Below are 809,314 nucleotides of genomic sequence, written 5' to 3' on the forward strand. Positions count from 1 at the left end.
ACCGCACATAAGGAATCGGTTCCCCTGGTACCTCAGGCATCGTCGCAACAATGATACCACCAAACATCGAAGCACCCGCATTATCCGGATGACCTTCCAGGCGTGTTGCCTTTTCAAACAATTGCTCACGAGTAAATGGTTCGCCAGCGAGATGGTTAGCCGCTACGAGTGCACCTACAATCGCAGCGGCACTGCTCCCCAATCCTCTCGTCAGGGGAGCGTCACTGGAAGCACGGATCGCGAGCTCAGGAATGGCGAGCCCTGCTTCTTGAAACAATCCCGCCGCAACCTTGTACAGAAGATTGTTTTTGTCCGTCGGTGTTCCTTGCAGCTCCTTGCCCATCATCTCTACTGTCGTATGATCACTGATTTCCATTTCTACGACAGAATACAACTGGAAAGCCATTCCCAGCGCATCGAATCCCGGTCCCAGATTCGCTGTCGTTGCCGGTATGGTTACTTTTACACGTCGTCCATTCATGATACAAATTCTCTCCCACTTTGACGAACCAACTCCATCACAGCTTCATGTGTCGCCGGAACAGAACGCGGCTCCTCACCTACCAGCTTCAAAGCGATATTTGGATCTTTTAGTCCGTTTCCTGTCAATACGCACACGATCTGGCTGCCAGGTTGAAGCCTTCCAGCCTCATGCAGCTTGATAATACCAGCCAGCGATGCTGCCGAGGCAGGCTCACAAAACACACCTTCGCTCTTTGCCAGCAAATGATAGGCATGCAAAATTTCTTCGTCCGTTACACTATCGACAAGACCGCTTGATTTCGAAATGGCATTCAAAGCGCCATCCTTGCTCGCTGGATTGCCAATTCGAATAGCTGTCGCAATCGTTTCAGGGTTGGCTACTGGTTCGCCGTGCACCAACGGCGCTGCTCCCGCTGCCTGGAATCCATACATCTTAGGCAACCGACTCGACTTTTTAGCCGCAAAATATTCCTCGAAGCCCTTCCAATATGCTGTAATGTTACCGGCGTTGCCAACTGGAATGGCCAAAATGTCAGGTGCGTCCGTCAGCGCATCGCACACTTCAAATGCCGCAGTCTTTTGTCCTTCAATCCGGTAAGGGTTCACGGAATTCACCAGTGTAATCGGCTCTTTCGCTGTGATTTCACGAACGATATCCAGCGCTTCATCAAAATTGCCGTCAATCGCGATGACTTCTGCACCATATGCGATAGCCTGTGCCAGCTTGCCCAGTGCGATATTGCCGTTCGGGATCAGGACGATGCAACGCAATCCTGAACGTGCCGCATACGCCGCAGCCGCTGCTGATGTATTCCCTGTCGAAGCGCACATGATTGTGTTGCTGCCCTCTTCTACCGCTTTGGCTACAGCCATGACCATGCCTCTATCTTTAAAAGAGCCTGTCGGATTGAGCCCCTCGTATTTGACGTGTAGCTCCACCCCCAATTGTTTGGAAAGGTTCGGAGCATGGATCAGCGGAGTGTTTCCCTCATGCAAGCTGACCAGCGGAGTTTTTTCTGTAATCGGGAGAAATTCCCGGTAACGTGCCAGAATTCCAGACTGTCGATAAGAAGCCATTATTTGTCTCCTCCTTCTACGCGGTAGCAGCTCTGCACAGTTGATACGATATCCATCTGCTCCATATAAGCCAGTACCGCATCCATGTCACTTTTTGAGGACAGGTGGGTAATCATGATAATTTCCGCTTCACGTCCGTTGTTGAACGGTTGCTGGATGACCTGCTCAAGGGAAATATTTTTGTCTGCCAACAGCTGCGTAATTTGAGCAAGAACACCGCGTTCATCTGCAACTACAATGCGCAGGAAGTATTTAGAGAATTTTTCGCTGTCTTCTTTCAATACTTTCTCTTTGTAAGGAGCAACCATTCCACGTCCATTTACTCCTAGCTTTCTATTTTTGACGACAGTGACCAGGTCAGACACAACGGCGGTAGCAGTCGGCAATTCACCTGCACCTGGCCCGTAAAACATGGTTTCTCCTACCGCTTCCCCATGTACGTACACGGCATTAAAGACACCATTTACAGAAGCGAGTGGATGAGATTTCGGAACCAGAGTCGGCTGCACACTTACCTCAATCGCCTCTTCGTCACGACGAGCCAGTCCGAGCAGCTTGATTTCATAGCCTAGTTGTTTGCCATAGGCGATATCTTCCCTGCTCACGGAACTGATCCCTTTTACATCCACATCTTCCAGCTTCATCGGTACACGGAAGCCCAGCGTTGCCAGAATCGCCATTTTGCGGGCGGCATCAAAGCCTTCCACATCGGAGGTTGGGTCCTGCTCCGCGTAACCCAGTGCTTGCGCTTCTTTCAATACCTCGCTGTATTCTGCGCCCTCTTGACTCATTTTGGTCATGATGTAATTGGTCGTCCCGTTGACGATCCCCATCATTTTCGCGATACGGTCTGAAGAGAACCCTTCTACTAACGCGCGCAGGATCGGTATTCCACCTGCCACGCTTGCCTCGTAGAAAACGTCACAGCCCTTTTCTTGCGCCTTCGCTAAAATTTCTGCTCCGTGCAACGCCATCAGATCCTTGTTGGCTGTTACTACGTGCTTGCCTCGTTCGAGTGCACCCAAAATGTATTCCTTTGCTGGGTGAATGCCACCAATTACTTCTACGATGACTTCAATTTCTGGATCATCCAAAAGATTAGCAGGGTCAGTGGTCAGTGCCCCCTCCATGGATGAAAGATTACGAGATTTTTCCGCATCCTGAACAAGAATACGGGAAACCTCAATACTGAGGCCGGTTTGCTTTTGCAAATCCTCTTGATGTGCTTGAATAATGCGTACGACACCAGTCCCCACTGTCCCAAAACCCATTAATCCCAATTTAATGCTCTGCTTCTCCATGTCTCTCTCCCCTGCCTTTTCTTTGATTGTTTTTTTGCTTAGCCTCTACCGACGATCATCGCTTTGCGAACACCTGGGATCTGCTGCAAGCTATCCAAAAACTCCGTGCTAGATACGCGAAGATTAGCCATATCGACTGACATGGATATGGTAGCAATCCCTTGAAGTGGAATCGTCTGATTGATGGTCAATACGTTTCCACCTTGATCTGCTACATATGTGAGCACTTTGGACAAGTAACCTGACATGTGATCCAAAGAGAACGTAAACGTCATAATTTTTTCGCTCATCATCGCATTGAACGGAAAAATGCCATCTTTGTACTTATAAAAAGCACTACGACTCAATCCCACCCGTTCAACCGCTTCATTCACGGTATCCACCTCGCCGGATTCCAGCATCTTCTTGGCATCAATCGTTTTGGCAATCGATTCTGGCAAGATGTCAGATCGAATCAAGTAGAATTTTTCTTCCTTTTTCATGCGTTGTGTCCTCCTGAGAAAAACAGTTGTTTCTTCATAGGGGACATTATAACGGAAAGCATGGAATGTGACAATCCTTATCCGTCACTTTTTTTCATCGGCTCCCTATTTGGTTTACTTTGATTACATGAGAGGAAGCTTCTTCGCGCACAATAATGCGTATCGTATAGAGGAGGTGAAAGACAAATGGCCGGACGTGGAAAGTCAGATAAATCGGAGCGCCGTAACAATCACCCAGCGGGTAAGCCAAGCAGTCTCGAACAATTTGGCAATGACATGCGGGGTAAAAAAATGGCACAATCCCCAAACGTGATTGAAGATCCAAGCGGAAACGGATAAACAAGCACAAAAAACCCCGGGACATCATGATCCCGGGGTTTCCTGATTCGATTAGTATGCCAAAGAGGACAGACCGTTAATATGAGTCAAATAGCGAACGTTACTCGCTTCTTTCATCAAGGTTGCTGGCAAGCCTTTCAGCTTCAATTGGCTTGCACCAATAGTTCCGATCGCGTCTTTACGGCCCAGGCTACCTAGTGTTCCGGAGAATACCGGTTTGAAGGTATCCATTTTGGTGCCGTTGAAGTGTGCGAAGAGATTGTGACCTACTACTTCGCCCATTTGCCATGCCAGTTGCGCAGTCGGAGGGAATGGACGACCTTCTGGCCCCATTACGACCGCACTGTCACCTGCAAGGAATACATCAGGGTGAGAAGTGGATTGCAGGAATTCTGTAACAGTTGCACGTCCGCGGTTTACTTCCACGCCGCACTCTGCTACTACGCGATTTCCTTGTACACCACCTGTCCATACCATTGTTTTGGTTTCAATGGTACCGCCATCTTTCAGGAAAACCGTGGTTTCTTTCATTTCCGTTACTGGTACACCTGTCAGGAATTGAACGCCGCGTTTTTCCAAGCTTGTTTTCGCACGCTCAACCAGGTCAGGAGCAAAACCAGCCAAAATGGACGGACCTGCTTCTACGCAGTAGATGGATACGTCTGCAAAGTCTACACCGTGTTTATGGCACAGATTTGGCAGCATATCAGCGAATTCCCCAACCAGCTCGATACCTGTCAGACCGCCACCGCCTACAACGAAGGTAGCATCTGCTTTATTTTTGCTCGTCTTGTATTCAATCACGCGCTCTTCGAGGTGTGCGCGCAGACGATTTGCTTCTTCTACAGACTTCAGTGTAAAGCTGTACTCTTGCAGACCTGGGATTCCAAAGAATGCGGTTTCACTACCCAACGCAACTACCAAAGCATCGTATTTGATGGACTCGCCGCTCGCCAGTGTTACGCGTTGGGAATCAAGACCAATGTTTTCCACCGTGTCAACTACGAGGTTAATCTCTTTGCCACGCAGCAATCTTTCTAGAGGAAGCGCCACGTTTTGTTCAGACAGGTTTCCTACTGCTAAGCGGTGCAGTTCCGTAATGATTTGGTGAGTAGGAAAACGGTTTACCACCGTGATCGACGCTTCTTCAGCCGTCATGTATTTACGTGCAGTCAATGCGCTGAGCAAACCGCCATAACCGCCGCCTAGAATCAGAATATGCTTCGCCATGCCCAATCCTCCGTCCTTGTCTTCCATTCCATAATAAAAAAACTAGCGTTTTTGTTGTTGACGCTCTGCTGATACTTCGAGGAATGCTTGTGCGAAACGCAAAGTTTTTTGTACTTGCGGATCTTTGAGCATTTTGAGAATACCGAATAAACCGATAGTAGACTCTTCTACGTGAACACGGTCATTGGCTTCAATGGCTGCTTGCGCAATACCTTTCGCTTTATCAGAGATCGGTTTTACGAACTCTTCCATTCCGCCTTTGATGTCATCGATCAATACATGATCATTTGCTACCGTTTGTACCAAATCGTAGGTTTTGGTCAAAAGAGTTGTCAGTTCTGCCAATTTAGGCAGGTTCGCCACCAAAACGTTCAGTGACTCTTGGATTTCTGGTTTCATCAACTGATCGAGTACATCTTGTTGCTGTGCTGGTGCCAGAGTAGCAGTGCTTGCTACTTCAGCAGCAGCTTGAGCTTGTTGCGTAGTTGTTTGAGACATAAAAAAAACGTCCTCCTTTGCTTTGGAATAGAGGCCTTTCATTCTCGATGCCTGTTCATACGAGTAACGGCCGCTATTCTCCCTGAAAACCGGGTTAAAAATTGTTTGTAACGTTTTTCACAAAGTAAAGCAGACAACCGATTCGAATAATCAAAAGTGAATGATTTCACAAATATTTATTCAAGAAAGCGCACACAACAAATCCATCAAGTGAACAGGCTCGATGTAGAACTCTATGTACTCTACTATATACCTTCTTCACAGGAACATCAAAGGAAAAAAACCGCTTCCTTAGGAAGAAGCGGTAGTTGAGAGCTTTTTATAGTAATCTTTGATGAGTTCATGGTGCTTTTCATTGATATCTGTAAAGATTAATTCAATCATTGATTGCTTGTCTTGGAACGTTTTTTCCACGATTTTTGCCATCATGACGATCTCCTGCGCTTGCTTCGGTATCTTGAAAGACAAATGGAGAAAATCGCCCTTTGACACATAACCGTCCGTTCCCAAAACAAGACGGGTAGGAGAGAATTTCAGCAACACTGCTTCGCCTTTTTCTTCGATCGGTCTAGCTCCCATCACCTTGTAAGGGACAGAAATACCGAGATCTGGGGAGATGGGATCCTGCTTGCGCTTTTGTGTAATTTCTACCCCAACACTAATCGGAATCATCCCTAATAGCTTGATCGGCCAAAGCGTTTGCTCCGAAACTACTTCCAAATCAATGGTGTTCACTGCCGCATCCGTTTCCCAACGAATGCGTACAGTTGATCCGAGAAGCTCTGCTTTCGTTTCAGGCTTCATCTCATAGGAAACGACGAGATAATTGCCCTTTGCATGTTCAACCAAAACTTGGACAGGCGTCTTCACCTGCTTGGAGATGATAAGCGGTAGCGTCGCACCGCGTTGGAGTCGTTTATCCCCCATAAATGGGTTCAGTGATGGGATATCAATCATGGTTTTTGTCACTCCACAAAGTCAAACTCTAATTTGCCGATCCGAACGGTATCCCCGTCTTTTGCTCCCAGCTTGCGCAGAGCATCATCTACACCCATAAAGCGCATTTGTCTTGCAAAACGCTGGGCTGCATCATAGCTGGTCAGATTGGTCATGCGTACGAGCTTCTCGATCTTTTCACCGCTAACAACAAATACATCGTCATCACGCGTAATCTCGAATTCGTCTGGTTCTTTTTCTGCTCGGAATACCACGCGCTCTTCCACTTCCGCAACTTCCTCGACAGCAGGCTTGTCCGGAATCGTCGCCAAGGCGTCCCCGATCGCATACATCAATTCTTGTACGCCTTGACGGGTTGCAGCAGAGATCTCGTACACCTTCACACCTGGAACCTTTTCCTTGAAAATACGCAGGTTTTCCTCTGCTTCGGGCAGTTCCATTTTGTTCGCGACTACAATTTGCGGACGATCTTCGAGCTTCAGGTTATACATCGTCAGCTCTCGGTTGATCTGCAAATAATCCTCGTATGGATCGCGTCCATCTACCGCTGCCATGTCAATCACATGAACGATCAAGCGCGTACGCTCTACGTGACGCAAGAATTGGTGACCAAGACCCACACCTTCATGCGCGCCTTCAATCAAACCTGGCAAGTCAGCCATTACGAAGCTCTGCTCGCCCAAGTCCACAACACCCAGATTCGGTGTCAGCGTCGTAAAGTGGTACGCCGCAATTTTTGGCTTCGCCGCTGTTACACTGGACAGCAAGGTGGATTTTCCTACACTCGGATAGCCAACCAAGCCCACATCTGCAATCAGCTTGAGCTCCATGACAATATAACGCTCTTGACCTGGTTCTCCGTTTTCCGAGATGTGTGGGGCTGGATTCGAAGAGTTGGCAAAACGAATATTGCCTCGTCCACCACGTCCACCTTTTGCGATCACAGCACGTTGACCCTGCTCCACGAGATCGACAATCACTTCTTTGGTATCATCATCAATAACAGTTGTTCCCGGTGGCACGCGCACGACCATATCTTCCGCGCCTGCTCCGTGCTGAGATTTGTTGCGGCCATGCTCTCCACGAGGAGCTTTGAAATGTCGTTGATAGCGGAAATCTACCAGTGTACGCAGACCTTCATCCACGACAAATATGACATCTCCACCTTGACCGCCATCTCCACCTGCTGGACCACCCAGCGGTACGTACTTTTCCCGTCGAAAGGAGACGGCTCCGTTGCCACCGTCCCCGCCTTTTACATATACTTTTACCTGATCGACAAACATGGTGTCACCTCTTTCATTCCGCGAATGGAACCACCAAATTCAGGACCCATTCTTCTTCCGTATGTATCCACTCGGTGACCTCCACCGTACTCTGTTCGCTTTTACGTATCAGCTTTTCCAATTCTTCCATTCCGGATGCATGAAGTACACCGGCCAGGTCAAAACGAAAATGAACGCCACGCTCATCCATCTGCAAGCTTACCTGCATGCTGGCTGGTTCGTACCCGCTCTGGTCTACATGATCGTTCACTGTGCATAATATCTCTGACACCAACTGAAACAAGTCTTGCTCGCTCAAAACTACTCGCGTGAGATCCACATGATTGCACACGTCTACTTCTAAAAGCAATTCGTTGTTCAATGCGTTAAATGTCAAGAAGAAGACGGACAACAAGGAGCTATTCAATCGGGCAACCATCGATTCCTGCATCGCCATCTGTGCGATGCGCTTCAAGTGGGCCTCCCCTTGTTCAGTACGGTTCAAATGCAAATAGCCGAGCAGAACCTGAACGTGGTTCAACCAGTCATGCCGCTGCCTGTTCAGAACGGTCAGCAGTTGGTCTGTCTGATGCGTAAACAGCCTCCGCTCGTCCCCCATCACATTCACCCAAGTCGATAAGAATATCTTTCCCATCTATTGTACCATAAAAAAACCTCTTTCGAGGCAAAATCATAGAAGAGCGACCGCGTTTTACTGGAAGTTTTTATACGCTCCGGAATTTTTAAATTCCTGCTCGTTAAAAAAGAGCCGGACAAAAAGAAAACCCAGCTATATCGCTGGGTTTTTCTTAACAAATATTTACGCTTCGGAAGCAACTGGCTCGATCACAACTTGTTTGCGATCACGGCCCAGACGCTTGAAACGAACAACACCATCTGCAGTTGCAAACAGAGTGTCGTCTCCGCCTTTCATTACGTTCGCACCTGGGTAAATCTTTGTTCCGCGTTGACGAACGAGAATGTTACCAGCAGTAACGAATTGCCCGTCGCCACGTTTCACGCCCAGACGTTTGGAAATGGAATCGCGACCGTTCTTTGTGGAACCTACCCCTTTTTTCGATGCGAAAAACTGAAGGTCCAAGTTAAACAGCATGTTCATATCAGACACCTCCCTGCCATTTACGATCATTTACTTTTACGTATTTACCGTAATTCGCCTCAACTGACAAAAGAGCAATTACCATGCTCTCTGCCAAAAGCTGTTGTTTCTCGCGTGCAGTCTCCTCTCCCGAAGAAGAAAGACTCCACTTCAAGAACCCACCGCCTTCTTGTGCGACAGCGACATCAGGAGTGATGCCCGTCAAAGGTTGGATGGCGTTTAATATACCAAAGCTGATGCCTGATACAGCAGAACAAACGATGTCTGCTCCATAGGCACCCGCATTGGCATGTCCGGAAATACTAATTTCATGGATACCGTGCTGCGCACGGCTCACGATCACTTCAATCATAACAAGTCACCAATTAAGCGTTGATCTTCTCGATCACAACTTTGGTGAATGGTTGACGGTGACCTTGCTTGCGACGGTAGTTTTTCTTGGCTTTGTATTTGTACACGATAATCTTTGCAGATTTACCGTGTTTTTCTACTTTACCAGTTACCGTTGCACCAGCTACTGTAGGAGCTCCTGCAGTAACTTTTCCGTCTTTGCTTACGAAGAGAACTTTGTCAAAAGTAACAACGTCTCCTTCGTTGCCAGCCAATTTCTCGATGAAGAGAACTGCTCCCTCTTCAACTTTGTATTGCTTTCCACCGGTTTCGATAATTGCGTACACTGTGTGCACCTCCTATACTCAGACTCGCCTTTACAGGTGCGTCGACGAGCGACGACTTATGTACCTGATTCGTGCGGTTACAGTATGCACGAGGCATATCTGCATGACAACCATTAGGTTATCATAGCTACAATAGCCCAGTCAAGTTATTTCGATTGTAAACGCTCCGCCTCTGCCCGATTTCCGACGTATCCAATTCGAAACTCGTCTGGGCTCATAGACGGGACAAGCCGCTTATAGACATGGAGAGGCCATGTAATAGCTCCTGCTTTTTCCCACTCCTCTATCATGTCCAACAATCTTGGCGGCATGTCCACGAGAACAACCTCTGCATCTTGGCTCTTTGCCAAAGCGGTGACTTCGGTGTACAAGTGCTGGAACAGCTCGTCTACTCGCCAAACTCTCCCTCGGCCCTTGCATGCCTCACACGGTTCCGTCAACCGCTCCATCAGGCTCGCACGCACTCTTTTTCGCGTCATCTCGACTAATCCAAGCGAAGTCATCCCGAGAACAGTCGAAGGCACAGGGTCCTTCGCCAGCTCTTGTTTCAATCGCGAGATCACTCGCTCCTTATTGACCTCTTCTTTCATGTCGATGAAATCAATGATCACGATGCCACCGATGTCTCGCAACCGAAGTTGCCGGGCAATTTCAGCTACCGCCTCCAGATTGGTCGCTGTCACTGCCTGTTCCCGCTGTTGCCCTCCCCTACCTGTGAACGAACCGGTATTTACATCGATGACCGTCATCGCTTCAGTCCTGTCGATGACCAAGGATCCTCCACTCTTGAGCGGCACTTGTCGATCACGAGCACGAATCAACTCCACCTCGACACCCAAGAAGTCAAAGAGCGGCTGTTTCCCCTGATACCAGCGAAGCTTCTCTTGTACTTCTGGAGCAACAGCTGCCAACGCCGCTTTTACCTGCTGATAAGTCGTCGCACCTTCTACCAACAACTCATCCATTCCCATCGCCAAGCCATCTCGGAGTGCCACCTCGATCAACTCTGCATCCTGAAAAATCCGCCCGGTCGAGCGCAGTCCCTCCGCTGTTCGCAGCATGTCCCGCCAGCGATTGCGCAAATAGGTCAGTTCACTAATGAGTGTCTGCTCTTCTGCTTCTGCTGCTTCCGTGCGCAGAATACAGCCTTCCCCTTGCTCCACTGTCGAAGAGATCACCTGTTGCAGTCTTTTTCGTTTGGTATCATCCGATATTTTACGCGAAAGCGAAATGCCCTCTTCAGTCGGAAGGTACACCAGGTAACGCCCCTGCAAGCTGATTCGCATCGTGATTTTTGGCGCCTTCATTTCCATCGCCTCTTTACTCACTTGAACCAATATCTTTTGCCCTACTTGAACACGTTCCGCAATACTTGGTTTCGCTGCTCCACCCGACTCCACACCGACCGTGTCATCTACGTACAAATAAGCATTTTGGCCTGTACCAATATCAACAAAGGCGGATTGGATGCTAGGCTTCACATCTGCGATCCGTCCTTGATAAATGTCACCAACGCTTGCTTGTGCCTCCGCATCCTGTGTACGCCATTCCTCCAATTTTCCATTTTCCATAAATGCGATGCGGATGCTGCCACCTTGTGCACTGATCGCTACTTGCTTCACTGCCTTCACTCCTTATTCCCCGTGCAAACGTTGCCCAAAAGCAGGATAACCGGGCTCATAGGATGTAATCTATCATAGCTACCAAGTCGAGGTAAAGGAGATCATCTATGATTCATGCTGGTAATTTAAAAATAAGAGCCTTGTCCCCCAATGATGCCGTTCACTTAGTCAAATAGGAGCGCCTGCTTACTCGAATCGTGGAATCGGTACTCAGCTCGTTAAAGCCATCCTCCACTATCTCCGCACAGAAAAACGAGCACAAAAAGTAGCGATTGACCCGCAAGCCTGGAATGAACGAGCCCTCCGTTGCTACGAAAAATGTGGCTTTCGAAAAGTAAAAGAGCTTCCTCTGCACGAATGGCACGAAGGAAGCATGCGTGATTGCTGGCTAATGGAATGGATCGATCCTGTTGATTAAGGATGACAGACTAAAGGAGCTTGCCCACTGCGGCGTCGTGCTTTTGCTCAAACAAAAGGGCATACAAAAGCTGTTCCTCTGCCAAGAGACCCGCCCCTTGCACATAAAAAAGATGGGAGCATCCCCGCCGCAGCCTGTGCGAGACAGCCAGTACCGTTTCCTCGGGATGCACGCGAATCGCTTGAACGGCAGCTTCTTCTTGCGTCCGTTCGTATTTTTCCACCAGGAAGCGAAAAAATTGATAAGGGAACCGCAAAAATGCCTGAATGTTCAACGTCAATAAATAAATTCCGATCACTGCTAAGTTGTACTTCAACTCCAAGCTGGACATCCCCACCATGATCCCCGCAAACAACGTACTCCCGGTCATCGATATCCTCGTCGCCTGCCTATACGACATAAACCAGCATAGAACCGCCAACAAGATTCTCCCGCCATCCAAGGGCCAGATTGGCACCAGGTTAAACAGCGCAATCGTCAAATTGCTTACCAAGAAAAAGCGAGCCCACTCTTCCGTCCATATCCCCATAAACCAAAACAAGTACGAAGCAGCCATCATCACCATATTTAGGAAGGGCCCTGCGAGTGCCACGACAATCTCATCCATTGGGTCCGTGGCGTACGAGTCTTCCATCGTCGCTACTCCACCAAAAGGCAGAAGCAGCACCTCTTTTACAGTCCATCCGAGCTCACGCGCCATCGCTACATGCCCCAGTTCATGGATCAGCACGATGACAAACAAGGTAATGACCTCCAAAAAATGGCCTGTCACCACAGACAAGCCAATCACCGCCCAAAATAGCAGGTGAATGCGAAACCGAATGTCGAGCCACCCTCCCTTATTCAAACGGAATCACTTCCAGGGGATTGACAAATTTCTCATTCACTTTCGCCCCTACATACAGATGACGTGATGTCTGATCCATTACCCGAGCGGTTCCGATGACTTTACCAGGTGTAAGGACCTCGTCCTTCGTCACCCCTATACTATCGAGATTGCCCAGCCATATTTCCCGCCCTTTTGTTAAACGAACAATCACTGTCGTCCCATAATCAGGCTTTTCACCGACAAAAGCAACCCAGCCAGCTTCTCCGATCGTGATTTGATCGCTCATTCCCGTATTCAGGATTACATTTTCGCTCTCTGGATCATAGGATTTTACGATTTTCCAGCTACTGGGGAGCTTCCACACAGTAGCTGTGTCCTTTGTTGTACTCGTGGCTGGCACGGCAAGGGGATTGATGGGGATTGAAGGAAGCATCGTTGGAATCGGTCCAAATCTCGCTTCATACCAGTCCGCTACTCCTGAAAAATTAAAGTCTCGTGTCATGACTTCCCTCGCGGAGCTTTTCCACGAGGCAGGAATCAGCGTTGTTTGAAACAATACATAAGCAGCACCAATCAACAAGACAGATGCTAAAATTTGTACGCCCCACTTTTCATGGGACGGTGGCTGGTCCATCATATCGTTCTCACGCGGCGAGTAACTGAATGGGTTTGGCGCTTCTTCGATCGGATCTTTCCAATCATCGACGTAGGGAGTATAGCTGTCTCGTGACTGTGTTCGGATTCGCTCTAAACGCTCCCTCCGTCTTTCCTTTACGCGATCTGCTCTTTCAAACATGTCCATCCCTCCGCTGACCAAGCCTTTAGTATCATCCTATGACTTGTCTACCTGCTTTATGACGACCGTCCCCTCTCTCCAAAGCCCCAGCGTCTCGGGTGAAAACACGCAAAAAAGACAGTCTCCCCATTGAGAGACTGCCTTTGAATCTGTTAATTTTACAGTTTAGTTACACTAGCAGCTTGTGGTCCACGGCTACCTTGAACGATTTCGAATTCAACCTTTTGACCTTCGTCAAGAGATTTGAAACCTTCTGACTGGATTGCGCTGTAGTGTACGAATACGTCGTCGCCACCCTCAATTTGGATGAACCCGTATCCTTTTTCTGCGTTAAACCATTTTACGATACCTTGTTGCATGAAACAAAACCTCCCTGAACATTACGCCCCACGAGGCGAAAGAGTTGCGTTAACCTCTTTTTTACAGATAAGCCTTTTGCGTCAAGGAAAAAAAGTCATACGAATTGCGATTGACAATTGGTGACGTCACTCACAATAGTACGACTCCATACCAATCAATCAAACACTATAACTTGTAAAAATGGTTAACTTAGGATGATTTTAGCATAAGTATTTGCATTTGTCACGCATTTCGTGAGTGCTCAAAAAGCCTTCTATTCAGCACCGAGAAAGCGGCGAGAACAGAAGACTTTTTGCATAACTCCTTTAATCAAAACGCAACTTGTCCTTACGCATCCCAATATTGAGCACCACACCAATGATCAGGAAGTTGGTTATAAGCGAGCTCCCGCCGTAGCTAATGAACGGAAGCGGAATACCCGTAATCGGCATCAACTGAATCGTCATCCCGATGTTCTCAAAGATCTGGAAGGTAAGCATTCCTACGACACCCGCGACAACGTAGGAGCCGAACGGATCTTTTGCCTCCATAGCGATTCGGATCATTCGGTAAATCAAGACGAAAAACAAAATCATTAGCAATCCCGCTCCGACAAAGCCCAGCTTTTCTGCAATGACGGTAAAGATAAAATCACTCTCTCCTACCGGCACCCATCCAAAGCTCGCTTGTGTCGGCGTATCAATCCCTTTTCCGAACAATTGCCCTGAGCCGATAGCAATCAATGCTTGCTTGAGCTGGAACCCTCGTCCCATCGGTTCAAGATCCGGGTTCATCCAAAAGACGATCCGATCCCATTGATACGGCTTGATAATCTTGAAAAAGATATCCTGCTTGTATTGATACAACAGTGTCATGGCCGCAAAAAAGCTGCCGACCAGCCCGCCCATATACAATACATGCTTCATCCGTATACCACCAACGATTAGCATAGTGGCAAGCATACCTGTATAAACCATTGCGGTACCCAAATCGGGCTGCATCAAAATCAGTAGCAACGGAAAGCCAACCAAGGACATTACCGGGATCAGTTTGTAAAAGTAGTAAAAGCGGTCTTGATCGTTTGCCCTCTTGGACAAGAAGCGTGCAACGGTCAATATCGTGAACAGCTTCATTGGTTCAGAAGGCTGAAACAACACAGGACCAAGGTTGTACCAACTCGTGGCATTGTTAATCGCTTTTGTCTGAAATACCCCGATCAAAAGAATCACACCGACCGCATACAAAACATAGGCCATGTTGTGAAAGAGCCGGTAGTCAAATAGCAATGTAACACCCAGTACAATAAAGCCGATGACATACCAAAGGACCTGCTGATGCGCCTTATCTACACCTGCCGCAGAACCGGAAATCCCCAGATAGCTGAAGATACCTAGCCCTGCCAAAATCAAGATGATGGTCCAGTCAATTGTTTTTAAATGACGTTTTTCCAGGTCCATCCGTTTCCTCCTAGAAAACGTGACTCCCCTCTATAAAAGAAGGGAGCCAAGTATTACCTATTTTAATCCAAAGAATTTACGCATTTTGCGGAACACGCCCGCTTTTTCTTCCAATGGTTGCAATGGAACCGCTTCACCCAAAAGGCGACGAGCGACGTTCCGATACGCGATGGAAGCACGCGATTCGTGGTTCATCACAGCCGGCTCCCCTTGATTCGCGGATTTAATGATATGATCATCATCCGGCACTACACCAATTAAGTCAATGGCTAACAAATCCAAAATGTCTTCTACATCCAGCATGTCGCCATTTTTCACCATATGGGAACGAACGCGGTTGATCACCAGTTTAGGCATTCCGATTTTTTCTCGCTCTAACAGGCCAATAATCCTATCAGCATCGCGAACAGCGGCTTTTTCAGGTGTAGTCACGACGATTGCTTGATCAGCTCCTGCCACCGCATTGCGGAAGCCTTGCTCAATACCCGCAGGGCAATCGATAATGACATAATCATATTCCCGCTTCAGTTGCGTAATAATTTCCTCCATCTGCTCAGGACTTACTGCTGATTTGTCCTTGGTCTGAGCAGCCGGGAGCAATGCCAGATTGTCAAACCGCTTGTCTTTGATCAGAGCTTGTGGCAGTCGGCATGCGCCTTCTGCAACGTCTACCAGATCATAAATAATTCGGTTCTCAAGTCCCATGACTACATCCAGGTTGCGCAAGCCAATATCGGTATCTACCATGCACACTTTTTGTCCCAACAATGCAAGCGCCGTTCCCAAATTGGCGGAAGTGGTTGTCTTACCCACGCCGCCTTTACCGGAAGTTACGACAATTCCTATCCCCACGTCCGTTCCTCCTCTTTCCCTCAACCCTCACGCTTTTTCTCACCCAAATCAGGGCGGATTCGCGACAAGTAGTTCATTTTCGCTACCAGCATGATCTCATTTTCCAGATAGGCAAATTCTGTGCCTCCGGAATTATTCGTCCATTCCTCACCCGGCTTGCTGATCACATCTGCAATCCGCAACTGGGTAGGACTCATGACTGCAGCCGCAATAATTACCTGTGAGTCACCGGAAATACCTGCGTGCGCGTACCCTCTGAGATGCCCAAGCACGTAGATGCTTCCTGTACTGCGAACCGTCCCCCCGGGATTGACATCTCCCAATAAGAGCAAATCACCGTCAAACTCCAGAACTTGCCCAGAGCGTACCGTATTTACCTGTACGGAAAATTGGGTTTTCAGGCGTTCAGCCATAGCTTCTTCCCGCGTGATCAAATCAGATTCGATTGTATGGATCACCAGGTTGCCCTTTGTTCGAATAATTTGAGTCAACTGCTCTTGTTGCTCGGGTGAGCAGTATCGTTTTCCCAATTTTATAGATACCCGAATGAGTGGCCCCGACAAAATCTGTTGGTGGCTATGCTCTATTTTTTCACGCATATCGGCCAGCAGTTCGTCGAAGGAACAGGTATCATCCATAAAGAAGACGAGCCCCTCTTTAGTCCCTTTGATCGTGACCTTGCTTTTCACAGTCGTCACCGGTTTCACCTCGACCGATACCATTCGCCATACAGAAAGATTTTTCCTGCTCTGCGTGAAAAAATTGCCGAATCGGGTCAGTTGGTGGCGTTTTACAAGAGCTTGACTCGATTATTCTCTAGGGCTTGATTGCCCTGAACAACCATTGCGGTTACTTCGAGGACGGTGGATTCGGCTTTGGAACCCCACCAGTAAGGACACCTGGATTCAGTTCATTGTAAGCTTCGAGCAATCGACGCGCGATCGGACCAGTCGCATCAGAACTAGATGTACCATCTCTCAAACTGTTCGGCGCAACGACGACGAAAACCAGTTGAGGATTTTCATAAGGCGCAAAGCCGACAACCAGTGCATTTTCCGCTGGCTGGGACGTTTGTGCCGTACCAGACTTGGCTGCAACCGTAAACGGCAACCCATTGAATCGTTGAACGGTACCACCTGGCTGAGTAACCAGCCGCATCCCTTCTCTTACCACCTGTATATTCTTCGGATCGATATCAACCCGGTTCAGCACTTCTGGTTCAATAACCGAGAGCGTTTGTCCTGGTTTCTTCGGATCGGTGGTTCCTTTGCGAATTTCTTTTACAAGATGGGGGCGTACCCGATACCCTCCATTAGCAATAGTCGATACATATTGACCCAGCTGCATCGGCGTGAACAGATCATATTGACCAATCATCACGTCCGCCAAGTTCCCGAAGTACATGTTCTGGTTTTCCCAACCGGTATGTTCATTCGGCAGATCCACACCTGTTTTCACACCAAGACCAAACTGGGCATTGTAGTAATCATAGACAGAGAACTGCTTCTCCCAGCCTTCTTTCCCTTTTCTTGCTAAACGTTTCGCCATTTCATACATATACGTATTGTTCGACACCTGCAAGGCACGACGAGCGTTTACTGGTCCATGACCACCTGCCTTCCAGTTGCGTTTATACGTGTTACCGACTTCCAAGCCGCCTCGGTCATAGATGATTTCGTTCGGCGTAGTCAGCCCCTCCTGAAGCGCAATCATAACAGACAGCGGCTTGTAGGTAGAAGCAGGTGGATACGGCGTATAAATGAATCGGTTTGATTCGTTCGGCAATATAAGCGAGGCGTAACTATCGTTGAATTTCTTACGGTCGTAATACAGATTCAAATTATAGTCTGGATAACTCGCCATCGCCAATATTTCACCCGTATTAGGATTCATGACCAATACGTGTGCGTCTTTAAATACTTTTGGCGTAGTCGGGCGCTTCTTGTATGCTTCAACCTCTTCTTTCAAGATGGCCTCTATCTTGCTTTGATAGCGCCAATCCATTGCCAAAACAAGATCGTTTCCTGGCTCAGGGGCTTGGCGCATCTGCTTCTCTACCGTCTCCGAATTTTTGTTCACATGCACTTCCATAAATCCGTTTTTGCCGCGCAAATAACGTTCATAGGAGCTCTCCAGACCGGTTACACCGACACGGTCGATAGCGTTGTAGCCTTGTGCCTGATATTCTTTCAAGCTCTCAGGACGAATGGCATTGATGTACCCGAGAAAGTGAGTACCAAATGCCGAACCATCCGGATCTTCGAAAATTTGGCGAACAGGCTCCAGCTCCACACTAATTCCCGGCAGTTCGGTGCGTCGTTCTTCAATCTGGAACATTTCCTGCTCCGTGATGTTGACCTTGACACGTCTAGGGATGTAACTGGCCATTTGTGGTGAACGCATCTCCTGCAGCAACGAGAGCTTGTGCCACTGAAATTGGCGTTGCTGCTCTGTCAACGGCAGTTTGATATCCATATCAAACAACGAGGCATAGCGCAACAAATCCATGTCAGACTTCTCTGCTAAGCCTTTGAGTGTTGGCAAAACTCCGATCTGATCCTTCACTTTTTTGGCGAGGTCATTGCGATCTTCCTTGTCCAATTTCAGAGTGAGGGTCATATTGGCGTTTATCGCCATTTTTAACAGTTCGAAATCTGTCGTGTTCGCTTCCGTAATAGCGGGTGTACCCGGCTTGGCAGCATTCAGTTTCTTATTAAGGTCTGCTCTCTCCTTGTCATCAAAAGGAGAACGAACGCGCATCCCGAGATATACGGCGGTTTTTACTAGCTCAAAGTCCGACATCTGATCGACGGCCTCTACTCTTGGAACCGTTTTTAGTTTCGCCGCAACCTTTCCCTTGAGATCGTTTGTTTCTTGCGCATTGAAAGCAATAGGCAAAGTTGATCTCAGTTCAATCGTCTTCTTTAACAGTTCCTTATCCGTACCAATTTTGCCGCCATCGGGAATGAGGATTTTTGCCAGACGATCCGCGACTTTCTCTTCATCAATGTCCTGCCCTTGTTCTTCAACGTATTGAACGGTGTACACAGGCTTATTCGAAACGAGTACCTCGCCATTTTTATCCAAGATACGGCCACGAGGAGCGGAGATCGGCAGTTCACGAATACTGAACTTTTCCAATTCATGCTTGTACTGTTCGCCTTCCACCAGCTGCACAAAGGCTAGCCGTAAAATAATGGCGGCGAAGAACAAAAATACAATCACAAACAACATATTGAGCCGAATAGGTATGTCTGATTTCGGTTCTTTGACTTCTTCCACGAACTCTCCTCTCCTTTGTCCTTACTGCATGCGCATTTCCTTTTTCGCCAGAATCTTGTTGCATACATTCTTGATCGGAAAGTATACCAGTAAGCCAAAAGCGAGATTCAACAGCACACTAGGCAAAATTTGATGTGTCAAAATCCATTGAACATCGAAGGGGGCAGCGGAAAACAAGCGGAACAAGGAATACAAAAGCCACTCATGCCCGAACAAAATCAGGAAGCTGGTTATGAAAACCATCCCGAATCCTCTCTGGAACAAAAGAACAATCATCCCTGCAAAGTAGCTGGCCACCATCATGGACATGGTATAGATTCCAATTAGTTGCCCAAACAGGACATCTTGTAAAAATCCGAATGCGATCCCGTAATACAAACCTTCGCGCCTGCCGAGATACATTGAAATAATGATGCAGCATACAAGCGCAAACCGGGGTACCGTCATCCAAGACAGACCCCATGTACCAGGTGTAAATACTTGCATCACGGTTCCTTCCAAAACAAACATGATCACGACACCCAACGTCAATAAAAACCGAGCCATTACTGACCACCCCCGCTAGCAGGTGGAGCCGGCGGCACAGTTGTCTGCGTTTGTGTCTGGCCGGCTGGCTGTTGCGGGATCAATTCACCATTGGGAGCGATTGTGAAGTCTCGTTCCACTACCATGACTTCATTCAATTGTGAAAAATCAGCGCTTGGCTGGATGTAGGCGGTTTGAGTCAAGCCGTAATCGTCTGGCTCTACGCGAACAATATAGCCGATCGGCAAATTGCGAGGGACAACTCCTCCCAAACCGGATGAAATAACTTGCTGATCTTTTTTAATGGCCTGCCCCCAAGGGATTTTGCGCATGACGAGCAATCTCTTTTGCGCGTCGTACTCTTCAATGACACCACTAATTGGACGGAACACTGCATTACCATTGACCACCTGCTGCGTCAAAATATCCGCAGAAATATGGTCACGCCGTTCGTAGCTCGTCAACAATTCCACTGTAGCTGAAAAATTGGCTACACTCTGTACGCGGCCGATCATCCCTTTGGCTGTAATAACCGCCATATCCTTCTTGATGCCATGTTTCATTCCTTTGTCGATCGTGATGACGTTGTTCCAAGTATCAGGGTTTCTCGCCACGACTTCCGCATAGCGAAGGCGATAAGACTTGAGTGAATCTTTTGCCTGTAGCATTTCTCGAAGGCGATCATTCTCAGCCTTGAGCGTGTGCAGTTCAGCACTTAAACTGGCGTATTGATCCAGCCCTGCTTTAAGCGCCTTATTTTCTTCATATACGCCGTACGCTTCTTCAATTTCCTGAAAAAAGCCAGAAACAGCCTGGGCAGGGCGATAGAAAAAGCCCTGCACCACGCTGAAGGTATCTTTGAAAAACATTTCTGGCCAGGTCAGGCTAACCCGTTCACGAGAAGTGAAGCCCACGACGGAGATAAGCAGGACCAAGCCTACAAGTACAATGATAAGCCGCTTATTCCCGAAAAACGACATGCCCTACCCTCCGTTTATTTACCCCGTTTTAGTCGGGAAGAGGTGATGCCTTGCTTGGATTTGAACAGGTGAATGTTCTCCAATGCACGACCTGTTCCAATCGCTACGCAATCCAGTGCGTTTTCCGCGACATGCACGGGCATACCCGTTTCCTTACTTAGCAGACGATCCATGTTGCGCAAGAGCGCACCACCGCCTGTGAGTACAATTCCACGATCCATGATGTCCGCCGCGAGCTCAGGCGGACTTTTTTCGAGTGTTACCTTCACTGCTTCCACAATAGCCGTAATGGTTTCTGCCAATGCTTCCGCAATCTCTGTGCTGCTTACCGAGAGTGTTTTTGGCAATCCAGTTACAAGGTCACGACCACGAATGTCAACGTTTTCGACCTCATCAGGTGCAATCGCAGAACCGATCTCCAGCTTCAAGGTTTCTGATGTCCGTTCCCCGATCATCAAGTTGTAACGGCGCTTAATGTACTGAATGATCGCTTCGTCCATCTCATCCCCGGCCACACGAATGGAGCGGGATGTAACAATCCCCCCGAGCGAAATGATTGCAACTTCTGTTGTACCACCGCCAATGTCAACGACCATACTTCCAGTCGGTTCCCACACCGGCAGGTCTGCACCGATCGCCGCTGCAAACGGCTCTTCAATCGTATATGCTTCCTTCGCCCCAGCCTGCTTTGTAGCATCTTCAACCGCGCGTTTTTCCACCGCAGTAATTCCCGAAGGTACACAGACCATTACGTTTGGACGACGTGTAAACAGCCCTTGATTTTTCTGTGCTTGATTGATGAAATAGCGCATCATTGTCGCAGTTGTATCAAAGTCAGCGATAACACCGTCTTTCATTGGGCGAACCGCTACGATATTACCTGGCGTACGACCGATCATACTTTTCGCCGCATTTCCTACTGCTTCAATGGAATTGTTATTCGTACGAATCGCCACAACAGAAGGTTCACGCACCACAATTCCTTTACCCTTCACAAAAACAAGTGTATTGGCAGTGCCGAGGTCAATCCCCAAGTCACGTGTAAATCCACCAAACATAAAAAAACTCCTTCCAAATATTAATCCAAATGACAAGCATAAGAGAACCTCTTGCGAGGACTCTCCAAGGTTGAGCGACCGCGTTTTTGTGGAAGGCTTTCATATGCACAAGAACTCATAGACGGATCGATGATAAATCTTGTGCGTAAAAACATGTTACAAGTACCCTTGCTCCTTGAGACTAACGTACTTGCCTTCCCCGATAATAACATGATCCAACAATGAAATCCCCACCAGTTCGCCAGCGTCACGCAATGTTTGCGTAATCGCGATGTCTTCCCTGCTAGGTGTCGGATCACCGCTCGGATGATTATGTAGGCATATCACCGATGCGCTGCTACGACGGATCGCTTCTTTAAAGACTTCTCTCGGGTGTACGATGGAAGCGTCCAGACTGCCTACGAAAATCGTCTGCTTGCCAATCACGTGGTTCTTGGTATTCAGAAAGAGACAGACAAAATGTTCCTGTGTCAAATGAGCAAGCTCCGGCGACATCAAATCAGCTACGTCCCGTGGTAAACGGATAGAAGCCCTATACTCTCGAGGGACTCCCATCAATCTACGCCCAAGCTCAAACGCAGCATGCAATTCAATCGCTTTGACTGGACCAATTCCTTTTAGCTCTGTTAGCTCAGCATGAGAGGCTTGGGCTAAACCACGCAGGTCTCCAAACCTGGCTAACAAGCGCTGAGCCAGCTGATGAGCCGTCTCTTGTTCCCTGCCTGTCCGCAGTAAAATGGCAAGAAGTTCAGTATCAGACAGATGGACTGCTCCTTCGCGAAGCAGTCGTTCACGTGGACGGTCATAGTAAGGGACGTTTTTCAACAGCATTTTGTTACAGGTATTTGTTGCCATTTCATATCCGCCTCCAGCCATATTCACATTATCGAAAACGGCTGACATGGAGAGGTTCATGGAGGCATATGGCCGTCGCCGCTTGCTTCAAGCATGACAACTTTACAATATTGGCATCCCAAAACGTGTCAAAAGAGTAGACGTCAGGCCTAACGGAAGACCAACAACAGTGAAGTAGTCACCGTTTATTCCTTCCACGATCGTGGCTCCAATACCCTGAATGGCGTATGAGCCCGCTTTATCCATCGGCTCACCTGTCGCAATGTACGACTTGATTTCTTGCTCTGTTAAAGCTCGAATTCTTACATGTGTAAGACTATGTGAGACTTCCGCACGGCCTGTCTCCACATCTATCAAGGCGACTCCACTATAAACGGTGTGCTCTTGCCCCTGGAGCATGGACAGCATACGATATGCGTCCATTTCATCAACAGGCTTGCCCAGTATTTGGTCATCAAGAACGACTACCGTATCAGATCCTAAAACGACGCCTTCCGTCAAGCGAGAAGCCACTTCCTTGGCCTTGCGCAAAGACAATTCTTCTACTACTTCGCTCGCAGATAAATGCTCTGCTGTCGTCTCATCTACATCACTGGTGATGACGGTAAATGATAAGCCTAAAGTTTGCAGAAGCTCCCTTCGACGCGGCGAAGATGAAGCCAGAATGAGAGGAACATTTTTTTTCGTCATTTTTCAACCTACTTTATTCGTCGATGTATCCAAAATGCGAGGGCTAAGCCTCCGATACTGGCTAGATTTAGTTTTACCTGAAAGTTCAGTTCGTACTTCAAAATTTCTAAATCTGCCGCAGGCGACCAAGTAATCTCTTTGCTCTTGGTCAAAAAAGGTAGCCAGGGACTTAAAATCTCCCCGATAATGCTGCCAAACAAAAGACCACTCACCAACAGAAACACGAGAGTAAGCGTTTCTTTCCCCATTTTCCCAACTCCCTTTTTATAAGGGATTCTCTTTTTGCCAAACATAAGTTTAGCAAATGGGGAGAAGCGAAACAATCCCTGATTGCTCTTGGTAGTTACTGTATAGAAAGAAAAAGCCTCCTGCAAGAAAACCTTGCGGAAGACCATATAAACATACATTTATGTGGATGAACGTGCGTTTTGAATCCAACTTGCGTAGCTCTCGAAAAAGGCAAGGACCCCCGCCTGTACTTGCCACGCATAGGATTCGGCGCTTTCCACCTTTTTGCCGACGCTCGCTTCTGCCATTTTGTCCCTGGCTGCCAGCGCTTGATTCACCCCATTTACCATCCCGTCAAGCAATGGCTTCCAGGCTTCCTTGGCTTCGATTTTACGGCTTTCCTCCAGAAATTGGCGGTGAATTTCTTTGATTTGTGCCGTTTCTTTTTCCGTTGGCGAAAGTTGACCCGTCGTAATAATCAGCCCTGATTGTGCCGAAAGGGTTTGGACGAGTTTGACTCCGTGGGTGAAAAAGGCATTCAGGTTAGGTTCACCAGATGCGTTGGCCGCTTTTCCGACAGGGACAGACCCTTCAAAAGCGGGAAAGGAAAATTCCTTGACGTATATATCCATACCTTTGTTTTTCAGGTTGGTGGCAAAGCCTAGCACAGCATCTCTTGTGGGAGCAGCGGCAGCGAACATGTACTGCTTGCTTGCGTCCTTATAAAGCAAATGAGGAACCCCCGCACTCTCCAGTGGTTCTACAGCTGTTTGCGGCGATGTATCCGGCTGGAATACTCCTGCCTGTGCAACGTACATGTTTACGGCTGGCAGTTGTAAAGCTATCACTTTTTGACCCATTACGTTGCCATTCTTCGGCATCTCTTGCGTCGGCTGGCCTGCATTAGGCAAAGCGGGACCTGCCACGCCATTTTTCCCAGCCGTATGTTGAGTGCCTGCACCCGGCGTGGTCAGTGTCTGAACCGTTTCACTCAGAACGTTACCGTAAGACTCGGAAAACTCCTTTTGGGAAAAGACCGTCAAAACAAGAAATCCGAACAAGAGGCCAATTGCTACAGCCCCACCTGTTGTTACAGTCGTGCGCCAAAAGGGTCCCTTTGGCCATAACGCTGCGAGCCGACTCACCGGACTACTCCTGTATCCCTTCTCTTCGGTATCGTCGAAGGAATATTCGGATTCAACGGCGTCGTTTGACTTCTGATCAATTTCATCGTTCGGCTTCGTTTCTTTCACGGCAGCTCCACGTAGCTGCATCATGCGTTCCCATGCTTCGTTGCCCTTCTCTTTAAACGGGTCAGTAAACGGCAAGGAAGGAGCTTGAAAACGAATGCGTGGCGTATCATCCTTTGGGGTGCGCTTTCTACTTGCTTCCTTTGGTTTGTCGTCCCGCTTTTCATCCCAGAACCTTCCGTTCATTTTGACCGTTACACGATTTTTATTTTGTCCGCTCATACGCTTGCCCTCCTAGTCACAGGCTCTTTGTACTAGCTTACGTTTTGCTCGGACGGGTTATGACTTCTATCTAGGGATTCTAGTAAATTTGTTCTTTCTACTACTTTTCCCCATGCCATTTCAAGAGGCTTCACTCACATACAAAACGACAGCTAACCCAATCGTCACAAAAGGCGCAAACGGCACTTCGCATTTTATACTTACTTTTCGTATCAGCAACAAAACGAGAGAGACGAGCAAAGCTGCCAAGCTCGCAATCGTAAGAACGAGTATAAAATCGCGAACTCCAAGTCCATAGCAGACGAGGGCGAACAGCTTCACATCCCCCATCCCAAGCGTAAGCGGCCTGTGCCAGCTAATCCATCCAAACACCAGTAAACAGAGAATCGTAAAGAATCCAGCCATCAGCCATTCCATCGGCGAAGAAAGAACGAATTCCAGAAAAGAAATCAGTACAAACCCTGCAACTAATGCGCGATTGGGTATTCGCTTATGACGAAAATCTACCCACGAGAGGTACAGGCAGAGCAAGAATAAAATCACAGCCTTAGCCATTTCTTCTTCCCCCAGTCGAAAACTGTCCTTAAAGGATACCTACTATTCCTGGGACAAAAAAACTGTCCAGAACGGTTCTGGACAGCCTCTCGATTTATGGATATGGTTTACGGATTCCAAGTGAACATTAGGCCAGCGTGGACGAGACCGCCGCCAAACCCATACAACAGAATCGTATCCCCTGCCTTTACTTTGTCTTCCTTGATCCCCAAGGCGAGTGACAATGGAATGGTAGCCGCTGATGTGTTGCCGTAATGTGTCAGACTGTACAATGTCTTTTCGAGAGGGAAGTGGCTCTTCTCGCAAATAGATTCAATCATACGCAAATTGGCACTGTGCGGAATAAACCAGTCGACATCTTCGAGCGTTTTGCCCGCCCGGCTCACTACCTCCTGCATCCCTTTTGGAACAGTTGTTACTGCCCACTTGTACACTTCTCTCCCGTTTTGAACCATGCATCCATTCCCGCTCAATTCTCGTCCATCCATATGCGTTGACAAGCCCGATCGGTATACATGAATCCCACCGTCCCCCTTTGAGCCTAAATAGGCGGACAGAAAACCAGGAGTTGTAGAATCCTGCTCAACCAGCACGACCCCCGCTCCATCTCCGAATAGGATGCACGTCGTACGATCCGTATAATCGGTTACTTTTGTTAACGTCTCTGCACCTACTACCAACACTTTGCGATGCAAACCAGAGCTGATGAGCGCATTTGCCATATGGAGCGCGTACGTAAATCCTGCACAGGTAGCGGAGAGGTCCATCGCACCCGCCTGTTCGATTTGAAAATGTGCCTGAATTTGACTTGCAACGCTTGGGAATGGGTAGTCTGGCGTACTGGTCGCCACCAAAATCATATCGACATCACGGACATCCTTTTCGTAATTCGCGATCATATCGTGGATAGCAGCGATGGCCAGATCACTGGTAAATTCATCTTCCCTTGCCATACGGCGCTCATGAATACCCGTTCGTTGTAAAATCCACTCATTCGATGTTTCCACTAGCTTTTCCATATCTGTATTGGTAAGAACACGACTTGGCACATACGTACCGATAGCGGTAATTCGCGACTTGAAGAGGCCTGTATTTGTCATCATCCGATCATCACCTTTCTTTTTCATGATCTGATTATAACACTAGATATTAGTATCTGGTACTAATTTTTGAGTCAACATAGTGGAGGAGAAGAAAAAGCACAGGTCTCTTCGACTCTGACACGCCAGCAAGGGGATTCACTGGGCGTCTCCACTACAAAAAGGGGACCGTCGAGCCAAAGCCACCCTACGGGCGGAAGTTTCTCAAGGGAGAAGTGTTCGACAAGCGGGTCCCCTTTTTGTAGTTCCGACTGGGTAGGCGTTGTCAAGGTCTACGAGCCCTGTGCTTTTTCTTCTCACCAGCATTGCTAGTATCTCGAAACCTTTTTAAATATGTGGTAGCTCATTCTTAGCAAACCTTCCAATAGTAAATAAAAAGACTTGAAACCCGTAGGTTCCAAGTCTTCATGTGTCTCTATCCGTTATTTTTCTAGCTTCTCAGCCAGCCAATATGCGGATTTCCAAATATCTCCTGCACCCATTGTTAACACGAGATCGCCCTCTTGCAATCCTTTGAAGACATGCTCCTGCATTTGTTCCTTCGTCGGAATGTACTGCGCACGCGGGTGGCTGTTGGTGCGGATTTTTTGCACCAGCACCTCGGAGGTAACTCCTTCGATTTTTTCTTCTCCGGCCGGGGAGTAGATATCCGTGATGATCACTTCGTCTGCTTCTGCAAAGGCACGGCTGAATTCATCCATGAGGAAATATGTGCGTGTGTAGCGTTGTGGCTGAAACACAGCGATTACACGTCTGCCCGATGCCCTTGCCCCGCTTAGTGTCGCGATAATTTCCGTCGGATGATGCGCATAGTCGTCTACGACTAGGACGCCTCGTGCATCCCCGATAATTTGAAATCTACGCTTGGCACCGCTAAAAGTAGACAATGCCTGTGCAATTTTATCAAAGGCAAGACCAGCATCTAGGCAAACAACGATCGCAGCCAGTGCATTGGCAATATTATGCTTGCCTGGAACCGAGAGGCATAATTCACCCAAGAGCTCATTCTGACGATAAATTTGGCACTTGCTGCAACGATCACCACATTCAATTGAAACGGCAGAAAAGCCTGCTTGCGCTGTAAAATTCGGATCGACTGCATACGTCACGACCGTTTTTTCAACAGATGGCATGACTTCGCGCACGATTGGATCATCGATGCACAGGACCGCTTTTCCATCCGGTTTGAGATGGCTCAAGAACTGAACGTACGCCTGTTTCAAATTGTTGAAGTCGCCATCGAAATGCTCCAGATGATCTGGTTCGATACTCGTCACAATTTCATACATCGGTCTGTATTCCAAAAAGGAACCGTCGCTCTCGTCTGCCTCGGCAATGACATAATCACTGGTACCTGCCTTTGCGTTGGTACCAGCACTCATCAATTCACCGCCGATGATGAAAGTCGGGTCTACACCGCACTCTTCCAGCACGTGAGAGATCATCGATGTCGTGGTCGTTTTGCCATGTGCTCCGGCTACTGCTACTCCTGTGCGTTCATTCAATATGCGAGCAAGCATTTGGGAACGGTGCATAACCGGAATTCCTAATGCTTGACCTGCGATCACCTCAGGATTGTCTTTGGAAATACTGGTGGAGTATACGATGCTGTCTGCTCCCTCCACGTGGGCAGCATTATGGCCGATATGAATGACCGCCCCTCTTGCTTCCAGCTTTTTCGCCAAATCGTTCATGGCGACATCGGAGCCGGTTACCTTGTATCCAAGGTCGATCAAGACGCGGGCAATGGCACTCATGCCATAACCGCCGATGCCCACAAAGTGGACGTGTTGGGCCTGATCCACCCTATTCACCTGCCTCTTCTACTATAGTTGGAAAGAATGCGCGTACTTGGGCGATGAAGTAGAGCGATCCGCAGACGACCAACCAGTCATCCGCCTTCGCTGATTGCTTCTCCCGCATCCAAGAAAGGAGAAACGCCCGCCAGTCTGGGACTGCATCGAGAAACTCTTGCTCCCAGCCACCGGCTAAAAACGAATCTTGTAAGCTATTGGCTTCGGCTGCACGTGGGAAGTCAAAAGTCGTCACATGCAGCTTTTGGATTTTTGACTTTACTGGTGCGAGCGACTCTGCCATTTTGGCAAGCGGCTTATCTGCCAATCCAGAAAAGAGCAAATGCAACTGTACTCCATCCGGCAACAACCGATCCAGACTGCTTACAAGCGCCTCCATTCCTTCCTGATTGTGTGCTCCATCCAAGATAACCATTGGTCTTGGAGAGATGACTTCTAGACGACCAGGCCAACGCGTTTGTTGCAAACCGCGAGATATTTCTTCTTCCTCCAGCAAGAAAGAGAAGTAATTCCGCAGGATATCGATGGTCATTAAAGCAACGGCTGCATTCGTTGTTTGGTGAATGCCATTCATGGTAAGACGGTAGGATGCTTCCGCACGACGGTGAATGCTTTTGTAACGGAACTGTTGGTCACCCAGCTGCTCCTCTACCTGCTCTGCCTGAAAATGCTCACCTATATGGTATATCGTACTCTTCATTTGTCTCGCGCGCTCCTCAAAAACCGCGAGAAGTTCCGGCCTAACCTCACCTGTGACGACAGGAACACCCGGCTTGATAATCCCCGCTTTTTCCCGGGCAATATCTTCCAAGCTTTCTCCCAACACTTGTGTATGGTCCATGCCGATATTCGTGATGACTGAAACAAGCGGAAGGACGACGTTCGTTGAATCCAATCGCCCGCCTAATCCTGTTTCCCAAACGACTACCGCTGGTCTCGCCACTCTTGAAAAATAAAGAATGGCGATCAGCGTAATTACTTCAAATTCGGTAGGGGAACCGAACTCTGTTTCTTGTTCGCATCGTTGCACCCATACCTTGACTTCATTTACCAACTGCAATAGATCTTCTTCCGCGATCATGCTGCCGTTGTAACGGATACGTTCACGGAAATCCACCAAATAGGGGGAGGTAAATGTCCCTACACTATATCCGGCTTCCATCAGCATTTGTGACAGGAATGCGCAGGTTGAACCTTTTCCATTGGTGCCAGCCACATGAATAAATGGGATTCTCCGCTCAGGATGTCCTACTTGCTCCAAAACCCACTGCATTCTCTCTAGCCCCGGCCGTTGACCGAACCTGAGCAGTCCATGCAGCCAGTCGAGCGCTTGGGTGTATTCTACAAACCCTTCTTCTGCATGCATACCACAATGCTCCATTCTCAAAAATATGCGATGGTATGGCGGATCATTCGCCCTTCAATTCAGCAAGCCGTGCAATCACTTTATCCCGCTTATCCATGTAGTCTGCCATCTTCGCTTTTTCTTCTGCGACTACTTTTTCAGGTGCCTTGGCCATAAATCCAGCATTGTTGAGCTTTTTCTCAATACGCTCCACTTCGCCATTGAGTGTCGCCACTTCTTTTTCCAGGCGGTTCAGCTCTTGCTCGATATCGATCAAGCCTGCCAGTGGAAGGAACAATTCTGCTCCCGTGATCACAGCAGACATCGCTTTTTCAGGCATAGCCAGATCCAGACTGATTTCCAGACGTTCAGGGTTGCAGAAACGGGTAAGGTACTGCTCACCGCGTGTCAGACGCTCAGCGGACAATGCATCGCTTGGTTTGATCAAGAGCTCAATTTTCTTGGACATCGGTACGTTTACTTCTGCACGGATGTTGCGTACGCTGCGGATGATATCCATCAACTGATTCATTTCGCTTTCTGCTTCAGCAAAAATCCATTGCTCGTTAACGGTTGGCCAAGGTGCTACTGTAATGCTCTCGCCTTGATGAGGCAATGCCTGCCAGATTTCCTCCGTGATGAACGGCATGAACGGATGCAACAGCTTCAGCGTTTGATCCAAAACCGTAACCAGAACGGATTGGGTCGTTTTCTTCGCCGCTTCATCTGTACCGTACAGTGGTAGCTTCGCCATTTCGATATACCAGTCACACAGGTCATCCCAAATGAAGTTGTAAAGGACACGGCCTGCTTCACCGAATTCAAATGCGTCAGACAGACGGGTTACATCTGCGATTGTCGCTTGCAGGCGGGAGAGAATCCATTTGTCTGGGGTAGACAGCTCACCGCTCAAATCGATTTCTTCGTATTTGAAGTCAGTCAGGTTCATCAAGGCAAAACGGGACGCATTCCAAATCTTGTTCGCGAAGTTGCGGTTTGCCTCCACCTTTTCCCAATAGAAGCGTTGGTCATTTCCTGGGGAATTCCCTGTCGCCAGTGTGTATCGCAGCGCATCTGCTCCGTACTTCTCAATCACTTCCATCGGATCGACACCGTTGCCAAGTGATTTCGACATTTTGCGGCCCTCAGAGTCGCGAATAATGCCGTGGATCAAGACGGATTCAAACGGACTTTTCCCGGTAAATTCAAGACCTTCAAACATCATGCGAGCAACCCAGAAGAAGATGATATCGTAGCCTGTTACCAGGACATTCGTTGGATAGAAGTATTTCATGTCCTCGGATTCTTCCGGCCAGCCCAGCGTCGAGAACGGCCATAGACCAGAGGAGAACCATGTATCGAGAACGTCGTTGTCCTGCTCCAGCTTGTGGCTGTGGCAGCTTGGGCACTCAGTCACATCCGCGCGAGATACAATCGTTTCGTTACAATCTCCGCAATACCATGCAGGAATTCGGTGACCCCACCAAAGTTGACGGGAGATGCACCAGTCGCGAATGTTTTCAATCCAACGCAGGTAGTTCGTCTTGAAGCGCTCTGGGACGAATTTCACACTTTCAGGGCTATTTGCATTAGCTAGTGCTTCGTCAGCCAAAGGCTGCATTTTTACGAACCATTGGGTAGAAAGGTATGGTTCTACGACTGCATCACTGCGCTCACTATGTCCAACCTGATGGATATGCTCCTCAACCTTGAACATAACACCTTGCTCAGTCAAATCTTTGATGATTTGCTTACGGCAGGCAAAGCGATCCAAGCCTTTGTAGATACCAGCCAGCTCGTTCATCGTGCCCGTCTCATCCATGACAACGATTTGTGGAAGCTGATGACGAAGACCCAATTCAAAGTCATTCGGATCGTGTGCTGGCGTAATTTTTACAGCGCCAGAACCAAAAGCAGGATCAACGTAATCATCAGCGACGATTGGAATTTCACGTCCTACGATTGGCAAAATCACGGTTTTGCCGATCATGTCCTTGTAACGCTCATCTTCTGGATGTACCGCAACAGCCGTATCACCGACCATCGTCTCCGGACGGGTTGTAGCTACTTCGATATAACCGGTGCCATCTGCCAATGGGTAACGCATGTGATGCAGCGCACCTTTTACTTCCTTGTAGATTACTTCGATATCGGACAGAGCCGTGCGGGCAGCAGGGTCCCAGTTAATGATACGGTTACCGCGATAGATCAAGCCTTTTTCGTACAGACGAACAAATACTTCGCGTACAGCTTGGGACAAGCCCTCATCCATGGTAAAACGCTCGCGGGAGTAATCCAGTGCAAGACCGAGCTTTTCCCACTGCTCACGAATATGCGAGGCGTAAATGTGCTTCCACTCCCATACCTTCTCCACGAATTTTTCGCGGCCCAGATCATGGCGAGAGATGCCTTCTTCACGCAAGGTAGCTTCTACCCGTGCTTGGGTTGCGATACCGGCGTGGTCCATACCTGGCAAGAACAAGGCGCTATAACCTTGCATACGCTTGGTACGCGTAATGATATCTTGCAATGTCGTATCCAGCGCGTGGCCCAAGTGCAATTTACCAGTTACGTTCGGCGGTGGAATAACAATCGTAAACGGACGTTTATTCGGGTCACGTTCTGCCTTGAAAAATTGTTTTTCGATCCAATACGGATACCATTTGTTTTCTGCTGCTTTTGGATCATAATTTTTCGGCAGCAATTGGTCGATGTCGGTTGTTGGCTGTGTAGACATGTACGACTCCTCCTATTAGCATTACTTGCTTTGCAAAAAATAAAAAAACCCTTCATCGCAAAGGACGAAAGGATTATTTTCGCGGTACCACCTTTGTTAACACACGATAAACGTCATGCTTATGCTGTGTTCACTCTGACAAGATAACGGTTGCGAACCGGTCCCGGCTAGGCACATGCTTTCACCGAAAAAACTCCTGGGCGACCTTCAGCCATTCATGACCTTAGAGAATCTCGCAGCTACTGATTCTCCTCTCTGCCAAGGCGTCCTGACTTACTCTTCCCATTCATCGTTCATATCGTATGTAGTTGTCTTATTATTAGCTTCCACTATTATATACAATCACGCTGTTTGGCGTCAAACCCGGGTTTCGCCCACTTTTCCAACGGCAATGCCCAATGCTTCGGTAAAACCAAGCACGCTCAAAATATCGAGAATTTCTTCTCGGACATTGACGATTTCTACCTGTTTGCCCATGGCCAACAGTTCTTTCGTGGTAAAAAACAGGCTTCCAATACCGGAAGAATCTACAAAGGAGACACCTTGAAAATCGACGGTAACGGATTGATTTCGCCCTCCATACTGCTGGAGCAATTCACCTACTCGATCTCCTACAGCCATGTCCAACTCTCCGCCGAAAAACAATGTAGCTTGTCCGTTCGCCTCAGTTGCGCGGTAGTCCATGCTCAAACTCCTCTCAATAGGTATCGGTACACCCAATCTGCTCGTCCTTTTACTATATTACCCATTTTCATTCACTTACAAACATTTGGCTTTTTGGAAATCGTTATTTTAACGAGAAAGGATACATTCTAAAATAAGCTTTGTACCTGCCATCGAGCTGCTCAAATAAACACGATCACAGTATTGCAGGATCACGTGAAAACCGGCCCCAAGCGAGTGACGTGTAGAAAATCCTTGCTGTAAGGTAGCTCGCGGAATATCCTCGAGCAAAATTCCTTGTCCTTCATCATGGATCACAGCCCGGCACATCTGCCTGTCATTCGATAGGTATAACGTAACTACACCGCCATTTCCGTGCTTCAACGTATTGGAGGCAGCTTCGTTGACCGCAACGAGAAACTGCAGCAATCGTTTATCAGAAATGCCTTGTGGTTCCAAGGCTTGCTTAAACAATTTACGCAGTTCTGCAAGCTGCTCCGGAAAACGGATATCGATCGCCAAGAGCATATGCCCTTCCCGAAGCAAGAAAAACAATTCTTCATCACTGAGCAACAACAGCTTACCTTCTGTGACCACACCCAGAATATCTCTGTAGATCTCCCATTCCCGTCTTTTGCGTTTTCGTTCTTCTGCAATGACGGCCGTGACATCAATCAAGGCGATTCCACAAGTCCGATCTGGCAATACAGATGTGTATAATTCAAACACCTTTGTGCCATCAGTGGTGACAATTTGCTCTCTCACAGGTCTGCCCGTTCCAGCCGCCTCTTCGACTAGTCGTTGCATTTCTCGCTCTACTTCCACATTCGCACGAACGTCCCCCAGCGGACGCACTTTCCCTTCATCGTAAAGATAGAGGAAAATAGTCTCGATCTGACGCAATATCGATAGCTTTTGAATCTCTTGCTTTATTAATCGCCCCCGCTCGTCGTCTCGATCCTCCCAATGTAACAAGACGTCTGTAGGGTCCAATTCGCCACTCATGTGCCACGTGTGAAATTCTTCCAGAAGCAATCGCTCCAGAACATCTTCCCGTCGCAAAACTTTTTCGATATCGATAATGTAGTACGGATCACCTGCTATACCACGCAATCCGCTACCGATAATTCGGAAATCATAGGCGAGCTCTATTTCTATGCGTCCGTGCAAAACATGATCAGAACTGCTTAACCCAATGGTCGTCCGGCTCACTGCTACCAGCTTCGCCTGGAACGATTCCATCGTTTCTAGGTTCGTCACCTTTACAGTGCGGGTCGGAACTACTTTGTTCGCTGCACCGCCAGAACGTAGCGCGACAAGGCAATTATCACAAGTGGGATTGTCCGGACAACGCTCACACAAAATCACAGTTCATCCTCCTATTCACTGACGCAACTACACGAGGGCAATACTCTCTTCAGGCTCAAATTGAAGAATCAACACAGAAATATCATCCGTTTGTTGTCGCTGCTGTGTTATCTCCATTAAGTAGGACTCAACTCGATTCATCGACTCCTGCTTACTATCACTAGACATATTTAATAAGGAGGTTAGTTCTTCTAGCCAATGCCTGCTGCCTCGAAGCACTTCTTTTCTCCCTGTATCCAGCAAACCATCTGTGTAAAGTAGTAGCATGCCCTCTTCTTCTAAGGGTACCTCCTCCATTTGGTACTTGCTATCGGGCGAAAGCCCTAGGCCGACCCCACCCTTGCTAGCTAACACGGTTTGATTCGACTTGGACAAATAAAAAGGCTGTGGATGTCCTGCCCTGCTAAATCGAATTTTGTGTTCCACCTCATCATAGACAGCAACCAGCATCGTAATGTAAGAACGGGTTTTCATCAAATCTGCATAAAGCAACTCATTGAGTCTTTCCAAAATCTCATCCGGCAAATAGCTGGACTGTAAAACCTGCCGGACTGCAATCCTAATCCCCGTTGCCCAAATACTGGCCAAAAAACCGTGCCCAGACACATCCGCAATGATAAAACAGGTGTAGCGATCATTGATTTGTCTATAATCGATGTAATCTCCGCCTACATAATCGACGGGTACGTAAAACATTCTTGTTCTCAAACTGGTTAACTGCAATTCTTCTGTGGGAATGAGCATCGACTGCATGCGTCTAGCCAGCTTCATCTCCATCTCGATTTCTCGTTGTCCTGATGATTGGTCCTGTTGACATCTGAGGATCAACGCTCGAATGTTCACGAGGAGCAGTCCATAAAAAGATTTCTCCAGTTCCTTTAGCTCACGGTCATTGACGTTACTCTGGGCGAATAAACGTACATAACGCGGTGTTTGAGCGGTGTCACACTGTTCCGAGACAACAATGCGCTCCTCTACTTCGCGCTGTACTTTTCCGCTCTCTTTGCTGCCACGCTCAATTTGAAAATAGACAATACCTAGAGCCGATTCAAACGTGATCGACAGAAAGCAAGGCTTGTCCATTTTCACGAACCACGTATCGACCAACTCTTCTATAAATGGCATGAGCCTCTCGTAATTGACTTGGCGCTTGCTTTGCTCATTGCTGGTCATTACCAGATACTCATAATTCTGTTTCAATTCCATTAGTTTGACCAATTGATGATTCATCCCCGAGCCACTCCCATACACTCTATAGCATACTTGTTTCTTTCGGGAATTGCGGAAAGGATTTTGGCAATTTTCAAAAACATTGTGATCACCTTTATTCGTTTCGTCCTAGCCTTCCTGCCCTACACCTTCCCTTTTCGGGCACCATTCAAACCACTATCTACTTTCCACGAAAATGTTTTAGGCGTTTGTTCAAGGTTGTAGACACTGTCCAAAGTCACCGCGCATATGCTGGAATGAGGTGATTGTGATGAATTTTCGTTGGAAGTATAACCCCACGTATTTACGGATCAAATACGGATGCAAACAGGTGCTCTTTCCGCTGTTGGTTTTTCAGTTTGTCCGAACGGTTGTGTTTCCTACCTCCTTTGATGTCATCCTTCTTGGTTTGCTGGCCATGCTCTATGTTGCCATCTCTCTTGAATGGTTATAAAAGAAAAACAACGCCCCACGCGGTGAGACGTTGCTCATTAAAAGGCTTGCTGGACCCAACGATGCAGGCGCATCAGGCGGTCCATATCTTTTTCAAAACGTTGGACAGCATAAAGCTCGCTCCACTCGCGGGGATGATGGTAATAAATATCCAAGTCCCTCATGATCCTCTCCGGATAGGACAGAAACGAAGCCATCAGTTCAATTTCTTCCGTTTGCAGCGGAAATATCTCGGCGTAGCGATGGAATAGTTGAGAAGCCCCAACCTCATCCCCCGCCATTTGAAAATAAGTGCGATAAAACAGCGTCAAATCGCGTACTGGTGTATCAAAACTGGCACGATCAAAATTAAGCAGCCGTCCTTTCCCCGATCGATCTGGCACAACATGCTCTGGATTCGGGTTACCATGGATCAACGATAGGCGAAAATGAGCATGTGTCTCATGACGTTCTTTCCAATCGGTCAATAAGTCTGTCGCTGTTTGGGCCATCTCCTCAATAAACTCCTTATTTGCCAAAAACACCAGATCAAAAGGGGAAGGGTATTTACGTTCCTGCGCAACAGTTGCCGCCTTATTCATTTGGTCTTGCCAAGATTGCCAACGATTAAGCAAAGAGTCGACAAGTGGCTCTACCTGTCTCGGATCATCGTAGCGATAGTTTTGTGTCAAATGATGAAGTTCTGCCAAACGCTCCAAGGCAGGGGGCGCCCAAGACAATGGTTGCTCGGCCCATTCCTCACTTCCTGGCTGCCAGGGGGTTACGTAAAAGACAGTGCTACCCTGTTCAACAAAAGGATCGTCGTATTTCGTGTACGTAAAAGGAACGGCCCCATCCCATCCGCGGTGCTGCAATTGACGCAGCATATCGCTGACGAAAACAAGACGTTGAGCGGGTATTTGCGCTCGTTTGCATACGAAAGAGCCGTAGGGAGTCGTCGCCTTAAATACATTTGGCTCCTTTAAAACGTCAATGCTCTGGGCATACATGTCATACTCTTTGAACAAAGGAGCAATGTCATCATACCGACTCATAGACTCCCTCCCTCCTCGAACGCTCGGCCCGCTCTGCAATATGCCGAAGCAGCAAGTCGACAGATTGTTGGCTCTGCAAAGCGTGCTCAATACCAGCGATCGACGCTTCTTTGTCAAGCGATACGCGCTTCACATACGATTCGATACTCCTGTACACTTCACGAGGACGAGCCATAAAGGCGAGTATCAACGAATAGTTTCCGTAGGTGAGTGGCTTGATTTCTTCATAGCCGTCAAAAAAAGCGTCAATCTGCTTCAGATCCTTGTGGGTTAAAAAGTGATCGCGCAAAAAGGTGGCAACGTCGCGTTGCTGGACTGAAATTACTGGCCTGAAAAAACCTCTCAAGTACAGCTTCCCGTTTACCATTCCCCAGTTGTCACGCAAAAGGTCCCGATGGGATACAGCAACCGCCTCCGGAGTAATTCGCTCATGGGCAAGCATCGCAGCGGAACGGTCCATTCTTTGCAGCATAGGGGTCATGAGTTCCGATACCCAACGATTTTCCTTAGAATCCCGTCCAGATTTGGCTCGAAATGATTCGACCAGCTCTTTGGCACGTCTTCCTTTTTCTTCGACGTGCAGCTTTTCTTGCTTGAGTAAATCACTTCCGGACAGTAAAGGACTTTCCTGCTGAGAATGATGCATCATCGCGACCACGCGTCCGCATTGCCTCGCAATGTCTTGGCCGGGCTGATAGTCTTCGAATTGACGGTGGTGGTCGGTCATGGTAACGCCGCGTTTGCCCAAAATCAAAAATGGCTTGGTGTCTCTCGTCCGAATAAACCGCTCTACTTCTCGAAACCCCTGACGAGCCAGTCGTTCGCGCCAGGCAAACGACCAGCGCATCACATCTACACGCGGCCAAACGTGGAGTTCTTTGGGGCCCCGGTTTGTCTCCAGTAAATAGCAATCATCAAGGGGCGTAATTCGGATTACGCGCGCACGATATTGCTGGCAAACCTCGGAGAGATCAATTTTATCCACGGTCCCCCACTCCTCTATTGTGGGATGTACAAAATCTGCCCTGCTACGAGCTGCTCGGAAGCTAATCGGTTTACTTCCACGATTTTGGAAACAGGTAAGGAGTATCGCTGTGCAATATTCTCCAACGTCTCATCTCGCTGAATAATGCACATTTTCAGCTGACTGGAACGCTCTTCTTTCCTCCGAACAAACGATGTGAGATTTTGCATGGCCTCCACCGTAGAAGGGCTGGAATTCGCCGCAGAGCCATGTCGTGAAGAGCTAGATGAAGATTCCGCCTCCTGCGCCATCGCTTCCTGTTTGGCACGACTCGCTTGTGAGAAGATGGAAGTAATGTTCACGCTACTTCTTTCTTCGTGGGAGGGTTTCCCTGAAATCGCCACTCGTACTTCTACATCTTCGGCAGCAGCCTCTGGTTGTGCAACGACTGGTTCTGCTTCTTGCTCAGGTTCTGACTCGGATACAACACTGGCTTCCACCGCTTCTTGCACCGATTCTTGCACTGCTTCTTGCTTCGCTTCTTGCACTACTTCCTGCGACTCTGCTTCGACTGACGAGCCAGTAGGTTCATTGGAAACTTGCTGGTATGCGATTGCCTGTTGCTCGTGTATAGCCAGTACAGGCTCCTCATGTCCTTGTTCTTTTTCGGCGATTTCTCTCATCTGCTCTTGCTCATCTGCCAATACTGACTCCTCCGAATAGGCGACAGAAGAATCGTACGAAACAGATTGTTGGGAATCGAAGTCATACGAAATAGGAGCAGTGTCCCAGGACTCTGGAGGATTGGACTGTGCCGCTTCCAACACATCCCCATATTGCTCGTAGTATTCTTCGTCATCGGATTGAGCAATTGCCGGAGTATCGAACATGGAAGGGGATTCAGTTGATTCATAGGATGCTGGCAATGCCTGCCGCTCCAATTCCTCCTCCAGTGCACTCAGCTTTTGATCAATATCATCGAGAGACGTCTGTTCCGAATATTCTTGCCCATCATCCCTTGCAGCGAAGGTGTATTCCCAAGCTCCTTCGCTTGGACTAGCAGCCTGCGTTTCAGTCTGCTCCGCTTTTTCAGCTCTATCCCCCAGGACTATCCCCAAAATCTTCAGATCGGCATCGATCAGCATTTGATGTGGTGATTCCAGTTTGTAGTCAAAACTGTCCACAATTGCGTAGATGTCTCCGATCTCGGTAATCCGATCCAATGGAATGGTGATGTTTAACGGAATGCGATGACCGATCTGTTCCTCCCAGCCGTAAAAGGCTTGATCCGATGCTTCCTGGCGAAAGGGAGTAAAAGTCATGGCCTCAACCAGCGATTCTCCTTCACCGCCTGTCGCTTCTGCGGCTTCCCTGATTGGCTCGTACTTCCCTACTAATTGCAAGCAACCCGTGATCGAGATGTAGGAGTCATTTTCCAACACCTCCACATCTGGAACCAATTCCAGCTCTTGCAATTCACCTATTCCAGCTCTATCGGATGAGAGGAAAATGGTCTCCTTGATGGCAAAAGAGAGTTGCCCATCCTGTAATGCCATTCGTGCTCCTCCTTTCAAGTGCAGGACATTTCCCTATACTATATGGACAGGACGAGCCGTTTAGCACCGAAAAAAAAGGAAAAACCGGGGTTACCTATCTCCCCGGTTTAACAGACGCAATCCATTCTGCTATTGCTTTTTTCCCCTGATCAATACAATCTGGCACACCTACGCCACTGTACGACGCACCTGCCACAAAAACACCAGGGAGTTTTTCTTTTAATTGATTGTTCACATCCTGCACCCAAGCCTGATGTCCGACCACATACGGAATGGCATTTTGCAAGCGTGATACGTTATAAAAATCCGGCTCTGCTCGAATTGTCATGATCTTGCGCAGATCGCGGAGGACAACCTCCAAAATTTCCTCATCCGTCTGCTCCATGAAGGATTGCTCTCCTGCTCTCCCTATGAAGCTACGCAGCAAGGCTTTGTTTTTCGGCGTGGTATGGGGCCATTTGCGATGCGCCCACGTACACGCGGTAATTTTTGCTCCGGAGTTTCGCGGTACAATAAATCCTGTCCCTTCCATCCCTAAATCAATCGCTGACTCTGGAAATGCCATCGCGATGGTTGCAACCATATGCGGCTTCGCTTGTGGCAGGGTAGGAACTTGTACATAAGGACGGAACAGCGGTTCTGCGACAGCATGTGGCACGGTAAACAGTACCGTATCCGTCTCAATCGTTTCTCCATTTTTCAATACCAAGGTGTACTTCCCGTCTGGCCGTTTCACCAGTTCTTTGACACCGGTATTCTTCGAGATGACTTCTTCAGGCAGACGCTTTTCGATTGCCTCTACTAAGGACTGCAAGCCGTTCTTCAACGTCAGGAAGATGCCTTTTGGCTTTTCCTGCGTTTTTACTTGCGGGCGAGAATGCTTCATCGCTACGATCAAGCTGCGATGCTGCTCCTCCATTTTGGCGAATTGAGGAAAACTCGCAAGCAAGCTGAGCTTGTCGAGATCCCCGGAGTAGACACCGGACAATAAAGGCGCTATGAGATTATCAATAACTTCATTACCTAGCCTACGCCGGAAAAAGTCACCCACGGAGATATCGCCGTCTCCTTTTGATGCAGGAAGAACGAGATCCAAAGCTGCCCGAAGCTTGCCCGGCCAAGAAATGAGATCGGTCGTGACAAAAGGCATGAGCTTCGTCGGTACTCCCATGACCGCTCCTTCTGGTATAGCCTTCAGGCGATCCTGATGCCAAATATAAGCTTGGCCTGTGCTGTTGCGAACGAGATCATCCGCAAGCCCCAATTCCACTGCCAGGTCAGCCGCACTTGTTTTCCGCTCGAGAAACGAATCGGGACCTTGCTCAATCACAAAACCTTCGTGACGCCATGTCTTGATTTTCCCACCAAGTCGTCCCTGCTCTTCAATCAGTTGAAAACGGATGGGCAAGCCTTTTGCTTCGATTTCCTTTTGTAAGTAAAAAGCAGCGGACAACCCTGTGATACCGCCGCCTATAATCGTAATATGATAGGTATTATCGCTCATATGATCGATCCCCTAATTCGCCAGCTTCTTTCCGACTGCATCAGCCAGACAGGAAATGAACGCAGGTCTGGCGTTAGGCATCGCTGGACGATAATAATGTACCCCTAGCTCATCTGTAACCGCTTTGCATTCCACATCATTATCAAACAGAACTTCCAAATGCTCCGCAACAAATCCGACCGGACAGTAAACAAATGCTTGGTAGCCTTTTGCTTCGTACAGCTCTCTGGTCAAATCCTGTACATCAGGCCCCAACCACGGATCAGGTGTATTTCCGGCGCTTTGCCATCCGATTGCATATGTAGTGACCCCTGCTTGCTCGGCAATGAGCTTTGCTGTCTCTTCCAGTTGCATCGGGTATGGATCACCTGACTTCAAGATTTTTTCTGGCAGGCTGTGAGCGGAGAAAATCACGACTGCTTGTCCACGCTCTTCATCCGTCATCGTGGCAAATGTCGTTTGAATAGCATCAGCCCAATATCCGATGAAGCCTGGTTCCAAATACCAGCTCTCAATGCTGTGAATGACAGGTCCGCCAATGGCTGCGGAATGCTCTTGTGCCCGTCCATTGTATTCTTTGACGCTGTAGCTGGAATAATGAGGCGCCAGAACAAGACTGATCGCTTCCGTAATCCCATCTCGTTTCATTTGCTCTATTGCGTCTTCGACAAACGGAGCGATATGCTTCAAACCAAGATACCCTACAAATTCACGGTCTGGGTAGCGTTTGTTCATTTCCTGCTCGAGAGCGCGCACCTGTTCATCCGTAATGTCTGCAAATCGATTCAATCCATCTACAGCCTCGTAACGCGCCATCAGATCATCGAGCAGTTCTTGTGGTGGCTTACGACCACGACGAATGTGCGTATAGTAGGGTTCAATCTGTTCAGGACTACGTGGCGTTCCATACGCCATTAACAAGAGTCCGATCTTTTGCTTTGACATGTAAGCGCTCCTCCTGATTAGACGTCCCTTTTGTAACTATGGATGAACTTCGTCAGTTGTTGCAGCGTTTCTACTTTGGCATCAGGGAATACGCCGTGTCCCAAATTGAAAATGAAGCCCGGCTGTTTTGTGCCTTCATCCAAAATTTCCTTCGCCTTCGCTTCGAGCTTGTCCCAAGGAGCCAATAGCAGCGTTGGGTCCAAATTGCCTTGCAGCCTCTTCGTCACACCCATTTCACGAGCAGTCGTAATCGAAGTACGCCAGTCTAGACCAACCACATCAACAGGCAAGCGGTTCCAATCCATCAAAAGATGACCAGCGCCGATACCAAAATAGATCGTTGGCACGCCAGTATCTTTTAGCGCGTTGAAGATACGCGTCATGACGGGTGTAATGTACTCGCGGTAATCTTCGTCATTCAATGCACCGACCCACGAATCAAATACTTGCACAGCTTGTGCACCTGCTTTAATTTGCGCTTTGAGGTAGGTGATAGTCATATCGCCCAGTTTTTCCATCAGCGCCTGCCAAGCAGCTGGCTCGGTATACATGAATGCTTTTGTCTTATGATAGTGCTTGGAAGGGCCGCCTTCGATCAAATAGCTGGCCAGTGTAAATGGTGCACCTGAGAAGCCGATCAATGGAACAGATAATTGCTGACGCAAAATTTTAATGGACTCAAGAATGTATGGCACATGTGTTTCCGGATCGAGCTCAAGCAAACGCTCAACATCCTTCAAGGATTCGATTGGGTTTGCGATTACAGGACCAATACCCGATTCGATATTCACATCCACGCCAATCGGTTTTAGTGGCGTCATGATGTCTGCAAACAAGATTGCAGCGTCAACACCCAGTTGCTCAACGGGCAGACGCGTCACTTCCGCGCAAACTTCCGGTATGTAGTTCATTTCAAAAAAGCTATGCTTCGCGCGGATGGCGCGGTATTCTGGCTGATAACGCCCTGCCTGACGCATGTACCAAACCGGGACATGCTCTGTCGCTTCACCGCGACATGCTTTCAAAAACGTATCGTTAAAAGTTTTTGCGGTCATGAATAAACCTCGCTTTGCACAATTATGTTTCCTTCAATATGATACCATTCGTCATTCGACAAGTAATGTCTCTTTTGTGTCAAAATCTTTTCGTTTCTCCCGTTTCCAATCCTATCCATCATTGTTTCCAAACTTCTCCTATTGAATGCGAACGTCCCCAGTAGAACTTCGCACAGTCATTTTGGGTCCACCTGATCCTATCGATGCCTTCACTTTGTAGTCCTCGTCCTTTTCATAAGTAAGGTTCGACCAGGTGGTTTCGATGGAACCTGTATCTGTCGTTACCTCCAGTTGTGCTACAGCAGGCTCCTTTGCTACCGTCACCCGAATATCTCCCGTGTCCGTTCGAATCGAAACATCATGGGTCAGCTCTGGCAATGTCAGTTTATCAATCTCGCCTGTAGAGCTTTCAATTGAAACGGCCGAGCGAACATTTTCCAGACTGATATCTCCTGTAACTGTCTGGACGTCAAGCGCTTCTCCTTCATAGCCCAACACGTCCACATCTCCATTGCTGCTGGATATTTTCGTGTTCTTTGCCCGCAGCATCCCGCTCTTGATATCCCCTGTCATCGTTTCAAGCTTGACGTTCTCATACATTTTTTCTGGCAGGAAGAGCTCCAGCTTTACCCTCCCGTTTCGAGGATAAAACATATTGACATGAGGGAGTTCACGCAGTTCTACGAGTAGCGTACCATCTGGGGAGACTACACTCCGAAACTCCAGTCGCTCCTGCTGTTGTTCGGATACTTCCCCTACCATCCGTACGCTCGCTTTTGGTTGCTTGCTTGCCATGATTTCCACATCAGCTGTTCCCGTCAGTACCTCAATCACTTTTACCTCTTGTTCGATCACGCGCTCTTCATTGACTTGTTTTAACGAAAAGGAGAAATTTTCTTGCTTCGTAAAGAGCCAGATGATTCCACATACACCGATGATAAATAAAAGAAGACTTATGCCAAATAGTCTTTTCCCTAAATTTCGCATCTCATTTCCCCCTGATCATCTTCACGTTGAACTGGAGATAGCGCAAGAACTGGCGATACAGCCATTTCGTCAGTCGCAGCAAGCCGATGGCAAACATTCCTCCCAATCCTACGGAAACCATGCTGGAGAACAACAAGAAAAGTCTCTCTTGGGAAGGGGCAGGAATCCCGTAATCCAAGAATATTCCGACTGGCGCGACCAAAAGAGCCGCAGTCATTGCGTACAACCCCATTAGTATGCCGACCAGGCCTAAAAATGGCCCCAATACGAAGACGAGATTGAAAAATCCCAAGCTGATTGTCGCGACAATCGCTCGCGTCATATTCCCTACTGATGCGTTGGACTGTGCTTGATCAATTCGGTAGCCAGCCAAAAGCTCGCGTGCCACTAGCTTCGGACTCCCCAATCCTTCTGCAATTTCATACTCCGTCTTCCCTTGTTTCATTCCCAAGAGAAAATGCTCTGTATAATCGGCAAGGATGTCTAAGCGCTCTTTATCAGGCAAAGCGCTAAGCAAAGCATTTAACTCATCCATAAACTCACGCCTTGTCATATCCGAGTCCCTCCTCTATGATCTCATTTACCCCGCGGTTAAATATTCGCCACTCCAAGACGAGGTCATTCATGTATTGACGACCGCGATTTGTCAGCTGGTAATATTTCCGTGGGGGTCCCTCTTGTGATTCCGCCAAATAGGTCGTAAAAAATCCTTCCTGGGTCAAACGGCGAAGCAAGGGGTAGACCGTTCCTTCAGAGATATGAAATTTTTCTGAGATGCTTGCAACCAGTTCGTAGCCGTATCTGTCCTGCTTAGCTGTCAAGACGAGAACACACAGCTCCAGAACCCCCTTTTTAAACTGTACATTCATCAACATCACCCATGTAAAAGCTTACCAAATAGCTACTATACATTGCAAGGTACTTCATTATAAAAGACGGACAGGAAGGTTTTCCTCCCCCCTGTCCAGTCAAACCTTATTTTTTCACTTCAACAATGCGGTCTTCTACTTTAGGATTAACAGTTTTACGCTTGACCAAGCCTTCCTCCACAATGCTGTACATGGACAAGCCTGTGTTGAAGAATGGCTTTTTCAACGATTCGTAACCATCTCCACCTGCTGCCAGGAAGTCGATCGTTGCCAATTTATACGTTTTAGTCAGGTCAAGCGGCTTGTCGCCAACTTTTACTTCTACTACGCGCTCACCCGCTGGCTTGGATGGGTTGTACGTGAAGCTCATGCCGCTCACTTGCGGGTAGCGTCCTGCTCCCTCTTCTACCTTGCTCACGCCGTTTTCGAGAGCTTTCTTCAGCTCTTCGCCTGTTACTTCTACGACTGCCAGTGTATTGTTCTCGAATGGCAGGAGCGTGTACAGACCTTTTTTCGTGATATCGCCTGCTGGCAGCTGTGTACGGATTCCACCGCCGTTCGCCAGTGCTACATCTGCCTCATAGCCCTTGATGGACTTCGTGCGCTCCAGCATGATATCTGTGATCAGGTTACCTACGTTTGTTTCTTTCGTACGGACCAGCGCACGGTCACCATCGAGTGGCACTTCGGATTTCGCAATAACTACATTCATGACAGTATCGATCTTGGCCACGACTTCTTTTACCATCTTATCTACGTCTGGATCAGCCACAACTGCTTCATCGTACTCTTTCAAACCGCCGCTGAATGCTACCAGTTCTTTGTCGAGATAGTAGAGGTCAGCGCGTCCGAGAGACTTGCCGTACTCCCAGTCTTGTACGATGTACGTGCCGTTTACGAGTTCAGGTTCTTTCAGTGGAGTATGGGAGTGACCACCAACAATCAGGTCAATGCCAGGAACGTTTTTCGCGATTTCACGGTCTACATTTACTCCGATATGGGAAACAACAATTACGTGATCTACTTCTTTTTTCAACTGCGGTACAAGTACTTTCGCCACTTCTACCGGGTTTTTGAATGTCAGCCCTTTTACGTTGTCAGGGTGAGTCAGTACAGGTGTGTCTTCCGCTACGAAACCAACAAAGGCGAATTTCTTCCCGCCAATCTCTGCTTTGAAAACAGGTGGCAGCAATTCTTTTCCATCCGCCTTGAACACGTTAGCAGAGATAACTGGATGCTCGAGCATGTCACGCAGCTTGAGCAATTGCTCATAACCGAAGTCAAACTCGTGGTTACCTGCAGCCATTACGTTGTAGTCGAGGCTGTTGAGGATCGGAACAACAGATTCGCCTTTGAATTGGTTCACGAAAACAGTACCTTGGAAGGTATCACCAGCGTCCAAGAGCAAGAAGTTTTCGTTCTCTGTGCGCCATTCCTTGAGCAAGGTTGCGATTTTGGCAAAGCCGAATTCTTTTTGGTTCTTGTCTTCTTGAATATGACCGTGTGTATCGTTAGTGTGGGCAATCGTTACATGCTTGGTAGCCGCATCACCCAATGCTTGGAAAAATTCACCGCGCGTGACGGTCGCCTTTTTGTCGAGCTTCACTTTGTAGCCCAGTTTGTCAGCCATTTGTGTAAGCTTGGCAGAGGTTACCGCTTGCGCAGGGTTTTTATAGTCGTCTTGTGTGAGAGCACCTTGGCTCTTTGCCCAGTCGAAGTAAGGAGTAGACCAATGAGCACCTTTAGCGGCAGCTCCCACTTTTGCCTCTTTCAATTTGGAGAAAACAATAGTAGCTTCTGCGAGAGTCACGGCACGATCCAAAGCAAGATCGCCATTTTGCCCCGCTGATACAATTGCCTTTTTCACCATCCAGTCAACGTGCTGTACAGGATGCAATGGTGCTGCAAATGCTGAGGAAGACATCAGCGATGCAAATACGATAGATGCAAACGCCGTCATCGTAATCCGACGTACCTTTTTCATGATAATTTCCCCTCTCGTCTATGTATAAATAAATAGGATAACGTTTTCATTATAGCAAAATTTGCTAGGACTATGGTGTGATATTTGTTTACTTTCTGTTTAGAAAGCTCTTTAAGGCATCAGCCATTTTCTCTGTCGATTCAACCATGCCCATATGCCCAGCATCAGGCAACAGCACTTGTTTGACGTTATTTTTATCTACTGTAAAAGTTTTTTCAGCAGGAATGATCTGGTCCTCTGTTCCTGCGACTAATAGCACAGGTAATGTCGTTTCTTGCAGCACATGATTGCGATCCACTCGATCACGCATGGCAATTAATGTTTGGATGGCTCCAACCGGGCTCGTCGCAAAGCCAATTTCTTTTGCCAGCTGGAATTCTTCTCTCATCGTGTCGATATGCGAAGGTGCGAACAGCTTCGGTACGAGGGCTTTGATAAACGGCTCCATTCCATTTTGGCGGATGTTATCTGCGCCTTTATCCCGATTGGCTTTGGCAGCGTCGTCATCCGGATATGGCGTCGAATGGACCAAGCCAAAGCTCGCCAGCTTGTCCGCGTATTGATTTGCAAATGCCAAGGTCACATAGCCACCGAGTGAATGTCCAAACAGATGAATCTTCGTTAAACCAAGCTCCTCTACAAGCAAAGCCAGATCGTCTGCAAAGCGCTCGATCGAATACGGCTCATCAGGCGCCGAGCTGTCTCCATGACCACGCAAATCGATTGCAATGACACGATACGTTTTAGACAAGAGCGGCACGAGTTTATGCCAGTAAGCTGAGCTCCCGCAAAAACCGTGGATCAAAACAAGCGATTCCCCCGTTCCTTCTTCTACATAGGCTATTTTGATGCCGTTACTTAGTTGGACTTCCTTTTTCATCGGTCATACTCCTTTATTGTTTGTTTACTTCTTGTCAAGAAGTGCTACTGACCCTTAGGATTGGAAAATAACCCTTGTTCCAAAGAACATGAAAGAGGTGCAGCTAGTAGATGGTATACCCAAAAACAGGTTCCGTGATCGTCGGGGACGGCAGAGAAATGACGTACACGTACATTCAGGAAAATCAGACGCCATCTCGCTCCGTCTGCTTTTTCTTTCCCGGAGCCAGCTATTCGTTTGACAGGCCTTATCTGTATTATTCTACCATGCTTTTTTTGAGCAAACAGATCGATCTCGTCCATGTACACGCAGAGTATGGACGAGACAATACGGATTTTTGGAATCACTCATTCGCCAATCGAAGTGCTTGGATCAGCGAGGAGATGCAAACGGTTGTCTCACACGTACTGGATGCTCACGAGTATGAACGAGTTTTCTTCCTCGGGAAGTCACTCGGTACGGTGCCGATTGCCTGCGGATTGCTCAAGGAATCTCGTTTTGCCCGTTCGTCCGCTATCCTGTTGACTCCATTGCTGACTGAGGATGTGTTCCATACGGAATTGCTGACTCTTACCCAGCAGGTATTACTCGTCTCAGGCACTGCCGATCATTACTACGACCAGGGTGTGGTTGATCAGCTGGCCACATCCAAACCAAACATCCAGCTCCATCTCCCGCAAAACGCCAAGCACTCCCTCGATGTTGATCTCTATGTCGATGATTCCCTTCAAGTGCTACAGTCTGTCATGGGTGAACTAGCACGCTTCTTGGACAAGCAAATGGATTGACATCAAAAACAACACCTCTTGCGCGTGCAAAGTAGGTGTTGTTTTCTTGTTTTTTACCGGAGCGGGATAAAAATTTCATACGTATTGTCGGCCCGAACAGACTCATGCACAGATGGAACGTACCGCTCATCATAGCGCTCCATGCGAAGAGCTCGCTCGTCCACTTGATGGCCATTCTCGTTAAGCCAGCCAAACAGGCCGTGGTATGTGCTTTGGACCTGTTCCATCGGTCCTGTGTGGGTAAACCGGGCGTATGTCTTCGCTGGGATCGTGAACCCGACCATGCCCGCAGGAATATGGTCGAAACGCTCTACTTCCACCACAATGTACTCGGTATACATTTGGTACGTCCGATTCTCGTCGCTGATGTCGTAACGAACATCCGGTGAAATCACGAGAGGAATCTCATGCTGACGCTTCAAAAAAGTCTCCCACAGTTTGGGCATGCATTCCACAAGCATCGGAAACGAACCAGAGAAGCTAAGCCCAATCAGATGCTTTTGCGGCACGTGAACAATCGTCCCTTCCATCTCTCCACCTCATTCATCTGCATTTTCCTTCGTATTTTGACAGGGGGTGGAAAAATCCTGCAAAAAGCAAAAAAAAAGCACCTCCCGCATCAGCAAGGAAGTGCTTCCTTCTTTATTCAAACGCTTTTTTCATCGCTTTGTAGCTTACTTCAATCGTCCGTTCGATATCTTCATCTGTATGAGCCAAGGAAACGAACATACCCTCAAACTGGGACGGCGGGATCATGACACCTTCCTCCAGCAGATAGCTAAAGTATGCCGAGAAACGCTCCAGATCGGATGTTTTCGCTGTTTCATAGTTGATAACCGGCGTCTCTGTGAAGAACAGGCAAACCATGGAGCCTACGCGATTGAGCGTGTGCGGAATGCCCAGCTTCTTGGCATTGTCAGCCAAGCCTTCAGCCAAACGAGCAGACATCTTCTCCAAGCGCTCGTAAGCACCTGATTTGCTGAGCTCTTGCAAGGTAGTCAAGCCTGCTGCCATCGCCAAAGGATTTCCTGACAGCGTACCTGCCTGATAGATTGGTCCTGCTGGAGCCACTTGCTGCATGATCTCACGTTTACCGCCATATGCACCTACTGGCAAGCCACCGCCGATGACTTTCCCCATCGTTGTCAGATCCGGAGTAATGCCGTACAGCTCTTGTGCACCGCCCAAAGCTACACGGAAGCCCGTCATGACTTCATCGAAGATGAGCAGTGTACCATGTTTCTCCGTAATTTCACGCAGTCCTTCAAGGAAGCCTGGCTGTGGAGGAACAACCCCCATGTTGCCGCCGATTGGCTCCACAATAACTGCTGCCAGATCATCGCCAAACGCTTCAAATGCCAGTTTGACGCTTTCCAGATCATTGTAAGGAACCGTAATTGTGTTATGTGCGGTTCCTTCTGGTACGCCTGGGCTGTCTGGAAGCCCTAGTGTAGCCACACCGGAACCAGCTTTGATCAATAGGCTATCGGCATGACCATGGTAGCAGCCTTCGAACTTCATGATTTTGTTGCGTTTGGTAAAGCCACGCGCGAGGCGAAGAGCGCTCATCGTTGCCTCTGTACCGGAGTTCACCATGCGTACGACTTCTACAGATGGCACAATCTCACAAACGAGCTTTGCCATTTCTGTTTCCCGCTCAGTTGGTGCTCCGAAGCTGGTTCCAAGCGCAGCGACTTCCGTAATCGCTGCAAGGACACGCGGATGCGCATGACCCAAGATCAATGGACCCCACGAGCCGATGTAGTCAATGTAGCAGTTTCCATCCACATCAAAAATGCGGGAGCCTTCTCCTTTTGCAATGTAAACAGGATTGCCTCCAACGCTTTTAAAGGCACGAACCGGACTGTTTACTCCGCCTGGTATGTAATGCTGTGCTTCTGCAAATAACTGAGTAGATTTTTCTCTATTCATCTCGTGCTCACCTCGCCAGCCATTTTGCAACATCTTTTGCATGATACGTAATAATCAAATCTGCGCCTGCGCGCTTGAAGCCTACCAATGTTTCCATGACGATACGCTCTTCATCAATCCAGCCATTCAGAGCTGCTGCTTTGACCATGGAATACTCGGCACTCACATTGTAAGCCACGATCGGCAGGTTGAAGTTCTCACGCAGGCGAAGAACCATGTCCATGAAGGCAAGACCTGGCTTCACGATCAAGAAGTCCGCGCCTTCTTTTACATCGGAAGCTGCCTCGCGCAGACCTTCACGTGCATTGGACGCGTCCATTTGGTAGCTTTTGCGATCGCCGAATTGTGGAGTCGAACCTGCCGCATCGCGGAACGGACCGTAGAAGGCAGAAGCGTATTTCACCGCATAGGACATGATCGGAATGTGCTCAAAACCAGCCTCGTCCAAAGCTTCACGGATTGCCACCACGAAACCGTCCATCATGTTGGACGGTGCAATAATATCTGCTCCCGCTTTTGCCTGGGAAACGGCGGTCTGACCCAAAAGCTTCAATGTTTCGTCATTCATGACCTCGCCTTCGTGAATGACACCACAGTGACCATGATCGGTGTATTCACACAGGCATGTATCTGCAATCACAATCATTTCTGGATGGGCTTCCTTGATCAGACGCATCGCCTGCTGGGTAATCGCATCATCATTGTACGCCTCTGTTCCACATGCGTCTTTATGTGTTGGTACCCCAAACATCAAAACAGCTTGAATTCCCAGAGCTTCGATTTCTTTCATCTCTTCAGCCAGTGTGTCCAAGGAGAGCTGATACACGCCTGGCATGGACGGAATCTCATTCTTAATACCCGTTCCTTCCACCACGAACAACGGATAAATCAAGTCTTCCACCCGTACGTGGTTCTCCCGCACCAGATTGCGCATAGCCGCGCTTTTGCGAAGACGGCGATGACGGTCAAATGTTTGTGCCATGTCGATTCCCTCCCAGATTCTCTATGATAGCTGCTAGTAAGCCTTCCACGGTGTACTCACTCGCTACCACATGAACAGAAAGCCCGTTTTGTTTTGCTGTATCTGCCGTTATTGGCCCGATACAGGCTATCTGAACGTGCTTGAGCCAGTCTAACGATGCATAAGACTCCATCGCTGCCATGAAATGCGTCACCGTTGAAGAGCTAGTAAACAAGATGATATCGATGAGACCTTGCTGTAGCTTTTCCGCTGCGTCTGGAGCCTGCTTCGCATCAATGACAGTGTGATACACGTCTACCTCTGTCACGAGAAGCCCCAACCGAGCCAACTCCTTTGGCAGTGCCTTGCGGGCAATATCTGCACGAGGCAGCAGAACGCGCTGACCAGGAAGCAACTGATCATACAAGCTCGACAGCAAGCCCTCCGCCACGTAATCAGACGGGATGACAGCTACTTCGAGCCCGTGATGCTCAAGCGCCTTTGCCGTCTTCGGACCGACCGCAGCAATTTTGCCAGTGAACGCTTCGAGTCCTACCCCGACCTCGCGCATGCGCTCCAAGAAAAAGCGTACACCATTCACACTCGTGAAGACCACCCAGTCGTATGTTGGCAACTGGGTGATGGCTTCGTCGAGCTTGGCTGTGTCCGTCGGCGGCATCATTTTTAACAGGGGAAATGCGTACGCTTCCCCACCTAACCGCTCGATATGCTCAACGAGCTCGCAAACTTGACTTCTTGCCCGCGTGACCATGATGCACTTGCCAGTCAGCGGCTTGTGCGATCCGTGGGCAATCATTGCTCATTCTCCCGCAATACTTGCGCAAGTACGTCTCCCGCTCCTTGCGCCAGAAGAGCTTCCGCCACTTGAATTCCCAGCGTTAACGGATCTTGACCGGTCGCCGTGTTTTTGAACATTTGCTTCCCATCTGGGGAGCCAACCATACCTGTCAAAGTAATTTCATTGTTCTCACCAACTGTCGCATATGCGCCAATCGGCACCTGACAGCCTCCTTGGAGTTTATGCAGGAAGCTGCGCTCTGCCGTTACCGCCAAACGCGTCGGTGCGTCATCAAACTGCTTCAAAAGAGCGAGTGTCTCCTCATCGTCTGCACGGCATTCGATGGCAAGCGCACCTTGACCGACTGCTGGCAAGCTGATTTCAACAGGCAGGAACTGTGAGATGTTCCCTTCAAAATTCACGCGCTCAAGCCCAGCCGCAGCGAGGATGATCGCATCAAAATTCCCTTCCTCAAGCTTGCGCATGCGCGTATCAATATTTCCACGCAGAGATTCGATCTGAATGTCAGGGCGATGTGCGAGAATTTGTGAAGAACGGCGCAAGCTACTGGTTCCTACCAAAGCTCCTTGTGGCAATTCATCCAACGTCTTGCCGTCCTTGGAAAGCAGGACATCTCGAGGATCAACACGCTTCGGAATCGCGCCAATTACCAAGCCCTCTGGCAATTCAGCCGGCATATCCTTCAAGCTGTGTACCGCAAAATCGGTTTCCTTATCGAACAAGGATTGCTCGATTTCTTTGACAAACAATCCTTTTCCGCCTACTTTGGACAAGGTCACATCGAGGATCCGATCGCCTTTTGTCACGATTTCATGCAATTCAAAATCAGCTTCAGGTGCGAACCCCTTCAGTTTATCTACGACCCACTTCGTTTGGGTGAGCGCCAATTTGCTGCGACGCGTTCCCACTTTCCATTTTCCCATGACAGCCTCCTTGATGAACAGCTCCTACCACCAGTCGTGAAATGTAGAAGTAGTGAAGCCTAAAAAATTAATAAGCAGTAACAAAAACGCCACGACGTTCCACTGCGCGAGTCTGCGCATCTGCATCGTATCCCGATAGCGTTGGTACAGCCACAACGAATAAATCGCAACGACCAGCACGGAGAGCACTACTTTTGAATCTAGCAGAAATTTCTCCGGCAAAACCATTTTACCCCAAATGATCCCTAATACAATCGAGAGCAAGAGCATCGGTACACCCAGCATGTTCATTCGGTACGCGTAGCCCTCCAATTTATCAAGGCTAGGCAAACGCCTGAGCAACGGCGACCAGCGTCTTCCCTTGAGCATTTTGTGCTGGAGCAAGTACATGGCCGAGAAGATCATGGAGAGCGAGAAAGCCCCGTAACTGAACATGGCCAGTGTCACATGTGTCAGCAATAGCTCAGAGGTCAAAATACTCGATACAGCCTCAATCGGCGTTTCCGGCAAAAACATCGACATGACGAGCACGACAAACCCGATAATATTAGTAAAAAAAACCAGCAAATCAATCCGAAAAAAATAGTGAATAGCAAGCGACAAGCCTACCAGCACCCATGAATAAAAAAATAGCGTCTCAAACAGCGTAATGACTGGAAAATACCCCTTCATGACTGCTTGCGAGACAAAAAATGCGGTTTGCAAGGCCCAAACGACAACAAGCAACCCGAAAGCCAGACGATTGACTTTCCGGTTGCTTTGCAAGAAGTCGTTAAAATAGAAGAGAACACTTGCAGCGTAGAGAAAGATCGTCAAGTCGTAGATCCATCTCACCTCGGCCATGCACTCTCTCCCCCACTTTCCCAATCGGTTTCTAACAGTGCGTGTTCAAAAAGTCGGCTTTTTAGCACCGAGAAGATGGCGAGAACCGAACGACGGAGGAGCGGAGTGTAGGTAATCTACATGAGCACCGGACTTCGGAGGTGAACGCCATATTCGATGTGGAATTAGCTTTCTGAGCTACTTCGTGATCAAAAGACGACTTTTTGAACAACCTCTAGTAGCAGATAGATTGTTAGGTCAGCTTATTCAGGGAACCGGGAAGCCAATACCTGCTCCCGAGAAGAAGATGTCTGTTTATTTTTATCGTTAGCCCAGATTGCTTCCTGTTCTTTTCGCTCCAGGATCTCCTCCAACGCAAACATTTTCTCGAAAATATCCAGTACTTCTTCCCCATCTTTGGTAGCTGCCATTTCTTTTAAACGCACGACCGGATCGTGCAACAGTTGATTGACAATGCCCTTGGTTGTCTTGCGGATGATGTGCATCTCCCGCTCAGACAGGTTCGGCAGCTTGTTTTCGATTTTTCGCATCGCTTCGCTTTGGATCGTGTTTGCCTTGTCACGCAGTGCAGCGATGAGTGGTGCTACGCCAAGCGTCTGGTACCAGGTCGTGAATGCCACGATCTCTTCTTGAATCATAACATCCAGACGTTCCGCTTCACGAGAACGTTCCGCAACATTACTCGCAACGATTCCTTCCAGATCGTCAATATCATATAAAAATACGTTATCAAGATCATGCAAGTCAGGATTCAGGTCGCGAGGAACTGCGATATCCACCATGAACAACGGACGATGCTTTCGTTGTTTCATGATCGGAGCCAGTTCTTTTTTGCCGAGGACATAACCTGTCGCTCCGGTCGAGCTGATGACGATGTCTGCTGTGAGCAGTGCCTCTGGCAGCTGCTCCATCGTACAGGAGTCACCCTTGAACTTTTCTGCCAAAAGCTGCGCTCGCTCTAATGTACGATTCGCTACCATGACACGTTCCGATCCGTTTGCGTGCAGATGTTTGGCGGTCAGCTCGCTCATTTTGCCCGCTCCGACGATCAGGACAGACTTCCCTGCGAAGGAACCGAAAATCTTTTTCCCCAGCTCGACAGCAGCGTAGCTGACAGAAACCGCATTTTGCCCAATCGCTGTCTCTGTATGGGCACGCTTGGCGAACGTAATCGCTTGCTTGAACAAGGTGTTGAAGACAGTCCCTGTCGTTTGAAGCTCCTGCGCTAACAGGAACGCATCACGGACTTGTCCGAGGATTTGTGTTTCTCCCATTACCATCGAATCAAGACCGGAAGAGACGCGGAACAAGTGCTCGATTGCCTGTTCGTTCTCTTTTATATAGAGATGATCCTTAAATTGTTCTTTCTCCACGCCGAACCATTCAGCCAAAAAACGGCGGGTATAGTCTCGGCCAATATTCGCCTGGTCGCAAACGACGTAAATCTCCGTCCGGTTGCACGTTCCCAGTATGATACATTCTGCGATACTCTTCGTCTGGGAGAGGAGATGAAGAGCGCGTGCTGTCCCATCGTCGCTGAATGTAAACTTTTCGCGAATTTCGACAGGAGCTGTTTTATAGTTTAGACCCAGCAAAAGAATATCCATAATGTCCTCCCAGAATAGCAAACCTGTTAGCGGCATATGTAAAATGCACTATTATTATATCATTATGTCCCGAATCGGATAGGAGTAATTGTGAAAAGTTTATTAACGGAGCGCACTTTGCGTACATCCTATATAATCCGCTTGCGTTCCTTCAGGGAATCCCTTATGATGTCGGCTATACATGAAAACAGAAGAAAAATTGTGAAAATGTCAGAAAGGAGAGGAAAGAAGCTTTGAGAAAACCTTGGATGGCAGACATAACGCTAGTCCTCGTCGCAGTTATCTGGGGAACTACGTTTTTGATCGTACAGCAGGCAATCGCATCGCTGCCTCCCAATACGTTTAACGCTGTTCGTTTTACCATAGCTGCGTTATTTTTATTGGTCATCTATTTCATCCGCAATCGTCATCGTCAGCATACCTCTGAATGGAGAGGACCACTGCTTCGTGCAGGCGCAATCCTCGGTTTTTGGCTCTGTCTGGGCTACGCCTTGCAGACCGTAGGACTATTGTATACTTCGCCGTCCAAAGCTGGCTTTATCACTGGATTAGCCGTCGTATTGGTGCCGCTCTTCTCCTTTTTGCTCTTGCGTGAGCGCGTGAAGCCTTTCGCTATCGTCGGTGTGATTCTGGCAGCATTCGGCTTGTATTTGCTGACGCAGAACCAATCATTCTCCTTTAATCTCGGTGATGCCCTGATCTTCGTCGCCGCAATCTGCTTCGCCATGCAAATCGTCTCTACCGGCAAATACGCACCTCGTTTTGCAGCATTGCCCCTTGCTATCACGCAGTTAGGCACAGTAGCTATGATGAGCTGGCTGTACGCCTTTTTCTTTGAGGATTGGAGTCGCGCTTTTGATCCGGCGATCTTGTTCATACCCGAGGTTGCCTTTGGTTTGATCGTCACTTCTATTTTCGCCACGGCACTGGCCTTTCTCGCGCAGACAGCCTTGCAAAAACAAACCAGCTCGACGCGGGTCGCTCTCATTTTCGCTTTGGAGCCCGTATTTGCGGCAGTCACCTCGTACATCTTTATTCATGAAGTACTGAGTGGAAGGCAATTAACCGGATGTCTCCTGATTTTCACCGGCATGATTCTCGCTGAGCTGCCGATTCAAGAATGGGTGCGGAATTTCCGTCAGAGAAAGCCAAATGACGGTCGTGAATCCGCCTAATGCGAAAAGCAAAAAAGGTTCCTTCTCCCCTGCGGGAAAGGAACCTTTTTTATGAGCTCTTCTTAACTTCTAGCATGACGGCATCCACAAAAAGCTGCATGACCGGTCCACACACTTCTTGCGGGTAACGCTCTGTTCGTTTGAGCCACCGTTTGAGGCGGAGCAAATGATACGCTGCTTGTGGAAGTCGCCCTCTTGTCCCATGATCAATGAGAGCGACTGCCGACAGACCGACCTTGGTCCACAGATGAAACTTCTCCACCCACGGCCTCGTTTCTTCTGCAAGCTTCTGATTCGTCATCCCTGCCAACAGCTTGTCAGCCGCCGCTTCCATCTTCTGAAAAAGAGCCGCCAAATCAGCAATGGCTTTTTGCCGATCTCCCTGCAAAAAATGAAAGCGGAAGGTCAGGATCTCTTCTAGCAATCGCGGCGATTCCACCTCACATAAAAATGAGCTTTGCACGTTATTCGCAAAGGTGAAGAAAGCATCCGCATCCTTTTGTCCCGCTACTTCCTCTACAGCTTGTTTCCATACCGTATCAGGATCGTAGCCGATCGGATCTCGCAAATAAGCCGCCGTCGTAATCAAAGGAATCTTCGAGCATTCTGGTCTAGACATCGCATTCGCCACATAGCCTGCTGCGTATTGCCACAAGTCAGGGTCTCGGTGACGTAATGGACCGATATGTAGTTCGCTCGCCATAGCCAAATCATTCACAGGGTAGTTGTCCCAATAAAATGGCTGATGACCCGTGTACTCATGAAAGCGAATCGCATCGCCGTCCGTCAGGTAGGGCGAGCAAACGAATCGTCCCGTCCAGAACAAATCGATTTCTGGCGGCAAATGCTGGCCGAGGTACATGATGTACGCTTCTTTTCCAATCCCGTTGTATTGTGTAGGACAGACAACCAGCTTGACCTGATCGCCCCAGCTCCGTATCAAATCCCACACATAAAGCGTCGTATAGGCATGCGCCTCCGCCAAATGGGCAAACTCGGCTACATCCTTCTCATGCAATAGATGCATAGGGATATCATCGAACAATAGTGCAAAGTAACGCACACCACGATCATACAAATCCCGATACTTCCTGCCCAACAGCTCCAAGTGCTGAGGATTTGTATATTCCATGCTGAGTCCAGGACCCAGGCAATAAATAAACCGCATGTTGCGAGTCTTTGCCCGCTGGATCAGCTCATCTAACTGTTGATTAGCTTTCGCAGGAAGCGGCTCCATCCAGCGTTCCCGCAGATACTCGTCATCTTTTGGGGCGTAGAAATACGCGTTGTAATCATGTCGGTGTAAAAAGTCGATCATATCCAGCCGCTCTTCATGTGTCCAAGGTGTTCCATAGAAGCCTTCGATCACACCACGTACAGCAAAGCAAGCACTCCCGCTCACTTAGATGCTCCCTTCCCCACGACGAATTGGGTCTAAGAATTACTCACTGGCTGGAGCAATCTCTTCTGCCCTAGCAGCCGTCTCCTTGGCCATTTCCTCGCCAGCACGGATACGACGCATGATTTCTGCCCACAGTTCATCCTTGCCTTGACCTGTCTCCGAGGAAAATACAATGATCGTATCATCCCCGCGCAAATTCAGGCTTTGACGGATGATCTTCGTATGCTGTAGCCAACGCCCGCGAGCGATTTTATCACCTTTCGTCGCCACGACAACGGTAGGAATCCCGATTTGCTTGCACCAATCGTACATCGCAACATCGTCTTTACTCGGAGCATGGCGAATATCGACCAGTTGAATAATGAAGCGAAGCTCATTCCGGTTTTTCAAATAACCCTCGATCATTTTTCCCCATTGTTCCTTGATCGATTTCGCTACCTTTGCATACCCATAACCCGGGAAGTCAACGAAGTAGAGCATTTGATTGACACGGAAATAGTTCAATGTCTGGGTTTTACCCGGACGAGAACTGATCCGGGCAAGCCCTTTGCGGTTCATCATTTTATTGAGCAATGATGATTTTCCTACGTTGGAACGTCCTACCAGCGCGATCTCATGGAGACCATCCGTCGGATATTGCTTCGGTCCAACCGCGCTGATAATAAACTCTGATGATGTTACTTTCATGCTTTGTCACCTACTGGCTGTTTAGTTAGCGCGTGACGCAGCACTTCATCTAAATGGTCAACTGGATAGAATGTCAGTTCACCGCGTACGCTCTCCGGGATATCCTCGATATCCTTCTCGTTGTCTTTTGGCAAAATGATCGTGGTTAAACCTGCACGGTGAGCGGACATGCACTTTTCTTTCAGCCCGCCAATTGGCAGTACCCGACCTCGCAATGTAATCTCCCCGGTCATCCCCACTTCTTTTTTCACAGGGATTTTCGTGAGGGCGGATACGAGTGCGGTTGCCATCGTAATCCCAGCAGACGGACCGTCTTTTGGAATCGCCCCTTCTGGAAAGTGGATGTGAATGTCGTTCTTCTCGTGGAAGGAAGGATCAATTCCCCACTGATCTGCATGGGAGCGAATATAGCTGAAAGCAGCCTGCGCAGATTCCTTCATGACCTCACCCAGTTTCCCTGTCAGGGTGAGCTTTCCTTTTCCAGGCAGAATGCTGACTTCTACATTCAGCGTATCTCCGCCTGCTTGTGTCCAAGCCAGACCCGTAACGGAGCCGACTTGATCTTTTTTCTCCGCCAGTCCATAGCGGTAGCGCGGTTTGCCGAGCAATGTCTCCAACGTCTTTACTGTAACTACGACACGCTTCTTCTCACCGCTCACGATTAGCTTGGCAGCTTTGCGGCATACGTTGGCTGCTTCGCGATTGAGGTTGCGAACTCCCGCTTCCCGCGTGTACAAACGAACGAGCTTCAGCATCGCGTCGTCGTTCATTTTCAGCTTATCTTTGCCCAGGCCGTGATCCTGCATTTGCTTCGGCAAGAGGTAATCACGCAAAATGTTCAGCTTTTCCAGTTCGGTATAGCTGGAAATCGAGATGACCTCCATCCGGTCCAAGAGCGGGCGCGGAATCGTATCAAGACTGTTTGCGGTCGTAATAAACATCACGTTCGTCAAATCATAAGTCTCTTCGATATAGTGATCACTGAATTTATCATTTTGGTTTGGATCGAGTACTTCGAGCAGGGCAGACGCAGGGTCTCCACGGAAATCGGACGCGAGCTTGTCGATCTCATCCAGCAAAAAGACAGGATTAACCGTACCGGCTTGCTTCATTCCTTGTATGATTCGCCCTGGAAGAGCACCTACATACGTGCGGCGGTGTCCGCGAATTTCTGCTTCATCGCGTACTCCACCCAAGGAAATGCGAACGAATTCACGCCCGATTGCACGTGCTACAGAACGGGCCAGAGATGTTTTCCCGACACCCGGAGGACCTACCAGACAAAGGATCGGTCCACGCATGGAGTTTACCAGCTTTTGTACTGCCAAATACTCCAAAACGCGCTCTTTTGGTTTATCCAGGCCGTAATGATCTTCATCGAGAACTTGCTGTGCATGATGAATATCCAGATTGTCTTCTGTCGTCTTCGTCCACGGCAGCGCAAACAAGGTATCGATATACGTGCGGATGACCGAGCCTTCCGCAGAAGTCGCCGGCATCTTTTCCAGACGCTCGAGCTCCTTCTCGATCTTCACCTTGATCCGCTCTGGAGCGTCCGACTTTTCGAGCTGTGCACGCAGCTCATCTACTTCACCTTGACGTCCGTCCTTGTCGCCCAGCTCTTTTTGGATAGCCTTCATTTGCTCGCGCAGGTAATATTCCTTTTGCGTGCGCTCCATCTGTTTCTTCACGCGGTTGCCGATCTTGCGCTCCAGCTCAAGTACCTCGCGCTCGTTGTTCAAAATGTCCAAAAGAATTTCGAGACGTTCCTTGATGTTGGTGGTCTCCAAAATTTCTTGTTTGTCCTTCATCTTGAGCGGCAAATGCGAAGCAATCACATCCGCCAAACGTCCCGGTTCCTCAATGTCCTGCACAGAGGTTAGCGACTCTGGAGAAACCTTTTTGGACAGCTTGATGTACTGCTCAAAGTGGCCCAGCAAGGAACGCATTAAAGCTTCCACTTCGTTCTGCTCTGTTTTTTCATCTTGCAAATATGTAATCGACACGACGAAATACTCTTCCTGCTGAAGATACTCCTCGATCTTCGCGCGTTGCAAGCCTTCTACCAAAACACGGATTGTCCCATTCGGCAGCTTCAGCATTTGTTTCACGCGCGCAACGGTACCAATACTGTAAATTTGCTCAGCATCTGGCTCTTCTATATGGACCTCTTCCTGTGTCGCAAGCAAAATCTTGTTATCGTCTACCATGGCTTGCTCCAATGCGCGGATGGACTTTTCCCGTCCAACGTCCAAATGGAGTACCATTGTCGGATACACAAGCAATCCTCGCAACGGGAGAAGCGGTAATTCTCGTTTACCGGAACGTTCGCCCAAGCGGATGCACCTCTCCTTGTTGATCTACCCTCTTACAAAGAGCCTGATAACAGACAAAAACGGCCCTCAAAGCCGTTTTTCAAACGCCCACCCGGCCCCAAAAAACGAGACAAAAAAGATCATACGCATCATTTTTTGTGGAGCTCGTTTCAGGCCGGGCAAGGCCTCAGGCTCTTGCAAGCAGAAGCTTTTTTCCATTGTAGCGCAAACACAATCCGATGTCTAATCCGCGAGCATACCCGACTGCTACAGGGATAGCGGGGAGGAAGCGAGATCCTCTGCTGGGATTTGCAAAGTAAATCCCGTCGCCTCTTCTTCCTGCATGGCAGCTAGTGGTACAGCTAGCTCGATTACCTCAGTGACTGTCGACACTGGTATGATTTCGATCCCTTTCATGTCTGCAAAAATGCTTTGCCAGTTTTCCTGCGGAATGAGGACTCTGGTCGCTCCCGCTTGTTTGGCAGCCTCTACCTTCGCGACTACACCCCCAACCGGTTTTACCTTCCCATGAATACTCACTTCGCCCGTCATAGCCAGCAAATTATCGACAGGCTGATTCAAAATCGCCGAGTAGATCGCAGTGGCAATGGTAATCCCCGCAGAAGGTCCATCGACAGGGATGCCTCCCGGAAAATTGATATGCAGATCATAATCATACGGGCGGACGCCCATTCTGTTCAGGACAGTCAAAACGTTTTCGATCGAGCCTTTTGCCATCGACTTTCGGCGAATCGTCCGGCTGCGGCTGCCCATTTCCTCTTCTTCGACCATTCCTGTCATCGCCATTCGGCCTTGACCTGGAACAGCGGTGGGTGAAGCAGTCACTTCAAGCTCCATCACACTGCCCATATTCGGACCGTACACAGCAAGACCGTTGACCAAACCGACCTGCGGTGTATCATGCACCTGCTTTTCGGGACGAGGCGATTTTTGACTGCTATGCATCACCCATTCCACATCGGCAGCCTGGATGTCTTGGCGTTCTTCAGTCAAGGCAATTCCCGCAGCGATTTGCAGTGTATTGATCGCTTCACGTCCATTGGTCGCGTAGCGCTCGATCACGGAAACAGCGCTGTCTTCTATATTCATATTCATTTTAGGCACGGCCGTACGCACGATACTCCCAATTTCTCCGGCCTTCAATGGGCGGAAAAAGATTTCCAAACAACGGGAACGAAGCGCAGCAGGCAGTTCCTCTGGCAACCTCGTCGTCGCTCCAACTAGACGAAAGTCGGCGGGCAAACCGTATTTGAATACGTCATGAATATGCGAAGGAATTTGGTTATTTTCCTCGCTGTAGTAAGCACTCTCCAGCATGACTTTGCGGTCTTCGAGAACCTTTAGTAACTTATTCATTTGAATAGGATGAAGTTCCCCTATTTCATCAAGAAACAGCATGCCACCGTGGGCTTTCGTCACAGCGCCTGGCTTTGGCTGCGGAATCCCCGCCTGCCCAAGCGAGCCTGCCCCTTGATAAATCGGATCATGTACAGAGCCGATTAACGGGTCAGCAATCCCGCGCTCATCAAAACGAGCGATCGTCGCATCGATTTCAATAAACTTGGCATCAGAAGAAAACGGCGATAGCTGATTTTTCTTCGCTTCTTCCAGCACGACCCTAGCCGCTGCGGTCTTGCCTACACCAGGTGGTCCATAAATAATGACATGCTGCGGGTTGGGACCACACAAAGCGGCACGCAACGCGCGAAGCCCATCTTCTTGTCCTACAATTTCTCCCAAAGTCGCTGGTCTTGTTCTCTCTGACAGAGGTTCTGTCAACGCAACCATTCTCATTTTGCGAATGGAATCAAGATCCTTGCGCGATTCCTTTTCGGTTGAGGTTTTCGTGTTTCTCTGCGCTCGCAGTAAGTTCCAAAAGTAGGTGCCGATCACGATACCAACAACCACTTCAATGACAGCAATGACCAATGTCGTATAGTCCATATGCAGTCCCTCCCATGCGTCTTCGCTTGCGGTCAACTTTGGTCCCCCGAAGAAAAAGGAACACGTTCATGACCGTTTTGTGCATATGTAAAGCTTCTCTTGAACGATATCAAGTAGTATTGCCCCGCAAGCGTAGACGTAAACCACCAACAAAAAAACCACCTCGCCGATAACGAGATGGTTTGTGCAGACAATGCTTATGCTGTTTCTTCGTGCAATTCCTGACCTTCTTTGGTCAACAGTTGCGGCTTCACTTTGTCGCGTACCGTTTCTTCAGTAATGACACACTTGTTGACGTCTTCTCTGGAAGGAAGCTCATACATCATATCGAGCATGATTTGTTCGATAATCGCACGCAGTCCGCGCGCACCAGTGTTGCGCTTAATCGCTTCTTTGGCGATTTGCAGCAGCGCACCGTTATCGAACTCCAGCTCAACACCGTCGAGACTCAGCAGTTTTTGGTACTGTTTCACCAAAGAGTTTTTCGGCTCAGTCAGGATACGCACGAGCGTCTCCTCATCCAGCGGCTCCAAGGTAGCCAGCACTGGCAAACGACCGACGAACTCCGGAATCAGACCAAATTTCAACAGGTCTTCCGGCAAAATGTATTTCAGGTATTCTCCGGCTTTCAGATCGCCTTTTACGCCATCGCCGAAGTCTGCACCGAAACCGATGACTTTTTTACCCAAACGACGCTTGATAATCTGCTCGACGCCATCAAATGCACCGCCGCAGATGAACAAAATGTTCGACGTGTCGATTTGGATGAACTCTTGGTGAGGATGCTTGCGTCCGCCTTGTGGTGGAACACTTGCAACAGTACCCTCCAAAATTTTCAAGAGCGCTTGCTGAACACCTTCACCAGATACATCACGCGTGATGGATGGGTTTTCCGATTTGCGGGCTACCTTATCAATCTCGTCGATGTAAATGATTCCTTTTTCAGCCTTCTCCACATCATAGTCAGCAGCTTGGATGAGCTTGAGCAAGATATTTTCAACGTCTTCGCCCACATAGCCTGCTTCTGTCAGAGAAGTTGCGTCCGCAATTGCGAAAGGTACATTCAGAATGCGCGCCAATGTTTGCGCGAGCAACGTTTTCCCGCTACCAGTCGGACCGATCAGCATGATGTTGGATTTTTGCAGCTCCACATCCTCGATCTTCGCCCCGGAATTAATCCGTTTGTAGTGGTTGTACACCGCTACAGACAAGGATTTCTTCGCCATATCTTGACCGATGACATAGTCGTCCAAGATTTTGCGAATTTCCACTGGCTTTGGAATTTCTTTCATATCGATTTCTTCTTCAGTGCCCAGTTCTTCCTGTACAATCTCATTGCACAGTTCGATACATTCGTCACAAATGTAAACACCAGGACCAGCTACCAGCTTGCGCACCTGTTCCTGGGACTTGCCGCAGAAGGAACACTTCAGTTGGCCTTTGTCGTCGTTAAACTTAAACATGCGCTTCACCTCACAACGGGTCAGTTTTTGCGTTCGATAATAGAGTCAATCAATCCGTAGGCCTTTGCTTCTTCTGCGCTCATGAAATTGTCGCGGTCTGTATCTTGCTCTACACGTTCATAAGGCTGACCTGTCCGCTCAGACAAAATCTCATTCAGCTGGCGCTTCGTTTTCATAATCCATTCCGCATGAATGCGGATGTCTTCTGCTTGCCCACGCACACCGCCGAGCGGTTGGTGAATCATCACTTCCGCATTTGGAAGAGCGAAGCGCTTGCCTTTTGCACCAGCAGCCAACAGGAACGCACCCATGCTGGCAGCCATGCCCACACAAATCGTGGACACATCCGGTTTGATGTACTGCATGGTGTCATAGATGGCCATTCCTGCTGTAACAGAACCACCTGGAGAGTTTATGTATAGCGATATGTCTTTGTCCGGATCTTCTGCCTGCAAGAAAAGCAGCTGAGCAACTACCAAATTGGCGATTTCATCATCAATTTCGGTGCCCAAGAGAATAATCCGGTCTTTCAGGAGGCGCGAGTAAATATCGTAGGAGCGCTCGCCCCTGCTTGTTTGCTCGATGACCATAGGGATTAGCATTATGTATTTTCCTCCTTTGCCGAAAAAAGTCAATGGTGGAAAAACAAGGCACGATACACTCGTGCCTTGTGATCTTGACAGCCAGTGCTCAGGGTTAGCCTGCCCACTGACCAATCATGCGTTCTTCTAAGCTTATGCTGTTACTTTGCTTTCTGCAACCAGCAAATCTACTGTTTTGCGAGTTTGCACATCGCGGTACAGAGCAGCCATGCCATCTTGTGCGGAGAAGATTTTGCGCAGCTCGTCTGCTGGGCGGCCGTATACGCCAGCCAGTTTCTCGAGTTCTGCAGTTACATCTTCTTCTGTTGCTTCGATGTTTTCTGCTTTGCCGACTGCTTCCAAAGTCAAGGAAGTGCGAACGCGGGATGTTGCGTCTGCACGCAATTGATCACGCAGTTGGCTCTCATCCATGCCGGAGAACTGGTAGTACAGTTCCAGCGTCATGCCTTGGTATTGCAGACGTTGACCAAATTCATTTACCATTTGATCCAATTCATGCTCAACCATTACTGCTGGCAAATCGATCTCAGCGTTTTCAGCTGCTTTCAGAACGAGCTGCTCACGAACATATTGATCTTTTTCTTGTGCAGTTTTTTCTTCGAGCTTTTTCTTGGTGTCTGCTTTCAGCTCTTCCAGCGTGTCGAACTCGCTCACGTCTTTGGCAAACTCATCATCCAAGACAGGCATGTTTTTGCGCTTCAGGCTGTTCAGCTTCACTTTGAATACCGCTTCTTTACCAGCGAGGTTAGGAGAGTGGTATTCTTCAGGGAAAGTTACGGTAATTTCTTTTTCTTCGCCGATGTTCAAGCCAGCCAGTTGCTCTTCGAACCCTGCGATGAAAGTACCGGAACCCAGTTCCAGAGAGTAATCTTCTGCTTTACCGCCTTCAAAAGCTACTCCGTCTTGGAAGCCTTCGAAATCGATTACAGCGATATCGCCTGTTTGTGCGGCACCCTCTTCTACTGCTACCAGCTCAGCATGACGCTCTTGCATACGCTTCAGTTCAGCGTCAACGCTCTCTTCTGTTACAGAGAAGTCTTTTTCTTCGATGGACAGACCTTTGTAGTCGCCCAGCTTCACTTCAGGCTTCACAGTTACAGTCGCTTTGAAGATCAGGTTTTTCCCTTGCTCCATTTGCGTTACGTCTACTTCTGGACGATCTACTGGCTCGATGCCAGCTTCACGAACAGCTTGTCCGTATGCAGTTGGAAGCAGAATGTCAAGAGCGTCTTGGTACAAAGATTCTACACCAAAACGGGATTCGAACATTTTGCGTGGTACTTTTCCTTTACGGAATCCTGGAACTTGAACTTTTTGAACCACTTTTTTAAACGCTTGATCCAATGCTGCGTCTACTTGCGTAGCATCTACTTCAATCGTCAGGACTCCCTGGTTATTCTCTACCTTTTCCCAATTTGCTGCCACGTAAACTTCCCCTCCTAAATCGAATCAACAGAACATCGCCAGCCGCGCCATGGTATCTTCGCAGGCTCGGATGATAATATTCTAGCCATTATAACCATTCTAGTATAGCACAAATCTTTTAGTTTTCAAGAAGACCTCATTGGTCGACGAACAGAATAGTTCCCTCCCAATTGTGGAACCGGGTTGCCTACATGATCGTAAAACGTCACGGTTATGTATATTTCTGTCGGGCTCGTTCCTGTCTCTTCTAAAAGAGCATATGTCGGTACGTGAAAACCGCGCGGCATTTGCAGGCTGCCCGGATTCAGAAACAAGATGTCTCTCTCTACGCCACAGACAGGTACATGAGAGTGACCGAATACGACTACATTTGCCCCGACCTCTTCTGCACGGTAATGAAGGCGCAGAAGAGAGCCTTTCACTCCGAAAAGATGCCCGTGCGTTTGCAGGATGTGAAGGTCGCGCCATTTGGTCTCTTGCTCAGTCGGCACCTCTTGTGTCGAATCGCAATTGCCTCGGACAAGCGTCATGTTGGAAAACGGCTCGCGCTTATGGTCGACACAAAAATCGCCACAATGCAAAATTTTTTCGACATGATGTCGGTTGACGACCTGGCTGACTTCCCGAACCAAGCCGTGGCTATCGCTCATGATGAGAATTCCCATCACGCTTCACTCTCCTGTTTTCTCTCTTGTCTACTTGATGATTTCAAGCAGTTGCTGCATAGCACGAGCGCGGTGGCTGATCTGGTTCTTTTCTTCTGGCATGAGTTCGGCCATCATTTTGTCCATCGATGGGATGTAGAATACCGGATCGTATCCGAAGCCGTTTGTCCCTTTTGGGTCACGCGCGATCACACCCTCACAAGCGCCAGTGGCGATGATTGGCTCTTCGCCAGGAATCACCAACGCCAACGTACAACGGAAGCGAGCTGTGCGTTCCTGTGTCGATACCTCTTCCAGCTCTTTCAACAATTTACGCCAATTCTGCTCGTCTGTTGCATCCTCCCCAGCGAAGCGGGCGGAATAAACACCCGGGCGTCCTTCCAGCGCATCTACCTCCAGACCGGAATCGTCACCGAGGGCTGGCATGTTCAAGTATGTAGAGATTTCGATTGCTTTTTTCAACGCGTTTCCTTCGAAGGTGTCCTTGTCTTCTACTACCTCAGGCACGCCGTCAAATTCAGCGAGGCTAATTCCTTCCCAGCCCGCATCTGCGAACAGCCTATTGAATTCTTTCACTTTTCCTTGGTTCCGTGTTGCGAGAACGACTTTTTTTCGATTAGGCATGACTTTCCTCCGCTACGGATTGGGCAAAAGAGAGCGAAACATCAGCGAGCGCCTCTTTTTGACTGTTAATCAAGTTGTCAATGCCGACTTTTGCAAGGGCAATCATTTCTTGTAGCTGTTCAGGCGAAAATGGAGCATCCTCCCCTGTTCCTTGCAGCTCGACAAACTTTCCTTTTCCCGTCATAACGACATTCATGTCGACAATCGCTGTGGAATCCTCTTTGTAGTTGAGATCGAGTACAGCTTGCTCGCCGACTACCCCTACGGAGGTTGCTGCCAGGAAATCGTTTAACGGAAGCTGTTTCCAGGTGCCACTATCCACCAGGTTTTGCATGGCGTCTACCATTGCCACGTAAGCTCCGGTAATCGAAGCTGTCCGTGTACCTCCATCTGCCTGAATGACATCGCAATCCAGCCAGATGGTGCGTTCCCCCATTGCTTCAAGGTTCACAACGGAGCGCAGAGCACGTCCGATCAGACGCTGAATCTCCATGGTTCGTCCACCGACTTTTCCTTTGGACGACTCACGCGCGTTGCGGGTCGCTGTTGCTCGGGGAAGCATGGAATACTCGGCTGTGATCCAGCCCTTCCCGCCACCACGCATAAAAGGCGGTACCCGTTCTTCCAAAGTCGCCGTACAAATCACCTTTGTGTCTCCGACTTCAATCAGGCAAGATCCTTCTGCGTGTTTAATGTAATTGCGCGTAATGGTTACTGGGCGCAATTGGTCATGGGCACGGCCATCCACTCTCATTCCAAGTTCCTCCTAAATCGCTTTGTTACACTCCGCTCATTATACCAGAGGCGGGAAACGATCTGCCACTGCACAAACGCCTCTTCCTTATTTACGTGAATTGCAAATATTCTTGTCACTTCCTTCTTCATAAAAAATTTCTTGCCGTTACTCTACTGTTTAAAATATTATCTAATTAGACATTTAATTAATTTGATGGTAGGTGAATCTGTTTATGAACTTCTTGTTTCTTTTGAAAAAGCCGAATCTGCGGCGCCTTTTAACCGCCAATTTCTTAAGCGGAATCGGAGATTGGTTTAACAGCGTTGCTGTACTCGCACTGCTGCTCGAAATAACGGGAACAGCTATCGCGGTCGGCATTACCCTCGCACTACGCACGCTGCCTCACTTGATTTTTGGTCCACTGGGCGGTCTGATGGCAGACCGTTTTGATCGAAAAAAAGTGATGGTCGCCTGTGATCTCGTTCGCGGCTTCGTTGCTCTTTCGTTTTTGTTCGTATCTGAAAAATCAGATCTATGGATGGTCTATGCAGGTACTTTTTCGTTAGTTGCCTTTTCTTCCCTTTACAATCCTGCACGAATGTCCCTGCTGCCTAAAATCGTTGACCCTGAGGAATTGGCGACTGCGAATGCACTTGATCAAAGTATCTATGGAATCGTCATGGCCATCGGTTCGTTGATCGGCGGTATTTTTGTTGCACTGTGGGGAAGTGATCTCGCTTTTCTTTTCAATGCCCTCTCCTTTTTCGCCTCGGCTCTGTTTCTGGCTAGGCTGAAGGTACCCGCCTCCCCAACCGACCCCGTTTCTAACGTACAGTTGCAGCAGGCAGCTAATGTCTCTTCCTACGGAGAGGTGATACGCGCCATCACATCCACACCGATTGTGTACGCCATCCTTTTGTTAAAAGCCGTGTGGCCAATCGGCGGGGGGATCATCAATGTCTTGATCAGTGTCTATGCCTATCAAGTGTTTGCTGCCGGTGAATGGGGAATTGGTCTGTTGTACGGTGCGATCGGAATTGGCTTCATCATCGGAGGAATACTTGCTCAGCGCTTTCAACGATACTTTTACGAAGTGGCTGCCAGCAGCTTTGCTGTGGAAGGATTTGCACTGCTTTTGACCAGCTTTTCACCCACTATTTATGTAACGGCACTGTTCTTTGCGCTATCCACCGTGGCGGGGGGAATGGGAAACGCCAGCCTGAATACGTTGATCATGCGGCATGTCACCCCTAGCTACCATGGCAGAGTATTTGCTTTGGATGCGACGATCTCAAATATTCTGATCGGTCTTTCCATGCTCCTTGGCGGCTGGATTTTGACGATGGCTGACCCGCGTATAGTCGGCTTTGTGGCAGGTCTTTTGATCACGATCCCATCGCTTGGGCTCGGACCCGTTATTTGGAGAACCGTACGCGCTAATGACAACGAACCATTGGCAAACAAAAACCACGCTCGCTAATACGGGCGTGGCTCGTTCCTTACATCTGTATGGGATTGAGTTGAACTGGGCGGCTCACCGGTTTGGTGAACGCGCCACTAGCAAGCGGTTTTCCTTCCACCAGCAGCTGCACTTGCTTGGCTCCTGTCGTCTCTGTCAATGACAAGACAAGCGATTTCAGGGCTTCTGGACTCGCTTCCTTGCCATCGTCATACTTGAGGATGTCACTGCTCAAATTGACTGTCACCAAATCTTTTTCCTGCTTCACATCCAGAACACGTGTCGTACGCAGCAAGGAACTAAAGAGCTGAGATCCTTGTTTCGGTCCTTTGATCAACTCTTCAACGGTTGCCTTGGCGATATTAGTCGTTTCAGGAACCAAACGAGTGACTGGGACATAATACGTGCGTGTATCATCCAGCTGTCCTTGGAAGTAAACTGTCACGCTGGAGGTATCTCCTGGTACCGCCCCATCGCCCAGTTCGAGATTGACTCCTTGATTTCGGTCTAATAGCGTTATGGGTGTTTTGGTTGCTGGCATTTCCGTCAACGGCGTTCCGTTCACCCAAATTTGCACAGTCTTGACATTGCTAAATTCCGTCAACGCCCGGGTGACGGCATCGACAATTTTCTTCTCGTCTTTCCCCTCGTACGTTTTGAAGTCTTTGGAAAAATCGACAGTGGCTACGCCGTTTTTGATGACAAGTCCTTTTACTTCTGTCCCTTTCGGCAAGACAGCGGAGAAGCCACCCTGAAGCATGCTCTCTACCGGGCCACCTTTTACCATGTAGCTCAATACTTGTTTGGCAGGACCATCTGATTTTGGAAGAGTCATCGAGACAGGAACGATATAACCGTTCGCATCCAGCAAGTACACCATTCTCTCTCCAGTCTCCTGAACGACCGGGTGTGCGCCTTCTTTTGCAGCATCCGGGGACGGCGTGCCGTTTGGCAAATTAACTGATACCTCTGTCTGTGGTGGTGCATCAATACTAATCGTTTCCTTTTCCGGGCCAAAGAGACCGCAGCCCGACAAAAGCACTGCGCTAACCCCCAGCACGGCCGTCATTTTCCCGATGTGCCTTATCTTCATTTCCCCAGCCTCCTCCAGACACTTTGTACTACCATGTATACGAGCTAGGCGTGGGTTTATGCGTTGAAAGTTTGTCTCGCTAGACAAGGTCTTCCATCAGGACTGGACGGTTTTTTCCAAGGAGTTGTGCTGGACGTTTACTTTGCAATCCAGCCATTCTTCTGCAATGGTCCGGAATTTGTTGGCGTCCCCACTCGTTACGAACAGATGCTGCGGGCGTTCTATTTGCTTGCTTTGGGCGTCCGTTGTAATTTGCAGGGACAATTCTCGTGCTGTCTCTTCTGCGGAGTTGATCAAGCGTACGCGATCTCCCATCACTTCCGAAATGACTGGTGCTAGCAACGGATAATGTGTACAGCCCAAAATTAACGTGTCCAAATCCTCGTGCAAGAACGGAGCGAGCGTTTCTTTTACGACTCTTCTTGCTTCCTCCGAGTTTGCCATGTGATTCTCCACCAGTGGCACAAATGCGGGACAAGCCATACCTGCGACGTACAGATCCGGCTGAATCCGTAAAAGCGCACGTTCATACGCTTTGGTACGAATGGTCGTTTCCGTCCCGATGACACCGACCCTTCCGTTTTTCGTCACTTGCACAGCCGCTCGTGCCCCTGGTTCAATTACCCCAATGACGGGCAGTGGCAAATCCTCCATCGCTTCCTCCAGCACGACGGCAGTCGCAGTATTACAGGCGATCACCAATGCTTTTAACGGTGTACGCATCACATAATCGATCATTTGAAAGCTGTAGGCACGAATCTCTTCCGGCGATTTGGAGCCATACGGACAACGGGCGTTATCGCCTACATAAACAATCCGTTCTTCGGGTAGCTGACGCATGACTTCCTTCGCAACAGTTAATCCTCCCACTCCTGAATCAATAACGGCTATCGCTCGTTCTCTACTCATGCTAATGTGTCTCCCCTGTTGAAATGAATATAGTACAGCATACCACTCAAACATTTGTGCTACTACCATATGCGGAGATGAAATTTCTTGTACTCCGCAAATGTCGCACCTTCTCTAGGCACTGGTCATAATGTGGGGAGAGATGATGTGCCCACGAGGAGGAGAATCTTTTGCTAGAAGAAGCCAAGAATTTGCTGGACTGGAGCCAATGGGGCCGCCAATGGATCGAGCATTTGCGAAGACATAAGACCCTCAACCGAGAACTCGAACGGCATCTACACAAATTCGAAGAAACATTTACAGTGATTGGAAGGCAAGCATCGAAGCTTGATTCGACAAAAGACAGCGATGAACTCCCTACTCTCATCACTCGCGCGCAACAAGTACAGGAGCAATTCCATCACTTTCTACGACTGGCTCAATTGAGGGAAGATGACCAACTGGAAGGCGAGGTGAGGGAAGCTGCTCAGGAATCAATAAATGCACAGCCAGCGGTGGCGGAAGAAGTACAGGTGCCTGTTGTGCCAGAACCCGTTTCTTATCCGGAGGCACGCGATCCAGTCCGTGCAGCACGCCCCGTGGCTGTCGGCCGACATACCCTTCCCCCGCTCCCATATACGTACAACGCTTTAGAGCCGTACATCGATGAGGCTACCATGCAAATCCATCACAACAAACTCCATCAAAAGTATGTAGACGATCTCAATGCAGCTGAGCGAAAGCTAGCAGAGGCGCGAGAAAGTGGCAACTTCGATCTCATACGACATTGGGAACGCGAGCTAGCCTTTAATGGGGCCGGTCATTACTTGCATACGATCTTTTGGCCCTCTATGAGTCCAAATGGGGGTGGCACTCCCTCTGGTGATCTCGCAGCGGCAATCAATCGGTATTTCGGTTCATATGACGCCTTTAAGAGACAATTTAGTCAAGCGGCAGAAAAGGTAGAAGGTCCTGGGTGGTCGATCCTCGTTTGGTCCCCGCGCGCACATCATCTGGAGATTCTTACAGCCGAAAAGCACCAGAACCTATCACAATGGGATGTGATTCCGTTACTAGCTCTGGACGTATGGGAGCATGCCTATTTCCTGGCGTATCAAAACCAGCGAGACAAGTACGTAGAGAACTGGTGGAATATCGTCAACTGGCCCTACGTAGAAGAGCGATTCGAGAAAGCTCGAAAACTGCGCTGGGAACCGTATTGACTTGTATCTCTCCTTCATCGACAAACCCCCTCGTCATCCCAAATGACAGGAATGAGAGGGGGCTTTTGCTTTGCTGGCAAGACTTATTCGTTATACGGGACAAATTCGATCTTTTGCACCTTGATCGGATTTTGGATGGGCTTGGCATCCTCATCTGTTTTCTGGGCAGCGATCTTGTCTACGACTTCCATCCCGGTAAATACATGACCAAAAACAGTGTGGCGGTTATCGAGGTAAGCTCGTCCGCCAATTTCTTTATACTTCGCTTCTGCGTTCAGCGGCAGCGCCGACAAATCGAGGTACTCCTGATCTACCTTGGGGCTTTGTACAATGTAGAAATGCGTGCTGTTCGTATTGGGTCCAGCGTTCCCCATACTGAGCGCTCCTCTGAAATTGAACAAATCCCTGCTAAACTCGTCCTCAAAGGACTCGCCGTAAATACTCGGCAGCTCCTTGCCATCTGGCCCTTTCAAATCCCCCGCCTGGATCATGAAGTCGTTGATCACACGGTGAAATATCATATTGTTGTACTGCCCTTTTTTCGCGAGGGTCTTAAAGTTTTCCACCGCTTTTGGAGCTTTGTTCGGGAACAGTCTCAGCTTGATCACACCGGCATCAGTCGTGATCACGCATATTTCTTCGCCTTTGCGCGGCTTCTCCAACTGAATCAGCTTCACATCTGACACATCGATGCCAGAGTCCTGCCAAATGACACCCCACACCTTCCAGTTCACCGGGTCTGTCCCGAGTCTGGCCAAGCCGAGATAATCCGTTTTTTCAATGGCCTTGTTATCTGCGGTATACCCGACGTATTTGAATTTCACAATCGCACGGTAGTTATTGTAAGCGTCCTCCTTCGTGACGGTGTACAGCTTGTCTACTTTTGCTTCGACCACCTGAATGTTTTTGTATTTCGCCAATCCTTCCACATAGGTTTTCATCGCAAAATTCGTCAAGGAGTCGTCTGCTACCAGCTTTGCTACCTCAGCAGGATTGGATCGTTGCTTCACCAAGGACGCGATGAAATCATTCACTTCCTGCTTATCTCCCCCATGTGGGCGGAACTGGTTGACCTGAACTTCGTTACGATAATCATGAATAGCATTTGCAGCAGCATGTTGGACAAAAGTTGGACTTAGTAACGGGATCGCAATACTTGCAATGACTGCTAGAGAAACGAGTTTTTTCATTTTTTCCGCCCCCACTAAATTAGAAGATTGTTCCATAAAAATAGTATAGCTCAACCTGTGGATCGATGTCTGAAATATTTTAAAAATTCTGCTAAATAGAGTGAGAAAATCCCGTTTTTCCATTCTACACCAGCTCGATGAAGAATCCCTAAGCGTCAATATTATTCTGAGAGGATAGAACAGTTGTGAACAAGATAGGAAAGTTCCTAGCAACTCTATATAATAAGCTCTCAAGAGTGCTCTTTTTTGTTTTTAAGTTTGAATCGGGAGGTTTCATGATGAATACCAAAATTGTTGGATATGAAGCCAGCTATCGTGATCAATTAGTAGATATTTGGTATCGCGCCGTTTGCCGTACGCACCATTTTTTGACAAAAGAAGATATTGCGTTTTATAAAAACATGGTAAAAAATGAAGCACTATCTTCCGTTGAGGTATGGATGGAAATAAACGAAAAGAAAGAACCTGTAGGCTTTATTGGCCTAGATGGAACGAAAATCGAAATGCTGTTCGTTGATCCAGATTACCACGGGAAAGGGATTGGGAGTAGATTACTCGAGCATGCAGAGCGTAAGTATGGCCCGAATTTGAAAGTAGATGTTAATGAGCAAAACGAAGGGGCTTATGCTTTCTACAAACGGTATGGGTTTGTGCAAACAGGACGATCTGAACTGGATGGTTCGGGAAGGCCGTTTCCTTTGATTCATTTGGATTTAGAACGTTAATTTTCGTTTGGTAAAAAAACAAGACTGTCTCCTGTAGTAGAAATCTCTACTTGTGAGACAATCTTGTTCTACTTATTTGTCTTGCGAACTACCAGAGGCAATTCTAAAAGAGCGATAAGTGATCATCCTCTATATCACCGGATAAGTTAAAGCCATCTTATACATTCCGGCATATTGATCTTTGTAATGCATTCTAACGGCAATGATCACATGATTATAGCCATCATCAGGCCAATTGGTGATTCGAAGAGGGACACTATTACTGCATAGCTCTACATGGCTAACATGATAATCTGAAACTCTTTCTGAAATTCTTCACTATATTCTATTTAGTAGTTATTAAAATAGTTCAAAAATTCAGCGATACTTCGCTCCTCCAAATTATGTGTCCGTACGAAATCATTTATCGCTTGAATATCCATACACTCATCACCATAGATTATTGCTAGTATTATGTCGACCAAAGTGTAGTATCTGACCATAATCAATCTGAATATCGTAACGGCATCACTTTACTTAGTATAATTGTTGACTTCACTCGTACCCAATTTCAGAAAAACATTATACGGAGCTGATGAGAGTTAAGTTCTTACAGGACGCGCCACCAATCATTCCACACTGGGTGAGGGAAAAAGAAAGACCTTGAGGATTGTAGCCCCCAAGATCTTAATATGTCTTACTATTATTTTGATTTCATTAAGGCAAATTAAAAATAACGTCAATTGGATCTTTACCTTCAAAAAATGCTGAGTAGAGCGCTGCTTTTTCAACTGGTGTTAAATGAACCTTCTCATACAGTAACTGGCCTAATTTGATAAACACCTCTGCTTCCCTTGAAGTCACTATTCTCGAATTAATAATATGCTCCGTACTGACTGGTAATCTCCATGCCCAATCGTTTATTGCTGACTGGATGCTAGGGTAATGAGGTATTGAATGGATAACATTGGAATAACCCCTGCAAAAAGGATGGACAAAATACAAAAATTGCGAAATTATAAATACACGATTACTTACTCTTATTGCAGTGCGAACTTCTTCAACAAACCGCTGATACTCAGGTGGTATTCCCCCCATTCAGTTTCCCCTATTTCAACCAAGATTCTTACGCTCTTTGTTTATCCGAGAATTGAGCAATTCGTAAGAAAATAACTTCATTATAAAAATCCCTTATAACAAATGAGCCTAGGCATCTTATAGCATCGTCATCACTAGTTTCGTAATCAGATACCAGTGTTAGATAATCGTCTAGTACTTCATAATTAAAATTGGGAAACTCAACCATTGCTTCGATCAATGCTGCTCTAGTTCTTTTATCTTCAATTTGAGCAGCGATTTTCTGTAACTGTAAAAAAACTCCTCACCTAACTCGACTACTGAATACTGCTCCTTGATTGTTCTTAATAATGCAGTTATGACACTATCCTGATCACACTCTACCATAGCATTAAATAATAATTCAGCTGTTCTTCTAGACAAATTCACTCACCTTTTCATTAACTAGTGTTTTTTAATTACCTTCCACTCTATAGCACCATTAACTGTGTTTGGCAAAATAAAAGTACACACTTTGGCAACCGAAAAGTGCAGACGATTTCCGAAAATGAAAAAAGCCTTGCCAGCTAACTAACAACCCCCTACTCTTCTATTTGGCGAACAGATAGGAGAGGGATGAAAGGAATGCTGGCAATGGCTCAACAACACTATATCAAATACTTGTGGGATGTAAAAGATCAATCTATTTCCCAGATTAAAAAGCAAACGGGTGCTAGCTTGCATCCTGATATTTGGTATATGGAATGATCTCGTCTTGCATTTGGAATGTGGTCATAACAACTGTTTTCTGATTACGGTACGTAAAAGATGCAAGGTTATATTGTCGTAATATTTCAGGTTGAATAAATACGGAACTTACTTTCATTTTGATGGAATCAAACAATTGTATACTCTCTTTTTTACTATAAATTTTAATATATTGAATATGATTCGGCATGTTATAACAAAAGATAGCAACTCATACGTTTGATCACCTCCCTTATCGATTCACAATAAATTTTTAGTTTTATCATATTTCCCCAGAGGAATTAATCCTCTAGGTGCGTTACTCGTACAATGCAGTAATCATGTCTGGGTTAACGAAGTCTTTTAATCCCCACCACATATACTCTAGCTTGTTGCCATTCATTACTTTGCTTACGCCGAACCGTTCACATATCTCATAATACTGCTCTTTTCCGAGTTCACCATCACGTTCTAGCAGTTGTTTTCCCATCCAGATCATCCCGCTGCGTTGAATCGTTTTCACTCGTAGATTATCCAAACCAAAGTATTCTTCTAATGCATGTAATCTCCCATAAATCAGATGAGGACTGACTTGTTCCATATGAACATTTCTTGTCTTGGCTGGCCTGATTACATAGCCTGTTTCAAATAATTCACTTGTTTCTTTGAGATGATCTCGTCTCATCTCCCCATTACCTTTCAGATAATCCTTTTGCTTGATTGCGCCATTTATTAATTTCAGACACTGTTCCGATATTGAAATTTCTCTTGTTTCTTCTATATCGTTAAACAATATCAATGTTCGTTTCTCATCATTGACTTGTTCACGTTTTAGATTGCGTAGTTCACTTACCTCTTTTCCACCCGCACCTTCGAATAGCAGGGAGAGAATCACAGAATCCTGATCGTTATTACATTGGTCAATGATTGCATCGATTTCTTGCTTCGTAATAAATTGTTGGTGGGTGTTACCTACCATGTTCTTAAACCATTCTTTTGAAACGGACTCCAGTGGATTGGTGTCCTCTCTAAGCCCCTCTGCCCTTGCCCAATTCAAGTAAGCAGAAATCGTTCTCCCAGCCGTATTAAGAGAGTCTCCTGTAGAAGCATGGAAGCTGTACAGGGCAGTTTCAATCTCATCCAGTGTAAAGTGGAGCAAATCCTTATCCTTTTCCACTTCGAACTTCATTGTCAGGTTGAACACTCTTGAATAAGCTTTTTGGGTATTTACTTTATATCCTTGAAGAAAGGCTGTTTTTGTTTCGGGGTTAAACATGGTTACACACCTTTCTTATGAAGCAGGAATACTATAAATTTATAGTTCGACTTGAATTGATATTACTATAAATTTACACTTTAAATCAAGTGTTATTTACGTCTTTTATGAGTAAAAAAAGAAACCCCAGACGAGTAGTTGATTACTCGTTTGGGGGCACTCACCTTAAGCTATTATTTATCTCTTATCGTATTCCCAAAACAAAAACCGATTAATTGCTTGAGCTACCTCTTCCCAAGTTTCTCTCGCACATTCTTCTAACATCTTAATTACTTCTTCTTCAATAATTCTGCTATCAAATTTATTCATTATTAACAAGTCTTTCCCCCAAAAAATTCCTTCATCCTCAAATAATCTTTGCAATCGTTTAGGAGAGGCTGCATAAAAGTAAAATAAATCTGCTCCCGTTGAATCTTGAGTACCAATTACAGCAGTTATTGCAACATAAAAATCTTCGTCATTGTCTTCAGGAACATTGCGATATTCTAGTGGTCTCTTTAATATTGGTTTTATCATGTCTACTTTCCCATCTTATCCTAGTATTTTCCCTTGCTTTTTTAGAATTAGTCTTTTAAATGGATATGATAATTTTTATCAAGCTTCCCCTTACTATCACGAATTTCAAAGTTTGCTTCCCAATTACCATCTCTCTTCTTTTGCATCATTCTTACGGTATGCTTTCCATCCTTGCTTATAAAATCCCAGATTCCATTTGTAGTATCAATCTTTGCGGAACTAGTTCCTGTAAACTTTTTGGCTGCATCAATAACTGTCGCTCTATCTAATGTTTGTCCCTCTAATCCAACATTTACTCTTTCTATATTTAAACTTTTTTGAATTTCTTCAAGTAATTCCTTACTATTAGTAATTCCGCAACTATTATGCGTCCAAATTCCAAGATTGGAAACAAAGTACGTATGAAAGTCCTTTACCTTAAAGTTGTAAACCGTCCTATGTTCTTTCTTAACCTCAATCTTCTCAATGGAGAATTCTTTGCCATTGGAGGTTATCAGAACATCTCCCACCTCAAGATTCTTGGCTTCCACCCAATCTTTACCAACAATCCAGAACGGATGCTCATCGGTTGTTGTAATGACTTCGCCGCCAACAGTAATATTATACGTTTCCTCAACGTCTCGTTGGAAGAGCCATTCGACTTCTTTGTAAGCCATCTCGCCTGTTTCATCGTCTTTGGCTAATACTTTGTCACCTACCTCGATTTCCTCAATAGGTTTCTCCCCTTCGTCTGTGAGAACAGTTGTCCCAACTACAAAACAATGGCATTTTTGCAAAACCTTTACTGCAGTTTTAGTTCCTGCTTTGGTGGTTTTAAGCAACTTCCCTCCAGGAACAATACTAATAGCAACACTACCAGCTGCAACGGCATCATCTGAACTCCAGTTCTCGTCTGTAAGTGTGTTAACATTTTCTACTCCTACATATTCGACTCCTGCTTTTTTAACAGATCCTGGTAATTCATTACCAGCTTTAGTCATTCCAAACCAAATTTCTTGTAAAGAAAACTCAGCATGTCCAGTTGGATCAATAAAAATCAATGGATTGTTTAGAACATACGTATACCTATTCAAACTCAACGGATTATCCACTTGCCCCTTATACGTATCCTCCATGATAAAGCGCTCAATAGATAAAGGTTAGGTGGCAACATTTCTGCTACCACCCTGCTACTACGCTGCCTGTTCTGTAAGGACTGGCATTTTATATTCCGTCTTGTTCTTCATCATGCTGTATATGACTTTGACCAATTTACGCATCACGCAAATAATCGCTTGCCACTTGGTTTTCCCTTCTGCCAGCTTTCTTTCGTAGTATGCATGGTAAACAGGATGATTGGGTTTCTTCGCCCTTGATACACCCAGTTGACGAATGGCAAGGTTATAGAAGATATCATACAGGCTACGGTTGCCTAACTTGCTCTTTTTACTCTTCTGCTTGTTCCCTGAACTATGCTGAACGGGTGCAATTCCTGCGAAATTAGCTAACTTGTCAGCACTGGAAAAACGTGAAATATCGCCAATCTCCGCAATTAATTCCGCCGCAGTGACCGTACTAATTCCGTGCATGGTCTCTAGTTTGTAATCCAGTAAGGCAAGATGCTTCGCTAACGCTGTGTCAATTTGCCTAAGTTGATGGTCTCGAATAATCAAGTCCTGAACCACATTTCTCACCAGAAAATCATTGGCTTCCTGATAGTCCTTCGATGTGTCTCCATCTTGCTGTACGAGAGATAGAATGTCCCCTGCCTTCTTTGTAGACATGTAGCGATTGCTCTTCTTGTATAAGAAGTTAGCCAATTCATCCACATTCACCCCACTCAAACAACTTGGAGAAGGATACTTCAGCCAGAAAGCTAATGCTGTTTTACCATCTACTTGTGAGAAGAATTTCTTGTAACTTGGATAGTGATAACCTAGCAATTGATGAAGCTGTAACTTGATTCCTGTTACAACACTCACAATGTTCTCTCTTCTTGTGACAAGCTGTGAGATTGCATAATAAAGGTCATGTGGATTCGCAGTCGGCAATGTATCCAAGTTGGAAATCAGGATTCGAGCCACACACTCTGCATCCCACGCATCTGTTTTCTTGTTATTTGGACTGCTTCTCCGAATAGATATCGTAAGGGCAGGGTTAACCGATTTTACTTCGTATTTGTTTTCGTTAAGGAACATAGCCAATCCTCTTCCGTAGCCCCCTACATCCTCCAAGCCAAACACAGGGGTCAAGCCTTCCCTCTTTGCCATTTTTTCTACCTGTTGCAGAAACTTAGGAAACGCTGACGGCTTGTTCTCGAATTGGATTTCGTCTCTCTTTTCATGGAAACAGGTCATCATCACCGCTGTATGATGACGTTTATGTAAGTCTACTCCGATATATAGGTACTTCAGTTTATGATGCAAAAAGACTTCACCCCTATCTTTGATGAGTAATGATGTAGAGAAAAGAATGCCAGCACCCTCCGAACAAGCATTATTCAAAGCTGAACACGCACGGATACGTTAGCTCGTACATTCTTTTCATGTCATTATCGTTCTATCATTACGGTTGTAATTTGGTGCTAGACAATGCCTTCGCTAAACGGATTTGCAGCAAGTATTCTCGTTGATGTAATTCCACCTGAAAGATGGCTTTTATTATTTCCTCTATCGTAGCGATGTTAAATACAGCGTTCTCTTGTTGAACATAGTCAAAAATTAATTGTGTACCTATTTCGCATGTCTGAATCTTGTCAAGAGAGCGTATCTCTTCCTGTTTATAATGAGTGAATTGAGCTTCCACGTTCGTTCCTCCCGCTACATAATGGCTTGGTGAAGTCCATTTGCTTCAATCTGACCGTAGCGGTAGGTGCCCTTGTAGAAGGCTTCACGATCAATCATTCGCTTGACCTGTACCTTGGTAAAAGACTTACCATGTGTCGTTGTATACCCTTCTGCATTCAGTTGGTCAGCCAATTGGGACAGTGACCAAGTGGGATGCGTTTCACGTAAGGAGAACAATCTACGTACCGTCTCCGCCTGTCTCTCATCTATCTGAATGGCTTTCTGTCCTTTTGTTGCCGTATATCCGAAAGCAACGCCACCTCCTGCATATCCTCCTTGTTGCGCTTTCTTTTTTCTCCCCCGCCCTAGTTTGAGTGCGATTTCCAAACGTTGGTATTGATCGAGTAATTCCATCATGCCATTGATTAGAAAATCATTCGGGTCATGGGCGTAAATACTATAGTTCGGCTGTTCAATTGCTTTTACGTCTACGGCGTGACGTTTTAACTCTCTTTGAATGAGGACTTTCACCATGTCGGCTCTCCACAATCGGGAAGTGTTGAGAACGACCACATGACTTACTCTGTGCCAATGAAGATTAGCGAGCAATTCCTGTAATCCCTCACGCTCAATCGTTAATCCATCCTCGTCCACCTTTGCTCCGCTGATTCCTTCATCTTTGTAGATTCCAAGCAATTCGAGGTTATTCTCCATACAAAAACGCTCGATCTCCTCCACTTGGTAGGATAGGCTGTACCCATCTTTTACTTGTCCTTTGGTGGATACTCTCACATAACCGACTACTTTTTCCATACGTTTCACACCTACCGTTACAGGAATTAAAATTGATGTAACGCATATGCGATACAATAACATTTTATATCGCTATTCCGATACAATCAACAACTTTTATGTATCAATAGAAATGTGATAAGCTTAATGAAAATAGTCATTTTTCTAAGGAGCATTTGAAATGCCAGTTAAAGTACGTCTAAATGAAATCTTAACTAGTCGGGGTATGTCCCAACGTGAGTTAGCTCGTTTGACTGGACTTCGCCCCAATACTATTAGTCATCTCTGTTCCAATACGGCAAATAGTATTTATTTTGAAACATTAGAACTCATATGTAAGACTTTAAACATTTCTATTGAGCAGCTTATTGAAATTGATTAGCTGCTTATCGTAAATTTCTGCAACTTCACCACGGAACTCGATGTGCAAGGCGCTTATCTTCGGTGCTAGATTCGGCTTTAGATGTAATTTGCCCCCCATCCCAATCGTGTACACATCGTTTTCCCCTCGTTTTTACATAGGTTGTATCAATTTGTCCTTATTTCTCCTACTTTTCACGCTTTGGCACCCTGAATCAAATACAATATTCTGTAATTATTATCGCTATCGTAAACGTAACAGATTCAATTGGGTGGATGTCTTCAGCCCTGAACTGAATCAATAATCTCTAACCTTTTTAACCCTTCCTTTTTCGGGATGGTTATTTGCTTTGCCAAACTCCTACGATTAGGAAGAGTGGATGTTGTATAAATCGCTCTTATTCCACTTTCTTGGAATAAATTTTTGATCATGGTGTAGGCTAGATAGGTCTCAATCTTTGATATGTCCTTCTTATTTTCCAAAAGCCATTCATAATCAATGGTTTCCACATTTTCTGTGTATGGTAATCCAGCAAGTGTCTTTTGGGTTATGTTGGTAAAAAAGGAATGAGTGACGAGATGAATGGCTCTCTTCTCTTTGGTATATTTCTTCATGTCATTGTCGCTCGGTCTAATTTCTAATCGTAAAATTCCCTTGGATTGCTCAATGATCTCCTTCGGTTCCTTCGCTCGCTTACATTGCTTGTATTTATCGTATAGCATGACTCTGCTGCTTTTGTTATAAAACTCTACCGTTTCATCATGATTATAATTTCGTGTATCTTTATATGGCATTTTCCCTTTGCTCAACTGACGAACATATTCCCCTGTTCGATTCCCAACATGGAAATTGCAACAAACATCTAAACGGGTAATTCTCCAATCTTCATGGGCAATATGGATACCGAATAATAGCTGTAATCGTTCTTGTACTCGTTGAAAGAAGATAGGAATATCTGATTCTTTGATTACTTTGACATTATTTCCATAAAGCAGCTTAGGAATGGAAACTTGAATAGTTAAAGTGCCGCTTGCTTCCTGATATTTGATATATGGAATGATCTCGTCTTGCATTTTATATGTGGTTATGACACCTGTTTTCTGATTACGGTATGTAAAAGATGCAAGGTTATATTCTCGTAATATTTCAGGTTGAATAAATAGGGAACTTACTTTCATTTTGATGGAATCAAACAATAATATTCTCTCCTTTTTACTATAAATTTTAATATATTGGATATGATTTGGACTGTTATAACAAAAGATAGCAACTCATGTGTTTGATCACCTCCCTTATCAATTTACAATAAATTTTTAGTTTTATCTTGTTTCCCCAGAGGAATTACATCCTCTAGGTGCGTTACTCGTACAATGCAGCAATCATATCTGGATTTACGAAGTCTTTTAATCCCCACCACATATACTCTAGCTTGTTTCCATTCATGACTTGGCTAATGCCGAACTGTTGGCATATCTCATAATACTGCTCTTTTCCGAGTTCGCCATCACGTTCTAACAGTTGTTTTCCCATCCAGATCATCCCGCTACGTTGAATCGTTTTCACTCGTAGATTGTCCAAACCAAAGTATTCTTCTAATGCATGTAATCTCCCATAAATCAGATGAGGACTGACTTGTTCCACATGAACATTTCTTGTCTTGGCTGGCTTGATTACATAGCCTGTTTCAATTAATTCACTTGTTTCTTTGAGATGATCTCGTCTCATCTCACCATTCCCTTTTAGATAATCCTTTTGCTTGATTGCGCCATCTATCAATTTCAGACACTGTTCCGATATTGAAATTTCTCTTGTTTCTTCTTTATCGTTAATCAATATCAATGTTCGTTTCTCATCATTGACTTGTTCACGTTTTAGATTGCGTAGTTCACTTACCTCTCTTCCACCCGCACCTTCAAATAACAGAGAGAGAATCACTGAATCTTGATCGTTATTACATTGGTCAATGATTGCATCGATTTCTTGCTTCGTAATAAATTGTTGATGGGTGTTTCCTACCATGTTCTTAAACCATTCTTTTGAAACGGACTCCAGTGGATTGGTGTCCTCTCTAAGCCCCTCTGCTCTTGCCCAATTCAAGTAAGCAGATATCGTTCTCCCAGCCGTATTAAGAGAGTCTCCTGTAGAAGCATGGAAGCTGTGCAAGGCTGTTTCAATCTCATCCAATGTAAAGTGGAGCAAATCCTTATCCTTTTCCACTTCGAACTTCATTGTCAGGTTGAACACTCTTGAATAAGCTTTTTGGGTATTTTCTTTATATCCTTGAAGAAAGGTAGTTTTTATTTCGGGGTTAAACATGGTTACACACCTTTCTTGATGAAACAGGAATACTATAAATTTATAGTTTGACTTCTTTGAATTGATATTACTATAAATCTTCATTTTAAATCAAGAGTTTTTTACTTCTTTCAGGAATAAATTAAAGAACTCCAAACGAGTAGTTAATTACCAGTCTTGAGTGATAAAATTAACCTTTTTGACAGTAAATTAATTCGACCATGCTAATTGATAATTCCTATTTAGTAAGTACCTCACATTCAGAAAAATATTTCATTGACTCTTTTGCGGTCAAAATCTAAATTCCAATGATTATACTTCTCATAATCCTTCCGTAATACCTCCGATTAGCTACAATATCCAATCCTACTTTCCCTTCAAAAAATCCCCATATTTATCTGCATCAGCAACCCAATGATGTTCATTACCCCTCTTTTCGAATACTTTAATAGCTGAATCTCCGTGCCCAGTTAGATCTTTTGCCCACCAATATCCGACTATAACAAAATTAGTTATCACCACTTAGCCATCAAGCGTAGCTGTAATCTTCTTTATATGTTGACCAATAATTTGATGCACCATATCCTGAGCCAAGCATCCCTAAATACCCTTTGATTTCTCCATCATCTACTTTCAACTCTCAAACACACCTTAACACAATGATGGATGATGATCGTTATTAATTGTATAATGTTGGTCAGATAACAATAATTTTAATAATATGAAAAGGTGAGTACCTGTGTTTCTTTCTGAAAAAGAACTGGTAAACAGATTGATTGAACATTACGATAAATACTTTACCGTACAGGAAATCGGGGCTGGTTATGGCATTTCTGACTTATTAATAATTAGAAACAAAACAGAATTAATTCGATTTATGGAAAACCGTAATGGAACGTACTTAAAACACCTTGATGATATTCGGGTTTTTGAATATATCCGAAAAAGAAATGGAGTGACATTAGATGAAATGATGGAAAAATTATACATATCGAAATCAAAATTAAGGTACTCTATTGTTAAACGCCTAGAAGAAATTGGTGCGGTTATAAAAAAGGAAAATTTTTATTACAGAGGATCTAATTTTAAATTATTTTGTCCGAATGTAACTGCATTTGAAGCAAAGCTTGAAGATTGGAAAAAGGGACTTGCTCAAGCAATAAGATACCAACGATTTGCCGATAAATCTTACTTGGCTTTAGATGAAAAGTTTGTTCATAGAGCCAATCAGGAGGAGTTTTTAAAGTATAATATCGGTTTAATTAGCGTAGGGCCTAGGGTCAAAGAAATAATAAAGCCTATTTCTCAAAGACCACTAGACCCAATTATGAGATATAAAGTTGCCGAGGAGACCATTTCAAAAATTCATTTTACATGTGAGAAGCTTCACTTAACTTAGACTTTGACACTTCTAAGATGACATCTCTCCAAACCTCTAGATGGGAGTGTCCAAAGTTTTTTATCCGCTTTTCCTTATTAATTTCCTTTGTTAATTGGATAGCCCCTTCTACATTGGAAAGAAATTTATTCATTTTACCTGCTGGCTGCAATAATGATAATTCTAGCATTTGTTTGTTTTTAACAAAAACATGATGCTTAATTACATTGTTGAATTCGTACAATTGATTAGTATTACTGGAACCTAGGCAAAAGTCACAACGACATATGCAATTTTTACCAGCATTCGTTGAAAGAACATCATCTAGTATATTCTGATTAAACAATCCCATTAGTTTTTCAACGTAATATCGTCTTGTTGTTCCACCTCCTTGTTCTCGCTCAAGGTATTCTTTTTTGAAATTGTCGCTTTGTCCTAGACCCGCTGAAACTGTATTGGCTCCGAGTGCAATTAATCCCAGCGAAAAATCATTAACACGTGAGAGTATTATTTCTTTTTTAGACTCGGCTAGCATTTTAACTAAATACGCATACGATAGATAATGGTTACTATTTGTAGTATCAAAATTACCCGATATTTGTAAGTAGTATCCATCTGGATTTGCTGAGGTAACTAAATTAACAAGCTCCTTAATATAATTGATATCTTCAAATTCTCCTATTTCAAATGATATGCCATAATAAAGAGGTTTGTTAATACCAGCGCTTTTAAGATAAGATTTACCTTCTTTATAAGCATTGTAATCAACGTTCAACCATTCATCTCTATTATCTTCTAAGAAATGATACGGAGATAGTAATATGGTTGCATTATAATGTTCTTGTAGGTCAATTACCTTTTTTACTCGTTGCTGTAATGAAGAATTATTTAAAAAGTCTTTAGGTGTTTCTTTTCGCAATGCACTAACTAGATAAGGAATTTTTTTATAAGTTGGTTTAGTTGTAAAAGCTGAATAACCCAATGTCTGAGTATATGGATCAACAATTAGCCTCACATTGCTTTGGACCAGCTCTTGGTAGTTTTTATCAGAGTGTAGTAATTGAGGAGCATTAAAAATAGCTCCGTTAATTGAGTGACTATTGTTATATTCAACAACAGCCTTTGCGTCATTTTGTATTACCATTGGCAAAAATTCAATGTTAGGATTAAAATATATTTTTGTGATTTTTGGCGTAGTTCTCACATCAGGCTTTTTATATTTTTCTAATAGCAGAACGATATCGTCAAAAGAAGCATTTCTTTCAAAAGGTTGTTTCTTTAATAAAATGTCAACTAATTCAGATATTTCAATCGGAACAGAAGGAATTTTCGATGCTAGTGGTTCTGGCCTTTCATTTAGAATTTTATTAATAGCTTCAAGTTGATTGTTCATTTTTAATGGTTTTTCACCTGAAATCAATTCATACAAAATAGCTCCTGCTGAGTAATAATCTGCCCTGAAGTCAATATCTTTTGCAGAACGCAGTTGCTCAGGTGCCATGTAAGCAAACGTTCCCATTCCTTGCCCTGTAGTGGTGAGGGTACTTGCATCTATTAATTTTGATATTCCAAAGTCAAGTATTTTTATCTCTAAACTATCGTTTGTAACAATTATATTTGATGGTTTTAAATCTCGGTGGATAATATTACTATCATGGATGGCTTGTATTCCTGAATAAATGTTTCTAACAAGAAAACAAGCTTCAGAAACAGATAAAGTCTTGCGGTCAATAAGAGCTTCAAGGGTTTCTCCTTCAACATACTCCATCACTATGTAACGATATTTTTGTATGCCATCACTAATAAATCCATCATCTACATACTTCACAACACTATTATGAGTAATAGATTTAAGAAGATTGATTTCTCGTTCGACTCTTTTTGAATTTACAGCTTCTTTATCTAAAATATTTTCTCTTATTAATTTCAAGGCAAAACTCATTCCATTTTTTTCAACTTCATATGTAGTTCCAAAGTTACCCGCACCAAGTGTCCGAATAATACTGTAACCATTGATATCATTCATAACGAAGCCTCCAATCATTGGAAATCAATTATAGTTCCATTGAACCACAAAATTACAAATAATTGAAGGGAAACTTAAATAGCTATCGTAATCGAAAACTGTCAGAAATTTAAAAATTTTTATAAAAAAATAAAATTTGTACACATACTTTCTTTTGATAACTTATTATTTGTATTCCACAGTTAATTCTATCCGATTGCCTTCCCGATTATAAATAATCCTATCAGCCAACTTCTTCAAAGCTTTATTCTAATCTTTCGGTGTTGCCGCTAAACTCCACATCACTTTAATTTGTTCTGCTCTGGTACAAGAGCTACCTCCCTAAGCTTTGATTTACCATACGTTATGTATCCAAAATGAATATCACTTATAAACGTCGAAAAAAGAAACCCCAGACGAGTAGTTGGTTACTCGTTTGGGGGCAATCTAATATATTATCTTTTTTGTTCCAATATCCTCACAATTACTTTATATAAAGCGAACTCTACTGTCCCGCCTTTTCCCATGTAGTTCTTTTCTTCTTTGCATACGTTAACTTTATAACCATGCCCTCTTTCTTTTGACTCAATTACAAACGTAAAGTCATGATCTGATAGCCAGTAAAGTAAATCTTGTATACTCGGCAACCATATTCCTCCAGAAATAACTTCCTCAGGTGCTAATAAGTCTCCTTGTGGTAGAATTCTGCCACCTAGTATCCATTCTTCATCTTTAAAAGAGTAAAAGTCACAAGGCGCTATTTCTCCATCATAATAAGTTTTTAGGAACCCAAGTTTATGCAGTTCCAATGCTTGTTCTCTAGTCAAATACAATGTAATCACCTCACTATTTTATCTTAATTTTTAGACCAGTTGGACCTTTATGGACGTTCGGTAAATAATTTCCATATTTATCAGCGTCCGCTACCCATCGTAATTCATTTCCCCGCTTTTCAAACACCTTGTAGGCTTTTCCTTCTTGACCATCCCTTCCTGCATGCCCTTCTGTATCCCTAGCCCAATAAAGTCCTGTTTTCGGGTCTTGGTATGCAGATACTTTAGAACCATTTATATTATAGTCAATTTTACTACTAGCCCCTGTCTTAATATCCCATGGTGTAGTAGAATTCTTTAAACCCGCATAAGACGTTAATGAACTAGGATCATAGTTCAATCCTGCCTGCAAATCTGGAAACCCTTTTTCAATCTGGTCTGCCATATAACCTTGAAGCAATCTATTCCTTAATTTTGACCTCATTTCTTGGTCTAGATTATTGTAGAACTCATTATCACCACTTACCCATCTTACGTAGTTATAGTCTTCTTTAAACGACGACCAGTAATTCTGTTGACCATAACCTGGTCCAGCAACTCCAATATAGCCACTAACACTTCCGTTATCTATAACAGGTCGACCTGCAAAGTCTCTATCGTCACCCAGATAAATACTACTTTCTGAATTACATCCGCCCCCATGAGCATATTTACCATTTGCAGAAACGCAGTAGTTTCCAGTCGGGTCAATATTAGCAATAGGATTATTATGCACGTAAGTATATCGGTTTAAGGATAGAGGATTATCCACCGAACCCTTATACGTATCCTCCGAGATAAACCGCCCAATCTTCGGATCATAATATCGGGCACGCAGGTAGTAAAACCCGCTCTCTTTGTCAAACATCTCCCCCGCATACATAAACGGGTTGGAAATCGTCTCTTTGACCTTATCCGCAATCAAATTGCCCCAAATGTCATACTCATACGTATTCAGGACATTGCCGTTCGGGTCTTTAATCTTAACAACATCCCCGTGGCTATTGTAATAGTAGGTACCTTCTAAATTTGACGCAAAGTCTTTTCTCCAAATCAACTGGTTACCAAACACATTCCGCGCTTTGACCCTGCCATCCTGCGTCAGCTCTTCAATGACTTGCCCATTCAAATAGACGTAATGGGTCGTGTCGGTCACGCTGCCAGTCTGTTGCTTCGTCGCCCGCAGTCCGCCTGGGTAATACGTGTAAGTCGTTGTCCCCTTCTCGTCCTTGTACTCCTGCAAACGATTAAACAAATCGTGCTTCATTTCATAGGAGCCCAAGATATTTGCCGGAGCATTTGCATACACTTGGCGGTTGCCGCGCTTATCATAGGAATACTGCTTAACGTTCCCTTCGACCGATTCTTCCTTAATCCGGGAAAGCTTGTCGTACACAAACAATCCATAGTTCGTGCCGGAGCGCTTTTGACTGGTGATATTCCCAAACAGATCGTAGCCATTTGTCTCGTTCCAACCGTCTGCGTGATTCATTGCTGTTATTTCTGCAAACGAGCTAACCGATTGTTGCATGGCTGTCGGTTGTCCCGGATACGATACAGCATTGGTTTCTCCCGAATTACTAATATCGTACGTATACGTGGTCGTTCCGACTCCGGGGATCGCCACCGCGTTTAATCTGTTCGCGTTGTCATAGGTGTATCCGACACTTAGAAATGGAGCAGAACCAGATACCGCACTTCTTGCAGGGTATACAAGTGTATCTACCAAATCGTCATTGTCTGAATACAGAAGCTGGTAGTCTTTGCCCATCATCGTCTGGCGATTCTTCCGATGGAATCCATCATAACCATAGCTGATGGCATTTCCTGTGTGATTATTTTCGCTCAAAAGCAGTCCAGACTGTGGATCGTACACGCGCTCTTCATAGAAGGACGCACCGGAAGAAACTTTCGTCAGTTCATGGAAAGGCGAATAGTCGTAGTTGAATGTGACCCCGTTTTTGTCCTTGTAACTCTTCACAAGGCCGCTTTTATCGTAGGTGTACGTCTCTGCTCTCGTTTCTAGATTCTTCTCCGAGAGCTTCCATGCCAAACTATTGTAGGTATACTCTGCGGTAGTCGTCCCATTTTCCAGAACACTGGTGAGATTGCCTAGCGTATCGTAGCCATATACGTTTACGTTATTTTCCGGGTCCTGCAAATATACGAGATTGTCGTTATGATCGAAGCGCATACTCCACGCTTGGGAGGTTTTTCCGTCTGTGATTTCTTTATTGGTTACTTTCCCGAATCGATCCGTCTGGTAGTTCGTCACGCGATGGTGACTGCCCCTTTGGGTCGTCTCCTCTGTGCTCTCCACTTTTCCATACAAGTCGCGGTAGGTGGTCGCGATATAGCCATTTGGAGAGAGCGTTTGTTCCGTCAAACGAGGTAAGTATCTTGTTCCATCCGAGTAGGCATTATTTCGATGGTGCTTGGTGGTTCCTAGTGCATTCGTCGTTTGATACAAAAAGCCATCCCAGTCATACAGGTATGAGGTGCTTTGCTCCTGCTTCCCAAAAGGAACCGTGCGGCTAACCTCTAACCCATCCGGCGTAAACTCGTTTTCTACCAAAGAACGCTTCGCACCTGTCGTGCCCACCTGTTCTTGATAGGCGATATCTCCATATGGGGTGTAGTAAGTGATTAGCTTCGATTGATCCGGGGCAATTTTCTCCACGATGCCCGGTCCCTCTTTACTCGATCCAGAGGCTTCGCCGTCCCGATAGACATACGTAATGGTTCGTTTTGCGCCTTGATTTTGAAAAGTCTCTGATAGAGGTCTTCCTAATTCATCGTATTCATACGTAGCCTTGCTTCCGTTCGGATAGGTCTGGCTTTTGATTTGGCCTTTGTCATCGATGTCGTAGGAAAAATTCAATACATCCGATTTACCGCTTTCCAACTCAACACCTGCGAGTGCGATTTGCGTAGGCTGAATTCCGTATTGATCATAAGCGGTGAAGCTCTGCGTCCGTGTCTTTCCTCCGCCAAAGTTCTCCGTTATCGAATAAAGCTGTTTGTTTGTGTACTCATATGTCCGTTCAACCGATTGACTTTTGGGCGTATTGATTAAATTGACAGGGAACGAGTTGATCTCTGTTTCCTTCCGGAGCAAATATTGATCGTTGTACTCATAGGTGGTATTCGAATAATACGGATCACCGGAAGCTGTCGTTGATTGTGTTCGGGCTGCCTTCAATACAGAGAAGGTAAGGAAGCCCCGTGGATTCAGCGCCACTTCATCATATGTCCATGTGCTCATAATCCCGTTTGGCGCAATCTGCTTGATCAGTTGTCCATAATGGTTGTATTCCAAGTACGTCTCTTGTGCGTAATTATTGATCTTGGCCGCATACCTTGAGCGATTGGAAAGGTTCGGGTCTTTCAAGTAGGAATTGTAAACCTCTAGATCACTCACTGCCGATGTCGGTTCCAAGAAAACGTATTGATACGTCGGCTTTGTGTTCCGGCCGGAATAGGCATAGGTTGTGTACGTAGTTGGATTGTACTCGACCCGATACTTCGCGCCAGATACATTTGTTCCACCTTTGCTCACGCCCGTTGTCTTCTCGCTTCGCAGCAATGGATTTCCATCTTGATTAACCTTGTAAATGGAATTCTTCGTGTACCGGGAAGCCTCAGATTCTGTGACCTGGATGGTATCCCCATGGCGCTCCGCAAAATTCTTCAATCGAGGCAGTTGTTCCTTTGGTACCTTCCATATTTCGCGGAGGTTGTCGTTATTGGCATAGTTCTTTTCGAGCTTATACGTATTGGTTCCTTTTGGCGTTTTCTGCGTGTAGCTGTACGATACTTTATTGACTGGATGATAAGCTACATAGCTTAGTGCAAGCTTGTCTTGAAAAATCCGTACGAGTCCGTCATTGAAGGTAGTCTGACCTAGTTGATAGGGACGATAGTCGTAGTTGATTTTTAATCCTTGCAACGGATAGGAAACCTCTTGCATGAGCAAGTAATCGATTTCCTTACGCTTCTTTGTATCCGATCCCCAATACTTGGATGAATCTTGCAGGCTTTGATCGGTTGGGAGCTTATCCAGCGTATATTTTTTGTTTAAATTGAAATAGGCTATGCCCTTCGTTTTGGGATCATGATAGGCATAACGCGCCACTGTATATGCGCTGCTTCCGCTTCCTGCTGTCGGCAGGACTTCTACGCGAACAAGCTGATGATAAGCGCTCAATGCGAACTTTCGTTCAAAATGGTAGCGAATGTGCTTAAGCACCGTGGTCTCGGTCTTGTCTTTGTAGACGATCAAGTCTTGCGTGGTGTCGTTTTGCTTTCGGTTCAATACCACATAACGACCGACACTATCTTCGATGCTGCCCCTCTCTCCGTCGCTACTCAGATTGTACTTGATCGTATCCCCGTAAATATTGGATTTGACGACCATTCCTCGAGTCATATCAAATTCATACTTCAGATTACGGTAATGCAGCGTGTACTTCCGATTCACCTCGTCAATCGTGAAGCGGATGTCTTGATACGGATAATTCACAAACTTGTTGAACCGGTATTCTAAAGATGTACCGTCTTCTAAGGTAATGTAATACCGATTACTCGATGGATCCTTATCTACCTTGGTAGAGTAAATTTGTAGACTTGGATCATAGGCATCGTCCCTTACCGTTACGGCCTGCTCCCGACTGACGATATCCAATCTCGGCATATTAAAATCCCAGCCGGTTGCAAATTTGTCAGTGTCATGTAGGGTTTCATTCTTGTCTAGATCATCATCCCAGGTTGGCACACTGATTTTACTGCTCATGGAGTGGTATCTACGCTTTATATCCAGATCCAGTCCATGCTTTCCTGGCAAGTAGAGATCTTGCTCGACCAGATTCGCAGCACGATATAGATTGTCGACGGATTGCTCTGTTTTGGAACGAGCAAATCGAAACTCCTGATCCTGTTCGGTGTATTTTACCGGAGGAAGCGAAGTGGATTGGACCTCCATCTGTTCTTCCAGTTGCTTGATTTCTTTCATTTTAGATAAAACGAGAGGGGTTAACCGCTGCAAGAGGTCTTTGCTTTCCTGACTCAGATTCTCGAATTGGGTGATAATCTGCTCAGAGGAAAGGCGTTTGACTTCTTCTTGTTCTTCTGGTGTTAGTAATTGCAGCAGCTCGGAATAGAAATAGGCTGCGAATTTTAACAATGCTCTGTCAAAACTGCGATGAATGTCAATAACAGTGTCAGTCTCTAGCTGCGTCCATGTAAGCGAAGAAATATCCGTTTCCGTGTACTCTATCGGATTTTTTGCTTCTCCTTTGCCATTGGTGATTGGCTCGCCCATGGATTGTTGAATCTCTTCGATTGTCGTGTCAGGAGTTGCTGCTTTCTCACCTGACGTAACTGGAGAGATGGACACGGGGGAGGATTCGTTTGCGAACGTCGTTCCAAGCGGCAGCATCGTCGTGCATAATGCAAGGCAAAGCACAACGATCATGAGTGATTTTATGGAAAAATGTTTCATAATGCCTCCGTTAGAGATATTCGTCCCCCCATGATGCGAAGGGGGGACTGCATGAACATGGATTAGGGTACAACCGTAATCGTTATCGTTTTAAACTGTCCATCGTAAGACACCCTGGCCTCTGTAGTTCCAGGATTCATCCCATATACAACGCCTTTCACGATAAATCCAACTCTAGAATCTACCACTGTGTAAAGGCCTTGTGCTGTTACATCCAGCGTACTGCCGTCCTCCTTTGTTGCTGTGACCTTGATCGGTCGCGTGCTGCCAGCTCGTACCTCCACCTTTTCCTGATCCACATGTAATACGGTTCCTTTTGGTGGAAGCGTCACTGCATGCTTGACGCTTTTTAGAATGTTTCCATTATCATCATGAATGAACGTTACGGATTCTACGTCATTTTCTTTTATCGCCTTTATCCGATTGTTTTGATCGTATACGTACTCATAAAGAGTCCCACCAGGCGGGGGAGCAAAAACAGTGAAGGAAACACTTACCGGATAACTCTCGGTATTGGTCAATTTGATCTTGTAGTTCCCCATCCCTAGCTCATAATTGCTTTCGGAAGGAGTTGGCGTCTCTTTAGGAGTTATGGCATTTCCATTGGACAGTACCGTGACAACTGGATATTTATTCGTCTGATTTTTCAATTGTGTCGTCATGCGATACTTGCCAGAAATGATCGTATTCATGGCCATCTCGACCGTTTGACCAGGCTGAAGCGTAATTTCCTTTGGCTGGTTGAAGGTAAAAACCTCTCCCCCTGGCTTTGCTAGAAGCGTAGCGTAGGAAGTATCGTTTGCGACAATTTTTACATAATAGGTTTTTCCTGCAACAAATACGGGGTTGACTCTTCCATTCGCTCCTGCCGCAATCTCCTCATGTGACTGCAAGCTGGCTGCTTTATAGACGGATAAGATTGCATTTGCAGGCGAGCCGGAATCGTTGTTTAACGTGAATGAATAGGTTCCATTTGTTCCGGCAACGATTTTCATGTATTTCATCTCTTTTGCAGGGAAATACATCCGCACTGGGCTATTCTCGACCATTCCATTAAAATTGCCTTCTGCCGGTTTCGTTTCAACCGTAAACGAACTGCTGTAGCTGCTAATACCAGCTGAAGTATACGCCCAAAGTCTAATGGTATACACACGCGCAGGCTGAAGACCCGCGATCGTATGGTTGGTAACGTCGCCGACTTTTTTTATACCGCCGCCATCGACTTGGATTCCGTAGTCAAGGGCACCCACAGATGGACTCCAATAAATTTTGAGTGAATTGGTTTCGGCCTCTGCATTCACGATACTCGGTGCATCTGGCTTGTCTTCTACTGTTAAGCTTCCGCTGTAATAGGCCACCATTGGCTCCGTCACTTGGATATTTTCGTACGTGCCTGATCCGATTTCTCGTCCCGTCCAATTCAGCTCCCACTGGCCGGAGGTTCCTGTTGTCGTGAAATTTTTGGCGGAACGAGAGGAGAACACTTGGGCTTCAATCGTTTCGCCAGAGGTAAGCTTCGTGTATGTTCCATCCAATGTAAAAGTGTCATCAAGGTCCATGACTCTCTTGGCAACTGGCGTGTAGATCACGATTTTCGGAAGTGCTTCTTCCAGTGGGACAGAATAGTTAACAGCTGGTGTCCAAGCTCCCCGGTTATCCTGCGCCTGCACTGTCCAGTAAATAGTCTGATGCAGCATATCTTTCGTAAGGGGGAAGGAATACCTGCTAACAACTTGTCTGTTTTGAGAAGTCTCCCGGATGAACTCTTCCTTCTCATCAAGCTCGTTTCCACCTGGTGTGAAACCTACTCGTAATTTTGTCGAAACGATCTTGTCCGTGACATCATTTTCATTGAGCGTATAGTTGATGGTTCCTGTAAGCCCTCTGTCCAAGGTGACAAACACCGTACTGTATACGACAGGTGCTTGATTGGCAGCTAGAACACTGAAATTCAACTTCGCCGTGCCACCATAAACATAAGTAGGCGTCTTTGGCATGATGGTGCGAATCCGGGCTTCTACGCGGGCATTTTTCTCGATCACACTTGTATCAAACACGTAGGAACGTGCTGTACCCGTCAATTTTTCGCGGATCGTTGAGGGCAAACGTCCACCTTCGCTAATATTAATGAGTAATTCTTGCGACTCGATTTTACTGGAATGCCCACGGTAGCTTGCGTATTCCCAAGTCAGTGAAACCTTTTCTCCTTTTGAAATTTCGGTTCCATCTTTCGGAGATTTCCAGTCTGCGACAACCATAATGTCTTCCTTTTCTGCTTGTGCTCTCATGTCCAAGGTGAAGTCTACTTTTTCACTGTGTGATCTTCCGGACTTTTGGTCGACTGCCCAGACACGAAGAGAGTATAAAACATCCGGTTTCAGGTGATGGGTGGGCAGATTGTACAAAAATGGTTGGTGCTTTTCCGAAGCCATAAATCTCGTCAATTCTTGAGGATCTTCATCATCCAGCTGGTACCAAATGTTTACCTGATCTCCTATATTCGGGTCCATGGCAAAACCTGTTATCGCGACAACATCCTTGCCATCAACAGTAGAGACCGCTGCTCCCACAGTGGGAGAGGTCAAATAGATTTGGGGAGACGCATTATCGTTAACGGCGTTGCTCACGTACGTAATTTCAGGTGTCCATTTTAGTAAATCGCCGATGCTGCTTTCTTTTTGATCCACTTGAAACAAGAGCGCATCTCCTTGCTCTACCTCAAGTTCTTCTTGGATTTCCACACCAATTTCATCGTTGAATTCGATGGATTGCCATCCATTGGACGGCCAAATTTGTTTATCGTTTTTCAGCAATCGGACGTTTACCCCATCGCCCTCATCAACTTGAATTTTGGAAATCCAGCCGCTGACCTGGATTTTTCCTGATCGTGGTGCTTCCCATTTGATGACAGGGTTTGAGCTGCCAACTCTTATCCATGTATTCCCGATGGCCGTATCGTGATTACTCTTCCATTCTTCTGTTTGCTTATTCCACGTCAAATCAGCATGACGATCCCCTGACACCTCTTGATAGGACCAATTATCCTTACCTTGCTGATCTGAAAATTGCAGCCAATAGGTGTACTTAGCATGAACCGGCTTCACGACGTTGATCTTCTTTTCCATGCTAGTTTGTTTTCCGTCTTTTTCCGTAACCTGCACAGTTAGCTGATGTTGCCCCAAGTCGAGATCATTTACTTCTAACAAATACGAAAAACCCGGTTTTACAGGAGGTGCCTCTGGGTACGTTCGCAAAATATCCGGGCGTTCCAGTCCATATTTCGCCTCACCCACTGCAACGCCATCCATTAACACTTCGATTTTCTCCACTTTACCGGAAGTCATGAACCAGCCTGTTAGGTTATAGCTTCCACTAATCTGTTCATTCTCTCCTGGAGCATCAATCGCACCTGTCGTCATCAAAGCGTCGCCCTTTATATGAACAGGCACTTGCTGGACGATGCCAGCAAAAGTGACGGACAGAACGGTATTACCCGGCGCTAGGCCTGTTATCACACCAGTTGCGTCTATTTTTGCAATGGCTGGATCCTGAATCGTGTAAGAGACTTCGCCCGTTACGTCCTTCGTACCCTTGTCCCGATAAGAGGCAACAACAGTGAGAGAAACGGTCTTTTCTTTCTCAAGATCAATTTTGGAAAGATTGGTGGTAATCCCAGTAACGGGTCCAATGGTTACTTGTTTATCGAAGACGAGACTTTCTGCTCCCTTTTTGTTGGTTACACGTACAGTTATTTTGTGCTCGCCTTCATTGAATCGCATGGTATCGAGCTGATACTGAAATCCTGCATTTGCATTTTCATAGCGCGGATACAGGGCAAAAATGTCTGGGCGTGGCCCGCCATATACTGCCGTTCCTTGTAGCTGCCCATCCATCAACACTTCGATTTTGGCTACACCGTCCGGATCAAGGAGCCATCCCTGAATCGTTGTGATTCCTCCAATTTCTGCTTTGTCCATCGGGATGTCGATCTTTCCTTTTCCAACCAGTGGGCCAGATTCTGTTTCCGTCACAACCACTGGAATGGTTAGGGTCTGACCTCCATAACTGACGACAATCTTGGTCATTCCTACTTCGAGTCCAGTGACGATCCCCAGTGGACTAACGTGGATGACATTGGAATTTTCGTACGAATATACGGCTTGGGCAGTCACATCTTTTGGACTTTGATCAGTTGAAGTTGCGGTAATCTGCAGCTTCTTCATCGACGATTTTGCTAAGCTGATGCCCGATTCTGTATGATGCAAACTATCTGCTTGAGCTACTTCTCCAACCACAAAGCTTTTCTCTGACAATGGGTATTGTTTCCCTTCGCTATCCGTCACCACGACAGATACCGTATGAGGGCCAGCTTGCAAATCGGACAGATCCACCGTATAGCTGAATCCGGCATTCGTATTCTTATAGTCTGGATGCAGCAGGGCAATGTCAGGTCGTCCTATACCCGAATTGGCTTGTCCGACTTCTTTTCCATCAAGGAAGACCTGATAACGAGTAGACGTAGTAGGATGCAAAAACCATCCCGCTATCGTATACGTACCATTAATAATGGCTTGATTTACTGGCGTTTCTATTTCGCCTATTGCTTTAAGTGCTTCTGCTGCTGTAATCACGAGCGGTATCTTGATACTCTGATTTCCGTACTTGATCGCAAGACTCGTCTTGCCTTGCGCAAGAGCCGTAACCAAGCCGTCTGGACTCACTTTTGCAACGGATGGATCTTCTATGGTGTAAAGGGCTAGCTTGGTCACATCCTGCTTGCTCTGGTCCTCCAGCTCTGCTTTGACTGCAAGTTGATGTGTCTTTCCTTGAGAAAGCTGCAACTCGGCAATATCTACATGCAATCCAATTACCGGTAGCAATTCGACCACCTGAACAGTTCTTGACCCCAGCATCGTTTGCTTCCCATCCTTGGCTGTTCCTCGAACAGAAATGGCATGCTTTCCTTGCTGCAAAAGGCTTGTGTCAAGACTGTAATGAAATCCAACGTTGCTACCCGGTAGAGAAATATCGGTAATCTCTATTTCAGGACGGGGAACTCCATATGTGGCTTCCCCGATTACAACGCCATCCACCAACACCTCAACGCTCGAGACACCACTAGAAGCGATAAACCAGCCTGTTACAGGGTAAACTCCGCTAATCGTCGCATTGTCGAGAGGACTGTCCAATCCCCCTTGGGTCAGACCAGCCGCCGCTTTAACCAAGATCGGAATCGTCAGCACTTGTCCCTGGTAATCGACAGTAACCGTTGTCTGTCCGATCCGAAGACCTGTGATGATTCCGTGACCGGAAATGCTAGCAACCGTTGAATCTTCAAGGGTGTACTTCACTTCTCTTGTTACATCTCGGATTTGGTCATTTTGCAAAACAGCTGAAATGAAAACTTGCTGTGTATTCCCTTGTGTTATTTCGACCTTATTTACATTTGCAGCTATACTCGTGGCTGGTTGTGCAAGCTCGAAGGACACGGAGCGCTCCGCCAGGACTTGCTCTTTGCCTTCCTGATTAACAGCCATCACCGTAATAGCGCGCTTCCCTTCCATTATTTGGGTCGTATCCAAAAAATACTGAAAACCAGAAGTAGCATTTTGATAAGCTGGGTACGCCTGCGCGATATCAGGTCGTGGTTGCCCGTAAAGAGCTTCCCCGACTACTTTCCCATCTACATGAACCTCTATCTTTGCTAAACCTGCTGGATCTAAATACCAGCCTCTAATGAGAGCGGCTCCCGTCATTGTAGAATGATCGACTGGACTCTCTACTTCCCAGCGCGGTACGAGCGCGATTTTTTCCTGGATCGTGACAGGAATCGTGATGGTTTGTCCATCATAGCGAATCGTCAAAATCGCCGTTCCCATTCCTGTTCCTTTTACGAAACCCGTCGGAGTTACCGTTACGATTTTTTCATCCGAAGAAGTGTATTCAGCCAGCATCGTTACATCTTTTAGCGTTTTATCTTCGAGAATCGTAGAGACAACGAGCTGATGCGTATTTTCGGCCGTTAGTTCGAGCTTGGAAACATCTGCATGAAGGCCCTCTACTGGCTGCTTGGTGCCAATATAGAACGTACTTCCTTCCATAAGCGTCTGCTCTTCATTCTTGTTTTGAATGGCAAGCGTAATGGTATGCAATCCTACGCTCATTTCTCTTGTATCTAGTTGAAAATGATAACCCGCGTTTCCATTTTGATACGCTGGATACTTAGCCTCAATATCGGGTCTGGGATCACCATAGGTTGCCTCTCCAACCTTTATACCATCAACCATGATACTAATTTGGGACACGCCTGCCGGATCTAGATACCATCCCTTCATCTCATAGGTACCAAGAATTAATTCACCATTTTCTGGGGTGTCGAGACCGCCACGTGGGGTCAAAGGTACATTTTCACGAACCACTACTGGGATTTCGATCGTCTTGTCTTCAAACGTTACGATCAATCGCGTCTCACCAATGCCAGTAGCAGTCACCAGTCCTGTTGGCTTTACTGTAGCGATTTTTTCATCGTTACTGACATAACTCGCTTCCTCGGTAATGTCTTTGGTCGTATCATCTGTCATCTTCGCCTTGATCTTCAATGGATAGCTTTGCCCTATGGAAATAGCGAGCTTATTAGGAGAAGATTCAATCGACTGAATCGCGAGAGACTCTGTGCTTCCTATCCCCAAGGCTTTTTCCAGGTTCACCAGCCCTTTGCCATAAAAACGTGGCTCACCTAGAGGTGTTGCACTCTCGACCAAAATATCCCGGACTTCATCGTTGGTTGCTCTTCCCTTCTTCGACCAAATGACCGCTGCGGCACCTGCCACGTGAGGAGCAGCTAAAGATGTACCCGAGCGCAATTCATATCCTTTGTGAAGAGTAGTGCTTAAAATATCCACGCCCGGAGCCATCAGGTCCAATCCCGTTCCTACACTGGAGGAATCAGCACGCTGGTTATCCCGATTAATGGAACCTACCGACAACGTTTCCGAATATTTTGCCGGAAATAATTGGGTATCCTCACCGAGACCTCGATTACCCGCTGCTGCAATGACCAGAATCCCATGCTCATTCGCCCTTTTTATCTGGTCGTGCAACGCTTGACTGTCCACGGACCCACCTGCACTGATCGAGATAATATTCATGCCATTCTGAATGGCCCATTCTATTCCCTGAATCATACTCGAATACTTGCCATGACCTTTTTCATCTAGAACTTTGATTGGATAGATTTCCGCTTCTGGCGCGACTCCTATTATTCCAAGCTGATTATCTTTGCCAGCAATCACCCCGGCCACAGCGGTACCATGACCATGGGCATCCTCATAATCCGCTTCACCTTCTACATAGGAAATGCCGCCACTCACTTTCAAATCTTCATGACGAGAGATTCCTGTATCTAAAATTCCTATCTTTACATTTTTACCTAAGTAATTTTTGCTATGAGCTTGAATAGCACCGACATGCTCGACTCCCCATGGGATCTCCTGTTTTTCTGCTAGGTCGATCTCTGCTAACTCTGTGTCACTATCTTCCTCAATGTACGCGACATTCCGATCTTGAGATAATTCCTCCCTTTCACTTTCAGTTAAGGTAGCCACCATAATTTTGGAATTGAGCTGTTGTACAGACGTTCCTTGAATGGCGCTCCTTTTTGTTCGGTTACTGTCCTTGAAACCAACCAAGTATGTTTTGCTTTTTTCCGTTGCGTGCACCTGCTCTGGAAACGTTTGCAAAAACAGTAAAGAGAGCAATATAAATACGTTACAAATACAAATGGACCGGATGATTTTACGATTCATCTCTAAAAACTCCCTCCCCCATACAGTTCAAAACCGAAAGAAAATAAGTACAGGTAAAATTAGTGAAATATTCCTTAAATGCACAATTAGAATTATAATAAATTCCTTATTTTGGGGCAACGGGAAATAAAGACAAAAAAAGACGTTCTTATACAAGAACGCCCCTCTCTTTTCCTTATTTATCCCCTCATCTGCCCCGCAATCGTCAAATGCGCCTCACCAGCTACGCGAATAACAGGCTCCTCTCCGGATCGATCAACCGTTACATACAGCTTTCCTGGCCGACTAATCGCATGTCCTTGCCCTATGACGAGCTGTGTCACGTTTCCAGCAGGCAGCCGTTCTTCCAACGCCAGATAGCTGCGGACTGGAACGAGTAGATGCCTATTGCCAGTGGAAGCGAGCTTCATCGGATAGCGATCGTCCAAATCAGCCAGTGTTAGGCCAACCAGCCTCGCTACCTCTTCTCTGTCCAAATCAATCTCCTTCACAGAAGGATTGATTTGGGTCATTTCCACTCGCTGTAACTGGCCATCCTCCATCACCAATTGAACAGGAATCAAGCCGACGTTTGTCTCAAACACGATACGGCTAGCCTTTTCCAACCATCCGCGCTCTGTCGCCAATAGCCAAGCAGAACCCACTGTCGCATGGCCGCAGAAATCGATCTCAACCAAAGGAGAAAAGTAGCGAATGCGAAAATCAGCTTCTGGATGGTCGGACGGCATCAAAAAGGCAGACTCAGGAAGATTCAACCCATTGGCAATTTTCACGCATTTGTTGTAAAGTCAAAGTACTTGATTCCGGGATGACGCCTGCAGGATTGCCTGCAAACGGCTTTCTCGTAAAGGCGTCCACATGGTATACACTCACATGCTTCATGGTTATTTCTCTCCTTTTGTTAAACGAATGCTTCTCTTGCTTTTCATCTTAAAATGGATCAACCGCGCTGTAAAATGAAGCTTTCGCATACCAACCATGATAAAAACTTCATGAAAGGAGGAGCTCCATGACTTTGTTTCAAATGGAAGTCCTTGTGGCTGTCTCGAACGCTGGCAATTTCACGCCGCCTATCTCTCGGCAAATCGGATTGGCTGTACGCTCGCTTCGTGAAGCCCCACCTGCCGTTCAAGCTTTTTTACGGGAAGCAGAGCGCATTGCACCCACACTATAAAAAGGACGTGCTTCTTCGTTGAAAAAATGGCTCATTCTACTACTTGCTTTCTCTGTGATCAGCAGTGTGATTTTAGGAATTACCATTCAAGCCGGTACGTTGCTGCCGTTGATTAACCAGAGCTTTTTAATCGGTCTTTTCCTGTTAATCGTTGGGAGTATTGCTGTCGTTACACGCTCTGGATTTTTCACTATTTTTCTGCGTGGATTCAAGCAGTTGAAAGAGATGTTCTTTCGCAAGCCGCGCATGATGGACAGTGATATCGTTCAAACAAACGACCCTGCTTTCGAGGAAAAGAAGGAGTCGTTCGTGCGAATCGGAACCTCGCTTTTTCTCACGTCAGGCACTGGACTGATTGTCTTCTCCATCGTTCTTACCTGTTTCTACTATTTATAGTCACACAAGGAAGGGCTGTCCCACCGATTGGGAACAGCCCTTCTTCTCTCTTACGACTCTATCAAATGACAAGCCACCCAATGCCCGGGTTGCGCCTCCTGCCACCTCGGCACTTCTTCCGCGCAACGAGGTTGTACGAGTGGGCAGCGTGTACGAAACCATGGAAGTCCTCCTCATTTACTTAGCCAGCTCGTAAATGGCATGCGCATATATCGCCATGGCACGCAGCAGATCGTCAATCTCGGCATATTCATCAGTCAGATGGGCCATGGACTCCTTGCCTGGAAAGAGCGGGCCGAAAGCAACACCATACGGCATGATTTTGGCGTAGGTAGCTCCTCCTGAGGATAGAAGGGTCGCTGGCTCTCCCGTGTGCTCCTCGTACACCCGCGACAAGGTTTGGATCACGGGATGATCTTTGGGTACAAAATGCGACTTGGATGTCCGCAGAGCGGAAATCATCCAGCCCAGCTCTGCAGTCCTTTGCTTCAATTTCTCAACGTATTCTTCACAGGAAATTGTCGCCGGATAGCGTATATTGAGCCGGACTGTTCCCCCTTCGCTGGAATCGTAATGCAGAATCCCCGCGTTGACCGTCAGCTTGCCTGACACTTCATCCTCACAAGCCATATGTAGATGATCAGCAAAATAATCTTCGTGCAGGACATCAGCTAACATCGTAAGAAAGGACAAGCAGGAGCCACCAAACGGGTACGAGCGCAAAAAAGTAGCCAACAAGGTTCCCGCATTTACGCCCAGAAATGGCGCCATCCCATGAGCTGGCTTTCCTGCGAGCGTGAATTGCAACTGTCCCAGCCCTACCAGTTCCATACGACCAGTTGTGTGGTTTTCGTTCAGAAACATTTCCCACTCTTCCGCCAGTCGAGAAAGGACGACCGCCTGCCGTGCCTCGGAGTCCAGTCGTACAAGAGCGACTGCTTTTTCGGGAACACTGTTGCCTTGGTCACCGGAGAGAAATGACGCTAACTGCCATGCTCCATTTCGTTCGATTGGCTCCACCGCTGGAATCGTTAATGTCGGGTTGATCTGTCCCTTTTCGGCATGTGTCATCGGGAAGGAGGAATCCGGTGAAAAGCCAATCGGCGGTATGCGATCATGCTCGGCAAAATGCTTCATGCACAGCCAGCCACTCTCTTCATCTGTACCGATGATCATTCGTACGCGTTTTGTAAGTGGCAAACCTGAATCCTTGACCAGCTTCAACGCATAGTACGCGGCCATCGCAGGACCTTTGTCATCAATCGCTCCCCGCGCGTAGATGCGACCGTCACGAATGCTTGGTTCAAAAGGCGGGGTCGTCCACCCTTCTCCCACAGTGACGACATCGATATGAACGAGCACACCGATCTCTTCTTCCCCGCTGCCGAGCTCGATTGTCCCTGCGTAACCATCTAGATTTTTGGTCCGGAAGCCATCCAACTCACCGCGTGCGAGCATTGTTTCAAGCGCCGCGGCAACACCTTCGCCAAATGGCTTTCCTTCTTTTGCCGTCGTCATGTCTTCGATGCTATTAATGGAAAGAAAGGATTTCAAATCATCCAGGTACTGCTCTCTTTGCAGAAGCGCTTGCTGCCGCCAGTAATCGCTCATATGCGTTCCCCTGCTTTCATCCGATGTAGATAGGCAAGAAACGATTCACCTTTCGAGGAAATCTGACTCCCTTGTCTCCCTTTTCCCACTTGAATCAGCTCATCCTGCTGCAAAAGCTTCAGGCGATAGCGCAGCTGTTGCAACGTAACCGAGTAGCCTTTTTCTTGCAACTGCGCTAGTAGTGTATAGCGTCCACCGCTCCCTTGTCCCAGCTCCTGCAAAATAGCCGTGATTTCATCTAGAAATCCTCGTTTTTTATATTCAGTAGCGATGCCTTCACATTCGTTGTGTAGACCATCTACAGGCAACGGCGCTTCCGGTATTTCCCGTAGAAACGGCAAATGATACGGATACGCTTCATCTTCTACGACGTGTGCTACATACTCAATCACATTTTCGAGCTCGCGAATATTTCCAGGCCAATCGTACTCCTGGAGCGCCCGCATCGCTTCATTGGTCAACGTAAACGGCGGGCGGCGCAAATCATAGGAATATTTCTTTATAAATTGTTGGACCAACCACGGGATATCCTCCCGTCTGTTCCGAAGCGGCGGCAAATGAATAGGCAAGATATTCAGGCGATAATACAAATCAGCACGGAATTCTCCTTCCGCAATCATCCGCTGCAAGTCTTGATTCGTTGCTGCGATGACGCGAATATCTGTCGGAATGATCTTGCTCCCGCCGACGCGCATAATCTGGCGTTCTTGCAATACACGCAGCAGTCGGTTTTGAATAGCCACGCTGGCATCTCCGATCTCATCAAGAAAAATGGTCCCTTTGTGGGCCAATTCAAACCAGCCGATATGTCCACCTTTACGCGCTCCGGTAAAAGCCCCTTCTTCGTAGCCAAACAGCTCGCTTTCCAAAAGAGATTCCGATATGGCAGCAAAGTTGACCCCAACAAATGGCTCTCTTCTGCGTGGCGAAGCATTGTGGATAGCCTGGGCGAGCAATTCCTTCCCTGTCCCTGTCTCTCCCAACAACAGCACCGTGGAGTTGCTTCTGGCGATTTTGCGGGCAATCTGAATCACTTTTTGAACAGGCGCGCTCTCCCCATAAAAATCATCAAACTGGTATTTGGCTACCAATCCTTTGCTGTAAAGGCGCATGCGATAATCATGCTCCAGCTTTTCAATTTCTGCAGCCTGACGAAACAAGAGCAGACTCCCGAGAAAGCTTCCTTCCATGACGATGTGCATTTTGCGGAAAAAGTAGGTTTTGTTCGCCCAATCTACCAAAACATCCTTGTTCTCTTCACACTGCTGGATCAACTGATAAAAATTCGCAGGCAAGCAATTGGACGCCCGCTCACCGACGACTTCATTCCCGTCCATCTGCAACGTATCGATTGCTTTCTGATTGAAAAAACGGATGTTTTCTTTTTCATCCATGGCAATCACTGCATCCTCGATCCGATTGACGATCGCCTCCAAATATTTGCTCAACAGATGCGCATGCTGAATCTCGTTGTTCAGTTCTTTGGTGATATCGACCAACGATTGCATGGCGCGTGCGGTCACCTTTTGAAAATTGCCGTTTTTAAAATGAGAGTAGATGGCAAGCCATGTAGATAAATCGATGATCCGATACCCGATATCAACAACTTTGCGAATATGCGGGGGCACATGCTCTGCCTCTCCTGGCGTTACCGCAATCTCGATGTCAGGTGGATAGTCAGCACCTGGATAATAGGGATACAGTTCAAAATCCATCCCAGAGGCACGCAGCAATTCCACATTTTCTTCAGCTGTCTCCTTGGTGTCACTGACGAGAAGCACTTTCACGCCTTTCGGGATTTCCAGCATGCCGCGCAAGTTATGGTACGGCAGCATTCGCTTGGCGATAATGATGCTGGATTCTTTTGGCACATACGGTTGTACAAGGGGGACGATGCTTTTGGTAGATACAATGATGAGAGCACCAGGCGTGATCGGGCGTAGCGGAAGCTGGTCGACTCGCATCGCCTCAACATGGATATCATCGCCGATTCCCAATTCATGGTATTGACTAACAACGGATTGTAGAAACTCATCCATTCTTGCAATAAATATGATCGATTTTTTGTCCATATCAGTCGCTCCAAGATGTAGTGTGAAGACAAGAACGTTTCGAATATTCGCTCTTGTCTTCACTTATTTTACTTACTACTTATTGCCGATTTCTACCCATTTGTAGTCAATCGTGCCGACTGGATGGCGAATAATGCCTTTTATGTTTGGCTGCTCCATAAATACTTTTGTCCCGAAATAGATAGGTACGAGTGGCATATCATCCATGAAAATTTTCTCCGCGTCATGCATGAGCTTGAAACGTTCGGGTTCGTCGGCAGTGTTGCGAATCTTCTCGACCAATGCGTCATACTCTTTGTTGCTGTAGTTGACACGGTTTCCAGGATGGTCAGTCACGAACAGCTCCAGGTAATTGACTGGGTCTCCGTAGTCGGCAGGGATCGTCGAGCGGGAGAATTGAAGAGTGCGGGCACGCTGTTCTGCCAAGAATACTTTCCATTCTTTGTTTTCCAGCTTTACATCTACCCCGAGATTTTTCTTGTACATTTCCTGCAAGACTTGTGCGATGGCCTTATGCGCATCACTGGTGTTATACGTCATGGCGACAGGCGGCAGGGTTGTCCACCCTTCTTCTTCCATCCCTTTTTTCAGAAGTGCTTTTGCTTGCTCTATATCGTTATCCTTGAAGAAATCCCCGCCTTTTGTGCGGAAATCCGCTCCGTCTGGCTCCGGGAAGCCCAATGGCACGTGGGCCATGGCAGGTGTTTGCTTCCCTTGCACAACATTGTCGATTAAAGTTTTGCGATCGATGGCCAGTGCAAATGCTTTCCGGATGTTGGCGTTCGTGAACGGAGGAATTGTGGTGTTCATCCGGTAGTAGTAGATGGACGCTTCCGTCTCGACTTTTGCTTCTCCGGAATCGATCAACTGTTTCTTCATATCATTAGGAACGGTCTGGATCATGTCGAGCTGACCTGTTTTGTACATTTGGAATTGCGTATTTTCATCGTTGACCATGACAAACTCGATTCCCGCATATTTGATCGAATCACGATCCCAGTAGCCGTCATTTTTCGTAAGCTTCACTGATTGGTCATGAACCCAATCTTCCATTTTGAACGGTCCATTCGTCACGATGCTTGAAGCACCTTCCGCCCATTTCGGATTACTCTCCACGACTTTTTTATTCACCGGGAAGAAAGTCGGCTGCGTTAGGATGTGGAGGAAGTAACCTGTTGGTGCCTTCAGCTTTACCTCAAACGTCTTCTCGTCTACGGCTTTTACCTGTACGCCGTCTGCATTTCCTGTTCCTTTGTTGAAAGCTTCTGCTCCATTGATGTAGTAGGCGAGGAAAGCAGACGGGAATGCATTGTTTGGATCGACAATGCGTTTAAACGCAAACTCGAAATCTTGCGCTGTCACTGGTTCGCCATTCGACCATTTGCTATCGCGCAGGGTAAAGGTATACGTTTTCCCATCCTCACTCACTGCCCATTTCTCGGCCATGGCGGCTTGCGGCTTGTGATCCTTGTCTAGGCGAACCAAGCCTTCCATTGTGGCATTCAACACTTCGTTTGAGGTACTGTCAAAGCCTTTTGGCGGATCGAGCGAAGGTGGTTCGGTCTTCAGGTTGAGCTTGAGTTTTGCAGCGGCATTGGCTTGTCCACCTGTATCTGTGGACGCTTGACCTGCTGTACCTCCCCCTGCTGGCTGTGTCGGCGTTGCTGACTGACTACAACCTGTAATGGCAAGAACAGTGACAAGTGCAGCGGTACTAAGCAGCTTCCATCCTTTTCGCATGTTCATTGCATGTGACCCCCTTTTCTTTTTAAACAACATGTAGCCTTTGTTGCTTTATGAATAAACGGCACCATAGGGAATGCCATCTAGACACGTAAAGAAAAATCTGTCTTGGCGAGACGAAAGGAAGTCTCAATACGTCCGACAACGTTACCACTCATGTTTGTAATGGGCGGGTTGGTATATTCCGCGAGCTTATCCAAAGGACCGTCTATGCCGATTCCCAGTTGACGAAGCACTTCATTGACGACCGGATTGATCGCCCGTGGTCCCCCATCCTCGATTTTGATAGCGATGCCCCATCCTGTTTCTCTATCGCCCAAGCAATACACCGACTCTGCGCCTGCCTTCCCTACGATACGACCGCCAAAGGCTGTCATCAGATCTGTGCAATATCGATTCTCGCCCCCGACCATTTCGGGATGAGCGGTCATGGCATCCGTAATACGCTGAACCGCTTTTCGTCGCTCGGGATTCTCGATCACCTCTGGTCTCGCCAGCTTGGCGAATGCCCATGCGTAATGAGCAAGCGGCAATTGATGGACGGGAACCCCACATCCATCTGTCCCAAGATTGATTTTGTCTTTGGGGTAGCCTGTTATGTCCTCGACTAATTCGAGAATTCGCTGTTGTACCGGATGCGTAGGCAAATGATAGGTAGTCACGTCCTCCCCCATATGTGTCGCGGTGGCAATCATGCCGGAGTGCTTGCCGGAGCAATTCGAGAATACGGGTGTAAGCGGCTTGCCCTCCCGAATCAGCTCTTTATAGCTCTCCTCATGACGTGGCACATGTGTCCCGCATTGCAACGCCGTTTCTGGCTGACCTGCTCGCGCAAGCATCGAGAGCGCCCGCGCGCGATGGCGTGGCTCTCCACTGTGTGAAGCGCAACAGAGCGAAAGATCAGCCGGATCGAAGCCATATCGATCTGCCGTCCCCGTCTCGATTACCGGAATCGTCTGCAACGGCTTCATACTGGAACGTGCATATGTAAGGCGATGGGGGTCCCCGTACGAATAGAGCACTCTCCCCTGCGAATCAACGACTGCGATATGTCCAAGATGTGAGCTCTCTACCTGTTCTCCCCGGTATACGTTGGCAACGACGTTCATAGCAAGTCTCCTTTGAGCGCGAATGTTTGAATGTTTGTACTTTTCTAAATAAGCAAGTAATGTGCCAATAACTGAAAAAACTAAGCAACAGGCGGAGTTTGGCTATTTTCTTGAGAAACAGATCAGCCTTTTCCTAGAATTGAACAAGAATAGGCTAACTCATTTTCGTAAACAGGCTCACCCAAAAAAAGCAACAGGGTGACATCTCCATTTTCTTTTCAAAACGGAGTACTATCACATCATTGTCATAAGCCTATGAGCCACCACGTTTTAGCAGAAAGTTTGATATCTGCAACAAAAAAGAGACGTTCCCTATGAAACGTCCCTCCTAAACTCTTGTCGTGATCTTACTTTGGCAGCACCTAATCCTGACTCGGGAAGATCGAGAGGCATTGTCGAGGAAAACCGAAAGGCGGACAACGGAAAGAGGGGGTAGGAGTAGGAGCAGGAATGTTATTTGGACGCGGCGAACAAAATTTCCCCAGCACCTCCATTTTGACTTCCGCATGTACCTGAATCTCCTTGCAGATGATCACTTCCAATTCCACCCTTCCACCAAGCAAAAAGTGCTCATTCGGTGTACACTCGATACCTGTGATCCTGCAGGAGATGTTGTTTTCGTCTAAAGGCTCTGGCAAACATAGAATGATTTCATCGTCAAATGATACGACAACCGGGAATTCGCACAAAAAGTCACCATTCGCGAAGACGCGGATCAGGACAGTTGCCTGGAAAACAAACTGTACCATACCTGCCAGAAAAGTTGTTTGATTGATCGTCATCTGCACTCTGCGAACATTGACGATGCTGCAGGAAAAATCGGAGACAGATTTCGCATGTGAGCGATGAAAGAGCGGAAATGGCGGAGGGACGACAGGCTCTATGCATTGAATAGAGATATCTTGACCTGACTGTATGGCTTCGTCAATCAACGGAAGGCACTCATCAGGGATGGATACTTTGCTTCGTTCATTGTTCGTGGAGACAATCCAGTCGTACACCTCTTGTACCATGATGCACCTAGCCTCCAGATTGTTCGGGGGCGGAGGCGTGGCTGTTGGAAATACTTCTGTAACTGTAACGGTAAACGAACAGGAACTCGTATTTCCAGCCGCATCGGTTGCCGTGCACGTCACCACTGTCATTCCCCGCGGAAACGCCATGGTCTCAACTACTTCAGCTACAGATAAGGACGGGAAATTGTGAACGACGCCGGACGGGCTGCAGGAAATCGAAACAATGCCGCAGCTAGGACTTGCCGCTGTTACCGTGTACGTTACGGTTCCGAAATTCACACCTGGATCCGAGCCGGTACTTATATTGGAGGGACATGAGATGGTCGGGGGTTCGACGAAAGGAAAACTGATGAAGACCTCTCCATTATCAAGCCCAATGCTCGTCAAGTTAACCTGATTGCTTCCCCCGTTGAATGAGCCACCACCTCCTCCGACCCCAGCGACTAGAGGAAACAAGGGATCTAATCCGTTTCCTCCGCCACCCCCACTAAAGCCTCCACCGCCACCGCCGCCACTTTCTCCTCCTCCTCCGCCGCCACCAAAACCACCAGCTCCGCCGCTTCCGTCAGGCGTTCCACCCGCGCCACCGGCATTGATCGCGGTTCCGCCGCCGCCACCCCCTGGGGAGGAGGAACCATTTCCAACAATGCCTGCTCCACCGCCTCCCCCATCGTTTGGCGCTCCCGCACCGCCACCTAATCCATTGACCCCTCCAGCTGCGCCAGGCGATCCGGCCGTTCCTCCTGCGGTGAGCGCTGCATCCCTTCCAGGCAGAAAATTGGCTTCACCGCCACCCCCACCCGCTGCTACGAGCAGATTGGTCGCTGTCACCGGGTTTACAGTCCGCCATATAAATGTGCCGCCACCGCCGCTACGATTAACTCCCTTTCCTCCAACCAAAACGCTCAATACTTCACCGGGAGTGACAGGAAAATCCCCCTGAATGAACGCTCCTCCACCAGCATCAAAAAAACCTCCGGAAAAGCCTCCTCTCGCCCCTACTGCCTGAATCGTCATAGAAGTTACGCAAGGAGGAACGACGAAGGTCTGAAGCTCGCCCGTAAAATGGAGTGTGACAGCCGCAAACGTGATGACTACGATACCATCGCCTGTTCCCACACCGGAAACGTTTTTCTGATTGAGTCCGGCATTAAAGGAACCTCCGCCTCCTCCGCCTCCGAATGATTCTACAAGGTTTGTACCCCCACCACCCCCACCGCCGCTATATCCTCCACCGCCTCCGCCACCTGCGCTCCCTGACCCGCCGCCGCCAAAACCTCCAGTACCTCCCCCGGCACCCCCAGCATGAATAGCGGTTCCTCCTATGGCACCTGTGGAGCCGTTGGCACCGTTTCCAATGATACCTGCTCCTCCACCGCCGCCTCCCCCTAAGAATCCGCTGCCTCCTCCACCTCCGAGGCCATTCACTCCCCCTGCACCTTTTAATGTCTCTTCTCCTGCTCGACCAGATGTACTCGATTCAATCGCATTGACTCCCGGGGAGCCTTGAGTACCGCCACCTCCACCACCTGCTGCAATCAGAATGTTGGCAGCAGTAACGGGACTCATCGTGCGCCAAACAAATGATCCGCCGCCTCCACCCCCTGCGGTTAAATCATCGCCACCACCCGCTCCGCCTACGAGGATAGATAATACCTCACCGGGTGTCACGGGAAAGTCGCCCTGAATATACGCCCCCCTCCCTCCAGTGGTGAGTCCGTCACCGCCTCGTGCACCTACTGCACGAATCGTCAACGAAGTAACGGTTGCAGGGACGACAAAGGTTTGAATGGCGCCCGTAAAAGCAAAGTTCTGTGTAGGCATTACCCACCATTCCTTTCCAAGCATGGTTATACACACATAATTACCCACTTCTATATATATGTGTTGACCCTAGATGCGACATAGGTGAAAGAAAAGAAAAAGACGTCCCCTAGGCAGGACGCCTCGTCACTCGGTCATAGACCTATCGATTCCGCTATGCTTTTACCACCCGCTGCATATCCGCTTCGACCATCATGTGAATGAGCTCTTCCAGCTTCGTTTTCGGTGTCCAATCGAGCTCTCTTTTCGCTTTTTCCGGATTGCCCAACAAAATGTCCACTTCTGCTGGCCGATATAGTTGTGGGTCGATCACTACATAATCTAGGTAGTTCAACCCAACATAATCGAAGGCGATTTTGCACATCTCTTCCACTGTCGATGTATTTCCCGTCGCGATGACATAATCATCCGGCTTATCCTGCTGGAGCATCAGCCACATCGCTTCTACGAAATCTCCAGCGAAGCCCCAATCCCGCTTCGCCTGAATATTCCCTAGCCGCAGTTCCTTTTGCTTGTTGGCGGCAATTCTTGCAACACCATGCGTCACTTTTCTCGTAACGAATTCCAGCCCACGCAAAGGTGATTCATGATTGAATAAAATGCCGTTGGTGCTAAACATCTGAAAGCTTTCCCGATAGTTTTTGGTCATCCAGTAGCCAAACAGCTTGGAGACTGCATATGGGCTTCTCGGGTAAAAAGGCGTTTGCTCCGATTGCTGTGGCTCCTGGATTAATCCGTACAGCTCACTTGACGAAGCCTGATACATTTTGATGGCGGGGTCTGTTTCCCGAATCGCCTCTAGAACATGCAGGACACCCATTCCTGTTACTTGCGCGGTCAAAATAGGCTGTTCCCACGACGAACCGACAAAGCTCTGCGCACCTAAATGATACACTTCCGCTGGTTTACATGCCTTCAGCGCACGTGTCAACGACGACACATCCAATAGATCGCCGTCCTTGTACTCTACCTGATCTGCGATGTTCAAATACTCCAACCGCCACCTGTCCACTGTGCTCCGACGTGGAACAAGTCCCACCACATGGTACCCCTTCTCCAGCAGAAATTTTGCTAGGTAGGCGCCGTCCTGACCTGTGATTCCTGTGAGGAAAGCTGTTTTCATCCGCTTCTACTCCCCTTCTTCAGGCTGTGCCGTAATGTTGATTCCGGTAAGTTCCCTTGAGCATCTCTTAAGCTTATGCCGGATCATGTTCATACGTTCAGTTGTCAGGGTGAGGGTCAAGAATAGAAGTCCGTAATAAACTAATGAAAGCAAGCCGTTGTCATAGATCAATAAGGAGGTAGGCAGGTGACATGTCGCTCATTACCGTCGTGATTCCAACCTATAATCGGGCGAAGTATCTCCCCGCAGCCATCGAAAGTGTGTTGCACCAAACACACAAGGAATGGAAGCTCCTCGTTGTAGATGACGCCTCTACTGATCACACACAAGCCATCGTCGAAAAGTACCTCGGTGATCCCCGCATTCACTACGTGCTACTCCCTGAAAATTCAGGGATTGGAAAAACAATGGCTGCTGCTCTGGAACGAATTGATACGCCCTACTTTGTCTCACTTGACTCGGATGACTGGTTCGACGGAAAAACCTTAGAAATTTTGTTGAATGAGATGGAACGCCAGCCGGAAACCACGAACGTCGTGTTCTCCAACACCGTTTTTTGGAGGGAAGTGGGTGACAAGCGTGAACTATCCGAAATCATGCGGCCTCGGAGCTATGAAGATAAGTATGATTACCTGGAAGCTCCGATGGTTTGGCCTCGTTTTTATCGGACACAAGCGGTTCGTGATGTCGGCGGCTTTGAATGTGACGATCCCATGCAGGGAAGGTTTTCTCATGACAAGTACATGTTATTAAAATTGATCGGAACAGGCGATATTCACTGGGTCGATGCGAACCTCTATCATTATTTGATTCACGAGAGCAACAATTCCCATACAAAAAACTGGCCGCAATGGACAAAAGCAAGAAAGTACATTCTAACGAAAATCTTGAAACTGTGGGGAGACGAGTACGAGCCTGTTTTTGTGTACACACCCCAGGGCTGGATCTATGTGAGCAAGCTCATTCCAAAAGAGAAGCCTTCCTAACTATTCTGAGACAATCTGCTTAAACAAGGTCAATGCCCGCGCCACCGCTTGATCCATGTTGTAGTATTGATAATCCGCAAGTCTGCCCGCAAAAAGCACTTGATCGCGTATTTGCTCCGCTTCTTGTTTATAGAGGCTGTACCGTTGACTGTTTTCCTTGCGGGGAATTGGATAATACGGCTCGTTTTCGCCAGGTGAATACGGCTGTGGATATACGAAGGATATGGTTGTGTGAGGAACGACTTGACCTGTGAGGTGCTTTTGTTCGAGGATTCTGGTGAAATCATACTCATTGGGATAATTGACAGTCCCCACTTCTTGATACCATGCCTTTTGATGCGTTTCAAAATGAAAGCGCAGGCTTCGATAAGGCAATCGCCCATGCTTATAGCCAAAAAAGGAATCGATCGGGCCGGTGTAAATCATACGTTTATACCTAAATTCATCCGCGATTTCTTGATAGTCCGTATTGAGGAGCACCTTTATATTCGAATGGTCGAGCATGCGATGGAACATTGCTGTAAAGCCATGCAACGGAATTCCCTGATACGCGTCCTGAAAAAACCGATTGTCCCTGCTGACATACACAGGAACCCTTGCCGAAACAGACGGATCCAGCTCCTCCGGCTTCAAATCCCATTGCTTGATCGTATACCGATGAAATACTTTTTGATAAATGAACTCAGCCAAAAAGCCAAGCTCTTCATGAGCACTTTCCCGAAGCTTCAGAATTGGAATCTTCGCCCCGTATCCATATTGACGGATCAGCAAGCTCTCCAGTTTCTGAGCATATTGCGGAGAAAACAATGCGGACAATGCATTTAAATTGAAAGGCAACGGTATTTTTATGCCATCGACATAGGCACGCACCTCATGGAAGTACGGCCGCCACTGGGTAAAACGCGATAAATAGTCCCAGACCAGCTTGGAATTCGTATGAAAGGTGTGCGAACCGTATTTGTGAATCAGTACCCCCTGCTCATCATAGCAATCATAGGCATTTCCTCCGATATGATTGCGCCCCTCTACCACCAACACTTTCTGATCGAGCTCATTGGCAATCCGCTCTGCGAGTGTAGCACCCGTGAATCCAGCTCCGACAATCAGCCAATCCACCTTCATGGTAGACTCACCTCCTCCCGTCTTACTCACATCCACTCACTCACTTACCATTCCGTTAATACCTTAGTAAATGATGTCGTACTCTACACGTGGGAGTGAACTCTACATGAATGCAAACTGGCACGAACACTACACACGCTGGAACGAGTGTGAATCCCTCGATCCAGAGCTTCGTCAGCAGTTAACCACCATGCACGCTGATGAAAAGCAGCTTGCGGATTGCTTCTCTGCCCCGATTGCATTTGGAACCGGAGGGATGCGCGGGGTCATGGAGCCGGGAATAAACCGCATCAACCTTTACACGATTCGCAAAGCAAGCGCAGGGCTGGCTCGTTATTTACTCGAAACATATCCGGATCTGGCCGTCAAAAAAGTCATCATTGCCTATGATTCACGGAAACACTCACTGTTGTTTGCCAAGGAAACCGCCAAAGTTCTCGGTCAGTACGGGATTACTACATGTATATTCAAACAGCTGACTCCTACCCCTCTGCTTTCCTTTGCTGTGCGCCATTTTTCCGCGTGTGCTGGCATTGTCATTACAGCAAGCCATAATCCGCCCGAATATAACGGCTACAAAATTTATGGCGCAGACGGAGGACAAATTACGCTCGCGACAGCCGAACGACTGATGGACCATATCGTTGCAGCCGGAAATGAACTCGAAATCACTCCAGCAGATGAGCAAGAGCTGTACAAAAATGGACTGCTCCACTACATTGACGATTCTCTCTTGCATGCGTATTTGGAAAAAGTAAAGCAATTGCGCGTCCATCTAGACTTATCTCCTGCGATCCGAGAGCAAGTGAAAATCGTCTTTACTCCCCTACACGGCACGACGCATGACTCCATCACACGGGGATTGAAATTGTTTGGGTATACACAAGTGAGTGTCGTTCTCGAGCAAGCTATCCCCGATCCTAACTTTTCGACCGTTGCCTCTCCTAATCCCGAAGAGCCTGAAGCCTTTCGATTAGCGATTTCATCCGCCAAACAAATGGATGCCGACATCATAATGGGGACGGACCCTGATGGAGATCGCCTCGGTGTGCTCGTCAAAAATCAGGCGGGAGACTACAGCGTCCTGACAGGGAATCAATTGGGAGCCATGCTTCTTCATTACCTGCTGGAAACCAAACAAAAAAAGGGGGAGCTCCCCACAAACGGCCTTGTCTTGAAAACAATCGTCACGTCCGAAATGGGCAGAGCCATCGCGGCAGACTTCGGTGTATCGACAGAAGACACCCTGACAGGGTTCAAATATATTGGCGAAAAAATCGAAGCCTATAAAAAAAGTGGAGCGTACGTCTTCCAATTTGGGTACGAAGAAAGCTACGGGTATTTAATCGGCGATTTTGTCCGGGATAAAGATGCTGTACAAACTGCTTTGCTAATTGCTGACATGTGCGCGTATTACAAATCTCAGCACAAAAGCCTCGCGGACACACTGAATGAGTTATTCAACCGTTACGGTCATTATGCGGAAGAGCTGATTTCTTTCACGTGCAAAGGAGGAGATGGGATGCAAAAAATATCGGCAACGATGCTTTCTCTGCGCAGTCAGCCCCCTGCCCAAATCGCCTCCCACCCCATCCTAGCTATCGAAGATTATACCAGCGGAATCCGCACAGATTGTCAAACAGGTACAACCACACCGCTCACCTTACCTGCCTCGGATACGATCAAATACTTTTTCCACGATCATTCGTGGTTTTGTGTCAGACCCTCAGGTACGGAGCCCAAAATCAAAATTTATTTAGGAGTGAAAGGAACCAATAGTCAAGATAGCCAAGAAAAGCTATTCACCTTGAAGCAAGCTGTCTTGCAGCTACTCGATTTCTAGTAAGGACTAGATTTCAAAATAGGGACCGGACTGAGGAGGATGTCCGCCCGCGACTGTTCCGTAACGAGGAGGATGATAAGCCTGTTCTGGTGTTAATTCAGGGAAACCGGATTGAAGAAGCAAGTCTCGTCTTACAAAAAAAGCGTTGACGCCCTTTGAATCCGTCCCCACCAAGGCATATCCCAAGCTGGTTCCCAAAATGGTCAAGGAACTCAAGCTGGCACCATAGTAGGTATTGCCACCCCATTTAAAATCCGGTTGATACACAATCACCATTTTTTGTGGAGGCGGAAAAGCCGCATTGTACTCAATAACGACAAGTCTCGGGGTGTAAGCAGAAAGAGCTTGCCATACCCAGTAGTCATTGCCGTCAATGTCGATAGAGAGCAGATCAAATTCTTTTTGGACACCATTTTTTTCGAATAAACCAGCAATATTTTCTCTCGTGATTAACTCATTCTTGATGATGACCTGGGGATAGGCAGCATAATCCGTAGACATTTTATTGCAGCTGTTCAGGTCGCCTTCCATCGCTAATCCACTCCATCCGTGCTGCGTGACGAGATTTTTGAGCATACATTCCGAGCCATCTCCAACGCCGAATTCTACACAATAGCGATTCGTAGTTCCAATTCGTGAAAATATTTCTTCAATGATGCCGTCTTCTCCATTTTGAGAATACACTCGTTTTTCATATTGGTTTAACACATCCATTCTCTCCATGCCTCCATTCACAATCTCCCTCTTTCCGTATCATATTTATCTTTTTGCGGATACGATTGGTCATTCATGGAACAGGCCGCAAAACAGGCTATTTGCATGGTTTCAAGGCCCTCCCCGGGACAATATATTAGGATAGAGTTTATCAATAGGAGCCTATCAGGCATTTTGTCAGACAGAGGAGATGTATAATGGTGAGTTTGCCCATCGTGTTTATTCACAGAACGGCTGAAGAGCATGTAGGATTATGCATGCAACAGGCGAAATACAGCAACCCTTCTTCTCGTGTCATTCTTATCGGGAGCCCAGAAAACAAGTATCTTTCTGCGGAAAATACAGAGCACTTCCTGTTGAGTCGTTTCTACCAAAGTGCCCAAGCTTTTTCTTTTGTTTACAAGCACTCCACTTCCAACACCTACGAATACAATCTGTTTTGCTTCCAACGCTGGTTTATTTTGCGCGATTTTATGAGGAATCAAGGGATAGAACGTTGCTGTTACCTGGACTCGGACGTCATGCTATTCACCGATATCAGCAAGCGATACAACGAGGAGTTCGATGACTTTACATTTGAGTATACCTGGACGACCGTATGCGATCTGGAAGAACTCAATCAATTTTGCGATTACGCGACCAAATTTTTTCGCGACCCTCTTCACTACGAGACTCTGCTTCAATTCGCAAAAGAAATGGGAGATGTCCCCATTTCCGACATGGTGTTGTTTATCCTGTTTCACAATTACGCGCTTCGCCGTAAAGCTACGTATGGTATAGTCGCCAACGGCTTTTTTGATCATAATCTCAACTGTCCTTTTGCTCCATCCTGCCCGCAGGCTGACAGTCAAGATGGGAAGAAGCAGATTTATCAAAAGGCTGGTGCTCTTTTTTGCAAAATAACGGGCACGACTGACTACCTTCCTGCTCATTCCTTGCATTTTCAAGGACATGCAAAAGCCTATATCCCCTTCTTTGGCTCACAGGCTATCCCGAACACAGATGATTTCATGTTTTTCGACTATGCGACCTGCAAATGGGTGCGTGTCGAGCCCTGATCCCCATAAAATTCCCTCTGGAAACGAGCTGTACGCCGTGCCATTTTTCACGTTTTTCCATATTCATAATACGTTAAGCTGTTCATCCTTCGCTATGAGCATCATAGACAGGGGGGATTCGACTCATGAAGGCATTGATTACCGGAGTAACGGGATTTGTCGGCAGTCACTTGGCTGAGTATCTACTGTCGCGGGGAGATGTAGATGTTTACGGTACATTCCGGTCCCTTACCAAAAAAGAGCAGCTGGGGCACCTGATGGATTGCGTGCATATGGAAAACTGTGAATTAAAAGATCCCCAATCTGTAAATGAACTCATCCAGAGAATAAAGCCCGATCTCATTTTTCACCTGGCTGCTCAAAGCTTCGTCCCCACCTCGTTGTCGTCTCCTGTAGATACGATGATGAACAATATTGTCCCACAGTTAAATTTGTTCGAGGCGGTACGCAACCATGCTGTTCCTTGCAAAATTCAAATTGCTTGCTCCAGTGAGGAATACGGTTTGGTTTATCCAGAGGAAATCCCCATTAAGGAGACCAATCCCCTTCGTCCTCTCAACCCCTATGCGGTAAGTAAAATTGCCCAGGATTATCTCGGGTATCAATATCATCACAGTTACGGTCTGGCGATCATCCGTACACGTACGTTTCACCATACCGGTCCGAGAAGAGGCGAAAGCTATGTGACCTCTAATTTCGCCAAACAAATTGCCCAGATTGAGCTTGGTCTGCAAGAGCCAAAAGTGCACGTCGGCAATCTTGAGGCGATTCGAGACTTCACGGATGTACGGGATATTGTCAAAGCGTATTGGTTGGCGATTACGCGAGGCGAACCAGGTGATGTATACAATATATCCGCAGGTACTCGCTATACCATCGAGGACATGTTGAAGACCCTTCTGGGCTTGACGGATGTGCAAGTAGAAATCCACGTAGACACCAACCGGTTGCGCCCCTCTGATGTGGACATTGTATTGGGAGACTCTTCGCTGTTCCGGGAAAAAACGGGATGGGAGCCCGAGATCTCTTTCCAGCAAACGATGGAAGATTTATTGAATGACTGGCGCTCTGTACTACGCCAACAGAACCGCTCTTGAAAACGTCGAGTGGATGAGTAGAAAAAAATCAGGAGGGAACTTTTTATGTCCATGCAATCCCTTCCTCTCGTCAGTGTCATCACCCCTTCGTACAATCAGGCAAAATTTATCAAACGAACGATTGAGAGCGTATTGACACAAGACTATCCCCATATTGAGCATATTGTGGTAGATGGCGCCTCAACTGACGGTACACAGAATATTTTGCAGCAATACAGCCACCTGGCAGACCGCTTCCGCTATGTTTCCGAACCAGATCGCGGCCAATCCCATGCCATCAATAAAGGATTGCAAATGGCACGTGGTGAGATTATCGGTTGGCTCAATTCGGATGATACGTATTTTCCCGGTGCCATTCGAAAGGCTGTGGCAGCCTTACAGCAGCATCCCGAATGGGGCGTGGTATACGGTAAAGGGCTCCACATTGATGAGGATGACAAAGTAAAATATCCGTACATTTGGGTGGAGTTTGACAGAAAAAAATTGTTTAATTTCAACATCATCTGCCAACCCGCTGCTTTCCTGCGAAAGCATGCCTTTGAAGCAGTTGGTGGTGTAAATGAAGAACACGACTGGTGCATGGATTACGATTTGTGGAACCGGATTTCGCTGCATTATCCGATTGGAACGATACCGGAATTCTTGGCTAACTCACGCTTATATGACGCATGCAAAACGTTTGTCTATGAATTGGAGCCAGGGTTTTCCGAAATTTTGAAAACAAGCGTGAAGCATCATGGCACCATCTCGAATGAATGGCTCTATCACTATACGCAGAAGCATTACAAGCAAGGGGCCTTTTGGTTTCTCAATAAACTAAAAGCGTATCATGCATTCGGGCCATCTCCCCAAATCATTGCATCCAACCGCTACTCGGACTCATGGGCTCCCCAAAACCTGCGAATGACCATCGAAGCCAGCCATGGACCGATGAACGCTTTGCTTATCAAAGGAAGCAACCAAAATACCGCCCCTCTCCTGCATTTTCATGTCATGAGGAATGGGAAACTCGTACACAATTTCCAAGTTACCCAGGCGCGTTTTCAAGTCGTGATTCCCATTACCTCAGAGGGCCAGCAATGTGAAGTGAGTATTTTTTGCAGCCAGCAGATCCTTCAGAGCCACCCCAACAATCCTAAAGTCAAGCGATCTATCAGCTACCACCTGGAAGAAGTCCTCCCGCTCTCCTATGAGGAGTACCAATTTTATCAGGAATTTACCAAAGGCAAGGCCGATATCGAAAATTGGGTAAATCGCAGAGTCCCTTCGCCTCGAATTTGAATGCGGACGAGAAAGGCAGGTTGACACGAATTGAATCTGGCGAAAAAACGGATTGTGGTTACTGGTGGATCAGGATTTCTAGGAAGCCACGTCGTTCATCAATTGCGCAAGCTGGACTGTACGGACATCTTCATCCCTAGAAGCCATGAATACGATCTTCGCAAAGAACATGATGTGAACAGGATGCTGCAAGATTTCCGTCCCGATATCATTCTTCACTTGGCTGCCGTGGTCGGCGGAATCGGCGCGAATCAAAAAAATCCCGGAAAATACTTTTACGATAATTTGATCATGGGGACTCAGCTCATGGAGCAATCCCGCTTGTTTGGCGTCGAAAAATTTGTCGCTATCGGAACGATTTGCTCCTATCCCAAGCATGCACCCGTCCCGTTTCGTGAAGAAGATATATGGAATGGCTACCCTGAAGAAACCAATGCTCCATATGGCTTGGCCAAGAAAATGATGCTGGTGCAATCGCAAGCCTATCGCGAGCAATACGGGTTCAATTCCATTTATTTGCTTCCTGTCAATTTGTATGGCCCAGGCGACAACTTCGATTTGGAAACCTCACACGTCATCCCTGCCATCATTCGAAAATGTGTGGACGCCATAAGAAATGGTGAAAAGAAGATCGTTCTCTGGGGATCAGGAAGCGTGACGAGAGAGTTCATCTATGTCGAAGATGCGGCACAGGCGATTATTGCGGCTACACAGCGCTATGAACAATCGGAACCGGTCAATATCGGCTCCGGCCACGAAATTTCCATAAAAAGTTTAGCCGAAATCATCAGGCAGCTAAGCGGCTTCCAAGGAGAGATCGAATGGGATAAAACCAGGCCAGACGGACAGCCGCGCCGCCTTTTAGATGTGACCAAAGCAAAAGAACGGTTCGGCTTCGTGGCACAAACGTCCTTACTCGCTGGCTTGGAGAAAACGATTGCTTGGTACATGGCACATCCTCACGTGCAAGGGAGGATCCCTACATGAGAGTCGGAATAAACCTGATGTCAGTGATTCCTGGCAAAATCGGCGGGATGGAGCAGTATGTCAGGAACTTGCTAGCCTACTCGATGAATGCTGGCGACGGCCATCAGTGGTTTCTTTTTTTATCCTCACACAATTTCCATACCTTTGAGGCGCAAAAAAATGTGCGCAAATTCATGGTCCCCGACCACGGTAATGCACACGCGATGCTTCATTTCTGGATGAACTCCTTGCAGTTGAATTTGTGGTTTTGCCCGCTGCTTGTATTGAATCCATCCGATGTCACAATCCCTTCTGTTATCAACATTCCTGATATCCAGCACGAGTATTACCCGGAGTTTTTCGATGCTCATTCCTTGCGCTGGCGAAAAGACAACTACCAATCGTCTGCAGAGCGTTGCAGTGCCGTGCTGACTCTGTCAGAGTTTTCCAAGCAAACGATCCTCCAAAAATTCGGGCTTCCTCCGCACAAAGTACATGCGATCCACCTGGATGCCTCGCGGGAATTTTCCTTGCCGCATAATGAGGCTCTCAATCAACAGGTCATACAAAAGTATAAGCTGCCCAGCGAATACGGCTTTTTCCCCGCGAATACATGGCATCACAAAAATCACCTGAATGTATTCAAGGCACTCGTGACTTTGCGGGATAAACACCAAATACGAATTCCCATGGTCTTCACCGGTTTTGCTCAAGAGGCTCATCAAAACGTCATGAATTACATCACAAATAACCAGCTATGGGACCAAGTCAAATGGCTCCATTACGTACCGCAGGAAGAGATGCCTTACTTGTATCGGAATGCCCAGTTCCTTTGCTTTCCTTCCCTCTTTGAAGGCTTTGGCATTCCGCTGGTGGAAGCCATGAAGTCCAACATTCCAATTGTATGCTCCAATGCAGGGAGCATCCCTGAGGTGGTGGGTGACGCTGCTCTCACCTTCGACCCGAATATTTCCGATGATATCGCGGTGAAGCTCGCCCATCTTTATTTGACACCTGAAGCAAGAGCTGAACTGGTTACCAAAGGCGTCCATCAAGCCAAGCATTTTTCGTGGGAGAAATGCGCGCGCGAAACATTGGCTGTCTTTTCTTCCATCGCACGATAATGTCATTTGAAAGGAGGTCATCTTTGTATGTCACGCATGCAGCAAATTCGGGATACGTGGAGGAGGGAACGCCGAATCCCGTTTCCATTAACAGAACAAGAAACTTGGGATTTTTGGCTGTTGGAAGCACCGACAAACGATTTGAAAAGGTCGAAGATCAAGCATATAGCAAAAACGATGGGCATCCGCACCTTGATCGAGACAGGTACGTTTAAGGGTGACATGTTGCAAGCGATGAAAAACCATTTCGACTTGCTCGTTTCCATTGAGCTGGATGAAGAATTGTTTATCGCGGCAAAAGAGAGATTTTCAGGCGATAGCCACATCCATATCCTCCACGGTGACAGTGGAAAAGTGTTGTCCAACCTAATGTACTCCGTTACGACACCTTGCCTGTTTTGGCTGGACGGCCATTACATTCCTCGCTCATCTGAGGCAGCCAAAGGAGACCTGGACACCCCTATACTGCATGAGCTGACTGCCATTTTGCAGCATTCTGTCCAAAATCACGTCATTTTGATTGATGATGCTCGTTGCTTTATTGGTCCCAATCCATTGTTGAACGATTATCCCACGATCCAAGAACTACGAGAATTCGTTCATTCTCTTCGTCCCGACCTCTTATTCGTCGTAGGAAATGACATCATCATGATCTACAATCCACTTGAAGGAGCAACAAATTCGATGAAGAAAGTTGACTTTCACTTGCCGTTTGACAATCAAACCTTTACCGTCTATGGGGACGACTCCGATCAAAGCGTCCTGTACTTTATGGATTATTACAAGGGATACTATGAAGACTATGTGATCCTTCCTCTGAAAAAAATCGTACAACCTGACCATGTTTGCCTAGACATCGGAGCGAATATCGGTGCGATCTCGCTCGCCCTGAGCTATCTCACGCCTCAAGGCAAGGTGTACGCATTCGAACCCTCCGATGCCAATTATCCTTATCTCCTGCGAAACCTGTCCGAGAATCATATTACCAATGTCGAGCCACTCCAACTGGGAATAGCGGACCGCAACGGGAACATTCATTTTAATGAAGACCCGCGTGGAGGCGGATGGTCTTATATCCCGCATGAGCCAGAAGCCGTAGAGAAATCCACCCAATTCATATCATGCGTCAGGCTGGATGACTGGGTAGAGCAGAATATGATTTCGCGCATTGACCTGATTAAAATTGACGTGGAAGGCTCTGAGGTCATCGTCTTGGAAAGTGCCATGCGAACGCTTAAGCAGTGGGACCCGGATGTGATCATTGAATTCAACCCTGAGAGCATCACGGAAAACTTCGGCAGACATCCACTCGTGCTATACACCCTGCTGGAGAAATTGTTTACCCATCTATATATGTTTAAACGGGACAATACAGTGGTAAAGGTGAAGAACTACAACCACTTACTAGACGAAATGAAACCTTTTCACGCTGATCTGTTTTGCACAAACAAGACGTTCCTCGATTAAGCGCACATGAAAAAACATGGCTGTAGGCTCGCCATGTTTTTTGTTGCGTTTCTATTTGAAAGTGGCCATTACCTTTCTCAATCCATCCTCCAGCTTCACTCGATGATTCCACCCTAGTCCTTGCAACGATCGTGTATCTGCTTGTGAATGCATGATTTCCCTATCTGTATAGGCAATCGATCCGAACTTCAGAACCGTGCTTGATTGAGTCATCTGATGAACCCGTTCTACAAACTCTCGTATCGAAGTAGCCGTACCTGTCCCTACCTGGTATTCCGTAAAGCCTGCGGGTAAACGAGCAGCATGCGCCAACAGCACGCGAAAGGCAGAAACAACATCCTCCACATAAATAAAGTCCCTTGCTTGCTTCCCTTCTGTAAGCCTTAGTTCAGGTTGATTTTCGAGACAGCTCTTGATGACAGAAGTGACAAATTTATTCGTATTGTCATAAGGACCATACACGTGCTCCAGCCGGACGTTGATGAATTGTAGGGAAGAGGTATCTGCTAGGCATTTTCCCCATTCTCGAAACTGACGCTTCGTCAAATTGTATGGTTGTAGATGTTTGGATAATCGGATGGGCGCACTGGAAAACGTATCTGTATTTAGAAAAAAAGGGGTACCAAAGCGCATGGCCATATCCAGCAGTTTCAGCGGAAAGGTCACATTGGCATCTACCATCGTGGTGTGGCTCTCGTTGTTGCGTCCATAACAGGTTGCCGTATGGATGATCGCATCGATTTTCCCCTGCTCAAGTAAAGGAGCTTCCCATTGACCGTGATCCGTATCATACGTAATCAAATCAGGCAATATTTCCTTGATACGCGAACAATCGGAAGTGCTCCTTTTCAAAATGATGATGGTATGTCCGTCCAATCGCAGCGCTTTTACGAGCTGACTTCCGAGAAAGCCCGTCGCGCCGGTCACAAGTATCTTCATTTGGGATCGCTCCCCTTTAACTGCTTTATACCCAGTTCAAGTCGATGTTGTGAATTCGTTTTTCATGCATGACCCTTCGAAAGTGATCGGCTTTCGTTTTCAAGTCTTCGATCAGCCATTCATGATTTTCTACGACGATTTTTTCTATTCGCAGGTGTAAATTTTGCTGCACGATTTTTTCCAACAGTTCAAATTCTGCCCCTTCGATATCGATTTTGATCAATTTGATCGGGCGATTGAGCATTTGGATAAACTGAGTCAAATCGATTACTTCTACCTCTACATACTTTTCGGGATTCGTAACTGGATGATTAGTCAGCAGAGAAGAGGCATAAGCAGACCCTGCCGGATCCGTATGGTAAAGATCATGCAAATGCAAGCGCAGCTTGTCGTTTTTATGCCAAACCGCTTTGTTTATACATACGACATTGGGATAGGCGCCTACCCTTTTTTTCAATTCCTCAAATACGTATGGATTCGGCTCAAACGCAAAGACGAGAGCGCCTTTATCCGCCATTTTTTGTGTAATGACCCCATAATTTGCCCCACAATCGATCGTTATGTCCCCGTATCCGATCGGAGAAAAAACTTCTTCACTGTTCTCGTTTAATCCGCCCACTCCTGCTTCCTCCTTATGTTCGGCTAGATGCCCATGCTGCCTTTCCGGATTTCCACAGTTCTTCCAAGTAGTTTTTATCTCGGAGCGTATCCATTGGCTGCCAAAAACCGGTATGCTTGAAGGCCATTAGTTGATTTGCCTTGGCCAAGCTCTCCAACGGCTCTTTTTCCAATACCGTCTCATCACCCGCAATATAGTCAAATACACCCGGCTCCATGACAAAAAAACCAGCATTGATCCACCCGCCGTCCCCCTTTGGCTTCTCTTGGAATCCTGTTACGGTGTTCCCATTGGCAATATCCAATGCTCCGAATCTGCCTGGCGGTTGAGTCGTGGTGATCGTTGCGAGTTTTTTATGCGTGCGATGAAATTTTACCAGCTGTTCGATATTGATGTCGGATAAGCCATCTCCATACGTCAGCATGAATGTATCTTCTCCCACATACTTCTTTATCCGCTTCACCCTTCCCCCTGTCCCTGTGTCTTTCCCCGTATCAATCAAAGTGACTCGCCACGGAGCAGTATTGTGGTTGTGAAAAGTGACCTGATTGTCCTTCCGAAAATCAAACGTCACATCAGAATGGTGAAGAAAGTAGTGCGCAAAGTACTCCTTGATCATGTAGCCTTTGTACCCGAGACAGATGATGAAATCATGGAAACCGTACTTGGAATAAATGGACATGATATGACAAATGATGGGCCAATCACCGATCTCAATGAGCGGCTTGGGACGAAGATGCGTTTCTTCTCCAATGCGTGTGCCATACCCTCCTGCTAGGATGACGACTTTCATTGGCTACCCTCCTTCCTCTGTTGTTCACTTGTCCTTATTTGTATACGCCACGATTTGGTCCAAACAAATTTCTCTTACGTCTTGCTTTTGCTCATAAGCCTTATGCCAAGAAATGATACTGTCCAAGGACTGTTCGAGCGACCAGTTGGGCTTCCAGCCTATTACGCTTTTGGCTTTGGAACAGTCCAGCTTTAAATATTGGGCTTCGTGCCATTGTGGATCGGTTCGCTCTGCTTCAAAACAGGCACTAGCCCCCCATCGCTCACACAATTGCTGGACGATCCACTCTACCGATTTGGCATCTTCGTCATTCGGACCAAAATTCCAGCTCTGGGCGTACTCCTTGCCATTTCCCCACATTTTTTCAGCGAGCATCAAATACCCTGTTAATGGCTCAAGGACGTGCTGCCACGGTCGAACTGCTTTAGGATTTCGGATAGTGATTTTCTCTCCCTTTATCAAGGCACTCAGGCAATCTGGTATCAAGCGATCAAGAGCCCAATCACCGCCGCCAATTACATTTCCTGCTCGCGCTGAAGCAACGGCTACGCCATGCTGATGATACTGCTCTGGGTGAAAAAAAGCATTGCGATAGGAGGCAGTCACTTGCTCCGAGCATGCTTTGCTGTTGGAGTACGGGTCATATCCGCCCAACACATCCTGCTCACGGTATCCCCACACCCACTCCCGATTTTCGTAAACCTTATCCGTTGTAACATTGATAATTGCTTTGATTTTCATTCCGTTCTGCACAGCCACTCTCGCCGCTTCGAGCACATTCACCGTACCCATGACATTGATTTCGAAAGTTTCCGCCGGATATTGATACGATAAACGCACCAGCGGCTGAGCGGCCATGTGAATGATAATATCCGGTTTTGCTTGGTTGATTGCCTTTTGAACACTTTCCTTCGATCTGATATCATCAATGATCGAATCGACCAATGAGCTGATTTGGGCACACTCAAAAATACTCGGATTCGTCGGCGGCGCTAGCGCATACCCTGTTACCTTCGCCCCTAAATGATGCAGCCATAGGCACAGCCATGCCCCTTTGAATCCCGTATGACCTGTGATCAACACTCTTTTGTCTCGCCAAAACGCAGGATCAATCATCGCGATCACCGCGCTTCCTAATTTGCTCGAGAATCGCTGACCACGTCATCCCCAGTCGAACGATATCTTCTTCCACCAGTTGACTGCCCATCTGTACCTCGATGAATGTCAGCTCGGTCGTAGCTTTGATTGCATGTTTGACGCCTACCGGGATTTGCAATACGTCACCTGGTCCAACCTGGCTCAGCTGATCATCCAAAATGAACTCTCCGCTGCCCTCTACGATGATCCATACTTCGCTACGGTGGTGATGGTACTGATAGCTCAAATTTTTCCCGGCGTATACATGGATTTGTTTCGTTAATACTTCCACGTCGTCTTCATTCTTCTGAAAATACATAACCTGATACCATCCCCAGCGCCGCTCTTCATACATTGGGCGCTTTGTCCAATCCAAAGACAAATTTTTGACCATATGACTTTGTTCCTTAGAAGAAACAAGGATGCCATCCGGACTCGCCGCCACGATCATATCCGATAGACCGATGGACACGATAGGGATGTCCAATTCGTTGATAACGTGCGTATTGGTGCAGCTCTCATCCAGCAAAACCTTACCAATTGTATTCCCGCTCATTTCTTCCGTGAGCGTATTCCACGTCCCTAGGTCCTTCCAGGCTCCTTCATACGGGAGAACAACTACTTTCTCTGCCTTTTCTACAATCTCATAGTCAAAGCTGATAGCAGGCATTTGGCTGTATTGCTCAAGCATGCGGTTGTATTCAGTAGGTAATCCTTTTTGCTCCAATTCGCGAATCAGATAGCCCAATCGAAAAGCAAAAATTCCACAATTCCACAGGGCCTTCTTTTCTACTAAATCCTGCGCTTGCTCAAGGGACGGCTTTTCTTTGAAGCTTTTTACTTTTTGATAGGCAGGGGGTATTTTACCCTGATCCGATTGTGATTCTAGCTGTGGAACAATGTAGCCGTATTTCGTAGATGGATACGTAGGTTTCACTCCGATTAATGCGAGATTCGCGCCAGATTTGAGGATGACGTTCTCTAGCTCCTTGATCCTGTCCATAAAGCGGTCCTCAACGAATGGATCTACAGGCATGATGGCGATGACTTCATCCGGGTCCATTGTCAAAGCAGAGTACAAATAGGTTACCGCTAAAGCAATGGCAGGGAAGGTATCCCTTTTTTCCGGCTCCACGATCAAAGGAACGTCTTCACCTAGTTGGCTTTGAAGCAAATCAACATGTGAGCGGCCTGTTGAAATATAAACAGGCTCCGACCAATTGCGGGAGGCTAGCTGCCTCCATACTCGTTGAACCATCGCCTCTGGTTGGGCATGTGCATTGCCTATCAATTTCAAGAACTGTTTGGACCTGACATCATTGGAGAGCGGCCACAGCCTTTTCCCTGAACCACCCGATAGTAATATCAGTTTCACTCAGGCCACCTCGATCCGTTTATCGTGTTGTATGCACCATCTTATGCGTCTGTCGCAGTCGATGCTCTATCGCCCAATGAAAATGGTCAACTAACACGAGGAATGATAGAAGCCTATAGAAACTGAATCCAACGGTTAGAAATATAATCGAAAATGTAAGAACCGACTTGGGGGAGATAGGGAGTCGTGAAAAACTTCATATGGTGCTTCGTATATCCTTGAAAATGAAGAGAAAACACCGGCAGATATCGCCCAGTTGCCTTATCCTTGCAGCACAGGACACCATTTATCGAGTAAATTTTCTTATAGCCATACAAATTTTCCATCGATGTCGCCTGCTGAATATTCCCGTCAATTATGCCATCATGAAACAAGCCATTCGTGATTTGGTAACCCATGAGCCGCTCAAGAAAGAGCAAGGCCAGCACCATATCCGTTATGAGAGGTTGATTGAATCGTACATGTTCCTTTCTCTGCATGGTGTATTGAACGACTTGCGCGAATGCAATCGGATTGGCAAAATGAGACTTCATGAACTCACAATATAGTTCCAACTTCTGCCTATCTACGAAATTGGTCCATACGAATTCCATCATAAAATTATCAAAGCGCGGATGGCTCACGTCGGTAAACAGCATGACATCCGTATCGATGTAACAGCATTTCGGAATCTGATGCCTTTCCATAAACGCCAACAAAATAAACCATCTTTGAAAACAAAACAGATTGTACTCATAGGGCATAAAATGAATATGTTTATAGACTCTCGTCATTTCACTAGCAGCAGGCATGTAATCGTCTATCATCTCATGAATGATGCCATTCATCGCATACCTTCTGTTTCCTCCGTTCCCTATCAAATAGACAGGCGAATGGGGATTACTTCTTTTCGCTTGCTGCAAGCTGTATGTGAGATAATCATCGTCCCCTCGATGGATGATCACGATGGGCAAGGGCATACTCTTTCCGCCTCCTTTTTCTCCCCATACTTTATGTATGTGACAGACAACGAGAAACGGGCATATGCCTTTTTTCCGAAAACCTCCTTGTTGCCAAGCAACTTTAGACGTGAATAGGACGAAATTAATGTATTTATATCATTTCCCCCAACACGATCCGAACATATCGTATAGGGCAAGCACTCTGCAGTAGAGGGGGACATGTCGATGGGAAGATTTTGGACAGATCAGGAAATCCTCGATGAGATCAACAAACGGCGATGGTACCATAAGATCCCGCTGCGACCCGGGATTGTCACACCCGGGATTTCGCTTCTGGAAGGCATATGGAATATGACGAGACAATCCAGAGAATACATCCCATATTCGGGGAAACGCGTTCTTGATCTGGCTAGCTTTGACGGTATGTGGGCTTTTGAAGCGGAGCAGCGAGGGGCAAGTCTTGTCGTGGCAACGGACTGTATGCAGCCGCTCTATTTGAATTTTGAGTTTTGCAAGAACATCCTGCAAAGCAAAGTTTTGCCGCTGTACAATACCAGCCCTTATAAACTTTGGGAGGGGCTGCAAGTTTTGCTGATGGACGATTTTATAGAACCACTGCCATTCCCTCATCAAATTCGGCACAATCAATTTGATGTCGTCCAGCATCTTGGTCTGCTCTATCATCTGCGCGATCCGATGTGGACATTGTCGCAATGCCGAAGCGTGATTAAACCAGGTGGGCACCTCTTGTTGGAAACTGCCTGTATTTTGGATACGAATCAATCCATCATGGTCTACAACGGAGCTCCTGGACAAATGAACCGGATTTATAAGGACGATACGACGTGGTGGTTGCCATCTGTCCTTTGCATTGAGGAGATGCTCCGAGGCACATTGTTTGAAGTCATTCCTGAATCGGTTCGGACCATCCCCTCTGGCAAAATTAACAATTACGATGCAGGTCGCATCAGCCTCGTGGCAAGAGCCATTCCTGGTAGCGAGATCGACCAGAACTGTCACGCGGAGTTACTCCGTATATTCCGCAATCCAGGGATCATTCCGGACTACCTGTAAAATCCGGGTAAATTGAAATCGGGTGCACAAGATCGACGATGCTTGTGTACCCGATTTTCCATTCTTTCATAGTCTGATGGTAGTGCATGTATTTTTTATGATGGAAAGATGGGAGTGAATCTCGTGTCCCACTCACAGCAACCATTAGTGAGTATCATTACCCCCTCTTACAACCAAGGCAGGTTTATACGTGAGACGATAAATAGCATATTGACCCAGGACTATGCAAACCTTGAGCATATCGTGGTAGATGGAGGTTCGACTGACGATACGCTCTCCATTTTGCAAGAATATGCACAAAAAGATCCGCGCTTCCGTTATATTTCCGAACCGGATCGCGGACAGTCTCATGCACTTAACAAAGGCCTTGCACTGGCAAGAGGGGAAATTATCGGCTGGCTCAATTCAGACGACACTTATGTACCTGGCGCCATTATGAAGGCTGTTCATGCTTTTGCGGGTAACCCGGCCTGGGGAATGCTTCACGGCAATTGCCATGTGATGAACGAGCACGGTCAAGTATCCACTACCTACCCGTCAGAACAGGCTGATTCCAAGAAGTTGTATCAGAGCTGCGTAATTTGCCAGCCATCCGCCTTCATCAGAGCCCACGTCTTCAGGCATATGGGGGGCGTTGATGAAAAGCTGCAATTTTGCATGGATTACGACCTGTGGATGCGCATCGCCAAATTTTATCCAATCGGTTATGTGCCTCACTACTTAGGAAACGCTCGAATCCACACGACTTGCAAATCAGCCACCCAATGGCATTCCGTCGGCGTACCTGAAGTATTACGATCACTTGCGAAAAATTATTCATCCATCCCCAGCCATTGGATATCGTACGTTCCACAATACAAAGGCATGGGTGTACTCGACCTGTTGAGGATCTATAAGTCCTTTCCGTCCAATACAACCAGAATTACAAGCATGAATCGGGGGATGGACTTGTGGGCGCCTCCTGTCCTGCGTGCGATTGTTGAATCAGATCCATCTACACCGGCTCAAATGTTGTTAGTGAAGGGTAAAATCCCTGGCTCCCCCGTAAAATTACCGAAGCCCATTGTTTTGACTGCGCTCGTGAATGGCGTAAACGTAAAAAGTTACACCGTTGATAAACCCACCTTTGCCCTCGAAATTCCACTCGATCCGAATGCCACGACACTCCGTGTGGACATCGCTTCTTCCAGTGTCGGTGTACCGAGCACCCCGCAAGTCCAGCAAAGAATCGTGGGGGGATACATGGCCGAAGAGATTATTCCGCTTTCGTATGACGAAGTGATCGTGTACAGAACTTTTTCAAGAAGTTAACCATTCAACTCGTGTATAGCTTCGTTTCAATGACAGCCGCCGCTCCGGCTATGGCAAGCAGGAGCAACAACGGATAGGCGGCTGGCACATACATATACAACCCAACGATCAAAGCACCCACCCAAATTCCCACGCACCAATGGCAGCTCAACAATCTCCCTATCCATTGACGCACCCTCCCGCCTTTAAATTGAAAGTCCCGAACCATTTGCCCCGACTCGTCGGGTACATATAACACCTGATAAAATGGGTTTCGCAGAAAAGATGTGATCTCATCAAAAACAATCAAATGCGTGAGACGAAAGCTTGCCAGCACGAGGATGATTAGGTCGATCCAAGAGAGGTCAAACATTCCACCTCCACCTCTTTCCAATATTTTGTGCTTTTCTCATTTGTTCCACATTTAGTACCATTGTGGTGCGACAAGCCAGAGAAAGGCGTGATGAGATGAATCGCAACATGAAGAAAATGGCAACGATCCTTTCCCTGTCCGTCCTCGTTACCATGATCGGACAACCTGCATTTGCGAAAACTAGCTTTCCCTCTTTGAAAAAAGGGATGAAGAACTTCCGCGTGCTTGAAGTGGAAAAGATGCTCGATGCACTCCATTACGACTACAAGCTGGTAGTGGACAACATTTACAACAGCAACACGGCTTATAACGTTAAAGCGTTCCAGAAAAAATACAAGCTGCCGCAAACCGGAATTGTTAACAAAACTACCTACGATAAGCTGAAGAGCGTGTACCAAGCTCGCAAGCAAGAGCAGCCAACACCACCATCTACACCGTCCAAGCCTACTGAATCCAAAGAGTCCAATGATTACGTCACGCTGAAGTTGGGTGCTAGTGGTGAAAACGTGAAGGAATTGCAAAAGATGCTCGCTGGCCTCGGATACAAAGTAACTGCCTCGGGTTATTACGATGAATCTACGCGCTTTGCCGTCATGCTATTCCAGTCACGTAATAAGCAAACTTTGACCGGTGAAGCTGATGCCAAAACCTTTACAGCCATAAAAACACAATACAAGAACAATCCAGTACAGCCCGGGCCAGATACGAAGCCAACTACTCCAACAAATCCAACGACGCCCGTAACACCAAGCAAGCCTGAGCAACCGCAAAACCCTGGTGCTGGCACGCAAGTTCCTCTTCCCACTGGTTTGACGGCTGAGGAAAAAGAAATGGTTCAACTCGTGAATCAAGAGCGCACCAGCCGCGGACTCGCACCTTATCAAGTGGACATGCAGTTGGTGAATGTTGCACGCGTGAAAGCCCAAGAGATGGTAAGCAAAGGGTACTTTAGCCACACCTCGCCCACTTACGGCTCACCGTTTCAAATGATGGACACTTTTGGTATTCGTTATATAGCTGCTGCTGAAAATATTGCTCAAAACTACTCTGTAAGCAGCGCTCATCAAATGTTCATGAATTCCTCCGGACACAAAGCCAATATCATGAGTCCGACATACGACTTCGTAGCCATTGCTGTTGTAAATGGCGGTCCGCACGGGAAAACGTTCGTACAAATGTTCTTGAAAAAATAGAAGCGCGGAACGGAAAAGCCATCATTTCTACTGAAATGGTGGCTTTTCTTCCCTATTAGAACGACACGGCGATCCGGTTATTGGCCGAAAAGTGTACCGTCTGATCGTTGCACAGCACGACACCCTCGACGACGATTCCCTTCCCCGTTTCTTGTTTCATAAAAGAAATCTGGAAGTTTTGGAACGCTTCCGTCGATTCCGGCGCAATGGTTACAGGTTGGATCGGCGCTATCCAGTATTCCCCTCTCTCCATCGCTTGGGCAAACCAATCGTCTTCCAAGTATCTCCATCCTTTTAAGCCCGATGTACCTTGCACGGCCATCGTCTCCACGAGCTTCGGCGGCAATACCTGCCCTCCCATTTTGATCGAATCGACAGGTGAGACACGCAGGCAAACGATTGGATTGTTCAGTTCAACGTTCCCCGTATTTTTCACCTGAAGTGTACCAATTAACAGGTACGGCTTCTCAACTGATTCAGAGTGAATCAACGTGTAATCAAAATACACTTCTGCTGCTGCACGCAATTCAACCTGTTCAGACACTTCTTCGATCGGATGAATGCTCACCACTTGCTCAAGCAGTTCTTCTTCTGCCAGGATCAATTGCTCTTCCCGTTCACTGCTTGATTCACTGGCCTCCATACTCGACTGGTCGTTTTCTTGAATTGCTGCCTCTTCCTCTGCCACTGGCTCTTCCTCTGCCACTGGCTCTTCGTCTGCGCCCTGCTGACCTTCCTTGTCGGAGGGAAACAGCATCGTGGAATAAAACAGCTTTAAAATATTGGGGGGTAAAAACGCCATTGGTTGAATGTGTAATCCATTTTGGAAATACTCCAAAACCCCTGACGCTAAGTGCAGCGCAATTTTTTCTGCGTAAATCTTACGCTTGTTCACTTCCGTATATAGCGGCAACTGCAACTGGATGTGAACGATCGAAGTTTGCTTTTGGTTTTTGAGTATTTTATAGTGACACGGGATTCCTGATTGCTGCATTTCCGTACGCAAACACTTGACCAGGTCTTGCCGTTTTTCATCCTCCGACTGAAAGAAAATCAGTCTCGGTTTTTCTAAGGCTCGCATTTCCTTCAAACTGAAACGAATAGCGACATCCGTATTTTTAGCTAGTGACGTATTGTTTTGGCTTAAGACAACCTCCATACCGCTGTCGGAGAGAAATTTTTGTACGTTCCCCAATACCTCCCACTCGTAGGCGGTCCCTCCTGAAGATATGCCTGTAAAAAGAACGCAAACTTTTCCTTTCAACCCCGGATCCAGATCCACTCTTTTATTTGTCGAATCCCACTTCAATTGAAAGCCATTTTTCTTGCAAAATAAACGGAACGCTGGCAGAGCCGCATACGGCATGGTCCCGCCACGTTGACCACTGTAATATACATCAACATCCATTCCCATCTCTCCTCACGCACTTTCCTTCAGTCCGCGATATTGTATGAATGCCTAGTGTCCAAAGTGAACATTTTTGGCGATGACTGTTCCGAAGAAAAGCTTTGCGCATACGATGGCTACAGAAAGGAGTGGTTATATGCCCACCTCACAAATGCCCCTGATCTCCATTATCATTCCTGTAAAAAATGAGGGGGACAATGTGCGTTCTACCATCACTTCCCTTTTGAATACAAGAACCACCTATCCGTATGAAGTGATCGTAGTCGATGATGCCTCAACTGATAATGGTTGTCACTTTTTACAAGGTCAAGGGCAAAATGAAAAAATAAAATTAATTACAACAGAAGGCATAGGTGCTGCAGCAGCACGAAACTTAGGCGTGAATCATGCACGCGGTAACTACTTTATTTTTTGCGATGCCCATCTGTCTTTTGAAAACTTTTGGATCGATCGCATGATGGAGCTCATTCTTACCAAAAAAGCAGATGGCGTTGCTCCCGGAATCGCGTCCATGTCGGAGCCACATAAAATTGGATATGGGCAAAATCTGAATCAAAAGCTCGAGATCACCTGGTATCCAAAGCCAACAGGACCGGCACCAGTTGCGATATTGCCAGGGGGATGCTTCCTGGTCACCAGAGAAGCTTTTATGAAAGTCGGGGGTTTTGACCGTGGTTTTCGCATATGGGGATTTGAAGATATCGAGTTTTCCATTAAAATGTGGCTCTTTGGATATACGTGTATGGTCCAGCCATCTGTAAAAATCTTGCATTTGTTTAGGCAAGTTCACCCTTACACAGTTGCACATGAGCACATTTATTACAATATGCTTCGCATGGCGTACAGCCATTTTAACGAGCTGCGGATTGAGGCAGCGAAAAAACTTGTGCTCTACGCAAATGCGAGTGAAATTGCGGATGATGTGCTGACTTGCGGGGCTGCTGCTCAGCGTGTTCGATACAATGCCCAAAGAAAATTCGACGACAACTGGTTCTTTCAAAAATTTCAAATTCCATTCTGACAAGATAGTGACCTAAAAAATAGGCGCATGCTCAACATGCCAAACTCCCGTTGCCCACATAGTATGTAACTGCAAAGCAAACTCCCTAGGAAAGGAAGGATTCTTACGGTGAAACATCACGTGAAGCCCATTATGGGTCGCCAGCTCCCTACACCGACGCCTACAGCAACTCCTCCTATATCGAACAACCTGCAGGAAGAGTGCATTCGTGTCAATAAGGTGTATGACTGGGTAGTATTAGCGAACAGCTACCGAAACAAGATTGCCCTTCCCGACGATTGTCAAGCTCTGGTAGACGCTGCCATTCGTGCAGGGCAAGATATCACGCTCTCCTGCGTTGAGCCAGTTTCTCCTGGTCCTACTTGCAGAGTCGTCAGTATTCGCCGCGAGAACATTACAGTCAATGGGACCACTGTTCGGGTCGGTGTCGTTCGCTTCGTGTTCGGAGCCACTGTGCTCGTTCGCGTATTTGCAGACGGAACACCTCTCTGCGAATTCACAACAACCGTGCAATTCGATCAGGAAGTCGTTCTCTGCCTGCCTGAACCGCTGGATGAGCACAATATCTTGTGCCGAATCAGTGCTTTCGAGTGCTCACCAACCGGTACAGTTCTCCTCGGCGGCATGGTTCAACTCGACGTCATTGTCTGCGTAGAAATCCAGGTAGAAGCAGAAGTCAAACTGGAAGTATTGGCGAAATTCTGCTCTCCGCGTCCAAACAACATTCCAATTCCATCGCCAACGCCATCTTTCCGTTGCCCACCGATCACATTCCCGCCACAATGCCCACCAATCTTCCCAGTACGCAACTGCGATTGCCAGGCGTCCGTCAATGCGTTGGTACCAAACGTCTCTATTTCTATTGGTATTCCACTCGCCATTGCCGTCGGTACGATCCAGCTCATCGCAGATATCTGCCCAAGTTGCGATCCATCCAGCAGCTCGTTTACCTTTAACTTCTTTGATGCTCTCCTGCCTGATGTCCTCGGCGATCAAAGCTTCAGCTTCTCGCCAACGACTATCAGCTCTCCGACATGCATTACCGTACTGCCTATCCTGCCAATTGTGACAGGTCTGGTCGTAACAGGTACTGGTGTACGGACATTCACAGCAACAGGCGCACAAGAAACACTGACCTACTCTCTGACACTCGCCGAAACAGGACTCGGCCTGCCAGACGTTATCATTCTGACACTCACCGACTCTTCTGGTGTCCTCGTCTTCAGCGCCACCATTACAGTCGTTCCAGACGAACAATTACTGGTTGCCGATTGCATCACGTTCGGAGATATTGTCATTACCACTCCGTAAGAAAAAAATATTCGTTTCCAATCAGGCGGGAGAAGACTAGCACTTCTCCCGTTTTTTCTATAGAAAAGCCGTCATTACAATACAGGCACCAATTCCCACCCCGTACATATGTCTATATGGGAAAGCCAGACGGAAAAAGGAGGACAACACTGTGTACAAAAGGAGAATCTCCAACGCGAACAAGTCGAGAGAAAATGAGAAGCTCCTCCTGCTAAAAAAACAAGCACACTACTACGAAGAAAAAACAAACCAACTCATGCAAGAAGTGTGGCACCTACAAAAGCTGATAGAGGAAACATCCCAAAAAAACGAAGCATATAGAGAGCAGCTTGAACATTTAAACCAGAACCTCCACGATTGGAACAGCAAAGGGGCAGAATGGAAGCAGCGCTTGAATGATTCACAAGACATGCTTCAAGAAATGAAGAGCAAGCTCGACTACTACGAACATCTCCTCAAACAACGCGAAAATGCCATAACCGACCACCAGGAAACAGAGGCAAAACTAAAGAGTTCGATCGACAGCCTGCAAACCGCGATCAGAGAGCAACGAAAAGGTCCACGGCTTGAAGAAATCATGTCCAAACATCAAGCACAGGAAGCACACTTGCGCGAGCACATTGAATTGCTCCAACGGCAAGTACAAAGCTACGAAGAAAAAGAGGCACAATGGCAAAAAGCGTTACATGAGCAAGATCAGCAGAAGCTGAGTCAAATCGAGGAGATCCTGCATGAACGCCAGCAGCATTTAGACATGATCGCGCATTTGGAACAGCAACAACTCACATGGAAACAAGCTCTAGATCATGTAAATGAAGAGTTTGAGAGTGCGCAGATGAGGCAGCACGAGCAACTATCCAGAATCGAATCATTGAATCAGCAGTTGGAGGACGCACGGGCACGGGAAGAGCGGACACTCTCTGACTTACAGCAGCTTACAGAAGAAAGCGCAAATTGGGAGCAGCGCGAGCAAGACCTACAGGTACGAGAGCAAGACCTCCAATCGAAGGGGCAGGAGCTGCATTCTCAGACGCAACACCTACAAAAACGGGAGCAGGAACTTCTCGTTCTTGAACAAGAGCTTCAAACGCAATGGTTAGAACTGCATTCTCAAGCGCATAACCAGCAAACGAAAGAACAAGAGCTACTCACTTTCCAGCAAGAGCTCCAGACGAGAGGGCTGGAAATACATTCACAGACACAAACACTTCAAGCACGGGAGCAGGAACTTCTCAGTCTTGAGCAAGAGCTTCAGACGCAGAACCAAGAACTGCAATCCCTAACGCATAACCTGCAGACGAAAGAACACGAGCTAGTTGTTACAGTTCAAAAGCTCGAGGCTAAGGAGCTGGAGCTGCAGTCTCAGACACAAACACTTCAAGCACAGGAGCAGGAACTTCTCGGTCTTGAACAAGCGTTACAAGCGCAAGGCCAAGAACTCCAATCCCTAAAGCATACCCTGCAGACGCAAGAACAACAGCTCACCTCCAAAGAGCTAGAACTGCATTCCCTGACGCAAGACCTCATCTCACGAAAACAGGAACTTCTCGGTCTCGAACAAGAGCTTCAGACGCAAGACCAAGAACTGCAATCCCTAGAGCATAACCTGCAAACGAAAGAACAACAGCTCCAGTCCAAAGAGCTAGAGCTGCATTCCCTGACGCAAGACCTCATCTCACGCGAACAGGATCTTTTCGGTCTAGAACAAGAGATTCGGACGCAAAACCAAGAACTTCAATCCCTAGAGCATAACCTCCAAACGAAAGAACAACAGCTCCAGTCCAAAGAGCTAGAGCTGCATTCCCTGACACAAGGCCTCAACTCACGCGAACAGGAACTTCTCGGTCTCGAACAAGAGCTTCACACGCAATCCCAAGAACTGCAATCCCTAGAGCATAACCTGCAAACGAAAGAACAACAGCTCCAGTCCAAAGAGCTAGAGCTGCATTCCCTGACGCAAGACCTCATCTCACGCGAACAGGATCTTTTCGGTCTCGAACAAGAGCTTCACACGCAAAACCAAGAACTGCAATCCCTGAAACATACCCTTCAAACTCAAGAACAACAACTCCAGTCCAAAGAGCTAGAGCTGCATTCCCTGACACAAGATCTCAACTCACGCGAACAGGACCTTCTCAGTCTCGAACAAGAGCTTCACACGCAAAACCAAGAACTTCAATCCCTAAAACATACCCTTCAGACGCAAGAACAACAGCTCCAGTCCAAAGAGCTAGAGCTGCATTCCCAAACGCAAGACCTTCAAGCACGGCAGCAGGAACTTCTCGATCTCGAACAAGAGCTTCAGACGCAAGACCAAGAACTTCAATCCCTAAAACATACCCTACAGACGCAAGAACAACAGCTCCAGTCCAAAGAGCTAGAGCTGCATTCCCAAACACAAGACCTTCAAGCACGGGAGCAGGAACTTCTCGATCTCGAACAAGAGCTTCACACGCAAAACCAAGAACTTCAATCCCTAAAACATACCCTACAGACGCAAGAACAACAACTCCAGTCCAAAGAGCTAGAGCTGCATTCCCTGACGCAAGACCTCAACTCACGAGAACAGGACCTTCTCGGTCTCGAACAAGAGCTTCACACGCAAAACCAAGAACTACAATCCCTAAAGCATAACCTGCAAACAAAAGAACAACAGCTCACATCCAAAGAGCTAGAGCTGCATTCCCAAACACAAGACCTTCAAGCACGGGAGCAGGAACTTCTCGATCTCGAACAAGAGCTTCAAACGCAAAACCAAGAACTTCAATCCCTAAAACATACCCTACAGACGCACGAACAACAGCTCCAGTCCAAAGAGCTAGAGCTGCATTCCCTGACGCAAGACCTCAATTCACGAGAACAGGACCTTCTCGGTCTCGAACAAGAGCTTCACACGCAAAACCAAGAACTGCAATCCCTAAAGCATAACCTGCAAACAAAAGAACAACAGCTCACATCCAAAGAGCTAGAGCTGCATTCCCAAACACAAGACCTTCAAGCACGGGAGCAGGAACTTCTCGATCTCGAACAAGAGCTTCAAACGCAAAACCAAGAACTTCAATCCCTAAAACATACCCTACAGACGCAAGAACAACAACTCCAGTCCAAAGAGCTAGAGCTGCATTCCCTGACGCAAGACCTCAACTCACGAGAACAGGACCTTCTCGGTCTCGAACAAGAGCTTCACACGCAAAACCAAGAACTTCAATCCCTAAAGCATAACCTGCAAACGAAAGAGAAACAGCTCACCTCCAAAGAGCTAGAGCTGCATTCCCAAACACAAGACCTTCAAGCACGGGAGCAGGAACTTCTCGGTCTCGAACAAGAGCTTCACACGCAAAACCAAGAACTTCAATCCCTAAAACATACCCTACAGACGCACGAACAACAGCTCCAGTCCAAAGAGCTAGAGCTGCATTCCCAAACACAAGACCTTCAAGGACGGGAGCAGGAACTTCTCGGTCTCGAACAAGAGCTTCAGACGCAAAACCAAGAACTGCAATCCCTGAAACATACCCTTCAAACTCAAGAACAACAGCTCCAGTCCAAAGAGCTAGAGCTGCATTCCCTGACGCAAGATCTCAACTCACGAGAACAGGAACTTCTCGGTCTTGGGAAAGAACTTCAGACGAAAGAGCAAGACCTCCAAGCCTTGGCTCAAAACCTACAAACGAAAGAACAACAGCTTCAATCCCTAACTCAAAGTTTGCAGACACAAGAACAACAACTCACGTCCAAAGCATTAGAGCTGCATTCCCAGACGCAAGACCTCAACGCACGGGAGCAGAAACTTCTCAATTTTGAGCAAGAGCTCCAAGTACAAGGGCAAGAACTGCAAACGCAAGCAGATAACCTACAAACAAAAGAACAAGAACTAACAATCCTCGAACAAGGGCTTAAAACTCAAGGGCAAGACCTTCTCACCCAGACGCAATACCTTCAAGCGCGAGAGCAAGACCTTTACATTCTCGAGCAAGAGCTGCAAACTCGCGGGCAAGAACTTCACTCTCAGAATCGTAACCTCCAGACAAGAGAACAAGAGCTGCTCGCTTTCGAGCAAGGGCTTCAGACCCGAGATCAAGAACTTCTCGAGCAGACGCGAGACCTTCAAGCACGGGAAGAAGAACTAAACGGTTTTGAACAAGAGCTGCAAGCCCAAGGAAAAGAACAACAAGCTCATGCACAGGCGTTGCAGGCTCAAGAACAAGAGCTCAAGACCCACGAACAGGGGCTTCGGGATTGGGAACATGCCAATCTCTCGCAGGAGCAAGCGCTTTTGACTCAGAGCCAAGAACTACAGGTTCAAGAACAAGGACTCCAATCCCGAGAGCAAGCGCTGCTGCTTCGCGGGCAGGAGCTTCTCTCTCATGAGCAGGAAATCCACTCCCACGAGCAAGAGTTACTCACGATGAAACAAGAGCTGCACGCGCGGGATCAAGAACTACACAACCAAGAGCAGGAGCTGCACGCCCAAGCGCTTACCCTACACACTCGTGAACAGGAGTTGCTTACTCAGGAGCAACAACTAAACACACTGGAACAGGCACTACTCTCTCATGAGCAAGAAATCCAAGTTCAAAGGCAAGACTTGCAAACCCGGGAGCAGGAGCTACAAATGCAGAATCAAGATATGTACACCCGAGAACAAGAACTCGAAGCGCAAAAACAAGATTTACTTACAAAGGAGCAAGAGCTAGAAGCCACCCGCCATGAGATGTTGCAAAAAGCAATCGATCTCGAACAAAGCTGGACTGCAAAGCACGAAGAGACTTCCCAACAATTAACGGAAGCTCTGCTTGAGCTGGAAGCAGCTCGGTTAACGAAAAATCAACTCGTCGCTGACTATAAAAAGCTGGCCGAATCGCATTCCCTGCATGAACAGGAATTGCAGCAAAGCATCCAAAAACGTGACGAAGAAATCCAACAAACACAAAACGCCGTTAAGAGTCTCCAGTCGGAGTTAAAAGATACTCAGCAGAAATTAACGGAGGCACAGGATCGTATCAAAGCTTTTCAGCAACAAGCCAAAGAAACTGACGAAAAGCTCGCGAACGTCTCTCTTCAAAAAAATAAATGGAACGAAGTCCTGGAGAAAACTACCCAAAAATACGACTCTTTGTTAACAGAAAAAGAAAAAGCTATTGAGGAGTTTACATCCCAGGAGCAAGTGTTGAAAAAGACGATAACCGGACTCAAAAACATGGTGAAAGAACTCCAGAACAACGAAGAAAAATACAAGCAAATCATCAAAGAATTCACGCAAAAAGAAGCTCGAACCACTAAAGCCTTCAGTCAACTCCAGCAAAATACCCAATTTCAGCCAAGCACCCAATTCCAACCAAACACGCCATTCATGCCAAGCTCAGATCCCTCTACACAACAGTTATCTTCCACACCAGTAACAATGCAGATGCCCTTTCCAAAAAGCGCCAACGAATTCAACCCGTTTCGTTGAAAAAGGGAAAATGTGCGAGTGCCGTTACCATGTGAATCTAACCTGAATACAACATAATACAGTCCAGAAAGGGAGGAAAAACCATGACACCTGAACAAATGCGTGCACTGTACCAACAGCGTCAACAACACCCAGTTCAACCTACCCAGCGTCGAATGCCGCCATCGCCTTTGCCAAAATCCGGTCCGGTTCACAGAGTCCAACCGTCCGTCCAGACTAGAACGAGTGGAGGATGCTGCGGCAGGCGTTGGCAGGGCTAATCTTTTAGAGACCCCCTTTTCCATGACACGTGCGGTCTGGGATGAAATCATCCGAGATTCCCTGGAGAAGAGGCCAAATGAAGCGTGTGGATTGCTTTCCGGTAGAAATGGAAGTGCACAGACGGTTTGGCGTATGGAAAATACGTTAAAAAGCCCGATCGCCTTTGCCATGGACCCCAAGCAAATTCAACAGGTTTTCCACAAAATGGCGTTTCGCGGAGAGCATTTGGTCGGGATCTATCACTCACATCCTACTGCGCCCCCCATTCCGTCACCTGAAGATATAGCTTACTGTCATTACCCGGAGGCCGCATATCTAATCGTATCACTCGCTTCTCCACAACCAGTACTCGGCTGTTTTCGAATCGAGGGGGCTTTTGCTCGAGCGTATCCTTATAAAGTGTGTAACTAATGCTTAAAACCACCTAAAACAAAAGAACAGTGGGAATTTTACTCCCGCTGTTCTTTCTGTTTTGGCAGATCGCCCTGTTCCAATGAACTGGGCAACAGCCATTCCCTTTTCTCCCAGCTGACAAAATCATCTTCCCACTTTATCTGAAAGCGGTCCTCCTCAATATGGACGACGACTCCCTTTGCCCCATCCTTTACATATATGACCAGATCGCCTACTTGTATCACCGCTTATCGCCGCCTATTACCCGAGTCTGAAGATGATTCCGTGTCCACCCTTCGGATACACCCATTTGATATTTTCATACGGGCAACCTATGCGGCAGCTCCCACACTCGTGGCATCCTTCGTAGCCGACGTGCATCCGCACTTCTTCCCATTTGTATACTTCCGCAGGACAAAAGATTGTACAGAGCTTATCAGGGCATTGCGTCGCACAAACATCAGCGGAGAGCACATGCAGATGTGACTCCGTATCCGCTTTGAAGCGCACGAGATACTGTTTCTCCTCGATTGACTGGCCCTTCGGTATATCCTGCATCACTTCATCACCCTCCACGCATTCATCAAATCACGCGCCATTTTCCATTTGTCCTTCGCAGAGCCGAGGTCGCTCCAGATTTTCTTTTGCTTGCTCCATTTCGAGCTGCCATCAACCGTGAACATCTGACTCGCCGCTTTGTTCATCATCGGAATATATTGTTCGATATACTGCGGGAATTTTTCAAAGTGATGTGTTGCGTCCTTGTACTTTTTCAAATCTTGACCGACAAAGCTGTTTAACAGATTGATTCGGTATTCGTCGAGCGTTTTTTCGGAATAGTCCCCTGCTTCTTTTGCCGCTAGGATCGTTTCCGCCGCCATGACACCAGATGCCATTGCCATATTCGATCCCTCTCGATGGATCGCATTGACGAGCTGGGCAGCATCTCCTACGACAAGTACACCATTACCGACAATTTTGGGAATGGAACGATACCCTCCCTCGGGAATCAGGTGCGCCAAGTATTCCTGCTGCTCACAGCCTTGAATATACGGCCGAATCATCGGGTGATTCTTTACATAGTCTAACAACTCATACGGCTTGATCTTGTTTTTGATCAGACCCGACAGCATTGTCCCTACCCCAATGTTCAAGCTGTCCTTATTCGTATACAACCAAGCCGTCCCCAAAATCCCTTTGGTCGAATCTCCGAAAATTTCAACCGTACAACCGTGATCGCCCTCTAGGTTAAAGCGATCCTCAATTATTTTGCGATCCAGCTTCAGTACTTCCATGACAGCAAGCGCTACTTCATCTGGGCGAAACTCCTTGTGGAAACCTAACGATTTCGCCAGCAAGGAGTTGACGCCGTCTGCCAGAACGACAACATCTGCGTATAGATCCCCATCCGGTCGATCCGTTTTCACACCGACTACTTTTCCATTTTCAACCATGCACTCCAAAGCAACGGTCTCATTGAGTAATAGTGCTCCCTGCTGCACGGCTTTATCCGCAAACCATTGGTCAAATTTCGCCCGCAGCACCGTGAAATTGTTATAGGGTTCCTGGGCCCACTCCAGGCCTTTGTAACTGAAATTGATCGCTGATTCCTTATCGAGCATCATAAACCGCTGCTCGACGATCGGCCGTTCAACAGGCGCCTCCTTGTAAAATTCGGGGATGATGTCTTCCATCGTTTTGCGATACAAAACACCTCCCATGACGTTTTTGGAACCCGGATATTCCCCGCGCTCCATCAATAGTACATTTACACCCGCTTTGGCAAGCGTATAAGCACAAGCTGTTCCAGCCGGACCTGCTCCGACAATGATTACATCAAATTTCTCAGCCATACGTTACCTCCTTGTCCGGCTCCTTTTGGAATGCTTCAATCAGCAATGGCACAATTTCAAATGCATCACCGACAATACCGTAGTGACAAGACTGGAAGATGAGTGCATTCGGATCTTTATTGATGGCAATGATCAATCCCGAGTTACGCATGCCGACCAAATGCTGAATAGCTCCCGATATGCCGATGGCAAAGTAAATTTTGGGCGTGACAGTCACTCCCGTCTGTCCGACCTGATGTTCATGACTGATCCATCCCGCTTCCACCGCATCTCTGCTAGCCCCGACCGTTGCTCCGATTCGTTCTGCGAAGCGATGAATAAGCGCAAAGCCTTCCCTGCTTCCGAGTCCCTTGCCGCCAGCGACAATCACATCCGCCTCATCCAGCCGCACCTTTTCCTTCGTCTCTCGGACGATTTTCAGCACTTTTGTGCGAATGTCTTCTTCACGCAACTCCAAGCTTTCTTCCATGATATCTCCTGTACGTGACTCGTCTGGCTCAAGCGCTTTCATGACTTTTGGGCGAACGGTTGCCATTTGCGGTCGATGTTTCTTGCACAAAATCGTCGCCATGATGTTACCACCAAACGCTGGACGGCTCGCCTCCAACAACCCTGACTCCGCGTTCACATCGAGCATAGTCGTATCGGCGGTCAGCCCTGTCTCCAAGTCCGTCGCAACAGCGCTAGCCAAATCTTTACCCGTTGAAGTCGCCCCGTACAAGATAATTTCCGGCTTGTGCTTTTGGACACATTCGATGACAGCTCGCATGTAGGACTCTGTTCGGTAATCATGAAAAATCTTGTCATCGTATACATACACTTGGTCCGCACCGTATGGAAACGCCGTGTGGGCCAACTCCTTGACTCCATCCCCGATTAACAAGCCAGCAAGTGGCACGTCTCGCTTGTCAGCCATTTGTCTTCCCGCCCCCAATAGCTCGAGTGATACAGGGGCGATACGGCCTTCACTCACCTCTAAAAACACCCAGATGCCACGAAAATCATCCAGATTCATATCTGCTCCTCCTTCACCCGAAACAGTCGCTGTTTATCGTGCAAAATTTCCATCAAGCGTGCGATTTGCTCGCTGGTGCTTCCTTCGAGCATTTCTCCACCCTTTGGCTTCTCTGGGGGCCAAACTTTTGCAACGATGGTGGGAGAGCCCTTCAGACCTAACTGCGTCCGATCGATATCCCCCAAGTCATCGACGGACCAGACAACAGGATTATATCTAGCAGCTCGAAGCATGTTGGGCAGCGGAGAATAAGGTACTTCGTTAATCTCCTTCTCCACGGAAAACAAACAAGGCAAAATCGATTGAATGACTTCATAACCATCCTCCAGCTTTCGATGCACGATAGCGTAGCCTTGTTCTCTGTTTATCTCCACTACTTTTTGCACACACGTAAGTGGCGGAATATCCAACCTTCTGGCAACTCCTGGTCCGACTTGTCCCGTATCACCGTCGATGGTCATCTTGCCGCAAATGACGAGGTCGACTGGCTGGCTTTTTGCAATCTTCTCAATGGCTTTGGTAATTGCATAGCTGGTCGCCAATGTGTCTGCTCCGGCAAATGCACGATCCGTTACCAGATAGCCTGCGTCTGCCCCGATCTCGATACATTTCCGAATGGCCTTTACCGCTGGCGGCGGTCCCATGGTGACGACTGAGACCACACCCCCATATCGACTTTTCAAACGAACGGCTTCCTCCACCGCATGTGCATCATACGGGTTGAGAATCGCTGGCGCACTGGCGCGATCCATCGTATTCGTCTTCGGATTCATCTTGATGATTTTGGTGTCCGGCACTTGCTTAATGCAAGCGACAATATGCAGCATGATTGATCCCCCCTTGCTGCCGTGGCGCGATTCCTATGCCTGTACAAAAGGTTGCCTTTCTTACGCGCAATTAGCTCAGGCAGCTTGTCGTTCATTGTTATAGCCTATTTCGATGAAGCCGAGCTTAGACCAGTAATCATAGAAACGAAAAAGACGCCAAACATCAGCTTGGCGCTGTGTGGCGTCTTTTGGCTTATTCATTAATGTTTGTTAATGGAGAACTCAACATCAGCATCCGTGAACTTCTTGTTTACCTTTTTCAGCTTGATTTGCAAACCGATTTGCTGCAGAATTTTTCCGACTTCCGGCACTTCCGGCATCGAGTAGTCATCACCGTCGTTAAAGTCCTTAACACCTTTCAACGGATCGTATTTCATCGTTCCATAGATGTAATCCAGATCCATACCGGATGTTTTGTTCGGGCTAAACGCAGCATCGTTCACCTGATAGCGGGAGTCTGCGATTGCGCTTTTGTTACCCTTATCATTGTTCCAGTAACGTACTTCCTGATGGGCATCTACTACACCGAGCAAGCCGTAGCCTGGATGCTGGCTCGTATTGTTGTCACGTGTTCTTTCGAAGCGACCATCAAAGTACCAGATCACCATACCTGGATCATACGTGAAGAAGGAGTCGTTGCGGCGGAAGTACTTCAGTCCTGCGTCAATTCCTTCGTGAGAGCGCAGCTCAACCAGATAGTACGAATCGTACATTTTGCCTTTTCCATCGAAGTGGATGAAGCCATCCAATTTGAACTTCTTCTCACCCTCTGCATCATCCGCGAAGATGACTTGTCCATCTGCCTCTACTTCAAAGTTATCGAGATAGAAGCCGTCCAACACGAAAGCGACGTCCGTCACATAGTTAAACTCAACTTGCACTTTTTTGCCGACAAACTCATTCAGGCTGATTTCTTCTTTGTCCCAGCCTTTTGTTACATCATCGAATTTTTGCACTTCTTTTTTCTCACCTGTATCCGCATCGATCACAGTAACGTTCAGGTAGTCATAGCCTTCCTCAATGCTTCTCCACGAATCGAATCTCATCGTTGCGGAGCTGACCCCTGTCAAATCGATCACATCGGAAGTCATTTTGGTGTTCAATTTATTGCCTTCATCCGAGAAGTATGCGTAACCACCATCTTTTGGCTCAACCGGCGGTTTCTTTTCAACTTTCGGCATATTCAGTTTGACGACTTTTCCGTTTTTCTCGGTGCTGCTCGCATCAATCAGCGAAACCGTTTTCTTGCGTTTTTCTAAATCTTTGTAGTCCAGAACAGCCGGAGCAATCCAGTTGCCGCCAAACATTTGTTGCAGAACCATTTTGGACCAAGGATCAAGACCAGTTGGCTCTGTTTGGAACACTTTACCTGTATGGCTACCGGACGACATGAGGGACCAAGCACCTACTGGCGAATCTTTTCCGGCTTTTTTCGTGTCATACAAGTCTGGCAAACCGAGATTGTGTCCGTATTCGTGAGTGAATACACCTGGTGCGCCATCTTCAGGCTGGATCATGTAATCAAACGCTTTGAGACTTGTGCCTGGAATATCCACTGGTTTTTCCAAGGTCCAACGGTGAGACCAGATCGCATCTGGGTCTTCCCCTGTCTCTTCTCCGATCCCTGCATGAACGAGCATGAGGTTGTCCAGATTGCCATCCGGCTCCATCAGGTCTCCATCACCATCGAAGTCATACGGATCGCGCTGATCGTACAATTCCTCTTTCCCAGCAATGGATTCCCCAACTGCCGCAAGCGTCTCGACTACCAGATCGCGCGGATTGGAATCGTCACCAGCCTTGGAGTTTCCTCCATAATATTTATAGCCATTCTCTGCCATTTGCCATGGCGTTACCACACCATCAACCGTCCACGTTTTTCCCGATTGCAGATAGAAGTATTTCGACATCGTTGTCATGTCGGTTCCTTCAGGAGTTTTGTACCCCTTCTGATTAAACAGCATTTCTTTGTAATGCTTTTCGTTGAAGTCTTTCGTCCAAAGCGAGTCATTCACTTTTGGTAGCTGGTTATGCTCCCTGTCAGGGAACTCGACTAGAGCGACAACGATGTTATCGGTATGTAGTCGTTTGGAAGAGCGCAATTCATCGCCGTCCTCCATCTCTGCCACTTTCTGTACAGCCTCAGCCAATGCTGCCTGCTGTCCTCTGCTTGCTTCCTTACCGTAAGAGGACGATTCATCAATGCCGTGTGGTACTTTTTTGTCTTCCAAATACTCGAGCAACGCCTCGTCAATCTCTTCCTGATCGGCGTCTTCGTCAATGATTCCTTGCTCGATTAGCCCTTTAATCAGTCGCTCGAGGTTAACAGTGGACAAATCTACATGCAGATCATGCTTGTCCTCTTTTGGTTTGGCCAAACCCGTTGCAGGTGCAGCCACGAAAGTACTGAGCACGAGTGAGGAGGAAAATAAAACGGATAAGATCTTTTTGCTTTTCTTCACTACGGTTCACCCTCTTTTCTATCTATTTGTAAGGCATCGGAAAAACAACCCCCGAATTCCGATTATTCATAATTATTACGCGATACGTAATCTTTGCCAAATTTTTTCTTTCGACAAAAAAACCTTCCCGTTCAAAAGAAATGGTTCAATAAGGCGATCGACCTACTTGCAACAAGTGCCGAATTTTCGGCTAATCATTTATTCATAGGGTATTTATTTGATATATGCTTGGTGTGTCTACTGCCCAAAGACCCACAAAAAATATAGCGAATTTCGTCGAAAAAACCCGATGCTTTCCGAAAAAATATCCCTTTCGCCTCCCCTCTTTCTTGCAAAACAACTCCATTATCGGTACGATCGAATAAAAGTGCTCGTGTTATCCATGGAGGATTTTGATGCTGCAAACATTTGGTTTTTCTTTGTATGAGAGCAAAGTTTATGAAGCGTTGGCGTCTAGCGGTGAGCCTCTCGATGCGGCAATGGTCGTGAAGCATTCGGGGGTGCCAAAGGCCAAAGTTTACGAGGTGTTGAATCGTCTGGTAGAAAAGGGGATGGTCCTTGACACCGTATCCGAAAAGAAAAAGCGGTATACAGCCCTTCCCCTGGACAGCCTGGTAGAAAAGCTGACCCGCCAATTTCAAACGGACGTTAAAAAATTGACCAGCTCCCTTTCTCATAAAACCGTACGCGATGACCGAGTCTGGAGCCTGAAGGTTGACGAATCGATCCGCGCGGAATGCAAACAATTGATCCAACGTGCGACTCGGTCTATTCGTATCTCCGCCTGGTCCGATGATTTTTTAGAGTATGTACCCCTACTGGAGAGGAAAGAAAAGGAAGGCGTAGAGATCGAAGCCTTGGTGATCGGGCAGATTAACACCAAGCTTTCCTGTGTTCATTCCTTTATCCCTGTGCAAGAGCATCAAGGCTTGGAGCGCTATCAGCTAATCGTAGCGGACCAAGATGAAATGATTTTTGCAGGCGAGGAGGATACGGGCTGGCATGCGATCAAGACACGCGGTCAACCGTTCGTCAAATTTTTTGCCGATTCTTTTTACCATGATGTCGCACTGACAAAAATCACCCAAAAATATGTGGATCAACTGTTTGACGATGAAGAAATCCGCAAGATGATCATCCGCCTCCGATACTGACATTCCCTGGGACTTTGGCTTTTGGCCAGAGTCTTTTTTATTTGTATGGAGAATTTTCTAGTTGCACAGGATTAAAAAGGTTACTATTATGGTAGTAACCTTTTTCTTTGAGAGGAGCTATTGTTTTGAATCCACGTGTCTTCATCTTAGCGATCGCTACCTTTGTCGTAGGTACGGTGGAATTGATTATCGGTGGTACACTCGATCTAATTGCTCGTGATCTTCAGGTATCGATTAGCACCGCCGGACAATTAATCACCATTTTCTCGCTTGCCTTTGCTGTTGCCGCTCCTCTGCTCCTGCATGTTACGAGGCGTGTCGAGCGCAAAAAGCTATACTTGTATGCATTAGCAGCCTTTTTCCTCAGTAATGTACTTGCGGCACTTAGTCCGAGCTACGCTGTATTAATGACGGCGCGCATCTTGAGCGCAGCAAGTAGTTCCATCCTGATTGTGCTGTCGATTACGATTGCGACGAGTCTGGTGGAACCTGCATATCGCGGCCGCGCCATTGGCGTTATTTTCATGGGGATTAGCGGTTCGCTCGTACTGGGGGTCCCTGTCGGACTGGCTCTGGGGAATGCCTTCGGATGGCGTGCCCCATTTTGGCTCATTGCGGCTCTGAGTATCGTTGCAATGTTTTTTATCCTCATGTTTTTGCCAAAAGTTCAAACCGCACCGCCGATTCCGCTGCGTGATCAAATGGCCACCCTCCGTAGCGGCAAGCTATTCAGCGCCTTGTTTATCGTTTTGTTAATGCTGACAGGTCACTTGACGCTGTATGCATACTTTACCCCTTATCTACAAACGACGATGAATATAGACGGAACGACACTGAGCTGGATCTATCTCTTGTTCGGGCTTGCTGCCGTTGCAGGGGGTGGTATTGGCGGTTGGATTGCAGACAAATGGGGAGCAACCAAGAGCATCCTGTTCATTATTCCAGTGTTCGGCTTGATCATGTGTGTCTTGCCGTTTTTTACAGGCTCGCTTTATTTGTTCTTGCCTATCATGGTCATCTGGAGTGCGCTAAGCTGGGCTATTTCGCCAGCACAGCAGAACTATTTGATCTCCTGCTCACCTGCTACTGCGGACATTCAATTAAGCTTGAATACTTCTGCCCAGCATTTAGGTATCGCTCTTGGCTCTCTGGCTGGCGGCCTCGTCGTCGAGCGGTCATCTGTCATCTACACGCCTTGGGTTGGAGCCGTGTTCGTCCTGCTTTCGTTCGGGTTTGCCTTTTACTCGATCTCACGTCCATTTCAAGCACAGGAAAGCCAAGTAGTGCAGTCTGCGCCAGGACACCATGCATAGCGACTCGCAAAAGCAAAAAGCCGTCAACTATTTGACGGCTTTTTCTTATCATCCTAGAATCGTTTTCGTTACGAGCTATTTCACTGGCAACCAGACGGTAAATCTCGTGATTCCCTGTTCGGACCAAACTTCAATTTTCCCCTTGTACTTGTGAACAACTGCATCTACGATCGTCAGACCCGTTCCACGCGAGCCATATTGTTTCTCTGTTTTCGTTGTATAGCCACGCTCGAAAATACGTGCACGTTGTTCTGGCGTTATTTCTGGGCCTGTATTTTCAACTCGGAAAATAACGTGTTCTTCATCACAACAAAAAGAAATGCTGACTCGCTTTTCCCCATCCGCTAACTCAGCCGCTTCAATTGCATTATCAATCAGATTCGATAAAATTTTGATCAGATCAATGGAAGGAATGCTATCGATTGGATCAGAACATTCTTCAAATTGCATCACGATTTGTTTGGACTTAGCCTGCTCCCATTTGGTGTGAAGCAATACCATTAAGGCAGGATTCGCAAACCTCACGGTGAGGTCCAGAAGCTTGGTTTCTTTCAGCAGCGATTGCACGTAATCTCGTGCTTTTGGATAATATCCGCATTCGATCAAACCGTAGAGCACTTGCATGTGATTGACGAAATCATGGCGTATGGAGCGCATCGAACAAATGACTGAGCGCAATTCATCCTGATAGGTTTCTTCCGTCTCGTCAACTGCTGCCTTGATGGCGCGTTGGTACCAGCGTTCCATGCAAAGAACCAGGAGGATCAGTACGACGACAAACAAACCTTGAATCGCAAAAACAGGAATGCTGCTACGAACGACATCATCTCCAATGTCCTCGATAATAGCTACGTCCGTATCTACTCCGATGATTCCGATGATTCTTCCTTCTCTATCTCTAAGCGGCGCGCCCGCAGACATGTAGACCCCGTAATCTGGATCCCTGATAATATCTGAGTAGTACGCTGATGATCCTTCGTAAATCATTTGAATGTGCTCAGAAGATAGATCAATAGGCATACCGATATCAAAATTTTGCTGCGCACTTGGAGGTCTTGCGACGATCATCGCGCGACCACTCTGCCTGTCTTCATTGACTTGAATCGTGTATAAATACAGCAGACCGAACTGCTCACGCGCTTGATTCAATTGCTGTTCGACTCGTTTATAGGCGGGCGTCTCTTTTACCGGATTTCGTAAAAACTCCTGATACGCGTCGACATCTAGACTGTCTGCTACTGTAGAAGCAGCTTTCATACTTTGATTCGCAATGGAGAGTCGGACGGATTGAATCGTATTGAAATAGGAAATCGCGATGCTTACACAAGTCAAGATCAAAACAAGGATGCTAGAAATGAGCATAATGAGTAGTACTCTGGGATTTTTTGGGTGTGGACTCGTCATAATCTCCTCAATCCATCTGTTCCAAAAGTCATCTTTTGATTACGCAGTTGTACTAAAAACGCGACTTTTTGAACATGTCTCTCTAATATTCTAGAGATTTATACTGGAATTGTCTACATAATATGAATTCAGCTTCATTATACTTCTCGAAATCATACATTGAAATATGATTCGGAATATTTTTATAATAAGGCGAATACGAAATACCAATCTCTTTCCCTAGGAAAAAGGAGTGGGTTCGATGGAAGAAAGATGGTTTGCCCGGCTGCAGGAAATTTATCCAGAGCTTGTTGCATTCAGACGTGATTTGCATATGTATCCCGAGCTTTCCTTTCAGGAGGAAAACACAGCGAAGAAAGTAGCGGACAAGTTGGCTTCTTTTGGTATAGAAGTACAAACCGGTGTCGGCGGCATGGGTGTTGTTGGTCTCTTGAGGGGGGGAAAGCCAGGAAAAACGGTTGCGTTGCGCGCTGACTTCGATGCCTTGCCCATTCATGATGAAAAAGAAGTACCGTATAAGTCCCGCATTCCAGGCGTCATGCACGCGTGCGGTCACGATATACATACCTCAGGACTTTTGGGAGTCGCACAAGTGTTGAGCGAGTTTCGCGATGAGCTCCCAGGAAATGTGGTATTCCTGCATCAGTTCGCGGAAGAGCTGCCACCCGGTGGCGCCAAAGCCATGGTGGAGGCGGGTTGCCTCGAAGGAGTCGATGTCGTATATGGCGCACACGTTGCCTCCGAGCTTCCTGTAGGCACTGTTGGGATCGGTCATGGCTACATTACGGCAGCAGCAGACAGCTTCGAGATCGTCTTGTACGGAAAAGGCGGGCACGGTGCTTATCCTCATACCTCCGTTGATCCAATCGTATTGGGCAGTCAGGTTGTCATGAATTTGCAGCAGATTGCCAGCCGTCAGGTAGATCCGCTAAAACAAGTCGTTCTGTCTGTTTGCTCCTTCGTGGGCGGGGGCGAAGCATTCAACGTCATCCCTGACCAAGTGAAGCTCAAGGGAACCGTACGCACGTATGACGAGGAAGTGAGGAGTGCGGTCGAGCAATCACTGAAGCGTATCGTGGAAGCCAGCTGTCAGGCAGTCGACGCTACTTGCGAAATCATGTATCAGCGCGGCTACCCAGCTACTTGGAACGATGAGACAGAGACGCCGCTACTTGCAGCCGAAGCCAAACGTATTTTTGGTGAAGATCGCGTACTGAAAATTCCACCTGGCATGGGCGGAGAGGATTTTGCTTACTTTGCCCAGGAGCGCCCCGCTACCTTCTTCATGGTCGGTGGACGAAACCCGGAGATTCAGGCGACGTATCCGCATCATCATCCCAAATTCGATGTCGATGAGCGCTCCATGATCCAGACCGGTCAGTTATTCATTGCAGCGTTGCTTGCCTATCAGGCACGTCATCAATAAGCGTAAAAGTTGAAAGGCAAGGGCCTCATGCTCCTTGCCTTTTTTCTGCCGCCATATTCACACCTCGTGTCCGACAATCCAGTCCAGTCTTTTGCTCTGGATGCGGGCAGGGATCGTTTTTAGCAGGAAATGACGAGCCGCGATGGCCAGCGGATTTTCCCATTGGGTGACTGCCCCCATCACGCGGGAACCTTTCACAATCGCATTCGCCCGCTTCTTCCGTTTTTCTTCATACATGCGCAAAGCGGAAGCCGAGTCCGTGTCGTCTTCTGCCAAGCATCTGGCTAGCACAAGTGCGTCTTCCATTCCCTGACCCGCCCCTTGCCCCAGATTCGGCAGCATCGGGTGTGCAGCATCGCCCACTAATGTAGCCCGGCCCTCACTCCATCTGCTGAGTGGTGTACGGTCGTATATATCATGCCGCAAGATGGCTGCATCCTCTGTCGCTTCAATCACTGCACGTACTGGCTCATACCAGCCTTCCAGTCTGCGCAAAGTCTCTCGCTTCCGCCCCATCGGTCCTTCTCTTTCTCCCTCAGGTGCATTGATGGCGGCAAACCAGTGAATTCGATTGTTGCCGATATGGGAAAACCCGAATCGAATCCCCCTGCCCCATGCTTCAAAGCCGCCTCCTGATTCTAGTGGATAGCGAGGGTCTTGGTAAGTTGCAATTCCGCGAATCGCCGTATACCCGGAGTATCTCATCGACTCTTCACCGAACAAGCTCTTCCGTACACAGGAGTGAATTCCGTCCGCTCCGATCAGAATCGTCCCATGTGTACTGGACCCATCTGCAAAAGCGGCATGAACCCTTTCCTCTTCTTGAGAAAAAGAAACGAACTGCTTGCCTAAAACCAATTCCTGCGTCGAGATTTTCGCCAAAAAAGCCTGCTGTAGATCCGCCCGATGAATTAAGTAGCTGTCAGTTCCGTACCGTTTTGCTTGTTCCGCGACAGGCAGCTCGACTAACAAATTTCCCATCCAGTCGCGAATCCTTGCTGAACGGACAGCCGCTCCCAGCTCACGTACTTCCTGTCCGACTCCCAGCTTATCCAATACCTTCATGGCATTGGCAGCCAAAACGATTCCAGCACCGATGCCTTTATGCTCCTTTACCTGCTCATAAAGCGTCACTTGCCAGCCCTTTTGCTTCAAGGCAAGCGCCAAAGCAAGCCCGCTCAAACCTGCCCCGATGATCAGCGCGTGTTTTTCGTTGCTCATCGCCTTTTCTCCTCATTAGAAAAGATTCATACTCAAATACCGCTCTCCCGTGTCAGGCGCAATGCAAACGACCCGCTTACCCACTCCCAGCCTTTTGGCAATCGTGATGGCAGCAAAGACCGAGGCACCCGATGAAGGACCGACGAGAATCCCTTCCAACGCCGCAAGCTGCCGCATGCTTTGTAGGGCCTCTTCGTCTGCGATTTGAATGATTTCATTATAAATGCTTGTATTGAGGATGTGCGGAACAAAACCAGGGCTCGTGCCGACCAGTTTATGTGGACCAGGCTTTCCGCCAGATAGTACCGGGGAGCCTTTTGGCTCGACGACAGCGATATATAGCTCCGGGAGCTTTTCGCGCAATGCTTCGCCCGTTCCGGTAATCGTTCCGCCCGTCCCAGCTGTGGCGACAAAAGCATCCAGTCGACCATTCGTTTGCGCAAAAATCTCCTCAGCCGTCGTCGTTCGATGGATGTCCGGGTTTGCCTGATTCTCGAATTGCTGGGGAATAAAGCTGCGCGGAATCTCTTTTTGCAGCTCTTGCGCTTTGGCAATCGCCCCCGGCATCCTCAGCTCGCTCGGTGTCAATACAACCTCTGCCCCATATGCTCTCAAAATATTGATCCGTTCCTTCGACATATTGTCAGGCATGACCAAAATCGCGCGATAGCCTTTTGCTGCGGCATTCATCGCCAAGCCGATTCCGGTATTCCCGCTCGTCGGCTCTATGATCGTATCCCCGGGTTGAATCAGTCCCGCTTGCTCAGCCGTCAAAATCAGATTGTAGGCAGCGCGATCCTTCACACTCCCAGACGGATTGAATTTCTCCAGCTTCACAAAAACTTCTGCTGCTCCTTCAGGAACCATGCGCCTCAGTCGAACAATCGGCGTATTTCCAATCAATTCGGTAATGTTCTGGTAGACGCTCATCGTACTCCTCCTGGAAAATTTGCCTTATGATTATCTCTTAGTAATACTATAAGAATAATACAATTTTTCCGACCTGAAAATGATAAGGGTGCTCAAATGGGAAAAAGCTCTCGAATGAGAGCCTTCTTCCTGTCTAAAAACTATATTTTGCTTTTGTCTGATTCAATACATTCACCGCTTGTTGATACAGGCTGTTCGCGGTTTCTTTCACTTTTGCTTGCCCGCTTTTATCTACCGAGCCTTGGCGTTGCTTCGCCTGCGTGATTGAATCAGTCGCCGTCTTGACTGCCGCATGGATTGCTTTTTCCCGTTTCTCGGCATCCGGCACGGTCGTTTTGATTTCCGCCCATATCGCTTGGATATCCTTCATGTCGGTCTCCATGATGGCGATCATTTCTTGCATGTTTTTGTTTTTATCCTGGATCGAGCCATCCATGGTGTTCATCCCATCGACCAACACCTTCATACTGCCCACTGTTCCTTGCATGACCTCGAATTCCATCTTGCTCAAGCCTGGCTGCGTCGAATAGGTACGAATCTCTTCCAACAGTCTTTGCAGCTCCTCAATTTGATCGCTTGAAAACTGCGCTTCATCCGTAAATTGCAGCTCGTCCAAATACTTTGCTGTTTCAATCAGATCAGCCTCTAGCTTTCCTGTCTGTTCTACTTTTTTGGCGAAGTCGACACGTGCCGCTTCTTTGACGCTTCGTTCTGCTACTTCTTTCTTTTTTACTTCCGCTTCCTCGTTGATGCGCTTGGTTAATGTCGCCAATTTGCTTTCGTACGCGCTTTTATTTGTGGCGACAAGACTCGGCAGTCCCTTATTCTCTTCCATGAGTAGGCCGTCAAAATGGAGCTCATCACCCTCCACTGTGCCGATGATATCCTGACCAGTTGCCGGATTTTTCAGGGTCAGCTGCTCCCCATCCATCGTTCCCTCCAGCAGGATCGATTCGGTTTTCAGAACGGGGATGCTGTCTTCCGTTTCGACGATGGAATCTGTTATTTTTACGTTTACTTTCTCGTTATTTACCGTGACACTCGTGTATAGCATACGTGTATCGTCTTCGTACAAATACCCTTCCGCCAGTGTCACAGGAGCAAAGAAACGATAGCCTGCGTATCCCAGCAATGCGACGATGACCATAGCCATGACGATCATGATGCTTTTGTTTTTTTTTCCCTTCATGCTGCGGCGACCCCTTTACCCACAAATTCTATTACGTTTGACCTATTTTCCTGCCAAAACGTGCCATAGTTTAATGATACATGAATCGCGGGGGAAAACCCTATGAGTCTAAAGGCCAAAACAAGATTAATAGAACGTATTACCAAAATCGTGACTGAAATCGAGTGTTTGACCTTCTTCGATTGTAATCGTGGAGAGTTCATATTTTAAATGTAATAGACTAATCCTTACAAATGAATCCCAATTTCTGATGTAAGGTTTCAATATACTTGTGAAATATTCATCAATAGGCTCATTAATATTGCGAGTGGTTTGTGCTGATACGACCAAGATGTGATATTCTCCAGCCGGTAAGTTACCAACCTCGTAATTTCCATATCCATTTGCTTTTGCAGCAAATAATCCCACGTTTTTTTTGGTACTGTACCTATTGCAAATATACTCTCTTCATCATCAGTGAGCGTATTCTTATCATAACCTTTGGAAATGAGTAGAATCCTTGCATTCACATCCGGCTTCGTCCCAACAAAATCGTTATACTGCCAAGTAATCGTACCCTTGAGCGATCCCTTTTGGGTAGGAATTGCTGGTTGTGCTACTTGTCCTACGACATTATTTTGTTGGCCTACCGTTTCAACCGGATAAGCTGCTGGCATCGCCACGTCCGTTGTACTTTTCCCCTCCGCCGATACAGGTACAGCATGTGACTGCTGATTTGTGCCCGCTTCCTGACCTGTAGACACCGGACTTACGGGTGCGGGCTGATTCGTTTCCTTTTTCGCTACGGGTCGCGATCCTAGTAGATCATCAAGGTTTTTCCCAGATAGAAAATAGCACCGCTGGCAATTCCGAGGATGATGGCAATTACCAATAAAAAAGTAAGGAGTTCTTTGAAAAATCCGGGTTTCTTCGCTTTTGCTGTGTTGGCATCTGCCATGGTACCCCTCCAGTTTCTCTATCAAGTTATGTGGAGATTTTCCAATCAATATTTTACCAATAGATAGATTCTAGGTCTAGGTTCCTATGACTCGCATTGCACAGGCTAGATATAGCAAAAAGCCGATGTCTTCCCAACATCGGCTTCAAGCTCTCTCATTCTTGTTATACCTCAACCATTTCACGCTCGGACGGATAATACATGCCTGCAGCACCGAGCACACCTGCTTCCGCACCAATTGTAGTCAACTGGATGCTCGCTTGGTTTGCCATCCGAGCGATAGAGCGCTTGCGAATGACGTTCTTCGCTTCTGCAAGCAGTAGCTGTCCGTTCTTCATCACACCGCCACCAATGACAATCACCTGCGGATTGAACAGATGGATCAGATTGGTCAGCCCGACCCCGAGATAATAACCAGCTTCCTTCATCAAGGTCATGCTGAGTAAATCTCCCCGAACCGCTGCCTCTCCTACCTCTCTAGCCGTTATCCTGCTCAAGTCATTCCCATTTTCAACGAGCAACGAGCTTGTAACACCCTGTCGAAGCTGCTCCCTGGCTCTACTTGCCAAAGCCAGCCCAGACGTGTAATTTTCCAGGCATCCTCTATTCCCGCACACGCACTGCGGTCCTTTTGGATCAAGCGAAATATGCCCGAACTCCCCAGCACTATCGCCGATACCTGTAATCAGCCGTCCTCCACTAATAATACCAGCACCAACACCCGTACTGACCGTTACATAGATCAAGTCTTTCGTGCCTCGTGCACTTCCAAACGCCCATTCTGCTACCGCTGCTGCATTGGCATCATTGATCACTTGCACGGCTACGCCAAACCTCTCCTGAAGCATCGCGCCGATCGGCACATCGCTCCAGTTTAGATTGCTCGCAAAAATGACCATTTGACGCTGCGTATCAATAATTCCCGCAGTGGCAATCCCGATCCCGCGAATGCGTGAGAGATGGATGCCACTATCATCTAGAACAGTCTGCACCAAATCACCGATACGACTAATGACTGCCTGCGCTGCCTCTTTTGTTTGGGTCGCTGCGTTCGCCTGCCTGAGGATATTACCATGCTCATCGACGATCGCGGCCATGATCTTCGTGCCTCCCAGATCAATCCCGATGGCATATGGTTTGTCTTGATTCATCTTCCGCTTCACATCCTTGTTGTCCATTCACGATTGAAAAATGGCGTCCAACGCTTGGGACGTATGCACGATCAATTGCTCAGGCAACTGGCTATAAGGCGAGATTTCCGGGATGATGTAGCCTTCATACCCGATCTCACGCAACGCTTCCACCACGCGGTTCCATGGGATATCGCCAGCGAGCAGCGGCACGAAACCTGTGATGTTGCCTGTCGTTGTCTTGAAATCTTTGACGTGAATAGCTTGGATTCTCTTGCCCAAAATGCGAATCCATTGCTCAGGAAAACCGAATTGCAACACGTTGCCTACATCAAAATAAGCGCCTACCCACGGACTGTCTACTTCATCGATCAAGCGGGCCATCTCCAGTGGACTAAGCAAAAACTTGTTCCACACGTTTTCTACCCCGATGTATACCTGATGCTGCTCCGCCTTTTTCGCCAAGCGCTGCAAGGCTTCACACGCTCGCTCGTAGGCCGTATCATACGACACCTCAGCCGTTACGAGACCTGGGACGACGAGGACGGTCCGTGAGCCAAAAATGCTTGCCGCCTCTATCATTTTCTCGACAACACGAATGCCTTGCTCGCGGATCGCTTCCTCATTGTGTGTCAATGGATATTTCCATAAAAGAGCAGTAGAGACGCTTGGCAGCTCCAAACCGAGCTCGCCAGCCTCATCTGCTAGCCCCTTTAATTCCTGCTCTGTCATCTCTAGATGAAAGGGAGCATCTCCCTCGTCCAAATTTAGTTCTACCCCTTGAAAGCCATGTGCTTTCGCCTGGCGAAACATTTCTTGCACGCTCGTTTCCTTTGGGAAGCACCAAGCATTGATTCCCTTTTGAAAAGCCATGCGCCTCACTCCCCTTTTCTCAAAATGGTGACCGGCTTTTCTTCTTGTGCCGATTGATTCGCTGCCAACGTTACTTCTAGCGTCTTTCTTGCTGATTCATACGGCGACAGAATCAAGCTGCGGTCCCCAGTCATAATCGCTGTAATAAACGCCCGATCTTGCTCCACATACATATCCACCGTGCTCTCTTTTGTACGTGTTCCCTGCTCATCCATGATCGCTAATTTCTTTCCGTCAATCATGATGCGGAAATCTTTGCCCAAGATTTCTACATTCGTACGGTGATCCGGCTGGATGAAGCACGTATCCAGATGTCCTAGTGCCCCTGACTGAAACACCATACTAATGGAAGTCACGTCTGGAATATCGATGTTTGGAATGTCACGCGAGACGAGCAAGGCCATCTGCGCATAGACTTTCTCGATATCTCCTGCCAAATACCGCATCATGTCCAGCGTATGTGTCGCCTGCTCGACAAGCTGTCCACCCGACTTGCCCATTTCCCTCCACCAAGGTGTTGCAACGAACTTGGTCAAATAATGGCCCCGGACGAGTGCAATCGACTTGCCCTCCAAGTACGCTTTCGCTTCCTGCACGATATCGAGATAGCGTAGGCAATAGCCAGTCGCAGTGATAATCCCTGCCTTTTCAATCGCTGCTTGCTTTTCGTTTACTTTCTGAATGTCGAGTCCAATTGGCTTTTCCACAAACAAATGAATGCCTTTCGCCGCCGCCGTTTCCTCAATCTCTTCATGTGCAAAAGGAGGGACACATACGAACAAAGCATCCAGCTTTTCTGCCTCCAATAGCTCACGCCACGAGGTGTAGCCATGCGCCCCAATGCGCTCAGCAGTTTCTATAGCCGCCTCTTGATTCACGTCGCACACAGCAACGACCTTTACCCTTTCGTCCGTCAACAAGCCTTTTAGATGATGCTGCCCGATTCCACCTACGCCGATCATGCCTACACGTACACTCATGCGTCCTTCACCGTCCTAGCGTAATACGACTGGTTGCTTCTGTTCAGCGGATCGATAAGCGGCGAGTGCAACTTCCACAGCCCGCAAGCCGTCTTCACCCGTAATCGACGGCGCTTTCTTTTCTCGCACGCTGGTGACGAAATCCTTGACCAATTGACTGTCCATGTCATCGCCCCAGTTGACCCACTTCAAGCCTTTTTCATTGGAATACACATCCAGCTTTTGAGAAAAAGCGTCTAGCGAAATTGTGCCCTCTGTCCCGATAATTTCCATCGTCACGTCTCCCCATGTCGGGAAGGACTTGTTGCGAGACCAGCTGCAATCGAGTGTGGCAAATACCCCATTCTCAAATTCCATGGTCAAAATGCCGCAATCATCAATCGGCGTATCGGAAAACTTGCTGTCTATCTCCGCGTAAACCTCACGCACTTCAGCGTTCATAAACCAACGCATCAAATCAACAACGTGAACCGTGTGATCGATCACTGCACCTCCGCCGGATTTCTCGGGATCAACGAACCAACCACCAGGATTTTGTCCGCGGTTCGTACCCCGGATTGCCATGACCCGTCCGACCTTGCCTTGCTCCACCAACTGCTTTGCTCGAACGACAGCCGGATGGAATCGCACGGGGAATGCTGTCTGCAAAATGACACCTTGCTCGCGGCAAAAGTCGATCATCTCTGGAGCAGCCTCGGCTGTTGTCGCCAACGGTTTTTCGCACAAGATGTGCTTGCCAGCCTTCGCTGCCGCTAACGTATGCTCTTGGTGCTTGGCGTTTTCCGAGGTGACGATGACCGCATCGATATCCGTTGCGAGCAGCTCATGATAATCGGCGAAGAACGGAACACCAAACGTTTCAGCCGCCGCCTTTCCACGCCCTTCATCCTCATCTGCTACCCCGACCAATTGAACCCCATCTAATTTCGCAACCGCATTTGCGTAACTGTATGCATGCATATGTGCAACACTGATGATTCCGATTTTCATGTCCAGTCCCCTCCTACACCAAAGTTACGGGTTTGCCCGTTTCGATTGACACAAGCGCAGCACGAGCGATTTCTACCGCTTTCACGGCGTCTTCTGCTGTCACGAGTGGCTCCAGATCACGGTCGATGCATTCGATGAAATGCTTCAGTTCTCTGAAATACGGATTTTCACGTAGCGGACTCTCCGGAACTGCGACTCCACTCATGCCTGCTTGCTTCGAGCGATTAACCGCCACTAGCGGTTTTTCCTTCGAGCTGTCGTAGGAAATGATGCCTTCCTTGCCTGCCAGCTCCATTTTCATCGCAAAGCCTTCATGTGCCCACGAGCCTTCCACATGTGCAATCATGCCGTTCTTGAAGCGAAGCGTAACCAGCGCGTAATCCATTCGGGCAAAGCCTCGACCAAGCAAGCCCTTCGCGTACACACGCTCCACATCTCCGAAGCACCAACGCAAAAAGTCAAAATCGTGAATGATCATATCTAAAACAAGGCTGCCACTGTTTTGGTAGTCCGCGTACCAGTCATTCCACGCTGTCGGGAAGATACCACCGCGGAACGTACGTGCCACACCCACGTTGCCAATCGCGCCGTCATTTACCAGTTGACGGGACTTTTCGTACTCTGGGAAAAAGCGCAAGACGTGTCCGACGAACAGCTTGACGTTTTTCTCCCGGCAATAATCAACAATAAAGCGAGCTTCTTCCTTATCACGAGCCAGCGGCTTTTCGCAAATGACATGCTTGCCTGCATCCGCAGCCTTTTTTACATACGTTTTATGCAGGTATGTAGGTAAACACACGTCTACGATGTCAACCTGCGCCAGTTTTTCTATAGCCTCTTCATAGCTTTCAAACCATTCTGTTTTTGTCTCGGCTGCCAGCTCTTTTCCTCTCTCGCTACGGATATCGACGATCCCGACCAGCTTAACGTTCTCCATGGCAGCATACGATTTCGCGTGAACAGTCCCCATGGTTCCTGCTCCGATTACCAGAACATGATGCATAATGGTTCACTCCTTTTGGGAAAAAGTCTATTTGGACCCAGTTAGGGTAATTCCCTCGACAAAATGCTTTTGCAAGAAAATAAAGACGATGATCATTGGCCAAATGGCAAGAACGGAGCCCGCCATCAATATCGGGTAGTTCGTCAAATTGGTGTGCTCGCCCGTCAAGTACGCCAAGCCAGCAGAGAGCGGCATTTTATCAGGCGTGCTGTTAACGATGAGCGGCCACATCAGGTCGTTCCAAGACCACAACGCTACGAAAATAGCGAGTGCGATCAAGCCGGGCTTCGCCAACGGCAGCATAATTCTCCAGTAAATCTGAAAATGGTTGCAGCCATCGAGCTTCGCCGCTTCTTCCAGTTCTTTCGGCAGCGACATGAAAAACTGACGCAGAAGAAACGTGCCGAATGCACTGAACAAGCCCGGTACAATCAATGCTGTCAACGTATTCAGCCAGCCGAGCTCTTTCATGATCATAAATTGTGGGAGTAGAAACACCTGACCTGGCACCATCAAAACGGTCAAGAACAGGATGAACAAGGCGTTTCGCCCTGGAAATTCAATCCGCGCGAATGCGTACGCCGCAAGCGAGCAAAGGAATACTTGCCCGACTACCTTCGCCGCGGTTGTGATCACGGTATTCCAATAAAAGTCCAAGAACGGCAGCATCTCAAAAATATGGGTGTAATTCTCCCATTGATATTTGGTCGGCAAAATGACCGGAGGCACCTGTGTCGATTCGCCCAGTGACTTGAGCGAAGTGAGAACCATCCAGATGAATGGCGCAATCATCACGAGAGCACCTGCAATCAACAGCAGATGAACTAACAATTTCTTGGTCGTTTTATTCCGACTCGTATAAACACTCATTCCCTATCCCTCCCGTCTGTTCAGCTTTGATTAATCATAGTGAACCCATTTTTTCTGCAACTTCATTTGAATAGCCGTGACAATCAGGATCATCACCAGAAGCACGACGGCAACTGCGGCCGCATAGCCACCGTTTCCTGATTCAAATCCATTGGTAAAGAACAAGTACGCCATCGTCTGCGTTTGCTCAGTAGCCGGATTGCCCATTTTGCTTCCGAGCATCAGATAAATCAGGTCAAATACTTGAAAAGCCCCAATCAAGGAAGTGATACTGACAAAAAAGATTGAAGGAGTCAACAGCGGCAACGTAATCTTGAAAAACATGCGAACCGGTCCCGCTCCGTCAATTTCTGCCGCTTCATAATAGCTTCTCGGGATGCCTTGCAGTCCGGCCAGAAAAATCACCATGTTGTATCCGATGGAACTCCAAACAGCAACGATAATCACCGCATACAAAGCAATGGCGGGATCAGATATCCAGCGTGGGCCCTCGATGCCTATCAAGCCCAGCAAATAATTGATCAGACCGTAATCAGCGTTGTACAACCATCTCCACACCATCGCCACCGCTGCCGCCATCGTCACAACGGGCAGGAAGTACAGGGTGCGATAAATCGTAATCCCCTTAATTTTCTGATTAAGCAGCACAGCGATAAAAATGGAGATAGCAATACCTACTGGAACTGCGATTACTGTATAAATCAGCGTGTTTTTCAGTGCGATCCACAAATAAGGGTCCTTTAACAACAACTCATAATTATGTAAGCCGGCCCACTTGTACTTACCGAATCCTCCCCATTTGGTAAAGCTTAAATAAATGGTTTGTACGATCGGCCATAAGTAGAAGACACTCAACCCGATCAGTGTGGGAGCAATCATGAGATACGCCCAGAACCAATCACTTCTCTTCATGCGATTCAACGATTTTTTCGTTTTTGGCTGGACGGCGGCGTGCATTTCAGGCTGCAACTGGCTGCTCATCGCATTCATTCCCTCCTGACATAAGCTTTTAAAAAAGATGGCCTCGTCCATGATACGAAGCCATCCATCATGGACCTTTTATTCCTGGCTAAGCATTTCGTTCATTTTTTGCGCAAGCTCTTTGGATGCATCCTCTACGCTCATTTGTCCAGCCCAAGCCTTGGTCATGAGCTCTGTTTCCAGCTTGGCCCACTTTGCCGTATCTTTGGAGATCGGATACGGTTTCGCTAAAGTTGCCTGATCAATAAAAATTTTCAGATTAAAGTTGGGTATGGATTGTAACCATGTATCCTGTGTTCCGTTAAATGCCGGAATCGCAGCACCCGATTTTGCCAGGATTTCTGCCCCTTCTTTCGAACCCAAGAATTTCACGAATTCCCATGCTTCCTTCGGATGCTTGGTATTAGCCGAAATCACGTTGCCCAGGCCGTGAATGACGCTTGTGTTCTCTTTCCCTTTTGGAAGATACGTCACGTCCACTTTGTCCTTTGTATACTCATTCTTATTAAAAGCGGATGCCATCCATGATCCGTTGTACATCATCGCGATTTTGCCTGATTCAAACAGTTGTGTTGCCTCTGTTTCGGACAATTGTGCTGCTGTTGGCGATGCTTTTTCGTTGATTAGATCTGTCCAAAACTTGAGGCCTTCGATCGTTTCCGGTTTGTCATAGCCGGACGTTTTCCTGTCTTCCGAAATGATATAACCACCGCTTTGATAGATCGTGTTATAAAATCCGTCCTGTCCATAAGGAGGTGCTGCAATTCCCCAAACGCCTTTTTTCTCATCAGTCAGTTGCTTTGCTACTTCCTTCAGCTTGTTCCAATCCCAGGTTTCGTCTGGATACGGTACTTTTGCGTCGTCAAACAGCTTCTTGTTGTACCAAAGGCCAATCGTGTCGAAATCTTTCGGTAGCGCGTAGTTTTGTCCATCGTAGGTGTAGAGATCAACGAGAGCTTTCGGATAATTGTTCAGATCGATGCTATCTGCCTTAATTTGATCTGAAAGCGGCAAGAGCATGTCATTCGCTGCGTATTTAATAATACGTGGACCATTAATCCAAAAAATGTCCGGCAAGGTGCCACCCGTTGCGGCTGCCTCCATCTTTGTCCAGTATTGCTTGTTAGGCGTTAGCTCAATTTTGATGTCCACGTTCGGGTTCTTTTCGTTAAACTTTTTCGCCATTTCCTCCATCGCAGGCAATTGGTTTTTGTCCCACAGCGCATAGGTGAGCGTTACCTTTTCGCCTGAAGCAGTACTGCCAGTCGTTCCAGCTGGTGCGGAGCTTTGTCCGCCGCCCGAACATCCTGCCACTGCTACCAAGAGAGCAGCCATTGCAATCGAAACCAACTTCTTCATCAGAAATCCCTCCTCGATTTACGTTCTCCTCTTTTACCCCCCAAAATATTGCCAAACACGACACGCTCCCCTTTTCGACTCGCCCCCTTTCAACAATTTTTGATAGGTAAGACTTTCTTTTTCCAATGACCAAATAAAGTATATAAAAAGATGTTACAAGCTGAAGTGAAACACATCTTGTAACAAAACAGCAGCAGCAGCCTTGACCTCGAAATCAGCCCCCAATACAGTTGGACGGAATTCCAGCCCTTCGACCATCGTTCCCATCGCTTGAGCCATCACTTGTTTTTGGATGCGCTCAAACAACATTTGGTTGTCCCTGATCATTTCTCCACCGAGTATGATCAGGCTCGGGTTGAACAAATTCACCAGATTCACAATGCCGATCGACATGTACGAAGCGATTTCGTCAACGATGTCTTGGCATACTTGATCCCCTTGATGCAGCGCTTGGCGAAAGACATCAAATGTAATTCTTGTCATATCTCCGTCAGCCAAATCCATGACGAGCGTTTCTTTTCCGCGCGTAACAGCGGACAGTATGCCTGAGTAAATGGCCGGCCACGCCACGTAGTTTTCCAAACAGCCGACGTTGCCGCAGTCACAGCGCATCCCGCTTCGATCAACTGTCGTATGCCCGAATTCACCTGCTCCACCACGACTTCCGCGGAAGATGGAACCGTTTACAACGAGTCCCGAACCAACCCCTTCTCCTACGGTAACAAACAGGAGATTATCAGCATTCAGTCCACCACCGAAGTTTTTTTCTGCCAGGGCAATTGCATTGGCATCATTGTCGAGCCATGTTTTTAGCCCAAAACGCTCTTCTGCCATGCCCTTTAACGGAACATCATGCAAGCGTAGCTTGGAGTTGAAACGGATGACCCCACTCGCTGCATCGACAATCCCTGGTGCGATGATAGAAATACCTATACAACGGCTAACATCATCCACTGACTGGAGAAAGTCCCCGATCGAATCCAGCACATACTGGATGATCAGATCACTCACTTGCCCAGCTTTTACCGGATAGATTTTCTTTTGCTTTGTAGCCGCTTCTAAATTCATTTCGGCAATCGTAATCGCTGTATTCGTAATAGAGACGCCAATCAAAAATTTACCATCGGGACAAAAGCGGACCATAATCGGCTTTCGACCACCTTTTGACTCACCTGTACCATCTTCTGCAACCATACCGTCACGGATCAGCTCATTGACGGCCGAGGTGACTGTCGTTGGACTGATGCCCTGCTTTTTAGCGATATCACTTCGCGAGATGGGCCCAAACTGGCGAATGGTGTCAAGTATAATAAAGCGATTGAGCTCTTGAATTAGTTTTAGATCTCCAGTTCTGCGCATCGTTTCGTTCATCCTTTATTTTTCCAATGACTTTATAAAGTGATCATACTGAAATTTGTATTTTTAGTCAATTTTGTTTTTTCTTATATTTCGATCAACTTTTTCTGATTGAATATAATCACAAGAACCTCCCTTACCGTTAGAAAAGGAGGTTCTTCTTTCTTTGTTCTTATTCTGTGGACTCGTAGGTATAAAACTCACCCGTCAACGCATCTATTTTTGCATCGAATAAACTCGGCAGGGTATAAACGAGAGACGCTTTGCCTTCTTCTTGCAAGATATACTCTAGCTGCAATGGATATTTCTTGAGCAAAGCGGCCGCCGCTTCTTCCTGGGAGATTGCCTTCTTTGGATCAGACATCACTCCATCGACCTTTTCATTGAGATCGATTCCCATGACTTTCCCAGTGCTGGCGCTGATCGAGATACACGTCCGCCAATCCTCTACAGGAATCCCTTGCTCTTGCTTCACAAAATCGAAGGAGTATTGATTTGTACTTTCATGATGCTCTCCGGGCTGAAGTAATAGCAGCTCGCCTGTATCAGCAGGAACGATCTCTGCTAATACATTCATGGCAAATTGCAAAGCCTGCTCTTGCGTCAATTTTTTGGCAGATGCCTTTGACGCACTTGTATCTACGACACGATAGTACACGATTGAACCTGTTTTCGGCTCGATTAACATGCTCCCAATCCATCCGTCTTCAGTCCTCCACGAATAATTCGTACGCCCCTCCCATTTGCTTGTTTTCCAGAAATCATCGATAATCACAGGTTTTTCACCAGTTAAATCTTCAAAAAAGACATTTCCTTTGGAAAAATCATAACCCGTACGCTGAGTCAGATACGCTTGTGCTTCTTCGCGCGATTGTGCTAAGGGCTGGCTGGGACTCTTTGGTTTCACATTCACTTTGCTATGATAAGGCATATTCACGCTGTCTTTGCCGGACACAGCATCCAACTTACCGGAAAAAGCTGGAACGTAGAGGAGCTTGTATGTTTTTCCATCTTGATCGAGGGAATACCGTAATTTCATATAGGCGGACAGCTGTTTCTCGGCTTTTTCTTTGGATAGGATCTGATCCAATTTCGCGAAGGAAATTTTTTCGATTGGTTTGCCAAGGGATTTTCCTGTGATTTGCCCTTCGTGATCAACTTGTATCTGAACGATGTCGTCTGTGAAAGGAACTCCGTTGACCATCCGTACAAACTGAATGGTATTTGTTTCACCATCGAAAACCTTCGCAACCCCATCCCCATCCAACTGATATCCTGCCATGTCTTCTCCGTACAACTTTTTCATAAACGACACGGCTATTTCTTTCGATTTGTCGATCGGGTAAAGCGTTTGGCTCTTTTGGTTATATAGCTTGTGTTTGCCAAACTCAAGCAGATCACCAGTATTTTTGTCGAGCACCAAGATAACGAATTCGCCTTTGTTTTCTTTAGACTTGTAGTTATTCACGAGCAGATAAGGAGTGTCTTTCAATACTACTTCCGTAACAGGGTAATCTTTCAAATAAGGGATGAGACTGGCTGCTTTCTTCACCCCTTTTTCGACCAGCGTATTTATTTCGGGTGTCATTTGCTCTACTTTTATTTTTTCCAGCGCGTTCTTTCCTGCCAGTGCACCGCTAGAAGATGACATCGCAATACTTGCAGCCATCAGGAGGGACACAGCGTGCGTAACCTTTTTCATCATTTTTCTTCCTTTCGTCTGTTTATTTTTGCTTTCTCACATTCATTATTCGAACCTCCATCTGTTTTGTTTCAATTTTCCTAAAAAAAATCACATATAAAAACATTCCTCCGATGAATCGAAGAAACGATGGGTTATTGGAATGGAAAATGACAAATCGTTATTTTTATCAAGGCATTGTATGACTTTTTCACATAAGCTATTTTGTCAATCCGAAATAAGTGGGAAATATTTCTTGATTAATATCATGAACATTAATATAATAATAGTGAATTTGGAATTTTAAGGAGGGGCTTCTATGAATACTGCAATTGCGATTCTTACTTTTATTGGAGATCTTATCCCATTAGTCCTCCAACTGTTAAAAGCCTTTGCTTAATTTCCAAACGAACAAATAGGGGCTGCTCCTCCGTCATTTTCATGACTGGAGGGACAGCCCCTTCCCACTTATTGGGTATTCACATTTCCTTCTGTTTCTTCTGTCTCTTCCACTACCGGCTCATCTACATAACCCTCGACGCCTTCAACTGCCGTTTGTTGTTGAACTTGCCAGAGAGCCGCTACATTTATTGGCTCCCACCCTACGAGGGAAGTGTGTGGTTGCAGACATTTGTATACCTTGCCTTGATAGCTGACCAAATCACCAGCTACGTAGCTTACATTTGGCGCCCATGCTGGGGTTCCCGGATTTGCAGCATCTGTTACACCTACGACCTCGACGCTCTTCTGTGAAGAATTACCTGCTGCATCCTTCGCTACCACAGAGAAGGTATAAGAAGTGTTAGGCGTGAGTCCCGTGATAGTTGCAGTCGTAGTCGTTACATCCGCAGCTAATGCTGTCCCGTTGTAAACCTCGTAATTCGTCACCGCGATATTGTCTGTAGAAGCAGCCCAGCTCAGACTGATACTCGTGCCTGTTTTCCCTGTTATGACTAGATTGGTGGGTGTGCTTGGAGGTTGATTGTCTGGCTGAATCGTATCCGTCGTAACCGCTACCTCATTACTTGCTACTGAGGAATTACCTGCTGCATCTTTCGCCTTCACAGTGAATTGGTACGTAGTGCCAGCTGTAAGCCCGCTAATCGTCGCATTTGTACCGGTTACCGTTTTCGCAAGCTGAGTGCCATTATATACCTCATAGCCAGTAACCCCTACATTGTCGGTAGCAGCCCCCCAACTCAGGCTAACACTTGTCGCTGTTTTTGCAGTCGATTGGAGATTCGCTGGTGCTGTCGGCGGTACGTTGTCGACTGGAGCCGTCCCGCCCAGGAGATCGCCATTCACTTTGTCTAACAGAACCTTGCTACGGTCTCCGCTAAATTCCCAGAACATTGCGCCACCCAATCCTTTGGATGTTAGATAAGAGGTTTTGTGACCGATTGAGGTCACATCGTCATAGCTAATATATGTTTTCGAAGACGGGTTGAAGAGGTAGGGCACTTTTGCAGCGTCATTCCAGTAGCGTGTGAAGCCATTCTTGTTCACATAATTATTTTGGATATCCGTGAAGTCAAGCATACCAGCTTCCCAAGTTCCTGTTGAAGGCCCGGTGCAATTTTGATACTCCCCATTGTTCGCCGTTCCGCAACCCGACCAGCCCCTTCCGTAAAACGGAAGTCCGAGAACGAGCTTGCTGGCAGGAACACCGTCACGAAGATGCCCCTCTACAGCTGTTTGGATATTATAGGTTTGAGCATTTGGCAAACCTGCTGCTCCTGCTGCCGGATCATAGGCTAACGGCGCGTTATGTCCAGTCTGCTTTTGGAAGGCTCCATAGAAGTCGTAGGTCATAATATTAATCCAATCCACAACCCGGGCAATATTCCCCAGCTCTGTATTTGCTGCATAACTAGGGCCGGCACCAGAGGCAATCGTCAAATAGTACTGTTTGCCATCCGTTACCTCAGCCGCATCGAGTTTGTCTCTGACAGCCTGTAGCAACAACGTATAATTTTGCTTATCTTCTGGACGTTTGCTGTTTGCTGGCAAGCCTCCTTCAACTGGGTACTCCCAATCGAGATCGACCCCATCCATCTGATATTTCCGAATAAAATCTACCGAGGACTGTGCAAATACTTGGCGTGCAGCCGGATCTGCTGCTACATCCGAGAAACGATTGGACCAAGTCCAGCCCCCGATCGATATTAATGTCTTTAATTGAGGATTTTTTTGCTTTAATTTTGCCAATTGATTCAGATTTCCACGAATCGGCTGATCCCACGTATCTCCTGGAAAGGATTTTTGCACATCAATCCATTGATCTCCGAGGACAACCGTACCATTCGGGGCATTAATATTGCCTACTTCATCCTGGCAAGCCCACGTTTGTGGATTTGGCCCCGTTGGATCTGGGTTACCGTGTCTACCATTCCAGCAAATATCCGCAAATGCGTAGTTAATATGCGTTACTTTATTGGGATCGATATCCGTTACATTGTAGTTTCGTCCATACGCTCCCCACGAGGGATAGTAGCCAATAATTTTGTAATTGGATACCGCTGTCGCCTCCGCTTGATTTTCCTCTGCTTGCGCCGCCTGTGCCGCCATAGGCAATACGGAGGTGACAAGCAGGGCCCCTACCATTAGTACATTCCTTACACAGTTCTTAAATTTCATAGTATCCCTCTCGATCTTCATGGATTTTGTTACAAATCCATCTTATTACGGCTTCTATCACAATATGCTAAAGCGCTTACATAAATGGTAATAAAAGGGTAAATCGAAGCAAATGAACATAAAAAAACCCTCCCTTCCGACCTAGGGAAGAAAAGAGAGGCTGGGTGGACTGGGTTCAAATCTCTAGTTCACCAAGTCGAACGAGTTCGACTACTGCCTGAGACCCGTTCCTTGCACATTTCACATAGGTTAGTCCCTTTCCCCCCACCCCTTCACTCCCGAAATAGTATCGTAAATAGACTCTCTCCTTAAAAAGGAAACAATAATCCTATTTGTACGTATAACATGTAAATGAAATATTGGAGTGATGATAGAATGTTCTCAAATGACTTCGAACCATCTTTCTCTAGTGGTTTTGGTCCGCCCTGGTGGTTTATAGTGATTGCTGGAATAATTGTACTTTTCATCTTAGCAGCGATCATTAATGGTATTAGGGTTTGGATGTCAAATAATGCATCTCCCATCCTAACTCATCCTGCTAAAGTAATTAGCAAGCGTACAAAAACATCAGGTGGCGGTAATGATACCATGGTATCTACTTACTATTACATTACTTTTCAACTAAGCGATGCCGAAAGAGTGGAGTTCCAGGTAAGGGGTACTGAGTATGGCTTACTGGTCGAAGGAGATACAGGTATATTAACTTATCAGGGCACCAGATATAAGGAATTCAGCAGACGACCTTTGTAAAATAGGGTCGTCTTTCTACATTCCTATCTCATCTCTATATCCCTCTCATCACAATTTCTCTAATGTTAAATGACGCCATGTCCTATGCCCCTCATGCCCGAGCTTCTCGACGCTTCCCAAAATGGTTGATAGAACAATATTTTACAAAAAATTGAAATCAGGTTATGATATTATCAGAATATTCGACGAAGGAGGTGATACTTATGAAAAAGCTTTTTGCTTTTGCTCTAGCAGTCGTTATGGTAATGTCAGTCTCTACGGCTGCTTTTGCATACAGTAAACCAAATTGTAGTAGCAGTGGCGGCGGTGGCGGCAGTTGGGGTGGTGGTGGCAAAAAACCCAATGAACACCATTGTACACCATATTAATCCCAGATAATTTGAGTAAGCCTCCAATTGGGGGCTTACTCAAATTATCTGGTAACTCATGCCTGCGGACATACTGAGTTTTATGAAAAAGGTGGGTTTACTCCTTGCCCTGATGGTGTCTGGAGGAAATAGTATAACTATCGTATCCAGTTAACATTTCCGCCACTTTCACATCCAACTCACGTCCTCCGCCCTTTGCCAGCTATCATCATGGCGAAATTGGCAGCATCCACAGATTCCCTTATGATCGTTCTCCTTCCACTTCACTTACGCTCTCACGTCTCCTTCCTCCCTTTAACAAAACGTGTGATTTGTCAATGAATTACAAATGCTGTAAAATGATAAAAAACTAAGTGGTGAAAATCCAATGAAAAAATTTGAAAAAGGAATTATTTATTTCTTTAGCTTTATTTTCTTTCCAATCGGACTGATCGTTTGGATCGTTTCCTTGTTTAACCAAAATCAGCAATTCAAAAGTGTTGGACGAACAGCTTTATATTTCGCTGCTACCTCATTTTGCATCCAGATCCTTAGAGGGGTCTTAAATTTTGTTCTGTACACGAACACTACTCTCAACTATTAAGATTCGGCATTCAGCTGATGTTGTTTTCGACACAGATACTCATCGTATTTACCAGCCCTTTTATTTAAGGGCTTTTTTCCATAATGGTGAACCAATTATTTGCTTCGAAATTCTTTTCCGATATCCTTCACAACAACTTGTCTATTCAAGACTTGTCAAAAGACGAACTCCTTACTGTATTTGTACAGTTGAAAGGGGACAAAGACTACTGGAAGGATGTTAGTTGGTTTCGAAGCAGTAATAGTGAACAGATATTCCTTGTCCTTAGGGAACCAGTTAAAAACTACTCTTCCCGAAGATAAGCCAACTTGATCACCATACAAATTGTGTAAATGACCATAAAAATCACATTTTTTACACCCATTTTATTTTTCTTGTACAAACGCCATCACATAGTTCGTTATATGACATACCCTAATTTTGGGGTTACCCTCAATCACAATTAAGGAGTGACATTAATGAGCGCTGGCTTTTTTGATGACTTTTCTTTAATTTTGGTTCTCTTCGTCCTGTTAGTAATTGTTGCTTGCAGTTGCGATTAATTTTCAATGTCCATGGGCGGCTTTATAAGCTGCCCTTTATACATAATTGCCCTTTAAACTGTGTCGTTAATTTGGATAAGCATTTATTAAATGAATTTGCGTATCAATTAGCACATTTGCGATTACCATAGGCTCGTATCAGTTGCCAATCTTTCTCCAATTGCATTCTCTATACCATGTGAGAGAAGTGAGCTGAATGGCTGGCCCACGGAGGCGAATTATTCGCGTAACTCATCTCAAATTTAATATGAAAGCTCGTTTAAAAGGAGGTTGCCAGAATTGGCGGCGCAAAAAGGTGTTACAACTTCGTCGAAAAGAGTGTCCTTAGAAATACAAAGAAAGAATCGTAGAAAAGCAGTCCGATTAATCAACAGAATCGTAGTAATAAGAACAATATTTGATACATTTACTGGCTGTTTGCTCAGTGTCGGACCGAATGGTTTTCGCGTTCGGGTCTACACTGGTAGCAATGAGACGTTCACCATCATCACCATTCCATTAAATTTTGTTATAAACCTCTTTCCTTTCCCTTGCAATTGCTAGGTTCAAAGCCCCAGTCCAACGGGGCTTATACATATTATTCAAATTGAGCATGGTGATGAGTCTTGTATCCAACCCCAATCATAAAAAAGCCTTCCTTCCGACCAAGAGAAGAAAAGCGAGGCTGGGTGGATTGGGTCTGATTGGAGGATTGAATTGATTGTTGTAAATGGCATAATCAGTAATGTACTCACTATCGCTGCCCATGGACCGCGAGTGATCCGGTCTGGTCACTTGTTTGATTTGTTCTGCCGCCTTCTCGGAGTTCATAACTGGCAGTAATCGATGCTTCCCGTTCGTGGAAGGTCAGATTTGCACAGCCCGTACTTGCGTAATGGATATTCTCGGATGAATTGGCTTCTGGTTGCTCAGTAATAAGCTGTGCAATACGGGCTGGAGCGTTCTGCATATGCGGCATTGTTTCTTCAAGGTGCATAGCACAATTCAGATTCCAAGCTGCGGCAGCCAAATGATCTTCTTGGTTGTCGCCTGCCATATACTGAAAGATGTGCCTTAGAGCGCTAGCGCTATCCATAAACTCACGGATCGGCATGCCTCTTTCCCAATTACGTCCGTCGCCATATTTGACTTCGCCAAGCTCACTCCGGACTGCTATGCGCCGAATCGCTATGAGTGAGAGCAAATCATATATTATCTTCACCCTTTCACTCCCAAAATAGTATGTTAAGTCGCTAATGCCATTGCAATTCGCTTGATCATTTCATCATTCTGAATCTTGATCCAACCAGCTCCCGGATAAAACTTCTCAACCTCAATCACATAGCCTCCGCTCGCTGACTTCACAAATTTATCCGCTCTGAATAGTTGTCCGTCCATCTCGATCTCTTTGTAACTTGGGGAAGTATCTAGGTCAAAAATGGTTAGCTGCTTGCCCATTGCTTTTTTCAGACTCTCTTTCTTTTTCATTCTCTAGGGGTAACGTCAAAATAAAAATTTTTTAATTTTCTGTAACCTTTTCGATATTTCTACGACTTATCTATTGGATATGAAATCCAAAAACACTAATTCGAGGTGCTTTCAATGAAAAAGTTTGTTGCTGTCGCTTTAGCAACCGTTATGGTTCTATCACTATCTAGTGCTGCTCTAGCATATGGGGATGGTAGGGGGCATGGTAAAGACCTTCCTGGTGGTACTCCCGGTTACCCGCCTGGCTATTGCCCTAAAGGACATAATTCAGGGGCGTGTAGTGTTCCCTGGTAGTTTTATTCCTGCGTAAGCCTCCGAACCTTGGGGGCTTTCTTAATTTAATTTCTCTTTTGTAACTTCCGATTCGTTTTGCTAGGTGCGCATCCATTGCTTGTTTTCTAATATGCTCATGTTGTTCATCTGTGATATTTTGAATGATGCATTTTTTACCGTTCAGCATCCCAATCACAGCTTCGTTTTCCTGAATCTTGCCCCATTCAAGATACTCATCACTTAATATCGCCCGATCAAATTTCAGGGTCAGCTCCAACATTCTTTTCACCTTCCTCAACAATATGACTTGCGATTAGCCCTGTAATAGTGCCCTCCGTTCCTTCTGCTACCCATTCTTCGCAGGAAGATCAACTGCTCCCAGTAAAAGGTGCTTGAGACTCTTCATAAGTGGGATCAAACAGTTCCTACAGGTTGTAACTTTGGATTAACACTCAATGTTTATCTTGAAAAGAGCGCTACATCTAATAGAAATGTGTAACCTATTTTATTTGTATGAGTTACATCTTGAGCATTGCGATAAGTCTTGTATCCAACGACAATCATGTTAATGAAAAAAATATGGCGCGAAAACAACATAAAAAAACCCTCCCTTCCGACCAAGGGAAGAAAAGGGAGGCTGGGTGGACTGGGTTCAAATCTCTAGTTCACCAAGTCGAACGAGTTCGACTACTGCCTGAGATCGACCTTTGACACCTAATTTTTGCATGACATTACTAATGTGATTGCGCACTGTCTTTTCGCTGATGAAGAGTTGTCCGGCAATCTCTTTGGTTGTCTTATCTTGGACCAAGAGTTCAAACACTTCTCTTTCGCGATTCGTTAACAACGGCTTGGTTTGGTCGCTACCCTTCAATCGTGCCACCCCTCCTTGTGGGCTCTACAGGAACAAGGTTGAGGGATTACAGAGTCACCTTATCCTATGATGGGGGGTGGGTGATGGTGCCGGAATTTCAAGGATTTTAGGCTTTTGCCTTACATCCTATTCAGAAAATGGGCAATGGGTTCCGAACACCGCTGAGAAACCTCTTCGACATCCGCCGTAAATTTTTCCGTTCGAGACGACGATGGCCGCCAGTTGTCCCCCGTTCAGATCGCGACGAGTTCGCCTCGCCTGATGAGATTGCCATCGGAACCCAAGGCCAACACCGCCCCCGACACTCCAGTCTATTCACCCGACACATATACTGCTCCCTACAATTCGACTTCCATTCCATTATTTTTAACCGGATCAACCAAAAATGCCCTCGATTCGTAAAAAATCAAGGGCACTACAACTTAAATAAATGGGGTACGACTATACGTCTGTTCGAATTTATCACGCAATCCTTTGGCCAATAGGCTAAAGGAACCGATTGCAAGCATATAAGCAGCAAGTGGGATCAGGAAGATCCACGTGTAATTCGTGTAGACAAAGCTTCTATAAGTCCCGAGCAGTCCTGCCCATTCTTGTGTGATCGAGTGAAACTCAACAGGGTCATAGTACATAGTCGTGCCGCCTACATAAAGACCAAATATCCCGAGAAGACCCATCAACGTCATGGTGGCAATAATCTCTGTCACCAGGACAATGACCAGATGCTCCTTCAAATGCGGCAGGATGTGGCGAAAGATGATCTGATCCCGCCCGGCCCCCAGCGAAGTGGCAGCTAAAACGTACTGGGATTCTTTGATTTGCTCCGTTTTTTGACGGATGGACGCAGCTACCGAAGGCGTCCCTAGGATTGCCACGACCACTACAAAAAACAACACGAGCGTAAACGTTGGCAATTCGGGATTGATATTGATTCCTCTCAATAAAAAATAGACAGGAATAAATATGGGCATGTACCCCCAGGCGTTCTCAATCGCAATCCACCAACGCTGCTGCTTGTCCAATATTCCAATATTCAGTCCGATCCATGCTCCCATCAATAATCGCAAAAACGCAATCATGAGCGTAATAAAAATGGTATACGGTGCCCCGTGGAGCAGTTTTGTAAGCAAATCATAGCCCCATTTATCCGTACCCAACAGATGCTCGCTTGACGGTGCCAAAGGAGGCGAAATGATCACTTGCTTCCCGTTCACCATCTCATTACGCACTTTCGCCTGGTAATCGATGTCATAGGGGGCTAAATAGGGTCCGGCTACACCGATAATGATTAAAAATAATACCAAGATACTGCCTAGCCATAAAGACCAATTGAACCGTTTCCTCATACCATACCCTCACTCATTCCAAAAAAAGTCTGGGTTATTTATATACAACCGCGCGTTCAATCACATACAAAATGAGACGAATCAATCCATAGACCAAAATGGATAGCAAAATGATACCTAACAATCCCATGACAGCAGCATTGAATTCGTAACTGCCATCTTTGCTAAAAATAAAGCGGGTCAATCCTACGACGTTTAATAAGTACTCAACAATAAACAAGTTGGCTACCGAAATCGCAATCGTCTTCTTTAAATCAGCAATGAGAAACGGCTTGATATTTTTATAGACGTGGTGAATGAGAACATGCCAGATCCCCATCCCCTTGGCAAGAGCTGTTTTAATGTAGTCTTCGCCGCCGATTTGTGCATACTTCAGACTGACTACCTTCATAAGAAAAATCGTTGGTCCAATGGACAGTAGCGTGATCGGAAACCAAGTACTCTCAGAGTCACTTACAGGTGACAGGGTGATAATTCGAATGTTCGTCATCTTGTAAAATCCGACCGCACCCACAATCGAAACAACGATCAGGATAAAATCAGGAATGGTGGCAAGTAAATTCAAAACCTTTTGAAATTGACGTACAATCCGAAAGCGCTGCAATAGCAATCCAAAAATAATACTAGCAAGAACGGCGACAATCACACTTGAGAATAGTAGTTCAAAGGAGCTAATTGCAAATGGGAGGATATCCTCTGCGATGCTCCTTTCCGTTTGCCCGGAATAATAGGTTCCGAGGGAGCCTTCTGCAAACTGCTGAATCAGATATACCGCATGGACTACGATATTTCCTGGTTCGAACACGATTTCTTCCTTTTGCGTATATAGCATGAAAGGCCCGCCGCAAACGGCGATAACCAGGAGAAACATCCCAATTAATTGTTTTACATAGGTCAAGCTCTCATACCCCCTTACTAGTTCCAACAATACACTATCTATTAAAAATCATCTAGACAATAGAAAATATTTTTTTTTTTAATTCTATTCAAACAGAAATAAAAAAGTGGCTGAGCAGGATAGCCTGTCAACCACTTCTCCATTCATGGGAACAGTTGATTCGAAAAAGATGATAGCTGATCGATTACTTCGTAGAAGAAGTAGCTACACGCAGCTGCTCATTTTTCATGAGAAGATTTTGAATCGAAGCAGTGAATGGTTTTCTTACTCCGTCTTTCAAACGTGGTACCATTGGAATCATCTGATAGACCTCCCTTCTGACAATATCTTCTTAAGAATAGCATTTTTCCTTATTTAACGTCAATTGCGTCCATTCTCAAATAGGAAGCGAGCTGATTGATTTCGGATAGGTAGATGTTTTCTTGTCCATAATACCCCTCCTGCTCCCCTGCAAGCTGTGCAAATTTCGAATAGAGCCGGTTCAGATAAACATGATTAGCATCTGCATGAAAGGTTACTTGTTTCACGTGGTCATTCTCTTCCTGGACCTGTCTGATAAGATGGCGAAAGCCTTTTAGAAATACCCTGCTCCTTCGATATTTTTCTTCAACGATGACGGAATGGATATAGCAAATTTCTCCCTCTGGGTCTGGTTGCCTGTCTGCTGTCAAGTATTGATAATGGCCCCATCCGATCAATTTACCTCGCTCGTCTTCTATGAGGATCAAATGAGAATCCGGGAGAAACGTCAAAATATGAACGAGCGTGTCACTAAGGGAAAACATAGGGCTAAATTCCAATCGATTGCGCATAAAGAATAGCGTGAATTGGGCAAAATCATTGTCACTGGTACATTTTCTAAATTGAACATGCATCCTTTACACACCGCCTCTCTTTTTCTGTTGGTTAACGTATCACTTCTACCTTTCCGCGTGCGAGGAGATGAAACTTCTCTGCTGCTTCTCCCATAGTCTTGTGTAATAGCCTCGCTTTTGCAACAGTTGAGAGTGTGTCCCTTGCTCCACTAGTTCCCCCTGCTCCAACACAAATATTTGATCCATGTCCGTTATGGTCGACAAACGATGTGTCACCGTAATGACGGTCCGATCGCTGGAAAGCTTCGCAAAGGTCTTGTTTATAGAAGCCTCAGAAACGGGATCGAGAGCAGAAGTTGCTTCATCCAGAATGAATAGAGAAGGATTGCGAAGAATCGCTCGAGCAATGGCAAGTCGCTGCCTTTGTCCCCCCGAGAGATTGCTACCCCCATCCAAAACTAGTGTCTCGTACTTGTCTGGTAGACTCATGATAAAGTCATGGATCTCTGCTTGCTGTGCAGCCATCCTCAGCTCGTCGTTGGTCGCGTCAAGTTTGCCGAGCCGGATGTTTTCTGCTATTGTTCCGTGAAAAAGAAAGTGATCCTGAAAGACAACCCCTACATGGTTGCGGAAGGCTCCCCGATTCCTTTCATCTAGTTTTTTGCCGTTTATCTCGATATGACCAGAACTAGGTTGATAAAAGCCTAATAACAACTGAATGATCGTGCTTTTTCCAGACCCGCTGGAGCCAACAATCGCAATTTTTGACCGAGCTGGAATCTGCATGTTGATTTGCTTAATGGATAACTGATTTTCTTGATAGCCAAATGTAACGTTTTTTATGGACACTTCAGTCGTACGCAAATCAATCTGTTCGGATGAAGAATGGTCGACTTTTTCACTAGGTTCATTCAGCACCTTCTGGATTCGCTCCATACTGACTTGTGCATCTGTCATCAGTGGAAGCGTAAAGGTCAGATTAAACACTGCATTCCCCATCGACGTATACATGGTGAAAAAGGCGACAAGCGAACCGACAGAGATTCGCCCGGTGAGTGCCAAATAGGAACCGAAGCCAATGATCGTAAAGTTGATGAGTAGTAAGCATAGCGCAGGAATTCGTTCCAGCTTCGCTGCCATCAAATTTTTGCGATAGTTGCTGACCAACAGCAATTCGAGTCTTTCCATGAATTTATCGATCATGACAGCTTGCAGGTTGAACCCCTTGATTACCATTTGCGCTTTCGTATTTTCCTGGACATCATTCGTCATAGCAGCGAGCTGTTCTTTATAGGCAGCATTGATTGCGTGGGCACGTCGTCCAAGCATATAAGGGCCTGTAAAGATCAAGATTGCCCCAACCAAAATACACAGCGCCATCACCCATTCCAAATAAAACAACACCATTGTACTAATCGTCACGACCACCAATGACTGAATACCTGTCGTGAAGAGAATCGCTAACGATCTGTCAATGACAGGCAAATCCACTGAAAAGTGAGAGATCAGTTCGCCCGAACGCGTTTTATGGAAATAGCTGACCGGCAAATGTTGCATATGCGCAAACAGTTTTTGCCGCAAATCATTTTGCACACGTGCATTTAGTTTTGCCAGCGCATAATCACTGATCATTCCAGCACTGATACAGATAAACCCGCTAATCGCCAAGACTATCATGATAACTGAGAAAACGTGCATATCTTTGGGAACAATCGCTCTATCAATGATCATCTGGAAACTGAGAGGTGCCAAGGATAAAAAAAGTAGATCAAGTGCAAGCGTGAGGAAAAAAAGGGAACTCAGGAACTTATAGGGGCGTAGGTAGCCAAACAGGTTTTTGATGACGAACAGCATCGTAACGTCTCCTTCTTGGATTAGAAAAATGGTTCATGTTGAAACCTGGCCGCATAGGATTGCCAAGCCCGAAATGAGGCGCGATATTCATCCAATGGACCGTTTTCCGTTTCCACAGAAGCTACTCGATCTGCAATCTTGGCAAATAATTTACGTAAAGAGTCGTCTGAGGAAGTCCAGAATCGAAACTCCTTCACGTCCTCCTCCATATAGGCGATATACTCGGTTACATACTGAAGGGCATGCAAAAAAAGGCGACTGCTGCGATACTGTTCCAAAAAATAGATTACCTGAATTTGAACGATATGCTTGTCTTCGTACTGATTCTCACCTGTCCCGTAAATGTATGAAAAGGCACAGATCACTTCATCGTCATCGTTGAAGCAAAGAAATGCTTTCCCCTCCATTAAAACGGGACTCGCCAGAAAACTGAGCGCCACAGGAAAGGAATATGGCATGCGAAGCTGGTCGTAGTTTTCCAATAAAAAGGCCATGTATTTCTCGTAATACATCTCAGCTGAGCAGATCGAGAAGTAATGATCCATCTCTTTCCTTCCCTCCTTTGAATGATAAAGCGTAGGTACGTATCCTTCACAAAAAAGACGGCCATTAGCCGCCTCTATCTTATCACAATTATTTGAATATCCAGTCTGCCCATGTCATGAAGATCGAGCGGTGCAATCAATGCTGTCCCTGCCATGTCTTTCAAGTCATGCTGCTGTAAAAATAAGGGCGGGGTTATGTCTACGATAACTCCTCGATTGGACAAAAGCGTACTCGCATTCCCGGAAATCATGTTCCCTAACTCGGAAATGGCACTTTTTCCAAGCTCATCCATCTCTTGCACCGGATAGCCGCCCATCATGGCCGAGACAATGCGCAAAGCCAATTCCTCTTGCAAACCGAAAAAGACCTCACCTTGTAATTGACCTGTCATTCCGATTCGAATCCATGTATGGCCTTCTACATGGCTCCATTCTCTTTCAGCTAACTCTCCACGCGAAATGTCGACATTGCATACTTGTTGAATCACGGACGAAGCTGATTCAAGAAATGGATCAAGGTACTGGACTATCATCTGCATTCTCTTCCTTTCCCGGGCAATTCACTCTCAGAGGTTGTTCAAAAAGTCGTATAGGACTATCATAATGTCGATTTTTGGCAGATGCAATAGGATTACGAAAACTTCATAGGTATAAGGTCACAAAAACAAGGTGTGCGAGGAAAATAATCCTCTACTTTAGTCTCATGACGAATGGTATAGATGGCCGCGCACGTTCGCAAGTCTAATATTTCTACTCCAATCTCATGCTTACTCAACTGCCACATCGGAAGCTGGACGCGATCAAAGGCGAAAACAGTATCTCCAAATGCCAAGCATTCCTGTATACAGCGGATAGCATCGTAATGCTCATCGGCCTCAAGTAAATGAACGGGCTCCAAACCAAATTGTTCGATCAAATGAATGCGATCCCGCAATTGCTCTGTCCCCCGCTTCCTTCTGGCTGTTCTTCTTGGTGATAGCACAGGGTACTCTCTCGTAACATATTCCCACATGATCCCGTGATAAAACATCGAATCGAATCCTCCCACAAAAATTTGGCCCGGCAATAGCCGTTTATCTGCTACTGACGGGCCCGCTACCCTATTTTTTCTTTCCGATGACGTTCATCTCCGCCCGGGCTTCCCTCCCCAGCGCATCGGTGGCTACAACCGTCACTTTTTGCTTGCCTTCCTCTACCTCATGAAGCACCAAGCGAAATAGCCCTTGATCATTCGCGTTGGTCTGAAAGCTCTTTGATCCGTAGTTGATTTGGAGGTTAACAGCACCAGCACCTGTCACTTTCCCTTCGATAGGCAGTGCTTGACCTTCCTGCCCTTCTAGCTGTTTGTTCGGTAGCTGTATCGTCGGAGCTGGTACTGTGCGCGCCTTATAGGATATACGCTGCTCCCCATTGCTTATGACAACCGCACCTGAATTGGCATCGACATACGCATACACCAGTAACATGCTTTGATTGCCTGCACCGTCTTTCCCTTCGAGCAAAATGCGATTTTCTCCCTGCTTCATACTCAAAATTTGCATTACATATTTTTGCGCAGGGATTTCCAATTGCTCTTCTTCAAAGTAGGACACGATTTGCCCATTGATACTTACCTGACCCTTGTATGTTTGATCTCTGTACATGAAGCGGACCGGAACCAGCATGTTCTTGGTTGCTGGATCGAACTGTACGTCCTCGCTACCATCGTTTAGCAATTGCAGTGTCGGAGGATTCGTATCGACGATGACCCGCTGCGTGAATTGGCGTTTGTTTCCATACATATCCATTGCACTGTACATCACATAGTTGAGACCTTCCGTTAATCGCAGGATGGTTTCAAAGGAGCCATCCGCCGACAGCTTTACAGGCGTTTTGTTAATCGACAAGCGCACTCTGTCCATCATATCCTCGCCTGTCACTTTGCCCCTAAAGGCCACATCTGGCTGCTTGGATATTTTTAAATAAGGAAACAAATCATCTGGGAACTCCACAAATGGCGGGGTGCTGTCGCTTTTCCCGTTTATATGTGCCACACTGATATTCCCCGCGTAATCATACGCTACCACGCTCATTTTTTTATCCGGCTGATTAATAAGTGTGCTGGACACTTTGGGCGAATAGGGGCCTCCTACCCTTTTGCCGTTTACATAAAGGAAATAGGCCTGGATATCTTTATCGCGGCTACTCCACTGAACCCGGTTTCCTGACACAGAAGCTGTAATCACAGGAGCTTTTGTATCCACGCGGATGGGGAGTGTCATCGATTGCCAATTTGCATTGCGGTCGTCTATTTTGGCCTTAATGGAGAATTGGTACTGTCCATCGGGTGCCTGTATATAGGCGCCTTTTTGTGGTGAAAAGATCTTTCCGTCCCAGCTCCACGCTTCCCTTTCCGTATAATAGTAGGGCGTCCCCAGCTTGGATTGGTCGTACTTGCTCACCTTTTCATCACGCACAAGAGTCCGAATCGGCTTGCCTGACTGGTCTGTTACTTCGACGATAATATGTCGGGCATTGCGCAAAAATGTAATCGAAGGAGCAGCGACATCGTAATGCCCATCCCCGTTTGGCGAAAAGGCAATATGATTAGGATCAATTTTCGCACCGCCATCGGCTTTGACACCTGTAACTCCTAGATAATCCCGATAGCGCCACTTGTCATTGCGTTTATCGTGGTACCAGCTCGTCTTGACACCTGTTCGTTTTTCCTGGCTTTCTGCCTCCCATACGGGCTGATCCATAATTCTTGGTTCATCCCAATCGCCGTAGAAGCCATAAAACGGCGTGCGCAATGTAGGCAGCTCCTTATCATCTGGTTGAAAGGAAATAAATCCTTCCGCAAATTGATTGCGTGAGGAGCCTTTCGGAATCGTGAGCGTTACCTTTACTTCCTCTAATTTCCCTGGCGCAACGGTAATCTTAGGTGCGGAAAATTGCAGTTCTGCCCCCTCGAAAAGGGTATCGGTCAGCATGTTGAGCCCATTCTTGCGCAAGTCAGTCAAGACGCCAAATTCATTTTGCAGCTGATACGTAATCGGTTTTTTGCCAAACTTGTTAGTAATAAACAGAGAAAAGGTCGTTGAATTCCCGATCTCTCCTAACGAGACGCCCGCTTTTCCTTTTGCAGTCACAACAATGGCTGGGGTCTTGATCGCTTTTACGATTTGCATTAATCCTGCCCCTTGAACCCGTGGGCTGTAAGGTACTTTTTTTACTTTCTCTTTATCCGCTGCGGGTACACTGATTTGGGGATCGATAATCGGTTCTGCTGTATTCATGGCCGCAGCCTTTAACGTATCGACAAGTGATCTGCCTTGCAGGTTCCGCCCTTGCTTGAGATAGCCTTGCTTCAGCAAAGCCATCCCGCCTGCCACATGTGGGGTTGCCATTGACGTACCACTTTTCACGGCATATTCGGACTCTCGCGTGAGTGACAAGATGCCCCCACCTGGAGCTGCAATCTCCGGTTTGAACTGCAAATCGGGTGTTGGTCCCCATGATGAAAAAGCGGAGATCGTCCCTCCGTCTGGATAAGGCATTGAATTTTGTCCATATTCACCGTTAAAGGAGACCGTCACTTTCTTGCCTTTCTTAATCGCTTGTGCCATTTTCTCGCCCATGTGCTTCAAAATAGAAACAGCCGGGATTTGTTTGGCATGCTCCGCACTGATAATGAGTGGTCCCATTTCATTGTTGTAGATGACGGCGCCAACAGCTCCTGCTTCTTTGGCGAGACGAAGCTTGTCGTCGAATGAAATATCGCCTCGCTCGAGCAATACCACTTTATCTTTTACGGAAACATTGTAGTCTTCCTTCTTCCCTTTCCCCATATAGACGAGCGGATACGGCTTCATCAGCGTCATGACTGGGTTTATTGCACCCCCGCCTTCCACATAGCCCGATAAGTACACGACTTTCTCCATACCGGGTACCCCTTGCACCGTGAAGCTATAGCCAGCCAGTGCTGTAGCGTTGACAGAAGCAACTGAAAACGCATCAGGACTCAAGCCTGGAGAACCGATCATAGCGATATCCGGATTCTGTGCTCGTACCTTATCACTGCCGAAATACGCATCATTGCCGGCGGCTGCTACGACTACGATTCCATTATCGACTGCTCGCTTCACAGCCATTTGCTCCACATTTGTTTCATCCACATAGCCCGCTGAGGAACCGAGACTCAAGTTGATGACATCTGCTTTTTTCGTAATGGAATCATTAATCGCAAATAAAATCGATTCACCTAGCCCTGGAACCTCGCTTTGATAATTGGAAAATACTTTTTGGCTGATGAGCTGGGCTTCAGGTGCAACCCCTTTTACTTTTCCGTTCGCACCAATAATTCCCGCCACATGGATACCATGCTGAGATTCCGATACGTCTTCCGTTGTTTGTGTACGGTCAGCCCAGTTAAAGCCAGGGATCACCTTCTGGGAGGAGCCTGACTTTTGCATGGCTGAACGCCTATCATGTGGGGCAGGCAAATCGGGGTGGCGCGGATTGACGCCCGTATCGATCACGGAAACGAGCACCCCTTCCCCTTTTACCCCCGCTTCCTCCCAAGCCTTTGTCGCCTCAATCATTTCCAGCGAATCGACAGGCGCGGATTTTAATTGCTCACCTCGCAGTAGCAGTTCTTGTCGTTGCCATTCATCTGCCTTCGTTTTGTATTCCTTGTCCGCCTTGCCTGTATGTAATGGCTGGTGCATTTCCGCGAGATCCTGCAAAATCTGCGTGCGAATGGTCGCCGTACCTTCAAACGCTGTTGTGCTGACAGTCGTTGCGGGAAGCAAAGCCAATATCAATCCAATGCTGCATACCTTTTTCTTCATCGTTTGCCCCCTTGCTGGAAGTCATTCCATTATGTTTTCAGTTTTCACTAGGAATCGCTTAGGTATTCCCTTCTTTTCGTGAAGGTTGACAAACGAAGTAATTTCAGCCTATATTTAAGTACGTTAAATATTACATATCAAATATTCCCTTTCACGAAGAAATAGATCAAATAAGGAGACGATTAGAGATGCTCTCCCCCTCTACAGATACACTTGAGCGCTTGCAGGAGGCGTTTCGTACCATTACGCGCACGATGGGAACGCAATTAGCCGAACCTGTCTCTGGTTTAACTGGCCCGCAATTTTACATTCTTCATCAGTTGGAACAGAAGGAAAAATGCACGGTTGGAGAATTGGCCGAATCAATGGGGGTCAAACCAAGCGCCATCACAGCAATGGTCGACCGTTTGGATAAACACGGTTTTGTCTCCCGCGATCGTGATGAGGAAGATCGCCGAGTCGTTTACATCAGTTTGCGTGATTCTGGAAAAAAAATTCTGCAAGTAGCCAAGCAGAATCGGAGAGAACAACTAAATAAAATGTTTTCTCACCTCAGCGAGGATGAACTCCAGCAGTTCGTCAGCATCTTTGAAAAGCTGGCGATGGCGGCGGTTATCGAGGCGGATTGAATAGACTCCTTGTACGTTGCTGTTGTGGTGGGGAGAAAACAGGAGAAAACGCTCAGATTCTTGTCCCACCCGCTGGCGGATTCACTGCCCGACTCCACGCAAAAAGCGAAACCGCGTCCAAAGTGGTCCTTTCAGGATGCTTCTCAGAGGTGGACGCTTAAGAGCGTGTTTCTCTTTTTGCATTGCGTCTCGGTCGGTGTACCAAAGATCTTCGCTTTTTTCTCCTGTTTCCTCTACGAACTTTCCATGTGATCCGATTTTTTAAATCCTTTAAAGAATGAAATACCTCATCTGTTACGACCGAGAAGAATATTTCCAGGCGTAGCGACTTGTGGAGTCCTACCGAGCGGAGAAGGGATTCGCGGGCAAAAGAAACGCAACCGTGCCCGCGCGACGTAGCGGCTACTACTTTTGCGTTTCCCCGCGAATCCCTTCGGAGCGGACAGTCTCAACCCCCAGCAGGACGGAGCCTGGAGCCTAGACTTGAAATATTCTTCTCTCCATTACAGCGACATGAAAAAAAGGCGTGCACTCCGGATCACCGGTGCACGCCTTTTCTATTGCAAACAATTAGGAGAAGAAGAACTTCTTCACAGCATGTTTGGTTGTTTCTTTGTTCATGTGAGCGATCGAAGTTGTCAGCGGAATGCCTTTTGGACATGCTTGTACGCAGTTTTGCGAGTTACCGCAATCACCGATACCGCCATCTTCCATCAGAGCTTCCAGGCGCTCATGCTTGTTCATCATACCCGTTGGGTGCTGGTTGAACAGACGAACCTGTGAAATTGCGAACGGACCAATGAAGTCAGACTTCGCATTCACGTTCGGGCAAGCTTCCAAGCAAACACCGCACGTCATGCACTTCGAAAGCTCGTACGCCCATTGACGTTCAACTTCCGGCATACGAGGACCTGGTCCCAGATCATGCGTACCATCGATTGGAACCCACGCTTTTACACGTTTCAGCGCATCGAACATGCGGCTGCGGTCAATCGACAAGTCACGCTGTACAGGGAAGGTGCTCATTGGCTCAAGACGAATCGGCTGTTCCAGTTTATCAACCAGTGCCGAACAAGCTTGGCGAGGTCTTCCGTTAATAACCATCGAGCACGCACCGCATACTTCTTCCAAGCAGTTCGATTCCCAGTTGACTGGAGACGTTTTTTGACCTTGTGCGTTGAGTGGATTACGTTGAATCTCCATCAAAGCACTGATCACGTTCATACCAGGACGGTAAGGGATTTTGAACTCTTCCTTGTACGGAGTGCTGTCAGGGCTATCTTGACGAGTGATAATCAAATGAATCAATTTTTCTGCCATGATCAGTTTCCTCCTCTCTTATTTCTTGTCAGACGTATAGTCACGCTTACGTGGTGCGATCAGGGATACGTCGATGTCTTCATAGTAGATTTCAGGCGCAGTCGTTTCAGCATTGAACTTCGCCATTGTCGTCTTCATGAAGTTTTCGTCATCACGCTCAGGGAAGTCAGGCTTGTAGTGAGCACCGCGGCTCTCGTCGCGCTTGAGCGCACCGATTGTGATCGCGCGGGACAGTGCGAGCATGTTCCACAGATGACGGGTAAACGCAGCACCAGAGTTGCTCCATTTATTCGTATCGTTGATGTTAATTTTCTTGTAGCGTTCCATCAGTTCAACGATCTTATCATCCGTTTTTTGCAGACGGTCGTTGTAACGTACTACCGTTACGTTGTCAGTCATCCACTCACCCAGTTCCTTGTGGATCAGGTAAGCATTTTCTGTTCCGTCCATTTTCAGAATGCTGTCGTATTTCGCTTGCTCTTTGCTTGTGAAGCCGTCGAAGAGCGTGGAAGACAGGTCATCAGAGGATTTGTTCAAGCCTTTGATGTACTCGATCGCTTTTGGACCTGCTACCATACCGCCATAGATTGCGGACAAGAGGGAGTTCGCACCCAAACGGTTTGCACCGTGCTGAGAGTAATCGCACTCACCTGCTGCAAACAAACCAGGGATATTGGTCATTTGGTTGTAGTCTACCCACATACCGCCCATGGAGTAGTGAACCGCAGGGAAAATCTTCATTGGAACTTTACGTGGGTCATCCCCAACGAATTTCTCGTAAATCTCGATAATACCGCCCAATTTTACATCCAGTTCTTTTGGATCTTTATGGGACAGGTCGAGGTATACCATGTTTTCGCCGTTGATACCCAGCTTCATATCTACGCAAACGGAGAAGATTTCGCGAGTCGCGATGTCACGCGGAACCAAGTTTCCGTATGCAGGGTATTTATCTTCCAGGAAGTACCAAGGCTTACCGTCTCTGTACGTCCATACACGGCCACCCTCACCACGAGCAGACTCCGACATCAGACGCAGCTTGTCGTCGCCCGGGATTGCCGTTGGGTGAATTTGGATCATCTCACCATTGGAGTAGATAACCCCTTGTTGATACGCCGCAGACGCTGCTGTACCTGTGTTGATAATGGAGTTGGTCGATTTACCGAAGATGATACCAGGTCCGCCTGTTGCCAAAATAACGGCATCTGCACGGAAGGATTGAATTTCACCGGAACGCATGTTTTGTGCAGTAATCCCGCGACAGGTTCCTGTATCGTCCAAAACGGCTCCGAGGAAATCCCAATATTCGTACTTGGTTACCAGACCTTCAGCTTCATAACGGCGTACTTGTTCGTCCAATGCGTACAAAAGCTGTTGTCCAGTTGTCGCACCCGCAAAAGCGGTACGGTGATGCTTGGTTCCCCCGAAACGACGGAAGTCCAACAGACCTTCTGGCGTACGGTTAAACATAACGCCCATACGGTCCAACATATAGATGATGCCAGGTGCTGCATCACACATTGCTTTAACTGGCGGTTGGTTTGCCAAGAAGTCGCCGCCATATACTGTATCGTCGAAGTGCTCCCATGTGGAGTCGCCTTCCCCTTTGGTATTTACCGCACCGTTAATACCGCCCTGTGCACAGACAGAGTGGGAACGTTTTACCGGAACCAGGGAGAACAGCTGAACAGGAATGCCTTTTTCTGCTGCTTTGATGGTAGCCATCAAGCCGGCCAAACCTCCACCGACAATGATCAGTTTACCTTTTGCCATGAGTTTTGTCCCCCTATCCCTACAAAATGAAAGCCGACATCGCACGCAAGCCGATGAAGGTTACAATTACGAATACGCCCAAAGTCAGGAATGTTGCAATGCGCTGGGAACGCGGCCCAACTGTAATTCCCCAGTGAACCAGGAACGACCACAGTCCGTTGGAGAAGTGGAAAGTCGTGCTAATAATCCCGATTGTGTAGAATACGATCATTGCAGGACTGCTCAAAATGTTTGCCATCATGTCAAAATCCACGTGTGCACCCATTGCTTTTTGGATACGGGTTTCCCAAACGTGCCAAACAATAAAAATAAGGGTAATGACTCCTGTAACGCGTTGCCACAAGAACATTTGGTTTCGGAAGTAACCGAAGTTCCCTACGTTTTGTTTCGCTTGGAACGCAATGTAGAGACCGTAAACAGCGTGAAACAAGATCGGGAGGTAGATAAAAGCAAATTCAAGCACCAGTACGAATGGAACATTTTCAATCAAACCAACTGTTTGATTAAAAGCTTCGGCTCCACGGGTCGCTTGATAGTTGGCTGTCAAGTGAAACAGCAGGAAGAGCCCGATCGGTAACAAACCAAGAAGTGAGTGGAGCTTGTGACTGAGAAAGCTATGGCCTTTCGCCATAAAATGGTCCCCCTTTCAATGTATGTAACTCTTAATTCTGTGAAAAACGTCAAGCGTTACCGCAAGCGGTCCAAAACGGCTTCGACCGTTTTGATAGACCTTTCCCCAATATCCTAACCCATTGCCTCACCCATTAGACATAGCAAAACCGCCACGATCATTTTATGAACAACATCTTGACGCTGTTCATATAAAAGACTGCGTTCACTAGATCAAATGAATTTGTCGGAATGTGTCAAAATTCGAGAAAAAGTTGGGCAAAACTTTGACCAAATCCAATTGTACTCTTGTCGACACAGAGCGTCAAGATAATCAATGTACTAAATACATTGATAGAATAACTTTGTTTAGTCCAGCTATTTTTTCTATTACGATGTCATGAATGCGGGTCCCTCCTCATAATCTAGTACAGACAGGAGGGAAGCACATATGAAAGAGAAGGATCAGCTCGCAGCACTGTTGCCGCCAGAGACCATTCCCTATGCTGAGAGAATGAATATGCCCTATCTTGGCTATCATCTTCTACGCGAAACGCTGACTAGCACCCTGCTAGGCGATAGTGAAAACCATATTCTCTATTGGATAGGAAAAAATATGGGCCGCCAAATCCCCATTCAATCTGCAACAGGTCCAATTATGCCTTTTATACGGCTCGGATTAGGCCAGCTAGACGTCGTAGAGGAGACCGGGCAAACTATCGTCTATTCACTCAACCATTCCATTTTTAGCTATCAGTCTATAGAAAGACTGGGATGCAGTCTTTCCTTTGAAGCCGGGATTATTGCTGGTATGATTGAGCAGTGGAAAGAAAGAGAAGCGTTCAGCAAAATCGAAATGGAAAGCTCTTCTGACATACGTATCTCTGTACAAGTGGCTTCATGAACAAAATGCCCCCTCTACCTGTAATAAAGGGAGAGGGAGCATCCATCTTTTATACTCCGTGCACGACTGCGGTTTCCTCAACATCCAGACCATAGGCCGAATGAAGACTACGAACAGCCTGCTCTGTCAAAGCTGCTGGAATGACGCAAGAAACTTTGATATCAGAAGTTGATACCATTTTAATAGAAATTTCTTTTTCTGCCAGAACGCGGAACATTTCGGCAGCTACTCCTGGATTGTTGATCATTCCAGAGCCAACAATGGATACTTTGGTCAAGCTTTCCTCGAAATCGATTTTTTCAAAGCCAAGCTCGTTTTTGTTTCTGTCTAGCGTATCCAGTGCTTTTTTCAGGTCATCCGCTGCAACTGTAAAAGAAATATTTGTAACAGTAGCATCATAAGAGCTTTGGATAATAATATCGACGTTCACTTGATTGTCCGCCAGTGTATTGAACAAACGGGAGAGCGTCCCGACCCTGGCAGGCATGCCGACAACCGTGATTTTGGCTACATCTTCATCGTGTGCAACTCCACTTACTACTCTACCTGTTTCCATGTTGGCAACCTCCTCAACGTACGTACCATCTTCGGCAGTAAAGCTGGAGCGGACGACCAGCCTTACCTTGTATTTTTTCGCAGCCTCTACTGACCTCGGATGAAGAACCCCTGCACCAAGGTTCGCCAGCTCCAGCATCTCATCATACGAGATTGTATCCAGCTTGCTCGCAGCTGGAACCATTCGCGGATCAGCTGTATACACCCCGGACACGTCCGTAAAGATTTCGCATTTCTCAGCGTTCAAGCTCGCTGCGAGTGTAACCGCAGATGTATCCGATCCACCGCGGCCGAGCGTCGTGATTTCACCTTCGTCACTGATCCCTTGGAATCCTGCCACGATCACCACACGACCACGGCCGAGCTCAGATTGAATCCGCTCTGGCTCAATCTGCTTGATCCGTGCTCTTCCGTGAATCGCCTCCGTGGTGATTCCAGCTTGCCAGCCCGTAAGAGAAATGGCATCGTAGCCTTTTGTATGCAAAGCCATCGACAAAAGCGCGATCGAAACCTGCTCCCCTGTAGTCAGCAGCATATCCATTTCACGCTCGGATGGGTATGCGTTAATCTGCTTGGCCATGTCTACCAACACGTCAGTAGATTTGCCCATTGCAGAAACAACGACTACCACATCATGTCCTTCCTCTTTGTAGCTGATAATTCGATCCGCAACTCGCAAAATTCGCTCAATGGTACCTACAGAGGTGCCTCCGTATTTCTGCACGATCAACCCCATGCGGCTTCTCTCCCTTTTTCTCATATCCAATATTGGTATTTATCTCGTATTGTATGGTTTTTCACTATTCTCTCTATAAGGAAAAGTCTTGCATTTTTATTTTACAAAAAAAGGCACCGACAAGGAATAAGACCTGCCGCTGCCTATTGTTTCGACATACCGGTTCCTCCCTCCCAATACACGCGGACAACGAAGATTGACAGTTATCACCATCAAAACTCACATTGACACACCGTGAGATAGCTCTCCATCTGACAATTGGTCAAAAGTGCAGATGACAGTCCTGCATTTGTTCAACGCAGACCCAGCATGGAGAAAAGCGGGTTTCCCTCCACACTTCGGCGAATTCCCCTTTCCCGTCCCCTTCACAGATACCCGATCTCAGGGTGGTACTCTTGGTTTTCGCGCCTCTACCTCACTCCATAATGGAAGTGAGGCTAACTATTCTGTTTGAATCGGATTATATCATGAGTCTAAAAATGGATCAATTCCTTTTTGAACTCATGTGTCCAGCTTGCGCAGATGCCCGATGATTTCTTTCGCCAGCTTGTCGCCGATCCCTAATTGGCGGAAGTCTTCGACGGTCGCCTCGCGCATTTTTTTCAACGAGCCAAAATGAGAGAACAACAGCTTGCGTCGTTTTTCACCAATACCCGGGATCTCATCCAACTGTGAGGAGAGCATCGTTTTCGTCCGGGATTGTCTGTGGAATGTAATAACAAAACGGTGGACTTCATCTTGGATGCGTTGCAACAAATAAAATTCATAGCTATCACGTCTAAGATTCACAGGCTCTGGCGGATCTCCGTACATGAGCTGAGCGGTGCGGTGCTTCTCATCCTTCGCGAGTCCACAGACGGGAATATAGAGACCCAGCTCGTTTTCCAGCACATCCATAGCCGCACTGATTTGGCCTTTTCCACCATCGATCACAATCAGGTCAGGCATCGGCTGGTTTTCTTTCAGCAGGCGAGAGTAACGACGGCGAACGACTTCGCGCATGGAGCCGTAATCATCTGGCCCTTCGACGGTTTTGATCTTGAATTTGCGGTATTCCTTTTTATCAGGGCGGCCGTCTGTAAAGACAATCATCGCAGACACAGGCTCTGTTCCTTGAATGTTGGAGTTGTCAAACGCTTCAATTCGATGAGGAACCGGAATTCCTAAAATGTGACCGAGATTGTGTACCGCTTGGACCGTACGAGCATCGTCCTTGGACATCAGCGCGAACTTCTCCTGCAAAGCTATACGGGCGTTCTCGGAAGCCATCATCACGAGCTCATGCTTTTTGCCCCTTTTCGGCGCATGGACTTTGATGCCCAGCCATTCACTCAAAAGCTCCGGTTCACTCTCTTGCGGGAGCAAAATTTCTTTTGGCAGTGCATTTTGCTTGTCGTAATAGAACTGGCTCACATAAGACATGAAGTCTTCGATTTCGCTGCCATAGTATGGAAAGGAAGTCGTCTGACGCTCGATCATCTTCCCTTTTCGCATATAGAACAACTGAATGCACATCCAGCCTTTTTCCACAGCAAACCCGATAATGTCGCGGTCTACCGTATCGTTGAACGTGATCTTCTGCTTCTCCATTACGGCTTCGATGCTCTTGATCTGATCGCGATATTCCTTGGCGCGTTCGAACTCCATGTTTTCTGCAGCTTGCAGCATTTTTTCCGTGAGGGTTTGCTTCATTTCCTCATGGCCACCATCGAGGAACCGGCTGATTTCATCCACCAAACGCTGATTTTCCTCTGCCGATACCTCGTACACACAGGGCGCAAGACATTGTCCCAAATGGTAGTAAAGACAAACCTGCTTGGGCATATTGCGGCATTTTCGCAACGGATAGAGTCGATCCAGCAGCTTCTTCACCTCGGAGGCATCTCCGGCATTCGGATATGGCCCGAAATACTTAGCTTTATCTTTTAATACCTTACGGGTAATCTCCAGGCGTGGCTGCGCCTCATTCGTAATTTTGATGTACGGATACGTCTTGTCGTCGCGGAGCATGACATTGTAACGCGGGTCGTGCTCCTTGATCAGGTTGCACTCGAGAATGAGCGCCTCAATCGCGGAGGATACCACAATGTACTCAAAGTCCACGATCTCACTGACCAACAGCTGCGTCTTCCCGTTATGACTGCCTGTAAAATAAGAGCGGACGCGGTTTTTCAGCACCTTGGCTTTTCCTACGTAAATGATTTCCCCGCTCGCATTTTTCATCAGGTAGCAGCCCGGCTTATCTGGCAGGACGGCCAGTTTATCTTTTAAGGAGCTGTTCATGGCTGCTCCCTCCTCTTTGCTCTATATCTGCCTTGCATCTATTTGTTCTTGTGGATTGGCTTTTCCAATACATACAGTTCATCTTCTAAGGAACTCATCCGTTCCATCAACAGCTTCCGGCTGTCTTGCACCCCTTGATTGTAATAGAAGAGGCCGAGCTCTTTTGAAAAAAAGTCAATCAACTCTTCCGTCTCCAAATTGCCGAGTGTCTCCGACCGTTCTTCTTTAAAATAGCGTTGTACTTGATGAACAAGATATTCCATTTGCTCTCTCGTCAATTTGGCTGGCATCGTATCCGGCTTCCTTCCCTTTTTCGCATCATAAGAGAATATACGTTCTATCCTTCATAGTACCATGGAATCAATACGAAAAAAACTGCCGCCTCATTCCATGGCGACAGTTTTTTATAGGCAGACCTAGTGCTTGCGACCGCCCAAATATGCCTCTTTTACACGTTCGTCGTTCAACAATGATTCTCCTGTACCGTCCAATACGATTTGCCCTGCCTCCAGTACATACCCGTAATCAGCGATTTTGAGGGCCTGTTTGACATTTTGCTCCACGATAAGGACGGTCGTTCCTTCCGCATTGATTTCTTTGATCACCTTGAAAATGTCCGCCACCACAATAGGAGCCAAGCCCATCGACGGCTCGTCCAAAAGCAGCAGCTTCGGTCGAGACATCAATGCGCGGGCAATGGCTAGCATTTGCTGCTGACCGCCAGACATCGTCCCTCCCAATTGAGAAAGACGCTCCTTGAGGATGGGGAACCAGGCCATCATCTTTTCCATGTCGTCCTTGATGCCTTGTGCATCGTTGCGCTGGAATGCGCCCATCTCCAGGTTTTCCAGCACGGTCATCTTCCCGAGGATTGCACGCCCTTCTGGAACTAACGCCAATCCGGCTTTCACGATCTGATGGGGTCTCGAACCCTCTATCCGTTGACCACAAAACGTTATCGCTCCTGCTTCAGGCTTCAGTTGACCTGCGATCGTACGCATGGTTGTGGTTTTACCCGCTCCGTTCGCCCCGATTAGCGAGACGATTTTGCCCTCAGGCACTTCCAGCGTTATCCCGCGAATCGCCTTGATTTGACCGTAGGAGGTCGTCAAGCTTTGTATATTCAGCATCTTATTCGTCCTCCTTACCGAGGTAGGCTTCAATCACATCTGGATTGTTTTGTACCTCAGCCGGGGTGCCGTCAGCAATTTTGACCCCAAAGTTGATACATACGACCTTTTCACACAGGTTCATGACTAATCCCATATCGTGTTCGACCAACAAAACAGTCGTCCCATCATCGCGAATTTTTTTGACCAGCTCCATGAGCGCTTTCGTCTCGGTCTCGATCATTCCTGCAGCAGGCTCGTCCAATAGCAAGAGTTTTGGTTCCGTAGCCAGTGCCCGTGCAATCTCTAGACGCCGTTGTTGACCGTACGCCAATGTATCCGAGCGGACGTCAGCTATGTCAGACAAGCCTACGAATTCAAGGAGCTCCTCTGCTTTTTTGGTCACGGCCTTTTCTTCCGCACGTTGTCCCGATGTTTTCAAAAGGGAAGCCCAGAAGCCGGCCTTCATTCGCGAATGACATCCTACCTTCACGTTATCCAATGCACTCATGTGACCGAATAAGCGAATATTTTGGAACGTCCTTGCAATCCCCATTTCGGTAATTTTGTTAGGCGCCATTCCATTTAGCTTCTGTCCGGCAAAAGTAAAGGTTCCCGTCGTTGGTTCGAATATGCCCGTTGCCATATTGAAAATAGTCGTTTTTCCCGCCCCATTCGGACCAATTAAGCCGACAATTTCACCCTCTCCGACCGCAAAAGAAACGTCACGAAGAGCGGTGATGCCGCCAAAGCTTTTTCCTACGTTTGCAAGTTCCAGCAACATCTTATACTCCCCCCTTCGCTTCCTTGTCCGATGACTTGCCCCGACGACGCTTGAACAGCTTTTGGAACGTGTCGGCACCGATCAAGCCATGCGGACGGAACGCCATTACACCGACCATGATCAAACCGTACATGAGCATTTTATACTCAGCCAAACCCCGCAGTACCTCCGGCAGTGCTGTCAAAACCAAGGCACCAAACAGCGGCCCCCATACCACTTCGCTGCCGCCAATCACGGCATACGACAAAATCTCTACGACTTTATGATAGTTAAAATCATCTGGCGTAATGGTCGTCGTAATGTGAGCGAACAATCCTCCACACACCCCTGCCAAAATGGAACCGATCACAAAAGCAAGCATCTTATAATAGTTGACTTGCAATCCCATCGCTCGTGCCGCCGTTTCATCTGCTTTGATCGCTTCAAAAGCACGCCCGAGACGAGAACGGTTCAGACGCAGTGTCAGGAAAAGGACGAAGGCAAACAGAAGCAGCATAAACAAAAAGGTCGATAATGACTTCATTTGCATGACCGAAATGCCAAAGGCTTGCGCTTTTAACCCCATTGCTTTTTCAAAATCGTACAAGTAATTGCCAATCGATTGAAGTCCGGTCAATCCAAGAGCGCCATTTGTAATCTCCATATTGAGAAAAACAACGCGAATCACTTCACCAAAGCCAAGCGTAGCAATCGCCAGGTACAAGCCGTGGAGCTTCAATGTAGGAGCACCGATCAGCAGGGCAATCAGCCCTGCCGCCAGTCCGCCAATTATGATGGCGATAAACAGCGGCATGTCCGCTTGCTTCGTCAAAATACTCGCTGTAAAGGCACCAATGCTCATAAAGCCCGCATGTCCCAAAGAAAGCTGGCCCGTCGAGAGCGTAATGTAAATACTAATCGCCAAAATACTGTTTAATAAAATAAATGTCAGTACCTGTAAGTTATATGGATTGAGAATGTCCAATGTCTGCACCTCCCTTACGCTTTACGTCCAAATAGTCCTTCCGGCTTCAAGAGCAAAATGAGAATGATCAAGCCGAAAGCAACTGCATCCCGATACGACGAGTCTCCGTACGCGACGGTAAACACCTCGATAATCCCGAGCAATACGCCGCACACCATGGCCCCAGGAATGCTGCCTACCCCACCTAAAATCAAAACAGCCAGACCTTTGAAGCCAAGCGTCATCCCCATCGTCGGAATGAGCGCAGAGTACGCCATCCCGATCAAAATTCCGGCGACACCTCCCAGTGCCGAAGCAAGCATGACGGTCACGACAATGACCATATTCGTGTTAATCCCCAAAAGATTTGCTGTATCCGTATTTTCAGCCGTCGCGCGAATCGCTTTTCCCATTTTCGTTTTTTGAATCCAAAAATGCAGGACGAACATCAGCAACACAGAAATCCCCAAAATAACGAGATCGACGCTACGAATTTGAACGAGTCCCAAGTCAAAAGTGGTATCCCCAAAGGATTGTGGGAACGCTCGGGAGTCAGCACCGAAAAACTTGTGCATGGCTTCCTCCATCAAAATGGCAAATCCGATCGTACTGATCAAGGATGCCAGATGGGGTACATTTTTTTTACGAAGGGGGCGAAGCGCTGTATATTCCAGCACAAGACCCAAAATCGCCGATATTACAACCGCAACAATTAACGCTACCCCTAAAGGCATATTCAGGCTGGTCATCAATACCAAGCCAACCAGTGATCCAAAAATAAAAATCTGGCCGTGTGCCATATTAATGATTCCCAAGACACCAAAAATGAGCGTGTAGCCCAATGCAATCAATGAATAAGTGCTACCAACTGTCAAACCGTTGACCAATTGCTGCCAAAACAAATGCCTCACCTCATTGTTAAGTGGTTACCATCCAACGATGATGGAGTTATTCTCGCTGGATCAGCAAGCGAAGACCATGATCGGGTACTTTCTGATCCAGCGAGATAACAGATAGAAAAAAAAGCCCGGAGCGCCCCCGGGCACGATCCTATTCAAACGGGACGAATTTACCTTCTTTTGCGACAACGACAACCGCATCACCAATCGGGTTGCGCTTCTCGTCAAAAGACAGTTTGCCGGATACACCTGTGAAGTCCTTCAGCTGAGCCAATTTTCCGCGCAACTCTTCGCGATCTGCTTTTCCTGCGGCAAGCAGTGACTGCGACATGATGTACAGCGAGTCGTATGCTTGGGCTGCGAACTGGTCAGGCTTTTTGTTGTATTTGGCTTCGAATGCTTTCACGAAGGCTTGTACTTTATCATCTTTCTTTTCAGGGCTGAAAGGAGTCGCAACGATTAAGCCCTCAGCAGCTGGACCTGCAATTTCAAAAATTTTCGGATTATTAAAGCCATTTCCACCGAGAATTGTCCCTGTAAAGCCCAACTCACGTGCTTTTTTCACAACCATGGAGCCTTCCTTGTACAAAGCCGACACTAGCAAAGCATCTGGGTTTGTTTGCTTTAGCTTGGTCAATTGTGCTGAGAAATCCACATCGCCATTTGCGAAAGTCGCTTCACTGGTAATCTCCAGGCCCAGCTTTTCAGCGGTTGCTTTCATGACCTTGTAACCATTTACGGAGAAGTCATCGTTAGACGCGTGGATTAGTGCAACTTTTTTCAAGCCATTTTTCTCCCCAGCTGCTTTCATAGCTGTCGGGATTGCAATGGATTCAGGCAAAGAATTGCGGAACACGTACTCCCCGATATCATTGATTCCTTCTGACGTGTTGGAGATACCAAAAATCGGAGTTTCTGCCTCGTTTGCAACTGGTCCTGCAGCAAACATTTCACCGGAAAGGGTCGGTCCAATGATCGCCACGACATTATCCTGATTAATCAGTTTATTTACCGCATTAATCGCGCCTTCTTTTTCTCCAGCGGAGTCTTCAAACTTCAGTTCGATCTTGAGCTTGCCTTTGTTCGCTTCATTCAGCTCGTCCAAAGCCAGCTCCAATCCTGCTTTTTGCGCTTCTCCATAGGCTGCACCAGACCCTGAGAGGAATCCAACGACACCGATTTTTGCTTGCATCTCTTGTCCGTCAGCGCTAGCTGCTTGTCCAGAGCTACCTTCTCCTGCTGCCGGAGCACTTGTATTTCCTCCGCTTGAACATCCGACCATCAATACCGCCCCTAGCGAGATCGCCGCCAACGAGCGCATCAAATGAAATCCCTTCATTAGAAAAGCCCCCTCTATTTTCTAAATAAATTGAATATATGAAGTTTAATCAAAGTATTCTAAAAACGCAATTATTTTCGCTCAAGTAAACTTAATTTTTCGACAAACGATCGCTCAGAATTCCGTATCCAAACATAATAAAAAAGCGGCACATTGCTATGCCGCTTCAGTCGTTGTTTTGCTCTTACAGATGTTTGCCTACAGTTGCCATGAGCGCTTCTTTTGGTTGGAAGCCGATCACTTTGTCTACTGGTTGACCGTCTTTGAATACGATCAGGGTTGGGATGGACATTACGCCAAAACGACCAGCAGAATCTGGGTTGTCATCCACGTTTACTTTGACGATTTTGAGCTGGGAGCCCACTTCACCGTCGATTTGCTCCAGTACAGGAGCGATCATTTTGCAAGGGCCGCACCATGGAGCCCAGAAGTCAACCAGGACTGTACCGCCTTGCTCTACTTCCTGGGAAAAGTTTTGATCAGTAGCATTTACAATTGCCATGAGAAGTTACCTCCTTGAATTTCAATTGCTAAATAAAGGTTCCTAACGGTAATCAGTATATCATTCAAACACCAAATTGACTACGCCGCTCCACACTTTGCCCTGCACTTCTCACTTTAGTTTGTCCAGTATGTCTGCACCTTATTGCCCGACTTGTTTGAGCCGGTTAATCTCCCTTTCGTGGTCACTAACTTTCCGATGCAGCAGATCAAGGTCTGCATCGATATGTTTATTTTGGCGTTCCAGTCTATCCAATCGGCGCGTAGCGTCATCGCGGAATTCGTACATTTCATCGCGAAACGCGTACATCTCCTCACGAAAATCATACATCTCTGTCTTAAATTCGCGTAGCTCCTCCTGCGTTTCTTTAACCAGCCGGTTATTCTCCGCCACCATGTGTATCAGTTGTTGCAAAAGCTGTTCGCTCATCCCGATCACCTCTCCTTACTGCCTATTATACCAAGCAAGGAAAGCATAAAGTAAGCCTTGCGGACAAAAAAAGCGCCCCCAAAAGGAGCGCCTAGTCATCATCTTTATATTAAACCAACACTTTTTTAAACTCAGCCGTCAGCAATGGCAGCACTTCGAACAGGTCACCTACGATACCATAATCAGCCACTTGGAAGATTGGCGCTTCCGGATCTTTGTTGATGGCAACAATGACTTTCGAGCTGGACATACCAGCCAAGTGCTGAATCGCTCCCGAAATCCCGCATGCGATGTACAGATCAGGTGTAACAACCTTACCTGTCTGTCCGATCTGCATGGAGTAATCGCAATAGTCTGCGTCACAAGCGCCACGAGATGCACCAACAGCTGCACCAAGTACTTCCGCCAGATCGTTCAACGGCTGGAAGCCTTCTGCACTCTTCACGCCGCGTCCACCGGAAATCACGACTTTTGCTTCGGAAAGGTCTACTTTGCCGCTTGTTTTTCTTACAACTTCTTTTACAATCGTGCGCAAATCCTTGATTTCCAATTCAACGGGTACCACCACTGCCGTTTTCGAAGAGTCAGCAGCGCTGATGGCAATGTTGTTTGGACGAATCGTAATAAATGTTGTTCCATCAACGAATTTGCGTGTTTGCGTTGCTTTTCCTGCATAGATCGGGCGAACAAATACTGGGCCCGCTTCTACACTTGTTACGTCCGAAACCAGACCGTAACCGAGTCGCGCTGCTACGCGAGGTGCGATGTCACGACCGATCGCGGTGTGACCCAAAACAACTGCATCTGGAGAAGCTAGCTCAATCAACTGCGTGAGTGCCTGCACATACGCATCTGGCGTGTACTGTGCCAGCGCTGTATGATTAGCCGTATACACCGTGCTCGCACCATGCTGACCCAATGTCACTGCATGCGTTGCTGCATCTACTCCGAATACACCTGCTACAATTTCGCCGCCCTCAGCCAATGCTTGTGCTGCAGTCAATGCTTCCAGCGACACGTTGCGAAGTTGTCCGTCACGTACTTCTGCCAATACAAGTACTTTTTTCATGGATATCCTCTCCCTCTCGCTTAGATCACTTTCGCTTCATTGCGCAACAGTTGCACCAATTCCGACGTTTGAGCTGCCAATTCGCCAGAGAGAATGCGGCCCGCCTGTTTTTTCGGAGGCAATGTCTGATCGACGATTTCTGTCTTTGCTTTTGCCTCATCGGCTGTAATTCCCAAATCATCTGCGCCGAGTCTATCCAAAGGTTTTTTCTTCGCTTTCATGATACCTGGGAGAGAAGGATAGCGCGGCTCGTTTAGTCCTTGCTGAGCCGTAATCAAAACAGGAAGGCTCGTCTCCACGACTTCCAGGTCTCCTTCTACATCGCGCTCTACGCGTACGTTCGTCCCGTCCACCTCTAGCTTCACAGCAGTCGATACATGGTTAATTCCCAGTTCTTCTGCCAGACGAGGACCGCCTTGGCCAGCCCCGGAGTCTACAGCCATTTGTCCACCAATGATGATATCGAAGCCAACCTTTTTCGCTACTGCCGCCAATACTTTGGCGACCGTGAATTCGTCTCCGAACAGAGACTCATCATCTACCAGAACAGCCTTGTCCGCGCCCATTGCCAAAGCAGTGCGCAGTGCACTTTCAGCACGGTCTGGGCCGATGCTGATCACGGTTACTTCGCCGCCGTGCTCTTCCTTGAGCTTGATTGCCTCTTCTACAGCGTACTCATCGTAGGGATTAATGATGAATTCAACGCCATCTTCAGAAATTTGTCCGTTTTGGATGACGATTTTTTCTTCTGTGTCAAACGTCTGTTTCAACACAACCACGATATTCATCAGGATGCCTCCTCCTTAGTGGTACCTCATACTTGTGAAGCTATATGCTTAACTACCGATCTGCGAATTGCGGCTTGCGCTTTTCGAGAAATGCAGTCACGCCTTCTTTTACGTCCTCCGTCGCGAAAGCATCGCCAAAGAGCTTTGCTTCTTGCTCCAAGCCTTGTGACAACGAAAGCTCCGTTGTGTTATGGATGGATGCTAGGGCAAACTTCATGGTAATCGCGCTCTTACTTGCGAAAACTGTCGCCAGCTTTTGCGCTTCTGCAAGCAACTGCTCTACAGGATAAACCGCTTCCACAAGACCGATACGCAAAGCTTCCTCGCCACCGATCATCTCAGAGGTGAGAATCATTTGTGTCGCTTTGCCACGGCCAACCAGACGCGGTAGACGTTGCGTACCACCGTAGCCAGGAATGAGTCCGAGATTCAACTCAGGCAACCCGAGCTTGGCTTCAGGTGCTGCCAAGCGGATATGGCATGCTAACGCAAGCTCCAATCCTCCGCCTAGGCAAGCTCCGTTAATTGCTGCAATAATTGGCTTCGGGAACGTTTCCAAGCGATTAAACAATGCTTGACCCTTCCTCGCCATTTCTTCTGCATTATCCCGATTCAGTTGGGTAAATTCTTTGATGTCCGCTCCCGCAATAAAAAACCGACCTTCGCCAGTCAAAACGATTGCTTTGATCTCATCGTTATTTTCCCACTGGTCCAAAAGTTCACTCAATTGACCGAGCACTGCTTGACTGAGTGCATTAGCAGGCGGGTTGCTAATCGTAACCGTAGCAACACGATCAACGATTTCTACATTCCAATGCGACGCCATTCCTCTCCCCCCAAACTCTCCCCATATATAAAAAACAGCTACTTTTCCAATCCGAGCGATCGCTCAGTCTTGCTGTTTCCATTGTAACAAACGTTTTCATGCAAAAAAAGCTTTTCTTTTCATTCTTTTCCCTTCATACCAAGCAGGAAGAGGTTATGAATGGAATCAACATAAGAGACAAGGTCGTACTTGCACTGTTTCATCACCCAAGATGTCGTCACTTCGTCCAGCGTTCCAAAAATCATTTTGCGCGTAATCCGTACCTCAAGATCGGATCGGAATACACCCTGTTCCATACCCTCTACGATCACTTCGTCAATGAGGTGAAAATACTGCTTCATCACGTTGCCGATTCCCTCACTAATGATCGGACTGGATTGGCGTAGCTCGATTTGCGTTACTTTTGCCAGATCCTGATCCATGGATAGCTGGCTCAAGTGTGCATGAATGAGTACATACAGCTTTTGCTCAATGGTCGTCGCTTCCGAAATGCGTTTGCGGTTGGTCTCCACAAACTGGCCCATCTTTTCGTTAAACAGTGAAATCAAAATATCATCCTTGTTTTCAAAATAGAGGTATATGGTGCCGTCTGCTACCTTCGCCTCTTTCGCAATTTTCGATACCTGGGCACTGTAATAACCCTGTCTGGCGATTACTCGAACAGCAGCATCAATAATGGCTTGATACTTTTCCCCCGTTTTCTTTGCCATAACTACCTCCATGTTTACTAACATTGATGACTAAATGAATGATCACTCATTCATAATTAGTGTAATACAGGGCCACTCCTCTGTCAATCGCAAGAGGTCAGCAAAAAAGGCCGCTTTCCACCTGGGATCGCAAGCCTCAAAACATCCGCTACTAGCTCGTTTTGATTTCTTCCTTGGCTTCCCTTTTCTTCTTGTCTTCTTCTTGTAATTGGCGACGCAATACCTTTCCGACCATGGTTTTGGGCAAATCTGTACGAATCTCGTATTGTCTTGGAATTTTATAGGCGGCGAGTCTCTGTCTGCAATGCGATTCCAGATCGTCTTCACTCGCGAGCTGTCCATCCTTGAAAACGACGAATGCTTTGACGGTTTCACCCCGGTACGGGTCTGGGACTCCGATGACTGCTGCCTCCTGGATGGCGGGATGCTCAAACAGCACTTCTTCTACTTCGCGCGGATAAATATTGAAGCCACCGGCTATAATCATGTCTTTTTTGCGATCGACGATATAGAAATAGCCGTTTTCGTCCATATAGCCCATATCTCCCGTCAAAAACCAGCCATCCCTTAATACGGCAGCGGTTTCCTCTGGGCGATTCCAATAGCCGAGCATGACTTGGGGTCCTTTTACGGCCAACTCCCCGACCTCTCCTTGGGGCATCTCTTCTCCTGTAGCCGTATCCACAATTCGGCAATCCGTGTCTGGCCACGGCATTCCGATGCTTCCCGTAATGCCCTTTTCCCAAATAGGATTGGAATGGGTTACCGGAGAGGCTTCTGTCATCCCATAACCCTCGACCAGCTTGCCGCCGGTCAGCTCCTCAAATTTGAGCTTCACTTCGATCGGCAACGGAGCTGATCCACTGACGCATGCGTCGATGGAAGAAAGATCATGCTTCTTCAAGTCCGGGTGGTTGATGAGACCGATATACATGGTGGGTGCCCCTGGGAAAAGAGTAGGCTTGCACTTGTCGATCATTTCAAATATTTGCTTCACGTCGAATTTAGGAACGAGAATAATTTCTGCTGCGATACAAATGCCTTTGTTCATCACGGTAGTCATTCCATACACGTGGAACAGCGGGAGCACACACAAAATCCGTTCCTTTCCCATTTTCAGCTTGTAAAGGACCGCTTGGCACTGGACTGCATTCGCAATGAGATTGGCGTGCGTCAGCATGACGCCTTTGGCAACACCTGTTGTCCCTCCTGTATATTGGAGGAGCGCGATGTCCTGGGTCGGATCGACTGGTACTTCCACAGGCTTGGTAGCGCTTTCTTTTAATACGGAAAGAAAAGGCTCAATATCTGCGCTGTATGTAACCTGCGGATTTTGTCCTTGTTTCTTCTGAACGAACGGATAGAGCCATTTTTTCAATAAGGGAAGGAAATCACCAATGCTTGTGATGATGATTCGTTGAAGTGAGGTAGATGCACGGACTTGGGTAACACGTTTGTACAACAAATCCAGTGTGATGATGGTCTCAGCGCCTGAATCGTTCATTTGGTGAATCAATTCTCGCTCGGTATATAGTGGGTTGGTCATGACCACGATGGCACCTGCAAAAAGCGCACCGTAGTAGCTGATGACGGCTTGAGGAGTATTCGGCAGCATAATCGCCACGCGGTCTCCTTTCTTTACACCGCGCTTGATCAATGCATTGGCAAATTGGTATGACAACTGCAAAAGCTCTCGATACGTAATGCTTTTTCCCATGAAATAGATCGCGTTACTGTCTGGATACATAGCTGCAGACTGCTCCAGAAATTGCGTCAAAGGAACACGGGGGTAATCCAATGACGGCGCAGTTTCGGGCGGGTAATTGGCAATCCAAGGCTTGGCATTTGACATGGTCATTCCCTCCATCCCTTAAATGGCCTTGCCTCTCCCTATGATCTACATTCATAATCTCTTCCTAATGACTATTGTATTCGAAACATATTCAATTTTCCAATTAAAATCATATATTTTCCTTTTTTTGGAACAAGTCTATTCGACAAAAAAAAGGACACAGCCCATGATGAAGCTCGTATCCTTTGCCCTTATGCTCTTTCGCGTCTTACGGTGCTACTTCCTTATTAATTTGCTGGCGTGCTCTTTCTCGTTCAGCTGTGGGGACGAGATGATACCAGCCCACGATTCCATTATGCCAAATACGCTCATCCTGCCCGACCAGTGTATCAGCTTGAATGGAGTTCGGGGTGCCATCGCCATAAGACAATAACAGAGAGGCGATTTCCTGCTCAGTGAGGTCCGTTTTCACATGCTGACCCAGTATTTCCATGAGTGAAAATGCCTTGGTATACACTTGAAGCGAGGTGCCTTTAGAAGCCAACGCTTTGAGAATCTCCTGCTGTCGGCCAATCCGCATGTAATCACTGTCTTCCTTGCCTAGATCACTTTTGCGGTAGCGGGCGTAATCCAATGCCTGTTCACCCGATAAAGTCTGTAGCCCTGGCTGAATGTCAATATATGTGTCGTCGCTCGGATCGCTGTACTTCATACGTTTCTTCACATCGACAGTGACACCGCCCAGCTCGTCTACAATTTGACGGAAGCCATCGAAATCTACAGAGATATACCGATCAATTTTTATTTGCAAAAATTTTTCCAGCGATTCTTTTACCATCTGCGGACCACCAAAAGCCATCGCATGGTTCACTTTATCGTATCCTTTTCCCGACAGCTCCATGTAGCTGTCACGCGGAATCGCCAAAAGGTAGACGGATTGCTTCCCGGGATGAATCGCCGCAAGCATCATTGTATCTGAACGAGCACTTTCCCCGTCTCGACTATCCACACCAAGAAGCAGAGCGACGAACGGCTTCAATGGTTCTGTTCCTGTCAAAAGATCACGAGGAGGAAGGGATGCAGCTGCCTGTTTTGCGCTCCCTTTGGCTCCATCAATCGGAGCATACCACTGATTTGTCATTTGCTTGTATTGATAGGCACTGTAGGCAACCACCAGCAACGCCCCGATCGCCAAACAGGAAAAGGTATGAAACGCAATCTGTTTTCCATGTCGCTTGAAAAATGTCCATATAAACATGACAAAGCCTCCCCCTTTGCTTCCATTTTTAACAGGGGAGACTTCGTTTAAACCTATGTGCGTTCGACAACCATCGCCATACCCATCCCACCGCCTACACAAAGGGCAGCCAAGCCTCGTTTCAGCTGTCGCCGCTTCATTTCGTGCAACAAGGTTATGACTATTCGGCAGCCAGTAGAACCGACAGGGTGACCCAGCGCGATGCCGCTTCCGTTCACATTCGTTATTTCCCGCGGCAGCTCCAGCAGTTTTTCCACGGCGAGGTATTGCGCGGCGAATGCTTCGTTTACTTCGATCAGTTCAATATCCGCGATCGTCAGTCCAGCTTTTGCCAATGCCCGCTTCACTGCTGGAACGGGTCCATACCCCATCAAATCGGGTTCTACCCCCGCTACCGCCCACGAGACAATTTTGCCGAGTGGTTCGATCCCGAGCTCTCTCGCTTTTCCTTCTGTCATCAAAGCGGCTGCAGACGCTCCATCGTTGAGCCCGGAGGCATTGCCTGGGGTCACTGTACCATTGTCACGAAAACTCGGTCTTAGTTTCGCGAGACTTTCCAGGGTCACTCCCCTGCGAGGGAATTCGTCTTCCGTAACCATGATTTCTTCTGTGCGTTTTTTAATAGGGACCCCGATGATTTCCTCGGCAAACAAACCGGTGTCTATGGCACGGATCGCATTCTGCTGACTGCGCAAGGCAATTTCATCCGACTCCTCACGTGTGATCCCATAACGATCGACCAGACGTTCTGCCGTTTCGCCCATTAGGATTTGATGGTGGGGATCTGTTAACAACTCCCACATCGCATCCGTCATTTCCCCATGTGTCAATCGTTTGCCCCAGCGCGCATTTTTCAGGACATACGGGGCATTGCTCATGCTCTCTACGCCGCCTGCCAAGACGATTTCACTGTCGCCTAAAAGGATTTGAGAAGCGCCGCTCACAATCGCTTGCATACCGGAAGCACATTGACGTTGAATCGTGAAGCCCGTCACTTCTTTCCCCAACCCTGCATCCAATGCTGCCACTCGCGCTATGTTTGGCTCGTCTGTACGCTGAATGCAATTCCCTAAAATGACTTCATCAATTTGAGAAGCTTCCAGGCCAGATCGAGCCATGACACCACGAATGACGGTTTCTGCTAACTTGCGAGCGCTTACATCTTTCAAGACGCCACCAAACGTACCGATTGGCGTACGTCCAGCAGCAGCAATGACAACCTGCTCCATTTGTTTTCCCCTCCATTGAGTACCCTATTTTCTTTATTGTCTCACACGGAAGTTACATGGCGGTTCTAAGCGATGTTTTTCAATACAACGGTGACCCATTCGTCTTGTTGACTTTCTTTTTCTACTTGGAAGCCTGCCTGTTCAAATGTAGCGATGACAGCTTCTCGATTCCATTCGACAATTCCCGAGAGAATCAACGTTCCTCCAGGTGTCATTTGCTCCGTAATCATCGGAAGCATCGCGACATTTTCATCGCCCCCGATGTTGACAAGAATGACATCAGCCTGGCCAGGCAATTGGGACTTCACTGCGTCCTCGCTCGCATCGCCAATGACAACTTGTACAGCGTGGTTAGGAAGATGGTTATTGGTTGCATTGACAAGAACCTGATACTCGCTTTGTGGATTAATGTCCACTGCCCATACGGGATGCTTCGCTCCATTCAAGGCGCAGTACAAAGAGAGAATTCCTGAGCCAGCTCCTACATCAATGACTTGCTTACCCTCCAGATCCATTTCTTGCAAAAACAAAAGAACGTCCTGTGTCGTTCCATGATAGCCGGTTCCGAAGGCTGCACCTGGATCGATCCATAGAATGTGCCGAGCCGACTCCAACGCGGCGGGGTCCGTCCACGTTGGTGCCACCCACCAGTCGCCTATCTTGACTTCCCGGAACTCCTCTTTCCACGATTCATTTTCCTCAGCTACGAGTTCTACTTCTTTTAGGGTGACTTGTCCATTCCAGCGTCGAATGTAGGCCTTCAGGCGGGATACATGCTCCTCTTCGCGATCGTGCTGGGGTTCAAACAAATAACCAACAAGTGGACCTTCCGTATTTTCTGCGTAATCATATCCGTTTTCCGTTGTCAGGACTTCAATTTGCGGTTCGATCCAGCCAAGCGTGTAGGAGCTGGTCAAAACCTCTGCCACAAACAAATCCTCAATTTCTGGTTCCACTAATAATGTGTATTTGAGCCACATGTTTTCCATGATGAAAAATGCTCCTTCCCTTTTGCTGTCATTCGCCCCTATTCTTGCGGACATCTTTTCCCTCATATGTGGATGGCAAGGATGATAGAGAACATGGTATGATAATAGAATGGACTATCACAACCGCAGGGAGGCTTACCATGTTTGACGAATTTTTTTACCGTCGCCGCAAAAACAAGGGACTTTTCATCGTCATGATTGCCCTCATCGTTCTTGGCATTGGCATGTTCGGTATGGGTTTCCTCTATATGTTCTCGTAAGTCGGAACAACATCATTATACCCTACGAACCGTGCTGCACCCACTGTATCTGTCCAAACAATTGGGGCGTGAAGTTTTCTACTGTGGTTGCTTTACTTCCCCTTGTTTACTCGATTATACTTGAGAATGTATTTTTCCTGTACGTTTGATATAGAAAGAAGGTTCACTCCATGTCGCGAATTCTCATCTCCGGGTACTACGGCTTTAATAATGCCGGAGACGATGTGGTCCTGTACGGCATCATCAGCTCTCTTAAGCGGGAACAACCAAATATCTCTCTCGCCGTCTTGTCCAATCAACCTGATCGGACTGCGGAATTGTTCGGGATTGAAGCCTATAACCGCTGGAGCTTTGGAACCATCGTCCGCGAGCTTTCGCAAAGTGACATGCTGGTGATGGGCGGCGGTACACTGATGCAGGATGTAACCAGTCCACGCAGTGTCCTCTACTATTTGGGCATCGTCACCATTGCCAAGCTTTTAGGTAAACCCGTGGTCTTTTACGCACAAGGGTTTGGACCCATCCTCAAATCGCTCAGTCGCACGATGATTAAACGCGTGGTGAATCACGTCAACATCATCACGGTTCGCGACTACGAATCAGGGGAGGATTTCAAAGCCTGCGGCGTAAAAAAAGCCCCTATTTATATTACAGCTGACCCTGCTCTGACGATATCCCCAGACGATATTGCCGATCAACGGGGAAATGAGCTGCTCCATGGTATGTTTGATGATCCTTCCAAGCCTTTGGTCGCCATCTCTGTCCGAGACTGGAAGCAGGAACAGTCATTCAAACAAAAGATAGCCCGAGCAGCAGATTGGTTTATCATGCGCGGATGGAATGTTCTCTTCCTGCCGATGCATGTCCCTAGTGATTTGGCACCTTCCCAGGAAATCATGGACCAGATGAGCCAACCGGGAGCACGTCTTCTCGATGCACCTGTAACTTTTCATGATATTATGTCGGTACTGAAGCAATGCAACTACGTCGTTGGAATGCGGCTTCACTCGCTCATTCTTGCGTGCATGCTGCGAATCCCTTTTATCGGCATCTCCTACGATCCGAAAATCGATCGATTCGTCGAACGCGCTGGAATGCCCAATGCAGGTCACATTACTGAACTCGATGAAACGACACTTTTGACTTTGCTCGCTGAAAAACTGGACAACCTCGATCACGAAATTGATGTGGTAACGAAGCATTCCCATCTGTTAGCGATTGAAGCATCCAAAAGCAGTGAACTTGTTCTGCAGGGGCTGCGTAAATAAGGCTGACGTGAAAAAGAGGACATCAATCCTTTTCTTCACAAGTGTTACTTGTTTCCTCTCCCCGTTCACCCATTCAACCTGGCAACCAACCGGGAAATGAGAACCGTTTTGGACATCGGCTGTGACGGTCGGGGAAAAACCTGCTGTGATGACGCGATGGGGTTCGTAGGCGAACCGGAAAAGACGCTGGAGCAATGCTCTCTTCTTGGAGCAAGCCTTGATTGACGTCTCTCGTACATCAATCGCATGACGATCAAGCAGCTTCGAAAAATTCAACAAAGCGTGGTGCAGCCTGCGGTTTACCAGCGAGAGATTCCGTTGCACAATCAGTTGCAGGATTTGGCGAAATAGGAAAGATCACACAAAACCCCTTCCTCCGTTTGTGGAGAAAGGGGTTTTTCGGTTTGGTTAATCGTTATTCGTATTGGACTTTAACGAGGAAGCCTGCTTCCTCCGAATGAATTGGATAAAGGAGCGCAGCTTGTTTCCGCCTGGCAGCCAGTCCAACTCCTTGTCTTCAATGAGTGGAATGAGAATGAGCAGTCCCAGGTAGATGATGAGTCCTACACCGACTCCAGCGACGGTCTCTATCGCTCCCAACATGCGCACTGGCTCTCTTCCCCTGAACAGGAAATCAACTGCTTCTGTCGCTCCCCAAGCCAGAATCAGCATGAGGTTAGCCACCAGTAACGGATAAACGGTATCAAAGCGCCAGTTAATCGGAATCGATACGTAACGGTTGATGACTCGCATATTCAGTACGCATACAAATGCAGTAGCAACGAGCCAAGACAGGGACAAGCCGTCCATACCGAACATCGAGGTAAACACGAGTGTCGCCAGTACCTTCACAATAACACCGTACAACAGATGACGCGCAGGGATTTTTTCTTTGCCAATCCCTTGCAGGATACCGTTTGTAGCAAGCAACAAGGAAAGCGGAATCGCTGTGATGCCTAAAATCGCCATGGCACGTGTGCCTTCCATATCACCATACAACGCCAGATTCGCCCCTTCCGCTACAGCTGTCAGTCCCAGACCTGCAGGTAGACCGATTAGCCAAGCAAAGCGCAGGGATAGCTTGGTCAAGGTCGTAATCCGTTCTTGATCCTTTTGTCTGATCGCTTCGGCAATGGCAGGGACGATCGAGAGGGCAATCGACGATCCGAACAAGCTCGCCATTTGCAGAAGTGGTCCTCCCCTGCTATAAATACCAAACCAGGTATCCGCCGTCAAGCCGTCCACATTCCATATGTAGCGGAAGATGTTGATCGCCAGAAAGGAATCCGTCAGGCTGAAAATCGGGATAACTAAGGCGCTGATACAAATCGGCCAAGCAATTCGCCACATCGAGGCGAAGAAGGCACGATCATACCACCAAGTAAGGCGCCCCCACTCAGCCCCACTAAATACGGAATTTTTCCGGTTGTGGAGCCACATGAGCAATGCTAGAAACCCGAGACTTAAAAACGTACTGATCATCGTACCGAAATTGACTCCAGTAATCACGGTATCCGTATCTTCACCGAGTGACACAAGATACAGGGAAGCTACCAAAATAAAAACGACACGCAAGGTCTGCTCCACAATTTGCGAGAGCCCGACAAATAACATTTTTTGATGGCCGTAGAAAAAGCCGCGAATAACCGCAATCAAGGGAACGAACAGCAGCGACATGGAAATCGCTCGGATCGGCTCAATCAAATGCGGATTCCCCATGAGCTTTGCGATGAGTGGAGAGCTGATGTACAGGAGCCCAAACAAGACAAGTCCGATGGCGCCCATCATGACCATGCTACGGGCCAAAATCTGTCCAATAGAGCCTTGTTTTCCTTCAGCCAACGCCTCAGCAATCACTCTCGACAATGCTACTGGCACACCTGCTGTCGCCAATATGAGAAAGGTCAGGTAGAGAGGATATACTTCCTGATAGAGTCCGAGACCTCTGTCGCCCACTATCTCCTGAAGCGGAATCCGATAAAACATCCCGATAACTTTTGACAAAATCCCCGCTATAGCTAAGATCAACGCTCCTGCGAGAAAGTGACTTTTTTTCAACATGGGTAACTCCTTTATTCGTCTCTTTGACTGGATACCCGTGGGACAGCACCAATCGACATGAACCCACTCTCTATCCTACTATCATTTCCCTCTTCCAGCAAACAGGTATATCGATGGAATTTCGCAGGAATACTGGTGAAAAACAGATTCCTTTGATTTTTTTTAATCATCTGCCTGTGTGATCTATGAGTAGGAGGAGATATTATGCCCACAACCGGATTTTTGATCCGTCATTTACAGTGGCCGTTAATGGAGGCTTTGAAAGGAAATCGCATCCGTCCTTACATGAAAGAATTACAAGCAACACAGCGTCTATCTGCCGAAACGCTTACCGTGCAGCAGCGAGAAAAGCTAGTGAAACTACTCGATCATGCGATACAAAATGTACCAGCTTATACTGCCTTCGCCCCAGATTGGAGTAAAATGCGCGAGATGCCTGAACGTTTTTTGCAGCGGATCCCTGTTCTGACCAAAACACACTTTCGGCAAAACGCTGATCAATATTTGAGCCAGGGCCGACAAACAAGCAGGCTCATTGGAAATCGAACGGGAGGCTCCACGGGTGAACCCACTCATTTTTACCTTGATCGTCCAACTGTCGAGCGATATGAAGCTGCACGGTGGTTTGGGCTATCCTGGTACGGCATTCGCATTGGTGACCCATGTGTAATGATTTGGGGCTCTCCACTCGAATTAAACGCCCAGCAAGCTCGCCGCTACCGCTGGAAGGAACGCTGGTTAAAGAACCGCATGATGATATCTGCCTATGAACTGGATGAAAGACATTTGGAAGCAAACCTGCGCCTGATCCGGGAATTCCGCCCAGCCTATTTATACGGGTACGCCTCCGCGCTGCATACCCTCGCCATGATGATGGTACGACGCGGCATGACACTCGGTATCCCGCTCAAAGCTGTGGTCTCTACAGCAGAAAGCCTGCACGAACACCAGCGGCAAACGATTGCCCAGGCTTTTGATGCGCCTGTTGTGAATGAATACGGCGCCCGTGACGGCGGAATGATCGCCTATCAATGCAAGGCTGGGAGCATGCATGCCTTTTCCGGGAACTGTTATTTGGAGGTAGTCGATCCAATCACGCACATTCCCGTCTTCAAAGGGCACCCAGGAGCACTGCTTGTTACAGACCTGCACAATACCGTCATGCCTCGCCTGCGCTACCAATTAGGAGATGTTGTCGCGCTTTCAGATTCAGCCTGCTCATGCAATCTCGCTTTTCCCCTTCTTGCTTCGATCGACGGCAGAGAAGACGACATGTTCCTATCACGAAATGGAAAGTATGTGCACGGACATTATTTTAATCACATCGTCCGCAATATGGATAGCTTCCGCACCTTCCAGATCGTCCAGCATGAGCCGGAGCGACTGAGCCTGAGACTGGTGAAGGAGCCCGAACGATTTTTGCCTTCCGATGAAGCCAAGCTTTTGGCAGGAATTCGCGCAGCATTAGGTCAAGTGAGTATCCACGTTTCTTATGTGGAGACCATCCCCCCCGCAAGCTCGGGTAAGACTCGCTATGCAATCAGGGAATTCCCGCTTACGAGCGCCCACCCGTTGGAGTAGACCGCTTGCGTACTTTTTGCAGCAACTCCGACACAAGTGGCTCGCGAACCAAAATGAGCACCACGAGATATAAAAGAGCAGCACCGATAATTCCCAGAGGCAAGTATAACCAGACAGGCAATACGGATAACCATGGATCAACGAACAAAATAGCACCGGCCATGACTGCGCAGCCCAGAATGGTTTTCCCCGTAGTCATGAGAAAATTCGCTCGTACAGGACTGCCTACTGCCCTCCATAGCAAAATAAACAGAAGGAGCGCTTGACTAATAGCCGAAACCGCATTAGCGAGAGCAATTCCGCCATGACCAAGCAGTGGAATGAGCAACCAGTTGGCAAGGGCATACACACCAATCCCAATCGCCCCGATCATAACGGGTGTCTTCGTGTTTTCCAGTGCATAAAAGGCGCGGGTCAGCAAGTCTCTCGACGCTAAAAAGAAAAGTCCCACGCCGTAAAACGGCAGTGCCCACGCTGTCAAAGCGACAGAATGCTCATCGAACGCACCGCGCTCAAAAGCTAGTCGGATAATAGGCTCTGCGTATAGCGCAAGTCCAACCGTCACCGGCAACAGCAAAATGAGGAGATAGGCAAGTCCCTTTTGCAGGATTTGCTTCATCTCCGTCATTTCCCCCCGCTTGACATGACTAGCCAACAGTGGGAATAACGGCAACGTAAACGCCCCGACAAAAATAGCCAGTGGCAATTGCATGATCTGGTTCGCATTGGCGAGAGCGGAAACGACGCCAGTTCCGAGTCCTTCTGCGAAGCCTCGCTCCAAAAAGGTAGTCGCCTGAGCAACAACCGCACCAATTAAAATCGGAATGACGCGCTCGCCCATGCCTTTGAGAGCAGCGTCCTCACGCCAAGCGAAAGAGAAGCGCTGCTGGTAGCCGAATCCGCGCAAGGTCGGGAGAATCGGCAACAGTGCAGCCAAGTAACCGATTGTCGTAGCCATCGCCAAACCAATGGGTCCATACATCGGAACGAGCACATACATGCTGACAATCACCAAAGCTCCATTGAATACCGTGCCAAGCGTCGGTGTAAAGAAATGTTGGTGAGCATTGCAAATACTCGACCACAGCCCTGTTAATCCGATGAAAATAGCTGATGGCCACATCCATTGCAGCATGCTTGCCGTGAGTTCCAGCTTCTCACCTGTCAGTCCAAACATCGCAGCAAGCTCGTATGAAAAGACCACGCCTATGACAGACAGAGCAACGAATATACCTAAAATGATCGTGAGCATCTTCTGATAGAGGTCAGTCGTCCGCTCCCCTTTTTCCATCATGCCGCGCATTGTCGGAATCAGTACAGCATTGACCGCTCCCGGTATGACCAAGAACAGCGTCAGCGGGATCGTTGCCGCGATATTAAACGCATCTGCCTCCATACCAGTACCGTACAAGTTGGATACATACACACTGCGAAAAAAGCCCAGAAGCCTTCCAACGAGAGTCAGCACAACAATCATGGAAGCAATTTTTAACAAACTCATGTCCACTTTTCTCCTATCCCTATTTGAAACCCTACGTTCCAGGGTTGGTTCTAACCCCTCAAACTACCTAGTTATCATATCTTATTTCTACCGTTCCTACCAACCTCTTTCCCCCCGGCTTGCTACCGGGTTGCCAGATTCATTATAATAGGTAGGTTAATCCCTACCTGTAGGAGGACTACAATAAAAATGAGAGAAACCGTGTTGAAGTGGGGAAGCCAATCAACTACATGGTTGTATTTGCTGTTGGCCTATCCCGTAATTGATTACGTCTTGCGACAGATTCTACCGATTCCAGTCATATCTTCTTTGTGGGATGAAGCACTGCTCATCGTTCTGATGCTGTTTACGTTTGTAGCCTTTTTGCAATCAAACAGAACGATGCCTGGAATCAAACATTGGCTGGGAGCCTTTTTCGTCCTGGGTGTTGCCATCATGGTGACAGACATGGCGAACTGGGGGGCGACTGTGGAAGGATTCCGCTCTGTCTACCAGTACATCCTCGCCTTTTTCATGGGCTTCTATTTACTGAAGTCGATGGAAGACCTGGACAAGTTCATGAAGGTACTTGTGCTGGTTGGTTTCGTAGCGGCACTGTATGGTGTCTTGCAAGTCATCGTGGGCGTCAAAACACCTGAATCATGGGTGCAGGAAGGGGAAGCAGTTACAACGCGTGCATTCTCCTTCGTAACGAGCCCGAACGTATTGGGCAGCTATATGGCGTTGGTTACACCGATTGCTGCTGGTCTATTCATGACAGCTACTACTCTCAAGCAAAAATTGATTTGGGCCATTGTTGCAATGACCACCGTGCTTGCTTTGCTCTTAACCGGGTCCCGCGGTGCCTGGTTCGCTCTTGCCTTAGCCGTGTTCGTTTGCTTCTACATCTGGAACAAACGAGTAGCAGGATACTTGGTGATCGCAGGGATTATCGGGATTGTAGCCCTGTTCTTCGTTCCTGATTCTGTTCCACTTGTCGGGAAAGTAAAAGATCGCATTTTCACCCTGTTTACACCTGAATACTTCCAATCTAGCAGTGAAGGTGGACGCATCGGACGCTGGGGAAAAGCATACGACAATATGCGTATCGAACCATTGTTCGGTGTCGGACTCGGTCATCACGGCGGAGCAGTTGCCGCTCGCCATTTCGGTACCATCTATTCAGATAGCTACTTCTTTAAGAGTTTGGCGGAATACGGTCTGATCGGGATCATCCTGTTGATCGGAACCGTAATCACGATGTTCAAATACGGAGCTGGGCTCATCCGCAACCTCCAAGGCTCGCCGCATTTTTTTGCGATTCTCGGACTGCTGGGCGGATTAATAGCCGTAGCTACGCATAACCTCGTGGAAAACATTTTCGAGGTGCCGTTCATGGCCCTCTATTTCTGGCTGTTTGGCGGCTTCCTCTGCGCATTGTTCGTCGACCAGACACAAAATAAAAGGTGGTGAGGGCATGCGCCGGAATCCTATTCTCGAAACGATAAGCTGGGCGCTGTACGCCATTGCCCTGTTTCTGATTTATCAATTGCTCGTGAAACCTGCGTTCCTTGATTTAACGTGGATTGCTGTGCTCATTTTCTTGCCACTGCTAGCATTTTGCTACTTCGTGGTGCATCCGTCGGAACGTCGACAAGTGCTTGTATTTACCATCGGCTTCTTGCTCCTAGATCGGGCACTGACACGTATCGATGTGAAAACGACTGCTGCTCTATTGATCGGAGGAGCGATCGCTATCATCGTGATTGCCCTGCTTGTGAAATGGTACGGGCGTCTCAATTGGCGTGCAGTCGGCTCATTAGTTTTGATCGCCCTCTTGGCAAATGTCACGTTCAACCGGGATACATTGACTGCACTCAGTCACTTTACTGTGAACTACGAATCTGACCGTCTGTACAACGGCGATTGGGTCGATTACTTCCCAATCACACTGTACGACGTCAATGGCGATGGCAGCATGGAGATCATCACGTACGGCAATGCCGAGGAGCTTCCACTGCCTGAAAAAGTTGAAAAACCAGAGACGGAAGAAGAGAAAAAAGCAATGGCGGAGAAGCTGCGCCACCTACAGGCTGAACCTGTTTCTCTCTACGTCCTGACCTGGAAAGACGGCCAAATGGTGCGGATGCCAAATGACCAGATTCCGGCAGATACCATGGAGATCATCAAGGAAAAATTGCCGACCGATTATCCAGGCTTCCCGTATTACACAATGAAAGACGGTCAATTGGTACCAAATGTACAACGCCAACCATATGCGGAAGGCATGATGCAAATCGGAACGGCACCATATCGTGCGTTCATGCTCGATATGGAAAACATCGCAAATCAACTGGCAGAAAACGAAGGCAGTATGGACGTACGACAAACGTTGGGTTCCAAGTACACGGATCTACACATCAAAGATGGTATGCTGACAGGAAACTACGACGGCAAGGCTTTTGGTGGGATGACCAAATCCACCAAGCTGTTGACCACCATGATGCTGCCAGATGGACGAGAAGGACTCGTTGTCATGGGTGAACATCTGAGTGTACTGACCGTCGATTCTGATGGCACACTAACCGATGCCTATAGCTTGACTCGTAAAGAAGCTGAGTTGGCAAGTGGCGAGTTCATTCCTGCCGATATCGACAACGACAAGGTAGACGAACTGCTCGTAGCAGGGAAGCCTTCGTACATCTTGAAACCAAAACCAGATGGCACGTGGGAAATTTTGTGGGCAAGCGGTGACTACGACAAGAGCTTCCGCTTCTCCAACTTTGCTACAGTCGGTAACAAAGAAAAACCTGAGATCGTAGCCAAGGCGAAGAGTTGGGTAAGCACCACCGATACACGCTACTTGTCAGGCTATGACTATACACCAGAGGGATTGAAACAAAACTGGCGCATTTACATGCCGCTGATCAATGTACAAATCGGCGACATCGATGGCGACAAAGAAAACGAAATCGTGGCCAACATGTTCAATACGCATCGCATTCTCGTGTTTAAGCAGCACAACATTCCGGTATTCGGACTCACGATCGCGATATTCGTGGGACTCTTGGGATACGGAGTCGTAAGGAGGGTTCGCCATGCGTAAAGTGACGAAAGCATGGGCATTACTCGCTGCCATCTGCACAGCCTCCCTGCTCGGTGGCTGCACGTATGAATCAGGAACGAAAGCTTTTGCTACCACCAATTTTGACCAGAAGCCAGATCAAACGACCACCGTCCAAACCGAGTCAGGTGCGAAGTGGCTGAAAACAGCCCTAGAAAAAGGCAAGACGGAAAAAGATGCACAGACCTACTGGTACAAAGGTTATGTTAAAAACACAATTCTCTCTCGTACCACAACAAGTATGTTTGAGGGAGCCGTCATCAACGGGAAAGGCTACAATGTGGATGCCCGTATTGCTGCCCAACCATATTCGTACTATCGAGTTAACGACAAGCGCTATATCAAAGCCAAGGACCAGTTTGTAACAGCCCCTGATGAGCCGCTTGCTTTCGATGTATTGAAAGGTTTTGAAGACTGGCTGCCTTTCATGGACAAGGCTGTCCAATTGCCTGAGGAAAAAGCAATTGGCGTGGTCAGCGTTCCGTTCCAATTGAAAATGACAGGAGCAGAATGGCTGAAAAATAGCCAAAGCCCACTGTTTGAACCATTGAAAAAACAATTGGGAGAACGCCCTGATCTAGATTACATCTTGAAGGAATCCACGATCAAAACAACGATTTGGTTCGGCAAGGAAGATCGTCTGATCCACCAGTACGAGACGTGGATCATTCTGCCCCTGCCTGAGACCGGAACGATGGACCAGCAAGTGAAGTACAACCTGTATAAATATGGTGATACTGGTGGCATTCACATCAAAGAACCGGAAGAAGTAGAGAAATATTTGCTGTACTAAAAAAGCCTGCTGCCTTAGCTTGGCAGCAGACCTAATTGGTACGAATCAGGACCTGGCGATTCTCGTCAGGTCCTTTTATTTTGAAGCAGAAGAAGTATGTCTGTCACAAAAAACCCCCGCAGCCTTCATTGGCCCCGGGGCGATGCTGTACTATTTTTTTACCAGTTCATCCATCAATTGCGCCAGTTGCTTCGCCTGTTCACGGCGTTCGTACGGTTTCACACGCTCTGCAAAATCCGCTCCGCGTTCCTCGCTACCCGTTTGTCCTTGTGTTTTCCACTCCTGATACAGCTTCAGGTACGCTTGCTTGATCTCGTCTTTTTTCTCTGGGTCGGCTACCTGTCCGAGACGGAACTCTTCAATAATCTCTGTCGCTTCGCCTCTTTTGTTCAGAGCAAGAATCGGATTTCCAATCCCCATGTATTCGTAGAGCTTACCCGGAATATACGCTCCGGCGTCAGCGGACACATCCCCGATCAGCAAGAGGGCATTCGCACCTTTCATCAGTCCGAGTGCTTCTTTATGCGGCAGGTTCCCCAACACCCGAACGATGTCCCCCAGCCCCAATGCTTCTACACAGTCGCGATTTTCGGAATACCCCGGATAATCGAACACCCCGGCAAAACTGAGCAAAAGATCATTTCGGTCTACTGCTTTTTCATCGATGAGTTCCCGGATGGCGTGAAGAAGTAGGCGCGGGTTGCGCTTTTGGTACAAAATACCTGCGTACACCGCATGAAATTTGTCCGGAGCAGCGTGGCTAGGAGCCAACCCTTGAAAATCAGCCTGATCAAATCCATTGTAGATCAGCTCCATCCGCTTGATGCGGTCCTGGTGCTTCTCGCGAAATTTATAGGCGAAGGTCGCTGTAACGGTCGTGATCGCATCCGCTTGGGACATCACCGCCTCTTCCATTCGCTCTTCCATCCGCTCTCGCCATTCGATGCCGGAGGTGTGCATATTTTGCGTCCACGGGTCACGGAAATCCGCTACCCATTTGCAGCCAAACTCACGGGAAAGCTTTTTTGCAATTAAATGGTTCGTCACTGGTCCCGATGTAGAAAAAATCACGTCGATCTTTTCACGGCGCATCATTTCACGCCCCAGCTTGAGCGCATTCGGCATCCACAGGATTTGGTCGTCTGGAATCAACAAGTATGGTTTTACTTTTTTCAGCACATTGACGACCTGCTTTTTTACCTTCGCCTTAAACGACGGCTGTGATGGTGTGGACGTTGTATTGGCACTTGCTGATGCAGCTTGTCCCCCTCGATTCGGCAGCAGCTGCCACTCCTTCGCACGGTGAATGGTGACATCACTTGGCAGCTGTGCCAAAAGGGATGGATCGAGCGTCGCATGATAAGCAGGATCTACTGTCAGCACATGGACATTCCAGCCAAACTCCCCCAAATATTTGGCCATTTTCAACGGTCTTGGTACGCCGCCTCCCCCAATAGGTGGAAATATGTAGCATATGATCAACACGTTGTGCGTATTCATTTACGTAACCGTCCTTCTCCATTTCAATTTTCCATCATCAACGATACCATAAGTGCTGTCTTATTGCGAATCTAGCAGGCATCTGCTATAGTGAAAATGGCTTTGTTTATAAATGATCGTTCCTTTTCGGCACACCGCGTATCCGGTCGTGCCTCCATGTACATATCTCGGTAGAGGTTGTTTTTTAATTACGATTCGGGTGAATTCAGATGAGCAAATTACGAGTCCTCCACGTGATTGGCGGGGGGGAATTTGGCGGTGCTGAACAACATATTCTCAATTTAGTCACTACGTTTCCAGTCGACGAAGTAGAAGTCGCAGTCGTATGCTTCTATGATTCTCTCTTCGCGAGTAAATTGCGGGAATCAGGCATCCAAGTCATTACACTGAACCAGTTCGGACGTTTTGACTTACGATTGCTGCAGGCTCTGCGGAATGCCTTTTCCACATTCCAACCAGCGATTATCCATACGCATGGGATTAAAGCCAATTTCTTTTCCCGATTGGCAGCTCGCGGTATGAAGGTGCCTTTGCTGACCACTATTCACAGCTCACTCCGTTATGATTATTCAAGCTCCTTGGCCTATGCCATTGTCAACATAATGGAAATGAGCACGAGACATTGGAACCGTCATTATATCGCGATCAGTGGTGCGATTGCCGATATTTTGCGGGGGCAGGGTGTTCGCTCGTCTGACATTAGCGTGATTTATAACGGAATGGACATGAAGCCTTATCGGCAAAACCATTTACGTGAGAATGACCGCAATCGACTGCGTGCGGAATGGAACATACCAGAGGACGCCTTTTTATTCGGGACAGCAGCTCGCTTTGTTCCTGTTAAAGGTCTCCCGATTCTACTCGATGCTTTTCATACGCTTATGGCGGACAACAAAGAGGCTCCTTATCTCGTGCTGATCGGAGACGGCTCTGAACGTGCTGCACTCGAAGCCAAGGCAAAAGAATTGGGGCTGGAATCGCGTGTTCGGTTTGCTGGATTTCGGCAAGATATTCCTGCGTGCTTGCATGCCTTAGATGGCTTTGTCCACTCTTCCTTGTACGAAGGGCTAGGCTATACGATTATCGAGGCAATGGCTTCGGAGGTTCCTGTCGTAGCAAGCAAGGTCGGCGGTGTGAAAGAGTTTGTTTTCGATGGAGAGACGGGGCTGATCGTTGAACCGGGAAATCCCGCTTTGTTGGCGCAAGCAATGGAACGGTTTTGGACTTCACCACAGTTGCGTGAGACCCTGGTGCAAAATGCGCTGAACAAAGTAGAGTCCACTTTTACCATTGAACTCATGACCGAACAAATTGTTGCTCTTTATCGTACGTTACTGAAATGACGAAAAGCACGTTGAAACGCGAACAGCGGACATCGTGCTTTTTTTATATGATTTGTTTGAAGAATCTGTTTTTATGGTTGCCTACTCATGATCAATCTGGTTACATATGAATTGGAACTATTTTGTATAGCAAGCTGCACTAGACAGAAAGGGTGAAAATGAGATGAAATTATTTCTTTCGGTAGACATGGAAGGTATTTCAGGCATTGTGGATACGAGCTATATTAACCCGGATTCGGGGGTTAACTATCAGCGTGGCCGCCAGTTTATGACGGATGATGCCAATGCAGTTATTGAAGCTGCACTTGAGTCTGGCGTAACGGAAATTGTGGTAGCAGACAGCCACAACACGATGAACAATATTCTCTGGGAAAAACTCCATCCGAAAGCACGTCTGTTGGCAGGTTCTCCCCGCGATTCATCCATGATGCAGGGACTCGATGAGAGCTATGATGCAGCGATGTTTATCGGCTATCATACCCGCCAAGGGATTCCTGGCGTGCTCAGTCATACGATGTCCGGGGTGGTTCACAATATGTATATCAACGGACAAGTCGTGGGTGAGTTCGGCTTTAACGCCGCGATTGCGGGCATGCACAACGTTCCTGTTGTCATGGTGTCTGGTGATAATCTCATCGCCATAGAAGCACAGGAACTGATTCCAGGCATCCAAACAGCGATCGTGAAGGAAGCGGTATCCCGCACAGCTGCTATCTGTCTCTCGCGTGAAGAAGCGACCGCTGAACTGAAGCGCAAGACGGCCAATGCTTTGCGCAACCGGAACAGCATCCAGCCATTCCGTACAGCTGTACCTGTAGAGCTGGCGATGGAATTCTCCCATGCAGGACAAGCCGAGATGGCCGCAATTGTCCCCGGCACGCGCTATGAAACAGCTACAAACATGGTTTATTACAATGCAGCCAATCCGCAGGATATGTACAAAACGATGCGGGCTATGCTGAACCTGGCGTCGGGTGCAGAGTTTTTCTAAACAGGTGAGGAGGGAACGGAAGACTGATATCAGTTCTTCCGTTTTTTTACTGCTCTTGAAATGATACGGGAGCACTAAAAGATAGCCGTTACTTCAACATGAGGCCAGATGTCTCTTACGTTTTTTCCAGCAATCGTTCCGTTTGTGAGCAACTCTTCCCTTGTAGAAAACGTGTAATCATCCTGATAAAACTCACATAAATGACTTCCACGTGAGCTGTGACTGATGGAATATTCCTTTCCCTCGTAGAGAAAATGGATTTCTCGTCCCATTATTACGTCATTTCTCAAATCATCGAATGTGTATGGCAGTTGAGAACACCTAGAATTCATAGATGGATACTCCTTACAGTTTATCTGTAAAATATAATGTTTCTGTTTCTCTTCATTTTACATTTTTTTCATTTCTGAAAGCTACTGAGAAAAAAGTCCAGTCTTAACGGAGGAATGAATGGCATGGGTTTTCTAACCCAAATAAAAAAGCAGACCCATCACCTGAGTCTGCTTGTCGTTTCAGCTTTTATAGTCTGCGAACGTTCGTCGCTTGAGGACCGCGTTGACCGTTTTCTACGTCAAACTCAACCTCTTGCCCTTCGTCCAAGGATTTGTACCCTTCGCCCTGAATAGCGGAGAAGTGAACGAATACGTCATCTCCACCATCACGCTCGATAAAACCGAAACCTTTTTCACTGTTAAACCACTTTACTCTTCCACGTTCCATTTTTTGCCTCCTAGCATGTAACCCTTACATGACATTTGAAATATTGTCTTACCCCGGTTACTATTGCCATTTACGAGGCTTATTATACGTGACCGAATTTTTTTCTCCTACTTCGCAGCCTCTGTTGCTTCTTTGGCTTTGCTCTGGTCCACAATAAATTGTCCCTTCCAGTTGCCCTTTGTTTTGCCGATCCGGTTCACATCGATATTTAAGGTGAGTGGTTGTGGTAGCTTGGATTCAAGCGTGGAGAAGGCAAGAACGCCCTCTGGCTTGTCATGATCAGCTATTCCCACCTCTACTTCCTTACCGGACTCGTCTGTTAAGTAGAAAGGTAAATTATTCTCTTTGGTCCCGATAAAGTTTAGGACACTTGTACCTTCCAAGCCTTTTTCCTGGTACACAGGATTGCCATTTGCTTCGCCTACCACATCTAAACCTGTCGTATCGAATTCGAAAGGCACCAGTTCTCCATTTTGTTGTTCAATGCGATAGTGCAGCAGAACTTTGCTATCCTCCGCATACACTTCCGTAAAATGAATCGTAATCCCCTGATCGGTAATTTTTTGATCGATCGGAATAGACAACCCTTTTGCCGCTGCTCGCTTAACCTCTTCACCCACCAAACTGTTCAAGTCTTTTGGATTGTCTGCAAAATAAGAGGTTCCATTTAAAGCCGCATATACTCCAGTCGGCAGTATAATAGCAGCAACTAATCCCATCATAACTAATTTTTTCTTCATCGTTACAGTCTCCTTTTTTTCGTGATAGCGAAGAAAGGACTGCCTGACTCGCTGGTCGAGTTCATCAGGGATCGTGGTTTCGTCCATTTGTTTGGTGAGTGACTGTTTTACGATTTTTTCGATAGACATGTTTGGAGTTCCTCCTCATTCCATTCGACGTCAATCCACTCTCGGATTCGCTTTAATGCCAGATGATTTCTCGATTTTGCTGTCCCCACTGGTATTTGCAGCAGTTCAGCAATCTGACCGTACGTATAATCGTAGTAATACCGATAAATCACGACGATGCGCAGCTTGAACGGCAGCTTTTGGATTGCTTGCTGCATCTCTGTGGCAGACTCCATCGCAAGCATTGGCTCATCCGGCGTTTCGACATGTTGCTTTTCTTCCAAGCTCTGTTTTCGTTCTAACAGACGGAATCTTCTCCAAATCTGTCTACGCCAGTTTTTCACCTGTCTAATGACAATCCCATTCACCCAGAAGAGAAACGGGCGCTTGCGATCATAGGCAGGCAGTGATCTCCATAGCTGATAGTAGATTTCGCTTACAATATCATGAACATCTTCTTTATTCGTGACCATGGCTGCTACGGTACCGTAAATTTTTGTCCGTGTCATGCTGTAGACCACCTCAAAAGCTTCTTGATCTCCATCAAGCAAACGGTCCAGCCACAGTTCTAGCATTTGATCATTCATCGGAGGGCCCCCTGAAATTGTATACACGTTGTATTGGCTCTCTCGTTCAATATGGTTCACTACTTTATGAAAAAAACCTCTCCAAACGCTTCTACGTGCGTTTAGAGAGGTTTTCTTGTATGAATCAATGGTATTTGTTATAGAATTAAATGCGCACCACAGTGGCCTTGCTGACAAGGTCACGCGGGATGCGGTTCTTCGTATCGAAAAGGATCGGCGCGTCAGCCATCTTTTCAGCAACATTGGCCCAATCTGCCTCGGCAAATTCCTTTTGCACAGCAGTCAGGAACAACGCATCTGCTCCATTCACTGCTTTGTCCAGACTATCAACCTTGTGATCATACACAGTCGGAACAGCCGGATCGTAGGAACGAACGTCTACTCCTTTTGCCATGAGCACCTTGATCAGGTCGTGGACAGGGCTTACGCGGTCATCATTGGAAAAGTCTTTCATCGCCATTCCCAATACAGCTACACGGCTTCCTGCCAATGTCTTGCCATTATTCTTCAAGGCTTGCTCGAGCATGCCGATCAACACATCAGGTACCGCATCATTCGTGTTGCGAGCCAGTTGCAGAATCGGCAGGTTTACATCCAATTCACGCGCCTTAGGCTGCAAGTAGTACAGTGCATTCGGCAAGCAGAAGCCGCCTACACCCGGTCCTGGCGATAACAGGTTTACACGCGTGTGCGTATTAGCAACCTTGATCAGCTCGAACGTATCGATGCCGAACGCCTCGGAGAAACGAGCAAATTCCTGTACCATCGCGATGTTCACATCACGCTGGATATTCTCGATGACCTTTGCTGTCTCGACTACACGGATATCCGTGATCGTGATGTCCGTCTCGCTGATGAAGGCCAACAACTCTTTCCCTTTTTCAGCGCTTTGTTCATTGATACCACCCAAAACGAGCGGCATATGGATGAACTCTTCAAAAGCACGCCCCTCTGCAATTCGCTCTGAGCAGTATGTCAGGTAGAAATCAACACCCGCAACAAGACCGCTTGTTTCCTCCAAAATCGGCAGAATCACATCTTCTGTCGTTCCAGGTACGACGGTACTGCGAATCATGATGGTATCGCCTTTTTTCAGTACGCGACCGAGCGATTGTGCACAGCTTTTCAGCGGTCCAAGATCAGGATCGCCGTTATGAACAGGCAATCCGACTGTTACAATATAGTTATGGACTTCCGCAGCCGCTTCCTCGTAGGAAGACGTTGCACGGAAACGTTTTGCTTCAATCTGCTCTTTGAGGATCTCTGGCAACGTTTTTCCCTGATAGGACTCCAGGTGATGGGAGTGTGCCGCATTGATCTCATCGACGACATGCGGTACGACGTCAATACCGATGACGTTTGCTCCTTTCATGGCATAGGTAAGCGCCAACGGCAAGCCTACAAACCCCAATCCCACAACAGCTACGCTTACAGGTTGAGTCATTGCGTATCTCCTCTTTCACATTTTCCAAGTAAGGTCCATATGACTGTAGAAATCACACGGCCCACTTGCGTATATTTTTAGGACAGGTAGTAAACACCTGCAGCGATAAAAAGCACACACAATCCGATGAGGACCTTGTACAACGTTTCCAAGGCTGTTCCTCCCCCATACAATCTTGGCTTGTCCTCTTTTTCGTAAAAAGGACGTTGATTGGGCAGAATAGTTTGGTACTCTTTCGCCAAATCAAATTATACTCTCGTTTGAAATATCGTTCAACCCGTCTAACGAGGTAAGGATGCCCCGATGATATACGAAAAACCGATGGACAGGACCATTGCAATAAAACCAATGGCCCTGTTATCTTTTGCAATTTCCTGATCGACATTAAAGGTAGGGGTCATGAATTCAAAAATGAAGTAAGCAGACAGCAACAGGAAAAATCCGAATGTCGCCCAAATCAGCGCTTCGCCCAAAGACAAATGTGCCTGAATAGAATAACGGAAAATGTTCGCGATCCCAAAAATTTTCCCGCCTGTTGCCATTGCTACTGCCATGTTCCCACGCTTCAGTTCTTCCCAAACACGATAACGCGTCACCAGTTCAAAAATGGCTAAGAATAAAACCATCGCCAGTCCAGACACAGTAAAATAAGCTGCAGTTGCAAAATATGGATTGTGTAGAAGGCTTTCCATATGTCCCTCCCGACCTCTTATTTTAATTCGGCAATGGTAGCACCTACGCCGCCTTCTCCTTGACCACCTAAGCGGAAGGATTTTACATTACGATGACTTCTCAAATACTCGTGCACGCCTTTGCGCAGTACCCCCGTCCCGTGTCCGTGAATAATGGAGACCGAGTGCAAGCCTGCCAACAGCGCATCATCTAAAAACTGATCAATTTCCCGAATGCTGTCCTCGACGTTGTAGCCGCGCAAGTCGAGATCCATCTTGATATTGTCACTGCGACGCTTCACAGAGGTGTACGGAGCCGCTTGCGGTTTTTGCTGGATGGAGTTTTGTACATGCATATCATCGCGTTTTACTTTCATTTTCATGATCCCGATCTGCACGAGGAATTCTTCATTGTTTACCTTTTCCAGCACGGTTCCTTTTTGTCCGAAGCTCGTCACCATTACCTCGTCGCCCACCTTGATCTGTGTGGCACGAACGGCTTTTGCCGGCTTCTTCACCTTTTCCTTCTCCAGCTCAAGGACGGCATTACCCAAGCGCTTCTTCGCATCGATGAGACGATGCTCCTTGATTTCCATGCCTTCTGCCATCATCTCGCGCAGCTCGCGAATGATCGTTTCCGCTTCTTCTTTTGCGAGTTGGACGGCAATTCGCGCTTCGTCTTCTGCTCGCTCCATTCGTTTGTTTTTCTCTTCAGCAAATTGGGCACGCTCTTCTTCGAGCTGTCTACGCTGCTCTTCCGCTTCCTCGCGTGCCGCTTTTGCCGCCAACCTGTCTGCTTCCGCCGACTTGCGATTACGCTCCAATGAAGCGATCATGCTCTCGACCTGATTGTCTTCCTCACTGATCGAGCCACGCGCTACATCAATAATGTGTTCCGGCAATCCCAAGCGTCTTGCGATGGCAAATGCGTTGGATCTGCCAGGAATTCCGATGAGCAAGCGATAAGTAGGACGCAACGTTTGTACGTCAAATTCTACGCTGGCGTTGATGACCTCGGGTCTATCATAGGCATACGCCTTCAATTCACTGTAGTGGGTCGTTGCAACCAATCTCGCACCGGAATCAATCACATGGTCGATGATGGACATGGCCAGAGCAGCACCCTCTGTCGGGTCTGTTCCTGCGCCTAGCTCGTCAAACAATACCAAACTCTTGTCGTCCATTTTCGCCAAGATTTGAATAATATTGGTCATATGGCTCGAGAATGTAGACAGGCTCTGCTCGATGGATTGCTCATCCCCGATATCAGCAAAGACGGAGGAGAATACAGTCATCTCGCTCTCTTCCTCTGCCGGAATATGCAAGCCTGCCATCGTCATCAAGGACAGCAGTCCGATTGTTTTGAGGGAAACGGTTTTCCCCCCTGTATTCGGACCTGTCACAACAATCGCCTGATACTCTCCACCTAGCTCCACATCTACGGGAACGACAACTTCTCGTGGAATGAGTGGATGACGCGCTTTTCGCATGTTTACGTATCCACGATCATTGATGCGTGGACAAATCGCCTTCATGCTCCAGGCAAGCTGAGCCTTGGCAAACATAAAATCAAGCTCTGTCAGTGCTTCTGTATTCTCGACCAAAGCCTCTACCGCAAAGGATACTTGCTCCGTCAGCACATAAAGAATGCGCTCCACTTCACGTTCCTCGCGCAAGCGAAGCTCCCGAAGCTTGTTGTTCATCTCGACGATTACTTCCGGCTCGATAAAGAGCGTCGCCCCAGATGCCGACTGATCGTGAACAATTCCGCCAAAGACAGAACGATACTCCTGCTTCACCGGAATGACAAAACGATCGCCACGAATCGTAACGATGTTTTCCATTAGCATTTTTTGGTAAGTGGACGAGCGTGTCATTTGATCGAGCTTCTCGCGAATGCGCGACTCGAGTTGTCTGATCTCTTGACGTACCTGACGCAATTCAAGACTCGCGCTGTCTAAAATATCGCCGTTTTCATCTACACAGCGGCGAATTTCGGTTTCCAACTCACGCAGGCCCTCAATCCGCTCTGCCTGCTGTTGCAATAAGGGCAGTTGGTGATCCTCACACATATCGAGCAAAAACGTTTTGAGCCTGCGTCCGGCCATAATGGTGCTGGCGATATCCAGCAATTCCATCGGGGCGAGCACGGCGTTCAATCTGGCGCGCTGTACGGGACCGCGGATATCGCGAATGCCACCGAGAGGCACGCTTCCTTTTAAACGTAACACAGTTGCTGCTTGTTCTGTCCCTTGCTGAGCGGTTATGACTTCATCCAAGCGTAAAAAAGGAATCAGCTCTGATGCTTTTTCTTTTCCATATGTGCAAGATGCCTTGTCAATCAACAGGGCGACTATTTTATCGTATTCTAATGTCTTTAAAACCCGTTGTTCCACTGTGCTCCTCCTTCTTTCTCCAGCGGCGACCGTTGTACCGTGCGGGCGGGAGCGACGGTCTATACCGGCAATCATTACGATATCTCCCCATTATAGCATGGCAACGGAGCTTAGAAAACTTGGGCACCGGATAGCTCTTACAGGCACAACCGGTGAAGGATAAATTTACACGTTTTCGCTTGGCATAGTTCCACTCTTTGCGTGAGAGAATGAAAGGTGAAACAACCCTAAAGGAGGAGTACACTTGACGATCATGCGCCATATCGTCCGCTTTATCGTCGCTGCCGTAGTCCTGATGTTTGTCGGCTTTCTGGTCCCCGGCTTTTCGGTTAGCAGTTTTTGGACAGCTCTGCTCGCGGCCGTTGTTATCGCACTGATTGGCTGGGCCGTAGAAGCCATTTTCGGAGATCGCATTTCGCCGTACAATCGGGGTATTATCGGCTTCTTGGTCAGTGCCGTCGTGATTTATCTCACACAGTTTATCGTCTCTGGCTTCCGCGTAACGATTCTTGGTGCACTTCTGGCTTCCTTGGTGATCGGGATCATCGACTTGTTTATCCCGATCAAAACCCATATGGATTTGCGCAATGGAGATGCCAGAAACAGGCAGGAGACCTAGGCAGAATACGCCAAAGAGCCATCCCATCAAAGACGGGGTGGCTCTTCTCATTTTAACCACAACGTGAAAAGAGAGGCATTTCGCCCCTCTTTTCCTTAATCTATCGGTTTAGCCTTTGCCTCTTCCTGAATGATTTTCAGCAGTTCTTCGTACTCCTGACGCAAGCGGAAGTATTCATCCGCGATATTGACTGCAGAAAGTACGGCAATTTTGGCAGTATCCAGTCGATGGTTGCCGTTTGCGATTTCGTTCATCTTGTCATCAACGAAACCGGCCACCATGCGTATGTGATTGACACTTGCCTTGCCACTGAGCCGGTATTGTTGGCCAAAGATGTCCACCGTCAAACGATTTTTCCCATCACCTTGCACGAGAGGTACCCCCCTACTGCGACCTTTGCTCTACATTATCCTTTTTTAGGTTACTGAAAATGTCAGATTTCGTCAAGCAATCTTACATGCGCAGTTCAGCACCTGTGTTGTTTTTCAAGGCTTCGATGACAGCAGTAGTCACTTGTTGAATCTCTTCGTCCTGCAAGGTACGCTCTGCGTGACGGAATACGAGGGCAAATGCCATGCTCTTCTTATCTTGGGCAATGCGCTCACCCATGTATACATCAAACAGGGTTACGGACTCGAGCAGCTCACCTGCTGCTTCACGAATCGTTGCTTCCAATGCACCAGCAGCTACACTGCGATCGACAACGAGAGCCAAGTCACGCGTTACCGCTGGGGATTTCGGCAGCTGATTGTAATGTCCTACCTCGGCAGCTACATCAATCAAAGCAGCAACATCAAACTGGAATACGTACGTTTCGGACAGATCATACGCTTTTTCTGTGCCCGGGTGAACCTGACCCAGATAACCCAGACGCTTTTCTCCTACCCAGACTTCTGCGGTACGTCCCGGGTGCATACCTGCGATGTCCTGGACAGCTTTGTACTCGGCAGCTTGGATACCCAAACGCGCGAAGAGTGAATCCACAATTCCTTTGGTTTGGAAGAAATCAACAGGCTGCTTAGCGCCCATCCAGTTTTGTGCGAGCAGTTGTCCAGTCAATGCACCTGCTACATACAGACGCTCTTCCGGAAGCTGCGTGAGTGTTTCTTCTTTCGTCAAGAACACACGGCCCAATTCGAAAATCGCAACATCGTGGTTTTGGCGGTTTTTATTGTAAGAGACTGTTTCCAAGAGGCTAGGAATCAAGCTTGTGCGCAGAACGCTATGATCTTCACTCATTGGCATCATGAGCGCAACAAGGTTTACTTTTTCCTGATGCAGACCCGCTACTGCCTCGACACGATCTGGATGAACCAGTGCATAAGAAATCGCTTCATTCATACCAGTACCGATCAGGTGATGACGGATGGTACGACGCAATTGCTGTTCTTTTGTCAACTGTCCTTGTGTGTTCGAACCAGAAGGCAAGCTGGTCGGAATGTTGTCGTAGCCGTACAGACGTGCAACCTCTTCCACCAAATCCTCTGGTAGCGTAATGTCGCCACGTCTCGTTGGAACGGTTACCGTCCATTTTTCACCCGCTACTTCATACGGGAATTGCAGACGCTCGAAAATCGGCGATACATCAGAAGCCGACATATCGGTTCCGAGATGCTGATTGATTTTTGCAAGCGTAACGGAAACAACATTAGGCGTAGCTTCGCTTACAACAGCAGAGCTGATTCCTTTGGATACCGTTGCCCCAGACAATTGCTGAATCAGCGCAGCGGCGCGCTCTCCCGCTTCCTGTACACGTGCTTGGTCAACGCCTTTTTCCCAACGTACGCAGCCTTCTGTACGCATGCCGAGCATCCGAGCTGTGCGACGCACTGTTTTTGGCGTGAACCAAGCTGCTTCAAGAATAATTTCGCTCGTATCGCCTGTAATTTCGGAGTTCGCTCCGCCCATTACACCTGCGATTGCCAAGCCTTTGGTCTGGTCGGCAATCAGCAAGGTTTGCTCATCCAGCGTGCGCTCTTGATCGTCCAAAGTCACGAGCTTTTCACCCTCGTTTGCCAGTCGAACGACAATAGAGCGATCAGCTACCTGTGTCGCGTCGAAAGCATGCAGCGGCTGACCGTACTCAAGCAGGACGTAGTTGGTCACGTCTACTACGTTATTAATCGGACGAATTCCCGCTGCCATCAGACGATTTTTCATCCATTGCGGAGATGTCGCGATTTTGGCGTTGGTGAAGTGACGACCATGGTATTGATAGCTTTCATTCGTCGCTTCGATTTTGACTTGAATCGGGTTGTTGCCACCGTTTTCGGTCAGCTCGATTTGCGGGAATACCACTTCTTTGCCCAAGATAGCGGCTACCTCGTAAGCAACCCCCAGCATGCTCAAGCAATCCGAACGGTTCGGAGTCAGTCCCAACTCCAGCACATAGTCATCCAAGCCGAGGTACGAAATAGCATCCATTCCGATTTCCGCATCCGCTGGCAAGACCATAATGCCTTCTTGCTGATCTTTTGCCAGAAGCTTGTCGTTTAAGCCCAATTCTTTTGCCGAGCAGATCATCCCTTGGGATTCTACACCGCGCAGCTTGGAACGCTTGATGTTCAGACCATCTGGGAGCTTCGCACCGATCAGGGCAACGAGAACTTTTTGTCCCTTGTCTACGTTCGCTGCTCCACAAACGATTTGCAGGTCTTCTCCTTGTCCTGCATCAACGACGCATACGTTGAGACGGTCTGCATCTGGGTGCTTGCTGCGTTCTTTTACATAACCGATCACAACACCGGATACACCTGCGTTGCGCGATTCAACTGCGTCTACTTCAATCCCGCTGCGAGTCAGCTTTTCAGCCAGCTCCTGGGGCGTCGTTCCACTCAGATCGACGTATTCAGATAACCATTGGTATGATACCTTCATCTTTGCCTCTCCTCTCTAGCCTCGATTGAACTGACGCAGAAAACGAACGTCGTTGGTATAAAAATGGCGGATGTCTTCCACCGCGTATTTGAGCATTGCAATTCGTTCCACACCCATACCGAATGCAAAGCCGCTGACTTCCTCAGGGTTGTAGCCAGCCATTTCCAGTACGCGCGGGTGTACCATACCAGCACCCAAAATCTCGATCCAGCCTGTTTGCTTACATACACGGCAACCGTGACCACCGCAGTTGAAGCATTGCAGGTCTACTTCTACGGAAGGCTCCGTGAACGGGAAGAAGCTTGGGCGCAGACGAATTTGTTGGTTTTCCCCGAACATTTGACGAGCAAACGTCAAGAGGGTACCTTTCAAGTCACTCATCCCAATCTTTTTATCAATCACGAGACCCTCGATCTGCGTGAATTGGTGGGAGTGTGTCGCATCGTCATCATCACGACGATACACTTTACCCGGACAAATCATTTTAAGTGGGGTCTTGCCTTCTTTTTTCAGCATCGTACGTGCTTGCACAGGAGATGTCTGCGTACGGAGCAGTAGCTCTTCTGTGACGTAGAACGTATCTTGCATATCGCGCGCCGGATGATCTTTCGGCAGGTTCAGCATCTCGAAGTTGAAGTGGTCCATTTCAACCTCGGGACCTTCTGCCACCTCAAAACCCAGCCCGATGAAAATGTCTTCGATCTCTTCAATGATCCGAGAAAGCGGGTGCATGGTGCCTGCTGGAACTGGACGTCCTGGCAGTGTCACATCGATCGTTTGAGAAGAAAGCTTGGCAAAGAGAGCGGCTTCTTCAAAAGCTTTTTGTTTGCCAAAGAACGCTGCCTCCAGCGCTTCCCTTACTTCATTCACCAGCTGACCGACAACTGGACGCTCTTCTGGGGACAGGCCGCCCATTCCGCGCAGCAGTTCTGTCAACTCGCCCTTTTTCCCCAGGTATTTGACGCGCAAATCCTGAAGTTGTGCGGCTTCCGTCACTTGGCTGATTTGGCCCAATGCGGACTCTTTCATTTCTTGCAACCGAGTTTGCACTTCGAATCGCTCCTTTTTCATTTGTTAAAATAACCTCTATCGAGGCCTTCTCATGGATGAGCGACCGCGTCTTAGCGGAAATTTATTATGCGCTCCGGAAAGTTTAAGCACAGTCGCTTTTTCACACTGTGAAGCACTTAAACTTTCCTCCACGTAAAAAAAAGAAAAACCCGCCCCAGAAAAGGGACGAGTTACTTTTTTCTCGCGGTACCACCCTTGTTAGACAATTCGCTTCCACCCTGTGACAAATCCATGACAATATCACTAGTGGAAAGAAACATTTGTCTCACTTCAGATCATTGGTAACGGGTATGACCCGGCTGCTCCTACTGCGCGAAAAGCGGTTCAGAGTGCGGCTTTGGAGTGAATTCGGCAGCTATCATGTTAAAGATGCTCGCAGTCTGTGACATCTTCTCCCTGAAAAAACAGATAGGTCCTGCGTACTAGTCTCCGTCATCGCTTTACGTTATAATTGTGACGTAAGGAAAATTATAGCGCAACAAGAGAGAACTTTCAATTCTACAAATGTTACATATCAAGCGAGTGTTTTCATGTATATGTTACCCATTCGAAAGGGGATTTTGACATGATAGACAATGTTTCCGCCCTTTACGATAAGACAATCAACTGCCGTCATTGCCAAGCGACCTTTTCGACCAAACGGATCAGAAGCGGCACGTTGACGATGCTTCATCGCGACAGCGATTTTTATACCATTTTTAAAGAGCAATCTTTAAATCCCATTATATATACCGTCAATGTCTGCCCTGAATGCGGCTTTGCTTTTACGGATCAATTCCGGAACACGCTCGCCCCCTGGCAAAAGCAGATTGTGGATGAACAAATCTCCTCGAAATGGAAGCCAAAAGATTTTGGCAAGGTCCGACATGTACCAGAAGCCATTGTCAGCTACAAGCTGGCCATTTACGCTGCTGAAATAACAGATCAGCCCCATTCCGTAAAAGCGGGTCTGTATTTGCGCCTTGCATGGCTTTATCGATTCGAGAAAATTGTCGCGGAAGAAATGCGCTTTATCGATATGGCCGTGGAAGAATATGAACAATCGTATATTCATTCTGACTATACACGCGGCGACAAAGAAATGACCGAAGTCCGCTTGCTATACTTGATTGGTGAGCTCTATCGCAGGCTCGAAAAGTTTGACTTAGCCATCAAGTATTTCGGCAAGGCACTGGCTTTTCGCAACCACACCATTGAGAGCGGCATTATCCGTATGGCGCAAGATCAATGGCAACTCGCGCGTGAAGAGTATAAAGAGAAAAAGAGCGAGCAAAAGATCGGCTAGACATGCCGATCTTTTCTTTTGCGTTGTGCCTCATAGACAAAAATTCCTGCCGCGACTGCCGCATTCAGTGACTCCGCACCGCCGTAAAGCGGAATGTGGACGAATTGATCGGCTTTGGCAAACATCTCTTTGGAGACGCCTCTTCCTTCATTGCCGATGACCAGTGCCGTCAGACCAGCATAATCAGCCTCGTCATAGGAGACACTGTTTTGCTCCAACGAAGAGATGAGAACTCTCCCTCCCTTTACCTTCCATTCATCTGCCGTGTCAACTAACGATTGTGTAAAGACTGGGATGCGGAACAGTGCCCCCATTGTTGCCCGTACCACTTTTCCATTGTAAATATCGACACTGCCACTCCCAAGTACGACACCGTCGACTGCTGCCGCTTCTGCTGTGCGCAAAATCGTGCCGAGGTTGCCCGGGTCTTGTATTTCGTCCAAAAAGAGAAGCAACAAGCTTCCTTGTTCCTCTCTCTTTTTATCTACCCATTTTGCCCAATCTGCTGCTGTTTTTTTCACTTCGGCCACAATTCCTTGCGGTGACTTCGTTTCGGACAGCTTCGCCAGCACTGCCTCTGATGCAGCAATGACCTGAACAGCTTCCGGATGATGAGCCAGAGCACGTTGGCAGGCAGGGTCCATGTCACGCTGCTGATCGTAAATAACCGTGACTACCTCCGCCCCGCTTTTTAACGCCTCCTCTACCAGATGCGCCCCTTCCACGAGAAAACGCTGCTGCTCTTCCCGTCCTTTCCGTGACAGCAACTGGTGCAATCGCTTAACCAGAGGGTTTTGAACCGAAGTAATGATTTCATTTGTCATAAACCTATGCCCGCTCCTCAAATTCGCGTAAGTCTTTGTTGTTCCCGATCACCACAAGCACGTCGCCGTATTGGATGACTTCATCCGGGCTAGGAGCGATGTTGAATTTATCTCCGCTTTTGATGGCAATCACGTTGACCTCATATTTTTTCCGAATATCCAGTTGCCGCAAGTTTTGACCGACCAGCTTGGACGACACGACTACCTCCGCCACGCTGTAGTCCTCTGCCAGCTCGATAAAGTCAAGTACGTTAGAAGAGATCAGATTGTGCGCGACCCGAACTCCCATGTCACGCTCAGGGAATACGACACGGTCAGCTCCCACCTTGTACAATACTTGTCCATGACGCTCATTCTGTGCTTTTGCCACGATCTTCTTGACACCCAAGTCTTTCAGCGTCAATACCGTCAGGATGCTCGCCTGAATATCGACCCCAATGGCCACGACGACTACGTCAAAATTGCGGATGCCGATTTCCTTCAAGGCGCGCTCATCCGTAGAATCAGCTGCTACCGCATGCGTTACATACTGAATATTTTCGTTAATACGCTCCTCGTTCTCATCTATACCCATCACTTCATAATCCATTTCGTACAACGTTCTCGCCACGCTAGAACCAAAACGTCCCATCCCGATAATGGCAAATTGCTTGGACATGTTAATCTTCTCCTTTACGGAACTTACCAATAACAAGCATTATAGCACAACCAAAACATCCCCCACAAAATGGTCATGAACGTTTTGTACGAAAAGCATGGTATGCACAAATCAGCGTTTACAAATACTATTTCTTGAATTCATTCTCACAAGCGAGGTGCAAGCACGGTCATGAATATTGCCTCACTCAATTTACGTCAAGCGATCATGTACAAAATGCAGGGCTCAGATCCAAACGCAGTGGAAGAGACCATCAGTGATGCCATCTCGAGCGGTCAGGAGAAGACGCTCCCGGGTTTAGGCGTTTTGTTTGAAGTGCTGTGGCAAAATAGCGATGCTTCCTCACGTCAATCCATGATTACGACGATCGCGGAACACTTGCCTGAGCAAGCCGAAAAGCCGATCTAACCATTTCTTCTTCGAACAAACATGCTACAAAGGGAGGGGCTCCTATGCCCCTCCCTTTTCATTTTTCATTGTTCACTTCTCGACCTTTGTTGAACTGATTGCGTATGAATTGGGTGATTGCCAGCAAGATAGGGATGATAATGGTGATCAAAAATCCTACTTTGGTCAAATGCTGGGTAAAAGAAAACAGCTCCACGATATTTTGCGGTACTAATGTGAGGAAAAAAAGGGGCACCATGATCACAATCGCGGTGATTTGTTGAAAACGAATGCCTTTGTGAAACCAGCGCCGCAGTGAAAAAATCGTCGCGTAAAGCATATTCCCGATCGTTGTAAATACGGAAGCAACCCAAATCGCAAGAAAGGCGGACTCAAAACGCTCCAAAAACCAGCCGGCTCTCTGCGTTACCTTGACCAGTTCTAGTGTAGGCCAAACCAACCTCTGCAATTCTTCATAGCCAAATACAGTAATGCCCGCGACAACTGTAATCACATACACGACAAGAGCAAAGCTCATACCTGTCATGCTAGCCACCCCTAGCCTTGCTCCAGGAATAGCGAAGGCAAAGTAAACCATTAACAACTCATACCCGGTATAGAGCGTATACGTATTGAACCCCGTTTTCATGACATTTTTCCATGACTCTAATTGGAATGGCAATAAATTGTGCCAGTCTGCGTTCATGAAGGAGACGAGCGGAATCAAGAGAGACGGAAACAGGAGGAAAGGAATCAATAGCTCATTTATCCTTGCCACAACCTCAATCTCATGACAACAAAGAAACATGACCAACAATAGCAACGTAATGATAATTACTTCCAATGGCGTTTGCGGTAATACAGAGGTCACGACGACTTCCCCAAACAATCTGACTGTAGTTCCCGCGTTAAGGAACTGATAGAGAATGAAAAGAAACACACACAGGGTACCGATGGCACCACCAAAAATCCTCGGCATATATTCGACAAAGGTAAGGCCAGGAAACTGGTTGCCTAAATAAACGATTGCCGCCACTGCCACGGATGCTATCAAAGCACTTGTTATGGGTCCCAACCACCCCGTTTGATGAAGAAGTTCGGTTGCCGTTCTCGGGATGATTAGGATACCCACCCCGATCATCGAACTGAGCATAATGCTTGTCAGTTGCCAGGTACCAAAATTACGTTGCTGATTTTCCACAGTAATCGCTCTCCTATTGCATTTCCATACCAAGACGACGCAGCTTGATTGTGTATGTAACGCGAACCGGAAAATGCCTGAAATCTTCCTTCCAGTTGTGCGTTTTCCAGTAGTCTTGGTAATGCTTCGCACGCAGTATAAGGCCCAGCTTCAAAATGTCACTATTGTACTGCTTTTGTAATTGCTGCAACAGCTTCTTTGCGCGGTTCTCCATTTCTTTTTTGATAAGGGCTTGCATTTGTAGGATGAATTGCTCTGGAGGAATTTTCAGGTCTTCTGTGAGTTCGACAATATCTCCTTGGAGCTCGCAATGATAAGTAGCGGAAGAGGATTTGTGAATGATCACCTTTTTTTTTACAAAATGCGGACGAAAACTCACATATCCGTTTTTGGTTTTCGGCAACGGAATCACAATGTCTCCACCCGGTTTTTCATTTCGCAGCTGAAGCAATATCCATGACTGCTCGTCATCCAATATCCCCACCATCTTGTGTCCGCGAAAAACAGCAACCCCTTTCCAGCTCACCTCATTTTTTCTTGCCTCTACATAATTCAAAAACGGCTCCATGGTTAGATTAGAGGTCTGATTGAAATAGTCGCCCAACGTTTGATCCGGAATTCTTCCTAATTTCATGCCATTTTCGATCAGCCCCATCAAAAAGACGACTGGAATCGGCTCGATTCTCGGTTTGATTTCCAGCAAGCTAGACGCTTTGCCCTTCACGACGATCGGCCACATCAGTCGCCGTATTTGCGGTTCGCGACGAAAACTGTCCATGATGTCTTGGATCCCCTTTCTAGCGATTTCCTCACTCACGGCAAGAATACGGGTATGTCCAAGAAACAATCGTTGGTTTAGCCGCATTTGCAAGTTGTTGGATGCATCTGTCACCGTTCTTCCTGTCACGCTCATGATTTTCACGGCATCCGCATTATTTCCCCCACCCTTCCCGCTACTCCCCGCGATTTTGATAGGAATCGGGATTTGGACCGTCATTTTGTACAGATTTTCATCCTTTTCGTCCTGATCAATCGCAATGGCCAATACCGATGCGCGTTCCTCCAATTCACGTCTGTCCCAGCACCCTGACAGCAAGAGTGTACAGATGATCAACAAAGCGAAGCATCTAAGTGACTTACCCATCGATATTCCGCCCCTCTCGTCGGGTCACCATGTCGCGGATGAGGATTGCTACCCAGTAAACGACTGGGAACAGCAAATTAATGACCAAACTAGACAACCCCAGCAACGAAGCCAACTTAAATACTTCCGTGGTGTTTTGTGGAATGAGGGAAAGGAAGAATAAAGGGACGAGGAGAACAGAAGCCACGGTTCTTTGAAACCTAATTCCCTTGCGAAACAATTGTCTCAGCGAATAAACAACCACGTAATACGCGTTGGCTACCGTAGTAAAAACAGCCGAAACCCACACTGCCAAAAATGCGGACTCCAAACGTTCCAAGATCAATCCAGGCACCTGCGTCGTCTTGACCAATTCAAGTGTCGGCCACGTCAACTTCTGCAGCTCTTCATATCCAAATACCGAAATGCCAGCCACCACAATTAACATGTAGAGCAATGCTGCAATTAACAGACTGTAAAAGCCCGCCAATTCTCTGTTCGTGTTTTGTTGTGCATAAGCGAAAAAGATGAACATAATTTCAAAACCGGAATAGGAATAAATTCCTTCATAGATTCCCTCTACCATTGAACGGAACGACACATGATTAATCGGCAGGAGATTCCCAAATTCCGCTTTCTGGAACGACGCAATCGCGATAAAAAGGAGTGGCAAGATAATAAAAGGAAACAACAACTCGTTCACCCTCGCTACTACTTCCACCTCGTGCATGCACAAAAATAGTATCAGCAAAAACATCGTGATAATCACAACTTCCAACGGAGTCTGCAAAAGAACGGAAGTCACAACCACTTCTCCAAATACACGTGAAATGATTGCCGTGGAAAAATACAGGTATACCAGATAGACACAAATCCAAGGGAGGCTGAATACTTTGCCCACCCAGGGACGTCTGACAGATCCCCATACCTTGTGACTATATTCTATAAAGGTTTCCCCCGGGTAACGCCTGCTCAATTTGACAATTAACCATAAGGAAACATACGCACCTGCTGAGCCAATCAGAGGGGCGATCCAGCCTGCCTCAAATAATTTCGAGCTGGTTGTACGAGGGAGGGTCAAAACGCCGACACCGATTAAGGTACTTGTGATGAGACAAATTTGCTGCCACATCGATAGAGTCTGCTGCCAGCCGTGCCCCTCCCTCCTGTTCATTTCGTGTTATCCTCCTCATTGATCCGGATTTTATCTTGAACATGAAACATCATCGGCCTTGTTTTCATCAGATGATGGGGTACCCGTAAGAACAAGTCCTTCATTCCATTCAGGTTGAGCGGACTTAGCGGGCTCATATAGGGGACTCCAAACGATTTCAGTGAAGACAAGTGAATCAGGATGACGATCAAAAACAGCATAATACCGTAAAGACCAAACATCCCGGCCAGGATCATAACCGGAAAACGGAGCATGCGAATAGCAATTGCTGCACTGTAACTCGGGGATGCGAACGAGCCGATTGTCGTCACAGCCACGATGATTACCATGACAGGACTGACAAGCCCGGCCGTTACCGCTGCTTCCCCGACCACGAGTGCTCCAACAATCCCGATCGTAGGACCGATTGGCCCCGGCAGCCTCACACTTGCTTCCCTCAATATCTCAATGGCCAACTCCATAAACAAAGCTTCGATTAAAGAAGGGAATGGAACGGTAGATCGTCCTGCCGCCATCGCAATGACCAGTCGAGAAGGGATCATCTCTGGATGAAACGAACTAAAAGCGATATAAAGAGACGGCAACAGCAAGGCGATGCTGATACTGATAAGCCGAATGAAACGAATCAAGGTCGCGATATAAAATCGCTCGTAATAATCCTCTGGACTCTGATAAAACTGCGAAAATACAGCCGGAGCAATCAATCCAAACGGAGTCCCATCTACCAGAATGCCTACCTTCCCTTCCAAAAGATTGGCCACTACTTTGTCAGGGCGCTCCGTATTTTGAATCTGCGGGAACGGGGACCATCTCCGATCCTGGATCATTTGTTCGATGTACCCGCTCTCCAGCACAGAATCCACACGAACCTTACTCTCTATTCGCGCAAACACTTCTTCCACCATCGGAGGATACGCAATACCCTCGATGTACATGATGTAAATGTCAGTTTGTGTTCGTTCCCCGACAACCATATGACGCACTCTGAGATTGGGGTCTTTCAAGCGGAAGCGGATCAATGCTGCATTCACGCACAACGTCTCACAAAAACCATCGCGTGGCCCTCGTACGACTGATTCCGTCTGAGGCTCTTCCACTGAACGCCTGTCCCAACCTCTCGTGTTATTCAAGTAAGCATTTTGACACCCATCGATGATCAGTACCGCGCATCCAGACAAAATATTACGGACGATCTGCCTTAGTTTGTCTGTCAAATCCAGCTCATTTGTCGCCGGATCATCATAGGTGATAGCGGGAGTCGTCATATAGCGAATAATAAAATCACTGATGACATTGCGATCCACCATGCCATCTATAAAAATGATAGCGGCTTGAGCCTTCGACTTTGTTTGAAAACGCCGAACAACGAGATCGTCACACTTTCCAAACTGCGCTTGAATCAATTGGATGTTTTCTTCCACATTCGTTGTGAGTGCAACATCCGATACGCTTTCCATGCTCTTGTTGGAGTGCTGATCCAACTCTTTTGACTGGAGGGCTTCTTTTCTTTTTTTCCATGCTTGAAAAAACTGGTTCAAGCTGCTCACCCTTATCCATGGAATGTATCCTGCCTACAAGTACGGATAGTGTGCCCAATAATGGAAAGGAAATCCCGTAAAAGACGTATATCAAAAAGAAAAACAGGTCCAACCTAAGTCGGACCTGTTAAGCAACTACCTCGCGCTTGTTCTCAAATTTCTCGTAGCTCTTCTCTAGCATGATCGTCTTTACGATCTGGACACTTTCCCAAACCTCTGTATAAGTGGTATAGAAAGCAACAGGGGCTAGCCGGATGATGTTTGGGGCACGGAAGTCAGGAATAATGCCCGCTTCCTTTAAGGCTTTGCATATACGTATGGCCTCGGCGTGCTCAAGGCTGACATGCCCACCTCGACGATCATCCTGCTGTGGGTTCGCAATCGTAAAGCCCATGTCTGCCAGCTCCACCTCGATCAAATCCATCATGAACCGCGTTAAGCCGAGCGACTTGGTACGCAGTTTTTCCACGGACACCTCCAGAAACATTTCCAAGGAACCAAGCAGTGGGGCGAGACTCAGCATATGTGGGGTACCAATCTGGTAAGCGCCCGCACTTTCGCATGCATCCAACGTATGGTCCATGTCAAATTGCTTATCCTTTTTCGAGCTGAACCATCCCGCCAATCCAGGAGTCCTGCCAAAATGCTTGCGGTTGACATATAGGCTGCCCACGCTTCCAGGCCCTGCATTTACGTATTTGTAATTGCACCAGTATGCAAAGTCCACTCCCCATTTGCTGAAGGAGTGCGGGATCGCTCCTACAGAATGACATCCGTCAAAACCAATCAGAATGCCTCTCTCATGTGCGGCTGCTGTTAACCGTTCGATATCGAGCAGCTGGCCACTGCGATACAGGACGGTAGGGAGGACAACCAGGGCAACTTCATCTGTCATCGCATGGATTATATCCTCTTCCTCGATCAGACGACCATCTCTTGACGCTACCCGAACCAAATGCTCTTCCGGGTCCAGCCCATGGAGCTTCATTTGACTCTGGAGTGCGTATATATCGGTAGGGAAATCCAGCTCGGTGGCAACGACCTTCGTCCTCTTCCCCACCGGATGATAGAAGGTAGCTGCCAGTTGATGCAGGTTGATGGTCGTAGATCCCGTGACGATCACTTCCTCGGGGCTTGCCCCTACAAGTGCTGCGCTCATCTCTCCCAATTTCTCCGAAAAGAAAAACCACGGATGATGACCCGTTGTCCAGCCTTCCACACCCAGCTCCTTCCAAGACTGCATCATATCCATGACACTCTTTTCCGCTCTTTTTGACATGAGGCCAAGCGAGTTTCCATCCAAATACAGGCTCGGAAGCAGATAAAACTCTTCGCGATAGCTCGCGAGTTCGTCCTGTGCATCCAATTGCTGTGCGTACGTTTTCGTGAAGCTGCTTGATTGAGACATAGCTACCTCCTCAGCTTGTTCTATCGTTACCTCTATTATAGGCTGAATTTTCAAACAAGAGAATCCCGTTCGCAAAAAGAAAATCCCGTGCCACCTACGACACGAGACTTTTATCCAAGTATAGCTGCGTCAACCAAATGACTAACACAATTTGCGCGATGCAAAAGAGCGGGAGCAGGATGAGAAAAGACATATGCTTAGTCTTATGCCGTTGAAGGAGCATACCCTCAAGCGCACCGATCCCTCCTCCTAAAAATGCGACCAACAAAAGGCTCAGTTCCGGAACCCGAAAACCTTTTGCTTTCGCCAGACGCTTGTCTGTCTGCATCAGGTAATAAGCATATCCATTTAGCAGTAAAGCTCCCCCAGCCAGTACCCAAACATTTGAATTGAAATATCCTGCCAAGAGGAGGCCCCAGCTTATGACTAGCACCAACACGAAATTGCGACGGTGGGCAGCTAATTGTTGATGGTACATTTCTTATTCTCCTTTTGCCCGATATGCCCGATTTCCCATAAACTGCTTGCGTACGAAGAATACCACACCCAAAACCACGATCACCAGCAAAGCGTAGAAACCGTATTTACGGATGACTTCGATAATGGCTTCCACATTATTACCGAATACATGGCCGAGAAAGTAAAAGGCGATGGTCCAAACCAACCCAATCGGATATGACAGCATCGCATAACGCCGGAACGTCATACCGCCCAGCCCAACCAAATACGGTACGACATGACGGACAACCGGAAATAAGTAGCTGATGCAAAGAGCAGTAGTTCCATACTTCTCCAGCAAGCCCGTTGATCGATTCACAGCGTTCCTCATTTTCTCGGTTTTGCACAGCCATTGCAATATTGGTTTTCCAAAGTACTTTCCAAGTAAAAAGCCAATTGTCAATCCGGAGGCAACCCCTAAATATCCCGCCAAAAAAGAATACCAAGGGTTTAACATGCCAATGGAGGCAAGAAATCCTCCTGTAGCGACAACCAGCTCATCGGGAATTGGCAAGCCTACAATCCCCAGCCAAAGCAGGAAAAAAATCGCTACGTAGCCGTATTGCTCTATGATGGACATTAGCAGGTCGACTTCCATGAGGCAAAATCCCCTATCCTTGCCACAGTGCGGTCATTTCTTGACATACTAGCAGCTATGGCATCGCACGATATCTGACTCTATGTATTACGTTATGAACCTCAAAAAAGGTACTTGTTTATTTTGCAATAGATTTACGTATTTTATCAAGCACAGATACACCAGACAACTCTATCATGATAGATATTTGAGCGCTTCACGTCTGGACAAACTCGCAAGTGGCGTCACTTCTACAAATCCACGAACGGCCTTGGGATTTGTTTTCGCATACTCTCGCAGCGCCCAGCCGATTGCCTTCTGAATAAAAAACGCTTTGGAATCCGCGCATCTTTCCACCAAGGAAAAGAGTAGCCGCTGATCTGTCTTGTCCTTGTACGACAACTGAAATAAAATTGCCGTTCGTTGCAGCCACATGTTGGTTCCATCCATCCAGGCAGTCGTAATCGGTTCGATCTGCTCGGGATGTACGGCGAACAATTTGCCCGTTGTATGGGAAGCTAAATAATCGACGGTATCCCACCACGATTTTGTCGTGATCAGTTCGACAACGAACGGGAGATGGTCAGGGGTGAGACGCTTTTTGGACTTCTCGAGTACGTCAAGCGCTACATACTGGTACTCTCGCGCTGGCAAAGCCCACAAGGAACGAACGACCTGCTCCCAATCTTCGGGTACACCATAATCACGAAAGATTTGTTTGGTCAGTTCTTTGCGCTGTGGTGATTTTATCCCCAGAAAGGGAAACTGATTTTTCATGTACTGCGCCATGGGGCCAGCCACAATCGAATCGCCATGTGCACGCAACCGTTCCTCGACAGCCTCCGTATACTCACTTGCGTTCATCCGCGTCTCCCCCACTCATCTGATCATCCGGTGGTTTAGCCTGCTACTTGGACGTCCTGCTTGATGACAGCAAAAGCATTCTGCTCTTCATCTTTGTACGGATAATACACGACGAGTGTAAAATCTCCCTCGACAAGCTCACCGGTCTCCATCCATTTTTCAATATCAAAGGTCACCTTGGCAGTCAGCGTGTGCTTGAAGTAATCTTTTTCCAAAGCAGCATGCGCCGCAAAATCATCGCGGAGTCGCTCACGCTGCTCGGTTAGGACAGCAAACGTCTGCTGCATCTCTTCCTTGTCCATGACATCCTCCCACCACAGCTTGCGCGGGCGATGCTTCTGGTTGCGCAGGAAATCGAATTTCATCATGCTGAGCACATGCCCCATACCGTCCACTTGCTGGAATTGCAAAAACTTCTGCAAACGCAGGAACAAATCCTCTAATTGATGACCGATTCGGCCCCAGCCTTGATTCTCCCAATAATCGCCAAATGCCTGGAAGAAGTCAAAAGCCGTTTCGAACTGATTCGCCAGTAGCCACTCCACTGTATAGTCCATCCGATGCGCATTCCAGTACTTTTCCAAAATGTCTTCTACACGCTTGATTTTTTGCATGTCATCAAAGGAAAGGACGTTGTTCCCCAAAATTTCGTAAGGAGCCTCATCCATAAAAACATAGCCGTGATTAGCCGCACGCGCGCGAACACCTGTCCCGCGCAGCATTTTCAAGAAACCGAGCTGAAGTTCTTCCGGGCGCAGACCAAACACGTCGTTGAAGGTTTTGCGGAAGGATGCATAATCTTCCTCAGGCAAACCAGCGATCAAGTCCAAGTGCTGATCGATTTTTTTGGAATCCTTGATCTGTGTCACTGTACGCGCAAGACGATCGAAGCGCTGAATCCGCTGAACAAGGCGATTGGTCTCATCATTCGTGGACTGAACCCCAATCTCGAAGCGGAAAATGCCTGGCGGTGCGTTCTCGGTCAAGAAGTCGAGTACGTCCGCGCGCAAAATATCTGCCGTGATCTCAAATTGAAAGACCGTGCCATTGTGGTTATCGATCAAAAACTGAAAGATTTCCAACGCATATTTTTTATTGATGTTAAACGTTCGATCCACGAACTTGATTGTTTTGACGCCGTGATTGATCAAACGCATGAGATCTTCTTTCACTCGTTCCAGACTGAAATAGCGTACGCCGTCTTCAATCGAAGACAGACAATATTGGCATTTGAACGGACAGCCACGTGATGCCTCAAAATAGACGACGCGGTTGTTCAGCTCGTCCAGATGATCCGCGTATGGGGAAGGAATACTGTCCATCTCTTCCACTTGCGCACGCGGCATAGAAAAACGCACGTACTCCTCTTCGCGATAAGCGATTCCGGCTACATCACGCAAGCGTGGAGGCTGTTTGGTTTGCAGGGATTCCTGATAGACCTGCAAAAGCTCCAAGAAGGTCTGCTCCCCTTCGCCAATGCAAATGACATCGATCTCAGGGTGCTTCTTCATCCATTCGTCCGCATCATAGGTCACTTCTGGTCCGCCAAGGATAATCGGAACATCCGGGCAAATCTTTTTCAGCGTACGCATGACACTGAGGGTCTCACGAATGTTCCAGATATAACAGGAAAATGCAATGACATCGGGCTTGCGCTTGTGTATATCTGCTACTATATTTAACGTCACATCGTTGATGGTATACTCCACCAGCTCAATCGAAGGAAATGCTTCCTGGGCATAGCTTCGCAAATAACGCAAAGCGAGTGAGGAGTGAATAAACTTGGCATTTAGGGTCGATAGTAAAATCTTCATGGATGGGTCTACTCTCCTTGCAAAATTCGGCACCAAAAAACCATCTGCAATCGATGGTTCAGGTCTGACCGATCTTTTTCCTTTCGTAACAGTACCATACGAGGCTAGTAACGGCAAATCGTTAACGGTTTAATTCGCGAACCACATGCCCCAGCTCCGGCACGATCAACCGATTCATCGCCAGTCGCACCGCACCTGTCGAGCCTGGCGTGGAAAAAATCATTTTCCCTTTCCGTGTCCCTGCAATCGCACGACTGAGCATCGCTGCCGACCCGATATCTTCTGTAAAGCTCAACATCCGAAACAGTTCGCCAAATCCCGGCATTTCCTTATCGAGTAAGCCAGAAACCGCCTCGAAGGTATTGTCTCTTGGCGAAATACCAGTACCGCCATTGAGAAGAATGACTTGAACGTCGCCATGTGCGATTCCCGCTTCGATCGCCGCAATGACCTGTTCAGGCTCGTCCTTTACCATTTGATAAAGAGCAACGCTGTGACCGGCTTCAGTCAGAAGCTGCTTCATTAACTGTCCGCTTTTATCTGTATCCTCAGTCCGGGTATCGGAAACGGTAATGACCATGCATGTGACTTGCTTGGGTGATAGCGCCTTATGTTCCTGCGTACTCATCCGTATTTTCCTCATTTCTTCAATATATATCTTTTCTCATGATACCATGTTCGGGTTTCCAATACCCTCGTCGTTCCGGCAACAATTTCTTCACTCCCTATACCCGAGATGCTTCTCTTTCCTATATAATGCTGATGACTGCTATTTTTTTGACAGACAAGGAGGCGTGCGCGAATGCCAGAGCGACCGTATTTTTCTTTTCATTTCCACAAACAATCGCACACACCAATCTATGTACAACTCGCTGAACAATTGAAAACAGCGATTCTGCGTGGTGCCTTTCTTGTAGATGGACAACAATTGATATCGCTGCGAGATATGAAAACAATTAGCGGCTGCTCATTGGAGACAGTCAAAAAAGCATATGATCATCTTGCGTTGGAAGGCTGGCTGGAAGCTGTGCACGGCAAAGGTTATTACTTGACGCAGCTTGCCAAAGAAGCTCGTTTGGAAAACCGTCTCCCGCTCACAGATATTCCAATCGCTTCCCTAGCTGATTCCTCCCCTCGTCCTAGCGAAGAGCTGGTGAAGCGATTGCGTGGTGCTTTTTATGAGAGCCTGACCGTATTGGATGAACCATCCGCGAAGAAGAAAATCATGCGAACGCAGGCTACCAAAGTTTTCGCTGATCATCTGAGCCGCAGGGGACTGCCACACTCACCAGAACGCCTTCTGCTTTTTAATAGAAGCACGAGCGGCTTCGCCTTTCTAGCACAGCGCATCATGAATGCGCGCGATGTCGTCTATGTGGAGGAGTATAGCTATCCCGTATTCCTGCGCTTACTGAGCCAGTGCGGTATTACGGTTCGCCCGATTCGAATGGATGAAGAAGGCGTCTGTCTGCAAGCCCTCAATGAGGAGCAGGAGCATTACCCCGCCAATTGGCTGTTGATTAACCCGCATTACCAATTCCCTACGGGCATCAGCTATTCATTGAAACGAAAAGAAGAATTGCTCGAATGGGCACAGAAACATAACGTACGTCTTATTGAAAACGACCATTATGGCGACCTCTGGTTTGAAGAGCCGAGCGTTCCCCTGTATCACATGGCTGTGCAGGCAAAAAGCTCTATCGAGGTCTACTATTTGCATTCTTTGTCCAAAACACTGGCACGCGACCTGCAATTGGGCGTGTTAATGCTTCCTTCTGATTTATCGGATGATGAATTGGAGCGCTACAGCCAGCTTGTTTCCATGACCGGAGCGGAACCGTCCCTGCTTGTCGTAGAGGCAGCCGTTCAACTCCTCGATGATCCTTGGTTTTACGAAGAGTTTCTTGCAGATCGTCGTGCCCTGTTCCAGGCCCGCTTCCTGCGACTCTGGCAGGAAAAACGGCAAGCACTCCCCGATCACGCGCGGATGTTCCCCATCGCAGGCGGCTTAAATACGTGGATTAAATGGGGCACGCCAACCGCAAGAGCAACCGAACAAGAAGAGAGAGTCGTTGCTATTCTGCGGGAGGAGGGACTCGAACTGACTGGCGGTCATGCTTTTCGCGTAGCAGATGAGCCTGCCGACATACTGCGCTGCCCGGCTGTCCGTTTCCCACTCGCTCCACTGGAAGAACGGGAGTTGAAGCATTGGCTTCACCGATTGGGTGCTGCTCTTCTGCGGTAAGTTTTCTAAGGGAAATGCCATACTAAGAAATGGATTTCCCTCTTTCCTCTTCACCAGACTCGAAAAAAGCCGAGGTATAACCTGCTATGATTAAAAAAATCGTAGAAAAGCTTCACCTTGATCCACCAAAAACGCTTGTTCTTGGGTTTGCCTTGATTATCTTCTTGGGAGCGCTGCTTTTGACACTCCCGATCGCTACAGTTGATGGACTTGGTCTGCATTGGATTGATGCGCTGTTTACGGCCACCTCTGCTACGTGTGTGACAGGCCTGGTAGTCGTCGATACCGGTACGACCTTCACGACCTTTGGCCAACTCGTCATTTTGTCGCTCATTCAAATTGGCGGTCTCGGATTTATGACGTTCGCTACCTTCTTCGCACTGATTATGCGTAAAAAAATCTCATTGCGTGAACGGCTCATCCTGCAAGAATCGCTGAATCAGATGTCGATAGAAGGTGTCGTACGTTTGGCCAAAATGATTGTGGTTTTCACTGCCCTTACTGAGCTGATCGGCGGTGTGCTTCTCTCTATACGGTTTGCCTTTGATTTCCCATTACCCAAAGCGATCTACTTCGGCTTTTTTCATGCGATTTCTAACTTTAATAACGCTGGCTTTGACTTAATGGGTGAATTCGCCAGCTTGACAGCCTATGTGGATGACCCAATCGTCACACTTGTTGTCTGTCTGTTGATCATCCTCGGCGGGATCGGATTCATCGTTGTGAGTGAGCTGTACGATTACCGTCAAACGCGCCGTCTTTCTCTACATACGAAGGTCGTTTTGTCTACTACCGGGATATTAGTTGTCGCAGGAACTGCTCTGATCTTTCTTTTAGAGTATACGAATCCAAAGACCCTGCAGCCTTTGTCTATGATGGGCAAAGTGCTTGGCTCGCTTTATCAGTCAGTCACAGCACGTACGGCGGGTTCGAACACCTTAAATATCGGTGACATGTATCAATCATCCCTCTTCCTCATTATTATCCTAATGTTCATCGGTGCTTCTCCTGGCTCGACGGGAGGCGGTATCAAGACGACGACCTTCGCCACACTGATTGGTGCTGTGGTCGCCCAAGTGAAAGGAAAGGAAGACGTGATCTTCTTCCGGCAACGCATCCTGCCTCACATGGTCTACAAATCGTTGACACTGACGATGATCGCCTTGTTCATTGTGCTTGTCATGACGATGGTGCTCTCGATTACGGAGACAACCGCACGATTCGAGATGATCCTGTTCGAGGTCACTTCTGCGTTTGCTACGACCGGACTATCCATGGGGCTGACCCCTCATCTGACTCCGATCGGGAAGACGCTAATCATATTGACGATGTTTGCCGGTCGTTTGGGACCACTCACGATTGCCTTTGCCCTCGCACAACGCAAGCAAAAGGAGTACTTCCGCTATCCAAAAGGGAAGATCACAATTGGATAAACCGTATAAGAATGGAGAAAACCCTGCCAAAGCGCCCGAGGGACTTTGGCAGGGTTTTGTTTTTCTCATGATTTTATTGCTTTTTCCACTGTTTGGACAGCTCGTCGCGAACCAGTTGGCCCATCTCGACTGTACCAATCGCTTTACTTCTGTCTGCCGCGATATCGCCAGTGCGATGTCCTGCTTCCAGCACGGACCAAACTGCGTTTTCAACCGCTGCTGCCGCTTCATCCATACCGAGAGAGAGACGAAGCATCATCGCTACGGACAGAATGGTTGCCAACGGATTGGCAATGCCTTTTCCAGCAATGTCAGGAGCAGAGCCATGAACCGGTTCATACAAGCCAAAGCTGCCTGCTGCCAGACTCGCCGAGGACAGCATCCCAATCGAGCCAGTCAGCATCGCTGCCTGATCGCTCAAGATGTCGCCAAACATGTTCTCCGTCACGATGACGTCAAACTGTTTTGGTTCACGCACGAGCTGCATCGCGCAAGAGTCTACCAACTGGTGAGACAGCTCTACATCTGGATAATCTGCTGCTACTCGCTCGGCTACCTTGCGCCAGAGGCGGGAGCTTTCGAGGACGTTTGCCTTATCTACAGATACGAGACGCTTTTGGCGTTTGCGCGCAATGTCAAAACCGACTCGAATGATTCGCTCGACTTCCGCTTCATGATAGATGCACTGATCTTCAGCGACCTCACCGTTTGGACCGTCGTAGCGTTTTTTCTCACCGAAGTAAATCCCCCCGGTCAGTTCACGTACAACGATCAAGTCAACGCCAGAAACGACTTCTGGCTTGAGGGTGGACGAATCCACCAGAGAGCTGTGCATGGTAGCTGGGCGAATGTTCGCAAACAAACCGAGTGCTTTGCGAATGCCGAGCAGCCCTGTTTCTGGACGAAGATGCCCAGGATTCTGATCCCACTTCGGTCCGCCAACGGCTCCCAAGAGCACAGCATCCGCTTGCTTTGCCAGCGTTACCGTTTCTTCTGGCAACGGTGTTCCATCCGTATCGATTGCGATACCACCGATTCGGCCTTCTTCACATGTAAAAGTGACACCTTCAAGTTCCCCTACGAGTGTAAGGACTTTGACCGCTTCCTGCATGATTTCTGGTCCAATACCGTCTCCAGGAAGAACGGCGATGCGATAGTTTTTCTTCATCGTTTATCCCGCTTTTCTATACGTAATGGTTTCCGAACGCTGCTGGTTCCTATGACCCTATCCACATTTGACCCTATCTTTATATCGTTGCACTGACGGGCGTAGGCTCGCCTCTCCGCTCCATGATCTTGTTGACTGCCCGTACATAGGCAATGGCGCTTGCTTCCAGCACATCCGTACTCACACCGCGTCCTGTTACGATCAGATCGCCCTGTTGAAGGCGTACGAACACTTCACCCAACGCATCTTGCCCGTGGGTAACCGAAAGGATTTTGTAATCGACGAGGGTGACTTCTTCTCCGGTAGCGCGGTCAATCGCTTTGTAGATAGAATCAACCGATCCATTTCCACATGCGGCTTCTTCGCATACCGATCCGTCGGCACGAACCAGTCGCACACTCGCTGTCGGAACAGAAATGTTGCCGTATGCGAGCTGTACGGATTCCAGCTGGAACGCTTCTGGTCCGCGAACCATCTTGGAGTCTACCAGAGCGAGAATGTCGTCATCCGTGATTTCTTTCTTCTTGTCGCACAATACTTTGAACGCTGCAAACGCTGCGTTTACCTCTTCTTGCTCCAAGTGATAACCCAGATCAACCAACTTGTCTTTGAAAGCATGGCGCCCAGAGTGCTTGCCGAGAACCAGTTTGTTTGACTTGAAGCCGACCGATTCCGGACGGATAATTTCGTACGTTGTGACCTCTTTTAACACACCATCCTGGTGAATACCAGATTCGTGCGCAAAAGCATTCGCCCCTACGACTGCTTTATTGCCGGGCACGATCATCCCTGTCAAACGGCTCACCAGCTGGCTGGTCCGTGCGATTTCTCTCAAGTTCAACTTGGTCGTCGCCTGGTAGTAATCCTTGCGCGTCTCCAACGCAAGCACCACTTCTTCCAGAGCAGCATTTCCAGCGCGCTCTCCGATTCCATTGATGGTACCCTCGACCTGCGTAGCTCCACCCTCGACAGCAGCGAGACTGTTGGCGACTGCCATCCCGAGGTCATCGTGGCAATGGCAGCTCAGGCGAATCAGCTCAGTAGAAGGCACGCGTTTTTTCAGCTCGCGGAAAATGTTTCCGTATTGATACGGCGTCATGTAGCCAACCGTATCTGGAATATTTACCGTGGTAGCCCCTGCCTTAATAACCGCCTCGACAACCTCTGCCAAAAAGTCGATCTCGGTACGCGCCGCATCCTCTGCGGAAAACTGAACTTCTGTAAAGTACTTTTTCGCATAGGTGACCGCTTCCACCGCCCGAGCAAGGACTTCTTCCTTGCTCATGTTCAGCTTGAACTGACGGTGAATCGGAGATGTTGCGAGAAAGACGTGGAGGGAAGCGTTTTGTGCGTTGCGAAGCGCTTCGTATGCCTTATCCATGTCGTCTTTTACGGCACGAGCCAGACTGACGACGGTTGCATTCTTCACCCGTTTTGCAACTTCGGCCACAGACTTTTGGTCACCAGGGGAGGCAGCAGCGAAGCCCGCCTCCATTCTGTTTACACCCAGCTTTTCGAGTTGAAGGGCGATCTCCACCTTTTCGTTCGTGCTAATATTGACGCCCGGAGACTGCTCCCCATCGCGCAGTGTCGTATCAAAAATCTCAATGGTCCGCATGAACTTTTCACCTCCACATTTTTCCCTACATTATATATGCGTTTTTTACACGCCTATTTATTGACCGATTTTCGCTTCTTCTTTTTTCGTATCTTTGTTGATCCAAGACATCATGCCGCGCAGTTGCTCTCCTACTACCTCGATGCCATGCTCGGATTCCAGGCGGCGACGGGAAGTGAAGCCAGGACGGTTTGCTTGGTTTTCCAAGATCCAATTGCGGGCGAATGTACCGTCTTGGATTTCCGCCAATACTTTTTTCATTTCTTTGCGAGTTTCATCTGTGATGATGCGACGACCAATGCTGTAGTCACCGTACTCAGCTGTGTCACTGATGGAGTAGCGCATACGAGCCAAGCCACCCTCGTACATCAGGTCAACGATCAGCTTCAGCTCATGCAAGCACTCGAAGTAGGCGATCTCAGGAGCATAACCTGCTTCCACCAATGTATCGAAGCCTGCTTTTACCAGCTCGCTTGCGCCACCGCACAAAACTGCTTGCTCACCGAACAGGTCTGTTTCTGTCTCTTCACGGAAAGAGGTTTCGATAACGCCAGCTTTTGTGCAACCGATACCGCTGGAGTATGCGAGTGCGAGGTCTTTCGCATTGCCAGTCGCATCTTGGTAGATCGCGATCAGTCCAGGTACACCAAAGCCTTCTTGGTATACGCGGCGAACGAGATGACCCGGGCTTTTTGGAGCAGCCATGATTACGTCTACATCAGCTGGTGGCACGATTTGTGCGTAGTGGATGTTGAATCCGTGAGAGAAGCACAATGCAGCGCCGGATTTCAGGTTTGGCGCGATCTCGTCGCGATATACTTGTGCTTGACGCTCATCTGGCATCAGGATTTGAACCACATCAGCGCGTTTGGTTGCTTCTGCTACAGTCAGTACTTCAAAACCGTCTTTTGCTGCTACATCCCAAGATTTACCTGGACGAAGACCAACAACTACTTTATAACCGCTGTCGCGCAGGTTTTGTGCTTGTGCATGACCTTGGCTACCGTAACCGATGATTGCAATTGTTTTCCCACGCAGTACCTCTTGTTTTACGTCCGCTTCATAATACATTTTTACCATTTGTGTAGCCTCCCTAAAAATGTTTAGTTTGAATTTTTATTCTGAAATTTGGCGATTTAAACCATTGCTGCGGCTGTTGCTGGAACAATACTGCGCGCCATCGCTACTGAACCCGTTCTTGTCAGTTCAATAACGCCGTAGCTTTGTAATAGTACGAGCAGCGCATCAATCTTTTCGGTGTCACCCGTTACTTGCACGATTAGTGAGCTAGGACCCACATCGACGATCGCGGCACGGAACGGCTCGACAATTCCGTTTAACTCTGCCAACTGGCTGGGCAATGCCGTCACCTTAATCAGCGCCAGTTCCCGTGATACAAAAGGGTTCTCACTGAGATTCGTGACCGAGATGACATCGATCAGCTTGTGCAATTGCTTCATGAGCTGATTGATTTGGCGGTCATCTCCCCCGGTTGAAATGATCATCCGGGATAGCCCCTGTTCTTCCGTGCCTCCCACCGTAATGCTGTCGATGTTGAAGCCACGTTGGCCGAACAGTGTCGCCACTCTGGTCAAAACGCCTGGTTGGTCGTTGACGAGTACGGAAATGGTATGTTGCTGCATCCTAATCGTCCCCCAATTCCATCTGATCTAGTGTGTTGCCTGTTGCAACCATCGGATATACGTTTTCTCCCTGTGCTACTCGGAAGTCCACCACGACTGGTCCATCATGCGCAAGCGCCTCTGCCCAAACTGCTTCGGCTTCTTCCGGCGTGCTTGCTCGCAAGCCTTTTACGCCATAGGCTTCCGCCAGCTTGACAAAATCCGGGCTGCAGGTCAGATCGATTTGGCTGTAGCGATTGTCGTAGAAGAGCTCCTGCCACTGGCGAACCATTCCTAAGCACTGATTGTTTACAATCGCTACTTTGACCGGAATGTTGTATTGAGAGACGATTGCCAGCTCCTGGTTGGTCATCTGGAATCCGCCATCCCCAACGACGGAGATTACCGTGCGATCCGGGTGAGCGATCTGTGCGCCAATTGCTGCCGGGAAGCCAAAGCCCATCGTGCCTAGACCACCGGAAGAGATAAAGGAGCGCGGGTGCTTGAACTTATAATATTGAGCTGTCCACATCTGGTGTTGTCCAACGTCTGTTGTGACGATCGCTTCCCCATCTGTGGAGTTGTACAAAAGTTCAATGACTGCTTGTGGCTTCAATACGTCGCCATCTTTTTTGTACTTGTACGGATATTGTTCTCGCCACTCTTTCAACTGGTTGATCCACGCTTCCGAATCACAAGTTTTTGCGAGCGGAATTGCTTTTGCAAGCGTGCTCTTCACGTCGCCCGCTACTGTGACGGCCGTCTCAACGTTTTTCCCTAGCTCTGCTGGATCGATGTCGACGTGTACGATGCGGGCTTTTGGTGCGAACTCCTTCGTGCGTCCCATCGTGATCCGGTCATCAAAACGTGCTCCCAGACCAATCACACAATCCGCATTCAAGAGTGCTTGGTTCGCTGTGTAATTTCCGTGCATCCCTGGCATTGCTAGCGACAACTCGTGTGTTCCAGGGAAACCGCCCAATCCCATGAAGGTGTTGATCACAGGGATGCGTGTTTTTTCAGCAAAGTCGCGCAATTCCTTCTCTGCTTGCGCTGCAATGATTCCCCCGCCCGCCAAAATGACTGGACGCTTTGCTTCGCTAACGGCTTTTACAAACTCATGTACTTCTTCGTCGCTTGGTACGAGTGAAGCGCGGTAGCCGCGAATCTCCACTTGATCCGGGTAGGTAAATGGTGCCTTTGCATTGGCGACGTCTTTTGGAATGTCGATCAATACTGGGCCCGGACGACCTGTTGTCGCGATGTGGAAAGCTTCCTTCACAATCCGCGGAAGATCGCGAATGTCGCGGACAAAGTAGCTGTGCTTCGTAATCGGGATGGTTATCCCCGTAATATTCGCCTCTTGGAACGCGTCAGTACCAATCAGCGACTGTGCGACATTACCTGTGATGCAGACCAGCGGAACCGAGTCCATCTGAGCGGTTGCAATCCCCGTTACGAGGTTCGTTGCTCCCGGACCGGAAGTAGCGATACATACACCCGGTTTTCCTGTCGCTCGGGCATATCCGTCAGCAGCGTGGATAGCGCCTTGCTCGTGGCGAGTCAAAATGTGCTTGAAGTAGCTCCCATACAGGGAGTCATAAATAGGGAGCACCGCACCACCTGGATAGCCGAAAATGTATTCGACCTGCTCCAGGATCAAACAGCGCAGCAGCGTTTCTGCTCCTGTCACTTCTTCCCCGAACTGAATCGGTGGAATGTCGTTCTTTTTCTGCAATTCGGCCATTTCAACACTCATTGATGTCTCCTCCTCCCAATTCTAAGCAGGTATTGAAAATAACTATAGACACATAGAAAAACCCTTTCGCCCCGACACGGTTTTATTTCCATGTCTTTTGGGGCGAAAGGGTTCGCGGTACCACCCAACTTTATCGACGCCTCACGGTCAGCCGATCTCAGCCAGTCACAACAAATGTGGACTGTAACACGTTAACGGGTGTTAAGCGGTTTGGCCTACTACCTGCAAAGCAAGTTTCAGCTAAACGGCTCGGAGGTGAGCAATGCGACGTACCCTATACCCGTTTCTCAGCATCAGGGCTCTCTGTAAAAGGGGAAACGCGCACCGTCCTCGTCATAGCCTGCTATTTAAAAAATATTTTCAATATTGTTGTTGTCAGAATAAAGTGTTACGTCTGATTATAGCTAGGCACCTAGGGGGTGTCAACGAAAACAAAAAGATTTTACTGGACTTTCGTCCGAACGAATGCTCAGTTGGAAATGGCTTTACAGCGCGGTTTTTGTGTGAAAGCGGATACAAGAAAAGGAAGACTTGTCCAGTTTTTGCATTGGAAGAAGAACGGCTATGCCGTCCCTCTCCTGCTTATTCGACTCCGTTTTATTGCGGAGGTTTCAATCCCTCTATCAAGATCGTTGCGACTTCCCGACGTGTAAATTCCGGAGGTGGCGTGATCCCGTTTCTCAACATTTCCCTCACTTTTGTTCCCGATAAAGTCATATGCAAGTCTTTGTCATGCGGGCACGTCTTGGTCGTTGCCATCCCTTGGCATGCCTTGCAGTAAAAGCTGTGTTCAAAAAAGAGCAGCTGGATACCGAGCTCGCCTGGCGCAAACTCCGAAAAGATATGCTGCGCATCATACGTGCCGTAGTAATCGCCTACCCCTGCGTGATCGCGGCCGACGATAAAGTGCGTACAACCGTAATTTTTCCGTACCAATGCGTGGAAGACCGCTTCACGCGGGCCCGCATAACGCATAGCAGCCGGAAAAGCGCCTAGCAGTACACGGTTGCGCGGATAGTAATTTTCCAAAAGGGCGAGATAGCTTTTCATTCGCACTTGGGCTGGAACATCGTCTGATTTCGTTTCCCCCATCAGTGGGTTGAGAAAAAGGCCATCGACAATTTCCAACGCCGACTTTTGAATGTATTCATGCGCCCGGTGAACGGGATTGCGCGTCTGGAAACCAACCACCGTTTTCCAGCCATTTTCCTGAAATCTTTCTCTCGTTTCAGTCGGCGTCAAATAAAAATCAGAAAAGCGCTCAGGCTGTGGCTTTTGCAGGATTTCTACAGGCCCACCCACATATAGGTTTGGCTTTTCAAACAGCTTTTTCACACCAGGGTGAGCGAGATCCACCGTGCGAAAAACGAGCTCTGCCTCCCGCATTTTATCTGGCACAAAGCAGCTTTTCACCCGCAAAATCGCATAGTCCACTCCATCTTTCCCACGTAACAGGATACTGTCGCCGGGTACAAGATCGTCATGCTCATCTGCATCGACAGCCAATGTCACCGGCAACGGCCAAACCGCTCCATTAACTAGACGCATCGTTTCCACAACCGTGTGGTAATCCGCCTCTTCCATGAATCCAGCCAACGGCGAAAAAGCTCCGATGGCAAGACATTCGATGTCCGACAGGGTCCATTTGTCCACGATGATGGCTTTTTTGACCCCGTGCGGCAAGATGGTTTGCTTCACTTCTTTCCCTCCTGCGCTGTTCATTTGTGCAGACCGCATTCGGTCTTTTCGAAGCCAGCCCACCGTCCCGACCGAGAATCTTGGCCAGGCAGGACAGCGCGCGTGCACACTCGGCAGCCAATGCTTGGGTAGTTCCGGTCGTGCAATGGATTGTAAGGGACATCATGTGCATGAATATATTCCCACACCTGGGCCTCCGTCCAATCTGCTAACGGATTGAATTTAACCAGGTTGAATTTTTCGTCCCACTCCACTTTTTTGGTATTCGCTCGGGTAGGTGATTGCTCGCGGCGAATGCCTGTAATCCACGCCTGATAGTTGGACAAGACGCGCTTTAATGGCTCTACCTTCCGAATCTCGCAGCAAAGATTCGGTTCTCGCTCCCACAGTTTTTCTCCGTGTTTTTCTGCCTGCTCGGTTAGGGTCAGCTGTGGCTGTACTTGAATAAATGTTGTGCCGTATCTGGCTTGCAGCTTGTCACGCGTATTATACGTTTCAGTAAAATGGATGTTGGTATCGAGGTAAAATACAGGAATCGTGGGAGCCAATTTGTGCAGCATGTCGATTAAAACGACATCTTCAGCGCCAAAGCTGGCAGCTAGGATCAGACTCGCTGCGTAGTTTTCCACGGCGTTCACAAGCACGTCCCCAGGTGCTTGTGCTTCCAGTCGGTTTGCCCATTCCTGTAGTTCCTCATCCGCCATTTTCTGGCGATTGCTCATCAGCGAAGCTCCTCTCTTGCTAGGATTCACCCACCATCATATGCCTAGTGACTGGAAGTGGCGCATCGTCCACCTATATCCAACTCGCCCAAACCAAACGCTCATGACCGTTTGGTTGTCCGCAAGCGGTCGCATCCACTTTCAGGAAAACGTCGAGATTTTTTTCACAGCAAAAAGCCGCCAGACAGGGTCTGACAGCTTTCTGCTGCTTTATTTTTCCTCTTTTTCGTTTACTGTGGGGGCGAAAATAAAAGAGACTCCGGTTTGTTGCGTGTTTTTGACCTCGTTTTTTTGAGCCGTTGGTATGGCGTACGAACCAGGGGTAATCAAGGAAGGTGGCACGGTGTAAGAATCATCCTTATCTTTTGCAAACGCTCCTGGCACAAGCAATGCTGAACTGACAACTGCTGCTACACCCATCATCATCCATTTTTGTTTTCTCATCTATGTCTCTCTCCCTATCCAATGTTTTCCTGTAACGCTTTTTATTGTATGGCAGTAGGGAGTCTGCTCGACACGGACGAAAGATTGTTTTTTTTCTCAGACTTGAGATGGAATCGTTTTTTACAGTAGAAAAAGCATCCTGTACGGATGCTTAAACCCATTAGTTTTTTTCTTTTTCGTTTACAGTTGGAGCGAAAATAAATGCACTTCCTGGTGTTTGCTTGCCTGTCACCGCATCTGTTTTTTGGACTACTGGAGCCGTCGTGTACGGAGCTGGGGCAAAGAAAGCATTTGTCACTGAATTTGCGTCGTCTTTCTCTTTGGCAAACGCTCCTGGCACGACCATCGCCGAACAAACAACTGCTGTAATTCCCATCATCATCCACTTTTGTTTTTTCATTTTTATCTCTCTCCTATCCAATAATTTCCTCTTATGACTTTATTTTAATCGTTTAGCCAGGCTGTTAAACACGGACGGAAGGTTGTTTTTTACTCAGACCTTGGGCGGATTCCTTTTTCGGCCCCGAGCCTAGTTCCATAACGGATAATGGATTTCTTACACATCGACAGCTGTTCTTGTATGCTTATACAGCTCTTCAATTGTCTGCCCTTTTGCTCGAGCAAGTACCTCCATGCGCACACTCTGTTGCTTTTTCGCAAACTGCTGCAAGTCCGCGACCTTTACCCCGAATGCACTCACCCCTTGAGGGTCATCCATCCAGTCGTACAGATGAGTTGCCAGTGGAGCCAGTTCATCCATCTTTTTGGCAATGACATCGTATAAATGGGGGTGCTCACAGATCAATCGCTGCAGCAGGAATGTCCCGTAGCTGATGTGCCGCGATTCGTCTGTCTTCAAATACCCAATTCCTTGCATTAAACCAGGCATGAGCCCCGTTTTGCTAAGTGCTTCGTAAAAGGCATAGTAGCCTGTCTCTGCAAGCACGCCTTCCACAAACATGTTGTAGACAGTAGAGGCTTCTGCGATGGCTTCAGGGGATTTATCCGTCAACAGACGATTAAGTGCATTCGGCAAGATCTCATGGAAAATTTGCTTGTACACATCCTCGTGCAAATGATGCAAATCTCCTGACTCGCCGAGGTTGTCGAGAACCAATCGGAAAAACTCCGTATGCTTGGCCTCTTCAAAGAGGAAGGTCGTTAAATACATTTCTTCCTCCAATCGTCCTTCCTCTGCAATAACCATGATCAAAGGTAAAAGATCGAGGGTGACAGCCTCTTCCCCACCTAGAAAGCCAGCAATCCTTCCCAAAATTTCTCCTTTCTGCTCCGGACTCATATTCGCGTAATCTTCACGGTCTTGCGTAAAATCAATGTCCTGCGGGTTCCAAATGCCGTATCTCTTCGCTTTTTGATACAACTGATACGGCAGCAGCTCCTGATCCAATCCTTTTTGGCTGGTCGAAACAAAACCATTCCTCATCCCCATCCAACCTTTCTTTTTTCTCATACGCCTTCTATTTCGAACGAATGAAAGGAGTTATAAAATTGTTAATATATCCCAATTTCCATTCTTTACGCTACGATCAGTGGTTTGATAAAATGAAGACGCTGTAGTTTGATTATAGGTCAGACTGAACGATCGTTCATATCCCCAAAAATCAGGGGGTGTTCATCACTTAAATGGAGGTGGCAATCACTCCATGGTCAGTCCAGAGCTCAACATGTACATCGATCGAATCGAAGAAACGGCATATTACGAGGAGAAACTGGTGCTTGCTGTACGCGGTTTCGTGGATCTCTTCCCTTTCATGGGAGCCATTCTGTGCAATTACTCCACGCTCAGTCAAATGGGTGAGGGACTATGGTCGATCCTTGACCAAGAGTTATTCTCTATCCGCGATATACGGGTGGACATGCGCAATATGCCCCTTATCCAGCAGGCGATCCGTGAACAGCGAGCCGTACTACTAGATTCTGAGGCGATTCGTCAGTTCCCTCCCAATTTAGTGTACGGCGCCCCTTATGCGCTCATTCTCCCTATCAGCTACGGGCCTAACGTACTCGGCTACGCCGGCATTTCCTGGCATCAGGATGGCTGTTCTGGCATCAACCATCAATTGGTACAATCTCTGAGCACATACTGTTCGATGCTGGGTAAAGTATTGGCAACAGACTCCCCTCGCCCAAAAGCCGTCAAGCTCTCACGCCGAGAAGTCGAAGTCATGCAGCGGATGTCATGGGGCGAAAGCGTTAAGGAGATGGCAAACTGGATGGGTATTAGTCAGTTTACCGTGCAGGATTACATCAAGTCCGCCTTAAAAAAGCTCGGTGTACAAAATCGCGCACAAGGTGTGGCAGACGCTATTCGCCTGCGAATCATTTGTTGAATAGAAATAGAAAAAACAACCGAATGTGAGCTCGGTTGTTTTTTCTTTTGACTACCACTGTCCAGACCAAAACAAAAAAGCCGACCTTGCCCTCAATGGGGAAGATCGGCTCTTCTATTCAAAAATTAAGCGTTCAGTTTGCTTTTTGCAACTGTTGCCAGTTCGTTGAACGCAGCTTTGTCGTTAACAGCCAAGTCAGCCAGCATTTTGCGGTTAACTTCGATGCCAGCAACTTTCAGGCCGTGCATCAAACGGCTGTAGGACAGACCGTTCATGCGAGCTTGTGCGTTGATACGAGTGATCCACAGTTTGCGGAAATCACGTTTCTTTTGACGACGGTCACGGTATGCATACAGCAGGGATTTCATTACCTGCGCGTTAGCGGATTTAAACAGGCGATGTTTGGAACCGAAGTATCCTTTCGCCAGCTTCAGGATTTTCTTATGACGACGGCGTGTAACAATGCCACCTTTTACTCTTGGCATACTAAACTCCTCCTGGTCTTTCCAGCATGGCGGCCTACTGCTAGGCGCTTAGGGAGCTCATGCTGCGTAATGTTGTGTAATAAAAGAAAAACTTACAGGTAAGTGAGCATTTGCTCTATACGTTTTTGATCGCCTTTGGAAACGAGTGCAGCTTTGCGCAGGTGGCGCTTAGCTTTCGTCGATTTGTTAGCGAACAAGTGGCTACCAAATGCGCGGTCGCGCTTCAATTGGCCGCTTCCAGTCTTTTTGAAACGTTTCGCAGCAGCCTTGTTGGTTTTCATTTTAGGCATCTGAAAAATCCTCCTGTCTAAACTACTATCTTACTGCTTTTCCGCTTTCGGAGCCAGAATCATGATCATGCTGCGGCCCTCGATCTTCGGTCTACGCTCAGGCGCAGCGAGATCTTCACACTGGGCAGCTACACGTTCCATAACGCCTAGTCCAATTTCGGAGTGGGTGATTTCACGTCCACGGAAACGGATCGTACACTTCACCTTGTGCTGATCCTCCAAGAACTTGCGGACGTTGCGAAGCTTTGTTTGAAAATCGTGTTCCTCGATGTTAGAAGAAAAACGCACTTCTTTCAGCTCGATGATCTTCTGGTTTTTACGTGCTTCTTTTTCCTTTTTCGCCTGCTCGTACTTGAACTTTCCATAGTCCATAATACGGCATACAGGCGGCTTGGCTGTAGGAGCAACGTTTACCAGATCCAATTCAGCTTCCTGGGCAATGCGCAATGCTTCCTTAAAAGGTACGACTCCCAATTGGCTCCCGTCAGCACCGATTAAACGGACTTCACGGGCACGGATCGCTTCGTTAATTAACATTTGATCCTTGCTAATACTTGCCACCCCCGTCAATTTCGAGAAGGAACAAAAATGTGCGAACGCAATCTGCGCCCGCACATATCTCACCTAAGCAATTTCATCAGATCCGAAGATCTTTGCGTAAGAGTTACCTGTCAACAGTCGTGTACGACGTCGACCCAGGTGAGAAGCTGTGCGCCTCTGCTTGTTCTCGAAGTATGAAGTGTTTATACACGCAACTTATATTACAAGGTAGCTTGGGTTTTGTCAAGGCTCATACCTAATTATCCCCCGATATGGGACATTTCGACCTTTTCACGCTGCGCGAGACCAGGCGTTTCACTTAGTCGTTCCTCCGAGTAGCGCACGTCACGCCGCTCCCAGATCGCACGTATCAGCTCGCGAATCTCTTCATCCGTGCGTCCATCGCGGACTGGTTCGCGCAAATCATCTCCGGATGAAGCGAAGAGACAATTGTACAATTTTCCTTCTGCCGACAGGCGCGCCCGCGTACAAGTGGAGCAAAAGGCTTGGGTCACCGATGAGATCAACCCGATTTCCTGGTTCGATCCCTCATAGCGATAGCGAGAAGCCACCTCTCCATAGTAGTTCGCTTCGGTTGCTACCAACGGCATCACTTCATGGATCATACGCACAATTTCACGGGAAGGTACGACTTGATCCAGCCGCCAGCCGTTACTGTTTCCCACATCCATGAATTCAATAAATCGAAGGGTATGCCCTTGCTCACGGAAGTACCGTGCCATCGGCAAAATATCTTGATCATTGACTCCGCGCTGTACCACCATGTTGATCTTGATCGAAAGCCCGGCATCTGCTGCAACACGAATCCCATCCAGCACGGCATCGACCTGATAGCCTCTTCCGTTCAACATCCCAAAGCGCTCATTATCCAAGCTGTCCAGACTGACCGTGACCCGATCCAGACCTGCTTCTTTTAGTGCTTGCGCATGGCGGGACAAGAGAGAACCGTTGGTCGTCATCGCAATATCTTGAACGCCTTCTACTTCACGTATCATTCGAATCAATTCAGGCAAATTTCTGCGCATTAATGGCTCTCCACCGGTAATGCGGATTTTCCCGACCCCAAGCGAAGTAAAGATCTGGGTCAAACGGGTAATCTCCTCAAAGGTCAGCAACTTGCTTTGCGGCAAAAACTCAAAATCCTGTCCAAAAATTTCGGCAGGCATGCAATAACGGCAACGAAAATTACATTTATCGGTGACAGATATTCGTAAATCTCGGAGAGGACGATTCCGTAAATCAAGCAGTTTATCTGGCATAGATGTTCACTCTCCTTTTATCTATAGGACGGCTTTTCCCTTCATCTTCATCATAGCGCATTTCAACTTCGTTTCAGTCTATTATCTTAAATCGAAATAGCCAAATTTTCAAACGCAAATCGCACATGGTGTCATAATTGGGATCACTTTGCAAAAAAAGAGTACGAATTCCTCCTGACATTCGTACTCTTCCCGTTATGCATTCTATATCTTAAATTTGCTAATCATTCTTTCCAGTTCACGAGCCATCTGATTCAAGGATTCAAATGAAAGGGCAAACTCTTCCATGGTGGCCAATTGACCTTTGGCGGAAGTCGCCAGATTTTCAGCATTGTGGGCTGAAATCCTTGCAATTTGGGCAGTCTCGTCTACAGATGCTGCTACTTGTTCCGATCCGGCGGACATCTGTTCAGAGACAGCAGATACCTCCTGAATTTGATCGGTTATCTGTCGAATTTCTTGCAAGATGCGTTGGAAAGCTTCTCCTGACTCCAGTACAGTAGACAATCCAACCTGAACATCTTGATTGACTGAATCCATCGAGTTGACCGCCATGTTCGTATCTGTTTGGATTTCCTGAATGAGGTTGGCGATTTGCCGAGCAGACTCATCAGATTGTTCTGCGAGCTTTCTCACTTCATCTGCTACGACAGCAAAACCTCGTCCATGCTCTCCCGCACGAGCGGCTTCAATGGCAGCGTTGAGAGCAAGCAGATTCGTTTGAGAGGCAATTCCCGTAATCACGTCAATGATTTGCACAATTTCTTTGGAACGCTCACCCAATTGCTTGACGACGGATACAGAATGTTCCACAGAGCCACGGATGGAGTCCATTTGCTGAATAGCCTTTTGGATGGACTGGTTTCCTAGCTGCGCTTCGTCCGCCGTACTTGTAGATGATTCTGAGATAATGGAGGTTGTCTCCGCCACGCGTTGGATACCGATCGACATTTCTTCCATCGCTCTTGCGGATTCTTCCGTACCTCTAAGCTGATTCTGCGCCCCGCTCGCTACTTCCTGTATCGTGGTAGATATTTTGTTCGCAGTATCTACATTGTCCGCCATGCGAACCGATATATTGTCTGACGAAGTAGAGAGGGTGTTCACCGCTTTTTGGACTTCTCGAATGAGTCCTTGGATGGATACTTGCATCACCTGAATGCTCTGACCAAGCATGCCGATTTCGTCTTTTCGATCCAAAAGGTTTTTGGGCAATTCCGCGGTAAAGTCACCACGACCGATCTGTGAAATCTGGTCAACGATGGCAAGCAACGGCTTGGTGAATTTGTGCGAGAAAAGAACGGAAGCAACAACCGCTAGTACGGCAAACAAAATGCTCAATGCGCCGATGATGAAACCGATTTGATTGGCTTCAGCCGAGAGCTCAGCTTTTTCAATAAACGAAATATATTTCCAGCCAGTTTTTTCTGAAGTAAAGACGTTCGCCAAATACTCAGTATCGTTCATCGTGACCGCAAAGCTGCTAGAGGTATTCTCACCGATAGCGGCCAATTCAGGAATTTGCGTATCTTTGAGGTTTTTCGAATTGAGTTCGGGGTTCTTGGGATTAGCCAAAATCGTTCCGTCTTTGCCAACCAGCATGAGGTAACCCGTTTTCCCAATCTTAATTTGTTTCAAAATGTCGGTTAGCCCTTTTAAATTCACATCTAGTCCAACAACGCCCAGTGGTTCACCCTTGCTATCCTTTAGCATCGTTACGTTACTGATTACGATACTGTTGTCACCTAAATAGAGATAAGGATCTGTCGTGATCACTTTTCCGGGATTCTCCATCGGTTTTTTGTACCAATCCCTTGTACGTGGATCGTAATTCGCTATGACATCATCTGTCGGCCACTGTATGTATCCTCCGTATTTGGTCGCTAAATAAATGAAGGCAGTATTCGGATGAGAATCGACAAATCGCAGGAAATCTTGAAAAATAGTGGCCTCTACCCCGCCATTTTGCAGTGGCGTATGCTTGGTTTTGGTTGGTTTATCCATATACGTCGTGATGGTGTTATCTGCACTCTTTAGTAAGGGACTACCTGCTATCAGGTTTACATTTTCACGAATCGAGTCGAAATACAGGTTAATCGCGTTGTCTACCTGAGCCACTTCTTTTGTCGAGGATTCAATAAAATACGTCTGGATTCGCTCCTTCATACTGACATATACAAATGAGCTAATCACTCCAATCGGGATTAAAATAATGGCAAGAAATGCTGCTATCAGTCTTTGCTTAATGCTTACCCGCATACCTATCCCCCGCAGTTCTCCTTGATGTCCATCAGAATAATTACTCTACATCCTTTTCCCGTTCTTTTTTCCGAATAAACGTATAAAGGAAAAAGCCGCCCGAAATTTCAGGACGGCTCTACTTCTATACGTTTTTTTACTTCATTTCATTAATTTCAGCGCGGATTTTCTCTACAAACGCATCCACAATCATCGCGCCTTCATCGCCCACTCCGCGTTTGCGGACGGACAGTGTACCGTCAGCCACCTCTTTTTCGCCGATGACCAGCATGTACGGGATTTTTTCAACTTGTGCTTCACGGATTTTGTAGCCGATTTTCTCATTGCGGCCATCCAGTTCAACACGAATGCCAGCTTGTTGAAGCTTTTCTCTTACTTGTTCTGCATATGGCATGTGCACTTCGCTGATGTTCATGATGCGTGCTTGGATAGGAGTCAGCCAAATCGGGAATGCACCTGCGTAGTGCTCGATCAAGATACCGATGAAGCGCTCCATGGAGCCGTACATCGCACGGTGCAAAACAACTGGACGATGCTTCTCGTTGTCTTGACCCACATACGTCAGGTCAAATTTCTCAGGCATTTGGAAGTCCAGTTGGATCGTTCCACATTGGTGACGGCGTTTCAGCGCGTCGGTAATTTGGAAGTCGATCTTCGGTCCGTAGAACGCACCGTCTCCATCTTTGATTTCATAGGCCATACCCAGCTCATCCAACACTGTTTTCAGAGAGGTTTCTGCTGCTTCCCACAGCTCATCAGAGCCCATGGAATCTTCCGGACGAGTGGACAGAGCCACACTGTATTCGAAGCCAAATACCTTGTAGATGCTGTCAATCAAAGTGATCATGCCTTTGATTTCGCCGGCGATCTGATCAGGGCGGACAAATACGTGCGCGTCATCCTGGCAGAAAGTACGCACCCGCAGCATTCCATTCAATGCCCCGGAGTACTCATGGCGGTGAACTTGCCCAAACTCAGAGTAACGGATCGGCAGGTCGCGGTAAGAATGCATCTCGTTTTTATAGATCAACATGTGACCTGGGCAGTTCATTGGCTTCAAGGCGTAAGTCGCGTTGTCTACTTCAGAGAAGTACATGTTCTCTTTGTAGTGATCCCAGTGACCGGATTCTTTCCAGAGACGCTCGTTCATGAGGAACGGAGAGCGCACTTCTGTGTATTGTGCCAATTGTTGCAGACGGCGGGAGAATTGCTCCAGCTCGTTACGAACAGTGAAGCCTTTTGGCAGGTAGAACGGCATACCTGGTGCTTCCTCGGAGAACATGAACAGGCCCAGTTCTTTACCCAATTTGCGGTGATCGCGCTTTTTCGCTTCTTCGATGAAGTGCAGATATTCATCCATGTCTGCTTTTTTCGGCCAAGCTGTACCGTACACGCGTTGCAGAACTTGGTTTTCTGCTTTTCCGCGCCAGTATGCACCTGCCACGCTCATCAGCTTGAATGCTTTGATGTAACCAGTAGACGGCAAGTGCGGACCACGACAGAGATCGAAAAATTCGCCTTGCTCATACAGCGTGATAGTCGCATCCTCTGGCAGGTCGCGAATCAGCTCCAGCTTCAGGTGATCGTTCAGTTCTTGAAAAATCGCAGTTGCTTCTTCGCGGCTTACGACTTTGCGGCGGATCGGCAGGTCTTCCTTCACGATTTTTTCCATTTCTGCTTCAATTTTGCCCAGATCCTCTGGAGAAAGGGAAACCGGAATGTCCATGTCGTAGTAGAAGCCATCTTCAATGACAGGACCGATACCGAATTTCACTTCTGTGCCGTAAATACGCTTTACCGCTTGAGCGAGCAAGTGAGCGGTACTGTGGCGGTATACTTCCAACCCGTCGGCAGAATCGAGGGTCACGATTTCAATCGCTGCGTCTTCTTCCAGAGCGGTGTACAGATCGACAACTTTGCCGTCTTTTTTACCAGCTACTGCCTTTTTCTTCAGGCTAGAACTAATGGAGCCTGCGATGTCTTCGATGGTAATCCCAGCGTCGTATTGACGAACGGCTCCATCTGGGAAAGTAACTTGAATTTGTGCCACTGAGGATTCTTCCTTCCTGTATCTGGATTGTTTAGAGAAAATAAAAAAACACTCATCCCCAAAAAGGGACGAGTGTGTTCTCGCGGTACCACCCTACTTCAAGTCTGTTCATAAAAACAGACTCCTCATTCCATGTAACGGTATTTAACCGGCATACCGATAGTAAAAGCCTACGCTTCGTTCCCGGTAGCTACTCGAAGGTGGTAGATCAATAACAGTTCGCAGCGAGCTTCCAGCCTGTGGCCCGCCTCTCTAGAGCGTCCTTACTATTGTCCGTGTCCTTCTCATCGTATTTATAAGCGATGTAAAGTTGTTGTTGCTATTATAGTTTAGAGGGATTATTCCCGTCAAGTACACGTCGCTCGGATAGGCAAAGCGAACAAGAGTGGCAAGTAATGAGCCGACCGTCAAAAATACTGCGGATCGTCTGTACAAGGCCAGGCTTTTCCGAAGCCATATGGAGCACGATACTCTCAGGTGCCAGTGTAACCAAAGCACTGACCAAATAATCCTCGTCCCTGCATTTTTGTTCGTCCATGTTCAGAACAGTATCTAACTGTTCAAGCCAAAGACGATCCCCTTTTTTATCATAAAGATGGAAAGGTTTGTCCACACTAGGAACGACATGAACGACCTCCTGCTTGGTTTCCTGTACAGCAATAAAATAGCGCAACAGCTCGACAAACTCTTCATATTGCTTGTCTTCCAGATATTCATCAATACCCGTTTCCACGAGTTCGAACAGCTCGTTCCAATGCTCCTGCAATCGAAACCGGACGAAGCCTAAGACGTTGATCGTTCTCTCCCATTCCAGATAGGTGAAAACTTTGCGATATACGTTTGCCTTGCGTGTCGTAGCCGTTAACAGTTCCCCGCCATCTGGCTCGACTTCTTGGCACATGCGTTGAATATAAGGAAAAATCTCTACCCACTCGGTTTCCATCTGTTCGGCAGCGAGTAAGTCTGCGGCCATTTCTTCCATGATGTTCGGTTCCTTCACCTGAATGACCCATTCGGCTAATGTAAGAGCAACGAAGGCTCTTGCCCAATCGATGGTCTGCGCGTCATACTCGGTCTCACACCAGCTTTGAAAGTAGAACAAGAGGTATCCATTCTCTTCTTGCTCCCTGTATGTAATGCGCACCGGTGCAGTGTTGACCCGCTCCGTCATCTCATTTACGATAGCCCGATACGTGTCACAATGCTCAGGGACATTCTCCAGCAATACGCGAAACGTCTGCATAACCATCCCCCCAACCCGCCATTGTAGTTACAGTATATGTCCCGTCAGGAGCGATATACTTTTAAACGGTTGGAAACTCAGGGAAGGTTGCAGGTAAAAAGTTCCTAATTAAAAACCAAAACGCTTCCCTGCCGGTTTCCTTTTGATAGGAAGGGCAGAGAAGCGTTTTTTGTTTTTTTAGTTCTGCATGACAAAATCACGTTCTGCCATCTCGCCGTCTTTGAAAACGCGCAGAATGTCATACTGTGTGTTGCGCTGTGCAGGGATTTTGCCTGCGCCGCGAATGAGCTCCAAAATTTGGTTCGTGTTGACCTTGTACGTACATGCCGCTGCGGAAACAACGTTTTCTTCCATCATCGTTTGGCCGAAATCATTCGCTCCGTACGATAGAGAAAGCTGACCGTAATGCGGGCCCATCGTCACCCAGGAAGATTGGAAGTTTTTGATATTATCCAGCATCAGGCGACTGATTGCCAGTGTTTTCAAGTATTCCTCTGGCGTGTTGTTGACAGCCTTCATATTCGTGTTGTCCGGCTGGAAGGTCCAAACGATAAACGCTTTGAAGCCCCCTGTTTCATCCTGTGCATCGCGGATACGCAACAGAGAAAGCACGCGCTCCTCCATCTCTTCCCCAAAACCAATAACCATGGTAGCAGTACCAGGCAAGCCTGCACGGTGTGCTGCTTTTTGGGTATCGATCCAATGAGTCCAAGAGCCCTTCAATCGGGAAATCTTCTGACGTGTACGATCATCGAGGATTTCGCCACCCGCTCCCGGCAAGGAATCGAGACCCGCTGCCTTTAGCTCTTTCAGCACTTCCTCAACAGACATGTTGGAAACTTCCGCGATTTTCATCACTTCGGCTACAGATAGAGAGTGCATCGTAATCTGCGGGAAGCGCTCCTTGATCTCGCGCAAGAGGTCGGTGTAATAATCCAGTTTCAGATCCGGATTCGTGCCGCCTTGCATCAAAATTTCCGTACCGCCAACGTCCACGGTCTCCTGAATTTTTTGGAAAATCGTTTCTTTTGGGAGAACATATCCTTCAGAAGAGCCTGGGCGACGGTAAAAGGCGCAAAAACGGCAGTACGTGTCACATACGTTCGTGTAATTGACGTTGCGACTGATGACAAAGGTCGTAATCGGTTCTGGATGATGCTTTTGCATAACCAGATTGGCGTAATGTCCGATCTTTTCGATTTCATTGCTCGCAAACAAAGCCAGACCGTCTTCTAGACCCAGTCGTTCACCTGCGAGAGCACGTTCCAATATAGAATCGATCATAAGGATCACTCCTTGTACCATACGTAAATTCCATCCCACATCATAACACAATACTGGGACATCGGCTATAGCCCGAGGTGCTGGCAGATACACTACCATACGCGAAAAAACCCTGCAAGAGACAGGGCTTGGAATCGCAATGATTCTTATTCTTCTTCATATCCGATCTGTTCGTACACTTCTGGCTCCCAGTAAATCACGCTTTGCGCGAGTGGCAAATTTGTTTCGCGGGCTCCGTTTGGTTTGCCATTAAAATAGATGATTTCTGTTATGGATACCCGATCACCACGTACGTCAATTTCCCCTGATAATTGCAAGTTCGTCCCGTTTGGTGCATAGAAAACGACTTTTCCCGAACCCAATGTTTTCATTGGTTCCTCCCATGATGTTTGTCCTGTTTCCCTACATTTTAGTGGATAATCTTTCCTAGCGTCAATGAAAAACAAGGACTTCATTACCAATATTCGACCTAAGATTAGCTCATTGGACCACTCATTTTTTATTTTGAAACCGACTGCGTAACTTGATGATGATTCCGATTAAAATATATTTTCGATTGTTTGTTGTGGGTCACGACCAAAAGAAGGGTTATATACAAGATGGCGATCAAGAAAGCTCCATTGCTTATATCCAGTAAAATCGCCAAACTTATGCAGACAATCGACGATTTTAGTAACCTCATCTGTATGAAGATGAACAACAAAGTGGTGATGATTAGTGGAAACATTAACCTTCCTTGCCATCTTCCTAACACGTAGCTTTGATCTAACATATCTTCTGGCATCGTCACCACGTTGAAAACCATTTTACTGGCCCAATGGCTCAAATTCATCGGATCTGCCTGTGAAACCACAAAATAGAGGCCTCCCAATACGATGACTTGCAACAGCATAAACCCTTGAATGACTTTGATCGATAATGGCATTTTCATTTCATAAATATTCCTTTCTTCATGACATTCCACACACTTGTAATCGGGGTATTTTGGAAACTGGTTCATAGGCCAATCATCCTATTCCCTGATTTTCCCCCCAGCATCTAACTTCAGTTGTGGTCTTTCTTTGGACAAACTGACATAAGATGGCTACAATAGAAAAAACCCAGTAAGGAGATGCTCATGCTCGAACATATCACACAGCTATTCATGCAATATGGGATGTGGGGACTCGCGGCCATGGCATTTTTGGACTCATTTATTAGTCCAATTCCTCCGTTTTTTATGCAAATTGCGATGAGTCTGCTCGATCCAGGCTCAGCGATTCAGTTTGCGACAGTAGCCTTTACTGCTTCCGTCCTCGGCGCTCCCATCGGATTTTTATTGGGGAGATGGCTGGGAAAACCACTTTTGCACAAGATTCTCCCTGAAAAATGGGTGATCGTAGCGACGGAAAAATTCGAAAAAAACGGGGATGCTGCGGTACTAATCGGAGCCTTTACCCCCATTCCTTTCAAGGTTTTCACTGTGCTCTCTGGTGTATTTAATTACTCACTGACCAAGCTCATGTTTTATGCGATCATCGGGCGGGGATTGAAGTTTTTCTTGATTGGCACCTTGTTTTATTTATACGGAAAACACGCAAAGGTTCTAATCGATGAATACTTTGAGATCACGCTGTTGGCGGTAGCAACAGTGGTTGCCGCGATCTGGTTTATTTGGAGCATTCGCCGCAAGCGGTATGCGTAAAAATCAAAAGCGCCCGAGCCACCTCAACAAGTGGACAAAGGCGCTTTTTGATTATCGGGTCGGAACAATTGCGGACTGTCGGGCCCACTCTTCTACGCTGATTGACTGGTACTCCACCAGTTGAGTGAAGAACTTTACATCCAGCAAAGAATCGGCTTGAATCCCCCGCTTTTCTGGCGAATGAAAATGTTTTTCCGCATACAGCCTTGCCAAAATGTATTTGCGTGCATTTCCCTCACGTGTCACCTGATCCTCTGCTTCACTGACGATGCATGACAAAGTGTACAAATCTACCATATGTTCCGCGAGCGTTTTTAATTTGTACATTACATAATCGTGGGTCTGTTTCATGAGATAGGCGATATTTTCCTCCAGGATAGCCAGTTCTGTCCGAATCAGTTCGGCGTACGGCTGTGAAAAGGCATGCTTCCAACCAGCTATGCGCTCCCGAAGCAATCTGCAAAACACTTCGTGGCTATTTTCTTTTTGCATCACACGCAAAATATCGAGTGCCAGTATATTCGAGGTGCCTTCCCATACGGTCAAAACTTGCGCATCACGCAACAGACGCGGCGTCACGTATTCCTCGATATAGCCGTTACCGCCATGAATTTCAATCGCGGTATGGGTCGATTCGACCGCCTCTTCCCCTGTACGGAATTTCAGCAAAGGAATCAATAGGCGAGCAAGCGCGTTATCCTCTTTGCTAGCGGAATGAGACTGCAAGCGATCATAAACAGCAATCATATCAAACACCGCACCTGTGCTTACCTCTGTATCCAATAAGAGGCTCACCAGCATTTCTTTTACCATCGGGTACTGATCGATCGGCTTCCCAAATGCACGACGTTGCTCGGCATAATACCTCGCTTCGTAAAAAGCTCGACGCATGATCCCAATCGAAGCAATCGCGTTGCAAATGCGAGAGAGGTTCAGGGCTTCTGCCATGTACTTGAATCCATTCTGAGGCTCCCCAATCAAATAGCCCTCTGCCCCGTTCAACAGTATCTCCGCAGATGGTACGGCGTTGACGCCCAGCTTATCTTTCAGGCGGCGGACCTGGATATGATTGCGTTCGTTATCAGGCTTTATCCAAGGCACCAAAAACAGTCCGAGCCCTTTTGTCCCCGGTTTGTCCTCATCGATTCTCGCCAAAACAGTCGCAACAAATGCTCCAGCATTGCTCGCAAAAAACTTTTCTCCCGTCAATCGGTATACACCCGGTCGACCTGCTACTGGCTCTGCTACAGTCAAATTCGCACCGACATCCGAACCGCCCTGTCTCTCCGTCAGCCAAGTAGCTCCTTCATACAAGGAAGTGCGATCACGAGAGGTCAGTCCTGTCAGGTACTGCTCCTTTTGTTCTTCGCTGCCATACCGATCAATTAAATAAGCGGCTGACATCGACAAGGTGACAGGGCAATAGAAGCCCGGCTCAGACTGGCTCACGAGATAGCCCATGAAAAAGGAATAGCTGTACGGCGCTTTTCTCCCCAACTCAGGGATGTCTTGATACAAATAGCTGACGATGCCTGCTCCGTAAACCTCTGCTACGGTTTCCTTGTAGCCTTCGTTGGTAATAATCTCGGAAATATCCTCACCCAACCGATTGTACTTGCGCAATCTCGGCCTTCCTTCTCTGTCTGTATAGGCGGCACGCTCATCGATGGGTCCTGCCACTTGCGCTCCTAGCCAGCTCAACTGCTGTTTGGCCCATTCATGCATAGAAGCAGGGAGATAACGTTCCAGCAAGTAATTGAGGTTGGGATCTCTTTTGAAAAAGTTTTGTTCCTGTGGCGTACGAGGGTGCGGGATGTTGTCGCTGTAAGTTCGCTGATCGATGCTTGTTTGCAAATCACTCATCGCAGTTCCACTTCCTTTTGGGAACTGACATCACGCAATACATGCTTCAGGACTTTTCCGCTCGTGTTCCGCGGTAGTGCAGGAACGATATTCACCTGTCGCGGGAGCTTGTAATCGGCGAGATGACCGCGCAAAAAGCCCTGGATTTCCTCTAGCCACTCTCGATTGGTATCGACCCCTGATTTCAGCACCACATAGGCCGTAACCGTCTCGCCCCACTCCGAATGTGGCAAACCTACAACAGCTACCTCGCCAATCGCCGGATGACGTTCTAACAACTGCTCGATTTCTTTAGGGTAGACGTTTACCCCGCCCGTAATCATCACGTCTTTTTTCCGGTCAATCATCCACAGAAATCCATCCTCATCCACGCGTGCAATATCGCCTGTGTACAACCAACCATCGCGGATGGTCTCTGCTGTAGCCTCTGGGTTGTTGTAGTATCCTTTCATTGTCCCTTCTCCGCGCAAGCGAATTTCGCCCACTTCGCCACTGGCGCATCGCCCTCCTCGCTCGTCTACAACCTCCATTTCGGCGAACAATACACCACGATTGCCTATACTTCCGATTTTGTCTGGATGCTCTTTGTGCAAGAGACACATTCCGTTCGGCCCTGCCTCCGTCAAGCCGTAGACGCACGCCAGTTTATCGCGTCCATAAGCGTCTTCCATGAGCGACGCCATCTCTTTGGACAGCGGAGCCCCGCCATACATCCAATATTCGATGGAAGACAAATCGTACGCCACAAACTCGGGATGCTTCATCGTCAACAAATACGCCACTGGCGCTCCGAAGAAATGCGTAATCCGATGCTGCTGCACCAAATCCAAAAGAAGCTGCGGCGAGAAGGTCAGGGCCATTACCTGAGTGGCGCCAAGCATGAGCCCTGCAATGAAAAAGAGATGGAGGGGAGCCGAATGACTCAGCGGCATCAAATGCAAAATTCGCGAACGATGTGTCATTGACAGTTCAATCGACATCATTTTCGCGACAGTTAATAAGCTTCTATGTGTATACAGCACCCCTTTAGGGCGTCCAGTCGTGCCAGATGTATAGAGGATGCTGACCTCACTCTCTTCATTCATGTCCGCCAAATAAGGTTGTGAAGAAAGCGCATTCATTTTATCAAAAGACACATCATTGGCATCCCAGTTAGCAATACCATGCCAATTCTCTTGGCTCACACCTGTTTTGATTGCTACAAGCTGCGGCGTTTGGAGGACCCACTCATTCACGATAGGCACGAGGGCATCATGAACAAGAAGTGCCTTTGCTCCGGCATGTTCGCATATATGTCGTACTTCTTCTTGGGTTGAGCGTGCATTGATCGGCACGACAAGGGCACCACTGCGAATGACGGCGACGTAAAAAATGGCAAACTCCGGACAATTGGGCATTAGCATGACAACCCGATCCCCTTGCTCGATGCCAAGCTCTCGCAAATAGCAAGCCCACTGGGTAGAGCGTGTATCCCACTGGGAAAAACTGACCTCTACATCTCCTGCAACCAGCGCGGGCTTGTCAGGGTATTTCCTTCCGTTTGCTGCGAGCAGAGCTGATACGTTCATCGTTTCTCCTCCTCATTTTCTTCAAGCAATTTTTGTTCAAAGTTTTGCTTGTAGACGAGAATGTCTTCTCTCAGTTGTCGGAGTTCCATGATTTTCTCGTCGATCTCAGCCAGTTTTTGGTTGCCGTACTCAATCGTTCGCAAAAGCTGCACCCGACCTGTACGGTCCTCGTCGAACAGCTCAAACATCTCGCGAATCTGATCCAACGAAAATCCGAAGCGCTTCCCTCGCAGAATGAGTCGCAGCCTGGCACGATCCTTACGTTTGTAGTGCCTGCTTCCCTTCTCTGTCCGGCTGGGAAAAATCAAGCCGAGCTCTTCGTAGTACCGAATCGTTCTGGTGCTGACATCTAATTGTTGAGCAAGATCAGAGATGGTCCACGATTCTTCCTTCTGTATTCCTTCTCTGCTCATGTCCAGCGCCCCTTACATCCATTTATAAAATTCTAAATTAACTGAACAAAACGATTGTAACTGCCGTTTACGTAAGCGTCAACTTGATGAAAAATTTATCGGGCCAATCACCAATCTATTATTCGCCCATATATTGTTATTGTGATTTTTGTGGAAGGAGGTGAAGCAATGGCCGTCATCAAAGCGAACTCCAGGGATGTCGATATGCTTGCCAGACTGATTCGGGCTGAGGCTGAGGGTGAAGGTGAGTTGGGCATGTTGATGGTTGGCAACGTTGGGGTAAATCGGATTTTAGGTAACTGCCTTGACTTCAAAAACATCCGCAGCATGCGTGACATGGTCTATCAATCTCCGGGAGGATTCGAAGCGGTCCAGAAGCCGTATTTCTATCAACGGACCAGGGACAAAGAAAGACGATTAGCACAGCGCGCAGTCAATGGCGAAAAGACCCGTCCGGCTAGCAACGCATTATGGTTCTACCGGCCTGCCGGAGACTGTCCGGCTACCTGGTGGGATCAACAAAACTCCGGTCGCTATAAGGCGCACTGCTTCTTCATTCCAACAAGAGCAGATTGTCCACGCGTCTATTAAAAGAATGAGATAGATAAAGGAGCGAGTTCATCATGAGTCAACAAATGCCTTACACTGGTTTCCCTCAACAACAATACGGCTACGACATGTACCCATCCGCACAGTATCCTTACGGCATACCTCAGCAACAGCAGCAGATGATTCAGCAGCAACAACCTCAACTGGTTCCGATGCAACCAAGCGGATCTTTAATTCCTGGAATGCCCATTACTCCTGGGCAAGCGCTGGAAGAATCGTACATCGAAAACATCCTGCGCCTGAATCGAGGCAAAGTCATTACGGTATACCAAACATTTGAAAACAACAGCCAATGGAACGCCAAAATTTTCCGTGGCGTCCTTGAAACGGCTGGCCGCGACCACATCATTATTAGCGATCCACAAACCGGCAAACGCTATTTGCTCCTCATGGTCAACACAGATTATATCACGGCGGACGAAGAATTGAATTACATCCCGCCTCAGCTTCCAACAGGAGTTCGGTAAGCAACCAAGCACAAAAAAGACAGTTCCATCGGTGAAGTGCTCCCGGGGTGAACTGTCTTTTTGACGTCTATACAATTCCATGCTATTAATGAATGAGAAACACGACCGCTTTGCAAAGGATGAGGAAGAGTGGCATTTGGGATTACAAGAGATGAACTAAACCGCTGGAAGCAAGCCGTTAGTCGAGGCGAATTGGCCTTTCTCACTCATTATTGGCTGGACCCACGCTTTCCCGGAATCAAAACTGTTACCAAAGTAGGCTGTGCCAATTATTCGTTACTGACAGACTGGTGCCTTGCCAACGGACTCGATCCTGTCTACATTCATAATCGTGCACCCTTCCCACATTTTGATTTACTCGGTGAAAAACAAATCCAAATCCTGCAAAAGGAAGGTCTGCGGGATCACTTGGAGCGCTTCCATATGCTGGATGATGGACGAGACTAGGACGGATCTTTTTGCACGTGATAGCCTCGATCACCATATGGCGCCAGCTTTTTCATCCATTTATCTTCGAGCTTTTCCAGTGCTTCCTTCCCATCAAAATACGGATGGTCTTTCTTTTCAACCTTCTCGAGCACTTTTATTTCAAAAGCGTCCGGACCGTATTTATCCCAGTCTTTTTGCAGCTCACGATTAGGATGTGAGCCATGCTGAAGCATGAACTTTCTACCGTTGATCGTTTTTAGGTTATTGGTGCTGGCGATGAACACTTTGTCATTTTGCTTGTTCTTTATTTGATAAACGCCTGCATCGGTCTCTACTTCCTTGTACATCTGCTTGAGCTCTTGCTTGCGATTCAACTGTTGCGCCACCCGTTCCTCTCCTTCATTTTCCACAGCAATCCGCCAATATTGACTGCCGTCAGCCTGTCTATCCATCAATCCAACATCGACTAAATATCTCCGTAAGGTCACATAATCGTCGTAGAGACCTTCCAAAATCTCATTCACTTCCCGCTCGGTGTAAAAACGATCGAGCTCAAATTTTTTGGAAATCTCTTCGAGTAAGATGAGTTTATGCTTTTGCTTGCGTGGGAATCGCTCTAATCGACCTGATAGTCCATTCGGCAAGAGTCTCTTTACGATCGCGGCATACTCTGTGGCATCGCCATCTTTCGAGGTGTTCTTTTGCTTGGTTGATTTGGCATCGGTGGACGATTGATGTTTATCCGCTTCATGCAATAACTCCATCATGACCAGGAACACCTTGGCCTGACGTTCTTTTTCCTTGAGTGCAAAGCGGTGATTACGGATCGTCGATGCACTGCCGATCCCCATTTCACTTTGAACCTCGGCGTCTGTCTTTCCCTGGTAAAAAAGGCGAAGCAGATTAACTTGATGATCAGACAAGCCCGTCAATCGTTTATCCAACTGGCTCAGGTGCGTAAAGACAGAACCGTGTGCAGCCTCGATATGATGGCGCATAAAGCGGGACGCTTCGTACAGGGCACCCTCCACTGGATAAATGATTCCTTTCTCCACCTGTTCCCCACAGAGCAAACACATAAAATGTTCGTCTTGTTCAATGTAACCTTGCTTCCATTCTTGAAGAGAAGCGCTCCAAAATGCTTCATGAAGACTCATCTATAAACACAACCTTTATTCGTTTGACTTATTATAGATAACTTATCATTACGTTTGTTTTGTGTCAAACAAAAAAGCTCTCCGTTGTGTATTCGCACAACAGAAAGCCTTTTTGTCTATGCTTCACTGGCTCGCATCGAAAGACTTGCTTGGGCCAACTCTTTTAAAAATGTCAGACGGTCACCCTTGTAGAAACGGCCTTCTGTTGCTATACGTTTCTGCCGATAGCGGATCGCTAATCGGTTTACCATGCGATTAATCTCCAGATGTTGCTCCTCTTCCATCGTAAACCGTACAGCGTATTCGTAATAGTCCGTTTCCCACGGAATCGTGCGAACGACGTGGCCGTACATTTTGAGAGCCTGCCCGCACAATTCCGTCGCAAACTGCAGAACGAGCTGGTCATTTGCTGGCATTTTGAGATGAGAGAGAAACCGAAGTCCACCTGCCCCAATATCATCGATCAATACCTGCGTGCTCCCAATCTCCATGGTTTTCCCTTTGACCAGCACAATGGTCATGTCTGCACAGAGGGCGTATTCTAGACGTAAGCGAAAAAATTCACGTTGATGCCCCTCTGATCTACCTGGCATTGTTTTCTCCTTCTTTCTCTTCTCAAAGTGGGTAACACGCAAAAGAAAGAGCGCCTGTCATCTTGGCGCCTTTCTTTTTATTTTTTGGGTTTTCGGTATCTGATCTCCTGCTCTTTCATCTGAAAGCGATTCCACAATTCCCTCTCATCATGTGTGATGGAATCATGCTTTTCCAGCCGGAAGAGGAGTCTAACGACCACCCAAACAATCAAAAGAAACGCAAAAAAGACAACCAGTGTTAGAAAGATCATAAAACCTGCCTCCTCCCATTTACTAACAACATATGGGAGGAAGCAAAATAAGATAACCGAATGTGTCAAAAACGTGACAAATCTTCTTTTTTAGAAGGTTGTCACACTTCTCGGCTTCTCAGAAACAGCAAACAGTTTATCCAAAACGGGGAGCTTTTCTGGTGCATCCAGCTCCAACTGGCCGTATTGATACAGCTTGCGGGCAGTGACTACCCCCATCACGAGTGAAGAAAAATCCGAAATATCTAGCTGGACCGAAACGTCAAACTCCGTTGCCTCTCCTAATTCTGGACGTCCATCGACAAACTTGATAAGCCATGTTCCTTCATTCTCAGGCAGGAACGAATCGCGGATCGTCAGTTTGATATTCACCGTTTCCAAACCAAAACGGTAGTGGGACATTTGTCGGAAAAATTCTGGCACATCAATAATTCGATACATCAGACCGACTCCCGATACATGGCTCTCATGATAAATGCTCCACAATACCGAATCCGTTCCATTGCCGGGATCAGATAGCAACAAGTGAAAATCTTCGTCCGGCGTCGTGAACTCAATTCGTTGAATCTGATCAGCCTGACTTTGCAGGAAAGAGAGCAGTTGTGCAAGTGCTTCGCGGCTCTCATACTGAAGCTCTCTCACTTCTATGTTGTTGAGGAGCTTGTTTTTTTCATGAGCGCTCTGGAACTGGAAAGCGAGATAGCCCCCTAATCTCCCTTCCTTTTTGTAGCCGACGACAATCATTTCAGGGACATCAAGGAGTCTGTCCCACTCTCGGTCTGTTCGCTTGATCATGCCATGGGTTTGACGGGCGATGCGATGATAGCAAGCAGACAGTTCTTCTTTGTCCTCTTTTCCTATATAAACGATTTTGTCCTTGCCTACAAACGGCAGGCTAGACGGTTTGAACTTGTATTGGTGAACCTTGGTCCCTACTCCAAACCCCATTTGCTTGTAAAAATCAACACGAAACGGATAGAGAGAGACCAGCGAGATTCCCCGTTCCCGATAGCTGGAAAGGAAACCTCGAAGCATCGACATGGCCACTTTTTCCTTTTTATGCAAAAGGTCTACGGCGACCAGCCCAATCCCACCAGTCAAAAGCGGTGTACCGTGAACATTCATGGGAAAATCATACCATTTCATAATCCCCAGCAGTCGTCCATCCCGATAGCAGCCGTGGTAGCTGACGTGTGGGTCGTTTTCGATCGTCTCCCTTACACGTTCCGCAAATCGCTGTCTGCTCTCTGCACCCAGAAGATTGCTTCCAGGGTAGCTCATCGCTGCAATCCTAACGACCTCATCGATATCGTCAATGGAAACCGGGCGAATCTCCTCCATCATCTCACGCACTCCTGTCTGCAAGAAATTAGGCATCTAGGAAAATAGTATCATGAATGTAACCGCAGGCAATATGAAGTTTGTATTTTTCGGAAAAATGTAACCAATTATTGGAAAACGCCCGCACTCGGCGGACGTCTTCGAATTAGTGTGTCTGCTTGACTCGGTTTCCTTTTGCGATCATAAGCGTCAGAACAAAGCTTGCTATCGCAAGCACTAAGGTGCCTGTAAAGACCACATGAACACCACTAGCCAATAAGTCTCGGATCTGTGCCAGCTGTGCCACAGGGATCGATCCATGTTCAAATGAGGCCCCTAAATTCGTATGACCACTTGCTACAGTCACCATGTTGAACAACATTCCAAATACAGCTGCCCCGAAGGTTTGGCTAAAGGTACCCGTGAATGTATTGAGAGCAACGGCAGTCCCCCTCTTGTCGACTGCAACAGACGATTGAATTTTTACCATGATAATCGGGGAAATGAGTCCCATTCCCAAACCAATCAAGCCTACAGCCACATAAATGAGGTATCCCGCTGAGTGAGCGGACAGGAAGCTCAACAATGTTGTCGCTACAGTCAGAACGGCTGTCCCTGCGATAAACAATTGTTCCGCTCGTAGCTTGCCTAACAAGTTCCCAGCAAGGATAGACCCGATCGTCCAGCAAACCGGCATCGGTGTCAGGACAAAGCCAGCCATTGTCGCACTTTCTCCCAAAACTCCCTGGCTCCAGATCGGCAAGTAAACCACCATGCTGATGATAATTCCATTGGTCAAGAGCGTCAGCAGATTGATCTTGGTTACATTTCGATTGGTAAAAAGCGAAAGCGGAATCAGCGGCTCAGGCGATTTCTTCTCCACCGATACAAACCCCAGATAGGTCACCAAAGCAAATACGATCAAGGAAATCGTCACTGGACTGGTCCAGGATTGATTTTGGCTACCTGTTAACAAGGCATACAACAAGGCGATGGTCCCGACCGAAAAAATAAGCGCGCCCGGATAATCGATATGGTGCTTTTCTTTGATGGCAAGCTTTTCCTTATACAAAAAGACGAGCATGAAAAATGATACAAGTCCAAAAGGCAAGTTAAGAAAAAAGATATAACGCCACGTCAGTGTATCGACCAAAAATCCTCCGACCAACGGACCTGCCACACCGGAAAGTCCCCATACGGCGCTAATCCAGCCCTGCGCTTTTGCTCGGGCAGTCTGCTCGGTGTACAAATCTCCGATGATGGTCATCGTAATCGGCATGACTGAACCTGCACCCAAGCCTTGAATGGCACGGAAAACAATGAGCTGCCACATCGACGTCGCCACTCCACAGAGCGTAGAACCTAGCAAAAAGATGCCGATCCCGATTAACAATACGTTTTTTCGGCCAAATAAATCAGCCAGCTTGCCGTAAATGGGAGCAGATACGGCAGTGGCAAGCATGTAGATGGCGTATACCCAGCTCACCTGTTCAAAGCCTGCCAAATCACTCGTAATGCGTGGTACGGCTGTACTCACAATCGTTCCTTCCATCGCAGCAAGGAATGTCGAGAGCATTAGGGCAATCATAATCTGTAGTCTCATCTCGATCTCCTCTCTATCTACGCATGATCGCGAGCAGTGAAAAAGCATTGTCTAGTATATCACATGAGAGAACAATCTTTCTCGACCAACGAAAAACCTCGTCTTGCCAAATGACAAGCGAGGCTTTGTTTTTCCGATTAGGGCTATCGCTTGGCAGCGCGGAGTTTCACTGCTGCAAACACCTGCTGGTAATAATGCACTTCATGTGGAACAAAGTCGGCTTTCGACGCGATCATCGCTGTATCCTTTGGTTCACCCTTTTCCGTTAGCAAAAATCCATTCACCGTTATCTGCCCGATCTCGCCTGTAAACAGCTGCTCTAGCTCATGCAGACTGACCCAAAACAGCCCTGTGACTTCTTCTTCCTGTACACGGTACTCATGCAAGGGTTGATCACATTCGTACAAAAAGGTATGGCACATTTCCTTATCAATGATGGAGGGGGCAACCGTTACATCACGAATCACGCCTAGCTCGTCCAATTCCGCAAAGCTCACGGACAAGCCCAGTTCCTCCTCCAATTCTCGCACGCCGTCACATGGCTGTTCCGAAGCGATAAGATGACCGGCAGAGGTAATGTCGAGCAAGTTCGGACAAGTATCCTTTTGTGGATGCCTTTTTTGGAACAACAATTCAATCTGGTCATCTACTACGCGATATATCCAGCAGTGAAAGGTTTGGTGCCATAACCCCAAGCGGTGTACTTCGCTACGCGCTTCTACCCCGATGTGCTGTCCTGCTTCATCAAATATGTCTAGCTGCTCTTCCTGCATGTTTTCCACCCCACGACTTGTCTCTTGCGCATTTCTCTTCCCCAAGTTACATTCCCGGTCCAAGCGTGAATTCCTCTCTATTGACGAAAGAAGGGACAGCGACAAACAGCTTTGCGTAAATTTCATTGCGTTTTTGTGCATCTTTTTCGCGATGTCCTTCTTCAATCCGCTTGTCTACCTCTGGATTGTTGTAGAGTTTCCTACATAGTGGAGGAGAAGAAAAAGCACAGTTCTCTTCGACTCTGACACGCCAGCATGGGGATTCACTGTCCGTCTACACTTCAAAAAGGGGACCGTCGAGCCAAAGCCACCCTATGGGCGGAGGTTTCTCAAGTAAGCAGTGTTCGACAAGCGTGGTCCCCTTTTTGAAGTTCCGACTGGGCAGGCTTTGTCAAGGTCTGCGCGCCCTGTGCTTTTTCTTCTCAACAGCTTTGTTCGTTCATCGGTACCTTTTAAAACGTAAAGAAGATAAAAAAACATCCCTCAAAAAAGGGATGTTCGCGCAAAACGTATGCTCTTTGATACAAGTAAAATGACGGGCGACAAAAGACCCTTTACAGTTCAACATCTTTGTCCCACCTTCTTTCCAGATCCCTCACCGTTGAACTTTTCTCGACATCCTGTTCATTCTTGTACGTTCCCAGCATGACGTCAAAAACAGGACTGGTGACACCGTACCAATAATGTTCATTTTTGAAGTGATGCCAAAGATGGAGCTTTTTCATCCAGCGCCCCCATGGAGATAGGGGTTGAACCGGACGGTGGGCGATATAATGCGTCCATTCATAAAATAGCAGAAATCCGATCACGCCTGTAACAAAGGCATTGGTCACAATCACGTCAGAAGTAAGCAGATAACAAATGGTTCCGGTTCCTGCAATGAGCGGTAAGCTGTACCACACGGGCAAGAACAACAGGTGCAAGTTGTTCGGATCGGTGTGATGGTCATAATGTAGGCGCTTTAACAAATGGAGAAAAAATGGGTTTCGAGGCGGTTTGAGGTGAAAGAGAAATCGATGAATCAAGTATTCGCATACCGCATAGCCAATCATCCCCGCCACGAGTGCAACCCATGTTTCCAACACGTACCATTCAGACATAGTGAAAGACAAGCTAATTAAGAATAGAATGCTCATGATGAGGATATCCGGAAACGTAAAGAATTCCTTCAGAAACTTTGCCTTCAACAGAATGCCCTCCCCTTGTGTTCCTTCACTTGTCTTGTTCCAACACGGTTCGGTTTCTCCACTGCTCCAAACTTCTTTCCATTGCCTTTCTGGCTACACGCTCTGCTTCGATGAAATCTCCCTGTAAAGCGACGTTCAACAGTTCATGGTAATAGTGCCAAGATGCCTCGCGGTGTTCCGGGATGGAAAAATACCTTCGCGCCATTTTTAGGTAAAAGGAATCAAAACTGTTTACAATCAGTAAATAGATAGGATTCGGGGAAAGCCTCGTCAGATTTTTCTGCAGCTCCCAGTCAAACGCTGCATAAGAATCAGCATCAGGTTTCAGTTGATCGAGATTGGCAAGCAATGCGACTACCTTCGGCTGATGAGCGGCAACCGCGTTACGAATGTAAGCGGGCGACAACGATATCCGCAGTTCTAGCAAGTACGAAATAAACTCATCTGTAACATCGTCGTGGTTTTGAATGATATGGACAAGGGTCATTATATTGCCTTGATGCCAATAATCGTTGACAATTGCCGGATGTCCTTTCCGCACAGTGATCCAGCCATCTCTTTCCAAGCGTTGCAGTGCTTCCCTAACGGTTGGCCGACCTACCCCGTAGTACTCTGCCAACTCCCGTTCTGGACGCAGCTTACTTCCTGTTGGATACTCTCGGGTCAAAATTGCCTTGATTAATTTCATCTCAATTTGATCCGACGACCGTTCTTTCTTTCCCCCTTTTTTCTCCAATATCATGATCGCCTCCCTGCCTTGCTGGTCCTACAACATTTTCTTGTGGTATTACCACAAATGGTAGTATTTTACACTCCCCTCTGTCAAGAGGTGAAATACTGCGACTAACCAGTACTTGCACGAAATTGAGTGTTCCTTCTCCGGCTTGTAGTCGTAAAGTGATTGAACTTTCCTACACGATCAAAAAGGCATAGCCCTCTTCCGAAAAAGAGAAGGCTATGCCCCTTGTTTTACTGACGTGATTATTCTGTCACTTCTACCGACCAGCCAAACTTGTCTTCACGCTCACCGCACTGGATTCCTGTCATCTCGTCGTACAGTCTCGTTGTCAATTCCCCGGTTTTTTCACCGTTAATGATCATCTGATGTCCGTTCCAGTTCAGGTCACCGACCGGGGAAATAACAGCTGCAGTTCCGGTACCGAATGCTTCTTCCAGCTCACCGTTGACGTAAGCGGTATGCAGGTCTTCCATGGAAATCCGCTTCTCTACGACGGGAATTCCCCAGTCCTTGAGCAATTGGATGGTCGAATCTCTCGTGATACCCTCCAGGATGCTGCCGTTCAACGCTGGAGTCCACACTTCCCCTTTTACCTTGAAGAACACGTTCATGCTGCCTACTTCTTCAATATATTTGTTCTCTACGCCATCGAGCCACAGCACTTGCTCATAGCCTTTTTCTTTTGCTTCTACTTGTGCTTTCAGACTGCCTGCGTAGTTACCTGCTACTTTTGCGTTTCCTGTTCCGCCTCTTACCGCACGAACATAGTTGTTTTCTACGTAAATTTTCACAGGCTTCATGCCACCCGCATAGTACGCTCCAACTGGAGAGAGCACGATCACCAATTTGTACGTATGCGAAGCGCGCACACCAAAGCATGGCTCTGTCGCAATTACGAAGGGACGAATGTAGAGAGACTGTCCGCTTTCTATTGGAATCCATTCTTTATCTACCGCAACCAGCTGTTTCAATGCCTCGACCATGAAATCCTCGTCGATTAACGGCATGCTCATACGCTCCAGTGAACGGTTCATACGCTTGAAATTTTGATCAGGACGGAACAAGCGAACCTTGCCCTCTTGATTGCGATAAGCTTTCAAGCCCTCAAATACAGCTTGCCCGTAATGGAACACCATTGCTGCCGGGTCCAATGTCAGCGGAGAGTATGGAACGATTTGTGGATCATGCCAACCTTTACCTTCTGTGTAATCCATGGTGAACATGTGATCGGTAAAATGAACACCGAACCCCAGCTTGTCAGAAGCTGGCTTCTCTTTTTTCTGTTCTGTCCGGGTAATTGTGAACTGACACTCCATCTTCTACATCTCCCTTAGTATTAAATCCACGATTTGAACAACTTCCTATATATACAAAATAGCAACAATTTTGCATGATTTCCAGCGTAAGTTTGTCTTACCCCTACAATTTATGGTTATTTAGCGAAAACTTCGTAAAATTTTTGTGGTCGATTTTTTTCTTCGTAGGCAGGATGAAAGGAATAGGTACCCCGAAAAGAATGGATAGTGACAGAATGAGGAGGGATCTGTATGACTACACACCTTCGCTTGCACGGAAAAATTGCCATCGTAACAGGGGCCAGCCGCCTTCAAGGGATTGGGGCTGCTATCTGTAAAATGCTGGCCTCAGACGGCGCCGATATTTTCCATACGTACTGGACCGCCTATGACCAATCCATGGCACATGGGATTCAAAAGAATGAACCCGCAATCTTGCAGGAAGAGATCAGACGCTATAGAGTCAGATGTGCCGGGATCGAGATCGACCTCTCACAGCCCGATGCCTACAAGAAGGTGCTCGACGCAGCTACAGTACAATTGGGCGCACCAAGCATCCTCGTCAACAACGCTTGCTACTCGACAAATGACGGCTACGAGGCACTGGATATAGCCAGTTTGGACGCACATTATGCCATTAATGTGCGGGCCACCACAATGCTCAGTGTGGAATTTGCACGTCGCTTCTCTCAACAACACGGAGGCCGAATCATCAACATGACATCTGGTCAATCCAAAGGCGCGATGGTCGGCGAGATCGCGTATGCCGCAACAAAAGGAGCCGTGGATGCCCTGACGACTACACTGGCAGCCGAAGTAGCTGCGCGAGGGATTACGGTCAACGCTGTAAATCCAGGCCCTACCGATTCAGGCTGGATGAACGAAGAAATCAGGCAAAACATTTTGCAGCGCTCTCCTTTTGGACGGATTGGACAGCCCGAGGATGCAGCGCGTCTAGTCGCCTTTCTGGCAAGTAACGAAGCGGAGTGGATTACGGGACAAATTATGCATTCCGAAGGCGGGTTCATCCGGTAAGTGAAAAAATACAATCCGCCGTTTCTAGCAGACTGTGCTTCTTCTTTTTGTACACTAGACGCATTTTGTCAAAGTAACGCTGACCCTTTGCTTTGATCTCTTCCCGATTAACTCCTGGCATGAGGCGGACTTTCATTACAGTGCGTCCAGATTGATGGCAATCATATCTACTTTTGCCCCCGCGCCAATCGTCCCAGATCATCTCTGCCAACTACCCTTTTTCCACATCCGTTATTCAACCGCTCATCTTGGCTGCTGCGTTGAGGTATAATAGTTCAAAGCAAGGGGGCGGGAAACTATGGAGTGGTTAATCGGTCTAGCATGCAGCGCTGGGATTGCAGGGGCGGCTTATGTAAAACGGTCGCTGTCTGGTTCCGGCTTTTTGGCGGCTGCGATACTGGGCACTGTGATGTACGCACTCGGAAGCCCTATTTGGTTCGGCTCCCTCATCGCTTTTTTTGTCTCATCCACCTTATTGTCCAATTGGAAAAAGCATAAAAAGCAAGAGGCCGAGAGCGGTTATGAGAAATCGGGGAGACGCGATGCTGGCCAAGTGCTCGCAAACGGCGGGCTCGGGCTGTTGTTATGTGTAGCAAATTGGGCATGGCCGCATCCGCTTTGGTGGTACGCGTTCCTCGGCGTGATGGCCGCAGTCACAGCCGATACATGGGCGACAGAAATCGGCGGTTTAAGCCGCAAGCCTCCGCGATCGATTAAGACGGGACAGCGTGTTCCGCCCGGCACTTCTGGCGGTGTTTCTGGCCTGGGCATGGGTGCTTCGCTGGCTGGTGGACTATTTATCGGCGGTGCAGCGTGGTTGCTGCTTGCCCTACCCGGCCAAACTGCGCCGGATGCGATCACCCCTGCCCTTAGACTGGCAGCTTGGATCGGCATAGCAGGACTGGCGGGCTTGATAGGGTCACTAGTTGATTCGTGGATCGGTGCGACTTGGCAGCAAATGTACCGTTGCGGTGCTTGCGGTCGTGAAATCGAGCAAGCTCGTCACTGTGGCAAGCCAGCCGTGCGAATCCGTGGTCGCGCTGGTTGGAACAACGATGCCGTCAATGTCGCAGGCTCGCTTGCAGGTGGAGCTTTCGCCGTCTTATTGGCGCTCATAATCGGCTTATCGTTTGGCCTTTAAAGAAACGGAAAGACTTCGTATCACAAAAACGATACTGAGTTTTTCCGCTTCTTTATTTTGGGGCACAAGTCTAGGCTATTTTCGTCACTTTCTTCGCGTTTTGTACCATTTTTGAGACACACGCCCAAAGGATGAAGCCAATTAGGAGAAAGCCGACATTCATACTGATGACGCCTCCCCATCCGTATGCAGACCAAAACAATCCGCCGAGTGTTCCTCCTACACTTGAGCCCGTATAGTAGAAAAACAAGTACAAGGAAGAGGCCTGTGCTTTGTTCTGTAAAGCAATCTGTCCCACCCAGCTGCTTGCAACGGCATGCGCTCCAAAAAATCCACAAGTAAAAAATCCAAGCCCTACTATCTTCATAAGGAGATTCGCTTCCCACGTCAAACAGACGCCGATCAATGCGAGAAGCAAGCTTGTGAATAACAGCTTTTGCTTACCGTGACGATCTATTAATTTTCCTGTCCAGACGGAGCTGAACATTCCGATGATCATAATTAAAAATGTCCAACTTATAGTTGTTGGGCTGAGTGAATAGGGCTTTTCGAGTAATACATAAGCGATGTAATTGAATAGCGCTACATTACTTCCTAAAAGTAAAAAGCCGATGACAAATAAACAAATGAGGCTGGGAGCCTTTAGATGATCCATGAGAGACAGACCTAATTTTCTCATGACAAATGGGCGTGCTTTGAAATGTTGTGAAGGTGGTAAGGTATTCCAAAAAATCAGAGTAGCAGCCAAACTGATGAGGCCAATCCCCCCTATCGCAATCTGCCAGCCGAAGTAATCACTTATCATACCTGAGAAAACCCTGCCAAACACAGCCCCAATTGAATTGCCGCATATATAGAGACCCATAGCTGCTCCCAAACTTTTGGATTCGATTTCTTCTCCAAGATAGGCCATTGCTATGGAGGGTAAACCCGCCAATGAAATTCCTTCAATCGTTCGCAATACCAGGAGAACATGAAAATTCGAACTAAATGCTGTGAGAATACAAAACACAGAAGAAGCGAGCATGGAAACAATCATGATTGGCTTTCGTCCCCATACTTCAGACAACGAACCAAAAATGAGCATACTGACGGCAAGAACCATTGTTGTAATGGAGAGGGAAAGGCTTGCAGTCGTTGGACTAACCGAAAATTCTTTTGAAAATTCCGGCATCAAGGGCTGTACGCAGTAAAGAATAGCAAACGTATTGAAACCAGCGGCAAAAAAGGCAAAGCTGATTTTACGGAAGAGTTTCGTTCCTTTTTGTATCATGTGATCACCATATCATTTCAGGATGATTATGATTTCATGGTATCACCATTTATCTATGATGTATAATTCATTATAATCATGTTTTTCATGCATTTATGTAATGAAAAATCCGAACTTGAAAGTGGTGCTTTCGAATGGAATGGCAACAGTTCGAATATTTTCAAACCCTGGCAAGAATCCAACACGTGACACATGCTGCCGAAGCTCTCTCGATTTCCCAGTCTGCCCTTAGTCGTTCGATTGCCCGATTTGAGGATGAAATAGGAGTACCCCTTTTTGACCGTCAGGGACGTTCGATTCGGCTCAATAAATATGGTCAGCTCTTTTTAAAGCGAGTCGAAAATATGATGAAGGAATTTCATGAAGGAAAACAAGAAATCATGGATTTACTTGATCCAGATAAGGGAGAGGTGTCTCTTGGGTTTCTGCACACGTTAAGTACCAGTCATATCCCCGATTTGATTGCTTCTTTTCGCGCCCACTACCCAAACATTCATTTCCGACTCGGACAAGGTCCAGCCCCTACGCTTATGAATCAGTTGCAAGGAGGAGAATTTGATCTTTGTCTCCTTGCTCCTATGGATATGAAATCTCCCTTTGTATGGAAGCCGCTTTGGAATGAAGAACTTTTTGTGATTGTCCCCAAAGACCACAAATATGCAAATCTTACCTCGATTACTTTAAAAGAGATTGCAGATGAATCATTTATCCATTTAAAAGCAGGGTACTCCCTTCGTATCACCGTCGAGCAATTGTTTCAAGTAGCGGGAATTACACCTCCCATTACATTTGAAGGAGAGGAAGCAGATACCGTTGCTGGACTGGTCGCTGCTGGACTGGGAATCTCACTTTTGCCCAATTTAAAGGGAACGGACCAGAGTAAGATCACACAAATCCCTGTCAAAAACCCGAAGTGCCAACGAACAATTGGAATTGCTTGGGTAGAAGGGCGATATTTATCACCAGCCACTGAAAAGTTCAAACAATTTGTGATGAACCATGCCTGCGATTTTGAATAGGAATGGGTGAACCTACGACTCCCCCCTTTGCCTTGATTCCCGTCGCCAACTCATCAGTACCAAAGACAATGCGATTGTCGTGAGGATAATACCAAGCACTTGCAACCCCTCGCTGCTAAACTTATCTCCCATTACAATGCCGATCAACAACGAGGATAGAATGGTTCCCAGGTATCTGGATGTTTGAAATAATCCGGAAGCTACTCCGATGATTTCTTTTGGAGAACTTTTGAACAAGGCTGCTTGCATTCCGACATTGTTTAACCCGTTGCTAATACCGAATGCTGCTAACGCCACACAGACACGAAACACATGTGAATCTTGATCTAACGTCACGAGCCACAATGACCCAAATGTCATAAGCATGGCGGATGTCAACAATGCAGGTCGAGGTCCTGATTGATCAATCCATCGTCCTGCTAGTGGAGACACTACAAGTGAGCATAAACCTAAGCTGAGCATGAGCATTCCTGTATGAAACTCGCTGACATGACGAACCATTTGCAAGTAGGACGGAAGCCCGAAAAAAAGCGAATAAAAAAGGACGTTAACGAGCATGAATTCGATATTGACCCATGTCATCGCAGGATACTTGGCGAATGTCCGTAGAGGAATAAACGGAGAAGTCGTTTTTAACTCATGTCGTACGAAAGCCCCCAGTGTAACGAGGCCGATCCCTCCAACCATGATATGCCACCATGAGACATGCCCCGCTGATTTTGCTGACAGTAATCCAACGAGCAGTGCAACCAGACCGACTGCGAAGAGCACGATCCCTGTTGCATCAATGAACTCCAAACATTTCCGAAAGGACATGTTATGTGAAGCGGATGCTGCCGATTCATCCTTTGGAATCCTCCTCCAGGCTAACAGCAAGCTCGCCACCACGAACGGAATATTAATGAGAAAGATCGCAGACCAGTCCCAATAATGAATCAAGACCCCGCCAATAAAAGGTCCAATCGCTGCTGCTCCGGATAGGAATATGGACAGTATGGAAAGCGCAGTCGCTTGTTTCTCCGTAATATGAATTCGTACAATCGCCATTCCAACGGCAACCATCATGCTAGTTCCGATCGATTGCACAATTCGGAATACAATGAGCCACCCGAAGTTTGGGGATAATGGAGCCAATAAGGAAGCAACGAAAGATACGACAAGCCCGGTAAGAAATATCTTCTTGCGGCCGAACAAATCACTTGCCTTTCCCATGACAGGTTGAGCGATTGCACTCGCAATGTAGAAAGAGAAAATAATCCACGAAACAACCGTGAAGTCAAGACGGTACACATTTTGCAGCCTTGCAATCGCAACAGAAATCATCGAAGAATTTAATGGGTTCAACAATATTCCTAGTCCAACGGTAATCATCAACCACCTGTTGTGAGCCCCCATTTCCAGGCCTCCTTAAAGCGTTTTGATGATATCGTACTGGAAATCAAACATTTACTCCAACGCATTTCATGTTATGATTTCATTGATTAGAAGGAATGAATGGGGGGTGCTGTATGGAACTTCTTCAACTGCAATACTTTCTCACGGTAGCTCGGATGGAACACGTGACCGAAGCTGCACAAAGACTGCATGTGACCCAATCGTCCCTAAGCAAAACGATTCAACGATTGGAGGATGATCTGGGAGTCCCGCTATTTGATCGAAAAGGGAGAAAGCTGCGTCTGAATGAGTTCGGAAGCAAATTCCTCTGCCGGGTGGAAAGAGCTTTGTTTGAATTGGAACAGGGGAAGCTGGAGCTTAGCGATTTGTCCAACCCGGAACATGGCACGCTTGAATTGGCGGTGACTACTGCAAGCACGCTACCCAATATCCTTCGAGAGTTTCGGAAAAAGCGACCCGATATCCAGTTTCATGTACAAATGCTCACCACGCACGAAATGGTTACGCTTCTTCATAGAGGAGAGGTCGATTTTTGCTTGTCCTCCCCTCCTATCCAAGAGGATGGCATTGAATGTCAAATCGTCTTCCTTGACCCTATTCTCGTAGCTGTTCCAAGAGGACATCGACTAGCAGACCGAAATATCATATCTTTGACAGAGCTGAAGGATGAATCGTTTGTCGGTGTAAAGAGAGGGTACGGTACACGGGATCTCGTAGACTCTATATGCAAGTCAGCTGGATTCGCACCTACATATGTGTATGAGGGAGATGAACCTGCAAGGCTAATCCAGCTGGTGGAAGCAGAAATTGGCATAGCCTTCATACCAAGCACGGCAAGAGATTCTCGTGAACAAATCAAATATCTCCAAGTAGAGAATCACGAATTCGTACGGGAAATCGCTTTATTATGGCACAAGAGTCGGTACATTTCGCGAGCTGCCCAAGACTTCCGTGATGTCGTTGTCGATTATTTTGGAGATGTATGCAAACTTGAGAGGTGATGAATCATGAAACTTCACGATTGTCCTACTTGTAATACCAACAGTCAAGAATGTATGATCGTCACCGAGAATGCATTGCACCCTACAGCCGAGAGATTAAAGTGCCGGATATGTTCCTGGAGCGGAAAGTGGTCCGACATGAAAGTGCGCGAGATCCCAGACGAACCAATCCCGGGCGTCGAACCGATTACCGACTATGGTGTGCTACATTCAGATCAAATTCGACTTCGATATACAGGAGGTTGTTGCCCTCATTGTAGGGGAGATGATCCTTTATGCTGGTGCCATGCATTTTAGGTATCTATTTCTCTCGAATGAAACACAAAAACAGACACGTCACATTTGCGTGTCTGTTTTTGTAGCGGCTACAGGTGCCTTTAGGATAATTCGATCTTCTTCCAGCTCAATTCGCAGCTTACCGTCCGCCTGAATCGCCTGGAGGTACTCCATTGGGATCTGCAGCCTCCCCACCTGATCGAGCACCGCCAATTCCTCATGAGTGTCCGCGTTAGCTGACACATCAGAAGACTCGGAAGTGTTATCTTCCGTTCCTTTTCGCCGCAACAATTCGCTGGATGTTTTCCCATCCCTAATGGCTACGACACGATCGACTTTGCGGGCCAGCTCCAAGTCATGAGTCACGATGACGACGGTTAGCCCAAACGAACGGTTCAGCTCTTGAAACAAATCGAGAATGATAGCTGCCGTTCGGGTGTCTACACTGCCAGTCGGCTCATCTGCCAAAAGCAGCTTGGGCTCGTTCGCCAACGCGATCGCGATGGCTACCCGCTGTTGCTCCCCGCCGGAAAGTTCGCTCAGCTTGTTCTTTTTTCGGTGGCCCAGTCCCACCAGTTCCAATAACTCGTGGGCGCGCTCCCTTTTTCGCTTGCCCCGCAAAAGCATTGGCATCTCCACATTTTGCAGCGCGGATAGATAAGGGATCAGATTGCGGGCGTTGTTCTGCCAGACAAAACCTACGGTCTGCAAGCGATACAAAACCAGCTCGGAAGTCGTCAATCGAAATAAATCAGCTCCCGCGACGGAAAGCTTTCCTGCTGAGGGACGGTCCAGTCCTCCCAGCATGTTTAGAAGCGTTGATTTGCCGCTGCCGCTATTCCCAATGATCCCCATCAACTCTCCGGTCTCTACACGCAAATCCAAACCTTGCAGCGCGACCACTTCCAGATCATTTGCCTTGTAGATTTTCACCAAATTTTCGCATACGATCATCTGATTAGTCCTCCCCCAGCTTTACGGCTTGATGGATCTGCATCCGTGACAGCAGAATACCGACGATTCCGATTCCGATAACCAGTGTCACAGCAATGAACGTATAAATGATTTGTTCATCTTGCGGCATCGAAATGACGGTAAAGGGAGGAACTTGCTTATCGGCATGCAAATAGAGACTGAGCGCAGGCAAAAATAGACTATTTGCCAGCTTGCCCGCTGTCATCCCTATCGCAAAAGCGACGCCAAACGTCAAGAGCTGCTCCCACGCGAGTATGGCAAGAAGCTGTCTGAATGGCATTCCCATCGCGCGAAACACGCCGTATTGCAATTTTCTGGCTCCAAGTGTAAGCACCCAGTACAACACGTAGCCGATAAAGGTGACTAGCATGGAAAGCAGGAACCCAAGCGTCAGTGATCCGTTCAGCCCCAAATAAAATGCGTTGTTTTTCATCTGGATGACTTGCTGTTTGGCATTATTCAGCGTGGCGAGCTTGACTCCTTCTTGTGACAGACCCTTGTAAAGCGATTCAGAAGACGTTCCCTCTTTCATTTTGATCCAAACCTCATACGGCTCCAGGCGAATTTTGTCTTGCACGAACGGGAGATTGGCGACTGCCAAATACTGTTCTTCTACGCTGTTTCCGTATGTGCTTTTTACAGGAGTAGGGTTCCATCCCGGCCAGTAATCTACGATGGCATACACAATCATTTCAACCCTGCGAGAATCCCCCCAACCGAGCAGGATGGTTTGTCCCTCCACCACGTGCAGCTTGTCAGCGAGGCTGCGAGACAGCAATAAGGCACGTGGTTCTTTTGCTATCAGATTCAAATAATCGTGAAAGTGATGCGGCAACAAGTCAGACTTCATCCAAGCGGTCTTAGCAAACTCTTTGGGGTCGATCCCCATCAAGGTGATGTCCTTCACAGGATCGCCCCGAAAAGAAGCCTCCGCCAGGCCGTTCACAAAGACTTTTGTTGCATGCTCAACCTCAGGCAATCGACTGTACATTTCGAAATCCGGCTCTACATACTGAACGGGAGGAGCGGTAGGCGCTTGTTCCACTCCTGCTTCCTCACCTTCTTCCGCATTCCTTCCTCCCCGATAGACCGTTACTTCCGGTTTGTCGCTCTGCCACTCTGCCTTCAAGCGAACATCCGCGCCAATTTGGTAACGGATTCTCTCCTCTGCATTTTGATTGATCGTCCGTGCCATGCTTGCACTGAACATTCCTACTGCGACCGTAATCGTCACAAACAGCATGAGAAAATGATACTGCCGTGGAGCTCTCCCTACCTGAACCAGCGTCGTATGCAGAGAAAGCGGGAGGAAGGAGCGTCCTGCCCAAGACATCAGACGCAGCAGCCACGGGTACAATCGGAGAAGCAGCAGACCAAAACCGAGCGAGAACAGAACGGGCACAAAAAAGAGAAGGAAATCGATCGAGACGGCCGAAGCCCCTTCGCTCGTTTTTGCTGCGGTTTCAGCGGCGTTTTGATAGGAATACCATCCATACCACGAGACCGCAAGCAGCAATACGTCCAAAAACAGTCGGTGCCAAATGGCATGTCCACTCATTCTCGCCATGTTTTGCTTGTGCGTGACGATATTTTGCCTAGTTGCCATAAACACAGAAATCAAAACGAGTGTGATGCAGGCAAGCACCATCCACGAGGCATACACGAATACTTCCGGACTGATCGTGACATCCAAACCTTTGCGATCGACAAATTCAAGAAATCCATTCGAGACGCCAAGTATCTTACTAAGCTCAATCCCCACAAAGGGACCGATCAAGAAGGCGCATAACCCAAGAATGGCAATCTCCATGAAATAAATAGAAAAAATCTGCATTCTGCTGGCTCCCCTGCTGCCCAGCACAGCGATTTCCGTTCGTTGCCTTTCCACAATTAATCCCGAAATCATCACGAGATAAAGGCCCAGCATAATGAAAATGGGGATGTAGAGCGACCAGAGAATGGTTTTGAATTGCTTCTCTTGCTCATTGTACTTGCCCACGAGATTAGCCGCCGGAAACTGAACGTTAATCTCCGCTTTTTTCAATCCATGCTGTTGCAGCTTCCCTTCGATTCCGGCCACCAATGAATTCAGCTTCTCAGTATCGCTGATTCGAAAGGATTGGTAGTGAAAGGCCGTATACATCTGGGTTGAAATAACCAGATTTTTCTCTTCCAAAAACACACTCCGAAAAAGCCGTTCATCCAATACGAAGCCACTGGAGTATTCACTGGCCGAAGCAAACCAATAAGGATCGTTCCCCTCTTTTTCCTTAAAAACACCGACCGGCTTAATTCGTACCTTGAGTCCTTCTACCTGGTTGGTGGTCAACTCATACAAGCTGCCTAGCACCATCTGGCGGTCCTTTAACGCTTTTTCCGTCACCAGCGCCTCGTACACGCCATCAACGGGGGTTGCAGCAGGCAGGCGACCGTCAACCAGCGTCATATGCTGCTCAAGTCCACTCAGCGAATAGATCCGCGAACTGTCGGAACTGAATGGGCTCTTCGGCTGTATGTTTTCCTGAATGGCATTAAAGAGAATGGTCCGCAAAACTGTCACTTCTGTATACACCGGGACATCCAGTTGAGCAATTACTTCGTTTTGCAGATGAGCGGTCATTTCGTCTACAAGAGCTGCCCCATTCTTTTCCAGCTTGTTTTGATTGACTACGATCAGCAAGCCACCGGGGAAGCGGTTCACATTCTTCTGGTATTCCTCCATATCCTTGGTCAACATGCGTTGGAGTACGCCTGACGTGAATGCGGGTATACTCGATACCAATCCGACAGCGACGACCAGCCCGATCAACAGACTGCCGACCAGCCAGCGGTTATTCATCATTTTCCGCAAGATCATTTGCAGCATCGCCACGAGTTTGTCCCCCTATTCCAAAATAACCAGTTGGCCTGCCGAAAGACCTTTGCGAATCTCAACCTCTGTCTGGGTCATGATCCCAGTTTCCACGTCCACTTCCTTCTTGCTATTCCCGTCGAGCACCCGGACGTACTTCCTGCCCGATAAATCATGAAGGGCTTTTCTCGGTATAAAAAGCGTCTGATCCTGTTTGTCCACAATCACTTCCATACTGACTCCTGTCCCGATTTCCAAGCCCTTTGGAGGGATTTTCGGAGTAATGAGTAGACTTCTCTGATACAGCTTCGTCAAATCCTCTGGTAAATTGGAAGGGACATGCAGGGGCGTCTGAACAACTGTCCCCTCGCCTTTTTCGCCGTCTTTACCGGTGAGAATCACTTTCATCCCTTCCCTAACATCTTGCAGTGCCTCTTTCTCGGGCGCGATATACATGACGAACAGCTTGTTCGGATCGCCTATCGTTACCAACTTTTGATGCGCTTCCACCTCATCTCCCACCTGCCCGTTGCTTGTAAACAGCACGATGCCGTCAAAGGGCGCGATCAGCTTGGTCTCGTTCCAACGCTGTTGCAGGTTCTTCAGGTCCATCTCTTTTTGCTTCACGTTTAGTCTGGCACGCTCCACCACGTACTGCTGCTTCTTGGGATCCTGCAATTTCGCCAAGTCTAGCTTAACCTTTTCCAATTCGATCTTGGCTAGCTTGGTTTCGTTTACCTTGGCGTTCATCTCTGCCTTCATAACGTCCAGCTTCGCGGATTCGACTTCGTAGTGATTATCCTGCTGGGCTTCAAGCAGCTCCAGTTTTGCCTTCTCCACTTCATACTTGGCCGACTCGATCTCCCTCTCCATTTCAGCTGCATCCAATTCAGCAAGTACCTGTCCTTTTTTCACCTGATCGCCGCCTTGGACAGAGAACGACTTCAGCCGCAGTCCCTTCGTCTCTGGGAAAGAGAGCTCCGCCGTTTTCACGGTCGTGAAGGAAGCGTTTCCTTTCACACTTTTTACGATTGGCCCTTGTAAAACTTCTGCTACTTCATATTTGATTGGTGACGGCTCCACTAATGGCGGAGCCAGAACCTCCTCTTCCTTAGGAAATAGCGAACAGCCCGTCAACAAAAGGAAAACGGTCAAGTACGCCCATTTTATTTTGCTATTCCTTGATACGGCCGTCCTCCAATTCATAGACATCGTCCGCCACCTCCATTACACCAGGATCATGTGTCGTCATGACAATGCTCATAGTACCTTCATCGACCAGTTGGCGAAACAAACGGCTAATTTGCTGACCTGTTTTACTATCCAGCTCAGCTGTCGGCTCATCCGCCAGTAGTAGTGTCGGCCTGTTCGCAACAGCTCTGGCAATCGCACAGCGTTGCTGTTCCCCACCAGACATCTCAAACGGTCGATGATGCGCCCGTTTGGACAGCCCAACGATGTCAAGCGATTCGCGAACGCGCTCCCTCCATTCGGCAGCAGGCACCCCTGACAGCCGGAGTCCAAACTCGACGTTTTCAGCGGCTGACATCAGCGGAAGCAAGCCAAACGACTGGAAGATAAACGCCATGTTCTTTTGCCTAATCTTCGTTCGCTCATAATCCGATAGCTGGCCGATTTCTCGTCCCTGAAAGTACACGCTCCCTACCGTCGGACGATCGAGACCACCCAAAAGGTTTAATAGAGTCGTTTTTCCTGATCCTGATCTGCCTTTTAGTACGAGCAATCGTCCTGATTCGACGCGCATTTTTACGCCCGCAAGCGCTCTGACGGCAGTTGCCCCTCTACCAAACGTGCGTTCTACGTTTTTTGTCTCTGCAATGAACGACAAAATGACACCCCCGAAAATATGTCTGAAAAATACGAGTTTTATTAATAGTAACTTAATCAGAATCCATTGTTTAATAAAATTGGAATAAACTAATATAAATAAAAATAAATTCAGCGGTATGGTCACCATAACCACTTACCAAAAGAAAAAAGGCAACCCCCTTTGGTTCTACTGGCAATCGGTTCGGTTATCGTCATTAGGCGTTTTATTCGTCATTTATACAGGGGCAGAGCTGCATTTTGATGTACGTATCCTCTGGATTGTATTGACGATGCTGACGTTCGCGCCCTCGATCATACTTGTCTGGTTGTTGGGACATCGACTCCCTCCTCTCGTGATGACGCTCGTATCCAATTTGATCGGCGTCGGATCGATGCTGCCTTTTGTCCTGATCAGCATCCCTACGGCCACCGTGAAAAGAAGAAGCTCTCCTCGCTTTCATCTGAGCAAAGCAGTTCGTCGCATTTTTCATAGTAAAACAGTCGGAATTGTAGTTGAGAAGTACAATTTCCTTGCCTTATACTAGACGAAAGCGGGCGAGTCTGTACCGTTACATCGTGATAAGAGGAGGCGACAGTCCATGTCTACCGTAAAACTATCCCAGTGGGAAACGATGCTGTTAGAGGCAGCCCGTGCCCATGGATTCGTCGATGAAGAAATCATCCATAAGCTGAGAACAGGTAACCCTGTGCCTTTTTCGGATGTGGAGGGCGGTAAGTACGATTACACCCATCTGTTTGAACTGTCCAAAAATGATCCCTCTACGCTGGAAGCTGCGATTCGCGAAGGCTACCAGATCAAGTTCACCACTATTAACGGGATCAAGTTTTTACTGAACAAACGCTACAACATCCAACCAGAGCATGATTATCAAGTTGAGGAAACAGCGCTGCACCACGTTCGCTTACCAGACGATGCATTGGCGTGGATGCGCAGGACAATCTCCCATAACTGGCGAATAGTTGAACTAGAAAAGCTCGCGGACACCAAGGAAACGCTCGTCAGATTTGAACTGGCAGCATCGTAAATACAAAAGAGCACTTTCCTTAGGGAAGAGTGCTCTTTATTCGAAATGCGGAGTATTCGAAGGAGACTAATGATGACAAAGCAAGCGTATATCCAACACATTCAAGCAACGTATCCGGAATTGACCATCACTTCCGCCTCCTTTAACGAAATGGGCCAAAACAATGATGTGCTCATCGTCAATGATGCGTATGTGTTTCGCTTCCCGAAATATACCGCCGGAATCGAGCAGCTAAAGGTCGAAACGAACATTTTACGCACGGTAAAACCATATCTCTCCCTGCCGATTCCGACTCCGATCTATTTGTCCTTTGCCGCGGAAATACCTGGGCGGGTGTTTGCCGGATATCCGCTACTCGAAGGTGAGCCTTTTACCCGAGAAGCTTTTCAAGCAGCCTCTCGTCAAAATTCGGTACCGACTGTCGCTGCCCAGCTGGCACAATTTCTTTATGAACTGCACCGGCTTCCCGTCTCCGCCTTGCTCCCGGAGCTTATCCCTGGCGATTTTGACATGGCCAAGCAGTTGACTGAGCTGTATGAACAGATTGTATCGAAGTTGTTCCCGGCCATGCGTGAGCAAGCAAAAAAAGATGTGGCAGAGCGCTTTGAAGTGTACCTGGCAGACCCTGCCCACTTTGATTTTCAGCCTTGCCTGACTCACGGAGATTTTGGCACAGGGAATATCTTGTACTCCCCGATAAAACAACGCATCACAGGCATCATCGATTTTGGCGGCTCAGGTGTGGGCGATCCGGCATATGACCTCGCTGGACTTTGCGCGAGCTACGGGGAACCGTTTTTGCAGCACTTCACTCCGGTGTACCCCCAGCTTGAGCAGGTGATGACAAGGATGAGATTTTACCGCAGTACATTTGCTTTGGAAGAAGCGCTGTTTGGTCTGGAAAACGACGATGAGACAGCGTACCAAGCTGGCATGCGGGACTACCTCTAGCCTTTTACAGCACCCTGTGTGAGCCCTTCTACCAAGTACTTTTGGCAAAAGGCAAACAGGAGCATGATCGGCACAATGACGCGAAACAGGGCGCTCAACCGGGAACAGCCGTCCATCATCGCTGCTTCCTCCAAGGCGTTGGGTATCCGTTGGAAAAAATCTTTACCAATTTTTTCGTTTTCTTTACTCTTTTTTCAGTGCGGCTTTCCTGACACTATTTATTTGACTAAGTAGAACAAATCAGTTAGTATTTTATATGCTATAGCATATAAAAGGAGTTTGGATTTTCTATGGAATTATTCAATCTGACCGGATTTCTCCTTCACCGTACAGATATGAAAATGACGAACTATTTTAAGAAGAGGTTAAAGCAATTGGAGATCACGCCAGAGCAATGGGGAATTCTTAGTGTCATGGATGGAGAAAGAGCGATCACACAAAAGGAACTTTCGGATGCGATTGACCGCGATCAAACCACCGTCGTCAGGATGATTTACTCGCTTGAAAAAAAGGGAATCGTCATTCGCACTTTAAATGACGCGGATCGACGCTCACATAACTTGTTGCTGAGTGACAAAGGCATGGAGCTAAAATCAAAGCTTCTACCCGTTGTTACCGACGCGCATAACCATGTAACGCAAAACCTTACCGATGTAGAGATTGCGGAATTGCATGCTTTGCTCGACAAACTCTATCAAGTCGTAAAAGATGAATAAATAGAGGTCAGATACTTTCTCCATCAAATACATGCTATAGCATACACTTAGTTTGATACAAAATAACGAAAGTGAGGAAGCTGTCATGGTTATGACCCTAATCGTTTTGCAAGTCATTGTTGCGATCTTCTTTATGTTTACAGGTACAAAAATTATTTCCGGTAAAATGGCGAATGAATTTGACCGCTTTGGACTCCCACCCATCTTTAACTTCTTAACTGGCTTTATTGAGATCATCAGTTCCATTGGCTTGATTATTGGGATATGGTTTTCGATCGCGGCATTATTAGCTGGATTGCTTTTAGGCGTGACCATGTTGGTAGCTGCCTTCATTCTACTCGCCATTGCTAGAGATCCATTTCCGAAAGCAATACCGGCTCTCGTTCTTAGCGTTCTCTCCTTTTTCATCTCGACGTATCATTATTTAGCCTAGACAGGGGAATCCCAATACAGTCATAACAGCGGCGAGTGGAAGACTTTAGGATCATGTCTTCGGTCGCCGCTGTTTCATTTATGGAGTCAGCCTAGAACTTGTCTTCGCTCCTACAGAGCATCCTCAGCCCCATGAGGACTGCCCATGCTTGTTGCTGTTTTTTGAAAAAGAAGCGCAGGGGTTGTCCATTTTGTACATCGATCAGCGTATCGTGGCTACTGGCCCGTAATGCGTACTCCATACCAGCTACCTCTGCTACAGGAACATCAGCTCGAAGGAAGAGCCGCAATCTTCCGCCTTCTCTTGACGTGTACGTCCCGACGAGCTTCTCTAGCTCTTCTCTCGTTGGCGTATAAAGCGGGGCTTCGTCTTCTTTGTGTGTAAGCGGTAAACCAAGGGTAGCATTCACAGCAGCCAGCCAGACACCCCGAATCGGCACATTTTCCAAATTGGAAAGGACGGTTACGACTAGCCCTTTTTCCGGAACGAATCCGAAGTTCGACGACACCCCGGGCTGACCTCCGCCATGCTCAACTAGCGTTATTCCTGCATACCTGGGCGTTGTTTTGAGCGCATAGCCATACCAGGTGTCTTTTGTCAGTCGATGAACTGGCTGCCACATGGCTCTAAGCGAGGCCCTATCTACTACCTGCTTCTCTTGATAGCGCCCAGCATTAACATAGAGCTGACCGTATTTTAGCAAATCAACGACATTGGAGCGGATGCCTCCCCCCACTTCATAGTTGCCGAGCGTGGGCCACGGCACCTTTTTCAGTTGCTGCTCCTCCCCTTTGACATAAGGAACGGAGACATCGGCAAAGCGAGCAACTTCTTCCAGGTTATAGGTCGAGCGATTCATTTCGAGCGGCGCTAGCATGCGTTCTGTTACAAAGGTACGGTAGCGCTGCCCAGTGACACGCTCGATAATAGCTCCCAGCAGGATAAACATGTCGTTGCTGTAACTGATATACTCACCCGGCATACCAAGTGGAGCAAATTGGACTTCGTTCAAATAGGCAATATGCTCGGGAAGTTTCGTCAGTTCTTCACGTCGTAGCAGTGGTGGAACACCTGAAGTGTGAGAGAGCAAATGATGGATCGTGATTTTGTCAGTATGTATGTCTCCCTTACCTTGTAAATCAGGCAAATAGCTGCGAATCGGGTCGTCAACAGACAGCTTGCCTTCTGCCACGAGTTGCATGATGGCGGCAGTGGTAAACGATTTGGTAACCGAAGCAATGCCGAAAATGGTCTCGGGTGTTACTGGCTGATTCGTCCCCAGTTCGGTGACACCAAAACCCTTTTGATAGATGGTTTCACCATCCCAGGAGATGCCAATGGAGAGCCCCGGCACCTTTTCCTTCTCCATGAACTGTTGCACAAATGCTTCCAGAGCTGAAACGCTTGCGTGGTCCATTCCATTCCCCTGCCTTTGGCTGAAAGATTCTAGCTAGCAAAAAGAGTGTTCCAAAAGCTATTCGACCTCCTCCCATTCAAAAGAATAGGCCAACACATCGATACATGAGTCATGCGCGCATAATACCCAATGCTTGACTCTAGGGGACGTAAACCCAAATGCTTCTTTTAGTGTCGACTCCATAACTTCGTAAAATCCCGGATTTGGGCAAACATCCGTTTTATCCCATTCATCACGCAAAGACATTCTCCCATCATAGTACTGATCGAGCATGCTGAAATCATATCGATCGTAGCCCTCCATTTTACCGTACATCGTAAAAAGACAAATCGGCTGGAAAGTAATTTTGATGATAGCACTGCCCGCCTTATTGTATTCGTCGTCAGGGATGTCCTCCCCATATTGCTCTTGCAGCTTAGACAAGACTTTATCGTAGCGCTTTTTATTATATCCACACAACATTTCCACGCTTACTTCCCGCTCCTCATAACCAGTAAAACCGACGAAATCATGTGAGGGGCTGATCATCCAGGGAACTTCGACAGGTACAACTTTCATTTGACTCATTGATTTACCTCCACTTCAAAGAACACCCTTTCAGCAAATGTCATCCCAAGATAGCTGTACTTTATATTCACTCTGTTTATGGCTTCATGATGAATAAGACTAAGTCCATGAATTTCATCGTTTTTCGTAGCAGTACCCTCATCCATTTTTTTAAAATAAGCAGAAGGAAATGTACCCGCTTTTACCACTATATCCTCTATATTCTGAAATCCATACGGTTTGGAGCCCGAATTATCATAATCATCCGTTATGATGAACCCTTGTAATGCATTACCCCATTCCCACAACAACAGATTTATGATTTTTGCTTGAAACAAGGGTACCAATATCCAATGGGGGATTACCTTTCACAAGAATATAAAAACCTCCCACAAATGTTGCTAGAAGTAGGATAGAAATCAACAGTTTTTTCTTCAATTTCCCCATCCTTAATCGTTGTTTTTTCATGTGCTATTGAAAACTATATTTTGGTATATTCTAAAAGAAATAGCCGACATCCTGCCCTTTAGGCAGAAATAGCGGCTGTCCGTTCCCTTACGAATTATGATTGAATAAACTCCATCAGCTTCTTATTAAAATCATCCGCTTGTTCAATCGGCATGCCATGCCCACTGTTATCAAACGGAAACAGCTTCGACCCTTTGATTTGCTGCTGGGTGAGCTCGGCGCTTTTGAATGGAATCAATTGATCGTGAATCCCATGAAAAATTCCGGTTGGCACGCGGATTTGACCCAAGTCATTGATGACATTCTCTCTCACTGCTGCTTGCATGATTTTGATGAGCGCATAGGAAGCGGAATCCAGTCCCATTTTGACAAACCACTGGAGCGTAGCAGTTCCTAAATTTCGATTGAAAAACTGCAAAGAAACTGTATTTAATAATTCAGGCAAATTGGCGTACATCTGACTGATCAGCTCCTCCGCTTGCTCCTTCGAGACACCGTAAGGAGAACCCGGCATTTTCACAAAGGAAGGAGAAACCGCATCCACTAACGCTAGCTTGGAAATATGCCGCCCCTCATAACGAGACATATACCGAATCGAAATGGCTCCACCCACTGAAAAGCCTAGCAAGACTGCATCCCTAATCTGTAATGCTTCCAAAACGACGTAGATGTCATCTGCCAAGCGATCATACGTATAGCCGCTCCATGGTTTGTCCGATTGACCGTTGCCGCGTATGTCCATGGCAACACAGCGGAACCCATGCTGGGGAAGTACGTTGAATTGGTAGGAAAACATGCTATGGTTGAGCGGCCAGCCGTGAACGAAAAAAATGGTTTTGCTATTCGGGCCAGGATTGAGGTCTTCAACGAAAACCGTGATACCCTTTTCGACTTCAATGTACATAACCCTACCTCCTGTTACACACCATGCATCTCCTTACACTCAAGGTATGTCACCAGTTGTAGGGTTATGTTCCTACTCTCCTATGCCCTGACTTGGGTACGCATGAACGATTCGTCCTTTTCTTCCCGTTGTCGTGACTGCTTGTGAAAGAGAATGGTAGATCGCTTCCTCTGTGGCTTCTGCCGCAGCAGCAAACAGCTCGTTCATGATCGGGTGATCCTCGCGTAGTTGCACGCGCGTTTCCGTAACGGCCGTTGTCTGATGTGGAACTTTTTGCGCTGTAGAAAAGGCGATGACGATGTCGCCGCTTCCGTGCCCAAAATGGCTCCCCGTGCGTCCCAAGCCGATTCCTGCGCGCTTTGCTACCCGAAGCAGTTGCCGATCACTGAGCGGCGCATCTGTCGCCAGTACGATGATGATGGAGCCATCCTCGGACTTCTCTACTGCGTTTTCATTGCTTTTCCAGCTTGTGAACAGATGGGCTCCCAAGAAATCATTCTTGTTGCCAAAGTTACTGAGTACCAAAGATCCCAATGTATACGCCTGCTCCTCAGCTACTACGATACGAGAAGACGAGCCGATACCACCCTTATAGCCAAAGGCAATCATCCCCGTCCCTGCCCCGACAGCTCCTTCTTCTACGGCTTGGTCCGTTGCGTTCTGAATCGCTTCTCTAGCATCTTCCGGGCGCACGACACAGCGGCGAATGGAATTGAGATGACCATCGTTGCATTCGCCCACGACGATGTTGATCGTCCCGGTCGTGTCCCCAATCTCTTCGTTGGTATCCAGCATGTACTGCAGAGTCCCTTGTGTGACCGCGGGAACGGAAAACGTATTGGTGAGCATAATAGGCGATTCCAATACCCCCAGCTCATTTACTTGCACGAGCCCCGTCGTTTTGCCGAAGCCGTTGATCACATAGCTGGCCGCGGTTACCTTTTCCCGAAACAAGCTGCCGCCATGTGGCAAAATGGCTGTCACTCCTGTACATGCATAGTCGTCGTTGTCCAGCTCATGCTGGATCGTCACATGTCCGACTCGGACTCCGACTACATCTGTAATGTCATTTTTCTCACCGACAGGCAACCTCCCGATTTTCGCACCGAGCTGCCGAATTTTTTTCGTCATGCCTTTCATTCCTTTCGTGCATCTATGCCGATCGCTTACACGGGACGATTGCGCAGAAAGTTCTCATAAGCAAACCCGCGCACTTCTTCTTCCTTATAATGCTTGAGCAGCTGATTGATCAGGTTTTGGCTCTGTCCCGCATGCTCCAAGCCCACGACCTTTGCGGTAATGCCGTCGAAGTCAGAGCCGAGCCCGATATGGCGCACGCCACCGAGTGAACAAAAATGATCGATATGCTTGATTAGATCATCTATCGTGGTTGGTGTCGTTTCCTTGATAAACTGGGTGCAGTAGACGACATGTACATTCGCGCCTTTGGCAAATAACGCTTTCGCCTGTTCATCCTTCAGATTGCGTGGATGGTCGCAGATCGCTCGTGCATTTGAATGACTCGCGATCGGGTATGTAGCCAGCTCAATCGTATCCCAGAAGCTGCCCTCCCCTAGATGGGAGACGTCCGTCAACATTTTATGCTCATTGTGGAACTGAATGATTTCCTTACCAAAGGTCGTCAGTCCAGCATTCCTCGGTTCCAGCGCACCATCCGCAGCGAGATTCGCGAAGTTCCAAGTGAGACCCACAGAACGAACCCCTAATTGATACAAAATGTGCAGCTTCTTCATATCGTTGCCGATTGGCTCTACACCTTCCAACGTCAGCAATGCTCCGATCTCTCCTTCTTGCAAACGGTCGAGATCGCTCCAATCACGGATTTGTTTTATTTCTGGATGTTTTCCGAGAACCTCTGTATAAAAGTAATGAATTTGATCCAAAGCTTTTTGAAAACGTTGCTCCGTAGACAATTCAGGTGATGTCCAGATTGCATAGCACTGCAGCTTTACCCCGCCATCGTGTAGCCGTTTCCTGTTGACGTCCAGCTCCTCCGCATCCGCAAAGGACAGAGCCCCATTTTTCTCCCAAATTTTCAGAAGTGCATCACAGTGCAAATCGATAATCGGCATCTTGGCCATCTGCATCCATCCCTTGTACTAATTTCCTTTGAGAACACTACCTATTCTGTTAATTTTAAGGTAATGTATTTTGGAGAGCGAATCCAATAAATTATTGCAATAAGTCTCTTCAGAAAACATTATCGAGGCATTTCGCTTTCACACTGTGAAACGCGTAAACTTTCCTGCGCGTTTAAAAATTCTCATAATGGAGCCACTACTCATGAACATGGAGCAAATGGAAGCATTCATCTTTGTCGCCCTAACCGGGAGCTTCAGCAAAACCGCTGATTTGCTCTATCTATCACAGCCCACGGTCAGCATGCGAATCAAGGCACTCGAGACAACTTTGGGCTGCAAGTTGTTTCAACGAACGGGTCATACGATTTCTCTTACAAAAGAAGGCGATCTGTTCCTTCCCTATGCGAAAAACATCATACACATGCTGCAAGAGGGGCAGCAAGCGATTCAACGATCGCAAGGCGATGTAGAGGGAGAATTGACTATCTCCACCGTTTTTGTCTCCGCCTTTTACATTTTGCCTGACCTCATCCAGCAATTCCAGCAGTTGTACCCCAAAATCAAACTGACGATCCTCACCGGACATTCCCATCAGGTGCTCGATATGGTTCTGAACCACGAGGTGTCATTTGGAATTGCTCGGGCCGTTACCCATCCACAGATTAACCGGATTCAGCTGATGCCGGATGACATGGTCTTAGCGATTTATCCCGACCATACATTTGGATTCCGCCATCAGGTTTCCATTGAAGAAGTCGCACGCGAACGACTGATCTTGTTCAATCGGGGCTCGCTCGACTGGAAGATGATCAATAATGCGTTCAGCCATTTTCAGCTACAAAACAATGTCGTCATGGAGGCTGACAACATCGAGGTCGTGAAACGGATGGTCAAACAACGGCTGGGCATCGCCTTTTTGCCTCGGTTTGCCATCTCCAAAGACTTGGACGAAGGAGAGCTCCAGGAAGTAGACGTCTTGAATCTGCCGCAAATCAACCGGAACTTCGAGCTGATTTACCTCAAGGATACACCTGTTCACGGGATAATGCGTACGTTTATCGACTTTTTGATGCAGAGCAAAGCCTTGCAGCAGTAGGGAGAAACGGAAGATGCCCTTTAAGACACCTGCGCAGAATCCATCAAAAATGCTGGTCCTCCTGGAGAGGAATTGGATGAAAAAAAGCCGATATTCATTACAGTAGTAGAGAATATCGGCTTTTTTTCATGATCGAGGGTTTTCCCTGTATAAAGAAAATAATCGAGTAGCTTTTATTTAGAAATAGTTCATACTCATTGCTTCACGTATCTCTTGCATTGTTTCTTTTGCTACAAGGCGTGCTTTTTCTGTACCGACATAAGAATTTCATCGACCTTTTTTGGGTGCTCGCAATCTCGTTCGAATGATCATCTCCGCCGTCACGACAAGTCCAATCATGGCGGCATAAACACCGATTGTGTAGCTGAGCTCATACGGCAAACCTACCACCTTCTCTACGATCAGCTTCACGAGATGAATCAGCATGTTGGTGAACAAGAAGACGAAACTCCGGACCATCCATTCCTTATGCTTCATGACTTGACGCTTTTTAATTTTGACGAGCGCCGTAATGGTGATAGCTGGCCAGATGATGTTCAATAAATGGAAGGGCCAACTCGCCACTTTTCCGCCTGTTACATAAGGAGCCATATATCCCGATGTGACTACCACAACCAACACACTAAACAGATAAACATAGCCTGTTACTTTATGTAGCTTGCGGTTCTTAGCGAGCAGCTTGTCCGAAAAATTAGCCACTCCACAGACCAGCGCAATCAGGGCGAAAAACAAATGGACATACATGACCGTAAGCCAGATCGATGTGTTCATTCGCTCTTTGTTGTAATCAGATTTGTGACTGAGAAAGCCTTTCGCTTCTGGATCGATGATAAAATTTTGCACAAGCGCATACGTGATCGCCAGACAAGCGACGAAAATGACAATCGAATACGGTTTGATACGGTTCATCCTGCCACACAACCCTTTGTCGGATTTTTTGATACCGAACGGTTCGGTCTCTTTTTGATTTTACTTGAATGCCTTCTTTCGTACACGAGAGAAATGTTACAATAACTTGGACGAATATAGACCGTGTTGGCCGAATGAAAGGACTATCGCAATGCGAAAAGGCGAAAAAACAAAGCTGCATATTATCCAGAAGTCAGCAGAGCTGTTTAATCAAAACGGTTATACAGGAACCTCCATGCAAGACATCATGGATGCCACGGGACTTACCAAAGGCGCCCTCTACAGAGGTTTTGCCAGTAAAGATGAAATTGCAATCGAGGCCTTCAAATATGCTGGTGAAATATTGAATGAACATTTTGCGGCTGCGCTAGAAAAACAGGACACAGCCACTGCAAAACTCGTAGCCATGGCAAAGGTATATTCTGATGCAGTAAACAATCCCCCGCTCCAAGGCGGCTGCCCGCTTCTCAACACTGCCGTCGAAAGTGACCATTCGTTCCCTGTTCTTCGCGATTATGCCGTCGCCGCTTACCAAGAGACCATTTCGTTCATGCAGGGATTGCTGGAAGAAGGAATCGCCCAGGGAGAATTTCGTTCCGACGTGGACGCAGAAGCAGTCGCTTCGGTTATCTTCTCTTCCATTGAAGGGGCCATAATGGCAAGCAGACTCACCCGCGATAACAAGCATGTCCATTTTGCCATCAAGCATATTGAGCAGCTTTTACAGACATACAGACTCTAGCAAAAAGAAAAGAGCAGTCGCGCAGGATGTGATACACCTGCCTACCTGCTCTTTTTTCGTGGAATTTTCCTGCTACTTTCTATTTGATGTAGTGTACTTTTTCATGTCCAAGCAATGCTTCCAGCACTTGCTGTACTTTCACGCCTGTCTCAAACGTAACCAGTCGGGCATCTCCACCATTCATCGCAATGGACAGCTCATCCAACAGCAGGGAGAGACGGTCTTGCTGTGGAACTTCAGCCGGAACAAGCGCTTCGCCGTGTCCACCCACAAACAGATTGCTCCAGTTCACGACACTCAACGTCCCTTTTGACCCGTACACGCGATAATCCAAATGCTCCTCATGCGCGATACCGGCTAAGCCATTGATCGTAACCGGAGTTCCATCTGGCAGACGCAGGAAGGCCGATACACCCGTCTCGCATAACGCAGGATCTGCTGGATAGTCTAGCTCAGAGCGGACTACATGTAGGTCTCCGAAGAGCGCGTAAGTCAGATGAGTGAAATGAGGGAGCACTTCACGGATGAAACCGCCTTGCTCACGTCCAGCCAGCCAAGGTGTCTGCTGCCACGGACGCGGCCACTGGTGAAAATGCGTCAGGATATCGATGCGGCGGACATCTCCGATTTCGTCGAGTCTGCGGGAGAGCTCAGGAAAAATGCCTTGATAAAAGAGCGGGAAGTTCATCGCATGGACAACCCCTGCGTCATTTGCTGCTTCCAACATCTCTTGCGCTTCTGTCAACGAATTGGCCAACGGCTTTTCGCAGAGCAAATGCTTTTTATGCGCCAGGACATCCAGAGCAATCGCGTGATGGAATTTGGGAGGGACAGCCAAATAGATGACGTCCAGCTCTACTTTTTTCAATAATTCCTTATAATCTGTGTACCAAGGCACATCGCCGGACTTTTGCGCGGCTTCCTGTGCTCTTTCCGCAGATACATCACTCACTGCGGCTACTCGAAATTTTTCGTGGGTACGGATCGCGTTCATCATGCGTTCGCCCATGACTCCTGCGCCAATAACCCCAACGTTCCATTTCACTTGGTCCATCTACATTTCCTCTCTTCCTGGTGAATGTTCGTCTTCGTGCCTCTACCCCTTTCTCCATTGATCTGAACATTCCTTCTGGATGACCACGACGATGTTGCATGACGGAAGAAAACAGCTAGAGAACCGGTGTACCAACCATGCTCCCTAGCTGTTTCTTTATCCAACTGCTTCGTTATCCAATGTGCAAGCCAAATGTTTTTTCTCCGAACGAAACCGTCTCCATATCCATTGCTTTTGCAAAAGACACGTCCGAAACAAGTACACTCTCACGTAAAACATGAGCAAAACGCTCCAATGCTGCTCGTAGCTCATCGTCCACATCCAGTGTGAGCTGGACTCGTTTATCGATGGGCAAATCCAGCTTTTTGCGTGCATCCTGAATGACGCGGATGACTTCACGAACCAAGCCCTCTTGCTCAAGCTCTTCTGTGAGTGTCGTATTCAAGGCCACATGAAGCTGATAGCCGGATGCAGAAGCGAAGCCTTGCTTCCCTTGTTTTTCCACGAGCAGCTCATCTAGCGTAACCCGCACACTCTCGCCTGCGACCTCCACATCCAAATAGCCATCTTCTACTGCCTTCTGTGCATCGGCTGCGTTCAATTCTTTTAGATACCCTTGAATTGGTCCAACGAGCTTGCCGTATTTTTTCCCAGCTACCTTCAAGTTGAGCTTGAAATGATACGTTACGAAGCTGCTGTCGCTTTGCTCCACCCGAATGTTTTTGACATTGATCTCGTCTTCGATAATGCCAGCAAAACGCTCGAGATGAAATGGCTGCTCCATCGATACGATCAGCTCGGACAGAGGCTGTCTGGTCTTGAGTCCAGTTTCGTTGCGGACATTTCGCGCCAGCTCCACGATGTTTCGTGCGGTTTCCATGTCCCGCTCAAGGGTTTCGTCGATTGCATCTGTGTCCACCTTCGGATAGTCAGTCAAATGAACACTGCCTTCTCCCCCCAGATTGCCATACATATCTTCCGCGATCAACGGCGCGTATGGTGCGATCATCTTCGCCAGCGTCAGCAACACTTCGCGCAGAGTCTGGTAAGCCGATACTTTGTCAGGCGTCATCCCGCTGCTCCAGAAGCGATCCCGCGAACGACGGATGTACCAGTTGCTCAGCTCGTCGACAAACGCTTCTATATGCCCCGCCGGATTCATGAAATCATAGGTTTCCAGACCTTTTACTACGTGCTGCAAGGTGGTATTCAAGCGGGAAAGTATCCAACGATCTAATTCATTTACAGGTGGTTGCGGCGGATGCTCTTCTGGTTTGAATGCATCGATCAAGGCGTATAACGAATAAAAAGCATGCGTGTTATGGATCGTATCGATCACTTTGTACTTCGCCTCGGCGACGATCCGCTTGGAGAACCGCTTGCTGCTCCACGGCGCACTGTCAGACAAGAGCGCCCATCTGAACGCATCTGCACCGAACTCCTCGATAACCTCCCACGGATCGATCCCGTTTCCTTTGCTTTTGGACATCTTTTGACCGTGTTCATCCAAAACGTGACCCGTAGAGATGACCGCCTTGTAAGGCGCTTTTCCGTTATACAGAGTAGAAACTGCCAACAAGCTGAAGAACCAGCCCCGCGTCTGATCGATTCCTTCCGAAATGATGTCGGCAGGGTACTGCTCCTCGAATACCTTTTCGTCGCCAAATGGATGATGGTACTGAGCAAACGGCATCGAGCCGCTGTCGAACCACACATCAATGACCTCAGGAGTCCGTTCCATCGTTCCGCCGCAAGAGCAACGCAGCTTCACCTCATCCACAAACGGCTTGTGCAGCTCCAGCTTTTCGTCGATTGGTGCCACAGATTTCTCACGCAACTCTTTTACACTGCCTGGCGCATATTCACTGCCACAATCCTGACAAAGCCATAGATTGAGCGGCGTCCCCCAATACCGATTGCGGCTGATATTCCAGTCTACGAGCTCTTCGAGGAATTTCCCGAAGCGCCCTTCACGCAGGTGGCCCGGATACCAGTCGATCTTGCTGTTGTTTTCGATCAGCTGATCCTTGATCGCTGTCGTTTTGATGAACCAGCTCTCCATCGCGTAGTAGAGCAGTGGCGATTTGCAGCGCCAGCAAAACGGATAGCTATGATCGTAACGCTCCTTGGAAAACAGCAGACCGCGATGTGACAGGTCTTTTACGATATCTATGTCGCAATCCTTAACGAAGCGGCCCGCGAAATCCGAGATTTGATCAGTATAGCGGCCAGCCAAATTCACGACGTTCACGAAATCAAGTCCATGCTGACGGGTCGTGCGATAGTCATCCTCCCCATGCGCTGGCGCAGTATGCACGATGCCCGTTCCGCTCGTATCACTGACATAGTCCGCATCGACAACGATATGCCCATGGTTTACCTTGAGATAGCCAAAAGGCGGCTCATACGGGGTACCAACGAATTCTGCCCCTTTGTGCGTGGACAAAACCTCGCAGCCTTCCTTGAAGACTTTCTCCACGAGATTTTTTGCAACGACGTACACTTCATCCTTGTGCTTGACCCGCACGTAATCGAGCTCTTTATTGACAGCCAAAGCCGCGTTGGCGGGAAGTGTCCATGGTGTCGTCGTCCACGCAAGAAAGATATCGTCGCTTGTCTTGCTTTTAAATTTGACCGTCGCACTCAAGTCCTTCACGTCTTCATAGCCTTGCGCCACTTCATGGGAGCTAAGCGTCGTCTGGCAATCCGGGCAATACGGACTGACACGATGTCCTTTGTACAGCAGTTCTTTTTTATGAATGTCAGAAAGGATGTGCCAGACGCTTTCGATGTAGTCGTTGGTCAAGGTGACGTATGGATGCTCCATATCTGTCCAGTAAGCGATTCCTTCCGTCAGCTCGCGCCATTGTTTTTCATACTCGAAGACGCTGTTTTTGCACTCCTCGACGAACTTGGCCACTCCGTAGTTTTCGATCTCCTGCTTGCCGGAAATACCGAGTCGCTTTTCCACCCCGAGTTCTACCGGGAGACCATGCGTATCCCAGCCTGCTTTGCGGACGACACGGTAGCCAGACATCGTTTTGTAGCGTCCGATAAAATCCTTGATGACCCGTCCGAGCACATGACCGATATGCGGCTGTCCGTTGGCGGTCGGAGGCCCTTCATAAAAGACGAAATTAGGCTTTCCCAGCCGATTGTCCATCGACTTGCGGAATGTATCGTCTTTCCTCCACTGATCCAAAACGCGTAACTCTCGTGTCCTTGCTTTTTCTTTTACGTCTACTTTCCTCATCATGTACACTCCTTCTTCTATAGTTTGCGTAGAAGTGTAGGTTCATAGAACGCAAAAAAATCCCGCCCCCTAAGGGACGAGATTTGATCTCGCGATACCACCCTTGTTCCGAAATCTCCATGCAAGCATGTCATTTCGGCACCTCTACTACGTACCATCATACGCGTCCCTTGTAACGGTGGGATTCCGGGTCAGCTTACTCCAAAATGCTTCAGCTTTCCTTCTCGGAGAGGATTTTCGGCTAAGTCTTGAACGTTGGCTTTCAGCACCAGGGCCAACTCTCTGGGGAACAAGGGGATTAGCTTACTCTTTCTCGTCAATGAATTTGTTGGTGTTATTTTTGTTACTTTCCTTTTTACACGGTTTTCTAAAAACTGTCAAGGGTTAGGCCACAACGCGCTTCACGCTGCGGCGGCTTTCCACCTGCGACAAGAACAAACTGAGAATCAAGATAATCGCGCCGAACAAATACGGTGCGTTCAAATGAACCCCGTACAGCGTACCGGCCACTGCTGGGCCAAAAATATTTCCCAGACTCATATAGGCATTGTTCATCCCAGCCACGAAGCCCTGTTCATCCCCCGCTCGTTTGGAGATCAGCGTGTTGATCGCTGGACGCATAATCGACGTCAGGGTGAAGAAGATAACCGTCATAATCAGCATATACCAGAAGTTTCCGGACAAAAGCATCATCACCATCGATACCGCGGACAAGAAAAACGTCACGTTAATGAGTTTCTTCTCGCCAAAACGTGTAATGAGCTTGCCGATCAGCGCTGCCTGCACAATCGTACCAGCAAGTGCTCCCACTGTGATAATGATGGAAATATCACGTGGAGTATATGCGAACTTCGCATCGACGAACAGCGGGAAGATAACTTCGAAGTTCGCCAAGCCAAACGTCATCGTAAAGACCAGCACCAGCATGATGAAGTACGACGATTGAAACGACTTGCCGAGTTGTACGAAGATGTTTTCCTGTTTGTCTTTGGCGTTTCGTGCCGCGAGCTGCTTTTCCTTCGGAAGTGATTCTGACAAGAAGAAGATGGAACCGAGTGTGGCTACCGCACCAACTGCCGCGGAAATGTAGAACGGCATACGCAAGCCAAGCTCCGCCAAAAATCCGCCAATACCAGGCCCGATAACAAATCCGAGCGACATAGCAGCTCCGAGCATCCCCAGTCCTTTTCCACGTTTATCCTCTGTCGTGATGTCCGCTACATAAGCCAGCATGGACGGAATCATCGCTGCTGCTCCGATCCCGCCGATCAGACGAGAAAGGTAGAGCACCCATGTCTGTTCAGCCAAGGCAAAAACCAAGTTGGAGATCGTAAACAGGACGAGTCCCGCTACAATCATGATTTTTCTACCGTACTTATCGGACCATTCCCCCGCAATCGGAGAAAAAAGAAATTGGGTCACTCCAAAGGCTGCCACCAAGTATCCGGCTGTCTCCCCACCCGCGCCGAACTCTTTGAGAAATTCGGGCAAAATCGGAATAATCAAGCCAATTCCCAGCATCGCAATAAACATGTTAATCATCAGGAAGAGAATCGGTCGCTCACTATTCTCTTGTGCATTCATTTTCATTTATCCAGTCCTATCCTAGTAGATTTTTCTCTTTAGCCTTGCAGCTTCGCTTTCACACTCTCAATCACCGTGCGCCAAATAGCAGGGTCTGTTGAAATCTTTTGCTTGAAGTTGCGGTACAGCTCCTTTTGCTTTTCCTCAAAATCAGGAGCGTCAGCAGCCGGCAATCCAGCGCGGGCAGTTGTAATCATTTCCTGCACTTCCGGAGAACGAGGTCCCCAAACTCTTGCCTCGTAGCCATCCTGGTCGAGGAAAATAAAGATCGGGATCGCACGTGCTGTGCCATTGGTCAGGTATTGATCCATCAACTCCAGATTTTCGTCACGGATCAGAAAGCGCAATTCGATGTTGCTTTCCTCGGCAATTCGCTGAATGACAGGAACGCACAAGGAAGCATCCCCACACCAGTCTGCGGTCAGCACGATCCCTTTCCAATTGCGCTGGGAGAGATCCTTCCAGACAGCCAGATCCTCGTCAGTAAATGTGAGCTGCTCGTATACGCGGGACAGCTCCTCTTTGTTGACGTTCATGCTTTCTTTGTACGCGGCAAAGCTCATTCCTTTTTCAAACCAACTGTTATGATTCACGTTAGACATACTCCGTACTCCTCCTGTATAGTGAAAAATTATTGCTCCCAAATAGCAGAAGTTCCCAATCGATTGCGAATGGAAGAGCTTCTTGTTTGGCGGGCTTCTTTCCCTGACGTCTGTTTCATCGTGCTTGCCTTGGCAGTCAGGTCCATAAACCACTCTCTATCTTTGGTTGCGAGGGCGAGGTCGATCAAATCAGGCATATGCTCTTCATCATCAAAAGAGCCTACTGGAATACGTTCCATCCACTGTCTCGGAATCACCACCAGCTTGCCGATCGTCTCTTCGTTGTCGCATTGAACCACATATACTTTCGCGGTACCTCGCAATGAATCATCTGTTTCGACGAAGCCTTGAACTAACTCGCCGAATTTGGTTTTGCCCAATATCCAATCTCCGACTTCCAATAACTCATCTCGATTCATTCTCGTGCACCTCCCAATTGTAACGGAAATTATTACAGTTTCCACGTTAAAAATTTGTAACTTTACTGTTGCGAACTCTCCTGACATCCTTGACGGACTTTATCTAATACGGTCTGGATCGTAATTTGCTCCAAATATTTCGTAAAGTACATCTCTGCTTCGGTAAAAATCTGATCCATGACTCCGTGCATATTCGCAGAAACCTGACACGCTTCATGCGGATCTCCCGAACACCAGTGCGGCTTAAGCGTACCGTTCGAGATCGAGCAATAAATCTCGGCCAAGGTGACCTCATTCGGATCGCACGCGAGTATATAACCGCCGCCAATTCCCTCTTTGGTCTTCACAAACCCGTTCTTACGTAGAAGGCTCATGATTTTGCGAATTCTGGCAGGATTCGTACATACATTTTTTGCAATGAGCTCACTGCTTGCCATATGCTCCGGGATATGAGCCAACAAAGCCAAGCTGTGAACCGCTATGGTAAATTCACTATTCACGTCACAGACGGCCTCCTTGCGAAGAGTACTGTAATAATAATTCTTACAGTTACGAATGTCAACAATTGTGTGGGGGCAAACTTTTTTAAAAAACGAGAGGTTTTTAATCTTCGGTGGTCGAGGGGAAGCGCAGGCACATGTTTTCCAGTCGCCTTTTTCCTCACTGCGTTCGGGCGGTCTCCTTCCAAACATGTACCTGCGCTTTTCGGACAACAGTTGCTTCTGCGGGGCTTTTTTAAATAAGTTTTTTTATAAAAAGGATTTCATCGCGGATGGGGATGCCGTTGTCAGCGATGAGAGGGATTTCTGGTTTGATTTGGCGGGCTTTGTCTACAGCATTGATGTACAGTTCGTGAAGCTGATAGCCTCTTTTTTGGTAAAAGCCCATGGCGTGCAGGTTATCGTTGGTGGTGACGAGCTTCATGCGGTGGCAGCCTTTTTCTTTGGCGGTCTGCTCTACTTGATTGAGGAGTGCGGTCCCGATTCCTTTGTTTTCGATCACACTGTCCAAGGAAATGATTTCACATTCCTGATCTTCGAGTACATAGGAAATAAATCCGTTGATTGTACCATCTTCCCCCTTCACTGCGTAGCCATCCAGCGCATCGCATTGGAAGACGCCACTGGAGATGACCATTTGCGGACTTCCCCAGTGTTTGATGAAAAATTCAGTGATGACGTTTTTGTCCAGTTCGCTTGTTGAAATCATCCGCAAAGCCTTCACCTCTCCAAAATGATAAAGCGAAAGCCCCTGCTTGTGAGTCAGCAAGGGGCACCATATGTTTACGAGCGTACATCCAGCAGTACTTTTCCCGTACTCGCCCTGCTCTCTACCCACGCATGGGCGTTCGCTGCTTCTTCCAATGCAAAATGCTTGCCGATCTTGATGTCCAGCTGTCCATTCGCCAAATAGTCTAAAACTTGCTTGGCTGTATCTTGCAACAAGTGTGGACGCAGCTTGCGTGTCGTACCAAAGCTAAAGCCTAAAACAGAGCGGCAGCTTGCGTGCAAATCGATTGTCTTGATCTGACCGATTTCGCCGCTGGCATTGCCAAAATGGACGAGTCGGCCGTACCAAGCGAGGCACTCGAGACTACGCTCGCTCACCGTTCCAGAAATCGAGTCCAAAATGACATCAGCTCCCGCACCATCCGTCAGCGCGCGTACCCTTTCCACAAAATCTTCGCGATCATTGCAAATCACATGGTCGGCACCGGCTGATAAGGCAATTTCCGCCTTTGCCCCATTACCGACTGTGCCGATGACACGACCTGCTCCGAGCAGCTTGGCTAACTGAATCGCCGTCGTCCCGATTCCGCCTGCCGCAGCGTGAATCAGTACGGTTTCCCCTTTGGCAATGCGAGCAACCTTCGCCAACAACTGGTACGAAGTAAATGACACGACTGGGCAAGCGGCTGCTGTTTCCGTGCTGATTTGATCGGGCAATACGAAGGTCAAGCTCTCATCCGCCACGATATACTCGGCGTATGATCCGTTAGCCGGAAAGGCGATGACTCGCTGCCCCACCTTCAGGCTTTGCACCTCTTCCCCTACCTGTTCGATCACGCCAGTCGCATCGAGTCCCGGGATAAACGGCAGCTTGGCTGCGCCCTTTTTTCCGTATCTGGATTTGATATCGGCATAATTGACACTGGTCATCTCGACGCGGATCAGCACCTGTGTAGGTGACATGGATGGCATCTCGACTTCGGCATATTTCATCGTTTCCGGCCCACCTAATTCTGTTACCAGGATCGCTTTCATGAAAAACTCCTCCAGACCATAGTGGAATGATTGTCAGTTTTGAAGAACGGTCATGATCTCAGCTTTTTTCGCTGCGTACTCCTCGTCAATAAGCACTGGCGTAAACGCTGCTCGCGGCATGTCCACCAATAGATCATGCCAAGATTTGCAGCCTTGATAAGCAGCGTCAATCGGGATTTCTACCGGCTGCTCTAATCGATACATCCGCACGAACAAAATGTGCAGTGGCTGTTTTTTCTTCCAATGTAGACGCACATCTGCAAAATCATCCGTCCAGATGTGGAAAGGTGATAGCGCACGCAGCTTGGCTTCGTCCATCAGCTCTACATCGTCGGTTACTTCGGCAAAATATTTGATCGTCACCGTCTTCTTGTCCATTGTCCAGCCTTCGAGGGTCGCATCTAACAGGTGTTGGTAGTCTGTCTTTACCATGTCGCGCTTCTGGTGCTCATAGGTCGGATACAAATAGAATTGATTGTTTTCCAAGCGGAATTCTCGTGTTTCTTCGTATAACCCACCCTTGCGGATCGTGATGATCTGCTCACCTTCTCCAAGCGCTTTGACGGCGACTGCCCATTCCTTCAAGCTAAGGGGGGATAGCGGCTGTACGATCGACTGCATGCAGCAACGGCTCCCTTCTACTGTCAGAATCGTTTGATGACTTTAGTCTAGCCCAATTCCAGCTCGTTGAGAAGTCGTCTTCAACAGTTGATCGACATGCTGCATAGCTCCTTGCAGTCTATCGGCATAATTCCCTCGCAATGTCACGTACGTAATTCCCCGCTCGTCCAGCATCTGACGCAGCTTTTCGTGATTGTGCAGGCGCACTTGCTCTTCTCCGTGCACACGCAGTCCATCATCTACCCATGCGACATCTGGCTCCATCAATAGCCACAAATCATACACTTGCTCTTTGGCAATCTGGTCAAGAACAGGGAAGGTTTGCCCGGTGTACAGTTCAGAGTAAAACTGGGTGACAATCGCTTCGGTATCGATAAACAAGAGCTTGTTGGCTTGCTGGAGCGCTTTGTATTCTTCCATTTTGTGACCATACGCGATGTGCGGGAAATACTCCGGTGTCAAAATCGTATCGCAGCCCCCGACTTCTTCGCAGATTGTGCGCCCATACTCCTCGACAAACACGGTGTTGTAGATTTTCGCAAGATAGCGGGTCAAGGTCGATTTTCCGCAGCTCTCTGTTCCTACTACGACTACCTTTTTGACGAAATAGGGCTGAACAATAGCCGGGATGTGCTGCCAATGAGCGAAGACCCCCTCGTTGCGAATCTGGGTAGCAGAGATCGGCACTTGGCTGCGTGACTCATCGAGAATGATGTGCGCTGCCTCCGGGTATAAACGGCGAAAAATCGGATCATAGGCGGACTCTGAGCTAAAAACCAGATCAATTTTTTTCCCGATCTTGCGCTTGATGTCCGCTGCTCCCGCCTCCCAATCGTAGCTCTCGTCGCTATCCGCAAGATCCTCGACTACAAGCACACGGACATTTTCCATGTCCTTAACCAGCGTGGACAGCCATCTCAACCGTACTTCATAGGGAATGGGCTTGATTCCTGCCTCCTCACACAGCTTTTGGTCGCGTGTAGGGCTGTGCGAGAGAACGACGTACAGCTCGTCGCAGCGGCAGGCCGCCTGTGTTATTGCGTATACATGTCCTTGATGAAGTGGCAAAAATTTGCCGCCAATGAAGCCTACGCCCCCCATGTCTGCCCCTCCCTTTGCTTGCGATACTGTCTTACCCAGTTCATCAAGCCGTAGATGGCATTCACCAAATAAGCGGACCACATGACCAGCATCGAGATATCGCTTCCGTCCTTCAAAAACGCTACCAGCCACATGTAGATCGTGAACAAATCAATGATGATCCAGACCACCCACTGCTCGACCAAGCGCTTCACCATGAAAAGCATCGCGATGACGGAGAGAACAGCCGTCAAGGAATCGACAAAAGGCAAAGCCCCGCCCATTTGTTTCAATATAAACCCATAGGCAATCGTTGCAATGATACTCAAGAGAGTCCACCAGATGCGTGCACGATTGGACAAAATCGTAATCTTGACGTCATTCTGTTTGACTTCCGACACGCGGTTTTTACGCCACAAGTAGAGTCCTATGAATTGCATCGGCAAAAAATAGAGAAGATTCAGCATGACTTCGCCATAGTACTTTTGCCCATAGGCAACGAACGCGTACAAAACCACATTGATGATACCCGGGTAGTAGCTCCACGTCTTTCCTTTGGCGACGAGCACGACACTCACCATCCCTGTCAAGGAGGCGATCAAGCCGATGAATGTATCATCCAGCGCGAAATACAAGTAGAGGGTAACGAGTGTAAACGAGATGAGCCAAATTTTTTCAAACCAATTCCAGTCTGCTAAAAAGCCGGTGCTTTTCGCATTCATGCGAATCTCTCCTTGAACGCTCGCAGGTTTTCCTGGCGCGCAGAATTGTCGTAGACGGCAAACACGATGTGGTCAAAAAGCTGTGCATACTGTTCCTCGATCAAAACAGTCGCAAAGTACTCTGCTACGTCCTCCGCTTTGTTGCGGAATACTCCGCAGCCGTACGCCCCCAAAATGATCGTCCGGTGGTTGTGGATGGCTGCTGCCCGCAAAATTTTTCGGATGCGCTCCTTCATGACAGGGCCAATCTTTGCGACATTTTCAGGCTCTCGCTCACGAACAACCCCCGCATTCACAGCAGGCGCCGTAACGAAAGACAAGAGGTATGGATCAGGCAAAAGCTGATCGCTTTGGTCGCGGAGCACGGGGACCCGCGGTGAATAAATCATGTAGTCGGAATAAAAGCAGGTTTTCAACTGGCGATGGTAGGTGTACATTTCCTGCATTTGCACGATGCAAGGATACAGACCAGAGGAACGCGCCAAGCTCTCTTCCTGCGCCTGACTTCCCCCTAGGAATCCTCCGCCCGGATTTTTGGCGGAAGCAAAATTCAAGCATACGGCATCTGCTCGTTTTTCTGAAACGACGAGGCGCTTGGCTGCATCCAGGCTGGATTCCGAGGTGACCTCGATCTTGGCACGCAGTTGTGCAGCTGTTGTTTGCTTCGATGGCAATTGGACTGCGTCTGCGGCCAAATCATTTGGTCGATACAGAACCGACTGGCTGATGGCAGTAGTGAGCTCCTCCGTAATGCTCTTCTTTTCTCCCGCTTTGTTCACGTAATAGCCCTGCTCTATGATTTGCAGCGTCTCTTGCGCGATTCGTACGCGCACGCTTCGATTGTGTCCCTGATTCATTGTGATTTCCTCCCTGGTACGGTCCCTACGTCTGATCCATCCATTCCGGGTTAAAGCGGAAATACTTGGATGGTCGGTGCCCGGCATGTTTACGATATTGATTCGTTTCCAAAACTTTGTCGGCTACCTTCCTGCGAAAGGCCGCAGCCAACAGCTCACGTCCCAAAATCACTTCGTACACTTGTTGCAGATCGCTTAGCGTGAACAGCTCCGGCATTAGGGCAAAGGCGATATCCGTGTATTCAATCTTGTTACGCAATCGCTCCAATGCGTATTGAATGATTTTGGCGTGATCAAATGCAAGGTTGTTCGTCTCTACGATTTCGCGGGTCTCACGTATGGTGCGGCCCGTTACTGTTTTGGTAATTTTAATCGTGGCAGACAGTTCCTCTCTCTCATGTACAAGACGCAGCTCCAGCCATTTTTCAGTAATGGAGCCGTCACTAGTCCCCGTCTTCGTTTCTTTTAGCCACCTGTCCTCGATGCGGTACCACTCCGCTTCCTCTGCATCATCCCCTGCCTGCAACTGTAAAGACGAGCTGTCAACCAAGGCCATGTACGACGTGCTAATCACCCATGTCCGTGGATCCCTGCCCGCATCGCCCCAGGTGTAGAGCTGCTCCAAGTAAATGTCGTCTACGTTTGTTTCCGTACGCAGCTCGCGTCTGGCTGCCTCCTCCAGACTCTCCCCAGGTGTAACAAACCCACCCGGCAACGCCCATTGGCCAATATACGGATGCTCACCACGCTTCACGAGCAATATTTTCAACGACTTGGGCGAGAGCTTGCGGTAATTCTCCTCCAGCTCATCCATCACGGTGAATACCAGCATATCGACTGTCACAGACGGTCGCTCGAATTGGCTGACATCATAAGCTTCCAAGTACTCCTGTTCCGTTTGACCTTGTTTATTGACAGAAGGTTTATCTTTCATCCAATCGCCTCTTTTTGCTGCTGAATTGTTGTTGTCTTTTTGTTATTAACAAAATGTTATTATCAAGTTGTTGGTATCATATTACTCTTTCCTTTTATTGGTGTCAACAAAAAATCCCCACTTTCAAGTAAGGGGTTTTATTTGTTGTTGAAAACAGCCGCGTAGAAGAAGCGCATTTCCAGTCCAAGCGCCTCTGGAGCCCGCCCTAGCGTAGTAATAAATGGCGGGGGTTTTCAGCTTCACTTATGGAATACCTCTTCGAAACTTCCACGTTTGAAGCGCTCCCGCCATTTATTACGAAGCGGACAGTCTTCACCCCTTGCGGGGCGGAGGCCGAAGCGTAGACTGGAAATGCGCTTCTTCCCACCACCCTAGCCACTTTTTAAAACAAAACAAAAAGCCCCCTGCCAGCTAAATTCACTGACAGGAGGCTTCTTAAAACTATTAATAGCTTAGATTAAGCAGCACTCGGATCGGCTTTTACTGCCTGAACATAATCGTCTGCTTTCTTTTGGTCGAACTGACCTTCCCAACGAGAGATCACAATTGCTGCCAACGCATTACCTACTACGTTAACAACTGTACGAGCCATATCCATCAAACGGTCTACACCGGCGATGAAAGCAAGACCTTCTACTGGGAGACCTACAGAGCCGAGCGTAGCCAACAGTACTACGAACGATACTCCCGGTACACCAGCGATCCCTTTAGACGTAACCATCAGTACGAGCATCAGCGTGATCTGTGTGCTGATTGGCATGTGAATCCCATACATTTGCGCAATGAACAGAGCAGCCAGTGCCTGATACAATGTGGAACCATCCAGGTTGAAGGAGTAGCCTGTCGGAATAACAAAGGACGCGATCGCCTTCGGACAGCCCATCTTCTCCATTTTTTCCATAATTTTAGGCAGTACAGTCTCGGAGCTGGAAGTGGAGTAAGCCAACAACAGCTCGTCCTTCAATACACGCAGAAGGGAAGTGATTTTGATTCCGCTGATACGTGCGATGATGCCCAATACCACCAAGATGAAGAACACCATGGCAACGTGAACCAAAATAACCAGTTTCCCCAATGGAATCAAGGAAGACAAACCGAATTTGGAAACGGTAACACCAATCAGTGCAAAAACACCGAACGGAGCGAAACGCATGATGGTGTTCACAACCCAGAACATGGCGTCCGCGACTCCATTGAAAAAGTTGAGAACCGGCCTTCCCTTCTCCCCTGCTGCTGCGACACCAAGTCCAAACAGAACCGAGAAGAAAATAATCGCTAACATATCACCACGAGCAAGCGAATCAAAGATATTCGTTGGTACAATCTTAACGAATGTTTCCACCATACCGTGGCTCTGTGTTGCTTCTGCCGTGTCTACATACTTGTGGATATCAGTCTTGGTAAGGACTGTTCGATCCACGCCGACACCCGGTTGAAAGATATTGGCCGCCAAAAGACCAATGATAATGGCAATCGTGGTAACGATTTCAAAATACAGAATTGTCTTACCACCGATTTTACCGAGCTTCTTCATGTCACCTACGCCTGCTACGCCCACAATAAGCGTGGCAACAACGATCGGAACGACAATCATTTTAATCAATCGGAGAAAAATATCACCGATAGGCTGTAAATAGGTCGCCACTGCCGGGTTGCCGTAGAAAATAGCACCCACCAGGATACCCAGAATGAGACCGACGACAATCTGCATCGCTAATCCAAACCGCTTCATCCTGACACCTCGCTATGAAAGAATAAGATGTGACTCTCAAGACGATATGCTTATACGCATCAAACTTGAGTGGTATATAGGTGAGCATCATATCATGACTTTTTGTGTTTTCCCCTTTTTTGTATTTTTTTCATTTCTTTGTTTTTTCTGATATCCTCTATCAATTTCGCGATATGATTGGGTTCATTGTATTCATTTCTGGAAAAATGATAAAATAAAGGAATCAACTTTCAGCGATCTTTCATTCAGAATGGAGCGCAGTCATGACGATTCGGAAAATGATCATCCTGCTACTAGTTCTAGCAGTCGGGTTGTTTCTTTTGCCTTACTCCGTCCCCTTTTTGCTAGCACTGCTAACAGCAATTCTGGTTGAGCCGCTCGTCTTGTTTCTTATCAAAAGACTACGCATGAATCGGATGAGTGCGGTAATCGCATCCTTCTTCCTCTTCCTCATTTCTTTTGGGATCGTACTGTACTGGATCGGCACACAGATTGTCATTCAGGGAATGGTTTTGGCTCAGCGATTACCGGCTTTTTCGCAGCATATTTTTGAGTTAGTCGAGTCCTATTTGATGAGCTGGGAAACTTACTATGCGTCGTTACCTGCCGAAACCGTCTCAGAAATCCAGAGTGTCTTCGCTGGGCTGAAAAGCTGGGCGCTTACTTCAGCCTCCACGGTTGCCAAAGGTATTCTCGGCGTAGCAGCCATCGTTCCAGGCTTTTTGATCTCCACGATTATTTACTTAGTTGCCTTGTTTTTGATCAGTCTCGATTTACCGAAGCTGCGTGCTGGGTTCATGAGAATGTTCACCGTATCTGCTCGTGAAAAGATCGAGGTGGTTATCTCTCAATTGAACCGTGCCACCCTTGGTTTTTTACGTGCCCAAATCATCTTGAGCCTGATGACGTTCGCGCTGTCCTTATTGGGATTGCTCATTTTGCAGGTCAAGTATGCAGCCGTCATTTCTCTCATGATCGTTTTCGTCGATATTCTCCCCATCTTAGGCACAGGCTCGTTCCTCGTCCCATGGGCTATTTACACCTTCTTGATGGGCAACTCTTCTTTGGCAATCGGCCTGATCGTCATCTTCCTCGTGATTACGGTCGTCCGCCGCATTATTGAACCAAAGATACTCGCATCTAATCTGGGAATAAGCGCACTGGCCGCTCTTGTCAGCATGTTCCTCGGATTTCAGGTGCTGGGATTTTTCGGGTTGATACTTGGTCCAGCGCTCGTCATTATCTATGAGGCGCTGAGAAAAGCTGGATTCTTGAATTTCAAAATCGATTTTTGATGGGCACAAAAGAGTAGGTAGTGCTACGGCCGTTTTTTCCGGTAATGGAATCGGAAAAGCGGCCGTTGATATAGAAAGATATATGGGGGAGAGCATATGTGTGCATACAAAGAACTGACCACCTCACAACGGACAATCATGACGCCAGGGCCCGTCGAGGCAGAGCCTAGTGTTCTTCGCGTGATGGGTTCACCCATTTTGGGACAATTCGATCCAGAATTCACGAATATCATGAACGAAACAATGGAGATGCTTCGGAAATTGTTTCAGACATCCAATCATTGGGCATTCCCGATAGACGGAACTTCCCGGGCGGGCATCGAGGCCGTTTTGTGTAGCATAATCGAACCAGGAGATCGGGTGCTTGTACCCATTTATGGACGATTCGGGCACTTGCTCACGGAGATTGCGGAAAGGTATGGCGCAGATGTGATGACGATGGAAACGCGCTGGGGAAGTGTCTTTGAACCGCAGGACGTCATTGCCGAAATCGAGCGAGTTCAGCCCAAAATCGTAGCAATGGTTCACGGCGAAACATCCACTGGCTGTGTTCAGCCTTTGAAAGAAATCGGAGCAGCTTGCCGCCGAATGGATGTCCTATTTGTCGTCGATGCTGTCGCTTCGATCGGCGGGACAGAAGTGAAGGTAGACGATTGGTATATCGACGCATGTATAGGTGGTACTCAAAAATGCTTGTCTGTCCCCTCTGGGATGGCTCCTATCACGTTTAATGCTCGTGTAGAAGCACTCTTGCTCCAACGGAAAAAGATCGAGCGTGGACTGGCTGATCCCTCTGCTCCGAAATCTGCTCAAACCCGAACGATCCGCAGCAACTATTTTGACTTGAGCCAACTCATGGATTACTGGGGACCTGCACGGCTGAACCACCATACGGAGGCGACAACGATGCTGTACGCATTGCGCGAGGGAGTGCGCATTGCCCTCACAGAAGGTCTGGAGGCGAGATTCGCCAGACATCGCTTGCATGAACAAGCCTTGGTCGCTGGTGTGTTGGCGATGGGATTGCAGCTCTATGGCGATCCGGCTTGCAAGCTTCCCGTCGTGACCTGTATCAAAATTCCTGACGGGCTCGACGGAGAGTCAGTCCGTGCTATGCTGCTCGAAGATTTTCATATTGAAATTGCCAGTTCCTTCGGGCCGTTAAAAGGGACAATCTGGCGGATTGGCACAATGGGCTACAGTTGCCGGAAGAAAAATATTTTGCATGTGCTAGGTGCGTTGGAAGCGGTTCTCATCCGGCATGGAGCCCGTGTACACGCAGGGCGCGCCGTTCAAGCCGCGTTGGATATCTACGATCAGGAACAAGCACAAAATAGCTAGCCCCTTTTAACCGGAAAAAGCCTTTGTCCTCCCCACTTACTCAGGGGTAGACAAGGGCTTTTCTTCCTTCTGTACACGTGCCAATAAATCAACGATGTGCACGGCCTCCATCTTTCCTTCCAGTCCAGCTCGATGAATGCCTGCTTTCATTTGCAATAGACAGCCCGGATTCGAGGTCACGAGAATGTCTGCTTGGGTAGCCGCTACATGACCCATTTTTACATCCAAAAGGCTCCCGGCCATCTCAGGCTGCACTAGATTGTAAATGCCAGCTGAACCGCAGCAGCGATCTCCTTCGCGAAGCTGTACGTATGTGGCTCCCGGAATGGCTTGTAAGAGACTCACTGGCTCTTTTGTCACCTTCATCCCGTTGCGAAGGTGACAGGAGGATTGATAGGTGATTCTTTGCGGTAATAACTGCCATTCTTTTGGTTCGACGAGGCGTGCAAGCACCTCGCTAATATCCTTCACGCGTGAAGCGAACCATTGTGCCCTCTCCTGCCATTCGGCATCTTCCGCCAGCAGATGGTCGTATTCTTGCAGCATCGCACCGCAACCACCTGCATTGGATACAATGATATCCACGTCAGCCTTGTGAAAAGCTGCCACGTTTTTTCGCGCCAGATGGCGAGCCTGTTCACGTTCACCGCTATGTGCATGGAGAGCACCGCAACAAACCTGGTCTGGAGCGATGAGGACCTCACAGCCTGCCTCACTTAGAAGCCGCACCGTGTTGCGATTCGTCTCATTGAATAAGACATCCATGATGCAGCCATGAAACATTCCAACACGATACTTGCGTTCGCCTACGGCTGGAATAACCGTGCCACCGAAAAAATCCACGATACCTTTTCCAGATGCTTCAGGAATGATCGCTTCCATCTCTCGCATTTGCTTTGGCAGAATGGACAGCACCCCCAGCTTGCGAACGGCTTTTTTCACACCTGAGCGTTGATAAAAGCGCAAGAGTCCGCCGAGCTGGTACATGCGCTTCTGATGAGGAAACAGGTGGAAAAACGCGAGCTTGCGGACGGCTTTGACCCACCAAGAATGCTCCTGCACCTCTTCGATCGCTTCTCTCGTCTGTTCGATCAGCTGACCGTACTGCACACCTGCCGGGCATACCGGCTCACATGCCCGGCAGCCTAGACACAGATTCATTTGATCGACGAAATCTTTGTCCGGCTCCATGACACCGTCTGCTACGGCTTTCATCAAGGCGATGCGACCTCGTGGAGAAGCCGCCTCATAGCCTGTTTCCTGAAAGGTCGGACAGGCAGGCTGGCAGAAGCCACAACGCATGCAATTGGACAGTTCATCGTAATCGAGTTTCTTTACCAAGGCTTCTTTAAGCACGCTGGACCACCACTCTGTTCCGGGAGTGTTTCGCAAACATCTTGTCAGGGTTCAGGAGATTATGAGGATCGAAAGCATGCTTGATGCCTTTCATGATCTCGATACCTGAGGCCCCTACCTTCCACTCCAAATACGGTGCCTTGACGATTCCTACACCATGCTCTCCCGTAATCGTTCCGCCCAAATCGATTGCCGCCGCGAAAATTTCCTCGAAGGCATGCTCGACACGCTCGATCTCTTCCGTGTTGCGAGCGTCTGTCATACAGGTCGGATGTAAATTGCCGTCTCCTGCATGGCCAAAGGTGCAAATTTGCAGTCCGTAACGCTCTGTAATCTCTTGGATTGCGGCGACCATCGGGGCAATCGCGGCACGGGGAACTGTTGCGTCCTCCAAGATGGTCGTCGGACGCATCCGTGACAATGCGGCGAGCGCACTGCGTCTGGCAGTCATTACCTCATCAGCTTCCTCGACTGTCGTCGCTACCTTGATTTGGACGGCATCATTCTTCTGGCAAATAGCAGCAATCTGCTCCATGTCCCGTTCGACTGTCTGCGGCTCTCCGTCCTGACCGATCAGGAGAATTGCCGCCACATTTGTCGGAAGCCCGATCTGTTTGAAATCCTCGACAACACGGATCGTGCCCTGATCGAGAAATTCAAGCGTGCCAGGGATGATACGATTGGCAATGATATCGGAAACAGACCTCGCCGCCTGTGCCATATCTGCGAACATCGCAAGCATCACTCGCTGTGTCTGCGGCTTCGGAATCAGCTTGAGAATAGCCTCGGTAATGATCGCTAATGTGCCCTCGCTACCGACCAAGAGCTTGGTCAGATCATAACCCGCCACATCCTTCATCAGCTTGCCCCCGGTACGAATGACTTCTCCGTTCGGCAACACAGCTTCGAGACCCAGCACGTAATCCTTGGTTGTTCCGTACTTCAACCCGCGCAGTCCACCCGAATTAAGCGCAATATTCCCGCCAATCGTGGAGATGACCATACTGCCTGGATCGGGTGGGTAAAACAAACCGAGTGCCTCTACCGCCTGATGGATGTCGACCGTTCGGACCCCCGGCTGCACCGTAATCGTCAAATTTTGCTCGTCAATCTCTACGATCTGATTCATCCGGCTCAACACCAAGACAATCCCGCCACCGACTGGTATCGTTCCGCCGCATAGATTGGAGCCAGCTCCACGCGTCACAACAGAGATGTGGTGTCGTGCTGCAACTCGCATGACCTGTTGGACTTCGTCTGTGCTCTTCGGCATGACGACCACATCCGGCAATGCTTGCTGCATCGGCGTCGCGTCATACGAATAGGCAACTAATGCTTCCTGTTTATCGAGACAGTTTTTCTCTCCGACGATGGCACGCAGCTCTTCGCGAATGGATTCTGGCAGCATGGAATCTCCCATCCTTTCCCAACAACTTAGTCCAACTGCTAAATCGGTCCCCTGATTCTTCCATTGGTAACATTCAACAGACGAGTGGCCTCTTCCCTGCCCGATCCGGTCAATACTTCCAGTCCTACGACCACACCACGTTTGGTCACATCGTATTTATGGTACATTCTTCGAAACCCCTATTTATTAATTATCTGAAATTTCACTCCTATTATCACACATATTATATGCAGTAAAATTACACATTTCAACCGATATACATTAAATTTTATTACTCGAAATAATAACGCAAACAAGCCGAACCTCTTTTACAAAGGCTCGGCTTGTCTTCCTATTTAAGGATCGTATTACGCAAACAAACTGATCAGGTTCCCATCCGGGTCCTTCACAATGGCATACCGCTGGCCCCAAAACGCATCCCACGGCTCACGGTGACTCTCGTAGCCATGGGAAATGATTTTCGTATACAACGCATCAAGCGCCGCTGCATCCTCACACAAAAAAGCCAGCTCAATCCGATGCCCGACAGGTGCTTCCCATCCTCCATACACACCCTTGGCAACTTCCATTGTATCAAAGGCCAGACGAAAACCGTCCTGCGCTACCTCCACATGCGGCTCTTCATTTGCTCCCTCGGGAATATCGAAACCGAGTACCCGATAGAAATCCAACGCTTTTTTCATGTCCTGTACAACAATCCCTACCATATCAAGCTTGATTCCCACATCACTCACTCCTGTTCGCTCATGATTTCTTGCTGGACGCGCTTGGGCAGTTTTTGGAGCACCGTTCCGTACGCATGCTCGATCATCCTTTCCCATAAGCCTTCGGGAATATCAGCGTCCAGGTAAACAGAATTCCAATGGGACTTATTCATGTGATAGCCGGGTACGATCCCTTCGTAGGTCACGCGCAATTCCTCCGCACGCATCGGATCGCATTTTACGGTGAGGATGCGAACACCTTTGGAATCGCCTCCGATCATGGCAAATATTTTGCCTCCGACATGGTAGCGATCGCATTCCCAATCCATCTGATAGTCATGGGTGGCACCGGGCTGCTTCCGGCAGTATGTATCTAATGTGTGTTCATTCACATGAATTCACCATCCTTTCTTTAGGGTAACGCGTCTCGACAAAAGAAGATTGTAAAAAACGGACAACTTTTAAAGACTATTCATTCGCACGATTTGGCGAAATCATTTTACTTGGAGCTACACCATAAAAAGTGTGAAAGCTTTTGATCAAGTGCGACTGATCGTAATAGCCACATTGGAGAGCTGCATCTGTAAACGAAGTGCGAGTTCCCTTAGCCAGCATTTGCAGCAGCCCTTGAAATTGAATGATTCGGCCCAGTTCCTTCGGGCTCATACCCAATTGTTGTTGAAACGTCCTGCGCAAGGTTCTCTCGCTGTAATTCACTTTCTCAGCGAGCGCTGTCATGGAAAGATTTCCTCTGTATTCATATAAATAGTTCATGCTGGTCAATAGCAACGGGTCTGCTCGATCATCCCTCCACAATCGTTTGATAAGCTCCCGCTCCAAAAAAGCGATCCGCTCCGCCGTATTGGAAGCTTCGAGCAAGCCTTCTATCACCTCATTCGCCTCTTTACCCCAGATGTCTTCCAGATTCGGATGATGTCCATTGATCACGGCGACAGGGTAGCGCAAAAAGCGAGCTGCTCCCTCCGCGTAAAATCGGATGCCAATCATGGATTGTGGTTCAGTCAATGGGATCACCTCATACGTCCTCATCAGTCCCGTTAGAAATGCCCCCTTCTGATAGGAAGTGGCATCGAGATTGAAAATGATATCGACGCATCCATCGGGTATGACCCGGCTTGCGGATGCTATCCCTTTACCGTCGTATTCTGAGGTCCAGTAGCAGGCGATATCGTTCACCAGACATTTGCTGGGCATGTACTCCTGATAGTGATAGGCATTTTGGGCGCTCGCTCGTTGCAGAGTCGGAGGTTGCACCGGACGGAATTGCCTCATGATTTTCGCCATCCTTGTCCTATGATTAGAACATATATTCCCCCATAATCCTTTAACTCCTTCTTACGCCCTTAGCCATTTTTGAAAAACGTCCCTTGTTAAAATAAAAACGGTCGCGAACACTTCTGCATATGCTGGGACGAATGGATTTTTCGTAAAGTGAGGTGCATGATGTGATCTCCTCCTCCAAGTGGAGCCTTCATCAGTTCTTTTCAGAAAGTCCTTACATTCGTCCTTACCTGCCGCCTACTGCTTTATATCAGCCCGCAAACTTGGACTCGTATTTAGCGAAGTATTCTACCGTCTATATCAAACCAACGAGAACCCATATGGGGAAAGGCATTATTCGTGTCTGGAAAACAGATCGTGGGGACTATCAATTTGTGAAGGAGCGCGGAGAGCCTGTGCAAGCAAATTCTTTAGCTGACTTGAAGCAGCAGCTTGCCGTGCAGTGTACAGAAAAAAATTATGTCATACAAAAAGGGCTGGATTTAGCTGAAATCGACGCTCGTCCCTTTGATATTCGCGTCATGATGATGCGCAATGGCCTGGGCAAATGGCAATATGCTGGCATGCTAGCTAAGGTAGCTGGTGCCGACAGTATTATTACCAATGTCGCTCGCGGCGGCGGATATGCCGTAACAGTCCCGCATGCCTTGAAAAAGTCCGGAGCTGTCACACCCGACAAGATAAAAGGGATCGTCTCTTTGTTGATCCAAATCAGTCACCGTGTATGTGCCCACTTTAATAAATATCGGCACAGTGCGCAAATCGGCGTCGATTTTGCTATTGATAAAACTGGAAACCTCTCCATTATTGAGGTCAATTACGACTTTCCATCCCATGGGCTGTTTGCCAAGCTCAAAGACAAGACCTATTATCATACGATTAAAAGACTTCACTATCAGTATAAAAACCGCGTGAAACGAAAACAGAGGAAGGCATAATCGCCCTCCTCTGTTTGTCTGATTCCTGAATATGTCTTATTCGTGTGCCAATGTCGTTCCTTTTGTCTCCAGCATGGAGGTGCAGTTCGGGCAGCGCGTAGCCTTGATCGGAATCGCGGAGATGCAATGCGGGCACTCTTTGGTCGTTACAGGCGCTTGCTCCACTTCTTGCTTGCGTTTGAAACGGTTGAGCTGCTTGATGACGATAAAAATGGAGAAGGCAATAATGACAAAATCAATCACAGAGTTGAGGAACAACCCGTAGTTCAGCGTCGCAGCATGTGCTTCTTTTGCTTCGGCGAGTGTCTTATGAGGAACCCCGCTCAAATTGATGAACAAGCCGGAGAAATCCACCTTGCCTAGAAGCAATCCGATCAATGGGGTAATAATGTCATTAACGAGTGAGGTCACAATTTTCCCAAAAGCCCCACCGATCACGACACCGACAGCGAGATCCATCACGTTTCCCTTTAACGCAAACTCTTTAAACTCTTTTAACATAATGACTTCCTCCTTACTCACCTAAAACATATTGTAAAAAATGGCTGACAAAGCGTTCATGATCAACCTCCAGGTATACGTCCACATTCGGCGACTGTGCTGGATGTTCCCGTCTGTCTCCAATCGTACGGGCATCACTGGCTCCCCCGGATGTATCTACCGCAACATGCATCGGGACTGACTTCACAAACGTCGGATCAATGACGACACCTACCGCCAACGGATCATGCAGACCGCAGCCGCGCAAATTGCCCACTGTTGCGTAGGCATCCATGTACACCTCACACATATCCGCGAAAAAATGACTTAAGCGTGTATCCTTCGCTCTCCATTCCTGCAAGTGTTCGCGGGTAAGCAGCGTTTGCATCGTCACATCCAGGCCTACGAGCGTCACGGGAATACCAGACTGGAAGATGTACGCTGCGGCTTCCGGATCGGCGCAAATATTCGCCTCCGCTACAGGCGTGCGATTCCCCGGCACCGTTATAGCTCCTCCCATCACGACCACTCGTTTGACAAGGGATACGATTTCTGGAGAAGCCATAATCGCCTGCGCCAAATTGGCCATGCTCCCGACGGTCACGAGTGTCACTTCGTGAGGATTTTCCTTTATCGTAGAGATGAGAAATTGTGTGGCACTCTGTGGCTGAGCCTTTGTCGATGGATCTGGAAGGACGACATTGCCTAGCCCGTTTTCACCGTGGAACAGCCTTGCTTTTCCAGTAAGCTCGCGAACAATCGGCTTCGATGCCCCCTGATAGACAGGAATCTCAGACGCACCCAGCAGCTCGAGCACCTGTAAGGTATTGCGTGTTGCTTCCTCCACCGTGATATTGCCAAAAGTCGTGGTAATCCCACACACTTCAAGAGCAGGCGAGTGAACGGCATAAGCAATCGCCATCGCATCATCAATCCCGGTATCTACATCCAAAATGATTTTTTCCATGGCGGTTATACCCCTCCCTGATCCAAAACGGTTTGCAAAAAGCGCTCTGCCTCAGCCATCTCTACCTCAACACATACAGTCGTATCGGTTCCTACACTCGGTTTCGCACGTAAATCGGCTAGAATGGCGCCACGAGACCATTCACTTTTGCATTCGACCGAGAGTTTCATCTCTTCCGTCCGACTCTTATCAGGTGAGAGAGCCGCGAGCATCGCTACGCATGCATGGAGCACACGAGCAGAAGTGGTGAACTGCACGTCTGACATCGTCGTTCTATCGATCAAGCCCACTGCTTGTGCGAAACTTCCCAGCGTATGTACTTGCTCTTCCTTCAAACGAAACGAGCCGGTTGTATCTAACGGAACAAGCACAAGCGGCAAGCGGGCTGCCAAAACGACCGCAGCTGCTTCCGGATCACCATGCATGTTTGTTTCCGCAATAGCCGTTACGTCTCCTGGTACGCGTATCGCTCCGCCCTGCACAACGATTCTCGTAAATTTACGCGCCAGCAGTGGATCACGCGTGACAGCCAAAGCTAGCGTCGTCAAACGATCAAACGTCACGAGCGTCAAGTCACTTTCCTCATCCCGAGCGTTTCCTGTAAGGAGCCGTACACCTTCCGAGGTGGTCTTCTCAACCGTTCCCGAGAAAAGCGGCTGCTTGGCACCTGTAACAATTGGAATTTCATAGCCTGGCTGTGCAAACTCAATCAGCTTGCCAACCAAGCTTGACTGCGTGTCTCTGCAAATGATTCCTGCCACTTGAACATCAGGCGACCGCAAAGCATACAGCAAGGCTAGCCCTTGTCCAAATCCACCGCAAAACTCAATAATCAACCGGTGTTTTTTTGCCACAATCTCATCTCCCGCTTCTCGCTATTGCCATTTGTCAAAACCGCTTTTCCTATGCTATCCAAATCAAGAGCAACCGTCAAATATCCAAATGCTCATCTCTACCTCAACTTCGCTTGCATCGAACAGATAACTCTTTTACACTTATTCTAACTTCGACAAAAATCGCCATCACACAAGACTAATGCGCCAAGCCATGCAAAAGGAGTATAACGGTCATGCCCTCGTTGAACCACTCAACCATGGATGCTATTTCTCTCGTGAAAAACCAACTGATCCAAGCGATTGTGCTGCACCAAACGAAGCCTTATCTGCCTGTTTGGGGAGAACTATTTACAGCGTTGCGGGAACTCCAAAAGGCAGGCCAGCATTCACAGAAAAATATACATGCTTATTCCATCGAGCCGACAGGCGATCTCTGGTATTTGTACCGAGAGAATGTTTTTTCTGTCGATCTGCCTGGAATGGGCATCACGATTTCTCTCACACAGGAGCAATTGATTGATGCCTTGCTGAAAGGAAGCTTTCAACCTACCCTATCGACAACAGAGCCGTCATGAGAAACGGCTTTTTTTTCATGCATTTTGAACAAAAAAAAGCCCCAAGATCAAATCTTGGGAGAGAGTAGTACGTTGTATTCACGTGAATAAGCTTATTTTATATCCAACTACTCATTCACTCTAGCTGTATATTTAGGTAATTGTACCTATTAAATCCTATAAATAAAAATGCTGTCGAAAACGAGCATTTGTCCAATAGCAAAAAAAGAGGCGGCCCTTCTGCACAGATTGGGTGCCGCCATCCCGAACTTCCCCAAGTTCGTTCATATTGGAATTGTACTATGAAACGGTCCTATCGAAAAGTGTCAGGTTTTGTTTTCCTGTGAATTATTACAAATCCCTGACGCCTGCTTTAGGCCATCAGGGATCATTCTATTTGCTATCGTTGTTGAGCACATCAGCAGCTCGCGGTCCAAAAATGATATACAAATAGACATATTGGCTGACGCTAACGTGAGGAAAGACAAACGCAACACTAGTCTTTCCCTCTTGTTGTCTGACGAAATAACGCAATTTGCTTGTTTTGATCCTTTTCACAATACGTGTCGCTTCTCGCCATGGTACGGAAAATTGAACGCTTTTTTCCATCAGCACCAACACCTCTCACGGCTAGTATGCCCGGATTGGAAAAATTACACACTCACTCATACCGCAGTGCGTCAATTGGTTTGAGCTGTGCTGCTTTTCTCGCCGGATACACACCAAAAATGACACCAACCAGTGTAGATGTCAAAAACGCATACATGATCGGCGACAAGCTAATTGAGGTCGCCACTGACCGAGCTTGCTAACCAAAAACGCAGCCCCTACCCCTAAGGCAATGCCAATTACCCCGTCAATCAGGCTAAGCGTAACCGCTTCGATCAAAAACTGACGGAGAATATCTCCCCGCTTGGCTCCAATCGCCTTGCGAATCCCGATCTCCCGTGTCCGCTCCGTGACAGATACAAGCATAATGTTCATTACGCCGATCCCACCAACAATCAGCGAGATCGCGGCAATACCAGATAAAAGCGCGGTCATCGAGCTGGATACGGACTGTGCTGTACTTAAAATGTCTGTCTGATTGACGGCGCTTCCGCATTGGTCACCTGGATTCTCGCTACGGAATCGTCCATCGTAGCCAGAACTTGCCCTGCCTTCACAGCATCACCAACACCGACCTGAATGGTAGAGATCGCATCCTTGGCTTCTTCTGCATCAGAAAACGAGAGAGACGAGCGTTTGGAAGCCTGGACATTGCCTGATGCCTGCACGACTTCTGAGATGTCTCCCCTTTTTACCGTCTCCACTTGAAAAGCGGCCTGCGCGGTTTTGGGGGTAAAAAACGACCAGAGAACCAGGTCGTTTTTTGGATCATGTATGTTTTATTTGCGCAAAATCAACGTGAAGGTGCTGCCTGACGCTGTACTCTCCGTCAGAATCAACCTACCGCCTAACGCTTGGGCAATCATTCTACTAAAAGACAAGCCGAGCCCCAGCCCGCGGACGATATGCTTCTTGTCCTCGCCTCGGTAGAACCGCTCAAAAATCAAAGACTGTTCTTCGATTGGTATCCCTCGTCCATTGTCCTTCACGTCAATGCGAACCTCATCTGCTGATGCAGTTAGCGACACGACAATCTGCCCCTCCGATTCCATCGCTTGGGCTGCATTGTTTAGGAGATTGTACATGATTTGCTGCACACGCAGCGGATCGGTATCTACCCTGATCGGATCAGAGGTATTTTCGATGTGCAAGCTGAGCTTATCTTCTTCCTGCACAATTTTCCATTGGTGCGTAATTTCCCGGATCAGCTCCTGCATGTTTTGAGGTTGCCTACGAATGCGAATGTCACCTACTGCAAAAGAGTTAAAATCGAGCAAATCCTCCACCATCTTTTGCAGACGTGCCGTTTCCTTCGTACAAATATCCAAAAACTCCTTGGCTTCCTCACCGCTCACAACCTCTTCCCTCACGGCTTGTACCAGCCCACTGATGGACGTAACAGGTGTTTTGAGTTCATGGGTCACCCCTGCCAATAGCTCGGTACGCATCATTTCTAGCAGCCTCAATCGCTCTGCCATTTCTTCAAAGGAATGGATCAGTTCATACACTTCTTGTTCGCGCTTGTCTTTATCCAATTGAATTTCGTAGTTTCCCAGCACGATTTGCTTGGCAGCGTCCGCCACATCCTGAATCGGCTGAGACAGTTTTTTCGTCAACAAATAAATCACGAGCCAGCCAAGCAAACCGAGACCTAGAAGCATGATCCCGAGCAAGTGGAATTCGGTCATGCTACGTATCAGCTGTTTTTGTGGGGTGAACAGCATGACCCACCCAACCACTCGCTCATCAACCTCAATGCTTTCCTTCACGAAAAGCACTTCATCGCCTCGCGCAAGCTCAAACTGTGACAGACTGTCATCCGCTTCCACCAGTTCAGGTGCGATGCGCTTCAGTTCCCCAGAAAAAGGACCAGGTACGCCAAATACTGGTTGTTTGTGTTCATCTAAGATCATCATGATTGGCTTGTAATTGACTCCGAGTGACGCCTGGCGACTGTCCACAATACGAAACAAGAACGGAGCCATTTTCACCCTGCCTTCCGCATCAACGACCCGATCCGCTACTTCCGCTGCCATCAGTCTCATAAAATCAAGGCGTTTTTGTGTCTCGCTATAAGAAATCCAGTAGCTGGATGCAATCCCGATCACGAAAAGGCCGATACACAAGATGATTAAGTATCGCGTCGTCCAATACCGAAACAAAGAGGTGCGTTTTTTCTCACTCATATACACACAGCTTGTAGCCCAAGCCACGATAGGTACGGATTTCTCCTTCAGATGTCGGCCAATTCTCCAAAGATCGCCGGATGCGTTTGATGGCGAGGTCTACTGCACGATCACTTCCTTCGTAATCCATCCCCCACACCTGCTCGATGAGCTGTTCTCTGGTGAACGTCTGGTTTTTGTACTGCGCCAAAAATAGAAAGAGGCACAAGTCCTTTGGCGTAAACGCCAGTTCGATGCCGTGCAGCATGACAGAATACGCCTTGAAGTCGACTTTCAGACTGCCAAACTGCTTCCCAGGATTGCCTTCTATCAACTGTTTCGAGCGACGTAATACTGCATGTACGCGAGCGATCACTTCGTCGGCAATAAAAGGTTTGGTGATATAGTCATCGGCGCCTTTGTTCAAGCCCGCCAGCTTGTTATCGATTTGTCCCAACGCTGTCAGCATGATGACAGGACACGAGCTTTTCGCCCGAATGTATTCAAGAATACTCCATCCGCTTCGTCCAGGCAGCATCACATCCAGCAAAACGAGAGCAGGATTGAGTGAATCAAACTTCCGCTCTGCTTCCTCCCCGTTAAATGCCTGTTCGACCTGAAAGTCGTTTTTTTCCAAATACGCCTTCAATACTCGAGAGATAGGTAGCTCGTCTTCCACGATTAAGATGTTTTGCATGCTGGTACTCTCTCCCCTCTGCTCGGACTACTCTCCCCTTTAGCGTAGGACATGAATATGTCAAGCTGATGTCTGGAAGGAAGCATACTTTAAAAGTAAAATAAAGAGACCTGAATACAAATAGGGAGGGTTTTCTCATGAAACGCTTAACCGCGGAAGAAAAAAACGGTTTGTATAAAGCCATCAGCAATCGTCGCGATATTCGTACCTTTCGCCCAGATCCTGTCGCCCCGGAAAAGCTCGCCATGATCTTGGCTGCTGCCCACCATGCTCCTTCTGTCGGATTCATGCAGCCTTGGAATTTTGTCCTGGTGGAAGACGACGCAACCAAACAAGCTCTCGCAGAGTCTGCGGATAAAGAACGCCGGGCGCTTGCCATCCACTACGAAGGAACGGGACGAGAATCGACCTTTTTGGAGTTGAAAATTCAAGGGATCAAGGAAGCGCCTGTCACCATCTGTGTCACTTGTGATCCTACACGTGGCGGAGACCATGTACTCGGACGCAATTCCATCCCGGAAACAGATATTATGTCGGTCAGCTGTGCGATCCAAAACATGTGGTTGGCAGCCTACGCAGAAGATTTGGCGATGGGCTGGGTCAGTTTTTATAAGAAAGCAGACGTGCGTCGTATCCTGAACATACCGCCGCATATCGATCCGGTCGCATTGCTGTCGATCGGCTACACGGATCATTATCCGGAACGTCCACTCTTGGAGCTGCACCAATGGAGACAACGCGAGGACCTACAACAGTTGATTTATCGGGAGCAATGGGGAAATAAAGCGTAAGCCTTGACCCTGTAAGAAAGCAAGGGCGCTGCTACTGCGGCACCCTTTTTTCACAAAAAAAGACCGCCTGATTAACAGGCAGCCCAGAGAAACGGAGGGGGTAGTACGTGATTCACGGTATCTTCCTGACGTGCTAGGATACAAGGAAGGTTTCACAATTGACGTGACTCACGAACATGGAACTAGCAAAATGGGAAATTTCACCTGACGCAAAGCCCTTCCTCTCTGCCCGAATATACCTAGCGAATTGATTTATATACGTGGACGTGTCCGATTTGTCGGAATGGCCGCTAGCGGATCATCCGGCCAGTAATGCTTGGGATAACGTCCCTTTAAATCCTTTTTCACCTCAAAATACGCATGTGCCCAAAAGCTCGCCAAGTCCCGTGTCACTTGTACCGGACGATGCGCTGGTGAAAGCAGATGCAATGTCAGTGGTACTCTGCCTCTGCCTATTCTCGGAGAGTCTTTCCAACCAAACAACTCCTGTAGCCGGACCGAAAGCACCGGTGCCGCTGGATCGCTGTAATCGACAGGAATTTTGGAACCGCTCGGGACGATCACATGAGTCGGAGCGTATTCGTCTAGTTGTCTGCGCTTCTCCCATGACAACATACTCTCTATCAACGTCGTCACTGACAGCGACTGCAGGTCTTCCTTTCTCTTCAAACCATACACATGAGGAGCGAGCCATTCCTCCAGGGTGGTAAGCAGTGCCTCATCTTCCACATTCGGCCAGCCTTCCTCCAGACGATGCATAAATAGCAAACGCTCCCGATACTGTCTCGCCTGCCGATTCCACGGCAAAATCTCCAAGCCTTCATCTTTAATTCCGTCCAAAAACGCTGTTAACACCTCATCTGGCGAAGACTCCGCAGGCATATCCGCCAACAGGATCGCGCCCAACCGTTTTTGCTTGCGGCTGCGAACTACCCCAGCTGAATGCTCCCACCATACGTTCATTCGTTCCGTAATCTGCATCGCACAATCCTTCAACAGCTCGCTTTCTTCCACGCTAGCCGCCAGTAATATCCGACTATCTGCACCTTGATCATCGAGTTCTGCTGCCACAATATACAGCGAAGCAGCCAGTGGTTGCTGCACGGAAAAAGCCGCCCCACGCCCATTGCGAAGCAAATAACGTCCATCTGCCCTTCGCTGGGCAATCCGGTCCGGGTACGCAAACGCCAGCAGTCTTCCCGTCGCTTCTGTACGAGTGGAAGTGCCAGCAGACTGGTTGTTTGCCCATACCCGTTTGAAATGAGCCGCCTCCTTCCAAAGTCTTTGGCATGCTCCTACATCAATCGGAAGCTCCGTTATACCACTCTGTTTATTTCCTACCCGACGAAGTAATTCAACACGCGTACGGATATCCGCATCTGCTGACGCTTGGCGCCCCCTCACAATATCTCTTTCTTCCAAGAGAACAGCAAGCTCGCAAGCTAGCTCACCTTCCCCCAGCTCATTCGCTTTCTGAATCATGTGACCCAATCTCGGATGCACAGCCATTCCAGCAAGCGCTCGTCCATGTGCTGTGATCTGCTTCCGCTCATCTAATGCACCCAGTTGGAGCAGCAGCTCTTGAGCCTGTGCCATCGCTGGCTTCGGCGGGGGATTCAGCCAATCCAGCTCGTCCGACGACCCGACTCCCCACAAAGCCAGCTCTAATGCGAGCACAGCCAGATCCGCTTCCATGATTTCAGGTGCCTGCTGTGGTATGAGCATGCGATCTTCTTGCTCTGTCCACAATCGAAAGCAGACCCCGGGTGCAAGACGTCCAGCCCTTCCTCGGCGTTGGTCAGCAGATGCCCTCGATACCTTTGCAGTCTCCAGTCTCGTCATCCCTGTTCGCGGAGAAAAGCGCGGGACCCGTTTTAATCCACTATCAATCACGATGCGCACACCCTCGACAGTCAAGCTCGTCTCGGCAATAGTGGTAGCAAGAACAATTTTGCGCTCCCCTGTTTTCCCGGGCTGGATCGCCTTATCTTGTTCCTCCTGCGACAAATTTCCGTAAAGAGGCGCAATCCGTATGTTCGTGCCGACACCGCTTTGTTCAAGCAACCCTTGCACCCTGTGAATTTCTTTGGCTCCCGGTAAAAAGACGAGCATATCTCCTTCTTGTCTCAACGCATGGGAGATCATCTGCACAACCGCTTCCTCCAGACGCCCCTGTATCGGGGAAGACAATAAGTGCGTCTCCACCGGAAACATCCTGCCTTCACTACTGACAACGGGAGCATTCCCCAGCAAGGCTGCCACGGGCTCAGCATCGAGCGTAGCGGACATCACGAGAATTCGCAGGTCCTCTCGAAACAAGCTTTGTGCCTGAAGACTAAGGGCCAGCCCCAAATCCGCGTGCAAATTTCGTTCATGGAACTCATCGAAAATAACAAGACCGACGTCAGATAGCTCCGGATCATCCTGTAGCATTCTCGTTAAAATTCCTTCTGTCATCACTTCAATCCGAGTGCCTGGACCTACTCTTGATTCACGCTTGACCCGGTACCCGACTGTTTGTCCAACTTCTTCTCCCAGCAAGGCAGCCATGTAGGCAGCGGCTTGACGTGCGGCCAGTCGGCGTGGGACCAGCATCACAATTCGGCGATTTTGTAACCAAGCTTCTTCCCGCAAGGCCAGTGGTACCCGCGTCGTCTTCCCTGCACCCGGAGCAGCGACCAATACTGCGTTTGTCTCTTTGCGCAGCGTGTTTACCAGCTCGGGCAATACTTCATTTATCGGCAATGCATTCATGTTTTCACCTCATACGAGCAATCATCCCTTTTCATCATACACGATACAAGCATATCGGATGAATGTGTATCGCAAACAAAAATGACTGAATAATCATTCAACAGTATAATGAAGCCATTACTAGGGGAGGTGTGCGGTATGATTCACATTCATCAGCATGAAGACGTGGCATGTCTGGAAGGGATTGTTCGCGTAGGGGATTGGGAATCGGCAATCTATGTTTATATGACCGATGGCATGCTGGTTGATACGGGCCCGAAAGTACTCGAGCAAGCTCTCATTCACAGGTTTCAGGAAGCCTCGTTTGATTCCGTCGTATTGACGCACAGCCATGAAGACCACGTCGGAACCGCCTCGTGGATTGCCCAGCACAAGCAGGTCCCTTTTTTCATTCACGAAAAAGGCGTGAACATTTGCTCCCAAAAAGCACTGTACCCATTCTATCGACAGTTGACTTGGGGGATTCGCGATCCGTTTGTGGCCCAACCTTTGGGTGACGTCCATCACTCTCGTTCCCTCGAATGGAAAGTGATTGGTACCCCCGGTCATGCCCATGATCATATAGTTTTGCTGGACGAAATGAACGGTCGCTTGTTCTGTGGCGATCTTTTTATGGGTGTGAAAACGAAGGTTATTTTACGAGAAGAATCAATCCCCACCTTGATGAATTCCCTTCGAACCGTGCTGACTTGTGACTTCCAATCAATCTTTTGTGCCCATTCCGGCTATCATCCAGACGGGAAAACACGCTTGCAGCAAAAGCTGGAGCATTTGGAGAATCTGTCTGGGGAAATCCTTCATTTGCATAGCCAAGGGCTGTCTTCCCGCGAAATAAATAAGCAACTGTTTCCTTCTAAACCGCTGATCATCGCGGCTTCTTCTGGCGAGTTTGACTCGCTCTATATCGTCACATCTGTTCTTGCAGAACATCTTCCTTTACCAAAGCCGGATAATATACGAGAAGGATAATCCTTACAATTTCATTTTAAAAAAGAGGAGCCTATATGAAAGTCATCACTGTATTCCTTGCACTCATTCTGGGTTTATTTAGTATTTATCCTGCCGTTACACATGCTGCACCGAAATTTCATGATGTCGATCCGAAGAAATACGGCTGGGCCATGAATTCGATCTCCTGTATGGTAGATAAGGGGGTTGCTAGCGGTTATCCTGACGGTCGCTTCCAACCCGAAAGATTGGTAGACAAAGCGGAAATGACCGTCATGGTCTATAGCCTGTTTGATCAATACCGACCGTACAAACCGAATCAGAAGACGGACTATAGCAATTACCACATCGAACTTTTTTCTGATGTACCGAAAAATCATTGGGCCTACAAGGAAATCAATTCAATTGTTACACGAGATTGGTGGAATGCCGTAAGCTATACACCTGCTGGCTACAAATTTTACCCGGACGCCAAACTCAATCGAATCGGTACAGCTAACGTCCTACCCGTCTTTATGTTAGACAGGTAAGATATGCCTGCCAAAGAAGTTTTACAAATCCTTTCTGGCATGCGGGATATCCCCATCATCTTGAGTCCGTATTCGCTTGACCCAAACTCGCCTGGAGACCTTTTCCAGAGGGATGGTCGGTACAACGAAGATGGGCGAGACCAAACGAACATCCTGTATCCGCTTCTCTTTGGCCAAGATGGCGATGAAATCTTGTTTACGGATGACTACAGCGGAATCCTCGGAACCAATCTCGCCCTTTTGCAAAAAACAGGGATCATGACTGCCTGGAACGGCAAGTTCGAGGGTGGAGAAATGCTGACTCGCGCCGAAGCTGTCACTATTTTGCACAGATTTTATAACCATTTGAAACAAACAGGGACACTCCGCCAATACTCGAGCAAGTAAAAAACCTCCATCCCGGAGGTTTTTTTGCGACACCTTATTCTTTGTCGATCGGATTGCTGATACGGTCATCATACGGATCGAAATAAATTTGTCCATTGGAGCTAATCACGGCGTAATTCACTTCCGCTACGCTCAAGCCTTTCTTGCCCACCTGTGAGAGAAGCCACTCGATGGTCAGGCTATGTTGGCGTAAATTGCCCTGGATAATTTGGCCATCCATGATCAATTCAATCGGGAATGTCTGTCTCTTCCCCGTTTTCAGTTTCAAGTCCCCGCGAGTAACAGGTAAAAATTGCGGTTTTCTCAGGACGGATATCTCTCCATTCAACTCCAGAACAGCATATTGAACTTCTTCGATATTAAAAATGTTTCTTTCCCGCAGCTCTTGATTCAGCGTATCCAAAGATAGCTTTTGCTTACGCATATTATCTTCGAGAATTCTTCCATCCTGGATGATCACCGTCGGCTGGCCCGAAAACCATTTTCGCAACTTCCGGTTTTTCAGGGAGAGAATCATCAACAAATAGGCGATACCACCAAAAGTGAGTAATGTCACAAGCATATGCGATATTTTGGCCATGTTGTTAAAGGCAAGATTTGCTGTCAGCGCCCCCAAGGTGATCGCCGCGACAAAATCGTGATACGTCATTTGCGCAATCGTCTGCTTGCCCAAGATCCGAGTAATGATCATCATGATGGCAAAAGCCAGCAGTGCTCTCGCAATTACTTCCACAATAGATTCCATGCTCCACCCCATGGATGACGAAATTTTGCACCATACCCCAATTATAGCCATGTTTATCATTGGAAAACCTATCATGACAGCTTCGCATACAGACATTTCCTACAAATTCTTCTACAATAGAAAAAATCATACCCATGGAAAGGAATGAAAATGATATGGCGATCAAAAAGCTGGAGCATGTGGGCTTGATGGTAAAAGATTTGGACTCCTCAGTTGCCTTTTACACCGAAGTGATTGGGATGGAGCTAAAAGGTAAGCTGGCTCATTCCAACGGAGATATTACGCTTGCTTTTCTTGGATTTCCGGGAAGCACTGAGACAGAGCTGGAGCTCATTCACGGATACAGCGATTCACTGCCGGTAGAGGGTAAGGTCCACCACCTGGCGTTTGCTGTGGACAACCTCGAGGCTGAAATCGACCGTTTGAAGCAACTACAAGTATCCTTTATCGATCAGGAAATAACCACCTTGCCGAACGGCTCGCGTTACATGTTCTTCGAAGGCCCGAATGGAGAATGGCTGGAGCTATTTGAAAGCACAAGAACGTAGAGGGAAAAGATTCTCCTTTTCCTTCTACGCCCCTCTCCTTCTATTTTACTTTGATCTCTTTTCTACGTCCCATATACCACTGATAGAACCTTTCCGCCAACTCTATCGGCACATCCGTTACCCCTTTATGACTCACTGGTTTGGCGCGATTGACCGTTTTGATCGAAGCCAGACCTAACTGCTTTTGAATAAGGTCTCTTTTGACGTTGACCTCAATAATCTTTTCTCGTTTGGAGACAAATAACGTTGTGGTTAAGCTCCCTGTTTGGAACTGAATAAAGTGATCATTCAAGGTGTATTGCGTGTTGTAAAATTCAATGACCTCTAAGACCAGAACGAACAGTGTCAAAGCAATGGATATGATCCACCATGCTTGCTCCCATCCCCAAATATTCGGCTTGAAGTAGGCAAGCGCACCTGTTCCTACGATCCAAATCCAGCTCGATCTGACCAAGCGAACCCATAACGATTGGATTGGGAGACTCGTCATTTCTTCTGTCACTTCATACGCAGGTAATATTTCTGAAATCATCTCATACGCACGTTTTACCGGTAAGAATGGATAGAGTGAGCTGATATCCTGCTTATCTTTATCCGAATCACTATTCCCGCCGACAACCGTCAGCTTGACTTCGGCGAGTCCCAGCATGCGCTTTAACAAGGATTGCTTGATTTTAATTGCCTGCACTCTCTCTTTTGCGATCGAAAAAGCTGTTTCTTCAATGACTCCTTTGGCAATATAAATCCGCTCATGATCCGACGAAATCTCATATTTTCCGTAACGAATATAGGTCGTGACCATGCCGAATCCGATGGACAGCACGAGAAGTCCAACAACTGTCAGCGTAATCAATGTCCACGAGCTCGTAATAAGTGAATAAATACCTACTACTTGCTCCTCCACGTCGATATAATCGGTTACTTTGAAATACGCCCATACCAGTAACGTAATCATCCCGAGGAAGCTGAAAGAAGTGAAGGAAGCCTTGATAATCTCTTTTTTCGTTGGCGTAAAGTGAATGATTCGTTCAGGAGCGGTATACGGCGTACCGATTTCCTCCGAAGAGGTCACGTCTCCTGCTTTCCCTTCCACCTCAGTCTCTTTCTCCAATCGCACTGCCTGTTTCGTGTAAGCCTCCAGTCGATCCGCTTCTTTCAAAGAAATCACCGCGAATTCCACGGTAGAATCATCGCCAACCATCCCTGTCTCAAATCGGATGGAAGTCACTTTTAAAATCCGGTGCAGCACCGTCTTATGTCGATTGACGTTTTGGATTTTGGTAAAGGGAATCGTTTGCTTTTTCTTCGTAAAAACTCCCCCGTAAAGATGGAAGGACGTATCATCCAGCCTATACTTGTACGAAGCCCATTTCAAAACCAGATAGACCAGCATCCCTGTTACATAGATGAAATAAACAATTCTCCCATACGTAACGAATTCGTTTGGCGAGTCATAATTGAACACAAACAGAATCAACGTAGGAAAAAACAGATGCTTTACTTGAATAATGAGATCAAAAAGGATATGTAGTGGATGGTATCGTTTTGCTTCCATCACTACTCCACTTCCTTTAATTTGGCGTAGTGAGCAATCTGTTCTCTTAATCGAGAAGCGACATCCCCCGGCAGTCCTGGAATTTCGTGCGAGGAGCCCATTGTTTTTATCGAGATGGTGTACAGTCCGTACTTTCGTAAAATCGGCCCTTGTTTCGTTGAGACTGCTTGTATTTTCGTCATGGGAACAAGGACATGTTTCTCTATGATCACCCCGAATTTCATTTGCAGGAAATCTTCGTCGATATCATACCGCCAGCTTTTATATAAAAAATACGGCTCGACAAAAAACCAAATCGTCGCGAACACACCGATCACGAGCAATCCATCCAGACTCCATCCGATCCATTCGTTCCAGGCAAAAAGATTATCTAAATAATAAAGAACGGACAAAATAACAAGCCCGATTACTACGGTAATCCCCTCAGTAATAAGCTGTACCTTGAACGCATCCTTGGACAAGCATTTTTGCGGTGAGCTAATTGAAGATGGCATATCATCACTCCTGTATGTTAATTACGCGGTCCATTCGCTCTTTATTACATACGTAAAACAATCCGCATGGTTTCAACAGACGATTTTTCGCGCAGCAAGCGAATACTCTCATGCTGTTCGACTCATACTAAATGATGGAGAAAACGGCTTGTAAAAATTATCACATTATAATCATTATAAAAAACTTGACTTACTGAATCATTTATTAAATAATAATCATTGTAAATTATATTCAAGCATGCCTCGTTACGCATGTCTTTGAATATGTACTATACAAATAACATATAAAGGAGCTAACACTATGTCACTCATCGGAACTGAAGTATTGCCTTTTAAAGCACAAGCATTCCAAAAAGGTAAATTCCTCGAAGTAACAGAAGCAAACTTCAAAGGTCAATGGAGCGTAGTTTGCTTCTACCCAGCAGACTTTACTTTCGTTTGCCCTACTGAACTTGAAGATCTGCAAAACCAATATGCAACTTTGAAAGAACTCGGTGTTGAAGTATACTCCGTTTCTACAGATACTCACTTCACTCATAAAGCATGGCATTCCAGCTCTGAAGCAATCGGTAAAGTAGAATACATCATGATCGGCGATCCTTCCCATGTGATCTCCCGCAACTTCGATGTATTGATCGAAGCTGAAGGTCTGGCAGATCGCGGTACATTCATCATCGACCCAGACGGTGTCGTTCAAGCTGTTGAGATTACTGCAGGTGGCATTGGCCGTGATGCAAGTGCTCTGATCAACAAAATCAAAGCAGCACAATATGTTCGCAACAATCCAGGTGAAGTTTGCCCAGCAAAATGGCAAGAAGGTGGCAAAACACTGAAACCAAGCCTTGATCTCGTAGGCAAAATTTAAGGTGTGATAGATAATGGCCCTTGACCAAGAAATTAAAGCGCAACTAGAACAGTATCTCGAGCTCTTGGAAGGCGATATTGTACTCAAGGTCAGTGCAGGCACGGATGAAGCATCTTCTGAGATGCTTGCACTGATTGATGAGCTAGCCAGCATGTCTTTGAAGATCAGTGTGGAGAAAGCAGAACTCACTCGCACACCTAGCTTTAGCGTAAACCGTGTCGGTGAAGATACTGGCGTCGTTTTTGCTGGTACTCCACTGGGTCACGAATTTACATCCCTGGTATTGGCTCTCTTGCAAGTTAGCGGAAGAGCTCCAAAGGTCGAGCAAAGTGTCATTGATCAAATCAAAGACCTTCGTGGTGAATATAAGTTCGAATCTTACATCAGCTTGAGCTGCCACAATTGTCCAGATGTTGTCCAAGCTTTGAACTTGATGAGTATCTTCAATCCTGGTATTACCCATACAATGATTGACGGTGCCGTATTCAAGGACGAGGTAGAGAGCAAAAACGTGATGGCTGTGCCAAGCGTTTTCCTCAATGGTGAATTTTTCGAAAGCGGCCGTATGACCGTGGAAGAAATTCTTGCCAAGCTGGGTTCTGCTCCAGACGCATCTGAGTATGACAATAAAGACCCTTATGATGTGCTTGTTGTCGGCGGTGGCCCAGCAGGTGCTAGTGCGGCGATCTATGCAGCACGCAAAGGGATTCGTACTGGTCTTGTCGCTGAACGCCTTGGCGGTCAAGTCAATGACACATTGGGCATTGAGAACTTCATCAGTGTGAAATACATTGAAGGTCCTCAACTCGCAGCCAACTTGGAAAAGCAAGTGAAAGAGTATGGCATTGATGTCATGAAGCTGCAACGTGCCAAGCGCTTAGAGAAGAAGGATCTGATCGAAATTGAACTCGAAAACGGCGCTGTTCTGAAGAGTAAGACAGTCATCTTGTCGACAGGTGCTCGTTGGCGGAATCTGGGTGTACCAGGTGAAGCAGAGTTCAAGAACAAGGGTGTAGCTTATTGCCCTCACTGCGATGGTCCTTTGTTCATAGGCAAAGATGTTGCAGTTGTTGGCGGCGGTAATTCAGGTGTGGAAGCAGCGATTGATCTCGCAGGTATTGTGAAGCATGTAACCGTTCTGGAATTCTCGCCAGAGCTGAAGGCTGACGCAGTATTGCAAGATCGTCTCTACAGTCTGCCGAATGTCACTGTACTCAAAAACGTTCAAACCAAAGAAATTACGGGTACGGATAAAGTAAACGGTATTTCTTATATTGATCGTGAGACAAGTGAAACCAAGCACATTGAATTGCAAGGTGTGTTTGTACAGATCGGTCTGGTACCGAATACAGATTGGTTGGGCGACACGCTTGAACGCACTCGCTTTGGTGAGATCGTAGTAGACAGCCATGGTTCTACAAACGTCCCTGGTGTTTTTGCTGCCGGTGACTGCACGAACAGTGCTTATAAACAGATCATCATTTCGATGGGATCTGGTGCTACTGCGGCTTTGGGAGCTTTCGATTATCTCATCCGCAACTAAGAACAAGGGGCTGTCCCATAAGTAGATTTTTCTACTGCGGGACACCCCTTTTTCGTTCAATTGAAACAGGAAACGACGGAATCCTCGATTATTTTTCATTGACAACGCTCGGGAGATCATCGTTTACGCTTACAACGAGCTGACTACGTAGGTCACCTGACATAGACTGAGCATGGGTACTTTCACGACATGTGCCTTCCCTATTACACAGTGGAGTCTAACAATTCATTGGTGAAAATGCTGATCCAGATAGTTATCAGGCGGGGGATAGCTCCCCTCAGAACAAAGGGAAAAGACAGATCGTTATTTTCTTTGTAAACAAAAAGAAAACAGACTCATGAGGTCTGCTGATTGTTATGAGCTTTATTGTGTTTATCGTATCTTGTTACAGTTATCCTTGTGGGTTATCGCTATACATAATAATAGAAGGTTTTTTAGGTAACGACATGCTATTTGCACCAGTGGAAACAACAACTAGAGAGCAAACTATTATCAGTGAAACTCTTGAAAGGACAGTTAAAAACTTCCTCATATGTTACCCCTCATTTCTTATCCCGAATTTAATAACATTATATACTTCATTCAATTTTTTCAGAAGTTCCAAATCCATATCTTTTTTTAATTCACAATGATGCATGTTTATCTCAACAGCGCAAGACATTATTTCTTCGATACGATTGATTTTTCCGTAATACACAATACTTTGTAGATAAGCATCCATGCCCTCATTGAAATGACCGCGACTAACAAGGAAGGCTCCTTTGTTTTTGTAATAATTCCCTATTCCAGAAAAGTTGTAAGCATTATTAAAATCAAAAGAGAAGTTTTGTTCCTCTGTGTTGATAACTTGTTCGATGGAGTTTACGTCATTAACGTTAAGTAATGCTTCTATTAGGTCGTTGACTCTATGGATTAGATTGTTCTTTGTCGCTTCCCCTACACACTCCCTGAGCAATGGTATTGCTTCCTGATAATGACCAGTCTTTGACAAGATAATTGCACGCAGATACTTGGAGCGTTCCATGATAAAACGGTAGCCTAACTTTTCGTACATTTCTATATGGGATTCCATGTCTTCAAATTTGCCCATTCGCATATAGGAATTGCAAATAGCCAAGGCGATTCGTTCCTTTATTTCATTGCTTGTAGAATCCTCGGCATGTCCCATTTTTCCAAGTTCAATACACTGCTCATATTTTTTCAAGTCATGTGCATCAAATGCCATTAAGTAGCAAAGGTTAATTCTCTCTTCATGACTCAAAAACTCTATGTAATACAATACTTCTTCCCCGTGACGAAAGGTTTCTTCGAGGCGGTGTGGGTTATTTCTTTCGATACGGTATCTATGAAATAAAGCTTTAGACATGTATGGTTGAATCCCGCGAGTCCGACAATATTGAGCAAGTTGGTTAAAGAGCACTAGCTTAATTTCTGTGTCTTCAACAGTGAGGGCAGTATTGTACAGGATCTCTACTGAGTCCTCAGTTTTCTCTTTTGGATTTTCGAGTATACGGGAAACTATTTTTATAGTTAGGTCTTCGTTTGGGAGTTGAATAGCTTCGAGCAACAAATCGTGTAAGCTACTGTTCCGTGTCTCATTAGAGATGTAAAGTTCGATTATCTCCTCATATTGTACATCCAATGCTTCAAAGATGCGTAACAAGGTTATTAGTTCTGGTCGCTTTGTTTCACCATTTTCAATTCTTGATATAGAGCTTTTACTGACACCTGATTTTTCTTCTAGTTCAGAAAGAGTGAGTTTATTTTGGGTTCTGTACCGCAATATTATTTCGCCAATATGGTCTTCCACATTTTTCACTCAATTCACCACTTTTCCATTTTATTACATATACGAAAAGCATTATATCAATAGGAGTTAGAACTATCAAACGCAAGCATTCGATCTGTTTCGACAATTCTTGATTTTTATAATTTTTTGTGTCGAACGTTGCATAAATGGAAAAATACTCACTATTATGCAACAACTGGTATTCTCTGGAAGAAGCGAGGTGATGCAATGGGGGTGAGTTAAATAGTGAGAAGGTATGAAATGAGGAACGAAGACTTATTACAGAAGATTGATACCCTTCAATTCCAACTGAACGAAATTTTCAAACAGAAGGGAAGTCTAACTGACTGTGCTGTGGTAAAGGTGAGTCAAGAGCTTGATGATTACGTAGTGGAGCATCAACGTAGAATGAGAGATGAAGTGTCAGGCAAATAGAGCACCACCAGTAATTAATCTGATTAACAATTTAGGGGTTATTGTGGTGAAAAAGGCAGCTATGGCGACAGTTATCTTTAAGTCTGCTATCTAGTGTATCTTTACCTACTTTGGCATTCTCACAATAAAAAGAGAATCAATGGGATAATTATAAATATTAGTATAATTTTGTTTTGGGGGGTTAACTTATAAGGAGGAAAAATAAGATGTTTAAAAAAACCATTGTCCCAATTGTATCTATGGCTGTATTGGCAGTGTCATTAATTGTACCTACTTCAGCTTTTGCAGCTCAAAGTAGTTTAAGTCAAACAAAAGCTATTTCCATCTCTACTAAGGAAAATATCCAGCAGGAGAAAGTACAGCCTGAGTGGAAAACAAAGGTTACAAAATAGGCTATTAGAAAATTGATTGAAGCTCTAGATGATAGACGGAAGATTATAGCGGTCAAAGATGCTCTAAGGAAGCTCCCGGGGAGATGACGCTGCTAGGTATCTCGATAACGGTATCTCTTACATTCAGAAGAATTTAAAAGAGCTACTCGAATGGGGAGATGTTTTTGAAAATAACGTTAGAGATGCGATTTCTGGTGCATTGTATGACGCTGGGGTTCCGCTTTCTGTAGCAAGAGGTATCGCATGGGTGTAAGTGGCCAATGAAACCCTTGAACAAAAGGTAGAACGACTAGAATTTTATGTACACTTGTTGAGGGAATTTGCAGTTGATCCAGAAACATTTGTTTTGTGGGATTGGATCATGGCAGAAGGTCTCACAGAAAAAACAGCACAGCAGATTTTAAATGCTTTAAGGAATCATCATCATAGTCTTATAAAGGCGAAGGAATCGGCGCAGAATGAACCGATTTTAGATGAATTATTAGTTGATCTACGCTTATTATTCCCAACTGATGGAAGAGTAGCAAGTGATGAAAAGTTAATGCAAATTGTAAAGAGAGCTTCTAAGATGCCTATTTTTCCTTATCTCAAGAAATATTTCTAAAGCAGAAGCCGACTTTAAAAGGCTCCCAGTTGGGTGCCTTTTCGTATCTGATGGGGGATGGCTTGAACTTAATTCAAAAGCTTCGAGGTTAAAGTGATGACCCCGATAAAAAGAAATTTTACTTTTATGAGAAATATGAATGGACGGATAGCCCAGCATTCGATTTAACAGACGCTATTAGTATTGGATTCCTCGATTCTGCTGAACTTGTATTGCCATTGTCATCGAAAGGGAAAATAACAGAACATGAAACACGTTACTTCTACAGACCTGATAACGACTCGTCTGCAAAATGGAAATGTTCAACTGATAAGTCTGCTCACGACTGGGATAATGGAATTCGAGTTGGAAACATAATGATTTTGGAAAGAAGTGGGTGTACCAAAAGCCATTTACTAATTTTCGAATCCGTACTGTAATAGTAAAACTTACCAAATAAAAGCATCCCGCTCCACTATGATTGTGAAACGGGATGTTTTTTCATTCCTTTTTGGATTCAGGCGTTCGTGTTTACCCTTTTGCGACAGCCCCTTGTTCATTTATTCGGTTATGGGGTACCAACGTTGATAAACGGATTAGCTCCACCTGTTACGTTTGGCAGCTTTCCATCCCATTTGCGGATGGCTTCGAGTTGCGCCTCAATCTGTCTGAGCTGAATCAGCTCTGGCGTAACCTCTTGCTTTTGCAGACGCAGTGCTTGTGCCTGTGCTTCTGCTCTCGTGATTTCTTGCTCTTTCTCGATCTTGATCCGCTCCAAGTCCAGCTTCGATTTGAGCGCTTGCTGCTCAGCTACCTGCTTGGATTCAATGGCGCGGTTGAATTCATCACTGAAAGTAAACTCGCGAATATTGATTTCATCGAGGATGATGTTATAGTTTGCCAGCTTTTTATGCAGGACTTCTTTTACCTTTTGGCTGACCTCGGAACGTTTGGATATCAGTTCTTCTGCTGTGTATTGAGCCGTCACCGCTTTAAATGATTCGGCAATGGCAGGATCAACAATTCGGCTATTGTACTCCAATCCCACTTGCTGATACAGCTTATTGACATTTTCTGCATCCAAATGATGGTTAACGGCAATCGTCGTGGATACGGTTTGCAAGTCACGTGAAGCAGAAGTTTGGCTCATTTCTGATTTTTGTACTCGCACTTCCATCGGCACCACGGTTTGGATGAACGGAATTTTAAAATGCATGCCCTCTTGCAGCACTTTTGGCTGTACCGCTCCCAGCTGCAGCACAACTCCACTATGCCCTGCGGAAATAATCGTAAAGGATTGTGTGCTAAGGAAGACCAACACGACCAGTATCACAATCGTTGCGATCAGCTTTCCTCCGGCTTGAAAGGGACTCATTTTTACAACATTTTTGTCGCTCATATTCGACCTCCCACTATCTATACATGCTCATTCATTTATACGAGAGAGTGGGCGGTAAGTTTCAAGAAATTTATGAAAAATACATGTCATGAGCGCTCTGCTTTCGAAGCTTCTAAAAGAACATGCGCCATTCGCTCTGCCTCGATTTTGCATAGCTCAAATTCAACTTCACCAGATACATGCGAAATCAATTGGATGACTTCCTCACACCTATGATTGCATATTAAAAACTGTCCCCACCGCACTTCCGAACGTGGTACCTTGCGGGAGGAAAAGCCGCTTTGAAAGCCGCCAAGACTCATTTTTTCTCATCTCCATCCAAAAAACAATCTACGCCTCCCTCTCATCTTACCCTTTCTTTCGCAATCAAGGAAAAGATGTTTATTGAAGGAGCTCCTCTTTCTCACTACTATAGAGACAAGAAGGGAGATGATTCATATGCTACACCCTTATGTACGAAGAGCTGATTACGGCTCTGAGCAAAGAGTTCCCCTTTCTCTTGGTTCAGAGCCTTCCCCCTATTGAGTTGAGGATCTCTTTGCTCATCTATATACGCACATCACGCTATATAGACAGGAGCAAAGCACATGAAATACAAAAATGCACAAGACCTCTTGCCAGACGATTTGCTGCGGCAAGTTCAGCATTATGTACAAGGAAGTTACTTGTACATCCCGATCCACCACGAAAACAAACGACAATGGGGCGCCTCCACAGACACAAAGCAATGGCTAAGCGAGCGCAATCAAGCGATTTGGCAGGCATATCGCAAAGGAGCGTCTGTCAAAATGCTCGCCCAGAAACACTACTTAACCGAACACAGTATTCGGCGCATTATTCGTGGACATAAATGAGACAGAGAAAAGGTCGACCGTGTGTCTGCTCTACTCTTGCGTTACACTCCTTTTTAAGATCAGTCAGTCAGGAGGGACAACGTATGAACCAGATTCACTTTCTCGCCATTTCGTTTATGTACAATGGATCTGCACAGGTCATTACCCCGATGCTGCTACAGGATGAGCATGAACTGATCCTTGTAGATTGTGGTTATCCGGATTTTTTGCCACTGCTTCAGGAGGCTGTACACAAGCAACAGCTAACGCTCGACGATCTTACGAAGGTCATTGTCACGCACCACGATATGGATCATATCGGTTCTTTGGCAGCGTTAAAACGAGCCTATCCGCAAATCGAAATCATCGCCTACGAATCCGAAGCACCTTACATCGCCGGACAAAAGTCATCTTTGCGATTGGAGCAAGCGCAAGCAACTCTGGACCATCTGTCGTCGGGTGAAAAGCAGCACGCTGAGGAATTTATCCGCTTTTTGCAGTCCATCGAGCCCACTGCGGTTGATCGAACCGTAACGAATCACGAACGCCTGCCTTGGTGCGGCGGCATCGAGATCCTTCACACACCTGGACATATGCCGGGACATATTTCGTTGTATTTGATCGCAAGCAAAACGCTGATTGCCGGAGATGCTGTTGTGATCGAAAACGGTAGACTCGAAATCGCCAATCCGGCCTATACGCTGGATATGCAGGAAGCGATTCGCTCTGTCCGCCACTTGCTCGATTATGACATCGAGCAGGTCATTTGCTATCACGGTGGAGCGTTTCAGGGGGACGTCAAGCAAGCGCTGCGGGAACTGATCCAAGCTTACGACCCGACCCGGGAGGTTTTGAACGGATGAAACAGAACAAATACGATGAGCCAGGTTTTTTCACCACATACAGTCGACTGGCTCGTTCGGTTGAGGGACTGAACGCCGCGGGAGAATGGCACGCGTTTCGGGAGCTACTGCCTTCCCTTCGCGAGAAAAAGGTCCTCGATCTTGGCTGTGGCTTCGGCTGGCACTGCCGATATGCGCGTGAGCAGCAGGCACGCTCCGTTGTAGGGGTGGACCTTTCCGAAAAAATGTTGGCTCGTGCTCGAGAGACTACAACTGATCCCGCCATCGAGTATCTGCGCCTTCCGATTGAAGACATTGATTTTGCTCCAGAGGAATTCGAAGTCGTTATTAGCTCCTTAGCCATCCATTATGTGAAGCGCTTTGATTTGCTTTGCCAACGTGTTTATCACTGTCTTGCTCCTGGAGGTGCCTTCGTTTTCTCCGTGGAGCATCCCGTCTTCACCGCTCTGGCTGAACAGAACTGGCATTACGGACCCGGGGGTGAGCGCTTGCATTGGCCAGTAGACAACTATCAGCAGGAAGGCATCCGGCATACCACCTTTCTGGATCATGAAGTCGTTAAGTATCACCGAACGTTTTCGAGCTATATGAACGATCTCCTTGCTGCCGGATTTCACCTAACAAAAGTCGCTGAACCTGGTCCTCCTGAAGAAATGCTGGATATACCCGGGATGCGAGACGAACTCCGTCGGCCGCTCTTCTTGTTGATCGCCGCCAGCAAACAAGCATCCTAACCGTTAAAAAAGCACCCCGTCCTCCACGTCATTTCCGTGTTTGGACGGGGTGCTCTGTTATTCCCCAGCAACCTCCAGATTTTTAAACTGGTTGTAAAACAATTGATAATAGGTACCTTTTTGCTCGATAAGTTCGTCATGACTGCCCTTTTCCACGATTTCTCCCCGATCTACGACCATAATCGTGTCGGCATCCCGAATCGTGTTAAGCCTGTGTGCAATCACAAAACTCGTGCGCCCCTCCATAATGGTGAGGAGCGCATCCTGGATGTTTAACTCAGTCCGTGTGTCAATGCTACTTGTCGCCTCGTCGAGTATGAGCAGCGACGGCTTGGCGAGTATAACGCGGGCAATCGCCAAAAGCTGGCGTTGTCCCTGACTCAGGTTATCCCCATTTTCAGTCAGCATCGTATCATAACGCATCGGTAGCCGATTGATGAACACGTCCGCATTCGCCATTTTCGCAGCGGCTACTACCTCCGTATCTGTCGCGTCCGGCTTGCCATACATAATATTTTCTTTAATGGTACCCGAAAACAAATACGTATCCTGCAAAACAAAGCCAAAGCTGCGCCGCAAGCTGTCCCGCGAATACTCCCGAATGTCTTTTCCATCCAAATAAATCGTACCCGAGGTCACATCGTAAAACCGCGTGAGCAAATTCACAATGGTGGTTTTGCCTGCACCCGTCGGACCGACTAGCGCGATCGTGCTCCCTGCCTGTGCCTCGAAGCTAATATTTTTCAAAATCGGTTGATCTGGACGATAGCCAAAGCTGACCTGATCAAAAACGACGTGACCCTTGGGCTGTGCAAGCACAGTGGCACCCGGAGAATCCAATGGCTCCTCTCGTTCATCCAATACCTCAAACACCCGCTCCGCGCCAGCAACACCGGATTGAAGCACATTGAAAATGTTTGCGAGGTCATTCAGCGGACGGACAAACTGTCGGGAATAGCTGAGAAAGCTCGCAATCACACCGACTGTGATCAATCCTTTTACAGCGAGTACGCCTCCGACAATCGCTACCATGGCAAAGCCGAGGTTGTTAATCACGTTCATGATCGGCATGAGAAAGCCCGTCCATACCTGTGCCTTCATCCCGACCTTGCAGAGCCGGTCATTGATCGTCGTAAAATCCTCAATGGCCTTTTGCTCATAATTGAAGGCCTGCACCACCTGAATGCCTGAAATCTTCTCTTCAATGTGCCCATTTAGCTTACCCAGCTCCATCTGCTGATTTTTGAACAGGACACTCGTGCGTTTGGCAATCGTGCGTGTGAGCAGGAATACAAGCGGCACCGTGATCAGGCATGCGAGTGTCAGGATTGGAGACAAGACGAGCATCATCACCAGCGAACCGAGGAGCACGATCCCTCCTGACATCAACTGCGTTGTAGATTGAGAGATCGAGTTGCTAACATTGTCGATATCATTCGTGAGCCTGCTCATCAGCTCCCCATGCGTACGCGAATCGAAATAAGCAATCGGCAGCTTTTGTAGCTTGTCAAAAAGGGCTTGCCTCAGATTCGTGACGATCCGTTGCGAGATACCCGCCATCAACCAGCTTTGCAAAAACGTCAGTGCCCCATCGAAGATGTAGGAGCCGAGCAAGGCAAGAATGATGATAGACAAAAAGCTAAGAGCTTCCTCGCCACCTGTCATCGCATCAATTGACTTTCCGATCAAATAAGGCGCAGACAGCATGAGGAGTGCATCGACTAAAACAATGGCAAATACAATCGGCAGCAGCTTTTTTTCTTTGCCAAAAGCTTGCCAGAGCCTTTTTAGCGTAGCCGAGAAATTCTTGGGCTTACTCACTGGACCTCTAGCAGCACCATGTCCAAAGCCTCGTCCAGGTCTCGGTGAAAAGACAGGCTGTTGCTTCTGTTGACTCACCTTACTTCACCTCCCGGCCGATTTGTGACTGAAAGATTTCCTGATAGACCTGGCAAGAGGTCATCAACTCGTCATGCGTACCAATACCAGCAACTTCTCCATTGTCGAGTACGATGATTTTATCCGCATCCATGACGGACGTAATCCGTTGTGCGATCAAGATGCAGGTGAGGCCAGCCGCATAGGCTCGAAGCGCCTCCTTCATCTTCCCTTCTGTCGCCACATCTACCGCACTTGTACTGTCATCGAGAATGAGGATTTCCGGCTTTTTCACCAAGGCTCTGGCTATGGAAATACGCTGCTTCTGTCCTCCAGAGAAGTTGACTCCTCCCTGCCCTACGCGTGTCTCATAGCCTTCTGGAGTGGCGGAGATGAATTCGTGAGCCTGCGCCATACGTGCCGCTTGCTCGACCTCCTCGTAGGTCGCCTCTGCCTTTCCCCAACGAATGTTTTCCATCACCGTGCCTGTAAACAGCATTGTTTTTTGCGGTACAATCGCCATTTTTTCACGTAATCGCTTGGGTTCGATGTCTCGTACATCCATGTCATCTACCCGAATCGTGCCTTCCGTTACATCGTAGAACCGTGGGATCAAGCCAACCAGACTGCTTTTTCCAGAGCCTGTCGACCCGATAATCCCGACGGTCTCCCCAGGCAGACAAGTAAACGAAATCTGCTTGAGCACTAGCTGGCCGCCCTCTCCATCATATGAGAAGCTAACCTGCTCGAAGTCGATGCGTCCCTTTTTGCCTGGGAGCTCGTGAGGTTGTTCCTCTTTCCAGCTCATTTGGTTTTTCTCAGCAAATACTTCCCCGATGCGTCCCGCCGATGCTTTGGCCCGGACAAACATGTTAAATACTAAGGAAATCATCATGAGTGAAAACAAAATTTGGGTCATGTAGTTCGTAAACGTGATGATATGACCGACCTCGATGCTTCCTTGTTCTACGCCAAGCCCCCCAAGCCAGAGGACCGCGACAATTCCGAGGTTCATCGTCAGCATGATCGCGGGACTGAAGACGGACATCACCCGCGTAGCCGATACCGATTTAGATTGCAGCTCTTCGTTTGCCCGTATAAACTTGCCACGCTCAAAATCAAAGCGATTGAACGCCTTAACAACTCGTACGCCAGATAAATACTCGCGCATCGCACCGTTCACCCTGTCAAGTGCTTGCTGTACCTTCAGAAAGAACGGAAAACCGATTTTCATGTTCAAGAAAATAAACAGCCCCACAATGGGCACGACAATGGCGAGAATCACAGCCAAATCCACGTTCAATTGGGTTGCCATAAACAACCCGCCGATGCACATCAACGGCGCTTTGACGAATATTCGCATCATGCCGTTTACAAACATCTGTACTTGATTGACATCATTGGTCAGACGTGTCACGAGCGAGGCTCTGTCGAACTTGTTCAAGTTTTCAAAGGATAAGCTTTGTACTTTTGAAAACAAATCTGCACGCAGCTGCGCACCAAAGTTTTGCGAGACGTATGTGGCTAGCACATTGCGGATCGATGCCGCGACTGCCCCCAACGCCGTTACGAGCAGCATCAGCCCTCCTGTCTTAAGCACGTAGTCCATATCCCGGTTTGCTACACCTATATCAATGATGTGCGACAGGATCGTCGGCTGCAAAAGATCACACACCGCCTCCAACGCTAAGAAAAACATGGAAATCCCGGCGACTACGCCGTATTTTTTTATGTATGTTGTGTAGAAGCGCATCCGTTCACCCCATCTTTGTTTCTACGTACAAGATAACGCTTAGCTAGCGAAATGTCACGAGTGATTGTCTAATGTGATCCGTCTCGTCCGCGTAGAGAACCATCAGCCGATGACATTTTTGAGCCTACGAAGTTGCTGACGTTCTTTGACCCAGACGGGAATCCACTTGGGATGTGCCAGTATTGACAAAAAGGGCAAAAAGCCGGAATCCCTCTTCGATCCCATGCTTTTTGCCCTCATTTCTTTTTCGCAAACGGTTATTCCTGCGAAGTCGCTTGATCCATATACAAGAACTCCCACAGATGTCCGTCCAAATCTTGAAAGCTCCAGCTGTACATGAAGCCGTGGTCAATCGGATCTTTCGATGGTGTTGCGCCCGCGGCTAATGCTTTGCTTACGATCTCATCGACTTGCTCTCTGCTGTCCGCAGACAAGGCGACAATGACCTCGGTACTTCTGGTTGCATCCGTCAGCTCTTTTTTCGTAAACGTTTGGAAAAACTCTTCGACAAGCAACATGGCAAAAATGTTTTCGCTGATCACCAGGCATGCTGCATTTTGATCCGTAAATTGCGGGTTAAATTCATAGCCGATTGCCGTAAAAAAGTCGATCGACTTGTTGAGGTCTTTCACTGGTAAATTGACGAAAATCTGTTTGGATTGCAAAGCCATGTGTGATTCCTCCTCGGGTTTGTTTTTCCTTGATGTCTATATCCTAGCATTCCCGATTGCGCGAGGCTTCTTATGGATTGCTATTTTGCCAGGAAGGTAAGTTCATTAAAAATGACACCTACTGAATGTAGGAGTCATTCTTTAGGGTACATGTTCCATGACATTACTCAAGAAAAAGCGCCTTTGTAATCTTTTCTTTTCCTAATTTAACGGAAAAACGCCATGGTTGGATCAAAGCAAGCAAAAAGAGCATAAAACTTCCAAATAACAACCCGGTCATCACATCCCAACTAATTATAAAATCAAGTTGAAATGATTTCACGAAAATGAAACCGAGAAAATATCCTAAAAAACTTCCCAACATAAACGACATTATACCAAGAGTACACCCTTGTATTAGAACGATCTTTGTCAATTGGCGAGGGGTGATGGCAATCGCCCGCAAGATGGCATATTCCCTACGTTTTGCGAGAAAATTAGCACTTAGTGTCGTCATTCCACCCAACAAACCTACTAACCATATAATGCCGGTAGCTACAGTCAAAATAGCCATCCGCTGCCAGACTTGCTTACGTATTTCTTCCACAGCCTCATCAAAATGAACAAATCGCAAATCTTGATTCTGGGAGAGCAACTGTTTCATATGCTCTGCTACCGCTTCTTTTCTTCCTACCTCAGGCTGAATTAAGATAGATTCAACCACTAAATCTCCTTGACTAGAATAAGGTTTGTTTACCACATTCTGACCCCAATCAACCAAGATAACATCCGAAAATTCAGCCGGAATCATAGGGAGTCTATCTACAATACCTGCTACCATTAACTGCGCATTACGCCCTTCTCGTTCCACAGTTAGTGTATCTCCAGACTTAATACCTAAGTTATTTGCATACTCTTTCGTCACAAATATTTGATTGGTCAAATCACCTGAGACTTTTGGTAGCCATCCCTGGTTCATCATCTTCTTTAAATCGACTAACTTATATTCGATTCTCATTTCGCTTTCAGTAGACTGTTGTTTTGACTGTAGCCATTTTTGATTCGTCTGAGAATAATCAAAGTCTTTTATTTTCGCCCTTTCCACATACGATACAGGGATAACAAAAGAAACACCCGGTATTTTTTCAATTTCATGCGCAAAATTGTAATGTAAATCACTTGAAGTTTCTAAAATATTCTTCATTCTAAATTCTGTTAAAAACTGTTCTTTTAACTGGGCTTCCAAATTTACTTGATACGAGCTCATAAATCCGCTAATTGATAGAAACAAAGTAGGTGCTAATGCAAGAACAAAAATAGTTAATCCACTTTGCTTTCGCTCAGCTATTAAATTTTTTATTGCCAAAATAGATACGCTACCCCCAGCTCTCTGAACCAACCGTGACACCATATTTAAAATGGCTTTCACCCAAAACGAAATACTGAGGAATATCGAGGTAGTGGCGAGTAGTCCACCTGCAAATTTACATAAAATATTTACTCCATCTGAATCTGGAGCTGTGAATGTAAAACCTACAAGTAACAAGACAATACTTAGACATATACAAAGCAAAATAACAGCCTTCATCCGCTTTGATATTTCTGTCTGTTGTTTCTTACTATCCCGAACGAGTGCGATCGGATGTACCTTAGCAGCCCGTCTAGCTGGAAATAGGGCTATTAAAAATATAAAGAGACAGCCAGCAAAAGCGGCTAGCGCACACTCAAACCAAGGGACGAAGAAACCTCGACTATCTATCCCCATCCATTTATTCACGCCAGAGCTCAATACACTAGCGGCGATAGTCCCGACCAAATAGCCAAAAATTGTAGCAGAACAAGCAATAATACTCGCTTCCCGCAAAACAATGCCATATATTTGAAATTTACTAGCTCCAACTGCTCGCAATGTTGCCAATTCTTGATATCGTTCACGGATCGACAACAAAAAATTACTAAGCACAAACATGGCACCAGCCAATATCGCCATCATTCCAATGGCATAGCTCAATACCTTTAAACTCTCAATATTTTTCTTCTCTTCTTCTAATGGTTCGACTTTATCAATTTCTAAATCGCTATCAACTAAATTTTTTATTGCACTGATCACTTTATTTTTATCATAATCTTGCTTAATATCGACTAAAACTAGATTTGGCGTGAACTTCATTCCGTAGAGCTCCGAAAACTTATCTGCTGAAATATAAGCAAACTCAGGTGCTCCAGATTCCCCTACGGGAAAATCAATAATATTTGAGACTCGTAATTCTACTTCACCACGTTGTGGCATTGGCAAAGTGATCACATCATTTACTTGCACTTTGAACCGCGATGCTAAAGCAGAAGAGAGTGCCACTTCCTCTTTTGCTAATCGACTATTGAGACGAAAATGTTCTAACGTTAATTTGGAATCGTCAATAGCACTTAGCATCATTTTCTTTAACTCGACACGATTATCCGGGAAGTCGAGAGGAAAATTAATGAGCGCTTGACCCGTTTTCTCAATCCCTGTAATATTATTCAGTTTCATTATATGCTCGTCAGTCACAACTTTGTCCGATTTGTAGCCTCGATACCCAACCATTAAATCTGTCGGACCGAACTTCTCGTATTTTTGCATCTCCAACGTATAAGTTAGGTTTCCATAGAGAGCAATTAAACTAACAAGCAAAGCAATGCCAAACGTTGCTCCTAAAGAAGATAAAAGCAATCTTTTTTTCTTTGCCCAAATCATTCGAAAAGACAAGCGAGTTAACCCATTATTCATAATAATGTCCCCTCTGTAAGATCATGGAGCTTATCCATAATTTTAAACGCTCGCTTGCGCCTATCACCATTTTGGTCGTTTTGCATCTCATATACGATTTGTCCGTCTTGAAAAAATAAAACTCTGTCTCCATAAGTAGCAACTACTGGATCGTGTGTTACTAACACAATGGTTTGACTGAGCCGAACCCGCAAGTCGTCTAATAATTCCATGACCTCTGTTGAAGTTTTTGAATCAAGATTTCCTGTAGGCTCGTCTGCCAACACTATCGGGGCCCCATGAACCAGTGCCCTCGCAATTGCTACACGTTGTTGTTGCCCCCCAGACAATTCACTCGGTAACTTATCGCGTTTATCATACAAGCCGACACAACGTAACATATCTTCTGATCTTTGCGTGGCCCGCTTCTCCTTTTCACCTGCTATTATGAGTGGCACTGCTACGTTCTCTAGAGCTGTTAGCGATGAAATGAGATTGAAAAATTGAAAAATAAAACCGATCGTTTTCCTGCGATATTCGGTTACATGTGGCTCTTCATCAATTTTCTTCATTTCTTTACCTTCGATCCAAATCTCCCCAGACGAAACTGGTTCTAAACCACCAAGAATATGCAAAAATGTTGATTTACCAGAACCACTTCGTCCCATTACAATAACGAATTCTCCTTTACGGATGGAGCAATTCAAATCCTTAAGGGCAGAAAATACATTCTCTCCCTCCCCATACTGCTTCGAGATACCTCGTACTTGAATTAGAGCACTCATGATTAGCCCTCCTGTAATTGCAGATGACTCTCAACACCTGGATCTTGATACCACTTCGCCTGAGCATTAAACATTCTGGAGTATTCTCCATCAAGCTCCATCAATTGTTGATGGTTTCCTTGTTCAACCAATTTGCCATCCCTTAATACAAGAATTCTATCTGCCAAACGGGCTGGCCCGAGTCGATGGGAGATCATAATTGCTGTTTTATGTTTCGATAACTCACTGAAACATTTAAAAATTTCCAATTCAGCTTGCGGATCTAATGCAGACGTTGGCTCGTCGAAAACAAAAATATCTGCATTTCTCATAAACGCCCTGGCTATCGCCACCCTCTGCCATTGTCCGCCTGACAATTCTTGCCCTCCCAAAAACTCCTTACCTAAAAGGGTATCGAGCCCATTTGTAAATTTCTGCACTAAATTCTCTACACCTGCATTTTTCAATGCAGTAACAATGACTTCATCTTGATCCATTTGATCTACTTGACCAAATCCTACATTTTCACGGATTGTATATTGATATTTACGTCCCGCTCTTCAAATAAGAGACATAGCGAAAAACCAGGGAATCCTCTCCCTGGTTTTTCTGTTGTTACGATTGTTATTATCTACGCACCCACTCCCCTGTCAGCGCATCCACCATATAGAGCGGTGTGTCATGATAATAAATATGATAGACGAGACGCGGTTCCATTTTCCCTGTAGCTGGGTTCTCTATCAGCTTGTAAACCAATCGCAGCGGACGATGGGTGATGTATACGCTAGTCGCGTCTTCCCGTGACATTGCCCTGCTTTTGTCAGGAAGCGGTTTTGACCCCTCGGCATATGGGGGAATGATTCCGATCACCTGTTTCCTGTCCACATTAAAATGAACGGTATACCTCCCCATAATCTGTACTCCCTGATGGGACTTGAAGAATTGATAGGTTTCGATGTTGCCTTTTCTTGTGGCAGAACCAAGTAGCAGTTCTTTGGTATCTAACGGAAGGTATTTCTGAATCTGCTTAGCTGCTTCTTGAACATTTTCCAGCTTCGGATGGGGGAGCTTCTCCGCTTTTTCATGGATATTTCCATACCGATAGTCAAGAATATTGCCTGTTTCTGTCACCACGGTCAGTTCCATTTTCTGTTTGGATCGCGTCTCTACTTTGTACGTATGTTCGCCTGATCCTTGATGAACCACGAAGGAAAAGGGATGCTCGAATCCCCACTCCCGAAAAAGTCTATCTGCTTCTTCGATGTCAGGAGCTACCAGCTTTACGCCTCCCGGTTTCACCGGAATTGACGGCATCTCTACGAGACTGTAATCGGGATGATAGCGCTCCGTGGGATAAATTTCTCCTGTGATGGCATCGATATTACCTGAAAATGGAAACTCGTATTGCAACCGCCCTTCTCCCTCTGAATAGAGGAGCCGGGCACTTTGCCCAAAAATTTGCTCAGCCTGCTTCACTGGCATTGCCTTTTGGGGATCAGGAAAGACCATGCCTGTCGTATCGTTTGTCTGTACCACTTTTTTATGATGCCTGCCCGCCTTGTCTATCGTAAATGTATATTGGTCTTCAAGAACCGGAATGTTGTTAACTGTCTTATTCATCACGACATGACCTGTTTCTGTATTGGACAGCGTGCCGTTTATCGCATATTGACTCGCATCTCGCCCTGCCAATTCTTGTAGCAACTTCTTCGCCTGCTCGTATACAGGATGAGCGGGAAGCTGTGGACTACTTGTTGCCGTCACCTGAGGGTCCACGCGTTCGTTTTGCCCCATCCCAGCCATGATATACAGCCCAAATCCAGAAGCGATCACGACAGCTGTCATTCCTGCTTTCAACGGATTCATGAACATCCGTCTCCTCTTGCCGACTCGACTTGTTTCTTGTTCCAGCACTGAACGTAAACTCTGTACAAACTCCTTACGTGGGGGTGTACTTTTTTGCAGAGTCGCTAACCGTTCCAGCATATCTCGTTCATTTTGCCAATCCACTGTACAACTCCCCCTTCTTTTTATGCGTCAGTTTGCCATGCAACAGCTTCAGTGCTCGGTGCATCGTCGTTTTGACGTTTGATTCTGAACAACCCAGTATTTCAGCTGTCTCTTTGACGCTGTACTCTTTAATGCCACGCAAAATGACAACCATGCGGTAATGCGGTGGCAGTCCCTTGATCGCAGCGATCAATTCCTGCTCGTCCTCCCGGCTTTCCGCTTCCTGTTCTGGATTCCCTTCCGAGGCTGGCATCACAACAGACAGCCAGTCTCCCGACAACAGCTTTTGCCACTTGCGTTTTCGATAGTAATTCATCGCTGTATGCTTCGCGATCGCAAACAGCCATGTCTTCACGTCAGATCGCTCTTCAAATCGTTCAAGCGAGCGAATCACCCGCAAAAAAACCTCCTGCGTCAAATCTTCTGCATCATTCTGACTGCCGGTAAAGTACAGCAAAAATTGATACACATCATGATAATGCCGCTCATAGATGGCCATGACCTGATGTTTCATTTCTTCATACAAAGAAGCTCCTCCATTCTCTTGCTGTCGGCTGATCGACTACTTTCCTATAGCGAAAATTTTCTAGGATACCCATTAGTGTCTTGAGCAGGAAAAAGGTTACAGCAGAATGTTTGAAAATGTTCAGGAATGCAACAGCGACGGATGGATCGGGTAGCCTATAATTTACATGAGTCCTGCTACTTTCCTGATAACACAAGAAGTAAGAACGGAGTGACTGTATGTATAAACGGCTACTAGCTATCCCGATTGCCGCTTTGCTCCTCGTCCTGTCAGCCTGCGGCAATGGTGGACAGACGGGCGATTCAGCGGCAGCGAAACCGACCAGATCGATCACTTACTTAGGCAACACTTATACAATTCCGGCCAGAACCAAAGATATTGTTTTCGTAGGCTTCCCTGCTTCGTATGAAGATTCTTTCTTGCTGGGAATCCCGCCGGTCGCAGCAACCATGGATAAAAACGGAAAGTTCCCGGCGGAATATCAAGCCATGATCAGAAATGCCAAGCATCTCCCTTATCATATTACAGATAACCTAGGTGAGCTGGTTGCCCTCGAACCTGACGTCATCATGACAACCGACAAGACCTCCAAGGAAGACTTGGCCAAATTGCAAACCGCTGCTTCTGTCATCCCCGTCTCTACAAACGGAGCTCATTGGCAAGAAAACTTGCGTCTACTCGCTGATGTTCGTGGAAAAGATGCCAATTTGGATACTTTTGTAGGTAAAGTGATGCAAAACGCACAGGAACTCCGCGACAAGCTCGCTCCACTTCCAGAAAAGAAAGTGCTGACGTTGTGGTTCCAAGAAGGCTCCTTCTACGTCTATCCAAAGGATGAACGGTACAATTACCTGTTATATACGGACTTGGCCCTGCCTGTCCCAGATGTCGTTGCAAATGTCCAGGAGAGTACCGCGCTCTCAATGGATGCTTTGGCAAAAGAAGATCCCAACTTCTTGTTTGTGATGGTCACCAAAGAAGACCAGCCCGCTTTTAAGCAATTGCAAGAACAGCCTGCATGGAAAAGTCTAAGTGCAGTCAAAATGGGTCAAATGTACGTGAATGCTGTTGAACCAGGATTGGCTGGTGGCACGGCCTACAGCAACCAATCGTTTTTAAATGCGATTCGAAAACAAATGCTAAAAATGAGTGAATAAAAAGATGGGCTTTGCTCATACTATACTCATCGAGCTCGGTGGTGTGTTCTCAATCAGGCTTAGTCCTTTACGGAGGCGATGTGCCATGGATGATTTACACGATCACCTAGTGAGTAAGGAAAACCGCACACTGCTTTAAGCTTCTAACTTCATACTGGAGGTAGATGCGTCGCACGTGATGATCGGTAACACCTCAAAACTAACGAGCTCGATATATGCCGTCTCCTTTATGGGGGCGGTTTTATTTCTTTTGAAAACCGTTTGTCGGGCGGTAGTGGTGGGGAGGAAACAGGAGAAAACGCTCAGCTTCTTGTCCCACCCGCTGAGGGATTCACTGCCCGGCTCCATGAAAAAAAGCGAAACCCGCGTCCAAAGTCGTCCTTTCAGGAGGTGTCTCAGAGGTGGACGCTAAAAGCTTGTTTCGCTTTTTTTCATTGCGCCTCGGTCGGTGTACCAAAGATCTTCGCTTATTTCTCCTGTTTCCTCTACGAGCTTTCCGTGTTAGACGAGTTTTAAAAGCCTTAAAAGATGGAAGAATTTGTTCAGTCACGACAGAGAAGAATATTTCCAGACGTAGCGACTTGTGGAGTCCTACCCAGCGGAGAAGGGATTTGCGGGCAACAGAAACGCAACCGTGCCCGTGCTACGAAGCGGCTACCACTTTTGCGTTTCTCCGCAAATCCCTTCGGAGCGGACAGTCTTAACCCCCAGCAGGACGGAGCCTGGAGCCTAGAATGGAAATATTCTTCTCTCCCCCACAGCCACATTTTAGGAACCTTATGCTGTTGCTGTAGTGCTGGAAGGAAACAGGAGAAAACGCTCAGATTCTTGTCCCACCCGCTGTGGGATTGACTGCCCAGCTCCATGAAAAAAAGCGAAACCCGCGTCCAAAGTCGTCCTTTCAGGATGTGTCTCAGAGGTGGACGCTAAAAGCTTGTTTCCTTTTTTTCATTGCGCCTCGGTCGGTGTACCAAAGACCTTCGCTTATTTCTCCTGTTTCCTCTACGAGCTTTCCGTGTTAGACGGGTTTTAAAAGCCTTAAAAGATGGAAGAATTTGTTCAGTCACGACAGAGAAGAATATTTCCAGACGTAGCGACTTGTGGAGCCCTACCGAGCGGAGAAGGGATTCGCGGGCAACAGAAACGCAACGTGCCCATGCGACGAAGCGGCTACCACTTTTGCGTTTCCCCGCGAATCCCTTCGGAGCGGACAGTCTTATCCCTCAGCAGGACGGAGCCTGGAGCCTAGACTGGAAATATTCTTCTCTTCACCAAAGCCACATTCTTAGGAACATGAAGTCGCTGTCGTGATGGGGAGGAAACAGGAGAAAACGCTCAGCTTCTTGTCCCACCCCCTGTAAGATTGACTGCCCGGCTCCATGAAAAAAAGCGAAACCCGCGTCCAAAGTCGCCCTTTCAGGAGGTGTCTCAGAGGTGGACGCTAAAAGCTTGTTTCTCTTTTTTTCATTGCGCCTCGGTCGGTGTCCCAAAGATCTTCGCTTTTTTCTCCTGTTTCCTCTACGAGCTTTCCGTGTTAGACGGGTTTTAAAAGCCTTAAAAGATGGAAGAATTTGTTCAGTCACGACAGAGAAGAATATTTCCTGACGTAGCGACTTGTGGAGTCCTACCCAGCGGAGAAGGGATTCGCGGGCAAAAGAAACGCAACCGTGCCCACGCTACGAAGCGGCTACCACTTTTGCGTTTCCCCGCGAATCTCTTCGGAGCGGACAGTCTTATCCCCCAGCAGGACGGAGCCTGGAGCTTAGACTGGAAATATTCTTCTCTCCACTACAGGCCAATACGCAGCCACATTTTAGGAACCTTATGCTGTTGCTGTAGTGCTGGGAGGAAACAGGAGAAAACGCTCAGATTCTTGTCCCACCCGCTGTGGGATTCACTGCCCGGCTCCATGAAAAAAAGCGAAACCCGGCGTCCAAAGTCGTCCTTTCAGGAGGTGTCTCAGAGGTGGACGCTAAAAGCTTGTTTCTCTTTTTTTCATTAAGACTCGGTCGGTGTACCAAAGATCTTCGCTTTTTTCTCCTGTTTCCTCTACGAGCATTTAGTGTTAAACGGATTTTAAAAGCCTTAAAAGATGGAAGAATTTCTCCAGTCACGACAGAGAAGAATATTTCCAGACGTAGCGACTTGTGGAGTCCTACCCAGCGGAGAAGGGATTTGCGGGCAACAGAAACGCAACCGTGCCCGCGCGACGAAGCGGCTACCACTTTTGCGTTTCCCCGCAAATCCCTTCGGAGCGGACAGTCCTATCCCTCAGCAGGACGGAGCCTGGAGCCTAGACTGGAAATATTCTTCTCTCCCCCGCAGCCAATACGCAGCACATAAAAAAGACCTCTGTCCTAAAACAAAGGTCTTCTCATTTAAAACATTATTCACCTAAATCAACGTTATGGTACACCTGCTGTACATCGTCCAAGTCTTCCAAAGCATCGATCAGCTTTTCGAATTGAGCTTGTACATCTTCTTCCAGCGTTACTTCGTTTTGTGGCAGCATGGTCAGTTCAGCTACCGTAAACTCATTAACGCCAGCGTTTTTGAGTGCTTCTTGTACAGCGTGAAACTGTTCTGCATCTGCGTAAACAATGACAGCACCGTCTTCATCCAAAATGTCGCGCACGTCTACGTCCGCTTCCATCAAGATTTCCAGTACTTCATCAGAAGTTTTGCCTTCAAAGCCAAATACCGCTGTTGGGTCAAACATATAAGCTACGGAACCGGATACGCCCATGTTACCGCCGTTTTTATTGAAAGCGGCACGCACTTCAGGAGCTGTTCGGTTTACGTTGTTGGTCAATGCATCCACGATGATCATGGAGCCGTTTGGCCCGAAGCCTTCATAACGCAGATCGCTAAACGTTTCATCAGAGCCGCCCTTTGCTTTATCAATCGCGCGGTCAATAATCGCTTTCGGTACGCTGTACGTTTTGGCACGCTCCAGAACGACCTTCAGAGCACGGTTGGACTCTGGGTCCGGCTCGCCTTGCTTTGCCGCTACGTAAATTTCCTTCCCGAACTTCGCGTAAATACGACTGGTGCTCGCGTCTTTAGAAGCTTTCTTTTCTTTAATATTGTTCCACTTACGACCCATAATCCCACTCTCTTTCAATATGACAGATTAAAAATATAAAAACTCCGGATTCCTTTTACACACTAGCCTATTATACCTCAATCTGATGAAAGATGTTAAGCAGTGGAAGAATTTAAAAGCACAGCCCCTGATTAGGAGAGCTGTGCTTTGCTTTTTGAATCTTATTTCTTGGTCAATCCTTCGTAAATCGTTTTGATATTCCATTCCATCATTTTGATGTACGTATCGCCATCTTCCCCCGGCTTTCCGAGAGAGTCCGTAAATACTTTCCCGACAATCGGTACACCCGTTTCATTCGAGACCATCTCCATGCTGCGTGGATCGATACTCGTCTCGACAAACAGAGCCGGGATTTTTTTCGCACGGATCGTATCTACCACCTGTGTCACCTGCTCTGGAGTTCCTTGGTTCTCCGAGTTGATTTCCCAAATGTAGGCCGCTTCAAAATCGTACGCTTCGCTAAAATATTTGAACGCTCCCTCGCTCGTCACGAGCAAACGCTGTTCCTTTGGAATCTGGTTGTATTGCTTAACAGCTTCCTCGTGCAGAGCTGTCAACTGTTCGATGTACTTCTTGGCGTTTTGCTCATACGTTTCCTTGTGCGCTGGGTCCACCTTGATCAGGGCATTTTTTGCATTCTCCGCATACTTGATGCCATTGCGTACATCTAGCCAAGCGTGCGGGTCTTCTTCGCTTTCTTTGCCTTTGGTCGTCAAGTGCTTGGCTGCTACGCCTTCACTGAGACGGAAAACTGGTGCATCCGGACCAGACTTGCCCGCTGTACTCATGAGATTATTGAACCAAGAGTTACCCGCCTCCAGATTTAAGCCGTTGTAGAAAACAGCGTCTGCATCCGTCGTTTTTTGCACGTCAGCAGGCAGTGGATCATATTCATGAGGATTGGAGCCAATCGGAGCGAGACTATGGATCTCTACCCGATCTCCTCCTACGTTTTTCACGATGTCATACAGGATGGAATACGTCGTTACGACATGCAGCTTGTCACTATCTGATTTCGCGGGCTCGTTCGCACTTTGCGGAGCACTACACGCTGCCATCAACACGGTTGAAATAAGAAAAACAAAAAACAGATTCCACTTCTTCATAACGATAATTCTCCTTTAGTTTAAGAGCTCGAATCGTTTTTGCCGAGCTCGGATTGATTTCCATACCACCCCGTGTTTTCGGGAGAAGAGAAAGGCCAGGAAGAACAGCACAGTTGCAACCACGACAATCGTGGCACCAGAGGCCAAATTATAGGTAAAGCTAAAATAAAGGCCGATAACCGAAGACAGCATCCCAAAACCGCCAGCCAAAAAAATCATGATCGACAAACGGTCCGTCAAAAGATAGGCAGTAGCAGCTGGTGTAATTAGCATGGCGACAACGAGCACGATTCCTACGGTTTGCAAGGAAGCCACCGTTACCATCGTCAACAAGGTCATCAGCAAGTAATGAATGAGGTTATTACGCAAGCCGTAGGCAGCAGCAATGATCGGATCGAACGAAGTCAGTAACAGTTCTTTGAAAAAAGCGTAGACTGTTACGATGACGATGACCCCGATACCAACCGTCACCCACATGTCTGACGAACGCACTGCCAATACATTCCCGAACAAAATGTGATACAGATCGGTACTGCTTTGCAGCATCGTAACCATGATGATCCCGATCGCAAAGGCAGACGTGAACAGAATTCCAATCGCTGTGTCGTTCTTGATGCGGCTATTTTGGCTCACGTAGCCAATTCCAACAGCGGTGAGCACACCCGTTAAAACAGCGCCCACGAAGAAATTGATCCCAAAAGCATAGGAGAGAGCCACTCCAGGCAAAACAGCGTGTGAGATGGCATCCCCCATTAAGGACATTCCCCGCAAGATGATAAAGCTACCGATGACACCGCAGATTAATCCAACCACTACAGATGTAAACAATGCTTTTTGCAAAAACTCATACTGTCCAATTGCCATCAAGAAATCCATTATGCAAGCACCTCGGTCTTTTCGAGAAATGGTAGTTGATAGGAATATGCTCTCGACATGACTTCTCGATTCAGCACTTCATCGACCGTACCGAACTTGATCAATTCTTTGTTCATGAGAAGAAGCTGATCAAAATACGCATATGCTTTGGACAAGTCATGATGGACGACGACAATCGTTTTGTCCTGAAACTGCAACTCTTTCAAAATGCGAATGATGGTGTCCTCACTCGCCACATCAATCCCCACAAACGGCTCGTCCAGAAGCAGCAGCTCCGGTTTTTGGGCAAGTGCCCTTGCCAGGAAGACACGCTGTTGCTGACCGCCAGAGAGCTCCCCAATCTGCCTGTCGCGGAAATCCTCCAGCCCTACTTTTCTCAGGCATTCCAGCGCCCACGCTTTTTCCTTTTTTTTCGGAAATTTGAACAGTCCGACACTTGGGTATGTCCCGATCAGCACTGTATCCATGACGGTGATCGGGAACGTCCAGTCAATCATGCTCCGTTGTGGTACATAGGCAATTCTCTTCCGGAATTCATTTGTCTCTTTCCCAAAAATCCGGACATTCCCCTTATCTCTCGGAATGAGGTCCAAGAGTGCTTTGATCATGGTTGACTTCCCTGCCCCGTTTGGACCGATGATTCCAACCATACTCCCTAGCTCAACGTCAAATGAGACATCCCGTACAACTTCGTTCCCAAAGTAAGAGACATGTAAGTCCCTTACCGCGATAGCAGCTTCCATGATTCTTCCCTCCAAATAATAGCCCGTTGTATGATCCCGTCCAAAAAACGATGGTGAAACGGGTAATTCCAACATGTACATATGCTTACACGCAACAATGTAGTCTTGCACCAATATTATTTACCCAAGAAAACTAATGTGCATGTGTATAAAAAAGTTTCCCTGATGCAAAATTAAATGATTTTCATTATCATGTCAATATATTCTTTTTTCTGAAATACAAAAAAGAAGCGCAGCCCTTGTTTAAAAGAGTCAACACTTCCAAAATGTTCCTATTTCGTTCATAATTAAAAGCTTTTTTTCTATAAAAATAAATATACATATGTGAAACAACAATAGTTATGTTAATATGAACATTATCTGTTTGATAAAAATCTAAAAATTAAAAACTAACTAAAAATAAAGAGAGGTGGATCGTATGCAGGATCAAAAATTGGAGAGAGGTCTAAAAAACAGACACGTACAACTCATCGCGATCGGCGGAGCAATCGGAACAGGATTATTTTTGGGCGCAGGTAAATCGATTCATTTGGCCGGCCCATCCATCTTATTTGCTTACTTGATTACAGGCATCATCTGCTTTTTAATCATGCGCTCACTCGGGGAGCTCCTCTTGAGCAATTTGAACTACCATTCGTTTGTGGATTTCGTCAAAGACTATCTGGGGAACATGGCCGCATTTGTCACGGGCTGGACTTACTGGTTTTGCTGGATTTCGATCGCCATGGCCGACCTGACAGCGGTTGGTTTATATACGCAGTATTGGTTTCCGGAAATACCGCAGTGGATGCCAGGCTTAATCGCCCTCATGATTTTGTTAATCATGAACCTAGCTACGGTGAAGCTTTTTGGAGAAATGGAATTTTGGTTCGCGCTTGTTAAGGTCATCGCGATTCTCGCCCTGATTTTTGTCGGCATTTTCATGATCATCAAGGGCTTTTCTACGAATGCTGGTGCATCTAGCTTCACGAATCTCTGGAGTCATGGGGGTATGTTCCCGAACGGCTTCAATGGGTTCCTTCTCTCCTTCCAGATGGTGGTGTTCGCATTTGTTGGGATCGAGCTTGTCGGGCTAACAGCCGGTGAAACAGAAGACCCAAAACGAGTCATTCCAAAAGCGATTAACCAAATCCCGATTCGGATTTTGATTTTCTACGTTGGCGCACTCATCGTCATCATGAGCATTTATCCTTGGAACGCGATCAACCCGTTGGAGAGCCCATTCGTACAGGTCTTCGCAGCGATTGGTATTGCAGCCGCTGCCGGTATCGTCAACTTCGTTGTACTGACTTCCGCTGCTTCCGCATGTAATAGCGCCATTTTTAGTACAAGCCGGATGGTTTACTCCCTTGCCAAAGAAAAGAATGCACCTGTGCCTCTCACCAAACTGACTGCCAACAAGGTCCCGGCAAATGCACTACTCTTTTCGACGGTTGTTATCCTAATTGCAGTCGTATTGAACTACGTCATGCCAGAAGGCGTCTTTACACTGATCACAAGCGTTTCTACCGTTTGCTTTATCTTTATTTGGGGTATCACCGTCATCTGTCATTTGAAATATCGCAAAACGAGACCAGATTTAGCAAAAGCGAATTCATTTAAAATGCCGCTCTATCCTTTTGCCAACTACCTGATCCTGGCATTCCTTGCCTTCATTCTGGTCGTGTTGGCACTCGCAGAAGATACACGAGTCGCCTTGTTCATCACACCTGTGTGGTTTATTCTGCTCGTTGCGATTTACAAACTGCGGAAAACGAAGACAAATGAAATAAAGGTAGCAGAACACTAAGCAGCGCCTCCTATTTTCACTTTCAACAACGGTGAAAATGGGAGGTGCTTTATTTTGGGATGTCCTCGCGTTGCGCCCCTTCAAATACCCCTTCGATCACAAGCCCCTTTTTGCATTTGAGATAATACATAAACGGAAAATAGGAGATGAGGCCAAACAAGATAGCACCCAAGCCATACAGCAGCGGTACAGAAAGCACATGCAAAATTCCTGCTACCCATCCCTTCACCTGCATACTGAAGAGCAGAGCTTCCGAAGCGCTCACCTGCCCCATTACGAGTAAAACTAGAAAACGAAAGGCCCCATCCAAAAGCCCGATCGAAACCCCAGCTCCCACGCACAGCTTTAGGTAGGACGATATTTTTATGTATTTGACTTTTACTCTCGTCATACACTGCACCCTTTTTTCAAAATTTATTAAAAGAAAACTAGCTTCCTTCTGCTTCGATGTGTACTATATGTAAAAAACCAAATCCAGCATGAGGTGATAGTAAACATGACACAGCAGCATTCGTCCTTTGCAAGACCTCCACTCGCAGATTGCATTCCTGATCTCGTTGCCTTTTCCAGAGGGGAGAAAAAAGCGACCCTCTTCATCCATAACGGCACTCTCGTCAATGTTCTCTCCGGTGAAATCTTGCCGAATATGTCCATCGCTGTCGTTGGCACCCGTATCGCCTATGTCGGCCCTTTTGTGGAAGGGATGACGGATGAATCCACCAGGATCATCGATGCAAAAGGAAAGTATATGGCACCAGGACTGTTGGACGGGCACTGTCATATCGAGAGCAGCATGCTGTCCGTGACGCAGTTTGCCAATGCGGTATTGCCACTCGGAACGACAGGCGGCTTTTTCGATGCGCATGAGATCTCGAATGTTCTCGGTCTACCTGGTTTGCGGATCATGCTGGATGAGGCGAGACAAACACCCATGGCTGCTTACATGCAGGTCGCTTCCTGCGTCCCTTCTACAGATGCTTCTTTTGAAACGGCTGGGGCAGAATTCGGACCAGCAGAGGTCGCGGAAGCATTGAGCTGGGGACCAGATATGATCGCACTCGGAGAAGTCATGAATTTCCCAGGTGTCGTGTACGGAGACCCGAAAATGATTGGAGAGATTCAAGCGACACTGCGGGCAGGAAAAGTGGTAGATGGTCACTATACATGGCCTTCAAGCGATCCACGTCTGGCTGCTTATGCCGCTGCGGGTGTAACCGGCTGCCATGAGTGTGTGACCAGCGAAGATGTCGCACAGCGCGTACGCCTCGGCATGTATGCCAAAATGCGCCGTGGCTCTGCGTGGCACGATGTTGCAGCAACGATCAAAGCACACACCGAACAGGGCATTGACTCCCGCCGGATGATGCTCGTGTCCGATGACCGCATCTGTGATTCGTTGAAAGAAGAAGGACATATGAACTTCATCGTCAGACACGCGATCTCGCAAGGAGTGAAGCCCGTTACTGCCTTTCAGATGGCGACCATCAATACAGCAGAACGATTCGGTGTCGCAAGAGATGTAGGCTCGATCGCACCGGGTATCATCGCCGATATCATTTTGCTCGACGGGCATCTGGCTGATGTGAATGTCGTGATGACGATCGCGGGTGGTGAAGTAGTGGCGGAAAACGGCGAAATGACGCTCGAACTTTCCCCGTTCCCTTACCCTGAGTATGCCATCAACTCTGTGAAAATCAAGGATGAGCTCACTCCATCTGACTTCATTATCAAGACCCCTATTTCGTCTGGGGCGATCAAGACGCGCGTGGCAGTTGTCCGAGAAAATCACGTAGAGACGGACGAAGTGTTTGTGGATGTGGCTGTTGCCAATAGTGAGCTTCAGATTACGCCCGAGAGCACGTTGTGCAAAATGGCTGTTTTCGAACGCCATGGGAAAACTGGCGGCTCAGGCATCGGGCTTGTCGGCAATGTCGGATTTAACCAGCCAGCAGCGATTGCCATGACTGTAGCCCATGACTGCCATAACGTGCTTGTCATCGGGAACGACGATGAGCGGATGGCACAAGCTGCCAATGCTGTGATCCGCATGCAAGGCGGTATCGCTGTCGTGACTGGAGACGGCGAAATCGTGGAGCTTCCGCTGCGTTTAGCCGGACTGATGTCGACCGAGCCTTATGAAACAGTTGTAAAGCAATCCATGGAGATTAGCCAAGCATTGGTGAAGGCGGGCTGCACGATGAACTACGCCTTTATGACATTGTCTTTGCTTGCTCTGGTCGTCATACCGACGTTACATATATCGGATACGGGCTTGATTCGCATTTCAGATGCGGGATTTGAGCGAGTATCACTGTTTGTGGAATAACTGTGGTATCCCCCTCTTTTGCGAATGTGCAGAAGAGGGTTTCTTTTTTGGCTCTCATTCTTCGACCAACTGAACCACTTTGCATAATTGATAGAAATAGAAAACCCCACGCATTTGTACGAGATTCAACTGATCCAGATAGCGCAGCGTTTCCAAAGCGATGTTTCGCGCCTCCTTCACATCCTCTTCATTCATGCTCGCGATGGCTTCCTTTAGCTCCACAACCGGTAAAGAATAGACAGCAGGTCGCAGCGTACGTAGCAGCATGATTTTGCGGATTTGCGAGCGATTGAAGAGACGGTATCCATTTTTCTCATGCCGGGAAGTCGTAATGAGTCCCACCTTTTCCCAGTGTCGGATCGTTGAGCTGGGCAGCGAAGTTATTGTTGCTACCTCTCCAATCGTCATCCATTCGCTGTTTCCAGCTTCCTGCCCCTTTCCTGCTGGGCCGTCTTCGAGCATCGTCACGTTTCGTTCAGCTAACTGCTTGTCTCGCTGCAAATTAGCCTGTACCTCATTCACACGCCACAGAGCAGCCTGCAACTGTCTGTCCTGGATCAGTCGCATGACCTGCGCCGTCACTTCCATCCCAAAGCCAGGAGACATGGTTTGAATACAGGTAAAATAAGCAACGTGTTCCTCCGTATACTTCCGGTAGCCGCTCGCTGACCGCTCCACAGGCGGAATCAGCCCATGCGCTTCATAATTGCGCAAGGCGCTTGTGCTCAGCTTCAGCTTACGTGCAATATCAATGGGACGCATGGCGACCACGGGCCTCCTTTCCGACTTTCTTTGATAAAGATTAAAGCTCAGTTATAAAGTTGTTTCAATCTTAACCCACTTTATTCCTTTTTCTTTAGATGGACCTTAGAATTCGCACGAATGTTGTAAGATGAATGTGACAAGTGGAAGGAGGCGCATTGACCCATGCACAAAGCTGAATTCGAACGGCAACTGACAACGCTCATTCAAAAGGGCTATCCTGAAATGGCGGGCATGACAGCAGATGAGTTTAGGGAAAAACTGACCCCGCTGCAACCACTGACAGAAGCTCTCCCCATTCAAGAAGACGACCAGCAAGAGGGCCTCGTCCCCTTTGTTCTCGTGGTAAAAGGCGATTGGTTCGACGGAGAAAAAGCGATGCAAGCCATCGAGCGGCAAAAGAAAGCTGGCTTCAGTGTCATGGATGCGGAAGAAATCCGACGGTTTACACCCATCGAGGGCATTGAGATTCCTACAGGAATGGCTTACCTGATGACTGGAATTAATACAGGAAAAGAGACGCTGAACGTCACTCCGAATGACGCGATGCCCATCCTCTTAGAGCAACAACGTTCTCCGCTCACGCTGGAGGAAGGGGTTGCCTTGATCACTCACTTCCCGGATCTGGTAAAGAAAAACAACGGATTTTCACTGCTCGGCTCTCGTTGTGGCGACCGACGCGTAACCGCTATGTGGATCAGCGAAAATAAACCGAAGCTAGGCTGGTGCTGGGCGGGCAATCCACATACGTGGCTCGGTTCGGCTTCCTGCCAAGCTCGTTTGGACGAAAAAAAACCTTGAAGCTCATTCAAGGTTCTTCTTCCACCTTCACGATTACGCCAATGCCGCTTTAGTCTACCTGTGCTTTGGCTGCTCGATTACTGATGGAATCTTTGTAAGCAACAATCTTACGTTCTAGCATATCATCCACATCGATTAACATTTTTATTTGTTGCTCAATATAGCGTTTATGTTCTTCTAAAAGAGTCAATCGAGCTATGGTCGTATGTTCTCCTTCTAAAAACAGGGAGGCGTACTGCTTTATTTTTGAAATCGGCATTTGCGTTTCTTTTAACTTGATAACGAATTGCAGCCATCGAATATGTGAATCGTTATATCGCCTGTCACCACTTTCAGTGCGATCCGGAATAATGATTTTTTCCTTTTCATAATAACGCAACGTGTGTGTGCTTATCCCTAATAGATGTGCCACTTCACCAATTGTGTACATAAGAAACCTCCACATTGATCTAATACCCTTGACTTAGAGTTCACTCTAATCAGTATAATCAGCTTATCGTTACTCCTCAATGAAAGCTAGTAAATAAAATACAGGAGGGATATTCATGAAATATACGGTTATTACGGGAGCAAGTTCTGGAATTGGCTTTGAAACCGCTCTGGCATTTGCTGCTCGCGGAAAAAACTTAATTTTAGCAGCTCGTCGAACGGAAGAATTAGAAAAGTTAAAAGTGAAAGTGGCTGACGTGAACGCAACATTGGATGTAGTCATTCGATCCGTTGACTTGAGTGTGAGTGCCAATGTCCATGAGTTTTATGACAGTCTAAAAGATTATGAGATCGAGACTTGGATCAACAATGCAGGGTTCGGGAACTTTGCATCTGTCGGGGAACAAAACTTGAATAAAATCGAGTCCATGCTTCATTTGAATATTGAAGCGCTCACCATTCTCTCCTCTCATTATGTTCGCGATTATGCAAATGTAGAAGGCACGCAAATCATCAATATTTCTTCAGGCGGAGGCTACAGAGTCATCGCCGATGCCGTGACTTATTGCGCAACGAAGTTTTATGTAAGTGCCTTTACGGAAGGTCTGGGACAAGAATTGATCGAGAATGGTGCAGCCATGCGAGCAAAAGTCTTGGCACCTGCTGCTACAGAGACCGAATTTGCGCAGCGTTCCTTCGGTATTGACAATTTTGATTATGCTGGTGCATTACCAAAGTTCCATACAGCGGCACAAATGGCTGGCTTCCTGCTCGATTTATATGACAATGATAAGATCGTAGGAATCGTAAATGGAGTAACCTATGAATTCGAACTACGTGATCCCATCTTTACGTATGTGCCGAAGGTTAGAGATTAATCGGGACGTTGCTGACAAAAAAAGAGGATGCGGCAGTCGCATCCTCTTTTTGTTGTCTTACACCATAACTTTGCAAATGTCGTTCGTAAACTCTACCGGGTCTTGAATCGGCAAGCCTTCGATCAAGAGAGCCTGATTGTACAGAAGTGCCGTATACAAATTGACCTTTTCCTTGTCTGTGTCAAATGCACCCTTCAACGACTGGAACACCGCATGGTTCACATTGATCTCCAGTACCTTGTCTGCCTTCACATTCGAATTGTTTGGCATCGCATTCAAGATTTTTTCCATTTCAATCGTTACTTCACCCTCTGTCGACAAGCAGACAGGGTGTGACTTCAAGCGTTTGGAAGCTTTGACGGCTTTGACTTTTCCTTCGAGCAGCGATGCCATATAGTCGAACAGCTCTTTGTTGTTTTCGTTTTCGGCTTCGGCAGCTTTTTCTTCTTCGCCCGGTTCGATTCCCAAATCCCCGCTCGATACGGATTTGAATTCCTTTTCCTTGTAGTTCATCAACATTTTGATCGCGAACTCATCGACATCATCTGTGAAGTACAGGATTTCGTAACCTTTCTCGGATACGAGCTCTGTTTGCGGCAGCTTTTCGATTCGCTCGATCGACTCGCCGGATGCGTAGTAGATGTACTTTTGATCTTCTGGCATTCTCTCTACGTACTCTTCTAGCGTCACCAGCTTCTTCTCTTTGGAAGAGTAGAACATCAACAGGTCTTGCAGTGTTTCTTTATGCATTCCGTAGTCGCTGTACATGCCGTATTTTAGCTGTCTGCCAAACGACTTGTAGAACAGCTCGTATTTTTCCCGCTCTGTTTTCAGCAAGCTTTGCAGCTGGCTTTTGATTTTGCTCGTGATGTTTTTCGCAATTAGCTTCAATTGACGGTCATGCTGGAGCATCTCACGAGAAATGTTGAGCGACAGGCTCTCGGAGTCAACCATCCCTTTAACAAAGCTGAAGTAGTCTGGAAGCAGGTCCGCGCATTTGTTCATGATGAGTACACCGTTCGCATACAGCTCCAGACCTTTTTCGTACTCCTTCGAGTAGTAATCAAACGGCATGCTCTCCGGGATGTACAAAATCGCCTGATAGACAACGGCTCCATCTGCATTGATGTGGATGTGCCCCAGCGGCTTGTCGAAGCCGTAATGCTTACTCGCATAAAACTGCTCGTAATCCTCAGTCACAAGCTCGCTTTTATTTTTTCGCCAAATCGGAACCATGCTGTTCACGATTTGTTCTTCCGTCACTTGTTCGTACTCGTTTTCGCTGCCCTCTTTTGGCTTATGCTGCGTAACGTCCATTTTAATCGGGTAACGAATGAAGTCAGAGTACTTTTTGATAATCGCTTTTAAACGGTACTCCTCCAAAAACTCGTCGTAGTTCTCTTCTTCTGTATTTTCCTTGATTTCGAGAATGATTTCGGTCCCGACGGAATCTTTTTGATAAGGCTCAATCGTGTAGCCATCCGCACCGCTGGACTCCCATTTGTACCCTGTGTCGCTGCTCAGAGCTTTACTGATGACCGTAACCTTGTCGGCAACCATGAAAGCCGAGTAGAAACCTACGCCGAATTGACCGATGATGTTGTAGCCATCCTTTGCGTCGTTTTCTTTTTTGAACGCCAACGAACCGCTTTTCGCAATGACACCCAGATTATTTTCCAGTTCATCCTGCGTCATGCCGATCCCGGTATCTGTCAGGGTCAAAGTTCTGGTGTCTTTGTTAACTGCTACTTTGATGTAATAGTTCTCTTTATCGAACACCAATTGATCATCGACAAGCGACTTGTAGTACATTTTGTCAATCGCGTCACTCGAATTGGAAATCAACTCTCGCAAAAAGATTTCCTTTTGTGTGTAAATAGAATGGATCATCATTTCCAACAGACGTGTAGATTCTGCTTGAAACTGCTTTTTTTCCATGAAATACCCACCCTTCCAGACTTCTTATGTATTCCTTCTTCAATATTAGCACTCTCACCTCGCGAGTGCTATTTACTATTTTTATAACAGTCTTAGATTTTTCTGTCAATATGATCTAGCTAGAAAGAAAACTCTCCAGCGTGAAGGTTTTCGAAAGACTGCGCCTAATTAAGAAGTTCACTTGAAAATCGACACGTATGCAAAAGTAAAGGTCTACAGAATAGGAGTAGTATCAGGCCTCCGTTCTATTTGAGGAACGTATTGCAATAGATTAAGAGCAGCTTTATGATGATAAAAAACAGAGGTGGCATTTCATGTATTTCATACCATTTACTGATGAGTTAGTCTCAGAGGCTGGGCAACTATTGTCCAAGCGTCATAGACAAGATCGAGAAATCCTTTCGGTACTACCAAGTGAATGTGAAGATGAAAATTATGCAACGCATGCTGTTAAAACGATATGGTCAAAACCAAACAGTAGCGGAGTCGCAGCAATTGAAGATGGTAAAGTAATCGGGTACCTAATTGGACAAAAGATTGAAAATCCTCTTCGGGATCGACATGTCTGGATGAATTTGGAGGGTCACGCAATCTCTCGCAATACCACCTTTGAATTATATAGAGATCTTTATTCAGAGGCTTCTCAACGATGGGTAGATGAGGGGTATTTCAGTCATTTTGCGCTAATCCCAGCCAGTCAACCGGAATTACTTCATTCTTGGTTCCGTTTAGGATTTGGCTTTGAACAAACACATGCATTACTCTCATTACTTGATCGGGAATCTCCCCTTCCCTTGAGCATTCCAGAGGTTGAAATTCGCTTGGCATCCCCAGAAGACCGTAGTTTGGTAGAGGATATTGCAAACATTATTAGAACTCATCAAAATAAGGCACCTGTTTTTAGTTATTCTTTACGTGATGACCCTCAGGAATTACGTAAAGGCTATGCAGGTCTCCTTGATGATCATGATGTCGCTTTCTGGATCGCCTTAAAAGATGGAAAAATTGTTTCTTTCCAAGGATACTTCCCGTTAGATAAAAGTGATCATAATTTGAATGTGCCGGATCGTTGTGTTGAATTAGGGGTTGCTGGTACTCTAGCTCAATATCGCGGGCAAGGTATCAATTATGCACTTACACTACATGGACTTGCCCATGCGAAGAAAAAAGGATTTGTCTCCTGCATGACAGATTGGAGAGAAACGAATTTACAATCTTCACGTTATTGGCCTCGTCAAGGCTTCCTTCCTGTTTCATACAGAGTTTCTCGCCTTATTGATAGCAGAATAGCCTCGGTGAAAGAGTAGTTCCACATCCCCGTTTCACGAATCCATCTAATTTTTTCAAATTTCCTTCTAAGCTGATCTACATTAACAGGTGATTAATGGGCCTTACACACGAGTTTTTCTTAGTACGAAGTGAAGGTGATAATGAACCAGCTCACGCTCTCCAGATCGAGACAGAGAGCAAAGAAGAAACCCTCAGGTCAATTGCCCAAGGGTCTCCTTTGCTTGCTCCTTATTATTTCACCGGAATATAGCCCGTTTTCTCCACCAGCTCTTGTCCCTGCGGAGACAAAATCCATTCGATCAGTTTCTCTGCATTCGGATTGTCCGTCCCAGCTGTCACTGCGTAAAACTCGGCCGCAAACGGATACGCTCTGTTTTTTATCGTTTCCTTATTAGGCGTAACCCCATCAATTGCGAGTAGACGAATGTTACCGTTTCGCACCATTTCCGTAGCATAAAACAAGAACGAGTAACCGATAGCATTCGAATAATTTTTGTAGTTGGCTGTTTGCTCGATGATTCCACCCATTCCTGTTACCACGTCTTCTTGCGGCGCGGTCATAAGCTCTTTATCCCCCATGATCTTCTGCAACATCGTCTGACTCCCGCTATTTTCTGGACGCTGAAAGGCGCGAATAATTTCAAACCCGCCGCCGACTTCCTCCCAGGAGATGATGTCTCCGGTATAGATGCCCTGAATTTGCTGGGTAGTAAGTCCCTGAACAGGATTCTCTGCATGGACAAAAAAGACAAAGGCTTCCCTTCCGATTGGTGTCAGCTTGAGCTCTACGCCCTTTTCTTTTGCTGCTAGGAGCTGCTCCTCGGAAGGAGCTGCCGCAAAGATGACATCGACTTTGCCATCCAGTAAGTTTTCGTACGCTGTTGGCGTCTTGCTTACCATGACTTCGCTGTCGGCAAGGTCGTAATCTTTCTCGGGATAAACAGCCTGCACAAAGGAAGCGTAAAGCGGATACAAGGCGGTCGCCCCATCTATTTTGGGCAAATCAGACTGTAACGACAGTGTCGCTGGTTGATCAAGCTTTTGAATTTTGGGATCTGTACCAAACGGTTTATATTGTTCCAGATCGACCTCGGCCTCACTGACCATCGGAATGCTGTTATGGTAATAGCTACTGATCTCATATCCCGCAACCGGCAGCGTACAAAAGAGAAAATAGACAAAGAGGGCTCGGTTCCATAACCGACTCTTTTGCGGAGCGAAAATTTGTCCGATGATGTAGATGATAAAAACGACCGTCGTGACAGCGACAAGGAGGGAATAAACTCTTCCCTGTGCGTTCAAGGCAGTCATGACCATCGCGACGACTCCGATTACCGTGATGATCGCACCCAAAACGATACACCCAAAGATTTTCCCTACCAATTCTTTGTTCATTCCTTCTCCTCCCAGTTCTCCTACCGTTATTATAAATGATTGGAAGAGATTAGGAAGGAGAAGCATACCAAACGAGCCAATTCACTCGACATCTAACCATTCCTTGTAATTTGTTGCCCATTTTTGCAAATCATTGATGAACAGACTGGCGTGATATCCATCACAAACCGCATGATGGACCTGTAAAGAAACAGGCAATAACGTTTTACCTTCTTGCTCGAAATACTTTCCACTTGTAATGATTGGCAGCAAATACCGCCCATCTCCCGAAATATTCAGATTAAACCCCCTGAAGCTAACCCAGGGAATACACGAGACAGGGAAAGTATAAGGCGGTTCCAGTTCTTTCGCCACAAGACCTTTGTTGTCCCCGTACTGTTTCATATCCGCTACGTAATTTTGATAAAACACAGGGAACTCGTCAGCGAATTCCGTCCACATCGTAGAAAACGTTTGATCGTCCTGGTGAAAAAAAGTATAGCTGGGTATCATGCTCTCCCAGTAGCCCAGCTCTCCATCTGCATGAAAGGAAGTCCGAAATTCGCGGTGCGCATTGACAACGTTTGTCACCATGTACAGAAAAGCCGGGTACAGCTTCAACCCCTTTTGCCGTAGAGCGGGGAGCAATCCCGATATATCAATGTTGGCTGTCATACTGAAGGTGCAATTCACTCGGTTCAGATAATGCTCGAAATAAGACCTTCTGCTCCAATTATTTACATCGATTCGCTGAAATTTCATTGGATATTATCCCTCCTAAAATCGAAAACATCATGATTTTAGGAGGTGATTTTGCGTGTCCTTTTCATAACACCATCCCCTTCTCCAATCCTGCCTTACCCCTCCAGCATACCATTTGCATCTCTTTCTGGCATCAGCCCATGTATAGTTGCCATGTTCAAGCAGAAATAGGCAAGGGAAAAGGAAGGTAGTGGTAAAGGAGGAACATGATGAAAAATATCATTTTATGCTTGGCTCTTTTCGTTTCTATTCTTTTTTCAACTCCCGTGCCTGTACAAGCCAGTCAGTTCAGCGATATCCCCGATGGACATTGGGCTCGGGAATCGGTTGATTTCATGGTGAAAAAAGGTGTTTTAAGCGGCTATTCCAATGGAGCCTTCAGACCGAATGAGGCGATTGACAGAGCCGAGCTCACCGTTATGTTTCATAAGCTGTTTAATAAGCTTCGTCCGAATCTCAACCCATCAATCCCAGAAATGAAAATACAGAAGTTTGAAGATGTCCCGAAAAATCATTGGGCCTATCAACCATTAATGGAGATGTACGATGCAGACTCATTTGGTGTTGTTGACTGGCATTGGGACAAAGTTTACATCTATCCCGAAAAAAAGGTAACACGCTGGGATGCTATGTACTTCTTCCAATCGTTTGTTGGTGAACAGATGTATCAAATGCCCGACGATCAAGTCTTGCCAATACTTGTGGGAATTGACGACATTACCGTACAGTCGTTTGATTCAACTGGGTACTCAACGCGTTCTCCTGGTTCACTTGCTATAGATAAAATTGATGACGGCGAATACACGATTAGCTATAGCTACCTCGACACTGGAGAACTCATATTTGCCAACGGTGACATTGACACATTAAAAGCATATGCACTCGCATGGCTCGTCGGCAACGACATCATGAGTACGTGGGAAAACCAATTGGAAATACACGATCCACTCACGCGAGCGGAGGCAGTGGTGATGCTGCAGCGTATTTACAATGTCTTATTGGCAGACGGTTCTCTATCAACTTATACGAGTAAATAATCCTCTCCCAAACTCTTATTTTGAAAAAGGAGCCCTCCCATTCGGAAGGCTCCTTTCTCAACAATTACCTCTCTACTCCATCTACATTTTGCTCATATCCATATACAGCACATTCCATCGGTGACCATCCAAATCAGCGAAGCCTGCCCCATACATTCCCGGACCATGCTCCCGAGGCTCACTGAAAACAGTGCCTCCAGCCTCTACCACCTGACGTACCAATTCATCCACTTCTTCTCTGCTCCCGGCATCGATCGAAAACAACACTTCCGTTCCTCGCTTCGTATCCGCCAGCTCATTTTGGGTAAACGATTGGAAGGTAGCCTCTGGGAACAGCATAATCAGCATCTGTTTTTCGCCGATAACCAAGCCCGCTACATCTTTGCTATTCTCATGGCGAGGATGAAAAGAGAATCCGAGTGCGGCAAAAAACGATTTGGACTTTTCGAGGTCCTTAACGGGCAAATTGATCCAAAGCTCTTTTGTCATGGGAGTTTCTCCTTCGCGTTTTGGTTGGATGATACTTGTTATTCTCCTTTAAGAATAGCAGAATCATGCTTGAAGGCTTCTTCCCAATTGCTTTTTTAGTCAAATCGTTCATTCGTTTTATCCGATATTGACACTCGGAATTAGAACCGATAAAGTATGGGATAAACTTGGTTTACACAAGTGGGAAAATTCAAAATCCAATAACGAGGTGGGCACATGGCAAACGAGCTGATTCAAGCAATTACCCTGTTAAAACAAAAAGAGTGGGTGGATCTCACGCACACATTCGGTCCGGAATCTCCGCACTTCCACGCCTTTGACGCCGCCGAATTCCAAACGCTGTTCACGCATGACGACGGCTTCTTTGCCCAGCGCTTCTCTTTTCCTGGACAGTATGGTACCCACTTGGATGCACCGATTCACTTTGTGCGCAACAAGCGTTACTTGGACGAGATCGAACTGAAAGAACTCGTATTGCCACTCGTCGTCATCGACAAATCAAAAGAAGCCGAAGCCAACAACGACTACTCACTTTCCGTGGAAGACATCCTGCATTTCGAGTCCCAACATGGTCAAATCGAGAGCGGCTCCTTCGTCGCCTTACGCACAGATTGGAGCAAGCGATGGCCAGACGTGGAGGCCTTCAACAATAAGGATGCAGATGGCAACAATCACGCACCTGGATGGTCTTTGGAGGCTTTGAAATTTTTGTTCGAGGAAAGACAAATCAAAGCAGTCGGACACGAAACCTTCGATACAGATGCGACGATCGATTACCGAAAAAACGGAGCGCTCTTGGGCGAATATTTTGTGCTCGATCAAGACACCTATCAAGTAGAACTGCTCAAAAATCTCGATAAGCTTCCGGCAAAAGGTGCTGTCATTGTAAACATAACACCCAAGCCTGAAAAAGCCTCCGGGTTTCCGGTTCGCTCGTTTGCGATTTTGCCATAACATTCTTCTTTCTTTCATGCGCAGCTCATTTCGCTGCGCTTTTTGATTGCTGCTTTCTTTCCTCCCGCTCATTCAAGAGGCAACGTTATTTTAAATAGCGTCGTATACCGTTGATTCCTTTCCAAATGAATTGTACCCCGATGTAACGTTATAATTTTTTTACAAATGGCTAGGCCGAGTCCTGTGCTATCTTTCACAGGATTACTCCCTTTTATGAACTCGTCAAAAATGTGTTCTCTGACATTCTCCTGAACACCAATACCGTTATCACCTAACCACAGAACAACGCCGGCTTCTATTTTCTCGCATGAAACGAATAGCTGAGTTCCCTGCGGATTATGTTTTAGTGAGTTACCGATCAAATTCGTAATAACGCGGTTCATATGCATTTTGTCGAGCATGACAAACAGCGGCTCCTCTGGAATTTTCACTTCTAACTGAAATCCCCTATCTTCTATTTCCGGATAAAATTCCGCAACAAGCTGCATAAACCACTTACTAATATTCACCTTTTCTTGATCCAGTCTCACGTGCTGGTCTTCCAGCTTTGCCAGTTCGAACAAATTTTGAATCAAATGGGCCATATAAGACGATTTGTCGTTAATATATTGAACATACTGACGCCTTTGTTCTTCTTCTAGGTCCGGCCTATCCAGCAACAACTGAGAATAACCGAATACAGAGGTAATCGGCGTTTTCAGATCATGAGACAAATGCAGCAGCATGTCTCTTTTGTTGTTCGCTACCGCTTCTTTCTCTGCAGAGGTCTGCTGTAGTCGTTCTGCCATTCCGTTAAACGCTTCACGGATTTCTGCAAATTCCATTTCAGCCGAAAATGTAAGCCTTTTCTGATAATTGAAGCCTTCCATTTCTTTAATGCCCTCTACAATTTGCCGGAGAGGCTTCTTCATCTGCAAGACGGAGTACCGGGTGTAGAAATAAAGGGCGATGAACAACAGAACGACAAACAACGCTAGTAAGATTCCAAGCGTCAATGATATAATTTCCGACCGCTCAGGAAATTTCCATAACAGAACATAGTTTTCACCTTCTGGCCCTTGCGCTCGATAGGCATGGTAGAAAATTGAATCATCATTTCGCATTATGTCCACTTTAGCGTACAGCATTCCATCGCTATATGTCATGATATTGTCTTCCTTGTTGCCTTTTACATAGATGACTGTCCCCGATTCATCCACGATCTCGAACCAGCCGCCGTACTCGTCTAACAACCGACCATCAATCTTTTCAAAAGGGTACTGGTATATTTTACTCCCATCCACTTGGGTCAAATCGGGCGTTTTATTAAAATAGTTGTCCATCAACAGGTCTGTCCCAAAAAGAGCAACCATAATCACACACAAGAACAAACCGCTTATCACAACATAATGCCGAAAAAACAGTTGTTTTAACGGCCGCTTGTCGGGGATGCTCTCATTTTTTTTCAAAACGGTAGCCTAACCCCCTGATCGTAATAAGATAAACGGGCTTTCTTGGGTTATCCTCAATCTTCTCCCTGAGTTTGCTGATATAGACCATGATCAGGTTTTCATCCCCTATGTATTCCTGCCCCCAAACATGCTCGTAAATGGACGCTTTTGTAAAAACTCTACCCGCTTGCTTCATCAGTAAAGACAAAATCTTGAACTCGTACGATGTCACCTCTTTCTGCTGTCCATTTTTGTACAGCTTACAGCTCTTCAAATCGAGCATGACATCGCCAAATTGTATGATTTCATGGTTCTGCTTTTCACTTTTGGAGAATACATCCATTCTTCTGAATAACGCTTGAACTCTGCTGACGACTTCTATGGGGTTAAAAGGCTTCCCCACATAGTCGTCAGCTCCAAACTGCAGTCCCATAATTTTATCCATATCATCCGATTTCGCGGACAAAAACAAAAACGGAACTTCGGAAATATGTCGCATCTTTTTTAATAACTCGTATCCATCCATCATCGGCATCATAATATCAGCTATAACCAGATCGATTTGCACGTTTGAGAATACAGCCAGCGCATCAACCCCATTACCTGCTTCATAAGTAGCAAACCCGTAATTTTTCAAATAAATACTGAGTAGTTCACGAATTTGTGCTTCATCGTCGATGATCAGTATCGTTTTGATTGTACTTCCCTCCATCGCCTCATGTCGCAACGAAGCACAAACAAGAAGTCACGGCTTGTTGTACACTAAAATAATTGGTCTGCGAACCGAGATAGTAACGCAGCCGCTTCTTTCCTTACCATCAGCTGCTCTGATTTATAATCGACACTACCATCTCTGCCTTTCACCACTTCTGGTCCGTATAATCCTTTTGCCACTACGAAATGGACTCCCTCTAAAGCCCAAGCATCTGTCCTACCACTCAACTTGGCTTTTTTCGGCTCTGCATGAAAATAGCCAAATGCCATGCGCCATACGATGGTTGCTGCTTCTTGACGCGTCAATGGCCCGTTCGGATAAAATTTGCCATCAGCAGATGCTTTTAGTAAACCTAACTCGTAAGCTGCTTGAATTTCCCGCGCATACTTGTTACCTGAAAGATCCGTGTAAATCGGTTTATGCTTTGATGGGGCAATGCCACTCCACTTGATGAACCAGCCAACAAACTCTCCTTTTGTTATCTGTTGTTCGGGCGAAAAGCGATTGTCTCCTTCCATATCAGCAAAGACACCGATCTGTCTCAGGTGATAAATATAGGACGCATATGGATGGTCATTCTCCACATCCTGATAACGTTGAGGCTCAGGCATTTTTTCTGCCCAACTATCTGATTTTAACTCGTAATAGAAAGCCTGCACATCTCCGTGATCGTTCAGCTTAAAACCAGCTTTACTACCTTGTTCATCCTGGAATAAGAGTGGCTCCACCTCATATAGGACATGTTCTCCCAGCGAGTCTTTTACAATGAGTTTGCCGCCTTCAGCACGTATACGAGTCGTCCACATCCGGTTTCGCAAATCGCTGTATGTCCCTTCAAACTTCGTGAGTTCTTGTTTCGCTAACTCAAACGCTCCCCTTTTCTGCTTATTTTTCGGGTAGTAATGATCCATAAACGCTTTAATCAGAGGCATACGAATTTCGAAGTCCTTATTGACTGTAACAAATACTCCCACTTTTTCTTCCGGGATCAACCACATCCCGGTATGGTATCCTTGTAAATCCCCTCCTTTTTCAATAACATAATGTCCATTGTAATTTTGCTGGTTGGCATATTCGAAACCAAGCGCCATGTTATTCAGCTTTGGATGCACGGAAAGATGAGGTCTGTGCATTTCTGCCGCCGTTTCTTCTTCCATAATCGTCGCATTCCCAAGCTTTCCTTTATGGAGATGAGCAATCATGAATTTAGCCATATCAGAACCAGTTGAGAGCATTCCACCATCAGGAAGCTCAGTTGGTACCATTGCATAAGTCGGGATCGGCTGTCCGATAATATTATAAGGTACAGCCAACTCTTTGACTATTGAGGGTGTAAGTCGAAAATCACTATTTTCCATGCCAAGTGGCTTAAAGATGCGTTCCTGCACGTATTCACCAAATGGTTTTCCTGCTACTTGTTCTACAACATAACCTTGAATGGTGAAGCCGAGGTTGTCATATCTGTAAAACTCTCCTGGCTTGCGAATGACATTTGGGAGATTGTCCATAACGTATTTCTTTAAAGAAACCTCCCGTTGCAAGTCGATTGTTGAACCGTCAGAAGTGTCTCCAAAGTCAAATCCAGTGGAGTTCGTTAACAGATGTTTCATTGTAAGAGGAGTGCCTGTCTTATTCGGAATCCGGGCACCCCCCATATATGCGGATACATCTTTGTTCAAATCTATTTTTCCTTGCTCCGCCAATTGCATAACGGCTGTAGCTGTAATAACCTTGGATACTGACGCTACCCGGAATACAGTCCGATCAGGATCGACCGGAATCTTCTTCTCTACATCCGCATATCCATACCCTTTTTTAAAAAGAACCTTGTCTCCTTTTACAACTACAAACGTAGCTCCTGCCATGTTGTTCTTAATTTCTGACTGGTTAAAAAATTCATCTACAAATTGCTCTACCTCTCTCGGATCATCCGGCCCAGATACAGAAGATGCGAACACTTTGGTGGGAGAAACAACTCCGCTTACAAGGCTGACGCTCATAGTAGTTACAAGTACAGTCGCCATTAATGTCTGTAACTTCGAAAACATTTTCATAAGATTGCTCCTCTCCTTTACCCTTATTTCCTTCTCTAGAAGAGTAAACGACCAATCTTAATCGCATTTCTATACAACCTTAATAGAACCTGAATTTTCTCGCTTGTTGTTTCCGGTTCGCTCGTTTGCAATTTTTCCTTAAATCAAAAGCCGAGGAAACAACAAGTATCATCACCTGTCTTTCACTCGGCTTCTCATCTGAAAAAGACCTACGTATCCAATGGCGATTTACGGATAACCGCCACACTGGACTCCCTTACAATCAGCCGCGGCTCGAACTGGACGCGTTCGTACGCTCCTGCCCCCTGCTCTCGAATCCGTTTCAGCAAAAGCTCAGTCGCCAGCCGTGCCACCTCTTCCCCCATGATCGAAACAGAGCTGATCTGCGGAGTCGTAATCGTCGTCCACACATTGTTGTCAATTCCCACGACCGCGACATCTTCTGGCACGCGGACTCCGAGCTCCTTGAAGCGATTCACGATCCCGATTGCCACCATGTCATTGACCGCATAGATAGCGTCCGGCATGTTTTTCAGACTAAAAAAGTAATCAGCAGCACGAAGGCCCGTCTCAAACGAGAAGTCCTCACCAAAATACACCAGCGAAGGATCAACGTGCTGAAGCGACGCCTCATAGGCAAAATACCGCTCCTCGATCTTGTCCTTCGGCGCACCTGCGTAAGCGATTCGCGTACGGCCAATTTTGATCAGATGCTCCATGACGAGTCGACCTTCTTGACGGGCCATGCTGACTACATCTGCTTTCACATTGTCTTCGAGCTTTTTCCCATAGTTAATAATCGAAACCGGAACGTTCGCTTTGTTAATCATCTGGACCAACGTCTTTGGATAGGCGAGCGGCATGATAATCAGCCCGTCTACATGCAGCTTTTTGACCTCACGCACAGTCTCAAGCTCCATCCGGGCATTTCCTGCCGTGTTAATTTGTACGACGCGGTAGCCATGCTGCTTGGCCGCTTGCTCGACCGACCAGGCGATATCTGGAATGATCGCATTGCGAATGTCAGGGACAGCCAGTGCGATTTGATAGGTTTGACGCACCTTTAGGCTTTGCGCAGAAGTGTTCGGAATAAACCCCAGCTCGTCGATTACCTGCAAAATCATCGCTTTCGTCTTCGGACTGATCCCCCCGCTATCATTGATCGCCCTCGATACCGTTGCGATTCCTACGCCCGCCTTCTTCGCTACGTCTTCTATTGTCACTTTATTTTTTGTATCCAACGCCTTGCTTTCCTTTCCATATCGGAATCGTTTTCTATGTTTCCGAGCTAAAATGTGCTTTCCTACCGCTATTATAGCATACACAAAACCAATGGTAACAAGCCGTGAGCAAAACATGGCAGACAACAACGCACCTGTTGCACAACACATATACATCTACTCAACTTAGCTAGAATCAGCATCCTCTCCTCAACCGATTGCACACCGCCCCCAACCCTTGCCTAGGAAATCAAATTGACAAGATGCAAAACTTATGACATATTATTTTCGGAAACGTTTCCTACTTTACTTGCTGAATTTCATATAGAATCCAAATCGAATGAGGAGATGGCAGATATGAAAGCATTACGTTGGCACGGTTTGAAGGACCTCCGCTTGGAAACCATTTCGGAGCCAGTTGCGTCCAAAGGGAAAGTGAAAATCAGAGTCGAGTGCTGCGGGATTTGCGGGAGTGACTTGCACGAATACGTGGCTGGTCCGATCTTCATCCCACAAGGAACTGAACATCCACTTACAGGCGAAAAAGCCCCGATCGTAATGGGACATGAATTTTCGGGTCAAGTGGTGGAAATCGGGGAAGGCGTGAACACCATCAAGGTTGGCGATCGCGTCGTCGTCGAGCCGGTTTTCGCATGCGGAACATGCGCAGCGTGCAAACAAGGCAAATACAATCTTTGTGAAAAAATGGGCTTCCTCGGTCTGGCTGGCGGTGGTGGCGGCTTCTCGGAATACGTGGCTTGCGATGAGCACATGGTCCACAAAATCCCTGACAGTCTCTCTTATGAGCAAGGCGCTCTTGTGGAGCCATCTGCCGTCGCTCTTTATGCAGTTCGTTCGAGTCAGTTGAAAGCTGGTGACAAAGCTGTCGTATTCGGTGCCGGTCCTATCGGCTTGCTTGTCATCGAAGCGCTGAAAGCAGCAGGTGCGGCTGAGATTTATGCAGTGGAGCTGTCCCCCGAACGTAAAAACAAGGCAGCTGAGCTGGGCGCCATCGTCATCGATCCAAAAGAATACGACGTCGTTCAGGAAATTCACAACCGAACAAACGGCGGCGCAGATATCGCCTTTGAAGTCACAGGTGTGCCTCCTGTCCTCACGCAAGCCATCGAATCAACCAAAATTGCTGGACAAATCATGATCGTCAGCATCTTCGAAAGAGAAGCGTCAATCAAACCGAACCACATCGTCATGAAAGAGCGCAACATGACAGGCATCATCGGCTACCGCGACGTATTCCCTGCTGTCATCAGCCTGATGGAAAAGGGCTTCTTCCCGGCGGACAAGCTGGTCACCCAGCGCATCCAGCTCGACGATATCGTGGAGCATGGTTTTGAAGCACTGCTGAAAGAGAAAAACCAGGTGAAAATTCTCGTTAGCCCGAGAGCATAAACTACAAAAAACGGAGAGAAAGCAGGGTTCATTCCTGTTTTCCGCTCCGTTTTTTCTCGTTACCCTCTTCGATTTTTACCCTTGCTGTCTGCGCAGAGAAGTAAGTGTCATTACGTTTCCTTTTCTTGCGTATGCTTCAAAATCGTTTCGATAACGACAGCCCAATCCCCACGTGGAAGCTCATGCCCTGTCCCTTCCAACGTGAGCAAGACTGCTCCCGGAATGGTGTGCGCAAGATGTATGGCATGCGCGAAAGGGATGAGCAAGTCTTCTGTACCGTGAATCACGAGTGCCGGTACAGCGATTTCCCCTGTCCGCATCAAGTACGGTTCACTGGCCGTCACAAAGGCGTGGTTGTTCTTACTCGCATAATGGTTGCTTCTGGCGATATCGATTTGGGCCAATTCACGAACGCGCGCCTCGTCGAAAGGATGCTTGGAACCGATCAAAACTTTCGAACTCGCCACAGCAACCTCTAAAACTTCTTGTTCATCCTCCCAGTTGATTTCCCCCATCTCGCTGAAAAACTCCATCAACTTCTCATCGATTGGTGGTAGGTCAGGAGCAAAATTTGACGTTGCGTGCAATGTGATTGTGCGAACCCTTTCGGGATGTCGCAAGGCTATGATTTGCGTCAACATTCCGCCCATGGACATACCAACGATATGCGCCTGCTGCACGCCGAATGCATCCAGGACGTGAACAGCATCATCCGCCATATCTTCAAACGTATAGCCTGGTTGCCCAACCTCGTAGGTCGTGGAGCGTCCGACATCCCGATTATCAAAACGAATAACAAAGCGTCCAGCGTCGGCTATTCGCTGACAAAATTCTTCCTCCCACCAAAGCATGGACATCTGGGCTCCCATAATCAGCAAAATCGCCGGATCTGTGGGCTTCCCAAAGCTTTCCGCACATATTTCCACACCGTTCACTTTTACGATCTGTTCTGCCATTGTATGTTTTCCTCCTCAACAAACAGAAATAAAAAAACACAGGCTAGGCTGCCTGTGCTTACGTCATCGAAAAAGGAAGAAGAAACGAAAACCCTGAACATCAGATACCAGTATCTGATTGTACAAAGATTGGTTCCATTCTCTTCGCAGATCATGCAAATAGAGGAGGTCATCACTTGCCATCTTCACTCCCATTTGCCCATGATTCAATTGGGTTACCGTAGCGGCAAACCATTTTTCGATTCGTATGCACACAACATAGCCTTGTCACGCTATCTCATCGATTGTGTTGTGCGAATAAAGTATCGAAAAATTAATTTGCCACACGTAACCCTCCGTTCCTGATAAGTTGTGCCCATCCTACCACATGCTTTTTCCTCTGTCAACGATTGGCAGTTTCAACGGTTGTTCGTATCCCTGGCTCCGCAAAGATCGTTTCAACATCTCGGGTAAGCCGCAACTCAACCACTTGATCACATGCCAGCTTGGAAAGAATCTGGTCATGCGTGATAATGACGACCGTTTTACCTGCTTCGGCTAGCCTTTTCACCCATGCGGCTACCTTCAGCACTCCATCGCCGTCAAGTCCGCTTGTCGGTTCATCCAGCACAATCAGTTCTGCCTCTGAGCAATAAGCGGCTGCCATCGTGACCCGCTGCTTCTCTCCACCGGATAATGATGCAGGATGCCGATCGCGAAGCTCGCGCAAACCGAAAGCATCCATCGCCTCATACGCCTTTTCGCGGAGCTCTTCATTCAAGACTTTTCCCAACACGATTTCGTTTCCGACACTGTCTGCGTAGAGCTGGTAGTCCGCATCCTGCATCACCGAATAGCTCACTGCTCGTCTTTTGCTGGCGGACAGCGAACGACCTTGGCGGACAATCGTTCCTTTTCGTTCTTGAAGAAGACCGCATAAAATTTTGCACAACGTCGTCTTCCCCGTACCGTTCTCTCCAGTCAACGCAGTTACGCTCCCCTGTGGAAGCGAGACGTTGATATCGGTGATTCCGTCGTTTTTCTTTTTATAAAAATAGCTAAGCCCTCTTCCTTCCAGCATGAATTCGGACATCTCTGGCTGCTCGCGTTTCTTCGCTGTCTCGGGAAGTGTCATGTCAGGATGGCGCAGACCGTACATACGCACGTCACCATGAGACAGCTGACAGAACTCGTCCTTCGTCCACGTCCGTGCGATTTTGCCATTTTCCATGCAGACAAACAAATCGACAACGGGTAGAAAAGGAACGAGCCGATGCTCGCTAATGAGCAGGGTGGTACCGTTTTGCTTGAGCTTGCTTAAGATTTCAATCAGGTTTTGCGTAGAGGATGCATCCAGATTCGCAGTAGGCTCATCCAATAAGAGAAGTGGCGGTGTCAAAATGGATGCGGCCGCTATAGCCACCCGTTGCTTTTGCCCGCTAGACAGCTTATGTAAAGAGGTATCGAGCAGGTGGGAAATCCCGAGCTGGCTCGCCTGCCTATCTATCCGACTTCGAATCTCGTCTGGTGCCATGCCGATGTTTTCCGCGGAAAACGCCAGCTCATCCCGGACGGTTTCCATAAAAAATTGGCTGCGGGGATCTTGAAATACGACACCCATTAGCCGGGTACGTTCCTCGGGCAGCATGCTCGCAGGACTTTTGCCGCCCACGCTTACTTCACCCGCGAGACGTCCAGCATAAAAATTCGGTGCGAGACCATTGACCAGCCTCATAATCGTACTCTTGCCGCAACCAGACCGCCCACATAGCACGACACACTGTCCAGCTTTTACAGATAGGCTAATATTTTTCACGCCGGTCTCCGTGTCATGTTCCCCATCTTCCTGTCCATAATGAAACGTGACATCGTTTATCTCAATCACGAAATCATCCCTCCCGTCCAGTAAATTACCGAGCCTATGAGCGCATACACCCCTACGACGATGCCATCCATGATCTTGAAGCCAACCGGGTAGATAGAGGTCCGCGCGTTTGTGCACTCGATACCGCGGAGCTCAGCAGATGACGCCAGTTCTGACGACAGCTTTAGACAACGGACGACCAACGGCATAAAAAAGCATTCGTAGGCCATGGCCGGATGCTTCAGTACGCTGTACCAACGTGGAAAAATCCCTCTGGCGCGGATCCCGTCACGAATCGCTTTCATTTCCAAAATGACCACGGGGAAAAATCGGATCAAAATGCAAATCATCACCAAAATCGGTTTGGGGACTGACATCTTCTCAAACGCACTCATGATACTGCCAGGTGGCGTATAGATCAGAACGGTGCCAATCATGATGACAGGCATCATTCTCACCATCGTGTAGACAATGAGCTTCATCGTTCCCAATGCCAGCGCATTCGGCATGAAAAACACAAAAGCCATGCACACGCAATAGAACACGACCAGTTGGAACGCCTTTCTGGACAGGTGATTCCATACCAAGTACACTACACTTAGTGCCACCAGTAGATGCACTTGCATATCATCACGAACGGTCATGGCCAAAATACTCGCTATAATCAGCACCAACAGATGCGTTCTGGGACCGAGCCGCCTCGTACGCGTTGTTTCTTTTTCATATGCTTTTTCCTTCATTCGACAGACACCCCTACAACCGAGATCACACACAACCTTATTAAAGGGAAAAGGAGCACGCAGCATTCCCCCTTACAAATCGTAATGATAATGATGATCATAACCTCTAGCAATACGACTGGTAGACTTACGTCTTTTCGTGGTATGTTTTCGTCCGATCACGGCATGGGTGGTGACTATAATGAAAGATATTTTGACGGAACTACATACGCCGTGTTTACTACAATGCGGCTTTTATCCTGACGACGACCACGGTCCATACAATCGCGAGGGTGTTTGTTTTTCTGTTTTGCCAGAGAAAGGGCAGGGGCGCTACTGGACTTATACGCGCGACAACCTGTTTTCGATTTCGATCCAGGATTTTGTCTTTTACGAGGATTTGTTTCTGGAGTTCCAGCAACCCAAGTACCTGAGCTTCAATTATTACGATTCCGTCTCTGGAGAAGAATTCAATCCGTATAAGTGCTTGGCATCCGGCTGCATCCGCGTTCACATCGGCTATAACAATGTGTATCGAGCCAGTTATCGCAAAAACATTCCGATTCGCTCGACGGCGATTGAAATCATGCCGGAGTATTACGAGGATTATTTGAAAAGCAAATACCCAGTAGAGTATAAGGACCTGCGCTCGTCCTTTATTACAGTAGATGGGATGACGAATTTCGCGGAGCTTGTTTTCTTGCTCCGACAGATACGGAATTTTCGGGGAACGGGCATTGCCGCAAAGCTGTACTACGAAGGGAAAGTCGCAGAAGCAGTATCGCTGATCGTGGAGAAGGCCAAAGCACATAAAAAAACGTATCCAACCAAAAGCATATCCCGACAGGATTTGGACGGCCTGACTGCTGTGACCGCCTACATTGACAATCACTTCGCCTCCGAAATACACTTGGAGCACCTCGCCCGAATCGCCTGCATGGGACTCACCAAGCTGAAATACACTTTTAAACAAGCGAACCAATGCACCATCACTGAATATATCCAAAACAAGCGTATGAATCACGCCGAGCAACTGCTCACGAGCACCGATTTACAGATCAATCAAATTGCGAACATTGTGGGCTACCACAACTCCAGTCGCTTCTCCCAGCTGTTTTGCAAAAGCACCGGGCTGTTGCCCAACGAATACCGGAGATTCACGGTTACACCCAAATAGAATCATGGTAAAAAGCTGTAGCCAATGATATGGCTACAGCTAAGACTGTAGAGAAACTCCGTTTTTTCGGGGTTTCTTTCATTTTGATTATATGAAATGGCGACGGCGTTATGAGGTGTACGGATAGGAAGAATATTTGTGAATGCAAAACAAACCTCCATCTCCACATTTCTTGTGGTTTTGAAGGTTTGTTTGTAGAGGATGATTGAGTATCCTAGCAAATTTTTCGTTTAATGCCGGTACCCTCATCCCCCAAATTATTCTTTTTCCTAGCAGCAGATAAAGTTGAGAGGGTTCTGCGGGTAATGTTTTGCTGTCCCCTGTTTTAAAATACACAACACATTAGCGTTGCAGGGAGGATCAGGAATGTAACCGATTGTTGAATCTTTCTTGACACCAATTAACTTTGAAAATTGATCTAACATCGCTACAACCTCCATTTTTTTCATTTTTTACTTTCAATTCAATTATAAGAATCGCAACACAAACTGTCAAATAATATATTATTTTCAATTAATTACCAAAATAAAGTTTGAAGGAGGTTTCTGTGTACGTTCTCATTCCACTAACGGTAGTAGTTGCTTTCTTCGGCTGTAACTTTATTCATACCGAAAGTTCAGGAATATCGAATCCTGTTCTAAGGGATATTCACTTGCACATACGGCCTGGTGAAAAAATCTCAATCGTCGGTATGTGTCTATCGAAGCGGACGCCTCGGAGTTCATTCCGGCGTCGCTCTCAACAAATCCAGGAGAAAATAAAGCAAATAAAATTGCCCCTCAACCATATTCATGACTGTAGAAAACCTCCCATTCATATTCTAAGAATATTACAGTAAATCAACACGATGTCGTGTGTAATTATGACAAATAAAAAACTGCCGACTTTTTCGACAGTCTGAGCTGTAGCCAATGATGTGGCTACAGCTTCTTTTGTGTAGCTTGTGCTTCATTTTTCTTCTTTGGCAGCGATAAGCAGTTTTCGCACACGATCATCCCGCAGCCACAATCCGCCCCACATCAAAATCGCGAGGTAGACAGCAAACAGCGTATGCGTAAAAAGTGGCGCATCGACACGGATCTGGGTAGCAATGACCCCACCGAAAAATCCAGTCAACAAAAGCGCACCCAAAACGGCTGTCCGGGGTATAGCATACAACACTGTTGATACAAGGGCGAGTATTCCAATCACGCCAATATGATGCTGCGCATAGCCAAGTACGAGGGTTCCCTCTACGACAGGAGCAGGCTGGATCAGTTTGAATACACCGTCAAAAAGCATAAAAAGAATAACAAGTCCGCTCATAATCCGTGCCATCCACAGACGTGTTTTGGAAATTTGACTCCGCATCGGGGTCCCACCTTTCATTTTTTCCTAAGCAGATCGTAGCACATTCAAAGCGGCGACATTTCTTCTGAATTGCTCTTTTGGGGAAGTATCATTTGTAACCTGGTTGATTCTACATTTTTCGAGCAACAAAAAGAAGTGCCAGCCTGCGCGCCGACACTTCCTTTTTGCTGCTCTTATTGCAATTGTTGCACCTGATAGCCCTTTGCTTTCAAATGATCGATAACCATGCCTTTCATCGAGAAGTGGGCAGCACCGACCACGACAAAAGAAGTCGTTTCCCCTTTTTTCTCCAATACTTCTGCCAGTTTAATCGCCATGTTTTTGTCTCGCTCACCGAGCAGACGCTGGTTCACTTCGCCTTCACCGAAATCACCATGTGTCGTCATGATCTGGATAAAGCCATTCAGATCGCCTTCTACCCATTCTGTCTGCATGTCTTTTAATAGCTTATTGCCTTTCTCCAGCCCATTTTCAGCCATAGCGCTATCTAAAATGATGTTCAATTCTTTTTCCTGCTGCTCTGTCGTTACACCTGACAGCAAGTCCGCTTGCAGCTTAATTCCTTCCAGCTCGTTGATCGGCTTCTCATCCAGCATCGCCTTCGTCAGGAAGTACCTGTCGATGCCAGTTAGCATCGCGAACTGAACATCTGTATCACTGTTTACGTAGCCGAGCGTTGGCACAGACAACGAAATAGCAAATGGCTTGTAGGCATCAAATGAATTGGCTGGCAGTTGCAGCTTTGCAAGCAATTTTTGCACCTTTTCGTACGTTTCAGCGGATACATGATCCTTCAGTGTGGTGCCATCCGTGTATACCATCTTTTGTGTTAAATAGTCATTGTCACCGTTGAGAATATCGGCTTCCACCCACAGTTCATCTGACTCTTCATACGCTTCCCGGATGTCTTTTTGCATCGGGTACATATCTGCGATCCCCATGTGAATCGAGCCAAGCAAGTACATGGTGTTTTTGCCGTTGGTCACTTTCCACATGAGACCTTCGGCACCTCCACCCACCGTATCGTATGCGAACTCGACCAGTCGGCTCGCCATCACCGTCGCTTGTTCAACTGTGCTTGGCTGATTCAACTCGAGACCTGCGCTTGTCCCTTTGACTAAGCCTTTTTTCTTCATATAGTCAATCGGGTTATCCCCGCTCATTTCGAATGCTGCTGGCAGTTCGTAGTTCGCCAGGAGCTTGTACAGAGTAGTAATGACTGCTTCTCTCGTAATGACCTTTTCAGTCGGAAAGGACAAGGAAGGGTTCTTTTTCTTCAATCCCAGAAGATCCAGCTTTTTCGCTGTTCCTTCCATCAAGGTAATAAACTTGTCAGCAGGAATCGATTGCTGAAAAGAATCTTCTTCATACCACGCGATTGGAAAAATTCCGTATTTCTCCCCTTCGTTCAACGTGGTCACCGACCAAGGGCTAATTACGGGAGCTACGGGGGTTTGCCCGTGGACTGGAAGCATATACCCTAGCAAAAGCGCCAAACTGAGTGCACCTGTACCCGCCCAGCGAGTCAGTTTGCTCCAATGTTTGTTTAGTTTCATGAAACTTTCTCCTCTCGATTCTAAGCTGAATGATTTTATGTCAGTCTATCTCAGTGGTAGATTATACCACATTTTTCCGGGAGAGATAACCGAATGATAGAAAAGAATAGAAAATACGATCATTTTCACTATACATAAAAAGAAAAGGACTCACCCTCTATTTTACAGGAGGGTGAGTCCTTTTTCGAAATCGTTACTGAATGGATGCCTCTTCAATATCTTTATACGCCCAATGACCAGGTACGACATCCGGCCATCTTTGCGGGCCAGCTTGATTCTCTGGCACACGATTTAGTACGCGATTGAGAATCGTTACAGCTTCGGCACGAGTCAGCGCTTTCTCTGGCTGGAAGGTGCCGTTGGGGTAACCTGCCATGTAGCCTTTTGCAACCACCGCTGCAATGATTGGAGATGACCAGTGATCTCCCCTCACATCAAAGAAGGCAGTGCCCCCTCCCGCACCTTGCAAAGCCTTATATTTATAGATGACCGCGGCTATCTCTGCTCGGGTAATGTTGGCCGATGGGCGGAATGTGCCATCTGGATAGCCGCTCATCATACCCGCCGTACTTGCTTGATGAATCGGATTCACTGCCCAGTAGTTGTCGGCTACATCGAAGAACCTTCCCTTATTTGCAGACGACTGGCTCACCATTCCAGCGTTCAGTAAAATCGCAGCCATCTCCGCACGTGTCACTGTACGATCCGGTTGAAACGTTCCGTCAGGATAGCCATTGATATAACCACGTTCTCTCTTACTTTTCTTATTGGTTGCAGGGCGTTCCTCTTTCTTATCTGTAGAGCGGCCTCCAGTGAAAAAACTGTTTGTCGGCGTGGTATAGGAACCTTTTTTGTCCCGATCCCGGTCTCTGTCTCGATACTTGTCATCCTCCAGATCTCTCCATGCTTTCTTCAAATCGTACAGAGCATCGTCTACCTCCGACTGCGTGGCATGTGTATCGTCGATGACATCCCGTGCATGATCGAGTGCATCTTCCAAATCACGCCAGCTTGATCTGGTGTAGTCGTCTTTATCCAAGTCTTTGTCCTCGATCTCTTCCACTTTGGCTCTCAATTCTCGTTTATAGACCGCGTCATCTTGTCTCTTCAAGTCTTGTCTCGCTTTGATCAGCTTCTCGAGAGCAACATCCACGATAATCTGGCTCGCTTGCGGATCATCCAGCACAAAGTAAGCCTGCCCCAGTCTATTTTGCAGCTCTTTCCAACTGGCCCTCGTGTAATCCTTTTCTTGCAGCTTTTCCACTGCAATTTCCTCTACTTTCGTTTGCAGTTTACTTTTGTCGACTGTACCTTCCTGCTTCTTCAGCCCTTCTCTTGCTGTGACTAACACGGACAAGGCACCATCGATTTCTGCTTGGGTGACGTTTGGCTTCGTCAGTACGGCTTTTGCAGCATCCAACGCATTTACAAGCTTGCTCCAGCTCTCGGGCGTATATTTTTCCTGGACTAAATTCTCGGCGTTAATGTCATCGACTTTTCCTTGTAAGTGACGAAGATCTACAGTGGATTCTACCGCGGTAGGTGTTTCCTCTGCACTTGCTGCTTGGCTTACAGGCACGAATATGGATGCTTGGAAGATCAAGCAAAAGAGGCTAAAGAAAACCAGACTCGTTACGGCTCTTTGAAAACGTCCCAATTCCCATCCTCCGTTCTTTACGATGACCCATCTGATCATCTTTTTCCCAACCATTTACATTGTATGATGGAGACCGATAAGAGGATTCATATTTTTAGAGGCCAAAAAACAAACAAAAAACCAAGTAGCCAATAGAGCAGCTGCTTGGTTTTTATTTTATGATGCTAAGCAGAAATAGGTTTTTCCGGGCGTTGCTTAGTCTCGCCGGAGAACGAATAATACGTCCACATACGCAATAGTCGTTCCACTGGACCATAACGGAATCGCTTTAGATACAGCGGGCTTAAGAAAAGCTGTCCCACATAAATCACGATCGCTAATCCGCAACCAGCCAATACCCCGATCTTTCCGAACCATCCGAGTCCATATCCATAGAAGATTGTTGTACAAATGACGGTTTGCAAAAGGTAATTGGTTAAAGAGAGTTTCCCCACAGCTTGAAACCTTGGCAGCCAAGCTGATTCCGTGCTTCTGGAAAAGAACCAAACAAAAGCGAAAATGTAACCGATGGAAAGGATCGTTTCCCCTAATAACTCACCAATACCACTCCACGAAGCTTCCGGCAGATACACATGTAGCGCTTTTAACAAAAGTCCCGCTGGCAAGAAGATCAGCATGTTTCGAAGATACGCAGCTCGTTCATCCTCTGGTTTCTCGAACCACCTACGCTTCGCTGCATACATCCCAAAAAGGAACATGGGTGCGCTCATAAGCGGCGCGAACAACAGTAAAGCAAACATCATGTATTCTGGCAAACCAAGCGGATCTTCATTGCTTCTGTGATGCACGATCTCCTCGTATGTTCCCGTGCCATAAACGGTCATGGTTTTGACCACATAAGCTTCCATACGGGCAGAATCAGTAATACTCGCAGGATCATTCGGATCATTTGGCGCAAGCCCCATTAAACTGATGAGGCCGAGTAAGACAATCCCCCAAATGAGCAGTGTTTTCGGTTTACGGTTCATGAACAGTAACAGAAAGAAGCCCGTCATGCCATAAAACCCCAAGATATCCCCTTCCCACAGGAAGTACGAATGAAGGAGACCAAGTCCGATCAGCATCAAAAACCTGCGGGTAAGATAGCGTTTTTGTCTCAAGCCTTTGGCAGCCAAGCTTTGCTGCATCTTGATCATGCCAAAACCAAACATGAAGGCAAAAATCGGCATAAAGCTGCCTTCCACAAATATTTTCACAAGCTTATAAACAGTCATTTCATAATCGGGGAGGGCGTATAAATCCATTTCTTGGCTTCCCCAAATCCCATACTGAAAAATCAGCATATTCGCCATCAAAATCCCTACTAAACTAAATCCCCGTAAGCCATCGATGATGCGAACGCGGTTCTGCTTTAGCTCCATGACTATCACCTCAAGCCTGATTGTAACGAGCTAAGCTTAATGGGTTCTAAATCGCACCTTATCGTTACCTTAATTTCACATTTATTATGACTTGCGTATGGTGGACGATCAGGAGAACTTCAACCGATCAAATATTTTGACGAATATTTTAGCGATGTTTCTGGCATCATCTATTCCACGATGATGCGTACCTTCGAGAGGGATATTCAACATCTGCAATGCCTTCCCCATCCCGACACCTCGCTCGGCTCCAATCATTTTGCCGTGTTGGTGCTTGATGCTGATATGGTGACGAATCCAGCTTGACGGCACATGGTGTAATTCACAATCCAATTTCAGTTGCTTTTTGTCGTAGAAGCCCCATGAACAAAGGTGATACTCACTGCCTATCCAGTTTTGAAAGTGGCTGATTGCTTCACCAAAGCTCGGTGCTTGATCCACCTCTTTTTGAGAAATGGATGTTAATTTTTTGCAAAAGTCTGAGAGAATAGGGTTTAGCTTTGGCTTGATAAAAGTTTGAAACTCACCGATCACGGCAAGGTTCTCATTCAGCTTTACCGCTCCAATTTCTATGATTTCATTTTGTTTCGTCCTGTCGTTTTCCCAGCACGTAGCTTCCAGGTCAAAGATGATGTAATTCATAGTCATTCCTCCCGTGGCTGACAATCTTCCAATGCACTGTCATTTCCCTAAAAACGAATATTGCGACTGACGCATATCCCTCTAGAAAATATACCAAACTTATCCTACACCTACCAGCAAGCCTATCAAAAGGTCCTTTCGTCTATCAGATAGATGCCATAATTTCGAGAAGCATCGTGTACTCGTCCAATCACTCTCCCGTTGTCCAACATAATTTGAGAGATCAAGGTAAGAGGGGGTGATTTTATTGGCACGTATTCTCGATAAAGCAGCCGTTCAGCCTCGTCGTAGATTCAACTTGGCAAATTCCTTTACAATCAGACGCTCGCCAGGAAGGTCTCGTCTCGTCTCGCCACCATCCGAATCAGAATCCCCTCGAGAAATTCCCAACCCAATCGTGTTGAATTAGTTGCAACGGTTGGTGTTCGGGGGATTACCGGCTATGCTGTCACCTTTCAGGCAATCGATCGAAATGTAAGAGCTGGTGCTTTTTTGCACATGCTCTGATTCTTTTTTCCGAAAACTAGAAACAATTCTATTAATCAAACGTACTTCTCCTAGAGGATACATAATTTAACAATACAATCGAGGTGTTCACAAGCATGGAAGCATCAATTTCAATTGTCACCTACCGCCCTGAGCTAGCAGCAGCGGTCGCAGATATGTGGAATGCCAGCCGAGATAGCTGGGGTGGCGGAAATTCAATTACGACAGCTGAACAAATCAGACAAGAAGAAGCAGCCTCTGACGCTATCATGGTCTATCTGGCAATGGAAGGTGAAACGGTCGTTGGTTATTGCAGCCTGGCAGAATATCAGGAAGATACCGGTGCCCTCTACATCCCGTTGCTCAATGTACGTCCCGACTATCACGGAAAAAAAGTCGGCCGGATGCTGCTTTCATGCGTACTGGAAAAAACGATTGAGCTCGGCTGGCCGAGACTTGATCTGTATACATGGTCAGGAAACACGAAGGCTGTTCCGTTGTATAAGAAGTTCGGCTTTTTCTGGGAAGACCGGGACGACGCCACCCATCTGATGAACATGATTCCTTCTGTGCTTCGTACCGAAGCCATCGCCCACTATTTTGAGGAGCTTGACTGGTATCAGGACTCCACGAGGGAGATTGTTGTAGAACCAGATGGACGCAAGGAAAATGGCTTTGATTACTTCACATACTCCTGGGCAAAAGGAGACAAGAGCTTGCGCGTGGAGTTTGAACGGCGCGGTAGAGGCATGCGCCTCATCGAGACGGAAGATTATCTCGTGTCTGCCGAAGCGGAAAAGCTGGAGCTGGTCTTTGGACGGGAGTATCAGATTCACTACCGGATCGTCAACAAATCAGGCAAGCCATTACAGATTTCGTTAAACGGGCAACCGAGCGACACGATCCGCTTTGATTATCAGCACGAGCTGGCTGTGACAGGGGAAACCACGCTGTCTGCAAACTTTTTTGTCGATCCAATCACAGAAGAGCAAAGCATCTGGCGCACGCATCCGCGTGTCTGCACCCACCTGCTGATCAACGGCAAGGCAGCTCTGTTTGAGGTAGGAATCCTTCCCAAGTTTCCTGCTACCCTTTCCTTGCATGTACCTGGTCTCTCCTATCCAGGACAGACAAAGCTGTTTTATTTGGACGTGGAAAACAACTTCGAGGAAGAAGTCACATTTACATTCGAGCTGCCCGCATGTTCATTTTTCGGCTTACAGGAGCACCGCCACACATTGAAACTGCCCGGAAAAGAGCGCATTTCGCTTCCACTTCACGCTGACCTGTATGAACACGGCTTTTACGAAGCCAACGTCCAGGTGGAGGCAAAGCTCACAGACGGTAGATCGGTTTCTTTTGCCAAAAAAATCGGAGCTGCCTTTACAGGACTTGGTGCGATGGTGGCGGGAGAAACGGAACAGGCCTGGCAAGTTCACCATGGCCGCCATATGCTCTACTTGAACAAAGAAGATAATGAGATGACCGTTGTCGGCGGGACAGGTGGAGATCCAACCAACCTCCTCTATCCGAAGCTGGGCAAACCGTTTTCCAGCGAGTTCTCGAAGAAGCGTGCCGAGAGTGTTGCGTTTATCGTGGAAAAGGGAGCGATCGGAATCTGTGCGACATATCGTTCCGGGGCATACCCGCAAATTGCACTGGTTAGCAAAACGCTCCTGTTCGGAGATGGTACCGTTGAACACGGATTGGAGATAGAAAACAGCTCTGCTGACAAGCTGACTACTGAGCTTTGGCTTAACCAAGGATTTAGTCACCGTTTTCATCGCCCCATTGTGCCGTACCAAGGCCGTTATGTTGAAACACCATCCTCCTACGGCAGCGATATGGATTATTGGGATGCTGAGTTAGTTAGTGAAAACTGGCTGTTTACACAGGATGAAACGGCTCCATGGGGAATGTGCTGGCCTCCTGAATACCGTTTTGACATTCAAGGCTGGTGCCTCACACTGGAAACCAATCTTGGCATGCTTGCTCCACATGAAAAAAAATCGTTCGGCCCCTTCCACTTCTCGCATGGGGGCTATGCGGACTGGAAAGAGTTCCGTGCCTTTGCCCGTAAAGAACCTATGCCAGCAGACCTGATCTTGACCTCTCACCTGGAGTTGAACGCTAATGGGCAAAATCCGTTTGTCACAAGCAAGGAACTGGATGTGCAGGTGAAAGAGTACAAGCAGCAGTACTTGGACGGAGAACTGATGGCATCCCTTTTGAGTGAGCCGGCTTCCGAACAAACGCAGAGCTTTACAGAAGATGAGGAAGAGACGGAATCTGGCTTCTCCTTCATGACGCCGGAAAAACCATATGACCTCGTGCAAGTAGAGGGACGTTTTGCCACGCATGTATCGCATTTGCAGAGCGCGATTTTCCCAATCGGGCAAGGCAAGGTCATCCAGGAGCAAACAGTGGAAGAGGGACAGCAGGTCTATATCGCCGACAATGGACGATTGCGGATCAAAGCCGCTCCAGATTTTGCTCCGACTCTCTACTCGCTCACAAGCAATGGGCAGGAGTGGCTGGATAGCTCGTTCCCTGAGCGGCAGCCGAAATCTTGGTGGAATCCGTGGACAGGTGGAATCGGTAACTATCTTGAGGAGCTAAGCGCGTTTTCACTGGTTAAGGAAGAGCGTACTGCTTCCTTTGTCGAGCTAATCGACAACAAGCAAAATACATGGCAGGGAATCAAGGTGAGCTACCATGTGAAAAAGCAGGAGAAGTATCGCGGGTTGACTTGCCACCAGTATTTCTTGCTGTTGCCAGGAGTACCTGTTCTCTGTCACACAGTAGAAATCGAGCAGAATACCGGAACGTACTTTGCCGGAAAGGGATTGGCCACGGACATCTTTTTGCAGCCAGGAACCGAGGACGAGGCGGTATGGCTGAAAACCGTCGATACGAATGGCGAGGAGCTCAGCTACAAGCTGGCACAAGGTGAATTAGATGTCCTTGAAGTTTCGGATTATGTCCTCGGGCGAGCTTCCAGCAAGGATCAGATGCATATCGTTACCGACCTCGATATTGTGGACCTTCAAGTTTACGCAAACAAGGAAGTGGCAGTAGCGTCTGTCATACACGAACTGAATCTGCCAAACAACAGCAAGACCTTTACTCCGCCTGTCTTTTTCCTGTTTGCCGACAGAACGCTTCCATCCAATGCCTTATCGGACTTGCGGGGGATACGCTTTGCCAAATAAGGGAGGCTTCACAATGAAAATCATTGATGCGCACATGCATTTATCCCATATTGAGGAATTCAAGCGGACAGCGGCAGAAAAGTCGTTTGTCCATTACTCCGTCGCTGGTCTCTTGCAAGAATATGCTGAGAATGGCGTGGTTCTTGGGATAGGCATGGGCTTGACAGAGACTCAGCCAGACGGCTTTCCCGATGTGGAAGCTGACACTCCCATGGGACTAGACCTGACAGATGAGTTGCCGCCACAGTTCGTCTATTGCCTGGGAATCAACCCTTTCAAGCTGGATGAGGCAGCAGTGGCACGCTTGGAAGCTGACCTGCAAAAGCCCAACGTGGTCGGGTTGAAAATCTATCTAGGCTACTATCCCTTCTACGCCTACGATAGCGTCTACGATCCCGTCTATGCGCTCGCAGCCAAATACCAGATGCCTGTCGTCTTTCACACCGGCGATACGTACTCAGAGCGCGGGCTCTTAAAATACTCTCACCCTCTCACACTGGACGAGGTGGCGGTGAAGCATCGAGACGTCAATTTCATGATGGCCCATTTTGGCGATCCGTGGGTACTCGATGGAGCAGAAGTTGTTTATAAAAACCGCAATATGTTTGCAGATCTCTCCGGCTTAATGGTCGGTGACGCAGCCAATTGCAAGCGACTTGCGGACTCCCCTCTCTTCTTCTCCCATCTGCGTCACGCGATCACCTATTGTGATCATTACGACAAGTTTTTGTTCGGAACAGACTGGCCGCTGGCACCAGTGAAGTCGTATATCCAGTTTGTACAGGAGCTGATCCCCGTAGAGTATCACGAGGATGTGTTTTACAAGACAGCATTGAAGGTGTTTCCCAAAATCAAGCCGTTGATTGAGTAGACGATACAAATCCTAAATCCCATGTCTCTTCCTCTCGAAGAAACATGGGATTTTTCATTTGTTCAAGAAAACTTCTTCTATTTACGACAAAAAACGACAGTTTCCGTATTATGATACGTATATGCGAGTTTGCTTATACATCGTCAGGATCGGACAACCATGACCCAAAGCTTTCGAGAGTAAAGAGATAGCAAGGTTTCTACTAAATTGGGGGAGGACATGTTTCCTTGAAGAAAAAAATTGCCTGGGTTACAGACAGTACCGCACTCATACCTGACCACATCATGGGAGCGCATGACATCTACGTCGTTCCACTGGAGATTATCTTTGAAGATGGCACTTATGCAGATGGCATTGATTTAGCGCCTGAACAGCTTTATCAAAAAATTGTGCAGGCCAATTATGCTCCCAAAACGTCGCAGCCTTCCTTAGGAAAATTTGTGACGCTCTACGAACGATTAAAGGAAGAGTATGAATGCGCGATTGCTGTCCACCTCTCCTCTGATCTGAGCGGGACCTACAATACAAGTGCAACGGCAGCCAAGATGGTAGATTTCCCTGTCGAGTCGGTAGATTCCAAGCTGATGTCGTACCCAATTACCTCAATTATCTTAAACGGAATCGAGCAAGCCAAAGAAGGAAAAGGCTATCAGGAGATTGCGGCTTCCTTGCGAGAGGAATACAAAAAGTTTGAGAACTATATCCTAGTTGGCAGTCTCGACCAATTTTACAAGGGCGGCCGAATGACCGGTTTGCAATATTTCATCGGCAATCTGCTTCAGATCAAGCCGATTTTCCAAATTAAAGATGGGTTGTTTGAGGTATATGAAAAGGTTCGTACCGAAGGGAAAGCAGTCAAGCGCATGCTGGAACAGCTGGAGAAGGCCAAACAGAGTTACACCGTGAAGCACGTGCAGATTTTGCATGGCAACGTCTTGGAAAAAGCGCTGGAACTGAAAGAGAAAATTCAGAGCAAATACTCCGATGTCGAGGTGTTGGTTGGACCGATCAGTTCCACGATTGGGGCACATGCTGGGATGGGGACACTGGCACTTGCGTGGAGAAATGAGTAGGGCTTGAACGTAAATGGGCTGATCGAGCGGAAATTGCAATTTTCCTCTCCTCTATTCCGCTTGGAGATGGGTAAAAACCGATCTGATTTTTGAAAGCAGCAAAGTGCACCAGATTTCCATGGAGGGCAAAGGTAAGCATCTGGTAGTTGATCTTTTCCTGCACATCCGGCGCCGCCTCCATTATTGCTCCCAAACGTGCATGACACAAAAAAACACGCCGAGCTGGCGTGTTTTCATTTTAGTGGCAAGGATGCTATCTCGTTATACGTTTTCCAATAGCCTCCACGAGCTCCCTCGTTGTCTTGGGCAGATTGGATTTCAGAATGGAATTAATCATGGGGCCCTTCACACCATGGGCGGTGATATCCAGACACCCCGTCATTTTCGTCCGCGTCTCACTCAGTGCCTTCGCTTTGAAATAACCTTCTCCAGTAAAATTCCCGCTGATCCCTGTCAGGTTGAATCTCACCTCAGTTGGCGGAGTCCATTCAGTGATATCCACTTGCAGGCTGATCGTCTTCTTCATGATGCCGATATCGCCTGTAAACGTCCAAGCGACACGACGTTCATTGATTACCTCGTGGCTGATGTAGCCAGGTACCAGTGGAACCCAATTCTCCACTATACTCACAAACTGCCATACCGCCCCGATGGGCTGGTTTAGCTCCACATCATGTATTCCTTGAGGCATGATTTGCTCATTCCTTCCCCCAGTGTTCTTTGGTATCTTGTTATGTTTATTGCCGGAACACGGGAGATATTTCAGGAATATGGCGAGCTAATCCCACCAAAAATGCCACACCTCCTGTTTCATTAAATAATTGGCGTAATGCCCTAATGAAGGAAACTCATCCAAAACGTACTGACAAAAGATGAAATGCTCTTGTGCCAGCTTTAGTGCCTCCTGGTAGGTCTGCGGTCTTGAGCCGGCTTGAAAAATCCAAGTATCCTCTGTCACAGCGAGAATCTTGATCCCATACACCTCCTGCCAGTGCTTGACGATAACGGACTGGTAGACGGGCAGTGGGCATTCATTATAGCCGCCCATTGGGACCCACAACGGTGCTTCATAACCAGATGTTTGCGGTAATTCTAGGACAATCAGGGCATCATCTTCTAATCGATCCTGCACCCATTTATCACTAATGAGAAAGGACTCGGTCTCTGTCTCACTGAGTTGTTCATCGAGTAGCTCCTGGCCTTCCCATATCAGAGAATATGCCCGATAGATCTCTTCAAAGTTTTTCCCATCCAAGTTTTTCAACTCGGATGAAAGGTCTGTATACAAAAGTCGAGATTTGACAATTCGCTGAAAGACTTCCTCCACGGATAGGCGATGAACTTCCTCTAGCTGGTTATGTACATAATCAGAGAGTGATCCTTCTTCGTCTACCGCTTCTTCTATCATCTCTAGTATATTAAAGCTAGGCAGGACCAAGATGCTGTGCTTATCTACCTTTGTAGCAGGTACCGTGAAATCCTCCGCAGCAACCACTTCTATGTCACATGCCTTTAGGTAATTCGACAACTCTTCTACCATCGTCACACCTCTTTTTTTACATTTTTTTCTTACCGTATATCCTACCACATCTAACAGAAAAATCCTGCGTACCCTCTCTTGGATTCACTTTCGAGTTGGTCTTATTCTGGACGCAAAGTCAAAATAAAACCTGCGTCTGCCGCCGGAAAACACCACGAGCAGACCGTGAATGAGGAGTACAAGCGAAATCAGTACGAAGACCCCAAAGGAGAAAAGGAAAAGAAAGGGATAAAACGCCGACTCCGTTAAACTCCCTATTTGACTGATTGCACTCGAGGTGTACATGAAAAACCAAGTAAAATACAGCGCAAGAAATCGCTTGAATAAAGCAATTCCGGATGGCTTACCGGAATCTTCGTTCACCAGTCTGAACCGCAAAATCGCCGATCCAATCGTCTTTCCATTCCATAAAATTGGAATGAAATAGAAGCAAAGCAGCATACCGAGCGAGGTACTGATCACCTCTGTCAGCCAGCCAATCGGAAGAAGAAAGTCAAACAAATCCGAGAAGAACTCAACTGCGATACTGTCGATCAACAACGCCAGCAATTGTGGTACAGGGAGGACGATACCACTCTCCATAACACTTTCTCTTTTCGCTTCTATGCTTTTATTGGACGGAAACAAAGCTAGTATGATCGGAGCAATGAGAAATCCAAATAATGCACCGCTGCTGTTGAGCATAAGATCATCGACGTCGAACAGTCGATAGGGACAATTATAAATGCCATAAATCCCTGTTAATTGTGTGACCTCAAAGAAAAGCGACAACCCAAAACCAAGCCCCAAAGCCCGTTTCCAATATTCCCGCTTCTGGAAAAAGTACCGGAGATAAACGCCAAAGGGTAGCAGTAGCAAAAAATTAAATGCGGCTTGCAAGAAAGCTCGCTCTAATATGAGTTGAATATAGCTGGATGGGCGGGACCATACTATCGAAGTTTCCTTGAGTATATCACCGACAAAGGTAAAGGGAATCAACGAATAATAAACCGTATTCTCTGCTTGCATCGCGCAAGTATCCCTCGTGTCTGGCAAAGGAAGCAACACCAAAAACAAAGAGCAAAGCAAATAAAAAAGAAAGGAGGCGTTTAAAATGAATCTCCACCAGCTAAAAAACCCATCTTTTCTATACGTGTAAATGAGCCAGGGAACAAACAATAAATAAGAACCTAGCATAAAAACAAGAAAAGCATATTGAATGGGAAATACGTACGATGACATAAGAGTACTCCTTTTACCTGTTGAGTAGCTGAGTAGCAGCCTTTTTCATAGTTGGATTTCAATCTTTGTTCCTAGCCCCAATAAACTATTCACCTTTATTTCTCCACCGTGCGCCACAATAATATCCCGCGCAATGGCCATACCCAGCCCGGAGCCTTTGTGCAGCTCTCCAGTATTCGTCCCCCGGTAGTAACGGTCAAAGATTCGATCGAGCTCCTGCTCTTTCATTCCTTTGCCGTTGTCCTCGATTCTGATCAGTGTGCGCTGACCTTTCTCTACACTTACTTTGATAAGGACGGAAGGGTCATTATGGACGATGGCATTGTAGATCAAATTGGTGATCGCTCTACGAATCAGAATTTCATCCATATCCACTTTGATCATTTCATCGCTAAATTGGAATTCCATGTTCCTGTCTGCATATCTCGCATCGTTCAATGTATCAATGACGACATTACGTAAGAGGGTCACGATGTTCTTATTTGATTTGTGCAAGCGTAATTCTTTATTTTTTAGGCGGGCAGATAAATTCAAATCCTCAATGACGTCTTTCAAGTACAATGACTTTCGTTCAATAATCTCCGCAAACTCTCTCATTTCCTCACACGAAAAGTCATACTCGGTGTCTTTCATCATTTCTGCGTAGCCTTGGATCGACGCTAATGGCGTTTTTAAATCGTGAGAGACATTGCCGATCCACTCTTCTCTCATTGTATCTAATTTTTTTCTTTCATTTTCCGCCGCTCTTAGTTCATATGATAAATAATTGACATTATAGAAAACATCTTTATAGATGCCAATCGGTTCATAGTTGATGTGGTATTCCTTATTAGCGAGCTTTCTAATTCCCTCTATGAGTGACAGCAGTGGTTTCGTTAGTCTTTTGCTAAAAAAATATCCAACGATCAGCGCGATCAATCCGTCGACGGTCAGAACGAGAATGCTTCCTATGTTAAAAACTTGCACGACCTCCTGAATATCATAGGCCAATACGTATCTTTGCAAATTTCGATTTTGAAACCCGATAAAGTAACTATAATGGCTAGAACCTGTTTGCTTCTCACCAATAAACACCATCGTGTTCCTATCAATTTCTTTGTATTTGTACATCTGGATAATGTCTATGGGCGTATATTTTTCTTTTATACCCACCGGCAATCGATAGCCAAAGATCTGTTTGCCATCTTCGTCTAGAATTTGTATCCATGCGTTATGCTGATCCAGCTCGGCTTTCCCTTTGTCTGTAAGCGTCGCCTGATGATTCGAAATGATAATTTGCTCATGGAAACGACTAGTTATTGCTTCAGCAGAGTTTCCTTTCTCGCTTATTGCAGTTTCATCCCAACCCGTTTGTGTGGTGACCACGATCGACAAAACAAGAAGAACAATATTGCTTAGTACAACCAAGATGACAATCAAAACAACAGACGCCAGAAATCTCCCAGTCACCCTCCAATTCATCCACTATTCATCCTTTACCGCCAGCTTATATCCCAAGCCCTTCACCGTTAACAGGTATGTTGGATTGGAAGGGTCATCCTCTATTTTCTCTCGTAATTTTCTGATGTGTACCATCACAGTATTGTCAAAACCAAAGAAATCTTCACCCCACACTTGGTAGTACAGCTTTTCTTTGCTGATAATTTGGTTAGGATGCTTGAGCAAATGGGTGAACAGCCCCAGCTCTTTCGGTTTCAATTCGATGATGGTTCCATGCTTTCGCAACTCGACCTTTTCTTCATCAAAGACAAATGGGCCGACCTTAATGACAGGATCCGCCTTTACTTGAACTTGCTGATATTCAGCTCTTCTTAACTGTGCTTTCACTCGATAGGCCACTTCTTTCGGACTAAATGGTTTGCCTATATAGTCGTCACCGCCGATGGCTAAGCCTACTAGTTTATCCACCTCTTCCGTTTTTGCGGATAGAAACAAGATCGGGACATGTGAGATGCTTCTGATCTTTTTGCATACGTCATAGCCTTCCCCGTCTGGAAGCATAATATCCAAAATCACAACATCTGGATGCTTGTCTTGAAACTGCCCGAATCCTTCGGCTGCCGTTGAAGCCGTGTATACATTCTCGATGCCTTCCTTGATCAGAACCGTTTTCAACAATCTGACGATATCCTCTTCATCGTCCACAATCAGTACTTTGCTCATGTAGAAGCCCCCTACCAAAGCTGGAATTATTGCTTATCCTTTCCTTGAACAAACAAAGATACACCGAAACCATCCTTGAATGATTTCGGCATAATCTTCTACGTTCTTTAGCTTATTGCTGGATTGCCAATTTTTCTTTCGCTTTATCAGGCAGTTCGTCCACTTTCACTTCCTGATAGGAGGTAACTCTTTTTTCTTCTTTTACGAATACGCACAGATAGGCATCTTTACGCAGCTCTTTCATCGCCATAAAGCTGAGTGTTTTTTCTTCGCCATTTGCGTTATAGGCTTGCAGCGTATAATCGTACGAGACAAACTTCTCCCCGCTATCCAGTGTAACTTCATTCTTTTTCCCTTCTTTATTAATCTGAACATAATACTCATCCGCACCCAATCTGTTAAAATTCACGTTTTGAAGCAAGAGTACAGCTCCTATTATAAGAGCAAGTATGACTGATAAAACGATGATGGTTGTCTTTTTCATAGATAGTCTCCTTTAAACGTTTACGATTTTGTTTTCGTTACGATTTTGTAGTACGCATGAACGGTCAAGAAGTAGTAGGCAGCGTACATGCATGTATAGATCGCCATACAAATCACGACAGGAACGACTAAGTTCATTTGCAACATCCGCGATAAAGGCGTTAGAGCGACGGCACTATGCGCGATACCAGCCAGCAAGGGAAGCGCGAAGATGAACAAGACTTGTTTGGCAATGGTTTTTTTGATTTCTTTTTTTCTAACGCCAATTTTGTATAAAATCTCATATCGCCCTTTGTCTGCATGGGCTTCCGTTAGCTGTTTAAAGTAAATGATGCTACCAGTTGCAGCCAGGAAAACGAGTCCCAGAAATCCGCCCATAAAAATGAGCAAGCCAGAAGTTTCCAATCCTTGTGCATAGTCCTGATAGAAGCTCGCAAATCTTGCTTTTTCGGGCAAGATCGCTTGAATCTCTTTGGTTAATTGCTTGGCCTGATCTTCCTGTGAAATGGCATATGCTACCAAGCTCTCCTGATTCGCTTCTTGTTGCAAGCGGACGAACAGCTCATCGCTGACGACGATCGTCGAAAAGACTGTTTGCAGATTCAAGACGTTGTAATCCTTTCGATCCTTAATCGTTATAGTCTCTTCGCCGCCCTTCGCTTTTAAAGGGAGCCTTTTCCCGACATATTGAGGGGAAATACCCTCGAGGTAAAAGGGGTCTAATAAAATGGCTTCCTGGGCTTGTAAGGAAATCACATCATCTTTCCCTTGTAATTGGCTCAATTGGTTGAATTCCCGATTTGACATCACGGTATATGTCCGTTCATTACTTCCATCATCCAGTTCACCAGTATTTACATCCATCTGAATAACCGGAATGGTTCGATGATAAAGAACTTCATGATCGGGATGCTTCGATATCAAATCCTCCACCTGTTTGGTCAAATGTCTGTCCGTAGCGATAAACATCATGCTGTTCGGATTCACCTTTTCGACAGTGCTTCTATTGTTGTAATACAAGCTGTATGCCGTTCCAACAGACGTGAGCGTCGTGGCGCTTAGTACAGCAATGATGGTTAACGTGCGGGCATTTCCTTTCATTCGGTACAGCAGCTGAGAAATCCCAATTACGTTAATGCCATTCCAATAACTCTTCTTATGGTTTCTTAACCTTTTCAATAGCGTAACGCTGAAAACACCAAATAGGAGATACGTTCCGAGAATGACGGTTAATAAGATGAGGAGCGGCGTTGCCATTATCCCTACTTTTCTCCATATCGCTGACTCAAAGATGTTTTGCAGCGTAAGCCAATAACCGAAGCCAATCAACGTAACCGATAAGATAGCAGTGATCCAAGATGTTTTTGGTTCTTTTTCGCTTTCTTGATCCGCGCGAAAGAGTTCGATTAATTTGAACCGATAAATTAACCGATAGCCTTGGAGCGAATTGATGAACGTAATGATTAAGAAGACGGTGATCGTGTTTATAATTGCCTCGGATGAAACAGAGAAACTAGCGATGGCATCATAACCCATGACCTTCATTAATACCGCAACAAAAAACTTGGACAACACTGAACCAAGAGCAATTCCAATCAGGAGCGCGATGATTCCCATTATGAAGTTCTCGTAAAAAAGCATGCGGCCGATCTGCTTTTTGCGTACGCCGAGCAAGGAGTAAAGCCCGACCTCCTTTTTTCGTTTACGTGTGAAGAATGCGTTGGAATACCAGATAAAGATGGCCACGAAGATCATTAACACGACCGACGCTCCGCTAAATACAGAACTGATTTTATTCGACCCTTCGGTGGCCAGCTGAATCGTATCGTCATACTTTAAGGAAACGAACGTGAAGTAAATCACAATACTAAAAATCATCGAAGCAAAATAGATAAAATAGTTGGTGAAATTTTTTCGGATATTTTTTCTGGCAATGCTAAAGAGCGTCATGATACCCACCCCCAAGCGAAGCAAGAATCTCCAGTATCTTTTGGAAAAACTCCTTCCGGGACTGCTTTTCTTTGTGGAGCTCGGTAAAGAGCTGACCATCCTTGATGAAAATAACCCGTTTGCAGTAACTCGCTGCATGCGCATCATGCGTGACCATCAGAATCGTAGATTGATTGGTTTCATTGAGTCCGCTTAAGCTTTCTAGCAAGCTTGCTGCCGATTTGGAATCAAGCGCACCTGTGGGCTCGTCCGCCAAAATGAGGCTTGGATTTGCCACGATGGCCCGCGAAGCCGCTGTCCGTTGTTTTTGACCCCCTGAAATATGGTAAGGGTATTTGTCTAAGATTTCCCGAATGCCGAACGTGTCCGCTATCTCGTTGACTCGCTTCTCGATTTCAGCGGCTGGCACCTTCGACAAGGCCAGCGGCAGCAAAATATTTTCTTTGACAGTCAACGTATCGAGAAGATTATAGTCTTGAAAAATAAAGCCCAGCTTATTCCGGCGAAAGTCTGATAATTGCTCTTCGTTCATGTAGACGATATTTTGATCAGCAATAACGACCTCACCCGAAGAGGGCATATCGATGGTCGAAAAAATATTGAGCAAGGTTGATTTGCCGGCTCCGGATGGGCCCATGATTCCAACAAATTCACCCTCTTGTATTTTCAAGTTAATATCTTGCAGGGCGGTATACACATTTCCTTTTGTGCCAAATGTTTTTTGCACGCGGATTGCTTCCAGAATGGTTTTCATATCGCTATCCTTTCAAATGCAACTCATTTTTCGTACTGCATTTATCATAGCGAACGAACCTTAGAGCATTTTTATTTAAACCTTATATAAACCTTAAAAATAGCATCCAAAAAGGAAAAAAGCTGGATTCGAACGAAATCTAAGGAATTTGCATGATGTATCCCTGAAGAGGAGCATGACCATGACGAAAGAAGAGGTAAACGGACTTTTCAACTCGGATGAAATGTCTGTATACAAAAGTTGAGATTTGACACTTCAGCGAAAGACTTCCTCTACGCATAAGCGATGAACTTCCTCTAGCTGGTTATGTACATAATCAGAGTCTTCCGCAGCAACCACTTCTATATCATAGGATTCCCCATCTACTTCACTTCAATTTTCAGATAGATTGGAAATGAACAAAAAGCAAACAAAAAAAATGCAGCCCGCCTCCTAAAGGAGTTGGACTGCATTTTTTATCAAAGCTACATTTTAGAAACGAATCGTTACAGTAGACTCTAGTTTCAACCAAAACACTACTATATGCATTGCACTCATTAAGGCCCTTTTACTAACAATTATTATAGATGTGATGGATCAAGATGTACTGAAGTATGACCGTTCACATTTATATATCTTTCTTGCATCCCTAACAGTCTACCCCCATATTTAGGATGACCATCATATGCACCAACCCAAACCCTATACTCGCCCGTTGGCGCAGATTTAAGACTATAATAATCAGTACCTTTGCCCAATACAATCTCTGGTATAATGTGGTTATTAGATTTCAATTCTCTCATGGACACCTGATAATACGTGGCTGCTGGGTGTTGGTTCCATGAAATGTACACATTATACGACTGTTGCTGAACGCTCACAACCGTTGGTTCTTTAGCAGTTGGGATACGATCTCCCCTGAGAAGCAAATCCAGCACCAGTTCCCAGTGATAACACCATATTCCGATACGACGTTGCCTGAAACGATCCAAGCCCCGTCAGGCATTTTCTCTACATATATGTTCACGAGCGTTTTGGTAAAGGCTAAATAACTCGCATAGCTTGCAAACAAGACTGACAGTACAAAAAGGACGATAAATAGCGATTGCTTCTTACATAATTGCATATCGGCTGGATCTCCCTCACCACAATCTCTTTGAATGGATGTAGATTATCATAAGATATACCATATATTACCATTTTTACCAACCTTGTCCCAAGCAGCTACAAATGCCTGTCGTTTACGTGAAATCACTGCGCCATGCACAAGACAGGATTGCTGCTGATTTGCGGGAAATACGGGCATACTTGCGCGAACATGGGTAGGCCGCTATTGGCCAATGGATATCCAGCTTATCGGAATGGATTTACAGATAGACATTGTGCAGTTATGGATCAGAAGCTACTGATAAGCTCCGTGCACTCTCCTGCCAATCATGAACAAAGGAATGATTAAGCTCGGAATCGAGTAGCGATACCGAGCTTTCTTCCAAAATACTCTACGAATTTTTTCTTACTCTTTCTCTATACTTTTCGCGCATAAGCTTTCAGTTCCATCAATAAACGAGCTACATCAGCCTTTGTCAAAATCTTAGTAGGCTGCCCAGTTGTAACTACTGGCAGAACACCTTTCTTTTCTCGATTCCCTTGTAGCAACCCGGCAATCATCTCGTTTGCTTCCGAGTTTGTGAGATTGCGATCTGGATCGAATTGCTTATTACCGGTGCTAGCTTGTATCAAACCTCTTTCTATCGCATCTTTCACGGTTTCATAGAGGGGATGACCTTCATCGATATCCGTAAAAAACCGCTCCTCTCCCGCTACTTCATAATAGTCTGGAAAGAAGTCGTAGGACTCCTGGGCTTTGAGCACAATGCGTAGAAACTCTCCTCGGGTGACAGGCTGATCAGGATCAAGCTTGCTGTTTGTGACAGGAAAATAACCGTCTTTCACAGCGTACAAAAGCGCCAAATAGTGAGGGTGCGCAGCAATATCCTTTGGAATTTTTGATTGCTTGTAAGCCGTATAGCTCACCCATTCTCCAGAATCCGCATCAACTACACCATCGTCTCCTACCATTCTGTAAACCAGCTTTGGCTCACGACTAACCAGATAGGTTCCCTGTCGCCATTCTGGATATGGCATGAAATAGGTAAGTCGAAGCTCCTTGTTTTCCTTTTCTACCTGCTTTGCTTTTTGTTCATCGATTCTAGGTTTTTGTACCTGAATCATCTCGAGTGGTTGATAGGCAGGAAAAGTGTGCATCCCCATTACCTCTCCATTTACAGGATCGACGATTACCCCCGTTTCGAGGCCTTGGATAGGTATTCCTTGCTTTAACCAACCAAAAGTAATGTAGTAGCCGCCATTTCGCTCAAACAGCCATTTCTTGCTCTCTTCTGTTGGCGGAAGATGGATCGTATACAGCTCTCCTTGTCGATCAGGATAGAGCTTCTTCATAAAATCGATTGCAGCTGCTTGTGCTTTTTCGTAAGGAATCGGATTGGGATAGATTCGATTTTCTATTTCAGAATGTTCTTCCTCCACCGAAAAAATCGTAACCTCTCCGTAATCATCCATCCCTAACTGGAACTTCATTGCCTTTTCTTTTCCTTGGGCTGGACGAGCATAATAGTAAGACTTTGCACTACTGGAGCTAACCTCCCCAAATCCATTCCATGATATCCCAGTACTGCCCCCAACCTTTGTTTGACGATCAGGCATGGCTTGGAACATCTTACGTGCAATCTCGTCGGCCTTCTCTCTCTTTTCATCATCCATCAGCCTTTTTTGTTCCTTGCCCAACGTTCTGGTTGATGTTCCGATCGGGATTCGCGACTGTTGACTAATACTCTCCCCCAAAATCGTCATAGGTTGATTCGTCATCGCATCGATGAAGACCGGTGCTTTTTCATCGTAAGCATAAGCCAAAACCATTTTTCTATGGGGCAATCCATATTTTCCGATCTGCTCTCCTGTATATACATAATGAAGGGCTGGCTTCACCGACTCGTCCCACCGTCTATTTGCCTCCTCCGCTGATATGGCTGGAACAGGAGATGGCAACTCTCCATTGTACCATTGGCGACTGTAAGAACCGATTACACCTTGAGAATCGACGATTACCTGAAGATAGTTCTCCAAGAATGGAATGTCATTTTCTACGCGAACAAAATGAAAAACATGATCCATTACCCGCGGAGGAAGGGAATCGTCAACCTGATATTCGTTTGCCTTGGAAATATGCCCTTGCACTTCAGGGGCAACTGAATTTACGAATGCTTCTGCCTTTTTCAAAGCCTCTTTTTCTGAAATGATGTTCACAGCCGTTTGTTTGGGCTTATCAACTGTAGATTTTGTAAACTGGACCAAATTGCCTGTTGTTGCGTCTACATCTATGAATAGACTTTCATTCCCGCTTTTATCTTTGACCCAATAGCTCGTCCAAACCGCTCCGTTTTGCCCCAAAGCGATGGTCTCATTAAGATAGATATCTTCCACAACGTAACCATTCGTATCGATAGGTATCTTTTTCATGAGTGAGATAGCCTGTTCCTTTGTTAGATAAGAAGCAGGCCCCGCTGCAAATACAGTTGTTACGATACCTGCTTTTTCATTCATCGTTGGTACGCTGAAAAAATAACAGCCCATGATTGTTAACATTGTTGCTGATTTTATGAAAAGAAAACATTTCATCATCTCACCCTAATTATTTTATTTCCCTCAATTATACCAATAACAGGGAAGTTAGGTTTACCTTTCCACAATAGGTGATCCAAAAAAAACTGCACCCCATTGTGAAACATAGAAACGGGAGGTGCCGTTTATAAGCTTATTCCCTCTCTATCATGGAGACCTTTTGCCTGATTTCATTCAGAACTTCTTCCCAATGAAGCTTCATTTGCTCCCTTGTGTTCATGTGATCCAAATTCTCTTGATGAAAGCTAATTGTCGTTCGGTCAGGCTTGTCGGATAACAGTCGGATTTGCAATGTGGACGGCTTTTCCCATTCCTTCATCGACCACTTTAAACGAAACTGCCGGAACGGTCTTACAACACGAAATTGACCCGATATGCCATCGCTGGAAGTAAAGGTCTCCCCCTCACTAAAGGTAAGGTTCGATACATGCCCAAGCCATAATTTCACACCTTCGGACGAGGTTAAAAACGCCCATACCTGTTCCGGGGTAATGGGCATCGTCCTGCGTACACCTACTTGAAAGCCTGCCGCTGCCGTTTGACCAACGATTTTGCTAGATTCGGTATTTTGCTTCTTCATCGGGACACCTCTGAAAATGTAAGATATATGACTTGAAATCCCTTCAAAAACTTATGTAAATTGTACGCATTCCCCCATAAAATGTCACTCATAAACAGAAGATCAACTTGTCGATAGTGTCGCGATTGGTCGCCCTCATGATATCGACACAGGAATGACCCGAATTTGTTCACTTTCTTCCTCAAAAAAAATGGTAGGATAGAGGCATCACTTCATAAAAAATGAGGAGAGTCACAAGTGCGGGTACATCCAATTTACTTTTTACGTCTTACAGGCCTACTCGATGGCCTTTCTTTATTAGTATTGATGGGCATCGCGATGCCCTTGAAATACGTGTGGGGCTTAGACAAAGCCGTAACCATCATAGGAAGTATTCACGGCGGGATATTTTGCTTGTATGCTCTGGCGATACTCTATGCAGCCATTCGCGTGAGATGGAGCCTGCTCTGGTCTCTTGCTGCAATACTCGCCGCTTTTGTACCGTTTGGGAACTTCTTTCTGGATCGCAGACTGAAAACGGCACAGGATGTGTATCCTCTGAAGCCGTTTAACAATGCCCTGCTCGTATACGCCATCGTTTTTTTCTCGTTCTTTGATTTGTTCTCGCAGCTGCCAGTCATGAGTACATTTGCTGCTTCCGTAGGTGCCAGCTCATTTGTTATAGGGTTTGTCATCGGTCTGTATTCGCTAGCCAATACCTTTGGCAATATTATCTCAGGCATACTGACAGATAAGGTTGGTCCATCCAAACCACTGTTGATCGGACTGGTTTTATCAAGCTGTGCCTTGCTGCTGTATCACATCGTCGATCAGCCGTTTCTGTTGATTATCGTGCGAATCATTCACGGATTTGTCGCCGGTTTGATCGTTCCTGCTGCTTTTACTTTTTCTGCGAATAACACGACACATGAGCAGCAAGGACGAAAGGTTGCCTTCACCGGTACCTTTGTGGGACTCGCAGCGATTATCGGACCTGCATTCAGCGGCATTATGGCAAGCAAAACCTCCGTGCCCTTTGTCTTTACATGTGTAGCTGTTATGGGCTTTTTCCTAACCATCCTGTCCGTCATTTTTCTGAGATCCACTCAGGCTTGCAAGAAAGAGAAGCTTAAGAAGGACGTTCCGACCTCAGCCTTGATCTTCAATGCTGGGATCATCAAGGCTTACGGCGGTGCCTTTTTGCTCATGTTTTCACAAGGTGTGATCGCTTATCTTTTGCCCTTGCATGTGCAATCGCTTGGATACGATTCGAAACTAAGCGGTACATTAATGAGCACTTTTGGGATCATTGCCGTCTTGCTTTTTGTGCTTCCGACCAACCAGATTTTTGATCGTGTGGCCCCTTCCAAAACGATGTCCATCGGAATTGGCTTCATGGGCGTGAGTCAGCTGCTTATTGGTCAATCCAACACGACATTGGCGCTGTACTGCATGTTAGGACTATATGGGATCGGCTTTGCTCTCTTGTTTCCCTCTGTCAATACAATGCTCATTCAATCGACGCCGCCAGAATTGCGGGGGAAAGCACACGGTTACTTATACGCCTTCTTCTCTCTCGGTGTAGTCGTCGGCTCAGGCCTGTTAGGTTGGCTGCCCTTCTCCATTGAGGAAGGGTTTCTGTTCACAGGATGTCTCCTGCTCGTATTTGCCGCTTTCATTGCCATGCATAAGCGGCGAGAACGCTTGCTGAATCAACAAAATAATCAATAGCAGCCATCGTTTCTAACAGCAAAACCTCCTCAACCACTAAGCTAGTGGCGAAGGAGGTTTTGTGCTACTACTTTCAACTGCGGAATCACTCCGAATCAGGCATGCAGCCAACAAACCAATTCCTAGTACGATTGCAAGCAGGAAAAAAGTAAGTTCATAGCTTCCAACATTCATTAATCGGATGGACAATATCGGCCCAAGACTTGTTCCTGAAAACAGGATAAACGTATAAACAGAAACCGCAATTCCCCGCGATTTTCCCCCTAGCTGTCCAACAAGCGAGATCACGGAAGGAACGGATAACGCAATTCCAGCAACGAAAAGCACACTCGTACCAATCAAAAGAGCCAAGTTAGATATCATACCGAGGGAAGCCATACTGACCACTGCCAGACCTAATCCGAAGCGGAGCACGGTACGTAAGCCAAACCGTTTTGCCAGCCCGCCCGCCAGCGGAGAAATGAGCATACCCACTACACCAATCGTTCGAACAAGCAGCATCTCCTTGTTGCTAAGTCCAAAATTAGATCCCGCCAAATAACTGCCCAAGACCGTATACATATTAACGAATGACATAAGCAATACAAGAGCGATTATGTAGCTTAAGACAATATTTTTTTGTTTGAACAGGGAGGGAATTCGCTTAATCGGCTCCCAAATATTAACGGTAGCAAGGGGACTCTCTTCTTTTGGCAGCCACCTCATCACCACAAACAGCGTCACGAAATAGATAGCAGCAAGCATATAGAATACGGCGTGCCAACTGTATTGTTGACTCATTACGGTGCTGAGCACTTGACCAATGATTCCTGCTGCCAAAAATCCTGTGCTGATAAATCCGATTGCCGTTACCCGTTTTGCCGCAGGGAACATTTCCACAGCATAGGCGAGTGCAACAGGCGAGAACGTAGCAGCGGCAGCACCTTGCAAGCCCCTGAGTACAATGATCCATACGAAATCATTTGCACTGCCAAGCAACAAAGAAATTAGAGCCAGGGCAATCATCCCGATCACAATAACCTTCTTGCGGCCATACTTTTCGGACAGCGGTCCGTAAATCAGGCACCCAATGGCAAACCCAACCGAAAATGCGCTGCCTACTGCTGCAGCCTGTGTCAACGTAATACGGAAAAGATCGGCAAACAGGCTCATAAGGGGAATCGTAACGTATAAGCTCGACATGACGACGATTCCAGACCAGCAGAGAATTGCCGTCATGAGTGGGTAGTTTCGCTGTGACATCGCACACCTCTTTTTCAAATATTTACATACATTCTAGTTAGATTATCTAATTATATTCACAAAAAAATATGATCTTATCTTCCCACCCCCAGTTTCTCTTCCATGCTGTTGTTCAACTTCATCAAGATTTTTTCCAGCAGCATCCGTTCTTCCTCTTCTAATTCGCTCATAATGGAGGAGCAAGCAGACCAAAAAACTGGCAGTACGCTGGTTACCAATTCTCTGCCTTCTTGTGTTATTTTGACATGAATCTTGCGACCATCCAGCGTGCTTTGCTCCCTGATGATCCAGTGCCTTTTTTCCAACCAGTCCAGCAAAGCTGTAACAGAAGCACGCCGAATCCCCAGCCTGTCTGCAAGTGAAGAGGGGGTGATAAGTTCTCTGTCTTTATGTAACGTAAGCAACAGCAATACGTCCCATTTACACTCCGTTATGCCGAATTTCTCCAAATTCAAATCAATGACATCTATGGCGTTATCCCCCAGCCATAGCATCAATAATCCCAAATGAGCCAATTTGCGATCCGTATTTTGCAGAGCAGTTGTTTCCATCAGATGCAAATATGGCTGAATACCAAGTTTCGGCAATTGATCGGATGTATGCTCACACTTGTTTTTTCTGCTCATAATCCACCTTGAATATAATTAGATTATCTAACTAAAATCAATATAAAGGATTTTTTTGGATTTTGCAACCCCCTCTGGCAAGACGAAAGCCTAGATCATCAATTCGAAACGTGGGGTGACTGCGTCTGCGGCACGTCGCCCCACAGCCTCTGGCCTCTTCTGCCCAGCTGCCACCGCGAAAAATTCGGTAGGAGCCATACACGTTTACATCGTAAAGGTCCCAGCACCACTCCCAAACATTTCCGAGCATGTCATAGAGCCCCCACGCATTCGGCAGCTTTTGTCCTACCACATGTGCTGTACCCTCCGCATTCTCTTGGTACCATGCGATCTCATCCAGCTCGCCGTACCGATAACCGCCCGTCCCTGCTTTGCAAGCGTACTGCCATTCCGCCTCTGTCGGCAGACGATAGCCATCCGCTTCCTCGTTCCATATGACACGCTCACCATCTTCACTTATCGAGTAGCATTCCGTGAGACCTGCTTGCTGAGAAAGTAGGTTGCAAAACGAAATCGCATCGTTCCACGAGACATTCACGACGGGAGCCTCTGGGTGGTCACTCGGTCCAGCTGCTTTTTGTACAACCGAGAAGTATAACGCATTCGTAACAGGAACCGGTGCGAGTAAAAAAGCGTTCACTTCGGTTGTCCATTTGGCCTTGATTCGATCGTCTCGTAATTCGATATGCCCTGCTGGGATGCTCACCATGGTGTACGACCGCTCCATCTCTATTTCACCTGGCTTAACTTCTCAATCGCCTGCTCTTCGGTCGGCAAGAAAAAGATGTCGTTTCCGTTGTTCGATTCATAGATGAAGTCTTTTAGACTTTTACTTGTGTACACCGAAAAATCTCCTACAATTGCCACTTTCACCCGATAATTGATGAACTTCTGAAGGATTTCCCCAGCAAGGCGTGTTTTCAAATCGAAAAAGCTTTCGTTGAGCAATGATTTGTTGAGAACAATACGCTCACTGTCTGCTTGATAATGTACCGTTGCGATCAGGTCCAATGCAGACTGCACATCCTCGATAAGTACCTCACTACCACTCACAATGGCAATATTTTTCCCGCCAGCTTCTACCTTTGTAATATTCATGTGTACCCTCCTCATTTTCTGTTGGTCATCTGCCTCACGTAATCCTCACAAATATATCGGTTGTCTACGCCGTTTGCTGGCTGAACGCTCGCCACTCGAAAGAAGCTCAAGCCCACAACCATCGCCATGAGTCCGTAGGCAGCGTTTTGTGAATCCTCTACAGACATAAGCCCGGTTTGCTTGCCATATTCAAAAATCTTGGTGATGCCCTGCAAATCTCTCGCATAACTCTTCGCAACCACTTCTTGCAGCTTGGGGTCCAACGCTGCTTTGGAGAAGAATTGGACAAAGAGTCTGGCTTGATCTTCATGCGGGATGTACATCTCAGCGATGCCATCCAGCTGCGAAACATTGATCCGTTTTTCCTTGTCATTCACGTATGGCGGCAAGATGTGTGCAAGCGTGACGTCCATCATTTCCTGGGCGGTCATGGTGCTCTCCATGTCAGCTTCGATTTTCAAGCCATAATAGGCCAAAAATGCCTGAAAGGCTTCACTCGTCAAATTATCCTTATTCTTAAAGTAATACGTGACCACACCCTTTGAGCAGTCCGCATACTCCGCCACCTTATCCAGCGTCATGCCATCAATCCCGTGATTGCTAATACAAGTGAGGGTCGCATTGATGACATCTGCTCGACGCTTTGGTTCCATTCCTAATTTGGGCATGATTTTACCTCGTTTATTTATACTGTACAGTCGGAATAAAAAAAGTGTACACCATGATTTTCCAACCTGTCAAACGAGAAGGCTCCACAATACAAAAAAAACACGCTTACGCAGCGTGTTCGATCATGCCGTTACATAGCAAGCGCTTGGCGACTGATCCGATATTGCCCCGGTGTCAGCCCCGTCCATTTCTTGAAAGCATTTTGAAAGGCGCTTGGATCTGAAAAATGCAGCAAGTACGCAATCTCCCCAATCGAATGCTCCGCTTGCTGTAAATACCCCATCGCCATTTCTTTGCGAACATTCGTGGACAATTCATGATAGGAAGTGTCCTCTGCCTTTAGTTTCGCTTGCAGGGATCTCGTACTCATATGAAAAGCAGCGGCAGTCTCCTGTAAGGTCGGAAAAGCCGCAGGCATACATCCCATCATCCATTGAAACACGCGGTCCGAAAATTCCCGCCCTCTCATCAGCCTCTCTCTAATTTCTTCTGCGATTGGTTCGAAAGCTTTCCGCAGCCGGACATCTGAATACAGGATCGGGTATTGTAAAACTTCCTTGCCTACCAAGAGCCCATTTTCTTCTTCACCAAAGTGAGGCTCCATCCCGAACAATTTCAAATACGGAGCGATATCATCCGTAGCATCGTGTGTGAAATGTATGGACTGTAACGGAATGGCGCGATGACTCATACGGACGATCAAGTGGTACAAGGAGCTGACCATATCCTCCATGCAATGTCGGGATACGCTCCCAGGACTTTGTCTATGAAACCGCAGGAAAACATCCTTCCCCCTCTCTTCCCAATCCAGCTCGTACCCGCTGCAAAGGATCACGTGATACCGCTGATAAGCTTTCAATGCATCAACGATTTTTTCCGAATGCATCATGACATAGCCAAGAATGCCCAGATCGGCAATATCAGTTAACTGTCCTTGATGTAGTCCGAAATGATCATCCTGCGTGTAAATGGCAGCTTCCTTCATCAAGCGCTCGAGCTCTGATTCATCAATCCGCGCCTCTACATCCTTAAGCAAGCTACTGTCGAAAGAAATATGATCACAAAAACGCTCAAAATCAAGCTTCTTGTAGGAAATTGTTTTCATAACCGGATACACCATCGAAATCGCAAACCCATGCGCATTTTCCAAGTACGGAACCTCCTTTGCGTGAATCCACAACATTTATGCGCCTTCGATCATTCATCTGTTCCATTCCACACGATATGCTGAATACAGTTCAGTTTACCACGATCTGTTGGTTATGGAATCAACTCTACAGGGGGATATGAAAATGAACATTCTCGTTATCATCGGACACCCAGATCCCGAGAGCTATTGCTCCGCGTTGGCGCACGCCTATATGCAAGGAGCCGCAGACAAAGCAGCACAGATTCGCACCATTGATTTGAGCCAAATCGCTTTCGACCCAAATTTGAAGTACGGATATCGGAAAAGAACAGAGCTGGAGGATGACCTAAAAGAAGCGCAGGACCTCATCCGTTGGGCGGATCATCTGGTCATTGTCTATCCGACTTGGTGGGGCACGATGCCCGCTATCTTGAAGGGATTTTTTGACCGTGTCTTATTACCCGGATTCGCCTATAAATATCGGGAAGGCTCTCCTCTATGGGATAAGCTGTTAACGGGGAAAACCGCCCATGTGATTGTGACCATGGATACTCCCTCTTGGTACAATAGATTGATCTACTGGCAAGCCGGACATCTCGTGATGAAACGCAACATTTTGAAGTTTTGCGGGATTAAGCCTGTGAAGACTACGGAGATTAGTGGGGTGAATGCCTCGGCGGAGGAAAAGCGCAAGATATGGCTGGAGAAAGTGAAACAGCTTGGGGAGAGGCTTGCTTAGGCTTTACGGTGAAAAAAACGAATCAGAGTGACTAAAAAACTCAAGCTGAAATAGACTTGAGTTTTTCCTATTCTCTTACTAATCTAGATGCGTTTGCACACTTTCCAAAAACTTAATGCGGGGCCTCCTTCCAGTAACAGATCAATCTCTAGCGCATCTCTTTCGTTGGAATGATTTACCTAAGCAAATAAATCGTGCAAAGTGTATTTATTATGTAGCTGATTGTGAGTATGATAATAGTAAAAATAATAAGAAAGAGGCTATCATATGGATTCTACTTTTTCACCAAGAAAAGCAACAAAGACGAAAACCTTGGTTATTAACGCACTCTTCATCGCTTTTACGCTTGCAGCCACTATGTTTATCAACCTGAGACTCCCGATCATGGGTAACGGTGGCCTCATCCATCTCGGGAACGTGCCTCTTTTAATCGCAGCTTTTGTGTATGGCAGAAAAACAGGAGCTATTGCTGGAGCTTTTGGTATGGGCCTCTTTGACCTTATCTCCGGTTGGACAGCATGGGCACCGTTTACCTTCGTCATCGTGGGTGCAATGGGCTATGTAGCTGGCCTCATCGCCGAAAAGGTGCCTGGCAATCGGGTATTTGTGTACGCACTCGCAGTTGTCGCTGCATTGGTGATTAAGATCGTGGGCTACTACTTTGTTGAGGTTATTCTTTACGGGAACTGGATTCAGCCGTTTGGCTCCATTCCGGGGAACGTTTTGCAGGTGGTGGTAGCAGCGGTTATTGTCATTCCGCTGGTGGGACGCTTGAAGAAGATTGTGGGGCAGGGGTAAGAAGGGAAAAATCGCTCAGGAGACATGTGTTCTCTTGGGCGATTTTTTTCAGCGTTCTTTAAAAGATCACCATTGCCGTACGCTACCAAATACAAAAACACGACCCATTGGATCGTGTTTTCTATGCTTAGGTGGGCAGAACGGGATCGAACCGCTTTGACAATGTAGTTCGCTACCTATTGATTGAAAGCATGCTAGTCCTTTGCTGTATTCAGCTCTGCTTCAATTTGGGAGTTTTTCGAGGACTCACCCATGCGCCAGTAAACGAGAAGGCTTATGGCAATACAAGCTGCTACATAGTAATAGAAGAGAGACTCGTTCCCGATGCTTTTGAACCATAGCGCGATGAACTCCGCTGTTCCTCCAAAGATCGCGACGGTCACCCCGTATGGAAAGCCTACACCCAGCGCGCGAATAGCGGTTGGAAACATCTCGGCTTTCACGATCGCATTGATGGACGTATAACCAGTAACAATGATAAGACCAGACAGCATCAGCAGGAAAGCAACATATGGGCTAGTTGTTTGTTCCAGAAGCATAAACATCGGTACGGTCCACAATGTTCCAAGAATACCGAAACCAATCAACAACGGGCGCCGTCCAATTCGGTCGGACAGCATACCAGCAAGCGGCTGCAAGACGACGAATACCAGCAATGCGGTAAAGTTAATCCAGCTGACTACCTCTTTCGGCATTCCTACCGTAATCACCATGAATTTTTGCAAATAGGTCGTGTAGGTGTTAAAGGCAATGGTTCCCCCGAGCGTAAGACCGACGACTGCCAGTACCGCCTTCGGATGCTTCATCAGCTCTCGAAGTGTACCCGCCTTTTCCTTGTTTTTCGACTCCATTTTGGTATACTGCTCCGATTCGTCCATACTGCGGCGCAACCACAACACGGCTACTGCGCCAAATGCTCCAATGATGAAGGGAATTCGCCAGCCCCATGCCATCATCGCTTCTTCCGGAAGCATTTGCTGTAGAATAATTTGCACACCCAGTGCCAGCAATTGTCCACTAATCAGCGTGACGTACTGGAAGCTAGAATAGAACCCTCGGCGACCACTCGAAGCCATCTCGGACAAGTACGTGGCAGATGTTCCGTATTCCCCGCCAAGCGAAAGACCTTGGAGAAGTCGGGCAAGAACGAGAATAATAGGCGCAAACACGCCGATCGTTTCATAGTTTGGTGTTACGGCAATCACCAGAGAACCACCCGCCATGATGGTAACAGACAGCGTCAGCGCGGCACGGCGCCCATGACGGTCAGCGTATCGGCCCAGGAGCAAGCTCCCGATCGGTCTCATTAAAAATCCGATAGCAAAAACTGCGGCAGTATTCAACAGTTGGCTGGTAGCGTCGCCCTTTGGAAAAAACTGAGACGAGAAATACACCGCAAAAGCTGCATAGACATACCAGTCGTACCATTCAATCAGATTCCCCAGTGAACCTTTAAAGATGTTGCTTGTGATTCGCCGCGTATTTTCACGATCACTCGATGACTTCATTGTTGCCCCCTCCTTATGATTGACCCGAATCCATTCGCAATTGGACCGCTTACAAATGAAACCATTACCTCTACCCGAGAATGAAAGGGTATCGTTTGCTTTGAAAGGGTTTACATATTTACCCGGATGGATTCTCGAAGAACTGTTTCTATTCTAAGTTGTTTGTTTTGCTAGAATCTATCGAATACTTCCAGATGTGCAAAAACGGCATCCGAGCTGCCGAAAAACCCAGTCGAGTTACATTGATTTTTCGACCGGATCGGGCTACCCTTTTTCATAGGGAGGGCTGTTATGACAATCACTATGCTTCTGGGACTGCTTGAAAACATCTCTGTAATCGCAGTCATCGCCCTTATCATCGGCCAACTGGATTACTTTCGGAACATCGTGTACGGGAAAAACAACTGGATGCGGATCGTAATCCTCTCTACTCTGTTCGGGTTCCTGTCGGTAATCGGAACGGAGAATGGGCTACGGGTCGATGACGCACTCGCCAATACGCGCATTGTCGGTGCCGTCGCGGGCGGGTTGATCGGGGGGCCTGTCGTCGGTTTTTTGGCCGGTCTTATAGGAGGGATTCATCGCTATTCGATAGGTGGATTTACCGCATTCTCCTGTGCCATCTCGACCGTAATGAGCGGCTTCTTGGCCGGGATCGTTAGTACGAAAATGAATATGCTGCGTCTGAAATGGCAGCATATCGTATTGATTGGCGTTACAGCCGAGTTCATTCAAAAAGTTTCGGTGCTTTTCTTGGCCAAGCCTTTTCCTGCGGCGCTCGAACTGGAAGTAAAAATCGCGATCCCAACCACGATTATGACCATTGCAGGACTGCTGCTCTTCACGCGCGTTTTCCAAAATCTCAAAATGATGCAAGACCAGTCCGGCGCATTGGGAGCAGACCTGGCCTTGTCGATTGCAAGCCAGACGTTGCCTCATCTGCGTACGGGACTAAATGAACATTCTGCGAAAAAAACCGCTGAAATGATCCGTGAAATGGCCAGAGTGGATGCAGTCGCCATTACCGACCGCGAAAAGCTGCTTAGCGCAAAAGGCCATGAACTGGAGAATCATTTGCAGAAAGAGACGCTGTGCGCACAAGTAGCGGAGGCTGTTTTGAGCCACCCTACAGGGGTATGGTGCGACAAAGATTTTGCTCTTCCGCGTCCGCATCGCCTAAAAACGATCAGCGCCGCATCGTTGTATCATCAAAACCAGAAAATCGGGACGTTGCAATTCTACTATAAAACCTCTTCCTCCAAGACGTCCCAGACCAACGAGAAGCTAGTGGACGGCTTGGCAAAGCTGCTGTCAGTCCAAATTGAACTGGCAGAGATCGAGCATCAAGCGAAAATGCGGAAGCAGGCTGAAGTGAGCGCCCTGCAAGCACAAATCAACCCGCATTTTCTGTTCAACACCTTGGGGACGATTATGTCCTACTGTCGTACAAACCCTGATCAAGCGAGAAACTTAATCGGTCATTTAAGCGACATCTTCAGGCGCAATTTGAAAAGCAAGGGAAATCATCACAGCTTGCAGGAAGAACTGGACGGAATCAAGTCGTATTTGGAAATCGAGAAGGTCCGATTTAGCAACCGTTTAAAGGTGAACATGGAGATCGACGAAACCCTGCTGGAGTGCAAATTGCCTGTCCTGACTTTGCAGCCAATCGTGGAAAATGCCATTCACCATGGACTTTCCCCAAAAGTTAGCGACTGTCTGCTCACGATTCGAGTGGAACCGTACGACCATGAAGTGAAAATTAGCATTGAAGACAATGGCGTTGGAATCAGCGAAGAGCGTTTGGCCGAAATCTGGAACAGCCAATCCAAAGGCATCGGCCTTATCAATGTCCATTCACGGCTGCAATCCATATATGGCAAAAAATACGGCCTCACGATTCAAAGCAAGCCCGGTTTGGGAACAGTCGTATCCTTTGTCGCTCCGTTATCCGCATTTGAAAAGGAAGTGCATCCAGATGCTCCTGAAAACGATCATCATCGATGACGAGCCAGCCATTTGTTCCGAATTGGAATATTTGCTGAAAAAGTATATTGATATCCAGGTGGACGCAATCTATACCAATCCACTGGAAGCATTGCCTCATATGATCAATTCCGAGCCTGATTTGCTTATGCTCGATATTCAGATGCCCGGGATGAATGGGCTTGAATTTGCCAAAACACTGAATCAGATGTCCAATCCCCCATTGATCGTTTTTTCCACTGCCTATCATGAACACGCTCTGGAGGCTTTTTCCACGCTGGCTGTGGGCTATTTGACCAAACCGATCATGGAAGCGAAATTGGACGAGGTGATCCAAAAAGTGAGGACACTGAGGAAGCGGTCGGCCGTGAATGAACGCACCGCTACAATTCCTCTGATGGAAGAGCATGTCTGCATCCGGAAGAGCAATAAGATCATCCCGATCCCTGTAGGGCAGATTTACTTTGCGTTTGTGCGGGAGAAAGATTTATATGTGGCGACAAAGGAAGGTATCGACAAGTGTGACTTGTCCTTAAATGAGCTGGAGGAGATTTTGAATCGGTCTCGTTCTTTCTTTAGAAGTCATCGGAATTATATTTTGAATGTGAAGCATATTAAAGAGATTATTCCTTGGTTTAATAATACGTATTTGATTAAGATGAATGATGACAGTCAGACGGATATTCCTGTTAGTAGGGGGAGGATGAAAGCGTTTCGGGGGTTGATGAATTTGTGAGTTTGCGAGAAGAAAAATGAAGAACGGAGCGGGAAGAGATTATCTTTTCGCTCCGTTTTTTAGAGAAATGAGGGATATTACAAAAAGAAAAAACGGCATCTCTGCCGTTTCCGTAGTTACGATATGGTGGAGCATAGCGGGATCGAACCGCTGACCTCTACACTGCCAGTGTGGAGAGTGCGTTTTTCAGGGTAAGATCAGGGTAAGAAAAGAGGAGAAGAAAACTTGGGGGATGAGGCTTTTTGGGATTTTGTGATTTTTCGTTCGAGTTCTCCGCTAAGCTCAGAACAGAAAAATTGTGACCAAAATACATCACTCAGCAGTGTCTAAAGGAGCACCGTCGACGAATCGTAGATTCCGAAAACCAACTAAATTTTTACAATTTACGCAATGTTGTCCTGATGATACCATTAGTACTATGACAATAATACTGGTGGTGTTTTTTATATGACGTTATTTGACCAAATCCCGCAGCGTTTATTTTCTGTATTAGCTTCCCCTGGTAAAATTGTCTTCTCCGAAACACTATTCATTATTTATCGACTCTTTCGTCGCATTCGCTTTATCCCTCGAGAAGTTGTTGTACAAGAAATTATAGACTACTTATCCAAAAACTTATCTGTTGATGAATTAGTCACTGACTTAGGAGAGGATGTTCATGGGGATGATAGGCTGACCGCTCAAGCTCTATTGAGAAGATTGCGGGAAGATGAGTGGATAGATTTTGAAACTCTCCCCGATTATCAAGAGTATATTACTCTTCGTCCATATGCGGAGCAAATACTTGAGGTACTAGAAAGTATTCGCTTAAAAGAGCGAACGCAATATGCGGGATATATCTACAGCACACATGCCGCTTTGAATGCAGAAGACTCCTATGAGCAAGGGTTAATAGCTTTAAATGAGGCTTATAATCGTACGAGTAAGCTTATGCGAGGGCTTACTTCGCTTCTTCATAATATTCGGCATTACACAGAAAAGCTAATTAGCACTAGAACAACTAAGGAAATATTAGAAGGACATTTCGATTCCTATAAAGAGGAAATTCTTGACCAAGAATACCATCAATTGCGTACCTCTGATCATGTATCTAAGTATCGTCCACAAATACTTGAAACAATTGAAAGATGGGCTAATGACACATCATGGATTAATGATATCACGACAGATTTATCCTTATCACAAGAAGTATCGAAAGAAGAAGCATTTGATTTTGTTATGGAACGATTGGAGTTTATTCGTAGCAGTTACTTCGAGATGGACACTCTTTTAAACGATATTGATCGTCGAAATGCTCAATATGCAAAAGCGTCGTTAGAAAGAGTAAGGTACAGATTGAATAGTAGCGAAGACGCTGTCAGCAAACTAAAATCAACTTTAAATTCAATTTCAGAAAAGATAGTTGCTGGCGAATTAAACGCTACAATTGAAGATTCAATTTTCCAAACTAACTTTAAACTTTACCCTGTGCAAACACTTGAAACCTCTTCGATTTACAAACCCAGAGAATATAGGAAGCTGCATGAATCGGCTGAAATATTCAATGACGAACCCAATATAGAAGATTTAGAAAACGCACAAAAACGAGCCCAACAACGATTTTCAAAAATGATGACCTATAAAAAGGTTGAAGCTTGGATTGCCAACAATATGGGGGATATCAATGAAGCGAGAGCCTCTAATTTACGGATCACTACAACAGATGACTTAGTTCACTTAGTTCATTTGGCTGCATGGGGAAAAAGTAAATATCTAGGCGTTATCGTAGATTATATTGACGAAGATTTTATTACCCCTACTGGTGAATTTATGTTTAAGAATATCAGTATAAAGAGGCGGTGACTTCTTTGAATTGGCCAGAAAAATATAATGATTTAAACAATAAAGAACGTGATGAGTTTCGACGAGTTGTTAATCGTCTGATTGGAGATACCTTTCTAGTTAGAAATGATGAAAATAGACACGACTTCTGGTTCGTTGAGAAACATAGTCTACTAATTGAAGAATATCTGACCTTCATGGGCTGGAATCTTTTGATAAATAAAGCAGAAGGTGTCGTTCAAGCAATAAATCGTGAGGGCTGGACAAAACTAAACTTATCCATGTGGGATAGCATACTGTTGTTACTGTTGAGATTAATGTACGAGGAAAAGCAAAAACAAATAAATATAGGTGAGATAATTGGTTACGTGCATGAATTTCAATCTTATTGCCTGTCTTTTCGACTTACCAAAAATGGTGTGCTTCCTAAAAAATATTTAACAGATGCATTTCGTATCTTCAAACGATTTTCACTTGTCAAAGTCCTTGATTCAGATGTTACTGATCAAAACTGTCGATTTATTATATTTCCATCAATAAAATACGCTGTCGCAATGGATTCCATTGAAACACTCTATTCAAGTATTAATGCTTATCCTAATGAAAGGGAGAATGAACTTGAAACTACTGAAAGCAATTAAACTTGTTAACTGGCACTATTACAGCAACCAATCATTCCCTTTTATCGGTAGTTCTCTAATTACTGGCGAAAGTGGTGCAGGAAAATCGACCTTATTAGATGCAATTCAATATGGATTAATTGGAGACGCACGACTATGCAAATTTAATATAAGTGCACAGGATGGAAAAGATAGCAAGCGTAATTTGACCACTTATTTGCGTTGTAAAACAGGAACTGAAAGCAAAGATGGTGGTGTTTCATACATTAGAAACACCGACTTTACTTCATATATTATTTTTGAGTTTTGGGACAATAAAAAGTCCAAAAGTTTTTTGGTTGGATGTGGTGTTGATTATTATATTACAACTGATGATTACGATCCTTTATTTTTTAAACTTGAGAACTATTCTCTAGATCAGTTTGTGTTATTCGAAGGAAAACGTCCTCTAAGCGCACATAGTGAATTTAAAGCAAAAATTAAAGAACTCAAAGGAGATTTATTTTCTACAGCTGAACTCTACCGTTCACACTTGAAAACGAAATTCGGTCATTTACCCGACCGTTTTTTCACACTACTGGTAAAAGGAATGTCATTTCAACCATTAGATGATTTTCATAAATTTGTAAGTGAGTTTATACTGGATTCACAACCAGTAGATCTAGGAATAATGAGAGAAAACTTACAGCATTATAGAAATTTCGAGCTACTTGCTACTCAAACCGAAGAAAAAATTTCAGCTCTTCATCAAATTGCAAGTGTTGACGAGGAAAGACAACAAGTAGAGGAATGGATTACTGTTCAAGATTATCTTATTCTACGTGCACAGTTAGAAGAAAGTATAGATAAAATGCAGGATCTAAAAAGAGAACGAGATTACGCCACTGAAGAGGCCCAAAATACTAGACTCGATATTTCAATTCAAGAAGAGTTAAAAACAGAACTCGTCACTGAGCAACATAAAGTAATGATTGAGTTGGCACAAGACAGTGACGCAATCCTTGAGAAAGAAATTAATCAAGAAATTGAACGATTGAGCTCTGATCTCAGCAATACCATTGAACAGGCAAAGAAATTATCCAAAGATACCCAAAATGAAGTACAAAATATTTCCTTAGCACTAAATGACCTTGAGGGAATCTCTAAAGAATTTTCAATTGATACCGTATATGAGCATTCATTGATCGCACGTGAGTCCTTTACAATTTTAAGACCACTTATTGAGACTGATTTATCGTCACCGATAGCACGTGAGCAAGTTGTTAGATTAGCCGCTGCTTCAGAGCATATCGCTGACAGTGTAGCCTCTCAAAGGCATAGACTCAGATCTGAACAGGTCTCTCTACAGAACGAATTAGATCGACTTACTGCCGAGATTGATCAACTTGAAAAGCGTAAAATGGTATACCCTTCATTTGTAAGCACCCTACGTCGTTTTGTACATTCTGAAACGGGACAGCGTACAGACATTCTTTGTGAGTTGTTAGAAATACAAAATGAAAAATGGCAAAATGCTATAGAAGGGTACTTACATACTCAAAAATTTCATCTTGTAGTTGAACTCAATGCTTTTGACCAAGCTCTATCAATATATGAAAAAAGAAAAAAAGAAGCTGGATTGCATACTGTTGGAATAATTAATGGTGCAGCTACACTTAGAGAAAACAATGGCTTTCTTGAAGGTAGCCTAGCAGAAGAAATAATCACTCAAGATCCTATTGCCCGCGCCTTTATAAACCGTATTCTTGGCAGGGTTATGAAATGTGAGTCTGAACAGGATTTAAAAAAACACCGCATTTCTATTACTCCAACATGCATGAGATATCAAAATCATGTTGTAAGTCAGTTACACCCTGATCAATATAAAGAGTGGTATGTTGGGTCACGTGCCATTGCAAAGCAATTGGAATATAAAAAGGTTAGAAAAAATGAGGTCGTACAAAGATTACAAATTCTTACGAATCTTGATACTCTATTTGAGGGAATATATAAGAAGCTTAAAGACAAAGAAACCCGTTATAGCTATTGGTTAATTGAATGGGAAAATATATGTCGTATTCCTGATCTGAAAACGCAAATTGAGAATAAACACAAAGATTTAGCTGCCATTGATTTATCTCGTGTTGAAAAGCTGCGTGAAAAACAAGTTGAATTATTGGCAAACATAAATATTTCGGATCAATATATTGGTAATCTTCGTGAAACTGCCGCGAAAAGGGAAAGCGATGCGAAACATAATGATGATTTGTATCGCCAACAAAAACAAATGACTTCTGTATTCGAAAATCAACTTCTATTGTTTTCGGAACAACGCCCAGAAGCCGCACAAATTGGTCACACGCGTTATAATGATGAACGTCAACGAAGAGGTAACTTGGACATTATCAAGAATTTTGAATTAAATCGCGAAACTAATAAAACGAGGGTAATTAACTTAAAAAAACGATTAGATGATCTAAGATTTGAATATAATTCACTATATCAATTTGGTGCGGATCATAGAGCCGAGAGTAATATTAAATATAAAAATGAGCTAATAAAACTGGAAGAAAGCGAACTTCCTGAATATCGAGAAAAAATTATTAGTGCAAAGGAAAACGCAGAGAAGGAATTTAAAGCACATTTTCTATATAAGCTTCAAGAGCAAATGCGTATTGCTCAAAATCAACTACAATTATTATCCGATGTATTGAAGTGTTATAAGTTTGGGCATGATACTTATCGCTTCATTAGTAATCCTTCCCCCACATTTAAGGATTTTTATCTGATGTTAACTGACCCACTAACATTGGAAGGTCCTAGTCTTTTTAGTGGACTTTTTCATGATAAATATGAAGAGACTCTTAATAGATTTTTTGCAAGCATTACAGAAGGTGATGAAATTCAGCAGGCAAAGAATATTGAACTATTTACCGATTATCGCACTTATTTAGATTTTGACATGCGTATATATCATGATACTGGTGAGACTACCTTATTCTCGAAAGTTTTGAAGGAAAAATCAGGTGGGGAAACACAAACACCATTTTATGTTGCAATTGCTGCTGCATTCCTGCAAGTTTATCGACCTGGTAATGATGACACTATTAGACTTATGATTTTGGATGAAGCATTTAGTAAGATGGATGACCAACGTACAGAAAATGCGATAAAGTACATCAATCAAGTAGGACTTCAAGTAATAATTGCAGCTCCTATTTCTCAAGCTCAAGTTATAGTTCCACAGGTTAGATCCAGTTTTGTTTTATTACGTGAAGGTGAATTCCCTATTGTAATGGATGCTCATCAATTACTGGAGGAAGCCTCACTAAGTGAGGTAGCAAGCACTAAGGAGTTGGATAGATGAATTATAAACATAAAATAATAAACTACTTGCTCGATCGGTATGAACATAGTGCCAACTATCGGGGAACGAGCAAACGATCTGTGATTTTAAAAGTAAATTCAAAGCTATTTCCCTCTTATTGGGATGACTCTTCTCCAGATTTTCGAAATTCTTTTCATCTTGCCTTAAAAGAATTAACTGCTCAAAATGCAATTTCATATTCGTGGAATAAGCATGCCATAGGAATAGAAGTGGATAAAATCACATTGAGTCTTTCCAACATAGAAAATGTTTATAAAATAGTCGATCGTACACCTAAATCTAGTCTTGAGGATCAGCTTCGCTCCGCAGTTAATCAATGGCATCATAAACTTCCTTTGTGGTGTAATGAGTTTATAGAAGCAATGCGAGCTGCTCTAGATTCAAAAACCACCTTGCCTATTGGACTTAAATATGAGAGCATCGAACTGCTTTTAGATATCTTCAAGCTATTGACTAGTTTGAATTCAAATGATGTTATTCCTAAGCGAGTAATTAGTAGTAAGCTATTTGGTGACTCAAAGTATATCGAAAATAATCTAGAGCAAAAGCTAATAAAATTACTTCGCAAGTTTCATCCACTAACTAATTTTAATAATGAGAATGAAGAATTACTTGGACTTGTCGGAATTTCATCTAATGCCGATCATATTTTTTTATCAGGTCCCCTTACTCTTAAGTATTTGGGAAATTTACTTAATCTTGATTTTTTTAAACCAGATGTAGGAGTCCCTTCCTCCCTAATTGCCGAGGCAGATATATATGAGCTTCGAGCTAAGCGAGTATTGACTATTGAAAATAAAACAACTTTTTATCTTTTGGCTTCAAAGGAGAACACAGACACATTACTAATTTATCTTGGTGGATTCCACAACCAGGTACGTCAAAAATTTCTAGCAAAGCTATGGGCATCTGCTCCTAATATAGAATTTGCACATTGGGGTGATATTGATTTAGGTGGATTTAAGATTTTTCAACTACTCTCCACAGGAAGTGGCGTTCCAATTGTGCCGTATAAAATGGATCTAGAAACATATCATACTTTTTATACTCATGGGCAAGAAATGACACATGAGTACATGAGTAAGTTAAAATTACTTTTAAATTCAGAAGAATATTTGGTATTTCATAGTTTAATCAGAGAAATGCTTGTAAAGAGATTTCGCTTGGAACAAGAAGTAATCCCCCTGTAGTAATTAAACCAGAGTCCTACTAATCTTTTTATACTCTGGTTTATTCTAAATTTAGAAATCCTTCTCGTGTTTATGGTGGAATGGGAAGAAAGCCTTATTCCACAAGTCTTTCAGGAGATGTGTTTCTTTTTCTTTCGAGATTACAGTCAAGCTCAGAAAATAATATTTGACCTACATAGTTTTTTATTCTTTTATTAATTGCTTTATAGTATAGGTTAAATAACGTCATGCATAATACGATTTTTGCAAACAAGGCTATTTAAAAAAGTGAAAGGGCAATAATGTTATCAATCCGTTTAAAATTGATTTCAGTAAACATTATTGCTCTATCCAACAAGTTATTCGAGATACATCCTCTTATACTGTAGAAATTAATCAATATTTAAAGGGAACCTTAAATCGATTGCTTTTTTCAATGTGCACAATAATTTCACGCAACAAAATCTAGATTGTAAAGTCATCTTTGATTCTCCCAAACGATTCTTATTAAATAAACTTTGACTTTAAAAATTCTGGATCAAGTTTTCTTTTTACCAAATTTAAAAACCTCTCATCATGGGTAGAAATAAAAAATCAGAATATTCCTAAAATAAAAGAGTGAAATACAACCTTCTATCACATCATATTTTTCTAATCTTCAGAACAAATGCTCTTCCATTGGATATTAAAGAGTTCATCATATTTGTTAAGTTTCATTAATCTATCTCAAAACATCTACAGCTTGTCCTTTTTTACCTTTTGACAATAGTTAAGGCATTCTACCAGTGCTCTTAAGACCGCATTTGCAATTAAAAATGGTAATGATACTGCTGAAGTGAAGTATCTGAGCACATCTTTCGGTGAAATATTCATTGTTTGTAATTCAGTATTATCTACTTTAATAAAAACAGGTAAACTTTCAAGATCTGTTATATTGTACGAGTAAAGATTACTAATTGAAATCAAAATTAAATAAGTCGCGCTGGTTATATAAATCGATGCCTTAACTCTCTCTAAAAAAAGTTCCTTTTTCCAGAATAATATGACCATTGCGGAAGAAACAGAGATGATTCCAATACCTAAAAACAGCATTTCACCACTTGCTGAAAAATTCACGTTAAAAGCAGCCATAACAGCTACAATTAATATACCCGAGATAAAAGTCGGTCCCAAAAAGAACCAAACAGTGATAAAAAACAATGTTTTCGAACAAAACTTCATTATTGAAAAAACCACAAACAATAAATATACTATTGTAAAAATCATCATTGCTAAATTAGCAATTGAGCTGCTAAATCGATTAATTATCAACAAATTAAAAATTAATGTTAAAAAATACAACATTGAAATCGTAGTATAGTTGAATTTGAATCTTTTGGCTATTGTAGTAATCATTACACACTCCTATTTTCTGTTTTAAAACAGTATTCTAAAACAATGTTAACATAAGATGCGAAATGGATGAAATATTAAAAATATCTAATGTAAAATATCATCCCCTAATCTACAGTTACTTCTTTCAAGAATGAATTATATACACAACATTCAAAAAGGCTCTGAACTATATGTATATCCCAAAACAAAAAAACGGCATCTCTGCCGTTTCCGTTGTTATTATATGGTGGAGCATAGCGGGATCGAACCGCTGACCTCTACACTGCCAGTGTAGCGCTCTCCCAGCTGAGCTAATGCCCCATATGTATGGTACTTCCAGCGTTTACCGCCTCAGTGAAATCAGTATAGCATACGCCCGCCGTACACTGCAAGCGAAAAAATCAGATAAATCCCCGTCCCTGCTGAAAAAACTCAACAAAAAAAGCCAACCGATCCCACCCGGTTGGCTTTCCTCTTATTCCCTATCACTCCACTATCTCACCGTCACCACAATCGGTGTCTTCTTCCCACCATACTGCACATAAATCGTCGCTTTACCCGACCCTGTCGCCTTGATCACGCCGTCTTTCACATCGGCTACCAACAGGCGAGTAGTGGTCCAGAGAGCTGGCTTGGAGACATTTTGCTCAGAGCCATCTGCATACGTGGCGATGGCGCTCACTTGCTTCACTTCACCTTTGTTCATAACGAGCTGAACGACATCTGTCTTCAAGTATTTCAACGTATCAACATCCACTGGGATGGACACGCTCTTGTCGTTGTACTTCGCTATAACCGTCGTTTTTCCGAAGGCACGTCCTGAAACGAGGCCTTTGGTTACGTCTGCTACCTTGTAGTTGCCCGTCTTCCAATCAGCCAGATTGGTAACATCCATGGTACGTCCATCGGAGAAGGTAGCTGTCACGGTTACTTGTACGTTGCTGTTCGACTTCGTAGATACAAAGCGCTTGTCTGCTTCCAGCTTGCTTACGATTCCGACTTCTACCGGGATACTGATCGATTTGCCGCCGTATCTCGCGGTGATCGTCGCACGTCCGTTTGAGAGACCTGTTACGCGGCCGTTTACCACATCCGCTACTTTTACCGAGGACGAGGACCATTCTGCATCGCTGGTCACATTGTCCGAATTGCCAGCAGAGTTTGTTGCGCTCAGCTTGATGTCTTTTGATTCATTGACGTTTAAGATCAGCATGCGAGGATCAACAGAGAGATTGGTCGCTTGGTCTACTTCTACTGCAATCGTAACGGTTTTGCCGTCGAAGGTACCTGTTACGTTCGTTTTCCCTGCTCCTGTCGCCGTGATCTTTCCGTTCATTACTTCTGCAACAGCAGCAGAAGCTGTGCTCCATGTCGCTGTATCTGTTACATCCTTGTTCGTTCCATCTGCGTAAGCTGCTGTCAGCTTAACCGTTTCGGACTTGCCATTGCCAAGCACGATCTTTTTCTTGTCTACCGTCAATGTCTGCATGACACCAACGGATACGGAAATGTTCACTGTGCGTGTTCCGTATGTTGCTGTTACAGTCGCTGAACCTGTCGACACACCTGTGATCAAGCCTTGACGCACGCTTGCTACGTTAGGTGCACTCGATGACCAAACAACTTTTTGTGTGACATCTTCAGCACTTGAACTTCCACCTGGATACGCAGCCTTTACCGTCACTTGCTTCGCGCCACCCACTGGGATCGCTACAGTCGTGATATCTGCGGACAAGTTTTGCGGTACATCTACATCGACAACGAGTGTCGCTGTTTTTCCGCCGTATTTAGCCGTTACATTCGCTGTTCCAGCCTTGTACGCGGATACGGTCTTGCCATTTGCAAATACGACATCTGCATTATCCGAAGACCACTCTACTTTTGAAGTGACATCTTCACTTGTACCGTTTGCGAAGGACGCGTTTACAATTACGTCTTTCTTATCCCCGCTTTTCATCGTCAAGAAAGCAGGATTGATATACAAAGAACGAGGTACTTCTACATCTACACGTACCTGAACGGATTTGTTTCCGTATTTCGCAGTAATCACCGCTTCACCGGACTTCACCGCATGGATTTTTCCGTTGCTGTAGTAAGCAACATCCTCGCGATCCGAGGACCATTCGGCCTTATCGTTCACTACTGTGGAACCGCCGTTATTGGCATAGGTTGCTTTCAGCTCGATGTCTTCTTCCTTGCCTACATTCATGAAAATGTTCTGCTTGTTGAGTTCCAGCTTTTGCGTTGTATCCACATCGACTTTGATCGTCGCTGTTTTTGTTCCATACTTCGCCGTAATGGTTGTTGTACCTGCGCCATAGGCCTTGATCGTGCCCTTGAGCGCATCGGCTACAGCGGTATTGTCGGAAGACCATTCAGCCTTATCGGAGACGTCTTCCGTTACACTTCCATCCGGGAAAATGGCCTTGAGTTTGATTGTTTCTTCGCCGTTCAGCAAGAGTGAAATCTGGTTTTTGTTTGGCTCCAGTCTGTGAGCAATCTCGACGTTTACAGAGATCGTTGTCGACTGGCTACCGAATTTTGCTGTCACTGTACCTGATCCTGAATTCAGACCTTTGATTGCTCCATTTACTACTGTAGCAATCGCAGGATTATTGATGGACCAGTCTGCTTGAGTCGTTACGTCTTCTGTTGTCCCATCACTGTATACAGCTGTCAGCTTTACGTTTGCCGTGTTGCCGATCCTTACGTTCAACGATTGATCTTCTGTCGTCAGTGCCTTTACCTTTTTGGTTACATTCACACCCACTACGACAGGCTTACCCATGTAAGTAGCTGTAATGGTAGATTTCCCTACCGATTTGGCTGTGATCTGTCCGGCATAAACAGAAGCGATATTCGCATCCTGTGTCGTCCATTCTGTCTTGACGGTGACGTCTTCCGTTTTTCCGCTCACGTAAATAGCGGTAGCCGTCAGGTTGGTCGAATCTCCATTTTCCAATGTTACCTCGTTCTTGGACAGAACGAGTCGGCTGATTTCATCGGCAGCCAATCCTACGCCTGCGTTTCCAGTCCCCACTAATAGCAGGACGGCCAGAAACAAGAGCATCGTTTTTTTCCAGAACATTGCTAGCCTCCCTCGCAAGTATGAAATTTGCTGTTCTTCGAAACCATTCCACCATTACTATATCGGCAAAGTGCAAGAATGAATTTACTAGTTTTTCGTGTCAGGCGTGTGTCAAGCCTTGTAACTAGACCTTATTTCAAACGTCTAAATAAAGAGAGACTACGAGGGAGATTTCGAAGAATGAAAAATCGAACGATAAACGCACAGCGTCCTTGCTGGCGCGGGATATGGAGCGTGCTAGGGAGTGTCATGCTGCTCGGTCTGATATGGTCGGGCTACAACTGGTACCGCATCGAACAGACGATTGAGGGAGCCAAAGCCCGACACGCAACCGTCGGCATTGTTCTCGGTGCAGCTGTCTGGGGTGAGGGACCTAGTCCTGGTCTGCGCGAACGTCTGGAGCAGGCGGCGACCCTGTATGAAGAAGGCTATGTATCGAAGCTGTTAGTCACAGGCGGCCTCGGTGAAGGAAAAACGATCACGGAAGCTGCTGTAAGCAGAAATTACTTGGTGGCGAAAGGAATTCCCGAAGAGGACATTTTGCTAGAAAGCAAGTCTACCAGCACATACGAAAACCTGCTGTACGGCCAGCAGGTCTTGGAGGAACATCATATTCAAGACGCCCTGATCATCAGCCACGACTATCATTTAGCCCGTGCTATGATCATGGCTGATTCACTGGGAATTGTCGCCTCGCCTGTAGGGACGACGTCACACGTCCTGTTTGGACCGTATCATAAGGCGAGAGAAGTACTCGCCCTCACGCATTGGGAGCTCTCTCGCCTCTGGACAGAAGTGCTAGGAACGGTGGTTCTCGCGTAAAATCTCATACACATCGACAAAATGGCGGATTCGCTCCATGATGCGAGCCGCTTTTGTTTGTTCGATCCGATTTCCGTTGGAGATAGACAGATGCTCTTGCAGTTCATTCAGCGCGTAGTTTGAAGTAAACAGCGTAGGCAAATGGTTGTTTGCCCGCTGGTTCAGTATAACCCCCAAAATCTCATCCCGAACCCATGGCGTCAGGTTCTCCGCACCGATATCATCGAGGATCAGTACAGGTACTTCTTTCAGCAGCTCCAGCTTTCCTGCGTACGATTGATCCGAGATAGAGTCCTTCATCTCCCGGATAAAGTCAGGCACATACACCAGCAAGGAAGCAACGTTACGCTCCGAGAGCTCGCGACCGATTGCTCCCATGATGTAGCTTTTTCCAACACCAAACGGACCGTGCAAATAAAGGCCTTTTACCCGCTCGCCTGTTCCGACTTTTTCACAGAACTGAATCGCGGCATCTACAGTAGCCAAATTCCCGGAGTCAATGACCAAGCCTTCAAAGCTCGCGTTCAAGGTCTCTTCGGAAACGTAATAGCTGCGCACCAGTCGGCGACGGCGAATCTCTTCCTCGTGCGACAGTTGCTTGGAACAGGGCGTCATCGAGCTGATAATATGTTGGTGAGCCAGCTCCAATTGAGTGCTATGCCCCTTGACCAAATTCGGGCACTCACCAAGACCCGGACAGCGCTCGCACCAATACTGCTCCTTGACCGCCGTATAGATGTTGGAGAGCGAGCGAAGGTAATCGTCTCGAGTCAATTCGGGATGCTCTTGTTGAAATGCTTTTAAATACGCAGACGAACGGAACATTTTATCTAACTGCTGATCCGGTGTCAGCAACTGACGCGGTGTCCGTTTGGCCAGCTCTTGCATGAACTCACTGATAGATTCCACGTTCCCTCACACTCCTTATTTCCGTTTTCGTAAGGTTTCCAGTCTTTTCTGCAAGTCTGGAAAATCCTGAATGGACTGTTTCTTTTCAGCGTCCGGTGCGGATTTCTCCTGAGAGAGCTGCCACTCGACAGATGCCGGCAGCTTGTCCTGCAAGATGGCTCTACCGTTGCGTCTGACAGGGGCAGATTCCTTCTTGCCCGCTTTTGCCTTCTCGGCTGTTTGCGCCCGTTGATCCGCACGTTCGAGGATCTGCTTGACTGCCTCGTCAACTGTCGCGATCCGCTTCGCTTTCCAGCTGTCACGAATCGTCTCCATGTACGCTTTTGGCAGCTCCATTTGCATGCTGGCTAGTGTATGGAGCAGCAGCGCATTGACGACTTCCGGCTGCATCCCATCCGCAAATACAAGCGTTTCAGCCCGTTCCAGAAACACCTTGCTGATTCTGCCACCAACGACCTTTTCCAACAGAGTCACCGGAGATAATTGGCGACAAGCACGGATAAAGGCTTCGCTGCCGGGCTCTGGCAAGCGACCAGGTCCCCAGACATCCTCTGCCGTGTCAGTTGCAGGCGCAGTCCGGTATAGCTTGTCTTCCGTGTAGCGTTGTACCAAACGCTTGCGCAAAACTTCTCCGTCCAAACTCCGATCTGATTTGTACAGCGTCCAATCGCGTAGCTCCTGCCCCATCCCCCAGCTGTCCAGCTGATAGAAATGGCACAGGGAAAACAACAGTTCCATGCTCTTGCCTTCCAAAACTTTGACCGAGTCGGCATTATCCGGCAAGTACAGGCGCAAGGACGATACACTCAGCGAATGGTTGACTTGTGCCTCGTAGCCAGATTTCATCGGCGCTTGCGGGAAGTTGGTGTCCATCTCGGTTAAAAACTGATCCCGCTCCGATCCTTTTTTCACTTCCAGCTCCGATGGTTTCAACGACTGGAACACATCATGGAAGTCTTTCGTGACGTTTTCCACAATGGAGTATTCTTGATCCAACTGACTGCCAAGCGTATCTGCATAATGCTGGCGCAGTTGCGAATAGCGAACGTTTTCGATTTTGTTTAACAACATCAACGACAGTACATAGTCTGCAAAAAACTCAGCCGGACTAAGCGGCGGCTTGATCAAATACTCGTAATAATAGTCACGCTGCTGATTTTCCCTCCGGCGCACCTCGACTAGCCCGATTGCCTCCAGGCGTTCACGCGCATCCAATAGCCGATCCAGTGAAAGCGAAGTCGTCAGCATCAAACTACGATGGGTCCCCTCCGAGGAGGCACCGCTCACCTCTTGCACGCCATGGACGAGCAGTTGGTAGAGAGCGTACGATTCGACACCGATGATCGGCAAGTATAGCTGCGTAACAAAGCCCATTTCGGCAAAGCCAAGCGGTCTTGCCATCCGCACCAGATAACGATCCTTCGGCAACAATTCGTTCCAAACTAAACGACGCATCAGATCTTTCCTTCCTGACAAAATTCGATTCTTTTATTATAGCACGACTACCCATTCATACGCGGAAAAATCAACTGGAAAGCCAAAGAAGCCCTGGCGGTTGGCCGCAAGAGCGTGAGAGTAAGGTTGAGCGTCTGACAGAAAAAAAGCTTATCTATTCTTTTGGAAACGAGCTGTTTCGCGCTTGAGCCAATAGCTCCTCCAGCTCTTTCATAAATACATTGATATCTTTGAATTGGCGGTATACAGAGGCGAAGCGCACATAGGCGACTTCATCGACATGGTATAAACGCTCCATGACCTTCTCCCCAACATCATTGCTCGGGATCTCTGATTGCCCGCAGCTGCGCAATTCTTTTTCAATGTCGTTCACTACATTTTCAAGCACTTCCAACGGTACGGGACGCTTTTCGCAAGCGCGCACCAACCCACGCAATATCTTGTCTCGACTGAATTCCTCGCGTGTTCCGTCCTTTTTCACAATTAGCAAAGGTGTTTCTTCTACCATTTCAAAGGTAGTAAAACGGCGCTCGCAGGCTTCGCACTCACGGCGACGACGAATGGATTTATTATGGTTAAAAGGACGTGAATCCAGGACTCTAGTCCCATTATATTCGCAAAATGGACAACGCATATCAGAATCAACTCCAATACTGACAATACTTGTCTACAGTGTCCCTCATATTCCTGTCAGAAGTCAAGTCAATCCTTGTACCTATTTAAAGGATAAGTCGAATGGAGTACAATTATGATACTGTTGGAGGGATAGTCATGCGTTTAGTATCTTTAAAACACCTACAGCCTGGAATGAAATTGGGACGTACAGTCTTCACAGAAGATGGAAAGGTACTGCTTGGAACCGGTATGCTCTTAACGGAACGACTGATTTCCGGATTAGAACGAACTCGTGTCGATGCGGTGTATATCGATGATCCCCGTACCAATGACATCGTTGTAGAAGAAGTGATTCGCCCACAAACTAGACAAGTAGCTGTGGAAGCCATCGAGAAGACGATCAAGCAAATTACAAACTCAAACAAGCTGGCCCGGAAAATTTCCTTAAAAGAAATGGGCCTTCATTTTCAACGTGCCTTTAGTTCAATTTTGGACGACCTGATGCAAAACAAGCAAATGGTTGGACATTTGACGACGATCTCTTCTCATTCGCCATCTTTATACCATCATTCCGTGAATGTGGCCGTGCTGGCGACTGCTGTAGGCATGTCTCTGGGCTACAATCGTACACAGCTCATAAACCTAGGGGTAGGAGCTATGCTGCACGATATCGGCAAAGTGAACCTGCCTGAAGAGCTGTTGCAAAAAACAGAGCGTTGGACAGACGAAGAGAAGGAAATCGCCAAACAGCACACGATGCTTGGCTTTGATTTGTTGCGAAAGCAGCATGACATCTCGCTTTTGTCAGCACACGTCTGCTTGCAACACCATGAACGGCTAAATGGAAGCGGCTATCCACAGGGTTTATCCGGCAAGCAAATTCACGAATTCGCGCAAATCGTCGGTCTCTGTGATATTTATGATTCGTTGACTTCCCCACGTCCATGGCGCAAGCGGTACATGCCTCAGGATGCTGTCGAGTACCTGCTAGGCGCTGGCGGCACGCTGTTTGAGCATCATCTGGTAAATGCCTTCATCAAGCACATTGCTATCTTCCCGATTGGAAGCAGCGTCGTTTTGAATACCGGAGAAATCGGGGTAGTGAGTCGGGTTGATCCGGATTATTCGCATCGCCCTACTGTACGTGTGTTAAAAGACGGCCGAGGAAACGATGTTCCTAGCCCTTATGACCTCGATCTCAAAGCGAACATCCGACTGTTTATTGTCGGCTTTGAAGATGATGATCTGTTTAACGTGAACTCATTAGAAGAACCTACTACCTCATCGTAAATACGAAGCAACCAAAAACCCCTTTGCTCGAAATCAGCAAAGGGGTTTTGTTTATGCTGCTTATTTTACACCAACGGCAGCTGCTTCTTTTGTTGCCGCTTGATTGTGCTGCTCGGATACGTGGCGAACCAGATCTACGACACGGCAGGAGTAGCCCCACTCGTTATCGTACCAAGCGATTACTTTTACTTGATTGTCTCCCATTACCATCGTAGACAGACCATCGATGATCGAGGAGTGATCGTTGCCATTGAAATCGCTGGATACGAGCGGCTCGTCGCAGAACTCGAGGTAGCCTTTCATGCTGCCTTCGCTCGCTTCACGCAGGACACGGTTTACTTCGTCCAATGTAACTGGCTTCTTCGTATTAACCACCAAGTCTACTACGGAAACGTTTGGAGTCGGTACGCGCAAGGAAAAACCATTTAGCTTGCCATTCAATTCTGGCAAAACGATTCCTACTGCACGAGCAGCTCCTGTCGTCGTTGGAATGATGGACTCGCTAGCTGCACGTGCACGACGCAGGTCTTTATGCGGATTGTCGAGATTCACCTGATCGTTTGTAAACGAGTGAATGGTAGTCATGAGACCTTGTTCGATACCGAATGCATCGTTGAGCACTTTTGCCACAGGTGCGAGACAGTTGGTTGTGCAGGAAGCATTGGAGATAATGTGGTGATTGGCATGGTCATAGGTGCCTTCATTTACACCCATCACGATCGTCACGTCTTCTTCTTTCGCTGGTGCTGTAATCACAACTTTTTTCGCACCGCTTTGCAGGTGCTTGCCAGCGCCTTCGCGATTGTTGAACTTGCCTGTAGCTTCTACGACGATCTCAACTCCGAGGTCACCCCAAGGCAGCTTCAGCGGATCACGGTCAGACAGGACAACCGTTGCTTTTCCATCTACGATAATCTTGTTGTCTTGGACTTCCACTTTATTTTGCAGGCGTCCGTGGATCGTGTCATATTTCAACAAATGAGCAAGCGTCTCCGCAGGATAGCTGGCGTTGATTGCAACGATTTCAATATTGGGGTCCTGAATAGCGCGGCGGAATACCATGCGGCCAATACGTCCGAAACCATTAATACCGATTTTAATTGTCATATATAGAAACCCCTTTCGAATTGAGTTACGCTTATCTGATACTTTTATTATAATAAGTATGACACAATTATCAATGTGTTTTACTGAAAAATAAATATTTGGACGATTTACCCTACCCAAAAAAAGAGGAAAAAGCCGCTCTCTTATCCGTAAGAGAAGCGGCTTTTCATGATTTTTAACGTAATTGAAAGTCGTATATATTTTTGTAACGATCATGATAATAAAGCACTCGCTGGACATATTGACGGGTCTCCCCATATGGAATGCCCTCAATCGTCTCTCGAGTTCCGTTCCATTCCTCACTCGAGAGCCATCCGTTTACTTTGCCCGGACCAGCGTTGTAGGCTGCAATAACTTTGACAATATCCCCATCATAACGGGACATCAAAAAATCGAGATACCATGTCCCTATCTCGATGTTCATGACAGGGTCGTACAAGTATTGACTGTCCTTTGGACGGAAGCCTGCCTCCTTGACGATCCACTGTGCTGTTTCCGGCATGATTTGCATGAGCCCGACCGCACCTTTTTTTGAAACGCGATCTGTCGCAAACCCACTCTCGGAACGAATGACGGCCAATACCAAATGAGGGTCCACCTTATATTTCAGTGCAGCCGTCACAATCTGTTGCTCATATTTGATCGGGTACATCCATTTCCACACCAATGGCGTGTTTAGCAGCAAAAATACACTCGCCAAAACGAGTAGTATCCATGCTGCACGTTTACCAAACCTCATGATTGACGCTCCGATCGAATCGCGGCTAATACCGCCTCCACTTGACGCTCGGTTTCTTCACGCGAACCAGAATTATCGATCAAAAAGTCTGCGCCCTGCTTCTTCTGATCAATGGGAAACTGTGCCCGCAGTCTTTTTCGTGCTTGTTCTTCTTCCAATTCGTCGCGCTCCAGCATTCTCGCCAATTGCATCTCGTAGGGCGCATAGACGACCACGATTTTTTCTACCATATGCGTAAGCTTGCTCTCATACAGCAGAGGAATGTCCATGAGTACGATCTCGGCTCCATTCGCTTCCGCTGCTTCGGCCTCTTCCCGCATAACGCGGCGTACCTCGGGATGGACGATGGCGTTCAGCTTTTGACGCTCGGACTCGTCCGAAAACACGATCTCACCTAGTTTTTTCCGATCAATTTGACCATCTTCCAATAGGATTTCTCTTCCAAAATGGCGCACGATCGCTTCATAGGCTACTTTCCCTGGTTCTACGACCTCTCTGGCGATTTGGTCAGCGTCAATGACAGGAATTCCACGCTCTCGAAGCATACCTGTCACCGTGCTTTTCCCAGTGGCAATTCCGCCTGTTAACCCTAGTATCATGCCCATCCTCCTCCCTTGGTCGAACTGTTTTAACTGCTTTGTGAAAAACTTCTCAAAGTTACTGGTTCTTTTGGCAGTCCGGGCAAATATGCGTCCCTCTGCCGCCGACTACAAACCGAATAATTTCGGCCCCGCACTTCGTACACGCCTCATCTTTTCGTCCATACACTAATAAAGATTGCTGGAACATTCCCATCTCGCCCTGTCCGTTCACATATGACTTGATGGAGCTACCACCTTGTTCTACCGCTTCTTGCAAAGTGGAGACGATGCTTTCGTGCAGTCGGATAACTTCTTTATCTGTCAGCTTTCCTGCTGGTTTCTCCGGATGAATGCCTGCTTTAAAGAGTGACTCGTCCACATAAATATTCCCCAGCCCTACAATACATTCCTGGTTTAGGAGAAGCGGCTTAATTTTTGTTGACCGTCCTTTTAACAATTTCCCCAAAACCTCAGGAGTAAAACTCTTATCTAGTGGTTCTACCCCCAGTTTGGCCAAAGGTCCGACGGTTGTTTCCTTCCCCTTAGGGAACAGATCCATCGTCCCGAACTGGCGAACATCCCGATAACGCAGCTCCGTTCCGTCCGTAAAATGGAAGACGACATGGGTATGCTTCTCAACGGGATCATCCGCCTGATACACGCCATAGCGCCCTTCCATTCGCAGATGGGACACGAGCACGTCCTCGTTTAAGAAAAACTGAATGAATTTTGCTCGCCGTTGGATATCCTGGATGGTTTGTCCCACCAAGAGAGATTTGAAAGCTTCCACGTCATCTGGCTGCCGCACAATACGCGCCAAATGAACACTTACTCTCTCAATCGTTTTTCCCATAACCAAGCCACGCAGAGTCCGTACGACGGTTTCTACCTCCGGCAATTCTGGCATATGCCCTCCTCCTCTCGCTGTCTATTCATCTTTATGTTCTAGGCATGTCTACTTCGCATCGTACCAGGTTCGTCCGTCACTCACGTCCACCTTGAGCGGCACGTTGAGGGACAGCGCACTCTCCATCACTTCTGGCACCAGCTGGCGCATGACCTCAAGCTCATTTTCTGGCACTTCAAATACAAGCTCATCGTGCACCTGCAAAAGCATGCGGCTATCGAGACCTTTCTCCTCGATTGCCTCCTGCATGCGAATCATCGCGAGCTTGATCACATCGGCAGCAGTACCTTGGATCGGCGTGTTCATCGCAGTACGCTCAGCAAACGAACGCAGGTTAAAGTTGCTGCTGCGAATATCAGGCAGGTAGCGGCGGCGGTTCAACAAGGTCGTCACATGGCCATCCGCCTTCGCCTGTTGAACAATCTCGTCCATCCAGCGCTTCACACCGGAGAAGACATCAAAGTAGCGCTCAATAAAGTCCCCAGCTTCTTTACGGGTAATATTGAGGTTTTGCGATAAACCATAATCGCTGATGCCGTATACGATCCCGAAGTTGACCGCTTTGGCCTGACGGCGCATTAGCGAGGTCACTTCTTCCTCACTCACACCAAATACGTCCATGGCGGTGCGAGTATGAATATCCATTCCTTTTTGAAAGGCGTCAATCAAGTTTTCGTCTTGCGAAATATGGGCCAAAATCCGCAGCTCAATCTGGGAATAGTCGGCCGCCAGCATGTACCAGCCGTCCTCTGACGGGATAAACGCCTCACGAATCTTGCGTCCTTCTTCCATGCGGATCGGGATGTTTTGCAGATTCGGGTCCGTACTGGACAGGCGCCCTGTCGCCGTAGTCGCTTGGTTGTAAAGCGTATGCACCTTACTCGTCTTCGTATGGATTTCCTTGGTCAAGCCCTCAATATACGTAGAACGAAGCTTGCCGAGCTGACGGAAGGTCAGGATCGCATCGATGATCGGATGATACGGGGCTAGCTTCTCTAATACATCCGCACTCGTAGAAGGCCCGGTTTTGGTCTTTTTCAATACTGGCAGAGACAAGCGATCAAACAAAATTTCACCCAATTGCTTCGGCGAGTTGATGTTGAATGCCCCACCCGCCAGCTCGTAAATTTGATCTGTCAGAGCTGCGAGCTTTTTATCCAAGTCTTCCCCCATTTGCACAAGGCGCTCACTATTTACCTTCACGCCTTGCTTTTCCATGAGAGCCAATACCATACTCAGCGGGGCTTCCAATTCGCCGAGCAGCTTTTCCATTTCGTTCTCCGCCAACTGCTCGCGCAATACAGGCACGCTCTGCCAGATGGCTGCCGCTTTATGCGCCACATGCTCGCTAAGCACGTCCATTTCAGGAACAAGGCGCTTGGCACCCTTGCCGTACACCTCTTCATCTGACAATACCCGTGTCTGTGCGTATTGTGCCGCAATGCTATCCAAGGTCGGGTTGCTCTCAGCCGCATTCAGCAGGTAAGAAGCGAGGTATACATCAAAGCTGATACCTTTTATCGCAAAATCATGCCAAGCGAGTCCAACTGTGTCTCGCTTGCCGTCAAATACCCATTTCTCCTTCGCCGGGTCTGCCAGCCACTCACAGAGCACCTGCCACTCCTTGGCTACGTCCCACGGAACGAACATCACCGTATCTTCCGCAGCCAGCCCAACTCCGAGGAATGGCGCATGATGATAGTTTTCCCCGTCCATTTCGATGTAAAGAGCCATTGGCGAAGTCAGCTTGGACTCGTACGCCGCTTTGTTTTCCTCTGAAATCATCTCAAACGAAAATGGCTTGGCGTCTGCTTGTTCGCTTCCAGCTGCTGGCTGTGCCACTTTGATCTTGGACAAGAGCGATTTGAACTCCATCTTTTTAAAGAACTCGCTGAGAGGTACACCATCATAACCTTCATAGCCAGTCTCTTGCACATCCAGCTCCACAGGCGCTTCACGCAAAATGGTTGCCAATGCTTTACTCATGTTCGCCTTGTCTACATTCTCACGCAGGTTCTCTTGCAGTTTTTTGCCTGATACTTTATCGATGTTTTCCAGTACTTGCTCGACAGAGCCGTATTCGTGCAGTAGCTTTAGAGCTGTTTTCTCTCCGACCCCAGGGACACCTGGAATGTTGTCGGACGAATCGCCCATCAAGCCTTTCAAATCAATTATTTGCAGCGGCTTAAGGCCGTACTTTTCATGAATTTCTTTCGGAGTGTACAGCTCGATTTCGCTGACTCCCTTGCGTGTCAAAGCGACGGATACCTGCTCGGACACGAGCTGCAGCATATCTTTATCTCCGGTAATGACCGTCGTTTTCCAAGCTTGCTCATCTGCCTGCTTCGTCAACGTACCGATAATGTCATCCGCCTCGTAGCCTTCCAGCTCGAAGCGTTTGATTGAGAAGGCATCCAACAGCTCCCGAATCAGTGGAAACTGTTCAGACAGCTCCGGCGGAGTTTTGCTGCGTCCCCCTTTGTACTCTGCATACTCGCTATGGCGAAACACGACTTTTCCCGCGTCAAAAGCAACCATGATATGCGTCGGCTTCATTTCCTCCAACACTTTTAACAGCATAGTCGTAAAGCCCAGCACTGCGTTCGTATGCAGTCCTGCCGATGTGGACAACAAAGGGAGCGCATAAAACGCCCGGTTCGCAACACTGTTTCCATCAATCAACACAAAATGACTCAAGGAATTCGACCCCTCTCGTTACAAAACTACTATCTTTAATCGTAACATAGGGCAAACATCAAAGCCAAGCCGTAGATATGACGGGTAAAGCACAAGATGATTGAACAGACTATGAAAAAAATGGACAAGGAAGGTGATCTTATGTATGGGAGGAATTTGATTCCGATCTTGCTCACGCTTTTTCTTTCCCTTGGGGCGATTCCAGTGACTGCTAACCCCAATCCAGACCCCGCACCCGCTGTCAAAAAGCTGATGGCATTTGTCATTGATGATTTCGGGAACAACATGCAAGGGACGGAGGAAATATTAGCAATGCCAGTCCCTCTGACTGTTGCCGTCATGCCGTTTATGCCCAGCACGAAGCAGGATGCCGAGCTCGCTCATCAAAAAGGACATGATGTACTCGTTCACATGCCGATGGAGCCAATGAAAGGAAAACGCTCCTGGCTCGGTCCTGGAGCCATTACGGCTGATCTGTCCGACGATGAGATTCGCACTCGCGTGGAGAAAGCGATTGATGATGTGCCACATGCAATTGGCATGAATAACCATATGGGCTCAAAAATTACGGCTGACGAGCGAATCATGCGCATCATCATGAAGGTCGTCAAAGAACGCGGCCTTTTTTACCTGGACAGCAAGACTACCGATAAAAGCGTGGCGGGGAAAGTCGCAGCCGAAATGGGCGTCCCCCATGCAGTGAATCAAATTTTTCTGGATGACGTATACTCGGTCCCACATATTACAAAGCAGATGGAGCTCGTCTGCAAACGAATCCACAACCATTCCTTATGTATCGCGATAGGCCATGTTGGGCCTCCTGGCAAGAAAACAGCCTCCCTTCTGCGCCAGTACATCCCGCGAATTCAGAAGGAGGCCGAATTTGTAACCATTTCAAAGCTTATCCAGCAAACTGCTCATTAATTTTCGCCACCAGCTCTCCTGCACACTAGCCTCCGTTTTCAGATTTCCCGACCGCTTTACGTATTCGCTCACGGCTTCTGTAATGGCCTGAGCGATTTTTTCTTGTGCTTTGGGATTCGTTAACATTTCGCGGTCCTGCGCATTGCTGATAAACCCCATCTCCACGATGACAGACGGACAGTAGTTATGACGGAGCATGTAGTACGTCTTGCCCTTGACTGGCTGGTTGTTCGTCCCTGTCAGCTTGTTCAGCGAGTTTTGCAGCAGTTCTGCCAGCATATAGCTTTGTTCGGTATCTTGGTACAAAAGAATGGCACCCCGTCGCCGCGCATTAGACGCCCAGTTTACATGCAGACTGAGCAACATCTGGGGACCGATCTCTTTCGCCAAATTCTTCCGCTGCGCCAAATCCCGAATATGCCTCGATCGGTTGTCCAACCACCGATTCTCATCGCTCAGTGCGATATCTTTGTTCCGATTCAAGGCCACCGTATAGCCAGCTGTTGTCAACTGTTGGTAAAGTTGCTTGGCAATTTGCAGATTGATGTCTTTTTCGTACAAACCCCCATAAGAGGTTCCCGAATCCACACCCCCATGACCTACATCAATCAAAATGTGAAAGGGGGTGAGGGGCAATGCCTCGCTTCGCGTCGGGATACAGATGAGGATAAGTATGAAAGCAGCGATACGGAAAATAGCCTGTAAGTTTCTCATGCCAGTAGGATAACCGGATTGAAAAGAAACCTTTCAAGCGGCCAGGTACACATAACATTGTGAATTTTTTAATCCAACTGTACAATTACAATAATGAAAACCTTACCCGCATAAGAAGGTGTACTGATGAATCAATCTTTGGAAAAACCGTTATTCCCCCCGTATTTGGCTCTCTTAATCGGGGTGATCGCCATTTCCTCTTCTGCGATCTTTGTAAAACTATCAGATGCGCCTGCTCCAATTATCGCTACGTATCGCCTGATTTTTTCCGTTCTCTTAACGCTTCCTTTTTTATGCTGGAATCGTGGTGCAATCGCAGAGATTGGAAAAACGTCCAAAAAAGTATGGCTACTCTGTATTTTATCGGGAGCCTTTTTGGCAAGCCACTTTCTGTTGTGGTTTGAATCGCTGAACTACACTTCTGTAGCCAGTTCTACTGTGCTCGTTACGTTACAGCCATTATTTGCCTTCATCGGCGGTTATTTCTTTTTTGGTGAAAAAGTCCGATTTCTGGCTCTATCCGGCGGCTTGCTGGCGATTGCAGGAAGCTTCGTGATTGGCTGGGGAGATTTTCAAGTAGGCGGCATGGCTCTGTGGGGGGATTTCCTTGCATTGATGGGAGCTGTCACCGTGACGGGCTACTGGCTGGTCGGGCAGTACGTTCGCCAGCATATGTCTTCCTTTGCCTATACACTCGTCGTCTATACGGCAACCAGCGTGATTCTGGTCGCCTATGATCTGGCTTTCGGGTATTCGCTCGTCGGTTACCCTGCGGCGGATTGGGGCTGGTTCTTCTGTCTCGCCCTGTTTCCGACCTTGCTTGGACATTCTATTTTTAACTGGATTATTAAATGGCTCAATACGACGACGATCTCCATGGGGATTTTGGGAGAACCGATCGGGACTGCGATTCTCGCTTACTTCATCTTGGGTGAAGTAGTAACGCCTCCACAATGGATCGGTGGCTTGATCATTATCGCCGGCATTTATGTGTTCATTCGTTTTAACCAATCTGCTAAAGGAGTGTCCTCCATTGAACAAGCAACCGGAGAACCGAAAAAGCTTGCGTGAATTCGTCAAGGGACTGAGTATTTGGGCGAAGATTGGCTGGACAATTCTGCTTGGCTACATCGTAGGACGGATTTTGTACTGGTTATTTAAAATGATGTCCTAACAGGCAAAGGGGCAATTCCAATGAAGTCTTCGATAAGACTTGCGGAATTGCCCCTTGCTATTAGGCTGTTGCCTTCTCGGTTGCTGGCACCTGTTGAGCTTTTTTCGGCTTTTTATGCAGGAAGTACAGAAGTGGAATCGAAAGGACAATAGGGATAACTGAGACGAGGAAAGTATCCCCGATACCTTGGACCAACGATTCTTTTGCCATCATTCCGTACAAAATCGCGCTGGCTCCCCCTGTCGCACTCGCCGCATCTACCCCTACTTGTGCATACATTCCTGAAATGCCACTAATAAACTGCGTCGCCATATCCGTATTCAAGTTGTCAGAGATTGAGGCCATGTGGAAGTTTTGACGCGCCTGCATGATCACTGTCAAAATCGCAATGGCAAACGAGCTCATGACCTGACGCAATACATTGGACAGCGGAGAAGCATCCCCCACACTTGTACGAGGAACGGCGTTCATCCCTACAGTAGACAGTGTCATCATGCACAATCCGATTCCAATCCCGCGAATGGTCAAGATCATATCGATCCACGAATGCATGCTGTCAGCAGATAGATTGTGCAATTCATACGTCGTGATGCTCATAATGGTCAAGCCGACCAACCCAATCGGTCCAATCCCGTATTTATCCATCAGCTTTCCGCTGATTGGCATCATGATCGCCATGGCAATCGATTGCGGCATCAGCAGGATTCCAGATTCCATAGCCGTCAAGCCCTGAATGTTTTGGAGGAAAATCGGCATCAGGAAGATACCGCCCATCATCCCCATCATAACGAAGCCGGAAGTCAAAATACTGATGGTGAAGGTAGGAATCTTCAAAAGCCGAAGATCGAGCAGCGGACTTTCTTTCCCCAGCTCCACCCAAACAAACAGGATCAAGCTCATCACGGCAACGAAAAACAGACTGACGATGAAAAAGGAGGTCCAGCCCTCTGCTTGCCCTTTACTTAAAGCGAGCAGCAGGGTCCCGAAGCCGACGATGGCCAGAAATGCTCCCAAAAAGTCGAACTTCAACTCTGGCTTTTTCGGCGTTTCCTTGAGCAGAACAATACTCATGATCACCGCAAAAATACCAAAGGGTACACCGACTAGGAAGAGAAATTGCCAGCTTAAAAATTCGATGAGATACCCACCCAATGTCGGGCCCAGCGCAGGGGCTGTCATGGATGCGATCCCGAATATCCCCAATGCCATACCGATCTTTTCACGCGGAACGATCATGTAAATCATCGACATCCCGATTGGCATGATCATCCCCCCGCTGACACCTTGCACGACCCGAAAAGCAATCAGCGAAGAGTCACTCCACGCCAAGGAACAAAGGATGGACGAAAAAGTAAACGCGGATAAGGAGAGTACAAATATTTTTTTTGCCCCAAATTTGGCAGACAACGAGCCGCTCATCGGAATCATGACGGCGTTTGCCAGCATATATCCAGTTAATACCCACTGCATGGTCTCGGTACTCGAACCAAAAATATTGACCATGGCAGGCAGGGCAACGTTAATCAAGCTATTGTTCAGAATCGCAACGAAGGTTCCTGAGAGAATTGCGAGAAGAGACAGCCACATGCCGCCGTTCCCGCTTTTCTCCTCTCGGTGCGCCACCGCTTCCGCCATGTGTCAACACCCCCGTTAGTTTGCGATCACCTTGCTGCCCTCGGACAGTTTGTCTGTCGGATTTAGCACAATTTGATCATTGTCTTTGACGCCATTCGTGACAGTTGTCCAGTCGCCGCTTGCATTCTCTACCGCAACTTCCACCTGGTGTACAACGTTGGCGTCTACGGTATAGACGTAATGCTTGCTGTCCTTTTCCAACACAGCTGACGTCGGTAATTTTGTTCCTGCCGTTACCTGGCCTTGGAGCATAACCTCTGCTACCATACCTGCGCGCAGCAAGCCGTCCTGATTATTTACCTTCACTTTGACTGGGAAAGAACTGCTGTTGGTATCGGAAATCGGAGAGACAAACTCAACGGCACCTTTCAGCACTTTCCCACCCAGACTGCCTACCTTCACATCAACAGTAGAGCCGACCTTCACTTGGTTGATCTGGTTTTCCGGTACACTTGCTTCTACTTTGACATCTGCCATATTTACAAGCACCATCAGAGGCGTCCCAGCTGCTGCCATTTCTCCCGGGTCAACCGAGCGCTTGGCGACGATACCTGTGATTGGCGCACGAATAATGGTATTGTCATAATTGCTTTTCGCCAGCTCGAGATTGGAGCCCAAACGGCTCACTTCTGCTTGCAGAGCCGCTACCGTGTCGGCAGTTGGGCCTGCTTTTGCCAGATCGTATTGGGCTTGCGCCTGTTCAAGACCTGTGCGCGCCTTTTCCAATTCCAGCGAAGATTTCTCCAACTCAGCCTGGGACAATGCGCCTGCATCAAACAGTGCTTTCATCCGATTGTAGTTGCTTTCTACCACCTTTAGGCTGGCTTCTGCCTGGGTGACAATACTTCCAAGCTGCGTCAATTGCTCATTGCGCGCACCTGCTTTTGTATCTCTCAGCTTTGCCTGAGCACCTGCAATGGCTGCCTGTGCCTGATTGATCTGCTGCTGATAATCAGCAGCCTCCAGCGTGACCAGAACATCGCCTTGCTTGACGACTGCGCCTTCTTTTACTTTCACGCTCGCTGCTTTTCCAGAAACTTTCGAAACGACTTGGATCTCCTCAGATGCTGCCACCTTACCATTGGCGATGACACCCGTAGAGCCAGAAGTCACCTTCCATGTCTTCACAACAGGGACGTTCTCACTCGTTTGCGTTGCTGAAGATGTCTCGCTACAGCCCGCTGCAATAAGCGAAACGGCGGCCATGACTGCAGCGATTGTTTTCCATTGTGCTGTCTTTTTCATGCTTGATTACATCTCCTTCACGTGCACTTTGATCTCGGCATTCAATCCGGCCACGAGGTCCAGACCTGCTGTGTCATCTATGGCGATTTTGATCGGGATACGCTGGGTTACCTTGGTGAAGTTCCCGCTCGTGTTGGCTGCTGGCATCAAGGAAAATGTAGAATTCGTCGCTTTTCCGATCTCCATCAAATGACCGCCCAATTTCTTACCTGGGTAAGCGTCAATCGTAAAATCGACTTTTTGGCCGAGTTTCAACCGTTCGATCTCAGTCTCTTCCAAATTGGCGGAGATGTACAATTTGTTTTCGTCCATCACGAGAGCTACCGATTGCCCTGTCGAAACAATCTCTCCCTCTTTTGCTTGCGTTTTAATCACCGTACCTGTAATGGGGGAACGCAACACGCTGTTTTCCAGCATCGTCGTTGCTACGTTAGTTGTATCTTGCTGCCCTACGATTTGATCCGCTATAACGGTGTCGCCTTCTTTGACAGCGAGTCCGGTCAGTTTGCCTGTCATTTTGGGCATGACGCGATAAATGTCTCCCGCAATCCGAGCATCTTGTGTGGTCACATAATGTGCGCCTTGATACCAATAGTAGTAACCGATTCCTCCACCACCTGCCACGAACAGGAGCAAAATGACATACAAAACCAGTTTTCGCTTCATGGTTTCTCCTCAACTTTCTCGTTCTTCTAGTTTCAAAATCAATGTTTCCATCGACTGAATAATGATGTCTAAATCCTCATCGGAAAATCCATGGAAAATCCGCTGGTAAAAGTTCTCTGAGAAAAAATCAACTTTTGCGAAAAGCTCGCAAATCTTCGGTGTTTTACGAATCCAGACAACACGCCGGTCATTCTCATCACGTACACGTTCTACGAGTTGTTCTCGTTCCAAACGATCTATGATACCAGAAACGGTGCTGTACGATAAGTCTACAGCTTTGCTTATCTGACCGATCGTTTTGGGATCAGGATGGATTTCTCGAATGACCATTAGCTGCGGGACAGTCACACCATATTGGGACAGTTCTTTAGTAGCCATCGTGCCAAATGTCTTGTTCAACCGTTTTAACAAGTCCCGAATATGCAGTGATTTATTCATAACGCACTCCTTTCTTAAGTAATATTTCGTGTACGAAATTTATCACATGAAAACTATACGATGTTTTTCTATCCGTGGCAACTATTTCTTTAGGTGAAACTTTAACTAGGCAAGCTTTTAGAAGCATGCTTGGGTTGGGCTGTAGTGGTGGGGAGGAAACAGGAGAACACGCTCAGATTCTAGGTCCACCCGCTGGGGGATTGACTGTCCGGCTCCATGAAAAAAAGCGAAACCCGCGTCCAAAGTGGTCCATTCAGGGGGTGTCTCAGAGGTGGACGCTAAAAGCTTGTTTCTCTTTTTTTCATTGCGCCTCGGGCGGTGTCCCTAAGATCCTCGCTTATTTCTCCTGTTTCCTCTACGAGCTTTCCGTATCAAACGGGTTTTAAAAAGGATGTAATCAGTTACGACAGAGAAGAATATTTCCAGACGTAGCGACTTGTGGAGTCCTACCAAGCGGAGAAGGGATTTGCGGGCAACAGAAACGCAACCGTGCCCACGCGACGTAGCGGCTACCACTTTTGCGTTTCCCCGCAAATCCCTTCGGAGCGGACAGTCCCAGCCCCCGGCAGGACGGAGCCTGGAGCCTAGACTGGAAATATTCTTCTCCCCACCGCAGCCTCATACAAAAACGAAAAACCGACACCCCCTTTTCATCTCTAAGGGATTGTCGGTCCATTTTCATTCAAAATAGATGGAGCATCCGGTGCTTCCTCAGGGGTCGCGCGGCGTACGCTAGGTACATTTCGTGGCTCATGCTCAAGTTCTGGAAAAGAGTGAACTGTCACGTACATGCTTCCGTTGCTCGCGATTGCCCGGATCAGGACCGGATAGGCGTATTTGTTTTGAAACACAAAATCAGGGCCGTACCAGCTCACTGTTGCATCCCGACCTGGAGGTACGTACGCCACGTTTCGGCTGTGAGAATAGCGCTGTATAATGTGTAACCCTGCTTGGTCAACGGCATTGAACAACGTGGACGATACTTGGCAGATGCCTCCCCCAATGCCTTCCGACAGCTCTCCTCTAACAATAATCGGCGCCTGCAAATACCCTTTTTCTTTCGTACGTTGGCCCACTACTTTATTGAAAGAAAAAATTTCTCCTGGCAAAACCACGTAATTATTAATCGCCTGCGAGGCGAGCTTGATGTTGTGTACGCGATTCCAGTTACCCGCATTGAAATAGGTCGCATACTGTCCGATCCTTTTTTTCCGAACCTGACTCATAAGAGCCTTGTCTACCTTCGGGAATATCACTTTGTAGCTGACATTCATGCTTGCGGCTCCCGCACCGTAAAAATAATCGTAAAAACGTTCACGAAATGCCAGGTCATCTAACTTTCTTCCCTTGGTTTCTGGAACGATAGCCCCGGCGTTATTAATCGTTGCATTGATCGGCTCGATGTACGCTTTTTTCGCCAACTCTTCCACCATTCGCACAAGCTTGCTGTCATCGACTAAAGGAACGCCATCAAAGGGAAGAGAATAATCAGCCCGATTGAGGATAGCTACCGTTTTGTCCGCCATCTCTATTTGCAAAAAATTCGTCGGGTCGAGGGGATTGATTAACAATAATAGAGCCAACGTCATAGCAAAACCCATCCGGCTGCTCACCTCCATTCTCCAACAACGATCATCTTCCGTTATTGTAGTATGAGCAGTCGAGCGGGTTTCATTCTACGATCTGAATGCCATTAGACCATCTTTGTCAGTCTGCTTACGAGAGCTTGCGAGACCGCCCTTAAACGCTGCTGGTCAACGGCTTCCCGATACGTGTTGTTTAACTGGTCACGCAGCTCCTTGGCTGCAACTAGATTGGCTGTAGCTTCTTTTATTTTTTGGGTATATCTTACCTTAATATCCAATAATTCTACTTCATATTTTTCATCGGTTCCTGGGGTAATGGCGCGTGCGTACATATCAATGACCTCATCCGTATCTTTGCTAGGAAAATACTCATGCGGAGCCGTGCTGTCAAAAATAGCGAGGCTCTTCTCAGGTACAATCACCATATCCAGGCTGTGCGGGTCCAAACCACAGTGGTACACTTCCACATCAAAACCACGAGTTTGGGCCTCCTTCACCAGCTTTTTCAGCATGGTTGACTTGCCAGAGCCTGGTCTGCCCTTGATAAAGTAACGCTTCTCCAATTGGTCTGTCAGCTTCATGATATGATCCACTGGTCCCTCTGGAGTGGCTGCACCCAAGTACATACGCCGAACCTTTGCTTCCTTCTCTAGCTGCTGCTCTCCGAAGAATAGCCCGATGACTTCTTCCGTTACACGATTTGCTTCTTCCCTGTTCAGGCTTTCAATATAAGGGGCTTCCCACTCATCATGGATGCGCAGCGCTTCGCCAAAAGCTTGATAAGCCTCTTCACTTTTGCTGAAAATCTCCTCGTACCAGGCGGCGATCCGGTCTTTGTTATCCACGAGCTGATCGGCGTCTACCATCGCCTGCAAATTGACCTGAATTTCGGTTACGCCAGGGGAAGCCGGTCTCCATATGCGTGGATAGCTTCCGTCCATGATTGCTACTTTATAGCGAGGAAAAATGACACCATCAAACTGTCCGTTCACAAAGGGAGAATGAATCCACTCCACCTCGTTAGTTTTTCGTGCCATTTGATTGCCAATCGACTCGATCAGTGGTGACGTAATTCCTTCCACTGTCCCTGTCAAAATATAAACACGCTCCAAGCCTTCCAATACGGAGTCGTAAAACGTCTTGTATCCTCGCGCAGTATTCCCTGCGGCATATATATGGCGGACTTTTTTCTTCATTGCTTTTCCCTCCTGTACATCTTCTCGCTGCGATTGAAACGATGTATTGTATGCACAAAAGGAGAAATAGGCGTCTGTCTACACCAATGGAAAAACCGCTACAAGCTATTAACGATAGCTCACAGCGGCTTTATGTCCTTCACGTACTTATTTATTCAAATCCGTCATTTTACCAGTAGACATATAAATGATCCATTCGCAGATGTTCGTAACATGATCGGCAATCCGTTCCAAATATTGCGCGACCAAGAGCAAATGCGTTCCTTGCGAAATGGCCTGGCTGTTTTTCGTCATCAATTCAATCAGATCGTGGAAAATCGTGGAGTACAGCTTATCAACAATGTCGTCGCGTGCAGCAATCTCTTCTGCCGCTTCTTTGTTGCGTGCAATATATGCATTTAAACAATCACGCACCATAGCTTTGACATGATCAGCCATCATCGGAATGTCAATGAGGGGCTTCACGTACGGGTCCGCCATCAAGCGTCGGGTTGTCTTGGAAATGGAAACGGCATGATCACCCATTCTCTCCAAATCCGTCACCAGTTTCAACATTGTTCCCAAGCGTCGCAAATCACTCCCGACTGGCTGCTGCAGTGCAATGAGACGGAAGCAATCGCTCTGTATTTCTTGCTCCAACTCATTGATCACAGGATCGCTTGCGATAACCTGTTCAGCCAATTCCGCATCCCTCTCAACCAGACTCTTTATGGATTTATGAATGGCTTCTTCCACCAATGTGCCCATCGTCATGAGTTTGCGATGCAATACATCTTGCTGTTCTTCAAAAGCATGCCGCGTCATTTCCCTCTTCCCCCTTCTTTTGTCTGACATGTCAAATGGTACAAGGCGATTGTATTGTAGAAGTAAAGCTACCATTTTGTTTGTGTAAATGTTTTTGCAGTTGTTTTTTTAGGTAAGGGGAAGGATCACTGTGAAGGTTGTCCCTCTTCCTTCCTTGCTCTCCACACTAATATGTCCGTGCAAATTTTCCACGAGATGCTTCACAATGGCGAGGCCCAAGCCTGTTCCACCTGAATCGCGGCTTCGCGCCTTGTCTACGCGATAAAACCGCTCAAAGATACGCGTGAGATCCTTTTCCGGAATGCCGATCCCGGTATCCATGACTTGAATGGTGATGTTTTGACTGTCTGCTTCTGTCTTGACGTTGATTTTTCCACCTTCAGGCGTATAGGCGATCGCATTGGTCAACAGATTCAAGATGATCTGCTGCAAGCAATCCTTATCCGTCATCAGCCAAATATCTGGCTTCGGTGAAGGGAGCGTGATCGTCAATTCCTTGCGCTGTGCCTGGTCATGCATGATGGCAACTGCCGAGCTAATCAAATCCTGCAAGTGAACCTGACTCAGATGCAATGGGATTCGCTTCTGCTCGATTTTGGAAAGTTCCAAAATATCGCGGATCATTCGGTAGAGCCGCTCGCTCTCATCCGAGATGATTTGCAGGAAGTTGCGACATGTTTCCTCGTCCTGCATCGCCCCTTCAAGCAAGGTCTCCGTGAAGCCCTTGATCGAGGTAATCGGCGTGCGTAGCTCATGCGATACGTTTGCTACAAAGTCACTGCGCATCTTCTCCAGGCGACGAATGTCGGTGATGTCATGCAACACCACGACCACACCCCTCGACTCCCCCTTGAAGTTAATATAGGGAGCAAAATTCACGTCGAGGATGCGTTCCTGCGGGTAATAAATATGTACCTCTTGGCGGAACTTCTCACTTCTGTCTAGGCACCTGTCGATGTATTGGCTGAGCCCAAAGCTCTTGCCTGCCTCGATATGCAGCTTCCCTACAATCTCATGTCCAGCAGTCCCCAACAGCTTTTCAACGGCTGGATTGACCAGCATGATCCGACGTTGCTCTGAAATGAAGATCACGCCACTCGTCATATTGGTCAGCACCCCTGCCAGGCGCTGCTGATTCTCCGAGATTTCGTACATCTGCTGCTCCAGGCTCGATGCCATGAAGTTGATCGCGCCTGCAAGCTGACCGATCTCATCCTTTGCTTTGATTCTCACACGGCTCTCGTATTGGCGCTGTGTAATGTTGCGGGCTACCCGGGTGATCTCCTCGATTGGACGAATAATGGAAAAGGAAATGCGGGAAACGACAATCGATCCTACTACCAAAGTAACCAATAAACCAGTGAGCAAGCTGTACCACATTCTGTGGATCGTATCGGTAATATCTTTCATCGACATCGCTGAACGAACAACACCGAATATTTCGTTGTTCAGTTCAACAGGTACTGCAACGTACATCATGTCATAGCCGAGCGTCTCACTGAAACGGCGGGAAATCCCTGTTTCTCCTTGTAACGCTGCCTTCATCTCCGGTCGGTCATGGTGGTTTTCCATCTCTTCCGAATGGGAGGAGTTGTCGTACATCACCTGACCATCCTTGTCGATAATGGTGATCCGTACTTCATCTGCTGGCGCTACTTGTTTGACCCGATCCTCTAACGTCGCCTTATCAGAAAAGACCTCCGGGAATCGGACCGCCTGAGCGATGAGCTTCGACTCGCGGGACAATAGCTCATTCAGTGATTGGAGGTAGGAATTCTCAAGCACTTTGGCAAAATACATACCCATCACCAATAGTACGAGAGAAATTAAACCCAAAATAGTCAAAGTGAGTTTGATTCGAAAGCGAGTCAAGGTAAATCCTCCGTTATCCTTCCAGTTTGTATCCTAATCCGCGAACTGTTTTAATGTATTTCGGGTTCTTCGTGTCATCCTCTAGCTTTTCGCGCAAATGGCTGACATGCACGTCCACGATTCGAGAGTCCCCGATGAAATCGTAGTTCCAAACAGCGTTCAACAATTGATCGCGCGTCAGTACACGCCCTTGGTGGCTCGCTAAATAGTTCAGCAGCTCGAATTCCTTTGGCGTCAGCTCGACCTTGACGTCTTTACAGAACACCTCGTACTTCTCCGGGTAGATGCGAATATCCCCAAATTGGAGCAGTACCTCTTGCGGCGCTGCCGTCGCTTCTGGCGTGTTCTGAAACCGGCGAAGAATGGCTTTTACGCGAGCAATGACTTCTCTCGGGCTAAAAGGCTTTGTCAAATAATCATCGGCACCAAGCTCAAGCCCCAAAATCTTGTCGAGCTCATCATCTTTCGCTGTAAGCATTAAGATCGGCGTATTATTGCGTTCTTGGCGCAAGGTTTTGCATACGTCCATCCCATCCATCTTGGGAAGCATCAAATCAAGAATGATAAAATCAGGCTGCTCGCTCTTAACCACTTCCAAGGCTTGTTTACCGTCAAAAGCAGTCACGACTTGAAATCCTGATTTTTCAAGATTAAATTGCAATAGCTTTACAATAGAAGCTTCGTCATCCACTACCAATACTTTGATCATCTGTCTGTTTCCCCCTAGCGTTCCAATGCTTACGCTCGATTTTCTAACCTACGTCCCCTAAAAAATTCTTCTCTCTACAATACTCAGTCTGCCAATGCTCATTGCGGAAAACAAGTAATTTTTTTGTAAAGACATGCTGTTCGTACATAGAACTTAGTTGCTTGGCAATAGTATTCCTCTTTTAGGTAAAGGTACTATATTAAAAATGCCTTCAAACTGTAGTGGTCGGGAGAAGCCCTGCCACATGTTTTCCAGTCGCCTGTATCCTCTCTTCGTTCGGGCGGTCTCCTTCCAAACATGTGACAGTGCTTTCGGACAGCTGTGGATGAATTTCGTGCTTTAGTACGTTTTGAAGTAAACACAGCGGAGCTTTTGAATACACTTCTTTGATTTCACTTTCAGAATAATGGAAAACCTGCGTAGAAGAAGCGAATTTCCAGTCCAAGCGCCTCTGGAGCCCACCCTAGCGTAGGAAAAAATGGCGGGGAATTTCAGCTTCACTTATGAATGACATCTCGAAACTTCTACGTTTGAAGCGCTCCCGCCATTTATTCCGGAGCGGACAGTCTTGACCCCTTGCAGGGCGTAGGCCGAAGCGTAGACTGGAAATTCGCTTCTTCCTCACTACAGCAACTTCCATTTAAAAAAGACGCCTTCCCGAAGAAAGGCGTCTTACATGTATTGATCTTATTTCAAAACAGCCATTACACTGCGTACGGAGTCAGCAGACTTATCGAGAGCTGCTTTTTCTTCGGCAGTCAGATCCAATTCGATCACTTTCTCGATCCCGTTTGCGCCGAGCAAAGTCGGTACCCCCAGGTAGAGATCAGTGTAGCCGTACTCTCCTTGCAGAAGAGCGACGGATGGCAGAATGCGTTTTTTGTCCTTGATGATGGCTTCAGCCATTTGTACCAAGGAAGCCGCAGGTGCATAGTAAGCGGAACCGTTCCCCAGAAGGTTTACGATCTCGCCGCCGCCCTTGCGTGTACGCTCTACGATCGCATCCAGACGGTCTTTCGGGATTAATTTTTCCAATGGGATACCACCAGCATAAGAGTAGCGAACCAAAGGAACCATGTCATCACCGTGACCACCCAAAACGAAGCCCGTTACGTCTTCTACAGATACGTTCAACTCCATAGCCACGAAGGTACGGAACCGAGCCGTATCCAGAACACCGGATTGACCGATTACGCGTTCTTTCGGGAAGCCGGACGTTTTGAAGAAGGTGTACGTCATCGCGTCAACTGGGTTGGACAGTACGAGCACGATAGAGTTAGGTGCATATGTTTTTACTTGCTCTGCAACAGATTTCATAATGCCAGCATTGGTGTTAACCAAGTCATCGCGGGACATACCGGGCTTACGGGCAATACCTGCTGTGATGATGACGAGATCAGCATCTTTGATGTCTTCATAGTTAGCAGTACCTGTGATGTTTGCATCAAAGCCTAATACGGGCGAAGATTCCATCATGTCGAGCGCTTTACCTTTTGTTGGGTTCTCCAGTTGCGGAATGTCAACCAATACGATGTCGCCCAGTTCTTTTTGCCCCAAAATGAATGCAGTTGTTGCACCAGTGAAGCCACTACCGATAACAGCGATTTTTTTACGGTTGAATGCCATGAACTATTCCCCTCCAAAAATGTAAGTGTAAAAATTTGTACCCAAATCTATCTTACATGTTTTGAATCAGAGCGTCAGCAAACTCGGAGCATTTCAGTTCTTGTGCGCCTTCCATCAGACGAGCGAAATCGTATGTTACTGTTTTCGCGGAGATGGTTTTTTCCATGGAGTTGATGATCAGATCAGCTGCTTCGTTCCAGCCCAGGTGACGCAGCATCATTTCTCCGGACAGGATCACGGAGGATGGGTTTACTTTGTCCAGACCAGCGTATTTCGGAGCTGTACCATGAGTTGCTTCGAAGATCGCATGACCCGTCAGGTAGTTGATGTTTGCACCTGGAGCGATACCGATACCGCCTACTTGTGCAGCCAGTGCGTCAGATACATAGTCACCGTTCAGGTTGAGGGTTGCTACTACATCGTACTCAGCTGGACGAGTCAGGATTTGTTGCAGGAACGCGTCAGCGATAACATCTTTCACGATGATTTTGCCAGCTGCTTCTGCTTCTTTTTGTGCTTTGTCAGCGTCGCCGCCTTCAGCTTTGATACGATCGTATTGTGCCCAAGTGAACACTTTGTCGCCGTATTCTGCTTCAGCCAGTGCATAACCCCAGCTTTTGAAAGCACCTTCCGTGAACTTCATGATGTTGCCTTTGTGCACGAGGGTAACAGATTTGCGCTTGTTTTCAATCGCGTAGTCGATTGCTGCACGAACCAGACGCTCTGTACCATCTTTGGAAACAGGCTTGATACCGATACCAGATGTTTCTGGGAAGCGGATTTTCTTCACGCCCATTTCGTTTTGCAGGAAGTCGATTACTTTTTTCACTTCTGGAGTACCTTCAGCCCACTCTACGCCAGCGTAGATGTCTTCAGTGTTCTCACGGAAGATTACCATGTCAGTCAATTCAGGATGTTTCACTGGGGATGGAACACCATCGAAGTATTGAACAGGACGTACGCATGCATACAGATCCAGCTCTTGACGCAGTGCTACGTTGATGGAACGAATACCGCCACCTACTGGTGTAGTCAAAGGACCTTTGATTGCGATCAGGTATTCACGAACAGCAGTCAGCGTATCTTCTGGCAACCACTCGTTGTATTGGTTAAAGGATTTTTCACCTGCGAATACTTCAAACCAAGCGATTTTCTTCTCGCCTTTGTAAGCTTTTTCTACAGCTGCATCCAGAGCGCGAACGGAAGCTTTCCAGATATCAGGGCCAGTACCGTCACCCTCGATGAAAGGAATGATCGGATTGTTTGGAACTACCAATTTACCGTTATCCACAGTAATTTTTTCGCCTACAGTTGGTTGCGTCAGGTTTTTAAACACAAAAAATCCCTCCAGTGTTATATATATTTGGTGATTATGAATATTTCCAGACGTAGGAGAACTACCACTCACTTGTGGTAGTTCTCAAGCTTGCGCTCAGGAGCGATCAGCTTGGCTGACCACCTGCCCTCCACGCTCGAAAATAGCGGGTTCTTAGCGGCGGTCAATTGGAACGTAGTGTTGGTTGACCGGACCGGTGTAATCCGCGCGAGGACGGATCAGGCGATTATTTTCGTACTGTTCCATGATGTGAGCCGTCCAACCGGACATACGGCTGATAGCAAAGATCGGTGTGAACAGGTCCGTTTCGAGGCCGAGTGAAATGTAAACAGATGCCGAGTAGAAGTCAACGTTTGGCTTCAATCCTTTTTCACCGGAAATCATTTCATCGATCTTCACAGACATCTCAAACAGCTCAGGGCGACCGATTTGCGCGGTCAGTGCTTTGGACATTTCTTTCAGCCATTTCGCACGTGGGTCACCGTCTTTGTATACACGGTGTCCGAAGCCCATGATTTTATCCTTGTTATCCAGCTTGGTGCGGATGTAGGATTCTACGTTAGCCATGCCGCCGATTTCGTTCAGCATTTTCGCTACTGCTTCATTAGCGCCACCATGCAGAGGACCTTTGAGCGTACCGATTGCAGACACGATACCGGAATAAATGTCAGTCAAAGTTGCAACAGTTACACGAGCAGAGAATGTAGATGCATTAAACTCATGGTCAGCATGCAGAACCAGAGCAACGTTAAATGCTTTTACAGCCGTTTCTGTTGGCTCTTGGCCTGTGAGCATGTAGAGGAAGTTTTGTGCAATCGTGAAATCTGCACGTGGAGCTACTGGCTCCAAACCTTTACGCATACGCTCGTAAGCAGCGATCAAGGTAGGAGTTTGTGCCATCAGACGGATCGATTTCCGGTAGTTGGCTTCTGGAGACATCTCTTGCGCTTCTGTGTCGTAGAGCGCTAACGAAGAGACAGCTGTGCGCAACGCCGCCATTGGGTGCACGCCTTTTGGATAGTGGCGAATGCTTTCCAGCACTTCTTGAGCCACTGCTGCATTTTCACCCAATTGTTTTTTCAAAGCGTCCAGCTGATCACGCTTCGGTAACGCTCCATGCCAGAGCAAATAGATAACCTCTTCAAAAGTTGCATGTTCTGCCAGCTCATCGATGTTGATCCCGCCATAGCAAAGAACCCCATCGACGATCGAACAGATGGATGATTGAGCGGCAACAACGCCTTCAAGTCCACGAGTAGTTGTCATAGAACTCCCTCTCCTTTTCCACTCAAGTAGTAGTGCTTATCTAGTCTTCGCTTGTCCGCCATGACTGATAAACGACATGATCAAGTTCAAAAATAAACGACTTTTTGAACATCCTATCTATGAAATTATAAGCAGCGGTTTCTTTCATCCACCACTCTTGACAGGGAATGTATCCACGCAAATCCTCACAAGGTCGTACATGAAAATGACGCTTGTGTAAGGGGAGGGGCGAGAGAAAAGAATCCACTAAGACGACCCAATTATAAAAGATTATTGCGATTTTGTGAATAAGGTTAGCGAAAAAATGTTTCGAAGGGTGAAACGGAGTTTTGTTTTTTCGCGATTCTTGCTCCACCTATCAGGCATGCTGCATAATAGAAACATCAGTATTTTGTTCGCACCTTCGCGGTGGAAAGGAGAAATCGTTTGAATCAGGAAAACTGGGTAGAGCGTTTCTTTCAAATCATTCGATTGTTATGGGTTTGCCTGCTTGTCTATGTAGGGATTTGGGTAATCCAACACGCAACACCCTTACTGTACCCATTTATTATCGCTTTAGTCATTGCGCTCATCATCAACAAGCCCGTTACGTTTATGACCAGAAAGTTCAGGATTCCACGCTGGCTTTCCGTCATTATTGCGCTCATGGTTTTGATACTGTTCGCTGGCGGAGTGGTCACACTGATCATCACGGAAACGGTCGTGGAAATTGGAGAGTTGGCCAAGCGCTTGCCAGTCGTGGCACAAGAGCTGGCCCATCATTTGCAAAATACGATTTCTCAAGACTTCTTGATGGGCATTTACAATCAGCTTCAGTGGTTTTACGAACAGCTCGATCCAAGTTATAAAGATAAGCTTTCCAGTACGGTAGGCAGTGCGATCTCGACCATCACGAATGTCGGACAGAACTTGATCGTCAAATTCTTGGATGGATTGAAAAACCTGCTTGTCTCACTCCCAAATATGGCAACGGTTTCCGTCATTTCCATCATGGGCGCCTTCTTTATCTCCAAAGATTTTGCTCTTTGGGAAGTTCGGGCTCGCCGTCTTTTGCCAACAGGGGTAAACAGCCGTCTCGACCAAATTTTCATCGATTTGCGAAATGCCTTGTTCGGGTTTGTCAAGGCGCAGTTGACCCTCATCTCCTTAACCGCTGCCATCGTAATTATTGGTCTGTTGATCATGCGTGTCGAGTACGCGATTACGATTGGCTTGATCACGGGCTTGGTCGATCTCTTGCCTTACCTTGGGACAGGGACTGTCTTTGTTCCTTGGATCATCTACATGTTTTTCAAAGGCAATTACACGATGGTCATCGGCTTGTCCATTTTGTACGGGGTCGTTTTGATTTTCCGTCAAATTATCGAGCCAAAAGTCGTTGCGGAAAACGTCGGTCTCGATCCTCTCCTCACGCTGGTCGCGCTGTTTGCCGGCCTCCAGCTGTTCGGATTCTTAGGCTTGATCATCGGACCTGTTTCACTCGTCATGATCAATGCTTTGGTAAAAGCCAACGTCTTCGAAGATGTATGGGGCTACATCCGTGGGAACAAAACCTGACCTCATGTAAAAAGAACCGCTTGCGAGCAGCTTGTATACAGCTCGGAGCGGTTCTTTTTTATAGGGAATATCCTGTATTAGCGGCGGAAAAACAATTGAACACGACCAGACGAGATGAGGTTCCACAGCCAACGCTTCAACAAATGACGAATAACCATCCGTGTGTACGGGATGAGGAAGACCAGGCCAATCACATCCGTGACGAATCCTGGCAACAAGAGCAAAATACCACCAATCAAAATCAAGACACCATCCATAAGCGAATCCGTAGGCATTTGCCCACGCGCCAACTGGTGTTGGACCATCCGGAATACTTGCATCCCTTGCTGCTTCGCAAGCCAAGCTCCCAAGATCCCCGTGAGAATGACCAGCACAACCGTATTCCAGCCGCCGATCCACGAACCAATCGTAATAAGCCCCCAAAGCTCTAAACCAAACGCAACGACAAACAGAATGGCAAAAAAGCGGAACATGCCTATTCCCCTCCTTTATACTGAGAGTCCAACCAATCATAGATGTCAGGCACCGCTCGCGACAAGCGAATCGGCCTCAAAGCTGTGGTGGTAAATACATGCATCGTCTCTCCTGACACCAACAACTGTTGGTCAGGCAATCTAACAATCTGGTAAGCAAAAGTGAGACGGACAGGACTGAGCTCTTTTACACGTGTCCGTATTTCTACCTCATCGTCATAGCGGGCGGGCTGTTTGTAAGAGATGTTCGCATCGGTGACAGGCAGAAGCACGCCTTTTTCCTCCAGTTCACGATAGGTGATCCCCGCATGGCGAATCAATTCTGTTCTTCCTACTTCAAACCAGTTCAAATAATTCGTATGGTAGACCACACCCATTTGATCGGTTTCGCCATAGCGGACGCGCAATCGATGGGAATGAATAATGGGAGTCATTTTGGATCGCTCCTTTCTCTATAGGATGATTGTACCATAGTCCCCTTACTCAAGGCTTATTGATATAAGAACAGTACATGCGTGGCTGTAGTGGTGGGGAGGAAACAGGAGAAAACGCTCAGATTCTTGTCCCACCCGCTGAGGGATTCACTGCCCGCCTCCATGCAAAAAGCGAAACCGCGTCCAAAGTGGTCCACTCAGGATGTATTTCAGAGGTGGACGCTTAAGAGCGTGTTTCGCTTTTTGCATTACGTCTCGGTCGGTGTACCAAAGATCTTCGCTTTTTTCTCCTGTTTCCTCTACGAGCTTTCCGTTTTTTAACGGGCTTTTAAAGATTTAAAAGAATGAAGAAATGTCCTCAGTTACGACAGAGAAGAATATTTCCAGACGTAGCGACTTGTGGAGTCCTACCAAGCGGAGAAGGGATTTGCGGGCAAAAGAAACGCAACCGTGCCCGCGCGACGAAGCGGCTACCACTTTTGCGTTTCCCCGCAAATCCCTTCGGAGTGGACAGTCTTAACCCTCAGCAGGACGGAGCCTGGAGCCTAGACTGGAAATATTCTTCTCTCCACTACGGACACATAAAAAAACAGGGGCAGACTGATTTTTACAGTCTACCCCCATCTTATATCATTCAGATCGCTTAGCGAATCGGGCAAGCTCCGCCTTCGCAGGATTCAGCCGTGGACAGATCAGCCTCGCCACCGGTTTCATACTGCTGTAAAATCGCAGGATCAAATGGCTTCATGGACTGCTTCAATGCCTCGTACTGTTCTTTGGTGCACTCTTCATATGGCGCCAATTGGTAGTTTCCGCCATCCAATTGCAAGAAGGATACACCTACGAAATTATCCCAGTTATCATAAACGATATCTTCTACTTCTACCCACTCTTCCTTACGAACCGTAATGGTATTCGAAGAGTTGTGCTCCGTATATTCTTTCTGGAAACGGAAGTACGTATCGAATTGGCGCTTTGCACTTACTTCGTTCTTCGTTTCTTCTGCTCCTGATGCTACAGGGAAATCGATCACGAGTGTGCGTGCATTTGCCATGCGCTCTTCATACGTTTCGCCTGGTGATCCTACCTCTGGGTTGACTGTCCAGCCGAGAGCTTGTACCGCTTTTGCCAATGGATCCTCAGCATTGATGCGAATGCGACGGATGTAGTACGGCGAATGGGACCAGTGCAGACCACTGGAGACCCCACCAGCTACCTGAGACAGCGTACCTTCCGGCTTCACGGTTGTTACCAAGAGTGGAGAGTTCACACGCAGCTCATACGCATAACGGTTCGCCTCGTCACGAGCAGCATCGCCCAGCTGGCGCAGCAGTTCGAGCTCTTGCTCTTCTGTATAGCCAAGGGATGCCAGCGCATCCTTCACACCAGTAAGGGAAGTTCCGAGCAAACGGTCACGTTGCTGAACGGTATCCCAATGCGGCAATTCCAACGTTACCAGCGTCATGCGCAGACCGGCACGAGCAGATTTGCGTTGTGCTTCCAGCAAGCCATCGAGATCCAGATACTTGGAGCCATCCTCGCGATCCTTCACGAATTCAACCAGATTGACTGTCGTCAGGTTGCAGACGCCATAAGAATCGAGCAGGATTTCTGCACAAGGGTTCAAGCCCTCTGCATTTGGACGACGACGGTTTGCTTCTTCAAGGTTGATGAAGCCTGGTTCGCCTTCCAATTGCATCAAGGTGAACACGAGGTTCAAGAATGACTTAGTCGGTTGTTTAGTAAAGGCGATAGAGTTGTTGGACATGCGGCGGTGATCCAGGCCAGAGCGTCCGTCTCCTACATTTTGGATACTGTCAAACCATACAGGCTTGTGCTCACCCAACAGCTCACCTACACGACGGTGATGGTTCAGCTGATCCTCAGTCCAGAAGCCGTTGATGCCGTATTTCGCCAGCATGCACTCGTAGTCATCGTGATCGAACAGGAAAATTTCTGCTGTACGGCGCACGCCACCTACTACGACGTTTGCTCCAATGAGGTTTCCGATATCGAGAATATGTATCGGACGGATTTTGCCGTATCCTTTTTCATCACTCTCTACTGGTGCCAAATGCTGGTCGATTTGGTTTTTCAACACTTTATCGATTCCTTCGAACATTTCGCGAAGCGGCTCATGACCACTAGCCGTACCGCCAAAACGCTTCAGTCGCTCGCCTTTCGGACGCACGCTGTTATAAGAGATTTTCACGGTATGAATGTGCTCGTAAGTGGAATCTGTCAAAATTTGCAGGTAGAGACGGAGGGATTCTACCCAGCCTTCTTTACTGTCGCCCACATAAATTTTGGCAAAGCCGTTGTCCAGTACATTCAGCTCAGAACGTTCCAGGCGTTGATGCTTTGGCAGCGGTCTGTATTCAGAAGAAAGCAGGGAAACATTCGTGCGAATCGGGCCTAGTCCAGCAGCCATTTCCTTCGTGCATTTGAAACCTACGCCCGTTCCTACCAAGAGAAGGTAGAACAAATCGCCCAAGTCCTCCCAGGACTTGATGTTCAGGAAGGAACAGTTGAAGTTCGCCAACGGATACAAATCCGCTACGCCATTATCTGCACCGCCAACCCACAAGGTACGGCCAGATAAAAACTGGCGAAGGTTGAACATGTTGTCAAACAAACCTTCTGCCTCTTTTTCCATTGCGCGAGAATCAGCGTACATTCCAATTTGGTTCAAATGCTGATAAGCCAACTTAATATTGTAATCCACCGAGCGGCGGCAAGTTTCTTTCCACGTTTCCCGTCTTCCTTTTTCCGGTACAAAGCGTGAATAAGTACGGTAGTAAACAAATTGTCCCAGAGGACTCATATGGATCGGAAAATCAGGATATTGATTTAAGAATTCATCCCGCAAAAATTGAGTTCGGGATACGGTTTCGGTCGCCAGCATATCGTTCCTCCTTCGAATCTTTCCTCTCTAGTTAACTATCTTTATCTGCAAAACTCAATAGTTTTACCTATATATTGTGCGAAATAATTTTCGACAATACTACATGTTGTGTTTGTACTGAAAAAACACTTGACACAAAATCCCGAACATTGGATGTACAGGAGGACCGTTTTATGTTCAGCATTTTCCTGATAACGAGCGCTACAACACCCATTCTGTCATGATTTGGAAATGCCGAACGTATGGATTTCATCCGTCCTGACACAAAGCCACCGACCGATTTTAACAGATTACGACTCGCTTTGCACCACCTAATAATCGCCGTTATCTGGTAAAACCTATCAGGTCGTTCGGCGGCTAATCCTTTTTACACCAAGCCAAAAAAGGGTGACACTTGGTCACCCTTCAGAAGCATTCTCCATTACATATGAATAGTTTTACCTACAGAATCCGGGTATGTCCTGAGTAAATATGCCCACGCTCAGAATCCACGGTTACGATTTGTCCGTCCTTCAATACATCCGTAGCAAATTGCACTCCTACGATGACTGGAACGCCGAGATTCAGGCCTACGATCGCTGCGTGAGAGGTAAGTCCGCCCTCTTCGCAAATCACCGCTCCAGCCTTGCCAAACGCTTCAATCATATCGGAGTCGGTACCGATGGTTACTAGGATGGCTCCTTCTTCTACCTTTGCCAGTGCCTCTTCAGCAGATCTAGCAATAATTACCTTGTTTGTGACAACTTTTCGGCCGATTCCTTGTCCTTTTGCTACCACATCGCCAATGACGTGGATTTTCATCAGGTTCGTTGTTCCAACTTCACGTACAGGCACGCCAGCTGTGATCACAACGAGATCACCATGACGAACAAAACCTGTATCAAGGGCTTCCTGGACAGACATCTCCAGCATTTCATCGGTTGTATTCGCCATTTCGCCCTTCACCGGATAGACGCCATTTACGAGGGCAAGACGGCGAATAATTGCTTCATGCGGCGTTACAGCCACGATTGGTGCTTTTGGACGGAACTTTGATACCATGCGAGCTGTGTGTCCGCTTTCGGTCGCCGTAATAATAGCTGCTGCGTCCAGATCCAATGCTGCATTGGATACAGCTTGGCTGATGGCATCCGTAATCGTCACTTGTTTGAGCTGTGCTTGTGCGTACAAGATCTCGCGATAATTCAGCTCTTGCTCTGCACGTACAGCGATGCGCACCATGGTCTCGACAGACTCAACCGGGTATTTACCGGCAGCCGTCTCTCCTGAGAGCATGATTGCGTCTGTACCATCGAAAATAGCGTTCGCAACGTCACTCGCTTCCGCACGTGTTGGACGTGGGTTGCGCTGCATGGAATCGAGCATTTGTGTCGCCGTAATGACTGGCTTCGCGAGTTCGTTACATTTTTTGATCAGCTTCTTCTGAACAAGAGGTACTTCTTCTGCCGGAATCTCTACGCCCAAATCACCACGCGCAACCATGATTCCATCTGTTACTACCAGAATTTCGTCTACGTTATCGACGCCTTCCTGGTTTTCGATTTTCGCGATAATATCGATACGAACGTTATGGCGCTCCAGAATTTGGCGAATTTCCAAGATATCCGATGCTTTTCGGACAAAGGAAGCCGCAATGAAATCGACACCTTGTTCAATACCGAATTCGATATCCTGTGCATCCTTTTCTGTGATACCTGGCAAGTTGATTTTAACCCCAGGAACATTGACGCCTTTTTTGCTCTTCAGTGTTCCACCGTTTTTGATCAAGCAGATGATTTCGGTGTCACGCACTTCTTGTACAGTCAACCCGATCAAGCCGTCGTCGATCAAAATTGTATCGTCGATTTTTACATCACGAGGCAATTCCGGATACGTAATGGAGACGCGCTCTGCGGTACCCGCTACTTCCTCAGTGGTGAGAATCAGCGTTTTTCCTTCTTCGAGCTCGACTGCATCTACTGCAAGCGTACCCGTGCGAATTTCAGGACCTTTTGTATCCAGCAGGATTGCAACAGGTTTCCCGGTTTCTTTTGATGCCTGACGAATGTTTACAATTCGCGCCGCATGCTCCTCATGGGAACCGTGCGAGAAATTCAAACGCGCTACGTTCATTCCTGCTTCGATCAATTTTTTCAGTGTTTCAACTGATTCACTTGCTGGTCCAATGGTACAAACAATTTTTGCTTTCCTTAACATAGGATGTAAGCCTCCTCGACACTCGTAAAACTGTCAGTTTTATATAGATAGCGTGCGCGCCAATTGATAAATGGATAAATCCAATTGATGCTTTTTCGCCAATGCTTCTTGAAAATCAACATCAACGATCTGGTTGTTCTGAATCCCAACCATTCGATCCTGCTTGCCTTCCAGCAACAAATCGACAGCTGCAGCACCCATTCGGCTCGCCAGCATTCGGTCCATCGCAGTAGGAGAACCTCCGCGTTGAATATGACCCAGTACCGTCACGCGAGTCTCCCAGCCTGTCTCTTTCGTGATCGCTTCAGCGTACGAAGCGGCAGTTCCTACCCCTTCCGCCACAATGATGATGGAATGCTTTTTGCCACGGCGTTGTCCAGCATGCAGACGATCAATAATGTCGTCCATCTCCTGCGACGCTTCCGGGATAATAATGGACTCGGCACCAGCTGCAAGACCTGCCCACAATGCCAGATCACCAGCATCTCGCCCCATTACTTCAATAATATACGTGCGTTCATGCGAGGTGGCTGTATCGCGGATTTTATCGATCGCATCCACAACGGTATTCAATGCCGTATCAAACCCGATCGTGAAATCGGTGCATGGAATATCATTATCAATCGTACCCGGTACGCCAATGGTCGGGAAGCCTTTTTCAGTCAGCTTCTGTGCCCCGCGAAACGACCCGTCTCCCCCAATGACAATCAGACCCTCAATTCCATGAGTACGTAATTGCTCCACCGCTCTTTGCTGTCCAGCTTCCGTCTTGAACGCTTCACTACGAGCGGAGTAGAGAATGGTTCCTCCCCGTTGAATAATATCCCCAACAGAGCCCAGAGACATCTCCTTGATATCTCCCCTCATCAGTCCTTCGTATCCGTGGTAAACCCCAAACATTTGTACTTCGTGAAAATGAGCACGACGTACAGCCGCCCGGACTGCGGCATTCATTCCAGGAGAATCTCCACCGCTAGTGAGAACTGCAAACTTTTGCATGGAATCCACCTCTCCAATCGTGTCGTCTTTAGCATGTCATTTAACGGAAACAGTATGTACCATACTTTGTATGAAACATGCTGTATCACTCAATTCCTCATATCTGTTATACAATGAAAAGATATGTGCCATACTTTTTGAAAGCTCTGATAACTCTTTCGTCCGACTTCGATTGTAGCAGATTTTCCTCGGAGAAAAAAGAAAAAAACGCCCCCTGTTTCTTACAGGGAGGCGAATTCTCCGATCTGTTTAAACTTCTCGTAACGGTCCTGTATCAATTCATCTGGAGTTAAACGGCCCAACTGTTCTAGTTGTTCCGTAATGACCGCCTTGACCATCCCTGCCTGCGCGATCAAATCACGATGGGCTCCGCCGAATGGTTCATCAATAATTCCATCAATGACTCCTAGTTCCAACAAATCAGGCGCCGTAATTTTCATCGTCTCCGCTGCACGCATCCCCAAGCTGGAATCTCTCCAGAGGATCGCGGCGGCGCTCTCCGGTGCAATCACGGAGTAATAGGAATTCTCCAACATATAGATTCGATTACCTACGCTGATCGCCAAGGCTCCGCCGCTTCCGCCTTCCCCGATAACGATACAAATAATCGGCACGCCAAATGTCGCCATTTCACGCAGATTGCGGGCAATCGCTTCACTCTGGCCGCGCTCTTCTGCCGCTTTTCCAGGATATGCACCTGATGTATTGATAAAGCAGATGATCGGGCGACCGAATTTATCCGCCTGCTGCATAATGCGCAATGCCTTCCGGTAGCCTTCCGGATGAGCCATCCCGAAATTACGCTTGATGTTGTCTTTAGTGTCTTTCCCTTTTTGGTGACCGATGACCGTAACCGGACGTCCATCCAGATTGGCAATTCCACCCACAATCGAATGGTCATCTCCGAACAAACGGTCTCCATGAACCTCGATAAAATCGGTAAAAAGTAGTTGTATATAGTCCAAAGTCGTTGGCCGTTCCGGATGACGAGCCAGCTGTACGCGTTGCCATGGAGTCAAATTGCCGTAAATTTGCACAGCAAGCTCTTTTGATTTTTGTTCGAGACGCTGTATTTCGTCAGAGAAGTCAATTCCCTTTTCCTCAGTAAAACGGCGCAATTCCTTAATCTTATCTTGTAATTCTACTAATGGCTTTTCAAAGGAGAGCTCGCCTGCCATGTTTCTACTCCTTCCCGAGACGTGTGCATCTCTACCAGTTTGGACAGCGTATTTCGCATATCCTTACGGTGTACCACCATATCGAGTTGCCCGTTTTTTAACAAGAATTCCGCTGTTTGGAAGTCTTTTGGCAACTCCTGACGGATCGTTTGCTCAATGACTCGACGCCCAGCAAAACCGATCATAGCTCCTGGTTCTGCGATATTGTAATCTCCCAACGAAGAAAAGCTGGCTGATACGCCACCATATGTAGGATTCGTCATGACTGAGACAAACAGCAAGCGTTCGCGATCCAATCGAGACAACGCTGCGCTGGTTTTCGCCATTTGCATCAGGCTCAATACGCCTTCTTGCATACGTGCTCCACCAGATGCACTGAACAGAATGAAAGGCAAACGCCGTTCGATCGCTTGCTCAATTGCGCGCGTGATTTTTTCCCCGACGACCGAACCCATACTCGCCATACGGAAACGGGAATCCATGACCCCAATCACGATGCGGTTTCCACTCAGAAGACCTTCTCCTGTAATGATCGCCTCGTTCATATTGGTGTTGGCCATATCTTTCTCCAGTTTTTCCAAATAGCCAGGAAAACCGAGTGGATTGGCTGTAATCAAATTGGCATCAAACTCTTCTGTCAGAACCCCATCATCCAAAAGCGCTTGCAGACGCTCTGGAGCGGACATGGAGTAGTGGAACTGACAGCCTTTGCAGACGCGCAAGTTCTTCTCCAAATCCTTCGAGTAGTGAATCGTCCCACAATGTGGGCATTTATTCATTAATCCCTCAGGGACTTCCTTTTCTCTCGTACCCGCTTCCTTGCTAGTATCGGTGGAAGCAGGGACACGTGCTAGTGTCTCTGAAGGAACTGTAGCGAATTTGCGCTTTTTCCCAAAAAGATCTTTAAGCACAGGTACACCCACCTTTCTCATCAGTGAAGGATCGTGCCGAGTACATCCCGGACTTCATTTAGTTCGCTCTCCGGCACGAGAATCTCGTATTGCTTGGAGACCTTACCTTCGCGAACCTTTACCAAAAACCCTTCATCTGTCAAACGTTCCTGTATCCGTTCTGCAATTCTAGCGCTAGGAGCGATGTAGATGACCGTCCACATGCTGGCTTCCCCCTCAATCGTCCATTACAGGTCTGCATCATCATATCACAGCGCCAGCGCCCCTCGCAAATTGGGGGAAAACTATAGCTTGCTGTTCTCCAAATGCTGCTTCATTCTCTCTAATGCCACGTTCACATCGCCTTCGCGAATGGCTTCCATAATCTGTCGGTGCTCTACGACTGCTGCACTCGCTCTACCTTGGCGCGACAGTGATTCAATACGGATACTGTTGCTGTACTCAACCAAAGGCGTCCAGATGCGATGCAGAATCGAGTTACGGCTGGAGCGACATATGACACGATGAAACTGATAGTCTTCCTCCGCAGGTACCTCGCCTCTTGCTACTCTTTCCTCTGCAATGGCCAGGATGCGTTCCATTTCATCAAAATGCTTGTCAGTCGCCCGTCTACAGGCTAGGCGGACAGCATCCAGCTCTAGCATTCGTCGCATTTCGATCAAGTCCTTCTTGGTTTTCGTATCCCGTAAGATAAAAAAGCCAAGAATATCGATCAGCCGATTGTGCCGGTAATGCTTGAGGAAGGTACCTTCCCCTCGGCGCGTCTCAATGAGTCCGAGCAGTTCCAGAGCCCGAAGAGCCTCGCGTACTGAGGAACGTCCTGCTCCCAGTTGCTCGGACAGCTCTCGCTCAGACGGCAGCTTGTCCCCTGGCCGCAAGTTTTGCTCCTGAATGATTTCGTGAAGTTGCAGGAGAATTCCTTCGTAAACCTTTCGATCTTGGGAAGAGTCGAGCACGATTATCCTCCTTACTCATACCTTCAACGAGGAGCACCCTCCACGTTTGTAAAAATCTAACGTTTTTTCGCGGAGGGTGTCGTCGGTGCCTCGATAAAGAGTATTTTACGCTTCTTGGTAAGAGATAGCTGTCAATTTCGTTGTCTTTTGTTTTACTTCTTCCGGATCAACTGTAATGCGAGCAACACCCGTTTCCATCGCTGCTTTTGCTACTGCCGCAGCTACGTTTGGCGCTACACGTGGATCGAAGGCAGAAGGGATCACTTTATCCGCATTTAGCTCTTCTGGCGTGATCAGGTCTGCGATTGCATATACAGCAGCCATCTTCATTTCTTCGTTGATCTCCGTTGCACGTACATCCAAAGCGCCACGGAAGATTCCCGGGAATGCCAGTACGTTGTTTACTTGGTTCGGGAAGTCGGAACGGCCTGTACCGATTACTGCCGCACCTGCTTCTTTTGCTTCTTGCGGCATGATTTCTGGTACTGGGTTTGCCATAGCGAAAATGATCGGATCGCGGTTCATCGAACGAACCATGTCCTGTGTAACAGCGCCAGCTACGGATACACCGACGAATACGTCAGCGCCCTTCATTGCATCAGCCAGTTCACCTTGCAGCATGCTGCGGTTTGTAATTTTTGCCATTTGTTCCTTCACTGGATTCATACCGAATGGACGGCCTTCGTATACGATTCCTTTTGTATCAACCATGATTACTTCTTTCACACCCATGGAAATCAAAAGCTTCATGATCGCGATACCAGCTGCACCTGCACCGTTCGCTACTACGCGGATATCTTCCAGCTTTTTGTCAACCACGCGCAGAGCATTGATCAGACCTGCTGCTGTAACGATTGCTGTACCGTGTTGGTCATCGTGAAAAATCGGGATGTTTGTTTCGCGCTTCAGACGCTCTTCGATTTCGAAGCATGCAGGAGCTGCGATATCTTCCAAGTTCACGCCACCAAAAGTTGGCTCGAGCAGTTTTACTGTCTCTACGATTTTATCTACATCTGTCGTATTCAAGCAGATCGGGAATGCATCTACGCCTGCGAAGGATTTGAACAGAACCGCTTTCCCTTCCATTACCGGCATTGCTGCTTCTGGCCCGATATTTCCAAGACCCAATACAGCCGTCCCGTCGCTGACTACTGCAACCAGATTGCCTTTCATCGTGTAATCGTACACTTTGGACTTGTCATCAAAAATATCTTTGCAAGGTTCAGCAACCCCTGGAGAATAGGCAAGACTCAGGTCGTAAGCATTGCGAACGGGTACCTTGGTCACTGCCTCCAATTTTCCTTGATGTTTTCTGTGAAGCTCCAGTGCTTCCTCTCTCAGGTTGGACATGCGATCCCACTCCATTTCACGATAATAGTTTCTATGATTGCTTGTAAGCAGCAAAAACGTCTGGGTTATCCAAAGTGGTCTGACCACTCATTAAGTTATGATCTCAATATAATAAAAATCTGTTCTCCTGTAAACCTGCCGAAAACGGCGAAAAAGGGAGGACATTCCTCATCCTCCCCAATTTATAGGCATTTCTTTCCGAATTACGCTGTCAGGCCCCACAATTTCTCGCGCTTGCTCCAAAAATGACTCATCTACATCTACCCAATTTGCTTCTGGCAGGCGAATTGTCTGTCTTTTTCCTTCGTAGAAGAGGATAACGGGAATCTTTCCCTTTTTTTCGACAAACAAGCGTGAAAGTTTTTGCAGCGTCGAATCGTGCTCTTGCTCTGCCGATATTTTGACAAATAATACGGTCTCGGACTTCGGCTGTGGCAGCGCTTGCGCATCCCAGAAACGAGAAGCCATGAGCTTGACCATGTCGTCCTGATGATCGACTCGGGCTTCTGCCACGACGATTTGTTCGCGCTCGAGCAGTGGCGCATACTTCGCATACACCTGGGGGAAGACGACCAGCTCTACTGGTGCTGTTTTGTCCTCTAGTGTAATAAATGCCATCGGGTCCCCTTTTTTCGTTTGGATGTGTTTGGCTTCGGTTATCATTCCGAATACTTTTACCGTTTTGTCGTGCGGCACATCCCCCAATGAAGAGATAACCGCTACTTCCGGGCGACTCGCGACATGGGCAAATTGGTCAAGTGGATGACCGGAGATGTATACCCCGATCAAATCCCGCTCCTCTTTTAATTGCTGTGTATGTGAGAGGGGCGGGATCTCGGGATATTCTGCCGGTTCGCGCAAAGGTGCCGCATCTTCTTCTCCCGCAAATAGATTGAGCTGGTTGGCGTCTCGCTCGATTCTCTTGCTGTTTGCCTTCCCTACCGCTTCATCCAGCAATAGCAAAAGCTGACTGCGATGTCCTGGTAACGAGTCCAGCGCGCCGCATAAAGTGAGCGACTCTACTACTCTGCGATTGACTAACCGCGCATCCACGCGGGCACAAAAATCAAAGACGTCACGATACGGTCTGCCTTTGCGCTCTTTCACGATCGATTCAATGGCACCGTAGCCCACATTTTTCACTGCGGCAAGACCGAAGCGAATCGCATCCTGCTCCACTGTAAAGTAGGCCAGGCTCTTATTCACGTCAGGCCCGAGCACGGTAAGCTGCAGCCGCCGCGCTTCTTCCGTGTACTCGGCAATTCTCGTTTGACTGCCAATGGACAAGGAGAGCAGCGCTGCCATGAACGCAAGCGGATAAGTTGCTTTCAAATAAGCCATCTGATAGGCAATGACCGCATAAGCAACCGAGTGGGCTTTGTTGAAGCCGTAATCGGCAAAGCGTACGATCAAATCGTAGACTTGATTACCCAGCTCTTCTCCGTACCCTTGCCGGACACAACCAGCCACGAACTTCTCCCGCTGCTCCGCCAATAGCTCCCGCTTCTTTTTCCCGACCGCTCGGCGCAAAATATCTGCCTCACCAAGGCTGAAGCCTGCCAGTGTTGAGGAAATCTGCATGATTTGCTCCTGATAAATCATAAAACCGTGCGTCTCCCGCAAAATCGGCTCGAGAACAGGATGGGCGTACTGTACTTTGCTAGTCCCGTATTTGGCGGCGATGTACTGCGGAATGATCTCCATCGGCCCCGGGCGATACAATGCCAGAACCGCAATGATGTCATCAAGGCTGCTCGGCTTTAAATCTCGTAGTACATTGCGCATCCCCGAAGATTCCAGTTGGAAAATACCGGTTGTCTCCCCACGGGAGAGCATGCGAAACGTTTTCTCATCTTCTGTCGGGAGCTTATCCAGTTCAAGCGTTATTCCCTGCTCCTGCAAATGACGCAACGTCTCCTGAATAATGGTCAAATTGCGCAAGCCGAGGAAGTCCATCTTCAACAGACCGACTTCTTCGAGAATTTCCATCGGATATTGAGTAAGCGCTAAGCCTTCATTACCCGTCTGTAATGGAACGTAATTCGTCAGCGGTTCACGCGAAATGACGACACCAGCCGCATGCGTAGAGGCGTGGCGCGGCAAGCCTTCTACGCCCCTTGCTGTTTCGATCAGTTGCGCTGCCTGTTTGTTTTCCGTGCACAACTTGCCGATATCCGGGTTGATCTGCATAGCTCGTTCAATCGTCATGCCTGGCGATTGCGGAATCATTTTGGCCACGCGATCCACGATACCCAAAGACAAGCCTAACGCCCGTCCAACGTCACGCACTGCTGCACGAGCTGCCATCGTTCCAAAGGTAATGATCTGGGCGACACGCTCATGCCCGTACTTACTCGCTACATAATGAATGACTTCGTCACGGCGCTCTACGGAAAAATCAATATCAATATCGGGCATCGTCACCCGCTCCGGGTTGAGAAAGCGTTCAAAGAGCAACTGAAAGCGAAGTGGATCGACATTCGTGATTTTCAAAACATACGCGACGAGGCTACCTGCCGCAGATCCGCGTCCAGGTCCAGTCGGTATCCCGTTTTCGTGAGCGTACCGCATGAAATCCCAAACAATCAGGAAGTAATCGGTGAAGCCCGTTCCAGTAATGATTGCCAGCTCGTGATCCAGACGCGCTTGTGCCTCTGGCGTAATCTCGCCGTATCGCTCCAGGCAGCCCTTTTCACACAGCTCACGCAAATACTGCGTCGAATCTTGTCCCTCTGCCAAGGGAAATTCCGGCAAAATATGCGTGCCAAAGGTAAGGTCCAGCTTGCACCTGTCTGCAACAGCTACCGTATTCGCTAACGCCTGGGGAGCAAAGGCAAAGAGCCCCGCCATTTCTTCGGCACTTTTCAAATAGTATTGATCCGTCTCGTAGCGAAAACGGTTTTCTTCGCCAATCGTCTTGCCTTCTTTGATCGCCAGCAAGATATCATGCTGCTGGTGATCCTCCCTGTGGATGTAGTGAACGTTGTTCGTCGCAATCAGCGGAATCCCCGTCTCCTGGCTTAGTTTCACGAGACGAGTATTCAGCCTGCGCTCCACTTCCAGTCCGTGATCAGCCAGCTCCAAGTAAAAATGCTGCTCACCAAACATTCGCTGATACGCGAGGGCTGCCTCTTTCGCAGCGTCCGCTTCTCCAGCCAGTAACAGCTTGGCTACTTCCCCTTGCTGGCAGCCGCTCAGTGCCAGGAGGCCGTCTGTATGCTTTGCCAACACCTCTTTGTTGAGTCGCGGAAGAATGTAGTTGCCGTCTGTATTCGCAATTGTCGCCAGCTTTAGGAGATTCCGGTAGCCCGTTTCGTTTTCAGCGAGAACGATCAGATGACTAGGCGGCGGTGCATTTCGCACGCGATCTTGCAGATTTCCTTCTATTACGTATAGTTCCATCCCGATAATCGGTTGGATACCTGCTTCCAGACAAGCTTTATAAAACGGGATCGCCCCGTACAGATTGGCATGGTCTGTCATCGCCAGTGCATGCATGCCTAATTCGTGGGCTCGCTTCACTAGCGCATCGATACGTGCTGCTCCATCCAGCAGACTGTACTCCGTATGAACATGCAAATGGACAAAGGAGGTCATGGTATTACCCCTCTCACTTTTCACGATTGAATCTTGCTCCCTTATATTATACCGGAAGTATAGCGCATACGGATGATAAGAACAAATGTTCCCGCTTGTATTTGACCATTATCCCCTGATTTTGGTAGGATGGGTAATACCAGAATGGCTAGAAAGGATGAATCCATCTATGTGGTCTGCCTTTTACATGACCGGTGTTCTCGCCTCCCTAGTAGCCAGTGTCTACTATAGTATCCATGCGCGCAGACGAGGCATCCATCCACTTGAATCGCGTATGTTGCTAGGGAAAATGAATGTGTCATTGGGGATACTCGTCTCTTTGTTCGGCATCCATCAGTTTACTTTTGATTCTCTCGATACGCTCCGCATTGTCGTTGCGTTGATCATGCTGATTGTAGGGGCTATGAATTTATTTTTAGGAACTCGCAATTATTTCCGTTATCGTACAGCTTGGCAGGCGGAATTGAAAAAAGGGATATAAAAAAAGGCATGGGAACAGCTTTACGTTCCGCATGCCTTTTTCATTTGGGGAGAAACATCACTGGAAATACTTTTCCTCTATTCCCAACTGTTTATCATACAAACCTGATAGATCTCTCGCTATAATAAATTTGTGTGACATTCTATTGCTTCGACAACCTGAGCGGCAGTGCCGAAGGTTGTCCTTTTTTCTGTTCAAGTCGGCAGGAAAAAATCCCCATTATTACAGTTCCTCGGCTTTTGCCCACATTTCCTCTGGGTTCAGCTCGTAGATCCCCTCTTCTCGATACATATAATGATTCATAATGAATTCCCGGCGAATCGTAGCGTAATCCTCATGGAACTGACGGATATACTCGTTGATCTCCGGTTCTTTGTACTTGCGCCCTTTTTCTAAACCGCGCACCATGTATTCAAAGACGATCAGCTTTTTCTTACGCTGGGACGGGATTTGTTTCAGCTTGCCATCTGGAGTAATGAAGCTGCGAATAACCTGCATTTTTTCGGCTGCCATCTGGTGCCTCCTCTGAACATGTAAGGTGTCTTCTGCAAATAACTCCTCTACTGACGTATCCCTTGCTTTTTCCATGACATTCACGATTGCCTGCGACTGTCGTTTTACATTTGCATCATGCAAATAGAAATAGATGGTGTTTTTATCACGACGCTCGTAAACGACCCCTGCATCTCGAAGCTTTGCCATATGATGTGTGATGGTCGGAGGTGTCACGCCGAGCTTGCCTGCCAACGCCTGTCCATGCAGTGGACCATTTGCCAAAATCGCGAGAATACGCACGCGCGTGGGGTCTCCGAGTGCCTTGTAAAAGGTGACGAGTTGATCTAGTTGCAAGTGGGACACTCCTTTCTTCGTTTACTCATTCTAATTAGATGATATCCTAATTAGATGATAAGTTACATTCCTTACCCTGTCAATTCATGGGTGACAAAGCTCCATGAAAAAAGGAAACCGCGTCCAAATTAGTCATCCCAGTGCTGGTTGGCCCCATTCATAAGTCTCATCGCAAACTCAACTTCTCGATATTCGTACGCACTTACATGCTATTGCGGTAATGGAGCGGACTTACGCTATATTTTTTTCTAAATGCCCTCTCAAATGTGCTTACACTGCCAAAGCCCGCTTCAAAGGCGATGGCCGTAACGGCGAGCTTACTGTGTCGGAGCAACCAGGCCGCCCGGGTTACACGCTGATCTGTCACATATTGCGCAGGGGTGCGACCAATCTGCTCACGGAATAGACGAATCAGATGAAATTTGCTGATACCCGCAACCCCCGCCAGTGTATCCAGTGAACAATCTACGGTTATATCATCCTGGATCAAATCAGTCACCCTTTTCAGGACAGGATGAATCGATACAGGGATGGCGGGATAAGCGGCTAGATGCTTGCCCCGCCATTTTTGCGTGTGTGATCCTTCCTGCACGGTTAACAGCAGGCTGGCCAACTCCCATTCTAGCTGTTCAAGCGCAAGCTTTTCCATCTGCTGTGTAATCATTTGTGTACAGACTGTTTCCGCGATTCTTTGAAAATCATCCGTTTCATCCTCCGACCATGGGACAAATTCAATCGGTCCACTAACAGCTTCCATTTTGTCAGCATAGACGCTCTCCAGAAGGCTTGGGCTGAGAAAGAAGAGCATCAACCGCATAGCCTCAGCTTCAGAAAAATGACGGTGCTGACACCCAGGGGATGCAACCAGACGCTGACGTCCTGCCAACTTGCGAAATTGCTGTTCACATTGGACCAGCGGATTGCCCTGAAGCAACATGCTGATTTGAAAACAACTATCATGCTGATGTAGCTCATCAGAACCGCCTGCCTCTATCTGATAGATGGTAATAGCGCTGTTCACAATCTTCAAGGATAACGGCTTGGTAATCTGGCTCATCATTCTCATCCCCACCTTCCGATGTCAATAATTGCTCATCCTAACAGCAAAATTTGCCGGGCTTTTTTTCCTGATCCCTCTACAATCAACCTATGTGTTTTGCCTAGAGCACTTGGAGGGATCAGCTATGAAATTTCATTTGTTTGCCAACCCGAATTTCTCATTGTTTTTGTTTCGCCATTCTACCAGCGAGTTTGGAACGATCTGCATGAGCGTTGCCTTTGCCCTGTACATCCTGGCACTCACAGGATCAGCAGGAAAATTTGCTTCCATACTGGCGCTGGGGGTAATCCCGCAAATCCTGCTCGGTCCATTTGCAGGTGTATGGGCTGATCGACTGGACAAGCGAAAGCTGCTTTGCAGCATCGATCTCATTTACGGTATTTTTCTGCTGTCGCTGTTCTTTTTCTCGCTGTTTCAGCCCATCAAAGAAACGATGATTTATGTGGCCGTTCTATTTTTTTCTGTATGCAATCTACTGGCAGTTCCCGCGTATACTACACTCTTGCAGCATGTGGTGAAGAAAACAGAATTGACTGACGCTATCGCTCTGGATAGTACTGTCGTGGAGAGCGTTCGTGTCCTTGCTCCACTCATTGGCACACTACTGTATACTATGAGCGGAATTGGAGCCGTCTTTTTACTAAACGCGGTACTTTCCTTGAGCTCAGCAGCATCCACGTATTTCATGAAGCTTCCTTCGATTCCAAGAGCATCCAGTTCTTCTTCGATTATAAAGGAACTACAGGAAGGTTTACAGATTTTCACCACAGATCTTCGAATTAGTTCACTTGTACTGAACGGTCTTTTTACCCATATCTTTCTCTTTCCTTTTGTCATGATTGGCTTCCCGTACATGATCAAACAGGTATTTGGTGGATCGGACATCGATTTCGGACTGGTCGAAAGTGCACAAACTATGGGCTCCGTCTGCTCGATTATTGGGGTGATCCTTTTAAAGAAACGCTTTTCCGTCTCCCATAGTATTGGTATCGGTCTGATCGGGATCGTTGCAGCGGTCTTTCCCCTACTGCTCTTGGGCAGTAATTCTTTTTTAGAGCTCTTGCAAACCTCTCCGTTTGCCGTAGTCCTATTTTATTCATTGGTAAGCTATTTTCTGTTTTCCATGTTCAATATCTACGGTGTATTTTTCCGTACCTTCTATCAGCAAACCATCGAATCACATATGCTGGGACGGTTTATTTCCGTCATGGTCATGCTGTTTGCTGTGGGCAGGCTGATCGGTTTTCAACTATACGGAGCGCTATTCGACTCAATTGAATTGGTTTATGCAGTATTTGTTTTGGGCGTAGGCATGCTGGCTAAAATCTTCATTCACATCCCTTTTCTGCGCATGGAAAAAAGAAGGCGCGCCTCTTGCCCCAACTCAACCGCAGAAAATGAATGACGGTTTATAATTGCTTACCGACTAAAAGAAAGGAACAGTCCATAAAAGACTGTTCCTTTCTTTTAACGCTCAATAATTTGCGCAGTAATCATGGCCTGCCCCACGAGCTGTTCGCCGTGGAATACGGATACTTCGACTTTTCCGAAGCGTCGGCTGATATCTAAAAGTCGCGGCTTTACTTCGATATGACTTTCCATCTGGACTGGCTTTAGGAAATAGACGGTGATATTTTCCGGTACCATGTCACCTCGACGATGGTGGCGCAGCAGGTTACAAGCAGCCTCGACCATGACCGTCGTCATGATTCCGCTGGCAATCGTACCGAGATGGTTGGTCATTTGAGGGCTCACATCCCCCAGATAGACCATCTCATCTGCCTGACGCTCCTCACGGAAATGCGACATGATCAGATTCGGGAATGTTTCACTCATCTGTGGTTGCTTCGCGGTAAATTGCAGCGCTTTTAACACGTCGTTGCGGCTCAAGACCCCTACGAGCTTGCGATGATTGTCTACGACAGGCAATAGCTCGATTCCTTCCCACACCATGGTGTGCGCAGATGAAGCTACGGATACCCGCGGCGAGGTCGTGATCGGGTTCTTCGTCATGACCTTGTCGATCATTGCAGTCTCTTCATGGCCGATGATGTCTTTGGAGGTAACAATCCCGATCAGTCGCATCTGCTCATCAACAACGGGGAATCTCGTGTCCTGATATAACTCCGTATACTGGTGCCACTTGGCAACAGAATCTGATGTCAATAAGACAGGCGTTTCTGCAAGCGGCTTCAAAATATCCTCTACCATTACGATTTCTTTTTTGATCAGGCGATCGTAAATGGCACGGTTAATCATCGAAGCTACCGTAAAGGAGTCGTAGCTGGAGGAGATGATTGGCAGCGCTAAGCGGTCAGCCAGCTGCTTGATTTCCTCGCTTGTATCGAATCCCCCGGTAATTAATACAGCAGCCCCTTGCTGCAAAGCGATTTTATGCGCCTGATAGCGGTTACCGACAATCAAGAGACTCCCGGCATCGATATAGCGCATCATGGCTTCGAGCTGCATGGCCCCTATTACAAATTTATTCAAGGTCTTGTGTAAGCCTTCACGTCCAGCTTGCACATGACCATCGACGATGTTCACAACCTCCGCAAAGGTCAAACGTTCAATATTTTCCTTTTGCTTCTTCTCGATTCTCACCGTACCGACACGCTCAATCGTGCTGACGTATCCTTGCGTTTCCGCTTCCTTGATCGCGCGGTATGCAGTCCCTTCACTCACATCCAGGTCTTTCGCGATCTGCCGCACGGAAATCTTCGAACCGATCGGAAGGCGATCAATATGTTGCAAGATTTGTTCATGCTTCGTTGCCATATTGCTATTCCCCCTTCCTTTTCTCCCACCCGTTCTATGTACGTGCGCTCCTTCGACCAATATACCCGAAGGCGGGGCAAAAAAAAAGGGTAGCTTTTTCGAAAGCTACCGACCAGAAAGTATATCATTAAGGGGGTTTTCATCGTGCTTTTATCATACCCAAGGAATATTACAGGATTATTACAACACAGTTACAGTTTCTTTTCAGTTTTGTTTAACTGAGTAAATTTGCCAATATACCTTGGACAAGCCCAATAATCCCGCCAAGGATAAATCCGAGCACGGTAATCATGCGGAATTCCTTGCCTGAGATCCCGACGACCATCTCCTCAATTCTTTCAATCGGGAAACCCTCTACTTGCCGGGTAACAATATCCCGGATGGCTAGGCGCGAAAATATTCTCTCTATGTTTTGTTGCAGCGTATCCACCATCCATTTGGCCAAACGGGGAACGAGTTCCGTTGTCACCGTCTCAGAAATAGGCGCTGTCAAACGAGACAAAGGCTCATCCACGATGCGCAAGCTTTGCTCCTCCAGCTTGGCAAAAAGCGTCCGCGCCCAGTCGTCCACTTGATCTCGTCCAATCCAGGCAACCACTTCTCCCACATTTTTGTCCAAGAGCTTGTCCGCTTCCTTATGCAAAAAGTAGTGGACGCGTTCCGAAAGCTCTCTGCTTTGCAAAAGCTCATCGAGATACGGGAGAATCTTGCCCAAAATCTTGTCATCCCCAAGAAACATCCCGACCAAGCCACCAAACATGCCTCCGCCTCCACCGAGCAATCCGCGAACCATGTTTTGCAAGGTTTGCTGGCCTTCCGGGGAATGCAAATATTCACGGAAACGTTTCAAGAGTAGTTCGCTCACACTGCCAAGTGCAGCATCCAGACGCTCGCGTCCGTTGTCCGTAACCAACTCTCGCAGTTTTTTCTCCTCATATTGTGTCAGAACCTGTTCGACAAAGGCGCCCCATTTCGCCTCGATAGGCGCACGAACACCCTCACTCCACGTTCCGTCTTCCTTAAATAACTGTGGCATCACCGTGAGCAATGCTTGACGTAGTGTACGCTCATCTGTCATCCAGTCGCGAGCGAAGGTGTTCATCCATCCCGTCAGTGTGCTCTCCAAACCACTTTGGTTCAGCGCACGCTTGACCCCCTCTGTCGTCAGCAAATGTTCTTCGACAAGTCTGCCCATTTGTATTGCGATATCGTCCCGTCTTCTTGGGATTAATCCCGGAGTAAAAGGCACTTTCCATCTGCCTATATACCACGGTTTTACTGGTTTAAACAGCATTCGGATGGCTAACTCATTCGTCACGCCACCGATGACAGAGCCTACTGCAATGTTCACTAATAATATCCAAGTGTTCATAAATACTAACAACCTCTCTTCTCTACATGGCACCAAACGTTTTGGATGCTCATACCATAGACTAACTTTGCCTGATGGGAAGGGGATACTCATGTCCTACATTCCAACAATCGTTGTCGAAAACGAGATAATATCGGAAGTAGACCTTTACCTGCCCCAGGCGCACTTGCGCAAATGGAATCTTTCAACACCGTCCACCATTGCGGTCCAATTTGGGAGCAAAACCGTTTCCACACGCGTAGGCGGTTGGGAACGGGGAGGCAAAACCTCGGGTAAAACCTTCATTCGACCATCTTTAGCTCAATCACTTTATCTGCCCAGGGGCGTTCCACTCTTAGTCCGTTATGATGCGAGTCAGAAAACAATCGTTTTCGGGCCGTATGTAGGTGTTCTTGTTTCAAGCTATAATGCAGCGCTCTCGGCACCGTTTGGACATCTAAACTCTTTCTTTCAGGAGATGTCCGATATCACCCGTAAACGCGGAGGAATCCTTTGCGTATTTCGGCTTCAGGATGTCAACTGGGATGCAGGAATCGTACGCGGCCTCGTTCGAAAAGGCGGCGTCTGGAGACAAACTGTACTTCCGCTTCCACAATGCATTTACAACCGGCTCGTATCCCGCCAACGCGAACGAAGTGAACAGATGGCCAACTGGGTTCAACGCTGCAAGGACGCTTCCATTCCCTTTTTTAACGAGCGTTTTTTGAATAAGTGGCATGTACACGCCGCTCTCGAGAATCAACCGACAGCCTCCGAACATCTTCCCAGCATGGTTCGCTATCTGAATCAGGAAGACCTGCGGCAAATGCTATCTACCTATCGCACTATTTATGCAAAACCAGCTAACGGCAGCATGGGGCGCGGGATCATTCGAGTTCGAAGTTCGCCCGTGGGATACCAGCTCGCGTTCCCCGGAGGATTGCGCAAATCATTTGCTAGCATTCAGGGCTTACATCAGTATTTGCAAAAAAGGACAAAGGGCACATCCTATTTGCTGCAGCAAGGGTTACCGTTAATCGGCATCCAAGGACGACCGACAGATTTTCGTGTATTAGTACAAAAAGACCGAAAAGGCGAATGGTCCGTCACTTCCATGGTCGCTCGCCTGGGATTAAATCGCATTGTTTCCAATATATCCAGAGGCGGGCAGATGATGACTCCCCTTCAAGCGCTGCGAGTTTGTGGTCCACGGGTGAGCGCGATTCGACCATCGCCCCAAACGTTAAACGCAGTAGCACTTAAGCTCGCGATCCTTTTAGAAGAATCACTGCCTGGGCAGTACGCAGAATTCGGAATTGATCTGGGAGTCGATGTCCATGGACAGGTGTGGCTATTGGAGGTCAACAGCAAGCCATCCAAGTCAGCCAAAACAGTTCCATTGCCTGAGGGTGCCGAAGAGCTGCCTCGGCGTGCACGCCCTTCTGTCATTCGCATGCTGGATTATTCCGCCTTTCTAAGCGGTTTTCCCCGGACCATTCAGCCAAAAAAGACGATAAAAAGAAGGCCGAAGCGCAACAAAAACAGGCGAAGGTGACTTACATGACAGCAACCGCGAGAAGTCTTGGTATCATGGCCCGGTGCCAAGGCTCCCACTTTGTAGACAAAGGGTACTATAAAAAGCTTACGCTCTATGGACGCAAGCACGGCATTCGCGTCTTCGTTTTTTCACCACGTAAGGTTAACTTTTCCAGCCGTATCGTAAAAGGCTTCGAATATCGCAATGGATCCTGGCACGAGAAAGATTTCCCAATCCCCGCCTTTATTTATGATCGTTGCTTTGTAGGCCCATCTTATCGCCACTATAAACCATTTGTGGAAAAGTTGCAAAACGATCGCAACATTACGTTTTTGGGGCATGGTCTGTCTGGAAAATGGCAGGTACACCAGATGCTCGCGAAGTCTCCTCTCCTCGCCCCGCTGCTACCACCTACTGAAATATTCTCATACCCTGTGCTCCATGCCACCTTGGAAAAATACGGGGCAGCCATCATTAAGCCGATGGCGGGAACTCACGGTATTGGCGTCGTGAGAATCAAAGAAATGCGCACAGGCTATGAAGCTTCTGGACGAAATCGAGAAAATAAACCTTTCACCAGGCGAATTCGTGACACTGCTGGATTAAAAAGTTTTGTCTCTGTCTTTACTGCCGGCCGCAAGTTCCTGGTACAGCCCTATTTGGAGTTGCATACCCCGGATGGTACCCCATTCGATGTCCGTGTTCTGGTTCAAAAAAACGGGCTAGGTAAATGGGGGACAACTGGCAAAGCTGTGCGCCTGGGAGACAAACGCAGTATCACCTCCAATTTGCACGGAGGAGGGAAAGCTACACCTCTGGCCTCTTTCCTGCCCCTTCACTTCACATCCGCAAAAGCGGCACGCATCGAGCAAACAATCAACCGAGTGGCGGAAGAACTTCCCCGTTTTTTGGAAGAGTCACACGGCAGACTCGTTGAGCTGGGAATCGATATTGGCATCGACACCGCAGGTAATGTTTGGATCATCGAGGTAAACAGCAGACCAGGGCGAAACGTTTTTCGCATGATTGACGACCCAACTGCACAACTGCATTCGATTACTCAGCCTGTTCGCTACGCCCACTATCTCATGAAAGAGCGTGTAGGAGGTTAAAGCATGGAAACGTTCAGAATGCGGCTTCGCTTCCTTTCCAACCCCCGTATCAGTGGGATTATCCTGCCAGCTACTCTCTTCCAACAGCTCCAGCTACGGCAACGCCAAAAAATTAAAGTCTTACTGGGTAAAAAGGAAGTAGTCGCAACTGTCTTACAAGATAAACGCAATCCGGATGCGAACGTCATGAAAGTGACGACGCTCTTGCAAACGGAGCTGGGCATTCCTCATCCTGGCTTGATCCAGCTCAAACTAGAGGGCTCCGCACTCCGGATCGGTCCTTCCATCGGGATCGTTACAACTGGCATCAGACGCGATCCCAAGCAGCCAATCGGCTCACGCACCTCGTTTTTTTACAATCTGTTACAAGCGCAAGAAGGGAAAGGCGTCTTCTACTATATATTTTCCCCAACCGATGTGGACTGGGAGTCCAATACGGTCAAAGCGTGGTTTTTGCGCAGAAGTAAGTCTGGCGGCTACTTTTGGAAAAAACACGTTACCGCCATGCCCGATGTCGTCTATGATCGTATTCCCTCTCGTTCAGCAGAAAAACATGAAGCCGTTCAGGAATTCAAGTATCGACTCGCCAGTTACCCCAATTTACCGATGTTCAATCAGGGCTTTTTTAACAAATGGGGCGTGCACCAGCTGCTGTACCCGAATCCAGAAGTGAATGAGCATATCCCGGAGACTTACACCTCTCCTTCTCTTACAACGGTTCGAAACTTGCTGCGTAAATACCCTATCGTTTATTTGAAGCCCAAAAATGGAAGTCTCGGGTACGGTATTGTCAAAGTTGTTCGCCAGGCAGGCGGTGGCTTTACTGCCTCCTATCATACAAGCAGCGGCAATGTAAAAAGACAATTCTCCAAGCTGTCCAGCCTTTATCAGCATGTCTTCCGCAGTCGTCGCGTCAGTGCGTATCTGGCACAACAGGGCATTTCGCTCATGACATTCCATGGACGTCCGTTTGATTTCCGTGTTCACTTGCATAAAAATCAGCAAAACGAGTGGGTCGTCTCTTGCACGGCTGCCAAGGTTGCCGGTTCTGGCAGCGTAACTACCCACGTACGCACAGGTGGTACTGTCATTCCCGGCGATGACCTGTTGCAGCATCTGTTTGGCAGACAAAAAGCCCTCATGACCCAGCGCGTTTCCGACGCGTCGATCCGACTCGCTACCGCGATTGAACTGGCAAAAGGAATTGATCTAGGAGAATTGGGGCTGGACATGGGAATTGATACGCAAGGCCATGTCTGGATGTTCGAAGCGAATTCCAAGCCCGGCCGTTCCATATTCAAGCACGCCCGACTCAAGCAGGCTGATCACGAATCCCGCAAGCTGCTCGTCGATTATAGCTGTTACTTGGCCAATTTCTAGTCGCACGCGATCTGTACCGTTTTTCAGGAAGGAGGAACACCATGCTTCAGCAGCGCTCCGGGTGGCTGACGATCCTCCCTAGCGGTAGATGGTTCGTACAGTTACCACGGCTAGTCTTTAAACGCTCGCCAAAGCCACTGGTCGCCAGTCTCGGTCCCTTTTCTCATACGAAACGGATATACGCTGGTTTACCCCGCGTGCAAGCAAGCCGTATTCGTACACGCATTAACTGGAAAATGGCGGGCGACTCCCTGAAGCTTGGCCCATTATTTGGCATATTGACCGTTGGTGAAGGGGCAACATTTTTAGGAAATCGCGAGAACTTCAAGGATATTACTCAATCGGGAAAGCAATGGGGTGCACTCGTATATGTGTTCACTCCACAAGGAATCAATTGGGAGAAGAAAAAGGTGCGCGGCTATTTGTACAACAATCGTCTAAACTCGTGGCAAGAGGTGATTCTACCTTTCCCCCATGTGGTTTACAACCGAATTCCGACGAGAAAAGCAGAACGGCGACCGGAAGTCCGGAGAGCATTGAACCGTATTCATGAGATGCCAAATGTCACATTGTTTAATCGCGGCTTTTTTGACAAGCAACAGCTGTTTACGATGCTTGAGTCCCACCTGGAAGTGCAAGCTTTTTTACCGGAGACGAAACAGCTGGACACCTTGGCTCACTTTCGAAGCTTTTGCACAAAACATCGCTTTGTCTACTTGAAACCTGTGCGCGGTAAAGCTGGTCAGGGAATTATGCGCATTGATTTCAAAAACGATAAGTGGTTCCTGCAACGGTTAAAGGAGCAAAAGGCCATTACTCGCCGCTTTTCCAATTTGAATGACGTGTGGAAGCATATTAGACTTCATGTCAAACAGCAAAAGTACATTATGCAGCAAGGCATCCGTCGTGCCCATTACAACGGCAAACCTTTTGATGTGCGCGTCCTCGTACAAAAAGATGGCGAGGGCGAGTGGAGCGTAACAGGAATTGGCATCAGAAGGTCTGGCTCACAAAGCATCACCACTCATGTGCCACGCGGCGGCTCGATCCACTCGTTATCAACCGTTATGCAAGCCTTGTATAAAAATAATCACGAGCAAATGGAAAGACACATTCACGATACGGCGCTTGCCATCGCACGGTCTTTAAATGCAGAATGGACGGATTTGGCTGAGATGTCGATGGACCTTGGCTTAACAGAAGAAGGAAAGCTATGGCTCTTTGAAGCGAATGCAAAGCCGGAGAAATTCGATGAACCATCGATTCGACGATTATCGTTAGCGAATTTGATCCACTACGCACAGCATGTCTCCCACTTGCAAAGCAAGCAAGGGAATGCCGCCGGATAAGGGAGTCGAACAGCACTAGCTGATTCACAGACGACCTTGGTGCGATTTGCCCGTCAGGAAGGGGAACGGCGCATCACCCAATGAACGACTGGCTGACGCGATTGACCCCAGGCTGTTGGCTCATAATGGGTCAATCCTTCCTGGTTGTAGATAAACGCTACCGCAATAAGTGAATCGGCATGCTGGCTATACGTGCGGGTAGCACTGAACAATGAGGCAAGTCACACGATTTGATCTAAAGGAACATGCCGTTTAGACTCCGGCATGTTTTTTTCGATTTTGAATGCATGTCCTGATCAACCTTGGAAAAAATACTCCATGGAGGTGGTCTTAACCATGACCTACACAAATAACAATATGATGCAATCCCAGCAACAACCGCAATTTTTTGGAGCAGTAGGCCCTGCAGGTTCGATGTTCCAACCAGGCTTCGCCGGAACCAACGTACAAGAAGTACAATATTGGAACCAAGGCGGCCATGCACAATCGCTCGGAACTCCTTCATTAGGGATGTCTTCCGGTGGGGCGCAAGCGATTTTTTCCCCAGGTTTTGCCAATACGAATGTCCAAGAAGTGAGACAGCTAAATAACACTGGCTATCCACAACAACAACAGCAACAGCATTTCGGCTATGCACAAGGCCAGCAAGCTGGCTACATACAAGCACAGCCTTCTTATCAGCAATCGGTTGGACAAGGCTCTATTTTCTCTCCGGGCTTTGCCGGCACGAATGTTCAAGAGGTTCAAGCCCGCAATCATAGCGGCTACGGAGGACAACCTGGCTATACGAATCAAGCAGCGTATCCGCCAGCGATGACTGGCAGTATTTTTTCGCCTGGCTTTGCCAATACCAATGTCCAGGAAGTTCGCCAGTTGAATAACACTGGCTATGGCATGCATGCGCAGCAAGGTCAGCTGCAACAATCTCAGCTGCAACCACAGGCATATGCCAATCAGTCGTACAGCAATCAGGCTGGCGTAGGAGCACAATCGGTCTTCTCTCCTGGCTTTGCAGGAACGAATACACAAGAGGTTCGCCAATTGAACACCCCAGGCCAAATGGCTCCTCACACAGGCTCCATTTTTCCTGGCACTTTCTAAATGAGAAAAGCGTGACCATCCATTGCGACGGTCACGCTTTTTATTATGGAAGATGGTTCAGCGGTCTACATTTTCCCAAATCTCCTGATACACGACGTGCAAATCTTGCAAACTCTGTTCATCCACTGTAAAAATGATGCTGCCAAACACGTAGGCATCCTTCTGCACGCAGGACCATCCATCCCCGGCTGATTGAAACTGCGCCTCCACACACGCTTCCGTCTGCTCCAGTAGTTGCCGTACCGCCACATGCTTTTCCAACGATGGTCGATATTTTTCCACCACTTGCGCAAGACGTTCATCCTGACGAGCCAACCGATACAGGGCAAGCTCTATCTGGAGCCAGCAGGTCACATAAAAATGGAACTCCAAAAATAGTGTGTGTACGACTGCACGGATTTTGTCATGGTCACCAGCTTCCAAGGCTGCACGTGCTTCCTGCTTTTTCTCCTGAATCAGGTCAAAATGACTGACTGCTCCACGGTAAAACTTGCGCACCACGTTGTACAACATCTCAGGCGTACGCTGTGGAAGATTTCGATGTCGGTTTGGCACATCTCGCATGGCTTGTTCTCCTCTTTCCGACGCTCGGTTTCTTCTATTGTACAACAATGGTTCACGATGCTGGCAGCCTACTCTTTCCCGTTTTTCCAGTAGTCATAGGCATGAATGGCGAGCCCCCAATAAGAGGAGTACCGATCCAGCGCTTTTGTCACCAGATCCAGCTGCCGCTCCATTTCGCCCATGCCTTCCTCGTAAAAGCTGATCCCGTTCCCTTCGTGGCTCTCTTTCGTCTCCACGGTGACGACCAGCTTTTTCTGGAGACTTTCTGCGTACTTCATCTGATTCTCAACCAAGCCGATGATGCTAGGAGCACGATCGCGAAAGGCCATCAAGGTCGTATGATCAAGCTGTTTGATCATCCAATGCGAAAACGGCAATTCGGGCTGACCCGGAGTCGGTGTCTTGTCCAGCCATGCAGCGAGATCGACGCTCGCTTCCAAGGAAGCATCTTTTTTGGTCTCCTCGACAAATGCTTCGATGTTGCCCATCCACTGGCGCAAGACTTCCTCTTTATCCTCGCGCCAGACAGGAAGGACATACGGCTCAATGTCTAAGTGAATGCCGTGAAACTGCTCTTCTATCGAGACCGCCTCATTATAGGCTTTCACCCAATTCACGAGCTTATTGATCTTGCCCCGACACTCAGACAGAGCCCAAATCGGATGACCGCCCATCGCATGAACCTCGATACCCGCTTCACGAGCCTCTCTCACGAAATCACGATAATAGGAAGTCGGCAGCTCCAAATCTAGACGAACATAGAGGAGATTCACCCTGTTTTGTTCCGCAAAGGAGAGAATTTCCTCCTTTTCCGTGCCAATCAATTCTGCACGCCATATGTAGGTGCCTTTGTAACGTTGCTTCGTTGTCGGGGGCAGTGGAGCCGCCTCCTTCCAGTAGCGATAATCGTGGATCGCGACACCGGAGAAGGATGGATGCTGTGCCATATGTGCAGGCAATCGCTCTATTTGCTGGTTCATGAGAGCCAGGCCTTCCTCTGCAAAAGAAGCGTGGTCTTCAGCAAGCGGCTTCATATTCACAGCGACCAAGACACGTGTCTCTAATTCATCCGCTTCCTTCATTTCCTGATCAATCAAATTCAGGATGCCGTTTTGACCTGACAGTGTGTCACGATACGCCATGATACATACCGTATCAAACTGACCTATCATCCATTTGGACAGAGACATCTCCTCTTGTCCCGGAATAGGAATATCGTCCAGCCAAAATGGAATGGCTGCACTGGCAACCAAATCCCCATCTTTTGACACCTCGGCTGTGAACGCCTGCACATTGGCTTGCCATTCACGGATAATCCGCTTCTGATCAGTCTCCCAAAATGGCAGAAGATACGGCTCGATGTCTAACTGAATCCCGCGAATTCGCTCATTTTTCTGCGCTTCACGGTTGTAGCTTTTTACCCAGTGGACGATGTTCATCATCCGCTTTTCATTGCTTTTGAGCGCCCATGCTGGATGACCGGCTACCGCATGAACCTCGATCCCCATCTCTGTCGCTTCGCCGATAAAATCGCGATAGTATTCATAGAGCTTGTTCATTTCGATTCGCAAGTAGACGAGATTAATATCGTTACTTTTGCAGAAATCGAGAATCTCTTGTTTCTCTCTCCCGATCATTTCGGATTGCCAGATCCATGTTGCTTTACTCTTCTTCTCCGCGGGGGAAAAGCCGAACAGAAAGCCGACCGTCAGGCAGAGAACACTCAAATAGATGCGCGCAGCTTTCATTCGTCAATGTTGCTCCTCTCGTTGTCTTGCGTGCTTCCAGCTCTCGTAATCATGGATCGCACTTCCTGCAAACGCCGGATTGTTTGACAGCTCCTCCTGTAAAATGGCCAACTGGTTGTTCATCTCTTCTGTGCCTTCTTCATAAAAGCTCACATGAGCGCCTTCCATCGTTTCCATGATGTTGACGCCTACGATGACCGACCCTTTTTTGCGTACATTGGCATCATCGACGATCTTTTCTACGATATCGACGATCCCATTTTTCCCAAGGGCTTGATTGCGGTAGGCCATTAACGTAATACTGTCGAGTCGCTGCACCATCCAGTTGCTCACTTTCTCATCACTGTCTGGAACGTTTACGGAGTCGATCCAAAAAGGCAAGTCGGCGCCGATAGCGAGATCCGTATCCTTCTTCATTTCTGCTACCAGATAGCTGACATTTTTCAGCCATTGCCGGACGATTTCTTCCTGGTCTTCCTTCCATGCAGGCAATAAATACGGCTCGATATCGACGTGAATTCCCGAGAATCGTTCATCTGGCTTGGCACTGCGATTGAACGCCTTCACCCAGGAAATGAGATCGTCGATGCTTTGGCGATTCGCTGTTAATGCCCAATTAGGGTCACCGCCAAGCGCCTCTACCTTGATGCCTGCCTGGTTTGCTTTTTCAATGAACGTACGATACGTCTCTGGCGGAACTGCTGCTGGTTCAACGTGAAGATAGATCAGGTTGATGTTGTTTTTCTCGGCAAACTCGATCATTTCATCGGTTTGGGTCTCCAGTTGCTTGGCATCCCATATCCAGGTTGCTTTTGTCAGGGAGGAGCGGGTGTTTGCCAACGACAGCATGCTGATCGAAGCCACTGTCACAAGAATCAGGGCTATCCAAAGCCAGCTATATCGGCGAAGTACCTGCATCAGTGCTGGTCGATACCGTACCGTTGTGTCGTCGCTCCCGCGCACGCAAAAGCCCGCTCACCATACGTACTGCCGTCAACCGCAGAAAACGGCTGAATTCTCGTGTAATCCTCGATGCTTTTGTTTTTGACCAGCGCGTTCGGCCCAATCTGGCAGCCTTCACCGATCTGTGTGTCGCCAAAAAGGCAGGTTCCTGGATAGAGCACCGTATCACGCCCAATCATTACGTCAGAATCAATGTACGTCGAGCTCGGGTCTATCATCGTAACTCCGTTTCGCATATGGAAATCGTTGATTCGCTTGCGCATCAGCTGTTCCAAATCAGCAAGCTGCACACGATCATTGACGCCATTGCCTTCTTCGGGATCATCCGTTGCAAACGCCGCTACCAAATGATCTTGCTCTTGTAATAGCCCCAGAACGTCCGGCAAGTAATACTCCCCTTGTGCGTTTTCGTTTGAGACCATCGGCAGCATCGAAAACATCTTTTGATTATCAAAGCAAAAGATTCCGGTGCTGATCTCGTTCACCTTTTTTTGGTCCAAGGTCGCGTCTTTTTCCTCGATAATTTTACGGACATCGCCGTTCTCGTCGCGAATGATCCTGCCATAGCCTGTTGGCTCGTCCACGATGGAGGTCAAAACCGTGGCTGCTGCCTGCTTGAGCTGGTGATACTCGAGCAAACTTCGCAGCGTCTGTTCTTGTACGAGCGGTGTATCTCCATTCATGACAATCGTTACGCCATCCTGCGCCCCAAGAATTTCGTGGCTCATCCAAACAGCATGAGCGGTGCCCAGCTGTTCCGGTTGATACGCATACTGAACGCGGTTTTTTAGCTGCTCTTTGACCATTTCGGCTCCGTGACCGACAACGACGACCAAGTGGCGAAGTGACAATGCTTCCAATGTCTCTACGACATACTCAATCATCGGCTTCCCGCAGATTGGATGCATGACCTTGTAGAGCGAAGATTTCATTCTGGTTCCTTTTCCCGCTGCGAGTACTACTGCATGTATGTTCATCCTATCGCCTCCGTCTTGGTCAGCTCCCCTTTTGCAAGCTGACCTTGTTGGATTTGCTGATCGAAGTATGGTTTCAATTCATACGTCAATGAGTCAATCATCATGCTCAAATTAATGTCTTTCCTCTGCACGCCCAGCTGATAGGCCTGAAGCATAATCTCCAGTAATTTCTCCTGATTCAACGTCCGCATCGAGGTGTTCATTCATCTTTCCCCCTTTCTTCTACCACTGACGTTTGTGTTTACTCAACTGTTACACTTTTGGCCAAATTTCGTGGACGATCTACGTCATTGCCGAGTGCAACAGAAGTGTAGTAGGAAATGAGCTGGAGGGGGATAACGCCTACAACTGGTGTAAACAAAGCATCTGTCTGCGGAATCAGGCAAACATCATCGACCGAGCGATGCAGCTCTACATGTCCATCTAAGGTAATACCGAGAACCTTTGCTCCACGGGCTTTCACTTCTGTAATATTGCTGATCATTTTCTCATGCAGCTCATCCTGTGTAGCCAAGGCAATGACTCTCGTTCCCTCTTCAATCAGCGCCAGCGTGCCGTGCTTCAACTCCCCTGCCGCATACGCCTCTGAATGAATATACGAGATTTCCTTCAGCTTGAGCGAGCCTTCCATCGATACTGCATGATCGAGTCCTCGTCCGATGAAAAACAGATGTTGCTCGTCCTTGATCGATTCAGCGAAATGACGTATCTCATCCGCATGCGCAAGAATATGCTCGACTTGATCCGGGAGAGCCACCAGTTGGCGAAGCAGTGAGGCACGGGTGCCAGCATCCAGCGTTCCCTTCGCTTGCGCCAAATAGATGCCAAGTAAGTAAAACGCAATCAACTGGGAGGTATATGCCTTCGTCGAAGCGACCGCGATTTCCGGACCTGCATTTGTCGTAATCACATCATCGGCATCACGGGCAATCGAGCTTCCCACTACATTCGTAATCGCGAGTACTGCTGAGCCGTTTCGTTTGGCTTCACGCATGGCTGCCAATGTATCTGCTGTCTCCCCTGATTGGCTGACGGCAATCGTGAGCGTATTGGGGTGAAAGAGTGGACGACGGTAACGAAACTCCGACGCTACATCTACTTCTACCGGAATCTGTGCCAGTCGCTCGATCACATGCTTGCCGATTAAGCCCGCATGATAAGCAGTGCCGCATGCGACAATGTAGATTTTCTCCACACGCTTGGCACCCGTTTCTGATAACTGAAGATTAGGAAAAACAACTTTTTGCTGGGTAGCATCGATTCTGCCTGTCATTGTATTGCGCAGGGCACGCGGCTGCTCATATATTTCCTTTTGCATATAGTGCGCAAAGCCGTCCTTTTCCGCCTGCTCCTTGTCCCACTCAATCCGCATCAGCTCTCGCTCGATTGGCTCCGTCGTATCCAGACGCATGACGTGAACAGAATCTCTGGTCAAAACCGCCAAGTCTCCGTCTTCCAGAACGTACACATAACGCGTATGTTCCAGGATCGCCGGGATATCAGAACCGATGAAATTCTCATTCTCCCCTACCCCGATAATCAACGGGCTCGCCATACGGACTGCAATCAGCTTGTCAGGCTCGTGCTCCGTCATCACACCGAGGGCAAATGCTCCGCGAATTTTGCCAGCGACCTTCTGTACTGCCGCAACCAGGTTGTTGTCGTATTCCTGCGCCAAAAGGTGCACGATGACCTCCGTGTCTGTCTCCGAAGTAAACGTCACGCCTTTTTCGATCAACTCCTGCTTGAGATCCAGATAGTTTTCGATAATACCGTTATGCACGATCGAGAACTTGCCAGACTGATCAAAATGAGGATGAGAGTTTTCGTCAGACGGTCGTCCGTGTGTCGCCCAGCGCGTATGACCAATGCCGATGGAACCCTGCAAGCCGGACTTTTGGGTTTGGCTCTCCAGTACGTCAATTCTGCCTTTTGCCTTGCGAATGCCGATGGTTGCTCCGTCACAAATCGCAATGCCAGCGGAATCGTAGCCTCTGTATTCCAGCTTTCGCAGCCCATTGATTAGAATCGGCTGCGCTTCCCTGTTCCCGATATATCCCATAATTCCGCACATGTCTTCGGTTCCTCCCTCATTGCCTATAATGTTCGGACTTTGTATTATGCGAGCAAGCTGACGACTTCCTTCTCCTGCCTGATCGCAACGGAGGTTCCGATGCGATACACATTCGGATTCTTGATGTCCTCAAACGCATTTCGTGTATCGATAATGGCCACTCCCAAATCCGCCAGCTCCTGATAGGCAAAGCATTGATGATTCGTAATGAGCACCATGCAATCGTAAGTCTTGAACACCTCGTAGTCATTGGCAATGGAATGGACGATCTCGTCTTTTTTATTCACAAAGCTCTGCGCATACGGGTCGTAATAGTCAACAGTTGCTCCGCTATTAGTGAATAGCTCGTAAATCTCCAGACCTGGTGATTCCCGCAGGTCATCGACTTCCGGCTTGTAGGCCATGCCGAGAATCAAAATGCGCGAGCTGTTGATTGCTTTGGCGTAAATGTTAAGCACCTGTGCTGTCTTGTTTCGCACATAGTCCGGCATGTTGTCGTTAATCGATTGGGCGATCTCAATAAATTGGCTGTGAAAACGAAAGCCCTTGGCCTTCCACGACAAATACATCGGATCGAGCGGTATGCAATGCCCACCGATTCCGGGTCCCGGGTAAAACGGCATGAACCCGAAAGGCTTGGTCGATGCGGCCTTGATTACTTCCCAAACATTGATGCCCATTCTGTCGCACATCATCGCCATCTCATTCATGAAGGCAATATTGACGCTCCGGAAGGTGTTTTCCAAAAGTTTGGACATCTCCGCCACCTTTGGCGAGGAGACCGGTACGACGGTTTTGACTAAGCTGCCATACAAGAGTGTACCTAACTCCATGCAGCGTTCTGTCGTTCCGCCGATCACCTTTGGCGTATTGTACGTACTGTAATTGCGATTGCCCGGATCGACCCTCTCTGGCGAGTAGCAGAGGAAAAAGTCGATGCCAGCCCGATAGCCCAGCTTTTCAAATTCGCGCTGGATCAGCTCCTCCGTCGTTCCCGGATAGGTTGTGCTCTCCAGCGTAATGAGCATTCCTCTTTTCATAAATCTCTTGATTTGCTCGACAACGTTTATAATGTAAGAGGTGTCCGGGTCCTGATTGGGACTGAGTGGCGTCGGAACGCAAATGCTGATCGCATCCAGCTCCTCGATTACGCTATAATCCGTCGTCGGAAAAAAGCGATTGGTCGCGAGGCATTCCTGCAAGGTTTCATTAGAAACATCCTGAACGTATGACTCTCCTCTTTTCAGGCTCTCGATTTTTCCGCCATGCAGATCGATTCCAATTACGGTATAACCGCTCTTGATCGTCTCTACCGCCAGCGGCAGCCCTACATACCCAAGCCCAATGACACCCACTCTCGCTGTCTTTCGTTGAATCTTCTGTTGCAGTTCCTCGTATCTCGCCATCCTCGTTTCTCTCCCTTTCTCTTTCTAGAATTATGAAATTAGCCTTTTCACCCTGGCTTCCAGTTCTACCGGGGAGAATGGCTTGGTAATATAGTCAGATGCTCCCATCGCAAATGATTTTTGCACATCTTCTTCCAGACGTTTGTCTGTGAGCACCATAATCTTGCTCATGGAAGCGCTGATATGCTTGATTTTTTCCATGAGCTGGTATCCATTGAGGATAGGGAGATTCAGGTCGGTAATCACGAGATCAGGGGCGACCTCCTGATATTTTTCCATGCCATCCATCCCGTCATTGGCTACCGTAACGAGATACCCTTTACGCTGAAAGTAGATGCTCAAAAACTCGTTAACAGTCTCATCATGGTTAACCAGCAAAATACTTGCCGGCTCCTCTTTTTGAGCGGGATTGTGCTCGTAAATCTGGATCTCCCCATGAGCGCCTGGCTCTCTCATCTCTTGGATCATCCGCATCAGCATTTGACCGGACGAGCGCGAGCTTTCGGGAAAACTCGCAATCAAGAGACTGCCTGCCAGCAGTTTGTGCTCTTGCAAATAGTCTTTGACACGCAAAGCATAGAAATGGGTGCTCGAAAGCTTCTGTCCCTCAAGCAGAATTCCGAAGAGCTGCTTGTTTTTGTCATACGCGTAGTGCAAAGCAATCTCGGAGCCGTCTCCTGAACTGGTGCCCAGATCTTGCTTGATCAGCTCCATTGATTCCTTCGTGAGGGTTTTGCAAGCCGCCAGAATAACCCCACACGCCAATTGTTTCTCTTCCATCTTGCTCAGATGCTCGTAAAAAACAGGTACGAGATTACTCATGATCTAGCCTCCAAACTTGAAATTTTTTCGCTGCCCTTCGTCTGCCAACTCGTCCGTGTCATCGTTCCCCAGGAGTTGTTGTTGCGCAAAAACTCAATATGACCAAGGAATCTCCAGATGACACCGATTTGCCGATAGCCGAAGAACATCAGAATCGTATAGAAAAGCATTTTGACGATGTCTCGAAAACGCGGATACCGTCGAAACGCGATTTCCTCCAGCAATAAGGAGCCAATGCCAAGCAGCACGCCATACAGCACATTGAGCAAGCCGTAGACTAAGAGGACGTAGCCGTTGGTCATATCCAGCAAGGTGTAACCGATGAGGGCCAAGAGACCCGTGATGCGGAAGTACGGATTCAAGGTTTCGAACATGATATTGAACGGTAGCGTGAGCATCCCGAACAGCTTATACTTGGGGCGAAACGCCATGTGTCTGCCATACTCAATCATGTTTTTCAGATTGCCGCGTCCCCATCTGCGCCGTTGACTGCCCAAAATTTTGAGTGTATCCGGCGCTTGTGTCCAGCAGACTGCATCGGGGCAAAATGCCACGCGGTACGGCAGCTTGTTTTCCAGCATGTACTTGTGCAGCTTGATGATGATGTTCATGTCTTCACCCGGATACCCCTCGCGATAACCGCCTACCTTGATGATGTAATCCTTGCGAAAAACACCGAACGCGCCTGAGACGATAATCAATCCGTTGATCGCACTCCAGCCGATCCGTCCTCCTAGAAACGCTTTGAGGTACTCGACGGTTTGTATCATCGGCAAAAACTTGTCTGGCAAGCGAATGTCCTTCACGACACCGTCTTCGATCTTGCAGCCGTTGGCAATACGGATATCTCCGCCGATGGCCACTGTTTCATCCGGGTTTTCCATATACACCTTCGCAATGCGAATCAACGCGTCTTTTTCCAGCAAGGAATCTGCATCAATGGAAGCGATCAACGGATAGTGGGAGAGATTGATCCCCGCATTGAGCGAGTCAGCTTTTCCTCCGTTCTCTTTGTCGATCAAATACAGATTGGGAAAAGCCGGATTGTGGTAGATTCCCCTGATGTTCGACGTATGAAGAAGCGGCTGCACCGGCATGTGCTCGGAGTAAACCAGCGAAAACTCGTTAATCAATACCTGCAAGGTAGCATCCTTCGATCCATCGTTGACCACGAGCACCTCGTAGCGCGGATAGTTCAAGGATAAGAGCGACCTTACATTCTCAATAATCGTCAGCTCCTCGTTGTATGCTGGCACGAGAATCGAAATCGGCGGAACGTGCTCAGAGCCTGAAAGCGTCTGGAATCTCGAATAGATGGAGCTTTTTAAGATTCCCATGATGCTCTTGAACGAGAACAGCATGATGATAAAGTACAAAGAGTTGATCGCGATGACGTAATAGACCGCAAAGACTCCGTAGTAAAGTAGAAAATCTCTCATGGCAGCCTCCTTTCCCTCTATCTTTCCAGTGCCTGAACCGTGGAGATCGTTTTACGATACGACTTGCGGTACAGATGCAGCTTTTCGTTGTATTGCACAAGCCTCTCTGTTGCTGTCGCACCCTGTAGAACCAGCTTCTCTTTTTCCAGCTCCTCCTGGATCACTTGATGAGCCATCTCGCTCTTATGACCGTTTCTTTCTTCCCGCAAAATTTCACACAGGGCAGCAAAACCTTCGACCTCTAGCTGTGCCAGGCTGCGTGCACTGTGATGACGAACCCACCAGTTCGCATCGCCCACCGCCTTTTTCAGCGAGGGGATGTACGCATGCACTTTCAGCGAGCCCATTGCTTTGGCTGCCATTGCCCGAATTTCCCAATCTTTGTGGTTCATAAAATCCGTGACTGTCTGTTCATTCATATAGCGAATATCCCGGCACATGAGCTTGACTGCCTTAATTCGGACTTCCTTGTCAGGCGATTGAATGAGCTGGTATAGCGCGGGCTCAATGCCAGGCTGGGCATGCACAGCGAAGCCAATCAGTCCGATTTTGACCAGTTCAGCATCGGAATCTTGTAAAAACTGTGCGAAAAGCGGTACCGTTTCCACCTGCGCATCACTGATGATGTCCACGATGAGTTGGTGGACATTATTCTTCGCTCCGACAACGTGAGTCACCATTTCCCGCAAATCTTCTGTGTTGCGTGCGCATTTGGCGACGGAGCGCGCAATGATAAAAACACTGGTATCATTTGTGTTTTTTTGCAGGAGGGTTAAGAGACTAGGTACGGCCAGCTTGGAGCGCATGATCCCCAAATTGTAGGCGGCATCCACTCTCGTCCATTTCCACCAGCCATTTAGTCTTTTCATGTCCAGCTCTACGAGACCCATATCCTCGCAGAGCCAGATCAGCTTATCCCGATGAATGCCTGTGAAGCACTCCATCAGCTCAAACAGCTTTTTCTGAATGATTTGCTTTTCTTTTTGGGTCACATGGCCATAAGGCACTTGCAAGCGTTCCTCTTCTTCCCCGTATGCTTGCAGGTAAACGAAGTAGTCGCGATATTTTTCCAAACAACGTATGGTCTGTTTCTCCACCGAAATGTTGCGCAGCTTCAGTGCGAACAAGACAAGCAAGCCTAGTACTGTCAATCCACTTAGCGCGTACAGAAAAACAATTGCCGTCGCCAATGGTGTTTGCACGTTTGCCACTCTCCTATCCAATCCAATCAAGGCTGAGTCCCGATCTTCACCGGAGCCTCAATCTCATGGAATGCTTTTTTTAGTATGGAATAGCTCTGTTTTTTGCGTTCATGATAGCCCACCTGCTCCCAGCCTTGCCATGTATACATCGGGAGCTTCGTCACTGCATAAGCGTTTTGCCCGACGATTTGTTTGGTCGCTGTATCCACCAGGAGCGGCAGGATGCGAATGCCTTTCGTCGTCTCCGTCGTGAAGCTTTTGCCAGCATCTTCATAGCTCATGACAGACAAGGAGCTCGGGTCTGTAAATCCCAGCAGCATCCATGGTACTCTCAGCTCTACCACTTTGCCCTTTGCTTGCCAGGCGGCTCGTGAGTCGTACTGCGGGTCTTGGGCATCTGTCGTTCCCCGGATCAGCTTGCCGACATCGACTTCCTCCAACGGATAGTACTTCTTGCTGTCTGGCGGCTCCATCTCCAAGCTAACAGCCAGCTTCCACGGCTTGAATATCCCGGAATTGTCTTTTTTCTCCTCTTCTTTGACCACAAGCATGCCGTAGCGTTTTCCGTATAAGCGTGCATGAAAGTCGTAATTGGCAGCGATTTGAATCTGGCTTTCGTCTGCTTTTCCCAACGCAATCAGCGTCTCTAGCCCCTCATCCAGCGTCAGACCGGGAAGCTGAGCCGTATGCTTGTTCCCGCCAGGAAGCGTATCAACACCTACATAGAGCTGTTGTTTAGCCGGGTCAAACTCTTCCTTCAATTGAGCAAGGAAATAGACGTACCCTTCATCATGTGTCATCCAGATTTCGTCGAAGCCAGGGACTTGAACATCGAGGCGTTGCTTCTCCTCCGGCACGAGCTGATCCCAATCTGTGCGATTCCCATCGATGGTCAGCACGCCTTCTTTGTTCGGGTACATGCCAAGCACTCCAAACAGAGATTCGTTGGTCAACACGTTGATCCACAGGGAGCGCCGATCTTCCGGCAGCTCAAAGCGCATCGTGTTCCACGTTTTTTTGAACCACTCGTCCTGCCAGACGAATACGATTGCTCCCGCATACCCTTCCTGATGGATTTCTTGCAAAAGCCCGGCATCAATCTCTCCCTGCTGCTTTTCTGAATGACCACCCTGATTGCGCCCCAAATTTCCCAGATGGGCGACTCCCACCGATGCCGGGACCCCAAATTCCGTCACCATGATCGGCATGTTTTTGTGATACTGCTTCAGTTGTCGCAAATACGCTTTGTACGTATCGATTTGCCCTGCATCGTTCTTCAGCTGTTGCAGCGTAGTGTCGTAGCGGAAGAAGTCCGGATAATACGGGTACACGTGATAGGAGGCGAAGTAGCCTGCCTCCCACTGCGTTGGCTCTATATGGGTAGGATCGACACTGACCAAATCTTCATGTTGGATCGGCTCTCCCGGATGCGATAAGGGGTCTGTTGTCACCCAATTGGTGAAAGTCATCGGATGCTGCCAACCATGCTTGCTCTCTTCCATTGCGACCGTATCCACCATTTCAGCAATCCATGTCTCAAAAGCGGTTGCATTCGGTGTCGCGTGGAAGTACTTCCCTTGATAGGGAGCTACTTTTTGATGCAGCCGGTTGGTGTTTTGCACCATCACGGGGTCCCACTCGGTTCCTGTGTGCCAGCCGATCAAGTATTTGCCCGCATTGGCACGGTATGTACCACTTGCCTTTCCCGGTTTTTCCGGCAGGGTGATATCTCCGTAGACAGCGCCGACTGCATCCTTGATTTCCTGTCGAAACGCCTCGCGAATCTCTGGTAAATAGGCATCTTTCTTTTCAATTAACAGCTCTTCTGGACTCCAAATGCCCTGCATCAAATAGAGAGGGTCCCCTTCTTTTCGCCGATTGTAGTCGACCAATGCTTCATAAAAGACAGGGGTATGGATGGTATACACACGAATGACGTTCGCCCCCATCTCGTCGATCATCGCGAACCAGCGCATGTAATCCTCTCTTGTTATAGGGAGCTCACCCGGATAATGCCCCGGTAACGATGCCCCCAGATTGACGCCTTTCGCAAAAAATGGCTGCCATTTCTGATTCTGATAGACTTCGAACAGCTCGCCATTTGCGCGAAATTTTAATTGAGCACCTGTAGTCGTCTCCATGCTTTCAACATGATCTGCTGCCCAAAACCACCAGAAGGCACTTACCCCCACCACGATCAGTATGGTCAGGCTCATCCAGCGCCATCTTCTCTTTTTTGTTGGCTCCATTTCTCGTCAACCTCCGATATGTTGCCATGTCACAGTCATTGTAAACATAGGGAGCAAAACGTTCCCATAGACAAAATTCACTATTGTGTCTTTTTCGGATTTGTCATGAAACTGTAATGTTGGGACGAATTCGCTCCATCGTCCTACATTTTTTGGAAAGAAGTCCTGCAACCGGGACGGTCTTCTGGCCCACACTTTTTCTCACTTAGGTATATTTGCACTTCCTTTTTTTTCCTTTTCGTTTGCAAAAATGGTAGGTTGCTACTATTTGGAAAAAGTTGGATTTTGCCGATTAAGGAGATTATTTACAAAAAGAATATAAAGTGTTTCTCTGCTTGATTCTTAGGAAGGCTTGTTTATAATAGATATAAAGGATCTACAATAGTCGCGTAGGGTGGGTTTTTTGTTTTCGCATTGAAGACATAAGGAATCTATAAGGGTGGTATACAAACATGAATCAACTTATGGATGTAGGGATTATTGGCGGCGGACCAGCAGGTATGAGTGCCGCTCTCGCACTTGGCAGGGCAAGAAAAAATGTGGTCGTTATTGATGAAGGCCGTCCACGCAATCGCGTTACACGTGAGTCCCATGGCTTTCTTACGAGAGACGGCATCACTCCGAGCGAATTTCGTCGCATGGCAAGAGAGCAAATCAGGGCCTACTCCTCTGTCTATTTCGTGGAGGATACAGCTGTAACGATCACGGGGCACGATGGAAATTTTCTCATTACGACTGCACAGGGAACGACTTATCAAAGCAAAAAGCTGCTGTTCGCAGTGGGAATGACGGATCTCCCTTTGCCTGTTAACGGATTAGCAGACGTGTATGGAAAAAGTGCTTTTGTCTGCCCTTATTGCGATGGATGGGAATTACGCGACCAGCCACTCGTCTTGATCGCCAACGGGGAAAAGGCATTGCATTTGGCAAAAGTACTGTCTGGTTGGACCAAACAATACACCATCTGCACCAATGGACCAGATGAATTCACGGAGGAACAAAGGCTGGAGCTGTTACAGCATCGCATTCCTGTCTGCGACTCCCCAATCGAGCGAATTGTATCTGTCGATGGGATGGTACAGCGCGTTGATCTTGCAGATGGCAATAGCATTTCGTGCACGGGGATCTTTTTTGCTCCAAAACTCGTGGCCGGATCTGACTTGCCACAAGCATTAGGCTGTCAGATAACGGAAACCGGAACAGTCATCGTCGACAACTTTGGGAAAACGAACGTACCGGGTGTCTACAGTGCAGGCGATGCAGCAACTACACAATACCAAGTGATAACTGCTGCTGCTCTAGGCTCTGCGGCTGGCATGAGTATCAACAACGAACTGCTTTTAGAGGCATGGAATCGTCAAAGCTAGCTCCATTCCCCACGCTCCTTCCATAAAAAAGGGACAATCCCACCGTTTGCAATAGACGGGTAGGATTGTCCCTCTTCTTTAGAATAGAAGCAATGCTCAGTCTTTCATTACAGCGTCTTCTGTCCTGGCTTCCAGTTCGCCGGGCACAGACCGCCAGCTTGCAGGGCTTGCAAAATACGAGTTGTCTCTGCCACGCTGCGACCTACGTTCATGTCTGTTACCACTTGGTAGCGCAGAATGCCGTCTGGATCAATGATGAACAAACCACGGTGAGCTGCACCTGTCTCTTCGTCCAGGACCCCATAAGCTCGTGCCGTCTCTTTTTTGAAATCACTTGCGAGCGGGAAGTTTACTTCACCGATGCCATTTTCATCGCGCGGTGTTTTGATCCATGCCCGGTGCGTATGTACGCTATCCGTGGATGCGCCCAGCACTTCGCAATCCAAATCCTCGAACTCTTCCATATTGTCACTAAACGAAGTTACTTCTGTCGGGCAAACGAATGTGAAGTCGAACGGCCAGAAGAACAAAATCAGCCATTTTCCTTTGTAATCAGCCAGCGACACGCGTTCTTCCAGTGTCTCGAGGTTTTTGGTCGTGAGCATGTGAAAGTCAGGTGCTGGTTTTCCTACTTGAAGTTGAATCGTTTGCTGTGTTGTCATGAGAAATCTCTCCTTTATATGGTGTCTGATGAAAATTACTTCGCAGCCTCTTCCAATGCTGCCAGTGCTTTTTTGATACGTGTCGGATTGAAGCCCAAAATTTGCTTCTCACCAATGACTGTCAAGGGAACAGACATCACGCCTAAACGGATCAGCTCCTGGCCGTACTCTTCTTTTTCATCGATGTTGCGCTCTTCGAAAGAAATGTTTTGTTCTGTCAAATACGTCTTTAATTGCTTGCAGAAGCTACAATTTGTGCTGGAGTATACGATCGTTTGTGTCATATTTGTTTCTCTCCTTTTCTTCTATTTGTATTGGGGGACAACTTTGGAACGCTTGTTGATGTATTTATCTACAGCCATTGCTGCAATGGCACCGTCTGCCGCAGCGACTACTGCTTGCTTCACAGGTGTTTTGCGTACCTCTCCCGCTCCAAATACGCCTGGAACAGAAGACTGCATGAACTCATCTAGAATCATAAATCCTTCCTCATCGAGGGGAACTTGCCCATCCAAGAAATCGGTACCCGGCTTGCTGCCAGACAAGAAGACGAAGACTCCGTCTACGGACAGCATTTCTTCCTTTCCATCTGCTGTGCGAATGCGCAACCCTTCGACCGACTTCTCTCCCACAATTTCCAACGGGCGTGTACGGAATTGCATTTCCGTGTTCGGCAGCTCAGGTAGTTCATCTACCCCTTGCAGATCTGCGCGCGGCACCAAGAAAGTGATTTTGTTCGTAAATTTGGTCAGTGCATGCGCTTCTTCCAATGCTTCCTCCGAATCACCAATCACCGCAACATGCTTGCCCTCATAAAAAGCTCCGTCGCATGTGGCGCAAGTGCTCACGCCTCGTCCGAGCAATTGCTCTTCTCCTGGAAGCATACGGTTACGTCCTTTGGAACCAGTCGCTACGATCACGGTCTTTGCTTGGAAAGTACCATGCGCCGTGAAGATGCTTTTTTCCTCATCCTCTACATCTACCGCAGAAATCGTAGTCTGGATGAATTCTGCACCGAAGCCCTCCGCTTGTCTGCGCATTTTATCCAACAGTTCTTTCCCTGTCATCTCGCCTTCTACCCCTGGGTAGTTGGCTATTTTATGTGTCAGGGCAAGCGCACCAGTTCCGGGTGCCTTATCAATGACGAGCGTCTTTAGATTTCCACGAGCTGTATAAATGGCAGCGGAAGCACCAGCTGGTCCTCCGCCAATGATGATGACATCATACATGAACGGCTCCCCCTTTCCTTATTATCAAATTGTAATTATTATCAACTAGGAACAATTATCATTGTACTTGATATAATTTTAAAGTCAATATCTTTTTATAATAATTTTAAATAAGCACTTCTGAAAGGTTGTCCATTTTTCCACCGCATAATTTCTGTATTATTTTACGATTCCGAATTCACCCCATCTCGTTGACGAAACAAGTAATTCAGGATAAAGTACCACTAACACTTGAACGCACAAAAGCAAAAAAGCAAGAAAGCACAAAAGTACGAAAGTAAACATATACCTTCTCACTGCTTCAAGCTGATTTAACAAGGAGTTGCCATTATGACCAAGCCATTATCTTTTTCGCAAAGTATTTGGGTGCTTGTCACCGTATTCGGAATCTTATTTCCTGCCCTTTTCTGGGGCAAAGTGGAGCCGCATATGCCGCTCTTCCTCGCAACTATAGGTGCTGCCACTCTTCTTTTCCTGCTCGGTGTTCCGTGGAAGCAAATGGAGGAGGGCTTGATCAAAGGAATTCAAACCGCGATCGCCCCCATGCTGATTCTTTCCTTAATCGGAATTTTGATCGGGGTATGGATGATGAGTGGAACCGTTCCGATGATTTTGCACCTCGGCATTTCGCTTATCTCACCGGAGTACTTCACACTCTCCGCCCTGTTTCTGACGGTGATCGTCTCGACTGTTACAGGAAGCTCTTTTACCACGATTAGTACGGTAGGGGTCGCTATGATGGGGGTCTCCACTGCACTCGGACTTGATCCGTTGATTACAGCCGGGGCTATTATTTGTGGAGCTTGCTTTGGGGATAAAATGTCGCCGCTCTCCGACACGACCAACTTTGCAGCAGCCATTGCAGGTGTTTCCTTGTCGGAGCACGTCAAGTTCATGTCACGCACTGCCATTCCTGCCCTTGTCATTACCACGATTTTCTTCGGAATTCAAGGACAAAGCGCCGATGTGAATCTAGACGCCATTCAAGAAATCCAGCTTGCTTTGGAACAAAATTTCTCGCTTAGCCTTTTATCTCTACTGCCAGCATTCGTTGTCCTGTTATGCTCAGCGCTGCGAAAACCGATTTTGCCTACATTGGTATTCGGGATTTTGAGCGGGATTGTCACAGCTGCTCTTTCCGAAGGAGTTACCTCTCCGGTCGAATGGATGACTGTCATGCAAAAAGGCTTCACCAGCAATATCGCCAATGAAGCCGTTGCATCGATTGTGGACCGCGGTGGACTGTTGTCGATGACCTGGTCCCTCGCCTTGATTTTGATTGCCTTGTCTTTAGGCGGCATCCTGCAATACAGCGGTGTGTTTCACGCACTCTTTTCCGGATTCATCAATCGAATCAAACAAGACGCTGAGATGGTCGGACTTGCCGGATCTTCTTCTATTCTCGTGAATCTCTTGACAGGGGAACAATATTTGTCCATCCTGCTCCCTGGGCAGATGTTTCGCGAAGCATTCGCAGCTCGCGGAATGGCGGGCAGACGACTGTCTCGTACTCTCGAAGACTGCGGGACACTCGTCAACCCACTCATTCCATGGGGGGTAAGTGGTGCATTCTTTACCGCTACCTTACATGTATCCACACTGGAATACTTGCCTTATGTCATCTACCTGTGGATCTCGCCAGTCTTGACGTTTCTATTCGCCATGCGTCGGCAGAAAGCTTAGCCAGCTGCATACACGGTCGTACAGTTTTTTCCTTTGCGCTTGGAGCGGTACAGTGCCTCATCTGCTGCCCGCTTCAAGCCATCTGCCGTGTTTGCGTCTTGAGGGTAGCGCGCAATGCCTACACTGACCGCAATCAAGACGCAGCAATCGTCCTGTGTTAAGGGGCGCAAGCGCAAATATTCCCGAATGGCATGCGCTTTTTCCTCCGCCATCGCCATCGATGACCCTGGGCAGAGAAGCATGAACTCGTCTCCAGCATAACGATACGCGGTATCCTCTGGTCCCGCCACTTCTTTCATTGCTTCGGCAATTTGTTTAATCAGTGCGTCCCCTGCGTGATGACCAAAATGGTCGTTCACCGCTTTTAAGCTGTCTGAATCCAGCATAATCAAAGAGACAGACGCATCCTCTTCACTCAGCAGCTTTTCCAAATCACGATGGAAAGCACGATAGTTCGCAATCCCTGTCAGCTCATCCTGAAATGACATCTGGTACATTCGCTCATACAAACGCGCCGTTTCGATCGCACTTGCTACCTGAAAACCAATGATTTTCAGTAGTTCCTCGTGCTCTTTTTTATAGGCGAATTCGCGATAAGACTGGGCAGAAACAACGCCTTTGATCTGATTCCCCAGCATGAGTGGAACGAAAATGCATGTATTCGTATCCATTTCCGGGCTTCCCCAGCGGAACATTTCTGGCTCGCTTGGCTCGTTCTTCATCGTCTTAATGTGGATGGTTTCCCGTGTCTCAATCACTTTGGATACCATCGCTTGCCCATAAGGAATGGTGAGCGGACCATAATTGACCCCGTTATCGATGCTGATCGGAATCTTGATCTCACTGTCGCCTTCATCAAAAAAGGCAATAAAGAAAGCATCTGCACGCATCACACGCGAGACCAGCTCAAATGCTTTCCACAAAATTTCACTTTCCTCAAATGTTTTCGCAAAAATGTGGCTGAGATCGTGCAAAATCTTCATATGCTCAGAGATCCACATCATTTCGGTTACCTTATTTCGCAGCTCCACAATCTGCTTCAGCAGTCCTGCATGCAAAACACTGTCTTGTTCCGACAGCATACTATCTACCTCACGAGATAGCGCTTCAACCTCGCCAAGCTCGACTGCTTCTATGTTACCAAGCCATTGGCTGTAACGCTCCAACAACTGTCTTGCATACGCTTCTCTAACGTCGTGCTTCTCATGCATATTCAACCCTCCGGCTATTGGGTAGCTTTACGCTTTTTTTTCATGATATCGCTCAATAGCTGCACGGATGGCTTGCAAGACAGCTCCCTGACCAGGTGCTAAAAAACGTTCTTGGATCGCCTTCGTAATCTCCTGCATGCCATCTGCAACTGTCTTGCCTACAAGCAAGCTCACCAAAAACTCGCTCGTCTTGTCCATGACAAAGGTAAAGCTGGCGTCGCAAATCACTTCGGCGTCCACATCAATGATGAGCACACAGCCTACCATGGTAGAAACCTCGTACAAGGTCGTTCCCTTGGGGATTTGGGCGAAGCCTGCTGTCAGTACCGTATTTTTGTTCATCCAGTCGTCCTCCTAGCTGCTGATCGGCAAGCATACCTCGACTGCCGTTCCGTTACCTGGGTTGCTTATCAACTGCAGAGTCCCCCGATGGTTCTCGATGATTTTGCGGCTCACCATCAACCCAAGGCCCGTCCCCGTTTCCTTCGTCGTGAAAAAAGCCTCTCCCAATCTCGCTATCTGATGGGCCGGGATCCCCACCCCATTGTCTTCAAACCGAATGACGACTCGGTCATCTTCACACCGCAGCCGAATCACAATTTCTCCATTCCCTGAGGTGGCTTCGATCCCATTTTTCAAAAAGTTAATGAAGGCTTGCTTCAACTGATTCTCATCGCAGTGGATCAAGGGGACTTCTGATTCGAAAACGACCTGAATCATGACCTTTTTCAAAATCGCCTCCGTCTCCAAGAGCGTAACCACATGCGTGATCAGGTTGGACAGATCGCGGGCTTCAAACACAGCCGTATGCGGCTTCGCCAAGACCAACAGCTCTGAAACAATCATCTCGATCCGCGCCAATTCCGAGCTCATGATCGAAAAATACTCCGGCTTTCTCATGCCATCCTTCTGCATTAATTGCACAAAGCCTTTTAACGAGGTAAGCGGATTGCGTATCTCATGGGCGATCCCTGCCGCCAACTGACCGACCAGTGCAAGTTTTTCCGAGTTTTGCAAAAATTCTTGCGCCCGTTTGCGTTCCGTAATATCTCGGATCAGTATATACATGAAGGGCTTGTCCTGAATCGGAAAAGATGTTCCGCACACTTCTACCTCCGTCCGACTGCCATCCAAGCCGATCAGCTCGACCTCACTCGGCGTGGCCGTTCCCCCTTCTTCCAAAATGCGAAGGAGCCCTTTGATCTTCGGTACATCACGGGGATGGAAAAACGATTGAAAAGGATACCATAACAGCTCGTCAATGCCAGAAGCCCCCACTAGTTGCATCCCTACTTGGTTGACGTATTGAAGCTCCCCAGCATGGTAGATGAACGCACCTTCACCGGAAATATCCAATACTCTGCACCTTTTGGAGCCATATCCGTCCCCAAACGCGGCTGGCATCTTCTGCACCATCGCATAATACCCAATCGACGTGCCTTTCTCCCAAAAGGTTCCATATGTAATATACACGGGAATACTTGTCCCATCTTTATGACGAAAAGCGGTGTAAAAAGGTCTCGGATCGCCATTCATCGCAAATTGTGTTTGAAGGCGTACCATCTCCTGTTCTTCAGAAACAGCCAGCTTCCAAAATGAGGACCCTTCCCATTCTTCTACGGAGTAGCCGTTCAACACTTGGCAGGCAGGATTGCCTTTAAAAACTCTACCAAATTGATCGAGCAGAAAAGTGGCCTGAATCATTTGATCAAAGAAGGAACGATAGAGATGACCACTTCTCCATCCACTGTCCAATAAGTTTTTCATCGTGCCCCTCCCTCCTGGGACGAGAAAACGGCTACTCCAAATTACGGAAATAGCCTGCAACGTTCTCAAATCCTATTCTCACCCAATTTTACCCTATTCGTTCTGCTGTTTCCATCCCCCGGAAAATTTAAATGTGCAATTTTTCCAGCACCTCTGCACTGACACGCAGTTGCTCTGCCATTTTTTCGTCAACAACTAAGCCCAGCTTTGTGAAAGCCGCTACCAATGCTCCAACGACAGGTGATACCGTGGGAATGACCGTTTGAAACGAAGCTCTCCCAATCAGTTGTTCACGAAGAATTGTACTGGTCGTTAACAATCCTCCCGCCAAAACGACTGGTACAGGCTCCTGGACCTTTTGTATACAAGCATCGGCCAATTCTAGCAAATCCTCCACTGCTTGCATGATCAATGCATTCGCCACCGAATCGCCTAGGGTTGCGGCTTGTTCCACGAGCTGACTCGTTTTTGCCAGCTCCATCCGCGGATTGCTTCCCCCGTAGATCAGGCTGATCAGCTCATCAGGACGCTCAACGCCATAGTGGTCCATAAACAGTCTCGTCAGTACTGTCGATTCACCGCGCCCATCGTATTCGCGCAATACGGCGCTTGCCGCCTTTTTGCCCAAATCAAACCCGCTGCCCTCATCTCCTACCAGATACCCCCAGCCGCCTACACGATGCCGCGCCCCCTCTTTTGAAAAGGCACAGGCAATCGAGCCTGTACCAGCAAGGAGAACGACGCCTGGCTGCCCCCACGTACCCGCGTAAAGCGCTGCGATTACGTCGTTATCAATCAATAGCCGTTCTCCCCACTCATCGGCAAAGGAATGCTGAATTCTTTCCTTGATCTGCGGACGATCTGCACCGCCTAGCCCAATAAACAGACCGGCTACTTCCTCTTCTTTGGCACCTGCCTTTATCCTCACAGCATCAATGAGTTGGCGCAGCGTAGCCTCCACATCCCCCCAGCTCCTGGAGAGCGGATTTGATGATTCGCCCACCACCATTGCCGCTACTTGTCCCGCTTCATTGCAGATGGCTGCTCTGGTTTTGCTTCCGCCTCCATCGATCCCGATCAACCACTTTTCCCCATTACTTGACTGCACCTGCCGTCAATCCTTCCATAAACTGCCGCGATGCCATCAAAAACACGACGATCATCGGTAAGGCAGACAATGTGAGCCCAGCAAACAGCAGGCTCCAATCCGTTTCATATTCTCCAAACAGCACCATCATGCCTACCGGAATCGTCTTGAGCGCTTCCTCTTGAATGAAAATCAACGGGAAGAAAAAGTCGTTCCACGCATGGATGAAATTAATAATGACCACCGTAGCCAAGGCCGGACGAATCAGCGGCAGGAGTACGCGCCAGAACACCTGAAAGTGGCTGCATCCATCGATCCGCGCCGCTTCCTCCAGCTCAATCGGCAACGTCCGAAAGAAGCCCGTCAAAATAAAAACAGAGATCGGAATGCCACTCGCCGTATAAATCAGAATCAGCGACCACAGTGAATTCAAGAGGCCGAGATTCTTCATCAGTAAAAACAAGGGAACGATCCCCAGCTTGATCGGAATCATCAGACCAATAATGAAAAAGAAGTATAGCCCCGCTGTCCATTTAAAGGAAAAGCGCGACAAGTAAAAGGCCGCCATCGCTGAAAAAACCGTAATCAACAAGACAGACAGGGTACTGACGAATACACTGTTCCATAAAAAGTCAGCATAAGGCACGGCTTCCCACAGCTTTTTATACGTATCCAGGCTAAACGTCTTCGGAAGGGAGAGCGGACTCGCAAATATCTCCATATTCGTTTTCAAGGAAGAAGAAATCATCAGTACGATCGGATATAACGCGAGTAACGCAAATAAATACGCCAGCACATAAGATACAGCTCTCCCACCCACAGTCATCTTCACATCGCATCCTCCTTTCCACGCAGGATCACGGCATTAATGTTGGACTTCTCGTTTCCTCATCAAATAGAGTGACAGTGCCGACACAGATCCGACGATGCAAAACAACACGACAGCCAACGCCGAACCGAGCCCAAGTGTGACATCCCCAGCTCCGCTGCTAAACGCCATGCGATAAAAGTAAACAGCCAGCGTATCTGTCGAATAAAACGGCTCACCCATCGAGCCTTGCATAGCGTAGACGAGCTCGAACGCTTCAAACGCCTGAATGAACGTAAATATCGTCATAATCGTGATCGCTGGCATGCACAGCGGCAAAATCATTTTCCACAGCATCCGCAAGCCTGTTGCCCCATCCAACCTCGCCGCCTCGATCAAATCCTCCGGGATCGATTGAAGTCCCGCCAAAAAGATCAGCATGGCAAAGCCTATGCCAAACCAGCAGTTAATCAAAATAATCGCGAGAAGCGCTGTATCCGGGTCACCGAGCCATGGTCTGGACCATTCTTCTAGACCGATTTTTGCCAAAACGGTATTGAGTGCCCCGTAATTCGGATTCAAGATTAACTTCCATAAAAACCCAATTACAATAACAGACAACAGCCTTGGCATAAAATAAGCGATCTTGAGAAACCCGGAGCCTCTTATTTTGCGATAGATGAGAAAAGCTAGTCCGAAGGCAATCCCATTTTGCACAATCATTTCGACCACAAAGTAGAAGACGTTATGCCGAAAAGCATTCCAGAACATTTCGTTGAAAGGCTCTACCGTAAACAGCGTCATGAAATTTTGCAGTCCGACAAAAGCCCCACGCTTGATGCCATTCCAGTCGTACAGGCTGTATAAGAATGCCGAAAAAATCGGGTACACGACAAACAACGTATAAATAACAAGCGCAGGCAGCGGAAACAGGTGAATCAGCCAGCGCACTTGCCCCTTTGTTCGAATGCTTTTCCTGTTTAGCGTCTCGATGATACCCACCCCTTTATTACGAAAATCATTGCGGCCTGTTCAGAAGCTGGGAGCGAACCCAACTCGGGTCCACTCCCCCCTTTCGGTCTGCTATTTTTTAAAGGGAGGAAACCAGGTAGCCGCCGACTTTTGTACTTCTTCTACAACCTGCTCAGGGGTGAGCTTGCCTAAATACATACCTTGTAGGGCGTTTTCCAATGTTTGCTTCGTGGTCGGTTTTCCTTCCGCGAAATTGACGACCATCAAATAGGGTGTGGCGCTTGATTGGGACAACTCTGCCATCTTGTTTACCAACGGATCGTCAGTCGATACACCTGGCACCGCGCTAATTCGTTTGAACTGATTGGCGAATAGCTCCCCAAACTTTTTCGTCGCCATGAATTCCATGAATTTCAATGCCTCTGCTTTGTGTTTGGACTTGGCATTGACGGCATAGGAGCCATCGACCCAGGTAGTCAGGACTTGTTTGCCGTCATCGGTTGGCATCGGGAAGAAATCAAGTGGCAAATCAGGGTTGAGTTTTTTGATTCCTTCCAGCTCAAAGCTGCCATTGATGAACATCGCTGCTTTTTCCGTGGCAAACAACGTCCGCATATCATTCAATTCAAGACCCACATAATTTTCCGGGAAATAAGGGATAAGTTCATGCATACGCTGCACCGATTGGAGGAACTCGGCGCTTTTTAGGTCACTTTCTCCTTTTAGCAGCTTGTCGAGATAGTCCGTTCCGCTATAGCTAGCTGGAGCTATCACACCATGACTGAGAGAGAGGAGCCAGCCTTCCTTTGCTCCGAAAGAGATTGGGACGATTCCTTTCTCTTTCAATGTTTTGGCTGTCGCGATCAGCTCATCCCAGCTTTTCGGTGCCTGGAGACCATTTTGCTCGAAGATTTTCTTGTTGTAGTAAAATTGCGTGGAGTTCAGGGATAGTGGTACACCGTAGACTTTACCGTCTTTACCTGTGGCCGCAGCGAGGACGTCTTTTGGTATGGTAAATATGCCTGGCACCTTGTCGAGAGGCTCCAGATGTCCAGCTTCAGCCAGGGCAATACCCGGAGCGTAGGGACGCAGCTGCAAAATATCTGGACCACTGTCGCTTTGAAGCGCTGTGTTGAGAATGGTATTGTACTCCGTTGCTTTGAATGGTTTGAAATCGATCTTGATATGCGGATTGTCTGCCTCAAAAGCTTTGATAATGGCTTTGTAGCCCTCCGTGTCTTCTACGCGCCAGCTATGCATCGAGAGTGTTACCTGCTGTCCCCCACCCTGCCTGCTGCCAGACTCTGTTTCGGTTCCTCCACTGCTACATCCTGTCACTACCATAACCGCAGCCAAAACAATAGAAGCTACATAGCGAAAACGAAATTGCTTCATGCGAAACCCTCCCCTTTTTCTTGCTTAGGTCTGCAAAAGCTGGGCCGTAACAGCATCGTGCAAAATCGGTCGTAATTGCCGAAGCTGATGATTGCGGCCTAGATGAACGGCGTTGGTGAGAAAGATGACAGCAAACTGTTGCTTTGGGTCGATCCACATACTGGTTCCCGTAAAACCCGTATGCCCGAAGCTCTTGCGATGCAAGCCGCTTCCACAGCTCAGCGTGGTGGATGCTTGATTGAGCTCCCAGCCATACCCTCTACTCCCGCCTGCTTGCTCTGTATGGTTACGAATCGCCAGTTCGTACCATTCGCTCGCAAGTATCCGAGGATCTTGGTACAACCAGCTCATCGCGTATCGGCACAGATCGTCAGCCGTTGAAAATAGTCCAGCATGTCCGGCAACCCCTCCCATCGCAAATGCTTTTTCATCATGAACCTCGCCTGTAATGTAGGCGTTGGTGAGGCTGCAGTATTCAGTAGACGCAATATTCCGATAAATAAGTCGACTCGGACAGAAAACTGTATGTGCCATGCCCAATGGGGTAAAGATGCGCCGGGTAACAAACTGGTCCAAGTGCTCTCCAGTTACTCGCTCGATAACGAGGCCCAGCCAGATCATGCCCAAATCACTGTAAACAACCTGGGTCCCAGGCTTGTGAATCAATTCTTGCGCATACAACAACTCTGGCAAATCGATCTCGCTATCGCGCCTTCTCTCTGCCAAATCTGCTGGCATTCCTGAGGTATGCGCAAGCAGCTGCGCGAGTGTGATCCGCTTTTTATCAGCGGGACAATCGGGGAAAAATCGGCCAATCTGATCATCTAGCGCTACTACTCCCTCCTGCACAAGCAAGAGGATAGCAGGCAGCGTCGCCGTCACTTTGGTGAGCGACGCCAGGTCAAACATGGTATCCGGCGTTACCCGCTGCTCTTTGGTGATACTCGTCGTTCCGACATCACACGCATACCAGATACGATGATCACGAACGATTCGCAAGGCAGCTCCCGGGAGCACACCGTTGTCCACCCATCCTTGTAATAGTTGCTCCAGATCGTCCATGTCTTCCCTCCCTTTTCCTACGTCGATGAGCGTTTCGTCCGACTAACAGCAAGCCTTGATTTTTCTAACAAGGGAATGACTTGCTCTTGCATTCTGCTGATCATGGTAATAAACAAAATGTCGATGACGTTCAATTGGGCAATGCGTGAGGCCATGGCCCCGCTACGAATGCTTTTTTCTACAGAACTGGTGAACAGTCGGATGTTGGCTAGTTCGGCTACTGGCGAGGGACCGAATTTGGTCAGGGTAATGATGGTCGCTCCCTGCTGCTTGGCCTCCGTCAACGATTGAATAATGTCTTCGGTCTGTCCTGAATAAGATATGCCGATGACCACATCTTTTTCCGTTAAAGTGACTGCCGACGTCAATTGTGCGTGAAAATCCGAATAAGCCTCACACCACAAGTTAATCCGCGAAAATTTTTGCCGGATATCGTCAGCAATGACCGCCGATGCACCGACGCCGTAGACATCAATCTTCCTGGCTACCGCCAGCACGTCGACTGCTTTCTTGACTTCTTCGTTGGACAAGACAGAGAGAGTATCCTGGATGGATTGGATATTATTCCAGCTAACCGCTTGCATAATCGATTCGACGGAACCCTCCATCATGATCTCCTGATAGCTGCCCATCGCCGTCTGTTTCGTCAAATCTCCTGCGACGCGCAGCTTTAACTCCTGATATCCCTTCATATTAAGAGAACGAGCCAAACGGATAATCGTCGCCTCGGAAACCCCACTGAATTCCGCCAATTTTTGGACAGAAAGCTTCACAACATCTTCCGGGTGAGCCAGGATATAATCAGCGACTTTTCGCTCCGAAGGCTTCAATTGGTCCAAGATTGTTTGCAGGCTGACAAGCCCTCCATTTAACATATGCGACATCACTTTCTTCCCCCAAATCTTATCTACATTTTATGTAGCATTATTTCTCTCGTCAATTGTTATCTAATAAACAATATTTCAAATTCACGAAGTCCATCACAACTCTTCTGAATTTGTTCTCTCTTTTTCAAAAAATCCCCTCCTTGACTTTCCCGCGGCGTCAAGCTTTACGCTTGCATCGCTACCAGGAATAAAAAGGAGGATTTTCCCATGAAAACGTTATTGATTAAAGACTGCATGATCTTGACGATGGTTGAGGGAGAGAAGCCATTTCTCGGGGATATTTGGATCGTGGATGGTCGAATCGCCAAAATCGGACCATCCCTTGAAGAGGAAGCAGACCGTGTCATACTGGCAAAAAATAGGGTAGCGATGCCCGGTCTCATCAACACGCATAACCATGCCAGCATGTCCTTGCTGCGTGCTTTTTCCGATGACCTCAAGCTGATGGATTGGTTGGACAAAAAGATGCTGCCGGCTGAAGCACGGATGACAAGAGAAGATGTCTACTGGGGAACGACACTTGGGATCGCGGAAATGATCGCTTCTGGCACGACCGCTTTTGCCGATATGTATGTGCATATGGATGCAGTTGCCCAAGCGGTACTTGATTCTGGTATTCGGGCTTCTTTAACACGCGGAATGGTCTTTCTCGAGGATGACGGTGAACGACGAATGGCCGAAGCCTTAGACCTCATCGACAACTGGACGGGGGCTGGCGATGGCAGAATCACGACGATGCTCGGTCCGCACGCTCCCTATACGTGCCCGCCGAAACCTTTGCAAGGAGTTATCGAGCTTGCCCACAAGCGCCAAATCCCGCTCCACATCCATCTGGCTGAAACGATTGAGGAAGGAGAGAAAATCCGGGCCAGGTACAATCAGACTCCCACGGAGTATTTGCATGAACTGGGCATGTTCCACGATACACACGTCTTGCTCGCGCATGCTGTTCATTTGAATGAATCCGATGTCGCGCTTCTTCGCGGGATGAGAGGCGGTGTCGCCCATAATCCTGTCAGCAATTTGAAGCTCGGCTGCGGCATCGCCCCTGTCAGAGAGCTGATCGAGGCCGGGGTCACTGTCGGGATGGGAACAGACGGTGCCGGCAGTGCTACGACCCTCGATATGTTTGCTGAGATCAAAGCCGCGACTTGGATGCAAAAGCTCAAGCACGGTGATCCAACGGTACTTCCTGCCGAATCAGCCTTGCGCATGGCTACCATCGAAAGTGCAAAACTGCTTGCGATCGATCACGAGGTCGGAACTCTGGAAGTCGGGAAGCGAGCTGATCTCATCCTGATCGATCTGGATAAACCCCACCTGCAGCCTGTCCATGACATCCTTGCCCTGCTCGCATACAGCGCGACGGGAGCCGATGTGGATACAACCATTGTGAACGGAGAAATTTTGATGCATCAGCGCCAATTCCAAACCCTCCAATGGGAGGAAATAAAGAGAGAAGCGACAACGCGAGCCAGCCGACTCGTTGAGGGTCTGTAATTGCTTTTGTGCTCACAGGTTGAGCAGGCAAAAGCCAATTGCGAGACATATCCCAAACACGCTCCACATGAAAGAGGGAATGAGCAGCGAGGATGCGATTTTGTGGTGGGGACGAATGGCGCGAATGAGTACCCATGTGGAATACATCACCAGAATGGTGTCCAGCGCAGCCAACACGAGCAGTTGATACCCGATAAACAACACGAAAAAAAGTTGATGAAAAAACCAATTGATCCCATATAGAAGCAAAAGCTCGCGGTCTATCTGCCTCGTTCGAATCAAGATCAGTAACGACCATGCTATGAGTGCGTATAGAATGAGCCAGATGATGCGAAACAAGTAGATTGGCGGTGTTCCATCGGGCTTGGCCAGGGAATCATACCAGGCCCCACCGTCTGGAAAAGCGATACCACCTAGTGAATAGAGGACCACTCCCGCAAGAAATAGAAGACTATTGTGCACCAATCTCATCCAGGTAGTCACCCTTTCTTCTTCTTTCTCTTCTATATCTATGAGTGGTCCTGCTCTTTTCATGCTAGTTTCAGAGATTTATAAAAAACTTTTTGGTCGTTGCTGTAGTGCTGGGGAGGAAACAGGAGAAAACGCTCAGATTCTTGTCCCACCCGCTGGGGGATTCACTGCCCGCCTCCATGCAAAAAGCGAAACCGCGTCCAAAGTGGTCCTTTCAGGATGTATTTCAGAGGTGGACGCTTAAGGGCGTGTTTCTCTTTTTGCATTCCGGCTCGGTCGGTGTACCAAAGATCTTCGCTTTTTTCTCCTGTTTCCTCTACGAGCTTTCCGTGCTTAAACGGGTCTTAACAGCTTTAAAAGATTGAAGAACGTGGTCAGTCACGCTAGAGAAGAATATTTCCAGACGTAGCGACTTGTGGAGTCCTACCCAGCGGAGAAGGGATTTGCGGGCAAAAGAAACGCAACCGTGCCCGTACGACGTAGCGGCTACCACTTTTGCGTTTCCCCGCAAATCCCTTCGGAGCGGACAGTCTCAGCCCTCAGCAGGACGGAGCCTGGAGCCTAGACTGGAAATATTCTTCTCCCCACCGTAGCTACATACATAGAAAATCTTTAGTTGTTGCTGTAGTGCCGGGGAGAAAACAGGAGAAAACGCTCAGCTTCTAGGGCCACCCGCTGGGGGATTCACTGCCCGGTTCCATAAAAAAAAGCGAAACCCGCGTCCAAAGTTGTCCATTCAGGAGGCGTCTCAGAGGTGGACGCTAAGGGCTTGTTTCTCTTTTTTTCATTGCGCCTCGGGCGGTGTCCCTAAGATCTTCGCTTTTTTCTCCTGTTTCCTCTACGAGCTTTCCGTGCTTAAACGGGTCTTAAAAGCTTTAAAAGATTGAAGAATGTAAGAAGTTCCGACAGAGAAGAATATTTCCAGACGTAGCGACTTATGGAGTCCTACCCAGCGGAGAAGGGATTTGCGGGCAAAAGAAACGCAACCTGCCCGTGCTACGAAGCGGCTACCACTTTTGCGTTTCCCCGCAAATCCCTTCGGAGCGGACAGTCTCAGCCCTCAGCAGGACGGAGCCTGGAGCCTAGACTGGAAATATTCTTCTCCCCACCGTAGCTACATACATAGAAAATCTTTAGTTGTTGCTGTAGTGCCGGGGAGAAAACAGGAGAAAACGCTCAGCTTCTAGGGCCACCCGCTGGGGGATTCACTGCCCGGTTCCATAAAAAAAAGCGAAACCCGCGTCCAAAGTTGTCCATTCAGGAGGCGTCTCAGAGGTGGACGCTAAGGGCTTGTTTCTCTTTTTTTCATTGCGCCTCGGGCGGTGTCCCTAAGATCTTCGCTTTTTTCTCCTGTTTCCTCTACGAGCTTTCCGTGCTTAAACGGGTCTTAAAAGCTTTAAAAGATTGAAGAATGTAAGAAGTTCCGACAGAGAAGAATATTTCCAGACGTAGCGACTTGTGGAGTCCTACCCAGCGGAGAAGGGATTTGCGGGCAAAAGAAACGCAACCGTGCCCGTACGACGTAGCGGCTACCACTTTTGCGTTTCCCCGCAAATCCCTTCGGAGCGGACAGTCTCATCCCCCAGTAGGACGGAGCCTGGAGCCTAGACTGGAAATATTCTTCTCCCCACCGCAGCCACATACCTAGAACCCCCATAAAAAAAAACCGCTAATCTCATCCTAAGTAGATTAGCGGTTCTATGTATCTAGAGCGAGTTATGGCAAACGCAATGTCTCTCCCGGCTTCAATGCCTTGCCTCTGATGTCTTTCTCAGCTAGTTCAGCTACGAATGCTTCCCCGTCCTGTTTGATCGGCGGGAATGTATCGTAATGAATGGGCACAACAAAATCGGCTTGTATCCACTCAGCAGCTACGAGGGCATCCTCAGGTCCCATTGTGAACACATCTCCAATCGGCAGGAAAGCCAAATCGATGTTATGACGCTCTCCGATTAGCTTCATGTCGCCGAACAGTCCTGTATCCCCTGCGTGATAGATCGTTTTTCCACCCAGCTCGATCACAAAGCCCCCTGGCATTCCCATGTACACGATTTGTTTCTCATCATCCAGCACGACACCGGAGCTGTGGAACGCTTGTGTCATTTTCACTTTTCCAAATGGAAGTTTGACAGAGCCTCCCAGATTCATCGAGATGGTCTTGACTCCCTGCCAGCTCAAATAGGTAGCAAGCTCATGAGTTGCAACGATTGTCGCATCGTTTTTCTTGGCCAACTCTACCGCATCCAAAATATGATCCAGGTGTCCATGTGTCAGAAGGATGTATTGAACAGAGATGTCTTCCAGCTTGGTTGCTGCCACTGGGCTTCCTGAAATAAATGGATCAATCATGATCGAGTGCCCTTCACTTGTTACCTGCACGGAGGAATGTCCGTGAAACCGAATATCCAACATAGTGGTACCCCCTCTATTCGCAGCGTTTTTTCAGTCCCTTTTATGTTACCATGCCGCAGGGTGTAAAGAATAGGAAAGGCCGTCGATCACTCGACAGCCTGAGAAACAAATCCTACTTTTCTACAATCACAACTTAGCAATCGTCGCCGTCATGCTCTGTAACGGCAATAATTTTCGAGTCACGAATAATGGTGCGGCGATTACCATTGCGCTCTTCCAAAATAATGGTGGTCGATTTTACTTGTACCAGACGACCGAAAAAAGTACCGTCTACAGTGGCAACCCTAACATTTCTGCCTTCGAATTTTTTTACTTGGTCTTTGAATGCCATGGTTAATCCCTCCTTCTCATGCATCCTATGAACATTTGGCATAGCCCTACTGAGCAAAAGCGGAGTCAAAGAGAAAATGTACTTGTACCCTTCCGTCATTTGTCCTCATTTTGCCAAACAACTTTGTCGTCTGGTGACAAATTGACGCTAAACCAGTACGCGGCTTACGAACACTGTGAGATTTTGTCGCACGATTCCACAAGGAAAACCATTTTCACGTACAGAAACGGTATAGCAAGAGATGAGCGGACTTACGCCAGAGGAGGGATTTCCATGGGAGAGGTTATCGAGTTATTGGCACGGGAAATAACATACAGTGGCAAACATGTTGCGAGTCTGTTAGGTATTGGGGCCAGCACCTTGCGCAAGTGGAGCATGCTCTTAGAACAGCACGGCTACTGGTTTTTGCGGGATAGTCAGAATCGTCGGGAGTACAGACAGGCAGATATTACGTGTCTTCAGCGGTTTTATAGCTTAACAAAGGATCAACTCATTCCGCAAGATGAAGCTGCCCGAATGGTGGCTACGCAAAGCTCACCTGAACCTGCCCGAAAGGAAACGGCCGTTGCGGTTGCATTCCCCCCTGCCCCTGTTTCCTCACATCCGGCTTTGCATAATATTGCCGCTCTTGAAGAGCTGGATGAAAAGCTACATGCCTTGGCTTCCCATGTCCAGCAACAAGACGCCGCGTACTTAGCGCTGTTAACGCGTGTAGAAAAGCAGGAAACCTATATTACCAACAACCTGAAGGAACGTGATCGCCGCTTGACCAAGGCAATGAATGACATTATGGATGCCAAAATCGAGTTGGCAAAGATCAAGGACGCGAGTAGAAAAACCTCCTTTTGGCAAAAGCTGATTCGTCTGTACTAGTTGCATTTTCACTAGCTGAAAGAAAAAAGTTATTCCCTATTACACCATGGTGGAATAAGGAATAACTGGTCTTTTTACTCGTTGTCTTGAAACAACCCTTCTGGTATTTTAGCATCCCAATTTGCTGGCAATTCCAACCGAAGCGCATGGGCTACTACGGCGGCGGTGTCCATGTTTACTACCTCTGACAACTCTGTACCAGGCGTAATGGAGCCACCTTTTGCCGCCCAGAAAATCGTCTGTTCTCCCGGTGAAGAACCCCCATGGTCTGTTCCGTTCCCACCGTGGTCAGTCGTAACGATAATCAGGCTATCCTCCATCAGTCCTTCCTCTTCCAGTGCCTCGAGGATATTACCTACATACTCATCTGCTTTTTGGAGCTTTTTATAAAATGCTGGTGTGAAATAGCCTTGATTGTGGCCAGCCCCGTCCACTTCATCTAAATGAACGAAAATGTTACGAGTATTTTCACCCTCTTTTTTGATATAATCGACTACTTTTTTCGCAGTCTCTTCATCCGACTTGCTATTTTGCTTGTATGAACCTGCTGAATCTTCAATAATACCGATATTGATCGGGCCCCATGTAGCGAAGGAAGCTTGCTGAAGTTTAGGACGCTCTTGTTTCAACAGCTTCAAATAGGAAGGATACTCGTTTTTCTCCGGATAAGGAGTAGCCGCTACGATATCGTTTGTCAATTGATGCTTGTCTGGAGTGACGCCGTGCAGGATAGATCCCCAGTTTTGCGCACTGATCGTGGGCAGCTCTGCTTTGGCTTCAAATGTTCCAGCACCTTCTTCGATCAGTTTCAAGATATGCGTCGCTTTTGCTTCCGGATCTTTGACTGCATTCCCTGCACCATCGATGCCGATAACTACGACACGTTTGTAAAGGAAATCGTTCTCATAAGGAGCCAGCTTTTCTTTCATCATCTCCACATCGGCTTTATCCACTTTATTGTCATTGTTTATATCCGCGTGTTGCGCTTTTTCCCAACGCCGGTCACCGGTGCGGCTTTTCTGATTGTTCAAGATGACGTTCAGATCTTCCTCGGTTAGGAGGCCGTCTCCCGATACGTCAATCGAATTCGTAACGGTTACTTCCGCTTTCGCTGTTTTGCCTCCATCGACAGTTTTCACTGTGATTTTTGCTTTGCCTGGCTTGCCTGCTACAACAGTTGGGCGTCCATTGATCATTTCGACCTTCGCGACCTCTTTGTTGTTGGAACTCCATTTGACATCCTGAACGGACGCTTCTTTCGGAGAGATCACAACTGTAACAGGCATCGTTGCTCCAGCCTTCAATTTGAGCTCCTTCTGATCCAATGAAAGGCTCTTCACTGGAATCTTCGGAGCACTTGCGTAACTATCAGCTACTTCTTTATCTGTAACGGTGCGACTCAGAATCTGCAACTGGTCCAACTGCACGTCATAGCGACTTCCAAAATGGTTTCCAGCACCATCTACTCCAATCTTCGTAGTGAAGCTGGTGTCGATTGTTCCCTTGGATTGGCTGATATCGATTGTTTTTGCTACTTTACCGTCGACGTAGATCGTTGCCAGTTCATCCCGATCATGTGAAACGACGACATAGTGCCATGCATTATCCGCAATGTTTGGAATCGTTGCATCGAGACGGGGGCTGTCGGATGTGCGCCAATTCCACTTTAACGTAGAACCTTGCAGTCCGATGAACCAACCCACGTTACCACCGCTTGACCAGTTTTTATTGGAGATAATGCCAGGATCAGCATCAACGCCAGGAGATTTTACCCAGAAGGAAATGGTGAAATCTTGAGTTTCCCCAAACTTCAACTCGTCATTTTCACCTAAATCTATCCAGGTTGCATTGTCTTTTGAGGTCGACTGGAAATGAATGGATTTCCCCAATCCTGCACGTCCTTCCACGAACGTTGGTGTTCCGGACACTTGTACAGGATGGTGAGATTCTGAGCTATCCTCTATGCTATTTTCAAACAGGAAACGATAGAGTTGCTTTTCAGATGAGAGTTCTTTCGCCTCCTTTGCCGCGGCATAAACTGACGAATTCAGAAATGGAGCTTGTACGATGACTCCACCGGTAACGAGAGTTGTAGCTGTTAAAAGCGCAGCAAGTCCTTTTTGGTTCAGGATCTTTTTCACGGTGTCTCTCCTCCTCAGATCTCAATTCATTTTCTTTTCATCGTCTTGATCACTTGTTTCCTTGATCATCAAGCCTCCCTTTTCTCCCCCGAACCCTATCATTTAGAGAGCAGTCTGTTTGAATTCATTTTATAGCTGCAATGTTGAGGTTTTATTAAAAGAAAAAGGAAAAACAATTAATTCCAAATTGAACACACAATTTCACGTTCCCAAACACAACCAAACACACATTACGTACCACAACCAGAGTCCCAGATAAGTGGGCTCTTTTGGGATAAAAACGCGAAAAAAGCAGCTTGCCGCATTGACAAGCTGCCTTACTTTTGGATTATTAATGGAGAATGTTAGCTACCATTTTGGCGGGATTTTACATTCCCTTAATAAACCTTCGTATTTACACCATTTTTCATTCTGCCTATTCCATCACGATTTTTCTTGCTGCGTTGACGAACATTTTTACGCCAACTTCGAGCGCATCCTCGTCGATCGTAAAACGTGGATGGTGGTGCGGATAGGTGATGCCTTTTTCTTTGTTTCCGGCAGCGACGTAGAAGAAGCAGCCTGGCGCTTTTTGCTGGAAGGCGGAGAAATCCTCGCCACCCATGGTTGGACGCATATGCTCTACCCATTCTCTTCCCAGTGATTCTTCGACGACCTCTTCCATCCATTTCGTCACTTCGGCATCGTTGATAACCGGGCGATAGCCAAATTCGTATTTGAACTTGTACCCCGCGCCGTGTGCTTCTGTAATGCCTTTGATCACGCGTTCCATGAGTCCCGGAATAGACTCGCGCAGATTTTTGTCAAAGCTGCGGACTGTCCCGCAAATCTCTACAGCACCCGGAATGACGTTATGTGTCGTTCCCCCCACAAATTGTGTAACAGAGAGAACGAGATTATCGAGCGGATCTGCATTGCGGGATACGATGTGCTGGAGATTGGTCACCACTTGTGCCGCAATCGCGATGCTGTCGATCGTTTCATGCGGGAGCGCCGCATGTCCGCCTTTTCCAAGAACAGTGATCCAGAACGTATCAGGGGCGGCCATCATTGGACCTGGGCAGATACCCACTGTCCCAAACTCCATCGTCGACCACAGATGCGTACCAATCACTATGTCTACGCCGTCCATGACGCCTGCCTGTACCATTTCCTCCGCTCCTCCTGGGTATACTTCCTCCGCGTGCTGAAAGAAGAAACGAACCTCTCCCTTGATCTGATCCTTCATCCCGGACAATAGCTTTGCCGTTCCGAGCAGCATGGAAGTATGTCCGTCGTGTCCGCACGCATGCATGACGCCAGGATTTTTCGATACGAATTCAAACGTATTCTCTTCCGTAATCGGCAATGCGTCCATGTCAGCGCGCATGGCGAGCACTTTTCCGGGCTGGGAACCGATCAATCTAGCCATCACACTGTTTTTCGTCGGTCTGGACACTTCCAGATTGCCAAAAGTAAGCAGTGTCTCGTATACAAACTGTGCTGTTTTTTCTTCATGGAAGGATAATTCCGGGTTCTCGTGCAAATACCGTCTCCACGCGATTACCTGATCCTTGATTTCTTCGACCGCCTTATTAAGCGTTACCACTGCCGTTGCTGTCATGCCGCTCTCCTCCTGATTTACGTGGCTCCCCCACTTACTATCTCTTATGCCTATTTTGCTAAGGATAAAACGGTGCGGTACAGTACTTGCGCTCCGTTCGCACAATCCTCTTTTGTCGTGAACTCTGCCGGGTTGTGGCTAATCCCATCCTTGGAACGAGCGAAAATCATGCCAACTGGGCACAGCTCAACTAGCTGCATGCAATCATGCCCTGCGCCACTCGGCAGTCTAAATGCTTCCAAGCCTTCTGCCTCACACGCTTCAGCTACAGCATTCTGGATATCGTCCGAGCATACAGCAGGAGTGATGCGTTGTAGCAGTTCTACTTTCAACGTCACATTACGCTCGGTACAGATCGCTTTTGCCCGTTCGTAAATGCGCTGTTCCACTTCATCGCGGATCGCTTCGTCCACGTCGCGCAAATCAAGCGAAAACTCGACTCGTCCAGGAATGACATTCACTCCACCTGGGAATGCTTGCAGCCGTCCAACCGTCCCTACACTGGTTCCTGTCCGTCCTGCTTCTTCCTCGATGGCAAGCATTACCTGAGCGGCTGCTACCATCGGATCACGGCGCAAATTCATCGGCGTTGCCCCGGCATGACTGGCTTCTCCCTCTAGCACGAAATTCAACCAGAGTGGACCCGCCACTCCTGTCACGATCCCGACAGATAGCCCGCGGCTCTCCAGAACCTTGCCTTGCTCGATATGTAACTCTACATACGCTTTCACACTTCCGGGAGTTCTCGCGGCGAGGCTGGTGCGGTCCGGATCAAGCCCTGTTTGCCGCATGGCTTCAGCAATCGTGACTCCTTTCTTGTCTGCTTGTTCCAGCTCGTCACGCTTGATCAGACCCGCGATACCTCGGCTGCCGATCATCCCGTAACCAAAACGCGTTCCTTCTTCATCCGTGAACGCGATGACTTCGATCGGATGCTCTGTTTCGATTCCCTGTTCCTGCATCGTCTGTATAGCTTCTACCCCAGCCAGTACACCAAGTGGGCCGTCATAATTGCCGCCATTTGGTACGGAGTCGATATGCGAGCCAACCAAAACGACAGGAGCGGCCGAATTTTTCCCTTCTTTTCGCCCAATCAAGTTCCCAACCTCATCTTCGCGAACGGTGAGACCTGCTTCCTTCATAAAGCCTGTGACGAGATCTTTTGCCGCCCGTTCCTCAGGCGTAAAAGACAACCGCGTGATGCCGCCTGCCGCTTGCTGACCAATGTTGCCAAGCTGTCTCAATCGATCCCACAATCGATCCGAATTGATCATGACGCGCCACTCCTCCTTACTATGCAGAGCAAATAACGGTTGATTAACGGTTATGTCCTTAATTGTATAATAGTCTGTCTATTTTGAAAAGACTGTAGCCATGAACCCCGAAATAAAGTCCTAGACTGCCGCCATTCATTCCGCATGGTAAATGGAAGTTTGCCATGTAGCCTGGTCTGGCGTGATCTCCTTGTTGAGGGGTAACATCAACATACAAAAAATTGCCTTGCCCCACAATAGGAGCAAGACAATTTCAAATAGTACGATAAATGTTTCGTGTCATAAAATATTTTAGTGATTATTGCACACCAACTGCAGTATACGCAGCTTTTACAGATTTTACTTGTTGGGAATTGGCACCGAAAAGAGCTGTTGCGGATTGAATTGCTGCTTGTCGCATAGCGGAGAAATTAGAGTTTGGATTGAGGTAGTTTGTTAGAGCGTAGTAGTAGATTTTTGCTGTGTCATTGCGACCAATGCCTGTAACCGTTACACCGCGGTGAGAACCACCCTCTGCGAGGAGATATGCCGCTTTGTTGTTGATACCGCTGTTAGTGTGTACGCCTCCGTTGTCATTTGGACCTGTGTATCGATCGCTATAGTGGGCAGGATCGCCATAAACGGTTGGATCTTTGAGAGAGCGCAGTGCATCTCCAGGCGTTCCTGGCGTGTATACATCTTCACCCATGAGCCAATCATCGTTGTCAATCATGGCCCCGAAGATATCAGAAATGGATTCGTTTAGTGCACCTGACTCGTTTTGATAGATCAGATTGGCTGTTTTTTCTGTAACGGCATGTGTTAGTTCATGTGCAACGACATCCAAGCCAGCAGACAATGAGCGGAATACGTTTCCATCTCCATCCCCGTATACCATTTGAGTACCGTTCCAGAATGCGTTGTTGTAGTTGGTACCGTAATGGACAGTAGAAATCAGTTTCGCACCATTGTTGTCATAGCTGTTGCGGTTATGTGCATTTTTGTAGTAATCGTAGGTTGCTGCTGCATAGGCATGCGCGTCAACAAGTGCTCCATCTGTCCAGTTGTTATCGGTATCAGAGCCAAGCGTGCCTGGGAGGGTATATCTGTTCCGTGCAGTGTACGTCTCGATTCCATTGCCACGCGTCGTATCTTTCGCTGTATAGTTGGTATTGCTTACTTTCGTTACTTCGAAGGACTTATAGTCACCAAGTACCCCTGTACCAGTCCCTGTAACCTCATGGAGCATATTGTATTTGTTGATCACGTCACCAGAATTTGCATCGATGAAATACTTCCAACGCCCTGGCTGCGGATCGAGGAAATTCAGCTCCACTTCGTAAGCCAGATACGATTCATCTTCGTGGATGTAGATATAGAGGTTCCCTTCTGGCTTCACCTCGAACTTCTCCACTTTATTGTCAATCTCATCCTCCAAATCCTTGATGGCCTCTTTGACCGCTTTATCTGCCTTGAGTTCTGGGGTTTTCGTCAGATTATCATTGTTCGACAGGTCAGGCGCGTAGTTTCCGAGGAATGCCGTTACATTCCCATCCTCGTTTACGTGAATCGTCTGCTGATAACCATAGACCGGGATGCCCTCGTACATTTCTTGTACGCGGTAGTGAGTCATATCTGTCTCTTTGTCTGTCACTTCATCTAGCACTTTAAAGTGATCTTTCACATCTCCATCAATGCGGAAGGATTCTTGATGTTGCTCCAGGAATCCCCAAACTTTTTCTTCGCCATCCAGATCTTCTGCCTCGAACTCCTCTCCAATAAATTCGGGGGTATCCCACTCAGCGCTGTAGACGATGCTTTCGGATTCGGCCTGCGCAGCTAGCGGCAAAAATGTGGAAGTACCTAATGCAAAGCTGAGTGTTACTGCAAAAACCGATTTTTTCATACTTGTTAACTCCTCCTTGGAAAATATTGTTTTTTATGTAAGTTCATAGTTGTTTACATCTCTTATTATTTGTCATAAATGTGAATTTGAGAACAATTTTTTAACGACAAAAAAATCATTTCCCGAAAGAAATGATTCATTGGTAAATTTACTACAATTACGCTTGCCATACGATCCGATACACCTTGCGCGGTCTGCCCCGCGGGTGCGGGTTTTCTTCCCTGATCACCTGCGCTAGTCCCTTTGACTCCAGTTCAATCAGGATTCGTCTGGCACTTCGTGGCAGAATTTGCAGATACGAGGCTAATTCTGTCGCATGAATTTCCTGAGAGCCTCGCTTTTTGAGTATGGAGTAGATTTTAGAGAGTGTCATGACACTAAGAGAGGTAAGCTGGCTGAGCTCTTGCAATTTTTCTGAGTCGTACCGATAGGTGATCTGTTCAGCACGACCAAGCGGCCCTACGACGCTTTTGTCATCAAAGAAGACCATCCAGTTGCCTGTCCCGCGCTCTTTGGCGTGCAGCAAAGCCGCGCCACCGTGGATTTCTGCTTCATAAGCAGTCTTGCCGATCCCAATTCCACACGTCACCAGATCAGCACGAATGCCAAACAGCTCCTCCAAATCTGGCATGATCGCATAGTCACGGGTCACTTCTTGCAAGTTGCCCCGCGTTGTAAAAATGACGTAGCGTCCGGGACCTGCTGTCTTCAGTGAGCCTTGCAAATGCTTCGCGTAGCGCAAAAGCTTTTCCATCGTCTTGATCTCGGCATTTTGCCATTCATCTGTGGAAAAGTTGCCACCGGCCAGCTCGCGAAATGGGTCGATCTCCATCATCTGAACGGCAATTTGGGTATCTTTAAAGTGAAGCATTTCGTTCGTACGCAAAAGCATGTGAATGACCGAAATCACGCCTGCACGTGTCGGCACAACCCGATGTACAGGGACACCTCTGCGTGCCAGCTCTACATCTGCTGTCCGCAAGCAGGTGACTGCCACCTTTGTCTTGCCTTCCTTCCAAAGCTGTTCGTGGTAATCCGCCAGTTCATCGGCTGAGATCGCTCCCTCGTAATGCTTGAGCCATTTGTAGCCACCAGCGATGCCAGCTTCGTCCATAAAATGCTCCAGTTCTTCTGGTGAAAATGTATCAAAGCTCACTTCATCCACCCGGACTCCTAATTGATGGGACAGATGAAGCAAGGTTCTGTACAAGCTCGCACCGAGATGAGGCACATAAGCCATCGGCACTTGGACCTTGCCTGACTCGCTCACCATGGCATAAGGGACCTGTCCGGAGAACAGCCACATATCCACCTCATCCACATGCGGTATGATCAGATCGGGGATTTCTTCTTCTTTCCAATAGACAATCGGCAAGTATTCAATTTCGGGAAACTCTCGCATGACTGATTCGATGATGGCAAGTGAATCGTCCGCGCCGATTACGCCTAGTCGCAGCTTCAACAAAATTCCCTCTTTCACACCAATCTCTTCCTACTAGGATAACATACTTCCCTTCTTTTTCTCATCGGGGGATCACTTTACCTGCTGCCTCCCCAATCCGGTGTGCCACGTACAAAACAGGGACGATCAGCAAGCTGTACGGCAGCGTGCTCCATATCAACGGCCACGTCGCAAGCCCAGCCTCAAGCAATCGATCATACGTATATAAACAATACGGCAAAACAAATGCCACAGCCGTCACCACACCAGGTGTATACGTGCGAAGGACAACGGTATGACTAACATGCATGAAAACATGGAGAAACATCACGTGCAAACAAACCAGGAAAAACGAGAAGTACGTTCCAGTCGAAAGCGTCGTGACAGTCAGGATGACCGCTGCTGATAAAACGGCGAAAATACAAGAGACTGCGATGGCAAATTGCGCCGTGTTCATCGAAAGCGAAGGCTCTATCAACTTCATAAGTTGTTCTGGCACCGTCTGTCTAATGATGTCTTTTTTGGCTCGCACCCAACCTTCTACCATTACGATCTCCTCGAAATCATGAAACAGGAAAACGACTAAAAACAGCCAAATCAGATGGGACAGCTCCAGCATACAAGCACCCTCTTCCTATTCGTTTGCCTGCAAAATTCCATATGCAAAAAAAGATACCACGTCATCTGCAAGCTGCTCCGCTGTTTTCTCGCCCGTCAGCAAATACCGCGTCGTCATACGGTCTACGACTGCGATCATTGCCTCTGCCGCCACCTCTACAGTCAACTCGATACGGACGTGCCCAGCAATCTGATTTCGTCGCAAGTTGGCAGCAACAATCGAAGCCAGCTTGCGATGCAGCTCTTCGCCCTCTTCTGCCTGATACAGCACGATCTGGGTCAATTCAGGCAACTCCTGAAAAAATCGGAACAAGGCGAGCAAGTTTTCCCGTACCTGCTGGAAGGCATCTGCCTTCGTCAAGGCCGTTACCTTTTGACCGCTGTCCGCTAATTCCCACAGCTTGGTGACGAATGTGTCCGTCAACTGCTGATACAGGCCTTCCTTGCTGTCGAAATATTGGTAAAACGACGCCTGTGTCAAGCCTGCTGCCTTCACGATGTCACTCACCCGTGTACGATGAAAGCCTTTTGCCGCGAACACAGAAGCTGCTGCCGCTAGCAACCGACTGCGACTCAACTCTCCTTTTGACAATTTGTCCTTGGTCATTTTTTCACCTCAAAACTAACTCGTCAATTATATAACTATTGAGTTACTTTTACAGCTTTTGGATTTTTTTGTCAAGACCTACTTGCTTTTTTTTACGACAGTGCGTAAAATATTTGCTCAAAGGGTATCATTTGATGGCAATGAGGAAGAAGAGTAGTCATTTTGCGAGACTTCAGAGAGCTGATGGTTGGTGCGAATCAGTGTTAAGGAAATGATGAATGGGCTTCTGAGCTCCAAACCGAACCCGCTCTCATGGCGGCAGTAGGCTTTGGCGTTACGTCCGTACGTTACAATGGACACCGTATCAAGCTGTGTTACACAGAAACGGTACGGATCAAAGAGATTTTGCGTATGGAGATTCCATTCGTGAAATAACAAGGGTGGCACCACGGTTCATTCGTCCCTGTCCAGGGCGGATGGACCTTTTTGTATTTAAGCGGACATTCAAAAAATCGACTTTTGATCACGAAGTAGTTCTGAAAGCTTATGCGGCATCGAAAATGGCGTTCACCTTCGAAGTCCGGTGCTCATGTAGGTCCCCTACATTCCGCTCCTCCTTCTTCAGCTTCTCGCCATTTTCTCGGTGCTGAAAAGTCGACTTTTTGAATTCATATCAAACGATTGAAAGGAGCAACTTTCCCATGAAAACCATCTTTTCAGGCATTCAACCGAGTGGTATTTTGACACTCGGCAACTACTTGGGCGCGATGAAGCACTTCGTTCCGCTTCAAGATCAGTTCAACTGCTTTTACTGCATCGTAGACCAGCATGCAATCACCGTTCCACAGGAGCCTGCTGTCCTTCGCGAAAACATCCGTCGTCTCGCGGCTCTCTATTTGTCCGTTGGCCTCGATCCGAACAAAATGACGCTGTTCGTCCAATCCGAAGTACCAGCCCATGCCAAGCTCGGCTGGATCATGCTGTGTACCTCTTACCTGGGTGAATTGGAGCGCATGACTCAATTCAAGGACAAATCCGATGGACGGGGTGAATCCATTCCAGGCGGTCTGCTGGCTTATCCTCCATTGATGGCTGCTGATATTTTGCTTTACGGTACTGATTTCGTCCCTGTGGGCGAGGATCAGAAGCAGCATCTGGAGCTGACTCGTGATTTAGCCGCTCGTTTTAACAACCGTTATGGCGACATTTTCACCATTCCAGAGGTTCGCCTGCCTGAGACTGGCGCACGTATCATGTCTCTTGCGGAAGGCACCAAGAAAATGAGCAAATCCGATCCAAACCAAGGCGCCTTCATCTCCATGCTGGATGATCCAGACACCATCACGAAAAAAATCAAACGCGCGCAAACGGATTCCGACAGCGTTGTGCGTTATGACAAAGCAGAAAAGCCTGCTGTCTCTAACCTCATGACCATCTACTCTCTCTGCTCTGGAAAAACGCTGGATGAGATTGAAGCGATGTACGAGGGTAAGGGCTATGGCGCATTCAAAACCGAGCTGGCGGAAGTTGTCGTAGAAACATTGCGTCCGATTCAAGAACGCTTCGAGCAGCTGTTCCACTCCTCTGAGCTGGATGATATCCTGACTGCCGGAGCGGACAAAGCGAATAAGGTCGCGAACGAGATGCTGTACAAAGTGGAAAAAGTGATGGGGATGGCACGTATCTAATCCATTTCCACAACAAAAAACGGGCTGGGAAGCTATCTCCCAACCCGTTTTCTTTTAATTAATTGCTCTTAACCGTCACAGTTACCTTGGCTGTTTTGCCAGCATAGCTGATCGTGATGGTCACTCTTGTCCTTGGTTTGGCATCATCCAAGACAAGAATACGTCCCGTCTCATCAACCTCTACCTGTTCGGGCTTGCTAGATGTGAACTCGATACCCGCTACTTCGGTAACGTCTTCTTCCACATCATTACCAAGAATCGCCATCACCTTGAGCTGGGCTTCCTCGCCCTGGGCTAGCTTGAGAGATTTCGGCTCGATCTCGATCCTTTTCAGGACACTCTCCCCGACGACATAAGAGGCCGCCGTCGTTACGGTAAAGATCCCTAGTTCGTCTACTTTCGTCACCTGGATCGCTTTACCCTTGAGTCCCATAGCTGCTCTCCACACATTGCTCCGGTACGAATACGCCTGAAGCTTTTCGCTTGCGTCGTTGGCGACTGGCAGACCAAGAGTAAAGCCTTTTTTGCCAAGATTTGTATCTTTTTTGCCGTTACTCCACACTTGCAATTGATACGCTTCGCCAGGGTTCGGCACACCTTTCCATCCGTTCCCATTTGCTTCCGTCAGAGCAAGGGCAAACTCTCTTGCACGCTGCGCGGAAAAATAGGCGCTAGGTACCTCTACCCATGCTTCGCTGTCCAAGGTTACGCGAATGCCTACCTCTTTTTCCTTTAATTGTTCAACGAGCTTCTGTTCCAAGGTCACCGTCGGGTCAGCAGCTTCTCCCTTGCGAGAACGCGTGTCGCTCGCCTCGCCATCGCCTTCTTTCACCTGAACGAATAGCACCGGAGCAAAGCCGATCTTTTCTTTCACGGACTCGACTGCTTTCATGAATTCCCCAAGTATGTCCAGAAGTTCCTCTACTTGTTCGTCATCTGCCTTGATCTCATCCCCATCTTTTATGACTACAGTACCAAGCTTTTTCAAAAGCTCTTCTGCCAGTGTACGGACTTGCTTGGCTACCTCTTTGGAAATATCCTTTTCATCGAGCGGCTCCAGTGCTATTTTCGCCAAGCTCGTCAAGGAGGCAAGTGCCAATCGGGCAATCTCTTCATCCTCGATGACAGCTTCAGTGAGTGGGTCAAATGCTTTGTTCAAAAAGCTCTTCGTCACAGCTTGCAGTGACTCTTCGCTGATGGCTCCTCGCTCAGCCTGCTCGGCTACTGCCTCGAGTACAGTCGTGATCGTATCGCTGACTGTCTCCCATTTCTCAGTCGGCGTCCATTTCTCGGCATCCAGAAGTTTCTCCAGATGGCTGAGTACTTGATGCACCTGTTCCAAAATGATGTTCTCCTCGTTACTTGCGGAGATGACCTGAGCTGCTTGCTTGTTCAAATCTCGCTGCGAGTCCGGTGTCGGTGTTCTGTCCGGCGGTGTAACTGGCGGCGGTGACTCCGGCTTGGCTGGAACCTGCACGGTCAATGCTTGGGTCACTGCTGTCGATTGATCGGATGCTCGTATGACCTCCAAAACCAGGTCTACATTCGTCTGGCGATATGGCAGCGTAATTTTGCCATCCAGCGAAATGACTGCTGGATCACTAGAAGACTTGATTGCGATGGTAAAGCCTGTAGGTACTTCTGGCAGCTTCAAGCGCGTCTCACCCGCTGCTGGCTGTGTGAGCTGCGTGATGCTTTTCGCCACTTCTTGTGCTGTTTTTTCCGGCGTGCCACGATCCTTCATATCCAGCTGGACAAGGACAGGATTATGATCGCTCACACGTCCCTCGCGCTCAGTCAGGCCAGCGTTGATGTGAACGATATCAACCTTCGTGTCATCCTCCAAATGGTTGCTGACCAAAATTTGATCCAAGACTTGAGAGTTCCCTTGGTACACGTACGTATACTGCTCACCCTTTGGCAGTTTCTCCACCATATTGGTCAAAACGCCATCTGCCAATTCCTGCACCGGATTCGAAAACGGGAAATCGTTGAGATCACCCAACACCACAACATTTGCTTTTGCTTGTGCTGCATGGATTTCTTTTACAAACTGATTTAACACACGGGCAATTTTCATTCGTTGTACTTCACTGACCAGCTGTGGCGGCTGATCTTTTCCAAACAGCGCTTGATCTCCACCCTTGGAGTTGAAATGGTTCGCGATGACAATGACTGGCTCTCCTTGGAAAATGAACTCGGCTGCCAGTGGCTTACGGCTCGAAGCAAACGCCGCGTTGGTCGGATCTACCCGTCCTGGATTGTGTGACAAATGCACTACACCATCTCTTGTCTCGATTTGCACCGCATCAGTCGCGCCTCCTGGCGTTTTTGCTGCCAACTGTACCCGCTCTGGGTTGTAGAAGAAGCCGACACGGATGTTTCCTCCTGGCTGTCCACCATCTTGATTATTCTGAGGCGCGATATCAGTGTATCGGTAAGTCGGGCCTTTTTTGTTTTCCATTGCTTTGATCAACGCATTCGCAGACTGCGTAGCATCTGTTTGCCCATTGTCTGTTGGGCCATTATTATCCTGCATTTCCACCACACCGATAATATCCGGCGCCTTCATATTTTCCACGATCGTCTCAGCAATGCGGTTGATTTTGGCGGAATCAGTTTTTGCCGAGAAATTCTCGATGTTGTACGAAGCGATTGTCAGCTTATCTTCTTTTGGCGAAATACTTGTCACTGGTGGCTCATAATGGCTTGACTGTACCGTAAATGACTGTGTATGGAACAACTTGTAATTTGCAAAGCTGTAGTCAACGATACCAACCAGCGGTCCGTCAAATTTGTCCCCGACTTTCACCTCACCGGTAATCGATTCGAGTTTGTCTGATACGGTGATGCGCTCGGGGTGAAAATCAGTGGCTTCGAGCACCACTCCGCCAGCTGGTGTACGCGGCTGATTTAAATGCGCTCGATCATCAATGACGACAAATTCCGTTGCACGTGGATTGGTAAACGTCTTGGTTTCGCCAACCACGATTGGATTATCGATCTGCACCAGCATACCTTCGAGACTTTCCCAGAAGTCGATGCCGTCTTGATCTGGATCGAATTTGCCGAGGCTGTCGTTGTCGATAATTCCTTTCGGATATTTGTAGTTGTCTTTGCCCAGGATGAAAGGATCTGGGAGTGCTTTTCTAGCGCCGATCACAATGTTGGTCGCATCAATTTGGGTCTGGGTAAGGTCTGTACCCGCCCTGTTCGATGGCACGTATTCCTTGACAGCCCCGCTAACCGTTATTTCATCGCCAGGGTTGACCGCAGCTTTTGGCTCGTAAACGTATATACCTTCCGAGGTAAATGGATCTGCGTCCGGCTGCGGGTCTTGCATATAAAAGCCTTGTACATTACTGCCGCTTCGGACGATAGCCGTTACGATTCCCGGAACATGATTCACTGTTCCATCGGCCATTGGTGAGCGGTGCGATGTTCCTTGAATGTCATGTATGCGAGTGTTTTCTTTTTGAATCACGTAGCGGAAGGTGGCTACATGGCTGTCTGTATAACCATCCTTGACGGCTATGGCTGAAAGAGTCGTATCCGCATCAATCTGGAGCGGTCCCGTATACTTGATGCTTCCCCTGCTCGGCGTTGAACCATCTATCGTATAGAAAATCGTTGCGTCAGCCATCGGCGTTGCGAGCGTGACTTTTGTTCCCTGTGTCACCATAGGACCTGCTGGGCTCGCTGTGACCATAGTGACTTTATTCTCGTCCTCTACGAGATCAGCGGTAGTCCGCGGAACCAGCTTGTATTCATTGCGATCGTAGTTGACCACGCCTGTAATAGCGGCATAGCTCTTGTTCACTGAAAGCGGAAGAGTGGCAGCAGGACGCGACACAAACTTGCCGTGCTGATCCTCCAGCGTATAATTGCCACTCGTTACTGATTTGACAGTGACTACCTTTACCGTCACCAGCTTGCCTTCCAAAGCCTCTCCTTTAGCAGCGGAAAAATCAGTGGAAGTCACGATTTGTGGGTTAGGCACTCCCGCTTGCTTCTGCACGATTTCCACGTTGCTAGTAGCTGCTTCGAGCTGTGCCAGCCCATTATAGTCATTCATTTTTCCGGTAGCGCGAATCTTGTCTCCTACTTCAATTTTGCCAGTCAATCCTGGCGCACGAAGGACGAGTCCCGCCGTCTCATCTTGGAAATACACGTTGTTTTGTCCGCCCGCTTCAAACATCGCCGTCACCGTTCCGACGACAATCACGTTCGTTCCTACCGGAGTGTTTCTTGCTTCGGCAATGGTAGTCGAACCTACAGCTGACTTGGTCACGGTAACTTCCGTGCTCTCAAACGACTTGCCATATTCTCCAGTTGTTTGCTGCGTTATGAGGATATGATCCAGCTGATCAATATTTGGAATCGTAAAGGAAAATGACCTGTTTGCCTGCGCCGTTCCTGTTTCTTTGTTACTAAGCATCAGTGGTTGTTTTTGCGGATCGTATGCGCGAAGGATTGCATTCCCTGCTGCCGCTCCTGCTTCTCCTCGAAGCTCGCCCACACCGTTCAATGCTTGCAGGCTGACTTTATCCTGCACCAAAGCTGGACTGGCAGCAGCTGGCTTCAGCTCGATGCTCGCGCTCTCCTTCTTACTCCCTTCCGTTGCCGTGAGATAGACTCCCTGCGCATTTGGACCGGGATTGGCAAAAGTCAGCTCGATCACTCCCGAAGCATCCGAATCTTGCAGAGCCAAAGGAGTGTCGCTACCTGTTCCTGTAGGCTGACTCGCATAAACCTTAATCGTCCGCCCTTGACCGACATAGCCGCGAATTGTTGCTTGAATAGGATCAGTATGATCAAAAATAAGTTCCGTAGCGTTCGGCTTATCGGTCACGTCTGTTGGTAGTGGCGGTTCTACTGGGATTTGCGTGTTTTTTGGAGTAGGTGCCCCTGTGATAAAATCGTTGCCGTTGTTATTGGTATCCCAGCCATTCCCGCCATTCGGCAAAATACCGCTGGTGTCGCTTATACGTTGGGCACTGGTCGAGTTTGAAGTAGCTGGTGCAGGAGAGTTGCCCTCATATGCATTTGCTGCTCCGTATCCGACCATATCTACAACACCCGGCTGGGAGGATACATCCGCCCCGGTTAAAGGCGTAGCATGGCTAACCAATGCGACCTTTCCTTGTGCTCCAGCCATTGCAAGCGTTCCCGTAACCTCAGGAGCAGGGAGGTCTGCTACACCGCCCGTTCCTGCTGCTTGCTGGATCAAATAAAACCCATGGGGAGCTATGCTTCCTGTCAAATCAGTCTTGTTCCAGCTGGGTCCAGTAGCAGCTGCATACTGAACAGACCAGCCTACGAGCGAAACAGACGTGTCTGTCGGGTTGTACAGCTCAATGAAATCGTCCTTGTAATGGGCACCAGTGTTCCCCCCACCCCCATATACCTCACTGATCACCACATGATTAGCTCGCGCAGCTTTTGCCTGTGGCATCCACCCGGTCGGTAAAACAGTTCCCATCACGACCGCGGCTATAAGCGCCAGCTTTGGCCATCGGGAAGAACCTCCTCTTTTTTTCAACATTTTTTCATCATTCCTCCTCATATCATTCGGAAGTAGCTACTACAAAATGGTAAACGCATAACCTGAATATTATGTGAGTTTTATGTAAAATTAGTATAATCCTTCCAAACTCGTGCAAACAAAAACCGCCAAGATCCATCGTCCTTGGCGGTTTTCCTCTGTTTTTGTCAATTAGCTTTCGTCTACTTTCATACTGCGTGCGATATAGAGAACTGGCGTCGAAGCTGCCGATACGACAAACTTGATCAAGTAGGTAGTCAACAGGATTTGCCACCATACGTCCATCGGGAATTCTCCCAAAAAGGCAATCGTGCAAAAGGTAACCGAGTCGAGCAACTGACTGAAGAGCGTGCTTCCATTATTGCGAATCCAGAGCTGATTGGGGCCTGGGCATTTTTTCTTCAACCACGAATAGATTTTCACGTCGACAAATTGGCTGACAAAATATGCACACAAGCTACCTAATGCCACTTTTGGCATCAAGCCAAAAATCGTTTCCAACGATCTTTGGATCTCTGGTCCCTGTGGTTGTGGTTCAAATACCAGCACGAGCTGCATGATGATCGTTGCCGCAATTAAGGTAAAGAAGCCGAACCATACGGCTTTTTTCGCTTCTCTTTCCCCATACTTCTCGTTCAATAGATCGCTTACCAAATAAATAGAAGCATAAATCGTATTGCCGAGCGTCATAACCAAACCGAACATCTCGATTGTTTTGACCACCTGGATGTTGGCTAGCACGGTAGCCATCCCAATCCACGCGTACAGTCCCATTCTGCCGAACAGTCGGTAGCAGAGCAGGAACAGCCCGAAGTTCACCAGAGCAAAAAGCACTCCGATCCAAAAATTAAACATATGATTTCCTCCTAGTTTTGATAACGCGGGAGTTTACGAACCGCGGCCCGTTTTGAGCATTCAATCATTTTACTTGCATTCGCTTATTTTATCAACCATTCTCGATACATACGCAGCAATCGACATGACGCGTACAAGAGGTACCTGTTACTGATTTGTAGGATTTATGTCGATAGTCTGTAACCAATGCATCCACCCTATCGTACATAATGAGCATATAGCAAGGACAAGCACAAAATACAGTACACGACACTTTTCATCATGATCAGTCAGCAAGACTGGGGAGGAGATTCATCACATGAAACACATGAAACACTTGAACAAACTCGTAACAGGAACGGTACTTACTTCCGTACTTTTCACTGGTGGGTATGCACTGACAGCAGATGCAAGCAACACAACTGCTACAACAAAAGGCTTGCAAGAAATTACGAAAAAAACAGCAGACGTAACGGGTGACAAGACCGCAGACACAGTCGTTCTGTACGGAAAAACAGAGAAAAACAGCCCATACGTGAAGGATCTCACTATCAAAGTAACAGATGGCAAAACGAAGAAATCTTTTAACATCGACGTGAAGGACAACGGCTACGAGCCGAAGCTCTCCGTTCAAGATTTCACTTACGATAAAAAAGACGAGATCATGGTTACTGCAAGCACGGGCGGAAGCGGCGGCTACACAACCAATCACATTTACACCGTTAAGGATGGAAAAGCGAAAGAGCTCAGCCTGCCAGGTCTGGATAAAAACAAAGCAGGTGTAGTAGGAGCGGACTTCGTCGAACTGAAACCAATCGATCTAAACAAAAATGGTCTCTACGTACTGGAAGGTACAGAGCGTCTGACTGGTGATTACAATGCAGATGTTCGCGGCTACCTCAAATCCAAATGGAAGTGGAACCAAAGCAAATGGGAATTGATGAGTGCCAACTTCGAACCAGCTGTAACACCACTCGAAGTCTATCATGATACATTCAAAAGCCAAGACTCTGCCTTTGCCTTTAAAGGTCCAAAATCTTGGAACGGCAACATCCTTGTTGAGGAAAAAACTGGCCCACATGCAGACGAATACTTGCCAGAAGCAAAGAGCGTAACCCGCTTCATCTTCAATGCTGACAAAGCAGAAGATCGTGCAACTGCTGTCGTTATCACCTCATTTGACCTGAATGACTGGAAAAAACTGAACAACCCGGACGAGCCGCCAATCGGTGTTGAAATTGCACGTAACCAAGCAACCAACACGGTTTATGTCGTAAGCTTGCCACAAGACTCTGTATTTGACCCAGCAAGCAAAGAAGGGAAGAAATTTATCCCTCTGATGATGTCTCTGGACCAAGTAAAACAAGCGTTTATGCTGGTAAAACGATAATCACCGCATCTCTCCACGAATAATCCCTTTGCCTCTCTCATAGGCAAAGGGACTTTTTTTGTATTTATGGAGGTTTTCTGACTACAGCTTCGCAAGTCTTTTTTGCTTCTCCTCTTTTTCAGCCGCATCCAGGTACTCAAACAACCCAAGACGATTTCCCCATGGATCGGCGAACGTCCCCCACTTGACTGGTACTTCTTCTCGTTGAAAAATTTCAAACGGTTCGATTTGTAGCTCGTTGACTAGTCTTTCTCTTTCCATCTCGATATCGACCACAGCAAATCGCACGGGACCGCTTCCTTCCGCTGGCGTCCCCTCTGCCAGCTGCAGCCAACACCCAGGCAAGACTTCCCACTCAGCAAATCCTTCATGAGGAACAAAATCCGGCTCTCTTTGCAAGAAGCTCTGGTACCAGGCTTGTCCTTTGGCGAAATCAGAAGTACGCAATTGAAACGTCATCTCATGGATCATGGAAAAGCCTCCCTGAACTACAATTTCTTATTCAAGCGTATATCAAACCACGTGTTTTTCAAATACCGAAGCTGATGGCGCTGAAAAAAAGTCTTTAATTCGCTCTCTGTAGAGCCAAAAACATTAGGCAAAAATTGGTCAAACAAAACTTCAAACTGCCCAAACATTTTCCCTCCAGCTGATATTTGTGCTTGTTTGGGTGTAAGATTTTTAAGAAAACCCAAGTTCACCAATCTACAAAAATATTCATAAACAAGTTCATGAATCATCTTAACACCTTGTCCTTCATGGTTCTGAGTATGCAAATCCATTACGAATTGATGATCGATATACCGTTTTAGAACCGTTTGAAATGGTCTTTCAGGAAACCTATGATCTTTAATTAGGATGTGATTGATAATCAATTTTGGTTTTTGTATTCCTTTACCAAATACTGACTTTCTTTGATATACTTTGTGAATTTCAGTTAAAAACAAATAGCTTTGCCATAGACGATGATCAATCAAGAAAAGCTCATCGCCCGTAATTTTCTGATTAAACAATGGATGGGAGAGATGATCACCAATTCTTGCAATCGCAAAATTTCTTAAAGGATTGATAAGAAAATCTTCTTCTCTGCGAAGTTTTAGTTGTTCAGCATTCCTACGGATAGTTTGAAAAGAAAGCCTTTGTTTTGATGGTGAAAAAACATGTATCATGTTTTCCTGTTTGTGTTCTTGCGCAGGAGAACCATCCTTCATCGTAATCCTGCCATCGGGTAACAGCTTTAGTTTCTGAATTTCACTATAAAACTTGTCCTTGCAGAAAACGATGGTCTTTTTCCCTTTAATGCTCGCTATGTTCATAAAGGTAATGGCCGGATGTGTGACTAATGAATTCAATCGATAGAGCACTCCCTGACGTTTCCAAATTATTTTTTCACATGCATGCAGTCGAAAACGATTAGTCCATCTTGTTTTAAATAGTTCTTCACCAAATATCCATACTTGAGATATATTAGCCTTCTCATATCCTTCTATTCTTTTCCTCAATAAGTTTTCAGAGACAGGCGAACTTTGGTACTCAATACATAGTTTATGTCCATCTGGAAAAATCGTTGTGATATCTGCTCTTTGTTTAATCTCATTGATATAAACTTCCTGATGAGTAACGTTTTGAGGGTATAGATGTTCCATCCAAGTTCTTAGCACCCTCTTTCCCTCCAAATGCTCTGGTGTCTCTGGTTCACCAGAATCACAGTTACTTTTTGCCACATGAGCAAAGTGAGGAGTCACCCATTGCCCTTGACGATAATATACAGGAGCACCACAATGTTGACAGAATATCCTTGTTCCTGACCAAGCTCTAAGCAATTCCTTTGAAAAATTCGCGGGGACAACAAGAAAACCATCCTCATGTATACAGTCCTTCATTTTTCAATCCTCCTCTCCCCTACCCTATCACTCAAAATGAGGACAAAAAAAACCCCAACTGTAGTCAGGGTTCTAAGCTTTATGCAAATATCGGCAGCATGAGATTCAGCAAGAACAATCCCGCGATGACGTACATGAGCGCAGGTACTTCGCGACGTTTGCCCAATGCGAGCTTCATGAGCGGATACGCCACGAATCCAAACGCAATTCCATCTACAATGCTGTAGGACAACGGGATAATCGCGATGATCAAAAAGGCAGGGAAGCCTTCCGAGAAGTCCTTCAGATTGATATTCTGTACATTTTGCAGCATCAGTGCACCAATGATGATGAGCACTGGAGCAATAGCTCCATTCGGAATCATTTTGATGACAGGAAGCAAACCGAGCGAGAGCAGGAACAAGGTCCCTGTTACAAGTGCGGTCAGTCCCGTCCTTCCTCCCGCTGCGATTCCTGCCGCAGTCTCCACCGTCGAAACCGTCGGACTGGTTCCCAAAATGCCAGAGATAGCAGCGGACAACGCATTTGCTTGCAGCGAACGTCTGAACTTCTGCGGCTGTCCAAGCATCGAGGTATGCCCATGAATCAAGCCAATATTTTCAAAGACGATGACCATCGCCAACGAGAAGGTCGCGATCCAAAATGGCAACGCCCAAATGGCTGAAAAGGAAAGACCCGCAAATACGCTTCCGTAATCCGCGAACGAGAACGTTCCTCCCCCTCCTGGTTCGACAATCCCGAACAAAAAGCCAAGTCCTGTACCAACCGTAATTCCGATCAGGAAGTTACCCGGTACATTTCGAACAAACAAAATCAACGTAACAATCAAAGTAATCAGCGTGACGATCACATGCGGGCTGGACAAATCACCCAGCGCGACAAATGTAGACGGATTCATGACGATCAGCCCGCCTTTTTGCAGACCGATGAAGGTCAAGAACAACCCAATCCCTACGGTAATCGCTTCTTTTAGTGAAGCGGGTATCGCATTGGACAATATCGTCGCGGCCTTGGTAAAGGCAATCACAGTAAAGATCAGACCCGAAACAAAAACAGCAGCCAACGCTTGTTGCCAAGTGAGGCCCATCGATTGGCATAATGTGAACGTAAACAGAGCGTTGATCCCCATGCCGGGAACCAGAATAATAGGAGCATTTGCCCAAAAGGCCATAAGAAGTGACCCGATAAATGCCGTCAAAACAGTCGCCAGAATCCCTGCTTCCACCGGTATTCCAGCATCATTTAAAATCGAAGCGTTTACGGCAACAATGTAGACAATGGTGACAAAGCCAATGAATCCGGCGATGAGTTCCCTTTGAAACGTCGTGTCGTAAGCGCGCAAGTGAAATAGCTTTTCCATCCACGTACGCACGGACTTCCCCTTCTTTCCTTTATGTCTATTCCATGAAGTGAAGATTCACAGGAAACATGCTATCATAGCTTCATCAATATGGAAAATATCCATAAAATCTAATTTTCATATCGTTTTCATATGGAACCATTCTCGTAAGGAAAGAAGGCATTGCGTGTGGATATTCGGCAACTGCGTTACTTTATCGCCATAGCAGAGGAAGGTCAGATAACGGGGGCGGCTAAAAGACTGAACATGGCCCAGCCGCCTTTGAGTCAGCAGCTGAAACAAATGGAGGAGGAGCTCGGGACCATGCTCATTGAGCGCTCAGGAAAACAAATGGTCCTGACAGAAGCAGGCGTCACTCTCTATAAACAGGCGCTCAATATCGTTCATCAAATGGAGGAAGCTCTCTCCGAGGTCAAAGAAACAGGCGAAGGCATTCGGGGGACGCTTTCCATCGGTGTCAGTGCACTGTCGGCCTATCGCCTGCCAGAACAAATTCGTGTGTTTCAGGAAAAGTATCCACTCATAACCTATAAAATTTGGAAAGGCGATACACAGCTCCTCAATCAGTGGCTGGAGCGCAGAACCATAGAAGTCGCTATCGTACGCCTTCCCCACTCGTTGAACAACTGCACCATGATTCCGTTGGAGGAAGAGGATTTTGTGCTCATCGTTCCTGCCACCTCCCCCTATGCCGATCGCAAGGAAATCGAAATGCGCGAAATCGCCGAGCTTCCGCTCATCATGCCGAGCACGCCAGGCTTGGGCATTTACGACTTGATTATTAAAGAATTCTCCCGTCTAGGCGTGGAACCGCACGTTATCTGTGAGTGCCCGGACATCTCTCTCATCGTCAGTATGGTCGCCTCCTCGGTCGGTTCCTCCATCGTCCCCATCTCGGCATGGGAAACCCATCAGAGCGAGCAAATTCGCGGGATTCGACTCTCCGGAACTTCCATTTATTCTTCCGCTGCGGTCGTTTGGCAGTCTGGACGCCATCTGTCCAAAGCAGCGAATCGGTTTATCGAGACGTTTTCATCGTAACTCCATTTAGGGCGGTCACATCCGGAATAATCTTGGAAATCCAGCGGGATGATAAGCTATTACCATTTCTTGTAGATTCCCGGGAGGATAAAGATGACTTTCCTGATATCCTTGGTCATTGTATTTGTTATTGTGCTGTTCGGCGCGATTTCTCCTGAGCTGTTCGCCTCTGCGGCTTCCCATGTCCTGAAAGTGACCACGACGAATTTTGGCTGGTTTTATTTAATCGTGACTTTTGGTTTTCTGATCTTTTGCATCTTCCTTGCCTTTAGCAGATACGGACAAATCCCTTTGGGGAGCGATGATGACGAGCCGGAATATTCGCTACCTACCTGGTTTGCCATGTTGTTTTCTGCTGGGATGGGGATTGGACTTGTCTTTTGGGGAGTGGCGGAGCCCGTCTCTCATTACTTCTCTCCGCCAGCAGGTGTGACTGGACAAACGACCGAAGCCGCACAAACCGCTCTGCGCTATGCATTTTTTCACTGGGGGCTGCATCCTTGGGGGATCTACGCTCTCATTGCTCTTGCTCTCGCGTATTTTCAATTTCGCAAAGGAGCGAAGGGCTTGATCTCCTCCACCTTTGGCCCGCTGCTCGGTGAGCGCATACACGGACCGCTCGGAAAAGGAATCGATATTCTGGCTGTCATCGCCACGGCATTCGGTGTCGCAACCTCACTTGGTCTCGGAACTCTGCAAATAAACGGAGGCTTGTCTCACCTTTTTGGATTGCCGTCCAACACCACCGTGCAAATCGTGATCATCTCCATTATTACTGTCCTATTTCTGCTCTCGGCTACGACAGGACTGGATCGGGGAATGAAGTATTTGAGCAATACGAATCTGGTATTGGCCTTGTTGCTCCTCCTGCTGACACTCGTATTGGGACCAACCTCGTTTATTTTTGACGCCTTTACCAGCACGCTGGGCAGTTATTTAAACAATCTCATCTCGATGAGCTTGCGGCTGACCCCTTTTACACAAGGGACCTGGGTAGCCAACTGGACGCTGTTTTACTGGTCATGGTGGATTGCCTGGGCACCGTTCGTCGGTATGTTTATCGCACGCGTCTCCAAAGGTCGCACGATCAAGGAATTCGTCATTTGTGTGATGCTCGTTCCGAGTTTGTTGAGCTTCATTTGGTTTTCGGTGTTCGGCGGGACAGCACTTCACCTGGAAATTTTTGATCAAGCGTCTATAGGGGCAGCGGTTCAAAGTGACATCTCGACTGCGTTGTTCCTCGCATTAGAGCAGTTGCCCATGGGATACATTCTCGCTGTCGTTGCGATTCTGTTGATCATCACGTTTTTTATCACATCGGCGGATTCCGCTATTTTCGTGCTCGGCATGCTGTCATCTGATGGCAATCTGGACCCGTCGAATCGGGTAAAAATCACCTGGGGCGTCCTCCAATCCGCTATCGCGATCGTTCTTTTGTTAAGCGGCGGATTAGAGGGCCTACAGACGGCCTCTATTGTGGCAGCCCTGCCTTTTACCGTCATCATGGTCCTGATGTGCTTCTCTCTCGTCATGGCATTGCAAGAAGAAGACCGGATTGCAAAAAAGAAACGGAAGGATCAGCAGAAGAAGCTAGAGAGGTTGTTAAAGGAATTGTAACAAGTTGTCACAAAAAAAGGGGACGCTATCCATCGCGTCCCCCTTTTTTATTCATTGGATACGATTGACTCAGATGTTACCTCAATCCCGTTTCTGCGAAACAGTGCCGCCGTTAGTCCGACACCCGGCACTTTTTTCCCGGAAAAGCTGCCGTCGTAAACAAAGGAGCTTCCACAGGACGGGCTGTTCTCTTTTAAGATGGCGGATGTGGCTCCAACCGTTTTCGCCAGCTTCAGCGCTTGGTTCGCCCCCATCAAAAATTCCTCGGTGACGTCTCGGCCAGTGTCGTCCATGATGCGTGCTTTACCATCCAGAACATCTTCTCCCGTACCCCCGATGATTTCTGCTGGCGGTCGTGGTGTTGGCAAGCCTCCCAGTTGTTCAGGACAGACGGGAATGACCTTTCCTTCCCGAAGCAACTGCTCCAGCTCTTGATCCAAGCATGACTTCTGATCGTAACGGCATTCACAACCGATCAAACAGGCACTAATCACTTTCATGACAACCGTCCCCCATCTTTTTATCTACAGCTTGCGCAGCTTCACGCTTTGCACCCTATGATCCAGTCCCTTGTCCAAAATCAATTGCGCGCGAACACGCGTCGGCAAAATGTTTTGGCGCAGGTTGGCTCCGTTGATCTCCGTCCAAATACCGGTGGCTACCTCAGTCGCCTCCTCGTCAGACAGACTCGCGTAGCGCTTGAAATACGAGGTTGGATCGGAAAACGCGGTCTGACGCAGCAGCTTGAACCGCTCTACATACCATTGCAGGATGTGCTTCTCTTCCGCGTGCACGTAGATCGTGAAGTCAAAGAAGTCAGAAACAATGACCTCGAAATTACGAGCATCGCTTTCGTCACCTCTAGGCGGTTGCAGCACATTCAAGCCTTCGACAATCAAAATGTCAGGCTGTCTGACAGTCTGCCATTCATCTGGCACGATGTCATACACAAGGTGAGAATAAACGGGTGCTTTCACTTCAGGCAATCCCGATTTTACATCGGATAAAAAATGGATAAAGCGGCGCAAGTCATAGCTCTCCGGGAATCCCTTGCGCTTCATGATTCCTCTGTCTTCTAGAACCTTGTTCGGATACAGGAATCCATCGGTCGTTACCAAATCAACCTTCGGATGATTCGGCCAGCGGGACAACAGCGTCTGCAAAATGCGAGCCGTTGTGCTTTTGCCTACAGCCACACTGCCTGCGATACCGATAATGAATGGAACCTTGCCATCCTGGTTCCCTAAAAAAGTGTGAGTCGCCTGGTACAGCTCCTGCGTGCCCCCAACATACAAATTCAGCAGACGGGACAACGGAAGGTAAATGTCGGAGACTTCGGTCATGGACATTTTCTCGTTCAAGCCCTGCAAAAGGGAAAGCTCGTTATCAGATATAGTTAACGGCGTGGAGGCCCGCAGAGCACTCCACTGCTCGCGATTAAATGTAACATAGGGTGATGCCATGGGAATGTACATCCTTTCCATCATGAAAGTGCTTTCTTTATTTCACACAAAGTTAGTTTACACCAGCATGTCTCTCTTGGGAACAATGGGCTTGTCCCAAATCAGACCAGCTCTGCACTTTGCCTTCGTGAGCACACAAGAAAAAAGCCGATACCTCATGGCATCAGCTTTATCTTGCAAAAGAATTTTCTCGTTATTTTCCCAAGTGAGCTTGCAGCATCCACACATGCTTTTGCAAGCTATCCACGATCCCCAAGAACATATCGCCAGTTGCTTCATCGTCCCCAGCTTCCGCGGCTGTAATGCCTTCTTTGAGCTCTTTGATCAGGAGTGTAAAATCGCTCACGACTGCCTCTACCATCTGATCTGCAGACTCTCCACCTGTCGCTTCCTTAATGGAAGCCTGCTCCATACAGGCCTTCAACGTCGAAACAGGCTTGCCCCCAACCGTTAACAGCCGCTCCGCCAGCTCATCTACATTTTTGGCTGCCTCGTTGTATAGCTCCTCAAATTTTTCATGTAGGGTAAAAAAATTCGGGCCTTTGACAAACCAGTGGTAATGATGCAGCTTCATATACAGCACAGACCAGTTGGCAACCTGTTTATTAAGTACGTCGGTCACGGGCCGACTCATTGTCATACTCATCCGAACGCTCCACCTCTCATGGTATAAATATAGCGTTTGTAGTATGTGGTGAATTGGGCGGTTCTATTCTTTTCATATCCGTTCATTCTTTCTACCCAGCTCATTTCTTGCTTTTTCTAGCGTCTGTAAAATTTCTTCCCGCTCTGAATCCTCGTACCTGTCCACAACATCTTGCAAGCCACATTCAATAACCTGCAAGTATTCGTCATAGGTTATACAAGCTGTTTCTTCGGGATAGCCGGGGAATTCCATGCTCAGGACAACTTGGTCGATCGCACATCGCTCAGGATCATCCAGAGCGTACGTCCTGTATGTCGCAATCATACAAACATCATCAAAAATGACGCCTTCTCTTGTAAAGATGATAGTTATGCTTTTCAATATTCGCCGTTTATTGATGAAAACGCCTCTGATGAACCGCTGATTCCAGTCGTAATTAATCATTTTTCATACATGTTACGTACTTTTTTAATCCGCAGGGTTAACTCTGCTTTTTCATCTAGCGAAAGCTGCTCATTTAATTGATCAGGTTGAAACTGTTGTATCTCACTTTTAAGTAAATGAAACCGTTCATAATTCGTTATGTTTTTACTGATTAAAAACTCAGCTATAGTTGTTTGGACATTCATATTTTCTCCACGTGTATTTTTGCAGTCCCTTTGAAATCTTTCTTGTGCAGCAAGAATAATGATATCACCGTCATGGCTTGTTTCTTGCGTGAATACATTCAGAAATTTAATTACCTCGTCCTTCATTTCAGAATAGTACCATCTAACTAGCGGATGAGCATCGACAGGTTTGTGTTCTATATTTTGCAAAACATGGTCCCTACGCCTCATCAGATCTGTCAATTGCTCGGTTGTTAACACCTGTTGCAGTTCGAACATATTCAACTGATTTAATGCTTCTACAGTGTGCTTTTTGAGGTTAATGAAAATCTTTGCTGGCAATAGAGATAGTTCACCGAAAGCGACATTAACAACAATCTTCTCCATTTCCCCCATGTTTTCCACATTTTCGTATACATCCCATGTTCTAGCGAGGCATTCGGACAGACTCATGTTCCTTGCTCTGTACGCTAAATAATCTTTATTAATTTCATCAAAGAGCTCTTGGTATTCCCACTCCAAGCTTTCTTCCACTTTACTTTCCCCCTTGCTCTAAACATTCAAGCTTAGTTCCGCGTAGCTATAACGAACGAGGGGAAGATACTCTTCCAAATATTCCGTTTTATCTCCTGACTCTATCAGCTAACTAGCCATGTATTTTCAAAAGAAAATCCTCTAATACTCCCCTAGTCGCAACGCCAGCTCTTGGAAGCAATTCATTTACACGAACGAGCACAGCAGGATTGTCACGTATCATTTGTTTCCCTTCCAGAGTCGTATAGCTTCTCAACGTATCTACACAGATCACGAAAAGTTCCTCATCATCCGTATCCAGTAACGAAAGTAGAATATTCAGTTCATGCTCGTTGCAAGAACTATCCATACAGTACGCAAGTTTTCGCTGCCATTCTAACGGTTTCATCAGCACATGACTGGACAGGTCTTCCCAATCCTTTTGGCTGAACTTCGTTAGCATGTCATACACTATCGTGCAGCCATCGTCATACCAATAATCAACGGTATTTTGGCAGCCTGTTATGAAAACATCTAATTCTTTGTACATGCTGATCACCTCCATTCAATATTCAAGTTTTTTCTCATGTCTTCCAAATACACTTACAGTAGATGACCGTAAAAATACTTTTGACCCTTCTCCCATTTTCTGTTTGCAAGACCTTTCACATAGCTTACATAATCTCTATAATTATCGGCCGTGATTACGGTGTGGTAGTCCCCAGGTACTTTTTCACCTGACCAAGTCGACAATAAAGATGGAATAAGTTTCATTTGGAGCTGTTGTTCGTGATTGGCAGCGATAAATACCCTTTGCATGAGTATTTTTGTCAGATCCCCAGGAAAGGCCAAATTCTGTAGATAGTAATACTTCCCCGCATCGCAATCTTCCATGAGATCTATGTAATACTCGCCAATCTCCTCTACTGTCGCATGATCACCCAGGTGTTCTTTGAAATTGATAAAGCAGTCAATCGAATCTCTGATTATTACCGAAGTGTCACGAATGGAGTCCCACTCTTCCAGCAAGGCCATCAGATAGGGAATGACTTCAAGAGAAAGTGTCGTAATAGCCTCAGACGCAAAGGTATCCACTGCCGCTTTGTTTCCTTCTCCAAGAAAAAGAAGATGATTGGGATCCCGCAAATCTTCGTGTGTTGAAATGGAACAAAACACTCTAATACAAAGGTTTAATAGAGCCTCGTCATTCGTGTGATTCATGAGCTGAATAAGTAGTCGTTTTTGCGTAAAATCCCCCAATTTGAATAGTTCAATCAGATGAAATAAAGCTTCGTGCTCTGTGGTTGCACGTAACAGATTTTCTTTGATAGCAGCTGGGCTGGAGGATGATAGTTGCCCAAACCAAATGTTGTTTGAAATGCTGGTGCTTTGTTCCATTCGCTATTCACCGTCCTCATTCCATTCTTGTGAGTTTTATAATGTACGCTGCTGTGTGGATATCATCCTGCACCATCCACTCCTCAACCCCTTTTACATCTGCAAATCGTGCTCAAATTTGCTCCTCGAAACGAGACTCGTCGTAAATCTGTTCCTGATAAGTGGAAAGGGATAAGAAAATCTTCAGAAGTGTGAAATGGGTGATAACTAGGACCTAGAATGAAATCTGTGTCTTTTTCATGTAAAAAAACCACAAATTACTCATTTCCCTTTTTCCTGTCAGTCATAAGCTATTTCGAGATTGACAAAAGGAGGATTACTATGGCGAATAAAGCGAAAGCGAAGGTTAGCCCCCAATTCAAAAGGCTCTGTAACCGATTTGGAAAAATATTAGGGGGTGAGTCGGAAATTGATAGTGGGCCTGTTTGTTTTGTCATGCGGCTTACAAATCTTCGAGAAACCATCTTAGGAAGACGTACGCTTTCCCCTTTAGTTCGAGCTCAAATGTTTTCGTTTGAATCCCTTGATAAGTCAGGTCGTGCCCTTTGTTTGGGCGAGACTGCCGTTCACCAAAATCAAGTGAACCGCTTGATGTCGAATCTCCGCAAACGTGGGATAAAAGTGACGGCACTTCACAACCACTGGCTAAAAGAAAATCCGCGCTTAATGTATATGCATTGGGAAGCGATAGAGAATCCTATCGTATTCGCCAGGAAAACCAAAGAGTCCATCGCATTCCTGGGTTAACATGGTGGAGCCATGAAGTTTTCATTTCATCATAATCGAAAGGATGACGAATATGGGCAAAGTAAAGGCAAAAGCAAAGGCAAGTCCCCAATTTAGAAGACTGTGTAACCGATTTTCTGCCATTTTAGGTGGAACAGAGCATGAAATTACAAGAGGTCCCGTTTGTTTCGTCTCCAGAAATAGAGTATTCAATGCATCCATATTAGGCAGAAAAACCACATCCCCATTGGTCCGCTATCAATTGTTCTCATTCGAATCCTTGAACAGTTCAGGACGTGCACTATGTCTAGGGGAAACGGCTCTCTTCCAAAACCAAGTAAACCGTTTGCTGTCAAACCTTCGCAAAAACGGGATAAAGGTAACAGCAGTCCATAATCACTGGCTCTTTGACAACCCGCGTCTTATGTATATTCATTGGGAGTCGATTGATAATCCCATTGCATTCGCCAGAAAAGTGAAGCGTTCTATCGCTTTTTTGGGTTAATCGAACCAATAACAGAAAACAGCGGCCATCAAAGACGTGGTACTATCAGATTTTCTTTTCCGGTCTTAGGTAGCCGCTGTTTCATTTATTAAGGCAATTTTTTCGGTGTTGGACTCGGCAAACTTTCAAACGCATACCCATTAATCCCGGCAAAATCCATCTTTTTACGCAAATCACTGACAAACTGCGTAAAATAGAGACCACGATCCATGCTGCCAGCATATTTTCTCAAGTCGTAATCGTAGGATAATGAATCGTATATGGGCTGTAAATCATCAACGAGCACCTTTTTCATATCCGCTTTTTTAATAGAAGGATCGATACTGCATTCGTTCACGAGCGCCTGTAAAGTTTCCTTGAGGGCACCAGTGTCATAGGACGGGTGAGAGAGTAAAAATTTCAAATCGTACAAGTCTTTAAACCTAGGCCTGACAATCGTTTGATGCAGCTTCCAAGCAACCTGGATGGACAGGGGTACCGTGTACGGAACAAGAAAGCTTTCCCCAAAGGCTGGTTGGTACTCTAGCGGAACCGGGGCTGCATCCATTTCCAGGTTAAACGAAATATCCAGATTAAGCTCGTTATAGTCATTCTCTTCCCTTGTTTGACCTTTGAAATAATAGGCAATATCCGTATTGATCGTCGGAAAATCATCTGCCATTGCGTAGTCGATATATCTCCAAAATGCATTCTTTCGAAAGCTTCTAAACACGACGCCGTCGTTCAGATCCATTTCGGTTACTTGAATCATCCATTGTGTAAATACTTCATGGGCATGTTCGACGTCCCTGATCTTCCCCGCATACAATAGGTCGATATCATCCGCGTCCCGAATCTCTCGGTTGTCCAAATATTGTCTGGTTAGAAGGCTGCCTTTTAATACAAAGGGCATATTCACTAGTGCAATTCTTCTCAACAGTGCTTCCAAAACAACGAGCTCTCTCGCCTCATATTCCAACTCTGCTACGTCATCATACGTAATCATCATGATCCTCCATCTAAAAATTAGGAAATCCAGCCACTGTCCAGTTCTTCGCGGCTGTCATAAATACAAAGTTCATATTGTTCTTTGATTAGCCCGATCTGATTCGCTTGCAAAATGGTATGTATCTTTTCTACCCGATCGTAAAACTGTTTCGGGCTCTCATATTCTCGTACGGTAATAAATCTCACTTTTCCATTCGCATTCAAAGAGTTTCTCGAGATATGTCCGCCATGGCCCACACATAAATTTCGTAATGCGGCGACATCATCGACCTGTACTTTGCCATGCCATTCGAAGTAAGGCTTCGAGTTTTTTAGGATGGGCGTGTGAAAGTACGTTTCTTCCTTTGGAGAAATCTCTACTTTCTTTCGGACGATGGTAAAACCGTTGTTTTGAAACGTAGCTGCCATCTTTTCCATCTCTTTATTCGCTTCATGAAAATCTGGTCGTTTGATTACTCCTGTGATCATTGGCTGATGAATGTAATTTCCCTGATCCAAAACGATCATGACCGGTTTCACTTGTTGCGATTGGCAGAGATCGATAAAAGCTTCCTTTTCATCAAATTGGAGATCGTTGAAGGTAACATGAAACTCAAATTCCATTGCTTCACTCCCTGACTTTCCTTGTATTCCACAATCAATTTATTTCCTTTTCTTCCTATTTGTATCGACATATCTTTTCTATTTCTTAACCGTTTCGTTTAAATAAAAAAGTAGAGGTACGTTGAAAATCATTTCTCAACATATCTCTACTTTGTATGAGTGCTAGTTGCTAACCATTTAGCTTGGTGGTTGCTGAAAAGTCCAGAGAGTGTACTTTTATTGACCAATGCCCCAAGATTTCATCGAGTATTAAAGCCTAAGTCCTGACCTTTGAGCCTAAAGAGCTTTGCTACGTAAGTTTTGAAATCTGAGCTCTCATCTTTGAGCTTTCATCCTCATATTACCAAATAATTTGCAGGATGGCCTAGTTAACCCACTAGGCAAGGGACTCTCGTTTATCAGCTATTCAAATGATTAGCAAATTACACTGTTAATCCACAAGATGAATTTTGGTAATCGTATTGGATTCGCTTAAAATAAAATCGACTTCACACTCAAATTCGTCAATTTCTTTACTAAGCGTATCCATTTTCTCTTTCAATTTCAATGGGTCTACGAGCTTCGCTTCATTCTGCTCTTTAAACGGTTTGGAGATCGCGTCCATTTCTGTATCCTTCACCTTGGAGTCTTTGCCAAAGTTCGCTTCGAGCAGCTTTTCTAATCGCAGCTGTACTTCTTCATTTTTCTCTTCAACCTGCGTGACAGCGTGGTTGTAATCTCTTCTCATTTTCTCCAGCAGTGATTTCTCATATTGAATGGAGGTTTTTCGCTCGATTGCTTCTGCCACTGTCATTCTCTTGCCGCTAATCGTTACCATCGTCTTTGCATTGGACTCGACGATCAGTGACTTAATTTTTTGTCTTCTTTTTATTAGATCAACAACGGATTGGTAGTTTCGCTCTGTCGTTTCCACATACAGTTCTGTTGACGTATAACCAGTTACTGGCTTAGGTCCAATTGCGGAAGACATGAAAGTCGTTTCATTAATTCCTTTTTGGATTCTTTTATCGAGTAATTTTAATTCTGAGAGTCCTCTTGTAATAGACATTTCCATCGTGTCATTCCTCCTCGTGGAGTTTTGATAGAAGAATTGTTTGTATATGGTGGATACATTTGGTAGTTTACTATACAACTTTTTGAAAATGCCTGTCAAATTTTAGCCCTATTTCATAACCCAGTTTCATAGTCTTCTACCAAATGAGACCAATAGCTTTCCACATCCTTCATTGGTGCAGGATCGATTTGTTCAAACAACCTACGCAACTCACACACGTATTTATAGGAAGGATATTCACCTTGTTATCTCATTTTCATTGCCACTTCATTTTTTATTAAATGGAACAAGAAAAATGTTCTCAAGTTTTTATTCAGCATTATTATCATGGCTTATACCCAGAGTGACTAATTCATTGTAATCATAGGCTTGTAATTCAGGTCATAATAATCGCGGATCTCTCGAATATCAAAGTCCATGCTCTTACTTCTCCTATTTTCAAAGGCTCATTCCTCCCTATCGTCAGGTTGAAATGAGCCTTTGAAAGTTTACCGCGCTATTAACAGTATCAAAGCTGCAAGTATAATCGATACAGCATTCGGGCAGCTTCCCCGCGAGTGACAGCCTCCCCAGCTCTAATCTGTTTATCAGCAGGAACATCGATTAAGCGCTGCTTCACAGCCAAAGCCATCGTTGGTCTCGCCCAATCAGCAATCGTATGTTGGTCTATGAATTGACTCAAGTAGTCCCCCGGATTCGAAGGATAATAATAATTGTTCTTTTCATGTAATGATCTGGCGCCGATTGCAGCCATTTCTTCACGGGATATGGTATGGTCCGGCCTAAACGTGCCATCCGGATAACCTTTGACGATATCCTTCTTTTCGGATGACGCGATAAATGGAACATGCCATTGCGGCGGGTTCACGTCTGAAAAGCTCTCCGTCGCTGTTTCGTCCAAAGCGTAAAAAGCTCTTACCAGCATCGCCGTGAACTCTGCACGGGTAAGTGGTGAATCAGGCTCAAAGTTGCCATTTTCATTTCCGGTTATGATTCCTTTCGACCCCAAAAACTGTACGGCTTGCTGTAACTCAGGGTCCCGATTGTCAACATCGGGGAACGTTTTGGTATTATCGTCCACGAAATACGTTCCAGAACGGTTTATTTCGGCTTCCATGCCGTTATTGTACGGATTGAATTTTCCACCGATAGGCTGCGTGCTTTTCCCGTTCGAATAGAACACGCTATTATTTGTCGCGTCTGCCTGATTTACAGGCAGAATGAGTCGGATGTTGCTTGATACGTTCGAAAGCTCCTGCCCTTGTTCATCTAAAAATTGTACGTGATATCCGCCGTTATTGTTTTCGACCAGGCGAATAACGATAACCGGGAGCGACTGGAACAGGCGATTTACGGTCGCAAGGTTAAACGTCAGTTTCGCATCCCCTGCATGAACGGTAAGATAGTCGACATCCTTACGATTCGTGAAGCTATCCTTATACAGTTTGACTGTAAAACCTTTTTGTTCAGGTAACGACAAAATATCTCCATTCACGACTAACTCTCTAGCAAGAGCGATGTTGTTTTCCGAAAGTGTCTGCTTCACCGCAGTCTTAGCCTTACGCGCATTGTCAGCTACGCGGTCAATCAAGTCAGAAGTAATGACGAGTTGGCCGTCAACAAGCTCCGGCTCTTCGCTGCTTGCGGCTGTGATAACAAGCTCTCCAGCTTGGGTCAGTCCCTCCACAATAAACGGATGCTGTCTGTCAGCGACAGGAACTGATTGGACAGCAGTGAAATACGACTCGGACAGCCTATTACTGTCGACGACGTACAACAAAAAGGAAGCAGTCACGTCCGGAGAACCAGCTCTGCTTGCAGTTGCCCGCACAATGGTCTGCCCGGGTTTCTTCGCTTTTACGACCTGTGTGCCATTCACATTCGATAAGGTTCCTATGCTCGGATCGTCAATGGTGTACGTCATTTTTGTCCCGGGAAGCAAATTATTTACCGCAATGAACTGTTTGTCACCAGGTTGCAGCATCGTGATATACGGATAGATTCTCATTTCCGGCGTAGTTCGTATCACAGGCTGGGCTGTTGTTCCAGGTTGATTGCCCGTTGGTTTGTCTGCTCGCCTAGGGCGTTCGGCTGTTGGTTTGTCTGCTTTCTCTGGGCGATTACGAGCTACCCTTTCATCCGTGAAAACAACTAGCTTCGGCAAGGCAATCGAATCTGCCCAAGCCCACAACGTCTGATCCTTTTTTCCTACATAGTAATACCTTTTGGGTGGGGAAAAGTCGCTATGGTGTATAGAAGTGATGCCTGTAAGCTCTGGGAAAACTTTATTGTTATCCACTGACCAAAGCTGGTCGTCCTCTCGGAGGGCATAAGCTTCGTCGATATTCCGATCTCGAATGGAATCCAATTGGACCATCGTTCGCGCGTCTTTTGCTGCATGCAAATACAAGGGATACTTATTCGTGTCAGCGGTGGACCAAGACAAGACTGTGCCATCTTTCATATAGGCATAGCTGGTAGAAATACCCGGCTCTATCTTGACGATATCAGCAAATCCATTCATCTGCTCTGGAATTGTGTTTTTCGAGCGGTTATTCGACAGATACGAATTTGCCTTCCATCTCCAAACCGTACCGTCCTTTTTCACAGCGAATACGATGCCGTTCGCCATTTTAATGGATACGACATCATTTAGCAGCTTTGTTCGGACTTGAACGGGTGAGACACCCTTCATGGTACCTATCTCACTTCCCAAACTCCAAACGGAACCGTCTGATTTTAATACGAACAAGACTTTGTAGAGATTGTTATAATGCGCCACTAGTGACGTTACATTTTTCAAATCTTTGATTTGCTTCGGGGCACTAGCCGTACTCGTTTCAAGATTGGTGCCGGGGGCGGCGTCCCAATACCACACCGTTCCGTCTTTTTTTAGGGCCACGTAGTTAACAATAAAGTTACCCCGAGCCGACTTGCTTTTGACTGTCATCTCCTTCACATTCTGCAAGCCTGGAATTTGCACCTTTTTGGCTTGATAGAATGGATCTGAAGAGCTAAGAGGATGTCCATAGATGTACCAAGTCCATACGGTTCCATCTTTTTTCGACAGTAGCACATTATCGTCAAGGATGTGGTAATCCTCTCCGACACGTGTATAATGCTGTTCGTAACCGACTCTTGTGTCATTCCCATTGGCTTGAACCAGATTGGATTGGGCCGTCAGGATTAACACAAGGCTTAACAATGCTGCCATCAATCGTTTCATTGTTGTCCTCCACCAAAAATCGCTTCGATAGTCTCGTTGCTCTGTCTCTCTGATTACCATAATTTGCACCGAACTTCATCTTAACAGAACAAGAAATATTTACAAGAAACGAGCTAATTTTAGAAAGAATGCATTGGTCCTCCGAATATCAGGACCGGTGTTCTGTGAAAATATAGTTATAGACTGAAAAATAAAGTAATAGACTGATTAGCTAACTATACTCATCAAGGTAGTCACCTGGGGGGCTGCTCCTGGTTATCATTCTGGATCGATGCGCCGCCAGCGCGCGGAACTCGACGGGCCCCTCTGCAACCATGATCGTGAAGATCTCCGCCAATCTACTACTTTATTTTTCTTTTCATCTTCCCACTTCGCGCTCAAAAGCCTCTAGTCTAAAATCTATTTTTGAGTCTAGTACTTCACTTCCACTATCATTCTGAATTAGTATATAATAGATTTGAATATAACCAAAAAAAGTATGTTTTGTAACAAAAGGGTTGGCGAACTAGTTAAATAGATCCAATATTGAATCTCAAATTGTAAATGGTAATTTAAAACTAGAGAAGACCTCACACGAATCTATAGCTAGGGCCAATAAGTTACTTGCCTCAGAGTTCAACTCTATCGCTAAAGCTGCTGTTTCTTATCCAACTCCCTATAGATTGAATGATTATACAGCTTCAGACAGATTTAAGTAGCAACTAAAATTGCAAAAAATAAAGGCTTACCTGATCCACGTAAAATTGGTGTAGCTGCTGCTGGCGAATTTGGTATTCTTTGGCGCCTATTGATCCAGAACTTTTGTATTTTTATATCAAATATTCCTTTAGAGAATTAGGGCCAGGTAAATTTGATATGAATGGGAACTTTATAGGAGATTATGAGATTAAAAAAGATATAGGAGTAACTAAAAACTCCGATTATTCAGAAGGTAACGAGAAAATCTTCAGGTTCTAAGGTGGGATTTTTAAGTGCTTGGATATTTTATTACTTTTGTAGCTAATTTTGTCGTAGCTTGCTTTTTTTATGATGGATCTGACTTTATTAAACCTCTAATTCATTCCATCATTATCGTGATTTTAATTTTTCTAGTTGACTTAATACCAAAAAATAAAAAAAACAATCAAAAAAACCATTAGAAAATTGATTTGCCCCCTATCAAGCAGACAGTGGAAAAACAAAAAAATCTGACACCACCTATTCTCTTTAGTTGATGTTCTTTTTTATTGTTCTGTGAAAATATAGTTACAGACTAGAAAATAAAGTCTTAGACAGAAAAATAAAGTAACAGACTGATTAGCTAACTATACGGATCAAGATAGCCACCTGTGGGGCTGCTCCTAGTTGTCATTCCAGATCAATGCGCCGCCGACGCGCGGAGCTCCACGGGCCCCTCTGCAACCATGATCGTGGAGAACGCCACCAGTCTACTACTATATTTTTGGGAATAACTGAAAAAACAAAAAGCCAGGGACTACTCTCCCTGGCTATCCTATGTTACAGAAGTCCTTCCTTTTGCCCTTTTTGTACCGCGTCATCCCGATTCCGCACTCCGAGCTTGTCATACAGAGCAGACGCATAGTTACGCACGGTCCCGTCAGACAAATACAGCTTGGAAGCGATCGTTTTATAACGCATGCCTTGGGAAAGCATCTGCAAAATCTCCTGCTCGCGCTTCGTTAAACCATAAACATTCTCGTCTTTTTCGCTTATTTTCGGTGCAACAAGCAAATCTTCCTGTTGGTTTACTGGCTGTTCATCCAGCATTTTATGAAACAGGTCCTGTGCAATCATCGTACCGCCGCGATGAACGAGGCGAATCGTTTCCGCAAGCTCGCGTGATTCAATCGATTTCAAGAGATAGCCGTCTGCACCACTGCGCATGATTTCCTTGGCTTTTTCCGTATCCTGAAACGTAGATAGGACAAGGACACGTATACCGGGCCATTTTTCCTTGATTCGTTTAGTCGCAGTGATCCCGTCCATATTCGGCATTTCCAAGTCCATCAGCACTAGGTCTAGTTCTAGCTCCTCGCACAGCTCCACAGCCTGCGCCCCATCCTCGGCCGTCCCGACTACCCGCAGGTCCCGCTGTCCCTCGAGTATGGTGCGTAAGCTATCCCGAATAAACGAGTGATCATCGACGATAAACAAACGAATGATTTCATCGGTGCTCTCTATCAGCCTCGGCACCAAACAAGTAATGAGCGTTCCTTCTCCCCGCTCTGAGTATACGGATACTCTTCCTTGCAATTGAGCGGCCCTCTCTTTCATGGTCGTGATCCCGAAGCCATCCTTCCAATTCTCCACCCCGTGACCGTTATCCTGTACTTCCAGCCTCGTCTGTTGCTGCTCAAAATGCAAGGAAACGACGATGTCCGTAGCCTGCCCATGGCGGACCGCATTGGTCAAAGATTCCTGCAAGCAGCGAAACAAGGTCATTTTCACTTGCTTACCAACAGGATACTCTTCTCCGATCGCACGAAACCGCACATTCACCTTTGCATGTGTCTGAAACTCCTCCGCAAGCTGCCTCAGCGAATGAACCAAGGGAAGCGTCTCTTGCGGTGACCCCATCTGATGCAAGTACCCTCTCACTTCCTTCATGCCGTTTCGCGCAAGCTTCAAGAGAGAGTCGAGCTTTTGCGTCCCTTCCTGCGACACCACATCTGGACGCAAGGTTTCCAGCCCCATGATGATCGAGACATAGGAATGCCCCATCGTATCATGCAGATCCTTGGAAAGCCGGTCCCGCTCCTCCAGCAGCGTCACTCTCTCGATTTGGGTGAGGTACTGCTTCAGCACACTGTTTTGCTTGCGAATCATTTCATTTTGCCGATGATTGACGATGAGCAAATGAAAGGCAAACCCCATCACATAAGCAAGCAAAACTTGCGGAAAAATCTCGAGCACATCTATTTCCCGAGAAAAAAACATAATCAACAGTGGGATGAAAACAATCGTAATGGGAGCCGACCAGCGATACGATTTCTCCGCACTATTGGCGGCAATCAAAAAAGCTGGCATCAAAAAAGTATGGAACGCCGCTGGAAACATAGACGTGAGATAAATCGATAATCCACCAAACATGAACATTTCTGCAATCAGATAGTAACGATAGTTCAGGAGCAAACAAATCCATGGAACGGAAAAAACCATGATTTCCCACAAAATGACAATCCATAAGGGCAGAGTAAGAGAATCTCCAAATTGTACAGTCGTAACGGTGATTGAAAGGCAAATGAGCAGACGTAAAAAAAGCATCACCCAGTCATACCAGCCCCATTGTCTTACGATATCTAACAAACCATCATCCCCTAATTGCTTTGAACATCAAGCGCGTGTATCCTCCAATTAATTGTACCAGTCCGTTCCCAATCATGGAGCACCCGATCATGAGTATGAATCCCACACTCATGATTTGCAATGCCTTCATCTCTGAATCCACTACGCTCCCGAAAAAATGTAGCTCCACAAAAGGATAGAGCAACGGTATGAACACAAAACATACGGGTACAATGTAGATGAGCACTCCGACCACCAGGCAAATACAGCCTATGACAAATTTCTTCATCAGCCAATAAACGGATATCCAGTTTCTCATATCCATTAATTCCGCCTTTGCCTGCTTCCATTGATTTCCCTCTGCTCTTTGTCTCGTTGCCAAAGGTTCTATCGAAATATCGGTATAAATCTTCGTCTGAACACGTTCATACTGGACAAAGGTTTGGGTTGTACGCAACACATTGGTGAGCAATGGAATTCCCACTACTGTAAATGACAAGGCCAAGCCGAGCACGATACTGACCATGTAAAAACACAAATAAAATACCCCCGAGACAAATGTAAACAGCAAAAAGATAACATTTTGAACGTTACGCATGATCGCTCTTTTCATCTAAGCTAATTCTCTCCTATCTATACCTTTTCCGACACGATGCTGACGGTCTGCCCTTACCGTAATCCGCTGCGCGTCATATAAACCAGTGCCAAAATGTCATATGACAGGCTACGTCATGTCATTTCATCAAAATCATTTTGTAAGTCGGAAAAGTGATGACAGGAAGTAACTACCGAGTATGACGCGAGCTTTACCATACTGTGCTCAAGCGCTCACTCTACGATTCGATGCCTGCAAAATTGACCTGCATGGCAATGTAAAGGAATATCTCGATGAACGTTAAGCATCTGTTTCCTCTTTTTGGGATAAAGGAGGGACTTATTGTATACCCTACTCCTTTGAGGGAGGTGACTGGTCGTGGAAAATAGCGATAAACACAGGGGACAAGCTGAGCAAAAAGATTCAAGTGACTTGAATGAGAAGGAAATCGAGCTTCAGCATCAATTTCAAATGTTCCCTACCCCGGATAAAAAACGTGCTTCAAAAGAGATTACCGTGCTGAAAGATTAATAACTACTCTCCCCACTGTATGGCTGTCGAGAAACTCGGCAGCCTTTCTTCGTATAGAAAAAAATCGGCTTATAGGAGAGGAATTTTCGCCAGTGTCTTTTTCTCTCCGCAGCTCAAGTAATTTTTGACAGTTACTTCTTACTTTCTCCACTTATTTACTCAACACTACCTTAATTCGAATAGACAGATCTGCCTTTTCATCTTCTCTGCAATTGTAGTTTTAACAACAATATTTTCACTAGACGTATTCTTACATTCCCTTTCGAAACACTCCAATATTTTATCTACAAGCTCACTTACATTTTTTATGTCATTATTAATTACCCCAAAATAGTTCCTTACTGCAGACAAGTGCTTCAGCATCACTCATCTTCTCGCTTTTAAAGTCAAAATAACTTTCATAAAACGCGCCAAATAGAGCTTTATAATTTCGTTTCATAAATCTATCTCCTTAACAATGACTAAATTCACGGAAGCAAACTACGTGAATAACGATTTAGTGACTATTTATCAATTTCATTCAAATTTCTATCACTTATATCTTCTGGTGAGTTCGTTATGGCGTCTACATACCAATCTGCAAGCGGAATCATCTCTGATCCAGCAATAATATTGTTATCCATAAGGATGACTTTCCCACCCCTTTCAAATAATTTAATCATAGGCTCATAAAGATTATAATACTTTCGAGCTTTTCGTACTTTCTGATCTACTAACGCTGATAGTTCTAAGTAATTTATACAAACTGACTTGATTAATTCACTTTCAATTGATTGAATAGCTGGACATCCTTCTTCTATCTCTAATGTATATGAATACCCCAGCGCTTCTACAGCATTAACAAACGGACTACCGATGCTTAAATATAAAAATCGTTCAAAATATGCCGCCCTTCTTAAAAATTCATTTAATAAGATTAAATGGGATTTCTTTTCTGGTTGTTCAAGCATAAAATTGATAGACGTAATTCTAGTTTGAGCATACTCTAGGTAGCTTGTAATAATCAGTCCGTCCTCATTTTCCCACTTTATCTCCATGTCTTGTTCTAAATCCAATTGATCTAAATGTTGCTCACTTATATCATTGTGTTCCATAATTACCTTGTCACGATAAGTAGGAAGATGGAAGGTAGCCTCACCAACAATCATTGAATTTTGACGAATAGTAAAGCTCCCTCCTCTTTCTAATAATTGTATCAACGGTTCATACAAATCCTTATGTTCTAACGCAACTGATATCCCTTTATCTATTAAAGCTGACCATTCAAGATAGTATCGACACATATATTTAATAGTACCATTATGAATTTCTTCAAGTTTGGGACACCATTGAAGGACATCTATGTCTAACTCTCTATCCATTACATCAGATGCAGAAATAAACGGATACCTTAAAGTCTTTAAAGTAATTGAATATTCATGAATAACACGCGTAGCCCTTCTAAGGAATTCTTGCACTAGTAAATGATGAGATGCGTAATCCTGGTTACGAATATTATCAAAATCAATCGATGAGATTCTTTCTGCGGCACTTATTAAGTAATCGTTTTGCATTATTCTTACTTCCTCCACTCTCGCGTCATACTTTGCTTGTGCCAAAGTAATTAATCACAGTGTTTTTCCTACTTCCTGTACTGTTTTGCTATTTTCCTTTCATCCTTTGTTTTGGGCATAAAAAAGGCTCATTCCTCCTTATCGTTCAAGTTGGATAAGCCTTTGAAATTACTCTAAGTGTATTTGTCAAGTTGTTTAGTGTTCGGTTTGTTGGTTGTATTGTACGATCTTGAAGTTGGGCTTGTAAATGGGTTTAAACATCACCACATCTCTTCATATTCTTCAACTTTAGTAGACCAATACCCTTCGCTATTTTTCATTGCTTCGGGATCAATTTTTTCAAACTTAATCCTTACCTCTTCTCCATACGTATTACATTCTTCTACTTCTTTCAAATTATACTTTTTAGCTTCTTGAAAAAAAATCAGATGGAACAAGAAAAAGGTTTTTAAATCACGATTCAGAAAACCTACACCATTTTCTGATTCTTTTACTACCTTTCCACTACCTAAATGCACATAAATTTCGTTGCTCGTATAATCATGTGGTCTAAAAATACCTACTTGAATGTATTTTTCATCGGAAAATACACAAGTTTTAAATTCTTCTAGGCCAAAAAAAGTGAAACCTAGAAAATTGTACGGAACACCTATCTGACTCATAAAAAGGGCATCACTCTCTATAAAACCTTGCTTAATAAGATTGTCATAGTTGTATAACCGGAAATCATCGTAATATTTCTTAATATTCTCTATGTTATATTCCATAGTCGCTTCCTCACTAATTAATCCAAATAGTTGTTTTAGTGCCTGCTTAAGTTTTTTTCCTTCTATTCCGTGATTTTTAATCTCCGTATTCAAAACTATATGTCACTTCCAGGCATGTAAAAAAAGCCTATCCCTACCCATATTCAAGTTGGAAAGAGCTTTTGAAAGTTTACCAAGTGATTGAATTGTTCAGTGTTTGGTTTATTGGTTGTATTGCACCATCTTGTTGTTAGGAAAGTAAATGGGCCCTCTGTTGCTCCATTAACCACTTTTTGATATCATCAGCGTCCAACCTTATTGGTTTTTCTTCAGTTCCAACAAAAATATGTTTAGCAGACACTTCATCAATCCCGTTTATTTCTTCAAAACTAGTTCCATAGAGGAGTGCCCCATCGAGTAGAGCGTTTGTTAAATCAACATTAGAAAACTTTGCGTAGCTTAGATTTGCTCTTCGAAATGATGCTCTCCTAAAGTCAGATTCAGAAAAGTTAGCAAAGCTAAGATCTGCATCTTCAAAAGACGATTTTATACCCACACAATTTCTTATATTTGTATGTTTTAGGGACGCGTAATCAAATACTGTTTTACTTAGTATACATTCCGAGAAATTCGCTTCTTCGAATGATGTACGTAAAAAATAGCAATCACTCATATCATTATTCGTCAGAAACGAATCATTCATATTTGACTCTACAATCTCTGAACAACTTAGATTCATCCTTGCAAGATTTAGTTGTTTTATTACTTTCTTCACAATTTCTAATTTCTCTCCAATAGTACCATCTGATTCTGCCCATTTATGATGTTTTAAAAACATACTATTATCCATGTAATACTTCCTTTCGGATATTTTATGGCTACCACAGCCATTTATCACTTGAACCTAACTCTTTTACTGCTTCACGTACTTCTATAACCCTTTGGTGGAGATTTTGAATACCATCCTTTAAAGTCCCACTTTACACCTTGTTGCATCAATAAATTCTGCACCTGCTGGATTGGTATCACTAACAATAGGACCAGGTAAGTCCCCTCTCGAATAGTAATCTGGCACAGTTTCTCTAATTTTGTCTAAGTCAGCTTTTGTCGTTCCCTATGTTGTACTCTTGCACTTAGGCATAAAAAAGATGATAGCTTTTACCAACTATCACCATGATCAAAATTGTGTTTTACGTCATTTATAATAATTATTTTAATCTAATATATACGTAATTGGCTTTTGTTCAATTTTTTCTAATATCAAGTTTTTTCGAGCATTAAGATCATTAAATTGTTCTAAAGTCAATTTTCCCTCTAATTGCTGCATATTCAAATCATACATTTCTTTTAACAGAAACTCTTTGGATTTATGAAATACCTCCGAGTGTGTTAATAATATCTCTCCATATGCAATAATTATTATAGATTTTTCAAAGACTCCCAGATTCATCGTGGTTTCAAATTCACTAAGCGCCCTAGATAACGCTTTAGTACTACTCATATTCATTTGTAAAGCGTCTTGGTATAATTCATTTATTGCTTCAAACAATTCCTCGTACTCCCAATACAAAAAAAAACCTCCATTTATTTTTTTAATAATAGGTTACCACTGTTTTATTCAAAATCCGGAACTCTTGGATTTCCGTGTGCACCTTTAGGATAACCGGTAAACTGTTGTAATTCTTCGCTCCAAGAATCTAATCTTCTATAAGGCAAAGGCTCCTTTTCTTCATACAGCGCAACCTTCGCCTGAGCTCTCACATAAGGTACAAAATATGACTCCTTCCTGCCACATTGTAAACCCAGTCTATATTTTTGTATGGAATATTGGTTGAATGATGGTTTTACTCGGCACAACCATTATCTAGCGCATCCAAGGTTTCATCACTAATATCTAGTGGTTCCTGTTCATCCCATGCAACATCTGCAATTATAATAAAGCTACCATTTATATTTATATATCCTTCCCTTTTAAAGAAAAAGCCACCTCGTTCATATAGCTTAATTGCTGGCTCAAACAACTCCTTGTTAGCCAGAGCAATTGGATTTTTTTCATCAATAAGAGCGCATAATTCAAGGTAACTCGTAACGAGAGCTCTATGGTAAGAATTATTTATTTCATTCACTATTTCGATCATTTCAATGTTTTCTTGTGGCGCAGTGATCGAATTTGAAATCATAATGAAAGGAGGTACACAAGTACCTGGATAATCTCGTAAAAATTTCCTCGCTCTTCTTAAGTACTCTCGACACAAATAACTTTGTGACATAGTTTCCTTTTCTCCAAGACAGCCCCAATCTATTACGGAAAGACGTTTAATCGCCTGATTTAAATATCCCAAATTCATTCTCCTCTTTCTTTTTCTATTTGGTTTTCTATCTTACCTTGTTCTTTATATAGATTGAGGATTAGCTACGTCGTGTGCTCCTCGAGGTTAAGAATCAAAGGATTTCCAGTTAGTATTATATGTTGTGGCGCTGTTGGTTGTATGGAACGATGGATACACAAAATTTTCGAAGGTATCTTTTGTATCAAACTTTTGGAATCATTGCATTTTCAAATTAATACCCTTTTTCTTTGCACCGATCTGAAAATTGCATAATAAATTCATTTAACTTCTCGGGATAGTCTGAATAATCAATCACTGTACCACACTCACCTTTTTTACTTATCGAATATGCACAATCCCACAAACGAAACCCGTCATCAGGTCCTTCTATTTCTTTATTCCTAAAGAAAAACCAACAGCACTCGGCCTCTAAATAATCCTCTCTTAATAACTTAATGTGCTCGCCTTTTCTGTAATTATTTAGTCTTTGAAATGCTAATTGTTCAGCGAGTTCCTTTGCTTCTTCAAAAGTTATTTTTGCAATATATTCTTCCATCCAGAAATCTCCTTTTTTTATTCTAGAATGGCTTGCCTAATTTACATGTAGAATCTTTCCTTGATGAATTATAACAGGAGCAGTAAACCCATCACCTTCTTCAATAACCATTTTAGTTACATCCGCCACAGAAGATGGCTTATGGAATCCCCAAGGTGAAGATTGAAGTAAATCACTATGAGCACCATACTGTGTCATTTTTTCCGCTACAGCCCCTACATCAATCCACCCGAGCATGGTTAGCATTAGCACAAGAAGTACAATTAATATTTACTCTAGGACCTGCACCTTCGACATAATGTGGGTTTACTCCTTTAAGCTCAGGAAACACATCGTCGATTGATTTGGTAGAAGTATATACATGATCATATGCACTACCCTCACCATTTCCCGTCCCCTCAGTATCCAAGCTTCTTAGCCACTTGTATGACTATTTTTTAGCATGAAGCGGAGGATAAAAAAGAAACCACAACACGGCAGTTAGCTCGCATTGTGGCGTTACATTGTAGTAAAGAGATACATATACATTATTTTGAGTTGCTTGTATAAAATAAATTACATATCTAGAAACGCCCCCACGGCTTACCACCGCTACCCCCAATTAAACTTTCCCATGCTTCTTTTGCATTATCACCTAATTTCCCTGTACTGCAGTACACTTTTCCACTTTCTGATACAAATAGTACAAGATTGTCACTATCAATAAAACCCACGGGCACTAAATTTTCTTGAGCATATTTCTCTTCTGCTTTGAAAGCTCCCTGGCTTCTGAACTTCACACCTGTATTGTGGGTCTCATCGTTTATAGTATCTTCTATTACTAGATTACCAAACTCTGCTAAAAATTTTTTCACTTCTGGATAAATGATAAAACCTAATTTTTCTAAATTCTCTTCAATTTCTTTAGTGTCTATATTTCTTCCCTCATACCAACCAGAATTCCTTAAAATTTTCATAGTTTCATTACTCATACTCACTTTTTTTCCTCCTACTCCATGGATTGCATAAAATCCTCAAATGTAATTGAACAATTTTGAACCTTGAAGTATTGCATCTCTTACCGCCCAAACTTCAGCACAATTTTCTACTAGCCACTTCGATTGCATACTTGGTTCATCAGTTAAAGGGTTATCAATATTTACCTTTGGCTTTAGCCTTATCCTTAGTTTACTTTCCTGTCACAGGATCAAATCCTCCTAGATGTTCTGTCCTTCGTTTATTCCATCTTTCCAACTTACCATGTTGCGAATCCTACCGCCAATTAAACTCATCATTATCAGACCAAGATTTTCTTTTTAATTTTTCTTTGGAATTGTACTCGTCTGTTCTTTGCTGTTTAAGTTTGAAATACCCCACATAAGCATCATTATCCTAGACAAATCATCATTCCGAACCCAATAAAACCTAGATTGACCCGTATGAGCGTCTCTGAGAACAACAACTCTTCCGCCAAACACGTTCCCCATCTGCTTAAGGAGCTTATCAACCTCTTTTTGTAATTCCTCGATCATTTTTGGAAAACTCTTAGCCTGTGTCTTTAGCTTTCCATCCTTTAGTGATTAGCTACTGTTCCGGTTGTTATCTGCGCCATCAAGTAGTATACCCGTCCCATTTACATCGGCTCGTTTTCCACGTTGGGCATCGACAGTAGCTACGAATTTCATCCATAAGCTGCTCGTATACAACTCGTGCCTAAACAATAGACCTCATTTACTTTTCTACTCCCTTTGCTAGTTGCTGGTTCTTCAACTCTTCTGCCACTACCTGTTCACGTTTTGCCATTCGTTTCGTCCTATTTTGATTTTGAGCATGCAAAAAAAGCTCATTCCTACTCATGGTTCAAGTGGGAAAGAGCTTTTGAAAGTTTATCAAGTGTTGGAGTTGTTTAATAATCAGAACAAATCCATAAATTAATCAACATGTCCATTGTCAAGCGCATCCAAGGTTTCATCACTTATATCAAGTGGTTCCCTTTTAACTCGATTTGCAAGCGAAAGAAAATCAGTAGCACCAGCTACATTCAAATGACCTGCCCTTATAAAGAAATGGCCACCTCTTTCATATAGCTTTATTGCTGGCTCAAACAAATCTTTATTATCAATAGCAATTTGATTTCCTTCATCAATGAGTGCGTTTAACTCTAAATAACTGGTAGCAATCTCTCTAACATAACTATTGCCAATCTCCTTTAGTATTTGTAATTCATCAACACTCACTTGTGACTTAGTTATCGAATTTGAAATGATAATAAAAGGATACCTACAAGACCCAGGATAATCTTGGGAAAATATTGATGCTCTTCTTAAGTATTCTTTACTCAAATGAACATGTGATCTTGCTTGCTTGTTTCCTATACAACTCCAATCTATTGCAGAAATACGCTTAATTGCCTGATTAAAATTTTCCATCAATTATTTCGCTCCATCTTCTCTATTTTTATTGCCCAAAAACTTTTTTTCGAATAATAGTCATATGCTCCAGGGAGTTCAAATGAAGGTTGATCAGAAGCTACATCATGTGCACCAGGAGGGTCTGAACCACAATCATCACTATCTTTTTGATACGAACCAGGATTTTTATATGGGTAGCCTTGTGTTGTTTCATAGCCCTAATTTCTTCTATTGTCATACCAGTATTTTTTGCAACCTGCTCAATATCAGTCATATCAGTCATACCAACACTTCTACTATCATCATAATCCTTTAATGCAGCTTTATATTCTTTTTCTTGAAATTCATCTATAAATGTGGGTTTATAATCATCTACACGCTTGTATTCATTCCAATCAACCTTTTTAAGGGTAGGTATTGATTCAGGAACATTACCCGTCCCCTCATTACCATTATCACTACGACGATGATTCCCTCCACCACCGCCATTACCACCAACCAAATCATCATGCCGAACAAAATAATACCTATATTGACCCGAGTAAGCCTCTCTAAAAACAGCAACTCCACCAAGCATGTTCCCCATCTGCTTAAGAAGCTTATCAACCTCTTTTTGTAAATCAGTAAACAACTCTGTGAAGCTCTTAGCCTGCGTCTTTAGCTTCCCACCCCTTAGGGATGAGCTACTTGTTCCGATTGTTATCTGCGCCATCGAGAAGTAATCCCGTCCTATTCCCATCATCTCGTTTTCCACGTTGGGCATGTCCATCTGGCTCTAAGTCAATTACCTTTTTGGCTCCCTGCTTATAGGCAGACGCAGCCCCACGGCTGAGTAGCAGCTCGGCAATAACTAAATCTTGCTTGCCTCTATTTCGGCCTTTTTCGTAGCTTTCTTCAATCGACCTGGTCCACCTGCCGCCTTGTGTGTCTTCCAACATGTATTGCCCATCTTTTACAAAGCGTTCTATGAAATCGCTATAGACTCCTTTTGCACCTGACCAAGCCGCTTCTAATGCATCCGTTCCCATTTCTCTCGCCGATTTAATCCCCGTGAGTACATCTCCCGCGTAATTCAAGGCACTGGTAGTACGATCCACGCCCCCCTTTGCCATGATATTTCGCTCGGTAAGTGATCCTACCTCTTTACCACTTACCCCTTCATAAATTTCTTCGGAGTTGCCGAGCATTATTGCGGTAAAAGCCATATCTGCCGTATCGACCACAGCACTCCAAAACGCAGACAAATTATCCTCCCCAGAATTACTTCATCTTTGACTTGGTCTGGCAGGGGACAAAATATGCTTACCCCCGCTGGTAAAAGAAAAAGGCTTATTCCTCCTCAGTGTTCAAGTTGGAATAAGCCTTTAAATGCTTATCAAGTGCTTTTGTCAAGTTTTTTAGTGTTTGGTTTGTTGGTTGTATATTACGACCTTGCTATTGGGGAAATGTGAGGCTATAAGTCTTCTTGCTTCAAACTCAAAATATATTCAAGTCTACCTTTCCAAGTATCATCTGTTTGAATGATTTTATAATCAACCTTTTCTATACGTTCTTTGTACAAATTGATATCTTGAGAAAGTTGCTTCACATCATCTGTTTTAATATAATCTTCAAATTCTAAATTCGTTAAAAAAGTATCTAATTTTAGTAATAGAAAGTCAGCAATTTCATTCTTTTTCAGACTTTCTAAGGCCAGACATACAAAAAATGCCGTTTTACTGAAATTTCCTTCGTTTAATAACCACCAGTCCTCCTCTAGAATTCTTGAAGAAGCCTGGGCAGAATTGTAATTGTTATTACCAATGTATTCTTCAAATCCAAATTCGACAGAATCTTTAATTTCTTCGTAGGTACTCATAACACACATCCCTTTATCTCATGCTATTAGTATAAACGTTCAATTTTATATTAGGGAATTTACGTCTAAACCCAAATATCAAATTTGTACAACTTTGGCACACGTCAAAATGTGAAAACAAATCAATTTCACCCTTTATAGTAGGAAGCAATATCCTCTAAAATTTTTTGGCTTCAGTATCTTGGTATCTTGGAAAGCCGTCCTCTACATATGTTTCAAATACTCTATCGTTTTTTAGATGTGTAAAATTATCAAGATCTGCAAATAAATCATCCAATGTATCAATTTGACTATGAGAAATATAGCCTTTCTCGATTCCAGAAATATCAACTTTAGCGGAGGCTAAATTACCTGTTTCTAATCTTCTTAGTTTTTGCTCTAAAATTCTTCTCTGTTTACTTGAAAGATTTTTGAAAGAATCAGATTTTCTTATTTCATCTGCTTTTTGCTTTATTTGATCTCTTATGTTTTTAGTTCTATTGTAAAGATCATCAATTATTCTCTCAGGCTTATTAACATTACCTGTCCCCTCATTACCATTATTACTGCGACTATGATTCCCTTCACCACCGCCTCCATTACCAGGCAAATCATTATTCCGAACCCAATAAACATTAAGTTGACCCGTAGCAGCGTTTCTGAAGACAACAACTCTTCCATCAAACATCTTACCCATCTGCTTGAGAAACTCTTCAATTTTATCTTTTAATTTAATCATCGACTCTGCAAAACTCTTAGCCGCCGTCTTTAGCTTTCCATCCTTAAGAATGACGTGCATTACTTCATTGATACTAGAATTAGGTAAAAGGATACCTTTCCCATTTCCCTCATGGTCACCAGACTTTTTCTTACCATCCAGCTTATCGGCCGTTTTCACTGTCCGCATGACGGCTGTACCTGTTCCGGCACTTAGAAAGTTTGCCGCTACCTCTGCTACCACCATGTCTTTCTTAAACGCATTCTGGCCCTTCGCATAGCTTTGTTCTTCTGATCTGGTCCACAGACCGCCGTTAAACAAGTTTTCTTGTTTGTATTGCTCGTCCTTCGCGAATGGATCGATATAGTCATCGTAAAGCCCTTGTCCCAGCTTCCCCAAATCTGAAAAGATTTCTTGCGTGTTCTCGTCGCCCACAAGTCCTGTCAGCAGCAAGTCTCCGGCATCTACGGCGGTATTCCACAAGCCTAACAAGGTATCTCCGAGAGCATCTAACTTCCCTTTCGCATCAGCTACTTGGTTGTTGAAGGCTCTGCGGGTCATGATGGCAGACACATCTTCCCTATTCAAATTCGAATTAACTTTACAAAATAACGATGGATGAAAAAGAAACCACAATACGGGCTGTCAGCTCGGATTGTGGCGTATGTTTAAACAATGTTGTTGACAGACTCTTGGCCGACATTCTACTATTCCTGAAAAAGCCCAGCCATCCTATTTTCATCTTCTAAAACAATAACCTATAGGTTTTATCTTCAACTATTAATTTATTACTAACAGTAATGTTAATATCATCAAACTTTGCCTCAATGTTGGCTTTCAATTCATTCAGATCTGGTATTTCGTCGACAAATAAATAAAGGTTATTGATTTTTAAACACTCAATGTCAATATCCATTTCTATTTTAGATATATCTTGATCTTTACGTTCAATGTTTTCGACTCTACAAATAATTTTATCTCCATTATCCATACCTGCTTTACCTTTACCAAACCGTCTTTCAAACTCCTCTTTCTCTTTTCGAGCAGTTTCTAATCCATAACGAGATATTAAATATCCTTGTACTATTTCATATTTAACACTAAAAAGTGAAGAAAGCTCGTAGTAGTTTGGCAGCCCTTCTTTGAAAATATGAACCAATTCACATATAAGGTCAGTAACGTTACTCTCCTTTATGAATCTCCCTAATTGACCTCTCTCGTCGTTCCCAAACCAGTCAAATTCATTTGAATCTGTGTCTACAATCACTCCAACGAAGTAGGGTTTAGCATATAGGAACTTTCTTTCCTCACTTTTACTTGTATACATTAAAACTACCTCCCATCAATTCAGCGGATTCTTTCATCCATGCCATATCTAGCGCCGCTTGATTTCTTTGCCTTAATAATTCTGCGTACTCTGGTTTAGTACGTACATTTTGTTTTGCTTTATTCAGAATTAATTGTGTATCCATAGTATCCCAATTCCATCCATTTGATCCCCGTTTTATACTAAGTGTTGCTCCATTCGGTAATGCAGCTCTTTTTTCTTCCATCTCAAAACCTCTTACTGTCTCCAAATCTCCCCAACTAAATACACCATTATTCGAATGGTTATGTTTATGGATTCCGTACAGTTTTACCTTTGAACCGAGCTCGGGCATGAAGTACAAAATCATCTGCATATAAAAACAGGTCAATCATGGTGGTATCTGACCATAATCGACCTGTTTGATGTATCGGAATAGCACTTTTTAGGGTATAAAACTAAAACATTGATGTGCGTACAAATTAAATGAAAAAGTCTTTATACGAATACAACTTGAATTAAGGCTACTTAGATTCAACTGCCCTACTCATTCGGCACTGGGTGGGGTATTTTTTGAATAGTCGCCACTTATATAAATGTATTGGATAAAAAAGAACCCACAACACGACGATTAGCTCGCATCGTGGCGTTGTGGGTTGTATTTCAAAACGAAACGAATACACATATTTTTGACAGACCTTTTTAGATTAATATTATTCAATATTTTTCAAGCAGTTCAATAATACTTTCTTGTTTACAGTGTTTTGCCAAAGTAATCGCATCCATATTTTTCATAAATTCATTTGTATATTTTATATTAGCATCTATTCCATTTTCCAATAATAATTTAGATGCTTCATAATTGCCTTTACGAATTGCCGTAAACAGAGGATTTAGCTTAGGCGTACTCACATCAATCGTTATTTTTTGGGATAACAACAATCTTATAATCTCATTCTCAGATTCTACAACAGCATTATTCAATTCAATTCCATTGAACTTGTTGATATCAGCCCCATATTGAATTAATTCATTTACCAATTCAACATTTCTTGATTTAATAGCAACATTTAATAGCGACCCATCTCTAGTTATTATATTACAACAATCAGAGTAATCACGAATTAGTTTCCTATCATTATTTAAGATACCGTTTCTTAGCTTCTCTGAAGTAAGAATTGTATCATCAGATTCGCCCCATAAACATTCAACATTGTAACGTTTTACATATTCTTGATACGCATTCGACCCTGGCTTGGGTCCATCGATTACAGCCTGAATAAATTCTTCAGGAGGGCAATAGTTATGTTCTATCACATAATGGATAATCATATTCGTAGATGCATATTTATTTTCACCCTTTTCACTGAGAACCCGAATTTCTGATAGGCCGATTGAAGCTGTCTCAGTGGAAATCAATTTATTTTCATTACACAAACTACATTTCATATTCCCTCTGATGTCGTTAAAAGTTTTCATTGTGTATAAACTTAAGTTTTCAATAAATTCATTCGTTACTGTTCCCGTAATGTAATCATTATCTCCGCTTATCCATCCAATGTTTTGTGCATTTTCAAAGTGGTGAAACGAATAATAAGTCAAATCTCTAAAATATTCATGCATAAATAACTCTCCTTTCTATAAAACTAATTCTAATCAATTAAGCCCAGAGCTTTTCATATAGACTTGGATCTCTCACTGTAACACCATACACAAATTACGGTTCCTTTACTTGTAAACGCTAATCAAAAAGTTGACCATTTTTGGGGCAGACCCTCATCTCCGAGTTGACCACCTACGATGCTTCATTTCACACAAAGTAGCATTTTATTTCCTGCACCAATGCTCGTCAAGGATAAAGGGTAAACCCCTTGCTACGCAAGTCCTTGACGATCCTCGGCTCAGAAAAAACATTTGCAATTAGGTGTGAACATGATGATGTGTGTTTAGTCTTCCAGGTGGGTAACTTTATGTTGAGCAAAGTAATCAACATTTTGGCGAGCGTTCACACTCTGCTTGGACATGAGCAATCAAACCCAATGTTTCCTCTACTTTTAGTCCTTGTTTCGCCATTTTCCTTTTCCTCCTTTGATTTTGAACATGCAAAAAAAGCTCATTCCTACTTATAAAACAAGTTGGAAAGAGCTTTGAAAGTTTATCAAGTGTTTGTAAAATTGTTTAGTTTGCTGGATATATTGTGTCAAGATGTAGACTCGATCTATTTTTCTGTATTTTACGTTGTAGTTATATGTGTCGGTTAAAAAATGGGTTTATTCGGCACTAGGTAGCCTGTATACCCAAGCATTCAAATCGCAACATCCTGATACCCTACTTCAATCACCTCTTCATTCAACAAACGGAGTCCCAGGCCATTTTCCTGATCCCATGTACAATTAAAAAGTATTCCAATATCTCGGCCTTCTCTAATATCTCCATATGGAACAACAATTCCATCCAAAGTAATCATCTCAAGAAGTTGGTCAGTTGTTTCAACTAAGGGATAATTCTCATTAAATGCAATATCATAACCGAGTTCATGTCGCTTTTGTTGGTAATAGTCTAAAATTGGTTGTAAGAAGCTTTGTTGCAATTGCTCCCAATCTTGCATTAAAGAGTGATATGCCGTATATTGTTCTTCATCAAACTCGCCATCTTCTTCACCATCAATCATCAATGCGATCTCAGTTTCTTTTCCCCAAAAATGAATATGGGTATCCTTAGACCAACTATATTTATACTCAAGTTCACCAAAAATCGGATCGTTTTTTGTCATTTTATTATCCCCTATTTTTGTTTATTGGGAAATCCTCCAGGTTCAAATGCCCCTGCATTAATCTCCCCATAGACTCTGCAAAACTTTTAGGCGCCGTCTTTAGCTTTCCATCCTTAAGAATGACGTGCATTACTTCATCGATACTGGAATTAGGCAAAAGGACACCTTTCCCATTTCCCTCATGGTCACCAGACTTTTTCTTACCATCCGGCCCATCCAGCTTATCGGCCGTTTTCACTGTCCGCATGACGGCTGTACCTGTTCCGGCACTTAAAAAGTATGCCGCTACCTATGCTACCACCATGTCTTTCTAATACGCATTCTGTCCCTTCACATAGCTTTGTTCTTCTGATCTGGTCGACAGACCGCCGTTAAACAAGTTTTCTTGTTTGTATTACTCTTCCTTCGCAAATGGATCGATATAGTCGTCGTAAAGCCCTTGTCCCAGCTTCCCCAAATCTGAAAAGATTTCTTCCGGTCCCTTCTTGCCCGTAACCGTATCTCCCACATAATTGAGCGTATTGTTTACTCCTTGCTCGATACCTTTCACGATGCCATTGCGTTCTCTCAGGGTGCCAACTTCTTCGCCGCTTATAAATTCATATAAATCTTGCGTGTTCTTCTCCCGCAAGTCCTGTCAGCAGCATGTCTCCGGCATCTACGGCGGTATTCCACAAACCTAACAAGGTATCTCCAAAGGCATCTATCTTCCCTTTCGCCTCAGCAATCTGGTTGTTGAAGGCTCTGCGGGCCATGACGGCAGCCAAACCGTTTTCCTGAACGTCCTTTTCAAACGCACTTAATATCGTCGGAAACGCCTGACGTACGATCGCATCCAGCTTGATTTCCTCACTGCTGGATTTGTTTTCCTCCAACAATTCTATCTTATCCGACGCCGTTTTCACGGACAAGCTCTGCATCCCGGACAAAGACACGGCTGCCCCTTTCAAGGTCAGGGCACCACTCGCACTGATATTCACATTCGAGGTACTTTTCAGACTGACGCCTACATCCTTGTTCCTCGCGAGATGTAAAGCATCCCTTCCTTGGCTGTCATCGGCATCTTCAAGTTCCCACTGGTGCCGTACAGAACTGTCTGGTTATACTGCACAAGCTGCCTGCAATGGACACTTCGTGCTCTAACCTGAAAATCGATACGTCCTGATCACTGTAACTCTACCGCCTGTTGACGTAATTCCCTTACTTGCTTACAGTAACCACGAATTTCATCCACAAGCTGTTCGTATGCTGCGCTAGCCTAGGCAATAGACCTCACTTCTTTTTCTACTTCCTGTGCTAGTTGCTGGTTCTTCAACTCTTTTGCCACTACCTGTTCACGTTTTGCCATTCGTTTCATCCTCCTTTGAATTTGGGCATGCAAAAAAAGCTCATTCCTACTCATAAGACAAGTTGGAAAGAGCTTAGAAAGTTTAACAAGTGTTTGAATTGTTTTGTGTTTGGTTTGTTGGTTGTATTGTACGATCTCGTTGTTGGGGTTGTAAAGTAAGTTACACAATATTTCTGGCACATCCTTCGTACGGTTTCATAATCCAGTTTCATAGTTTTCTATTAGATGTGACCAGTATCCATCAAGATCCTTCATTGCTACGGGATCAATTTGTTCATACAACTTCCGTAGCTCTCGTGCATATTTTTGTTCATTATATTCACTTTCTTGTTTCATCTTCATTGCTAATTCATTCCATATTAATTCAAACAAAAAAAATGTTCTCAAGTTTTTATTTAGCATATAAATTGGTGGCTTATGATGGGATGAATTAATAAAAAGTCCATCACTACCTTTTTTTAAGTAAAGTGCATTCGGGTCAAGTATACCGTAACATGAATAATGACCAATATTAATAAATTCTACACCTTCAATTAATGTTTTTTTAAAAGTATCCCTTCCATAGAATACAAAATCATCATAATTCTCTGGCACTCCAATAGATACCATAAAGTCAGCATCATCATGACTTATACCAAGTCTCACCAATTCGTTGTAATCATAGTCTCGTAATTCAGAATCATAATACTCTCGAATTTCACAAATATCAAAATCCAAATCCATACTCTCACTCCTCCTTTAACTTTTCAAGTATTTTAGCTAATTCAGCATTTCCACGATTTTTTGAATCGGGATCCCCATACTCATTTACTGTCGGTTACTTCAGCATCAGGAAATTTTGTGGCAAGTAGATCTTTACAATTATGACCACCAAGAATACAAGGTTCCTTATATACACGATGAACAACATACGTCTGTCCATTTTTTTCCGAGAAAATTTTGTCCTCATATAGAACCGTTTCGGAATGCACATTTTTGTCCTTTACTTTTCCACTCGGCCTTACTTCTGTTCTCTTTGTACTTTCAAAAACTATCAAAGTACGAACGCCATCTCCTTCAATCTCTGCCACTACGAGATTCCTTAAGTCAAACGCTTTATTTTCAATTCGATACTTTTTCGCCATTGCGCTTAAATCTGTTTCACCATACCCAACTTGTATCGGAGGTTCGGGCATAGAACAATTGATATGAGATATGTATCCAGTATCCTTCATCTCTGATTTGGACATAATATTTGAAACCTCTATCACTTAGACTCGATTCTCTTTATTCGTATAATGAAATTAAATATTCAGAAAGAGTATCGCTGACTTTCTTAAACTCCGTTAGATTAAGACTTTCATCGTAAAAATATACTGAAGGATTATCACCCTCATCCAAATTGAAAAACCAAAACATATATCCTTGGTGCATCATAAACACAAACTGATTATCTGTGAGTTTTTTTGAGAAACTATTTTCCTCTAAAAGTTCTACAGCCCATTCTTTTAACTCTAATATATACTTCATAGTATAATCTGTACCAGTCAAAAACTCTGCACCATTCCCAAACTTACTCATAAAATCTAAATAATTCGAGGGCAGCGTTTTTGTTGGAGAAAAATGTTTTAATTTTGTTAGCTCATCTTCACTACAAGGCTTCATTGGGTATGATTTTTTTTCTAATGTTAATAAGAATTCCTTTAAATCACCCTTATTTGAAATATCCATGTTAAGCCTCCTCCATATCAGGATTATTTTTGAACCTTTCTCTCAGATATTCTATCATCTTTTGCTCTGTATCTTGCAACCTTCCTTTATTATCTGACCCACTATATTTATAGTGATTTTCAGGTGGTCTAGGATAGTTATCCTTATGATTTGGATGATTTGGATCATATCCACTCATTGATTTAAGATTTATTGATTCACCATCTATTTCCCCCTTAGTTAATGCGACATTTTTAGTTTTTCCTGCGTTAAACCTCTTCCTCACTTCATCTATCAATTTCTTATCTTCTTTGGTCGCTTTCCTAAAAACTCTGTTGATAGAACCAGCTTTTCCCGTCCCTACGACGATGATTCCCTCCACCACCGCCTCTATTACCAGGCAAATCATCATGCCGCATCCAATAAACCATAGGTTGGCCTGTAACAGCATCTCTGAGAACGACAACTCTTCCATTAAACACACCATTCATCTGCTTTAGGAACTTATCAACTTTTTCTTGTAACCCAATCATCGATTCTGCAAAACTCTTAGCCGCCGTCTTTAGCTTTCCATCCTTAAGAATGACGTGCATTGCCTCATCGATACTGGAATTAGGCAAAAGGACACCTTTCCCATTTCCCTCATGGTCACCAGACTTTTTCTTGCCATTCGGCCCATCCAGTTTATCGGCCATTTTCACTGTCCGTGTAACGGCTGTACCCGTACCAGCACTAAGAGCGCTTACCGCTACCTCTGCAACCACCATGTCTTTCTTAAACTCATTCTGGCCCTTCTCATAGCTTTGTTCTTCTGATCTGGTCCACAGACCGCCTTTAAGCAAGTTATCCTGATCGTATTGGGCGTCTTTCACGAATGGGTCGATATAGTCATCGTATAGCCCTTGTCCAACCGACTTTGCATCGGATTTGATTTGTTCCTACGATTTATTGCCGAGGAGAGAAGGTCGCTCTTCCCCAGTCACCCCTTCGTAAATTGCGTCTACCAGATACGATGTTGGTAACGCAGTCGACGCAATATCTCCGGCATCTACTACCACATTCCACGAGCCTAACAAGGTATCTCTGAGACCATCTAACTTTCCTTTTGCCTCAGCCAATTGGTTATTGAGGGCTCTTTTCGCCATGATAGCGGCCACACTGCTTCCCTGCAATTCCTTTTCAAACGCACTTGGCATGTGATCAAACTCGTTTCGCTTTGACGCATCCAGCTTAATCTCCTCACTGCTGGATTTTATTTTCCTCCAACAGCTCTATCGTATCCGACGACGTTTTCACGTTCAAACTCTGCGTCCCGGACAAAGACACGGTTGCCCCTTTCAAGGTCAAGGCACCACTCGCACTGATATTCACATTCGAGGTACTTTTCAGACTGACGCCTACATCCTTGTTCATTGAGATGTAGAGCATCCCTTCCTTGGCCGTCATCGTCAGCTCTTTATCCCCTAGCGTAAACTCTTTCCCCTGCGGATTCCCAAATATCTTCACACCGGGGTCCTGCAATTTGCCGCTCCTGCTTTTCGGCAGCGGCTCCTTTGGGTGAATGGCGCACGGAGTCCATGACCATGCCGTCGTCTTCATCGGCGCTTGGGAAGTACAGCTTTACCTTTGAGCCGAGTTCTTGGCATGAGGTGCAAAATCATCTACATATAAAAACAGGTCAATCATGGTGGTATCTGACCATAATCGACCTGTTTAATGTATCCGAATAGCACTTTTTAGGGTATAAAACTAAAACATTGATGTGCGTACAAAGAAAATGAAAAAGTCTTTATACGAATACAACTTGAGTTAAGTCGACTTAGACTCATCTGCCCTACTCATTCGGCACTGGGTGGGGTCTACTCATCAACAAACCGCACTAGAATAAAAGACCACAATACGGGTGGCTATCTCGTATTGTGGCATTATTGGTTATATTGTACGATCTCGATTTTGGGGCTGCAAATGGGTTTACATAAAACTTTTGACAGACCCAATCATTAAACTATATCTCCAACCTGATAGTCTAGACCTAACCCATAAAAAGGAAATTCAATTGTTCCACTCAACTTCTTATCGTCCACAGTTATTACATTATTTTTTCGCAACAATATCGGCTTATCATTCAACTCTAGAATGCACTCCCCGTCCGTATCATTAAGCAATTTTCCAATGAACACCATTAGCTCATACGCCCAATTAGTATAGGAAGCTATGATATCAATGTAACAACTAAACTTTAATTCAATATCATAATCCTCGCTTGCAAACATCGCACCATGCCCACCCTCACTAATGGATAGCGTAAATCCATCACTAGAGACCGTAAATTTATCATCAGTTTCTGTTATCTCAACATCTTGGAATAGTCTGCTTAATGAAATCTTTAATTCACTGAATTCAGAGTACCCTCCAAAATAAAAATTACAAAACATGATTTTTTTCTCCTTATCTAAGGTTTTAATCTCGTTATCTGTCCATCTTTAATAATAATCAGCTCATCCAAGGTTGTAATTTCATACTTATTGAATTGTTGGTACAATTCATCCATCGAACCCGGGACAAGAATTTTCTCATCCCCAAATTGTTTACCCGTCTACCCAACTAATTGGGTTTAGACTTGGTATTGTAGTAGGGAAGAATATCCCTCGACATTAGCCGAAACTGATGCATAATACGTTCGAGTAGGTCTTGACGCAAATCATTCACAATAGAATGGTAGTTCGCAAGTAGAGAACGTTTGATGAGTCAGTCCCATCGTTATCTCGAATAACCCTCATCAAGCGATCCATATACGGCACATAGAAATCAGCATCCCTGACAATTGAGAGGATGACACTCGTAACAGCTTCTTGAAACCTGTCTATCTCGCTCATGAAATAGAGAGAAGGACTGGCAATTTCCATAACAGCTTCGTAGTTCTTTTTAGCGTAAAGATACTGCACATACTCATGGATTTCCTCCGACAGAAGACCTTTATACGTGTATTACATGGGTTAAGTATGCAATTGGTTGATTGATGGGTTCATTCGGCACTGGGTGGGTCTAGTACATCAGCCGCCGCCATCTATATCTAAGAAAGAAAATGACCACAACACGGGCGGATAGCTGGTATTGTGGTATGTTCGTTGTATTTTACAATTTTATTTTAGAGTTAAAGCATAAAATACTGACACGTCAATCATTTTCGATATCAGCACTATCTAAAAATTCGTCTGAAATATCAGTTGGTGGTAACTTTGAATACCGTTCACGCCAATTATCTATAGGAAATGCACCATATTCATATTCCAAATATATTCCCTGGTCAATTCTTAGATTTCCCCCCCTTTCAAAATACTTAATTAAAGGTTCGTAAACGTTTGGATAATCATCAGTAATTATCTTTCCTTGCTCAACTAGGATGACCCATTCCAAGAAGCGCTGACAAATTGTCTTACATAATATATTGGGTTTACCTGGCTCAGGAAAAATACTAGTAATAACATCCTCTAAATCCAGATCAACACCTAATTCAATATCTAACACTCTCGCAGGGCTAAAAAATGGTCCCGATTTAAATGAATAAGACTCTAAAAATAATGTTCCCCTTCTAAAGTACTCACCAATCAAAAGCCCGCTAGATTTCTTTTTTACTTTTGAGTTTCCCCATGTAATTTTTGATATACGAGTTATAGCCTGTTCCATTAAATCAGTCATACAATTCACCCCGTTTTAGATTGTAAAACTTAGCAACATTTTCTTCATAGCCTGGAAATGTTCCAAAAGCAGGTTGATCAGGTGCCAAGTCGTGAGCACCCGGTGGATCCCCTGTAAATTTCGTACCATCCCACGAGTTCGGATGACGATAACTATGCTTACCACTGTCCATAAGTCTTTTTTCAACCAATTCATGTCTCGCTAACTGCTTAAACCATTTTTTTCCTTCCCCATTTAATTCTCCTTCCTGTGCCTTTGCAAACGCGTATACAACTTCTGAGTCGGGCGTGAGTCTTGAATAATAATAATAGAGCCCTTGTTGATCATAATGACATAGCTCATATTCATTTAAAAACAAATGGGATTTTAAACGTTCGGCTTTCTTTATACTAAGGCCTGTGTTTTTAGCAAAAACCTCAATATTATCCAATCCACTTGCTCTTATTAATTCTGCCTTTTTTGCTGCTGCTATATCAATTTTCAACTGATCTTCAACAGGAGGCTTTCCATATCTTTTTGGAGGTTTACCCGTCCCCTCATTACCATTATCACTATGACGATGATTCCATCCACCACCGTCTCGTTTTCCACGTTGGGCATCCCCATCTGGACTGGTCAATTTACTGTTTAGCTGCCTGCTTATAGGCAGACCATGCTCCTCGGCTGGCTCAGGAAACAAATAAAGTTAATCCTCAGCATACACAAAAGGCTCATTCCTCCCCTCATTCGAGTTGGAATAAGCCTTTAAAAGTTTAAGTTTTTTAGTGTTTGGTTTGTTGTTGTATTGTATGATCTTATAATTGTAAAGTAAACCCTAAGGTAATCAATTATTCGTAAACAATAAATACCCTATTTCCATTAGTAATTGCTTGCTCTAAGAATGTAACAATATCACTTGCAAGTGCTGGAAGAGTAGCTATTATGTTTTTTGATACTTTAACTCTATCTTCTGTCAATTTCGTAGCATCGAATGATTTAAATAACTGTATTGCTTCCTTAATGTTTTTTATTTCCCAAGGACTTTCCTCATACCACCCCTCGTAAATAGAATATTCATACAGAATCCCACTTTGATCTGTAACTTGCTCAAACATACAATCTAACAAAGTTTCAAAATATCCATTCCACAGTCGTAACTCGTACCTATCATTTAGGTTTTCGTATATGAGTGTTAGTTCAGGCTCTCCTTCAAATCCAACGTAATATGAACTGTTTATCATTTCTGAACTCATAATATTACTCCTTCCAATGTCCTTGATCCAAAATTCTCACTTGTTCAGGGGTAGCCGTTCCAGCTTTTCTAGCATCTATTGCATTAAACCATTTATATCCTTCTACCCACTCATTCTCTCCAATCTTATAAAATGTCTGTGGTTGTTGCCCACCATTACCAGGAACCTTCCTCTGAATAACCCAAGTATTCCCCTGATCAATTGGAGCACCCGGGGTTCTAGTATGCCACCTAACTTCATACTTATATGTCCCATCATTCCAAGTATAGGTTATTTGTTCATAACCAGCATTCATTGATTTAGCCTTCATATTTGCATTCTCTGGAATTTCAATCGGTGCTCTTTGGGCATAATGCTTTGCTATAGTTAATTGTTCTTCAGCACTCATCTCAGAGAACTTTTTACTAGCTTCACCCGTCCCCTCAGTATCCCTTAGCACTCGTTCTCTTTCTTCTTTTTCCTTTCTTTCTCTTTCTTCTTTTTCCTTTTTTTCTTTTTCTTCACGATCCTTCTTTTCCGGCTCTTCCTCCTCTTTTCTACGACGATGATTTCTTCCACCGCCGCCTCCATTTCCATTCCCGTGACTGTCCCGCTTTTCGATAAAAATTACTGGCCAACTAATTCCACCACTGTCAATTGGATTAGTCCACATCACTCCAACTCGTATTTCTATTTCACCTTTCATCAGTTTATGAATTTCTTTAATTATCTCTTTTAATTCAATCATCGACTCTGCAAAACTCTTAGCCGCCGTCTTTAGCTTTCCATCCTTAAGAATGACGTGCATTACTTCATTGATACTAGAATTAGGCAAAAGGACACCTTTCCCATTTCCCTCATGGTCACCAGACTTTTTCTTACCATCCGGCCCATCCAGCACATCCAGCACATCCGGCCCATCCGGCCCATCCAGCTTATCGGCCGTTTTCACTGTCCGCATGACGGCTGTACCTGTTCCGGCACTAAGAAAGTTTGCCGCTACCTCTGCTACCACCATGTCTTTCTTAAACTCATTCTGGCCCTTCGCATAGCTCTGGTCTTCCGATCTGGTCCACAGACCACCGTTAAACAAGTTTTCTTGCTTGTATTGGGCTTCCTTCGCGAATGGATCGAGATACTCGTTGTAAAGACCTTCTCCAAGCTTCCCTATATCTGAAAGGATTTCATCGCCCGACTTCTTGCCCGTAACCGTATCTCCCACATAATTGAGCGTGTTGTTTACGCCTTGCTCGATACCTTTCACAATGCCATTGCGTTCTCTTAGTGTGCCTACTTCTTCGCCGCTTACAAATTCATATAAATCTTGCGTGTTTTCTTCTCCCGCTAGACCTGTCAGCAGCATGTCTCCGGCATCTACTGCAGTATTCCACAAGCCTAACAAGGTATCTCCGAAAGCATCTAACTTCCCTTTCGCCTCAGCCACTTGGTTATTGAGGGCTCTTTTCGCCATGATAGCGGCCACACTGCTTCCCTGCAATTCCTTTTCAAACGCACTTGGCATGTGATCAAACTCTGTACGCTTAGACGCCTCCAGCTTAATCTCCTCACTGCTGGATTTGTTTTCCTCCAACAGCTCGATCGTATCCGACGCCGTTTTCACGGACAAGCTCTGCGTCCCGGACAAAGACACCGCTGCCCCTGTCAAGGTCAGAGCACCACTCGCACTGATATTCACATTCGAGGTGCTTTTCAGACTGACGCCAACATCCTTGTTCATCGAGATGTAGAGCATCCCTTCCTGGGCCGTCATCGTCAGCTCTTTATCCCCGAGCGTAAACTCTTTCCCCTGCGGATTCCCAAATGTCTTCACACCGGGGTCCTGCATTTGCCGCTCCTGCTTCTCGGCAGCGGCTCCTTTGGGCGCATGGCGCACGGAGTTCATGACCATGCCGTCGTCTTCATCGGCGCTTGGGAAGTACAGCTTTACCTTCGAACCGAGCTCGGGCATGAGGTACAAAATTTGGTTGCCTTCCGCTGCATACGGGAACCACTGGGCCTTGCTTGGCTCTTGCTTTTTGTCCATGTTCAGGTGGAGCTTGACCTGATTGCGTCCGATTTGAATCACTTTTCCGTCGATCGCCGCACCGATGATGGCCTTGTTGTACAGCTTCGTTTGCTTGACGGCTTCTGGCACAGCGCAGACGTAGCTCCATCTCAGGAGTCCCTGCTCCAGCTTTCCAGTCACTTTTGTAATGACAAACGTTTGCCCTTCCCGTTGTACCTCATCCCCGATTTGCAGCAGGTCGTCGTAATCGAAGGCGTACGTTGTGTACTGGTACTCACTGACGGATGAAGAGCCGTTTGCGGCTTTTTTCATGTATGGTGCGATAGCCCGGTTGACCTCGTATGGCGATTCCTCTTCCAGCTTGATTTGCTTGCGTCCCTCGGGCATGCCGATCCACAAGCGTACCTTATGCGCACTCAAATCTGGGACGAGGACGGCTCCGACATGGGACGCGATTCGTTTTAAAAAGGTCCAGTCTGTCTCCTCGTACTGCATGATGTATTTGCCCTGCTGGCGGTCGTCGAAGGCTTGATCGATGACATCTCCACCGTGATAGATGGACATGATTTCGTCTACGACATCCCGGTACAACCGATTTACCTGTTGAAACGAACGTGTTTTTACGCTCATGTCCAACGCATAGGTATGCGACACGGCTTTTATTGTGACGTAGTGAATGTCCCGTACGACCTTGATCTCCACATGATCCAGCCGCCCCATGAAAATCGGCTGTTTTTGCCCGCCTTCCACCTTGTACAGCTCGATGGGATCGTGAGTGCCAGCACGATTGATGATCTCGTCCTCTTTGTCTTCCGGAACAATTCCTGTGATTGTGAGCTTGGCATGCGTGCCTGTTTGATGAACGAACTCCAGTTGATCCAGCCGGATCGATCCATATGGCCAGACGACTTTTATATCCTGATAGGTCATGACGCCGCTTGTACGCTGCATGTTCTCTCCCCTCCTTCTCTAGCAAGCGCGGAGCGTCAATCCTGACCGTCTTTTTCAATCGTAATGATGCCTGAACGATTGCAAACGAGCTGTGACCTGCTCAGCAAGGCATGCTCGTTGTCGATGAGCACATCTTGTTTTCCATCTGTCCATTTCGAGAACGTCTGTGGTACACACAAATCTCCTCCTGCCGCTTTGCAAAACCCAAAGCATCCAATATTCACGCCGGGGACGTGATCGGCGACATTCATAACAGGCTTGTCAAGGCTGTACACACCATGGCACCAGGGTAAATTCAAAATGCCGGGGTCGGTTCCCTGACTGCACTTGAGGGTCGCTCCCCGCACAACATATGAGTACTCAGGACTGAACATCCCCATTGCAAGTGCTTGAAGTAACGCTAGCATCATTAGACCTATCTCCCCTTCCAAAAAAATCCTCCACAAGCAACTTCCATATATCGACTTATTTTTACATTCCATCTAATAATCGGGATAAATTGGAAATTGCTTTATGGGTCAAACGTCCTGTTTCCTTATTTTTCTAAGTAACCCAAAAAGGCTCCCACCAACGCTACAAGAGCTGGGGAAGCCTTTTTGAATTCAAACATATTCACGCTATATCGTTACACTCTCTTCGATCACCAGCTCACCGTTTGTTGCATCAAGACTAGCCTCTACGCCCAGAGGGAGAGCGATGTTGCACGCGCCATGTCCGATCTGAATGTTCCAGATGGTCGGCTTTCCGTACGGTACGACGATATTTTGAAACACATCCCAGACAGAGAAGCCTTCGCGCTTTTTCGGCTCACAATCGGTCCATGTCCCGATGACGACGCCCGCACAATCATCAAACAAGCCACCCTGGGCAAGCTGTGTCAGCATGCGGTCAATCCGGTACGGCTCTTCGTCGATATCTTCGAGGAACAACAGCTTGCCTCTCGTATCGAGCTGGTAAGGCGTCCCCATCATCGCGGAGACGAGGGCGAGATTCCCGCCGACTACGGGTCCAGCTGCATATCCTTCGACGAGACAGACAATTTCTTCCCCCGGCGGATTAATGATCGCTCCCAATGGCTCTGGACGAGTCATAGCGCGCAGTAAATATTGCTTGGACCAGTCATCCAGTCCATGTGCGATATCTGAGGTTGCCATCGGTCCGTGAAGGGTAGCCAGATTCGCACGCTGTCCGAAAACGGTATGCAGCGCCGTAATGTCGCTGTAGCCGATAAACAGCTTTGGGTTTTGGGCGATGAGGTCATAATCGAGCAAAGGCAGGATTTGTGGGGAACCGTAACCGCCGCGCATGCACATAATCCCGTCCACTTCCTCGTCGACGAACATGGCATTCAGCTCAGCCGCCCGTTGCTCAGGAGTTCCCGCCAAATACCCGCCGTACGATTCTCGGCACGTATCCGATATTTTCACCTTGTATCCCAAACCTTGCAGCTCTACCATTGCTTTGTTCAGCACTTCTTCTGTAGCAGGACTAGAGGTTGCTACTACTCCGATTGTATCGCCCGCTCGCAATGCTTTCCCTTTGTTCATCTGTCCAGTCTCCTCCTCCGGGTTCTCTCCCCATTATCGTACATCTGTGTCAAATGGTGCATAGCCATTTTCGCAGCTTGCGGCTTGCAGACGGCTGGCTGATTCCGAGCGCTTCCGCTACTTTTGTTGTCGTTTTATGCTGTTCATACGCCCGGTGGACGAGCTGACGCTCCACCTCGTCCATTGCATCCTGCATCGCTATCACTCGATCGACCTTGATCCCTTTGTGCTCCCTGTACTCTTGATTATGAATATAACGCGGAATTTGCGCGGGCGTAATGAGGACATCGTGAGACGTGACGACGAGCCGTTCTACCACATTTTCCAACTCCCGCACATTGCCAGGCCAATCGTATTCACTGAGGATGCGATAGCAGGTGTCTGCGAGCTGTCTCTCCAAGCAGTACTTTTGCGAAAAGACATTCAGAAAATAATGAACGAGCACGGGTATTTCTTCCTGCCGTTCGCGCAGCGGCGGAATCTCCAACGGGACGACGTGAATGCGATAGTACAAATCCTCGCGAAACTTGCCTTCCTTGACCATTTGCCGCAGGTTTTTATTCGTGGCCGTGATCAGCTTTACATCGACTTTTCGCGAGACAGAGCTTCCTACGGGCGTAATCGTTTTTTCTTGCAACACATTCAACAGCTTCACTTGCAAGGAGAGGGACATTTCCCCGATCTCGTCCAAAAACAGCGTGCCTCCGTTTGCCTTTTCAATCAAGCCTGCCTTGCCATCTTTGTCCGCTCCTGTAAAAGCACCCTTTTCATACCCAAACAGCTCTGACTCCAGCAATGTCTCGGGAATGGCTCCACAGTTGATGTGTACGAATGGCTTGTCCACTCTCGGACTGCACTCGTGGATGTATTTGGCTAGCACGCCTTTTCCGACGCCTGATTCTCCTAGCAAGATCATGGATGATTCTACCTGCGACAGTTTTTTGGCCATCATGGCGACCTGCTCCATGGACTGACTGCGGTAGATCAAGCTCGTCTCTCCTTTTTTTCTGTTGTTCTCCTTGGTCATTTCACTCTGCAAGACCGTCCCGATGTACTTGACTTCATGTAATTCCTGCTGTAGTTGCTCCTGGCTAGTGATATCAATGAAAGTATGGATGACTCCGCTAAATTTTCCTTCCTGATCCCAAATCGGTTTGCCTTCCACAAAAAGCTTGCGATTTTTGCGGGTAGTTTGAATCGTGTGTACCTTTTTCTTGTCACGAATGACCCGCATCGTAATCGTTGGCGCAAAATAGCCGAGGTGATGAAACTCCTCGATCGGCTTGCCCATCATCTCCGCTGGATCAATTCCGAAAAATTCCTCATATCTTCCCGAGCCATACAAAGTCCTGCCTTCTGCGTCTGTTACGTGCACGATATCAAACAGTGAGCCTATCAGGGCTTCATAATCGATCATGGCGTTCCCTACCTCCCGTGCCCCGCATCTTGTGGAGTGACACGTACATAACGATTCGTCGGTCTGCCTACCCCACCATAGCTGACATCCATTCTGACACTCCCGCTCTTCTCCAGATAGTCCAAATACCGTCTGGCCGTCACTCTCGCAATCCCTACGCGTTCGGCCACGGCATCTGCCGAGAGAGGCTGACTCTCTTTCTCGATCTGGCGCATGATTTGCTCCATGGTGACAGCGTGTAGTCCCTTCGGCAGCACTACCCTGCCTGGAGTGACATCCGCTTGTTCTTTTTCCGGGCTTTTACGGAATAATAGCTGGTCGACCTCGTCCTGGGATGCCGTTCCCTCCCAATCAATCTGTCGGCGAAACTCTCGATAGTTTTCCAACGACTGCTTGATCCGTTCAAACTGAAACGGCTTGATAATATAGTCCATCGCCCCATTGCGCAGCATCGATTGGATCGTGGTCTTGTCCTTTGCAGCTGTCACGACGATGACGTCCACAGCATGTTTGGCGGCGCGCAACTCCATCAACGCCTTCACCCCGTCCTGGATCGGCATGAAAATATCAATGATTACCAAGTCAGGTGTGAGCTTATTCACTAGCTTGAGTCCATCCACCCCGTTGGCTACAATTCCGACCACGACAAAGCCCGGGACGCGCTCAATGAACTGCTTGTTGATTTCCTGAACCATCGGATCGTCTTCCATAATCAGTACGCGAATGTGATCGTGATCCTTCTTCATGACTCTCCACCTCCCACATCGGAAACGTAATGAGAAAGCTGGCCCCTTCTCCTCGTGCCGAATGGCAAACCAGCTCACCTCCCCCTTTATTGACCAATTGATGCACCAGATGCAGACCGAGTCCACGGTGCGCACGTTCTTTTGTCGAATATCCCCGTTCCAGCATGCGTCGGCGCATCTCTTCGTCCATACCGATTCCGTTGTCCTCCACCAGAATGGAGCAAATCTCTTCGTCTTGCTCGATACTGATCATGATTTCCTTATCCCCGCGTTCGATGCACTCCAGTGAATCAAAGGCATTCTCGATCAGATTCCCCAAAATGAGCACGAAATTATGATGATCCATGTAAGCCGGAAACCGTTCCAGATGACTCCTGCGATCAATGACAACACGGATGCCCAGCTCTCTTCCACGACTTACTTTACCGATCAAGAGTCCTGATAAATTCTCATCCATGATCCGCGTCGTTAAAAAGGAGGTGAGCTCCTCCTGCTGCTCGTTGACCTCGAACAAATACGTGAGTGCCTTTTCATGCTGATGGAGCTGGAGCAAGCCTGCGATGGTATGCAAATGATTCATGTGCTCGTGATTTTGTACCCGCAGCGCACCGACGAATTCTTTTACACCCGTCAGCTCCTCCGCCATTCTCGCCACTTCTGTTCTGTCCTGAAAAATCGCAATGGCGCCGACGATCTTTTCCTCGACCTTGATCAGAAAACGGTTGGACCAGAGCAGCGTATTGCCTACGTGAATTTCCGTGTTGGTAAAATTCTGGCGAAGCTCCAACACTTCTGGTAATCTGGTGTCGTGCAGGACAGACCGTATGTGCTTGCCCAGTACTTCTCCTTCTATGCCAAAAATTTGCTTCGCCCTGTCGTTAAAGATCGTGATTCGCTCCCGATTATCGATGGCGATAACTCCCTCATGCATGGCATGGAAGGTTGCGGTTCTCTCTACCAGGATGCGCGCGATTTCGTCTGGCTCCAGGTCGAGCATCTGCTTTTTCATGTGACGGGCCAACTGATAAGAGCCCCACACCCCGAACAATAAGGAGAAGAAAAAGGTCAGCGCGATATTGTTCCGTTCGCTGTACAAGATCCCCCAAACGTCAGGCATGACACGTCCGACCAAGACAACACCCACCTGCTGATGCTGGTCATCCATGATCGGCACGTAGGCACGTAGAGCCGTTCCCATCTCTCCTTTGACTTTTTGAAAATAGGAGTGCTCGGCATAGGCCTCATCTACCGCGGGGTCCATAAACACCGTACCAACCCGCTCATCTAGCGGGTCTGAGTAACGGACACGCTCCCTATTCAACACGACGATATACGTCACATCATTGACGACGCGCAGGCTGTTTGCTGTCGGTTGGATGACCTTCCACCCGTCCGGCTCCTGAATGCTTTTTTGTACATTGGGAATCGTCGCAACCGTGCGCGCTGTGGTCATCAGCCGTTGTCCCAGTTGGGTTTCCGTAATCCGAATAATCCCTCCGGCCATGATTAAGCTTCCGATGATCAAGGAAAAAAGAACGATTCCGACGGAGAGTAGCATAATCTTCCATTTAATTGTTAAGCGTTCGAACAGGTCCGTTCTTTCCTTTCCATTGGGTTTGCAACTCGTATTCATTTAACATAAGCAGGTGTATGAAGATGAAATCATTGGTAACCAGTACATTCATTGTCCTGCTCGGACTTGTGAGCGCTGTCATTATAGGCTTTGGACCGGATCTCCTGATGGAAAACAGAGGATACGACGAAGAACAGATAGGACTGTCCAACCAAATTATTATCAAGTTCAGCCACGTGATCGCGGAAAATACGCCAAAGGGACTAAGCATCGAACGTTTTTCCCAGTTGGTGAAGGAAAAGACCAAAGGACGTGTAGAGGTACAGGTCTTTCCCAACAGTATCCTTCACACCGAGAAAACCGAGATGGCTGCCTTGCAAAACGGCGAGATCCAGATGATTGCACCTGCATTCTCCTATCTCTCTACCAGCATTCCCGAGTGGGCTGTCCTTGACCTGCCCTATCTGTTTCGATCGCAAGAGGATGTCGAAACTGTATTCAATGGAGAAATCGGCCAAATACTATTTGATAAGATAGAAGATTCTGACATGAAAGGGCTCGCCTTCTGGGGAAGCGGCTTTAAGCAAGTGACAGCCAATCGCCCGTTGATCATGCCTTCCGATTTTGTTGGCCAACGCTTGCGCATCATTCCAGGCAACGTGATCAAAGCTCAGTTTCGCACGCTCCAAGCAATCCCTGTAGGCTCTTCCTTCAATGAATTATACAGCATGCTGGCGGCCGGAAAAGTAGACGGCGAAGAAAATACGATCTCCAATGTGTACACCAAACGACTCTACCAAGTACAAAAGCATATGACGATCAGCAATCACAGCTATTTGGGCTATGCCGTCATCATTAATAAAACGTTTTGGAACAATCTCCCCGCCGATATTCAGCAGGCCATATCAGAAGCCATGCAGGAGGCGACAGCTTACAATAATCAATTGGCTGTCTCGATGAATGACAAACAGCTGCGCTTGCTCCAAGAAAATGGGGGAATGCACATCCACTTACAGACAGCAGATGAGCGCGCGGCCTGGATCGCGGCATTACAGCCTGTCTACGATCAATTCGCTCCAAGTATCGGAGAACCTTTGATGCAGAAAATCAGAGAGCTCCACCAACGCCGGTGAAGCTCTCAAGCAATCTCCTCGCTCTGCTCCTTGCGCATGGGCAAAATGAGCGTAAAAACTGATCCCTCTGACGTGCTCTTTGCGAGGAGGAGATCTCCGCCAAGTGCCTTCGCCATCATGCGAGAATAGGACAGCCCTAAACCGAGTCCACGTACTTTGTCTTTTTTATTGCTTCCCCGGAAAAAACGCTCAAACACAAGAGGCTGTTCCTTTGCGGGTATTCCTGGCCCATCGTCTTTGACGTCGATTCGTAAATCTGTGCCCGTTTTGTAGAGAGTGAGCTCTATGCTCCCCTTCTCACCAACAGCTTGTTTCGCGTTGTTCAAAAGGTTAATCAGGATTTGCTGCACACGGCCCGGATCGACATAGATCATCATCTGCTTTTCCAGAACCTCAACGGTAAATGTGACGTGACCGAGGTCATGGACAATCTGCCATTGTGAGGCGATCTCCCGGATCAGCTTGTTCACGTTTTGCTCTTCCTGACAAACGGTGATCGCTCCTACGGCAAATGAATTGAAGTCTAGCAAATCCTCTACCATTTTTTGCAGGCGCTTCGTTTCCTTCAAGCAGATTTCCAAAAACTCCTTCTGCTCCTCACCGGAAACCACCTCGTCGTTAATTGCCTGGATTAATCCGCTAATCGTCGTAACAGGGGTTTTCAGCTCGTGTGTCACCCCAGCCAAAAGCTCTGTTCGCATGCTTTCCAGCTGCCGAAGACGGTCGGCCATTTCCGCAAACGTATGCACCAGCTCGTGAATTTCCTTTTCCTTGATCGTTTTATTGATTAAGACGTCGTAGTTTCCTTCCACGATCTGTCGTGCAGACATCACCACATTTTGAATCGGGTCAGAAAGCTTCCGTGCATGAAAATAAATAACCGCCCAGCCAAGCACACCCAAACTCCCCAGCATGATGACCAAGTATTGGATTTCTTCTTTCCCTACCTTGATATCTGTTTCAGGGAAAAGCAAGATCACCTTGCCAATGATTCGGTCATTAAACTCCAAATTTTTCCTGATTACATACAAGATCTCACCTGACGGATGCCTCACTTTATCCTGCTTATCTGCTTGCTCCAACAACTCCGGTGCTGCCTGCTGCAAAGGAGGCGGAAGTTTAGTTGGCCGACTGTATACGACCTTTCCTTTTACATCTTCAACGAACAAAATCAAGTTGCGATCAACACCCATAAACTTGCGCCGATTATCCAATACCTGATGAAGCTTTTCTCCCACCAAAATATTTCCAACATCATCGACGACTCGATCAGCCACTTCCTCTGCAAACAGTCGCGTGACCTCGATCTGCTTTTCAATCGCAGCATACTTGATCCAATAGGCAGAAACAGCCCCAATGATGAGCAATCCGATCACGAGGGTGAGTAGATAGCGCGTGGTCCAATAGCGCAGCAACGATACGGGCTCATTGTTTTTAATAAACACAGAATTGATACCCAACCCCTCTTTGGGTCTTGATTTCGCCTTCCTGAACTGGCCAATTCTCCAATGTCTTTCTGACCCGCTTGATCGCTAGGTCTACAGCACGATCACTCCCATCATAGTCCATTCCCCATACTTGTTCGATCAATTGCTCACGGGTAAAGGTCTGATTCGGATTTTGTGCCAGAAAAAGCAACAGGGACAAATCGCGCGGGTGAAACGTCAGTTCGAGACCGTGCAGCGTCACGTGGTGGGACTGAAAGTTTATTTTTAAGCTTCCAAATAGTCGGGTTTCCTGATCTTTCACCAAAATAACGGAGCGGCGCAGTACCGCATTGACTCGTGCAACTACTTCATCCGCGACAAAAGGCTTCGTTATGTAGTCGTCTGCCCCTTGATTGAGTCCTTTGAGCTTTTGGTCTGTCTGACCGAGCGCCGTCATGATAATGACCGGACAGGAGCTCTTTTCGCGAATGTACTGGAGGATCTCCCAGCCGTTGCGTTCAGGGAGCATGACATCCAACAGAACCAGATCCGGCTTTTTTTCGTCAAAAAGCTCCATCGCCTCGATTCCGTCGTTCGCTTGCCAAACCTCATACTCTGCCTTTTGCAAGTAAGCCTTCAGCACGCGCGCTATCACCAGTTCATCTTCTACCACCAAAATGCTTTTCATATCTTCCCTACCTGATTTACAGACATATGATCATTCCTATTCGAGAATTCTCGCACGGTCTATCTAATCGTCTACGTACTTCTATTCTATCAGTTTACAACCTTGTATTAAAATTTGGCTTTGATGTTTTTGGAAAATGGGAAAAAAGCCTTGCATCCTGTGAAAAGGAGCAAGACTTTTTTTGTGAGAAACGTCCCCACTTTCGTTCATTTTACACGTCAAAGTTGATGTCTTCGTCGCTAGCATCGCCTTCGAACTCATAAATCGTATCGTCAGAATCGCTGTCGATGATTTCACCTTTAATGTCGGCATCTTCGAAATCCTTGTCGTCCCAGATATCTTTGATAATATCCTCAACGAGTGCCTCTACATCGCCATCGTCGTCCAGATCATCGAATTCATCTTGGTATTTATCCAGATTGATCTTGATTTTTACATCAATATCATCCTCATCGCCCTTCAGGGAGATACTCCATTTGAGGTCTTTGTAGTCATCGTAATCAGAATTCAGATCATCTTCCAGATCATCCAAGGCATCCTGAATATCATCCTTTTTATTGCTACTGCTATTGTTTTTCTTGTTGTTTTTCAAATCATAGATCTCTTTGTTCAGGCTATCGATGGTGTTTTGCAGACTTCTGATTTGAGCATCACGTGCAGCCAACTCGTTTGCGTGTTGGGAGTTAGGCATGTCTTTTACCGTAATGGTGTACTTCGCGCCATCCCATGCTACATCCTTGTTGAATACGCCAGCCATCATGCGAAGTGGAATGTACGTGGTTCCATTTACGATGAATGGTTCGATTGTTGTTGGAACAGCTGCACCGTTATAGATAACTTTAATGTTGTTGTACTTAGCTTGTAGATTCTTCGTTCCAGTCGCTGCTTGAGAGCTCGTCGGAATAAGTGTGGTAGTCAGAATCAACGCTGAGGCGATCGCCAGATATTGCTTCTTGAACATAGAAAATCCTCCATTCTCCCGGTTGTCTGTTTCCTTCGTGTCACTATGTACATTACTTACTTTACCTATCGTTCGTGTCGAGAGTATGTCAACAATTGAATTTTTCCTTTCCAAATTGAGGGGATTTCCATGACCAAAAGGACCAAAACAACCAATATGACCGTATCATTTTCAATTTTTCACACCATTTATACAATGCAAAAGAGAGGAATAAAGCGCTTTCATTTTTTGGAGGAGGAGTGGATTCGATGCGGATCAACTTTAAAAATCTGACCGTACAAGTCGTTATTGCCATCATTCTCGGTATCTTAGTTGGTCATTTTGCACCCAAATTCGGCGCAGAGCTGAAGGTGTTGGCCGATATTTTTGTCAAACTGATCAAAATGGTCATTCCACCGATTGTCTTCTTCACCATAGTAAATGGAATCGCCAGTATGGGAGACATGAAAAAGGTCGGTAAGATCGGCGGCAAAGCACTGCTCTATTTTGAAATCGTTACCACAATCGCATTGGCGATCGGACTGTTGGTTGTCAACCTGATCAAGCCCGGGGTAGGCTTTGACAAAACGGGACTGACCAGTGGGGACGTCTCTAAGTACACGGAGGCTGCTGCTCAGAGTAACAATGGCTTTATTCATTTTATTACGGGGATCATCCCGGAAAACGTCGTCGGGGCTATGGCAAATGGCGAGCTGTTGCCGATTCTGTTCTTCGCTGTCCTGTTTGGCCTCTCACTCGCTGCCATGGGGCAAGCGTCCCAACCTGTCATCAAGCTGTTTGACAAGCTGACACACGGATTTTTTGGTGTCGTCAACATGATCATGAAGGTTTCTCCAATTGCTGCATTTGGTGCAATGGCGTACACGATTGGCAAATTCGGCATTGGTTCGTTGACCAGACTGGGCCTTTTAATGACGGCTGTCTACATCACGATGTTTTTGTTCATTATTCTCATATTGGGCGGGATCGCTCGCTACCACAAATTCAGCATCTTCTCATTTATCAAATACATTCGGGAGGAAATCCTGCTCGTGCTTGGCACCTCCTCCTCAGAGTCCGCTCTCCCGAGAATGATAGATCGGCTGGGGAAGTACGGCTGCTCCAAATCCGTTGTCGGTCTGGTCGTACCAACGGGCTACTCGTTTAACCTGGATGGTACCTCGATCTATTTATCTATGGCTGCCATTTTTATCGCCCAGGCATATGGCATCGAGCTCAGCTTCTGGGAACAGGCCACCCTTTTAGGAATCCTGATGATTACGTCAAAAGGGGCTGCCGGTGTCACAGGTTCTGGCTTCATTACACTCGCCGCTACCTTGGCAGCCTTCCCTATCATTCCAGTCGAAGGCATTGCCCTTTTGCTCGGCGTTGATCGATTCATGTCAGAAGCTCGTGCCATCACGAATCTGATCGGAAATGGCGTAGCTGCCGTGGTCATCGCCAAGCATGAAAATGAGTTCCATCCGGGACGCGTCCAGCAAACAGATGAAACTGCCATCGAGTCAGACAACGAGTCAGAACCAAAACCGCTCATGGCCTAGTCCCTATAAAAAAGAGGTTCTCCTATTGCAAGAGAACCTCTTTTTGCTTTAGTCATTTGGCCATGTCTTACGAAGCTCACCCTCAAATTGGCGCAGGTGATTAATTCGCTTCTGTGCTGCCTGATACTCCTTTTGCCAGCCCTCTTTTTCGCGCTCTCTGATCAGCTCTGCCTTTTTCTCCAACTCCCTTACCTCATTGCGCAATGCGATCACGATGTCCAATAGCTCATCCATATCCATGGACCGCATGTCTTGAATAAAGACCCATTCAGCTTCTGTTAATCGATACTGTTTGTTCGCCATGTTTCATCATCCTTAAAATAACCTCTATCGAAGCCCACTCATGGAGGAGTGACCGCGTTTTAGAGGAAAGTTGATATTCCTGCACACTTATAAGTGTGTCAATTTTAGATAAAAACGTTTCATTTTAGAGAAAAATGACGTCATTTCGTGTATAATAGTTGTTGTAGGTATGAATGTCGACAATAATCCGCATAACAGGGGGGATTATTACTAAAATATCACCGGAATGGATATCATTCCAAATAATTATTGACGACTTGTTGCTCACTGGGAAAAGAGAGCCGCTATCTATGCCAATACAGTGTTTTGCGCGAAGGAGGATCTTGCATGTTCTCTATTAGAGAATCCGATTTACCAGGAATCGGTAGGAAGTACCAGGTCGAAACCAGAAGTGGCGACAAGCTGGTTATCGTCATTCACGATGACGGCCGTCGGGAAATGTATCACTTTGACCGAGATGATATGGACGAAACCATCTCCATGGTTACCCTTGACGATGATGAGGCGAGACAAATTGCTGCCATCGTAGGCGGCTTGACGTACAAACCATCTGCACTGGAAACAGTCGAGGTTGCCTTAGACAAACTCATGATTGAGTGGTACAAAATTGAGCCCAACGCTCCTGCCATTGGCAAGACGATTGGGGAACTCAACATTCGTCAAGAAACAGGCGCTACCATCATCGCTGTTATCGAAAAAGACCATAAACAAACGATTAATCCCGGCCCCGAGTATGTCCTTTGTACAGGATCTACATTGGTCGTTGCAGGTGAACGGAAGCAGGTGAAGGCTCTCAAGACTAATCTCAGCAACGGAGGTGAGTGATATTGGAGCACATCGTTTTTGAAGTCGGTCTTGCCCTCGCACTCATAGCAATTGCGGGGTTCCTCTCTATGAAGTTAAAATTCTCCATCGTACCCTTCTACATTCTCATCGGGATGATTGTGGGTCCACACGCTCCCGATATTGGATTGTTTGATCTCCGCTTTATTGAAAGCGCCCCGCTCATCGAATTTATGGGTAGAATCGGCGTACTCTTCCTGTTGTTTTACCTCGGACTGGAATTTTCAGTAGGTCGACTGATCAAGGCTGGTCGATCTATTGCCGTTGGAGGTACCATTTACATTGTCATCAACTTTACCCTCGGCCTCATATTTGGTTGGGCCGCTGGATTTCCACTCAAAGAAGTTTTGATTATCGCAGGTATTACCACTATTTCCTCCAGCGCCATTGTGGCAAAAGTACTGGTGGATCTCAAACGTACAGCAAATCGCGAAACAGAGATGATCTTGGGGATCATCATGTTCGAAGACATATTCTTGGCCGTCTATATCTCGATCGTGTCCGGCTTGGTGTTAAGTGGTGCAACTTCTCTTGCTGGCGTACTCTCATCTGCATTGATTGCACTCGGCTACATGCTTCTCCTCATTATCGTAGGCCGCAAGCTCGTTCCTTTCCTGAATCGAGCATTGAACATCAAATCAAACGAAGTGTTTATGATTACAGTGTTTGCCGCTCTATTTCTGATTGCGGGTTTTTCCGAAACGATCCATGTTGCCGAAGCCATCGGAGCATTACTCGTAGGTCTCGTCCTGGCAGAAACACAACACATGAAGCGCATCGAGCATCTTATCCTGCCGTTCCGTGACTTCTTCGGAGCCATGTTCTTCTTCAGCTTCGGCTTGACAATTGATCCATTGTCATTAGGTGGAGCCGTATGGTTGTCCATTGGTGCAGTTGCCCTCACCCTTTTCGGAAACATCGTGGCCGGACTTTTGGCTGGACGAAGTGCCGGATTGCCTCCCAAGGCTTCTACCAATATTGGACTGACCATCGTATCTCGCGGTGAGTTCTCCATCATCATGGCTAATCTCGGAAAAGCGGGCGCACTCATGGAAATTTTGCAGCCTTTTGCAGCTCTTTACGTTTTGATTCTCGCCATTCTAGGTCCATTGCTGACCAAGGAATCCAAGCATATTTACAAATTGCTCAATGCTGTGTTTCGTCTGGATCGAAAGACACCTGCCAAAGAACCAGCAAACAAAGCAGACGCTGGATAATCAGAGAGGCATGACTACCGACAGCAGATATGCCTGCTGTCGGTTTTCTATTTGATCGCAGACAACATGTTCTCCATGATTTCTTCATTCATCGGGCCAATGTATTTATTCTGGACCACGCCGTTCGAATCAATGATGTAGCTGGTCGGAATCGAAATGGCTTTGTATACATTCGCCACTTCTTTATCGGGATCGAGCAAGATCGGGAAGGTAATGCCATACAACTTCACAAAATCCGCCACCACTTCCGGGCTCGTTTCTGTATCAGTCAAATTGACCCCGAGAATAACGACGCCATTTTCCTTGTTCTCTTCATAGTACCGCTGCATGTCCGGCATTTCTGCGCGGCAAGGAGGACACCACGTCGCCCACAGATTGAGAATGACTTTTTTCCCGCGAAAATCGGACAGCTTGACCGTACTGCCACCTATCTGCTGTAGTTCAAAGTCCGGAGCGGTATTTCCTTTTTCCATTCCAATCTGCCCGTTGCCTTGCTCGCCAGATGAAGCGATGGGCTCCTGCCTGTTCAAGATTTCCGCGTCAAAAATGCCCCAGCCCAAAAGCCCCAAGAGTACAACAATCGCCCAAGCATTATAATATCTCTTCATCGGTCGTTCCCCCTATCGCCTTCACGCGCTTGGACAATAAAAGCAGCAAGAGAGCGAATGCATAGTACATGAGCTGATCTTGGGAGAGTCCTGCGAAAACAGATTCTCGATTTGGAACAAAAAAGTGCACATAGACTTGGCTAATGGCAAACCACATCACGGGTGCAAGCCATACCGCAAGATAAATGAGTCCTTCCTTTGCCCGATGCAGCCACCAAAGAAAAAAGGCGCATATCGCGACCTGCTGTACGTGGTACCACATGCCGCTCTGTTCTAACATGACCGTGAGCAGTTGGTAAACGCCAGTTGCAGCAAGAAATCCTGTCCCTATTCCCAAGGCGACGAAAGGAACAGGAATCGCTTTTTTACGTACCGTCTTGGTGAGGTAGATGACAACTGCCACGACTGCCAGCATCGCTCCGTTTTCTCCCCCGGAAAAATAAAGAATGGATGAGGGATTCTCCACCGCTTTCGAAAAATAAAACAGGACGTAGCTGAACTTCCAAACGAGAAATCCTAGCCCCAGTGCATTACTCAACAGCTCAATAACGGCTGCTTTCATTTTTCGGTTATGAGTAAGCTGAGCGGATATAGCCACAAAGCCGAGTGAAAGCGAAACAATGACCGCCAGCATGCTCATCTTCAACAAAAAGGGGCCTATTTGAAAAGCATCTGACATTTTCGTTTCCTCCTGTATGAAAATGGCTTACTCTAGGGAAGACAAGACAATTATCACCATATCAGGAAATGGGGAATAAAGGAATGCTCACGAATATTTTTACTTTGCAGGAGCGCTATGCCCTTGCTTTTTCTACGCGAACGGAGCATCCACAAGTGCGCGTATATCGCGATGAATCGGTCCCGGACATGTATAGCCATAATTATACAGAGATTATGTCGATTCCTACGCAAGACTGGTTACGAGCTTACATTGAGCAAGAGCTTCAGTGTGCCAAAGAGCAGCAGCTCGGCCACTTGAAGCTGGAGTTGCACCCGACTCTACCTTTTTCAGAAGAGTTCGTGTCTTTTGCCACCCAGCTTGGGTTTGAAGTAAATACGATGCTTTACATGCTTGCTTCGCTGGATGCTGCCGATAAACTGGCGCCGAATCCACAATGCTCCGTTTTACGAGGGGATTCAACTGACGTCATGGACGCAGGCATACGCTGCCTTACTGCAAATGATTCCGTCATGATCAATCCTGATTTTGCTGTCCGAAAAGCGAACCGGAAAAAAGAGATTTATGAAAACGGCGAGATCATACCGTATGTATGCTTTGTCGATCAGGAGCCGGTCGGTGCATGTGAATGGCATCTTTACAAGGAGCTCGTTCGTATGGAGGAATTTTTTATACTGGATGCCTGGCAACGTAGGGGATTCGGCACGGAAATCATTCGCGTCATGATGCAGGATGCCAAAAAGCTCGGGGCCACCCATATGTACTTGACGACCTATGCAGATGACACGCCGCAAGAAATGTACAGCAAGCTCGGCTTTCAAGAGGTCGGGAAGCATTTGGAAATGATCTGGCTAAAAAGCTAAAAAAGCTCCCACCAAGTAGCTTAGTGAGAGCCATCCCTATTTTCAACGTTGATCTAGTCTTTTGTTAAGCAGCGCTTCGGCCTCCTGATCTCTTCGGTCGGTTTCGCCGTTTTTGGTCCAATGTAAAAATCGGTCGTCCAAAAGCTCTGCCAAGATTGCCCGTTTGTCCGCTTCGCTCACCGAAAGCGAGAGTACTTGTCTTCTCATGCTGCCGAGAAACAGCGTGTAGTCCTCGTATTCCGGTCCCACCCATTCTTCGAGCTGGCGGCGCATTTTCTTCGCCAGACCCGGGTTGTTCCCACCCGTAGAGATCGCAATCTGCAAGTCTCCACGTGCAACGACGGATGGAACGGTAAACGAACAAAGCTCTGGTCGATCAACGATATTGATCCACTGATGCGGACGGCACGCTTCATAAACAGCCAGATTGACAGCGGGATCACTCGTCGCCGCGATGATGAGCACTGCCTCCTCTACGTCCTGTGGGGTAAAGGGGCGCAGTGCAATCATCAGCTTCTTAGCATGTGCCCATTCATGGATAGTTGTCGTACAGGAGGGAGTCACAACGGTGACATCCGCACCAGCAGCAAGCAGACTGTCGATTTTCCGCTCGGCTACCTGCCCGCCACCGACCACCAAGCAACGCTTGTTTTGTAGATTGACCATCATGGCATAGTGCGTCACCAGCGTTCCCTCCTCTCGGCCTCCTATTGTTACCCTTGTTCCATTCCAAGCGTAGCATCAAACCAGTTGATTTTCTCACGCATCTTCACGACATCACCAACCAGAATGATAGCTGGATTCGTGATGTGACTGTTTTGGGCCAAACGTTCCTCAATATCAGCCAAGGTACCCGTTACTACTGCTTGCTGCGGGAGTGTTCCCCAAGAGATGACGGCTACTGGCGTGTGTGGATCGCGTCCGTGCTTGATTAATTGGGTGCGGATCAACGGCAGGTTGGCGACTCCCATGTAAAAAGCAACCGTGTCGATGCCATTCGCGAGAGCACTCCATTTTTCTACGGCCAGCTCCGGTTTGTCTTCACGCAAATGTCCCGTCACGACAGCGAATGACGAGCCGTGATCGCGGTGTGTCACCGGAATACCCGCATACGCCGAGGCTGCAATTCCAGCCGTTACTCCCGGGACGATTTCAAAGGCAATTCCTCGCTCAGCCAAATGCTGCGCTTCTTCTCCTGCACGACCAAACACGCAAGGATCGCCGCCTTTTAACCGAACGACGACTTTTCCTTCCAGCGCCTTTTCCGCCAACAGCTCGTTAATCGATTCCTGCCTCATCGTGTGATGATCCGGCAGTTTGCCGCAGTAGATACGTTCTGCCGTCTGTGGCGCGTACTCCAGCAGGGCTGGATTTGCCAGCCGATCATACACAACCACCTCTGCCTTTTGCAGGCATTCCATTCCTTTTACAGTAATCAGCTTTGGATCGCCAGGGCCAGCTCCTACGAGATAAACTTTTCCCGCGCCGCTCATCGGTCACTTACTCCTGCCGATGCAAATGTCGCCATCTCACGAACCATTCGTGTCGCTGCTTCCACGATCGGAAACGCCAATGTTGCTCCGCTTCCTTCGCCCAGTCGCAAATTCAGGCTGAGCAATGGCTCCTTGCCTAATGCTTGCAGGACAAAATCATGACCCGGCTCCTCAGAACGGTGACCCGCGATCAAGTAATCTGCAACGAGTGGCTCCATGCGAACAGCAAGCAAAGCCGCTACCGTAGCAATAAAGCCGTCCAAGAGCACAGGGACACGGCGAGAAGCTGCTCCCATGATCGCCCCAGCCATTGCCCCGATTTCCAATCCGCCGACTTTTGCCAAAACGTCCAACGGATTGGTTGCATCCGGGCGATGCAAGGCGAGTGCTTCACGAACAACTGTCTTTTTACGCTGCCAGCCCGCGTCATCCAGCCCTGTTCCTCGTCCGACGATTTGCTCAGGATCAGCTCCGGTTAAGGCTGACAGGATCGCACTGCTGGCTGTCGTGTTGCCAATCCCTACTTCACCGACGATCAGGACTTTGGCGCCTTCTCCGATAATCGCTTCTGCCATTTCAAGGCCAACTGCGATGGAGCGCTGCGCTTCATCTGCGGTCATCGCTGCTTCTTTCAGCATATTGCCCGAGCCTGCTCTGACTCGCTTGTTGTAAACAGCCGGCGCTTCGACCTCGACCGCTACACCGACATCTACGATTTTTTGGATGGCTCCGATTTGTCTGGCGAAGACGTTGACTCCAGCTCCGCCATGAACCATATTCAGCACCATTTGCGCTGTCACTTCCTGCGGATAGGCAGAGACACCTTCTCGTGCCACACCGTGATCGGCCGCAAAAACAAGCACGCCCGGCGGTGTCACAACAGGCATTGTCTCCCCTGTCATCCCAGCCAGCTCAATAGCCAATTGCTCCAAGCGACCAAGGCTGCCAAGCGGCTTGGTCAACTGATCCACATGCTGTCTCGTTTGCTCACTTGCTTCCTGATTTCGTGGCTCAATCGCCGGATAAATGACTGCCATTATATTTGCACCTCTTTTTCTTGAAAAACCTTCATGTACTCTTCGATCGTATCCAACTTCACATGGCGGCGAACCGTATCCGCCAACAGATCGTACCCCTGCTCTCGTAGAGCGACAAAGGATGGGCGATCCGTGATGGGTGGGAGACCTTTTTTCTCACGGATGGTATTCAGCAACAGCGTGCGGAAGTGGTCATTGTGGAACAGGCCATGAAAATACGTGCCGATCAACTGCCGCTCCTCCTGACAATAGCCCTCCGTACGCCCCTCCATCTGGATAAAAGGAAAATCATAGCTCGAATAAGCAGATTGCCCCATGTGAATCTCGTAGCCTTCCACCGTCAGCTTTTCCTTCGCAAATACTGCTTCGCCACGGGACAAAACGGTCGTCTTCTTCTGCTCCATCGTCGTGATCATCGGGATGAGACCTAGCCCATCAAGCTGCTGCAACAAAGACTCGACCCCAGCCGGATCATGAATAGAATCTCCCAGCATTTGATAGCCGCCGCACAAACCGACGATATACGTCTTCCCTTTATGATGAAGGTCTTGGACCGCCGCGGCAAGACCTGTATCTCGTAAGAATTGCAAATCCTCTAGTGTATTCTTGCTGCCCGGCAAGACAATCAGGTCTGGTTCACCCAGCTCTTCCAAACGTGTCACAAAACGCATCCGGCAATCCGGCTCTACAAAAAACGGGTCCACGTCAGTGAAGTTGGAAATTCGCGGGTAGCGCAAAACCGCAATGTCAATCTCACGCGGTGTCTCACGCTGACCTTGATAACGGTGCAAAATCAGCGAATCCTCCGCATCGATCCACAAGTCTGGAATAAATGGCACGACACCAAGGACAGGCTTGCCCGTATATTCTTCGAACCAGTCGAGTCCCGGCTGCAAAAGCGTCAGGTCTCCACGAAAACGATTGATGATGACGCCGATCACGCGGTCCCGATCTTCGGGCTCGAGCAGTTGGAGAGTACCGACCAAGCTGGCAAACACACCCCCACGCTCGATGTCTGCCACCAAAATGACGGGCGCGTTCGTGAGACGAGCGACTCGCATATTGACGAGCTCGCGGTCATTCAGATTGACCTCTGCCGGACTGCCAGCCCCTTCAATGACGATCCGCTCATAGGAGCTGGCGAGTCGTTGATACGCTTCTTCAATGACCCGCAAGCCCTCGTCATAAAATTCCGTTCGATAGGCAAAAGCTTTCATGTTGCCATATGGCTCGCCGTTGACGACAATTTGCGATTCGGAATCTCGCGTCGGCTTGATCAAAATGGGGTTCATGTCAGTCGTCGCCAGAATTCCCGCTGCTTCTGCCTGAACGCCCTGTGCCCGGCCGATTTCTTTTCCATCCAGCGTCACGTAGGAATTCAGGGCCATATTTTGCGATTTGAACGGAGCTGTCTTGTAGCCATCTTGGGCAAAAATCCGGCACAGCGCTGTAGCAATCGCACTTTTTCCTGCATCCGAGCTAGTACCTTGTACCATCAACGGGAGGGTTTTAGGCACGAGCGGACACCTCCGCGCAACGTTTCAGCCAACGCTCAACCAGTTCGGGATTGGAGCCGAAATGCAAGTGAGTATAGCCCGCAACCAGATTATCTTGGGCATAGCCCTCCGGCTTCGTACCGCGAAGTCCTTTTGTCTCATAGGCTGCTGGTAGCTCTTGATCCGAAGCATACGTAGAGTAATGGAATTCATGCCCTTTTGCCTGTTCTTCGGTGCCAAGCAAGAAATTGCCTGCCTTGCCGCGCACTTCCCGATAGCCGAGCGCTGCGAGCTTTTTCTGCATGGTCACCTTTCCTGGGATGAGCCCCACCATCGGATAGCTGTCGCCCTCGGTCGTCACGATTGCCTCTGTCAAAAACATGTAGCCGCCGCACTCAGCCAAGGTAGGCAAGCCTTTTATGATCGCAGATCGGATCGATTGCTTCACCGCTTCATTTTGAGATAGCTCTGCCGCAAATTCCTCCGGGAAGCCTCCCCCAATGTACAAGCCAGCCGCGTCCTCAGGCACTCCCTCTCCGGCCAGCGGAGAAAAGAACGCGAGCTTCGCGCCATAGGCTTCAAGCAACTCCAAATTTTCCGGATAGTAAAAATGAAAAGCAGGGTCCTTCGCTACAGCAATGGTGACATCGGCAGATGCTTTTCGTGGAGCAAACAGCGTAGGTTTTGCTTGCAGCGGCTCTGCCTTTGCCAAGTCCCAAATTTGCTCCAAATCGACTGTCTCCGCAATCAGATCAGCCAGCTTTTCAAACAGCGGTGTCAGCTCTCCACGCTCAACAGATGGCACCAATCCGAGATGACGTTCCGGTATTTCCAGCTCGTTTTCCCGTTTCAGGTAGCCCACGACTGGAATCCCGCACTCCTGCTCGATCGCTGCCTTCACGATTTTGTAGTGCCCTTCACTGCCGACCTTGTTCGCGATGACACCGACGATGCTCGCCTGTGGATTGAGCAGTTGAAAGCCTTTGACAATCGCAGCCGCACTGCGCGCCATGCTCTGACAATTGACCACCAACAGAACCGGAGAGCCAGTCAGGATGCTGATTTCGGCCGTGCTGCCTTTATCGCTGGTCGCTTCCTTGCCATCGTACATGCCCATAACGCCCTCGATAATCGAGATGTCTGCACCCTCGCTACCGCGGACAAAAATCTCCTTCACGATCTCATGCTCCAGCATAAAGCTGTCCAGATTACGCGAAGCTCTCCCCGTTACAGCCGTATGATACGTCGGATCGATGTAGTCAGGTCCGCACTTGAAGCCCTGTACGATATGCCCTTTTCTTTTCAGAGCAGCCATCAGTCCGATAGTAACGGTAGTCTTACCCGCTCCACTGCCTGTTCCGGCAATCACAATACGGCGGCTATCCGTCATGCGCGATCCTCCTCATGATAGGGCATCAATCCGACCGAAATGGTGGTGTTACCCGACTTCTTCTTGGTCAAAACGAGTTCGTCTGCGCCAGCGTACAGCTTCGCGGCAGGCTCGCTCACTCCGTATGCTCCAGTAAACTTGAAGACGGTATCAGATGGATCGCTGATTTCTACCTGATTCAACTCCTCAGGCGAATACCAGACGAACGGCCAGCCGTATTTTTCGCAAACGGCGATCAGACCCTCTTCATCCTTTTTCAGCTCAATGGTCGCCAGTGCTTTTACACTTTTGATCGAAAATTGCAGTTCATCCAGCGTTTCCTTGATAACTGCCTCGATCTCCTCTGCGGAGGTTCCCCGGTTGCAGCCCATCCCGAGTACGATGACCTTCGGACGATAAAGGACGCCGTTGTCCAAAATCGATTGTTCCTCCGGTGTGAGCAAGCGATGAGAAACGACGAGAGCAGCTTGCAGCTGATCGGCTTGTGCCTCAGCGATTGTCGCGTATTCCTTGATCGACGGCGGCATCGGCGTGTCATGCATCCACCAGTCGCGTTCACCGGATTCATTGATGACTGCTACGCGCTCCTCATTGACGACAGAAGCACTGACAGGGGTCAGCTTTTCAGCGGAATCCCATTCCCACCCAAAACGTCTACCGAATAGATCGACTGGAATTGTCTTCTGTACGTCAGATGCTGTCGTGATAATCGGACGAGCACCCATGACTGCCGCTACCTCGCGAGCCAACTCATTGGCACCGCCCAAATGACCGGACAGCACACTGATGACATTCTCCCCACGATCATCGACGACGACCACACCCGGGTCTTTCTTTTTGTCTTCGAGCAAAGGTGCGATCATCCGAATAACCGCACCTAGTGAAATAATGATGATTAACCCTTTATAAGCAGGCCAGAGAGCTGGAAACAACATCCGCACGCTGTTTGAAAACAGCTGGATGCCGCGCGCTTCCTCATCTCCCCGCTCGAACTTGCTCATGTAGTACAGGTCTGTTCCAGGAAATTTTTGCGCCAAATCACGCGCCATTTCCACCCCGTGCTTTGTGATCGCAACAATGGCATAGTCTCCGCGCTGTTCGATAACAGGGATTTCTCCCTCGATCAGTTCGATGATCTTCATTATTCCTTCACACCTTTTCTGAACCCGTGCGTAAAGGTTTTGTCGTACAGTTTGGAGCGGTACTGCTCGCTCTTGTCGTGGATGTTCGGGTCCAATGCCCAGCCAGCCAAAATCATTGCGTGTTTGCGAATACCGTTTTTACCCATATCTTCGTCCAAGTTTTTCAGCGTCGTGCGAACGATCAATTGATCCGGCCAGCTCGCACGTTGTACGACTGCTACAGGTGTGTCCTCGCTCCAGCCAGCTTCGATTAGCTCGCGGACTACTTTTTTCGTCAAAGTCGCGCTAAGGTACAGAGCCAGTGTGCAATGATGCTCAGCGAGTGCACGCAGCTTTTCTCTTTCAGGCACTGGCGTGCGGCCTTCTGCACGAGTGAGGATAATCGTCTGTGTCAGATCAGGAATTGTCAACTCGGCTCCTACTGCTGCCGCTGCCGCAAATACTGAGCTCACACCCGGTACGATTTCTACCTCGATACCTTTTTCCTTTAACAGTGCGATCTGCTCCATGATCGCGCCATAAATCGATGGATCGCCCGTATGCAGGCGAACGACTGTTTTTCCACTGCTAATCCGGTCTACCAACTGTTCTACCATTTCTTCCAATGCCATACCCGAGCTTTGCAATACCTCTGCATCGGGATTGCCCATTGCTACCAAGTCCTCGTTCACGAGAGAGTCAGTATACATAATGACGTCTGCCTTTTGCAGCAGCTTCAAGCCTTTTACCGTAATCAGATCGGGGTCGCCGGGACCCGCTCCCACTATGTACAGTTTCATTACTTTTTCACCACCATCAATGTAAGATAGCTAAGCTCTGCCCGCTCCAGTTCACGCATATCGGTCCAAACCATTTCCTCGGAGGAAGTGACCTTGGTCGCTACTGCTGCCTTTTCAGCCAGTCCCATTTCTTTCAGCAAGCCAATGATCATTGGCAGTACCTTTGCTACCTTCAGGAACACGACGGTATCATGGTTCTCAAGCGCTTTGCGCATGGCTTCCTTGTCTTCTGTTGCCGGGATGATGCCGATCTGCTCGTCGCCATCCGCCAGCGGCAGATTGAAGCGGGAAGCTGCTCCCAGAAACGAAGAGACGCCTGGTACGGTCACGATTGGCACTTCCGGGTGCTCCTCATGCATGACGCGCATCATGTGGATGAACGTGCTGTAAAACATCGGATCGCCTTCCGTTACAAAAGCGACATCCTTGCCTTCAGACAGACGCTCCCAGACGATCTCCACCGTGTTGGTCCACTCGCGCTCCAAAATTTCTTTGTCCCGCGTCATCGGGAATACGAGTCCGAGCATTTCCTTGTCTGGGGACTGCACATACAGCTCTGCGATTTGATGCGCGTAGCTTTTGCTGCCCATCCGTTTTTTCGGATACGCAACCACTGGTGCTTGCTGTAATAGACGAAATGCCTTGACGGTAATCAATTCAGGGTCGCCGGGACCTACTCCTAGTCCGTACAATGTTCCGATCTTAGTCACTTGCTGTCTCCTCCTTGTTCTTCTGCCTGCTTGGCCCAGGCTGTAATGATGTAGATCGGATTCAATGCTTCAAAACGCGTTAGGGACAAAATCGGCTTGCTGCGCGATAGCTGCGCCAGTGTCACCGATGTCTCGAATCCTTCTTGCGCGAATGCTTGTGTCGCTTCGTACAATGTCTCAATGGTCGCTGCATTCACCACGATCCGACCATTCGGGCGCAGTCGTGTGCAGCAGATATTCAACAGCTCGCGCAATTCTCCGCCACTACCGCCGATGAATACAGCGTCCGGGTCTGGGAATTGATCGAGGCCATGTGGGGCGCGTGCATTGACGACTGTCAAATCCGTGCGAAACTTCGCCATGTTCTGGCGGCAGTTTTCCAGATCGTCCACGTTCTTCTCAACGCCGTACACTTCACCCTCACGCGCAATTCGTCCCGCTTCAATGGCGACAGAGCCTGTGCAGGTGCCGATGTCCCAGACGATGCTTTTGGCATGCAATTGCAACTGTGCAATGCTTAAAATGCGCACTTCTTTTTTCGTAATGAGTCCCTTGTCCGGCTTGCGCTGGGAGAATTCCTCGTCTGCAATTCCGAACGGCCACACTGGGCTTGGACGGCGTTTTTTCAAAATCATGACATTCAGATCAGAGAAGACCCCATCTGCCATTTCTTCAAGGGAGTACCAACCTGTCCGCTCTTCGGCGCTGCCGAGATTCTCCGCCACAAACGCATCGTACTCGGTCATATGGAACGAAAGGAGGTACTTAGCGATCGCTGCTGGCGAGTTTTCCCGATCCGTCAGCAATGCGACCTTATCCTTCCCGTCGATACGCTGTGCCAGACCTTTGATACTGCGTCCGTGCACACTTGCCAATGTCGCATCCTGCCATGCTTCGCCCATTTTGGCAAAAGCGAGCTGGATGGAGCTGAGGTGCGGATAAATCTCCACGTTCAGCTTTTTGGAAAGCAAGCCACCAATCCCATAAAAGAGCGGGTCACCTGACGCCAGAATGACCGTTTTGCGCGTCTCAGTGCGAAGCTCTTCTACCATCGCAGTCAGTCCGCCTTTCAGCACCCGCTTCTCTCCCGCATACTCCGGGAAAAAGCTGAGGTGCCGCTCTCCTCCAACCAACAGTTCACTTTCCTCTATCCAAGTCCGGTACAACGGCAGCAGGCTCTGCTGTCCATCATCCCCGATTCCAATTACTTTCATCGCCTGTGTCATTGATCGTCACCCTTCCCAACAGGGACCCTTTCATTGTGATGATGATGGTTTCGACCTCGATACCGCCGCCCACTTCCTTTAATGCAGCGCGACAGCAATTTTCGCACATGATCTCGAAAAAGGCGGGTGTGTCCACCATCATATCGCCTACCTGCGAAGCAGTGTTGGCTCCCAAAATTTCGTCAATACGCTCCTGCGAAGCTCCTGCATCTGCCGCCATTTGGGCGAGGAAGCCGAAATCGACGGGTGCGCTTTTGGAATGAACCATCATGACGCCCTGCGCTACCTTGGAAAACTTGCCCATCATCCCGACCAAGGTCACTTTGCGCATCTTCTGGTTTTTACACTGCTTGAGGGAAAAGCCGACGAAATCGCCCATCTCCACGAATGCTTCTTCCGACAGCTCTGGATAAGTAGCGACCCCGTAGGATTCACTCTTTCCGCCCGTCGACAACACAATATGATCGCAGCCGGCTTCCTTGGCGACATTGACTGCTTGTGCCACGCTTGCCTTGTAGGCAGAAGTGGAAAACGGCACCACGATTCCACGCGTCCCCAAAATGGAGATGCCGCCGAGTATGCCGAGTCGTCCATTCAATGTTTTTTTGGCGATTTCCTCGCCCGCTGGCACGGAGATAACGATTTTGATCCCGCGCTGTGTCCCGTACTCATCCAGAACAGCCTGCGCGGTTTCCCTGATCATTTTGCGCGGGACGGGATTGATCGCTGCCTCGCCAATCGGAACGGGCAAACCTGGCTTGGTCACCCGTCCCACACCGAGTCCGCCATCCAAAATAATGCCGGGCTCATCCGACCATTCCACAGTAGAGAGGATAAGAGCACCGTGTGTCGCGTCAGGGTCGTCTCCCCCATCCTTGATGGTGCCTACTGTCGCCCTCTCCAATGAAAATTCACAGCTCTCCATCTGAAAGGTGACATCCTCGCCGATTGGCAGGCGAATCGTCGCCTGGCTTTGCTCTTCCTGAGTAATCAGCGCGATCAAAGCAGCCTTGGTCGTCGCCGTTGCACATGATCCAGTCGTATATCCGTGGCGGAGGGGTTTTGCCTCTTTTTCGTCCGTTGCTGCTTTGGCTGCCATCTGCTTAGCCCAACCGTTCCGCCATAATCGAAATGGCATTCAAAGCTGCTACCGTTACTGGGCTTCCGCCTTTACGTCCCATGTTTGTGATGAATGGGATATCGAGCTTCGCCAACTCTTCCTTGGATTCTGCCGCGGATACGAAACCAACTGGCATCCCGATCACCAGACCTGGCTTTGCTTCGCCTTCCTTCACCATACGGATCAGCTCCAGGAGTGCAGTAGGTGCGTTTCCGATGCAAAAGATTCCGCCATCTGCTTCCTTGATCGCTTTGCGCATGGAAATGATCGCACGAGTCGTGTTCAGACGCTTCGCCTCTTCCATCACATCGCGATCAGAGATGTATACCTTTACTTCTCCACCGAATTTTTCAATGCGGTTTTTGCTGATGCCGACTTGTACCATCTGAACATCTGCTACGACGATTTTGCCGCTGCGGATCGCTTCGATTCCCGATTTTACTGCGTCCGGGTGGAATACGAGGCTGCGTCCGAGATCAAAGTCTGCAGATGCGTGAATGACGCGTTGTACTACCGGATATTGCTCTTCCGTAAAAGAATGCTCGCCCAGCTCATCTGTAATGATTTGAAAGCTCAATTCCTCAATCTCTTGCGGTTGTACAGTCATCGGTTTAAATTCTGTTTTGAAATCCATAGTTAGTTTCCTCCAGTCACTCGTTTGAGTTCGCCCAGCACGCTGGCGTAATCCGAAAACTTCGTTCCATAATCGATCTTCGGTCGACCGATGACGATTGTTTCAATGCCCATTTCCAGTGCCGCTTCCACCTTTTCGTCAAAAGCGCCTACCTTGCCGCTCTCCTTGGTGATCATCAGCGTAACACCATAATGATCGTAGAGCGCTTTGTTCAGCTCCTTGGAAAAAGGGCCTTGCATCGCGACGATGTTTTTTTGCTCGACACCGAGCTCTTCGCATTTTTGCATATTGTCAAGACGGGGGAGCATTCGGGCGACCACCGTAGTATCAGGCAGGCCCAACAGACGATCCGTGAACGTTTTCAGCGTCTTGCTTCCTGTCGTCAGCATGATGACGCCACGCTTTTCAGCCGCCAGCTCAGCCGCCTGGACATAGTCTTCTACTACAATCAGCTTCTCGCTGCCCGGTGAGGAGAGGCTTTCCCGCTCGTAGCGAATGTAGGGGACTCCCGCGCCCTGTGCTCCTGCCATGGCGTTTTTGGAGGCTTCCTCTGCGAAGGGGTGACTCGCGTCGACTACGCATTGGACGGCTCTGTCTTGGATCAGCTGCTGGATATCGGCGGCGGTCAGGCGTCCGACCTGAACGGGCACGTCCGCCTCCTCCAAACTTTTCGCAGCATTGTCAGTGACGACCGTCGTCAACAGCTCGTAGCCCTCGTCTTTAATTTGCAAAGCCAACTCGCGCGCGTCGCTCGTTCCAGCCAGTACCAGAATCATGCTGTCTCCCTCCTACTTGGTAACGTGATCGTGCTTGTGATCATGCTTGTGGTCATGATCGTGGTCGTGGTCGTGATCATGGTCGTGATCATGGTCGTGATGATGATGGTGGTGACCATGGTGGTGGTGATGTCCATGCTCGTCATCATGGTGGTGATGGTGATGATCGATGTGCTCCATCGCTGCCAGCCTGTACTGACAGGTATCGCAATTCAGCTTCACTTCACCCTGCAACGCTTCCACCACACGATCCTTGAGCACTTCTTTCAATAACGGATGGAAGCCAAAATACTCGGCCATTTCGAACTGGGCTTCTGGATATTGCTCACGGAACTTCTCCAGCTGGTCGCTCATCCGTTTAATCAACACACCCGTGAACAGGAAGTACGGCAAGAGAACGATGCGTTTCGCACCCAGCTTCAGGCAACGCTCAACGCCCTCGTCGTACAGTGGATACGTTACGCCCATAAAGGCAGTCTCTACCCACTTCGCTTTGTAGCGCTCCCAGAACAGTCGGGACATTTTGTAAATATCGCTATTGGCATCTGCATCGCTGCTGCCGCGTCCGATTACGAGTACAGCCAGATCATCATGGTCTTCCCCGGAGGCAAAGCCTGCCTCCTCCATGCGAGCACTCAAAATATTGATGACCTCGTCGTGGATGCCGATCGGGCGTCCGTAGATGAACTGAACGTGTGGATGCAGCTCCTTCGCCTCGTCGATGGCTGCTGGAATATGAATTTTCGCATGTCCGGCAGAGAACAGGATGATCGGAATCACCGCCACGCGGGTTGCACCCCGTGCCACGCATGTATTCAAGCCTTGCAGCATGTCAGGACGGGCAAACTCCAGAAAGCACGTCTCGATAATCGGTACATCCAAGTCCGGTGTTAGCGTCGCCACAAACTGGCGAATCTCTTCATTGCCTTCCGGATCTTTGCTTCCATGACCTACAAATAATACTGCGTCCATTTTATGTCCCCCTCGTTTTTAGTGGTGTTCTTGCATTAATCTCCGCATGCAGCATTCTCGATTTCAGCTTTGGCTGGCTCGTACCATGCAAAGCCCTCCAGCTCACCTACACGTTGGAAAAACTTGTGGAACCGCTCGTTCGGAAATGCTTCTTTTTTGAATCGGTCCACGATTCGCTCCACGAGTGGAACAATCTCTTCTTTTCCGATGCCTTCTGCTACTGGAATACCGGAGTGTGCATTGCGTCCCACCGTTTTTGCACCCAGGAATAAATCGAACGCTCCTTTGCGGAATACGATCCCGATATCCTCTTGAACCGCGCCATAGCACGCCATCCCGCAGCCGTTGAAGCCGATCTTTAGTTCCTTCGGCATTTCTTTTCCACCCAACTTTTGGTGCAGCTCGTCGGCATAAGGGATGCTGTCTTTTTTCTCGCCGTCGCAGAAATCACACGCTTTTACCTGCAAAACGTCTCCGATCGGGCTGAGAATCAATCCAAGCTCTCGTAAGCGGCTAGTGATGCTGTCAGGATTGGCAGTCGGCACGCGTAAAATCATTTGGTGGTGTGGAGTGTATTCGATCTCGCCTTTTTCTCCAGCCACTTCGGCAATCGTCATCATTTGCAGCGGCGTGATTTTTTTGTTGGCGACACCCGGACTTACCGCGCATTCAAAAATCATCTCTGGTGTAAAGGTAGACACCGGGCGATTGACCTGTCCTACAGCTGGCTTGGTTTCAATGCCTTTCGCCGCATTGATAGCCGTCAACGCTTCCATGGCCCATGCAAAAGGAGCTTTTGGTGCGGCTTCTTCTGTTACAGGCGGTGCTTCCAGTACTGCCGTGCTTGTTGCTACACGATTTGCTGGTTCTGTAGCAGGTACTCTATCCTCGGTAACGGCTACTGGTCTTTCTGTGTTCGGTGTTGCTGGTGTTGACGGAGCTGACGCGAGGCTCTCCTCGGAGGCCTCGAGCGACCAAGGCTCATTTTCTACACGCAGACGCTGATGCGGCTTCAGTGGCTGCTCATCGGCAGACAGCGTGTACTTGCGCTGGTAACCGCGTGGCGTAATCATTTTGCCGTCGTATACAAACGTCGATGTATTTCCGATAATCACGGTGGTCAACATGCCGATATCATGCTCTAGCATTTGCGCCAAAGTCGTCACGACAACCGTTTCACGTTCCCGATAAGCACTTTTCACGATACCGACTGGCGTATCTGGTGAGCGGTACTGCAAAAGAATGCGTTGCGCTTCAACAATCTGGCGGGTACGTCGTCCGCTGCGCGGGTTGTACAACGCGATGACAAAGTCAGCCATCCCTGCGGCGTCAATCCGTTTGGCAATCAGTTCCCACGGCGTCAAGTGATCACTCAGACTAATTGTGCATGCGTCGTGCATGATAGGCGCACCGAGGATTGCCCCACAGGAATTGATCGCCGAGATGCCCGGTACGATTTCGATTGGTACGCCAGTGGCTTCTGTCCATCCTTTTTCTACCAACACCTCGTATACGAGACCTGCCATCCCGTAAACACCTGAGTCTCCACTGGAAATGACCGCTACCTTTTTGCCTTCCTCTTCCGCCTGACGAACGGCTTCCCGTGCACGCGTCACTTCTTCCGTCATCCCTGTGCTGACGATTTGCTGATTCGTCAAAAGTCCGCGGATCAAATCTACGTAGGTGGAATAGCCGATAATGACATCGGCCTCCTGCAGGGCTTCCCGCGCCCGCTTAGTGATATGCTCAAAACTTCCTGGACCAAATCCGATCACAAACAACTTGCCGCTCATAAGGCCCCTCCCCTTTTCGCTTCCTGTTTATATTAAAATCGATATCATCACACTAACGAGCAGACATAAGAGCGAAACGAGATACATCAAACGAATCGTCGCGACAATATCACTTGCCTGCAAAGGTCGTTTCGCATCTCCCATTTTTGCCCGATTCGATGCAACACCTTGGTAATAATTCAGTCCCCCGAGCTGCACGCCTAATGCACCAGCGACTCCAGCTTCCGGCAAACCGCTGTTTGGACTCGGATGCAAGTGCGCATCTCTTCTGATCTTTGCCCAGCACTGCTTCCAATCTAATCGCTGTAGCCAGCTTGCCGCGACGAGCAACAAAGCCGTCAAACGGGCAGGTATGTAGTTCAGTACATCGTCAAAGCGGGCAGACGCCCAGCCGAGATTCAGATACTTCTCGTTTTTATAGCCAACCATGGAATCGAGGGTGTTGGCGGCACGGTACGCCATTGCCAACGGTGCTCCCCCAATCGCTGCGAAAATCAGCGGAGAGACAATCGCATCGACGATGTTTTCCGCCACGGTTTCTACCGCTCCCCGACATACCTCCGGTTCATCTAGCCGCTCTGTATCGCGTCCGACTACCATGGACAAGGAGCGTCTCGCCGCTTCCATTTCTCCAGCCACAAGATGACGGGCAATCTCCATCCCGGCATCGGCCAAGCCTTTTGTCGCAATCGTCGTGGAAATCAACCAGGCACCCAAGACCCAGGCAAGCACCGGATGGATGAACGTCGCTCCCCATAAAAGCAGCCAAACGACAGCGTAGCTGCCTCCAACGATCACGAGCGGGAACAGGGCTCCTGCCAGCTTCAAATGCGCCTCCTCTTTGACGAGAAAACGTATGACCCGCTCCAAACGTGCAATCCACCAGCCCATGATGATCACGGGATGCGGCAGGCTCCGGGGGTCTCCTACCACCCGATCAATCAAGTAGGCCGCGCATAATATCCATACTTCTGTCATGTTGTCCCTCTCTTACTCTCTAGCGGTTGTAGCATCCAGCTCTGCCCTTCCACGCCCAAGCATTCCGCTACCAGAGCCTTCCCATGCTTAACGCCATCGACCTGCCAATATCGATCAGGATTGTTTTGGAGCCACACGGCCTGGAACCAGCGGATTACACCACCATGTGTGACGATGACGACTGTATCGGATGCCTCCTCCTTGCTCGCTCTCTGCAACAAAGAACGTAGCCAACGATCCACGCGCATCCCCAGCTCTTCCAGACTCTCCCCATGTGGAGGCCGATTTCGAAAAGGATCGTCGTACCACCTTGTGGCTCGCACAGGGTCCGACAGCATCAGCTCGTCGTAGGTCATCAGCTCCCACTCGCCAAAAGACAGCTCTCGGAGTGCTGGCTCCGAAATAACCGATAGCCCCCAAGCAGCTGCGAGTGGTTCGGCAGTCTGCATGCATCTGAGCAGGTCGCTCGAGTAAATCGCAGCGGGTCGCCCGATGAGCACTGGTAATTCCTTGGCCAAATCACTCGCGTGCAGATACCCGCGCTCATTCAAAGGAACGTCGCTATGCCCCAAATATCGCTGCTCACGATTGCTGTCTGTCTCCCCGTGACGTATCCAAATCAGCTTCATAACCACCAGCTCCCGACTAACACCAAGAGAACGACCGCTTCACCGCTTTCAATAACAGCCCCGTAACAGTCTCCATTTAAACCACCCAGTTTTTTTGCAACCGAGCGTGAAAACCATAGAGCGAACAATAGCGACAGGAAAATAGCTGTCATGACCTGCAAGCCTCCAAGATACCATCCTGCGACAAACATGATGATGTAGCTCACGATGATAGAGGATACGGAAAGCCCGGCACTGATGCCTTTTCCGATTCCTTTGTCCGCCGAAAGATACGGCCAGAGCTTGATCGACAAAAGCACATGGGTCCGCGCTGCTACTGGCGCTACGATCAAAAAGCTGCCCCATCCCGGATGTGCGAGCTCTGCGACTCCACCCGCCTTGATCAGCAACAGCATAATCGCAGCAAGCACGCCCATCGCACCTACGCGGCTGTCCTTCATAATCGTAAGGATTTGCTCTCTCGGTCTGCTGCTGCCAAGACCGTCCGCGAGATCCATCCACCCATCCATATGAAGACCACCAGTCACGTATACCCATGCGACCAGCGTCAAAATAGCGGCGATCCATGGACTAAACAACACCAGTCCTGCCTGATGCACACCCCATAACAATAAACCGATGATCAAACCAACTGCGGGATACCAGTTGACGCTTTTTCTCCACGCCTCCTCGGAAGGACGAAGCCACGGAACCGGAATACGCGTAAAAAACGAGATCGCGTGTAAAAATGCATTCATCCCTTGATCCTCCACGGTATCCCCGACAAAACAGCATAGACGGCGTCCGCTTGTCGCGCACTTCTCTGATTGACGTCGCCCAGCACATCCGCGAACCATCTGCCCAAACGACTCAAGGCTACACCGCCCAATCCGACCTCGCTTGTGACAGCAATGACTTTTTGCGGGGAATTGTGAACGAGGGACAGCCATGCCTCTGCCTCCTGCAGCAGGGCTTGCGTATGCGAAGCACTTCTCCATTCCGACTCATCCACGCTCATCAATCGATTACTCACCCAGGTGGACAGACAATCTATCAACACCACACCATACTGCTCACTTAATGCGTGGTAATCGGTTAATCGCTCTCCTACCTCCACACAGCCCCATTCCAGCGGACGACGTGCCTGATGCAACTCGATTCTCTGCTTCATTTCATCATCCCAAGCCTTGCCTGTCGCCACGTACAGGACTCGACTGCCGAACGTCATCGCAAGCTCTTCCGCGTAGCGGCTTTTTCCTGAACGGACACCGCCTGTTACCAGCACCAAGCTCATCGCTGTTCACTTCCTTCCGCATGGACCTCGCGGAGCGCTGCCAGAAGTCTTTCATTTTCCTCTCGTCCACGCACTGCGATTCTCACATCATGCGCCGTCAAACCGGGATACATCGCACAATTGCGGATCAGAACGCCTTTTTTGCCGAGCCGTGCCTGCAATTGTTCGGCTGGCAATCCTTCTGGCGAGCGCAGCAGCAAAAAGTTTGCCTCCGAAGGCCATACATGCCAGCCCAACTCACTACGGATGGAATCAGTCAAATATGCACGTTCTGTTTTGATAAGCCTGCGCGTCTGTTCCTCGTATACCTGCTCCCGCAAGCACAGTTCTCCTGCCAAAAGAGCCAGTGCATTCACACTCCAGCTCACTTGCTTTTGGCGCATTTTCGCAATAACATCCGGATGTGCAATCGCATAGCCCAGGCGCAATCCCGGGATCGCGTACATTTTCGTCATCGAACGCATCAAAATCACACGGGGAAAGTGCTCCAGCTGCGTCGCCAATGTATACTGCCGCTCTTCCTGCACGAAATCGAGGAAAGCCTCATCCACGATGAGCCACGTGTTGGTCTCTTTCGTCCATTCCGCCATTTGGCGCAGCTCATCCGGTTGATACAGGATTCCCGTCGGATTGTTTGGCGACCCGACGAATACGAGATCAGACTGCGTAAAAAGCGTGTACAGCTCTGCAGCATCGGGCTTGTACCCGTTCGCTTCCTTCCCGAAGCAGCCAATGACACGGGCTCCATACTGCTTGGAAAGTTGCGCGTATTCCGAAAAGCAAGGATATACCACACCAACCGTTTGCGGCGAAAGACCGAGAATGGCCAGTGCCATCGCCTCCGCTGCACCATTGGCAGGCAGCAACCATTCCTCTGGCATTTGCAGCCGTTTCGCCAGCGCACGACGAAACACGCGATGTCCAGGGTCTGGGTAATGCGCTACAGCAGATAGCGACGCCAGCAGCATCTCACGAACGCTTGCCGGCATCCCCAGCGGATTTATATTGGCACTGTAATCCAATAACTGCCCGGGCTCTCGACCAAAGCGCTGTGCTGCCGTCAGCAAGTCTCCGCCATGACCGTACGTCTCTATTACACCTGCGCTTGTCAAAACTCTACCCCCAGCACAGCTGGAATCCCTTCATCGTAGTAATGCTTGATTGGCTTCATCTCTGTCACCAAATCTGCGATGTCCAAAATCTCCTGCTTTGCTGCCCGTCCCGTAATCACGAGGTGAATATGACTTGGCCTATTTTGAATCGCTTCCAATACATCGGACAATGGCAACACATCATCAATCGGGAAGCGGTCAATCGCCAATGCATTATTTAGCTCATCCAAAATGACGACATCGTACGCTCCGGAAGAAAGCTTTTCGCTCGCAAACGCCCAAGCTTCTTTCAATGCCTGACGATGCTCCTCCGGTGTCTTCGTCCAGGTGAAGCCGACGCCCATCTGCACAATTTCAATGCCCAATTTATCGAAAATAATCTTTTCTCCGTATGTACGCTCCGGCGACTTGATGAATTGAACCATCAGCACCTTTTTTCCGCGCCCTGTCGCCCGCACAGCCAATCCGACTGCTGCCGTCGTTTTACCTTTGCCGTCTCCTGTGTAAACGAGGGTCAAGCCCCGCTTCTTATCGTTTTTCTCCATCGTGACCACCTCAAAAAGTGACGTATTTTACTCCGCTGTTTTATCCATACTTTCCGAAGCAACAAAACGGTCATGACCGTTTTGTTGACCGCAAGCGGTCGCATCCACTTTTATGAAAAACGTCGAGACGTTTTTCACAAAAAAAAGCGCTCTGTTTCCCCCAGTACGTAAGGAAAAACAAAGCGCGGATAGTTGAAAAGCAACAATCCTCACCTCTTCCTTTGACCCGAAGGAAATCAGTGTAAACATAAAACAGGCAGGTCTCCTGGCTTGAGGATCATCGCTCTTCTTCTCCTTCCCGCTCCCGGATGGGCAGTGGATGGCATGGTGCCTTGAAGAACAGCTACTCTCTTACAGTGGCGGGACCGCGTTGGTTTTTCACCAAACTTCCCTTTTAACCTTGCTCCTGCGAATCGGTTTCGCAAAAACAAGGACCTGTTTCTCTTCCATATGTAAATGTCATTCGTTTCGTTGACAAGCACTTGCTTTAATAATAGCAAAAGCTACCGAGGATTCAAGCAAAAGCTGCCGATTCCTCGCAGGCGTCTATTGGCAGAAAATTTAAGATAATCACCGTTTACTTACCTGAAAATTTCCGTTACCCTATTGGCAAAACTATCGAAAGGGATGTGATAGTCATGCTATTTTCTCCGATTCCAAAAATACCAGACATGGTCCTGCCCAGCCCACTGCCGATCAAGGAATGCGACGAACCGATGATCCCCCTCTCTTCCCTTTCGGAACAAGTCACGGTCTATCCAGCCTACTACCACGAGGGCTATGCCGGAACACAGCCAGAAGCCTTTTTGCGAGAAGGGGCTGCACGCAGGCTCGCCACCGCAGCCTCCCAACTGCCTGTTGGCTACAAGCTCGTCGTGCTGGACGGCTGGCGCTCGTTTGAAGTACAGGCGTCCTTATATGAACGTTTCCGTGAAGCCTTGCTTTTACAAGGCTGGCAGGAAGGACCCGCCCTCACGGAAGAATTGAGCAAATTCGTCGCTTATCCAACAACAGACCTCTCCAAACCGTCCCCACACTTATCCGGCGGTGCAGTGGATCTGACTATCGCAGGGCCTGATGGCTGGCTGGAGATGGGGACAGACTTCGATGATTTCAGTGAAAGGGCTGCAACTCGCTATTATGAAGAGCTGACACTGTCTAAGCAAAAAGACATTGATATTCGAGATAATCGCCGACTGCTCTATCATTTGATAGCCGCTGCCGGATTCGTCAACTATCCGAAAGAATGGTGGCATTTCGAATACGGAACACGCACTTGGGGACAAAGAACGCAGCAAGAACCGATCTATGGCGGAGTTTTGTCGATGTAACCACAAATACTCAAGCAGGGCATGAGCCCGGTCGATCCCGTACTCATGCCCTGATGGACTCCCACTCTTCACACTCAACAAATTCCTGTACCGCTTAGGTCACTGGTATTTCAGAAGATGCTGCTGATACCAAAAGGCTTTTGTTGTATTCAGGCGACAATACAATATTTGTATAAGTTCCGCGACCTGACACATAGTGATAGGAATGCTCGACGCCTGCCGGGATAAAAATAGCCGCTGGACTCTCAACAGTCTTCTCTTCTTCACCGAGTTGAACATGACACATCAGACCAGTACCATCAGGTGCATCTCCCCAAAAGAGGAAGGCACTGTCACAATGATGCGCATGTCTGTCTACATGCTTTTCAGGAATACCGGACAAATCGCCTAATTCAAATATCCTTTGGATCACATAAAATGAGGCTCGCTCATCCACACGCGAATCCATCATAACCCAACGTATCCCTGGACCGTCACGATGATACTGTAGCTCTGAAGCACCTTTGGGAAACGGCTTTCCTACCTGTAAGGAAACAGGCAGCTTTGGGGTTCCTATTGGAGGACGCTTTTCTTCGAGAAGCCGTGTTCTTCCAATTGTTTCGGGAGGAAATGGCTCATACGCTTTGGAATTTTTCTTTACGGCTTGGACATGGTAAGCCGATGTATGTGTAAAGGCATTTTGCCCAGTAATAGGGCGCAGTTCGTCCGGTCTATACCCTGTCGTCAGACGTATCGCTTGTACAAGCTCGGGAATTTTATCCAAAGAATAACGCTGATCATTTCGCAGCTTTTGCAATGCAACCGTAAGCTGGATCAAGTCAGTAATGCCAGCTCTTTCACCGATCCCTAAAATTGTCGTATCAATGACAGAAGCGCCTGCATCAATAGCCGCCAGCGCATTCGCTTGAGCAAGACCGAAATCATTATGAAGATGAACTTCAATTTCGCAACCAAATTCCTCAATGGCACGAGTTACGATTTTTTTGCATGTATCAGGCTCCCATATCCCGACAGTATCTGCCAAACTAACGCGATCTGCGCCTGCCTGCAAAGCAACATGACCTAAGCTGGATATCTTTTCCCACTCTGTCCGTGAAGCGTCTTCAATCGTGAATCGAACCTGTAAGCCAAGCTTTTTTGCTTCGATAACAGCTTGTTGGACTTTCTCTTTTACATAGCTTTCCTGGTGGTGACTGAATTTGGTTTGGATAGACACATCATTAATGGAAGCCCATATCCCCACCCAGTCTGCTTTCGCGCGCTTTACTGCATGGACTTCTTCAACAGTAGCTCTCGCATGCATTAATATTTGCGCTCGTCTTGCCGATTGAGCCACTTTTCGGCAGATTTCTTCATCCAGGGCAGAAATTCCAGGATGGCCCACTTCTATGAGGTCTATATGATAGCTTTCCAGGAGATGCAGTATGCGAATCTTGTCTTCGCATGTGAAGCGAACGCCTGCTTGCTGCTCTCCTTCTCGCAGCGTTGCATCCAAAATTTGAAACGACTTCATTTCCAGCACATCCTTACGGGTTTACTTACTTTTTCAGGAATTCGTCTGTTTCACGCAAGAGTTGATCACGATTTTTTTCATACAACACCCAATGTGTGGCATCTTTGATAACCACTTCTTGTTTTGCAGATGCATTGGTCAGTTTATGGAAGAGGGACTTATCGGCAAAAAAGTCCAGATCTCCTCGAATGATCAACACTGGCGTCGTAATTTTCGTTGCATCAAAAATGGGTTTGTCCGTCCAGATGTAATACAGATCTACCAAGGGTCCCATTGGACGGCGGATCGATTGTTCAGGCTGCTTGCTGCTGTTAGGATCAGAGTTTACAAAGACCTTGGATACAGCATTCATTGCCTCATCAGAAACCAGATCACGCTTATCTAGCATCATGTGCCAATGGTGCATGGCCTTGTCAAACTGGACAACCTGGTACGCTGGTAAATTGGGATTAATTTCACCTGGCTTCCCTTTTGATTCAAATGGAGTTGCCATCAAAGGTAAGGAAAAACCATGCATAACACCATAAAGTACGAGTTTTTCAATTTCATCGGAATGTTCCGTCGCGTACATTCCTGCAACAACTCCACCCCATGACCATCCTACAATACTGACTTTTTCGACTTGCCGCGTTTGCTTGATGTGCTGTACCACAGCCTCCAAATCTTTTACCGCCTCAGTGGCACGGACGACAGGAGCATTCTTTACAGGCGGTTGATCCATTTCAACTGGTCGGGTAGAATGCCCAAACCCTCGGAAGTCCATCGCCCATGTGTCGTAACCTTTCTTTGCGTATTCCTCCATCCAGGAGTATCCCGGAACATCAAATGCTTGGGCAGTAGGTACGCTAAATGGTTCAAGAAACAATACAACCTCATTGTTGGTGTACTTTTCCTTGTTTTTGGCACTCATATGCCTCACATATAAGGAGACGTCCTGGTCAATACTTGGCACTTTCAGCTCTTCCGTTACGACCTCACTGGTGGATTCCACTACTGATTGAGCTTGTGTTGTACTATTTTGATTAGGGGAAGTAGGAGTTGAACACCCTTGAACAAGCAGCCCTAAAGATAGGACTAGCATAAGAAAATGATTTTTCATTTGATGATTGAGATTCATAGTTTGGCACTTCTTTCAAATTAGATTTAGAGGGTGCTAGAAATTGAAGATTCTCGACAGCAACGCAATGCATCCAGCTGCAATGATTAAGCCTGCGGGCAGCCCATTAGTCAGTAGTACTGCCAAAAGTGTTCCAAGTGTTACGCCTATGAAAACAACCGGTTGATCTGGCAAAATACTTAAGCCTTTTCCCCCGACATAAGAGATGATAAAACCTGCTAAAATGGCTATCATTGCTTTCCAACTGACCATTTCCTTGCCAAGGGAGATGAAATCATATTTTCCTTTGGCAATCGGAATCAACAAGAATACCATTAGACAAAACAGACCCATATGGAACATTGGTTTTTGGATTGCATCCATGACAGGCACTGCTTTTAGCAAAGATAATCCGAGCAGCAAGAGGGAAGCGTAGACGAGAACCATATCCTTTGCCACGAATGACAAAAGAGCGATTACCAGTAAGATAATGGTGGTAGGCAACATAGGAGTCCTTATAGTAGCGTGTTATCCCAGCTTCCCTCTGCCGGGGTTTCCACCTGTACCATTTGGACGGAAGCTAAATTGACTTTGACTAGATTGGGAGCAACGGCTGGCAATAGGTCTGGTCTCTGAATGATTAGTTTGAATGCCTCAAAGCTAGCCAATACGCCGACGATATTCGCTACCGGAGCAAGCACTGCCCATGGAGCCTCTCCCTTTACATAGGCATCTGCCCATTCAGGCAAAGCCCCTTGCGAGACGGAATACTTTGCACGCTCGTCTTTGATCTGATTAATTTTTTTACGCATCTCTGGCGTGAGAGGCTGTTGATAGGAAGGGTGTCTCATGGCGACCTCATAGGGCATGGAGTCGGGTGTCATGCACATGACTCCTCCCCGGAAAGGTGGTGTTACTGCAATCCAGATGGAGGGAATACCCATATCAGCTGCTGTTCTATGGATGATTACCCGTGCAACCAGATTATCCGTAGCATCTACAATCACATCTGTATCACCCAGCAGATCACGTGCATTTTCTTCGGTAACAAACTCCCTTGTTACCTTTACTTCCAGCTCTGGATTGATATCGTGAAGTATTTCCTTCGCTACTTCCGCCTTTGGAGAGTTGATTTTGCTGACAAAGCTGAGCATTTGGCGATTGAGATTACTTTCCTCAAACGAGTCTTGATCGATGACATGAAGCTTCCCTACACCCATCCGGGCGAGTTGAATCAATGTGATTCCTCCTACGCCGCCTGCCCCTACCACCGTTACTCTAGCATTACGCAGTTTGGCTTGCTCCTCACTCGTAATGATTCCGAAATTGCGGGTAAAACTGTTGTTATATAATTGGCTATTTTCTATCAATGGCATGCGATCATCTCCTTTGTTCTTTCAAAATCGTTATAATGTTGCATAGTTCCACGTTCCCTCAGGGGGAGTTGTCACTTTTACCGGTGTGTCCGTATCTAGATTAATGAGAACGCCTTTGGGTGCACGTGCCAACGGTTCTCTGCCCGTTAAGATTTGCACGGCTTCATGAAAGCTGAAAAGCGCTATGAGATGGGCACGAACCGGTGTAATAATCCAGCCAGCCTTTCCCTCACAAAAATCCTCAGCCCATTCCTTTGGAGCTCCTTCTTTGACAGAGTGCCAAGCCCTGGCTTTTTTTATGTCGGCAATCTCTTGGCGTAACGCTTCATTGGTCAGCTTCTCCCCTGCTCCTGGAATGTTCAATGCTGTTTCGTACGAGATGCCATCTGGAAAAAAGGAAGAGACAAATCCGCGGGTTGGGGGGCTTCCTGACATACCCACGCTTGGTATGCCCAGCTCACGCGCGGTCCGGTGGATGATGACGCGGGAGGGGATATCGTCCACAGCTTCAATCACCAGATCATGCCCCTTCATCAGTTCAAGCACATTGTCTTCATCAACATTTGCTTGGACGCATCGAACAGATATGTATGGGTTAATGGATGGAAGAACGTCTTCAGCCGTCGCCGCTTTTGGTTTACCCAATGAATGTACCGTAGCCAGCATCTGACGATTGATGTTAGAAACCTCGAATTCATCAGGATCTACTCCAGTGACATGCCCGATCCCCATGCGGGCGCAAAGAATCGCTTCCATCCCCCCAACCCCGCCAAGTCCAAATATGATGACCTTTCCGTCCTTTAAGCGTTTTTGTTCCTCAGTGGTATACACGCCAATATTTTTCTTGACCATTTCCCAATAAAACGAATCCGCTTCCACTTCTTTTTCCCCCTCTTTCCAAATTGGATTGACCAATTACATTTGACATTATAGAGTTCCAGTTACTAGCAAAAAAATAGCTCATTCTGACTATTAATTGGGTTTTATTTGAAATTTTCATGAACAAAGGAGAAAAATTTCCAACTAGAATAGACAAAATAAAAAGGCTTGAGTCCGGTACAATACCGAACCCAAGCCTTACACTCCCCTAACCTTACTGCATAAAATTCGCCATGATGATCTCCGTATCAAACGGCGTAATCCCTTCCTCCAAGGAAAATACCGTATCTGCCTCTTCAGCTTGATTAATCAGCGTCCCTCTCGCCTGTGCATGAAGCATGAACAACTCATGCAGGGTAGTCTTCACCAACGAGGTGAGCGCTCTTCCCATCAGCTCCACCCCTCCGGCATTGGACTCCACATTGTTGGCAAACCGCGGATCGGAATTCAGGGCGATATCCGTCCAAATCACTTTTCTCTCCATGAGATCCAGAATGACCGGGATACAAATCTGCGTGTTTGCGGCGAGATCAATCTTGTCCTGTACCGTCTGCGGCTCGAAAATTTCTCCTGTTTGTGGCGCCGACCGAATCATCCAGCCTGCGTAGCATTCAGGCAAATCGCAAAAAGGCTGACTCGTAAACGAATACAGGTTCATAACGACATATCGACCGCCATAGCGGATGACAGATTCAATGTCGATGTCGATGAATTCGCACGCGCCTTCGGGAGCCTCCACAATATCCCCGCTATGGTACGCTTGGTACTTGTCGGAACGTAGATTGGTATAAGAAATATGCTCCATGTACTTCCAGTCTTTGTTATAGAGTACGGCAGACAAATCGATATCGACTCTGCCTGTAGGGACATCGTTGACGATCCCTTCCCTCCACCACAGGAAAAAGCGAATCGTTCCTCCATCCGGGATCGATAGACGGGAGCCGCGTGTAATCGTGCGCAATGCCTTGCTGGCGGATCGCATCGAAAACGGAACGAGATGCTCCTGTAGCCGCGGATCGATATAGACGTTACCCAGCGACGGCAATTGGGCAAAACGGTTCAACAATGATTTCCGGCAAATATCTCCTGCTTTCTTTCTGATGTCCTCTTGCAAGCCTGGCACTCGGTTTTCGATTGCCTGTACTTTCGCCACTTGCCCTTTCGGAAAAAAGGTCCGCCATTCCCCGTAGCTGTCCCGTTTGTCGAAGTGATTCATGACTTGCAAAAGAACTGGAGTCGATACACCATCCGCAATTTTCTCGAAGGCAGTAAGGACTGGACTCCCCTGCTCCGTCAAACGCAACAAATGATCCAGACGACGAGCAAATTCCCCTGGACGCTGTTCGAGCAGCTTGATCGCCGTATTCACATCCGCACGGACCAGCGCCTGCTCCACTTGACTATTGAACGTCTCGACCTTGTGATTGTTGCGCAAAATATCGAATGCTTCGGCCGCTTTCGGATAGCGATCCTTATATTCAAATGGGTGCAAAATTTCCCCGAGACGAATCCATCTGTTTTTGTAACGATTCATGTCTTCTACGATATTCGAGCTAGCTTCCAGCAAGCCAAGGAGCAGCCTTCTTTCCCCGCGTTTGAACTTGCGAAATTTTGCAGGTTTTGCCAAGCTCACATCCCCGTCAGACAACGCCACCGCCAGACGCAATACATCTGTCGCAGTCTTGAAGTAATTAGCAAAAAAGGTTGCAGGAAGCTTGTCATACTTGAGTAACAGGCTAGCAGCGATCGCCACGTTTTCCTTTTGAGGAATCTCTGCTGGCAGAGCTTCTGCGACTCCTTCATAGGCCTGAATCAAGCCCTCCAAGTCTTCCCTGTCAGTAGCGGACAACGAGCTATTGGCGCGCAGCAAGTTCATTCCTACCTGTAGCAGCTCTTCATCTGTGCCCAAATGAATCAGCTTCAGGCGAGATTCTCTTAGCAAAGGCAAACGTTTTTTCACTTCGTGCACAGGAAGGTCCAACGTCAAGTAATGAATGATCGCATTTACAAACAGCTCACCCTCGCTAGCCTCCATGACTTGCTTAGGAAAATTCGGATACATCGGCTTGTACTGGCAGGATGACCCGGTCTTTTCCTTGAGTACAGTTACCACATCCGAATAGAGCGCAAAAAACTCGCCTTCCGACAGCGTCCGAATTCTTTCAAGCAATTCCAGTGAAAAGGTATAGCCCAAGCTCTCTATATTGCGCAAAGCCGCAGCTAAATAAGAGGTAGGCAGTTCATGCTGCCCCTGCTGTACGATAATTTTATTTTTCCGGCGAAGGTAGATTTGATTTTTCATTGGCATCACGAAAAAAATCAGGAAAGCAGTACTCCTACTGGTGAACCAAACCGTTAGCTCAGAAAGAAGGTGTACAAACCTGACTTTTTATTCCTTTTTGTATTTTTTACCCATCTTACTTCAACTTTGTCAGATGGTAAAGCTCTCCTCCTCGAGGAACGAAACATAAACCCGTCGCTTCTCGCCACCTGTTGCAAAACAGCCCCACAACACTTCTGATATACCAACTAATTGATTCTCCTTATCATTTGTGCCCAATGGACTGGAAGCCGCTAGACATAAACAAAGGCCGCATGATCGCTTGCACAGGATCATACGGCCTTTTTCATTTTAATAATAGGCATAAGAAAACTTCTATCGAGGCCTATTCATGGAGGAGCGATCGCGTTTTAGCGGAAAGTTTTCATGCGCTCCGGAATTCATAAGCGTACCGCTTATAAATTCCTATACGTTAAAAAAATCAGGAAAGCAGTACCCCTAATCGCTTTAGTTAGGTTAGAAGGAAGGTGTACTATAGCCTGATTTATTCACCATACCATTATTTATCTTCTTTGTAAATACTTATCTAGACGCGACCGGGTACGGAAACAAGTCAACCACACGTATGGTCTCCCCGCTTTCGTTGGTAAAAACGACATGCTCTCTCCGAAGCTCGGTCGGACTCTCCAAGCCACATGCTGCCGCCAGCGAGAATAAGCCTTCCCTCAACTGCAAAATATAGTTCATCACACGCCACTGCTTTTCTGCCGGAACCAGCGCCTCCTGGTATTTGGAATCCGTCGTAGTGACCCCTGTGGGACATTTACCCGTGTGGCATTGCATCGCCATGATGCAGCCAGTTGCAATCATGAAGCCGCGCGCGGAGTTGACGCAATCCGCTCCCAATGCCATGGCGATTGCTACTTTGTCAGGGGTAACGAGCTTGCCGGAAGCAAAAATCCTGATGCGGTCCCGTACGCCGAATTTCCTCATCGTATCATCGAGAATGATGAGCGCGGCGTAAAGCGGCAAGCCCATGCCATCTGCCATTGCCTTGAACATTGCGCCTGAACCGCCCTCAGAACCGTCAACCGTAATGAAATCCGGGTAAATGGACAGCTCCAGCATTTTCTCAAAAAAATGCTCCAACCGCTTTGGATCACCGACGACAATTTTTACTCCCACCGGCTTGCCTCCCGCCTCCTGCAAACTACCGATGAAACGCAAGGCTTCATCCGGATTGGTGAGGAACTCGAAGCGGTTCGGTGAGTTGACTGTTTGTCCCACAGGTACCAGCCTTGCTGCCGCGACTTTTTCCGTGACCTTGGAGCCCTCGAGGTGCCCCCCTCGTATTTTGGCCCCTTGATGAAATTTCAGTTCGAACGCCTTGATGTTCGGGATGCTTGCCTTTTTCTTGTATTCTTCGAGCGAAAACTTGCCCTTGTCATCACGGAAGCCAAACATCCCTGGCCCGATTTGCGAAATAATATCTACGCCTGTTGAGAGGTGAACTTCTGCAACGCCACCCTCTCCTGTATTGATCCAAGAGCCGCCTGCCATACGTGCCCCATACCCAGCGGACATGATATAGTTTTCTCCCACTGCTCCAAAGGAGGTAGCTGAAGCACCGAACATCCCTTTTAGCCGCCAGGGCTGCCTTCTGTTTTCGCCCACAACAATGACATCCTCGTCATGTAACATCCACGGCTTAACCTCTTGTTCCTCGATAAACTTTTCTCTTCTTGTAAAAAGTCCCTCATGGGTAATCTCATACTTTTTGCCAGGGACGACTTTCTCGTTATCTACCCTCAGCTCACTTGTTAGCCTCGGGAACATCGCATTGGATAAATAGAAACCAGGCTTCTCGTAATCGCGTTTTCCACCAAACGAAATCAGGTCGGTCCTGTATTTGGCCGCATAAACCATACCGACAAAGTCAGAACGTGAGAACGGTTTCCCTTCTGTATCCGATTCAAACCAATACTGGCGAAACTCAGGCCCGAGCTTTTCCAGCAAATAACGCATCCACCCCAAAAAAGGATGGGAACGAATAATGGAGTGCTTCGGTTGTTTAGACAGGGCGTACATATAACCGAAAAATACAATCGGTGGCAGAAGAAGGATGATGATAATGACGCATAACAGAGTAGGTACCACTTGTGCTTACCCTCCCCAAACACAAAATTCTAGTAAATCATGTCAAGGATAGGATGCAACAAGTTCTCTGTTTTTAGTCGTATTTCTCATCATCCTCCCGAATTTGCCCATCTACGATCAATTCTAGCTCCGTTTCAAAATTTAGCATGATCTCTACCGGTAGCTGCTCCGCAACCTCTGCCATGTCCGGAAGAAGCAATGCATCCTCTACCGTATCAGGCTTCGTTCCCAGCTGATCGTACCACTCGCGAATGTGATCCATCATGCGGTAAAACGAAGCTTCAAACTGATTCGCATCGTCCTCCGCTTCGTCCTCGTGGCTCTTTTTCATCCGATCCCAATACTCCAGCGTCGTGCGCAGTGCTTTTTCTATGTTTGTATCCATTTATCGTCTCTCCTTTCCGTTTCTTCCTTCTCTCACATTTAGTATGACCGCTTCAATTACACAATGCCACCTCAGGTGTAAACCTCTCAACCCTTCGATTTTTTATAATCGTTGCGTTTTTTGACACGTTTTATAGCCCGGTTGAGTCATACAAAAATGAAAAGAGGCTGTTATCCTAAATGTAGCTAGCAGCCGATGATCCGGCAATAACAAGAGAGCTCTCTAGTGGAATGGGGAGGATGCACCCTGTCATTACGATGGAACGATCGAAAATTATCTCTCCCGCTACTTTTCGTCTCCGTCATTTGTATCGTTGCTCTCCAGCTGCCTATCACAGCCAAGGCAACGACTACGGATACTGACTCCTTGCAGGCGATGATTGATCAAGCACGCCCTAACGATACCGTTACCATCCCGTATGGTTTGTACAAAGGTCCTATCCGCATTACCAAGCCGATTCAATTGGTAGCCAATGATCCAGTGAAGATCATCAATCCGACCGAGGAAGAGGCTACGCTCACGATTGAAAGCGACAATGTGAGCGTGCAAGGAATCCATATCGTGGACAAGCGAATCAACAGTGACGTAGCCGCTCTTGTCATCCGTGGCGATCAAAACTTTCTGGAGAATGTCATCGTTGAAACGAAAGGGATCGGTATTCAATTACGGCAAGCAGACTACAACACGCTGCATAACGTTCAAGTCATCGGAAAAATCAAAGGTGATGGCAGCCCAACGACCAGTTCTGGACATAATCACGGAGCACAGCCTGAAGTAAAGCCAAAGCAAACAGAAAAAGCGAGACGAGGAAACGGAATTGACGTGCGTGAATCGGATCATAACCGTTTCATTAAAAATCAGGTGACGAATGTCGAAGATGGCTTTTACGTCGAAAATAGCGATCGAAACCATCTAGAACAAAATCTGGTGACGAGCTCGCGGTACGGCTATCACTTCATGGGCACCTCTGATACGACGGTCATCAACAACATTGGAATGGAAAATGTGACAGGCTCCCAGCTTATGGAGTCGCGCAAACTGACGGTTACCGGCAATCAATTTTTGAAATCGCAAAAAAATCCTGGCTCGCAAGGAATTCTTCTCATAACCGTACAGGATACGCTGATTGCAAACAACACGATTGAAGGGAACCGCGTTGGACTGTATTTAGAGCAATCATCCGGAATTACAGTCAAAAACAATTTACTCAGTCTCAACTTTATCGGCATGCAGTTTTTGGCCTCATCTGACAACGTATTAACCGATAATCAATTCGTCTCCAACGTCATCCAAGCGCAAGCCCAGGATAGTCAGAACAATGACTTAAACAAAAACTACTGGGACAATCTGCAAGGACTCGATGTGAACGGGGATTCCCGCAGTGATTTGCCGTACGAGATGAATCCTTTTTACCTGGGTTTGACCGATGCGGTTCCTGCCTACCAGTTGTTTTTCCAAGCTCCGGGATTCGTGTTTCTGGAAGGCTTGTTTACAAGTGGGGCCGGCTCAGCAATCAAGGACGCATCTCCTTTAATGCAACCCTCGGACACCGTGCTCATTGAAGCCGGGCAAACGAGCAGTTGGGGTGCAGGCATTCTTGGACTTATCTTGTTAATAGGAAGCTGTTCGATCATTTATATAGGAGTGAGAAAATCATGAACAAAATGAAAAAATGGGGTACAACAATCGGGGCAATTATCGGCATTAGCCTGCTTATGGTCGGCTGCGGAAACGAAGAGCCTAAACCTGTAGATATCGCGGAAGGCGTAGACAAATGCGACCTTTGCAAAATGCATGTCCCTAACGATCACAATGCTACTGAAATCGTCTTAAAAGATGGAAAAGCACTGAAGTTCGACGATCTCGGCTGCTTGAACAACTGGACGAAAGAGAATGGAACCGATAACGTGGCTGTACAATTTGTCCGCGATTACTACACAGCAGAATGGACAAAGGCAGAGAAAGCTACCTACGCTTACGACAAAGACTTCAAAACGCCAATGACATATGGCATCTATTCTTTTAAAGAGAAGTCTGCTGCAGACAGCTTCGTTCAAGAACAAAAGAAAGGCATTGTCATGAGTGCGGATGAGTTAAAAAATCATAGCTGGGAAAATGGCATGAGTAAGCACATGAACAAAGAAGGTCATTCTTCCGAGGGTCATTCCTCCGAAGGTCAACATAATGGCGGTCACGAAAGCAAGCCGGCCGATCACGGAAGCAACAGTACTACCCCAACTACACATAACTAACAGAGGGAGTGGAGTCTTTGCACATCAATCTGATTGCCAAACGAGAAGTGAAGGTAGGCTTTCGCAACCCATGGTCCTACTCGTTTATGGCTCTGTTCTCCCTGTTTAGTTTGGGGCTCTTGATTATCCAATCGCAGTCCTACATGAAGGGTTATACGTATACGACAGGTACCATGCTGAATCTGATTTTGTATTTGCTGCCACTGATGACGATGCTTCTCTCCTCTTTTTCCTTAACGGCGGAAAAAGAAGAGGGAAGCTGGCAGCTCCTATCTACCTACGCCATGAAGACCTCCTCCTTCTTGCTGGGGAAATACTTGGGGCAAGCACTCGTGTTAGTCGCGATCGTCAGCTTCGGGTATGGGTTGTCTGGTGTAGCTGGCATGCTGTTAGGAAAAAGCTTTGCATTTTCGACTCTCTTGTTTTTGCTTGCCTTTTCAATCTGTCTTATTCTGTTATTTTTGGGCATTGCTATGCTGATTGGCGCCATTAGTAAAAACCGTTGGCAGGCTTTGACGATGGGTGTCAGCATCTGGTTCTTCTATATTCTGGCATGGCCTACCCTTCTCATCTCTGTGCTTAGCTTCGTCCCTTATACATGGATCAAGCCTCTGCTTCAGCTCGCAACGTTTCTCAACCCAGCGGAGTTTGTACGAATCTTTTCCGTTGCCAGATTAGGCGGTGGCTCGATCTTTGGACCTGAATACTACCAATGGGTGTACTGGGCTGATTCTCCGCTTGGTGATCTCATCTTTGTCGTACTCAGTCTGCTCTGGATCAGTGCGACCTTGTTCATCGCCATCCGGGTATGGGAAAGAAGGTAATGCAATGAATACGTTTGGACTAACCATCGATCAGGTATCCAAGGAAATTAATGGAAAAACAATCGTCCACCCGTTCAGTATGAACATTGAACCCGGTCAGGTCGTCGCCTTATGCGGCGGGAACGGAGCAGGGAAAAGTACGATCCTGCGGATGCTGGTCGGTATTCTTCCGCCTTCTTCGGGAACCATTCAGCTAAACGGGTTAAACTGGAACGATAATCGCGTCGATTATCTTCAAGAAATCGGTTATATGCCGGATCACTTTACGTTCTCTGCCGGACTTACTGCCAAAGAAACGCTCGAATTTTACGCTTCCCTGCGCAATCGCACTGCACAAGAGGCGGATCGACTGCTGAAAATGGTGGGACTGCATGAAGCGAGAAACAAACGGGTGTCTCAGTTCTCCAAAGGCATGCAGCAGCGTCTTCTGTTTGCCCAAGCAATATTGGCAAAGCCTGCACTCGTCGTTCTCGATGAACCGACCAACGGACTCGATCCGTATTGGATGGATGCATTTGTCGATCTCGTGCGGGAAGTAAAGCTCACGGGTCAATCCGTTCTCTTTACGACTCACCAGCTACAGGTGGCAGACGCTGTGGCGGATCGGGCTATTTTTCTGATGAACGGGAAAATCGTGCGTGATGGGTCGATAAAGGAGTACCAGCAGCAGTATGGGCAAGTTGGTTTGTATGGTGCCTTTTCTGAGCTTGTGAATCAGGCAAAGGCATGAATAAGAAAAACGCGGGAGATTCGATCGTTTTGATCGGCTCCCGCGTTTTTGCTATTTATAGCGCCTTTGCTTCCATATAAAAGACAGATAAAAACTTTTTCACGCTAATCCGGCACTTCGTCGTTTTTTCGCCCGCCTCCAGCTCTTGCATCCGTAGGCGAATTTCTTGAAAGTCAAACAGTCGTGGTGCAAAGTGTTCAAAGGTAGGGTTGGCATAGTCGGTCAACCCCAATGAGGAAAGATGCGTAAAGGCTTGCAGGACCATCCGGCGCATCCGTTGTTCCATGGCACGCACCTCTTTGGTAATTCCATGCTCATCCATGCTGGCATGCACCTTCAACAAAATTTGTGTGTACAGTTCCTTGAGCTGCAATTCGTGCAGCTTGTCTCCTTGTCGCTCATCTTGTACGAGCCATTCCATGATCAATAGCAGATCAGGAGCACCCGCTTCACTCGCGATTCCGAGCTGCAACAGCAGTTTTCTTGCTTTTTGTGAGAGGGTCCCCTGATCGGACGACTGACTTTTCAAGCCGCTCGTATGCGGTTCTTTTGCTTTGACATCCAGGATTTGCAATGATTTGCGGATGGTTTGCAGAGATGCTTCCAGAGACAAGTAATCCGATACCCGCTTCAACACAGCCATGACTTCCAGGCGGTTGATCGGCTTTTGAATAAAGGTATCAATCCCCTGCAAATAAGCCTCCCCGATCATTTCCTTGTTCTCCACCTGTGACACCATGATGAAGCGACCCGCAAAGCCATCTGTCTGCAACTTTTTGATCGTTTGGATGCCATCGAGCCCCGGCATCAACAAGTCGATCAAAATAACATCGACCCCATACAATTGATCAATCGATACGTGACTACCATCGCTGGCTTGCCCTACAATTTCGCCCAACCCGCTGTCTTGAATAATCCGTTCAAGCATGCGGCGCACTACCGCATCGTCTTCAATTAAAAAGAAACGTATCATTGCTTACACTCCCTCCCCTCCGAGCAATTGGTCGGTCGGAATTTGCATTTCTAAGTGCGTCATTTGCTTCTGGTCAGGTAAAATGCGTAGGCTTCCTTGCAGGCTTTGGACAATTCCGCGGGCATGCGTCAGTCCAATCCCGGTAGATGCATTTCCTTGTTCATCGTATTTCGTCGTATACCCGGGCTGAAAAACCCATTCCTGCTCTTCCAGCGGTATTCCCGGACCACTGTCAAGTACACTGAACACCAGATGCCGATGAATTAGCTTCACATTCAGCTCAATCCGTCCCGACATGGGAATCGCCTCTACTGCATTGGCTACCAGGTTGTTTAGCACGGAGAGCAGTGCATAGATTTGGCTTGTAGACAGGTTGATGTTACAGCGCCACTCTATTCGTATATCTTTTCCCAACATCTCTGCGTATTTCTGATTCGCGCGCGCAACCAGCTCACACAGCTCTTTGATCGGTAGCTGTGGTGCTAGTCCCTCCTGATTGATTAGCTTGGAAATGCCAGCGAGCATCCGCTGCGAATCTTTTTTCACTTCATGCACATTCTCGGCAATCGCCAAGGCCGTCGGGGATTCCCCATGATCCGAGGTGAGCAGGCGCCTGTAGAGCTGGTAGCTCTCGCGCGTAATTTCCTCCAGATGTGTCATCGATTTGCGCAAGTAAAAGGCTTCTTCATACAGCTCCGTATTGATCATCCGCAGACGCTCCAACTCTTGCTGACGCACCTCTCCCACTGCCCGCAACTGCCTGATCGAAAAGCTGTTGTACAGACCAACAGCAAAAAAGCTGCGCAAGACCCCAAAGAAGAGAAGCATCAAAAAGCTCTGCCAAGTGATTGGCGAAAAATCAGTGAAATACTGTCGCACCTGAATCTCTACCACATTGGAAACAAAATCAATGGATGCACCTATCAGCCCTAACCATAGAGGAGACTCGCGATAGCTACGCGCACGGAGCAAATAAAATAGAACGGTAAAGCTGAAATAGTAAAAGGCGGAGGGAAGATGCGCAGCCACACTCTCCATGTACGGACGGTACGTAAAAAAGACATCCATCCCGACGCGAAATCCAAAGATAAACGTCCCTGTAAAAAATCCCGTCAACAATACAGGTACGGACGAGAACCACAGCAACCCGAAAAAGAAAGCAGCGATGCCCAAGGAAAAACGAAAAGACCCTCCTACGGGGTTTACCTTCATCTCTCCAAAAAAAGCAGTTGCCAGCATGATAATAAACAGGATCAAAAGGCGTTCTCGCATAGCTGCTCCTTTCACACGGAAAAAGATCTCCTATTCTTATTTTACTAAGAATCGAAGATCTGCAAAGATAGAACGATTAAGCGTGCTTGTTTTCCAGTCGCTTGGAGACGACTGACAACGCGTAGTTGACGACAAAGTACATCACTGCAATCATCAGGAAGGTCGGGATGACGTAGTTGACATTGCGTCCGTTGATGATTTGCGCATGGTTCATCAGCTCTGGCAAAGCGATTACAACAGCCAGCGACGTATCTTTCAAGAGCGAAATGAATTGGCTCACAATCGGCGGAACCATTCTTCTGAGAGCCTGTGGCAGGACAACATGCCACAGTGTCTGGACATAATTCAGACCAGAAGAACGTGCAGCTTCAATCTGTCCTTTTTCGACCGAATTTAAACCGCTTCGCACGATTTCCGACAACATTGCTGCTTCGAAAATAACTAACGCCAGAACAGCTGCCCAAAACTTGTCCAGCTTGATTCCCACTTCCGGGAGAGCAAAATACGTAAAGAAAATAATCAACAAGAGCGGCAAATTGCGAATCAGCTCTACGATTGTCCCAAGAACTTGTGAGACTCCGGGAATTTTTGCGTAACGCAAAACCCCTACGATAATCGCAATAGTAAAGCTGAAGACTATTGATAAGAAAGCGACCTGCAAGGTGACCCAAAAGCCTTCGAGCAGGAAGGTCAAATGACTGGGCGTATAGGCTCCGATAAAGTCCATGATGTCCCCTCCTTCTTAGCGGCTTCCAGCCAAGCGTCGCTCCAAATAACTAACGAACGCGCTCAACGGAAGGGTCAGAATCAGATAGAAAACAGCTACAAAAATGTACACATCAAAGGTAACAAACGTATCAGCGGAAATCAGGTCTCCATAGTACATCAGGTCAAGACCTGCAATCACACCTAATACCGAGGAGTTTTTTACGAGATTGATAAACTGGTTGCCCATCGGCGGGATCACGACCTTGATCGCTTGCGGCAAAATGATATAACGCATCGTTTGCCCGTACGTCAATCCCGAGGAACGAGCGGCTTCTGTCTGTCCTTTTGGAATCGCCAGAATGCCTGCGCGGATCGTCTCCGCGATAAATGCTGCCGTATACACGGTCAAGCCGAGTGTACCTGCAATGAACGGATTCAGTATGATACCTATTGCCGGCAGGCCCACAAAAAAGAGGAAAACGACGAGAATCAGCGGGATATTACGAACAAACTCGATGTAAGCCGTAGCGATCCACTTGAGTGGTCGAATCGGAGAAATCCGAAAGATCGCAAAGAGCGTCCCCAGTGCAAAGCTCCCGACGAGAGCAAGCAGGCTCGCCTGCAAGGTGTTCCAAAAGCCTTTGAGATACATATCCATGTGATCAAACAAGATAGAAAAATCGATCATCTCTTATGCGATCCTCCTAGTGTGCAAAATTCTGTTAGGAATATAAGGGAATGAGCGGCAGAATAAACCGCTCATTCTTTATGGAGTCGAACCGCATTATTTTTTAGGTTTTGTGCCGATCCATTTTTCATAAATCTTGTCGTATTCGCCGTTTTCTTTCATTTCCTTCAGCAGATCGTTCACGGTTTTCACGAATTCAGCGTCACCCTTGCTGATTGCAATACCGTATGGTTCTTCCGTGAAGGTCTCTTCTGTTACACGGTAGTTCGGATCTTGCTTTGCCATGCCATACAGGAGAGCGTTATCAGTTGTAAGCGCGTCACCTTGACCAGCTTTGAGTGCTGTGAAGGCTTCCGCGTAGTTTTCGAATTCAAGTACTTCTACATCAGGAGCACTCGCTCTGATGTTTTTCGCAGAAGTAGAACCTTTTGCGGTCACGATTTTCATGCCTTTTTGCATGTCTTTCAGACCGTTGATTGGGCTGTCCTTTTTGACTAAGAAAGATTGGCCTGCCAGGAAGTACACATCAGAGAAGTCTACTTCTTTTTTACGGTCTTCTGTAATGGTCATCGTTGCGATGATCGCGTCAATTTCTCCGTTTTTCAGCATCGGAATACGCGTTTTGGAGGTTACTTCCTTCAGCTCGATTTTGTTTTCGTCCCCGAGTACTTTCTTCGCAATTGCCTTCGCAATATCGATATCGAAGCCTTCTACATTTCCGGTTCCCGGATCTTTTAAGCCGAACAAGTTCAGGTCGTACTTCACTCCGACTACGAGTTTGTCTCTTTCTTTGATTTTTGCCAATGTGCCTGTTCCTGCTGCAGCTGGTGTACCTTTTGCGCCGCCTTCTGTTGTACTACCCCCACCACAGCCTGCCAACGCGGTTGCGCTCAGCATCAGAACGAGCCCCATACCTGCTACCTTTTTCCACAGCTTGTTTGCTTTCATCTGAATACCCCTTTTCTCTATCGTTTTATTTTTAGTGATTCAAAATCCGACTCAAGAACAAACGTGCACGTTCTTCACGCGGACTTGCGAAAAACTCCTCTGGTGTAGAATCTTCGAGAATCGTGCCCTGATCCATAAACACGATGCGATCTGCCACTTCGCGAGCGAAGCCCATTTCATGCGTCACGACCACCATCGTCATGCCTTCCTTCGCCAGCTTCTTCATGACATCGAGCACTTCTCCGATTGTCTCGGGGTCCAGTGCAGAGGTCGGTTCGTCAAACAGCATGATTTTTGGTCGCATAGCCAATCCTCGGGCGATCGCTACGCGTTGCTGTTGACCGCCAGATAGTTGCGTTGGGAGCATTTCTGCCTTTTCCGGAATCCCTACCTTTTCCAAATAGTAGAGAGCCGTTTCTTCGGCTTCCTTCTGCGATACGCCCAGTACCTTGGTTGGTGCTAGCGTAATGTTTTGTAGTACGGTCTTGTGCGGGTATAGGTTGAAGTGCTGGAACACCATGCCGATGTCCCGACGCAGCTTGTTGATATCGGTGTTTTTATCGTTCACTTTCACCCCATCTACCACCAGCTCTCCGCTTGTAACCGTTTCCAATCTGTTGATGCAACGAACCATCGTGCTTTTACCCGATCCTGACGGGCCAATGACCACGACGACTTCTCCCTGGTTGATATGCAGGTTGATGTTCTTGAGGACATGAAAGCTTCCATAATGTTTGTTTACTTGATGAAAACTGATCAACCTTAAATCCCCCTTGCTCTATGTCTTATTTTGTATACTAATGTCGAACTACTCAAAACTACTGAAAAAGACAAAGAAAAGTTTTTCTGTTTAAAATTTTCTAATAACGCACAATAAAAAAATGAAGTGAACCTACCAGGCGATTGGGAGCCAATATATCATGTAACACCTGAATGGAGGCCGGCCTATGAAAGAGGAAAACGTAAAGCCTTGGCTCATCCGGATGCGCCGAGGAGAGGAAGAAGCTTTTCAAGAAGTCTATCGAGCAACTCGCACGTACCCTAGCCGCACAAACAGGATGTAGACGACATGATGAGTGAAGTGTACGTGGAGTTGATTCGAAGCATCGACAGGTACGATGTCGAGCTGCCCTTTATCCCATGGTTCAACGGATTGATTGTGCGGCAGGTTCGCAACTGGAATCGGAGTATTTGGCGAAGATTCCGCCTGCTAGAGCGGGTAAAGGAAAAAGGCTACGAAGCACCTGTTGCAGGTATGGAGGATAAGCTGGGGGACATTGATCCTGCATTGGACAGCAAAATCGAACGAATCGCCAAAAATGAGTTGGCTGGCAAGTGGCGTTTGCACAAAGGGACGCGCTTTCGTCCAAAGCTGGTACATGCTGCAGCAGCGTTCGCCCTGCTCACTGGTTTTGGCTATGCGACACACAGCTTGTTGTACAAAATTAGCGAAGGCTCTGTCCGTATGGAAGTTCAAGCACGGAAGGATTTTACATTGACGCAAATAACCCCTGAAGAAGTACGTCTGGAATTGGCAAACGTAGAGAACAAACTGGCAACAGGCGAAACCGCCCTCGTCTATTTCGCAGCGCTGGAAAAAGAGGAGCACCCTCTCTTTCAACAAAACCCCATGATCGGCATAGAAAAGCCGGATGTCGTGAAAGATTGGAGCATGGACTACAGTCCTCAGTGAAGAAGCATCTCTCTCACATGCCTTGCCACACCAGCTTCCTGACAGCTTTTCATTCCTTGAGGGTAAACAAGGTACCCCCTACGGTGTCATGATGGGTCAAGAAGAACAGCAGTGGCTGCATGAGCTTACGACGCAGTAACTGTCAGCGGAAAAAAAGCGCATTACACGAAAAATGATCAGTTCTTGTTTAGTGAATCCGGTCAGTATCAAGAGCTGTCTTGGTTGGATCAAGATGGAGAGCAACCGATTATGTATCGTATCGCTACCGATTCGCCAACAGTTTCCAAAGAAATGCTGCTCCAGGCTGCAAAAGCAAGCCAGCAGTAACAAACGAAAAGCCAGTCCTCTCTTGCTTTGTCTTCGCAAAAGAGGACTGGCTGCTTTTTTATCCCCACCCAAACCGGGTGGCCAGACAGCATTCGCATAAACCTTCTTGTTTTGTAAAACAGTAAGCATTGACCACACTTATTTTCACATAGGAAAGCTGGCTGAAAATTTCTTTGTTTTAAACTGGAAGTAGAGGAGAGTAAAAAATGACTCGATTTTTAATCAAGACTGCTGTAAACGGCATTATTGTCGTCGCCTGTTTATGGTTGTTTACAAATGCTTCCTGGACATCCGCTATTTTAACGACACTCGGCTTGACCGTCATCGCTTATCTGATTGGCGATCAATTGATATTGCGTGCTACCAATAATGTTACGGCCACGATTGCAGATGCAGTGATCGCTGCAATTTACTTATGGGCAGTTTCCAGATGGCTGGATTGGCCATTAAGTTTTGGCGAATTAATCATTACGGTAGCCCTTTTAGGTGTGGCAGAACTTGTGTACCATCGTTTTTTGGGGATATACGATCATAATCGTATCAAGAAAGAACCCTGAAAATAATTCTCCTCTTCCTAAAGCGGATAGATCCGGTCCCCCTTGTAAACCTTATCTTTGGGTTACATCACAACGTAAGGAGAACCCGAATGGATATCAAAACTCTACTGAGTACTGGGAGGACGTTAATGGGTATTTTATCAGGCAATCCGCAAAATGAACCGATGCATTATGGCGAGGTTTTTGGAGTATGGATGTATCTGTCAACGACAAAGGGCTTGCTTGCTGGTTATCAAACAGCGCTCAACCATACTGGTGATCATGATCTGAAAAGCTTCCTCGAAGACATGATGCGAAGCATGAAACAAGAAGTGGAACAGCTGGATGAATTGCTCAAAGTGAATGGGATTGGATTGCCACCAGCGCCACCGGATCGCCCTATAGCAAATCTGGAAAGCATTCCGGCTGGTGCTCGCATGAATGACCCAGAGATCGCTGCCGGTGTTACAAGAGACATTGCAGCCGGATTGGTGGCCTGCAGTCAAATCATGGCTCAATCCATCCGGGAAGATATCGGAATGCTTTTTGGTCAGTACCATGTTGCAAAAGCTCAATTTGGCCTCAGATTGCTCCGCATTTCAAAAGAAAAAGGCTGGTTGGTTCCGCCACCTCTTCATATACAAACTCCAGAACTTGTCCATGCCTAAACAGGAGGATAAGCACTGCCTGATGGTAGTGCTTATCGTTTTTTATTTATGTTCGCCTAAGAAATCAGGCCGTTAACGGGTAGCGTGCTCGTACAATTTTTGCGCGAACTCCTCCATCAATTCCCGCTTGGCCAACAGCTTAACCATTCGTTGAGGCAAGCCCTCTACTCCGTAAAAAGCACCTGCCAATTGACCGTAGACAGCTCCCGTCGTATCCGCATCGTCCCCGAGATTTACCGCTAGGAACAGGCCTTCTTCGAAAGAATTACTGGAATAAAATGCCCAAAGCGCCGCTTCAAGCGAATCGACGACATATCCCGATCCTTTGATCTCTTTTTTCGTTTTCCCTTTATAGGAACCATTCGCGACTCGGGCGATATCAGGATCAAGCGGTTGCTTTTCCCATAGACCCGCTATTGGAGAAAACGAATCAGTGAGCAACTCCTCTTTCGAAATACCCTGTATAGCCCCCAGGAGCAATGCCCCGAACAAGCGACAGCCGTCTACTGCCTTTGCCGTCGCGTGTGTGGTGCGAGAACTTTGCGCACAGTAATCAATGGCGAGCTCTGGTTGATTGGCATAATAGAGTGCGACAGGTGTTAGCCTCATAATGGAGCCATTCCCTGCCGACATCGGATGATTCGATCCGCTGAATGGATTTTTTGTCTGCTCAAAACGCCACAGCGCTTCTTTGGTGATATTCCCTATATCGAAGCAGTGATCCTTGCAGCTCATATACCCCTCTCGAAACCAGGCTACATATCGGTTCATCTGATCAACTGGATCGAAGCCGTTCTGCGTAATCAAGCTCTCAGCCAGGCACAGCGCCATCGACGTATCATCCGTCCATTCTCCCGGCTTTAAATCGAATGGTCCTCCCCCGACCATTTCTGTAAGCGGCTGGAAGGTTCCTGGTTTGCGAAATTCTAAAGTAGTGCCGAGTGCATCTCCAACGGCCAATCCTAACAAACTCCCAGCATAGCGGTCACGCAGTTCCACACCTATCCACACCTATCTTTTTCAGAATTATCTGTACCTATCAAACAAAGCATCTGGCAATAACATTTTGACCGACAAATTGTTCGCTCAATTCATCTGTCGCTACCTTTTCTTCTGTGCTCGCAAGCGTGATAATCTGCGGCAAAACCAGCTTGTAACGGTCCTCCATCACGGTTTCAAGAACGTACTGTTCCTCTTCGTCCCACAAAAGAATTCCTGCCAAAATTCTGGTCTCCACACAGATCCCCTCCATTTTTTTCTCTTTTGAATATGTACGAAAGACGGGTACAATGACCCGCCTTCTAGTGCCTTACGTAATGTGTAATGTGTATACTTACTGCTCTTTTTTTAGACGTGCATCCAGAACAAAGTTGCCGAATGGCAGTAATGAAGCGATAAATGCCCCGATCACTTTTAAAAAGGACCACTTATTGGTTATTGTAACATGTGCCAACGCCAAAATATACAGGACAAAAAACAAGCCATGAAGTGAGCCGGCAATTTTTACCGGGGCTGGATAATCCCAAAAATACTTGAGCGGCATAGCAATCCCGAGAAGTACCAAATACGAGATACCTTCGATCAGGCCGATAAGACGAAAGCGTCCGAGGGCAGATTTCATCATGTGCGGGTACCATCCTTGCCATTGAAATTACCACTATTATAAACGAAAAACTATCATAATGTTGAAAATAGTCCAATGTTCATAATATATTCAAAATCAACGGCCCCAAGCTTCCTCTCGGATGCGTTCCATCCAGCGCATCTCTGCGTACAAATGCTCAATGGCACCGATCAGAATCGTTCGTGCTCCCCAGCTAAGCCTCTCTCTTTTTTCCTCCTTGATCGATTCCAAAAATCCAGCTAACCGTCTTACCTCCTGGATATTCACTTCCAAGGCCTCATTCATTTTTTGTGGATCACCGTACGAAGCAAAAGCAAGAGCCGCGTAGATCGGATTGGTCAATTGCATTGGTTTTTTCAGTTCTTCCAAGAGAAGCTGTTGGAATTGCTCTTCGCCTTTTGGAGTAATCCCATACATCTTCTTATCTGGGCGGCTAGTCTCACGAATAATTTCTTTGACCTCAATCATCCCGCTCTTTTCCAGTTGGTCGAAGGCATAATAGAGGGAGCCTTTGGCGTATTTTATGTAACAATCCATTCCCCTGGCCTTCACCTGCTGCTGAACCTCGTAGGGATGCTTCTCCCCTTCCATCAGCAATCCTAGAACAAGCAATTTTAGACTCATGACGATTCTCCTCTATCCGCGTTCCAGTTTCGGTTTCGGTGCAGCAGGCGATTTCCCCAGCGCCCGATCATTTCCCATCAGCAAAATGCATACGAGAGCAAGAACAGCAGGAACGAGCGCCCACATAAACGTATTCGCAATCGAAGAAGCGAGAATATCGATCATTTGATCCAAAACAGGAGCCGGAATGGATTCGCGCGCTCCTGGTGTCAAAATCGCACGCGGGTCTGTAATCGCATTCGTCATCCCATGACCCCCGAAAGCTGAGAACATGCCGTTTTCAAACGAATTGCGTTGCAAGATCCCAAACACGGTGATTCCCAACGTCATCCCCAATGAACGGGAAAAAGAGTTCGTCGAACTGGCCGATCCTCTTTGTCGCATATCAAAGCCATGAATCGCTGAAATTCCCAAGGTGGAGAAAGAGAAGCCCACGCCAAACCCTGCGATCACCATATAAAGCGTAACGATTGAACGAGGAATATCAGGCGTTAGTGTACTCAAAAGGAAAATACCTGGTATGAAAAAGACGGCGGACAGAAGCATAATATTGCGGAAGCTTGTCTTCGTCGTCAAAAATCCGCCTAGTTGGCTACCAGCAACCGAACCGAGCATCATCGGTGTCAACAGCAATCCAGCATTCGTCGCTGACCCGCCATATACCCCTTGGATAAAAATCGGCAGGTACACCGTGGTGATAATAAAAGCAGCTCCATACAACAAGGCAATCGCATTTGTCGTGGCAAATAACCGCTTCTTGAACATGGAGAACGAAATAATCGGATCAGATGCCCGCTTCTCGACAAATAGAAAAATCACAAACAACAAGAAAAAGGAAGAGAACAAGCCAATAATCTGCATCGAATCCCATGCGTATTGATTGCCGCCCAGCTCCAGTGCAAACATCAGACTTACTACAGCACCAACCAGTGTAATCGCTCCCCACCAGTCAATGCTCTGCTTGCGGTATTCCAGCGACTCCTTGTAATACATCGAGATTAACCAAAGGGACACAGCACCAATCGGTACATTGATGTAAAAGATCCAATGCCAGCTGACATATTCGGTAATATACGCCCCAAGCAAAGGTCCCAATACGCTGGACGTACCGAATACTGCTCCAAAAAGTCCCGTCATCTTTCCACGCTTCTCCGGCGGGAATACGTCAAAAATAATCGTGAAGGCAATCGGCATCAGCGCTCCGCCGCCAATCCCTTGAATCGCCCGATAAATACTCAATTCAACAATGCTGTTTGCCGTCCCGCATAAAATGGACCCTAACAAAAATACAACGAGACCAAATATGTAAAAACGTTTTCGCCCATACATATCGGAGAGTTTACCGAAAATCGGCATCCCCGCCATCGTAGCGACCATGTACGCTGATGTCACCCAAACAAACTTATCCATGCCGCCCATCTCACCGACAATCGTAGCCATCGCCGTCGCGACAATCGTATTATCCATGGAAGCCATCAGGAGACCCAGCAGCAGCCCCGCTAACACCATATTCACTTTACTTTCTCTTGCAATCATTGCATCACCCTCCTGATTGGTCAAATCAAAGTACTATACGTTATTATATTCAAATTTGACTACTTATCCAAAAAAATTGCTCCTTTTTCTCGGAGCATTTTTCGCGATTTATTATCGCCCGAATGGTGACGGGCTGAATGGGGATGGCTGCTGGGCTTGATTGCCCTTCCACATTTTATAGGCCGCTTCTGACATCGGCTCCACTGTCGGCTTAATCTCTCCAGTGAATGGATTCTTATTATAGGGCAAGTTAAACGTCCGTGTCCCGTCGCTCTTACGCAGCAAAGAACCATCCGACAGCTCCACCCAACTACTTCCTGGTCCTCCATCGTCTACGACATAGAGGCCCTTATCATCCCAGGCTGGATACGTTGGCACGTTTTTTACCGGAGGACGTGTAGTCTGTTTCTTGACTGGTTTTGTTGCGGTTTTCGTCTTTAGTGTTTTCTTCTTCGGTATGCTCGTTTTAGCAGCTGCTACCGCTTTTGACTTTGGCTTCCCTTCGCTTTGTTTCTGCGCTGATGTTGGTGCAGATGCAGGTGCTGATACAGCTACAGGCTTTTCAACCGGATAGGCGGAAACGTTAGGGGTGCGCGGACCCTGATTAGCCAAATTCATAGTGGGCATGGAAGTACCTGCTTTTTGTGAGACAGATGCTGTTTTTGTATCCGTTCGTCCATCTGTTTTTACCGCGTGAATCAATGTCGGCCACAAATAGGCGTTAAAGCCTAGTAAAGCGACCATCGAAGCAATACCTACGATTTTTTTCATAATAAGGGCTCCTATGACTGAATGATTAGGAAATAAAGCAATGACTTCTGGCCTATATCAAAATTCTAGTCGATTGGAAGAAAAAAGAAAATACCTTACATAAACAAACTCCTTCTCATGTTGGTTTTGAGAAGGAGTTTGTATCTAAACGATATCCATATCGCGGAATCGTCGTGATTTGCTGCCCGTAGTTCCGAAGCTTTTTCCTTAATCGATACACGAGCGCATTGACTTCCACCCGGCCAACATCTGAGACATTCTCCTCATGCAGCATTCGCTCTGGCCAAACGGTCAGCATAATTTCTTCAAAACTAACGGCCTTGTTTGCCTTTTGGTATAGAAGCTTCAGCAAATCCATGTCTTTTCCGGTTAAAGGAAGTCTTGTTCCGTCGATACGAACTTCTCGTCTCTCCAAATGAATTTCCAAACCTGGCAAAAGCGACGAATTCTTCGGCTGCGTGAAGGGGAGCTCTACCGTATCATCCAGCCTATTAACCTCTCGTAAAAAGACGAGCTCAGCTACCCCTTTTGACAAGCTTATTTGATCCCCGTGACGAAGAATGTGAGAGGAGAAATGAAGCGGCGTCCCATTTACCTCTGTGCCATGCTTGCTTTCTAGATCGATAATCTTGTAGTCGTCCCCGATCCTTTGAAAGGCTGCATGCATTCTCGAAATGTACGGACTAGAAAATGCAATGTCCAGTTGAAAACGAGTCCCCCTCCTCCCGATTGTACAGCGATCCTTGGTGAGATATTTGCGCGTAGCAATTTGGCTGGGGTCCCCTTTTTTTACGAGTAAGTATGCACCGTTATCTATCATCTGGTGATCACCTCGCATGTTGATCTATCACGGTTTTGCAGCCGTCAGTGCATCAACAGCAATCCTGGTAGCTTCAGCAATGAGCACATCATCATAAGTGGCGTCCTGCTTATCTCTGCTAGACAACACTGCAATGACAATGGGCTTTTTATTCGGTGGCCATATGATACCGATATCGTTTCGCGTTCCGTAACTTGCCGCTCCCGTCTTATCTCCGACCTTCCAGCCTTTAGGGACGCCGGATCGAATCAGTTTGGCTCCCGTTGTGTTTCCTTGCAGCCACTCAATAAGAATCTTCTGCTTGTCAGACGACAGCACATCCCCTACCGTATAGGTTCTTAAACTCGTTGCAAGTGCTTTCGGTGTGCTTGTATCGCGAATATCTTCTGGCTTTGCCTCATTCAATTCCGTCTCATAGCGCTCGGATGTCGTAACAAGATCACCCATCTGTCTTAGAGCTGATTCAAAGCCTTTAGGTCCACCCAATTCTTTGAACAACAGGTTTCCCGCCGTGTTGTCGCTATAGCGAACCGCGGCGTCTGCAACCTCTCGAAGAGTCATTCCGGTCGCTACGTGTTTTTCTGTGATAGGTGAATAAGTAACGAGATCGTCCTTGGTGTAGGTGATGACTTTTTCGAGCTCTTCCAACGGTTTCTGATGCAAGATTGCACCTGCGGCTAAAGCCTTGTACGTAGAAGCAAAAGCGAAGCGTTCATCTTCGCGATAAGCAACCGCCAAATCTGTTTCGGTGTCGATCGCATATACGCCGAGCCTCGCATCAAACTTGTTTTCCAGCGCAGCGAACTTTTGATCCATTGCAGATGCGGGCGTTTCCGTTTTTACGACAGGCGTTTCAGCAGAAGAGCACCCGGCGAGCGTGAGAAGCGTGAAAAAAATCGTATTCATTGTAAATCCGATCAGTCTAGAATGGTGAACTTTCATGGATGCCAAACCTCTTTCTAGGAAGATAAAAACCATCAGATTACATCCGTAATACTGTACTACACTTGTAATCTATTGTTTCACGATAATATTACACGCGTAATCAACGAGTGTCAATCTCCTTTTCCCGCAAGAAAATGCACTACATCCACTCTTTTTTGAAAAAAAGACGCCCTTCCAAGCAAACTGGATAACCGTAAATGGTTTTTCCAAGTCAGCTTGAAAGGGCGCACTCTATTTTGGGGAATGATCAGTGGATGATTGTTTCGCATCCAATATGGAACGCAGCTCCTGAATCTCCTCGTCCGATAAAGATTCCTTCTGGATGAACTGAACAAGCATTGATTTTAGAGCCCCGCTGTAAATCCGCTCCAGAAATGACTGTGCCTCGGCATGCTGGCATTCATTTTGTGAATACAACGGATAAAACGTATAGACTCTTTGGTTTTGATTGACTCCCACAGCATTTTTTTGAACCAAACGATTTAAAAGAGTACGCACTGTCTTTGGGTTCCAATCCGTATGACCTTCCAAGGAGGAAATAATTTCGTTGGCCGTCAACGGCGACTTTTCCCATAGCACGTTCATTACTCGCCATTCCGCTTCTGAAATACTTGGCATGGATGTAGACACTGAAATCTCCCCCTTTCGATAAGGATGACTGAAGAGCAACGGCTAGTAGAGACCTTTCGCCTTCAAAATAGACAAGGTGATTTCTGCTGCGGCAGGTCCATTTGCGTCATCTTCGTTTTGTATGTTTGTAGCAAAGAAGTAGGTGCCTTTCTCGTTCTCTACATACCCGACAAACCAACCGTTCACATCTTTTTGATTGACGGTACCCGTACCTGTTTTCCCGGAGAGAATCGAGCCCGCCTTTTCCGATAACCGGATAGAGTCTTTCACCGCCTGGATATTGACTTCTTGAAAATCAAGTTGGTTCGTATAGAATGCTTTTAATAATTGTACCTGCTCCACCGGAGAAATCTTCAAGGAAGATTCTATCCAATATTCGCCGATTCCACCAGATGTATTGGAATTCCCATAGTTCAATTGTTCCAGAAAAGCTTGAATCATATCCGGAGGGATGCTCTTATCCATCTGTTTAAAATACCAGTTCGTGGAGTTTCGCATCGCTGTAAATAGATCTTGATCCCGGTTCCACTGCTCATATGGATAGTGGATTCCATCCCATTTTAACAGGGAATCTTCACTCGAAATCACACCTGTCTCCAAACCAAACAAGGAGAGAAAAATCTTGTAGGTGGAGTTGGGTGAAACTCGTTGTGTACTTCCTGCCTCGTTGTAAATCCGATACTGGTCTGCTTTCAAATCATATAAGACAAAACTGCCTTCAAAGCCACGGAAATAGTCGTCCAAATCCTCGTAAATGGTTCGATCATCTTGAAAATGATAACGGCTGCGATCGTCGGCTAAAGCGGCACCAACAAGAACCTGACCGGCAACCAAAACGACCACCATGGAAAAAATGACTGTGCTTTTCAACTGCAACAGCTTTGATTCGGCCTTGTGGGATGCGATTTTCTCGATTCGTTTTTTAACTGCCTTCTTGGAACCGTTTAATTGACTGGCCAAAACGACATTTCCGGCTCGATTTTCTTTATCCAAAAACTTAATGATGGTATGACCATATTCCAAGTAATTTCGCTTGTCTAAAAAGTTCAATACAGCTACATCACAAGCAATTTCACGGTCCACTCTCATTTCCCGAAAAGCCAGCCAAACCATTGGATGGAACCAATACAAAAGTTGATACACGACGGTCACATAGTTCATGACGATATCATGGTTTTTTTGGTGCATGAGTTCATGCAAAAAGATGTATTTCATTTCATTAATCGACAGCCATTCATCAAAATGACAGGGAAGGACAATATACGTCTTAAATACGCCAAACGTCATCGGAGATTTGACCTGATTGGATTGTGCTAACACAATATGCCGCTTTATTTTTACATCCTTCTTGCATTGTTGAAACATATCGATGATTTCTTGATTGGTGATCAAAGAAGCTGTTCGCTTGATCTTCTGGATTTTTAACCAGGCTGATAACGTGATCGCAGCACCAACGATCATGCCGACTACCCATATGCTGACGAAAATCGTAGGAAAGGAGTCCGGTGTATAACGGCTTACCGACAACGTTAAATCCTGTACCCAATTCGCATTTTCAAACACAGGGGCTTGCGAAGCGAGCATCGAACTGCCAGCTTCATTATACTGATTGATGCCTGAGACAAAAAAATTTCCAAAATCAAAAAAGGATTTCGGGATAAAAACTGGCGTTAAAGCGACCAGCAAGAGAAACCACAAATTGTATTGCCATCTAGCTGACAGCTGGGAGCGAAATACTTTTCGAATCAAGAAAATAAGCGCGATCGTGCACGAAGAAACGATCAAGCTTATCACCACATGATTGACGAACATACTACCTGTCTCCCTCCCTACTTATACAGAGTAATCTAGACAAAAATAGAACCCGTATCAATTTTCTAGAGCGACAGGAACGCTCTTCAACCTGACAGGATTCTTCACGCTGATTAGCACACAATTAGCTTCATTATGTCAAAAACGCGATCACGATACAAGCTATCGCCGATTAGGAGAAAAAGGAAAAACACCTTCTTTACAAAGGTAAGAAGGTGTTTCTAGCCTGATTTAGTTTGTTTTCAAAACATCGTGATCGACGTAACGCTCACCATTCAGTTCGCTGATGACATTGATTGCAACCTTGGCGCCATCACCAGATGTAATAATCGTATGTACGCTTACTCCCGCGCACGTACCTGCTGCCCAAATTCCTTCGATGTTCGTCTTCCCTTGTGCATCGACATCGACAACGGTTTTGATCCGTGGCTCAGTGCCTTCTTTGGTTTTTACCCCAATCGCTTCTGCCAAAGTCACGAGCGCTCCAGTTGCAAGAATCACATGCTTAGCCTCAAAGCTGCCTTTTTCCGCTGTCTCTACGCGGAAGCCCTGCTCTGTTTTGGTAATGTTGCTCACTTGATCGGCTACCAGCTCCGCACCGAATTTCGCTGCTTGCTTTTTACCGATCTCAATGATATCTGGGCCGGTGATTTCCATGATGCCGTAGTGATTTTCCATCCACGCGCGCTTGGTCATGCTTTTGTCATTATCAATCAGCAACGTCTTCTTACCTGCTTTTGCAGCAAACAACGCTGCACTTCCTCCTGCCGGGCCTGCTCCAATAATTACGATATCAAACAAAGAAATCTCTCCCTTCCAAAATAACTTTCATAACATAATTATATACTAAGTATAATAAAGGTGGCAATATCTTTGATAAGTTTATGCTGTCTATAGGAAAAATATTTATTATGATTAGGTTAAAAAAATGTAGTTTCAGATAAAGAGCATGATCGAAGGAGTGAATACTATCGAACCTCGAATAGGCTTTGTGATCGGAGAAAAATTGGATTTGAAAAGAATCGACGAGATTTTATACACCCATGAAAACAAACAAGCTGCATCTTGTAAGGTCGTATTAGACTATATGGAGATGGACCCAGAGATTTTCTTAAGTCGTCCCTTTTCCTCCACGGAAGAGGTACTCATTAAAGATCCCGATCTCCTTGAAGCTGAACTTTCCCAGTTGTATGATTTTGTATGGGTTGAAGTATTAGGCGGTATTGAGAGACATGGGCACCCTTCCGTTACTATCTCTGATATAGAATATGAAGGTAAACTCATCCATACGTTAGACAATAGAGTGCTAATTTTCTTACGAGATATCATTATTGACAATCACGGGAGAGAACTTCTTCGGAAAATTTGCCATGTCCCAAAAACATTACAATGGCTCGCTCTACCTAAAAAAGACGGAAAAACCCCACACCCAGACTATATTCTTGGCGAGATGGAGCAATGGATTCGCAAGTTGATTGCATACAAGGTAGATGATAAATAGGAAAGGGCTATCTCAAATGACAATCGAACTTCGAATAGGCTTCGTGATTGGCAAAAAAATTGATTGCAACAAAGTCCGGGAGATTTTATACACCTATGAAAACAAGCAAGCTGCATCTTGCAGGGTAGTATTAGACTATATGGAAATGGACCCAGAGATTTTTTTAGATCGTTCCTTCTCTTCCACATGTCCAGTCCCTATTAAAGATCCCAATCTCCTTGAAGCTGAACTTTCCCAGTTGTATGATTTTGTATGGGTTGAAGTATTAGGCAATATTGAGCGGCATGGCCACCCTTGCGTTACGATCTCAGATACAAAATATGAAGGAAAGCTAATCCATACATTAGACAAAAGAATATTCATCTTTTTACGAGACATCATCAGTGACGATCAAGGAATACAACTTCTTGAGAAAATCTGCCACGTCCCAAAACCATTACAATGGCTCACTCTACCTAAAAAAGACGGTAAAACCCCACCCCCAGACTATATTCTTGACGAGATGGAGCACTGGGTCCGCAAGTTGATTGCATACAAGGTAGATGAATAAACAGGGAAAGGGCTATCTCAAACGTCCTGTAAACGAACAATGAGATAGCCCTTTCCTTTTACGAAGGTCGCGTAATCCAGAAACGACGAATGAGCAATCCATTGTCGTCTGTACATTCTGACTCAAAAACTCCACCGTTCTTCCGAATCGTTTTCTCCGATGCAACATTATCATAATCGCAAATCACCAATACTTCGTTTATACCCAACTCGCTCGTAATAGTTAGGGCTTGCGCTAAAATTTCCGTCGCATATCCTTTACGTCTCTCAGATGGACGGATTCCATATCCGATGTGCCCGCTGTTTTTTCGTAGACGCTCGTTGAGACGATGCCGAATATTCACCGCCCCCACTATGCGTCTCTCCTCATTCACGAGCCAATACGTCGAATGAGGAACATAGCCATCCGACAGATTTTCCTCGCTGCTCTCACTCTTCAGAAATTCCAGGTACGCAGGAAAATCATAGGGCTCCCGATCCACCACCCACGGTACGATAGGCTCTCCACTTTCTTTCCACTCTTCGTAAAAGGAAATATACTCAGCTTGAAATTCTGCACAAGGCTTTATTAAATACAGTTGCCCAGCCATCGTCTCGCTCCCCTTGCATTTTTTGGTGTAAAATTCTTTCTATTATAGCTGCAAGGAGAGAGTGTTACCAGTTTTCACCTTCTTGAATGACTTCCATTGGTTGACCAAAAGCCGCGTAGGAAGAAGCGCATTTCCAGTCCAAGCGCCTCTGGAGCCCAGCCCAGCTTCGGAAAAAATGGCGGGGAATTTCAGCTTCACTTATGGTATCCTTCATCGAAACTTCAACGTTTGAAGCGCTCCCGCCATTTTTCCGAAGCGGACAGTCAATCCCCCTAGCAGGGCGTAGGTTGAAGCGTAGACTGGAAATGCGCTTCTTCCCTCCACTACAGCTACGTCAAAAAAAAACGCGGCACAAGCAACGAATCGCCTGTGCCACGCTCTTAACTGATTAATATTTGTTAAATAACATGATCCAGAGGGAACCTGCAACAATTGTAATTACAATGACAAGTCCAAGAATCAATGTCTGTACGTTGTAGCGTGGTTTTTCTCCTTCGCGGATGTGCATGAAGAAGAACAACTGAATTACGAACTGCAAGACCGCCATTATCAAGATCGAGATCATGGTCGCCGTTTTACTCAAAATCGGGTTCATGACCAGCACGAGTGGGATAATGGTGAGCACGATCGACAAGATAAAACCGATTACGTACTCTTTCAACGATCCGTGACTATGATGTCCGCCATGGTTTTGATGTTGTGCCACCTTACATCACCCCCATCAAGTAAACGACTGTGAAGAGGAAGATCCACACAACGTCAAGGAAGTGCCAGTACAAGCTAAAGTTGGTAATTTTGCGGCGAGTAACCGCAGAGATTCCACGACGCTTCAGCTGTATCATCAACGCAGTCATCCAGAACAGACCAAGCGTTACGTGCAATCCGTGTGTACCAACCAGTGTGTAGAAAGCGGACCAGTAGCCGCTAGTCGCCATGGTTGCACCTTCGCTCATCAAGTGCATAAACTCAGTGACTTCCAACACTACGAAAGACAGTCCCAAAAGACCAGTTACAGCCAGCCAAGAAATGAGCTGCTTGACATTGCCTTTGTTCATCGCCAGAACAGCGAGACCGCTGGTAAAGCTACTTGTCAACAAAAGAAAGGTTGAAGCAATAACGCCTGGCAGCTGGAACAATTCCTGTCCAGTTGGTCCACCTGCAAAGCTATTCATCATTACCGCATAGGTTGCAAACAACGTACCGAACAGCACGCAGTCTGTTACAACGAAAATCCAAAAACCGAGAACCTTAAGTTGCTCATGCTCTTCATGATGGTCGTGGTCGTGGCCGTGACCATGGTCATGATTCGTAGCCATCGTTACACCACCCTCCCCAGTGAAGCCTCAGTGCGACGCACTTCCTCCACCGGTACGTAATAATCCGTGTCGTATTGGAAGGAGCGTGCCCACATGCATGCGAATACTCCAATGAATCCAATAACGGCCATCCAAACCCATCCAAATGTGAAACCAAAACCTACCAAGAACCAGAAGTTCGCCATGATAAACGGAATTCCAGAGTTCTTCGGCATATGAATCGGCTCCAGTTTGGCCGGTTGTTCTTTATAGGTGCCATTTGCTTTTGCTTCTTTTGTTGCCCACCAGTCATCCATTTCTTTCACTTGTGGAACAACAGCAAAGTTGTAGAACGGTGCAGGTGACGGAATCGACCACTCCAGCGTACGACCATTCCATGGATCGCCTGTCGTGTCGCGCTCACCATTCTTGATGCTGTAAGCGATTTGCCATACTTGGAAGATGAAACCGATACCCATCATGAATGCCCCAACAGTGGATACGAGGTTCATATCTGCCCAGCCGCGGTCCCAACCGTACGTGTAGTAACGGCGAGTCATACCCATGAAACCGAGCGCGTATTGCGGCATAAAGCACACGTAGAAACCAATATTCCAGAACCAGAAGCCCCATTTGCCCAGTTTCTCGTCGAGCTTGAAACCGAACAGTTTTGGCCACCAGTAGTAAATACCAGCCAGGTAACCGAATACTACCCCACCGATCAATACTTGGTGGAAGTGGGCAACCAAGAAGTAGCTGTTGTGATACTGATAGTCTGCCGGAGCTACTGCCAGCATTACCCCTGTCGCTCCACCAATTACGAAGCACGGAATAAAGGCAATGGTCCACAGCATTGGTTGTTTAAAGGATATCCGACCACGGTACATTGTAAACAGCCAGTTAAAGACCTTAACCCCGGTCGGGATACCAACAACCATCGTTGATATCGCAAAGAAGGAGATAACACTTGCGCTCGTACCCATCGTGAAGAAGTGGTGAGCCCATGTAAAGAACGATACAACGGCAATGATCATCATCGCCCAAACCATTGATTTGTAGCCGAAAATCTTTTTACGTGAGAATGTAGCCACGATCTCAGAGAAAATACCGAAAGCTGGTACTACTACGATATATACCTCAGGGTGACCCCACATCCAGATGAGGTTGAGGTACATCATCGGATTACCGCCGCCGTCCATTGTGAAGAAGTGGGCTCCTGCGAAACGGTCAAGGAACAACAGAGCCAATGTTACAGTCAAAATTGGGAAAGCGAAGATAATCATAATGCAGCTGGACAATACGGACCAGCTAAACAACGGCATTTTGGAAAGCTTCATGCCAGGTGCACGCATTTTGAGAATCGTTACGATAAAGTTAATCCCTGTCGCCAAACTACCGATACCGGAGATTTGAATCCCCCATATATAGAAGTTCTGACCTGGTCCAGGGCTGAATTCATTTTGTGACAGTGGCGGGTAAGACAACCAACCAGCGTCCGGGGAGCCCCCGATTACGAACGAAAGGTTGAACAACATCGCACCGAGCATAAACAGCCAGAAGCTGAGTGCGTTCAAGAACGGATACGCTACATCTCGAGCACCGAGTTGAAGCGGTACTACCATGTTAAACAAGGCAAACATCATCGGCATCGCCATGAACAAAATCATGATCGTACCGTGAGTCGTAAAGATGGCATTATAGTGATCCGAGTGCAGGAACTCTACGTTCGGGAATGCCAGTTGCAAACGCATCAGCAGGGCGTCAACCCCACCGCGGAACAGCATCAGAAGCGATGCGATCAAATACATAATACCAATACGTTTATGGTCAACTGTAGTCAACCATTCACGCCATAGCCAAACCCATTTTTTATACTTAGTCAGAACGAATACGATCGCAATCATAGAAAGTACAATCGATACGTCCGCACCGTAAATCAGTGGGTCACCTGTTACAAAGAACGTGGATGCAAAATCCTTAATGTTCTCCCACACGTGTTATTCCTCCTCCCTCTCGCCTAGTGGTTCATACTGGAATGATTCATTCCAGGCATGTTGTGCGATTCAGTCTTTTGATGCGTATTTAGCGAAGTCTCATTAGAAGACTTGTTACCTGCAGGCGCAGGAAGTTTCTCCATCACATAGTCCATATCGTGACCATGGCCATATTTCGCAACGATCTCTTCAAACATACCTTCTGGGAATGCAGAGTACGTAAACTTATCTGTCACGCCAGGCTTGCGAAGTTCTTCATAATCTGCCTTCGTCATAGCTGGAGTCGTACCTTTTACTTCTTTTACCCATTTATCGAACTCATCTTTTGGTTTTGCCACTACATCGAACTGCATTTTGGCGAAACCTTCACCTGAGAAGTTGGAGCTAAATCCAGCGAATGTACCTGGTTCATCTGCTTGCAGATAAAGTTCGGTAGCCATTCCCGCCATCGCATAAATCTGTCCACCCAATTCTGGAACCCAGAAAGAGTTCATCGGTGCATCAGCAGATACCTGGAAGCGAATCGGTACGCCTGCTGGAATCTCCAGATGGTTAACAGTTGCGATATTTTGTTCTGGATACGTAAACATCCATTTCCAGTCCAAAGCCGTAACCTGAATGGTTATAGGCGCAACTTCTTTATTCGGGTTCTCTTTTAACAAATAAACATCACGGACAGTAAAGTAACCCAGCAACGCAACGATAACGATAGGAATAATCCACCAAATTACCTCTAGGGTTGTACTGTGTGCCCACTCCGGCTTGTAACTTGCTTTATTGCCCGGTGTATCCCGATAACGGTATACAATGAAAGCGGTAAGCGCAATAACCGGAACGATAATGATAGCGACCAATATCGTGGAAATAATAATGAGATTGTACTGCGTTTCTGCTACAGGTCCTTTTGGATTCAAGACGAGGTATTCGCTACCACAGCCTGTCAGCAGAACGGTGCCCAACACTGCCAAGATCCAAAACTGGATATGCCTCAGCATTTTTCCTCCGCTCATTCTCCTAATCCCTCCTAGTCACAAACAACGAGCATGTAATACTTTGAGAGCGCAGTTCTTTTCGGTGAACGTCGCCTCACATATGTCGATAGTGCAGTCACTCTCTATGGAGAGGTCTCGAACGAGGTTTTGGAAAACCTTCTTTATTTTAACGTGCTTTCACACTTTTCGAGAGTTCCTCACAATAGCTTTTTTAACACAAGTGAACTTCACTATTCGCCGCATATACATACTATCAGAGTCTGCGAGCTTTTGTACTCGTTTTTAACGACGTTCAATATTTCGTAGCTTTTCTGTTACAAAGTGTTCACATAGCATTCACGAGTTGATCATATTCTTGTTAGGATTCTCCTCTAATGATTCCTGACACCCATTCTTGGTCATCATTCCCAATTCTAATTGTCAAGGATTCTTTTCACTTTTAATAAAAAAAACAAAAAAACCGCCAGCTTATTTGGCTGACGGCAAATTTCCGTATAAATAAAAAACCTCTCATTATAATGAAGAAAATGAGAGGTACGATGGGACTATTTTTTAACTTACTTAGGCATCCGTTCTTTTTAGCGTCATCAAGCGAAACACCGTGCTCATAATGAAGATATTCATGCCAGCGATCAAAAATCCGATCGACACCATCAACGGCAAGTTCTGCGATCTGAAATCGCTTGCAGTGAAAGCCATAATAACAGCACCGATGAATAGTACTGTCCAAGCCATCCATCTTAATACATCTGCTGCTTTTCGATCGTTATTCATTACACAAAACCCCTATCATCATAGATTTTTTGCGTGACCGTTTTTGTTTTATGCTCTTATTGTAACATAATATTCACTTGTTGTTCATATTTTGTTCATTTTTTTATAAAGAATTTGTCAAAACTTTTTTCATAAACCTATTGTTTATCGCATTGTTGAAAATTTACTTTGTGTCACAAATGTGAAAACCTTATTGTTATAATGAATGGAGTAAACGCTTTCAAGCATTTATAGCATCGTGCTCTGTCATCGAAGGTGGTATGCCTTCGAGACTGATTATCGGAATTATTGCTGCTATTATCATTGCCAGACGAGTCAAGCGATTGATCTTTGGTCTGGAGCCTGAAGAAATCTCATTTTTGTTTACGGAAAAAGTAGCTATTCAAGAATCGATTCGCGATGCTACGGTAGCAGTCGATATGCAAGGGCGTGTCGTCTCGATGAATAAACGCGCACGTTCCCCCTCCAAGAGGATTTGTCCGTGAGCCATTCGACCGTGCGCAGATACCCCGAATTTTTCGTCTCTATTAATGAAGTAACTGTCGAGACGTTCTATGGAACCGTCGGACGTCCGGAACGAAAATACCGCTGGATTCCGTAAAAAATAGCCAAATAATGCCTGATGGCAAAAAGAAGGGGAAGCTTCATTTATGAACCTGAAGCTTCCCTTTTTCTTTTCTTGCTGCCGATTGTGTCGCACCTGGACTCTTTCCCCGAAACATCGTGATGATGGCAACAGCTGCGATGATCATGACAGCAGCAATCAAGGTTTGGCTCGTCAATTGTTCATCAGCGATTAGCCAGCCTAGAAATACAGCGACAATCGGGTTCACATAAGCGTACGTGGAGACCAGAGCAGGCTCTGCATTTTTCAAAAGCCAAATGTACGCCGTATAGGCGACAATGGAACCAAATCCAACTAAATAGCCAAAAGCAATCCAGGAACGCAGGGTAATCTCTGTTATATGCAGCCTCGTCCAATCGTCGAGAAACAGCGACGCGATCCCCAGCAAAATTCCTCCGATGATCATTTGCAAGGCCGTCGCCATTACAGGTGATGCTGGGAGCTTTGCATAGCGCGAATACAGCGATCCCACTGACCAGCAGATCGAAGCAAATAGGAGCGCCACGATTCCGATCGTATCGATTCCTTGATTGCCTGTGCCCCCGGGATGGACAACCAGCACAGCGATCCCCGCCAACCCAAACAGGATTCCTCCCAAGACTCCAGCTGTGGGCTTTTGCTTGCTGCCACCGAACCAATTGAAAACGAGAATCCATACTGGAACCGTAGCGATTAGCAAGGACGCGATTGCTGACGGTACCTTGAGCTGTGCCCATGCAACTACACCATTACCACCGAGAAGCAGCAACGCCCCAACTATTCCAGCCCCTCTCCATTCTGCTGCACTGGGCAGCTCTGCCCCTTTCCAACGCCCGATCAAAAACAGGATCGATCCCGCCAGAAAAAATCGCGCCCCCGCCATAATAAAGGGTGGCATCGACTCAATGGCGATCTTCATTCCAAGATAAGTGCCTCCCCAAAATAGGTAGACCGCTAGCAACGCAATCGTAACGACAAATAATTTTGAATCTTTTTTTCCTGTCATTGTATTTCCACCCTGGCTTTCAAATGTCTTTCCTTCCATCCTCGTAGATCGTTGACAAGATGAAGGTCGTGGAGGTTTCCAGTATTTCGTCATACCGGACCATTTCATCGATCAGATTGGTGATATCTTCCGGTGCCATCGCACGTACTTTTAGCATCATACACCACTCTCCCGCGAGCCGCTGGCATTCAATGATGGTCACGTTCGGTACTTCAACATTCATAATCTTTGCTGTGATTTCTTTGAAATCCTGACATCTTGCTTTGACGAAGATCAATACCTTCAGCCTTTGCTCCAATTTTCTCCAGTCAATGATGCCACGGTATCCCTTGATAACCCCATTCTTTTCGAGCTTGGCAACCCGCTGGTGGACAGCCGGTCGCGAGATGTGCAGCAGCTTGCTGATTTCCTCATGAGATATCCTTCCGTTTTCCTCGAGCAATTGAACAATTCTCAGGTCAACCTCATCCATCGCATACCTCCTGTGGTTATAGTAGCACATTTTCCTTCATATAGACCATTCGTACTCTATATTGACCGAATTCAAACGAATAGTAAATACAGAAGCAAGATATCAAAAGTAAAATGCTAAAAAACCGTCATGAAAGCCCCTTAGCATTACGAATCGTTACTTAGGTACTCATACCGAAAAAGCGCTTGTTTGGGACTAAAAAAACCTGCCTTTCGAAGACAGGCTACTTCTTGTATCCATACACAGAATAATCCGCTCGCACTTTTCGAATCGCTAGCCAAACCGGCAATCCTCTCGCTACCCAACGCAGGGCGGACATAATGTTTTGTTCATTTTCAAACTGCTCGACAATGATGACGGTCTTTTCATTGATGTACGACTGTAGCTCCTCCCACCCCATTGCCGAATAGCGGTCATTTCCGTACGTTTTCAGCGCCAAAAAGTCTTCGCGTTTTGGGTCCTTCAGTTGAAGGAGATGTTGAATGGCTCTTGCGCATTCTGGGTTAATAGTGTTATTCATAGATGCCATGCCTCACTTTGGTACGGGATGACCTTTGTCCAGCACCTGATATTTTTTGCTTTCTTTCCTGACGATTTCAATTGCGATTTTGTTCTTATCTGGTATGCCTTTTATCGTGTAGTATGTACTGCCCGGGACGTAGAAGGGAGTATCGCCCTCTTTGAACTCCTCCCATTCGCCTATTCTGTTGACTACCCCAAGTCTGCTATCCAGATTGGTTTCAGTTAGCTCCTCTTCAATCGGAACGTAATAATATCCATCATGAACGAGGTATTCAAAAGATCTGTCTTCCGATTTTTCGAGCCAACTCGCATCTTTCGAGTCTAATGCTGTATTTTCCATAGTGGTAAGAATAGAAGTTACTTGCTGGGCTTTGATCGAGTCTTCGATTTGCGAGATACCCATGCCCGCACTGCCAATTCCAAGTGCGCTGAGAAACAGGATGACAAAAAGCCATTTTCGATTTTTCAATCTACCACCACCTTTGAATATGTAAAATAACCTTACTCCATATTATATGAATTGAGTAAGGTTTAGCTTTTTCAAATTAAAATATTACTATGTTACATAGACAGATACACAAAAAACAAACGAACTTTTCCGAATGATGAATACCAGCTAATCTTTAGTTTATTTAACTTCACTAACACCATACTAGTTTAGCCAGTACTGTTTTTTATGTAAGTGTAGTGGGTGTAAAATTGTCTATTGTATCTATTGATATATCAACGGCTTCTTGACGCTTACTTAGATGTTGATAATAAGCACTCAAATAATCACAAAGTACCGTTAATCCTAACATCAGAATAAAGAGCATGACAATAAGTATTTGGAATTTCTTAAACATAACTTTGTCATTATACAAATTAATTAGTTTTTTATGCCCGTCAAGTCCTATGAAAATTACTAAAGCAATGTACAAAACAACTTTAAAATAAATTGAAATTGGCAGGCTGTATATAATAGCTGCAAAAATAAAGATTGTTAAAGTGCTCAATAAAGCTACCATATTCATTTATCCCTCCATTTTCTTTATCATAAATAAAGCTTCCCAACATTGAGCCTGATGTATTAAATTGCCTTTATTATTATTTACCCCCTCTTGATACTTCCCTATTTCTTTGTCTTGCACTACATATTGCTGAAGTATCATTTGCCTCTGCTTAATATGCGACTGCAACGTATGAAGTAGCGTTTTTTTTGTTGAATGCATTTTGCACAACCACCTTTTTTCACTCGCACCCTCTTTCTTTTTTCCTGCCTTGGTTCGGACAACGACATTCGTTGCCAATCTACAATGTGCAAATCCAACTCTTGACTTAGCTTGACAACAGCTTCATCTTTTAGTCCTTTTTCCTTAACGAGTTCATGGAGTTGTACGCGCAATACTTCGATTTTCTGTTTGATTGAATGGATAGCGTAATCAGTTGCTACTTTTTTTACCATTTTACCCATCTCCAGAAATTTACTATTTATCTTTTACATGTTAAGTCTATCCCTTGTTACGTGTTTCTGGAAAATAAAGTAAAGTTAATACATTCGCCATTTTCGTACAAAATACGACATCAAGTCATTTGTCTCCCCAAAAAAAAAAGAACGCCTTTTTAGCGTTCGACAATTCCCATTTAACTTTTAGTTAATGTCCTGGGTCATCATGATATTGCTTTATTTTTCCTTTTGATAGAAAAAGCGCATAGTTATTTTGAATTATATTTTCAGGAACTGCGAAAAGAGAGTTAAATAATACCAATGAAAGAGCTGTGATTATCCCTATATATTTCCTCACTTGTCAACACTCCTTTGTATTCCCTTTATTTACTATATTATATACTTCCCCAAGTTTTTTGAGAACCTCCGGCTTCATTTCTTTCTCCTGGGTGAAGTAATGTATACAAATAGCTTCAGAACATTTTATTATATCTGCTGTTGCGTTAATTTTACTGAAAAAATACATAGCTTTAAGATATTTTTCGATCCCATCGTCAAATAATCCACTCTTAACAAGAAATGCCCCTTTGCATTTATAGTATTTCCCTAATTCAGAATACTTGTAGGGTGTAGTCGGTTGAATATGTAGATCTTCCTCCTCTTGTTCTATAATTTGTTGAATGGAATTTACATCATTTATTTTAAGCAATGCCTCTAGTAAGTCATTGACCCTGTTTAAACGGTTGTTGTCCGTTGCTTCTTCCAGACATTCTTTCAGCAATGGAATTGCTTTATCATACCTTTCAGATTTAGAAAGAATGATAGCCCGAAAATATTTTAATCGCTCAATAATAAAGGCATATCCTAATTTCTCATACCGGTCAAGATGTTCTTCTAATCCTATAAGATCACCCAATCGTGAGTAGGAATTACAGATAGCTAAAGCAACTCTCTCTTTTAACTCGTTCTGTGTAGTATCTTCTCTATGACCAATATTCCCGAGTTCTATGCATTGTTTGTATTTCTTTATATTATGAGCGTGGAGTGCCATTCGATAATAATATATAACCTTTTCTTCACGCGACAGAAATTGTGTGTAGTGCAGAATTTCTTCTCCGATCTTAAATGATTCTTCCAATGTCCCTAAATCCATTCGCTCAATCAAGTATTGTTGTAATAATCCTTTTGCCAAGTATTGCTGAACGCCACGGTATCTTGCGTATGAAATAATGGTCTTGTACAACGACAGTCTAGCCGTCTCATCTATTATGGAACCTGTCAGATCGAATAAGCGTTCTAGCGTAGTTTCAGTTTCTTCGCAGGGGGATTCGAGGAACTTGTCAGCAACTTTCGAAACTAACCGATTATCCGACATTGAAACTGCTTCTAAAAGTAGTTCTTGCAGTACATCAGGTCGCTTTTCTACTTCAATATATTGCTCCATAAGCTCCATAAGCGAGATTCCCAATATGTCGGCAATTGGTTTAATCGTTGTAAATTGCGGTCGTTTAGTCCGCTCTCTTTCAATCCTGGAAATCGCTGCCTTACTAATTCCAGCCTTCCTTGCTAGCTCTGAAAGTGTTATTCCTGCTTGTTCCCGGTAATTCTTTATTAGTTCTCCCAAAGTTGTACACGATCGCCCTTCTTCTTTAACCTTCATTCAGAATCACCCACTACCTTCTACATCTTTTTTCATATTTTCCAGATAAATCAATTTTATCACCAGACTTTATTTTTGAGAATATTTGATATGTCCATATTCTATGTAAATTGCTTTTTATTGGATCAAGTTCCAATTTCCTTATTTTCCTTTCAAAATAAAAAAGGCCATCATCACTTTGGTAGGATAACGACCTTTTGTGCTTCTGTTGATTCAGTTTTTCTGCTCTGGTCTTCGTCGTCCGTTGTCTCATGTCAGCAAAAGCGAAAATGCTTCTGTTGAGCTCTGGGTTTCTTTTGCCTTCACGAGCCAGCTTTTCCCGTTGCTTGCGTGCTACGCTTTTTGCCATTGTCTTTCACTCCTTTTTTACGTTGAATAACGTCCTTGGTGTTATCATAGAACGCTTCCTACATTGTTGCAACGAAAATAGTAAAATTGCCTACAACTCTTGTCCACTCCTTTTTCTCTCCCATGAATAGGATAGATTGACAGGAGGTGTTTAGACTCGATGAAAAACAAAAGAATCACCGCGAGACGCGTGGAAAACCAAGTGTATTCCAATCGCGTTCTGCGCTCTGAATTCGATCGCAACTGGCGTACGGTAATCTCCAGAAGTGGTTACGTTATTTATATTGCAACAGCGAATCGGGCAAAAGTCACTGTACTGCTCTCAGATGGATCTAGGAAATTGCTCATCTTCAGACAAGGTGGAAGAGTATTGGTTGGCGGTGGGGGTACCAGTCATTATAGCAAACCACACATTGCAAGGAATTTGTAAAATGTGGGAAGCGCCCTGCTCAGTATTACTTGTGGCAGGGCGCTTTTCATTGAAGGATCACTACCTCGTCTTAATAATCACCGTCATTTTTTGCTCCTTTTTTGTATCCTGAATACTGCCCATGATCTCCGCTCGTTTCCATCCCAAAAATGTATGGTCTTGTCCGTTATTCATCTTTATTTTCATTCCGTTTGGGATCATGAACAGCGTATTCCGTTTTTCAACTGCCGCAATGTCTTTCAAGTTTAATTCGAGAGGTTGTTTTTGAATATGGAGACTGTGTGGTTGAAAATAGAGTCTATCACTCGTAATCGTTAACCTCCCACTTACTACTTCGATCCCTCTGAATAGGCTGACGGCTATATTCTCTTTCACAATCGATTCGTTTCGCCTGAGTTCCATTGCTTCTTTTTCCCCTCTGACATACGATTCCTTTTTTCTCGAATTGGTAGGCACTTCATATTACCATAATTAGGAATTCCCCAAAATACTTAATCACGGAAAAGCGCCCTGCTCGTATGCCTGGAGACAGGGCGCTTCGTTTGTTTAAGAATACAGGTTAATAGGTAAACTTTTTGAGCATTACTTTCAGCTCTTCCGCCAATGACGACAAGGAGTGAGCGGAGGAAGAAATCTCTTGCATCGAGGCGAGCTGCTCCTCAGTAGAAGCTGCTACTTCCTCGGCCGTTTCGGCATTGCTTTTCGCGATGGTGACGAGCACATTGGCTGTCGCGGTTACTTCCTGAACAGCAGCCAAGATTTGCTGTGCGATCAAGGAAACCTCTGCGATATGTGGATTGGTCAGTCTGGTGCTTTCCATGATGCCTTCAAACTTGTGAATCGTCTCCTCCGAAACGTTCAATCCTGCTTCAACATCCAGTCTGACTTTTTCCATGTTGTCAACGGATTGCTTGGTTTCTTGTTGAATCTCAGTGATCAATTCAGAAATTTGCTTAGCCGACAATTGTGATTGCTCAGCCAACAGTCGCACCTCTGTAGCTACAACTGCAAAGCCTTTGCCATGCTCACCAGCCCGCGCCGCTTCAATCGCTGCATTCAATGCCAGCAAGTTCGTCTGCTGGGCAATCCCGCTAATGACATCCGAGATCGTGCCAATTTCTTTCGAACGATCATAGAGGGATTTGGTCATGCGATCAGACTGTTCTACCGATCCGTGAATCGACTTCATTTGACTCATGACCTGTGCGACAAAGTTGCCTCCTTCTTCCGCCTGAACCGTCGTTTGCTGAGCAGTATCCGACAACACATTGACACTCTCTACAATCCGTGTGACCCCTTCCGAAATGTCATGCAATGAGCGAACATTTTGGTCGATTCCGCTCGTTTGTTGTTCCGCGCTACCAGCTACCTCCTGAACAGCAGTCGTTACATGCTCGGTTGCAATGCTCGTCTGCTGTGCGCTCGCAGTCAATTGCTCCGAAGATGCTGCTACTTGCTCTGCTCTAGTCTCGACATCAGAAATGAGCGCCCGCAGGTTATCCTGCATCGTGTTAAACGCATGGCCGAGCTGGCCGATTTCATCAGTTGACCGTACTTGAATCGGGTCAGTCAAATTACCTTGGCTCACTCTGACCGCATGTACCTTCACTTCCTGGATGGAATGGAGAAGGGAACGCAGTACAGCTGCTACAATGAATCCTCCCAGCAGCAAGCAGATCGTAATCGTCCAAAACGTTTGCGCGAAAATCGGCTGTGTAGCATCCTCAACCTCTGACAAGTACATCGAACCGGCAATTTTCCAGCCAGTAGTCGGATTCGTCACATAGTATATCTGTTTCGGGATGCTTTGCTCCTCGTAATTGAATTGACCTGTTTCTCCTTGGTACAAGTTGTCGTAAAAACTATCTTGTGCCACTGTTCCTGCCTGATTTTCCGGGTGGACGACATACTTCCTATTGCTGTCCACTACAATGACATCTCCATCCGAACCGATGCTGACTGAGTTTGCCAGTTGTTTGATCTCTTCAATCCCAACTGTAATGCAGATAACCCCAGCGCCATCTTCTGTTGTTCTTGCTACCGCTACTAAAACCTCACCTGATACCGCCGAAATATATGGCTCCGTAACGACGACCGTCCCCTTGCTCTCCATCGCTCTCTTGTACCAGTCTCTCGTCCGCGGATCAAAACCTGCCTGTACTTCTTGCTTAGGAGCGCGGAAATACTGGCCGTCAGCCGTTCCCAAACTGATACTGGCCACATCCGCATGCATACCCATATACATATCTAAATGATGCAGGAATTCTTTTTGAACATTAGCTGATTTCACGCTAGGTGTGATATCTTTTGCCAAATAGTCAGCATCCTTCTTTTTGCCCTCAAACGTACTGCTGACGATGGAGTTGACCAAATCGACGTTTTCGTTGGCGCTATCCATGATTTGTTTGTCAATTTCTTGTTTCGCTTGATGATAAGCCAGGCTTCCAACGACAAGGGAAGGGACTAACAGAATCAAGAGAAATGTGATGATGAGTTTGGTTCGATAGCTTCGAAGCCAATTCCTAAGGTTAATTTTCACTTCATCTCATCTTCTTTCTAAGTTGTATTTGGATAAACTTTTCTTGTTGGTGAAGTCCTAATTTTTTTATATCGGTAACGAAGGAAGGTTAATGAAGTATAGAACTGTAATCGATAAAAAAAGCAGGAATTATACCACCCCTGAGGCCATAGAAAAAAAAAAAAACCGCCCTGCTCATGTATCATAGACAGGACGGTCGGTATTGGTTGACTATTTAGTAGCGAAATTTGTTGATCATCGCATTCAGCTCTTCTGCCAACGATGACAGAGATTGGGCAGACGCGGATACTTCTTGCATCGATGCGAGCTGCTCTTCTGTCGAAGCGGCTACTTCCTCTGCGGTTTCTGCATTGCCTTTTGCAATCATCGCCAACTCGTTCGCTGTCACCTTCACTTGCGAAACAGTTGCCACGATTTGTTGAGCAATCGATGAGACCTCCTCGATACGCGGATTCGTTTGTTTCGTGCTTGTCAAAATTTCCTCGAATTTATCAATGGTACCTTTGGAAATTCGCAAGCCTTCCGAAACATCGCGTCTGACTTTCTCCATGGTCTCAACGGATTCTTGCGTATCCCGTTGAATTTCTACGATGAGGTCGGAGATTTGCTTGGCCGATTCCTGCGATTGCTCTGCCAATAGCCTTACCTCCGTTGCTACGACCGCAAATCCTCTACCATGCTCGCCAGCCCGCGCGGCTTCGATCGCTGCATTTAATGCAAGCAGGTTGGTTTGCTGTGAAATTCCACTGATCACTTCAGAGAAAGCGACAATGTCTCTGGAGCGTTCAGAAAGGGAATAGACCATCTGATTGAGCTGTTCCACAGATGCGTGAATCGAGTTCATCTGGCCCATCACCTTCTGAACCGATTCGCCTCCTTCACCAGCGTGAATGGTTGTTTGCTCAGCAATATCCGTCAATCCATGTACACTCTCCACAATTTGCGCTACGCCGTCTGAAATATTTTGGAGTGAGTGGACATTCTGGTCAATTCCATACGTTTGCTTTTCTACGCCACCAGCAACTTCTTGCACGGCTGTGGCAACATGCTCAGTGGCGATGCTCGTCTGCTGTGCACTCGCGGTTAATTGCTCAGACGAAGCGGCCACTTGTTCTGCTCTTGTCTCTACATTTGAAATGAGTGTGCGCAGGTTGTCCTGCATCGTATTGAACGCGCGGCTCAGCTCACCAATCTCGTCATTGGAACGAACCTGGAGGGGCTCCGTCAGTATACCCTCACTCACTTTCACTGCATGTACCTTGACCTCTTTAAGGGATCGGATAATCGAGCGCAGTACAACCGTTACGATCAGCCCTCCTACAAGCAAGCAAATGGCGATTGTCGAATATGTAAAGGTGAAGATAGGCTGTACAGAGTTTTGTATCTCCGAACGATCCAGCTTCCCAGCAATTTTCCAGCCAGTCAGCTCATTCGTTGTGTAGTGCACTTCTTGTTCGTTGCCTTGCTCGTCGTAATTGAAGTTTCCCGATGCACCTTCATACAATTTTTCAAAATAACTTTCTTCAGCTACAGTGCCAGATTCTTTTTTTGGATGAACAACGAACTTCTTGTGGCTGTCCAAAATCATGACATACCCGTCGCTTCCGATACTGACCATATCCGCCAGACCTTTGATCTGCTCGACTCCCATCACAATGCCGACCACACCTGATCCATCATCCGTCGTTTTGGAAATGGTAACGAGGACTTTGCCTGATGCTGCTGAGACATACGGCTCCGTAATGACAGCCTTCCCCTTATTTTCCATCGCATTTTTGTACCATTCTCTCGTTCGCGGATCAAAACCTGCCTTTACCGCTACCTTCGGGGATTGATAATACTGTCCGTCCACCGTCCCCAAAGCAATGCCATTCGTATCCGCAAGCATTCCACTATAAATATCCAGATGTGGCATGACGAGCGCTGCACTGTCTTTAGTGGGATACATGCTTTTGTTAACGGTTTTGGCTAAAAACTCAATGGTGTCCAACTTGGGCTTAAAGGTACTCGTTACAATCGAATTGACCAGCTCTACATTTTCTTTGGCGCTGTTCAAGATCTCCTTTTCCATTTCTTGTTTCGCCTGACTGGAAGCCAGTGTTCCAACGACAATAGTAGGAACAAGCAGAATCAACAGGAAGGATGCAATTAACCTCGTTTTAAAGCTTCTACTCCAATTTATTAAGCGACCTCTCACTCATTCTCAACTACTTTCTAGGTTGTATTGGGGAAATTTTTACCTTGGCATAACCCAAAACTAATATCGGCTAGGAATGAATGATTATGTAGTGAAAGTTTTACGAATCAAGTATTTATCTATAAGTGACTTCAACCGCGTTTCATTTTCCCCAAGCGGATAAACTGTTCGTCACGTACACGCAGCGTTTCTGTGACAGCCGTATCCTTATACGAGTAAATACCTGCTCCGGTCTTAGTACCGAGATTGCCTTCCGTTACTCGTTCTTCAATGATAGCGGGTGCTTTTGCCGAGCCATCCAGCTCTGGCGCCAGGTTATCCATCACGCGTTTCCACGTATCGAGTCCGCCAAAATCTGCCGTCTCAATAGGCCCGACAAAAGCCCAACGAAAGCCAATTCCGTTCTTCATCACCGAATCGATCTGGGCTGCATCTGCCACACCTTCTGCGAGCAAATGAAAAGCTTCTCTCATCAAGGCTGTTTGCAGCCGATTTGCGATAAAGCCCGGCACGTCCTTTTTCAACAAAACCGGAGACTTCCCGATCTCTTCCATCAGCTGTATCGTCTTGTGAACCACTTCCTCCGCTGTCCTCTCGTGCCTGACTACCTCGACTAGTGGAACCAATTGAGCAGGATTGAAAAAATGTGTAATGATAAACCGTTGAGGTGTGGTTGTTTTTTCGATCAGTCGCGCAATCGAAAAGGTAGACGTATTGGAAGCAATAATCGCATCTGGCCTCGCGTAATGCTCCAGCTTTTCAAACAGCTCCCATTTTAGCTCGATGACTTCTGGTATTGCTTCTGTGATGATTTCTGCAGCAGATACTGCCGCTTGCAAATCCGTGGTCAGGACGATATGTTCGAGCGCCGCTACTCTAGACTGGTCTGCAATCACTCCCTCTGCTACCAGTAGAGAAAGACTGTGCTCGATGCTAGCTCTCGCTTTCAACAAAAACTCTTCTTGCAAGTCGTAAAGAGAAACACGAAATCCAGCCAATGCGAATAGCTGCGCGATTCCATGTCCCATAACACCTGATCCAATAACAGCCGCATGCTTTTCCATAGTGAGAACCTCCCAGGATGAATTAGGTTTACTAATAAAGCTTTCCACGATTAAATACCTAGTTCCTGCCAAATAAATTCCTACTACTTTTACCGAAATTCATTCCTATGGCGCTTGTTGGTAGGGACAAAGTTTTATACCATTAAAAATCGTTTAGTAAACCCAGTTATTGGACTAAACGTTCATATACGGAGGTACACATGAAACTACTGAATAAAGTCGTGGTCATCACAGGAGCTAGTCGAGGATTGGGCCTTGAGATGGCAAATGCTCTGGCAAAAGAAGGAGCGATCGTTTGGGCAACCTCTCGAACCGCGCCTCATCCGAACGAAATTGCACACGCTGAACCGGGAAGTGTGACGAATGTACAGCTAGACGTGACTGACGAGCAAAGTGTCCTTACCTTATTTGCGCAAGTACAAAGGTTATACGGACGTCTCGATGTCCTCGTTAACAATGCAGGCGTCGGCGTATTTAAGCCTGTTGAACAAACAAGCGTAGATGAATGGGAGAATGTTTTCCGCACCAATGTAACCGGACTCTTTCTTTGCAGCCGCGAAGGATACAAGGTAATGAAAGCACACGGAGGCCGTATCATCAATATATCTAGTGTCTCAGGTTATATTCCCATTGCGGAAAACGGCGTTTATGGTGCTTCGAAATTTGCCGTCCAAGGCTTTTCCCAAATTTGCAATGAAGAATGGAAAAACGACAATGTAAGAGTCTCTACCATTTTTCCCGGTGCCGTTCATACAAATATGACGGAAGGCCGGCATTTTTTTGATCCGAGTGCGATGCTCGTACCAAAAGATGTGGCAGATACCGTGTTAGATATCGCCTCCCGTCCCCTCCACGTTCGAATCGATGAAGTCAAAATCCTTCCTCCTAAAGGCGTTCTCTAAATGACAGATGAATAAGGAGAGTTCACAAATGCAGCAAGTAGCAATCATCACAGGAGCAGGCAATGGAATCGGGGCCGCAGCAGCAAAGCTTTTGGCTCAGCATGAGGTCCGTGTCGCTGTTCTTGATGTACTAGAGGAAAAGGCACGGTTAGTCGCCCAAGAAATGAATCAAGCAGGGGGTCAGGCCTTGGCCATTCGCTGTGATGTCGGTCAACGAGCGGAAGTTGAAGATGCCATCCAGCTAGTAGAATCGCATTTCGGAGATATCACCATCTTGGTCAACAATGCAGGAGTTGGCGGTCCATTCCACCGGGTGGACGAAGTCTCCGATGAAGAGTGGGATTGGATCATGAGTACCAACTTAAAGAGTGTATTCCTATTTTGTAGAAACCTGTTGCCCAAAATGAAAGAAAGAAACTACGGGCGGATCGTAAACATCGCATCCATTCAGGGCTTGCTAGGCTCCGCACATTCATCCACCTACGTCGCTTCAAAACACGGCATGATCGGCTATACGAAAACAATTGCTGCGGAATGGGGAGAGCACGGGATTACTTGCAATGCCATCTGTCCGGGGTATGTGGATACCGCGATGGGCGTACGTCCGGAGGATATTTCGGATTACATGAATCGGGTCATCGCCAAAAGCCCGGTGAAACGCGTAGCTCAACCGATGGAAATCGCCCAGATGATTTATCATCTCGTCGGACCACATAGCGGGTACATCAATGGAGCGAGCATCACCATGGACGGCGGGATTAGCAGTCACATCGGAATTACGGATCAGTTGTCCTAGTTCGGACACGTAGAAAAGGCCGCATGCTCGGTCAGTTTCCACCGGGCATGCGGCCTGTCTTTCCTCCATTCTTATAATCCAAATAAGTCATCCAAAAAACCAACGCAACTGTGAGGCCTACAGAAATCTTTTTACTTATTCCCAGGCTAACATCAAGATCGAAAAAACTGAATGCTAACAGTCCAAGAACAATAACCAATAGAATTTTTCTGATAATATCACCTCAAATCAATGTTCTCTTCATCATAATAATGGTAATTGCTTAAAAATATTGTAAAATAATGCGACGCAAAATGTAATGTCCAGGAAAGGGATATTCGCAATAATCTACAACGGCTTCTTAATTTGGATAATCTACCTTTTTATCCATTTCTTTTCTCAGCTTTGGTCTGATGTAGACTCCCCCGAACAAATGGACGAATTTAAACCGACTGCTTATATAGGCAAGGACACAGGAACATGCAATCGTAAGTATAAATAACATTACCATTCCTGAATCTCCTACTCTCAATCCTTTGAAGCGAAGCAATTGACTGATGATCAAAGGATGGATCAGGTAAATGAAAAAGGAATGGGTAGAGAACCAACAGACCGAGTGTAATACCTTCCTCGGCCAACCAGTCATGCTTGTTGACAACCTGTACATAAACACCCCGCTTACAACCGTGTACAACAAAGTGCTCGGCTTAGCTGAGGAGTCAAAAGTGTCCGTCCATTTACTATCGACCACCAATACGATCAGAGAGGCCAGCCATGGTACAAAAGTTTGCCAGAGCGTCAGCTTTCCGACAAATGCTGAGATTTCATTAAATCTCATTGCCACGAACATTCCCAAAACGAAGTAAAACACCCATACAGGAAAAAGAATAACATAAGGTACCTTGATGCTAGGGAGTACGATGAGTTGGTTGGCATGTAAATAAATTGCCATGTGCATGACCAAGGTCGATATAAACGAAACGGTTAGCGTCCAACTCGTCTTCGTCCGTAGAAGACTCCTCAAGAACGGATATATTAGATAGAGTTGGCACATGATCACCAAGAAATATAGGTGAACGTAAGCCGTACCTTTCACCATATGCTCCCCTAGCGTTGTTAAAAGAACCCAGGGTTCGGCTGATCCAAAATTATATCGCTGGGCATAGGTAAAGTAAAGGATGCTCCAGATCAAATACGGTAGTAAGATCTTATTAAACCGCCTTTTAAAAAACTCTCTTTTCCCTATACTCCCCCGGTCACTTAAGGCAAGACTTAACCCTGAAAGTAGAATAAACATTGGTACAGCGAAACGCGCTACCTGATTCCAAGCAAACGCCATAACACTAGTTTCTACATAACCCGCTGTTACATGGATTGAGATTACTGCAATAGCACTGATAGCCCTTAGATAATCAATCTCTTTAATTCTCGTGTGAATGCACCTTCTCTTTCTCTCTATGTTGTGGTATATCTGCAACAGTTTTCCATTAATGATAATACCATTCTTTTGTAAATATCGGAAAGTGTGGCTATTTTGCCCTGCCAAAAATAAACAAAAGACCAGTCTCTGCTTTTTACAGATACGGGTCATAGTTTTTCGAAGACATTCAATTTGTGCTTTCACTGTTCCACCTTTCAAACCCGTCTCCAAATCACTCAAGAAATTACATCAATCTGGTTTACTTATTCGTTTTGTTTTTTTCAGAAAAAGCGTATATTCCATTTGTTTCCTTATATTATAATTACAGTCGTGTATGACACTAGTCTAATTAATTGCGACGGAGGTCTTTTTGTGAAGAAAGCTATTAAAGGTACAATTGCAACAGCTCTCTTACTTAGCAGTCTATCTATTTGGGCTGGTGTTATGGCTTCAAATGATTCTGCTGAAACAAGCCATGTGATTAGTAAAGTTGAATCCAGCAAAGCTGGAGCTTTCGAACCTCACGGAAAAAGACCTGGAATTAAAAATGGGACGTTGCCTACTGATGAAAAGAATGTTAGTTATGGTTTCAGCGTTCCTAATGGTTTCGCTTATGGGAAAGTGTGGATAAAAAATAATGGAAAAGCTAAACTCACGTTTACAGTTAAAAATACGCACTTTGACGACATAGTGATGTCAGGATCAGTAAAAAAAGGGGAATCTAAATCATTTTATGTTGACCCTAATGAGGGATGGGGTGCTGATAATCATTTAATTGCATTTTCATCAGATGAAAATTTGGATGGTACCTTTTCTGTAATGTGTTTTGACAACGACAAGTTTGAGTAATAACAAAGCCGTACCCTCTTGAAATAGGGGGACGGCTTTGTTTATAAAATTACTTCGTTCACTCACGAGGTCCTCTAACGTTGATCCAATCGGCTGCCCAGTCACTCACCAACCTGAATCGTTTCCGTATAGAGTCGATTTCACGTACAACTCCCCACGCTTCCTCCAGTGTTCCGTTCCCCCCTTTCTTTAATTGTGATTTTTTTAAAAAGAAAGTCAATTCGTTGTGTAATGGATTATATCCCCATTAACTTGGAACTTTTTCCGTTTTTTTGCGTCATAAAGGTTAAATAGAATCCTAACGAGGTGACCACGCTGTGATAAAAAAAGGCATTGCACTTGGATTAATTCTCTCTCTTACTGGACTCCTTCCAATTTCATCACAAGCAACGAATGTTTCGAATCAACCTCAACAAGTAAGTCAGGATATTACTGCTGATAAAGTTAAGCAGTGGATCAGGGAACAAGGCAAGGAGAAGGAATACTATCTCCGTAATCTCACTTTCCAATTAAGTAATGTGGACAATGATTCAGAATTAGAAGTAATTGCTACGATTGAAGGCGGCGCTCATCTGGGTCACTTTTTTATTTTTGACAAACAATCAGCAGAACAATATAAGTTGGTCACTGAACAGCCGTGGCGAGTAGCTGATAGTGGATTTGATGAGTCTGTTCCTGATATCGGAGTGAAAGAACCTGTTGCTGAAATAGATGGTAAAGTGCTGTACCAAACAATAGTCGCTGATGGCGGGTCAGGCCTCTCTTCTCGTACAGCATATTTGTGGTATCTAGAAAACGGAAAATTTACTGTAGCTTGGAATGGAGAAATCAGACTTACATCTACTTTCCAAAATAACAATGTCGTAGAAATTGGAACTTACGATATAGACGAAGATAATTTGTTTTACTTTTCTAATTCCTACAAAATAAATACGGAGGATAAAAAAGCTCAACCCGAAATTAAACAGACAGCAGCTATATTCAAATTCAACGGACAAACTTTTAAAAGGTCAACGCTATTTCTTCCTTAAACTCTCTAAAATCCCAGTCGTCTTTTCCGATGTTTTCCAATGGTTCTCCATAATTGTATGCCATTTTACATTTGTCCTTTTTAATGCGATAAGCGACAGTGTTGGACCGGCCATTATCACTTTCACCTATCTAGGAAAAAAACAGGGGCAAAACGGAACAGCTTTACTTAAAAAATCGGAAATAATTTTTCATCCCCTGATTTTCTCAATAAACCGTGTCGTAATCTCCTGAATTCCCTCTTCTTTCGGGAGCTTAAGAAAACCAGCTAGGGAGTCAATTTCAGGTTGCATTTCTTCCAAAACCCTTATTAACGCTTCGTTATCCCCACTTTTTGCTCGGTCGACCATTAAACTGAATGTGTGATTACATAATTGTGTCGTGTCTTTAGACTCCGATTTTTGCATTGATTTACGCCTCTTTCCCCCATTTGTAAGCTTTCTCCGGCCTCTTTTGCTATGAAGCCTTCTAGGACGATCTTGCGGATAACGCAGCCGCTTTCTTTCTCGATAGTTCAAGTTCTAGGCAATGCGTCGCAAAATTGTACTGCATTCCTCTTTCGTCAAACGCTCACCTACTTTCTAAATTAGTTGAGTTTCACAACCACAAAACCCAAAAACAAGATCGTACGTTCGCTACTCAAACAAAAAATAAACGTGCCAGATCCACACTGGCACGTCCCGAATTATTCCTGTTTCTGCTTAATACATGAGGAATGTCCAAAACAAATGATAAGCCGAGTCGATAAAGGTTAAAAGCATTATAGTTTGATTTTCCCGGTTTCTTTCAGTAATTTAACTAAAAGAATAAGAGAATAAGTAATTATTATTAGCGTACTACCCAATCCCGTTAGGCTGCTATAAATTAACTCGTCTACTCTTGTTTCCAATTCTACTGATGATTCGAGGCTAATTAACCACCAACCAAATATAAAGATTTGAAGAAACGTATTGATGATCAGTATGGAGATTCTTCGTTGTAACGATAAGAAAACCATAAATAGTGCAAACAATACGCCAGAATACTTTATAAACCGAATAAACTCCCCTTTATATAGTACTACTGGAATATCTGCGCCCATAAGCAAATCAAGAAATAGTTGAATGCTACTTCCAATTAATAGCACAATGAATAGTAACCAATTAAGAAAAACTAGCATACTTCCCCTCCTTTAGGACTAAATCGTTGCTGTCTCTTAGTTAATTACAAATCATAATTTGGCCTTATTGGTAAAATAAAACTTATCTTGGTAGATTAACACAGTCATTGCAGGGAATGCTGTCGAATTGTGTAGTTCATATAAAGTTCTCATTTGGGTACCTTATCCAAATGAAAGCTCCTATTACAATTGCTAGAAATAGCTTGTAGTGTTTCACAAAATGATTACATTTTCCACGAAACACAACATCTCCAAGCGCTTAGGATGTACCGTCCTTTTCTCGTATCATTTTGATATCAAAAGTGTTACAAACGAAAATTCCCTCCCTAGATTGCTCCAAAGGAGGGATTCTGTACTATTTTTATGATTCGTGGTATCCCTCTAATTTCTCAAAAATTAAAGAACAGGAAACTTTTTCCGTTTTTGTACGTCTAACAGTTGAGTGAAATAGAATTCTATGAGGTGACAAATCCGTGATAAAAAAAGGGATCACACTTGGACTAATCCTATCTCTTGCGAGCATACTTTCAGTTCCATCTCAAGCAATAAATGCTTCGAATCAACCTCAAGCCATAGCCACTCCTCCTGTCAAAAACAACGTAAGTCCGAATATTACTACCGACAAAGTTAAGCAGTGGATCAAGGAACAAAGTAAAAACAAAGCCACTTCTCAAAATGAGCTTTATTTGGACTTTCTATACTACAAAACACTCAATCTAGATGACGACAAAGAAATGGAACTTGTAGTCACAGCGCCAGGAGGGGCTCACACAGGGTCTTTCTTTGTTTTTGATCAACAAAACGGACAATATCAACTGATATTTGAGGAAGAGTGGCATGTGCCAAAAGATGGTCTAGTACAACCTGATGAACTGGATGATTTCATCCCCTATAGTACCAGCAATGGCAAACGAATCTATAAAACGATTGATCATTCTGGCGGAACAGGTATACATGTCGAAACCGCGCACCTATGGTACATCGAAAATGGAAAAGTAGTAATCGCTTGGGAAGGAGAAATGAAAAAAGTCACCTCCTTTCAAGGCATCCTAACCGTGACATTAGGCACTTACCACATAGAAAATGATACCCTTCACTACTTCGCAAACTCCTATAAACAAGATATAGAGCAAAAGCAAATCAAAAAACCTGACTCGCAAACTGAAGCAAAGATGTTCCAATTTAACGGGAAGATTTTTGAAGAGAAATTGTAATTTCACAAAGAAACAGGCTGTACACATGTAGCCATCTTGCACACGTGTACAGCCTTGTCCAATTACTTCGTGACGGAGTAACCTTCTACTCGGAAAAATACATGGTCACCAATATCTTCTCGTTCTACGATCTTGGCCTTGCCACCCCAACCTGTGTAATACTTTTCGTTGGACGTTGTATTTTTTTGGAATACTTTAACACCATTAAACCATAGGCAGGTTCCGATTGGATTATCTTGATCACTCAGATTTTGCGCAATATCCAATGAGTCTTTCCAAGCTTTACTTTTAAGAACTGGCTTCAGCATCTGATCGGATTCCGCACCATTAAACTGACCAGGATGGAGAATCACAGACTCAAAAGTGGCTTTTTTCCCAAATTCTTTATGATGCGGAGCCTTATTTCTCACTAATTCTTTACGATTCTGAATTACGAAAGCAACTCCTCGTTTTCCTTCCTTTGATTCTGTACTCGCTTCAGCGTAAATAATGCGTGCTAGTAAATCTACACTATCACGACCTTCTAACTCATCGTAATTTTCCAATGGTTCACCGTATGGATATGCCATGTTTCATTTCTCCCTTATTGTGTGATAAGCAACTTTCTTTGACCGGTCATCGTCGCTTTCACCTATCTAGGAAAAAAACAGGAACAAAACGGAACAGCTTTTCTAAAAAATTTAAAAAAAGATTTTCAACCTCTGATCTCCTCAATAAATTGCGCCATAATTTCTTGAATCCCCTCTTCTTTCGGAAGCTTAAGAAAACCAGATAGAGAGGTAATTTCAGGTCGCATTTCTTCCAAAACACTTTGTAACGACTCGTTATCACCATTTTTTGCTTGCTCGTCCATTAGACTGAATTCGTGATTAGATAATTGTGTAGTTTCTTTAGGCTCCGATTTTTGCATTGATTCACGCCTCTTTCTCCAATGTGTAGCACTTCTCCGACCTCTCTTGCCGTAAAGCCTTCCAATACGATCTTGCGGATGACGTGCCTTTCCTTTTCATTGGGTAGTTGCTGTAACAGTTCCTCCACATAAAGGCTATTGTCGTTATCGAACGTTCTTTGCTGCCTGCCAAAGTCGTCCAGAATCGGGCATTCATTACGCAGCCTCTTTCTCTCTCGGTAGTTCAGGTTCCAAGCAATGCGTCTCAGAATTGTCCTGCATTCCTCTTTCGTCAAACGCTCACCTACTTTCCGATTAGTTGAAAATCACAACCTCAAAATCGCCACCAAACAAGAGCGTACGTTCGTTTTTTAGGCAAAAAAATGAACGTGCCTGTGAATTGGCACGTTCCGATCTGCTCTATCCATTATACTAAATAACTCCGTTAACTCGCTGAAAACGCCCTTTGTGTAAACTTTTGTAAGTAAATGTATTTGCTTTTTTGGGTCAAATCTACTTTCTTATTGAAGTACCGATTCAATCGCTTTTAAAATATGCATCTGTGCTTCCTCGCTGATACCGTCCTACTCAACTTGTAGGTCGAGTATAGGAGCCAGCTCACGAGCAGGAGTGAAGCCGAACCCGACACAACCTTTTCATTTAGGTCTTTACCATTTACACGAACGTCCTTCGTCTGATCAATCCACTCCACTGTTCCTGCTGTATTGGCTACCGTTCGGACTGGTAGCATAGAAACGCCATCTTGTAAGAAGCCAGTAGCCGAGAGCAACTCTCCATTCAACTTAATGGCAACGGGCACTTGTTTGGGCTTGTCCGCTTTGTCCACAGGATTCTGTAAATACCGTGAATATTCTGATTCAAATTTGCCCATCGGGAAGGCAGGGCAGTTTTTCCATGCGTAGCCGGGGTACTCATATAGATCAACATATAAAAATAGGTATATTCTACCTATTCTTTGATTTAACTTATTTTGGTAAAATTATAATAATCCGGAGATATAATCTGGAGGTTAGTATGAAACGGATTCTTAGAACTGCTACTCTTTCAACTGTATTAGGTGTCCTCGCTTTATCTACGTCGATAGCAATAGCTGCGGAGAGCAATGACGCTCCATTAGGTACTGGTGACGACTTCAAAATATCCACGTATGCATCCAATATTCACAATGTAACCTCAAAATCTGCTTATTTATGGTCTGTTACTCAAGGAGAAGGAAAAGACCTAGAAAAAGTACGCATCTACTCATATTTCTACGTGAACGGAAAACTCAAGCATGAAGCTGGCGATAATGATGCAGAGTATGCGTCAGTAGATTACGAAGCTAATGTAGCAGCATTATTTAAAGCCTGAGTCACATCGTCCCATTATGCCTACAACCGAGTAGGCGAAAAGATGACAAAAACGTCTGAGAAAGTTTGGCCTGATTAAAAAACTCCTCGACGTCGGCGAAGGTCTTCAGTGACCCCAAAAATCTCGCAGAAGCCCGTTTGCGCCGACTTTGCAGTCTAGCGTGCCCATCCCAAACCATGCACACCAAAGCGCCTTTCCAAGCCTTCTGCGAGATTTTCCGAAAAAACTTGCCGTTACTTATGATACGGTTCTCCGCGCTTGATCTTAAACTAATTTGCCAATTAGCTTAATGAAGCGCCAGTCAGTCTAATACTTTTTTTCTGAGTTTAACACTTAATTTCTCCGCTTCGTCCTCATGTTCAACCCTTAGTTGGTTGAAGTAGTCCTCAACCTGATTAAGGAAAGCACCGGAAGTGCTCCAGCGCAGCGCAGGACGACAAAGTCCTGCCGTATCTTGATAACCCTCATTCTTATGTCCCTCCTGAAAATAATAATGACCCCTCGAAAAGGGGTCTTGGTCTGGATCACGAACTTGATATATATAAGAAATAGTAATAGATTCGCTTTTTTAAGTTAGCAAGCAGCATTCCTAATATGAAGCATAATCACAGGGAGATTTCAAAGTAGGAGATGATACATTGAAAAAAATTAGCGAGGGTCGAACAGCCGAAGTATTTGCTCAAGATCAGGAGAAGATATTAAAGCTTTATAGGGACGGATTTCCAATGGAAGCGGTGAAATATGAATATGAAGTAAATCGGATTGTGGCCTTCCTTGAAATTCCTGCTCCAAGAGCGTACGATTTGATTGACTTTGATCATAAGAAGGGTATTGTGTTTGAAAGGATTGAGGGCTCAACACTGCTTCGTATGGGTGTTCAGTTTCCTAACGAACTCAATTCCTTGACTAAAGAGTTTGCTGAACTACATTATCGCATACATAAATATGAACTTGATGTGGAACGAATTGGAGGATCATCCGTCCTTAATCAGAAAGAGGTCTTGGCTCGTAACGTTCAGAACGCTTCCCAACTATCTAACGAAGTGAAGCATAAGATCATTGAATATTTGAAAAATCTACCGGATGGAAACCGTCTATGCCATGGTGATTTTCATCCAGAAAATGTTATGATCGGTGAGCGTAACTGGGTAATAGATTGGATGACAGGGATGATCGGTAATCCTGCTGGTGATGTCGCTCGCACTTTACTATTATTCCGTTTTGGTACGCTGCCTGATGAGGCTCCAAGTAGCGTTAAAGATGCACTTGAACTGATGAGGGATAAAATAAACGGAGTATACTTGGAACAATATCTTTCATATTCTGGTCTGCAGTTCAGTGACATTGATGAGTGGATGTTACCGATTGCAGCGGCTAGACTATCAGAATGGATTCCTGACGAAGAGAAAGCACTACTGTTAAACTTAATCGAAGAACGATTGAAGTAACGAAAAACAACGTTTTTTTGAGCGAGCATAAATGAAAGGGCCATCCCGCAAAAGGATGGCCCTAAAACTTGCCGTTACAGACAGCGCGGAGAACCTCCTAACTCGTTACACGCAGAAAAGGCCGCATGCTCGGTCAGCTTCCACCGGACATGCGGCCTTTTCTCCCTATAAAAAGCGGCGGTGCACTTTCTTGCCGTCATACGTAAACAACACTTGTCGGTCCTCCACCATCGATTCCAGATGAACGGATTTTCCCCACATGGTATAGATGTACGGCAATGTTTTTTCTACGTATTTGACATCCAGCTCCAGCCCCTCAAAATGATGCTTCAAGTACAGTTCACCGGAGCGTAAGTAATCTCCATCATGCACGAGCACATAAGGGAATCCCCCGTTCACCCGTGTGCCCGCAAGACCATCACGTACCTGCTCCCACTGTTTTTCCGCGACAACCCAATCGTTGCCCTGCTTGCCGAACATATACAAATCCAAATCACTGACGAGGTCCTTGGTCAGGAAGTTGCGAATGAAGCTGATGTCGGACTCCAGCTCACGCACCTCGAAAATTTTCGCGCGTCCCTCTCCTGGCTTGCGTCCGAAGCGCTCCTGTTCTTCCTTCGTCGGATTATCCCAGCGCTTTTCAATGTCCTCCAAAATTTTCAGGCCCAAATGATACGGATTGATGCTTGTCGTCGAAGGCTGAATAACGGAGGAATGCAGCTTGGCAAACTCAATCGTCTCCGATTCTGTCAGCTCCATTTCCCGCAGGATGCGCATATGCCAGTAGGTGGCCCAGCCTTCGTTCATGATCTTCGTTTCCATCTGCGGCCAGAAATAAAGCATCTCATCCCGGATGATGGTCAGCACATCACGTTGCCAATCGTCTAGGATATTGCTGTATTCCATTATAAACAGCAGCAGGTCTTTCTCCGGTTCTGGCGGGAATTTGCGTGGTGCTTTTACCGGCTCGGCATCTTCTTTTGCTTTGCGGTCCAATCCCCAGAGATCGTCATACGGCGATTGCCGTTCGTTCCTTGTCTTTTTGTTAGCTTCCTCTGGCTCTCGTTTCCAACGCAGCTTCGGACGCAACAAGCTCGGATCGATATGCTCCTGAATCGCCAAACTCGCATCGAGCAAATTCTCGACAGCCTCCTTGCCGTACTCGATTTCATACTGGCGAATCCGCTCTCCGCTGGCCGCCATGCTTTCGACCATATCCCGATTGGTGTTGGAGAAGCGCATATTGTTTTTGAAAAAGTCGCAGTGAGCAAGAACGTGAGCCACAATGAGCTTGTTTTGGATCAAGGAATTGCCGTCCAAAAGAAACGCGTAACAAGGGTTGGAATTGATGACGAGCTCGTAGATTTTGCTCAGATTCAGGTCATATTGCAGTTTCATACGGTAGAAGGACTTCCCAAAGCTCCAATGAGAAAATCTGGTCGGCATTCCATACGCGCCAAATGTATAAATGATGTCAGACGGGCATATCTCGTATCGCATCGGGTAAAAATCGAGATTGAACCCTTTGGCGATCTCGGTAATTTCGTCAATGGATCGCTCCAGTTCTTTTCGCTCGTCGTTGGTCAAATCGTTTCGCCTCCCCCTTTTGCCGTCGGTCTACTTTATGTATATGGGGGACCGCGCTAAAAGACGCCAGCCTTCTGATAAAAAAAGCATCTCCATTGGAAAACTTATCTTTTTGCGAAAGACATTTTAAACGAGCCTAAATCGTGCTGTTTTTATTATTATTAATAAGGGGAGTACCATAAAATTCCTGACTGAAAATATGATAAAGATGCTTATGTGATAAACCACTCTATATAGCATCTGGGTTTAAAAATAACAAGGAGGGAAAAATAATGAAAATGAACATGAAAAGCGGAATAATCGCTTCTTCTATGATTTTAGCTTTTGGGCTTGGTTATGTGGTTTACGACAAGTATAATGCAACCAAGTTAACAATTCGTATGGAAGGTACGTTAATCGAATTATCACCTGAGGAAATGGCTGCAGCAAGTTCCTTAATCATTGAGGGTAAAATTAATGACATTACACAGCCACAATGGAATACACAGGATGGAAATGAGCCAGAAGCGATTGAGGATGCGGATGCCATTTATCGAGATATCACAGTAAAAGTAAACAAAACGCATAAAGGTGAAGAATTAGACGAAGTCGTAGTTCGCGTTTACGGTGGAAAAACGGAAAAAATAATTATGGATATGGAAAACGCACCAGAATTCACTGAAAACGAGAACGTCCTCCTATTTCTAAATGTTGATGATTCACCAGCTAACAAAACAAACTCTACTGATCACTATGCAGTAGTGGGTTCCTACCAAGGAAAATTTAAAGTTAATAATGATAAAGCTGACAATAAAAAAGGGAACATTCATTTAAATGAGATGGTCGACATAATTGAAACGCATAAAGACGACAAAAACCCTCTGCAGTAATAATGACTTTTTGCTAGTCGAGAATCTAAAACTTTTGGGTACTTACTTACTTTCATACTCAATTTGATAGTCGCTTACTTTATATACGATCAATCCAGCTATGTAAAACCTCTATTGCAGTCTATTTTTATAGTGGCCTTGATCTTTATAATGGATTTCATTACGAATAAAAAGAGTAATCAAGTAAAGGACAAATAATTGCAATGTGCCAGCCTTTCGAAGAAAAAAGGCATCCCCGACTGGAGACACCCTTGATTTGTTTTTTCGTCCTACCTTCTTAGCCTTGGAACCAGCCGCGTACACCAGAATAAATAAGAGCTCCCGCGAATACGACCACAGTGATCAGACCCACTCCATCCACCACCGAGTCCACACCACTTAGGAAGGAACCGTCCAACGGCGCTTTCAACAATGCGTAGCCACCAAGAAGCCCTCCTACGTTGGAAATCCATTTGTTCATATTACGTCACCTCCCGTCGCAGCAGCCTGTAAGCGTTACCACTGCGATACTTTACTCTATGTCGGAGGTTGACAAGCGGCTTGTATGGTAGTCCAAGGCGCGTTCACCAAATTACAATTGGGCAATGTCTATCTTTTTACGCTAAAATAGAGGTCGGACAGATGTACAGGTTATGCGAAAAAAGGAGTGACACACTCATGAAGCTGTTTTTGATGCTAGGCAGTATCAGTGGATTTCTTTCGGTTGCGTTAGGAGCATTCGGGGCACATGCACTGAAGGAAAAACTGGACGAATATTCGCTGGGCATTTTCCATACGGGCGTGACCTATCAGACGACACATGCGCTGGCTCTCGTGCTGGTTGCCCTGTTGCTCAAATGGTACCCGGATTCTTCTGGCCTCGTTTGGGCAGGCTGGTGCTTTACAGCCGGAACCTTGATCTTCTCCGGCAGTCTCTACACGCTGGCAATGACCGGTATTAAGGTTCTCGGTGCGATTACACCGATTGGCGGAGTTTTGTTCCTCGCTGGATGGGCGCTGCTTGCGATTCATGCCTGGAAAACCGTATCGTAGATAAAAGCTTGCAAAAGGTTGGGATTTCATTCCCAGCCTTTTTCCTTTACTCGCCAACCTTTCTCTACATCGTTCACTTTCCTGCTAAAATAGAGTGTCTAATTTTTTCTATAAATACTAATTTCAGGGGGCTAAAAGATATGAAAATTATTCCGTATTGGGCAAAGACATATTTGCACAGGCTCGGATTAAAACAAGAAGAAGCAAGCCTTCCTTACCTATCCGCATTGTGCCGTGCTCATTTACAAACGTTTCCCTACGAAAACGTGAGCAAACTCCTCTCTTACTACTTTCACAAAAACAGCTGCGTCCCTACTCCTTCTGCCTACATAGAAAATGCTGTGCGCCACAATTTCGGCGGAACCTGCTATGCCAATAATGCAAGCTTTTTGGCTTTGCTACACCTGCTTGGTTTTAACGGCTATCTCGTCTCGCTGGCTGACGAACACGCCGCAATAATAATTACAGATCTTTTGGAATCTTCTTATCCACTGTATGTGGACGTTGCGGCAGCGGCTCCCTTATTTCAGCCTGTCCCTTTTACATCTAATCCTCTCTACCAATCTTCCTTTGGCTACGAATCAGTCCTGATTTCGCCTGATTCTGCCGATCCACACCGTTATCGTTTTCGTCGCATGCGACATCAATTGCTGGTAAACGATAGCTGGCACTTCGATCCGACACAAAAACGTGAGCTTTCCGATCTAGCACCAGCCATCGCCCGATCCTTTCAGCCTGATGCTACTTTCTTAACATGCCTGCGTGTCCATATGTATCAACTCTCGCAAAAACGATGTCTATCACTGAAAAACAATTCCCTGTTCATCCTGTACGAAAACGGTGAAGATCAAAAACTGCGTCTCCGCACTATCGACGAGTTGGAATTTATTGTCACACACGAATTCGGATTGCCTCGACTTCCAGTCCGAGAAGCCGTTACTATCCTTGCTGATGCTGGTATCGATGTGTTCGCTGACAAGTCCTGATGGCTTCCTGACACCCTCCATGGGTGATTGCCATATGCTGTAGGGTTAGCAGTTATCCCACTCACAAGGAGAGGAACTCATGACAAAGCCCTCCTATACTCGCCCCTCGTACTTTTATCGCGGAATACCAGATGTCTACATGCAGATGGGATACTATCCGTTTCCCACTCCTTCTGCTACGGAACAGCTGAGTAGGAGTGTTCACATTCCGTATGCGATGTCGATGGCGGAGCAATGCAAATACTTCATGGGGCAATCGGAAAAAATGATCGTGAGCGATGGGGCTATCGGGATCGCTGCCTTGTCGAATCCCTTACGCTCCGGTGTTCATTTATTTGTCCATCACTGGATGATCACCAATCCATCCCCGCATCCGATAGAAGCCCATTTCTTGTTTGGCAAAGCCTCCTCAATCACAGGTACAACTCTCTCACGTCAAGTGACTTCTGGTTATGTTCAACTCCCCGCTTGTCCCGCCGCCCAAGGACAACTTTTGCATGGCGCTGGTATGACGGATACCTTTTCTGATCACATCCATGCCGCCACACGAATCATTCCGCCGTCCTCCACAGTTGAGGGTACTCCTGGCGGACAGTGGATTCTCGGACCAGGAATGGCGCTCATCGTTCGCGTTCCACACACAGGAGAGAAGACATCCTTTTCCTTTTCAATAGACTGGTGGGAACAACCCGTATATGGGTAGCTCTCACTGGAATGCTTGACGGACAAGTCTAACCGCAACAAAAAAGGGAACCCCAAAGGAGTTCCCTGTCATTTCACTTTGTATTTTTCCTACACCATGTTGAAAAGCCAATTTTCACATGATACAATGAAAATTGGTCTGTTGGTCAATCACTAGTGTGGTACTATTCTATCTCCAATATAATAGTACCACACTCACTTTCGATTGTCAAACCATCAGGCCAAAAATGGGGAACAAAAAAGGAGCGGTACCATGAGCGTGACTGATCAAGATCGGCAAAACGAACAACAACGTGTTGAACAAGTCATCTCAGAGATAAAAAACCGAATAGATGACCTCAAAGAGCATGTGAATGTCGTGAGCGAGGATATCATCGGAATTCGCAAGCATTTTTGGGACGACGTGACAGTCAACTTCGAGGATGCCACCGAAGCTGCCGAGACTTACGCCAGTATCAAGCAGCAAGCGGAAGTCCTGTCCGAGCGTGAACGCATCCATCGCCATGCCCAAAATCAGTTGCGTACGCTGCAGCGATTGTTGCACTCTCCCTATTTTGGCAGGATTGATTTTCAGGAAGAGCTAGAATCGAAGCCAGAAGCCATCTATCTTGGCATTGCTTCTTTGCTGGATAAAAACGACGAGGAGTTTCTCGTCTACGACTGGCGCGCTCCGATCTCCAGTCTGTATTACGACTACTCTCCGGGGCCAGCAGAGTACAATACCCCAAGCGGAAGCATAAATGGAGAGATTACGTGCAAACGACAATACATCATTCGCGACGGCAAATTGCTGCACCTGTTTGATACGGGCGTGACGATTGGCGACGAGCTGCTTCAGGAGGTACTCGGCAAACAGGCTGACTCGCAGATGAAAAGCATCGTGGCCACGATCCAACGGGATCAAAACCGCATTATCCGAAATGAACGCAGCCGACTCGTCATCGTCTCCGGAGCTGCCGGTAGCGGAAAAACGTCTGCGGCTTTGCAACGAATCGCTTATTTGTTATACCGTTATCGCAAGACATTGACCGCGGAGCAAATCGTCTTGTTCTCGCCCAACTCTTTGTTTAACAGCTACGTCTCGACCGTTCTTCCTGAGCTCGGCGAGGAAAATATGCAGCAAACGACTTTTCAGGAATACGCGGAGCATCGTCTCGGTGACGACTTCCGCCTGGAAAACCCGCTTGAACAGATGGAGTATGTACTGACAGCGAATGATCAGCCTGGATACGAGGCGCGACTGGAAGGAATCCGTTTCAAATCAAGCGCCTTGTTTTTGCAGGCCATGGATGAATACGCGAATAGCTTGAAGCAATCTGGTATCATGTTTCGCCCCGTTACATTTAGAAATCAGACTCTAATCAGTGCGGCTCACATCCATGAGCTGTTTTATTCTCTCGATACGAATCTGCCGATCCCCAATCGGATGGTACTCGTTGCAAAATCACTGCTGACAGAGCTGAAAAAAATGGAACAGCGTGAACGATCAAAACCATGGGTAGAAGATGAAATGGAGCTGCTTGACCGGGACGCTTATGTAGCTGCCTATCAATCGCTGCGCCGCAAAAAGCAGTTTCGGGAGGATACCTTCGATGACTTTGAACGCGAGCAGGAGCTATTAGCCAACTGGATCGTCAAAAAGCAGTTTCAGCCTCTGCGCAATTTTATCCGGGAACTTCAATTTATTGATACGCGGGCTATTTACCGCCAGCTTTTCTTGTCACTTGACTTGCTCGGGACACTTGCGCCAAACACTCTCCAACATGATGTATGGGACAATTGGCCCGCAGTGTGCGAACAGACAGCAGAGCGTTTAGAGCAGCAATATTTGGCATGTGAAGACATCCCTCCTTATTTGTATTTGCAGGAACGATTGGAGGGCAAGCAGACGAACAATCTCGTCCGTCATGTCTTTCTCGATGAAGCCCAGGACTACTCCGCCTTTCAGTTCGCTCTCATCAAGAGCTTGTTTCCCCGTGCCAAAATGACCGTGCTGGGAGACTGGAATCAGGCGATTTACGCTCATGCGTATCACCAGAATAGCTTTGAGGCTGTCACATCCTTGTTTGAGCCTGAAGAGACGGAGAGCTTCGTCCTGACCAAAAGCTACCGCTCCACCTATCCTATCGTCTTGTTTACACGACAACTTTTGCGAAATGGGGAAATGATTGAGCCTTTTATGCGTGACGGTCGCTTGCCAACACTAACCAAAGTGACATCTCCTCAAGCTCATACCGATCAAATCGAAGCACGCATACGTGAACTCGCCGATCGTGGTCATCAGACGATCGCTGTTATCACCAAAACGCTAGAGGAAGCCCATATCGTTCATGACGATTTGCAAGAGAGATTGCCGATTCGCTTGATAAAGCCCGCTACTCTTTCCTTCGAGAAAGGAATCTTGATCATCCCCTCTTACTTGGCAAAAGGAGTCGAGTTCGATGCGGTCATCCTCTATGATGCTTCCACCACCTGCTATAGCGAAGAAAGGGAACGCAAGCTTTTTTACACGGCATGTACAAGAGCCATGCACGAGCTACACCTTTACTATTCGGGTGAAAAAAGTCCATTTTTAGATAACGTTTCTCCTGCGTATTATGAGCTGTTTGTTTAAAAAAAGAGATCCAGCTGACCACTTACTGGTTCAGCCGGATCTTTTTTCACCTTTTTAGACCCACACAAATCGTGACAAGCAGCAGGATCAAATCCATCTCATAACCGCCGACAAAGCCTTTCGCCCATTTCACTGTCACAATCGCACCTGCCATGATCGCAGCTAATCCCCAGGCAGCATATCTCGCCCCTACCCCAATGATCAGCGCGAGACCGCCGATCAGTTCAACGATCAACACCAGATACGCCAGCCACCCCGGCAAGCTGAGATCGCCAAACGTCATCACGACATTATCCATCCCTTTTTGCAGCTTGGCTATGCCATGGATGAAAAACAAGATTCCCGTCCCGATCCGTAATAAAACAAACGCTTTTTCGTAAGCCATATCTATTCTCCCTCCCCTCCACCACTACCATATGCCCACTTGCGTACGATCAGTCTTGTGCTCTCCGGCGGGACAACAGTTCAAAGCTCTGGTGCTTGCAACGAGGGCAGCCGCGTTTTTTCAATTGCTCAATCGTCACTATTTTTGCCTGTGCCCCTACCTGGATCGATCTCTTGCAACGCTTGCATAGATACTCACGCTTGGAAGGAGTCTCTTCGCCCGTGTAAAGCGACTTCAGAAATGGATGCTTGATCGTCGGAGTCGTCAGCTCTGTTGTGGTAAGCACGATCATCTGTCCCTTGTTTCCAATCATTTGCGCCGCTTCGTATTCATTGAAATGACTGAGCACCTCTTGTACGGTCAAGCCTGCCAGCACGAACTCCCTTTGCATATTCAGTGTGAAATCAGGCGATTTATGCGCAAAGGACAGGAAGATGGACAGTCCTTTTTGCTTTTGTAGTCCACTGATTCCGCGGGATAAAAACAGAGCCATTCCTTGCAGCGTGTAAGGTGGATCAGTAAAAAAGCAATCATACCCACCCTGCAGCTTCTTTGGCAGCGGCTGTCGCAAATCAGCCTGATGGCAGGCTACGGACAATGCGTTTTGCTTGGACACATCCGTAATGTACTGGAGAAAGCGTTCATCGATATCGACTACGTCAATTTGCTCTGGACGTTGCTGTTTCTCTGGAAACAAGCGCTTGAGCAAAAGCCCCAGTGAGATACTGACCAAATCATCATCCCCGACGCATAATATTTTTTTGCCCACCAAGCTCTGATGCCGCAAGCATAAAATGGCCCTGCGCAAGCTCGTCTCGACTGTGCATTTGGACTGATCGATCTGTACATCGACTTGCGGACGCCCAGCAAAAATCGTCTCCATCTCCGCTTTCAAGTCAGCCAGCTCGGTTTTCCAAGCTTCGTCGTCTCCCATTAGCTTCTCGTACAGCTCTCGATCCAGCCCACCATACCCTAGCTTTTGCTCAATGAACGCCTCCCCTTCTGCGGTGCATCTTACCCCGCTCCCTTGCTGTATGGCTCCTGCCTTGATCAGCTCTTTTTTGATCGCAGTTGCCACAGGTACAGGCAAGAGTACCTTTCTCGCTAGCTCTTTCGTAGGCAAACCCGGATGAAAATAACACGCGAGCAGAAACTGTTCGATCACTCGTTGACCTTCTTGTAAACGCACTTGTTTATAGGTGTCTGCGATATAATTTTTCATGTAGAAAACCTCTTTTCAAAAGGGATAGACCCATCGCTGCATGCAAAAAGGCAGAGCATGAACATTCGTTCATCTCCGCCTTGAGGGCATGCGTTCGCTACGTGCGCGTGGATAGTCACGCAAAAAAAACCGTGCGTAAGAGCACGGTTCCCGTAGTCGAGCAAATGGGTAGATGGATGACCGTAAGTTCTTAACTAATCAAGGCCTCCTTGTTCCATAGCAAATAAACTCACATGACATGAGATTTTTGCCAAAAACAATGGGAGAACCCTATCCAATTGCCTAGTTAAGAACACACACCGACATCAAAACGTCCCCTTTTGAATAAGATACTTTCCATTATACGGCAATCGCAATTAATCGGCAAGAAGCTACATGGCAGTCTCTACAAGCGCATTTCTAGGCTGCTTTCGCTTTTCATGCAACCTGCGTCCCAGCCAATAAAAGATCAAGCTGACCAGTGCTAATACTGCCATGACCAAAAACATCACGGGGCCACCATATGCGGTGAGCACCATGCCACCTGCCCATGGACCAAGAAAGCTGCCTAACATCGTTGCACTTTGTGCCCCATAGTAAGTCCCTCTCATATTCGCGGGACTGATCTCGTCGATTTGCGCATATTCCGCCGGTATGATCAAGATTTCCCCGAGCGTAAAGACGATCATCGCCGTAATAAACCAAGCCCAATCTGGCGAAAAAGCAAAGCCAACTTCTCCTATGGCCATCAATACAGCACCACCTGCTATCCGCGCAAACAAGGAATAACGTTCAACCAGCCTCGTTACAGGAATTTGCAAAAGCAAGACGGTAAATCCGTTGACGCTCATCAATGTTCCAAACAAGGCGACTCCCTCCGAAAAGTTTTCTCGCAAGTATTGGGAGAGCGTAACAGACATCTGACCATAAACCGTCACTAACAGGATTCCGCCTGTGACAAATGTAAGAAGGACGACATCCCTTCTAAGCACTTGCCAAATCTCAGCCAAACTGGCTCGCTTTCCCTCTTCGTTCCCCCTACCATCATCGGTGACGCCACAGCTCCGACATGCCATTACTAAAATGATGGCAAAGCTCACCAAGGATACCGCAGTCAGAATAAACGCCAGATTGCTGCCGGAAATCCCCAAAAAAGCACCGAGCATCGGACCAATCGCGAAGCCTAGATTGCTCGCAAGATAACGGTTCGAGAACACACGAAAACGTTTATGCTCGGGAGTCAAGTCACCCATCAACGCTTTTGAAACCGTCGCAAAAATCGATGCCGCCAATCCCATAACCAAGCTGATGAACAGCAAACCGATCGGATGAGCCACCGTAATGAAGCCGATAATCGAGCACGCCATAGCAAGCAAGGAAAAAAACATCAGCTTTTGTCTGCCAAACAGATCCGAAAGAATTCCACCAACAAATCCCCCAACTGTTCCAGCCAAAGGACCTGCACCGATAATAAGTCCAATATAGGCGTGAGAGAGCTTCGTCGTTTCACCGAGATAGATGGCCAGAAAAGGGATACTCATCGATTGGGTAAGCGATACGAACACCGTCCCTGCCATCAAGAGATGAACAATCGGGTGATACGCCTCCCACACTTGCCTCATTTTGCTCATACTGATTTAACCTACCCTCTCAACAAAATCATGCTATTTTTGTAAGCAAAATTACTCTGATGTATGGAAGAAGGAACGAAGCAAGACCGGGAGACGCTCAACGAAGGCTTCTCGCAGACTGTAGTAGGAAATCGTCGTACTTCCTGTGTAGTGAGCACGAATCAGCCCCGCTCTGCGCAACGCGGTTACATGATGATGAACGGTGCTTTTTGCCAATGATACTTGCTTCTGTAATTCACCGAGCGTGCACGTCTTTTTTGCCAGGCAGCGCAAGATTTGCAGGCGCTTCTCATCTGCCAGGCACTGTGTGATAGGCAACAGCTCCAGGAGCGTCTGTGGTTTGATCGTTGCTGCATCTTTGACAGGGTACATGCAAGTGGCAAGCCCCCGATAAAAGTCGAGAACAGAAGAATGAGCACAATGATATTGCGGGATCAGTACAACCTCTCGCAAATCAGCCATCGGCTCAATCCAGATACCGTTCGTAACATGATCGACCAAATCGATTGGAGGCGTTTCTTTGGCGCGGACTTTCAGCTCATCGGCGCTCCGTTGTAGACTCTCCAAAATGCGTGGATCTACCTTCGAAAAATAATATTCATTCCACCGGGTAAGCAACGATAGGCTGCGATCACGAATTTCACCCAAGTTTAGCGGGATTGTCTCCACCCACGGCGCGAGGCGCTCATAGATATCACCGGGAGGGATACTTTCCAGCCATTCAAGAAATTCTTCCACGGATTTGGTCTGGGGCGATTGTGCTACAAGCAACACCAAGCGGTGGAGTACCTCCCAGCGTTCATCTGCGAGTTCATCTACAAAAGACGCCGGGAGCTTTTGTTTTGTCTCCTCTAACCAAGCCGTACCAAGCAAACTATGCTTGCGGTCTTTCTCGTAAATGTAAGTGTAGAGGCTAATGATACATTCATACGCAGGAGACCATTCCACTCTGATCGAATATAATCCATTCATTCTATCACCATCGAACGTTTAGTTTTTTTCAGTGTATCATTCTTGGTGGATTTTGCATAGTTCCATTTAGGGTCAACATAGTGGAGGAGAAGAAAAAGCACAGTGCTCTTCGACTCTGACACGCCTGCAGGGGGGATTCACTGTCCGTCTCCACTTCCAAAAGGGGACCGTCGAGCCAAAGCCACCCTACGGGCGGATGTATCTCAAGGAAGAAGTGTTCGACAAGCGTGGTCCCCTTTTGAAAGTTCCAACTGGAGAGGCGTTGTCAAGGTCTACGAGCTCTGTGCTTTTTCTTCTAACCAGCTTTGTTGGTTTATCGATACCATTTAAACCTTTGGCAAAAGTTTTACTCAAATAATGCAAGAAGCAGATGCTGAGGCTCCTTGTTCACACAAAAAAAGTAAGCCCCCAGCTTTACCAAACTGACGGGGCTTACCTATACTAGCTTCCCTTATACAAACGGCGGGTCCCACGCTTTTTTTCGCCAACCCAACCGGTGATCAACGACGTTCAAATCACGATCCAAGACAACATCTACGCCAAATGGCAGCTTGCGGTTGTACCAAAAGCGCACATCGCTCCATGTAACTTCATAACCGTCGGCAATCTCCTTCCACGTGACGTGGATTCGTTGCGCAAATCCGAGAAAAGTACGAACGCCGTCCACACCGACAGTAGCCTGAATGATCGCATCACGCTGCTGCTTCGGATACATATCCTCCAGTATCACACGTGCATACTCGATTCTCCCTGTGTAAAACAGCTCTTCCGTCTCTACGACGAATCGCCAGCGAAAAGGATGCATGCTCGGGAAAACATGGGATATGCCGCTTGTTTCCAATGCCCTTGCTACCCGTCTGACGTTACGGTGATGCTGCCAAGCCCGCACGCCAATATACAGGAGCGTCATGCCATAGGCTACCGGAAATAACACGCTGGGATTTCCGTTAAAAGCTATCCACCATATCGCCGCTGCCAAATGAACCGCGAACACCAGTGGTTCAAATATCGCGAGCACATCCAAATGCACCCAGCGCTTGCTAATAGGACGAGTACATTGAACTCCATATGCGTTAAGCATATCGAGAAAAACATGCAGCACAACAGCCAACAGCGTCCATCCGTACAAAATCCCGAACTGCCCCATGAGACCAAACCCCCAGGCAAGCGGAAGACTGATGATAAGCGGCCACAGAAACAAAGCGGGAAGCGAATGAGTTATTCCCCGATGAAAGCGAATGTAAAAAGAAATACCGCGGAGTCTGGCCACAGTGTCGAAATCCGGGGCATGAGATCCCACTACCGTTGCAACCATCAGCGCCTGCGCAAGTGCTGGATCATGTGCCACTGCCGTCGTAATATGAGCTAAGCCCGCCAGTGTGACACCCAACAAAAGATGACTCCCAGTGTCCATTACGATTCCTCCCTTTGCAAGTATTCCCTTCCCTTTTACTGTACGAAAAAATGGCGAGGATTCTATAAACCGCAGGTAAAGGTTATCCGAAGATTTCTCCTGCAATATTCACAATCTCTCAACGAAAAAGCAGCCTGTCAGAAAAGCGACAGACTGCTTGGAGCTTATTTATTCAGGAATTTATGCTTCTTCTGTCAGGCGCAGGAATTCTTCGATGTCTGCCACAGCCAGATCAACAGCTTTTTGCCAGAACTCAACTGTCGTCATATCCTCGCCGAGATGCTTCTTCGCCAAGTCTTCCACCATCAGGCGGCCCGTATCTTGGAGCAGTGCATCGTATTTCGGCGCGAAGCTCTCACCTTCTTCGAGCGCACGTGCATAGACACTCATGCTGAACAAGTACCCGAATGTGTACGGGAAGTTGTAGAACGGATACGACGTGATATAGAAATGCAGCTTGGATGCCCAGAAGTGCGGCTCGTAATCTGCCAAAGCTCCGTTGTACGCTTGCTTTTGCGCTTCTTCCATGATTCGGTCGAGATCAGTCGCGCTTACGAGACCTTCTTTGCGCTTCTCGTAGAAGTTTTTCTCGAAAATAAAACGAGCGTGGATGTTCATGAAAAACGCGATCATGGATTGCAGCTTATCTTCCAGGAGCACCAGTTTTTCATCGTCATTGGCTGCATTTTTCACAGCGGCGTCAGCAAGGATCATCTCTGCGAAAGTCGATGCTGTTTCCGCTACGTTCATTGCGTAGTTTTGGTTAAGTGCTGGCAAATCCCACATGACTTGCTGATGATATGCATGCCCCAGCTCATGTGCCAGTGTGGATACATTGCTTGCGCTTCCCGCGTATGTCATGAACACGCGGGACTGCTTGCTGACTGGGAAGCTCGTGCAGAATCCGCCTGGGCGCTTGCCAGGACGATCCTCTGCCTCGATCCAGCCCTCATCGAATGCCTTCTGCGCAAACTCAGCCATGCTCGGATTGAAGCGGTTGAAGTGCTCAACGATCAGGGCAGCTGCTTCATCGTAAGACACTTCTTTATGTACCTTACCGACTGGAGCTCCTACATCGTACCAGCTCAGTTTATCTACACCGAGCAGCTTTGCCTTGCGCTCCAGGTAGGCAACCAGACGATCCTTGCGATTGTCGATGGCCTGCCACATGGCATCGAGTGTTTTTTCCTGCATCCGCCCAATATCTAACGGCTCACGCAGGACGGAATCCCAGCCGCGATGACGGTACAGAGCGAGACGGAAACCACCCAAGTGATTCAGCGCCTGCGCGCACAGCTCCGTTTCCTTACCCCAAGCTTCTTTCCACTTTTCAAAAACATGGGCACGAACAGCACGGTCAGGACTGCTCATCAGGTTAGAAGCTTGCCCCACGGACATCTGCTTCGTCTCTCCATTGATCTCAACCTCAATGGTCATTCGTCCCACGACCGTGTTGTACAAATCTTGCCAAGCGTGATACCCATCTACGGCTAAATCGTTTGCCAGCACTTCTTGTTCAGGCGACAGCTTTTCCTGTGCACGGCGACGGCGCTCATTCAGCACAAAAGCAAGCGGTTGCAATTCTTCGTCTGCCAACAGATTCTCCCATGCAGCCTCATCGATCGCCAGCAGCTGCTCTTCCCAGCGCGTCAATACTCCACCAAACGCAGCCGAGATGCTCTTTACACGCCCACCAAGCAGTTTGGCTGGCTCATCCTTTACATTTTGAGCAGTCAGGCAGGAAATGAATGCACCTGCTTGTCTCACCCGCACGGCAATGCTTTGAACCTGAGTGACAACTGCCTTAAAAGCCGCTATTTCATGCAAACCAGCGCCAGATTGCTCGAAACGCGCTTTCAGGTTCGCAATATCCCCTTCCACAGTCCCTAAAAACGCCCAAAAATCCTTCGATTCACTACCACCAGGAAAAATTACATCCATATCCCAGCGTTGTGGCAATGCTTTTGTCATATGTACCCCTCCTCAAAAAACTCCTTCGATAAAAATATTTCTATAATAAGGTAGCTATTCCTGCCCCGTTTATTCATATCAACGTAAAAAGCGACTGCCATATAAGCAGTCGCCAACTTTTCACACCTATTGAACAGGGATTGAAAACGTCTCCCCTTGTTTTTCAACAACGATCCTGTCCCCCTCGTCCCCCGCTGCTGCCAACAGACGCTCGAACGGCTCATCAACCGGCTCACGCGAGAGCACAAACGTATTCCAATGAATGGGCACCAGCCACTTGGCTTCTGTCTCCTTGAACATTTGCCATGCTTGCTCTGGCGTACAATGCGCTGCTTGATACGCATCTGGCTTGTAGGCCCCAATCGGCATGAACACCAGATCAATAGGCCCGAATTGCTTTGGCAAATTTTCCATGGAGATATAAGCGGTATCGCCTGGATAGAGGATGCGCACGCCATTTTTCTCAATCATATAGCCGTTGTAGCCATACTCATGATTCCATGGAAAGCGGTTGCCCCAATGTCGGACAGGAATCGCAGTAACCGTCACTCCTTCTTTGGTTGTAACGGCTTCACCTGGCTGCATTTCCTCATACGAACCAAATGGCATATGCTTGAACAGCTTGCTCGTCTGGTACGCTGTAATGACATGTGTGGATCGATTCGCTATTTTCTGCAAGGTTGGCAGATCGACATGATCCAAATGGGCATGCGATAGCAAAATGATATCTACCTCGCCAATTTCAGCAAAGTCGAGGGCAGGAGGCGTAAAGCGCTTGGGGCCAAAATGGACACCTGCAAGCTTAATCCCGAGCTTCTCACCCAAAACTGGATCCGTCAGTATTTTCGTACCAAACATATTGATCAGAATCGTCGAGTGGCCGATCCATGTAATTGTGACCTCATCATGACTCCAGTCGGCAGGCATAGGCTTTTTCGTGTCCAGATGACGAAACTCCGGCTTCGGAAGCTGTCCCATATGGTACCAGTAGCGGTAAGCCACATAGCCAATGAATCCGATAAGAAGCACCCCCACAATGGAGCCTAGCCATGTAAAAAAATTGAGCATCAGACAACTCCCTTTATCCAGCTATGATTTCCCCATTATAGCAAAAGGCATCCTTGCTGTAGCAAGCCTAAAAAAGCGGCAAACTGCTTTTTACGCTTGCTTACTTCCTCATGCCAGACTTGCTATAATTGCTAGAGAAAAACGTAGAGAATAGAGGAAAAACCCATGATCCTGCACAAGGGAGAAGTCCTGTTCCGACAAGGCGAAACTGGACCGCTCTATCATCTGAAGAGCGGTCTGTTAAAAATCGTTCGGGTACATGCAGACGGAGCATTGACGCTGGTCAATATTATCGTTCCAGATGAAATCATTCCCCATCATTCATTGATGAGCCCGAATCCCTATTACGGGACAGCAATCGCTCTCGTGACCTGCGAGGTCGAAGTGCTGTCTGCCCCGGATTGGTATCGCCATCTGGAAGATCATCCTGAAAAGTGTCGTGATATCGCGCTACAGCTGCAAGGGAAGCTGCGGATGATGCAACAGCGTATCGACCAACTGACCGAAGTCTCTCCTGCTGAAAAGCTTCGCAAGCTCCAGCTTTGGTTTCAGACATTCATTCCTGTCGCCTCGCTTTCGGAATTGCTGACTCAGGATGAAATCGGTCAGCTCATCGGGCTTCGCCGCGAGACGGTAAATCGACTGCTGCGCGCTCAAGCTGCGAATCGCGAGTAAGCATACACTTTTTTCGTAGGAGCCTCTTTATGCCAAAGTCGCTGCCGGACCAAAAAACTCAAAATGAATGTCTTCTGCTGGCACTCCCCATTCCAATAGAGCACCGTTGATTGTCTTCATGAATGGAATTGGACCACAGAAATAGTAGCTCGCCTCTTTTGTATCGATGACCTTTTGCAGCCACGGCAAGTCGATATATCCTTCTTTCTGGAAAGCTCCATTCAGTCGATCTTGTTCGGTCGGCTGTGTATAGCACCAGTGAACAGAAAGCTGCGGATGCTTTGCGGCCAACTCCTCTACTGCCTGCTTCATGGCATGCACATTTCCGTTTTTGGCTGCGTGAATGAAGGTGATCGGACGGTCTGTTCCCGATTTGATCAGTGTGTTCAGCATGCTGATCATTGGGGTCAATCCTACACCACCACTGAGAAGCACGACCGGACGGCTTTCCTTCTGCTGTAAGATAAAATCTCCAGCCGGAGCAGACAACTGCAAGCTATCTCCTTCCTTCACTTCCTCTGACAAATAAACGGATACTTTTCCTGCTGGTTTATCTTGCATCGCGTCCTCGCGTTTGACAGTAATGCGGTAGTACGCATTCCCTGGTGCATCAGAGAGACTGTATTCATTCCCTGGTGCATCAGAGAGACTGTATTGGCGAATGTGCGTAAATTGCTCGCCCGGTAATTCTACCTTGATGCTGACATACTGCCCTGGCTCATAGCTAGAGATCGGTTGACCATCCGCCGGAACCAGATAAAAGGAAGTGATCACGTCGCTTTCCTTCACCTTGCGTTGGACGATAAACTCTCTGAAATCTTCCCATCCTCCAGGCTGTCCGCTCGCCTCTTCATACATTTCGTGTTCTACACCGATGAAGGCATCCGCAATGACCCCATACGCTTCCGCCCACGCTTGTAAAATCTCGTCTGTAGCGGCATCCCCAAGTACGTCCTTGATCGCAGCAAGCAGGTTTTCCCCGACGATTGGGTAGTGTTCGGCCTTCACTCCCAAGCTACGGTGCTTGTGTCCAATCTGCTTTACAACAGGCAAAATCGTTTCCAGCTTATCAATATACAAAGCCGCCGCATACACCGCATTTGCCAGAGCTGTTTGCTGTCTTCCCTGCTTCTGATTGGCGTGGTTGAAAATATGGAGAAGCTCAGGGTGCTTAGCAAACATCATTTGATAAAAACGTTTTGTAATGGCAGTTCCGTGTACCTCTAGCACAGGAACGGTTGATTTTATGATTTCAATGGTTTTTTGACTTAACATCGTAGAACCTCCTTGAAGTGCTTCGTTCTTTCTATATTTCAAGTGTACGGGAGGTTCACAGATACACATGTGATTCTGGTCACAGGAAAAAGAAACGATTTGTGACAACTGCAAAACACCATTAGAAAAAGTTATCCCCAACTGTCTTATTGCAAAAGAAACGATTGCCATGATAGCATATCAGCCAATAGATTGTTATTAAATTTCCAACAAAACACGGAAGGTGAATGAATGCTAAGCGTAAACCGAGATGACGAGCGTCCAATCTGGCAGCAACTGCTGGACCAAGCGATCCATAATATTACCTCCGGAAAATGGCAGCCAGGTGAATTGCTACTACCCTCCCGCGAACTCGCTTCTTTAATTGGCGTTTCCCGTTCCACCATACAGATTGTTTATGAGGAGTTATTCAGCCGCGGCTACACTGTCACCTCTCGTCGCGGCGGGACTAGAGTTAGCGAATGGACCTATGCCACTCGTCCATCAGAGGATGCTGCGCCTAAAGGACCTGTCCCCCCCGAATTGCCTATATTAAACGCTGCAATCGGTCATTTGCACGGTTGGTTCGGGGACAAAGGTAGTCAACAGATTGAGATCGATTTCAGTCCCCATGAGCCATATTTAGACGAACATTTTCAAAAGAATTGGAGACGTTCGTTTTTACAGGCTTCCACAGAAACGAATCTGGACAGTTGGGCTTATGGCAATGCCTATGGATACCAACCGCTACGAGAACAGATTCAACGTTATTTGTCACTTGAACGGGGCGTTCATGTGACGATTGATCAAATCATGTTAACCTCAGGTGCACAACATAGCATCGATTTGATCGCACAAGCCCTTTTACATGAAGGAGATACCGTTTCTGTTGAAGATCCTGGCTTCCCTGCTGCCTGGATGGCAATGAAGTATCGGCGTATGGAAGTTGTCTCCGTTCCAGTTGACGAGTACGGGTTGTGCGTAGACCAAATTGATCCGGAGTCCAAGCTTGTTTATGTTACGCCATCGCACCAGTGTGCGGTTGGAGTCATTATGTCGGAACCTCGCAGGCAACAATTGTTACACATGGCTACCCAGCAGCAGTTTTGGATTGTGGAGGATGATTACGACAGCGAATTTCGCTATCGCGGCGACCCACTTCCAACCTTGTTCTGTCAGCGACCTCAGAACACATTGTATATGATGAGTTTTTCCAAAATGATTGCTCCTGGTATTCGGATATCGGCAATCGTTGGTCCCAATGAGGCCATTCGTCAGCTCGCCCAAGTCCATGAATTAACCTATCGGCATCTTCCGATTATGGAGCAATTAACACTTACTCATTTTATTGAACATGGTCATTTCATGCGCCATATGAGACGGGTTCGAAATGTATATCGGCGCAGACATGAAGCCATGACGAAGGCCATCATCACGACCGGACTCGGCGAACACTTCACACTAAGCGGCGTAGAAACGGGATTGCATATCCTTCTTGAAGCTGATCAATCGTTTGATGAAGAAGCCGCGACGATCCTAGCACTCGAAAAAGGAATCCGTGTTTATCCACTTAGCAAGTATTGTTTGAAAAGCGATCGAAAAGGATGGGTGCTGGGTTTTGCTAAAGTAGATGAATCCACCATTGAAGAAGGCATTTTTCGTCTTGCAGAGATTACACGGTTTTACCAGAATTGAACATTTTTTCTTCTTCTATTGGATTTTCTTTCGCAGTGATATGCTGTGGATCTATTCGATACACCTGTACTGGTCCACCGAATACTGCTGAACGGTATTTGTCTACGTGCTGCTTGGGTAAAGGACGATTGAAGTAGCCAGGCACATACTTATTCATCATTTCTTGCAACATGTGTGTCGCTTCATCCAGATCGACTATAGGCTGTGCCTTGCCAAAAATCATTACACTCATATACGCTGTGTCCGTCTTAGCTGGCACCGGATCAGTAATCGTTCCATATTCTTCACAAACCGTAAAGCAGACCTCTGGATTAGCATCCATAACCTGATTTCTTCTCCCGCCGCTGGCTCCATGGAAATAAAGCTTCCCATTTGTCCAAACAAAATTGAGCGGAACAACATACGGCAAATGACCATCGACCATTCCAAGATGTCCGATTCTAGCTTGCTGCAAAAATGTCTCCATCTTGCTCTTATCCAATACTTCTCTCATTTTGTAACGCACTCCATCCATCGTTATCACTCCTATTTTTTTGAAGAATGCTGCAAGTTTACCAACCATTGGAGTGAAGATATACGTCCAAAACTATCAAATTGAAGCAATCCATAATCTAACGTCTATAACATGAGAAAAACAAAAAGCTGCCGGAACATCCCGGCAGCAGGCATTTTCTTATTACTCCGTATGATTGATGAAATGAGCAATTTCTTTCACTCTCTCCATTGTAATTCCTTCTCTTTGCTCAACTGCAAGTGGGTGATTCGTTTGTTCTAATTCTATTAAGGGAACCGCACCAACTTTTTGTGTATGTACCCATGTTTTTAAGGATAGGGTAGTTTCTGGGTAGATGGAAAGCTCAGTCGATAGCCAGCCAAAATAAGGTTCTTCATTTTCTCTTCCTTCTACGTCTAGCAATTCATTCGATCTCAAAAAGTTTTCTTCACTAAGAGAAACCCAAACACTCCATATAAATTTCTCAGTACTATCTATTATTGGTATTTCAATATGTCCTCTAATATAGAAATGCTGTTCATCAATTACACAAAAGTCTTTTATTAATTCTGTTCGTTTCTCTTCTGGTACCATGTAAAAATAATGTGGCGCTTCTATTCCGTAACAGAAAGGAATTTCATTTAATTCGTTGTGACAGTGAGGGCATTTCATGTTATTTGCTCCTTATCGTTTCTCGCCGATTTTTTATTTACATTACCACATATTTCATGACATGGATCATCTCCCATGCTACAAAAAAAGATCATCCCCAATCAAGCTGGAATGATCTCAATGCTTCTAATCAGTTTTGACAATGCCAAACGGAAACCCGTTCCCTTACAAAATTGGCTATGTTGTGGATGTCATTAATATCGAAAAAGGGCAACCCCGGCTGATGCTTGTCTGACCAACCTACGATCCCTACCAAATTAGTAACAATTGATAAAAGCTCCTCATCTTCTGGTCTGCGAAGCAGGACGAGCTTGGGATAGCCTTCACGCTTGAAGCCTTCTACCAAAACGAGCTGGGCTCCGGCATCTGCCAAGCGCTGGATCAGGACGGACAACTCCTGCGGCTTTTGCTCCACAATGGCCGTTTTCGTTTTGGATGTGATCGCGACTAGTGAGGCTCCGGCTTCACGATAACGCCAAGTGTCCTTCCCTGGCTGATCCCACTCAAAATCGTGTCCGCCATCATGCTTGATGACCCCAACTCTTATCCCTGCTTTTTCGAGAATCGGAATGAGCTTGGTGAGCAGAGTCGTCTTGCCACTGTTCGAATAACCGACAATCTGCAAAACACAAGGTGGCTTGACCATTCGCTATCCCTCTCTTCTCCAAGTTGGGGCGGCATGTGTAAGCACATCAACCAGCTCTCCTACTTTTTTCCCGCTTCCCCCGGCTGGTATGATCATAAAGCATTCACTGTCCTTCAACGTCCCCAGATTCCCTGCCTTTTCATTGAAATCAGGGATTGCGTGCAAAACCCCGTCTTTTTCGAGGAGCTTCCCTCGCAGATAACGTGGGTATGGACAAGGCTTCGTATAATCGACGCCGAGTCTCGCCTTAATCACCTGTTGCACGACATGGGTTTCTCCCGAGAAGCGACGAATGGCTGCTCGCGCAAATAACTCAAACCCAAGGAAACAGGCACCCGGATTCCCTGATAGGGCAATCAAAGGCTTTCCCTCCATGAGCATGGCTGTCGTTGGACTTCCCGGACGTACTGCGATCCGGTTGAACAAAAGCTCCACCTCAGGCTCATCTACTAAAGCCGCGATCACATCAAAATCCCCAACGGATACACCACCGCTTGAAATGACCAGATCCACGCCCCGCAAGCATTCACTGATTTTCTCCTTCGCCACCGACAAATCATCAGGCAATCTCGAAAACGAAACAGGGATGCCCCCTGCTTCGGCAATCAAGGCAGTCAGCATCACCGTATTACTGTTGCGAATTTTGCCTGGAGCAAGCGGCTGATCAATCTCCAATAGCTCGCTTCCAGTCGAAATCAAACCGACACGCGGCTTGCAGAACACCTCAACCTGCGAATAGCCAAACGTAGCCAAGCTGGCAAGAGTACCTGCGTTAATCCGCTCGCCCGTTTTGGCAATGATCGTTCCTTTGGCCATCTCTTCACCGCGACGCGATACATTTTCCCCAGGCTTCATCTCCCGCTTGATCCGTACAGTATCGGCCTCTTCGGCTGGGTTGTGCGTTTGCTCAAACATGATGACCGCATCTGCACCCGCAGGCATCATCGCACCTGTCATGATCCGCGTCGCGTAGCCCTTTTTCAATTCTCTAGAAGGTACTTGCCCGGCCGCAACCGTCTCTAGCACTGTTAGTGTAATCGGGTGGTCAACGGAGGCCCCAACCGTATCCACAGCTCTCACGGCAAACCCATCCAGCGGCGAGCGGTCAAAGTGCGGCAAATCGTATGTTGCATGTAGATCAGAGGCCAGTATCCGCCCGTATGCCTCCCCGATCTGCACTTGTTCCGTTCTCCCTGTCAGCAGTTTTGCCAAAAGCTTGCTCATCGCTTCCTCAACTGAGAGTGTTTGTCGCGAAAAACGCATGGCTTGTTCCCCCTAATCTTGACCACCCATTGATGCAGCTCGTCAGCCGACGTTTACTTCCAAATCTTCTACTTCTCTCTCCACGTATTTCAAATCTTTATTGGCGTGGAAAGTGTCCGCTTTTTCAATCTTCACGGCTGTATTGTATTCGGGAATACCTGCGTATGTCTCGTATACACCCTTCGGAATGAGTACGTTCCCTTCCGGCCAGTGTACTTGAATATTTCCGCGTCTGGTGTCCTCGAATTTGGCACGTCCTTGGAACGTTCCATATTTATTGTAAACGACGATATTTTCGCCTTCTGCAATGCGCAGTTCTTTTGCATCCTCTGCATTGATCAGGATATCATAACGGTCCGCATTGTTGAACGGGTCTTTCTTGCTATAAATCATCGAGTTGAACTGCTTACCGCGACGAGTCGTTACATAGAAGTGTCCCTCTGGCTTGTTCAAATCCGGAATCTCAATCGGAATCAGATTCGCTCGGCCATCCGGTGTCGGGCATATGCCGCCTTCGCACAACCATGCACCGCCCCATTGGAAAACATCTCCACGGTTTTTCAGATGCTGGATCCCATCGTAGTTCGGATTTGCCTGGGCAATCTCTGCGCGAATTTCAGCTGCGCTTGAGAAGTGCATCAGATGCTTTTTCTCTGGATTTACCCGTGCCGCCAGATCTACGTAAATCTCCCATTCCGAACGTGCTTCTTCAATTCGTGGCCCTTCCACTTCGGCACTGAAGTAAACCATACGCTCTGTACTTGTCGAAGTACCGCCACCCGGCTGCTCGTAGCGAGTCATTGCTGGCAGTACGATGACTTCTTCCTTCGCATCCACCAACGTAGATGTATTGAAAATGATGTCCTGATGTACACGAACTTCTATGCTCTCCAAGCATTTTTGCATGAAGTCCGGATCTGGCATCGTCTCCAGGAAGTTGCCGCCACTCGTATAGAACAATCTGGTCTTGCGTTCATGTCCATCTGGCAACACTGCATTTTCCAAAGAAATACCGACGATATCTCCTTGCCATTTCGGGATGGGGAAGTTCCAGAGCTTTTCGATCCGGTTCCAGGATTTTTCTTCAAAATCTCCACCTGGCAAGCTGAACGGATCGGCACCCATTTCACCAGAGCCTTGTACGCCAGAGTGTCCGCGAATTGGCATAAGACCAGTGTGCTTGCGACCCAAGAATCCACGAAGGATGGCCAGATTGGCTACTTGAGAAATATTGTCCGTACCGAATTTGTGCTGGGTCAGACCCATGCTCCATACGAATACACCATTTTTGGAGTGGGCGAGCAATTCCGCGAATTCCTTGATACGCTCGCGGCTAAGACCGGAGGATTCCTCGATCTTCTCCCACGATTCATTCATCACATGCTTACGCAGCTCCTCGATTCCGTTCGCGTGCTCCTTGATGAATTCATGATTAATCGCAGAACCTGGTTTGGCTTCCTCCATCTCGAACCAAATCTTCATCACGCCGTTCATGAATGCGATGTCGCCGCCAATGTTCACTTGATAGAAATCGTCTGCAATCTTCGTTCCGAACAAAGCACTATCCGGTACAGATGGGATCCAGTACTTTTCCATCGCTGGCTCTCTGTACGGGTTGATCAGGATGATTTTCGTTCCTGCTTTTTTCGCTGCATACATGTATTTCGTCGATACAGGCTGGTTGTTACCTGGTACAGAGCCCCAGAATACGAGCACATCGGTACCGATCCAATCCTGATAGTTACAGCTCGATGCACCAATCCCAACCGAACGCTTCAATGCTGTCTTACTCGGCGAGTGGCAAATACGTGAGGCGTTGTCGATGTTGTTGGTTCCGAGGAAACGAGCCATTTTAGCTGCCGTGTAGTATACCTCGTTGGTAATTCCACGAGCGGTCAAGAAAAAGGCCAGCTGTTTCGGGCTGATGTTTTTGATTTTTCTCGCGATGCGGTTTAACGCTTCATCCCAGCTAATGCGGGTGAACTTGTTTTCGCCTGGCTTTCTTGAAAGCGGATACGGAATTCTTCCCAGCTTGCGCAGTTCTTCGCTGGACAGCTTGCGCAGCGCATTTACGTCTTCAAACCATTTGGCATCCATGGCAGGCATGGTATTGAGACGCAGTACGTTTAATCTCGTGGTGCACAAATGCGGACCAGTCAATGTCTGATCGTAGAGACCGGATACACCGAGAGCGCAGCCATCGCATACCCCTTGGGTCAAAATACGATAGGCATACCCCAAATTATCGCGATTGTCATAGGCCACCTTCATCGTATCGCGAATGTGATGAGGCTTGATTTTTCCGAGTCCCATCGGCATCAGTGAAGCCCATAAGGAAGGCTTCCACGAAGTATCCAGCTTAATTGGTCCTCCATGCTTGGTCTTGCCCATTTCTTTTGTCTCCCCCTCTAATAAACTCCATTGAGACGAAAAAACCACCATGAAACCGTCCCTTGTCCTATAGGAAAAGAGCGTGTTCACGGTGGTTGTCTACGGCAGGTTCGCTACCCAGTCTCAACTTCGTGTTTGCCTTCGCGAATTCCGTTACGTCTAAGCCGGTGAACAGGAACGCTGCTTCGTTTAGACTTACGGTTTGTTTTTCATTTTCTTTTCAATGTCTTGATCAAATACAAAGATCGACATTCCAAAATCCCGTTCAATGTCAATATCGACGAATAGATCAACGAGCTTTGCTCCAAGAAACGCTTCCATGTCAACTGGCTGGTGTTTCCGATAGATCTCTTTGACCATTTCGGTTCGGGCAGCTCGTAATGTCTGCTTTCCGTCTTCCGAAGTGGCGATGAACTTTTCCACCGGAGAAAGGTTGCCTTCCATCTCGCAGATCGCCCAGTTCTTGCAGAACGTGGTGCTGATCTTGCTCGGTCCCTTTCCCATATGGCGCTTTCGGAAAGCCCTGACCAAATTACTTCAAATCATTCTCTGCTTAAACTTTACCATTGATTAACTAACCAATTCAACAGACTTTTCTCTTTGTTTGGCTTCTTCCTTCCGTTTTTTGATATCCAGACGGACTAATAGCGAGATCACCAGAGCGACAACGAACATTCCAGCGAAAACACTCAATTTGACCAACGTCGATACTGGCGTAATATAGCCTACCCCAAGTCCGATACCGCCCAACACACCATAACATGAGTACAACTGGGGCAGGAATGCTACATCAGCATCAACAAGCATTGTGTTCTATGTAAATCACTGCAAGGCTACAAAATAATCGGTGGCAGGGTCGCTGCTCCGTGTCAATCTGTCCTTATGCTATGAATACATGGAAAGACGAAAATTTTATGACACTTTTCATTTCACATAGTATACTGCCATTTGAGACTTCCACGGCTAAAGCCGCATCTTAGGCTGACAGACTATTACCATCTGCCACAGGTTGGTGCATAATATTGATGGCTCCAACCCGATCACGATGCGCATGGAATCCACATGAACATTCGTACATTCTGTCTTTCGCTTTGTTCCTCTCTCTACAGGCATGACAAGATTGAGAAGTGTAGGCGGGATTGACCTCCACGACTTGTATGCCAGCAAGATTTGCTTTGTAGGAGATAAATTGTTGAAGTTGATAGAAAGTCCAACTATGCAGGTTCTTTGCGTTTTTACGGCTTGTTCTTGCCGTCTTGCGAATATTCTCTAGTCGTTCAAGCTTGATGATTGTCACACCTTCCTGAATAGCTGTATTGACAATTTGACGACTGATCTTGTGGTTTTGATCTTTCATCCAACGTTGCTCTTTATTGCCTAGCTTCCGAATGGCAGACGTTTTTTTGAGTTTACCTAATTTGCGTCTACGCTGTTGGTGCTTTCTACCCATGACGTTTTGGTTGATTGTTACGCTTGTAGGCACTTCTACGGAAATTTGAGCGTACCATTTCTCTGACTTTTCAATGATACGCATCAATCCAACTTTTCCTTTGCTTAACAATTCCCTGTCTCGGCTCGTCATCGTAGCACGAAACGAAACGCCGTTTTCTTCGTCTTTCCATCTACAACGATCGGGAAAGCAACTGTATTTTCAGATACCGTGTAGTTTTGATTATTGACGAAATATACAGGCTTCTTAAGAATCGGGCGACCCCCAAGTTTCTTCATTTTACGAAAAACACTCTTAGCATCACTTATGGATTGGTTACAAACGGCTGATGGTAGAATCGTTTGCCGTACTTACAAAATATGATTCACTCGACAACATTTTCCTCACAAATTAGCCATAAAAACTCCAAAATCCCGACAAAAAGGAGACCCGTATGTCCGAACTAACCATCACCACCCGTTTGCCTGTATTGAAAATTTCGGCTGACCAACATGGCTGGGAAGACGACGAAATCGTTACCGAGTATCCCCTCACGATATTCCTCAATGATGAGGAATTCGCAACAATCGTATGTACTCCGGCCGACCTCGAAGAAATGGTCATCGGTTTTCTCGCAGCCGAGGGCGTCATCAAGAGCTACTCAGAAATCAAGCAGCTTACGATTAATGAGGCCCATGGGTTTGCTTATGTTGATTTGCATAAAGAAACGATTTTGTCGCAGAGCTTTTACTCCAAACGCAGAATTACTTCCTGCTGTGGAAAAAGTAGACAATCCTTTTACTTTTTTAGCGATGCGCGCACAGCAAAGCCTGTTGAAAGCACAACAACTGTCACCCCTGCCCAATGCATGCACCTGATGAAGGAATTGCAAGCGTCGTCTGAGATCCACCGCCAAACAGGTGGCGTCCACAATGCAGCCCTTTGTACACCTGATGAAGTTTTGCTTCAGTTCTCCGATATCGGGCGTCATAATGCGCTCGACAAGATCTATGGGAAATGCTTGCGAGATAACATTTCCACCACGGACAAAATTCTTGTCTTCAGCGGACGCATCTCGTCTGAGGTGCTGCTCAAGGCTGCCAAGATTGGTGCTGGCATCATTTTGTCCAAGTCCGCTCCAACTGATCTCGCCCTGCAATTGGCAGATGAGCTGAAGCTCACCGCAGTCGGTTTTATCCGCAATGACAAAATGAACGTGTATACACAAGCGGGGAGAATCCTCCTACCTTAAAGGAGGATTCAATCAAAAACGGGACAAGCTGTTGGTAATCTCAAAGCCCGAGTTATCTCTCGGGCTTTTGTTCTTTGTACGTGGGAATTTTTTATTTGCAGCAGCAATGTTTCTTTTTGTGATGCTTGCAGTGGTCTTCGTCATCATCTTCGTCTTCATCATCTTCGTCTTCATCATCTATCTCATGCTTCTTACAACAGTGGTGGTCATGTTTTTCAATGCATTTGCAATCATGGCATTTGCAGCAACAGCAGTGATCGCGGCAATGTTCATGCTTTTTGCAGCAGCAATGTGGCTCATCGTAATGACTTTGTTTTTTGCAGTAGCAGTAAAGCTCGTAGTAATCGTCTTGTTTCATGCAGTAGTAGTGGAGGTCGTGATATTTGTCGTGTTTTTTGCCGCAACAGTGGTGGTCGTGATGTTTGTCGTGTTTTTTGCCGCAACAGTGGTGGTCGTGATGCTTGTCGTGTTTTTTGCAGCAACAGTGGTGGTCGTTTTTGTCGGTTTTTTTGCAACAACAGTGGTGATCTTGGTGTTGGCCCTGTTTTTTGCACTTTCTTGTCATTGCGCTTCCCTCCTTTCTTTCGCCATCACTACTATTCATACGGTTTGTCCTGAGAAATGCTTGTATGATAGCCCTCTATGAAAAGCCCCTTTTTTTCCAAACAAAAACAGGACATGTCTCAAGCATGTCCTGTCTTTCTGCGTTTTTCTTCAATTTTTGCCCGGTCGTACTCTTCAGGCGTGTTGACATTAAAAACAGCCCAAGGGTCCAACCATTCATCAGGCAAGGGTACCACGCGCAACTCATCTAAAGTCCGCATCAGTTTTCGCTGTCCATGCAACAGCGCCTGCTCCCAGTTAGCCTGTGTTCTCCGATGGTACACTGCGCATAATGGATGGATTCGTCCCTCTGATTGGGCGACAATTACATCCCAATCGTTTCTCTTTCTCGCATATTCAATCAGTTTGGCAATTTGCCTACGATCCATAAAAGGTAGGTCACAGGATAGCACCAGCAAAGCATCCTCGGAACTTACGCGAAAGGCAGTAACCAGCCCACTTACAGGACCGCAGGATGGTACCAGATCAGGTGTTATTGTGACGGGCTGTTCATCAATTTGTTCCTTTTGTATTACTTGAGTGTCCGAAAAATCGTTCGCTACAATGAAACAAGACAAGCCAACCGCCTGTACTTCCTTTATGAGCTCTGTTAAAAAGGTTCCGTCCCTCCACGGTAATTTTTGCTTGGGCGAGCCCATTCTGCTGCTTTTTCCGCCCGCTAAAATAACCGCACCGATACGTAGCTGCTGCATAAATTTCCTCCTGGGTGTTGACAATAATCCTTATTAGTTTATAATAAGTTTAAATAAATAATTATTATAAACAAGGAGAGATTCTCGATGGAAAACACACTCTATAGCGTTCTAAATAAACAAGTGGCCAACTGGACAGTCCTCTATACGAAACTACACAATTTTCACTGGAATGTAAAAGGACCGCACTTCTTTACACTTCACACAAAATTTGAGGAATTGTACAACGAAGCAGCAGCGAATCTCGATGCCCTCGCTGAACGTGTCCTCTCCATCGGTGGAAAGCCTGTAGCAACTTTGGCTGCATGTCTGAACACTGCAAGCATCACCGAAGCAGAAGGAAATGAAACAGCAGAGCAAATGGTAGAAACGATCGCGAGAGACTTCTCCATTCTCGTAGACGAACTGAAGCTGGCTATGGAAACGGCAGACCAAGCCGACGATGAAGCGACAGCCGATATGCTGTTGGGAATCCGTAGCAGCCTGGAAAAACACGTTTGGATGCTCAAGTCCTTCTTACAATAAGCAAGTAAATCAATAGACACCAAAAGGCGATTGTGCATAGACACATCGCCTTTTTTGGGACTTGCCTCTCATGAAACCGCCTATTTCACCCTAGGTGCCTAAAGCGAAAAAATCAGTTTCCGCCCGTCCTTTTCTACTTTTACTTGGGGCAAATACTTTAATGACTTCTGTACACCAATGTAGGGACTCGCAAACTCTACCTGGTGCCGTGCTTTCAATACGGAGCAGAGATCAGCCAATGACATTGGAGACATCGACTCCCGTAACAGGTTCTCGATGTGCTTCGCAACTTCCAAATAATCATGACGAATGTGCGCCTTTCTTACCTTCATTCGCTTCATCAAATCATCGGAAAATTCCTCTGTTGACATAGCTGCATCGTCCGGGCTTTCTTCGTCTCCGATCCCGGCTTCGTTATCCAACTCGCGAATGCGGCTCAAAAGCTGCTTGATGTCAGCTCCCAACTGCTTGTCCTGATCGACATACTGTCGACGCAGTGCCATACGTTGCTCGAGCATGGCCTGCAATGTCATTTGTAACGCTTTCCGTTCGTTAAACATTGCGTTATGTATTCCCCTTTTCGCAAAAAGTAGAATGATAGAATTATACCCAATGATAATATAATTCGCACTAGTTGGAAACGGGGGAATTTCGCCGATTTCACCTACTAGCTATTCAATTGCATCAAAATTTGTGGGTATGTTTTCTGATCCATGAATTGAATGCCTTCAGCGTTGACGCTTCGGTATCGGCTAGCGAGAACCAGTCAGCCATCTTGTGCAGACTGACAATCAAATTTTCGTTATAAAAACCTTGAAAAATCATGACAATGAGGGGGAGTAAAAAGTCACGCCATGTTTAAATACACCCCATGGACAATAGATACAGCATTACTACCTAAGTATATTTCAGGAGGAAATTATGAAAAAAACATTTACAGGAGTTGTTGTCTCTATCTTAATGCTTTTGTTGTCTGCTTGTAACAATGTACAAGAGACAACCGCACCAATAGAAGTTACACAAGAAGCTCAACAGCTTCCGACAGAGATTTGGCTTCAAATGTATAGAGAGGATTCTAAAAAGCCACAGCCCGAATTAATAAAAGAGATGAATAACCGTGAGCAAGTTGAACAAATTTACACTTGGATTAATGGAGGAACAAAAGATCAAACGATTACTGCTAGCACTATTGATGAGATATACCTCCTTCGATTTGAGTTTATGAAGGAGGGGCAGGCTGTAGAAAGTCAAATCTATTTATATGTAATAACCACTGACAGTAAACTATATGCTAAAAAAGTGGTATTGAATGCGAAGTATGACTTTGATGAATATGATAGTAGTAAAAAATCTGCTCTCATTAGTGAGGCGGGAACTGAAGGATGGCAGGAATTAAAGACTGGCGTAATTAACAAAGATGTACTATACAACTAGCTACCGTTATAAACTCCCCTCAATGTCCCAGGTGTTTGTGACAGATCAACAGGGATGCGGGTAAGGGTGTTTTTGCGCCTACCAATGCTCTTAACAGTTACAGTCAATCGTATAGCCTCCATGAATATTGCTGATGTGTTTCTTTGCAGAAGCCGCGAGAAGCACCTGTTTTTCACAGAAGAACAAGACCCATCCACATTTAGACAGGTCTTGTTCAAAAATAGCAGGATCAAGCTGCCTTCTCTTCACTCAATCGATCCGTAATAACAGCAATCGCACCATCACCCGTTACGTTACAAGCGGTACCGAAGCTATCCTGCGCGATGTACAGAGCAATCATCAACGAAGTCAACGTGGTCGTAAATCCGAGCATAGACTCCATCAATCCGAGTGCCGCCATGACTGCTCCCCCCGGCACACCTGGTGCGGCGATCATCGTTACCCCAAGCATCAGAATGAACGGAAACATGGTCTCAAAAGATGCTGTCATGCCATTGAGCATCATGACTGCCATGGAGCAGCTAACGAGCGTAATCGTGCTTCCAGAAAGATGGATCGTCGCACAGAGTGGAACGACGAAGTCCGCGATTTTTTCGCTCACACCGTTTTTCTTAGTCTGGTTCAGTGTCACAGGAATGGTGGCCGCAGATGATTGTGTTCCAATCGCTGTGAAGTAAGCGGGAAGCATATTTTTCAACAGCGTGAATGGGTTTTTTCGTCCCATCTGTCCCGCTACCAAGTACTGCACGAACAGATAGAATAGATGCAAGACAATAATCATGACGAAAACTTTCACGAATACGGACAAAATCATGGTGACTTGTCCACCATAGGTCAGATTGGAAAATACAGATAGAATATGTAAGGGAAGCAACGGGATAATGACGGAAGCGATGAGCTTCTCGACGATATCTCTCAAGTCTACCATCACATTTTGCAGAGCGTTTCCTTTGATGACAGTCGCTCCAAGACCAAGGGTGAAGGCGAGCAGTAATGCTGTCATCACACCTACAATCGGCGGCATGTCCACGGTAAAGAATGGCTTCACTAGTGCTTTCTCCGGGTTGGCATACTGATTCACCAGTCCACCTATCTCAAGAATGTGTGGGAAAATACTCGTACTGACCAAATAAGCAAGCACTCCTGCAAGGATCGTAGACAAGTAAGCAACCCCTGTGGTTACTCCAAGCAGACGCCCTGCCCCTTTGCCCAGCTCACCGATGCCTGGCGCGATAAATCCAATGATAATCAACGGAATCGCAAATCCGAGGAAATTTCCAAACAGGCCACTAAATGTAGCCAATCCTTCCACAACCCAAATCGGCGAAATGGAGCCAATCCCGATCCCAAGGACAATGGCGATCAGGATTTTGGGTAGTAAACCTAGCTGTTTCATGAATTGAACCCCCGTTACGTGTTGGTTAAGAACGTCCACGCGGAATGGACATTGTCTCTTTTACACGGACTAATGAATAACAAGGTAACACATCGGGATGAGATTGTCATGAATCATAAAAAAGTAATAATATTTAAATTAAAGAAAAACCCCCAATGAGCATTACTTACTCACTTGGGGGAACGATATTATTTGTCGCAAAGCACCTGGCGAAATTCTTCTTCGATGTCTGCCAATACACGCATGGCATTCGCTAGCTCTTGCTCATTCTTTTCCACGATCAGTGTGTGACAACGTCCGAATTGCTTCGCCTGCTTCTCTTTGATTGCCGCCAGCTCTGGCGCATGCTTCGAGAAAAACATAGCGAAATCCATGGCTCGCCTCGCCCCTAATTGGAGCGCAAAATAGGAGAGATGACCAACTTCTGCTGGGGAGAGTCCCCCCTCCTCCTCTATCCGTTTCACTACCCGCAATATCGCTTCCTTTCCGAATAGGACCGAAGCGTTTGGTTTAGCCGATGCACTTTCCTGATAAATCCCTTGGAATAAACGAAGGGCATTTGCAGCTTGTTCCTCCTCTGACGGACTGCCTACACGCTTTGGTGCTGTCCAGTAGTGATAAGAAAAGAGGCGATCGAAGATTTTTTCGGCTTTCCATGCCAAGACAAACTGGGACAACGGCAAGCTCACAAAAGGGAATCCAGCAGGATCATGCAGGTAGATTGCTTGTTCATCCATTCGGTACGCAAGAACAAAATGGTCAGCACCCCCTAAATAAGCAGCATTGGGATTATACGTCAAATAGCCCATATCAAGTGGTCCGAGCAAAAGGGGCCCATGTTCCACATCACGCCGTAATTCCTCCAATGGTGGCTCTCCCTTAGCATCTCCTGACTTTTCCGTCCAACGAAACCCTAGTAGCTCAAACGCATGACTTACCCCACGATCTGGAATCTCTTGTCCGAAATATATGACCTTCTGCTCCTCATGCCACATCGCCCCGATGCCTACGCCAGAGAGTACTTCAAGTACAGCAGGCGATACCTTCTCCCCAATCGTTTCCAAAAGCATAGCTGAAGAATTTGCGTAGCAGTACGCCCCATTTCCAATGTACGGTAACATGCTTTTCTCCCTCTTTCCCATCAATGTATGACTTACCTATCATTGACTTCGGGGAACATGTTTTTCTGACAACGCGTTGCAAACCACTTCTCGTTCACGCGAAATATTTCTTGAAAAATTCCATCTTCTCATTCACGAAAGCGTCATCCGAGTCGCTGCTACCCATAATATGAGGATCATGCATACATAGGCCCATTAGCCACAATTGGCGAATGCCTGTCATGAGCGACACCGCAGCCTGATCGTTTTCAGATAAGGGACGAACCTCAGTATATCCTTTTAGGAAAGCATTCCAGAGCTCCTCCACCAGTTCGTCATCTTCCTCGATCAATATTCGGCTCAGCTTGAAAGCAGCCAGATCATACGCTCGCCAACCATATCCGCACAAGTCGAAATCAAAGTGGGTATAGGTGTTATCCGCGCAAAAGTTCGTATTAAAATTTCCTTGAAGGTCTCCGTGGCAAATCCCCCAGTCGAGTCCGGCAAGGATATGCTCGTTCAGCTTGGCTTCCAGCTCAATCGCCATCTGTTGGAGAAAGTGAAAATCTTCCTTCCGATGCTGCAAACGTGGCTCGATGATGGCTAACGGGCGATGAATCAGCGTCTTGGCGTCCCACACCTCGCGAGCTTGCTGTGTAGTAAAGCCTTCTGCTTTGACATGCAGCTCGGCGACCACTCTGCCAAATCGTGCGCTCCGTTCCTCAGTATCGATCTCCTGCTCCTTGCCACAGGCAAACGTGAACAGCGCCCCAAAGCGATTGCCCTCTGCTGCTTGCAGTCTCAAGACATGCTTTCCTGAGCCATCCGCAATTGGCACAGATACAGATACTCCTTGTCTGTTCAAATGGAGCAACAGCTCCATCTCGAACGCGACTGCTGCTTCCTCTGTTCGCCAATCACTTCGATACAGCCTGAAAATTCGCTTTTGATCGATCGTATTCACGAGGTACGTATCGTTCATGCCTCGAAGCATATAGTGAACGGATTGTATTTGTTCGGTTGGATATGCTTCCTGAAGTACTTTTTGTAATGCTTTTTCACAGATGGTTGAGTAGACGACGGGTAAATGCATAGTCATGCTGCTCCTTTTTTGCCAAGTATTGGTGAGTTATTAGAAAGACGTGTGAATCGGGAAAAGGACACAACAAAAAAAGGACCTTGAAGGGCTAATGGCCGATCAAGGTCTGGTACTGGCTGCAACGATTTGTCCCCCTTGCTGAATAAGCTCTTCAAGGAATCGGGCAACATAAGCTCATCAAAAGGTTTACTGTCAAAAAGAGTTATTTCCTCACTTTTCCCTTGATCTCTCGCAATTCCTCAAGGATCAGATCGTATTTGTCGCTGTATTTGTCCAGCAAGTCCTGCAAACGCCCCTCGCGCTCGCGATTTGCCTTCATAATATAAAACAACAACCAGACAAACAAAGCAGCAAACGGCCCTTGCTGAAGTAATACGGTTGTTACTTGATCTTCCATGTTTGATCTCCCCTTTTGTCACTGTACAGAACGAGTGTTCCCGAATCGTTCTTATCTGTATTTTGTACAAAAGGCTTGTACATAATTCGTTGCAAACAAAATAAATATCCATACTTTTCTTTTTCTCTATCATTTAGTACAATAAGTTTGTACATCCTCACAGGAAGGACTGGCACGCTCATGCTATCTCAACGCTTACGTACAGCTCGTAAGACAAAAAGTCTAACCCAGGAAGAGTTGGCAGAGCATGTCTGCACGACAAAGGGGACGATCAGTAACTACGAAAACAACCACAGCACACCACCGAATGACATGCTGCGGCAATTGGCTGATGTGCTGGACGTCACCACCGATTGGTTGTTGGGTCGCACAGATGAAGTCACGGCCTATATTCTCCCAGCAACAGGAGAGACAAATCAACGTTCGTTGGACGAGCTCTTGCAGGAAAAGATCGATGACCCGGACGACTACTATTTCCTAGACGGGTATCTAGACGCTTCAGAAGAAGAGAAAAAAGAAATTCGCCGCTACTGGTACGACTTGAGGAAACAGTTCAAAGTCCGTAAAGTACGCGAGGAACGACCTCCTTCTTTGTTTGATATCACGGAAGACATCAAAAAAAAATAACCCCAGTGCGGGGTTTTCTTTTCAACCCAATACAGAACGTACGTTCCTTACCATTCATCTAGGAGGTCATTGATGCTTCACTCCCTTTTGCAAGAAATCTGTGAACCGCAAACATGGCTCGAGAGTCGCGTGTACTTGTTGCTTCAGCATCACGGCATCGATTCGCCCGAACAAATCGATTTGCATCTGTTGTGCGAGACGTACGGTATCGAGATCCATCGTATTTGCGGTAGGAGTCGTGCACACGCGCATCCCTTTTTGCCGGGACGTTATGTCATTGCGGTGGACGAGCGACTCGATCCGGCTACGCAGCGGGTGAAAATCGCGCATGAACTCGGACATTTGCTCCTTCATGAAGGCATTCAGCCCCAGAGCACCGGATGGATGATTGACTGGCAAGAATCGCAGGCGAATCATTTTGCCGAGCATTTGCTGCTTCCCATTTACATGATGAGTCCCCTTCTGGCCGATTGTTCGCGATACAACGCACCGGCTATATTGGCTCAGCGCTTTCAGGTGCCCATACCCCTTGCTCGTGCCCGCTTTGAGCGCATACTGAGCCGTCTATACGCCAAAGGCTTTCCCGTCTATGAGTAAATTACGACGTTATTATTATGTAGGAGGCGATACCTGATGAAGCGAGTCTTTATTGCCGGAGATGCATACACGACTCATTTTTTTGATCTCGCCTTGGACCAAGACGAGGAGCTGTCGCTGTTACCCTCCTTGCAGGTAGCCAGCTATCACGTGGCCCGCTTTGCTCTCATCATGCGAGATGACGGCCTTCGTGGTCTCGGTATTTTTCCCGGAGATGCGCTCTTGATCTCAGACTTTTCGATGGAGCCTGTAAAAGACAGACCTGTGTTGATCCGACAAGAGGGGCAGTTCCTTGTGCGCATCGCAGCAGACGTCAATCCATTGGAATGTCTCTTTACAACCACACGCGAGCAAGACACGCCCATGCTGCTCCCCTCGGAAAACATTCGCATTACAGGTGTCGTATCTGGTATTATTCCGCGTTCATCATTGTGACATCATTCAGCAACCAATCCTTGATTGCTGCCACCGTTTGCTGCCACTGCTCCTGTGGAGTAATGGCAGCGGGCTTGTCGCCCTCCTGCGCTCCATAGCTTCCGAACTGGGAGTGGTTTCCCCCTTCTATGGACATGTACACGGTACGCTCCGGCAAATATTGCTTGCTCTCCTCAAACCTTTCCATATGGATCACACCGTCGCGAGACCCGAGCAAAGACAGCACAGGCACATTCACCTTCTTCAAGTTCCCCTGACTGTTCGGATACGCTCCCAACAAAAATACTCCACTGATTCGGTCCGGGTGGTTAGCTGCAAATTCAGCTGCCATGGTTCCACCAAGCGAATGTCCTCCGATGACAAACGTTTTATTCGGGTACGCCTTCAATACTTGTGTGGCCCGCGTCATATCACTTACAGCCAAATTCAGCGGCATTCGTGCGAGAAAAACATGGTAGCCGTAGCCAGCCAAAGCACGGGCAATCGGTGCATAGCTCTCCGGTTTGACCAGTGCTCCTGGATATAAGATGAGCCCCGGTTCGCGTGATTCCCCACCTTGGAAAATAATCCAGTCATTCGTATCCATGACGGTTATCCCTTCACCCCCTTGCATGGCCGTTAACGCTGCCTGATCGGGCTGATAAGGCTGCAAATACCATATCGCCAGACAAATCGCTCCAAGTGTCACCAACACGAATGCCTGAAACCATTTTTTGCGTGCTTGACTCATCCTACCCACCTCGTTTCCGTTCCCATGTAGAGTTCTATATATTATGTCTCAAACCTAGAAAAAAACCGTCAGAGACAAAATCCCGACGGTCGTTGGTATTGGCTCCATCAGCCTTTTTCCTTCTGGCGCTCACGAAAACGGCGTACCTTCATCAAGTTTCCGCACATTTTGTCATCACACCAGCGGCGCACCCGGTTGCGACTTTCATCATAAAACACCCAGCGGCAGTCCTCGTTGTCACATATTTTGATTCGTTCCAGATGCTGCGGGGCAAGCAGCTCTGCGAAAGAAGCCGCAATTTGTGCCATGACGAGGGGCCAGCCCTCTGCTTGGCTGGATTGCTTTTGCCTGTAGCCGCCCTCCTCATCTACATACAACACCTGCAGATGAAAAGGGGTGAGAGCCAAAGCCCTGTTCAATTCCGCGAGGTCCTCCTCTTGGAAGCGGTCTCCACGGACAACGGCTTCTAGCATACGTCTCAAACGTTCGCGCAACTGCAAAAGGGAAGCGGCACAGTCCACATTCATCGGTAGCGGAGCGGTTAGCTTGTATGTTTGCAAAAAGGATGACAGCCATTCCTGGTTCTCCAAGCGATTTTCCGCACGACCAGAACCACGCCAATCCCGCCAATCACTATTTAAAAAATCGATACAAAGCCAGCCCATGTAATCATCTCTCCTGACGAAACCCTTCATTTTTCTCTCTTGTATGACTATACAGAATATGGTAATCTATATTTGTAACTACTGTAACTTGATTAACTGGTTACATCTTCATTTCTTACTGCTATTATAGCGTTTCATCAATCTGTTTCACAGACGAGGAGGAAGCGTATGAATCGGAAGGATTTGCTTTTGCACGGTTGGGAATGTACCTATAACAAGGAAGACTGGTATCCACCTTTAAAAGAAGCGCTTTCCGGAGTATCAGCAGCCGAGGCCAGCTGGCGCCCTGTGGGAGAAGCAGCCAACACGATCTGGGAAAACGTCAGCCACCTTCTTTATTACAAAGAACGCCTGTTGCATCGTCTATTGGGCACCGAATTTCCTGGCTCCGCTGAGACGAACGATGATACCTTCATCCCGTCCGGCGGTCCGGATGACGAAGACGCTTGGCAAGCTACTCTCGCTCGTATGGGAAGCGTCCATCGCCACATTCATGAAAAGCTTTCCTTGCTGACGGATGAGGATTTAAACCAGATGGCTACTTATACGCCCATTTACCAAACCGTAATGAGTCTGGTCCTGCATGATGCGTTTCATACGGGACAAATCGTCCAAATTCGCAAGCTGCAAGGCTCTTGGCCTGCCAGACGCTCATTTGAATAACAAAATTTCACATTGATTAATCATTAACAATCCTTTATAGTTGATGAATCACAAAATTTCATACATGTTATCCTCATCTTTCACGGTGAGGATAGAGGTCGCGGCTTTTATATCATCCTGTACGAGATTCAGAGAAAATCAATGACTCCAGGTAAGGAAAATCCGCCGAAACTCATATCGCGTCTCTGTGCGATTGGGTTGGGGCTGTACTCGAAAGGGGCAGAACTGTCACGTTTGCATGCCAAGCAAGCGTGGTGAGCTATCTTCAGTGAAGGCTTGGTGGGGATTGGATGATACCGCCCTATGCCATTTTTTGGCTATGGCGGTTTTTTCGTTTCCGACCTTCCTTCTCAAAAATCAAGAAAGGTCGTGTAAGCAGCTTATGTCACAAAATCAATTGCAACGTGGTTTAAAAGCCCGACACCTGACGATGATTGCCATCGGCGGCTCGATTGGGACGGGATTGTTTCTCGCGAGCGGAGGCTCGATTCATTCCGCCGGACCTGGTGGAGCTTTAGTCGCCTATCTCGCCATTAGTATCATGGTTTACTTTTTAATGACCAGCTTGGGGGAAATGGCGGCCTTCATGCCTGTTTCAGGTTCGTTTTCAACTTATGCCACACGGTTCGTCGATCCATCTCTCGGCTTTGCTCTCGGCTGGAACTACTGGTACAACTGGGCGATTACCATTGCCGTCGAGCTGTCGGCTTCCGCACTCATTATGAAATTTTGGTTTCCGGATACCCCAGCGATATTGTGGAGCGCTTTGTTCCTTGGATTGCTGTTTGCCTTGAATCTCCTGTCCGTGAAAGCCTATGGGGAATCTGAATATTGGTTCGCCTTGATTAAAGTAGTAACGGTTATCGTCTTTATTATTATCGGTGTGTTGATGATTTTTGGCATTATGGGCGGCCAAGCAGTCGGCCTCCAAAACTTCACCAAAGGCGACGCGCCATTCAATGGCGGCTTCATGGCCCTGCTCGGTGTCTTTATGATTGCCGGATTCTCTTTCCAAGGGACAGAGCTAGTTGGTGTCGCGGCTGGGGAGAGCGAAGACCCTGCCCGGAACATTCCGAAGGCCATCCGTCAAATTTTTTGGCGTATCCTGATCTTCTATATCCTCGCTATTTTGATCATCGGGTTGCTCGTTCCATATGATAACCCAAATCTGATCAGTGGCGACATTACGGATATTGCGATCAGTCCGTTTACGATTGTTTTTGAAAATGCCGGATTTGCTTTTGCAGCATCCGTCATGAACGCCGTTATTCTCACGTCTGTATTGTCTGCTGGTAACTCTGGCATGTACGCCTCTACACGCATGCTGTGGAACTTGGCGAAAGAAGGAAACGCACCAAAATGGTTCGCAAAAGTAACAAGTAATGGCGTACCGATCAATGCCTTGATCTTGACTGCGCTCATCGGTGCTCTTGCTTTTCTGTCCTCCCTGTTTGGGGAAGGCGAAGTGTATGTCTGGCTTTTGAATGCGTCTGGTATGTCAGGCTTCATCGCTTGGCTGGGAATTGCCATTAGCCACTACCGTTTCCGTAAAGCGTTTATCGCTCAGGGGCGTGACTTAAGCGAATTGCCTTATCGGGCAAAGTGGTTCCCGTTTGGACCGATTTTTGCCTTCATCATTTGCTGTATCGTTATTTTGGGGCAAAACTACTCGGCATTCATGGGTGGAACGATCGACTGGAATGGCGTCCTGGTCTCTTACATTGGCCTGCCACTCTTCTTAATCATTTGGCTCGCTTATAAAATCACGCAAAAAACCAAGCTCGTCCCTCTTGAACAAGTTGACTTCAACATGGATGAACACACGAAATAATCGAAGAAAAAATACGGACTTCCGTTATCTGAACGGGAGTCCTTTTTCATGCTAGCTAATGTATTAAAAATTACTCCGAAAGAGCCGATAGTATAGACAAGAAGCCATTTGAGATCTGTTTCCTTTCCGTTCTCACACCTCATCCAAGTCATCTGATAAAAGGTAATCATGATCTCCTTCCATCACGACTGAACATGAATCCATGTGAGGAGAGTAGAACATGCACATCCAATCGAATAACCGCTATCTAACACCCCAGTTAACAACTAACCAACCTGCACCGAAAATGGTGACAGGAACTCGTCTAGGATTGCCCCGATTGCCCGAGCACGATACAGTAGACCTTCGTTCTCACAAGGCACGCGAGCTACCTGCTGATGCCATCGAACATCACAGCGTCCAATTTTTCTTTAGCACAGAGATTAATGAGCGTTTGGATAAAATTTTCGCAGATAAACCACCCGAGGCTCGCAAGGCCTTTGACCACATCCTGGAGAAAAATTTTTTCAACTCCACCTACACCTACACCGATGAAGAAAGAGCTGCTTTAGTAGAAGTCGGTTTAACCCAAGGCAAATATTTGGCAAGCCAGTTCATGGATGATGAAAATGCTGCTGAATTTTTGGATAGCCTCCATCTGCTCGCAGGCGTTGCTAAAACAAGAAAGGTTGACCCCGCAACTGGCAGTGTCAGCTACGTAGAGCTTCCGCAAAGACCGCATGGGGCGCCAGCCGACTATGTCAATCCATCCAAGCTGATGGAGCGGTATGACCCGGAAGCCTACAAAAAAATGCAAGCGGACACGACCAATCAAACAGAGAAAGTAAGCACGCTGATTCAGTTCGTCAAAAAGCTGCAACATCGTCCAGACTGGATCTCACAATACCGAAACGAACAAGCTACTCTTCTCTCCGATTTAAAAAATACAAAAATCGCTAATCGCTTTGAGAATGTAAATTCAAAGGACGCCACTGAATTTGTTCGTCAAATGAATACGCTCGCTGAAAATGCTTCCTTTTCTGCCTTTACACCATTGCTACAGACGAATCTTACCTCTTTCATGAACATCCTGGCCAAGAAAACGAGTTAACTGCCCAAAGATGATCGTCACAGCCTCCGCCCTCATGGACATACTAACCCGTAAAGGAGGAGACGAATATGTATGACAATGGCGAAAACGACCTGCCTGATTTCAAACAACTGGATGACAGACTGATCGCTCAACCTCCGACTAGCCCAATATTCGCAATCCGTACCAATCTGGACAAGGAACCAAATGACGTCGACAATCCGTATGTGCAGCAAGACTCTAAACCCACTGGACAATACAAGGGGGAAGCAAATGACTGATCACATCTCAAAGGAAAAGCCGGACATGGGTTATAACGGAAGCAATATGCATGGTTATTCCCTTACACCAAAGGAAGGGACATTGGATCAAACTGCCAAGTCGGCAGCGGAAAACAAAGAAAATAGAGATAAAGAATAGTTCTTTCCCATTACGAAAAACAAATCCCCTTTGGGGAAACAGGCAGATGCTCACTTTTCCTGTTTCCCAAAGGGGATTCCTTTTGGATTTCTGACCAAGAATATGGGGAAAGACATTTTGTTATTGACGAAATTCTACTGGAAATATATACTTTTCATAAATTGCAAATGAGAATCATTATCAGATTCTTGTGTATATGCTCAGGAGGTTGCCCCATGAAATCCAGGCTTTTCAAACACATTTATAGCACAACATTAGTCACTTCTCTCCTCACAGGTGGCGTCCATTTGGCTCAGGCCGCTCCTCTCGTGGCTACTTCTGAACAGACGGATGATTCCCCTTTATCGCTAGATTTCGCAATTGAACAGGCACTAAAAAATAGCATCGATTTCGAGCTGCTTCGGCTTGAGCTAGATATTACAAAATACGAAACATCCATCATACTAAGAGAAAAAGAAGGAATCAAAAAAGCCGACATCATGACGCTGGCTGACGCAAAAAAGAAATTCGAAGACGCTGCCAAAGCGATCAAAGAAGTGATTGTCGATGAAGTCGCCCTGAATACGCAAAAAAACAACATCCAGTTGCAAGTGCAAAAAGCTTTCTTCGAAGTCCAATCATTAGAGGCCAAAATCAAAGCGCAAAAGAAAAGCTTGCAAAGACAGTACTGGTTGGACTCCCAAGAAACAGAAGCTCACAAAAATCTTGCTACCCTTGAAGCCAGCTACAAACAAGCATTGGCCAAGCTCAACGATTTATTGAATGAAAAAGCAGACAAAAAATGGAAAATAGTCACCACTGATCTGACCCAGCACGAGCTGCTTTCCCTTGAGCAATTGCAAGCAAAAGCTTATGAAAAACGTCCTGAGATGATCAAAGCACAAGCAGAAATAGACTTTACCCAAGTCAGAATTGATTACACGGCAGAGTATACCGCACTCAGCACACATAAAGGGATAATCGCAAGAAATGAGCACAAAAAAGCGGAACTGCAAAAACAAAAAACACAGAAGAAAATCGGTCAGGAAGTAAGTGACAACTATACGAAGGCACTAGCAGCGCAAAAGGCATTAGGGGAAAATACAACAAAGAAAGAAACCGCATGGGAGCGCTATCAGGCAACACTCGATCAATATAGATTAGGAAAAGCATCGATGAAAGAACTGATGGAGGTCGAAGCAAACCTATTTGAATCCGAAACAAAAGCAATCGAATCGATTTATCAATACAATCTCGCTGCTACTACCTTGAATCAATCAACTGGCTATTAATATTTCGTGTCACGAAATATCGCATTCATTCATTTCAAATAGAGAAGGCTTCATCCCACAGGGTGAAGCCTTTACTCATTGATTAGCCTCTCAAAAGCTCCCGGCATCACCAAACGACCACCGTCCGCGCCAAAATCCTCTATGAACCACCAAGCCGATAGTACACTGTGGCAATAGGCCCACGCCAACACTCTCTCTTTTTGCAAAGACAGTGCCCTCGTCAGCCCATCGACCCGCTGTTTCACCACTTCTTCTACCCCATCCTCAGGCAAATGGTTCAGCAAAAACGGAATCACCTCGTATTCCGTCTCCCCGATCAGTCCTTTTGGATCAATTGCCAACCACGGCTCTCTTTCGGCGCGCAAAATATTTTCATGATGAAGATCACCATGCAGCAGACATGGTTCTTTTTGTGTGGAGAGAAGCTTTTTGTACCATTTCATGGCTCGCTCCACCATTTGCTCGGGAATCGATCCTGTCCCCCCTTGGAAATGAGGGCGAATCTGTTCCAGTCCCACAGCCCAGTCTGCGATCGTCGGAAACGTAGACGCAAGCTTGCCACCTTTCGAAACGGGTGTATGCATTCTTTTGATCACGTCCGCCAAGCATTGTATTCGCTCATCTTCGCTACTCAGCTTGTCCAGTGTCTCTCCTGGCATGATGCGCTCCAAAAGCATGATCCCTTTTTCCTCGTCAGCATCGAGTAGCTGCACCATTCCCCTGCCTGCAAAAGCCCGAATCGCTGCCAGCTCTCTCTGCCAATCCAGTCCAGGCACTCCCAGCTTCAGCACTGCGTTTCTCCCATCCTGCAACACAACTGGTGCTACAAAGTTATAGGAGAGTGGAAACGGCTCTAGTACCTTCAAAGACCACCGCACTTCGCAATCAGCAATCAACTCATGAAAGGAATCGAGCCAGAGACGACCTGCTTCTTTATGTACGCCCGTAATTGTTTGCGTAAAATGGGTTGGCAATAAAATCATTAGGAATCTCCTCCTAAAAAGCTTGTGGCTTTTAAACTTCTTGCCCTACCTTCACTCATCTTCTTGCACCAGCTTTCAAGCTGCTCCCTTACCGCAGCCGCGTAAGAAGAAGTGCATTTCCAGTCAAGCGCCTCTGGAGCCCATCCCAGCCTTGGAAAAAATGGTGGGGAATTTCAGCTTCACCTATGAAACACTTCATCGAAACTTCTACGTTTGAAGCACTCCCACCATTTTTTCCGAGGCGGCCAGTGAATCCCCCCTTGCGGGGCGTAGGCCGAAGCGTAGACTGGAAATGCGCTTCTTCCCCACCACAGCCACTTCACCAAAAAGGGAGCAGCATGAAAGCCGCCCCCCCTTTATTTCCCTGAAAATATTAGGACAGTCGTCCCATCAAGCGCTCCATACGTTCAAGCGCCTTCTTTAACTGCTCCATCGATGTTGCATAAGAACAACGGATATGTCCCTTCCCGCTTTCGCCGAATACATCTCCAGGTACGACAGCTACCTTTTCCTCCATGAGCAACTTCTCCGCAAATTCAGAAGAGCTAAGACCTGTAGAAGCTACAGACGGGAATGCGTAGAAGGCTCCGTCTGGCTCATGGCAAGTCAATCCGATATGACGGAATCCATCTACCACATAATTGCGGCGCTGACGGTAGCTCTCGATCATTCGTTCCATATCAGAACGTCCATGACGCAGGGCTTCCAATGCAGCCATCTGAGCCATTGTCGGAGCACACAGCATAGTGTACTGATGGATTTTCAGCATGCCTGCGAGCAAATCAGGCGATGCGCAGACATACCCCAGACGCCAGCCGGTCATCGCGAACGCTTTGGAAAAACCGGAGATCAGGATCGTCCGATCTTTCATTCCTGGCAGTGCCGCGATACTATCGTGCATGCGACCATAGGTAAGTTCCGCATAAATCTCATCGGAGATCACCATGAGGTCGTGCTTTTCAATGATCGGCAAAAGTGTTTTCCACTCTTCAGCCGTCATCGTCCCCCCGGTCGGGTTATTTGGATAGCAGAAAATGATTGCTTTTGTACGCGCGGTGATGTGCGTCTCCAACTCTTGCGGTGTCAGCTTGAACTCGTTTTCCATCGTTGTTTTCAGGAATACCGGCACCCCACCAGCCAAGCGAATAACAGGTTCATAGGAGACGTAGCAAGGTTCCACGACCAATACTTCATCACCTGGATCGAGAATAGCACGCAGTGCGATATCAATCGCTTCGCTGGCACCAACCGTCACGAGAATTTCTGTCTCTGGATGATAGCTGACCGAAAAACGTTCCTCCAAGTATTTCTGAATTTCCACACGCAATGGCAGCATACCTGCATTGGATGTATAAGCTGTATGTCCACGCTCCAACGAAGAAATCGAAGCTTCTCTCATGCGCCAAGGAGTGACGAAATCAGGCTCCCCTACACCTAAGGAAATGACTCCCTCCATCGATGCTGCCAAATCGAAAAAGCGGCGAATGCCTGATGGCTTCAACGATTGAACTGTACTGGATAAACGGTTTTTGACTTCAACTTGTGTACTCACGGCGTAACCACCATCCTGTGATCTTCGTCACGATCTTCCAGCTCAATGCCATCGTGCTTGTAACGTTTCAAAATAAAATGTGTAGCTGTTGAGACAACTGAATCAAGAGTGGACAGCTTTTGCGAAACAAAAGTCGCTACCTCTTTCATCGTTTTGCCTTCCAAAATAATCGACAAGTCATAGCTTGCACCAGACATCAAATAAACAGCCTTCACTTCTGGGAAACGGCAGATTCGCTCCGCTACTTCATCAAAGCCGACGTCGCGCTTGGGCGTCACTTTCACATCAATCATCGCGTTCACGTACGGATGATCGTCCACACGCTCCCAGTTGACCAGCGCTGGATATTTGACAATAACCTTCTCGGCTTCCAATGCTGCAATCGTCTGCTCAACGACCTCGGTCGGCTCTCCGATCATCTTTCCGATTTGCTCGGCGCTCATGCGACTGTCTTCTTCCAACAGGTGCAACAGCTCTCTTTGCTTCAAGCGATCCATGCCCCACCACTCCAGTTTTCTCTTTATTTTTTACATAAGTACGTGTTCAATTAGTCGACTTTTTGAACGACGTCAGAAAGCAAAAAGCCCCAGCAACCAGACTCATGATTTCCATGAATCTCGGTTGCTGAGGCGAAGGTATCGCGGTACCACTCAGCTTTTTTGCCTCTCTCACAAAAGGCAAACTTGTGCTGTCTACGTAGACATGCGCCCCATAACGTGGGCCATCCGCTGCTTTCTACTTGGCATTTTCAAAAGCAGAGCTCCAAGGTGGCTTTCAAAAAGAGTTCGCGGTCGCCCTCTCAGCTAACAGGCAACTCTCTGGACGTCAAAATCCCTTTTTTACTTTCCTTTTCACGGCTGTGTTGATTGTTTTATTGAATGTCTCAGATTATAAATGACGGTTTCTCTCATTGTCAACCAACAACTTCTGTCTGCTGAACCTCTTTCAAACCGTTAGGCAACCAAACACGAAACACCGTCCCAGTCCCCAAGCTGCTTTGTACGTCAATTTTTCCACGATGATTTTCTACGATGGATTGGGTGATCGACAGCCCCAGTCCAGCCCCTCCGCTTTTGCGTGCGCGTGAGGATTCAATCCGATAGAAACGGTCGAATACATGCGGGACATGCTCCGGTGCTATCCCGGCTCCATTATCTCTGATCGTCATTTCAATCCCATTGGCAATCTTGCTTAATATAAGCTCGATCTCACCATTCACAGGGTCAGTATGCTGCACCGCATTTTGAAACAGATTGAGGATAACTTGCTTTATTCCGTCACAGTCGAAAGCAACCGTAACATTCGGTTCTACACGGAAATGAATGTTTCGTTCACCAGCCAGGACCATAAGCTGTGATTCCATACTGTGCACGACCGTGTCCAACTGTCCTTCTTGCAAAAGGAAAGCTGGTTCCCGATCCATCCGAGCCAGGTACAGCAAATCGTTGACGAGTTTGTTCAGCCGCTCTGTCTCGCCGTGCATGCTTTTCAATGCTTTCTGTAAATGTTCGGGATTTGCCGCCGCGCCGCGCAACAGCACCTCCAAAAAACCATGGATGGATGTCAGCGGTGTTCGCAACTCGTGCGAAGCGTCCGCTACAAAGCGCCTCATCCGCTCCCCAGCTTCCTGCTCAGTTTTAAAGGAGGTTTCCAACCGTTCCAGCATTCCGTTAAAGACCGCCGATAATTGATCAATCTCCATTTGGCCTTGATCCATCGGAAGTCGCTCATCCAAATTCCCCGCATTAATCCGCTCAACTGTTACCTCAATACGCGAAAGTGGGTTCAGCGTACGGCGGAGAACAGGCACATAGGTTAACAAACCGATAAGCAAGGCGAGTGCAGATGCAGAAAAGAAAATGATCAACTGCGGAAACAGCACTTCTCGCATCGAGCCAACAGGGGTACTTAGCTGTACAATTCCTTGTAGCTGTTCAGGTGAACGGATTGGTGCTAACACGACCAAATAATCCTTCCCCGTGCTACCTTCCAAGATTTTGTATTTAAAACTACATACGCCACTAGCCAAGATCTCGCGGTATAGACTCTCCGGAAAGCGTGGCGAATACCCTTCGCTCGGATTCGCAAACAGCTCCGTCACATTTGCGTCGTTGTCAATAAAGGCAAACTTGATATCGGGAGTACGCAAGGAAAGCAACGCACTGACATACTGATCGTTCTTTGGGAGCGTTTCCGTGTCCTCCAAGACCTGATAAGGAACGGTAACTCCCAGATTTAACAAGCTTTCCGCTTTGCTGCGATACAAGAATTGCTCCATCAATATGTATTGAATCATGCCGATTAGAAGCAGCAACCCCGATAAGATAAATAACGAACGAGAAAGCAGCTGATATCGTAAAGAGTTCGGTTCTAGAAAAGGGGCCCATAGATTGTTTCGATTCTTCTTCATACAAAATCAACCCGATAGCCCGCACCGCGCAATGTGCGAATAATCCGATGCTGACGATCATTCAATTTGTCGCGCAGGGAACGAATATACACCTCGACAATATTCTCCTCCCCACCGAAATCATAGCCCCACACGTTGTCCAGAATCATTGGTTTACTTAGCACCAAGCCGTGATTTGTCACCAAATATTTCAGCAAAGAGTATTCCGTTGGCGATAGCTCCAGAAGCTTGTCCCCGTAGGTAATTTCTTTTCGCCTGTCATCGATCTGAAATGGACCGAGGAGTACCTTAGAGAGCAGATGTGGATAATGATTACGAATGCGCGCATGGATACGAGCAAGCAGCTCTTCAAAGCTAAACGGCTTAATCATATAATCATCGGCACCGAGAGTCAGCCCTTTTACCCGATCCTCCACGTCCTCCCTCGCTGTCAGCATAATCGTCGCTACATTCTGTATCTTTTTAAGCATCCGGCATACCTCGAAGCCATCCATGCCAGGCATCATCACATCGAGAATAACGACATGCGGCTGATGCTCCTTCACCATGGTCACGGCTGTCATCCCATCTTGTGCCGTCAATACTTGGAATCCTTCATTCTCAAGACCCATCTCCAAAAATTGCAGGATGGTCGGCTCATCATCGACAAGCAATATTTTAATGCCTTTGTTTAGGCTCATTTCTTTCACCTCAGCTCTATTTTACCTGAACAGGATAAGCGTAGCTGAATGTTTGCTGAATATGCCCTGAGTACAAGCTGAAAGCTTTTTGTAAAATAATAAACCAAAAAATGTAAATCCAATATAAAAAACGTTGATAATTCTCTTCCCCTTGCGCATTCAACAAACTTTCAGCCAGCTTTCAAGACCCACTCAGCTTCCTCTCTCATAATGATCCCTGCGAAGCCAAATACATACGACCCAAGTCTGAACACTTCAAAAACATGGAGGTTATTCAATAATGAAAAAGAATTCAGTTATCCTGACTGCCTCAGTTGCCACGCTCGTGGTTGGTATCGGGGGTTACATGCTCTATGACTATTTTGCGGGAAACCATGTGGAGATCCGGCCTGCAGCTGCGGTAGCCGTAGCCTCATCTACCACTTCCTCTACGCCTTTGACAGCAGATCAACTGAATAAAAAATGGACGATCAATGACCAGTCCAAAGTCTATTTCTCCGTAACGACGTCGAAAGAAACGGTAAACTTTGAAATGGACGGCATTACTGGCAGTTGGGATGTGAACCTCTCTGCACCCGACCAAATGAAAGCAACAGCTTCCGCTGACTTGAATAAGCTGAACTCCGGTAATGAAAAACGCGACACCCATATCAAATCTCCTGATTACTTTGATACAGCCGTCCATCCAGCTGCTACTTTTGAAGCGAAATCCTTTGAGAACTGGCCATCCACATGGACAGAAGGACAAAAGGCTTCGTTCACCATCAATGGCGTCCTGACCGTAAGAGGAATTGCCAAAGATGTGAAAATTGATGCTGACTCGATTTATTCCCAAGGCAAGCTGCAATTGGAGGGAACTTCCGTCGTAACGTTTGGTGACTTCGGATTGACTAGCCCTCATACGATCGTCGCCAAAACAGAGGAAAACATTACTATTACACTGCGACTCGCGTTGGATGCTGTTTAATCAGTCCTTTTCGCGCGAACTGCTTACAGGGACGTCTGACCTTCACAGACGTCTTTTTTCACAGTTTTTTACATTGTAATATTGACATTGTTAAAACAATATCATAGCATGAAAATATGAGAACAGATTCGAGCAAACGGAAAGGATGATCTTGTGAGTACGTCTCCCCTTCGAGCCAAACGCATCCACTTTCGGACCAAAAAGTACCGCTCGCCGGATGGACTTCCTACAGATATTTGCCTCTTTACGCTCCTTTCCATCCCGCGCCAAACGAAAACCAAATCGTTGCCACTCAAGCAATTGGCCGTTCTTCTGATCAAGCGAAAAAGCAATATATTTGGAGAGCAATGGGCCTTGCCTGGCGGTTTTTCCCATGAATCGGAGACACTGGACGAATGCGCCTATCGTGAGTTAAAAGAAGAGACGAATATTGACCGCGATGTACACATCGAACAGCTGAAGACATACTACAAGCCGGGAAGAGACCCTCGTGGTTGGATCCCAAGCGTTGCCTATGTCTCCCTCGTTCATGAAGACTTATTGAAGCACGCACAGGCAAACGACGATGCATCAGACGCGCAGCTGTTTCCGATTGAGGAAGCCTTTGCCCTCAACCTCGCTTTTGATCATCGTGAAATTTTGACTGACGCCTTACAGCGCGTTCGTGAGCAGATGCTACAAACAACTATCGCCAAAGCTTTTTTGCCAGATGAGTTTACCTTGAGTGAATTACTGCAAGTGATCGAGACCGTCGTTCCATCCTTTTTGGCAAAAGATCGCGGCAATTTTGAGCGGCGCCTGCTTGCGACAACCAGACGGCAAGGACTTCTCGAGCCAGTTCTATCGGCTGACGGACAGCCTGTCTACTCGACCGAGTTTTCGAATTCGCCAGCCAAGCTCTATCGCTTTACCGGCTTTACGCCAATCGCCATGATTTACTGAAAAAGTCCACATTCAGGAGGTTTTTGCTATGAAAGCTTTGATTGTGATCGACTACACGAATGATTTTGTCGCGACAGATGGTGCATTGACTTGTGGGGAGCCTGGTCAGGCTATTGAAGGACGCATTGGAGAGTTGATCCGCGACTTCCTCGCAGAAGGCGACTTTGTCGTCATGGCAGTGGACGCTCATCGAGAACAGGACCCGTACCATCCTGAGACTGGACTCTACCCTCCGCACAACATTATCGGTTCGACTGGCCGGAATTTGTATGGCAGCATTCAGGACATTTACGAGGAATTTGAAGATACCGTTCACTGGATGGATAAGACGCGCTACAGTGCTTTCCAAGGCACCGACCTTGCATTATTGTTGCGCACGAGAGGTATTACTGAGATTCATCTGGTAGGTGTCTGCACAGACATTTGTGTGCTGCATACAGCGATTGAAGGCTTTTATAACGGCTTTTCTGTCGTCATCCACGAGGATGCCGTAGCGAGCTTTCTTCCCGAAGGTCACAAATGGGCTCTCAGTCATTTTCAAAACCAGCTTGGCATGACTGTTCGAAAAAAATAACAGGCTCATGACGATAGGAGGCTATTTTTATGCGAATCGGCGTTTATGGTAGCAGCTTTGACCCCATCACGTACAGCCATTTGTTCACGGCTGCAACCGTCGCTCACCGGAGACGACTGGACAAAATCATTTTCGTACCCTGCTCTTCGAAGCGTCATGACAAAAAATTGCAGACAGAGGATGCCCATCGCTTGCACATGCTCAAACTGGCTTTGGCTGGCTGTGAACACAAAACAAACAAAGATGGCGAACCCCTTTTCGAGATTTCAACAGTCGAAATGGATGCCTTGCCAGGTGAAACCTATACGTACGATACGATGATGCACATGAAAAAGAAGTACCCGAGCGACGAGCTCTTTTTCATCATGGGATCGGATTTGTTAGAGGGACTGTCGAACTGGGGCAACGCTGAAAAGCTGGTCGCAGGCTTCAACTTCATCGTGATGTCGCGCGAAGGCTATCCGACCGCTGACCTGATCGCGGAGGACGCGCTGCTACGCAATCATGACGAGCATTTCCTCATTATGAGCAAGGGCATCAACATGGGAATCAGCTCTACCTACATCCGCGACGAAATCCGCAAAGGCGGCGATCCCAGCTTCCTGTTGCCCGATGCTTGCCTTCAGTACATTTATGAAAATGGAATCTACAAAGAACCCTACGTATAGTCTCCATAAGAAAAACAGCCGAACCTGTGTGAAGTGTCGGCTGTTTTCTTTGTCGTCTCCATCAACGATTGAGATGATTGGCAATTGCAGGTTGTCGTATCTTTTTCTGATAGTTCACCAAGCAAATACTGCACACGATCAATACGAGACCTGCGATAAGCGAATACGTAACCGGCTCGTCCATGAAAATGGTGCCAGTGACGACTGCGATGAGCGGCACGAGAAACGTAAAGGCGGCCACCTTGCTCGCTTCTCCTGCATTTACAAGCCCAAAGTAAATGACAATGGCAATCGGCACACCAAATGTAGCGCCATAGCCAAGACCGATCAGATATGGAGCATTCCAGACAATGTCAGACCAGCTCTCTACGCCTGTCCCCAAAAGAGTTAAGGCCGCGCCACCAATGATGCATTGCATGGCAACCATCCACAGCGAATCTACCTTGGCACTGACTTTTTTCACATAGATCACGCCCAGCGCCCACGTAAGAGCCGTCAACAAACCTAAAATGACGCCCACGATGGAAACCTGACCAGTGAGTCCATCTGCACTGACCGCCAGTATCCCTATGAATCCCATGATCAGCCCAATGATCTTGAGCACCGTCATGCTCTCACCCAGCCACAACCAGGCAAAGAGCCCAATCAGGATTGGCTGGAAATACACCAATACAGAGAATAATCCACCTGGCAAATACACAAGTCCAACTGTCTGAATGCCGTAAAAGCACAATGTATTCAGAAGAGCAGATATACAATAACGCAACCAGTTTTCACTCCAGTTGATCTTTTTCCATTTCGGTAAAATGAATAAAGCGAGCAAAAGTCCGCCAATCAGCGAACGCATTCCTGCGAATAAAATCGGTGGCGTATAGGCGAGTGACATTTTGTAGATCGACCAGCTTAATCCCCACATCAACACTAAACTTGCAATAGCGACTACAGTCTTACCCGAAAACTTTCCCACGAGGGGCCTCCCTTTCTAGCTGCACACTTGCACTTATGTTTTTGTCCGCCTCTTATCGTACCACACAAAAGAAGAAGCCGGATGTTCTCACCCGGCTTTCCTTTCTGCCATATTATTGCAGCTCTTGTCGCAGGAACTGGTCGAAAGCATCTGTCGGAAGCGGCCTACTGAACAGGTAGCCTTGACCGTGGTCGCAGCCATTTTCCTTCAAAGCTGCTACTTGATCATGGAGCTCAATTCCCTCTGCGATGACATTCATATTGAGACTTTGTGCGATGGTGACAATTGCTTTTACAATTGCTTGACTCTCTTGATTATGATGAATGTCACGAATAAACGAGGCGTCAATTTTGATTGTATCAACTGGCAAGCTTTTAATATAACTAAACGAGCTATAGCCTGTCCCAAAATCATCAATCGAAATTTGGATACCGATATCCCGAATCTGTTGCAGGACTGCCGTCGCCTCTTCCATTTTGACAAAAATACTCTCCGTAATCTCGAGCTCCAGCCAATCAGGTGACAGATTTGTTTCCTGAAGAATATCCTTGATCATCTCGATCAGATCCTTTTGATAGATCTGTCTCGCTGACAAATTCACAGAGACTCTTAGCGTATATCCTTGATCGTGCCAGATTTTATTTTGTTTGCACGCCTGTTTCAAAATCCATTCTCCGAGCGCCAGGATCATCCCTGTCTCCTCGGCGATTGGAATAAAGCGATTCGGCGGAATGATGCCCAGCTCTGGATGCACCCATCTGACGAGCGCCTCCATGCCTGTCATCGCGCTTGTCGCGATATCGATTTTGGGCTGATAGTAAATTTGGAACTGCTCTTGTTCAATGGCTTTCCGCATCTCATTTTCCATCAAGATACGCTCCAGCGACTTCGCCTCCATCGTCGGATCGAAAAAGTCATAGCCATTCTTCCCGCGCGATTTTACGGTATACAATGCCGTATCGGCCCTTTTCAACAAATCTTCGGGATTGTCTCCATCCTGCGGGTACAGGGCGATGCCGACGCTGCACGACACGGTGAATACATGACCAGCCAATTCAAACGGCCGCTGCAGCTGATACATGATCTGCTCTGCCAATGCAGTCACTTCGTTGCGATCTTGCACCTGGTTCTGCATGATCGTAAATTCGTCTCCACCTAGCCTGGCCACGACATCTCCTGGCTTGAGGCATGCCTGTAGACGCTTTGCTGCTTTGATCAGCAACATATCCCCTACGTCATGACCAAACGAATCGTTCACATCCTTGAAGCGATCCAAATCCAAAAACAGCACAGCCAGATTCGATTGGAAACGCTTGGCCTGAATCATTTCCTTGCTGAGCTGTTGGACATACATCCGTCGATTCGGCAGGTCTGTCAACGCATCGTGATAAGCCAAGTGGTGAATCGTCTCTTCGGACCGTTTTCGGTCTGTGACGTCACGGGTAACGAGGAGAAGCTTGGTCACATTTCCTTCCTCATCCATAATCGGATTGATTTTGCTTTCTGTCCAGATCACATCGTTTCTTTGGGTATTAATCCGGCATTCTACCATGTACTCCTTACGAGTAGAGAAGGCATGATGAATCGCATAAGCAAAAATATCCCGGTCATCCTCCACAATCCACTCGAACAGGTTTAGGATTTCCTCATCAGGAACGGTATGCTCCCATACACGCTTGTGAGACGGGGACAAATAAAGAAATTCCCCATCCAGGTTGATGATGCTGATGATATCCGACGTGTTTTCCGCGATGATACGATACTTTTCTTCACTCCGCTTGAGCTCGTCTTCCATCTGCTTACGAGCTGTGATATCACTGCGAATGGAAAGGTATTGGTAGATTTCGCCCGCTTGGTTCTTAAATGGCACGATGGTGGTATCGACCCAATAATAGCCGTCATCTTTTGCGCGATTCCGAATTTCTCCCCGCCAGACCTGGCCAGATCTAATACAAGACCACATTTCTTTAAAAAAGCTTTTCGGATGGTAACCCGAATTAAGAATACGATGGTCATTTCCAATCAATTCGCTTCGATCGTATTTCGATATGCGGCAAAATTGCTCATTTGCCCGCAAAATAATCCCCTTATGGTCCGTAATTGCTAAGATCGTGGATTGGTCCAAAGCGTATTTGACATCTGCCAGCTCATTCACAACCATGTTCAGCTCACCATCTTTTTCGCGTAGTAGCCCTACCCAATCTTGTGGTGTCAGTGAAGACATCATTTGGTTTTTCATTTCTATCACCTGCTTTGGATACAGTCAAAAAAAATGATCCTTACAGAAGGATCGTAACGTTCAGATTACAAGTTCGTTCCATTTTACCATGTTTTACCGAAAGATCAACGAGAACACTGCGGTAGAAACAACATTTTTGCAAAAAAATGAACCAGTGCATGTAGCCCGGCTCACTTTTTTCAACAATGGGTATGTACGGGCTGCATCGCTTACAATCGGGCAAGAATGCTGCGATTGAGGTCTGCAACAGAATTGCTGCCAGACAGCGCCATCGCGACGTCAAATTCATGGATGAGTGTATCTAACACACTCGCTACGCCTTGCTCTCCGGCAACAGCCAGTCCATACAGGAATGGGCGACCAATCAGGATGGCATTGGCCCCTAAAGCAATCGCTTTAACAACATCTGCTCCTGTACGCACGCCACTGTCGAGCAAGACAGGTATTTTGCCCGCTACCACCTCAGCAATCGCTGGCAACGCATCCAGCGTAGAAATAGCGCCATCCATCTGCCGCCCACCGTGATTGGAGACAATGATTCCATCTACACCATGCTCTAAAGCAAGTCGCGCATCATCCGGATGCAAAATGCCTTTTACCAAAATCGGCAGACGGGTATGCTCACGCAAAAAAGCGATATCGTTCCAATTCAACGCTGGATGATAAATGTTTTTCAACACTTCCTCCACTGCATTCTCCGGCGTTACCTCAGGGAGTCTCGAGCAAAAAACAGGGTCTGTCAAGTAATTTGCCAGTCCTCTTCCTTCGCGCAATGGCGAATACCCGTTGCGGAAGTCTCTGCGCTTCCACCCTAGCATAACGGTATCTACCGTGAGGACAATGGCAGAATAGCCAGACTTTTCCGCTCGTCTGACCATGCTCGCCGAAACCTCTCGATCATTCGACCAATAGAGCTGGAACCAGCGATAGGTATCGCCCATCACTTCGGCAATCTGTTCGAGTGAGTGAGCCGAAACCGTACTGGCTACGAACGGCACTCCGGCTGCTACTGCTGCCTTGGCCGACGCCAGCTCTCCATCGGGATGTGAAATCGTCTGCATGCCAACAGGGGCCAAGAAGAGCGGCGTGCGCAGCGCTTGATTGTACATCGAAATACCGAGCGTGCGATTCGTCACATCCCTCATCATCCGCGGAATGATTGCCCAACGAGAAAAAGCTGTCCGGTTTTCTACCAGCGTTTCCTCTGCCCCTGATCCCCCGGCAACGTAATCAAATGGTCCATCCGGCAAAACCTCTCGCGCCTTTTTCTCCCAATCTTCAATGGAAATCGGCAGTGCCTGCGTTTCCTTGTTCACACGGGTAAATAAGAGTGATTCCTCATTTGTTTTTGTCATCTGGTTTGCTTCCTTTCTGCGATCATCTTTCATCTTTTTTATCTCAATTCACGTAAATTCTCAATAGTCTTAATCTAAACTCTATTATTGAGCTTGTCCACTTTCACACACGCCTTTTTCAAGGCTACTTTTTCTTTTTGCCTTTTCGGGCTTTGCGACGGATTTGTTTCTTTGCTTTTTTTGCCTTCATTCCACGGGAAATTGAACCCACCCATGTGATGGTCTGACTATTTTCATTGATGACCTTCACTACATTACCGCTATTATTTCCACCAGAGCCAGCAAACGCTTTGGTTACGCTTTTCGGGGAGTTGTTTGCCGTATCGCCAAAGTTGATATTCCCGACATTATTGGTAATTGTCACCGTGCCCACAAAAGTCGGCAAAACTCCTCCCTCCCCGTTGCGTAATGGCTTATTTCCATCATATTCGAACGGTTTTGAGCCCGCTTGGACGATGGTTGAGGGCATTTGTCCGATGTAATCTTGCGAAAAAAAATCTCCCCGAGTAGACAAAGCTACGCGAGGAGAAGGACCTTTTTATTGCGTGGTATAACACCGCCATCGACCAGCAGGGTTGTCCCTGTGACGAAGGAAGCATCGTCGCTGGCAAGGAACAGAGCAGCCTTTTTCATTGTTCCTACTGCGCTGGGGCTAGGAAGGTCTGTTTATCATTCCCGTCGATGATAAGCGCTGATCTGGCCTTCATCACTTGACCCTCGTACGTGAAATCTTGCTGGGAGAAATTGACGATCACTTGCAGATCATCCCCATAAACCGACTTCTGCACGAGCCTGTCTTCGGACAACACGCGATAATCGGTCATTTCTTGCTGCACAGCTTTTTTATGGAAAGGAGACCATACCTTCAGATAGTTCATGATCAACTCTTGTTCAGCATCCCACATCTTTTTATCCAGATGATAGAGTGGAGGTACATTATAAAGCAGCTCCTTGAGCATACGGGTGCCGACTTCACCCTTGATCTTCAGGCTGCCCCACTCCCAATGATGGCTCGTGATCACCGCGTTATTGTAGACCAGCTTGTACAGTGGCAATGAATACACAGGATCAATGTATACCTGGCGATACTCTTCCTTGATCGGAACCTGTTTGGCGTATCGTTCCGGAATCTCTCCCGCCGGAGACCAGTAGCCTCCTACATAATACGGGCTTTGCTTATTTTTTCGCATGTCCGGATCTGCCCATTTGATGACAGGTGTCTCAATGCCATGGGCAAAGGCGATACTCCGGCTGGCGAAGTCATTTCCAGTCTCAGAGCCGATGACCAAATTCTTTTCATCACGAATATAGTCCATCCGGGCAAGCTTCGCCTTCATATCCTCTGCCTCAGTCGTCGTGTGCTGTGGCGAATAATCATCGTTAAAATCACCGGCTGCATCCACATCAATAAACCACGAGTTAAAAGCGACATCGTTACTCATGATTTCATCCATTCGCTGTTTGACACTCGGCAGTGATAGAGTCGGATTCAGCAATCTGCCCTGTTGGAGAAAACCAGCTTTCTTCTCTCCATTTTTCTTCGTGATCGTCGCATTCTCATACAAGCTCTTATCCTTGAAAATAGCCGTATTCCAATCGGGATTTTCTTCCTGATGAATCGAATGGTAGGAATCGTAGCTGGCGATCAAATAGCCTGTCTCATTCGCTTCTTGGATGAATGCTGGCTTCATGTAGGCAGCCGTCCAATTCGGCAAACCGATCCATGCCTGATCAATCCCTGCCGCTTTCATTTCTTTCAAGAGATCCGTAGAGTCGGCATTCCCCCACTGTTCCACAGGTGGAACGACATCTTGCAGCACACTTTTTAGCACCTTTTTGTTCAAGTCGTACAGCTGTGAGTCCGTCAACGTGTCGATCCCTTTTCCAAACGATTTTTTTGCCTCTTCACTGACCTGTGGAAATAGCTGCAGATTGTAAAATTCACGGGAACACAAAGCGTAATTCAACCCGCTGAGGATCGCTTTCTTTTGAAAATCCGCGACGTAATCCTGCTTTTGAATCTCGCGGAATTGCTGGATGCTCTCTTTTCCGTCCACCCCATTGGAAGCCAAGATTTGCTCGAGTGCCCCGATGAAGTTCGCATTCAGTTTCGTTTTCAGCGCATTCCATTTCACATCGTTGACCGATAGGAAGCTCTTATTCCACAAGTAAAAATGAGGAGCCCCGTAAAGCTTTTCGATACTCGGATTGGCTTTGGCTTTGGCTTTTTCTGCCAGGGGCAGCAGTTCTCCCTGCTCCTTGACATATTGCTTGTAAACACCCGCTACGCTAACCGGATCGTTATCTGTGACATACAAGCGGAACCCGTAGGTCTTGTCCGGATTAATCGTCGGGAACTCGTGCGCAAACGTAAACGCAATCGTCGGATCAACGGAAAAATCGACGGTGTTGTTAAACAAATTATCTACGACGTACATCAGCGCATACTTGCTCTTGTTCACAGCAAAAAAGCGCATGGAAAAAGACTCAGCAAAGCTAAGACTCTCTTCTTTTAAAAATGACTGCCACTTGCTGTCATCCGCAGGAACCCATTTCCCCTCTCCCAAGGGCAACATGTAACTTGCTCCTTTTACGGCCGGCCAGGAAAAGCTCCCTGTTCCTGTGGAGGTCAGGGTGATTTGCAAATGATCCTCTTTCTTTTTGATCGAGACATCCAGCTGATCGTCTGGGTAGCTCCAAGCAATCTCTTGTTCACCTTTTTGTACATTCGTTACCTTGCGCGCAAGAATCGGCTCCGAAGCAATTTCCTTCACTCCGTCTCTCTCGACGAACACTTCGAAGGTCTCTGGCTTCACCTCAAAAGTAAAATCTGCATGCTGCTTCGTCTGCACCTGCTCGGTAGCCTTATTGCTCTCACAGCCAACGACGACTTGGAGCAGGAGTACAACTACCATGAGAAAAATCGTTGTTCGTTTCATAAAACCCTCCTAAATCGATTCACTATGTATATCGTATTACGATGTACATGTACAAAAAAAATGACCAAAGCCTTTGCCAAGGCCGCCTTACAACTGTACGACCTCGGTCAACCAATAGGCTTTTACAACTCTTGTCCTGCTAAAAAGATGAGGCAGACAGATCGTCATCAAATTTGTTGTTCCGTCGCTTGTGGATCAGCACCGCCCCTACTCGAAACATCCCATAGCCAATCAGTCCGCCGAGTACATTTAGTAGCAAATCATCGACATCAAAGCTGCCTAACGAAAACAATAGCTGCAAGGTTTCGACGATGAGACTGGCCGAAAGCGTGAGAAAAAACACACGATGCACGCTTTGAAAGGATAGAAATATCAGCGGCAGCAACAGCCCGAGCGGAACAAACAGCATGACATTGCCAATCAGGTTATACATGACAGTGCCAAAGTTGTAATTATCATAATGAAAAACGTAATCCACCAAGGTTTGAAATGGTTTCGTATTTTGGAACAAATGCGTATATTGCGGGACGCCGTATTCCAGCATCCTTTGCTTCCATTCCAAGGTAAAAGCTCTGCGTCGGAAGCGGTCCGGTGACAATAACAAGAGATAACTGGAGATAGCTACATACAAGAAAAACAAGGACAGGAGCCATTTACGGATGTATTTATCAATAAGCGGCATGGACTCAGACAGTTGCCGACTGATTGCTTTCGCCGAACCAAATCGTTGAATGGTCAGTAAAACGGCTTCCTGCTCTTCATAGCCTTCTTCGACCAGCTCACTTTTCATGCTGTTCAAATGATCCATCAGCTCATCTTTAATATCCCGCTTCTCCCATTTCGAGCACGGCAAGCGACTGACAACCTGCTCTGCATATTCTTCGAGTTTCATTCGTTTACTCACTTCCCTCATTGCAAAGCAAAATGAGTCTGCTCAAGCTCTGCCAATCCTTCATTTTGTCTTGAAGAAGTCCCTGGCCGGTCTTGGTAATCCGATAATATTTGCGGCGTCCGCCTTCACTGGCTTCCCCCCAGTAAGACTCCACTGCCTTCTGCGTCTCCAGTCGCTTTAGGGCAGGGTATAGTGTGCCTTCACCGATTTCATACAGCTCATCGCTTTTATCGCGAATCTTCTTGGCCAACTCGTAGCCATACTGATCTTTCTGCGCGATCAGCGAGAGAAGCAGTAGATCGATGCTTCCTTTCAACAGCTCCTTGTTCACAAAAGCATCTCCTCCTCGTGCATGCCTAGAGATTATCACACTATACCTCGTGATACAAGGTAGTTAACCAAGGAATTTTGCGGATAATAGTTTTGGTTCCATGTAATTATTGACAATAACAAAATAGGTAATATAGACTATATTCCACAACGTATTTCATGAGTCGACATACTTTCGGATGATGATTCTTTTCTACACACAACCAGATTATAGGTCCGTAGAATGAAGCAAAAGAAGATTTTCACTTTTTGGAGCAGGTTACTTTCAATTCGTGACTTCATTCTCTCTAACAGGAGGCACTTACATGCTTGCCGACTTTTCGATGATCGTTCTGAATACGGTTCTCTTAGCCTATTTTGCAATCGGTGTGTTATTTTTGTATTCCGAATCAAAATTTTTGCGTAAAATGAAGACTCGTAGAAATAGATAAGCTGATTTTTAGATAAAGGAGTTTGCACGTACATTGAGATCTTTTTTCCGCCAATTTCTGCCACGTCAGAATCAACCCCAAGAAATTACCTACAAGGAACTGGATTCGAAATTGATCAAAGCTGCTCGCTACAATCTGGCTACGAGCCACCTCTACATCCGTTTTCACGATGGACGCGAGGTCGTTTACTGTCGGGTCACTCCTTACGCTTATAATGCGTTTTTAAATGCTGACTCGTTCAGCGATCATTTTCATTCGTTCATCAGCCAACGTTACTTGAACTATCAGGTGATGTAGCCTATCTATACAAAATGCCCTCAGTCTGTCTTCGCGACACTGAGGGCATTTGTTGTTGATCATACTATTTTAATGCGCGATGCAAAAAAGATTTGGTCCGCTCAAATTTAGCGTTTGTAAACAATTGCTCCGGTGTCCCCGACTCTACGAATTCCCCTTTGTCCATAAACATGATTTGGTTCGCCACCTCGCGTGCGAATCCCATCTCATGCGTCACAACCATCATCGTCATATGCTCCTGTGCAAGCTGCTTGATGACTTGCAGGACCTCACCCGTCAGTTCGGGATCAAGTGCAGACGTAGGCTCGTCAAACAACAAGATTTGCGGGTTCATCATCAGAGCTCTGGCGATCGCCACACGCTGCTTCTGTCCGCCTGAGAGCTTCGCCGGATACGCGTCTGCCTTATCAGACAGGCCGACCTTTTCCAAGAGCTCTGCACTCTTTCGCTGAATGTCCGAAGACGCCTCACCTTTGACTACGCGTGGTGCGATCTCCAGATTTTCTTTTACTGTGAGATGAGGAAACAGATTAAAATGCTGAAAGACCATGCCCATTCTCGATGTGATCTGCTTGATTTCCTGGTTGCTGGCATAAGCGCCGTCCTTCACCAGATAATCATCCTGCACACGAATGCTGCCTCCATTCACCTGCTCCAGATTGACCAAGCTGCGTAGCATCGTGCTCTTGCCGGAGCCAGAAGGCCCGATTACTGCCACGACTTCGTTCTTTTTCACCGAAAACGAGACATCTCGCAAGACTTCCTGATTGCCAAATGATTTCTTTAGATTCGATACTTGTATGATATCCATATTGTGCCAGCCCTTTATTCGAATTTGAACCTTTTTTCCAGCCACTTAAAGAATAACGTCAACAATAGCGTCATCAACAAATAAATGATTCCAGCAATAAAAAACGGAACGATGGTAAAGTCGCGATTCACAGCCGTTTGTGCAAAGTGAAGCAATTCTGGGACGGCAACCGCATAGAGTAACGCTGTGTCTTTTACAAGAGTGATTGATTCATTTGCGACGGCAGGCAAAGCCACGCGGAACATTTGCGGCAAAATTATCTTGTTCGTTGTCTGCCATTTGCTAAAGCCGAGGACCTGCGCTGCCTCGTACTGTCCTTTATCGATTGACAGCAGTCCTCCACGGAAAATCTCCGCGAAATACGCTGCGTAGTTCAGCACAAAGCCGAGGCATGCAGCTACGAATCGATCCATAACCAAGTATTCTCCGATCACTGGCAAGAGAGGGAGACCAAAGACAAAAAACAATAGCTGTAATAATAGAGGCGTTCCACGCATGACATACACATAGGTGTGCGCGAACCAAGACAGACCTCTGTTGCTGCTATTCGCCATTAAGGTAATGAGAAATCCCAATGGAATCGATGCAAGGATAGCGATAAAGAACAGCAACACCGTCATCTGCGCCCCTTCTAGCATGGGCACGGTAATGGAGATAATATAGTCTAAGCTCATCTGATATGCTCCTAATCCTTATAATAAAGCGTGGCTTCGCCAATCATTCGGCGAAGCCATCGTATCTTCCGTTTATTTCAACACGCGATTTTCGCCAAACCATTTTTCCGATATTTTAGCTGCGGTTCCATCCTGATTCATGGTATCCAACGCTTTTTGAAGTTCGTTCAATAACGCCTCGTTCCCTTTTTTGACGCCCACTCCATACTCCTCAGGTGCAAGTGATTCTTCCATCACCTTAAAGGCTCCAGGTTCTTTTGCCATGTAGTAATCGGCTACAACCTGGTCGATGACAACTGCTTCCACGCGGCCAATCTTCATATCACTCAAAGCCAGTACATTATCAGGATACTCTGTAATGGATTTGACCTGATTTTTCATGTCACTTGCATTGACAGCGTCAGCTGCCGAAGACAGCTTTTGCAAACCAATTGCTTTACCGGCCAAGTCTGACAGCTTGGTCAAGTTGCTATTTGCCATCGTGACCACTACTTGCGCGTTTTTCAGATAAGGCTTGGTAAAGAGAACCTTCTCTTTTCTCACATCTGTAATCGTATATCCATTCCAGATCAAGTCAATACGACCGCTATTTAGTTCAGACTCTTTTGCACTCCAATCGATTGGTTGAAACTCGACTTGTTTTCCCATTTTTTCGCTAGCTGCACGCGCATAATCAATATCAAAACCGACTAGCTCATTTTTTTCATCCCGGAATCCCATTGGTGCAAACTTATCATCAATTCCAATAATCAGCTTGTTCGCGTCAGCGCCAGTTTTTGCGCTGGAACAGCCCACTACCAATGAAACCATCGCACTCAACAACAATGACATCCATGCTATTTTCTTCATCGTGATGATCCCCCTCGTTGCCCTATTCTATATTTCACTCTGATAAAGTGGTAATACGTTAACAAGGTATCATGATAGCACATTAGCAAGGAATAGTCGATACTTTAGTAAACAAAAGCACCTTAGAAATATACGCCAAATGAATGAGTAAAATGCCCGACTAGCAGATGCACGTCTTTTTCTTTTTTCCGACATTCCCTCGTTCCTCTGATTCGATCCATTCCCGTGCCAACTCCATCGCAAAATGGCTCTCAGCGGCTACACTTGCAACCGTATATTCGGCGGGCGCGTACCAAGACGCTTCCTTAACCCAAGCCTGCAGCCGCTCTTTTGTCATGCGCTTCGGGTCAACCGTCAATCCGGCCAAGTACATGGCATCGTAGTTTCCCGTATCGTACAGCGCCTGGACGAGCTGCTGATCACGCGTTACCTCCTTGACCAGCTTTTTCATATCGCCGACTCGCACGCCAAACAAAGGCTCTTTCGCCCCATGCCGCAATAACGTTTTTTTCGTCTGTTCCGTCCCCATCGCTTCGAGCTTCTGCATAACTTCTTCCAGCGTCAATCTTGCCACCCACCCTTTTCTTCTATTAATAGGATAACCAGCAACGCTACCTCCAATACGAAAAAGCCCTCCACATTAAAGGAGAGCTTTTTCGTGTTGGAGCTTTACGCCCTTTTCCTATCCTTACGCCTGACTACGTACCTTGATATACGAAACATTTCTAACGTTGATGACAACATCATCGTACTGTAACCATCCACCGTCTTGATTAGCGACCATTTGAATGATCTCTTCCGGTTCCGTCGTTTCGACGCTAATCGTTTCACCGCCTCCGGAAAAGTAGAATTCAATCACTTTTACTTCCTTCATAAAATCCCCTCCTATTCCTTCTAGTTATCGGATGGTTGGAAATTTTTTGTTACGGGTGATTTTTATGTATACTTTTGTTGCAGCCATTCCGTTTTGAATGTCTACCATTTCTGTGAAAAGGGAGTTGTTGAAAATGCCTGATTCAGTACACACGAGAAAAGGAGCAAGTAAAGCCTCGCTCATCCCTGAGAATGTATTAGCACTCCTTCATGCTGGAGAATTAGAAAGTGTCAATTTGACTGAATGGCAGGCTGTTGATCATATTCATCTGTTACGAAGCGTTCTGCCTCATGTTCTATTAGGCGCGTATGTCTCTCCTCTAGTTGATCAATTAGAAGAAACGGGATCTACGAGCGGAATGAAAGCGATCCGTCTGATTGGACAAGAACTACTTGCGATCTTACACAAATCGGGTGAACCCATAGCTACGTCTCCTGTTTTCCTATCGTTGGCCACTCACAAGTCAGACAGTGTGCGTTGCTGGAGTGCCTATATCATTGGCTTGGACAACACATTATCAGTCGAAGAAAAACTCAGGCAAATAAGAAAGTTCGCGGCTGATCATCATTTTGGAGTGAGAGAGATTGCATGGATGGCGATTCGGGATTCTCTCGTGCATGATCTGAACCATTCCATTCAACTCCTGAGCGAATGGGTACTTGATACTGACGAGAATATACGCCGATTTGCGGTAGAAGCCACCCGCCCACGCGGCGTCTGGTGTAAGCATATTGACGCATTGAAAAATGAGCCTGCTCGCTGCGTGCCTTTGCTCACGCCATTGATGTCAGATGCATCTAAATATGTTCAAGACTCTGTAGGGAATTGGTTGAACGATGCGAGTAAATCACAACCAGACTGGGTGACGCAGCTTTGTGACAAGTGGCTAAGAATCTCGGATACAAAGGAAACGAAGAGAATTGTCACCAAAGCGAAAAGAACCATCCTGAAGACCCGAACCGAACAGAAATGATGAACCGAATCACATATTTATCCCAATTTTATTTGTTGAATTCATTATCCGAGGAAAGTTTGCGCTTAATCGATCAATTAACCTCCTTAACACCTTTCCCCAAAAATACGTGCATCCAAACACCAGAAACTTTTTCAGAGGGCTTCTACTTCATCAAACAGGGGAAAGTACGTTTATATAAAGTGAATCGGGATGGGCGACAGTTCACATTCGATATCCTCGGAGAAGGCAATGTGTTTGGAGAAGTGGATCTGCTCTCATTAGGTACGCGAGAGATGTATATAGAAACCATCGAAGACTGCCTCATTTGTAAAATGAGTAAAGCCAAATTTGAGAGCTACATAATCGAACATCCGCAACTAATGCTGAAGATCATGAAGCTCATTAGCGATAGAATGGTTTCGATCAGCCAATCAGCCGAAAATCTTGCCCTTCTCCCTTTACAAGATCGCATTATTTCCACGTTAGTAAAGCTTGCCGATCAATTTGGCAATCCTAACAGTTCGGCGTTTCAAAAAATTGACTTACCTCTTTCCCATCAAGAGCTCGCCCATTTTGTCGGGGCATCCAGGGAAGCTGTGACGGTAGCATTACGTGCATTAGCAAGAGAAGAACTGATTCAAACAAGCTTTAAATCCATTTCCATTCATCGGGACAGAATTTTGAAGAAAATGTAATCCAGTTTACATCTTTCCCTCCAAACGAAAGATATCGTATAGCTATGGCTTCTACTATTCTTTCGAAAAAGAGGGGAACGACATATGGATAAACCACATTTTCAGAGCCTGCGCGAAGAACTAGATTTTACAACCTTACAAATAGCGGACTTGCTCACTCGTGAAGTAACAGATGCATTTACAAGATCAATCGAGGAGCTGCGGACCTCTTGGCATGCAAAGGGCTTGCCGATTGGTTCGATTGCACCTGATTTCACCTTGAACGATCACATTGGCAAGACCATTGCCTTGTCGGAAGAAGTCGTAAAAGGTCCCGTCGTCCTGACATTTTTCCGTGGATCATGGTGTCCCTACTGCAATTTGGAGCTGCAAGCATACCAACAACAGGTCGATACGATAACTTCACTGGGTGCCCAATTGTTTGCCATTAGTCCACAATCTCCTGCACACTCTCTTGCAATGCAAGAGAAAAACGGACTGAGCTTTCCCGTGCTATGCGATACCAATAACCGGGTAGCAGAAAAATATAAACTCAGATTCAGATTACCTGATCATTTCCAGGATACCTACCGAACATTGGATATCGATCTCAAGCATTTTAATAGCGACGATTCCTGGACACTCCCCATACCAGCTACTTATATCCTCGACAACCAGGGCGTAATCCGATCAGCATACTTAGATCCCGATTACAAAAAACGCATGGAGCCTACTGAAGTTTTAGACATTCTACGTACCCTAACCTAACGCCTATAAGGAAGAACCAGTTGATACCACAACTGGTTCTTTGTACGTCTATCCGTTACGAGCAATTAGTTTCTTTCCCCTACCAAAACTTGACAAGGATATATCTTATGTCTTATATTTTGCATGATTATATCTTTCAAATTTCGACACTCATTTACAAATTATACTAAAAACTGCAAAGGCAAAGTCATCGAAAGGTGGCGACGCAAAACCACGGGTCTACAGTCTTTGACCATGATAGCCGGGTTGCCATCATCTTGATACCATTTTTTTGATGTTGGTAGCTTCGGTTGTTCCATTTCGATGGAACGGCCTTTTTTTGTGTTTCGTTTTTTGAAAGGAGGATGAAAGCACTTTCATTTTTGTAACAGATGGAAAAGCATAACTTTTGAGACGTCAAGCATACACAACACAGTTCAATCAGAGAAAATGATGGAGTGGAGAAGTTATGTACAAACAAGTAGAAACCGTACAAGAATTAGCTACATTTCATGAAATCAAAGAAACAGTATGGACAAGCATGGGTTTCGAGATGGAGTACGCAAAAGAAGGCTCCGCACAATTCCTCCTACTTGCCGATGATGGTGAAGCAGGTGGAACATTTGAAATGATACCCTTTTCCAAATCAAGTGCTTATATGAAATCGCTATTTCAGGATGTTGTTACAGAAGATATGAAAGTAATGGAGGTAGACAGTCTCGCTGTTTTGCCGAAATACCGTGGACAATTAGGGCAAAAAGGAATTTGCTTGATGATAGATTACGCTGAAAAGCATGGTTATACCCACGCAATCGGTGTATCAGATCCGACTTTTTTTACGTTCATTAACAAGAAGTATCATGTAAAGGCGATTCAGACCAAAGATATCGTCTTTTATAAAGGGGCCGATGCTATTCCGACCCTCTTCCATCTAAAAGATGTCTATGACAATAAGCACGATTCGAAATATTCCTGGTACAATTCGTCGTCATCCAACCAAGTAAAAGTCGAGGTAGGTGGGTAAAACATGGATAACATTGATCTATTGAGAAGAAGAAACAATTGGGTCGTAATCGTATTCGCAAGTATTATTACGGTTGTTCAGGTCTTAAACCTCTTTCTAGGCGTACCGTACGCATTCGTTCTCACTGTACTGGGTATTTTGTATGGCGTGCTGGCACCTTTTACTTACATCTCCAATCGCCCGAGCTTCCGTGAAAAAGCAGCGCCTTTCATGAAGTTTTTCAACTTCGCTGTAATCGGAATCTTCATGTTCATCATTGTTGGACTAGACCCGCATATGATCAATATCATGACCATTATGTTCTTTGTAGCAGTTATGGGAATTTATCAAGACCGACTCATCAATATTTTGACCATTGTATCGACATTAGGCATTGTCTCTTACTACTTCCTGACACAGAGAGAATTGATTTTCCATTCGACCAGCAATCTTGACCTGATGTACTTCCTGCTTACCTTCTGCTTCGTCTCTGTCACGAGCATGATGCATGCTGTATTCAATAACAAGCTGCAAAAGGAAAGTGAGCAACAAAAGCAAGAAGCGATTGCCTCGAAGGAATCGTTGCAACGTGTTCTGGATCAGATCAATGAATCACTCACCTCTATGCAAGACTATCAAGAGAATTTGAACAAGGTAACGGACGGTGTAAATGTTCGCGCTGTCGAAACCGTTGCTTCCCTGCAAGACATTATGGAGTCCTTTACGGTCCAGACCAGCAATACGGACGAGCTGCGTCGGGAAATGAGCTCGACGAATCTGCAAGTTGAGGATATGACCCGCTCTGTTACGGAGATGCATGAATACGTAGAATCGACCAAAGAAGCCACTAACGAGAGCGGTAAACGCATTGGCAACATCGGCAATGATTTTGAACGATTCATCAAGGACATCCAAGGTACGAACCAGCTGATTCAAGAGCTCAATAAAGAAACCGAATCGATTGGGAAAATCATTCAAACCATTTCCGAGATTTCTGCACAAACCAATCTTCTGGCACTCAATGCCACGATTGAAGCGTCTCGTGCAGGTGAACACGGCCGTGGATTTGCTGTCGTAGCAGATGAAGTACGGAAGCTGGCTGAATCCTCCAAGCTATCCTCAGAGTCGATTTCGAACCTGCTCATGACCATTCGCGAAAAAATGAAGCTCGTATCCGATATGATTTCTGAGTCACAGACTTCTTTTGAGAAAAATAGCGAGGGTATCCTCGAAGTACAAGAAATGTTCACCAATATGGACAACTACATGCAAAACTTCGCGGATAAAACGAAAAACCTGCAAGAGTTCATCATCCATGTTCACAGCATGATTCAGGAAGTCGGCGCAAAAGTTGAAGTCAATGCAGATATTACCGACAAGAACAAAGAGAACCTGGAAGAAGTGCTAGTTCTCGTTTCTGAGCAAAAAGACGAAGTCGTTAAGGTATCTGGCGGCTTTGAGAGAATCGAACAACAGATGCGTGGTCTCCATATGTAACCTTCCTGCAACCGCCTTTCACGGGCGGTTGTTTTCTTTTCTCATTTTGTAACCGAATAGATATATAATAGAAATATTCTGATATTAAAAGTTCGAAAGGAGGCACATCATTGATGGATGCACGAATCGAAACCAAAACGATTCAGACCGATCGACTGCTCATTTCCTATCTGACAGCAGGTGTACCGGAAGGAGAACCGCTTCTCCTCATTCACGGTAATGCATCAGCTAACTTGTTCTGGGATGATACCATTGCGGCTCTATGTGACCAGTACCGTGTGTATGCACCTGATATGCGTGGCTATGGAGCAAGTGAAGCATTGCCCCTCGATGCGACACGCGGTTTGCGAGACTGGTCGGATGACCTTTATTCGTTTATTCGGGCATTGGATTTGCCAACACCCGTCCATCTTGCCGGCTGGTCGTTGGGCGGTGGGATCGTGATGCAGTTTGCCATCGATCACCCGCAGGAAGTGCGCTCTCTGATTCTCATCGCCCCCATGTCCCCTTACGGCTTTGGCGGAACCAAGGATTTAGCTGGCACTCCGTGCTACAGTAGCTTCTCAGGCTCCGGTGGAGGAGCCGCCAACTCCGAGCTGGTCAAAAGGATTGCAGCCAAAGATATGGGCAATGAATCTCCCTCCAGTCCTCGCAATGTCATGAATCAGCTTTATTTCAAGCCGCCGTTCCAGGTTGACTCAGAGCGGGAAGACCGTTATGTGAGTGCGATAATCTCTACAAGAACGGGAGAGGGCTTTTACCCCGGTGCCTTTGAATACGTAAACGATTGGCCCGGTGTCGCTCCTGGAACGACAGGGATTACGAATGCGATTTCTCCCAAATACGTAAATTTGTCCGGTATTGTCCAAATTGAGCCGAAGTGTCCGATTTTATGGATTCGCGGTGCGGATGATGCCATTGTCTCAGATCAGTCGCTAGCTGATTTCGGTACGCTGGGCAAGCTTGGCTATGTCCCCGGATGGCCGGGCGAAGACGAATACCCCCCGCAGCCGATGGTCTCCCAAATTCGTGACGTGCTTGAACAATATCAGCGCGCTGGTGGTTCCTATCAGGAGATTGTCATGGAAAATGTGGGGCACGCTCCACACATTGAAAAGGCAGAGGAGTTTGTAGAGCTCATTCGAAAAAGGAGGAGACTGAGGTGAACTCAGCTTTCTCCCGTCTTCGTTTATCCGATGTAGCGGTTTTCTTCTTTAATGTATGAAAAAAGGCTCTCCGGGAGGAGAACCTTCATTCGATATTCGCACGTGTTCTCTGATAATCTTAATTATTCGTGTATCCCTTTAACGGATTTAGGTATGAATATTACGATTTGAAATTAGTGTCCTCATTATTTTGAAGCAAACCAACTTTGGACAGACTACCAAACATCAAAATCCCTGCACCAACTAATAACAACCCACCAGATAGGTTAAAAACAAACCGTACACCAAGTTGATCGGTTAAATAGCCAAATAGCATTGTTGCAACACCGTACAGAGCAAAATTAAGAGCATCTTGAGCTGAATAGACTTTGGGTAACACTGATTCTGGCGTAGATATTTGAACGAGGGTTCCGTGCGACACCCCCTTCAGTTGGCTAAACAAACCGAATAAAAATGATACTGTGACAGCTATCCAAGGGTTTGTCAATTGTGCGAATAACAAAATTAACCCTGACGATATAACTGCACCGATCCGCACGATTATTACGAGATTACGCTGAATACGATCTTCATACTTAAATCCAAGCATCCCACCGAGTAATAGCCCCGCAAAGAACAGAGAGTTGAGATAGCCCCACCATTCTTCTCCAGAACGTAGAGCATCTTCGATGAAGACATAGATAATAGCAGCAATCCACACCACATTAGCAATAGAATCAAGTAATTCCGCTATTGTGAGCGTTCGAATGGTAGGGGTTCGGAAAATATATTTGAATCCTTCCTTTGCTCCTTTGAACCGCTTTCCATCATCTGTGCTTATGTCAGTAGGCTCTGTTTCATTTGCCATGCGACGAATCAAAACCATCATTATTGATGATAATACATAAAGCCCGAATGTTAACCAGAAGATAGTGCTTGATCCAAGCCAAACTAATAGTATAGAAGAAATCGGCCAACCTCCTAGTTGAATTGTTCTATCGACAATTGATAAGAAGCTGTTGTATTTAATCAATTTATCTTCGTGCACTAATCTAGGAATCAGTGAATCCCTGGCTGGGGATGCCCATCCATCAAAGAAGCCAATCAATGATGTCATCAAGAGAAGAACAATTAAGGTGGATGTATTGTGCATATCTGCAATAATAAAAAGAGCGAGCAGAAGAATAAACCATGTTTTTCCGATCTGTGAAAAGGAAATCAAACTTTTAAGTGAATATCGTTCAAATAAAAGAGGTGCGATGAGTGCTCCTAAAAATCGAGAGATCATCGTGATGAAAGGTACCATCGCCATTTGAAACGTTGAACCATTAAGGCTGTGAATCACTGCGATTAGACCAACAATGTACAAGATGTCGCCAAAATTCGCAAAAGATTGTCCGATCCAAAGCAACCTAAATGACTTGATATCTTTCATAGAGAATCTCCTCTATATTAATTTAACATTTATATTTTATATAAGCATACGTAAAATAAATCTTTGATTGCCATTCGGCTTCCCCTCCTTATTCCTATCTAATCTCTATCGATTTACTATATATGAAGTTAAGATGTTCTTTTCCAAAGAGATATTCTAATGATTCCTGCTCTTCTATAAATAAAGGCTTAAATTTTTCAACTTTATATATTTCATTGGGGATATCCCCTTTGTAGAAATCATCTTCTTTACAAGAAGCAATAAACTCACTTCTTTTAGTTAAATTAACACAAAGATGCTTTAAATCATTTTGAGTCCACCTGCTAAACCCTTTATTATCGGACATAATGCCGTATTGCAATCCCGAATCATTCTCAAACGAATAGAGATTTAAAGCGTTGCTCTCATCTAAACCAAAGACAAAATATCCTCCGTTATCTAAAGTTAAAATATCTATTGGATATAATAAACATCCATCTAGTTTAAGATCAGTATAAGAAATATTATTTTTCAAAGAATACGCATGGATTGAACATCCAAACGAAGAACTACCTTCAATTTCATTAAAGAACATGCAATTTCCACAGTCTGTTGTAACACTGCCTTCTTCATTGATTAGTCCTATATTATTTATAATTTCCGATTTCCTGTTGTATTCGTTTGCATTTAATGTAGACTTTAACACTTCATCATATATTTCGTTAACTCGGAGAATTTCTTTTGTTTCAAGAGGGTATGGCGATCCAGCACAACACAATCGTTTATGTGCAGTATGACAATTCATACAATCTAAATTAACGAGGTTGTTCAAAGTTTTCACATCATACAAATTACCACCAAATTCAAATATGGTTTTATTATAGTTATTTAATATGTATTTTTGAGCCAAACCTCTGAGGTATAGATGCATAGGATGAGTAGTAAACGCATACCCAGTAACCTTAAAATTCATTAATCACACCACTCTCACAAAAAAATACGACCAACATACATGACTTATTCAGTTCGCTGCAGTAACCTTGCTCGCTTACGCATTTTTGCAAGTAAACAAAGAAAAAACGAGTGATGAAAGCTGCACCCACGGCCAAATGGTTAGCGGCTTCTTCTACACTCGTTGTCAGGTTCGCATCAGAAACCACAAGGGATCTGAGCGAATCTACATTGATTTTGACACAGCAGTCCGCCGCTTTGCTACGCTTATTTCAGCTTTTTGGTCTTCTTAGCTCGCCATGACCTGGTGGCCGGTTTATTCAAGCATAGATTCTCATCATTTCCGATTGAACTGCATAAGTCATGCACCATATTGGTCGTTTCTAAATATTGCAAATTATCAATACTTAAAATCATCACTCCTTTTTGTTTTCCAGAAGTCTTAATAGGAGCAACACCCTAAAAGAGTATTTGTTTCATTTATTTTCGCAAACTTCTCGATATATCCTCAAAAGAAGGGTTTGCACAAAACTGATTTAGCTTCTCGAGAATAAGTATCCCTTGTTTTCCGAGCAAATAAGTTTTTTGGTTAAGCTCATTAAGTGTAACCGCTAATTCAGGAAAATAGTTGCGATCTTTTCGTCGGTCTCTCAACATATAGTATAAATGCATAATGCTTACAGCAACATTCGCAGCGTGATAAGAACGATCCAATGGTCTTTTAATTTTTAGGATCGTAGAAGTTACTAGACCATCTTCCTCAGCACACGCGGCTGGATCTGGAAAAATGGAATTCACCATATCATCTACAAACAAGGAGTTGTGAACAAATTCATGATAGATGTGTTCTGCCAAATCAACAATTGACCAATGTGAATGAGCATTGATCCAGATAAAGCCAACGAATCCTGACACAGACCCTCCGCCAAATCCACTCTTTTTCACTACCAGTATGGTACTGATATATTGGTTAATCAAATTGTATAAATCGTTATGTAGCAATTTGATAAGACCTAATGCTGACTCGATTTTATAGCGTATTTCTAATTGATCCTGCTCGCTAAAAAGATGGTTGTCGTTAACGAGATCTTCTTCCTCAATCAATCCGTTGTCAAGCATTTTTTTGACATGCATTTCATTATCAAACTCAATAATGATTTTTTCTTGCACCTTTAATTCAGAGTTCTGGAGTTGATTTAACGCCTCAATAAAATGGCGTTTCAGATCAAACTCACTCATACCAAGACAGAAATCTTTGCCATTAAGATATTCCACAATATCAATCAAGTTTTTTTGAAGATGATGATAGTTCAAAAAAGGAAAGTCAACAAATTCAGCACCCTCTTGTTTTGAAAGCATTTCGACTTCAGACATTTCGAACCCTCCTAAGATAAAAAGATCGTTAAAACCTAGCTGTCTACTTAGCTCACTAATGAACATCTGGTTAAAGAATCAAGCGGCAGTCTCCGCACAGCATGTCGTCAGCGATATGACTCAAGCCATTTATCAAATGAAGATAATGCCCATGAGCTTATCCTTTTCAATGGATTTATGGACAGGTCTACCTCTCCAATCTATTTGTAAAGAAGATTCATATAACATTAATGCAACGCTAGTGAGTATAAGAATATAGTCGTAGGCAATTCTCATCCCGCAATAATAATGAAAGACGGAGAGCTACCTACGACTAAGTTGAAAGCATCATATTTTCAACTTTCAGAAACTAGCTTTCTTTCTTTGTATTTTCCTCTTCTTGCTCTGGCAAATCGTGAAGCGCCATACGAACAACAACGGTGACTCTCTGTTTGCCTTCGAAATGGGTATTGACAAAATGCGAGATGTTCATTTTTTTTTCTTCCATCGATCTCAACCTCCTAAACTATTCTTGACAGAATTTTGTTTCAATTTGATTTTAACTAGCAAATTGAATATTTGTCAATAATTACCTTTAAATATAAGTGAACCTTAATCCCCGTAAACGGCAATAGCGAAACCCCTGGAGCTATTTAGCATCCGCGAAGCTTCGCTCAATGGTTTCTTTTCTTTTTTTGTAGAGTTTCTTACCTGCTTTACTCAATCGGTTTAATCGCACCCAATCCTTGCTGTCTTCCCAAACATGTCGAGTCACCACTTTTCGGTGGCTCTTGGATCGAGTGCATTTTGAAAGGTAGGGGCACGTTTTGCAAACCTCTAAATTCGACTTGTAATGGCGATACCCATGGCGATCCGTCGTGCTGTACAGCAATTCTTGCTGATTTGGGCATGTATAGCTGTTTCTTTCAGCGTTGTATGTAAACTGCCACGGTTTCCCCCGCTAGCTGCTTTTTCAACACGCCAGCAAGCCCAAATCCAAAGCATCTTGCAACTGGTTGGCTTTCCTCCTTTGGGCGTATCTGGGGCGAATTTTAGCGAAGTAAATGTGAGAATTAGTGAGGTCAACACCGTTAACGCCGCGCCAGTAACAGCGAATAATGCGGCAATCTATGGATACGGCTACGTCAATGTTCCCTATAACTCTCCCGTACCTTTTTTAGAAGCCGAGGTCATCAACGGCTCAGGTATTTCTTTCTCGCAAACAACCCCAACCGTTATCTCGTTAGCTCCCAATGCTACTTACTTTGCCTCGTACAATTTTATCGAATGTCCGTTAATCGCGAACTTGCCTGTTCGCTTACTGTTAACACTAAATGATGTTCCGCTGTATCAAAGCTTGTCCGTCGCTCCTCCACTCACAGATGGAGAATCTCGCTCTGGCGGTGCAGGCTCTGCTGTCTTTAATACAGGTCCAGGTACGAACGAACTGAAGCTAGTGAATACCAACTTGGAAGAAATCAAGTTTGTCGCAGCAAACGTAAACATTATGCAAATCAGCTGAGAGAAACAACAAGTAAGAGCCGAACATACCTACTAAGGGATGAAAACGATTCGTTATACGCGACTTGGTTATTCTATAGGAATATCCGCTTTCGAGACTTTCAAGTTACATTCTCATTCCTGCTCCTCCATAATCGCTCGAGCCTCTGTATTATCTCTCCCTACTTTTGGCGTCACAATCGATTCAACTGCTACCAGAAGCATACACGCGATATAATACCCCTTTTCGTGCAGCTAAAGACCCGTCGCATTGTATAAACCGATGGAAAATAGCAGTACACCTGCGCTCAATGTAAATCATGTGGCTCATGCCAACAAATATAAGACAACCGGACGATTTCTCGCCCGGTTGCTTCTATGGATTACTTCACAGCTTCTTTCTTGCCAAAGAAAGTACGCAACGCCTTGTATACCTCGCCCTTTTCCCGAATGACACAATGCATGAATTTCGGCTCTTTGATGTGGCGATACGCTGACATGAGGGTTGAATGACGATTATACTGATTCACTTCGCCATAGCCAAACATGTTGCATCTCTCCATGAGCTCCTTTACCAGCTTCACGCAGCGCTCATTGTCAGACGTGAGATTGTCGCCATCGGAAAAATGGAACGGATAAATGTTGTACTGCGATGTCGGATAGCGGCTATCAATGATCTCCAACGCTTTCTTGTAGGCTGAGGAGCAGATCGTTCCCCCGCTTTCCCCTTTCGAGAAAAAGGTGTCCTCTGTTACTTCCTTCGCATCCGTATGATGGGCAATGAAGACAATCTCGACCTTCTCGTACTTGGTGCGCAGAAAACGTACCATCCAGAAAAAAAAGCTGCGGGCGATATACTTTTCAAACACGCCCATACTTCCCGACGTATCCATCATCGCAATAATGACAGCATTGGAATGAGGCTTGATAATCTCTTCCCACGTCTTGAAGCGCAGGTCATCATCGGTGATCCCCAGCTCCATATCACTGTAGCCTGCCAGCGCATTTCGGCGGATGGCCGCGATCAGCGTACGTTTTTTATCTATGTTGCCCATCAGGCCTTTTTTCCTGACATCATTGAACCGAGTCTCTTCCACGACGATTTGTTCCTCGTCTTTTTGTTGAAGGTTCGGCAGCTCCAGCTCGGCGAAAAGCATCTCCTGCAATTCTTCTACGCTGATTTCAGCCTCGTAGTAGTCTACACCTGGCTGATCGCCCGCTCCCTGACCCTTTCCTGGCCCTTGCGCCGGATCGCCGTCACGAGCTACGACATCGCCTACTTTACTGTTTCCTTTACCTTGACCGCCATGTTTTCCCTTTTGGAAGTTAAAACGCAATCGGTATTCATCCAGGGAGCGAATAGGGATCTTAATGACTTCCCGACCATTCGACATGATGATGTTTTCTTCGCTGACGAGATCGGGCAGATTTTTTTTGATCGCTTCTTTCACTTTTTCCTGGTGTCGATTTTGGTCCTGGTACCCTTTGCGGTGCAGCGACCAGTCTTCCCGGGAGACAATGAACGATGATTCATCTTTCATGCCGTCTCCTCCTAGCAACTGGCGCAATCTGCGCCGAATATGATTATGACGTTCCCCTCATGTCGCCAACGTTCTGTCATCTGTTCAACAAACTTCCCACGTAGCGCAGCAGCTCATTTGCGCAAACCGGGCAATATTGATGCTCTTCGATAAGCCGCTTGGTAACCTCATTAATTTTCTTGAGCTGATGCTCATCCGGTGTTTTGTTCGAGGTCGTAATCTTGACGACATCCTTCAGATCAGCAAACAGCTTCTTCTCGATCGCTTCCCGCAGACGATCGTGCGTGCTGTAGTCAAAACGCTTCCCTTTACGCGCATAGGCGGAGATACGGATGAGAATTTCTTCACGGAAGGCCCGCTTGGCATTTTCCGAGATGCCAATTTGCTCCTCGATGGAACGCATCAGGCGCTCGTCTGGATCCATCTCCTCGCCTGTGACGGGGTCCCGAATTTTATTCTATGTTAAATGATATGCACTTTAAGTCCTCTCTCGCCTTCCCTTATTTTAAAGCCCTTTCCATTAAGTGGAGAGGGCTTTTTTCATAAATCATAAGCAAACCCGTCTCCTCAAAACAGGGACGGGTTTGCTATTTCTTGAATACATTCTGGCATGTCGTTTTTCGGACTGCCAACCATTGCTGGAACAGGGTAGGCTTTCATCTGTTCGTGATCATATGGTACAAGTAGCGATTGTAACAGATCAGCATCGAACTTTTCGCGATCTAACCATATTCCCTCGTCTTCCTGTCTCAGTATCACAGGCATCCGGTCATGAATTGGCCCTACAATCTCGTTTGGGCGTGTTGTGATGATAGTACAGGTATGCAACTTCTCGCCAGCTGGATTCATCCAGGTATCAAACAAACCCGCGAACGAGAACGGCTCTCCGTTTTTCATCATGATTCGCATCGGTTGTTTGCCCGATTCACGTTGCTCCCATTCATAAAAGCCGTCAGCTGGTATGATGCACCGTTTTCGCTCGAAAAGTCTTCGGAATGCCGGCTTTTGAGTTAACGTCTCAGCCCGCGCATTTATCATCTTGTACCCGCTCTTCTCATCTTGTGCCCACGAGGGAACTAATCCCCATTTCAACTGTCCAAGTCGCCGCTTACCTTGATCGGAAATAATAGCAGGGATTAATTGACCTGGAGCGATATTATATCGTGGCTGCATATCAAAAGGTATAACCTCGATTTGGAACCTTGCATTCCATAACTCAAGATTGGTCACTAGCGTAAAGCGTCCGCACATACTATCACCTCTAAGTACAATCATAGCCGAATGACTACTTGGTATACCAGCTCTAAGCAGTCAGAATGAAATCAACAAATACTGGTGATCGGAGCATACCACTTTTCGTCCAATTCCGCATTTTGGCAGTACTTTAATTTGATACAGGATGAAACGAAATCTCGATCCTCTCCGGTAACCAATGATTTCGCAACTCCGTAAAACGACTTCTTATGCGTAGAGCGCACGCCAAGATCAATGACACCTACGGGCCGACCATCATGGTGTGCGATCCAGCCAAAATCACCTTTTCTGTAGCCTGCGACCTGGACGTCTACATACGTATAATTGATGATCTTGATGAAATCGTCCCGTTAAACTAACCGGCAGGATAGTATAATCACTCAGCGAATCATTCTATACAATCCAATTTGCGAGTTCGTAAAAATGACGTTATAGAAGAGAGGAAAGTGACTCCAGACATGTATTATGCACGCTTAGTTTTCTTTGTAACTAATGACTATGACTTGGATATAGAAGAAGAACAATGTTTGTTTCAAACTGATAGTATTGTTTGTAAAGTGAAGATCGACCGTAGAATGGAAAACGTAAAAGTTATATTTTCGTACGGTGCGTTCAGTACTGAAGAAATTGCTAAACAAGAAGGAGAAAAGCTCTTTTATAATGTAAAAAAGGAATTTATTAGACGGGGGATTCCAATAAATATTTCTGGAGGACTCCGCATTCTTGATACACTCCAGACATCTTTTGATACTGGTGGTTTAACAAAGGTTGGCTTAGCCAATATTCATTTAAGGATTCCGGAATTGGTAAATACGACAGTGGAAAACGAAACTCTAGGATTGAGAATTTATCAATTAGACAAAGAAATTTCAGAGGTCAAATTCATATCACAGAGCATACAACTCAAAGTAAAAGTAAAGTTCCCTGATATAAAGTTGGAGGATTTTAAAGATAATGAAAAACTTAAAATAGCTTACTCTTTATTAAATTCTAGTAATGCAATTAACGACATAAGAGCTAGTTTTTTATTAAAAGTTAGTTCAATTGAATCGTTAGTTCCAGAGGACGAATATAAAGATACAAACTATTGTGATGTCATAAATCAAATTAATAAAATGATAACAATGAAAAATATTAAGGTTGAGCTACCAGATAATGAATTAGAGGGTATTATTCAAAAGGTAAAAGGTTCTGTTGGTGCTCTTAAGAAAAAATCCATTGGTGACAAGTGCAGAGACTTAATTCAGCATTGTAATATTCAAAAACAATATAAAAATATGGATGTATTTGCTTTTTTTAATGATTGTTACAAGTTAAGAAGTGAATTTGTACATACTGGGACTTTCAGAAATGAAGATGATGAAACTAAAAAAATACGCAATATGGAAATCTATTTGAGTGAATTGAATAGTTTAGTTCTTGATATTCTCGACTATTATGAAAAAAACATTATCTGATTGCATTTCAGATGCGTCTTGAACTTCGATGTCCGCTGGCTATCTTCATCGATTAGTGAAGCAAAGAACCCGCCTCTTTTTCTTATTGGCGGGTTCTTTGCTGCTGTATCCTCAGTACGCATACTATGCACGCCCTTGCGCTTGCTGTTTGGCGTCGTACAGATAATTGTTAAGCCGTACCTGACTTCAGCTTTAAGTTGCACCACATTATAGATACATTCTTCCTGTCTCCCTCGAACAGTAACAAGTACTCGGTATAAAAAACCGTCAGGAGACCTTTGTGAGTGTATCTTGCCACCGATGCGTCCAAACTGACTTCGATATTCGTGGTGTTTCCTCTCCGCCCACATCGATACCGTATCGAGCATGGGACGGTATGACATTTTGAGCTGATCCTGATTAAGACTTTCTGCATCAAAGGCGATAGCCTTAAAAAGCATGCCATACAATATCGTTTCGTGTAGTATCTCTCGCCATTGGTCAGGTTGAATCATTGTCGCTACACCCGCTCTACCTGCAGCATTTTTTCCAAGGGCACCCACCATACACCATCGACTCGAACAAGTTTGATCTTGTTCTCAATTCGGTCGATATCCTTGACCACTCCCCATTCTCGACGGATGCAGTCTTCAAGCCAGCTGACGTTGATCGCATAGTCTTTACGTACTGAGTCGTAAATCATGACGTTCATTTCAGCCAAGGCATCTGAATCGATGAGTGGTAACGGAGTTACTACAGGCTCATAGTGATGTTCATAGAGCAAATTCATGTGCAGTCTCCTCCACCAATCCAGCTTCAACCAGATCCCGAAGAATGTCTGGCGCACATCCAGGAATTACACCAGTACGGATATTACTGATAGCTATGAGATGCCTTGCAGTTAAAACGGGAACAGCTTGGAGTTGTCCATCAATCACTGCTTTGATTGTCTCCATGTTTATCACTCTTTTACGCGAGCGTTTGTTCCTATTTTATGAGAACACCATGCGAACGTGCAACCACAATTTTTTCCAAACAGGAAGCTGCAAAGGCTTAATTGTTTTTGCCAACAACAAATCAATAAATCCAAAAACCAAACGACAAATTTCGTCAATATAATCAGAACTTTAGTTGTATAATTATTCCACCCAAAGTTTTCCAATATAACTATTTGTAACAAAATAAAATAGATAACTGCATTCATTAATCAAATTCAAGATTGGAGGAATGTACATGGTAAGGTATTTCCTTGTTTTTCTGCTCAGTTGCGTCGTTTTCATCTCAGGATGTACACAAGAAAGTCAAACTGCAACGAATCAGGCTATCCCTGAAGGATTTGAGGCATTAACATTAACAGATCAGCAGAAAAAAGAGATTTTTGAAGCTGCGGAAAAAGTAGGGGTGGATAAAGTCTTTGTGCCCGCGTTTGTTAGTAAAGGACAGAAGTTAGAAAAGATTGAAACAAGTACGGAGCAGGTAAACTTCTTCATATTAATTTTTGCTGATGAGAATGAGAGTACTTACTTGGAGATTTTAGAGGCATCTGAGGAGATCTTGCTGGGTGGTGTTGTCATCGAAGAGACGGAGACTACAATAAACAACGATATTCCAGCCAAATGGATATCTTTTTCAAATCATAAAGACAATATCGAAGCAGCCTCGGCTGGATTATACTTTAAAAAGGATACGTCATTTATTCGAGTTAGGGAACAAAAAGACAATCAAACCTTTAGAGTTTCAAAATCTGTTGAAGAAATAGCTTCATCTTTACAACCTCTTACTAGATAAAAGAAAACCCAACGGGTTCGAGAATTCTATCCGTTGGGTTCTCCTTTATTAGACTTGGAATCCACCCGCGCTTCCATTTGATTCGCAAAAATCCACGGTGATGGTATTTCCGTTATTTAACTTCAGTGATTTATCAATACTGTATTGATACAAGTCGCGTGTTTTGAAATCCTCGTTGTTACTCCACGCTTTACACTGCCAAAAATAGGTGACATCATCGACAGTATTATTAATATGTTCTAAAACATAGTAACTTCCATATACACCAATTAAATATTTGTCTCCATTATCACGTTTGTAATTGCTCATTTCTTTTGCGATACCACTGAAGTAATCCTCAATCGCATCAAAATAATCTTTATTTCTGATATCCATGTCTACTGCAAAATAGATAGGCGTATCATATGGCTGACCAACTTCCTCTGCTTGTCGAATAGCACTCCTGCAAGCCTGCTTTCCGTTACTATACGTGAACTCATCAATATCACGTCCACCATTCTGATAAACAGCTACAATATTTAATCCAGCATTAGAAATGAGCCTTGCCTCTTCTCTGGTCAGACGCTTCCAATCCGACTCACCATAATAACGTCCGATAAATTTGTACCCCTCATCCTTAATAGCTCTCAAATTACTTTTCGTTGAGTTATTCTTACCTGCGTAATCAATGCCTTTCGCCATTTTTCATTTCTCCTTTTTAATGTGATAAGCAACAGTTTTTGACCGGTCATCGTCGCTTTCACCTATCTAGGTAAAAAACAGGGACAAAACGGAACAGCTTTTCTAAAAAAATTAAAAAAAGATTTTCACCCCCTGATTTTCTCAATAAACTGCGTCGTAATTTCTTGAATTCCCTCTTCTTTCGGTAGCTTGAGAAAACCAGCTAGGGAGTCAATTTCAGGTTGCATTTCCTCCAAGACTTTGAGTAACGCCTCGTTATCACCATTTTTTGCTTGCTCAGCTATTAGACTGAATGCGTGATTAGATAATTGTGCAGTTTCTTCAGGCTCCGATTTTTGCATTGATTCACTCCTCTTTCTCCCATGTGTAGGTCTTCTCCGACTTCTCTTGCTGTGAAGCCTTCCAATACGATCTTGCGAATGACGTGCCTTTCCTTTTCATTAGGGAGTTGCTGTAATAGCTCTTCAACAAAAAGGTTATCGTCGCTTCCGATCGTACTCTGCTGCCTTCCAAAGTCGTCCAGGATCGGGCATTCATTACGCAGCCTCTTTCTCTCTCGATTGTTCAGGTTCCAAGCAATGCGCCGCAGTATTTGTCTACACTCCTCTCTCGTCAATCAATCACCTGCTTTCCACTTAATTAATGTCAAACAAGAGCGTACGTTCGTTTTTCAAACAAAAAAATAGACGTACCAGATTCACACTGGCACGCCTCAACCCCCAATTGCTTATATCAATTTTACTAAATATTACAATTCGATTACTGAAAACGCCCGTTGTGTAAACTTTTGTAAATAAATGTATTTGCCCTATTGAGACAAACCTACGCTCTATGGAAGTACCTATTCAATCGCTTTTAGAATCTGCGTTTGTGCTTCCTCATCAATACCGATATAAGCGCCCGCGATAGCCAGCGTGCCCGTGACGATGAGCAACACTGATTCCTTGTGCTTTTTCAAAAAGTCTTTCATGAATTAACACTCCCTTTCAGCTTTACAATTTTATTTGATCCGTCCCATTCCACTTGTAAGCCGAGTACGCTAGCCAACTCCCGAGCAGGAGCATAAGCCGATCCATCAATCACCTTTTCATTCAGATCCTTCCCGTTCACGCGAACATCCTTCGTCTGTTCGATCCACTCCACTTTTCCACCATCAGCATTGGCTACCGCACGGACTGGCAGCATAGAAATGCCTTCCTGCAAAAAGCCAGTTGACGCGAGTAAAGTACCATTCAGACTGATAGCAACCGGAATCCGCTTAGGCTTATCCACTTTACCCACAGCTCTTTGCAAGAATTGTGAGTAATTTGTGCGGAATGTGTCCATCGGGAATGCAGGGCAGTTTTTCCACGCGTAGCCGGGGTACTCCTGGTGACCAAGCACCTGCTTCATGGAGTGAAGGCTTCCGTGTTGCGCATCCGATGTTTTTGTGGATACATTCACATTTTGTTCATCCGACTCATGCAAACAAATACAAGTCAACCGGACGATTTCTCGCCCGGTTGACTCTATCGATTACTTCACAGCTTCCTTCTTGCCAAAGAAAGTACGCAACGCCTTGTATACCTCGCCCTTTTCCCGAATGACACAATGCATGAATTTCGGCTCTTTGATGTGACGATACGCTGACATGAGGGTTGAATGACGATTGTACTGATTCACTTCGCCATAGCCGAACATGTTGCATCTCTCCATGAGCTCCTTTACCAGCTTCACGCAGCGCTCATTGTCAGACGTGAGATTGTCGCCATCGGAAAAATGGAACGGATAAATGTTGTACTGCGATGTCGGATAGCGACTATCAATGATCTCCAACGCTTTCTTGTAGGCTGAGGAGCAGATCGTTCCCCCGCTTTCCCCTTTCGAGAAAAAGGTGTCCTCTGTTACTTCCTTCGCATCCGTATGATGGGCAATGAAGACAATCTCGACCTTCTCGTACTTGGTGCGCAGAAAACGTACCATCCAGAAGAAAAAGCTGCGGGCGATATACTTTTCAAACACGCCCATACTTCCCGACGTATCCATCATCGCAATAATGACAGCATTGGAATGAGGCTTGATAATCTCTTCCCACGTCTTGAAGCGCAGGTCATCATCGGTGATCCCCAGCTCCATATCACTGTAGCCTGCCAGCGCATTTCGGCGGATGGCCGCGATCAGCGTACGTTTTTTATCTATGTTGCCCATTAGGCCTTTTTTCCTGACATCATTGAACCGAGTCTCTTCCACGACGATTTGTTCCTCATCTTTTTGTTGAAGGTTCGGCAGCTCCAGCTCGGCGAAAAGCATCTCCTGCAATTCTTCTACGCTGATTTCAGCCTCATAGTAGTCTACACCTGGCTGATCCCCTGCTCCTTGACCTTTTCCTGGCCCTTGCGCCGGATCGCCGTCACGGGCGACGACATCGCCTACTTTACTGTTTCCTTTACCTTGACCGCCATGTTTTCCCTTTTGGAAGTTAAAACGCAATCGGTATTCATCCAGGGAGCGAATAGGGATCTTAATGACTTCCCGACCATTCGACATGATGATGTTTTCTTCGCTGACGAGATCGGGCAGATTTTTTTTGATCGCTTCTTTCACTTTTTCCTGGTGTCGATTTTGGTCCTGGTACCCTTTGCGGTGCAGCGACCAGTCTTCCCGGGAGACAATGAACGATGATTCATCTTTCATGCCGTCTCCTCCTAGCAACTGGCGCAATCTGCGCCGAATATGATTATGACGTTGTCCTCATGTCGCCAACGTTCTGTCATCTGTTCAACAAACTTCCCACGTAGCGCAGCAGCTCATTTGCGCAAACCGGGCAATATTGATGCTCTTCGATAAGCCGCTTGGTAACTTCATTAATCTTCTTGAGCTGATGTTCATCCGGCGTTTTGTTCGAGGTCGTAATCTTGACCACATCCTTCAGATCGGCAAACAGCTTTTTCTCGATGGCTTCCCGCAGACGATCGTGCGTGCTGTAGTCAAAACGCTTCCCTTTACGCGCATAGGCCGAGATACGGATGAGAATTTCTTCACGGAAGGCCCGCTTGGCATTTTCCGAGATGCCAATTTGCTCCTCGATGGAACGCATCAGGCGCTCGTCTGGATCCATCTCCTCGCCTGTGACGGGGTCCCGAATTTTGTTCATATTGCAATAAGCTTCGACATTGTCCAAGTAATTGTCCATGAGCGTTTTTGCTGACTCTTCGTAGCTGTAGACAAATGCCTTTTGCACTTCTTTTTTAGCCAGCTCGTCGTATTCCTTGCGCGCAATGGAGATAAAGTTCATATACCGCTCCCGCTGCTCCTTGGTAATCGACGGATGCTGGTCAAAGCCTTCTTTTAGCGCACGAAGAATATCGAGTGCATTGATGCACTCGGTGTCGCGGCGAATCAGCGCACTGGAGATACGATTGATGACATATCGCGGATCAATACCGGACATCCCTTCATCAGCATGCTCGTTTCGTAGCTCTTCCAGATCGGCACCTTTGAAGCCTTCCACCGACTCGCCGTCATACAGCCGCATCTTTTTCAGCAGATCGGCCCCTTGTTTTTTCGATTCTTTCAGGCGCGTCATAATGGAAAAGACTGCCGCTGACCGGAGCGCATGCGGTGCAATATGCACATGCCCCAAGTCGGATTGCTTGATTAATTTCGCATATATTTTTTCTTCATCACTGACACGCAGATTATACGGCATCGGCATGACGATAATCCGAGATTGCAGTGCCTCATTTTTCTTATTCCCAATAAAAGCCTTGTACTCCGATTCGTTCGTATGCGCTACAATCAACTCATCTGCCGAAATGAGGGCAAAACGACCTGCCTTAAAGTTTCCTTCCTGTGTCAGCGACAGGAGATGCCACAAAAATTTCTCGTCGCATTTCAACATTTCCTGAAACTCCATCAATCCACGATTGGCTTTGTTCAGCTCCCCATCAAAGCGATAAGCACGAGGGTCGGACTCAGAGCCGTACTTCGTAATCGTCGAGAAGTCGATGCTTCCCGTCAAATCGGCAATGTCCTGTGACTTCGGATCGGAAGGGCTAAATGTACCGATCCCGACACGATTGGCTTCGGAAAACAAAATCCGGTGAACAGGGAAATGCTCGATGCACCCACCAAATTCGGATTCCAACCTCATCCGGTTATAGGGCGTCAATTCTCCTTCAATCTTGATTCCCAGCTCTTCTTCTATCTCTGGACGCAGCTCGTGCGGGATAAGATGTAGTGGTTCTTCGTGCATGGGGCAGCCATCGAGTGCATAGATCGCTCCGGCTTCCGTCCGAGAATACTCTTCCAGTCCTCGCTTGAGCATCGTCACGAGCGTAGACTTACCACCACTGACAGGTCCCATCAAGAGCAAGATGCGTTTGCGAACATCCAGACGCCGTGCAGCCGAGTGGAAATATTCCTCCACTAGGCGCTCCACTGAACGATCCAATCCGAAGATTTCACGACTAAAAAATTGATACGAACGTGAGCCGTCCTCGTTCTCTTCAACCCCCGCGCTTTTAATCATGTTGTAGACGCGTGAATGCGCCGTCTGGGCAATTTGCGGATTTTTACGTACCAGCTCCAAATATTCGCCGAATGTTCCTCTCCACATCAGGTTTTCTTCGCGGGCCCGGTGCTCAGCGATCCGTTTTAAAATGTCCATGTTCGACACTCCTCCCTCTTAAGCCCCTCTCTCTTCCCAACGCCAATGTAATCTCATGTATATGTCCGCCTGCGGTCACGCATTCACGTGCAAGCCGTTTTCTCCGGTTGCCAACAGGCTCTTACAGCCTTTACATATGTGTATGCGCGACATCAGCACAAGTTTCAGCAATCTTCCCATAAAAATACGGCACACTGCTTTTTTACCACTTGGTAGATTACGGAATTGTAAGGTTTAACGAGCGGAGCTGTAAGCTGATTCGATGGTTTGTAATCCCTACTCCCCTGTAAAATACAATCATAAGCAACATACACGGAAAGCCAATATGGATTGGCGTAAAATAACGGGAGGAACGAACATGGACATCCAAACAGAACGCATTCAAGTGAAAAAAGGACTTTATTTGACCGGCATCGCAACCTTGGTGATTCTTTCGGTATTTATTTACCAAGCAGTTACAGGAATGGAACTTGATACGGGAGAAATACTGAGTGTGCCGATATCGCTTACTGCTTTCTTAAAACTCGTGAATGACCATCGAAAATTGTCACTCACGTAGGTGTACAACAGCTTTAATTCGTTTGCAAAGTGGGCAGGCTACGCTATAATGAGAGTAGTTTGTTTACGAAAGGAGCTGTCAAACGTGGGTACATTTATCGTAGCATTGGTCTTCGGAGCTTTTCTGTTTTTCATGCTGACAGCTGGCTACAACGAGGACAAAACCTGGAACATGTAAGAATCATCCAGGGAAAAAAGCAGGCTGCCTACTGTGGCAACCTGCTTTTTTTGTTTTCTTGTTATTTCTTATTCTCTTTCTTTTCTGCTTTCTTCACTTCGATTTCAGCTTTGATTTCTTTTGCGCTCTTACCTGCTATGTCAACGCCCCACTTGGCCGCCTTTTCTTTCAGGTTCGCGAGCTGTTCTTGCTTCTTCGCTTCTTTTGCTGCCTTTTTCTCAGCGTTTTCTGCTTTTTTTGCTACTTTTGCTTCTTTAATAGCCGCTTTTACTTCCTTCGCTGTTTTACCTGCCGTATCAACGCCCAGCTTTACGGCCTTATCGTTTAGCTTGACGAGTTGTTCTTGCTTCTTCGCTTCTTTTGCCGCTTTTTTCTCAGCGTTTTCTGCTTTCTTTGCTGCTTTTGCTTCTTGAATGGCTGCTTTTACTACCTTATTTGTTTGATCCGTGGTTTCGACGCCCCATTTGGCAGCCTTCGCGTTCAGCTTTGCTCTGTTTTCTTCCCTTTTCTCCGCTTTCGAGTGCGTAACTGTAGAATCCGTTGCTTTATCCGCCGCAGTCACTACAGAGATACCGCTAAACAGCAAGGTAGCCATTACCAGGGACGAAACAAGTCTTTTCATGCAGATTTCCTCCCTTATTATGTAAAACGTGATCGTACACCCCTAGCCTACCTGATGATTTTGGGAAAAGTATGTGAAAAAGCAGGCTTAACCATTTTTTCAAACGGACAGCCTGCTTCTCATTTGTTAACCCACAAACACACCGCTTTTTTCAGAAATCGCCGTAAACAGCTCTTCTAATGATCCCCGCTGATCTACCTGATACTGAGGCTCACCACGGTCTTCCATCCAATTGGTTACCAGAAACGTTTTCATTCCCAGCTTGGATGCGACCATGTCCTCCTGCATGTGATTCCCGACCATGACACAGTCTGTCGGCTCAACCCCAAGCTTTTGGCAAATCTCTTTGTAATAACCAGGATTCGGCTTTGTGAAATGCGACTCCTCATAGACTGTAACCAACTCGAAATCATCCGGGGACATCCCAATCCAAGCGAGACGATGGTGAATCGCATCACGCGGGAAAACAGGATTCGTCGCTACTGCAACCCGAAATCCTTGCCCTTTGGCGGCAGCAATAATCTGCTTTGCCCATGGAGAAGGATACGTAAGGTGAGAAAGTGTCGGAAATACATCTCGATAAAACGAATCGAACAGAGGCCATATTTCCTCTCGCTCCCACTCACTGTGTTCCATAAAATGTTCGATAAAAACTTGCTCGTTCGTCTTGTCCGGCTCTTGGTTCATGATCATAGCCTTGGTCGCATCCCAAATCAACGCCAACAGCTTTTCGGTATCGTACTTATCTCCGACATGACGGCCTACTTCAACCAAGTAACTTTTGACAAAGGGTTCTGTCTGCATCTCTAATAACGTACCGTCCAAATCAAACAGGATGGTGTTCACAGTCATAATGAATCTCTCCCTCCCAAATGCCTTACGATAACGATGGAAAACCTAACTGGCGAAGTCCTTCAAACAAGACAATAGCTGCACAATTGGACAGGTTCACAGAACGGGTCGCGCCGCCCATCGGGATGCGAATAGTCTGTTCCCGATATTTTTCTGTCAGCTCTTCCGGCAAGCCCGTCGTCTCCTTGCCCAAGATAATGTAGTCGCCATCTCGGAAAGAAACGTCCGTATACAACTTTTCCCCCCAAGTCTCCACAAAGTAAAAGGTGCCCGCACCGTCTCCTTGTGCCGCAGCAAAATGCTCAAAGCTCTCATGATGGTGGACATTAACCGCATGCCAATAATCGAGACCAGCCCGCTTCAGATAGCGATCGTCCGTTGAAAATCCGAGCGGATGAATCAGATGTAAATGGGCTCCTGTCGCTGCACAGGAACGGGCGATATTTCCCGTATTGGCAGGGATGAGCGGCTCATGCAAAACAATATGTAACGGCATATCTGAAAATCTCCTTGTAAATTGCGAACTTGTTACCTGTACACGTCTTATTATACCACCGTACCCAGCTTCTGTAACAAATGGAGTGCCTGCTGCATCTAATCAGAAAACTTTAGCAATGAAAGGAGTGATGATTAGATGGGGATACCCATTTCATTTGGGCGACGCCTTGTCGCACATGTAAGCCTACTGAGTTTGATCCTGTTAGGCGTCAGTTGGATGTGGGCTGATTTTTCTTCGTTTCCTCCCCTAGAAACATGGAGCATGATTCTCGGCTATCTCTCATTTATTTTGATTGGCTGCACCTTATTGATCGGTCCACTCCAGTCCTGGCTCCCTGCTCGCTGGATGGCTATCAACTTGTCCATCCGCCGAGATATCGGCATATGGGCTGGACTAACGGGACTGCTGCACGTCATTCTTGTGCTCGTCCTTTTTGAGAGTGAGCCTCGCCTGATGATCCTACAAGAAAACCGTTCTGAAAAGACTGATGGATGGCTGGGTCTGTTCTTTTTCGCTTCCTCTGATCTGACCATGTGGCCATCTCCCAACTGGACCCTCGCAGGCGTAGCGAACTATCTTGGGCTGCTTGCTTTTTTCATTCTACTAGCCCTGTGGCTGACTTCTTCTGCACGCGCAGAAAAATGGCTGGGTGGCTCCAGTTGGAAAAGGCTTCATCTCGCCAATCCATGGCTTTTTGTCATCGTCTTGTTCCATGGCTTGATTTACATCCATTCCATCAAAGGAGAACCGCATACCTTTTCAGACATGCTCGTTTTCGCAGCAATGATTTGGGTGATTCGCAGCATCTCTTTTATACAAAGAGCTTTTTTTCGCAAGCGGTAATTACCCCCCTCTTATATGAAAGAAGGCATAACGCATTTTGGGCGTATAGGCAGTGGAATCCTCATATGCCCAATAACGCATGCTGCTATCTGTCGTATGGGCGTTCACTAACGGCATCTGATTCGGGTCTTTTGCGACCACAATCGTATTGTGCTGAAAACGCCCATCCCCGTTAAAATCATAACAAATGATATCACCTGGGACCAACTCGGCAGCTGAGCTTTTCGTAACCGCCCGCATAGGTGGTCCACCCGATTTCAAAAGCAAATACAAGCTATGCGCTACCGTCCAGCTATAGCTCCAAGAGGAGCCTTTTCCCGCGCGAATCCACCAGCCCTTGCCCAGCTCTTTCGACATCAGCATAGGGATTCCGCCAGCATGTAAACATTGCGAAATAAAATTCGTGCAGTCATCCGTAAAACGAGGATAGACGGGATTAGTCGTGTTCCAGTAGCGTTCCGCATACGCGACTGCATTTGCAGGGTTATAGCCTCCCGCACCATGCACAACCAGCATAGGCTGATCAAGGGCATCCTCGACGCCTGACACAACGATGATAGGCTCTTCCTCTTCCTCTACCACCAATTTTTGATCACCGTTCGACTCCCTTGCCCCGATAATCGACCACTTTTCATTCGTCTTGAGCAACTGAAGCTGAAAAAATCGTTTGTTTGCCTCTTTATACTTGGTATGCTTGATTCCTAGGGTTTTATTTTCTTGCCATTGAACCGTTATTTCCATAGTGGTATCGGTATCTACCCAGCACATAGGCGTTACTTGTCCCTGGACAGCTAATAAATTGACTCCCCGCTCCTCGGCTCTCCGCTTCTCCCGATTCAGTCGATCCCATTCTTCTTGTACGCCGGACTCTCTTGTGCAATAAAAAGGCAGCAGCCGCTCATACTTTCCGTCCATAGATGACTGGTGAACTACTTGAAAGTATTGCTGAATAAATTCACGCCACTCCACTTTCCTTTCCTCCTCTCTGCCTCCAGACTGCGACATAGACCCATGAACCATTCATCTCAATGAAGAATATGTCACTCGTGGAGCATTCAGAAGAAAAAGAAAAGCTGCCCGAGCAAGCAGACAGCTTATTTGGAAGAAGCGTGGGCAAATAGTGGACCTTCTTCTAAGGAAAGCAAGTATTCTTTAATGGATAAGCCACCCCCGTATCCAACCAAGGCACCATTCGAGCCAATGACACGATGGCACGGTATAATGACAGGAATCGGATTGCGATTGTTCGCACCGCCAATGGCCCGAACAGCTTTCGCCGCTCCAATAGCCAAGGCAATATCTTTATAAGAACGAGTTTCTCCATAGGGGATGTTAGATAGCTCATTCCATACAGCCTTTTGAAAGGGAGTACCGTACAATACGGTTGGAACATCAAACGCCTTGCGCTTGCCTGCAAAATACTCTTCTAGCTGTATTTTTGCAGGCTCATTGAGCGCATCGTTACGCGTTGGGGTAATTCCTACGAACGTTTTTTTGCACCAGCGCACCAGAGGCGCCAATCCGTCTTGTTCATTGGCAAACTGAATGTAGCACAGCCCTTCTTCTGTAGAAGCCAAGAGCAATGGTCCAATCGGTGAATCCATCATGCTATAGCCTAATTCCTTTGCCATTTTACGTCCTCCCTCTCACATTCAAACTAAGCCTGTGCACGAATCATGCTCATGCCTTTTTCTATCTCTTCCACCACTTCTGGTGATGCCTCTTTTGTTTTTGCGGTAATGAGCGCCCCTTGTGCCTGCTCTCCCCCGATTTTTCCAAGCGCCCACGCAGCAGTTCCACGGATGACTGGACGAGGGTCCTCGAATAAAAGACGCTCCAAATGAGGAACAGCCGTCCGATCCTTGAAATGTGCAAGCGCTAGTATGGCATTGCGCTGAATGGGCTTTTTGCCCCGCCAAGATGAAGAGGATTGGCCAAACTTTTCCTTGAACTCCTTATTGCTCATCTGAAGCAGAGGAATCAACAAAGGCTTGGCAATCTCCGGATCAGGCTGAAATTCAGCATGATGGTCGTTGTCGATGCGACGATTCTTCGGACATACCGTCTGACAAGTGTCGCAACCATACAACCGATTCCCGATTTTCCCGCGGAATTCATCGGGAATAAAGTCTTTCACCTGTGTCAAATAAGCTACACATCGCTGTGCATCAAGCTGCCCTCCCTGAATCAAGGCACCGGTCGGACAAGCGTCTACACATATATTGCAGTCACCACAGCCCTCTTCGATCGGCAGGTCGCTTGGCAACGGAAGATTCGTTACCAGTTCCCCCAAGTACACCCACGATCCGAACTCCGGCGTTATGACGGCGCAGTTTTTTCCTACAAACCCAATCCCAGCCCGCTCGGCAACCGCACGATCAGACAATGCTCCCGTGTCCACCATGGATTCGATCCGAGCCCCTGGCTCCAGCTCCATAATAAATCGAGTCAGCTTGTCCAGCTTGTCGCGCAGAACGTGATGGTAATCAGTTCCCCATGCAGCACGGCATAAGATTCCCCGATACGCACCAGGCTCTGACTTTGGTGGATTTTTGAGCTTGGATGGATAGGCCAGTGCTATAGAAATCAGCGAACGTGCCCCGTCCAACAACAATTCCGGGTTCGTCCTCTTTTCTAAATCAGGCTCTTCAAATCCAGATTCATAACCCTTTTCCCGGTGTACAAGAAGCCGTTCTTTTAAGGTCGTGAATGGATCGGCACTGGCAAACCCAATCTTATCGATTCCGATTTCCTTGGCATAGTCAATGATGGACTGCTTTGTCTGCTCCCAGTACTGCAAGTCGTTCACAGTTGTTTAATCGCTCCTGTCGCCAATTCGTCGCAGCGGTTGTTCCATTTGTTGTCGGCGTGTCCTTTGACTTTTACGTACTCTACCTTGTGAGTGTCCATCAATTGCAGCAGTTCTTTCCATAAGTCCTGATTTTCAACCTGCTGGCCTTTGCTGTTTTTCCAGCCGTTTTTCAGCCAGCCTTTATACCAGCCTTGTTTGAAGCAGTTAACCAAGTATGCACTGTCGCTATACAGCGTCACCTTACAAGGCTCCTTCAATGTAGAGAGCGCCTTGATGGCTGCCAACAGCTCCATTCTGTTATTCGTTGTATGCGGTTCGGCACCGGACATTTCCTTGATGTGTTGGCCGTACATCAGTACAGCTCCCCAACCACCTGGTCCTGGATTGCCGGAACAAGCTCCGTCTGTATAAATTTCAACCTCACGCATCGTCATCGTCAGGATTTCCCTCCTCTGTTCTCTTCTATTGTATCGAAGCTTAGTCGCTTCCACAAAAATTTTTTGTTATACTACCAAAAATAGGTTTAGTAAGGAGTGTCTATAGATGAAAGTTCAGCTAGATTGTTCCGTGTCCGAGCGTCTGCCGCAATTTTCTCTCGGCATATTACAATACAACAATGCTTCCGTAAGTGACTCCCCCAAAATGTTGCAGGGACGCATTAATTATTATGTGGAGAGCTTGCGGCTGGATCACGACACTGCAAACCTGACAGAAATCGAAGGCGTCCGCGAGTGGAGGGCCTGCTTTAAGCAAGTTGGCATTGATCCGTCCAGATACCGCCCTTCCTCAGAAGCATTACTGCGTCGTCTGCTGCAAGGAAATCCTTTTTTCTGGATTAATAGCGCTGTTGATGTTAATAATTTTTTCTCCGTTTTGCATGCGCTTCCTTTTGGGATTTATGACGTCAATCACTTAGCGGGTGATATCACTTGTCGTCTTGGCCACGCCAATGATGCCTATGAAGGATTAAATGGACGCGAAGTCAACATGGAAGGAAAACTGCTACTCGCTGATGGCAACGGAGCATTTGGGAGTCCCATTGTTGATTCCAAGCGTTCATGCGTGACGGAACAAAGCAGCACGCTCCTCCAAGTCATCTTTTTCCATGAAAAAATGGAACAATCTAAAAAAGAAGAAATCGTAGGTTCAGTTGGTCGCATGTTTACGGAAATCAACGGTGGCGAGCTGACTCACTTCTCTATTGTTACCGCCTAAGAAAAAGACGGCCCATCATGCAACTTGGCCGTCTTTTTTTACGCTATCTTCTTCCTTTTTTCTAAAAACAATATGCTCCAGGACTAGGCACACAATAACTCCGAGCAATAAGCCATTGCCGAACAAAAAGCTGACTAGTGCAGGAAGTTGCTGCCAAGCTATAGCAGGTACGAACATGACTCCGATCCCGATCAGCAGCGAGCTGCCCCCAACAATAATCGTACGTTCGTCCATCTTCACATTTACGTAATCCTTCAAGCCGAAGCCAAGCAGTTGCGTATAGGAAATGAACATCGCCGCATATGCCACTGGAGTAGGTAAAGCTGCCAAAAAATGAGCAACAGTGGGAATCAGCCCAATCAGCATCATCCCCAGCATCGCTATCACAAATGGAAGGCGCGAAGCCATTTTCGTCGTTTGAATAACCGCTGCTGCCAAAGAAAGTGGAATCATACCAACCACACCGCTCAAGCCCGATAGTAAATGGGATACCCCTGTAAAAATACCACCGCGATTGTACTGCTTTTCAGTAGGTACAGTGTCTGTCGCTTTTCCCATGACCGACAAACTCGTCATGAGATTTGTCAACAGAACGAATCCTGTCAGCATACTCGTTAATACAACGCCCCAATCCCAGCGTGGGGGTCCCCAAAAGAAAATCGAAGGCCATGAAAATAATTGCTCAGTAGGTCGAACTGGTTCTGTCCATCCAAGAAGCGCGTACACGATCCAGCCCCCAACCATGCCAAACAAAACGGCAAAACTGGAGAAGCGCTTCGTTCGCATAATGAACACAACAAGTGCTACGATCCCTATGGACACAAGTGCTACACCCGGTTGTACCTCTTTTGAATGCTGAAAACCAATACCGAGCATGCCCGTGAGAATATTACTACACAAAGAAACAGCAAGCAAAATCATATACGTTCCTGAAACCAGCGGCGTAAACCACCTCTGTAATTTTCCAATCCATCCTAATAAGCCAAAAATGAAAAAGAGTAGACCTGCTAATATCATACCCACTTGAAAGGATTGACCAATTTCTTGTGGATGGAGACCCATGCTCGTTCCGAGTTGAGCCAAAATGATAAAGATCCCCCACCATAATCCAGCGGGTCCTTCTATCATCGGATAGCGGTGTCCAATCCATACTTGCAGTAGTGACGCGAGTCCAATGTAAAACATGGTCTGCTGCATCAGCCTTCCCATTTCATCAGCCTGCAAGCCGTACATATCTCCAATCATTAGTGGTACCGCTACACTGCTGGAAACAGTTACGATCATCCATTGTAATACGGACAGCGTCGTGATCCCCATTGGGGGTTTATCTTGTAGTTTGTAAAACACCTCAACCACCTCGTCCTGTTACTTACACACGTTGTCTATTTATCCTGTCTACACTATGCGCCGATCAAAGCAGAAAAAAACCCCAATCATCAAGAAATCTTGACATTCAGGGTTAGCTTGTAAATGTATGGTGCCGGTGAAGGGACTTGAACCCCCACGGTTTCCCTCACGATTTTGAGTCGCGCGCGTCTGCCATTCCGCCACACCGGCAAATACTTTGGAGGAGGCACCCGGATTTGAACCGGGGGTGAGGGTTTTGCAGACCCGTGCCTTACCACTTGGCTATGCCTCCATGATATAAGGTGAAACAATTTGAGAAATGGAGCGGACGAAGGGTCTCGAACCCTCGACCTTCGCCTTGGCAAGGCGACGCTCTACCAATTGAGCTACGTCCGCATTTTAATGGCTGGGGTACTAGGATTTGAACCTAGGAATGACGGAGTCAAAGTCCGTTGCCTTACCGCTTGGCTATACCCCAATAAGTAATCCCCAACTATAAATTTATGGGGCGATCGATGGGACTTGAACCCACGAGTGCCGGAGCCACAATCCGGTGCGTTAACCCCTTCGCCACGACCGCCATGATTACTACTATTGTCTTAAAAAATGGCAGGGGCAGTAGGAATCGAACCCACACCAAAGGTTTTGGAGACCTTCGTTCTACCGTTAAACTATGCCCCTATAAAGGTGGCTCGGGACGGAATCGAACCGCCGACACGAGGATTTTCAGTCCTCTGCT

Annotated in this window: 760 protein-coding genes, 8 tRNA genes, 13 pseudogenes, 4 riboswitches and 6 other annotated features (2 of these 791 cut by a window edge); of the genes and pseudogenes, 190 read left to right on the plus strand and 591 right to left on the minus strand. The window is 46.8% G+C overall.

Annotated elements, in window-relative coordinates:
• The 4 genes in view from thrB to E8L90_RS13670 are tightly spaced (at most 38 nt apart) and all read right to left on the minus strand, a layout consistent with a single transcriptional unit that may run on beyond the window.
• On the minus strand, positions 1–481 hold the 5' portion of the coding sequence (gene thrB / locus E8L90_RS13655; RefSeq protein WP_137029862.1) for a homoserine kinase. 449 nt of this gene lie to the left of the window's left edge; the window shows 481 of its 930 coding nt (coding positions 1–481); its start codon is at positions 479–481; the stop codon falls past the left edge of the window.
• Entirely contained in the window at positions 478–1,560 is a 1,083-nt protein-coding gene (thrC, locus tag E8L90_RS13660; protein ID WP_137029863.1) for a threonine synthase, read from the minus strand. The genes thrB and thrC overlap by 4 nt, the downstream gene beginning before the upstream one ends.
• Positions 1,560–2,861 carry a homoserine dehydrogenase gene (locus E8L90_RS13665; protein WP_137029864.1) on the minus strand — a complete coding sequence of 434 codons (1,302 nt, stop codon included), beginning with the start codon at positions 2,859–2,861 and terminating at the stop codon, positions 1,560–1,562. The genes thrC and E8L90_RS13665 overlap by 1 nt, the downstream gene beginning before the upstream one ends.
• A 38-nt stretch (positions 2,862–2,899) precedes the next feature.
• Positions 2,900–3,343, minus strand: a complete 444-nt coding sequence (locus E8L90_RS13670; protein ID WP_137029865.1) for an ACT domain-containing protein — start codon at positions 3,341–3,343, stop codon at positions 2,900–2,902.
• A gap of 186 nt (positions 3,344–3,529) precedes the next feature.
• Here E8L90_RS13670 and E8L90_RS30295 point away from each other — a divergent pair, with 186 nt between their 5' ends.
• A complete protein-coding gene (locus E8L90_RS30295) occupies positions 3,530–3,682 on the plus strand; it encodes a hypothetical protein (protein ID WP_007728640.1) in 153 nt (50 codons plus the stop codon).
• A gap of 51 nt (positions 3,683–3,733) precedes the next feature.
• Here E8L90_RS30295 and E8L90_RS13675 read toward each other — a convergent pair whose 3' ends face one another.
• From E8L90_RS13675 to E8L90_RS13715, 9 genes are all read right to left on the minus strand, one after another.
• Positions 3,734–4,912 carry an NAD(P)/FAD-dependent oxidoreductase gene (locus E8L90_RS13675; RefSeq protein WP_137029866.1) on the minus strand — a complete coding sequence of 393 codons (1,179 nt, stop codon included), beginning with the start codon at positions 4,910–4,912 and terminating at the stop codon, positions 3,734–3,736.
• A gap of 42 nt (positions 4,913–4,954) precedes the next feature.
• Positions 4,955–5,410, minus strand: coding sequence for a helical membrane plugin domain-containing protein (locus E8L90_RS13680; protein WP_007728644.1), 456 nt, complete (start codon positions 5,408–5,410; stop codon positions 4,955–4,957).
• A 291-nt stretch (positions 5,411–5,701) separates the two neighbouring features.
• Positions 5,702–6,367 (minus strand): PilZ domain-containing protein, encoded by a 666-nt coding sequence (locus E8L90_RS13685; RefSeq protein ID WP_137029867.1) that lies wholly within the window; start codon positions 6,365–6,367, stop codon positions 5,702–5,704.
• A gap of 8 nt (positions 6,368–6,375) precedes the next feature.
• Positions 6,376–7,653: a GTPase ObgE gene (gene obgE / locus E8L90_RS13690; RefSeq protein WP_137029868.1), complete on the minus strand. Its 1,278-nt coding sequence runs from the start codon at positions 7,651–7,653 to the stop codon at positions 6,376–6,378.
• Between the two features lie 13 nt (positions 7,654–7,666).
• Positions 7,667–8,251 carry a Spo0B C-terminal domain-containing protein gene (locus E8L90_RS13695; protein WP_137033436.1) on the minus strand — a complete coding sequence of 195 codons (585 nt, stop codon included), beginning with the start codon at positions 8,249–8,251 and terminating at the stop codon, positions 7,667–7,669.
• Between the two features lie 201 nt (positions 8,252–8,452).
• Positions 8,453–8,746: a 50S ribosomal protein L27 gene (gene rpmA / locus E8L90_RS13700; RefSeq protein ID WP_005832382.1), complete on the minus strand. Its 294-nt coding sequence runs from the start codon at positions 8,744–8,746 to the stop codon at positions 8,453–8,455.
• 7 nt (positions 8,747–8,753) lie between these two features.
• Entirely contained in the window at positions 8,754–9,104 is a 351-nt protein-coding gene (locus E8L90_RS13705) for a ribosomal-processing cysteine protease Prp (protein ID WP_137029869.1), read from the minus strand.
• Between the two features lie 13 nt (positions 9,105–9,117).
• Positions 9,118–9,429 carry a 50S ribosomal protein L21 gene (gene rplU / locus E8L90_RS13710; RefSeq protein ID WP_016739197.1) on the minus strand — a complete coding sequence of 104 codons (312 nt, stop codon included), beginning with the start codon at positions 9,427–9,429 and terminating at the stop codon, positions 9,118–9,120.
• A 10-nt stretch (positions 9,430–9,439) separates the two neighbouring features.
• Positions 9,440–9,518: a sequence feature (ribosomal protein L21 leader region), on the minus strand.
• Between the two features lie 57 nt (positions 9,519–9,575).
• Entirely contained in the window at positions 9,576–11,051 is a 1,476-nt protein-coding gene (locus E8L90_RS13715) for an Rne/Rng family ribonuclease (RefSeq protein ID WP_137029870.1), read from the minus strand.
• Between the two features lie 172 nt (positions 11,052–11,223).
• Between E8L90_RS13715 and aac(6')-35 the strand changes: the two are divergent.
• Positions 11,224–11,469: pseudogene (gene aac(6')-35 / locus E8L90_RS30780) on the plus strand (aminoglycoside 6'-N-acetyltransferase AAC(6')-35); the annotation flags it as partial.
• 10 nt (positions 11,470–11,479) lie between these two features.
• On the opposite strand, the gene E8L90_RS13725 reads toward aac(6')-35, so the two are convergent.
• The 22 genes from E8L90_RS13725 to E8L90_RS13835 form a co-directional block, all read right to left on the minus strand.
• On the minus strand, positions 11,480–12,316 hold the full coding sequence (locus tag E8L90_RS13725; protein WP_137029871.1) for a M50 family metallopeptidase: 837 nt from the start codon (positions 12,314–12,316) through the stop codon (positions 11,480–11,482).
• Positions 12,309–13,094, minus strand: coding sequence for a M23 family metallopeptidase (locus E8L90_RS13730; protein WP_137029872.1), 786 nt, complete (start codon positions 13,092–13,094; stop codon positions 12,309–12,311). The genes E8L90_RS13725 and E8L90_RS13730 overlap by 8 nt, the downstream gene beginning before the upstream one ends.
• Positions 13,095–13,252: 158 nt before the next feature.
• A complete protein-coding gene (locus E8L90_RS13735; protein ID WP_106839359.1) occupies positions 13,253–13,453 on the minus strand; it encodes a cold-shock protein in 201 nt (66 codons plus the stop codon).
• A gap of 306 nt (positions 13,454–13,759) precedes the next feature.
• On the minus strand, positions 13,760–14,890 hold the full coding sequence (rodA, locus tag E8L90_RS13740) for a rod shape-determining protein RodA (protein WP_137029873.1): 1,131 nt from the start codon (positions 14,888–14,890) through the stop codon (positions 13,760–13,762).
• A gap of 57 nt (positions 14,891–14,947) precedes the next feature.
• Positions 14,948–15,742 (minus strand): septum site-determining protein MinD, encoded by a 795-nt coding sequence (gene minD / locus E8L90_RS13745; RefSeq protein ID WP_137029874.1) that lies wholly within the window; start codon positions 15,740–15,742, stop codon positions 14,948–14,950.
• Between the two features lie 20 nt (positions 15,743–15,762).
• Complete coding sequence (gene minC / locus E8L90_RS13750; RefSeq protein WP_137033438.1) at positions 15,763–16,440, minus strand: septum site-determining protein MinC; 678 nt, start codon at positions 16,438–16,440, stop codon at positions 15,763–15,765.
• Positions 16,441–16,591: 151 nt separating this feature from the next.
• Positions 16,592–19,024 carry a peptidoglycan D,D-transpeptidase FtsI family protein gene (locus E8L90_RS13755; protein WP_137029875.1) on the minus strand — a complete coding sequence of 811 codons (2,433 nt, stop codon included), beginning with the start codon at positions 19,022–19,024 and terminating at the stop codon, positions 16,592–16,594.
• Between the two features lie 21 nt (positions 19,025–19,045).
• Positions 19,046–19,570: a rod shape-determining protein MreD gene (mreD, locus tag E8L90_RS13760; protein ID WP_137029876.1), complete on the minus strand. Its 525-nt coding sequence runs from the start codon at positions 19,568–19,570 to the stop codon at positions 19,046–19,048.
• On the minus strand, positions 19,570–20,529 hold the full coding sequence (mreC, locus tag E8L90_RS13765) for a rod shape-determining protein MreC (protein WP_137029877.1): 960 nt from the start codon (positions 20,527–20,529) through the stop codon (positions 19,570–19,572). Before mreC ends, mreD begins: the two co-directional genes overlap by 1 nt.
• Positions 20,530–20,543: 14 nt before the next feature.
• Positions 20,544–21,587 carry a rod shape-determining protein gene (locus E8L90_RS13770; RefSeq protein ID WP_137029878.1) on the minus strand — a complete coding sequence of 348 codons (1,044 nt, stop codon included), beginning with the start codon at positions 21,585–21,587 and terminating at the stop codon, positions 20,544–20,546.
• Between the two features lie 156 nt (positions 21,588–21,743).
• On the minus strand, positions 21,744–22,442 hold the full coding sequence (radC, locus tag E8L90_RS13775; protein ID WP_137029879.1) for a RadC family protein: 699 nt from the start codon (positions 22,440–22,442) through the stop codon (positions 21,744–21,746).
• 102 nt (positions 22,443–22,544) lie between these two features.
• A complete protein-coding gene (locus E8L90_RS13780) occupies positions 22,545–23,132 on the minus strand; it encodes a Maf family protein (RefSeq protein WP_137029880.1) in 588 nt (195 codons plus the stop codon).
• An 8-nt stretch (positions 23,133–23,140) separates the two neighbouring features.
• Positions 23,141–23,380 carry a DUF4321 domain-containing protein gene (locus tag E8L90_RS13785; protein WP_007726664.1) on the minus strand — a complete coding sequence of 80 codons (240 nt, stop codon included), beginning with the start codon at positions 23,378–23,380 and terminating at the stop codon, positions 23,141–23,143.
• Between the two features lie 159 nt (positions 23,381–23,539).
• Positions 23,540–24,832 carry a hypothetical protein gene (locus E8L90_RS13790; RefSeq protein ID WP_137029881.1) on the minus strand — a complete coding sequence of 431 codons (1,293 nt, stop codon included), beginning with the start codon at positions 24,830–24,832 and terminating at the stop codon, positions 23,540–23,542.
• Between the two features lie 120 nt (positions 24,833–24,952).
• Entirely contained in the window at positions 24,953–25,387 is a 435-nt protein-coding gene (locus E8L90_RS13795) for a prepilin peptidase (RefSeq protein ID WP_137029882.1), read from the minus strand.
• Positions 25,388–25,494: 107 nt separating this feature from the next.
• Complete coding sequence (locus E8L90_RS13800; RefSeq protein ID WP_137033440.1) at positions 25,495–26,490, minus strand: ketoacyl-ACP synthase III; 996 nt, start codon at positions 26,488–26,490, stop codon at positions 25,495–25,497.
• A gap of 419 nt (positions 26,491–26,909) precedes the next feature.
• Positions 26,910–28,292, minus strand: coding sequence for a UDP-N-acetylmuramate--L-alanine ligase (gene murC, locus E8L90_RS13810; RefSeq protein ID WP_137029883.1), 1,383 nt, complete (start codon positions 28,290–28,292; stop codon positions 26,910–26,912).
• A 1-nt stretch (position 28,293) separates the two neighbouring features.
• Entirely contained in the window at positions 28,294–29,667 is a 1,374-nt protein-coding gene (locus E8L90_RS13815; RefSeq protein ID WP_137029884.1) for a bifunctional folylpolyglutamate synthase/dihydrofolate synthase, read from the minus strand.
• Positions 29,668–29,710: 43 nt separating this feature from the next.
• A complete protein-coding gene (locus E8L90_RS13820; RefSeq protein ID WP_137029885.1) occupies positions 29,711–32,383 on the minus strand; it encodes a valine--tRNA ligase in 2,673 nt (890 codons plus the stop codon).
• Between the two features lie 57 nt (positions 32,384–32,440).
• Positions 32,441–32,682 (minus strand) — a binding site (T-box leader).
• A gap of 58 nt (positions 32,683–32,740) precedes the next feature.
• Positions 32,741–33,067 (minus strand): STAS domain-containing protein, encoded by a 327-nt coding sequence (locus E8L90_RS13825; RefSeq protein WP_137029886.1) that lies wholly within the window; start codon positions 33,065–33,067, stop codon positions 32,741–32,743.
• Between the two features lie 108 nt (positions 33,068–33,175).
• Positions 33,176–34,414: an ATP-binding protein gene (locus E8L90_RS13830; RefSeq protein ID WP_137029887.1), complete on the minus strand. Its 1,239-nt coding sequence runs from the start codon at positions 34,412–34,414 to the stop codon at positions 33,176–33,178.
• A gap of 27 nt (positions 34,415–34,441) precedes the next feature.
• A complete protein-coding gene (locus E8L90_RS13835; protein WP_137029888.1) occupies positions 34,442–35,644 on the minus strand; it encodes a PP2C family protein-serine/threonine phosphatase in 1,203 nt (400 codons plus the stop codon).
• Positions 35,645–35,894: 250 nt separating this feature from the next.
• Here E8L90_RS13835 and E8L90_RS13840 point away from each other — a divergent pair, with 250 nt between their 5' ends.
• Entirely contained in the window at positions 35,895–36,077 is a 183-nt protein-coding gene (locus E8L90_RS13840) for a hypothetical protein (protein WP_026133903.1), read from the plus strand.
• 37 nt (positions 36,078–36,114) lie between these two features.
• Here the strand turns inward: E8L90_RS13840 and E8L90_RS13845 are convergent, their stop codons facing one another.
• The 11 genes from E8L90_RS13845 to E8L90_RS13895 all read right to left on the minus strand — a co-directional run bounded on the left by E8L90_RS13845 (position 36,115) and on the right by E8L90_RS13895 (position 47,854).
• Positions 36,115–37,110: a protein kinase family protein gene (locus tag E8L90_RS13845; RefSeq protein WP_137029889.1), complete on the minus strand. Its 996-nt coding sequence runs from the start codon at positions 37,108–37,110 to the stop codon at positions 36,115–36,117.
• On the minus strand, positions 37,097–38,095 hold the full coding sequence (locus tag E8L90_RS13850; RefSeq protein ID WP_137029890.1) for a phosphotransferase: 999 nt from the start codon (positions 38,093–38,095) through the stop codon (positions 37,097–37,099). The genes E8L90_RS13845 and E8L90_RS13850 overlap by 14 nt, the downstream gene beginning before the upstream one ends.
• Positions 38,096–38,109: 14 nt before the next feature.
• Entirely contained in the window at positions 38,110–39,630 is a 1,521-nt protein-coding gene (locus tag E8L90_RS13855) for a LysM peptidoglycan-binding domain-containing protein (protein WP_137029891.1), read from the minus strand.
• Positions 39,631–39,724: 94 nt separating this feature from the next.
• On the minus strand, positions 39,725–41,134 hold the full coding sequence (gene hemY, locus E8L90_RS13860; protein ID WP_137029892.1) for a protoporphyrinogen oxidase: 1,410 nt from the start codon (positions 41,132–41,134) through the stop codon (positions 39,725–39,727).
• Between the two features lie 12 nt (positions 41,135–41,146).
• Positions 41,147–42,079 carry a ferrochelatase gene (gene hemH, locus E8L90_RS13865; protein ID WP_137029893.1) on the minus strand — a complete coding sequence of 311 codons (933 nt, stop codon included), beginning with the start codon at positions 42,077–42,079 and terminating at the stop codon, positions 41,147–41,149.
• 17 nt (positions 42,080–42,096) lie between these two features.
• On the minus strand, positions 42,097–43,134 hold the full coding sequence (gene hemE, locus E8L90_RS13870) for a uroporphyrinogen decarboxylase (RefSeq protein WP_137029894.1): 1,038 nt from the start codon (positions 43,132–43,134) through the stop codon (positions 42,097–42,099).
• Between the two features lie 138 nt (positions 43,135–43,272).
• Positions 43,273–44,121 (minus strand): DUF4097 family beta strand repeat-containing protein, encoded by an 849-nt coding sequence (locus tag E8L90_RS13875; protein WP_137029895.1) that lies wholly within the window; start codon positions 44,119–44,121, stop codon positions 43,273–43,275.
• Position 44,122: 1 nt separating this feature from the next.
• Positions 44,123–44,674 carry an HAAS signaling domain-containing protein gene (locus tag E8L90_RS13880; RefSeq protein WP_137029896.1) on the minus strand — a complete coding sequence of 184 codons (552 nt, stop codon included), beginning with the start codon at positions 44,672–44,674 and terminating at the stop codon, positions 44,123–44,125.
• Complete coding sequence (locus tag E8L90_RS13885; protein WP_017247513.1) at positions 44,661–44,990, minus strand: PadR family transcriptional regulator; 330 nt, start codon at positions 44,988–44,990, stop codon at positions 44,661–44,663. Before E8L90_RS13885 ends, E8L90_RS13880 begins: the two co-directional genes overlap by 14 nt.
• Before the next feature lie 106 nt (positions 44,991–45,096).
• Positions 45,097–46,974, minus strand: coding sequence for a bifunctional metallophosphatase/5'-nucleotidase (locus E8L90_RS13890; RefSeq protein ID WP_137029897.1), 1,878 nt, complete (start codon positions 46,972–46,974; stop codon positions 45,097–45,099).
• Between the two features lie 88 nt (positions 46,975–47,062).
• Positions 47,063–47,854, minus strand: coding sequence for an alpha/beta fold hydrolase (locus tag E8L90_RS13895; protein WP_137029898.1), 792 nt, complete (start codon positions 47,852–47,854; stop codon positions 47,063–47,065).
• Positions 47,855–47,964: 110 nt separating this feature from the next.
• On the opposite strand from E8L90_RS13895, the gene E8L90_RS13900 reads away from it, so the two are divergent.
• Positions 47,965–48,642: an alpha/beta family hydrolase gene (locus E8L90_RS13900; RefSeq protein ID WP_137029899.1), complete on the plus strand. Its 678-nt coding sequence runs from the start codon at positions 47,965–47,967 to the stop codon at positions 48,640–48,642.
• 53 nt (positions 48,643–48,695) lie between these two features.
• Here the strand turns inward: E8L90_RS13900 and E8L90_RS13905 are convergent, their stop codons facing one another.
• The 7 genes from E8L90_RS13905 to hemA form a co-directional block, all read right to left on the minus strand.
• Entirely contained in the window at positions 48,696–49,172 is a 477-nt protein-coding gene (locus E8L90_RS13905) for a GyrI-like domain-containing protein (RefSeq protein ID WP_137029900.1), read from the minus strand.
• Positions 49,173–49,284: 112 nt separating this feature from the next.
• A complete protein-coding gene (hemL, locus tag E8L90_RS13910; protein ID WP_137029901.1) occupies positions 49,285–50,574 on the minus strand; it encodes a glutamate-1-semialdehyde 2,1-aminomutase in 1,290 nt (429 codons plus the stop codon).
• A 7-nt stretch (positions 50,575–50,581) separates the two neighbouring features.
• Complete coding sequence (gene hemB / locus E8L90_RS13915; RefSeq protein ID WP_137029902.1) at positions 50,582–51,556, minus strand: porphobilinogen synthase; 975 nt, start codon at positions 51,554–51,556, stop codon at positions 50,582–50,584.
• Positions 51,540–52,352, minus strand: coding sequence for a uroporphyrinogen-III synthase (locus tag E8L90_RS13920; RefSeq protein ID WP_137029903.1), 813 nt, complete (start codon positions 52,350–52,352; stop codon positions 51,540–51,542). Before E8L90_RS13920 ends, hemB begins: the two co-directional genes overlap by 17 nt.
• Positions 52,349–53,278 (minus strand): hydroxymethylbilane synthase, encoded by a 930-nt coding sequence (gene hemC / locus E8L90_RS13925; protein WP_137029904.1) that lies wholly within the window; start codon positions 53,276–53,278, stop codon positions 52,349–52,351. The genes E8L90_RS13920 and hemC overlap by 4 nt, the downstream gene beginning before the upstream one ends.
• Before the next feature lie 24 nt (positions 53,279–53,302).
• Positions 53,303–54,121, minus strand: a complete 819-nt coding sequence (locus tag E8L90_RS13930; protein WP_137029905.1) for a cytochrome C assembly family protein — start codon at positions 54,119–54,121, stop codon at positions 53,303–53,305.
• 242 nt (positions 54,122–54,363) lie between these two features.
• Positions 54,364–55,728 carry a glutamyl-tRNA reductase gene (gene hemA / locus E8L90_RS13935; RefSeq protein WP_137029906.1) on the minus strand — a complete coding sequence of 455 codons (1,365 nt, stop codon included), beginning with the start codon at positions 55,726–55,728 and terminating at the stop codon, positions 54,364–54,366.
• A gap of 233 nt (positions 55,729–55,961) precedes the next feature.
• Here hemA and E8L90_RS13940 point away from each other — a divergent pair, with 233 nt between their 5' ends.
• A complete protein-coding gene (locus tag E8L90_RS13940) occupies positions 55,962–56,903 on the plus strand; it encodes a DMT family transporter (RefSeq protein ID WP_341870809.1) in 942 nt (313 codons plus the stop codon).
• 49 nt (positions 56,904–56,952) lie between these two features.
• Here E8L90_RS13940 and E8L90_RS13945 read toward each other — a convergent pair whose 3' ends face one another.
• The 10 genes from E8L90_RS13945 to rph form a co-directional block, all read right to left on the minus strand.
• On the minus strand, positions 56,953–58,305 hold the full coding sequence (locus E8L90_RS13945) for a protein O-GlcNAcase (protein WP_137029908.1): 1,353 nt from the start codon (positions 58,303–58,305) through the stop codon (positions 56,953–56,955).
• A gap of 39 nt (positions 58,306–58,344) precedes the next feature.
• Entirely contained in the window at positions 58,345–58,992 is a 648-nt protein-coding gene (yihA, locus tag E8L90_RS13950) for a ribosome biogenesis GTP-binding protein YihA/YsxC (protein WP_137029909.1), read from the minus strand.
• Entirely contained in the window at positions 58,989–61,328 is a 2,340-nt protein-coding gene (lon, locus tag E8L90_RS13955) for an endopeptidase La (RefSeq protein WP_137029910.1), read from the minus strand. Before lon ends, yihA begins: the two co-directional genes overlap by 4 nt.
• 246 nt (positions 61,329–61,574) lie before the next feature.
• Positions 61,575–63,272, minus strand: coding sequence for an ATP-dependent protease LonB (gene lonB / locus E8L90_RS13960; RefSeq protein WP_137029911.1), 1,698 nt, complete (start codon positions 63,270–63,272; stop codon positions 61,575–61,577).
• 197 nt (positions 63,273–63,469) lie between these two features.
• The gene (clpX, locus tag E8L90_RS13965) at positions 63,470–64,735 is read right to left on the minus strand and encodes an ATP-dependent protease ATP-binding subunit ClpX (RefSeq protein WP_012685515.1); all 1,266 of its coding nucleotides are present in this window, start codon (positions 64,733–64,735) and stop codon (positions 63,470–63,472) included.
• A gap of 20 nt (positions 64,736–64,755) precedes the next feature.
• On the minus strand, positions 64,756–65,337 hold the full coding sequence (gene clpP, locus E8L90_RS13970; RefSeq protein ID WP_007722241.1) for an ATP-dependent Clp endopeptidase proteolytic subunit ClpP: 582 nt from the start codon (positions 65,335–65,337) through the stop codon (positions 64,756–64,758).
• 132 nt (positions 65,338–65,469) lie between these two features.
• Positions 65,470–66,762, minus strand: a complete 1,293-nt coding sequence (gene tig, locus E8L90_RS13975) for a trigger factor (RefSeq protein WP_137029912.1) — start codon at positions 66,760–66,762, stop codon at positions 65,470–65,472.
• A gap of 125 nt (positions 66,763–66,887) precedes the next feature.
• Positions 66,888–67,427: a metallophosphoesterase family protein gene (locus E8L90_RS13980; protein ID WP_137033441.1), complete on the minus strand. Its 540-nt coding sequence runs from the start codon at positions 67,425–67,427 to the stop codon at positions 66,888–66,890.
• Positions 67,428–67,457: 30 nt separating this feature from the next.
• Entirely contained in the window at positions 67,458–68,051 is a 594-nt protein-coding gene (locus E8L90_RS13985) for an XTP/dITP diphosphatase (RefSeq protein ID WP_137029913.1), read from the minus strand.
• Complete coding sequence (rph, locus tag E8L90_RS13990; RefSeq protein ID WP_137029914.1) at positions 68,044–68,805, minus strand: ribonuclease PH; 762 nt, start codon at positions 68,803–68,805, stop codon at positions 68,044–68,046. The genes E8L90_RS13985 and rph overlap by 8 nt, the downstream gene beginning before the upstream one ends.
• Positions 68,806–69,019: 214 nt before the next feature.
• Between rph and E8L90_RS13995 the strand changes: the two genes are divergently transcribed.
• Entirely contained in the window at positions 69,020–70,267 is a 1,248-nt protein-coding gene (locus E8L90_RS13995) for an MFS transporter (protein WP_137029915.1), read from the plus strand.
• Positions 70,268–70,286: 19 nt separating this feature from the next.
• On the opposite strand, the gene E8L90_RS14000 is transcribed toward E8L90_RS13995, so the two are convergent.
• Both E8L90_RS14000 and racE read right to left on the minus strand, forming a co-directional pair.
• Positions 70,287–71,339: a GerMN domain-containing protein gene (locus E8L90_RS14000; protein ID WP_137029916.1), complete on the minus strand. Its 1,053-nt coding sequence runs from the start codon at positions 71,337–71,339 to the stop codon at positions 70,287–70,289.
• Between the two features lie 96 nt (positions 71,340–71,435).
• Positions 71,436–72,248, minus strand: coding sequence for a glutamate racemase (racE, locus tag E8L90_RS14005; protein WP_137029917.1), 813 nt, complete (start codon positions 72,246–72,248; stop codon positions 71,436–71,438).
• 170 nt (positions 72,249–72,418) lie between these two features.
• On the opposite strand from racE, the gene E8L90_RS14010 reads away from it, so the two are divergent.
• Positions 72,419–73,450, plus strand: a complete 1,032-nt coding sequence (locus E8L90_RS14010; RefSeq protein ID WP_137029918.1) for a superoxide dismutase — start codon at positions 72,419–72,421, stop codon at positions 73,448–73,450.
• Between the two features lie 83 nt (positions 73,451–73,533).
• Here E8L90_RS14010 and E8L90_RS14015 read toward each other — a convergent pair whose 3' ends face one another.
• Complete coding sequence (locus E8L90_RS14015) at positions 73,534–74,640, minus strand: peptidylprolyl isomerase (protein WP_137029919.1); 1,107 nt, start codon at positions 74,638–74,640, stop codon at positions 73,534–73,536.
• 278 nt (positions 74,641–74,918) lie between these two features.
• Between E8L90_RS14015 and E8L90_RS14020 the strand changes: the two genes are divergently transcribed.
• A complete protein-coding gene (locus tag E8L90_RS14020) occupies positions 74,919–75,365 on the plus strand; it encodes an acetyltransferase (RefSeq protein ID WP_137029920.1) in 447 nt (148 codons plus the stop codon).
• A 696-nt stretch (positions 75,366–76,061) separates the two neighbouring features.
• Here E8L90_RS14020 and E8L90_RS14025 read toward each other — a convergent pair.
• On the minus strand, positions 76,062–76,442 hold the full coding sequence (locus tag E8L90_RS14025; protein WP_137029921.1) for a hypothetical protein: 381 nt from the start codon (positions 76,440–76,442) through the stop codon (positions 76,062–76,064).
• A gap of 594 nt (positions 76,443–77,036) precedes the next feature.
• On the opposite strand from E8L90_RS14025, the gene E8L90_RS31100 reads away from it, so the two are divergent.
• Positions 77,037–77,168 carry a hypothetical protein gene (locus E8L90_RS31100; protein WP_279633651.1) on the plus strand — a complete coding sequence of 44 codons (132 nt, stop codon included), beginning with the start codon at positions 77,037–77,039 and terminating at the stop codon, positions 77,166–77,168.
• 298 nt (positions 77,169–77,466) lie between these two features.
• Here E8L90_RS31100 and E8L90_RS14030 read toward each other — a convergent pair whose 3' ends face one another.
• The 6 genes from E8L90_RS14030 to E8L90_RS14055 form a co-directional block, all read right to left on the minus strand.
• A complete protein-coding gene (locus E8L90_RS14030; RefSeq protein ID WP_162309083.1) occupies positions 77,467–78,423 on the minus strand; it encodes a phage lytic cycle repressor MrpR family protein in 957 nt (318 codons plus the stop codon).
• Positions 78,424–78,600: 177 nt separating this feature from the next.
• Entirely contained in the window at positions 78,601–78,939 is a 339-nt protein-coding gene (locus tag E8L90_RS14035; protein ID WP_137029923.1) for an Imm8 family immunity protein, read from the minus strand.
• 47 nt (positions 78,940–78,986) lie between these two features.
• Positions 78,987–80,054: a polymorphic toxin-type HINT domain-containing protein gene (locus tag E8L90_RS14040; protein ID WP_137029924.1), complete on the minus strand. Its 1,068-nt coding sequence runs from the start codon at positions 80,052–80,054 to the stop codon at positions 78,987–78,989.
• A 57-nt stretch (positions 80,055–80,111) separates the two neighbouring features.
• Complete coding sequence (locus E8L90_RS14045) at positions 80,112–81,344, minus strand: IS110 family RNA-guided transposase (RefSeq protein WP_137029925.1); 1,233 nt, start codon at positions 81,342–81,344, stop codon at positions 80,112–80,114.
• A 139-nt stretch (positions 81,345–81,483) separates the two neighbouring features.
• A complete protein-coding gene (locus tag E8L90_RS14050; protein ID WP_007722200.1) occupies positions 81,484–81,723 on the minus strand; it encodes a hypothetical protein in 240 nt (79 codons plus the stop codon).
• Between the two features lie 14 nt (positions 81,724–81,737).
• The gene (locus E8L90_RS14055) at positions 81,738–82,517 is read right to left on the minus strand and encodes a recombinase family protein (RefSeq protein WP_137029926.1); all 780 of its coding nucleotides are present in this window, start codon (positions 82,515–82,517) and stop codon (positions 81,738–81,740) included.
• A 160-nt stretch (positions 82,518–82,677) separates the two neighbouring features.
• Here E8L90_RS14055 and E8L90_RS14060 point away from each other — a divergent pair, with 160 nt between their 5' ends.
• A complete protein-coding gene (locus tag E8L90_RS14060) occupies positions 82,678–82,878 on the plus strand; it encodes a helix-turn-helix domain-containing protein (protein ID WP_082909926.1) in 201 nt (66 codons plus the stop codon).
• 260 nt (positions 82,879–83,138) lie between these two features.
• Here the strand turns inward: E8L90_RS14060 and E8L90_RS14065 are convergent, their stop codons facing one another.
• Positions 83,139–84,053: a phage/plasmid replication domain-containing protein gene (locus tag E8L90_RS14065; protein WP_137029927.1), complete on the minus strand. Its 915-nt coding sequence runs from the start codon at positions 84,051–84,053 to the stop codon at positions 83,139–83,141.
• A 163-nt stretch (positions 84,054–84,216) separates the two neighbouring features.
• Complete coding sequence (locus tag E8L90_RS14070) at positions 84,217–85,173, minus strand: tyrosine-type recombinase/integrase (protein ID WP_162309084.1); 957 nt, start codon at positions 85,171–85,173, stop codon at positions 84,217–84,219.
• Between the two features lie 718 nt (positions 85,174–85,891).
• Between E8L90_RS14070 and E8L90_RS14075 the strand changes: the two genes are divergently transcribed.
• Positions 85,892–86,551, plus strand: a complete 660-nt coding sequence (locus tag E8L90_RS14075; RefSeq protein ID WP_137029929.1) for a hypothetical protein — start codon at positions 85,892–85,894, stop codon at positions 86,549–86,551.
• Here E8L90_RS14075 and E8L90_RS14080 read toward each other — a convergent pair.
• The 5 genes and pseudogenes from E8L90_RS14080 to E8L90_RS14100 all read right to left on the minus strand — a co-directional run bounded on the left by E8L90_RS14080 (position 86,523) and on the right by E8L90_RS14100 (position 103,534).
• Complete coding sequence (locus E8L90_RS14080) at positions 86,523–88,556, minus strand: serine/threonine-protein kinase (protein WP_162309085.1); 2,034 nt, start codon at positions 88,554–88,556, stop codon at positions 86,523–86,525. The two genes, E8L90_RS14075 and E8L90_RS14080, sit on opposite strands and share 29 nt — an antisense overlap.
• Before the next feature lie 434 nt (positions 88,557–88,990).
• Entirely contained in the window at positions 88,991–89,362 is a 372-nt protein-coding gene (locus E8L90_RS14085; RefSeq protein WP_137029931.1) for a hypothetical protein, read from the minus strand.
• Positions 89,363–89,381: 19 nt separating this feature from the next.
• Complete coding sequence (locus tag E8L90_RS14090) at positions 89,382–94,847, minus strand: RHS repeat domain-containing protein (RefSeq protein WP_244297223.1); 5,466 nt, start codon at positions 94,845–94,847, stop codon at positions 89,382–89,384.
• Positions 94,848–94,909: 62 nt separating this feature from the next.
• Positions 94,910–102,652 carry a S8 family serine peptidase gene (locus E8L90_RS14095; RefSeq protein WP_137029932.1) on the minus strand — a complete coding sequence of 2,581 codons (7,743 nt, stop codon included), beginning with the start codon at positions 102,650–102,652 and terminating at the stop codon, positions 94,910–94,912.
• 179 nt (positions 102,653–102,831) lie between these two features.
• Positions 102,832–103,534: pseudogene (locus E8L90_RS14100) on the minus strand (PhzF family phenazine biosynthesis protein).
• A 127-nt stretch (positions 103,535–103,661) separates the two neighbouring features.
• On the opposite strand from E8L90_RS14100, the gene E8L90_RS14105 reads away from it, so the two are divergent.
• The gene (locus tag E8L90_RS14105) at positions 103,662–103,826 is read left to right on the plus strand and encodes a hypothetical protein (RefSeq protein ID WP_244297224.1); all 165 of its coding nucleotides are present in this window, start codon (positions 103,662–103,664) and stop codon (positions 103,824–103,826) included.
• 18 nt (positions 103,827–103,844) lie between these two features.
• Positions 103,845–104,222 carry a DUF3899 domain-containing protein gene (locus tag E8L90_RS14110; protein ID WP_137029933.1) on the plus strand — a complete coding sequence of 126 codons (378 nt, stop codon included), beginning with the start codon at positions 103,845–103,847 and terminating at the stop codon, positions 104,220–104,222.
• Here the strand turns inward: E8L90_RS14110 and E8L90_RS14115 are convergent, their stop codons facing one another.
• From E8L90_RS14115 to E8L90_RS14160, 7 genes are all read right to left on the minus strand, one after another.
• Positions 104,223–104,384, minus strand: a complete 162-nt coding sequence (locus E8L90_RS14115) for a hypothetical protein (protein WP_162309086.1) — start codon at positions 104,382–104,384, stop codon at positions 104,223–104,225.
• Positions 104,385–104,399: 15 nt separating this feature from the next.
• Positions 104,400–105,833, minus strand: a complete 1,434-nt coding sequence (gene pepV, locus E8L90_RS14120; RefSeq protein WP_137029934.1) for a dipeptidase PepV — start codon at positions 105,831–105,833, stop codon at positions 104,400–104,402.
• Positions 105,830–107,905 (minus strand): sigma-54 interaction domain-containing protein, encoded by a 2,076-nt coding sequence (locus E8L90_RS14125; protein WP_137029935.1) that lies wholly within the window; start codon positions 107,903–107,905, stop codon positions 105,830–105,832. Before E8L90_RS14125 ends, pepV begins: the two co-directional genes overlap by 4 nt.
• 75 nt (positions 107,906–107,980) lie before the next feature.
• Positions 107,981–109,651, minus strand: coding sequence for a peptide ABC transporter substrate-binding protein (locus E8L90_RS14130; RefSeq protein ID WP_137029936.1), 1,671 nt, complete (start codon positions 109,649–109,651; stop codon positions 107,981–107,983).
• A gap of 80 nt (positions 109,652–109,731) precedes the next feature.
• Entirely contained in the window at positions 109,732–110,757 is a 1,026-nt protein-coding gene (locus E8L90_RS14135) for an asparaginase (RefSeq protein ID WP_137029937.1), read from the minus strand.
• Positions 110,758–111,119: 362 nt separating this feature from the next.
• Complete coding sequence (locus E8L90_RS31105) at positions 111,120–113,597, minus strand: BMQ_0737 family morphogenetic spore coat protein (RefSeq protein ID WP_279633652.1); 2,478 nt, start codon at positions 113,595–113,597, stop codon at positions 111,120–111,122.
• 154 nt (positions 113,598–113,751) lie between these two features.
• The gene (locus tag E8L90_RS14160) at positions 113,752–114,720 is read right to left on the minus strand and encodes a GDP-mannose 4,6-dehydratase (RefSeq protein WP_137029940.1); all 969 of its coding nucleotides are present in this window, start codon (positions 114,718–114,720) and stop codon (positions 113,752–113,754) included.
• Positions 114,721–114,911: 191 nt separating this feature from the next.
• On the opposite strand from E8L90_RS14160, the gene E8L90_RS14165 reads away from it, so the two are divergent.
• Positions 114,912–115,706, plus strand: coding sequence for a glycosyltransferase family 2 protein (locus E8L90_RS14165; RefSeq protein ID WP_137029941.1), 795 nt, complete (start codon positions 114,912–114,914; stop codon positions 115,704–115,706).
• On the opposite strand, the gene glf is transcribed toward E8L90_RS14165, so the two are convergent.
• Positions 115,707–116,828 (minus strand): UDP-galactopyranose mutase, encoded by a 1,122-nt coding sequence (gene glf, locus E8L90_RS14170; RefSeq protein WP_137029942.1) that lies wholly within the window; start codon positions 116,826–116,828, stop codon positions 115,707–115,709. It lies immediately after the preceding gene.
• Positions 116,829–116,934: 106 nt separating this feature from the next.
• On the opposite strand from glf, the gene E8L90_RS14175 reads away from it, so the two are divergent.
• Entirely contained in the window at positions 116,935–118,671 is a 1,737-nt protein-coding gene (locus E8L90_RS14175; protein WP_137029943.1) for a phospho-sugar mutase, read from the plus strand.
• Positions 118,672–118,677: 6 nt separating this feature from the next.
• On the opposite strand, the gene E8L90_RS14180 is transcribed toward E8L90_RS14175, so the two are convergent.
• Positions 118,678–119,385 carry a hypothetical protein gene (locus E8L90_RS14180; protein WP_137029944.1) on the minus strand — a complete coding sequence of 236 codons (708 nt, stop codon included), beginning with the start codon at positions 119,383–119,385 and terminating at the stop codon, positions 118,678–118,680.
• A gap of 197 nt (positions 119,386–119,582) precedes the next feature.
• Between E8L90_RS14180 and E8L90_RS14185 the strand changes: the two genes are divergently transcribed.
• The 6 genes from E8L90_RS14185 (at position 119,583) to E8L90_RS14210 (ending at position 126,378) form a co-directional block, all read left to right on the plus strand.
• Positions 119,583–120,443 carry a hypothetical protein gene (locus tag E8L90_RS14185; protein WP_137029945.1) on the plus strand — a complete coding sequence of 287 codons (861 nt, stop codon included), beginning with the start codon at positions 119,583–119,585 and terminating at the stop codon, positions 120,441–120,443.
• 125 nt (positions 120,444–120,568) lie between these two features.
• Positions 120,569–121,540, plus strand: a complete 972-nt coding sequence (locus E8L90_RS14190) for a GDP-mannose 4,6-dehydratase (RefSeq protein ID WP_137029946.1) — start codon at positions 120,569–120,571, stop codon at positions 121,538–121,540.
• Between the two features lie 45 nt (positions 121,541–121,585).
• Positions 121,586–122,821, plus strand: a complete 1,236-nt coding sequence (locus E8L90_RS14195; protein WP_137029947.1) for a glycosyltransferase family 2 protein — start codon at positions 121,586–121,588, stop codon at positions 122,819–122,821.
• A 30-nt stretch (positions 122,822–122,851) separates the two neighbouring features.
• Positions 122,852–123,808, plus strand: a complete 957-nt coding sequence (locus tag E8L90_RS14200; RefSeq protein ID WP_137029948.1) for a GDP-L-fucose synthase family protein — start codon at positions 122,852–122,854, stop codon at positions 123,806–123,808.
• Positions 123,805–124,911, plus strand: coding sequence for a glycosyltransferase family 4 protein (locus E8L90_RS14205; RefSeq protein WP_137029949.1), 1,107 nt, complete (start codon positions 123,805–123,807; stop codon positions 124,909–124,911). The genes E8L90_RS14200 and E8L90_RS14205 overlap by 4 nt, the downstream gene beginning before the upstream one ends.
• Before the next feature lie 27 nt (positions 124,912–124,938).
• Positions 124,939–126,378 carry an FkbM family methyltransferase gene (locus E8L90_RS14210; protein WP_137029950.1) on the plus strand — a complete coding sequence of 480 codons (1,440 nt, stop codon included), beginning with the start codon at positions 124,939–124,941 and terminating at the stop codon, positions 126,376–126,378.
• A gap of 51 nt (positions 126,379–126,429) precedes the next feature.
• Here E8L90_RS14210 and E8L90_RS14215 read toward each other — a convergent pair whose 3' ends face one another.
• The 6 genes from E8L90_RS14215 to E8L90_RS14240 form a co-directional block, all read right to left on the minus strand.
• Entirely contained in the window at positions 126,430–127,317 is an 888-nt protein-coding gene (locus tag E8L90_RS14215; protein WP_137029951.1) for an NAD-dependent epimerase/dehydratase family protein, read from the minus strand.
• Positions 127,318–127,342: 25 nt separating this feature from the next.
• A complete protein-coding gene (locus E8L90_RS14220; protein ID WP_137029952.1) occupies positions 127,343–127,936 on the minus strand; it encodes an FkbM family methyltransferase in 594 nt (197 codons plus the stop codon).
• Positions 127,937–127,949: 13 nt separating this feature from the next.
• The gene (gene rfbF, locus E8L90_RS14225) at positions 127,950–128,729 is read right to left on the minus strand and encodes a glucose-1-phosphate cytidylyltransferase (protein WP_137029953.1); all 780 of its coding nucleotides are present in this window, start codon (positions 128,727–128,729) and stop codon (positions 127,950–127,952) included.
• Positions 128,730–128,753: 24 nt separating this feature from the next.
• Positions 128,754–129,845, minus strand: coding sequence for a CDP-glucose 4,6-dehydratase (rfbG, locus tag E8L90_RS14230; RefSeq protein ID WP_137033443.1), 1,092 nt, complete (start codon positions 129,843–129,845; stop codon positions 128,754–128,756).
• A complete protein-coding gene (locus E8L90_RS14235; protein WP_137029954.1) occupies positions 129,838–131,241 on the minus strand; it encodes a sugar phosphate nucleotidyltransferase in 1,404 nt (467 codons plus the stop codon). Before E8L90_RS14235 ends, rfbG begins: the two co-directional genes overlap by 8 nt.
• A gap of 113 nt (positions 131,242–131,354) precedes the next feature.
• Positions 131,355–132,200 carry a hypothetical protein gene (locus tag E8L90_RS14240; RefSeq protein WP_137029955.1) on the minus strand — a complete coding sequence of 282 codons (846 nt, stop codon included), beginning with the start codon at positions 132,198–132,200 and terminating at the stop codon, positions 131,355–131,357.
• Between the two features lie 207 nt (positions 132,201–132,407).
• Here E8L90_RS14240 and E8L90_RS14245 point away from each other — a divergent pair, with 207 nt between their 5' ends.
• Together E8L90_RS14245 and E8L90_RS14250 are read left to right on the plus strand one after the other, a co-directional pair.
• Complete coding sequence (locus E8L90_RS14245; protein WP_137029956.1) at positions 132,408–133,256, plus strand: DUF1698 domain-containing protein; 849 nt, start codon at positions 132,408–132,410, stop codon at positions 133,254–133,256.
• A 123-nt stretch (positions 133,257–133,379) separates the two neighbouring features.
• Complete coding sequence (locus E8L90_RS14250; RefSeq protein ID WP_137029957.1) at positions 133,380–134,567, plus strand: glycosyltransferase family 2 protein; 1,188 nt, start codon at positions 133,380–133,382, stop codon at positions 134,565–134,567.
• A 4-nt stretch (positions 134,568–134,571) separates the two neighbouring features.
• Here the strand turns inward: E8L90_RS14250 and E8L90_RS14255 are convergent, their stop codons facing one another.
• Complete coding sequence (locus E8L90_RS14255) at positions 134,572–134,919, minus strand: DUF1360 domain-containing protein (protein ID WP_137029958.1); 348 nt, start codon at positions 134,917–134,919, stop codon at positions 134,572–134,574.
• A 95-nt stretch (positions 134,920–135,014) separates the two neighbouring features.
• On the opposite strand from E8L90_RS14255, the gene E8L90_RS14260 reads away from it, so the two are divergent.
• The gene (locus E8L90_RS14260; RefSeq protein WP_137029959.1) at positions 135,015–136,112 is read left to right on the plus strand and encodes a peptidoglycan-binding protein; all 1,098 of its coding nucleotides are present in this window, start codon (positions 135,015–135,017) and stop codon (positions 136,110–136,112) included.
• Positions 136,113–136,167: 55 nt separating this feature from the next.
• Here E8L90_RS14260 and E8L90_RS14265 read toward each other — a convergent pair whose 3' ends face one another.
• A complete protein-coding gene (locus E8L90_RS14265; protein ID WP_137029960.1) occupies positions 136,168–137,520 on the minus strand; it encodes a hypothetical protein in 1,353 nt (450 codons plus the stop codon).
• 136 nt (positions 137,521–137,656) lie between these two features.
• Here E8L90_RS14265 and E8L90_RS14270 point away from each other — a divergent pair, with 136 nt between their 5' ends.
• The 5 genes from E8L90_RS14270 to E8L90_RS14285 all read left to right on the plus strand — a co-directional run bounded on the left by E8L90_RS14270 (position 137,657) and on the right by E8L90_RS14285 (position 145,979).
• Positions 137,657–138,541, plus strand: a complete 885-nt coding sequence (locus E8L90_RS14270) for a glycosyltransferase family 2 protein (RefSeq protein WP_137029961.1) — start codon at positions 137,657–137,659, stop codon at positions 138,539–138,541.
• A 108-nt stretch (positions 138,542–138,649) separates the two neighbouring features.
• The gene (locus E8L90_RS14275; RefSeq protein ID WP_137029962.1) at positions 138,650–139,852 is read left to right on the plus strand and encodes a BMQ_0737 family morphogenetic spore coat protein; all 1,203 of its coding nucleotides are present in this window, start codon (positions 138,650–138,652) and stop codon (positions 139,850–139,852) included.
• Between the two features lie 151 nt (positions 139,853–140,003).
• A complete protein-coding gene (locus E8L90_RS14280; protein ID WP_137029963.1) occupies positions 140,004–145,307 on the plus strand; it encodes a hypothetical protein in 5,304 nt (1,767 codons plus the stop codon).
• 83 nt (positions 145,308–145,390) lie between these two features.
• Positions 145,391–145,567: a hypothetical protein gene (locus E8L90_RS30790; RefSeq protein ID WP_217366941.1), complete on the plus strand. Its 177-nt coding sequence runs from the start codon at positions 145,391–145,393 to the stop codon at positions 145,565–145,567.
• 22 nt (positions 145,568–145,589) lie between these two features.
• Entirely contained in the window at positions 145,590–145,979 is a 390-nt protein-coding gene (locus E8L90_RS14285; protein ID WP_244297226.1) for a M67 family metallopeptidase, read from the plus strand.
• Positions 145,980–146,017: 38 nt separating this feature from the next.
• On the opposite strand, the gene E8L90_RS14290 is transcribed toward E8L90_RS14285, so the two are convergent.
• From E8L90_RS14290 to E8L90_RS14315, 6 genes are all read right to left on the minus strand, one after another.
• A complete protein-coding gene (locus E8L90_RS14290) occupies positions 146,018–146,206 on the minus strand; it encodes a hypothetical protein (protein ID WP_137029965.1) in 189 nt (62 codons plus the stop codon).
• Positions 146,207–146,222: 16 nt separating this feature from the next.
• A complete protein-coding gene (locus tag E8L90_RS14295; RefSeq protein ID WP_012685452.1) occupies positions 146,223–146,519 on the minus strand; it encodes a ferredoxin family protein in 297 nt (98 codons plus the stop codon).
• Complete coding sequence (locus E8L90_RS14300; protein WP_137029966.1) at positions 146,519–147,814, minus strand: FAD-dependent oxidoreductase; 1,296 nt, start codon at positions 147,812–147,814, stop codon at positions 146,519–146,521. Before E8L90_RS14300 ends, E8L90_RS14295 begins: the two co-directional genes overlap by 1 nt.
• The gene (locus tag E8L90_RS14305) at positions 147,807–148,829 is read right to left on the minus strand and encodes an electron transfer flavoprotein subunit alpha/FixB family protein (protein ID WP_137029967.1); all 1,023 of its coding nucleotides are present in this window, start codon (positions 148,827–148,829) and stop codon (positions 147,807–147,809) included. Before E8L90_RS14305 ends, E8L90_RS14300 begins: the two co-directional genes overlap by 8 nt.
• Positions 148,826–149,656, minus strand: coding sequence for an electron transfer flavoprotein subunit beta/FixA family protein (locus tag E8L90_RS14310; protein ID WP_137029968.1), 831 nt, complete (start codon positions 149,654–149,656; stop codon positions 148,826–148,828). The genes E8L90_RS14305 and E8L90_RS14310 overlap by 4 nt, the downstream gene beginning before the upstream one ends.
• Positions 149,657–149,856: 200 nt before the next feature.
• Entirely contained in the window at positions 149,857–152,118 is a 2,262-nt protein-coding gene (locus E8L90_RS14315) for an immune inhibitor A domain-containing protein (protein ID WP_137029969.1), read from the minus strand.
• 395 nt (positions 152,119–152,513) lie between these two features.
• Between E8L90_RS14315 and E8L90_RS14320 the strand changes: the two genes are divergently transcribed.
• Complete coding sequence (locus tag E8L90_RS14320) at positions 152,514–153,272, plus strand: TrmB family transcriptional regulator (protein ID WP_137029970.1); 759 nt, start codon at positions 152,514–152,516, stop codon at positions 153,270–153,272.
• 125 nt (positions 153,273–153,397) lie between these two features.
• On the plus strand, positions 153,398–154,585 hold the full coding sequence (locus E8L90_RS14325) for an MFS transporter (RefSeq protein WP_137029971.1): 1,188 nt from the start codon (positions 153,398–153,400) through the stop codon (positions 154,583–154,585).
• Positions 154,586–154,660: 75 nt separating this feature from the next.
• Here E8L90_RS14325 and E8L90_RS14330 read toward each other — a convergent pair whose 3' ends face one another.
• Positions 154,661–155,989: an ATP-binding protein gene (locus E8L90_RS14330; protein WP_137029972.1), complete on the minus strand. Its 1,329-nt coding sequence runs from the start codon at positions 155,987–155,989 to the stop codon at positions 154,661–154,663.
• A gap of 241 nt (positions 155,990–156,230) precedes the next feature.
• On the opposite strand from E8L90_RS14330, the gene E8L90_RS14335 reads away from it, so the two are divergent.
• Positions 156,231–157,415, plus strand: a complete 1,185-nt coding sequence (locus E8L90_RS14335) for an amidohydrolase (RefSeq protein WP_137029973.1) — start codon at positions 156,231–156,233, stop codon at positions 157,413–157,415.
• A gap of 57 nt (positions 157,416–157,472) precedes the next feature.
• Here E8L90_RS14335 and E8L90_RS14340 read toward each other — a convergent pair whose 3' ends face one another.
• From E8L90_RS14340 to E8L90_RS14410, 16 genes are all read right to left on the minus strand, one after another.
• The gene (locus E8L90_RS14340; protein ID WP_137029974.1) at positions 157,473–158,636 is read right to left on the minus strand and encodes an FAD-dependent monooxygenase; all 1,164 of its coding nucleotides are present in this window, start codon (positions 158,634–158,636) and stop codon (positions 157,473–157,475) included.
• Positions 158,637–158,651: 15 nt separating this feature from the next.
• Positions 158,652–159,566 (minus strand): cysteine synthase A, encoded by a 915-nt coding sequence (gene cysK / locus E8L90_RS14345; RefSeq protein ID WP_137029975.1) that lies wholly within the window; start codon positions 159,564–159,566, stop codon positions 158,652–158,654.
• Positions 159,567–159,699: 133 nt separating this feature from the next.
• Positions 159,700–160,755: a hypothetical protein gene (locus E8L90_RS14350; RefSeq protein ID WP_137029976.1), complete on the minus strand. Its 1,056-nt coding sequence runs from the start codon at positions 160,753–160,755 to the stop codon at positions 159,700–159,702.
• Positions 160,756–161,015: 260 nt separating this feature from the next.
• Positions 161,016–161,417: a hypothetical protein gene (locus E8L90_RS30795; protein ID WP_244297227.1), complete on the minus strand. Its 402-nt coding sequence runs from the start codon at positions 161,415–161,417 to the stop codon at positions 161,016–161,018.
• Between the two features lie 134 nt (positions 161,418–161,551).
• Positions 161,552–161,692 (minus strand): hypothetical protein, encoded by a 141-nt coding sequence (locus E8L90_RS30800; protein ID WP_244297228.1) that lies wholly within the window; start codon positions 161,690–161,692, stop codon positions 161,552–161,554.
• Between the two features lie 164 nt (positions 161,693–161,856).
• Entirely contained in the window at positions 161,857–162,843 is a 987-nt protein-coding gene (locus E8L90_RS14360) for an ROK family protein (RefSeq protein ID WP_137033445.1), read from the minus strand.
• A 27-nt stretch (positions 162,844–162,870) separates the two neighbouring features.
• The gene (locus E8L90_RS14365) at positions 162,871–163,695 is read right to left on the minus strand and encodes a sugar phosphate isomerase/epimerase family protein (RefSeq protein WP_137029977.1); all 825 of its coding nucleotides are present in this window, start codon (positions 163,693–163,695) and stop codon (positions 162,871–162,873) included.
• A 5-nt stretch (positions 163,696–163,700) separates the two neighbouring features.
• Positions 163,701–164,675, minus strand: a complete 975-nt coding sequence (locus E8L90_RS14370) for a Gfo/Idh/MocA family protein (RefSeq protein WP_137029978.1) — start codon at positions 164,673–164,675, stop codon at positions 163,701–163,703.
• A 15-nt stretch (positions 164,676–164,690) separates the two neighbouring features.
• A complete protein-coding gene (locus E8L90_RS14375; RefSeq protein ID WP_137029979.1) occupies positions 164,691–165,665 on the minus strand; it encodes a Gfo/Idh/MocA family protein in 975 nt (324 codons plus the stop codon).
• Positions 165,666–165,678: 13 nt separating this feature from the next.
• The gene (locus E8L90_RS14380; protein ID WP_137029980.1) at positions 165,679–166,668 is read right to left on the minus strand and encodes a Gfo/Idh/MocA family protein; all 990 of its coding nucleotides are present in this window, start codon (positions 166,666–166,668) and stop codon (positions 165,679–165,681) included.
• Between the two features lie 27 nt (positions 166,669–166,695).
• The gene (locus E8L90_RS14385; RefSeq protein WP_137029981.1) at positions 166,696–167,538 is read right to left on the minus strand and encodes a carbohydrate ABC transporter permease; all 843 of its coding nucleotides are present in this window, start codon (positions 167,536–167,538) and stop codon (positions 166,696–166,698) included.
• Between the two features lie 30 nt (positions 167,539–167,568).
• Complete coding sequence (locus E8L90_RS14390) at positions 167,569–168,528, minus strand: carbohydrate ABC transporter permease (RefSeq protein WP_137029982.1); 960 nt, start codon at positions 168,526–168,528, stop codon at positions 167,569–167,571.
• 69 nt (positions 168,529–168,597) lie between these two features.
• Positions 168,598–169,878 (minus strand): ABC transporter substrate-binding protein, encoded by a 1,281-nt coding sequence (locus E8L90_RS14395; RefSeq protein WP_137029983.1) that lies wholly within the window; start codon positions 169,876–169,878, stop codon positions 168,598–168,600.
• A gap of 153 nt (positions 169,879–170,031) precedes the next feature.
• Positions 170,032–171,237: an ROK family transcriptional regulator gene (locus tag E8L90_RS14400; RefSeq protein WP_137029984.1), complete on the minus strand. Its 1,206-nt coding sequence runs from the start codon at positions 171,235–171,237 to the stop codon at positions 170,032–170,034.
• Positions 171,238–171,406: 169 nt separating this feature from the next.
• Positions 171,407–172,936 (minus strand): YcdB/YcdC domain-containing protein, encoded by a 1,530-nt coding sequence (locus E8L90_RS14405; protein WP_137029985.1) that lies wholly within the window; start codon positions 172,934–172,936, stop codon positions 171,407–171,409.
• Between the two features lie 447 nt (positions 172,937–173,383).
• Positions 173,384–175,573 carry a glycosyl hydrolase family 18 protein gene (locus tag E8L90_RS14410; RefSeq protein WP_137029986.1) on the minus strand — a complete coding sequence of 730 codons (2,190 nt, stop codon included), beginning with the start codon at positions 175,571–175,573 and terminating at the stop codon, positions 173,384–173,386.
• 354 nt (positions 175,574–175,927) lie between these two features.
• Here E8L90_RS14410 and E8L90_RS14415 point away from each other — a divergent pair, with 354 nt between their 5' ends.
• From E8L90_RS14415 to E8L90_RS14425, 3 genes are all read left to right on the plus strand, one after another.
• The gene (locus E8L90_RS14415; protein ID WP_137033447.1) at positions 175,928–176,302 is read left to right on the plus strand and encodes a DUF2500 domain-containing protein; all 375 of its coding nucleotides are present in this window, start codon (positions 175,928–175,930) and stop codon (positions 176,300–176,302) included.
• A 203-nt stretch (positions 176,303–176,505) separates the two neighbouring features.
• Positions 176,506–176,670 (plus strand): hypothetical protein, encoded by a 165-nt coding sequence (locus tag E8L90_RS29930; protein ID WP_162309088.1) that lies wholly within the window; start codon positions 176,506–176,508, stop codon positions 176,668–176,670.
• Between the two features lie 1,041 nt (positions 176,671–177,711).
• On the plus strand, positions 177,712–177,795 hold the full coding sequence (locus tag E8L90_RS14425; RefSeq protein WP_084765727.1) for a YjcZ family sporulation protein: 84 nt from the start codon (positions 177,712–177,714) through the stop codon (positions 177,793–177,795).
• Positions 177,796–178,528: 733 nt separating this feature from the next.
• Here the strand turns inward: E8L90_RS14425 and E8L90_RS14430 are convergent.
• From E8L90_RS14430 to E8L90_RS31110, 12 genes are all read right to left on the minus strand, one after another.
• Positions 178,529–178,996 (minus strand): dATP/dGTP diphosphohydrolase domain-containing protein, encoded by a 468-nt coding sequence (locus E8L90_RS14430; protein ID WP_137029988.1) that lies wholly within the window; start codon positions 178,994–178,996, stop codon positions 178,529–178,531.
• Positions 178,997–179,019: 23 nt separating this feature from the next.
• Entirely contained in the window at positions 179,020–179,262 is a 243-nt protein-coding gene (locus E8L90_RS14435) for a hypothetical protein (RefSeq protein WP_137029989.1), read from the minus strand.
• Positions 179,263–179,515: 253 nt separating this feature from the next.
• Positions 179,516–179,815 carry a hypothetical protein gene (locus tag E8L90_RS14440; protein WP_137029990.1) on the minus strand — a complete coding sequence of 100 codons (300 nt, stop codon included), beginning with the start codon at positions 179,813–179,815 and terminating at the stop codon, positions 179,516–179,518.
• Between the two features lie 372 nt (positions 179,816–180,187).
• Positions 180,188–180,409, minus strand: coding sequence for a helix-turn-helix domain-containing protein (locus E8L90_RS14445; RefSeq protein WP_003387736.1), 222 nt, complete (start codon positions 180,407–180,409; stop codon positions 180,188–180,190).
• 422 nt (positions 180,410–180,831) lie between these two features.
• Positions 180,832–181,755, minus strand: coding sequence for an ABC transporter permease (locus E8L90_RS14450; protein WP_137029991.1), 924 nt, complete (start codon positions 181,753–181,755; stop codon positions 180,832–180,834).
• Between the two features lie 34 nt (positions 181,756–181,789).
• Positions 181,790–182,653 carry an ABC transporter permease subunit gene (locus E8L90_RS14455; RefSeq protein WP_137029992.1) on the minus strand — a complete coding sequence of 288 codons (864 nt, stop codon included), beginning with the start codon at positions 182,651–182,653 and terminating at the stop codon, positions 181,790–181,792.
• Between the two features lie 350 nt (positions 182,654–183,003).
• Positions 183,004–183,528, minus strand: coding sequence for a GNAT family N-acetyltransferase (locus E8L90_RS14460; RefSeq protein ID WP_137029993.1), 525 nt, complete (start codon positions 183,526–183,528; stop codon positions 183,004–183,006).
• A 45-nt stretch (positions 183,529–183,573) separates the two neighbouring features.
• Entirely contained in the window at positions 183,574–185,322 is a 1,749-nt protein-coding gene (locus tag E8L90_RS14465) for an ABC transporter ATP-binding protein (protein ID WP_137029994.1), read from the minus strand.
• Positions 185,323–185,342: 20 nt separating this feature from the next.
• Positions 185,343–185,867 carry a hypothetical protein gene (locus E8L90_RS14470; protein WP_137029995.1) on the minus strand — a complete coding sequence of 175 codons (525 nt, stop codon included), beginning with the start codon at positions 185,865–185,867 and terminating at the stop codon, positions 185,343–185,345.
• A 74-nt stretch (positions 185,868–185,941) separates the two neighbouring features.
• A complete protein-coding gene (locus tag E8L90_RS14475) occupies positions 185,942–186,400 on the minus strand; it encodes a chemotaxis protein CheX (RefSeq protein WP_137029996.1) in 459 nt (152 codons plus the stop codon).
• Positions 186,401–186,498: 98 nt separating this feature from the next.
• On the minus strand, positions 186,499–186,897 hold the full coding sequence (locus E8L90_RS14480; RefSeq protein WP_137029997.1) for a hypothetical protein: 399 nt from the start codon (positions 186,895–186,897) through the stop codon (positions 186,499–186,501).
• 70 nt (positions 186,898–186,967) lie between these two features.
• Positions 186,968–190,699, minus strand: a complete 3,732-nt coding sequence (locus E8L90_RS31110; RefSeq protein ID WP_137029998.1) for a S8 family serine peptidase — start codon at positions 190,697–190,699, stop codon at positions 186,968–186,970.
• A gap of 188 nt (positions 190,700–190,887) precedes the next feature.
• On the opposite strand from E8L90_RS31110, the gene E8L90_RS14490 reads away from it, so the two are divergent.
• The gene (locus tag E8L90_RS14490) at positions 190,888–191,328 is read left to right on the plus strand and encodes a MarR family winged helix-turn-helix transcriptional regulator (RefSeq protein ID WP_137029999.1); all 441 of its coding nucleotides are present in this window, start codon (positions 190,888–190,890) and stop codon (positions 191,326–191,328) included.
• Positions 191,329–191,898: 570 nt separating this feature from the next.
• Here the strand turns inward: E8L90_RS14490 and sdhB are convergent.
• The 3 genes from sdhB to E8L90_RS14510 are packed head-to-tail and all read right to left on the minus strand — an operon-like array spanning position 191,899 to position 195,052.
• The gene (gene sdhB / locus E8L90_RS14500; RefSeq protein WP_012685406.1) at positions 191,899–192,648 is read right to left on the minus strand and encodes a succinate dehydrogenase iron-sulfur subunit; all 750 of its coding nucleotides are present in this window, start codon (positions 192,646–192,648) and stop codon (positions 191,899–191,901) included.
• Between the two features lie 18 nt (positions 192,649–192,666).
• Positions 192,667–194,421, minus strand: coding sequence for a succinate dehydrogenase flavoprotein subunit (gene sdhA, locus E8L90_RS14505; RefSeq protein WP_137030000.1), 1,755 nt, complete (start codon positions 194,419–194,421; stop codon positions 192,667–192,669).
• A gap of 19 nt (positions 194,422–194,440) precedes the next feature.
• A complete protein-coding gene (locus E8L90_RS14510; protein ID WP_137030001.1) occupies positions 194,441–195,052 on the minus strand; it encodes a succinate dehydrogenase cytochrome b558 subunit in 612 nt (203 codons plus the stop codon).
• Between the two features lie 429 nt (positions 195,053–195,481).
• Here E8L90_RS14510 and E8L90_RS14515 point away from each other — a divergent pair, with 429 nt between their 5' ends.
• Complete coding sequence (locus E8L90_RS14515; RefSeq protein WP_137030002.1) at positions 195,482–195,934, plus strand: YslB family protein; 453 nt, start codon at positions 195,482–195,484, stop codon at positions 195,932–195,934.
• Positions 195,935–195,983: 49 nt separating this feature from the next.
• On the opposite strand, the gene E8L90_RS14520 is transcribed toward E8L90_RS14515, so the two are convergent.
• From E8L90_RS14520 to E8L90_RS14605, 18 genes are all read right to left on the minus strand, one after another.
• On the minus strand, positions 195,984–197,225 hold the full coding sequence (locus tag E8L90_RS14520) for an aspartate kinase (protein ID WP_137030003.1): 1,242 nt from the start codon (positions 197,223–197,225) through the stop codon (positions 195,984–195,986).
• A 232-nt stretch (positions 197,226–197,457) separates the two neighbouring features.
• Positions 197,458–197,646: riboswitch (Lysine riboswitch) on the minus strand.
• Positions 197,647–197,726: 80 nt separating this feature from the next.
• Entirely contained in the window at positions 197,727–199,508 is a 1,782-nt protein-coding gene (uvrC, locus tag E8L90_RS14525; protein WP_137030004.1) for an excinuclease ABC subunit UvrC, read from the minus strand.
• 38 nt (positions 199,509–199,546) lie between these two features.
• Positions 199,547–199,798, minus strand: coding sequence for a DUF2164 domain-containing protein (locus E8L90_RS14530; RefSeq protein ID WP_137030005.1), 252 nt, complete (start codon positions 199,796–199,798; stop codon positions 199,547–199,549).
• Positions 199,799–199,924: 126 nt separating this feature from the next.
• Entirely contained in the window at positions 199,925–200,638 is a 714-nt protein-coding gene (locus E8L90_RS14535; RefSeq protein WP_137030006.1) for an ABC transporter ATP-binding protein, read from the minus strand.
• Position 200,639: 1 nt separating this feature from the next.
• A complete protein-coding gene (locus tag E8L90_RS14540; RefSeq protein ID WP_137030007.1) occupies positions 200,640–201,401 on the minus strand; it encodes an ABC transporter ATP-binding protein in 762 nt (253 codons plus the stop codon).
• Between the two features lies 1 nt (position 201,402).
• Positions 201,403–202,374 (minus strand): branched-chain amino acid ABC transporter permease, encoded by a 972-nt coding sequence (locus E8L90_RS14545; RefSeq protein WP_137030008.1) that lies wholly within the window; start codon positions 202,372–202,374, stop codon positions 201,403–201,405.
• 5 nt (positions 202,375–202,379) lie between these two features.
• On the minus strand, positions 202,380–203,246 hold the full coding sequence (locus E8L90_RS14550) for a branched-chain amino acid ABC transporter permease (protein ID WP_137030009.1): 867 nt from the start codon (positions 203,244–203,246) through the stop codon (positions 202,380–202,382).
• A gap of 148 nt (positions 203,247–203,394) precedes the next feature.
• A complete protein-coding gene (locus tag E8L90_RS14555) occupies positions 203,395–204,582 on the minus strand; it encodes an ABC transporter substrate-binding protein (protein ID WP_137030010.1) in 1,188 nt (395 codons plus the stop codon).
• Between the two features lie 184 nt (positions 204,583–204,766).
• Positions 204,767–205,084, minus strand: a complete 318-nt coding sequence (trxA, locus tag E8L90_RS14560; protein WP_007722428.1) for a thioredoxin — start codon at positions 205,082–205,084, stop codon at positions 204,767–204,769.
• Positions 205,085–205,225: 141 nt separating this feature from the next.
• A complete protein-coding gene (locus E8L90_RS14565) occupies positions 205,226–205,513 on the minus strand; it encodes a hypothetical protein (RefSeq protein WP_137030011.1) in 288 nt (95 codons plus the stop codon).
• A 109-nt stretch (positions 205,514–205,622) separates the two neighbouring features.
• Positions 205,623–206,582 carry an electron transfer flavoprotein subunit alpha/FixB family protein gene (locus tag E8L90_RS14570; RefSeq protein WP_137030012.1) on the minus strand — a complete coding sequence of 320 codons (960 nt, stop codon included), beginning with the start codon at positions 206,580–206,582 and terminating at the stop codon, positions 205,623–205,625.
• A gap of 20 nt (positions 206,583–206,602) precedes the next feature.
• Complete coding sequence (locus tag E8L90_RS14575) at positions 206,603–207,370, minus strand: electron transfer flavoprotein subunit beta/FixA family protein (RefSeq protein WP_137030013.1); 768 nt, start codon at positions 207,368–207,370, stop codon at positions 206,603–206,605.
• Positions 207,371–207,422: 52 nt separating this feature from the next.
• The gene (locus E8L90_RS14580; RefSeq protein WP_137030014.1) at positions 207,423–208,196 is read right to left on the minus strand and encodes an enoyl-CoA hydratase; all 774 of its coding nucleotides are present in this window, start codon (positions 208,194–208,196) and stop codon (positions 207,423–207,425) included.
• 119 nt (positions 208,197–208,315) lie between these two features.
• Positions 208,316–208,906, minus strand: coding sequence for a TetR/AcrR family transcriptional regulator (locus tag E8L90_RS14585; protein WP_137030015.1), 591 nt, complete (start codon positions 208,904–208,906; stop codon positions 208,316–208,318).
• Between the two features lie 151 nt (positions 208,907–209,057).
• Positions 209,058–210,758: an AMP-binding protein gene (locus E8L90_RS14590; RefSeq protein WP_167497603.1), complete on the minus strand. Its 1,701-nt coding sequence runs from the start codon at positions 210,756–210,758 to the stop codon at positions 209,058–209,060.
• A 208-nt stretch (positions 210,759–210,966) separates the two neighbouring features.
• Positions 210,967–211,956, minus strand: a complete 990-nt coding sequence (locus tag E8L90_RS14595) for an LCP family protein (RefSeq protein WP_137030017.1) — start codon at positions 211,954–211,956, stop codon at positions 210,967–210,969.
• A gap of 53 nt (positions 211,957–212,009) precedes the next feature.
• On the minus strand, positions 212,010–213,185 hold the full coding sequence (locus tag E8L90_RS14600) for an acetyl-CoA C-acetyltransferase (RefSeq protein WP_137030018.1): 1,176 nt from the start codon (positions 213,183–213,185) through the stop codon (positions 212,010–212,012).
• Positions 213,186–213,250: 65 nt separating this feature from the next.
• The gene (locus E8L90_RS14605) at positions 213,251–214,174 is read right to left on the minus strand and encodes a 50S ribosomal protein L11 methyltransferase (RefSeq protein WP_137030019.1); all 924 of its coding nucleotides are present in this window, start codon (positions 214,172–214,174) and stop codon (positions 213,251–213,253) included.
• A 430-nt stretch (positions 214,175–214,604) separates the two neighbouring features.
• On the opposite strand from E8L90_RS14605, the gene csaB reads away from it, so the two are divergent.
• Complete coding sequence (csaB, locus tag E8L90_RS14610; RefSeq protein ID WP_137030020.1) at positions 214,605–215,702, plus strand: polysaccharide pyruvyl transferase CsaB; 1,098 nt, start codon at positions 214,605–214,607, stop codon at positions 215,700–215,702.
• 408 nt (positions 215,703–216,110) lie between these two features.
• Here the strand turns inward: csaB and E8L90_RS14620 are convergent, their stop codons facing one another.
• A complete protein-coding gene (locus tag E8L90_RS14620) occupies positions 216,111–217,763 on the minus strand; it encodes a putative polysaccharide biosynthesis protein (RefSeq protein ID WP_137030021.1) in 1,653 nt (550 codons plus the stop codon).
• A 204-nt stretch (positions 217,764–217,967) separates the two neighbouring features.
• Between E8L90_RS14620 and E8L90_RS14625 the strand changes: the two genes are divergently transcribed.
• Positions 217,968–219,344 carry a phenylacetate--CoA ligase family protein gene (locus E8L90_RS14625; RefSeq protein WP_137030022.1) on the plus strand — a complete coding sequence of 459 codons (1,377 nt, stop codon included), beginning with the start codon at positions 217,968–217,970 and terminating at the stop codon, positions 219,342–219,344.
• Here the strand turns inward: E8L90_RS14625 and murJ are convergent.
• Positions 219,319–220,845, minus strand: coding sequence for a murein biosynthesis integral membrane protein MurJ (gene murJ, locus E8L90_RS14630; protein WP_137030023.1), 1,527 nt, complete (start codon positions 220,843–220,845; stop codon positions 219,319–219,321). The two genes, E8L90_RS14625 and murJ, sit on opposite strands and share 26 nt — an antisense overlap.
• Positions 220,846–221,034: 189 nt before the next feature.
• Here murJ and E8L90_RS14635 point away from each other — a divergent pair, with 189 nt between their 5' ends.
• From E8L90_RS14635 to E8L90_RS14645, 3 genes are read left to right on the plus strand one after another with little or no spacing between them, the layout of a single operon-like run.
• The gene (locus E8L90_RS14635) at positions 221,035–222,297 is read left to right on the plus strand and encodes an O-antigen ligase family protein (RefSeq protein WP_137030024.1); all 1,263 of its coding nucleotides are present in this window, start codon (positions 221,035–221,037) and stop codon (positions 222,295–222,297) included.
• A gap of 4 nt (positions 222,298–222,301) precedes the next feature.
• The gene (locus E8L90_RS14640; RefSeq protein ID WP_137030025.1) at positions 222,302–223,930 is read left to right on the plus strand and encodes a hypothetical protein; all 1,629 of its coding nucleotides are present in this window, start codon (positions 222,302–222,304) and stop codon (positions 223,928–223,930) included.
• A complete protein-coding gene (locus tag E8L90_RS14645; RefSeq protein WP_137030026.1) occupies positions 223,923–224,741 on the plus strand; it encodes a hypothetical protein in 819 nt (272 codons plus the stop codon). The genes E8L90_RS14640 and E8L90_RS14645 overlap by 8 nt, the downstream gene beginning before the upstream one ends.
• Before the next feature lie 150 nt (positions 224,742–224,891).
• Here E8L90_RS14645 and E8L90_RS14650 read toward each other — a convergent pair whose 3' ends face one another.
• A complete protein-coding gene (locus E8L90_RS14650) occupies positions 224,892–226,241 on the minus strand; it encodes a glycosyltransferase family 4 protein (RefSeq protein WP_137030027.1) in 1,350 nt (449 codons plus the stop codon).
• 209 nt (positions 226,242–226,450) lie between these two features.
• Here E8L90_RS14650 and E8L90_RS14655 point away from each other — a divergent pair, with 209 nt between their 5' ends.
• Both E8L90_RS14655 and E8L90_RS14660 read left to right on the plus strand, forming a co-directional pair.
• The gene (locus E8L90_RS14655) at positions 226,451–227,584 is read left to right on the plus strand and encodes a glycosyltransferase (RefSeq protein WP_137030028.1); all 1,134 of its coding nucleotides are present in this window, start codon (positions 226,451–226,453) and stop codon (positions 227,582–227,584) included.
• A 163-nt stretch (positions 227,585–227,747) separates the two neighbouring features.
• Entirely contained in the window at positions 227,748–228,575 is an 828-nt protein-coding gene (locus E8L90_RS14660; protein ID WP_137030029.1) for a M55 family metallopeptidase, read from the plus strand.
• Between the two features lie 74 nt (positions 228,576–228,649).
• Here E8L90_RS14660 and E8L90_RS14665 read toward each other — a convergent pair whose 3' ends face one another.
• From E8L90_RS14665 to E8L90_RS14695, 7 genes are all read right to left on the minus strand, one after another.
• Positions 228,650–228,907, minus strand: a complete 258-nt coding sequence (locus tag E8L90_RS14665; RefSeq protein WP_162309089.1) for a hypothetical protein — start codon at positions 228,905–228,907, stop codon at positions 228,650–228,652.
• A 187-nt stretch (positions 228,908–229,094) separates the two neighbouring features.
• Positions 229,095–229,295 (minus strand): cold-shock protein, encoded by a 201-nt coding sequence (locus E8L90_RS14670; protein WP_007728493.1) that lies wholly within the window; start codon positions 229,293–229,295, stop codon positions 229,095–229,097.
• Between the two features lie 107 nt (positions 229,296–229,402).
• Positions 229,403–230,164: a DUF4179 domain-containing protein gene (locus E8L90_RS14675; RefSeq protein WP_137030031.1), complete on the minus strand. Its 762-nt coding sequence runs from the start codon at positions 230,162–230,164 to the stop codon at positions 229,403–229,405.
• Entirely contained in the window at positions 230,143–230,730 is a 588-nt protein-coding gene (locus E8L90_RS14680) for a sigma-70 family RNA polymerase sigma factor (RefSeq protein ID WP_137030032.1), read from the minus strand. The genes E8L90_RS14675 and E8L90_RS14680 overlap by 22 nt, the downstream gene beginning before the upstream one ends.
• Before the next feature lie 145 nt (positions 230,731–230,875).
• Positions 230,876–232,174 (minus strand): nucleotide sugar dehydrogenase, encoded by a 1,299-nt coding sequence (locus E8L90_RS14685; protein WP_137030033.1) that lies wholly within the window; start codon positions 232,172–232,174, stop codon positions 230,876–230,878.
• A 281-nt stretch (positions 232,175–232,455) separates the two neighbouring features.
• Positions 232,456–232,866, minus strand: a complete 411-nt coding sequence (locus E8L90_RS14690; RefSeq protein WP_007728502.1) for a DUF350 domain-containing protein — start codon at positions 232,864–232,866, stop codon at positions 232,456–232,458.
• A 17-nt stretch (positions 232,867–232,883) separates the two neighbouring features.
• The gene (locus E8L90_RS14695; protein ID WP_137030034.1) at positions 232,884–235,241 is read right to left on the minus strand and encodes an endonuclease MutS2; all 2,358 of its coding nucleotides are present in this window, start codon (positions 235,239–235,241) and stop codon (positions 232,884–232,886) included.
• A 244-nt stretch (positions 235,242–235,485) separates the two neighbouring features.
• On the opposite strand from E8L90_RS14695, the gene E8L90_RS14700 reads away from it, so the two are divergent.
• Positions 235,486–235,860, plus strand: a complete 375-nt coding sequence (locus E8L90_RS14700; protein WP_137030035.1) for a phage holin family protein — start codon at positions 235,486–235,488, stop codon at positions 235,858–235,860.
• 95 nt (positions 235,861–235,955) lie between these two features.
• Here the strand turns inward: E8L90_RS14700 and zapA are convergent, their stop codons facing one another.
• The 3 genes from zapA to pheS all read right to left on the minus strand — a co-directional run bounded on the left by zapA (position 235,956) and on the right by pheS (position 239,787).
• Entirely contained in the window at positions 235,956–236,231 is a 276-nt protein-coding gene (gene zapA / locus E8L90_RS14705; RefSeq protein ID WP_007728510.1) for a cell division protein ZapA, read from the minus strand.
• Positions 236,232–236,313: 82 nt separating this feature from the next.
• Entirely contained in the window at positions 236,314–238,737 is a 2,424-nt protein-coding gene (gene pheT, locus E8L90_RS14710) for a phenylalanine--tRNA ligase subunit beta (protein WP_137030036.1), read from the minus strand.
• Between the two features lie 15 nt (positions 238,738–238,752).
• Positions 238,753–239,787, minus strand: coding sequence for a phenylalanine--tRNA ligase subunit alpha (pheS, locus tag E8L90_RS14715; RefSeq protein WP_137030037.1), 1,035 nt, complete (start codon positions 239,785–239,787; stop codon positions 238,753–238,755).
• Between the two features lie 586 nt (positions 239,788–240,373).
• Between pheS and E8L90_RS14720 the strand changes: the two genes are divergently transcribed.
• The gene (locus E8L90_RS14720) at positions 240,374–241,093 is read left to right on the plus strand and encodes a DUF2225 domain-containing protein (protein WP_137030038.1); all 720 of its coding nucleotides are present in this window, start codon (positions 240,374–240,376) and stop codon (positions 241,091–241,093) included.
• Here the strand turns inward: E8L90_RS14720 and E8L90_RS14725 are convergent.
• Positions 241,090–241,917: a TrmH family RNA methyltransferase gene (locus tag E8L90_RS14725; protein WP_137030039.1), complete on the minus strand. Its 828-nt coding sequence runs from the start codon at positions 241,915–241,917 to the stop codon at positions 241,090–241,092. The two genes, E8L90_RS14720 and E8L90_RS14725, sit on opposite strands and share 4 nt — an antisense overlap.
• Before the next feature lie 4 nt (positions 241,918–241,921).
• Positions 241,922–242,575 (minus strand): potassium channel family protein, encoded by a 654-nt coding sequence (locus E8L90_RS14730; RefSeq protein WP_007728524.1) that lies wholly within the window; start codon positions 242,573–242,575, stop codon positions 241,922–241,924.
• 171 nt (positions 242,576–242,746) lie between these two features.
• On the opposite strand from E8L90_RS14730, the gene sspI reads away from it, so the two are divergent.
• The gene (sspI, locus tag E8L90_RS14735; RefSeq protein WP_007728525.1) at positions 242,747–242,983 is read left to right on the plus strand and encodes a small acid-soluble spore protein SspI; all 237 of its coding nucleotides are present in this window, start codon (positions 242,747–242,749) and stop codon (positions 242,981–242,983) included.
• A 58-nt stretch (positions 242,984–243,041) separates the two neighbouring features.
• Here the strand turns inward: sspI and E8L90_RS14740 are convergent, their stop codons facing one another.
• The 10 genes from E8L90_RS14740 to E8L90_RS14785 all read right to left on the minus strand — a co-directional run bounded on the left by E8L90_RS14740 (position 243,042) and on the right by E8L90_RS14785 (position 253,787).
• A complete protein-coding gene (locus E8L90_RS14740) occupies positions 243,042–244,163 on the minus strand; it encodes a GerAB/ArcD/ProY family transporter (RefSeq protein WP_137030040.1) in 1,122 nt (373 codons plus the stop codon).
• A 13-nt stretch (positions 244,164–244,176) separates the two neighbouring features.
• Positions 244,177–245,307: a Ger(x)C family spore germination protein gene (locus E8L90_RS14745; protein WP_137030041.1), complete on the minus strand. Its 1,131-nt coding sequence runs from the start codon at positions 245,305–245,307 to the stop codon at positions 244,177–244,179.
• Complete coding sequence (locus tag E8L90_RS14750; RefSeq protein WP_137030042.1) at positions 245,300–246,460, minus strand: GerAB/ArcD/ProY family transporter; 1,161 nt, start codon at positions 246,458–246,460, stop codon at positions 245,300–245,302. Before E8L90_RS14750 ends, E8L90_RS14745 begins: the two co-directional genes overlap by 8 nt.
• On the minus strand, positions 246,457–247,998 hold the full coding sequence (locus E8L90_RS14755) for a spore germination protein (protein ID WP_137030043.1): 1,542 nt from the start codon (positions 247,996–247,998) through the stop codon (positions 246,457–246,459). Before E8L90_RS14755 ends, E8L90_RS14750 begins: the two co-directional genes overlap by 4 nt.
• Before the next feature lie 127 nt (positions 247,999–248,125).
• Positions 248,126–249,406, minus strand: a complete 1,281-nt coding sequence (kynU, locus tag E8L90_RS14760; protein ID WP_137030044.1) for a kynureninase — start codon at positions 249,404–249,406, stop codon at positions 248,126–248,128.
• 94 nt (positions 249,407–249,500) lie between these two features.
• Complete coding sequence (locus E8L90_RS14765; RefSeq protein ID WP_137030045.1) at positions 249,501–249,884, minus strand: DUF1294 domain-containing protein; 384 nt, start codon at positions 249,882–249,884, stop codon at positions 249,501–249,503.
• A 3-nt stretch (positions 249,885–249,887) separates the two neighbouring features.
• Entirely contained in the window at positions 249,888–250,502 is a 615-nt protein-coding gene (locus E8L90_RS14770) for a DedA family protein (RefSeq protein ID WP_137030046.1), read from the minus strand.
• Between the two features lie 174 nt (positions 250,503–250,676).
• Positions 250,677–251,345: a DNA alkylation repair protein gene (locus E8L90_RS14775; RefSeq protein WP_137030047.1), complete on the minus strand. Its 669-nt coding sequence runs from the start codon at positions 251,343–251,345 to the stop codon at positions 250,677–250,679.
• Between the two features lie 35 nt (positions 251,346–251,380).
• The gene (locus tag E8L90_RS14780) at positions 251,381–253,159 is read right to left on the minus strand and encodes a B12-binding domain-containing radical SAM protein (protein WP_137030048.1); all 1,779 of its coding nucleotides are present in this window, start codon (positions 253,157–253,159) and stop codon (positions 251,381–251,383) included.
• A gap of 121 nt (positions 253,160–253,280) precedes the next feature.
• A complete protein-coding gene (locus E8L90_RS14785) occupies positions 253,281–253,787 on the minus strand; it encodes a MogA/MoaB family molybdenum cofactor biosynthesis protein (RefSeq protein ID WP_137030049.1) in 507 nt (168 codons plus the stop codon).
• A gap of 174 nt (positions 253,788–253,961) precedes the next feature.
• On the opposite strand from E8L90_RS14785, the gene E8L90_RS14790 reads away from it, so the two are divergent.
• Positions 253,962–255,404, plus strand: a complete 1,443-nt coding sequence (locus E8L90_RS14790) for an aminotransferase-like domain-containing protein (protein WP_137030050.1) — start codon at positions 253,962–253,964, stop codon at positions 255,402–255,404.
• 86 nt (positions 255,405–255,490) lie between these two features.
• Positions 255,491–256,837 carry a TrkH family potassium uptake protein gene (locus tag E8L90_RS14795; RefSeq protein WP_137030051.1) on the plus strand — a complete coding sequence of 449 codons (1,347 nt, stop codon included), beginning with the start codon at positions 255,491–255,493 and terminating at the stop codon, positions 256,835–256,837.
• A gap of 73 nt (positions 256,838–256,910) precedes the next feature.
• On the opposite strand, the gene leuB is transcribed toward E8L90_RS14795, so the two are convergent.
• The 10 genes from leuB to E8L90_RS14845 form a co-directional block, all read right to left on the minus strand.
• Complete coding sequence (leuB, locus tag E8L90_RS14800) at positions 256,911–258,005, minus strand: 3-isopropylmalate dehydrogenase (RefSeq protein WP_137030052.1); 1,095 nt, start codon at positions 258,003–258,005, stop codon at positions 256,911–256,913.
• A gap of 79 nt (positions 258,006–258,084) precedes the next feature.
• A complete protein-coding gene (locus E8L90_RS14805) occupies positions 258,085–259,623 on the minus strand; it encodes a 2-isopropylmalate synthase (RefSeq protein ID WP_137030053.1) in 1,539 nt (512 codons plus the stop codon).
• A gap of 57 nt (positions 259,624–259,680) precedes the next feature.
• Positions 259,681–260,703, minus strand: coding sequence for a ketol-acid reductoisomerase (gene ilvC / locus E8L90_RS14810; protein WP_137030054.1), 1,023 nt, complete (start codon positions 260,701–260,703; stop codon positions 259,681–259,683).
• 56 nt (positions 260,704–260,759) lie between these two features.
• A complete protein-coding gene (gene ilvN, locus E8L90_RS14815) occupies positions 260,760–261,266 on the minus strand; it encodes an acetolactate synthase small subunit (RefSeq protein WP_137030055.1) in 507 nt (168 codons plus the stop codon).
• A gap of 1 nt (position 261,267) precedes the next feature.
• The gene (gene ilvB, locus E8L90_RS14820) at positions 261,268–263,004 is read right to left on the minus strand and encodes a biosynthetic-type acetolactate synthase large subunit (protein WP_137030056.1); all 1,737 of its coding nucleotides are present in this window, start codon (positions 263,002–263,004) and stop codon (positions 261,268–261,270) included.
• Between the two features lie 597 nt (positions 263,005–263,601).
• Positions 263,602–264,741, minus strand: a complete 1,140-nt coding sequence (gene sat, locus E8L90_RS14825; protein ID WP_137030057.1) for a sulfate adenylyltransferase — start codon at positions 264,739–264,741, stop codon at positions 263,602–263,604.
• The gene (locus tag E8L90_RS14830; protein ID WP_137030058.1) at positions 264,723–265,424 is read right to left on the minus strand and encodes a phosphoadenylyl-sulfate reductase; all 702 of its coding nucleotides are present in this window, start codon (positions 265,422–265,424) and stop codon (positions 264,723–264,725) included. Before E8L90_RS14830 ends, sat begins: the two co-directional genes overlap by 19 nt.
• Before the next feature lie 210 nt (positions 265,425–265,634).
• On the minus strand, positions 265,635–265,868 hold the full coding sequence (locus tag E8L90_RS14835; protein WP_137030059.1) for a hypothetical protein: 234 nt from the start codon (positions 265,866–265,868) through the stop codon (positions 265,635–265,637).
• 160 nt (positions 265,869–266,028) lie between these two features.
• Positions 266,029–266,268 (minus strand): hypothetical protein, encoded by a 240-nt coding sequence (locus E8L90_RS14840; protein ID WP_137030060.1) that lies wholly within the window; start codon positions 266,266–266,268, stop codon positions 266,029–266,031.
• Positions 266,269–266,424: 156 nt separating this feature from the next.
• Positions 266,425–267,339 (minus strand): R2-like ligand-binding oxidase, encoded by a 915-nt coding sequence (locus tag E8L90_RS14845; protein WP_279633653.1) that lies wholly within the window; start codon positions 267,337–267,339, stop codon positions 266,425–266,427.
• A gap of 193 nt (positions 267,340–267,532) precedes the next feature.
• On the opposite strand from E8L90_RS14845, the gene E8L90_RS14850 reads away from it, so the two are divergent.
• A complete protein-coding gene (locus tag E8L90_RS14850; protein WP_137030061.1) occupies positions 267,533–268,219 on the plus strand; it encodes a response regulator transcription factor in 687 nt (228 codons plus the stop codon).
• A 125-nt stretch (positions 268,220–268,344) separates the two neighbouring features.
• Here E8L90_RS14850 and rplT read toward each other — a convergent pair whose 3' ends face one another.
• The 10 genes from rplT to E8L90_RS14900 all read right to left on the minus strand — a co-directional run bounded on the left by rplT (position 268,345) and on the right by E8L90_RS14900 (position 278,650).
• Positions 268,345–268,704 (minus strand): 50S ribosomal protein L20, encoded by a 360-nt coding sequence (rplT, locus tag E8L90_RS14855; RefSeq protein WP_007728568.1) that lies wholly within the window; start codon positions 268,702–268,704, stop codon positions 268,345–268,347.
• 92 nt (positions 268,705–268,796) lie between these two features.
• Positions 268,797–268,994: a 50S ribosomal protein L35 gene (gene rpmI, locus E8L90_RS14860; protein ID WP_012685334.1), complete on the minus strand. Its 198-nt coding sequence runs from the start codon at positions 268,992–268,994 to the stop codon at positions 268,797–268,799.
• 30 nt (positions 268,995–269,024) lie between these two features.
• Positions 269,025–269,531 carry a translation initiation factor IF-3 gene (gene infC, locus E8L90_RS14865; RefSeq protein ID WP_137033450.1) on the minus strand — a complete coding sequence of 169 codons (507 nt, stop codon included), beginning with the start codon at positions 269,529–269,531 and terminating at the stop codon, positions 269,025–269,027.
• Positions 269,532–269,794: 263 nt separating this feature from the next.
• On the minus strand, positions 269,795–270,814 hold the full coding sequence (moaA, locus tag E8L90_RS14870) for a GTP 3',8-cyclase MoaA (protein ID WP_137030062.1): 1,020 nt from the start codon (positions 270,812–270,814) through the stop codon (positions 269,795–269,797).
• A 204-nt stretch (positions 270,815–271,018) separates the two neighbouring features.
• Positions 271,019–273,073, minus strand: coding sequence for a methyl-accepting chemotaxis protein (locus E8L90_RS14875; RefSeq protein WP_137030063.1), 2,055 nt, complete (start codon positions 273,071–273,073; stop codon positions 271,019–271,021).
• A gap of 136 nt (positions 273,074–273,209) precedes the next feature.
• Positions 273,210–275,123: a threonine--tRNA ligase gene (gene thrS, locus E8L90_RS14880; RefSeq protein ID WP_137030064.1), complete on the minus strand. Its 1,914-nt coding sequence runs from the start codon at positions 275,121–275,123 to the stop codon at positions 273,210–273,212.
• A gap of 61 nt (positions 275,124–275,184) precedes the next feature.
• Positions 275,185–275,420 (minus strand) — a binding site (T-box leader).
• 25 nt (positions 275,421–275,445) lie between these two features.
• Complete coding sequence (gene ytxC / locus E8L90_RS14885) at positions 275,446–276,366, minus strand: putative sporulation protein YtxC (protein ID WP_137030065.1); 921 nt, start codon at positions 276,364–276,366, stop codon at positions 275,446–275,448.
• Between the two features lie 177 nt (positions 276,367–276,543).
• The gene (gene mqnC, locus E8L90_RS14890) at positions 276,544–277,650 is read right to left on the minus strand and encodes a cyclic dehypoxanthinyl futalosine synthase (RefSeq protein ID WP_137030066.1); all 1,107 of its coding nucleotides are present in this window, start codon (positions 277,648–277,650) and stop codon (positions 276,544–276,546) included.
• A 146-nt stretch (positions 277,651–277,796) separates the two neighbouring features.
• Complete coding sequence (locus tag E8L90_RS14895) at positions 277,797–278,021, minus strand: hypothetical protein (RefSeq protein WP_137030067.1); 225 nt, start codon at positions 278,019–278,021, stop codon at positions 277,797–277,799.
• Positions 278,022–278,149: 128 nt separating this feature from the next.
• Positions 278,150–278,650 (minus strand): hypothetical protein, encoded by a 501-nt coding sequence (locus E8L90_RS14900; protein ID WP_244297230.1) that lies wholly within the window; start codon positions 278,648–278,650, stop codon positions 278,150–278,152.
• Positions 278,651–278,767: 117 nt separating this feature from the next.
• On the opposite strand from E8L90_RS14900, the gene E8L90_RS14905 reads away from it, so the two are divergent.
• Positions 278,768–279,334, plus strand: a complete 567-nt coding sequence (locus tag E8L90_RS14905; RefSeq protein ID WP_137030068.1) for a YqaA family protein — start codon at positions 278,768–278,770, stop codon at positions 279,332–279,334.
• 51 nt (positions 279,335–279,385) lie between these two features.
• On the opposite strand, the gene E8L90_RS14910 is transcribed toward E8L90_RS14905, so the two are convergent.
• Genes E8L90_RS14910 through E8L90_RS14920 form a run of 3 tightly spaced genes read right to left on the minus strand, consistent with a single transcriptional unit; the run spans position 279,386 to position 283,178 of the window.
• Positions 279,386–281,197 (minus strand): acyl-CoA dehydrogenase family protein, encoded by a 1,812-nt coding sequence (locus E8L90_RS14910; protein ID WP_137030069.1) that lies wholly within the window; start codon positions 281,195–281,197, stop codon positions 279,386–279,388.
• Positions 281,194–282,765 (minus strand): class I adenylate-forming enzyme family protein, encoded by a 1,572-nt coding sequence (locus E8L90_RS14915; protein ID WP_137030070.1) that lies wholly within the window; start codon positions 282,763–282,765, stop codon positions 281,194–281,196. The genes E8L90_RS14910 and E8L90_RS14915 overlap by 4 nt, the downstream gene beginning before the upstream one ends.
• Complete coding sequence (locus E8L90_RS14920) at positions 282,762–283,178, minus strand: MerR family transcriptional regulator (protein WP_137030071.1); 417 nt, start codon at positions 283,176–283,178, stop codon at positions 282,762–282,764. The genes E8L90_RS14915 and E8L90_RS14920 overlap by 4 nt, the downstream gene beginning before the upstream one ends.
• Positions 283,179–283,346: 168 nt before the next feature.
• On the opposite strand from E8L90_RS14920, the gene E8L90_RS14925 reads away from it, so the two are divergent.
• From E8L90_RS14925 to E8L90_RS14935, 3 genes are all read left to right on the plus strand, one after another.
• Positions 283,347–283,769 (plus strand): cell wall hydrolase, encoded by a 423-nt coding sequence (locus E8L90_RS14925; protein WP_137033454.1) that lies wholly within the window; start codon positions 283,347–283,349, stop codon positions 283,767–283,769.
• Positions 283,770–283,801: 32 nt separating this feature from the next.
• Positions 283,802–284,254, plus strand: a complete 453-nt coding sequence (gene gerQ / locus E8L90_RS14930) for a spore coat protein GerQ (RefSeq protein ID WP_137030072.1) — start codon at positions 283,802–283,804, stop codon at positions 284,252–284,254.
• Positions 284,255–284,383: 129 nt separating this feature from the next.
• Entirely contained in the window at positions 284,384–284,701 is a 318-nt protein-coding gene (locus tag E8L90_RS14935) for a hypothetical protein (RefSeq protein WP_137030073.1), read from the plus strand.
• On the opposite strand, the gene E8L90_RS14940 is transcribed toward E8L90_RS14935, so the two are convergent.
• The 9 genes from E8L90_RS14940 to E8L90_RS14975 form a co-directional block, all read right to left on the minus strand.
• Positions 284,698–285,840, minus strand: coding sequence for a DUF2087 domain-containing protein (locus E8L90_RS14940; protein WP_137030074.1), 1,143 nt, complete (start codon positions 285,838–285,840; stop codon positions 284,698–284,700). The two genes, E8L90_RS14935 and E8L90_RS14940, sit on opposite strands and share 4 nt — an antisense overlap.
• A gap of 116 nt (positions 285,841–285,956) precedes the next feature.
• Positions 285,957–286,433, minus strand: a complete 477-nt coding sequence (locus E8L90_RS14945) for a PilZ domain-containing protein (RefSeq protein WP_137030075.1) — start codon at positions 286,431–286,433, stop codon at positions 285,957–285,959.
• 77 nt (positions 286,434–286,510) lie between these two features.
• On the minus strand, positions 286,511–286,684 hold the full coding sequence (locus E8L90_RS30300) for a hypothetical protein (protein ID WP_167497604.1): 174 nt from the start codon (positions 286,682–286,684) through the stop codon (positions 286,511–286,513).
• Between the two features lie 90 nt (positions 286,685–286,774).
• A complete protein-coding gene (locus E8L90_RS14950) occupies positions 286,775–288,025 on the minus strand; it encodes a GNAT family N-acetyltransferase (protein ID WP_137033455.1) in 1,251 nt (416 codons plus the stop codon).
• Between the two features lie 145 nt (positions 288,026–288,170).
• A complete protein-coding gene (locus E8L90_RS14955; RefSeq protein WP_137030076.1) occupies positions 288,171–289,607 on the minus strand; it encodes an MDR family MFS transporter in 1,437 nt (478 codons plus the stop codon).
• A 143-nt stretch (positions 289,608–289,750) separates the two neighbouring features.
• Entirely contained in the window at positions 289,751–290,380 is a 630-nt protein-coding gene (locus E8L90_RS14960; RefSeq protein WP_137033457.1) for an NUDIX hydrolase, read from the minus strand.
• Positions 290,381–290,934: 554 nt separating this feature from the next.
• Complete coding sequence (locus tag E8L90_RS14965) at positions 290,935–291,567, minus strand: sterol desaturase family protein (protein WP_137030077.1); 633 nt, start codon at positions 291,565–291,567, stop codon at positions 290,935–290,937.
• Positions 291,568–291,592: 25 nt separating this feature from the next.
• Complete coding sequence (locus E8L90_RS14970; RefSeq protein WP_137030078.1) at positions 291,593–292,309, minus strand: GntR family transcriptional regulator; 717 nt, start codon at positions 292,307–292,309, stop codon at positions 291,593–291,595.
• 239 nt (positions 292,310–292,548) lie between these two features.
• Positions 292,549–293,622, minus strand: a complete 1,074-nt coding sequence (locus tag E8L90_RS14975) for a branched-chain amino acid aminotransferase (protein WP_137030079.1) — start codon at positions 293,620–293,622, stop codon at positions 292,549–292,551.
• Positions 293,623–293,853: 231 nt separating this feature from the next.
• Between E8L90_RS14975 and E8L90_RS14980 the strand changes: the two genes are divergently transcribed.
• Together E8L90_RS14980 and E8L90_RS14990 are read left to right on the plus strand one after the other, a co-directional pair.
• On the plus strand, positions 293,854–294,636 hold the full coding sequence (locus E8L90_RS14980; RefSeq protein ID WP_137030080.1) for an SDR family oxidoreductase: 783 nt from the start codon (positions 293,854–293,856) through the stop codon (positions 294,634–294,636).
• Between the two features lie 298 nt (positions 294,637–294,934).
• A complete protein-coding gene (locus E8L90_RS14990; protein WP_137030081.1) occupies positions 294,935–295,777 on the plus strand; it encodes a DUF92 domain-containing protein in 843 nt (280 codons plus the stop codon).
• A gap of 70 nt (positions 295,778–295,847) precedes the next feature.
• Here E8L90_RS14990 and E8L90_RS14995 read toward each other — a convergent pair whose 3' ends face one another.
• Positions 295,848–297,050: an MFS transporter gene (locus E8L90_RS14995; protein ID WP_137030082.1), complete on the minus strand. Its 1,203-nt coding sequence runs from the start codon at positions 297,048–297,050 to the stop codon at positions 295,848–295,850.
• A 134-nt stretch (positions 297,051–297,184) separates the two neighbouring features.
• Here E8L90_RS14995 and E8L90_RS15000 point away from each other — a divergent pair, with 134 nt between their 5' ends.
• The gene (locus E8L90_RS15000) at positions 297,185–298,069 is read left to right on the plus strand and encodes a LysR family transcriptional regulator (protein ID WP_137030083.1); all 885 of its coding nucleotides are present in this window, start codon (positions 297,185–297,187) and stop codon (positions 298,067–298,069) included.
• A 12-nt stretch (positions 298,070–298,081) separates the two neighbouring features.
• Here the strand turns inward: E8L90_RS15000 and E8L90_RS15005 are convergent, their stop codons facing one another.
• Positions 298,082–299,464: an MFS transporter gene (locus tag E8L90_RS15005; RefSeq protein WP_137030084.1), complete on the minus strand. Its 1,383-nt coding sequence runs from the start codon at positions 299,462–299,464 to the stop codon at positions 298,082–298,084.
• 113 nt (positions 299,465–299,577) lie between these two features.
• On the opposite strand from E8L90_RS15005, the gene E8L90_RS15010 reads away from it, so the two are divergent.
• A complete protein-coding gene (locus tag E8L90_RS15010; RefSeq protein ID WP_137030085.1) occupies positions 299,578–300,465 on the plus strand; it encodes a LysR family transcriptional regulator in 888 nt (295 codons plus the stop codon).
• Positions 300,466–300,801: 336 nt separating this feature from the next.
• Here E8L90_RS15010 and E8L90_RS15015 read toward each other — a convergent pair whose 3' ends face one another.
• Genes E8L90_RS15015 through E8L90_RS15030 form a run of 4 tightly spaced genes read right to left on the minus strand, consistent with a single transcriptional unit; the run spans position 300,802 to position 306,416 of the window.
• Positions 300,802–301,695 (minus strand): ABC transporter ATP-binding protein, encoded by an 894-nt coding sequence (locus tag E8L90_RS15015; protein ID WP_137030086.1) that lies wholly within the window; start codon positions 301,693–301,695, stop codon positions 300,802–300,804.
• Positions 301,696–301,699: 4 nt separating this feature from the next.
• The gene (locus tag E8L90_RS15020; RefSeq protein ID WP_244297523.1) at positions 301,700–304,582 is read right to left on the minus strand and encodes an ABC transporter permease; all 2,883 of its coding nucleotides are present in this window, start codon (positions 304,580–304,582) and stop codon (positions 301,700–301,702) included.
• Positions 304,583–304,600: 18 nt separating this feature from the next.
• Entirely contained in the window at positions 304,601–305,779 is a 1,179-nt protein-coding gene (locus E8L90_RS15025) for an efflux RND transporter periplasmic adaptor subunit (RefSeq protein WP_137030088.1), read from the minus strand.
• A complete protein-coding gene (locus E8L90_RS15030; RefSeq protein WP_137030089.1) occupies positions 305,742–306,416 on the minus strand; it encodes an ABC transporter ATP-binding protein in 675 nt (224 codons plus the stop codon). Before E8L90_RS15030 ends, E8L90_RS15025 begins: the two co-directional genes overlap by 38 nt.
• Positions 306,417–306,534: 118 nt before the next feature.
• Between E8L90_RS15030 and E8L90_RS30815 the strand changes: the two genes are divergently transcribed.
• The 3 genes from E8L90_RS30815 (at position 306,535) to E8L90_RS15045 (ending at position 308,394) form a co-directional block, all read left to right on the plus strand.
• Positions 306,535–306,942, plus strand: a complete 408-nt coding sequence (locus tag E8L90_RS30815) for a hypothetical protein (RefSeq protein WP_244297232.1) — start codon at positions 306,535–306,537, stop codon at positions 306,940–306,942.
• A 54-nt stretch (positions 306,943–306,996) separates the two neighbouring features.
• Positions 306,997–307,443, plus strand: a complete 447-nt coding sequence (locus E8L90_RS15040) for a hypothetical protein (RefSeq protein WP_137030090.1) — start codon at positions 306,997–306,999, stop codon at positions 307,441–307,443.
• A 72-nt stretch (positions 307,444–307,515) separates the two neighbouring features.
• On the plus strand, positions 307,516–308,394 hold the full coding sequence (locus E8L90_RS15045; protein ID WP_137030091.1) for a phosphotransferase family protein: 879 nt from the start codon (positions 307,516–307,518) through the stop codon (positions 308,392–308,394).
• Here E8L90_RS15045 and E8L90_RS31115 read toward each other — a convergent pair.
• Positions 308,391–308,552 (minus strand): annotated as a pseudogene (locus E8L90_RS31115) (carbohydrate ABC transporter permease); the annotation flags it as partial. The gene E8L90_RS15045 and the pseudogene E8L90_RS31115 sit on opposite strands and share 4 nt — an antisense overlap.
• 132 nt (positions 308,553–308,684) lie before the next feature.
• Here E8L90_RS31115 and E8L90_RS15050 point away from each other — a divergent pair.
• Positions 308,685–309,110: a MarR family winged helix-turn-helix transcriptional regulator gene (locus tag E8L90_RS15050; RefSeq protein WP_137030092.1), complete on the plus strand. Its 426-nt coding sequence runs from the start codon at positions 308,685–308,687 to the stop codon at positions 309,108–309,110.
• A gap of 91 nt (positions 309,111–309,201) precedes the next feature.
• The gene (locus E8L90_RS15055) at positions 309,202–309,543 is read left to right on the plus strand and encodes a DoxX family protein (protein ID WP_137033459.1); all 342 of its coding nucleotides are present in this window, start codon (positions 309,202–309,204) and stop codon (positions 309,541–309,543) included.
• A 91-nt stretch (positions 309,544–309,634) separates the two neighbouring features.
• Here E8L90_RS15055 and E8L90_RS15060 read toward each other — a convergent pair whose 3' ends face one another.
• From E8L90_RS15060 to E8L90_RS15085, 6 genes are all read right to left on the minus strand, one after another.
• On the minus strand, positions 309,635–310,960 hold the full coding sequence (locus E8L90_RS15060) for a serine hydrolase domain-containing protein (protein WP_137030093.1): 1,326 nt from the start codon (positions 310,958–310,960) through the stop codon (positions 309,635–309,637).
• A 57-nt stretch (positions 310,961–311,017) separates the two neighbouring features.
• The gene (locus E8L90_RS15065) at positions 311,018–311,527 is read right to left on the minus strand and encodes a hypothetical protein (protein WP_137030094.1); all 510 of its coding nucleotides are present in this window, start codon (positions 311,525–311,527) and stop codon (positions 311,018–311,020) included.
• Positions 311,524–311,844 (minus strand): hypothetical protein, encoded by a 321-nt coding sequence (locus tag E8L90_RS15070; protein ID WP_244297233.1) that lies wholly within the window; start codon positions 311,842–311,844, stop codon positions 311,524–311,526. Before E8L90_RS15070 ends, E8L90_RS15065 begins: the two co-directional genes overlap by 4 nt.
• 224 nt (positions 311,845–312,068) lie before the next feature.
• Positions 312,069–312,878, minus strand: coding sequence for an alpha/beta fold hydrolase (locus E8L90_RS15075; RefSeq protein WP_137030095.1), 810 nt, complete (start codon positions 312,876–312,878; stop codon positions 312,069–312,071).
• 72 nt (positions 312,879–312,950) lie between these two features.
• On the minus strand, positions 312,951–314,009 hold the full coding sequence (locus E8L90_RS15080; RefSeq protein ID WP_137030096.1) for a DmpA family aminopeptidase: 1,059 nt from the start codon (positions 314,007–314,009) through the stop codon (positions 312,951–312,953).
• A gap of 35 nt (positions 314,010–314,044) precedes the next feature.
• Entirely contained in the window at positions 314,045–314,980 is a 936-nt protein-coding gene (locus E8L90_RS15085; protein ID WP_137030097.1) for a dipeptidase, read from the minus strand.
• A gap of 202 nt (positions 314,981–315,182) precedes the next feature.
• On the opposite strand from E8L90_RS15085, the gene E8L90_RS15090 reads away from it, so the two are divergent.
• Entirely contained in the window at positions 315,183–316,076 is an 894-nt protein-coding gene (locus tag E8L90_RS15090; RefSeq protein WP_137030098.1) for a LysR family transcriptional regulator, read from the plus strand.
• 267 nt (positions 316,077–316,343) lie between these two features.
• On the opposite strand, the gene E8L90_RS15095 is transcribed toward E8L90_RS15090, so the two are convergent.
• Entirely contained in the window at positions 316,344–316,985 is a 642-nt protein-coding gene (locus tag E8L90_RS15095) for a DUF2306 domain-containing protein (protein ID WP_137030099.1), read from the minus strand.
• 151 nt (positions 316,986–317,136) lie between these two features.
• On the opposite strand from E8L90_RS15095, the gene E8L90_RS15100 reads away from it, so the two are divergent.
• Entirely contained in the window at positions 317,137–317,727 is a 591-nt protein-coding gene (locus tag E8L90_RS15100; RefSeq protein ID WP_137030100.1) for a TetR/AcrR family transcriptional regulator, read from the plus strand.
• A 79-nt stretch (positions 317,728–317,806) separates the two neighbouring features.
• On the opposite strand, the gene E8L90_RS15105 is transcribed toward E8L90_RS15100, so the two are convergent.
• The 14 genes from E8L90_RS15105 to E8L90_RS15170 all read right to left on the minus strand — a co-directional run bounded on the left by E8L90_RS15105 (position 317,807) and on the right by E8L90_RS15170 (position 332,849).
• Complete coding sequence (locus E8L90_RS15105) at positions 317,807–318,781, minus strand: Gfo/Idh/MocA family protein (RefSeq protein ID WP_137030101.1); 975 nt, start codon at positions 318,779–318,781, stop codon at positions 317,807–317,809.
• A 172-nt stretch (positions 318,782–318,953) separates the two neighbouring features.
• A complete protein-coding gene (ileS, locus tag E8L90_RS15110; protein ID WP_137030102.1) occupies positions 318,954–322,034 on the minus strand; it encodes an isoleucine--tRNA ligase in 3,081 nt (1,026 codons plus the stop codon).
• A 69-nt stretch (positions 322,035–322,103) separates the two neighbouring features.
• Positions 322,104–322,363 (minus strand) — a binding site (T-box leader).
• A gap of 55 nt (positions 322,364–322,418) precedes the next feature.
• Positions 322,419–323,624 carry an MFS transporter gene (locus E8L90_RS15115; protein WP_137030103.1) on the minus strand — a complete coding sequence of 402 codons (1,206 nt, stop codon included), beginning with the start codon at positions 323,622–323,624 and terminating at the stop codon, positions 322,419–322,421.
• Between the two features lie 32 nt (positions 323,625–323,656).
• Positions 323,657–324,220 carry a thioredoxin family protein gene (locus E8L90_RS15120; RefSeq protein ID WP_137030104.1) on the minus strand — a complete coding sequence of 188 codons (564 nt, stop codon included), beginning with the start codon at positions 324,218–324,220 and terminating at the stop codon, positions 323,657–323,659.
• A gap of 29 nt (positions 324,221–324,249) precedes the next feature.
• Positions 324,250–324,639, minus strand: a complete 390-nt coding sequence (locus E8L90_RS15125) for an IDEAL domain-containing protein (RefSeq protein WP_137030105.1) — start codon at positions 324,637–324,639, stop codon at positions 324,250–324,252.
• Between the two features lie 62 nt (positions 324,640–324,701).
• Complete coding sequence (locus E8L90_RS15130) at positions 324,702–325,139, minus strand: RrF2 family transcriptional regulator (RefSeq protein WP_137030106.1); 438 nt, start codon at positions 325,137–325,139, stop codon at positions 324,702–324,704.
• 235 nt (positions 325,140–325,374) lie between these two features.
• A complete protein-coding gene (locus E8L90_RS15135) occupies positions 325,375–325,854 on the minus strand; it encodes a GNAT family N-acetyltransferase (protein ID WP_137033461.1) in 480 nt (159 codons plus the stop codon).
• Between the two features lie 68 nt (positions 325,855–325,922).
• Positions 325,923–326,903: a quinone oxidoreductase family protein gene (locus tag E8L90_RS15140; protein WP_137030107.1), complete on the minus strand. Its 981-nt coding sequence runs from the start codon at positions 326,901–326,903 to the stop codon at positions 325,923–325,925.
• 33 nt (positions 326,904–326,936) lie between these two features.
• Positions 326,937–327,524, minus strand: coding sequence for a DUF1802 family protein (locus tag E8L90_RS15145; protein ID WP_137030108.1), 588 nt, complete (start codon positions 327,522–327,524; stop codon positions 326,937–326,939).
• A 42-nt stretch (positions 327,525–327,566) separates the two neighbouring features.
• Complete coding sequence (gene nadR, locus E8L90_RS15150; protein ID WP_137030109.1) at positions 327,567–328,625, minus strand: multifunctional transcriptional regulator/nicotinamide-nucleotide adenylyltransferase/ribosylnicotinamide kinase NadR; 1,059 nt, start codon at positions 328,623–328,625, stop codon at positions 327,567–327,569.
• Positions 328,613–329,326, minus strand: a complete 714-nt coding sequence (gene pnuC / locus E8L90_RS15155) for a nicotinamide riboside transporter PnuC (RefSeq protein ID WP_137030110.1) — start codon at positions 329,324–329,326, stop codon at positions 328,613–328,615. The genes nadR and pnuC overlap by 13 nt, the downstream gene beginning before the upstream one ends.
• A complete protein-coding gene (locus E8L90_RS15160) occupies positions 329,323–330,183 on the minus strand; it encodes a TIGR02452 family protein (RefSeq protein ID WP_137030111.1) in 861 nt (286 codons plus the stop codon). Before E8L90_RS15160 ends, pnuC begins: the two co-directional genes overlap by 4 nt.
• Positions 330,184–330,208: 25 nt before the next feature.
• The gene (locus E8L90_RS15165) at positions 330,209–331,117 is read right to left on the minus strand and encodes an NUDIX hydrolase (protein ID WP_137030112.1); all 909 of its coding nucleotides are present in this window, start codon (positions 331,115–331,117) and stop codon (positions 330,209–330,211) included.
• Positions 331,118–331,574: 457 nt separating this feature from the next.
• The gene (locus E8L90_RS15170; protein WP_137030113.1) at positions 331,575–332,849 is read right to left on the minus strand and encodes a cation:dicarboxylate symporter family transporter; all 1,275 of its coding nucleotides are present in this window, start codon (positions 332,847–332,849) and stop codon (positions 331,575–331,577) included.
• Positions 332,850–333,112: 263 nt separating this feature from the next.
• Between E8L90_RS15170 and ytvI (E8L90_RS15175) the strand changes: the two genes are divergently transcribed.
• Together ytvI (E8L90_RS15175) and E8L90_RS15180 are read left to right on the plus strand one after the other, a co-directional pair.
• On the plus strand, positions 333,113–334,144 hold the full coding sequence (ytvI, locus tag E8L90_RS15175) for a sporulation integral membrane protein YtvI (RefSeq protein ID WP_137030114.1): 1,032 nt from the start codon (positions 333,113–333,115) through the stop codon (positions 334,142–334,144).
• Positions 334,145–334,240: 96 nt separating this feature from the next.
• Positions 334,241–335,485, plus strand: a complete 1,245-nt coding sequence (locus E8L90_RS15180; protein WP_137030115.1) for a pyridoxal-phosphate-dependent aminotransferase family protein — start codon at positions 334,241–334,243, stop codon at positions 335,483–335,485.
• A gap of 36 nt (positions 335,486–335,521) precedes the next feature.
• Here E8L90_RS15180 and E8L90_RS15185 read toward each other — a convergent pair whose 3' ends face one another.
• The 6 genes from E8L90_RS15185 to E8L90_RS15205 all read right to left on the minus strand — a co-directional run bounded on the left by E8L90_RS15185 (position 335,522) and on the right by E8L90_RS15205 (position 340,246).
• Positions 335,522–336,841: a (Fe-S)-binding protein gene (locus E8L90_RS15185; protein WP_137030116.1), complete on the minus strand. Its 1,320-nt coding sequence runs from the start codon at positions 336,839–336,841 to the stop codon at positions 335,522–335,524.
• Complete coding sequence (locus tag E8L90_RS15190; RefSeq protein WP_137030117.1) at positions 336,834–338,249, minus strand: FAD-binding oxidoreductase; 1,416 nt, start codon at positions 338,247–338,249, stop codon at positions 336,834–336,836. Before E8L90_RS15190 ends, E8L90_RS15185 begins: the two co-directional genes overlap by 8 nt.
• A 38-nt stretch (positions 338,250–338,287) precedes the next feature.
• The gene (locus tag E8L90_RS31120; RefSeq protein WP_279633655.1) at positions 338,288–338,416 is read right to left on the minus strand and encodes a hypothetical protein; all 129 of its coding nucleotides are present in this window, start codon (positions 338,414–338,416) and stop codon (positions 338,288–338,290) included.
• 180 nt (positions 338,417–338,596) lie between these two features.
• The gene (locus tag E8L90_RS15195; protein WP_137030118.1) at positions 338,597–338,974 is read right to left on the minus strand and encodes a VOC family protein; all 378 of its coding nucleotides are present in this window, start codon (positions 338,972–338,974) and stop codon (positions 338,597–338,599) included.
• A gap of 5 nt (positions 338,975–338,979) precedes the next feature.
• Positions 338,980–339,345 carry an MmcQ/YjbR family DNA-binding protein gene (locus tag E8L90_RS15200; RefSeq protein ID WP_137030119.1) on the minus strand — a complete coding sequence of 122 codons (366 nt, stop codon included), beginning with the start codon at positions 339,343–339,345 and terminating at the stop codon, positions 338,980–338,982.
• 76 nt (positions 339,346–339,421) lie between these two features.
• Positions 339,422–340,246 carry a DUF6597 domain-containing transcriptional factor gene (locus tag E8L90_RS15205; protein WP_244297235.1) on the minus strand — a complete coding sequence of 275 codons (825 nt, stop codon included), beginning with the start codon at positions 340,244–340,246 and terminating at the stop codon, positions 339,422–339,424.
• Between the two features lie 173 nt (positions 340,247–340,419).
• Between E8L90_RS15205 and E8L90_RS15210 the strand changes: the two genes are divergently transcribed.
• Entirely contained in the window at positions 340,420–341,193 is a 774-nt protein-coding gene (locus E8L90_RS15210) for a YheC/YheD family protein (RefSeq protein ID WP_137033463.1), read from the plus strand.
• Positions 341,194–341,229: 36 nt separating this feature from the next.
• Here E8L90_RS15210 and mscL read toward each other — a convergent pair whose 3' ends face one another.
• Genes mscL through E8L90_RS15225 form a run of 3 tightly spaced genes read right to left on the minus strand, consistent with a single transcriptional unit; the run spans position 341,230 to position 343,494 of the window.
• Positions 341,230–341,694 carry a large conductance mechanosensitive channel protein MscL gene (gene mscL, locus E8L90_RS15215; protein ID WP_137030121.1) on the minus strand — a complete coding sequence of 155 codons (465 nt, stop codon included), beginning with the start codon at positions 341,692–341,694 and terminating at the stop codon, positions 341,230–341,232.
• A gap of 13 nt (positions 341,695–341,707) precedes the next feature.
• The gene (locus E8L90_RS15220) at positions 341,708–342,640 is read right to left on the minus strand and encodes a nucleoside hydrolase (RefSeq protein WP_137030122.1); all 933 of its coding nucleotides are present in this window, start codon (positions 342,638–342,640) and stop codon (positions 341,708–341,710) included.
• A gap of 5 nt (positions 342,641–342,645) precedes the next feature.
• On the minus strand, positions 342,646–343,494 hold the full coding sequence (locus E8L90_RS15225; RefSeq protein WP_137030123.1) for a nucleoside hydrolase: 849 nt from the start codon (positions 343,492–343,494) through the stop codon (positions 342,646–342,648).
• A gap of 215 nt (positions 343,495–343,709) precedes the next feature.
• Between E8L90_RS15225 and E8L90_RS15230 the strand changes: the two genes are divergently transcribed.
• On the plus strand, positions 343,710–344,051 hold the full coding sequence (locus E8L90_RS15230) for a hypothetical protein (protein ID WP_137030124.1): 342 nt from the start codon (positions 343,710–343,712) through the stop codon (positions 344,049–344,051).
• A gap of 372 nt (positions 344,052–344,423) precedes the next feature.
• On the opposite strand, the gene E8L90_RS15235 is transcribed toward E8L90_RS15230, so the two are convergent.
• The 5 genes and pseudogenes from E8L90_RS15235 to E8L90_RS15255 all read right to left on the minus strand — a co-directional run bounded on the left by E8L90_RS15235 (position 344,424) and on the right by E8L90_RS15255 (position 347,501).
• A complete protein-coding gene (locus E8L90_RS15235; RefSeq protein WP_137030125.1) occupies positions 344,424–344,639 on the minus strand; it encodes a hypothetical protein in 216 nt (71 codons plus the stop codon).
• Between the two features lie 52 nt (positions 344,640–344,691).
• Positions 344,692–345,074: pseudogene (locus E8L90_RS15240) on the minus strand (ABC transporter permease); the annotation flags it as partial.
• Between the two features lie 26 nt (positions 345,075–345,100).
• The gene (locus E8L90_RS15245; protein WP_244297237.1) at positions 345,101–345,343 is read right to left on the minus strand and encodes an efflux RND transporter periplasmic adaptor subunit; all 243 of its coding nucleotides are present in this window, start codon (positions 345,341–345,343) and stop codon (positions 345,101–345,103) included.
• Positions 345,344–345,418: 75 nt separating this feature from the next.
• Positions 345,419–346,852 (minus strand): HAMP domain-containing sensor histidine kinase, encoded by a 1,434-nt coding sequence (locus E8L90_RS15250; protein ID WP_137030126.1) that lies wholly within the window; start codon positions 346,850–346,852, stop codon positions 345,419–345,421.
• A complete protein-coding gene (locus E8L90_RS15255; RefSeq protein WP_137030127.1) occupies positions 346,818–347,501 on the minus strand; it encodes a response regulator transcription factor in 684 nt (227 codons plus the stop codon). Before E8L90_RS15255 ends, E8L90_RS15250 begins: the two co-directional genes overlap by 35 nt.
• A 137-nt stretch (positions 347,502–347,638) precedes the next feature.
• Between E8L90_RS15255 and bluB the strand changes: the two genes are divergently transcribed.
• Positions 347,639–348,292 carry a 5,6-dimethylbenzimidazole synthase gene (gene bluB / locus E8L90_RS15260; protein WP_137030128.1) on the plus strand — a complete coding sequence of 218 codons (654 nt, stop codon included), beginning with the start codon at positions 347,639–347,641 and terminating at the stop codon, positions 348,290–348,292.
• A gap of 252 nt (positions 348,293–348,544) precedes the next feature.
• Here bluB and hrpB read toward each other — a convergent pair whose 3' ends face one another.
• A complete protein-coding gene (gene hrpB, locus E8L90_RS15265; protein ID WP_137030129.1) occupies positions 348,545–351,046 on the minus strand; it encodes an ATP-dependent helicase HrpB in 2,502 nt (833 codons plus the stop codon).
• Positions 351,047–351,184: 138 nt separating this feature from the next.
• Between hrpB and E8L90_RS15270 the strand changes: the two genes are divergently transcribed.
• Genes E8L90_RS15270 through E8L90_RS30825 form a run of 3 tightly spaced genes read left to right on the plus strand, consistent with a single transcriptional unit; the run spans position 351,185 to position 352,911 of the window.
• Positions 351,185–352,015 carry an MBL fold metallo-hydrolase gene (locus E8L90_RS15270; protein WP_137030130.1) on the plus strand — a complete coding sequence of 277 codons (831 nt, stop codon included), beginning with the start codon at positions 351,185–351,187 and terminating at the stop codon, positions 352,013–352,015.
• A gap of 35 nt (positions 352,016–352,050) precedes the next feature.
• Complete coding sequence (locus tag E8L90_RS30820; RefSeq protein WP_244297239.1) at positions 352,051–352,524, plus strand: S-layer homology domain-containing protein; 474 nt, start codon at positions 352,051–352,053, stop codon at positions 352,522–352,524.
• A 3-nt stretch (positions 352,525–352,527) separates the two neighbouring features.
• The gene (locus tag E8L90_RS30825; RefSeq protein ID WP_244297241.1) at positions 352,528–352,911 is read left to right on the plus strand and encodes a hypothetical protein; all 384 of its coding nucleotides are present in this window, start codon (positions 352,528–352,530) and stop codon (positions 352,909–352,911) included.
• A 34-nt stretch (positions 352,912–352,945) separates the two neighbouring features.
• Here E8L90_RS30825 and E8L90_RS15280 read toward each other — a convergent pair whose 3' ends face one another.
• The gene (locus E8L90_RS15280; RefSeq protein WP_137030131.1) at positions 352,946–353,656 is read right to left on the minus strand and encodes a DUF421 domain-containing protein; all 711 of its coding nucleotides are present in this window, start codon (positions 353,654–353,656) and stop codon (positions 352,946–352,948) included.
• Positions 353,657–353,811: 155 nt separating this feature from the next.
• Here E8L90_RS15280 and E8L90_RS15285 point away from each other — a divergent pair, with 155 nt between their 5' ends.
• On the plus strand, positions 353,812–354,204 hold the full coding sequence (locus E8L90_RS15285) for a VOC family protein (protein ID WP_137033465.1): 393 nt from the start codon (positions 353,812–353,814) through the stop codon (positions 354,202–354,204).
• Between the two features lie 40 nt (positions 354,205–354,244).
• Here the strand turns inward: E8L90_RS15285 and E8L90_RS15290 are convergent, their stop codons facing one another.
• On the minus strand, positions 354,245–355,759 hold the full coding sequence (locus tag E8L90_RS15290; RefSeq protein WP_244297243.1) for a PH domain-containing protein: 1,515 nt from the start codon (positions 355,757–355,759) through the stop codon (positions 354,245–354,247).
• 2 nt (positions 355,760–355,761) lie between these two features.
• Entirely contained in the window at positions 355,762–356,253 is a 492-nt protein-coding gene (locus tag E8L90_RS15295; protein ID WP_137030133.1) for a PH domain-containing protein, read from the minus strand.
• A 301-nt stretch (positions 356,254–356,554) separates the two neighbouring features.
• Between E8L90_RS15295 and ahpC the strand changes: the two genes are divergently transcribed.
• Together ahpC and ahpF are read left to right on the plus strand one after the other, a co-directional pair.
• Positions 356,555–357,118 carry an alkyl hydroperoxide reductase subunit C gene (gene ahpC, locus E8L90_RS15300; protein ID WP_007727513.1) on the plus strand — a complete coding sequence of 188 codons (564 nt, stop codon included), beginning with the start codon at positions 356,555–356,557 and terminating at the stop codon, positions 357,116–357,118.
• Positions 357,119–357,131: 13 nt separating this feature from the next.
• On the plus strand, positions 357,132–358,661 hold the full coding sequence (gene ahpF / locus E8L90_RS15305; protein ID WP_137030134.1) for an alkyl hydroperoxide reductase subunit F: 1,530 nt from the start codon (positions 357,132–357,134) through the stop codon (positions 358,659–358,661).
• 535 nt (positions 358,662–359,196) lie between these two features.
• Here ahpF and E8L90_RS15310 read toward each other — a convergent pair.
• Positions 359,197–360,480, minus strand: coding sequence for a helix-turn-helix domain-containing protein (locus tag E8L90_RS15310; RefSeq protein ID WP_137030135.1), 1,284 nt, complete (start codon positions 360,478–360,480; stop codon positions 359,197–359,199).
• A gap of 231 nt (positions 360,481–360,711) precedes the next feature.
• Between E8L90_RS15310 and E8L90_RS15315 the strand changes: the two genes are divergently transcribed.
• From E8L90_RS15315 to E8L90_RS15325, 3 genes are all read left to right on the plus strand, one after another.
• Positions 360,712–360,885, plus strand: coding sequence for an aspartyl-phosphate phosphatase Spo0E family protein (locus E8L90_RS15315; RefSeq protein ID WP_244297245.1), 174 nt, complete (start codon positions 360,712–360,714; stop codon positions 360,883–360,885).
• A 206-nt stretch (positions 360,886–361,091) separates the two neighbouring features.
• Complete coding sequence (locus E8L90_RS15320) at positions 361,092–361,277, plus strand: hypothetical protein (RefSeq protein WP_137030136.1); 186 nt, start codon at positions 361,092–361,094, stop codon at positions 361,275–361,277.
• A gap of 253 nt (positions 361,278–361,530) precedes the next feature.
• Positions 361,531–361,881 carry a DUF1878 family protein gene (locus E8L90_RS15325; RefSeq protein WP_137030137.1) on the plus strand — a complete coding sequence of 117 codons (351 nt, stop codon included), beginning with the start codon at positions 361,531–361,533 and terminating at the stop codon, positions 361,879–361,881.
• A 547-nt stretch (positions 361,882–362,428) separates the two neighbouring features.
• Here the strand turns inward: E8L90_RS15325 and E8L90_RS15330 are convergent.
• Together E8L90_RS15330 and E8L90_RS15335 are read right to left on the minus strand one after the other, a co-directional pair.
• A complete protein-coding gene (locus tag E8L90_RS15330) occupies positions 362,429–363,259 on the minus strand; it encodes a prohibitin family protein (protein ID WP_137030138.1) in 831 nt (276 codons plus the stop codon).
• Between the two features lie 86 nt (positions 363,260–363,345).
• Complete coding sequence (locus tag E8L90_RS15335) at positions 363,346–363,561, minus strand: hypothetical protein (RefSeq protein ID WP_137030139.1); 216 nt, start codon at positions 363,559–363,561, stop codon at positions 363,346–363,348.
• A 285-nt stretch (positions 363,562–363,846) separates the two neighbouring features.
• Here E8L90_RS15335 and E8L90_RS15340 point away from each other — a divergent pair, with 285 nt between their 5' ends.
• The 3 genes from E8L90_RS15340 to E8L90_RS15350 all read left to right on the plus strand — a co-directional run bounded on the left by E8L90_RS15340 (position 363,847) and on the right by E8L90_RS15350 (position 365,689).
• The gene (locus E8L90_RS15340; protein ID WP_137030140.1) at positions 363,847–364,113 is read left to right on the plus strand and encodes a CD3324 family protein; all 267 of its coding nucleotides are present in this window, start codon (positions 363,847–363,849) and stop codon (positions 364,111–364,113) included.
• A gap of 83 nt (positions 364,114–364,196) precedes the next feature.
• Positions 364,197–364,955, plus strand: coding sequence for an MBL fold metallo-hydrolase (locus E8L90_RS15345; RefSeq protein ID WP_137030141.1), 759 nt, complete (start codon positions 364,197–364,199; stop codon positions 364,953–364,955).
• Entirely contained in the window at positions 364,952–365,689 is a 738-nt protein-coding gene (locus tag E8L90_RS15350; protein ID WP_137030142.1) for a class I SAM-dependent methyltransferase, read from the plus strand. The genes E8L90_RS15345 and E8L90_RS15350 overlap by 4 nt, the downstream gene beginning before the upstream one ends.
• 57 nt (positions 365,690–365,746) lie before the next feature.
• Here the strand turns inward: E8L90_RS15350 and E8L90_RS15355 are convergent, their stop codons facing one another.
• From E8L90_RS15355 to E8L90_RS15395, 8 genes are all read right to left on the minus strand, one after another.
• A complete protein-coding gene (locus tag E8L90_RS15355) occupies positions 365,747–367,588 on the minus strand; it encodes an ABC transporter ATP-binding protein (protein WP_137030143.1) in 1,842 nt (613 codons plus the stop codon).
• Between the two features lies 1 nt (position 367,589).
• Positions 367,590–369,320, minus strand: a complete 1,731-nt coding sequence (locus E8L90_RS15360; RefSeq protein WP_137030144.1) for an ABC transporter ATP-binding protein — start codon at positions 369,318–369,320, stop codon at positions 367,590–367,592.
• Positions 369,321–369,577: 257 nt separating this feature from the next.
• Positions 369,578–369,991: a VOC family protein gene (locus E8L90_RS15370; protein ID WP_137030145.1), complete on the minus strand. Its 414-nt coding sequence runs from the start codon at positions 369,989–369,991 to the stop codon at positions 369,578–369,580.
• A 163-nt stretch (positions 369,992–370,154) separates the two neighbouring features.
• Positions 370,155–372,737, minus strand: a complete 2,583-nt coding sequence (locus tag E8L90_RS15375) for an FtsX-like permease family protein (protein WP_137030146.1) — start codon at positions 372,735–372,737, stop codon at positions 370,155–370,157.
• Positions 372,734–373,501 (minus strand): ABC transporter ATP-binding protein, encoded by a 768-nt coding sequence (locus E8L90_RS15380; protein WP_137030147.1) that lies wholly within the window; start codon positions 373,499–373,501, stop codon positions 372,734–372,736. Before E8L90_RS15380 ends, E8L90_RS15375 begins: the two co-directional genes overlap by 4 nt.
• A gap of 2 nt (positions 373,502–373,503) precedes the next feature.
• Entirely contained in the window at positions 373,504–374,013 is a 510-nt protein-coding gene (locus tag E8L90_RS15385; protein WP_137030148.1) for an ATP-binding cassette domain-containing protein, read from the minus strand.
• A 94-nt stretch (positions 374,014–374,107) separates the two neighbouring features.
• Entirely contained in the window at positions 374,108–375,490 is a 1,383-nt protein-coding gene (locus E8L90_RS15390) for a hypothetical protein (protein WP_137030149.1), read from the minus strand.
• Complete coding sequence (locus tag E8L90_RS15395; RefSeq protein ID WP_137030150.1) at positions 375,474–376,016, minus strand: RNA polymerase sigma factor; 543 nt, start codon at positions 376,014–376,016, stop codon at positions 375,474–375,476. Before E8L90_RS15395 ends, E8L90_RS15390 begins: the two co-directional genes overlap by 17 nt.
• 218 nt (positions 376,017–376,234) lie before the next feature.
• Here E8L90_RS15395 and E8L90_RS15400 point away from each other — a divergent pair, with 218 nt between their 5' ends.
• Positions 376,235–377,173 carry an ABC transporter substrate-binding protein gene (locus E8L90_RS15400; RefSeq protein WP_137030151.1) on the plus strand — a complete coding sequence of 313 codons (939 nt, stop codon included), beginning with the start codon at positions 376,235–376,237 and terminating at the stop codon, positions 377,171–377,173.
• Between the two features lie 2,386 nt (positions 377,174–379,559).
• Here E8L90_RS15400 and E8L90_RS15420 read toward each other — a convergent pair.
• From E8L90_RS15420 to E8L90_RS15435, 4 genes are all read right to left on the minus strand, one after another.
• Complete coding sequence (locus tag E8L90_RS15420) at positions 379,560–380,279, minus strand: YebC/PmpR family DNA-binding transcriptional regulator (RefSeq protein ID WP_137030152.1); 720 nt, start codon at positions 380,277–380,279, stop codon at positions 379,560–379,562.
• Between the two features lie 161 nt (positions 380,280–380,440).
• Positions 380,441–381,385: a metal ABC transporter substrate-binding protein gene (locus E8L90_RS15425; protein WP_137030153.1), complete on the minus strand. Its 945-nt coding sequence runs from the start codon at positions 381,383–381,385 to the stop codon at positions 380,441–380,443.
• A gap of 15 nt (positions 381,386–381,400) precedes the next feature.
• Positions 381,401–382,261 (minus strand): metal ABC transporter permease, encoded by an 861-nt coding sequence (locus E8L90_RS15430; protein ID WP_137030154.1) that lies wholly within the window; start codon positions 382,259–382,261, stop codon positions 381,401–381,403.
• The gene (locus E8L90_RS15435; protein ID WP_137030155.1) at positions 382,261–383,004 is read right to left on the minus strand and encodes a metal ABC transporter ATP-binding protein; all 744 of its coding nucleotides are present in this window, start codon (positions 383,002–383,004) and stop codon (positions 382,261–382,263) included. Before E8L90_RS15435 ends, E8L90_RS15430 begins: the two co-directional genes overlap by 1 nt.
• A 418-nt stretch (positions 383,005–383,422) precedes the next feature.
• Here E8L90_RS15435 and E8L90_RS15440 point away from each other — a divergent pair, with 418 nt between their 5' ends.
• Entirely contained in the window at positions 383,423–384,793 is a 1,371-nt protein-coding gene (locus E8L90_RS15440) for an amino acid permease (RefSeq protein WP_137030156.1), read from the plus strand.
• A gap of 49 nt (positions 384,794–384,842) precedes the next feature.
• On the opposite strand, the gene E8L90_RS15445 is transcribed toward E8L90_RS15440, so the two are convergent.
• Positions 384,843–385,184 (minus strand): hypothetical protein, encoded by a 342-nt coding sequence (locus E8L90_RS15445; RefSeq protein WP_137030157.1) that lies wholly within the window; start codon positions 385,182–385,184, stop codon positions 384,843–384,845.
• Positions 385,185–385,289: 105 nt separating this feature from the next.
• Here E8L90_RS15445 and E8L90_RS15450 point away from each other — a divergent pair, with 105 nt between their 5' ends.
• The gene (locus E8L90_RS15450) at positions 385,290–387,119 is read left to right on the plus strand and encodes an adenine deaminase (protein WP_137030158.1); all 1,830 of its coding nucleotides are present in this window, start codon (positions 385,290–385,292) and stop codon (positions 387,117–387,119) included.
• A gap of 54 nt (positions 387,120–387,173) precedes the next feature.
• On the opposite strand, the gene E8L90_RS15455 is transcribed toward E8L90_RS15450, so the two are convergent.
• Positions 387,174–387,881, minus strand: coding sequence for a MerR family DNA-binding transcriptional regulator (locus E8L90_RS15455; RefSeq protein WP_137030159.1), 708 nt, complete (start codon positions 387,879–387,881; stop codon positions 387,174–387,176).
• Positions 387,882–388,046: 165 nt separating this feature from the next.
• Between E8L90_RS15455 and E8L90_RS15460 the strand changes: the two genes are divergently transcribed.
• On the plus strand, positions 388,047–388,682 hold the full coding sequence (locus E8L90_RS15460) for a DUF5701 family protein (RefSeq protein ID WP_137030160.1): 636 nt from the start codon (positions 388,047–388,049) through the stop codon (positions 388,680–388,682).
• 49 nt (positions 388,683–388,731) lie between these two features.
• On the opposite strand, the gene E8L90_RS15465 is transcribed toward E8L90_RS15460, so the two are convergent.
• Positions 388,732–389,112: a MerR family transcriptional regulator gene (locus tag E8L90_RS15465; RefSeq protein WP_137030161.1), complete on the minus strand. Its 381-nt coding sequence runs from the start codon at positions 389,110–389,112 to the stop codon at positions 388,732–388,734.
• Positions 389,113–389,227: 115 nt separating this feature from the next.
• On the opposite strand from E8L90_RS15465, the gene E8L90_RS15470 reads away from it, so the two are divergent.
• Positions 389,228–389,989, plus strand: a complete 762-nt coding sequence (locus tag E8L90_RS15470; RefSeq protein WP_137030162.1) for an SDR family NAD(P)-dependent oxidoreductase — start codon at positions 389,228–389,230, stop codon at positions 389,987–389,989.
• A gap of 57 nt (positions 389,990–390,046) precedes the next feature.
• Here the strand turns inward: E8L90_RS15470 and htpG are convergent, their stop codons facing one another.
• Positions 390,047–391,927, minus strand: a complete 1,881-nt coding sequence (htpG, locus tag E8L90_RS15475; protein ID WP_137030163.1) for a molecular chaperone HtpG — start codon at positions 391,925–391,927, stop codon at positions 390,047–390,049.
• 314 nt (positions 391,928–392,241) lie between these two features.
• Here htpG and E8L90_RS15480 point away from each other — a divergent pair, with 314 nt between their 5' ends.
• Complete coding sequence (locus E8L90_RS15480) at positions 392,242–393,234, plus strand: GNAT family N-acetyltransferase (protein ID WP_137030164.1); 993 nt, start codon at positions 392,242–392,244, stop codon at positions 393,232–393,234.
• 214 nt (positions 393,235–393,448) lie between these two features.
• On the opposite strand, the gene E8L90_RS15485 is transcribed toward E8L90_RS15480, so the two are convergent.
• Together E8L90_RS15485 and catA are read right to left on the minus strand one after the other, a co-directional pair.
• The gene (locus tag E8L90_RS15485; protein WP_137030165.1) at positions 393,449–394,612 is read right to left on the minus strand and encodes a substrate-binding domain-containing protein; all 1,164 of its coding nucleotides are present in this window, start codon (positions 394,610–394,612) and stop codon (positions 393,449–393,451) included.
• An 81-nt stretch (positions 394,613–394,693) separates the two neighbouring features.
• The gene (gene catA, locus E8L90_RS15490) at positions 394,694–395,353 is read right to left on the minus strand and encodes a type A chloramphenicol O-acetyltransferase (RefSeq protein ID WP_137030166.1); all 660 of its coding nucleotides are present in this window, start codon (positions 395,351–395,353) and stop codon (positions 394,694–394,696) included.
• A gap of 209 nt (positions 395,354–395,562) precedes the next feature.
• Between catA and E8L90_RS15495 the strand changes: the two genes are divergently transcribed.
• The gene (locus E8L90_RS15495) at positions 395,563–396,390 is read left to right on the plus strand and encodes an S-layer homology domain-containing protein (protein WP_137030167.1); all 828 of its coding nucleotides are present in this window, start codon (positions 395,563–395,565) and stop codon (positions 396,388–396,390) included.
• Positions 396,391–396,471: 81 nt separating this feature from the next.
• Here the strand turns inward: E8L90_RS15495 and E8L90_RS15500 are convergent, their stop codons facing one another.
• A complete protein-coding gene (locus E8L90_RS15500) occupies positions 396,472–396,879 on the minus strand; it encodes a VOC family protein (RefSeq protein WP_137030168.1) in 408 nt (135 codons plus the stop codon).
• Between the two features lie 216 nt (positions 396,880–397,095).
• Here E8L90_RS15500 and E8L90_RS15505 point away from each other — a divergent pair, with 216 nt between their 5' ends.
• Positions 397,096–397,833, plus strand: coding sequence for a cyclase family protein (locus E8L90_RS15505; protein ID WP_137030169.1), 738 nt, complete (start codon positions 397,096–397,098; stop codon positions 397,831–397,833).
• Positions 397,834–397,901: 68 nt separating this feature from the next.
• Here the strand turns inward: E8L90_RS15505 and E8L90_RS15510 are convergent, their stop codons facing one another.
• The 4 genes from E8L90_RS15510 to E8L90_RS15525 all read right to left on the minus strand — a co-directional run bounded on the left by E8L90_RS15510 (position 397,902) and on the right by E8L90_RS15525 (position 403,273).
• Positions 397,902–399,281, minus strand: a complete 1,380-nt coding sequence (locus E8L90_RS15510) for a HAMP domain-containing sensor histidine kinase (RefSeq protein WP_137030170.1) — start codon at positions 399,279–399,281, stop codon at positions 397,902–397,904.
• On the minus strand, positions 399,268–399,975 hold the full coding sequence (locus tag E8L90_RS15515) for a response regulator transcription factor (protein ID WP_208759428.1): 708 nt from the start codon (positions 399,973–399,975) through the stop codon (positions 399,268–399,270). Before E8L90_RS15515 ends, E8L90_RS15510 begins: the two co-directional genes overlap by 14 nt.
• Before the next feature lie 50 nt (positions 399,976–400,025).
• Positions 400,026–402,032 carry a serine hydrolase domain-containing protein gene (locus E8L90_RS15520; RefSeq protein ID WP_137030172.1) on the minus strand — a complete coding sequence of 669 codons (2,007 nt, stop codon included), beginning with the start codon at positions 402,030–402,032 and terminating at the stop codon, positions 400,026–400,028.
• A gap of 209 nt (positions 402,033–402,241) precedes the next feature.
• Positions 402,242–403,273, minus strand: a complete 1,032-nt coding sequence (locus E8L90_RS15525) for a LacI family DNA-binding transcriptional regulator (RefSeq protein WP_137030173.1) — start codon at positions 403,271–403,273, stop codon at positions 402,242–402,244.
• Between the two features lie 336 nt (positions 403,274–403,609).
• Between E8L90_RS15525 and E8L90_RS15530 the strand changes: the two genes are divergently transcribed.
• Positions 403,610–404,662: a 2,3-butanediol dehydrogenase gene (locus tag E8L90_RS15530; RefSeq protein WP_137030174.1), complete on the plus strand. Its 1,053-nt coding sequence runs from the start codon at positions 403,610–403,612 to the stop codon at positions 404,660–404,662.
• Positions 404,663–404,772: 110 nt separating this feature from the next.
• Here the strand turns inward: E8L90_RS15530 and mleBRB are convergent, their stop codons facing one another.
• From mleBRB to E8L90_RS15545, 3 genes are all read right to left on the minus strand, one after another.
• A complete protein-coding gene (gene mleBRB / locus E8L90_RS15535) occupies positions 404,773–405,618 on the minus strand; it encodes a BRB family alpha/beta fold macrolide esterase (protein ID WP_137030175.1) in 846 nt (281 codons plus the stop codon).
• Between the two features lie 382 nt (positions 405,619–406,000).
• Positions 406,001–407,482, minus strand: a complete 1,482-nt coding sequence (locus E8L90_RS15540; RefSeq protein ID WP_137030176.1) for an ABC transporter ATP-binding protein — start codon at positions 407,480–407,482, stop codon at positions 406,001–406,003.
• Positions 407,479–408,201 (minus strand): energy-coupling factor transporter transmembrane component T, encoded by a 723-nt coding sequence (locus E8L90_RS15545; RefSeq protein WP_137030177.1) that lies wholly within the window; start codon positions 408,199–408,201, stop codon positions 407,479–407,481. Before E8L90_RS15545 ends, E8L90_RS15540 begins: the two co-directional genes overlap by 4 nt.
• Positions 408,202–408,382: 181 nt before the next feature.
• Between E8L90_RS15545 and E8L90_RS15550 the strand changes: the two genes are divergently transcribed.
• Entirely contained in the window at positions 408,383–409,357 is a 975-nt protein-coding gene (locus E8L90_RS15550) for a helix-turn-helix domain-containing protein (RefSeq protein ID WP_137030178.1), read from the plus strand.
• A 948-nt stretch (positions 409,358–410,305) separates the two neighbouring features.
• On the opposite strand, the gene E8L90_RS15560 is transcribed toward E8L90_RS15550, so the two are convergent.
• The 5 genes from E8L90_RS15560 to E8L90_RS15580 form a co-directional block, all read right to left on the minus strand.
• Complete coding sequence (locus E8L90_RS15560) at positions 410,306–410,707, minus strand: DoxX family protein (protein WP_137030180.1); 402 nt, start codon at positions 410,705–410,707, stop codon at positions 410,306–410,308.
• Positions 410,708–410,880: 173 nt separating this feature from the next.
• A complete protein-coding gene (locus tag E8L90_RS15565; RefSeq protein ID WP_137030181.1) occupies positions 410,881–412,263 on the minus strand; it encodes a TraB/GumN family protein in 1,383 nt (460 codons plus the stop codon).
• A gap of 193 nt (positions 412,264–412,456) precedes the next feature.
• The gene (locus E8L90_RS15570; protein ID WP_137030182.1) at positions 412,457–413,959 is read right to left on the minus strand and encodes an S-layer homology domain-containing protein; all 1,503 of its coding nucleotides are present in this window, start codon (positions 413,957–413,959) and stop codon (positions 412,457–412,459) included.
• Between the two features lie 125 nt (positions 413,960–414,084).
• Positions 414,085–415,281, minus strand: coding sequence for a DUF418 domain-containing protein (locus tag E8L90_RS15575; protein WP_137030183.1), 1,197 nt, complete (start codon positions 415,279–415,281; stop codon positions 414,085–414,087).
• A gap of 108 nt (positions 415,282–415,389) precedes the next feature.
• Positions 415,390–415,923 (minus strand): 3'-5' exonuclease, encoded by a 534-nt coding sequence (locus tag E8L90_RS15580; protein WP_137030184.1) that lies wholly within the window; start codon positions 415,921–415,923, stop codon positions 415,390–415,392.
• Positions 415,924–416,525: 602 nt separating this feature from the next.
• On the opposite strand from E8L90_RS15580, the gene E8L90_RS15590 reads away from it, so the two are divergent.
• The 3 genes from E8L90_RS15590 to E8L90_RS15600 all read left to right on the plus strand — a co-directional run bounded on the left by E8L90_RS15590 (position 416,526) and on the right by E8L90_RS15600 (position 421,565).
• The gene (locus E8L90_RS15590; protein WP_137030185.1) at positions 416,526–419,621 is read left to right on the plus strand and encodes a GNAT family N-acetyltransferase; all 3,096 of its coding nucleotides are present in this window, start codon (positions 416,526–416,528) and stop codon (positions 419,619–419,621) included.
• A 13-nt stretch (positions 419,622–419,634) separates the two neighbouring features.
• Positions 419,635–420,492 (plus strand): amidohydrolase family protein, encoded by an 858-nt coding sequence (locus E8L90_RS15595; protein ID WP_137030186.1) that lies wholly within the window; start codon positions 419,635–419,637, stop codon positions 420,490–420,492.
• A 227-nt stretch (positions 420,493–420,719) separates the two neighbouring features.
• Positions 420,720–421,565, plus strand: coding sequence for a DegV family protein (locus E8L90_RS15600; RefSeq protein ID WP_137030187.1), 846 nt, complete (start codon positions 420,720–420,722; stop codon positions 421,563–421,565).
• A gap of 253 nt (positions 421,566–421,818) precedes the next feature.
• Here the strand turns inward: E8L90_RS15600 and E8L90_RS15610 are convergent, their stop codons facing one another.
• From E8L90_RS15610 to E8L90_RS15660, 11 genes are all read right to left on the minus strand, one after another.
• Positions 421,819–422,256, minus strand: coding sequence for an SRPBCC family protein (locus E8L90_RS15610; RefSeq protein WP_137030189.1), 438 nt, complete (start codon positions 422,254–422,256; stop codon positions 421,819–421,821).
• Between the two features lie 87 nt (positions 422,257–422,343).
• Positions 422,344–423,105, minus strand: a complete 762-nt coding sequence (locus E8L90_RS15615; RefSeq protein WP_137030190.1) for a DUF4253 domain-containing protein — start codon at positions 423,103–423,105, stop codon at positions 422,344–422,346.
• 84 nt (positions 423,106–423,189) lie between these two features.
• Complete coding sequence (locus E8L90_RS15620) at positions 423,190–424,326, minus strand: VanZ family protein (RefSeq protein ID WP_137030191.1); 1,137 nt, start codon at positions 424,324–424,326, stop codon at positions 423,190–423,192.
• Between the two features lie 45 nt (positions 424,327–424,371).
• The gene (locus E8L90_RS15625; RefSeq protein WP_137030192.1) at positions 424,372–425,787 is read right to left on the minus strand and encodes a sensor histidine kinase; all 1,416 of its coding nucleotides are present in this window, start codon (positions 425,785–425,787) and stop codon (positions 424,372–424,374) included.
• 3 nt (positions 425,788–425,790) lie between these two features.
• On the minus strand, positions 425,791–426,489 hold the full coding sequence (locus tag E8L90_RS15630; RefSeq protein ID WP_137030193.1) for a response regulator transcription factor: 699 nt from the start codon (positions 426,487–426,489) through the stop codon (positions 425,791–425,793).
• A 112-nt stretch (positions 426,490–426,601) separates the two neighbouring features.
• The gene (locus E8L90_RS15635; protein WP_137030194.1) at positions 426,602–426,973 is read right to left on the minus strand and encodes a YxeA family protein; all 372 of its coding nucleotides are present in this window, start codon (positions 426,971–426,973) and stop codon (positions 426,602–426,604) included.
• 20 nt (positions 426,974–426,993) lie between these two features.
• Entirely contained in the window at positions 426,994–428,922 is a 1,929-nt protein-coding gene (locus tag E8L90_RS15640; RefSeq protein WP_137030195.1) for an ABC transporter permease, read from the minus strand.
• Positions 428,909–429,676, minus strand: a complete 768-nt coding sequence (locus tag E8L90_RS15645; RefSeq protein WP_137030196.1) for an ABC transporter ATP-binding protein — start codon at positions 429,674–429,676, stop codon at positions 428,909–428,911. Before E8L90_RS15645 ends, E8L90_RS15640 begins: the two co-directional genes overlap by 14 nt.
• A gap of 856 nt (positions 429,677–430,532) precedes the next feature.
• Positions 430,533–430,781: a hypothetical protein gene (locus E8L90_RS15650; protein WP_137030197.1), complete on the minus strand. Its 249-nt coding sequence runs from the start codon at positions 430,779–430,781 to the stop codon at positions 430,533–430,535.
• A 398-nt stretch (positions 430,782–431,179) separates the two neighbouring features.
• Positions 431,180–433,351: an S-layer homology domain-containing protein gene (locus E8L90_RS15655; protein WP_162309090.1), complete on the minus strand. Its 2,172-nt coding sequence runs from the start codon at positions 433,349–433,351 to the stop codon at positions 431,180–431,182.
• Between the two features lie 136 nt (positions 433,352–433,487).
• Positions 433,488–433,934 carry an SRPBCC family protein gene (locus E8L90_RS15660; RefSeq protein WP_137030199.1) on the minus strand — a complete coding sequence of 149 codons (447 nt, stop codon included), beginning with the start codon at positions 433,932–433,934 and terminating at the stop codon, positions 433,488–433,490.
• A gap of 237 nt (positions 433,935–434,171) precedes the next feature.
• Here E8L90_RS15660 and E8L90_RS15665 point away from each other — a divergent pair, with 237 nt between their 5' ends.
• Positions 434,172–435,644, plus strand: coding sequence for an MFS transporter (locus E8L90_RS15665; RefSeq protein ID WP_137030200.1), 1,473 nt, complete (start codon positions 434,172–434,174; stop codon positions 435,642–435,644).
• Between the two features lie 36 nt (positions 435,645–435,680).
• Here the strand turns inward: E8L90_RS15665 and E8L90_RS15670 are convergent, their stop codons facing one another.
• The 6 genes from E8L90_RS15670 to E8L90_RS15695 form a co-directional block, all read right to left on the minus strand.
• Positions 435,681–436,886, minus strand: a complete 1,206-nt coding sequence (locus E8L90_RS15670; protein WP_137030201.1) for an MFS transporter — start codon at positions 436,884–436,886, stop codon at positions 435,681–435,683.
• Positions 436,887–436,960: 74 nt separating this feature from the next.
• Positions 436,961–437,512 carry a MarR family transcriptional regulator gene (locus E8L90_RS15675; RefSeq protein ID WP_012685158.1) on the minus strand — a complete coding sequence of 184 codons (552 nt, stop codon included), beginning with the start codon at positions 437,510–437,512 and terminating at the stop codon, positions 436,961–436,963.
• A gap of 37 nt (positions 437,513–437,549) precedes the next feature.
• Positions 437,550–438,239 carry a formylglycine-generating enzyme family protein gene (locus E8L90_RS15680; RefSeq protein WP_137030202.1) on the minus strand — a complete coding sequence of 230 codons (690 nt, stop codon included), beginning with the start codon at positions 438,237–438,239 and terminating at the stop codon, positions 437,550–437,552.
• A 2-nt stretch (positions 438,240–438,241) separates the two neighbouring features.
• Positions 438,242–438,610, minus strand: a complete 369-nt coding sequence (locus tag E8L90_RS15685) for a DUF4180 domain-containing protein (protein ID WP_137030203.1) — start codon at positions 438,608–438,610, stop codon at positions 438,242–438,244.
• Between the two features lie 11 nt (positions 438,611–438,621).
• The gene (locus E8L90_RS15690) at positions 438,622–439,278 is read right to left on the minus strand and encodes a TetR/AcrR family transcriptional regulator (protein WP_137030204.1); all 657 of its coding nucleotides are present in this window, start codon (positions 439,276–439,278) and stop codon (positions 438,622–438,624) included.
• A 131-nt stretch (positions 439,279–439,409) separates the two neighbouring features.
• Positions 439,410–440,429 carry an AraC family transcriptional regulator gene (locus E8L90_RS15695; protein ID WP_137030205.1) on the minus strand — a complete coding sequence of 340 codons (1,020 nt, stop codon included), beginning with the start codon at positions 440,427–440,429 and terminating at the stop codon, positions 439,410–439,412.
• Positions 440,430–440,571: 142 nt separating this feature from the next.
• Between E8L90_RS15695 and E8L90_RS15700 the strand changes: the two genes are divergently transcribed.
• Both E8L90_RS15700 and E8L90_RS15705 read left to right on the plus strand, forming a co-directional pair.
• Positions 440,572–441,147: an NAD(P)H-dependent oxidoreductase gene (locus tag E8L90_RS15700; RefSeq protein ID WP_137030206.1), complete on the plus strand. Its 576-nt coding sequence runs from the start codon at positions 440,572–440,574 to the stop codon at positions 441,145–441,147.
• A 267-nt stretch (positions 441,148–441,414) separates the two neighbouring features.
• On the plus strand, positions 441,415–441,945 hold the full coding sequence (locus E8L90_RS15705) for an ECF transporter S component (RefSeq protein ID WP_012685152.1): 531 nt from the start codon (positions 441,415–441,417) through the stop codon (positions 441,943–441,945).
• 194 nt (positions 441,946–442,139) lie between these two features.
• Here E8L90_RS15705 and E8L90_RS15710 read toward each other — a convergent pair whose 3' ends face one another.
• Complete coding sequence (locus E8L90_RS15710) at positions 442,140–443,453, minus strand: MFS transporter (RefSeq protein ID WP_137030207.1); 1,314 nt, start codon at positions 443,451–443,453, stop codon at positions 442,140–442,142.
• 291 nt (positions 443,454–443,744) lie between these two features.
• On the opposite strand from E8L90_RS15710, the gene E8L90_RS15715 reads away from it, so the two are divergent.
• The 6 genes from E8L90_RS15715 to E8L90_RS15740 all read left to right on the plus strand — a co-directional run bounded on the left by E8L90_RS15715 (position 443,745) and on the right by E8L90_RS15740 (position 453,173).
• Positions 443,745–445,460 carry a LytS/YhcK type 5TM receptor domain-containing protein gene (locus tag E8L90_RS15715; RefSeq protein WP_137030208.1) on the plus strand — a complete coding sequence of 572 codons (1,716 nt, stop codon included), beginning with the start codon at positions 443,745–443,747 and terminating at the stop codon, positions 445,458–445,460.
• The gene (locus E8L90_RS15720; RefSeq protein WP_137030209.1) at positions 445,432–446,175 is read left to right on the plus strand and encodes a LytR/AlgR family response regulator transcription factor; all 744 of its coding nucleotides are present in this window, start codon (positions 445,432–445,434) and stop codon (positions 446,173–446,175) included. Before E8L90_RS15715 ends, E8L90_RS15720 begins: the two co-directional genes overlap by 29 nt.
• Before the next feature lie 447 nt (positions 446,176–446,622).
• On the plus strand, positions 446,623–448,017 hold the full coding sequence (locus E8L90_RS15725) for a Wadjet anti-phage system protein JetA family protein (RefSeq protein WP_137030210.1): 1,395 nt from the start codon (positions 446,623–446,625) through the stop codon (positions 448,015–448,017).
• A 5-nt stretch (positions 448,018–448,022) separates the two neighbouring features.
• A complete protein-coding gene (locus tag E8L90_RS15730; RefSeq protein ID WP_162309091.1) occupies positions 448,023–448,637 on the plus strand; it encodes a DUF4194 domain-containing protein in 615 nt (204 codons plus the stop codon).
• Complete coding sequence (locus tag E8L90_RS15735) at positions 448,615–451,962, plus strand: ATP-binding protein (protein WP_162309092.1); 3,348 nt, start codon at positions 448,615–448,617, stop codon at positions 451,960–451,962. The genes E8L90_RS15730 and E8L90_RS15735 overlap by 23 nt, the downstream gene beginning before the upstream one ends.
• Entirely contained in the window at positions 451,959–453,173 is a 1,215-nt protein-coding gene (locus tag E8L90_RS15740) for a Wadjet anti-phage system protein JetD domain-containing protein (RefSeq protein WP_137030213.1), read from the plus strand. The genes E8L90_RS15735 and E8L90_RS15740 overlap by 4 nt, the downstream gene beginning before the upstream one ends.
• Before the next feature lie 714 nt (positions 453,174–453,887).
• Here E8L90_RS15740 and E8L90_RS29935 read toward each other — a convergent pair.
• The 3 genes from E8L90_RS29935 to E8L90_RS15755 all read right to left on the minus strand — a co-directional run bounded on the left by E8L90_RS29935 (position 453,888) and on the right by E8L90_RS15755 (position 457,614).
• A complete protein-coding gene (locus tag E8L90_RS29935; RefSeq protein WP_162309093.1) occupies positions 453,888–454,547 on the minus strand; it encodes a hypothetical protein in 660 nt (219 codons plus the stop codon).
• Between the two features lie 224 nt (positions 454,548–454,771).
• A tRNA-Ala gene (locus E8L90_RS15750) sits at positions 454,772–454,847 on the minus strand.
• A gap of 172 nt (positions 454,848–455,019) precedes the next feature.
• The gene (locus E8L90_RS15755; RefSeq protein ID WP_137030215.1) at positions 455,020–457,614 is read right to left on the minus strand and encodes an Ig-like domain-containing protein; all 2,595 of its coding nucleotides are present in this window, start codon (positions 457,612–457,614) and stop codon (positions 455,020–455,022) included.
• Between the two features lie 180 nt (positions 457,615–457,794).
• Between E8L90_RS15755 and E8L90_RS15760 the strand changes: the two genes are divergently transcribed.
• A complete protein-coding gene (locus tag E8L90_RS15760; RefSeq protein WP_137030216.1) occupies positions 457,795–458,436 on the plus strand; it encodes a YdcF family protein in 642 nt (213 codons plus the stop codon).
• Here the strand turns inward: E8L90_RS15760 and dnaI are convergent.
• The 3 genes from dnaI to nrdR all read right to left on the minus strand — a co-directional run bounded on the left by dnaI (position 458,413) and on the right by nrdR (position 461,434).
• A complete protein-coding gene (dnaI, locus tag E8L90_RS15765; protein ID WP_137030217.1) occupies positions 458,413–459,345 on the minus strand; it encodes a primosomal protein DnaI in 933 nt (310 codons plus the stop codon). The genes E8L90_RS15760 and dnaI overlap by 24 nt on opposite strands.
• A gap of 15 nt (positions 459,346–459,360) precedes the next feature.
• Positions 459,361–460,800 (minus strand): replication initiation and membrane attachment family protein, encoded by a 1,440-nt coding sequence (locus E8L90_RS15770; protein WP_137030218.1) that lies wholly within the window; start codon positions 460,798–460,800, stop codon positions 459,361–459,363.
• A gap of 154 nt (positions 460,801–460,954) precedes the next feature.
• Positions 460,955–461,434, minus strand: coding sequence for a transcriptional regulator NrdR (gene nrdR / locus E8L90_RS15775; RefSeq protein WP_137030219.1), 480 nt, complete (start codon positions 461,432–461,434; stop codon positions 460,955–460,957).
• 137 nt (positions 461,435–461,571) lie between these two features.
• Here nrdR and E8L90_RS15780 point away from each other — a divergent pair, with 137 nt between their 5' ends.
• On the plus strand, positions 461,572–462,705 hold the full coding sequence (locus E8L90_RS15780) for an HD-GYP domain-containing protein (RefSeq protein ID WP_137030220.1): 1,134 nt from the start codon (positions 461,572–461,574) through the stop codon (positions 462,703–462,705).
• A gap of 60 nt (positions 462,706–462,765) precedes the next feature.
• Here E8L90_RS15780 and E8L90_RS15785 read toward each other — a convergent pair whose 3' ends face one another.
• The 5 genes from E8L90_RS15785 to polA form a co-directional block, all read right to left on the minus strand.
• Positions 462,766–463,812, minus strand: coding sequence for a glyceraldehyde-3-phosphate dehydrogenase (locus tag E8L90_RS15785; RefSeq protein ID WP_106654629.1), 1,047 nt, complete (start codon positions 463,810–463,812; stop codon positions 462,766–462,768).
• Between the two features lie 175 nt (positions 463,813–463,987).
• Positions 463,988–464,551: a lytic transglycosylase domain-containing protein gene (locus E8L90_RS15790; protein WP_137030221.1), complete on the minus strand. Its 564-nt coding sequence runs from the start codon at positions 464,549–464,551 to the stop codon at positions 463,988–463,990.
• Positions 464,548–465,156, minus strand: a complete 609-nt coding sequence (coaE, locus tag E8L90_RS15795) for a dephospho-CoA kinase (protein WP_137030222.1) — start codon at positions 465,154–465,156, stop codon at positions 464,548–464,550. The genes E8L90_RS15790 and coaE overlap by 4 nt, the downstream gene beginning before the upstream one ends.
• 52 nt (positions 465,157–465,208) lie before the next feature.
• A complete protein-coding gene (gene mutM / locus E8L90_RS15800) occupies positions 465,209–466,039 on the minus strand; it encodes a DNA-formamidopyrimidine glycosylase (protein WP_007717226.1) in 831 nt (276 codons plus the stop codon).
• Positions 466,040–466,087: 48 nt separating this feature from the next.
• Positions 466,088–468,736, minus strand: a complete 2,649-nt coding sequence (polA, locus tag E8L90_RS15805; RefSeq protein ID WP_137030223.1) for a DNA polymerase I — start codon at positions 468,734–468,736, stop codon at positions 466,088–466,090.
• 141 nt (positions 468,737–468,877) lie between these two features.
• Here polA and E8L90_RS15810 point away from each other — a divergent pair, with 141 nt between their 5' ends.
• Positions 468,878–469,660, plus strand: a complete 783-nt coding sequence (locus E8L90_RS15810) for a divergent polysaccharide deacetylase family protein (protein WP_244297247.1) — start codon at positions 468,878–468,880, stop codon at positions 469,658–469,660.
• On the opposite strand, the gene E8L90_RS15815 is transcribed toward E8L90_RS15810, so the two are convergent.
• Positions 469,631–470,374 (minus strand): N-acetylmuramoyl-L-alanine amidase family protein, encoded by a 744-nt coding sequence (locus E8L90_RS15815; RefSeq protein WP_137030224.1) that lies wholly within the window; start codon positions 470,372–470,374, stop codon positions 469,631–469,633. The two genes, E8L90_RS15810 and E8L90_RS15815, sit on opposite strands and share 30 nt — an antisense overlap.
• Before the next feature lie 126 nt (positions 470,375–470,500).
• On the opposite strand from E8L90_RS15815, the gene E8L90_RS15820 reads away from it, so the two are divergent.
• Together E8L90_RS15820 and E8L90_RS29940 are read left to right on the plus strand one after the other, a co-directional pair.
• Entirely contained in the window at positions 470,501–471,445 is a 945-nt protein-coding gene (locus tag E8L90_RS15820; RefSeq protein ID WP_137030225.1) for a DMT family transporter, read from the plus strand.
• A complete protein-coding gene (locus E8L90_RS29940; protein ID WP_157696726.1) occupies positions 471,408–471,548 on the plus strand; it encodes a hypothetical protein in 141 nt (46 codons plus the stop codon). Before E8L90_RS15820 ends, E8L90_RS29940 begins: the two co-directional genes overlap by 38 nt.
• A 60-nt stretch (positions 471,549–471,608) precedes the next feature.
• Here E8L90_RS29940 and E8L90_RS15825 read toward each other — a convergent pair whose 3' ends face one another.
• From E8L90_RS15825 to citZ, 12 genes are all read right to left on the minus strand, one after another.
• Positions 471,609–473,183, minus strand: coding sequence for a DHA2 family efflux MFS transporter permease subunit (locus E8L90_RS15825; RefSeq protein WP_137030226.1), 1,575 nt, complete (start codon positions 473,181–473,183; stop codon positions 471,609–471,611).
• Positions 473,184–473,198: 15 nt separating this feature from the next.
• Entirely contained in the window at positions 473,199–474,428 is a 1,230-nt protein-coding gene (locus tag E8L90_RS15830; protein ID WP_137030227.1) for an efflux RND transporter periplasmic adaptor subunit, read from the minus strand.
• A 6-nt stretch (positions 474,429–474,434) separates the two neighbouring features.
• The gene (locus E8L90_RS15835) at positions 474,435–475,094 is read right to left on the minus strand and encodes an HlyD family secretion protein (RefSeq protein WP_137030228.1); all 660 of its coding nucleotides are present in this window, start codon (positions 475,092–475,094) and stop codon (positions 474,435–474,437) included.
• Positions 475,095–475,103: 9 nt separating this feature from the next.
• Positions 475,104–475,532, minus strand: a complete 429-nt coding sequence (locus E8L90_RS15840) for a MarR family winged helix-turn-helix transcriptional regulator (RefSeq protein WP_137030229.1) — start codon at positions 475,530–475,532, stop codon at positions 475,104–475,106.
• 656 nt (positions 475,533–476,188) lie between these two features.
• Positions 476,189–477,133 carry a VanW family protein gene (locus E8L90_RS15850; protein ID WP_137030230.1) on the minus strand — a complete coding sequence of 315 codons (945 nt, stop codon included), beginning with the start codon at positions 477,131–477,133 and terminating at the stop codon, positions 476,189–476,191.
• Positions 477,134–477,225: 92 nt separating this feature from the next.
• Positions 477,226–478,314 carry a PRK06851 family protein gene (locus tag E8L90_RS15855; protein WP_137030231.1) on the minus strand — a complete coding sequence of 363 codons (1,089 nt, stop codon included), beginning with the start codon at positions 478,312–478,314 and terminating at the stop codon, positions 477,226–477,228.
• Between the two features lie 147 nt (positions 478,315–478,461).
• A complete protein-coding gene (gene phoU / locus E8L90_RS15860; protein ID WP_137030232.1) occupies positions 478,462–479,118 on the minus strand; it encodes a phosphate signaling complex protein PhoU in 657 nt (218 codons plus the stop codon).
• Between the two features lie 108 nt (positions 479,119–479,226).
• Complete coding sequence (pnpS, locus tag E8L90_RS15865) at positions 479,227–480,990, minus strand: two-component system histidine kinase PnpS (RefSeq protein WP_137030233.1); 1,764 nt, start codon at positions 480,988–480,990, stop codon at positions 479,227–479,229.
• A 13-nt stretch (positions 480,991–481,003) separates the two neighbouring features.
• Positions 481,004–481,699 (minus strand): response regulator transcription factor, encoded by a 696-nt coding sequence (locus E8L90_RS15870; protein WP_137030234.1) that lies wholly within the window; start codon positions 481,697–481,699, stop codon positions 481,004–481,006.
• Between the two features lie 687 nt (positions 481,700–482,386).
• The gene (mdh, locus tag E8L90_RS15875) at positions 482,387–483,325 is read right to left on the minus strand and encodes a malate dehydrogenase (RefSeq protein WP_137030235.1); all 939 of its coding nucleotides are present in this window, start codon (positions 483,323–483,325) and stop codon (positions 482,387–482,389) included.
• A gap of 52 nt (positions 483,326–483,377) precedes the next feature.
• The gene (gene icd, locus E8L90_RS15880) at positions 483,378–484,661 is read right to left on the minus strand and encodes an NADP-dependent isocitrate dehydrogenase (protein WP_017250757.1); all 1,284 of its coding nucleotides are present in this window, start codon (positions 484,659–484,661) and stop codon (positions 483,378–483,380) included.
• Between the two features lie 153 nt (positions 484,662–484,814).
• On the minus strand, positions 484,815–485,927 hold the full coding sequence (gene citZ / locus E8L90_RS15885; protein ID WP_137030236.1) for a citrate synthase: 1,113 nt from the start codon (positions 485,925–485,927) through the stop codon (positions 484,815–484,817).
• 426 nt (positions 485,928–486,353) lie between these two features.
• Between citZ and ytvI (E8L90_RS15890) the strand changes: the two genes are divergently transcribed.
• Positions 486,354–487,484 (plus strand): sporulation integral membrane protein YtvI, encoded by a 1,131-nt coding sequence (gene ytvI / locus E8L90_RS15890; RefSeq protein ID WP_137030237.1) that lies wholly within the window; start codon positions 486,354–486,356, stop codon positions 487,482–487,484.
• Between the two features lie 77 nt (positions 487,485–487,561).
• On the opposite strand, the gene E8L90_RS15895 is transcribed toward ytvI (E8L90_RS15890), so the two are convergent.
• The 11 genes from E8L90_RS15895 to E8L90_RS15950 form a co-directional block, all read right to left on the minus strand.
• Positions 487,562–487,957 carry an FxsA family protein gene (locus tag E8L90_RS15895; protein WP_137030238.1) on the minus strand — a complete coding sequence of 132 codons (396 nt, stop codon included), beginning with the start codon at positions 487,955–487,957 and terminating at the stop codon, positions 487,562–487,564.
• Positions 487,958–487,959: 2 nt separating this feature from the next.
• The gene (locus tag E8L90_RS15900; protein ID WP_137030239.1) at positions 487,960–488,391 is read right to left on the minus strand and encodes an acyl-CoA thioesterase; all 432 of its coding nucleotides are present in this window, start codon (positions 488,389–488,391) and stop codon (positions 487,960–487,962) included.
• Positions 488,392–489,034: 643 nt separating this feature from the next.
• Entirely contained in the window at positions 489,035–491,296 is a 2,262-nt protein-coding gene (gene nrdJ / locus E8L90_RS15910) for a ribonucleoside-triphosphate reductase, adenosylcobalamin-dependent (RefSeq protein ID WP_137030240.1), read from the minus strand.
• A 441-nt stretch (positions 491,297–491,737) separates the two neighbouring features.
• Positions 491,738–493,492 carry a pyruvate kinase gene (gene pyk / locus E8L90_RS15915; protein ID WP_137030241.1) on the minus strand — a complete coding sequence of 585 codons (1,755 nt, stop codon included), beginning with the start codon at positions 493,490–493,492 and terminating at the stop codon, positions 491,738–491,740.
• A gap of 39 nt (positions 493,493–493,531) precedes the next feature.
• Positions 493,532–494,491, minus strand: a complete 960-nt coding sequence (pfkA, locus tag E8L90_RS15920) for a 6-phosphofructokinase (protein WP_137030242.1) — start codon at positions 494,489–494,491, stop codon at positions 493,532–493,534.
• A gap of 221 nt (positions 494,492–494,712) precedes the next feature.
• Positions 494,713–495,669 carry an acetyl-CoA carboxylase carboxyl transferase subunit alpha gene (gene accA / locus E8L90_RS15925; protein WP_137030243.1) on the minus strand — a complete coding sequence of 319 codons (957 nt, stop codon included), beginning with the start codon at positions 495,667–495,669 and terminating at the stop codon, positions 494,713–494,715.
• Positions 495,636–496,580 carry an acetyl-CoA carboxylase, carboxyltransferase subunit beta gene (accD, locus tag E8L90_RS15930; protein ID WP_137030244.1) on the minus strand — a complete coding sequence of 315 codons (945 nt, stop codon included), beginning with the start codon at positions 496,578–496,580 and terminating at the stop codon, positions 495,636–495,638. The genes accA and accD overlap by 34 nt, the downstream gene beginning before the upstream one ends.
• Before the next feature lie 20 nt (positions 496,581–496,600).
• Positions 496,601–496,783: a glutamate decarboxylase gene (locus E8L90_RS15935; RefSeq protein ID WP_137030245.1), complete on the minus strand. Its 183-nt coding sequence runs from the start codon at positions 496,781–496,783 to the stop codon at positions 496,601–496,603.
• 81 nt (positions 496,784–496,864) lie between these two features.
• Entirely contained in the window at positions 496,865–497,536 is a 672-nt protein-coding gene (locus E8L90_RS15940) for a FadR/GntR family transcriptional regulator (protein WP_137030246.1), read from the minus strand.
• Positions 497,537–497,641: 105 nt separating this feature from the next.
• Positions 497,642–498,886, minus strand: coding sequence for an NADP-dependent malic enzyme (ystJ, locus tag E8L90_RS15945; protein ID WP_137030247.1), 1,245 nt, complete (start codon positions 498,884–498,886; stop codon positions 497,642–497,644).
• A 168-nt stretch (positions 498,887–499,054) separates the two neighbouring features.
• Complete coding sequence (locus E8L90_RS15950) at positions 499,055–502,483, minus strand: DNA polymerase III subunit alpha (protein ID WP_137030248.1); 3,429 nt, start codon at positions 502,481–502,483, stop codon at positions 499,055–499,057.
• A gap of 169 nt (positions 502,484–502,652) precedes the next feature.
• Here E8L90_RS15950 and E8L90_RS15955 point away from each other — a divergent pair, with 169 nt between their 5' ends.
• On the plus strand, positions 502,653–502,964 hold the full coding sequence (locus E8L90_RS15955; protein ID WP_137033471.1) for a YtpI family protein: 312 nt from the start codon (positions 502,653–502,655) through the stop codon (positions 502,962–502,964).
• 222 nt (positions 502,965–503,186) lie between these two features.
• Here the strand turns inward: E8L90_RS15955 and E8L90_RS15960 are convergent, their stop codons facing one another.
• Both E8L90_RS15960 and E8L90_RS15965 read right to left on the minus strand, forming a co-directional pair.
• Positions 503,187–503,813, minus strand: a complete 627-nt coding sequence (locus E8L90_RS15960; RefSeq protein ID WP_137030249.1) for a DUF2087 domain-containing protein — start codon at positions 503,811–503,813, stop codon at positions 503,187–503,189.
• A 202-nt stretch (positions 503,814–504,015) separates the two neighbouring features.
• On the minus strand, positions 504,016–504,873 hold the full coding sequence (locus tag E8L90_RS15965; protein ID WP_137030250.1) for an AraC family transcriptional regulator: 858 nt from the start codon (positions 504,871–504,873) through the stop codon (positions 504,016–504,018).
• A 124-nt stretch (positions 504,874–504,997) separates the two neighbouring features.
• Between E8L90_RS15965 and E8L90_RS15970 the strand changes: the two genes are divergently transcribed.
• The gene (locus tag E8L90_RS15970; RefSeq protein WP_244297249.1) at positions 504,998–506,278 is read left to right on the plus strand and encodes an MFS transporter; all 1,281 of its coding nucleotides are present in this window, start codon (positions 504,998–505,000) and stop codon (positions 506,276–506,278) included.
• Positions 506,279–506,340: 62 nt separating this feature from the next.
• Here the strand turns inward: E8L90_RS15970 and E8L90_RS15975 are convergent, their stop codons facing one another.
• Both E8L90_RS15975 and E8L90_RS15980 read right to left on the minus strand, forming a co-directional pair.
• Positions 506,341–507,651, minus strand: a complete 1,311-nt coding sequence (locus E8L90_RS15975; RefSeq protein ID WP_137030251.1) for a DRTGG domain-containing protein — start codon at positions 507,649–507,651, stop codon at positions 506,341–506,343.
• A 214-nt stretch (positions 507,652–507,865) separates the two neighbouring features.
• Positions 507,866–509,023 (minus strand): DUF445 domain-containing protein, encoded by a 1,158-nt coding sequence (locus tag E8L90_RS15980; RefSeq protein ID WP_137030252.1) that lies wholly within the window; start codon positions 509,021–509,023, stop codon positions 507,866–507,868.
• A gap of 91 nt (positions 509,024–509,114) precedes the next feature.
• Between E8L90_RS15980 and E8L90_RS15985 the strand changes: the two genes are divergently transcribed.
• The 5 genes from E8L90_RS15985 (at position 509,115) to E8L90_RS16010 (ending at position 515,481) form a co-directional block, all read left to right on the plus strand.
• The gene (locus E8L90_RS15985) at positions 509,115–510,557 is read left to right on the plus strand and encodes a YheC/YheD family endospore coat-associated protein (protein ID WP_137030253.1); all 1,443 of its coding nucleotides are present in this window, start codon (positions 509,115–509,117) and stop codon (positions 510,555–510,557) included.
• A 5-nt stretch (positions 510,558–510,562) separates the two neighbouring features.
• The gene (locus E8L90_RS15990) at positions 510,563–511,651 is read left to right on the plus strand and encodes a YheC/YheD family endospore coat-associated protein (RefSeq protein WP_137033473.1); all 1,089 of its coding nucleotides are present in this window, start codon (positions 510,563–510,565) and stop codon (positions 511,649–511,651) included.
• Between the two features lie 3 nt (positions 511,652–511,654).
• Positions 511,655–513,031, plus strand: a complete 1,377-nt coding sequence (locus E8L90_RS15995; protein WP_137030254.1) for a YheC/YheD family endospore coat-associated protein — start codon at positions 511,655–511,657, stop codon at positions 513,029–513,031.
• Between the two features lie 41 nt (positions 513,032–513,072).
• A complete protein-coding gene (locus tag E8L90_RS16000; RefSeq protein ID WP_137030255.1) occupies positions 513,073–514,380 on the plus strand; it encodes a YheC/YheD family endospore coat-associated protein in 1,308 nt (435 codons plus the stop codon).
• Between the two features lie 336 nt (positions 514,381–514,716).
• The gene (locus E8L90_RS16010) at positions 514,717–515,481 is read left to right on the plus strand and encodes a hypothetical protein (RefSeq protein WP_137030256.1); all 765 of its coding nucleotides are present in this window, start codon (positions 514,717–514,719) and stop codon (positions 515,479–515,481) included.
• Between the two features lie 57 nt (positions 515,482–515,538).
• Here E8L90_RS16010 and E8L90_RS16015 read toward each other — a convergent pair whose 3' ends face one another.
• The 11 genes from E8L90_RS16015 to E8L90_RS16065 form a co-directional block, all read right to left on the minus strand.
• Positions 515,539–516,045, minus strand: a complete 507-nt coding sequence (locus tag E8L90_RS16015; RefSeq protein ID WP_137030257.1) for a hypothetical protein — start codon at positions 516,043–516,045, stop codon at positions 515,539–515,541.
• Between the two features lie 68 nt (positions 516,046–516,113).
• Positions 516,114–517,793: a hypothetical protein gene (locus E8L90_RS16020; protein WP_137030258.1), complete on the minus strand. Its 1,680-nt coding sequence runs from the start codon at positions 517,791–517,793 to the stop codon at positions 516,114–516,116.
• Positions 517,794–517,796: 3 nt separating this feature from the next.
• On the minus strand, positions 517,797–518,756 hold the full coding sequence (locus tag E8L90_RS16025; RefSeq protein ID WP_244297250.1) for a hypothetical protein: 960 nt from the start codon (positions 518,754–518,756) through the stop codon (positions 517,797–517,799).
• Positions 518,711–519,733, minus strand: a complete 1,023-nt coding sequence (gene glmU / locus E8L90_RS16030) for a bifunctional UDP-N-acetylglucosamine diphosphorylase/glucosamine-1-phosphate N-acetyltransferase GlmU (protein WP_137030259.1) — start codon at positions 519,731–519,733, stop codon at positions 518,711–518,713. The genes E8L90_RS16025 and glmU overlap by 46 nt, the downstream gene beginning before the upstream one ends.
• Positions 519,730–519,936, minus strand: a complete 207-nt coding sequence (locus tag E8L90_RS16035) for a hypothetical protein (RefSeq protein ID WP_137030260.1) — start codon at positions 519,934–519,936, stop codon at positions 519,730–519,732. The genes glmU and E8L90_RS16035 overlap by 4 nt, the downstream gene beginning before the upstream one ends.
• A 38-nt stretch (positions 519,937–519,974) precedes the next feature.
• Entirely contained in the window at positions 519,975–521,807 is a 1,833-nt protein-coding gene (glmS, locus tag E8L90_RS16040; protein ID WP_137030261.1) for a glutamine--fructose-6-phosphate transaminase (isomerizing), read from the minus strand.
• Between the two features lie 44 nt (positions 521,808–521,851).
• Complete coding sequence (locus tag E8L90_RS16045) at positions 521,852–523,213, minus strand: nucleotide sugar dehydrogenase (protein ID WP_137030262.1); 1,362 nt, start codon at positions 523,211–523,213, stop codon at positions 521,852–521,854.
• 30 nt (positions 523,214–523,243) lie between these two features.
• Complete coding sequence (locus tag E8L90_RS16050; RefSeq protein WP_137030263.1) at positions 523,244–524,035, minus strand: response regulator transcription factor; 792 nt, start codon at positions 524,033–524,035, stop codon at positions 523,244–523,246.
• Entirely contained in the window at positions 524,032–525,474 is a 1,443-nt protein-coding gene (locus tag E8L90_RS16055) for a glycosyltransferase family 2 protein (protein WP_137030264.1), read from the minus strand. Before E8L90_RS16055 ends, E8L90_RS16050 begins: the two co-directional genes overlap by 4 nt.
• Positions 525,475–525,491: 17 nt before the next feature.
• Complete coding sequence (locus E8L90_RS16060; RefSeq protein ID WP_137030265.1) at positions 525,492–526,676, minus strand: HEAT repeat domain-containing protein; 1,185 nt, start codon at positions 526,674–526,676, stop codon at positions 525,492–525,494.
• 26 nt (positions 526,677–526,702) lie between these two features.
• A complete protein-coding gene (locus E8L90_RS16065) occupies positions 526,703–528,925 on the minus strand; it encodes a hypothetical protein (RefSeq protein WP_137030266.1) in 2,223 nt (740 codons plus the stop codon).
• 452 nt (positions 528,926–529,377) lie between these two features.
• On the opposite strand from E8L90_RS16065, the gene E8L90_RS16070 reads away from it, so the two are divergent.
• Entirely contained in the window at positions 529,378–530,292 is a 915-nt protein-coding gene (locus E8L90_RS16070) for an NAD(P)/FAD-dependent oxidoreductase (protein WP_137030267.1), read from the plus strand.
• A gap of 107 nt (positions 530,293–530,399) precedes the next feature.
• Here E8L90_RS16070 and E8L90_RS16075 read toward each other — a convergent pair whose 3' ends face one another.
• From E8L90_RS16075 to E8L90_RS16085, 3 genes are read right to left on the minus strand one after another with little or no spacing between them, the layout of a single operon-like run.
• Complete coding sequence (locus E8L90_RS16075) at positions 530,400–530,954, minus strand: peroxiredoxin (protein ID WP_137030268.1); 555 nt, start codon at positions 530,952–530,954, stop codon at positions 530,400–530,402.
• 35 nt (positions 530,955–530,989) lie between these two features.
• Positions 530,990–531,238: a glutaredoxin family protein gene (locus E8L90_RS16080; RefSeq protein ID WP_137030269.1), complete on the minus strand. Its 249-nt coding sequence runs from the start codon at positions 531,236–531,238 to the stop codon at positions 530,990–530,992.
• A gap of 21 nt (positions 531,239–531,259) precedes the next feature.
• Complete coding sequence (locus E8L90_RS16085) at positions 531,260–532,183, minus strand: NAD(P)/FAD-dependent oxidoreductase (RefSeq protein ID WP_137030270.1); 924 nt, start codon at positions 532,181–532,183, stop codon at positions 531,260–531,262.
• Between the two features lie 330 nt (positions 532,184–532,513).
• Between E8L90_RS16085 and nhaC the strand changes: the two genes are divergently transcribed.
• Positions 532,514–533,866, plus strand: a complete 1,353-nt coding sequence (gene nhaC, locus E8L90_RS16090; protein ID WP_137030271.1) for a Na+/H+ antiporter NhaC — start codon at positions 532,514–532,516, stop codon at positions 533,864–533,866.
• Here nhaC and E8L90_RS16095 read toward each other — a convergent pair.
• The 9 genes from E8L90_RS16095 to E8L90_RS16135 all read right to left on the minus strand — a co-directional run bounded on the left by E8L90_RS16095 (position 533,863) and on the right by E8L90_RS16135 (position 543,043).
• Positions 533,863–535,077: a sensor domain-containing diguanylate cyclase gene (locus E8L90_RS16095; RefSeq protein WP_137030272.1), complete on the minus strand. Its 1,215-nt coding sequence runs from the start codon at positions 535,075–535,077 to the stop codon at positions 533,863–533,865. The genes nhaC and E8L90_RS16095 overlap by 4 nt on opposite strands.
• 27 nt (positions 535,078–535,104) lie before the next feature.
• The gene (locus E8L90_RS16100) at positions 535,105–535,419 is read right to left on the minus strand and encodes a DUF3870 domain-containing protein (RefSeq protein ID WP_007725309.1); all 315 of its coding nucleotides are present in this window, start codon (positions 535,417–535,419) and stop codon (positions 535,105–535,107) included.
• 12 nt (positions 535,420–535,431) lie between these two features.
• Positions 535,432–536,844: an ATP-binding protein gene (locus E8L90_RS16105; protein WP_137030273.1), complete on the minus strand. Its 1,413-nt coding sequence runs from the start codon at positions 536,842–536,844 to the stop codon at positions 535,432–535,434.
• A 127-nt stretch (positions 536,845–536,971) separates the two neighbouring features.
• Positions 536,972–537,952 carry an N-acetylglucosamine kinase gene (locus E8L90_RS16110; protein WP_137030274.1) on the minus strand — a complete coding sequence of 327 codons (981 nt, stop codon included), beginning with the start codon at positions 537,950–537,952 and terminating at the stop codon, positions 536,972–536,974.
• Positions 537,939–538,763, minus strand: a complete 825-nt coding sequence (locus E8L90_RS16115; protein ID WP_137030275.1) for a carbohydrate ABC transporter permease — start codon at positions 538,761–538,763, stop codon at positions 537,939–537,941. Before E8L90_RS16115 ends, E8L90_RS16110 begins: the two co-directional genes overlap by 14 nt.
• A 33-nt stretch (positions 538,764–538,796) precedes the next feature.
• Complete coding sequence (locus E8L90_RS16120) at positions 538,797–539,690, minus strand: carbohydrate ABC transporter permease (protein ID WP_137033476.1); 894 nt, start codon at positions 539,688–539,690, stop codon at positions 538,797–538,799.
• A 132-nt stretch (positions 539,691–539,822) separates the two neighbouring features.
• Positions 539,823–541,106, minus strand: coding sequence for an ABC transporter substrate-binding protein (locus tag E8L90_RS16125; RefSeq protein ID WP_137030276.1), 1,284 nt, complete (start codon positions 541,104–541,106; stop codon positions 539,823–539,825).
• A 24-nt stretch (positions 541,107–541,130) separates the two neighbouring features.
• On the minus strand, positions 541,131–542,168 hold the full coding sequence (locus E8L90_RS16130; protein ID WP_137030277.1) for a serine hydrolase domain-containing protein: 1,038 nt from the start codon (positions 542,166–542,168) through the stop codon (positions 541,131–541,133).
• A gap of 17 nt (positions 542,169–542,185) precedes the next feature.
• Complete coding sequence (locus E8L90_RS16135; RefSeq protein WP_482758298.1) at positions 542,186–543,043, minus strand: MurR/RpiR family transcriptional regulator; 858 nt, start codon at positions 543,041–543,043, stop codon at positions 542,186–542,188.
• Between the two features lie 219 nt (positions 543,044–543,262).
• Here E8L90_RS16135 and E8L90_RS16140 point away from each other — a divergent pair, with 219 nt between their 5' ends.
• Entirely contained in the window at positions 543,263–544,555 is a 1,293-nt protein-coding gene (locus tag E8L90_RS16140) for an amidohydrolase (RefSeq protein ID WP_137030279.1), read from the plus strand.
• A 12-nt stretch (positions 544,556–544,567) separates the two neighbouring features.
• On the opposite strand, the gene E8L90_RS16145 is transcribed toward E8L90_RS16140, so the two are convergent.
• From E8L90_RS16145 to E8L90_RS16160, 3 genes are all read right to left on the minus strand, one after another.
• Positions 544,568–545,026, minus strand: a complete 459-nt coding sequence (locus E8L90_RS16145; protein ID WP_137033478.1) for a TspO/MBR family protein — start codon at positions 545,024–545,026, stop codon at positions 544,568–544,570.
• A 1,716-nt stretch (positions 545,027–546,742) separates the two neighbouring features.
• Complete coding sequence (locus E8L90_RS16155; protein ID WP_137030280.1) at positions 546,743–547,438, minus strand: metal-dependent hydrolase; 696 nt, start codon at positions 547,436–547,438, stop codon at positions 546,743–546,745.
• 133 nt (positions 547,439–547,571) lie between these two features.
• Entirely contained in the window at positions 547,572–547,769 is a 198-nt protein-coding gene (locus E8L90_RS16160; protein ID WP_137030281.1) for a hypothetical protein, read from the minus strand.
• Between the two features lie 273 nt (positions 547,770–548,042).
• Here E8L90_RS16160 and E8L90_RS16165 point away from each other — a divergent pair, with 273 nt between their 5' ends.
• Positions 548,043–548,642, plus strand: a complete 600-nt coding sequence (locus E8L90_RS16165; protein WP_137030282.1) for a MerR family transcriptional regulator — start codon at positions 548,043–548,045, stop codon at positions 548,640–548,642.
• Positions 548,643–548,716: 74 nt separating this feature from the next.
• Here E8L90_RS16165 and E8L90_RS16170 read toward each other — a convergent pair whose 3' ends face one another.
• From E8L90_RS16170 to E8L90_RS16200, 7 genes are all read right to left on the minus strand, one after another.
• On the minus strand, positions 548,717–550,783 hold the full coding sequence (locus E8L90_RS16170) for an alkaline phosphatase family protein (protein ID WP_137030283.1): 2,067 nt from the start codon (positions 550,781–550,783) through the stop codon (positions 548,717–548,719).
• Between the two features lie 415 nt (positions 550,784–551,198).
• Positions 551,199–552,386 carry a M20 family metallopeptidase gene (locus E8L90_RS16175; RefSeq protein WP_137030284.1) on the minus strand — a complete coding sequence of 396 codons (1,188 nt, stop codon included), beginning with the start codon at positions 552,384–552,386 and terminating at the stop codon, positions 551,199–551,201.
• 50 nt (positions 552,387–552,436) lie between these two features.
• The gene (locus tag E8L90_RS16180; protein WP_137030285.1) at positions 552,437–553,660 is read right to left on the minus strand and encodes a Zn-dependent hydrolase; all 1,224 of its coding nucleotides are present in this window, start codon (positions 553,658–553,660) and stop codon (positions 552,437–552,439) included.
• 298 nt (positions 553,661–553,958) lie between these two features.
• On the minus strand, positions 553,959–555,545 hold the full coding sequence (locus tag E8L90_RS16185; protein WP_137030286.1) for a M4 family metallopeptidase: 1,587 nt from the start codon (positions 555,543–555,545) through the stop codon (positions 553,959–553,961).
• Positions 555,546–555,702: 157 nt separating this feature from the next.
• Complete coding sequence (locus E8L90_RS16190) at positions 555,703–557,025, minus strand: helix-turn-helix domain-containing protein (protein WP_244297252.1); 1,323 nt, start codon at positions 557,023–557,025, stop codon at positions 555,703–555,705.
• 43 nt (positions 557,026–557,068) lie between these two features.
• The gene (locus E8L90_RS16195; protein WP_137030287.1) at positions 557,069–557,605 is read right to left on the minus strand and encodes an HXXEE domain-containing protein; all 537 of its coding nucleotides are present in this window, start codon (positions 557,603–557,605) and stop codon (positions 557,069–557,071) included.
• Between the two features lie 15 nt (positions 557,606–557,620).
• A complete protein-coding gene (locus tag E8L90_RS16200) occupies positions 557,621–558,211 on the minus strand; it encodes a TetR/AcrR family transcriptional regulator (RefSeq protein WP_137030288.1) in 591 nt (196 codons plus the stop codon).
• A gap of 131 nt (positions 558,212–558,342) precedes the next feature.
• Positions 558,343–558,619, plus strand: a binding site (T-box leader).
• 233 nt (positions 558,620–558,852) lie between these two features.
• On the opposite strand from E8L90_RS16200, the gene trpS reads away from it, so the two are divergent.
• Positions 558,853–559,839 (plus strand): tryptophan--tRNA ligase, encoded by a 987-nt coding sequence (trpS, locus tag E8L90_RS16205; protein WP_137030289.1) that lies wholly within the window; start codon positions 558,853–558,855, stop codon positions 559,837–559,839.
• Positions 559,840–559,897: 58 nt separating this feature from the next.
• On the opposite strand, the gene E8L90_RS16210 is transcribed toward trpS, so the two are convergent.
• Together E8L90_RS16210 and E8L90_RS16215 are read right to left on the minus strand one after the other, a co-directional pair.
• A complete protein-coding gene (locus E8L90_RS16210) occupies positions 559,898–565,384 on the minus strand; it encodes a chitobiase/beta-hexosaminidase C-terminal domain-containing protein (RefSeq protein WP_137030290.1) in 5,487 nt (1,828 codons plus the stop codon).
• A 171-nt stretch (positions 565,385–565,555) separates the two neighbouring features.
• Positions 565,556–566,239, minus strand: a complete 684-nt coding sequence (locus E8L90_RS16215) for a queuosine precursor transporter (RefSeq protein ID WP_137030291.1) — start codon at positions 566,237–566,239, stop codon at positions 565,556–565,558.
• A gap of 298 nt (positions 566,240–566,537) precedes the next feature.
• Here E8L90_RS16215 and E8L90_RS16220 point away from each other — a divergent pair, with 298 nt between their 5' ends.
• Complete coding sequence (locus E8L90_RS16220) at positions 566,538–567,608, plus strand: hypothetical protein (RefSeq protein WP_137030292.1); 1,071 nt, start codon at positions 566,538–566,540, stop codon at positions 567,606–567,608.
• An 81-nt stretch (positions 567,609–567,689) separates the two neighbouring features.
• Here the strand turns inward: E8L90_RS16220 and E8L90_RS16225 are convergent, their stop codons facing one another.
• The 3 genes from E8L90_RS16225 to E8L90_RS16235 all read right to left on the minus strand — a co-directional run bounded on the left by E8L90_RS16225 (position 567,690) and on the right by E8L90_RS16235 (position 570,851).
• Positions 567,690–568,079, minus strand: coding sequence for a VOC family protein (locus E8L90_RS16225; RefSeq protein WP_137030293.1), 390 nt, complete (start codon positions 568,077–568,079; stop codon positions 567,690–567,692).
• A gap of 17 nt (positions 568,080–568,096) precedes the next feature.
• Positions 568,097–569,491: a competence protein CoiA gene (locus E8L90_RS16230; RefSeq protein WP_137030294.1), complete on the minus strand. Its 1,395-nt coding sequence runs from the start codon at positions 569,489–569,491 to the stop codon at positions 568,097–568,099.
• Between the two features lie 79 nt (positions 569,492–569,570).
• On the minus strand, positions 569,571–570,851 hold the full coding sequence (locus E8L90_RS16235; protein ID WP_425267131.1) for an NCS2 family permease: 1,281 nt from the start codon (positions 570,849–570,851) through the stop codon (positions 569,571–569,573).
• Between the two features lie 168 nt (positions 570,852–571,019).
• Here E8L90_RS16235 and E8L90_RS16240 point away from each other — a divergent pair, with 168 nt between their 5' ends.
• Together E8L90_RS16240 and E8L90_RS16245 are read left to right on the plus strand one after the other, a co-directional pair.
• Entirely contained in the window at positions 571,020–571,892 is an 873-nt protein-coding gene (locus E8L90_RS16240; RefSeq protein ID WP_137030296.1) for a LysR family transcriptional regulator, read from the plus strand.
• A 93-nt stretch (positions 571,893–571,985) separates the two neighbouring features.
• Positions 571,986–573,509: a glycine betaine uptake BCCT transporter gene (locus E8L90_RS16245; protein ID WP_137030297.1), complete on the plus strand. Its 1,524-nt coding sequence runs from the start codon at positions 571,986–571,988 to the stop codon at positions 573,507–573,509.
• 47 nt (positions 573,510–573,556) lie between these two features.
• Here E8L90_RS16245 and E8L90_RS16250 read toward each other — a convergent pair whose 3' ends face one another.
• The 7 genes from E8L90_RS16250 to imm47 form a co-directional block, all read right to left on the minus strand.
• Entirely contained in the window at positions 573,557–574,009 is a 453-nt protein-coding gene (locus E8L90_RS16250; protein WP_137030298.1) for a 2-thiouracil desulfurase family protein, read from the minus strand.
• A gap of 24 nt (positions 574,010–574,033) precedes the next feature.
• Positions 574,034–574,972: a type I pantothenate kinase gene (coaA, locus tag E8L90_RS16255; protein ID WP_244297253.1), complete on the minus strand. Its 939-nt coding sequence runs from the start codon at positions 574,970–574,972 to the stop codon at positions 574,034–574,036.
• A 193-nt stretch (positions 574,973–575,165) separates the two neighbouring features.
• Positions 575,166–575,618, minus strand: coding sequence for a Dps family protein (locus tag E8L90_RS16260; RefSeq protein WP_137030300.1), 453 nt, complete (start codon positions 575,616–575,618; stop codon positions 575,166–575,168).
• 72 nt (positions 575,619–575,690) lie between these two features.
• Complete coding sequence (locus tag E8L90_RS16265) at positions 575,691–575,942, minus strand: hypothetical protein (RefSeq protein ID WP_244297254.1); 252 nt, start codon at positions 575,940–575,942, stop codon at positions 575,691–575,693.
• A gap of 116 nt (positions 575,943–576,058) precedes the next feature.
• Positions 576,059–576,760 (minus strand): Imm3 family immunity protein, encoded by a 702-nt coding sequence (locus E8L90_RS16270; RefSeq protein ID WP_137030302.1) that lies wholly within the window; start codon positions 576,758–576,760, stop codon positions 576,059–576,061.
• 112 nt (positions 576,761–576,872) lie between these two features.
• Positions 576,873–577,289: a hypothetical protein gene (locus E8L90_RS16275; protein WP_137030303.1), complete on the minus strand. Its 417-nt coding sequence runs from the start codon at positions 577,287–577,289 to the stop codon at positions 576,873–576,875.
• A 53-nt stretch (positions 577,290–577,342) separates the two neighbouring features.
• On the minus strand, positions 577,343–578,137 hold the full coding sequence (gene imm47 / locus E8L90_RS16280; protein ID WP_137030304.1) for an Imm47 family immunity protein: 795 nt from the start codon (positions 578,135–578,137) through the stop codon (positions 577,343–577,345).
• Between the two features lie 321 nt (positions 578,138–578,458).
• On the opposite strand from imm47, the gene E8L90_RS16285 reads away from it, so the two are divergent.
• Positions 578,459–578,884: a DUF1259 domain-containing protein gene (locus E8L90_RS16285; RefSeq protein ID WP_137030305.1), complete on the plus strand. Its 426-nt coding sequence runs from the start codon at positions 578,459–578,461 to the stop codon at positions 578,882–578,884.
• A gap of 52 nt (positions 578,885–578,936) precedes the next feature.
• A complete protein-coding gene (locus tag E8L90_RS16290; protein WP_048031631.1) occupies positions 578,937–579,368 on the plus strand; it encodes a DUF1259 domain-containing protein in 432 nt (143 codons plus the stop codon).
• A gap of 88 nt (positions 579,369–579,456) precedes the next feature.
• On the opposite strand, the gene E8L90_RS16295 is transcribed toward E8L90_RS16290, so the two are convergent.
• The 6 genes from E8L90_RS16295 to E8L90_RS16325 all read right to left on the minus strand — a co-directional run bounded on the left by E8L90_RS16295 (position 579,457) and on the right by E8L90_RS16325 (position 589,136).
• Positions 579,457–580,353 carry a nucleotidyl transferase AbiEii/AbiGii toxin family protein gene (locus tag E8L90_RS16295; RefSeq protein ID WP_137030306.1) on the minus strand — a complete coding sequence of 299 codons (897 nt, stop codon included), beginning with the start codon at positions 580,351–580,353 and terminating at the stop codon, positions 579,457–579,459.
• A 20-nt stretch (positions 580,354–580,373) separates the two neighbouring features.
• Positions 580,374–580,958 carry a hypothetical protein gene (locus E8L90_RS16300; protein WP_137030308.1) on the minus strand — a complete coding sequence of 195 codons (585 nt, stop codon included), beginning with the start codon at positions 580,956–580,958 and terminating at the stop codon, positions 580,374–580,376.
• Between the two features lie 430 nt (positions 580,959–581,388).
• Complete coding sequence (locus tag E8L90_RS16305; protein ID WP_137030310.1) at positions 581,389–582,012, minus strand: hypothetical protein; 624 nt, start codon at positions 582,010–582,012, stop codon at positions 581,389–581,391.
• 508 nt (positions 582,013–582,520) lie between these two features.
• A complete protein-coding gene (locus E8L90_RS16315; protein ID WP_137030311.1) occupies positions 582,521–585,238 on the minus strand; it encodes an S-layer homology domain-containing protein in 2,718 nt (905 codons plus the stop codon).
• Between the two features lie 1,497 nt (positions 585,239–586,735).
• Positions 586,736–588,544 carry a helix-turn-helix transcriptional regulator gene (locus tag E8L90_RS16320; RefSeq protein ID WP_137030312.1) on the minus strand — a complete coding sequence of 603 codons (1,809 nt, stop codon included), beginning with the start codon at positions 588,542–588,544 and terminating at the stop codon, positions 586,736–586,738.
• A gap of 4 nt (positions 588,545–588,548) precedes the next feature.
• A complete protein-coding gene (locus E8L90_RS16325) occupies positions 588,549–589,136 on the minus strand; it encodes a sensor domain-containing protein (protein ID WP_137030314.1) in 588 nt (195 codons plus the stop codon).
• A gap of 360 nt (positions 589,137–589,496) precedes the next feature.
• Between E8L90_RS16325 and E8L90_RS30310 the strand changes: the two genes are divergently transcribed.
• Positions 589,497–589,649: a hypothetical protein gene (locus E8L90_RS30310; RefSeq protein WP_167497605.1), complete on the plus strand. Its 153-nt coding sequence runs from the start codon at positions 589,497–589,499 to the stop codon at positions 589,647–589,649.
• 316 nt (positions 589,650–589,965) lie between these two features.
• Here the strand turns inward: E8L90_RS30310 and E8L90_RS16330 are convergent, their stop codons facing one another.
• From E8L90_RS16330 to E8L90_RS16535, 39 genes and pseudogenes are all read right to left on the minus strand, one after another.
• The gene (locus E8L90_RS16330) at positions 589,966–590,088 is read right to left on the minus strand and encodes an Imm3 family immunity protein (RefSeq protein ID WP_137030316.1); all 123 of its coding nucleotides are present in this window, start codon (positions 590,086–590,088) and stop codon (positions 589,966–589,968) included.
• A gap of 64 nt (positions 590,089–590,152) precedes the next feature.
• The gene (locus E8L90_RS16335; protein WP_137030317.1) at positions 590,153–591,202 is read right to left on the minus strand and encodes a hypothetical protein; all 1,050 of its coding nucleotides are present in this window, start codon (positions 591,200–591,202) and stop codon (positions 590,153–590,155) included.
• Positions 591,203–591,462: 260 nt separating this feature from the next.
• Complete coding sequence (locus E8L90_RS16340) at positions 591,463–592,062, minus strand: SUKH-4 family immunity protein (RefSeq protein WP_137030319.1); 600 nt, start codon at positions 592,060–592,062, stop codon at positions 591,463–591,465.
• Between the two features lie 136 nt (positions 592,063–592,198).
• Positions 592,199–592,798: a pentapeptide repeat-containing protein gene (locus E8L90_RS16345; RefSeq protein ID WP_137030321.1), complete on the minus strand. Its 600-nt coding sequence runs from the start codon at positions 592,796–592,798 to the stop codon at positions 592,199–592,201.
• Between the two features lie 363 nt (positions 592,799–593,161).
• Complete coding sequence (locus tag E8L90_RS16350; protein WP_279633656.1) at positions 593,162–593,518, minus strand: Imm3 family immunity protein; 357 nt, start codon at positions 593,516–593,518, stop codon at positions 593,162–593,164.
• Between the two features lie 274 nt (positions 593,519–593,792).
• Positions 593,793–594,290: a hypothetical protein gene (locus E8L90_RS16355; protein ID WP_137030324.1), complete on the minus strand. Its 498-nt coding sequence runs from the start codon at positions 594,288–594,290 to the stop codon at positions 593,793–593,795.
• 220 nt (positions 594,291–594,510) lie between these two features.
• On the minus strand, positions 594,511–594,834 hold the full coding sequence (locus E8L90_RS16360) for a hypothetical protein (protein WP_137030326.1): 324 nt from the start codon (positions 594,832–594,834) through the stop codon (positions 594,511–594,513).
• Positions 594,835–595,397: 563 nt separating this feature from the next.
• Entirely contained in the window at positions 595,398–595,805 is a 408-nt protein-coding gene (locus E8L90_RS16370; protein WP_137033482.1) for an SUKH-3 domain-containing protein, read from the minus strand.
• 196 nt (positions 595,806–596,001) lie between these two features.
• Positions 596,002–596,073 (minus strand): annotated as a pseudogene (locus E8L90_RS30830) (hypothetical protein); the annotation flags it as partial.
• 671 nt (positions 596,074–596,744) lie between these two features.
• On the minus strand, positions 596,745–597,242 hold the full coding sequence (locus E8L90_RS16390; protein WP_137030330.1) for a hypothetical protein: 498 nt from the start codon (positions 597,240–597,242) through the stop codon (positions 596,745–596,747).
• 100 nt (positions 597,243–597,342) lie between these two features.
• Complete coding sequence (locus E8L90_RS30835) at positions 597,343–597,936, minus strand: hypothetical protein (RefSeq protein ID WP_244297255.1); 594 nt, start codon at positions 597,934–597,936, stop codon at positions 597,343–597,345.
• Positions 597,908–598,468, minus strand: coding sequence for a hypothetical protein (locus tag E8L90_RS16395; RefSeq protein WP_244297256.1), 561 nt, complete (start codon positions 598,466–598,468; stop codon positions 597,908–597,910). Before E8L90_RS16395 ends, E8L90_RS30835 begins: the two co-directional genes overlap by 29 nt.
• A 209-nt stretch (positions 598,469–598,677) precedes the next feature.
• Positions 598,678–599,082 (minus strand): hypothetical protein, encoded by a 405-nt coding sequence (locus E8L90_RS16400; protein WP_137030331.1) that lies wholly within the window; start codon positions 599,080–599,082, stop codon positions 598,678–598,680.
• Between the two features lie 13 nt (positions 599,083–599,095).
• Entirely contained in the window at positions 599,096–599,233 is a 138-nt protein-coding gene (locus tag E8L90_RS31400; protein ID WP_425267111.1) for a deaminase domain-containing protein, read from the minus strand.
• Between the two features lie 6 nt (positions 599,234–599,239).
• A complete protein-coding gene (locus tag E8L90_RS16410) occupies positions 599,240–600,340 on the minus strand; it encodes a hypothetical protein (RefSeq protein ID WP_137030333.1) in 1,101 nt (366 codons plus the stop codon).
• A 184-nt stretch (positions 600,341–600,524) separates the two neighbouring features.
• Entirely contained in the window at positions 600,525–601,106 is a 582-nt protein-coding gene (locus tag E8L90_RS16415; RefSeq protein ID WP_137030335.1) for a hypothetical protein, read from the minus strand.
• Positions 601,093–601,332 (minus strand): hypothetical protein, encoded by a 240-nt coding sequence (locus E8L90_RS16420; RefSeq protein WP_244297257.1) that lies wholly within the window; start codon positions 601,330–601,332, stop codon positions 601,093–601,095. Before E8L90_RS16420 ends, E8L90_RS16415 begins: the two co-directional genes overlap by 14 nt.
• Positions 601,333–601,802: 470 nt before the next feature.
• The gene (locus tag E8L90_RS16425) at positions 601,803–602,708 is read right to left on the minus strand and encodes an ankyrin repeat domain-containing protein (RefSeq protein ID WP_137030337.1); all 906 of its coding nucleotides are present in this window, start codon (positions 602,706–602,708) and stop codon (positions 601,803–601,805) included.
• A gap of 682 nt (positions 602,709–603,390) precedes the next feature.
• On the minus strand, positions 603,391–603,858 hold the full coding sequence (locus E8L90_RS16430) for a DUF6985 domain-containing protein (RefSeq protein ID WP_137030339.1): 468 nt from the start codon (positions 603,856–603,858) through the stop codon (positions 603,391–603,393).
• A 394-nt stretch (positions 603,859–604,252) separates the two neighbouring features.
• A complete protein-coding gene (locus E8L90_RS16440) occupies positions 604,253–604,408 on the minus strand; it encodes a hypothetical protein (protein WP_162309096.1) in 156 nt (51 codons plus the stop codon).
• Positions 604,409–604,457: 49 nt separating this feature from the next.
• Positions 604,458–604,838, minus strand: coding sequence for a hypothetical protein (locus E8L90_RS16445; RefSeq protein ID WP_137030344.1), 381 nt, complete (start codon positions 604,836–604,838; stop codon positions 604,458–604,460).
• 563 nt (positions 604,839–605,401) lie between these two features.
• The gene (locus E8L90_RS16455) at positions 605,402–605,929 is read right to left on the minus strand and encodes an SUKH-4 family immunity protein (protein ID WP_244297258.1); all 528 of its coding nucleotides are present in this window, start codon (positions 605,927–605,929) and stop codon (positions 605,402–605,404) included.
• 80 nt (positions 605,930–606,009) lie between these two features.
• Positions 606,010–606,435 (minus strand): hypothetical protein, encoded by a 426-nt coding sequence (locus E8L90_RS16460; RefSeq protein ID WP_162309097.1) that lies wholly within the window; start codon positions 606,433–606,435, stop codon positions 606,010–606,012.
• Positions 606,436–606,472: 37 nt separating this feature from the next.
• A complete protein-coding gene (locus tag E8L90_RS16465; RefSeq protein WP_137030347.1) occupies positions 606,473–606,916 on the minus strand; it encodes an SMI1/KNR4 family protein in 444 nt (147 codons plus the stop codon).
• A gap of 1 nt (position 606,917) precedes the next feature.
• Positions 606,918–607,193: a hypothetical protein gene (locus E8L90_RS16470; protein ID WP_208759429.1), complete on the minus strand. Its 276-nt coding sequence runs from the start codon at positions 607,191–607,193 to the stop codon at positions 606,918–606,920.
• Between the two features lie 25 nt (positions 607,194–607,218).
• Entirely contained in the window at positions 607,219–607,737 is a 519-nt protein-coding gene (locus E8L90_RS30455; protein WP_208759430.1) for a hypothetical protein, read from the minus strand.
• A gap of 96 nt (positions 607,738–607,833) precedes the next feature.
• The gene (locus E8L90_RS30460) at positions 607,834–608,091 is read right to left on the minus strand and encodes a hypothetical protein (protein ID WP_208759431.1); all 258 of its coding nucleotides are present in this window, start codon (positions 608,089–608,091) and stop codon (positions 607,834–607,836) included.
• A gap of 43 nt (positions 608,092–608,134) precedes the next feature.
• Positions 608,135–608,416: a hypothetical protein gene (locus tag E8L90_RS30465; RefSeq protein WP_208759432.1), complete on the minus strand. Its 282-nt coding sequence runs from the start codon at positions 608,414–608,416 to the stop codon at positions 608,135–608,137.
• Between the two features lie 479 nt (positions 608,417–608,895).
• Positions 608,896–609,330 (minus strand): hypothetical protein, encoded by a 435-nt coding sequence (locus E8L90_RS16480; RefSeq protein ID WP_137030348.1) that lies wholly within the window; start codon positions 609,328–609,330, stop codon positions 608,896–608,898.
• Between the two features lie 270 nt (positions 609,331–609,600).
• On the minus strand, positions 609,601–609,840 hold the full coding sequence (locus tag E8L90_RS16485) for a hypothetical protein (protein WP_137030350.1): 240 nt from the start codon (positions 609,838–609,840) through the stop codon (positions 609,601–609,603).
• Between the two features lie 232 nt (positions 609,841–610,072).
• Positions 610,073–610,594, minus strand: coding sequence for a hypothetical protein (locus tag E8L90_RS30840; RefSeq protein WP_244297260.1), 522 nt, complete (start codon positions 610,592–610,594; stop codon positions 610,073–610,075).
• Positions 610,587–611,273 carry a hypothetical protein gene (locus tag E8L90_RS16495; protein ID WP_137030352.1) on the minus strand — a complete coding sequence of 229 codons (687 nt, stop codon included), beginning with the start codon at positions 611,271–611,273 and terminating at the stop codon, positions 610,587–610,589. The genes E8L90_RS30840 and E8L90_RS16495 overlap by 8 nt, the downstream gene beginning before the upstream one ends.
• A gap of 148 nt (positions 611,274–611,421) precedes the next feature.
• Positions 611,422–611,826, minus strand: coding sequence for a hypothetical protein (locus E8L90_RS16500; RefSeq protein ID WP_137030353.1), 405 nt, complete (start codon positions 611,824–611,826; stop codon positions 611,422–611,424).
• 4 nt (positions 611,827–611,830) lie between these two features.
• Positions 611,831–614,782, minus strand: coding sequence for a phage late control D family protein (locus E8L90_RS16510; protein WP_244297262.1), 2,952 nt, complete (start codon positions 614,780–614,782; stop codon positions 611,831–611,833).
• 35 nt (positions 614,783–614,817) lie between these two features.
• On the minus strand, positions 614,818–615,192 hold the full coding sequence (locus E8L90_RS16515; protein WP_137030355.1) for a DUF4280 domain-containing protein: 375 nt from the start codon (positions 615,190–615,192) through the stop codon (positions 614,818–614,820).
• Between the two features lie 207 nt (positions 615,193–615,399).
• On the minus strand, positions 615,400–616,329 hold the full coding sequence (locus E8L90_RS16520; RefSeq protein ID WP_137030357.1) for a S66 peptidase family protein: 930 nt from the start codon (positions 616,327–616,329) through the stop codon (positions 615,400–615,402).
• A 49-nt stretch (positions 616,330–616,378) separates the two neighbouring features.
• Complete coding sequence (locus tag E8L90_RS16525; protein ID WP_137030359.1) at positions 616,379–617,746, minus strand: sigma-54 interaction domain-containing protein; 1,368 nt, start codon at positions 617,744–617,746, stop codon at positions 616,379–616,381.
• Between the two features lie 8 nt (positions 617,747–617,754).
• Positions 617,755–618,492 (minus strand): response regulator, encoded by a 738-nt coding sequence (locus E8L90_RS16530; protein WP_137030361.1) that lies wholly within the window; start codon positions 618,490–618,492, stop codon positions 617,755–617,757.
• Positions 618,410–620,125: an ATP-binding protein gene (locus E8L90_RS16535; protein ID WP_425267112.1), complete on the minus strand. Its 1,716-nt coding sequence runs from the start codon at positions 620,123–620,125 to the stop codon at positions 618,410–618,412. Before E8L90_RS16535 ends, E8L90_RS16530 begins: the two co-directional genes overlap by 83 nt.
• 23 nt (positions 620,126–620,148) lie before the next feature.
• Here E8L90_RS16535 and E8L90_RS16540 point away from each other — a divergent pair, with 23 nt between their 5' ends.
• Positions 620,149–621,198, plus strand: coding sequence for a DctP family TRAP transporter solute-binding subunit (locus tag E8L90_RS16540; protein ID WP_137030363.1), 1,050 nt, complete (start codon positions 620,149–620,151; stop codon positions 621,196–621,198).
• A gap of 5 nt (positions 621,199–621,203) precedes the next feature.
• Here the strand turns inward: E8L90_RS16540 and E8L90_RS16545 are convergent, their stop codons facing one another.
• From E8L90_RS16545 to E8L90_RS16555, 3 genes are all read right to left on the minus strand, one after another.
• A complete protein-coding gene (locus E8L90_RS16545) occupies positions 621,204–622,658 on the minus strand; it encodes a HAMP domain-containing sensor histidine kinase (RefSeq protein WP_137030365.1) in 1,455 nt (484 codons plus the stop codon).
• Complete coding sequence (locus E8L90_RS16550; protein WP_137030367.1) at positions 622,633–623,313, minus strand: response regulator transcription factor; 681 nt, start codon at positions 623,311–623,313, stop codon at positions 622,633–622,635. The genes E8L90_RS16545 and E8L90_RS16550 overlap by 26 nt, the downstream gene beginning before the upstream one ends.
• A 211-nt stretch (positions 623,314–623,524) precedes the next feature.
• Entirely contained in the window at positions 623,525–624,274 is a 750-nt protein-coding gene (locus E8L90_RS16555) for a copper amine oxidase N-terminal domain-containing protein (RefSeq protein WP_137030369.1), read from the minus strand.
• Between the two features lie 248 nt (positions 624,275–624,522).
• Between E8L90_RS16555 and E8L90_RS16560 the strand changes: the two genes are divergently transcribed.
• The gene (locus E8L90_RS16560; protein WP_137030370.1) at positions 624,523–625,815 is read left to right on the plus strand and encodes a dicarboxylate/amino acid:cation symporter; all 1,293 of its coding nucleotides are present in this window, start codon (positions 624,523–624,525) and stop codon (positions 625,813–625,815) included.
• Positions 625,816–625,863: 48 nt separating this feature from the next.
• Here E8L90_RS16560 and E8L90_RS16565 read toward each other — a convergent pair whose 3' ends face one another.
• Positions 625,864–626,118, minus strand: coding sequence for a hypothetical protein (locus E8L90_RS16565; protein WP_137030371.1), 255 nt, complete (start codon positions 626,116–626,118; stop codon positions 625,864–625,866).
• Positions 626,119–626,445: 327 nt separating this feature from the next.
• Here E8L90_RS16565 and E8L90_RS16570 point away from each other — a divergent pair, with 327 nt between their 5' ends.
• Together E8L90_RS16570 and E8L90_RS16575 are read left to right on the plus strand one after the other, a co-directional pair.
• Positions 626,446–626,943, plus strand: a complete 498-nt coding sequence (locus E8L90_RS16570) for a cation:proton antiporter regulatory subunit (RefSeq protein ID WP_137030373.1) — start codon at positions 626,446–626,448, stop codon at positions 626,941–626,943.
• Positions 626,944–626,945: 2 nt separating this feature from the next.
• Positions 626,946–628,178: a cation:proton antiporter gene (locus E8L90_RS16575; RefSeq protein ID WP_137030375.1), complete on the plus strand. Its 1,233-nt coding sequence runs from the start codon at positions 626,946–626,948 to the stop codon at positions 628,176–628,178.
• Positions 628,179–628,225: 47 nt separating this feature from the next.
• On the opposite strand, the gene E8L90_RS16580 is transcribed toward E8L90_RS16575, so the two are convergent.
• Positions 628,226–628,786, minus strand: coding sequence for a peroxiredoxin family protein (locus E8L90_RS16580; protein ID WP_137030376.1), 561 nt, complete (start codon positions 628,784–628,786; stop codon positions 628,226–628,228).
• Positions 628,770–629,465, minus strand: a complete 696-nt coding sequence (locus E8L90_RS16585) for a hypothetical protein (protein WP_137030378.1) — start codon at positions 629,463–629,465, stop codon at positions 628,770–628,772. Before E8L90_RS16585 ends, E8L90_RS16580 begins: the two co-directional genes overlap by 17 nt.
• Before the next feature lie 83 nt (positions 629,466–629,548).
• Here E8L90_RS16585 and E8L90_RS16590 point away from each other — a divergent pair, with 83 nt between their 5' ends.
• Positions 629,549–630,328 carry a GNAT family N-acetyltransferase gene (locus tag E8L90_RS16590; protein WP_137030379.1) on the plus strand — a complete coding sequence of 260 codons (780 nt, stop codon included), beginning with the start codon at positions 629,549–629,551 and terminating at the stop codon, positions 630,326–630,328.
• Between the two features lie 42 nt (positions 630,329–630,370).
• Here the strand turns inward: E8L90_RS16590 and E8L90_RS16595 are convergent, their stop codons facing one another.
• From E8L90_RS16595 to E8L90_RS29945, 21 genes are all read right to left on the minus strand, one after another.
• The gene (locus E8L90_RS16595) at positions 630,371–631,012 is read right to left on the minus strand and encodes a precorrin-2 dehydrogenase/sirohydrochlorin ferrochelatase family protein (RefSeq protein ID WP_137030381.1); all 642 of its coding nucleotides are present in this window, start codon (positions 631,010–631,012) and stop codon (positions 630,371–630,373) included.
• 29 nt (positions 631,013–631,041) lie between these two features.
• Positions 631,042–631,821 (minus strand): uroporphyrinogen-III C-methyltransferase, encoded by a 780-nt coding sequence (gene cobA / locus E8L90_RS16600; protein ID WP_137030382.1) that lies wholly within the window; start codon positions 631,819–631,821, stop codon positions 631,042–631,044.
• Positions 631,818–632,858, minus strand: a complete 1,041-nt coding sequence (gene cobT, locus E8L90_RS16605; RefSeq protein WP_137030383.1) for a nicotinate-nucleotide--dimethylbenzimidazole phosphoribosyltransferase — start codon at positions 632,856–632,858, stop codon at positions 631,818–631,820. Before cobT ends, cobA begins: the two co-directional genes overlap by 4 nt.
• Positions 632,858–634,375, minus strand: coding sequence for a cobyric acid synthase (locus E8L90_RS16610; RefSeq protein WP_137030385.1), 1,518 nt, complete (start codon positions 634,373–634,375; stop codon positions 632,858–632,860). The genes cobT and E8L90_RS16610 overlap by 1 nt, the downstream gene beginning before the upstream one ends.
• Positions 634,368–635,744, minus strand: a complete 1,377-nt coding sequence (locus E8L90_RS16615) for a cobyrinic acid a,c-diamide synthase CobB (RefSeq protein ID WP_137030386.1) — start codon at positions 635,742–635,744, stop codon at positions 634,368–634,370. The genes E8L90_RS16610 and E8L90_RS16615 overlap by 8 nt, the downstream gene beginning before the upstream one ends.
• Positions 635,741–636,886 carry a cobalt-precorrin 5A hydrolase gene (locus E8L90_RS16620; protein ID WP_137030388.1) on the minus strand — a complete coding sequence of 382 codons (1,146 nt, stop codon included), beginning with the start codon at positions 636,884–636,886 and terminating at the stop codon, positions 635,741–635,743. Before E8L90_RS16620 ends, E8L90_RS16615 begins: the two co-directional genes overlap by 4 nt.
• Positions 636,886–637,665 (minus strand): precorrin-4 C(11)-methyltransferase, encoded by a 780-nt coding sequence (gene cobM, locus E8L90_RS16625; RefSeq protein ID WP_137030390.1) that lies wholly within the window; start codon positions 637,663–637,665, stop codon positions 636,886–636,888. Before cobM ends, E8L90_RS16620 begins: the two co-directional genes overlap by 1 nt.
• The gene (cobI, locus tag E8L90_RS16630) at positions 637,665–638,375 is read right to left on the minus strand and encodes a precorrin-2 C(20)-methyltransferase (RefSeq protein ID WP_137030392.1); all 711 of its coding nucleotides are present in this window, start codon (positions 638,373–638,375) and stop codon (positions 637,665–637,667) included. Before cobI ends, cobM begins: the two co-directional genes overlap by 1 nt.
• Positions 638,372–639,601: a precorrin-6y C5,15-methyltransferase (decarboxylating) subunit CbiE gene (cbiE, locus tag E8L90_RS16635; RefSeq protein ID WP_137030393.1), complete on the minus strand. Its 1,230-nt coding sequence runs from the start codon at positions 639,599–639,601 to the stop codon at positions 638,372–638,374. Before cbiE ends, cobI begins: the two co-directional genes overlap by 4 nt.
• Positions 639,564–640,700 carry a cobalt-precorrin-5B (C(1))-methyltransferase gene (locus tag E8L90_RS16640; RefSeq protein WP_137033488.1) on the minus strand — a complete coding sequence of 379 codons (1,137 nt, stop codon included), beginning with the start codon at positions 640,698–640,700 and terminating at the stop codon, positions 639,564–639,566. Before E8L90_RS16640 ends, cbiE begins: the two co-directional genes overlap by 38 nt.
• 4 nt (positions 640,701–640,704) lie before the next feature.
• Complete coding sequence (locus E8L90_RS16645; protein WP_007715906.1) at positions 640,705–641,355, minus strand: precorrin-8X methylmutase; 651 nt, start codon at positions 641,353–641,355, stop codon at positions 640,705–640,707.
• A gap of 2 nt (positions 641,356–641,357) precedes the next feature.
• Complete coding sequence (gene cobK / locus E8L90_RS16650) at positions 641,358–642,131, minus strand: precorrin-6A reductase (protein WP_137030394.1); 774 nt, start codon at positions 642,129–642,131, stop codon at positions 641,358–641,360.
• Positions 642,132–642,143: 12 nt separating this feature from the next.
• A complete protein-coding gene (locus tag E8L90_RS16655) occupies positions 642,144–643,103 on the minus strand; it encodes a sirohydrochlorin chelatase (RefSeq protein ID WP_137030396.1) in 960 nt (319 codons plus the stop codon).
• 35 nt (positions 643,104–643,138) lie between these two features.
• Complete coding sequence (gene cobJ, locus E8L90_RS16660) at positions 643,139–644,896, minus strand: precorrin-3B C(17)-methyltransferase (protein WP_137030398.1); 1,758 nt, start codon at positions 644,894–644,896, stop codon at positions 643,139–643,141.
• A 27-nt stretch (positions 644,897–644,923) separates the two neighbouring features.
• Positions 644,924–645,874, minus strand: coding sequence for an adenosylcobinamide-phosphate synthase CbiB (cbiB, locus tag E8L90_RS16665; protein ID WP_137030400.1), 951 nt, complete (start codon positions 645,872–645,874; stop codon positions 644,924–644,926).
• On the minus strand, positions 645,871–646,503 hold the full coding sequence (locus E8L90_RS16670) for a histidine phosphatase family protein (RefSeq protein WP_137030401.1): 633 nt from the start codon (positions 646,501–646,503) through the stop codon (positions 645,871–645,873). The genes cbiB and E8L90_RS16670 overlap by 4 nt, the downstream gene beginning before the upstream one ends.
• Positions 646,500–647,240: an adenosylcobinamide-GDP ribazoletransferase gene (gene cobS, locus E8L90_RS16675; RefSeq protein WP_137030403.1), complete on the minus strand. Its 741-nt coding sequence runs from the start codon at positions 647,238–647,240 to the stop codon at positions 646,500–646,502. Before cobS ends, E8L90_RS16670 begins: the two co-directional genes overlap by 4 nt.
• A complete protein-coding gene (cobU, locus tag E8L90_RS16680) occupies positions 647,237–647,776 on the minus strand; it encodes a bifunctional adenosylcobinamide kinase/adenosylcobinamide-phosphate guanylyltransferase (protein ID WP_137030405.1) in 540 nt (179 codons plus the stop codon). The genes cobS and cobU overlap by 4 nt, the downstream gene beginning before the upstream one ends.
• Entirely contained in the window at positions 647,773–648,888 is a 1,116-nt protein-coding gene (cobD, locus tag E8L90_RS16685) for a threonine-phosphate decarboxylase CobD (RefSeq protein WP_137030406.1), read from the minus strand. Before cobD ends, cobU begins: the two co-directional genes overlap by 4 nt.
• Positions 648,885–649,433, minus strand: a complete 549-nt coding sequence (gene cobO / locus E8L90_RS16690) for a cob(I)yrinic acid a,c-diamide adenosyltransferase (RefSeq protein WP_017247397.1) — start codon at positions 649,431–649,433, stop codon at positions 648,885–648,887. Before cobO ends, cobD begins: the two co-directional genes overlap by 4 nt.
• A 27-nt stretch (positions 649,434–649,460) precedes the next feature.
• Entirely contained in the window at positions 649,461–649,682 is a 222-nt protein-coding gene (locus E8L90_RS29945) for a hypothetical protein (protein WP_162309014.1), read from the minus strand.
• A riboswitch (cobalamin riboswitch) is annotated at positions 649,672–649,887 on the minus strand. (Overlaps the previous gene by 11 nt.)
• 184 nt (positions 649,888–650,071) lie before the next feature.
• Here E8L90_RS29945 and E8L90_RS16695 point away from each other — a divergent pair.
• Positions 650,072–650,764: a M15 family metallopeptidase gene (locus tag E8L90_RS16695; protein ID WP_137030408.1), complete on the plus strand. Its 693-nt coding sequence runs from the start codon at positions 650,072–650,074 to the stop codon at positions 650,762–650,764.
• Positions 650,765–650,858: 94 nt separating this feature from the next.
• Here the strand turns inward: E8L90_RS16695 and E8L90_RS16700 are convergent, their stop codons facing one another.
• The 8 genes from E8L90_RS16700 to E8L90_RS16735 all read right to left on the minus strand — a co-directional run bounded on the left by E8L90_RS16700 (position 650,859) and on the right by E8L90_RS16735 (position 660,451).
• Positions 650,859–652,277, minus strand: coding sequence for a LeuA family protein (locus tag E8L90_RS16700; RefSeq protein ID WP_137030410.1), 1,419 nt, complete (start codon positions 652,275–652,277; stop codon positions 650,859–650,861).
• Between the two features lie 25 nt (positions 652,278–652,302).
• A complete protein-coding gene (locus tag E8L90_RS16705) occupies positions 652,303–653,394 on the minus strand; it encodes an alpha/beta hydrolase (RefSeq protein ID WP_137030411.1) in 1,092 nt (363 codons plus the stop codon).
• 36 nt (positions 653,395–653,430) lie between these two features.
• Entirely contained in the window at positions 653,431–653,880 is a 450-nt protein-coding gene (locus tag E8L90_RS16710; protein WP_137030413.1) for a DUF441 domain-containing protein, read from the minus strand.
• 8 nt (positions 653,881–653,888) lie between these two features.
• On the minus strand, positions 653,889–654,749 hold the full coding sequence (locus E8L90_RS16715; RefSeq protein ID WP_137030415.1) for a HesA/MoeB/ThiF family protein: 861 nt from the start codon (positions 654,747–654,749) through the stop codon (positions 653,889–653,891).
• A gap of 30 nt (positions 654,750–654,779) precedes the next feature.
• Positions 654,780–655,628, minus strand: a complete 849-nt coding sequence (locus E8L90_RS16720) for a HesA/MoeB/ThiF family protein (protein WP_137030417.1) — start codon at positions 655,626–655,628, stop codon at positions 654,780–654,782.
• 214 nt (positions 655,629–655,842) lie between these two features.
• The gene (locus E8L90_RS16725) at positions 655,843–657,930 is read right to left on the minus strand and encodes a TerD family protein (protein ID WP_137030418.1); all 2,088 of its coding nucleotides are present in this window, start codon (positions 657,928–657,930) and stop codon (positions 655,843–655,845) included.
• A gap of 561 nt (positions 657,931–658,491) precedes the next feature.
• On the minus strand, positions 658,492–660,066 hold the full coding sequence (locus E8L90_RS16730; protein ID WP_137030420.1) for an FMN-binding glutamate synthase family protein: 1,575 nt from the start codon (positions 660,064–660,066) through the stop codon (positions 658,492–658,494).
• A gap of 73 nt (positions 660,067–660,139) precedes the next feature.
• A complete protein-coding gene (locus E8L90_RS16735) occupies positions 660,140–660,451 on the minus strand; it encodes a hypothetical protein (RefSeq protein ID WP_137030422.1) in 312 nt (103 codons plus the stop codon).
• A gap of 366 nt (positions 660,452–660,817) precedes the next feature.
• Here E8L90_RS16735 and E8L90_RS16740 point away from each other — a divergent pair, with 366 nt between their 5' ends.
• The 4 genes from E8L90_RS16740 to E8L90_RS16755 are packed head-to-tail and all read left to right on the plus strand — an operon-like array spanning position 660,818 to position 664,257.
• Positions 660,818–662,110, plus strand: a complete 1,293-nt coding sequence (locus E8L90_RS16740) for a right-handed parallel beta-helix repeat-containing protein (protein ID WP_137033489.1) — start codon at positions 660,818–660,820, stop codon at positions 662,108–662,110.
• The gene (locus E8L90_RS16745) at positions 662,107–662,703 is read left to right on the plus strand and encodes a nitrous oxide reductase accessory protein NosL (protein WP_137030424.1); all 597 of its coding nucleotides are present in this window, start codon (positions 662,107–662,109) and stop codon (positions 662,701–662,703) included. Before E8L90_RS16740 ends, E8L90_RS16745 begins: the two co-directional genes overlap by 4 nt.
• A 17-nt stretch (positions 662,704–662,720) precedes the next feature.
• Complete coding sequence (locus tag E8L90_RS16750; RefSeq protein WP_137030426.1) at positions 662,721–663,527, plus strand: ABC transporter permease; 807 nt, start codon at positions 662,721–662,723, stop codon at positions 663,525–663,527.
• Positions 663,528–663,531: 4 nt separating this feature from the next.
• Positions 663,532–664,257 carry an ABC transporter ATP-binding protein gene (locus E8L90_RS16755; RefSeq protein ID WP_137030428.1) on the plus strand — a complete coding sequence of 242 codons (726 nt, stop codon included), beginning with the start codon at positions 663,532–663,534 and terminating at the stop codon, positions 664,255–664,257.
• A gap of 55 nt (positions 664,258–664,312) precedes the next feature.
• On the opposite strand, the gene E8L90_RS16760 is transcribed toward E8L90_RS16755, so the two are convergent.
• The 6 genes from E8L90_RS16760 to E8L90_RS16785 form a co-directional block, all read right to left on the minus strand.
• Positions 664,313–665,230, minus strand: coding sequence for a response regulator (locus E8L90_RS16760; protein WP_137030430.1), 918 nt, complete (start codon positions 665,228–665,230; stop codon positions 664,313–664,315).
• Positions 665,231–665,233: 3 nt separating this feature from the next.
• On the minus strand, positions 665,234–666,502 hold the full coding sequence (locus tag E8L90_RS16765) for a sensor histidine kinase (protein WP_137033491.1): 1,269 nt from the start codon (positions 666,500–666,502) through the stop codon (positions 665,234–665,236).
• A 76-nt stretch (positions 666,503–666,578) separates the two neighbouring features.
• Positions 666,579–667,229, minus strand: coding sequence for an amino acid ABC transporter permease (locus E8L90_RS16770; RefSeq protein ID WP_137030431.1), 651 nt, complete (start codon positions 667,227–667,229; stop codon positions 666,579–666,581).
• A gap of 15 nt (positions 667,230–667,244) precedes the next feature.
• Entirely contained in the window at positions 667,245–667,898 is a 654-nt protein-coding gene (locus tag E8L90_RS16775; RefSeq protein WP_137030433.1) for an amino acid ABC transporter permease, read from the minus strand.
• A 96-nt stretch (positions 667,899–667,994) separates the two neighbouring features.
• On the minus strand, positions 667,995–668,846 hold the full coding sequence (locus tag E8L90_RS16780) for a transporter substrate-binding domain-containing protein (RefSeq protein ID WP_137030435.1): 852 nt from the start codon (positions 668,844–668,846) through the stop codon (positions 667,995–667,997).
• Positions 668,847–668,877: 31 nt separating this feature from the next.
• Positions 668,878–669,606, minus strand: a complete 729-nt coding sequence (locus E8L90_RS16785; RefSeq protein WP_047070483.1) for an amino acid ABC transporter ATP-binding protein — start codon at positions 669,604–669,606, stop codon at positions 668,878–668,880.
• Between the two features lie 309 nt (positions 669,607–669,915).
• Between E8L90_RS16785 and E8L90_RS30845 the strand changes: the two genes are divergently transcribed.
• The 3 genes from E8L90_RS30845 (at position 669,916) to E8L90_RS16800 (ending at position 672,070) form a co-directional block, all read left to right on the plus strand.
• The gene (locus tag E8L90_RS30845; RefSeq protein ID WP_244297266.1) at positions 669,916–670,539 is read left to right on the plus strand and encodes a hypothetical protein; all 624 of its coding nucleotides are present in this window, start codon (positions 669,916–669,918) and stop codon (positions 670,537–670,539) included.
• Positions 670,540–671,072: 533 nt separating this feature from the next.
• Entirely contained in the window at positions 671,073–671,423 is a 351-nt protein-coding gene (locus tag E8L90_RS16795) for a DUF2512 family protein (RefSeq protein WP_137030437.1), read from the plus strand.
• A gap of 128 nt (positions 671,424–671,551) precedes the next feature.
• Positions 671,552–672,070: a DUF3231 family protein gene (locus tag E8L90_RS16800; RefSeq protein ID WP_137030439.1), complete on the plus strand. Its 519-nt coding sequence runs from the start codon at positions 671,552–671,554 to the stop codon at positions 672,068–672,070.
• 72 nt (positions 672,071–672,142) lie between these two features.
• Here the strand turns inward: E8L90_RS16800 and E8L90_RS16805 are convergent, their stop codons facing one another.
• From E8L90_RS16805 to E8L90_RS16855, 11 genes are all read right to left on the minus strand, one after another.
• Positions 672,143–673,069 (minus strand): ADP-ribosylglycohydrolase family protein, encoded by a 927-nt coding sequence (locus E8L90_RS16805; RefSeq protein WP_137030441.1) that lies wholly within the window; start codon positions 673,067–673,069, stop codon positions 672,143–672,145.
• A gap of 40 nt (positions 673,070–673,109) precedes the next feature.
• Positions 673,110–673,307 carry a hypothetical protein gene (locus E8L90_RS16810; protein ID WP_235442485.1) on the minus strand — a complete coding sequence of 66 codons (198 nt, stop codon included), beginning with the start codon at positions 673,305–673,307 and terminating at the stop codon, positions 673,110–673,112.
• A 96-nt stretch (positions 673,308–673,403) separates the two neighbouring features.
• Positions 673,404–673,694, minus strand: coding sequence for a DUF3817 domain-containing protein (locus E8L90_RS16815; protein ID WP_137030442.1), 291 nt, complete (start codon positions 673,692–673,694; stop codon positions 673,404–673,406).
• Positions 673,695–673,790: 96 nt separating this feature from the next.
• Positions 673,791–674,318 carry a PadR family transcriptional regulator gene (locus E8L90_RS16820; RefSeq protein ID WP_137030443.1) on the minus strand — a complete coding sequence of 176 codons (528 nt, stop codon included), beginning with the start codon at positions 674,316–674,318 and terminating at the stop codon, positions 673,791–673,793.
• A 12-nt stretch (positions 674,319–674,330) separates the two neighbouring features.
• Positions 674,331–675,854, minus strand: coding sequence for an MDR family MFS transporter (locus tag E8L90_RS16825; RefSeq protein ID WP_137030444.1), 1,524 nt, complete (start codon positions 675,852–675,854; stop codon positions 674,331–674,333).
• 111 nt (positions 675,855–675,965) lie between these two features.
• Positions 675,966–676,625 carry a hypothetical protein gene (locus E8L90_RS16830; RefSeq protein WP_137030445.1) on the minus strand — a complete coding sequence of 220 codons (660 nt, stop codon included), beginning with the start codon at positions 676,623–676,625 and terminating at the stop codon, positions 675,966–675,968.
• A 115-nt stretch (positions 676,626–676,740) separates the two neighbouring features.
• Entirely contained in the window at positions 676,741–677,445 is a 705-nt protein-coding gene (locus tag E8L90_RS16835; protein ID WP_137030446.1) for an FHA domain-containing protein, read from the minus strand.
• Between the two features lie 27 nt (positions 677,446–677,472).
• A complete protein-coding gene (blaBBI, locus tag E8L90_RS16840; RefSeq protein WP_137030447.1) occupies positions 677,473–678,387 on the minus strand; it encodes a BBI family class A beta-lactamase in 915 nt (304 codons plus the stop codon).
• Positions 678,388–678,621: 234 nt separating this feature from the next.
• Positions 678,622–679,020, minus strand: a complete 399-nt coding sequence (blaI, locus tag E8L90_RS16845) for a penicillinase repressor BlaI (RefSeq protein ID WP_137030448.1) — start codon at positions 679,018–679,020, stop codon at positions 678,622–678,624.
• 42 nt (positions 679,021–679,062) lie between these two features.
• Positions 679,063–680,832 (minus strand): BlaR1 family beta-lactam sensor/signal transducer, encoded by a 1,770-nt coding sequence (locus E8L90_RS16850; protein ID WP_137030449.1) that lies wholly within the window; start codon positions 680,830–680,832, stop codon positions 679,063–679,065.
• 231 nt (positions 680,833–681,063) lie between these two features.
• Positions 681,064–681,633 (minus strand): FAD-dependent oxidoreductase, encoded by a 570-nt coding sequence (locus E8L90_RS16855; protein WP_137030450.1) that lies wholly within the window; start codon positions 681,631–681,633, stop codon positions 681,064–681,066.
• 148 nt (positions 681,634–681,781) lie between these two features.
• On the opposite strand from E8L90_RS16855, the gene E8L90_RS16860 reads away from it, so the two are divergent.
• Together E8L90_RS16860 and E8L90_RS16865 are read left to right on the plus strand one after the other, a co-directional pair.
• Entirely contained in the window at positions 681,782–682,333 is a 552-nt protein-coding gene (locus E8L90_RS16860; RefSeq protein WP_137030451.1) for a hypothetical protein, read from the plus strand.
• 16 nt (positions 682,334–682,349) lie between these two features.
• The gene (locus E8L90_RS16865; RefSeq protein WP_137030452.1) at positions 682,350–682,883 is read left to right on the plus strand and encodes a hypothetical protein; all 534 of its coding nucleotides are present in this window, start codon (positions 682,350–682,352) and stop codon (positions 682,881–682,883) included.
• Between the two features lie 58 nt (positions 682,884–682,941).
• Here E8L90_RS16865 and E8L90_RS16870 read toward each other — a convergent pair whose 3' ends face one another.
• The 6 genes from E8L90_RS16870 to E8L90_RS16900 form a co-directional block, all read right to left on the minus strand.
• Entirely contained in the window at positions 682,942–683,472 is a 531-nt protein-coding gene (locus E8L90_RS16870) for a GNAT family N-acetyltransferase (protein ID WP_137030453.1), read from the minus strand.
• A gap of 388 nt (positions 683,473–683,860) precedes the next feature.
• On the minus strand, positions 683,861–684,178 hold the full coding sequence (cyoD, locus tag E8L90_RS16880; protein WP_137030454.1) for a cytochrome o ubiquinol oxidase subunit IV: 318 nt from the start codon (positions 684,176–684,178) through the stop codon (positions 683,861–683,863).
• Between the two features lies 1 nt (position 684,179).
• Positions 684,180–684,788 carry a cytochrome o ubiquinol oxidase subunit III gene (gene cyoC, locus E8L90_RS16885; RefSeq protein WP_137030455.1) on the minus strand — a complete coding sequence of 203 codons (609 nt, stop codon included), beginning with the start codon at positions 684,786–684,788 and terminating at the stop codon, positions 684,180–684,182.
• A 2-nt stretch (positions 684,789–684,790) separates the two neighbouring features.
• Positions 684,791–686,761, minus strand: a complete 1,971-nt coding sequence (locus tag E8L90_RS16890) for a cbb3-type cytochrome c oxidase subunit I (protein WP_137030456.1) — start codon at positions 686,759–686,761, stop codon at positions 684,791–684,793.
• 23 nt (positions 686,762–686,784) lie between these two features.
• Positions 686,785–687,771, minus strand: a complete 987-nt coding sequence (gene qoxA / locus E8L90_RS16895) for a cytochrome aa3 quinol oxidase subunit II (protein WP_137030457.1) — start codon at positions 687,769–687,771, stop codon at positions 686,785–686,787.
• A gap of 543 nt (positions 687,772–688,314) precedes the next feature.
• Entirely contained in the window at positions 688,315–688,527 is a 213-nt protein-coding gene (locus E8L90_RS16900) for a hypothetical protein (protein ID WP_137030458.1), read from the minus strand.
• 272 nt (positions 688,528–688,799) lie between these two features.
• Between E8L90_RS16900 and E8L90_RS16905 the strand changes: the two are divergent.
• Both E8L90_RS16905 and E8L90_RS30850 read left to right on the plus strand, forming a co-directional pair.
• Positions 688,800–689,015: pseudogene (locus tag E8L90_RS16905) on the plus strand (ATP-binding protein); the annotation flags it as partial.
• Positions 689,016–689,017: 2 nt separating this feature from the next.
• Positions 689,018–689,128 (plus strand): annotated as a pseudogene (locus E8L90_RS30850) (response regulator); the annotation flags it as partial.
• Between the two features lie 43 nt (positions 689,129–689,171).
• Here the strand turns inward: E8L90_RS30850 and E8L90_RS16910 are convergent.
• The 8 genes and pseudogenes from E8L90_RS16910 to E8L90_RS16945 all read right to left on the minus strand — a co-directional run.
• The gene (locus tag E8L90_RS16910; protein ID WP_137030459.1) at positions 689,172–690,137 is read right to left on the minus strand and encodes an EamA family transporter; all 966 of its coding nucleotides are present in this window, start codon (positions 690,135–690,137) and stop codon (positions 689,172–689,174) included.
• A gap of 19 nt (positions 690,138–690,156) precedes the next feature.
• Positions 690,157–690,609, minus strand: a complete 453-nt coding sequence (locus E8L90_RS16915) for an Lrp/AsnC family transcriptional regulator (protein ID WP_137030460.1) — start codon at positions 690,607–690,609, stop codon at positions 690,157–690,159.
• A gap of 223 nt (positions 690,610–690,832) precedes the next feature.
• Positions 690,833–691,129, minus strand: a complete 297-nt coding sequence (locus E8L90_RS16920) for a hypothetical protein (RefSeq protein WP_244297268.1) — start codon at positions 691,127–691,129, stop codon at positions 690,833–690,835.
• A gap of 12 nt (positions 691,130–691,141) precedes the next feature.
• Positions 691,142–691,600 carry a hypothetical protein gene (locus E8L90_RS16925; RefSeq protein WP_137030462.1) on the minus strand — a complete coding sequence of 153 codons (459 nt, stop codon included), beginning with the start codon at positions 691,598–691,600 and terminating at the stop codon, positions 691,142–691,144.
• Positions 691,601–691,805: 205 nt separating this feature from the next.
• Complete coding sequence (locus E8L90_RS16930) at positions 691,806–692,144, minus strand: hypothetical protein (RefSeq protein WP_137030463.1); 339 nt, start codon at positions 692,142–692,144, stop codon at positions 691,806–691,808.
• Positions 692,145–692,278: 134 nt separating this feature from the next.
• Positions 692,279–692,575 (minus strand): aspartyl-phosphate phosphatase Spo0E family protein, encoded by a 297-nt coding sequence (locus E8L90_RS16935; RefSeq protein WP_137030464.1) that lies wholly within the window; start codon positions 692,573–692,575, stop codon positions 692,279–692,281.
• A gap of 343 nt (positions 692,576–692,918) precedes the next feature.
• A complete protein-coding gene (locus E8L90_RS16940; RefSeq protein ID WP_137030465.1) occupies positions 692,919–694,217 on the minus strand; it encodes a helix-turn-helix domain-containing protein in 1,299 nt (432 codons plus the stop codon).
• Positions 694,218–694,362: 145 nt separating this feature from the next.
• Positions 694,363–694,566: pseudogene (locus E8L90_RS16945) on the minus strand (hypothetical protein); the annotation flags it as partial.
• A gap of 159 nt (positions 694,567–694,725) precedes the next feature.
• On the opposite strand from E8L90_RS16945, the gene E8L90_RS16950 reads away from it, so the two are divergent.
• Positions 694,726–694,995 (plus strand): hypothetical protein, encoded by a 270-nt coding sequence (locus tag E8L90_RS16950; RefSeq protein ID WP_064201727.1) that lies wholly within the window; start codon positions 694,726–694,728, stop codon positions 694,993–694,995.
• 60 nt (positions 694,996–695,055) lie between these two features.
• Here the strand turns inward: E8L90_RS16950 and E8L90_RS16955 are convergent, their stop codons facing one another.
• The 4 genes from E8L90_RS16955 to E8L90_RS16970 all read right to left on the minus strand — a co-directional run bounded on the left by E8L90_RS16955 (position 695,056) and on the right by E8L90_RS16970 (position 700,795).
• Positions 695,056–695,397, minus strand: a complete 342-nt coding sequence (locus E8L90_RS16955; RefSeq protein WP_137030466.1) for a GRAM domain-containing protein — start codon at positions 695,395–695,397, stop codon at positions 695,056–695,058.
• A 157-nt stretch (positions 695,398–695,554) separates the two neighbouring features.
• Positions 695,555–697,534 (minus strand): methyl-accepting chemotaxis protein, encoded by a 1,980-nt coding sequence (locus E8L90_RS16960; protein ID WP_137030467.1) that lies wholly within the window; start codon positions 697,532–697,534, stop codon positions 695,555–695,557.
• Positions 697,535–697,748: 214 nt separating this feature from the next.
• The gene (locus E8L90_RS16965) at positions 697,749–699,731 is read right to left on the minus strand and encodes a methyl-accepting chemotaxis protein (RefSeq protein ID WP_137030468.1); all 1,983 of its coding nucleotides are present in this window, start codon (positions 699,729–699,731) and stop codon (positions 697,749–697,751) included.
• A 131-nt stretch (positions 699,732–699,862) separates the two neighbouring features.
• A complete protein-coding gene (locus tag E8L90_RS16970) occupies positions 699,863–700,795 on the minus strand; it encodes a 3-hydroxyacyl-CoA dehydrogenase family protein (RefSeq protein ID WP_137030469.1) in 933 nt (310 codons plus the stop codon).
• A gap of 200 nt (positions 700,796–700,995) precedes the next feature.
• On the opposite strand from E8L90_RS16970, the gene E8L90_RS16975 reads away from it, so the two are divergent.
• Positions 700,996–701,697: an SDR family oxidoreductase gene (locus E8L90_RS16975; RefSeq protein ID WP_137030470.1), complete on the plus strand. Its 702-nt coding sequence runs from the start codon at positions 700,996–700,998 to the stop codon at positions 701,695–701,697.
• Between the two features lie 28 nt (positions 701,698–701,725).
• Positions 701,726–702,493 (plus strand): SDR family NAD(P)-dependent oxidoreductase, encoded by a 768-nt coding sequence (locus E8L90_RS16980; protein WP_137030471.1) that lies wholly within the window; start codon positions 701,726–701,728, stop codon positions 702,491–702,493.
• A gap of 340 nt (positions 702,494–702,833) precedes the next feature.
• On the opposite strand, the gene E8L90_RS31405 is transcribed toward E8L90_RS16980, so the two are convergent.
• The gene (locus E8L90_RS31405) at positions 702,834–704,063 is read right to left on the minus strand and encodes an acyltransferase (protein ID WP_425267132.1); all 1,230 of its coding nucleotides are present in this window, start codon (positions 704,061–704,063) and stop codon (positions 702,834–702,836) included.
• Between the two features lie 201 nt (positions 704,064–704,264).
• On the opposite strand from E8L90_RS31405, the gene E8L90_RS16990 reads away from it, so the two are divergent.
• The gene (locus E8L90_RS16990; RefSeq protein WP_137030473.1) at positions 704,265–704,741 is read left to right on the plus strand and encodes a hypothetical protein; all 477 of its coding nucleotides are present in this window, start codon (positions 704,265–704,267) and stop codon (positions 704,739–704,741) included.
• Between the two features lie 317 nt (positions 704,742–705,058).
• Positions 705,059–705,772 carry a hypothetical protein gene (locus E8L90_RS16995; protein WP_137030474.1) on the plus strand — a complete coding sequence of 238 codons (714 nt, stop codon included), beginning with the start codon at positions 705,059–705,061 and terminating at the stop codon, positions 705,770–705,772.
• 189 nt (positions 705,773–705,961) lie between these two features.
• On the opposite strand, the gene E8L90_RS17000 is transcribed toward E8L90_RS16995, so the two are convergent.
• Together E8L90_RS17000 and E8L90_RS17005 are read right to left on the minus strand one after the other, a co-directional pair.
• Entirely contained in the window at positions 705,962–706,177 is a 216-nt protein-coding gene (locus E8L90_RS17000; RefSeq protein WP_137030475.1) for a hypothetical protein, read from the minus strand.
• A 353-nt stretch (positions 706,178–706,530) separates the two neighbouring features.
• The gene (locus tag E8L90_RS17005; RefSeq protein WP_137030476.1) at positions 706,531–706,929 is read right to left on the minus strand and encodes a hypothetical protein; all 399 of its coding nucleotides are present in this window, start codon (positions 706,927–706,929) and stop codon (positions 706,531–706,533) included.
• A gap of 473 nt (positions 706,930–707,402) precedes the next feature.
• Here E8L90_RS17005 and E8L90_RS17010 point away from each other — a divergent pair, with 473 nt between their 5' ends.
• A complete protein-coding gene (locus E8L90_RS17010) occupies positions 707,403–708,143 on the plus strand; it encodes a hypothetical protein (protein WP_137030477.1) in 741 nt (246 codons plus the stop codon).
• A gap of 62 nt (positions 708,144–708,205) precedes the next feature.
• Here the strand turns inward: E8L90_RS17010 and E8L90_RS17015 are convergent, their stop codons facing one another.
• The 3 genes from E8L90_RS17015 to E8L90_RS31410 all read right to left on the minus strand — a co-directional run bounded on the left by E8L90_RS17015 (position 708,206) and on the right by E8L90_RS31410 (position 709,181).
• Positions 708,206–708,712 (minus strand): cell wall hydrolase, encoded by a 507-nt coding sequence (locus E8L90_RS17015; protein WP_063231077.1) that lies wholly within the window; start codon positions 708,710–708,712, stop codon positions 708,206–708,208.
• Positions 708,713–708,837: 125 nt separating this feature from the next.
• On the minus strand, positions 708,838–709,053 hold the full coding sequence (locus tag E8L90_RS29950) for a hypothetical protein (RefSeq protein ID WP_162309015.1): 216 nt from the start codon (positions 709,051–709,053) through the stop codon (positions 708,838–708,840).
• Positions 708,996–709,181 carry an RNA polymerase sigma factor gene (locus tag E8L90_RS31410; protein ID WP_425267133.1) on the minus strand — a complete coding sequence of 62 codons (186 nt, stop codon included), beginning with the start codon at positions 709,179–709,181 and terminating at the stop codon, positions 708,996–708,998. The genes E8L90_RS29950 and E8L90_RS31410 overlap by 58 nt, the downstream gene beginning before the upstream one ends.
• 886 nt (positions 709,182–710,067) lie before the next feature.
• On the opposite strand from E8L90_RS31410, the gene E8L90_RS17030 reads away from it, so the two are divergent.
• Together E8L90_RS17030 and E8L90_RS17035 are read left to right on the plus strand one after the other, a co-directional pair.
• Positions 710,068–710,403 (plus strand): hypothetical protein, encoded by a 336-nt coding sequence (locus E8L90_RS17030; RefSeq protein WP_244297272.1) that lies wholly within the window; start codon positions 710,068–710,070, stop codon positions 710,401–710,403.
• A 638-nt stretch (positions 710,404–711,041) separates the two neighbouring features.
• The gene (locus E8L90_RS17035; protein ID WP_137030479.1) at positions 711,042–711,851 is read left to right on the plus strand and encodes an aminoglycoside phosphotransferase family protein; all 810 of its coding nucleotides are present in this window, start codon (positions 711,042–711,044) and stop codon (positions 711,849–711,851) included.
• A 165-nt stretch (positions 711,852–712,016) separates the two neighbouring features.
• Here the strand turns inward: E8L90_RS17035 and E8L90_RS17040 are convergent, their stop codons facing one another.
• Positions 712,017–713,438: a SpoVR family protein gene (locus tag E8L90_RS17040; protein ID WP_137030480.1), complete on the minus strand. Its 1,422-nt coding sequence runs from the start codon at positions 713,436–713,438 to the stop codon at positions 712,017–712,019.
• Between the two features lie 272 nt (positions 713,439–713,710).
• On the opposite strand from E8L90_RS17040, the gene E8L90_RS17045 reads away from it, so the two are divergent.
• Complete coding sequence (locus tag E8L90_RS17045) at positions 713,711–714,307, plus strand: hypothetical protein (RefSeq protein ID WP_137030481.1); 597 nt, start codon at positions 713,711–713,713, stop codon at positions 714,305–714,307.
• Positions 714,308–714,584: 277 nt separating this feature from the next.
• On the opposite strand, the gene E8L90_RS17050 is transcribed toward E8L90_RS17045, so the two are convergent.
• Positions 714,585–714,767, minus strand: coding sequence for a hypothetical protein (locus E8L90_RS17050; RefSeq protein WP_137030482.1), 183 nt, complete (start codon positions 714,765–714,767; stop codon positions 714,585–714,587).
• Positions 714,768–714,964: 197 nt separating this feature from the next.
• On the opposite strand from E8L90_RS17050, the gene E8L90_RS17055 reads away from it, so the two are divergent.
• The 4 genes from E8L90_RS17055 (at position 714,965) to helD (ending at position 719,641) form a co-directional block, all read left to right on the plus strand.
• Positions 714,965–715,339: a DUF423 domain-containing protein gene (locus E8L90_RS17055; protein WP_012684886.1), complete on the plus strand. Its 375-nt coding sequence runs from the start codon at positions 714,965–714,967 to the stop codon at positions 715,337–715,339.
• Between the two features lie 140 nt (positions 715,340–715,479).
• Positions 715,480–716,325 (plus strand): arylamine N-acetyltransferase, encoded by an 846-nt coding sequence (locus tag E8L90_RS17060; RefSeq protein ID WP_162309098.1) that lies wholly within the window; start codon positions 715,480–715,482, stop codon positions 716,323–716,325.
• 79 nt (positions 716,326–716,404) lie between these two features.
• Positions 716,405–717,028 (plus strand): DUF6143 family protein, encoded by a 624-nt coding sequence (locus E8L90_RS17065; RefSeq protein ID WP_137030484.1) that lies wholly within the window; start codon positions 716,405–716,407, stop codon positions 717,026–717,028.
• Positions 717,029–717,280: 252 nt separating this feature from the next.
• Entirely contained in the window at positions 717,281–719,641 is a 2,361-nt protein-coding gene (helD, locus tag E8L90_RS17070) for an RNA polymerase recycling motor HelD (protein WP_137030485.1), read from the plus strand.
• Positions 719,642–719,687: 46 nt separating this feature from the next.
• Here the strand turns inward: helD and E8L90_RS17075 are convergent, their stop codons facing one another.
• The 7 genes from E8L90_RS17075 to E8L90_RS17110 form a co-directional block, all read right to left on the minus strand.
• Positions 719,688–720,026, minus strand: coding sequence for a DoxX family protein (locus tag E8L90_RS17075; protein WP_137030486.1), 339 nt, complete (start codon positions 720,024–720,026; stop codon positions 719,688–719,690).
• 49 nt (positions 720,027–720,075) lie between these two features.
• Entirely contained in the window at positions 720,076–721,248 is a 1,173-nt protein-coding gene (locus E8L90_RS17080) for a bis-aminopropyl spermidine synthase family protein (protein WP_137030487.1), read from the minus strand.
• A 371-nt stretch (positions 721,249–721,619) separates the two neighbouring features.
• Entirely contained in the window at positions 721,620–722,858 is a 1,239-nt protein-coding gene (locus tag E8L90_RS17085; protein ID WP_137030488.1) for an MDR family MFS transporter, read from the minus strand.
• 51 nt (positions 722,859–722,909) lie between these two features.
• Positions 722,910–723,830, minus strand: coding sequence for an ArsR/SmtB family transcription factor (locus E8L90_RS17090; protein ID WP_137030489.1), 921 nt, complete (start codon positions 723,828–723,830; stop codon positions 722,910–722,912).
• 451 nt (positions 723,831–724,281) lie between these two features.
• Positions 724,282–725,244 carry a metal-dependent hydrolase gene (locus tag E8L90_RS17100; RefSeq protein ID WP_137030490.1) on the minus strand — a complete coding sequence of 321 codons (963 nt, stop codon included), beginning with the start codon at positions 725,242–725,244 and terminating at the stop codon, positions 724,282–724,284.
• Between the two features lie 180 nt (positions 725,245–725,424).
• On the minus strand, positions 725,425–727,215 hold the full coding sequence (locus E8L90_RS17105) for a M3 family oligoendopeptidase (RefSeq protein WP_137030491.1): 1,791 nt from the start codon (positions 727,213–727,215) through the stop codon (positions 725,425–725,427).
• 126 nt (positions 727,216–727,341) lie between these two features.
• On the minus strand, positions 727,342–728,283 hold the full coding sequence (locus E8L90_RS17110; protein ID WP_137030492.1) for an MBL fold metallo-hydrolase: 942 nt from the start codon (positions 728,281–728,283) through the stop codon (positions 727,342–727,344).
• Positions 728,284–728,448: 165 nt separating this feature from the next.
• Here E8L90_RS17110 and E8L90_RS17115 point away from each other — a divergent pair, with 165 nt between their 5' ends.
• Entirely contained in the window at positions 728,449–728,958 is a 510-nt protein-coding gene (locus E8L90_RS17115; protein WP_137030493.1) for a Crp/Fnr family transcriptional regulator, read from the plus strand.
• Between the two features lie 27 nt (positions 728,959–728,985).
• Here E8L90_RS17115 and E8L90_RS17120 read toward each other — a convergent pair whose 3' ends face one another.
• A complete protein-coding gene (locus E8L90_RS17120; protein ID WP_137030494.1) occupies positions 728,986–730,233 on the minus strand; it encodes an NO-inducible flavohemoprotein in 1,248 nt (415 codons plus the stop codon).
• 231 nt (positions 730,234–730,464) lie between these two features.
• Between E8L90_RS17120 and pdxR the strand changes: the two genes are divergently transcribed.
• The gene (gene pdxR, locus E8L90_RS17125; RefSeq protein ID WP_137030495.1) at positions 730,465–731,907 is read left to right on the plus strand and encodes a MocR-like pyridoxine biosynthesis transcription factor PdxR; all 1,443 of its coding nucleotides are present in this window, start codon (positions 730,465–730,467) and stop codon (positions 731,905–731,907) included.
• On the opposite strand, the gene E8L90_RS17130 is transcribed toward pdxR, so the two are convergent.
• From E8L90_RS17130 to E8L90_RS17165, 8 genes are all read right to left on the minus strand, one after another.
• Complete coding sequence (locus E8L90_RS17130; protein ID WP_137030496.1) at positions 731,885–732,421, minus strand: pyridoxamine 5'-phosphate oxidase family protein; 537 nt, start codon at positions 732,419–732,421, stop codon at positions 731,885–731,887. The genes pdxR and E8L90_RS17130 overlap by 23 nt on opposite strands.
• A 162-nt stretch (positions 732,422–732,583) precedes the next feature.
• A complete protein-coding gene (locus E8L90_RS17135) occupies positions 732,584–733,072 on the minus strand; it encodes a DUF2199 domain-containing protein (RefSeq protein ID WP_137030497.1) in 489 nt (162 codons plus the stop codon).
• 130 nt (positions 733,073–733,202) lie between these two features.
• Entirely contained in the window at positions 733,203–733,718 is a 516-nt protein-coding gene (gene mobB / locus E8L90_RS17140; RefSeq protein ID WP_137030498.1) for a molybdopterin-guanine dinucleotide biosynthesis protein B, read from the minus strand.
• Positions 733,719–733,721: 3 nt separating this feature from the next.
• Positions 733,722–734,981, minus strand: a complete 1,260-nt coding sequence (locus tag E8L90_RS17145; protein WP_137030499.1) for a molybdopterin molybdotransferase MoeA — start codon at positions 734,979–734,981, stop codon at positions 733,722–733,724.
• A gap of 42 nt (positions 734,982–735,023) precedes the next feature.
• Complete coding sequence (locus tag E8L90_RS17150) at positions 735,024–737,372, minus strand: FdhF/YdeP family oxidoreductase (RefSeq protein ID WP_137030500.1); 2,349 nt, start codon at positions 737,370–737,372, stop codon at positions 735,024–735,026.
• Positions 737,373–737,567: 195 nt separating this feature from the next.
• Positions 737,568–737,903 carry a Na-translocating system protein MpsC family protein gene (locus E8L90_RS17155; protein WP_279633657.1) on the minus strand — a complete coding sequence of 112 codons (336 nt, stop codon included), beginning with the start codon at positions 737,901–737,903 and terminating at the stop codon, positions 737,568–737,570.
• A 39-nt stretch (positions 737,904–737,942) separates the two neighbouring features.
• Positions 737,943–738,143, minus strand: coding sequence for a hypothetical protein (locus tag E8L90_RS17160; RefSeq protein WP_162309016.1), 201 nt, complete (start codon positions 738,141–738,143; stop codon positions 737,943–737,945).
• Between the two features lie 205 nt (positions 738,144–738,348).
• On the minus strand, positions 738,349–738,906 hold the full coding sequence (locus E8L90_RS17165; protein ID WP_244297273.1) for an RNA-guided endonuclease TnpB family protein: 558 nt from the start codon (positions 738,904–738,906) through the stop codon (positions 738,349–738,351).
• A gap of 349 nt (positions 738,907–739,255) precedes the next feature.
• On the opposite strand from E8L90_RS17165, the gene fdhD reads away from it, so the two are divergent.
• Together fdhD and E8L90_RS17175 are read left to right on the plus strand one after the other, a co-directional pair.
• Positions 739,256–740,053 carry a formate dehydrogenase accessory sulfurtransferase FdhD gene (fdhD, locus tag E8L90_RS17170; RefSeq protein ID WP_137030503.1) on the plus strand — a complete coding sequence of 266 codons (798 nt, stop codon included), beginning with the start codon at positions 739,256–739,258 and terminating at the stop codon, positions 740,051–740,053.
• 31 nt (positions 740,054–740,084) lie between these two features.
• The gene (locus E8L90_RS17175) at positions 740,085–740,699 is read left to right on the plus strand and encodes a hypothetical protein (protein ID WP_137030504.1); all 615 of its coding nucleotides are present in this window, start codon (positions 740,085–740,087) and stop codon (positions 740,697–740,699) included.
• A gap of 37 nt (positions 740,700–740,736) precedes the next feature.
• Here E8L90_RS17175 and mobA read toward each other — a convergent pair whose 3' ends face one another.
• The gene (gene mobA, locus E8L90_RS17180; protein ID WP_137030505.1) at positions 740,737–741,369 is read right to left on the minus strand and encodes a molybdenum cofactor guanylyltransferase; all 633 of its coding nucleotides are present in this window, start codon (positions 741,367–741,369) and stop codon (positions 740,737–740,739) included.
• 87 nt (positions 741,370–741,456) lie between these two features.
• On the opposite strand from mobA, the gene E8L90_RS17185 reads away from it, so the two are divergent.
• Positions 741,457–741,894, plus strand: a complete 438-nt coding sequence (locus E8L90_RS17185; RefSeq protein ID WP_137030506.1) for a Dps family protein — start codon at positions 741,457–741,459, stop codon at positions 741,892–741,894.
• Positions 741,895–741,992: 98 nt separating this feature from the next.
• On the opposite strand, the gene E8L90_RS17190 is transcribed toward E8L90_RS17185, so the two are convergent.
• Positions 741,993–742,454 (minus strand): hypothetical protein, encoded by a 462-nt coding sequence (locus E8L90_RS17190; protein WP_137030507.1) that lies wholly within the window; start codon positions 742,452–742,454, stop codon positions 741,993–741,995.
• 361 nt (positions 742,455–742,815) lie between these two features.
• Between E8L90_RS17190 and E8L90_RS17195 the strand changes: the two genes are divergently transcribed.
• Positions 742,816–743,328 (plus strand): hypothetical protein, encoded by a 513-nt coding sequence (locus E8L90_RS17195; RefSeq protein WP_137030508.1) that lies wholly within the window; start codon positions 742,816–742,818, stop codon positions 743,326–743,328.
• A gap of 229 nt (positions 743,329–743,557) precedes the next feature.
• Here the strand turns inward: E8L90_RS17195 and E8L90_RS17200 are convergent, their stop codons facing one another.
• The 4 genes from E8L90_RS17200 to E8L90_RS17215 form a co-directional block, all read right to left on the minus strand.
• The gene (locus E8L90_RS17200) at positions 743,558–744,724 is read right to left on the minus strand and encodes a dicarboxylate/amino acid:cation symporter (protein ID WP_137030509.1); all 1,167 of its coding nucleotides are present in this window, start codon (positions 744,722–744,724) and stop codon (positions 743,558–743,560) included.
• 188 nt (positions 744,725–744,912) lie between these two features.
• On the minus strand, positions 744,913–745,845 hold the full coding sequence (locus tag E8L90_RS17205; protein WP_137030510.1) for a hypothetical protein: 933 nt from the start codon (positions 745,843–745,845) through the stop codon (positions 744,913–744,915).
• A 94-nt stretch (positions 745,846–745,939) separates the two neighbouring features.
• The gene (locus tag E8L90_RS17210) at positions 745,940–746,917 is read right to left on the minus strand and encodes a homoserine kinase (RefSeq protein WP_137030511.1); all 978 of its coding nucleotides are present in this window, start codon (positions 746,915–746,917) and stop codon (positions 745,940–745,942) included.
• 208 nt (positions 746,918–747,125) lie between these two features.
• Complete coding sequence (locus tag E8L90_RS17215; RefSeq protein ID WP_012684855.1) at positions 747,126–747,320, minus strand: BhlA/UviB family holin-like peptide; 195 nt, start codon at positions 747,318–747,320, stop codon at positions 747,126–747,128.
• Positions 747,321–747,500: 180 nt separating this feature from the next.
• Here E8L90_RS17215 and E8L90_RS17220 point away from each other — a divergent pair, with 180 nt between their 5' ends.
• The 3 genes from E8L90_RS17220 (at position 747,501) to E8L90_RS17230 (ending at position 748,979) form a co-directional block, all read left to right on the plus strand.
• Positions 747,501–747,947, plus strand: coding sequence for a helix-turn-helix domain-containing protein (locus E8L90_RS17220; protein ID WP_137030512.1), 447 nt, complete (start codon positions 747,501–747,503; stop codon positions 747,945–747,947).
• Between the two features lie 72 nt (positions 747,948–748,019).
• Entirely contained in the window at positions 748,020–748,544 is a 525-nt protein-coding gene (locus tag E8L90_RS17225) for an ImmA/IrrE family metallo-endopeptidase (protein ID WP_137030513.1), read from the plus strand.
• A 36-nt stretch (positions 748,545–748,580) separates the two neighbouring features.
• On the plus strand, positions 748,581–748,979 hold the full coding sequence (locus E8L90_RS17230) for a hypothetical protein (protein WP_137030514.1): 399 nt from the start codon (positions 748,581–748,583) through the stop codon (positions 748,977–748,979).
• Here E8L90_RS17230 and E8L90_RS17235 read toward each other — a convergent pair.
• The gene (locus E8L90_RS17235; protein WP_137030515.1) at positions 748,957–749,709 is read right to left on the minus strand and encodes an alpha/beta fold hydrolase; all 753 of its coding nucleotides are present in this window, start codon (positions 749,707–749,709) and stop codon (positions 748,957–748,959) included. The two genes, E8L90_RS17230 and E8L90_RS17235, sit on opposite strands and share 23 nt — an antisense overlap.
• Positions 749,710–749,816: 107 nt before the next feature.
• Positions 749,817–750,374 (minus strand): CGNR zinc finger domain-containing protein, encoded by a 558-nt coding sequence (locus tag E8L90_RS17240; RefSeq protein WP_137030516.1) that lies wholly within the window; start codon positions 750,372–750,374, stop codon positions 749,817–749,819.
• A gap of 168 nt (positions 750,375–750,542) precedes the next feature.
• Between E8L90_RS17240 and E8L90_RS17245 the strand changes: the two genes are divergently transcribed.
• From E8L90_RS17245 to E8L90_RS17265, 6 genes are all read left to right on the plus strand, one after another.
• Positions 750,543–751,037, plus strand: a complete 495-nt coding sequence (locus E8L90_RS17245; protein WP_137030517.1) for a DinB family protein — start codon at positions 750,543–750,545, stop codon at positions 751,035–751,037.
• A gap of 84 nt (positions 751,038–751,121) precedes the next feature.
• Positions 751,122–751,307, plus strand: a riboswitch (Lysine riboswitch).
• 112 nt (positions 751,308–751,419) lie between these two features.
• Complete coding sequence (locus E8L90_RS17250; RefSeq protein WP_137030518.1) at positions 751,420–752,868, plus strand: amino acid permease; 1,449 nt, start codon at positions 751,420–751,422, stop codon at positions 752,866–752,868.
• Between the two features lie 220 nt (positions 752,869–753,088).
• Entirely contained in the window at positions 753,089–753,958 is an 870-nt protein-coding gene (locus E8L90_RS17255) for a hypothetical protein (RefSeq protein WP_137030519.1), read from the plus strand.
• Between the two features lie 68 nt (positions 753,959–754,026).
• Positions 754,027–754,218, plus strand: coding sequence for a hypothetical protein (locus tag E8L90_RS17260; protein ID WP_137030520.1), 192 nt, complete (start codon positions 754,027–754,029; stop codon positions 754,216–754,218).
• Complete coding sequence (locus tag E8L90_RS30320; protein WP_167497607.1) at positions 754,211–754,357, plus strand: hypothetical protein; 147 nt, start codon at positions 754,211–754,213, stop codon at positions 754,355–754,357. The genes E8L90_RS17260 and E8L90_RS30320 overlap by 8 nt, the downstream gene beginning before the upstream one ends.
• A 215-nt stretch (positions 754,358–754,572) precedes the next feature.
• On the plus strand, positions 754,573–755,628 hold the full coding sequence (locus E8L90_RS17265; protein ID WP_137030521.1) for a TolC family protein: 1,056 nt from the start codon (positions 754,573–754,575) through the stop codon (positions 755,626–755,628).
• Positions 755,629–755,699: 71 nt separating this feature from the next.
• On the opposite strand, the gene E8L90_RS17270 is transcribed toward E8L90_RS17265, so the two are convergent.
• The 5 genes from E8L90_RS17270 to E8L90_RS17290 form a co-directional block, all read right to left on the minus strand.
• Complete coding sequence (locus tag E8L90_RS17270) at positions 755,700–756,611, minus strand: aminoglycoside phosphotransferase family protein (RefSeq protein ID WP_137030522.1); 912 nt, start codon at positions 756,609–756,611, stop codon at positions 755,700–755,702.
• A 373-nt stretch (positions 756,612–756,984) separates the two neighbouring features.
• Positions 756,985–758,163, minus strand: coding sequence for an aminotransferase (locus tag E8L90_RS17275; protein WP_137030523.1), 1,179 nt, complete (start codon positions 758,161–758,163; stop codon positions 756,985–756,987).
• Positions 758,160–758,660 (minus strand): Lrp/AsnC family transcriptional regulator, encoded by a 501-nt coding sequence (locus tag E8L90_RS17280; RefSeq protein ID WP_007722565.1) that lies wholly within the window; start codon positions 758,658–758,660, stop codon positions 758,160–758,162. Before E8L90_RS17280 ends, E8L90_RS17275 begins: the two co-directional genes overlap by 4 nt.
• A gap of 125 nt (positions 758,661–758,785) precedes the next feature.
• Positions 758,786–759,027, minus strand: a binding site (T-box leader).
• 49 nt (positions 759,028–759,076) lie between these two features.
• Positions 759,077–760,573: a sensor histidine kinase gene (locus E8L90_RS17285; protein WP_137030524.1), complete on the minus strand. Its 1,497-nt coding sequence runs from the start codon at positions 760,571–760,573 to the stop codon at positions 759,077–759,079.
• Positions 760,570–761,253, minus strand: coding sequence for a response regulator transcription factor (locus E8L90_RS17290; protein WP_137030525.1), 684 nt, complete (start codon positions 761,251–761,253; stop codon positions 760,570–760,572). The genes E8L90_RS17285 and E8L90_RS17290 overlap by 4 nt, the downstream gene beginning before the upstream one ends.
• Positions 761,254–761,533: 280 nt before the next feature.
• Between E8L90_RS17290 and E8L90_RS17295 the strand changes: the two genes are divergently transcribed.
• The 4 genes from E8L90_RS17295 to nadD all read left to right on the plus strand — a co-directional run bounded on the left by E8L90_RS17295 (position 761,534) and on the right by nadD (position 764,404).
• Positions 761,534–762,220, plus strand: coding sequence for a YceI family protein (locus E8L90_RS17295; RefSeq protein WP_137030526.1), 687 nt, complete (start codon positions 761,534–761,536; stop codon positions 762,218–762,220).
• 153 nt (positions 762,221–762,373) lie between these two features.
• Positions 762,374–763,162, plus strand: coding sequence for an NUDIX hydrolase (locus E8L90_RS17300; protein ID WP_137030527.1), 789 nt, complete (start codon positions 762,374–762,376; stop codon positions 763,160–763,162).
• A gap of 28 nt (positions 763,163–763,190) precedes the next feature.
• Positions 763,191–763,736, plus strand: a complete 546-nt coding sequence (locus E8L90_RS17305) for a cysteine hydrolase family protein (RefSeq protein WP_137030528.1) — start codon at positions 763,191–763,193, stop codon at positions 763,734–763,736.
• A gap of 29 nt (positions 763,737–763,765) precedes the next feature.
• Complete coding sequence (nadD, locus tag E8L90_RS17310) at positions 763,766–764,404, plus strand: nicotinate (nicotinamide) nucleotide adenylyltransferase (RefSeq protein WP_137030529.1); 639 nt, start codon at positions 763,766–763,768, stop codon at positions 764,402–764,404.
• A 61-nt stretch (positions 764,405–764,465) separates the two neighbouring features.
• Here the strand turns inward: nadD and E8L90_RS17315 are convergent, their stop codons facing one another.
• The 8 genes and pseudogenes from E8L90_RS17315 to E8L90_RS17350 form a co-directional block, all read right to left on the minus strand.
• Positions 764,466–765,371: a DMT family transporter gene (locus E8L90_RS17315; RefSeq protein ID WP_137030530.1), complete on the minus strand. Its 906-nt coding sequence runs from the start codon at positions 765,369–765,371 to the stop codon at positions 764,466–764,468.
• Between the two features lie 112 nt (positions 765,372–765,483).
• Positions 765,484–767,610 (minus strand): bifunctional diguanylate cyclase/phosphodiesterase, encoded by a 2,127-nt coding sequence (locus tag E8L90_RS17320; RefSeq protein WP_137030531.1) that lies wholly within the window; start codon positions 767,608–767,610, stop codon positions 765,484–765,486.
• Between the two features lie 209 nt (positions 767,611–767,819).
• On the minus strand, positions 767,820–768,965 hold the full coding sequence (locus tag E8L90_RS17325; RefSeq protein ID WP_137030532.1) for an alpha-hydroxy-acid oxidizing protein: 1,146 nt from the start codon (positions 768,963–768,965) through the stop codon (positions 767,820–767,822).
• A 124-nt stretch (positions 768,966–769,089) separates the two neighbouring features.
• Positions 769,090–769,350, minus strand: a complete 261-nt coding sequence (locus tag E8L90_RS17330) for a spore germination protein (RefSeq protein WP_137030533.1) — start codon at positions 769,348–769,350, stop codon at positions 769,090–769,092.
• Positions 769,351–769,481: 131 nt separating this feature from the next.
• A pseudogene (locus E8L90_RS17335) lies at positions 769,482–769,592 on the minus strand (SDR family oxidoreductase); the annotation flags it as partial.
• Between the two features lie 11 nt (positions 769,593–769,603).
• Positions 769,604–771,904, minus strand: coding sequence for a glycoside hydrolase (locus E8L90_RS17340; RefSeq protein WP_137030534.1), 2,301 nt, complete (start codon positions 771,902–771,904; stop codon positions 769,604–769,606).
• A 139-nt stretch (positions 771,905–772,043) separates the two neighbouring features.
• Entirely contained in the window at positions 772,044–772,796 is a 753-nt protein-coding gene (locus E8L90_RS17345) for a VanZ family protein (RefSeq protein WP_137030535.1), read from the minus strand.
• Positions 772,797–772,800: 4 nt separating this feature from the next.
• Positions 772,801–773,127 (minus strand): PadR family transcriptional regulator, encoded by a 327-nt coding sequence (locus tag E8L90_RS17350; RefSeq protein ID WP_007726768.1) that lies wholly within the window; start codon positions 773,125–773,127, stop codon positions 772,801–772,803.
• A 463-nt stretch (positions 773,128–773,590) separates the two neighbouring features.
• Between E8L90_RS17350 and E8L90_RS17355 the strand changes: the two genes are divergently transcribed.
• Positions 773,591–773,854: a KTSC domain-containing protein gene (locus E8L90_RS17355; protein WP_137030536.1), complete on the plus strand. Its 264-nt coding sequence runs from the start codon at positions 773,591–773,593 to the stop codon at positions 773,852–773,854.
• A gap of 64 nt (positions 773,855–773,918) precedes the next feature.
• Here the strand turns inward: E8L90_RS17355 and E8L90_RS17360 are convergent, their stop codons facing one another.
• From E8L90_RS17360 to E8L90_RS17380, 5 genes and pseudogenes are all read right to left on the minus strand, one after another.
• Positions 773,919–774,665, minus strand: a complete 747-nt coding sequence (locus E8L90_RS17360; protein ID WP_137030537.1) for an amino acid ABC transporter ATP-binding protein — start codon at positions 774,663–774,665, stop codon at positions 773,919–773,921.
• A 14-nt stretch (positions 774,666–774,679) separates the two neighbouring features.
• Positions 774,680–775,339 carry an amino acid ABC transporter permease gene (locus tag E8L90_RS17365; protein ID WP_017251947.1) on the minus strand — a complete coding sequence of 220 codons (660 nt, stop codon included), beginning with the start codon at positions 775,337–775,339 and terminating at the stop codon, positions 774,680–774,682.
• A 72-nt stretch (positions 775,340–775,411) separates the two neighbouring features.
• Positions 775,412–776,188, minus strand: coding sequence for an amino acid ABC transporter substrate-binding protein (locus E8L90_RS17370; protein ID WP_137030538.1), 777 nt, complete (start codon positions 776,186–776,188; stop codon positions 775,412–775,414).
• A 202-nt stretch (positions 776,189–776,390) separates the two neighbouring features.
• Positions 776,391–776,753: pseudogene (locus E8L90_RS17375) on the minus strand (DNA alkylation repair protein); the annotation flags it as partial.
• A 123-nt stretch (positions 776,754–776,876) separates the two neighbouring features.
• A complete protein-coding gene (locus tag E8L90_RS17380; RefSeq protein WP_137030539.1) occupies positions 776,877–777,062 on the minus strand; it encodes a hypothetical protein in 186 nt (61 codons plus the stop codon).
• 133 nt (positions 777,063–777,195) lie between these two features.
• Between E8L90_RS17380 and E8L90_RS17385 the strand changes: the two genes are divergently transcribed.
• The 6 genes from E8L90_RS17385 to E8L90_RS17410 all read left to right on the plus strand — a co-directional run bounded on the left by E8L90_RS17385 (position 777,196) and on the right by E8L90_RS17410 (position 783,104).
• Entirely contained in the window at positions 777,196–778,035 is an 840-nt protein-coding gene (locus E8L90_RS17385; protein WP_137030540.1) for a DNA alkylation repair protein, read from the plus strand.
• Positions 778,035–778,712 carry a Crp/Fnr family transcriptional regulator gene (locus E8L90_RS17390; protein ID WP_137030541.1) on the plus strand — a complete coding sequence of 226 codons (678 nt, stop codon included), beginning with the start codon at positions 778,035–778,037 and terminating at the stop codon, positions 778,710–778,712. The genes E8L90_RS17385 and E8L90_RS17390 overlap by 1 nt, the downstream gene beginning before the upstream one ends.
• A gap of 84 nt (positions 778,713–778,796) precedes the next feature.
• Positions 778,797–779,459, plus strand: a complete 663-nt coding sequence (locus tag E8L90_RS17395; RefSeq protein ID WP_137030542.1) for a peroxiredoxin-like family protein — start codon at positions 778,797–778,799, stop codon at positions 779,457–779,459.
• A 170-nt stretch (positions 779,460–779,629) separates the two neighbouring features.
• Positions 779,630–779,713: riboswitch (cyclic di-GMP riboswitch) on the plus strand.
• Between the two features lie 194 nt (positions 779,714–779,907).
• On the plus strand, positions 779,908–780,462 hold the full coding sequence (locus E8L90_RS17400) for a GNAT family N-acetyltransferase (RefSeq protein WP_137030543.1): 555 nt from the start codon (positions 779,908–779,910) through the stop codon (positions 780,460–780,462).
• 3 nt (positions 780,463–780,465) lie between these two features.
• Complete coding sequence (locus tag E8L90_RS17405) at positions 780,466–781,938, plus strand: methyl-accepting chemotaxis protein (protein WP_137030544.1); 1,473 nt, start codon at positions 780,466–780,468, stop codon at positions 781,936–781,938.
• Between the two features lie 113 nt (positions 781,939–782,051).
• Positions 782,052–783,104, plus strand: coding sequence for an alpha/beta fold hydrolase (locus E8L90_RS17410; RefSeq protein WP_137030545.1), 1,053 nt, complete (start codon positions 782,052–782,054; stop codon positions 783,102–783,104).
• A gap of 160 nt (positions 783,105–783,264) precedes the next feature.
• Here E8L90_RS17410 and E8L90_RS17415 read toward each other — a convergent pair whose 3' ends face one another.
• The 5 genes and pseudogenes from E8L90_RS17415 to E8L90_RS17430 all read right to left on the minus strand — a co-directional run.
• The gene (locus E8L90_RS17415; RefSeq protein ID WP_137030546.1) at positions 783,265–784,518 is read right to left on the minus strand and encodes an MFS transporter; all 1,254 of its coding nucleotides are present in this window, start codon (positions 784,516–784,518) and stop codon (positions 783,265–783,267) included.
• 94 nt (positions 784,519–784,612) lie between these two features.
• Complete coding sequence (locus E8L90_RS17420; protein WP_137030547.1) at positions 784,613–785,470, minus strand: hypothetical protein; 858 nt, start codon at positions 785,468–785,470, stop codon at positions 784,613–784,615.
• 458 nt (positions 785,471–785,928) lie between these two features.
• The gene (locus E8L90_RS30860; protein WP_244297274.1) at positions 785,929–786,822 is read right to left on the minus strand and encodes an aKG-HExxH-type peptide beta-hydroxylase; all 894 of its coding nucleotides are present in this window, start codon (positions 786,820–786,822) and stop codon (positions 785,929–785,931) included.
• Positions 786,823–787,171: 349 nt separating this feature from the next.
• Positions 787,172–787,309, minus strand: a complete 138-nt coding sequence (locus tag E8L90_RS29955; RefSeq protein WP_162309099.1) for a hypothetical protein — start codon at positions 787,307–787,309, stop codon at positions 787,172–787,174.
• Positions 787,310–787,453: 144 nt separating this feature from the next.
• A pseudogene (locus tag E8L90_RS17430) lies at positions 787,454–787,750 on the minus strand (transposase); the annotation flags it as partial.
• Here E8L90_RS17430 and E8L90_RS17435 point away from each other — a divergent pair.
• The gene (locus tag E8L90_RS17435; RefSeq protein ID WP_208759433.1) at positions 787,667–788,323 is read left to right on the plus strand and encodes a hypothetical protein; all 657 of its coding nucleotides are present in this window, start codon (positions 787,667–787,669) and stop codon (positions 788,321–788,323) included. The pseudogene E8L90_RS17430 and the gene E8L90_RS17435 sit on opposite strands and share 84 nt — an antisense overlap.
• Before the next feature lie 113 nt (positions 788,324–788,436).
• Here E8L90_RS17435 and E8L90_RS30865 read toward each other — a convergent pair.
• From E8L90_RS30865 to E8L90_RS17450, 4 genes and pseudogenes are all read right to left on the minus strand, one after another.
• A pseudogene (locus E8L90_RS30865) lies at positions 788,437–788,613 on the minus strand (YiaA/YiaB family inner membrane protein).
• Between the two features lie 71 nt (positions 788,614–788,684).
• Positions 788,685–789,842: a sporulation protein YhbH gene (gene yhbH, locus E8L90_RS17440; protein ID WP_017251936.1), complete on the minus strand. Its 1,158-nt coding sequence runs from the start codon at positions 789,840–789,842 to the stop codon at positions 788,685–788,687.
• Positions 789,843–789,918: 76 nt separating this feature from the next.
• A pseudogene (locus tag E8L90_RS17445) lies at positions 789,919–790,296 on the minus strand (protein prkA); the annotation flags it as partial.
• Between the two features lie 113 nt (positions 790,297–790,409).
• Entirely contained in the window at positions 790,410–791,093 is a 684-nt protein-coding gene (locus E8L90_RS17450; RefSeq protein WP_137033497.1) for an SOS response-associated peptidase, read from the minus strand.
• 449 nt (positions 791,094–791,542) lie between these two features.
• On the opposite strand from E8L90_RS17450, the gene E8L90_RS17460 reads away from it, so the two are divergent.
• Positions 791,543–792,553 carry a HEPN domain-containing protein gene (locus E8L90_RS17460; RefSeq protein WP_142495170.1) on the plus strand — a complete coding sequence of 337 codons (1,011 nt, stop codon included), beginning with the start codon at positions 791,543–791,545 and terminating at the stop codon, positions 792,551–792,553.
• On the opposite strand, the gene E8L90_RS17465 is transcribed toward E8L90_RS17460, so the two are convergent.
• The 3 genes from E8L90_RS17465 to E8L90_RS17475 are packed head-to-tail and all read right to left on the minus strand — an operon-like array spanning position 792,532 to position 793,488.
• Entirely contained in the window at positions 792,532–793,047 is a 516-nt protein-coding gene (locus E8L90_RS17465; protein WP_137030550.1) for a YhjD family protein, read from the minus strand. The two genes, E8L90_RS17460 and E8L90_RS17465, sit on opposite strands and share 22 nt — an antisense overlap.
• Positions 793,048–793,052: 5 nt before the next feature.
• Positions 793,053–793,322, minus strand: a complete 270-nt coding sequence (locus E8L90_RS17470) for a YolD-like family protein (RefSeq protein ID WP_137030551.1) — start codon at positions 793,320–793,322, stop codon at positions 793,053–793,055.
• Positions 793,306–793,488 (minus strand): hypothetical protein, encoded by a 183-nt coding sequence (locus E8L90_RS17475; protein ID WP_137030552.1) that lies wholly within the window; start codon positions 793,486–793,488, stop codon positions 793,306–793,308. The genes E8L90_RS17470 and E8L90_RS17475 overlap by 17 nt, the downstream gene beginning before the upstream one ends.
• A gap of 277 nt (positions 793,489–793,765) precedes the next feature.
• Between E8L90_RS17475 and E8L90_RS17480 the strand changes: the two genes are divergently transcribed.
• The gene (locus tag E8L90_RS17480; RefSeq protein ID WP_137030553.1) at positions 793,766–794,320 is read left to right on the plus strand and encodes a hypothetical protein; all 555 of its coding nucleotides are present in this window, start codon (positions 793,766–793,768) and stop codon (positions 794,318–794,320) included.
• Between the two features lie 48 nt (positions 794,321–794,368).
• Here E8L90_RS17480 and E8L90_RS17485 read toward each other — a convergent pair whose 3' ends face one another.
• From E8L90_RS17485 to E8L90_RS17510, 7 genes are all read right to left on the minus strand, one after another.
• On the minus strand, positions 794,369–795,001 hold the full coding sequence (locus E8L90_RS17485) for a DUF1906 domain-containing protein (RefSeq protein WP_137030554.1): 633 nt from the start codon (positions 794,999–795,001) through the stop codon (positions 794,369–794,371).
• A gap of 125 nt (positions 795,002–795,126) precedes the next feature.
• Complete coding sequence (locus tag E8L90_RS17490) at positions 795,127–795,342, minus strand: hypothetical protein (RefSeq protein WP_137030555.1); 216 nt, start codon at positions 795,340–795,342, stop codon at positions 795,127–795,129.
• The gene (locus tag E8L90_RS31415; protein WP_137030556.1) at positions 795,285–795,617 is read right to left on the minus strand and encodes an RNA polymerase sigma factor; all 333 of its coding nucleotides are present in this window, start codon (positions 795,615–795,617) and stop codon (positions 795,285–795,287) included. Before E8L90_RS31415 ends, E8L90_RS17490 begins: the two co-directional genes overlap by 58 nt.
• Before the next feature lie 225 nt (positions 795,618–795,842).
• Positions 795,843–795,971: a hypothetical protein gene (locus E8L90_RS31125; protein ID WP_279633658.1), complete on the minus strand. Its 129-nt coding sequence runs from the start codon at positions 795,969–795,971 to the stop codon at positions 795,843–795,845.
• Positions 795,968–796,444, minus strand: coding sequence for a copper amine oxidase N-terminal domain-containing protein (locus E8L90_RS17500; protein WP_244297276.1), 477 nt, complete (start codon positions 796,442–796,444; stop codon positions 795,968–795,970). Before E8L90_RS17500 ends, E8L90_RS31125 begins: the two co-directional genes overlap by 4 nt.
• 72 nt (positions 796,445–796,516) lie before the next feature.
• Entirely contained in the window at positions 796,517–797,674 is a 1,158-nt protein-coding gene (gene yhbH / locus E8L90_RS17505; RefSeq protein ID WP_017251936.1) for a sporulation protein YhbH, read from the minus strand.
• A 76-nt stretch (positions 797,675–797,750) separates the two neighbouring features.
• Positions 797,751–799,649 carry a PrkA family serine protein kinase gene (locus E8L90_RS17510; RefSeq protein ID WP_137030557.1) on the minus strand — a complete coding sequence of 633 codons (1,899 nt, stop codon included), beginning with the start codon at positions 799,647–799,649 and terminating at the stop codon, positions 797,751–797,753.
• Between the two features lie 358 nt (positions 799,650–800,007).
• On the opposite strand from E8L90_RS17510, the gene E8L90_RS17515 reads away from it, so the two are divergent.
• Positions 800,008–800,208 (plus strand): hypothetical protein, encoded by a 201-nt coding sequence (locus E8L90_RS17515; protein ID WP_137030558.1) that lies wholly within the window; start codon positions 800,008–800,010, stop codon positions 800,206–800,208.
• A gap of 238 nt (positions 800,209–800,446) precedes the next feature.
• Here E8L90_RS17515 and E8L90_RS17520 read toward each other — a convergent pair whose 3' ends face one another.
• The 3 genes from E8L90_RS17520 to trmL all read right to left on the minus strand — a co-directional run bounded on the left by E8L90_RS17520 (position 800,447) and on the right by trmL (position 802,355).
• Positions 800,447–801,007: a hypothetical protein gene (locus E8L90_RS17520; protein ID WP_137030559.1), complete on the minus strand. Its 561-nt coding sequence runs from the start codon at positions 801,005–801,007 to the stop codon at positions 800,447–800,449.
• A 126-nt stretch (positions 801,008–801,133) separates the two neighbouring features.
• Positions 801,134–801,859 (minus strand): HAD family hydrolase, encoded by a 726-nt coding sequence (locus E8L90_RS17525; protein ID WP_137030560.1) that lies wholly within the window; start codon positions 801,857–801,859, stop codon positions 801,134–801,136.
• Between the two features lie 25 nt (positions 801,860–801,884).
• Positions 801,885–802,355, minus strand: a complete 471-nt coding sequence (trmL, locus tag E8L90_RS17530; protein ID WP_137030561.1) for a tRNA (uridine(34)/cytosine(34)/5-carboxymethylaminomethyluridine(34)-2'-O)-methyltransferase TrmL — start codon at positions 802,353–802,355, stop codon at positions 801,885–801,887.
• Positions 802,356–802,493: 138 nt separating this feature from the next.
• Between trmL and E8L90_RS17535 the strand changes: the two genes are divergently transcribed.
• Positions 802,494–803,201: a ferric reductase-like transmembrane domain-containing protein gene (locus E8L90_RS17535; RefSeq protein WP_137030562.1), complete on the plus strand. Its 708-nt coding sequence runs from the start codon at positions 802,494–802,496 to the stop codon at positions 803,199–803,201.
• On the opposite strand, the gene E8L90_RS17540 is transcribed toward E8L90_RS17535, so the two are convergent.
• From E8L90_RS17540 to rnhA, 4 genes are all read right to left on the minus strand, one after another.
• The gene (locus E8L90_RS17540; RefSeq protein ID WP_137030563.1) at positions 803,202–804,170 is read right to left on the minus strand and encodes an amidase domain-containing protein; all 969 of its coding nucleotides are present in this window, start codon (positions 804,168–804,170) and stop codon (positions 803,202–803,204) included.
• A 125-nt stretch (positions 804,171–804,295) separates the two neighbouring features.
• Positions 804,296–804,832 (minus strand): methylated-DNA--[protein]-cysteine S-methyltransferase, encoded by a 537-nt coding sequence (locus E8L90_RS17545; protein ID WP_137030564.1) that lies wholly within the window; start codon positions 804,830–804,832, stop codon positions 804,296–804,298.
• 26 nt (positions 804,833–804,858) lie between these two features.
• On the minus strand, positions 804,859–806,010 hold the full coding sequence (gene queG / locus E8L90_RS17550) for a tRNA epoxyqueuosine(34) reductase QueG (RefSeq protein ID WP_137030565.1): 1,152 nt from the start codon (positions 806,008–806,010) through the stop codon (positions 804,859–804,861).
• Positions 806,007–806,441, minus strand: coding sequence for a ribonuclease HI (gene rnhA, locus E8L90_RS17555; protein ID WP_186380639.1), 435 nt, complete (start codon positions 806,439–806,441; stop codon positions 806,007–806,009). Before rnhA ends, queG begins: the two co-directional genes overlap by 4 nt.
• Before the next feature lie 115 nt (positions 806,442–806,556).
• Between rnhA and E8L90_RS17560 the strand changes: the two genes are divergently transcribed.
• Positions 806,557–807,228, plus strand: coding sequence for a B3/B4 domain-containing protein (locus tag E8L90_RS17560; protein WP_137030567.1), 672 nt, complete (start codon positions 806,557–806,559; stop codon positions 807,226–807,228).
• 15 nt (positions 807,229–807,243) lie between these two features.
• Here the strand turns inward: E8L90_RS17560 and E8L90_RS17565 are convergent, their stop codons facing one another.
• From E8L90_RS17565 to E8L90_RS17600, 8 genes are all read right to left on the minus strand, one after another.
• Positions 807,244–808,575 (minus strand): purine/pyrimidine permease, encoded by a 1,332-nt coding sequence (locus E8L90_RS17565; protein ID WP_137030568.1) that lies wholly within the window; start codon positions 808,573–808,575, stop codon positions 807,244–807,246.
• A 128-nt stretch (positions 808,576–808,703) separates the two neighbouring features.
• Positions 808,704–808,785, minus strand: a tRNA-Leu gene (locus E8L90_RS17570).
• Positions 808,786–808,793: 8 nt separating this feature from the next.
• Positions 808,794–808,867 (minus strand) — tRNA-Cys (locus E8L90_RS17575).
• Between the two features lie 28 nt (positions 808,868–808,895).
• Positions 808,896–808,971, minus strand: a tRNA-Gly gene (locus E8L90_RS17580).
• A 7-nt stretch (positions 808,972–808,978) separates the two neighbouring features.
• Positions 808,979–809,053, minus strand: a tRNA-Gln gene (locus E8L90_RS17585).
• 26 nt (positions 809,054–809,079) lie between these two features.
• Positions 809,080–809,155: transfer RNA gene (locus E8L90_RS17590), tRNA-His, on the minus strand.
• 27 nt (positions 809,156–809,182) lie between these two features.
• Positions 809,183–809,256: transfer RNA gene (locus E8L90_RS17595), tRNA-Trp, on the minus strand.
• A 7-nt stretch (positions 809,257–809,263) separates the two neighbouring features.
• Positions 809,264–809,314, minus strand: a tRNA-Phe gene (locus tag E8L90_RS17600) (it continues 22 nt past the right edge of the window).

It is taken from the genome of Brevibacillus antibioticus (genome assembly GCF_005217615.1).
GTDB classification, from domain to species: domain Bacteria; phylum Bacillota; class Bacilli; order Brevibacillales; family Brevibacillaceae; genus Brevibacillus; species Brevibacillus antibioticus.

Excerpts from the sequence above, each read along its gene's own strand:
- thrC (WP_137029863.1), bottom strand. The coding sequence starts at position 1,560 with ATGGCTTCTTATCGACAGTCTGGAATTCTGGCACGTTACCGGGAATTT.
- E8L90_RS13665 (WP_137029864.1), bottom strand. The coding sequence starts at position 2,861 with ATGGAGAAGCAGAGCATTAAATTGGGATTAATGGGTTTTGGGACAGTG.
- E8L90_RS13670 (WP_137029865.1), bottom strand. The coding sequence starts at position 3,343 with ATGAAAAAGGAAGAAAAATTCTACTTGATTCGATCTGACATCTTGCCA.
- E8L90_RS30295 (WP_007728640.1), top strand. The coding sequence starts at position 3,530 with ATGGCCGGACGTGGAAAGTCAGATAAATCGGAGCGCCGTAACAATCAC.
- E8L90_RS13675 (WP_137029866.1), bottom strand. The coding sequence starts at position 4,912 with ATGGCGAAGCATATTCTGATTCTAGGCGGCGGTTATGGCGGTTTGCTC.
- E8L90_RS13680 (WP_007728644.1), bottom strand. The coding sequence starts at position 5,410 with ATGTCTCAAACAACTACGCAACAAGCTCAAGCTGCTGCTGAAGTAGCA.
- E8L90_RS13685 (WP_137029867.1), bottom strand. The coding sequence starts at position 6,367 with ATGATTGATATCCCATCACTGAACCCATTTATGGGGGATAAACGACTC.
- obgE (WP_137029868.1), bottom strand. The coding sequence starts at position 7,653 with ATGTTTGTCGATCAGGTAAAAGTATATGTAAAAGGCGGGGACGGTGGC.
- E8L90_RS13695 (WP_137033436.1), bottom strand. The coding sequence starts at position 8,251 with ATGGGGGACGAGCGGAGGCTGTTTACGCATCAGACAGACCAACTGCTG.
- rpmA (WP_005832382.1), bottom strand. The coding sequence starts at position 8,746 with ATGCTGTTTAACTTGGACCTTCAGTTTTTCGCATCGAAAAAAGGGGTA.
- E8L90_RS13705 (WP_137029869.1), bottom strand. The coding sequence starts at position 9,104 with ATGATTGAAGTGATCGTGAGCCGTGCGCAGCACGGTATCCATGAAATT.
- E8L90_RS13730 (WP_137029872.1), bottom strand. The coding sequence starts at position 13,094 with ATGTTTGAAAGAGCAGATCGCGTAAAGGAAAGACGGAGGGAGCGTTTA.
- E8L90_RS13735 (WP_106839359.1), bottom strand. The coding sequence starts at position 13,453 with ATGCAACAAGGTATCGTAAAATGGTTTAACGCAGAAAAAGGATACGGG.
- rodA (WP_137029873.1), bottom strand. The coding sequence starts at position 14,890 with ATGGACCTGGAAAAACGTCATTTAAAAACAATTGACTGGACCATCATC.
- mreD (WP_137029876.1), bottom strand. The coding sequence starts at position 19,570 with ATGGCTCGGTTTTTATTGACGTTGGGTGTCGTGATCATGTTTGTTTTG.
- mreC (WP_137029877.1), bottom strand. The coding sequence starts at position 20,529 with ATGTCGTTTTTCGGGAATAAGCGGCTTATCATTGTACTTGTAGGCTTG.
- E8L90_RS13770 (WP_137029878.1), bottom strand. The coding sequence starts at position 21,587 with ATGTTTGGTGGATTTACACGTGACTTGGGGATTGACCTCGGCACTGCC.
- radC (WP_137029879.1), bottom strand. The coding sequence starts at position 22,442 with ATGGCAACAAATACCTGTAACAAAATGCTGTTGAAAAACGTCCCTTAC.
- E8L90_RS13780 (WP_137029880.1), bottom strand. The coding sequence starts at position 23,132 with ATGACGAAAAAAAATGTTCCTCTCATTCTGGCTTCATCTTCGCCGCGT.
- E8L90_RS13785 (WP_007726664.1), bottom strand. The coding sequence starts at position 23,380 with ATGGGGAAAGAAACGCTTACTCTCGTGTTTCTGTTGGTGAGTGGTCTT.
- E8L90_RS13790 (WP_137029881.1), bottom strand. The coding sequence starts at position 24,832 with ATGAGCGGACAAAATAAAAATCGTGTAACGGTCAAAATGAACGGAAGG.
- E8L90_RS13795 (WP_137029882.1), bottom strand. The coding sequence starts at position 25,387 with ATGGCTAAGGCTGTGATTTTATTCTTGCTCTGCCTGTACCTCTCGTGG.
- E8L90_RS13800 (WP_137033440.1), bottom strand. The coding sequence starts at position 26,490 with ATGATGACAAATACAGGCCTCTTCAAGTCGCGAATTACCGCTATCGGT.
- E8L90_RS13815 (WP_137029884.1), bottom strand. The coding sequence starts at position 29,667 with ATGCATGCAGAAGAAGGGTTTGTAGAATACACCCAAGCGCTCGACTGG.
- E8L90_RS13820 (WP_137029885.1), bottom strand. The coding sequence starts at position 32,383 with ATGTCTACACAGCCAACAACCGACATCGACCAATTGCTGCCGAAAAAT.
- E8L90_RS13825 (WP_137029886.1), bottom strand. The coding sequence starts at position 33,067 with ATGGACTACCGCGCAACTGAGGCGAACGGACAAGCTACATTGTTTTTC.
- E8L90_RS13835 (WP_137029888.1), bottom strand. The coding sequence starts at position 35,644 with ATGAATCATCAATTGGTCAAACTAATGGAATTGAAACAGAATTATGAG.
- E8L90_RS13840 (WP_026133903.1), top strand. The coding sequence starts at position 35,895 with ATGAATTTTCGTTGGAAGTATAACCCCACGTATTTACGGATCAAATAC.
- E8L90_RS13845 (WP_137029889.1), bottom strand. The coding sequence starts at position 37,110 with ATGAGTCGGTATGATGACATTGCTCCTTTGTTCAAAGAGTATGACATG.
- E8L90_RS13855 (WP_137029891.1), bottom strand. The coding sequence starts at position 39,630 with ATGGCATTACAGGATGGGCAACTCTCTTTTGCCATCAAGGAGACCATT.
- hemY (WP_137029892.1), bottom strand. The coding sequence starts at position 41,134 with ATGAGCGATAATACCTATCATATTACGATTATAGGCGGCGGTATCACA.
- hemH (WP_137029893.1), bottom strand. The coding sequence starts at position 42,079 with ATGTCAAAGCAAAAGATCGGACTCTTGTTAATGGCGTATGGAACGCCA.
- hemE (WP_137029894.1), bottom strand. The coding sequence starts at position 43,134 with ATGACCGCAAAAACTTTTAACGATACGTTTTTGAAAGCATGTCGCGGT.
- E8L90_RS13875 (WP_137029895.1), bottom strand. The coding sequence starts at position 44,121 with ATGCGAAATTTAGGGAAAAGACTATTTGGCATAAGTCTTCTTTTATTT.
- E8L90_RS13880 (WP_137029896.1), bottom strand. The coding sequence starts at position 44,674 with ATGACAAGGCGTGAGTTTATGGATGAGTTAAATGCTTTGCTTAGCGCT.
- E8L90_RS13885 (WP_017247513.1), bottom strand. The coding sequence starts at position 44,990 with ATGAATGTACAGTTTAAAAAGGGGGTTCTGGAGCTGTGTGTTCTCGTC.
- E8L90_RS13890 (WP_137029897.1), bottom strand. The coding sequence starts at position 46,974 with ATGAAAAAGGTACGTCGGATTACGATGACGGCGTTTGCATCTATCGTA.
- E8L90_RS13895 (WP_137029898.1), bottom strand. The coding sequence starts at position 47,854 with ATGAAAAAGGAAGTCCAACTAAGTAACGGCATCAAAATAGCCTATGTA.
- E8L90_RS13900 (WP_137029899.1), top strand. The coding sequence starts at position 47,965 with ATGGTATACCCAAAAACAGGTTCCGTGATCGTCGGGGACGGCAGAGAA.
- E8L90_RS13905 (WP_137029900.1), bottom strand. The coding sequence starts at position 49,172 with ATGGAAGGGACGATTGTTCACGTGCCGCAAAAGCATCTGATTGGGCTT.
- hemL (WP_137029901.1), bottom strand. The coding sequence starts at position 50,574 with ATGAATAGAGAAAAATCTACTCAGTTATTTGCAGAAGCACAGCATTAC.
- hemB (WP_137029902.1), bottom strand. The coding sequence starts at position 51,556 with ATGGCACAAACATTTGACCGTCATCGCCGTCTTCGCAAAAGCGCGGCT.
- E8L90_RS13920 (WP_137029903.1), bottom strand. The coding sequence starts at position 52,352 with ATGATTGCCCACGGATCGCACAAGCCGCTGACTGGCAAGTGCATCATG.
- hemC (WP_137029904.1), bottom strand. The coding sequence starts at position 53,278 with ATGGGAAAATGGAAAGTGGGAACGCGTCGCAGCAAATTGGCGCTCACC.
- E8L90_RS13930 (WP_137029905.1), bottom strand. The coding sequence starts at position 54,121 with ATGGCCGAGGTGAGATGGATCTACGACTTGACGATCTTTCTCTACGCT.
- hemA (WP_137029906.1), bottom strand. The coding sequence starts at position 55,728 with ATGGATATTCTTTTGCTGGGTCTAAACTATAAAACAGCTCCTGTCGAA.
- yihA (WP_137029909.1), bottom strand. The coding sequence starts at position 58,992 with ATGAAAGTAACATCATCAGAGTTTATTATCAGCGCGGTTGGACCGAAG.
- lonB (WP_137029911.1), bottom strand. The coding sequence starts at position 63,272 with ATGGACTATACGACATTGGTCATTGCTGTCATTGAAGTGGTTGTTGGT.
- clpX (WP_012685515.1), bottom strand. The coding sequence starts at position 64,735 with ATGTTTAAGTTTAACGACGACAAAGGCCAACTGAAGTGTTCCTTCTGC.
- clpP (WP_007722241.1), bottom strand. The coding sequence starts at position 65,337 with ATGCTAATCCCTATGGTCATCGAGCAAACAAGCAGGGGCGAGCGCTCC.
- E8L90_RS13980 (WP_137033441.1), bottom strand. The coding sequence starts at position 67,427 with ATGGGAATTCTCATCATGAGCGATAGCCACGGCTTGGTTCGGGAAGTC.
- E8L90_RS13985 (WP_137029913.1), bottom strand. The coding sequence starts at position 68,051 with ATGCCTAATCGAAAAAAAGTCGTTCTCGCAACACGGAACCAAGGAAAA.
- rph (WP_137029914.1), bottom strand. The coding sequence starts at position 68,805 with ATGAGAGTGGATGGCCGTGCCCATGACCAATTGCGCCCAGTAACCATT.
- E8L90_RS13995 (WP_137029915.1), top strand. The coding sequence starts at position 69,020 with ATGAACTTCTTGTTTCTTTTGAAAAAGCCGAATCTGCGGCGCCTTTTA.
- E8L90_RS14000 (WP_137029916.1), bottom strand. The coding sequence starts at position 71,339 with ATGAAGATAAGGCACATCGGGAAAATGACGGCCGTGCTGGGGGTTAGC.
- racE (WP_137029917.1), bottom strand. The coding sequence starts at position 72,248 with ATGAGTAGAGAACGAGCGATAGCCGTTATTGATTCAGGAGTGGGAGGA.
- E8L90_RS14015 (WP_137029919.1), bottom strand. The coding sequence starts at position 74,640 with ATGAAAAAACTCGTTTCTCTAGCAGTCATTGCAAGTATTGCGATCCCG.
- E8L90_RS14020 (WP_137029920.1), top strand. The coding sequence starts at position 74,919 with ATGAATACCAAAATTGTTGGATATGAAGCCAGCTATCGTGATCAATTA.
- E8L90_RS14025 (WP_137029921.1), bottom strand. The coding sequence starts at position 76,442 with ATGGGGGGAATACCACCTGAGTATCAGCGGTTTGTTGAAGAAGTTCGC.
- E8L90_RS31100 (WP_279633651.1), top strand. The coding sequence starts at position 77,037 with ATGAAAGGAATGCTGGCAATGGCTCAACAACACTATATCAAATACTTG.
- E8L90_RS14030 (WP_162309083.1), bottom strand. The coding sequence starts at position 78,423 with ATGTTTAACCCCGAAACAAAAACAGCCTTTCTTCAAGGATATAAAGTA.
- E8L90_RS14035 (WP_137029923.1), bottom strand. The coding sequence starts at position 78,939 with ATGATAAAACCAATATTAAAGAGACCACTAGAATATCGCAATGTTCCT.
- E8L90_RS14040 (WP_137029924.1), bottom strand. The coding sequence starts at position 80,054 with ATGGAGGATACGTATAAGGGGCAAGTGGATAATCCGTTGAGTTTGAAT.
- E8L90_RS14055 (WP_137029926.1), bottom strand. The coding sequence starts at position 82,517 with ATGGAAAAAGTAGTCGGTTATGTGAGAGTATCCACCAAAGGACAAGTA.
- E8L90_RS14060 (WP_082909926.1), top strand. The coding sequence starts at position 82,678 with ATGCCAGTTAAAGTACGTCTAAATGAAATCTTAACTAGTCGGGGTATG.
- E8L90_RS14070 (WP_162309084.1), bottom strand. The coding sequence starts at position 85,173 with ATGTTTAACCCCGAAATAAAAACTACCTTTCTTCAAGGATATAAAGAA.
- E8L90_RS14080 (WP_162309085.1), bottom strand. The coding sequence starts at position 88,556 with ATGAATGATATCAATGGTTACAGTATTATTCGGACACTTGGTGCGGGT.
- E8L90_RS14090 (WP_244297223.1), bottom strand. The coding sequence starts at position 94,847 with ATGAAACATTTTTCCATAAAATCACTCATGATCGTTGTGCTTTGCCTT.
- E8L90_RS14095 (WP_137029932.1), bottom strand. The coding sequence starts at position 102,652 with ATGAATCGTAAAATCATCCGGTCCATTTGTATTTGTAACGTATTTATA.
- E8L90_RS14105 (WP_244297224.1), top strand. The coding sequence starts at position 103,662 with ATGACTTTGTTTCAAATGGAAGTCCTTGTGGCTGTCTCGAACGCTGGC.
- E8L90_RS14115 (WP_162309086.1), bottom strand. The coding sequence starts at position 104,384 with ATGGTTTCGTACACGCTGCCCACTCGTACAACCTCGTTGCGCGGAAGA.
- pepV (WP_137029934.1), bottom strand. The coding sequence starts at position 105,833 with ATGAGCGATTACTGGCGGCAGCAAGCGCTTCTGCAAAGAGAGCAGTAC.
- E8L90_RS14125 (WP_137029935.1), bottom strand. The coding sequence starts at position 107,905 with ATGGACAAAAAATCGATCATATTTATTGCAAGAATGGATGAGTTTCTA.
- E8L90_RS14130 (WP_137029936.1), bottom strand. The coding sequence starts at position 109,651 with ATGAACATGCGAAAAGGATGGAAGCTGCTTAGTACCGCTGCACTTGTC.
- E8L90_RS14135 (WP_137029937.1), bottom strand. The coding sequence starts at position 110,757 with ATGAACGTCGTTGCCAACGTATACCGGGGAGAACAGGTAGAGAGCTCA.
- E8L90_RS31105 (WP_279633652.1), bottom strand. The coding sequence starts at position 113,597 with ATGCCTACACAGAACTTTGCTTTTACGGGCGCCATTCAAACCTTTGTC.
- E8L90_RS14160 (WP_137029940.1), bottom strand. The coding sequence starts at position 114,720 with ATGAAAACAGCTTTCCTCACAGGAATCACAGGTCAGGACGGCGCCTAC.
- E8L90_RS14165 (WP_137029941.1), top strand. The coding sequence starts at position 114,912 with ATGTCGCTCATTACCGTCGTGATTCCAACCTATAATCGGGCGAAGTAT.
- glf (WP_137029942.1), bottom strand. The coding sequence starts at position 116,828 with ATGAAGGTGGATTGGCTGATTGTCGGAGCTGGATTCACGGGTGCTACA.
- E8L90_RS14175 (WP_137029943.1), top strand. The coding sequence starts at position 116,935 with ATGAATGCAAACTGGCACGAACACTACACACGCTGGAACGAGTGTGAA.
- E8L90_RS14180 (WP_137029944.1), bottom strand. The coding sequence starts at position 119,385 with ATGGATGTGTTAAACCAATATGAAAAACGAGTGTATTCTCAAAATGGA.
- E8L90_RS14185 (WP_137029945.1), top strand. The coding sequence starts at position 119,583 with ATGGTGAGTTTGCCCATCGTGTTTATTCACAGAACGGCTGAAGAGCAT.
- E8L90_RS14190 (WP_137029946.1), top strand. The coding sequence starts at position 120,569 with ATGAAGGCATTGATTACCGGAGTAACGGGATTTGTCGGCAGTCACTTG.
- E8L90_RS14195 (WP_137029947.1), top strand. The coding sequence starts at position 121,586 with ATGTCCATGCAATCCCTTCCTCTCGTCAGTGTCATCACCCCTTCGTAC.
- E8L90_RS14205 (WP_137029949.1), top strand. The coding sequence starts at position 123,805 with ATGAGAGTCGGAATAAACCTGATGTCAGTGATTCCTGGCAAAATCGGC.
- E8L90_RS14210 (WP_137029950.1), top strand. The coding sequence starts at position 124,939 with ATGTCACGCATGCAGCAAATTCGGGATACGTGGAGGAGGGAACGCCGA.
- E8L90_RS14215 (WP_137029951.1), bottom strand. The coding sequence starts at position 127,317 with ATGAAGATACTTGTGACCGGCGCGACGGGCTTTCTCGGAAGTCAGCTC.
- rfbF (WP_137029953.1), bottom strand. The coding sequence starts at position 128,729 with ATGAAAGTCGTCATCCTAGCAGGAGGGTATGGCACACGCATTGGAGAA.
- rfbG (WP_137033443.1), bottom strand. The coding sequence starts at position 129,845 with ATGATTGATCCTGCGTTTTGGCGAGACAAAAGAGTGTTGATCACAGGT.
- E8L90_RS14240 (WP_137029955.1), bottom strand. The coding sequence starts at position 132,200 with ATGCCCTTGCCCATCGTGATCATCCATCGAGGGGACGATGATTATCTC.
- E8L90_RS14245 (WP_137029956.1), top strand. The coding sequence starts at position 132,408 with ATGGGAAGATTTTGGACAGATCAGGAAATCCTCGATGAGATCAACAAA.
- E8L90_RS14255 (WP_137029958.1), bottom strand. The coding sequence starts at position 134,919 with ATGTTTGACCTCTCTTGGATCGACCTAATCATCCTCGTGCTGGCAAGC.
- E8L90_RS14260 (WP_137029959.1), top strand. The coding sequence starts at position 135,015 with ATGAATCGCAACATGAAGAAAATGGCAACGATCCTTTCCCTGTCCGTC.
- E8L90_RS14265 (WP_137029960.1), bottom strand. The coding sequence starts at position 137,520 with ATGGATGTTGATGTATATTACAGTGGTCAACGTGGCGGGACCATGCCG.
- E8L90_RS14270 (WP_137029961.1), top strand. The coding sequence starts at position 137,657 with ATGCCCACCTCACAAATGCCCCTGATCTCCATTATCATTCCTGTAAAA.
- E8L90_RS30790 (WP_217366941.1), top strand. The coding sequence starts at position 145,391 with ATGACACCTGAACAAATGCGTGCACTGTACCAACAGCGTCAACAACAC.
- E8L90_RS14285 (WP_244297226.1), top strand. The coding sequence starts at position 145,590 with ATGACACGTGCGGTCTGGGATGAAATCATCCGAGATTCCCTGGAGAAG.
- E8L90_RS14295 (WP_012685452.1), bottom strand. The coding sequence starts at position 146,519 with ATGCAGGATATACCGAAGGGCCAGTCAATCGAGGAGAAACAGTATCTC.
- E8L90_RS14300 (WP_137029966.1), bottom strand. The coding sequence starts at position 147,814 with ATGGCTGAGAAATTTGATGTAATCATTGTCGGAGCAGGTCCGGCTGGA.
- E8L90_RS14305 (WP_137029967.1), bottom strand. The coding sequence starts at position 148,829 with ATGAATCTGGATGATTTTCGTGGCATCTGGGTGTTTTTAGAGGTGAGT.
- E8L90_RS14310 (WP_137029968.1), bottom strand. The coding sequence starts at position 149,656 with ATGCTGCATATTGTCGCTTGCATTAAGCAAGTGCCGGACACCAAAATC.
- E8L90_RS14320 (WP_137029970.1), top strand. The coding sequence starts at position 152,514 with ATGCTGCAAACATTTGGTTTTTCTTTGTATGAGAGCAAAGTTTATGAA.
- E8L90_RS14330 (WP_137029972.1), bottom strand. The coding sequence starts at position 155,989 with ATGACGAGTCCACACCCAAAAAATCCCAGAGTACTACTCATTATGCTC.
- E8L90_RS14335 (WP_137029973.1), top strand. The coding sequence starts at position 156,231 with ATGGAAGAAAGATGGTTTGCCCGGCTGCAGGAAATTTATCCAGAGCTT.
- E8L90_RS14340 (WP_137029974.1), bottom strand. The coding sequence starts at position 158,636 with ATGAGCAACGAAAAACACGCGCTGATCATCGGGGCAGGTTTGAGCGGG.
- cysK (WP_137029975.1), bottom strand. The coding sequence starts at position 159,566 with ATGAGCGTCTACCAGAACATTACCGAATTGATTGGAAATACGCCGATT.
- E8L90_RS14350 (WP_137029976.1), bottom strand. The coding sequence starts at position 160,755 with ATGAAGGGAAAAAAAAACAAAAGCATCATGATCGTCATGGCTATGGTC.
- E8L90_RS30800 (WP_244297228.1), bottom strand. The coding sequence starts at position 161,692 with ATGGCAGATGCCAACACAGCAAAAGCGAAGAAACCCGGATTTTTCAAA.
- E8L90_RS14360 (WP_137033445.1), bottom strand. The coding sequence starts at position 162,843 with ATGAATCAAGACAAACCATATGCCATCGGGATTGATCTGGGAGGCACG.
- E8L90_RS14365 (WP_137029977.1), bottom strand. The coding sequence starts at position 163,695 with ATGGCTTTTCAAAAGGGAATCAATGCTTGGTGCTTCCCAAAGGAAACG.
- E8L90_RS14370 (WP_137029978.1), bottom strand. The coding sequence starts at position 164,675 with ATGAGTGTACGTGTAGGCATGATCGGCGTAGGTGGAATCGGGCAGCAT.
- E8L90_RS14375 (WP_137029979.1), bottom strand. The coding sequence starts at position 165,665 with ATGAAAATCGGAATCATCAGTGTTGCACATATGCATGCATACAGTTAC.
- E8L90_RS14380 (WP_137029980.1), bottom strand. The coding sequence starts at position 166,668 with ATGCATCATGTTCTGGTAATCGGAGCAGGAACCATGGGGACTGTTCAC.
- E8L90_RS14385 (WP_137029981.1), bottom strand. The coding sequence starts at position 167,538 with ATGAGTGTTTATACGAGTCGGAATAAAACGACCAAGAAATTGTTAGTT.
- E8L90_RS14390 (WP_137029982.1), bottom strand. The coding sequence starts at position 168,528 with ATGAATGCGATGAGCAGCCAGTTGCAGCCTGAAATGCACGCCGCCGTC.
- E8L90_RS14395 (WP_137029983.1), bottom strand. The coding sequence starts at position 169,878 with ATGAAGAAGTTGGTTTCGATTGCAATGGCTGCTCTCTTGGTAGCAGTG.
- E8L90_RS14400 (WP_137029984.1), bottom strand. The coding sequence starts at position 171,237 with ATGCGCAGAACTGGAGATCTAAAACTAATTCAAGAGCTCAATCGCTTT.
- E8L90_RS14405 (WP_137029985.1), bottom strand. The coding sequence starts at position 172,936 with ATGAAAAAGGTTACGCACGCTGTGTCCCTCCTGATGGCTGCAAGTATT.
- E8L90_RS14410 (WP_137029986.1), bottom strand. The coding sequence starts at position 175,573 with ATGAAGATCGAGAGGGATACTATGAAATTTAAGAACTGTGTAAGGAAT.
- E8L90_RS14415 (WP_137033447.1), top strand. The coding sequence starts at position 175,928 with ATGTTCTCAAATGACTTCGAACCATCTTTCTCTAGTGGTTTTGGTCCG.
- E8L90_RS29930 (WP_162309088.1), top strand. The coding sequence starts at position 176,506 with ATGAAAAAGCTTTTTGCTTTTGCTCTAGCAGTCGTTATGGTAATGTCA.
- E8L90_RS14425 (WP_084765727.1), top strand. The coding sequence starts at position 177,712 with ATGAGCGCTGGCTTTTTTGATGACTTTTCTTTAATTTTGGTTCTCTTC.
- E8L90_RS14435 (WP_137029989.1), bottom strand. The coding sequence starts at position 179,262 with ATGAAAAAGAAAGAGAGTCTGAAAAAAGCAATGGGCAAGCAGCTAACC.
- E8L90_RS14440 (WP_137029990.1), bottom strand. The coding sequence starts at position 179,815 with ATGTTGGAGCTGACCCTGAAATTTGATCGGGCGATATTAAGTGATGAG.
- E8L90_RS14450 (WP_137029991.1), bottom strand. The coding sequence starts at position 181,755 with ATGAGGAAACGGTTCAATTGGTCTTTATGGCTAGGCAGTATCTTGGTA.
- E8L90_RS14460 (WP_137029993.1), bottom strand. The coding sequence starts at position 183,528 with ATGCATGTTCAATTTAGAAAATGTACCAGTGACAATGATTTTGCCCAA.
- E8L90_RS14465 (WP_137029994.1), bottom strand. The coding sequence starts at position 185,322 with ATGCTGTTCGTCATCAAAAACCTGTTTGGCTACCTACGCCCCTATAAG.
- E8L90_RS14470 (WP_137029995.1), bottom strand. The coding sequence starts at position 185,867 with ATGGATCATTACTTCTCGATCTGCTCAGCTGAGATGTATTACGAGAAA.
- E8L90_RS14475 (WP_137029996.1), bottom strand. The coding sequence starts at position 186,400 with ATGATAGTCCAGTACCTTGATCCATTTCTTGAATCAGCTTCGTCCGTG.
- E8L90_RS14480 (WP_137029997.1), bottom strand. The coding sequence starts at position 186,897 with ATGTTTTATCACGGGATCATGTGGGAATATGTTACGAGAGAGTACCCT.
- E8L90_RS31110 (WP_137029998.1), bottom strand. The coding sequence starts at position 190,699 with ATGAAGAAAAAGGTATGCAGCATTGGATTGATATTGGCTTTGCTTCCC.
- E8L90_RS14490 (WP_137029999.1), top strand. The coding sequence starts at position 190,888 with ATGCTCTCCCCCTCTACAGATACACTTGAGCGCTTGCAGGAGGCGTTT.
- sdhB (WP_012685406.1), bottom strand. The coding sequence starts at position 192,648 with ATGGCAGAAAAATTGATTCATTTGATTATCACTCGTCAAGATAGCCCT.
- sdhA (WP_137030000.1), bottom strand. The coding sequence starts at position 194,421 with ATGGCAAAAGGTAAACTGATCATTGTCGGTGGAGGTTTGGCCGGCTTG.
- E8L90_RS14510 (WP_137030001.1), bottom strand. The coding sequence starts at position 195,052 with ATGGCGAAAGGCCATAGCTTTCTCAGTCACAAGCTCCACTCACTTCTT.
- E8L90_RS14515 (WP_137030002.1), top strand. The coding sequence starts at position 195,482 with ATGAAAGAGAAGGATCAGCTCGCAGCACTGTTGCCGCCAGAGACCATT.
- E8L90_RS14520 (WP_137030003.1), bottom strand. The coding sequence starts at position 197,225 with ATGGGGTTGATCGTGCAGAAATACGGAGGCACCTCTGTAGGTACCATT.
- uvrC (WP_137030004.1), bottom strand. The coding sequence starts at position 199,508 with ATGAACAGCTCCTTAAAAGATAAACTGGCCGTCCTGCCAGATAAGCCG.
- E8L90_RS14530 (WP_137030005.1), bottom strand. The coding sequence starts at position 199,798 with ATGCCAGCCAAATTGACGAGAGAGCAAATGGAATATCTTGTTCATCAA.
- E8L90_RS14535 (WP_137030006.1), bottom strand. The coding sequence starts at position 200,638 with ATGCTGAATATACAAAGCTTGACGACCTCCTACGGTCAAATCAAGGCG.
- E8L90_RS14540 (WP_137030007.1), bottom strand. The coding sequence starts at position 201,401 with ATGTTGCTGGAACTTGCAAACGTAGGAAAAAGCTTTGGCGGCATCACC.
- E8L90_RS14555 (WP_137030010.1), bottom strand. The coding sequence starts at position 204,582 with ATGAAGGGATTTCATTTGATGCGCTCGTTGGCGGCGATCTCGCTAGGG.
- trxA (WP_007722428.1), bottom strand. The coding sequence starts at position 205,084 with ATGGCAATTGTAAATGCTACTGATCAAAACTTTTCCCAGGAAGTAGAG.
- E8L90_RS14565 (WP_137030011.1), bottom strand. The coding sequence starts at position 205,513 with ATGAGCGAACAGCTTTTGCAACAACTGATACACATGGTGGCGGAGAAT.
- E8L90_RS14570 (WP_137030012.1), bottom strand. The coding sequence starts at position 206,582 with ATGAAAAAAGTACTTGTATTGGCAGAAGTACGTGACGGACAACTTCGC.
- E8L90_RS14575 (WP_137030013.1), bottom strand. The coding sequence starts at position 207,370 with ATGAATATCGTGGTTGTGTTGAAACAGACGTTTGACACAGAAGAAAAA.
- E8L90_RS14580 (WP_137030014.1), bottom strand. The coding sequence starts at position 208,196 with ATGGCGTCGCATTGGAATGTAGAAATCGTTGATCGTGTTGCTACGGTT.
- E8L90_RS14585 (WP_137030015.1), bottom strand. The coding sequence starts at position 208,906 with ATGGCAAAGAAAACGGGGGAAAAGTATCAAGCCATTATTGATGCTGCT.
- E8L90_RS14590 (WP_167497603.1), bottom strand. The coding sequence starts at position 210,758 with ATGTCAAATGCCAAGCCTTGGATTGCCAATTACCCGCCCGAAACTGCG.
- E8L90_RS14595 (WP_137030017.1), bottom strand. The coding sequence starts at position 211,956 with ATGTTTATATGGACATTTTTCAAGCGACATGGAAAACAGATTGCGTTT.
- E8L90_RS14600 (WP_137030018.1), bottom strand. The coding sequence starts at position 213,185 with ATGGAGCAGGTTGTCATTGCTGCTGCTGGACGTACGCCAATCGGTACG.
- E8L90_RS14605 (WP_137030019.1), bottom strand. The coding sequence starts at position 214,174 with ATGGAAAACATGTGGCTCAAATACACATTATTAGTGGAACCAGAAATT.
- csaB (WP_137030020.1), top strand. The coding sequence starts at position 214,605 with ATGTCGCGAATTCTCATCTCCGGGTACTACGGCTTTAATAATGCCGGA.
- E8L90_RS14620 (WP_137030021.1), bottom strand. The coding sequence starts at position 217,763 with ATGTTGAAAAAAAGTCACTTTCTCGCAGGAGCGTTGATCTTAGCTATA.
- E8L90_RS14625 (WP_137030022.1), top strand. The coding sequence starts at position 217,968 with ATGCCCACAACCGGATTTTTGATCCGTCATTTACAGTGGCCGTTAATG.
- murJ (WP_137030023.1), bottom strand. The coding sequence starts at position 220,845 with ATGAGTTTGTTAAAAATTGCTTCCATGATTGTTGTGCTGACTCTCGTT.
- E8L90_RS14635 (WP_137030024.1), top strand. The coding sequence starts at position 221,035 with ATGAGAGAAACCGTGTTGAAGTGGGGAAGCCAATCAACTACATGGTTG.
- E8L90_RS14640 (WP_137030025.1), top strand. The coding sequence starts at position 222,302 with ATGCGCCGGAATCCTATTCTCGAAACGATAAGCTGGGCGCTGTACGCC.
- E8L90_RS14645 (WP_137030026.1), top strand. The coding sequence starts at position 223,923 with ATGCGTAAAGTGACGAAAGCATGGGCATTACTCGCTGCCATCTGCACA.
- E8L90_RS14650 (WP_137030027.1), bottom strand. The coding sequence starts at position 226,241 with ATGAATACGCACAACGTGTTGATCATATGCTACATATTTCCACCTATT.
- E8L90_RS14655 (WP_137030028.1), top strand. The coding sequence starts at position 226,451 with ATGAGCAAATTACGAGTCCTCCACGTGATTGGCGGGGGGGAATTTGGC.
- E8L90_RS14660 (WP_137030029.1), top strand. The coding sequence starts at position 227,748 with ATGAAATTATTTCTTTCGGTAGACATGGAAGGTATTTCAGGCATTGTG.
- E8L90_RS14665 (WP_162309089.1), bottom strand. The coding sequence starts at position 228,907 with ATGAATTCTAGGTGTTCTCAACTGCCATACACATTCGATGATTTGAGA.
- E8L90_RS14670 (WP_007728493.1), bottom strand. The coding sequence starts at position 229,295 with ATGGAACGTGGAAGAGTAAAGTGGTTTAACAGTGAAAAAGGTTTCGGT.
- E8L90_RS14675 (WP_137030031.1), bottom strand. The coding sequence starts at position 230,164 with ATGTCTATCGAAAAAATCGTAAAACAGTCACTCACCAAACAAATGGAC.
- E8L90_RS14680 (WP_137030032.1), bottom strand. The coding sequence starts at position 230,730 with ATGAATGATCAAATGCTAGAACTGTGGCTGGACCGTTTGCTTGATGGA.
- E8L90_RS14685 (WP_137030033.1), bottom strand. The coding sequence starts at position 232,174 with ATGACTCAACCTGTAAGCGTAGCTGTTGTGGGATTGGGGTTTGTAGGC.
- E8L90_RS14690 (WP_007728502.1), bottom strand. The coding sequence starts at position 232,866 with ATGGAAAGCCTTCTACACAATCCATATTTTGCAACTGCAGCTTATTTT.
- pheT (WP_137030036.1), bottom strand. The coding sequence starts at position 238,737 with ATGAAGGTATCATACCAATGGTTATCTGAATACGTCGATCTGAGTGGA.
- E8L90_RS14720 (WP_137030038.1), top strand. The coding sequence starts at position 240,374 with ATGATAGACAATGTTTCCGCCCTTTACGATAAGACAATCAACTGCCGT.
- E8L90_RS14725 (WP_137030039.1), bottom strand. The coding sequence starts at position 241,917 with ATGACAAATGAAATCATTACTTCGGTTCAAAACCCTCTGGTTAAGCGA.
- E8L90_RS14730 (WP_007728524.1), bottom strand. The coding sequence starts at position 242,575 with ATGTCCAAGCAATTTGCCATTATCGGGATGGGACGTTTTGGTTCTAGC.
- sspI (WP_007728525.1), top strand. The coding sequence starts at position 242,747 with ATGAATATTGCCTCACTCAATTTACGTCAAGCGATCATGTACAAAATG.
- E8L90_RS14745 (WP_137030041.1), bottom strand. The coding sequence starts at position 245,307 with ATGGGTAAGTCACTTAGATGCTTCGCTTTGTTGATCATCTGTACACTC.
- E8L90_RS14750 (WP_137030042.1), bottom strand. The coding sequence starts at position 246,460 with ATGAACAGGAGGGAGGGGCACGGCTGGCAGCAGACTCTATCGATGTGG.
- kynU (WP_137030044.1), bottom strand. The coding sequence starts at position 249,406 with ATGTCTCAATCAAGCAGCTTCACGAAAACGTACGCACAGCAATTGGAT.
- E8L90_RS14765 (WP_137030045.1), bottom strand. The coding sequence starts at position 249,884 with ATGTACCATCAACAATTAGCTGCCCACCGTCGCAATTTCGTGTTGGTG.
- E8L90_RS14770 (WP_137030046.1), bottom strand. The coding sequence starts at position 250,502 with ATGGAAGTCGACCTGCTAATGTCCATCATAGAGCAATACGGCTACGTA.
- E8L90_RS14775 (WP_137030047.1), bottom strand. The coding sequence starts at position 251,345 with ATGAACGCAAGTGAGTATACGGAGGCTGTCGAGGAACGGTTGCGTGCA.
- E8L90_RS14780 (WP_137030048.1), bottom strand. The coding sequence starts at position 253,159 with ATGAAGATTTTACTATCGACCCTAAATGCCAAGTTTATTCACTCCTCA.
- E8L90_RS14785 (WP_137030049.1), bottom strand. The coding sequence starts at position 253,787 with ATGAGTACGCAGGAACATAAGGCGCTATCACCCAAGCAAGTCACATGC.
- E8L90_RS14790 (WP_137030050.1), top strand. The coding sequence starts at position 253,962 with ATGCCAGAGCGACCGTATTTTTCTTTTCATTTCCACAAACAATCGCAC.
- E8L90_RS14795 (WP_137030051.1), top strand. The coding sequence starts at position 255,491 with ATGATTAAAAAAATCGTAGAAAAGCTTCACCTTGATCCACCAAAAACG.
- leuB (WP_137030052.1), bottom strand. The coding sequence starts at position 258,005 with ATGAAGAAAAACTATCGCATCGCCGTTCTTCCTGGAGACGGTATTGGA.
- E8L90_RS14805 (WP_137030053.1), bottom strand. The coding sequence starts at position 259,623 with ATGCGGACCATTGAGATTTTTGATACGACACTGCGCGATGGGGAGCAG.
- ilvC (WP_137030054.1), bottom strand. The coding sequence starts at position 260,703 with ATGGTAAAAATGTATTATGAAGCGGACGTAAAACAAGAGGTACTGCGT.
- ilvN (WP_137030055.1), bottom strand. The coding sequence starts at position 261,266 with ATGCAGCAACATACCATTTCCGTACTCGTCAACGACCAACCAGGCGTT.
- ilvB (WP_137030056.1), bottom strand. The coding sequence starts at position 263,004 with ATGAGTGTTGAAATGGCCGAATTGCAGAAAAAGAACGACATTCCACCG.
- sat (WP_137030057.1), bottom strand. The coding sequence starts at position 264,741 with ATGCGGTCTGCACAAATGAACAGCGCAGGAGGGAAAGAAGTGAAGCAA.
- E8L90_RS14830 (WP_137030058.1), bottom strand. The coding sequence starts at position 265,424 with ATGAGCAATCGCCAGAAAATGGCGGATGAGGAACTACAGGAATGGGCA.
- E8L90_RS14835 (WP_137030059.1), bottom strand. The coding sequence starts at position 265,868 with ATGAGAAAACAAAAATGGATGATGATGGGTGTAGCAGCAGTTGTCAGT.
- E8L90_RS14840 (WP_137030060.1), bottom strand. The coding sequence starts at position 266,268 with ATGAAAAAACAAAAGTGGATGATGATGGGAATTACAGCAGTTGTTTGT.
- E8L90_RS14845 (WP_279633653.1), bottom strand. The coding sequence starts at position 267,339 with ATGAGAAAAAAGAAAGGTTGGATGGGGATGAGGAATGGTTTTGTTTCG.
- E8L90_RS14850 (WP_137030061.1), top strand. The coding sequence starts at position 267,533 with ATGGTCAGTCCAGAGCTCAACATGTACATCGATCGAATCGAAGAAACG.
- rplT (WP_007728568.1), bottom strand. The coding sequence starts at position 268,704 with ATGCCAAGAGTAAAAGGTGGCATTGTTACACGCCGTCGTCATAAGAAA.
- rpmI (WP_012685334.1), bottom strand. The coding sequence starts at position 268,994 with ATGCCTAAAATGAAAACCAACAAGGCTGCTGCGAAACGTTTCAAAAAG.
- infC (WP_137033450.1), bottom strand. The coding sequence starts at position 269,531 with ATGTTAATTAACGAAGCGATCCGTGCCCGTGAAGTCCGTTTAATCGGT.
- moaA (WP_137030062.1), bottom strand. The coding sequence starts at position 270,814 with ATGCCAGATAAACTGCTTGATTTACGGAATCGTCCTCTCCGAGATTTA.
- E8L90_RS14875 (WP_137030063.1), bottom strand. The coding sequence starts at position 273,073 with ATGCGGGTAAGCATTAAGCAAAGACTGATAGCAGCATTTCTTGCCATT.
- ytxC (WP_137030065.1), bottom strand. The coding sequence starts at position 276,366 with ATGCAGACGTTTCGCGTATTGCTGGAGAATGTCCCTGAGCATTGTGAC.
- mqnC (WP_137030066.1), bottom strand. The coding sequence starts at position 277,650 with ATGATCGATTCTATATTGGAACGTGCTCTCGCAGGTGAACGACTGGGT.
- E8L90_RS14895 (WP_137030067.1), bottom strand. The coding sequence starts at position 278,021 with ATGAAAACATTGGGTTCGGGAAAAGTCGTTTTCTATGCACCAAACGGG.
- E8L90_RS14900 (WP_244297230.1), bottom strand. The coding sequence starts at position 278,650 with ATGAACCAGTTTCCAAAATACCCCGATTACAAGTGTGTGGAATGTCAT.
- E8L90_RS14905 (WP_137030068.1), top strand. The coding sequence starts at position 278,768 with ATGCTCGAACATATCACACAGCTATTCATGCAATATGGGATGTGGGGA.
- E8L90_RS14910 (WP_137030069.1), bottom strand. The coding sequence starts at position 281,197 with ATGAGTGATTTGCAAACAAGCATCGATCAGCGAACTTACAGCGACAAC.
- E8L90_RS14915 (WP_137030070.1), bottom strand. The coding sequence starts at position 282,765 with ATGAACGTATCAGCTCTGCTCGCAGCAAACGGAAGGAAATACCCTGAC.
- E8L90_RS14920 (WP_137030071.1), bottom strand. The coding sequence starts at position 283,178 with ATGAGCAGAGAAGGAATACAGAAGGAAGAATCGTGGACCATCTCTGAT.
- E8L90_RS14925 (WP_137033454.1), top strand. The coding sequence starts at position 283,347 with ATGGCCGTCATCAAAGCGAACTCCAGGGATGTCGATATGCTTGCCAGA.
- gerQ (WP_137030072.1), top strand. The coding sequence starts at position 283,802 with ATGAGTCAACAAATGCCTTACACTGGTTTCCCTCAACAACAATACGGC.
- E8L90_RS14940 (WP_137030074.1), bottom strand. The coding sequence starts at position 285,840 with ATGAGTCTTCATGAAGCATTTTGGAGCGCTTCTCTTCAAGAATGGAAG.
- E8L90_RS14945 (WP_137030075.1), bottom strand. The coding sequence starts at position 286,433 with ATGCCAGGTAGATCAGAGGGGCATCAACGTGAATTTTTTCGCTTACGT.
- E8L90_RS30300 (WP_167497604.1), bottom strand. The coding sequence starts at position 286,684 with ATGATCTTTCTAACACTGGTTGTCTTTTTTGCGTTTCTTTTGATTGTT.
- E8L90_RS14950 (WP_137033455.1), bottom strand. The coding sequence starts at position 288,025 with ATGGAGGAGATTCGCCCGGTTTCCATTGACGATATCGATGAGGTCGTT.
- E8L90_RS14955 (WP_137030076.1), bottom strand. The coding sequence starts at position 289,607 with ATGAGACTACAGATTATGATTGCCCTAATGCTCTCGACATTCCTTGCT.
- E8L90_RS14960 (WP_137033457.1), bottom strand. The coding sequence starts at position 290,380 with ATGCAGGAAGAGCAGCTAGACATATTTGATGAAGCAGGACAGCACATC.
- E8L90_RS14970 (WP_137030078.1), bottom strand. The coding sequence starts at position 292,309 with ATGATATTGGAGAAAAAAGGGGGAAAGAAAGAACGGTCGTCGGATCAA.
- E8L90_RS14975 (WP_137030079.1), bottom strand. The coding sequence starts at position 293,622 with ATGGAGTGTCAGTTCACAATTACCCGGACAGAACAGAAAAAAGAGAAG.
- E8L90_RS14980 (WP_137030080.1), top strand. The coding sequence starts at position 293,854 with ATGACTACACACCTTCGCTTGCACGGAAAAATTGCCATCGTAACAGGG.
- E8L90_RS14990 (WP_137030081.1), top strand. The coding sequence starts at position 294,935 with ATGGAGTGGTTAATCGGTCTAGCATGCAGCGCTGGGATTGCAGGGGCG.
- E8L90_RS14995 (WP_137030082.1), bottom strand. The coding sequence starts at position 297,050 with ATGATACAAAAAGGAACGAAACTCTTCCGTAAAATCAGCTTTGCCTTT.
- E8L90_RS15000 (WP_137030083.1), top strand. The coding sequence starts at position 297,185 with ATGGAATGGCAACAGTTCGAATATTTTCAAACCCTGGCAAGAATCCAA.
- E8L90_RS15005 (WP_137030084.1), bottom strand. The coding sequence starts at position 299,464 with ATGGGGGCTCACAACAGGTGGTTGATGATTACCGTTGGACTAGGAATA.
- E8L90_RS15010 (WP_137030085.1), top strand. The coding sequence starts at position 299,578 with ATGGAACTTCTTCAACTGCAATACTTTCTCACGGTAGCTCGGATGGAA.
- E8L90_RS15015 (WP_137030086.1), bottom strand. The coding sequence starts at position 301,695 with ATGATCGTATGCGAAAATTTGGTGAAAATCTACAAGGCAAATGATCTG.
- E8L90_RS15020 (WP_244297523.1), bottom strand. The coding sequence starts at position 304,582 with ATGCTGCAAATGATCTTGCGGAAAATGATGAATAACCGCTGGCTGGTC.
- E8L90_RS15025 (WP_137030088.1), bottom strand. The coding sequence starts at position 305,779 with ATGTCTATGAATTGGAGGACGGCCGTATCAAGGAATAGCAAAATAAAA.
- E8L90_RS30815 (WP_244297232.1), top strand. The coding sequence starts at position 306,535 with ATGGTCACCATAACCACTTACCAAAAGAAAAAAGGCAACCCCCTTTGG.
- E8L90_RS15040 (WP_137030090.1), top strand. The coding sequence starts at position 306,997 with ATGTCTACCGTAAAACTATCCCAGTGGGAAACGATGCTGTTAGAGGCA.
- E8L90_RS15045 (WP_137030091.1), top strand. The coding sequence starts at position 307,516 with ATGACAAAGCAAGCGTATATCCAACACATTCAAGCAACGTATCCGGAA.
- E8L90_RS15050 (WP_137030092.1), top strand. The coding sequence starts at position 308,685 with ATGGAATTATTCAATCTGACCGGATTTCTCCTTCACCGTACAGATATG.
- E8L90_RS15055 (WP_137033459.1), top strand. The coding sequence starts at position 309,202 with ATGACCCTAATCGTTTTGCAAGTCATTGTTGCGATCTTCTTTATGTTT.
- E8L90_RS15060 (WP_137030093.1), bottom strand. The coding sequence starts at position 310,960 with ATGGACCACGCAAGCGTTTCAGCTCTGGAAGCATTTGTGCAACAGTTC.
- E8L90_RS15065 (WP_137030094.1), bottom strand. The coding sequence starts at position 311,527 with ATGAGTCAAATGAAAGTTGTACCTGTCGAAGTTCCCTGGATGATCAGC.
- E8L90_RS15075 (WP_137030095.1), bottom strand. The coding sequence starts at position 312,878 with ATGTACATTGAAGTCGAAAAGGGTATCACGGTTTTCGTTGAAGACCTC.
- E8L90_RS15080 (WP_137030096.1), bottom strand. The coding sequence starts at position 314,009 with ATGACGAAAAAAATTCGGCAGCTCGGTGCGAAAATCGGGAGGTTGCCT.
- E8L90_RS15085 (WP_137030097.1), bottom strand. The coding sequence starts at position 314,980 with ATGGCCAAGATGCCGATTATCGATTTGCACTGTGATGCACTTCTGAAA.
- E8L90_RS15090 (WP_137030098.1), top strand. The coding sequence starts at position 315,183 with ATGAACATGGAGCAAATGGAAGCATTCATCTTTGTCGCCCTAACCGGG.
- E8L90_RS15095 (WP_137030099.1), bottom strand. The coding sequence starts at position 316,985 with ATGAACCGTATCAAACCGTATTCGATTGTCATTTTCGTCGCTTGTCTG.
- E8L90_RS15100 (WP_137030100.1), top strand. The coding sequence starts at position 317,137 with ATGCGAAAAGGCGAAAAAACAAAGCTGCATATTATCCAGAAGTCAGCA.
- E8L90_RS15105 (WP_137030101.1), bottom strand. The coding sequence starts at position 318,781 with ATGGACCAAGTGAAATGGAACGTTGGGGTTATTGGCGCAGGAGTCATG.
- ileS (WP_137030102.1), bottom strand. The coding sequence starts at position 322,034 with ATGAGGAAAGTAGACGTAAAAGAAAAAGCAAGGACACGAGAGTTACGC.
- E8L90_RS15115 (WP_137030103.1), bottom strand. The coding sequence starts at position 323,624 with ATGAAAATGAATGCACAAGAGAATAGTGAGCGACCGATTCTCTTCCTG.
- E8L90_RS15120 (WP_137030104.1), bottom strand. The coding sequence starts at position 324,220 with ATGTCTAACGTGAATCATAACAGTTGGTTTGAAAAAGGAATGAGCTTT.
- E8L90_RS15125 (WP_137030105.1), bottom strand. The coding sequence starts at position 324,639 with ATGAATCGAGATGAGTTATTGGAAGTCGGAGATTGGATATTGGGCAAA.
- E8L90_RS15140 (WP_137030107.1), bottom strand. The coding sequence starts at position 326,903 with ATGAAAGCGATCCTGGTAACAGAATTAGGTGGGCCGGAAACGATGAAA.
- E8L90_RS15145 (WP_137030108.1), bottom strand. The coding sequence starts at position 327,524 with ATGCAGTCGATCGTACAGCCGCTATCCCCCCTTAGCTTGAAGGAATGG.
- nadR (WP_137030109.1), bottom strand. The coding sequence starts at position 328,625 with ATGGGGGGCGTAGGCTTCATTGGCGGCAAATTTTTGCCACTTCATCAA.
- pnuC (WP_137030110.1), bottom strand. The coding sequence starts at position 329,326 with ATGAATGCGAAAAGCACCGGCTTTTTAGCAGACTGGAATTGGTTTGAA.
- E8L90_RS15160 (WP_137030111.1), bottom strand. The coding sequence starts at position 330,183 with ATGAATCAGGGACACAATCGAAGCGTGCGCGTACGAATCGCGCAAGAG.
- E8L90_RS15165 (WP_137030112.1), bottom strand. The coding sequence starts at position 331,117 with ATGAAAGATAAACCTTCTGTCAATAAACAAGGTCAAACGGAACAGGAG.
- E8L90_RS15170 (WP_137030113.1), bottom strand. The coding sequence starts at position 332,849 with ATGAAGCGGTTTGGATTAGCGATGCAGATTGTCGTCGGTCTCATTCTG.
- ytvI (WP_137030114.1), top strand. The coding sequence starts at position 333,113 with ATGACGATTCGGAAAATGATCATCCTGCTACTAGTTCTAGCAGTCGGG.
- E8L90_RS15180 (WP_137030115.1), top strand. The coding sequence starts at position 334,241 with ATGTGTGCATACAAAGAACTGACCACCTCACAACGGACAATCATGACG.
- E8L90_RS15190 (WP_137030117.1), bottom strand. The coding sequence starts at position 338,249 with ATGCTGCCAGAATCCATTCGCGAAGAGCTGCGTGCCATCGTCGGAGAG.
- E8L90_RS31120 (WP_279633655.1), bottom strand. The coding sequence starts at position 338,416 with ATGTACCATAAATACGATGTGACCAAACGTGGTGTGGTCGTAGGACTG.
- E8L90_RS15205 (WP_244297235.1), bottom strand. The coding sequence starts at position 340,246 with ATGAGGCAATTCCGTCCGGTGCAACCTCCGACTCTGCAACGAGCGAGC.
- mscL (WP_137030121.1), bottom strand. The coding sequence starts at position 341,694 with ATGTTAAAAGAGTTTAAAGAGTTTGCGTTAAAGGGAAACGTGATGGAT.
- E8L90_RS15220 (WP_137030122.1), bottom strand. The coding sequence starts at position 342,640 with ATGGAAAAAATCATTTTGGATGTAGATACCGGGATTGATGATGCGATG.
- E8L90_RS15230 (WP_137030124.1), top strand. The coding sequence starts at position 343,710 with ATGCCCTCGTTGAACCACTCAACCATGGATGCTATTTCTCTCGTGAAA.
- E8L90_RS15235 (WP_137030125.1), bottom strand. The coding sequence starts at position 344,639 with ATGGAAAAAAGCGTTCAATTTTCCGTACCATGGCGAGAAGCGACACGT.
- E8L90_RS15255 (WP_137030127.1), bottom strand. The coding sequence starts at position 347,501 with ATGCAAAACATCTTAATCGTGGAAGACGAGCTACCTATCTCTCGAGTA.
- bluB (WP_137030128.1), top strand. The coding sequence starts at position 347,639 with ATGAAACGCTTAACCGCGGAAGAAAAAAACGGTTTGTATAAAGCCATC.
- hrpB (WP_137030129.1), bottom strand. The coding sequence starts at position 351,046 with ATGAATGCATTGCCGATAAATGAAGTATTGCCCGAGCTGGTAAACACG.
- E8L90_RS15270 (WP_137030130.1), top strand. The coding sequence starts at position 351,185 with ATGATTCACATTCATCAGCATGAAGACGTGGCATGTCTGGAAGGGATT.
- E8L90_RS30820 (WP_244297239.1), top strand. The coding sequence starts at position 352,051 with ATGAAAGTCATCACTGTATTCCTTGCACTCATTCTGGGTTTATTTAGT.
- E8L90_RS30825 (WP_244297241.1), top strand. The coding sequence starts at position 352,528 with ATGCCTGCCAAAGAAGTTTTACAAATCCTTTCTGGCATGCGGGATATC.
- E8L90_RS15280 (WP_137030131.1), bottom strand. The coding sequence starts at position 353,656 with ATGGAATCTATTGTGGAAGTAATTGCGAGAGCACTGCTGGCTTTTGCC.
- E8L90_RS15285 (WP_137033465.1), top strand. The coding sequence starts at position 353,812 with ATGGCGATCAAAAAGCTGGAGCATGTGGGCTTGATGGTAAAAGATTTG.
- E8L90_RS15290 (WP_244297243.1), bottom strand. The coding sequence starts at position 355,759 with ATGGAAGCAAAACGATACCATCCACTACATATCCTTTTTGATCTCATT.
- E8L90_RS15295 (WP_137030133.1), bottom strand. The coding sequence starts at position 356,253 with ATGCCATCTTCAATTAGCTCACCGCAAAAATGCTTGTCCAAGGATGCG.
- ahpC (WP_007727513.1), top strand. The coding sequence starts at position 356,555 with ATGTCACTCATCGGAACTGAAGTATTGCCTTTTAAAGCACAAGCATTC.
- ahpF (WP_137030134.1), top strand. The coding sequence starts at position 357,132 with ATGGCCCTTGACCAAGAAATTAAAGCGCAACTAGAACAGTATCTCGAG.
- E8L90_RS15315 (WP_244297245.1), top strand. The coding sequence starts at position 360,712 with ATGAGGAACGAAGACTTATTACAGAAGATTGATACCCTTCAATTCCAA.
- E8L90_RS15320 (WP_137030136.1), top strand. The coding sequence starts at position 361,092 with ATGTTTAAAAAAACCATTGTCCCAATTGTATCTATGGCTGTATTGGCA.
- E8L90_RS15330 (WP_137030138.1), bottom strand. The coding sequence starts at position 363,259 with ATGAGCGACAAAAATGTTGTAAAAATGAGTCCCTTTCAAGCCGGAGGA.
- E8L90_RS15335 (WP_137030139.1), bottom strand. The coding sequence starts at position 363,561 with ATGAGTCTTGGCGGCTTTCAAAGCGGCTTTTCCTCCCGCAAGGTACCA.
- E8L90_RS15340 (WP_137030140.1), top strand. The coding sequence starts at position 363,847 with ATGAAATACAAAAATGCACAAGACCTCTTGCCAGACGATTTGCTGCGG.
- E8L90_RS15345 (WP_137030141.1), top strand. The coding sequence starts at position 364,197 with ATGAACCAGATTCACTTTCTCGCCATTTCGTTTATGTACAATGGATCT.
- E8L90_RS15350 (WP_137030142.1), top strand. The coding sequence starts at position 364,952 with ATGAAACAGAACAAATACGATGAGCCAGGTTTTTTCACCACATACAGT.
- E8L90_RS15360 (WP_137030144.1), bottom strand. The coding sequence starts at position 369,320 with ATGCGCTTCTACACAACATACATAAAAAAATACGGCGTAGTCGCCGGG.
- E8L90_RS15370 (WP_137030145.1), bottom strand. The coding sequence starts at position 369,991 with ATGGCTTTGCAATCCAAACAGATTTTCGTCAATTTACCAGTGAAAGAC.
- E8L90_RS15375 (WP_137030146.1), bottom strand. The coding sequence starts at position 372,737 with ATGAATAATGGGTTAACTCGCTTGTCTTTTCGAATGATTTGGGCAAAG.
- E8L90_RS15380 (WP_137030147.1), bottom strand. The coding sequence starts at position 373,501 with ATGAGTGCTCTAATTCAAGTACGAGGTATCTCGAAGCAGTATGGGGAG.
- E8L90_RS15400 (WP_137030151.1), top strand. The coding sequence starts at position 376,235 with ATGTATAAACGGCTACTAGCTATCCCGATTGCCGCTTTGCTCCTCGTC.
- E8L90_RS15420 (WP_137030152.1), bottom strand. The coding sequence starts at position 380,279 with ATGGGTCGTAAGTGGAACAATATTAAAGAAAAGAAAGCTTCTAAAGAC.
- E8L90_RS15425 (WP_137030153.1), bottom strand. The coding sequence starts at position 381,385 with ATGAAGAAGTGGAATCTGTTTTTTGTTTTTCTTATTTCAACCGTGTTG.
- E8L90_RS15430 (WP_137030154.1), bottom strand. The coding sequence starts at position 382,261 with ATGGATTTCTTGATGGCAATTGGACAGTATGAGTTTTTGCAAAAAGCA.
- E8L90_RS15435 (WP_137030155.1), bottom strand. The coding sequence starts at position 383,004 with ATGGAAGCTGCTATCGCGGTAAGGGACTTACATGTCTCTTACTTTGGG.
- E8L90_RS15440 (WP_137030156.1), top strand. The coding sequence starts at position 383,423 with ATGCAGGATCAAAAATTGGAGAGAGGTCTAAAAAACAGACACGTACAA.
- E8L90_RS15445 (WP_137030157.1), bottom strand. The coding sequence starts at position 385,184 with ATGACGAGAGTAAAAGTCAAATACATAAAAATATCGTCCTACCTAAAG.
- E8L90_RS15450 (WP_137030158.1), top strand. The coding sequence starts at position 385,290 with ATGACACAGCAGCATTCGTCCTTTGCAAGACCTCCACTCGCAGATTGC.
- E8L90_RS15455 (WP_137030159.1), bottom strand. The coding sequence starts at position 387,881 with ATGCGTCCCATTGATATTGCACGTAAGCTGAAGCTGAGCACAAGCGCC.
- E8L90_RS15460 (WP_137030160.1), top strand. The coding sequence starts at position 388,047 with ATGCACAAAGCTGAATTCGAACGGCAACTGACAACGCTCATTCAAAAG.
- E8L90_RS15465 (WP_137030161.1), bottom strand. The coding sequence starts at position 389,112 with ATGTACACAATTGGTGAAGTGGCACATCTATTAGGGATAAGCACACAC.
- E8L90_RS15470 (WP_137030162.1), top strand. The coding sequence starts at position 389,228 with ATGAAATATACGGTTATTACGGGAGCAAGTTCTGGAATTGGCTTTGAA.
- htpG (WP_137030163.1), bottom strand. The coding sequence starts at position 391,927 with ATGGAAAAAAAGCAGTTTCAAGCAGAATCTACACGTCTGTTGGAAATG.
- E8L90_RS15480 (WP_137030164.1), top strand. The coding sequence starts at position 392,242 with ATGTATTTCATACCATTTACTGATGAGTTAGTCTCAGAGGCTGGGCAA.
- E8L90_RS15485 (WP_137030165.1), bottom strand. The coding sequence starts at position 394,612 with ATGAACAAAGAATTGGTAGGGAAAATCTTTGGGTGTATCGTTTTGGGT.
- catA (WP_137030166.1), bottom strand. The coding sequence starts at position 395,353 with ATGAAATTTCAGCGAATCGATGTAAATAATTGGAGCAGAAGGTCTTAT.
- E8L90_RS15495 (WP_137030167.1), top strand. The coding sequence starts at position 395,563 with ATGAAAAATATCATTTTATGCTTGGCTCTTTTCGTTTCTATTCTTTTT.
- E8L90_RS15500 (WP_137030168.1), bottom strand. The coding sequence starts at position 396,879 with ATGACAAAAGAGCTTTGGATCAATTTGCCCGTTAAGGACCTCGAAAAG.
- E8L90_RS15505 (WP_137030169.1), top strand. The coding sequence starts at position 397,096 with ATGGCAAACGAGCTGATTCAAGCAATTACCCTGTTAAAACAAAAAGAG.
- E8L90_RS15515 (WP_208759428.1), bottom strand. The coding sequence starts at position 399,975 with ATGGAGGGAAGTACAATCAAAACGATACTGATCATCGACGATGAAGCA.
- E8L90_RS15520 (WP_137030172.1), bottom strand. The coding sequence starts at position 402,032 with ATGAAAATGTTTTCGAAGTTACAGACATTAATGGCGACTGTACTTGTA.
- E8L90_RS15530 (WP_137030174.1), top strand. The coding sequence starts at position 403,610 with ATGAAAGCATTACGTTGGCACGGTTTGAAGGACCTCCGCTTGGAAACC.
- mleBRB (WP_137030175.1), bottom strand. The coding sequence starts at position 405,618 with ATGGCAGAACAGATCGTAAAAGTGAACGGTGTGGAAATATGTGCGGAA.
- E8L90_RS15545 (WP_137030177.1), bottom strand. The coding sequence starts at position 408,201 with ATGAAGGAAAAAGCATATGAAAAAGAAACAACGCGTACGAGGCGGCTC.
- E8L90_RS15550 (WP_137030178.1), top strand. The coding sequence starts at position 408,383 with ATGAAAGATATTTTGACGGAACTACATACGCCGTGTTTACTACAATGC.
- E8L90_RS15560 (WP_137030180.1), bottom strand. The coding sequence starts at position 410,707 with ATGCGGAGTCAAATTTCCAAAACACGTCTGTGGATGGCACGGATTATG.
- E8L90_RS15565 (WP_137030181.1), bottom strand. The coding sequence starts at position 412,263 with ATGAAACTAAACAAACATTGGAGCAAACTGACTCGCTGGGCGGGTACA.
- E8L90_RS15570 (WP_137030182.1), bottom strand. The coding sequence starts at position 413,959 with ATGATCAGATGGGTCATCGTAAAGAACGGAGGATGGGAATTGGGACGT.
- E8L90_RS15575 (WP_137030183.1), bottom strand. The coding sequence starts at position 415,281 with ATGGAGCTAAAGCAGAACCGCGTTCGCATCATCGATGGCTTACGGGGA.
- E8L90_RS15580 (WP_137030184.1), bottom strand. The coding sequence starts at position 415,923 with ATGAATTACATCATCTTTGACCTGGAAGCTACGTGCTGGGAAAACGAC.
- E8L90_RS15590 (WP_137030185.1), top strand. The coding sequence starts at position 416,526 with ATGGAAGCATCAATTTCAATTGTCACCTACCGCCCTGAGCTAGCAGCA.
- E8L90_RS15595 (WP_137030186.1), top strand. The coding sequence starts at position 419,635 with ATGAAAATCATTGATGCGCACATGCATTTATCCCATATTGAGGAATTC.
- E8L90_RS15610 (WP_137030189.1), bottom strand. The coding sequence starts at position 422,256 with ATGCCTCAAGGAATACATGATGTGGAGCTAAACCAGCCCATCGGGGCG.
- E8L90_RS15615 (WP_137030190.1), bottom strand. The coding sequence starts at position 423,105 with ATGGTAGAAGAGTTGTCGAATTACCTAAAGGCATGTGACATAGAAGTG.
- E8L90_RS15620 (WP_137030191.1), bottom strand. The coding sequence starts at position 424,326 with ATGTCATCGTACGTATTTCCCATTCAATATGCTTTTCTTGTTTTTATG.
- E8L90_RS15625 (WP_137030192.1), bottom strand. The coding sequence starts at position 425,787 with ATGAATTGGAGGGTGACTGGGAGATTTCTGGCGTCTGTTGTTTTGATT.
- E8L90_RS15630 (WP_137030193.1), bottom strand. The coding sequence starts at position 426,489 with ATGAGCAAAGTACTGATTGTGGACGATGAAGAGGATATCGTCAGATTG.
- E8L90_RS15635 (WP_137030194.1), bottom strand. The coding sequence starts at position 426,973 with ATGAAAAAGACAACCATCATCGTTTTATCAGTCATACTTGCTCTTATA.
- E8L90_RS15640 (WP_137030195.1), bottom strand. The coding sequence starts at position 428,922 with ATGACGCTCTTTAGCATTGCCAGAAAAAATATCCGAAAAAATTTCACC.
- E8L90_RS15645 (WP_137030196.1), bottom strand. The coding sequence starts at position 429,676 with ATGAAAACCATTCTGGAAGCAATCCGCGTGCAAAAAACATTTGGCACA.
- E8L90_RS15650 (WP_137030197.1), bottom strand. The coding sequence starts at position 430,781 with ATGCAATTATGTAAGAAGCAATCGCTATTTATCGTCCTTTTTGTACTG.
- E8L90_RS15655 (WP_162309090.1), bottom strand. The coding sequence starts at position 433,351 with ATGAAATGTTTTCTTTTCATAAAATCAGCAACAATGTTAACAATCATG.
- E8L90_RS15660 (WP_137030199.1), bottom strand. The coding sequence starts at position 433,934 with ATGAAGAAGCAAAATACCGAATCTAGCAAAATCGTTGGTCAAACGGCA.
- E8L90_RS15670 (WP_137030201.1), bottom strand. The coding sequence starts at position 436,886 with ATGTCACAGCGAAACTACCCACTCATGACGGCAATTCTCTGCTGGTCT.
- E8L90_RS15675 (WP_012685158.1), bottom strand. The coding sequence starts at position 437,512 with ATGAGCAGAAAAAACAAGTGTGAGCATACATCCGATCAATTGCCGAAA.
- E8L90_RS15680 (WP_137030202.1), bottom strand. The coding sequence starts at position 438,239 with ATGGAGCGGTCGTACACCATGGTGAGCATCCCAGCAGGGCATATCGAA.
- E8L90_RS15685 (WP_137030203.1), bottom strand. The coding sequence starts at position 438,610 with ATGAATATTACAAAGGTAGAAGCTGGCGGGAAAAATATTGCCATTGTG.
- E8L90_RS15690 (WP_137030204.1), bottom strand. The coding sequence starts at position 439,278 with ATGCCCAAATTAGGAATGGAACCAAAGCGTCGAGCAGATGTCATCAAT.
- E8L90_RS15700 (WP_137030206.1), top strand. The coding sequence starts at position 440,572 with ATGAACATTCTCGTTATCATCGGACACCCAGATCCCGAGAGCTATTGC.
- E8L90_RS15705 (WP_012685152.1), top strand. The coding sequence starts at position 441,415 with ATGGATTCTACTTTTTCACCAAGAAAAGCAACAAAGACGAAAACCTTG.
- E8L90_RS15710 (WP_137030207.1), bottom strand. The coding sequence starts at position 443,453 with ATGAAGTCATCGAGTGATCGTGAAAATACGCGGCGAATCACAAGCAAC.
- E8L90_RS15715 (WP_137030208.1), top strand. The coding sequence starts at position 443,745 with ATGACAATCACTATGCTTCTGGGACTGCTTGAAAACATCTCTGTAATC.
- E8L90_RS15720 (WP_137030209.1), top strand. The coding sequence starts at position 445,432 with ATGCTCCTGAAAACGATCATCATCGATGACGAGCCAGCCATTTGTTCC.
- E8L90_RS15725 (WP_137030210.1), top strand. The coding sequence starts at position 446,623 with ATGACGTTATTTGACCAAATCCCGCAGCGTTTATTTTCTGTATTAGCT.
- E8L90_RS15740 (WP_137030213.1), top strand. The coding sequence starts at position 451,959 with ATGAATTATAAACATAAAATAATAAACTACTTGCTCGATCGGTATGAA.
- E8L90_RS29935 (WP_162309093.1), bottom strand. The coding sequence starts at position 454,547 with ATGATTACTACAATAGCCAAAAGATTCAAATTCAACTATACTACGATT.
- E8L90_RS15755 (WP_137030215.1), bottom strand. The coding sequence starts at position 457,614 with ATGTTCTGGAAAAAAACGATGCTCTTGTTTCTGGCCGTCCTGCTATTA.
- E8L90_RS15760 (WP_137030216.1), top strand. The coding sequence starts at position 457,795 with ATGAAAAATCGAACGATAAACGCACAGCGTCCTTGCTGGCGCGGGATA.
- E8L90_RS15770 (WP_137030218.1), bottom strand. The coding sequence starts at position 460,800 with ATGCGTCGTTTAGTTTGGAACGAATTGTTGCCGAAGGATCGTTATCTG.
- nrdR (WP_137030219.1), bottom strand. The coding sequence starts at position 461,434 with ATGCGTTGTCCATTTTGCGAATATAATGGGACTAGAGTCCTGGATTCA.
- E8L90_RS15780 (WP_137030220.1), top strand. The coding sequence starts at position 461,572 with ATGCGTTTAGTATCTTTAAAACACCTACAGCCTGGAATGAAATTGGGA.
- E8L90_RS15785 (WP_106654629.1), bottom strand. The coding sequence starts at position 463,812 with ATGACAATTAAAATCGGTATTAATGGTTTCGGACGTATTGGCCGCATG.
- E8L90_RS15790 (WP_137030221.1), bottom strand. The coding sequence starts at position 464,551 with ATGAGGTTTGGTAAACGTGCAGCATGGATACTACTCGTTTTGGCGAGT.
- coaE (WP_137030222.1), bottom strand. The coding sequence starts at position 465,156 with ATGGGCATGATACTAGGGTTAACAGGCGGAATTGCCACTGGGAAAAGC.
- mutM (WP_007717226.1), bottom strand. The coding sequence starts at position 466,039 with ATGCCAGAATTGCCGGAGGTAGAAACCGTCGTACGGACTCTGCGTGGC.
- E8L90_RS15810 (WP_244297247.1), top strand. The coding sequence starts at position 468,878 with ATGTATGGGAGGAATTTGATTCCGATCTTGCTCACGCTTTTTCTTTCC.
- E8L90_RS15815 (WP_137030224.1), bottom strand. The coding sequence starts at position 470,374 with ATGAGAAACTTACAGGCTATTTTCCGTATCGCTGCTTTCATACTTATC.
- E8L90_RS15820 (WP_137030225.1), top strand. The coding sequence starts at position 470,501 with ATGAATCAATCTTTGGAAAAACCGTTATTCCCCCCGTATTTGGCTCTC.
- E8L90_RS15825 (WP_137030226.1), bottom strand. The coding sequence starts at position 473,183 with ATGGCGGAAGCGGTGGCGCACCGAGAGGAGAAAAGCGGGAACGGCGGC.
- E8L90_RS15830 (WP_137030227.1), bottom strand. The coding sequence starts at position 474,428 with ATGAAAAAGACAGCACAATGGAAAACAATCGCTGCAGTCATGGCCGCC.
- E8L90_RS15835 (WP_137030228.1), bottom strand. The coding sequence starts at position 475,094 with ATGAAGCGAAAACTGGTTTTGTATGTCATTTTGCTCCTGTTCGTGGCA.
- E8L90_RS15840 (WP_137030229.1), bottom strand. The coding sequence starts at position 475,532 with ATGAATAAATCACTGCATATTCGGGACTTGTTAAAACGGTTGAACAAG.
- E8L90_RS15850 (WP_137030230.1), bottom strand. The coding sequence starts at position 477,133 with ATGGGTTTTGCTATGACGTTGGCTCTATTATTGTTAATCAATCCCCTC.
- E8L90_RS15855 (WP_137030231.1), bottom strand. The coding sequence starts at position 478,314 with ATGAAGAAAAAAGTCCGCCATATATATGCCGCAGGGAATACTGCGCGA.
- phoU (WP_137030232.1), bottom strand. The coding sequence starts at position 479,118 with ATGACGCGGCATGCTTTTGAAGAACAGCAAGATGTATTGCATCGCAAA.
- E8L90_RS15870 (WP_137030234.1), bottom strand. The coding sequence starts at position 481,699 with ATGATCAAAGTATTGGTAGTGGATGACGAAGCTTCTATTGTAAAGCTA.
- mdh (WP_137030235.1), bottom strand. The coding sequence starts at position 483,325 with ATGGCATTCAACCGTAAAAAAATCGCTGTTATCGGTAGTGGCTTCACT.
- citZ (WP_137030236.1), bottom strand. The coding sequence starts at position 485,927 with ATGACAACTACTCGTGGACTTGAAGGCGTTGTTGCCGCTCAATCATCC.
- E8L90_RS15895 (WP_137030238.1), bottom strand. The coding sequence starts at position 487,957 with ATGTTCCGCTTTTTTGCCATTCTGTTTGTCGTTGCGTTTGGTTTAGAG.
- E8L90_RS15900 (WP_137030239.1), bottom strand. The coding sequence starts at position 488,391 with ATGACTCCCATTATTCATTCCCATCGATTGCGCGTCCGCTATGGCGAA.
- nrdJ (WP_137030240.1), bottom strand. The coding sequence starts at position 491,296 with ATGCTGGCGACCGAAACCGTATCCCGAACTCAATTTTTGCGGGATGAA.
- pyk (WP_137030241.1), bottom strand. The coding sequence starts at position 493,492 with ATGTTAAGGAAAGCAAAAATTGTTTGTACCATTGGACCAGCAAGTGAA.
- pfkA (WP_137030242.1), bottom strand. The coding sequence starts at position 494,491 with ATGCAAAAGTTTGCAGTTCTCACTAGCGGTGGAGATTCTCCTGGAATG.
- accA (WP_137030243.1), bottom strand. The coding sequence starts at position 495,669 with ATGGCAGGCGAGCTCTCCTTTGAAAAGCCATTAGTAGAATTACAAGAT.
- E8L90_RS15935 (WP_137030245.1), bottom strand. The coding sequence starts at position 496,783 with ATGTGGACGGTCATCTACATCGCTCCTAGCGCTAGAATTGCAGAACGG.
- ystJ (WP_137030247.1), bottom strand. The coding sequence starts at position 498,886 with ATGTCCAACCTGAGAGAGGAAGCACTGGAGCTTCACAGAAAACATCAA.
- E8L90_RS15950 (WP_137030248.1), bottom strand. The coding sequence starts at position 502,483 with ATGACCTCCTTTGTCCATTTGCATGTTCATACGGAGTACAGTCTGCTG.
- E8L90_RS15955 (WP_137033471.1), top strand. The coding sequence starts at position 502,653 with ATGTGGTCTGCCTTTTACATGACCGGTGTTCTCGCCTCCCTAGTAGCC.
- E8L90_RS15965 (WP_137030250.1), bottom strand. The coding sequence starts at position 504,873 with ATGATGAGCCAGATTACCAAGCCGTTATCCTTGAAGATTGTGAACAGC.
- E8L90_RS15970 (WP_244297249.1), top strand. The coding sequence starts at position 504,998 with ATGAAATTTCATTTGTTTGCCAACCCGAATTTCTCATTGTTTTTGTTT.
- E8L90_RS15975 (WP_137030251.1), bottom strand. The coding sequence starts at position 507,651 with ATGGCAACGAAGCATGAACAAATCTTGCAACATATTGATCGCCTTCCG.
- E8L90_RS15980 (WP_137030252.1), bottom strand. The coding sequence starts at position 509,023 with ATGAACACTTGGATATTATTAGTGAACATTGCAGTAGGCTCTGTCATC.
- E8L90_RS15985 (WP_137030253.1), top strand. The coding sequence starts at position 509,115 with ATGTCCTACATTCCAACAATCGTTGTCGAAAACGAGATAATATCGGAA.
- E8L90_RS15990 (WP_137033473.1), top strand. The coding sequence starts at position 510,563 with ATGACAGCAACCGCGAGAAGTCTTGGTATCATGGCCCGGTGCCAAGGC.
- E8L90_RS15995 (WP_137030254.1), top strand. The coding sequence starts at position 511,655 with ATGGAAACGTTCAGAATGCGGCTTCGCTTCCTTTCCAACCCCCGTATC.
- E8L90_RS16000 (WP_137030255.1), top strand. The coding sequence starts at position 513,073 with ATGCTTCAGCAGCGCTCCGGGTGGCTGACGATCCTCCCTAGCGGTAGA.
- E8L90_RS16010 (WP_137030256.1), top strand. The coding sequence starts at position 514,717 with ATGACCTACACAAATAACAATATGATGCAATCCCAGCAACAACCGCAA.
- E8L90_RS16015 (WP_137030257.1), bottom strand. The coding sequence starts at position 516,045 with ATGCGAGATGTGCCAAACCGACATCGAAATCTTCCACAGCGTACGCCT.
- E8L90_RS16020 (WP_137030258.1), bottom strand. The coding sequence starts at position 517,793 with ATGAAAGCTGCGCGCATCTATTTGAGTGTTCTCTGCCTGACGGTCGGC.
- glmU (WP_137030259.1), bottom strand. The coding sequence starts at position 519,733 with ATGAACATACATGCAGTAGTACTCGCAGCGGGAAAAGGAACCAGAATG.
- E8L90_RS16035 (WP_137030260.1), bottom strand. The coding sequence starts at position 519,936 with ATGAACACCTCGATGCGGACGTTGAATCAGGAGAAATTACTGGAGATT.
- glmS (WP_137030261.1), bottom strand. The coding sequence starts at position 521,807 with ATGTGCGGAATTATGGGATATATCGGGAACAGGGAAGCGCAGCCGATT.
- E8L90_RS16045 (WP_137030262.1), bottom strand. The coding sequence starts at position 523,213 with ATGGCGAGATACGAGGAACTGCAACAGAAGATTCAACGAAAGACAGCG.
- E8L90_RS16050 (WP_137030263.1), bottom strand. The coding sequence starts at position 524,035 with ATGAGTAATCTCGTACCTGTTTTTTACGAGCATCTGAGCAAGATGGAA.
- E8L90_RS16055 (WP_137030264.1), bottom strand. The coding sequence starts at position 525,474 with ATGAGAGATTTTCTACTTTACTACGGAGTCTTTGCGGTCTATTACGTC.
- E8L90_RS16065 (WP_137030266.1), bottom strand. The coding sequence starts at position 528,925 with ATGGAGCCAACAAAAAAGAGAAGATGGCGCTGGATGAGCCTGACCATA.
- E8L90_RS16070 (WP_137030267.1), top strand. The coding sequence starts at position 529,378 with ATGAATCAACTTATGGATGTAGGGATTATTGGCGGCGGACCAGCAGGT.
- E8L90_RS16075 (WP_137030268.1), bottom strand. The coding sequence starts at position 530,954 with ATGACAACACAGCAAACGATTCAACTTCAAGTAGGAAAACCAGCACCT.
- E8L90_RS16080 (WP_137030269.1), bottom strand. The coding sequence starts at position 531,238 with ATGACACAAACGATCGTATACTCCAGCACAAATTGTAGCTTCTGCAAG.
- E8L90_RS16085 (WP_137030270.1), bottom strand. The coding sequence starts at position 532,183 with ATGTATGATGTCATCATCATTGGCGGAGGACCAGCTGGTGCTTCCGCT.
- nhaC (WP_137030271.1), top strand. The coding sequence starts at position 532,514 with ATGACCAAGCCATTATCTTTTTCGCAAAGTATTTGGGTGCTTGTCACC.
- E8L90_RS16095 (WP_137030272.1), bottom strand. The coding sequence starts at position 535,077 with ATGCATGAGAAGCACGACGTTAGAGAAGCGTATGCAAGACAGTTGTTG.
- E8L90_RS16100 (WP_007725309.1), bottom strand. The coding sequence starts at position 535,419 with ATGAACAAAAATACGGTACTGACAGCAGGCTTCGCCCAAATCCCCAAG.
- E8L90_RS16105 (WP_137030273.1), bottom strand. The coding sequence starts at position 536,844 with ATGAAAAACTTATTGGACAGTGGATGGAGAAGTGGTCATCTCTATCGT.
- E8L90_RS16125 (WP_137030276.1), bottom strand. The coding sequence starts at position 541,106 with ATGAAGCAATTTCGTTTTCGCTATGTAGCTTCTATTGTTTTGGCTGCG.
- E8L90_RS16130 (WP_137030277.1), bottom strand. The coding sequence starts at position 542,168 with ATGGACGATCTGGAGCAACTATTACAAGGATGGGTGGACAACGGTGTG.
- E8L90_RS16135 (WP_482758298.1), bottom strand. The coding sequence starts at position 543,043 with ATGTTAAATGGAGGGCTTGTCAGCCTGCAAACAATCTTGGACCAATTG.
- E8L90_RS16140 (WP_137030279.1), top strand. The coding sequence starts at position 543,263 with ATGAAAACGTTATTGATTAAAGACTGCATGATCTTGACGATGGTTGAG.
- E8L90_RS16145 (WP_137033478.1), bottom strand. The coding sequence starts at position 545,026 with ATGAGATTGGTGCACAATAGTCTTCTATTTCTTGCGGGAGTGGTCCTC.
- E8L90_RS16155 (WP_137030280.1), bottom strand. The coding sequence starts at position 547,438 with ATGTTGGATATTCGGTTTCACGGACATTCCTCCGTGCAGGTAACAAGT.
- E8L90_RS16160 (WP_137030281.1), bottom strand. The coding sequence starts at position 547,769 with ATGGCATTCAAAGACCAAGTAAAAAAATTCGAAGGCAGAAATGTTAGG.
- E8L90_RS16165 (WP_137030282.1), top strand. The coding sequence starts at position 548,043 with ATGGGAGAGGTTATCGAGTTATTGGCACGGGAAATAACATACAGTGGC.
- E8L90_RS16175 (WP_137030284.1), bottom strand. The coding sequence starts at position 552,386 with ATGACAGCAACGGCAGTGGTAACGCTTAATAAGGCGGTCGAAGAAATC.
- E8L90_RS16180 (WP_137030285.1), bottom strand. The coding sequence starts at position 553,660 with ATGATCAATTCGGATCGATTGTGGGATCGATTGAGACAGCTTGGCAAC.
- E8L90_RS16185 (WP_137030286.1), bottom strand. The coding sequence starts at position 555,545 with ATGAAAAAATCGGTTTTTGCAGTAACACTCAGCTTTGCATTAGGTACT.
- E8L90_RS16195 (WP_137030287.1), bottom strand. The coding sequence starts at position 557,605 with ATGCTGGAGCTGTCCCATCTGATTTGGCTGTTTTTAGTCGTTTTCCTG.
- E8L90_RS16200 (WP_137030288.1), bottom strand. The coding sequence starts at position 558,211 with ATGACCAAGGACAAATTGTCAAAAGGAGAGTTGAGTCGCAGTCGGTTG.
- trpS (WP_137030289.1), top strand. The coding sequence starts at position 558,853 with ATGAAAACCATCTTTTCAGGCATTCAACCGAGTGGTATTTTGACACTC.
- E8L90_RS16210 (WP_137030290.1), bottom strand. The coding sequence starts at position 565,384 with ATGTTGAAAAAAAGAGGAGGTTCTTCCCGATGGCCAAAGCTGGCGCTT.
- E8L90_RS16215 (WP_137030291.1), bottom strand. The coding sequence starts at position 566,239 with ATGTTTAATTTTTGGATCGGAGTGCTTTTTGCTCTGGTGAACTTCGGG.
- E8L90_RS16220 (WP_137030292.1), top strand. The coding sequence starts at position 566,538 with ATGAAACACATGAAACACTTGAACAAACTCGTAACAGGAACGGTACTT.
- E8L90_RS16225 (WP_137030293.1), bottom strand. The coding sequence starts at position 568,079 with ATGATCCATGAGATGACGTTTCAATTGCGTACTTCTGATTTCGCCAAA.
- E8L90_RS16230 (WP_137030294.1), bottom strand. The coding sequence starts at position 569,491 with ATGAAGGACTGTATACATGAGGATGGTTTTCTTGTTGTCCCCGCGAAT.
- E8L90_RS16235 (WP_425267131.1), bottom strand. The coding sequence starts at position 570,851 with ATGGAAAAGCTATTTCACTTGCGCGCTTACGACACGACGTTTCAAAGG.
- E8L90_RS16245 (WP_137030297.1), top strand. The coding sequence starts at position 571,986 with ATGACTTTCCTGATATCCTTGGTCATTGTATTTGTTATTGTGCTGTTC.
- E8L90_RS16250 (WP_137030298.1), bottom strand. The coding sequence starts at position 574,009 with ATGAAAGTGATTAGTGCCTGTTTGATCGGTTGTGAATGCCGTTACGAT.
- coaA (WP_244297253.1), bottom strand. The coding sequence starts at position 574,972 with ATGGCATCACCCTATGTTACATTTAATCGCGAGCAGTGGAGTGCTCTG.
- E8L90_RS16260 (WP_137030300.1), bottom strand. The coding sequence starts at position 575,618 with ATGAGTATGACAATGAGTCGGCCCGTGACCGACGTACTTAATAAACAG.
- E8L90_RS16265 (WP_244297254.1), bottom strand. The coding sequence starts at position 575,942 with ATGATTGCGACATACAGGACGTACGCTCTGGATGATCCTGAGCGATGT.
- E8L90_RS16275 (WP_137030303.1), bottom strand. The coding sequence starts at position 577,289 with ATGTACAAAGAATTAGATGTTTTCATAACAGGCTGCCAAAATACCGTT.
- imm47 (WP_137030304.1), bottom strand. The coding sequence starts at position 578,137 with ATGGAACAAAGCACCAGCATTTCAAACAACATTTGGTTTGGGCAACTA.
- E8L90_RS16285 (WP_137030305.1), top strand. The coding sequence starts at position 578,459 with ATGGCGAATAAAGCGAAAGCGAAGGTTAGCCCCCAATTCAAAAGGCTC.
- E8L90_RS16290 (WP_048031631.1), top strand. The coding sequence starts at position 578,937 with ATGGGCAAAGTAAAGGCAAAAGCAAAGGCAAGTCCCCAATTTAGAAGA.
- E8L90_RS16295 (WP_137030306.1), bottom strand. The coding sequence starts at position 580,353 with ATGATTACGTATGATGACGTAGCAGAGTTGGAATATGAGGCGAGAGAG.
- E8L90_RS16300 (WP_137030308.1), bottom strand. The coding sequence starts at position 580,958 with ATGGAATTTGAGTTTCATGTTACCTTCAACGATCTCCAATTTGATGAA.
- E8L90_RS16305 (WP_137030310.1), bottom strand. The coding sequence starts at position 582,012 with ATGGAAATGTCTATTACAAGAGGACTCTCAGAATTAAAATTACTCGAT.
- E8L90_RS16315 (WP_137030311.1), bottom strand. The coding sequence starts at position 585,238 with ATGAAACGATTGATGGCAGCATTGTTAAGCCTTGTGTTAATCCTGACG.
- E8L90_RS16325 (WP_137030314.1), bottom strand. The coding sequence starts at position 589,136 with ATGAAAAGAGCGATCATGCGTAACGTTCAAAATGTTATCTTTTTGCTG.
- E8L90_RS16330 (WP_137030316.1), bottom strand. The coding sequence starts at position 590,088 with ATGAAACGAAATTATAAAGCTCTATTTGGCGCGTTTTATGAAAGTTAT.
- E8L90_RS16335 (WP_137030317.1), bottom strand. The coding sequence starts at position 591,202 with ATGCAAAACGATTACTTAATAAGTGCCGCAGAAAGAATCTCATCGATT.
- E8L90_RS16345 (WP_137030321.1), bottom strand. The coding sequence starts at position 592,798 with ATGGATAATAGTATGTTTTTAAAACATCATAAATGGGCAGAATCAGAT.
- E8L90_RS16360 (WP_137030326.1), bottom strand. The coding sequence starts at position 594,834 with ATGGAAGAATATATTGCAAAAATAACTTTTGAAGAAGCAAAGGAACTC.
- E8L90_RS16370 (WP_137033482.1), bottom strand. The coding sequence starts at position 595,805 with ATGAGTAATGAAACTATGAAAATTTTAAGGAATTCTGGTTGGTATGAG.
- E8L90_RS16390 (WP_137030330.1), bottom strand. The coding sequence starts at position 597,242 with ATGGAAAATTTTAATCAGGCAATTAAGCGTATTTCTGCAATAGATTGG.
- E8L90_RS30835 (WP_244297255.1), bottom strand. The coding sequence starts at position 597,936 with ATGGCGCAGATAACAATCGGAACAAGTAGCTCATCCCTAAGGGGTGGG.
- E8L90_RS16400 (WP_137030331.1), bottom strand. The coding sequence starts at position 599,082 with ATGAGTACCTACGAAGAAATTAAAGATTCTGTCGAATTTGGATTTGAA.
- E8L90_RS16410 (WP_137030333.1), bottom strand. The coding sequence starts at position 600,340 with ATGACCCGCAGAGCCTTCAACAACCAAGTAGCTGATGCGAAAGGGAAG.
- E8L90_RS16415 (WP_137030335.1), bottom strand. The coding sequence starts at position 601,106 with ATGTATACAAGTAAAAGTGAGGAAAGAAAGTTCCTATATGCTAAACCC.
- E8L90_RS16420 (WP_244297257.1), bottom strand. The coding sequence starts at position 601,332 with ATGGAAGAAAAAAGAGCTGCATTACCGAATGGAGCAACACTTAGTATA.
- E8L90_RS16425 (WP_137030337.1), bottom strand. The coding sequence starts at position 602,708 with ATGCATGAATATTTTAGAGATTTGACTTATTATTCGTTTCACCACTTT.
- E8L90_RS16430 (WP_137030339.1), bottom strand. The coding sequence starts at position 603,858 with ATGACAAAAAACGATCCGATTTTTGGTGAACTTGAGTATAAATATAGT.
- E8L90_RS16455 (WP_244297258.1), bottom strand. The coding sequence starts at position 605,929 with ATGGATTTGGATTTTGATATTTGTGAAATTCGAGAGTATTATGATTCT.
- E8L90_RS16460 (WP_162309097.1), bottom strand. The coding sequence starts at position 606,435 with ATGTCCAAATCAGAGATGAAGGATACTGGATACATATCTCATATCAAT.
- E8L90_RS16465 (WP_137030347.1), bottom strand. The coding sequence starts at position 606,916 with ATGGATATTTCAAATAAGGGTGATTTAAAGGAATTCTTATTAACATTA.
- E8L90_RS30460 (WP_208759431.1), bottom strand. The coding sequence starts at position 608,091 with ATGCCAAGTGCGTTTGAAAAGGAATTGCAGGGAAGCAGTGTGGCCGCT.
- E8L90_RS16480 (WP_137030348.1), bottom strand. The coding sequence starts at position 609,330 with ATGTTTTGTAATTTTTATTTTGGAGGGTACTCTGAATTCAGTGAATTA.
- E8L90_RS30840 (WP_244297260.1), bottom strand. The coding sequence starts at position 610,594 with ATGACTGATTTAATGGAACAGGCTATAACTCGTATATCAAAAATTACA.
- E8L90_RS16500 (WP_137030353.1), bottom strand. The coding sequence starts at position 611,826 with ATGAGTTCAGAAATGATAAACAGTTCATATTACGTTGGATTTGAAGGA.
- E8L90_RS16510 (WP_244297262.1), bottom strand. The coding sequence starts at position 614,782 with ATGCAGCGTACAAGCGGCGTCATGACCTATCAGGATATAAAAGTCGTC.
- E8L90_RS16515 (WP_137030355.1), bottom strand. The coding sequence starts at position 615,192 with ATGATGCTAGCGTTACTTCAAGCACTTGCAATGGGGATGTTCAGTCCT.
- E8L90_RS16520 (WP_137030357.1), bottom strand. The coding sequence starts at position 616,329 with ATGAACAAAGGGAAAGCATTGCGAGCGGGCGATACAATCGGAGTAGTA.
- E8L90_RS16525 (WP_137030359.1), bottom strand. The coding sequence starts at position 617,746 with ATGATCGATTATGAAGCCCTGATAGGCTCACTGTTTGATATCGTGCAC.
- E8L90_RS16530 (WP_137030361.1), bottom strand. The coding sequence starts at position 618,492 with ATGAAGAAGGATCACGATCACATTCGCGTACTGATTATGGAAGACGAT.
- E8L90_RS16535 (WP_425267112.1), bottom strand. The coding sequence starts at position 620,125 with ATGAATACGAGTTGCAAACCCAATGGAAAGGAAAGAACGGACCTGTTC.
- E8L90_RS16540 (WP_137030363.1), top strand. The coding sequence starts at position 620,149 with ATGAAATCATTGGTAACCAGTACATTCATTGTCCTGCTCGGACTTGTG.
- E8L90_RS16550 (WP_137030367.1), bottom strand. The coding sequence starts at position 623,313 with ATGAAAAGCATTTTGGTGGTAGAAGATGAACTGGTGATAGCGCGCGTG.
- E8L90_RS16555 (WP_137030369.1), bottom strand. The coding sequence starts at position 624,274 with ATGTTCAAGAAGCAATATCTGGCGATCGCCTCAGCGTTGATTCTGACT.
- E8L90_RS16560 (WP_137030370.1), top strand. The coding sequence starts at position 624,523 with ATGCGGATCAACTTTAAAAATCTGACCGTACAAGTCGTTATTGCCATC.
- E8L90_RS16565 (WP_137030371.1), bottom strand. The coding sequence starts at position 626,118 with ATGGCGAACAAACAGTATCGATTAACAGAAGCTGAATGGGTCTTTATT.
- E8L90_RS16570 (WP_137030373.1), top strand. The coding sequence starts at position 626,446 with ATGTTCTCTATTAGAGAATCCGATTTACCAGGAATCGGTAGGAAGTAC.
- E8L90_RS16580 (WP_137030376.1), bottom strand. The coding sequence starts at position 628,786 with ATGAAGAGATATTATAATGCTTGGGCGATTGTTGTACTCTTGGGGCTT.
- E8L90_RS16585 (WP_137030378.1), bottom strand. The coding sequence starts at position 629,465 with ATGTCAGATGCTTTTCAAATAGGCCCCTTTTTGTTGAAGATGAGCATG.
- E8L90_RS16590 (WP_137030379.1), top strand. The coding sequence starts at position 629,549 with ATGCTCACGAATATTTTTACTTTGCAGGAGCGCTATGCCCTTGCTTTT.
- cobA (WP_137030382.1), bottom strand. The coding sequence starts at position 631,821 with ATGAGCGGCGCGGGAAAAGTTTATCTCGTAGGAGCTGGCCCTGGCGAT.
- cobT (WP_137030383.1), bottom strand. The coding sequence starts at position 632,858 with ATGGCAGTCATTTATCCGGCGATTGAGCCACGAAATCAGGAAGCAAGT.
- E8L90_RS16615 (WP_137030386.1), bottom strand. The coding sequence starts at position 635,744 with ATGACGGATAGCCGCCGTATTGTGATTGCCGGAACAGGCAGTGGAGCG.
- E8L90_RS16620 (WP_137030388.1), bottom strand. The coding sequence starts at position 636,886 with ATGAAGATCATCGAACTGATCGAGGGAGAAATCCCTGTTATCGAACAG.
- cobM (WP_137030390.1), bottom strand. The coding sequence starts at position 637,665 with ATGAAACTGTACATAGTGGGAGCGGGTCCCGGCGACCCCGATCTGATT.
- cbiE (WP_137030393.1), bottom strand. The coding sequence starts at position 639,601 with ATGACACAGGCGATGAAAGTAATTGGAATCGGGGATGATGGACAGCAG.
- E8L90_RS16640 (WP_137033488.1), bottom strand. The coding sequence starts at position 640,700 with ATGGCAGCCAAAGCAGCAACGGACGAAAAAGAGGCAAAACCCCTCCGC.
- E8L90_RS16645 (WP_007715906.1), bottom strand. The coding sequence starts at position 641,355 with ATGGATTTCAAAACAGAATTTAAACCGATGACTGTACAACCGCAAGAG.
- cobK (WP_137030394.1), bottom strand. The coding sequence starts at position 642,131 with ATGATTCTGGTACTGGCTGGAACGAGCGACGCGCGCGAGTTGGCTTTG.
- E8L90_RS16655 (WP_137030396.1), bottom strand. The coding sequence starts at position 643,103 with ATGGACGCAGTATTATTTGTAGGTCATGGAAGCAAAGATCCGGAAGGC.
- cobJ (WP_137030398.1), bottom strand. The coding sequence starts at position 644,896 with ATGAGCGGCAAGTTGTTTGTGATCGGATTTGGTCCAGGAAGTTTTGAG.
- cbiB (WP_137030400.1), bottom strand. The coding sequence starts at position 645,874 with ATGACAGAAGTATGGATATTATGCGCGGCCTACTTGATTGATCGGGTG.
- E8L90_RS16670 (WP_137030401.1), bottom strand. The coding sequence starts at position 646,503 with ATGAAGCTGATTTGGATACGTCACGGGGAGACAGACAGCAATCGTGAG.
- cobS (WP_137030403.1), bottom strand. The coding sequence starts at position 647,240 with ATGAATGCATTTTTACACGCGATCTCGTTTTTTACGCGTATTCCGGTT.
- cobU (WP_137030405.1), bottom strand. The coding sequence starts at position 647,776 with ATGAGCTTGGTGCTGGTAACAGGCGGTGTCCGTTCAGGAAAAAGCCGC.
- cobO (WP_017247397.1), bottom strand. The coding sequence starts at position 649,433 with ATGGAGAAAAACGATAAGAAGCGGGGCTTGACCCTCGTTTACACAGGA.
- E8L90_RS29945 (WP_162309014.1), bottom strand. The coding sequence starts at position 649,682 with ATGTTTACACTGATTTCCTTCGGGTCAAAGGAAGAGGTGAGGATTGTT.
- E8L90_RS16695 (WP_137030408.1), top strand. The coding sequence starts at position 650,072 with ATGCTATTTTCTCCGATTCCAAAAATACCAGACATGGTCCTGCCCAGC.
- E8L90_RS16700 (WP_137030410.1), bottom strand. The coding sequence starts at position 652,277 with ATGAAGTCGTTTCAAATTTTGGATGCAACGCTGCGAGAAGGAGAGCAG.
- E8L90_RS16705 (WP_137030411.1), bottom strand. The coding sequence starts at position 653,394 with ATGAATCTCAATCATCAAATGAAAAATCATTTTCTTATGCTAGTCCTA.
- E8L90_RS16710 (WP_137030413.1), bottom strand. The coding sequence starts at position 653,880 with ATGTTGCCTACCACCATTATCTTACTGGTAATCGCTCTTTTGTCATTC.
- E8L90_RS16715 (WP_137030415.1), bottom strand. The coding sequence starts at position 654,749 with ATGCCATTGATAGAAAATAGCCAATTATATAACAACAGTTTTACCCGC.
- E8L90_RS16725 (WP_137030418.1), bottom strand. The coding sequence starts at position 657,930 with ATGAAAAATCAAATCTACCTTCGCCGGAAAAATAAAATTATCGTACAG.
- E8L90_RS16735 (WP_137030422.1), bottom strand. The coding sequence starts at position 660,451 with ATGGATACAAACATAGAAAAAGCACTGCGCACGACGCTGGAGTATTGG.
- E8L90_RS16745 (WP_137030424.1), top strand. The coding sequence starts at position 662,107 with ATGAACAAAATGAAAAAATGGGGTACAACAATCGGGGCAATTATCGGC.
- E8L90_RS16755 (WP_137030428.1), top strand. The coding sequence starts at position 663,532 with ATGAATACGTTTGGACTAACCATCGATCAGGTATCCAAGGAAATTAAT.
- E8L90_RS16760 (WP_137030430.1), bottom strand. The coding sequence starts at position 665,230 with ATGATACGTTTCTTTTTAATTGAAGACGATGCGGTAGTGCGCCGCATG.
- E8L90_RS16765 (WP_137033491.1), bottom strand. The coding sequence starts at position 666,502 with ATGCGAGAACGCCTTTTGATCCTGTTTATTATCATGCTGGCAACTGCT.
- E8L90_RS16770 (WP_137030431.1), bottom strand. The coding sequence starts at position 667,229 with ATGGACTTTATCGGAGCCTATACGCCCAGTCATTTGACCTTCCTGCTC.
- E8L90_RS16775 (WP_137030433.1), bottom strand. The coding sequence starts at position 667,898 with ATGATCGATTTTTCTATCTTGTTTGATCACATGGATATGTATCTCAAA.
- E8L90_RS16780 (WP_137030435.1), bottom strand. The coding sequence starts at position 668,846 with ATGAAAGCAAACAAGCTGTGGAAAAAGGTAGCAGGTATGGGGCTCGTT.
- E8L90_RS30845 (WP_244297266.1), top strand. The coding sequence starts at position 669,916 with ATGATGAGTGAAGTGTACGTGGAGTTGATTCGAAGCATCGACAGGTAC.
- E8L90_RS16795 (WP_137030437.1), top strand. The coding sequence starts at position 671,073 with ATGACTCGATTTTTAATCAAGACTGCTGTAAACGGCATTATTGTCGTC.
- E8L90_RS16800 (WP_137030439.1), top strand. The coding sequence starts at position 671,552 with ATGGGTATTTTATCAGGCAATCCGCAAAATGAACCGATGCATTATGGC.
- E8L90_RS16815 (WP_137030442.1), bottom strand. The coding sequence starts at position 673,694 with ATGATGAAATCTGCCCTCGGACGCTTTCGTCTTATCGGCCTGATCGAA.
- E8L90_RS16820 (WP_137030443.1), bottom strand. The coding sequence starts at position 674,318 with ATGAGTCTAAAATTGCTTGTTCTAGGATTGCTGATGGAAGGGGAGAAG.
- E8L90_RS16825 (WP_137030444.1), bottom strand. The coding sequence starts at position 675,854 with ATGATTGCAAGAGAAAGTAAAGTGAATATGGTGTTAGCGGGGCTGCTG.
- E8L90_RS16830 (WP_137030445.1), bottom strand. The coding sequence starts at position 676,625 with ATGAAAAAAATCGTAGGTATTGCTTCGATGGTCGCTTTACTAGGCTTT.
- E8L90_RS16835 (WP_137030446.1), bottom strand. The coding sequence starts at position 677,445 with ATGATAGATAACGGTGCATACTTACTCGTAAAAAAAGGGGACCCCAGC.
- blaBBI (WP_137030447.1), bottom strand. The coding sequence starts at position 678,387 with ATGAAAGTTCACCATTCTAGACTGATCGGATTTACAATGAATACGATT.
- E8L90_RS16850 (WP_137030449.1), bottom strand. The coding sequence starts at position 680,832 with ATGTTCGTCAATCATGTGGTGATAAGCTTGATCGTTTCTTCGTGCACG.
- E8L90_RS16860 (WP_137030451.1), top strand. The coding sequence starts at position 681,782 with ATGATCGAAGGAGTGAATACTATCGAACCTCGAATAGGCTTTGTGATC.
- E8L90_RS16865 (WP_137030452.1), top strand. The coding sequence starts at position 682,350 with ATGACAATCGAACTTCGAATAGGCTTCGTGATTGGCAAAAAAATTGAT.
- E8L90_RS16870 (WP_137030453.1), bottom strand. The coding sequence starts at position 683,472 with ATGGCTGGGCAACTGTATTTAATAAAGCCTTGTGCAGAATTTCAAGCT.
- cyoC (WP_137030455.1), bottom strand. The coding sequence starts at position 684,788 with ATGGCTACGAATCATGACCATGGTCACGGCCACGACCACGACCATCAT.
- qoxA (WP_137030457.1), bottom strand. The coding sequence starts at position 687,771 with ATGAGCGGAGGAAAAATGCTGAGGCATATCCAGTTTTGGATCTTGGCA.
- E8L90_RS16900 (WP_137030458.1), bottom strand. The coding sequence starts at position 688,527 with ATGAATAACGATCGAAAAGCAGCAGATGTATTAAGATGGATGGCTTGG.
- E8L90_RS16910 (WP_137030459.1), bottom strand. The coding sequence starts at position 690,137 with ATGACAGGAAAAAAAGATTCAAAATTATTTGTCGTTACGATTGCGTTG.
- E8L90_RS16915 (WP_137030460.1), bottom strand. The coding sequence starts at position 690,609 with ATGGATGAGGTTGACCTGAGAATTGTTCAATTGCTCGAGGAAAACGGA.
- E8L90_RS16920 (WP_244297268.1), bottom strand. The coding sequence starts at position 691,129 with ATGAATAACACTATTAACCCAGAATGCGCAAGAGCCATTCAACATCTC.
- E8L90_RS16930 (WP_137030463.1), bottom strand. The coding sequence starts at position 692,144 with ATGAATATGGTAGCTTTATTGAGCACTTTAACAATCTTTATTTTTGCA.
- E8L90_RS16935 (WP_137030464.1), bottom strand. The coding sequence starts at position 692,575 with ATGGTAAAAAAAGTAGCAACTGATTACGCTATCCATTCAATCAAACAG.
- E8L90_RS16940 (WP_137030465.1), bottom strand. The coding sequence starts at position 694,217 with ATGAAGGTTAAAGAAGAAGGGCGATCGTGTACAACTTTGGGAGAACTA.
- E8L90_RS16950 (WP_064201727.1), top strand. The coding sequence starts at position 694,726 with ATGAAAAACAAAAGAATCACCGCGAGACGCGTGGAAAACCAAGTGTAT.
- E8L90_RS16955 (WP_137030466.1), bottom strand. The coding sequence starts at position 695,397 with ATGGAACTCAGGCGAAACGAATCGATTGTGAAAGAGAATATAGCCGTC.
- E8L90_RS16970 (WP_137030469.1), bottom strand. The coding sequence starts at position 700,795 with ATGGAAAAGCATGCGGCTGTTATTGGATCAGGTGTTATGGGACATGGA.
- E8L90_RS16975 (WP_137030470.1), top strand. The coding sequence starts at position 700,996 with ATGAAACTACTGAATAAAGTCGTGGTCATCACAGGAGCTAGTCGAGGA.
- E8L90_RS16980 (WP_137030471.1), top strand. The coding sequence starts at position 701,726 with ATGCAGCAAGTAGCAATCATCACAGGAGCAGGCAATGGAATCGGGGCC.
- E8L90_RS31405 (WP_425267132.1), bottom strand. The coding sequence starts at position 704,063 with ATGACCCGTATCTGTAAAAAGCAGAGACTGGTCTTTTGTTTATTTTTG.
- E8L90_RS17000 (WP_137030475.1), bottom strand. The coding sequence starts at position 706,177 with ATGCAAAAATCGGAGTCTAAAGACACGACACAATTATGTAATCACACA.
- E8L90_RS17005 (WP_137030476.1), bottom strand. The coding sequence starts at position 706,929 with ATGCTAGTTTTTCTTAATTGGTTACTATTCATTGTGCTATTAATTGGA.
- E8L90_RS17015 (WP_063231077.1), bottom strand. The coding sequence starts at position 708,712 with ATGGCATATCCATACGGTGAACCATTGGAAAATTACGATGAGTTAGAA.
- E8L90_RS29950 (WP_162309015.1), bottom strand. The coding sequence starts at position 709,053 with ATGCAAAAATCGGAGCCTAAAGAAACTACACAATTATCTAATCACGAA.
- E8L90_RS17030 (WP_244297272.1), top strand. The coding sequence starts at position 710,068 with ATGAAACGGATTCTTAGAACTGCTACTCTTTCAACTGTATTAGGTGTC.
- E8L90_RS17045 (WP_137030481.1), top strand. The coding sequence starts at position 713,711 with ATGAAAATGAACATGAAAAGCGGAATAATCGCTTCTTCTATGATTTTA.
- E8L90_RS17050 (WP_137030482.1), bottom strand. The coding sequence starts at position 714,767 with ATGAACAAATGGATTTCCAACGTAGGAGGGCTTCTTGGTGGCTACGCA.
- E8L90_RS17055 (WP_012684886.1), top strand. The coding sequence starts at position 714,965 with ATGAAGCTGTTTTTGATGCTAGGCAGTATCAGTGGATTTCTTTCGGTT.
- E8L90_RS17060 (WP_162309098.1), top strand. The coding sequence starts at position 715,480 with ATGAAAATTATTCCGTATTGGGCAAAGACATATTTGCACAGGCTCGGA.
- E8L90_RS17065 (WP_137030484.1), top strand. The coding sequence starts at position 716,405 with ATGACAAAGCCCTCCTATACTCGCCCCTCGTACTTTTATCGCGGAATA.
- helD (WP_137030485.1), top strand. The coding sequence starts at position 717,281 with ATGAGCGTGACTGATCAAGATCGGCAAAACGAACAACAACGTGTTGAA.
- E8L90_RS17075 (WP_137030486.1), bottom strand. The coding sequence starts at position 720,026 with ATGGCTTACGAAAAAGCGTTTGTTTTATTACGGATCGGGACGGGAATC.
- E8L90_RS17080 (WP_137030487.1), bottom strand. The coding sequence starts at position 721,248 with ATGAAAAATTATATCGCAGACACCTATAAACAAGTGCGTTTACAAGAA.
- E8L90_RS17085 (WP_137030488.1), bottom strand. The coding sequence starts at position 722,858 with ATGAGCAAAATGAGGCAAGTGTGGGAGGCGTATCACCCGATTGTTCAT.
- E8L90_RS17090 (WP_137030489.1), bottom strand. The coding sequence starts at position 723,830 with ATGAATGGATTATATTCGATCAGAGTGGAATGGTCTCCTGCGTATGAA.
- E8L90_RS17100 (WP_137030490.1), bottom strand. The coding sequence starts at position 725,244 with ATGGACACTGGGAGTCATCTTTTGTTGGGTGTCACACTGGCGGGCTTA.
- E8L90_RS17105 (WP_137030491.1), bottom strand. The coding sequence starts at position 727,215 with ATGACAAAAGCATTGCCACAACGCTGGGATATGGATGTAATTTTTCCT.
- E8L90_RS17110 (WP_137030492.1), bottom strand. The coding sequence starts at position 728,283 with ATGCTCAATTTTTTTACATGGCTAGGCTCCATTGTGGGGGTGCTTCTT.
- E8L90_RS17115 (WP_137030493.1), top strand. The coding sequence starts at position 728,449 with ATGATCCTGCACAAGGGAGAAGTCCTGTTCCGACAAGGCGAAACTGGA.
- E8L90_RS17120 (WP_137030494.1), bottom strand. The coding sequence starts at position 730,233 with ATGTTAAGTCAAAAAACCATTGAAATCATAAAATCAACCGTTCCTGTG.
- pdxR (WP_137030495.1), top strand. The coding sequence starts at position 730,465 with ATGCTAAGCGTAAACCGAGATGACGAGCGTCCAATCTGGCAGCAACTG.
- E8L90_RS17130 (WP_137030496.1), bottom strand. The coding sequence starts at position 732,421 with ATGGATGGAGTGCGTTACAAAATGAGAGAAGTATTGGATAAGAGCAAG.
- E8L90_RS17135 (WP_137030497.1), bottom strand. The coding sequence starts at position 733,072 with ATGAAATGCCCTCACTGTCACAACGAATTAAATGAAATTCCTTTCTGT.
- mobB (WP_137030498.1), bottom strand. The coding sequence starts at position 733,718 with ATGGTCAAGCCACCTTGTGTTTTGCAGATTGTCGGTTATTCGAACAGT.
- E8L90_RS17145 (WP_137030499.1), bottom strand. The coding sequence starts at position 734,981 with ATGCGTTTTTCGCGACAAACACTCTCAGTTGAGGAAGCGATGAGCAAG.
- E8L90_RS17150 (WP_137030500.1), bottom strand. The coding sequence starts at position 737,372 with ATGGGCAAGACCAAGCATGGAGGACCAATTAAGCTGGATACTTCGTGG.
- E8L90_RS17165 (WP_244297273.1), bottom strand. The coding sequence starts at position 738,906 with ATGCGTATCATTGAAAAGTCAGAGAAATGGTACGCTCAAATTTCCGTA.
- fdhD (WP_137030503.1), top strand. The coding sequence starts at position 739,256 with ATGTCCGAACTAACCATCACCACCCGTTTGCCTGTATTGAAAATTTCG.
- mobA (WP_137030505.1), bottom strand. The coding sequence starts at position 741,369 with ATGCAGCAGCTACGTATCGGTGCGGTTATTTTAGCGGGCGGAAAAAGC.
- E8L90_RS17185 (WP_137030506.1), top strand. The coding sequence starts at position 741,457 with ATGGAAAACACACTCTATAGCGTTCTAAATAAACAAGTGGCCAACTGG.
- E8L90_RS17190 (WP_137030507.1), bottom strand. The coding sequence starts at position 742,454 with ATGTTTAACGAACGGAAAGCGTTACAAATGACATTGCAGGCCATGCTC.
- E8L90_RS17195 (WP_137030508.1), top strand. The coding sequence starts at position 742,816 with ATGAAAAAAACATTTACAGGAGTTGTTGTCTCTATCTTAATGCTTTTG.
- E8L90_RS17200 (WP_137030509.1), bottom strand. The coding sequence starts at position 744,724 with ATGAAACAGCTAGGTTTACTACCCAAAATCCTGATCGCCATTGTCCTT.
- E8L90_RS17205 (WP_137030510.1), bottom strand. The coding sequence starts at position 745,845 with ATGTTACCGTACATTGGAAATGGGGCGTACTGCTACGCAAATTCTTCA.
- E8L90_RS17210 (WP_137030511.1), bottom strand. The coding sequence starts at position 746,917 with ATGCATTTACCCGTCGTCTACTCAACCATCTGTGAAAAAGCATTACAA.
- E8L90_RS17215 (WP_012684855.1), bottom strand. The coding sequence starts at position 747,320 with ATGGAAGATCAAGTAACAACCGTATTACTTCAGCAAGGGCCGTTTGCT.
- E8L90_RS17220 (WP_137030512.1), top strand. The coding sequence starts at position 747,501 with ATGCTATCTCAACGCTTACGTACAGCTCGTAAGACAAAAAGTCTAACC.
- E8L90_RS17225 (WP_137030513.1), top strand. The coding sequence starts at position 748,020 with ATGCTTCACTCCCTTTTGCAAGAAATCTGTGAACCGCAAACATGGCTC.
- E8L90_RS17230 (WP_137030514.1), top strand. The coding sequence starts at position 748,581 with ATGAAGCGAGTCTTTATTGCCGGAGATGCATACACGACTCATTTTTTT.
- E8L90_RS17235 (WP_137030515.1), bottom strand. The coding sequence starts at position 749,709 with ATGAGTCAAGCACGCAAAAAATGGTTTCAGGCATTCGTGTTGGTGACA.
- E8L90_RS17240 (WP_137030516.1), bottom strand. The coding sequence starts at position 750,374 with ATGGGCTGGCTTTGTATCGATTTTTTAAATAGTGATTGGCGGGATTGG.
- E8L90_RS17245 (WP_137030517.1), top strand. The coding sequence starts at position 750,543 with ATGAATCGGAAGGATTTGCTTTTGCACGGTTGGGAATGTACCTATAAC.
- E8L90_RS17250 (WP_137030518.1), top strand. The coding sequence starts at position 751,420 with ATGTCACAAAATCAATTGCAACGTGGTTTAAAAGCCCGACACCTGACG.
- E8L90_RS17255 (WP_137030519.1), top strand. The coding sequence starts at position 753,089 with ATGCACATCCAATCGAATAACCGCTATCTAACACCCCAGTTAACAACT.
- E8L90_RS17260 (WP_137030520.1), top strand. The coding sequence starts at position 754,027 with ATGTATGACAATGGCGAAAACGACCTGCCTGATTTCAAACAACTGGAT.
- E8L90_RS30320 (WP_167497607.1), top strand. The coding sequence starts at position 754,211 with ATGACTGATCACATCTCAAAGGAAAAGCCGGACATGGGTTATAACGGA.
- E8L90_RS17265 (WP_137030521.1), top strand. The coding sequence starts at position 754,573 with ATGAAATCCAGGCTTTTCAAACACATTTATAGCACAACATTAGTCACT.
- E8L90_RS17270 (WP_137030522.1), bottom strand. The coding sequence starts at position 756,611 with ATGATTTTATTGCCAACCCATTTTACGCAAACAATTACGGGCGTACAT.
- E8L90_RS17280 (WP_007722565.1), bottom strand. The coding sequence starts at position 758,660 with ATGGATCGCTTGAAGCAAAGAGAGCTGTTGCACCTGTTGGAAGAAGAC.
- E8L90_RS17285 (WP_137030524.1), bottom strand. The coding sequence starts at position 760,573 with ATGAAGAAGAATCGAAACAATCTATGGGCCCCTTTTCTAGAACCGAAC.
- E8L90_RS17290 (WP_137030525.1), bottom strand. The coding sequence starts at position 761,253 with ATGAGCCTAAACAAAGGCATTAAAATATTGCTTGTCGATGATGAGCCG.
- E8L90_RS17295 (WP_137030526.1), top strand. The coding sequence starts at position 761,534 with ATGAAAAAGAATTCAGTTATCCTGACTGCCTCAGTTGCCACGCTCGTG.
- E8L90_RS17305 (WP_137030528.1), top strand. The coding sequence starts at position 763,191 with ATGAAAGCTTTGATTGTGATCGACTACACGAATGATTTTGTCGCGACA.
- nadD (WP_137030529.1), top strand. The coding sequence starts at position 763,766 with ATGCGAATCGGCGTTTATGGTAGCAGCTTTGACCCCATCACGTACAGC.
- E8L90_RS17320 (WP_137030531.1), bottom strand. The coding sequence starts at position 767,610 with ATGAAAAACCAAATGATGTCTTCACTGACACCACAAGATTGGGTAGGG.
- E8L90_RS17325 (WP_137030532.1), bottom strand. The coding sequence starts at position 768,965 with ATGACAAAAACAAATGAGGAATCACTCTTATTTACCCGTGTGAACAAG.
- E8L90_RS17340 (WP_137030534.1), bottom strand. The coding sequence starts at position 771,904 with ATGAAACGAACAACGATTTTTCTCATGGTAGTTGTACTCCTGCTCCAA.
- E8L90_RS17345 (WP_137030535.1), bottom strand. The coding sequence starts at position 772,796 with ATGAAACTCGAAGAATATGCAGAGCAGGTTGTCAGTCGCTTGCCGTGC.
- E8L90_RS17360 (WP_137030537.1), bottom strand. The coding sequence starts at position 774,665 with ATGGATATCATACAAGTATCGAATCTAAAGAAATCATTTGGCAATCAG.
- E8L90_RS17365 (WP_017251947.1), bottom strand. The coding sequence starts at position 775,339 with ATGAGCTTAGACTATATTATCTCCATTACCGTGCCCATGCTAGAAGGG.
- E8L90_RS17370 (WP_137030538.1), bottom strand. The coding sequence starts at position 776,188 with ATGAAGAAAATAGCATGGATGTCATTGTTGTTGAGTGCGATGGTTTCA.
- E8L90_RS17380 (WP_137030539.1), bottom strand. The coding sequence starts at position 777,062 with ATGAAGGAAGTAAAAGTGATTGAATTCTACTTTTCCGGAGGCGGTGAA.
- E8L90_RS17385 (WP_137030540.1), top strand. The coding sequence starts at position 777,196 with ATGCCTGATTCAGTACACACGAGAAAAGGAGCAAGTAAAGCCTCGCTC.
- E8L90_RS17390 (WP_137030541.1), top strand. The coding sequence starts at position 778,035 with ATGAACCGAATCACATATTTATCCCAATTTTATTTGTTGAATTCATTA.
- E8L90_RS17395 (WP_137030542.1), top strand. The coding sequence starts at position 778,797 with ATGGATAAACCACATTTTCAGAGCCTGCGCGAAGAACTAGATTTTACA.
- E8L90_RS17400 (WP_137030543.1), top strand. The coding sequence starts at position 779,908 with ATGTACAAACAAGTAGAAACCGTACAAGAATTAGCTACATTTCATGAA.
- E8L90_RS17405 (WP_137030544.1), top strand. The coding sequence starts at position 780,466 with ATGGATAACATTGATCTATTGAGAAGAAGAAACAATTGGGTCGTAATC.
- E8L90_RS17410 (WP_137030545.1), top strand. The coding sequence starts at position 782,052 with ATGGATGCACGAATCGAAACCAAAACGATTCAGACCGATCGACTGCTC.
- E8L90_RS17415 (WP_137030546.1), bottom strand. The coding sequence starts at position 784,518 with ATGAAAGATATCAAGTCATTTAGGTTGCTTTGGATCGGACAATCTTTT.
- E8L90_RS17420 (WP_137030547.1), bottom strand. The coding sequence starts at position 785,470 with ATGAATTTTAAGGTTACTGGGTATGCGTTTACTACTCATCCTATGCAT.
- E8L90_RS30860 (WP_244297274.1), bottom strand. The coding sequence starts at position 786,822 with ATGTCTGAAGTCGAAATGCTTTCAAAACAAGAGGGTGCTGAATTTGTT.
- E8L90_RS29955 (WP_162309099.1), bottom strand. The coding sequence starts at position 787,309 with ATGGAAGAAAAAAAAATGAACATCTCGCATTTTGTCAATACCCATTTC.
- E8L90_RS17435 (WP_208759433.1), top strand. The coding sequence starts at position 787,667 with ATGGCGATCCGTCGTGCTGTACAGCAATTCTTGCTGATTTGGGCATGT.
- yhbH (WP_017251936.1), bottom strand. The coding sequence starts at position 789,842 with ATGAAAGATGAATCATCGTTCATTGTCTCCCGGGAAGACTGGTCGCTG.
- E8L90_RS17450 (WP_137033497.1), bottom strand. The coding sequence starts at position 791,093 with ATGTGCGGACGCTTTACGCTAGTGACCAATCTTGAGTTATGGAATGCA.
- E8L90_RS17465 (WP_137030550.1), bottom strand. The coding sequence starts at position 793,047 with ATGATTCAACCTGACCAATGGCGAGAGATACTACACGAAACGATATTG.
- E8L90_RS17470 (WP_137030551.1), bottom strand. The coding sequence starts at position 793,322 with ATGAATTTGCTCTATGAACATCACTATGAGCCTGTAGTAACTCCGTTA.
- E8L90_RS17475 (WP_137030552.1), bottom strand. The coding sequence starts at position 793,488 with ATGGAGACAATCAAAGCAGTGATTGATGGACAACTCCAAGCTGTTCCC.
- E8L90_RS17480 (WP_137030553.1), top strand. The coding sequence starts at position 793,766 with ATGGTAAGGTATTTCCTTGTTTTTCTGCTCAGTTGCGTCGTTTTCATC.
- E8L90_RS17485 (WP_137030554.1), bottom strand. The coding sequence starts at position 795,001 with ATGGCGAAAGGCATTGATTACGCAGGTAAGAATAACTCAACGAAAAGT.
- E8L90_RS17490 (WP_137030555.1), bottom strand. The coding sequence starts at position 795,342 with ATGCAAAAATCGGAGCCTGAAGAAACTGCACAATTATCTAATCACGCA.
- E8L90_RS31125 (WP_279633658.1), bottom strand. The coding sequence starts at position 795,971 with ATGAAAGACTTTTTGAAAAAGCACAAGGAATCAGTGTTGCTCATCGTC.
- yhbH (WP_017251936.1), bottom strand. The coding sequence starts at position 797,674 with ATGAAAGATGAATCATCGTTCATTGTCTCCCGGGAAGACTGGTCGCTG.
- E8L90_RS17510 (WP_137030557.1), bottom strand. The coding sequence starts at position 799,649 with ATGGACATTTTAAAACGGATCGCTGAGCACCGGGCCCGCGAAGAAAAC.
- E8L90_RS17515 (WP_137030558.1), top strand. The coding sequence starts at position 800,008 with ATGGACATCCAAACAGAACGCATTCAAGTGAAAAAAGGACTTTATTTG.
- E8L90_RS17520 (WP_137030559.1), bottom strand. The coding sequence starts at position 801,007 with ATGAAAAGACTTGTTTCGTCCCTGGTAATGGCTACCTTGCTGTTTAGC.
- E8L90_RS17525 (WP_137030560.1), bottom strand. The coding sequence starts at position 801,859 with ATGACTGTGAACACCATCCTGTTTGATTTGGACGGTACGTTATTAGAG.
- trmL (WP_137030561.1), bottom strand. The coding sequence starts at position 802,355 with ATGCCGTTACATATTGTTTTGCATGAGCCGCTCATCCCTGCCAATACG.
- E8L90_RS17535 (WP_137030562.1), top strand. The coding sequence starts at position 802,494 with ATGGGGATACCCATTTCATTTGGGCGACGCCTTGTCGCACATGTAAGC.
- E8L90_RS17545 (WP_137030564.1), bottom strand. The coding sequence starts at position 804,832 with ATGGCAAAGGAATTAGGCTATAGCATGATGGATTCACCGATTGGACCA.
- rnhA (WP_186380639.1), bottom strand. The coding sequence starts at position 806,441 with ATGCGTGAGGTTGAAATTTATACAGACGGAGCTTGTTCCGGCAATCCA.
- E8L90_RS17560 (WP_137030567.1), top strand. The coding sequence starts at position 806,557 with ATGAAAGTTCAGCTAGATTGTTCCGTGTCCGAGCGTCTGCCGCAATTT.